Genomic DNA, 922,746 nt, shown 5'->3' with positions numbered 1-922,746 from the left:
GCGCGCGGGTGTGCCGAGTGATCCGAGCGGGAAGTATTCCATCGCATACATGAACTGGCCCTGGAGAACTGCGTCGTACAGACCGGCCAGGTAGGGCGAGGCGACCGCGGCGAACGCACGCAGTTCGCGCACGCCGCGGCGGTAGGCGTCGTCGCTGCACACACCGCTGAAGACCTTGACCACCACGCGATCGGTCGACAGGCCCAGCCGTGCGGGGGGTACGGCGAGATAGAACGTTCCGTTGCCGCCGACTCCCAGCTTCTGGAGCACGGTGAAATCCGCCAGCTGTTGCGGGATCTCGACAGTGGCCATGTCAGTGCCTCTCTTTCGCGGCAGATCCGGCGTCGGTGGTCTGCGTGGTGTCGGTGGTTTGCGTGGTGTCGGTGGCGTTCGTGGTGGAATCGGCGGATGCCGGAGCCTCGGCGTACAGCGTGGCCATCCGGTCCCCCAGGGCTTCTTCGCTCGTCTCGGTGTTGTCGACGACGGTCACCGGGGTGTCCGAGCCACGCCCGCGGGCGTCGTCGTCGGCGGCGGAGACCGTGAAGGCGCCGTCCTCACCGCGGTGACGCTTCGGTTCGACGAGGGAGACCCGGACCCCGCGGTCGACGACGGGTCTCAGGTCGGCGAGCCACCGGCGACGGGAGCCCGCGGAGACGATCGTGAGAGATCGCGACCCGAACAATGCCAGACCCGCCCCCACCACGGCGGCGGTGCGACCGCTGCGGTTGTCGGCGACCACGCAGGTGATGACGCTGCGGCCGGGTCCCACACCCGCCGAGGCGTTCTCGTCGACGATCGCCACCGGCGCCGCCCGCAGCATCTCACCGAGCTCGCGATCGGCGGCGTCGATGACGATCACGTCGGCGTTGGCGTTTCGGGTCATCGCGTCGAGGTCGGTGGCCGGGTCGGCGCTGAACCGGCACAGAACCGACACCGACCCAGCGCCGGTCAGCGAGGCACCGAGCAGGTTCAGTTTCTCGACGACCGACGCCATGGCCGCGAAGTCGGGCACCACCGGCACACCGACCTCGAGGCGCTTCGCCGGGCTGTCCGTCGCGGTGAGCAGACCCGCCAGCACGACGTCGTAACCCGTTGTGCAATCGAGCAACCGGCGGTGCCGTGCACGCAGGTCGTCGACCGTGCCGCCGGGATCGCGCAGGACCACCAGCACCCGCGGTGCGGTCGCGGCGGCCAGCGCTCGACGCTCGGCCGCGGCGATGTCGTTCGCCACCACCACGTCCGGATACACCAGGCGGAGCAGCGGTTCGGTCAGCACCGTGGTCACCAGCGCCATCACCACGAGCATCGCGAAGAGGTCGTCGCTGAGGACGCCGAGGTCGCGTCCCGCCGAGAGGATCACGAGTTCGGTGAGACCCCGGGTGTTCATGAGTACGGCGATCGCCGCGCTCTGCCGCGTGGGTATCGCGCTGGCCCGCGCACCCGCGTAGGCGCCGAGGAACTTGCCGGCGATCGCGACGACCAGCACGAGACCCAACTGCCAGAGCCCCGACAGCCCGATGCCCGCGAGGTCCACGCTCAGGCCGGTGACGACGAAGAACATCGGCAGCAACAGCAGCACGCTGACCTGTTCGAGCCGTTCCAGGATCTCCCGGTGCAACTGCTCGGCACCGACTTTCGGCATCACCGCGCCGAACATGAACGCACCGAAGATCTGGTGGATGCCGATGACGTCGGTGACCGCCGAGGACAGGAACACCCCGATGAGGATGACCGCCAGGATGTCCGGGCTGAGACGTCCCGCCGAGTCCCGCCACTCGACCAGCTTGGCCAGCAGTGGGCGCACGATGCCGAACATGACCGCCGCGTACACCAGGGTCATCCCGACGATCTTGGCCACCTCCAGCGGATCACCGCCCTCGATGATCGCGATGATGAACGCGAGCAGGGTCCACGCGAGGATGTCGTCGACCGCAGCAGCGGCCAGACTGAAGACCCCGGGGACGGTCCGCATCATCCCGCGGTCGGCGAGGATGCGGGCGAGCACCGGGAAGGCGGTGATCGACATCGCGACGCCCATGAACAGGACCATGCCGAGCCGTTCGATCTCGACTCCGCCGACGGTGTCGTGCGACGGGTACAGCAGAAGTCCCAGCGCCGCACCGAGTCCGAACGGCAGCACGATCGAGCACGCCGAGATGCTCGCCGCCGCACGCTCACGACCTCGCGTCAGTCGCATGTCGAGTTCGAGGCCGACGATGAACATGAACAGCACGAGACCGATCTGCGCGAGCCCACCCAGGAGCGGACGCACCTCTTCGGGGAACAACCACTCGTCGGGGTTTCCCGGCAGGAGACCCAACAGACTCGGCCCCAACGCGATTCCGGCCGCGATCTCACCGACGACGGCCGGCTGGCGCACCGCACGGGCGATCATCCCACCGACGCGGGCGACCGCGATGATGACCGCGACATCCAGGAGAAGGAACGCGACCGTGTGCTTGTCCATGTCAGGTCCTGGCCGTCTCAGATTCGGGCATGGTGCGACTCGAAGATGAAGTGGCGTCCTCCGATACGCACATGCGACCCCGGAACCAGTACATGGGGACGATGCGGGAGCAGGCGCACCTCCCGGTTCCCGCTGCTCGGGTCGGCGACGAACGTGCCGTTCGCCGAACCGAGGTCGACGAGCTGGACAGTCCACTCGACCAGCCGGATCTCGACGTGGCGGCGCGACAGCTGTCCGGTCTCGTCCTGGACGCGAATCGGTTTCGGGCTCCCGGCCCGTCCACCGCCGGATGATCCGGGTTCGCGGCCGATGACCAGGTCCTCGTCGAGCAGGAAGGTGAAGCCGTTGTCGAGTAGGAGCCAGCCGAGCGGCGGGCGCTCACCTTCGACGAGGAAGGTCGTCAGCTGATCCATCCGGATGCCGCAGACCCCGCACAGCCACGACTGCGGGTGGTTGAGATGGCCTCGGGAGCATCGGATTCCGTGCACCTTGGCCCGCGAGGCCTCGATCTTCACGACCTCGGTCGCGGGCCGCTGATGCTCTTCCTTCGGCAACGGGGCCCGCGGTTCGAGATGTTCGGCGAACGGGTCGGGCTGGGCGAACGGCGACTGCTGGACCGCGGGCGCGGCCGGCATCGGCTCCGTGGGGAGTGGCTCACCGGCCCCCGGCTGCCCCACCGGGGTCCCGCCCAGCGGGGTCGAGGTGAACGGCAGGGGCTCCGCCACCGGCGCGGCATGCGCCGGTGGCGACAGTTCGTCGACATCCGGTCGCATCCGCTCGGTCGTCCCCATCTGGTCCGGTTCCTGTTCGGGCTGAGGCTCCGGCTCGGGCTGTGGTTCGGGCTCGGGCTGCGGTGCCGGCTCGGGCTGCGGTTCGGGCTCGGGCTGCGGCGCAGCCGCCTCGGGAGCCGGGATCCGCGACGAGGCGGGAAGCGGATGGAATTCGGTGCCGCGCAAACCCAGCGGCGTGTGCAGCAGAGCCCCGGAGGCGGGGACGACGCCGTCGACGAGGTCGAATCGTTCCTCGCCGACCTCGGCCGGGACGGTCCCCTCCAGGTACAGGCCGAGCCCCTCGAAGGGCCACGGGACGGCCTTGTCGTAGGTCTCGCCGGGAGCGGGCTCGATCCGTTTGCCGTCGGTCTCCCCGTAGACCCTGCCCGACAGGAAGATCGCGATCCCGACGTTGTCGGGTGCGGCGAAGGCGATGTCGATCTGCTCGTCGGCGGTCAGTACGAGTTGCGCGAGCGCGCGGACGAGATGACGGCCGCGCCGGGGCGCGGAATCCGGTACCGAAACCGCTGATTCGATGTCGAGGAGGTCGGTGATGAACGCGGCCGGCACCGTGTCCGCGATCAGACAGAGGAATGCGGGTTTGCGGATCACGATCCCGGCACCGGGGATCAGCGTCACCGTGGGGGTCACGCTCGGGATGTCGCCCGGAATGGTCACAGGAACCGTCCTCCTTGGAATCGCCAGTGCGGGAAGATCACTCGTAGCGGACCGTTGACCGCGACCCACACCAGCAGCCAGGTGGTGACGAACTGGACCGCGAACACGAACGGCGACGGCCGGAGCTCCTCGGGCAGCAGCCCGGTCACGTCGATGACCAGCCACACCACGATGCCCTCGTTGATCGCGGTGAGCAGCCCGAACAGGGTGGGCCAGTCCTTCTCCCAGCGGAACTGCTGCAGGAAGTGGTAGATGAACTCCCAGGCGACACCGAGCACGATGACCGTGAACAACACCGTGAAGGCGACGCGGTAGACGTCGAGGATCGTGGGATCACCCGAGGAGATCAGCCACAGGAACGGCACCAGGACGATGGTCCACAACCCGCCGAGGATGCCGAGCACCAGCACGCGGGTCTGGATCCGTCCCCACAGGGTGGGCAGCATCAGTCGACTCCCTTGTTGTTCATCCACCGCCACCACTGGGCGGTCGACCGCCACGGGGTGAGGCGCTTGCAGAATCCCTGCCGGGCGAGATCGTCGACGATCTCGAGCGCGGCGATCTGCAGACCGAGGAACGTGTCGACACCCGGGAAGTACCCGCCGAGGGTGGCACTGCCCGATGCGTACAGCTTCCCGTCGCCGTTGCGGGTGCCCTTCAGCTCGAAGTCGCGTTCGACGTCCATCCGGCCGACCGGGTTGATCCCTGCGCCCGTGTGGTCGAGAAGGTCTCGCAGCAACCGGTGTTCGCGCACGTCGGCCTCGAGCCCGGTGCAGTCGATGACGTAGTCGGCGTACAGCTCGACGGTGCCGTCCGGCCGGTGTTCCTGTCGGATCGGGGCGTGCGGGTCGACGCGCACGGTCGTCACCACACCCTGGCCGCCCGGTCCCGGCACCAGGCTCTCGGCCTTGCCGACCGCCACCCGGTACCACCCTTCCCGGCGTCCGCGCGCGAGCTGTTCCTGCCAGTCGTCGCGGACCGGGGTGTTGGTGCCACCCATCTGTTTGTAGGCCTCGGCGCGTTCGTGTCCCTCGAGTTTGCGCATGCGCGCCTTGAGCTGTCCACCCCACACCGACTTCGGATAGTTGAAGCCCTGGTAGGCCCACCCGTCTCTGCCCTTGCGCCGCATGAAGATGTGCGGTCCGTGGGGTTTGTCGTAGTAAGTGCGGAACAGATGCACGATCTGCGTCTGGAGGCCGAGCGCATCACGGTCGTCGATCAGGCGTTGCAGTACACGGGATGCGACGATCCCGGCGCCGCGGATGACGACGGTGCCCGGTTTGCGCTGCAGCGACTGGTAGACGTGTTCGTGCGATTCGTAGGCGTTGACGACCTTACTGGCGTCGCGATAGGTCTCGCGGAACGCCTGCAGGTCCGGCAGCAGCTTGATTCCCGGATAGCCGATCGCCACATGCACCCAGCGGCTGCGGAAGGCGACCCGCTTGGTCGGCGAACTCCCTTGCGGCGGTGTGAGGATCGTGAAGTAGCCGCCGCCCGCGCGGCGTCGGATCATGCGAACCTGCCCGCGATGCAGCGACTTCAGATAGCCGATGCGCCGGCACTCCTTCTCCATCGACTCGAACGCCTGCCCCGCCCTCGGGGTGTAGAAGTTCGCGAAGACGGGCTCCACCAGCACATTCCACAGCGGCTTGATCTTCTTGTCGGCCCACGCCTCGCGGACCGCATACGACGGGAACCCCCAGATGTTGTCGGGTGTCGACGCCGAATCCGACCGCAGCCGCTCGCCCCGCGGGATCTGCGACACCCGGGTGAGGTACTCGTAGCTGCGCCACGGCACGTCCTGCGGCCCGAGGACCGCGATCTGGTCGAGCGGAACGCCACAGATCCGCAGATAGTCGACGGTCACGAAGGAACCGATCCCCGAACCCACGGTGACGAACGGGACGTCGACGACCGGGATGCCCGCCGCCTGCACCATGGCGTCGGTCCACACATCGGTCTCGACGAGTTCGGGTGTGAGGTCCCCGAGGCCGCCGGGTCCCGGCCGTGGAGCGCGCGGCGGCGGACCGGGCGCGTACGGGACACGACGGGACATCGCTTTCCTCCGATGAGGTCGGGTGGCACGGATTGTGCGGTAACTCTAACGTGCGAAGCGGTCCGCAACGGCGTGAAACCAGCCGAACGAATTACGTCCGTCTCAGCTGGTCAGCGGGCAAACCGGACCGGGTCGGACCACGGAACGTGACATTGAGTGTTGACAAATAGCGGAGCGTCGAAATACGTTCGACTCATCCGCTGTGGCCATCCGCACATGGCCCGGCCCACCTCGAAGGACGCGACGATGACCAAAGCATTGACGAATCCGCACACCACCGGCGACGCCCCCTCGCGCTACGTTCCCGAACCCGATAAAACGGGCTCCGAGCACGACTACGGCCAGGTGCTCGACGACCTGTCCGCGGCCTCGGTGCACCGCAACTTCGACCCCTACGTCGACATCGACTGGGATGCGCCGCACATGGCGATCACCGCGGACGACCCGCGCTGGATCCTCTCCTACGAGGTCGACCCGATCGGTCGTCACCCCTGGTACCAGCAGCTGCCGGAGAGCAAGCAGATCGAGATCGGCATGTGGCGTCAGGCCAACGTCGCCAAGGTCGGCCTGCAGTTCGAGTCGGTGCTCATCCGTGGCCTGATGCAGTACAGCTTCTCCCTCCCCAACGGCGCACGCGAGTTCCGGTACACCACGCACGAATCCAAGGAGGAGTGCAATCACACCCTGATGTTCCAGGAGTTCGTGAACCGCGTGGGCATGGACGTTCCCGGCGCGAAGATCGGGTACCGGCTGATCTCGCCGCTCGTCCCGCTCGTGTCGACGGTCTTCCCGGTCGTGTTCTTCTTCGGCGTACTCGGCGGCGAGGAACCGATCGACCACATCCAGAAGGACTTCCTGCGGACCCGCGTCCGCCTGCACCCGACGATGGCCGCGGTGATGCAGCTGCACGTCGCCGAAGAGGCGCGCCACATCTCGTTCGCGCACCACTTCATCCGCGAGCAGGTCCCGCAGCGCAACCGCTTCCAGCGTTTCCTGCTGTCACTCATGCTGCCGCTGGCGATGCGCATCCTGTGCGGTGCAATCGTGGTGCCGCCGCGTTCCTTCGCCCGGGAGTTCGACGTCCCCCGTGAGGTCATGAAAGACATCTTCTGGCGGTCCGAGGAGTCGAAGCGCTTCCTGCGCAACGTTTTCGGAGACGTCCGGATGCTCGCCGACCAGAGCGGACTGATGAACCCGGTGTCGCGCCTGCTCTGGCGCGCACTCGGAATCAGCGGTCGCCCTTCGCGTTTCCGCAGCGAGCCGACCTACACGGCAGCCTGACCCTCACCGGCCTGATCCGCCCTCCTCCACACAGGTAGCGAACCGACCCTCATGCCTCACGTCGTCACCCAGGCGTGCTGCGGCGACGCGTCGTGCGTCTACGCATGCCCCGTCAACTGCATCCACCCCACCCCGGAAGAACCCGACTTCGGCATCGCCGAGATGCTCTACATCGACCCGGCGACCTGCGTCGACTGCGGGGCATGCGTCAGCGCCTGCCCGGTCGGTGCCATCGTGCCCGGCCATCGCCTGCCCGACGGCCAGGAACGGTTCGCCGAGGTCAACGCTCTGCAATACCGCGACACCGTCGACGGTGCGGCGCGTTTCCCCGTGGACCCCGCACGACGACTCCCTCTCGCCCCGATCGACCGTCCGCGGCAGCTCGCGGTCGAGCGCCGGGTGTCGATCGGCATCGTCGGCTCCGGACCGTCGGCGATGTACGCCGCCGACGAGCTGCTGCGCCATCCCCAGGTCTCGGTGACGATGTACGAACGCCTCGACCGGCCGTTCGGTCTCGCCCGCTTCGGTGTCGCCCCGGACCACCTGCACACCCGCAAGGTGATGCGCCTGTTCGACGACATCGCGCGCAACCCGAATCTGGAGATCCTGCTCGACACCGAGGTGGGACGCGACATCACGCTCGACGACCTCCGGGCACGTCACTCGGGCGTCATCTGGGCCGTCGGCGCCCCCACCGACAAGACGCTGGACCTGCCGGGGATCGAGCAGGCCGGCGTCACCAGCGCCACGTCGTTCGTCGGCTGGTACAACGGCCATCCGGACTTCACCGACCTCGACGTCGACCTGTCCACCGACCGGGTGGTGGTCATCGGCAACGGCAACGTCGCACTCGACGTCGCACGCATCCTCGTCGCCGACCCCGCCGCACTCGCCGACACGCCCATCTCGCCGGGCGCACTGGCCGCCCTGCGGCGGTCGTCGGTGCGCGAGGTCGTCGTTCTGGGACGGCGCGGACCCGTCCACGCCGCATTCACGTTGCCCGAGCTGATCGGGTTGGTGGATTCCGGTGTCGCGGTGACGGTCGATCCCGCCGATCTCGAGTCGCCTCCGGTGGACGGCGAACTCGACGCGACCACCCGCGCCAAACTCGACATCCTGGCCGAATGCGCCGCTGCCGGTGAACCCGAGGGGCGTCGGATCAGGCTGGCGTTCTTCGGTTCTCCGCTCGAGGTGCGCGGGCAGGACGGACGCGCGAACGGTGTCGTCGTGGGCCGCAACCGGGTGATCGTCGACGACGCGGGCGCGACCGTGATCGAACCCACCGGTGAAAGCGTCACTCTCGAGGCCGGACTCGTGCTGACCTCGGTCGGTTACCGCGGCGTCCCCGTACCGGGCCTGCCCTTCGACGAAGCAAAGGGCGTCATCCCGCATCGCGCCGGCCGGGTGTTCGACGGCGACGAACAGGTACCGGGCACGTACGTGACCGGCTGGATCAAGCGTGGACCGTCGGGCTTCATCGGCACCAACAAGACCGACTCGGCGGAGACCGTGTCCTCGCTGCTCGCAGATCTCGAAGAGGACGCGCTCTCGGATAGATTGATCGACCATGGGGCCCGCGTACCAGCGCACCACCGTGCGCGCCGATCTGTCCGCTCTTCCGGCTGACCTCGCGGCGGCGCTGCGTGACCATGCCGAGTCGCGGCAGCTGACCATCACCGATGACCTGCCCGCGTGGATCACCCGGAGCATCAATCCGCCGTCCACGTCGCTGACCGGCAAGCTTTTCGGGCGGCGCGCCAACCCTGCCGATCCCGACTCTGAGCACCAGACACTCGTCGCACTGCACCCGACGCACCTGCTGGTCGTCGTCTCCGGGGCGAATCGCGGGATCTCGGCGCTGTCGGTGCCGCTCGCCGTCGCGTCGGTCGAGACACCGGAGTCGGCGGACGGGTTCGCGGTGACCGGGTTCGCCGGTCAGGACGGCCGCCCGGGCAGTTATCACCTCGGCGTCGGCGAGCCACACGGCGCGGAGTGCCTTGAAGCGGTGCGTGCGGCGATCGTGGCCGCGAAGAACCGGTGACCGGTCGTTCTCTGCGGTGTCGGTTTCGTCCGATTGAGTGAGACACCCTGAAGCTGGACTCCAGACCTGGGATCGCGGCGAGAGAAGCCCGTATGACGTTGTGCGCGCGCCAGATAGCTGCTGTAGCTGCACACGATTCCGAACGAGGTGTCGCACGTCGCAGTGCGCACGAGTACTCTTGCGCCTCATGTGGGGGGACGAACCACGCGTGACGGGGATGTTCTCGAGGTTTGATTACACCGACGCCGCGCTGACCACCGGGGAACGTTTTCTGAAACTCGTCGAGGGGGTCGACGAGCCGGAGACGCGTCTGCCGGACATGCCGGGCTGGACGCTGGTCGACTGCCTGGGGCACGTTGCCCTAGCGCCGGCCCGGTTTCTCGCGCTCGCGCGCGGCGAGGGCGAATGGTGCCGACAGGCGATCGACGTCCCGGATTTCAACGCGAAACAGATCGCGAACCTGCCGACCCGTGACGTCTCGGTGCTGGCACGCCAGCTGAGAGAGGGTCTCGACATCCTGGTCGACACCGTCTCGCATTTCAATGCACAGGTACCGAAGATGCGGTTCGACGGCGACCGGCTCATCCGGGCCGACGCCGCGCTGGGCATCCTCATCGGCGAGTTCGTGGTGCACGGGCACGACATCGCGCGTGCGGTGGGCGCGCGGTGGTGGGTCGAGCCCGACGTGGTGCTGATGATCATCCGCGGCCGACAGCAGGTGCTGCCGAGCTGGGTGGACCCGACGGCAGCGGCGGGACACGACGGCACCTATGACATCCGATTGCGCGGGTGTTCGGAGCGCTACCTCTACGAGTTCACCGACGGTGAGCTGACCATCAACCCCGACGATCCCCGACGCGCCGAAGTCCACGTCAGCGTCGACCCCGCCGCGGCGCTGCTGATCGGTTACGGCCGGCTCTCCCCCACGTGGGCGGCGCTGACCGGCCGGGCATTCGCATGGGGAAGCAAGCCGTGGCTTGCGCCACGGCTTGCTCAGAAGTTCTTACCCGCCTGATTCAGCGGTTGGTTCGGTTCAGCGGTTGGTCGGCGAACCGGCCGGACGGCTGGCGCGACGTCCGCCCTGCGAACGTCCACCCGCACGATGCTGGTCGCCGGAACGGGGCTAAGCCGCCGAGCGACCCTGTCCTGCCGAACGGGACTGACCGGCGGAGCGGCCGTCGGAGGCACGCTGTCCACCCGACCGGCGCTCGCCCCCGCGGCTCTCGCCGCCCTGACCGCGTGCCCCGCCACGGCTCTCACCGCGGGCGGCGCCATTGCCGCGACCTTCGCCGCGAGCACGCCCCGGGTGTCCGCCGCGGCGACCACCCTGCGAACGACCGCCTTGCGAACGACCACCCTGCGAACGACCACCCTGGCCACCACCACGGGCTGCCTCGGCGGCCGCGCGCTCGGCAGCCGACACGCGGGGGGCCCGCTCGCCGACGAGCTCGTCGACGGCGCCGGCCTTGGCGTCGACCTGCTTCGGGGTGACCTTGATCTTGGCCTTGCGGAGCAGCTGCGAGACCTCCCGACGCTGCTCGGGCAGGCACACGGTGACGACGTCACCGGAGCTGCCGGCGCGCGCGGTGCGGCCCGAACGGTGCAGGTAGGCCTTGTGCTCGGCGGGCGGATCGACGTGGACGACCAGCTCGATGCCGTCGACGTGCACACCGCGGGCGGCGACGTCGGTGGCCACGAGGACGCGCACGTCTCCCTCACCGAAGGCGGCGAGGTTGCGATCGCGCTGGGCCTGACTGAGGTTGCCGTGCAGGTCGACGGCCGGGATGCCCTGTTCGCTCAGCTTCTTGGCGAGCTTCTTGGCCTGATGCTTGGTGCGCATGAACAGGATTCGGCGGCCGGCGCCGGAAGCGAGTTCGGCGACGAGGTCGGCCTTGCCCGCCGACGACACCTCGAACACGTGATGGGTCATGGCGGCGACCGGCGACTCGGCGGAGTCGACCGAATGCAGGACCGGGTTGTCGAGGAAGCGCTTGGCCAGCTTGTCGACGCCGTTGTCGAGGGTTGCCGAGAACAGCATCCGCTGACCCTCCGCCGGGGTGGCGGCGAGGAGCTTGGTGACGACCGGGAGGAAGCCCAGGTCGGCCATGTGATCGGCCTCGTCGATGACGGTGATCTCCACCTCGTCGAGCTTCACGATGCCCTGGCGCATGAGGTCTTCGAGGCGTCCCGGGCAAGCGACGACGATGTCGACGCCGCGGCGGAAGGCCTGTTCCTGGCGGGTCTGCTTGACGCCGCCGAAGACGGTGGTGACGGTGAGGCCGACGGCGGCCGCGAGCGGCTCGACGACAGCCGCGATCTGGGTGGCCAGTTCACGGGTCGGCGCCAGGATGAGGCCGGTGGGGGCACCGACGTAGCGCTTGACCTGCATCTCGGCGAGTCCGGCGACCAGCGGGATGGAGAAGGCGAGGGTCTTGCCCGAGCCGGTCTTGCCGCGGCCGAGGACGTCCTTGCCGTCGAGGGTGTCGGGCAGGGTGTCGGCCTGGATCGGGAAGGCGTCGGCCTTGCCCTGCGATGCCAGAACCTGGACCAGTTTTGTTGGTACGCCGAGGGATTCGAAGGAAACCTGGGGAGCGGTGGTGTCGGCGGGAGTGGTGTCGGCGACCTGGTTTGCAGGTGCCGAGGGGGTCTCGAGGACAGCAGTCATTATGTGAGCAGAGCTCTTCCTGTGCGTGGCACGCGAGCAGGACGACAGTTCACTGCCGATGGTCGGTGCCGATGGCGAACACGCGGGTACGCGGGCTCGTTCGCCGTATGAAGTCAATGGCAGGCGGTGGACATCTGAAGTCCGACCCGGCGACCACCTGAGTGGGCCCCGACCTGCGAGAGAAGCGTTCTACGACGCGTTGATGCAACCCGTCATGGGTGCAACACTGCGATCGACACTACGCGCCGGTAACGAAAGAAGCGAATCGTTGTGACCGAGGTCGCGGCTCAGAACGTCTCGCTCAGCATGACGGCGACGGTGCCGGGTTCCAGCGCGTCGAAGACATGCTCGACGTCACCGGGATAGGAGATGTAATCCCCGGGGCCGAGTTCTTCGGCGGCGTCACTCGGCCCCAGCCGTGCACGCCCGGCGCTGATGACCACGTGTTCAACGACGCCGCGCGCATGCGGCGCGGAAACCCGCGGCTTGCCGGGTTCTGCCCGGATGACATACATGTCGCGTCGGGAGCCGGGCGCGGCGGTCGACAGCAGGGTGGCCGAGTAATCGGCGTCTGCGGCGGGGATGAGGGGCCCCTCCCCGAACCGGATCACCTCGACGGTCGGCGCGGGTGAGTCCAGCAGCGCCGAGAACTGCACGCCGAGTGCCGTGGACAGCGACCACAGCGTCTCGACGCTGGGGTTCCCCTCGCCCGATTCGAGCTGGGACAGGGTCGACTTCCCGATACCCGCACGACGCGCCAGCTCGGTGAGCGACAGTCCGGCACGTGCACGTTCGCGCTTCAGCGACGCGGCGACCAGCGCTTTCGGGTTCACCTGCCGAGATTCGTTCATCAAACCGTCCGATCGTCCATCTTGACGAACACCTGTTGTGTGTTCACTATGATAGTCATGCGTTCGGCATGGAGAACAATCGATTCGGCGACCCTGCGCGCCGTCGTCGTGATGTGCCTGTCGGTACTCGTGATCGGCGCGTCGTACGGGGTCGCGGCCCACAGCGCCGGCCTCGCCCTCTGGCAGATCGTGCTCATCGCAACCGTCGTGCTCGCCGGGTCGTCAGAGTTCGTCTTCGTCGGCGTCCTGGCCGCCGGGGGCGTCCCTGTTGTCGCCGCCCTCGCCGGACTCCTGGTCGTCAACACCCGCAACTTCGGGTACGGGCTCGCGGTGGGCAAACACCTGCGCGGGCTCCCGGAGGCCTTCCTCGGAGCACACCTGATCAACGACGAGACGGCCGCGATGACCACCGCGGAATCCGAGCCGCGGCGCGCCCGTGCGGCATTCCTGCTGTGCGGCTTGGGAATACTCATCTGCTGGCCGGTCGGAGCCGGGCTGGGTGCCCTCCTCGGGAGCAGCGTCGCGAGTCCTGAAGCGCTGGGACTCGACGCCGCATTCCCCGCTCTGCTTGCCGCGCTTGCCATTCCGGCCTTGCGGACGCGCGCCACCTGGGCAGCGGTCGCCGTCGGGGGTGCCGTCGCGGTGGCCTCGACGCCGTTCCTGCCCGCCGGTTTGCCGATCCTGTGCGCACTGGCCGGATTCGCCGCCGTCGAAGCAGCCCGGCGGCTGCGGCCCCCGCCGCTCGAGCCGTGTCGAAACCACAGTGAGGCACCCCGATGATCTCCGAATTCTCCCTCGGCATCGGAATCGCCGTCCTCGCTGTCGGCACCTACCTGATCCGGCTGGCCGGGCCGCTCCTCCGCAACCGTCTCACGGTGTCGGCGACCGCGGAGAAGCTGATGGATCGGGCCCCCGTGGTGTTGCTCGTGGCGGTGGCGCTGACCGGGGCCGTATTCGCCGGTCACGACTTCGCCGGCTGGGCACGGCCCGCGGGCGTGGCCGTCGGCGTCCTCACGGCCGTCCTGCGCGCGCCGATCGCGGTCGTGGTCATCCTCGCCGCCGCGACCGCCGCTGGCCTCCGCGCGCTCGGCCTCCCCTGAGCCGACCTCGTCAGGCATGCGCCTGGGCCGCGTACTCGCGTGCGCGCCGATCGAGAACCACGGCGACCTGGGACGGCGCGTCCTCGCCGATCAGGAGTCTCAGACGGCCTGGTTCCGGGTCGGCGATATGCGCGACGAGACGCTCGGCGACCGCGGCGGGCGAGGTGCCTCCGCCGGTAGCCCCTGGATCATGGGGCCAGGGCACAGCGGCGGTGCCGAGGCGCTCGGCGCGGATGGCGTCGTACACGTTCTTCGGCTGACTGAATCGCATACTGCCCGTGGCCCATTCCGTATCCATGGACCCGATCTCGGCGATGGTGACTCGTACCCCGAACGCTGCCACCTCGTCGGCAAGGGCTTCACTGAAGCCTTCGAGTCCCCACTTGGCGGCGTTGTACAGCCCGAAGAACGGCATCGCGCCCACACCTCCCACCGAGGAGATCTGAACGATGTGCCCAGAACGCTGCTCTCGCATGACGGGCAACGCTGCCTGACTCATCCACAACGGACCGAGTAGGTCTGTGTCGATGATGGCTCGCGCCTCGCCTTCATCGACCTCCTCGATGGCCCCGACCAACCCGTAGCCCGCGTTGTTGACCAGGACATCCAGCCGGCCGCATTCGGCGACAGCCCGTTCCACGGCGACATGGCAGGCCTGCCTGTCGGTTACGTCGACCCGGAGAACAGTCAGTCGAGGGTCAGTGATGGGAAATTCGACCCGTCGCGTGGTGGCGACGACGTTGTGTCCTGCCTCGAGTGCTCGACGCACAAGTGCCAACCCAAGGCCCTGTCCGGCTCCGGTGATCATCCACGTCTGTGTTCTGGTCATGCGCCCATTCAAACACAAACGAGACGCTGCGTCTCGTTTTATAGTGGACCAGTGCCGCATCTACGAACCGTGAAGAAAGTCCATGCCGCAGTGTTGCGGCTTGCGCTGCGCGCCGGACCGACGGCGCTGACCATGGAGGGGATCGCGGCCGAAGCCGGCGTGGGCAAGCAGACCCTGTACCGCAACTGGCCCTCGGTCACGGCGATCGTGTTCGACGCGCTCGCCCACGACAGCACCCCTCCCCCGGAGAGACCCGCAGATACGTCGGTCACGGCTGCACTCAGCGCGGCCGTCGAGGAGATCTCGACCGAACCGCGGCGTTCTCTACTCCGGTCGCTGGCCGCCTCGATCCAGACCGACGATGCGGTGGCGCAAGAATTTCAGGAGCGGCTCCTTGCGCCTCAGCTTGCCCAGATGCGGGAACTCGTCCGTGGCGAGGGCGCGCGAGACCCTGTCCGGGTCACCGAAATGCTTCTCGCCCCGATCTTCTACCGCTGGTTCATGCAGCTGCCTCAGTTCGACGACGCGGCGCTTTCGGAACACGTCCGAGCCGTGATGGCATTCGACCGGCAGCGAGATTGAGGGAGGTGGGTCGGCGGCCGCGCTGAGCGGTCAGGCGGCGACAGCGGCTGCGTTGCGCTCCTTCCATTCCCACACCGCGTAGATCACCTCGGTCGCATACCCGAGCTCGAGCCTCCCGCCACCGACCGGCACCGTCGCATCCGAGGCGACATCAGCATTGGGCCTCCACTGTCCCGGTGCCCGCATCGACGGAGCCACATCGATCGGTGCCCCGTCCGGCCAGTGAAACGAAAACCGTTGCCCGCCATGCGCAGCGATACCAAACTCACCCCGATGCAACGCCCGATGACACGACCCACACAACAAAATAAGATTATCCGGATCCGTCGCCCCACCCGCCGACCACAACACCACATGATGAGCATGCAAATGCCGCGTCCGCTCACACCCCGGCATCTGACAACACCGATCCCGCACAAACAGCGCCTTCACCAGCGCCTTGTTCGGCGCCCGCTTCTTTCGACCCAACCCCAACAACGCCAACCTCCCCGGACGACCAGACACCCTCGCAGACAACACCTCACGCCTCGCCGCACCACACGACGCCTCCCCCACCTCCGCCGCCGACAACGCCGGACCATCATCGAGATGCGCACTCTCCACACCGTCGCCGGCATGGATCAGGATCTCCGCCCCCGGCGCAAGATCGGGCATCGCGATCCCCTCATGCACCATGTCCGCCATCGCCACCACCGCCGGCGCCACATTCGACGGCACATGCCGCCACAAATCCCGCCGATTCGCCGGCCGAACCTCCGAATCGGGCTCACCCGACACCGTCTCGAGCGCACCCGCAGCGTTCCGCGGAACACCCGCCGGCACCGGCAGATCGTCGTCGCTCACCGTGCGGGTGCGTTCATACTCCGCCCGCACCGCCCCCGCCAGAAACCGCGCACCGTCCAGCGGCGTGAACCGCAACGACACCGACAACGTCCCATCGGCATTCCACTTCCACCGCCCCGCCGACTCCCGCGGCGCCACCGGCTCATCCGTCCCGTTCGCCGCATCGATCTGACGCATCGCCCGCACCGCCCGCTCCACCTGCGACGCCGTGCACGACAACGCCAAATTCACCAACTCCTGCTCCCGCACGTCAGTCGCCACCCGCGTCAACGCCCGCACCTTCGAATACGACAGCCGCCCCTGCGCGAACGCCGCACGGATCACCGGCAACCCCCGCAACGCCCGCGCCACCCGCACCTGCTCATGCGCCGTGCGCTGAGTGATCCCCGCTTTCCACGACAACCACTGCGCCAACGATGAAATCCCCGGCCCCGACCACGACCGCCGTTCCTCCAACACCGCCACATGCGCAAAGAACTGGGCCGTCAACGCGGTGATCTGCGCCGCGTACCCGATCACCCGTGCCTCCAGCACCTCATCAGCCAACGACGACGGATCCGCACCATCGAACATCGACGCCACACCCTCACCACGCAACACCGAAACAGACACCCCAACCCCCCGCTGTTCGAACAGATATACGAACAACCTAGCCCCGCCCACCGACAACCCGCAGGTCACCGAGACCCGAGTGTTCCGCGGAACACTACTCAGCGGACGACAGCCGGGTCGGCGCAGCTGTCCGGAACGTCGACCAGTGAGCACGGCACCGGCATCCGCGTCGGCCGGTAATCGGCAGGCACTCCCCCGGCCCGCGTGATCTCCCGGTAAGCGGCGACGCCGTCGGTGGGACGCCGTGTCAGCGACGGGTCTCGCCGGACGTCGACGGTGAACAGACCGAAGCGCGAGTCGAAATCGCCCCACTCGTAGTTGTCGGTGAGACTCCAGTAGTTGTAGGACTTCACGGGGATGCCGTCCTGCTTGGCCCGCTGCAGCCAGTACACCGTGTCACGAAGGTGGTCCGAACGCCGATAACCGTCGGGGCGTCGGCCGGCCGGATCGGTGGCCAGCCCGTTCTCGATCACCCGGATCGGCTTGCCCGGGAACTGCCCCGCCACGTGGCGGAGCACGTAATAGATGCTCTCGGGCGCCTGTGAGCTCTTCCAGAACTCGCCGAGTGCACCGTAGGCCACCGACGCATCGGTAACCGAGAACGAGTAGTAGTGGTCGACGCCGACGAAGTCCAGGGTGTCGCGCATCCGTTGCGGGAAAATCGATTCCAGCCACGGCTGGAGTCCGGCGATCGGATAGTAGGCGAAGTTCGACGACACCTCCGCGCCCGGCTGGACCCGATGGATGTGCCGGTAGACGGCCCGATGCGCCGCGACGATCCCGTCGACCATCCGGCCCAGGTTCTGTGGCGAGACCCCGCCGTACTGGAGTTCGCGCCGAACGTACTCGGTCGGTTCGTTGAACGTGATCCACAGCGGGTCGGCCCAGGCATACCGGTCGACGACCCGGGAGGCGAACGCCACCATGTCGTCGGCCATTCCGGGGCGATTCCACCCGCCGAGATCCACCGCCCAGCCAGGATGTACCCAGTGGTTGAGCGTGATCATCGGTCGCATGCCGGCGTCGACGACTTTGCGGATCACCCTGTCGTAGAACGCCCAGCCCGCCGGATCATCGTGTCCGCGTGTCGGTTCCACCCGCGACCACTCGACCGACGTGCGGTAGATCCCGACACCGAGCGACGCGGCCCGGTCGATGTCCTCGGCGTGACGATGGTAGAAGTCGACGGCGTTGCCGACCGGATCCTCGACCTTGCCCTGCTTGCCGTACCGCAGCCAGTTCGAGTCCCGGTTGTATCCCTCGGACTGGAAGCCGGATTGGGCGACGCCGAAATCGAAGTCCGGACCGAGCGGCGGAACCGCGGCTCGCGCCGGCGAGGAGACACCGACGGGCAGCAACAGCACTGCGGCAAGCGCGATCACGAGCACGGCGGACACCCGCGGTAGACGCCGAACGCCGGGACGGAAGGGTTCGTGCACGACGGTCAGAACGGGCTACCCGTGAACGGTGCGACCCGCTCGCACGGCACGCGTCGAGGGTGCTCGGGATCGAGCGCGTTCAGCACGAAGTACGCCGTTCGCCGCGACCCCGCCATACCCGCATGCTCGGTGTAGTCGACCGACATCCCTCCTGCACAACGATGTTGCGGACATTCGATCCACCTGGCGGAAGTCCGTACCAGTACGGCACCACCAGTTCATCGTGGCGCGTGGCGATGTTGGTGTACTCGATGCCCGGCAGGTAGTAGCCACCCTCGGCGACCCTACGCAGGAACGCGGCACCGGGGTCGAGGTCGAAACACGCCTGGCACAGGGGAACCTGCTCGGGCCGGACACCGAGACCGCGTACGAACGGGCCGATGGCATCGGCGCCGGCGACGGTCGTCCCCCGCCACACGGGTGCCAGCGAGACGTACTTGTCGATGTTGTGTTGGCCACCGAGATACTTGGCGTAGTACGCCGGCACCACGGTCCCCTGGGAATGTCCGACGATGTCGACCTTCGACGCGCCGGTGGCGCGACGCACCTTGGTGACGAAGCCGCCCAGTTCGCGTGCACTCTCCGACATCAGGCCCATCCCGCCGATCGCACTGATCGGCCACGGGGCGCCCTTGAGCGCGCCGTAGGTGGGCGTGAAGACGCAGTATCCCTCGTTCTTCAGCAGCGGGACGTAGGTTCCCCAGTTGGTCTGCTGCGATCCGCCCGTCCCGTGTACGAGGATGACCGGGTGGGGGTGACGCGTCGACGGCTTGCAGTTCCAGTCGTTCGCGCCGGGCAGCGAACCACCCGGGTCGGTGAGTTCACCGGGGATTCCGGAGAGGAAGTTGTAGGTAACCGGCAATGTGTCTGCCCGCGCGGGCGTGGCGGTGGCGACCAACACCCCGGCCAGCGCCGCCACGACCAGCCCCAACAGCAGCTTCGAGGACCTCATCGCTGAGAAACTAACAAAGACCTGCGGACCTGGGTGGGCGTTTACCCAGACCGGTTGCCGGACTCCCCGTCAACAGGAACCGACCGGCCCGAACGCGCCGATCTCGAAGACCGCCCCCGCGCCCATTGGTCGGGTGAGGACGTCCACACCGTGGCACGATGAGAGGTCTACGGGAAGCCATGCGGTCATGCGCCTAGGACCAGATGAGGATCACGCAGACATGACGAGCACATACGACGGCCAGGTAGCACTGATCACCGGCGCGGCCCGCGGCCAGGGCCGCAGCCACGCGGTCGCCTTCGCCGAACGCGGGGCCGACGTCGTCCTCTGCGACCGCTGCGAGGACAGCCCCGCGGTCGGTTATCCGCTGGCCACCGAGCCCGATCTGGCCGAGACCGCGCGTCTGGTCGCCGCCACCGGCCGCAGATGCATCTCCGTCCGGGCCGACACCGCCGACCGCGCCGCGATGGATGCGCTGGTCGCACAGGCGCATTCGGAGTTCGGCCGCATCGACATCGCGGTCGCCAACGCGGGCGTGTCGGTCGCGGCACCTGTGCAGTCGATGAGCTCCGGCCAGTGGGCGGAGGTCATCTCCTCCAATCTGACCGGTGTCTTCAACACGGTCGGCGCGGTGGCGGGCGGGATGATCGAACGCGACTACGGACGGATCGTCACCATCTCGTCGATGCTCGGCCGGGCCGGTAACACCAACATGGCGGGGTATGCGGCATCCAAATGGGGTGTCATCGGTTTCACCAAGAGCGCGGCCCTCGACCTCGCCGGTCACGGCATCACCGTCAACGCCATTGCGCCCGGGAACATCTCGACGCCGATGATCCACAACGAGGCGCTGTACTCGATGATGCGCCCGGACCTGCAATCCCCCACGATCGACGACGTCGCGCCCGTCTTCGAATCTCTCCATGCACAACCGGTCCCCTGGCTGGAGGCCGCGGAGATCACCCGGGTCGTGCTGTTCCTGACCGAGCCGGACAACGCTCACATCAGCGGTGCCGTGATCCCGGTCGACGCCGGAAACGCCGCGCGCGTCACCGGCTGACGCGCATCTCCGGTCACGGTCGCCGAGGCATCACGCGTCCAGATGAGGTCACACGGTGTTTTCCTCGTCGCGATGGCGGAAGTCGCGCACGGTCGCGACGGCCGACGCGAGGACGAGAACGAAGCCGGTCACCAATAGTGTCACCGCGACGTAGTGCATGACGCTCTCGTAGTGGCCGAGGTCGAATTGCTCGGCCGCGATTCGGAATCCGACCACGACGAGCCAGGCGAGGAACGCCATCGTGAGCGTCCGACGCTGAAAGACCGCACTGCGACGCCGATGCTCGTGCTCGGCGAGATCGTCGATGGCGGCGAGGACGATTCCGCTCATCCGCGTGTGTACCGGCGTCTCGGGCGACAGCTTGGCCAGGATGTCGACCTTCTGGGACAGCTTCTGGTGCCGGTCGTTGGCGTCGAGTCGCGCGATGACCGCTCCGATCATCGCGACCAGCAGCGTCCCGGCGAAGGTGAGCATCGCGGCGGTCATAGGCGGAAACCTACAGCGACCCGGGCTCGGAAGGCGGCCGAAACCGCAGCACTCCCCGCCACGACGGACCGCTGCGTCCCGGGTGGCGGAGACCGGAAAGCGCCCTCCACGCGATGAACGACGACGATAGGTCGCTCGGATGTGCCCGAGTTCGAACCTCAGGGATCAGGACGTGGACAGCGACCGGCGAGCGAGCTCCAGAATCCGCTCCGCACGACGGTATTCCAGCGAATGCAGCTGACTGTCCGGGGACACGGTGTTGCTCGCCTGACGCAGCAGGATCGCTGCCAGGGACGACACGGTTCGCGGGGGGATGACCAGCAGGGTCACCTCGATCCCCTTCGCGGTCAGAGTCATCAACGGCGGTGTCGCGGGCGAGTCGGGCGAATCCAGGCCGGGGTATCGGCGGAAGCTCTGCCAGTTGACGTCGATGCCGGTCACCTCGCCGATCTGTGGTCGCGCGGCGGCGAGGACGCCGGGCAACTCGTCGGCGAGCTGGACCGTGTACGGGTACCAGGCGCCGCCGATCGCCACTGACGGATCGACGCCGAACCGCACTCGAGGCGGACCCAGAAGCGGCGGGGCGCTCATCGAAGGGCCCCCACGGCCGGGACGATGAAACCACGCGAGACGGGACTCACATTTGCCACCTGACATGCTCACCAGACGGAAAACGGTCTGTCTGACACCGGAGACGCCGACAGCGGCCTGTCGGATGTTCGATCCGGATGTCTTCGACATTACCCCGGCCGTGCTCCGAGCCGTCGACCGGCGCGGACATCCGATCGTCGGCGCCCAAACGTCGGCTCCCAAACGACAGCGCCCAAAACGACAGCGAGGGCGGCCCCGGCGTGCGCCGGAGCCCTCGGACTCTGTGGAGCTAAGGGGAATCGAACCCCTGACCTACTCGATGCGAACGAGTCGCGCTACCAACTGCGCCATAGCCCCGGAGGGTCGCATTGCGACCAGCCGGGAGCCACTTTAGCAGCCCCACCGCGCGGGATCCCAAACGCCTGGACCCATGGCTAGGCTGGGTCGGTGTCTCAGATGTCTGATCAGCAGTTGGCCGGTGTTCTCAACAATGTCGTGGGGGTGATCAACCCGGTCCTCGACGTGCTCGCCGAACGGGACCCGCTCGACCTCAAGGAACACACCTTCCACGACGACGACCACCCGGATTCCCGCCTCCAGCAGGCCCGGCACGCCGCGGCGAAGCTCCTCGACGTCGCCGACTGGCCCGGCACCAAGGGCTGGGGCGAACGGCCGATGCACAAGCGCGCGAGCTGGTGGGTGACCCGCATCGGCACGCTGAACACCGGTGCGGTCGCCTTCCCCGGTGTCTTCGGCGTCTGGGCGAAGCGCCTGCCGGTCACGCCTTATCTGGGGTTCGCCAACCAGGCGATGGTGCTCGTCGCGATCGCCCGCGAGTACGGGGTCACCGAGCGCGGTCGCCAGGTCGCGCTCCTGGCGTCGGTGCTGTGCGGACGGGACATCTCCACGCCTGACGTCGACGCGGAATCCGGTGCCGCACTATCCACCGACCCGGACGAGCGCAAGAAGTCGCTGTTCCGCGGTATCTGGGACGCCGCGAAGCTGCTCCGAGCGGTCGATGACGAGTTCGAGAAGCGTCCCCAGCCGATGGTGCTGTTCCGGATGCTCGGGTACATCCCGGTGATCGGCGCACCGGCGACCTATGTCGGTGAGCGGTTTGCCCTCTCGACGGCCGCCAGACGCGGCCAGGCCTGGCTGGAGTCGCACGGCAGGGCGTCGCTGACCAAAGGCAGCTGAAAGGTCAGCCGACCCGGCGGTACTCCACGTCCTCGCGGTCCATGCGGCGACGCTGGAACGGGGGCAGGTGATCGAAGACGGGGTCCTCGTCGTCGATCTCGAGAACCACTGCGCCACCGGGACGTCGCAGGCGCGGGGGCGGCGGTGCGGCGGCGAACTCGGGCACCGCGGCGGCGCGTCGACGACGCTCCTCCTCAGCGCGCTGCGCACGCTTGGCACGGGCAAGCCGCTGGGCCCGGATCTGCTGCTCCACCTTCACGGCCCGACGCAGGTATGCGAGGTAGCCGACCAGCATCAGCCCGATCACACCGGTGGCGACCCAACCAGTCGTCCCGATGAGGAACCCGGACACCACTGCCAGGATCAGCAGCGCGAACAGGCCGAGAGTGACCCGCTGACGCTCGCGATACTTCAGCTCGCGTTCCTTCTCCGAGGAGTAGACGCTGCGGCGACCCCGCCCGGACTGTGCGGTGTGCGCAGCCGGACGCTCGTCCTCCAGCTCGTCGACGACCGTTTCCGGCTCGTCCTCGGTGTGCCGGGACGCACGGGCGTAGTCGTCGTATTCGTCCTCGTCGAGATCGTCGGTCGCGTCCTCGTACTCGGCGGCCTCTGAATCGTCCTCGTACTCGGCCTCTTCGGAATCCTCGTACTCGGCTTCGTCGTCTGTGTCGTCGGCCTCGACGTCGTCGGCGGCGTCGGCGTGGGCGTGGGCGTCGGCGGTCAGATCGTCGTCGGCGGCGTCGTCGGCGTTATCGGAGGCCTCGACCGTCGGCTTCTCGACCTCGACGTCCCCGACGCTCTGGACCTTCGTCGTGTCGTCGGCATCGTCGGTCTGGGTGTCGTCCTCGGTCTCGTCGACGACGGCGGTGGCGGTCGCGGCCGTCTTACGCGTCGACTTCCAGGACGGGTCGTGCGGATGGCGAGCCGACGAGCGGCGTCGCGCGGTCGACGGTGCCGTCGCTCGCGCTCCACCACGGTGGAGCAGTCGCGTCTTCTTCGCGGCCTCAGTGGACTTGAGGATCTGGGGACGACCCTTGATCACCATGGGGACCAGCACGAAGAGCCAGACCGCGACGAGACAAACCCACAGTACGGAGTTGGGCATGCGACTCTCCCTTCATTCACTCTGGTCACACGAGGCCACTCCACAATCTAGGGCCCGAAAGTCCCAGTTCCACGCCGACGCGCCGTAGCGCGGTCATGTCGACGCGGATTCACACGCCACTCTCAGTCACTCAGCGCGGAACCGCGCGTCGACCGCGACGTCGATCTCGATGTCGTCGGCCCGCAGTTCCAGACTCGGCGCCGAACCCGCGACGGCGGCACCCATCAATCGCGCACGCGGCGACGCGACGTGGTCGACCATGTCGGGGTCGGACAGGAGTGTCGGTGTCACCGGTCCGCGGCCCACGGCGTCGGAGTAGGCCTGCGCCTTGGCAATTGCGTCCTCGACCGCCTCCCGGCGCAGTTCACGTTCGTGTGCGCGACGGCTGGCCTCGTGCACGTCCCAACGGACGCCGTCGATCGTCACCCCCTCCTCGCCCGACCAGGTGTCGATGAACTCCGACAGCTTCTCGAAGTCGCCGAACTCGGCATCGAGACGAATACGGGTGTTGTACATCGGTTCCCGTGACTCGCCCTCGTTGGTGTAGGGCCGGTACGAGTACACCCGTACCGATTCGGCGGTCCACCGGTTGACCGCGCCGGCCGCTTCGAGTTCGCCGAGGGCGTCGGTGATCCTGGAATGCAGCGTCACCGCAGACTCGTACACCGCAGACTTCACCGGGCCTTCGAGATGGACGGCGATGTCGATGACGCCACGTTCTGGGGCGTAGCGGCCGCGCGCGTTGCCGCGAACCACGATTTCCAGCTCGCTCACGGCGCATAGCCTTTCTACTGGAATGTCGCCCGGCCCGAACGGACCAGCGCCTCGGCCGCGGAGCCGACGACCTCCTCGGCCGTCAACGCGAACAACATGTGGTCGCGCCAGCGCTTGTTGACGTCCATGTACCGGACCAGCAGGCCCTCCTGCCGAAAACCGATGTTCTTCAACACCTTCTGCGAGGCGTCGTTGGCCGGCTGCACGGTCGCGTCGAGCCGGTGCAGGCCGACCGGACCGAAGCAGTGATCCACGCCCAGAGCGACAGCTGCCGTCGCGATGCCCTTCCCGGAATGCGTGTCGTCGACCCAGTAGCCGATCCACGCGCTGCGCACGGCTCCGCGCTGAATGTTGCCGACGGTCAGCTGCCCCACGTACTGGCCGTCGAGTTCGATCACGAACGGCAGGATCGTGCCGCGCTTGGCCTCGGATTTCAGCACCGCGAACAACGGCGGCCACGAACCGGGCTGATGCCGGTCGGCCCAGCTCCCGACGCCGGTCGGTTCCCAGGGCAACAACGAATTCTGATTACGGATGCGCAGTTCGCTCCAGGTCTTGCCGTCCCGCATCTTCACCGGGCGCAGCGTGACCGTTCCGGCCCTGGTGCGCAGCGGTCCCAGGGACGCCGGCCAGCCCGGACTCCCCTCACCGCCACTCAACCACCTGAACACGAGATGACAGTTTAGGCGCAATCACAGGATCCCCCGCATGAGACCTGCGTCTCGCGGAGAGTCGCGCTCCGCGGTCAGCCGCGCTGGGCGAGGAAGGCGACCTCGACCTCGTCGCCGGTGCTCATCTCTTCGACGTCGGGGTCGACCATGATGAGGCAGTTCGCCTCGGCGAGTTCGGCCAGCAGATGCGACGAGCCGGTCGGCGACGCACCGAGCACCTGAACCAGGTAGTCCCCGGTCCGCTCGTCCCGCATGAGCTGTCCGCGGAGGTACCCTTTGCGGCCGCGCACCGACGCGATCGGCCCGATGGTGCGGGCCTTGATGACCCGGCGCATCGGCTGCCGCTTGCCCAGCGCGATACGGATCAGCGGCCGCACCATCACCTCGAAGGTCACCAGCGCGCTCACCGGGTTCGCCGGCAGCAGGAAGGTCGGCACCTCGTCGCGACCGAGCCGGCCGAAGCCCTGCACCGATCCCGGATGCATGGCCACCCGGACGATCTCGAGCTCACCGAGATCGGCGAGGGCGTCGGCGATGGCCTTCGACGCGCTACCGCCGACCGCGCCGCAGATCACCACGATCTCGGAGCGGATGAGCTGCGCCTCGACCACCTCTCGCATGCGGGAGGCGTCGCGCTCGGCGATGCCGACCCGGTTGACGTCGGCGCCGGCGTCGCGCGCCGCCGCGGCGAGCGCATAGCTGTTGACGTCGTAGATCTGCCCTGGCCCGGGAGTGCGATCGATGTCGACGAGCTCACTGCCGACCGAGATCACCGACAGCCGCGGGCGCGGGTGGACCATCACGCGCGCCTGCCCCACCGCAGCCAGCAGACCCACCTGGGCGGGACCGATGATCGCGCCGGCACGGACCGCGACGTCACCGGGCTGGACGTCGTCCCCGACCCGTCGGACATAGTTGCCGCTCTCGACGCCGTGCCCGATCTTCACCTTCTGGTCGCCGCCGTCGGTCCAGCGCAGCGGCACTACCGCGTCCGCGAGAGTCGGCATCGGCGCACCGGTCTCGACCCGGACGGCCTGTCGCGGCTGCAGCCGAGTGGGGGTCCGCGACCCCGGACCCACCTCTCCGACCACGGGCAGCGAGACGATCATCGGTTCGCCTGCCTCGAGGTCGACGAGTTCGGCGCCGTTCGCATCGAAATCCTCGAGATCCTCCGGCGCGACGACACCGGCGAGCGCCACATCGACGGCACGCACCGCGTAACCGTCGATGGCGGCCTGGTCGAAACCCGGCATCGGATGCTCGGTGACCACTTCCTCCGCGCACATCAGACCCTGCGCCTCGGAGATCGCGACGCGCACCGGCCGCGGCGCCACCGCGGCGGCGGTCACGAGCGTCAGATGATCTTCGACGGACCGCATCTCACCGCTCTTCCCGCACTGCTCGATACAACACAGGGAAACGTTATCGGGCGTGCGCGCCGGAACGGTCGAGGCGCGCGGAGGCCGCCGGCGATCAGCTCTCGGCCAGCCGCTTCTCCAGCCACTCACGCAGATCAGGCCCGTAATCGTCACGGTCGAGCGCGAAGTCGACCGCGGCCTTGAGGTAGCCACCCGGGTTGCCCAGGTCGTGGCGGGTGCCGCGGTGCACGACGACGTGCACCGGTTCGCCCTCTTCGATGAGCAGCGCGATCGCGTCGGTGAGCTGGAGTTCACCACCGGCACCCGGCTTGATCCGGCGCAGCGCGTCGAAGATCTTGCGGTCGAGGATGTAGCGTCCAGCGGCCGCGAGGTTCGACGGTGCGTCCTGCGGCTCGGGCTTCTCGACCATGCCCTTGAGCTTCATCACATTGGGATTGTTCGCATCCGGCAGCGGCTCGACGTCGAAGACGCCGTATGCGCTGATGCGGTCCTCGGGAACCTCGATCGCGCACAGTACCGAACCGCCCCGGCGCTGACGGGTACGTGCCATGACCTCCAGCACTCCACCGGGCAGGACGAGGTCGTCCGGCAACAGGACCGCGATGGCGTCCTCGTCGTCGTCGAGGAGGTTCTCGACGCAACCGACCGCATGACCGAGACCCAGAGGCTTCTCCTGGATCACCGAGGCGACCTCGAGGAGGTTCGGGGCCTTGCGGACCTTGGCGAGCATGGCCTCCTTGCCGCGCTTGGCGAGGGTGCTCTCCAGCACGAGGTCCTTGACGAAGTGGGCGACCACCCCGTCCTTGCCCGGGGAGGTGATGATCAGGAGCCGTTCGGCGCCGGCGGACTTGGCCTCCTCGGCGACCAGCTCGATGCCCGGGGTGTCGACCACCGGCAGCAACTCCTTGGGCACCGTCTTGGTGGCGGGGAGGAACCGCGTCCCCAGCCCGGCAGCCGGGACCACCGCGGTACGGGGGATCGGCGGAGTGTTGGGTACCGCCTCGTACTCACTGAAGCCTTCTTTGGACGCAGTCATGAATCCACCCTAGGACAGGTGTCCCCGGCCGGCCGGACGGACGGCAGTGACCCGGACCTCACCCGGATCGAGACCGTGGTCGGATACAGTTCGGTCGTCGGCGAGCCACCACGGGATGAAGGACGGACGCGTCGTGCGAACCCTGAAGGACCAACGGCGCGAGGAAGCCGCGAAACGCCGGTCGGCCATACCGAAGGCCGCGCGCGAGCGGGCTGCGGCAGACCTCGCCGAGTGGATACACACCTGCCCGTTCCGGCTCGAGTACGACGTCACGGTGGCCGCGTATGTGCCGGTCGGCGACGAGCCGGGATCGACGGCGATGCTCGACGCACTGCTCGATCGCGGCGTCACGGTGCTGCTCCCGGTGGTTCCCGCCGGCGAACCCGCACCGCTCGACTGGGCGCGATACACCGGTCCGGGATCGTTGTCGCCGGGGAGATGGGGCCTACTCGAACCCACCACCGACCGCCTCGGTGTCGCCGCGATCCGCGCGGCGTCGGTGATCCTGATCCCCGCCCTGTCCGTCGACAAGACCGGCGTCCGCCTCGGCCGTGGTGCCGGGTACTACGACCGCACGCTCGTGGGGCTGTCCGCAGAACTCGTCGCGGTGGTCTACGACGAGGAGTTCGTCGACTCCCTGCCGGCCGGCGATCACGATGTGGCCGTGGGCTGGGCGCTGACCCCCGGCGGCGGGTTCCAGGAACTCGGCTGAGACGACAGAACCCGGGCGGTGCGTCCGTCGCGTGACGGGTGAGCTCCTGCCCAGGTTCTGGTCTGAAGTTGTGCGCCCCGCGTGTCAGGCGGGCGTGGCGGCCTTGCTGTCGCTCTTGGTGGCGCTGCTCGAGCTCGACGAATCCGACGAGGTCGAGGAACTGCCGGACGTGGAGCTGCTCGACGACGAACTGTCCGACGACGAGGACGACGCGGCGTCCGAGGAGGACGAACCCGACCGCGAGTCGGTGCGGTAGAAGCCGCTCCCCTTGAACACGATGCCGACCGAGTTGAACAGCTTGCGCAGGCGACCTGTGCACTGCGGGCATTCGGTCAACGAATCGTCGGAGAACGACTGGACGATGTCGAACTTGTTGTCGCACTCCGTGCAGGCATACGAGTAGGTGGGCACCTGAACCTCCGAAAGTCAGTAAACGCTGACAAGTGTAACCGATTTTGGCACTCCCACATTCCGAGTGCTAACGCGGGTCCACCCAGCCCGCCCGGCGACCACTCCCGACCTCTATCCGCCGATCACGTCGCGGTTGACGTCGGGGATGTTGTCGCGGTTCATGTCGGCGTCGCGCGCCTGGTGCGCATCCCAGCGCAACAGGACCGCGGCGAGCACCGCGGAGATGAGCGAACCGGCCAGGATGGCCGCCTTGGCAGCCGCGGCGTGGTCGTCGGAGCCGCCCTCGAAGCTGAGTTCGGCGATGAGAAGCGCCACGGTGAAGCCGACGCCGGTGAGCATGCCGATCGGCAGCAGGTCCCGGATTCCGATGGCATCGGGCAGCCGTAACGGCGTGAACCTCGTCATCAGCCACGTCGATCCGAGGACGCCGACGAGTTTGCCGGCCACGAGTCCGAGCACGATGCCGATCGACACGGGCTGCACGATCGAGCCCTCACCGCCGATCACCGTCACGCCGGCGGCGGCGAAGGCGAAGACCGGGAGCGCGATCGCCGCGGAGTAGGGACGGACCGCCTCGTCGAGCCGTTCGGTGCGGGGGATCTTCTCGCCGCGGATGGCGACCGCGGGCACGGCGAAGCCGAGCAGCACACCCGCGACGGTGGCGTGCACGCCGGACGCGTGCATGAGGCCCCAGGCGACGAGGCCGACCGGGATCAGGAGCGGCCAGAGTTGCCACGACCGACGCACCAGCACGGCGAACACCGCGACCACCGCGATCGCGCCGCCGAGCATGACGAAGTCGATCTCGTCGGTGTAGAAGGTCGCGATCACGACGATGCCGAGCAGGTCGTCGACGACGGCCAGCGTGAGCAGGAACGTCCGCAACGGCAGTGGGAGGCCGCGACCGAAGATCGCGAGGACGGCGAGCGCGAAGGCGATGTCGGTGGCCGTCGGGATGGCCCATCCCCGAAGCCCCTCGGGGTCCCCCGCCGCGACGACGACCACGTAACAGAGCGCGGGCGTGACCATGCCGCCCACGGCGGCCGCGATCGGCACCCCGGCGAGCTTCACGTCGCGGAGGCTGCCGGCGACGAACTCGTGTTTGAGCTCCACACCGACCACGAAGAAGAAGATCGCCAGCAGTCCGTCGGACGCCCAGTGCGCCAGCGAGAGATGCAGATTCAGGGCTTCGGGACCGATCTCGGTGTGCAGCAGCGACGAGTAGCTCTCCCGCCACGGCGAATTGGCCCACACGACTGCGATGGCCGCCGCGATGAGCAGCAGCACGCCGCTGGTGGTGTCGAGAGCGGCCCACTGCCGCAGTCGGTCGCGTGTCATGGAACTCCTCTGTCCGCGGGGCACACGTACACGTGCCCTCTTCACGCCACCCTTCACCGGGCGGCGGCCGACCAGACTTCCCGGCACACCATGATTTGTTTCCGACGTCACCCTAGCGGAGGCCGACCCGGCGGTCGCTTGTGCACAGCACGACGCCGGACTCCACGACTGTCCACAACGAGTCCGCGGCACCATTTCCCGGGTGGTCGACGCCTATCGTCCAGCCATGCCACTGACTCGGATGTCGTTGCCGCGCGAGCGGCTCGGCCCACGCCTGGGCGACCGGATTGCTCACGCAGTGCGTCCCGGATGGACGCGCAGTCTCGCGGTCCGACGACTGGTCGCGGTAGCGCTGATCGTCGCGGCCGCCGTCGTCGCAGTGGTGGGGGCCCGCGCCGACGGGGAGTTCGAGGTGCTCGTCGCGGCACACGATCTGATACCCGGCCAGATGGTCGACGCCGGTGATCTCACCCCTCGGCTCGTCATGGGGAGCACGGTCCCCGCCGGGGCGATCTCCGATGCCGCACTCGCGACCGGCCGTACCGTCACCGGTCGCGTACGGACCGGGGAGATACTCACCGACACCCGGCTGTTGTCCTCGCGTCTGCCGGCCGAGCTGACCGGGGTCGACGACGCCCGTCTCGTACCGGTCCGGTTGTCCGACGAGGCGGTCACCTCGTTGCTCCGGCCCGGGGATGTGGTTGATGTCCTGACCGATTCGGCCGATGTCCTCGCACGACGCGCCGTCGTGGCGATGCGCACCGGTCAGTCCTCCTCGGGCGGGATCGCCTCCGGTCGAAACTCGGTGGCACCGGTTCTCCTGGCGATGGATGCCGCAGCCGCCCATCGCGTCGCCGCCGCGGGTCTGGAGTCTTCGCTCGCGGTCGTCCTGCACTGAACCCGCGACACTCCGGACGATTCAAGGCAAATGGATCGCGCGGTTCACGATCGTGGATAGGGTAGTACGAGTTCGCACAGCACATGTCGGATTTGCACCGACCGAAACCGAATCGCCGGAAACAAGAGCGGGATTACCAAGGAGAGGCCGCACACCGTGCTCAAGGGATTCAAGGACTTCATACTCAAGGGCAACGTCGTCGAGCTGGCTACCGCAGTCATCATCGGTGCGGCCTTCACCGCCATCGTGACCGCGTTCACCGACGGCATCGTCCAACCGATCATCAACTCGATCCCGATCGGTACGGACGCCGCACAGGGACTCGGCTTCCAGATCACCGACAACGCCTCGACATTCGTCGACCTCGGCGGCGTGATCACCGCCGTCATCAACTTCCTGATCATCGCGGCGGTGGTGTACTTCATCATCATCCTGCCCTACAACAGGCTCGCGGAGCTGGGCGGCTTCGGCAAGAAGTCCGAGGTCACCGAGGTAGCTCTGCTCACCGAGATCCGCGACCTGCTCGATCCGGAGGGAAAGTCGAAGGCCAAGGCCGAGGCGGAGAGCGATCTGCCGCCACATCTGGCCGAGCCATCCGCGCCGGCCGGTGACGTCTACACGCCCCAGTCGGGCCCCCTCGCACCGTACGAGTCGCCGTCCGGTGCCGGTACCACACAACGGATTTCGACTCCCCCGTCGTCGGGTCAGCCGTTCCAGCACGGACCGTCGCAGTCGGGACCGCAGTCGTCGCCGCTGTTCAACTCGCCGCAGGGTCAGCCCGCCGGCCCGGGAGGCCAGCCGTATCCGACGCCGCAGCCGGCTCCGGGTAACTACCCACCGCCCGGAAACTATCCGCCTCCCGGCAACTACCCGCCCCCCGGCTCCCAGTACCCCGGTGAGCAGCCGTACCCGGGCGAGCAGTACCCAGGTGAGCAGTACCCGAGCGAACAGTTCCCCGGTGACGGTCCGGACGCGCCGGGACGCCACTCGCGCTGAGAGTTTCACCCTTTTTCGGCCCTCGCCCACCAGGCGGGGCCGAAATCGTCGGTGACATCGACAGCCACCCCAGGAGGCTCCGAGTTCGCCGGATTCAGTCGCATTCGTCAGTTGGATTCGACCGCTACGGGTCGAGCCGCTGAACCCACACCGTCGGACCGTCGGTGAGGGTGAACTCCGCGCGCACCAGACAATTCCACTTGCGGGCGTAGAGCTCCGACAACCGCGGGTCCGACGTGCTCGCCGTGACGGGCATTCCGAGGCGCCGTGCCCGCTCGACCACCGGGTCCACCAGTGCCGCGAGCGTCCCGCCGCCGCGTCGCTCCGGGTGGACCAGAGCGAAGATGACGCGGATCGCTTCGTCGGCGACCTTGGCTTCGTCTGTCTTGCTCTGCAACTCCCGGAAACGGTCCACGAACCCGTCGATCCTCTGGACCCACCGACGGGTGCGGTCCTTGAGTTCGCCGTCGACGACACCGGCTTCTTCGGAGGACTCGGACACCGCGATCACAGCAGTCAGATTGCCTGTGTCGTCGAAGATTCCCTGGAGACCATTCATGCACTCGACCAACAGGACCTCGCCGTACCACCGGTACGCATCCGCCGGTGCGTCGTCACCGATCAGCCACCGGTAGACCGGAACCTCCCGCAGTCCGTTCTCGAGCAGGTCGAGCGCGCCGTCGCGGTCGGAGACGACCAACGGACGTGCTGCCTGATTGCGATAAGCCGCGTGCTGGGTCACCACTTAATATCAGCACACCAACGACGGCCGGGGCGAGTATGGCGGTTCACGGCTGCTTCGGAGCACCGAGACATGTTGCCGCCACGTAAGATATTCGTCACCGAGAATTCAGCATTCGCCCGCCACGACAGCCGGGACCGGGTGCGGTATTGTCGACCGCGAGGCCGTCTGAGACGGACTTCCGTACTTCACAACGAAGTGGCAATGAGTAGGAGATTCACGTGTCCGACGCGATCAGCATTTCCTGGATCCGCCTCTACATCGAAGAATTGGTCACCGGGTCCACCGAAGGCGAAACCAACGAGTAGAACAAACGGCGGCTGTCCGCCGATCGAATTCTGAACAACACAACGTTCAGTACGACGAAAACGCTCAGTACGACGAAGGAGAATTCTCATGGGCCAAGTTGTCGGTGGCGGAATCGAAGATGCCATCAAAGACCTGATGACCGGGTCTCTTGACAGCGACGGCGTTCCCATCGATCCCGAGGACTGACAGGCACCTTCCCAGGCGCCTGATCCCGTACAGCACAAAGGAGGAGACCACATGGCCACCGGAATCGACATCAACATCTCCGAACTCTTGAGGGACCTGCAGAGCGGTTCGATGGAGTCGGAGCCGGAGACGACCGCTTAGGCCGTCCGAGCTTCACACCGCCTTCTGGCCTCGTGCCGGGAGGCGGTGTTTTCTTGTGTGTGCCGAGTTTCTACCTCAGGGGAGACAACCGAGGAGCGTGAGGAATGAAATGTGCCGAACAGTTGATTTGTGCCGATTCGTCCACTGATGGCCATTCTCTGGTTGTCGATATTTCACTTCCACGTCCACTTCGGACCGCGAGATACTGTAGTCTTGGTGTCACGGCTGTTCGGCGCCTCTGTGGACCGACAGTCAGAACATTTTCCGACGAGGGAGGCACAACATGGCGGAGATCATTCAAGGCGCAATCACCGACGCGATCGTCGAACTGGTGACCGGCTCGCTCGAGGCGGGCTCCGACAGTATCGCCGAGTAGACCCGATTCATCGGTCAGCCGTCCTGCCGTGAATGGCAGGGCGGCTTTTCCATGTCCCACTCCGGACTGGCGACCCACGCTCGGATGACTGCCTTTTCGGCGCCAGAGTGCTGAATCGCCCATTGCTCAGCTCGACCGGTGCGCGGGGTCAATGACCCCGGGTGACGTGTGATCAGCCCCCCCGCATCGCTGACGACGGCGCTCATGTCCAAGGTCAGGTCGTGGTTGTGGCTTCCGGGTGGTGCTGCTGGGCGGAGCCGGCCTCGACCGCTCGTCGCTGCCACGTAGGAAAGCACTTGAGATCTGTTCCCGTACAACCCAACCGACGCGTCGAATACCTGCGCTACGCGTTCGGCGCCGGGTGTCGCCGAAATGCCCTTGACCGCCAGTCCGTACAGAGCCTGCCTGGCGTGTCTGTAACCACAGATCCAGACTCGGTCACTGCGTCACGAATACGGCTGCGTCCTAGACGATCGGGCTCACGACGGCGGCGGTGACCACGCTCGACGGCAGCGGGCCGTCGGCCGCCTCCACGTCGGAGGTGTTGCGCGACGCGAGATCTCCCGTACCGAAGCGGTGCCGCGCATGCGGCACGAGCCGTTGCGTGTGCTGGTACAGCCGGACGCCTCACTCGAGTGTCGTCTTCCGCCCACTCCTCGAGGTCACGCAACGCCACACTCTGCCGGCGACGGCTCCCTCACCGCCGCGATCGACATCAGCGCACGATCCCGATGAAAGCCGTTGTCCGCGCGCGGATCACAGCAGATCACAGGACTTCATCAGCACCTCCGCAGCAAAACGCCGCGGGGCGGGGATCCATGATGGATCCCCGCCCCGCGGTGCTGCTGAGGGTCAGCGAGTCGATCAGCCGAGGCTGAACGGCTTGCCGTTGAGCGCGACGACGCCCTTGACGGCGTCCGTGCTGACCGTCACCTGGATGAAGGCGCGAGCAGCGGCGTAGCCGGCGCAGCTCTCCACCTTGAACTGCTCCTGGCTGTAGGCCACGCCACCGGCCTTGCCCTTGAAGGTGTAGCCGTTGAGCTCGTAGTCGGTGTAAGCGGTGTTGTCGCCCGAGGTCTCGTTGATGAGCCACTTGCGCTTGACCTCACCCGGGCCGAGGCTGAAGCCGCCGCCGACCTCTTGGCCGTCGAGTCCACCACCGGCAGTGACGTTCAACGGATCGCTGTAGTCGATACCGGCCTTGAGACCGGGGAGGCCGACCTCGCCGCCACCGAAGTTCACCTGGCAGCCGACGTCGTAGCCGACCTTGACCGCGCCGCCCTTGGCCTTACCACCGACGGTGACGCGGACCTTGCCCGACAGCCACACCTCACGGGTGGTCGGGACGTTGCTGATCGGACGCTGCACGTTGACGTACTCGTCGAACAGCTGAACCGTGACCGGCGTGCCGTCGACCAGGGTCTTGGTGATCGTGCCACCGGCCAGCGGGCCGGCGGTGGCGCCACCGGCGCCGAGGCTGGTGAGGCCCATCGCGACGGCACCGGCGAGACCGGCCGCCGCAACCACGCGACGCGTGATGTTCTTCTTCATGATTCCCCTTCGTGGAATATCAATCTGCACAGGGCAGATAAGTCAGGAAGTGCTAGTTATCTGCCCGGTCAGTTGATGGTGAAGGGCTTGCCGTACAGGGTGGACTGGATCAGGGTGCCCTCGCCGCTCAGCTTGCCGTCGTCGGTGCTGTATCCCTTGGCACCGATGACCTTGGCCGCGGAGCGTGCCGAGGCGTAGCCACCGCACTGGTTGAGGTTGAACGTGAGCTGCGACAGCTGGACGGCGGCGATGCCACTGTCCGAGAAGTCCTTGTCGGTGATGTCGACGACCGCGACCTGACCCGGCTTCAGCGGGAGGCCGAGCGAACCGGACAGCGTGGTCGCGGTGAGGCTGATGGCGCCGCCCAGATCGAGCGAGATGCCGCTGACGTCGACCTGGCAACCGATGATGTACTTGACGGCGAGCTTGCCGCCGACACCGGCCGAAGCCTTCGCGGTGTAGGTGCCGGAGATCGCGAAGCCACGCGATGCCGGGTTGTTCGCCACAGTCGAAACCGGGTACGCGCTCTCACCGGTGCGCCACGTCTGGATGGACTCGCCGTCGATGCCGGCGGCCTTCTTGTAACCATTCGGCAGACCGGCAGCCGCGGCATCGCCGACGCCCATGCCTGCCAGGCCCACGACCGCGGCCGAGGCGATCGCGACCGCGCCCGCGGCGCGGCGCAGCCCAAGCTTGCTGAACTTGCTCATTCGTTCCCTCTCACAGGATTCGGCTGTTACCCCCGCGGAATGCATTCACATCCGCAAGTCATGACCTCGACGTTCGATGTGCTCCCCACGGTGGTGCTCAGCATGCTCTGACGCACTACTTAGCTTCCGTTGAGGATTCATCGAATTCCTGGTCACTGCTGCGTCGTCACTCGCGACAGATCGCAGGACACTGCTCATGTCCCCTTTACGGGGGCACCGAGCGTTGTCGAGCCGAACGTTATCGGAGGGGTCTCAGAACAGGCAACAGCTGGACTCAGCCGTGTCACGAACTGGAGACGCAGCATCACAAATATCGAATACGTGATCCATCAACGGACCAAAGTTAACGGTAGATAAACACGCTGATGCGGCTATGTAGAAGAAGTCGCATTTCACTCGTAATGAGGCGGGCGCTGCGCTTCGAACCAATCCTGAGAGTGGCCTTTGTGATCTTCGCCACACTCGTCTGTGGTGAGATCCGGGAGGTCGTCACCGAACACGGAATCGAGCTTCGCCCGCCGTGCAGCACGACGAGCAGCAGCGTCATCGCTACTGCTCATCGGTCGTTTTCCGGGGTGCTCACGGTCAGCCGCCGGCGGACGGGACGCCCCGTTTCCGGTCGGTCGATCGTCCCTGTGTTCCGGGAGATCCTTAGCCTTGCTCAACAGTACTCGAGACGAGTAATCGCGGCCATAATCAGAATTCACTTATGGACTCGATCACATATTTGGCGAGTGGTGCCGCGGTCGCCATTCCGTCGCGCACCGCGGCGCGGGAATTGGCCAGATTGACGACTAACGTCTGCCCGGAGATTCCGGCCAGCCCGCGCGAAAGTCCGCCGTCCGTCGCGCCGGCGGCGAGACCGGAACTGCGGACCGCCTCCTCGATGCCGCGGAGCCGGCGATCGAGCAGGGGCTCGGTGGCCTCCGGGGTGACGTCGCGGGCGCCGACACCCACCCCGCCGACCGACACCACCAGATCGACGCCACCGATCACCGCGGTGTTCAGTGCGTTGCGGATCTCCACCTCGTCGCCGGATACGACAACGGCCGCATCGACATGGAACCCCGCCTCGGCGAGCAGTTCACCGACGAGCGGCCCGAGCAGACGCTGGTCCTCTCCGTGCGCCGCCTCGTCGTCGACGACGACGACGAGTGCCCGGCCGATCTCCTCGCCCTGCGGCCGGTGGGTGGCCTGCTCGTGGCGCGCAACGAACTCCCGCGCGGCGGCGTCGGCGGCCACCACGTCGGCCGGATCGACCTGACCCGGATCACCAGCGAGACGGACGTCCAGGGACTGCCCTTCGTCGGTGTCGCCGGAGATGGCGGGGTTTCCGGGAACGGGGGATCCGGCGTAAGTCATGGCAGGCCCTTTCTCTATCTTCTCGGACCGTCCGATGGACGGTCGTGGTGCGCTCTGTAGTTGTGCGATTCGTACTCGCGGGCGGACGCGCAGCGCGTCACTTCACCTCGAGCGTGCCCAGCTTGACCTGCGCGGTCTTGCTGTTCCCGCCATCGGAGTAGGTCACGGTGACCGTGTCCCCCGGCGCGTGCGACCGGATGGCCGCCACCAGAGCGTCTCCCGACGCGATCGGACGGTCGTCGACCTTCGTGATGACCGCATTCTTCGGGATACCCGCGGTCGCTGCCGGACCTCCCGGGGTCACATCGGTGACGACGGCGCCGGGCGTGTCGGAGTCACCACTCGGACGCACGGACACACCGATGTTGGCGTGGCTGGCCCTACCCGTGGACTCGAGCTGTTTGGCCACGCGGATCGCCTGATCGATGGGGATCGCGAACCCGAGTCCGATGCTGCCACCGGCCTGTTCCTCGCCTCCACCGAGGGTGGCGATGGCAGTGTTGATGCCGACCAGCGCTCCCCTGGCGTTGACGAGCGCACCGCCCGAGTTGCCGGGATTGATCGCGGCGTCGGTCTGGATGGCGTCGATCACCGAGGTGGTGTTGGTGCCCGGATCGCGCGAGGTCAGGACCGGTCGGTTCAAGGCGCTGATGATGCCCGTGGTGACAGTCCCGGCCAGGCCGAGCGGGGAACCGATGGCGATGACGTCCTGCCCCACCGCCAGGTTGTTCGAGTTACCGACCGTGACCGGGGTCAGATCGTTCCGGTCGACCTTGATCACCGCGATGTCGGAGATCGGGTCGGCGCCCAGCACCCGGGCCTGCGCACGCGAACCGTCGGAGAAGTTGACCGCGACCCTGGCCGCGGGGCCGTTGCCGCCGGCGCTCACGACGTGATTGTTGGTCATGATGACGCCGTCCTCGGTCAGGACGACCCCCGATCCCGAGCCCAGCGCGCCGCCCGAGGCGACCTCGATGGAGACCACCGACGGGAGCACGCGGGCGGCCACCTCCTGGACCGAGCCGGCCGGTGCCTCGACGGGCGCGGTGTTCCCGTTCGCCTTGGGGTCGCCGCCGAGCGGGCCGCTGCTCGTGCTGCTGCTCGACGACCCGTCGGAACCGTCGGCCAGTGTGTAACCGATCGCACCGCCGGCACCACCGGCGACAAGCGCGACCACCAGCGCACCGGCGCCGAGTGCGGCCAGGCGTCCGCCGCCCTTGTTCTTCGCCGCCTGGGGCGGCGGGTTGCCACCCGACCCGCCGAACGCGGGCTGCGGGTAGGCATTGCCGGCGCCGGGCCCGCCATACGGGGCCTGCGGAGGAAAAGGACTGGTTCCCGGGTTGCCGTAGACAGACGTGGGTGCGTTGTTGCCGCCGAAGACGGGCCGGCCGCCCTGCGAGGGGAATGCCCCTGAGGCCGGCCCTGGAGTGCCCTGGCCGCTGTAGGACTGCGTCGGTGACTCAGAGCCCGATGGTGTGGAGGGAGCGCTGCCCCCGTTCGACCGGCCAGCGTCGTGCTGACCGTGCTGGCCACCCCCGTACGGACCGCCACCCTGCGAACCGCCAGTCGTCATCTTCGTCTCTTCCTCGTCGTCTGACCGGCACACAGCCGGCTCGGTGGTCTCCGCCGGCCCTGTGCCGGCAAGGTTCACTTCGCTCGGGTTTGTCGGCCGAAACCACTCGACCGGCGTCCCGCACAGCGCCTTGGTCAACCCTATGGGATCGATGGGCAGGTCACACCGGGTAACCGCACAGCTGTCGATGATGTGGACGACGGCCGTCGTGACCCGCCGATGCACGGCGCTTCACCCTTATTGACGAATCACTTGCGGAGATGGTTCCGCGGGAGTTGCCCGGCCGGGCAAAGTCATCCGGATGAGTGCACCGCCGCGCGGCGACGTGTCGGCCACGACGGTGCCACCATGACGTTCGACGACCTGCCGCACGATCGCCAGGCCCAGACCGGATCCCGGCATCGACCTCGATTGCGTCGAACGATAGAAGCGTTCGAAGACGAGACCACGGTCCTCCTCGGGAATCCCGGGACCGGCGTCGGCGACGGTGAGCTGCGCGGTGGACATCCCGGTCTGCGTCAGCCCGACGGCCACCGATGTCCCCGGCGGACTCCATTTCGCCGCGTTGTCCAACACATTCAGTACCGCGCGGGACAGTCCGTGCTGTTCACCGAAGATGTACCAGGGCGACAGGTCAAGCTCGAATTCGATGTCGTTGCGGCGGCGTCGGACACGTTCGAGGGCCTGCTCGATGATCTCCGCGAGGTCGACTTCCTCGTACACCACCTCGGGGGCGTCCTCGCGGGCGAGGTCGACGAGATCGCCCACCAGCGTGGACAATTCCTCGATCTGGGCCATGACGTCGGCGCGCAGGTCGACCATGTCCTGCTCGGGGACGGCCGGTGCACCCGGCCTGCTCGCCGCGATCAGCAGTTCGAGGTTGGTGCGCAAGGAGGTCAACGGGGTTCGCAGTTCATGTCCGGCATCGGCGACGAGACGTGCCTGGCGGTCCCGGGATTCGGCGAGTGCCCGGAGCATCGCGTTGAAACTCGCGGTGAGCTTGGCCAATTCGTCGTTGCCGGTCACCGGTATGGGTGTCAGGTCGTTCGTTCGCGCGACTCGTTCGACGGCCCGGTTCAGCCGGGCAACCGGTCTCAGGCCGGCACGTCCGACCGTTGTGCCGGCGAGAGCCGCCAAAGCCACTCCGCCACAACCGACCACGAGCAGCACCCAGGCCAGGCGTTTGAGAACGCGATCGGTCTGGATGAGACTCTGCGCCAGGACAAGGGTGTTGCCGTCGTCGAGTTTCCGCGTCAGCACGCGCTGATTGCGGGTGGTGCGCAGGCTCAGCGGATTGGTTCCGGGAACCGACGGCGACCGCACGATCTCGCGCTCGGGGTCCTCGAACGGGACCTGCCCGATGAGGTACGTCTGACCGCTCGGGGTCACGAGGGCGACCGAGATGTTCGTCGAGAACACGGTTCCCGCCACCAGCTGCTCGGGCTGGTTGCGGAGCACACCGGCGCGCGCCAGAGCCGCCATGCCGTCGGCACGGCTCTCCAACTGCTGGTCGACCTCGTTGTACATCGCCCGGTACACCACGAAGTAGGCGGCCGCGGCCATCAGACTCACCGACACCAGCACGACGGTCGCCGACAGGATCGTGACACGCGAACGCAGGGACACCGCCCGCGTCAACGGCATCGGCGCCCGCATCTCCTTCTCCCCGGACGCCCCCTTCTCCCCGGACGAACCGGGACCGCCGGCGAGCATACGGGTCAGGTGGTCGCGCATCCGCGAGGGCGACGACACTAGGGCGGGGTCTCCCGCAGCACGTATCCGACGCCGCGCACGGTGTGGATGAGTCGCGACTCGCCGTCGGCCTCGGTCTTGCGGCGCAGGTAGCCGACATAGACCTCGAGGGCATTACCCGAGGTCGGGAAGTCGTATCCCCACACCTCCTCGAGGATGCGGCTTCGGGACAGCACCCGACGCGGGTTGGCCATCAACATCTCGAGCAGGGCGAACTCGGTGCGTGTAAGGCTGATCGGCCGCTCACCACGGGTCACGTCACGCGTCACCGGGTCGAGCGACAGGTCCGCGAAGGTGAGCGTCTCCGAGTCGATGTCGCCTTCAGGTGCCGCGCGACGCAACAGCGCCCGCAACCGTGCGAGCAACTCTTCGAGTGCGAACGGTTTCGGCAGATAGTCGTCGGCGCCGGCGTCGAGCCCGGAGACCCGCTCGGACACCGAGTCCCGGGCGGTCAGCACCAGGATCGGCAGGTCGTCACCGGCAGAACGGAGTCGGCGGCACACCTCGAGGCCGTCGAGTCGCGGCATCATGACGTCGAGGATGACGACGTCGGGACGATCGGCGAGGATCTTCTCGAGTGCCTCGATGCCGTCGCCCGCTGTCTCGACGGTGTATCCGTTGAAGGTGAGCGACCGCCGCAACGACTCCCGGACCGCCCGGTCGTCATCAACCACGAGGATGCGCATGGCATACAGTCTTATCCGCCTCGGCTGAGATCCGCCTGAGCAACGCCGCAACACGGACCATCCGGTCTCGGAATTGCGCGCGACCTGCAGTTTCTCCCGCCTTCACGCCAGTGACCATCGACTGTGAGATCAAGTTGATGGTTGCGTAACGCCGGCCTTCGGGTTGCGAAACATCCGACTTCGACGCTGGAACCGTGACCGCCTCACCCCCCACGCACCCCGTCATGTCCCGATCGGTCATGTCCCTGTGCGCCTACTGCGGCGTCGGCTGCGGTATGGAGATGCGGCTCGACGACTCCGGCGGGCTGGTCAAGACCGTCGGGCGCGGCGATCACCCCACGAACTTCGGCCGGCTGTGCACCAAGGGATCGACCACCGCCGACATGCTCGCCGCCGGCGGACGGCTCGACGCTCCCCTCGTCCGCGACGACCGCGGCGGTCAGCTACGCCGCGGCGACCTCGACGCGGTCCTCACCGACACCGCGCGCCGGTTGCGCGCCATCGTCGACGATCACGGCCCCGACGCGGTCGCGCTGTACGTGTCCGGTCAGATGTCACTCGAGGCGCAGTATCTGTCGAACAAACTCGCCAAAGGTTTCATCGGTACCAACCAGATCGAGTCGAACTCCCGGTTGTGCATGGCCAGCGCCGGCACCGGCTACAAGCTGTCGCTCGGCTCCGACGGTCCGCCCGGTTCGTACCAGGACTTCGACCACGCCGACGTCTTCCTGGTCATCGGGTCGAACATGGCCGACTGCCACCCGATCCTCTTCCTGCGGATGATGGACCGGGTCAAGGCGGGAGCGAAGCTGATCGTGGTCGACCCGCGGCGGACCGCGACCGCCGACAAGGCCGACCTGTTCCTGCAGATCGAATCCGGCACCGACCTCGCCTTCCTCAACGGGCTCCTGCATCTGCTGATCTCCGACGGCCACACCGACGACGAGTTCATCGCGTCGTTCACCGACGGATTCGAGCAGATGCCGGACTTCGCTGCGCAGTACTCGCCGGAGGTCGTCGAATCCATTACCGGGATTCCCGCCGAGGACCTGCGTACCGCGGCCACGATGATCGGCGAGGCCGGCGAATGGATGAGCTGCTGGACCATGGGCCTCAACCAGTCGACCCACGGCACCTGGAACACCAACGCGCTCATCAACCTCCACCTCGCGACAGGCGCGATCTGCCGACTCGGCAGCGGACCGTTCTCCTTGACAGGCCAGCCGAATGCGATGGGCGGCCGCGAGATGGGTTACATGGGGCCGGGATTGCCCGGCCAGAGGTCGGTGCTGTCCGAGGTGGATCGCACGTTCGTCGAGACCGCGTGGGGCCTCCCGGCCGGCACACTACGCACCGACGTCGGCGGCGGCACCATCGACTTGTTCCGCAAGATGGCCGATGGCGAGATCAAGGCCTGCTGGATCATCTGCACCAATCCTGTTGCCTCCGTCGGCAATCGCAAGACTGTCATCGAAGGACTCGAACGCGCCGATCTCGTGATCACGCAGGACGCCTTCGCCGAGACGGAGAGCAACCAGTACGCCGACGTCGTGCTCCCCGCGGCGCTGTGGTCGGAATCGACCGGAATCATGGTGAACTCGGAGCGGAACCTCACCCTGTTCGAACCCGCTCTCGACGCGCCCGGGCAGGCGATCCCCGACTGGGAGATCATCGCACGCATCGCCTGCGAGATGGGCTACGCGGACGCCTTCAGCTATTCGAGTGCCGAGGAGATCTTCGCCGAGATCAAGCAGTTCGCCAACCCCGACACCGGTTACGACCTGCGCGGCGTCACCTACGACGGCCTGCGCCGGGCACCGATGCAATGGCCGTGCCCACCGTCGTCCGACGGGGCCGACCTCCTCGAAGACGGCGCGCGCAACCCGATCCGCTATCTGAACGACGGCCGGAGCCAGACGCTGCACCGTCTCGATGACGGATCGACTCCGCGACTGGCATTCGCCACACCCACACGCCGCGCGCAGTTCTTCGCCCGGCCGCACCTCGACCCCGCCGAGCTCCCGGACGACGACTATCCGTTCCTGCTCAACACCGGCCGCCTGCCGCACCAATGGCACACGATGACCAAGACCGGCCGGGTTGCCAAGCTGAACAAACTCAACCCGGAGCCGTTCGTCGAACTCCATCCGGAGGACGCCGAGCGCATCGGTGTCGCGGCGAAGGACAAGGTCGAGGTGGCGTCGCGTCGTGGACGAGCGGTGTTGCCGGCCAGGATCTCCGATCGGGTGCGTCCCAGGAACTGCTTCGTGCCGTTCCACTGGAACGACGTCTTCGGTGAGCACCTCTCCATCAACGCGGTCACGTCTGATGCGGTGGACCCGCTCTCCCGGCAGCCCGAGCTGAAGGTGTGTGCCGTGACGCTGACAAAGGCCGCCGGGTCTACACCGGCCGTGGTGCCGGTCGCCGGGTCTTCCGAGTTGGCTGTCGCACTCGAGGTTTCGGACGTCACCTCTCCGGAGTTGTCATCGACCGAACAGTTGTATCTGGCCGGGCTGGCCGCCGGGGTCCCGGACGCACCGTCAAAGGTTCCCACGGTTCCGGCCGATGCACCGCTGCGCCCGGAGGTCCGAGTGTGGGTGTCGGGCCTGCTGGCCGGGATGTTCGCGCGCACCGAAGTCGCCCCGCCGAGCGAAGAGTCTTCGGAGCCGGCGGAGTCGACCGGCACGATCACCGTGCTGTGGGCGTCGCAGATGGGCAACGCGGAGGAACTGGCCACCGAGACCGCCGAACGGGTGAAGGCGAGCGGGCTCCGCGTCGATGCCAAGTCGATGGACGAGGTCGAGGTCGGCGACTTGCGGGGTACCGCGCTGTTCGTCACGTCCACGACCGGCGACGGTGATCCGCCGGACAACGGTACGGCCTTCTGGGAGGCATTGAATGGCGCTGAGGCACCGGACCTCTCCGGTGTCGACTACGCGGTGCTCGCCCTCGGCGACTCGAACTACGACGACTTCTGCGGCCACGGGCGCAAACTCGACGAACGGATCGGTGAGCTCGGTGGTCGTCGGATCGTCGACCGCGTCGACTGCGAACCGGACTTCGAGGAGACCGCGGGCGGCTGGCTCAACGAGGTGATCCGCGCGATCAGCATCGGCAACCGCGCGCCCGTCTCCGGCGTCACCGACGAGCGGGTCAACGTCGTCAGCGAGCCCGCAGACTCGTCGGCAGCACCGTCGGTGAGGACCGCGCCGGCCTACTCACGCAAGAAGCCGCTGGTCACCTCGCTGGTGCGCAATGTGAAGCTGAACACCGAGGGATCGCAGAAGGACGTGCGCAACTTCGGGTTCCGGCTGCCCGCCGACACCTTGACCTATCAGGCCGGTGACGCGCTCGGCGTGTGGCCGCTGAACAACCCGGCCCTGATCGACGAGTTTCTCGACCGGACGGGACTCGACGGCGGACACTCGGTGACGGTCGGCGGCGACGACATGCCCCTGCACCAGGCACTGCGCGAACGGCTCGAGTTCGCGCGGGTCACTCCCGATTTCGTCCGATTCGTCGGCGAGCGTTGCGGTTCGGACGAGCTGAAGACGCTCGTCGCGGCCGGCAACAAGCAGGCGTTCAACGACTGGTCCTGGGGCCGTCAGTCGGTGGACGTCCTCACCGAGCACCCGATCTCCGCCGACGTCGACGAGTGGCTGAAGATCCTCAAACCACTGGCCCCGCGTTCGTATTCGATCTCGTCGAGCCCACTGGAGAGTCCCGACGAGGTGCAGCTGACGGTGTCGGCGGTGCGCTACAACCGATGTGGCATCCAGCGTGGCGGGGTCTGCTCGACCTTCCTCGCCGACCAAGCCGAAGACACCGAGGTCGGGGTCTTCGTCACCTCGACCACGCACTTCCGCCCGCCGGCCGATCCCGACACCCCGATGATCATGATCGGACCGGGCACCGGTATCGCCCCGTTCCGCGGTTTTCTCCGCGAACGAGAGGCCCTGGGCCACAACGGTAAGAACTGGCTGTTCTTCGGCGAACAGTACTCGGCCACCGACTTCTACTACCGAGACGAGCTGACGACCATGCTCGGCGACGGCCTGCTGACCCGCCTCGACGTCGCATTCTCCCGCGACCAGGATCGCAAGATCTACGTCCAGGACCGCATGGTCGAACACGGCGAAGAGCTCTACCAGTGGCTGCACGACGGTGCCCACGTATACGTCTGCGGTGACGCGACCCGGATGGCGAAGGACGTCGACGCGACCCTGAAGGGCATCGTCGCGCAGCACGGTCGCCGCTCCCCCGCGTCTGCCGAGGCCTACGTCAAGGCCCTCGCCGCCGACAAGCGGTACGTGCGCGATGTGTACTGACCTCCCCGGCCACAACCCGGCACGCACACCGTTGACCCAGCATGTCGGCCCCATTGCCTACCCTTGACCCGTGGACTTCGACGCATTCGGCAGCCTGTGGGAACGGCATCCCGCCTGGCGGCTGCTGCGCGCGCACAACTCGCCGCTCATCCTGACGTTCCTCGGCAACTATTTCGTCGAGGGCAACCGGGGCGCCGGCTCGGCAAGTGACCTGGCCACAGCGCTGGATGACCTCCTCTACACCCTCAACATCGCCTCATCGACCGAAGACGGGCAACCACGCTTTCCCAAGGAACCGCGCGCCTATCTGGAGGATTGGGCCGCCACCGACGCCGGTTTCCTGCGCCGCTTCTACCAGCCCGGCGACGACGAGGTCCACTACGAGGTGACCCCCGCCTTCGAGAAGGCCTACGGGTGGGTCGTCTCGTTGCGGGGCCGGTCGTTCGTCGGCACCGAGTCGAGGCTGCACACCGTCGTCGAGCTGTTGCGACAGATCGTGCATGGCACCGAGTCCGACCCGGAGATCCGGTTGGCCCAGCTACGTCGCCGTCGCGCGGAGATCGACGCCGAGATCGAGGCGGTCGAAGCCGGTGATGTGTCGGTCCTCGACGAGGTCGGTGTGCGCGATCGCTATCAGCAGCTCTCGTCGACCGCCCGGGAGCTGCTCTCCGACTTCCGCGAGGTCGAGGACAATTTCCGTCTGCTCGACCGAGCCGCCCGCGAGAAGATCGCCTCCTGGGACGGCCCGAAGGGTGAGCTGCTCGCCGAACTGGTGGGTGGCCGCTCGGAGATCGCCGGCTCCGATCAGGGCCGCAGCTTCCAGTCGTTCTACGAGTTCCTGCTCTCCGACGAACGGCAGACCGAACTGTCGGACCTGCTCGACGCGGTGTCGTCGATGGACATCATCGACGCCGACCGGCCCATCCGCGGTATCCACCACGACTGGTCGGAGGCCGCCGATCGCACCCAGCGCACCGTGCGACAGATCTCCGAACAACTTCGCCGATTCCTCGACGACCAGGTGTGGCTCGAGAACCGACGCGTCCTCGACCTCGTGCGCTCGGTGGAGGCCACCGCTCTCGAGGTCCGCGGCCGGGAACCGGGTTTCGGCCTCACGGTCGATCAGCCCGGCATCGAGATCGTGCTGCCGTTCGAACGGCCGCTCTATCAGCAACCGGCAGCCGTCACCGTCGAGAGCCGGCTCGACGACGCCACCGAGGAGGTCGACGCGGATCTCCTGTTCAGCCAGACCTACGTGGATCAGGCGCGACTGGCCGCCAACATCCGAACCATCCTCCCGCAGCGCTCGTCGGCGCTGCTGTCGGATGTGATCGAGATGTACCCGATCGAGCAGGGCGCGGCCGAGATCGTCGGCTACCTCGCTCTCGATGACGACGACGTCAGTGTCGACATCGACGACACCGAGGAAACGCTGCTCGAGTATCCCGACCCCGACGACCCGGACACCACCAAACGTGCCCGGCTACCGAGAGTCACGGTGAGGCGACGATGACCGACGAACGCGCTGTCGCGAGCGCGATCATCCGGCTGATGCAGGGCGTGGTGTATCGCGAATCCGACGAGGACACCTGGAGCACCCTCGAACGTTCCGGTGCCGGGGTACGCGACCACTTCGCCATCATCGGCGTGGATGTGGTGCTCGACGACTCCGAGGGTTATGCCTACCTGCGGTCCCGTCCGGCAGAAGAAGGCGACGAACCACTTCCGCGGCTCGTGCGCCGACGTGCGTTGACCTACAACGTGAGTCTGCTGCTGGTGCTGCTGCGCAAACGGCTGCTGGAGTTCGAGATCACCGGCGGCGACGGGCGCCTCGTGCTGTCGACCGAACAGATCATGGAGATGCTGCGGCTGTTCCAGGCCGAGTCCACCAACGAGGCCCGACTGGTCGACCAGGCCGAGGCAACCATCAAGAAAACCGTCGAACTCGGCTTCCTGCGCCAGCTCCGCGGCCAGACCGATCAGTGGGAGGTCCGGCGCATCATCAAGGCCTACATCGATGCACAGACACTGTCGGACTTCGCCGGCAAGCTGCGCGAGTACGCGGGGACGGCGAGCGCCAATGACTGAGGGCCTGTTTTCTTCGGTCGAACTGGCCGCCCCGGCCGGCGGCGTCGGATTCCGGCTGCAACATGTCGAGGTCCTCAACTGGGGCACCTTCGACCGGCAGGTGTGGCGGCTGAGCCCCAATACCGACACCGCCCTGCTCACCGGCGACATCGGCTCCGGCAAGTCGACTCTGGTCGATGCGGTCACGACGCTGCTGATGCCGGCCCACAAGATCGCCTACAACAAGGCCGCCGGCGCCGAGGCCAAGGAACGCACACTGCGGTCCTATGTCGAAGGCCACTACAAGTCGGAACGACAAGAGGCGACCGGCCGATCACGTGCGAAGGGGCTGCGCCAGGACCGCAGCACCTACTCGGTGATCCTGGGAGTGTTCACCAATCCCGGCTACGACGAGACCGTCACCCTGGCACAGGTCTTCCAGCAACGCGACAGTGCCGGGCAGCCGTACCGCTTCTACGTCACCGCGAGCAAACAGCTCGCCATCGCCACCGATTTCGCCGACTTCGGTTCCGACCTGCGCGATCTGCGCAAACGCCTGCGATCCGGCGGCGCCGACGTGGTCGACGAGTTCCCCAGATACTCCACCGCGCTTCGGCGGCTGCTGGGCATCCGGTCCGAACAGGCCCTGGAGCTGCTGCACCAGACAGTGTCGATGAAGTCGGTGGGCAATCTCAACGATTTCGTCCGCGGGCACATGCTCGAACCGAGCGACTCGACCGACCGGGTTCGCGACATCATCGCCCACTTCGACGACCTCACCAAGGCGTACGACGCGGTCAAGCGGGCGCGCGAGCAGCTCGAGTTGCTCGACCCGATCGTCGCGACCGCGCAGAAGTACGACGCCGCGCTGGCCGAACGTGACGCCCTCGACCGGCAGCGGGCAGCAGTGCGACTGTTCATGGCCGAGCATCGCTCCGGTCTGCTCGCCCACGAGATCGCCACCCTCACCGCCGAAGGCGAACGCCTGTTGCGTGAGCAGGACGAAGCCAAAGCGCGGCAACGGACTCTGAGCCGCGAACGTGAATCGCTCATCGAGGAACGGGCCCGGGCCGGCGGCGATCGCATCGGTGAGCTGGAACGTCTCGCGTCGACCGCCCGCGACGATGTGGACAAACGCCGCCACGGCCGCGCACTGTTCGACACCGCGGTGACCGCCGCCGGCTTCGAGCCGGTGATCACGGCAGAACAGTTCACCTCGCTGCGTGGTCTCATCGCCGATGAACGTCCGCGACTGGCGGCGACGAAGCAGTCACTCGACGCGTCGACCGCCGACGCCATCGGACGGGAGAAAGAAGTCGCCAGACGGTGCGACGCCATCCGCGACGAACTCGACGACCTCGCCAATCGCACCACCAACCTGCCGCCCGATCAGGTCCAGCTGCGCGACGAGCTGTGCACCGATCTCGGCCTCTCCCACGAGGAGGTGCCCTATGCCGGTGAGCTTCTCGACGTCGCCGAGGAGCATGCCGAATGGCGCGGCGCGGCCGAACGGGTACTGCGTGGTTTCGCGCTGTCGTTGCTGGTTCCGCAGCAGCACTACGAGGCGGTCACCCAGTGGGTCAACGGCCGGCGCCTCACGTTCCGGGGTGCCGGCGGGCGCACCGTGGGCGCCAAACTCGTCTACGAACGGGTGCCGGCACGACGAATTCCGTTGCAGCGGCAGGGTTCCGCGACCCTGCTGCTCGCCGACCGCCTCGATGTCAAAGCCGGTCCGTTCGCTGATTATCTGCGCGACGAACTGATCAAGCGTGCCGACCACCAGTGCGCGGCGACCCTTGAGGAGTTCCGGTCCGCCAAGCGGGCCGTCACCCGTGAGGGGCAGGTCCGTTCGGGCGGTCGGCACGAAAAGGACGATCGGCATCGGGTCGACGATCCCCGCCGCTGGGTTCTCGGATGGGCGAACGAGCGCAAGATCGCCGCGCTGCGCGAGGATCTCGCCGACCTGGACCGGCAACGTGCGACCGCCGCCACAGAAGTCGAGGCACTGTCGTCGGAGCGGGACCAATTGCAGACGCGCCGCGAGGCGCTCGCCCGTCTCGACGGCTTCCATTCGTGGGCCGATCTGGACGTCGACGAAGCGCAACGCCGCGCCGACCAGTATGCGGCCGAACGAGCACGGCTGGAATCAGGTTCCTCTCGTCTGCAGGAGATCACGACCGCTCTGGAACGCAACGCCGAGCTGGCGGCCACCGCCGACACCGCCATCGACGAGCTCACCGGCAAGCTCGCCACCACCGCCGCGACCCGCCATCGCGCGGAGCAGGACCGCAAACGCGACGACGAGTACGTCGCCGAGCACACCGACACCGACCTCGCGACGGCCCGCACCTCGTATGCCGCACTGACGCAACGACTCTCCGGATCACTGCCGACCCGGGCCGCCGAGTGTGCCGCCGCGGAGAACACGTTGTCGTCGACGCTGCATCAACGAATCGAACGGCTCACCCGTGAGCTCGGCGGTTTCGGGCAGAGCCTGGCCCAGCAGATGGCCGAGGTGCTGCGGCGCTGGCCCGATCTGCGGGCCGACATGGACGCCGACGTCGATGCGCGCGCCGACTTCGTGACGTTCCGCGAACAGGTTGCCACCGATGATCTGCCGCGCTTCGAGTTCGAGTTCAAGGAGCAGTTGAACAAGAACGCGATCCAGGAGCTGGCCGGGTTCAACAACTGGCTCAACCGGCAGGCCGCCTCCATCGACGAGCGCGTCGCCCGGATCAACGAGGCGTTGGGGGCGGTGCCGTACAACCCGGGACGCTACATCCGGCTCGAGCGGGAGGCCACCACCAATCAGGACGTTGCACAGTTCCGGGCGGACCTACGCAACCTCACCAACGACAGCCTCGCCGTCGACGGCGACCAGTACTCCGAGCAACGATTCCTGGACGTCAAGCGCATCATCGAACGATTCCGCGGGCGCGACGGCCACGCCGACTCCGACAAGAACTGGACGCGGCGGGTCACCGATGTCCGCAACTGGTTCGTGTTCTCCGCATCCGAACGAGACGTCGACACCGACGTGGAGTGGGAGCACTACAGCGACTCCGACGGCAAATCCGGTGGGCAGAAGGAGAAGCTGGCATACACGATCCTCGCGGCGTCGTTGGCGTATCAGTTCGGCCTGGAATGGGGTGTGGAGAAGTCCCGCGACTTCCGCTTCGCCGTGATCGACGAGGCCTTCGGACGTGGCTCGGATGTGTCGACAAGGTACGCGCTGGACCTGTTCGCCAAGCTGGGGCTGCAGCTGCTGATCGTGACGCCACTGCAGAAGGTGCACGTGATCGAACCGTACGTCAAGGCGATCGGCTTCGTCGACAACCCCACCGGCACCTTCTCGCGCCTGCAGACGATGACGATCGAGGAGTACCGGTCACGCCGCGACGGTCGGCTCAAGTGACCCGACGATGGACCTCGCCCGACGACATCGCCGGCAAGGTTCGCCGCCGGTGGGACGACGGGACGTTGTTGCGTGCCCACGCCGACGCAAAGCCGTTCGAACCCATCGAGATTCCGCTCCGGGGACCGACCGCCTCGCAGATCGGCGAGGATCTGGGCGCGGCCCGCGACTGGGTGACCGTGATGGACAGCGGCCGTCAGGGCGACCGACGCTACGCGTTGGTGTGGCAGTCGGTCGGCGGGCGGCACGTCGGGCGCAACCAGTTGCCGTCGCGCGCCGTGGTGTCGACGTTCGATCAGGCGTGGGCACTGTTGGGGGTCTCACCGGCGGTCCGGCAGTTCGACGAACTCCTCGAATCAGCCTCCGCTCATCCGGCAGTCCGCGACTGGATGCTCCGATACCCCTTGCGTGCACTCGAATTGGGACCGGAGATGCCGCGACTCATCGCCGCCTACGCGTGGCTGAACACCCATCGGGACTCGCACCGCTACCTCCGGGAGATCAGCGCCCCCGGCGTCGACACCAAGTTCGCCGAACGCCATCGCCCGGTGCTGGCTGCGATGCTCGGGGTGTCGTCGACGGCATCGGGCTTCTTGTCCGGACTGGGGCTGCAGACAAAGCCCGAGTCCGTACGGCTGCGGCCGTCCGCATCGATGGGTCTACCTGCAGCACTCACCGAGATCACCGTCCGCACCGACGAACTCGCGCGTCTCGCAGTGCAGCCACGAACCGCGCTCGTGATCGAGAACGAGATCACCTACCTGTGTGTCGATGTCCCCGACGACGGTGTGGTGCTGTGGGGCAAGGGTTTCGAGGTGGACCGGATCGGACGTCTCCCCTGGCTCGCCGGCGTCCCAATCCGCTACTGGGGCGACCTCGACACCCACGGCTTCGCCATCCTCGACCGGTTGAGAGCGTGGCTGCCACAGACCGAGTCGGTGTTGATGGATCGCGAAACGCTTGTGGCCCATCGAGATCGCTGGGTCATCGAGCAACGACCCGCTTCATCGGATCTGGTCCGGCTGACACCTACCGAGCGCGATCTCTACACAGATCTTGTGATGGATGCTCTCGGCGAGCGGGTGCGACTCGAGCAGGAACGTATCGACTGGGCGTGGGCTCAGGAACGTCTGGGGTGACCAACTGGTCCATCAGAGGAGGACCGCATCTGGCACAGGTGCGGGGACCCGCCCTGCAACGATCACCGAGGTGGTAAGTCTCTCGAGAGCGTTCAGGCGGTGCTACAGCCAGACGATGACTTCGCCGTCCTGCTCCTCGGCGCGATAGACGGACACCGACCCGATCCCGTCCGACGTGCAAGCGCCGTCGGCGAAGGAGAAGGCGTACTGGTGCAGCGGGCAGACGATCTTCGCGGCGTCGAACTGGCCGTCGGCGAGCGGTCCGGCGCGGTGCGGGCAGACGGCGTCGGTGGCGCGTAACGTGCCGTCGGTCATGCGGAAGACCGCGATCTGCCTGCCGTCCACGACATATGCGCGGCTCTCCCCCAGTTCCAGGTCGGCAACGGCCCCGATGACCACTCCGGGTTCGGCGATGCTGGTCATCGGACCGGCACCTGCGGGAGCGGCAGCAACGGCAGCGCCGGGGTGAACTGTGCGGGCGACTTCGGTTCGGCGCGATCCAGCCAGGGATCGACGTAGGCGGCAACGGCTTCGTCGATCCGCTCCTGCAGGCCGGCCACGAGGCCGTCCCGGTCGTCGACGATGATCGCGCGCAGTTCCTCGATGCCCATCCTCGGCACGAAGGAGTAGGTTCGCTCGAGCCACTTGCCCTGCTCACGGTAGTACTGGATGAAGATGCCGCACAACCGGATCACCTCGTCGGAGGAGTCCACCGTCGCCAGCAGGTCACCCTTGCGGATGTGGGCACCGGCGGCGCCGCCGACGTAGATCTCCCACTTGCCGTCGCCGATGGCGACCACACCGAAGTCCTTGCACAGCGCCTCGGCGCAGTTGCGTGGGCAACCGGTCACCGCGAGTTTGAGTTTCGCCGGCGACTCCAGGCCCTGATAGCGGGTTTCGATGTCGATTCCGAGTTGCGTCGAATCACCGAGACCGAAACGGCAGTAATCGGTTCCGACGCAGGTCTTGACGGTCCGGAAGGACTTGCCGTAGGCATAACCCGACGGCATCCCGAGGTCCTCCCACACCTTCGGCAGGTCTTCCTTCTTGACGCCGAGCAGATCGAGTCGCTGACCGCCGGTCGCCTTGATCATCGGGATCGAGTACTTCTCCGCGACGTCGGCGATCTTGCGCAACTGCTCGGGTGAGGTCACCCCGCCCTTCATCTGCGGAACCACCGAGAACGTGCCATCTCGCTGGATGTTCGCGTGCACTCGGTCGTTGACGAACAACGCACCCGGCTCATGCTTCCACTCCGATCCCCAGATGATCCGCAACAGCGAGGCGAGCGGCATCTTTGCCGTCGCGTCCTCGCCGTCGGGTGCCAGCTTGTCGAAGACCTCGCTGACCGACCGCAGATCCTGTCGCCGGATCGCGTCGATGAGTTCGGGCTTGGTGAGCGGGATCGACGGGACGTACCAGTCGGCCGCGGCGTCGGCCGTCAGAGTGTCCCCCGCGGCGTACTCGACGATGTCGGCGACGAGGCCCTTGCACGACCCACATCCCTTGCCGGCCCGCGTCTTCGCGCACACCTCGCCGACGCTGGTGCAACCCGACGCGACGCAACCCATGATGTCGCCCTTGGTGACGCCGTTGCAGTTGCAGACCTGAACATCGTCGGCGAGTTCGGCGGCGCCGGTCTCCGCGCTCGGCGTGCCCATGTCGAACAGCATCGAGATGCGCTCGTCCGGCAGGGGCACCTTGTCGTCGAACGCCTGCGTGAGGAAGTTGGCCTTGGAGATGTCGCCGAGCAGCATCGCGCCGATCAGCTTGTTGTCGCGGACCACCACGCTCTTGTAGGTGCCGCTGCGCGGTTCGTAGAACTGCACGAACTCGTCGTCGTCACGCTCGGGCCCCTTGACACCCATCGCCGCGACGTCGACACCGGCGACCTTGAGCTTCGTGGTCAGTCGCGAACCATGATATTCCGCTTGGGGATTCACGCCGGTCAGCACGTCCGCCAGAACCACAGCCTGTTCCCACAGCGGGGCGACGAGTCCGTACACCTCACTGCGGTGCTGGGCACACTCACCCACCGCGTAGATGAATGCTTCATCCTCACAACGCATCTGATCGTCGACGACGATCCCACGCTCCACGACCAGACCGGCGCCACGCGCGATCTCGACGTTCGGGCGGATACCCGCGGTCACCACGATCATGTCGGCCGGCAGCGAATCCCCGTCGGTGAAGCCGACTCCCGCGACCGTCCCGTCGTCGTTGCGCAGTACCGACGTCGTGCGCTTGCCGGTGTGCACGCCGACACCGAGAGACTCGATCTTGTTCCGCAGCACCCGTCCCCCGCGCTCGTCGAGCTGCTGGTTCATCAGATGCCCGGGCGAATGCACGACGTCGACAGCGACGCCCTGCGTCTGCAGACCGTACGCCGCTTCGAGACCCAACAGGCCGCCACCGATCACGACGGCGCGCATGTGATCGCGCGACGTCGCCATCTGCAGCATGCCGTTGGTGTCCTCGATGGTCCGGAATCCGAACACACCACGCGCGAGCTTGCCGTCGGGTTCGCGGAGGCCGTCCATGTTCGGGAAGAACGTGTGGGAGCCGGTCGCGATGACGAGGACGTCGAAGTCGATTGCCCGCCCCGACGCACACGTCACGGTCTTGGCGAAGCGGTCGATTGCCTCGGCGCGGTCGCCCGCGTAGAGAGTGACGCCGTGCTCGCGGTACCACGCCATCGGGTTCAGCATCAGATCGTCGTCGTCGACCGTGGCCTCACCGGCGAGGACATGACTGAGCATGATGCGGTTGTAGTTGCCGTACGGTTCGTCGCCGATCATCGTGATGTCGAACAGGTCGCCGCCACCGCGCGTCAGGATCTCCTCGACCGTGCGCGCCCCCGCCATACCGTTCCCGACGACGACCAGTCGGCGTCGTTCGTGCAGGTTCTGCGAATCCGCCATCAGAAGACGACCATCCCGAAGTCCACCACGACCTCACCGCTCGCACCCTCAGGCGCCGCGATCACGAGTTCGAGCGTCGTGTCGGGATCGACGTCCTCGACCACCCTCAGCGGCACGTTCACCGACGACCGCGCCCCCATCGGGAACATCCGCATCGGCGTCCCGTCGCGCATCAGGGTCACGCAGATCAGTTCGTCGGAGCTGTTGCCGCCACGAAAGTACAAGGGCTGGGCCGTCATTCCCGACGGCACCACGAACGACAGCACCGGGTCGATGGGACCGGACTTGGTCAGGCCCGCTCCCGCGAACGGGAACACACCCTGCAGGAAGTGCGGAGTACTCGACATGCCGCCACTATCCGCGCGCCGCGTGAAATGCGACTTGCCTCGGTGTTACGGCAGGGTTGTCTGGTTCTCACGGCCGTTCCGAAGGCCGGAGAGCAGCCCGGAGGCGTGTGCTCAGCGCCGTAACGCGCGTTCGCGGGCCAGGAAGAAGAACGGGATCGCCGTCGCGATGCCCACCCCGAAGGTGAGGACCACCGACGCGATCCACCACGGCATGATCCGCAGCCGCCTGGCCTCGCCGAACGCCCACAGATGGAAGGCGATCACCACGAAGAGCAGATCGACCATCGCGAAACGACCCGGCGTGGTCTTCATGATGTCGCCGACGAAGAAATCCTTCACCGACTCCGGGCCGTTGCGCTGCACATACGGGATCGCAATCGCGTTCTGGGTGACCAACGCAGTCACGAACACGGCGAACAGCGAACGCTCGCGCCACTTCTGGTTCAAGCCGTCGTGCATCATCGCGCCTCCTGGGATGGGTGTGTGCCCCGATGGTGGCACGGTCGACGCGGCTGCGGATGCATTCCGCCCCCTGAGGAGGCCCGGAGCTTGCGGAGGCCGTGCCCCATCGCCCCCTGAGGAGGCCCGGAGCTTGCGGAGGGCCGTCTCGAAGGGTCAGCTACGCCGCCATCCCGCCGCGCCGACCATCTCGGCGACCTGGGTGAACTTCACACGAGGGCGACCCTGTTCGATGCCCCGGCGGCGTTCTCGCCTGTCGATGGCGCGCATTCCGCGGTACCCGATCACGGTCGGCACCCGCTTGCGCACCAGTGCCGGGAACTCCCCCGCCGCACGCCGGGTGCGCTGAAGACTCCCCGACGCGGCGTCGGCGATGAAGTCCTCGACCGTTTGGGTGGCGCACTTCTTGTTGGCGCCGATCCCGCCGCTGGGGCCGCGCTTGGCCCAGCCCAGCACGTAGCCGCCGGGGACGATCCCGCCCGACTCGTCGACCAGTCGACCGTCGACATTGCGGAAGACGCCGCGCTCGTCGTCGAAGGCGAGACCTGGAATCGGGGTCGAGCGGTACCCGATCGAGCGCACGACGAGGTCGGCGGCGACGTGATGCCGTCCCTCGCCGGTACGGACCGTCACCGACTGCACCTGCGGATTGCCGACGATCTCCTCCGGAGTGCTGTGGAACAGGAACACGATCCGACGCCGCGACGGGTCAGCGGGTTCGTGCAAGGACGGAACCTGCCCGTTCGCTCCGTCGAACACCTCCACCTCGACGCCCGGGATCTCCGACAGCGCACGGTATTCCGCTGCCGTGTAGGCGGCCGCGGCCTGATCACGACGACCGAGCAGGACCACCTCGTGGACATTCTGTTCGCGCAGGATCTCGAGCGCCCGGTCGGCGATGTCGGTGGTGGCCAACAACTCCGGCGGGGATACGAGGATGCGGGCGACGTCGAGCGCGACGTTGCCCGTGCCGACGACGACCGCGCGGCCCGTCGCCGGATCGTCGGCGGTTCCCCGACGCAGCGGCGGTCCCGCGTCGACGCCGGGCACGCCGTTGTACCAGGCCACGAGGTCGGTCGCCGACGTCGAACCCGGCAGGTGCTCACCCGGAATGCCCAGGCGCCGGGACTCACTGGCGCCCACGGCGTAGAACACCGCGTCGAAATGCTCGGCGAGTTCAGCCGGGGTGACCTCGTCCGGTCCATCGCCGACGGACACGTTGGTCAGCATGGTGACGCGGGGGTCGCGGTAGAGCAGGTCGAATCCGCGCAGCACACCCTTGGTGCCCGGATGATCCGGTGCCACGCCGGCACGGACGAGTCCACCCGGCGTCGGCAGCTTGTCGATGACGGTGACCGTCGCCTCGGTCCGGTCGAGCAGGGTACGCAACGCATAACCACCCGACGGTCCGGTGCCGACCAGGGCAACCCGCAGGCCGGCAGGCAGTTTCGGGATGTCCGGGTAGGTGACGGTGGACGCCTCGTCGTCGGTCGGCGGCACCCACCCCGACCGGACGTCGGGGTTGTTCTTGTAGTAGTCGGCGTTGATGTCGATGAACACCTTGTCGCGCGTGCCGAGTTTGTCCGCGGGATAGATCGCGTCGACCGGGCACGCGTCGGCACAGGCACCGCAGTCGATGCAGGCCTGCGGGTCGATGTGCAGGATGTCGGAGCTGCCGAAGCCGCGTTCCTCGGGTGTCGGGTGGATGCAGTTCACCGGGCACACGGACACGCATGCCGCGTCACTGCAACATGATTGGGTGATGACGAACATCAGAGCATGTGCGCTTTCCGGTAGTACCGCATGGCGGGCTTGGTGAGCAAGCCGACCTCGTCGAGGAACTCCATGAGGTGGGCGCAGCTCGAACGGATCATCGAGTGGAAGTGCGAATTGTGGCGCATCTCGCGGACCGCGCGGTCGGCGTCGAGGCCGGCGTCGGCAAAGGCCTTGCGCTGCACCAGACTCGTGACGATGTAGTACGCACCGATCGCTACGGTCAGCGCACTGAACTGGCGGCGCGCCCAACTGACTCCGTCGAGAGATTCGCGCACCTCTTCGCGCGCGAACTTCATGTGGCGCGATTCCTCGAGGACGTGGATCTCGTTGACCGTGCGGATGAAGTCGAGGACGCGGTCGTCACGCATGCAGCCACGCTGGAAAACGTCCAGGACCTCCTCGGCGACCAGGATTCCGGCGTAGGCGACCTCGTTCTTCGCGGTCTGCATGAAGATCTTGCCGAGGCGCGCGACCTTCTTCGACGGCCGGTAAGAGGCGCCGACCATCTTCTCCGACGCCTTGGCGAACATGAGCGAATGTCGGCACTCGTCGGCGATCTCGGTCAGCGCGAACTGGAATTCGGAGCCGTGGTAGTCGCCGAGGTACTGATCGCGGATCACCATCTCCTGCAGGATCATCTCGAACCAGATCCCGATGTTCATGATCGACGCGAACTCGTGGCGCGTCACCGAGATCCGCTGCTCCTCGGTGAGTTCGTCCCAGTAGTCGGTGCCGTACAGCGACGACCACTCCGGACTGCAGCCGTACTTGGTCGGGTCCATCGGCTTGGACCAGTCGATCTCGGTCATCGCATTGCGCGAGAGGCGGGCGGCCGACGCCAGCAGACGCGCTGACACCTCCTCGGTGCCCTGGTCTCGCATGCTGATGACGTTCTCGGTTCGTTCCATCGCGGCCGTCATGCGAACTCCCCTCCCGGTCGACGTCGATCATGACAATGATCGATGTAATGACAATGTGTGTTGTCAAGATAGCACCGCACTGTGACCCAGTAAACGAATCAACGAATATACTGGCCGGTAAGTTCGGTGCTGGACAGCCTTCTTGCAGGTCAGCGCCACCAAAGCCGCTACCGACCACCCCGTAGGAGTACGCATGTCATCCATCTTCATCACCGGCGGAGCGGCCGGGCTACGACGTCGATACCGACGCCCTCGCGAAGGTCGAGGCCGACCATCCCGACTGGATCACGGGCACGCTCGACGTCCGTGAACCGGAGCAGTGGGCCGACGCGCTGGCCGAGTTCACCTCGCACACCGGTGGCACCCTCGACGTCCTGGACAACAACGCCGGCATCCTGCACGCGGGCAGGATCGACTCCATCACGCCCGAGCAGATCAAGCGGCAGATCGACATCGACGCACTCGGTGTCGCCCTGGGCGCACAAGCCGCCCACCCGTACCTGAAGAAGACCCCGGGCGCGCACCTGGTGAACATCGGGTCGGCGTCGGCGATCTACGGCCAGCCCGGAATCGCGGTCTACTCCGCCACCAAGTTCTTCGTCGGCGGACTGACCGAGGCCCTCGAACTCGAGTGGGAGCACGACGACATCCGGGTCGTCAGCATCTGGCCGCTGTGGGCGAAGACCGCGCTGGCCGCCGACGACGCGAAGTCCACGAAGACCCTGGGCATCGGCATCACGCCCGACCAGGTCGCCGACAAGGTCTGGGAATCCGTGCATCCCACGCGCCAGGACAAGCTGCTGCACCGCACCAGCTACTCCGTCGGTGCCCAGACCCTCTTCCTCGGCAATGCCGCCAAGTTCATCCCGAACTTCCTGAACCGGACCGTCAACAAGTTCATCGCGCAGTAGCCGCCCCGCAAACCCACCCTTTTTCCAGATTTCCACCACCCGAGAAGGGGGTGGAAATCTGGAAAAAGGGTGAATTTGTCAGGAGGTGGGTCCAAACCGGGCGCCCGTGCGTCTCATTCACATGGAGCTACCCAACGACCGGCACGGACTGATCCTCAGAAGTGACACCGTCGGCACTCACACCACCGACGACACATTGCAGCGGATGGTCACAGGCAAAGCGCTGTACCGTCTCTGGCCGGGCGCGATGACCGACTTCACCACGGTCAACGAACTCGACGCCATCGAGAAGCACCGGTTGACCGTCATCGCCGCCGCGAGCGCAGGACGCCCGGGCCGACTGTTCAGCCACGTCTCCGCGGCTGCCATCCACCGGTTGCCGGTGCTCTGGCCCCAACTGTCACACGTTCACGTCACGTCGCCGAAGGTCGGGAAGCGGGCGGCGAAGATCGTCCGGCATCAGGCCGTCGTCGAGCCGCAGGACATCGAGGTCGTCGACGGGGTGACGGTGACATCCATCGAGCGCACGGCGTGCGATGTCGCCCGCCTGGGTACCGATCGACAGGCCCTCGCGGTGCTCGACGCCGCGCTCCGACGCGACGCCAGACCGGAACGATTGCGGCAGATCCTCGACTCGTGCCGAGGATTCAAGGGGGTCGAGATGCTCCGCCGCACGCTGCCGCACGCGAACGCGTCATCGGAAAGCGTCGGCGAGTCCCTCAGTCGCGCAATCATGCTCGAGTCTCCTGACCTACCCGTGCCCCAGCAGCAGGTGGAGATCGTCGACGACCACGGCAAGTTCATTGCTCGCGTCGACTTCTTGCTGGCGAACAGGGTGGTCGGCGAGTTCGACGGAATGATCAAGTACAACGGCACAGTCGGTGATGATCCGGCTTGGAAGACCGTCGTCGACGAGAAGGTCCGTGAGGACAAGCTGCGTGCGCAGGGGTACACCGTCGTGCGGTGGACATGGCAGGACCTCGCCGACAAGGCCGCTTTCTACGCGCAGATCAAGAAAGCGCTTCGATCCGCCGGCGTCGAGTGACCGGAAACCCACCCTTTTTCCAGATTTCCACCACCCGACAATGGGGTGGATATCTGGAAAAGTGGTGGGTTTGCGGGGTGGGTGGGTCTGCGAGGCGGCGGTCAGTGCCGGGCCGTCGGGAGTCGCCACCCGAACTTCAGTCCGAGCAGACGCAGACCGGTGGCGAGGATCGACCCGACCGTCAGCCAGACCCAGTGCGGGACGGGGGTGTGGTAGGAACCGACCGCGACGATCGTGGCGCCGAGCAGCGCGGGGATCGCATAGAGGTCCGCGGGCTGGAGGAGCAGCGGGATCTCGTTGGAGATCACATCCCGCAGGACGCCGCCGCCGATTGCGGTCATGAGTCCGACGGCGGTGGCGGCGAACGCGCTCGCTCCGACGTCGACGGCGATCGACGCCCCGGTCGTCGCGAACAGGCCCATCCCGAAGGCGTCGAGGACGAGGATCGACCGGCGCAGTTTCGTGAAGGCCGGATGGAAGGCGAAGACGAGCAGACTGGCGATCGTGCCGGTCAGCGCGTTGCCGAAGCCCTGGACCGACGAGGGTGGGGTGATGCCGAGCAGGACGTCCCGCAGGACCCCGCCACCGGCGCCGGTGAGCACTCCGACGGTCACGATGCCCCACATGTCGAAGTCCTTGCGGACACCGACCATCGCACCGGAGGCCGCGAACACCGCGACACCCGCGAAGTTCAGCACGTCGAGAAGCACCTCAGACCCTCCTCACGACCAGGACGCCGGTCCGCCGACGGCATACGAATGGCCGCCCCCGGTAAACCGGGGACGGCCGTCCGTGTAGAAATCGCGGTGCCGAGGCGGCAACCGGGAAAAGGCTAGCGACGATCCAGATCGATGATGCCCGCGCGAGCGGCCTTCACGAGTCGACGCGGAATCCGCACGGGGACGCCGTTGACCTTTTCTTCCTGCAGTGCGGGGTTTTCCGCCTTCCACTGCGAACGACGGCTACGGGTGTTCGCCCGCGACATCCGGCGCTTCGGTACAGCCATGGTTGAGCCCTTCTCCTACTGTGGTCTGCGTGGCCGCCGGCAACGCTGCGCGTCACCGATCGACCCGAGTCAGTGCGCCTATCGGCCCCCGCGGGCGCGGCACACAACCCGACCAGACTACCTGGCGGGACCGCCCAGCTCCAAAATGGTCATCCGTACGACGCTCCGCAGATCCGCGTCAGATGTACGACCAGGGACTTTCCACTCCCGTGAACGCGACGACGAGCCAGTACGCCACCCACATGACGACGATGAACAAGCCGATGACGATGGCCGTCAGCGCGAGGCCGTCGCCGGTCTGCCCACCGCCTGACGCCGCGATCTGTCTGCGCGCCACCACGCCGAGTACGAGTCCGACCAGGCCGCCGATGCCGACACACACGAGACCGAGCAGCGAGGCGACCAGCGCAGCCACCGCAAGCGTATTCGTCTTGGGGGTCAGGCCGGGCCGAGGATCATCGCCGAACGCATGCTGTCCGGGCGGCGGCCCCGCGGGCGCCTGCTGCTGAGGTGACGGACCGTACCCGGGCCGACCTCCTGGCGCCGGCTGACCGGGCTGTCCGTAGGCCCCGCCGTAGCCGGGCGGGGTCCCCTGCGGTCCGTACCCGGGCGGCGCCGGCTGCCGGTGATTCTGCTGCCCCGGCCCCTGCTGCCCCGGACCCTGCCGGCCGTAACCCGGCGGCGGGCCGTAACCCGGTTGCGGAGGTCCACCCGGCCCACCGGACCACCCGGAGGGCGGGTCGAGATCACGCGTGTCGAGTCGTACCCCGACGGTGGCGGACCGGGCGGTGCGGGCGGCGCGGTATGACCCTGAGGTGCACCCCCGGCACGTGCGCCACCAGTGCTGATGACGCGGGTGACACCGTCGGCCGGGCTGTGCGACTGCGGCACCGACGTGCCTTCCGGACCGGCGCCCGGCGTCGAGGTCAGGGGTGTCGAGGTGTCGGGCGAGCGGGTGTCCGGCGTCGAGGGCACCGGCTCGGTCGTCTCCTCCGAACCTGCTGGGCGATCGCCGGATTCGCCGAGGAGCTCTGCGGCCGACACCTTCTGCGTCGGCTCCCCCGGAGAAGGATTCGGGTCGGGTGCCGAATCCGGCGGTACCTGATCCGACGGGGACTGGGGTGTGGAGGACGGATCGCGCGGATCCCCGCCTCCGGTCGGGTTCGACATCAGGTGCCCTTCCAAGCCGTGCGTCGTCGCGGCGCGAGGATCGTTCATGCACATGGCTGCGCAGGTCACAGAGTAGTGAGAAAACGCCTCGAACTGGGCAGAAGTCGACGATCGCAAGCTCAGATCGGCCGAAATTCGTTCAGTAGTAGTAGACCGAGTCCGTCGAGTTGCCGGCCGCGATCAGGATGATGAACAGCACGATCCACACGATCGCGCCGAGGATTCCCAATGCGCCGGTGATGATGCCGGCGAGGCCCATGCCGGCACCGGTCTGGTTTCCGGCCGACTGCTCCACCTCACGCCGCGACATGAAGCCGAGGACGACACCCGCGATTCCGAGGGGCAGCGCGAGCGGGAAGCACGCGGCAAGCATGACCAGGGCGACGATGCCGCAGATGAGTGCGCCGATCGCCTTGCCGTTGGTGCTCTTCTGCGGAGCGCCGTAACCGTAACCTCCGTAAGGCGCAGCGCCGTAAGGATTCTGGGCACCGTAGGCGGCCGATCCGTAAGCGGGCGCCTGCCCGGCCTGGTAGGGATCGCTGTACTGGCCGTAGCCCGTCCCCGGCGGCTGACCGTACGGATTCTGGTCCTGGCCGTACGGGTTCTGTCCGTATGAGTTCTGGCCATAGGGGTTCTGCCCATACGGGTTCTGTCCGTACGGATTCTGACCCTGCGAATTCTGACCCTGCGGATCGGAGGAAGGTCCCGGTTGGTATGTCTGACCGAACTCGGTCGGCGCGTAGTCCGGGGAACCCTGACCCTGGTCACCCTTGTTCAGGTTCGGGCGCGACCCTCCCGATCCGTCCGCCGCCCCGGGGCTCGGCACCGTCCCCCAGTCGTCCTGGCCCTGGCCCGAGCCCTGTCCCGGTGGATATGACACCCGTAACCCCCTCGTTCGATCCGATAAATCCGTTCATCACCCTAATGAATAGACTCGAGCGGTGTCTGGCGTCATCTCCGGCTTCACGGTGATCTTCATAGTAGTCGGGGTCGGCTATCTCCTCGGGCGGACGCATGTGATCGGCGATCACGCACATGAAGTCCTGTCCCGCTTGGTGTTCTTCGTCTTCACCCCGGCGCTGCTGTTCCATTCGCTGGTCACCACGGACCTGTCGGTCGTCTTCTCCTCGACGCTGGTGATCGCCGGTGGTAGCGCGATGCTCATGGGCGTCATCTACCTCGTGATCGCCAAGCTGTGGTTACGACGCCCAGTCCCGGAACTCGTGATCGGCGCGCTCTCGTCGTCGTATGTCAACAGCGTCAATCTCGGCCTCCCGATTGCGATCTTCGTCCTCGACGACGCGTCGTTCATCGCGCCACTGCTTCTGTTCCAGATCGTCATCTACTCCCCGATGGCACTGTTGGCCCTCGACCTCACCGCCCTCGAACGGAACACCGAGACCTCGATCGTCCGTGATTCGCTCATCGCCCCGATCACCGAACCCGATCGTCGTCGGCGGCATCGCCGGGCTGTTCGTGTCGGTGCTCGGTGTGATGCCACCCGCGGCAGTGATGTCACCGCTGAAGATGCTCGGTGACGCATCGGTGCCGGCGGCGCTGCTGGCCTTCGGTCTGTCGCTGACCGGCGTCCAGGTGTTCAAGAAGGGTGAGAGCCCGCGCCGCGACATCGCGCTCGCCGCGGCACTGAAGATGGTCGTGATGCCGCTGACGGTGTACGCGATCGCGCGGTGGGGATTCGGCCAGACCGGTGAGGCACTGTTCGCCCAGGTCGTGATCGCCGCACTGCCGACCGCGCAGAACGTCCTCGTCTACGCCACCCGCTACCGGCGCGGGCAGATCCTGGCGCGGGACACCGCGCTGATCACCACACTCGCGTCGATCCCGGCCATCGCCGTCATCGCCCTGCTTCTCGCCTGATGACCGCTGACCGCGCGGGCTCGGTCACGCGTCGGGATCTTCGCGCGGCACGACCTTCACCTCGACGCCGCCCATCAGCGCGAGCCCGGTCACGCGCACGACCGGCGCACCCGGCCGTGGCGACTTCTGCGACTTCCCGCCGAAGCCGCCCATGATCCCGAGGCCGCCGATCTCGACGGTCACGCCCTCGGGGGCCCTGATCTCGACGCCGCCCATGATCGCGATGCACTGGATGGTGAGAACCGGTGCGGTGAACTCGACCTCGCGCAGGTCGATCTCGACGGCCCCCATGATCGCCGTCGCGGTGAGGGCGTCGGCCACCACCGCGGTCCCCGACAATTCGCTACCGGACATGATGGCCAGGCGATGGCGCACCGCCGCATCGGAACTCCCACCGGTCACCCGGGGGCCCGGCGACATCGACGGCGCCGGCATCGCCACGCCGAGCTGCGCGATCGGGAGGTCATCGGTCAACTCGTCGAGATCGCCGAAGGTCTTGGCCATCATGGCTTTTCCCGCACGCTCCTCGTACTCGACGGGCGAGAGGCTGCCGTGAGCCATGGCTGCGGACAGGATTTCGTGCACCAGTTCCCGGTCGGCGTCGGCGGCACGCAGACGCGCCCGCCGATCGTCGGGTGCGGGGAGATCGCCGGAAGAGGTCACGTCTGGAAACCCTAGTGGCCGCACCGCAGTCAGACCACCCTGATTTCGACCCTGAGCCGACCCCGACGACGATCCGCCCACCGCCCGACGCATGTGGGGCATAATTCACTCACCCCGGACGGACACCCGCCCGACCTACACCGGAGGCGACCCATGGGCCAGCCCTACGATCCCGGTTCGTCCGGCGCGCCGAATCCATATCAGCCCGGCCCGAACCAGCCCGGCCCGTACGGGTACGGCGGTTACCCGCCGCCCGCGCCCCCCAAGGACCGGACCGGGATGCGACTCTGGGGCAAGATCCTCACCGCCGTCGGTGTCGTGATCCTCGTCGCATCGGTCGCGGTCGGCGTGGTGCTGGCCGTCAGCGGGATCAGCCAGGTGGTCGATCAGGCGGACCAGGCCTTCGTCGTCGACCCACGGGCCGAGCACCGATACGACGCCGGGGACACCTTCGCCCTCTTCCGCCCCGACAACACCGCCGCGACGCCCTCCTGTGAGATCACCGGACCGGCGGCACTCGAACGCGGTACCGACGTGACGGCCGAATTCCCCTACGACGGCACCCAGGTGCGGTCCTTCGACTCCTACGAGGTGGTCGAGGCGGGAACCTATTCGTTCCTCTGCAGCGACCGCGTCGTGGTCGCCACGATCGACCTCGGCGGCATCTTCAGTGGTGTCGGCGGGGTTCTCCTGGCCGTCTTCGGTGGCGGATTCGGCGCCGTCCTCCTGCTGATCGGGATCGTGCTGTGGGCCATCGCCGGACGTAGGCCGCGCACGGCCTGAGCCGGCGCCCGCCGGTCAGCCGCGTCGACGACGACCCTTCCGGGACTTCAGGTAGTCCCCGACCACGGCGGCGCCGAGGCCGTCGACGTCCGGTGCCACGACGCGACCGCCGATCCGGCGCGCGATCTGGTCCATGAAGTGGGCCAGGCCTGGGTCCTCACCGAGACGGAAGAACGTGACCTGCGCGCCGAGCCGGGCGACGTGGTCGAGCTCGCGCACGGTCAACGCGATCGTCTGCGGGTGCGGCGGGTAGAAGAAGAACGGTTCACCACTGGGGTCGAGATGCGCGGTGGGTTCGCCGTCGGTGACCACCAGGACCACCGGTTGTGCGTTCGGGAAGCGACGCAGGTGCCGCTGCGCCAGCAACAGCGCGTGGTGCAGGTTGGTGCCCTGCTCCATCCGTGGTTGCAGTCCGGTCAGTTCCGCGATGTCGATGGACCTCGCGTAGCGGCCGAAGGCGATGAGATGTAGTTCGTCGCTGCGGAAGCGGGTCGAGATCAGGTGGTTCAACGCGATCGCGGTGCGCTTCATCGGTGTCCAGCGACCCTCCATCTCCATGGAGAACGAGGTGTCGACGAGCAGCACGACCGCCGCCTGGGTGCGGCTCTCGGTCTCCGCGACCTCGACGTCGCGGACGTCGATCCGCACTCCGGACCGCGCCATCTCCGACGTCGCCAGCGACGGCTCGGTGGTCTCGGAGACAGTGCGCAACACCGCATTTGACACCGTTCGGGTGACATCCCAGGGGTCGGTGTCGCCGAACTCCCATTCGCGGCTGGCGCCGGTCGGCTCACCGAGCAGACCGGTGCGCCGGGTCTGACGATCGCCTCGACGTCCCGACAACTGCTCGGCGATGTCACGGAAGATCGACTGCCCGAGTTGCCGCATCGCCTTGGGACTCAACCGGAGTTGCCCGTCCGCGGCACGGTCGAAGAACCCCTCCTCCGACAGCGCTTTCTCGAGTTCGGCGAGCATCCGCGCGTCGACCGCCGCCTCGTCGCCGAGTTGCCGTGCGAGAGCGTCGAGGTCGATGTCGTCCATCTGCGCTCCGGCGTACTGCTGGGACAACTGCTCGGACAACGCTTCCAGTTCGGAGATGTCGCGGAGCGCCTCGGCACCCTCCCCCAGTCCCATCGGCTGGTCCCCCGAGAACGACTGCGCGTTGTCCCAGTCCAGCCCGGGCCGCGCCGCGCGGAGTTGTGAATCCATCTGCGCGAGTTGACTCATCAGGTCCGGCGAACCGAATGCCTGCTGCGCCAGCTGGTCCAGCTCGGCCTGCTGCTCCGGGGTGAGCGAGTTGTAGAACTGCTGCGCCGCGGCGGCACGCTGGGCCAGCGAGTCGATGAGTTCTTCGGTGTTGCGCGGATTCTCCGGGAAGAAGTCGCCATGGGCGTCCATGAACTCGTCGAACATCTCCGACGTGTCCTCACCGCGGTTGTGCGCCTCGAGCAGCTCGTTGAGATCTTTGAGCATGTCCGAGACCCGCTGCCGGTCGGCCTCGGTGGCGCCTTCGAGCGCCTCCTTCATTCCGGCGAACCGCTGATCGAGCAGCTCGCGGCCGAGGAGGTCCTTGATCTTCTCGTAGTCCTCCCGGGCCTGGGGGCTGCGCCAGTTGTACTCCGACAGCTCTTCGACGGCCTGCGCGGTCGACGGCGGGAGGCTGCCGATCTGCATCTCCGCGAAGCGCGCGTCGTCGTCGAGATCGCGGGCGAGTTGCTTGCGCTCCTCGAGGACGGCGCGGTCGAGGAGCTCGCGGATCTCGGCGAACGTGCCGTCGAGGTTGCGCTTCTTCAGCAGCTCCTGCCGACGCCGGTTGACCTGTTCCCGGAGCTTGTCGAGGCCGCGCATGTTCGGGGTGCCCCGGCGCAGCAACTCCCGCAGGGCACGCTGCGGCGACGCACCGGCCATGACGTCGTCGCCGATCGTCTCCAGCGCCTCACGCAGGTCGACAGGCGGGGCGAGCGGGTCGGGCCCACCGGTGTACCGCTGGTAGCGCGAACGATGGAAGCTCTTGCGCGCCAATGTGTTCTCCTCAGCCGTAGATGGTCTGGCCCGCCTCGTCGGCTTCCTTGCCGATCCGACGCGCCAGGAACAGACCCTCGAGTGCCAACTCGACGGCACTCGCCCGCTCGCCTTCGATGTCGGCCTCGAGGCGCTCGGCGATCGCGTCGAGCACATTCCCGGTTGTCTCCGGGGACGGGATCGAGCCCAGGAAGTCGACAGCCCGCACGCGGTCACCGGTCACGACCGGCTCACCGTTCTCGAGGGCGTCGACGAGCGCCGCCATGTCGATTCCGCCGAGATGTGCGCGGACGGTGTCGGCGACGGACTTGCGCATGAGGTGCTCGAGGATCTCCAGCTCGCGCCCCTCCTCGCCGGACTCGAACTCGATCTTGCCGCGCAGCACCTCGACCACCGACTCGAGATCGACGACACGCGCGACCGCCTGGTCCTCGCCGGTGACCGTCGCGCGGTGAAGTGCCGCGGCGGCAACGGTTTCGGCCCCGGCGATCGAGAAGCGGGCCGAGACACCCGAACGCTGGTCGATGGACGGGTGGTCGCGGGCGTAACGGGTGAACCGCGCCAGGATCTCGACGATGAAGGTCGGGACACTCGCGGTGAGGTCGGCCTCCTGCTCGATGACGGCGACCTCGTCGTCGAGTTCGAGCGGGTAGTGCGTGCGGATCTCGGCGCCGAACCGGTCCTTCAGCGGAGTGATGATGCGACCGCGGTTGGTGTAGTCCTCCGGGTTCGCACTCGCCATCACGAGCACGTCGAGCGGGAGCCGCAGTGTGTAGCCGCGGACCTGGATGTCGCGCTCCTCCATCACGTTGAGCATCGAGACCTGGATGCGCTCGGCCAGATCCGGCAACTCGTTGATCGCGACGATCCCGCGATGTGCACGCGGGATGAGGCCGAAGTGGATGGTCTCCGGATCGCCCAGACTGCGACCCTCGGCCACCTTCATCGGGTCGATGTCGCCGACGAGGTCGGCCACCGAGGTGTCGGGGGTGGCGAGCTTCTCGCTGTAGCGCTGCGAGCGGTGACGCCATTCGATCGGCAGATCGTCGAGCAGGTTCGCGGCCTTGCGGATCGACGCGGGGGTGATCGGCTCGTACGGGTGCTCGCCGAGCTCTGATCCGGCGATCACCGGCGTCCACTCGTCGAGGAGCCCGACGAGGGTGCGCAGGATGCGGGTCTTGCCCTGTCCGCGCTCGCCGAGCATCACGACGTCGTGACCTGCGATGAGCGCGCGCTCGAGCTGGGGGATGACGGTGGCCTCGAAGCCGACGATCCCCGGCCACGGGTCGCGACTCTCGCGGAGCGCGGTCAGCAGATTGTTGCGGATCTCGTCGCGCACACTGCGCTGCACATGGCCGCTGGCACGCAGTTCACCCAGGGTGCGGGGTGAAGGATGGCGGGTTTCGGTCGACTGAGAACCATGGGTGGTGAAATTGTCCTCTGGCACGTGATCCACGCTACTCCGAGTTGTGATGTGCGTGCGCACTGTCGGGTGGTCACCCAGGGGCTTCGACGCGGTGCCTCGCTACGCTCGGAACCGGCTCAGCCGGCAGCGGGGTCGCGCCCGACGAAGCCCATCAGGCGGCTGACGGTGTCGGCGTCGTCGGGCACGTCGACGGCGGGTCCGTACTGACCCGAGCTCCGCAGCAACTCGTCGATGGGGATCATCCCGTCGAGCAGCACCTGCGCATAGGCGGTGTCGAGGTCGGGGGTCGCGCCCTGCGACCGGGCGAGGTCCCAGGTGTGCATGAAGACGTCGGCGGTGTAGAACCGGTCGACCGCGTCGGCGAGGCGGTGCTCCCCCGCCATCGGGTGGGTGAAGGTCTCCCGCGCCGACGGCCCGTCGAGCAATTCTTGCACCGCTGCCGCATGCGCCGACCAGGCCGCCGCCGGGTCGTCGGCGACCGCGGGCCCGCCCGGCAACCGCACGCCCCCGGCGTCGAGGAACCCGGTGAACCAGTCGACGAGGTGGGCCACGACATCGCGCGCGACCCAGCCGTCGACCGGTGTCGGCGCCTCCCAGTCGGAGACGTCGGCGATCACGTCGGCGAATCGGGCCGCGACCGCACGGTGCCGGTCTGCGGCGTCGAGTTCTGCCAGTGCCATGGTTCTACAGCTCGCCGGACTCGAGCAGCCGGTCGAGGGCGGCATACCCCTCGTTGACGCCGACCTCCATGCCCGACGCGAGCCAGCCGTCGCGGGCTTCGAAACTGTCGCACAGGGATTGGGCGTGCAGGCGCGTCGTGCCGTCGCCGAGGTCCTCGAACCACAGCGTCTCCAGCGACACCTGGTCGGGCATCCCGAGGAAGGTGAAGGTCTGCACGATCTTGTCCTCACCCACGGTGTGGAAGCAGCCGCGGAAGCCGAACTCCTGACCCTCGTGGGTCGAGACGTAGCGCCAGCTGCCGCCGTCGCGCACATCCCATTCGAGGATCCGGCTGGTGATGGCGTCGGGGCCGATCCAGCGGACGAACAGATCGGGATCGGTGTGCGCCTTCATCAGCTGGGCGGGGGTGCCACGGAAGTCGCGGGTGATCCGGATGATCGGGACCTCCTTGTCGGCTTCGATGGCGGCCTCGGGATAGCGGGTCTGTGTGGTGCTCATGACGCCTTTCCTTTCCTCGTTGTCGTGTCGTTATCGGTTGTCTTGTCGTTCTGACCCTCGGGACGTTCCGCCTCGGGTCCGTCGTTCATCTCGGCGAGCAGTACGTCGAGTCGCTGGTAGCGCTCTTCCGCCCGCCGTCGGTACCGCTCGATCCACTTGGTCATGAGGTCGAACACCTCGGCTTCCAGATGGACTGGACGTTTCTGGGCCTCTCGGGTTCGGGTCACCAGGCCGGCATCCTCGAGCACCTTCAGGTGCTTGGAGACCGCCTGGATGCTGACGTCGTACGGCTCGGCGAGCTGGCTGACCGTCGCGTCGGAGTCCGCCAGTCGCGCGACCATGTCGCGGCGGGTCGGGTCCGCGAGTGCGGCGAACACCTTGGACAGCTCGTCGGCCATTCGTCCTCCTCAACCGATTAGTTGAATACGACGATGCTCCCGCGGAGCGCCGTTGTCAACCCCTTGGTTGAATACGAGGGCAAAAGTATCCGTATGACGTTGTGCCCGGATTCCGGGCACAACGTCATACGGATCTCGAAGGTCGCCTCAGGCCGGCCCGACCGGAGCGTCGCCGCGCAGCGTGATGCGGTGCATCACGCTGCGGTTGTCGCCGTAGTCGCGGTTGGCGTAGTGCAGCGTGTTGCGGTTGTCCCACAGCACGAGATCACCCAGACGCCAGCGGTGGCGGACGATGTGCTCGGGCTTGATGATGTGCGCGTAGAGCAGGTCGAGGATGCCGCGACTCTCGGCCTCCGACACGCCCTCGATGTGCGAGGTGAAACCCGGGTTGACGAACAGCGACTTGCGGCCGGTCTCCGGATGCACCCGCACCACCGGATGGCTCACCGGTACGAGTTCGGTGACTTCCTTGCCGTCCCAGGTGTTTCCGCGCCCGTCGCGGCGCTGTTTGAGGTAGTAGCCGAACTCGCGACTGCCGTCGTGCACCGCGGTCAGACCGTCGACGAGGCGTCGGATCGGCTCGGACAGCGACAGATACGCGAGTTCGGCGTCGGCCCAGTTGGTGTCGCCGCCGTTGCGCGGCAACACGACCGGACGCAGGATCGAACACATCGGCGGCCGCGGCATGAACGTCACGTCGGTGTGCCAGACGTCGGCGAATCCGTTGTCGGCGCTGTCGAGTTCGTACACCTCGTCCGGGACGTCGCCGGAATCCCACACCGGGTGGCCGAACGTCAGGTCCCCAACCGGTTTCCGAACTCGATTGGTGGGACCCGTCGGACCAGTTCATCGAGTGGATCGTCATCAGACGCATCGACTCCGTTCCGGCCGCCGGCCCGGGACACGACATGCTCGACGAGCAGTCGCGGTGCGGGGCAGGCAGTGCGGAAACAGACACCCGTCCTGTGTAGTCGCCCGCCGACGAGACGGACAGGATTGCGCTCACGCTGACCGAAACACCGAAACACCGCGAAGTTCGCGTCCATCTCAGCGCTGTCCGAGGGCGATGTGCCCTCGGGGACCTCTCACGAGGACGCGATCGTCGCCCTGATCCGTACTCAGGCGAAGGCGAGCCACACTGCGAGGCCGAGCCCGCACAGTCCGACGACGATCCGCAACGGACCGGCGGGCAGACGCCTGACCACCGGCGGCCCGCACCAGCCGCCGAGGAGGCAGCCGATCGCCATCGCGAGCGCGGCCCACCAGTCCACCGGCCCGAAGATCATGAACCCGACCGCGGCGACGGCGTTGGCGACCCCGAGGAAGACCGACTTCGACAGTGCCGCACGCCATAACGGCTCACTGGTGACCACCAGCATCAGCGCCAGGATCATGATGCCCGCACCCGCACCGAAGTAGCCGCCGTAGATGCAGATCAGCGTCAGTCCCAGGATGAAGATCCACGGCCGTTCGGCGTGCGAGGTCGCCCACCGACGCAGGACCGGTTGCACGAGAAGCGCGATGGCCGCGATCGCCACCAGGAACGGGACCAGCGCCTCGAATGCCTCGGCAGGCGTGACGAGAAGTAGTGCGGCGCCGATCGTTCCGCCGACGAGTGCGGCGAACAGTCCGATGACGAGGCGTCGGCGATCGCCGTCGAGCAGGGCCCTACCCGACTGGGCGGTGCTGCCGACCCCGACCGCGACGAGTGCGACCGTGTTGGTCACGTTCGCCGCGATCGGGGTGAGACCGACCGCGAGAAGTGCGGGATAGCTGACGATGGACGCCAGTCCGGTGATGTATCCGATCAGACCCGCGCCGAAACCGGCGACGACGAGTAGTGCGAGATCAGTGAGCGAAATGGCGGGCCCCGGTGAGGTAGAGCGTCACGCCCGCCTCGTCGGCCGCCTCGATGACCTCGTTGTCACGAATGGAACCGCCCGGCTGCACGACCGCCTTGACGCCCGCGGACAGCAGCACCTGGAGACCATCCGGGAACGGGAAGAAGGCGTCGGACGCACCGACACTGCCCGAGGCGCGGTCACCGGCACGCTGAACGGCGAGATGGGCGGAGTCGACACGGTTGACCTGCCCCATGCCGACGCCGACCGAGGCACCGTCGGCGGCCAGCAGGATCGCGTTCGACTTCACCGAACGACAAGCACGCCAGGCGAATTCGAGATCCGCGAGAGTCTGGGCGTCGGCCGGCGGACCGGCGACCAGGTTCCAGTTGGCGGGGTTGTCACCCTCGGCGTCGAGGACGTCGCGCTGCTGCATCAGCAGACCACCGGAGACCGGCTTGGTCTCGATACCGGTGGCCGACGGTGGTGTCGCCACCAGCACACGGATGTTCTTCTTGCGGGTGAGCACCGAGAGCGCGCCATCGGCGAAACCGGGCGCAACGACGACCTCGGTGAAGATCTCGGCGACCTGCTCGGCCATCTCGACGGTGATCTCGCGGTTCGCGGCGATCACGCCGCCGTAGGCGCTGACCGGGTCGCAGGCGTGGGCCTTGCGGTGCGCCTCGGCGATGTCGGCACCGACGGCGATGCCGCACGGGTTGGCGTGCTTGATGATCGCGACCGCCGGCGCGTCGAAGTCGTACGCGGCACGCCAGGCGGCGTCGGCGTCGGTGTAGTTGTTGTAGCTCATCTCCTTGCCGTGCAACTGCTCGGCGGTGGCGAGGCCGCCTTCGCCGGCGTTGCCGACGTAGAGGGCGGCGGCCTGGTGCGGGTTCTCGCCGTAACGCAGGACGGCCGAGCGGTTCCAGGTGGCACCCGCCCAGATCGGGAACTGCGACTCGTCCTCCGGTGCGGCCACGCTCGACATCCATGAGGCGACGGCCACGTCGTAGTCGGCGGTGTGCCGGAACGCCTTGGCGGCCAGCTTCTTCCGATCGGCGAGAGTGAAGCCGCCGGCCGAGATCGCCTCGGTCACCAGACCGTAGTCACCGGGGCTGGTCACGACGGCCACCGACGGGTGGTTCTTGGCGGCACCGCGCACCATCGACGGGCCGCCGATGTCGATCTGCTCGATGCACTCGTCGGGGGTCGCGCCCGAGGCGACGGTCGCGGTGAACGGGTACAGGTTCACGACGACGAGATCGAATGCGGCGACGCCCAATTCGGCGAGCTGGGCGACGTGGTCGTCCTTGCGGGTGTCGGCGAGGATGCCGGCGTGCACCTTGGGATGCAGGGTCTTCACCCGGCCGTCGAGGCACTCGGGGAAGCCGGTCAGCGTCGAGACCTCCACGACGGGGACACCTGCGTCGGCGATGGTCTTGGCGGTCGATCCCGTCGAGACGATCTCCACCCCGACGACCTGCAGTGCGGTCGCGAGGTCGGCCAGGCCGCTCTTGTCGTAGACACTCACCAGTGCGCGCCGGATGGGTCGGCGGGCGCTGTCAGCGGGCTGTGCGTTCACGGGATGCGGGCCTTTCGTCCATCGATGACTACTCCACGGGTGACCAGTGCGGTCACCACTTCGGCGAGCAACACGCGCTCGACCGTTTTGATGCGTTCGTGCAAGGTGTCGACGGTGTCGTCGTCGTCGACCGTGACCACCTGCTGGGCCAGGATCGGGCCGGTGTCGACGCCTTCGTCCACGAGGTGGACGGTCGCACCGGTGACCTTGACGCCGTAGTCGAGTGCCTCGGGCACGCCGTGCGCGCCCGGGAACGCCGGCAGCAGCGCGGGATGGCTGTTGACGATTCGTCCACCGAACCGTTCGAGGAAGGCCGGACCGAGGATCTTCATGAATCCCGCGGTGACCACCCAGCCCGGATCGATCGCCGCGACGGCGTCGGTGAGCGCCTGATCCCAGGCGGCCCGATCGTCATGGTCGCCGACGCGGCAGGTGATCAACGGGATCTCGTTGCGTTGCGCGATCTCCTGGGCCCGGCAGACGCGATCGACCACGATGGCCGCGACCGTGAACGGAGCGTCGTCGGCGGCGGCACGGGCGAGCAGCGACTCGAGCAGGGAACCGGTGCCCGACGCCATCACCACGACAGGTGTTGGTGCAGGCGCGGTCTCCGAAGTCACGCCTGCGAGCCTAATAGCAGCACGTCGAGCGGGAATGAGCGGGTCTCAGCGCCGACGCCCCGCGCCGGGTGTTCCCGGGTAGAGGTCGTAGTCGGCGTCGTCGACGAGGTTGCTGTCGTCGAGGTCGTCGGGGTGGATCCGATTGGTCGACGGCGGGACGTCGTCCGCATCGGCCGGGACGAACCCGTCGACGGAGTCGTCCCCCGCGTGGTCCGCCTCGGTGTATTCGGCGTCCTCGTAGCCACCCTCGTCGCCGTACCCCTCGTCGCCGTACCCCTCGCCGTACTCATCGTCCTCGTACGCACCGTCGTCGGTCTCGGTGTACTCGACGTATTCGTCGTCTTCGTCGAGGTCGGCGACGATGACGTACTCGTCTTCGAAGCCGAGGTCGTCCGGGTCGTCGAAGTACTCGTCCCCGACGGCTGCGCGGGCGGCCCGGGTCGAGGGGAGGAAGGCGTAGACGAGCGCGAGGAGGATGCCGACCACCGCGATCCAGCCGAGCGTGAAGACGCCGGCCGCGGAGACGGTGACCGCGACGTCGCCGAACTCGCCCAGCGATCCGCCGGCGGTCGCGGTCAGGATCGCCATGGCCGATGCGGCGACGGCTGCGGCCACCCCGATCGAGCGCACATGCGCGACCGGGTTGAGGTCGCGGCAGCGCCAGCCCACGAAGACCGCCACGGCGGCGGGGGCGATCAGCCCGAGGAAGCCCCAGTCGCCTGCACCGGTTCCGTCGGGCAGGACGGCGAGGGCGGGGACGGGAGGGACCGCTCCCCCGCGGACGGTGAACAGGTCGACGGTCATCGCGCCGAGCTGTACGTCGGAACCGACGAGGACAGCGGTCGCGCCGACCATCAGATTCGGGAGATACAGGAGCGACAGCAGGGTGAGCCCGAGGAAACCGTCGAAGTCGTAGCCCGTTTCGATCAGCTCACCGATCTCGGTGTGCCGCATCAGCATGCGCAGGCACACCAGCACCGCGCCGGTGACCAGCAATGCCAGCACGGCGACGAGTCCGTATCGGAAGCCGCGGCGGTCGGCGTAGGACATCCCCCACCGGGCTGCGAAGTCGTGTCGTCGTACCCAGGTGACGCCGGCCAGGGCCGCACCGCCGTGGATGCCGATCGTGTAGGCGAAGGCGATCAGCGCATTGGGCGTCTGCACCGGGAGCACCGATCCGCCGTCCATCACGATGGCCAGGGACATCGCGGTGATCAGCAACGGACCGACGATCGCCGAGCACACCACGGCACCGACGTCGAACAGGTCGTGCGCCGACCGTTGTGTGGGTCCACTCCCACCGATCGCGCGGGTCGTCAGGCGGGCGGTGCCGATCGCGACGACCAGGGTCGGCAGCAACGGCAGCACGCCGATCGTGACCCCGCTGATGGTCACCGGCACCTGATGGATCGCCAACCAGCTCGACGCGACCGCACTCGGCAGGCCGGTGAGTCCGCTACTCGCGAGCAGTAGCACCGTCAGCATCACGACGATGAGCGTGACCAGGGCGAGCGCGGGAACGGTGAATGCGACCACGGCCAGCTGCCGGGCCGAACCCTCGACGGCGCTGCGCTGGGCACGACGGGATCGTCGCAGTGCGCGCAGCTGCGACGCCAGGTTATCCGCGGTCGAGTCGGGCCTGAAGGTGGGCATCGTCATGAGCGTGGCACGGGTGGCCGCCGGGCCGTCGGAGACGCGCCGCGATGAGACGGAAAGCGTCTCAGGTCACGAGAGCCGGGCCCCGAACACGACGGTGCCCCGCCGACGAGTGTCGGCGGGGCACCTCGTATGCCTCCGATCAGCTACCGCTGCTCGTGGGCGGTTCGGGCTTCTGGAAGACCGTGGTCGAGTGATCGGCGGCCGGACCGGCCTCCGATTCCGACGGGCTCGCCGACGCGCCACCACCGGTCGAGGCTCCCGAGGCGCCCGCCGAGTACTGACCCGGGTTGTAGCCGCCGTAGCCGGACTCACCGTGCGCCGACGCCTGTCCCGGCTGGGCGCCCGATCCCGGGTAGCCGCTCTGGCCGGTGCCGGGCGCCTGCGAGTACGCGGACGGATCGTAGTTCGCCGACGGCTGCTGGCCCGACGACTGCTGGCCGTACTGCGCCTGGCCGCTGCCGGTGCCGTACGCGGCGGACTGGGCATCGCCCTGACCCTGACCGGCGGCCGGCTGGCTCGCCGAGGCATCGGCGGTCGACGCCGCGGTCGAGATCGGTCCGGTGGCGGACGACGGAGCTCCCACCGCGGGCGCCACCTTGATGACCGCAGCCTCGACGAGCAGCCACACGATCGCGAGGATCGCCGAGAGCAGCGAGAAGATCAGCTGGACGATCGCGCCGGAGGCGTTGTCGTCGACGTTGAGGAACTGGAACAGCGTGATCAGGAACGCCGTGACGGTCAGCGATGCGACGATCGGTGCCGCGGCGACCTTGACGCCCGGGATCAGCCAGATGAGCGAGAGCACACCGGCGACGGCGACCAGCGCATACGGGGCGTTGTACTGCGTCTGGAACAGCTGCACCTCGAAGTCGTAGGCCTTGGCGGCGGCGAGGAAACCACTGAACAGCACGACGAGCCCGAACAGGCCGATGACACCGGCCAGGATCGTCGGCGTGATCGCGGGCAGGCCCTGGCTCGGCGGCTTCGCCGGCTGCTGCGAATAGCCGTACTGTCCGTAGCCCTGCTGGCCGTAACCCTGCTGTTCATAGCCCTGCTGCTGGCCGTACTGCTGCCCATAGCCCTGCTGCTGGCCGTACTGCTGCCCATAATTCTGCTGAGGGCTCTGGCCGTAACCCTGCTGACCACTCTGCGGGTACTGCTGGCCGTACTGCTCCGAACCGGAGGTCGGCGACCCCTGCGATCCGGGGTTCTGGGATCCGGCCTGCGGGTAGCCCGAGGGACTCCCGTACTGGCCGTAGGACTGGCCGGACTCGGGCTGCTGCCCGTAGCCCCCCGATGGATACGTCATGGCGATCTCCTGGTCGGCTCGTCTGGGTCTTCTTCGCTCGGGTCGCGCGCCGGTGATGACGGAATCTCCCCCGTCACCGTCCCGACGGGCACACCGGGCCCACGGTAGTACATGTGACCGTCGGGTCACATGAACGATTCGACGTCTGCCGTCGACGACACCGTCCACGCTACCCATGCCGGGCGGGGACGATGCGCTCCTCGTGCACAACGATCACCAGTGGTGAGCTCGGCCCTGTTCGGCATACCAGTCGATCAGCGAGTAGTCGTCGACCGATTTGGGATCGATGTTGACCTCCGACCGGCCGGCCAGAATCGCCGTGACCGGAACCTCGAGTTTCTTGCCGGTCCGCGTGTGTGGGATACCGGGTGCCTCGATCACCTCATCGGGCACATGGCGTTTGGACAACCGGTCTCGGACCGCGGCAGCGATCCGCGCGGTGAGGGCGTCGTCGAGGACCGCGTCGGGGACGAGAGTGACGAACAGGGGCATCCAGTAGGCGCCGCCGGGTCCGTCGACGCCGAGGACGAACGCCTCGGCGATCTCGTCGAGGGCCTCCACGACCTCGTAGATGTCGGCCGATCCCATGCGGATTCCGTGCCGGTTCAACGTCGCATCGCTGCGACCGTGGATGACCAGTGAGCCGCGCTCGGTCACGGTGACCCAGTCGCCGTGACGCCACACCGGCCCGTCGGGATGCGCCGTCGGGCCTTCCCACTCATGGTCGAAGTAGGCGGAACGGTAGCGGGTGCCGTCCGGGTCGTCCCAGAAATGCACCGGCATCGACGGCATCAGCGCGGTGACGACGAGCTCGCCGACCTCGCCGACGAGCGGTGTGCCGTCCGGGGCCCAGCTCTGCAGCGCGACACCGAGATAGCGGACCGACAACTCGCCCGGCACCACCGGGACACCGATCGATCCGCCGGCGAAGGCCGACACGATGTCGGTGCCCCCGCTGATCGACGAGATCGGCAGTCCGCCTTTCACGTGGTCGTCGACCCAGGTGAAGAGGTCGGCGGCGAGCGAGGAGCCCGTACTGCCCAGGGCGCGCAGCCGAGACAGGTCGTGGTCGCGGCCCGGTTCGAGGCCGGCCTTGCGAGATGCCTGTAGCTGACCGGGCGAGGTGCCGAAGTAGGTGACCTTCTCATCGGCGACGATCTGCCAGAGCCGGTCGGCGTCCGGGTAGAGGGGAGAACCGCTGTAGCAGATGATCCGTGCCCCGCAGAGCAGACCGGCGACCTGGTAGTTCCACATCATCCAGCTGAGCGCGGTCTGCCAGAAGAACACGTCGTCCGAGGACAGGTCGCCGTGCAGCGCACCCGCCTTGAGATGTTCGACGACGACGCCGCCGTGACCGTGCACGATCCCCTTGGGGCGTCCGGTCGTCCCCGAGCTGAACAAGATCCAGAGGGGATGGTCGAAGTCCACGAGGACCGGTTCCGCGTCACCGGCATCCGTGGTGAGGGCGTCGGCATAGTCGATGCGTGCCGGGCCCCCGTCCGAGACGGTGTCGGCGTCCCCGCCGATCGTGATGTGCGCGACCAGCTCCGGCAGCAGGCTCGCCAGTTCCGCACTGTCGGAACGCTTGTCGATGTCCTTGCCGCCGTAGCGGTAACCCGCGGCGCTGAACAAGACCTTCGGGTGCAATTGGCCGAGGCGGCTCGCGGCGCCCTGGGGTGCGTAGTCCTGACCGCATCCGGACCAGATGGCGCCGAGGCTCGCGGTGGCGAGGAAGGCGACGACCGCCTCGGGGATGTCGGGAAGGTAGGCGGCCACGACGTCGCCGGGACCGATCCCCTGCTCACGCAGCGTCGTGGCCAGGGCGGCAACCATTCCCGGCAATTCCGACCAGGCGATCTCGGAGCGTTCCCCGGCTTCGTCGAGTCCGACGATGGCGGCACCGGGAAGGTCGGCGTGGCGCAGGACCTGGCTGACGTAGTTCAAGCGGATGCCGGGAAACCACTGCGCGCCGGGCATCCGGGCGTCGCCGAGGACCGCTGCGTCGCCCTCGGCGAGGGGTTCGGCCGCCAGCGCGTCGAGGTCGAAGAACTCCCACAGTGCTCGCCAGAACTGTGCCGGCTGCCGCACCGACCACGACCAGAGCTCGTCGTAATCCGCGGTGCGCGCACCGAAACGGTCCTCGACGAGCCGGCGGAACCGGTCCATCGCGGGCTCGTCGGCCCGCAGCGCCGTACTCGTCTGCCGGTCACCCGACCGGGACGCACCGGTCATCTCAGGTCCTCCAGGATGGAGGTGGCCTCTTCGCGCATCGCGACCTTGCGTACCTTTCCGGTGACGGTCATGGGGAATTCCTTGACCACGTGGACGTATCGCGGGATCTTGTGCCGGGCGATCTTGCCGTCGGCGAAGGCGCGAACGTCCTCCGCGGTGAGATCGGTTGCGTGGTCGCGGAGTCGGACCCACGCCATGAGTTCCTCCCCGTACTTCTCGTCCGGGACACCGATGACCTGGGCGTCGAGGATGTCGGGATGGGTGTAGAGGAATTCCTCGATCTCGCGCGGGTAGATGTTCTCGCCGCCGCGGATCACCATGTCCTTGATCCGGCCGGTGATCCGGACGTAGCCGGCGTCGTCCATCTCGGCGAGGTCGCCGGTGTGCATCCACCCGTCGGCGTCGATGGCCTCGGCGGTCTTCTCCGGGTCGTTCCAGTAGCCGGTCATCACCGAGTAGCCGCGCGTGCACAGTTCACCGGTCTCGTTGCGTCCGAGCGTTTCCCCGGTGCCGGGGGCGACGATCTTGATCTCGAGGTGCGGTCCGACCTGGCCGACGGTGGTGACGCGCAACTCGAGCGGGTCGTCGACCCTGGTCTGGGTGGACACCGGCGATGTCTCGGTCATGCCGTAGCAGATGGAGACCTCGCTCATGTGCATGCGATCGACCACCTGGCGCATCACCTGTTCGGGGCACGGTGAACCGGCCATGATCCCGGTGCGCAGCGACGAGAGGTCGGGAGCGTACCCGTCGGGGGCCGCGTCGAGCAGCGCGAGTTCGGCGATGAACATCGTCGGCACGCCGTACAGGCTGGTGCAGCGGTGTTCGGCGACCGCGTCCAGTGTTGCCCGCGGGTCGAAGGCCGGGCCCGGGATCACCATGGCCGCACCGTGACTGGTGGCGGCGAGGTTGCCCATGACCATCCCGAAGCAGTGGTAGAACGGCACCGGCAGGCAGATGCGGTCCTCGGCGGTGTAGTCGAGCAGCTCACCGACGAGGTAGCCGTTGTTCCCGATGTTGCGATGCGACAGCGTCGCCCCCTTGGGGAATCCCGTTGTGCCCGAGGTGTACTGGATGTTGATCGGGTCGTCGGCGGACAACGACGCCGCGATGTCGGCGACGCGTGCCAGCTCCTCGTCGGAGGGGGTGGCGGTCAGGTCCGCCCAGTCTGTGGACTCGAAGGTCACCACGGTTCGCAGGTCCGGACAGTGCGGGCGCGCCTCCGCCAGCATCGACGCGTAGCCCGAGTCCTTGAACCGCTCGGCGGCGAGGACGACGCTCGATCCGGACTGCTTCAGGGCGTACTCGATCTCGTTCTGGCGGTAGGCCGGGTTCAGGTTCACCAGGATCGCGCCGATCTCGGCGGTGGCGTACTGGGTGAGAACCCACTCGAACCGGTTGGGCGCCCACAGGCCGATGCGATCCCCCGGCGCCACCCCGAGGCGCAGCAGGCCGGCGGCCAATGCCCTTACGTCGCGGTGGAATTCGGTGTAGGTCCACTGCCGATCCGCCGCGGCGTCGATCAGCGCGATGTGGTCGCCGTATCTCTCGACGGTCCGCGCCAGGGTCACGCCGATCGTGTCCGTCAGCAGGGCCGGACTCTGCGGTCCGTGGGTGTGTGCGAGGTTCTGGGCGTGAGCGTCGTTGCTCATGGCATGCTCCGGTCTCTCGGGGATGTCGCGAACGAGTCAGTGCAGGTGGATCAGGAGTCGCAGGTGGATCAGGAGTCCTCGGCGTTCACGGTCGGTCGTTCGGTCAGCCGGGACAGCACGACCTCGGCCTGCCGGAGCACCGGACCGTCGATCATCTGGCCGTCGAGGCTGAAGACGCCGCCGTTGTGTTCCGCGGAACCGTCGATGACCCTGCGCGCCCACGCGATCGACTCCTCGGACGGTTGGTAGCCCGCGCGGATGTGCTCGACCTGCGACGGGTGGATGCACGCGGTCGCGGTGTAGCCGAGGGCCACCGCGTCCCGCACCTCGTCGATCAGGCCGTCGACGTCGCCGATGTCGAGATGCACCGAGTCCACGGCGAACTTGCCGTGCGCGGCGGCCGCGATGCGGACCATCGACCGTACCCAGGCGGCGACGTCGCGGTACTCGCCGGCCCGCGGCTCGTCGGGGCCGAATCGGCTCGACGTCCCGCCGAGTCCGGCGACCAGGTCCTCGGCGCCCCACATGAGTCCGATGCAGGTCGAGGTGGCGGCGATGTCGTTGGCGCGGGTGGCACCGAGCGGTGTCTCGATCAGCGCGATCGTCTGGAATGCGGTGTCCAGGATCGACGCCACGTCCTCCGACTTGGCCTGCATGACGACGCGGTAGTTCGTCTCGGAGACCGCGGCGAGGTCGCGACGGTAGTCGCCGGTGCCGGCCGGGTTGATCCGCACGATCGTGCGGTCGGGGTCGATCGGGTTGGCGATCAACGCCTCCCGGGCCACCGCGCGATTCGCCGGCGACACCGCGTCCTCGAGGTCGAGGATGACGACGTCGGCGCGATCGAGAGCCTTCTGGTAGCGCTCCGGCCGGTCGGCCGGGCAGAACAGCAGGGCCGGCCCGGCGGGTAGCCAGGCGTTGGCCAGCTGGGAATCACCCAGATTCGCTCCGCTCACGAGCGAGTTGTCGGCGGGTCCGTCGAAGAACATCTTCGTCACTCCGTAGGTTGCTTGCGCACCAACGTGGCCCGCGCGGCTCGCGCGACGACCTCGCCGTGCTGATTGCGTCCGATGTGGGTCAAGTTCACCACGCCCTCCCCCGGCCTCGACCGGGATTCGCGTTTACCGGTGCACAGGGTCTCGGCGTACAACGTGTCACCGGCGAACAGCGGCGCGGGGAACGCGACCTCGGAGAATCCGAGGTTGGCCACCAGTGTGCCCTGTGTCAGCTGGCTGACCGACAGGCCCACGATCGTGGACAGCGTGAACATCGAGTTGATCAGGCGCTGTCCACCGAAGCCGGGTTGCTGCGCCGACCAGGCGGCGTCGAGGTGCAGGGCCTGGGTGTTCATGGTGAGCGTGGTGAACAGCACGTTGTCGGCCTCGGTCACGGTGCGGCCCGGCCGGTGTTCGTAGAGTGTGCCCTCGGTGAACTCCTCGAACCAGAGTCCGCGCTGGACGACGCGGTTCACGGGTGTCTGGTCGGTCTCGCTCATGCGAATCCCAATTCTCGGGCGATGAGCATCAGCTGCACCTCGGTGGTGCCTTCGCCGATCTCGAGGATCTTGGAGTCGCGGTAGTGGCGCGCGACCGGGTAGTCGTTCATGAATCCGTAGCCGCCGTGGATCTGGGTGGCGACGCGCGCGTTGTCCATCGCAGCCTCGCTGGCCACCAGCTTCGCGATCGACGCCTCCTTCTTGAAGGGCTTGCCTGCCAGCATCTTCGCCGCCGCGTCGTAGTAGGCGGTCCGCGCGACGTGCGCCCGCGCCTCCATCCGGGCGATGGCGAAGGACACCGACTGGTACTCCCCGATCGGCTTGCCGAACGACTGACGCTCCTTGGCGTACTTGACGCTTTCGTCGACGCAACCCTGTGCGGCACCGGTGGCGAGGGCGGCGATCGCGATGCGTCCCTCGTCGAGGATCGACAGGAAGTTGGCGTAGCCGCGCCCGCGTTCGCCGAGCAGGTTCTCCTTGGGCACCCGCACGTCGGTGAACGTGAGCGGATGGGTGTCCGAGGCGTTCCAGCCGACCTTGTTGTAGGCCGGTTCGGCGGTGAATCCCGGCGTTCCCGACGGCACGATGATCGTCGAGATCTCCTTCTTGCCGTTCTCCTTGACCCCGGTCACCGCGGTGACCGTCACCAGCGAGGTGATGTCGGTGCCCGAATTGGTGATGAACTGCTTGCCGCCGTTGATGATCCATGAGTCACCGTCGTCGCGGGCGGTGGTCGCGGTGGCACCGGCGTCGGAGCCCGCACCCGGTTCGGTCAGGCCGAAACCGGCGAGTGCCGTGCCGGCGGTGAGGTCGGGCAGGTACTGCTGCTTCTGCTCCTCGGTGCCGAAACGATAGATCGGCATCGCGCCCAGGCTCACCCCGGCCTCGAGGGTGATGGCCACGGACTGGTCGACCTTGCCGAGTTCTTCCAGCGCGAGGGCCAGCGCGAAGTAGTCACCGCCCATGCCCCCGTACTCCTCGGGGAACGGCAGCCCGAAGAGCCCCATCTTGCCCATCTGGGCGATGACCTCATACGGGAAGGTGTGGTCGGCATCGTGTTTCGCGGCCACCGGCGCCACCACGGTCTGCGCGAAGTCGCGCACCGTCTCGATGAGGTCGGTGTACTCCTGGGTGAGTTCCATGAGAGTCCTATTCGCTCTTGTCACTTTGGTTCGGTTGGTTCCGAGCCCTTCGAGGCTCGTCGCTTGCGGAGGGCCGTCACGAAGGGGCGGTGGCATCGACGGGTTCTTTCGGATCGGCCACCGAGGCCGGCGTGACCACGGCGAGGATCTGTCCGGCATCCACTTTGTCACCCACCGACACCGTGATGTCGACGGTCCCGTCGACCGGCGCGGTCAGGGCGTGTTCCATCTTCATCGCCTCGACGACCACGACGGACGCGCCGCTGCTCACCTCGTCGCCGGAGGTGACACCCACGGCGACGACGGTGCCCGGCATCGGGCTGACGATCTCGCCGGCCCGTTCGTCGGCGGCCTCGTCGAGGAGCGGGCGGGCCAGGTCGAGGACCCACGCGCCGGACGGGCCCGACACCCACCAGGATTCGCCGATCAGCGTCGACGACCACGATTGACTGATCCCGTCGACGATGAGCCGGTCGGAGTTCGGGCCGTCACCTGGCCGCGCGGGCAGGTAGACGACGTCGGCGGACCACGACGCGTCGCCTTCGACACCCTCCGCGGTGACCGTGGCTGTTCCCGAAACAGAGTGCGCGTCAGCACGTTCAACGCGGATCGAGACGGTGGAGTGATGTCCGCCGCTCACGAGTCTGGTCACCACCGGCGCGGGTTCGCCGACGCGCCACCCGACGGACGAGGACCAGACGTCACCGCGGTCCCGGGTGCCGATGCGGGCGAGGCCGACGAGGACCTGCGCCTCCGGAGAAGGTTGCGGCACTGCGTAATCGGTGACGAGACGATCGAGGAGCTCGGTGTCGAGTTCGGCCTCGACGACGGCCTGCTGACGCAGGACGAAGCGGCAGAAGTCGATGTTGGTGACGACACCGAGGACGCGAGTGTGCGCCAGTGCCTGGTCCAGTCGTTCGAGAGCCTCCTCACGATCGCTGCCGTGCGCGATGATCTTGGCGAGCATCGGATCGTAGTCGCTGCCGACGCGCAGACCCGCCAGCATCGCGGAGTCGACGCGGACGCCGCTTCCCGGTGACGTGTCGGGATGGACGAGATGTTCGATGGTGCCGCCGGTCGGCAGGAAGCCGCGCGCGGGATCCTCGGCGTACACGCGGGCCTCGATGGCGTGGCCGGTGAGCTCGATGTCGTCCTGGGCCAGGCCGAGTACCTCACCGCGGGCGACGCGAATCTGCTGCTCCACCAGGTCGATTCCGGTGACGAGTTCGGTGACCGGATGCTCGACCTGCAGCCGGGTGTTCATCTCCATGAAGAAGAACTCGTCCGGCTTGTGCGCCGAGACGATGAACTCGACGGTGCCGGCGCCGGTGTAGCCGACGCTGCGCGCGGCGTCGCAGGCGGCCTCGCCGATCCGGGCGCGGGTCTCGGCGTCGAGCAGCGCCGACGGCGCCTCCTCGATGACCTTCTGGTGACGGCGCTGCAGGGAGCACTCACGTTCGCCGAGATGGATCACGTTGCCGTGGGTGTCGGCGAGGACCTGCACCTCGATGTGGCGCGGGGTGTCCACGAAGTGTTCGAGGAACAGTGCGTCGTCGCCGAACGCGGCGCCCGCCTCGCGTCGTGCGCGCTGGAGTGCCGCGGGCAGTTCGGCGGGGTCGGCGACGCGGTGCATCCCCTTGCCGCCACCCCCGGCGCTCGGCTTGATGAGGACGGGGAAGCCGATGTCGGGGGCCGCGGCGATGAGGTCGGCGTCGGTGAGACCGGGACGCGAGAGTCCCGGAACCACCGGTACGTCGCGCTCGGTGACAGCGGCGCGTGCGGTGATCTTGTCGCCCATCGTGGCGATGGCCTCGGCCGGCGGGCCGATGAAGACGATGCCCGCGTCCGCGAGCGCGGCAGCGAATTTCTGGTTCTCCGAGAGGAATCCGTAGCCGGGATGGACGGCGTCGGCTCCGGTCTTGCGTGCGGCGTCGACGACGGCTTCGATGTCGAGGTAGCTCTGGGAGGCGGCGGCCGGTCCGATCCGGACGGCGACATCGGCCTCACGGACGTGGCGTGCTTGCGCATCGGCGTCGGAGTAGACGGCGATACTTCGGATTCCCAGGCGGCGCAGCGTGTCGATCACCCGGCAGGCGATCTCACCACGGTTCGCCACCAGGACGCTGCGAATAGGTCTGGTGCTCACGGTCTCGGGTCCTCTGCGGGTCGTGGTCGAACTCGGCGATTGCATCTCGGTCTCGGGTCTCACATCCGGAAGACGCCGTAGCGCGGGTCGGCCAGTGGCGCGTACCGCGCCGTCTCGAGCGCGAGCCCGAGCAGCGTGCGGGTCTGGGCGGGGTCGACGATGCCGTCGTCCCAGAGTCGGGCCGTCGAATAGTAGGCGTCGGACTGGCGTTCGAACTGTTCCCGGATGGGCGCCTTGAAGGCCTCTTCGTCCGCCGCCGGCCAGGTGTCCCCGGATCGCTCGATCTGGTTGCGGCGCACCGTGCCCAGGGTGTCGGCGGCCTGCGGCCCACCCATCACGGAGATACGTGCGTTGGGCCACATCCACAGGAACCTCGGCGAGTAGGCCCGGCCGCACATCGAGTAGTTGCCGGCACCGAACGAGCCGCCGACCATGACGGTGAACTTCGGGACACGCGCGCAGGCGACCGCGTTGACCATCTTGGCCCCGTTCTTGGCGATGCCGCCCTCCTCGTAGGCCTTGCCGACCATGAACCCGGTGATGTTCTGGAGGAAGATCAACGGGATTCGACGCTGATCGCACAGCTCGATGAAATGCGCTCCCTTGAGGGCGGATTCGCTGAAGAGTACGCCGTTGTTGGCGATGATGCCCACCGGGTGACCGTGGATGTGGGCGAAGGCGGTGACGAGGGTCGTGCCGTAGTTCGCCTTGAACTCGGTGTATTCACCGGCGTCACAGATGATCTCGATGACCTCACGCACGTCGTACGGCGTGCGCGAATCGGTGGGCACGACGTCGTAGATGTCGGTCTGCGGACGGAGCGGCTCCCGCGCCGGGATGGTCTCCCACTGCGGCGCCTCACGCGGACCGAGGGTGGCGACGATCTCGCGGACCTTAGCGAGCGCCTGCTGGTCGTTGTCGACGAGGTGGTCGGTGACGCCGGAGACCGAGGAGTGCATCGCGCCGCCGCCGAGGTCCTCGGCCGAGACGTCTTCGCCGGTGGCGGCTTTCACCAGCGGCGGTCCGGCGAGGAAGATGGTGCCCTGATTGCGGACGATGACCGTCTCGCCGCTCATGGCCGGAACGTAGGCGCCGCCGGCGGTCGAGGAACCGAGGACCGCGGCGATCTGCGGGATGCCCGCGGCGCTCATGGTGGCCTGGTTGTAGAAGATGCGACCGAAGTGATCGCGATCCGGGAAGACCTCGTCCTGCTGCAGCAGCATCGCGCCGCCGGAGTCGACGAGGTAGATGCAGGGCAACCGGTTGGCCGCGGCGATCTCCTGCGCGCGCAGGTGCTTCTTCACCGTGACCGGGTAGTAGGTGCCGCCCGACACGGTGGCGTCATTGGCGACGATCATGCATTCCCGGCCGGCCACCCGGCCGACGCCGGCGATGACACCCGCGGCCGGAGCCTTGTCGTCGTACATCCCGAACGCGGCGAGGGGAGCCACCTCGATGAACGGCGAACCGACGTCGAGCAGCCCGTCGACTCGGTCGCGCGGCAGCAGCTTGCCGCGGGCGACGTGGCGTTCGCGCGCCTTGGCCCCGCCGCCGGCGGACACCGTCGTCAGACGCTGGTTGAGCAGGTCGAGATTCTGCTGGTGCGCGGCCCGGAAGCCGTCGAGCGTGCTGGTCACCATCGACCCTTCAGTTAGTAGGGATTAACTGAACGGAATCGTACGCCATGGAGTGGTCCGTGTCACGCCCGCCTCCCCGTCGGCTGAGCCGGTACCGAGCGAAGCGAGGCACCGCGTCGAAGCCCCCCCAACCGCCACCCCCGCCGGCTGAGCCGGTACCGAGCGAAGCGAGGCACCGCGTCGAAGCCCCCCAACCGCCACCCCCGCCGGCTGAGCCGGTACCGAGCGGAGCGAGGCACCGCGTCGAAGCCCCCCAACCGCCACCCCCGCCGGCTGAGCCGGTACCGAGCGGAGCGAGGCACCGCGTCGAAGCCCCCCCAACCGCCACCCCCGCCGGCTGAGCCGGTACCGAGCGGAGCGAGGCACCGCGTCGAAGCCCCCGCACCGTGGCCCCATTCAACGTGACGCGCGTCACGTCATCTCGTACTGTGGTGGCAGGCCCACCACCCCCGGGCCGCCACAACCGATGCGTCGATCCCCGGCACGACCGGACCGGCCACCGCACATAGAAGGCCAGGTAACCCCATGACCCTCGCAGACGACCGCGCACGCTTCCAGCACGTGCCGACCCCACAGACCGGCTTGTCGGCAACACGCTCGTCCGAGCCCTTTCCTGACGAGTTCTCGCTCGACGACCGCTATACCCGTGAGTCGGGCACGATCTACCTCTCCGGCATTCAGGCCCTGGTCCGCATGGTCCGCGACCGCGCTCGCGTCGACCGCCGCCAGAACCTGACCACCGCGTCGTTCATCTCCGGCTACGAGGGCTCTCCCCTCGCCGGTTACGACCTCGAACTCGCTCGTCGCCGCGACCTCCTCGCGCCCTACGACATCGTCCACCGCCCCGGCCTGAACGAGGAGATCGCCGCGACCTCGGTGATGGGTTCGCAGGTGGCCGCCCAGGTTGCCGAGCTGAGCGCTGCTCCCGACGGTATGTCCCGCGACGGCGTCGTCGGCTACTGGTACGGGAAGGCCCCCGGCCTCGACCGCGCCACCGACGCGATCCGGCACGCCAATCTGGTCGGCACGCACCCGTCCGGCGGTGCGGTGGCCCTGGTCGGCGACGATCCGGGTGCCAAGTCCTCGACGGTGCCGTGCGCGTCGGAGATGGCCCTGGCCGACCTCTACATCCCGATCCTCTACCCCGCCGACTCGCAGGACATCCTCGACCTCGGCGTGCACGCGGCGATCATGAGTCGCGTCAGCGGACTGTGGACCTCGCTGAAGATCTCGGCCCACGTCGCCGACGGCTCGTCGACCGCCCATGTGGATCCCGATCGGATCATCCCCACCTATGGAGATCTCGGGCGTAGCCCGCATGTCCCGAGCGGCCGGCTTCTCGGTACCAACCTGATGGAACTCGAGCAGAATCAGCTCACCACCCGCATCCCCCGCGCGCAGGAGTACGCGCGGCTCAACGGGATCAACCAGATCGTGGTGTCCACACCCGACGACCGGATCGGCATCGTCGCCGCGGGCAAGACCTACCTCGACCTTCGAGAAGCCCTGCGCCTCATGCACATCAGCGACGACGACCTGCGTCGTCTCGGTATCCGCCTCCTCAAGCTCGGGATGGTCTATCCGATCGAGCGGGACATCTTGAACCGCTTCATGTTCGTCACCGCCAGAGGCGATCTCGACGAGGTCATCGTCATCGAGGAGAAGCGCGACTTCATCGAGACGATGATGCGCGACATCCTGTTCCGTCACCCGCGTGCACCCCGCATCGTCGGCAAGGTCCACGAGGACGGTTCGACGCTGTTCTCCCGGTTCGGCGAACTCGACGTCGACGCCGTGACCCGCGGTCTCGCCGACCGTCTCGCACGGCATCACGTCGACGCCGCGCAGGCGTGGATCGAGCAGCGGTCGCGGCGTCGCACAAGGATCGAACTACCCCTTGCGGTCCGCACGCCGTACTTCTGTTCCGGGTGCCCGCACAACAGCTCGACCAAGGTCTCCGAGGACACCCTCGTCGGCGCCGGGATCGGTTGTCACGCCATGGTTCTGCTGATGGACCCGCGCCAGGTCGGCGATGTCGCCGGCATCACGCAGATGGGCGGCGAAGGCGCGCAGTGGATCGGTATGGCGCCGTTCGTGTCGGCCGACCACTTCGTGCAGAACGTCGGTGATGGCACCTTCATGCACTCGGGTTCGCTGGCGCTGCGGGCAGCAGTCGCCTCCGGCGAGAACATCACCTACAAACTGCTCTACAACGGCACGGTCGCGATGACCGGCGGCCAGGACCCGGTCGGGGCGATGGACCTCCCGCGGTTGACGTCCCTCCTGCTCGACGAGGGCGTCCACCGGATCGTCGTGACCTCCGACGACCCGAAACGCACTCGCGCACTGGGCCTTCCGAGAGAAGTGGAGGTCCGTCATCGTGACGAGTTGGGCGAGGTGCAGACCGAACTCGCCGGCGTACCCGGTGTGACCGTCCTCGTCCACGACCAGCACTGCGCCGCGGAGAAGCGCCGTAAGCGCAAGCGCGGCACCATGCCCACCCCCACCACGCGCGTGATGATCAACGAGCGGATCTGTGAGGGGTGCGGCGACTGCGGTGAGAAGTCGAACTGCCTGTCCGTGCATCCGGTGCACACCGAGTTCGGACGCAAGACGCAGATCGACCAGAGTTCATGCAACCTCGACTATTCGTGCCTGAAGGGCGACTGCCCCTCCTTCGTCACCGTCACGCCGGGCGCGACGCGGACGCGGGCGCACGCCACCGACATCCCCGACGCGCTGCTGCCGGAACCGTCCCTCCCGGCGGTGCGCGACACCTTCTCCCTGCGGATCACCGGCATCGGCGGCACCGGCGTGGTGACGGTGTCTCAGGTGCTGGCAACGGCTGCGGTGCTCGACGGTCACGCCGCCCGCACCGTCGACATGACGGGCCTGGCGCAGAAGGGCGGCGCCGTCGTCAGCGACATCAAGGTCGCGCCGTACGACGTCGAACAGGCGGCGAAGGTGGCCACCGACGACTGCGACCTCTACCTCGTCTGCGACCCGCTGGTCGGAACCGACCCGGTCAACCTGAAGGTCGCAGCCCCCGAGAAGACCGTCGCCGTGGTGTCCACGACGCAGGTGCCCACCGGGCTCATGGTCATCGACACCTCGGTGGGCTTCCCCGCCGAGACCGCGATCCATTCGGCGATCGACGCTCACGTGACACGCGGCCTCTACCTGGATTCCGGGGCATTGTCGACGGCCCTTTTCGGTGACGAGCAGTTCGCCAACTTGGTCATGGTGGGAGCCGCGTACCAGGCCGGCGCGCTGGCGATCTCGGCCTCGTCGATCGAGCGTGCGATCGAGCTGAACGGGGTCGCGGTCGATGCCAACGTGCAGGCATTCCGACGGGGGCGTCAGGCAGTTGCCGACGCGGACGCGGTGTCGGCGACCATCGCCTCGCTGCACGGTGCCGCGACCGCGGAACCCGAACCGTCCGAGTACGCGATGGGCGTCGTCCGTGCAGGCGGTTTCGGCGACGAGCAGGCACGCACCGTCGCCCTCCGCTACGACGAGCTGACGGCCTACGCCGACGAGCGTTACGCACGTGAGTATCTCGACGTCGTCGAGCAGGTGCACCGGGGTGTGGGCAGTGGCGAGTTGACCGACACCGTCGCGCGCAACCTGTACAAGCTGATGGCGTACAAGGACGAATACGAGGTGGCACGGCTGACGCAGGACCCCGCGTTCGCGGCGAAGGTGGCCGAGGAGTTCGGTGACGACGCCGAGGTCGCCGTTCGCCTGCATCCGCCGACACTGCGCCGGATGGGCATGCGCGAGAAGATGACCCTCGGCGGCTGGGCGAACCGTCCGTTGAAGTCCCTCGCGTCGATGAAGCGACTTCGCGGGACGGCACTCGACCCGTTCGGCCGCAACGAGATCCGCCGCACCGAACGTGCGCTGATCGTCGAGTACCGCGAGATCGTCGACGCGCTGCTGGCCGCGATGGCGAGTGGGAAGGTCCGCGAGTCGCAGTTCCCGACCGTCGTCGAACTCGCCGGGTTGCCGGACATGGTGCGCGGCTACGAGAGCGTGAAGATGCGCAACGTCGAGAAGTACCGGGCAGAGGTCAGCCGGCTGCGTCAGGCCCTGGGCGTCTGACAGGCCGCCCGGACCCGCCGCCGCAGGCGCGCGACGACGGTCTGCCCGTCGTCGCCGGGGACGGCGTCGAGTGCGAATGCGCTCGAGTGCCCGTCGCGAACAGCGACGGCGTCGAACTGTGCGACGTTCATCTCGACGAGCAGCACTCCGTCGTCGGACAGCCACGTCTGCGCATCGGCGATCAGCGCCTCGATGTGATGGAGGCCGTCCACCCCTCCGGTGAGGGCACGTCGGGGCTCGTGGTCGCGCGCTTCCGGGGCGAGCAGATCGAAGGCGTGCTCGGGAACGTACGGCGGGACGGCAGCGATCACCTCGACGCGGCCGCGAAGCGACGCAGGTATCGCGTCGAAGCCGATCCCGTGATGGATCTGCGCGCGATCGGGCAGGTTTCGGCGGGCATGGACGAGCGCGTCGGCGGCGATGTCAGCGGCGTGCACCTGCGCGCCGTCGACCGTCGCGGCCACGGCCGAGGCGATCGGTGCCACCCCGCAGAACGCCTCGAGGACAACTGGTTCTCGTCGTTGCGCCGCAGCCGTGACGGCTTCTCGCGCCAACAACAGCGACCGCTGTCGCGGCACGAACACACCCGGTCCGACGCTGAGCCGGAGACCTCCGAACTGCACCCAGCCGAGCAGGTGTTCGAGAGGTTCCCCCGCGATCCGGCGTCTGAGCAGATCGTCGAGTTCGGCTGCGAGGGCGTGTCGACGGATCAGCGCGGCCTCGTCCTCGGCGAATACGCAGCCCGCACGACGAAGCGCATCCACCAGCGGGTCCTCGGCGAGACCGGCCGGCTGTACATGTTCGTCAGGGAGGTGTGACGTCATCCTTCTTGAGACCGTACAAGAACGACGCCGTCATGAGCAGCGCCACCTGCACGAATCCGAAGATCAGTCCGAGGATGGCGCCTGCCCCGAGCTCGACGAACGGCGGCATGACCAACGCCGACGCGAACAGTGCCAGCCAACCGGCGAGCGCGATCACGGCGAGGAACGGCAGCGCCTTCCGGTATCTCGGAACCAACACGAGCGTCGTCGCAACCCCGACCACCCCGAGCAGGATGAAGAACTTGCCCGGGTTCAGCACGACGTCCTCGGAGAAGAACCCGGGGACACTGCCCAGCCCGTCTCCGAAATTGCGGCCCCACGGGTCGATCCCCTGCTGGGGCCCGGCAGACACGTTGATCCAACTGACGAAACCCATGAAGTAGGTGACGACGCCGGCGACCGCCGCCGCCAGCGCGAAGATCACCGACAGATCAGGACGAGGGCCCATCCGCTGAGGCCCCATGCCGGGTGCGGGACCCCAGCCACCGGTCGGGTACTGATTCTGCGGTCCCGGAGGACCCCACTGCTGTCCGGGAACCCCACCGGTGGGCGGACCGCCCTGAAACTGCGCGGTCTCACCCGGGTTGCCGGGGAAACCGCCGGACGGCGGAGGACCCTGTGGGGCCGGCGACCACTGACCGCCCTGTTGCTGGTTGGGATCGCCTGGATTCACCGCATACTCCTCGTTCTTCATCCCCTGACGGCCGCGCCTCATCGTCGCGACCTGCGGCAAGGGTAAGCCGACCCGCATCCCGGTGCACCAGCGCCGACGAGATTCATTTGGCCGGTCGCCACGCGGCACCAGCCCGTCGCGCGAGGCCGGCGGTCACCGATCGGGGGGCCGTGTTCACACTGTGGAGTTGTCAAGGAACGGATACGGTCCCGGCTGATCGCCGGGTGCCTCTGCTGGTTGAGTAGGTGAGGAGCTTGCGACGAGCCGTATCGAAACCTGCTGCGCGAAAGTCTCTGTGTGTCAGGCGGCGTCGTCGAGTCGCATGGTGCGTCGGTTGTAGGCGGGTAGTGCCTGACGTCGGGGGTCGATGTCAGCCGGCGGGATCAGCCAGGGGTGGCGGTCGAAGCCCATCATGATGTCCCAGCCGTTGTGGTGGATCTGGGTGTGGCAGCGTCGGCAGAGCAGGCAGCCGTTGTCGAGGTCGGTATCACCGTCGTCGGACCAGTGTTGGATGTGATGCACCTGGGTGTGTGATGGCGGCGCACCGCATTTGATGCAGTTCTCGTCGCTGTCATTTGCCACTGCTATGGGACCGCCTGGATTGCCACGAGGATGGGACCACCTTGGCGCGTTATTGAGGATGCTCTGCGGGGTTGGGTCGGTCAAGTCCGGGTCGGTGTCGTTGGCGGTAGGAGGGGCCTTCGATGACGAGGGTGTGCGCGCGTGAGGTGAGTCGGTCGATGGCCGATTGGGCCAGTAGCGCGTCGGCGGTCATGGTGAGCCATTCGGCGGGTTCTCGGTTGGATGTGACGATGGTGGTCTTGGTCTGCTGGTGGCGTTCGACGATGAGTTCGTAGAAGTCGTTGGTTTCGGTCGCGTCGAGCGCTCTGAGTGCGAAGTCGTCGATGATCAGGATGTCGACGGCGGTGATGCGGCGGAGTTCGGCGTCGACGCTGTTGTCGAGGCGGGCGGCTTTGAGTCGGTGGAACAGTTTGTCCGCTCGCGCGAACAGCACTGTTTTGCGTCGGCCGATGGCCATGTGGCCCAACGCGTTTGCTAGGTGTGTTTTGCCGACTCCGACGGGGCCGAGCAGGATCGCGGAGTGGCCGGCGTCGATGAACCGCAGGGTGGTGAGGTCCTCGAGCAGGGGGCGGTCGTAGAGTAGATCGTCTGCCGCGCGCCAGTTGTCGATCCGCATGCTGGGGTCGAGACCTGCCTTGGCTGATCGTCGGGCGGCGGAGCTGGATTCACGCCGTGAGACTTCATCGGCGAGCAATTGTTGCAGGAACGTCAGGTGCGAGGTTTTGTGTTGGCGGGCCAGGGCTGCGCGTTGGGGCAGGGTGTCGGCGAGGGCTCCGAGTTTGAGGGTTTTGAGCAGGCCGAGCATGTCGGCGCCGACAGGTTCGGGCACACTGTTGGTGGTTCGGGTCATCGGTTCACTCCTGAATGGTGTTGTCGGGGTTAGGAACAAGTGTCAACTGTGTTCTGTTGGTTGCGTATTCGGAGGGGTCGCGGGCAAAGCGAGACGATTCCGACCCGGCGGCCACGGGCATGTCCGGGGTGGTGTTCTCGGTGGCCTGCTCAAGCATCGAGGCGATCTTGGGCACGGCGATGACATCGAACTCCAGGGCGGTGGCACAGGCAGCATCGACAGGTCCGGGCCCGTAGGTGCGCACCAGGCCGAGCAGGGTGTACACCGCCCGCACCCGAGACCACGGGCGCGGGTCGTCGACGATACGGGCCGCGTAGAGCCCGATATGGGGGCCGTGATGCTCGCAGGTGGCCTGCAGCTTGCTGATGTTGCGCAGCGCGTAGGCGGCCTTGTCTGCGGGGTAGTCGTTGGGGTCGGTGCTCTGCCCACCGGCGGGCTGGCGCGGGTGTTGCTTGACCAACTCGCCGCGGTGATAGAACTTCACCGCTTCGCTGTCCAGGCGAACGTCCAGTGTCGAGCCGATCCAGGTTTCGGGCAGTGAGTACAGTGCTTTGCCGACCGAGGCGTGAAAGTCTCTGTGCACCTTGACAGTTTTGAAGATCGGTACGTCGTAGTCGGCCGGTATCGGTAACAGGTGGGCGCGCTCGTCTGTGTCGAACAGCACCGCTGGCGCGGCGGCGGTGGTGCCGTGAATCCGCAGCCCCGCGGTGCTCTGGCACCACGCCACCGCGGCGGCCTGGGCATCGGGCAGGCTCGAGAATCGCTCACCGGCCCAAAAGTTGTTCTGCACGTAGTGGATGGTGCGTTCTACCCGCGGCTTGTCGGTTGGTGTGGCGACTCGGGCGGTGTCGGTGACGAACCCGGCATGCTGGCCGTAGTCCAACCAGCCCCGAGACAACCTCGGATTGAGGGTGTCTGCTTGGGTGACAATAGGTTTCATGTTGTCCGGAATGATCACAGCGAACACGCCGCCGAAGAACTCCCACGCCGCTGAACAGCCCTCGAGGATCGTTGACAGGGTTTGGGTGTGTGAGAGCCACACGAACGTGTGCCGCGAGTACACGGCGGTGAACACCAGCGCGAACACTTTGCGGCGCTTACCTGTTGCCGCATCATCGAGCATCCCGAGGTAGCCGAAGTCGATCTGGCACTCCACCCCGGGATCCCCATCGGCCACCCGCACCGTGGTCGTGGTGCGGCGATACCCACAGCACTCGGTCGCGAACCGCACCAGCGTCCGATACGGGACCACACACCCCTGACGGGCCAGCAGGATGTGAATCTTCGTCACCGTCAACGGTTCTGGATTCTCCGGCGTTCCTCCCCTCACCCACTGCGTGATCTGTTCGCTGAACGGCACCAACGCTTCCCACGCCTGGCCATGACCCTTCGGCCGCGCCGGACGCACCCCGGCCACCACCGCACCGAGCAACTCATCGGTCAGTGCCGACGCACCGACATCGCGCGTCAACCCCGCCGCCTGCGCCGCCGCGATGTAGCGTCGCACCGTCTTCCTATCGACACCCGCACGCGCGGCGATCGTGCGCAGACCCGGCGCCGGTAACCCCACCGCAAGGCCCAACCACAACCGCAGGACTTCTCTGATCTCTTCCACTGCAACCTCCCGGTAGCCCATGCCGTCGGCCCCTTCCGTGAACATCGTCACGGCCGAGTCAACGGACAAAATGAAGGACCACCAGCGCGACGCGCCGGTGGTCCCATAACTGGCAATCCAGGTGGTCCCATCCCTATGGCAAACAATCAGCCCAGGTGGTCCCTTCACGGTGGCAAATGACACGTCGCGGACGATGATCGCCTTACGCAGGTGGGCGGGGAACAGTCGTCGTTCGCGGCCCATGGCCAGGGGCACGGTCTCGCCGTCGATGATGATCTCGGTCAGAGTTCCGTCGCACGACAGTCGTTTCGCGGTCGCCTGGGTTGTCGACCCGGTCCAGGGCAGGAACGCGGGATTGCTGCCGTCGGCAGGAATGGTGAGCAGTGTCTGGGTTCTGGGTGTTCCGATGGTGTCGAGGGCGTCGGAACGACGCTGGCCTGGCGATCATCGGTCCTCGCTGCCGTCGGGTTCGGGTCGCGGGGTGGAGCGTTCGTCGATCATGGCGATGAACTTCTCACCCACGGCCTGGGTCACGTTGGCGTGGATCTCGACGCGACTGTCGTCAGTCAGGTGGTGCGACAGGGTGTCCGAGGCTCGGTCGTCGCAGGCGGGGATGCCGCCCTTCTCGTCGGCGATAGTGTTGCCGATCGTTTGCGCGTGTTTTTGGATCTCCGCAGGTGTGGCACCGGACAGGGCTTGGGTGAGGAGTTCGGTTTCGTAGTCGGCACGATCGCCCTCGGAAAACGTTGCGGGTGAGCGCTTCTCGATAGCGATTATTCCACGCACGATGGCGTCGACAGCTTCACCCGACAGGCGGATCTACATCGCCCGTTCCCGCGCGACCGCTTCCCTCCCGCCTGTCAGATCCAATAGGCGGGAAGGAAACAGTCGCTGCGAGAAGGAAACGGCTACGCGGGAACGGTCAGCGTCGCAGTTCCGACTTGGCGATCGTGCGGAGATGCACCTCGTCGGGACCGTCGAAGATGCGCATCGCGCGGTGCCATCCGTACATCGCGGCCAGTGGCACGTCGTCGCTGACACCCGCGCCACCGTGGACCTGGATCGCACGGTCGATGACCTCGAGCGCCACCCGCGGCACCGACACCTTGGCTGCCGAGACATACGGTGCGGCAGCCTTGTTTCCGAGTTCGTCGATCGTCTTGGCGGCCAGCTGGCACAGCAGGCGCGCCTGGTCGATCGCGATGCGCGACTCGGCGATCTGCTGTTGGACGACACCCTGCTCGGCCAACGGCTTACCGAAGGCGACGCGCCCCTTCGACCGCTGGACCAGGTGGTGCAGGGCTCGCTCGGCGGCGCCCAGCGCGCGCATGCAGTGGTGGATGCGACCCGGCCCGAGTCGCGCCTGCGCCATGGCGAATCCGGCGCCTTCCTCACCGAGCAGGTACTCGACGGGGACACGGACGTTCTCGTACACGACCTCGACGTGGCCGTGCTGGTCGTGACGACCGAACACCGGCACGTCGCGCACCACGGTGACTCCCGGGGTGTCGATCGGGACCAGCACCATCGACTGCTGCCGATGGGTTGCGGCCTCGGGATCGGTCTTACCCATCACGATGAGCAGCTTGCAGCGCGGGTCGGCCGCGCCACTCGTCCACCACTTCCGGCCGTTGATGACGTAGGAGTCGCCGTCGCGGTCGATGCTGGTCTCGATGTTCGTCGCGTCGGAACTCGCGACGTCCTTCTCGGTCATCGAGAACGCCGACCGGATCGTGCCGTCGAGGAGCGGCTCGAGCCACGTCTTCTTCTGCTCGTCGGTGCCGAACAGGTGCAGCAACTCCATGTTGCCGGTGTCGGGCGCCTGACCGTTGATCGCCTCGGGAGCCAGATGCAGACTCCAGCCGGTGATCTCCGCCAGACCGGCGTAGTCGAGCTGGCTGATCCCGGATTCCGACGGCAGGAACAGATTCCACAGCCCACGCGCCCGCGCCTTCTGCTTCAGCTCTTCGACGACCGCCGGGACGTCGTGGTCGTCGGGGCCGGCGAAACCACGCTCGTGTTCATAGCGCTCCTCCGCCGGGAAGACGTCGGAGTGCATGAACGCGATGAGTTCATCCCGCAGTTCGAGCGCCCTCGCCGACGGCCGGAGGTCGAGGGTCTCGGCCGGAGTGCGGACGGTCAGATCCGGACGAATCACTGTGACACCGTCCGGAGTTCGCGACGCAGCAGCTTGCCGGTGGCCGTCTTGGGGATGTCGGCCATCACCACGACCTGACGCGGGTACTTGTACGCCGCCATCCGCGTCTTGCAGTGATCGATCAGCTCCTCCGGCGTGGCGTCGGTGCCGGGTCGCAGACTCACGAACGCCTTCACGGTCTCGCCGCGGTAGGAGTCCGGCACACCGATGACGGCCGCCTCCCGAACCGACGGGTGTTCGTACAGAACGTCTTCGACCTCGCGCGGCCACACCTTGAAACCGCTGGTGTTGATCTGGTCCTTCTTGCGGTCGACGATGTAGAACCAGCCCTCGGCGTCCATGTATCCGACGTCGCCGGTGTGCAGTGTGCCGTTCGGGATGCCCTTGGCGGTGGCCTCCGGCTTGTTCCAGTAGCCCGCGACCACCTGCGGTCCGGCCGTGACCAGCTCGCCGACCTCGCCGGCGGGCAGGTCGTTGCCCTGCTCGTCGATGATCCGGACGATCGTGTCGTAGACGGGAACTCCCACCGAGGTGGCGCCGGTCTCCTCGTCGGCCGGGGCCGTGACCCCGAACGGAACCGCATGCGACGGCGAGGTGGTTTCGGTCAGGCCGTACACGTTGTGGATGTAGTGCCCGAACCGCTGCTGGAACTCGGCGATCGTGCTCGGCGGGATCGGCGCCCCGCCGGAGTAGATCTTCGACAGGCTCGCGAGCGACGCCGGGTCGACGTCCGGCACGTTCATCAGCGCGATGAACACCGTGATCGAGCCGACCGTGAAGGTCGCCTTCTCCCGCGCGATCGTCGCGATGGTGTCCGCCGGGTCCATCCGGTACATCAGGACCAGCGGCGCACCGGTCAGCTCGGCGAGTGCGATGTGCGCGATGAGACCGGTGATGTGGAAGAGCGGTGCCACACCGAGGATCACGTCATCGGCATCGACGCCGACCCAGTCGCGGTAGGTCTGCGCGTTGAAGACCACATTGCGATGAGTGGTCATCGCGCCCTTGGGCGGCCCGGTGGTTCCAGACGTGTAGGTCAGGAACGCAACGCTGTCGCCGGTCAGGTCGGCCTTCGGCGGCCGCTGACCGCGGTACTTCGCCAGCATCGACGCCAGGTCCACCGTGTCCGGGCACTCGATCTTCTCGACCCCGGCCAGGGTTCCGCTGTTCGCGCTCTGGTACTCCAGCTCCGAGGTCGTGATCACGGTCCGCACCGCGGTCTCGTTGTCGTGCAATGCTTCCTGCGCGACGTCGCGGTACAGCTGCTGCATCGCGACCAGCACGGTCGCACCGGAATCGACGAGGATCTCGGCGAGTTCACGACTGCGGTACATCGGGTTGGCCGAAACGGCGATACCGCCGGCCTTCCAGATGCCGAGTTGCGCGATGACGAACTGCGGGATGTTCTGGGCATAGACCACTGCACGGTCGCCCGGAGTGAACCCGAGATCCAGGATGCCGACGGCGAACGCGTCGGTGAGCTCGTCGAGCTCACCGGCCGTGATCGATCCGTCGAAGTAGCGGATCAGGTCGGCTTCCGGGTTGCGCGCGACCGTGGCCGCGAACATCTCCAGCGCGGTGTCGAATTCGATGGTCCGCGGCGCGAGATCCTGCTCGCGGTAGTGGCGCAGCCACACCTTCTCGTCGTAGACACTCATGTCTGACGTTCCTCTTTCAGCGAATGACTCAGGTTGTTGCTCAACGGATGACGACGGGGTTCACCGGTGCACCGGTGCCGCTGACGACCTTGAGCGGAGCCGCGACGTAGAGGAAGCTCCAGCGGTTGTCGGCCGCGCACGCCTCGGCGAGCTCCTCGAGCCAGACGATCTCAGTGAACACGACACCCAGGTTGCGCATGAGGGCGTTGTGAAGAGGAAGTGCCACACCGGATTCCGGATCGGTGGTGACCTCGTTGGCGATGGTGTCGGTGACCAGGTTCGGGATTTCCTTGTCCTGGAACCACTGCACCAGCTCACGGGAGTAGGTCAGGCCGGGCTCGCAGAAGCCGTCGTAGAACTCCTCCGGGTTGTTCAGCTCGTACCAGTAGGTCAGCCATCCGGTGCGGATGATCAGGACGTCGTGCGGCTCGATGGTGACACCCTGTGCGGCCGCGGCGGCTTCGAGGTCGTTGTGGTCGAAGGTCTCACCCTTCTCCAGGTACTTCTTGCCGCGGTAGCGGGCCATGTCGATCAGCACGCCACGGCCGACGACACCCTTCTCGGCGATCGGCAGGACGGACGCCTTGTCCAGCGCGTCGACGGTGCTGCGGGCGTCGTAGCCGTTGTAGAGCTTGCCGTCGTACCAGACGTGACCGAGGGCGTCGTACTGCGTGGAGCCCTGCAGGAAGATGTTCGCGGTGTCGTCGGCGTAGTGCAGACCACCGGGGAACTGCGGCGCGCCTTCACCGTCCCACGACGACTCGTCGAGGATGTTGGTGCGGTTGATGCCCTCGCGCCCCGGCCACAGCGGGTCGCCGGGGCTCTCCTTGCGGCCCATCTCGATCTGGAGGGTGAAGGTCTCACCCGACTTGATGTGCCCGACACCGCGCAGTACCTCGCTCGCATCGAGGTAGTTCAGCGCGCCCACCTCGTCGTCGGGTCCCCACTTGCCCCAGTTCGACGGGGTGTCGGCACCCAGCAGGTCTCCCATGGACGGCGCGGCGATCTCGGTCATCTCATCTCCTTTGATTCGAACCTGAGCGGAACCGGGGGTTCCGGGTCGCGAACTGAAAGTTGCGGACTGAACTTTTCGAGCGATCGCTCGGGAAGTTCATTGTGACGAGCATCGCACCCGATCACACCGCCGTCAAGAGGCGAAACCCGTGATGTCTCAGGGTTTGTCAATGAAGAGAGGGAAAGCCCAGTACAGACGGTGAGTTCAGGAACACTGAACATTCACCCACCGGGGCGTGTCTCCCGGCATGCACGACGACGAGTTGGGGACACCTAGTGGCCGGAGTGGAAGCCCACCATGTCGAGCGCGAGACTCGCGTACTGACGGGCGATACGACGGCCCTGCACCGCGTCGGCGTCGTCGGTCCAGGTCGGAACGGCCATGCACATCGTGACGATGGCCTTGGTCGCCACCGACAGGTCCCCGGACCGGAACGAGCCGAGGTCGGCGGCGCGTCGAGCCGTATCGAGGAGGCGCCCCTCGATCTGCGCCATCGACGCCTGCAGGTGCGTCCGATTGGGTTCCTCGAGGCGGCGCAGCTCGGTCGCCAGGACCAGCGCCAGCGCGCGTCGCTCGACGTGGAACAGGGTCAGCGCCTCCACCATGTTCGCGAAGGCCGTCACCGCGTCGACGCCGTCACCGGCGGCGTCGAGGCGTTGCGCCAGGTCAGCGTGTGCAATGTTGACCAGTGCCACGAGCAGATGCTGTTTGCTCGGGTAGTGGTGGTAGATCCCGGCGACGCTGATGTCGGCTCCGGCGGCGATCAGTCGCATCGTCGCGCCGTGGTAGCCGAGTTCCTCGAAGACGTCGATCGCCGACTCCAGCACCGGGTCGAGCGTCAGCGGTGTGAACACACGCCAGTCCGCCGGGTCTCCCTCGGGGGCGGTGTTCGCCGATCCCGGTGGCTCGAGGAAACGGGCGACGGGCACGTCCAGGCACTGCGCGATCTCGCGCAGGCGGTCGACGGTGAGCCCGACCTTGCCGTTCTCGATGGCACTCATCGTCCCGACGCTCACCCCGATACCGGCCGCCAGTCCGCGCAGCGTCACGCCCGCCTGCTTGCGCAACTCGCGCACGGCGGCGCCGCTGTCGGTCACCGGTTGTTCGACCACGCTGAACAGCTTATGGGGAGCCGCCTGTTTTTCGTAGACTCGTCTCGTGGTCCACAACCTGTCGCTTCCCGCGCGTCACGCCGAACGCACCTACGCATGAACGCCTACGAGAGCCGTCCCTGGCTGGCCCACTACCCGTCCGGACTGTCCGAGCACCTCGATGTCGAATTCGGGTCCCCGCTCGACATGTTCGACGCGGCCCTCGCGGCGGCGCCGGACGGTCCGGCGATCCGCTACTTCGGCGCGACCCTCAGCTGGGCCGACCTCGACGCCGCATCCGACGCCCTCGCGCACGCTCTACAGGCACACGGTTTCGCGACCGGCGACCGGTTGGGCATCGCCGTGCAGAACGGACCGTCGATCGTCCTCGGGCTTCTCGCGGCCTGGAAGACGGGTGGCGTCGCCGCGCTCATCAGTCCGATGTACAAGCGTTCCGAGTTCCGTAGGGCGCTGGACGATTTCACGCCGAGCGCGCTGCTCGTCCTCGACAACCTGCATGCGGAGGTGGCCGATGAGATCGCGGTGACCGGGTCCATCGGACTCGTCATCACCGTCTCCCCGCTCGACTTCGCCGGCAACGACGATATCCGGCGCGTGTTCGAGGTGTCCCGGGTACCGGCCGCCGCCGGGACCGTCGAACTCCTCGACCTGATCGCCACGGGTTCGCGCGAGGTGAGTCGGCACGTGCCCGCACCGGACGACGTCGCCGTACTGGCTCCGACGTCGGGCACCACCGGTCCGCCCAAGGGCGCCAAGCTGATGCACCGCAATCTCGCGTTCAGCGCGCAGGCATATCGCGACTGGACCGGTCTGGAGTCCGGCGAACCGATCCTGTGCATGTCGCCGGTCTTCCACGTCACCGGGCTGGTGGGCTCGGTGATGCTGGCGCTGTCCCTGCGATCGCCAGTCATCCTCACCCACCGTTTCGACGCCGGTCTGGTCCTCGACGCCGTGCGCGTCTGGCGTCCGGCCTTCTCCGTCGCCGCGATCACCGCGTACATCGCGCTCGCCGATCACCCCGACGCGTCGCCCGACGCGTTCAGCTCACTCCGCCTCCGTTATTCGGGTGGCGCACCGGTACCACCCGAGGTCGCCGATCGGGTCGCCGAACGTCTCGGCGGGATGATCCACAACGTGTACGGCCAGACCGAGTCGACGTCGCCGACACACATGGTCCCGCCCGGTGTCCTCGCGCCGGTCGACCCCGAAACCGGTGCTCTCTCGGTGGGTCTGCCGATCTTCGACACGACGGCCCGGGTCGTCGACGAGAACGGGGACCCGGTGCCACCGGGGACGTTCGGTGAGATCGTCACGGCCGGACCGCAGATCGCCGCCGGCTACTGGGGCCAGGTCGACGATGGCGGCTCGGCACTGATGAACGGCGAGATGCGCACCGGCGACGTGGGATTCATGGACGCCGACGGCTGGTTCTACGTCATCGACCGCAGCAACGACCTGATCAACGCGTCCGGGTACAAGATCTGGCCGTTCGAGATCGAACAGGTGCTGCAATCACACCCGGCGGTACGCGAGACGGCGGTGGTCGGGATCCCCGACGACTACCGTGGCGAGTCGACGCGTGCCTACGTCGCCCTGCAACCGGGCGCGGAGGTCAGCGCGACCGAACTCATCGAGTTCTGCCGCAAACGGATGGCGGCGTACAAGTATCCGCGCGAGATCGAGATCGTCGGCGCCCTCCCGCGCAGCGCGACCGGCAAGGTGTTGCGCCGCGAGCTCCGCTGATCAGACCCGGCAGCCGAGCGCGGCCAAGGCCATCGCCGTGAGCAGACGCTGCAGTTGCGTCTCGTCGTAGTCGGGCAACCGCGGTGAGGAGTTCAGCAGGCCGAACGTCGCGTGCACGCGGACGCGGGCCTCGGCCCGGTCCATGGTGCGGCCCTCCCCCTCGTAGACGGCGATCACGACGTCGACCCAGCGTTCGACATATCGCCGCTGCAGCAGTCGGACCCGGTGATTGGCCTCGGGTGTCGTCGACGACAGGTCCCGGTCCTGGACCACGATCAGATCGGGTTTCGTGACGAGCACGTCGATGTGAAAACCGATGAGCGCCAACAACGTCTGGGACGGCGGTCCACCGCGGTCGACGACCTCGGCGCCGCCGTCGTGCAGCCGTTGACTGATGTCGACGAGCATCTCGTCCAGTAGTTCGGTCTTGGACGAGAAGTGCCGGTACATGGCGGGCCCGCTCACCCCGACCGCGCGCCCGATGTCCTCTAGACGCACCCCGGCGAATCCGCGTTCGGCCATCTGCCGGGCCGCCGCGGTGAGCAGCTCGGCGCGGCGGGCCGCCTTGGCCTGGGTGCGACGCGTCGGCGGGCGGGGGACGACCCCCGCCTCGACCGGAGGTGTGTCACTCGTTGCGGACATGGTGATCCGCACTCTACTCACCAGCCGTCGATGTGAAGCACCGAGTCGAGGGGCTTGCGCGGAGCCGGCTTGAAGTCGGTGCCCGTGTAGTAGGCCACCGGCAGCAGGACGCCCTGGTGGATGCCCGCCGGGATGCCGAGCAATTCGGCGATCTCCTTCTCGTGGGCGAGGTGCAGCGTGGTCCACGCCGAGCCCAGGCCGCGGGCGCGCAGGGCGAGCTGCAGGCTCCAGGCGCCGGGCAGCAGCGAGCCCCAGACGCCGGCCTGGTTGCCCTCGGGCAGGTCACCGCCGGTGTAGATGGCACCCATGACCAGCACCGGAACCTGACCCATCGTGTCGGCGAGGTATTGCGCGCTCGACGCGACCCGCTTGCCGGTCTCGTCGCGCGGCTGCTGGGCGGCGTAGTAGTGGGAGAAGGACTGCGCGTAGTAGTCGGCGACCTTCTGCTTGAGCTCAGGGTCGGTCAGCACGATCCAGTGCCAGGTCTGGCTGTTGCTCCCGGTCGGCGCCTGCAATGCGACCTCGAGCGCCTCCTTGACCACGTCGAGGGGGACGGGGCGGTTGTAGTCGAGGCGTTTGCGCACCGAGCGCGTCGTCGTGAGCAGCTGGTCGGGATCCAGGGGCAGGAGTTCGGTCATGTCCCCCATCTTCCACACGATGGGCAACGGGCACCACCGGCCGTGTTCACCCACACCGTCATCCGGTGCGCATCGCTGTTCACGCGATGGCCGATCCCAGCGCAGCCCCGGCCACAAGGGCGGGTATCGAGATGATGGCTCCGGCACCCGCCGCGAGGAGGCCTGTTCCGACGCGTCGGACGGTACGCGTACCTCGAACCGGCGTCGCGCTCAGCGCGACGAGGGCTATACCCGCGAGTGGTGGCGTGACGATCAACCACACCGCTTCCCGCGGGGCCAATCCGGTGTAGGGCAAGGACATCAGGAACAGGCCGATCACCACCGCACCGAATGACTCCGGTCCGAACCAGTCGTCACGGCGATACTTCGACTGCGCGGCCGTCACCCGGCCACCAGCCCCACGTATCCCACGAGAAGTCCTGCGACCGCCACACCGCAAGCGGCTCCAGAACTCCGGGGAGTCCGGCGTAATCCCAGCAGGCAGGCAATCACGATCAGAGCACCGACCGCGATACCGAACATCCAGCCTGAGGACGCATCCGACGACGAGTCAACAAGATCGGCGACGCCTGCGAACGCCACGAAGACGAAGATCGACGCGGCCATCGAGACGGGCGTGGCCAGGGTCGCAGTCTGCCAGAACCGGGGATCTGCCAGGAGTCCGGAGAGTTTCATCGGCCGTGACACTATCGCACCACGACCACTGTGGGCGGATCGTCCGGGTCCCCGAGATCCGTCGGTCTGTTCCGTTCCCAGTCCGGGTCGTCGAAGTCGGCTTTGAAGGGCTCCATCATGGCTTTCCCCCCCGCCGACTTCGTGAAATCCCGGCAAGTTGAGCAACGGGCCCGCCGGACCGCCGGAGTCGGCCGCATCGATCAGAACCGGTCGGCACTTTCCGGCCGAATTGTCTTGGTAGATCTCCACTGACGGATAATCGGTGATCTCGCCACCCGCAATGATCCGAGACGTCCCGGGGTTGCCGCTCGTCGGCTGGAGGACGATGGTGCCGTTGACCGTGTGTCCCGTGATCGAGGAACCTGGCGGCGCGAATGGATTCACAGCATCGTATTGGATCATGACCGAACCGTCGGGGCGCTGCTGCGCGATGACGTCGGGTTCACCGACCCGAACCTCTCCGGTGGTATCCACCGAAGGATTCTGGCGTGTGATGATCAGGCCGTTCTCATAGTCCACGTACGTGACCACCCGTGCGTGTTCCGGATCGAAGTCCGGGTCCTCTGCTCGATTGTCACCGAGGTCGTAGACCGGAACGTTGAACACTTCGGCTGCAGGTATGTAGAAAGCCGCGCGGACGACGCCCTGCCCCGGGACCGGCTCGATGCGCGCCACTTTGATTGCAGGTCCGACACCCTGATACTTGGGATCGAAACTTCGCGGATTCAGTGCTTCTGCGGTCTTCCAGTCGACCGAACTCGAAGGGTCGCGCCCAAATATCCGTTCGAATGCTGCCGCAGACGCGCGTAACCGATCGGGGTCCGCGCGGGAGCTCTGACGATTCGAATCTTCGATCACCGCAAGAGCAGATGCGAGTGTTTCTTCCGGTGCCATCGTCGAGAGGGTCTGGTTCGCCTCGGCAATTCTGGCCCCCCAGGTCTCGTCGGCATCGCCGAGCGTCGAAACCAAACCCCCCAATCGACTCAGCTGATGTCCTGCTTCGGAGTTCCAGTCATCGACACCGTCCACCACCCACGAATCGGACAGGGCCACCGGGGGAACGACGTAATTCTGAATGATAGATCTGATCTCCGATATCGGATGCGACATCGCCGCGAGCGTGCCTGCGGTCGTGGAGGAAAGAGCGTCGTAAGCAGCCGCCACCTCAGCTATCTGCTCCCGCTCACGTTCGGCCCTGTCTTCGGCCGCTGTCCGCGCATCCCCTCTCCAGGCCAGCTCATAAATGGTGTCTCGCATGGTTTTCGACGTTCCGACCAACGCGTCGGCAATCTCCGCGGCTCGAGTGGACACGTCTCGCATGCCGTCGATCTTCCAACCCAGCACCTCGCCCGGTGTGACCATAGACAGCTACCGTCTACCGCCGGGGTTGATATCGGGTACGCCCGCGATGCGCACGGCCGCTTCCGCATCAGAGTCGACATACGTCTCCGCCGACAAGGACAGAAGGCCTGCACATTGGTCGTACCTCGCTTTGATGACCCGCTTGGCACGCGTACTCGCCACATTCGACTCACCGAGAGCACCCCCAACGCTGCTCCCAGGCAACTGGGCTGAGACCTCGGCAGCACCGAGGAACGGAGCCGAGTCGATATCCGCAGACAGCTGAGCCAACGTTCCGGATGCCGCCCTCAGGCTGTCCGGATTCACTTCAACAGACAAGTCTCCCCCTCACCACATCCGAGGCCATGAAGATTACCTCCGAGGGAATTGAGGCCGTTGGTTCAGTCCACAGCTGTGCAACGTTCCCTACCCCAGCACCCCGTGCTTGCGGAGGTGTGTGATCAGTCCCCGCGTCACCGGCAACTCGGCCAGCTCGTCGGCGGTGAACCATCCGGCGTCAGCGGCGTCGTCGCCGGCACACAGTGTCCCGGAGACGATCCGCGCGGCGAAGTCATGGACTTCGAACACCACGTCGTCGGGCCCGGGGATGTCGACGGTCCACAGCAGCTCCCCCACTTCGACGCGAAAGCCGGTTTCCTCCACCATCTCCCGGACGACGGCGGCTTCGATCGACTCGCCTGGCTCGACCTTCCCGCCCGGGATCGTCCACTTCCCGGCCTGCGGCGGGTTCCGCCGCTTTATGAGCAGGACCCGACCCTCGTCGTCGGTGAGTACCGCTCCGACTGCGACGATGCGCCTGGTCATCGCGCGTCCGCCGCGGGTACCCGGGTGCGCGCTCGTGGATCCGGCGTCGGCGAACTCGCCAGATACCGGCCGATCGCCTCGCGGATCCCGACCAGCGCGTCCGCATCGGAGTCGGCGTCGACGATGACGTCGACCATCCCCTGCGCTGCGAGCCGTCCGGCGAGAATGCCCTGGCGCGCGGCCATCTCGTCGGCATGATCGAGGTCGCGATGGACGATCAGGCTGGCTCCTTCCGGTGGTAACGGCGACAGCCACGCGTCGGCACGTGCGACGCGCAAATCCGCCGGAAACAGCGCCAGTGCCGCTCCGCCGGCGCCCTGGCCGAGCATCACCGAGACAGTCGGTACCGGAACCTTGATCAATTCGACTGTGCAGCGCGCGATCTGGGCGGCCAGCCCACCCTCCTCGGCGACCACCGACAGTTCCGCACCTGGCGTGTCGATGATGGTGACGATCGGGATCGAGAGGTCTCCGGCGGCCATGATCGCCCGACGCGCCTCCCGTAGATGTCGGGGACCGGGCAGTTCACCGTTCTCCTGGGACAGCCGGTCGTAGCCGACGACCAGCGCCACGTGGCCACCGAAACTGCTCAGCGCGAAGCGAAGTGGACCCGCATCGGAGAGCGCCGCCGAGTCACCCCGGGCAAGGAACTCGATGAGTCCCGCCCGCCTCGGCTCACGGGTGGCGAGGACACTCGCCCAGGCGTCTTCGGCATCGACGACCTGGCCCGGGGTCGGGCGCGGCGCATCAACCGTGTTCGACTGCTTCGGGCTCTCATGCAGCGCCAGCAGCCGCAGCACCGACGACAGACGTCCGGCCAGGGCCTCCGGCTCCACCACATCGTCGACGACCGTTGTGCGGACGAGGTTCTCGGCCGTCTGCACACCATCGGGGAACGGTTCGCCGTAGAGCCCCTCGTAGACGCGGGGCCCGAGAAACCCGACGAGGGCACCGGGTTGCGCCCAGGTGACGTGGCCGAGGGACCCCCAGGAGGCGAAAACCCCACCGGTCGTGGGATGCCGCAGGTAGACGAGGTAGGGGAGCCCGGCCGCCTTGTGCGCGGTGACGGCCCCGGTGATCGCGACCATCTGGAGGAACGCCGCGGTCCCCTCCTGCATGCGGGTGCCGCCCGATGCGGGCAACGCGATCAGAGGCAGCCCTTCACGGGTGGCCCGGCCGACCGCGTCGACGATGCGTGATCCGGCGTCGCGGCCGATGGACCCACCGAGAAAACCGAACTCGCTGAGGACGATCGCCGCACGACGGCCGCCGATCAGCCCGGTCCCCGTGATCACAGATTCGTCGGAACCGCTGCGCTCGCGGGCCCGCGCGAGGTCGGCGGCATAGGCACGGTCGTCGCCGTCGGAGGTGACCGCCGGACGGACGATCGAGGTGTCCAACGACTCCCACGACCCGTCGTCGACGATCATGTCCCGCAAGTCCACGGCCGACAGCCGTGCCCGTTCACCCATGCCTCACACCGTATCCCGCTCGTGCATCACGCCCCGGGAGAGAAGCGATGAATTCCGCTCACCGCCGGTGTCATACTTCTCGACAACCCGACCTCGCTCTCAGGAGACATCATGGCCGACACCTTCACCTTCACCCGTTCGACCGTCGTCGACGCCCAGCCTGCCGCGATCCTGCCGTACCTGATCGACTTTCGGCAGTGGGTCCACTGGTCCCCGTGGGAGGGGGTCGATCCCGACCTGCATCGCGAATACTCCGGCGCGGAGTCCGGTGTCGGCGCGGAGTATGCGTGGTCCGGCAACAAGAAGGCCGGGCGCGGCGCCATGGAGATCACCCGCGTCGACGCACCGCGCGAGGTCGAGGTCCGACTCGACTTCGAGAAGCCGATGAAGGCCACCAACACCGTCACCTTCGAACTCGTCCCCCAGGGCGAGGCCACCCGGGTCACCTGGGTGATGGTCGGCAAGCAGACCCTGTTCAGCCGCGTCGGCGGCCTGTTCGGCTTCTTCGACAAGATGCTCGGCAAGGACTTCGAGAAGGGCCTGGCACAGCTGAAAGCGGTCAGCGAGAGTAGATGACCCGGGTGCGGAAGACGATGTCGGCGACCGAGCGACGCCGACGGTCGACGATCACCCACGCCAGACCGATGGCGAAGAACGTGCACAGCAGCGCCCGCAGCACCGCGACCGAGGGCCGGACGCGCACACCCTTGCCGTTGACCACCCGCAAGCCCATCACGACCGAGCCCAGCGTGCGGCCGGACACCTCCCAGCACGTGGCCAGATACAGCACCGAGGTGACCACGAAACCCGTTGTGGTGAAGAACAGATTGACCTCGGGGAAGTCGAACTCGCTGACTGAGATGACGAACTTCATCAGCGCGAGACCCATGTAGCACGCACCCAGGATCGTCCAGACCACGAGCAGGTCGAGGAAGGCCGCGATACCGCGACTCACGATCCCGGCGTTCTTGTCCCGGTCCTGCACGGCGTGCGCACGATGCACCACCGGGTGGTCCGGTGTGGGTTCGGCCGTCATCCGCCCCCACCGTCCCGTCCGTGTACGTGTTCGTCCACGGTCTCGGCGGCGCGCCGGCGCAGGAATCGGTTGACCGCGTTGGCGACCGCGTCGTCGGCGCGTTCGCTGGTGCTCCGGACGTCGGTCATCACATCGGCGGTGACCGACGTGCTGGCCTCCCGGATGATGTCGGGGAGATCGACACCGTCGATGATCTCCTCGGCCAGTCCGACGAGATCGACGCGGTCGAGGACGGCGTCGATGTCGAGTTTGGCGGCCACGGAGTCGAGGTCGACCTTCCCGATCACCTCGTCGAGGTCCACCAGATCGATGGCCTTCATCAGATCCACCTGCGCGACAGCACGATCGAGGTCGACGGTCTCGATCACCGCGTCGAGATCGATGACCGCGAGGACCTCGGCGATGAGCCGGCGCAGGTCGACGTTGCGCAACACGAGATCGGTCAGGTCGACCTCCTCGGTGAGGACCCCGACGACCTCGCGGATCACCGCACCGAGAATCGTCCGCGTCGTCGTGGCGACCCACACGCTGGTGTCGCCGACGAACTGCTGCGCCCTGGTGCGTACCGCACCGATGACTCCGCCCGCGACGGGCAGACGCTCGGCGACGTCGACGACGACGCCGGCGAAATGCAGCGACTCCCTCATCAATTGGGATGTCGCACCGCCCCGCGGCTCTGGGTTCACCGCCGAATTATCGCACGCGGGGATCGGCGCGGACCGTCGCAATCGTGTCACGTCGCGGGTCGTGTAACGGCGCCGTTCCACAATCGATATGGAGCTCGAGGCCCGTCGAGACAAGTGCGCGTCATGATGATGAGTGGTCCTATGAGAGGTTTGTTCGACGATGCCCGAATCCGTCCCACGCTCGACACCGCAGGCTCGATGGCTGATCGCGGCCGGCCCCGTCGCGGCCTTCGCACTCGCCGCCGCCGGCTGCGGGCTCACCGAACCGGTGGCCGCGACACCACCGACGCCCGAGACGACCTCGGCCGTCGCGACCACCGAGGAGCCCCTGCCGACCCCCTCGCCCGTGATCACCGTGGCCTCGGTACCGGCCGCGGACAACGCCCTCGAGACGCTGAACACCCTGGCCGTCAAGGGACGCGCACCCAAGACCGGGTACGACCGCGACCTGTTCGGGCAGGCCTGGTCCGATGACGTCACCGTCGACGGCGGACACAATGGTTGCGACACCCGCAACGACATCCTGCGCCGCGACCTGACCGACATCACACTCAAGCCGGGGTCCAACGGATGTGCCGTCCTGTCGGGCACGCTCGATGACCCGTACACCGGCACGACGATCCGGTTCGTCCGCGGCCAGGACACGTCCTCGGCAGTTCAGATCGATCACGTCGTCGCGCTCTCCGACGCGTGGCAGAAAGGTGCGCAGCAACTCTCCCCGCAGCAGCGCGCCGACTTCGCCAACGATCCACGCAACCTACAGGCCGTCGACGGTCCGACGAACCAGAAGAAGGGGGACGGCGACGCCGCCACCTGGCTGCCGCCCGAGAAGGGCTACCGGTGTACCTACGTGGCCCGCCAGGTCGAGGTGAAGGTCGCCTACCGGCTCTGGGTGACCCAGGCCGAGAAGGACGCGATCACCCGCGTGCTGGTCGGCTGCGGGGCAACCGTTCCGGCGCCGGCCACCACCGAACGCACCGAGACGCGCACCTCCATTGCGACCCCTCTCCCCGAGGCGACCTACACACCGCCGCGGCTTTACGCCCCCGAGGCACCCACCCCCGACGCGCCCTCGACGTACTACGCGAACTGCTCGGCGGCACGAGCGGCGGGGGCCGCCCCGCTCTACGCCGGACAGCCCGGCTACCGCGCCAAGCTCGACCGCGACGGCGACGGCGTCGCCTGCGAGTAGTAACCCGATCTGAGCGCACGAAAAAACCCGAGCGGGGATGACTCCCGCTCGGGTTCTTCGTGTCGAGACGACTTACAGGGCCTCGTAGAGCTCCCGTGCCAGCGCGGCGGTCTCGGACGGCGTCTTGCCGACCTTCACGCCCGCGGCCTCGAGGGCCTCCTTCTTCGCCTGTGCGGTGCCGGAGCTACCGGACACGATCGCACCGGCGTGACCCATGGTCTTGCCCTCCGGCGCGGTGAAGCCCGCGACGTAGCCGACGACCGGCTTGGAGACGTTGGCCTTGATGTAGTCGGCGGCACGCTCTTCGGCGTCGCCACCGATCTCGCCGATCATCACGATCAGCTTGGTCTCGGGATCCTTCTCGAACGCCTCGATGGCGTCGATGTGGGTGGTGCCGATGACCGGGTCGCCGCCGATACCGATGGCGGTGGAGAAGCCGAGGTCGCGCAGCTCGTACATCATCTGGTAGGTCAGCGTGCCCGACTTGGAGACCAGACCGATCGGTCCCTTGCCGGTGATGTTGTTCGGCGTGATGCCGACCAGTGCCTCACCCGGAGTGATGATGCCGGGACAGTTCGGGCCGATGATGCGGGTCTTGGCGCCCTTCTCCAGGTTGTAGGCCCACGCGTAGGCGGTGTCCTGCACCGGGATGCCCTCGGTGATGACGACCAGCAGCGGGATCTCCGCGTCGATCGCCTCGATGATGGCGTCCTTGGAGAACTTCGGCGGCACGAAGGCGATCGAGGTGTCGGCCCCGGTCTCCTTGATGGCCTCTTCGACGGAGGCGAACACCGGCAGTTCGATGTTGTTGCCGTCGGCGTCGACGTGCGACACCGTGGTGCCGGCCTTGCGCGCGTTGACGCCGCCGACGACGTTGGTGCCGGCCTTGAGCATCAGAGCGGTGTGCTTGGTGCCCTCACCGCCGGTGATGCCCTGGACGATGACCTTGTTGTCTTTGTTCAGAAAGATCGACATTTTCCGGGCTCCCTTACTTGCTCGCCAGCTCGGCGGCCTTGTCGGCGCCCGAGTCCATGGTTTCGGCGAGCGTGACCAGCGGGTGGTTCGCATCGGCCAGGATCTTGCGGCCCTCGTCGACCTTGTTGCCGTCGAGGCGGACGACGAGAGGCTTGTTGGCCTCCGAACCCAGCTTCTCGAGAGCTCCGACGATGCCGTTGGCGACCGCGTCGCAGGCGGTGATGCCGCCGAAGACGTTCACGAAGACGCTCTTGACCTGCTCGTCGTTGAGAATGACGTCCAGGCCGGCAGCCATGACCTCTGCGGAGGCACCGCCACCGATGTCGAGGAAGTTGGCCGGCTTCACACCGTTGTGCTTCTCACCGGCGTAGGCGACGACGTCGAGGGTCGACATGACCAGACCCGCACCGTTGCCGATGATGCCGACCTCACCGTCGAGCTTGACGTAGTTGAGGTCGTTCTCCTTGGCCTTGAGCTCCAGGGGATCGGTGGCGTCGCGGTCCTCGAACTCCTCGTGGCCGGGCTGACGGAAGTCGGCGTTGGCGTCGAGGGTGACCTTGCCGTCGAGGGCCAGGATCTGATCGTCAGGGGTGCGGACGAGGGGGTTGACCTCGACGAGGAGAGCGTCTTCCTTGACGAAGACCTCCCACAGCTTCGCGATGGTGACCGCGGCTGCGTCGAGGACCTCGGCAGGCAGGTGGCCCTGCTCGGCGATGGAACGGGCGGTCTCCAGGTCGACACCCTTCACGGCGTCGACGGCGACCTTGGCGAGGCGCTCGGGCTTGGTTGCGGCGACCTCTTCGATCTCCATGCCGCCCTCGACCGAGCACATGGCCAGGTAGGTGCGGTTGGCACGATCGAGGAGGAAAGAGATGTAGTACTCCTCCGCGATGTCACTGGCCTCGGCGACCAGCAACTTCTTGACGATGTGACCCTTGATGTCGAGACCAAGGATGTTGGAGGCGTGGGACTGCGCGTCGTCCGGGGTCGCGGCGTACTTCACGCCGCCGGCCTTGCCACGTCCGCCGGTCTTGACCTGCGCCTTGATCATCACAGGCTTGCCGATTTCCTCGGCGATCGCCCGCGCGTCGGCGGCATCATCGGTCACCCGACCGGGTGTGGTGGGAACCCCGTGCTTGGCGAACAGTTCCTTCGCCTGGTATTCGAAGAGATCCATTCAGCTCACCATCTCGTAGATTTGCCCGCTTAAGGGTGTAACGCGGGCCATATCGGACTTTAAACCCGTACTGGATCGCCCTTTCGCGCGCACCCTGCCCTTGTGCGACAGATCACTCGCTCGGTCCGAACTTACTCTCGGGTACGTCGCGATACGTCTCACCTGGCACATTTGCCGTCCTCCAGACCCGACGAGGCGCGTCTCTCGCACAAGGTGTTGAATCGATCGCGGCGACGACGCCGGCGAGCCGCCTCATACAGGTCGGCAAACCAGCGATTCGACGATCTGACGAAGTTGGAAAAGTCTTGTGACTCAGCTCACAAATTTCCGATTAGCGGCTTTCTAGGGTTGGACTTGCCGCAATCATTTCGTTACCGTCGGCTTCGGAGATTGGTCACAAAAGGATTACGGACGATGATTTCGGATCCGCGGCAGCGAAGAGATGAGGTGGACGATTTGGCGGGACCCGGAGTCTCACGCGGATCGAGCCGCGTCCGATCGGGCGGGTTGGTCGAGGACATCAGAGCAGAAGAGATGACCACCATCATCCCCATCGTCGACGACGAGACGGACTACGACCTCAGCGACTACGACTTCGGTTACGACACCTCCGACTCGTCTTCCTCCGCCACCCGGACAGCGTCCGAGGAGACCACCTGGACGCCCTCGTCCTGGAAGGGCTACTACCGCCCGACCCACTCGGAGATCACTCAGGACATCCTGATCCCCGAGCACGAGTTCGATCAGTACGAGCACGACGAGCCGTTCGACGTCGATGGCGCCGAGCTGGACATCCTCATCGATGACGAGTCCGACACGGACTCCGCACTCCGCCCGTTCCGCACGAACCCGGCCGGCCAGCGCGTCCGTCGTGGCGGCAAGCATCGCATCGCGGCACCGCCGAACGCCCTCAAGGGCGGTCGCGCCGCTCTGATCGCCATGGCAGCGGGCGCAGCCGTCGCCGCCGTCTCTCAGGTCGGTGCCACCGAGGACGCGCCCGCCACGGCACCGGTGAACGCAGCAGCGGTCAACGACGCCGCCGCCCCCGTCGACCTCGGTCCGGGAGTCGCCACGGCATCGCCGGTGACCGACCAGATGAACGTCTTCACCGGTCAGCTCGGCGTCGGCGCCAAGATGGCCGCCGACGAGGCGCAGCGCGAGGCCCTGGCCCGTCGCCCGCTCTTCGCCTCACCGATCCCGCTCGGCAAGTACGACTTCACCTCCGCCTTCGCGATGCGCTGGGGCACCATGCACGGCGGCATCGACATGGCCGCCCCGCTCGGGACGCCCATCCACGCGGCGACCGACGGCGTCGTCATCAAGGCCGAACCTGCCTCCGGATACGGCCACTGGGTCCAGATCCGCGCCGACGACGGCACGGTCACCATGTACGGCCACATGTCCTCGTCGGGCGTCCTCGTCAGCGAAGGCCAGCACGTCACCGCGGGCGATGTCATCGCGCTCGTCGGCAACGAGGGCTTCTCGTTCGGCCCGCACCTCCACTTCGAGGTGTGGAAGAACGGCAACACCAAGATCGACCCGATGCCGTGGCTCGCCGCGAAGGGCGTCAAGCTCTCCGCCTACACCGGCTAGTTTTCTCCGACAGCGACCCGTCTGAGGCGGCACGCCATTCTCGCTCCCTAAGTAGCGATAGCGCACGCCCGTTCACGCTCCCTCAGTAGCGATAGCGCACTCCCACTCTCGCTCCCCGAGTAGCGATAGCGCACGCCCATTCTCGCTCCCTCAGTAGCGATAGCGCACGCCCATTCTCGCTCCCTCAGTAGCGATAGCGCACGCCCATTCTCGCTCCCTGAGGTGCGAGGAGCGTAAGCGACGAGCCTCGAAGGGCGCCGCACTACTTCCTAGAGCTTCTCCCCCGGGATTCCGCCCGCGGTCAGCAGGGTGACGCGTCCGGCGCTGCCGCCGTAGTCGATGGTGACGCGTTCGGTGGCGCCACTCCCCTCCTTGGCCACGACCTTGCCCATGCCGTACTTGGGATGGTTGTGCCGATCGCCGATGTCGAAGTGCACCTGCTTGTTCCGTCCGCGCGCGGGGTCGGAGGAGTACGACGACCGGCCGCGACCGAACGACGAACCACCCGAACCCGAGCCCGAGAACGAGCCATCGCGACCGAACACCCCGCCCGACGACCCACCGAAGCCACGCGCCGAACGACGCGGCTCGGTGCGTCGCCAGTCGATCAGATGCTGCGGGATCTCTTGCAGGAAACGGGATTCCGGATTCGATACCGGCTGCCCCCACGATGCGCGGGTCACCGACCTGGTCAGATACAGACGCTGCTTGGCACGCGTGATGCCGACGTAGGCGAGACGACGCTCCTCACTCAGTTCGGCCGGATCGCCGAGAGCGCGCATGTGCGGGAAATGCCCGTCCTCCCAACCGGTCACGAACACGACCGGGAACTCGAGACCCTTCGCGGTGTGCAGCGTCATCATCGTGACGACGCCGTCACCCTCGTCGGGCACCTGGTCGGCGTCGGCGACCAGCGAGACACGTTCGAGGAACGCTGCGAGAGAACCGGGTTCCGGCTCGCCCTCGCGATCTCTCTCGATGGACGGATCCTCGTCGGCCTCCAGGTCGATCTGGGCGGCGTCGGCACTGAATTCGCGTGCGACGGCTACGAGTTCGTTGATGTTGTCGAGCCGTGCGCCGTCCTGGGGATCGTTCGACGCCTCCAGCTCGGCACGGTAACCGGTTCGTTCGACGATGGCGTCGACGAGTTCACCGATGTCGGCGGACTCCTCGGTGGCGTCGAGGAAGGCGGTGTCGGCGTCCTCGGTGTCGGAGTCACCGAAATGTGTGAGGAAGTCGGCGCGCAGACCCTCGATGAGTTCGACGAAGCCACCGATCTGCTTGACCGCGCGCGTGTTCAGCAATGCGACCTTGCCCTCGGAGGCGTCGATCAGCGACTCGTAGAAGCTCCGTCCGGTGTTCTCCGAATGCACGGCGACACAGGCCTCGGCGCGATCGCCGATGCCGCGACGGGGGGTGTTGAGAATGCGCCGCAGGCTCACCGAGTCATCCGGGTTGGCGATCACCCTCAGGTATGCGACCACGTCCCGGACTTCCTTGCGCTCATAGAACTTGGTGCCGCCGACCACCTTGTACGGGATGCCGTGGCGGACGAACACCTCCTCGATCGCACGTGAGCCGGTGTTGGTGCGGTAGAAGACCGCGATGTCGGAATACTTGTGGCTCGAACTGCCGCCGATCGAGTAGTCGGTGAGTTCCTCGATCTCCTTGGCGATGAACGTCGACTCCTCGCGATCGGAGTCGGCGACGTAGCCGACGATGAGTTCGCCGTCGCCGGAGTCGGTCCACAGCTTCTTCTCGCGGCGGTTGGTGTTGCGCGCGATGACCGCGTTCGCGGCCGACAGGATGGTCTGCGTCGAGCGGTAGTTCTGTTCGAGCAGAACGGTTTCGGCGTTGGTGAAGTCGCGCTCGAACTCTTCGATGTTGCGGATCGTGGCACCGCGGAAGGCGTAGATCGACTGGTCGGCGTCACCCACGACGCACAGCTCCGACGGTTCGAGTCCGCTCGCCGTGGTCTGCTCGCCCACCAGTTCGCGGATGAGTACGTACTGGGCGTGGTTGGTGTCCTGGTACTCGTCGACGAGGACGTGGCGGAACCGGCGCCGGTAGTATTCGGCCACCTGCGGGTGCCGCTGCAGCAGCGCGACGGTCTCGCCGATGAGATCGTCGAAGTCGAACGCATTCGCCGCCCGCAGCCGGCGCTGGTACTCCGCGAAGATGCGGGCGATAGTCGCCGCGGCGAGGTCGTCCTCGTTCACCGCGGCCGCCGCCTCGTCGGGCGAGATCAGCTCGTTCTTGAAGTTCGAGATGGCCACCGAGACGCCGCGCGGACTGAACTTCTTCGGGTCCAGATCGAGGTCGCGGATGATCATGCCCAGCAACCGCTTCGAGTCGTCCGCGTCGTAGATGGAGAAATTGGAGTTCATCGACTCCAGCAGCCCCGACTGTGCCCGCAGGATGCGAACGCACGTCGAGTGGAAGGTCGACACCCACATGTAGGCCGCCCGCGGGCCGACGAGGTCGATCACCCGCTCGCGCATCTCGGCGGCGGCCTTGTTGGTGAAGGTGATGGCCAGGATCTGCCCGGGCGTGACGTCGCGCGCCGCCAGCAGGTAGGCGATTCGGCGGGTCAGCACCGAGGTCTTGCCCGACCCGGCACCCGCCACGATCAGCAGCGGTGCGCCCGCGTGGAGCACCGCGGCGCGCTGCTGTGGATTGAGGCCCTCGAGCAGGCGTGCGACACGGTCGTCGGCGGCAGCCGTCCCCGAGGTGGAGGAAGACGTACGACCGGCGAGAAGAGGGGCAGAAGAAGAGCTGTTCATCGGTAGTCCAGGCTACCCGCCCGCACCGACACCTCTCCGCAGGCCATGGGCCCGAATGTCCGTCGTCCGATCGCTCGACCGCCCAGTGCGTTGACACCCGAGACGCCTGTTCCCGCGGCTACGATGACCCGGTATCACTGGCTCGGGGCGCCCGTCGATGCGGATCCATGCCTCGTCGACCGAAAGAGGCGACCATGAAGAGACCGTCCATTGTCCCCGCCGCCATCGTGATGGTCGTCGGAGCACTGGCACTCGCCGTGGCCCTGATCCTGTCGTTCGTGCCGTTCAGCAGTGCGGGCACGGTCGAACCCACGGCCGCGTTCCGCGCCCAGAAGAGCCTCGACGAGGTGCTCTTCAAGATGGCGACGAGCCCCGCGGCCAAGTACACCGGCAAGGTCGCCTACAAGTACGAGGACGCCCGCGGCGAGGGCACGGTCGAGTTCAGCGACCTCATCGTGACGACGTCGAACACCGCCGAGGGCACGGTGTCGCTCGGATCCGAGCAGGGTGAGTACCGCCAGATCAGCAACAACCCCTTCATCAGCGCGCCGAACGCCCTGTGGAACGAGCTGCTCGTCGCCGACGAGAAGCTGAACCTCGACATGGCGCCCCTGGACAACAAGTGGGCGTCGACCCGCTTCACCAGTCTCCCGCGCTTCGGCACCATCCTCGGCCCGGACAACCTCGCCGGCGACATCGGCAACGTGGAATCCGATTCCGAACCGCAGCTCGGCGCCGAGCTCCCCACCCCGAACAAGGGCACGCCCGACGCCCGCCGGTGGCCGACGAGCGACCCACCCATCGAGTTCATCGGCGACAACAAGGTGAAGATCGGCGGCTGGGAGGTCACCTTCGACCCGGAGACCAAGAACGTCACCAACGTCAAGGGTCAGTCCAAGCAGGGCTCGGCGACCTACGACATCGACACCTCGGTGAGCCTGCAGCCCGCCGACCAGGCCCAGAAGGTGTTCGCCAATCAGCGCGCCCTCGTCGGCGATCTGCTGTCGGCGCCGGCGCCGGGCCTGTGGGCCAAGCAGCCGGTCGTCACCCCGCGACTGGTCGGCGAGTGCACCACCGTGGCCTGCGCCTACGACTTCTCCGTCTCCGGCATCCCGTGGGCCGACGACGTCACGGGTCACTTCAACTACGGCATGACCCTGAACTTCGCCGTCGGCGGCCGTCCCCCGGGCGCACTGGGCGGCGAGTGCAAGCCGGTCGTGCGCGTCGACTTCGGCCGCACCGCCACGACGCGATGCACCGCGACCAACCTGCCGGCGAACTCGTCGATCGGCCCGCGTTCGGCATACACCTACCTGGCGTTCCTCGACACCACCGAGGCCGACCTCAACAAGCTCATCGACGACAACGAGAAGCAGACCAACACCGAGGTCGTCTACGTCCGCACCGGGAACAAGAGCCCCGAGCAGGCGCGCTACGGCGCCGGCATCACCGGCCTGCCCAGCTACTACGCGGTGAAGCGCGGTGAGTATCTCTTCGACGGCATCGGCACCGACGGCAACCTGCACGTCACCTTCGGCCCCGGTTACAAAGAGCACATCAGTGCCGGCAGCTTCGACCCGAGCTGGGAGGGGACCGCGGTCCTCAAGAAGCAGATCGGCGAGCAGGTTAAGGCCGCAGGGGACGTGAAGGTCGTCTACTTCGTCAACGAACCGGAGACCGCGTCGGCGCTGCGTTCGCTGATCGACTCCGAGGGACAGACCGACAACGTCACCGCCTACTTCTACGAGTAGGTCAGCCGCCGGCGAAGCGCGCCTCGACCGCTTCGCCGACCCGGCCGGCGCCGGTGTGGAGTCGCAGCCCCGCGGTCACCGGACGCACCGAGATCGCGTCGCCGCCGCCGTCGAGGCGGACGTAGATCGAGCCGAGCCCCGACCGGACCGGTACGCGCGCCGCCCGGCCGCCGTCGAGCTTCATCTCGATCTCACCGTCGCGGGTGGCGCAATAGCTGAGAGCGACCGTCCACGGCCAGCGGAACAGCGGGCCGTCGAGTTCCAGACGTGACGGTCCGGAGATCTCGGGCCGGGCGCAGCTGCCCTTTCCCGCGGTGACGAGCCGGCGTTGGGTCACCCCGCCGGGCACTGCGTTGCCCGCGGTGTCCAGGACGAGGAGGCGGTCGGTACTCGTGCCGAAGTCCGGCCGCGGGTCGACTCGACCGAAGATGCGGCTGATCTGGTTGTCCGGGTAGACGACCGGCTGCAGGATCTCCAGCGGGACGGACTGATCCAGCAGCGTCGCATCGGCGTTGTCGTGCAGGGTGGCGACCGCCGTGTCGAGGTAGTCGCCGGTCGGGTTGTCACGCCACGACGCCGAGAACGACACGAGCGAGACGAGTGCCGACACCATGGCCAGCGCACCGACAGTGGGCAGGAGGAGCACCGTCGGCGATGTCTCCTCGGCAGCGTGGCGACGGTCCGGCTGCGCATCGGTCGGCCGGGCATCGGTCGGCCGGACGCCGACCAGCAGCGCGATCGCGATGGCGAACACGAGCGCGGTGTCGGGGAGATACCGCATGTGCTGGGCGAGCTCGATCGCGGTCTCCGGGCTCGACCGATTCCACATCACCGGAATCTGCGCAGCGACCGCGTACAGCGCCGCGAAGCCCACGATCGGCACCGCCCGACGCTCCCGGGTCACCGCCCACCCGGCGACCGCGGCCAGGACCACCCAGCCGGCGACGATCATCCATGTCGCGGGGAACCCGGTGGGCGGGCTCGGCGTCCACCGGTCCCACTCCCACGGGCCACCGACCAGCGACGGCACGATGGCGTGGTTCACCGAACGCCACACCAGCCGGGCGGTCTGTCCGACCGAGTGGTTGCCCGCGGTCGGATCGGCGGTGACGAAGTACACGACGGTCCAGATCGCGGTGATCACCGCGAGCGACGCCCACAGCTCGCGGCCGGCGCGCAGGGTCGACGTCAGCGCGCGTCGCCCACTGCCGTTCGCCAGGACCGCGACCACGAATGCGATCGGGAGGATGAACAGCGACTTCTCGAAGAAGGCCAGTGCGACCACGAAGACCACCGTCGACCGGATCCACACGGCGCGGCGTCGGGCCGGGTCGACGTCACCGCGTGCGAGTCCCACGGCGTCGGCGACGATCCAGGCCAGCGCCGCCTGCATCGGCAGGGTGTTGAGGCCCGCCGCCCACCACGCGAAGGCGGGCACCGTCATCGGACTGAACAGATAGAACGCCAGCGCCACCAGCGCGCCGGCCCGGGCCGCGGGCGCGATGACGCGGATCATCCGCCACACCGCGATCGACGCGATGGCCTGCAGCACGATCAGCGTCAGGGCCGGGACCACCCAGTTGACCGGCGCCAGCCACGTGGCCACTCCGGCCAGCAGGAAGGCCGCCGGCATGAAGTGGCCGTCGTGACTGTGCCCGAGGTACTCCCAGGAGAGGATCGGGTTCGACGAGGCCCGGGCGATCAGCACCAGATCGTCCCAGTAGAAGTTCCCGGTCGCGACGAGCCACCCCCGGATGATCAGCTGTGCGGCGATCAGGGCCACCGCGATCATCGACACCATGCGCGCATTGAGCATGCGCTCCAGTCTCCATGTGGCGAACGCGAGCACATCGAGGGGTGCCGGGTCCGCTCGGGTACCTGCAGGTCGGATCGGTGCGACGTGGCAAAATCAGGCCGTGACCGATCGCAGCCCGAGCTCCGGATCCGACGAACCCCAGCAATCGACGGGGACGTCCTTCGAGAACACGATCGATCTCGAGAAGTACCAGCTCACCTCCGACGTCGATGACCTGCCGGACGACATCGACGAACTGCGTCTGGAGATCGACCGGCTCGACGCCGTCATCCTCGGTGCGGTCAAACGACGCTCGGCGGTCTCGAAGAAGATCGGCGCCGCGCGGATGGCGTCGGGCGGTCCGCGACTCGTGCACAGTCGCGAGGTGAAGGTCCTCGATCGTTTCGCCGATCTCGGCAAAGAAGGTCACACCCTTGCGATGCTCCTGCTCCGGCTCGGGCGCGGTCCGCTCGGACGCTGACCGCGATCGTGAAGTTGTGCCGACGGCTGTGACGAGCGTCGCGGTGGGGACGCCGAACACATAGGGTTGGGTGTCATGAGCACGCAGGCAACCGGGAGCGACTTCACCGGCACCGACCACGGCGACATCACCGCAACGCAGTCCTGGCAGGCTCTCGCCGCACACCAACCGCATGTGTACGCACTTCATCTGCGCGAGGTGTTCGCGCTCGATCCCGCGCGCGGCCGCGATCTGACCGTCGACGTCGGCGATCTCCACATCGACTACTCCAAGCATCGGGTGACACGGGAGACACTCGAACTGCTGATGAGTCTGGCCCGCGAGGTCGGACTCGAGGAGAGCCGCGACGACATGTTCGCCGGCGCGCACATCAACACCTCCGAGGACCGGGCCGTCCTGCACACCGCCCTTCGGCTCCCGGCCGACGCCACCCTGACCGTCGACGGACAGGACGTGGTGGCCGACGTGCACGAGGTCCTCACCCGGATGGGCGAGTTCACCGACCGTCTCCGCAGCGGAGAGTGGAAGGGTCACACCGGAAAACGCATCACCGACGTCGTGAACATCGGCATCGGCGGGTCGGACCTGGGGCCGGTCATGGTGTACCAGGCTCTCCGCCACTACGTCGACGCCGGGATCCGCTGCCACTTCGTCTCCAACGTCGATCCGGCCGACATGGTCGGCACCCTCGACGGGCTCGACCCCGAGACCACGCTGTTCATCATCGCGTCGAAGACCTTCACCACCCTCGAGACGCTGACCAACGCCGCCGCCGCACGGAGCTGGCTGCTCGAGGCCCTCGATGCCGGGTCCGAGGCGGTGGCAAAGCATTTCGTCGCCGTGAGCACCAATGCCGACGAGGTGGCGAGGTTCGGGATCGACACCTCCCACATGTTCGGCTTCTGGGACTGGGTCGGCGGACGCTATTCCGTGGACTCGGCGATCGGACTGTCAGTGATGGCCGCGATCGGCAAGGAGCGTTTCGCCGAGTTCCTCGACGGCTTCCACATCGTCGACGAACACTTCCGCACCCAGCCGCTGGAGCAGAATGCGCCGGCCATACTGGGCCTGATCGGCCTCTGGTACAACAACTTCTGGGACATCGACACCCGGGCGGTCCTCCCCTACAGCAACGACATGGCACGCTTCGCCGCCTACCTGCAGCAGCTCACCATGGAGTCCAACGGCAAGTCGGTGACCGCGAGCGGACACCACGTCACCACCGACACCGGCGAGATCTTCTGGGGCGAGCCGGGAACCAACGGCCAGCACGCGTTCTATCAGCTGCTGCATCAGGGCACGCGGATCGTGCCGGCCGACTTCATCGGCTTCGCCGAACCCACCGACGACCTGCCCGCCGGTCCCGACGGCTCGGGTTCGATGCACGACCTGCTGATGAGCAACTACTTCGCGCAGACCAAGGTGCTCGCCTTCGGCAAGACGGCCGACGAGATCGCCGCAGAGGGCGTGCCCGCACATGTGCTGGCGCACAAGGTGATGCCGGGCAACCGTCCCAGCACGTCGATCCTCGCTCCCCGACTGACCCCGTCGGTGATCGGCCAGCTGATCGCGCTGTACGAACACCAGGTGTTCGTCGAAGGTGTCATCTGGGGGATCAACCCCTTCGACCAGTGGGGCGTCGAACTCGGCAAGACCCAGGCGAAGGCACTCCTGGGCACCATCACCCAGGCCGATGCACCCGCGAGCGACGACGATTCGTCAACGAACGAGCTGGTCGCGTGGTACCGCCGTCATCGGGGCCGAGCGGTCTGAGATCGGAGCTCCCGCGAGCGCGTCTCCCTCCCGCGGTGCCGGGTTCCTTCGCGCTGATCGGATCCGATCAGCGGATGGGAAACGGGACCGCGGGAAGCTAGCGTGGCGGGATGCTGCCACACCGGATTCGACGCCCCGCAGCCGGATTCGCGGCCGTCACACTGGCTCTCGTGGGCGTCACCGGTTGCACCCCCGACGATCCTGTCGATCGCGCGCCGGGCACGTCGACGTCCGCTCCCGCGGCGGTGAAGGTCGTGACCGCCGGTCCCAGCCCGAACATCGAGCCGGTGGCCCGTCGTTTTCCGCTGCTCACCGAGGGCACCGTCGACTGCTGGGCAGCGGGAACCCTCGGGTCCGCCCCCGGGTCCTCCGAGCGGGTACCCGGTCCCACCGCCTACTGGTTCGACACCGTCGTCGACGTCGGGCCCGAGCGCGCAACCGCCTGGGCCGATGAGTATCACGCGGAACCGGTGGCCGCGCCCGACCGGGTGGCCGCCGAACTGCGCGGCTTCGTCCCGGTCGGCGAGTTCGTCGGCGGGCAGCACCTGGACGACGCGTTCTCGTCGGGTGACTGGCGGGCGACGGTGTACCTGTCGCCGTCGACGGGCCGCGTGGTCGTGCTCGGCATCGACGACTGACCTGCGTAAGGTGACGGTCTGTGGCGAACAAGCAGGGACAGAGCGTGGCGTCGGGCGCATTTCAGATGTTCGGGAGCCGTCGTCGTGACCAGGTCAGCGAGTTGCTGGGAGACATCTTCGGCCGGACCGACATCGAGGCGCTGGCCTCGGACTGGCGTGGGGTCGTCTACTTCACGCTCGCCGAGGACGAATCCATCGACGCCGAGACGGTGCTCGGATTCGACGCGTCCAGCGGATCTTCGGGTGAGTTGGCAACCATCGACGACGTGCTCGCAGCCGTCCGCACGGGCGAGGTCGCCGAAGCCGTCGACGTCGCGAGCTTCGATGCCTGGCGGACCGCCACCGGCACACGCTCACTCGACATGGGCGCCTGCGTACCGCCGGCCCTCTACGAGTTCCTCGGTGGCGATCCCGCCGAAAGATCCGTCGAATCCGAGGATCTCGTGACCTTCGTGGCCACCGCCGCCGCGCTCATGGGCCGGCTCGAGAAGCTCGGCGTCGAACCCGGTGACGAGATCCCCGACGAGGTGTTCGACGAGGACTACTGGAAGTAGTCACTCCGCCGGCAACGATTCAGACCATCCGTCGACTGATCGACGCCGGCAGGAACTTGAGCGCCGCGGCGATCGGCGTCCACGGCCACGCGGGTACCGGGGCCCAGTTCTTCTCGGCCTCGATCGCCGCGACCATGGCGTCGACGCCCTTGTCGGTGTCGACCATCAGCGAGGTCTTCACGCCACGGTTGATGTCGGTCTCGATGTAGCCGGGCGCCACGACCGACACCCTGATCGGTGAGCCCGCGAACTCGGCCTGCAGTCCCTGCCCCAGCGCGGTCAGCCCGGCCTTCGACGCCGAGTACGCCGCCTGCGCCTTGGGCATGCCCCGGACCCCGGAGATCGAGCTGACCAGGACGAGGTGACCGGCGTTCTGCTCACGGAAGATCTCCAGCGCGGCCTCGGCCTGCGCGAGCGCGCCGACGAGATTGGTCTGTACGGTCTCGATGTTGGCCGCCGCCTTACCCGTGCCGATCGGTGCCCCCTTGCCGAGCCCGGCGTTGACGATGACGCGATCGAGGCCGCCGAGTTCGCCGGCCAGCGCGCGGAAGACGACCGGCACCGCGTCGAGGTCGGTGACGTCGAGTCGGGCGATCGCGACCTGGGCCGCCGAGGGTCGCAGTTCGGCGGCCAGTGCCTCGAGCTTGTCGAGGCGCCGCGCGGCGAGTGCCAGCGAACGCCCCTGGGCGGCGAATCTGCGGGCCATGCCCTCGCCGAGTCCCGAACTCGCACCCGTGATGAGGATCTTCTGCCGTGTCGTCGCGGTCATGGACCCGAACCTACCGGCACCACCGCCGACTACGCGGACCTGGAGGTGAGTCGCAGGGCGCGGATGACCTGATCGGTGCTGGAACGGTCGCCCACGGTGATACGGGTTCCCGCCGTGCCGCACGCCTTCACCGCAACCCCGAGCCCGCACAGCATCCGGCCGACCGACACGCCCTCCGCACCGGGGAGGAAGACAAAGTTGGCGTGGCTGGGCAGCACCCGGAAACCCATGTGCGCGAGCATGTCCACCATCCGGTCCCGCTCCCCCCTCATCGACCGGACTCGTTGCGCCAGCTCGAGTTCCGCATCGACCGCGACCGGGACGGCCGCCATCGCGGCCCGCCCGACGGCGAAGGGCACCTCGTGTGCGCGCAGGTCGGTGATCAGTTCGGTGGAGCCGATTCCGTACCCGACGCGGAGTGCGGCCAGACCGTACGCCTTGGAAAAGGTCCGCAGCACCACGACGCGAGGGTTCCGGATCAGCCGATGCAGATCCGGCGTGGTCTCGCCGAACTCCACATACGCCTCGTCGACGATGGAGGTCACGTGCGGCGGCACCGCTCCGAGGAACCGGTTGAGGTCGCCCTCGTTCACCACCGAGCCCGTCGGGTTGTGCGGCGAGCAGATCACGACCACCACCGTCTCCGGGGTGATCGCCGCGAGCAGGCGATCGAGGTCGACTGCGCCGTCGTCGGCGAGGTCGACTGCGTCGAAGCGCATCCCGACCATCCGCGCGAGGATCGGATAGCCGTCGAAGGTGGGCGTCGAGGTGAGCAACGCCGGCGCGGCGACGCCGGCCGCTGTCGCCCGGCGGACCGCACACTGCAAGGCGGCCAGGGCGACTCCGGTCGCCCCCGCGCCCACCGTGACCCGCTCGGGTACGAGACCGAGGTGGCAGGCGATCTGTCCGCGCGTGCGATCGGGCAGGAAGTCGGGGTACCGATGGGCATCGAGGATCTCGTTCTGCAGCGCCGCCGCGACCGAGGGCAGCGGTGGGTAGGCCGATTCGTTGAGGTCCAGCCGGATGCGTGGCCAGGACGCGCCGCCGGCGAGCGGCGGACTCACGGCCGTCCTCCCCATCTCAGCGCGGCGGCCGCGGAGAAGTCGCCGGCGTGCGCGAACGCAGCCATCATCACGATGTCGCCCTCGCCGATGCGCCCGTCGGAGATGGCGGCGTCGAGGGAGACCGGGATGGCCACGGCGAACAGGTTGCCGCATTCGTCGAACGTGTCCGGGTGATGGCTGTCCGACAGTTCGAGCGCCTCACGCCAATTGCGCAGGAAGATCCGGCTGGGTTGATTGGTGACTAACCAGTCGAGATCCGACGGCGAGATGCCGATCTCGTCAGCCACCTCGATCGCGACTTCGGGCACCATCCGGTTGCCCCGCGCAAGCACCTTCGCGATCTTGGAGTCGGTGAACCCGATGTGCACCTGGCCCGGTCCGGCCTCCCAGTACTTGCGGGGCGGGTCGGAGACCCCGGTCATGTCGCCGGAGTACTGCCCGAACGAGTGACAACGCAGGCCGAGAACCGGGCTCGCATCCACGTCGTCGACGGTCAGCACGGCCACCGCCGCACCATCTCCCGGGATCGCGGCCTGCGCCTTACCGCGGACCTGTTCCTGGGTGAACACCTGACCTGCACTGTTCTGCGCCAACCCGAGCAACGCCTTGCGGCCTCCGCCGGCCCGCAGCAACGCCGCGGCGACATCGATCATGTGGATGAACGCCGCACAACCGCCGTTGTGTACGTCGAGGACGGTCGAAGGTCTCATACCGAGCCGATGGGCCACCTCCCCTCCGCAACCGCGCACGGGCACCTCGGGCAGCTGACTGTGGGTGAGGACCACGTCGACGTCGTCGAGGAAATCGTCGCCGTGCCGCTCGAACAGCTCACGCGTGGCCGAGAGCATCATGTCTGCCGACGTCTCCCCCTCGGCAGCATGATGACGGAATGCCGGTGCGCGGAACATCACATTGTCCGCCAGGGTGTCGTCCTCGGCGAACTGCGCGTAATACGCTGCAGGAACGACCTTCTCGGGAAGATAGGTGGCGAGGTCGATGAGGCTGACCGGGTTCGATGTCATGATCGCATCCATTCTGGGGTGAGCGGGAGGCCGTTGCGGTGCCGGTATTCGGCGATGGCGGTGAGGTTGTCGAGTTCGATCTGATGGCCGGGGGCGAAGGTGTCCCAGAAGTCCCCCACCCACACCGGCCGTTCGGGCGGAGCGGTCTCCGGGAAAGGGTTCTCGTCGTAGAACGGGTGATGGCAATTCACCCACAGGACAACGGAACCGGGCTTGTCAAAGACGACCTGCGCGTCGACGACCCGCATCAGATAGATCATCCAGAGGTGACGGCCCTGGTCCCACGCGCAGTGATAGTCGACGGTCATCGACTCGGGCGAGGCCACCGTGCGGACGTAGATCTCGGTGTCGGCTCCCAACCGGTCCTGCGCGACCCACAATCCCGGCTCCTCGGTCTCGGTGAATCCGCGGAGGCTGTAGCTCCATTCCTCCAGCGACCGGGTGTGTGCGAGCCAGTCGAACACCTCGCGGGGCGGGGCGTCGACGTAGCCCTGCACCGGGCAGAACTCACCGTAGATCTGGTCGTGGGGATACACCGACCGCAGCTTGTCGAGCACGAGCGGGGTCGCGACCGGCCGCGGATGGGTTTCGATACGGACGAGACCGGCGAGGGTCGCGGCATCCTCGCCGAGGTCGGCGAGGGCGGGTTGTAGCACTGTCATGACTGTCCTTTCGGGATGAGCGGGACGAACGGGGGTATCTCGTCGGGATCGACGTCGACGACGAGACAGTTCGGACCGGATTGCGACAGCAGCTCGGTGGCTGCCCCGCGTACAGATGCGGCGTCGGAGGCGCGGGCGACGACCAGCCCGTCGAACATGGAGGCCAATCCGCCGGCCAGGTCACTGGGTTGAAACCTGTTGACACTGGGCGTGTTCGGGAAGAAGAGTCGTTCCCGGCTGATGCACATCGCGTGTGCGTTGTTGTTGAGCAGGACGAGGGTGACCGGCGCGGAGTGTTCGACGGCGGTGTGGATCTCCATGCCGTGCATGAAGAATGCGCCGTCTCCCGCGATCACCACGGTTCGTTTCGGCTTCTCACCGGCGACCGAGTCGATGGCGTTGCCGATCCCGGCCGCGATCGCGTATCCCATGCCGCCCATGCCCAGCGCCACCACGAATCTGCCGTGGCCGCACGGGAGGTGGTGGATCGCGGCGGCACCGGCGTTGCCGGCGTCGGCGAACACCGGGGTGTCCGGCGGCAACGCACGCCCGATCTCCTCGATCGCGGTGCGCATGTCCAGGCCCGCTCGTCCGGGCAGCACGGTCAGGTGGGTCACGGAGACCGCTTCGCGCGGCCGATCATGGCCGAGTCGTCGCCGGACCCCACCGGCCAGTCGCGAGATCGCGGCCGCGAGGTCGGTACACCGCACATGGTCGACGTCGCCGGGCATCCGCGGCGGTTCGGCGCCGAGGTGGATCAACCGCAGTCGTCCCAGTGCCTCGTCGAGTCCGGCGCGATCGGTCATCGTCATCCGACACCCGAGCACGAGGCACGCGTCCGCATCGGCGATGGCACGATGCGCCGACGGATGTCCCATCACACCGGTGACGCCCGCGAAACCGTCGGCGTCCCTGAGGATGTCACGACCGCCGGGAGCCGCGACGACCACTGCACCGAGCGCGTCGGCGAGAGCCTCGACCGGTCGGCCGGCCTCCGCACGGGAGGCCTCGTCACCCACCCAGATGAGCAGCCGCGCACCGGATTCCGCGAGAGCGCACAGTTCGTCGGCGACCGCGAACAGCGTCGGCCCCGATACGCCGATTCCGTGCTGCACCCACTCCCCGGGATGCAGTTGCCGCAGTCGGGGGCCCGGCGCGGACTGGACGTCCTTGGGCAGCAGGACAGCGGCCGGCAGACCTCGGTGAAGGGTGGCGAAGGCCGTTGCGAGCGCAGCGGGCACCTCGTCGGCGTGCCCGACCACCGAACACGAACCCGTGACGGCCGACAGGACTCCGGCGATGTCGACGGTGTCCGGCGGCGCGAGCATGTCCTGGAAGGCCCCGCGGCCGACCAGCGTCGACGGCGCGGTGCCGATCAGTGCGAGTACCGGGACCCGGCTGTCGTACGCCTCGGCGAGTGCCGGGACGACGTTCATCGCGCCACCACCCGAGGTGGTCATGACGACGCCGGGCCGGCCGGTCATCCGAGCGGTGCCGTCGGCCATCGCACCGGCGGCGAATTCGTGTTTGGCGACGACCGCCGTCATCCCCGGCGCACGCGTCGCGGCGTCGTAGAGGTCTTCGATGTTGGCTCCGTGCACACCGAACCCGAGGGCCATAGACGCTGAGATCAGTTGTTCCACAATGTATTCGGCAACCGTCTGAGTAGCGACGTGCGCGTCGGCGGTGGCGGCTGCCCGATGCCTGAGGTCTGCGGTCAAGGTCATGGGAACAACTCTGCGTCGCCGAACCTGAAGAACCGCTGAAGCAGTACACCGATCGAACACTGTCGTGCGAACGCATGACGACCTAGGCTGAGTGATCAGCAGGTGCTGTCTCGGTAGGCACCGGCGAGGAGTCGCGATGTCCGGTTTTCCACGCATGGCCTCCGGTCGCCGCGCGCTCCCCCGGCCCCCTGCTCTTCTACGCCGGAGTCAGGGAGTCCGCATCCGGTCCACGATCGTCGGGACCCTCCTCGTCACCATCGCTCTGCTCATCGGTGCCGCGGTGATGCTGTTCATGCTGAATCGCGCCGACAGCCGGACGATGTACGACGAGACGAGCTACCGGGCCTACGAGATCGCCGCAGAGATCCGAGAGGGCGGGATCTCGGAGATCTCCCCCGAGTCGCTCGGGATGGGTTCCGGGGCCGACATCGTGCAGGTGATCGACGGGACCGGCGACGTGGTGGCGTCCTCACCGGGCGCCTCCGGCGATGCGGTGACGACCGAGCGCCCGGCACTGTGGACGTCGTCGCAGGTGAAGGGACGGCTGATCCCCGGCAGCGATGTGGAGTTCTGCGCGACCGTCACCGCCACCTCGCACAACGGAGCCTCGTACACCGTGGTCGTCGCGGTGTCGGCGGACGCGTACCGGCAGAGTCTGATCAACACGGCGCTCGTGCTCGCGGTCGAACTCCCGATCCTGGTTCTCCTGTCCGCGGTGGCCATCTGGTTCTTCGTGGGTCGCGCACTGCGCCCGGTCGGGCGGATCACCGAGCAGGTCACCGCGATCACCGCGTCGGATCTGTCGCGTCGCGTGCCGGTCCCGTCCACCGACGACGAGGTGACGCGTCTGGCCACGACCATGAACTCGATGCTCGAACGTCTCGAACAGAGCCGTGCGGCGCAGTTGCGATTCGTCGGGGATGCTTCACACGAGATGCGCAGTCCGTTGACCACGGTGGTCGGTCTGCTCGATCTCGCCGACGACACCGACTCCCCGATCGACGTGCAGACAACCCGCACCTTGCTGCTTCCCGAGGCCCGCCGGCTCCAGAACATGGTCGACGATCTGCTGTTGCTCGCACGCTCCGACGAACACGGTGTGCCGCTGCACATCCGGGACGTCGACCTCGACGACATCGTCGCCGCCGAGGCGCGACGCCTCCGGTCACTGGGGCTCGCCGCAGTCGCGACCACGATCATCCCGATCAGGACGTCGGGCGATCCGGAGAAACTGTCGCGCGCGATCCGCAACCTCGCCGAGAACGCGGTGCGTTACGCGGCGTCGACGGTCCGGTTCGACATGTACTTCGACCCCGCCGCCGGGGTCGCGTCGATCGCGGTGACCGACGACGGCCCGGGCATCCCGCGGGATCGTCGCGACATCATCTTCGACCGCTTCACCCGGCTCGATGTCGATCGCCGCAACCGCAGCGGCTCCGGTCTCGGGTTGTCCATCGTCCGCGAGATCGTCCGTGCGCACCGCGGTTCGGTGTCCGTGCAGGACCCGCCGGCCGGGTTCGCGCACGGCGTCACCTTCGTCATCTCCCTCCCGACGGCTCGTCGTCTCCCGGAGGGCACGGGCGACGGCGAGGTCAGCACGGCACTCGCGATGCCGCCTCGTCAACCGATGCGGTAACCCACCCCGCGGACGGTCTCGATGCTGTGCACGCCGAACGGCTGGTCGATCCGCTTGCGCAGGTACCCGATGTACACCTCGATGATGTTGGGGTCACCCTCGTAGTTCTCGTCCCACACCGAGTGCAGGATGTCGGTTTTCGAGACGACGGTTCCGGCGTGGCGGATGAGGCATTCGAGCACCGCGTACTCGCGTGGTGTCAGGGTGATCGGGGTGTCGCCGCGACGCACGAGGTGTTCGGCCGGGTCGAGGAAGAGGTCGCCGACGCGCAGGGTCGCGGGACGCTCCGGGGCACCACGACGCAGAAGCGCCCGCAGCCGCGCCTTGAGGACGACGACCGAGAACGGCTTCACCAGATAGTCGTCCGCGCCGCAGTCGAGCGCCTCCGCCTGGTCGTACTCACCGTCCTTCGCGCTCAGCATCAGGACCGGGGTCCAGACCTCGCGCTCACGAAGGTTCTGGAGCACGCGGTACCCGTTCATCCCCGGCATCATGATGTCGAGCATGATCACGTCGTAGCTTCCCTCGGTGGCCCGCCAGAGCCCTTCCGGACCGTCGAAGGCCAGGGTGACCGCCCACCCATCACTGACGAGCATCCGGCGGACCGTCTCGGCTGCCCTGATGTCATCGTCGACGACGAGCGCGTGCACCATCGCTCATTTCAGCAGCCGCGACATCCGGCGGTCGGCGAGCACCTTGCCACCGGTCTGGCAGGTCGGGCAGTACTGGAAGGAGCGGTCGGCGAAGGACACCTCACGGACCGTGTCGCCGCAGACCGGGCACGGCAGTCCGGTGCGCGCGTGGACGCGGAGGCCGGTGCGCTTCTCCGACTTCAGCCGGGCGACGGTCTGCCCCTCGAGGCGACTCGTGGCGTCGGTCAACACGGAGCGCATCGCGTCGTAGAGTGCGCTCACCTGGTCGGGTTTGAGAGTTTTCGACGACGCGAACGGCGACAGTCGCGCGGTGTGCAGGATCTCGTCGGAGTAGGCGTTCCCGATCCCGGCGATGGTGTGCTGGTCGGTGAGCACGTTCTTGACGCGCCCGGTGGCGCCGGCGAGGATCTCGGCGAACTGCTCCTCGGTCAGTTCCAGTGCGTCGGGGCCGAGACCGGCGACGCGGTCGATCTCGGTGAGGTCGCGGACGAGCCATACCGCCAGACGCTTCTGGGTTCCGGCCTCGGTGACGTCGAATCCCTCACCGGGGAGACCGCAGTGGACCCGCAGCGCGATCGGCGACTTCCCGCCCGGGCGCAGCGGCTTGGGTGAGAGGTCCTCACTCCATCGCACCCAGCCGGCGCGCGACAGGTGGATGACCAGCGCCAGCGTCGGCTCCGGTGCCGTCGCCTCCGAACCCGGGATGGTCCGGATGACCAGGTACTTGCCCACGCGACCGACCGATTCGACGATCCGGTCGGTGAGCGCGGTGTACGGCGGATCGGCCGTCTTGAGAACGGACAAGGACGCGACATCGACTCGCCGGATCGGGAGTCCGGCTGCACGTCCGTCGACATAGTCGGCGATGGCGGCCACCTCAGGGAGCTCGGGCATGCCACCAGTGTGCTCTAGTAAAGGGATGACTTCCCGACTTTCCGACGCCGAGCTGGCCGCCCGGATCGCCCAGGGAGCCGGGGAGATCCTCCTCGGGATTCGTCATGGCGGCCTGTTGGCCGGCAGCATGCTCGGCGATGTCGGCGATGCTCTCGCCCAGGCGTGGATCTCCACCGTCCTGCGCAAACACCGTCCGCGCGACGCTGTTCTGTCCGAGGAGGCCGCCGACGTCGGCGACCGCGCGACGGCCCGGCGCGTGTGGATCATCGACCCGCTCGACGGCACAAGAGAATTCGCCGCGGGCAGCGCGGACTGGGCTGTGCACGTGGCGTTGACGGAGAACGGGACCGTCACCGAGGCGGCGGTCTCGCTGCCCGCCACCGGCGAACTGTTCCGCGCCGACACCGTCGAGAAGCCGGGCGGCGAACTGACCCGTCGCATGGTGACCTCGCGGTGGGGCGGCTCCTATGAGACGAGCTATGTGTCCAACCGGCTCGGCCTGCAGATGGTTCCGGTCGGGTCGGCCGGCGCGAAGGCGATGGCCGTCGTCCGTGGTGACGCCGACGCCTACGTCCATGCCGGCGGCCAGTACGAGTGGGACAACGCGGCCCCGGTCGGGGTCGCGCTGGCAGCCGGCCTGCACTGCAGTCGTCTGGACGGGTCGGAGATCGTCTACAACAATCCCCACCCCTACATGCCCGACTTCGTGATCTGCCGCCGCGAGATCCGCGAGGACATGCTCGCGGCCCTGCAGCAGATCTGGTGAACTGGCCGATGTGAACGGAATCGGCGACGCCGTCGTCCGGATCGGACCGGTCCTCGCGGTCGCCATCGGTGTGCTCGCCATCGTCGCGGTGCTGGTGAACCGCCGAAGCGGTTTGGCCACCGACACTTTGGTGGCGACCCTGCGGGCCGTCGTGCAGCTGGCGGCGTTGGCGGGCGTACTGGCGGTGGTGATTCCGCATCTGTGGGCGTCGGCGCTCTTCGTCGTGGTCATGGCAGTGGCGGCGGCCTGGACGTCGGCGCGGCGCATTCGTCCGAAACGATCCGACCTCGTCACCGTCGCGCGGTGCCTGGGCCCGGTCGCGGCACCGACGATCATGCTCGTGCTCGTGCTGGTCGTGGTCGGTGTGCTGCCCGCCCGCGGTATCGCGGTCATCCCCACCGCGGGCATCTTGCTCGGCGGCGCGATGGTCACCACCTCCCTCGCCGGTCGGCGGGCACACGACGAGCTGACCACACGACACGGTGAAGTCGAGGCCGCGCTTTCGCTGGGCCTTCTCCCCCGCGACGCTCGGTTCGAGATCTGCGCCCCGGCGTCGGCGACCGCTCTCATACCCGGGCTCGATCAGACCCGGGCCGTCGGGCTGGTGACGATCCCGGGCGCCTTCGTCGGCATGGTGCTGGGCGGCGCGTCGGTGTGGGCCGCCGCGGCGATGCAGTTGTTCGTGCTCATCGCGTTGCTCGCCGTCAGTTCGATCGCCATGCTCGTCACCGTGGAACTGGTGGCGCGAGAGGATCTCTGATCAGAACGGTGGCGGGTTGTCGCGGTAGAACTGGGCGTCGTCTCGTCGTTTGGCTTCCTGGTCGGCGAGGCGTTGTTTCTTGTTGCGGGCACGTTCGGCTCGCCGGCGGGCGTGTTTGTCTGCCAGTCGGTTGCGTGGGCTCGGTGTGTCGTCACCGGCGATCACCCTCGGTGTCGGTGGGGGCTTGGGTTGGTTGTTCGTAGCGGATACGACGCAGGTTGGGGAAGAAGTCTTCGAGGGTTTCGGCGTCGCCGAGGATGGTGAACCTTTCGGGGGTGCGGTAATCGGTGACCAGATGCCCGCCGTTGTCGCGGTACTGGACATCGATCCAGTCGCCGAACGTCTTGTGCAGGTGCCCGAACCGGCATTTCGCGTTCAGGTTCTCACTCGAAGTGGCGCCACCCTGGATGGGGTTGAGGCGGTCATATTCGGTGACGTGGTCGAGATCGCTGGCGAATGCTGAACACGGGCAGCCGGGTTCGGTGCAGTATCCGTCACGTACCCGCACGAACTCGGCGCACGCGGTGGTCGGCCGATAGCGTCGGCGGATTGCGCACCGGGATAGACGATCACGGTATCCGCCGACGCCGGTGCGTCGGGCGCGGCCGGCCAGGCGAAGGTTCTCCTGAGCCATCACCCCGGTGATCTCACCGACACCATCGGCGCCGTTCCTCGACTCACATCCCGCGTTTGTCCAACGCTTCACGACGACGTTCCCGCACCGCGTCAGGATCATACGAAACACCAACCGGAACCGGCGAGTTGAATAGTGCTGTTCTGCAGATGGTGGATCGGAATTGCAGATCTTTGACAAAACAAACGATGTCAGTGGTCATGCTTTAGTCGGGAAAGGGTTGTCGTTCGCCTATTCTTGCACTTCTGATTTAGCTGATGTCTGCCAAATTCGGGCCGGACCTGTGATCATTCTGTAGCGTCAGGTCGCGTGGTAGCCATTTCAGGCAGCCGCACCACCTCTCGCAACCGAACAAAGGAGCACTCATGAGTGCAGCGTTTTTCGATATCCTAGAGTTCTTGCTCGTCTCCGTGCCCGGCATCCTGTCGTCGTAGCGTCGGCGCACTGCCGACCGCCCCACGGTTCGTCCGTGGGGCGGTCGTGTGTGCGGCCTCATGTGTGCGGCCCCGACCGGTTGTGCCGGAGGCCGCGGCCACCCGTCTGCTGAGGAGGAAGTGCGTGCGTAAAAGACTGCCGAGGTCGGGGTTGCTGGTGACGGTCGCTGTCATCGCCGCCCTGATGGTGCCGGTGAGCGCAACCGCGAACGCTGCGCCGCGTCTGGTGAGCCCGGGTTCTCCCACCGGGCATTCCACCGTCATCGTGGTGCGTTCCGAAGCGATGAACCGCACTATCCCGTTGACACTCATCAGGCCCGCCGACGAGTCGAAACCGCGGGGAGTTCTGTACCTCCTCAACGGCGCCGGCGGTGGTGAGGACGGCACCACCTGGATGGAACGTACCGATATCGTCGAATTCACCAGAGACAAGAACCTATATGTCGTGATTCCGAATATTGGGCGATTTAGTTACTACACGGACTGGCAGAATCCTGACGCGGAACTCGGTGTTCAGAAATGGTCGACGTTTCTCGGTGAAGAGCTGCCGCCGGTGATCGACGCCAGTTTCAACACCACCGGAGAAAACGCGATCGGTGGCATCTCCTCGTCGGCCACTTCGGTGCTGAACCTCGCGATCAAGTATCCCGACCTGTATGAAGCCGTCGGTTCCTACAGCGGTTGCGCCGCCACGTCTGATCCTTTCGGGCAATTCAATGTGCGTCTCGTCGTCGAAGCGCGCGGTGGAGCCGACCCGGTCAACATGTGGGGGCCGTACGACGGTCCCGGCTGGCGCGAGAACGACCCCGTGGTCCACGCGGACCGGCTACGCGGTACCAAGCTCTACATCTCGAATGCCACCGGCCTGCCCGGCCCGTATGACAACCTCGGCTACGTCAAGGACCCCTACGAACTGGCCAACCAGATCGGGTTGGGCGGCGTCCTCGAGGTCGGCACGCTGGCGTGCACCGTCGGGCTGTTGAACAGACTGAGAGAGCTCGACATCCCTGCGACCGTCGACCTCCCGCCGGTTGGTACCCACTCGTGGAAGTACTGGCAGGACCAGCTGCATCGCTCGTGGTCGTTCTATGAGCGCGCCATCGGGTGATCGACCGCCCGGTGACGAGGGAGCGGGTCGGTGGCGTGAAGCCACACGGTGGGTCCGTCGGTCACCGTGAAATTCCCCATAGATCCGTGTTGCCCACTTCCGGATGTAGATCTCACTCAGCAAGTCGTCACCGGTTGTCCAGACGGCCGGCACGCCCCAGGACGCCAATACTCTGACCAGCACCGACAATCACGCATCCCCCGAAAACCCGGTCAGGAATTCCAACACAGGGCTGATCGGCCTGATAGCGGATTCATCCACAGGACGAACAATGATCCCGTTGCCCGGCAGGAGGATACGCCGAACGAAGCCGGCACCTTTCTCCCGAGATCTCCGCCTCACCGCAGAATCGCGGTCCCTACGTAGCGATCCTGCCCTGAGCCGCCGATTCTGCGAGGCGGGAAGTCTTGCGCAGCAGGTAGATGTCCATGATCCAGCCGATGCGCTCCCTCGCCTCGGCACGCACCTCGACGATCCGCTCGGTCACGTCACCCACCCGGCCGCTGATGAGGATCTCGTCGGCAGTGCCGACGTAGGCGCCCCACCAGATGTGGTCGTCCGGGTCGGCGGTGTGGCGGAAGGCCAGATCGCCGTCGAGCATGACGATCTGGTTGGCATCGGCGCCGGCGGGGGTCTCGGCGAGGCGTCGACCGGTGGTGATGTGGATCGGTTCGCCGACGCGGTTGGCGACGATGCCGTGCGCGGCGGTGAGTGCGCTGGCGCTGGTCACGCCGGGAATCACCTCGACCGAGAGCTCGAGGTCGTCGCGAGCGGCCAGGTCGTCGACGATGCGCAGTGTGCTGTCGTAGAGCGCCGGATCGCCCCACACCAGGAAGGCCGCGACCCCGCCGTCGCCGACCTCGTTCCGCAGTGCGGCGGCGATCAGGTCCGCGCGAGCCGCATGCCAGCGCCGGACCTCGCCGTCGTAGTCGGCCGGGGTGCGATCACGCGGCGGATCGGGGATCTCGACGAGCGAATAGCCCGCGCGCGCATGCGCATCGAGGATCACCCGGCGCGCGTCGAGCAACCCGCTTTTGGCTGTTCCCTTCTCGAGGGCGAGGAAGGCGTCGACGTCGGCCATGGCGTCGATGGCCTGCAGGGTGACCTGGCGTGGACCACCAGGCCCGATCCCGATGACCCGCAGCGTGATTCGCACGGTCAGATCTTCACCTTGGGGAGGCCGTGCTTACGGGCGGTCATGTCCAGGATCAGCTGGCGCGGCGCGAGCCGACGCAGGAAGAACACGATTCCTGCCTGGTTTCCCCTGGCGTAGAACGGCTTCGGGTGTTCGGCGAGCGCCGCGTCGACGATCTGGGTGGCCATGTCCTGTGCACTGATCCCGGCGTCCTCGTTGCGGCGGGTGGCCGCGGCGAGGGTCTCGTATTCGGCACGGTACGGCGAGTTCTCGCCGACATGGATGGACCGACGATCGCCGATCCCGGTGGCGATGGTGCCCGGCTCCACCGAGATCATGCGAATCCCGTACGGCGCCACCTCACGACGGGTGGCCAGCGCGAACGCCTTCAACGCCGACTTGGTCGCCGCGTAGTTGGAACGGAACGCGACCGGGAAACTCGACAGCATCGAGCCGACCATGACCACCGTGCCCCGACGCCGCTCCCGCATCCCCGGAAGAACCGCCTTCGTGAGCGCGATCGGCCCGAACACGTTGACGCGGAACAGATCCTCGATGGCCTGCATCGAGGTGTCCTCGAGCGCGCCGGCCTGCGATTCGCCGGCGTTGTTGACGAGGATGTCGACCGGACCGACGAGGTCGGCACAGGCGGTGGCGGAGTCATAGTCGGCGTTGTCCAGGCGGACGTAGGTGACACCGGCGATCGGGTGCCGCACGGCGTCGGGGTTACGGGTCGTGCCGTAGACCCGGTGGCCACGGGCCACGAACTGGCGGGCGACTTCGGCGCCGATGCCGCTGGTCGCGCCGGTGACGAGAACGGTCTGAGAGCTCACGCCCGCTACGGTATCGCAGCCCGTTTCAGACGAGACGGTCGTAGCGACGCGTGAGAATGCTCAGTTCGGCCGCGACCCGATCGGTGTCGGGGCCGTAGGGACGCTGCGGATCGCGCGTCCACCAGTCGGCGAAGCGCTGAAGCGGAGTGCGGCGGCCGGTCGGCGTTCGGCGGGTGACGTACACCAAGGTCGCCGCGGCGACGACAGCCAGGACGGCGAGAACGATGAGTGCGATGATCATGGCAGTAATTTTCTGCGCACTCGATTTCAGCCAACAGTGGCACAAATGACAATGTCCACAAATCTTCTGCCATACTGACGTCATGCTGACAACGGTCGGGGTCCTCCTCCACAGCAACGTCGCGCTCTTCGAGTTCGGCGTGATCCACGAGGTGTTCGGCCTCGACCGCACCGACGACGGCGTTCCCGCATTCGACTTCCGGGTCGCCTCCCCCGATCCGTCGGTCCCGCTGCGCGTCGGCAACGGAGTCTCACTCCAGGTCTCGCACACCCTCGACGAGTGCCGCGACGTCGACCTCGTGGCCATCCCGGGCGGAAAGGTCGACGGCGACTATCCCGCGGAGATCCTGGACACCGTGCGCGCGGTCGTCGACAACGGCGGGCGCGTGCTCACCGTGTGCTCGGGTGCCTTCGTCGCCGGCGCGGCCGGCCTGCTCGACGGTCGCCGCTGCACCACGCACTGGCGCTACGGCGACGAATTGTCGCGACAGTTCCCGAAGGCGAAGGTCGACACCGACGTCCTCTTCGTCGACGACGGTCCCATCACCACCAGCGCCGGCACCGCAGCCGGGATCGACGCGTCGTTGCATCTCGTACGCGAGGCGTGGGGTCCGGGCGTCGCGAACCGGATCGCCCGCCGCATGGTCGTCTCGCCGCACCGTGACGGCGGTCAGCGACAGTTCGTCGACGCCCCGATGCCCTCCTGCTCCGACGAGGGTTTCGGCGCTCTGCTCAGTTGGCTCCTCGAACACCTCGACAGTGACATCAGCGTCGACGACATGGCGGAACGGATGCACATGTCCGGCCGGACATTCGCGCGCAGATTCGTCGACGAGGTGGGGGTGTCACCGCGGCGATGGCTCACCGAGCAGCGCGTCCTCGCCGCGAAAAACCTGCTGGAATCCACCGACGCGCCCGTCGAAGAGGTCGCGCGGTTGGTCGGATTCACCTCGGCGACACTGCTGCGGCATCACTTCGCGGCGTCCGTGGGCGTCTCGCCGCTCGTGTACCGCCGCCGCTTCGCGAAGTCCGCCGCCGTTTCATAGCTCGAACCCGCGGTCAGCGCGGTTTCGAGCTATGAAACTCCAGTTGGTGCCCTCGGTAGGATTCGAACCTACGACCTACCCTTTAGGAGAGGGTTGCTCTATCCCCTGAGCTACGAAGGCGCAGCGACCCGCCGACGGGCGAGACCCGCGCGAGCGCCACACGGCAGTGTACGTCAGCACTCGACGCCGACCGCACCATCTCCACACGGCACCTGATTCCGATCGCCGCTATAGTCGACAGGAAGCGCGAACCGGGCAATTCGGGCTGTGATTGTCGCCACTTCATGCACCCCGACATTGAGGTTCCTGCCAGATTCGGCCCGTACACTTCGTTCGGGTAACAGTTTGGTCAACGGGGAGGTCTTTGCTTTGGTGCACGCAGCGGGCTCGGCGCGCACCGCCGACAGTGAGACCGGCACGGCTGCCCACTCGGGACCGACCACTCCGGCGACACCGTCGACGACGACGGCCCTGACCGTCCCCCCGGTCAGTAAACCCCGCTCTCGCGCACACACCGCCGACTTCGTCCGCGTGGTCCTGTTCACGTTCGTGGTGGTCGCACACAGCGTCAACGCGATCAACGGCGGACCCGACGAGATCCGCGGCGCCAACCTGGTCGGCACCCTCTGTCACCTCACCCGCTACGGCTTCGTCGCGGTGACGCTCTACGTCCTCGTACTGAGCATGCAGGGACGCGAGATGTCGCCGGTGCAGTTCTGGCGGCGTCGCTTCGGCCTGGTGATCGGGCCCTACCTGGCGTGGACGGTCATCTACGCGATCACCGACCACGTGATCATCCGGGACAACCCCTTCCCGCCGGCCGGCGAGTGGGTCTCCGGAGTCGCGCACGATCTGCTCGTCGGCGAGGGAAAGTACCAGCTGTACTTCCTGCTGATCTCGATGCAGATCTATCTGTTCTTCCCGCTCATCGCGTGGATCTTCGAACGCGGCCGGAACCGTCCGTGGCTTCTGCTGTCCGGTGGCGCGCTCATCCAGATCACGATGTTCGTCGCCTTCCAGTACCTGCCGCGTCCGTCCGGGGCGGCCTGGGACCTCGCCTACCAGCACCTGTGGAAGACGCTGCCGATGTACGCACTGTTCGTCGCCATGGGTGTGCTCGCGGCGCAGCATCAGCAGGCGGTGGACAAGTGGTTGCGTGAGCACATGGCCACCGTGGTGCTCGTCGCCGCGGGCTGCGCGGCGTTCACCGTCGCCGGCTATCTCCTGGCGACCTCGCCCGGCAACGTCCCGTGGAAGGCGAACACCGCCTGGAATCCGGTGTCGCTGCCGTGGCTCGTGGGCGGGTTCGCGCTGCTGTGGCTGATCGGTCTCGTCTGGGACGACCGCCGCGCGGCCGGCCGGCCGGCGGCCGCGAAGTTCGTTTCCCAGGCGACCCTGCGCGCGTTCGGCGTGTTCGCCGTTCACCCACTCATCCTCGACGTCCTCGGACGCGTCGGCTTCCTCGGCGGGCTCTTCGAATGGTTCCCGCACTCCGCGATCATGCGGTCACTGATCCTCATCGCGGTCGTTCTCGTCGGCTCGCTGCTGCTCGTCGACATCCTGCTGCGTCTTCCGTTCAGCAAATGGCTGACCGCCCGGCCCCGCCTCCCCCTGCTGCCGAAGCGGCGAGAGAAGAAGCAGGACCGGGCGGCAGTGGCCGAAACCCCGACGGTCGAGGCCTCGACGGCGGATGAGAGGGGATGACCGCCGCGTGGTCGAGGTCGGCCAGTCTGGGTGACCGGACTACTTGTACTTCGGGTTGTTGAACACCGGGATCTCGATGTTGATCGGCATCCGCAGTTCCGACATGTAGAGCAGCACGAACTGGCGCAGGAACTCGTCGAGCATCCAGTACGCCTCGCGCGGCATCCCGACGTTCAGCAGACCTTCACGGACCAGAACATACGGCGTCCACGCCGTCTCCAGCAGCGGAGTCCACACGGGTTCACGCGGGATGTGCAACCCGTCGGCGGCCTTGTCGCCGAGCATGAACCGCGTCAGCGCCCCCAGAACTCCTCGCGAGAGCAGGGTCAGGTCCAGGTTCATCCCGAGGTCGAGCAGCATGTCGGCGAGCTTGCGACCCTCCGGCGTCGGCTCGATGATCGGGTCGAGCACCTGCTTCGCCTGTGATTCGGCCGCGTTCCAGGACGCCGGGATGTACTCGTCCTTCACGCCCAGCATGTGGGCGGTGATCTGCCACGAATGCAGGAATCCCGCGGATTCGTCGGCCGCGATCGGCACCTGCCACTTGCGGAAGTTGCGCATGACCGTCGTCGGCAGACTGTGCCAGGTCACCATGATGTCGGCCTGGCTGATCGGCACGTTCTCCGAGGCGGAGTGCACCCAGTGCGGCGACTGCGGCAGCAGGTGCCGGACGCCGGCGTGCGCCATGCGGGTCTTCAGGCAGGTGACGACCATTTCGCCGCCGGGCTGATAGGCGTTGAGCGAGCCGATGTCGTAGCCGAGTTTGGCTGTCTTGGAGATGCGGTCCTTGAGGTCCCAACCGCCCTTGGAGTAGTACACCGCCCGCGCCTCCCGCGGAATCAGGGTGCTCATCATCCCGCTGGCGAAGCCGTAGATGATGCCGAGGTACGTACCGCGCTTCTGGTTGAACATCACCGCCGTGGCCAGTTTGGACTGGTCGGTCCAGGACGGCAGCTGTCGCGCGTGCTCCATGAAGTCGCGCAGTTCCGACGGCAGCCCGGCGGGCAGCGGTTGCGAGTTCTTGTGCCAGGTACGCAACAGCTTGTTGACCTTCGGCGCCTGACCGCTGTCGATGACCTTCGCGATCACCGGGTCGGCCTCGTCGTCCCACAGCTGCCGCGGGTCGGTGCCGGCACCGCGACCCGGTACAGAGTTCGCGGGTGACCACGTCCAGGGTGTCGCCGGGGCCACCGCGGCCACCGCACCCGCGGCGCCGACCACTCCTCCGGCCTTGAGCAGCTTCCGCCTGTTCAGATCTTCCATGACCCCGTCCCATCCGTTCCGATGTATCAATGTGACAAACTTCGTATCCTTGTATCCTCTGTACCATCGGGTGATCCAAGACACACCGAAATCCCCGGATTTGGGATCGTTGATCCGGGCGGATCGATCGCCACAGAAAGGGGAATCACCGATGCCGTCGTCCGCCGCGGACATCCCGGAACCGGGCATGATGCCGGTCGGCTCGTCGTCGAGTTCGGTGATACACCGCGCTTTCCTCGGGTCGGTGAACCCGACGGACACCGAGTCCGATCCGACTGCCGAACGTCTCCTCGACGCCGCCTTCGACCTCTTCTGTCGCCTCGGCATCCAGCGGACCCCGATGGAGAAGGTCGCCAAGAACGCGGGCGTCACGCGAGTGACCCTCTACCGGAAGTTCGCCACCAAAGACGCCTTGGTCGACGAGGTGGTACTGCGCGAGTTCCGGCGCTACTTCGAACAGTTCCGCGCCGACATCCCGGCCGCACACACGGCTGCCGAGCGGGTGGTCGTCGGATTTGTCGGATCCCTTCGCGCGATCGCAGGCAATCCCCTGATCAGCGGCATGGCCGACTCCGAGTCGAGCATGCTCATCGAATCGATGATCGGCGACGACGGTCTCCTACTGTCCGTCGTGCAGAAGTTCGTGGCCGCACAGCTACGACGAGAACAGTTGTCGGGCAACATCTCCGACGATCTCGACATCGAGCTCGTAGCAGAGATGATGGTGCGCATCTCGGCGTCGTTCCTCACCGTGCCGAGTCGTGTCGTCGACATCACCGACGACGCGCAACTGGCCGACATCGCGAGACGATTCCTCGTCCCGATGCTCGATCACCCACGCTGACCGCGTTCGGCTGGGACAATCGGCGGAGATCACTTCCGGCCGAGGGGAGTTCCGCGATGCGTTCGTGGTCGGTCATCATCATCCTGGCGGTGTCTCAGTTCGTGATGGTGCTCGACAGCACCGTCATGAACGTGTCGATCTCGGTCGTGGCCGCGGATCTCGGCACGTCGATCACCGGCATGCAGGCCGCGATCACCTTCTACGCCTTGACGATGGCGGCGTTCATGTTGACCGGTGGCAAACTCGGCGACCTCATGGGCCGGGTGCGGGCCTTCGAGATCGGCGCCGTCATCTACGGGATCGGTTCGCTCACCACCGCATTGAGTCCCAACCTCGCCGTCCTGATGGTGGGCTGGTCACTGGTCGAGGGCCTCGGGGCCGTGCTCGTCATCCCGGCGATCGCTTCTCTGGCCGCGATCAACTACACCGGCAAGGCCCGCGTCGCCGCCTTCTCGGTCCTCGGTGCCGTGACCGGACTCGCCGCCGCGGTCGGCCCGTTGCTCGGCGGCCTGATGACCACCTACGCCTCATGGCGTTATGTCTTCGTCGCCGAGACCGTCGTCATGGTGATCGTCCTGTTCGCGGCGGGACTGATCCACGACGTCGAACGCGATCGCGACGTGCGGATCGATCCGGTGAGCGTCCTCGCGTCCGCCGGCGGCCTGTCGCTCATCGTCTACGGTGTGCTGCAGTCGAAGACGTGGGGGTGGCTGAAACCGCAGCATCCGCCGGAGATCAACGGCTCGGAGATCGCCCCGTTGGGCGTGTCCCCGGTCGCCTACCTGTTGCTGCTCGGCGTCGTCGTCCTCTGGTTGTTCGTCGATCGACAACGCGCACTTGCCAGTTCCGGCCGGCAACCACTTCTCCGCGTCGAACTGTTGCGGATACCCGCGTTGCGCAGCGGACTGGGCGGGTTCCTCGCGCAGTACTTCGCGATCGCCGCCCTCTTCTTCGTGGTGCCGGTCTATCTGCAGACGATGCTGGGTCGCGACGCCCTGCAGACCGGTGTGAAGATCCTGCCGCTGTCGGCGGGTCTCGTGCTGTTCTCGATCCTCGGTTCGTGGCTCACCGCACGACGTTCGGCCCGGTTCATCGCCCGCGGCGGGCAGCTCACCATGGCGGTCGGCGTCCTCTTCGTGATCGCCGGGGTGGGGGTCGACCTGCGCAGCATGACCTTCGCCATCGGGATGTTCGTCGTCGGAGCGGGTTTCGGCCTCCTGGCCTCCCAACTCGGAAACGTCAACATGTCCGCGGTCGAGGAGAAGGACACCTCCGAGGTCGGCGGCCTGCAGGGCACGTTCCAGAATCTCGGCTCGTCATTCGGGACCGCAGTCGCTGGTTCGGTGTTCATCCTCCTGTTGTCGTCGGGTTTCGTCTCCGCCGTCGACGACACCGATTCGCTCCCCGCCGCCGAGCAACAGCAGATCGTCTCGACGGTCGACGACAGTGGAGTGCCCATCATCTCGGCGGATCAGGCACGCACCATGGTGCTCGACGCCGGCGGCTCGGAAGCCTCGGCGCAGGCGGTGTCCGACGCCTACGCCGACGCGCAGATCGCCGCGATCCAGCAGGCCTTGTTCATCGTGTTCGTCCTGCTCGTGCTGGCATTGCTCTCCTCACGGCACCTGCCGAACCGGATCGTCGCGCACACCGACACCGACACCGACACCGACACCGACACCGAGGAGAGAACCTGAGGAGGGTCAGCCCCGCGCGACCACCTTCTTCGCGATCGTGGCCTCGATGTGTCTGACCGCTTGCGCCGCGAACGGGCCGATGATGCCTCCCAGCACACGGCCGGCGATCCCGCCGGGCAGCGTGTAGTTGATCTCGAGCTGGAGATCGGTGCCGTTCCCGTCGTCGGCGAAGCGCCACGTGGTGTCGGCCTCGAAACCGTCGATCGCCCGGAGCTCGATCAACTCGTTCTCGACGTACCGGGTGCACTCCACGACCGCCTTGATCTTCTTCGGCCCGAGGTCGACCCTCACGTCGAAGACCGACCCGAGTCCGCGGGTCTGATCTGTTGTCGGTTCGAAGTGCGTGACACCGATCAGATACTCGGGAACGTTCTGATATCCGTCGACATAGTCGAAGACCCGTTCGCGAGGTGCATCGACGACGACCTGATGACGTACCACTCCCACGCTCTACCCCGTTCTCGCGTGTCCGGCCCGGTGTGTCCGGCGCCGCTCCCGACCGACACTATGCGGTGGCCACCACTTCCAGGTGCGGGACACGGACAACCGACTTGACCTTCCGCCGTGGGGTCGGCTATTCCTGCAGCACGATGTCGACGTCACCGGGCGGATGGTCCGAACTCCTCGCCCGTGAACACCGCGCGGCGGTGTCGGTGTTCGCCGGCGGCATCCTCGTCTTCGCGATCAACACCTTCCTGACCGCGGCGTCACTGCCCAGCACCATCGCCGACATCGGCGGCGACGAGTTCTACGCCTGGGTCGTCACGATCTTCCTGATCGCGTCCGTGGTGGCGTCGATGCTGGTGACACGCGCGCTGGCACAGTTCGGCGCGCGCGGCGCCTACCTGATCGGGTTCTCCGCGTTCGCCGCGGGTTCACTGGTCTGCGCCCTCACCCCGACCATGCCGATCCTGTTGGCCGGCAGGCTCATCCAGGGACTCGGTGGCGGCCTGCTCACCGGGTTGGCGCTGGCGGTCGTGCAGATCGCGCTGCCACAGCGGATCTGGGGACGCGCGGTGGCGCTCATCTCGGCCATGTGGGGAGTCGGGAACCTCCTCGGCCCGGCGCTCGGCGGCCTGTTCGCCGAGGTCGGGTTGTGGCGCGGCTCCTTCTGGTTCCTGGCGTTGTTCACCCTGGTCATCGCTGCCGTCGCCGCGCGGGTGTTGCCACGCGGTCGCGGCTCGGGCGAACGGCACCCGTTGCCGTGGGCATCGCTGGCCGCGGCGACCGAGACCGCTCCGGCGTCGCCGGTTCGACGTCGGTGATCGTGGTGCTCGGCGGAGTCGCCCTCCTCGCCCTGGTCGGGTTCGTGGTCGTCGATCGACGCGGGACCACCGGCCTGCTCCCCCGTCTCACCTATTCGGTGGGCAATCCCCTCAAGTGGATCTATCTGTCGATAGCGGTGCTGGCGATCGGGTCGACCGCCGAGGCATTCCTCCCGCTGTTCGGCCAGCAGGTCGGCGGCCTGACACCGTTGGCCGCCGGGCTCCTGCCCGCGGCGCTGTCGTCGGGGTGGACCGTCGCGCAGATCGCCAGCAGCACGTGGGCGCACGGTCGGTCCGCGGCGGCCGCCCGCATCGCCGGTCCGGCCTTCCTCGCCGCAGGTATGGCCGGATATGGCCTGCTGCAGTCGTCGAACGCGCCGATCGCGGTGGCCGGGTGGTACGCATCTCTGGTCGTCGCCGGTATGGGTATCGGTATGGCCTTCCCTCACATCGCGACCGCCGCGATGGGCATCACCACCGATCAGGCGGAGGCCGCCCGCGCCTCGGCAGGGGTCAACTCCGTGCAGATGGTCGCCAACACCATCGGCTCGGCGGGCGCGGGTCTGCTCGTCAGCATCGGGTCCGACGCGGTCGGTTCGGCACGTCTGCTCTCGTTCGGTTTCGCCTGCCTCGCCGTCATCGGTGTGGGCATCGCCGTTCGTTCCGTCCGTCCTGCGCGGTGACCGTACGCTGAGTCCATGAGACGCCGTCGCGGAAGTCCTCATTCCGGGCGTCGGGTCGTCCGCTTCGCGGTGTTCGGGGTCTCCTGCATACTGGTCCTCGCGTCGTGCGGAAACGGCTCCGACAATCCGGCCGCCGCCCCGGTCACCTGCGCGGAGATCCCGAACGGCGATCCGATCGGCGCCGAGAGTGTCTCGGCCGCCCCCACCGACATCGCGACGAAACCCGAGATCGCCTCGGGTTACCGGAGCGGGATGAAACCGGTCGTCACCGCAACGTACGTCGCGGCCACCGCCAATCCGCTCGCCACCCGCGCGGCGTGTGACGTCCTGCACGACGGCGGTACCGCAGCCGACGCGCTGGTCGCCGCACAGATGGTGCTCGGTCTCGTCGAACCCCAGTCCTCGGGGATCGGCGGCGGCGCCTTCGCCCTCTACTACGACGCCACGTCGAACACGGTGCGCGCCTTCGACGGTCGCGAGACGGCCCCCGCAGCCGCCACCGAGACCTATCTGACCCGGATCTCCCCCACCGATCCGGCGCCACCGGTGCCCGGTACACGCGCATCGGGCCGGTCGATCGGTGTCCCCGGCGTGGTGCGGATGCTCGGCATGGTCCACGGCGAGTACGGCAAACAGGCCTGGCGTGATCTGTTCACGCCCGCGGTCTCGTTGGCGGACAGTGGTTTCGAGATCAGCCCGCGTCTGGCCGGCGCGATCGCGGCCGCGGCGGCGGACCTCGAGGCCGACGTCGACGCCCGCGACTACTTCCTGACCGGCGAGGGCGCGGCGAAACCGGCGGGCACCAACCTGGCCAACCCCGCCTACGCGAAAACCCTTGGGGTGCTGGCCACCGACGGCGCCGACGCGATGTACGACGGACCGCTCGCGCAGGCGATCGTCGCCGAGGCGGGCACCACCGCCGGCGGCATGACGCCCAGCCTGATGACCGTCGACGACCTGCGCAACTACCGGGCCATCGCGCGGGACCCCATCGTGACGGAATACCGGGGCCGCCAGATCGTGGCGATGCCGGGACCGTCGTCGGGCGGGATCGCCGTCGCCTCCACGCTGGGCATCCTGGAGAACTTCGACCTGCCGTCGATGCCGCCCACCGAACTCGACGGTTCCACACCGTCGGCCGCGGACGGCGGTCGGCCGAATCCCGCCGCGGTACATCTGATCACCGAGGCCGAACGTCTCGCCTACGCCGACCGCGACAAATACGTCGCCGACCCGGATTTCGTCCCGCTGCCGGGACGCGGCGTCGACACCATCCTCGACCCGGGGTATCTGAAGACCCGGGCCGGACTGATCCGCCCCGGCGCCTCGCTCGGCGAAGCCCCGGCCGGCGATCTCGGACCGGTCCCGCTGGGTTCGCATCCCGGTACCGAGTACGGCACCAGCCACATCACCGTCGCCGACCGATACGGCAACGTCGCGTCGATGACGACGACCATCGAATCTGCCTTCGGCAGTTTCCACATGGTCGACGGCTTCCTGCTGAACAACCAGCTCACCGACTTCTCGGCCGAACCGCGCGACGACGACGGGGCCCTGCTCGCCAATCGGGTGTCGCCGGGGAAGCGTCCACGGTCGTCGATGGCCCCGACCCTGGTGATGCAACCGGGGACCGGGGGCGCACCCGCACAGGTGGTCGCCGCGTTGGGTTCCCCGGGCGGATCGGTCATCATCCAGTTCGTCGTCAAGACCCTTGTCGGGATGCTGGACTGGGGACTGAACCCGCAGCAGGCGGTGTCGATGATCGACTTCGGCTCGGCCAACACCCCGACGTCGAACGTCGGTCGCGAACATCCACTGGTCGACACCACCGACGACGGCGCGCACGATCCGTTGGTGCAGGGCCTCCGCGAACGCGGAGAAGAGGTGTCCGTCGACGAACAGTCCAGCGGTCTGAGCGCGATCATGCGCCACGAGTCCGGATGGATCGGCGGCGCCGACCCGCGGCGTGAGGGTGCTGTGATGGGTGACGACGCCGCACTGCGGTGATCCGGGTGGTCCGAATGGACGAATCCCTGCTGTGCCATCAGTTTTCCTCAGCGTCACACGGGGGCAACGGAGCGCATACACCCAGCTCATAGCGTCAAGTCGCTCGCAAACGCGGCAACACCAGCGACGTCGTCGTGCCGACATTCGCCGAGGTCGACGAGACTCCAGGAGTAACCATGAGTGGCAGCATGTCCCGCCGTCAGGCCATCAAGGCCGTGACGACCTACGAGGTGTCGGCACCCGGATTCACCGAACCGTTGGCAGATACCTTCGGACGCAACGTGTTCGGCTTGTCGTTCATGAAGAAGCGCCTGCCGAAGCATGTCTTCAAGGCGGTCGCGGCGACCATCGACACCGGCTGCGCGCTCGATCCGACGCTCGCCGACTACGTCGCGGTGGCGATGAAGGACTGGGCCATCGAGAAGGGCGCCACCCACTACGCCCACGTCTTCTACCCGCTGACGGGTTTCACCGCGGAGAAGCACGATTCGTTCCTCGAACCCGATTCGAGCGGCGCGTCGCTCGCCGAGTTCGCGGGCAAGACACTGCTGCAGGGTGAACCCGACGCGTCGAGCTTCCCCAACGGCGGACTGCGGGGCACCTTCGAGGCCCGCGGTTACACCGGCTGGGACGTGACGAGCCCGGCGTACCTCCTGGAGAACCCGAACGGCAACACGCTGTGCATCCCCACGATCTTCATCTCGTGGACCGGTGAGGCGCTGGACAAGAAGACCCCGCTACTCCGCAGCCAGCAGGCGATGAGCAAGCAGGCGATGCGACTGCTGAAGCTCTTCGGCCACGAGAACGTCGACACCGTCGTCTCCTACGCCGGTGCCGAGCAGGAGTACTTCCTGATCGACGAGCACTTCTTCTACGCCCGGCCCGACCTGATGACCTCCAACCGCACGCTGTTCGGCGCCCCACCGTCGAAGGGTCAGGAGTTCGACGACCACTACTTCGGCGCCATCCCCGAGCGGGTGCTGTCGTTCATGATCGAACTCGACCGCGAGCTGTTCAAGCAGGGCATCCCGGCCAAGACCCGCCACAACGAGGTCGCCCCCGGCCAGTTCGAGATCGCGCCGGTCTTCGAACGATCCGTGCTCGCCCACGATCACCAACAGCTCATGATGACCACGATGAAGGCCGTCGCCGAGAAGTACGGGATGAAGTGCCTCCTGCACGAGAAGCCCTTCTCCGGGGTCAACGGCTCGGGCAAACACGTCAACTTCTCACTCGGCAACTCCAACCAGGGCAACCTGCTCAACCCCGGGGACACCCCGCACGAGAACATGCAGTTCCTCACCTTCTGCGGTGCCATCATCCGCGCCGTCCACACCTACGGCGGCCTGCTGCGAGCCGCGGTCGCATCGGCGTCGAACGATCACCGCCTGGGCGCGAACGAGGCTCCGCCGGCGATCATCTCGATCTTCCTCGGCGAGCAGTTGATGGACGTCTTCGAGCAGATCGCCAAGGGCGGCGCCACCGGCTCCAAGGCGGCCGGCGTCCTCGAACTCGGCGTCGACACCCTGCCCCCGCTGAAGGCCGACCCGGGCGACCGCAACCGCACCAGCCCGTTCGCCTTCACCGGCAACCGATTCGAGTACCGCGCACCGGGTTCCAACCAGTCGATCTCCGATCCGATGGTCGCGATCAACACCATCCTGGCCGATTCCATCGACTTCATCTCCAGCGAACTGGAGAAGTTGCTCGCCGACGGCGCGGAACTCAACGACGCCGTGCAGAAGGTGTTGCAGGAGATCATCAACAGCCACGGCGCGGTCATCTTCAACGGCAACGGCTACTCCGACGAATGGCAGGAGGAGGCCGCCGGCCGCGGCCTCAAGAACCTCCGAACCACCGTCGACGCAGTCACCGAGTACACCGCGCCCGAGGTCGTCGAGATCTTCGAGAAGTACGGAGTCCTGTCGGCCCGCGAACTCCACGCCCGCGAGGACGTCATCTTCGAGTACTACGGGCTCACCGTCCTCGTCGAGGCCAAGGAGACCGCGGAGATCGCCAAGACGATGATCATGCCCGCCGCGATCCGCTACCAGGGCGAACTGGCCGGCACCGCGGCGTCGTTGAAGATGGCCGGGATCGAATCTCCCACACCACTTCTCGTTGAGATCACCGAACTGATCGGCACACTGCAGGCCGCGGTGGTCACCCTCGACGAGGGCATCGCCGGCATGCACGGCGAGAGCACCTACGAGGAGTCGAAGTACGCACTCGAGACGCTGATCCCGGCGATGGCCGCGGTGCGCGAGGTCGCCGACACGCTCGAGAGCATCGTCGCCGACGATCTGTGGCCGCTGCCCACGTACAACGAGATGCTCACCATCCTCTGAGATCTCGCGAACGCACCACCGGAAAGCGCCCCCGAAGTACGCCCTCCACAGCGGATCCGACGACAATACGTCGCCGGTCCCGCTCCACGGGGTGGATTCCGGGGGCGTTTTCCGGGGCGGGTTTTCAGAGGTGACCGCTACCGCACCCGCAAGGACAACGCCACGACGAGCCGCGTGGCGGGATCCTCGAGGTCCATCCCGGTCAGGGCCTCGATCCGGCGGATGCGGTAGCGCAGCGTGTTCGGGTGGACGTGGAGATCCCCGGCGGCGGAACGGACGTCGCCGAAGCGGTCGAGGTAGGCGCGCAGGGACACGGTGAACTCGCTGCCGGTGCGGTCGTCGAGGTCGGCGAGTTCGGAGACCCGCGGGTCCACCAGGTCGGGGTTCTCGGCGAGGAGCGCCACGATCTCGCCGAGCAGGACACCGGTGCGCGAACCGCCGACGGTCGTGACATCGTCGATCAGTTCACCTTCGAGGGAGGCCGCGTCGAGCACACGGTCGATCTGGGTCCGCAGTTCCGGTACCGCGGCGAGGTTGTCCGGTCCCGCGACCACGGCCCGGATGTGGACGCCGAACTGCCGGTCCGTCGCATCGACGGACACCCGCGCCCACTCGACCGCGGCGTCACCGGTCACGCCGGGCAGCACCACGTAGGCGCGGTCACCGATGGCCGCGGTCACCGACAACGGACTGAACGCGCTGGCGTGCAGGGTGAGCGCGGAGATGCGAGTGCCGTTCTCTGCCAACGGGACCGGAGCGTCCACGGCCGACCCGGTCGTCGCGAACCCGACGAGCACCACCGCGACGGAGGATTCGATGCCCAGTTGGGCGGCCAGGGCGTCGACGTCGACGATGTCGCCGCGCGCGCCGAGGAGCCGACGAACCGATTCGTCGTGTTCGGTTCCGGCGGTTCGACGCCGGGCGATCACCCGAGCGGCCATTGCGGCGGCACCGGTGAGGACCTCATCGGTGTCGGCGGCGAAGGGCCGGGTACCGCGCTGCAGCCAGACGACCCCCAGGAACTCAACCGTCCCGGGGGCCCGGATCGCGACCGCCCGGCGTTCTCGCAGCCCGAGGTCGGTGCGTGCGTCGACCGCCACCACCCGCGACGACCGGCGCAGCGCGTCCATCACCCCCCACTGCCGGAGCCAGGCGAGCATCTCCGGCGGCCCCTCGCGTCCGAGGATCGACAACCGCCGGAGCTCATCGGCCTCGTCGCCTGCCGAGCTGTAGGCCAGCACGTGCGAGCGCTCGTCCTCGATGCTGACCAGGCCACCGGTGCGCCGGGCGACCTCGGCCGCGATTTCGAAGAGGTCGCCGGTGGTACCCGACTCCATCGACTCGCCGTCGTTCGGCGAACGCCGCGCGGTGTCAAGGACGCGCGCCACGAGGTTGTAGATGCGCTCCCACCTAGCGTGCGGGTCGATGGCCACGACCGCGATTCCGAGTCGATCGGCGAGATCGGTGAGTGTCGCCGACGACGTCTTGCTCATGACGGCCACCGGACGGTGCATTCCGAGACCGCCCAACAGTTCGGTGCTCACCTCGTCGGACAGTCCGACCAGCAGGAACACGTCAGCGGACCGCGTGGCGTGACCGAGGCCGAAGTGGACGTCGTCGATGTCGATCATCGCCAGGCTCCGCACCGGCACGTCGAGTCCTTGCGGCGCGGTGCTCAGCGTCGCCACCGTCCGGTCGAGGGCCAGGATCAGACGCCCCAGCGCCACACCCGGCGACTTGTCCATGAGAACAAGGCTACGGCCGATCGGTTTGCCGATCGGCCATATCGCGCGAACCATCTCCCCAGGTGAACTGACGTCATGGACGCCATCACCACTCCCCCTCGGCCGGCCAACGAGCCGGTACACACCTACGCACCCGGATCGCCCGAACGCACCCGCATCATCAATGAACTCACCAGCCAGTCCATGGCGGGCCGTCGCGAGCTGCCGCACATCATCGGCGGGCACCTGCACCTCGGACACGGCGAGCAGATCGACGTCGTGCAGCCGCACGCACACCGTGAGGTGCTCGGCTTCCTCACCAACGCCACGCACGACGACGCCCGCGCCGCCGTCGACGCCGCGATGGCCGCGAAGGACGAGTGGGCCCACACCAGCTTCGACGACCGCGCCGCGGTGATCCTGCGCGCGGCCGAACTGCTGTCGGGTCCCTGGCGCGAACGGGTCGCCGCCGCGACGATGCTCGGCCAGTCGAAGTCGGTGCAGCAGGCCGAGATCGACGCTCCCTGCGAGCTCGTCGACTTCTGGCGGTTCAACGTCGCCTTCGCCCGGGAGATCCTCGCCGAGCAGCCGGTGTCGTCGCCGGGTGTCTGGAACCGGCTCGACCACCGTCCGCTCGACGGATTCGTCTACGCGGTCACCCCGTTCAACTTCACCGCCATCGCCGCGAACCTGCCGACCGCACCGATGCTGATGGGCAACACCGTGGTGTGGAAGCCCTCTCCCACACAGGCGTATTCGGCCCAGTACACGATGGCACTCCTCGAGGCCGCGGGACTTCCTCCCGGGGTGATCAACCTCGTCCACGGCGACGGCCGGGCCGTGTCGGATGTGGTTCTCGCGGACGAGAACCTGGCCGGGATTCACTTCACCGGCTCGACCACGACCTTCCAGCACCTGTGGCGGGAGGTCGGCGGCAACATCGGCAAGTACCGGAACTACCCGCGGCTCGTCGGCGAGACCGGCGGTAAGGACTTCGTCGTCGCGCATTCCTCCGCCGAACCGCGGGCGCTCCGGACGGCATTGATCCGCGGCGCCTTCGAGTACCAGGGCCAGAAGTGCTCGGCCGCCTCGCGTGCCTACATCGCCCGGTCGGTGTGGGACAAGATGGGCGACGACTTCCTCAGCGAGACCGCCGAACTGGGCTTCGGCGACGTGCGCGACCTGTCGAACTTCGGTGGTGCGCTCATCGATCGTCGCGCCTTCGACAAGCAGGTCACCGCGCTGCGACGCGCCAAGTCCACGCCGTCGCTCACCGTCGCGGTCGGTGGCGCCTGCGATGACACGGTCGGATACTTCGTGCGTCCGACCGTGCTGCTGTCCGACGACCCTCGGGACGAGGCGTTCTCCACCGAGTACTTCGGACCGATCCTGTCGGTGTACGTCTACGACGACGCCGACTACGAGACGATCCTCGATCTGGTCGACACGACGGCGCGGTATGCGCTCACCGGTGCGGTCATGGCGACCGACGTCGCGGCGGTCGCCCTCGCCTCGGATCGGCTCCGCAACGCCGCCGGCAACTTCTACATCAACGACAAGCCGACCGGCGCCGTCGTCGGCCAGCAACCGTTCGGCGGCGGGCGCTCCTCGGGCACCAACGACAAGGCGGGGTCGAAGGAGAACCTGTTGCGCTGGACGTCGACCCGCACGATCAAGGAGACCTTCACGCCACCGACGACTTACCGATACCCGCACATGAGCACCGACTTCACGGGGGTCTGAGGTGAGCACCCTCTTCGACACCGTCCTGCGCCCGACGATCATCGCCGCGGCGCGCAGCGAACGGATCAAACAGGCCTCGCAGCGATGGTCGGCGACCGAGAAGGTCGTGCGGCGGTTCGTACCCGGCGAATCACTCGACGACGTGCTCACCGCGATCAGACGTGAACTCGACGACGGACTCGCCGTGACCATCGACTTCCTCGGCGAGGACACCGTCGAGGAATCCCAGGCCGATGCCACCGTCGCCGCGTATGTGGCTCTGCTGGAATCGATGTCGGGCCTGGGCCCGGTGCCACCGGGTTCTCTGGAGGTGTCACTGAAACTGACCGCACTCGGCCAGAGACTGCCCGAGCACGGCGCCAAGATCGCCGAAGAGAACGCACGGACGATCGCGGAGGTGGCGCGGTCCGCGGGTGCGTCGGTCACCGTCGACGCCGAGGACCACTCGACCGTCGACGAGCGACTGGCCGTCGTGCGCTCGCTGCGGCGCGACTTCCCCGACGTCGGGACCGTGCTGCAGGCGTATCTGCGACGCACCGAGGACGACTGCGCCGAGTTCGCGGAGTCGGGTGCGCGAATCCGGTTGTGCAAGGGCGCCTATGCCGAACCACCGTCGGTCGCCTACCCCGACCGTGGTCAGGTCGACGAGGCGTACCTCCGCTGCCTGCGAATCCTGATGAAAGGCAACGGTTATCCGATGGTCGCCAGCCACGACCCGACGATGATCGAGGCCGCGTCGATTCTGGCGAAGGAGTTCGATCGGGCTCCCGACACCTGGGAGCACCAGATGCTCTACGGCATCCGCAGCGACGAGCAACGTCGGCTCGCCGCCGCGGGAGCTCGAGTGCGCGTGTACATCCCGTACGGCACCGAGTGGTACGGATACTTCGTCCGTCGCCTCGCCGAGAAGCCGGCGAACCTCGGGTTCTTCCTGCGCGCGCTGGCGGGGTAGAGGCCGGGCGGACCCAGGTTCAGGACCCGGGATCGCGTTGTTGCCGTCCCAGCCGGTGACGTGCACACCGGACGGCGACCGGCTGCGCATCGCCGGCCCGGGAATGACCCTGACCAAACCGTCGTGTTGACCGAACACCCGGATGTGGAGAAACATGGTAGTTGAACATATGTTCGAGTAAAGGGGGTCAAGCAGGGTCATGGCGGAATTGACCACGGTTCTCGACCATCTCACCGATTCGCGCGGTCGACTTGGTCGGTGTGCAGTTCTTGTCAGACCCCCGATGTAGAACTGAAGACACACGAAGAATTCACTCCAGAGCAGCAGTCAACGACGGTCCCACTCAACCGCTTGTACACCTCAGAAGAGGGATGGCTGCCGTCATGATCGACACCGACACGACTCCACTCGACGCAATCCTCGATCAACTCGTCGAGATCACCCCACCCACCGACGACCCCACGAGCGTCCACACGTACTCACAGCTGCGCCGATGGATACTGCTGCGCAACCTCGCCGATCACCGCATCGCCTCCTTCACAGCACAACTCGATGAGCTCGGCGTCGCAGCAAAAGCCGGCTCCACCACCAAGAACCTGCTGATCGAGATCGGACTCCCACCCGCAGCAGCCACTCGCACCGCCCGCATCGCCGACCACCTCGGCACGCTGGACAAGGTCGAAACCGGCGCAGCTGACGGCCGCCTCGCGGGTGAAGTCGTCGACGCCATCGTCCGCGGGATGTCCACGATCGAGAAACGCTCCCCCACATCACTTTCCGACGACGACCGAACCATCTACCAAACCGAACTCCTCACCCAGGCCCTGTCCGGCGCCACACCCACCGACATCCAGAAGCACGCCCAGACGATCGGCAACACCATCGCCGACACCACCGACGGGGGTGTCCCCGCGTGTGACGACCGATCCCTGGACACCCTGTCGCACAGCCTCACCGACGACAACCGCATCGACATCCGCGCCAACGTGACACAAGTCGTGGGCGAGAAACTCATCGCCATGATCGACGAACGCAGCATCCCCCGCCCCGAACCCGACGGCTCCCCCGACCCACGCTCCCCCGAACAACGACGAGCAGACGCACTCGAAGTACTGCTCGACCAAGCCGCCGTCGGAGCCGCCATCGACGCCATCGGCAGCCCGCGAACCCAGACAGTGCTGACCATCCCCGCCGACAGCGGCAATCCCGCCTTCCTGCCCTGGACCGGACCGGTCACCCAAGCCACCGCGAAACAACTGTCCTGCGACGGAACCCTCACCGAGATCATCATCGACGACGAGACCGTGCCCCTGGCCATGGGCCGCGAACGACGACTGTTCCCGGCACACCTGCGCAAAGCGATCATCGTCCGCGACGAGACCTGCATCAAATGCGGTGCACCGCCCTCACACACCCAGGTCCACCACATCCAACACTGGACCGACGACGGTGACACCGACCTCGACAACGGATGCCTGCTCTGCCAACGCTGCCACACCCACGTCCACCACCACGGCTGGGACATCATGATCGGCTACGACCGCCACCCCTGGCTCATCCCACCCGCCGACATCGACCCCCAACGCCGCGCCCTACCCGCCCACAACCGACGCACCATGCGACTCGACGACGCCGCCTGACACACAGACTCTCGCGCAGCACCTTCCGCACCCGACACCCGCCGGGACCGCATCCGTACCTTGACAACTCCACAGTGTGAGAAGTGAGCCACCGCAGACGGTGCCTTTTCCGCTCGGCCGCGCACCCGAGCTCGAAAGCACCCATCATCACATCGGCTGGGCTCGCCTCACCTGGGCGGCGGCGCGGGCGGCGTCGAGTTCGACGTCGGTGATGATCGTCGCGGGACCGATGTGCAGGGTCCCCGACGTCAACGGCTGCGCCCGGAGTCCGCCACGCCCGATGAGCGCCTTGCGCACGCCCTTGCCGGCGACGGTGTCCATCCACGAACACGGATGTGCGGGACGCCCGCCACGGAAGCGGAGCGGTCCGGAACCGGTGTCGAGCTCGAACTCCCTCCCGCGTAACGGGTCCAGTTCGACACCGCGGACCACGACGTTGCGTCGGGCCGATACGGGGTCCACGTCACCGGCCGCCGCGACCCAGGCCTCGAAGGCAAGGAACGTCGCCGCGGCTTCGGTGTGGGCCTTCACGCCGAAGAATCGGTCACCTCGAATGCCCTTGTCCGCAACGATCTCCACCGTGTCAGGTGTGTGGGTCTCGACCTCATCGGCGGGACCGTCCTTGGGCCGTCCGAAGTACGCATGCTTCGGGGACACCACGAAGGTGACGATCTCGCAGGGGTATTCGTACCGCATCAGGTGGACCCTTCGAGGCTCATCGACTTCGAAGCGCTCCTTCGTCGCTCACTCAGCCCGGCGCACTCACGCAGCGCGTAGCAGCGGTCACGAACCTGATCAACCGGGTCGATCGGCACAACCACCACCCGTCCTCGTCGAAGGCGCGCACCTCGTCCGTCCGACAATTCTCTGGCCTTCCCGTCGGTGAGGATGCACCCCAGACGCTATCGCTCCCGGCGCGCCGCCGCGGACATCAGCCGCCGAATGGGCGTGGCTGCCAGCGGGGATGCGGCGGCCGGACGGACGTGCTTTAATTTTCACAACCTTAATTCGTGTTTAATCGGAAGGCGCTTCGGACATGGCCGATATCGAACTCGACGTCCGGGAGATCCCCAAGCCGCTACGGCATCCCAAGATCTTCGGCATCTTCGACGATCTGTCCGTCGGTGAAGCGCTGATCCTGGTCAACGACCACGACCCCATCCCGCTGCACGGTCAGTTCGAGGACGTTCGCGCCGGGGCGTACTCCTGGGAGTATCTCGTCCGTGAACCCCGCGACTACCGGATTCGTATCGGCAAGACCGCCGACGTGGAGCCCGCCTCCACCGACGCACCGGCGGCGACCCACAACCCGGCGGCAGCGCCCGAGTCGGCGCAGCAGCTGCTCGGCGACAACTGAGCTGCGATCATGACCTACGTCATCAGCCTGCCGTGTGTGGACGTGATGGATCGTGCCTGCGTCGAGGAATGTCCGGTGGACTGCATCTACGAAGGCGGTCGCAGCCTCTACATCCACCCCGATGAATGTGTGGACTGCGGCGCCTGCGAGCCGGTGTGTCCAGTCGAGGCCATCTTCTACGAGGACGACCTACCCGAGGAGTACGCCGGTTACCTGACCGACAACGCCGACTTCTTCACCGAGACGCTACCAGGCATGGACTTGCCGCTCGGATCGCCAGGCGGAGCGGCCAAGCTCGGGGCCATCGCGGCCGACGCCCCACTCGTCGCATCCTTACCTCCGCAGGAGAACCCGTTGGAATGAGCCTGCGCACCACGTTGACGACACTGCTACGCGACGCTCCCGATGGTGCGACGCTGACCGAGCTCGCGAGCGCGGCCGATGTGCCACCGACCACCGCACGCTTCCACCTCGACGCGCTGGTGGCCGATGGCGTCGTAGAACGCGACACCGCCCCGCCTGCGGGACGGGGCCGGCCACGAGCGGTCTACCGTACGCGCCGGCGCATGGATCCGGCCGGCCCACGCAACTATCTCGCCCTGGCGAGATCGCTGATGGCCGCCCTCGGTGACGTCCCGGATGCCGCCGAGCGGGCCACCCGGGCCGGGGAAAAGTGGGGTCAGGAACTCGGCGACAGCGGGCACGACCCGGTGCCGGTACTGCTGGCTACCTTCGCCGACGCCGGTTTCGCCCCCGAGCGGGTCCCGGCCGCCACAGACGAACACATCCGGATCGCCCTGCGCCACTGCCCATTCCTGGAGCTCGCGCAGGCCGACCCGCAGATCACCTGCGCGGTCCACCGCGGCCTGATCCGCGGCGTGCTGCGCAGCTGCGAGAAGGATCCCGACACCACTGTGCTGCTGCCCTTCGCGGGCGGCGACCACTGCGTCGCCGCTGTGACCGCTGGTGACGCCCCGTGACCGCCGGGCAATCGGACCTCACCGTCCGGCGCGGGCAGATCAGCATCGACCGCTTCACCTGCCTCGGTACAGCCTGCGTGGTGGTCGGCGGCCTGGTCGCGGCGGTGGCGCGGCCGCTGGATCTGACCAAGGGCAGCTGGCTGGCGGCCTACCTGGTGCTGGTCTGCGGGGTGGCGCTCGCGGTCATCGGCGCCGCCCAGCAACACACCCGCGAACCGGTGCCGCCGGGTGTCCAGCATCTGCAGCTGACCGGCTGGGTGGTGGCCAACGGCCTGGTGATCGGGGGATCACTCGCCGAGCTGCCCTATGTCGTCGATGCCGGGTCCCTGATCCTGTTCACCGTTCTCGCGCTCACCGCCTGGGCAGGCCGCAGCCTTGCCAGAGACTTCCCCCTGGCCGGCGGCGCCTATCTGGCAACGATTTTCGTCCTCGCGAGCAGCATCCCCGTCGGCATCGTGCTCGCACATCGCTGAACCGGCCAGGCGCGGTCAGCGACCGGCCGCGGCGACGCGCGCCTGGATGGCGTCGACGAAGACGGTCCGGATGTCGGCGGCGTTCTCGGCGATGTAGGTGGTGCCGCCGGTGGCCTCGGCGATCTGCTTGAGCGCGTTGGAGTCCGCGTCGTCGGAGATGCCGATGGTCAGGACCAGCACGGGTCGCGCCGGATCCTCGAGTCGCTTCAGCTCGGCCAGCAGGTCGTCGAGGCCGATGCTGTTCGGATCCTCGTTCTGGCCGTCGGTCATGATGATGACGCTGTTGGAGTAGTTCGGGTCATAGGTGTCCTGCACCTTCTTGAACGCCGCGAGTGTGGTGTCGTAGAGGCCCGTACCGCCACCCAGATCCGACAGACCCTCCTCGACCGCTTTACCGAGCGCATCACGGTGCGTCCCACTGCCCGACCGCGCGTCGAGTCGCCGGATGGGTGCCATCTCCACCCAGTCCTGACCTTCACCGCCCTTGTCGACGCTGAACGCCCAGCCACCGATCATCGTGTTGTTGGGGAACAGCTTCAGGCCCGTCTTCGACGCATCGATCAGCAGACCCGCGCGGGTGGTGCCGCCGGCGGGCGTCTCCATCGAACCCGAGGTGTCCTGGACGACGAGGGTGCGGATCGGTACACCGAGCACCTGCCACTGGCGCAGTGCCTTGTCGACCGCCGACGGATCGCGCAGCTGTAGTTTCTTGACCGGCTCGCCGACCCCGTTACCGTCGGCGTCGCGGTAGCCCGCCTCGGTCAGCGCCTTGCGGCCCGCATCCGTGTTCAGTGCCGCGACGAGTGCGGTACCGGCGTCGTCGGCCACCTGCTGGCGAGCCGCGGACGCGGTGTTCACCAGGGGGTAGTCGAGCATCACGGTGCCCGAGGCGGGAATGGTGGACTTCAGCTTCGACCCCTGATGGGTGCGCATGAAGAGCTCGTACTGCTGCTCGGTCGTCACCACCGGCACACCGGAGGTGTTCGCCAGGTTGAGTCGGGTGCCCTCGTTGTCGTTGACGAGGCGTGCGTTGTTCTGCTGGATGGCCAGGATCGTCATGGCCTCGGTGAACTTCTCCTCCGGGAGTTCGCCGGCGTCGACGGCCGCGAGCGCACCGATGATCGGGGCGTCGCCGGTGCTGGTGTCGACCGGGCTGCCGGTCCTCAGGTCGGGCAGCTTCATGACGTCGACCCACGTCTGCAGTTCGGGGACGTTCTCACCGGCGACGACGGCCGGGGTGGAGGCGGTCGACGGCGATACCAGGTCGAGGTCGCGGCGGACCTGCGTCGTGACACGACGTGCCTGCACCTGCGAGTCGGCGACCCAGAGGTCGGGGGCGGCGGCGCCCTGCGTCAGCAGACCGGGCACGTCGGCACCGGCCGCGGTCTGGACGTCGTAGTCGTAGCAGGAATCCGCGGACGCCTGACGCGCCACCTCGCGGAGGGGTCCGGTCATCGCGGCGTCGGAGGCGACCGCCACCCGGGTCCGGTCACCGCAACCGCCGGAGCCGGCCTGCCAGATGATCACGCCGGTGACCAGCACGACGACCGCGACGAGGGCAACGATCGCCCAGAGCCAGCCACCGCGCCGGCCGCTGCCGGCCTCCCGGTGCTCGAAGCCGAAATCGTCGTCGGACCGGCTGTTGCCGCCCGCGGCTCCCCCGCTGCTCGCAGCAGCCCTGGACCAGTCGTTTCCGCCGCGGTCGGCATCTGAGCTGTGACGCCCCATAGTTACTCTCGTTCCCCTCGTACGGCGGTGTCCTCCACCGTCTGACGCATCGCTGTCACCCGTCACCGCGTCGGCGCGGCGCCCGATGAGGCCCGCGCGACGTCACGCGCGGGTCAGCCGAACACCTCTCGGAATTGCTGCAGCGACTTTCGCAGATCCCCCGATACCGCCAGGACCGCGGTCTTCCCCACGGGCCCGATGAGCGGCAACCCACCCAGATCAACAGTGAAGGTTACTTCCGATCCGCGCGAAGTGGGAATGATGCCGAGATCGAGCTTCGCCTTCACCCCGCCTTTCCCGCTTCCCTTGAGGCGTACGTGCGACACCGGGTCGAACTTCTCGATGACCCAGTCGAAGCGCACCCGCGTGCCCTTGACCCTGACGATCGAGGCGATCTCGATGCCCGTGCGCAGCTCTCCGGCGGCGGGGATCGGGCTGCGCCAGGTCTCGTGGATCAGCAGCCACTCCGAGTACCGCCCCAGGTCCGACGCGGCGGCCCAGGTATCTTCCGGAGACAGTTCAACCTCGATGGAGTCACTCGTCTTCGCCATGGTCCCAGAGCCTAGTGTCCGCGCGTCCGATCCTCCCGCGCCGGTGGCCGAACAGGCCCGCGGGCTACTCGGCGTCCACCTGACCGGCCACGGCGTGACGATCCAGCTCACCGAGGTGGAGGCCTATGCGGGCCCGGACGATCCCGCATCGCATGCCTACACGCGGACCGCCCGTTCGGAGATCATGTACGGCCCGCCGGGACGGCTGTACGTCTACCGCATCCACGGCCATCACTGCGCCAACATCGTGGTGCAGGGACCCGGCCCGGCGGCGGCGGTCCTGCTGCGGGCCGGGGAGGTGGTCGACGGGGTCGAACTGGCACGTGCCCGACGCGGCGCCGCGCGCTCGACGCCGGTGTCCGACGATCGGCTCGCGAGCGGGCCGGGAAACCTCTGCCGCGCGCTCGGGATCACGATGGCCGACCTCGGCACCGATCTCACCGATCCGGCCACGCCTGTGACTCTCGACACATACCGCCGCGGACCGCTCCCGGAGCTGCCGGTGACCGCCGGACCGCGCGTCGGCGTACGACGTGCGGCCGACCTGTCGTGGCGGTTCTTCTTCGACGGTCACCCGACTGTATCGGGGTATCGACGCCACCCGCGCGCCGGCGGGTGACCTGGTACCTACTGCGGGTTTTGCGGGTTCCGGGGCTGCGGGCTCTGCTGGCCCGGCAACGGCTCCCCTGGGTTGGAGGGCGGGGTCTGACGCGGAGCGCCCTGCTCCTGCGCGCCGACGGCCTTGCGGACGGCGTCCTGGGCCTTGTCGACCTGGCCGGCGTACTTGTTCTTGGTGGCCTTGTCGATGGCGTCGCCGCCCTTCTCGATCAGGTTCGGGTTCTTGCGCAGCGTGTCGCGTGCCTTGTTGACGAGTCCCTTGAGATCCATGACGTCTCCTGTGTGTCGACGAGCCGAACTTCTTCCGGCCATACGCCGCAGAGTTTAGCCGCCTGCACGGCGTGGTCACGCGGCCGCCGCGTCGACCTCCACCGAGTGTTCCGCGGGCGAACCGTGAGTCGCGATCCACCGCGGCACCACCCGCGAAACGGCCTCCACGCACACGATCCCGATCGCCGCCGAGACGAGCGCAACCGAGTTCATCATCGCGTTGGACGAGTCGAGACGGAAGAGGTCCTGGGTGAACGGCCACGCGAAGATCAGCACGTAGGCTCCGGCCGAGACGCCGAGCAGGACGACCTTCCACCAGGTGTAGGGCCGGGCCACCACCGCGAGAACGTAGACGGCGATCGCGATGAGCGTCATGAGCGACGCGGTCGCGGCCTGCGTCTGCGCCGGCGACAGGTCGACGGCGTCACCGCCGACCTCCACCCCCGGCCCGCCGGGGTTGACGATCAGATAGGTGACGAAGGTGCACAGGCCGACGATGATGCCGTTCGGGACCGCCTGCAGCAGCACACGGCGGACGAAGCCGCGTCGGGCGCGTTCGTTGTTCGGGGCCAGCGACAGCACGAACGCGGGAATGCCGATCGTGAACCACGCCGAGATCGTCACGTGGATCGGCTGGAACGGGTAACTCAGCGGATCGGAGTCGAACAGCTTGCCCAGCACACCGCCGACGCCCACGAACAGCGCCAGGAGCACCGCGTACACCGTCTTGGTGAGGAACAGGTTGGACACGCGTTCGATGTTGCCGATGACGCGGCGGCCCTCGCCCACCACATACGGCAGGGTCGCGAACTTGTTGTCCAGCAACACGATCTGGGCCACCGATCGGGCGGCCGAGCTGCCCGACCCCATCGCGACACCGATGTCGGCGTCTTTGAGTGCGAGCACGTCGTTGACACCGTCGCCGGTCATCGCGACGGTGTTGTCCCGCGCCTGCAGCGCCTTGACCATCGCGCGCTTCTGATCGGGGCGGACCCGGCCGAACGTGACGCCGTGCTCGACGACATCGGCCAGTTCGTCGGTGTCGTCCGGCAGCCGGCGCGCATCGACCGAGGTGTCAGCGGTCCCGAGGCCCAGTGATTCGGCGACCGCGCCGACCGAGCGGGCGTTGTCGCCGGAGATCACCTTGACCGCGACGTGCTGCTGTTCGAAGTATTCGATGGTGCCGCGCGCGTCGGGCCGGACCCGCTGTTCGAGCACGACGAGCGCGACCGGGGTCACGGTGCCGGGGGCGACCGCGCCGCCGGCGGGTTCGGTGTCGACGGGGACGTCGGTGCGCGCGAGCAGCAGGACACGCAGCCCGGTGGCACCGATGTCGGAGGCGAGCTGTGCGGTCGGCCCGCTGGGATCGAGCAGCACGTCGGGTGCGCCGATCAGCCAGTTGCCCGCGTCGTCGCCGGCCGGGCCGTCGAACGACATGCCGCTCCACTTGGTGGCCGAGGTGAACGGTTTGATGGCCGACACGGTCCACGCGGGCGGCGTCGGGTAGGCCTCGGCGACCGCGATCATGCTGGCGTTGGGCCGCGGGTCGTGGGCCGAAAGCGCGGCCAGCACCTCCCCGGCCCGGTTTTCCGGCACGTCACCCACGAGCCTCAGTTCGGACAACCGCATGCCGTTCTCGGTGAGGGTGCCGGTCTTGTCGGCGCACACCACGTTGACCCGGGCAAGCCCTTCGATCGCCGGGAGTTCGTTGACCAGGCACTGCCGCTGACCGAGCCGCACGACGCCCACCGCGAAGGCGATCGAGGTCATCAGCACCAGACCTTCGGGGACCATCGGCACCAGGGCGGCGACCATCCCCAGCAGCGCCTGCTTGAGACCGTTGTCGCTGATGAACAGCTGATTGACGATGGTGAGGAGGCCGGCGGGGATCAGCAGCCAGGTGATCACCCGCAGGATCTGGTCGATCCCCGACCGCAGTTCGGAGGAGACGAGGGTGAACTTCGACGCCTCGGCGGCGAGTTGCGCGGCGTAGGCGTCCGCCCCGACCTTGGTCGCGCGGTAGGCACCGCCGCCGGCGACCACGAAACTGCCGGAGAGGACCCGCGCACCCGGGTCCTTGTCGATGGGGTCGGCCTCACCGGTGAGCAGCGACTCGTCGACGTCGAGTGCGATCGCCTCGATCACCTCCCCGTCGACGACGATCTGATCGCCGGCGCCGATCTCGATGATGTCGTCGAGGACGACCTCGTCGGGCGACACCTCGGCGACCTCACCGTCGCGCCGCACCCGGGGCCGGGTCTGGCCCACGATGGCCAGCTTGTCGAGGGTGCGTTTGGCCCGCACCTCCTGGACGATGCCGATCGTCGAGTTCGCGATGATCAGCAGGCCGAACAGTCCGTTGATGAGTGATCCGGTGAACGCGACGATGGCGAAGAGGACGCCGAGTATGGCGTTGATGCGGGTGAACACGTTGGCGCGCACGATGTCCGCGACGCTGCGACCCGAACGGTCGGGCATGGAGTTGACCTTGCCGTCGGCGACCCGCTGCGCCACCTCGGCCGCGGTCAGGCCGGGCTCGATCGTCTCCGCCGTGGTGCTCACGCCGAAACCTCCCACCAACTCGAGTGCGCCACACCCGTTCCGGTGCGATGTTCGATGTCGATCGAACCACCGGGTTGCGGTACGAGCACAGTCGGGTCGCCGTGGTGTGAGGCCGCCTGCAACCGCGCGATCGGCTCGCCCCACGGATGGCGTGCGAGATTGAAGGTCCCCCAGTGGATCGGGATCATCACCGAATCGGCTCCCGCGCCGGGCGACACCATCCGGTGCACCGACAGCGCCTCCTCCGGGTCGACGTGGACGTCGGGCCACAGCACGTCGTAGGCGCCGACGGCGATCAGCGTGAGGTCGAAGGGACCGAGTCGCGCACCGACGTCCTCGAAGCGTTCGGTGTGCCCGGTGTCGCCCGAGAAGAACACCCGGTGGGTGTGCCCGGCGATCGCCCAGCTCCCCCACTGCGTCAGATTGCGGACCAGCCGCCGACCCGAGAAGTGGCGCGCCGGACCGCAGGTGAACCGCAGCTCACCGCCGCGCGTCGCGACGACCACCTCGTCCCACCAATCAGCCTGCCGGATCCGGCCCTCGGCGATACCCCAGGACATCAGGTGTGCGGCGACGCCGATGGTCGTGACGAAGACCGCGTCCGGCTGGGTGGCGGCGATGGTGGTGACGGTGTCCATGTCGAGGTGGTCGTAGTGGTCGTGGCTGATGACCACCACGTCGATCGGCGGCAACTCTCGCGCCGGAAGCGGCGCCGCGTGCATGCGCGCCGGACCGACGAGCTGACTCGGGGAACACCGGCGGCTGAGCACGGGGTCGGTGATGATGCGCGCTCCGTCGATGTCGACGATCGCCGTCGCATGTCCGAGCCAGGTGGCCGAGAGGTGCGCGGGAGCGTCGAAGGTCGGGACGGTGAGCATCACCGGCCGTCGGGGCCGTCCCGGGCGGCGTGCCATGTCGGCGAGCACCTGGAGGTCCGCGGCGACGGACGCCTCGGGCGGTTCGGGGTTGTCGAAGACCCCGTCGCGCAGGTTCGGTGACGTGCGGACATGCGGCATGATCTCCTCGCGGGTGGCGCCGAGCGCGCGTGCCGGGCCGAGACCGCCGGCGGCGAGCCGTCCGGCCACCGCGTCGGCCATCATCGCCCCCGCCGATGTCACCCGCCCGAGGACCCGCGAGGTCGCGTCGGAGCCGGTTCTTCCGGGGTTCGAGGTCACGTCCACACAGTAATCCGATCGGCGGGGGTACGACGTGAAGCGCGACGACGCCGGAACCGAACCTCACACGGCCGGATGCGGATTGTGAGCCGGGGCCGGGATCGGCACATCTTCGGCGGTGAACCGCGCAAACGCGATCAGCGGCACTGATAGGCTGCGGCGAACATTGTCCATCGCACATGCGCAGGCGCATGTGGGCCAAGGGGTTGACCGTCGTGCCACGGATGTCCGTCGAACAGCGTCGAAGCGCGCTCATCGAGTCGGCCTACCGGGCGATCGCCGATCACGGTGTCGAGGGTGCCACCACCCGCCGGATCTGCGCTCACGCCGGAATGCCTCTCGCGAGTTTCCACTACGCGTTCGAGAGCCGCACGGCGCTACTGTGCGCGGTGATGGAGCAGGCCGTCCCCGTCGACATCGAGCGGATGCTGCATTCGGTCATGCCCGCCGCCGACTTCGGACCGAACCCCGACGTCGACGCACTCAAAGCGAACATCGTTCGCCAGTTCCATGCCTTCGTCGACCTCCTCAAAGCCGATCCCGGCCGCATGCAGGCGACGATCGCGCTCGGTATCTACGCGCACAACCATGCGGAACTGCAGCAGGTCGGCAAGGTCATGTACGAGCAGCTCTACCGGGTTGCGTCGTTCGGTCTGCAGGAGACGGCCGAACTCGCCGGTCTGACGTGGACCCGGCCGACGGAGGAAATCGGCCCGTTCATCATCGCCGCGACCAACTCGATCACGCTGATCTACCTGAGCACCGGCGACGACAAGGTGGTCGACTCGATCATCACCGCCGTCGCCGACCAGCTCGTCAACTATGTCACCTTCGACTGACGGTTCGGCCGACAGATCCTCGGCGGTCGGGGTCGGCGATCTGTGGGCGCGAGATCCCGAGCAGTACTGGGCGGCAATCGATCAGGCGGTCTCCGTGGCCGGGCTCGACGCCCCGGTCCTCGCCCTCGACCGGGCAGCTCTCGAGCACAATGCCGCCGACCTGCTGCGACGCTCGGCCGGTGTCCCCATCCGGATCGCCAGCAAGTCCCTCCGCGTGCGTTCGGTGATCTCCGACCTCGCCACCCGCACCGGTTTCCACGGTGTGCTCGCCTACGACCTCGCCGAGGCGCACTGGCTGGCGACGTCGACGGCGATCGAGGACATCCTGCTCGGTTATCCGAGCGTCCGCCGGGAAGCGTTGGCCGCCTTCGTGACCGACGAGGTGGCGACGAGCCGGGTGAGTCTGCTCGTCGACTCGGTCGATCAGCTGGACATCATCGATGCGGTCGCGCCACCCGCATCGCGCCGGCCGATCCGGGTGGCCATCGACCTCGACGCGTCGTACCGGCTCCTCGGTGGTCGCGTGCACATCGGGGTTCGGCGTTCACCGGTGCATACCCGTCGCGATGCCGTCGAGCTCGCCCGGATCATCGAGTCGCGGAACGGTTTCCACCTGGTCGGCGTGATGTCGTACGAGGCGCAGGTGGCCGGGGTCGCCGATGCGGTTTCGGGGAAGGCCGTCGTCAACCGGGTGGTCGGCGCGATGCAGCGCCGGTCGATGGCCGAACTGCGCCGCCGGCGCGGGAAGATCATCGGCGAGCTGCGGCAGATCGCCGAACTGGAATTCGTCAACGGCGGCGGCACCGGATCCCTGGAGGCGACCGCCGGCGATCGATCGGTCACCGACATCGCGGCGGGCAGTGGCCTTTTCGGTGGCCATCTCTTCGACGGTTACGCCCGGTTCCGACCCGCACCCGCACTGTCCTTCGGACTCGACGTCGTCCGACGCCCCGCCCGCGACATCGTCACCTGCGCCGGTGGCGGCTGGATCGCCTCGGGACCGCCCGCACCCGATCGTCTCCCGAAACCGGTGTGGCCCAGTGGACTCGAGTTCGTCGGCACCGAGGCTGCCGGCGAGGTGCAGACCCCGCTCCGCGGTGAGGCCGCCGCCACGATGGCGATCGGCGACCGGGTATGGTTCCGGCACACCAAGTCCGGCGAGGTCTGCGAGCGTGCCCGGCACGTCGCGATCATCGATCGGGACGACGCGGGTCATGCGGTGGTGGGTGAGGTCGTGCCGACCTACCGAGGCGAAGGGAAATGCTTTCTGTGAGCGGGACACCGACTGCCACCGGACACAACTGGCAGAACTGGGGTGGCACCGCGTCGTGCTCACCGAGCCGGGTGGTGCGTCCGACGAGCGTGGCCGCGATCGCCGACATCGTCCGGGAGACCGCCGGGCGGGGCGGCACGGTCAAGACCGTCGGCGCCGGACACAGCTTCTCCACCATCGCCGTGGCCGACGACGTCCAACTCGAGCTCTCCGGTCTGCGGGGCCTGGCCGGCGCCGACGGGCGCCGGGTGACGCTACATGCGGGCACACACCTGCACGAGATCCCCGCATTGCTGGCGCCTCGGGGCCTGGCGATGGCCAACCTCGGCGACGTCGACCGGCAGACCATCGCGGGCGCGATCTCCACCGGCACACACGGCACCGGGCTGGGGTTCGGCGGCATCAGCACACAGATCGCCGGCGTCAAACTCGTGAACGGCAGAGGCGAGATCGTCACCGTCGGCCCCGATGACCCGGAATTACCCGCCGTCGCACTGGGTCTCGGCGCACTCGGGGTACTCGTCGAGATCACGCTCGACTGCGTCGACAACTTCCGGCTGCACGCCGTCGAGGGACCTGCTTCCACCGACGATGCGATCGCCGGCTTCCTCGACCGCGTCGCCGAGTCCGACCACCACGAGTTCTACATGTTCCCGCACACCAATTGTGCGCTCATGAAGACGAATACGCGACTGGGCACCGATGCACCGATCACCGGGCCGCCGCGGTTCCGCCGCTATGTCGACGACGAGTTGTTGAGCAACAAGGTCTTCCGGCTGCTGTGCGAGGTCGGCGTCCGCGCACCCCGTCTGGTCCCCGCCATCAACGCGGTGGCCGGCCGCAGTCTGTCGTCGCGCGAGCTCACCGACACGTCGACCAGGATCTTCGTCTCCGACCGGGATGTGCGCTTCCGCGAGATGGAGTACGCCATCCCGCTCGAGAACGTCCCCGAGGCACTACGGGAGATCCGGGCGCTGCTCGACCGCCGCGAGTACCGCGTGAGCTTCCCCATCGAGGTCCGTGCCGCGGCGGCCGACGACCTGATGCTCTCCACCGCCACCGGACGCCGCAGCGGGTACATCGCCGTGCACCGCTACCACCGCGACGACCCGGCCGACGCCGCCGCCTACTTCGCCGACGTCGAGTCGATCCTCACCGGCTTCGACGGACGACCCCACTGGGGCAAGATGCACACTCGCGACGCCGAGTACCTGCGCTCCGTCTACCCGCGGTTCGACGAATTCCGTGCGGTGCGCGACAAATTCGATCCGTCACGTGTGTTCGCCAACGACTACCTGCGACGGGTGCTGGGCGACTAGCAGTCGGCCTCTACGTCGATGTCGCGGATCGTGTCGACCACCGCCACGATCCGCGACATCTGTTCCGTCGTCATCAGGCACCGGTGGCCCGGGCGACGGTGATCTGGTCAACTGGAACACATGCGCGACATCCTGCCCGACCTGCTCGGCGTCCTCGGCGGCGCAGACGCACGTCCGGTGGCGCTGTGCCGGGTGGTCGCGACCGCCGGCTCCGCTCCGCGTGAGGTCGGTGCGGCGATGGTCGTGACAGCCGAGAGCGAAGTCTTCGGCTCGGTGTCCGGCGGCTGCGTCGAAGGCGCCCTGGTCCACACCGCGCAGCAGGTCCTGTCCGACGGGATCGCGGTCGTCGAACAGTTCGGCATCGAGGACCCGCGCGATCCAGCACCCGGCCTGACCTGTGGCGGTCAGATCGACGTCGTCGTCGAACGGATCGAGCCGACGCCGGAACGGCTCGGTCAGCTCCGACGCCTCGCCGACGCGCTGGCCGCCGATGAACCGATCGCCGTCGCCACCACCCTCACCGCCGACCCGGAGTGGTACCTCGCGACCGAGACCTCCCAACCGCCGTGGCGACGCCTCGACCGCGACGTCGCCGACATGCTCGCCACCGGACGCTCCGGCGTGATCGGCGTCGACGACTGCGAGGTCACCGATCCGGCCGCCCCGACCGACCGGCCGCGCACCTTCGTCCAGACCTTCGCCCCGGCGGCGCGTCTCATCCTCGTGGGCGCCAACGACTTCGTGCGCGCGCTGAGCGCACTGGGCTCGACGCTCGGGATGCGGGTCACCGTCGTCGACGCCCGTCCGGTGTTCGCCACCCCGGAGCGGTTTCCCGACGCCGACGAGGTGATCGTCGGCTGGCCCGATCGCTATCTCGCCGAACAGATCCGGGATCGGCAGATCGGCTCGACCACCGCACTGTGCGTGATGACCCACGACACCAAGTTCGACGTGCCGACGCTCCGCACCGCACTCCGCTCACCGACCTTCGGCTTCATCGGTGCGCTCGGCTCCCGCCGCACAGCCGCCGACCGCAACCGCCGCCTTCGCGAAGAGGGTGTCGAAGAGGAACAACTCGCGCGACTGCGGTCGCCGCTCGGATTGGACCTCGGCGGGCACACTCCCGCCGAGGTCGCGGTCGCCGTGGCCGCCCAACTCATCGCCGAACGGCATGGCGCGCCGGCCGCACCCCTCTTCGAGGGCGCCGGGCCCATTCACCGGAACTGAGAGACGGACCGGGGCGGATCGCGCGCCGCTCCCGAAAACCGCCCCCGAAAAGCACCCCGTGGGGTGTCACCGAAGACGATATGTCGTCCGTGGGCTCAGGCGGGGTCGATTTCGGGGGCGCTTTTCGACCGCCTGAACCCGACGACCCTCAGTGCCCGACGAACCGCGGAGGGCGCTTCTCGGTTCGCGCGGCGCGACCCTCGGCCATGTCGTCGCTCTGCCAGGCGCGCATCATCGCGGCAACCCGATCCTCGGGTGCGGTGTCGCGGGCGCCGTCACCGTTGAGGACCAGCTTGTAGTGCTGCAGGGTGAGCGGCGCGAGGTCGGCGATGGTGGCCGCCCAGTGTTGCGCATCGGCGAGATCGCCGATGCGATTGGCGAATCCGAGGGTGTGCGCTCGGTCGGCGTTGAGCGGGTCGCAGCCGATGAGCATTCCTCGCGCCTGCCCGGCACCGACCAGCGACACCAGTCGGCGGATGGTCCACTCGTCCACGGCGACACCGAGTTTGGCCGCCGGAATGGCAGCAATCGCGTCCGGGGCCATCACCCGGAGATCAGCGGCCATCGCCAGCTGGAGTCCACCACCGATCGCAGAACCGTTGAGCGCGGCGATGACCGGTACCGGCGTCTGCTCGATCTTGTGCAGCGTCGACACCAGCTTGTCGAGGAAACCGGAGTCGTAGACCGGCCCGGACAGGTCGGCTCCCGCGCTGAACACCGAGCCGCGTCCGGTCACCACGATGGCCCGCGCACCGGCGTCGACCGCGGCGCCGAAGGCGTCGGCGAGCCCGCTGAGCATCTTCTCGTTCAGCGCATTGCGCTTGTCGACACGGTCCAGCTCGATGGTGACAACGGCGCCCTCGGTGGTGGAGTGAATCATGGGCGCCAAGCCTACCGATCGCACCGTCGAGCCGAGCCGTGACAGGGTGGTCAGGTGCAGAACACCACGCCGAGCAGCACGACGCAGAGCAGCACATCTCAGATGGACACGTCCGTCTCGGACCCCGTCGACGTCGAGGAGCACTCGGATGTCGTGGTCATCGGCGGCGGCCAGGCGGCGCTGTCGGCGGCCTACTTCCTGCACCGCTTCGGCCTCGGCGATCGGTACCAGGTGCTCGACCACGCGCCGGGACCCGGCGGGGCCTGGCAGTTCCGGTGGCCGACGCTGACCCTGGCCACCGCCAACCGGGTCCACGACCTGCCCGGCTGGGGCATCGTCGAGGCGCTCGGCCTCGATTGCGATCAGCTGCCCGCAGCCACCGCGGTCCCCGACTACTTCGGCCGCTACGAGGAGAAGTTCGGCCTCCACGTCCGTCGGCCGGTGCATGTGCGTTCGGTTCGACGCGGTGACACGAATCTTCGGGGCGAGGGCTTCCACGTCGAGCTGGCCGACGGACGCACCGTGACCGCGAATGTCATCATCAACGCCACCGGGACGTGGGACCGCCCGTTCATCCCGCACATCCCCGGCGCGCCTGATTTCCGGGGCCGCCAGCTCCACACCCACGACTACCGGTCGCCGCAGGAATTCGCCGGCCAACGGGTCCTCGTCGTGGGTGCGGGGATCTCGGCGATCCAGCTGTTGATCGAGATCGCCCGGCAGGCACCGGACGTCGAGACGTTCTGGTGCTCGCGGCGCGAACCCGTCTTCAACTCCCAACCGTTCACTCCCGAGCAGGGCCGCGAGGCCGTGGCCCGCGTCGAGCGTCGTGTCCGCGCCGGACTCCCCCCGACGTCGGTTGTCTCAGTGACCGGACTGGCACGCACCCCGGCGATCGCCGCCGCACAGCGCGACGGAATCCTGAAGTGGCGCCCCATGTTCACGCGCATCACCGAGACCGGCGTCTGCTGGGACTGCGGTCCGCAGGGCGGCGAACACCTCGATCTCGACGTGATCTTCTGGAACACCGGGTTCCGCAGTTCGCTGGATCATCTCGCGCCGTTGAGGCTGCGCGCGCCGGGTGGCGGGATCACGATGACCGGCCGTCTCGCGACGGTCGTCGAGGCGGACCCGCGGATTCAGCTGATCGGTTACGGGCCGTCGGCGTCGACGATCGGCGCCAACCGGGCCGGCCGGGAAGCCGCGCGCGTGGCCGCTGACCTGCTCGGAGTCGTCTCCCGCTGACCTCACCACCATCCGGCGACAAACCCGTCGTCGTCCGAAGACGTTGACAAATTGTTGCGTTTTCCCAACACTTGGTGAGGTGAGCCCAATACGCCGTGGGGAAAAGCTCCCCATCTACAACCGCATCGGCGTCTTGCGTGCGGAACGACAGATGTCGCGAGCCGAGCTGGCGAACCTCGTCGGCATCAACGTGCAATCGGTCGGCGCGCTCGAGCGGGGCGACAACTACCCGAGCCTCGACCTCGCGTTCCGCATCTGCGATGTCTTCGACCTGCCCGTCGAAGCCGTGTTCAGCCGTACGCCGTTCGGCGCCATGTCAGCCGAGCTCTACCGGCGCGATACGCGACCGGCATCGAACGGCTCGCCCACCAACGACACCGGAGGTGAATGATGAACGACCCGAACTCGGCGTTCCCAGAGGAGGTCAAACCCGAGCTCTGGCGCCGTTATGAGGACTGGCGGGGACGCCGTCACGAGGAGTTCAATGCCAAGCACGCACATCGCCTGCCGTCGTGGCGCAATCAGCGCGCGTACCGACGACTGGTTGTCGCACTGATCGTCGCGCTCGTTGTCATCATCGGCAGTTCGTCTCTCGCGTTCCTGTCCTCGGGTTGGTTCCTACTCCCGTTCGGCATCGGACTCGTCTCGGTCATCTCGATCCTGACGGCACTGCGCATCGTGACCGGGTCCGTCGCCGACGCGCCCGTCTCCACGCTCGACGAAATACAGCTCGCACAACGCAACTCGGCACGTTCGTTCGGATTCTTCGTGCTCTATGCGGTGATGTTCATCCCCTACTTCGTCCTCATCGCGATCAGCATGCGCGACGAGGTCCCGGGCCAGTGGGTCTACGGCAGCGCCATCCTGCTCATCTCGCTCGTCCTCTCCTCGATCTGCGTGCCCACCATGCTCATCGCCTGGTGGATGGGCGACCCCGACCCGGAAGATCTCATCGACGGACCGCGGATACCCACAGACAAGACCACCACCGGCAGGAAGGAACGCGAAGCATGAACGCACCTCTCATCGTCGACGGTCTCCACAAGCGCTACGGGGACCTGGTCGCCCTGCGCGACATGACTTTCCACGTCGAACCCGGCGAGATCTTCGGTTTCGTCGGCAGCAACGGCGCGGGCAAGTCGACCACGATGCGCATCATTCTCGGGGTGTTGTCCGCCGACGCCGGCGAGGTCCGGCTCGGCGATCGCCCCATCGATCTCGATCTGCGCCGGCGGATCGGCTACATGCCCGAAGAACGCGGCCTGTACCCGAAGATGAAGGTCGGCGAACAACTCACCTTCCTCGCGAGGCTCCACGGCATGAACACCGCGGACGCCGAGGAATCGGTGCGGCGCTGGACCGATCGGCTCGGCGTCGGCGCCCGGTACGACGACAACGTCGCCGACCTCAGCCTCGGCAACCAGCAGCGCGTCCAACTCGCCGCCGCGTTGGTCCACGATCCCGAGGTGCTGGTGCTCGACGAGCCGTTCTCCGGGCTCGACCCGGTTGCCGTCGACGTCATGAGTGATGTGCTCAAAGAGAAGGCGGCCGAGGGCATCCCGGTGATTTTCTCCTCCCACCAGCTCGATCTCGTCCAGCGCCTCTGCGATCGCGTCGGCATCGTCGCGCGCGGCGAGATGCGGGCGCTGGGCACCGTCGACGCGCTGCGTTCCCGCGACGGCATCACCCTCGAGGTCACCGGCCCCCGATCCGATATCGCGTGGGCCGACGCGCTCCCCGGCGTCCGCGGTGTCGACTACGGCGAGACGACCCGCCTCCTCGTCGACCCGGACGTCGCCGACGACCAGCAGATCCTGTCCGCCGCACTCGACCACGGCCCGGTTCACCGCTTCACGACGTCCACCCCCTCCCTCACCGACTTGTTCCGAGAGGTGGTTTCGACATGACCGCACTGCACCACGCCCCCGACACGACAACCCGCCCCTCCCCCAAGGCATCGGCCGCCCAGGCGATTCGACTCGTCGCCGAGCGTGAGATCACCACTCGCGCCAAGACCAGGTCCTTCGTCGTCAGCACGGTGCTGCTGATGGTCGTCATCATCGCCGGCGCCATCGTCATCAACCTGCTCGCCGGCGGGGAGGACGTCGAGAAGGTCGCCGTCGTCGGACAACCGGCGGCGGTCACCGAATCGATTGTCGCGATCGGTGATTCGGCCGGCACCACCATCGCCACCGAGCCGGTGGACACCGTCGAACAGGCACGGTCCCGGGTCGCCGACGGTGACGTGGCGGCGGCACTCGTACCAGGAGAGACCCCGGGCTCCTACGTGATCCTGAGCAAGGACGGCGCCGACCCGGCCGTCGAAGGCCCCATCCGGACAGCGGTGTCGCAGGCAGGCCTCGCCGACGCACTGACGGCCCGCGGCGTCGACGCGGCCTCGCTTCCCGCCGTGGACATCTCGGTGACACAACTCGAGCCGACTCACCCGGACGAGGGCGAGCGCCTCGTCATCGCCCTCGTGGGTGTGGTGCTGCTGATCACCGCGATCATGATGGGCGGCACGATGGTCGCGGTCGGCGTCGTGGAGGAGAAGACGTCTCGTGTCGTCGAACTGCTCCTGGCGACGATCAAGCCACTGCATCTGTTGTGGGGCAAGATCATCGGCATCGGAACGGTCGCTCTGGCACAGGTCGTGCTGCTCGGTGCGACGGCGCTGATCGCCGGGACCGCCACCGGCATTCTGACGCTTCCCGGCGCGGCGGTCGGGATGTTCGCGGCCGTCATCGCCTGGTTCGTGCTCGGCTTCCTGTTCTTCGCGTCCCTCTACGCCGCGACCGGCGCCATCGTGTCACGCCAGGAAGAGCTCAGCTCGGCGTCTTTTCCCCTGACGGTTCTCGCCATGGCGGTGATGTACGCCGGGATCTTCGGTGTGCAGGCGCTGGATTCGACCCTGATCAAGGTGCTCAGCTGGATTCCGCCGTTCAGCGCGGCGCTCATGCCGATGCGGATCGCGAGCGGCGACACCGACACCCTGCAGATCGTGCTCACGTTACTGATCATGGCCGTCGTCTGCGCGCTCGCCACCTGGGTCGCGGCACGGATCTACCAGCGGTCGATCCTGCGCACGGGGTCGCGCCTCGGATGGGGCGAGGTGCTGAAGCTGGCGCGGTAGGGGTTTCGACACGCTCAACCGGCAGACCCCCCGCCGGTTGAGCCGGTCCCGAGCGAAGCGAGGCACCGCGTCGAAATCCCCGCCGGTTGAGCCGGCCCCGAGCGAAGCGAGGCACCGCGTCGAAACCACAGGCTCCGTTCAGATCTGGCCGAACCTGCGCAGGGCTTCTTCCCGCTCGGCCTTGTGGTCGACGATCGGGTCGGGATAGTCGTCGGCGTCGGTGTCCCCGACCCAGCGCCGGATGTACTCACCCTCAGGGTCGAACTTCTTGGCCTGCGCCTCGGGATTGAACACCCGAAAGTACGGGGCCGCATCGGTTCCCGTACCCGCAGCCCATTGCCAGCCGTGATTGTTCGACGCCATGTCGCCGTCGACGAGCTGCTCGAGGAACCACTTCGCACCCCACCACCACGGCAGGTGGAGATCCTTCACGAGGAACGACGCGGTGACCATCCGGACCCGGTTGTGCATCCAGCCGATCTCGGCCAACTGTCGCATCCCGGCGTCTACGAGCGGGAAACCGGTGCGTCCGGCCTTCCACGCCTCGAAGCGCTCGTAAGCCTTCTCGTCGGTGTCCAGAGCGATGCCGTCGAACTGGCGATTCCAGTTGTGCCACAAGCTGTGTGGCCAGTGATAGAGGACGTCGGCGTAGAAGTCGCGGAAGGCGAGCTCGCGGAGGTAGGCCTGCGCGCCCCTCGAGGCTCCGTCGCTACGCTCCTTCGCACCTCGGGGAGCAGAACCGGCGTCGTCGCTGCGCTCCTTCGCACCTCGGGGAGCAGGACGCGTCAGATCGGCGGCCAGGGTGCGCGGGTGGATGTTGCCGTACTTCAGGTACGCCGACATCCGGCTGGTCACGTCGGCGGCGGGGTCGTTGCGTCCGGTGTCATAGTCGGCGAGATCGTCCTCGACGAACTCGGCCCACCGGGCGAGCGCGGCATCCTCTCCGGCCGGAAACGACAGCCTCGTCGGCGCCTTCGGGATTCTGATCCGGCCCGACTTCGTCACGTCCGACGGGTCGAGAACCGCTGAATCCGGGACCGACGAATCGGCCGGCTTTCGCCAGCCGTGATCGCGCCACCGGCGAAAGTACGGGGTGAAGACCTTGTACGGCTCGCCGTCGTCCTTGGTGACCCGGCCGGGCGAGACGAGGTACGGCGAACCCGTGGCCTCGAGCGGGGTGTCGCCCAGCGCCTCGTCGACCGCCTCGTCACGGCGTCGACCGAACGGCGAGAAGTCCCCGGAGATGTGTACGGACCCGGCGCCGACGGCCCGGGCCAGCCGCGGGATCTCCTCCTCCGGCCGACCGCGGACGACGAGGAGTCTGCCGTCGAGCTTGGCGTCGACCTCGCGGAGCGAATCGAAGAGGAACGCGAGGCGTCGCTCCCCCGACGACTTCTCCAGCCGGGGATCCACCACAAAGCACAGAAGGACCGACGAATCGGTCCCTCTGGCTGCAGCTAGCGCTGGTAGGTCACTCAGGCGCAGATCGCGCCTGAGCCACACCAGGTTGGTGGACGTCAGCCCACTCCGAGCAGGTCGATGACGAACACGAGGGTCCGTCCCGAGAGGCGGTGCCCCGCCCCGGCCGGTCCGTAGGCCAGCTCGGGCGGAACCGTCAGCTGACGGCGGCCGCCGACCTTCATGCCGGGGATGCCTTCCTGCCAGCCCGGGATCAGCCGGTCCAGCGGGAAGTTGGCCGACTGGCCGCGATCCCACGAGGAGTCGAACTCTTCGCCGGTCTCGTAGTCGACACCCACGTAGTGGACGTCGACGACACCCCCGCGGACGGCCTCGGCACCGTCACCGACGATGAGGTCGGCGATGGAGAGGTCGGCCGGCGGAGGACCCGCCTGGAACTCGACTTCGGGCTTCTCAGTGCTGGTCACAGGACTCTCCTTTGAGTCGGGCGGTCAGTCGTTGTTCCGGGTGGTCGGCGCCGAAGCGTCGCTCAGCGATCGCCCATCTGCACGTAGTCGCGCTCGGTGTAGCCGGTGTAGAGCTGACGCGGACGGCCGATCTTGGTGGTCGGGTCCTCGTGCATCTCACGCCAGTGCGCGATCCAGCCCGGCAGGCGGCCCAACGCGAACAGCACGGTGAACATCCGCGTCGGGAAGCCCATCGCACGGTAGATGACGCCGGTGTAGAAATCCACGTTCGGGTACAGCTTGCGCTCGATGAAGTAGTCGTCGGACAGAGCGACCTCTTCGAGACCCTTCGCGATGTCGAGCAGGTCGTCCTGCACGCCGAGGGTTTCCAGGATCGAGTCGGCGGTCTTCTTCACGATCGCGGCGCGCGGATCGTAGTTCTTGTAGACGCGGTGACCGAAGCCCATCAGCTTGACGCCGGCTTCCTTGTTCTTCACCCGCTTCATGAAGTCCTTGGTATCGCCACCCTCGGCGCGGATGGCGTCGAGCATCTCGAGCACCGCCTGATTGGCGCCACCGTGCAGCGGACCCCAGAGGGCGTTGATGCCGCCGGAGATCGACGTGAAGAGGTTGGCCTGAGACGAGCCGACGAGGCGCACCGTCGAGGTCGAGCAGTTCTGCTCGTGATCGGCATGCAGGATGAACAGCATGTCGAGTGCCTTGGCGACGTCCGGGTTGACCTCGTAGGGCTCGGCCGGGAAGCCGAAGGTCATGCGCAGGAAGTTCTCGACGAGGCTCAGCGAGTTGTCCGGGTACAGGAACGGCTGGCCGGCCGACTTCTTGTAGGCGTAGGCGGCGATGGTCGGCAGCTTCGCCAGGAGGCGGATCGTCGACAGCTCGACCTGCTCGTCGTCCTTGGGATCGAGCGAGTCCTGGTAGTACGCCGACAGCGCGTTGACCGCACTCGACAGCACCGGCATCGGATGCGCGTTGCGGGGGAAGCCGTCGAAGAAGCGCTTGAGATCCTCGTGCAGCAGGGTGTGCCGCTGGATCTTGGTGGTGAAGTCCTCGAGCTGCGACGGGGTCGGGAGCTCTCCGTAGATGAGGAGGTAGCTCACCTCGATGAAGGTCGACTTCTCCGCGAGCTGCTCGATCGGGATGCCGCGGTACCGCAGGATGCCGGCGTCGCCGTCGATGTAGGTGATCGCCGACTTGGTCGACGCCGTGTTCACGAAACCACCGTCGAAAGTGGTCAGATTTGTCTCGGCAAGGAACTTGCCGAGCGCAACCGAGTCAGTGCCCTCGGTGGCCTTCAGGATCGGGAGCTCCAGCTGTCCACCGGGGTAGGTGAAGGTCGCTGAGGCCGTGTCGGACGCCTGGTCGGCTGGGACTGTTTCAGCAGACACACGAACCCCTTATTCAGATCAGAGTTTTGACAGTGTCCGGGTAGGACACACAGGTACAAACTAGTCTCTTCTCAGCTCGCCTGCCCACGGAGGGTCGGCGCCACGCCTCGAGACGGTGACGGCAGCCACGTGAGCTGCGAATTCGGCGACCTCACGCCACTGATTGGCGGTCAGTGAGCGAACCGAATCCGGCGACAGTGCACCCAGTCGGTCGAGCTGGTGGACGAGGCCTCCCAGGACGCTGTCGCCGGCGCCGATCGTGTCGACGACGTCGACGTTCCGGGCGGGCACGGTGACCTCGTCTTCGGTCGTGGTCACGGTGATTCCGGACGCGCCCGCGGTGGTGATCACCGCTGCGACACCGTCGGCGAGCCAGTCCTTCACAGCGCTCCCGGCCGCCCCTTCACCGAGCCATGCCGCATCCTCGTCGGACAGTTTCACCACGTCGACGGACGGCATCCAACTGCGGAAACGCCGCCGGTAGGCGTCTGCGTCGGGGATGAGGACCGAGCGAATGTTCGGGTCCAGCAGGACGAGTCGGCGTTCGGCGTGGCAGCGCCGCATCAGGTTCTCGTAGACCGTGGCGCCGGGTTCGAGCACCAGCGAGAGCGTCCCGAAGGTCGCCGCGGCGACGGTCGGTGCGAGTGAACCCGGGTCGGCGACAGTGCGATCCGCGGTGCCTTCCACATAGAACGAGTACTGCGCGGAACCGTTGTCCGCGATGGTGGCCAGCGCGAGCGACGTCGGTTCCCGTCGGCGCTGCAGCATCGCGGTGCCGACCCCGGCGCCCTGCAGCGAGCCGACGATGGCCTCGCCGTAGTTGTCGGTGGACACCGCCGACAGCAATGAGACAGCACTCCCCAAGCGTCCCAATGTGATCGCGACATTGAACGGTCCCCCGCCGAGCGCCGGCTGCAGTGGCGCCAGCGTCGCGCCGGGTGCCTGTTCCTGCTGCACCACGTCGACGAGCGCTTCCCCGCAGACAACGATCTCTCTCATGGGTCCCTTTCGTCTGTGTGGCCCAGTCTGCCACCCTCTCGGCGGTAGATTCGGTGCATGCACGAGTTGCCGGCGGGTCCCGATGCGGTGGTGCTCGACTTCTCGGCCTACGAGTCCCCGTCGGCCGCAGTGCTCGACGCAACGATCGCCCTGCGTGATGCCGTGGACCGCGGAGAGCTGCCCGGGGTCATCGATCTGGTACCGAGCGCCCACACGCTGCTGGTGCAGGCCCGACCGGGCCGCGGCGTCGACGAACTGGGTGTGCGGCGCGCGTTGCGTCGTCGACGTGCCGGTGTCCACCAGGGCGTCGGACGGGCTGACGAGATCCTCGTCCCGGTGCACTACGACGGCGACGATCTCGCGGATGTTGCTGACGCCCTGGGCATCTCGGCCGACGAGGTGATCAGCCTGCACTGCAGTACCCGCTGGCGTGTGCAGTTCATGGGGTTCGCACCCGGGTTCGGCTACCTGGTCGCCGACGAGCCGACACCGCATCCGTTCGACGCCGTGGGCCGGCGCGCCGAGGCGCGCACCCGTGTCCCCGAAGGTGCCGTCGCGATCGCCGCCGGGTACAGCGCCGTCTACCCGAAGGAGAGTCCGGGCGGCTGGCAGCTGTTGGGCCGCACCGATGTTCGACTGTGGGACGAGAAGGCCGACCCGCCCGCACTGTTCGCGACCGGACACCTGGTGCGGTTCGTCGACGTCAGGACAAGCGGGGGGGAATGGGCAGGGACGACATGAGCACAACCGGATGACCGCCGTCACCGTGCTCGCGACCGGCCCGCTCGCGACCTTTCAGGACCTCGGCCGCCACGGATACGCGCATCTCGGCGTACCCGCTTCCGGTGGTGCGGATCGCGGCTCGCTGACCTTGGCCAATCGCCTTGTCGGCAACGACGAATCGGCCGCCACGATCGAGACGACCCTGGGCGGCTTGCGTATCCGTGTCGAAGGCGACGTACTGGCGGTGGTGACGGGTGCCGACACCTCGGTGCGCCACAACGGGGTTCCGGTCGGTCTCGCCGCGACCGTCGTCCTGCGCGAGGGTGACGAACTGGCCGTCGACCCACCGGTGTGGGGTCTGCGCAACTACCTGGCGGTGCGCGGTGGGTTCGACGTCGAGCCGGTCCTGGGGTCGCGGTCGACCGACACGTTGTCGGGGTTGGGGCCGCCGGTTCTCACCGCGAATGTGCGGGTGCGGGTGGGCCGGGCCGCCGGCGAGTGGCCGTCCGTCCAGTCGGCGCCGGCGAACACCGAGCATCCGCGCGTCGTGGTTCTCGAGGTGGACGAAGGTCCGCGTGCCGATCTGCTGCACGCGGCTGCCGACCTGAGATCGGGGACCTGGGTGGTCGGCGCCGACAGCAATCGCGTCGGTGTCCGCATCGACCGCGCCGCGGGTTCGTCGTATCCGCTGCTGACGCATCGGGAGAACGCGGGCGAGTTGCGTTCGGAGGGGGTCGCTCACGGATCGGTACAGGTGCCACCGAGCGGTCGCCCGGTGCTGTTCCTCCCCGACCATCCGGTCACCGGCGGTTATCCCGTGGTGGCCGTGCTGACCGACACGTCGGCCGATCTCGCCGCACAGCTCGTGCCCGGATCGGAGATCCGTTTCAGACGGCGCTGATCGGAGATCCGATTCAGACGGCGCCGACGTTTGGGACCGGTGCCGGTCGGGAACGCGTAGGACGTCCCCGATGTGGAGGTACCACCGTGAGCGATCCGTCTGTGAACGATCTGTCGACCGTGCAGCTTGTCGAACGGCTCCAGAGTCAGACGACGACCCTGGTCAAGACCGAGCTGCAGAATGCAGTGGCCGAGATGAAGGGGAAGGGGACCCGGATCGGTGTCGGCGCGGGGATTTCCGGCGCGGGCACCCTGCTGGTGCTGTTCGGCCTCGGAACGCTGGTCGCCGCTGCGGTCCTGGGACTGGCGAATGTCGTGCCGGCGTGGCTGGCCGCGGTGATCGTCGGAGTCGTGCTCCTGGCGATCGGCGGCGCAGCGGCGGCGTTCGGTGCGCAGCGTGCGAAGTCGGCCGTCCCGCCCGCCCCCGAGCACACCGTCGAGAGCGTCCAGCGCGACGTCGCAACCGTGAAGGAGCACCTGTAGATGAGTGACACGCAGCCCGATCGGAACCCGACCGACCCGCCGCCGGTGGAGCAGCAGCGCGAGGAACTCGCCGAGACCGTCGATGCGCTGGCGGCGAAGCTCGATGTCCCGGCACGAATGAACGCCGCCGCGGCGGAAACGGCGTACACCGCGAAGGTGAAGGCCGAGGAGAACCGCACCGCATTGATCGGTGTCGCGGTGGCCGTGCTGGTCGCCATCGGGACCGTCGTCGTCATCAAGCGTCGCCGCTGAACACCCGACCCAGGAGGAATTCGACATGACTGCCGTGTCCAAGGCGTTCTACAAACCACTGTCACTGGCGACGAGCGTGCTCGGCGGCATCGCCGCGGGAGCCGTGTTCGGCCAGATCTGGAAACGGATCTCCGACGACGCCGAAGCGCCCGATCCGAAGGATCTGGAGCGCAGCAATGTCGAGGTGCTCACTGCCGCGGCGCTTCAGGGACTGGTCTTCGGACTGGTCCGTGCGGCCGTCGACCGTGCCGGTGCACGCGGCTACCAGGCGGTGACTCACGAGAACCCCGACTAAGACGTGACGGTTGACACACCACTGAGACGAACCTAGGGTTCTGTCTCATGACTGAGGTACTGAACGACGAACAGACCACCTGTCCCGTTCACGCCACCGACGACGCGTCGGCCGAGCAGAGCTGCCCGGCCGACGCCGGGCGTTCTCCCGGCAGCCAGTTCTCCGAGGACGGCTACGAGACCGATGCCGAGGGAGTCAAACCGCCCACGAGTACGAGCCCCTCGGTCCGGACTCGCTGACCTGGCAGATCTGGGGTACCTGGACCGGCATGTTCCAGGGCCTGTGGGCCGGTTCGATCCAGAACATGCACCCCAAGCTCGGCGCCGCCGTCTGGGACCACTCCGACTCTTCGGAGAACGCTGGCAGCGCCTGATGCGGTCGCTCTACCCGATCAGTGGCGTCGTCTTCGACTCCGTGATCCCCGGCACGAAGACCGGCCTCGAGGTCCGGGACTATCACCGCACCGTCAAGGGGACGATGGAGGACGGGTCGCGCTATCACGCGCTCGACCCCGACGTCTTCTACTGGGCGCACGCGACGTTCTGGTACGGCAACGTCCGCCTGTGCGAGCGGTTCGGCCCGTTCCTCACCGAGGACCAGAAGCGCCAGCTGTTCGAGGAGTCCAAGGCCTGGTACGCCCAGTACGGCGTCTCGATGCGCCCCGTCCCGGAGACCTACGAGGACTTTCTCGAGTACTGGGACTACATGTGCCGCAATGTCCTACGCGGCCACGTGTCGGTACGCACGGTCCTCGACATCACCCAGCTGCCGCCGCCCCCGTTCCTGAGCTTCATCCCCAAGTCGGTCTGGGACCGCTACCTCGTCCCGCAGAACCAGAAGATGTTCATGTGGCTGACGACCGGCTTCTACGACGAGCCGATCCGCGAGATCCTCGGCCTCGAGTGGACCGACGCCGACGAGCGCCGCTTCCGTCTGTTGGGCAAGGGGATCAACCTCGTCATGCACAGGCTGCTGCCGAAACGCTTTCTGCGCCACCCGCGTCCGCGCGACGCGTGGGACCGCGTGAACGGCAGGGTCGCGAAGGACGCGCCGATCGTGCACACACCCAGGCGCAACCTGCCGCCGCTGGACCAGCGCGACAACCCGATGCACTACTGCCCCGTCACCGCCGCTCGGCGCGCGACGTATCCGACAGTGCTGACCTCGGACTGAGACTTCACGACGACGTCGGGGGCGGTTCCCGCTCACCTGTCCGGGTGAGCGGGAACCGTCGTCTGGTCTCTGCCCGGCCCGACTACTGCCGTCCCTGTCCCCGTCGCATCGCATGACGCACCCGCTCCGCCTCCCGCTGGGCATACGGGTTCGGCCGGCCGGCGCGTGATCCGGCGAGTTTGGCGCCGATGTGCTCCCCGACGGTGATCGGCGAGTATCGGCTTCCCGCACCGACGCACGACGGCAGGGTCGCGATCATCGCGTCGATGTTGCCGTCGTGGAAGTACGCGGCGGAGCGTCGACGCTCGATCGCGCCGTCCACGATCGGCGCCTTGACCCGGTGCAGCGTCGACATCCAGCGTTCGTTGGTCCAGCGGGCCATGAGGTCGCCGATGTTGACCAGCAGTGCACCGTCGACGGGACTCACGTCGTGCCATCGGCCGTGGTGGTCGAGGACCTGCAGGCCCTTCACCTGGTCCGCCCACAGGACGGTGACGATGCCGTAGTCGGTGTGCTCCCCCATCCCGGTCAGTTCTCCCTCGAGTTCGATCTCTCCGGGCGGGAGCGCGTAGTTGTTCATCCGCAGGACGTCGAGCGAGTGATCGGTGAATCCTTCGAAGAAGTCGGCGGGAAGGTCGAGGGCATCGGCGAAGATGCGGGTCAGGGTGTGTGCGACCCGTCGTGCCTCGACGAAATAGGTCGAGACGGCCGCCTCGAAGTGGTCGACGGCCGGCCACGTGTTGTCGGCGTAGTGGTTGTCGGGAAGAGCGAGTTCGGGGTACTCGCGTGCTTCGACCCCGACGTTGAACGCCTCGAAGAAGTCGTTCATGCGGTCCGCGGACTCGACGCCCAGCGACAGGGACAACGACTCCGACTTCGGTGGCGTATCCGCGATTGATCTCCGGCGGCGTTCGGTACGCCTTCTTCTCCTCGAGCGGGAGGGCGAAGAAATCGTCCATGACCGCGGTGAATTCCTCGATGACCGCCGGCGGGATCCCATGCCCGACGATCTGCATGAACCCGACCGAACCGGCGGCGTCGTCGACCTTCGCCGCGACCACGGCCCGATCGGCGGCATCACCGTTGCGGATGTAGGGCGAGATGTCGATGATCGGCACCTGGAAGCCGGTGGAGGCGGCGGTCATGGCGTCCATGGTGACACCGAATCACCGTAACCGCTGGCCAGGCGTCGAACGGCTCAGGTCCGCTGACCGGCGCGGTACTGGACAAAAGCCGGGATCAACAGGGCCGCAATGATTGTCGCGATCACCACGGCGACACCGCCGAAGGCCGTGGCGGCCGCGACCCCGATCGATGCGGCCGCGGTGCCGTGCGCCACGTCGCCGATCCGGGGGCCACCCGCGACCACCACGATGAACACGCCCTGCAGGCGCCCGCGGACCTCGTCGTTGGCCGCCGCCAGCAGGATCGTCTGACGGAAGGCGGCCGACGCCATGTCGGCGGCACCGCCGATCATCAGCAGCACCACCGCGACGACGAGCATCGGCATCGCCGTGCCGTCGGCGAAGGACACCGCGATGCCGGTTCCGGTGATCGCCAGACCCCAGATGATGATGCAGACGATCACGGCCAGGCCCTGCCGTTCGACGCGCGCGACCCAGCCCGAGAAGATGCCGCCGACCACTGCCCCCGCGGAGATCGCCGTGAACAACAGGGCGAACGCCATGCCGCCGCCCTCCGGTCCGCCGAAGTTCTCGTGTGCCATCTGCGGGAACAGCGCCCTGGGCATGCCGAAGATCATGGCGATGAGGTCGACGAGGAACGACGCCATCAGGATCTTGTGGCCGGTCAGGTACCGGAGCCCTTCGATCACCGAGCGCAGCCCGGCGACCTTGGGCGCCGCGTCGCTCTCCGGACGCAGCGACGGCAACATGACGACCGCGATCAGCGTCGGCAACAGGAACAGGGTGTCGGCGAAGTAGAGCCACGAGTAGCCCAGGATCGGGATCAGCGCTCCGCCGACGAGCGGGCCGGCGATGGCACCCGCCTGCATGACCGTCATGTTCAGCGACAACGCCGCCGGGAGATCCTTGGCGTCGAGCAGTCGTGGCAGCACCGCCGTCCGCGTCGGCTGGTTGACCGCGAAGAACGCCTGTTGAACGGCGAACAGCACCAACAGGATCCACACGTTGCCGCCGCCGGCTGCAGCCTGCACCCAGAACAGCGCACTGCACACGATGAGACCGACGGTGGTGGTGATCAGCAGTGTTCGACGGTCGACGACGTCGGCGAGTGCACCGCCCCACAGCCCGAACACCACCAGCGGGACCAATCCGAACACGCCGGTCAGGCCGACGTAGGCGGAGCTGCCGGTGACCTCGTAGATCTGTGCGGGCACCGCGACGATCGTGAGCTGGGCTCCGACGACGGTGACGATGTTCGCGAGCCACAGGCGCCGGAAAGCGAGAGTGCGCAGCGGCGTCGTATCGGCGAGGTGGCGGCGCATTCTCGCCATCCTAGGACCGCCCGCACACGAGTAGACCGACGCCGGCCCGGACGCCCATTACTGTCGAGGTGTCAGCACCTGTCCATGACCGCGCCCCCGCTCACGGGGCCGAGTGACCCGGGAAAGTCCGCATGACGACGACCACCGAACACCCCCACACGTGGACGGCGGAGGCTCTCGCCGACGGATTGGCAACCGACATCACGGTCGGGCTCACCGACGCCGAGGTCGCCGAACGTCGCTCCGAATACGGCGAGAACCGCTTGCGCAAGGAAGCCCGCGAACCGCCCTGGCGCAAGGTGCTGCGTCTGCTCGCGGACAAGATGACGTTGGTGCTCGTGGCGGCGGCAGCCGTCAGCGCCGGGGTGTCGCGCGAGTGGGAGACGCCGGTGGTGATCCTCGCGGTGATCACGTTCAACACCGTGATCAATTACGTTCAGGAGTCGCGAGCCGAAGAGAGTCTGCGCGCGCTGCGGAGCATGTCGGTGGACTCGTCACGGGTTCGACGAGACGGTCAGGAGCGGTACGTCGAACGCACCGAGCTCGTGCCCGGCGACATCGTCCTGCTCGAGGCCGGCGACGCCGTCCCGGCCGATGGCCGGATCGTGCAGGCGGCCCGGCTGCAGATCGCGGAGTCGGCTCTGACCGGGGAATCGCAGCCGGTCACCAAGACCGCCGATCCCCTCGCCGATCCGAACCTTCCGATCGGCGACCGAACCAACATGGCATTCATGAACACCGAGGTCACCCGCGGCCGGGCGACGATGGTGGTGACCGGAACCGGCATGTCGACCGAGATCGGCACCATTGCTTCGCTTCTGGGCACGGCCGGCGTCGACAAGACTCCCTTGCAGCGACGAATCGACCAGCTTGCGACGCTGCTGACCGTCATCGCGATCGTCGTGGTGAGCATTGTCTTCCTCCTCGGTCTGCTTCGCGGGGAGTCGTGGTCGGACCTGCTGTTGACCGCCGTATCGCTGGCGGTGGCGACCATCCCGGAGGGATTGACCGCAGTCGTCGCATTCACGCTCGCCCTCGGCGCGTCGCGGCTGGCCAAGCGCGGAGCGATCATCAAACAACTGGCGGCCGTCGAGACCCTGGGCAGTACAACCCATATCGCAACCGACAAGACAGGAACGCTGACCCTCAACGAGATGACCGTCCGAAAGCTGGTCGTGGCCGGTCACATCTACCGGGTGACCGGCGGCGGCTACTCGCCCGACGGCAAGATCCTCTCCGACAGCGAGGATGCACTTCCCGATTTCCGCCGGGCCCTCCTGGCGATGTCGCTGTGCAACGATGCGTCGGTCGACGACGGTGTGCTGGTGGGTGACCCGACCGAGGGTGCGCTGGTCGTGCTCGCCGAGAAGGGCGGCATAGATGTGGTCGGCGCCCGGGCGAATCATCCGCGTCTCGCCGAGGTGCCTTTCGACTCCGACTACAAGTTCATGGCGACCTACCACGAGAGCAGCCTGCCGGGCACCGGCCCGTACCGGTGCTATGCCAAGGGCGCCCCGGGTGTGTTGATGAGTCGGGCGACGATGGTGCGTACCTCCGAGGGCGACCGCGCGATCACCGACGAAGATCGCGACCTGATCGCGGCGGCTGTCGACGAGCTCGGCCACGAAGGGCTGCGCACCCTCATGATCGCCGGGACGACGTTGGCCGAACTACCCGACGAGTCCTCGCTTTTCGACGCCGTCGACAACCTCGCGATATACGCGGTGGTCGGCATCCTCGACCCTCCTCGACCGGAAGCACGCGAAGCCATCGCGACCGCCCACGAGGCCGGGATCGGCGTCCACATGATCACCGGTGATCACCTCACCACCGCGTCGGCGATCGCCACCGACCTCGGCATCGAGGGCGAACCGCTCTCCGGCGGCACCATCGACGACATCAGCGACGACGAGTTGCGAGCACGCGCAGCCCATTTCGGGGTTCTCGCCCGGGTGGCACCGGAACACAAGATCCGTTATGTCGAGGCTTTGCAGGCGAATGGCGAGGTGGTCGCGATGACCGGCGACGGCGTCAACGACGCACCCGCCCTCAAGCAGGCCGACATCGGCATCGCCATGGGTATCACCGGCACCGACGTCTCCAAGGGTGCAGCGAAGATGATCCTCACCGACGACAACTTCGCGACCATCGTCTCCGCGGTGCGCGACGGTCGCGGAATCTACGCCAACATCGTCAAGTTCGTGAAGTTCCAGCTCACCACGGCGTGGGGCTTCGTCCTCATCTTCCTCACCGCGGGTATCACGGGAATCGCCGGGGGCGCACCGTTCACCGCGCTGCAGATCCTGTGGGTCAACATCATCATGGACGGCCCTCCGGCGCTCGCACTCGGTGTCGACGCCACCGAGCCCGGCACGATGAAGCAGAAGCCGAGATCGCCCGGCGAACGACTGCTCAGCCGTAATCGCGTGCTCCGCATCCTCACACTCGCCATCGTCATGACCGTCGGCACCATCCTGACCCTGGTGTTCGCCGACGACATCTTCCCCGGCAGCGCCCGCGACCCGCTCTTCGCGGGCACGCTGGGTTTCACGACCTTCGTCTTCTACCAGGTGTTCAACCTGCTCAACGTGCGTTCGGATCGTGGGTCGGTGTTCTCCCTGCAGACCCTGACCAATCAAGCGATCTGGATCTCCCTGGTGGCGGTGATCGTGCTGCACGTGGCGGTCGTCAACGTGGGCTTCCTCCAGGACCTGTTCGACACCACTTCCCTCACCGCCACCGAGTGGCTCTACGCCGTTGTCGTCGCGTCGTCGGTTCTGGTGGTCGAGGAGATCCGCAAGGCAGTGGTCCGCGCAGTGTGGCGCTTCTGATACGGACCGCCGAGACACCGGACGCCCTGCGGTGGACGCACGATCGGGAGGTTGCGCCGGTGTCGGACCCGGCGGATCCGCCGGGTCGCAGGTTCAGGGCTGCAGCCGCTCGACGCGCCATTCGTGGTCGACGTGGGTGAGGCGCACCCGGTTGTGCAGGCGGTTCGCCCGCCCCTGCCAGAACTCGACCTCCACCGGAACGATGCGGTAGCCGCCCCAGTTCGACGGGACGGGGATCTCGTCGCCGGCGTCGAACCCGCCGTACTGCTCGGCCAGCTCGGCGGCCTTCTGCTCGAGTTCGAGGCGGCTGCCGATCGGCCGGGACTGTTCCGACGCGGCGGCCGACAACTGTGATCCCCGCGGTCGGATCTCCCAATAGGCCTGCGTCTCTTCGGTACTGAGGTGTTCGACCGGCCCGCGGAAATGGACCTGGCGCTCCAGGGCGATCCACGGGAAGGTCACCGATGCATGGGGATTCGCGGCCATGTGCTGGCCCTTGTCCGACTCGTAGCCGGAGAAGAACACCACGCCGTTGGCGTCGACGCCCTTGCACAGCACGGTCCGGGTCGACGGCCGGCCGTCGGCGTCGACGGTGCCGAGGACCATCGCATTCGGTTCCGCGATCCGGGCGTCGAGCGCTTCTTTCAGCCAGACACTGAACAGGTCGAGCCACGGCGGGTCGCCGCGGAGCCAGCTCGGGTCGAGGTTCTCACGGATGCCGTCGGCGCCGGCCGCACGATCGCCCTCGCCGATGTTGGGCGGAATACCCCCGCCGTAGCCGACGCGCATGTTCGGCAGATCGATCGATTCGAGCGGTTTCTCCAACACTCGGCTGAATTTACTCCGACAACTCAGTTACTCCCTGGTACACGCGGAGGGTGGTGCTGATCTACAGTTCGATCTGATCGACGCATGCGATTTCAGGACACAGTTGTCTCAGTGAGGTGGTTGTCATGGCCAACGCGGTTCCCGACGATTTCGTTCCAGGTCTCGAAGGCGTGGTGGCGTTCACCACCGATATCGCGGAGCCCGACAAGAACGGCGGCAACCTGCGCTATCGCGGCGTCGACATCGAGGATCTCGTCGAGAACAAGGTGACCTTCGCCGACGTCTGGGCCCTTCTCGTCGACGGAAAGTTCGGCGACGGACTGCCGCCGGCCGAGCCGTTTCCGCTACCCATCCACACCGGCGACGTGCGCGTCGACGTCCAGGCGGCGCTCGCCATGCTGGCCCCGATCTGGGGTTACGAACCGCTCCTCGACATCGACGACGCCACCGCGCGGGAAAATCTCGCACGCGCCTCGGTGATGGCGTTGTCGTATGTCGCGCAGTCGGCCCGCGGCATCCATCAGCCCGCCGTCCCGCAGCACGTCATCGACGAATGCTCGACCGTGACCGAACGGTTCATGACCCGTTGGAAGGGCGATCCCGACCCCAAGCACGTGGCCGCCATCGACGCCTACTGGGTGAGCGCGGCCGAGCACGGCATGAATGCGTCGACGTTCACCGCACGCGTGATCGCCTCCACCGGCGCCGACGTCGCGGCGTCGCTGTCGGGTGCCATCGGTGCCATGTCCGGACCCCTGCACGGCGGCGCGCCGGCCCGCGTGCTGCCGATGATCGAAGAGGTCGAGAAGACCGGTGACGCACGAGGATTGGTGAAGGGCATCCTCGACCGCAAGGAGAAGCTGATGGGCTTCGGGCACCGCGTGTACCGCGCCGAGGATCCGCGCGCCCGCGTGCTCCGACGCACCGCCCAAGAACTCGGGGTCCCGCGTTTCGAGGTCGCCGCCGCGCTCGAGCAGGCTGCTCTCACCGAGCTTCGCGAACGACGCCCCGACCGGGCGATCGAGACGAATGTCGAGTTCTGGGCCGCGGTCATCCTCGACTTCGCCGAGGTTCCGACGCACATGATGCCCGCGATGTTCACCTGCGGCCGCACCGCCGGCTGGTGCGCCCACATCCTGGAGCAGAAGCGTCTGGGCAAGCTGGTCCGTCCCGCCGCCATCTACACCGGTCCCGCCCCGCGACGCCCCGAAGACGTCGAGGGCTGGGGCGACGTGGTCAAGCCCGGGCTGTAGACCACACCACCGCGAGATCTTCACCTGGCCGCAGAATCGCCGGCCACAGAGAGTTCAGTTTCACTGCAACGCTGCCCGACGGGTCAATCGGATCGCAACCCTGACACCGAAGCTGTTCGGCGAGCAGGGATTTCCAAGCCTTCCTCAGACCCCGGCATGGCCGGTGCCTTAGTCTCCGCACAATCGAGAGGTCAACCCAGATCGCGCGCTGCGCCGATCACTTGAACGTGACCGGCAGCCCGAGCTGGTCGACGGTCGACCCGAGCGTATGCATAGCGCTTCTGCCCGAAAATGGCGATTCTGCGCGCGGTCGGAACGGAAAAAGCCGAGGCGCCAAGAAGGTGGTGTCCGCCACAACCCTAGAATCGAGCCCATGAGCGATACCGCAACCGCACCCATCACCCTGCCCGCCGACCTGCTGCCGTCGGACGGCCGCTTCGGTTGCGGACCGTCGAAGGTACGCCCCGAGCAGTTGCAGTCCCTCGTCGACACCGGCGCGTCGGTATTCGGCACCAGTCACCGCCAGGCACCGGTCAAGAACGTCGTCGGCTCGATCCGTGAGGGTCTGGCCGATCTGTTCTCGCTGCCGGAGGGCTACGAGGTCGTCATCTCCAACGGTGGCACCACCGCCTTCTGGGACGCCGCCGCCTTCGGTCTGATCAAGCAGCGCTCGCTGCATCTCACCTACGGCGAATTCTCGTCGAAGTTCGCGACCGTCGCCAAGAAGGCGCCGTTCCTGGACTCGCCCGCGGTCATCTCCACCGACCCCGGCACCGCCCCCGACCCGGCCGCACTGACCGCCGACGACTTCGGCGGCGTCGACCTCATCGGCTGGGCCCACAACGAGACCTCGACCGGTGTCGCCGTGCCGGTCCTGCGACCTGCAGAGTCCGACGACGCGCTCATCGCCATCGACGCCACCTCCGGCGCCGGCGGTCTCCCCGTGAACATCGCCGACGCGGACGTCTACTACTTCGCACCGCAGAAGTGCTTCGCCTCCGACGGCGGCCTGTGGGTGGCACTGATGAGCCCGCGTGCACTCGCCCGCATCGCGAAGATCGCCGAGACCGATCGCTGGTGCCCGGAGTTCCTGTCGCTGCCGACCGCCGTCGACAACAGCAGCAAGAATCAGACCTACAACACCCCGGCCGTCGGCTCGCTGCTCCTGTTCGCCAACCAGATCGAGTGGATGAACAACAACGGCGGCCTCGACTGGTGTGTCTCGCGCACCGCCGACTCCAGCTCGCGTCTCTACCAGTGGGCCGAGGCCAGTGAGTTCGCGACGCCGTTCGTCGCCGAGCCCGCCAACCGCAGCCAGGTCGTCGGCACCATCGACTTCAACGATGACGTCGACGCCGCCGCGATCGCCAAGACCCTGCGCGCCAACGGTGTCGTCGACACCGAGCCCTACCGCAAGCTGGGACGCAACCAGCTGCGTATCGGTATGTTCCCGGCCATCGAGCCCGAGGACGTCACCAAGCTCACCAAGTGCATCGATTACATCGTCGAGCGTCTCTGAGCACGGCGAAGACCTACACCGTCACCGGCGCGTCCGTACCTTCGGGTCGACGCGCCGGTGGCGTTCAGGCCAGCGGGTAGCCTGGACAACACAGACCACATACGACGCACCCATCGCTGGTGTCGCACGGACCCCACGCGTTCTGAACTGCGGTTTTACCGCGTGTCCCACAGTGAATCGGCAGATCGGTGAGTTAATGTGGCCCCAATGCGTGCACCCACCGGAGGAGGAGCAGATGCGTGAGCTCCGCGTCGTCGGAGTGGAAACCGACGGTTCCCACGTCATCTGCCAAGACCCTCAATCGGGTGAGAAATTCCGGATCGCCTCCGATGAACGCCTTCGCGCCGCGGCCCGCGGCGACATCACCAGGCTGGGACAGATCGAGATCGAGATGGAAAGTGCATTGAGGCCACGAGAGATCCAGGCACGAATCCGCGCGGGTGCGTCCGTCGCCGAGGTCGCCGCCGCGGCGGGGGTGGGTGTCGACAAGATCGAACGTTTCGCCCACCCGGTATTGCTCGAACGCTCCCGCGCCACCGAGCTGGCCGGAGCAGCTCACCCGATCCGGCACGACGGGCCGGCGGTTGCGACCCTTGCCGAATCCGTGGCGGAGGGGCTCGTCGCATACGGCCACAACCCGGCCGACGCCGACTGGGACGCCTGGAAGGACGACAGCGGCTACTGGGTCGTGCAGGTCGCGTGGAGCGTCGGACGCACCGACAACCTCGCGCACTGGCGTTATCAGCCCGGCACGCACGGCGGCACCGTCGATCCGCTCGACGATCTCGCCGACGAGCTGACACACCCCGAGACCATCGCACCGCGGCGTCGACTCATGCCGGTCGCCACTCCGGAGATCGCCGTCGAGACCACATCGGACGGGCGTGAAGAAGTCACGCTCGACGCCAACTCGCTGATCGGTGCCCAGCGCGCGCGCCAGGAACGTCGTGCGGTGCGGGAGGACAACGGCACCGTTCCTCTCGATTTCGGGTTCGACGAGGAGACCACCGCCCACGCGCCCCCGGCACCGGTCACCCCGATCGCCGCCCCCGTTGCGCAGGCGCCTGTCCAGACCACAACCATGGAACCGGACGCCGCTTCGGCGTCATCCCCGGCGGACACACCCGGGCGCGACAGGACCGATGCCGAAGCGGACACCGCGTCGGCGACCGACCACGACACCGACTCGCCGGAGGGCCCTGCGACACGCGAGCCCGGACCCGCTCACGCCGAACGTCCGCGCAAGAAGAAGCCACGCAAGCCCGCCGTGCCCGCGTGGGAGGACGTCCTGCTCGGCGTACGCAGCAACGGGAACAGCTGACATATGTCGGCACGCGCGGCCACCGTCTGGTTCATCGACTCTTCCGACCCGGCCGACGACCTACGCAGCGTCGTGCGCGCACCGCGGCACGATCATCAGCACGCCCAGCAACTCGCGTCGAAGATCTACGGCGACAGCGTTCTCGTCCCGCTCGTCGACACCGACCTGGCGACCGCAGCCGCCGCGAAGGATCACCACGTCTACGCGGGGTTCTACGGTTCGCTCGCGGTCATCTCATGCTCGCTGTTCGAGACGGCCGTCCCCTCGACGCTGACCCGGACGCTGGCCGCGATCCGCCCGAGCGCGGTGACGACGCTGCTCTACACCGAACCCGACACGTCGTTCGGGGCGTTCGCGCGCTGGGAATCGGGGTCACTCCGACGCTCGTTCTCCGCCGACCCGGTGACCATCCATGAGGACCACGGGCTCCCGTTCACCTTCGAGAAACCGTTCTGGGGTGGCGAGTACCCGCTCACCTACGCCGAAGGTGTCCCCAACCAGGGGATGGCGCTGCCTTTCCATCCGGCCCAGCTTGCCGAGGAGGCCAACCGGTCCTGGCTCGGGTTCCGCTACACCCATCCGCTCGCCCCGACCGACCTCGACCCGGCCGACATCACCGTCACCGGCTTCGCGCTCCACCCGGCGGAGTACGAGCCGACCGCCGCCGATTTCGAGAACTATCGCCGAGCCACCGCCGCCCACGCCGGGGAACGCGCCGCGCCGCCAGAGGGCCGTCCGCGCAAGCGCGGACGCATCCGGGAGTATTTCGGCTTCTGACCGCTCCTCGTGCCCGAGCCCGTGGATGACTTCGAGTGTCTCGACTTCGGGGATCTGGGCTCAGGTCAGAGGCGGCTGAGTAGTTCGGCGAGGTGTGTTTCGATGAGCGACCGGGGATCCGCGCGCAGTTCGCGGCTCGGCGGGACGACCCGTGGCCGGTGGTCGATGACTCTGCGCACCACAAGGCGTGCTTCATCGCCGGACGCCGTTGCGGGTCCGTGGATCTCGTTACGTACCTGTTGGAGGTGTTCGATGAACCGGCGGGGTATGTCGGGTCGCCGGTTGATGCGTTCGGGGTTGGGTGGTGCCCCGGGCTCGGCGTTGAGCCGCCAGACGCAGCGGCCTTCATCGGATCCTTCACGGACCATCCGGGTGGTGTACTGGCCGGGTTGCTCTCCGACCATGCGGTTGTGTTTCGGACATGCGGGTGCGAGGTCGGTGATGTCGGTGAGTCCGCCGAGGCCCCAATCGAGTTGGGCGTGATGCATTTCCACGTGTGCGGCGGAGAGGTCGCAGTCGGGTGTGGAGCAGTTTTCGCCGTCGGGGCGGGCGAAGGACACCAGGCGCTGTTCGCGGGTGGCCAGGCGCTTGCCGCGTCCGAAGTAGAGCGGGACGGCGGTGGCGTCCTTGAACACCGCCAGCCATGGTTGGGCGTCGGCGGCCAGGTTGACGAGATCTTTGATCGGGATCAGGGTGCCGGTCGCGGTGGTGGCGAAGCCGGCTTCACGGATCAGATCGTTCAGATCGGCCTTGAAGATCATCTGCACGGGTAGTCCGCGGTGGCTCTTACCCAGTAGACCGTCCTCGAACACAGCTTTCAGCAGTGCGTTGAAGGCGTCGTGGTTGAGCTGGGCCGGGGTGCGGTCATCCCGCTCGGCGGCTGCGGCGACCACGTCGGGGTCGGCGTCGTCGATCGAGCCATGGGGTGATTCAGGGTCGTCGGGGTTGTTCATGCCGGGTTTGGCCCAGACGGCGAGCAGCATGGTGACCCGGGCAAGCAGTTCGGGTGTCAGGGTGCCGGTGAGTTTGGCCGTGCCGTCGGCACGCTGCCGGTCGACCCACAGATTCCGGCGGCGCTGGCGATCCGAATCGTCGGTGAGGGTGCCGTCGGGGTCGAGGTGGGCCAGCAGTCGGGATCCCAGGGCGGTGATGTCGGCCGGCGTGTGGTCGACGGCGATCTCGGTCATCTGAACTTCGGCGGCGATCTTCACGTCGTGGTCGACGGCGTGCGGAATCTGGTCGAGGACATCGATGACCGCACGAACATGGGCGGGGCCGACATGCCCGTCGGCAAAGGCCTCGGCCAGGGTGGGGTGCTGGGGTGGGAGCGGTTCACCGGTCGGGCTGGAAAAGGTTGCGGTGGCCGACATCTGGTCGCGGCGACGCATGGGTTCGGCGATCCGGAGGCGATGGGTCATGAACTGGATGACACTGCGATGACCGGTCTTACGCGGTAGGTCACGTTCGGTGGCTTCGACGACCTGACGGTCCCCGGCAAAACTCAGTCGCGCCATGGCCCTTTCGGTCTCGGCGGCGAGATCGACGAGTTCGGCATCCGAACACTGCGTCAGGTTCACCGTCTGCAACTGGTCGATGAGCGAATGGATTTGATCGACGAGCGCGGCAGCTCCGGAAGGCGGGACCGCGGCGGCGGGCCGTGCGCTGTCTGCCAAGACGGTCACCCCCGGAGAACACTGATCGAATACATGTTCGACTGTACACGGGAATGCGCTGGTCCGCACCGAATCTTGACGTCCACTCATCGGCTCGGCCCTGTCGGTGGTGTCTGGTAGGTGAGGCTTGGGCCAGGTGTTGTCCGCGCGGTGGCAGAGCTAACGACCCATGATCAGCAACGCGATCGACGACGTCACCCCGGCCAGGAAGCCGATGAGCAGGCCCCAGACGATCCAGCGCCATACGAGGCGGTAGCGGAACTCCCAGAGGGTCCAGCCGAGGCCACCGGCGACGACGAGCACCGCGGCGATGCCGAGGAACTTCAGGATGCCGCCGATCAGTTCGTAGATCCCGACGAGCACGAACGCCCCGAAGAGTGCGCAGACGGCGGATACGCCGATGCCGAGCGCCCAGGGCGTGGGCTCGGTGTGCCCCACCCACGGAGTGGGCTCGCCATTCCGATCGAACGGTTCGGGAGTGTTCACTCCCCCATCGTGCCCGACCGGACACGCTCGTAGAACGCGACGGCCGCGGCTGTCGCAACGTTGAGCGAGTCGGTTCCGCGACTCATCGGGATGCGGGCCTTCACATCCGTCGACGCCATCGCCGACGCGGTGAGGCCGGGCCCTTCGGCGCCCACCAGGAATCCGATCTTCTCGGCGTCGACCGCCTCGGCGAGCGTCACCGCGTCGGGGTCCGGGGTCATCGAGACGAGACGGAAGTCGCGGGAACGCAGTTCGTCGAGACCACGGGGCCACTCGTCGAACTTGGCGAACGGCACCAGCAGGGCATGACCCATCGAGACGCGAACGCAACGCCGGTACAACGGGTCGGCGCAGCCCTGACCGAACAGGACGGCGTCGACGCCGAGGCCGGCGGCGTTGCGGAAGATCGAGCCGATGTTCTCGTGATCGTTGACGCCTTCGAGGATCGCCACGGTGCGCGCGGTCTCGACGATGTCCGGCACCGAGAGCACCTCGGGGCGTCGCGAGACGGCGAGGACGCCGCGGTTGAGGTGGAAGCCGACGATCTCCGCCATCACCTCGGCCGAGGCCCGGAAGAACGGGACACCCGACAGCGACGGGTCGCGCAGATCGTCGTCGAGTTCCTTCAGACGCTTGTCGACGCCGAGAAAGGCGTGGGCGGAGAACCTCGAGGCGATCATGCGCTGCGCGACGAGCACGCCTTCGGCGATGACCAGACCGCGTCCGGGGCGTCCGCCGGGCAGAACCGGGAGGTCGGGTCGGCGGTCCACCGAGTTGAGGTCACGGAAGTCCTCGACCCGGGGATCCTGCGGGTCGTCGATGTCGATCACTTCCACTGCGAGCCCGGGCACCGGAACAGTGTGCCACCCGGGCCGTACGTGACCTGCGACACCCGTTCGAACACCCGATGAGTACCCCGGCCTCGCCGATGTGGAAATGTTGAGCCCGTGACCAACAGCGTCTCGACCCCGACGTCACGTCTGTCCCTCCAGCGCGCCACCGACGCCGACTGGGACGACATCATCACCACCGATGCCCGTGCGTTCGCCATGCGCAATCCACTGCCCGACGACGAGCGCGCCGACCTTCGCGGCAAGGTCGCCGACGACGACATCGTCCTGGTGCGCGACACCGGCCTCCCGTCGAAGCCGCTCGTCGGGGTGTCGATGTTCTACCGGATGTCGATGTCGTTACCCGGCGCCGGTGTGGCCGACGCCGCCGGACTGTCGTGGGTGTCCGTGGCGTCGACGCATCGTCGTCGTGGAATCCTGCGCACGATGCTGACCGAGATGTTCGGGCAGTGGGAGGCCGAGAACTACACGTTCGCGATCCTGACCGCGAGTGAGGGCACCATCTACGAACGCTTCGGGTTCGGTCCGGCGTGCTTCTCCAACACCGTGTCCATCACGCCCGGGCATGCACCGATGCGCGGCGATCAGCCGAAGGACGCGACCGTGCGCTTCGCCGACGTCGACGAGATCGCCGCTGCCGTACCCGATCTCCATGCACGCTGGACGCTCACCACCCCCGGCGCGCTCACCCGGACCCCCGCCTGGTGGGCACCGATCCTCGCCGACCGGCCGTCGGAGCGTCCGCTGCCCGCGAGCGGACTGCATTACCTGCTGCACGACGACGGCTACGCCAGTTACCGCATCTACAAGAACGAGAACGGTGGCGTGCGGGGCGAGGTGAACGAGGTCTTCGCGGTCACCGACGACGCCCACTCCGACCTGTGGCGGGTACTGACCAACCTCGACCTGATCCCGTCACTGACCGCCACCATCCCGGTCGACGACCCGTTGCGGCACAAGCTGATCAACGCGCGAGATGTGTCGATCACCGGCCTGCGCGACGAGATGTGGCTATGCATCCTCGACATCCCGGCCGCGTTGGGATCGCGGAAGTACGCCGCCGACCTCGATGCCGTCATCGAGGTCACCGACGAGTTCCGTGGTCACGGAGGGGTTTTCACGGTGTCCGCGCGCGGCGGCGACGCGATCGTCGCACCGGCGGCCGAAACCGCAACGCCCACAGTGAAAATGGACACCTCGGTGCTGTCGAGCATCTACCTCGGCGGCATACGACCGTCGGCCTTCGCGGCGGCCGGCCGGCTCAGCGTCGACTCCCCGACAACGCTTCGAGCTCTGGACCAGGCCTTCACCACCGATCAGGCACCGTTCTCCGGCACGTTCTTCTGACCCTTCGAGACGTCCCTCCGCAAGCTCCAGGACTCCTCAGGGAGCAAAGAGACGTCCCTCCGCAAGCTCCGGGACTCCTCAGGGAGCAGACTAGACCGCCCGGGTGTGCTGCACGTCGGAGTCCGGCTTACCGAGGATCTTGTTGAAGATGATCACGCCCTCGCGCAGGGCGTCCCGTTCGTCCGGCGACAGTTCGCGCAGCCGGTCGCTCAGCCAGGCCTCGCGGGCCGCCAGCTCTTCCTTGATGACCTCCACCCCGTCCTGCGAGAGGGTCACGATGGCCTGACGCCCGTCGGTCGGATGAGGTTCGCGCTTGATCATGCCCAGATCCGACAGCGACGCGATCACCCTCGTCATCGACGGGGGGCGCACCCTCTCAGCCGCGGCGAGAGCACCAGGGGTCATCGGACCTTCGTGGTGCAACGTGTAGAGGGCGGAGAGCTGCGTCAGCGAGACCAGCTTGTTCTCGCGCCGCCCCCTCAGGCGTCGCGCGAGACGTACGACGGCGAGCGACAGGTCGCCGGATAGACTTCCGTCACCATACGGTGAATGCATTACCCCAGAGTAGGGCAGGTATCGACGCCCAGATCCCTAAGCAAAGCAAATTGACCCGGGTGGATGACAAACCGGTCGCAAATTTTGACTACAGGCGTTAGCTGATGAGGTCGGAGATCGGTCCACGAGCGAAGTAGGCGACGAAGACCGCGGCCACCAGCCACAGCAGCGGATGGACCGAGCGTGCCTTGCCGGAGGCGGTGGCCATCACGACCCAGCTGATGAAGCCGATACCGATTCCGTTCGCGATGGAGTACGTGAAGGGCATCGTCACCACGGTCAGGAAGGCCGGCAGCGCGAAGTCGAAACGACGGAAGTCGACTGCCGTCAACTGCCCGATCATCATCGCACCCACCACCACGAGAGCCGGTGCGATCGCCTCGAGCGGGATCACCTCGTAAATCGGGGTCAGGAACATGGCGACCAGGAACAGCACGCCGGTGACGACGTTCGCCAGACCCGTCCGCGCGCCCTCGGCGACACCCGAGGCCGATTCGACGAAGACCGTGTTCGACGACGCCGACGCGGCACCGCCGGCGATGGCGCCGGTCCCCTCGACCACCAGCGCACGGCCGATGCCGGGGAGGTTGCCCTTCTCGTCGGCCAGGCCGGCCTCCTTGCCGAGGCCGGTCATCGTCCCCATCGCATCGAAGAAGTTGGACAGGACGAGAGCGAACACGAACACCGACGCGGCCAGCACACCGATGCGGGTGAACGCGCCGAACAGGTCGACATCTCCGACGAGGCTGAGGTCGGGCAATCCGCCCAGCGCGGTGGGGATGTCGGGCACGGTGAGGCCCCAGCCCGACGGGTTGTCCATGCTGGAGCCGTAGTCGAAGATGCGCTCGAGCACGACCGACAGGACGGTGGTGATCGCGACCCCGATCAGCAGACCGCCCGGGACCTTCCGTACCACCAGGACACCCATGATCAGGACGCCGAGGGCGAAGATCAGCGTCGGGATGGTGGCGATCGAGTTGTCGCTGCCCAGCTGGACCGGAACGGTGGTTCCGGCGGCGTCCGGGATGCGTTTGACGAAGCCGGCGTCGACGAACCCGATGAACGCGATGAACGCGCCGATGCCGGCGGCGATGGCCGCCTTGAGTTCGGCCGGCACCGCGTTGAACACCGCCGTGCGGAATCCCGTCACCGCCAGCAGCACGATGATGATGCCGTCGACCACGACGAGACCCATCGCCTCCGGCCAGGTCACCTCGGGCGCGATCGAGACCGCGAGAAGACTGTTGATCCCGAGACCGGCGGCGATCGCGAACGGATAGTTGGCGACGAGACCGAAGAGGATCGACATCACGCCCGCTACCAGTGCGGTGACCGCGGCGACCTGCGCCAGCGGCAGCACGTTGCCGAGCACGTCGGCGTTCTTGTCGCCGCCGGGGATGCCGCCGATGATGATCGGGTTGAGCACCACGATGTAGGCCATCGTGAAGAACGTGACCAGGCCGCCGCGGAACTCGCGGTTGATCGTCGATCCGCGCTCGGAGATCTTGAAGAAGCGGTCGAGTCGACCGTTGGGCGTCGTCGACGCAGGGCCTGCGGTGGTCGCGGGGCCGGTGTCGACCGTTGCCGGGTCGGCAACACCTGCGTCGGCCGCTTCGGTCGCCTCCGCGGTCGAGGTGTCGGCGGGTGTCAGGTCGCGGGCCTCACTCGGGACATCTTTGGGCACCTGTGGAAAGCTACCCTTTGTCTCATGGCCGATACAGTCGACGTCCCCGAAATACCGCGCGTGCTGCGTGCTCCCGAGCCGGTGATCGTGGTCGGGATGGTGGCCTGGCTGGTGGCTACGGTGGTCGTCGCGGTCAACGATGTGGGCGGCGGCAACGCACTCCGGATCTGTCTGGTCGGGCTCGGCGTCGGCCTTCTCGGCACCACGATCGTGCTGGTCCAGCGGGCCGGCGTCCGCCGAGGCGCCCGCGGTGCGCAGGAGGGTCTGGACTAGATCGGGTCCGCGATTCCCGACGCGCCGCTGCGGTTCTCCCCTGCGCTCGGACGCCGGAACGGCTTGAGCCGGAGGACGTGACGCAGGACAAATCCGAGCACCGGCCGGATGAACGGCACACCCCATCGCCAGGGCAGCCAACCGACCCACCGCGGCGATCCGGCGATCTCCCACGTCACCGTGACGGTGTCGAGCCGAGCGCCGTCGGTGATGGTGAATCGCTCGGCGAAGTTCTTGATGGCGAACGGCAGCGAGATGCCGGTGCCGACCAGGACGAGTTGCTCGCGCTCGGTGACCGCGGCGACCCGCTGCTCGACCGACAGGATGGTGCCCGACATCGTCCGCCGCGATCCGACGCTGATGACACCGGACCCGCGCGTCGTCCACTGCGGCCCGGTGAGGAACGGCAAGCTCGAGAGGTACTCGGCCTCGGTGAGCCGCTCCCACACCTCACGGCGTGACAGCGGCGTCGTCTCCTGCAGGGTGATCGCGAACGACGCCCGACGGTCGATGTAGTCATCGACCTCGTCGAGCGACATGTCCCGCACCGCGAATCGGCTGGGGTTGCCCGCGAGCCCGTGGAGCACGAACAGCGCGATGATCCCGAGCACGCCGAGCACCACCAACACCCCGAGAACGATCAGCAGGATCGTCGTTGCACTCACCCAGGCCCCCAATCAGGTTTCATATATGAGTATCAGAGCGCACGGTGTCGCCACGAGCGAATCCGGGGACGAGTGAAACCTACGTGGCCTCGCCGACCGGGCGCAGGGCTTGTCGCCCGGTCGCCCCGACGCCGAGGGCCACCACCGCGAGGGCGAGCAGCGCGATGGGCAGGGTCGCGAAGGTGGCGATGGCCCCGACCATCAGCGGCCCGCCCGCGTCACCCACCTCGCGTCCGAGTTCGGCGTTGCCCATCGTGCGACCCATCCGTTCGTCGGGCGTCGAGTCGGCCAGATGGGCGAAGGCCAACGGCGTGACGCCCCCGACCATCACCCCGATCGCCGCGGACGCGATCAGCAGCGTCACGGCGTGCGGCACGAACGCAACGAGTATCAGTGCGGCCGCGCCGACGGTCATCCCCGCCAGGGCTCCGGTTCGGATGGTCAACCGACCTTCGTCCCGGTACCGGCCGACCAACGGCTGGACGACGGCGGACACCAGGGCGAGAACCGCTACCGACGCCGCGCCGACGAACGACGGCAGACCCTCGCGCGAGGCCAGTAGCGGCAGGAAGCCCACGGCGACACCGAGAATCGCGGTCGTGGTCGCGAGCAGCATCGTGGGGACGAGGAAGCCGCGCTCGGTCGTCTGACGGGCCAGGTCGGCGAGGGTGTATCGCTGCCGGGGCAGCACAGGCGGCGCGGGTAGTGCGACGGCCACCCAGACCGCGGCGGCAAGGCCGAGGACCGCGAGTGCCGCGTACAGCGACCGAATCCCGCCCAGATACACGAGTCCGACGCCGAGCAAGGGTCCGAACACATAACCCAGGCTCTTCCATGCGCCGTAATGACCGAAGTAGTGCCCCAACCGTTCTCGCCCCGCCAGGCGGGCCACCGCCGCCGACGAAGCGGGCGAGAACGCGGACGCTGCGGCGCCCTGACCGAGCCGGGCGAGCGCGAGAGCCAGCGGCGTCGCGGTCGCCACACCGATCAACGACGCCACCGCGAAGGCGACCAGCCCGCCGAGGATCACCGGTTTGGCCCCGATGCGATCACTCAGAGCCCCGAACAGCGGTTTGAGAACCACCTCGGCGAGGTCGTACAACGCGAGCACCAGGCCCAGGCCCAGCAGCGACAGTCCGATGTCGTCGCTCTCGGAACCGAGAACCGTCGCGACGCCGTGCGCGCCGAACGCCGTGGTAAAACCGGCGAGGTACAGGGGCGCGATCGAACGCGGCGAGGCCGTCACGTCATCACTGTAGAAGCCCGAGACGGCGGGTCGTCCCGGCCGGTCAGCCGGCGACGATCTCGTTCAGCCGGTTGCCGATGATGCCCACCGCGAAACCCAGCCGTTCGAACTCCTTGTTGGTGGTCTGCCCGTGGTAGTAGCGGTAGTAGATCTGCTGGGCGATGACCACGGCCCGGAAGAGTCCGAACGCCTCGTACCACCGCCACCGCTCCGGCGACATCTCGAAACCCATACGCTCGCAATATCGTTCGACGAACTCCGCACGCGTGATCATCCCCGGCAGGTTCGTCGGGACGCGGCGCATGAGCTGCAGCTCGTCGGAGTCGTCGGCTTGGATCCAATAGGCCATCGATCCTGCGAGATCCATCAGCGGGTCACCGAGCGTGGCCATCTCCCAGTCCAGGATGCCGATCACCTTGGTCGGGTCGTCCTTGTCGAGCACCACGTTGTCGAGCTTGAAGTCGTTGTGGATGATGCAGTTCGCGACATCCTCGGGCTGGTTGTCGGCCAGCCACGCCATCGCCGTCTCGAAATCGGGCACGTCGTCGGTGTGCGCGTTGCGGAACCGGGCGGTCCAGCCGTCGACCTGGCGCCGGACGTAGCCGAGTCCCTTCCCGAGGTCGCCGAGACCGGTCTTCGCCGGGTCGACCGAATGCACCTCGACGAGCGTGTCGATGAAGTTGAAGCAGAGTTGCCGTGCCTGATCGGCGTCGAGCGGGACGTCGGCGGGCCACTCCTTGCGCGGGATGACGCCGTCGATGCGACCCATGACGTAGAAGTCGGCCCCGAGGACCGAATCGTCGTCGCAGAAGGCGATCATCGGTGCGATGTACCGGATCACCCCCGAGAGTTCGGACTGGATGCGGTACTCGCGGCGCATGTCATGCGCGCCGCGCGCCTTGGTACCGCGCGGGGCCCGGCGCAGGATCAGGTCCCGCGTCGGGTACCGCAGCAGGTAGGTGAGATTGGAAGCGCCACCGGCGAATTGCCGCACCTCGGGCACCGCGTCGAGGCCCTCGACGTCCGGCGCCGCGGTCCGCAGCCACGTTGCCACCGCCTCGACGTCGAACGCGTCCTCGTCCCGCACCTCGCGCGCCTCGGTCACCTGGTCAGCCATTGTGGGAGTTCACCCTTCTCGTTCGTGGATGTGTGTGGACGGGCGCGGTCAGCGGTACTTCCCGAGTTCCAGGCGGGCAACGACGTTGCGGTGCACCTCATCCGGGCCGTCGGCCAGACGGAGCGAACGTGCACCGACCCAGGCCTGTGCGAGCGGGAAGTCGTCGGTGAGGCCGGCGCCGCCGTGGAGCTGGATGGCCATGTCGATGACGGACAAGGCCATGTTCGGCACCTCGACCTTGATCTCGCTGACCGCGGACAACGCCTCCCGCGACATGCCCTGATCGAGCAGCCACGCGGCATGGTGGACCAGGAGTCGCGACCTGTTGATCGCGATGCGGGCGTCGGCGATCCGTTCGCTGTTACCACCGAGCCGGGCCAGTTGCTTGCCGAATGCCTCACGCGAGAGTGCGCGCCGGACACCGAATTCCAGTGCGCGTTCGGCCAGGCCGATGGCGCGCATGCAGTGATGGACGCGTCCCGGTCCGAGACGACCCTGGGCGATCTCGAAGGCGCGGCCCGGTCCCAGGAGGATGTTCGACGCCGGGACCCGGACGTCGGTGAAGGACACCTCGCCGTGGCCGAACGGTTCGTCGAAATAGCCCATGGTGGTGAGCATCCGGTCGATCTTGACGCCGGGCGTGTCGATCGGGATGAGGACCATGGTGTGGCGCGACTTGCGGTCGGCCTCGGCGTCGGTGACGCCCATGAAGATCAGGACCTTGCAGTCGGGGTGCCCGACACCGGTGGAGAACCACTTGGTGCCGTTGATGACCACATCGTCACCGTCGAGAACAGCCGACGCCGCCATGTTGGTGGCATCCGAGGAGGCGACGGCGGGTTCGGTCATGCAGAAGGCGCTGCGGATGTCGGCCCGCAGCAGCGGCTCCAGCCAGCGCTCGCGCTGCTCCTCGGAGCCGTAACGCAGCAGGACTTCCATGTTCCCGGTGTCGGGGGCGTTGCAGTTGAAGATAACCGGCGACAGCGCCGACGATCCCATCGCCTCGGCGATCGGGGCGTAGTCGACGTTGGACAGGCCCGCTCCCCCGTCGGTCCCGAAGTCGGCGGCGTAGCGGCCGGCGTGGGCAGCCGGGAGGAAGAGATTCCACAGACCCTCGGAACGTGCTTTCGCCTGCAGTTCGGCGATGATCGGCGACGGCGTCCAAGGATTGCCGTCCCCCTCGCGACGTTCCTTGATGTCCTGGTGGATCCGGGATTCGACGGGTTCGATCTCGTTGGTGACGAACGCCCGCACTCGCTCGGTGAGGTCGGCGGACCGTGGTGACGGAGAGAAATCCATTCCCCGACCGTATCGCGGAGGCCCCTTCCCGGTGGCTACTTCCAGTACAGCGTCGAGCCGTCCGGTCCGGCCGTGGTGCTCACGAGTTTGGCGAAGCAGTGGTCGGGGTCGAAGCCCTGGGTTCGGCACCAGTTGTTCGCCTCCACCGGGCCGGGGAACGTCGCCGCCGCGACCGTCACCCACCAGCCCTGGTACGAGAACACCGGCCACTCATCACTCCACAGCAACCGAACATCGTTGAACCGCAGGCGAAGTGCGAGGAACTCGTCGAGGATGGCCTGATCGTCCCAGGTACGACCGTCGGCCACGAGACCCGGACGTTTCGAGCTGAGCTGGGCGACCCAGCGGTTGTTCAGGTTGGCGAGGATGAACGCACGGTCGGCGTCGGCTTGCAGGCGAAGGGCGTCGACGCTGGTCGCGGTCACATCCGTGCCGGCCGGGAACGCGGCGTCCGTGGCGACCGACGACGCCGCCGGCATACCCGAGTCCGGCGTGGTCACCGAAGGTGGCGGCCCCGGCGTCGGGCCCTTGTCACAGTCGACGAGATACTGTCCCCCAGCCGAACCCGAGCCGGAGCCACCGGCAGAACCCGAACTCGGTCCGCTCCCGTTCAGAGTGTCGGGCAACCGGAAGAAACTGCCCGGCGGGTAGGTCAGCTCGAGATCGAGGGCGCCTCCACCATCGGGCGCCGGGACGGCGACCGGGGATCGCTGGAAGTCGAAGATGCCCGACGCGACCAGACCTCCGGCGTCGGAGATGGTGATCCGAGTCTGCGGACCGAACAGGACGTCCCCACCGGGACACTCCGCGGTGACCCTCATCGTGATGACGAGGCCACCGGTTGCGGTGCGGAACGACTGCGGTGTGAAGACCGGCGGCGACCCGCACGGTGTCACGTACTCCGTTCCCCCACCGTCGGAGCCGCTGTCGCTCGCCCGGGTGGTGCCCGGGACGATCGCGCGCGGACCCGTCGGGGCGAAGCCGGTGATCGTGGTCGAGGTCAGCGTGACCAGACGGTCGCCGATGGCGAAGGTGCGTGCGGGCCCGGGCGCCCCACCATTCGTTCCGGTGTTGCCGACCGACGCTGCCGGCAACGACCACTGCGAAGAACCGTCGGCCAGGTCGATCGCGACCACGCCATCATCAGCCGACGGGAAGATCAGGCGTTCGCCGTCGGTGACTCCGTAGCCCGTGCGCCCGGCGTACCCGGCTGCCTCGGCGGTCCACCGCTGTTCCCCGGTGGCGACGTCCGCTGCCACCACACCCCCACTCCGCACGTAGACGAACTCGCGGTCATCCGCGACGAGTGCGGCGACCGCAAGGTTTCCCGTACCCGGCACCGACCACAGTGACCGCCCATCACCGAGGTCGACGTAGGTGCCGCCGATCATCGTCCGGTCGCGCTGATCGGGCGTCGCCACCACGGGGACCTGGACGTCGACACCCGCGTACCGGGCGGTGGTGCCGTCAGCGCGCAGGTGCACGACGGGCCCGTCCTGCGGCTGCTCGTCGTTCATGCTGCCGCTCAACAACATCAGCGAGCCGTCCGCGAGGCGTCCGATGCCGGTCCGGCCGGGGCTCGTATAGACCACACGTCCGTCGTCGGCGGACACCACCCCGATGACGCCGTCAGCGCTTGCGACGAACTTGTCCGTCGCCGTGAACTGCGACGAGTCCCCGCTCGGTAATGCCTCGGGAAGGGTCACCGTCTTCTGCCACTCGGTGCCCCGTGGCGTCAGCTTGATCAGCGTCATCTGGCCTTGCCCGCCACCGAACTGCCGCACGAATGCCGCGCTGCCGTTGAACGCGATGCCGAAGGCCGACCCCGGGACCGGCACACTGCCGGCCGAGCGTCCGGTTCGCGTGTCGATGAAGTGAGCGCTCCCGTTGCCGAGACAGGCAATGGTGTGATCGACGATCGCGTCGGAACATGACGACACCGGCTCGTCGAACATCCACCGGTTTCCCGATGCGACATCGATCCCCAGCACACGGTGTCCGGAGGACGAGCTCCCACGGTCCGCTCGGAGCAGGGTCACGAGTGTCTGGTCGTCGTGTACCGCGCCCAGGGTCTCGTATGACGATTCCATCGTCAGCGGTGACACATACGAATCCGCCCCGAACGATCCCGACTCGACGGTCCACGCCGCACTCGGCGCCGTGGGATACGACCCCGTCAACTGTCCGGCGAGCAGGTCGGGCTCCTCCGCGGACTGCGTCGTCTTCCACCACACGACGCCACCCACGACGAGGGCGAGCACGCATGCCAATGCGATCCCGGTGATGACATACGCCTTGGTGTTCGACCGGCGCGGAGGCGGCGGCTGCCAACCGGGCGGTGGATATCCGGGAGGTGGATACCCCGGCGGCTGCCAGCCGGGTGGTGGGTATCCCGGCGGTTGGTAGCCGGGCGGTGGATACCCGGGCGGTCCCATCGGGGGCGCGATGCCGGTGGGCGGATGGGGACTCTGGCCGAACTGCGTCGACGCGTACGGGTCGGGTTGCGCCGGCCCGGCGCCGGAGGGCGTCGTCGCGTGCGGGTCCGGGCGACTGTCCTTGTTCAGCGAGACCCCGGGTCCCACCGTGGGACGCGCAGGTTGGATGGACGTCGGCGACTCATCGGATGGCCGGGGCGCGTCGGCATCCCCATCGGACGGCGGACCCGGATGCGACATCTTCACAGTCAATCCCAATCGCACGCGTCCGAACTATCCCCTGCCCGGACGATTTCCCGGGTCAGCTCGCGCCGGCGGTGGGAACGTCTGCACGCCTCCGCGTTTCGTACCGTGCGAGCACCCAGGTGCACAGCGCGACCCACAGCACCCCGAAGATCCAGCCGGACACCACATCTGTCGTCCAGTGCACGCCGAGCTCAATTCGGGTGAGCCCCACGAGAATCGACAGCAGCGGTGCGAGCAGAAGAATCCACCGATGCCCGCGCACCCACGCGAAGCAGCGGTACGCCACCACCGCGCACAGACCGAACACGATCATCGTCATCATCGCGTGGCCCGACGGATAGGAGAACGAGTCGATGTTCAGCAACCGGTCCTCGATCGGCGGCCGGTTGCGCGCGAACCCGAATTTGAGTCCCTGCATCAGTGCGTAACCGAGGAGGGTTCCGACGCCGAGGTACACGGCGTCGACGCGCCGACCGGCGGCCGCCAGGCCGATCACCGCCAGGACGGTGAGTGTGGTCAGGATCAGGGTGTTGCCGAGAAGCGTGACGAACTCGGCGATCGTGTTCCACGGCTCGGCGCGATTCCGCACGACCCAGTCCCACACGTTCTCGTCGATCGTCGTCGGCGACAGGAACATCGGTCCGACCTTCCTCTCCTCCGGCGTGCCGGTAGCGCGACCGACTCTGACTGCACCGACCCTAACCCGACGCCGCGATCGTTCGACCGACCGACGCCGCGCACGTCGTGACCTGCCGAAACCCGACGCTCAAGCCGTCTTCAAGTGCGCCACAAGAGGCGAGACCGACAGTGGTCACCGTCAGCCCGAACCCCACACACCAGATGAGGACCCACCCGATGACGACCCACCCCGCCGCCACCACGTTCCCGATCCAGCTCCGCCTCCCCGGTCAGGCCGCCGCGCCCGACGGGCCGATCGACCCGTTCATGATGTACGTCCTCCACCACGCGTTCCGACGCGACCTCGCCGACTTCGCCGCGACCGTGCCCCGCACCAAGCTCGACGACGCCGGCACCTGGCGCGCTCTCGCCGACCGTTGGACGATGTTCGCCACGGCACTTCATCACCATCACAACGGCGAGGACGTCGAGCTGTGGCCGCTGCTCGAGGAGCGCTGCGACGACGCCGAGAAGCGCGTCCTCGAGGCGATGGATGCCGAACACGACCAGATCGACCCGATCCTCGAGGAATGCCACGCCGGGTTCACGACGATGGCCGCCCACGCGAACGAGCAGACCCGTTCCGAGTTGGTCGACGCACTCGTCCGCGCCCAGCCGATCCTCGGCGATCACCTCACCCACGAGGAGACCGACGCGATCGCCATCGTGCAGCGTCGGATGACGATGCACGACTGGGAGGAGTTCGAGGCCAAGATGGGCAAGCAGTCGGGCCTGGGCGAGATGCTGAGGATGAGCCCGATGATGGTCAAGGGCCTGTCCGACGCCGACCGCCAGGCGGTGTTCGCCCGCATCCCCGGCATCCTCAAGCTGCTCATCAAGCTCGGTGGACCGCGTTTCCGTCGGCTCGACGGCCGCGCCTTCTACTACCTCGACCGATGAGCAGGCGCCCAGGCGGCCCCGGCCGCTCGCATGATCACGAGCCCGACCCAGAAGCGCTGATCGGCCGTGACGCACGCCCATCTGCTGGTTGTGTCCGGTTTCGACACGACGCCTCGCTTCGGTCGGTGTCGGCTCAACCGGCGTGGGGTGGGTCGGTGCGCGGCGGGAGGTCGCGATCCTGCAGCGGGTCCGGGGTTCGCCGGGACGTCACTTCGCGAGCGCACGCCCGATCACGAGACGCTGGATCTGGTTGGTGCCCTCGAAGATCTGCGTGATCTTCGCCTCGCGCATGTAGCGCTCGACCGGGAAGTCGCGGGTGTAGCCGTAGCCGCCGAAGACCTGGACCGCATCGGTGGTGACCTTCATTGCGGCGTCGGTCGCGACGAGCTTCGCGGTGGCCGCCGCCCGCGAGTACTCCATTCCCGCATCACGACGACGCGCCGCGTCGAGGTAGGTGGCACGCGCCGAGTCGACGGCGGCGGCCATGTCGGCCAGCACGAACGACAAACCCTGATGGTCGATGATCTTGCGGCCGAACGCGGCTCGCTCCTGCGCGTAATCCACCGCCGCATCGAGAGCCGCCTGCGCCAGCCCGGTCGCCACGGCCGCGATGCCGAGCCGCCCGGAGTCCAACGCGGAGAACGCGATCTGCAGGCCCTGTCCCTCGGCACCGAGACGACGATCCTCGTCGATGAACGCGTTGTCGTACGACGCCCCGGTGGTCGGGACCGCGTGCAGACCCATCTTGTCCTCGGGCTTGCCGAAGGTCAGACCCTCGGTGTCGCGGGCGACGAAGAGGCAGGAGATGCCCTTCGATCCTTCGCCGGTCCGCGCGAAGACGTTGTAGACGTCGGCGATACCGCCGTGGGTGATCCATGCCTTGGAGCCGGTCACGGTGTAACCACCCTCGGTGGGGGTGGCGCGGCACGCGAGCGCCGCGGCGTCGGACCCGGCCTGCGGCTCACTCAGGCTGTAGGCGCCGATCAGCTTGCCGTTCAACAGATCCGGGAGCCAGCGCTGCTTCTGCTCCTCGGTACCGAAGTTGAACAGCGGATGGCACGCGAGGCCGTGGACGCTGACGGCCACCGCGACCGACGCCCAGCGCGCGCCGAGTTCTTCGAGCACCTGCAGGTAGACCTCGTACGGCTGACCGCCGCCGTCCCACTCGGTCGGGTACGGCAGGCCGAGGAGGCCGGCCTCACCCAGTTCGGCGAACAGCCCCTCCGGGTACTGCCGATCCTTCTCGTGCTGGTCGACGATCGGCTTCATCCGCTTGTCGGCGATGTCGCGGACCAGCGCGATCAGGTCGCGAGCCTCGTCATTGGGGAGCAGACGGTCGACCGGCATCGGTACCTCCATGTCAGGGAGCTCAGGTAATCAAACTAGTACTCAAGTCCTCTGCACAGTACTATTCCGGGAGCGGCAGGTACAGCCGACGCAGTCGGGAGGAGTCGTATGCCACGCGAGGGGTTCGCGACGCGGCGTCGTGCCGCCCTGTTCGACGCCCTGCTCGAGCTGATCCTGCGCGACGGTTTCGCCCACCTCTCGATCGCCGACATCGCCGCCGAGCTCAGGTGCTCCAAGTCGACGCTCTACACCCTCGCGGCGAGCAAGGAACAGCTGGTCACGGCCACCGTCACCCACTTCTTCCGCACCGCGACCGAGCAGGTCGAAGCGCGGGTCGCGGCGTCGAACAGCCCACGCGAGCGGGTCATCGCATACCTGGTCGCCGTCGGTGAGGCGCTGTCACCGGCGTCGGAGGCGTTCATGCGAGACCTCGACGCCTTCACCCCGACCCGCTCGCTCTACGAACTCAACACCGCCGCGGCCGCGACCCGGGTACAGAAGCTGATCGCCGACGGTGTCGCCGCGGGCGACTTCCGCAACATCGACGCCGCCTTCGCCGCCGACCTCGCCGCCTCGATGATGAGTCGCATCCAGCGCCGCGAGGTCTGGGCCGCCACCGGCCTCGACGACGCCGCCGCATACCGCCAGCTCGCGAGCATCCTCACCGCGGGGATCGACGCGGGCCGGCAATAGGTTTCGCTGACCGAAACCTACTGCTGGCTGCCAGATCCGAACGCGCGCTTACCCCATCGCTGCCTGAGGTGTGAGGAGCGTAAGCGACGAGCCTCGAAGGCCTGGTGAGTGGTTGTCGAAAACTCTGATGTCGCAATAGGTATCGCTGATCGATACGAATGGCTACATCTGGTGCGTTGGTGAGTCGCCAGCCCTTCGAGGCTCGTCGCTATCGCTCCTCGCACCTCAGGGAGCAGGAGTTGCGTGCGACATCGGTCCGGCTTCAGGATGTGGAGCTGGCGCGGCGTTCTAGATGCGTGACCCCGTCCTCAACCCACCAGCGCACGCGGATGTCTCGCTGGGAATCCGCAGAGCGCAACGAGATCCACAACTCGTCATGCAACCGCACCTGGCCACGCGGCACCTCGACCCCGCGTTCGGCACCGAAACGCACCGCCTCGGGGTGGGCCCAGGTCGCGGTGTCGCCGGGGTCGCGGACGGTCGCGGTGTACTCCTCGGAACCGAGCGGCAGGTCGAGCAGCGTCGCCAGGACCTCGGCGTCGGCGGGAGTGATCGTCGGTCCGGCGAGAACCGCCTCCAGGTCCGGCACGGCCTGCAGGAACCACGGCTGGTCGACGACGACCGCGCGTTCGGTGACGATGCCGGCGATCGTCCGAACCCGTTCGGGCACCTCGACATCCGCGGGATCGATGACGCCGCGACGGCACGCCGCGACCACGGCGGCGTGCACCATCACCGCGGCACCGGCGGAGATGTCCCGCTCCGGATCGCCGAGGCGGGTCAGCAGGAGGTCGGCATCGACGGCGGTGTCGGGTTCCAGGCGTGCGAGCGCACCGACCAGCGCGTCGGCGTGCGGATGGTCGAGGGGGTCGATGATCCCGGCGAGGATCTCGTCCGACGGTGCGCGGTACTCCCCCAGCAGCAACCCGTCGACCTCGGCGTGCCGACGCAACCACCAGGAGGTGTACCCGTCCCGGTCGGCGAGCAGCGGCGCGATGTCCTCGTCGGTCGCCATCATGGTCAGCGCCTCGGACCAGGACCGGTCGTCGATCAGGTCGAGATCGCGTACCGCGGCGAGCCTTTCGGGCGCGTCGGGCAGCGTGTCCCACCAGTCCTCCTCGTCGGGGAGGTCGTGGTCAGGAGCGACCGGCAGCTCGTCGTCGACCGTGAGGAAACCCCAGCCGACGCCCAGGCGTCGCAGTTCGCCTGCGCCACACTCGGAGACGACCTCGTCGTCGACGACGCCGAACGGATGATCGTCGACGAGGACCGAGAGGAGCGGACTGTCGGGAAGCAGGAGTTCATCGGCGGGACGGAGTTCGCCGTCCGTGTCGAGCAGCGGCAGCGTGGCCAGCCACGTCGGTACCGCCGCGTCCGGGTCGGCGCGCAGTACCGCACAGATCTCGGCGGCCAACCCGTCGTCACCGGCACTCTCGGGGTCGAAGTCCTCGATCAGCACCCGCAGTGCCGGGTCGGCCAGCGCATCGGTGACGGAAAGTTCCTGCACGCCCAGACGTTCCAGCAGCGAGTGGCGGGCGTCGGGGTGGACGGTGGGAATCCACCGCATCGGGGTCGCGATGCGATCGCTGACGAACAGGCCGCGAACCCCGACCGACATCCGGCCGTCCGACCGCGGAATCGGCAGCGCGCCCAGTTCCTCGACCTCGCGTCCCGTGGACACGAGCGGCGCGAGCGCCTCGTACAGGTCGTGCCACCAGGACGGTTCATGCTGCAGTCCGCCAAGTCGCTCGGCCAGCGCCGCCAGCCCCAACTCCTCGACCCCCAGCCGACCCATCGTCGGAAGGTGTTGCGCGAGAGAGATGTCGGGATGCACGAGGTCGGTGAAGTGTTCGGCGAGGATCTCGGCCAGGCGATCGGTGAGCCCGATGAGGACGACGGACCGCGACGGCAACAACGCCTCGCCGCCGGCACCCGGCAACCACGCCGTGTCGCGGAGCTGCTCACGCACCGCCTCGATCAGCCTGACGTCGTCGCGATTCCGCGCGAGGTGCAGTTCCGGGACGAGTTGTAGTCGACGCACCGGGTCGAGGAGTAGCAGCAGGTCGACGTAACCGGCTGCGGCGTCACGGATCTCGGCCCGGGGGTGCAGGTGCCGACGGTCCGGGGTGAGCGCGAGGTCGGTGATACACCGGCACGGCAGGCTCAGTTCGATGTCGGTGGGCGTGGGTGCGCGCAGGACATCGTGATCGGGTGTGCGACCACCGTCGGCATCGACGAGCCAGCGTGTACCGCCACGCGTGACCTCCAGCCAGCGCTGCGTCGACGACGACCCGGCGCCGCTCACGGACACCGTGACGATCGCCGACGAGGCCTCGTCGTCGTCGACCTCTGGCCCGGCGGACCGCTCGGCCTCGATCTCCACACCGCCGACGGTGATCCGTTGCAGTGCAGCAAGTTCGACCACGAGATCGGGGGCCTGGGCCAGCATCGCCTCGATCAGCGGACCGGAGGGCTCACGCAGGCTCAGGACCACCTCGGTGTCGAAACCCTCGGTGTTTGAACCCGCCCCCGCCCCCGGCCTGACCTCCGACGGCCACACGAGCCGCAGGACCGGAACGGTGTCACCCGAAAGCCCGGCTTCCCGAACGGCTTCCACGGTCTGGGCACGGTCGAAGACGATCGATCCGGTGCGCGAACGGACCTCCACACGGTCCGCGACCGTTGCGGTGGCGGTGAATCCGACGCCGAACCGTCCGATCTGACCGCCGGTGGGTGTCTTCGCCGACACCCGCAGCGCGGCGAGCGACCGGACGCCCTCGACAGTCAGTGGCTCACCGGTGTTCGCGACATGCAGCTCGTCACCATCCACCCAGATCGAGAGCTCGCCGGCAATCCCCGCCGCAGCCGCGGCGTCGGCGGCGTTGGCCGCCAGTTCGGTGAGCAGACGGTCGCGGTATCCGACCGTCACCAGATCAGCTTCGGCGGCGGCATCCTCGGCGAGGCGTGTCGGCGAGGCCACCCACCCGTCGAGCGTCGACGACCGCAGCGCGGCGGTGCCGAACGGATCGGCGCTCATGGGTGAGGGCGTGTCGCTCAGGAGTTCGCCGGTTCGGCGTCCCGGGTGATCGAGATGATCTCGAGGGCACCGTCGTCGTAGGCGTCGTACGCGGGTGAACCGTCACCCTTCGGGGCCTGGACGTCGGAGTGTGCGCCGCAGCCGTACTCGGCGGAGACCACCCGACCATCGGCCGCGTACTCGTTGGTGCAGGCACCGAACCCGGCGCGCAACGCGCCCGCGAGCGGCACGTAGAAACCACAGGTGCAGCACGAGAACGGGGCCGCCTGCGCCATCTCCGACGACGGACCGAAGTCGCCGTCGTACCAGCGCTGCGCGGCGTCGGCGCGGCCGTCGTAGCTCAGCAGCCGGCGGCGGCCGAGGCCGATCTCGCCGGCCACCTGGCCGATGTCGTCAGGGTCCTCGGATTCGGAGTCGAAGCGGAACTCGTCGCCGGTGTCGATCTGATTGGGCACCAGACGCGGGTCGTCGGGCTCGGCGGCCAGCAGATCGCCGGGCGCGAGATCGCCGGAGGCGACGCGCTCGGCCCACGGCACCCACGGAGGCGCAAGGAGCGAACCGTCGCCCGGCAGCAGCACGACCTCACTGAGGGTGATCTCGTCGCTGCCCGGCGAGCCGGCCAGCACGACACACCACTGCCAGCCGCGGTAGCCTGCGAGCTCGGCGTCGAAATAGTGTGCGGCAGCCCACTCTCCCTCGGCCACGCTGCGCCGATGTGCCCCGGGCTGCTGTCCGTCGTCGACCAGCGCGGCTCGTGCGATGTCGACGGCAGCCAGCAGTCGTCCGCCCTCACGTACGTCAGTCACGGTTCCAGTGTGCAATATCGCCGACGTGTGCCACACAACGACCCGCTTCAAGCGGCACCGGCACGATATGAGGAACAATCGTGTTCGTGATCCCACGGAGTTCCCGACACGACGATGGGCGCGGGGCCCCCAGGGGTCCGGCGAGCCAGCCTCAACCGCCGACCGATGATCGCGGCCGACGTGCCGCGCAGCACCCCGGGTCGGCGAACTACCCGGCCGACGAGACCCGCCAGATGAGGGCACGCCGGCCGGCACCCGGCTGGGGACCGCCGCCCGGCCCGGGCCCCGGGCGCAACGCCTACCTGCCCCCGCCCACACACAATCCGCATCTACCGCCGCTCGACGATCGAGGTCAGCCGTTCCACGACGAGTCGGCGACCCGCGCGATGCCCACCGAGCACGGGCCCCGAACGCCCGAGAAGCTCACCGTGATGCGCGTCGCCGCAATGCGCAGCCGCGAGCTGACGAGCAAGGGCATCGGCAAGATCCATCGGGCCGCGACCGCCGACGGAGCCGACCAGTCCGGCCTCACCGCGCTCACCCTCCCGGTGATCGCGAACTTCGCCGCCGACGCCGCGATGGCCGTCGCGCTGGCCAACACCCTGTTCTTCGCCGCCGCATCGGGTGAATCCAAGACCAACGTCGCGCTGTATCTGGCGCTGACGATCGCCCCGTTCGCGCTCATCGCCCCCCTGATCGGTCCGCTGCTCGACCGGCTCCAGCGCGGACGTCGCATCGCGATGGCCACGACCTTCGGCCTGCGCGTCGTGCTGGCCCTGCTGATCATGACCAACGTCCAGTGGAACGACGTCACCCAGCAACTCGAATACGACCCGTGGGTGCTCTATCCCTGCGCTCTGGGGTTGCTGGTCCTGTCGAAGTCCTTCGGCGTGCTCAAATCGGCGGTCACCCCGCGCGTGGTGCCGCCGACCATCGACCTGCCGCGCGTCAACTCCCGCCTGACCACGTTCGGACTGATCGGCGGCACGATCGTCGGCGGTGCGTTCGCCGCGCTCGTCGAGATGCTGCTCGGCAAACTGCTGCCGCTGCATCTGCCGGGAGCCATGGTGTGGCTGGCGATCGTCGCCGCGGCCGGGGCGTACCTGTGCATGCGCATCCCGTCGTGGGTCGAGTCGACCGAGGGCGAGATCCCCACGACCCTGACCTACCACGGTGAACCGGCCCGTTCGAGCACCCCCGAACACGAGCCGACCAGCGCTCGCGAGGGTGCGAAGATGCTGGCCGCCAAGATGCGTCAGCCGCTGGGCCGCACCGTCGTGGCCGGCCTCTGGGGCAACGGCACCATCCGGATCCTCACCGGCTTCCTGACGCTGTTCGTGGCGTTCTACGCCAAGTCCCAGCAGGGCGATGCGTCGGACTGGACGCAGTTGCTGCTGCTCGGCGCGGTCGGTGCCGCGGCGGGCGTGGGCAACATGATCGGCAACGGCGTCGGCACCAGGCTGGAACTGAAGAATCCGCCGAACATCATCGTGTGGTCGACCGCCGCCTGCTTCGTCGTCGCGGTCCTCGCGGCCGTCTTCGGCAACATCGCCGCGGCCGCTGTCGCCGCGCTCGTCGCCTCGGGCACCAGTGCAATCGGCAAGGTGTGCCTCGACTCATCGATCCAGGACGACCTGCCCGACGAGTCGCGCGCATCGGCGTTCGGCCGCTCGGAGACGGTTCTGCAGCTGTCGTGGGTGTTCGGCGCGTCGCTGGGTGTGCTGCTGCCCCCGACCCTGTGGATCGGGTTCACCGTCGTCTCGGTGCTACTGGGCCTCGGGCTGCTCCAGACGGTGCTGACGACCCGCGGTTCGTCGCTGGTGCCCGGTCTGGGTGGTCGACGCCCCGACCATGCCGCACCGACCGTCGCGTTCCGGGCGGCCGGCGCGGACGACGCCGCGCAGTCCCGCCGGACCAGCCCGGGATCGGCGCCGACCCGGCCGCACACCCAGCGGCCGTCCACCACGCGGATGCCGTCGACGGCACCCTTCCCGAACTCCGGTGACCGGCCCCACGGTGACCGCCAGGCCCCCGACCAGACAGGACATCGCAGACAGTGATCAGCAGTGGAGAGAAGAAGGCACTCGCGATCATCGCGATCGTGGTGGTCGCGTTCGTCGCGGTGGTCGGCACCTCGGTGTTCCTGTTGACTCGCAACTCCACGCACGACGACAAGCCCTACCTGCACATCGCCGTCGGGAAGAACCTCTACACCGTCGAACCGGTGCGCTGGTGCGACCTGATGCTCGACGAATGCGACCCGCCGCTCGGCACGTCGCAGCGCGAGGCGCCCCGGGTTCCGGTGGCGGTCGGCGACACGGTGATGCTGTCGGTCTCCGGTGACATCTCGCAGGGTCCGTGGAACCTGGCCGCCGTCTACTGGACGCCGAGGGGACTCGTCGAGGACGAGCAACCCCAGGCGTCGGGCGAGACCTACACGGTCACGTTGAAGACAGCACCGGAATACGTCCTGCTGGGGATCACCGTCTACCCGGCGTCGGCCAGGCTGACGCGGAACGACGAGATCATCCCGCGCGGCGTGCTGGCAGCAGAGACCGCACCGCAGGAGTTCCAGAAGTACCTCGGCTGAGGAACGGGCGGCTCGTCGAACTCAGTGCTCGAGTTCGCGGGCCACCGCGCGCACGACCTCGGAGATCCGCTGCGCGGTCTTGCGATCGGGGTAGCGCCCCTTGCGCAGGTCCGGCTGCACCTTGCCCTCGAGCAGGGTGATCAGATCTGCGACCATGCCGTGAAGTTCGTCGGGGGTGTGCCGCTTGACGTCCTTACGAGCGGCCTCGCGCACGTTCTTGGACACGCTCGGCGCGGGTTCGAGGACCTTGACGCTCAGCGCCTGCGGCCCGCGGCGACCGGCGGCCATGCCGAACTCCACGCGCTGCCCGGGTTTGAGGGCCTCCACCCCGTCGGGCAGGGCAGACGCACGGACATAGACGTCCTCGCCGTCCTCCTGCGCGAGGAAGCCGAAGCCCTTGTCCGCGTCGTACCACTTCACCTTGCCGGTCGGCACTGTGCTCACCCTCATCTGTACGTCGTGATCTCGTCAAAGATCTGCCTGTCACAACAAAAGACGCCGTGACCCATCTCTACAGCCCCCGGGAAGTCCGTAAGGGCCCAGACGGATGCAAGGCGCCTGCTGCCCCATGGTAGCCAACACCCCACCGCCGGTCACACCATTACCTCCGCGCACCCCGTTCCACCCATCACTCGGCGTCGTCTGCCGACGAGTGCACTACCGTGGATGGCATGCAGAAGACGACGTCCCCACGGTTGCTGCAGGTGGCCATGGTGATCTTCGCGATCGGACTCATCGCTCTCGTGGCGCTGTTCGTGACCCCGCTCCTCACCGACGGCGACACCGCCCCGACCTTCGTCTACCTGCTGACCATGTGCGCACCTCTGGGTTTTCTCCTCGGCCTGGTGTACGCACTCCGTGCCGGACGCCGAGCCAGGTGAGGACCGTGACAGCGACCATCGACACCACTCCAGACCTTGCCCCCGTCTCCGACGCCAAGGCCCTCCGGGAGGCGTTCAGCTGCTTCCCGAGCGGCGTCGTGGCGGTGTGTTGCCTACGGGGTGAGGGAGATTCGACCACGCTGATCGGAATGGCGGCGAGTTCCTTCACGACCGTCTCCCTCGACCCGCCGCTGGTGTCGGTGTGCGTCCAGAACACGTCGACGACGTGGCCGCAGATCCGTACCGCGCCGGCCATCGGGGTCAGTGTCTTCGCCGGCGACCAGACCGACGTCTGCAAGCAGCTCGCCGGTCCGGCGGAGCGCCGGTTCGACGGCATCACGCCGCTGAGCACCGACGCCGGGGCGGTGTTCGTCCCCGATGCGGCCGCCCACCTGTCGTGCAGCATCCACAACGAGATCCAGGCGGGCGACCACACCGTGGTGCTGCTGGAGATCAACACCCTGCGTGCCGATCCCGGTGTCGAGCCACTCGTGTTCCACGCCAGCACCTTCCGCGCTCTCGAAGCCCGCAAGGGTCCGAACGCCACGTGATCCGCAGGTCAGCATGAGCACGGTCGGCCTCGGGATTCCGATGCCACGGCCGCACTCGGCCGGGGCATCCGCCGACGCTCCCACGCAGGGCCCCCTGCGTGACACGTTCGGGCGGGTGGCGAAGGACCTTCGCGTCTCGGTGACCGACCGGTGCAACCTGCGCTGTACCTATTGCATGCCCGCCGAGGGCCTCGACTGGATGCCGACCGAGGCGGTGCTGAGCGCTGACGAGCTGATCCGGGTGCTGACCGTCGCGGTCCGCGACCTGGGGATCGAACGCATCCGGTTCACCGGCGGCGAGCCGCTGCTGCGGGGCGACCTCGAGCAGATCATCGGTGCCGTCTCCGCACTGCCGCAACGCCCGGAGATCGCGATGACCACCAACGGTCTCGGACTCTCCCGGCGGATCGACGGGCTCGTGGCGGCCGGCCTCAACCGCATCAACATCTCCCTCGACACCGTCGACCGGGAACGATTCGCCGAGATCACCCGACGCGACCGGCTCGACGACGTGCTGACGGGTCTGGCGGCCGCCAGACGCGCGGGACTCGACCCCGTCAAGGTCAACGCCGTGATCCCCGACCGCGCCGACCTCGACGCCGTACCGGATCTCCTCGCCTACTGCCTGGAGCACGGCTACGAGCTGCGCATCATCGAACAGATGCCACTCGACGCCGATCACGCCTGGCAGCGATCCCGGATGGTGACCGCCGACGAGATCCTGGCGACCCTGCGCACACGGTTCACCCTGCTGCCCGATCCGGCACCGCGCGGCAGCGCGCCGGCGGCCACGTGGCTCGTCGACGGCCATCGGACGTCCCGGGGCCCGGCAAAGGTCGGGGTGATCGCGTCGGTCACCCGCCCGTTCTGCGGCGACTGCGACCGCACCCGGCTGACCGCCGACGGCTCGCTGCGCAACTGCCTGTTCGCGTCCTCGGAAACAGATCTGCGCACCACCCTGCGAACCCTGCCCGACGACGAGGTCGACGCGGCCGTGGCGGCGCTGTGGCGCACCGACATGTGGCAGAAGGCGCCCGGGCACGAGGTGAACGCCGCCGGCTTCCAGCAGCCGTCGCGGCCCATGTCCGCCATCGGTGGATAGGCTCGGGTTCCGATGAACCTCACCGTCCGCTTCTTCGCCGCCGCGCGCGCCGCCGCCGGCACCGAGTCGCGGGTCGTCGACATCGACCCGGCGACCACCCTCGGAGACCTCGAGTCGACACTGTCCGCCGGCAACCCCGGATTGGCGACGGTTCTCGAGCGTTGCTCCTACCTCCGCGACGAGATCGCGCTCACTGACCGTTCACAGCCGCTCGGCATCTGCTCGACACTGGACGTCCTCCCGCCGTTTGCCGGTGGTTGATACCACTTCGGGCATGTGACCTTTGTCACATAACGGAGTGGTAACGAGCAGGCCACGGGAGCGCATCCGGCCCGATGAACTGGGATGACGCCGAAAGTGGGTCGGGAGACCAGGATCTGGCGCGAAAATCAGTTGCGAACTAGCAGGTGAATCACTCCATCGAACGACGTACTGTACGAAGCGACCTTCTCGAAGGTCACGGTAAGGAAACAGAACATACGTCCTGCCGGCCGCGCCGAGCCTCGCTCCGCCGGTGGGAACGACCGAACGAATCTAGGAGCGAGGACGGGGGACCCAACCTCATCCCCTGAGACCGGGCACCACACCAGGTGTCCTCGGGGTTAAGTCCCAGGCGCAGAACCGTGATTAACATTCACGGGGACGCACTGGGGCCGAGCAACCTCTCGCTCGAACCCGACAGCTGACTTCGTAGGCGCGTGGAGAGAGGAATCGATCTATGACCGGACGTCACCGCAAGCAGACGACCAGCTCGACCACCAAGACCATCACCAAGGTCGCCCTCACCGGCGCCGTCCTCGGTGGCGGAGCCGCCCTCATGGGCACCGGTACCGCGAACGCCGCGACCGACGCCGAATGGAACAAGGTCGCCCAGTGTGAGTCCGGCGGTAACTGGGCCATCAACACCGGCAACGGCTACCACGGCGGCCTGCAGTTCTCGCCGAGCACCTGGAGCGGCCACGGCGGCGGCGAGTTCGCCCCGACCGCCGAGCAGGCCACCCGCGAGGAGCAGATCGTCGTCGCCGAGCGCGTGCTCGCTTCGCAGGGCAAGGGCGCATGGCCCACCTGCGGCGTCGGCCTCTCGGGTCACACCCCGCGCACCGCGCCGAGCGATGTCCCGGCCCCGATCGTCAAGCAGCTCCAGGACGGCAACGGCAGCTTCAGCCTCGTCAAGGCCCCTGAGGCCAAGACCACCGACGACGTCGCCAACCAGGTCACCTCGGTCCTCACCGACTCCGGTGTGAGCCCCGAGGTCAAGAACCTCTGGAACGCCGCCAAGAGCAGCGGTGTCTCGCTGAGTCCCGAACAGATCAAGCTCTTCAACGACAACAAGCACCTGCTGCCCAACCCCTGATCTGCAGGTAGCCCGGACACCGATTCGGAGCAACGCAGAGGGCCACAGACAAAGGGCCCCGCACGATGAGCGATCCGTGCGGGGCCCTTTTCCAATTCTTCACGCTCCCTGAGGTGCGAAGAGCGATAGCGACGAGCCATCTCCTGCTCCCTGAGGTGCGAGGAGCGATAGCGACGAGCCTCGAAGGGCTAGGCCGAGTTGATCCACTCCTCGGTGCCGTCGTCGTAGTACTGGTGCTTCCAGACCGGCAGACGCGCCTTCACCTCGTCGACGAGCCGCGCGCACGTCTCGAATGCGGCGCGGCGATGGTCGGCGGCCACGGTCACCACGAAGGCGACATCCCCGATCTCGAGTTCTCCGACGCGGTGCGAGACCGCGACCGCGCGCACACCGTCGACCGACGAGACCTCCTCGACGACCTCGGTCAGCACCCTGGACGCCGTCGGATGGGCGGAATAGTCGAGAGCGGCGACGTTCCGGCCGCCGTCGTGGTCGCGGACCGCGCCCACGAAGCCGACGATCGCGCCGGCCTTCCCGTCGGCGGCGTCGGCGACCATCGCCTCGTGGTCGGCGAGCCCGATCGGCTCCTCCGACACCGCGGTGTGTACGACTACGGTCATTCGCGAATCCTGTCCTGTCGCGGGACGATCAGTGATCCCCGCCGCGGATCTGATCGAGTGCGTGGTGCACGACGTCCGTGAGGACGGTCAGGCCGTCCCGTACGCCCCCGGTCGAGCCGGGCAGGTTCACCACCAGTGTCGTCCCGGCGACGCCGGCGAGGCCGCGTGAGAGCACGGCGGTCGGGACCGTGGGCAGTCCGGCCGCACGGATGGCGTCGGCCAGGCCGGGGATCTCGACGTCGAGCAGCGGTCGCGTCTCCTCGGGGGTGCGGTCGGTGGGTGAGAGACCTGTTCCGCCGGTGGTGATCACGAGGTCGACGCCGGCGTACACGGCGGCACGGATCGCGGCGCCCACGGGCGGCCCGTCGGCCACCACATCGCGTTCGGCGACGCGGAAACCCTGCTCGACGAGCCAGCCCTCGATGATCGGACCGGTGCGGTCCGGGTAGATCCCGGTACTCGCGCGCGTCGACGCGACGACGATCTGCGCGACGCGTCGTCGTGCGGGGTCGGGCGGCGTGTTCTCAGCCATCGGCCGGGTCGTCCCGGTACCAGTCGCCGGATTTGCCGCCGGTCTTCTCGAGCAGGCGGATCCCGTCCATGCGCGCCCGCTTGTCCACGGCCTTGACCATGTCGTGCAGCGTCAACCCGGTGACGGCCACCGCGGTCAGTGCCTCCATCTCGACGCCCGTCTGGCCGGACGTGGCGACGGTCGCGGTCACGTCGATGGAGTCGGTGCCGATGGTGAAGTCGACCTCCACCGACGACAACGCCAGCTGATGGCAGAGCGGGATCAGCTCGTCGGTGCGTTTGGCCGCCATGATCCCGGCGATGCGCGCGGTCGCGAGAACATCGCCCTTGGGCAGCTTCGACTCACTGAGCAGACCGATCACCTCGGCCGTGGTGTGAAAGGTGCCGCTGGCGATCGCACGACGCTTCGTCGGGGCCTTGTGTCCCACGTCGACCATGCGCGCCGTCCCGGCGTCGTCGATGTGCGTCAGGCGACCGGCGTCGGCACCCTCACCCGAAAAGACCGACCCGCCGCCGTCATCTCCGGTGGTCGGCATCGGTATCAGCGGTTGACGACCGTCTTCGACTGCACGAAGGGCAGATCGTCGACCGGGAGCGGGAACTCGACTTCACCGAACGGGGACAGTGCACCCGAGATGTGCGTCGCGAGTTCGGAGACCGCATGGTCGGCGGCGTCACCGTTGTCATCCTGGGGCCAGCCGTTGTCGACGTAGCGCTTCTTGCCGGCCTTCTCACCACTGTTGTTTGCCACGGGAGCATTGTGCCACGCCATTCGAATGAAGAAGTGCCGTGTCCGGGGCATGGCGGCCGGAGCGGGGCTATCGTCGTCGCATCACCGGTCACGCCACCAGGAGGCGCTGATGGCCCACCACCCTGAACAGGTCGCCGGCTACCGGGTGATCAGCCGCCTGGGCACGGGCGGCATGGGGACCGTCTACCTGGTGGAGAACCCCCAACTGCGGCGGCGTGAGGCGCTCAAGGTCATCTCGATCGCCGAGACCGTCGACGAGGAGTTCGTCCGTCGGTTCAGCCGGGAGGCCCAGACCGCTGCTGCCCTCGACCACCCCAACATCGTCACCATCTATCACTACGGCGTCACCGACGACGACCCGTGGTTCACGATGACCTACCTCGACGGACAGGACCTGCGTCGTAGTTCGTTCCGGCCCGACGAGATCCTCACGGTCGTCGACCGCGTCGCCGACGCCCTCGATTACGCCCACGCGCACGGTGTCGTGCACCGCGACATCAAGCCGGGCAACATCCTCGTCACCAGGCGGGCGATGGACGGCGCCCTCGACCGGGTAGTCGTCCTCGACTTCGGGATCGCGAAACTCGCCACCGCCACCACGCTGACCGCACCGTCGTCGTTCGTCGGCACGCTGGTCTATGCGGCCCCGGAGATCCTCGACGGCAAGCCCGCGGGCCCGGCGTCGGATCAGTACGCGCTCGCCTGCACCGCCTACGAGCTGCTCTCCGGAACCACCCCGTTCGACGCCGACACCCAGACCCGGCACATCGTCGCGAAGCTGACGTCGCCGCCGGAACGGATCAGCCGGTATCGCCCCGACCTCGCCGCGCTCGACCCGGTCTTCGACCGTGCCCTGGCCCGCGGCCCGCTGGACCGCTACCCCACGTGCCGCGATTTCGCCGCGGACCTGCGTGCGGCGCTCGGCCGGTCGGGACCCGACGCCCGATCCGGCACCTCGGCGACTCACTTCGTCCCGCCACTGGCACCGGAGACCTTGCCGCCGCCCGCCCAGCAGCCGCGGTATCCGGGTCCGTCCCAGCAGAGTCCGCCCCAACAGAGTCCCCCGCTGTACGCGCAGAGCCCGTCCGGGCGGCAGCCTCCTTCCGAGACACAGCACCGGTCGTCGCCCGGCTTCACTCCCCCGCTCCCCGCGCACTCGGCCCCCACGCAGGCCGCGCCGCCGGGTCGTCGACGCCGATGGCCGTGGATCGCCGGTGCGGCTGCGATCGTCGCGGTGCTGGCGGCGGTCGCGGCCGTCGCACTGGTCACCCAAGGTGGTGATGACGACGGCGGCGCTGCGTCGGGCCCGCAGGCCGCCGAGGCGTCCGAGGTCCCGCTCAGCGCGGGCCTGGGCACCACCTGTTCGATCCGCGACGGCACCGCCTACTGCTGGGGCGACAACCAGGCCGGGCAGCTCGGCGACGGCACCACGACCAACCGCTGGAAACCCACGCGCGTCGCCGACCTGTCCGGCGTCACCTCCATCACCACCGGCGGTCCCGACAGCTGCGCGATCGCCGCCGGCGTCGCCTACTGCTGGGGCAACAACGACTACGGGCAGATCGGTGACGGCACCACGACCAGTCGGTGGAAGCCCACGCGGGTGGCCGATCTCACCGACGTCACCGCGATCTCGACCGCCAACTGGGCGACCTGCGCGATCTCCGCGGGACTCGCCTACTGTTGGGGCACCAACGATTTCGACCAATTGGGTGACGGTTCGACGGCCAACCAGTACCGCCCGGTGCGCGTCGCCGGACTCGAGGACGTGACCTCGATCAGTGTCGGCGTCAACTTCACGTGCGCGGTCGCGGGCGGCGACGCCTACTGCTGGGGCCTCAACGACAACGGTCAGGTCGGCGACGGCACCACCTACAACCAGTCGAAGCCCACCCGGGTGGCCGACCTCGACGCCGCGACGTCGGTGTCGGCCGGCGCCCAGGCCGCCTGCGCCATCGCCGGCGGCAGCGCATATTGCTGGGGCAACAACGCTTTCGGGCAGCTGGGCGACGGCACGAAGGAGTCGCGCACCACCGCGACGCAGGTGTCCGGCGTCGACGGCGTGACCGGCATCAGCACCGGAACGGGGCACACGACCTGTGCGATCGCCGGCGCCGCCGGCTACTGCTGGGGCGCCAACGCCTGGGGATCGGTCGGCTACGGCACCCTCACCGACCGTCCGAATCCCACCCGGCTCAACGGATTGTCCGATGTCACCGCGATCTCGGCGGGCGAACGAACGACGTGCGCCCTCGCGTCGTCGTATGTCTATTGCTGGGGTTTCAACGCGACCGGTCAGCTCGGCGTCGGCAACACCGACGACCGCCTGACACCCACTCAGGTCGCGTACTAGGCACGGTCGCGTACAGCCGGGGGTCATCCGGTTGAAGGGTGCCCCAGACGGAGGTGCCTTCGGTATCGTCCCAGCGTACGTCCGCCAGGAGTCCGAGTTCATCGTCAGAAAGAGGTGTCGCCGTGCCGTTGAGTCCGGGCACCCACATCGCCGGCTACCGCGTGATCTCCCAGCTCGGTGCCGGTGGCATGGGCGAGGTGTATCTCGTCGAGAACCTGCAACTCGAGCGGCGGGAGGCGTTGAAGGTCATCTCGACGGCGGTCAGTGCGCAGCCCGGGTTCAACCAGCGCTTCACCAACGAGGCACGTACCACCGCGAAGCTCGACCACCGCAGCATCATCACGATCCACCAGTACGGCATCGAGGACGGTTCGCCGTGGTTCTCGATGAGCTACGTGGAGGGGAAGGACCTCACCGAGGAGCGGTTGAAGCCGGCCGAGGTCTCGACGGTCGTCACCCAGGTCGCCGACGCCCTCGACTACGCCCACCGGCACCAGGTGGTGCACCGGGACATCAAGCCCGCCAACATCCTCGTGACCCGCGACCCCGCGACCGGCCAGATCGATCGTGCACTCGTGCTCGACTTCGGTATCGCCAAGCTCGCCGGCTCGGCCAACCTCACCGGCACCCACTCGTTCATCGGGACCGTCGCGTTCTCGGCACCGGAAACCCTCGAAGGTGCCGACGCCACAGCACGTTCCGACCAGTACTCGCTGGCCTGCACCGCCTACGCCCTCCTCGCCGGGCAGCCGCCGTTCGTCGGCCAGTCCTCGCCGTCGGTGATGCTCGGCCACATCCAGCGCCCGGTCCCCCACATCGGCCAGCTACGCGGCGACCTCGCACAGCTCGACCCGGTCTTCCAGCGTGCACTCGCCAAGGACCCGGCGGCCCGGTATCCCGACTGCCGCAGCTTCGCCGCCGCACTGACATCGGCGATCGAAGCACCTGCGGCGCAGGGCAATACGATCGCGGCCGCAGCGGTTCCCCCGCCGACCCTCGTCGGCGGCAGCACCGGCGCACCGTCGGCACCGCAGCAACCGTACGGCCAGACCTACGGCCAGTACACCCCGCCGCCGCAGCCGACGATGACCGGACCGTCGGGTCCACAGCCGTTGATGAACCATCCCTCCGGTCCCGGCATGGCCGGCCCGAACATCTCCGGGCCGAATATGTCTGGGCCGAACATGTCTGGGCCGCAGCCGCTTTACGGCACGCAGCCGCCGGCCGCCGCGCAGGCGGGATACCCGGGCGCACCAGCCACCCCGCCGAAGAAGAAGCGCACCGGCTTGATCATCGCCGGCGTCCTCGGCGCCGTGCTGGTGGTTGTCATCGGTGCGATCGCCGGCCTGGTCCTCCTCGGCAGCACCGTCGACGACCCGGAGAAGGCCACCGTGGCACAACCGTTGGTGAGCACCAACTTCGGCACCAGCTGCGCGATCGTCAACGGCGCCGTGAACTGCTGGGGCGACAACACCACCGGACAGCTCGGCGACGGGACGACCACTCCGCACAGTCGGCCGGCCACGGTCGGCGGGGTCACCGACGCGACATCGGTCTCCGTCGGCGGCTACCTCACCGGCGACAACAAGTACGTGGGCACGGCCTGTGCGGTCGCCGCCGGCGCGGCGTGGTGCTGGGGCAACAACCACTACGGCGAGGTCGGCAACGACTCCGACGGCAACACGGTCGACGCCGCGACGAAGATCGGCACGATCTCCGACGTCAAGGCGGTCAGCACCGGCTGGGGCACCAGCTGCGCGGTCGCGGGCACCGACGCCTACTGCTGGGGCAACAACGAGTACGGCCAGCTGGGCACCGGCGGCACCGACCCCGTCTCGGTCCCCACCAAGGTCCCCGGCCTCGGCGTCGTCACCGACATCACCACCGCCTACGGCACCACCTGTGCCGTGTCCGACGGGTCGGCGTTCTGCTGGGGCAACAACGACAACGGGCAGATCGGCGACGGCAGCACCACCGAGCGGTCGGCGCCGGTGAAGATCGGCGGCCTGAGCGACGTCGCCGACATCACCCTCGGCGGCTACCACGAGTCCGATCCCGACGACGACAACGACCCGAGCACCAACACCAGCACCTACTACCAGACGGCGTGTGCGATCGCCGGCGGCGGAGATGCGTACTGCTGGGGCGCGAACGCCTACGGACAGATCGGCAACGGCACCGCCGAACCGCGGAACACACCGACCAAGGTGAACGGCATCTCCAAGGCGTCGGCCATCTCCACCGACTGGGGAACCACCTGCGCGGTCGCCGACAAGAAGGCGTACTGCTGGGGCGACGACGACCGCAGCCAGCTCGGCTCCGGCGGAGGCTCGGTGAAGATCCCCCGCGAGGTCAGCAGTCTGACGGATGTCACCTCGATCTCGACCGGCAACGGTACGTCGTGCGCGATGGCTTCCGGTTCGGTCTGGTGCTGGGGCTTCAACAACGACGGGCAGATCGGTGACGGCTCGAGCGGCGAATCGGCCAATCGCACGACGCCGACGAAGCTGACGATCTGAGGCGGAGCGCCTGGTCTACGACTCCCGCGCGCCGATGAGCGCCTCGGAGATGATCCCGGCCGCCGCTCGAAGGGCCCCGACCGCGCGGGCGCGCAGGTCCTCGTCGAATCGGGCGACCGGCCCGGAGATGCCGACCGCCATGGGTGTCGGGGCACCGGGCACCGCGACGGCGATGCCGCAGACCCCGACCTCGTACTCCTGTTCGTCGGTGGCGACGCCCTCCGCCCGCACCTGCTCGACAGCGGCGAACACGCCGGACAACGACGTGATGCTCCGCTCGGTGGCGGCGGTGAGACCGGCCTGGGTGACGTGTTTCAGGATTCGTGCGTCGTCGAGTTCGGCGAGGACCGCCTTGCCGACGGCGGTGTTGTGCATCGTCACCCGACGCCCGACCTCGTTGTTGGTGCGCATGCTGTGCGGTGACGGGACCTGGGCGACGTAGATGACCATGTCGCCGTCGAGTACGGCGAGGCTCGCGGTCTCGCTCAGCTCGGCGACCAGGGACGTGAGCACGGGTGCGGCCACTGCCCCGAGCTGGCGGTTGGCCACCTCACCGAGTCGGATGAGCCGGGGACCCAGAGCATACGAGCGATTGGGCAGTTGCCGGACGTATCCGATGCCGACGAGGGTCCGCAGCAGCCGGTGGATGGTCGGCGGCGGCAGCGGCGACTCTGCCGACAGATGGCTCAGGGAACACTCGCCGCCGGCGCGTCCGATGAGTTCGAGCAGCTCGAACGCGCGCTCGACCGACTGGACACCGCCCGAGTTCCCCGCCATCGCCACCTCCGTAGTCCGGCGCAACTTTACGTTCCATCATGTGAAACCACAATCAGAGTCCACGCGAACATGAAGCTGCCGACGTGGAGATATTCAGCTAAACTCCACTCTGCGGAATTACTTTTCCATCGAATCGACGAAGGGTCTTCATGAGCGTGCAGTCCGGTCGCCTCGGTGCGGCCTTTCTCGCCCAGGTCGAGGCAGCCCTCGCCCCCGCGGACGCTCTGCTGTCCGACCGGTATCCGGGCGAGGACGGAAGCCGTCAGCCGGTCCACACGGTTTACGTCCCTGCCGACCGCTTCTCAGCGGACCTCTCGCAGGAGTGGGGACGTGCGGCACTGAACACCGCCGCAGATCACGGCGGACTCGCGGCGATCGCCCGCGCGACCGACGCCGGGACCGACTCGGCCGCAACCGAACTCGCGGACCTCGTGGAGAACAAGCTGCGTACCGAGCCGATCGAGGATCTGCGCATCGACTTCGAGGACGGCTACGGCGTCCGCTCCGATGACGAGGAGGACGAGGCCGTGGCGGCTGCCGTCGCGGCAGTCCGCGACGCCGGCGCCACCTCCCCGCCGTTCATCGGCATCCGTTTCAAGTGCTTCGAGGCCGACGTCCGGGCCCGCGGACTGCGCACCCTCGACCTGTTCGTCTCCGGCTTGGCAGAGACGGGCGACCTACCCGCCGGGTTGACGCTGACCCTGCCGAAAGTCACCTCGGTCGACCAGGTGGCCGCGATGGTGACCGTCGCCCACGAGCTCGAACGGGTCCACGGGCTCCCCCACGGACGCATCGGGTTCGAGATCCAGGTGGAGACCCCGCAGGCGGTCATGGGGGTCGACGGCACGGCCGCCGTCGCCAAGATGATCCACGCCGGCAATGGTCGGGTGACTTCGCTGCACTACGGGACCTACGACTATTCGGCGTCCCTCGGTATCGCCGCCGCCTATCAGTCGATGGAACATCCGGCGGCCGACCACGCGAAGGCCGTCATGCAGCTCGCCGCGGCCGGCACCGGTGTGCGCCTGTCGGACGGATCGACGAACATCCTCCCGGTCGGCGACCGCGAGACCGTCGAGGCCGGCTGGGCGTTGCACTCACGTCTGGTCCGCCGTCACCTCGAGCGCGGTATCTACCAGGGCTGGGATCTCCATCCGGCCCAGCTGGTCACCAGGTTCCTGGCGACGTATGCCTTCTACCGCGACGGATTCGATTCCGCCGCAACGCGGTTACGCAACTACGCGCACCAGATCTCCTCGTCGGTGCTCGACGAACCGGCGACGGCTCGCGCGCTCGCCGGCTTCATCCGGCGCGGCGAGGTGTGCGGTGCGTTGACCGTCGACGAGGTCGAGTCCGCGACCGACCTGCCCATCTCGAAGGTTCGCGACCTCGCCCTGCACCGACCACCGGTCTCGGGTGCCTGAACCGAACCCCAAGCCCACCATGACCATTTCCGACTCGAAGGATTTCTCGATGACCGCGTCGCCGTACTACACACCCGCCGGCGGACTTCCGCCGCAGACCGATCTGCTCTCCGACCGCGCGGTGGTCACCGAGGCCTACACGGTGATCCCGCGTGGCGTGCTCCGCGACATCGTCACGTCGGTCTTCCCCGAGTGGACCGACACCCGCGCCTGGGTGATCAACAGCCCGGTTCCCGGTGGCGCGCAGACCTTCTCCCAGGCGATTGTCGAGGTCGCCCCCGGTGGCGGATCGCCGGCGCCGGAACCACAGCCGGAGGTCGAGGGATTTCTCTTCGTCACCGCCGGCGCGCTGACCGTCACGGTCGCGGGTGAGGAGCACGTACTGACCGAGGGCGGTTTCGGCTTCCTGCCGGCGGGCACCGAGTGGTCGGCGCACAACGCCGGCGACGCCCCCACGTCCTTCCACTGGATCCGCAAGCGCTACCAGCCGATTGCGGGTCACACGCCGGCGCCGAAGTTCGGCAACGAACGCGACATCGAGCCCTCCCCCATGCCCGACACCGACGCGTGGAGCACCACGCGGATGCTGGATCCACAGGATCTCGCGTACGACATGCACGTCAACGTCGTCACCTTCAAGCCGGGCGGGTCGATCCCGTTCGCCGAGACCCACGTGATGGAGCACGGGCTGTACGTCCTGGAGGGCAAGGCCGTCTACCGCCTCAACGAGGACTGGGTCGAGGTGCAGGCCGGGGACTACATGTCGCTGCGCGCCTTCTGCCCGCAGGCCTGCTACGCCGGTGGACCGTCGAATTTCCGGTACCTGCTCTACAAGGACGTGAATCGGCAGATCGTGCTCTGACACAGGCACTCCGGCGAGACGTGTTCCATACACTCTCGATCATGACCCGAACCGACATCCACGTCCCTTCCGGTGAAGGCTTCTGCGCGGCATGGCTCTATCAGCCGACCCCGCCCCGGCAGGAGGGCACATCACGGCCGGTCATCGTGATGGCTCACGGGCTGGGCGGCGTCAAGGAGATGCGCCTCGACGCCTTCGCCGACCGCTTCACCGCGATGGACTACGCATGCCTGGTCTTCGACTACCGCCATTTCGGTGGGAGTTCGGGCGAGCCACGCCAACTGCTCGACATCAACGAGCAACTGCAGGACTGGGAATCGGCCGTCGCGTACGCGCGCACCCTCGACGGCGTCGACCCCGACCGAGTCGTGTTGTGGGGAACATCCTTCGCCGGCGGCCACGTGATCATCACCGCCGCTCGCGACACTCGTGTCGCCGCCGTGATCGCGCAATGCCCGTTCACCGACGGCATCGCCTCTGCGTGGGCGATCCCGACACTGAGCTCGATCAAGATCACCGGCCGCGCTCTACGCGATGCCATCGGGGCCAGGTTCGGCCGGCCTCCGGTCATGATCCCGACCTACGGTCCGCCCGGATCGACGTCGCTGATGTCCACCCCGGACAGCATCGCCGGCATCACCGCGCTCATCCCGGAGGGCAGCGACATTCCCGAGGAGGTGGCCGCACGGTTCGGTCTCGACATCGTGCGCCACTTCCCGGGCCGGCAGGCACGCAACGTGACCTGCCCGATCTTCTTCGCCATCTGCGAGCGCGACAGCGTGGCGCCACCTCGACCGACCCTGAGGTACGCAGCCCAGGCGCCACGCAGCGAGATCAAGCTCTACGACGCCGGCCACTTCGACATCTACGTCGGCGACGACTTCGAGCGCAACGTCTCCGACCAGCTCGATTTCCTCAGCCGACACGTCCCCGTGAACCCGGGATGACTGCGGTGGCGCATTTGGGTGCACGCCTGGAGCACCACGTCAACGTCGCGCGTTCTGCCCGAAGGCCGGCTACGCCGAGGCCGCACGACGTCGCCGGCCGATGAGAAGTCCGCTGTTGGTCGGTCAGTCCCGGTGAGTACCCGGAGACGACGAGAGGGAGCGCATGTCCACCGACAACCCCAAGGCGCGATCGATATCGGCAGCTGCCGATCACGTGGTCGCCATGACTGCCACGATCGCCGATACGGAACTGGCCCGTCCGACCCCGTGTCGCGACCTGAACCTCGCCGCCCTGCTGACCCATGTTGACGGCCTGTCGCAGGCGTTCTCGGCTGCGGCACGCAAAGAGTTCGGCCCGCTGACGTCGACGCCGCCAGACCCGACGCAGAACCAGCAGACCCAACTGCCGTCGGAGTGGCGGGACGATATGCAACGTCACGTGCACGACCTCGCGGATTCGTGGGACGATGATGCCGCCTGGGAGGGGATGACCCAGGCCGGCGGTGTCGAGTTGCCCGCCGAGATCATGGGGATGGTGGCACTATCGGAACTGGTGCTACACGGCTGGGATATCGCGCGCGCCGCGGGCATCTCGTTCGATGTGCCCGATGAGATCCTTTAGGTCGTCTTCGACTTCCACTTCCCACCGCAACCGCAGGACGAGCGCGACGGCATGTTCGGACCGGTGGTCGAGGTGCCCGACGATGCACCCCTCGCCGACCGGCTCGCCGGCTTGACCGGTCGGGACCCGCGGTGGTCTCGGACAACCGCACAGAACTAGCCGTTGTGCGGGCCTCATCTCCGGACGCCCCTCGGACGGAACGGATACCCGTCGATCAGATCGTGAACGGCCAGCCGGTGATCTTCTTCTCCCGCGGCTTGGCGTAGGTCCGGACCTTCGACGTCGAGAGTCCCATCCGGACAAGACCTTCGGCGATCGTGACGGCCGAGCGCACACCGTCGACGATCGGCACGCCGGTCGCGGCGCGGACCTGTTCCTCGAGTTCGGCCATCCCGCCGCAGCCGAGGCAGATCACCTCGGCGTGGTCGTCGGCAACCGCCTGCCGGGACTGTTCGACGATCGCCTTGACCGCCCGTTCCGGATCCGACTCGAGTTCCAGCACACCGAGACCCGAGGCCCGGACCGATGCGCAGCGCTGGTCGAGTCCGGCGAGCTTGAGCCGGTCCTCGATCAGCGGGACCGTGCGGTCCAGCGTCGTCACGACCGAGAACCGGTGACCCAGATACATCGCCGTCGACGCCGCGGCCTCGGTGATGTCGACGACCGGGACCTCGAGGAGTTCCTGCAGTCCCTCGCGTCCGTGTTCGCCGTACCCGGCCTGGATGACGGCGTCATACGGCTCGGGGTAGGCGAGGATCGCGTCCATCACCGCGATCGCGGCGAGGTAGGACTCGAAGTTGCCCTCGCACGAGTCGGCACCGAACCGTGGTGTGATGCCGACGATCTCGGTGCCGGGCGAGGCGACCGAGCGTGCCGAGGAGGCGATGGCCTCGGTCATCGACTCGGTCGTGTTGACGTTGGCGACGAGGATGCGCATCGGATCTTCCTCCGGGGTTGTCAGTGGGTGCTGGGGACGGAGATCGGCTCACCCGACACCTCGGCGAACGGTCCCCGGCGGTCGGCCACCAGCAGGTAGACGACCGCGCCGAGACCGGCACCGATGAACCAGGAGAACTCCGAGACCACCTCGAAAGCCGAGACGAAGGCCATCACCAGGGCGATGGCGGCCGTCGGGACCAGGGCGACGATGGCCCGCATGTTCACGCCGTTGCGGTAATGGTAAGCGGCATCCGGGGCTTCGCTGAACAACGCGGGGACGTCGATCCGCGAGCGTCGGACGAGCCAGTAGTCGGCCATGACGATGCCGAACAGCGGCCCGAGGAGCGCACCGAGTCCACCGAGGAAGTAGTTGATCACCGCGGGCGAGTTGTAGAGATTCCACGGCAGGATGACCAGGCCGATGACCGCCGCGACGAATGCTGCACGCCGGAAGTCGAGGTGGCGCGGAAACAGGTTGGACAGCGCGTAGATCGGGGCGACGAAGTTGGCCATCAGGTTGACCGCCACGGTCAGGATCAACAGCGCCAGGCAGGCCAGCACCAGCAGGAAGGTGTTGGGCACGGTCTGGACGATGTCCGACGGCGACTCGATGACGCGGCCGTCGATCCGGAACTGGGCGCCGGCCAGGACGACCACGATGCCGCCGAACAGCAGCATGTTGAGCGGGATGCCCCAGAAGTTGCCGCGCACGATCGCCTTTCGCGATTCGGCGTTGCGGGTGAAATCGCAGAAGTTCAGGACGAAGGTGCCGTAGATGGCGACCCACAGGCTGGCGCCGCCGATGATCTTGAGCCACATGTCGACACCGGTGAGCGAGTCGGGCGTCGACCACGCGATGCTCCAGTCGGCGTTGCTCAGCATCCAGATGGCCAGCGCGACCATCGTGATCAGGATGACCGGACCGGCGAAGGCCTCGTAGCGACGGATCATCTCCATGCCGTAGCTGACGATGATCACCTGGATGACCCACAACGACACGAAGGAGATCCAGCCGAGGGTCGAGAGCCCGAGGAACCGGTTGGTGTCCAGATCGGCCGCACCCGGGAACAGCGCGACCAGCATGATCCGGAGGACGACGGACGCGAGGTAGGTCTGGATGCCGAACCACGCGATGGCGACTCCACCGCGGATGAGGGCCGGGATCTGCGCGCCGCGGATGCCGAACGAGATTCGGCTCATGACCGGGAACGGCACACCGGTCTTCTCGCCCATGAAACCGGAGAGGTTCAGAAGCAGGAAGAGGAAGACGCCGCCGAGCACCAGCGCCGTCAGGATCTGCCAGCCGCCCAGTCCGAGCGCGAAGAGGCCGATCGCGAACGCGTAGTTGCCGAGGCTGTGAACGTCGTTGGCCCACAACGTGAAGATGTTGTAGCTGCTCCAGCGTCGGCCGACGCGGCTGGTGGGCGCCAGGTCGTCGTTGTACAGCTTGGGACTCAGCCCGGCCGGGACGGTTCCGGTCACACCGTGCGCGTCCTCGGCGACGGGGATGCCGGTCCGGGACGTCGTCGACGTCGCCTCGTCGCGCTGGATCGTGAACGGTTCAGTGCTCATCTCTGCACTTTCGGTCGGACGGTCGATGACCGCGCTCGTACACTCGCGAAGTTTCCGTGATGTGGAATTAGTGTTCCGCGTGCGTGAAGGTTATCCGCATCGTCAGGGGCGTTGTCAATAGCACCGCCCAGCACTACTCGCGAGCCGCGTTTCCGAAATAGCATCGCAAGATTCCACGATGAGGAATCTGCTGGGTTAGTCTCTGGACCGACCCCCGGACACGGCGACCACCCAAGGAGTCCCGCCCCATGACCGCAGAAACCGGTGCCCCGACCCCTCTCTCCGATTCCGCCTCCGACGTGACCGAAGCGCCGTTCGACCTGGTCGTGCGGGGCCGCCAGACGCTGACGACGGCCGGTATCGTGGCGCGGGAGATCGGCATCCGCGGCGGGCGTGTCGTCGCCATCGAACCGCTCGGGAGCGGACTGGCCGGCCGCGAGGTCATCGAGCTGGCCGACGACCAGGTGATGATCCCCGGACTGGTGGACACCCATGTGCACGTCAACGAGCCCGGCCGCACCGAATGGGAGGGCTTCGACTCGGCCACCCGTGCGGCGGCCGCCGGCGGCGTCACCACGCTCATCGACATGCCGCTCAACTCGATCCCGCCCACCGTGAACGTCGACGCGCTGGCCGAGAAGCGCGCAGCCGCGCAGGGCAAGACGCACATCGACGTCGGTTTCTGGGGCGGCGCCATCCCCGGCAACGAAGACGACCTACGCGGACTGCACGACGCGGGCGTGTTCGGCTTCAAGTGCTTCCTGCTGCACTCGGGGGTCGACGAGTTCCCGCACCTGACGGCCGACGAGATGGAAGCCGACATGGCGAAGCTCGCCGAGTTCGACTCGCTGATGATCGTCCACGCCGAGGACTCCCGCGCCATCGACAACGCCCCGTCACCGGAAGGCGACGACTACGCCCGCTTCCTCGCGTCGCGGCCGCGGGGCGCCGAGAACCTGGCGATCGCCGAGGTCATCGAGCGTGCGCGATGGACGGGCGTGCGTGCACACGTGCTCCACCTGTCCTCGTCGGACGCCCTGCCGATGCTGGCCAGCGCGAAGAACGACGGGGTGAAGATCACGGTCGAGACCTGCCCGCACTACCTCACCCTGCTGGCCGAGGAGGTGCCCAACGGCGCGACGGCCTTCAAGTGCTGTCCGCCCATCCGCGAGGCCGGCAACCGCGAGTTGCTCTGGGAGGGACTGCTCGACGGCACGATCGACTGCATCGTCTCCGACCACTCGCCGTCGACCATCGATCTCAAGGACCCCGAGAACGGCGACTTCGGCGTCGCGTGGGGCGGCGTCGCGTCACTGCAGCTCGGGCTGTCGCTCATCTGGTCGGAGGCCAAGAAACGCGGCATCGACCTTCCGCAGGTCATCGAGTGGATGGCGTCGAAGCCCGCGGATCTCGCCGGCCTGCCGACCAAGGGCCGCATCGCCCTCGGCTGCGATGCCGACTTCGCGATCTTCGAGCCAGAATCCGCCCATATCGTCGACGTCAACCGGCTCCACCACAAGAATCCGGTGAGCCCGTACGACGGCCGCGCGTTGGCCGGGGTGGTCACGGGGACCTGGGTTCGCGGACAGCGGGTCGACTTCGAGACCCCGCGGGGTCGGATGCTCCGCCGCGGCGACGTCTGAGTACGCCCGACGCGTCGCGTCATGCCGGTTGAGCCGACACCGAGCGTAGCGAGGCGTCGCGTCGAAACCCCGCCCGCCACCGAGCGTAGCGAGGCGTTACCACCGCCCACAGCCAGAACAGTGCCGGATGCCCCACCCGGTAAGCTCGATCGAATGAGTTCGGATGACCAGCACGCCGGCCTGGCCGATGAGTTGGCCGCGCGTTCCGACGACGAGCTCACCGAACTGCTGATCGAACGCCCCGACCTCGCCTCCCCAACTCCGCAGGGCACCCGGGTCCTGGCGCAGCGTGCTCTCTCGGCGGCGTCGTTGGCGCTGGCCGGGGAGGATCTCGACGTCCTGGCAGTGACGGTCCTGGAGCAGGCGATCGCGCTGGGCAGCCGTAGTACCGCGAAGACCAAGCGCCCATCGGTCACCAAGATCGTCAAGGCGCTGTCCGGGCGCGCCGACGCCGATGCCGTCCGGGCGCGCATCGACCTTCTCCGACGCCGCGCGATCCTCTGGGGCGACAAGACCTCTCTCTGCGCCGGCGAGCACGTGGAGTCCGCGATGCCGTGGCGGTCATCGCATCTCACCGGCCCGATGGCGGGGCGGACCGGCGAGGAGATCGCCGCGATGATCGCCGATCTCGACGAGCGACCGAGAGAGCTCCTGGAGACCCTCGCTCGCGGTCCGGCCCTGGGTCGCAGCCGCGACGCGGCCCCCGACGCCGACCCGTCCACGCCGGTCGCACAGCTGATCTCGTCGGGACTACTGGCCCGCGTCGACAATCAGACCGTCGAACTCCCACCCATGGTCGGAGCGGTGATCCGCGACGAACCAGCCTGGCGCACCGATGATCTCACTCCCCCTCCGTTGCACGAACCGGGTCTCAAGCCCCGCTTCCCGGCCAAGGCGGTCGACGCCGCGGCGGGCGGCGAGGCACTCGAACTCATCCGCCACCTCACCTCGCTGATCAACGTCCTCGGCGCCACCCCCGCCGCGGTCCTGCGGTCCGGAGCGCTGGGCGTCCGCGAACTCCGACGCCTCGCCAAGCTCACCGGCATCGAGACCGGGAGCGTCGCCTTCCTGATCGAACTCGCCGGTTACCTCCGGATCATCGACGCCGGGTTCCCGGAACCTCCGCCGCCCAACGACTCCGGCGAGCAGGCCTTCGCCCCGACCTCCACCGCGGACACCTGGATGCACCAGCCGCGCGAACGCCAGTGGCTGTCCCTGGCCGACGCCTGGCTGCACATGCCCCGCCGCGCCTGGCAGGTCGGCGACCCCGACCGCGACGGCAACGCGATGGCCACCCTGTCCGCCGAACTCCACGACGCCTACGCCCCCATCCAGCGGCAGCTCATCCTGTCGACGCTCGCCCACGCCGATCCGGCGGTCGCGGTGTCGCCCGACGCCGTGCTGGCGAACCTGCACTGGCATCGGCCGCGCCAGATCCGACGCTTCAGCCGACGCCTCGTCGCCGAAACCCTGCGTGAGGCACGCGAAATCGGCCTCGTCGCGCACGATGCGCTGACCACCGTCGGCCGGGCCTACACCGTCGAACCGCCGGCCGACGCCGATCCCGCCGACGCCGACGCCGCGGTCCTGGCGGCGATGCGGGCCGTACTGCCCGAGCCGGTGGACCACTTCCTCACCCAGGCCGACCTCACGCTCACCGTGCCGGGCCCGATGACACCGGAACTCGCCGAGCAGGTCGAACTCGTCGCCGACCTCGAATCCGGTGGCGCGGCGTCGGTGTACCGGATCACCCCGGAGAGCGTGCGCCGCGCGCTCGACGCCGGACGCAGCAGCAACGAGCTGCTGTCGATGTTCACCACCCATTCGAGAACTCCGGTGCCACAATCTCTTTCGTATCTGATCGAGGACGTCGCCCGTAAGCACGGACAGTTGCGGGTCGGCGTCGCGTCGGCCTTCATCCGCTGCGAGGACTCGACGGTCCTGGCCGCGGTGCTGCGCAGTCCGGCCGCCGAACCCCTTGCGCTGCGGGCGCTCGCCCCGACCGTGGCGATCTCGCCGTCGGAGGTGCGCGAGGTGATCGATCAGCTGCGCGCCGCGGGATTCGCTCCGGCAGGCGAGGATTCGTCGGGCGCCGTCGTCGACCTCCGCGAACGCGGCAGTCGCGTCACCGTGTCGCGGGCACGTCGCCAGAGCCAGCCGCGCCGCAGCGCGCCGTCGGCGGAACAGCTGCGTTCGGTGGTCGGACGGATCCGCTCGACCGACCGCGCCGCGGCGGCCACCCCGGTACGCACCACCTCGACCTCGACACCCGTGCGGGCGACCGGCGGCGGCGAGTCGGCCACCGCGCTGATCCAGCTCGCACTGCGCGCCCACCGGCGTCTCCGCGTCGGATATGTCGACGCCCAGGGGTCGGCCAGCCGCCACGTCGTGACCCCGAAGGTCCTCGGCGCCGGCCAACTGGTGGCCGTCGAAGACGGCAGCGACACCGAGCAGCGGTTCTCCCTGCACCGCCTCACCAGCGTCGAGCTGCTCGACGCCTAGTCTGCGCCGGTCCGGCGAAATTCTCGTCCCCCTGAGCACCACCCGAGGGCATATTGCCCCGCGGGTTCAAGTGGTGCGTGCAACGTCCTGTGAGGATGTTGGGAGACCCGTGTGGGCAGGCGTGGTGGTCGGATTGTGGGCCGGGAGTCGGTGGAGAAAAGGTTCTTCGCGGCGTTTGATCGGGGAGAGTCGGTGGCTTCGGCCGCTCATGAGGCGGGGATCGGCTACAACGCCGCGTATCGGTGGATCCACCGGTCGGGTAGGAAGCTGCCGAAGCGGTCATCCAAGTGGCGATCGGACGAGGTCAAAGAGCAGTTCTGGGCCGAACTCGGGTCTGGCATGCCGGTGGCTGCTGCTGCGCGGGCGGTCGGCGTGTCGAAAGCGGCGGGTCGGGACTGGTTCAGCAAGGGTGGAGGGGTGCGCCCCGCTACCGAGCGCCGTGATCTCGAGGCCTCGGCCTCGGTGGGTCGTGGCCGGTTGACTTTCACTGATCGCTGCCGGATCGAAGAACTGATGCTCGCCCACTATCGGCCGGCTCGAATCGCGGCGTTGTTGGGGCGGCCGCGGTCGACCATTACTCGCGAATTGGACCGAGGCAGAACGAATCCGGGCCAACGGTACCGCGCGGTGATCGCCCAAGCTGCGGTCGAGAACAAGGCACGACGACCCAAGGTGATGAAACTGCAGCCGGGTACGGCGTTGTGGAACGAGGTGGCCTCGCGGTTACGGAAACGGCATAGTCCTGAACAGATCAGCAACTGCTTGCGGATCGATTTCCCCAGCGAACCGGAGATGTGGGTGTCACACGAAACGATCTACCAAGCGCTCTACGTCCAAGGGCGTGGCAGCCTGCGTGAGGAGATCAAACGTGCGTTGCGCAGCGGCCGCGTCCGCCGGATACCCCAGGGACGCACGACACGGCCTGGACCGGTCAGGAACATGGTCAACATCAGCGAACGGCCAGCCGAGGCGAACGATCGTGCGGTCCCTGGGCACTGGGAAGGCGACCTGATCATGGGTGCGGGAAACAGATCGGCGATCGGCACTTTGGTCGAGCGCACCACCGGCTTCGTGATGCTGCTACACCTGCCTGACGACCACTCCGCTGCCACTGTGGCAGAGGCGATGACTGCCGCGATTCCCAAGATTCCCGAGGTCATGCAGCGTTCGCTGACCTGGGACCAAGGATCCGAGATGGCGCTGCACACCAAGATCACCGAAGCGACCGGTTTGCCGATCTACTTCTGCGATCCACACAGTCCCTGGCAACGAGGCACCAACGAGAACACCAACGGGCTACTGCGCCAATACTTTCCGAAAGGCACGGACCTCTCAGTGCATGGGCCCGGAATCCTGGCCAACGTCGCAGCCGAACTCAACGGTCGGCCACGTAAACGCCACAACTGGAAGACACCCACCGAAGAACTCGACCGGTTACTACAATCCGACGAGTCATCTGTTGCATAGACCCCTTGAAAGCGCCCCCTTGGACACCCTTCAGGGGGACGAATTTCTCAGCCGTCCGGCCGCCCAATGGAACGACCTGTGACATCCGTCTCAGAATCTTGGTAGGCTCACGGGTACTCAGCCGAGGAAAGTTGGCCCGTCATGACCGCTGTGCGCCCTCTCGCCGACGCTACCGCCGACGTCCCGGACACCTACCAGCACGACCTGGTATCGAGGATCAAACCGCCGTCACGACGCCGGCGTCCGGTGACACGCCCCGCCGACCTCGTCACCGTCATCGGTCCGACGCTCTCCGTCGCGAACGTGATCATGCAGCTGTCCAACCCGAAGGTCGGGTACGGCGTCCACGAGAGCCGCGTCCCGCGGGGCAACGCCATCAAGCGCCCGACCAAACGGGCCCGCACCACCGGCACCTTCCTGGCCGTCGCGCTGATGGGCAGCGACGAGGACAATGCCTACATCCACGAGTTCGTCGGCCGTGTCCACGACCAGGTCTACTCCACCGAGACCAGCCCCGTCCGCTACAGCGCCAACGATTCGCGTCTGCAGCTGTGGGTCGCGGTGTGCCTGCTCAAGTACTTCATCGACCAGTACGAACTGATCTACGGACCGCTCACCGAGGCCGAGAAGCAGATGGTCCTCACCGAGGCGCATCCGCTCGGCACCGCGCTCAACGTCCCCCGCGACAAGTGGCCGGCCACCTACGACGAGCTCCTCGTCTACTGGAACAGCCAGCTGGCCGAACTGCGGATCGACGAGCCGGTGCGCCAGGAACTACGCAATCTCGCCGACCTCTCGTTCCTCGAGTTCCGCGCCGGCGTCGTGGGCACCGTCGCCCACAAGACCCTCGGCGGTTTCCTCACCTACGCCATCAACGCAGGCCTCCCCCCGGAGTTCCGCGCGATGATGGGCTGGACCTGGACCGAGGACGACGCCCGCCGCTACCAGTCGATTCTCGCCGCGATGCGCGTCGTCGACCCGGTCGTGGCACCGCTTCTGCGGGGTATTTTCCGGCTGAACATCGTCGACCTGCGGGTGCGCCGACGGCTCGGCATCCCCGTGTTCTGACCCACAAAGAGGCCCGTCGCTGACAATCGGTGCTCCCATCTGGACAATGGAGCGGGTGACCGATGGACCCCTGATCGTGCAATCCGACAAAACGCTGCTGCTCGAGGTCGACCACCCCGACGCGCCGGCGGCCCGTGCGGCGATCGCACCCTTCGCCGAGCTCGAACGTGCCCCCGAGCACGTGCACACCTACCGGGTCACGCCTCTCGCCCTGTGGAATGCGCGCGCCGCGGGTCACGACGCCGAACAGGTCGTCGACGCGCTGGTCACCTACTCGCGCTATGCCGTGCCGCAGCCGCTGCTGATGGACGTCGTCGACACGATGGGCCGCTTCGGCCGCCTGCAGCTGGTGAAGCACCCGGCGCACGGACTGACCCTCGTCAGCCTCGACCGTGCGGTGCTGCTCGAGGTCATGCGCAACAAGAAGGTCGCCCCGATGCTGGGTGCGCAGATCGACGACGACACCGTCATCGTCCATCCGTCCGAGCGCGGCCGCCTCAAGCAGGTGCTGCTGAAGGTCGGCTGGCCGGCCGAGGACCTCGCGGGTTATGTCGACGGCGAGGCGCATCCCATCGCCCTCGCCCAGGACGACTGGCACCTGCGCGACTATCAGGAGATGGCGGCCGACTCGTTCTGGGCCGGCGGCTCCGGTGTGGTCGTGCTGCCGTGTGGTGCGGGCAAGACGATGGTCGGCGCGGCCGCGATGGCCAAGGCCGGCGCCACCACACTGATCCTGGTGACCAACACCGTCGCCGGCCGGCAGTGGAAGCGCGAGCTGATCGCCCGCACCACGCTGACCGAGGAGGAGATCGGCGAGTACTCCGGCGAGCGCAAGGAGATCCGTCCGGTCACCATTGCGACCTATCAGGTGATGACGCGAAAGTCGAAGGGCGAGTACAGGAATCTCGACCTCTTCGACTCCCGCGACTGGGGCCTGATCATCTACGACGAGGTGCACCTGCTGCCCGCCCCGGTCTTCCGCATGACCGCCGACCTGCAGTCGCGCCGACGCCTCGGCCTCACCGCGACCCTGGTCCGCGAGGACGGCCGCGAAGATGACGTCTTCTCCCTCATCGGCCCCAAGCGTTACGACGCCCCGTGGAAGGACATCGAGGCCCAGGGCTGGATCGCACCCGCCGAGTGCATCGAGGTCCGCGTGACGCTCACCGACGAGGAGCGCCTGCAGTACGCGGTCGCCGAGCCAGAGGAGAAGTACAAGCTCTGCTCCACCGCGCACACCAAGGTCAACGTGGTGAAGGCGATCCTGAACAAGCACCAGGGGGCGCCGACGCTGGTGATCGGCGCCTATATCGACCAGCTGGAGGAGCTCGGCCGCGAACTCGACTGCCCGGTCATCCAGGGGTCGACGAAGAACAAGGAGCGCGAGATCCTGTTCGACCGCTTCCGTTCCGGCGAGTTGCAGACGCTCGTCGTGTCCAAGGTGGCGAACTTCTCCATCGACCTCCCGGAGGCGTCGGTAGCCGTCCAGGTGTCGGGCACCTTCGGGTCACGCCAGGAAGAGGCCCAGCGCCTCGGTCGCCTGCTGCGACCGAAACACGATGGCGGACAAGCCCACTTCTACTCGGTGGTGTCCCGCGACACCCTCGACGCCGATTACGCCGCACACCGGCAGCGGTTCCTCGCCGAGCAGGGTTACGCGTACCGCATCACCGACGCCGACGACCTCCTCGGCCCGACCATCGGGGACACCACCTCCGCGGACTGAGTCAGGCCCCGACCCCGGCGGCGAGACCCGCCGGGGTCGACCACGCCCCTGTCCCCCGTCAGATCTCGACGAGGCAATATCCGATCGACTCCGGCTGGAAGAACGTCCAGCGGGCTTCGCCCGTGGCGCAGGTGACCGACGAGGTGGCCCGTGTGCTGACGCGCGCGAGTACCGTCCGCAACGCGGGCGCACTCGTGCACGGAACCTCGCGATAGTCCGACAGCGACCCGCCCTCCTTCGGGATCAGATAGCAGAGCCCCTGGTAGAAATTCGGTGTGAGGCACAGCTTCCGGGTGCTGTTCGGGAAGGTCAGCGTCGAATTCTGTTCGCTGGCACAGGACGTGGATGCGGGGATGATCGACGCGGTGTAGAAGTTCATGCCCGACGAGTCGCAGTCGACCTTCGACGCCAGCACCGTCGTCGACGACCCCGCCTGCATGGCGATGCTGACGCATTCGCCGAGTTGCACGTCGTCGGGTCCGGTGACCGACAGTGGCGTGGTGTCGGTGGTGCGGGCCGCGGGACTCTGGCCCGGGGTGGTCCCGGCGGACTCCGTGGGGCCGGCTGCGTTCGTCGTCGATGTCCCCGACGCCTCGGGTGGGCTCGACACCTTGGTCGCCACGTAGACGATGCCACCGACGATGGCGAGGACCAGCACGAGCGCGAGCGCACCGAGCGCGATCAGTACCCCCGACCCCTTCTTCCCGGGCGGCGGCGTCGGGTATCCGGGTTGCGACGGATACCCCTGGTAGCCGCCGGGATACGAACCCGGTGGCGGTTGTCCGGGCGAATACCCCGGCGACCCGGTGCCGGGCGAAGCCCCGGCATACGACGGTTGACCCCCGTAGGGCGGCTGCGCGGCCCGAGGCGATTGCTGCGGCCCATGGCTCCCCGGCCGCTGATACGGAGCACCGATTCCCGGTCCGGGCGTCGAACCGGGGGCTGGCAGCGGCGGCCCCTTGGACAGCTTCGGCGGGTCCGGTGTGGTGAGTGCTCGTTCGAGTTCGACGCCGAACTCACGGCACGAGCGATAGCGGCGTTCGGGTTCCTTGGCCAGTGCGCGACTGAACACCGCGTCGGCCGCGGGCGAGATCCCGGGACGCAGGCTCGACAGTCGTGGCGGCATCGACTGCAGATGGTGGGCGATGATCGACGCCGTGCCGGAGCCCTGGAACGGTGGCCGGCCGGTGAGGAGTTCGAAGACGGTGGCGGCGAGCGCGTACTGGTCGGCGCGGCCGTCGACGGTGTCGCCGAGCAGTTGCTCCGGCGCCGCGTAGGCCACGGTGCCGAGGAAGACGTTGGTCGACGTCAGATGGCTGACGTCCTGTTCCGACTTGGCAATCCCGAAGTCCGCGAGCAACACTCGCGGTTCTGGACTGTCGAGGCCCTGGAGCAGGATGTTGGCGGGTTTGACGTCGCGGTGCAGCAGGCCGGTGGCGTGGGCACGGTCGAGGGCGGCGCCGACGGACCGGACGATGGCGATGACGGTCTGCGGATCGAGTCCCTGCGGAGTCTTCCGCAACAGTTTGAGGGCGTCGATGCCGTCGATGAACTCCATCGCGATCCACAGATGACCGTCGTACTCACCGGAGTTGAAGATGGTGACGATCGACGGATGCACGACACTCGAGGCGTGTTCGGCCTCCTTGACGAACCGCTGCCGGTACATCGGGTCACGGCTGAGTTCGGCAGGCAGGACCTTCAGCGCCTCGTTGCGCGGCAGGTGCGGGTGTCGGGCCAGATAGATCTCGCCCATTCCGCCCCGACCGATGAGTCGGATGATCGTGTATCCGGCGAAGTGCTCCCCGGGGTTCCGCGGCATCGCCCCTCCTCATCCTTCTCGGCAGGTTGTCCAAGTCTGTCACCTCCAGATCGTGTGCGGCGACCACAACGTGTCCCGGCGTCGCTCAACCGGACCACCCCGGAACGATGCGGCGGTGGCCCGGTCGAGGGGCGATGAGGGTCAGGCGCCGGACAGCGACGCCAGGCAGTAGACGCGCGGTTCCGGCTTCTCGTAGGTGGCCTTGACCTGGCCTTCGGCGCATTCGAGCGAGCCGTCGCCGGTGGTCTCGACGCGATAGATCACGGAGTCGGGGCCGGCGTCGGCGTCGCAGTCGACCTCCTTGAAGTCGACCAGCGACCCACCCGCGGACTGCGGGATCGAGTAGCACTCACTCTGAGCGAAGTTCGGCATCAGACACAGACGGTCGGAGGTCTCGGGGAAGGTCAGGTAGTTCTCGAACTCGCCGCACTCGCCGGACACGATCTGCGACGCGATGAAGGTCATCGCGTCGGCGTCGCAATCCGACTTCGTCGCCTCGACCGTTGCATCGTCGCCGCCGGCCGTCCTGACCTGCACACATTGACCGATCGCCACATCCGACGGCTTGGAGACGTTGTTCGTCACACGCTCGACCGACGAACATCCGCCCAGCACCACCAGCGCGGCGCACGCCACGATCGCGATGATGCCCGCGGGTCGCACGCGACCAGACGTTCGAACCTTCGCCGGCGCTGTCATGCGAGGATCGTACGCTGCAATGACGTTGCAAAGCCCGGGAATCAGGCAGGTCAAACGCGGTCCGGACGCTGCACGGCCCGGCGATGTGCCACCCTGGACGCATGTCATTCGAGAGCAGGACCGCGACCCGTCTGCGGCCGTTCATGACCACGATCTTCGCCGAGATGTCGGCGCTGGCCGTCGAGCACGACGCCATCAACCTGGGGCAGGGTTTCCCCGACACCGACGGTCCGGAAGCGATGCTCGAAGCCGCCCGGCGCGCCATCACCGACGGCCACAACCAGTACCCGCCCGGGATCGGGGTCCTGGAACTGCGGCATGCGGTCGCGCGCCACCAGCGCGAGCACTACGACCTCGACTACGACCCCGACCGCGAGGTTCTGATCACGGTCGGCGCGACGGAAGCGGTCGCGGGTGCCATCGTCGGGATCATCGAGCCGGGCGACGAGGTCATCATGATCGAGCCGTACTACGACGCCTACGCCGCGACCGTCGCGATGGCCGGTGGTGTCCGACGCGTCGTACCGCTCGTCCCCGACGGCGACGGTTTCCGCCTCGACCGCGAACGTCTCGCGGACGCCTTCGGCCCGAAGAGTGCCGTGTTCATGCTGAACACGCCGCACAATCCGACGGGCACCGTGCTCTCCGAGGACGACCTCGCCGAAATCGCCCGCCTGTGCATCGAATTCGACGTCATCGCGGTGACCGACGAGGTGTACGAACACCTGCTCTTCGACGGACGCACCCACACCCCGCTGGCGACCCTGCCCGAGATGCGCGAGCGTACGCTCCGGATCTCCAGCGCCGGTAAGACTTTCAACTGCACGGGCTGGAAGGTCGGCTGGATCAGTGGACCACCTGAACTGGTCGCCGCGGCCAAGACGGCCAAGCAGTACATGTCCTACGTCGGTTCCGGACCGTTCCAACCGGCCGTCGCGCACGCACTCGACAACGAGATCGGTTGGGTCCGTGGATCGGCCGCCGCGCTGCAGGAGAAGCGGGATATGATCACCGACGCGCTACTCGACGCCGGCTTCGACGTACATCGCAGCGAGGCAACCTATTTCGTCTGCGCCGATCCCCGCCCCCTCGGCATCGACGACGGCATCGAGTTCTGCCGGTCGTTGCCGGAACGGATCGGCGTCGCCGCGGTCCCGGTCAGCGTCTTCGCCGACGACCGTGAACCCTGGCACCACCTCGTACGCTTCGCCTTCGCCAAACGCGACGACGTTATCGCCGAAGCCGCGGAACGGTTGCGAAACCTCTGAGCTCCGCCCCCATGCCGGTTCAGCCGACACCGAGCGAAGCGAGGCGTCGCGTCGAAACCCGCGCCCAACCCCACGCCGGTTGAGCCGACACCGAGCGAAGCGAGGCGTCGCGTCGAAACCCGCGCCCAACCCCACGCCGGTTGAGCCGACACCGAGCGAAGCGAGGCGTCGCGTCGAAACCCGCGCCCAACCCCACGCCGGTTGAGCCGACACCGAGCACAGCGAGGCGTCGCGTCGAAACCCGCCCGCCGCCACACCCCATGCCGGTTGAGCCGACACCGAGCACAGCGAGGCGTCGCGTCGAAACCCGCGCCCAACCCCACGCCGGTTGAGCCGACACCGAGCACAGCGAGGCGTCGCGTCGAAACCCGCCCGCCGCCACACCCCATGCCGGTTGAGCCGACACCGAGCACAGCGAGGCGTCGCGTCGAAACCCGCCCGCCATCACACCCACCGACCCGCTCAACCAGCATGGCGCGAGGTTTCGACGCGGTGGGTCGCTCCGCTCGCCACCGGCTCAACCAGCAATCCCGCTGCCTCAGATCCACTCAGCGCAGCGCGGGCACCACCTGCTGCTCGAAGAGTTCGAGATCCTCACGGTCGTGGGCGATGTTCGGGAAGTAGAAGATCCCGTAGGACATCCCGACTTCCTCGAGCCCACGCAGGTTCTCCGCGACCTTGTCCGGCGTCCCGACCGCGGGCATCCCGCGGAACGCCCCCATGCTGCCCGACGCCGCGTCGGGTCCGACGATCTTCGCGAGCCGCGTCTCGAGGTCGGCGAGCTTGCGCTCCACGTCGGCGTCGGTCGCACCGAGCATGACGTTGTAGTTCGACGACCGGACGATCGAATCGAAGTCGCGTCCGAGGTCGGCGCAATGCTGCCGGAGCACCGACGATTTGTGGGCGAACCCTTCGGGAGTGCCGTCGAAGTTGGTGTAGTCGGCATACTGCGCCGCGATCCGGAGCGTCTTCTTCTCTCCACCGCCGGCGATCCACAGCGGCAGCTTCCCGGCAGTCGGCTGCGGTTGGCAGATGGCGTCGTTGACGGTGTAGTGCTTGCCGTCGAGGGTCGCGCGGCCGGTCTCCCACGCCTGCTTCATGATCTGCACGCCCTCGTCGAGACGGGCGAGTCGCTCTCCTGCCGAGGGAAATCCGTATCCGTAGGCGCGCCACTCGTGTTCGTACCAACCGCCGCCGATGCCCATCTGCACGCGCCCTCCGGAGATGAGGTCGGCGGTGGCGGCGACCTTCGCCAGGTACATGGGGTTGCGGTAGCTCATCGCGGTGCACATCTGTCCGATGTCGACGCGACTGGTGGTCGCGGCCAGCGCCGACACCAGCGTCCAGGCCTCGTGCGTGGCCTCGTCGGTCGGCAGCGGGACGGTGTGGAAGTGGTCGTAGACCCAGACCGAGTCCCAGCCGGCGGACTCGGCGCGGTTCGCCACCGACGACATGACCTCCCACTGGTTCGCCGGGTCGATACCCACGAGATCAAGCCGCCAGCCCTGGGGAATGAAGAGTCCGAATCGCATGATGTCCAACCTACGCACTGACCGCGGCACCGACACACCGCCGCGTCTGCCCGTCGCCACGATAGTCTGATACTGGATATTCCATCCATAGATGAGTTCGTCGACTCGCCGCCGGCTGCCACGACATCGCCGCTGGTCGATCCATCGACAATTCGGGAGAAGGACACATGACAGCAGGCGACCGGCCTGAATACGATACGAACATCCTGCACCAGGAGCGGTCCCGGCTTCGGCGGGAGATGCTGATCGACCGGCCGTGGACCGAGGTGATCCTGGTCCGCCATGCGCAGCAGTCCTTCGATCCCGATGATCTGGAAGCCGGCGGTGCGGCCGGGCCGGGGCTCTCCGCGATCGGGTCCAGGCAGGCGCGGCTGACCGGCGAACTCCTCGCGGACGAGCCGCTGACGGCCGTCTACTCGAGTCGGTTGACCCGCGCGGTGTCGACCGCGGACGCCGTCGCCGCCCTGGCCGCAGCACCTCTGACGACGCAGATCCGGAACGACCTGCGGGAGATCGAGATGCACGGCGAGCAAGCCGAAGACGGGGCGTCCGTGCGCGACCGGCTCCGCGGTGCACTCACTGCGATCGCCGAGGAGCATTCCGGGCAGACCGTCGCAGCGGTGAGCCACGGCGGTGCGATCAGCACGTTCCTCGCCTCCCTACTGGGGGTCGAACGGGACGTCTTCTTCTTCGCCGCTCACGCCTCGGTGACCCGGGTTCGCCACCACGACGGGGCATGGGCCGTGCAGTCCGTCAACGAGACCGGCCACCTTCGCAGCCACGATCTCATCAGTCACTGAGCGGTCGACGCGCCATCGGCGTCCGGCCTGCCGCTACTCGCTACGCGGCCGGATGTGCTCCCGCGCAAACCGCCGGAGACCGTCGAGCGCCTCACCGGACCGGCTCCACGGCGCGACGATGACACGGTCGATCCCGCTCGCGGACCAGCCCTCGGCGTCGACCGCGCCCTGATGCGCGGCGACGGTGGTCTGCAGTGGCCGCGACCGTCCGGAATCTCGCTCTGCGGCACGCAGTCTGGCGAGCGGCGCGGCCACGGACGCGGGAGTGTGGTGCATGCCGATCCACCCGCCACCCCGGGCCGCCGCCCGCCGCAACGCCGGGGCCGATTCGCCGCCGATGTGCAGCGGCGGTCGCGGCTGCTGGACCGGCTTGGGCTCGAAGCCGACGCTCGGGAACTCGTGGTGCGCACCCTGGTAGGCGAAACTCTTCTGGGTCCAGAGGCCGTCGAGCACGTCCAGGGTTTCGTCCAGCAGTTCGCCGCGCCGCGCGAAATCGACTCCGACGAGGTCCCATTCGGCCTCCGACCACCCGGCGCCGACGCCCAGTTCGACGCGACCTCCGGACACCACGTCCAGCGTCGCCACCGCGCGTGCCGCCACGAACGGATGACGCAGCGCGGGCTGGTACACGTAGGTGCCCAACCTCAGCGTGGTGGTGACCGCCGCCAGTGCAGCGAGGTGAACCATGACGTCGAAGATCGGCGAATGCGAGGAGATCGGGAGCTCGCCGTCGGGGTACTTCTCGCGATCCACCTCCTCGGGCAGCATGAGATGGTCCGACATCCAGATCGATTCGTACCCGGCGCGCTCGGCTTCGATCGCGACATCTCGCCACAACGCGGGGTGGACCCGGAGCAACGACACCCCGTACCGCGGACCGTCCGACCGTTCCGCCTCAGCCATGGACCTCACCGCGCACATCTCCGTCCGGGCCGACCTCGCCCTCGCGGGTGACCCGTCGGTACGAGAAGCGCCAGCCGCTGTCGGTGAGCGTGTATTCGTCGGTGTACCGGCCCCATTCCGCCAGCCCGAAGTGCCTGATCAGCGCCACATAGGCGGTACCGCGTGCGGTGCGCGGCCCGGCCATGTCGATGACATGGGTTGTCAGGTGGTGGAATACGCGGGCACTGACACCGGTGTCGCGGATCTCCGCCAGCCAGGCCGACTTCACGCCCTCGAAGAATCCCTGGATGTCCTCGTGCCCGGTGTACCTGCGTGGTGCGGCGTCGAGGTCGACGAACTCGAGGGTGCCGTCGGCGGTGAACAGTCGGGCTTCCTGTTCGGTGCGGCCGGTGTCGCCGTAGAGGTTGTAGCGGGCGGCGAGATCTCGGATCTCTTCGCGGGCGGCCGCTTCGTCCGGTTGCATCATCTCTTCTCCGATCAGCCGATCCCGCGATGCGGCAGCGAGCCGCGCGCCATGACCGTGCAGTACCCGGTGGTGGTGACACCGTCGACGACGATCTTCGCGAACTGTTCGCGGTGGCCACTCGGGGTCGGATCACCGTCGAGCAGTACGGCTTCGGGTGGAACCAGTTCGTAGACGTCGTGTTCGACGAGGTCGCCGCGCGGCACCCCGAGGCCGCGGCCATCCCGGTAGCCTCCGTCGTACCCGGTGCCGGCATAGGCCCACGGGTCCAGCAACGGAGTGGCCACGATGTCGTGGCGGGCACCCGCATCGGTCTCCACCTCGAGCCGCACCGACCGATAGGTTCTCGTCCCCGGCACGAACTCCGTTGTCACATCGGCGATCACGACGGTCGAATGCCGGCCGTCGACGCCGATGACCTCGCCGTCGAGGTAGGTCACCGTGCCGCGCTGGTTCTCTCGCCTGGACACACAGACACAGAAGTCGGCGGTCGCCGCGTACAGCACCGTGTGCATCATCGGCGCCGCGGTACGGGCCGCCGGATCGGCCACCGAACGGTCGATACCGCCGACGCCCGGACGCACTCCCCAGGAATGATCGCGCACCGCCCACCAGTCGTCGACGCTGATGCGGACACCGTCGATCGACAGCCATCCGTCCCAGCGGCCGATCTGGTTGTAGCGGGTGATCTCCTGGGTGACCCGGCCGGTACTCGCGTCGAGGTAATGCTCTTCGGTGTACGGGTCGAATGCGGAGGTGAACACCAGGTCGGCGGCCAGCGGGGTGCTGTCACCGGACCACGCGACCCGAACCGTGCGATACGGCTCGAGGATCGCCACCGCGAGGTCACCGACGGCGGACTGCGCGGTCGCGGTGGTCAGTGGTCTCGACCATCGCGAGTTGAACTGACGACCGCCGCGCTGGACCGCTCCGTACCCGTCGCAGACCCGATGTTCTTGTACAGGGCCATGCCGGAGATGAACCCGGCGTCGCCGGCGGGATCGACGCCGGCAAACCAATATCGGTCGTAGAACCGCGGGTCGGAGGTGCCGGCGAACCCGAACGGCCACGGCACCTGATGCATCAGGGTCTCGTCGAGCGGGTGCAGGGCGCGCGTGTTCACCGGTCCACCTCGAATGCCTTGTCCAGCGCGCCGAGCAGATAGCGGGGCGCATAGTCCAATCCCAGAAGCGCGTCGAGCAGGGTGCGCCGCTCGTTGACCAGGCGGCCGAGCCCGCAACTCGACGTGGGCCACGAGCTTCGCTGTTTTTGGGCGCTTGGCGGCCTGCTGGGCTTTCCACTGCGCCACCAACGCCCGATACTCGAGCTTCCCGCTCCTGGTTGCGGCGTTGCGCCGTAGCTCTACGTGAGATCGTGGCCGGACTGCGCCCGATCCGCCGTGCGATCTCACGCACCCCACGATCCTGGGCGCGTAGCAGCGCGATCTCTTCCCGTTCGGCGAACGATAGATAGCGGCCCGAAGGCTCATCCAGACTCAGCGGCCTCATGCCGCCAGCGTGGCGGAACCAGCGTGTACCCACCGGCACCGACACACCGACAGCGATCGATGCCTGCGCCGTGCTCACCCCCGTCGCGACCACCCGCCAAAACTCACGTTGCACCTGCCGCGACGGCTCCGGCCGCCCCGGCGATCGCATCGCCGGCCGAAGTGCACGATCAGCACGCCACTGCCGACGAACACCTACCGCCACATCGCTGGTCTTCCAACTCCAGTCCGCCGTAGCCACCGCGAACACCTCCATGATCATGGTGTTGCGACGACCAGTTGAATCCGCCGGGTCTGTGGTGATTGTAGTGATGAACCCAGTCCTGGTAGGTCTGGGCGCGGGCCTCGTCTGACAGGTAGGTCTGGGCGTAGGCCCATTCCTGGTTCAGCGTCCGGTTGAATCGTTCGACTTTGCCATTGGTTTGTGGTCGGTACGGACGGGTACGTTTGTGCGTGATCTCGGGACCCAGGGTTTGCTTGAAAAGGTGTGAGCGGTAGCAGGATCCGTTGTCGGTGAGTACCTGTTTGACGGTGACTCCGTGACTGTTGAAGTAGGCGTTCGCACGCGACCAGAATCCGGCGGCGGTCTCTTTACGTTCGTCGCCGAGGATCTCGGAGTAGGCCAGTCGGGTGTGGTCATCAGACGGCGTGATGAACGAAGGCGTAGCCACGACCGTTCTTCTTGTCGTTGCGGTTACCGATCGTGCGTCCGAGTTTGCGGTGTCCGCCGCCGTTGGGGATCCGGCCGAGTTTCTTGATATCGACGTGGATCATGTCGCCGGGCTCTGGATGCTCGTAACGGCGTGGTCGAGGCCGGCGGACGACCAAGCCCGTGTTGTGGTCGAGATGCCGTAGCAGCGGCATCTGATACCGGCGTAACACCGCTCCGACGGTGCTGCAGGGCAGTTGGAGGTGGTAGGCGATGCGGTGTGGTCCCCAGCGGCGGGTGAAGCGCAGGTTGATGATTCGCCGTTCGCAGCGTGTGGGGGTCCGATTGGGGCTGCGGTGGGGTCGGCTGGATCGATCAGCCATCGCCGCGGGCCCGCCGTCCCGATAGCGGTCGGCCCATTTCTTGGCTGTGGTGGGCGAGCACTGGAACCGTTCGGCGGCTCGGCGGATCGACCAGCCCTCATCGATGATCACCGAAGCGAGTTTCAGACGCCCCTTTGGGGTCAGTAAGGCATTAGCGTGGGACATGAGGACCTCTTGGTAGCGGCGTGTGTTGTGGTAACCACACCGATACCGGAGGTCCTCACCTATTCACTGGCGCCACACCGTCCACAACGTCCCTGGTCATTACAGCTACGGCGCCAGCGAGGTCGGCACCACCTGCATGATCAGCGCACAGGACTGGCTCGACCGCCCCGGCTCGGTGGGACGGGCGGTGCCTCCGTTCGAGGCCTACATCGCCGACGAGCACGGCAACCCCGCACCACCCGGTACCGAAGGGCCCCTGTGGTTCCGGGACACCTCGGGGCACGGGATCAGCTACACCTCCGGCGTGCGTAGCGGCAACGAGTTCACCCTCGGCGAGATCGGTCGCATGGATGCCGACGGTTACGTCTGGATCACCGACCGGTTGTCGGACATGGTGGTGTCGGGCGGAGTCAACATCTATCCGGCGGAGGTCGAGCAGGCGCTCTGCACCCTGCCCGAGGTTGCCGACGTCGCCTGCTTCGGGATTCCCGACGAGGCGATGGGCGAGCGGCTGGTCGCACTCATCGTGCCGGCCGACAGTGCGAAGCCGCCGGACCCCGCCGACATCGCGACCCGTGGTCGAGCCCTCCTGGCCGGTTACAAGATTCCCAAGGAAATCCATCTGACCGACTCCCTACCGCGCACAGCCGTGGGGAAGCTGGACAAGAAGGCGATGCGATCGCGTCACGCGGTGAAGGTCGACGCGGTGAAGGTCACACTGTAGGCGATCGGCGTTCCCCTACGGTGCATCCATAGAGTTATATACAATTGAGCAATCTCATTTCTACAGGATCACCGCATATCGGTTGAGGGGAACACGTGGCACGCGCAAAGAGAATGCCTGACATCACCGATCCGGTCGATTGGGCCAAACACTACTGGGAGCAACAGGGACTCGACGGCGACGAGCAGCGCTTTCTCGCCATGACGTCCCTGTTGCGTTACCAGCGCATCGTCGCCGATTCCGTCGATTCCGAGCTCAAGGCCCACGGCCTGAACATGACCGACTATCTGCTGCTGATGACGTTGCAGCTGTCGGAGACCGGCACCCGCCTGATCTCGAGCCTGGCCCGCAACCTCCTCGTCCACGCGACCACGGCCACCCTGGCCACCGACCGCCTCGAGGCGCGTGACCTCCTCGAGCGCAGCCCCCATCCGACGGACCGGCGCGCGACCTGTGTCACGATCACCAAGGCGGGCCGCACGAAGGTCGACGAGGCCACCCGCGCCCTGACGGCCATCGACTTCGGGATGAAAGGCAGCACCATCCAGGACGTCGAACAGCTCCGTGCCGCACTGACCGCGATGCGCCACTCGGCCGGGGACGCCTGAGAACGACACTGGTAAAGCCATTAGTCTAGTACTAGACTAATGGCATGCCTTCTGCGAGAGTCGGTTCCACCGGAGTATTCACCAGTCTCGGCCGCGCGCGGCGTAGCGGAGCGGCCGACACCGGGCGATGCGCCGAACGCGCGTCATTCCAGACGCTGTGGCTCGCCGACGTACGAGGGGACCTCTCCGCCCTCACCGAGATCACCGCGGCCACCACCGAGATCGTCACCGCCACCGCGGTATTGAGCATCTGGGACCTGGCGGCCGCCGACCTCGCCCGCACGTGGGACGACCCCACGAACCGGATGGTGTTGGGCGTCGGCGTCAGCCATCCGTCGATGGCGCCGCCAGGCAGTTACCGTAATCCGTTGTCCCTGCTCGAGAATTACCTTGACACTCTCGAGGCGAGTCGACTGCAGCCGATCCCGTGCATGATCGGCGCGAACGGTCCCAAGATGCTCGAGCTCGCCGGTCGACGCACCCACGGGGCGATCACCCAGCTCGTGACCCCCGAACGCACCGCCCGCCAGCGCGAATGCTCGGATCGACCGCGACGCTGGCCACCGAGGTCAAGGTCGTCACCACCGGCGACGCGGCCGATCGCCGCCGTCTCGGACGGGCCAATCTCGGGAACTACCTGCTCCTTCCGGGATACCAGAAGAATCTGCGAGCCATGGGATTCGACGACGGGGATTTCTCCGGCGGGGGCAGCGACCGGCTCGTCGACGCACTGGTCGCCGGCCCCGACCCGGACCAGATCAGGGAGCGGATGAGGCAGCAGCGCGACGCCGGCGCCGATCACCTGGCCCTGCACGTACTCAGCGATTCCAGCGATGCACCCCTGTCCCAGTGGACAGAACTCGCCGGCGTTCTCGCGGACGACCTCGACCCCCAGACGAAGGACGGTTCACACCGACGACGCACCAGGCAACTCCGACACCCGAAGCCGTCGCCGCACTCCCCCGGCTGCTCTCCGCCGACAACTTCCGCGACCTCGCGGGGACCGGCGACGGCTACGCCGCGGCCGGTGGCCGGTTACGGCGCGGGGTCCTGTTCCGTTCCAACCGCCTCGAACTCGACGCCGACGATCTGGCCACCATGGCCACGTTCGGCCTGACCGCCATCCACGATCTGCGCCAACCCAACGAGGTCGCCAGGCATCCGAACGTCGAGATCCGCGGCGCCCGGTGGCACCACCACCCGGTTCCCGGCATCCCCGAGTCCGAGGTCTCCTCGCTGATGACCGCGGCACAGACCTACCAGGCGATGCTGGTGAACTATCAGACCTTCGTGACGGACCCGGCCTGCCGGGCGGGCTTCGCCAGCCTGCTGCGGACGATCGCGCGTACCGACGGCCCCCAGCTGTTCCATTGCGCCGCCGGCAAAGACCGGACCGGCTGGGCCGCCGTACTCCTCCACCACATCGCCGGCGTCGACCGCGAGGTGATGCTGGAGGACTACCTGCTGACCGACACCTATGCGGTCACCAGCAGACAGGCCACCCTGGATTCGATCCTCGAGAACCTCGGCTCCGAACGTGTGCCCGCCTACGAGCCCGCCTTCTCCTGCGACAGCAGGTATCTCGATGTCGCGTACGAAGCGGCCGACGACTCCTACGGCGGTCTCGACGGTTACCTGACCCGCGGCCTCGAACTCGACGACGCCGACCTCGAGGCGATCCGCACCCGATTCGTGCACAGTTCGCCGGCCTCGGCCTGAGACCGGGGTATCGGGCCGGGAGTCGGGCACACATACCGACTCCCGGCCCGAGCTCAGGGGGACGGTGACCGTCCGGTCGCGAACTCCTGACAACTATATCTGAGAATCAGTTATTTATCACTAGACTTTTCGCTGCCTGCGCCGGTTGAGCCGGCACCGCCCCCTCCGCCGGTTGAGCCGGCACCGCCCCCTCCGCCGGTTGAGCCGGCACCGAGCGCAGCGAGGCGCTGCGTCGAAACCCCCTCCGCCGGTTGAGCCGGCACCGCCCCCTCCGCCGGTTGAGCCGGCACCGAGCGCAGCGAGGCGCCGCGTCGAAACCCCCTCCGCCGGTTGAACCGGCACCTCACGACGCGAGACACCCGCCCCCTCCGCCGGTTGAGCCGGCACCGAGCGCAGCGAGGCGCCGCGTCGAAACCCCCCACCCCACTTACAAGCAGTCCGGACTGTTTGTGTGTTACGCTCACCACTGTGACCGAGCCCACCAGCACTCCGCGTCGGCGAACCCAGGCCGAACGCACCGCGGCGACCCGCACCCGGGTCCTCGACGCCGCGGTCGAAGCGCTGGTCGAGGTCGGCTACGCGGCCACCACCACCCAGGAGGTCAACCGGCGCGCAGGCGTCTCCCGCGGCGCACTGCTGCACCACTTCCCCACCCGGGAATCGCTGGTGGTCGCGGCCGTCGCACACCTCGTCGACCGTCGTCTCGAGGAGGTCCTGTCCCGCCCGCGTACGGGTGAGGAGGGACTCGAAGTCCTGATCGAGGCGTTCAGCGGACCGCTGTTCGACGCCGCCCTGGAGCTCTGGGTGGCCGCCCGCTGTGACGTCGGCCTGCGCACCGCCCTCATCCCGCTCGAACAGCGGGTCTCCGACGCCCTCGCCGTGGGTTGCGCCGAGCTGTTCGGCGACCGGTACACCCCGCAGGAACTCGAACTGTCCATCGAACTCGCACGCGGCCTCGCGGTGTCGCGCATCCTGCGATCCCCCGCCGCCGACCGCGACTACCTCGACCGTCTTCTGCCCGTCTGGAAGGACCTGTTGACCCATGACTGAACTCAGTTCGCTCCCCGAACGCGTCGACGTTCTCGTCGTCGGCGTCGGATTCGGCGGCCTCGCCGCACTTCACCGGCTGCGCAAGGACCATCCCGGGCTGCAGACGCTCGCCATCGAGCGCGCCGGCGGCGCCGGCGGGGTCTGGCGCGAGAACGACTACCCGGGTGCCGCCTGCGACGTCCCGACCTCGCTGTACTCGCTGTCGTTCGCCCCGAACCCGGACTGGTCGCACACCTACGGTCGACGCCACGAGATCCACAACTATTTGCGTTCCGTCGCCGCCGATTACGAGGACCAGATCCGCTACGACTGCGCGCTGACCGCGGCCCGCTGGGACGGTGCCGCGCAGGAGTGGGTCGTCGACACGACCACCGGCCGGATCCGCACCCGCTTCCTCGTCGCCGCGCCGGGCGCGCTGTCCGAGCCGGGACTACCCGAGGTGCCGGGCGCCGACGGGTTCACCGGCACGATGTTCCACTCCGCCCACTGGGACCACACCCACGACCTGCGCGGACGTAAGGTCGCGATCGTCGGCACCGGCGCGTCGGCGATCCAGATCGTGCCCGAGATCGTCGACGCCGTCGGACATCTCACCGTCTTCCAGCGCACCCCCGCCTGGGTCGTGCCACGCCTCGACCGCAACATCGGCCCGATGGAACGCGCCGTCTACAAGCGCGTCCCCGGCGTCCATCGCCTGGTCCGACGCATGGTGTGGGCCTACCGCGAGGCCTACGTGCTGATGATGGCGCGCAACCCCAAGCTGCTGCCGATCGCGAAAACCCTTGCCCTGGCACAGCTCCGCGTTCAGGTCCGCGACCGTGCCCTGCGCAAGCGCCTCACCCCCGACTACACCATCGGCTGCAAGCGGATGCTGTTGACCAACAAGTGGTTCCCCGCCCTGCAGCGGGACAACGCCACCGTGACCGGCGCCATCACCCGCCTCACCGCGAACGGCGCCGTCGACGATCAGGGCCGCGAGCACGAGGTCGACACCGTCATCTTCGCCACCGGATTCACCCCCACCGAACCGCCCATCGCGAAGGTCGTCACCGGGCGCGACGGACGCACCCTGGCGGAGACGTGGCAGGGCTCGCCGCGCGCATACCGCGGCGTCGAGGTCCACGGCTTCCCGAATCTGTTCTTCCTGTACGGCCCCAACACCAACCTGGGCCACAGCTCGATCGTGCTGATGCTCGAACCACAGGCGTACTACATGTCGAAGACGATCGCCGAGGTCACCCGGTCCGGACACTCGACCTTCGAGGTCACCCAGGCCGCGCAGGACTCCTACAACGCCGACCTGGACCCCGAACTCGAACGCACGGTGTGGAATTCGGGCGGTTGCTCGAGCTGGTACCTCGACTCCACCGGACGCAACTCGGTGATGTGGCCCAAGTTCACCAGTGACTTCCGTCGGCAGATGGCATCCTTCGAGGCCGCCGACCACCGCTTCGACGACGCCGTCCCGGCCGTCGCCGAAGCCGTTGAGACCACCGCAATCGACACCGATCCCGAGAGGACCCTCGCCCAGTGACCCGCTCCCGTGTTCGTGACGCCGTTCGTCATGACGTCGACCACTACGACGCCATCGTCATCGGTTCCGGTTTCGGCGGTTCGGTGGCCGCACTCCGGTTGACGGAGAAGGGTTATCGCGTCGCGGTCATCGAGTCGGGTCGTCGTTTCACCGACGCCGACCTCCCCAAGACCAGTTGGCGCCTCCGGGATTACGTGTGGGCACCGGCACTCGGTATGTTCGGCGTGCAGCGCATGCATCTCCTGCGCGACGTGCTGGTCATGGCCGGTGCGGGTGTGGGCGGAGGCTCGCTCAACTACGCGAACACGCTCTACCGGCCGCTCCCCGCCTTCTTCGACGACCCGCACTGGGGCCGGATCACCGACTGGGCCGCCGAACTCGACCCCTACTACGACCAGGCGTCACGCATGCTCGGCGTGACCACCTACCCGAAGGTCACGCCGGCCGACCGGGTGATCCGCAAGGTCGCCGAGGACATGGGCGTCGGCGACACGTTCGTCCACACCCCTGTCGGCGTCTTCTTCGGTGAGCCGGGCAAGACCGTCGAGGACCCGTACTTCGGCGGTGCCGGCCCGGCCCGTACCGGCTGCACCGACTGCGGCGCCTGCATGACCGGCTGCCCGGTCGGCGCGAAGAACACGCTGGTCAAGAACTACCTGTATCTCGCCGAGCAGGCGGGAGCGACGGTCATTCCGCTGACCACCGTCGACACCGTCCGCCCGCGTTCCGGAGGCGGGCACACGGTCGGGGCGCATCGGACGGGTCGACGCCGGTCGCGTCGTGGTCGCCGGTCGTTCACCGCCGACCACGTCGTCTTCGCCGCCGGCACCTACGGCACCAACAAGCTTCTGCTGGACATGCAGCAGAGCGGAACCCTTCCCGGGCTGTCGTCGCGTCTGGGCAAGGTGGTCCGCACCAACTCCGAGGCCGTCCTGGCCGCGACCGCCACCGACCTGAAGGTCGACTACACCGAGGGTGTGGCGATCACGTCGTCGTTCCACCCGAACGAACACGCCCATCGAGCCGGTGCGTTATGGCAAGGGCAGCAACCTGATCGGACTGTTGCAGGCGATGCTGATCGATGGCGACAGCCGTCTGCCTCGTCCGCTGGCGGCTCTGGTCGAGATGATCAAGCACCCGCTCGTCACGTTGCGGGGCCTGTCGGTGCGACGATGGTCGGAACGCACGATCATCGCGCTGGTGATGCAGACCGCCGACAACTCCCTCGAATTGTTCGCCCGCCGAGGACGTTTCGGACCGATGTTGCGCAGCAAGCAGGGTGCCGGCGAGCCCCCGCCGACCTGGATCCCCGTCGGCCACGAGGCGGTCCGCAAGATGGCCGACGAGATCGACGGCGACGCCGGCGGTTCCATCGTCGACTGGCTGAACATCCCGATGACCGCGCATTTCCTGGGCGGTTGCTCGATCGGACGGTCCGCCGCCGACGGCGTCGTGGACCCGTATCACCGTGTGTTCAACCACCCGGGCCTGCACATCGTCGACGGTTCGACGGTGTCTGCGAACCTCGGCGTGAATCCGTCGCTGACGATCACCGCGCAGGCCGAACGCGCACTCGCCATGTGGCCCAACGCCGGTGAGGCCGATCCGCGGCCGGAGCTCGGTGCGTCGTATGAGCCGGTCGCCCCGGTGCCGCCGGTCCGTCCCACGGTCCCCGAGTACGCACCCGCCGCCCTGCGGTTGCCGATCACGCCGATCTCGAACGCCGGCTGAGCTCGCGACCCCGCTCGTCGAGCCGGTAGCGAGCCACCGCCCCCCGCTCGTTGAGCCGGTAGCGAGCGCCAGCGAGCCACCGCGTCGAAACGAGCGACCACCCCCGCTCGTTGAGCCGGTAGCGAGCGCCAGCGAGCCACCGCGTCGAAACGAGCGACCACCCCCGCTCGTTGAGCCGGTAGCGAGCGCCAGCGAGCCACCACCCCCGCTCGTTGAGCCGGTAGCGAGCGCCAGCGAGCCACCGCGTCGAAACGAGCAACCACCCGACCACCGCTCGACGCCCAGGACTGGCTCGCTCACCACACCCCGGGCGGCCGCAGCTGGATGCTGATCCGGGCGCCGACGCCGCGCACCTTGGGTACCGCGTGTTCCCAGGTGCGCTGGCAGCTGCCGCCCATGACCAGCAGGTCGCCCGACGACAGGGTGAACTTCAGCGACTTGCCACCGCCTCGCGGGCGCAGCATCAGTGGGCGCGGGGCTCCCAAGGAGACGATCGCCACCATCGTGTCGTGGGTCGACGCCCGGCCGATGCGGTCACCGTGCCAGGCGACCGAGTCGTTGCCGTCGCGGTAGAGGCTGATGCCGGCGGTCGCGAACCCCTCGGGCAGCTCGTCCCGGTAGTGGCGGCTCAACGCGGCCCGCATGTCGGTGATCAGCCCGTCGGGAAACGGATCGTCCTTCTGGTAGATCGAGACCAGCCGCGGGACGTCGACGACACGGTCGTACATCTGACGCCGTTCGGCCCGCCAGGGGACGTTCTCGCGGAGGCGGTCGAAGAGTTCGTCCGGCCCGCCGATCCACCCCGGGCACAGGTCCACCCACGCACCGTCGGTGAGTGGACGCCGCGTCATCGAAGTCGACAGGTCGCCGAGCGCCGTTTCTGCGGCGACCTCGGCGAACAACGAGCCCTGGATGCCGATGGACATGTCGCCACCATACACCCGGATCGAACGCACGTTCGAGCATTGGGGTTCAATCGTTGCCCCGATGCCCGCCGGCTGACGGCTGCCCACCGCCGGCTGAGCCGGTACCGAGCGCAGCGAGGCACCGCGTCGAAGCCCCCGCACCGCCACCCTCATGGGTCGATCACGAGCCTCCGCTGCCCACCCTTCATCGCAAGGCCGGGCAGCAGATCCATTCTCCCTTCGACGAGCGCACGACGCTTTGCACGCGACCAACCGTGCAGGCGGCGTTCGGCCGCATGCGCCTCACCGATATGCGGGAACTCTCTTTGATAGACGAGACGAACAGGAAGCCGTGAGCGCGTGTACCTCGAACCTTTCCCACTCATGTGCTGGTTGACGCGGTGCTCGACGTTGCGCGTGCTGCCGACATACAGACTGCCGTCGGCGCACTCGAGGATGTAGACGAAGCCGGACATGGATCGACTGTGGACGATGGCGAGGCCTGCGGCACTGTCGTATCCACAGGTAGTAGCTCGATCCCCAGCGGGTTCGATGTCGGCTTGCGGGTGGCTTCGACGCGGTGCCTCGCTGCGCTCGGTACCGGCTCAGCCCAGCAGTAGGAACCGGCACGACACCGCGCTACTCCCCGCCGAGGTGCCCGCTCAACCGGCCGTGCCGTTCGGCGCTGGCGTCGTTGAGCCCGACGATCGTGACGTCCTTGCCCTTGGCCTCGTACTTGGTGGTGATCGCGTCGAGGGTCGCCACCGACGACGCGTCCCAGACGTGCGAGTCGCTGAGGTCGATGACGACGTTGGATTCGCCGGCGGTGTAGTCGAACTGGTAGACGAGGTCGTTGCTCGAGGCGAAGAACAGTTCGCCCCGGACCTTGTACACGCGCGTGTTGGCGTCAGGTCCGGCGACCTCGACCACCTCCGTCATATGCGCGACGCGACGCGCGAACAGCACCGACGCGGTCAGCACGCCGACGACGACGCCGTACGCCAGATTCGACGTCGCGACCGTCACCGCGACCGTCGCCAGCATCACGACGGTTTCCGACTTCGGCATGCGGCGCAACGTCTTCGGGTTGATGCTGTGCCAGTCGAAGGTGCCGACCGACACCATGATCATCACCGCGACCAGCGCGGCCATCGGGATCTTGGCGACCACATCGCCCAGTCCCACAACGAGTATCAGCAGGAAGACGCCGGCCAGGAACGTCGAGATGCGCGTGCGCGCACGGGATTCCTTGACGTTGATCATCGTCTGGCCGATCATCGCGCAGCCGCCCATGCCGCCGAAGAGGCCGGTGACCAGATTGGCGACTCCCTGCCCGACGGCTTCGCGGGACTTGTTGGAGTGGGTGTCGGTGATGTCGTCGACGAGTTTCGCGGTCATCAGCGACTCGAGGAGACCGACGACGGCGATGGCGAGCGCGTACGGCGCGATGACGGTGAAGGTCTCCCAGGTGAACGGCACGTCGGGCACCAGCAGCGTCGGCAGGCTGTCCGGGAGTTCGCCCTCGTCACCGACATTCGGCACGTTCAGGCTCGCGATCAGGGTCACCCCGGTCAGCAGCACGATGGCGACCAGCGGCGCCGGCACCACGGTCGTCAGGCGCGGGAACCAGACGATGATCGCGATACCGGCGGTCACCATCGGGTACACCAGCCACGGCACGCCCAGCAGATGCGGCACCTGCGCGGAGAAGATGAGGATGGCCAGCGCGTTGACGAAGCCGACCATCACACTGCGCGGGATGAATCGCATCAGCTTGGCGACCCCGAGCGCACCCAGCAGGACCTGGAAGATGCCCCCGAGCAGCACCGCGGCGATCAGGTACTGCAGGCCGTGACTCTCGACGAGCGGTGCGACGACCAGCGCGACCGCACCGGTCGCGGCCGAGATCATCGCGGGTCGTCCGCCGACGATCGCGATGGTCACCGCCATCGTGAACGACGCGAACAGGCCGACCCGCGGGTCGACGCCGGCGATGATCGAGAACGAGATCGCCTCGGGGATCAGGGCCAGCGCGACGACGAGTCCGGCGAGGACCTCGGTGCGCAGCCGACTCGGTGAGCGCAGCGTCAGCAGGACGGACTGGCGGTCGGCCGGCGAGATGGTGGCCGGTGACACCGCGTCGGGGGCGGTCTGCGCGGACTTCCGCACCGCGGACTCCTCTGTATCGGGGTGGTGAACCCGCGGAACTCTACTCGTCCGCGACCCGCCACTCACATCGTCGGACGGTCCGCCCCTCGGCCGCCGTATCGCTCGCTGCGCGATCGGCCTGTTGCCCCCAGAGAACACCCGCGCCCCGGGGTGTGAAGTGGGACACAGCACAGTTGCGGCGACGATGCTTAAATCGTTTCGTTATAAATCACGAGGGGGAAACTCGATGAAGCGCTCCGGTGTCGCCGGTTTGTTGGTTGCTGCCGCCATGCTGATCCCGATCGCCCCGGCGACGGCCAACCCGGTCGACGACCTGTTCGGCAGCGCCAGCGGCAGCCTGGACTCCGGAAGCGCCGCGCTGGGGTCGTCGGGCGACAAGGTCACCCACTACGGCAAGCTCGGCCGCGCGGGCGCGCCGAACGGCGTGAAGTCGATCAACGTCTGGGCCTACAACCCGAAGGGCGCCAAGGAGACGACGCCGGGCACCTTCGCGAAGAACTCACGCCTCGGCGTGCGCTGGAACTCGATCATCGCCTCCGGCCCCATCGTCGACGGCAACGAGTGCCGCATGGAGGTCCGCCTCGCCGGACCGAAGGTGCCCAAGGAAGCGGCGCTGTACAAGACGCAGGACTGCACCGCGGTGAAGTCCTACTTCTTCAAGGGCGGCGGCAACTTCACCATCCGCGTCACCGACCTGATCTCGGGCGCATCGAACAGCATCGCGTTCTCGGTCGAGTGATCCCTCGACCGGGGACGTAGCACAATGCGGGCTGAGTGCTGGTTTCCAGCACTGAGCCCGCACTGTATGTGAGGAGCTGCGGCACTCACCCCGCCGACACGTCGAACTTCTCCCCGGTGAGACGTTCGGATTCGGCCCAGAGCCGCGCACGGAACGACTCGTCGTCGGCGACCTTCTTGTACTTGTTCCGTCCGGGCGCGCCGTGGAGGCCGAAGAATTTGGTCGGACCGAAGTACGTGCCGGATTCGAGTCCCGACATGGTGGCGGCGTACAGCTGCGGCAACGCCCCGTCGGCGGCGGACTGCGCGATCGGCAGCTTGTTGCCCAGCTTCGCCACGACGTCGGTGAAGTTCTCGCTGCGGCCCTGCAATTCCGTTGCGGCATAACCGGGGTGGGCGATGAACGACTGCTTCGACGAGCCGGCGTCCTTGAGTCGTTTGGCGAGCTCGAGCCCGAACATGAGATTGGCCAGTTTGGAGTCGCCGTAGGCCTGCCAGCGGCGGTAGCGGCGCTGTTCCCAGTTCAGGTCGTCGAGTTGGATCCTCCCGATCTGGTGCACGCCCGACGACACGGTGACGACGCGGTCGGTGATCTTCGGCAGCAGCAGCGCGGTGAGGGCGAAGTGACCGAGGTGGTTGGTGCCGATCTGCATCTCGAAGCCGTCGGCGGTGCGCCGCAGCGGTACGGCCATGAGTCCGGCGTTGTTGATGAGGACGTCGGCGCCGGTGAAGCTCGATGCGAAGGAGCGGACCGAGGCGAGGTCGGCGAGGTCGAGTTCGGCGACCGTCGCGTTGGGTCCCAGCTTCGACGCGACGGCGTCGGCCTTGGTGGTGTTGCGGCAGGCCAGGATGACGTGCGCGCCGGCGGCGACGAGCGCTTTGGCCGTCTCGGCCCCGAGGCCGCTGTTGGCGCCGGTCACCACGACGGTGCGGCCTGTCTGATCCGGAATGTTCGCTGACGTCCAATCGTTCATCGCAACCCCCTGGGTGGTGTGTGGCCCCGGCGTCGTCACCGCGATCCTGCGGCCCACGCTATTGACGACGTAGGACGGCGTCAACGATCCGTCTCGAGCGACCGGGGGGTTTCGACGCGGTGGCTCGCTTCGCTCGCTACCGGCTCAACCTGCAGGACGCGTGGCTCGCTTCGCTCGCTACCGGCTCAACCCGCAGGACGCGGTGGCTCGCTCCGCTCGACCCGCAGGACGCGGTGACTCGCTTCGCTCACTACCGGCTCAACCAACAGAACACGGCGAGTCATCTCGAGCAGACAGTCCCGACGTTCCGGTGCTCACCCGCCGAAGAACGTCGTCAGCCGCAGTGGACTGGCGCCGACGATGCGTCGTGCCGGGCGAAGCAGTTCGGCGATCAGGTTGCGCGACGAGCCGAGTCGTTCGACGAGGTCGGTGGGGGCGTAGAACTCGGTGGGCTGGGTTCGGCCGCGCATGATGCGGCTGCCGAGGAGTTCCCATTCGTCGGCTTCCGCGCCGGCCGCGTCGAGGGCGGCGCCGCTGGCCAGGGCGGGGACGCGACCGGTCTTGGCCATGTCGGACAGGCGGGCGGATTCGTTCACCGGGTCGCCGATGACGGTGTATTCGTAGCGTCGTTCGGCGCCGATGTTGCCGGCGAAGACCTCGCCGAAGGAGACGCCGATCCCCCACCGGATGTCGAGGCTCTTGGCGAGGCGGTCGGCGAGGTCGCGGGCGGCGGCGAGCGCGTGCCCGGCCGGGTCGTCGAGTTCGACGGGCGCCCCGAAGACGGCGAGCGCGGCGTCGCCCTCGAATTTGTTGACGAAGCCGGAGTGCTGGTCGACGACGTCGAAGACGATGCTGAAGAACGCGTTGAGCAGTTCGGCGACGTCGTCGGGACTACGGTCCTGGGACAGCCGCGTCGAGCCGACGATGTCGACGAACAGGACGCCCACCTCGGTGTTGGTGCCATGCATGCCGACGCCGTCGCTGATGGCGAGTTCGGCGACGGTGTCGCCGACGTGGCGGGCGAAGATCTCCCGCATCCGGTCGCGTTCGGCGAGTCCCTGCACCATCACGTTGAATCCGTGTTGCAGCACACCGAGTTCCGACGAGTCGTAGACGGGGACGCGGGCGTTGTAGTCGCCGTGGTCGACGCGGTGGACGGCTTGGCGCATCTCGGTCAGCGGGTCGGTGATGGCCTGTCCGACCAGGACGATGACGCGGGCCCCGGCGAGGAGTCCGACGATGGTGAGCACGACGGTGGTCCAGTCGACGGCGCCGTAGACCTCGGGCAGCATCCCGGTGAAGCGGCCGGCGTTGACGGTCAGCAGCCCGATCATCGGCACCGCCGAACTCACCGCCCACACCGCGAGCAGCCGGATCCGGACGCCGTTCATGACGTGGTTGGCCGGGAAGTCCTCGAGGACGACGATGGCCAGCGGTCGGGCGGCGCGTTCGACGAACAGATAGGTCAGGCAGGCACTCGACATGCCGGCGAGGCTGAACGCCACCGCGACGCCGGCGACGGTCGCGACGGTGAGGTCGTCGGCGACGAGCACATAGAACAGCGCGGCGCCGAACCACGCGACCACGGTGACGAGCAGCTGGAATCCGGGTATTCGTTGCACCGAGCGTCGACGCGCATGGTCGGCGGGCCGGCAGCTGATGAACCAGTGCAGCTGGGGTCGGAAGACCAGCAGTCCGAGCAGCAGGTTGACCAGCAGGCCGGTGATGATCGCGCCGACGACGGCCGGGAAGTTGGGGGCGCCGAGCGTTTCGGCGAAGGTGAGTTGCCCGCCGTTGAAGGCCAGCTGGACGAGGAGGAAGGTCTCGACGCCGATCAGCGCGTTACTGGCGACGACACCGGTCATCGCCGTGACGGTCGCGTGGCGGGCGATGCGGGCCCGCATCTCCGGGCCGACGCGAGCCCACGTCTTGGGGCTCGGAACCGTGGGCAGTCCCCACAGCATCCCGGAGGTGCGGTGTCTCAGTCGCGTCCACGGCACGCCACGGCGGGTGCGGCGCCTGCGTCCCATGGGCTTCTCCTGCCTGAAGGCGATACTGGCAGCCTACCGAAGCGGGTGTAACCGAGGACACATCAAAAGTCCCTTGTCGACCGGGCGGGTGAGAACAGACCGGCACCCACGCGGGGGATGCGTGGATGCCGGTCCGTGCACCGTCCGGACTCAGGGGTGTCGAGTCCGGTCGGGGGTGTGCGGGAGATCAGGCCTGGAGAGCCTCGATCTCGAGGGTGATGGTGATCTTGTCGCCGACGACGACGCCGCCACCTTCGAGGGGCATCTCGATGTCGATGCCGAAGTCCTTGCGGTTGATGACGGTCTTGGCGTCGAATCCGGCGACGACGCCCTGGCCCATGCCCGGGTTGGTGCCGTTGTACTCGAGCTCGAGGCTGACCGGCTTGGTGACGCCCTTGAGGGTGAAGTCGCCGTCGAGGATGTAGTCGTCGCCCTTGGCGCGCACGCCGGTGGAGACGAAGGTGGCCGTGGGGAACTGCTCGGCGTCGAAGAAGTCGGCCGACTTGATGTGGCCGTCGCGCTGCTCGTTGTTGGTGTTGATCGAGGTCACGTCGATCTCGGCCTGCACGGCCGGGGTGCCGTCCTCGGCGACGGTGATGGTGCCGGAGAAGGTGTCGAAGGTGCCGCGCACCTTGCTGACCATGAGGTGCTTGACGGAGAAACCGACGGCCGAGTGGACGGCGTCGATGTTCCAGGTGCCGGCGGGGATCGGGGCCTTGACGGTGGTGGCTGCGGTCATGATTGCGTCCTTCCAGACGAGCGAGGTGGTTGGTTCGCGTGGGCCTGGTCGACCCATCGCCACTGTAAACGGCCCTCGGTCCGGTTTTCCCCGGGGCCGACTTTCTCGTGTGAGACACATCACCCGATGGCGGAAGTCGAGTTTGCGGCCCCCATTTTGCGCAGCGTCCACCGCCGGCGGGGTCGATGGCTCTCACTCGCGCGACGCCGAGCGGCCGGCACCAGCCATCTGAGAGGATGGACCGCCATGAAGCTGTGGGTCGATGATCTGCGCACGCCTCCCGACGGTTGGGCGTGGGCGAAGACGAGCGCGGAGGCGATCGGCATGCTGACCGACCATGCCGTGACGGAGCCGTCTCTCGATCACGACCTCGGGGGCCGACGACACGACGCGTCCGGTGGTGTTGTGGATGTGCGAGCACGAGGTATGGCCCGAGGTCGTGCGGGTGCACAGCGCCAACCCCGTGGGTGTCGAGTGGCTGACGGGCATGGTCGACCGCTACCGCCCATGATCCTGACCGCGTGAGGCGCGGCGTCGTGCCCACCTAGGACGTCAACGGTGAGTCACCGGAGCTGATCCCGGCCCCCGGTCTCGGCACTGTGACCGGACTATCCGCGCCCGATGAGAAGCGCGGCCACCATGAAGGCGATCACGACGAGCGAGATCGCGCAGCCCAGCAGCACCTGCTTGCGCGTGGACATCGGCGCGTAGGGGTCGTTGTACTCGTAGCGGTACACGACCTTCGCCGGCTCGGTCGCCGGCGGTTGCGGCGTCGCACTCGGTACCGGAGCCCGGTCCGGTGAGCGGCCGTCGACGGGCGGGTTCGCCGCGTTCGACGAGTTGGCATCTGTCACGCCCGCAATCATGCCCAACCGGCGAGTGACCCGCCAGCCGAATCCGTGTCGTCTGATCGGTGGAAATTCTTGTCGCAGAACGTATCTGAGAACGACACAATCCGGTGGGACGACCGTACGATTCGGTCACAAGGCCCAGAAGGGGTCTATTTCCAGGCGAATACCGGCTGCTCGAACTCGTCGACGCGGGTGTGGCGGTCGCGCAGCACGACTTCGGCGAACTGGTAGATCACCGCCGCGGTGGGCGCGTGCACCAGCGCCTCGACGATGGGCAGCTGGATCACCGGGCGCTCCGACTGCGGGATCGTCAGGAACCGGGGCTGCACGGCGAGTTCCGCGAACGTCACGAAGAACAGCTGCGCCACCTCGGCGGGGTTCGGCGTGGGCTCCTGGTAGTCCTCGGCCCAGCAGACGATGGGGGTGATCACGAAGCCCGAGCGCGTCGGGTAGTCGTCGAGGGTGCCCAGCACCGAGCTGGGCGGCAGCTGCACCCCGAGTTCCTCGTCGAGCTCGCGCAGTCCCGCGGTGATGTGGTCCTCCCCCGGGTCCAGCCGGCCGCCGGGCAGCGCGAACTGGGCGGCGTGGCGCCGCATGGTCGGGGGCCGTTTGCACAGCCAGATCCCCTGCCTGCCGTCTTTCTCGGCCACCGTCAGCACCACGGATGCCGGCCGCGCGCCCGGGACGTCGACCCTGCGGGGTGCGAACCGTTCGACGCGCTCGGCCGCCACGGCCCGTTCGAGGTGAGTCACACCCTCAGTTGATCACGTTTCCCGTCCGACGCCGTGACCGCCTGCCCGAGGTGATAGCTGACCACACTGAGTGCGAATAGGCCGATGCCGAGGTTGAGCACCGCGCCGAAGCCTTCGAGCGCGAAGTCGACGAGGGCGTTGCTCAGCATGAACACCAGCGACGCGATGCGCAGGGTGCGCAGCGGCCAGATCCCGGCCATCCCCCGCCGGCGGGCCAGCATGGCGGGCAACGCCAGCGCCAGCGTCGCGATGCCGCTGAGGAACAGAATCCAGGTGGCGATGCGGTTGTCGGCGAGTTCGATGTAGATGTCGATGTCGTCGAAGCGGTCCTTGGTGAACACGAAGCTGAGCGCGCCGATGACGACGGTGACCGTGGAGAAGGCCACCAGGCTCCAGCCGACGACCGGCACCCAGCGCGGACTGCGGAAGAAGTCGGGGATCAGGCCGACGGCCCGGTCCCGCAGGATCATCAGCCGGTCCGGTGTGCCCTTGCTCGAGTCGAGCAGGCCGCGCACCTGGTCGACGGTGGCGGCGTCGAAGCCCTTGGCGGCGGCCATCTCGAGGAATTCCTCGGCCTGTCGCCGACGACGCTCCGGCAGGCCGTGGGCGACGCCGTCGGCGGCGATCGAGGCCGCGTTGGCGAGGGCTTCGGCACCGGTCGGCGGGGTGAAGTCGCGGACGATGCGGCTGATCAGCAACACCAGCACGACGAGGACGTACATGATCTCCGCCGACGGCCCGTAGAAGTAGTCGTTGTCGCGAGTGACGAACTTGCCGACCTCGTCGAGGAACAGCCCGAAACCGATGCCGCCCAACACCACCGCCGTCACCCGCGCGGTGGCGCCCAGGAACAGCCAGCCGGTGATCAGCGCCAGCATCATCAGCGCACCACCCCACAGGGCGTGGGCGATGTGCAGGGTGCCGCCACCGATCTGCGGGTAGCCGGTCAGGTGCAGGTACAGCCGGGTGATGAGGATCGTGCCGATCGCCAGGATCAGGAACCACTCGACGGCCGCGGTCCCGTAGACGCTGCGGATGAGCACCGACGTGGCGCGATTTCTCATGCAGAGAAGTATGTGGCCACCCGGACCTTCCGGCCGGTGAAAAACGGCGACGGGTCTGTGCCGTGTACGAGGCGGCGTCCGTGGGAGATCCCTCCCCGGCCGGGGTGCCGCCTTCCGGTGATGGGAACCGGACGGCCGCCGGGCGCGTCTCATTGTCGACGACGTCGACGGGCCGGGCACTGCCGCACCCGCCGCGGGCGAGGTGTGCCCCCGACCCCCCGACCCCGCATCCGACCCCGAGGGAGGCACCGCCGTGGACACTGTCGGCGCACCGGCGACGACACCCCCGCGGCCGCACCGGCTGCGACGAGCTCGTCGGCGCCGATGAGCATCACCAAGTACCGGACGGGGTCGGGTGAGCTGCGCTGGCGGGTGCAGTGGCGGCTGCCCGACCGGCGGACCCGGAGCAAGACGTTCGGCACGCGGCGCGAGGCGCAGGCCTTCGAGGCCGAGGTGATCGCCGCCCGCAACCGGGGTGTGGTGTTCGACCCGCATCGCGGCGACGCGTTCACCGTCGCCGCGGTCTATGCGTCCTGGCTGGCCACCCGCCAGGACGTGACCCCGAAGGTCCGGCGGGGTTTCGAGGACAACTGGCGGCTGTACGTGCAGCCGCAGTTCGGGGCGTGGCCGGTGACCCGGGTGGACCGGGCGTCGATCCAGACGTGGGTGAACGCGATGGACTGTGCGCCGCGCACCAAAAGGTGGCGGCATTCGCTGCTGCGGATGATCCTGGCGCACGCCGTGCTCGAGGGTCTGCTGGTGAAGAACCCGGCCGAGGTGACGGTGTTTCCGCCGCTGGTGCCGGCCGAGCACCTCTACCTCACCCACGCCGAGGTCGACGAGCTCGCCGGGCGGTGCGGCGCGCAGGGTGACATCGTGCGCATCCTGGCCTACACCGGGCTGCGCTGGGGTGAGCTGACCGGGCTGAACGTGGCCGACGTCGATCTGGTCCGCCGCCGGATCTCGGTGCGGCGGTCGATGACCCAGGTCGGCGGGCGACTGGTGACCGGCACCCCGAAGAGCCGCGCCGGGCTGCGGACCGTGCCCATCCCGGGGTCCGTGGTGGCGGTGCTGGCCGCCCGGATCGGTGGACGTGCCCGCACCGCCCCGGCGGTCACCTCACCGCGCGGGGCGCGGCTGAGCCGGGAGAACTGGGTGCGCGCGGTGCGGTGGCGTGAGCAGGTCACCGCGCTGGGCTACCCGGCACTGCGGGTGCACGATCTGCGCCACACCTATGCGAGTCTGGCCCGCGCGGCCGGCGCGGATCTGCGTCTGCTGCAGGTGGCGATGGGGCACGCGTCGATCACGGTGACCGCCCACACCTATGCCGACCTGTTCGACGGCGAGCTCGACGCGGTGGCCGCGGCGCTCGATGCGCGCCTCACCGCGATCCGCTCCGACCGGTGACAACCCCTACCGCGCGGCAATTCCCCTCGTCCCAGCCAGATCCCAGCTCTCCGCGTCGCCATGCGGGTCCGCACCCGCGCGCCCACGACACGAACAGCGAACTACCCGCGGGCGGCCACGGCCTTCTTGGCTGCCTCGAGCAGGTGCTCCGCCGCGCGGCTCATCTTCGTCAACTCCGCGGCGGCGAGGTTCTGATGCGTGTAGGCCGCTTTGTTCTTCAGGTTGAGGAGGATGTTCAGATACCGCTCGGATCCCCTGTCTGCCCGCTTGAGCAACGCGACGGCCTCGCTGTGGTTCCCGGTGTTGGAGTGCACGCCGAGCCGCACGCAGCAGATCACGTCCGAGGCTGCGATACCTGCATCCACGTAGAGGTCCCCGGCTGCGTTGGGCATCTCCGGTCCGAGATGGTCGGCGGCCGCGAAGAACTCGGTCGCCTTGGCCATTCGCCCGGCCGTGACCGCGGCGTCACAGTTCCGCTGTCCCGCCATCAGGACCTCCTCGCCGGGCGCAGCTGCGCGGTGAACCAGGCCCGTGTCCCCGCAACGGTCAGGCCCTGTTTCGACACGTCGTCGAGCAGAGGCTCACCGGCGGCGACCGCGGCGCGCAACTCGTCCTCCGTGTACTCGATGATCCGGCCGTCGTTGCCAGTCCACGCGGTGACCAGACGAGCGAGCTCGGTGACCCGCTGGTCCCACCCGTCGTCCTCAGAGTCGGTGGCGCGCACCAGGAACACGTCGATGTCGCTGTCCAGCCTCATCCGCCCGGTCGCCGCCGACCCGAACACCGCGGCGTACCGGAGCGACCCCTCCCACTCGGTGAGATGCTGTTCGAGGCGATGCAGGAACGTCGAGTTCAGCCGCGACAGCGCCATGATCGGCTGGGCCGCGAGATGCTCGGTGTTGAGGCGGTAGGTATGGGTCCGACCCACTTCATCGTGCAGCACCACGCCCTGTGCGCTGAGCCGGTTGAGGACCTTGCGGATGCCTTCGCCTGATGCGGTGCCGAGGATGCGCTGGACCTGGCTGATCGTGAACGTGACATCAGCGCTCGCCAGAACCGCGAGCACGTCGCCGTCCAGGGTCGGCGTCACCGTGGCGAACGGCTTGTTGAGCTGCATGACCAACCCCTTCTCCAACGAAAGTTAGAGTAACACAACTATAGTTGGAGAACGGCTGGATGGCCACGCGGCTCGTCCCGGATGGACCAACCGTAGGCAGCGCCGTCAGCCGGGAGGACGTCGCCGGACTCCATCACGGACTGGGCAGATAGACCACCGAGAACCCGCACCGACAGCCGGCCCCCCATCGGCCAGTGACCCACGCCGTGGGCACCCACCCCGGCCCCGATGCCGGAACACGAAAAAACCTCCCGGGTGAACCGGGAGGTTTTTGATCGTGGTGGCCAGAGTCGGGATCGAACCGACGACCTTCCGCTTTTCAGGCGGACGCTCGTACCAACTGAGCTACCTGGCCAGACGGTGTCGGTGGATACCGAAACCTTGGCGACCCTGACGGGACTCGAACCCGCGACCTCCGCCGTGACAGGGCGGCGCGCTAACCAACTGCGCCACAGGGCCTTGTTAAATTATGCTGTCCGACCCTCGTTGCCGAGTTTCGTCCAGGCGTACCCCCTACGGGATTCGAACCCGCGCTACCGCCTTGAAAGGGCGGCGTCCTAGGCCGCTAGACGAAGGGGGCCGGTCTCGCTTCTCCGCTGGGAGCTCGCATAGCTTATGACAGGTTTCGAGCAAACCACAAATCGTGTGGTCAGGGGCAGAAAACGGCCGTTTTGGGCACCAGCTCGCGACACGCCTGGAGGGCCCCGTTCAGGCCCGCACAACAGGCTGTAAACTCATCGACGCCCCGGCTCGCCGGGGTACGCCCCTATAGCTCAGTTGGTAGAGCTACGGACTTTTAATCCGCAGGTCCCAGGTTCGAGCCCTGGTGGGGGCACTCATCATTCCCCCCCCCGTCAGGCCCCGGCCCGGCGGGGTTTACGACGCATCAGTCGCGTCACAGAGCTGGATCAATCTGGTCGACACCGAACTCGACATGTCCGGTCATGCGCCGAGACGCAGACCGTGCCGACCAAGTCGGCACTCGGCGAGCGCTTATGACCCGATGTTGTTGCCCTCCACCGCCTACGCGTCGGGCGCTCTGGTCATGCTCTGGGCCCCCGGGTCAACGGACCCGGCACCCGCAAGACCTCGGGCACCTCGGGCACCTCGGGCACCTCGGGCACCTCGGGCACCTCGGGTGGGAGCCTCCCCGCGACGAAGCGGGCTGTGTGGACGGCCACCAGTGGCGGCGTGTCGTCGTGGGATGAGTTCGAAGGCAAGCCGCCGGTCATGGCCGACGGAAGCAACGCGACACAGCGCGACGCGGCACCGGCGCGATCGGCAATCGGTGGGATCGGTCCGACCGAGGTCTCCGCAGCCATCGCCCCGCCGGCACCCTGGCCGCCGCCGTCACCACCAACCTCGCCGGACGTGATCTCGTCCAAGGCTCCGACCCCACGTCGCCCGCGAGTATCCCATGAACTACGTCGACGTCACCCGCGAGCTGTCCGCCCGGTTCGTCTGCGGCACCCGAGCCGACGGCACGCATGAGGTGAGTCGTCGACATCAAATAGTGACGCACCAGCCAGGCATGGCTTTGCCTACACCACATTCGTTACCGACGCGTGTACCTCGATGATCGTGGCTAGCTGTACTAACCACGGACGTTAGGTACGGCGTGGCGGGATGACATGACGAAGACCTCCGAGTGAAGTGCGAACTGCCTAGGCAAGCACCACTCGGAGGTCTTCGTGTCCCACCGTAACGCCCCACTGACCGAACTGCGTCGCCTACGTCATGCTCGATATGTCGTGGAGGATGGTTGGTCGATTCGCCGTGCCGCTGAACGCTTTCAGGTCGCCCCGACCACCGCCCAACGCTGGGCCCGCCGCTACCGCGAACACGGGCCGGCCGGGATGGTCGATCGCAGCACCCGCCCGCATTGCAGCCCCAATCGGACACCAACCCGCACCGAACGACGCATCATCAAAGTCCGCGTCCTACGCCGCTGGGGACCAGCCCGAATCGCCTACCTACTCGGTCTGAACCCTTCCACTGTGCACCGGGTGCTGTCCCGCTACGGCCTGGCTCGTTTGCGCTGGCTGGACCGTCCGACCGGGCGCGTGATCCGCCGTATTACGGCTGATCACCCGGGTGAGTTGGTGCATGTCGACGTCAAGAAACTTGGCAAGATCCCTGCCGGCGGTGGCTGGCGCAAACTCGGCCGCACCGCCGGACGCCGTAACAGCCGAGCCGACAAGAGCAGCGGGAAGCAGAACAAGTACCGCAACCCCGTGCGCGGCTATCACTTCCTGCACACCGCCATCGATGCCCACTCACGGTTGGCGTACTCGGAGATCCTGACCGATGAACGCAAAGAGACCGCCGCTGAGTTCTGGCTGCGTGCCCAGCAGTGGTTTGCCGAGTGCGGTATAGACGTGCGGAAAGTATTGACCGACAACGGTTCCTGCTACAAGTCGCATGTATCCGCCGGCGCATTCGGGCCATCGATCATCCACCGTCGAACCCGGCCGTATCGGCCGCAAACCAACGGCAAGGTCGAACGGGTTCACCGCACCCTGGCCGACGAATGGGCCTACGACCGGCTCTACACCAGCGATACCGAACGCTGCGCACAGTTCCCGATCTGGCTGCATCACTACAATCACCACCGCGGTCACACAGCACTCGGAGGACAACCACCAGCCAGCCGCGTACCCAACCTCTCGGGTCAGTACAGCTAGCACGTCGCTCGACCGTACGCACCGAGCAACTACCTCTGCAGGTTTCAACATGCTGCGTGGCAGGAGAATACCGATCTGTCCAGGTCTCACTGTTCCGAGCGGCTCGCTTACCTTCACCGACCGGCTGATCGGCTTCGGTATCACTCCCTCGGTCGGCACCGTCGGCGACTCCTATGACAACGCAATCACCGAGAGCGTCAACGCTTCCTACAAGACCGAGCTGATCCGCGAGGGCCAACCCTGGCGCACCGTCCGTCGAGCAGGTCGAGTTGGTCACCTGCGAATGGGTCTGGTGGTACAACCCGCAACGCCTCCATGAGACTATCGACTACCAGCCACAGCAGAGTTCGAGGCCGCCCCGCACACGCCTAAGTCATTGCGAGCCAGCCGCCCCTGCCCTCGCACCCCCCACTTAGGAACTAAACCTTGGGGCACCTCAGCCGAACTGCGGAGTCCGATTTGAAAAAAAACACGACTACAGCCCGCCCCCAAGACCTGGGGGCGGGCTATTTCGCTATGGCCGCGAAGCTTGCGACCTCAGCAGCTCCGGGTTTCGTCGCTAGCAGCTCGGGACTTCCTAGGAAACGGACGACCTGGACGGGCCACTCTTCGAGAGAAGCTTGGCATCCGCAGAATAATAACTGTACTGGCCTTCCCTCCGATTCACACTCACACCGTTCAGCACAACACCCAATATGGCTACACGAGAAGCTCTTAGCTGTGTCAATGCGGATTCAAGCTCCTCCCTGCGCGTCAATTCCGCGCGAACGACAACGATCGCCCCGTCCACCCACTGAGACACCACGACCGCATCCGTAACAGGAAGGACGGGGGGTGAGTCGAGAATGACATAGTCATACAACGTTCCCAGTTCACTAACCAGCTGCCCCATCCGGCGTGACCCGAGTAGTTCAGCTGGGTTAGGCGGTAACGCTCCTGACGTCAGGATGTCCAGTCCGGGCACAGTACTCGTTTGCAGGAGATCGCCAACACTCGCAGCGTCGCGCAGATAGTCAGTGAGGCCTACACTCGCGTTCAGACCAGACAGGCGCGAGGCAACAGCAGGCCTTCGCAGATCTGCGTCAACGAGAACAACCTTCTTGCCGAGGTCCGCCAGTGAAGCTGCCAGGTTCAGTGATGTGGTGGTCTTTCCCTCACTCTGAGACGGACTAGATACCAGAATGGTTCGGACAGAGTTATCTACGTTCGCGAAGGTAAGATTGGTCCGAATCTTACGGTACTGCTCAGCAGTACCAGTTAGTCCACCGTGAAAATCAATAATATCAGCGTTAACGAGCGCATCGTCCGCAGAAACAACACCCAAGGCGCCCGCCCCAAAGATCGCTTCAACATCCTCACTGCTGCGGATCTGGGTTCCGAATCTCATCCGGGCCAAGATGACCACGAGCGCAGCGGCTAACCCAACAACAAAGCCGATCAACACATTCTGTTTCACACGAGGAGACACAGGTTCCGTCTCGACAGTACCTGGAGTTACAACGGTCATTTTGGCGAGCGGCTCCCCCCCAAGCGACGGAGTCTCGAGAGTGGTGACATATGACGCCATCGCCTTTGCAACGGCATTGACCAGGGTCGCTGCGATCAACGGATCCTCGTCGGTCGCCTTAATTGACAACAACACTGTCTGGGGCGTTGCACTAGCGACGATGGCTTCCTTGGCCTCTTCCGCTGTAATCGGCAATGGCGCGGACTGCAACGCCTCCTCAATAATTGCATCCGAGGTTACGAGGCGCGCATACGACGCGACTCGCTGCTGCGACGCCAGCGAACCTTGATACGCAGACTGGCTGTCTCCGTCGCTACCTGAGGTCACATACATCGTGGCGCTCGATGAGTAAAGTGGAGTCATCGCGAAGCTAACGACACATCCCGCAATAGCGCCTAGAAGCCCGCCTATTACAACAATCCACCACCCCGCGCGTACCTCGTCGGCAAAGGAGTGAAGCGAATCAAATCTGCGTCCGCCATCCTGCTGAAAAGTGCTTTCCACATCCATCCGAACCTCCATTAGGAACTAAGGGAATAGCTTGCAATTAAACTGATGCGATTTCAGCATCGATAAGCTGCGTGCGATACCGCGACGCAGATTCGCGAAACCGCCGGAAGTCCGCGTTAACCAACCTTCCAGCGAGCGCGGAAATTTCTGAGGATTCAGAAGTAATCGGGATCACATACTCGCCCAAGTCAAGATCACGCATGAGCGAGAAATGCTTCTCCTCGTACGCAAGCATACCGACCCGCGCGCCAGCACAAAGAGCAGCGATGCCAGCGTGCATACGCGCCGATATCACTACGGACGCACGCTCACACAGAACGCAGACGTCATCGAAGGATGTCAGGGAACTGATCTGAACATCAGGCACATCACATTCACTTAGCTGATTCTTCAACAAATTCGCCACGTCGAGGTCGCCGCCCACACTAGTGCCCGATAAGGAAGTGTGCATCGTGACGATAGAAATCGGTGTCGGAAGGTCTCGCTCTTTAACCGCCAACGCGACTCCACGGACTAGTCTGGCGACGGCCTCCCCACCAAGATAGTCGCTACCTACCAAAGCTACGACAGTTAGGTCCCGCGGCTGAGACGACTCCCTATGGTTCGCGAAAGCCAAGTCCGGTACCAGTTCGCTGGGAATCCCACACCTTCTCAGGGAAGACAGACTTGCCGAGTCACGAACCCGCCACTTCACCCTACGACCTAGAAGACGTGCGACAAAGCGAAGTTTCCGGGACTCAATCTCGCAGCTTATAGGCATGGTTTCGACGCCTAGGCCCATGCGACCAGCCCACCACCAAGTCCATAGCGTCATTACAGTTTCTTTTTGATATTGATCGCCTAGGTAACCGCCCCCCACAGCCAGCACCCTTGAAGAATTTAAGTACTCTTCCGCAACCTTCGGCGCTAGTCCAAATCTGCACGCTGCTTCACTCGCACTCCGCCTAGCGCCATATGGAAGCCAGGCTATCGTCGACATCACCAGAACTTGGAAGGCCCACACACTTAAGGTCCAGACACTCCCGATCCTAGGACCCTTTAGCAACCGTAGTCTCGGGAACAGCCGATCCTGCACAGGAACGCAAAGGTGACCTGTGAACGAATCAGGGTCGACCGCCAGGCATCGCACGTCGGAACTACCACGCAAGGCGTATTCAACACTGCGCCTAACCAATTCGAGATCTCCAATATTTGAAGCACTATATGCTTCCGTGACCAGTGTCCGGTTCACCTCATACATGAGCGATTCCGCCTTTGTGTGTTTGTTCGAGCATCGCCAATGAGAGAAAGAAGATGGATGCGGCAATACACGATCCGAGAAGAGAGCCAATCGCCGCACCTTGGGCTCCGCCCATGACCGCACCTACAGTGCCACAAGTCAGCGTGACCGGTACCGAGAGCAACCGCGACCTGACTAGCACTCTCCCCGCGGACAGGGACTTCATCGCGAGGCTGCAAAGTACCGTCAGGGTTATGGGCGCCAACGACAGAACTACCCAGGGCAGCACGGGTGCGACCACACTCCAGCTCGCCCCCATAAGCCGACTGCCAATACGCTCAGGCAAGGACGCAGCAGCGAAAGCGCACGCAACCGTGCCAAAGCAGATGACTCCTGATACCAGAAGAAGCTGACGCGACCGCGCTCCTGCTGAAGTCGACCACTTCCTCAGCACCACAGCCGGCAGACTCTGCAGCGCAACCCTGGCTGGCCCTACCAACGCATCTGACCCGCGTAAGGCTGCGGCCCCGCCCACGCCGGACACTGCAGTGGCTACGTACAAGGTGCTTTGGAGAGACAAGATGCCCAGAAGATAGTCAACACCAAAAGGTCTTCGCAGCGCTTTATACCGGCTAACCGAGTTCTCCCCATCAGGAAATCTGGACCGCAGAACTAGCCAACCTACGAGACAAGGACCCGCAAGTGCCGCCAAGCCCCATGTGCAAATGACATGCCAGTATGTGGACTCAATGAAAGCTGTCGTAGCGATCAACAAAGAGATCTGTGCGCCTCCGCTTATTAGATCCGAAATCAGCATGCACACGGAGCTGCGCGATACATAAAGCAGATACCTGACGCCGTCCTGGACGAACGGCCCCAAGACGCTGAGTCCGCACACGGCGCCAACGAGCGCACTGGCGTCGAATACACTGATTACGGCGAGGCAAACCCCGGCTCCGGTAACGACGCCGAAGGCAAGACTTGTAAAGAAGGCGCGTCGAATTAAGGACACGCCAGCAGTTTGGTCACCAGTGACAACCATCAGCGGCTCAGCCACTGAGGCACGTTGAAGACCCACGGCCAGAATCACCGCAGTGTATAGCAGGACGAAGATGCCGAAGTCGTCAAGCGCCAGACTTCGGGCCGCGAGGATCGTCGTTGCAAAACCCGAACAACTGTAAGCGATCTGATCGAGGACGACTGCGGCCCGCTGCAGCGCCGGCCTTACGGACCTGGTGCGCGCCCGCTCGTCCGACACTTCGCATCCAGTACCGTCGCCAAGTGTCCGTTTCACCGCGTCCTGCTCGGCGGATGTAGCGGGGGAAGCTGAAAAGCTATCCGTGTCGTTTCCCGTCTCCATCAACAACTCGCAACAGGAGAATGAAGGTTCTTCCCGCTCTGCTTCGGTTCGGGGCTCGTCGTATGCATAGCGCTTCGCATCGCGAATCTGGACACTAACAGGGTCGATAGAATCAGCCAGGTGACCGTGAGCGTCACGTTGCCGATTCCTCCCCGCACAGAGACGAATATGTAATAACTACCAATCAGGCCGACGATTAACAGGATATAGCTGGTAGTGCCGCGAGCTACCGCATGAAATATCGCCGCAAGAAGACCGATCACCATCATCCCGACGAATATTCCCGCGGTACCGAAATTCACGTAGAATTCGCCAACAAGAGTCGGAGGAAGACCGCCGCCGGCGAACCCCTGTCCAGCCGCTTGTTTGAGCTTAAAGTCGAACGGTTCAAGGCTACTTCCAGGAACCAACGCCAAGAAATTCCAAATAAAAGACTTCCCATGCTGGTACGGCATGCTGTACGGGACGATATCAAATACAGTCGCGAGGTTACGCGCAAATGCGTCGAAGTAGGTTGACAGATAAACCCGCGTCGCGCCCAAATAGTCCGAAGATGCCACCAGTTGGTACGTAGCATAATTAGTCAGGTTGGAAGACTGCACACGATACAAGCCTACTGCTACCGCACCAAGTACTGCGGCCGCTCCCGCCCCGAAGATAACGGGGGTACGGATTGGCTTGATATAGTGCTGAATTAGCAGAGTTAGAACCACAAAGGCGAACACAGTGTTTCGCCATCCCGTACTCGCCAGCAATAACACTGTCAGAATGAACAGAATCCATCGCGTCCCTGAAGAGACCGGTGAACGCGGCGCAAGCATGAGCCAGTAACCAACCATCATCAAGAACGACATATAGAAAGGCACTCCCGAACCGGTAAGCGCTGTTAGTCTTGCGTTTTCTAGATCTGCGGCGAATACAGGGATACCACCAGCACGTACCCAGTAGGCAAGCATTGCCACAACACCGAGCCCATACGTCAGGTACAGAACTCCTGGCCGAAGGTGACATGACTCGAGTCGCCGTGCCTTCATCCTTGGTAGGCGCCCAGTCGTACGGACTGTGATTATCCCGGCCCCCAGATAATAACCCGTCATTCCGACCGTTAGCGCCCAGGTCACTTGATAAGCAGAACTTTCCAAGTCGGCCGCCGCGAGTAGTGCGGGAGCACTACCGAAAACGACGCCAACCGTCACGGGGAGCAGCACATACGGAGAAACTATGTCAATAGGCTCGCCATATATCCTCGCTCCAAGAAGGTAGAGAACCGGAACCAGGAAGGATTCCAGAAGAAATATAGTATACAGCAGCTCCTGATCACCGAATGTTAAAGATACGACGAGCCCCGCAAATCCTACAATCGCCGCAAGAAATCCGACGAACCGGAACGGACTCATACGCTCGCCCCAGCTAGCTCAAAAGCCCTCACTAGATTCTGCGACCACTTCTCTTCGGTCCATTCGTCTCCGGCATATCTCCTTGCCCGCGCGCTCCGTGACTGAGCTCCCCTCTCATCTGAGGCCACGGCCGAAAGCGTATTCGCGAGCGCCTCCGCATCCCCGGGCGGGACCAAGAATCCGCGATTATCCTCGAGCTGGTCTACCATCCCTCCGACCGAGCTTGCAATGACCGGTACGTCGTTTGCGATCGCCTCGAATACCACCAGCGGGCTGACTTCGTGCCATATCGAAGGCACGATCAGCGCGCGTGACGACCGCATCAAGTCGGCCACTCGGTCCCGTTCAATTGTTCCAGCGAACTCTACGTTCGCACCCAATTCGGCTGCGAGTTCTTCAAGGTCTTGCCTGCTTCTGCCATCACCGGCGATTGTCAACTTCTGATCCGCAGCTGCTACGGCCCGAATTAGAATATCGACGCCTTTTTCCGGCACAAGCCTTCCAAGGTAGAGGAATCGCGCAGTTGAGGATGGTGCAGGTCGTACAGTGCCCAGTTTCACAGGATGGGGTACGCGAATAAGTCGATCGGGATCGACCCCGGCCCGGATCGCCGACCTCCGCTGCAGGCTGTTCAGAATTGTAACCGCCCCTGGCAGTCGATAACTCCGACGTAGCCTAGTTGCAACGGCTTCGAGTGAGAGCGCCGCTCCCGCAGTGGCGCTTCCGCTCCAGCACTTTTCGACCACGGGGTTATACGCGAATCCCATCGATTGGTCTAGACACTTTGTGCAGATCTGACCGGTTCTCTCAGAAAATAGCCGGTAGTTGGGACAAACTATTTTATAGTCGTGAAGACTCAGCACAGTAGGAATACCTGCCGTATGCAACTCATTTAGTAATGACATACCCAATTGATGGTAAATATGCAGCACATAGGCAGCGTCCGGCTTCTCAGTTTCTATTAGCTCCCTAAGAGCGCGCCTCGAGTCCGCGGAACGGACCGCTCGGTCCGTTCCTTCAATTGACTGCTTCAACGACGTACCGCGAAGTTCTACCGACTTCGGAAAATGATCGAGATAGTCATTTGGCGCAGTTTCGTCCTCACGCATTGCGAAAGGAATAACGGTGTGCCCACGCTGCCTTAGCCATGATTCGACCTCGAAAGCATGAACCTCAACGCCGCCAGCGTGACGCCAGTACTTATTCAGAAGAAGAATCTTCACCGCGCTCCATACCTTCACACTTGGAACAAACAATCGCCACTCTTTGAAAGGTGCCCTGCCCTTCGTCGACGCGACGCTCCTCACTCTATAAGGGCGAGTGCCCGATACCGTCGACTCCGGGTTCGAGGTTTGCTAGACGCACACACGCTGTGCTCACGCCAGATTTGGCTAGCGGACCTCCGCCTACACCAACCCAATAGGGCTTGCGGGTTGGCTGGGTGACATCTTTTGTCACCGCTAGTACGCTCCCTCCTTCGCGAAGACTGCGTAGACGGTCTTCCACAGGATGAGCGCGTCCTGCATGATCGACCAGTTTTCAACGTAGGAAAGATCAAGCCGGACCGATTCTTCCCATGAAAGGTCCGAGCGTCCCGATACCTGCCACAGCCCGGTCATCCCAGGCTTGACGAGCATTCTGCGTGCAACTCGGCCGTCGTATTGCTCAACCTCGGAGGATAGCGGCGGTCGAGGACCGACCAAGCTCATGGTGCCGCCGAGCACATTCAACAACTGCGGCAATTCGTCCAAACTGTACCTACGAATGAATGATCCGACCCGAGTGACCCTAGGATCATCACGTAGCTTGAACAGCAGACCTGCACCTTCGTCGACAGCGCGTAGCTCCGCCTTCAGTTGGTCAGCATTCACCACCATCGAGCGGAACTTCCACATTTTGAATGGCTTGTTGTTGATGCCAACCCTTGTCGCCCGGTAGAAAACCGGGCCACTAGAATCGAGCTTCACGGCCACCGCGATAGCGACGAATATGGGCGCAAGAGCTAGAAGAATGACCACCGCCCCGATTCTGTCGACCGCGGCCTTCAAGAACTTGTTCGCGCCTTCGTAACGAGGCTTGTCAATGTGGAGAAGAGGCAGCCCTGCCACCGGCCTGACCATCATCCGTGGCCCGGCAACGTCTGTGACCCCAGGTGAAACGACCATATCCACGTCGAGCCCTTCGAGATCCCATGACAACGCTTGCATCGCTTGGTGCCCAAGAGCTTCGGCTGATGTAACTGCGACAGTCGTAGCACCCGACTCTCGAACCGCTAGATACACGTCATCGAAGGTCCCGACTATCGGCACCCTGAGGTCCTTCACGACGACCGGTCCGCCATGCTGTCTACCGCTCGGAACACATAGTCCGACAACTTGGAACCCTAGTTCAGGCTTTTCTATTAGTCGTTCAATTACCGGGGAGGCCGACGCCGAGCTCCCGACAACCAACACTCGTTCGAGGTTGTGAGAGAGTATGCGCTGGCGAGACAGGCGCCGGCGCCACAACCACCTTGAGCTTAGGAGTCCGAGAGTTCCGAGCGGAAACGCGAGCGCCAGGAAGCCTCTTGCTATGTTCAGACGAAACAGTAGATCCATCATCGCCAGGGCGCCGAAGACCGTCAAGCTAGCGCTCAACACTCGGCTGTACTCCTGCGAACCCGAACCGATCACCCTCCGGTCGACTGTCTGAAATGCGCGCAGGCTAATCAGCCACGCAGCGCCTAGTGCCACCGAGACCACGCCTGCCGGTACACGCGTCGCCCCGTTAGGTACCAGCACGTCGTCAGCGCCAAACCTGACTAACTGCGCAAGCACCACCGCAAATACGACAATTACGGCATCAGACCATGCCAGCCTTGTTAGGTATGAATGCACCCACGACCGAGAGCGGTGAGGTAGTCGCTCGTTGTCCAAAACCGGCCGACCAGCGAGCGGTGTACCAAGCGCACTGCTACGGCGGTTGAAGCCGTCGTTGTCGTAGGCATCGATCTGTGGCACCTCGCCTGCCTTCCGAAGAATCTGCTACAAGGAGTTAGCTAGCCTAAATTCTTTGGGCTAAGAAGTGGGTAGTGCAAATTGCGAGCCCATATTCCGCATCGAACTGTGCGGACCGGACCCGTCGAGGGTATTTCAGGCGATCCTTTCACACAACTTGAGAATGCATTTTGGTCCGGGCGGTCGGCGCCGTACCACAGGGCGGCCGTCCTGGCGGGCGCCACCCTCTGCGGTGGTGTACGATCTGCGCGCATCCGACATTCGGTGTCGGTTGCTTGCACCCGAAATGGCTGTCCGACTGGATCTTTCGAGATCATGGCGCTCACCCAGGGCCGCATACCTAAGACCTACTCGCCAAGGCTGCACACTCAACGCCTGCGAGTTGGGATTTGAGCAAATGCATCTGGAGTTAACCTTCCTATTAACTCCACGCTGCTGCATACTCCACCAGGATCTTAAACCTCAGCGCCGGAGACGACACCCGACAGAGCCAAAATGACGATTGTCAGTCATAATCGTCAGATGCGTGAATTGAGCCGGCCTGACAAGACTCCACTTCATATCGCACTGATGGGAACCCGCGGGGTGCCGGCGGCATATGGCGGGTTTGAAACTGCCGTTGAGGAAATTGGTAAGCGACTGGCATCATCTGGGCATCGCGTGACTGTCTACTGCCGCGGAGGGAACGCAACGGATAGTACGTACCTTGGGATGGACCGAGTCCAGCTTCCCGCCGTGCACAAGAAGTCGCTAGAGACGCTCAGCCACACTGCGCTCTCGGTGGGACACTCTTTGCGACACCGTCCTGACGTTGCGTTCGTTTTCAACGCAGCGAATTCGCCGTTTCTACCCGCACTTCGTGCGCTGCGCGTACCTGTGGCCTTGCATATGGACGGTCTTGAGTGGCGCAGAAGCAAGTGGGGACCCGTTGGTAAGAAGTTCTACAGGACGGCCGAGTTGTTCGGAGTTCGAACCGCCGACGCGCTCATTGCAGACTCACCTGGAATCGCGGAATACTACAGTCATCAGTTTGGCGCAGAGACCGAGTTGATTAAGTACGGTGCGCCCCAGCTGGTGCATGCCGACGATATCGGAGTGCGGGAACTTGGGCTCAGCCCCGGTGCGTACCACCTGGTGGTCGCCCGGTTCGAGCCTGAGAACCACGTCCGTGAGATTGTGGCTGGTTATACGAAGTCCAAGTCTTCACTTCCGCTCGTTGTTGTAGGTTCGGCCCCTTACGCAGAGGACTACACGAACGAGATCCAGCTGATTGCCGAGAATGACGACCGTATCCACCTACTCGGAGCGGTGTATGATCAGGACCTTCTCGACGCGCTGTACTTCCATGCTTTCACTTACGTGCACGGGCACTCTGTAGGTGGTACCAACCCTTCGCTTTTGCGCGCAATCGCCGCTGGCACAGCCGTCGTCGCGTTCGACGTGTCGTTCAACAAAGCAGTTGTGGACAGCCAGGGATGGTTCTTCCGCAACCCCGACGACGTCGCGTCGGCGCTCGAATCAGCAGAAGCAGCGCCGGAGAGGGTCGAGAAGATCTCTCGGTTTGTACGCGAGCACGCGGCACGCAACTACACGTGGGACGAAGTTGCTGAGCAATACAGCAATCTGGCCCTCCGGCTTCACTCGGGCGAAAGCGCACGGCCGAACCACAAGAAGGCGCGCCGCAACGTACGTAGCTGGGATGGCTAGACAGGGGCCGACACCGTCACATCGCGCGTCGACTAGCATTCGGTCGTGGACTCGCCACTTTCGGCAGCCCGTGGAGCGGGCCTGCCATCTAGACGGACCTTCCTCCGCGCGAGCTGCATTGCGCTGAGTTCGACGCTAGTTTTCGGCTGCAGCACAGAACGGAGTGGGCCACCGTCTCAATTTCGTTCTCCTTCTTGGGGGGCGTTTCTCCCGACGATTACTGGAACCCCGGCAGGGCCTAGTTCGCCGGTCGAACGTCTTAAAGTTCTGGCGGGTTCCCAAGCCGCCTACCTGCACATCTTCTGCGCAGTCGGCGACACCCTGCCCGTCGCCGAGCTTAACGCGATACGTGCTGCCGACGCGACCCCAGTGGTCACACTCGAACCTTGGGAGCCGACTGCAGGCTCAGATCAACCTCTCTTCAGCCTCCAGCGTTTGCTCACTGGTGTTCTCGATGCCGACTTCCGTCGCTGGGGGGCGGAACTAGCCCGCTGGGGCCATCCAGTCTTGGTGAGAGTGGCTCAGGAAATGAACGGTGACTGGTATCCGTGGTCAATCGGGACAAATGGGAACACGCCAGGTGATTTCAAAGCGGTCTGGGCTCGTATCCACGCCATCGTGACGTCGCAAGCATCTAATGTCAGCTTCGTGTGGGCCCCGAACGTAGTGACCGACGGCACTCAAGGTTTTGCCGAGTGCTTTCCCGGTAGCCACCTAGTGGACTACCTCGGACTTGACGGCTACAACTGGGGTGAAACTGCCGGACACCAGTGGCAGTCCGCGCACACACTCTTCACGAAGAGCTTATCAACACTCACCCAGCTCGACTCGGAACATCCAATTTTGATTACTGAGGTCGGGTGCGCGGAGGGAGACCAGTCAAACCTCAAGCCACAATGGATTCGAGATTTCTTTACAGTCATTGGGACGAACGACCGCGTGGCTGCATTTATCTGGTTCCAGATGGACAAAGAACGGGACTGGCGATTCAACTCGTCTCCGCTGAGCGCCAGAGCATTTCGCGAGAGCCTCGCAGCGTGGACACATAACTAAGCTGCTCAACGAGTAGTGCGCTCGGTCGCGGCGTATTTCTGTTCGACGGCGTCTTTGGCGGGTTGCCACCAGCTGGTGTTGTCGCGGTACCAGTCGATGGTGGCGGCCAGGCCGGCGCGGAAGTCGACGTAGTTGGGTTGCCAGCCGAGTTCGGTGCGCAGGCGGGTGGAGTCGATGGCGTAGCGGCGGTCGTGGCCGGGGCGGTCGGTGACGAAGTCGAAGGCGTCGGTGGGCTGGCCGAGGAGTTCGAGGATGGTTTCCACGACGGTGCGGTTGTCGACCTCGCCGTCGGCGCCGATCAGATAGGTTTCGCCGATCCGACCCTGGTCGATGATGGTCCACACCGCGTCGTTGTGGTCGTCGACGTGAATCCAGTCGCGCACGTTGCGGCCGTCGCCGTAGAGCTTGGGGCGTACCCCGGAGAGCACGTTGGTGATCTGGCGGGGGATGAACTTCTCGATGTGCTGGTAAGGGCCGTAGTTGTTGGAGCAGTTGGAGATGGTGGCGGCCACGCCGAAGGAGCGCACCCAGGCGCGCACGAGCAGGTCGGAGCCGGCTTTGGTCGACGAGTACGGGCTCGAGGGGTTGTAGGCGGTGGCTTCGGTGAAACGCGCCGGGTCGTCGAGGTCGAGATCGCCGTAGACCTCGTCGGTGCTGATGTGGTGATAGCGCACCTGATGGGCGCGGACGGCTTCGAGCAGGGTGTAGGTGCCCACCAGGTTGGTGTGCACGAACGCCGAGGGGTCGGCCAGGGAGTTGTCGTTGTGGGATTCGGCGGCGAAGTGCACCACCAGATCGGCCTCGCCGACCAGTCGGTGGACCAGGGCGGCATCGGCGATGTCGCCCTCGATCAGCTCGACCCGGTCGGCGACGGGGGCCAGGGTCTCGGGGTTGGCGGCGTAGGTGAGTTTGTCCAGCACCCGGATCGAGCACTCGGGGCGGGTGGCCAGCGTGCGCAGCACGAAGTTGGCGCCGATGAAACCGGCACCACCGGTCACGAGAACACGCATGAAGAATCCTTCACTCAATTAACGAAATGCGGAAGCGAAAAAATCCGACCATTGTTCTGCGGAATTTGTCACAGACTACCTATCTAGTTCTGCGAATGTCGCATTGGGCGTTTAGCCTGCACACATGAAGGGCATCATTCTGGCTGGTGGAACGGGATCTAGGCTGCATCCGATCACGCAGGGTGTGAGCAAGCAGCTCGTCCCGGTCTACGACAAGCCGATGATCTACTACCCGCTCTCCACGCTGATGCTCGCCGGTATCCGCGACATCCTCGTCATCACCACCCCGCACGACGCGCCCGCCTTCCAGGGACTGCTCGGCAACGGCGACCAGTTCGGCATCAACCTCACCTACAAGACCCAGCCCTCACCCGACGGCCTCGCCCAGGCCTTCACCCTCGGCGCCGACCACATCGGCGACGAGTCGGTCGCACTCGTACTGGGCGACAACATCTTCTACGGACCGGGCGTGGGCAGCCAGCTTCAAGGATTCGAAAACATCGACGGTGGAGCCGTCTTCGCCTACTGGGTGTCCAATCCGGAGGCCTACGGCGTGGTTGAGTTCGATCCCGACGGCAACGCAATTTCCCTCGAAGAGAAGCCGGCCCAGGCGAAGAGCAACTGGGCAGTCCCGGGTCTGTACTTCTACGACAACGACGTCGTCGAGATCGCCCGCAACCTGAAACCCAGCGCACGCGGCGAATACGAGATCACCGACATCAACGCCCACTACCTCGAGCAGGGGAAGTTGTCCGTGCGAGTCTTGCCTCGCGGGACCGCCTGGCTCGACACCGGAACCTTCGACAGCCTCCTCGACGCCGGAAACTTCGTCCGCACGGTCGAGCAGAGACAGGGTTTGAAGATCGCCGCGCCAGAGGAAATTGCATGGCGCCAAGGGTTTATTGGCGATGAAGAACTTCGGTCACGCGCGGTAAAGCTTCAGAAGTCGGGATATGGCGACTACCTGCTCGAAATCCTGGCAAGGGGTCGGGCGTTCTGAGCTCGGCGGTCCTGGCAATGTCCCCCGGCATGGGGGCACAAGCGCGGCAGGGATACTGATCGGATGCCTGGCCACCCCGTCGACCCATCGGCATTCCACGCGCTGGTGCTCCTGAACCTCCTATTCGTGACCGGAGCGTGGTGCCTGGCGCGGCCGACCTACCGCGCGGCAGCTCTGCTCGCCGTACTCTCCGTGGCGTGGGTGCTCGGGAATGGTCCGATCGAAGGGCGGGTACTGGTGTCCTTCACGCTTTCTCACGGCTTTACGGAGTCCGACATCCTTGCGATCGTCGGAGTTGTAATAGCCGCAGTCACTGTTACGCGCACCCGAGAACGCCGACGGTACGAGGAGTAGGTGGTGGTTTGGGGCGGGAGTTTGATTCGTCCGGTCGCCTGCCCCTTCGAGGCAGTGAGAATGGGTGTGGGTGGTCGACCGGGTCTGGGTCTGACTTACTTCGAGGCTGACGGTTGCTGTCAATGAGCGAGATGTGTCGGCCCGAAACCTCCGGTCGGCTACCCACGCCATGAGACCTGAGGGCCGGGGCGGGTGTGACTTGATTAGGACCCTGTCTGGCTGGTGGGCCGTGACTCTTCACTGTCCTGTCCACCCGCCCCGGTGAGGTCATCCAACACACGAGTGTGAAGGAGACATCACCACGATGACCCCAACCATGATCGATACGCAAGCGGTGGTCCTGGGCGTAGATACCCATCAACGCACCCACCACGCCGCCATGGTCGCCGCCGACGGCCGCCCGCTGGCCGATCGAGAGTTCCCGACCACCGCTGCCGGCTACACCGAGATGTGGCAGTGGGCCTGCGGTTTCGGCCGGATCGAGCACGCCGCGGTGGAGTCGAGCGCCTCCTACGGGGCCGGATTGACCCGCATGCTCACCGATCAGGGGGTCGCGGTGATCGAGGTCAACGCCCCGGACCTACCGCGCCGTTACGCCCACGGGAAGACCGATCAACTCGACGCATATGCCGCGGCGATGGCGGTCATCACCGGCCGCGCCACCGCGGTCGCCAAAGACACCCGCGGCGCGGTCGAATCAGTCCGAATGCTCACCCTGGCACGGACTTCGGCGGTGGAAGAGGCCACCCGGATCGGTAACCAAATCCGTGACCTGTGCACCACCGCACCAGTGGAGTTCGCCGACCAGGCCCGCCAGGCACGCACCATCGCTGCGCGGGCAGCGTTCATCGCGGGTCTACCGGTACCGGCGGACAAGGGTGATCTGTCCGGGCCGGCCGCGGCGTTCGTGCGTGCCGCGCGTTCACTACTCGAGCGTCACCGACTCGCCCGACGCGAGGTCCGTTCGTTGACCCGCGAACTCGACAGGCTGTTGGCCACGGTGGTGCCGACCCTGTTGTCCCGACCGCAGATCGGACCGGTCACCGCCGCACGACTGGTGATCACCGCTGGTGACAACGTTGAGCGGATGCGCACCGAGGCGACGTTTGCCAAACTCGTCGGCGCCGCACCCCTACCGGCGTCCTCGGGCAAGACCAGCCGTCACCGCCTCAATCGGGGTGGAGACAGGCAAGCCAACAGTGCTCTGCACATGATCGCGGTCGGCCGGATGCAATCCCACGCACCCACCCGCGCCTACGTCGAGCGGCGTTCCGCGGAACACAAAACGAAGAAAGACATCATCCGCTGTCTCAAGCGCTACATCGCCCGCGAAGTGTTCCGCGACCTCACCACCGGCCTCGGAACCCTTGACAAGCTATAGGGCCGGCTCCTCGCTAACGCTCGTCGCACCTCAGGGAACGAGGGACGCGGTTTCGATACGGGTCGTCGCTGCGCTCCTCCCCTACTCAACCGGCGGGTGGGGTCGTCGCTGCGCTCCTCCCCTACTCAACTGGCGAAGGGAGCGAGAGGCGCTCACCTCGCGTTGTAGTCGAACCTCTGCTTATCCAGCTGCGCGCGCAGCGCCGGCTCAAGGACCCGCGCTGCGGTGGCCGTCAGATGCGAGTCGTCGCGGTAGAAGAGGATCTTGTTGTGTGCAGCGAAACACGAGTTGCCCTCACACAGCAGGTCGTTGACGCTCAGCGTCGTGACATCCCGATATTCGTTACGTGACACGGCGTCGGTGATCGGTTCGATGCGTGGGTAGTCGTCGAAGTTGAACTCGCATTTGGACCAGTCGTCCATCGAGCCCGAGATGCAATCGGCCACCTGGAAACCCGGGTAGGGCGTGTCGGCGATGTACACGAGCTTGGCGCCGGTGTTCCGCAACTGGATCATCGTGTGCGTCCACGCGGCCTCGGCAACCACACGATCCGGCACATACGTCGACAGCGACGAGACGAAGATGATCCGCGGACCCACCTCGGCGATGCGCTTCAGCGTCTCCTCGCGCCACTCCTGGCAGTCCGCCTTCACATACGGGTCCGGGATGCCGGACTGCGGCCGCAGGTGCTGGGCGGGGCAGGCGGCCTTGGTGAACTGGTGAACCCGCCAGCCGTGGTCGGCGCCGATGTTGCGGATCGCCTCCGCCCACTGATCGGCGTGACTGTCGCCGAAAAGCACCACCGGGATGCCGTTGGCCGGACCGAAGACGCAGTTCTCGCGTGGTTCGGTGTCCCCCACCGGAATCAGACACTCGAACGGCTGTGGCCTGTCGTCGAACGCCTGGAACGGGTTTGGCGTCACCGGGCCGGACTGCTCACCGCTGTCGGTCCCGAACACCGACTGATACGTGAGCGACGCGTTCGCGACCGTGTCGCGACTGGCCACCTGCACGGTGATCACACCAGCGGTCATCGTGACCGCCAGGGCCGCGACCACGCCCGTCAACCCCAGCGAGATCGACGCCGAATCATTGCGTTTGAGCTCGCGATTGTGTAGCAGCGGCTCCTCGAACAGCAGCGTCGAAATCGTTGCGAGCACCAGCGATCCCGCCGACACGGCCAGCAGCACCGGCCAGCTCGACGACCCGACGACCGCCTCGTACAGCACGATCGCCGGCCAATGCCACAGGTACCAGGCATACGACACCCGGCCAAGGAACTTCAGCGGCGGCGTCGCCAGCAGTCGTCCGACGAACACCGAACCCGAACCGACCGCACAACCGGAGGCGATGACCAGCGCGGCACCCGCGGTCGGGAGCAGCGCCGCAGTACCGGGATAGGGCGTGTGGGCGTTCACGATGAAAGCCGCGACGACGATGCCGGCAAGGCCGGCCCAACCCAGGACCAGGGCAACCGGGCCACCCGCGCGCCGAGCGCCGAACCGCGCCAGCACCGGCAGGCCGATCGCCACCAGACCACCGACGCCGAACTGCCAGGCGCGGGTGTAGGTGGCCATGTAGGCGGTCGCGGGATCGGTGGGCGTCAGCACGATCGCCCACACCAGCGACGCCACACTGACCACCAGCACCGCGATACCGACCGACCAGCGAACCGAGAGACGCTCCCGCAGCCGCGTCCGGGTCGCGAGTGCACCCGCGCCGATCACCAGGAACGGCCAGATGAAGTACAGCTGAGCCTCGATGGCGAGCGACCAGAAGTGCGTCGCCAGGCTGCCGTCGATCGCGCCGGCCAGGTAGTCGGCGTTCTGCTGGATGAAATGCCAGTTGGCCACTTGTGCCGCCGCGGCGAGCAGATCGAGCGCCTGCTTGAACACCTTCAGCAGCGGCATGAAGATCGCGGCGCCGATGATCGACACCACGATCACCAGCGCGGCCGGCGGAATGATGCGACGGGCACGGCGGGCGAAGAAGCCGCGCAACGAGATCCGCTCGTGCCGCTCGTACTCGCGGACCAGCAGGCCGGTGATCAGGAACCCGGAGATCACGAAGAAGACGTCGACACCGATGAAACCGCCGGTCAGATACGGAACGTGCGAGTGGAACAGCACCACAAGCAGCACCGCGACACCGCGTAGGCCGGCGATGTCGTCGAAGAAGGTTGTGGGCGCGGCCCGCATCGGCGAGGTGGGCGCCGCGTCGGACTCCACCTGCAGCGCACGCATCGGCTGGGTCGGGGCTTCGTACGGCATCAGCCCGCCCGGCCGATCACTTGGTGTCCCACGGGAGCATGATGTCGAACCAGCCGAGCGCCAGCGCCGCGATGAACAGGATCGCCAGCGTGTAGCCGACGACCTCCCACACCGAGATGCGATTCCAGTTCGTCGGGTTGGGGCGCTCGGGATGGGCTACGGGGCGCGCGTCGTCGGGTTCGGGACCGATCGCCGTCATGCTGCGATCTCCTCTGGTTCGACGTCTGCTGCGCGCGAACGACGCCGTGGCAGCAAGATTCTCACGAACTCGACGAACAGCGGCAACGCCAGGTAGGTGTAGGCGAGCATCAGGCCGACCATCATCCAGAACTGGGCCAGCCCGTACTCCATCACGTCCCAGACGATGGACACCCAGAACGCGACCAACGACGCGCCGAGCACCGTGGCTCCGAGCCAGGCGATGGAGCGGGCCAGCGAGTTCGACTGGCCGATCACGCCCGTCGGCACCCAGCCGATCTCACGGCCGATGATCTTGTGCCAGATCGCCACCGCATGCGCGTAGCTGTAGGCCATCTGGATACGGAGCGCCTCGAAGCGCCAGCGGGTACGCGACACCAGCGGGAACAGCACCACATACACCCACAAGCCGAGTAGGAACGGGACCAGCTGTGCGGGCCGCACATCCTCGGGATAGAAGACCGCCATGATCACGCCCGGCAGGAACAGCAGGAAGACGTTCATCGCAGTGGTGATGTAGTACAGGACGCCGGCCCATCGGGCGATGCGTTGCCTGAAAGTCTGGGGCTGCGGGTGATCCACCGACCGGCTGTTCTGCACCGGTGTCAACGTCCCCTGACACCAGCGGTATTGCTGGTTGAGGAAGCCTGCGAGATCCGACGGGCACAGCCCGCGCGACAACACCACCGGCACATAGCGGATCGTGTAGCCGGCCTGCTGGAGGTGACGTCCGGTGTGCAGATCCTCACTGTGCTCGATCGCGGCGAAACCACCGACCCGCTCGATCGCGCTGCGCCGGTAGATCGCCGACGTCCCGACGCAGTTGGCCGCGCCGATCCGATCCCGCGACGGCAGCACCCAGCGATAGAAGAACTCCTGCGTCGCGCCGGCGGTGCGCTGAATCCAGTTCATCGACTCGGTGGTGGCGAAGCATTGCGGACTCTGCACGATCGCAACCTGCGGATCGTCCAAATAGGGGACCAAATGGCCGAGAAAATCGGAGCGGGGACAGAAATCGGCGTCGAAGATGACGATCAATTCCCCATGACTGATCCGGCACGCATGTCGCAGATTGCCGGCCTTACGGAGGTGCCCGCGGTCCGGGCGGACCACATAGTCGAAACCGAAAGATGCTGCCAGATCGTGAACTTCCTCGCGCGCCGCGTCGTCGAGGACATAGACGAACAGCTTCCCGGGCCAGTTCATCGCGACGACATGCTCATAGGTGTTGCGCAGGATTTCCAGACTTTCCCCACACGTGGGCAGAAAGACGTCGACGCTCGGATATCGGCCGTCGCTCGGATTCCAGGAAGTCACTCGCTCCTGATGCGACGACCATGTCACCCGCCGTTTGTTCATGCCGGTCAACAATGAAAATGTGTTCCCGATCACATTCGCGAGCAGAATGATCAGAACCGGCGTGAGCCACGGGTGGGTCGTCGCGAATGCGACAAGCGAGACGGAGACCAGAACAAACGCAGCTGCCAGAACCAGCTGAATCCAGCGCATCTGAGGACCGAGATACTCGTAGACCTCGTCGTCGTCCGGCGCGGACACGGCCAGCGGATTATGCTGCGGCACAGGCGGTTCAGCGCGGCGTCGAGTACTCGGCACGCGTGCCTGATCGGCGTCGGCCAGTACCGGCCCATCAGCGGACGCCACACCTGTTCTCCGAACCCCGACGGATAACTCCACCCACCCAGAATCATTCAACGAATACGTCGACGCAAACCGCCCGAATCGACGGGTTACCGTTCTCGGGTGAATTCCTGGTGGGGGCGAGTGCGGTACGCCGGCGTATGTGTCGCCGTCGTGTCCGTTTTCGGGATGGGGATCTCGGCATGCGCGTCGACGTCGGGGGGTGATTCAACGGCCGGAACGCCGAGTTCGACGGCGTCGTCGACGAGCGTCGTGCTGAGTGCGGAGGCGGTCGAGCAGCGTGGGGAAATCGTTCGGACGGACGACGCTCCCGACTCGTGGTCATTGCCGTACGGCACCGTCGCCAAACGACTGGTCTATCGGTCCACGTCCGGCGTCGACGGGTCGACGACCTCGGTGAGCGGCGCGGTTTTCGTTCCCGGTTCCACTCCCCCGGCCGGCGGCTGGCCGCTGATCGCCTATGCGCACGGAACCACCGGCATCACCCCCGACTGCGCGCCGTCGGACCAGGCGGACATGTTCGGCGACCTGACCGCGGTCCAGGATTTCCTCGACGCGGGATATGCCGTGGTCACCACCGATTACCAGGGTCTCGGCACGCGTACCGGCCGTCAGGCGCCGCACCCGTATCTCGAACCGCGCACCGCCGCATTCAACGTCATCGACGCGGCCCGCGCGGCCCAGTCCGCAGGTCTCGGTATCAGTCCGCGCTGGCTGGCCGCCGGCCGCTCGCAGGGTGGCGCGGCGGTCTGGTCGACCGCCGAGGAGTTCGCCGGCTACGGCGGCGGAAGTGGCGAACTACTGGGCGTCGTGGCCGTCGCGCCACTGCTCGATCCCCGGTACTTCGCGACACGCGCGCAGGAGAACACCCTCACGCGGGCTCAGCAGCACCTGTATCCGCTGGTGGTGCACGGAATCTCGCAGGCCGACCCGGCGGTGAAACCCGGCGACCACCTCTCCGCGCTGAACAGCTCCGCGGTGCCGGTGTGCGGCGATGACCGCACCGCGGTGTCGTTGCTGTCGGTGCCGGCGCATACCTCGCTGGGCGCCGTGACGCCGCAGGCCGCCCAGACCCTGCACGCGCGCCTCGCGGCCTATACCCTCCCCCGCACCGCGACGAAGGTGCCGATCCTCGCGATGTACGGCACGGCCGACAACGTCATCCCTCTTGATGTGATGGAAGACACACTTCGACGCGCATGCGAGGCCGGGGATCGGGTACTGAGTGTCCGGCAAGAACAGCAGGGGCATATCGTCAACCCTGGTCCCGCTATGGCGACCTGGGTCCGCGACCGAGTTGCTGGATTGCCCGCACCGAGTAATTGTTGAAACAAACGAGCCCGACGCCTCGCGCGTGGCCGGTAAATGGCCGCTATGGTGACAAAGTCGCTAGACGAGAAACGCGGGTTGGGAGACTTGTTACATGTTCAATGCCGTAAAGCGCATTGCAGGTTCTGCGCCGATCTGGGCTTGGATCGTCATGGTCGTGTGTGCCGTAGTGCTCGTTGTCGGTCTCATCGTGTCGAGTAATCGAACCGCTCCGACGTCGGACGCGGCGGCGGCGATGACCCCGACCAGCTCGACCCCGCTCGAGCAGCCCGCCACCCTTGCCTTCATGGAAGATGCCAAGGCGCATGCGGCTGAGCCGAGAACAATTGTGCTGCTTGGTGATTCGACCGGCGCCGCCCGCGACGGCTGGGCACCGAAGGTCGGCACCGCGATCAGCCAGACCCTCCAGCGGCCGATGGCCACCAAATTCTGGAACACCACGACCAACGATTACGGCGCAATGGTCGGACTCGGCGACGGCCCGAACGGACCGATCGGATTCTGGAATGGCAGCGCTTCCGGAAAAGACGCGAACTACGCGCTCGAAAATCTCGACAAGATGATTCCCGCAGATGCCTCGCCGGATCTGATCATGCTCAATTTCGGACATACGCAGGATCCGAAGACCGCGCTCGCCGAACAGCTGCAGCCGCTCATCGCTCAGCTCCGCAAGGAATACCCGAACGCCGACCTCGTCGCGATCAAGCAGAGCCCGGCGCAGGGCAAGAACACCGGCGAGCAAACCGCCGGCTTCGCGTCGGCCATGGACGCCGAGGGCATCCAGGTGATCGACGTCTACTCCGCCTTCCCCACCGACGACGCGTCGCTGGCGCCGCTGCTGAAGGACACCGTCAACCCGAGTCCTGCCGGACAGCAGATCTGGACGACGACGGTTCTCAAGGCCTTCGAAGTCCAGGCGTAGGTTCAAGCGTCACGACGGCCACTCTTGACGCGCTGCAGGTTCGTCTGACCGAGCGTGCCTATCGTGCCCCTCTGGCGGAAGCCTGCCGACTCACGCGGAACGCGCGTACTGCGACAGGCCTTCTCAAAACCAGTGCCACCGAACGAAATTCGTAGCGCCTGCGGGTGTACCACCGACGAGCTCGACGACCTCGCTCAATCCGCTTTCGGGTCACCTCTTCGGCGGCGTCGTCGAGCGACGTGGAGAGTCCGTAATCTGCCCGTATCCGTCGAATCTGCGTGGCATGTGGGGAGTACGCGGGCAAAGGAAGGCCGGCGAGGCGGTACACCGGTTGCCGGAAATCGTGGGCTGTGAGCAACGCGAGCCAGGCCCAGATAAGCATCCCCAGCGCGAACAGGACCGCCAGTACCCGCGACGAAGCCGTCAGCACGCCGGGTACGAGAGCGCCGACAAAATAGGCGCTACCGATCAAGGCGCTACCCCAGCCAATAGTGGAGAACACAAATGCGCGCCCGCGCTGAGGACGGGGCAGCGTGATCATGTCGAATCGACGCAGAGCCTCGGCCCAGCGATAACGCTGCCTGAGCGACGCAACGGCGGGATCGACATCGTCATCAGGCAGCAACGCCATCAGTTGCTCTACCTGTTCATAGTGCGATCGGCGTTGCTTCTGCCGAATGTACAAGGCCCCCAGCGCAGAGAACGCCGGGACGAGCGCAGCGAGAAGCCCCACATAGAATTGCGGGTCGACAGGCATTGCCACCCTGAACTCCCTTCGGATGGGGAACATCCCCCGTATCCGCTCTGCCAGATGAGGACGCGAGACTGTCATTTGCCACTGCTATGGGACCGCCTGGATTGCCACGAGGATGGGACCACCTTGGCGCGTTATTGAGGATGCTCTGCGGGGTTGGGTCGGTCAAGTCCGGGTCGGTGTCGTTGGCGGTAGGAGGGGCCTTCGATGACGAGGGTGTGCGCGCGTGAGGTGAGTCGGTCGATGGCCGATTGGGCCAGTAGCGCGTCGGCGGTCATGGTGAGCCATTCGGCGGGTTCTCGGTTGGATGTGACGATGGTGGTCTTGGTCTGCTGGTGGCGTTCGACGATGAGTTCGTAGAAGTCGTTGGTTTCGGTCGCGTCGAGCGCTGTGAGTGCGAAGTCGTCGATGATCAGGATGTCGACGGCGGTGATGCGGCGGAATTCGGCGTCGACGCTGTTGTCGAGGCGGGCGGCTTTGAGCCGGTGGAACAGTTTGTCCGCTCGCGCGAACAGCACTGTTGTGCGTCGGCCGATGGCCATGTGGCCCAACGCGTTTGCTAGGTGTGTTTTGCCGACTCCGACGGGGCCGAGCAGGATCGTGGAGTGGCCGGCGTCGATGAACCGCAGGGTGGTGAGGTCCTCGAGCAGGGGGCGGTCGTAGAGTAGATCGTCTGCCGCGCGCCAGTTGTCGATCCGCATGCTGGGGTCGAGACCTGCCTTGGCTGATCGTCGGGCGGCGGAGCTGGATTCACGCCGTGAGACTTCATCGGCGAGCAATTGTTGCAGGAACGTCAGGTGCGAGGTTTTGTGTTGGCGGGCCAGGGCTGCGCGTTGGGGCAGGGTGTCGGCGAGGGCTCCGAGTTTGAGGGTTTTGAGCAGGCCGAGCATGTCGGCGCCGACAGGTTCGGGCACACTGTTGGTGGTTCGGGTCATCGGTTCACTCCTGAATGGTGTTGTCGGGGTTAGGAACAAGTGTCAACTGTGTTCTGTTGGTTGCGTATTCGGAGGGGTCGCGGGCAAAGCGAGACGATTCCGACCCGGCGGCCACGGGCATGTCCGGGGTGGTGTTCTCGGTGGCCTGCTCAAGCATCGAGGCGATCTTGGGCACGGCGATGACATCGAACTCCAGGGCGGTGGCACAGGCAGCATCGACAGGTTCGGGCCCGTAGGTGCGCACCAGGCCGAGCAGGGTGTACACCGCCCGCACCCGAGACCACGGGCGCGGGTCGTCGACGATACGGGCCGCGTAGAGCCCGATATGGGGGCCGTGATGCTCGCAGGTGGCCTGCAGCTTGCTGATGTTGCGCAGCGCGTAGGCGGCCTTGTCTGCGGGGTAGTCGTTGGGGTCGGTGCTCTGCCCACCGGCGGGCTGGCGCGGGTGTTGCTTGACCGACTCGCCGCGGTGATAGAACTTCACCGCTTCGCTGTCCAGGCGAACGTCCAGTGTCGAGCCGATCCAGGTTTCGGGCAGTGAGTACAGTGCTTTGCCGACCGAGGCGTGAAAGTCTCTGTGCACCTTGACAGTTTTGAAGATCGGTACGTCGTAGTCGGCCGGTATCGGTAACAGGTGGGCGCGCTCGTCTGTGTCGAACAGCACCGCTGGCGCGGCGGGCGGTGGTGCCGTGAATCCGCAGCCCCGCGGTGCTCTGGCACCACGCCACCGCGGCGGCCTGGGCATCGGGCAGGCTCGAGAATCGCTCACCGGCCCAAAAGTTGTTCTGCACGTAGTGGATGGTGCGTTCTACCCGCGGCTTGTCGGTTGGTGTGGCGACTCGGGCGGTGTCGGTGACGAACCCGGCATGCTGGCCGTAGTCCAACCAGCCCCGAGACAACCTCGGATTGAGGGTGTCTGTCTGGGTGACAATAGGTTTCATGTTGTCCGGAATGATCACAGCGAACACGCCGCCGAAGAACTCCCACGCCGCTGAACAGCCCTCGAGGATCGTTGACAGGGTTTGGGTGTGTGAGAGCCACACGAACGTGTGCCGCGAGTACACGGCGGTGAACACCAGCGCGAACACTTTGCGGCGCTTACCTGTTGCCGCATCATCGAGCATCCCGAGGTAGCCGAAGTCGATCTGGCACTCCACCCCGGGATCCCCATCGGCCACCCGCACCGTGGTCGTGGTGCGGCGATACCCACAGCACTCGGTCGCGAACCGCACCAGCGTCCGATACGGGACCACACACCCCTGACGGGCCAGCAGGATGTGAATCTTCGTCACCGTCAACGGTTCTGGATTCTCCGGCGTTCCTCCCCTCACCCACTGCGTGATCTGTTCGCTGAACGGCACCAACGCTTCCCACGCCTGGCCATGACCATTCGGCCGCGCCGGACGCACCCCGGCCACCACCGCACCGAGCAACTCATCGGTCAGTGCCGACGCACCGACATCGCGCGTCAACCCGCCGCCTGCGCCGCCGCGATGTAGCGTCGCACCGTCTTCCTATCGACACCCGCACGCGCGGCGATCGTGCGCAGACCCGGCGCCGGTAACCCCACCGCAAGGCCCAACCACAACCGCAGGACTTCTCTGATCTCTTCCACTGCAACCTCCCGGTAGCCCATGCCGTCGGCCCCTTCCGTGAACATCGTCACGGCCGAGTCAACGGACAAAATGAAGGACCACCAGCGCGACACGCCGGTGGTCCCATAACTGGCAATCCAGGTGGTCCCATCCCTATGGCAAACAATCAGCCCAGGTGGTCCCTTCACGGTGGCAAATGACAGCGAGACTAACAAGCGACTCCGACAGATCACCTGGCGAGCGTCCCGGAGGAACCACAAGTTGAAGGTCGCAGAACGGTGCGTCAGCGTTGCGAGTTGCTTTCGCATTGCGAAAGACGTTGTCATACCGCTGGTTTGACCGAGACGTCGACTGTGGAGAGACCTGGCGCTCGAACATATGTTCGTGTACCTTGGAGTCATGGCGGAGCTCACCACACCTCTCGACCACCTCATCGATCAAAACGGTCGGTGCAACCCGTCCGCAGTTCTTGTCAGACCCCCGATGTAGAACTGAAGACACAGAACATTCACGACAGAGCAGCAGTCAACGACGGTCCCACTCACCGCTTGTACACCTCAGAAGAGGGATGGCTGCCGTCATGATCGACACCGACACGACTCCACTCGACGCAATCCTCGATCAACTCGTCGAGATCACCCCACCCACCGACGACCCCACCGACGACCCCACCGGCGTCCACACGTACTCACAGCTGCGCCGATGGATACTGCTGCGCAACCTCGCCGATCACCACATCGCCACCCACGCAGCACACCTCGACGATCTCGGCGTCGCGGAAAAGGCGGGTTCGACCACCAAGAAGCTGCTGATCGAGATGGGACTCCCACCCGCAGCAGCCACTCGTACCGCCCGTATCGCCGACCATCTCGGCACGCTGAGCAAGGTCGAAACCTGCGCCGCCGACGGACGCCTCGCGGGTGAAGTTGTCGACGCCGTCGTACGCGGAATGTCGACCATCGAGAAACGTTCCCCCACACAGCTCTCCGACGACGACCACGCAATCTACGAGACCGAGCTCCTCACCCAGGCCCTGTCGGGGGCCACCCCCACCGAAATACAGAAACACGCCCAGACCATCGGCAACACCATCGCTGACGATCAGGGCGGCATCCCAGCCAGCGACGACCGCACCCTCGACACCCTCTCCCACCACACGACCGATGACAGTCGAGTCGAAATCCATGCCAACGTGACGCAAGTCGTGGGCGAGAAGTTCATCGCGATGATCGACGAACGCAGCGTGCCCCGGCCCGAACCCGACGGGTCGCCCGATCGACGCTCGGCCGCCCAGATCCGCGCGGACGCACTGGAGGTGCTGTTAGATCAAGCTGCCGCAGGTGCGGCGATGGACACCATCGGCACCCCCAGAACCCAAGTGGCGTTGACCATCCCCGCCGACGGCGGCAACCCAGCATTCCTACCCTGGACGGGCTCTGTCACCCACGCCATCGCCCGACAACTGTCGTGTGACGGTTCCTTGACCGAGATCATCATCGACGGCGAGACCGTGCCACTGCAGATGGGTCGCGAACGACGACTCTTCCCAGCCCACCTACGCAAGGCGATCATCATCCGCGACCAGACATGCATCAAATGCGGGGCGCCGCCATCCCATACACAGGTCCATCACATCCAACACTGGACCGACGACGGTGACACCGACCTCGACAACGGCTGCCTGCTCTGTCAACGCTGCCACACCCAGGTCCACCACAACGGCTGGGAAATCATCCTCGGCTTCGACCGCCACCCCTGGCTCATCCCACCGGCCGACATCGACCCGAGGCGCCGCGCCCTACCCGCCTACAACCGACGCACCATGCGACTCGACGACATCGCCGCCTGACACAGACTTACGCGCCAGCACCTTCCGCACCCGGCGTTCACCGAACATTAACCGGGACCGCATCCGTACCTTGACAACTCCACAGTGAAACACAGAGCCGCGCAATCGGTTCCGTTCCCGCCCAGCATCGCTGGGCGGGAACGGAACCGGTGACTACGGCGCGGTCGCCGAGAGCCGCGCAACGCGGAGGTATGTAGCCCGTCGAGGACGACAGCGCGGATTCAGAACCTTCTTGACCTGAAACCTTGCCAAGAGCAGGGGAATTCAGTATGTCCGGTTCGGCGCTGCACTGCGGCGCGATGAGGCCTACCAGGACCTCCTCGCCAGTCTCACCGCTCACGGACTCGCTGGTTCCGCGGCATCGGACTACGCCGAGATTCGCGACATCGTGGACCGCACCGGACTGTCGGTCGATCAGGTTCGCATGCTTCAGGATTGGGCCGACAGCAACCCGCTGATCCGCCAGCAGTACTTCGCGCGGACCGCGGTCACCGACCGCCTGTGGGATCTGACGTTCGAGATGCGGGGCGGAGTGGCCGCGTCGACCAGAGTCGGTCTACGCGCTCTGGGCCCGGTCGGCACCGTCGTGAGCACGGGCCTGGTGCTCCACGAGTTCGCAACCGCCGAAACGCCGCGCGACTTCGCCCACGCATCCGTCGAGGCCGCTGCAACAGCCGCACCCGTCCTGGGCCTGGTGGGTTGCGTGTTCGGTCCTGCCGGGTGCGTGGTGGGTGTGGCGGCCGGTACCCCGGCCGGCCTCGGACTCTCCGGCGGCAATGCCGTGGCCCGGCTGTGGTGGGACTCGCTGGAGGCCTGATGCCCGCTCAGCCGGCGGGGGCCGTCGGCGGAGCCCTCACCGCCGCGTGCTCGGTCTCACCGCCGCGTCCGCGGTCACCGCGTCGAGCGCGTCCGTGAACGGCGGGATGAAGAACCGGGCACCGAGGACGCAGCATGCGTGACCACCGTCGACCTCGAAGCGCTGCGACCCGGGGATGCCGTCGAGCAGCAGTTGCTGACGTTCGGGTTCGACGACGCGGTCGCGGGTGGACACCACGACGGCGGTCGGGACATCGATCTCGTCGAGCCAACCGCGGGAGTCGAATCGCCCCAATCCGTTTCCGAATTCGCCGAGATGTGACAGCGGCGTCGAGAAGAACTGCCGCAGCGCCCAGACGGACGTATGCGACGTCGTCTTGTCGAGGCTCTTGTCGGAAATACGCGGAAGCATCCGGTAGAGCGGCGCGAGAATGCGACCGGTCCGTTGCGACGACCTCTGGTGCCGGGGGTCGCTGGTGCTGAAGAACGGTCCCGTCGAGCAGAGCACCAGGCCCGACACCCGCTCGGGATGACGACGCCACACCAACTGGGCGATGCCGCCGCCCATCGAGAATCCGGCGGCGACGAACCGGTCGATGCCGAGGACGTCGGCGACAGCGGCCACGTCGTCGGCGCAGTCACGAAGATCGAAGTTCTCCGACTCGATACCGCGACCGTGCCAGCGGGCGTCGAGGGTGATCACCCGGTAGCGGTCGTTGATCGCCGGGATCGTCGGATACCAGCACAGCAGTCCGGTCGTCAGCACCGAATGCAGCAGGAACACCGCCGGCGCGTCGCGGGGTCCCGAATCGGTGACGTAGGCGCGGCCGCGACCGGGCAGGTCGAGCATCTGACCTTCGGGAATGTCCGTCGCCGGGTACGGCTTGAAGACGTGGCGGACTGCTCTGGCGGCACCGCTGAGAAACTCGGGGATCACGTTTACAAAGCTACGTGAGATGCTGGGTCGAGGGGTCGATCGCCATGGCCGACGGTGATCGTCGCATCGGGTTCGCCGAATACGGATCAGCCACCGGACGAGCCATCATCTGGCTCCACGGCACGCCCGGAGCGCGCCGGCAGATCCCCGTCGAGGCCCGCGGATTTGCCGCTGAGCGGGGGGTTCGTCTGATCGGACTGGACCGGCCGGGTGTCGGGTCGTCGACGCCGTACCGGTACGACAAACATCGCCGCCTTCGCCCCCGACCTCGCCGACGTGCTCGAAGCACTCGGCATCGACGAGTTCGCGGTCATCGGACTCTCCGGCGGCGGGCCGTACGCGCTCGGTGTGGCTCACGCGATGCCCGACCGGGTGGTCGCGGTCGGCATCCTCGGCGGTGTCGCACCGACCATCGGCCCCGACCGCATCCCCGGCGGCGCGATGCGGCTCGGCTCGTTCCTGGCGCCGGCGGTCGGTGTCGCGGGGTCGCAGATCGGGCAGGTCCTCAGTGTCGCGCTCCGCTTCGCACGGCCGGTCGCCGAGCCGGCCATCAGCGTCTACGGACGGCTGTCCCCCGCCGCCGACCGCGAACTGCTGCAACGGCCGGAGTTCCGGGCGATGTTCCTCGACGACCTGCTCCACGGCGGCCGACGTGCGATGGAGGCGCCGTTCGCCGACGTCGTCGTGTTCGCCAAGGACTGGGGCTTCCGCGTCTCCGACGTGCAGGTCCCCGTGCGCTGGTGGCACGGCGACCACGACCACATCATTCCCTACGCCCATGGTGAGCACATGGTGTCGTTGCTGCCCGACGCCAAGCTGTTCGAACTGCCCGGCGAAAGCCACCTCAGCACCCTGCACATGGCCACCGACATCATCGACGAACTGCTCGCCATCTGGGATCAGGCGCGGGCTGTGAAGTAGAGCGCGCCGGATTCCATACCCGCACAATTCACTCGCGCTACGGCTTTTCCGTTCGTCAGCGGCCACTGCAGTAACTGCTGTTGCTGGTGCTCACCAGAGTGGCCCATTTCTTTAGCACGCGTGAAAGATGCTGAAGCACCGTTCTTTTGACGACGCGAAGGCCTGTGGAGAAACCTGGCAGTCGAACGCATGTTCGAGTACATTGGAGTCATGGCGGAGCTCACCACACTTCTCGACCAGCTCATCGAGATCACCCCACCCACCGACGACCTCACCGGCCGAACAACTTTCGAACAACTCGACACCTGGCGGTTGATAGGCAACGTCGCCGACCACCAGATCGCGACGCATGCAGAAAAACTCGATGATCTACACGTTGCACAGAAGGCTGGTTCAACCACCAAGAGATTGTTGATCGAGATGGGATTCGCACCCGCGGTCTCCACACGCGCGACCCGCATCGCGGAGTACTACTCGAGCTTGAGCAAGGTCGAGGCCTGCGCGGCCGACGGACGCCTCTCCGCCGAAGTCGTCGACGCCATCGTGCGCGGCATCACGACCATCGAGAAACGCTCCCCCACACAGCTCTCCGACGACGACCACGCTATCGGCCCCTACCCGCCTACAACCGCCGCACCATGCGACTCGACGACATCGCCGCCTGACACAGACGCTCGCGCAGCAGGGTTTCGATACGGCTCGTCGCAAGCTCCTCGCCTACTCAACCAGCAGGGGTACCCGACATCTGCCGGGACCGCATCCGATCCTTGACAACTCCACAGTGAGAACACAGGGCCGCCCAGTCGGTTCCGTTCCCGCCCACCGTCGCTGGGCGGGAACGGGTCCGGTGACTACGGCGCAGTCGCCGAGAGCCCCGCAGCGAGGCCCAGCACGACGGCCATCAGCACCAGTTCGACGACGGCGTTGCGGATCGACGCGGCCTCGGTCAGTCGGTGGCGTTCGGCGGCGGGCACCCATCGTCGTCGATGCCAGAGGGCGACGCCCACCAGCGCCGCCAGGATGACGACCTTCGCCAGCAGAATCCGACCGTAACCGGTGGTGAACAGGGCTGACAGGCCGTCGATCTCCGTCAGTGCGGCAACCACGCCGGTCACCGCGATCACGCCGACGGCCCACGGCGCACGCTGTGAGAACACCGGCAGACTGCGCGCCCACCCGGACCGGCCGCGGACCGCGATCACCATCGCGACGAGCAGACCGCACCACCAAGCGGCGGCCAGCGCGTGGGCGCCGACGAGAAAGGGGCCGAAGGCGTCGTTGCCGGCGTGCCCGGCGATCGCGGTGGCCAGCACCCCGACCGCCGCGAGCACCCCGACCACGAGGACCGGGATCTCGACCGCGGTCAGCAGATCGAGCACCGCCCACACGACGATGAGCAGACCCGCAACCAGCGCGACCATCTCGGAGGTGCCGGAGTTGAGGACCTCGCCGAAGTCGCCGGCACTCACCTCGAGCACGTCCGTGCCGGACCGATCGGCGGTGCGCACCCAGGCGCTGATCAGCGTCGCCACCACCCAGACGCCCGCGAGTGCACCGATCAGTCTCGACGACGGCTCGGCGTCGACCGTCGGCAACAGGCCGAGGCCGAGAACCACGACGCAGACGCCGAGCGCGAGGGTCGCGGGAATCGCCACCGTGTCCGGTCCGTCGGGGCGGGCGAGCAACCAGCTCACCAGCAGTCCGGCGAACAGGGCCGGGACACCGGCCACGACCCTCACGCGTCAGCTCCGCGTCTTGGGGCGGCGCGTCAGCCAGAACACGACACCGAGACCCACGACCAGTACCACGACGGCACCGACGATGAAGTACCACACCGGGATTCCGTCATCGGACTGGTCAGCGGAGGCATCGGCGAGCGGACCCGGTTCACCAGTGCCGGCGACCGTCAGCTCGAAGCTGCGCTGCCCGCTGATGACGTGTCCGTCGGCGGAGGTGACCCGGTAGTTGATCGTGTACTTCCCGGTCGGGCCGAGTTCACGCACGCCGACGCTCACAACGCTGCCGTCGACCTTGGGGTCACCGGACTGCCAGAAATGATCGTCGGGTCCGACGACGTTGAGCACCGCGTACGCCGACTGGATTCCCTCGTTGAAGGTGAGGGTGACGGTCGGCGGACCAGCGGAGAGGCTCGCGCCGTCGGCGGGGTCGGAGGACACCAGACGCGAATGCGCCGACGCGGCGGGCGCCGACCAGGTGCCGACCAGACCCAGGCAGGCGAGCACGGCCAAGGTCAACAGGACCGAACGGCTGAGCGGGAGTGCGCGCTTACGCATTGCCACGTCCATTGCGTCGGGCAACCATCAGCGCCGCGACACCGAAGACGGTGCCCAGCGCGCCGACGACCAGTCCGATGCCGCCGAGCCACCGGGCTGCGGAGTCGGCCTGGGCGGTCTTCGTCGCCTGCGACTCGGGCGCGTCGGTGCCGGCCTCGGGCGCTGCGACATGGTGTGCGCCGTGTCCGTCGCCGCCCGCCGCGAGGGTGATGGTCGGTGCGGGCTTCTCGGGCTCGGTGCCGTCGGCCGGGGTCGGCTGATTCCAGTCGGACTTCTCGCCGTCGGCATAGGTCTGCAGCGTCGGGAGGGTGACGGTCTCCTGCTCGGGGAAGGGGCCGCCGGAGAAGCGGAACTGCCCGAACTGGCCGACCGGGACCCCGGGCGAACCGGGTTCGGCGGTCCAGGTGATCTCGGTGACCAGATCGTCCTTCTTGGTGACGACCGACTTCCAGCCGCTCATCACCTCCGGGCGCGCCGACTTCAGGCCGGGCAGGGTCACGCGCAGTGACGTCGTCGGAGCCGCGTCGGACTCGTTGGGGACGACCAGCGTGACGACGCCGTACCCACCCTGGGTGACGGTCGGGGCGTTGGCGGTGACGTGCGCCGACGCCGCTCCCGCCCCGGTCAGGGAGGCGACACCGACGACTGCGGCAGCGGCGGCGGGCAGGACGAGGCGGCGAGCGGTCGTGGCCCGCGTCAGGACAAGGTTCTTCATCTGGGTTCTTTCTCAAGAGTTCGGAAGTCTGGCGTTGCGCACGACAGCACCGAACCGTCGAGGGTTCGGTGTGGTGGCGCGGGTCAGAAGCCGAGCGGAGGTCCACGAACGCCGGTCCCGCCGACGGGCGGAGCGGCGAGAACACCGGGTTGCGTCCAGAAGACCGGGCGTGCACCGGGCGCGAGCAATGCGGCGGGCGGCATCAGCGACGCGATGACCGACCCGATGACGGCCAGCATCTGCGCGCCGACGACGATCAGCACGGCGCTGAGCGGGATCGCGACGAGGTGCGTCAACAGCATCGGCAACGCCGGGGCGTCGTGGCCGGCGTGTGCGGCGTCGGCGGCGAGCGACCAGTGACCCGCGACCTGCGCGGCGGTCAGGATGCCGACGGCCGACGCGGTGGCCGGGGCGAGGCGTCGGCCTCGGGTCGCCGGTTGCAGGAGCATCGCCGCGACCACGCCGATCGCCGCGGTGAGCACCAGGCCACCTGAGCTGGGCATCTGGCCGCCGGCGGCACCGTGCGCGGCGATCGCGACGGCGGGCACCACACCGGCCGCGGCGACGCGTGTGAACACGTCGGGCGTGCGGACGGTGCGTGACATGGCCCCATCCTAAGGAGTGGGTCCCCGCGCAACCGACTCACCCAACCCGGCCAACTCGTCGGTGCGCGGTGAAAGAATCGACAGCATGTCGCTTTCACCGGCTCCTGTCGAGGTACGCACGGTCGAGGTCCGCGAGCTGTCCTCGCCCGACGAACTCGAAGAACTGATGCGGATCTTCGACGACGTGTGGCGGCCGGACCCGACGAGACGCCCGGTGGGCATCGACATGCTGCGGGCGTTGTCGCATTCGGGCAACTACGTGTCCGGCGCTTTTATCGGCGATCACCTGGCAGGCGGAAGTGTAGCGTTCCTGTCGGCGCCGGCCGGCGAGGCCCTGCACAGTCACATCACCGGGGTCTCCCGACGCGGACGCGGCCACCATGTGGGCTACCTGCTGAAGATGCATCAGCGGAAGTGGGCGCTGGCGCGTGGACTGACGACGATCACGTGGACCTTCGATCCGCTGGTCGCGCGGAACGCGTATTTCAACATCACGAAGCTGGGCGCGCTGCCGGTCCACTACTACGAGGACTTCTACGGCGAGATGGGCGACGAGCTGGGCGGCGACGCCGACTCCGACCGGGTGCTGGTGTCGTGGGCGCTCGAGGACGGGCTGCCCGAGGCCGTCGATGGTGTCGGGAGTGTGGAGGCGCTGATCGCCGACGGTGCGGTGCCGGTGATCGACGATTCCAACCGGTCGCGTCCGGTCGCCCATCACGAGCGGGTGGCCCCGGACGCCACCGTGGTGGTGGCGTTGCCGCGGGACGTCGAAGCGATGCGGGTGAGTCATCCGCTCGACGCGGCGCGGTGGCGGATCGCGCTGCGGGACGCGATGTCGCCGTTGCTCCTCGAAGGTGAGGCGCGACGGTCGGTGCGGTTCCTGCGGTCGGGTCACTACGTGTTCGGTCCGGCGGGGTCGGGGGTGCGGTGAGCGTCGAACTGACCCCCGCGGATTGGGACCGGTACCCGCACACACTCGCCGACGTCCTGCCCGCGGTGTCCTCTGCGCTGGGAATGTCCGCATCGTCGGACCTGGTTGTGCCACCTGGCGATTCGGTGGTGGTGTTGCTCATCGACGGGCTCGGGGCGACGCTGCTGGAGGAGTACGCGGATTCCGCGCCGACGCTGCGCGAGCTGACCGCGACCACGCTGCGTGCCGGATTCCCGGCGACCACGGCGACCAGCATCCTGAGTCTGACGGTCGGGGCGGCGTGCGGCGTGCACGGGATCATCGGATACAGCTTCCGGCCCGACGACGACTGTCGGACACGGGGATCACGCCGGGTGCTGAACTCGCTGCGCTGGAGTCTCGACGACGCGCACGGCCCCTCGGCGCTGGTCACCTATCCCCCGGCTCTGGTGCGGACGCACCCGGGAAGCCTGGAAGCGCTTGCGGATGAGGGCGCTCGGGTGACGTACGTGATGCCCGGGGAGTTCCGCGGCACGGGTCTGACCCTGGCAGCGTTTCGCGCGCCCGGCCAGTACGTGCCGGCGGTGACCCCCGACGGGGTGCGCGACGGCGTCTTGGCCGCTGTGCGCGGACACAGTCGTCATCGCCGGTTCGTGTACGCGTACTACAGCGAGTTGGACACCGCGGGACACATCCACGGTCCTGGTTCTCCGGAGTGGCTGGAGAAGCTTCGGATGGTCGAACGGCTCGTGGCCGATCTCGCCGCCGAGTTGCCCTCCGGGACAACACTGCTCGTCACCGCCGACCACGGGATGATCACCGCCGACCGCGCCATCGACATCGATACCGCGCCAGGACTTCTCGACGGCGTCGATGCCGTGGCCGGTGAGGCGCGTGCGCGGCACGTGTACGCGACGTCCGGTGCTGCCGATGACGTCCTGGAGGCATGGTCGGGGTATCTCGGTGACGCGGCGCACGTCGTCACACGGGAGCAGACCATCGACGAGGGGTGGTTCGGACCCGAGGTGACCGACGCGGTGGCGCGTCGGATCGGGGACGTGGTCGCGGTGGCGCGGGACTCGGTGACGCTGACACGCTCGACGAGCGAGACGATGGAATCGATGATGATCGGCCACCACGGCGCCTGGACGGCCGCGGAACAGCTTGTGCCGCTGCTGGTTGCGCAGGGGTAGAGGTTTCGATACGGCTCGTCGCAAGCTCCTCGCCTACTCAACCAGCGGAGGGTTACGGCTCGTCGCAAGCTCCTCACCTACTCAACCAGCGGGGGCACGGCTCGTCGCAAGCTCCTCGCCTACTCAACCGGCCGGGGTGTCCTCGTCGGTCACCAGATCGAGGCGGACGCCGAGAAGGCGGACCGGGCGGTCGATGTCGAACTTGGTGAGCAGGTCGGCGACCACGGCTTCGAGCTGATCGAAGTCGAGGCTCGGCGCGGGGAGTTTCCGGGACTTGGTGCGCGTGTAGAAGGTCGTGGTGCGGACGGTCACCGCGACGCGGAACGGTAGGCGTTCTTCGGCGACGACCTGGTCGAGCAGCTCACGCAGCAGTTCGGCAGCGGCGGTGCGCATCTCGGACGGATCTGCGATGTCGGTGGCGAAGGTCCGCGACTTGGAGTGCGAACGGGCGAGCCACGGTTCGGCGGTGATCGTCGAGTCGCCGCCGCCCCGGCACAGGACGTACAGCCAATTGCCCTGGTGCGGACCGAAGGTGGCGATCAGGTCGTCGCGTGGTGTCGCGATGAGGTCGTTGACGGTCTCCACACCGTTGGCAGCGAGTTTGGCCGAGGTCTTCGGCCCGACGCTCCACAGGTCGCGAGTCGGCCTCTGACCCATCAGGTCCAGCCAGTTGCGGTCGTCGAGCAGGAACACGCGTGGCGCGCCGACGCCGTCGTCGGGTGTGGCTCCGGGCGGCCGCTTGGCGAAACCGGTGGCCATCTTCGCGCGCTGCTTGTTGTCGCTGATACCAACGCAGCTGGTCAGACCGCACCGTTCGAGGATCTCCTGCCGTACCCGTTCGGCGAAGTCGACGATGGCGGCATCGTCGAACGGGTCGACCTCGGCACCCCGCGCACTGACACCGAGGTACGCCTCATCCCAGCCCCACACCTCGACGGGATGACCGGTCCCGCGCAGCACATCCATGACGTCGGCCGACGCGGCGTCGTACGCACCCATGTCCAGCGGCAGATACACCGCGTCGGGCAGCTTGCGGTAGGCAGCACGCAGCGGCATCCCGGCCCGCACGCCGACATCCCGCGCCTCATACGACGCGCAGGTCACCACCTTGCGGGCCTCGGTCGGATCGCCGTTGCCGCCGACGATGACCGGGACACCGACGAGCTCCGGACTGCGCAGCCGCTCGACCGACACCTGGAACTGGTCGAGGTCGACGTGCAACAGCCACCGATAGCGTTGCGAAACCGACGTGGTCACCCCGCCAGGGTAACCACGGACCGGCGATCAGTCGCCGCAGTCAGTCACCGCAGTCGGTCGCCGAAGTCAGACAGCGATACGGACGTCGATCTCGCCGAGTCCCACGCTCCGGCACGACGTGCGCAGCGAATGCGGGTTGTAGCGCAGCACCGACAACCCGCGGTTCGTCTCGGTCGACCAGCCGGCGAACGACTCACCCGCCTCGGCGATGAACCCGGTCAGCGCCGAGAGCGACGATGCGTCGAATGCGGCCACCGTGTGGGTGAGCACCTTCTCCAGCAGCGCACGGTCACGATGCAGCGGCGGCGGAACCAGATTCAGTGCGGGAGAAGCTGTTCCACAGTTCGTCGGATCGGTGAGCGCATGAACCGCGACGAGCAGGAAAGCGAGCGAGACGACGGCCCGCGAGGTGGGTTCCCCCGCCCGGCCCGGATACGACTGGATGAGGTGGCACACCTGCACCGGGCGCGGCGGCGTGGCATCGGCAGCCTCGCCCGAGCCGGGCTCGAGGAGCCCCAGTGCAGCCAACACCTCTTGCTGAGCGGACGAAACCGTCTCCGCGGCAAGCGCATCGGCATGCATCCGCTGCAATTGGGCGACGATCGCCTGGTGGCGTCGCGCCGCGTCGTCGATCTCACGGACCAGATGTTCGGTCAGTCCGAAGGTCGACGAATAGTGGGTCAGCGCCTGATATCCGGGCAGCACGATGTGCTGCTCGATGGCGATGGCCTCGGCGATTGCCGACGGTTCGAGAAATTTGCGGACGCTTCGCTTGGACGCGCGCGCCGACAGAGTCCTGGTCAACTGAGCCCTCCACACATGTAGACCACTGATGCTCCGAAATGGAATTCCCACCCCGGTGTTGACCCCCTACGCTTCGACACCCCCTTCGATGCCGTTAACGAAGCGCACGATCACAATAGCGAGGATTCGGACAAACCGTGAGTCGAATGACTGAAAACTGCGGAATTCGGTCATTTCGGATACCGATGCGCAGCGCAATGGGCCTTTTTACCCAGACTCGGTCGGCACATCGGCCCCCCGACACTTCACCGAAGACCCTTCCTTTCCCGCGCCCGGCGGGTTTCACTCGATTCAGAGGCTTCGACGGGAGGACTCGAGACGATGCACGCAGTGACGTTGACCGGACATCTCGACGAACCGCTGTCGCGGTGGCTGTGGCTGATCAAATGGTTGCTGGCGATACCGCACTTCCTGATACTGATCGCGCTGGACATCGCGTTCTTCTTCTGCACCGTCGTGGCCGGCTTCGCGATCCTGTTCACCGGTCGCTATCCGCGTGGCCTGTTCGACTTCAACGTCGGGGTCATCCGGTGGAACTGGCGCGTCGCCTTCTACACGCACTCCGCGTTCGCCACCGACCGGTATCCGCCGTTCGCGCTGCGTCGAACCGACTATCCCGCCGACTTCGATGTCGTGTACCCCGAGCGGTTGTCCCGTGGCCTCGTGCTGGTGAAGTGGTGGCTGCTGGCAATCCCCCACTACCTCATCCTCGCGGTACTCGCCGGCGGGTGGCTGGGCGGCCCGCTGGCCGTCGGATATGTGGCCCAGGGCGACGACGGCCGGGTGACCATCGCGCCGGTGCTGGCGCTCGTGGCGTTCTTCGCCGCAGTCGCGCTGCTCTTCACCGGCGCGTACCCGCGCGGACTGTTCGACTTCGCGATGGGCATCAACCGGTGGCAGTACCGGGTGTGGGCGTATGCGGCGCTGATGCGAGACGAGTACCCACCCTTCCGGCTCGATCAGGGCGGGGACGAACCGACCGACTCGACAGGAGCCCGCGATGTTGCGGTTCCTCTCCCGTGAGTTGCACAGCTGGCGGCTGATGCACGCCTCGTCCAACCGGCTCGTCCGTCCGACGGACCGGGTGGAAACACTTGTGCTGCTGGCGCTCTGGGTGTCGGCCCTGGCGGGCCTACTCGTCGCACTGACCATTGGCGGCAACACGTATGCCACCCACAAGGCCGCCGTCGAGGTCCAGGGACCGCGACATTCGGTGAGTGCCACCGTCGTCACGATGCCCAAGCCGGACGACGATTCGACCATCGTCGCCTGGCGGCGGCCCGACGGCTCGCGCGCCACCGCCGCGGTGGACACCGAACGGCACGACCGCGTCGGCCGGGTCCGCATCATCTGGCTCGACGACGAGGACAAGCCAGCGGACCCGCCGCGCACCACCACCACCGACGCCGTCGTGGAGGGCATCATGGCCGGACTCGGTGTCGTCATGCTGACCACCCTGGGCTGGTGGGGGCTGGTCCTTCTGGTCCGGGCGGCCGCCGACCGGCATCGCATGCGACGGTGGGAGGCCGAGTGGCTGGAGTTCGACATCGACAGCCACCGCTGAGGGCCGGCCACGATGACCGTGCCCGACGAGATGGAAGTCGATCCCCAGGAAGACATCCAGCAGCTGCTGCGCGACCTCGGATCGTCCCCGAACGGGTTGTCCCTGCGGGAGGTCGAGCGGCGACGCCTGATCCACGGACCCAACACACTCACCAGAACCCGCGGGAGCCGCTGGTTCGGTCAGTTGCTCCGCCAGCTGACCCACCCCCTCGCGCTGTTGCTGTGGGTGGCCGCGCTGCTGGCGTGGATCAGCGGCTCGCAGCCGCTGTCCGTGGCGATCGTCGTGGTGATCGTGATCAACGCGGCCTTCGCCTTCGTCCAGGAACGCCATGCCGAACGGGCGGTGGAGGCGCTGGCCGACATCATCCCGGTGACGGCCCGCGTGATCCGGGAGGGGCCGGAGGAGGAGATCCCGGCCTCCGAACTGGTGCCCGGTGACGTCATCCACCTCGCCGAAGGCGACCGGGTATCGGCCGATGCGCGACTCATCGGCGGTTCCGTCGAGGTCGATCTGTCCACGCTGACCGGTGAGTCGGTTCCCGTGCACCTGCAGACGCAGGCCGCCGCCGGCACCGGGCCGATCGTCGAGGCGACCGACATCGTGTTCAGCGGAACGAATGTCGTGGGCGGGGACGGCCGCGCGGTGGTGTTCGCCACCGGGATGCACACCGAACTCGGGCACATCGCCTCGCTGTCGCAGCGGATCGGTCACGACGAGAGTCCGCTGGAGCGGCAGGTGAAACGGGTGGCGTGGCTGATCGCCGCCGTGGCCGTCGCGATGGGACTCGCCTTCATCCCGCTCGGCACGGCGCTGGCCGGCCTCTCGCTGCGCGATTCGGTCAACTTCGCGATCGGGTTGCTGGTGGCCAACGTCCCCGAGGGACTGCTGCCCACCATCACCCTCGCCCTGGCGCTGGGCGTTCGCATCCTCGCGCGCAACGGTTCGCTGGTCAAACGGATCTCGGCGGTGGAGACACTCGGGTCGACGACGGTGATCTGCACCGACAAGACGGGCACCCTGACACAGAATCGGATGACGGTCACGCAGATCTGGACACCGGCCGGCGTCGTCGGACTCCCCCTCGACGGAACCCCGTCGGCCTCGCTCCGACATGTGGCACAGGTGATGACCGATTGCTGTTCGGCGACCATCGATGTCGACGAGTCCGGGACGATCACCGAGTTCGGCGACCCCACCGAGCTGGCGCTGCTCCGGGCGGCGTCCGGTCTCGGGGTCACCCCGCCCCGTGCCGGCGATTCCACGGCCTCCCGCACCACGGGCGGGCCGGCCGCAGTGCGCCGGACGTTCGCCTTCGATCCGGCACTGCGGCGGATGTCCACGGTCGTGCCGACCGCCGACGGCGGACGGGTCAACGTCAAGGGCGCACCGGAGGAGGTCCTCGAGCTGTGCACACACCTCGCCGATCGAGCGCTGACCGCCACGGACCGTGCGGAACTCCACGCGCTCATCGCCCGCTGGGCCGGTCAGGGTCTGCGGCTGCTCGCCGTGGCGTCGAAGTCCGTCGGCCCGGCACAGGTGGGCACCATCGACCGTGCCGGCGCCGAACGTGATCTGACGCTCGACGGCATCGTGGCGATGATGGACCCTCCCCGCACGGGTGTCCGTGAGGCCATCGACGTCTGCCATCGCGCGGGCATCCGCATCATGGTCGTGACCGGCGACCATGCCCTCACCGCACGGGGGATCGCCGAGGGTGTGGGCATCGGCTCCCATCACGGACTCGAGGTGATCAGCGGACCCGATCTGGATGCGATGCCCGAGACCGAACTCGACCGGCTCCTGGAGCGCCGCACCGAACTGGTCTTCGCCCGCACCTCCCCCGAGGCCAAACTGCGGATCACCGACGCGCTGCGCGATCTGGGCGAGGTGGTGGCGATGACCGGGGACGGGGTCAACGACGCACCCGCGCTGCGCAGGTCGGACATCGGTGTCGCGATGGGACGCAACGGCACCGACGTGGCCCGGGAGGCGGCGACGATGGTGCTGACCGACGACAACTTCGCCACCATCGTCACCGCGGTGGCCGCGGGTCGTCGTGTCTACGACAACGTCCGCAAGTTCATCGTGTACATCTTCGCGCACGCCACCCCGGAGGTCGTGCCGTTCCTGATGTACGCCCTGTCCGGCGGCAACATCCCACTTCCGTTGACGGTCATGCAGATCCTCGCCATCGACCTGGGCACGGAGACACTTCCCGCCCTGGCCCTGGGTCGCGAGAAGGCCGAACCCGGTCTGATGAACCGGGCACCGCGCCGCCGGACCCAGAACGTCGTGGACCGGGAACTCCTGTTTCGGTCGTGGGGACTCCTCGGCGGGGTGTCGACGATCCTGGTGGTGGCCCTGTTCCTCGGCACGTTGTGGCGGGGTGGCTGGCACTTCGGCGACCCGGTGGACAGCGGCCCCCTCCACTCGACGTGGGAACTGGCCACGACCATGACCTTCCTCGGCATCGTCGCCTGCCAGTTCGGCACCGCGATGGCCTCACGGTGCCAACGCGCACCGCTGAGTTCGATCGGCGTGTTCAGCAATCGGCTGTTGTTGTGGGGCTTCGCCTTCGAGCTCACCTTCGTCGTGGTGGTGGTCACGGTGCCGGCGTGTCAGGACCTCTTCGGCACGACGACACCGCCGGCGGATCTCCTGGTGTGGCTGCTACCCATGCCCGTCGTGGTCTGGGGTGCCGACGAACTGTACCGGTGGGCGCGGCGCCGAGGGCAGGCGGATGCCCGCTCCGCTCACTGATCGTCCACGTCCTCGAGGTCGGCTCCGGACAACCAGGCCTGCGAATCGTCGATGCCGACGTGCGGAGGCAACGGCGGCAGGCGGGTTCCGAACACCTCGTGGGTGAGTTTGCTCAGTGCGCGACATTCCTCGGCCCAGGACATCCGTCCGGCAGGTGTCGTCTCGTAGGTGCGGCGCTTCTGGTATCCGATCATCTCGTCCTGGGCGGCGAGGAGGCCGCGTCCGATGAGTTCGTCGAGAACCAGACGTAGGTCGCTCGGCTGCACCCGGTAGCCGCGGCGCACCAGCTCCTCGAGGACTCGGTCCTGCGTGCCCGGCTGCAACGCGATACCCAGGATGTGCACCCGTATCGCGGCGCGTTCGATCGCTTTCATCGCCGCTCCTCCCTTCGTCGGGGATCCTTCCACAATGCACCGGATCGGGTGTGCCCGAAAGGGTCGCAGTGCCCCGATTCGACGGGTGTGAGCGCAGGTCAGCCCGCCCGCGTCGAGGAGCCCCGATCTCCTCCCCGGTGCCGGACACCACGGCATGAGTCGAAATGCCCTTACGGGACGGCCCGGACCGGAGGAGATTTGGATCGGAGGCCATCTGGCGACCGCATACCCCTCCGGAGGTGATTCACGTGCCGCACATACTGACCGTCACGATGAATCCCACGCTGGACATCCACTCGACCGTCCCGCGCTTGCTGCCGAGCTCCAAGATGCGTTGTGGCCATCCGCGTTACGACCCCGGTGGGGGTGGTATCAACGTCGCTCGCGCGGCGACGCGGCTCGGCGTCACCGCCACCGCGGTCTTCACGAGCGGCGGGTACACGGGGCAGCGGGTGGAGTCGCTGCTCGCCGCCGACCCCCTCGAGGCATGCCCGGTACCGGTGGCCGAACCCACCCGTGAGTCACTGGTGATCGTCGACGAGCACAGCGGCGAGTGCTACCGGTTCGTGCTGCCCGGTCCCCACCTGGAGGCCGACGAGGAGCTGCGGTGCCTGAAGGTCATCTACGAGAATGCCTCGGCGGCCTCGATGCTGGTGGTCAGCGGCAGCCTCCCGCCGGGGTGTTCACCGGGTTTCTTCGGCGCGGTGTCGCGAATCGCCGCTCATCACGGGTGCCTCCTCGTCGTCGACACCAACGGCGCCGCGCTGCCCTGGGTGACCGGCGCCTTTCTCGTCAAACCCAGTGTGCGGGAACTGCGCGACCTGACCGGCGCCCCACTACCCGATCGTGCCGCGCAGGTCGCGGCCGCCCGGGACCTGATCCGTCACCACATCAGTGAGGTCGTCGTGGTGTCGCTGGGCGCGCAGGGCGCGCTGGTGGTGACCGCCGACGAGGATCACGATGTCGCCGGGGTGCCGGTGCCGGCAGGCGTGGGGACCGGGGTGGGTTCGGGCGACAGCATGGTCGCCGCCATCGCGGTCGCCCTCACGCGGGGATGGCCGATCGTCGACGCCGTCCGCTACGGCACCGCGGCCGGTGCCGCGGCGATGCTCACCCCGGGTACCGAGCCGTGCCGGGCACAGGATGTCGATCGGCTGTACGGGCAGACATCCCCGGTGTCGTCGGCGTGACCACCGGGGCGGGCGACTAGGTGTACTGACCCGGGACGTTAGGTACGGGGTTCGGCGAGTCGGCGTGACATAGGGAAGACCTCCGAGTGAGGTGTGGAGCTGTCTAAGAACCGCTCCTCAACCCGGAGGTCTTCATGTCTCACCGTAATTCACCGTTGTCCCCGACTGGCCGGCTGCGTCTGGCTCGGTGTGTTGTCGAGGATGGGTGGCCGCTGCGGCGTGCCGCGGACCGTTTCAATGTCTCGGTGACCACGGCCAAACGGTGGGCCGACCGCTACCGCGACCACGGGCCCGCAGGGATGGTTGACCGCTCAAGCCGGCCCCGCTCATGCCCGCATCGCACCACCCGTCGCCGGGAACGACGGGTGGTGGGGTTACGCGTGTCGCGCCGTTGGGGACCAGCTCGGATCGGGTTCCACCTGGGGTTGAACGTGTCCACAGTCCACCGCATCCTCACCCGGTACCAGTGTGTGCGGTTGTCGTGGACCGACCCGGCCACCGGAGCACCGGTGCGTGCACGACGACGTGAGGTTCGCCGGTATGAACGCGAAGCTGCCGGGGACTTGATCCACGTCGACATCAAGAAGCTGGGCAGGATCCCCGACGGTGGTGGGCACCGCGTGCACGGCCGCGCCCGAGGCGGCCGCAATTCCAGTGCCCATCGCGATCCGTCCCGGCCCCGCACCGTGCATGGCCGCCCCAACCTGGGATACGCCTACCTGCACCACGCCGTCGATGATCACTCCCGATACGCCTATTCGGAGATCCTCGCTGATGAGAAGAAGGAAACCGCGACCGCGTTCATGACGCGTGCCGTGGCCCACTTTGCCTCGATCGGCGTCACGACCACACGGGTGATGACCGACAACGGGTCCTGTTACCGGTCCAGAATGTTCCGGAAACGATTGGCCGACAACGGGATCAAACACAAATGGACACGACCGTACCGGCCGCAAACCAACGGCAAGGTGGAACGATTCAACCGCACACTGCAAGAGGAATGGGCCTACGCCCGCCCCTACAACAGCGAGACCGAACGCGTGGCCGCCTTCGACGAGTTCCTGCGCATCTACAATCACGAACGCAGCCACACCGCACTCAGAGGCGACTCACCCGCCGACCGCGTACCCAACCTGGCGGGTCAGTACAACTAGGAGTCCCCGAGCCGTTCGTGGATCACCGCGTCGACGAGCAGGCGCCGTTCGGCTCGAGCGACGTGCAGCCGTGTCGCGGCGACGGCGTCGGGGTTCACCGACACCGAGGTGATCCCCATCTTCACGAGCAGTTCCGCGAATGCCGGGTTGGTTGACGGAGCCTGCCCGCACAGCGACGAGGTGATCCCGCAGCGGCGCGCCGTCGAGATGATCTGGGCGATGGCGTCGAGGACCGCCGGGTCACTCCCGTCGAACAGTTCGGCGCACGATTCGGAGTCACGGTCGACGCCGAGCATCAGCTGGGTGAGGTCGTTGCTGCCGATCGACACCCCGTCGATGCCCGCGTCGACGTACTCCGGCAGCCAGTAGATCACCGAGGGGACCTCGGCCATCACCCAGCGATGCAGCCCGCGGTGATCACCGAGAGGGCTCTCGTCGATCAGCTCCAAGCAGCGTTCGAGTTCCCAGCGGGTCCGCACGAAAGGCAGCATCAGATGCAGGTTCGGGTGGCTCTCGCGTGCCCGTGCGAGCGCCTCGAGCTCGAGCCGGAAGACCTCCGGCTCACGGACGTATCGGTAACAGCCGCGGAAGCCGATCATCGGATTGCGTTCCTCCGGCTCGAACTCCGCACCACCGTCGAGGCCACGGAACTCGTTGCTGCGCAGATCGGTCGTCCGGTACACCACCGGCCGGGAACCGAACGGTCCGGCGATGGAGGACAACGTGTCCGCCATCGCCGAGACGAAGGCGTCCGACTCGCCGGCGGCGATGACCGCCCGCGGATGACGGCCCGACAGCGCCTCGGTCAGCATGAACTCGGCACGCAGCAGGCCCACGCCGTCGACGTCGGTCGCCCCCACCTCCGCGGCATGCGTGGCGGAGGCCAGGTTCACGTAGATCTTGGTCGCGGTGATCACATCCGAACGCGGTTGCGGCGCCGAGGCTTCCGTCGTCCGCGCGACAGTGGGCCGCGCCGTCCGGCCGGCGGTGACCTCACCGGAGCCGCCGTCGACGGTCACCGTCGCACCCTGCTGCAGATCGGTTGTCCCGGTGCGTGTTCCCACGATGCACGGCACGCCGACCTCACGGGCGACGATGGCGGCGTGACAGGTGATGCCACCCCGATCGGTCACCACCGCCGACGCGCGCCGGATGGTCGGCAACCAGTCGGGGTCGGTCATCGGGGCCACCAGCACCTCGCCGTCCACGAGCTGGTGCCCGTCGCGCGGTGAGTGCAGGATGCGGACCTGTCCGGTGGCGATTCCGGGGGCGGCCGCGAGGCCGTGCACCAGCACCTTCGCGCGGGGTGGCGCCACCGACCCCTGCGTATCGGCGCGGCCCGTCGTGGTCTGCTCATCGGACAGTGTGGTGATGGGCCGGGACTGGACGATCCAGATGTGGCCCTCGGGATCGACGGCCCATTCCATGTCCTGCGGGCGGCCGTAGTGTTGTTCGGCCTGCAACGCCATCCGCGCGATGGCCTGCACGGTCGCCGGTTCGATGACCGGCTCGGACCGGCCGGCCGGCACCGGTTCACGGCGATCATGGCCGTCGTCACCGCGCACGATCCGGAACTCCTGGTTGCCCAGACTGGTCTGCAGTATCGAACAGTCCGTTCTCGACACCAGGAAGGTGTCGGGGGTGACCGCGCCGGACACCACGGCCTCGCCGAGTCCTTCGACGGCCTCGACGACCAGATGATCGAGGTTCCCGGTGACCGGGTCGGCGGTGAAGACGATGCCCGCGGTCGCCGACGCCACCATCTTCTGCACGACGACAGCCATCAGGGGCTCGGAGGTCAGGCCCTTCTCCGCGCGATAGGTGATCACGCGGGGTGAGAACAGCGATGCCCAGCACCGCACGATCGCGACCAGCAGATCGTCCGGACCGCCGATGTTGGTGAACGTGGCGTTCATCCCCGCGAAGGAGGCGTCCTTGCCGTCCTCGCCGATCGCCGACGACCGCACCGCCACGTTGACGTCGGAGCCGCCGTCGGCCAGCCGCCGGTATGCGGCGAGCGCCTCGGCAGAGATCTGCGGCGCGATACCGGCCTTGGTCACCATCTCCGCCATCCGGTTGCTCAGGTCGTCCATGCGTGCGTCGTCGCCGACGGCCGACAGCGCCTCCCGATGGGTGGCGAGCAACTCGGCGCGAACCCCGCCGTGTTCCATCGAGACCGCGAACGATTCCGCGGTCAGCGCGAATCCGTCCGGCACCGGGAGTCCCGCGGTGACGAGTTCGCCCAGGTTCGCGCCTTTGCCCCCCACCAGTGACAACTGATCGAATCCGAGCTCCGAGAAGGTCAGCACGTGCGTCATATACCCACGATGGTCTTTCCTCGGGCCTTCCCCTAGTGACCAACGGCGACGGCGGAAGTGACCAAAGTCCATGTCTTCGCTTCGACGAGGTCGACACCAGGTGTGTTCCGACGTTCGTCTCCCGGCCGGAGGCCATTCGGCACTTGAGCCGCGGCGGGTCGGCGGGGTCGAATGACGGTGACGGAACCGTCCGACGGAAGCCGGGGAATCATGGTGACCCTCCGACACTCGACTCGCACCTGAGATGGCCACTCCGCATCCCGTACCGTGGCCGCGGGCGCTGATCGCCTTCGGGCGATGCTCCGCCGAGGTCGTGCGGTCCCTGATCGGGCGGCGACTCCACCAGCCGCTGCCGAACCTCGGGCGCGTCGTCGCCTTCGCCGACGGGACCACCGCCACGGTCTACCGCGAGACGCGTCGCGACAACCATCCGGTCACCGAGCCGGTCTGCCTCGTCGTCTCCTTCCGGTTGCGGTGGGTCGACGGCAACCGGCTGGCGCACCGCGTCTTCCGGGTGGAGAGCGTGTGCAACACCGTTCTGTTCGCGGGCTTCGACGGATTCGTGTCGAAGCTGTGGATGACCGCCGACGGCGACAATCGTTACCGCGGCATCTACGACTGGGACGGGTACGACAGCGCCGTCGACTACGTCTGCGCCCTGTGGTGGCCGCTGATGGTGGTCGCCGAACAGGATTCGATCCACTACCACGTGGTCGGCGACCGGACGCGGGATTCGCTCCTCGCCGGTGGCGGCCCCGTCCCGGATCAGCGTGAGTGGTGGCGACCGGTGAGGCGGGGCGGATGAGGCGTCGGCTCAGCCGGCGTCGAGAATCTCCCGGGCCCACCGATCCACGTCGTCCCAGTCACGGGCGTCACCGTATTTCCCACCCATGAGCCGGAACAGGATCCGGCCGAATCCCGGCCAGTCACCCCGCGCTATGGCACCGGCGAACGCACGATGGGATCGCAGGGCCCCGCTCGCCTCGATCGCGGCGACCGCGCGCGGCAGCGGAGTGCGTGGACGCAGGAAGCGTGCGACCCGCGGTGACAGGAAGGTCGAGGTCGCGCCGACCGAGGAGACCGAGAACGCCCACACCGGGCTTCCGGAGTCCTTCGCCACCGACTCGGCGACCTGCTCGGCTTCCGGCAGCCACTGCCCGTTGTGAATGGCGCTGCCGATCACGAGCCGGTCGGCCCGGTCCGGGCTCCGGTCGCCCTGCAGCGGCCAGAGTTCCACCGAGTCCCCGCCGTTCCGCAACCCGTCGGCGATCCGTTGTGCGATTCCCTCGGTGGCTCCATGAGCGCTCCCGTACGCGACCACGGTGTGCATGTCGAAACCCCGATCTCTCAGCTGGACGACGCCGTCATGGTATCCCCGTTCACCCGCGCTCCGGGCTCACAACGGCCCGCTCGGTCAAGAGGTCGGGTAGATGTCCTTCGACCCTCCTGCCGGGGGTGCGCCCGAGCGTTCAATGGTGGTGTCCCCATTCACTCGCGACGACGGAGGACCATCATGGCCACACCAACACACCACACGACCCGCTCCCTCCTGCCCGACATCGCCGACCTCTTCTCGACCATCCCCGCCGTCGGGATGCTCCGCCCCAGCGGTCACCTGATCCGGGTGGAGGAGGAGCTCGCCGACGACAAGTACGTCGTGCGCGCCGAACTCCCCGGCGTCGATCCCGCCAAGGACATCAACGTGACCATCCTCAACGGGATCATGACGATCACCGCGCAGCGCACCGAACGCAGCAGCCACGACGGCCGCTCCGAGTTCTCCTACGGTGAGTTCACCCGGTCGATGTCCCTGCCGAAGGGCTTCGTCGAGGACGACGTGAAGGCCGGCTACCGCGACGGGATACTCACCGTCACGGTGCCGCTGACCGCACCGAGCAACCCCGGAAAGCAGATCAAGATCGAAAGCTCCTGAAACACTTGAGCACTCGCGTGCGCCTGCTGGCCAAACCGTCGGCCGAGGCGCTCCTGCTGGCGGCGACCGTCACCGCGTTCGTCGCCGGCGGGGCGTTCTGGGTGGCGGGGTCGGACCGGCCCGCTGACGGGCTGTGGATCGCCGGCACCGTCATCGCGCTCATCCCGTCGCTGTGGTGGGTCGTCGCCGGCCTCCGGCGCCAGAACTTCGGGGTCGACATCATCGCGTCCCTCGCCCTCGCCGGGACGCTGATCGTCGGCGAGTACGCGGCCGGAGCGCTGATCGGCGTGATGCTCGCGACCGGCCGGCTGCTCGACGCGTCCGCCTCCCGCCGCGCACGCAAGGATCTCAGCGCCCTCATCGACCGGTCCCCGTCCCTCGCCCGCCGCCGCGACGGTGCCCAGGTCACGGTCATCGCCGTCGACGACGTGCGGCCCGGTGACGTCCTGTCGGTGGGCAACGGCGAGATCGTTCCCGCCGACGGGTGGCTGCACGACGACGCGGTGCTCGACGAGTCCGTCCTCACCGGCGAACCTCTCCCGCGGACCCGTGCACGAGGAGACGGCGTCCGCTCCGGCGCGGTCAACGCCGGCGGCACCTTCGAGCTGACCGCACGTTCGGTCGCCGCGGAGAGCACCTTCGCGGGGATCGTGCGAATGGCCGGCGACGCCGCGGCCGACCGCGCGCCGGTCGTCCGGATCGCCGACCGTCTCGCCGTCTGGTTCGTTCCGCTCGCGCTGGGCGTCGCGGGCATCAGCTGGCTGGTCAGCGGTTCGATGACCCGGGCGGTGGCCGTCCTCGTCGTGGCCACGCCGTGTCCCCTGCTGCTGGCCGCGCCGATCGCGATCGTGGCCGGCCTGTCGCGGGCCTCCCGGATGGGCGTCATCATCCGCGACGGCGGAGCACTGGAGAGCCTCGGGCGCGCCCACACGCTGATGGTCGACAAGACCGGCACCCTCACCACGGGCCGGCCGGAGCAGGTCGCGGTGACCGCGGCCCCCGGCGACGACCCCGTCGAACTCCTCCGGCTGGCCGCGTCGCTGGAACAGCTGTCGCCGCACGTCTTCGCGACCGCCATCGTCGGCGAGGCGAACCGTCGCGGTCTCGAACTGACCGTCCCGACCGCTGTGCAGGAAAGTGCGGGACGGGGCGTCTCCGGCCTGGTCGACGGCCGCGCCGTCGAGGTGGGCGCGCGGAGCACCCCGGACGGCGACTGGGCGCGGGCCGTCGCGCGCGGCAGCGAACTCGACGGTGCCGCCGTCGCCTGGATCGAGGTCGACGGCCGGCCGGCCGGTGCCATCGCGATGAGCGACCCCATCCGCCCGGACGCGCCGCGGACACTACGCCGCCTCCGCAGCGCCGGGATCGAGCGGATCGTGCTGCTCACCGGCGACCATCCGGCCACCGCCGTGGAGATCGGCACCCTGCTCGGCATCGACGAGGTGTTCCCCGACCAGAGTCCCGCCGACAAGGTCGCCCACGTCCGGGAGGAACGGGCGGCGGCGTCCACGGTGATGGTCGGCGACGGGGTCAACGACGCCCCGGCCCTGGCCGGCGCGACCGTGGGGGTCGCGCTGGGCGCACGCGGGTCGACCGCCAGTGCGGCGGCAGCCGACGTCATCCTCACCACCGACAGCATCGAGCCGCTCGCCACCGCGATGGAGATCGCCCGCCGTTCCCGCCGCATCGCGCTCCAGAGCGCCGGGGTCGGGATGGGCCTGTCCCTCGCCGCGATGATCGTGGCGGCGTTCGGATTTCTGCCGCCCACCGCGGGTGCCCTGCTCCAGGAGGCCATCGACGTCGCGGTCATCCTCAACGCGCTGCGCGCGCTCCGGGCACCACAGAGCGACATCAAGATCGACCAGTCGACCGATGTGCTGCTGCACCGGTTCGCCGCCGAACACGATGCGCTGCGGGAGAAACTCGCACTGCTGACGATCACCGCCCAACGGCTCGTCGACCTGTACTCCGCACACCATCCCGAGACCACCGACGAGGCGGCCGAGCTCAACGGGTTACGCGAGGTCGACGACCTGCTGACGACCACGATCCTGCCCCACGAGCACGCCGAGGAGGACTTACTCTACCCGGCACTGGCCAAACCCCTGGGCAGCAGCGAAGCCACGGTGACCATGAGTCGCATGCACGCCGAGATCGACCGCCTGGGCCGCCGGGTGCATGCTCATCGTCTGCGCGCGGATCGATATGGCCGGGTGACCGACGACCAGCGCATCGACGTCATCGCGACCCTGTACGGACTGCATGCTCTGCTGCGTCTCCACTTCTCGCAGGAGGAGCAGACCTACTTCGCGCTGGCCAGCACGTCACCGGCCGATCCCGTGACCGGCGAGACGACGAGTCCCTGATCGCGGCTCAGGGCTTGTGGTGCGTCACCATCACCGGACACGACGCGACCTGCAGGACCGCCCGGCTCGTCGATCCGAGCAGCAGCCCCCGGAAGCCACCACGACCCCGCGTCCCGACGACCACCAGTTGCGCCGACTCCGCGGCGTCGACGATCTCGTCCGCCGGTGACCCGATCTCCACGCGGCGTTCGATCTGCACGTCCGGGTAGTCCTCGGGATATCCGGCCAGCTGTTCGCCCAGCAGTTCCATGGCCTCGTCGCGAAGCTGACGGATGATCTGCTCTTCCTGGCGGCCGTAGAAGGCCGCACCGGAGAAACCGCCGAACGCATGCACCGCGAGCAACGACGTCTGCAGCAGGTCGGCCTGACGAAAGGCATGCTCGATCGCGGTGGTCGACGTCGGCGAACCGTCGACGCCGACGACGACCGGCCCCGTCGTGGGCGGTTCGCCACCGACGACCACCACCGGACATTCGGCGTGCGCGGCGGCGTCGGCGCTCACCGAGCCGAGCAACAGGCCCCTGACCCCGCCGAGCCCTCGACGCCCCACGACGAGCTGGTGCGCCTCGCTGGACGCATACCGCAGGGCGAGCATCGGTGAGCCGCCGACGATCTTGCCGTCGACGGACACGTCCGGGTCGACCTCCTTCGCCAGGGCCATCGCCGCGTCGACGGCACGAGATGCCTCGGCCTGCATGGCCTCGACCACCGCCGGCGAGGTCATCATCACCATCGGCGCATAGGCCCCCGGCACCATCCCCACCGCGGACAGCACCCGCAGGTGCCGCTTCTCGCGCCCGGCGGCACCCACCGCCCACCGGACCGCGGCCAGCGCACACTCCGAGCCGTCGACGGCGACGACGATCGGTGCGGACGGGTCGGTTCCTGCATCTGCCATCTTCATCTCCTCCGTAGAACCGTCTGGACGATGAGGACGATCATCGCCACCGCGGTGCCGGCCATACCCACGACGAGCACGACGCGGACGATCGTCGACCACGGGAAAGTGCTGTCCCCGAAGTCGAATGGGAAAACCTGCCAGAGCCGGATCAGGGCGACCAGTCCGAGCGCGTCGATGACCAGATCACCGAGGGCCTTGACCGCCGGCGGGTCGGCGACGACGTAGATCGCATTGGCGACCACCCCGGCGATCAGCCCGGCGACCACCCAGCCGAGGACCTGACGGAAATCATCGGTGAGGAAGGGAAGCACATCCCACCCGGGCACCCCGAGAATCGCAACCAGCAGAACGGAGTTCACGACGATGCTCACCGAGTAACCGACCCGCCGTCGCATGGCGTCCGGCCGGTGGTGCGACAAAGACTCCGAGGTGGTCACGGTCAGCCCTTCCTCTCCGGCACCTCTCATCGTCGCCGTGGCGCCGATACCGACACCGTAGTCGAAGGTCACCGGTGTCGGGCCGAAAGTCCTGTACCGGCGCGGGTTCCCTCAGCCGCTGACGAGGATCCAGATGAGAAATCCGACCCAGGCGATGGTGCCGAGGATGTTGACGCCGAGCGCCGTCATCAGCAGGGCATCGCGGCGCCCCTCCGCCCGGTTGATGCCGATGACGGTCAGTGCCATGCCGACGATGGTGCCGAGACAGATCGGGAACCCGAGGATGCCCACGATCAGTCCCGCCAGGCCGTAGGTGTCGACACCCGACGAGGACGCCGTAACCGGCTGTGCCCCAGCGAGTCCCATCGGACGATAGCCGGGCTGCGGGGGCGGGTACGGCGGTCGGGATGGCGCGTGGACCGGCTGGGGCGGCGCGACCGGTGGGGCCGCGGACACCCCGGCCGGCGCGCGGTGAAGCTGCGCCCACTGCTCGGGGCGGAGATCGGCCGGACCGACCGCACCGAAGACGACGCCGGGTTGGCCGACGACCCCGGGACGCAGATCGAGTCCGTGCAGTACGCCCGCCGCCGGGGCGTCGACCGTCAGCCGGCCGGACGCCGATTCGAGCGTCGCGAGCGGTTCGCCGGCCCGCACCATCTGGCCGGTGCGGGCGAGGACGCCGCTGATCACCGAGCCGGGCGGCAGTGTGGGGAAGGCGATCCGGCGTGCCGAGGCGTCCACCGCGGTCGCCGACGGCTGGTCGTTCGGGCGCGGCTCGTACGGCTGGGCCCGGTGCTGTCGGGCTCCGACCTTCCCCGTCTCGGCGCCGGGCACGACGTTGGTCGAGCGCAGCAGGCCGCCCTGGGCGACGACGACCTTCGGGTCGCCGATCCGGGCGACGCGTCCCACCGACGACAAGGCCGACTGCAGCATCGGGATGCCGCTGGTGCCGCCGGTGACGTAGACGATGACCGGTCCCTTCGGGCCGGTGCCGGCGGCGTCGGCGCGGGCGATGGCGTCCCGGGTGAGTTCGACCGCCCGCTCCACGAGCGGCGCGATCATCGACTCGAACTCGCGGCGGGTCAGCAACAGCGTGTGCCGGGTGCCGGGCAGTTCGATGACGGCCTGCGCGGTGTCGGACAGGGCTTCCTTGGCCGAGCGGACGTGGTCGGCCAGCGCGATGGCGGCGGCCGGGGCGCGGAGCCGGGCCGGGAGTTCGGGGTCGAGTTCGGCCGCTTCCTCGAGAACCCAGCGCGTCATGCGGGCGTCGAGATCGCGGCCACCGAGGTTGTTGTCGCCGCCGGACCCGGTCACCGTGAAGCCGTCGGCCCCGGCGCGGATGAGGACGGCGACATCGCAGGTGCCGGCGCCGAAGTCGAAGACGCACATGCGCTCGTCGCCGGTGACGTCGTGGCCGCGGTAGACGTAATACCAAGCGGCGGCCAGGGATTCGGAGGCGATACGCAGACGGTCAGCGGAGATGCCGGCGCGCTCGGCGGCGCGTCGGAGCACACCCTTGCGTCGTTCGCTCCACTTGTCGGGATGGGTCAGGATGATCGAGTCGAAGGCCGCGAGACCACTGTGGCGCAGCGCGGTCCGGTGTACGTGACGCAGCACGGCGCCGATGAGGTCCTCGATCGGCCAGAACCGGTCGCCGAGTTCGATCTCGCCCTCGTCGATCCTCGATTTCGGGGAGTCCTCGTAGGCGTCCGGGGCCTGCACGCGGCGCAGCGCGGCGTCGTGTCCGACCACGATCCCGCCGTCGCCGGCGAAGACCGCCGACGGCATGGCCGGGCCGCCCGGGCCCAGCGGCACGATGACCGGCTCGGCGAGCCCGACGCGGTAAGCGGCCGCAGTGTTGCTGGTACCGAAGTCGATACAGAGTCGCCTGCGGCTCTCCTGTGTCACCTGAACACCTCCCGCCATCCGCCCCGGGGCACATCGTTGCACACGAGACCGGCGTTCATCCGGTGGGCGCCCGGAGAACTCGGGCGATCGACTTGCGGACGTTGTCGACGGCCACGATCTGGTTGCGCAGATCGGCGGCCGTCTTCTCCCGCTCGGCGGCCGACTTCTTGACCTCGACCGCGGCGTCGTTGATGATCTTCGTCGACTCGGCCAGGAGTCGTTCGAGCAGTTCGTCGTAGGCGATCTGCAGGTCGGCGCTCGCCTCGGATTTGATCGACTGCAGCTGAGACCGCACGTCGGCCTTCATGTCGTTGACCGCCTTGGTCAGCCACTTGCGGTGGTTCTCCTTACCGACCTTCGACGCCCGGAACCCCACCACCACACCCGCCCACACGGGCACGGCCACCACGTTGACCACCGGGATGATGGCCAGCGGGCCGCCGGCGGCGACGATCGACAGCAGCACCGGGTCGACCATGTTCTTCCAGGGCGAGATCTTCTCCTGCTCACGCAGCTTGAGGTCGGCGACGTTGCCGGAGATCCGGTCGACGAGTTCACCGGAGATGGTGGCATCGGCGAAGAGGGTGTCGGCGATGCGCTCGATCGCGGCGACGAAGAACGCGCTCACCTCGCGTGCGGCGGCCTCGAGGTCGACGGTCATCTGCCCGATCAGTTCCTGTCCGGCGCGGTGCGGCTCGTAGAAGCGCAGCTTGTCGATCCGCGCCGACCACTGGCCGAGGAGTTTGTCGAAGCGGTCGCGCATCAGGTCGTCGGTCTGCAACGACGCGGCGGTGATGTCCTGATTCAGCCGTGCGCGCCACTCGCGTCGTCGATCCTTGAGTCGCTGCAGGCGATCCCGTTCGGCTTCGATGTCGGCGCGTTCGGCGGGGGTCGCGGTGGCGGCCTTCATCTCCAGGACGAGGCGCTTGCGGACGTCGTCGAGTCCGGCGAGTCAGTTGCAGCGCATTGCGTTCCGGCGACGCGGCGCCCTCGGCCACCAGCGGTGTGAGGGCGTCGACGAGCTCGCCGATGCCCGACGCCGCGAGGGCGCGTGCGCGGCGGTCGGGGTCGGTGATGGCGGCCGCCTGTTCGGCGATGCGGTTGGAGATACCGATGATCGGGATGTGCGCGAAGCGAGGTGCGTTGGCGCCGATGAGTTTTCGGTTCTCGGCGACGATGGTGCGCCACTGCCGCATCACCACGTCGATCTTGGTGACCACCAGGACCACCGACGCGACCTCCTCGCTGACGCTGCCGAGGAAGGCGAGTTCGGGGGCCGACAGCGGTGCGGTGGCGTCGCACACCATCACGAGCACCGACGCGCCGCGGGCCGCGCTGACCGCCGCTTCGACGTGTTCGGGGACCAGCGACCCGACGCCCGGGGTGTCGACGATGGTGACGCCCGGCAGCAGCGCGGAGTCGACGGCCACGCGGGCCGAGACCGGCGGCACGAGAACGGAATCGACCGCGGCGTCGGGGGCGAGGCGTTCGGCGGGGACGCCCGCCGCGTGCCGGCCGCCGACGGTGACCCAGGAGGCGAGGTCGGCGACCGGGATGCGGTGTGCCGCACCGGGAAACTCGACGAGTGCCGAACCGGCGGGCAGATCCTCGGTCGCGGGGGTGAACCGGACGTAGACCGAGGTGGTGATCTCGGTGTCGACCGGCGCCAGTCCGCTCACGCCGACGAGGCTGTTGACCAGCGAGCTCTTGCCCCGGCTGACCTCGCCGATCACCACGACGGTCCCCTGCGGGGCGGGCCGGTCCTTCACGCGCAGAGCACGGTCGGGGATGGCATCCTCGCCGTGTTTGCGCAGCATGTCCACCGCCGTCCGCAGCACGGCGTCGGGGGTGGGAGCGGCGGGCTTGGCGGGTGTCTTCTCCAGACTCATCGGGCCACTCCTCGTCTCACTGCCGGCCGGCTCAATGGGTCCACCGTCCGCGGCGCACCAGCTGATAGGTCTGTTCGAGTACCAGCAACGCCTCTCGTTCGGCCGACGTCGCGGCGAAGGCACGGCGGGTGCGGCAGTCGGTGGCGCGTTCCCGTGCGGCGTCGGCGATCTGGGGCGGTGCGGCATTTGGCGGCAGCGACAACAGCACGCGCACATCGCGACTCGCGACGACCAGGTTCAGCTCGCCGATCAGCTCGCTGTCCGGTTGCCAGCGGGCGAGTGCCTCGAGCGCGGCGACCTCGCGCACCCGGTGCAGCTCGGGAGCGGTCTCGGCCTCCTCGATCGCCTCCAGGAAGGCGTCGCGGCGTGCGCTGCGGTACGCCGCCTCGCGCAGTTCGGCCAGCACCGTGCGGGCCTTGAGGATGTCGCCGACCGCGAGGAAGCGCCGGCCGATCGCGAGGTGGAGTTCGTCGATACCCGAGACCCGGTGCAGCCATTCGCAATACGCACGCGCACCCTGGCCGGCGACGGCGGCGCCGGCGTCCATCGCGTACGTTCCGACCAGTTCCTCCAGCCGGCCGAGCAGGTCGACGTCGAGACCCGGTGGCGGCGAGGCCGCGCCGTCGAGGATGCTGAGCAGCTCCCACGATTCGAGGGCTCCTCGGCGGGAGATCTGCGCGGTCTCACGTTCGGTCACCCCGCAGACCCCGGCCTCGGCCATGAGTCCCGACACCGCGACCACCGCACCCGCGATCGCCGGGAACCGTCGCCAGACCCGTCGGGCGATCTCCTGGGCCTTGAGCATCGGGTTGTCGGCGGCGATGAGGTCGGCGTGCGAGATCACCAGGATCGTGTTCTGCGCCGACGCCCCGGCGTCGGAGAGGAACGCCACCTCGTCGGCCTTGGGGCCCGCGGCGTCGTCGAGCAGGAACAGGATGACGTCGGGTCGCGGGAGGCGGCTCTCCCCGGAGAACACCCGGCGGGTGGCGATCTCGGCGGTGTCGGTGAACCCGGACAGACCCGGGGTGTCGATGACCCGGAACCTTTCGCGGAGCAGGCGTGACGGGGTGTGGACGACCGCGTGGTCGATGTCGTCGGGACGCCGGCCCAGATCGCCGCGCATGGTTCCGGGGATCTCGGTGACGGTGCCGTCGAGGCCGACGACCTCGACGCGCTGCGGGTTGCCCTCGGTGTAGAGAGCGGCGACCTTGGTGCACTCGGCGCGGTCGGTGGGCGCGACGCGGTCGCCGACGAGCGCGTTCAGCAGCGTCGACTTGCCGGCGCTGACGCGTCCCACGAGCGCGACCGTGAGCGGGTTCGCCAGCTGCGCACGCAGGGAACCGATCACCGTGGCGTCGGGCGCGAGCGGGGTGACCTCGTCGAGCAACTGCTCCACGCGTCCCCGCACGGTCATGCGTTGCTCCACGCGATCGGTCCTCCAGTTCACGGACATTGCCTCGTGATAGTCCACCGTGTCGTCACCGCCGGGAACATTCCCGCGTCGCCGACACTCCTAGTCACGTGACGAGAATTCTCCACCACCGTCGACGCCCTGACAGTCGACCGGATGACGGTATCCGGGCCGGCGTCGTGCGCGTCGCAGATCCGAGCAGGAGCCGACGACGATGACCGACAGCAACACCGGTTGGGACGACCCCCTCGACGGGGACGACTTCGACTCCTGGCTGCGCGAGAGCGATCCGCCGAATGAGCTGGCCGTACCGGCCGCGACCTGGGATTCGGCGGTCGAGACCGCCTTCGACCCGTCGCACGAACTGTCCGAGGACCTCACCGCCGTGCCCGGCCCGGACCCACTGTCCGAGGAATCCGACGATTCCCTCTCCGGCGACACCGAACTCGCGGGATTCGGCGACGATCTCGGTGACGGTCCCGGTGGGGACTTCGAGGACACCTTCGACACCCCGGACGTCTTCGGCGACGACGACGACGGCGGCGAGTCATTCGGGGATACGACTTTCGACGACTCATCCCTCGGTGACGACTTCTGAGGATGGAGACTTCTGGACATGCACTGCCCGAACGTCCCAGGCCATCCACAGGTCTGCGCCCCACGATGAGCGGGTGTGTACGTTGATCGACGAATCCGAGTCGGGCACAGACCTTCTCGAACGTGCGCGCGCCGGCGACCAGCAGGCCTTCACCGCGCTTGTCGAGCAGCACCGGGATCGGCTGTGGGCCATCTGTTTACGCATCACCGGCAACCAGCACGACGCCGAGGACGCCCTTCAGGACGCATTGGTCGCCGCCTGGCACGCGATCGGCGGCTTCCGGGGCGACGCACAGGTGTCGACGTGGCTGTACCGGATCGGGTCCGAATGCGGCGCTCGCGCGTATCCGTAAACGATCCGACGCCGACGACATCGACGACCACGACCCGATGAGTTCGGTGGACGTCGCGCAGCAGGTCGTCGTCTCCGCCCGTATCCAGGAGGCGTTGGCGCAGGTCCCGGACGCGTACCGCGCCACTTTCGTGCTGCGGGTCTACGGCGAGCTGAGCTACTCGGAGATCGCCGAGGCCCAGGGCATCGGTTTACAGACCGTACGCAGCCGGATCTCGCGGGCACGGTCGATCCTGGCTGAGTTGCTCGCGGATCTGCGGTAGGGGCCTTTCTTCCCGGTTCAGCACACCTTCCAGGTGGGCTTGCCGTCGATCCACAGTTGCCGGTAGGCGATGCGCCCCGCGCAGGTGCCGCGGTCGGTGGCGGTGAGGGTCACGGGCCCACCGCTTTCGGGTGACCCCGCCGGTGCGCACAGCACTCCCCGGCCATTCGCCTCGGGGCCACCCCACGTGGACCAGGTGATGTCGCTGATGGTGTTCGCGCACAGGGAATTGAGTGAAAGCGTCGCCGGCCGCGCGGTGCCATAGCCGACCGAGTACTCATTGTCGGCACGACCGAGGACGACTTCGCCGGCCACGGGGTGGGGAGCCGCCTGGAGTATGCGCGCGAATCCCGCAGGGCCCCTGGCGGGTTCGACGCCTGCCGCAACACCTGCCCCGGCAGTCCCGGTGACCGCTACAACGAGACCTGCGGCCGCGATCCCGACCTGAACACGACGTCCGAGTATCCGCATGACCTCACCGTCGCACGACCACTGCAACGACGGTTTACATTCGGCTGGACATTCCTTCGCGTGAGCGACAGATCCAAGTGCGCGATGCTAACGAATCGCGCTCTGCTGTCGGTTGTTTCAGCCACTTGAATTATGCGTGGACCGCTCGCCGCGCAATTACGATCATCGACGTGTTCACCGGCGGGCACCGGGTCATCTGATCGGATGATCGACGACAAGTCGACTCCTCCCAGGGAACAAACTCCGCCCGGTCCATCTCCAAGTAACCAGAGCACGAAAAACCACAAGCCACACCATCCCTGGAAGGAAACACCATGAGCACCGAGATCCCCGAAGACGCAGTACTCGTCGACACCGACGGCGACGGCACCATCGACGCCGCACTGGCCGACGTCGACGGCGACGGCACCACCGACGCCGTCCTCGACACCGACGGTGACGGCCACGCCGACTCCGTCGCCTACGACACCGACTCCGACGGCGAGATCGACGTCATCGAGGCCGACACCGACGGCGACGGCTACACCGACCTCGCGGTCGCCGACACCGATGGCGACGGCACCTTCGACACCGCCGTCGACGACGAGGGCAATGTCGAGGTAGGCGACTTCGGCAGCGTCGACGGCGGCGACGCGGTCTGATCTGACGAGTCCACTCGCACGCCGAATCCCGGTCGCACGCGACCGGGATTTCGCTGTGCGTCCGGGTGGCCCGAACCCATGTCCGATTCGTCATACTGTCCGGTGTGCGAGCTGACCTGATCCCCCTGGCCGAAAACGATCGCGGAAGCATCGGATCGCTGGAATTCGCCATTCCGGTGTGGGCGACCGCCACCGCGCTGGTGCTGGTGCTGATCGTGGCCTGGTTCTTCGGTTCCGTCGCGAAATGGCTGCTGCGTCACCGGGCACGACTGAACACCACCACCTGCATGGTGCTGTCGATCCTCGGTACGGCCGTCGGATTGTTCATCGCCGGGGCGATCGACCATCGCATGAACGTGTGGCACCCCGTCACCATCGTGCTGGGATTGGCGAGTTCGATCGTGGCGGTCGGCGCCTACGCGATGGTCGCGGCACGGCTGCAGGTCCCGACCGGCATCCCGGTCGCCGAACTGCTCGCATCCGGGGAATCCGAGCGGGTCGAGTTCAAGTCGACCGCCCGCGTGAACCTGCACACCAAGCAGCGGGACGTCGCGATGGAGACGGTGATCGTGAAGACGGTGGCCGCATTCCTCAACTCCGACGGCGGGAACCTGCTGATCGGAGTCGACGACGACGGCACTCCCCTGGGCCTCGACGCCGACTTCACGACGCTCCGCCATCCCGACGCCGACCGGTTCGAACTGTTTCTGCGGGACCTGCTGACCGCCACGCTGGGCCAGAGCACCGCCGCGGAGGTGGGCATCTCGTTCGAGCAGGTCGCGCGACCCGCCGGCGACGCCGAAGCCTCCGCGAGCCCGACCGACGTCCTGGTGTGCCGGGTGGAGTGCACTCCGTCGCCGAGGCCTGTGTACCTGCGTGGCATGAAGAACAACGCGCTACCCGAGTTCTGGGTGCGGGCCGGCAACTCGAGCCGGCAGCTGAGCGTCGACCAGGCCGCCGAATACGTCATGCACCGCTGGCCGCTCGGCGCCGGTCGTGCGCTCGCCGCCCAGGTTCGGGCGGCGGTGCGGTTCTCGTCGGTCTGAGACCGTTCCGCCGAGCCAGCAGCGCGAAAACTCGTCCATCTGAGGCACTTCGAAGGGCAATCTGCCCTTGCGGGACCGCCAGATGGACGCGAATTCCCCAACTCCGGAAACCGATCGACCTCCGCATGCGTCCAAGTCGTCATGACCTCGGATTCTGGCGTGTACACGCTCAAGGAACTGGCGGCGATGGACTGGTCGCCCGACGACATCACGCGCGCTCGACGGTCGGGAACCCTGATCCCGGTGGCTCACGGGTGGGTACGGTCAGCGACCGCCGACCCCCGAGTGGTCGCAGCGGTGGCGGCGGGGGGCGCGTTGTCGTGCGTCGGCGCGCTGCGCTTTCACCAGACGCACGGATCGAGCGAAATCTGGGTTCCACCCGGGTACACCGAGACCCATGTCCGTCTGAGTAAGCACATGAAGGGCAGACCTCGTCCCAGCGGACCCTTCCGATGGTGTCAGGGCTACGGCCAACCACTACCGGTGGTCACCGCGGTCGACTCGATCCCGATCGCACTCGGTTGCGCGGCACGATGTCTCACTGCCGAGGAATGGGTTGCGACCGTCGACTCCGTCCTCAACTCGACCGACTGGACCATCCCCGACATCCAGGCCGAGATGGGTCGCGTGGCCAGGGCGGTGACGGCCATGTTCGGTCGGTGCGATGCCCGCTCCCAATCCGGAACCGAATCGATCGCCCGGTTGCGCCTGATCGCGGCCGGTTTCGAGGTAGAGGTCCAACCCGGCATCGGCACACATGAACACGCGGACCTCCGAGTCGGAGCACTGCTGATCGAATGCGACGGCAGGGCCTACCACTCGGATGTGGAGACCTTTCGCAACGATCGCCGCCGCGACCGCATGACGATGATCGACCGATGGATGACGATGCGGTTGACCTACGACGACGTTCTCTACCACTGGGACGGGGTACTCGAGGATGTTCGGGCCGTCACCCGAAGCGACCGGCACCGCATCAGGCGGGACAACGACCCTCGCCGTCGGGGAACCGCGTCCATCTGAGCGCCACCGAGGGGCAATATGCCCTTGGATCGCGCTCAGATGGACGATTTTCCGGCCGATTCACACACCACGACAAACGAGGACCGAAACCGTCCTCGATTCCTGGGATGGTTGTCTCAGACCGCACGACCCAGGACATCAGGAGGAAGCATGAACTGGACACTCGAAGTCGTCACCCTGCCCGTCACGGACGTCGACCGCACAAGGCGTTCTACGAGTCGATCGGATTCAACCCCGATCACGACCACACCGTGAGCGAGGAGATCCCTTCGTCCAGATGACCCCTCCCGGTTCGAACTGCTCGATCGCCTTCGGCAAGGGCCTGACCGACAAGGCGCCCGGGTCCACCGGCCCGATCATCATCTGCGTCACCGACATCGACGCCGCCCGCGAACAGCTGCTCGCCGCCGGCGTCGACGCCAGTGACGTCGACGTGCAGCCGTGGGGTCATTTCGTGTACTTCACCGACCCCGACGGGAATCAGTGGTCGGCGCAGTACCTGCCGTATCGCGACAACTGAACGCAGCACCACCGAGGGTCGCGGCTACGGTGGGATATGCGATCCCCCATCGACGACTATCTCCACGAGGTTCTCCGCGACTGCCGCGATGACGACGCCGGGGACGTCATGTCCGGAAACCGCGAACTCGAGCGGGCGGACCCGTCGTCCTTCGGGATCGCTCTGACCACCGTCGACGGAACCGTCTACACCGCCGGCGACGCCGACCACGAGTTCTCCATGCAGTCGATCGCGAAACTGCCCGCTTACGCACTCGCACTGCGGGACCGGGGGCTCGATGGCGTCCTCGACCGCGTCGACACCGAACCGTCCGGCGACGCCTTCAACGAGATCTCGCTCGAAGCCGAGACCGGACGACCCCGCAACGCCCTCATCAACGCCGGTGCCATCGCCGTTCACGGGATGCTCGACGGCGACGGCGCCACCGAACGGGTCGACCGCATCGTCGACCTGATGGGCACGCTCGCCGGGCGAGAACTGTCCGTGGACCGGGAGGTTCACTCCGCCGAACTCGCCTCCGACGACCACAACACCGCACTGGCGTATCTGCTGCGTTCCGCGGGCAAGCTCGACTACGAACCCGACGAGGTCGTCGACGGCTACGCCGCACAGTGCGCGATCAAGGTCAGCTGCCGCGATCTCGCCGTCATGGGATCGGTCCTCGCCAACGGCGGACTGTCGACCACGGACGACGAACGCCTCCTCGACGGCTGGATCACCCGGCACCTGCTGTCGGTGATGGCCACCTGCGGCATGTACGACGGTAGCGGCAGCTGGATGGCGACGGTCGGGATTCCCGCGAAAAGCGGTGTGAGCGGGGCGATCCTGGGAGTGCTTCCGGGCCAGGTCGGGGTTGCGGTGTGGTCGCCGCGGCTCGACGAGCAGGGCAACAGCGTGCGTGGCGTCGCCGTCTTCGAAAGACTTTCCCGCGACATGGAATTGCACATGATGCACGTGGCACCGTCGGGAATGCCCGCGCTTCGGTCGGTACACGAACGCGACGGTGCGACCGTCGTCGAACTCCAGGGCGACGTCCGCTTCGCAGGCGCGGAGATCATCGCAAGCCGTGCGTGCGAAGGATTTTCGACCGACGAGGTCATCCTCGACCTCACCCATGTCCGCGTGATGGACGACGCCGCACGGGAACTGCTGCGCGAGGTGGCCCGGCGCCTCGGTGACGACCACGACGTCCACATCGAGGACCCGAACGAGCTCATGGAATCCGGCCCCGACGACCGGGACACCGACGACCGGGACACCAACCAGCCCCGCGCCTGAACTCCCCGGAGATCCCCGTTCCCGGCATCCGCCCGACCCTAGACTGGGCGGATGTCGAGACGAAGATTCCGCCGGCCGTGGGTCGCGACCCTCGCTGCGATCGCCATGTTCTTCGGTGTGACGCCATCGGCGGTTCTGGCCGCACCGGCCGCCCGCCCACCGGTGGTCGTTTCGTCGTCCTCCGTCGCGACCGAATGTGCGGGCAAGCCCATCCGGGTCGCCGCCCGCTGGTACTTCCCGCCCGGCCGGCCCACGGCGCTCGTCTGGTTGCAGCACGGCTTCTCCCGGACCGCGGCCAATCTCGGCGCCGTGGCTCGCGCCTACGCCGACGCCGGTTTCCTCGTGGTGAGCCCGACGCTGGACTCGATCAACCTCGGCGGGTGCGCCGTCGCCTTCAACATCGCCGACAATGCGGCGTTCGCCCGGACCATCGGCGGGGTTTTCGGGTCGGGCCGGGAAGCCGGCAGCCCGCTCGCGACGAGCCTCATCCGAGCCCGGGAAGCCGCCCACCGTCCCGATGTGACGATGCCGTACCGGATGGTCTTCGCGGGCCACTCGGCCGGCGGCGAATTCGTCGTCGTGGCAGCCGACGCACTCCGACGCGCGGACCCGGTCGCCTTCCGGCGCCTGGCCGGGCTGATGCTGTTCGACCCCGTCAACTCCTTCTTCGGTGGCCACTTCGCTTCTGCCGCATCATCTCTCGGCGCTGACCGGCTCCCCATCCGGGTGATCGCATCGCAGCCGTCGGTGTCCAACTCCTTCGGGTCCGGGGTCGCCGTCCTCGAGCGGACGACACGGCAGGAGTTTCTCGGCTCGCGGCTGGTCACCGGCATCCACATCGACGCCGAGGGCGACTCCACCGACCTGATCGGCGAACTGTCAGAGGTCGGCACGCCGCGACCCCGCAACGGTCGGGTCATCCGCGCATTGGCCACCGGATGGTCGTCGGACATGGTCACCGGCTCGGTGACCGCGACCTACTATCCGGGTGGCGATTACTACGACCTGTTGCTCGCGACACGCACCGTCACCACACTCCCTGTGCGCTGAGGCTCGAAGACAAGCGAAAAGCCCTCGCACTCAACGAGTGCGAGGGCTTTTCAGCTCAGTACGGCTTACCGATATTCGTTGGAGAAACCGTAGTCGTCCAGCGGCACCGCAGCGCCGGCCGGAGCACCGAAGGTGCCGTCCGGGCTGTAGTAGGTGTCGTCGTACGACGGCACCGCGTAGGCCGCGGCACGTGCCTCTTCGGTCGGCTGAACCTGGATGTTGCGGTAGCGGTTGATACCGGTACCGGCCGGGATCAGCTTACCGATGATCACGTTCTCCTTGAGACCGATCAGCTTGTCGCTGCGGCTGTTGATCGCCGCGTCGGTCAGGACACGCGTGGTCTCCTGGAACGACGCCGCCGACAGCCACGACTCGGTCGCGAGCGAGGCCTTGGTGATACCCATGAGCACCGGACGTCCGGCGGCGGGCTCGCCACCCTCGGTGACCACCTGACGGTTGGCCGCCTCGAACTCGGCACGCTCGACGAGCGAACCGGGCAGGAACTCGGTCGCACCGTGGTCGATGATCGTCACGCGACGCAGCATCTGACGAACGATCGTCTCGATGTGCTTGTCGTGGATCGACACACCCTGGCTGCGGTAGACCTCCTGGACCTCGTTGACCAGGTGGATCTGCACCTGACGGGGACCCATGACACGCAGGACCTCGTGCGGGTTGGCCGAGCCCTCCATGAGCTGCTGGCCGACCTCGACGTGGTCACCGTCGGCGAGGAGCCGCTCGGAACCGTCTTCGTGCTTGAACACGCGCAGACGCTGACGCTTCGAGATCTTGTCGATGACGACCTCTTCGGAACCGTCGTCCGGGATGATCGTGATCTTGTAGAAGCGGTCGTCGTCCTCGAGACGCACCCGGCCGGAGACCTCCGCGATCGGCGCGACGCCCTTGGGGACGCGGGCCTCGAAGAGCTCCTGGACACGCGGCAGACCACCGGTGATGTCGTCACCGACGCCACCCTGGTGGAACGTACGCATCGTCAGCTGGGTACCGGGCTCACCGATCGACTGGGCCGCGATGATACCCACGGCCTCACCGATGTCGACGAGCTTGCCGGTGGCCATCGAACGGCCGTAGCAGTGCGCACACACACCGGTGCCGGTGGCACAGGTGAGGACCGAACGAACCTTGACCTGCGCGATGCCGGCAGCGAGGAGAGCCTCGATGGCGGGGTCGCCGAGGTCGTGGCCGCGCTCGACGATGACGTTGCCGTCGGCGTCGACCGCATCGGCGGCCAGGGTGCGTGCGTAGGCCGAGGTCTCGACGTGCGCGTCGCGGATGATCGAGCCGTCGGGCTGCTTCTCACCCAGCGGCACGTTGATGCCGCGCTCGGTGCCACAGTCGGTCTCGCGAACGATGACGTCCTGCGACACGTCGACCAGACGACGGGTCAGGTAACCCGAGTCGGCGGTACGGAGAGCCGTGTCCGCCAGACCCTTACGGGCACCGTGCGTGTTGATGAAGTACTCGGCGACGGTCAGGCCCTCGCGGAACGAGGACTTGATCGGACGCGGGATGAACTCACCCTTCGGGTTCGTCACCAGACCCTTCATGCCCGACAGGTTACGAACCTGCGTCAGGTTACCGGTGGCACCCGACTTCGGGATCATGATGATCGGGTTGTCCTCGGGGTAGAAGTCCTCCATGGCCTTACCGACTTCTTCGGTGGCCTGCTTCCAGATCTCCACCAGTGCGTCGCGACGCTCATCCGGCGTGAGGGCACCGCGCTGGAACTTGCGCTCCAAGCCGTCGGCACGCTCCTCGTAACGGTCGAGGATCTCCGCCTTCTGCGGCGGCACGAGCACGTCGGCCATCGACACGGTGACGCCCGAACGGGTGGCCCAGTAGAAGCCGACGTCCTTGAGCTTGTCGACGGTCTGGGCGACCACGATCATCGGGTAGCGCTCGGCGAGATCGTTGATGATCGCGGCCTGACGCTTCTTCGGCATCTGCTCGTCGACGAACGGGTACTCGATCGGCAGCAGCTCGTTGAAGAGCACGCGGCCCAGCGTGGTGATGGTGGTCCACGGCTGACCGAAACGCCATCCCTCGGGGAACAGCTCGGCCTCGACCTCGGCCTGCGGACGCTGCCCGGTCAGGCGCACCTTGATGCGCGACTGAACGGTGAGCTGTCCACGGTCGACGGCCATGATGGCCTCGGCGGGGCTCGAGTAGACACCGCGCTCGACGTCGTCGGCGGTTGCCGGGGTGTACTCGCCTGCCGCGCCCTCCTTGAGGGAGGTCAGGAAGTACAGACCGGTCACCATGTCCAGACGCGGCATGGCGAGCGGGCGACCCGATGCCGGCGACAGGATGTTGTTCGACGACAGCATCAGGATGCGGGCCTCGGCCTGCGCCTCCGCGCTCAGCGGAAGGTGCACGGCCATCTGGTCACCGTCGAAGTCGGCGTTGAAGGCCTCACACACCAGCGGGTGCAGCTGGATGGCCTTGCCCTCCACCAGCTGCGGCTCGAAGGCCTGGATGCCGAGGCGGTGCAGCGTCGGTGCACGGTTCAGCAGCACCGGGTGCTCGGAGATGACCTCTTCGAGGACGTCCCACACCGCGGGGCGCTGACGCTCGACCATGCGCTTGGCCGACTTGATGTTCTGGGCCTGGTTCAGGTCGACCAGACGCTTCATCACGAACGGCTTGAACAGCTCGAGAGCCATCAGCTTCGGCAGACCACACTGGTGCAGCTTGAGCTGAGGACCGACGACGATGACCGAACGGCCCGAGTAGTCGACGCGCTTGCCGAGCAGGTTCTGACGGAAACGACCCTGCTTGCCCTTGAGCAGATCGCTCAGCGACTTCAGCGGGCGGTTGCCCGGTCCGGTGACCGGACGGCCACGACGACCGTTGTCGAACAGGGCGTCGACCGACTCCTGCAGCATCCGCTTCTCGTTGTTCACGATGATCTCGGGAGCACCGAGGTCGATCAGACGCTTGAGGCGGTTGTTGCGGTTGATGACGCGGCGGTACAGGTCGTTCAGGTCGGAGGTCGCGAAGCGGCCACCGTCGAGCTGAACCATCGGACGCAGTTCCGGCGGGATCACCGGCACGGCGTCGAGGACCATGCCCAGCGGCGAGTTGCCCGACTGCTGGAACGCGGCGACGACCTTGAGGCGCTTGAGAGCACGAAGCTTCTTCTGGCCCTTGCCGCTGCGGATGGTCTCGCGCAGGGACTCGGCCTCGGCGTCGATGTCGAAGGTCTCGAGGAGCTTCTTGATCGCCTCGGCACCCATCGAACCCTGGAAGTACTCGCCGTAGCGCTCTTCGAGCTGGCGGTAGAGCTTCTCGTCGATGATGAGGTCGCCCGGTGAGAGCTTGACGAACTTGTCCCAGATCTCTTCGAGACCGTCGAGCTCACGCTGCGCGGAGTCGCGCATACGACGCATCTCGCGCTCGGCGCCGTCGCGCACCTTGCGGCGCACGTCGGCCTTGGCGCCCTCGGCCTCGAGCTCGGCGAGATCCTGCTCGAGCTTCTGCTGGCGCTCGTTCAGGTCGGCGTCGCGCTGATCGGCGACGGCCTTCTTCTCGACCTCCATCTCGGCTTCGAGCGTGGAGAGCTCGTTGTGACGGAGTTCGTCGTCGACCGCGGTGATGACGTAGGCGGCGAAGTAGATGATCTTCTCGAGATCCTTCGGCGCCAGGTCGAGCAGGTAGCCCAGGCGGCTCGGCACACCCTTGAAGTACCAGATGTGCGTGACCGGTGCGGCCAGCTCGATGTGGCCCATGCGCTCACGGCGCACCTTGGCCTTGGTCACCTCGACGCCGCAGCGCTCACAGATGATGCCCTTGAAGCGGACACGCTTGTACTTGCCGCAGTAGCACTCCCAGTCGCGAGTCGGTCCGAAGATCTTCTCGCAGAACAGGCCGTCCTTCTCGGGCTTCAGCGTGCGGTAGTTGATCGTCTCCGGCTTCTTGACCTCACCGTACGACCAGTTGTGAATATCGTCGGCCGTCGCAAGGCCGATCTTGAGTTCGTCGAAAAAGTTGACGTCGAGCACTTGTTACCTTTCCAGAGCTCTGTTGTCAGTGGGTCGGGCCGCCGGTCGTGGCGAACGAACCGGCGGCCGGCCCGGGTTGGTGAGGATCAGTTGGCGAGGTCGTCGACCGTGGCCGACTCGTTGCGCGACAAGTTGATTCCGAGGTTGGCCGCAGCGCGCTCCAGGTCCTCGTCGTCGGTGTCGTGCATCTCGATGGCGGCACCGTCGGAGCTGAGGACCTCGACGTTCAGGCAGAGCGACTGAAGTTCCTTCAGCAGCACCTTGAACGACTCGGGGATACCCGGCTCCGGGATGTTCTCGCCCTTGACGATCGCCTCGTAGACCTTCACGCGGCCCACCACGTCGTCCGACTTGATGGTGAGCAGCTCCTGCAGGGTGTAGGCGGCACCATAGGCCTGCATCGCCCAGCACTCCATCTCACCGAAGCGCTGACCACCGAACTGCGCCTTACCACCGAGCGGCTGCTGGGTGATCATCGAGTACGGACCGGTCGAACGGGCGTGGATCTTGTCGTCGACCAGGTGGTGCAGCTTGATGATGTACATGTAGCCGACCGACACGGGGTACGGGAACGGCTCGCCGGAGCGACCGTCGAACAGCGTCGCCTTGCCGTCGCCGTTGACCATCACCTCGCCGTCGCGGTTGGGGAGCGTCGAGGACAGCAGTCCGGTCAGCTCCTCCTCACGCGCACCGTCGAACACCGGGGTGGCGGTGTTGGTGTCGGGCTCCGCCGAGTACATGTCCTCGGGGAGGTTCGACGCCCACTCCGGCACGCCCTCGGCCACGTTGATGTTCCAGCCGGCCTTGGCGATCCACCCGAGGTGGGTCTCCAGGATCTGGCCGATGTTCATACGACGCGGCACACCGTGGGTGTTCAGGATGATGTCGACCGGGGTCCCGTCGGGCAGGAACGGCATGTCCTCCTGCGGGAGGATCTTGCCGATGACGCCCTTGTTGCCGTGGCGACCGGCGAGCTTGTCGCCGTCCTGGATCTTGCGCTTCTGGGCGACGTACACGCGGACCAGCTCGTTGACGCCGGGCGCGAGATCGTCGTCGTCGTCGCGGCTGAACACGCGCACGCCGATGACCTTGCCGGTCTCGCCGTGGGGCACCTTCAGCGAGGTGTCGCGGACCTCACGGGCCTTCTCACCGAAGATGGCACGCAGCAGGCGCTCCTCCGGGGTCAGCTCGGTTTCGCCCTTCGGGGTGACCTTGCCGACCAGGATGTCGCCGTCGCGGACCTCCGCACCGATGCGCACGATGCCGCGCTCGTCGAGGTCGGCGAGGACCTCGTCGGAGACGTTCGGGATGTCCCGGGTGATCTCCTCGGCACCGAGCTTGGTGTCGCGGGCGTCGATCTCGTGCTCCTCGATGTGGATCGAGGTGAGCACGTCCTCTTCGACGAGACGCTGGCTCAGGATGATCGCGTCCTCGTAGTTGTGACCCTCCCACGGCATGATCGCCACGAGCAGGTTCTTGCCGAGCGCCATCTCACCGTTCTCGGTGCACGGCCCGTCGGCGAGGACCTGACCGGCCTCCACGCGCTGGCCCTCGTCCACGATCGGACGCTGGTTGGCGCAGGTGCCGTGGTTCGAACGCGCGAACTTGCGCATCCGGTAGGTGTCACGCGTGCCCTCGTCGGACATGACGGTGATGTAGTCGGCCGAGACCTCCTCCACCACACCGGTCTTGGACGACACGATGACGTCACCGGCGTCGACGGCGGCACGGAGCTCCATGCCGGTGCCGACCAGCGGCGACTCGTTGCGCACCAGCGGCACGGCCTGACGCTGCATGTTCGCACCCATCAGGGCGCGGTTCGCGTCGTCGTGCTCGAGGAACGGGATCATCGCGGTCGCGACCGACACCATCTGACGCGGCGAGACGTCGAGGTACTCGACATCGGTGGCGCCCACGAACTCCACCTCGGAGCCCTTCTTGCGCACCAGCACACGCTCGTCGGTGATACGGCCGCTGCCGTCGAAGTTGGTGTTGGCCTGACCGATGAGGAAGCGATCCTCCTCGTCGGCGGTCATGTACTCGATCTCGTCGGTGACGACACCGTCGACGACCTTGCGGTACGGGGTCTCGATGAAGCCGAACGGGTTGACCCGCGCGTACACCGAGAGCGAACCGATCAGACCGATGTTCGGACCCTCAGGGGTCTCGATCGGGCACATACGGCCGTAGTGCGACGGGTGGACGTCGCGCACCTCGAGGCCGGCACGCTCACGGCTCAGACCACCCGGGCCGAGCGCCGACAGACGACGCTTGTGGGTGAGACCCGACAGCGGGTTGTTCTGGTCCATGAACTGCGACAGCTGGCTGGTTCCGAAGAACTCCTTGATCGCCGCCACGACGGGACGGATGTTGATCAGGGTCTGCGGGGTGATCGCCTCGACGTCCTGGGTGGTCATGCGCTCACGCACGACACGCTCCATACGCGAGAGGCCCACGCGGATCTGGTTCTGGATCAGCTCGCCGACGGTACGCAGACGACGGTTGCCGAAGTGGTCGATGTCGTCGACCTCGACGGGCACCTCGACGCCACCGGGCACGGTCATGTAGGTGACCGTGTGCGGATCGGCCTCGTGCAGACGCACCAGGTACTCGACGGTCGCGATGATGTCCTCGCGGGTCAGGGTCGACTCGCCGATCATCGGGTTGGCCGTCAGGCCCAGCTTCTTGTTGACCTTGTAACGGCCCACGCGAGCGAGGTCGTAGCGCTTGTCCTTGAAGAACAGGTTCTCCAGGAGGTTCTCCGCGGACTCCTTGGTCGGCGGCTCACCCGGACGCAGCTTGCGGTAGACCTCGAGGAGCGCCTCGTCCTGGTTGGCGGTGTTGTCCTTCTCCAGGGTCGACATCATGATCTCGGAGAAGCCGAAGCGCTCGGAGATCTCCTCGGTGGTGAAACCGAGGGCCTTGAGCAGCACGGTGACCGGCTGACGGCGCTTGCGGTCGATACGCACACCCACGGTGTCGCGCTTGTCGACGTCGAACTCCAGCCACGCACCGCGACCCGGGATCACCTTGACGGTGTGCAGGGTCTTCTCGGTGGCCTTGTCGATCGCGGCGTCGAAGTAGACGCCGGGGCTGCGGACCAGCTGGCTCACCACGACACGCTCGGTGCCGTTGATGATGAAGCTGCCCTTGTCGGTCATGATCGGGAAGTCGCCCATGAAGACGGTCTGCGACTTGATCTCACCGGTGTTGTTGTTGATGAACTCAGCGGTGACGAACAGCGGCGCCGCGTAGGTCATGTCCTTGTCCTTGCACTCCTCGACAGAGGCCTTGACCTCGTCGAAGTGCGGCTCGGAGAACGAAAGGGACATCGACCCGGAGAAGTCCTCGATCGGGGACAGCTCGTGGAGGATGTCCTCCAGCCCGCCCGTCGGGTTCTCGTCTCCGCGGGCGATCGCCTTGGCGCGCCACTCCGGGGACCCGACGAGCCATTCGAAGGAATCGAGTTGGAGGTCGAGGAGGCCGGGAACCTCCAGCGGCTCGCTGATCTTTGCAAACGACGCGCGATGCGGCGCGCCGGGGATTGTTGAGGTGGACTGGCGGTTGACTGCCAAGATGCGTCCTTCCAACACGACGTTATTCACAACCTAGATGTGCGGTGGCTTGATGGGCCGTTCGCTGGTGACACCCTGAGATCGGCGATCACCGCAGCACACACAGCTAAGAGTGGCCGTAGAAGGATCGGTAGATGGACAGGAGGCAGCCAGCGCAACGTCCAACTGTAGCAGAAAATAGACGTACTTTGTCAAGCCCGTCAAGAAGCGATTTCGCACGGGTGGCTGCCTGCACGTCGACCGCTGGTCACAGCCTGGCCCGACAACGCCCAAACGTCAAGCGGTACGCGCCAATTTCGCCAACTTGTCCCGCGAGTCACCCGTCCACCTGGCGCTCACGCGGCGATCAGAAGGGCTCGACGCCCTGGATCCGCCACGTATCCCCCTCCTTGACCATCGCGAACTGGACACGCGGGGCGAGACTGTTGGTGGCGATGCTGTTCTGTGTCTCGCTGATGATGAGGTTCGCGATGACCGTCGCACGCGCGCCGTCGCCTGCGCCGGACAGGTTGGTGACGCCGACCGCGTCGACCCGGCATTCGGCTCCCGACTTGGTCTGGGTGATCAGGTCGCGCTGGGTCTTCAGCGACTCGTCGAATTCCTTGCGCGCATCTCCGGTGAGCGCGTTCTGGGCGCGTTTCGCCCAGCCGTCGAGGTCGGTGTGCTCGTGTCCCCACACCGCGCAGATCTGCTCCTGCGACTGGCCGATGAGCTCGGTGGTGGCGCTCTGATCGACGAACGCCCGGTTCTCCCCGAGGCCCGGCCGGAAGGCCAGGATCACCGCGGCGACGCCGAGCAGCACGGCCACCCCGGCCAGCATCGCGGTCAACAGCAGCGGATTGCGCTTCTTCGCCGGTCCCCGCTCGGGGGCCGGCCGAGACGGCCCAGAACCGGTCGACGACGGACCGTCCGCGCCTGTCTGCGTTCCGCTGGGACGCAGGGTCGAAACCCGCGACACCGGGCGGGTCCTGGTCGTGGGCGGGGTGGGTTCGGCCCCTTCGAGGCCCGGCGTCTCCGCTCCTCGCTCCTCAGCGGGCACGGAGACTTCCGCGTCGTCGGACTTCGACAGGGACACACCGGATTCGGTGGCCACCTCGTCGGCGTCCGAACGCGCGGCACGGGTGTGTCCGGCGACCTTCGGCGTCGGACGTCGCTTGCGCGGGGGCTGGTTCGGGGTCGGTGCCATCAGTTTCCGCCTCCCGTCGCGGGCGCCTGGCCGGCGTCGGCGTACTCGATGCCCTCGAGACCGGCGACGTTCTCGGCCTTCCAGGTGTCTCCCTCACGGGTCATGCTGACCTGGAAGCCGCGCGTCTGGTCGACGTTCGGCTCCCCGGCGCGCTGGAGAGTCGTGAGGACGTAGACGAGGACCTTCGCCTTGCCACCCTCGTCGTCGACCTCGCTCGGCGCACTGCGCAGCAGCCGCGCACTGAGCTTCGCGGTGTTCTCCCCCGCCTCGGCGAGCACGTCGAGGACGTTGCCGGTCTCGCCGGCCTTCTCGTCGCCGGCCTTCTCATCGCCGTCCGTCGCGTCGCCGAGGACCTCTTGCTTGGCCTTGCCGGTAAGCGAACCCTCCGCGCGCTGACGGAAGTCGTCGATGTTCGCCGGGTCGATCGTGGTGATGTTCAGGACGGCCTGCTCGGCTGCCTGGGTCGCCTCGTCGCGCGCGTCCTTGGTGGCGTACGCACCCATGGCCTGGACACCGAAGACCGCCACGCACACGAGTGCCGCGATCACCGCGACCACGGACAGCGCGAGTAGTCCCACGCGGGTCGTCGTCGAACCCGAGGAATCCGGGGTCTCGGGGCGGGTGATTGTCGAGGTGCCAGTCATAGCAGAAGACACTGTATAGATCGCTCCTGAGCACAGCCTAAGTCCCGATCGGCCCGCGCTGGGCGGGGCGTCGGGCTCGGCAGGCCGCGCGTCGTTACTTGGGCCGCACGCCGAGCAGCGCACTGAGCTGCATGGCGAGCGGGTTGAGGTTCAGCTTGTCCGGGTCCTTCTTCGGCGTGTTGTCCCACGGCTGCGGGTACGCCGGGTTGGCGTACTGCGCACGGTCGGCGCCGCGCACACCCGTCGGGTTCCCGAACGGCACCTTGCATCGGGCCTCGGTGTTGAACGGGAACTCGTCGTAGTGGACGTCGAAGTTCGGGTTCTTGCGCTTCATCTCCGCGATGATCTCCTGGGTCCCCTCGTAACCGCGGGTACACGAGGCCGGGTTGTTGGTCTCCAGGACGACACCGAAGTGGATCTGACCGTCACCGGGAGCCGGCGAGTAACTGCCCGCAGACAGTGCCGACAGCATCGCGAACGTCATCGACGTCGTGTAGGTGACCGGCTCGATCGTGCGCGCCACCTCGGCGAGATCCTTCACCACCTTGGAGATGTCGTTGCCGTTCTTCTGGATCAACTCGGAGATCTGCGTCGCCGACAAGGTGCCGGTGGTCAGCAGCCGGCGCAGATCCGGATCCGACGACGCCAGGGTCGCGGTGATCAGGTCGAGGTTGCGCGACCAGCTGAGGATTGCGTCGGACTGGTCGGCCTGTGTCGCCAGGACGACGTTCGAATCCTGGATCAGCCCGACCACCTCGCTCAGGTTGTCGACGCCGGCCCGCGAGAGCTTGCCGAGGGAATCGACGAGCCGGGTGAGGTTCTCCCCCTGGCCGTTGAATGCGTTACCCAGTTCGGTGATGACGGTGTGCAGGTCGTCGACCGGGATCGACGAGGTGAAGTCGACCGCGGACTTGACCACGTCCTCGAGCGGCTCGGGCAACCGCGATTCCCGGATGGTCGAGCCGTTCTCGAGATAGGGCCCCGACGCCGAGGTCGGCTGCAGGTCGACGTACTGCTCACCGATCGCCGAACGCGATGCCACCACGGCCACCGCCGACGCCGGGATCTTCGGTCCGCCCGAGTCGAGCTCGAGCTTGACGTCGACACCCTCCTGGGTGAGGTCGAGCGCACCGACCCGGCCGACCGGCACACCCAGGTAGGTGACCTCGGCGTTGGTGAAGATGCCGCCGGAGGCGGGCAGCTCGGCGGTGACGGTGTACATGCCGACGCCGACCAGCTTGTCCAGCCGTGCGTACTTCGCGCCGACGTAGGCCAGTGCGACGAGGCCGACGATGACGAAGGCGATCAGCTGGATCTTGACGAGCTTGCCGATCATCGTCCTGCTCCTGTCGGTGACTCAGGGGCCTGGGACTTGGGGGCCTGGGACTTGGGGGCCAGACCCATGGCCGCGAGCGGGCCGTCGAGAACCCCCTGGCCGGGCGCCGCCGGTACGGGCGCCGAGGCCGGGTAGGTGCCACCCGACGGTGGGGTGTTGGGTCCCGGCCGTGAGTTCGGGGCCGGCGGGAGCAGCGTGATCGTCGGCCAGCCGTACCGCGGCCCGTTGCCGTTGTAGTACGGGTTGCGCGGATTGACCGGCACCTTCACGCGGGCCGGCGGCGAGTACTTCGGTGTCCCCTGCCCGACGCCGAGGGCCTCGAGCTGGTTGAGGATGCGCAGGTCCAGCGTCATGAACAGATTGGCCGAGTCACCGTGGACGCCCGGGAGGACCCAGTCCGGGAACGGGAGCGTCAGCATCAGCGGCGCCGCGGTGATCAGGTCCGGTGCGGCCTTGGTCAGCTCGCTCAGGATCGGCCGCAGCGCCTTGAGATCGTTGATCAGCGCCGTGCGGGACTTGCCCAGCACATCGGTACCGACCTGACCGAGCTGATCGAGCTTGGTCAGCAGGTCGACGAACTGCGGTCGCTGTTCCTCGAGCACCTCGATGCCCTCGGGGAGCTGCTTGAGGATGCGGTCGATCTGTGCGGTCTGCTTCTCGGTCCGTGCGGACAGATCCGCGAGACCGTCGATCGCGGCGACGATGTCGTCGCGCTGACGATTGAGCCCCGCGATGAGTTTCTCCGTCTGATCGATCAGGCTGCGCACCTCGTCGGTACGGCCGCCGAGCGTCTTGTTCAGCTCCGAGACGATCGGCTGCAGCTGGTTGATGCCACCGCCGGTCAGCAGCAACGCCAGGGCTCCGAGAACCTGCTCGATGTCGGTCGCGGTACGCGTGCGGTCCACCGGGATCGGCTCGGCGGGATTCTGCCGCGGCGCGTTCGCGCTGTTGTCCGGATCGCTCAGCGACACGAACTTCTCACCGAGAAGCGAGGTCTGTTGGACGCTGGCCTGCGCCTCGTCGGACAGGTCGACGTCGTTCTGGACCTCGACGGTGACCTGCGCGAACCAGGCGTCGTTCGGCACCTCGACCTTGGTGACGCGCCCGACGGGGATGCCGTCGCGTTTGACCATCGACTGCGGCACCAGGTCGAGCACGTCGTCGAACTGGATCTTGTATGTGCGCGGGCTGCTCCCGGTGTCGACGCCGCCGGGCAGCGGGATCGACTGGATGCCGCCGGACATACAGCCCGACACCATCACGGTCAGCGAGAGCGCGGCGCCGGCCAGGGTGGTCCGCACGGAGCGTCGGTTCATCAGTTGCCTCCCCGGGGTCGCGGGGCACTCGAGCTCGGTGACGGCTTCGTCGACGGGGTCTTCGTCGCCGACGGTGCAGGCGTGTTGATCTGCGGGTCGGGGTTGCCCGGAACCGTGCCCGGAACCGGTGCCTTCTGCAGCTTGTTGTTGCTCATGATGCCGAAGGGCAGCACCGGTAACACCGGCTCGAGCACCCCGTCGGTGATCTGCTTGCCGATGGCCTCACATTGGTTGATCAGCGGGCGCAGAGTGTTGCTGAACTGCGTGAACTGCGGGTTGCCCGGCATCAGCGCGCCCAGATCGAGCAGGCGGCACTGCGCGCCGATCAGGTCCTGCAGCTCCGGGATCGTCAGACGCAGGGCCAGCGTTCCCGACTCCGCGTCGTAGGCGTTGATCAGGTTGTTCATGGCCACCGGCAGGACCGTCAGGACCTCTTTGAGGTTGTTCTTCTCATCGAGCAGCGCTTGCGTGGTCGGCTGCAGGTCCTTGACCGTCTCCCCGATCTGCTCACGGTTGTCGGCCAGGAAGCCGGCCACATCCCCGAGCGCGATCGACAACTTGTTCAGCGCGGCTGCGAGTTGTTCGCGCTCACCCGCGAGGAACCTGTTGAACGACGCCATCTGGGTGTTGAACTGCCGCACCTGGGCGTCGTTCTCGCGCAGCGCGCCGACGAAGGTGTTGAGGCCCTTGACGGTGTCGAAGAGGTTGTTCCGCGAATCGCTCAGCGTCGTGGAGGCCTTCGACAGGTTCTCGATGGCCTTTCCGAGCTTCTCGCCGTTGCCGGCGAGGTTCTCGGCGCCCGTCGCGACGAGTTCACTCACCGCGCCCTGGCGTCCGGTGCCGTCGGTCTTGTTCGCGCCGTCGGGCCCGAGGGCGTCCGACAGTTCCTTGACGCTGGCGTAGAGCTCGTCGACCTCGACCGGGACCATGGTCTGGTCCTCGTTCAGGGTGATGTCGCGACCGGCCTTCGGGCCTCCCGAGTAGGCCGGGGTCAGTTGCACGAAACGGTCGGCGACGACCGATGGGATCATCTGCACGGCACGGACGTTCTCGGGCAGCGTGATGCCGCGGTCGACCGTCATGGTCACCTTCACCGTCTCACCCTGCGGCGTCACCGAATCGACCTTGCCCACGGCCACGCCGAGGATGCGGACGTCGGAACCGGAATAGATGCCGACCGAACGTTTGAACGTCGCGGTGATCTTGGTGGTCCCGATCGCGGAGAACACCCACCACAGGGCGCCCGCGACGACGAGCGCGAGAATCAGCCCGAGGATGAGCGCGACGATGTGCCGCGGGGTGAACCAGCGGCCGGGGCCGGAGATCTGTGTCAGGTCTGGTGCGGTCATCAGCCTGCCCCCGTTCCGCCGTTGTTTTCCATCGCCGTCTTGTTCGGCGGCCGTGTGGTGTTCTGCTGCGGCAGCGCCGGCGGCAGTAGGTTCACCACGACCTGATCGAACCAACGGCCGTTGCCGAGGACGTTGGCGTACAGGCGGTAGAACGGCGCCATGTTCTTGATCGTGTCGCGGATGTTCTGGTTCTGACGCTGCAGCAGCTCGTTCACGCCCTTCAGCGCGTCGAGCGCCGGGCCGATCTGCTCCTCGTTGTCGCGCACGATGCCGGTAAGCGAGTCGCCGAGGCTCGTCGTGCTGGCCAGCAGAGCGGAGATGGACTGCTGCCGATTGTTCAACTCGTCGAGCAGCTGGCCCGCGCCGCCGATCAGGCGCACGAACTCCTCGTTGCGATCGGCCAGGAGCTTCGAGGTGTCCTTGGTCGCGGCGAGGAGCTTCTGCACCTCCTGGTCGCGGCTGGCGATCGTGTTGGACAACCGCGCGAGACCGTCGAGCGCGGGTCCGGTGTTGCCGGCCGTACCGGAGAAGGCATCCGACAGCACGCGCATCGACTCGGCCAGCTGATCGTTGTCGAAGTCCTCGATCTGCTGCGCCGCACCCGAGAACGCCTCGATGACGTCGTAGGGCGAGACCGTGTCGGTGAGCGGAACGTCGGGGTCGGCCGGTTCACTGCCACGCGGGTTCAGTCCCAGGTACTTCTGCCCCAGGATCGTCTTGATCTGGATCGATGCCTGTGTCTGGTCGCCGATCCAGGTGTTCTCCACCTTGAAGCTGACGTCGACGCGGTCGCCGTTGAGCTTCACGCTCTCGACCTCGCCGACCTTGACGCCTGCCACGCGCACCTCATTACCCGCCCTGAGTCCGGCGGCCTCGGTGAACTGCGCGGTGTAGCGGGCGCCGGCGCCCAGCAGCGGAACCTCGGTCAGGTAGAAGGCACTGAGTCCGAGCATCAGGAGGATCAGGACACCGATGGCGCCGATGCTGACCGGGCTGCGTCGTCCGCCGAAGCGGCGATGCGGGTGCTGCGCCGGCTGCTTCGCGGCGTCGTCGTCGCCGTTGTCGTCGGCGCGGTTGTTCTCGTCTGCCATCGTGGTCACCCCCCTGGCTTCTCGTCAGCCCAGCAACGGGTGGCCGCACTGGTGTAGAGCACGTGATTGATGTCGGGCAGCGGCACCAGCGGCTGTGTCAGCAGCGTCGACTTGCCGTTGCCGGCGACGACGTCGATACCGCACAGATAGAACTGGAACCAGGAACCGAAGGTCGCGGCCCGGCCGACCTTGCGCAGCTTGACCGGGAGGTTGGTCAGCGTCTCCTCGATGTCCTCGTTGCGCTTGTTGATCTCGTCGGACAGCGACTTCAGTCCGGCGATGTCGCCCTGGATCGACGGGCGCGTCGCACCGAGGATGTTCGCGGTCACCGAGGTCAGATTCGACACGGAACTGATCGCCGATCCCACCGAACCGCGTTGCGCGGCAAGCCCGGTCACCAACTTCTCGGTGTTGTCGAGGAGGCTGGTGAACTGCTCGTCGTTGCGGTTGACCGTGTCGAGGACCTTGGTGAGGTTGCCGATCAGCTCACCGATCACCTTGTCCTTGTCGGCGATCGCGTTCGTCAGGTCCGCGGTGTCGCTGACCAGCCGCGTGATCGAGCCGCCCTGACCGTCGAAGACCGCGATGATCTCGGAGGTCAGCTTGTTGACGTCGTCGGCCGACAGCTGTTGGAACAGCGGCCGGAACCCGTTGAACAACTCGGTGAGGTTGACCGGCGGGTGGGTGGAGTCGTCGTCCTCGTCCAACCCGAACGTGTGACCCTGCGACACGGTCCGGGCCGGGTCGCCGGCGCCGCGTTCGAGCGCCAGATACCGCAGGCCGGTGAGGTTGCGATAGCGGATGTAGAGCTGGGTCCCGTCGGGCAACCGGTCGCGGTCGAGGTTGAACGAGACCATCGCCCGGTTGCGGTCGTAGACCTCGACTTTCTCCACCTGTCCCACTCGCACGCCGGCGATGCGGACGTCGTCGCCGGAGTTCAGCAGGGTGGCGTCGTCGAAGACGGCCTTGAACTTCGCGTCTCCGCCGCCGCCGGCGTTCGCGATGGTGATCGCGAGCAGGCTGGTCGTCACGACGGTGACGACCGCGAAGATGATCAGCTTGACCAGGGGCGCGATTATCGACCTCATTTGATCTCGACCTGCGCTCCCTGGAGGGAACCGCCGGCGATCATGGTCACCCAGGTCGGCACCGACTCCGGCGAACGGCCGCTCGTGGCGCCGTAGATGACCTGCAGCTGCTTGCGGTAGTCCGGATCGTCGAACGGGTTGGACCGGACCGATGCGGTACCGGCAGGCACGCCGCTGAACTGCGGCTGCGGCAGCTTCTGAACGTTGCGCGGACCGGCGTTGCGTGACGGCGGCTGGTAGCTGCCGTCGGCGAGACTGCCACCCGGATACTGCGGGAACGGGCGACCGTCGGTGGGGGGCTCGTAGCAGACGGCGGGTGGGTCGAGATCCATGAAGCGGGGTTCGTCCTGGTTCGGTAGATAGCGGCCACGAGGATTGATGAACTGCAGGTTCACCCGCACACCCGGGTTCTTGGTGCCCTCGCCCACGATTCTGCGTGACTCGGGGATCAGACCCACGAAGTTGCGGAACGTGCAGACGAAGGTCGGCGACTGCTTCGCGAGTCCGACGAGCAACTCTTCCGAGTCGACAGCGAGGTCGATCAGGTCGGTGCGGTTCTGGCGCAGCCAGCCGGTGAGGTCGTCGGATGCCACACCGAGGGTCGCGATGAGCGTCCGCAGATCTGCCTGCCGTTCGACGATGGTGTTCGACGTCGTCCGGAACGAGTCCAGTGCGTCGACGACGTCGGGCAGCGCCTGCGAGTAGGTCTGCGAGAAGGTCGCCAGGCCCTCGAGGGTGCCCTCGAGGTCGGGCAGGTTCTTGTTGACCTCGACGAAGATCTGGTCGAGCTCTTCGAGCGTCGTGCCGAGCTGCTCACCGCGGCCCGACAACGCCTTCGACAGCGCGGTCAGCGTGGCGTTGAGATCCTGCGGCGGGATGGCGTCGAGGACCGGAAGCAGCTTGTCGAACAACTCCTGGACCTCGAGTGCGTTGCCGCTGCGATCGGTCTCGATGGTCGCGCCGTTGGTCAGCGTCGGTCCGGTGTTGTCCTCGGGGACCTGCAGCGCCACGTACCGCTCGCCGAAGAGCGTCTTCGGCAGGATCCGCGCGGTGGTCTTGTCCGACAGTTCCTTCGCCTTGTTCGGGTCGAGGCCGAGGATGACCTCGACCGACCCGTCGGGCGCCGGCTTCACCTCACGGACCTCGCCGACGACCATGCCGCGCGCCTTCACGTCGGCGTTCGCGGGCAGCGCGTTGCCGGTGGAGTCGGTCATCAGGGTGACGTCGGTGAAGTCCTGGAACGTCTTGTTGAACTTGGTGATGGTCGCGGTGAGGAACAGTGCGACCACGAGAAAGAAGACCAGGCCGAGCAGCCTTCTACGCAGGACCGACACCGCTAACCTCCCACTCTGACCGTCGTCGTGGTGCCCCAGATCGCGAGTCCCAGGAAGAAGTCGAGGATCGCGATGAGGACCAGTGCCGAGCGGACCGCGTGACCGACGGCCACGCCCACACCTGCGGGTCCACCCGATGCGTAGTAGCCGTAGTAGCAGTGCACCAGGATGATCACGAAGGCGAAGACCAGCACCTTGCCGAACGACCAGAGCACGTCGGCCGGCGGCAGGAACAGGTTGAAGTAGTGGTCGTAGGAACCGCCTGACTGTCCATTGAAGACCGTCGTGACCACCCGAGACGCCAGGTACGCCGACAGCAGACCGAGCACGTACAGCGGGATGACCGCGATGAACCCGGCGATCACGCGCGTCGACACGAGGAACGGGATCGACGGCACGGCCATCGTCTCGAGGGCGTCGATCTCCTCCGAGATGCGCATGGCGCCGAGCTGGGCGGTGAAGCCACAGCCGACGGTCGCGGACAGGGCGAGGCCCGCCACCAGAGGCGCCACCTCACGGGTGTTGACATAGGCCGACAGGAAGCCGGTCAGTGCCTGCGACCCGATCTGGTCGAGTGCCGCATAACCCTGAAGGCCGACGACGACGCCGGTGAAGCCCGACATCAGCACCATCACGCCGATGGTGCCGCCGATCACCGCGAGTCCGCCCGAGCCGAAGGCAACTTCGGCGAGTAGGCGCAGGACCTCACGGGTGTAGTGCACCAGCGTCTTCGGCATCCACGCGAGCGTGCGGCCGTAGAACGACATCTGCTCACCGGCGCCGTCGAGCACCTTGAGTGGTCTGCCCAGCTGTTTGCGGGCCTCGTACATGTAGTACTCGGGCCTGCTCTTGGCGATCGTCACGCCGCCGCCACCATCGGTCACGACTAGCTCCCCTTCGGTGGGACGATCTGCAGGTAGACCGCAGTGATGATCAGATTGGCGAGAAACAGCAGAAGGAATGTGATGACGACGCTCTGGTTGACGGCGTCACCCACACCCTTCGGGCCGCCCTTGGGATTGAGGCCCTTGTAGGCGGCGACGACGCCGGCGAGGACACCGAAGACCGCGGCCTTCAGCGTCGACACCCAGAGGTCGGGCAGCTGGGCGAGGGCACCGAACGACGCCAGGTAGGCGCCCGGGGTGCCGCCCTGCATCACCACGTTGAAGAAGTAACCACCACCGATGCCGATGACGGCGACCAGACCGTTGAGCAGTATCGCGACCAGGACCATGGCCAGCACACGCGGGACCACGAGTCGCTGGATGGGGTTGATGCCCAACACTTCCATCGCGTCGATCTCCTCGCGGATGGTGCGCGAACCGAGGTCGGCGGCAACCGCCGACCCGGCCGCACCCGCGATGAGGAGCGAGGTCACGAGTGGTGACCCCTGCTGGATGACCACCAACACGCTGGCCGCACCGGTGTACGACTCGGCGCCGAGTTGTTTGATCAGCGAACCCGTCTGCAAGGAGACGATCGCGCCGAACGGAATCGCGATCAGGGCGGTGGGCAGGATCGTCACACTGGCGATGAACCACGCCTGCTGGATGAACTCCCGCCACTGAAACGGGCGCACAAAGGTCTGGCGTGCAACATCGACGAAGAGCTGAACGATATTGCCGGTCTGGGCTAGGGCGCCCGTTCCGGCCTGCGCGATTCGGTCGACGCCACGCGTGGTGGCATTGGTCATCCCTGGATCGTCCGCCCTTCGTTTGCGTCTGAAGCACGATGACTGGGCTTGGTCAGTGCGTCGCCGCCACCGGGCGTCTGCCACTGCTCTGTCGGCGCATCGCTGCCGCCGTAGTCGATCACGTCGGTCTTGGCGTCGGCGACGGCCAGGTTCCCCGAGGAAGCGCTCGTCCACTCGTTGTCCCCGCTGTGGCGTCCGTTCGCCACATCCTCGGCGTGGGCGCGGCTCTCCTCGCGGATCTGGTCTTCCTGCTCCTGGCTGCGACGGATGGCCTCCTGCGCGTTCTGCGGCAGGCCGGGCAGCATCGCATGCACGCGCTCACGGTGACGGGCGACCGCCTTGCGTTCGGGCATACCCGGATTGGGCTGGACCTGCGGGATGATCTCGGTGAAGTCCTCCTTGGTACCACCACCGGAGATACCCGCGGCCTGCATGGCCTCTTCCTGCTTCTGGACGGCCTCGTCCTTCTCCTCCGACATACCGATCGGACCGAACCGGTCACCGGAGAGGAACTGCTTGACCACCGGCTGCTCCGAGGTCAGCAACTGCTCACGCGGACCGAACATCACCAGCTCCTTCCGGAACAACATGCCGATGTTGTCCGGGATCGTGCGCGCGATGTTGATGTTGTGCGTCACGATCAGGATCGTCGCATCGATCTGGGCGTTGATGTCGATCAACAACTGGCTGATGTAGGCGGTACGCACCGGATCCAGACCCGAATCCGGCTCGTCACACAAAATGATCTGCGGATCGAGCACCAACGCGCGCGCCAGACCGGCACGCTTGCGCATACCACCGGAGATCTCACCGGGAAGCTTGTCCTCGGCACCGGTCAGACCGACCAGATCGATCTTCTCCATCACGATGTCGCGGACCTCGTTCTCCTTCTTCTTCGTGTGCTCACGAAGCGGGAACGCGATGTTGTCGAACAACGACATCGAACCGAACAGGGCACCATCCTGGAACAGCACACCGAACAGCTTGCGGATCTCATAGAGCTCTTTGGCCGAACACTGCGTGATATCGGTGCCATCGACGATCACCGACCCCTGCTCGGGATGCAGCAACCCGATCAACGTCTTCAAGAACACCGACTTACCGGTACCCGACGGACCGAGCAGCGCAGACACCTCACCCTCCGGGAGGGTCAGCGTGACATCACGCCAAATATTCTGCGAACCAAACGACTTCGTGAGCCCCTCGACACTGACCTCAACACCCACAACTTCCTCCAGACGATCGCTGCCCCCGAAGGCGGCCACGGTGTGACCGCACACCAACCGGTGGCATTTGTGGTTGGGGTCACTGTAACCGACCAGCGACCGCTCACAGAGCGACCGGCACCCTCAGCGTTGGCAGCGGCGGAAGCTACCGGCAGGTAACCACGCCGCGTCGATGACATTAGCTGATGTTAAGTGGTGAGGAAAGTCGGACACCGACCCCGTTGTGACGCCCGACGCAGAGTCCCAGGTCACTCCGGGAGTGTCCGTTTCGGGGACGCATTGAACGGAGATGACGCGTCGTGCGTCCAATCCCCATGACATGGTTCCCGACCGATCGATACGGACTCATACGGCGCGAATCGACGCTGCGGGTCGGCATCAGCGACGACACCGTCGCGGCGGCGGTGGACAGCGGGGACTTGATCCGGTTGGCCCCCGGGGTCTACTTGGAGGCCGATCCCGACGCTGCCGATTCCACCGCGATCCATCGGCTGCAGTCCATCGCAGTGGCGACCTCGGCACGTGATCGCGGCAAGGCGACGCTGAGCCATGATTCGGCGGCAGCCGTCCTCGGGCTCGAACTACTCCACCCCGACCGCGAGGCTGTCCATCTCACCAAGAAGTCCACCGCGGGCGGTTTCGTCCGCGGCCATCGGCACGTACACAACGGCCCGCTGACATCCGGCGACATCAAGATGGTCGACGGGATCGAGGTGACCACGCTCGAGCGCACTGCGGTCGACATCGCCACGAACGGCAACTTCGCGCAAGCACTGGTGGCCTTCGACCGAGCACTGGCGATGAAGGCCGATTCATCCGTCATGACGGCCATCCTCGACGCGCGTCTACGGCGACCCGGGACCAGCACCGCACGACGAGCCCTTTCGCTCGCCGACGCGTCCTCAGAGGGCGTCGGGGAGTCGTGGAGCCGCGCCCAGATGATTGCAGCCGGGCTCCCTCTTCCCCGTCTCCAGCACACGTTCCAGACATCACAGGGCGAGGCGCGGGCGGACTTCGACTGGGAGGGTCGGCTCGTCGGTGAGTTCGACGGGATGCAGAAATACGGTCTGCGCCCCGGAGAAACCCCGCGCGAGGCATTGATCCGCGAGAAGCGGCGCGAGGATGCCCTCCGGGCCATGGGCATCATGGTGGTCCGCTGGACGTGGGCCGAACTCGAACGCGAAGAGCTGGTCGGCCTCCTCAGACCCTGGCTCATGAAGTTGGGGCTCACTGCCGCCTGAGCGCTCGACTCCCAGACTTCATTTCGACGTTGCGACTTCGATCGAGGTCGCAACGTCGAAATGAAGTCTGGGAGTCAGGCCAACACAGCAACGAGCCCGGGACAGCAATGCTGTCCCGGGCTCGTGAGTCGCGTAAGAAGAGTCTTACTTGACGGAGACCTTGGCGCCGGCCTCTTCGAGCTTGGCCTTGGCAGCCTCGGCGGCGTCCTTGTCGACCTTCTCCAGGAGAGCCTTCGGAGCACCCTCGACGAGGTCCTTGGCTTCCTTCAGGCCCAGACCCGAGACGACCTCGCGGACGACCTTGATGACCTGGATCTTCTTGTCGCCGGCACCCTCGAGGATGACGTCGAACTCGTCCTGCTCGGCAGCAGCCTCGGCGCCACCGGCAGCCGGTGCACCGGCAGCGGCAACGGCGACCGGAGCGGCCGCGGTGACCTCGAAGACCTCTTCGAACTTCTTCACGAAATCGCTGAGCTCCAGCAGGGTCAGTTCCTTGAACTGATCGATGAGCTCGTCAGCGGTGAGCTTCGCCATGGTGGCGTCCTTCCTGTAAGTCCCCGTACGGGGTTGGTGTGCATCCCCGTACGGTTCGGGGATCGGCTTGGTGCGGCGAGTTATTCGCCGGCTTCGTTCTTCTTCTCCTGCAGGGCCGCTGCGAGACGCGCGACCTGCGATGCCGGCTGGTTGAACAGGCCGGCTGCCTTAGCCAAGTTGCCCTTCATGGCACCGGCGAGCTTGGCCAGCAAGACCTCACGGGTCTCAAGGTCGGCGATCTGCTCGATCTCGGCAATGGACAGCGCGCGGCCGTCCATGTACCCGCCCTTGATGACCAGAGCCTTGTTGTCCTTGGCGAACGTCTTGATCGCCTTCGCGGCCACAACCGGCTCACCTTCGATGAAGGCAATCGCGGTCGGACCGGTGAACAGCTCGTCGAGCCCTTCCACGCCCGCTTCAGCAGCGGCACGCTTCACCAGGGTGTTCTTGGCGACGGAGTAGGTTGCACCCTCACCGAGGGAACGTCGCAGCTGGGAGATCTGGGTGACGGACAGACCACGGTATTCCGTGATAACCGTCGCCGTGGAGCCCTTGAACTGCTCTGCGATCTCCGCAACAGCGGCGACCTTTTCGGACTTGGCCATACTTCGCCTCCTCTCCTCGTCACTTGAGTTGGTCGGGTTCAACTGAGCGACGGGCCGTGGAGGCGGAAATGACAAACGCCCCGGCGCGCAGGCACGGGGGTGAAGACGCACACACGTAATGTGTGGGACAACATTCCTCGTTCATCCTGCGTGGGCCGGCGACTTCGTCGCGCCTTCGTTCGGGAGTTCCCGACGACCAACGGTCTCTGGTTGAACCGATACGACGCACGGGTGTGCATCACATCGACGATTAGGCTACGTGGTCGTGGGGCAACAATCCAAATCGACCGAGGTGCACGACCCCAATGAGCGCGCGCAGGCCGCCATGGACGCCATCGCGGCACGCCACCTGCAGCGCGCGTTCGGGTTGCCGGCGACGCGCACGGCGGCCGTCGCCTGGCCGATCGGATTCGTCGCGGCGCACCTCGGATCCTGGCACTACTGGTGGCATGCGCATCTCGTCGACCTTCTCGTCGACGCCGCGATCCACCGTGTCGAGGGTGACCGCTCCTTCGATCCGCACATCGCCGACGACGCCAACCGGGTACTGCGCGGGATCAAGGTCCGCAACCTCGGGCGGTGGACCAACAACTACTACGACGACATGGCCTGGCTCGGCCTGGCGATCGAACGAGCCGACCGCCACCTCGACCTCGACCACCGGCGGGGCCTGGAGACCCTGACCCGACGGATGCTCGACGCCTGGGTCCCCGAGGACGGCGGCGGAATCCCGTGGCGCACCACCGATCAGTTCTTCAACGCCCCCGCAAACGGCCCCGCCGCGATCCTGGTCGCCCGCACCGGCCACGTCGAACGCGCCGTCGCGATGTGCGACTGGATGGACGCCAACCTCATCGACCCGAAGACCCACCTGGTCATCGACGGCCTGAAGAAGCAGCCCGACGGTTCGCTGAAGGCCGAGACCGGCACGTACACCTACTGCCAGGGCGTCGTACTCGGCGCCGAACTCGAGGTCTTCCGCGAGACCGGTGAACAGCGTCACCTGGACCGTCTGGCCCGGCTTCTCGGGGCCGTCGAGAAGCACTCGTGCACCGACGGGGTGATCAACGGCGGCGGAGGCGGCGACGGCGGCCTGTTCCACGGGGTGCTCGCCCGCTATCTGGCGCTCGTCGCCACCGATCTGCCCGAGGTCGGCGGATCGGATGAACTGCGCGCCCGGGCAGCCCGGATCGTGACCTCGAGCGCCGACGCGGCCTGGGCCAATCGCACGGAGATCCGCGGGCACGTGGTCTTCCCCAGCGACTGGCGCCGCAGGGCCGTCGTACCAACGGCTTCCGGCAAGAAAGCCCAGTTCGTCGCGGGTGCCGTGACGCCGTCGGAGGTCCCCGAACGTGACCTGTCGGTGCAGCTGTCGGCCTGGATGGTCCTCGAGGCCGCCGCCGCGATCGACCTGTCGCTGCCCGAACGTGATCGTTCGTAGATCCCCCGATGGTCAAACCGACGCCACCCGGTTAGCCATCCGATACCGAAGCTGAGCTATTCTTCAGCGAACGTGTGAGGTGACCTGGAACACACCGGATCCCAAGCAGTCGGATCCGCCTGGCGCCCACGACCGACACGACGGGGCGTCGGTGTCCACCCGGCCATCTCGACCAGCAGCACACACGGTGTGGCACCCCACCCCAGGCAGGGTGATGCACCATGACGTATCAGCTGGATCCCGCGGAACGACGCGCGCGCCCGGTTCCCTCGCCACTTCCCTCGCGGCGCATCACCGAAGCGCCCCACTTCGGCACCCTCCCCCTCGGCGACCCCACGGGTGGCGCCGACGCCATCCGCTGGCGTGAACAGGTCGACGGCAAGCAGCTGTACCCGCGCGTCGTCATCGATCGTGACGTCTCGATCACCATGAGCGACGGTGCCGTCCTGCGTGCCACGGTGATCCGCCCGGCCAACCGGTTCGGTCAGACGGTTCTCACGCCCTACCCCGCGATCATCAACATCAACCCGTACAACCGGGCCGCCATCGACTTCGTCGATCAGGCACTGCACGCTCCTGTGCTCGGCAAAGCCCTGCACACGGCGTCGGCGTCGATCGACGCCAGCGGCACCGCACTCGAGGGCCTCACGACACTCACCCAGACGCTGTCCGGCGGAGTCTTCGACGTCTTCGGCATCAACCGCAACCTGGTGCGCAGCGGCTACGTACAGGTCGTCGTCGACGTACGCGGTACCGGAGCCAGCCACGGCAAGTGGCAGATCCTCGGCCCGCGTGAGCAGCAGGACTCGGTGGAGATCATCGACTGGGTCGCCGAGCAGGAATGGTGTGACGGAACCGTCGGCCTGGCCGGCTGGTCCTATTCGGCGATCAACTCGCTGCAGGCCGCGGACAAGCGACCGCCACAGCTGAAGGCGGTCTTCGCGGTCGAGGGCTGCGACGACATCGTGCGTGACATCTACATCACCGGCGGGATGCCGTCGGCGTTCATCCCGGTGTGGTTGTCGGCGGTCAACATGCTCAAGTGGGTTCCCAACCCCGCCAACATCCTTCGTGACATCGTCAGCGGCCACGCTCTGCGGTGGGCCATCGACCGGGTGAAGTCGCCGGCCACCGATATCCCCTCGCTGCTCTGGGGTTTCCTCACCGCGCGCGACCCACGCATCTTCGACGACCCGTATTTCGACGAACGCGACCCGATCGTCGACCGCATCGAGGCCCCCACGTTCACGGTCGGCGCATGGCACGACCTGTTCGGTCGCAGCGCCACCGGTGTCTACGAACGACTGAAGATGGAACCGGGCCGCAAGCAGATGATCGTCGGCGACGGCTATCACCTCGACGTCGGCTCGGGCTACGGCGGCAAGTTCGCGCCGCCGCGACTCGACGTCCTCGAACGCGCCTGGTTCGACCGTTGGCTCAAGGGGCACCGCAACGGAGTGGAGTTCTACGGTCCGGTCACCATGCTGCAGCAGGGCGGCGCGTGGACGGCCGGACAGAACTTCCCGCGGCCCGGCGTGGCGCCGACCCGGCTCTACCTGACGCCGGACACCTCGTCCACCGCCGATCACGCCGTTCATGACGGAACGCTGGGTTCGACTCCCGCACAAGGTGTCTCATCGCTGCACATCCGTCCCGACACCCGCGGACTGCGGTCGCGCGACATGACCCAGGTGACTGCCGGCGCAACGATGGTCCTCGGCGCCGACTACGCCAAGGACGCTCGTTTCCAGGAGCGGGGTGCGCTGTCGTTCACGACGGCACCGGTTCTCGAGGCGACCCCGGTCAGCGGTGCGATGAACCTGCGACTCAACGTCGCGACCACCGCGCACGAGGCGATCTGGGCGGTGACCGTGAACGACGTTGCGCCCGACGGCACGTCGACCGTACTCACCAACGGCGCACTGTCGGCGTCGAATCGCGCCCTGGACCGCAGCAAGTCGACGTACACCACCGACGGCAGCCTGCTGTCGGCGCACCACTACCTGTCCCACAAGCACAAACTGCCGGTCCCGGCCGACGAACCGGTCCGCATCGATGTCGACCTCGTCCCCACCGACGCGGTACTGCAACCCGGCCACCGTCTGCGCGTAGACGTCTACGCGGCCAGCCTGCCGCGCTACCTCACCGTCGTGCCCGACCTGATCAAGGCACGCGGCCGCAAGCAGCGCCTGGTCCTCGACCCCGCGCATCCGAGTTACCTCACGTTGCTCGCCGGTGAGGGGTTGCGTTCCGACCTGGAGGACGCCGCCACCGTCTGACATCCCGATCCTGCGACCAGCCATTTGGGACGAATATTTTCATCCGTCCCATTGACTCTGCGGCGCCGGAGACCTACGTTTCGATGACAGCCCTGTTCGAAACGTCTCCGATCGGAGTGCACGTCCGATGACCACCTCACGGGTCGCCTCCACCGCACCGCAGGCGCCCCCGGGCCCCGCCGCGCCGATCCCCCCTGCACCGCTCCCCACCGCGACGACGATCCCGACGCGACACCCATCGGGTCCGTGCAAGATCCCGACCGGCCTGTGGGCCGTCGGCCTTCTGCTGGGCCTGCGTAAACCCGACCGAGAACTCTTCCGCCACCTCGGCGAGCTCCTCACCGTCGGCGACGAACCGGCCGATCGCCTGGTCGAGTGGATGCACACGGCCGGGATGACGCAGGCGCGTCCGCTGTTCGAGCAGGCGCTGGAGAACGGCATCGCTTCGGTGACCGACGCCCCGGCTCCGCTCCGCGAGTTCTTCGAGGTCTACGAGAAGACCCCGGACTGGGTCGACCGGGACCTGATCGAAGAGGGTGCCCGGATCATGCGCAGCGGCGGCGCCGACGGCCTGTACGTCGCACGTGACGTCGCGTTGCTGGGCGGCTACCAGTTCTCCGGCTTCAACCAGACCCTGTTGCGCACCGGCGCATTGGAGAAGGGTTCGAACAAGCGCTTCGCCGAGACCACCCAGTGGGCCACCGACGTCATCACCGAGAACGGTTTGCTGCCACAGGGAGTCGGCTATCGATCGACGCTGCACGTCCGGCTGATCCATGCATTCGTCCGACGCCACGTCGCCGCCCTCCCGGACTGGGATTCCGACGCCTGGGGACTTCCCATCAACCAGACCGACATGGCCGCGACGCTGATCGGGGCGCTCGTCTCGCCCAGCCTCGGAGCGGTGATGATGGGACTCGTCAATCGGCCCGGCGAGTACGACGCCGTCGCACACCTCACGCGGTACACCGGTTGGCTTCTCGGCGTCCAGGACGAGTTCCTGCCCAGGGATTTTCGCGACGCGACCCGTGTGCTCCACCAAACCTCGTACGTCCTCTCGACCCCGGATGAGACGACCAGGCAGCTCTCGGTTCCGATGGCCGACGACCCACTCCAGTGGGACTATCGCCGGTTCGCGGGTCTGCGGCGCAAGATCGCGCGCTCGCAACATCTCTCGATCACCAGCGCGTTCCTCCGACGAGGTGCGATGCACACCCTGGGACTGCCGTTCGTCCTGCCGTGGTATCCGGCGATCCGGTTCCCCGTCAACATCATCCGTTCGATCGCCGCCCAGCGACCGGGAGGACGGGAGCGGGCCGCGGAGCGTGGGATGGCCGAACAGCGCGAGTTCATGCGGATCATGGCCGGGGGCGATGCGACGATCGGCCATGCGGCCAAGGCGATCACCGGCCACTGAACCCGATCAGCCGATCCCCGAGTCGGCGAGGACGACGCGGAAGACGAACGCCGCCTCGGGCCCGAGGACCATACCCACGAGTTCGATGAAGGTGAGCACGAAGCCTCGTCCGTGTCCCGGGCCCCTGGAGTCGTCGAGATGATGGGCGAGTTCGTGCAGAACGACCAGCTCCCGTAATGCCCACCGCCCCTCGGCCGACGACGGGATCGCGATCTCGGCGCGCACGAGTTCGTTTCCGGACACCGTCGTCGACCGGGCGTAGTGCGCCGAGCTCTGACCTCGGCGCTCGCGTACCGACACGGGCTCGGCGGCGCGCGGGAACCGCGATCGTACGCTCGGCAGCTCCAAGACCCGCCGCACGTAGTCACGCACCGCCTCGATCGAGGCGAACCGGGCCTCGGCCGGCAAGGTGAGTTCGGTCCCGGCCAGCTGCACGGTGCGCGACGACGACGCGGTGTCGAAAAGCCGGAACACGAGTCGCTCGGCGTCGTAGTACCGGGCACGCCCGGTGTCACGGGGGCTCACGGCATCACCAATGATGATGAGGGTCCGCTGTACCCGATGGGAGTCTTCATGCGCCGTCCCGACGTGCGCGCGCCGCCGAACGCGTGCTCCGACTCCCTGGTGCGACGCTCAGCCTGCGCATCCTCACCGACATCGCCCGCGGTGACGTGACCGACCGGGCGATGACCCTCGCCGCGCAGGCGTTCACCTCGATCCTGCCCATCGTCATCCTGGTGCTCACCCTGCCGGGCACGGACGTCGTCGACGACGCGCTGACCGAACTCGGCATCCCGGGGAGCCGCCTCGACCACACGTCGGTCGACGACCCGCAGTCCTTCGCCACCTTCGGGGTCATCGGCGCACTGATGACCATCGCCGGCGCCACCTCCCTGTCACGTGCACTCGGCCGAATGTATGTCTCGATCTGGGGTGTCACCAAACTGCCATGGCGAGCGTTCTGGCGTTGGGTGGTCGTGTTGTTCCTCATCCCGGCCGCCGTGACCGCGCAAGGATTGTCGACGGGATTGCGGGCCGAATCGCTCTTCGGCATCTATCTCGGGGGCAGCGGGCTGCTCGGCATCGTGCTGATCTTCGTGGTGACGGTCATGATCTGGTCCGCCACGTTCACCGTGATCCCGCGACTGCTGGTCTCCACCCAGGTCCCGCTCCGCCTCCTGGTGCTCAACGGCGTGGGCACGGGCCTGCTGATCACGGTGCTGCTGGCCGGGAGCCGCGTCGCGCTGCCCACGCTGGCGTCGAGCACCATCCGCTACTTCGGCACGCTCGGCATCGTCTTCGTCGCGATCGGCTGGCTGTTCGTCTTCGCCGCGATCCTGGTCGTGACCGCCACCGTCGTGCATGCCGTGGTCACCGACGAGGGCCGCGTGGGACGCCGGGTTCAGCGGTGGGCGGGAACGCCTACACCGTTCACCGTGCCGACCGCCTCCTGGTACCGCCCGCCGGTGTGAGCTCCGGGCCGCCCGCTCTCGCACGATAGGCGCTGCCTATCCATCCCCCCTCGTCACCGTCCGCGCCCGACACTGTGTCTGCGCAGATCGTGAACCGGAGGGGACACCATGACCGCAGGAACCGCACGACACCATCCAGATGACCGCCCGGATCGGTCGCTGCCGGAGGCGATCTCGTCGTGAGCCGGATCGAGCTTTCCGGACTCACCAAGGATTACGGGTCCACACGAGCGCTGAACTCGATAGACCTCGACGTCGCCGACGGCGAGTTCATCGTCTTCCTCGGCCCCAGCGGATGCGGCAAGTCCACGCTCCTGCGGATGATCGCCGGTCTCGCCGAGCCGACCGCGGGTGAGATCCGGATCGACGGCCACGACGTCACCGATCTGCCGCCCCGAGACCGGCGTCTCGCGATGGTGTTCCAGAGCTACGCCCTGTATCCGCATCTCACTGTCGCCAAGAACGTCGCGTTCCCGCTGCGGGCCCGGTCTGTCCGGCGCGCTGAGATCACCGGACGGGTCGAGCGGGTGGCGTCGTCGCTCGCACTCACGGAACTGCTCGCACGCCGCCCGGCAGCCCTGTCGGGCGGACAACGCCAGCGCGTGGCCCTCGCCCGTGCGATGGTGCAGGAACCGGGCGCTTATCTGATGGACGAACCGCTGTCGAATCTCGATGCCCGGCTGCGTTCGGCCACCAGGACCGAACTCGTCGACCTGCACGATCGCATCGGCGCCACGTTCCTGTACGTCACCCATGACCAGATCGAGGCCATGTCGATGGCGACGCGCATCGTGTTGCTCGACTCGGGCCACGTCGAGCAGGTCGGCGCGCCCGACGAGCTGTACGACCAACCCGCGTCGACCTTCGTGGCCGCGTTCCTCGGCGCCCCGCCGATGTGCCTGTTCGACGCCGTGGTGGCCTCCGAGAACGACCGGATGGTGGTGCGCGCACCCGGGATTCACCTACCGATCGACCTGCCCACGCCGGCCGGCGGATATGCCCCGCACGAGGTCACCGCCGGAATCCGGCCGGAACGGATGGTGCTCGACCCGCGCGGCCAGATCGCCGCGGAGGTCCTCACCGTCGAGAACGTCGGCAGTGACGAGGTCCTGCACCTGCGCGCCCACACCACGACATTGCAGGCCCGCGTCCGACGCCCGACGGCGCGCGCGGGCGATCACATCCGCCTGTCCGTCGCTGCCGGCGACATCCATCTCTTCGACCGGTCCAGCGGCCGGCGTCTGCAGTGGAAGCCGGACACCTCCACCACCCGCGAGAACACCCTCATCCGACAAGGAGCAGCATCATGAGTCGCAGGTCCCTGCGTCGCAGAGCAGTGGCGATCGTCGCCGCACTCACCACCACCGCCGTCGTACTGTCCGCCTGCAGCATGGGTTCGACCGCCGGGGAGGGAACCGCCGTCGCGGTGCCCGAACTCGATCCGGCCCAGAAGGTCACGATCGTCTTCGAGAGCTACAACTACGGTCTGGCCGGTGCATGGACCGACACCTTCAACACACTGATCGCCGATTTCAGCAAGAAACACCCCAACATCACCGTCAAGGCCCAGAAACCGCAGGGCAACAGCCCCAACCCCGCCCGCGACGCCATCTCGAGCGTGCAGAACCAGTCGGTGGCCGGCTCGGCCCCCGACGTCGCACAGCTGGGCTTCGGCGATTTCGGTTTCGTCGTCGACCAGCTCGGCGCCCAGCCACTCTCGGCACTGTTCGGCACCGACGCCGTCGAAGCGCACTTCGCCGAGCGCCACCCCTACGCGTCGAGCGTGCGAACGCTCGGTGTGTCCGACGGCGTCACCTTCGGAATTCCGTTCGTGATGTCGACCCCGGTGTTCTATTACAACGCCGACCTGTTCCGCCGCGCCGGCCTCGACCCCGACAAGCCTCCCGCCACGTGGGACGAGGTCGCCGGAGCAGCCCGTGCGATCGCCGCCCGGACCGGCAAGGGCGGCGTCTACATCGACTGCCTGACCAAATCGGCCACCGACTGGTGCTATCAGAGCCTGATCCGTTCCGCCGGCGGACAGGTCATCTCCCCGGACCGCACCACCTTGTCATTCGCCGACCCCGCCGCGATCGCGGTCACCACGATGGCCCAGCAGCTCGTGAAGTCCGGTGGCACACCGGCATTCACGCAGAAGCAGGGTTACGAGGCATTCACGCGTGGCGACATGGGCATGATCCTGGAGAGCAGTTCCATGCAGGCGACGTTCCTCGGGGGCGCGAAAGACAAGTGGGAACTACGCGCGGCACCGATGCCGGCCTTCGGCCAACATCCCACGGTACCCACCAATTCCGGTGTGGCACTGTACATCTTCGCCAAGGACCCAGCCAAGCAGCGGGCGGCGTGGGAGCTGATCCGCTATCTGACCGGCAACGACGCGTTCACGACGATCGCCAAGGGCATCGGATACCTGCCGCTCCGTACCGGCCTCGTCGACGACCCGGCTCACCTGAGCGAATGGGCACGCGAGAACCGCGGGCTGATCGATCCGAATCTGGATCAGCTGCAACGACTCGAACCCTGGCGGTCGATGCCGGGCAACAGCTACAAGCAGATCCAGAGCAACCTGATGACAGCCGTCGAGAAGGTCGTCTACCAGGGTGCCGACCCACAGGCCGCGCTGAGCGAGGCGCAGCGCCAGTCGACCCGATTGATGCCGGCTCGATGAGTACGACGAACTGCACCATCTTGCAACTGACCGACACCCACATCGTGCCCCCGGGACAGTTGCTGCGGGGCGTCGTGGACAGCGCCCGCAACCTCGGCGAGGTGCTCGAGCGGATCGTCGCCTCCGGCAGGCGCGTGGATGCGCTGCTGTTGTCGGGTGATCTCACCGACAACGGGGACGTCCGGGCCTACCGCAGGTTGCGCGACCTCGTCGAGCCCGCGGCCGGGTCGATCGGCGCACAGGTGATCTACGCGATGGGCAATCACGATGCACGAGAAGCATTCCGGATCGGATTGTTCGACCAGCCGGGTGATCCCGATGCGCCGCACGACACCGTGCATCTATTGCGCGGAACCCGGGTGATCACCTTGGACAGCACCCGTCCGCGCCGGCATGACGGATGGCTCGAACCCGAGCAGCTGGCCTGGTTGCGCGACGAGGTGGCAACGCCCGCACCGTCGGGCACCACGGTGCTGGCGCTTCACCATCCGCCGTTGCGATCGGCGATCGCGCCGATCGACCTGCTGCGCCTGCGCGAGGCCGACCGGCTGGCAGAGGCCCTTGCCGGATCCGATGTGCGGATGATCGTCTGCGGGCACTCGCATCTCACCGGAGGCGGTTCACTGGCGGGGATCCCGGTGTGGGTCGGGCCGGCACTCGCCTACCGTCTCGACACCCTCGCCCCGGTGGGGCGGCATCGGGGGCACATCGGATACGGCTTCAGTCGCATCGACGTCGTGGACGGCACCGTCGTCGCGACCGCGGTCGAGGCCACCCCGACCGAGACGGTGTACGACGCCGACGAATCACAGACGCTGGCGGCACTGCGTGAGCCGGCACGTCAGGACTGACCCGTGCTGATTCCTCTCGGCAACCCCTCTCCGTCCGGTACGACGCCCCGGGATGTGCCCGCTGCCGCGCCCACCCGGGTACGACGACCATCGCGTGGGCGCATCCTCCGCCGCGCGACACCGTACATGTATCTCGCCCCGGCGGTCGCGTTGCTGGTGATCTGGACGTACCGGCCACTGGCGCAGGCCGTGCAGCTGTCGTTCCACTCGTGGAACCTGCTGCCGGACAACCCGATGGTCGGGGTCGGCGGGGACAACTACCAGCGGCTCACCGAACTCCCCGAGGTCGGTGAATCCCTTTGGCACACAGTGGAGGTCATCGTGGGACTGTTGCCCTTCGCGGTACTGGCCCCGGTCGTGATCGCGTTTGCGAGCCGCAGCGTCACCGGCCGGATGCGGGTGATCTACCAGAGCGTCATCTTTGCACCGTTCCTCGTCGCGCCCGTGGCATCGGCGGCGGCCTGGCGGTGGCTGGCCGAACCGGAGGACGGTGCCATCAATCGCGTCCTCGGTCTCGAGGTCAACTGGATCAACGACACCCGGACGGCGCAGCTCGCGATCATCGTGATCACCGGGTGGCATGTCGTCGGCTTCGCCGTCCTGGTCGTCACGGCCGGCATCGCCGGCATCAACCCCGACTACCACGAGGCCGCCCGCGTGGACGGTGCCACGAACGCGCAGATCGACCGGTGGATAACGCTGCCGCTGCTCTCTCCGTCCCTCGTGCTCCTGACGCTGCTCACCGTGCTCCTGAGCGCGCAGTGGACCTTCCCACTGATCGACACCCTCACCCAGGGTGGTCCGTCCGGTGCCACCACCAACGTGTACTACCTGTTGTGGGAGTACGGCTTCCAGACCTTCGATGCCGGCATGAGTGCGGCGATGGGCATCGTCGTCTTCGTCCTGTTCGGACTGCTCGCCGCCGGGCTGGTCCGCCTATCGGAACGGGTGACCTTCCATGACGACAAGTGACCTGCGGACCCACGACCTGACCGGCGCCGCCACCACGCGTGACGCCGCGACAGCGGTGGGTGCGGTTCCCGCCCGCGAGTCACGCGCCCGCGGCGTCACCCGCGGTGCACGGATACGCGGTCACCTCGTCCTCGCCACCATCGCGGTGGCCTGCGGGTTCCCGATCTACTGGATGGTCGCGACCGCGCTGCGACGACCCGAGGACCAGTACTCGCTGGCCCCGCTGCCGTGGCCGCTGTCATTCCAGAACTTCGCCGACGCGGGGGCGCAGACCGATGTAGTCCGTCTGCTGCTCAACACCTGCGCGGTCGCCACCGGCTCGATGGTCGCGCAGCTACTCGTCGCGTTGCTCGCGGCCTACGGATTCGCCGTCTTCGAATTCCGTTTCAAGGGACTGCTCTACCTCGGTTTCGTCGGCACCTGGCTGGTGCCCTTCCAGGTCACGATGCTGCCGAACTACGTTCTGCTTCAGCAGCTCGGTCTGCTCAACACGCTGGCCGGCGTGGTGATGCCGACGATGTGCTCGGCTCTCGCCGTGCTCATGCTGCGCCAGCACCTGGAGTCCTTCCCCAAGGAGCTGGTGACGGCCGCCGAGTTGGACGGCCGGGGGTCGTGGTCGATCCTGTGGACCGTGGTCGTGCCCAACCTGCGGCCGGCGCTGGCGGCGCTCGGAATCCTCCTGTTCATCAATGCGTGGAATGAGTACTTCTGGCCCGCGATGATCCTGCAGCGGGCGGGTTCGGTCGTGCAGATCGGCCTGCGGAGTTTCATGACGGCCGAGGGCACCAACTGGGGCGCGATGATGGCCCTTGCCGGGATGACCTGCCTCCCGGTGTTCGTCCTGTACCTGCTCATGCAACGCCACGTCGTCAACGCGTTCGTGCGCTCCGGACTGAAGTAGGCGTCGGGTCTTGCTCGAGGTGCCCGCATTCGCGTCATCCCGACGAGCACGCGAGTCGCCCGCGTCAGCCGACCAGACGCCGGGAGTCGGCCTCGTCGCCCAGGCAGTCGAGAAAGCGAGCGACCACCGGGCTGGTGTCGTCGGCACGCCACACGGCGTACAGGTCGATGACCGGGATCGGGTCGAACAGCTTCACCGCGACGGGTCCCGGCCCCGGGACACCCCGTCCCACGGCCACCGCACGCGGCAGCGACGCGAAACCGACCAACGGTTTGGCCGCCACCATGTAGGCAGCCGCGCCCGGATCGTCCGCTGTGCCGGCGAGGGTCATCTCGATACCCGCCTCGGCCGCTGCCCTCACGATCGAGTCGTACATCGCGGGGGTCTGTTCGCGCTGGAACAGCAAACACTGCTCGGCGGCGAGTTCGGCGAAGCGCACCCCGGACCGCCCGGCCCACCGATGGCCGCGGCCGACGATCGCCACGATGGGGATGTCGGCGAGCAACCGACGCGACCGGAACTGTCGGGTGTGCGGACGCCCGTACGCCAGGGCGACGTCGAGCGTGCCGTCCGACAGTGCCGCCAGTTGCGGTCCGGTCCGCTTCTCCCACAGCGAGATCGAGATGTCCGGATAGTCCTTGCTCATCCGCGTCATCACCGTCGGCAGGACGTGGTGTCCGGCCGGCAGGTTGTATCCGACGTTCAGCGACCCGGACAGCCCCTCGGCGGTGGACTTGGCGCTGGTGGCCGCCTTCTCCATCTGCAGGACGATGAGCCGGGCGTGGGACTCGAAGGCCTCACCGGCCGAGGTGAGTTTGACCTCGTGCGAGGTGCGCTGCACGAGCTGCACGCCCAACGACCGTTCCAGTTTCTGGAGCTGGGCGCTCAATGACGGCTGGGTGAGGTGGAGACGGGCAGCGGCCCGGCCGAAGTGGAGTTCCTCGGCTATCGCGAGGAACGAAACCAGGTGCCTGAATTCCACGGATTCCCCCTTGGTCAAGCCGTGATGCGGTCAGGTGATCACGCTATCGACACCGACTAACGTGCGGTGAACTCCGGGCGAAGCCCACCTGTCGGACGGATCCCTGGCCGCAGCACCCTCGATCGGCGAGGGGTCGAGCGCCGTCAGGCCTCCAGAGCCCCTCGGGCACCGCCGAATTCGCTGTCGGCACCGATCTTGGCCCGACGCCCCGCGCGGTCGCCCGCCTTCCGTGCGGCCTCGGAGTAGCCGGCCGATGCACTCGACGGTCGCCACGTGCCGCGTGCGGTGGACTCGGTCTTGTAGAAGTCGGTGACCTCGAGTTCCTTGTTGCGCAACGCCAGCGCCGTCGAACGTTCGGGCTCACCGGACCTCCGCTCGGCGGCGAGGGCTTCTTCGCGGGCGGCGTCGCGCGCCTCGGTGAGCCGCTTGCCGATGCGTTCGGCGAAGGCCGATTGGAAGTTGAGTCGCGCCGTGATGGGCGACAGCGGTTTCTCCTCGATCACCCGGCGGGCACGCCATCCGCTGCCCTTCGTGACGACCCGCGCGAATGTCTCGCCCTTGTACGCCCCCGACCTCAGGTAGGCGTCGCTGGCGGCGACCATCTGGATGATCAGCGACGTGTAGAGCGCCTCGCAGGCGTCGATGTCGGCCTCGTAGCCGTAGGCGAGGACGAAGGTCGAGTTGCTCGCGACGTCGACGGTCACGTCGTTGGCCGCGGTGATGGCCACGAACAGTTGCACGTAGGTGCGCAGGCCGCGCTTGCCCGGCTCGCCGATCTTGATCTGCCGCGAGATGGGGGTGGCCTTCTTGCGGGCGGCCGGATCGTGCGCGCGGGCCACGGCGAGATCGATCGACGACGCCGTGGCCAGACGCTGTGCGGCCTGCATGAACGTCTCGGCTTCGTGCTCGTTGTCGGTGTTCTCCGCCTGTCGCAGGAGGGCGGAGATCCGGGTGAGCAGCTTGTCGTCGCGCATGTATTTCAGACTATCCAGCGGCCCGATCGGTTCCATCGGGCCGCCGACGGGCCGGAAAGGCCAGGGTCGGGAGCTCCGCCCGCGGACAACCAGCGGGCGATGTCGCGCGGGTCTCGCCGAACACGACGCGGGGTGAACACGTCACCGGAGTGGAATCGCGGTCACTGCTTCTCGCAGGCGATGCCGTCCTTGTCGCGATCGCTCTCGTCGTTGGCGTCGTAGAGGGCCTGGTCGACGGTGAAGTTCGTGACCGGGGTGCTGGAGGTCGAATCGACGGCACCGGGCTCGCCGACGCCGTGCGGGTGGTCGGCGTTGAGTGCCGTGCAGTTGGCGTAGTCGGTCGCGGCCGACGCGGGTGCCGCGACCATCAGCGGCGCGACTGCCATCGACGCCGCAGCGACGAACCCCAGAACCATCTTTCGCGAAGCACTCATCGTCGAACTCTCCCTAGACCGATGTGACCAGGCAAAGCTAACCCGGCAGCGTCGTCGGTATCCGCGTTGTGTCGCGAGATTGGTCCGGCCGATGGACAGTGCGCCATGCAAGGTCGTCACGGGACCGAAGGAGCGCGCTACAACCCGAATCGCGCCTGCATCCCGCGCAGGGTCTCGGCCGATACGAGCAGACCCGCCTCCTCGTCCGGCGACAGCGGCACCTCGAGTCGCGTCTGCGCACCACCGCGGTCGACGACCGTCGGCAGGGACAGACATACGTCCTCGAGCCCGGGGAACCCGGAGGCGACCGTCGAGACGGGCAGCACCCGGTGTTCGTCGCCGAGCACAGCTTCGACGATCCGGGTGGCGGCGAGGCCGATGGCGTAGTTGGTCGCACCCTTGCCTTCGATGATCGCGTAGGCGGCGTGCACGACCTCAGACCGAATGCGTTCGCGGGCAACGGAGTCCATGGCCGGTCGGCCGGGCAAGGCCTTCCAGGATGTCAGCGGCACCCCGCCGATCGTCGCCGAAGACCACAGCGGGATCTCGCTGTCGCCGTGTTCGCCGACGATATAGGAATGCACACTCTGGACCGCCACACCGCAGTGCTGCGCGATGAGGAACCGCAAGCGCGACGAGTCGAGAACGGTTCCGGAACCGAACAGCCGATTCGACGGCAGGCCGGTGACCCGCTGGGCGGCGTAGGTGACGACGTCGACCGGGTTGGTCACCATGAGGTAGATCGCATTCGGCGCGACCTCGAGCACACCGGGCAGAATCGATCGTGTCAAACCTATTGTCGCCTCGGCCAATTCGAGACGCGACTGACCCGGCTTCTGCTTGGCGCCGGCCGTGAACACGACGACGTCGGCGCCGGCGCACACCGACACGTCGTCGGAGCCGATGATGTCGGCACGGGGCACGAACTCGAGACCGTGCGACAGGTCGAGCACTTCCGCGGTGACCTTCGTCGCCTTGATGTCCAGCAGGGCGACGGTCCGCGCGACCCCCCGGATCAGTGCTGAGTAGGCGATCGCGGTGCCCACCGCGCCCGCGCCGATGATGGCCAGTTTCGTGGGCCGTCCGTCCATCGGATCACCGTCCGCCTCGGTTCGATTCGCGTCTGGTCGTTGCTCTGCCGGCCCCAGCCTACGACCTCCGGGCTGCACTCGCCCGGCTACGCGAGGGTGGGGCCTCGGTGTCCGTATTGCTAACCTCACCGGAGAGATCGGTCGCACCTGCACAAGCGGGTGCCAGGGAACCTGGTGCGAATCCAGGACTGGCGCGCAGCGGTATGGGGGACGGACCCGACATCAAGCCACTGGGGCAACCCGGGAAGGCGTCGGGTCCGGACGAACCCGAGTCCGAATACCTGCCGTTCTCGTCGAGTCCACCCGGTATCTCGCGCACAGATGCCCAGACCGAAGGCAGTACCACCCGTGCCCCGTCCTCCCGACGGCACGACGATGATCGCCACCGACACGTCGGTAGGGCGACTTCCGTCGATGCCTCTTGCCCTGATCCTTCTCGTTCTCACCCTGGTGAGCATTACTGTCGCCACCGCTTTCGGCGCCGAGACCATACCCATCGGTGATGTCTGGCGTACCGTCGCCGGGCGTCTCCGGGGTGACGAGCTCGACGCCGCCCACTCCGTCATCATCTGGGATCTACGTTTGCCGCGTTCGGTTCTCGCGGCGATCGTCGGCGCCGGTCTGGCCCTCGCCGGTGCAGTCATGCAGGCCCTTGTCCGCAATCCGCTCGCCGAGCCGTACCTTCTGGGCGTGTCCGCCGGAGCCGCGGTCGGCGCCACGGCCGTCATCACGCTCGGTTCGTTTGCCGCCCTCGGCGTCTGGGCGTTGTCCGGCGGCGCCCTGGTCGGCGCACTTGTGGCGTCGGTCACCGTGTACGCGGTGGCCCGGGCGCAGGGCGGACTGACCGCCTTGCGCCTGATCCTCTCCGGGGTGGTCCTGTCGTCGGCGTTCATGGCGCTGTCCTCGTTGCTGGTGTTCACCGCCGCGGACCCGCATGCCGCCGACAACGTGATGTTCTGGATGCTGGGCAGCGTCGCCGGCGCGACCTGGGCGAAAGTCCAGATCGCCGGCGTCGTCGTCGCCCTCACGGTGTTCGCGATGCTGGCGATCCACTCCTGGCTCGACGCCTACGCGGCCGGCACCGACACCGCGACGTCCCTCGGGGTTCCCGTGCGTGCCATGCGGAACGCGTTGTTCGCGGTCCAGGGCATTCTCGTCGGAGTCCTGGTCGCGGTCGCGGGCGGAATCGGATTCGTGGGATTGATCGTCCCCCACGCCGCTCGCCTGCTGGTCGGCGCGACGCACCGGGCGATGATCCCCGTCGCGGTCTGCGGCGGTGCCCTGTTCCTCGTGTGGGTCGATGTCATCTCACGAGTGGCGGCCTCACCACGCGAGATGCCGCTGGGCATCGTGACCGGACTGATCGGCGCACCCATCTTCCTGTTCTTGATGGGACGACGCCAGTACGTGTTCGGCGGCGGGTCCTGATGAGCTCCGGCACACGTTCGATGACCCTGTGCGCGAGCGCCGTCAGCTGTCGTCGTGGGGGCCGCACGATCCTGCGCGAGGTGGACCTCGACGTCCCGGCCGGAACCCGCCTCGCCATCGTCGGCCCGAACGGGGCGGGGAAGAGCACGTTGCTCCGGACCCTGTGCGGTCTCGAGAGACCGGCGACCGGGCGTATCCGGTTGGCCGGCGACGATCTCGATCGTCTTCCCGCGCGGCGTCGTGCGCTGTCGATCGCGGTCGTCGGTCAGGATGAACATCCGTCGGCCGAACTCACGGTCGCCGAAGCGGTCGGCCTCGGACGCACGCCGTACCGGTCTGCCTGGTCCACAGGCAATTCCGACGACCACGAGATCATCCGGTCCGCTTTGGAGCAGGTGGGACTGGGCGGTTGGGAACGCCGGTCGTGTATGCATCTGTCGGGCGGCGAACGGCATCGAGTCGTGCTCGCCCGCGCGATCGCCCAGCAGACGCCGATCGTCGTTCTCGACGAGCCGACGAACCATCTCGACGCGGCCTGGCGGCTGCGGTTGATGCAGATCCTCGACGACCTCGACGCCACGGTCATCGCCGCCATGCACGACCTGGACCTCGTCCTCCGCCATTTCGACTCCGTCGCTGTCGTTTTCGACGGCGGCATCACCGCGCACGGCCCGCCGGTCGAGGTGTTGACACCCGATCTGCTTACCTCGGTCTTCGATGTGTCCGGCACCGTCGTGTCGCACCCCGAGACCGGTCTCCCGCATCTCCTGTTGAACTCTCCCATCACTGCGCAGCAGGCCCACACCAGCAAGGAAAACCGATGAACCGCACCATCACCCGAGTCGCACCCACACTCGCCCCCGTAACCGTTCTCCTAGGGGTGGCCGCAGGCTGCGGCACCGAGTCCGACGCCACCGCATCCGACACCGTGACCGTCACCAACTGCGGCGCCGAGGTCACTTTCGACCAGCCTCTCGATCGGCTGTTCGCCAACGACGGCGGGATGATCGCGATCGCGCTGGCGGCCGGCGCACGCGACAAGATGGTCGCCGTCAGCGCGCTCGCGCGCGACAAGGACGTTCTCCGACTCGAATACGGCCCGCAGGTCGACACGCTCGACGAGGTAGCCACCGAACCGCCCACGCTCGAGAACATCGTCGGGGGCCAAACCTGAGGTCCTGTACGCCGGATACAACTACGGCATGAGTGAGTCCCGCGGGATCACCCCGGAGATCCTGGCCTCGCACGGCATCGACGTGTACCAGCTCTCGGAGGCATGCCGTCAGGCCGACGGTCAGGCACCGCGGGGCACGATGGATCCATGGGTCGCGCTCGACACCGACCTGCGCAACATCGGCACCATCACCGGCAATCCCGAGCAAGGGGCGAAGGCGGCCGACGAGATCGCCGACCGCCTCGAAAGCCTCCGCAGCGCACCGCAACCGACGGAGAAGCCGACGGTCTTCGTCTTCGACAGCGTCTCCGACACCATCTTCTCGTCGGGCGCTTTCGGCGGACCGCAGGGCATCATCGACGCCGCGGGCGCGCGGAACGCCACCGAGGACGTCCAGGACACCTGGACCGCGGTCAGCTGGGAGCGGATCACCACGGCCGACCCCGATCTGATCGTCTTCGTCGACTATCCCGGCCAGTCCGTCGAGCCGAAGATCGAGGCGCTGCGCACGAATCCGGCCGGCCGCAACCTGAAGGCCGTGCGCGAGAACCGCTTTGTGAACCTTCCCTATGCGATGTGGGTGTCGAGTCCGCTCAACATCGACGCGGCCGAGACCTTGCGGTCGGTCCTCGAGGCACATGATCTCGTCCCCGCGTCGGGGATCACCCCCACCCTCGACGTCCGGCAGCTGGGTCTCGGCGGCAACGACTGGCTGAACTGAGCCGTCACCCCATCCCGGAAGTGGCGATGCTGCGGGCGGTTCAGCGGATGGTGACCGGCTGCCCGGCGACCATGAGAACCACCTCGTCGGCGAGGTCGGCGATTCCGGCGTTCAGACGGCCGAGCTCGTCGCGGAACAACCGGCCCGACGCGGTGGCCGGGACGACACCGCTGCCGACCTCGTTGCTGACCGCGACGACCGGGACCGCACAGGTCCGCCAAGCGTCCAGGAGATGGTCGACATCGGCTCGCATGGTGTCCAGATCGCCCTTCTCCCAGGCATTGTGGTGATCGATCCGGGCGGTCAGCCAGGTACCGAGGCAGTCGACGAGGACCGGCTGAGCCGCCGACCGCAGGACACCGGCGACGTCGGTGTCCTCGACCGTCGTCCACGACGCCGGCCGGCGCCGGCGGTGGCTTTCGACACGGCGCTCCCATTCGGGATCGCCGGTGCGCGGACCGCCCGCAGCGACATAGACGACGTCGTCGACGCCGGCCAGCAGGCCTTCGGCGTACCGAGACTTCCCCGACCTCGCTCCGCCGGTGACGAAGACCCGACGCCGCACCGGTCCACCCATGTCGAGCACCTCCCCGTCTCGTCCCGCGCGCGCACCCAGACCTCGAAGCCGCTCGCGCAGCGTGCCGACCGGCGGATTGTGGTGTCCCAGGTGAACTGCCACGACGTCGGTGGAGTCGACGACGGCACCGACCTTCCGCATGGCCTCGACCATCGTCGCGAAACCGGTCAACCCCAGATGACCGTCGGAGAGGTCCTCGCGATCGCCGAAGGTCTCCTCGAGGAAGACCGCGTCGAATGCGGCGCCCGCGACCGCCCCGAACCACTCACCCGGCCAGACGCCGGTGTCACTCGCCCAGAGCAACCGCGTGCCGTCGGGGCCGGTGACGTCGTAGAGGACCGCATCACCGTCGCGAAAGACCTTGTGGCGTGCGGGAAGCACTCGCACGTCATACTCCCCGACCCGCACCTGATCACCGGCGACGACGGGAGTGAACCGCACCGGGTCGCCGGGACCCACCCACGCTCGACAGGAGTCGAGGGCATCAGCCGGCCCGATGACCTCCAGATCGCCGGAGCGCTCGACCCATGACCGGAACAACAATGATTGCGGCGCAAGGTGATCGGCATGTGCATGAGTGACCAGGACATGTCGCACCCCGGCGAGCGAACATCCGTGGCGGACCGCCGCGCCGGGCGCGTCGGGCCCGAAGTCGAGCATCAGCACGTCGTCGACGAGTGCCGCGGTCTGGGCACGGAAGTCGCGGAGACGGCGCGCATCATCACAGGAGACGCAGTGGCAGAACGCATTCGGCCAACCGTCGGCGGCGCCCGTGCCCATTAGCGTGACCTTCATCGCGATGTTCCCGAATCCCGAACCGGCAGCACGGCCGGGCCGTCACGACGGTCGAGCACCTCCACCTTCGCGGCGTAGACATCCCGCAGGCGTTCGGCGGTGAGCACCTCGGCGGGCGGACCGTCGGCGACGATGCGTCCCCGGTCGAGGAGCATGAGTCGTTGCCCGTACTGAGCCGCGGACGTCAGGTCGTGCATCGCGGCGATGACGGTCAGCTCGCTGGCCCGCCGCATGGAGTCGACGAGGTCGAGGACCTGCTGCTGATGGCCGATGTCGAGGGCGCTGGTCGGTTCGTCGAGGAGCAGCACACGCGGTTGCTGGGCCAGCGCCCGCGCGAGCACGACCCGCTGCAGCTCACCACCCGACAGCGCGGACGCGGACCGGTTCGCGAACTCCTGGAGGTCGAGGCGCTCGATGACGTCGTCGACCACCTCACGGTCCGAACGGGTTTCACCACTGAACCGGGCGATGTGCGGGGTGCGGCCCAGACCGATGAGCTCGCGCACCGACGTGCCCTCCGGCACGATCGGCCGCTGCGGCATCAACGCCACGGCGCGGGCTGTCTCGCGGCGACGGGCGCGACCGGGGTCGACGCCCGCGACGTCGATCCGTCCGGTCGAGGCCACCAGACCGGCGAGTGCGTGGAGCAGCGTCGTCTTGCCCGAACCGTTGGGGCCGACCAGGGAAACCCAGGCGCCCGAGCCGATCTCGAGGTCCACGTCGTGCAGGACCTCCACTCCCCCACGGGATGCGCAGACACCACGGCAGGTGATCGAGGCGGTCATTGCGGACTCCGACCGCTGCGCCGGAGGACGACGAGGAAGAACGGCGCGCCGATGGCCGCGGTGACCACACCGATCGGCAGCTCGGACGGCGACATGGCCGTCCGAGCGACCACGTCCGCGAGCACCAGGAACGCCGCGCCCACCAGCAACGACAGCGGCAGCAGTAGTCGATGTCCGGGTCCGACGAGAAGCCGGACCGCATGCGGGATCACGATGCCCACGAACCCGATCAACCCGCTCACCGACACCACGGCCGCGGTCCCCAGGGTCGCCACGCAGACGAGCAGCAGTCGCGCCCGTTCGGGTCTGATCCCCAGACTCGACGCCTCGATGTCGCCGACCGCCATGACGTCGAGTGTGCGCCCGAACAGCACGATGACGGCGACACACGCGACGACGTACGGCAGTACGGTGATGACCTCGGACCAGCCGTCGGTGGCCAGGCGCCCGAGCATCCAGTTGTAGACCTGCCGCAGCGTGTCGTCGTGCTGCTGCATGAGGAAGGTCTGGATGGCGTTCGCGAAGGCCGCGACCGCGACGCCGGCGAGGATGATGACCACCTCGGTGCGGCCACCGCCGACGGTGCGGCCCAGCGCATACGTCGCTGCGACGGCCACGATGCCGCCGACGAACGCCGCGGGCGGCAGGCCGATCGTGCCGGCCGCGCCGCCGAGGACGATCGCGACGGTCGCGCCCAGCCCGGCGCCGCTGGACACGCCGAGGAGATACGGGTCGGCGAGCGGATTGCGGAAGACGCCCTGATAGGCGGCACCGGCGACGGCGAGCATCGCACCGACCAGCGCGCCCAGTGCCACCCGCGGCATCCGCACCTCCCAGAGGATCGTCTGCTGACGCCGGGTGAGCCCGGACTCGACGTCGACGAGCGGGAGGCGGTCGAGAAGGTCGAGCAGAACGCCCTTCGGTGTCAGTCCGGCCGGGCCGACGAGGACTGCGAGCAGACATGCGCCCAGCAGCACCGCGACGGCCCCGCAGATGACCCCGACCCGACGGCTCACCATCTCAGTTCGAGGGTTGTCCGTCGACGCCGGAAACGATCTGGGCAACGTCCCGGACCAGGTCGACGACGCGCGGACCCCATCGGCTCGCGATGTCCTCGTCGAGGACGTGGACCTGCCCGTTCACGACGGCACGCAGGTCGCTCCAGCCGGCACGCGCGGCGACCTTCTCCGGTGTGACCGCGCAGCACTGGGAGTCCGCCAGGAAGATGATCTCGGGATCGCTCTCCAGGATGTACTCGGTCGACAGCTGCGGATAGCCGTTCTGCCCGGATGCGATCGACCGCAGGCCGAGAAGCCCGTAGATCTGGCCGAGGTAGGTGTCGTCGGTGACGGTGTAATACGTGTCGTCGAGCTCGTGGAAGTAGGTCAGCGGCACCTCGCGCAGCGGGACGGTCCGGACGGTCCGCTCGATCTCGTCTCGCATCGACGCGACGAGCTGATCGGCCTTCTCGGCGTGGCCGGTGGCCTCGCCGATCTGCTGGATCTGTGCGTACGTCTCGTCGAGGTTCTTCGCCGCGGGGAGCCGCAGCACCTCGACGCCCACCCGGTCCAGACCGGCGATGATGTCGTTGTTGTCGTCGGTCAGGACGACGAGATCGGGGTCGTAGGCGAGGATCGCCTCGAGGTTCGGGGTGTACCCGGACAGTGTGGTACGCGGGGCCTCGGCGGGATAGTCGGACTGGTCGTCGACGGCGACCACCTGATCACCCGCACCGACGGCGAACAGCATCTCGGTGGTCGTCGGACTGAGCGACACGATCTTCGACGGCGTCCCCGACCCCACCGCGTCGTCGTTCCGGCCATCGTCGGCACCACAGCCGACGAACACAAGCAACATCGTCAGCAGCGCGGCGGTCACCGCACCACCACGACGACGGGTTCCGGCAGGGATTCTCACCACGAGCCAATGACCTCCGAGGAAAAGAACGGGGAGACAGAACACGAGGGGCCCGGCAGTGATTTGCCGGACCCCTCGTGGTCTCTGTCTACGCGAGAGCGCCTACTACCGGATCAGGCCTGCGGCGCTTCGGCGAAGTTGCGGCTCACCTGCGGGTCGACCGGGATGCCCGGACCCGTGGTGGTGGAGACGGTGACCTTCTTGATGTAGCGGCCCTTGGCTGCCGACGGCTTCGCACGCATGATCTCGTCGTACGCGGCGCCGTAGTTCTCGGCCAGCTTGGCCGGGTCGAACGAGGCCTTGCCGATGACGAAGTGCAGGTTGGCTGCCTTGTCGACGCGGAAGTTGATCTTGCCGCCCTTGATGTCGTTGACGGCCTTGGTGACGTCGGTGGTCACGGTGCCCGTCTTCGGGTTCGGCATCAGGCCACGCGGTCCGAGGACACGCGCGATGCGGCCGACCTTGGCCATCTGATCCGGGGTGGCGATCGCGGCGTCGAAGTCCAGCCAACCACCCTGGATGCGCTCGATCAGGTCCTCGGCGCCGACCTCGTCGGCACCGGCGGCGGTGGCCTCGGCGGCCTTGTCGCCGGCGGCGAACACGATCACGCGGGCGGTCTTACCCGTGCCGTGCGGCAGGTTGACGGTGCCTCGAACCATCTGGTCTGCCTTACGGGGGTCGACGCCCAGCCGGATCGCGACCTCGACGGTCGCGTCGGTGTTCTTCGACGAGGTTTCCTTGGCCAGCTCCACAGCCTCCAGCGGGCTGTACAGCTTGGACTTGTCGACCTTCTCGGCCGCGGCCGCGTAGGCCTTGCTCTTCTTGCTCATTGCTCTGTTCCTTCTCCGCACTGAAACGGCGGGGTGTGTGGTGCGGGCCGAGCCGGCCCTCCCACGGGGTTCTGTTTGCTGATCAGCGGACCTGCCGGTCCTGCTGATCGAGTAGTCCGAGGCGCTAGCCGAGGACGTATCGAGATCAGCCCTCGACCGTGATGCCCATGGACCGAGCAGTACCGGCGATGATCTTCGCGGCCTGGTCGATGTCGTTGGCGTTCAGGTCCTCGGACTTGGTCTTGGCGATCTCACGGACCTGGTCCATGCTCACCTTGCCGACCTTGTTGGTGTGGGGCTCGCCGGAGCCCTTCTGGAGACCTGCGGCCTTCAGGAGCAGCTTCGCAGCCGGCGGGGTCTTCAACTTGAAGTCGAAGGAGCGATCTTCGTACACGAAGATCTCCACCGGGATGACGTTGCCGCGCTGCGACTCGGTCGCCGCGTTGTAGGCCTTGCAGAACTCCATGATGTTCACGCCGTGCTGACCGAGCGCCGGACCCACGGGCGGGGCCGGGTTGGCCTGGCCTGCCTGGATCTGGAGCTTGATGATCCCGGCGAGCTTCTTCTTCTTGGGAGGCATCTTCTGTTCCTTGCTTGTTTCCTTGCGAATCCACGCCCGCTGGAGACGTAGAAGTCTTGTGTTTAACCTGCTCCCCGCTCCCTGAGGTGCGAGCGAAGCTGCTTTCCCCGCTCCCTGAGGTGCGAGCGAAGCTGCTTTCCCCGCTCCCTGAGGTGCGAGCGAAGCTGCTTTCCCGCTCCCTGAGGTGCGAGCGAAGCTGCTTTCCCCGCTCCCTGAGGTGCGAGCGAAGCGAGCCTCGAAGGGTCAGATCTTCTCGACCTGATTGAACCCGAGCTCGACCGGTGTCTCGCGACCGAAGATCGACACGAGCACCTTGACCTTGCGCTGCTCGGCGTTGACCTCGCTGATCGACGCGGGCAGCGTCGCGAACGGGCCGTCCATGACGGTGACCGATTCGCCGACCTCGAAGTCGACCTCGATGACGTTCGACGCGGCGGCAGCTGCGGCTTCGACGCCCTCGGCGGCCCCACCCTTGGCGGCGGGCTTCTTGGCCTCCACACGCGGCATGAGGAACTGCAGCACCTCGTTGAGAGACAGCGGCGATGGCTTGCTGGTCATCCCGACGAAACCGGTGACACCCGGGGTGTTGCGAACGGCGCCCCACGACTCGTCGTTGAGTTCCATGCGAACGAGGATGTAGCCCGGAAGCACCTTGCGGTTGACTTTCTTGGGCTGACCGTTCTTGATCTCGGTGACCTCTTCGGTCGGGACCTCGACCTGGAAGATGTAGTCACCGACGTCGAGGTTCTGCACGCGGGTCTCGAGGTTGGCCTTGACCTTGTTCTCGTAGCCGGCGTAGCTGTGGATCACGTACCAGTCGCCGGGCGCGCGGCGCAGTTGCTTGCGCAGCTCCTCGACCGGATCGACCTCTTCTTCAGGCGCTTCTTCGGCGGACACGTCCTCAGAGGCGACGTCGGTCGCGGGAGCGTCGTCGCCCTCGGCGGCCGCCTCGACGTCGGTGTCACCGGCCTCGTCGACTGCAGCCTCGTCGACCTCGTCGGTCACGGCCGCGTCGACGTCGGTGTCAGCCACGTCGACGGCGTCGGTCGATGCGAGTTCGTTCTCCGGGGTGCTCACTGCAGCCCACGCTCCTTATGGTTCATCTCCGGTCGGCTCCCGCTCGCCCGGCCACCCACCGCGTGGGTCAGCCGAACAACCAGAGGACGCCCTTGGCAAAGGCCAGGTCGAGGCCGGAGATGAACGCGGTCATCACGATGACGAACACGAGCACGACGATCGTGTACGTGATCATCTCGCGCCGCGTCGGCCAGATGACCTTCTTCAGCTCGGCGACGACCTGCGTGAGGAACAACCAGATCCGAACGAACGGATTCCGACTGTCCTCAGCAGACGCCTTTTTCTTCTTCTTGCGTTCCTTGACGGCTACCGACGACCCCGTGTCGGAGTCGGCGTCTCCGTCGGTTCCGGATACACCGGTCGACGAGCGACGTCCACGAGCCGAGCGCTTGCCGGACGGACGCAGCTCCTTGGCGGCGCCGGTCGACGTCTCGTCGGCCGCTGCACCGCCAGTTGCCTCGTCGCGACCGTCGAGCTCAGCCGCTGCCGAATCGGCCGCAGAACCCTCGGCGGCTTCTTTGGCGCGGGCAGCCCGGTCTCGCTTGCTCAACTTCGCGGTCCTCTCGTCAACGTGTGCCCTTCACCAGGGCAGGGGCGACAGGACTTGAACCTGCAACCTGCGGTTTTGGAGACCGCTGCTCTGCCAATTGAGCTACGCCCCTTTGCGACTTCCCCACCGAGGTGGTTCCGCTGCCATCCGATCGAATCCCGGTCTCGCGACCGGCGCCTGCGATTCATCGCCGACAAAACCAACGCGCCACCCTATGGGTAGCGCGCAAGCCTGAATCAATCAGACACTTCAGTGTAGATCACCGGGGCTGTGGACCCAAAACGCGCTCCATCTGCTCCCTCGACGACCGTACACGCCGCGGGCCCCGCGACACCCGGCGAGCCCCCGAGACACCACCACCGACATGGCTGACATCGCGCCGCGACCTGCAAAGACGCTCACGTCCCGGGGTGTCGAAAGCCGGGCCGGCTGCGCCGGATCGACACCCAGACGCCCTGAACCGAGGACACGAAGTCGCACGCGACATCGACCCGGATGCACGACTCGATCCACGTCGCACCGCCTGAACCATGTCGCATGCGAACGCGGTTCGGTCGGCCCCGTCGGTGTCGGGAAGCGTCAGTTGAACTGAACGACCACCGTGGCGCGGCCGAAGATCCGGCGGTCGCCCTGTTTCGCGGTGATCGCGATCGTGCCGCGCCGGGTCTCCGGGTCCAGGGACTTGACCTTGCCGGTGAAGTCGACGGCGGCGCTGTCGTCGGCCGGGACGTACACCGGACTGGTGAAACGCACGTTGTACTCGCAGAAGGCGGCCGGATCACCGATGAACTCGGAGACGAAGCTGGCACCGAGGCCCATCGTCTGCATGCCGTGGGCGACGACGTCGTCCATCCCGGCCGCGTTGATCACATGGTCGGAGAAGTGGATCGGGTTCGGGTCGCCGGCGACACCGGCGTAGTTGGACAGGTTGCCGCGCGTGAGGAAGTACCGCTTGGGCGTGAGTTCCTGCCCGACGGAGAGAGTGTCGAAGTTCACCGCGGCGTAGGCGCCGGGCGACTGGGTCGGGTCGGGCAGGTCATACCGACCGGCCTTGGGCTCGACGGTGTGCCCGGGTTCCCCGATCGCGTCGATCTTCATCATCACGTGGTCGAGCGAGGCCTCGAGCTCGGGATCGACGTCCATGCCGGGACGAGCGGCCAGCGACGTCCAGGTGGTCATGACCGGCTCGTCGTGCTGGTTCCAGATGACGTTCTTGGTGACCATCAGGTCGATCATCTCGGGGCTGCTGACGTGACGGAACGACTCGAGCGAGACGTCGCAGATCAGGCGGTCCCCGACCTTCATCGGCTGGTGGTAGACGAGGCGCTGATCGGTCTGCATGATCTGCCACATGTCGTAGCCGGTGATCACGTCCTCGAACAGCTTGCGCTGCGCGATGATGCCGAGGACCGAGACGTATGTGGGCGCGGCGATCAGGGTCTCGTGCCCGAATTCGCGGGCACCCTTCTCACTCCAGTGGGTCGGGTGCGCGTCCTGCACGGCCATGGCGTGCTTACGCACCTCTTCGCGGCCGATCTCGTAGTAGTCGTCGACGGTGTAGTGGAAGCCGACAAGCGACTGGGTGTGCGCGGCGATCTCCTCGGGGGTGAGCTTGGCGCCGCCGTTCCTCGACTCGGCTATCCGCTCCTGGAGGTCTGTTCCACTCGCGTCTGACATTGACTACTACTCCCTTCGCATGACCGATCCGGGAGGGCCCGGACCGGACTACGTGGGCCGCTTGTCGACGACCCACCCGCGCCGCGCTGCGCGTGTTGTCTCGATTGAGTCTATTTAGTTGTGCGAAGCACCTCGTGACCGGGCGACCCCCTACCCGGTAACAAGCAAAACGAGCCGCCTCTTCGCAGAGGCAGCCCGTGTGCTGGTTCTTGTACCGGAATCGCCGACAGGCGTTGTCTAGCGCGATTCCTTGTGCGCCTGATGCTTGCCGCAGTTCGGGCAGAACTTCTTGATCTCGAGGCGATCGGGATCGTTGCGGCGGTTCTTCTTGGTGATGTAGTTACGGTGCTTGCACACCTCGCAGGCCAAGGTGATCTTGGGGCGAACATCTGTTGAGGAGGCCACTTGATTGCCTTCTTTCGGGTGGTACGTGGTCGGGTTCGGCAGTTCCCTCAGGGCTGGCGACCCTTGCGCTCGGTTCCGGTCGGACCCGATGTGTAGCGGTGGAGGGACTCGATCCCTCGACCTCACGATTATGAGTCGTGCGCTCTAACCAGCTGAGCTACACCGCCCCGCGGACTTCTCGTCCAGCGAGCCCCCTGACGGAATCGAACCGTCGACCTTTTCCTTACCATGGAAACGCTCTGCCGACTGAGCTAAGGGGGCGTGCCCCGGGCATTTCTGTCCGAGAGCCTTAACGAGGTTACACACTCACGTCCGTGCTAGACAAATCGCTGGTCAGAGACCGTCTGTCGGGCAGTTTTCGTGAACATCGACCACGCCGTGGCAGGTATAGGATTCGAACCTATGTAGCTTGCGCGACGGATTTACAATCCGCTCCCTTTGGCCGCTCGGGCAACCTGCCGTGCTGCTCCCACGGCCGCCGTGACGGTCGTTCGAACAACGCGGTGAAGAATACAACGAACCATACGTCCGCATGCAAACCGGCTGGTCAGGGACGGGTATCTGCGGGCTGTCACCGATCCCGCGGCGGCGATGGCATAACCTGTCGGACATGGCTGATTCATCGTTCGACGTGGTGAGCAAGGTCGACCGCCAGGAAGTCGACAACGCCCTCAACCAGGCTGCCAAGGAGCTGTCGCAGCGCTACGACTTCCGCGGTACCAACACCGGTATCGAGTGGTCCGGCGAGGAGACGATCGTGATCACCTCCGACGCCGAAGAGCGCGCGCAGGCCGGTCTCGAGGTGTTCAAGGAGAAGCTGATCCGCCGTGACATCTCGCTGAAGGCGTTCGACGCCGGCGAGGTCGTCGGATCGGGCAAGACCTTCAAGATCAGCGGAAAGCTGGTCCAGGGCATCGACTCCGAGCACGCGAAGAAGATCTCCAAGAAGATCCGTGACGAGGGCCCGAAAGGCGTCAAGGCTCAAATCCAGGGCGACGAGCTGCGCGTCTCCAGCAAGAAGCGCGACGACCTGCAGGCCGTGATCGCGCTGCTCAAGGGCGAGGATTTCGGCATCGCCCTGCAGTTCGTCAACTACCGCTGACCTCGACGACGTCCCCGCCCGCCATCCGTGCCGGGCGGGGATGTCGCCGTTCACCCCACCGAGCCCACGACGCCCGGCCGCTTGCGATGTGTGTGCAAGATCGCACCGGGTCCGCCGGAAACCCAAACGGACGTTGCGTCGTTTGAATGAACGAGGCGCCTTTCATCCACCGGTCGGCGCGCGACAGACGAGGACCCGCGATGCATTTCAACGGATTGAAGACCGCAGCCCTGTTGGGTGTGATGTCGGCGATCATCGTCGGAATCGGTGCGCTGTTCCAGAGCCCCCTGATCCTCTGGGGCTCGGTTGTCCTCGCCGTGGGCATGAACGCCTACGTGTACTTCAACAGCGCCAAGATGGCGCTGAAGGCGATGCACGCCCAGCCCGTCACCGAGCTGCAGGCGCCCGTCATCTATCGCATCGTGCGTGAGCTGGCGACCTCGGCCCACCAGCCGATGCCTGCGCTCTACATCTCGCCCACCGAGAACCCCAACGCCTTCGCGACCGGCCGCAACCCCAAGAACGCCGCCGTGTGCTGCACAACGGGCATCCTGCAGCTGCTCGACGAGCGCGAGCTGCGTGCCGTGCTCGGTCACGAGCTCTCGCACGTCTACAATCGCGACATCCTGATCAGCTCGATCGCGGGCGCGATGGCCGCCGTCATCAGCGGCCTGGCCAACTTCGCGATGTTCATGGGTGCCTTTGGCGGCCGCGACAACGGGCCCAATCCGCTCGCGATGCTCCTCATCGCCTTCCTGGGGCCCATCTCGGCCACCCTGGTGAAGATGGCGGTGTCACGTTCACGCGAGTTCCAGGCCGATGAATCAGGCGCCGAACTGACCGGCGACCCGCTGGCTCTCGCCTCCGCGCTGGCGAAGATCTCCGGCGGGGTCCAGGCCGCCCCGCTGCCGCCGCAGCCCGACATCGCCGCGCAGTCACACATGATGATCGAGAGCCCGTTCCGCGCCGGCGACCGCATGGCGAAGATGTTCTCCACCCATCCGCCGACAGCCGAACGCATCCGGCGTCTGCAGGAGATGGCCCGCAACGGACAGTGACCTCGATACGCGGCGTCCTCGCTTCGCTCGGTCGTCGCTACTCGGCCAGCAGGAACTGCCGGCTGAGCCCACCTGCCAGTTGAGCCCCCTGCCGGCTGAGCCGGTACCGAGCGCAGCGAGGCACCTCCCCTGCCGGCTGAGCCCACCTGCCGGCTGAGCCGGTACCGAGCGCAGCGAGGAACCGCGTCGAAGCCCTTACCCGACCCGCTCGACGGTGTAGTCCACCAACGACGACAACGCCTTGTGTGCCGGCGTCTCCGGCAGCTCCGCGAGCATCGCGTGGGCCTCGTCGGCGAAGCTCTGCAGCTTGGCCCGCGCGGCGGCCATACCGGCCGACGAGCCGAGCAACTCGAGTGCCTCGGCGACCTCGGCGTCGTCGGTGAGCGGGCGTGATCTGCCCTCGGCACCGACGAGCAGTTCACGCAGCCGCGCCGACGTGGCGTCATCGCCGGTGAGCGCGTAGAGGACGGGCAGGGTGTGGACACCCTCGCGCAGGTCGGTGCCCGGGGTCTTCCCCGACTCGACCGAGACCGAACTGATGTCGATGATGTCGTCGGAGACCTGGAAGGCCACGCCGACGATGTCGCCGATCCGGGACAGCCGCTCGATGTCGTCCGCGGTCGCCCCGGAGGCCATCGCGCCGAAGCGTGCGGCGGCGGCGATCAGCGAACCCGTCTTCTCCCACACCACCTGCAGGTAGTGGTCGATGGGGTCGGCGCCGGGTTTGACCCCGACGGTCTCCCGCATCTGGCCGGTGACGAGTTCGGCGAAGGTCTCGGCGATGATGCGCACGGCCTCGGGGCCCAGCGTCGACACCAGGCGGGAGGCGCGGGCGAACAGGAAGTCGCCGGAGAGAATCGCGATGGAGTTCGTCCAGCGGGCGTTGGCGCTCGGGGCGCCGCGGCGCATCGAGGCCTCGTCCATGACGTCGTCGTGGTACAGCGTCGCGAGGTGAATCATCTCGACGACGGTCGCCGACGTGATGACGTCCTGCGAGTCGGGACGCGGCCCGAACTGCGAGGCGAGAATGGCGAACATCGGCCGGAACCGCTTGCCACCGGCCTTGGCCAGGTGGGTCGCCGCCTCCGTCATGACGTCGTCCCCGGACGAGAGCTCGCTCAGCAGCAGGTCCTCGACCTTCTGCAACGAGGAGCGCACCGTTTCGGCGAACTCATCCGATACCAGGTCCAACCCGGCGAATGTGGACTTCACAGCTAGGCCGCCCCATCTCGTCTGATCCGGCAAATTCGTGGTGGCGGATGCCCGAGTGTCCTCGTCGCCCCACCTGCCTGCCGAGCCTATCCGGTCGGGGCTACGGACATACTGTTCGGGTGAGCCCTGAGAAGACGACGCCCCAGGACGCTGCCCCCTTCCCCGACCACGCGGACGTGTTGGTGGTCGGCGCGGGACCGGGCGGGTCGGCGGCCGCCGCGCATGCCGCCGCGGCCGGACGCGACGTCGTCCTGGTCGACGCCGCGGTGTTCCCGCGCGACAAGACGTGCGGCGACGGACTCACCCCGCGCGCCGTCGCCGAGCTCGACGCCCTGGGCCTCGGCTCTCTGGTGGCCGACCGGCCGCGCATCGACGGCCTGCTCCTCAACGGGTGGGGCGCGCGTCAGCAGGTCCGCTGGCCCTCGGGACGCTTCCCCGCCTACGGCAGCGCGGTCGCCCGCACCGAGTTCGACGACGCGATCCGTGCCCACGCGGTGCGCACCGGCGTCCGAATGGTGGAGGGCGCCAAGGCAATCGACGTGACGATGGACGGCGACCGGGTCGGCGCGGTGACGTTCTCCGCCGGCGGCGACACCCACACCGTGCGGGTGGGTGACCTCATCGTCGCCGACGGCGTGCGGTCGGGATTGGGCAAAGCCCTTGGCCGCGAATGGCATCGGGACACGGCCTACGGCGTCGCGGCGCGCGCGTACGCGCCATCGGCACGTGCCGACTCCCATTGGATGGGTTCGCATCTGGAGCTGCGCGGCCCCGAGGGCGAACTCCTCCCCGGCTACGGATGGGTGTTCCCCCTGGGCGCCGCGGGCGGCGGACTGGTCAACGTCGGAGTGGGCGCGCTCGCGACCTCGAAACGACCGGCGCACATGGCACTTCGACCGATCCTCGAGCACTACGCCGCCATGGTGCAGGACGAATGGGCACTGGGCGGACCGCCGGTCCGTATCGCCTCGGCCCTGCTGCCGATGGGTGGCGCGGTGACCGGGGTCGCGGGCCGCAACTGGATGCTGATCGGCGACGCCGCCGCCTGCGTCAACCCGCTCAACGGCGAGGGCATCGACTACGCGATGGAAACCGCCCGGCTGGCCGTCGAACTCCTCGGTGCCGACGACTACACCGACCGCTGGCGCGACATCCTCGTCGGCCACTACGGGCTGGCGTTCTCCGCCGCCCGACGCCTCGCCGGACTCCTGACGATGCCGCAGACGGTGCCCACGCTCGGCCGTCCGGGCATCCGCTCACCGCAGCTGATGTCACTGGTCGTCCGCGTCATGGGCAATCTGATCACCGACGAGGACGCCGACCTCGTCGCCCGCGCCTGGCGGACCGTCGGTCGCATCTCCAGCCGCATCGATCCGCGGCCGCCGTTCGCCTGAACCTCGATACGCGGCCGGCGGGCGCAGTCCCGCGGCGTCGTTTCCCAGCCGCCGATCGAATCCGGTCAGCGGCCGGGAAGCGGTCGCTGACCGGACCGAAACGTGCACGCGGGAAAAATTGCGACGTCTCACCACCCCGGCACACCCAATGAGACATAGAGGCGGTAATGTTCCAACCTGTGTGGCCTCGGCCACACACATGCAACAATCGAGACCACCGCCGACCCAGGAGATGCACGATGCCCACTGCATCCACTCTCGCCACCCGCGCCAAGCACGCCGTCCAGAACCGGGTGACGCAGCGCTATCACCTGCGTGGCGACATCGATCGGATGGACGCCGACAACGACCCGACGTCGATCGCACGGGCACTCGGCACCCAGGAGTTCCCCTGGGGAATCACCCAGGCGCTGAGCTTCGCCCTGTTCCGCACCTACGCGGTGCCGTCGATCGGCGACCTGCTGTACAAGACGAGCCAGTTCACCGAGTCGACGCAGAAGCGCTACGACGACACGGTCCTCCTTCTCGACGCCCCGATCGAGCACGGCGTCGACAGTCCACTGGGACGCGCCGGCATCCGGCGCATCAACCAGATGCACGGCATGTACGACATCTCCAACGGCGACTTCCTCTACGTGCTGGCGACCTTCGTGGTGTGCCCGGTGGAGTGGGTCAACGCCTACGAGTGGCGCAAGCTCACCAGCCACGAGATCCGGGGCCTCACGAACTACTATCGCCGGCTCGGTCAGCTGATGGGCATCAAGGACATCCCGGAGACCTACGAGGGCTTCAAGCAGTTCTACGAGGACTACGAGACGGCCAACTTCGCGTTCAGCCCCGACGCCCTGGCCGTCGCGGACTCGACCCTCGACCTGCTCGGCACCTTCATGCCCTACAAGCTGCTCCCCGCGCGGTCGTACGCCGGATGTCGTTCGCGCTCATGGACGATCGCCTGCTCAACGCGTTCAAGTACCCGAAGCCGACCCTCGTCGAACGTATTCTGGTGCGTGGTGGACTGAAGGCCCGCGGTCTCGCGATCCGGCTGTTCTTCCCGCCGCGGACCGAGCCGCTGTTCGGCCGTCAGACCAAGCAGATCCGCAGCTACCCCAACGGTTATCGCCTCGAGGAACTCGGCACCTTCGGGGCCGGTTGCCCCGTCCCCGGCGCGTCGAATCCCGAGAAGGGTTCCGGCGCAGCACAGTCCGCGCCTACCGGCTGCCCGGTCCCGCACGACCTGATCGCCGAGGACGCGCGGCAGGCCACCGGCTCCTGACCCTGCGGTTCTCCGAGCTCGGAGAGTCACCGCGCTGGAGGGGTTCAGATCTTGTTGAGTCCGAGGAGTGCGGCGCATCGCAGTTCGATGGGCGACAGGTCCTTGAGAGACAGACCCCGGTTTACGGGCGCCTCGGATTGGTGGCCGATGACTTCGCGGATCTCGAGGCGTGTTTCATCGCCGGACGCCGGGTCGGGTCCGTGGATCTCCTCGCGTACCTGTTTCAAATGTTCGGCGAACCGGCGCGGTAGATCAGGTCGCCGATTGATCCGCTCCGGATTCGGAGGGGCACCGGGTTCGACGTTCAGCTGCCAGGTACAGCGGCCTTCATCGGGTCCTTCGCGGACCATGCGGGTGGTGTATTGGCCGGGTTGGTTACCGACCATGTGGTGGTGTCGGGTGCAGGCGGGAGTGAGGTTGGTGATGTCAGTGAATCCGCCGTCACCCCAATCGATTTGGGCGTGATGCATTTCCACGTGGGCGGCGGGTACGCGGCAATCGGGAGTGGAGCACGATTCGCCGTCGGGCCGGGCGAAGGACACCAGGCGTTGTTCGCGAGTGGCCAATCGTTTGCCTTGTCCGAAGTACAACGGGACCGCGGTGGCATCTTCGAACACCGCCAACCACGGTTGCGCATCAGCGGCCAGCTTGATCAGATCCGGGATCGGGATCAACGTGCCGGTCGCCGTCGTCGCCACCCCGGCTTCACGGATCAGATCATTGAGGTCAGCTTTGACGATCAACTGCTCCGGCAGTCCGCGGTGACTGGTGCCGAGCATGCCGTCGTCGAACACTGCTTTGAGTAGCGCGTTGAACGCGTCATGGTTCAACTGCGCCGGGCTGCGGTCATCACGCTCGGCCGCGGCTGCCAGCTGGTCGGGGTCGGCGTCCTCGATCGACCCGCACGGGGATTCAGCATCATGCGGGTTGTTCATGCCGGGTTTCGCCCACACGGCCAGCATCATCTCCAACCGCGCCACCAACTCGGGGGTGAGGGTGCCGTTGAGTTTCGCGGTCCCGTCGGCACGTTGCCGGTTGAGCCAGAAGTTGCGGCGACGTTGCCGATCCGCATCATCGGCGAGGGTGCCGTCCGGGTCGAGATGGCCCAGGAGTCGGGCGCCGAGGTGGGTGATGTCGGCCGGGGTGTGCTCGACCGCGATCTCGGCCATCTGCTGTTCGGCCGCGACCTGCACATCATGGGCGACGGCGTGCGGAATCTGGTCGAGCACGTCGAGCACCGCGTGCACGTGCGCGGACCCGACTCGCCCGGCGGCGAACGCCTCGGCCAGCGCCGGATGTGCGGGTGCGAGGGGTTCACCGGTGGTCAGATCAGGAAACGATGCGGTGGCCCGGGTTTGTTCGAGACGTTTACCGGGATTGGCCATCCGCAGGCGGTGGGTCATGAACTGGATGATGCTGCGATGCCCGGTCTTGCGCGGCAGATCACGTTCGGTGGCTTCCACGATCTGACGATCGCCGGCGAAAGTCAGTCGCGCGATCGCCCGTTCGGTCTCTACCGCGACATCGACCAGTTCGGCATCCGAACACCCGGTCAGGTTCACTGTCTGCAGCTGATCGATGAGGGTGTGGATCTGGCCGACCAACACGGCGGGACCCGAGGGTGGCGGTGTGGTGGTGTCATCGCGCAGTGCGTGATCGGTCATGTGGTCACCCCCTGGAGACGTCGACTCGAATACGTGTTCGATAACTCGACTGTAGGCGCAATTCGGCTGCCTCGCAACGAGTATCGAGGATCAGATTCATTTCCGGACTTGTCGGTGGTGTCTGGTAGAGGGGCCTTTCGATACGCTCGCAAGCTCGCTACTCAAGGAACAGAAAGACCGCTCGCAAACTCGCTACCCAAGGAGCGGAAGGTTCCTCGCAAACTCGCCTCAGAGAGCGGAGAGTTGCTCGCAAGCTCGCTACTCAAGGAACAGAAAGACCGCACGCAAGCTCGCTACCACGGTAGCGAAGGGTTCCTCGCCAGCTCGCTACCCACCGATCGGACTGCACGCACTCCTACCTCGTTGCCCCACAACCGAAGTCGCATGCGACACCGATTCGGGATCTGCGACGCCAGCTGACGTCGCCGGACCGGATCGAGGTCGCATGCGACGTCGTTTTCGAAGTGGCGTCGGGGACGTCAGGCCCGGGCGGAGTGGATCGCCGCGATCCCGCCGGTCATGTTCTGCCAGCGCACCTGGTCGAAGCCGGCGTCGCGGATCAGGTCGCCCAGCGCGAACTGGTCGGGCCAGGCCCGGATCGATTCGGCCAGGTAGACATACGCGTCCGGGCTGCTCGACACCTTCGTCGCCACCGCCGGCAGCGCCTTCATCAGGTACTCCATGTACACGGTGCGGAACGGCTTGAACGTCGGCGTGGAGAACTCGCAGACCACCAGTCGCCCACCGGGTTTCAGCACACGACGCAGCTCGGCGAGCGCAGTCGGGACATCGTTGACGTTGCGCAGCCCGAAGGAGATGGTGGCCGCGTCGAAGGAGTCGTCGGCGAACGGGAGCGAGAGCGCGTCGGCCGCGACCTTGGGCACGTCGCGGTGGGCGCCGGCCTTGAGCATGCCGAGTGAGAAGTCGGCGGCCACACAGTGGGCACCCGACGACGCCAGTTCGACCGTCGACACCGCGGTCCCGGCCGCGAGGTCGAGCACGATGTCACCCGGACGCAGGTCGAGCGCCTTGCGTGTCTTCTTGCGCCACCCGCGATCCTGCCCGAAGGACAGCACCGTGTTGGTGATGTCGTAGCGTCGGGCGACGCCGTCGAACATGGCCGCGACCTCGGCCGGATCCTTCTCCAGACTTGCTCGCTGAGGTGGGTTCGCGCCCGTCGATGCCATGCCGCTCACGCTACCGCGCGCCGGCGCCACGACGAGCGTGAGGTACGCCGCACGCCGCCACCGCGACCGGTGTCCCGGCGATCAGGCGGGCCGGTCGAACTCGGCCGCGGCACCCGCCCCGGTCACCGACCGGTAGTGCCCCACCAGCTCGGCGCACACAGACGGCCAGGTCCGTGACCGCACCGCCTGGAGTGCCGCCCGACCGAACGCGGCCCGCACCGCATCGTCGTGCAGCGAGTCGACGATTGCCGGCAGGGCGGCCTCGAATCGCGCGACCTCGAGCAGGTACCCGGTGCGGAACGGCGTCACCAGATCGCACGGTCCGCCGGCAGCGGGGGCGATGACCGGCAGGCCGCTGGCCATCGCCTCCTGGATCGTCTGACAGAACGTCTCGTGTTCGCCCGCGTGCACGAAGACGTCGAACGAGGCGTACGCCCGGGCCAGCGCGTCGCCGCGGAGCTCGCCGGTGAACACCGCATCCGGCATCAAGCGTTCGAGGCGAGCGCGTTCGGGACCGTCGCCGACGATCACCAACCGCACCCGCGGGTCCCCGGACAGCCCGGCCAACCGTTCGACATGCTTCTCCGGCGCCAGCCGACCCACGAATCCGCACACCAGCGCGTGGTCGCGGTCCTGCCGCCACTGCGCGCGCAGAGCCTCGTCCCGACGGTCCGGCGCGAACAGGTCGAGGTCGACGCCGCGCCCCCACTTCCGGAGCCGCGGCACGCCGCGCACGGCGAGGGCGGTCATCGTCTCGCTCGACGGCGCCAGCGTCAGATCGCACATCTCGTGCAACAGGCGGGTGTATCGCCAGGCCGCCTTCTCCACCGCACCCAGCCGGTACGACGCCGCGAACCCGGCCACATCGGTCTGGAAGACCGCGACCACCGGCACGCCCAGCGCGCGCGCGGCGACCGCGCCCGCCGCGCCCACCACGAACGGGGAGGCCAGGTGCACGACGTCGGGCCCGAAGTCGCGCAGCACCCGGTACAGCAGCGGCATCGGAACCCCGACCGGCAGCGACGTCACCCGCGGAACCCGCACCGACGGCACCAGGTGCACCGCGGTCCGCCGCCCCACGATCCGCGGCGCAGAAGAACATCTCCGCGGTGTGTCCGGGGCGATGACGACCACCTCGTGGCCGGTGGATTCCAGATGCTCGACGACCCGCAGGACGGAGTTGACCACCCCGTTCATCTGCGGGAGGAAGCTCTCGGCGACGATCGCGACGCGCATGCCCCGACCCTGACCCGTCGACCTGACGGGCAGTGACGCAGTGCGTGACACGTCCCGCAACACCCGGTGAACACCCGACGACCCGAATCCCGGGCGTGATGCACAGTGGACGTGTGCCCGACACCGACCTACTCCTGCTGAGCCGATGGCTGACCCCGGTGCACGACTTCCTCGTGCCGCGCGTCGGCACCGGTGCGCGCATCGGCTTCATCCCGACCGCGTCGTCGATCTATCCCGACCAGGCCTGGCTCGACCTCGACCGCGGTTCCCTGCGCGAGCAGGGATTCGAGGTCGTCGACATCGATCCGGAACTCATCCCGGCGGCCACGTTCACCCGCGCGCTCGGCGAGGTCGACGCGGTGTTCGTCGCGGGCGGCAATGTCTTCCATCTCCTGGGTGCTCTCCGCCACGCCGGGGCCGACCGTCCTCTCGTCGCAGCGGTCCGGCTCGGTCTGCCCTACATCGGGGTCAGTGCCGGCGCGGCCGTCACCGGTCCCGACATCGCGCCGCTCGCGCTACTCGACAACCCGGCCGAGGCGGCGCCCCTGGCCTCGACCACCGGCCTGGAACTGATCGACGTCACGGTCGTACCGCATGCGGAGGGAACCGTCGGAGGGCGCGGACCGATCGACCGGACGCGTCAGGAGTTCGCCGACCATCCGCTGCACTTCCTGCGCGACGACGAGGCACTCGTGGTCTCCGGAGGAACCACCACGGTCATCGCGGGCTGAGGGACTCCGCGTCGGTCGCGCCCGGACCGGGGTCCTCGACAACGTCGACAACCGGGTCCTCGGCGGCAGCCGCCGAGTCCGCGTTCTCGCCGACCAGGTCGGCATCGGCCGAATCGTCACTGCCCGAATCGGCACCGGCCGAATCGTCACCGCCGGACTTCTCCGCATTCCGGCGAGCCAGGCGTCGGCTGAACTCCGCAACCCCGACCATCAGCAGGCCGACGACCAGCCACCCGACGACGGCCACCGACAGCCCCGGGATGATCGAGAGCATCGCGGTACGCCCGGTCGGTCGCGCGAGATCCGGGTTGTACGCGGCATATTCGACGCTGATGCGCTGTCCCTCGCTGAGCTCGGTGGGATACAGCAGACCGAAGCGCGGACTGTGGAACGAGCCGTCGGGGGTTTGGAAGTCGACGGCGGCGTGCAGTGCGTCCACCGAGACCACCTCGGCCATCACGGTGGCCTTGCTGGCCTCGATCGCCGAGTCGTTCTTGAAACAGCCGGCGATCAGCGACAGCGCCATCGCGGTGATGGTCAGACCGACGACGAGCAGCCCGAGCTGCACGCGCCGCTGGATCACCGGATTCATGCCGTTCAGGGTAACCGGCGGCGTCGGTCGCGACGGGACCGCCGTCGCGGGACTACCGCAGCCGGGCGGCGATCGCCGCGTGCACCGATCGCAGCCGATCGCGATCGGTGGCGACCTCGATCACCTCTATTCCGCCCGCCGCCGGTTCCTCGGCCAGTACGGCGCGCAGTTCGTCGACGCCGACCCGCCGGTGTGGGATGCGGAATCCCGCGCACATCGACGCGATGTCGGTGTGATGCGGGGTTCCGAAGACACGCTCGTAGGCGCCGGCGTACTGCCCGGTGTTGTAGCGCGGGTCGCCTTGCTCGAGCAGACCGAAGATCCCACCGCCGTCGTCGTTCGCGACGACGATCCGCAGCGAGTCGGGCCGCGGCTCCCCCGGCCCGATGACCAGACCGGTGGCGTCGTGGACGAAGGTGAGGTCACCCATGAGGGCGATGGTGCGAGCCCCGGGACGTTCGTGGTCGAGGGCCAGTGCGGCGCCGATGGCCGTCGAGTTGGTCCCGTCGATGCCGGCGACGCCACGGTTGGACAGGACGCGCACGCCCTCGGCGACCCGCCCGGCCAGCGCGATGTCGCGGATCGGATTCGACGCGCCGACGACGAGTTGGTCGCCCGGCGCCATCGCGTCGCTGACGGCACGGGCGACGTGGAGGCCGGTCGTCGGACCCGGTTCATCGAGTTCCGCGGCGACCGCCCCGACCACCCGCTCCTGCACCGCCGCACATTCCTTGAGCCAGTCCTCACGGGGTTCACCGGCCACCTCGATGCGGGTACCGGTCGCATAGACGTTGCCCGAGACGTCGGGCCATCGCGGGCCGGTGGTCAGCGCGTAGACCCGGACCTCGGGGTCGGCGAGCAGCCGGGAGACCCCGCGATGAAGGGTCGGACGACCGCAGATGATCGCCTGGCGGGGACGCACCGAATCGAGGGCGAGGGGATGCAGCGGGGTCGCCGGATGCGGGGCGGTCGGTTCGGCGACCGTCGGCACACCGGCGAGCGCGGGATGTTCACCGGAACCGTGACCGGACACCACCACGGTGTCCAGCGACAGGTCGATGGACAGCGGGACGTCGAGCTTGCCGACCGGCGCCTGCGTCCAGGGCAGTCCGCCGGGTCGTCCGGCGAACGAGCCCAGGTCATCGTCACCGACCTCGTCCGGATCGGGCACGAGGGGCTCACGCAGCGGGATGTCGAACTGGACCGGGCCGGCGTTTCCGGTACGTGCACCGCGCGCCGCGGCGAGCACGCGTCCGACGGCCGACCGCCACTGGCTGTTGGTGTCCAGGTCCTGCTCGGCGAGGCCGAGGCTGATCGCGGCACGCACCTGGGTGCCGAAGATGCCGAACTGCTCGACGGTCTGGTTGGCGCCCGATCCGAGCAGCTCATAGGGCCGATTGGCGCTGATCACCACGAGTGGCACGCGGGCGTAGTTGGCCTCGAAGACCGCCGGCCCCATGTTCGCCACGGCGGTGCCGCTCGTCATGACGATCGGCACCGGCTCCTTCGACGACACCGCCAGTCCCAGTGCCAGGTAACCCGCCGATCGTTCGTCGATGCGGACGTGCAGCCGCAGCCGGCCCGCGACGTCGGCGGCGTGCAGCGCGAAGGCCAGCGGCGCGTTCCGGGACCCCGGGCACAGCACGGCTTCCCGCACGCCACCCCGGATCAACTCGTCGACGATGACCCGCGCCTGCAGCGTCGATGGATTCGGACCCGGTCGATTCATTCCTCAAGCCTAGGGACTCGAACTCCAGGCGATGCGCCGGGAGCGGCGTTACGCTGGTCGCGTGGGATTCTATGACGACCGCGTCGTCCCGCATCTGGTCCACCTGGCATGCGGGATGTCCGCCCTGACACCACTGCGGCAACGCGCCTGCGCCCCGCTGAGCGGGCGGACGCTCGAAGTCGGCTTCGGCTCGGGTCTCAATGTCGGGCTCTATCCCGACACGATCACCGAGGTCGCCGCGGTAGAACCCTCCGATGTCGGCTGGCGGATGGCCGCCGACCGGGTCGCGGAGTCGTCCGTGCCCATCGAGCGCTCCGGGCTCGACGGCCAGAAACTGCCCTTCGAGGACGACTCCTTCGACGCCGCGTTGTCGACGTTCACGCTGTGCACGATCCCCGACCTGCGCGCAGCCCTCACCGAGATCCGCCGCGTCCTGCGTCCGGGCGGCACCCTCGGCTTCCTCGAACACGGTCTGGCGCCCGACGAGAAGGTGCGCCGCTGGCAGCACCGCCTCGAGCCGATCCAGAAGCGCCTCGTCGGCGGCTGTCACCTGACCCGTGACGTACGAGCCGAACTGACGGCGGCGGGCTTCACGCTCGGCAGCGTCGACTCCTTCTATCAACCGGGAGTCCCGAAACCGCATGGGGCCCTGAGCCTGGGCACCGCAGTACCTGCCTGACCCCGCTCCGCCCGCCCCGACCTCGCGCGGCACCCGCCAGGGTGCTGCCCTACTGTGGTTCCAATGCGTCGCTGGACACTGCTGGCCGTTCTGACCGCGGCCGCGACGCTGATCCTCGACATCTTCGACGTCGACGCGGCGGCCCTGTTCGCCGGTCTCGTCGTCGCCGGCCTGCTGGCCATCGCCGGGCGGGCGCCGCGACGCCGCACCTCCACGGACGATCCCGACGCCCCGATCGTGCCACGCTGGGCGTTCGTGTCGTCACAGGGTGTGCTCGGCGTCTACATCGGCACGGTGGCCGATCCGGAGACGGTGAGCGGACTCGGCTCGTCGTGGTTCCCGGTGCTGGTGATCGGCATCGCGACCCTGGCCATCTCGATCGTCTGCGGCGGTCTGCTCGGACTGCATCGCGACGTCGACCCGCTCACCGGCTCGCTCGCGCTCGTGGCCGGCGGCGCCTCCGGGCTGGTCGCCCTCACCCGCGAGTTCGGCGGCGACGAACGGATGGTCGCGGTCATCCAGTACCTACGGGTCGCGCTGGTCACCGTCACCATCCCGCTCGTCGCGTCCCTCGTCTTCGGAGCAGGCGAAGGCACCGTGGAGATCCTCCCGGCGTCGTGGGCCGATCAGGCGTGGGGTCTGTTGCTGCTGGGGGTGTGCCTGGGAGTCGGCATCCCCGTCGGACGACTGCTGCACCTCCCGGCCGCCGGTCTGCTCGGTCCGCTCGCGTTCTCGGCGGCCGCCGAGCTCACCGGTATCGCGGGCGACGCCGCGGTCTCTCCGATCCTGCTCACCGTGGCCTACGCGCTGATCGGCTGGCAGGCGGGACTCGGCTTCACCATGGAGCGTCTTCGAGAGATCGGACGCGTTCTGCCCTATGCGCTCGTCCTCATCCTGGCCATCGGTGTCGGTTGCGCACTGCTCGGCGTTGCACTGTCGGCATGGACCGGGGAGTCCATGTTCGACTGCTATCTCGCGACCACCCCCGGCGGCATCTACGCCGTCCTGGCAGCGGCCACCGGCGCGGGCGGCAACGTGGCCTTCGTCGTCGCGGCCCAGATCCTGCGGGTGCTCCTCATGCTCTTCGTGGCGCCGTTCGCGGCACGGGTCGCGTCCCGGCGCGGCGGCGGAAGAAGGATCTGACTCCCCGGTCACATGTGACCCGCGTCCCACGTAAGGTCGGAGAGATGAGCGGGGAATCCACCACCGAGACATCCAGCAACGAGAACCGGCCCGCCGCCGGTTCGCACGGCCGCGAGTTCGACGTCGTCGTCTACGGCGCCACCGGCTTCGTCGGCGAGATCACCGCCCGGTATCTCGCCGACCACGCCCCGATCGGCACCAAGGTCGCGCTCGCCGGCCGCAACGAGTCCAAGCTCGCCAAGGTGCGCGAACGACTGCCGCTCCGGGCGCACGACTGGCCCCTGATCGTCGCCGACTCCAACTCGCCGGCCGCGCTCGATGCGATGGTGGCCCGCACGCAGGTCATCTGCACCACGGTCGGCCCCTACCTGAAATACGGCGAGGCACTCGTGGTCGCGGCCGCGACCGCCGGGACCGACTACGTCGACCTCACCGGCGAGGTCCCCTTCGTCCGCTACTCCATCGACAAGGCGCACGACACCGCCGTCGCCTCGGGTGCACGCATCGTCCACTCCTGCGGATTCGACTCCGTCCCGTCCGACCTCACCACCTACGCGCTCTACAAGAAGGTCGCCGAGGACGGGGCGGGCGAGATGACCGACACCACCCTGGTGGTGAAGTCGATGCGCGGCGGCCTGTCCGGCGGCACCATCGACTCGATGCGGGTCATCGCCGACGAGGCCAGGAACTCGCAGGCCCGGCGCCTGATGCTCAACCCGCAGGCCCTGTCCGGCGGTCCCGGCGAGGTCCCGCGGGTCAGCATGTCCGACGAACCGAGCGACCTGTCGATCATCAGCGCCAAGAAGGTCGACCCCTCGCTGCGCGGCACCCTCGCCCCGTTCTTCATGGCGGCACACAACACCCGGATCGTTCGTCGTTCGAATGCGCTGCTGGACAACGCCTACGGCACGAACTTCCATTACGCGGAGACGATGAACGTCGGCGGCGTCCCGGCCGTGTCGACGCTGGCGGCCGGCGCGGTCGCGGTCGGCACCGGCGTCTTCATGGGGGCGATGAGCTTCGGCCCCACCCGCCGCCTCCTCGACCGCGTCCTGCCCAAGCCGGGCGACGGCCCCAGCGAGAAGTCCCGCAACAGTGGATATTTCGTGGTCGAGACGTTCACGCGGACGACCACCGGCCGTCGCTACCGATCGCAGATGCGCGCCCAGGGCGACCCGGGATACAAGGCGACCGCGGTGATGCTCGCCGAGAGCGCCCTGGCGCTGGCGCTCGACCGCGATCGGCTACCGTCCCGCACCGGGGTTCTCACGACCGCGGCAGCGATGGGCGATGCACTCATCGACCGCCTGCGCGACGCCGGATTCACCATCGAGGCAACCGAACTCGGCTGAACCGGCCGCTCGAGCACCGGTTCGCACATCGTCTGGCACTCTCTACCCGAGAGTGCTAGACGAGTGCGCGAACCGGTGCTATCTTCGGTGTCAGTACAGCGTTGAGCTGCTCGCCTGCCGAGTGGCGAGCAGCCTTGTGAGACAGGAGGTGAACTGCTGTGCTGCGTTTCGATCCCTTCTCCGACATGGATGCCTGGGCCCGGGGCATGCTGACCGGTTCGGCGGCCGGAACCGCGCGTACACCCAAGTTCATGCCCTTGGACCTCTACAAGGTCGACGACCACTACATGCTCGTCGCCGACCTGCCGGGCGCGGACCCTGGCTCGATCGACGTGAGTGTCGACAACGGCGTACTCACGTTGTCCGCCCAGCGAAGTGCCCCGTCCGACGAGGGTGTCCAGTGGCTGGCCAGCGAACGGTTCTCCGGCACCTACCGCCGCCAGGTCACCCTCGGTGACTCCATCGACAGTGCCGGCATCTCCGCGCGCTACGACAACGGCGTGCTCACCGTGACCATCCCGGTGGCCGAGAAGGCCAAGCCGCGTCGCATCGAGGTGGAGAGCCACAACAGTCCGCAGGCCATCGAGACCGGAACTGTCACCTAACCCGAAACCCATGTCCCCGAGCATCATCGGGGAGATCGCACCGGACGGTCGGTTCGCCGGACAACGGCGCACCGGCCGTCCGGGTGTGTCACCGGCGGTCCGTTACCGGACTATCGGCCGGTCCACGTGGACAGCGGTTCCGGACGGCCGAAGAAGAAGCCCTGCGCGTAGTCGAAGCCGAACTCGGTGAGGACCTCCAGCACGTCGTCGCTCTCGATGCCCTCCGCCACCATCCGCAGACCGGTGGCCGCCGCCATCTCCGAGATCGCCCGCACCACAGCACGATCGGAATGACTGTGGACCAGCTGGTCGATCAGCGTGCGATCGACCTTCAGGACGTCGACCGGCAGGTCCCGCACATAACGAAGGGCGGAGAAGCCGGCGCCGAGGTCGTCGACGCAGATGGTGCACCCGAGGTCGTGCAGCGCGTTGACGGTCCGGGCCGCCGAGGTCTCGAGGCGGATCACCTGATCCTCGCGGACCTCGATCCAGACCCGGGCCGGATCGACGCGGTAGTCGCGGATCAGACCGTCGATGTAGGCGACGAGGCCGTCGTCGGACAGCTGCTGGCAGGACAGGTTGAGCGAGACGAAACCCTCGTCACCGGTCATCCGGGAGATGTCCGCGGCGAGATCCCGGATGGCTTCCCCGATGGCATGCCGGCCGATCGGCGCGAGCAGCGAGATGCCTTCGGCCACCGCGAGAAACGCATCTGGGGCAAGCACTCCGGATTCGGTGTGCCAACGCAGTAGCGACTCATAGCCGACCACCCGACGGTCGGGCATTGCGACGATCGGTTGGTAGAAGACCGAGAAGTCCCGCTCGACGGACCGGGTGAGCCATGCCGTGAGGTCGACCTCCGCGCTGATCTGCCGCACCATACTCGGGTGCGCGAACTCGACATGCACCCGGCGGGTGAGGGCGACGCACAGGGCGGCGTCGGCGTGACGCACCAGATCGGCCTCGTCCGAGACCCCGTCGAGGTCGGCGCCGACGGCGACGCCCATGCAGACGTCGAGGAATCCGCTGCGATCTCCGTCGCTGACGGTGTGCGCACCGAGTTTGCGCCGTGCCGCGTCGATGAGCGCGTCATGGCCGCCATCGGTGGCCGAGAGAGTTATCAGCCACTGCAGATCCGACCTGCGTTCGAACCGCGCACGTGGACTGATCGGCATCAGGACCTGGGCGACGAACGATTCGGCGATGGACACGACGGCGCCGTGCCCGTAGGCGACGACGGCACGGTGGTAAGGGTCGACCTCGACGGCGATCACCGTTGCGCCGCGACTCAACACTGCATCATCTACTGTCGTCCGATCCCCCCGCCGCGGCCCGAACGCCACGTTCCTCGGCAGGATTTTAACCGCAGACCGGCTCGTCCTGTACAGGACAACCCCGACCCGAAACCGGTGCAATACATCGGATATGATCCGCGGACTCAGAGGAAGTGGCGCCACGGCAATCGTCGATGCAGCGCATGATCCGTGTCGTGACGGTGGAAATCTGCGCCTTCTGTATCCGGCGACTCTCGTTGTCGATTGACCTCCATCGGATTCGGGGGTGCCGCGGGCCGCATTCTCTTTTGATCACACCCCGCAAACAATTAGAAAGGCTAGAAAACGGCTGCTAAGGTGGGAGCCAGTCCTGTGTGCAACGCCACTCAGGATTCGTTAGTTCGGGTTATGATTTTGATCCCGTAAATCACCGAGTTCGGAGAACCCGTGGTCGCTCGCTCGGCCGAAACGACGGAAAGCGGTCCCGGCGTATGGCCTTGATCAGAAACATGATGCGCCGCTACGATGCGCGGTCCATGGCAACGCTGATCAGTACCGGTGGCGTGCTCCCGCTGCCCATCATCAGCGTCCTCGCACCCGACACCCTGAAGCCCGGAAAGATGATCATCCTGATGGTCATCTGGTCGTTCATCGCGCTGGTGTTCACCGTCACGATGCTCCGTCGCCGGCTGACCGATCCGGAGTTCGCGGTCCTGGGCGGCCTCGGCATCGTCGGCATCGGTGGCACATCCTTGATCCTCGCCGACCCCCGCTCCTCGGCCCTCGTGCTCGCGATCGTCGCGGCCATTCCCGCCATCGGCGCGATCACCGCGTCGACCCGGCTCATCCTGTCGCATCTGGCGATCGCGACCCTCTGCGCGGTGGTCGTCCTCGGCGTCACCACGACGTCGGGGCCGGCGTTCCTGATCAGCTTCGGGTCCATGTTCGGGATCATCGTGGTGCCCGTGTTCCTCGTGGTGGCCCTCCGCAAGTCGATGGAGGCCGTACTCGACCAACAGACCCGTCTCTGCGGGATCGATCCCCTGACCGGACTGCTCAACCGCCGCGGATTCCTCATCCGCGCGTCGCAACTGTTGTCCGCCGCACGCTCGTCCACCGGACGGATCGGCATCCTGCTTCTCGACGTCGACCACTTCAAACGGATCAACGACGAGTACGGGCACCTCGCCGGCGACGGCGTCCTACTGTCCGCGTCCGCCGCCATCCGCGAACACGCCCCTGTCGGTTCCGAGGTGTGCCGCTACGGCGGCGAGGAGTTCCTGCTGTTCCACGTGGTCCACGACGAGAACGAGCTGTGGCTCTGCGCCGAACGTCTCCGGGCCGCGGTGGCCGCCACGGCTCCGGTGACGGTCAGTGTCGGGGGCGTCTGTGCACCGCTGGTGTCCTCGCGCAACGGCGATGCCGGCTCCACCGACGACGTGATCGGGAACCTGCTGGGCCGCGCCGACGAATGCGTGTACCGGGCCAAGGAGAGCGGCCGGGACACCACCGTCATCGACACGATCGATCCGGTCGTGTGGAACGACGGCACGCTGAGCGCCCACGCCGCCGAGGACCCACCGGCATCGCCGCCGGCGGCAAGCCTGTACGAGGTCTTCTACCAGCGTCCGGCCGACTTGCTGGAGATGGACACCCGGCCCGGGAGACGCTGAGCATGTCGCGGCGACTGCAGGATATCGGCTTCCATCCGCATCCGGCGCCAGGTCTCCTCGGTGGTGTGTTCCTGGAGGCGGGCCCGATCCCACCACATGAGTCGGGTCCGGTAGCGCTCGTCGGGGAACGGCGTCGGCGGCACCGACTCGTCGACGCGGCCGCCGCCCGACTGCCAGCGCCGCAGCACGTGATCGGCCGCAGTGGCCATCATGTGATCGGTGCCCGACATCTCCATGATGACCAGCCCCAACCGTGACAGCTGCCCGGCCACAGACCTGGCGATGGGTGATCGCTCATCCACCCAGGCCGTCTTGACCTCGACGATCCCGCCCGCAAGCCGCTCTTCGATGGCGTTCACCAACTGCACCTGACCGGGCTGTCCGGCCCACTCGACGAGCGCGTGCGACTGCGCCGCCGCGCTGAACCGCGGCTGGACGCGCAGGCCGCCGCGGACCTGATCGGACTCGTCGAGCACGGCGAAGAACAGGGCCGTTCCCGCACCTGAGGAGACCTCGTCGTAATCGAGTGCGGCCGCACAGCCGTGCCGGTCGTACGACGCGGCGGCCCCGGCGAGGTACTTGTCCCACAGGAGCCGCTCCCGTCGCGGACTGGCCGCGATCACCGTGTACTCCGTACCGGCCTCCGGGGCGGTGGCCCGAAGCATGCCGGTCTGTACCACTTCACTGGCGGTTTTCATCGTTTTCATCGCAGTATTGCGCCTTCCATAAATAAGGAATTCGTTGCGAGATCTCCCCCGACCCCGCGTGTTATGTTGCCACAGCGGCAATTTTATGCTGGTGCAGAACCGTTCTTCTCGTCCAAAATCCGCACATATAGCCCCGGTTGGCGACGCCGAGTCGGGTAAGCCACCATGAGGTATGCACTACACGCCGGCCACTGCGGCCAACGTCTACTCGGAGTCCGAAGTCCCCGTTTCTCTCCTGGACGACGACGCGATCGACGTGACAGACATGACCACCCAGACCCGACGTGCACTCGACGAGATCCTGCCTCCGGTCGACCCCTCGGTCCGGGATGAAGAATGTCGATTCGCGTACTTTCCGTGGCGCAAATCGCTGGTGAAGATCCCCGGTCCGATCTCTTATCGTCGGCTGCGGCTGGACCGTAACAGGCATAAGCTGACCGCGGCCGATCTCGACGCCGCCGCCAAGCTGCGCATCGGGATCGTCGGATTGAGCGTCGGCCACGCCATCGCCCTCACCCTGGCCCTCGAGGGACTGGCCGGCGAATTACGTCTGGCGGATTTCGACGACCTCGAATTGACGAATATGAATCGAATTCCGGCAACATTGCTGGATATCGATACAAATAAGGCCATCGTGGCTTCCCGACGTATTTCCGAAATCGACCCGTACCTGACGACTTCGGTGTTCACAGAGGGCATAACCAACGAGAACATCGACGAATTCCTCGACGGCCTCGACCTCGTCGTCGAAGAATGTGATTCATTCGACGTAAAGGTGCTGGTACGGCATCGTTGCCGCGAACTGGGTATTCCGGTGCTGATGGAGACGAGTGACGGCGGAACCCTCGACGTGGAGCGATTCGATCTCGAACCGGAGCGCCCGCTGTTCCATGGTCTGGCCGGGGATCTCCGCATCGAGGACCTGGTGGGTCTGGACCGGGCACATCTCACCCCCCTGGCCGTCAAGGTCCTCGAACCGGCGAGGGTCACCGCGCCGATGGCGGCGTCGGCGATCGAACTCGGGCACACGGTCACGGCCTGGCCGCAACTGGCCGGCGACGTGCTGCTCGGCGGTGCGACCGTCGCCGCCGCGGTCCGCCGCCTCGTCCAGGGCCGTCCGCTGCCGTCCGGGCGCGTGCGCTTCGACCGCGACACCTGGCTCGACGGCCTCAGCGATCCCCTCGACGGTGCCGGCGGCACGGACGCAGGTACCGCCGAATCGCTCGCGCACAACGAGATCCCGGTCGACGAGATGTCCGACCTCGATCTCATCACGCACGCCGCGGCGCGAGCCCCGTCGGCGGGCAACCAGCAGCCGTGGCGGATCAGCGTCGACGACGACACCGTGACCATCGCCCTCGACCGGGACCGCACCTCGACGCTCGACGTCGAGCACCGCGCCTCCGCGGTCGCGGTCGGTGCCGCCCTGCACAACGCCCGTGTCGCCGCGGCCAGTCGCGGTGTGCTCGACGACATCGAGATCGTCGAGGACGACCAGACGGTTCTCGGACGTGTCCGGCTCAAAGGCCTCGGTGCGGGAGTGCACGCGCCCGAGTACGAAAGCGACCTTCAGGCGCTGCTCGCGCGGAGCACCCGGCGTGGACCCGGCGACGGCTCACCGCTCGGCGACGAGGACCTGCTCCGACTCACCGCTGTGGCCGACACCGAGACCACCCGACTCGTGCCCCTGTCCGACCGCACGCGGATCGCGACCTTCGCGACGATCTCGGATCGCTCCGACCGGGCGCGCTTCCTGACCCCCGCGCTGCACCGCGAGATGTTCGCCGAACTCACCGCCGACCCCGCGGCCGGTGCCGGGATCGACATCGCGTCTCTCGATCTGCCGCCGGCGATGGCCGGGATGCTCGACGTGCTCCGGCGGGGCGACGTGATGTCCCTGCTCGACGAGTGGGGCGGCGGCGCGGCGCTGGGGGCGGACGCCGCGGCGCGGGTCGCCTCGGCGTCGGGAATCCTGCTCCTGGTCCAGAGCGGGCGTACCCGGGCGGACTACATGCGAGCCGGGCTCGTCGTCGAACAGCTGTGGGTGGCCGCCGAGCAACTCGGCTATACCGTGCACCCCATGACGCCGGCCTTCCTGTACGCCCTCGACGACGCGACGGCGCACACGCTGTCGGACAACCACGGCGACCTTCTCGCGGGCCTGCGTCGCGAGATGGACGAGTTGTGTCCGGTCGCCGACGACGAGGCCGTCACCATCGCCTTGCGGGTGTCCCGATCGGATTCGCCGGCGGTACGCAGCCGGCGCCTCGAGGTCTGATCAGCCGCGCCTGACCGGCCAGGCCGGCCGACCGTCTAGGCCTGGCCGGGATTGAGCTTGATGAACAGCGCGTCCATCTCGGCGCACAGGCGGTCACCGTCGTGCATGGTGCCCTTGAGGAAGACCTTGCGGCCCTCGACCCGCTCCGCCCAGGCGTGTACGCGCAGGGTCGTGTTCAGCGGGGTGATCGAGCGGTACTGCACGTTCAGGTAGGCGGTGCGGCTGATGTGCTGCACGGCGACGGCCGAGGCGAAGCCGCCGATGTCGTCGAAGGCGACGGCGATGTGCCCGCCGTGCGCGGCGTTGTTGCCGCCGAGGTGGAAGTCGCGGAAGACGAGGTCGGCGATCACGCCGGTCTCGGTGACCTCGACGACCTCGTAGGGCGGGAGGGTGATGTTGCCGCGGGACGGCAGGTCGATCCGGGTGCCGGCCGGCGAATGCCATTCGTCGATGCGGACCTTCGCGAGGCGCTCGTTGACGGCGGTGAGGTGCTCGATGAGGTCGTCGACCAGTTCGTCGTCGGGGCAGGCGTAGCGCGCATTGTCCATCAGCAGGCGTACCTGTTCGCTGAACTCGCCGTACCGTGAACCGCCACGATCGGTGCTGACGTCGATGTGGGCGCGGAACCCGCCCTCGTGCGGGTCTTCCTCGACGGTCTCTACGGCATGGTCGTTAACGGTCTCTACGGCATGGTCGTTGACTTCACTCACCGGTCAACCGTATACGAAGACCGGTTCAGTGGCCGGACCGGTGCTCCCCGCCGGGGTCCGGACGGTGCCGATCGAAACGACGGTGCGCATCCAGATCGACGCACGTCCCGTGTCGGGCCAGGTCCCGTGCCTGGCCGGGAACGAAGTCGGGGACGCCGCGTGGCCCACGCTCTTTTTCGTCCCGCATCTTCACCGCCCGCCCCACGATGACGGCGACGACCGCGGCCACTGCGCACCACACGGCCACGACGACGAGAATCCACCCCCACGTGTTCATAGGTAAAGCAAAGCACCCCGAACTGGTAATTTACTGAAAATTCGCATCATATATGGTCCGCGACCAAGCGGTACTCAACAGGACATTTGTTCCACTCCACCGGGTTCCGGCTCCTCCGGACCGCCGCGACCACGGCCGTCCGCGGTCACTAGTCTGAGCGCATGAGCGCCGACGACACCCAGACCACCGACCAGCCGTTCGATCCGGCCCAGTGGGCCGAGGTGCCCGGATTCACCGACCTCACCGACATCACCTACCACCGGCATGTCGGTGAGGGCCGCGAGAACGGCATCGTGCGAGTGGCTTTCGACCGGCCGGAGGTCCGCAATGCCTTCCGCCCGCACACCGTCGACGAGCTCTACCGGGTACTCGACCACGCGCGCCGCTCGCCCGACATCGGCACGATCCTGCTGACCGGCAACGGCCCGAGCCCCAAGGACGGCGGCTGGGCTTTCTGCAGCGGCGGCGACCAGCGCATCCGCGGCCGTTCGGGCTACCAGTACGCCACCAGCCACGACACCGACGTCGTGGGCGCCGGCGCCGGCTCGGTCGACGAGGCGCGGGTGAAGGCCGAGGGCGGACGGCTCCACATCCTCGAGGTCCAGCGGCTCATCCGGACCATGCCGAAGGTGGTCATCGCAGTGGTCAACGGGTGGGCGGCGGGCGGCGGCCACTCGCTGCACGTGGTGTGCGACCTGACCCTCGCCTCCGCCGAACACGCCCGGTTCAAGCAGACCGACGCCGACGTGGGCTCCTTCGACGCCGGATACGGCAGCGCCTACCTCGCCAAGCAGGTCGGCCAGAAGTTCGCCCGGGAGATCTTCTTCCTCGGCGAGGCCTACGATGCGGAGACCATGCACCGGATGGGCGCGGTCAACCGCGTCGCGCCGCACACCGAGCTGGAGAACACCGCCATCGAGTGGGCCCGCAAAATCAACGGCAAGTCACCCACCGCTCAGCGCATGCTGAAGTTCGCGTTCAACCTCACCGATGACGGGCTCATGGGACAGCAGGTGTTCGCCGGTGAGGCGACGCGCCTGGCCTACATGACCGACGAGGCCGTGGAAGGCCGGGACGCGTTCCTGGAGAAGCGCGATCCCCGCTGGGACGACTTCCCGTACTACTACTGAGGCGACCCGCACGCGGGCACGGTCACTTCCGCGACCCGCACGCGGGCACGTCGACCGTGACGGTCGGGTCGTCGACCAGCGGCTGAACCGGGACGACGGCCTCGCCCGCCGCGGAGGTCGGCTCGTCGATCTTCAACGTGATCGTGGTGCTCTGTCCCGGTGCCACGCCGACCCGGGTCGAGTAGTACGGCCGGCCGTGCAGGGTCTGTTCGACGTAGAAGGCACCGGCGTCGCCGAGAGTCATCTCCTTGAGGACCGCGCCCTTGGTGGCGAGGAACTCCACGTTGGCGAGGTTGGTGCCCTTCTGCACCGCCAGTTCCGTGCCGAGGCCACCGGCGACGTAGTCGGTGAGCCCGGTCTGGTCGAGGGTGTTGGTCAGGGTGACGGTGATCGTGCTCTCTCGGGTGTCCCCGCTGCAATCGCCTGAGGTGTAGTCGATCTCGCGACGCAGGTAGTAGTCGAGCTTGCTGCCCGACGCATTGCCGATGGCCACCTGCAGGTACGGCGCGTCGGTGTCGGAGATCTGGTGACCGAGTTTGGTCGTCTCGAGGATCTCCTGTTCGGCGGGCGTGGTGCTGTAGACCATGATCCGGCGTTCGTGGACGCCGCGTCCGAGCGCCTCGAGCAGGCCGCGCGTGCTGCCGCCCGAGGTGATCAGCTTCTTGACGACGGCCTCGGAGATGGACTGTAGGTACGCCTTTCGCGCCTCGTTGTCATCGGCGAACCGCTGATACGAGGTCGACAGCGTGATGGGCACGACGTTGTCGGCGGTGATCTTCTCCCCACCGGGCAGTGTCACCGCTCCGACGACCTCGAGCACGTATTTCAGCGCGATCGGGTCGAGTGCGATGGCGCCGTCGAGCTGCTGGCCGGTCTGGGCGCGCCAGTTGGCCAGCCAGATCTTCGCGGCGTCGGGGAAGTGCGCGCTGAGGTTTCCGTTGCGGAAGTCGGTGTAGGGCTTGTAATACGAATAGACCGAGTCGTACTCCGGCCCCAGGTTGATCTTCGGCGTCGCCGGGTCGCGGAACTCCGAGTTGGCCCCCAGCTCCGGAACCGTCACGCGCCCCCCGGTCGCGTTGAGCAGGCCGAAACCGCCGACCAGGCCGCCGGTTCCGCGGGCTTCCGACGGCGTCTGGAAGGCCAGGAAGTAGTTGCGCGGCCCCGACGAACCCAGCATCGGCGGGATGAGCTTCGCGGCGATGTCGGTGGCGACCAGGGTGGACTCGGCTGCGTCGACCTGTTCGGCGAGTTGGGTTCTCGCGTCGGCGACCACGCCGAGCCAGCTCGGGTCGATCGCCGCCACCTCGCCGGCCACCTCGGTCGAGCGGGCGGCGACCTTGCTGAGTTCCGGCTGTGCCTCCCGCAGCAGCTTCAGGTTGACGGTGTTCCCCGTCCGGAGCCGATCCGGGTTCAGCACGCCGGCGAGGTCCGCGGCCGGGAGGAGGACGTCGGCGGAGAGCGCCTCGACGGCGTCGCTCATCTGTTGCACCGACTCGAGGGGAGACCCGATCCCCGGGATCGCGGCCACCGCGGACCAGATGATGCCGTGGGACCGATCGGACGCGGCCTGCGCACTGTCGGCAGCAGCCGCGGCGGCCTGCGCGGCTCCGGCCTGATCGCCGTCGAGCATCAGGGTCCGGGCCTTCGAGGCGTCGGTCCGGACCGACTCCAGATCGCCCTTGACCTTCAGCGCCGAGTACGCGAGCCAGGCGACGAGCGCGCCGGCGAGCACCACGATCACGGCGACGATCTGGACCGCCCGGTTTCCGGCGATGCGGCGGATCATCGGCTCTCCCCTGTCGTCTCGGTGACCTGTTGTGCCGCCAGCCATCCGGCGACGGTCTCGACCTTCGGCTCGATCTCGGCGAAGACACGATCGAAGTCCTCACGCGGACGGCCCATCGGGTCGACGATGTCGAGGAGCGAGGAGTTGGGATCGACGCGCCCCCGTCCCGCCATGATTGCTGCGAGTGTGCCGTTCTCGTCCGGGGTGCCGGTCTCCGACAGCGCGGCGAACTCGGTGAGGGTGAACACCCGCTTCCAGCGCGCGGGCGCCATCTGCTGGGCCGCGGCGCGGTGGTCGCGGCTCATGCACAACACGAGGTCGGCCTGCACCAGCATCGGCGGACGCAGGTATCGGGACTCGAAACCCGAGGCGTCGTAACCGTGTTCGGTGAGAACCGCGGCCGAATGCGGGTGGATCGGCTGACCGTTGAGTGCGCCGGTGCCGGCACTGCTCGCGGTCACGGCGAGTTCCGTGCCGGCGGCCCGCATGCGGTCGGCCAGACCGGTCAGCACGCGTTCGCCGATCGGCGAGCGGCAGATGTTGCCCGTGCAGACGAACAGGATCGACAGCCCCGTCGACGTCGCGTCCCGGTCGGATCCGGTCACCATTCCTCCTCGATTCTCCTGGCCAGCCGACGCATCACGTCGGGATCGCCCAGTTGCGCATGTGTCACACCGGCGGGCATCACGTCCACCTCCGGCACCGCGGTCCCGGCATCGTGCCGGACCGCCCGTCCCCAGCTCTGGATGTCCGGATTGTCCTCGGCGGCAACGTAGATGACCTTACCGACGGGCACCGGACCCAATTCGTAGGACCGCAGCGCGGCCGCCAGCGTGCGTGACCGGTCCTCGAACCGCCGAACTGCCTGCGGGTCGTGTCGTTCGGCCACGGCGCGGAGTGGGTGGTCCGCGCCGAGCAGCTCGTCGTCGGTGACGCCCTGCAGGTCGTCGGGGGTCCGGGAGTCGAGGACCATCAGGACGGCGACCTGCTCCCCGGCCGCCACCAGCTGACGGGCCATCTCGTGTGCGATGACCCCTCCCAGTGACCAGCCGACCAGGTGGTACGGGCCGGCCGGCTGACGGCTCCGGACGGCGGCGACGTGCAGGGCCGCGATCTCCGGCAGGGTCGCGGGCATGGCACGGGCGGCGACGACCAGTTCGGGCAGTTGCAGGCCGTACGCCACGGCCGAGTCCAGCGATGCGCCGAAGGCGCGGAACGGTTCGACGATCCCCGTGGCGGTGTGCACACACCACACGAGCGGGCCGTGGGACCCCGGGGCAGCGGGGTCGGGGGCGTCGGGCGCGGGGGCTCCCACCCGCGAGAGCGGCACCACGCGCTGGTCGACCCCGGTGCCCCCGCCCGAGGAGACGGCGCCGACGACGCGGGCGACCTCGGCCGGCGTGCGGTGCGTGAACAGGTCCGCGACGTCGACGGTGATCCCGGTGCGGCGGGTCAGTTCGTCGCGCAGCTGCACAAGGGCGAGGGAATTGCCACCCATCCCGAAGAAGTCGTCGTCCATGCCGACGCCGTGCTCGTCCAGCACCGCCCGGAACGCGTCGCGGACCGTCGACTCCGTGGGCGTCTCGGGCTCCCGGGTCGATTCCGACCACACCGGCTCGGGCAGACGCCGCTGATCGAGCTTGCCCGCACCACTCAGGGGCAGCTCGGCCATCTCGACGATCCGGCTGGGCACCATGTGCCGCGGCAGGAGCGCGCGGCAGGTGTCGGCGAGCCGGTCGGCGGGCACCGACGAGACCACATAGGACACCAGGGCGGGACCGGCCGGACCGGGCCGCAGCACTGTGACGGAGCGCCGGGCCCCGGCTCCCACCAGGACGGCGTCGATCTCGGCGGGCTCGACGCGCTGGCCGCGGATCTTCATCTGGCGGTCGGCGCGACCGACGTAGATCAGTTCGCCGGTCTCGCGATCCCACCGCACGAGGTCGCCGGTCCGGTAGCGGCGACGCCCGTCGTTCCCGGCGACGAAGGTCGCGGCGGTCAGCGCTCGATCCCCGAGATAACCACGGGCGACCCCGGTTCCGCTCACGTAGAGCTCGCCGACCACGCCGGGCGGCACGTGTCGAAGCCGGGTGTCGAGGACCTCGGCGCCGATCCCGGGGCGCGGGTGCCCCAGCCGCACCGGCTCGCCCGGACGGTAGGCACTGGTGGACACCGTCACCGTCGTCTCGGTCGGGCCGTAGATGTTCAGAACCTGCGCCCGCTCCGACCAGGCCGCCGCGAGGTCGGCCGGCAGCGCCTCGCCGCCGATGTAGACCAGCCGCAGCGCCGTGATCGATTCCGGTCGCATCGTCCGCATCACCGACGGCGTCGCGGTGAACACGCTGACCCGGGTGCGGTCGAGGAACTCGGCGAGTTCGCGTCCACCGACGACCTCGGGGGGAACGACCACGAGCGTCGCGCCCGAGGCCAGCGGCAGCAGCATGTCGTGGAACGTCGCGTCGAAGCCCGGGCTGATCGCCATCCCCACCCGGTCGCCGGACTGCACGTCTCCGAGCGCGGCCACGCGATGCACGCCCCGATGGGTGACGCCGACGACATTCGGCGTGCCGGTGGTGCCCGACGTCGTGATGACGTAGGCCAGCGAGTCCGGCGAGACGCGTGTGATCGGTTCCGAGGCAACCGGTCCCGTCGGTTGTTCGGGGATGTCACCGCGACCGATGGCCGTCGCGTGTGCCCCGGCGACCACGTGGTCGATCCGGGCCGCGGGATAGGTGACGTCGACGGGGACGCAGACCCCGCCGATGCGGCTCACCGCCCAGATGGCGACCACCGATTCGATGGAGCGCGGGACGACCACCGCGACCGCGTCGCCCGCCCCGAGGCCGCGTGCGCGGAGGGCACGCGCCGTCTCCGACACCCACGCGTCGAACTCGAGATGGGTGAGGGTGCGCGTGCCGTCGGCGATCGCCGGACGATCACCGTGCGACGCAACCGCTTCGGCGAACAGGTCGGCGAGCAGTGGTTCGGTCCCGGTGGGCGCGGGGACACGTGCACGGCGGCTGACGAATTCGCGTTCCGCCGCGGTGAGGGGTTCGATCGCGGCGAGACGACGCGCCGGGTCGCCGGTCACCGCCGCGACGGCGGCCATCAGTCGCTCGCCGAGCCCGCGGATCACGCTGTCGTCGAAGAGATCCCGTGCGTGATGAAGTTGCAGTCGCCAGCTGTTGCCGGAACGGACGGCGACGATGTGCACGTCGAACTCGCTGTGCGAATCCATCGCGGTGCGTGGCGCATCCGCACGGGGATCCGGCGGCGCATCCGCACCGGGCGCCGACGGCAAACCGGCGGGGCCCGGGCCGACGCCGGTGGCCTCGACCACCGAGAAGGCCACCTGCACGAGGGGGTGGCGCCCGGGAACGCGCGGTGGATCGACGAGTGCGACGACGTCGTCGAAGGCGATGGCCGCATGGTCCAGCGCGGCGAGGTCGGCGTCGCGAACGGTTTCGATGAACCCGCCGACCGTCATCCCGGCGGTCAGCCGCGTCCGGAGGACAACCGTCGAGATCAGCATGCCCACCGTTCCGGCGCTGTCCCCGTCACGGCGCATGGAGGCCGGTGTCGCCACCGCGATGTCGTCGACACCGGTCTGGGCCGCGAGCGCGAGCGCGGTCGCGGCGTGCAGGAGATGGAAGTCACTCGCCTGTGCGCGGCGGGCCGTCGACGAGATGGATTGGGCGAGCGCGTCGTCGACCGCGAACTCGATCACCGAGGTGCGCAGGTCGCGGGTGGACGGACGATGCTCGGCGAGGTCGAGTTCCCCGCTGTATCCGTCGAGGGCCTCCCGCCAGTAATGCATCAGTTCGGCGCGTGAGTTCCGTTCCTCGGCGACCATCCGGCGCGCGAGAACGTCGAAGCCCGCCGGCTGCCGGTCGAGGGCCTCCCCGGTCAGAAGCGCGGTGAGTTCGCGTTCGACGATGGCCGCGGATTCGCCGTCCATCGCGATGTGGTGGGCGACGAGCACCACCGCGAGCGGTGCGTCCCCGACGCTGGGGGTTTCGGCGTCTCCGACGCTGCGCTCCGACAGCAGCCACACCCGCACCGGCGGATCCCCGGCGAGATCGAAGGGTTCGGAGAACTCGTCGGCGATGGCGGTGCCGGTGAGCGCGGAGGCATTCAGATGCCGTACCAGCGGCCGCCATCCGTCGACGACCCGCTGCCGCGGCCCGTCGGGCGTGGCCAGGTAGCGGGTCCGCAGTGCCGTGTGCCGGTCGACGAGTGCGTCCAGTGCAGCGGTGACGGCCGCGCTCGTCACCCCGGCCGGGATCCCGACCACGACCGGTACCGAGTAGATCGGGACCTGCCCGAGCATCTGGGCCCCGACCCACATACGGCGCTGCGTCGGCGCCAACGGGATCTCCTCCGACAGCGCGTCCGCGGGGTCGAAGGTCTCCTCGGCCGCATCGACGGGGTGGTTCGGATCGGCGTCGGCCAGCGCGGACACCGCGGCGGCGAGCGCGGCGGGTGTCGGATGCTCGAACAGCAGACGGGTGGGCACGCGGATGCCGAGGTGGCGCCCCAGCGCGGAGGTCACCCTGGTGGCCGACAGCGAGGTACCGCCGAGAGCGAAGAAGTCGGCAGACTCCGCGACCGAGCCCTCCGGGACCTCGAGCAGCTCGGCCATGATCGTTCCGACTCGCGAGACGAGATCGGCGGTACCGGGCGCGGGGTCATCGAGTTCGACTGTGCGGTCGCCGGATTCGGCGATTCCGTGGTCGGGTGCGGCCACCGCGACCCCGTCGGGCCCGGCAGTCACCGCGACGAGCGGGAACGGTTTCCCGACCTCGCCCACACCGCGCAACACCGCCGTGTACTCGTCGAGCAACGCGTGTGCCACACCGTCCGGGATCTGCCCGGAATGCACCAGCGTGACCTGTAGTTCGCCGTCGCTCTCCGCGAGGACCACCTCGATGTCGTACTTCGCATCGACCGTGGCGGTGGCCTCGGTGATGAGGGAGGCCACCGCGCCGCCCAGGGCGATCTCACCGGACGCCTCGGGGACGACGTCCTGGCTGACGAGCAGCACGGAGATCAGCGGATCGTCGCCGTTCCGGGCCGCGGGCCGGACCGCCCGCACGACGTCCTCATAGGGGACGTCGCTGTGCGCCAGCGCGGCCAGCGCGACGTCGCGGACCTGCTCGACGGCGTCTCGGACCGGTGTGTCCGGCCGGAGTCGGGTGCGGAGCGCGACGGTGTTGACGAACATGCCGACCACCGGCTCCCATTCGGGGGCCGATCGTCCGTGGACCGGGACACCGATCACCATGTCCCAGTGGCCGGTCAGCTGACCGAGGGTCGCCGAGAGAGCTGCGTGCGCGACCTGGAAGACCGTGGCCGACAACGTCCTCGCGGTCTGATGGATCGCGAGTGCCGGCACCGACGCGGTGATCCGACCGGTGCCGGCTGTGGCATCGTGCTCGCGGTGGCCGGGTAACCGTAGCGGTTCCGGAACGTCGGCGAGAGTCGCTGTCCAGTAGCTGATCTGACGCGCGTAGAGGCTCTCCCGATCGGACGGGTCACCGAGTCGCGCCATCTGCCACTGGGCGAAGTCGGCGTAGGTGAAGGCCTCGTAGGCGGCCACCGCCAGTCGCTCACCCTCGTATGCCCGCATCAGATCGGCGAGCAGCACGCGGATCGACCAGCCGTCGATGGCGATGTGGTGGAGGACGGCCGCGAGGTACAGCTCGGGGGCGTCGGCCGTGGTGTCCTCGGACGTGTCCGCCTCGAAGACCGTCGCACGGAATCCGGGTTCGTTCTCGAGATCGAATGGCGCACGCAGGTATTCCGTCACCTGCTGGCGAAGCACGGTGCCGATGTCATCGTCACCGACCTCGACGAGGCGGTGCGCCAGCACCGGGCTGCGGTGTTCGATCTGGCGCTGCACCGGTCCGGTCGGCGAGTCCGGGTAGACGGTGCGGAGCACCGCGTGAGCGCCCACGACCTCGTCGACGGCCTTGCGCAGCCGGGCGACGTCGACACGACCACGGATCCGCATCACCACCGGTACGTGGTAGGCGGTCGAGGTCGGATCGAAGTGGTGGTGAATCCACATGCGGCGCTGCGGATAAGCCAGCGGCAAGGGATCGGGTACGGGAAGCCGCGCCGGCGTCGGCAACAGTGCGGCGACGGTGTCGGACGACTGTGAGGCCAGGGCGTCGACGCTGCGGGCCAACTCGCCGATGGTCCGCGTCTCGAACAGCAGGCGTGCGGCGACATCGACGCCGGCGGAGGTGGACAGCCTCGAGGTGACCTGTGTCGCCGACAGCGAGGTGCCGCCGTCGGCGAAGAAATCCGAGTCCGCGTCGAAGCTGTCGGCGGGACGGTCGAGGACCTCCGCCCAGACCGATGCGATGAGCAGTTCGGTCTCCCCCGACAATGCGCGGCGAGCGGTGACCGCACCGGCGGCACCGAAGTCCGGTGCGGGCAGCGATGCGACGTCGATCTTACCGTTGCGGCCGATCGGCAATTCCTCGACCTCGATGAAAGAACCGGGAATCATGGTGCGCGGCAACACATGCGCGAGCCGAGATGCGAGGTCGTCGGTGCGCAGGACGGCATCGGGCTCGCCGACGACCCAGGAGACCAGGACTTTCTCGCCGGCCGCGGTGGCGCGGGCCGCGGTCACCGAGGTCGCGACACCGGGCAGCCGGGACAGGGCCGCATCGATCTCTGCGGGTTCGAGACGGACTCCACGGATCTTGACCTGGTCGTCGGTGCGGCCGTGGATCACGAAGGTCCCGTCGCCGCGGCGATGGACCAGATCTCCGGTCCGGTACATGCGCGTGCCGGACCGACCGGCGACGAAAGCGGCCGCGGTCGTCCGCGGATCGTCGAGATACCCACGTGCCAGGCAGTTCCCGGAGAGGTAGAGCTCTCCGACGGTGTGGTCCGGAACCGGACGCAGCATGGGGTCGAGGACGTGCATGGTCACGCCGTCGAGTGGCCGTCCGATGTGCACGGCGCCGAGGACGGGGTCGGTGTACCGCGCACTGCTCACCGCGACCGTCGCCTCGGTCGGCCCGTATTCGTTGCTGAGGGTGCGGCCGCGGGTCCACTCACGGATCAGACCGGCCCCGAGCGGTTCACCGCCGACCGCGACGTGCCGGACGTGCGGTAGGTCGCCGGGGCGCAGGGTCGCCAGCACCGACGGGGTGGTGAGCAGGACGGTCACACCGGCGTCCTGGACCAGGTCGGCGAGTTCGTCCGCCGCGATGACATCGGGCGGGCACATGACCACCGTCGCACCGGCGATCCGCGGCGGCAGGACGCCCATCAGGTGTGCATCGAAACCCGTTGCGTACGTGTGCATCACACGGTCAGCAGCGCTCAGACGCAGCCGTGAGACGGTGTCACGAGCCCACCCGGCCAGACCGCGATGGGTGACGGCGACGCCTTTCGGCACACCCGTCGTTCCGGAGGTGAAGGTCACGTAGGCGACGTCGTCCGGTGTCACCGCCCGCATACGTTCCGTGTCGGCGAAGGGTGGCACCACCGCGGGCAGCTCGGCGAACAGGTCGTCGAGCGCGACGACCGCGGTGCCGATCCCGGCCGTGTCGATCCCGGAGAGGGTGAGCACCACCGACGGACGGCACCGACCGAGGATCAGGTTCCGACGCTCGACCGGGTCGGCGGGGTCGATGTTGACGAAAGCCGCTCCCGCGCGGGCGATCGCGGCAGTCGCGACCATGCCGAACGCCGATCTCGGGAGCAGTTCGACGACCACGTCGCCCGCGCCGACCCCCTGTTCGACCAGTAGCCGCGCCAGATGTGTGGACAGCCGGTCGAAGTCGGCCTCGGTGATCTCGGCCCCGAATCCCGGTATGCGATGTCGCGAGTCGACGATCGCGATGTCGGACGGGGACGCGGAACCGTACGACGTGAGCAGCGCGTCGAAGGCCTCCGGCTCGAACTCCGGGCGCGTCGCGTCCTCACCGTCCGCGCTCATCAGCGACACGACCGGCTCGTCGGGCGCGAGCACGCCGCGTCGCAACGTCTCGACGACCAGCTCGCACAGGGCCTCCAGTCGGCCCGCGGTCGCGACCGAATCGGTGCAGGACATCGTCAGGTGCAGGGCACCGCCGTGCCGGTACATCGAGACGTCGATGCCGAAGAGCGGGATCCCCAGAACCCCGGCGGCGGCACTGTCGGCCGACCCGGTCGGGAACTCGGCCTCCACCCACTCCACGATCGCGTCCGGCACCGCGCCGAACGACACCTCGAACAACGGGGTTCCGGCGCCGGCACGACCGGGGTCGGCGATCTCGGAGATCTCGGTGAGCGGCAGATCGGCATGGGCGAAGGCACCGAGATCCACCGTCGTCACCCGCGACAGGAGTTCGACGAAGGTGAGTTCCGGGTCGATCGGCGTGTGCAGCGGCACCGCGCGGGCGAACAGCCCCGGCACACCGACAAGACCCGGGTCCAGACGACCCGACAGGGCGGTGCCGATGGTCACCATCCGTGCGCCCGACTGCCTGGCCAGTACCGCGGCGAGTGCCGTGTGGGCCGCGATGAACGGGGTCGACGCCCGGGCGACGGTCAGCGCCTCGAGCGACGCGGTGACGGTCGCGTCGAGATGCGCGTGCGCGCGGTGCACGATCGTCTCCGCCGCCGGCGCAACGGTTTCCGCCTGCAGGTTCACCTCGGGGAGCCGGAGCTGTTCCACCGGCCGGGCGAACGCGTCCCGCCAGAACGCGGTGAGCTCTGCCCGCCTCGACTCGAGCGTCTCGTCCCGCCAGACCGAGTACCGCCGATAGTCCGTTCCGCTCGTCGGCAGCGTCGCACCGGCGAGTGCGGTGTCGAGTTCGCCGGCGAGGATCGCGAAGGACTCACCATCGGCGGCGATGTGGTGGATCACGCCGAGAAGCCAGGTGGCCCCGTCGATCCGGACGATCCGGACCCGCCAGGGAAGCGCGGAGGCGAGGTCGATGGGCGTGGCCATCGACGCGAGGACGGTGGTCGCATCCGGACCGGAGATGTCCGGCCCGGAGATGTCCGACACCGACGGCTCCGACACCGAGGCGTCCCACGCCGACACTTCCGGGGCATCGGGACCGAGTTGCCGTTCGAGGTGATCGAGGACATCGGCGTCGTCCCACCGATGTTGCACCGGGACCCCGCCGCGCATCGGGAATCCGGTGCACAGTGCGTCGTGCCGGGTCACGATCGCGGCCAGTGCACGACGTAGGTCCCCGGGTGTCGCGTCGATCGGCAACGCCAGTGGCAGGAGGTAGCCGGTGAACTCCGGTTCGGTCCGCCACCGCAACCACACGTCCATCTGCTCGGGCGTGAGCGGGAGGTCTCCAGGAATCTCGCGGTCGTCCGACAACAGGGACAACCGCGGCGGGGCGGTCGACGTCCCCGGTGTGGCGAGCCGGGCAGCGAGTTCCGCGACGGTGGGGTACTCGAAGATGTCGGCCACCTCGACGCGGTACCCCATCCCGGCGAGCGTGGCGGCCAGGCGTGCCGCCGAGAGCGACGTACCGCCCGCGGCGAAGAAGTTCGTGTCGGCGCCGAGGTGACCCACGTCCTCCCCGACGACCGCGCGGATCGCCGACGCCACCGTCTCCTCGATCGGGCCGAGTGCCCGTCCGACCGGCGGAGCGGTGTCGCTGATCACCGCGAAGAGCTTGTCTCGGTCGATCTTCCCGGTGCTGGTCATCGGCCAACCGTCGACGATCGCGACCCGGGACGGCACGGCGTGCCCCGGCAATCGGGTGGCGCAGCCGGCCAGGATCGACGCCTCGTCGAGGTCGTCGAGGACGTCGAAGTCGGCGAGGCCGTCCTCGGTCACGAACGCCAGCAACTGTTCGTCGCCTGCGCGACGGCCCGGTCGTACCAGGACGCGCGCATCGCCGATGCCGGGGATCCCACGGAGGGTGGAGACGATCTCGCCGAGTTCCACACGGTGGCCACGGATCTGGACCTGGTCGTCGTTGCGGCCGAGGTAGGCGAGTCGGCCCGGCGCCACCTCACGGACCCGGTCGCCGGTCCGGTACATCCGCCGGCCGGTCCCCGACGGATCCGCGACGAACCGTGTCGCGGTCAGGCCGAGAGCGTTGAGGTAGCCGAGCGCGACCTGCTCGCCGACGAGATACAGCTCGCCGGCCGCGCCGGTCGGCACCGGTCGCAGGCGCCGATCGAGAACCATCCATCCGACGCCGTCGAACGGCGTGCCGATGATGCTGCGCTCGTCGTCGAGGTCGACGTCGGTGGCGGTGAGGACGACGGTCGTCTCGGTGATGCCGTACATGTTGACCAGTCGGGTACCGGGATGTTCGGCGGCCCACGCGCGCAACGTCTTCGGTGCGAGGGTCTCGCCACCGAAGACCACGGCCCGCAGTGACGGCAGTTCCGGCGGGGCGGGAGTTGTTGCCAGGTCGACGATTCCGCTGAACGCGGTCGGGGTCTGCGAGAGGATGGTGATCCCGTGCCGTACGATCGTCTCGGCGAGAGCTCGGGGATCCCGCACGGTCGCACGGTCCACCACGACGACGCTGCCGCCGGAGGCAAGCGCACCGAGGATCTCCCAGACCGAGAAGTCGAACGCGTAGGAGTGCACCCAGGCCCAGACGTCCCGTGAGGAGGCCTCGACGAGATCGAGTCCTGCCCCCAGGAGTGCGGCCACGTTCTGCCGGGTCACCACCACGGCTTTCGGCAGGCCGGTGGAGCCGGAGGTGTGGATGACATAGGCGGCACCCGGCATCGGCTGCGCGCGTTGACGACCCAGACCTTCCGTCACCTCGAGGCGGCTGTCGATGACCGCGGCCGGGGCGGTCCCGGCCAGGATCAGGTCGATCCGCGCCTGCGGGTGATCGGGGTCGATCGGGACGTAGACCGCGTCGGCCAGCAGGGTCGCGACGATCGCCACCACGGTGTCGGCGCGACGATCCATGAGCAGGGCCACGCGATCGCCGGGCCGCACCCCGAACGACACGAGGCGCGTCGCGAGGGCACGAGCCCGGTCGACGAGACCGCGGTAGTCGAGCGTCTCGTCGCCGACGATGACCGCGGTCGCCTCGGGGTGTGTGACGGCGTGGCGCAGGAGCGCCCGAATGGGATCGACACCGACGGGAGCGACGCCGGCGGTCCGGCTGCTGCCCGGCTCGGTGACCGGGCCCGGCGACAGACACTCGGCGACGGTCTGATCCGGCGCCGCGGCGGCCAGGGCCGCGACGGCCTCCACGAACCTGTCGAGCAGTCGCGCGGCCACCGGTACGTCCACGCGGTTCTCGGCGATCGTCAGGGTGACGGACAGCCCGTCCCCGTCGTCGATCAGGGTGAACTCCAACGCGGTTCGGGCGTCGCGGGTACGCAGCGTCGCACCGTCGGTGAACACCGCCGATGCGACGAGATCGGGTGCGGTCGCGTGATACGCGAAGATGACGTCGGACAGTCCGGTCGGCGCGGCGTCGGCCAGCGCGACGGCGGTGCCGAGGTCTCCCCCGACGACCGCGAGCGCATCGGCGACCGAGGTCTCGCGGGCACCGGTCACCCGTACCGGCACCGTCTCGACGAACATGCCGACCGGGCGGAGTTCCTCGCTGGTGAACCGCCCGGACACCGGCATCGACATCACGACGTCGTCGGAGTCGGTGAACTCACCGAGGGTTGCCGAGAGGGCCACGCACAGAAGCGTGTTGACGGTGGTGCCGCACTCTCGCGCTTGCGCGGCGGCGGCATCGGTGACCGCGCGCCCGATCCGCCGACACGTGTGGACCGCCGGTCCGGCGGTGAGTCCGGACCCCGCCGCAGTGCTCGCCGCGGGTTCGGGCAAGGCGAGCCGATCCGGTGCATCCCGCCGGAATCGGGTCCAGAAGACCTCCGCCGCAGGCGTTGACGCGGTCGTCGAGCCGGCGGCTCGCGCATCCAGGACCGCACTGAACGAGACGGCCTCGGTCTCCCAGACGGGTCCTGCGCCGGCGGCACGCGCACGCACCGCGTGGGCGAAATCCTCCAGCACGATGTGCAGCGACCACTCGTCGACGGCGATGTGGTGGGCGACGAGAACCAGTTCGACGGCGTCGCCGGTCTCGTCGAGCACCGCTCGCCAGGGAACCTCGGTCCGCAGGTCGAACGGCGCCGAGACCGCGTGGTCGACGCCGGAGGCGTCCAGGGTCGCGCTGGTGACCGGTGCGGCAGCAGCCGATTCGTCCTGGTCGCGAACCTGCGCGACGGGCTCCCCGTCGACCTCCGGGTACACGGTCCGTAGGGCTTCGTGCCGGGTGGCCACGTCGATCAGCGCCATCCGTACGGCGTCGGCGGAGATCTGTTCGGCGAGCGTGAGCCGCACAGGCAGGTGGTACACGGTCGCATGAGGGTCGGCGCGGTTGAGCAGCCAGATCTCCTGCTGGGCTCGGGTCGGCCGATAGGCGACGACGCCGTCGGTGGACGTCGTCCGCCTCGGGACAGCGGCCTCGATGACCGCGGCGAGCTCGGCAAGTGTCGTCACCGAGGCGAGGTCGCGCATGTTGACCACCACGCGCAGGGTGCTGCCGAGGTGGGTGGCGAGCTGCATGAATCCCAGTGAGGTGGCGCCCAATCGGACGAGCTCGTCGTCCATCGACGGACGCGGTACGCCGAGTACCTCGGTCACCGCTTCGGCCACCGCCACCTCGGTGGCCGTCGACGGCGGACGATACGCCGTCTGCGCCTCGGGTGCGGCCGCGATCGATTCGGCTGCCGCACGCCGGTCGAGGTTTCCGGTCACGTCGGTCGGCAACTCGTCGAGGACGACCACACGACGGGGCCGGGTCGAGGCCGGCACCTCGTCGTCGACGCGTCGCCGGACCGCGGCCCGAACGCGTTGCCGGTCGACCTCGTCGGAATCGCACACGACGCCCACATCGAGGCCGCCCGCCGCCACCACCGAGACCGCGTACCCGACGCCGGCGACCTGCCCGGCCGCCCGGTCGAGCGCGGCGAGGTCGATGCGCACCCCGTCGAGGGTCACCACGTCATATTCGTGATGGTCGATCACCAACGAGCCTGTGCCCGGATCGAAGTGGCCGCGGTCGCCGGTGTGGAGCATTCGTGCTCCCCGCTCCCACGGGCACGCCACGAAGGTGCATGCGGTGTGCACCGGATCTCCGGCGATGACCGTGGCCACCTGCGGGCCGGTCACGTAGACATCACCCGTCACCCCGGCCGGAACCGGACGCAGCGACGGGTCCAAGACGGCGAGTCCGGCACCGGGACGCGGTGTCCCGCTGGGCAAACGGTGGTCGACGGCGGCGTCCCGGGCGATCCGGCGGTTGACCGTCACCGGGCCGAATGCACCGCGCGGACAGTACGGTGCCGATACCTCGCGGCCGAAGGCCAGGCGCACCAGGGCGGCCGGTGCGATGTCCTCCCCCACCACCACGAGCGAGGTCACCGGTCCCTGCACGCTCAGGCGCGGAACATCTCCCGGTGTCGCGATCACGTGCGTGGCGGGCACGGCGTCCGCGCCGGGCACGACGAGCCGCAGACCGTGCGCGGCTGCCGCGATGATCTCGAGATGGGCCGCCGACGACGCCGAGGGGGCGCCGAAGAACAGCCGGCCGTGTTCGAGATCGGTTGCGGCGGCGTCGAACACGCCGGTCGCGATCAGGGCGGCCAGCGCACGTTGGGGCACGGCGAGGGTGGTGAGCTCAGAAGTCGCTCCGGTGATCGCGAGATATGCGGCGATGTCATTCGGTGCGGGCCTGCGGGCCGCCGCCCCGGAAGCCTCGAGCCCACCGAGTTCGGCGAGGGTCAGCACGCGCGGAGCGGACTCGGATGCCGGGGCATCCTCGGACCGCGCGGCGATGACGACCTCGGGACGAGTGGCCTCCGGCAACGACGCGACGGCCGCCCGCGGGGCGAGCGGATCGAGCAGGAGGACCGCGGCACCGCTCACCCCGATCGCCCACCACGCGGTCAGCCGGTCGACGCCCGGCGGCAGCGCAAGGGCCACCGTGGATCCCGGAACCACGCCGACGGTTCGGAGGCGGTCAGCGAGATCCGTTGCGCGCACGTGCAATTGCCCGAAGGTGAGTGGACGGGTACGCGGCTCGTCGAACACCGGCGAATGCGCGTGACGCGCGGCCGCGCTCGCGAGCGCCTCCGGGACGGTCGCCGGCCCGGGTTCGGGGATCGCGCCGCGGACCACCGTCACCGGATTCGCCAGCGGGAGATCGTCGATGCGGGTGTCCGGTGCCTGCAGCAGGGCGTCGGCGAAGGTGCGCAGCATGGCGACGAACTGCCGATGATGCTCGGCCACCTCGGCCTCGTCGTAGCGGTTGGGGTTGGCCTCGACGCCGATCATGAGCACCGAGTCCCGGTCCTCACCGGCGACCGGGACGATGTTGACGGCCAGGTCCTCGGCGGGGCCGACGGTGAGGATGTGAAAGGTGCCGTGCGCCTCCCCACAGGGGAATTCGCGCTGGAAGAGCATCAGGTTGAGCATCGGGCCCGACCGCTCCTGCGCCGCGGCCCGCCGGACCCTGCCGCTGGTCTCGTCGGCGGCGACGTCGGCCCAGATGTCCTCGCCACGATAACGCTGATGCCGCAGTGCACCGAGGAGCGCCGCCTGGCTGCCGGACAACGCTTCGGCGACCGATCCATGCCCCGCGACCCCGGTCCGCAGGGGAACGATGTTGGCCACCGGCAGCGGTGTCGACCGGAGCGCCGCGATGGTGCGGGCGGCGACCGGGAACTGGAAGATCACCTCGTCGCCCTCGGCGGCGGCCCGGCACAGGTAGGCCGAGAACGCGCCGACGATGACATTCGGCAGGATCGTCGAGTTCGCCTCGGCAGCGCGGCGGAGAAGATCCATCGTCTCCGTGTCCAGCGGCGCCGCGACTCGTCGCGAGAGTGCCTCGGGCCGGCCGCGTCGATGCGCGAGCGTCGCGGGGATCCCCACTCCGGCCATGGACTGACGCCAGTACGCGCGGTCGGTGTCGAAGCGACGCGATGCGCGGTACTCGTCGTCGGCACGCGCGGGCAGATCGAGGTCCACCGGTTTGGCGGGCGGAGGTGTGCCGCCGGTGACCGCGGCATGGTAGGCGGCGATTGCCTCGACCATGCGGTCCTTGCCGCCCATGCCGTCCGTGAGCAGGTGGTGACCGCGGTTGTACACGATGAACTTCTTCTCGGCGAGCCGGAACAGGCAGCCGCGGGCCGTGCGATCCACCCGAGGGTCCAGTGGTCGCGCACAGTCCTCGCGCATGATCGCCTCGGCGGCGGCACGCGGGTCGGGACGGTCCCGGAGATCGATCACGTCGGCCCAGTAGTGCAACGACGGGTCGTACACACCCACCAGCCCGTCGTCGGTGTCCTCGAACCTCACCTGGAGGAACTGGGCGCGACGCACCACGTCCCCGGTGACGCGCAGGAAGAGGTCGATGTCGATGGGTCCGTCGATCTCCACGTACTGCGCGACGTTGATCGGCACGTCCATGGCCGTCTGTTGGGCGAACCACAGCGCTCGTTGTGCAGCACTGAGCCGGAATCGTCGCGCGATTCCGACAGTCGGAGTCACCGGCGGCGGGGTCGGGGCGTTCATGGTCGGCCCGTCCGGCGCTCACCAGGTCCGTGGGACCCGGACCTCATGGGGCGTGCCGACCGTCTGATCCCCCCGGCCTGCGAAGCGGCGCCATCACCGAGATCCCGTCTCGACGAATGCGCGAAAACAAATCAGCAAATCCGGACCCCTCGAAGGGGTAACCGAATCGCGAGAAAGACGTGGAGCGAATGGGCGTGATTCCGGGAAACAGCGGCGTCGCGACACAATTCATCGCCAACGGATTCAACATGCCGAAATTCAACACGGTGAAGTTCAACGCCCTGCCTCACCACTCACCATGCGCCGTCCTCGTCACGTCCGACTGCTGTCAACCACACCGGCTCTCCGGGTTCCGTCGGCACCGTCTTCTCCAGCAACCGCCCGACCCCGAGACGTCTTCGCCGATTTCGTTCTCCGGTGGCATCGTCCGAGCTCACGACCACCAGAATGACAACGGTCACACCGGTGTGTCCTGGACGAATGCCATTCTGCGCCGCGCGGATACCCAAGAGCCTATGGGACGGCTTGACGCCTCACAACTCGGGGGACCCACATCGAATCGGCCACCGCATGAATACCGCCGAATTCCCCGGTCGACAATCACCGAAAAGATCGAAATGGATTTCGTCATTTTGCGCAATTCACGTTCTCGTATGAACCGCGAAGTGTTGCGAATATCGGGCAGATGCCCGTGGTCCGCGCAGACGACATCGCATGGCCCGGCTCGTCAATGGTCGACCGGAACCGGTCCTCGACTCAGCAGCGCTTCCACAGCCTGGTGCGGAATGCGCTGCTCCCAGCGTTCGGCATTCGCCTCGAAAATCCGTGTGCCCTCTTTTCTCGCCAGATCGACGTCCAGGAGGAATGCACGCGCACGTTCGACGAATTCGTCGGGATCGTCGTAGGCGGTCAGCCCGAAAACCGGTTCGAGTGACCCGATCGCGGCGGTGGTGCCCACGACGGGCAATCCACGGCTGGCGGCGTCGAGCAGTTTCACCCGGACACCGCCGCCGGTCCTGATGGGTGCGACGAGGGCGCGACAGGTACCCAGGAAAGCATCGAGGTCCTCCACGAATCCGACGTCCCGGACGCCCTCGGGCAACGGCGGTGGTGTCGCGCCCGGCTTGGGAGCGCCGACGATGCACAGCTCGGCATCCGGGATACCGTCCGAGATGCGCGGCCACAGTCGCAGGATCTCCAAGAAGCCTTCCTGATTCGGTGGCCAGTCCCGGGTACCCATGTACACGAGCCGCGGGATCTCGAGGCCGCCACCCGCGCGGGTCGCGGGCGGCAGGGTGAGATCGATCCAGCGAGCACTCGGGCACCCGCGCTTCCGGTAGAACTGTGCTTCCTCGAGGTCGTAGGTGCCGATCGCCGACGCAGCGCGGGCCACCCGGAGCTCATCGGACAGGATGCGCCTCGCCTCCACCGTTCCCGGGAGTCCGCGCGTGAGTCGCCACACCAGTGATTCGGAGTTGACCGTGTTGATCACCAGCTCGCTGCGACCGACCTGTGTCGAGCGCAGATAGGACTCGGCCATGTACGAATGCTCGGCGAGGAAGACGTCGCTGTCGAGATCGTCGACGGTCCGGACAAGGTCGTCGGTGTCGAAACGGACGTGGCAGACACTGCGCCGGGTCCGCAGACTGCTGCCGATGAGCGCCGGGAGCAGTACGGGCGGCTTCGGCACCCGGATCACCCTGCCGTCGGCCGAGATCCGCGGAGCGTCACCGGTGGTGAGATGGTTGGACAGACACACCGCACGCAGGTCGAACGACTCTGCCGCGATGTCGAAGATCACCCTGGCCAGCGCGACGTCGCCGCCGTGGTCGTGTTCGATGTCCTTGGCCATCATGAAGGTCACAGTCGTCATGCGATCACCCCTGTCATGCGGTTTCCTCTTCTCGGGTGACGAGCCTCGCGGGCCGCACCGACCGAACATAGATCGCGAACAGGATCGCGTCGGTCACCACCGATGCGATCGCCGCCCCGACCGCACCGAAAACCGCCAGCGCGCAGACCGATCCGAGCTTCACCGGGACCAGGACGGCGGCCGCGGCGCTGCGCACGACGTCACGACGCTGCACGTAGAGCACCGTCGTCAGCACGTTGTTCATCACGCGCAACCCGACGAACAGCGAGATCACCACCAGCGCCCAGGCGAGCTCATGTGAGTACGGGGTTGCCAGCATCACGAACCCGGACACCATCACGAGCGCCGATGTCGCCGCCGCCATGATCACGACGTGCTTCACCGGCGGCCCCGCCGCCACCGCGCCATCGGCCGCACGCAGCTGCTCGTGATAGGTCCCGGCAAGCGACATCCCGACCTGGCCCGCCGCCCATCCGACCGTGGCGGCGATAGCGAAGTATCCAGCGACATCGGAATCCGTCACCGCCCCCAGCAACAGGATGTCGCCCTGCATGTAGAGCGCATTCGCGAGATGCTCACCGAACAGGATCGCGATGAGGCGCGCCGAGCCGGGGACCCCCGGTCTGGTACGCGGCGCAAACGTCGCGGCATGGAGGGCGATGACGACATACGGTGCGAGATAACAGAAACTCGCCGTCTCGAGGTCGGCCGACGGCGCGAACTGCAGATAGCCGATCGCGAGTGCGATGCTGACGAACTGCCGTGTGGTGTCGAATCGCATCACCCGATCGGGGTGGCCGTCGCGGAGTGCGCGGCTCTTGACCGCATTGAACACGATCTCGCCGCCGGCGACGGACAGTGCGAACCACACCAGATACGGTGCGCCGAGACACAGCGCGCCCACCACCATCAGACCGAGCCCCAACAGGACCCGGGTCACGCGCTCGGCTGCGAAGGCATCCTCCGCCTCGCGGATGGCACGCACCGCGAACGGATTGTCCAGTGGGGCCGCGATGATCGCACCGAGTGCGAAGGCCATCGCGTACTGCCCGTAGGCGCCGATGCCGAGGTGGAAGGTGAGAGCGACGGTCCAGCCGAGACCGGCCGCTCGTCCGCCGTAGGTCCAGCCGGCGGCCGCGAGCGCCTTGACGACGTGGCGTCGGCTGTCGACCGCCGACGCCGCCTCATCGGTGCCGGCCACACCGGTCTCGGCGGCGCCGCTCAGGCCCGGCACAACGCCCTCGCCCAGGTGTCGAGGTAGGTTCTGACGACCTCGTCGGGTTCACGCACCTCGCGCATCTCCTTCAGCGCCTCCCCCATCGCGGACAGCCGATCTCGCGACGTGACGAGTTCCGCCGCGGCCGAGGCCAACGCGTCCACTGTTTCCTCGTGCGTCCGTCCGCCCTCCTCGACGACGAGGACACCTCCCTCGGTCCGGAGCTCGCCGAGCGCACCGTGGCCGGTACACACGACCGGAGTGAGGTGTGCGATCGCGTCGGAGACGACGCTCGATCCGGGGAACGCCTCACCGTAGAGGCTCCGCGTGCCGTAGGGCACGACGAGCGCTCGGACGGAGGAGAAGTACGCGGGAAGATCCGCGTCGTCGACCCCGCCGAGGATCTCGACCCCGTCGAGGCCGGGTAGGGCTTCGGTGCCGCGGCCGGCGATCCGGATCGCGATGTCGTCGGGAAGGACACCCCGAAGCCGTTCGACATGCTCGAAACCCTTTCCGCGATAGACCAACCCGAACAGTCCGACCGCTTTCGGGCGATCCGGTGCGGCAACGACCTCACCGCGGCTCCAGACGGGCATGTGTGCATGCCGCACCGTGGTGTCCGGGTAGGCGCGCAGCAACGACCGCGCCCCGGCGTGGCTCATCGCGAACAGTGTCCGGGCTCCGACCACTCTCCGCTCGATCGCACGCGATAGCGGCCGGAGCGGGAAATGTACTGCGTGGTTGAGGAATCTGCGCCGCTCGAGGAACGCGACACGTCCCGGCCACCACACGAGACCAGGCGGATCGTGCACGGTCGCACTGACCAGGACGCCGCGTCGAATCCGTTCGAGTCCGGCAGTCGGCCAGAAGGATTCGACCGATCCGCCGGAGAACTCACCGTGCACGACGACCGGACGACCATCTGCGGCGTCGATGAGTTCGATGATCTCGCGGCGTCGCGCGCGCAGGTCGGTGACCGTGTCGGTACCCGGCCGCGGGTGCCGGACCTCGTGGAAGTCGGTGAGCCGCCGCCGCAGCATGTCCGCGAACACCTCGGAGTACGCCCCGACCCCGCCCGCGCTCCGCTCGGCGGCGACATAGATGACGCGGGCCCCGTCCAGCCCGTCCAGCCCGGACGTCCCGGGTTGCCCGATCGTCCCCGGCGTCGACTGCCCCGTCATCAGTAGAAGAGCGGCCGGTACTTGGGCCGGTACCGCAACGCCGACTCGGGCCGCCGGGAGATCGTCGTGGCCGGAACACCGCCGACGATGTCGAGGTCGGCGACGTCCTTGCTGACGAGCGCGCAGGCGGCGACCACGGCGCCTCGGCCGATGCTGACCCCGCTGACGATGGTGGCGCGGCTGGCGATCCAGGCGTAGTCGCCGATGTGGACCGGTTCGAGGACGGCCGCGAACTCCGGACTCGCCGGGTCGTGTTTACCGGCGATGATCTGGGTGTCGCTGGCGATCACCACGTTGTCGCCGATGCAGATGCCCGACCGCGCGTCGAACAGCACGCGGAAACCGATGGAGCAGGCCTCCCCGATGCGGATCTGGTCGATGTCGAAGACCTGGCACCCGCGCAGGATCGACGTGTCCTTGCCGATCTTCGCGCCGAACGCACGAAGGAACGCCTGCCGGATGGTGTGCGACGGGAGGTGGGTGACGATGGTGTTGTACAGCAGGATTCCGACCCGGTTCCTGGCCTTCGCGATCGTCGAGATCTCGGTGAAGGTGTACCGCGGATGGAAATCCGCGCGCTGCGGGACGGTCGGACCGGCGGGTCCGGCCGCCGGCGGTGTCGTCATCTCGGTACTCACGTGCGCTCCGCTCCCCTCGTGACCACGGCCTCGGACACGAGGTTCCTGATCTCCTTGATGAATGTCTCCTCGCCGAAATGGGCGACGTGTGCCTTGATCTGTTCGGCATCCCAGTCGCGCGTGGCGATCTCGGCGACGGCGGCCCGGATGCTCATCGGGTCGGGTGCGTCGAAGAACACGCCGTTCACGCCCTCCGCGATGGTGTCGAGGAAGCCGCCCCAGCGCAGTACGGCGCAGGGTTTGCCCCGCATACCGCCCTCGAGTGGCGTGAGACCGTAGTCCTCGTAGCTGGCGGCGATCACGGCGGTGCAGTGCTCGTACAGCCACCCCATCTCGGCGTCGGTCAGGTCGCACAGCATCGTCACGTTGTCGGGCGCGGTCGCGCGCAGGCGGTCCGCCTCGGGTCCGCGGCCCACGACCACCAGGTGCTCGTCGGTACCCCGGAAGGCATCGATCACCGCGTCGACGTTCTTGTACGCCAACAGGCGTGAGATACACAGGTGGTACGGGCGTACCGGTACACCCGCGGGCGCATCTGCCGTCCCGGACGGTGCCGGGGGCGGGATCACCGGAGCCGAGACCACCGTGGAATCGAGACCGTACGTCGCCGCGATGCGGTCGCGGACCGCACTCGATATCGCCAGATAGCGGTCACAGCCCAGTGCGGCGGCGCGGTCCCAGCGACGGAGTGCGGGGCCGAGCATCCTGATCGCGAGTCTCTTGATCGCACTGGATGATTCGCCGAGGTAGACATCGGTCTGGTAAAGCCAGCGAGCAGGCGAATAGCAGTAGACGAGCCGGTAGCCGGTGGTGTCGAAGCCGTGCGCCCAGCCGCTCGAACTCACCACCACGACGTCGGCGTCGATCCGCATCCGCGACGCGGCGAACGGCAACACGGGCAGCGCGGAGCGGTGATCGGTCCGCAGTGCCGCAACACGATTCACGGGTGAGGTGATGATCGTCTTGCCGCGGAACTCGTCGTAGGTCTGATCCGGCTCGTACAACAGCGTGTAGATCGGGGCATCCGGAAATGCCCTGCTGAGGGACAACACGACCCGTTCCGCCCCGCCCCGCTGAGTCAGATAGTCGTGAGCGATGGCCACTCTCGGCACTTTGTCCACGACGATCCCAGCATCCATCATGTGCACCACAGAACCACTTCTCCCCCGACTGATTTCGAGAAGAATTCTCGTGAATACGAGTGCACGCACTCGTGCGGACCCCGATGCCCGCTCGAGAAGAATCGTAATGTGGAAACGCCCACTCCGCGCGGCGTGCTCGGTGTATGTGAGCTTGCCAACGCGGAGCGGGCGCGAGATCGTGCCTCCTTCAGGCGGCGGGTCAGGCCGCTCCCAGCACGCCTGCAGCGTATTTCGGGGTCCAGTCGTGTTTGTAGACGGCACCGAAGTTCTGTTCACGATCAGCCGGGTCGGGCCCGTTGTCACGGATGCTGTAGATGAATGTGGGGCCCACGAATCCGGCGGAGACGGCGAAGCTCATGACGTCCGTGATCTGCTTCGCCTGTTCCCATTCCGAGACGGCGTCGGCTGCGGTGCCGGTCGGAGCGCCGAGCTCGGTGAACCAGATCTTCTTCGCACCGTCGCCGCGCGCGATCATCAGGTTGCGTACCGCCGGGACGTCGGTGACGGCGTTCTCCGGATTGGCGTACAGGCCGCCGGGGAACACGTACGGGTGCATCGCAAGGGCGTCGAAGCTGCCCTTGGCACCGGCGTTGTACATGGCCGTGACGAAGTTCGGCGGCGAGTTCCAGCCGCCGGAACGGGCCAGACCTGCGGCGATGACGGTGGAGCCCCACTGCGTCGACTTGATGGCGCTGTAGGCGGCCTTCAACAGGGAGGTGTATCGCGCGGCGTCGACGGTCCACCCGAAGAAGATGGGCAGGTTCGGCTCGTTCCAAATCTGGTAGTTGGTGACCTTGCTGCCGTAGCGGGCGATGAACTTCTTCAGGAAGGCGGCCAGATCGGCGTTCTCGGTGGGCGGGGCGGTGAAGAAGGACCCCACCGGACGCGACCACGGCGGCGACGACACCACATTGGCCAGGACCTTGAGACCGCGGGCCCGTGCGGCGTTGATGATCCGGTCGGGGGTGGACCAGTTGTAGGAGTTCCTGGTCGTCTCGATCGCATTCCAGTCGATCGTCACACGCAGCCAGGTCGCCTTGGTCCGCTTGACCGCGTCCAGCTCACGACCGAGGTCGGAATCGTTAAGCCACAGCAGACCCGCGCCGCCGGCGAAGCCGAATCCGGCCGTGGTGACGGGCACCGCCGCATCGGTGGGGCCGGCCGCACTCCCGGAACCGAACCAGCTCGAGGTGTCGGGAGCCGCTTTCGCCGAACCCGACACGCTCCCGCCGATGACGAGTCCGAGCACCAGAGAGATGCTCACCACAAAGGCGGAGAGGAAGTGGGTTCTCGAAAGGCGGAATTGCCCGGATGATCGTATTGTCATGGCGCAGAGAGTACCGCCAAGTTCGGGGACCCATATGGGTGGCGGATTCCGAACCGGCTGTGTTCGCAGGTTTTACATGCTCTGGTCGGGGAATCAGTGCGTGTTCGAAAGTCGGTGACACGACATCGATGTCGTTCACCTCGCGCTGGGAGAAATTGTCGATGAAATCTGCGTTGATCACCGGTATCACCGGGCAGGACGGCCTCTACCTCGCCGAACTCCTGCATGCGAAGGGTTATCGGGTCGTGGGACTCGTTCGGGGACAGAACAATCCGAAGGCAGCCCGCCTCGCCGAATCACATCCGTACGTCGACATCGTGAGCGGCAATCTGCTCGATCTGTCCAGCCTGATGCGGGCCATGACCTACGCGAATCCGGATGAGGTGTACAACCTCGGCGCGGTCTCCTTCGTCGCCTACTCGTGGCAGAACGCCCGACTCACGAGCGATGTGACCGGTACGGGCGTACTGAACATGCTGGAAGCGGTTCGGCTCCATCAGGATACGACGGGCAAGGACATCCGCTACTACCAGGCGTCCAGCTCCGAGATGTTCGGGAAGGTGCAGGAGGTCCCCCAGCGCGAGTCCACGCTGCTGTGGCCGCGCTCGCCCTACGGCGTGAGCAAGGTCTTCGGCCACTACATGACGATCAACTACCGCGAGTCCTACGGGATGCACGCAAGTTCCGGAATCCTGTTCAACCACGAGTCGCCGCGTCGCGGCCCCGAGTTCGTCACCCGCAAGGTCACCCAGGCGGTCGCCCGCATCGCCCTCGGCATCGACGACTCCATCGCCCTCGGGAACCTCGATGCGCAGCGCGACTGGGGATTCGCCGGTGACTACGTCCGCGCGATGTGGTTGATGCTCCAGCAGGACATCGCCGACGACTACGTCATCTCGACCGGCGAGACCCATTCCATCCGGGAGTTGCTCGACGTCGCGTTCGGGGTCGTGGGCATCGACCGGTGGGATCATCTGGTCCGCATCGATCCCCGCTTCTTCCGTCCCGCCGAGGTCGATCTCCTCATCGGCGACAGCACCAAGGCACGTGAGCTCCTCGGCTGGAAGCCCGAGGTCGGTTTCGCCGAGCTGATCACGATGATGGTCGAGGCCGATCTCGACACCGAGTCGAAGAAGCTGGCCGGCAAGGTCGCATGACCCCGCCACGTGCCCTTGTCACCGGCGCGAACGGGCAGGACGGGCACCTGCTGATCGAGGAATTGGTCACGCTGGGTTGGGATGTCGTCGCCGTCGTACGACCGGGCCGAGCGGTGGGTCGCTCGTCCGGTGGCAATGTGGTGATGAGTCCGGTCGACCTCGCCGACCCGGAATCGACGCGCCGCGTGATCACCGACCACGCACCCGACCACATCTTCCACCTCGGCGCCGTGTCCTCGGTGTCGGAGAGCTGGCACGATCCGCTGACGACCGCCCGGGTGACCGCGATGTCGACCGTCGCGATCCTCGAGGCGGCGTCCGCACTCACCGACCTCGGACACCGTGTCCATGTCGTCAACGCCTCCAGCGCCGAGATCTTCGCGGGATCCACGATCACGCCCCAGGACGAGACCACGCCGATCGCGCCGGCGTCTCCCTACGGGGCGGCGAAAGCGTACGGCCACACCATGGCCGGGGTGGCGAGGTCGAAGGGATTGCAGGTCGCCAACGCCATCCTCTATCCACACGAGTCCCCGCTGCGTTCCACTCGTTTCGTGACCCGGAAGATCACCGCCGGAGTCGCGGCGATCGCGGTCGGCAGCACCGAACCACTCGTCCTGGGCAACCTCGATGCACGCCGGGACTGGGGGTGGGCGGGCGATCATGTGTCCGCGATGATCACCCTCGCCGTGAACCGGGCCAACGACGACTACGTGGTGGCGACCGGCGAATCCCACAGTGTCGGTGAGTTCGTCGCCACCGCCTTCGAGGTGGCCGGGATTCCGGAGTGGGAACACCTCGTGACGACCGATCCGTCGTTCGTCCGGGCGGCGGACGGCGTCGATCTGGTGGGCGATCCACGCAGGATCCGCGATGAGTTCGGCTGGCGGCCCAGGACCGGATTCACCGAGGTGGTCGAGGCCATGGTCCGGCACGACCTCGCCCTCCTCGGCGCGGACCAACCCCGGCGAGCGGCAATCGCATGACCTCGGCCCGCGACACGGTCCCGGGAGATCCCGGTTCCGGATTCCCCGGCGGAGCCCGACGCCTGATGTCGGTGCGTCGCCGGCAGTTCCGCTCACGGTCCTGGGTCCCGAGGTACACGAGAGCCCTCCGGTACACCGACCTGGTCGTGGTGGTCGCGTCGGTGGCACTGGCGCAACGACTCCGGTTCGGTCCCAGCGGTGCCCTCCACTCGGCCGCGGCGGTCCACCTCCCGTCGATCCTGGTGTCCGCGGTCCTGGTCGCCGTCTGGATGGTCGCGATCGCCGCCTTCCAGACCTACGACCGCCGGATCCTGGGATCCGGTCCGCAGGAGTACAGCCGCGTCGTCACCGCATGCTTCGCGGTGTTCGGCGGACTGGCGATCGTCGATCTCCTGGGCGGACTGAACATCGCCCGCGGTTACCTGGCGCTGGCCCTGCCGATGGGAACCATCGGACTGTTGCTGAGCCGGAACATCTTCCGCCGTCTCCTCGCACGGGCACGGGTCTCCGGGCGGCACCGTGAGTCGGTACTGATGGTCGGCGGTGTGGAGTCGGTGCGGCCGACCGTCCGGCGACTGGCGGCCGCCGCCCCACTGGGATACCAGGTCGTCGGCGCGTGCCTACCGCCCGGGCATCGTGGTACGGACACCGACATCGACGTCGACGGGGTGGCGATCCCGGTCCTCGGAGATTTCGACGACGTCCTCGCCGCCGTCGGGGCGTCGGGGGCGACCACCGTTGCGGTCACCTCGGCTGACGCCCTGGGGCATCAGGCGATGCAGGACCTGTCGTGGAATCTGCACGGACTCGACGTCGACATGGTGGTCGCACCAGGTGTCACGGATGTGACCGGTCCCCGGATGATGGTGCGTCCGGTCGCCGGGCTGCCACTGCTGCACATCGATCACCCGCGTTACGAATCGGCCACTCGGTTCCGCAAGGCCGCTCTCGATCGCTGTGGCGCAGCGGTTCTCCTGCTGGCACTGGCACCCGTGTTCCTGGCGGTTGCGGTCGCGGTGGTCGTCGACTCCGGCTTCCCGGTCTTCTATCGGGCCGACCGGGTCGGGCTGGGCAACAGGAACTTCCGCATGTGGAAGTTCCGGTCCATGATCGCCGGCGCCGACCGCATGAGGGACCGGCTCGGCGACCGGGACGACGGCGCGGGCCTGCTGTTCAAGGTCCGCGACGATCCGCGGGTCACCCGGGTCGGCAGGGTGATCCGCGCCTTCAGCCTCGACGAACTCCCCCAGTTGTTCAACGTTCTCACGGGCCAGATGAGCCTCGTGGGTCCGCGTCCGCCGTTGCCCGACGAGGTCGCGAAGTACGACGGTCGCGTCGCACGGCGGATGCTCGTCAAACCCGGGATGACGGGACTGTGGCAGGTGTCCGGGCGCTCGGACCTGTCGTGGGAGGAGTCGGTCCGGCTGGACCTCTCCTATGTGGAGAACTGGACCATCATGCAGGACCTGACCATCTTGTGGCGCACCGCACGAGCAGTCGTCGCGAAGGACGGAGCGTACTGAGCCCCGGGCACCCGCCGCCCGGAACGGTCGCCACTTCGGCCCGGAATTGCGTTCTCCACCCCGCGATTCGGAGACCGAAGTGGCGATCACTCGTTGCGGGAAGGGCCGGCAAGATCCCGATAGGCCTCGAACATCGCGCGTCCCAGCTCGCGCTGTCCGGCAGCGCTGTAATGGATGGTCTCCCCCGGGTTGTGCATGCCCTCCGGCCCCGGTACGTGGGCACATGCCGCGTGCCGGTCGGGTGTGGTCGCGTGGACATCCGCGATACCCGGGTACCGCGGATGTCCCGTGGCGATCTCCTCGGGCACCATCTGGCCGAGGATGAACGGCACCACCCCGAAATGGTCACGGAGACCGCGGATCAACGTGTCGAGCCGGTCCTGATAGACGTCGGGTGGCGTCAGCGGGACATCGCTCTCGCCCTGATGCCAGAGGATCGCCGCGAGTCGTGAACCGGCGCCCGCGGCGGTGAGAGCGTTGCCGATCTGCCGGACGGCGAGGTCGTACAGATTGACGCGCACGGACCGGTTCGCCGGGTCCCAGCTGTACCCGTTCTTCTGATGGAACGACGTGTCGCCGCGAGCCGACGGGACCAGCAGCACTGCCTCACCGGTGTGGTCGGCCAGCAGGGAACCGAACGTCGTCGCGAATCCGGCCCCGGCACCGGGGATCTCGTGGAGCAGCGGGTCCTCGGCCTGCAGTATCCGCCCGCGCCGCCGGCCGCATCCCGGCCACTGGTGGACCCGACGATCCGGCTGGGTGGGAAGCGCATCGACCCCGGCCATTCCGGCACCATGCGCATTCGACTGCCCGAGAACCGCGACCACCGAGTAACGATCGGCCGGTTCGACGGCGGTCCCCGCGGCGAGTAGACGTTTCACCGCGTCTTTCGTGCGGATGATCCGCTGGGCCCTGGCCGGCGCGTCCCCGTGGATTCGCACGTCGGACTCCGAGATCGACTGACCCGTCGTGGGTTCGTGCATGGCGTTCACCTCTCCGCGCAGGTCGACGATGCCGGTTCCCCGGCGAAGCGGGCCGAGATCCACGGCAGCAGTGCGGCCGCGTCCACATCTGGGTGCCCGCGGTCGGCTTGGTAGTCGACGGTCACCGAGTTGCCGGCGGCACAGGCGCGTTCGACGAACCTCGCAGTCCACTCCGCATCGATGAAGGTGTCGCGGCCGCCGTAGAGGACGTACATCGGCACCGGTGTCGGGGCCACCGGTACGGCATATCCGGCGAGGACCTCCGACAACCTGTACGCGGACTCCGGCGTGCCGGGTCCGATGTCGCGCGGCGCCAGCGACTCGGCCGCCTGCGCCCGGCCGGCGACTGCCGGTCCCGTACAGGCGGACAACGTGTCCCACGTCGCCACCCCTCGCCGGTAGTCGTCGAGCCGTACCGCCGGGTCGCGACGTGACCACGCCTCGACGATCCACTGCAGCATGAGCTGCTGGTCACCGGTGATCGTGCCGTTCCGGGACTTCTCGACCACATCGGCGATGTCCGCGGCCGGGACCATCGCGGCCGCACCGAGCATCGTCAGACCTCGGCCGTACTCGGGTGCCGCCATCGCGGCGGCCAGAACGGCTCCGCCACCCTGGGATCCGCCGTAGGCGACCCACTCCTCGGAGGCGTAGGGCACCACCGCCCGCAGCGCCCGGACGGAATCGATCACGTTCATACCCGCGGTCCGGGCGTCGAGATACGGGTGCACTCCCGGACTCCCGAGGCCCTGGTAATCGGGCAGTGCCACCACGAAACCCGCCTTGACGAGCCCGTGTGCGAGTTCGCCGAGACCGTACATCCCGGCGGCGACGGAGGGTGCGCACGGCTCGTCGATGCCGGTGGTGCCGTGCGCGAACGCCACGACCGGCCTCGTCTGACCGGCGTCGGGTTCCGGACCGGTGACCACCAGTCCACTGACGACGGTGGGTTCTCCCGAGTTCGCATCCGTGGACCAATAGGTCACCCGGATCGCGCGGGCGTCGTCGAGACGTGCCGAGATCGGCAGCGAGCCGGTGTATTCGGCCGACACCACCTTCCCGGGGCCCTCGACGATCGCGAACGGCACCGGGCCGTCCGCGGGGTCCCGGACTACGTTGACGAGACGGACACCCGAGATCACCATGACCAGCATGATCGTGTGCGTCACCAGCGCGAGCGGTGCCGCGATGAGGAGGGGATGCCGGCGGACGAAGCCGGTCATCGCCGACGCATCCTCCTGGCCACCACCATGGCGGGCTGCTCGATGTATCGATAGGTGATGCTCGCGAACACGAGGCTGACCGATCCGACGAGCAGGACGTTGACGATGAGACCCGTCACCGAATCACCCTGCAGCAGTCCGAGTCTGCCGATCACGATCATCAGCGGGAAATGCCAGAGGTAGATGCTCAGCGAGATCCGTCCGCTGTAGTCGAGCGGCTTCCAGTCGAGCGCGGTGGCGAGCCTGCCCTCCTGTCCCGCGGCGAGCGGCAGCACGATGATCAGGATGAGCAGCGCCGAGGACAGCGCTGTGAAGGTCGACTGATACGACGAGCCGGCCGCGATCAGCACCAGCATGATCAGCATCGACGGTACGAGCGCCACCGCCGACGCGATACGCAGACGCCGGGCGCCCCGAACCGAGATGTGGCCGGTGCCGACCGCGACGAACGCCGCGACGGCGAGCATGCCGAACGCGAAGTTGTCGGCGGCTGCGAAGAAGCTCCGCAGGATCACGGCGACGGCGTTGGGTCCCCAGTTCTGCTCGGTCACCGCGGTGATGCCCCGGGCCTCGGCGACCCGGCTCGCGACCATCTTGCCGATCGTCCCGACCACGATCAGGATCACCGGTGGTGTCACCACGAGGATCGCGGCATGCGTTCCGAACCGCCGCCGTAGCCACCACATGGCCATCCCGAACAGCGGCAACGACAGGTAGAAGCCGAATTCCAGTGTCAGCGACCACGATGGGCTGATGCCTGTCTGCAGGTACTGCGGGAAGTAGGTCTGCGTCAGGGTCAGGTTGGTCAGGAGCATCACCGGGTCGGTGATCATGCCCGTCCCGGTGTCCTTGCCGGTCTCACTCACGACGAACTCGTTCACGACGAAGCAAGCCTGGAGAACGTAGTTGGTGATGAGGAAGATCAGCAGGTACGCGGGGAACACCCGCAGCAGACGATGCGTCGCGTAGGAGCGGACATCGGGCGGGGACTCGCGGCCGCTCACCAGGCCCTTCACGTACGGGAGGTAGAGCAGGAAGCCGGACAGCGCGAAGAAGAAGATCAGGGCCTGACCCAGCAGCTGGAGTCCGCCACTGGCCATCGTGTCCGGCGAATTCTGCACGGCGACATGGACGATCAACACCGCCCAGCACGCGATTCCGCGCGGGCCGTCGAGGCCACGGATCCGACCGGCGTTCGGTGTCTTCTCGGTTGCGGGGACATCAACGGCGGGGATTCCCCGCCGTTCCAGGTTCTCGGTCATCCGGCTCTCTCGATCTCTGCGCATCGGTTGTAGCTCGGTTCGTCGTCGAATCGGGCGGTCAGCCAGCCCACCACCTGGCGGCCGTCGATGCCGCCGTGGTCGGCCGCGGGTTGGAACTGGGTGTGGACGATGTCGCCGCGTGCGCAACTGCGCCGCACGGCCGCCGCGGTCCACTCCGACCGGATCAGTTCGTCCTTGCCGCCGTAGATCACGATGGTCGGCGCCGCTGCGGGCAGGTCGGGAACAGCGCGTTCGCGCAACAGTTCCCGCAGCTCGGTCACGGCCTCGGGCGATGTCGGTCGGAATTCGTCGGCGCTCAGCGACTCGAGCACCTCGGCTCGCTGTGCCCCACGGGACGCCGAACACTGCGACAACTCATCCCAGGACGCGACGACCTCGGGCCCGACGAACCGGCGCAGGTCCAGCTCCGAGTTCTCGGCGTTCAGTGCCAGCAGCAGCCAGTTGTACAGCCCGTACTGTTCGACGGTCATGGCGCCGGAGGCCGCGAGGTCGGCGAGCCCGGAGACGTCGGCAGCCGGCGACAGCGCGGCGACACCCACGAGATCGAGTTCACTTCCGTACGTCTCGGCCAGCGCGTTGGCGGCCCACGCCGCCTGCCCGCCCTGTGAGCCACCCAGGGCTCCCCACCGGGTCCCGGTCTCCGGCACGAGATATCGGGCCGCCCGGACCGCATCGATCACGTTACGGCCGGAGGTGCGCGCATCGAGGTACGGATGGGTCGGACGCTGCTCGTCCGGATCGCCGAGGCCCTGGTAATCCGGGACGACGACGACGTAGCCCAGCTGGAGCCAGCTCGCGGCGGTGACCGCCAGGTCACCCAGATCGGACTTGAGCGTGACACCGCATTCGCCGAGTACACCGCTCGTGCCGTGCGGCAGGACGATGACCGGCCGGCCGCCTTCCGGCGCCGGACCCTTGGGAGCGAAGAACGCTCCCCACGTCTCGGTCTCCTCGCCGGTCCGGCCGTCGGTCGACACGTACTTGACGCGCAGCGCCAGTTGCGAATTCGCCCGCACCCGGCGGTCGAGCAACGGCATCGTCTCGGCTGCCCGCAACGCGCCGGGTCCAGCTCCGTCGGTGTTGACGCGATACTCGACGCCTCCCGCACCGGTCGTCGGAGTGGCCTGTTCGTCGGCGTCGGATGAACAGCCGGCGACGGCAATCACCGCGGCCACCAGCACCGACGTCATCCTGATGCGCCCGCTCGATCGTCTCCCCATCACGCTCCCCCTCCGATCGCGCCCACGATAGGCGCACCCCGATGTGCGGCGTCTGACGTACGCGGGACCCGCGCCTCCCGCGGATCCACGACCCGGTCGCGCGCGACCTCCACGCCGATCACGAGCACCAGACCCATTAGCAGGCCGAGGAGCACAGCGGTCGTGATCGTGCCCCAGAACTCGGGCAGCACAGGTGCATCCGGCACCGAGGCGACGTCGATCACGTCGATCTCGTGCAGCGGTCCCGCGACCGGGCCGTCGCTCCACTCGAGTTCGGTCACCAGCACCCGGAGGACGTCGACCACCGAATTCGCGAGGTGGGCGGCGGCCTCCGCCGTCGGGCCGGTGGCCACGACGTCGAGGACGGCACTGTCGAGAGGCGAGCCGACGGTCAGCCGCTCGCGGAGACCGTCCGGGGTGACGGCGTCACCGAGCAGCCCGGCGTCGTCCGCACGGGCCACCCGCGACAGCACCTGGTCCGACACCGCGAGCTGCACATACGATGCCGACCGCAGCTGACCGGCGAGGTCGCTGGCGCGTTCGGCGCCGACGCTGGCCGGCCCCGGCGCGATGATCAGTGCGCTCGAGTGCGCCTCATAGGTTTTCGGCATCAGGGCGTACGCACCGACGCCGACGGCAGCGGCCGCGATCACCGTCGCCACGAGCACGACGAGGTTGCGGCGCACGATCGCCAGATAGTCCGCCGGTCGGCGGGTCGACGGTGACCTCATGGGCGGTCCCCGCAGTTCTGCGGCGGCTTCCACCCGGACTCCAGGGACTTCATCCAGGCCACCGATTGTCCGGAGTCGAGCTGGGCATGGGTCTCCCCGATCCGGCGCATGGCCTGGATGGGCGACCCGGCGGCGCAGGACCGGCGGATCGCCCGCTCGGTCCACGGAGCGGCGATGAGTGGGTCCTCGGTGCCGTACATGATGAGCATCGGCGCAGTGGCCCTGCCCACCGGGAGCGATGTGGCGGCGAGGTGGTCGCGGAGTCGTGCCGCCGCCTCCGGGGTGTGCGGTGCGACATCCTCGACGCCGATGGAGTTCAGCACCCGCTGGGTCTGCTGGACGTCGATCGGGATGCAGCGGAGTACCTCGGACCAGTTCTTCCGCAGGAACTCCGAGCGGTAGTCGTCGCGGTCGAACTCGTCGGGCAGCACGCGTGCGAGCGAATCGATCAGGTAGGCCATCATCGGGACCTGATCGGCGGTGAGCGTGCCCTTCTCGGCTCGTTCGACCAGTCCGGTCATGTCCGACACCGGCACCAGGGCCACGGTGCCCAGGAGGTCGAGTCCCCCGCCGTAGGTCGGTGCGAGTTCGCCCGCCGCCCACGACGCCATCCCACCGAGCGAGACGCCGTAGGAGATCCAGGTGTCGCCCAGCCCGGGGAAGACCGCACGGGCGGCACGCACCGCGTCGATCATGTTGTAGCCGTAGGTGCGCGCGTCGAGGAACGGGTGATCGACGTCCCGCATGCCGAGGCCCTCGTAGTCGCTCATCGCGACGGCGAAACCGTTGAGCACCAGTGCTGCGATGATCTCGTCGCTGCCGATCAGGTTGACGTACTCCGAAGGACCGCAGTCGTCGAGGACACCGGTGGTGCCGTGCCCGAAGGCGATCGTCGTCCAGCCACCGGGCGGCGGTTCGCCCTTCGGGGTCACGACGATCCCCGAGACCACCGTCGGCGACCGGTCGAGACCCGACGTCGACCGGTACTCGACCCGTTTGACGATCGCACCGAGTTCGGTGATCACCGGAATCGGTCCGCGGGGCGGGTCCTCGACCTCGAGCACCGCTCCGGGTCGCCCGGTGTCGGCGGCACCCCGGACGACCGGTTCCGGGTAGGGAGTGACCAGGTCGGGCGGTGGCTGGAGAACGAGCGGGACCGCCGGGTCCGATTCGGGCCCATCGGTGAACACTGTTGTGCCACAGCCACTCATCACGAGCACCGTCGCCATCAGGGAGGCGGCGAACCGCCCGCGGGTCGACGCCCGCGTCAACGACCCCGCCCGTCCGACGGGACACCGGCCGCCGCGGCCGGGCCGGAACCGTTGGGTGAGGAGTGGCCGATCGTGGCGCGGATCGTCCCGGTCGCGCTGTCCGGAGCGGACTCGATGTTCTCGTCGGGGACAGTATCGTCGGCGTACACCGCGTCGTCGACCGGTTGCTCGTCGGCACCGGACTCCGTGACGGACGAATCCGGCGACGACATCGGCCCCCGCTTGCCGCCGACGAGTACCGTACCGATCACCGATCCGACGAGCTCGATGGCGGCGACACTGTCGCTCAGCGCCTTTCGGGTCGCCGTGCCGCTTCGCACCACCACGACCATCGCGTCGGCAAGAGCCGAGTACACGATCGAATCCGACGACGTACCCCGCTGGGTCGATCCCGGCTTCTCCGGCCTCATGGGCGGGCAGGCGATGACGATGTAGTCGAAGCGCTCGCGCAGTTCGTCGAGCACCGATCCCATGACCGGACTGCTCACGAGGGCACCGGATTCCGGCGGCACCGGGCCGGCGGGGAGGATGGTGAGCGCACCGTGGCGGACGTACGGGTCGACGCTGCCGGCACTCCCGGTCAGCACGGTGGACAGTCCGTGATCCGCGGAGATCTCGGCACCCGCGGTCAGGCCACCGCCGGACAGGTCGCCGTCGACGAGCAGGACGGTGTTCCCCGTGGCGGCCACGGTCGAGGCGAAGCGGGCGGCGATGTCGGCTGCCCGGGCCTCAGGCCCGACGCCGGTGAATCCGATCACCCGCGGTGCCCGGTCCTGCTCGTTGCGCCGTCCACCGAGGAAGCGGATCAGATTGTGCAGTCCGCGAAGGGCATCCGCGTCGGGATCGACGGACTCGCCGCCACCGATCGCCTCGACTGACACCGGGTGGGGCGACAGCACCGCGAGTACGGGATGGTGGGTCGAATCGACGGCGGTGGCCTCGTCGACGACGGTTCCGCGACGCCGCCACCCGAGCAGCAGCGCGACCACGACACCGACGACGAGTCCGGCGCCGACACCGATCCCGGTCCAGAGCATCCAGGGCGCCCCGGCGGGTGCCGGCAGACCCGGTTCGTCGTAGAGGACCGCGGAGGCCGCCGAGGTCCCGCCGCGTCGTGACGTCTCGAGTTCCTGCACGACCTCGACGGTCTGCTGGGCGACGGCGGACGCATACGACTGGGCCCGTTGCGGACTCGGTCCCGATACCGAGATGGTGAGGATGACGGTGTCCTCGACGGGTAGCGCCGTCGTCTGCGATTGCAGGTCAGCGGGGCCGATGGCCCCCTCCAGCGCCTGGGAGGCGCGGGTGGCCACCTGCTCACTGGTCGCGATCTGGGCATACGAGTTGACGCGCCCCTCGGCGAAGAGGTTGTTCTGGTACGACTCGCCCACCGAGGTGCCGCCCTCGGCGGTGACGAAGAGGCGGGCCGTCGACACGTAGTCGACGGACGTGAAGTACATGCCGTAGCCGAATCCGACCAGTCCGCCGACGAGAACGCTCGCCACGACGGCCCACCAATAGCGGACCGCGGTGCGGACATATTCGTTGAATGGCACGAGACCTGCTCCTTCCGGCGATGGCGGAGCAAGACCGAGGGATCGAGTGATCAACCGTGGAAATGTCTGTGAAACATTTCCACGGCGGATTGTTCGAAACCTGGTGCCTTTCCCCGACGCGCCAACTCTAACCACTGTCGGCCGGTCGCGCGCTTCGAGAGCTGTGATCTCTGACTCGTCGTGGCCCACTTACGTTTCGGTCGAGATCTCACCCGATGCCCACCGCCGGATCGTGTCATGATGCCCCGGTGGGGATTGTTCGTTCACTTGCGATCGTGACCGCGGTGGCGGTCGGCACCTTCGGCTGCCTCCTCGCCGGCGAGTCCGTCGTCACCGCGGCCTTTCTGGGAATCGCGTTGATCGCGGGAGCATATGTGGGACTGCAACATCCGACGTGGTTGTGGTGGGCACTCGCCGTCGTCGTCGCCGTGCTTCCCGCCGGGTACGTCCCCGGTACGCCCGTGCCATTGATCTTCACCCTCACCATGGCCGTGCTGCTCGCCACCGTTCTCCACCCCCGCGACACGGTGAGCTGTACGCCGCTCGAGTACGCACTCATCGCCTTCGTCGGCGTCGCCGGCCTGTCGGTGGTGGCCACCCTGCACAAGGTCGACGACATCGTCGAGTACGCGAAGTGGTCGGGTGCGATCCTCCTCGTCGTCGCGCTGTTGCGGCTGCGCGCCGATCAACTGAGGACCTTCGGCAGGGTCTTCGTCGTGGCATCGGTCGTGTCGGCGGCGACGGGCCTCGCAATGCTGACGATCGACAAGTCCGCACGGACCTTCGATCTGCTGTCCCCCTTCGGATATGACGCGTCGTCGGCGGGCCGGTTCGTCTTCGACGGCGCCTCGGTGACGGCTCGGTTGTCGGGCACCTACATCGACCCGAACGCCGCGGGCATCGGCTTCCTGGCGGCCCTGATGATCAGCCTGCTGGTCTTCGAGGGCCGCCGGCGCTGGGTTCTCGCGCTGCTCCTGTTCGCGGCCGTCGCGATGACCCTGAGTCGCGCGGCGATCTTCTCCGTCGTCCTGGCGCTCCTCCTGATGCTCGCCTTCCACACCATGTCGACCCGCGGACGCACCGCGATCATCGGGACACTCGCGGGCGGGATGGCCCTGCTGTCGGCGATCCCCGCGTCGCGGCGCCGGATCTTCTCGTCCTTCGGCGAGAGCGACACCGGGTCGACCGCACGCACCGACGCGCTGCGCGAGTTCCCCGAGAAGATGAGCGGGCACTGGTTGTTCGGACACGGTTGGGGCATCGCCGAATTCAAGGATCCGGAGAAGGCGTTCACCATCAACTACGTGGCCAACGCGCCGCTGCTGTCGGTCTATCGCGGTGGACTCCTCGTCGGAATCGTGTTCACCGCGATCATGATCTACGCCTGCTACCTCGCCTACCGCTGCCTGCGGTCCTCCCGGTCCGAGATCGCCCTGTACGGCGGTTGCTTCATCGCTTTCTTCGTCCTGGGTATGCAGCTCGACTTCAGCACCGTGTCCATCCCGGTCTCGGTGACCGACCTGTCGCTGATGCTGGTGTTCCTCATCGTGGCGCTACAGAGTTCCGGAGCCGACGACCTCGTCCGGCACACCCGGCCGGCCGAACATCCCGCGCCGCTCTCCGTCAGGACGCGTGTGTCACGGTGAGACGTGTTGTCCGACTACTGTTCTGCATCTTCCTCGTCGTCACGGTCGTCGGCGGCACCGTCGGCTACCAGCTGTTCACGCGGACCCACGATGATCCGCTGCGCGAGGTCGACGCCATCGTCGTACTGGGCGGCGAACACGACGGACGCGAGGACTACGGAATCGAGTTGGCACGCAGGGGTTATGCCGACCACGTGCTGATCTCCGACCCGTATCGTCCCTACACCGAGCAGGATTCGATGATGCCGCGCGTGTGCTCGGCGAGCACCCCGGACATCACCGTCACCTGCTTCGAACCCCATCCCTCCACGACCCGCGGCGAGGCGATGTTCGTCCAGGAGATGGCACGTCGCCACGACTGGCGCGAGGTCATCGTCGTCAGCTGGAGCTATCACCTGGTGCGGGCCCGATTCATCTTCGGCCAGTGCTTCGACGGCGACGTCGTCATGCACGCGGTACCACGTGACTACAGCCCCAACCCCGTGCTCTGGGGTGCGGTGTACGCATACCAGTACGGCGGCCTCGGAAAGGCCGCCGTACTCGGGTGTGACTGAGTCCCTCGAGGGAACCTGCGATCAGCCGTTGAAGATGTCGCGCAACGCCTCCACCTCGGCGACCCGCTCGGCGTGGGTCGGCGCGGTCGGCGAGGCGAGGATGCAGGTGACGCCCGCCTCGCGGAACGCGGCCACGCGCTCGGCGACCTGGGCCCTGGACCCGATGAGCGACATGGCGCTCACCAGGTCGTCGGGGACCGCCGCGGCCGCCTCGACCTTCTTGCCGTCGAGGTAGAGGTCCTGGATGAGCTTCGCCTCGTCGGCATAGCCGTACCGGATGGCGAGCTGGTTGTAGAAGTTCTTGTCCCGCGCGCCCATGCCGCCGATGTACAGCGCGGCGTGATGGCGGACGAGTTCCCTCGAGTTGTTGATCTGCTCCGGATCGTCGGAGATCCGGGCGGTGGCCTGGACGACGATGCCGAGGTCGCCCAGAGACGGGTCGCGCTTGGCCCTGCCGGCGGCGAGCGACTCACCGAACGCGGCGTCGATGTGCTCCGGGTGGAACAGGATCGGCTGCAGCTCGTCGAACATCTCCGCGGCCAGCTCGATGTTCTTGGGGCCGATGGCGGCCAGCAGGAGCGGGATGTTGTCGCGGACGGGATGGTTGATGATCTTGAGCGACTTGCCGAGTCCGGAACCGCCGTGCTCCTCGTCGAGCGGAAGCGTGTAGTGCTTGCCCTGGTAATCGAGCTTCTCGCGACGCCAGACCATGCGGCAGATCTCTGCGTGCTCGCGGGCCCGGCCCAGCGGGTAGTCGTACTTCACGCCGTGGAAGCCCTCGATGACCTGCGGTCCGGAGGCGCCGATACCGAGTACCGCACGGCCGCCACTGATGTAGTCGAGACCGGCCGCGGTCATCGCGAGATTGGTGGGGGTGCGCGAGTACATCGGCAGGATCGCGGTCTGCAGTTCCATCGTCTCGGTCTTCGCGGCGATGTAACCGAGCTGGGAGACGGCGTCGAAGCTGTAGGCCTCCGGGACCGCGATGCGTTCCACGCCCGCGGCCTCGAAGTCGGCGAGGTTGTTGATGGTCTCGCGGAAGGCGCCTGCGTAGTTGATCGGCATGCCCAGCTTCATCGATGTCATGGCGTCGGATTCTTCCACAGCAACCACCCGTTGGACCATGATCAGCCGAACGTTCCATCGCTCCCCGGAGCGATACCCACCACACCTGCACTGAAGTGCGGTGACCTAGCCCGACACACCGACGACACAGCGAATACCGGCCGAACCGCGCCGGAACGTTTAGGAAATTCGGAGCCGAGCCCTCATCATGAAAACCATGAGCGGCGAGATGCTGATCCTGGTGCTGTTGGTGATCACGGCCCTCGGCTTCGATTTCACCAACGGTTTCCACGACACCGGCAACGCCATGGCAACCTCGATCGCCACCGGTGCGCTGAAACCCAAGACAGCCGTCGGGCTCTCCGCCGTCCTCAATCTCGTCGGCGCCTTCCTCTCGGTCGAGGTCGCCGCCACCATCACCAAAGACGTCCTGAACATCCAGCAGACCTCCGGCGCCGACGCCGGCGAGATCGTGACCGGCCTCACTCCCGCGACCGCGCTGTTGATCATCTTCGCCGGACTCATCGGCGGCATCCTCTGGAACCTCTTCACCTGGCTCTTCGGCCTCCCGTCGAGTTCCTCGCACGCGCTGTTCGGCGGGCTCATCGGTTCCGGGATCGCGGCCATCGGCCTCTCGGGCGTGAACTGGCACGGTGTGTTCGGCAAGATCATCGTGCCCGCGCTGCTGGCCCCGGTGATCGCCTGTGTCGTCGCCGCGTGCGGGACCTGGCTCGTCTTCACCATCACGCGTCGTCTCGCGGAGAGCCGCAAGGAACAGGGCTTCCTGTACGGCCAGATCGCCAGCGCCTCACTGGTCTCCCTCGCCCACGGCACCGGAGACGCACAAAAGACCATGGGTGTGATCGCGATGGCGCTGATCGTCACCGGACACCTCGACGCCTCGACCGTGAGTCACGGCCTGCCGCTCTGGGTCGTGGCGAGTTGCGCCGCCGCCATCGCGATCGGAACCTACCTCGGTGGCTGGCGCATCATCCGGACCCTCGGAAAAGGCCTGGTGGAGATCAGCTCCCCGCAGGGCATGGCCGCCGAGGCCTCGTCGGCCGCGATCATCCTGACCTCCAGCGCGGCCGGGATGGCGCTGTCCACCACACAGGTGGCCACCGGTTCGATCCTCGGCTCCGGTATCGGCAAGCGCGGTGCGCAGGTCCGCTGGAGCGTCGCCGGCCGGATGGCCGTGGCGTGGCTCACCACCCTGCCGGCGGCGGGGCTCGTCGGCGCGGCGTCGTTCTAACATCGCTCACCTGCTCGGCGACGTGGCGGGAGCGGTGGCGATCTTCGGTCTGCTCATCGCCGGCTCGGCCTACATGTACTGGCGCGCCCAGCAGAACAAGGTCGACGCCGGCAACGTCAACGACGACTGGGACGAGACCACCGGATCGGTGCTGCCCGCGGACCTGTCGACCGATCCCGGAACCACCCCCGACACCCCTGCGCGCTCGGCCTGACCGCCGGCATCACAACGACCACGCGCGAACACACGAAAGGACCCAGCGGAGATGGACATCGTCGAGGCGATCGGCAAGGTGCTGATCATCGGCCTGCTCTTCGGCGCCGGTCTGCCCGCACTGTTCGCGTTCGGCCTGCGATGTCACGAGCAGGGTTCCGACGAGGTCGTCGACGGCTCGCTCGTCAGGGGCAGGCCGGCGTTGCGCGTGCTCAGCTACCCGATCTTCGCCGTCGTCCTACTGGTCATCCTCACCGCACTGTTGTGGATCACCCGTCAGACCATCTACTTCCACACCGGAATCAAGCTCTTCCCATTTGGTTACAAGTGATGCCCACCTGGGTAAACGGTGACCACAGATGTGCACGAGCCGGAGACGCGATCAACCATGAGCACTGAGATCCCCCTCTTCGAATCCGTGATCAACTGGATTCGCAAGGGCTATCCCCAAGGTGTCTCGCGCACCGACTTCCCGCCGCTGATGGCGCTCCTCACGCGTGTTCTGACCGATGAGGAGGTCACCGCGGTGGCGTTCCGGCTCGTCAAGGAGTACGGACCCCGGGAGCCGGTGACCGAGCAGCAGATCAGCGACGCCATCACCCGGGTCACCAACGAACCGCCGACCCCGGAGGAGATCAACCAGGTCGCGGGGCGTCTGGCCGCGTTCGGCTGGCCGTTGGTGTCCAGCCGAACGTGAACCCGGCGACCCGCACGCGCCGAGGACTGCCGGGGTCCGGGCCGAAACCTACAATCGCGCTGAGCGGCCGCGCTCGCGTCGCCGCATCGAGAGGACCCAGCGGCATCGCCGCATCGAGAGGACCCAGCCGAGTCCCGTCGGAGGAAAGGGGGTGACGAGCGTGGACCACCCACAGTTGCTCTACCGCATCATCGAATGGCTGCGTGCCGGTTACCCCGACGGTGTGCCGCAAGGCGACTACATCCCCCGCGTCGCTCTCCTGCGGCGTCAGCTCAGCGAGGACGAGGTGCAGGAAGTGTCGTCGCGGCTGGTCCGGCAGTCGCCGCCGCCCGAGCCGATCTCCAGGATCGACGCCGCGGTCGCGATCACGAAGGTCACCCACGAACTCGCGCACGAGGACGACATCGCCCGCGTCCGCCGTCACCTGGAGTCGTCCGGTTGGCCGTTCGACGGACCCGACGCGGACAGCACCGACCCGAACCGGAACCTGTCCTGAAAACCCTTCGTACCCTTCATCTTCCCGCTCGACCAGAGGTCGTCGCCCGGCGCGATGAGCTGCTCGCCGTGCTCGACGGTTCGACCGCGATCGTGCCCACCTCCGACGACGCCCGGGAGACAGCGCTTCTCCGGGCCGCCCTCGCCGTCGGTGAGCCGATCGCCGACGAGGTCTCGCTGGTGGTCTCCACCTCGGGTTCGACCGGTGTCCCCAAGGGGGCGCAGCACACCCCGGCGACGCTGTCCGCATCGGCGCGGGCGACCGCGGATCGCCTCGGTGGCCCGGGCAACTGGCTCCTCGCCCTCGCCCCGCATCACATCGCGGGGCTGCAGGTCCTGTTGCGCGCCTTCGCCTCCGGATTCACACCCACCGTGCTCGACCTGACCGCGGGCTTCGACGCCGAGGGTTTCGCCGAAGCTCTGGACCGGCTCGACGGGCCGCGCCGCTACACGTCACTCGTGCCGACGCAGCTGATCAAGGTCCTCGACTCGCCGCGTGCCACCGCCGCGCTCCGCTCCGCCGACGGGTTGCTCGTCGGCGGTGCGGCGACCCCCGCTCCCCTGTTGCGCCGCGCCGTCGACGCGGGACTCCCCATCGTCCGCACCTACGGGATGAGTGAGACCGCCGGTGGTTGCGTCTACGACGGCGTCCCGCTCGACGGCGTGGTGATCCGCATCGATGAGCCGTCGCCGGACGGTGTGGGGCGCGTCGTCCTCGGTGGTCCGATGGTGGCGCACGGCTACCGCAACCTGCCGGATCATCCCGCTTTCGCCGAGGCCGGCTGGTTCCGCACCGATGACCTCGGACGCCTCGACGACGGTGTCCTGTCGATCGTCGGGCGTGCCGACGAGGCGATCCTCACCGGCGGACTCACCGTGGTGCCGCAGGTCGTCGAGGCGGTGATCGCCGAGGACCCGACGGTCGCCGAATGCGTGGTCGTCGGACTCCCCGACGACCGTCTCGGCGAGAAGGTCGTCGCGGTGGTCGTCGCACGACGCGGAGATCCGGTCGACGTCAACCGGATTCGCGGGTCGGTCGCCGAGCGACTCGGCCGGTACGCGGCGCCGCGGGAGGTCATCGAGGTCGACGAGCTGCCGCTGCGCGGACCGGGCAAACCCGACCGGCGCGCGCTACGGCGTCGTTTCTCGCCGTAGGTGTCGCGTATGGTGGCGGGCTGCAACACGATTCGCGACATCTGCAGTCAGGCCGCGACGCTCAGCGCCTGACGGATCGACGACGCGACGTGGTCGGCCCGTTCCGTCAGATCGGCCCAGGTGAAGTTGAGAACGGTCCAGCCGGCCGCGATCAGGGCATTCCGGCGGGTCCGGTCACGCTGGAACGTGCCGGCGTCGCGATGGAATGCGAAACCGTCGATCTCCACCGCCAGCATGTGGGCGACGAACGCGAGATCGATCTCGTACCCACAACTGGGATGGTTCGCGACCCAACCATCGATCCCCGCCGCGTCGAGGATCGCCACCGCGAATCTTTCTGCAGCCGACCGCGCCCCGGACTCCAGCAGTGCCACCATCGGGCCCATCTCGGCCGCTCCGACACAGCGGTGTCGACGCCCGTAGGCCTCCTCCAGACGTTCGACGGTGATCCGACGCTGTTGCAGCGCCGAGTCGATGACCTCGGCACCGAGTTCGACGGCCCCTTCGAGCGCCGACAGCGCGACCCCGGTGACCCGCAGGTCACGGCGGATGAGGACATCCGCGTCGTCGAGGGACCGGTTGAGAATCCGCACTCCCTTCACCGGCGGACCGTGCCGCCCGCGGGGAGCGGTGACGGTGATCGTCCCGGGCCGGTCGTCGACGATGCCGTGCCACCAGGCTGCCGCCGATCCCGACAGGATCGCGGAGGGACCTACCGACAGCGTCGCGATCCGTGTGGTGGTCCGATCGGTGACGGGATGGTCCGCGAGCCGATACAGCCGAGGCCCCACACGCACCCAATCGCCGATGGCCACCCGGCGGTGCACCGCCGAGCGATCCAATCCGTGCTCACGTGCTTCGGCAGCGGTGACAACACCGTCGTGTTCGAGGGCGACGGCCCGCAGTTTCGGTGGAGTCTGCACCCTCTTCAGACGTATCCGCGGGTCGATGCGGTTCCGGCCGCGTGCGGCCGAATCCAGATGTCGCGTGTCGTGGCGGACGGTGCAACGATCCGCGACACCTGGCGGCGGACATCCGGGGTCGTGGCAGGATCGATCCGTGGCAACCGCATCGCAGTGGATTCAGGGCGCACGCCCCCGGACTCTCCCCAACGCCGTGGCCCCAGTGGTCGCCGGTGTCGGAGCGGCGCTGCACGGCACCTCGGGGTGGGGCGGGATCTCGTGGTGGAAGGCCGTACTCGCGCTGGTCGTGGCGGTGGCGTTCATCATCGGCGTCAATTTCGCGAACGACTACTCCGACGGCGTGCGCGGCACCGACGACGACCGTGTCGGTCCGTTGCGCCTCGTCGGCGCGGGTCTGGCGTCACCGGGTTCGGTGAAGGCGGCGGCGTTCATCTGCTTCGGTATCGGCGCGGTGTGCGGTCTCGTGCTGGCGATCGCGACGGCCTGGTGGCTGGTCGTGGTGGGCGCGGTCTGCATCGCGGGTGCCTGGTTCTACACCGGCGGCAAACGACCCTACGGTTACGCCGGCTGGGGCGAGGTCGCGGTGTTCGTGTTCTTCGGCCTGGTCGCGGTCCTCGGAACGCAGTTCGTGACGTCGGACCGGGTCGACCTCGTCGGCCTGGCCTGCGCAGTGGGCGTCGGCGCGGTCTCCAGCAGCGTGCTGGTCGTCAACAACCTGCGCGACATCCCCACCGACACCGAGAGCGGCAAGATCACCCTCGCCGTCCGACTCGGCGACGCCCGCACCCGAACCCTGTTCGCCGTACTGCTGCTGACCCCGCTCATGATGAGCGCGGCGCTGGCCTTCGCGACCCCGTGGGCGCTCGTCGGACTGCTGACGTTCCCGCTGCTGTGGCAGGCGTACAAGCCGGTCCGCACCGGCGCACAGGGCCCGGGACTCATCCCGTCGATCGGGACCACCGGCAAGGCGATGCTCGGCTGGGCCGTCGTCACCGCGGTGGCGTTGGCGCTGACCTGACGATCCTCGCGACAGGGCCCGCCCCCGAATTCTGTTCTCAGAGGCGGGCTTTGTCGTCATGGTGTTTCGTGTCCGGGGCTCAGACCTCGGCGTCGACCTCGGGCAGGCTCGCCCACACGGCGGCCTTGAGTTCGTCTGCGGTGGTAGCCGATTCGATCAGCGCCCGCGACGCGTCGTCGGCGGTGTCGATGATGCCGAGCAGCAGGTACTCGCCGCGGAGGTGACGGTCTCCGCGTTCGCGGGCGATCTCGACCGCCCGGGAGAACACCGCGCGGGTTTCCGAGGCGAACCGCGGGCGGCTACCCCGTCCGCGCGGTCCGCGGCGTCCACGACCGGGCTCCCAGGGGCCCTCGTCACCGGCGAACGGTCCGCCGGTTCCGAACGGACCCGGACCGAAGCCGCCGGGTCCGAATCCACCCGGACCCTCGGGTCCGAAACCACCGAAACCTTCTGGGCCGAAACCTTCTGGGCCGCAATCGGGGCGGGGTCCTCGAGCACGGTGCGGACCATGACCATGACCGTGTCCGTGCCGGCGGCCATGTCCTCGGCCCCGTCCACGACCTCCGTCGGGACGCCCCTTGCGACCGGCGCTGCGTCCGGGGCGGTCACCCCAGCCCTCGGACACGTCCTCACCGAAGCGTCCGCGGACCGCCTCGCGTACCTTGTCGAGGTCGATCCCGATGCTGCGCAGGGCTTCTCGGTCTTCCTCATACCGTTGACGGGCCGACTCCTCGTCGGCGTCCGTCGTGTCGGCGTGCTCGTCGTGATACTTGCGCACCACCTCCCGCGCCGATGCCAGGGTGAGTCCCTGATCGGCCAGGATGGTGAACAGCGGACTCCGGGCATTGCAGAGCATGCCCAGCATCAGATGGTCGTTGCCCAGCCGCCGATGTCCGAGGTCGGCGGCCTCCTGCGTGGCGAAAGCCAGCAGCATCTTGTCGTCACGAGTGATTCGTTCGAACATTGTTCTCTCCTTCAGGCCCGTTCTCGCGGACCTCACGTTGCGAGTGCTTCTGATGCACGGCCTGCCGGCTGATCTGCAGTACTTCTGCGATCGACTGCCAGCTCCAGCCGTTGGCGCGAGCATTGGCGACCTGCACTTCTTCGAGCCGGTCGGCCAGCGTGCGCAGGGCCCGCACCGCCGCCAGGCCCTTCGCCGGGTCGCTGCTCGCGGCATCTCCTGCGAGGTCAGCGCCCTGGGCGCGGTCCGGCGTCTCGGTCTTCTGGTCGTCGTGCATGGTGTCAGGTTATGTTGACACCGTGCTATTCGTCAAGAATTGTTGACGCGATGCGGGTGTCACCCCCCCCGAAACATTGAGGCAGTTTGATCCGCCTGCCGGATCAAACTGCCTCGAGAAATCGGGAGGGGTACCGCCGCTACTCGTTCAGAATCGACTCGCTGATGTTCATCCGCGCCGCACGCACTGCCGGCAGGAACGCACCCACCAGGCACAACGCCACCGCGATCCCGACGAACAACGCCGCCGACGGACGCGGCGAGTAGATCACGGTCAACGATGTTGTCACGCTGAGGATTCGGTCGCTCAGCAGGTGCATCATCGCACCGAGGATCACGCCGACCAGCGCGCCCACCACCGCGACCGCGGCGGCCTCGGCGAGCACCATGCGTGAGATGAACTTCCGGGATGCACCCATCGCGCGCAGCACCCCGAGTTCACGACGACGCTCGATGACCGACAGCAGCAGCGTGTTCAGCAACGCGATGGCCGCGGCACCGGCCACGATCCACTGGATGGCCACCGTGAACGAACCCGCCTGCTGGACCGTCGCCTGGGTCGCGGCGAGCGCTTCGGCACCGGTGTAGACGCTGATCGGTTTGTTGCCGGTCGTCGGCACATCGGCGACGAGCGCCTCGAGGGACTTCTGCACCTGCTCCGGATCGGCGTCGGGCGCGGTGATCACCTGCAGATACGTGTCGCCTTCGCGACCGAACCACTCCCCGAGCTGTCGCTGCGACAGGGCGGCCACCCCGGAGTCCACGGACACGTAGTCGACGGTGTCGCGGACGACCACGTCATGCGGCCCGGTCGGCGTCGCCAGCGTCACGGTGTCACCGGTACCGACATCGAGCACGCGCGCAAGCACATTCGACAACAGGATGCCGTCACCGGCGAGCACCTGCGCCACCGCCTCCGGCGTCGCCTTCCGCATGAACGGCGCCCGCGACCCGGGCTCCAGCCCCTGCACATTCGCGCGACTCTCGCCGATGTTGACCGCCGCCCACTGGCCACCGACGACCTCGGTGACGCCCGGCACTTTCGCGACCTCGCCGCGGATCGACGGAGGCAAGATCGGGCCGAGCGGCAGACTCGCCGCCGACGAGGACGAGACGTAGAAGTCCGGATCTCCCAGGCCTTCCAGCGATTTCGACATCGACGACACGAGGTTGTCCAGCGCGCCGGATATTCCCATACCCACCGCGATCGCCACCGCGACCGTCATCAGCGTCGCCCACGCACGACGCGGCGCGCGTTCGGTGTTCACCGATGCCAGCTGCCCCGGCCCGCGGAACCAGCGTGCGACTCGAACCACGAGCCACGTCAACGGATTCGACAGCGCGAAGCACACGAGCAGTGAGCCGACGAGAAACACGACGCCGGCGAGGATCGCGGGCCGGCCGGGCACCGTCGCCACGATGACCCAGGACGCGATCACCCCCGCAACACCCAGGATCGCGGTGATCACGACCACCGGCCCGCGACGCTTCGACGCGTCGGACACCTCGACGGGCGCCATCGCCTCCACCGGCGACACCGCGAACACCGACCGCGCCGCCAGCGATGTGGCTGCGACACAGGCGATCACACACGCGAGGACCGCGACCACCGGCGCATACGACGGCAGGTGATAGTTGATGACCGTGCCCACGGTGTCGGGCGGCGGATCGGGCAGGCTCGCGATCACGGCGCGGCCGGCGAGGATTCCGAACGGGACACCGACGACGCCGCCGACCAGACCCATCAGCGCGGCCTCGCCCAGCATGTCGCCGACCAGGTGGGATCGCTTGGCGCCCAATGCCCGGATCATCGCCAGCGAACCGCGCCGCGACGCCACCGCCATGTTCATCGTGTTGAAGACCAGGAACGCGGCGATCACCAGCGAGACCAGCGAGACCAGGAGAGTCGCATCGCGCGTCACCGAGCTGGCGACCTCGGCCTGCTTGGCGCGGAAGTCCGGATCGACCACCACCGCGCGGCCGCCGACGATCTCCTCGACCTGCGATCGCACCGATCCGACGTCGATCCCCGGCTCGGTGACGATGAGGATCGAATCGAGCCGACCCTCCAGACCGACGAGTCGCTGCGCGAGGTCGAGGTAGGCGAACATGAAGCGGCCGTTGTTGAGTCCGGCCGCCTGCTCGTTGTCGATTACTTCCAGGACCTCGACGTCGACGCCGTTGACGGTCAGCTTCTGACCGGCCTCGAGACCGAGTCCCGGTCCGACGAACACCCCGGATCGCAGCCGGTCGAAGTCGATCGTGCCGGAGTTCTCCTGTTGGACGGCGGAACGCAGACTCCCCGACAGCGAGGTCACCCGCTGATCCGAGCCGATGAGCGGTATCGACGAATCATCGACCACGACCGACCCGCGGATCATCGGGACGACGGCCTTCGCACCGTCGACCTCGCGGCGGATCTGACCGGCCAGCGACTGGTCGACGCCGCTGTCGGCGATCGCGGCGACCTCGAGATCGGCCGAACCGGAGATCGCATTGTTGAACGCGCGCACCGACTCCGACGTCGAACCGAAGGTCCCCAGGACCGCTACGAGCAGGGCCGACGAGACGATCACCACCGCGAGCGAGGTGAACAACCGCAGCCGGTGGGTGCGGATCTCCCGAATGTTGAGCAAGCGGATACGGGTGAAGCCGGCGAGAAGGGCTTCGACACGCCGCGGCTGCCCAACCGGCGGGGTGTCGCTCACTCCGCGATCTTTCCGTCGCGCACCGTGATCGTGGTGTCGGCGAACGCGGCCGCCTTCGGGTCATGGGTCACCATGACCACCAGGCGGTCCGGCGCGGCGTGCGCGACGTCGGCGAGCAACTGCAGCACCGATTCCCCGGTCTTGGAGTCGAGGTTTCCGGTGGGTTCGTCGGCGAGCAGGATCGTCGGGTCCATGATGAGCGACCGCGCGGTGGCGACGCGCTGCATCTGTCCGCCCGACAACTCCGACGGCCGATGGTCGACCCGGTCGCCGAGTCCGACCTGCTCGAGGAGTTCGACGGCGCGCGGCTTCGCCTTGCGCAGCGACTGGTTGTCGAGCAGTCGCGGCAGCGCGACGTTCTCCCACGCCGACATGGTCGGGACGAGATTGAAGAACTGGAAGACGAATCCGACGCGATGACGCCGGAAGGCCGACGCGGCGGTGTCGTCGAGTGAGACGAGATCGACTCCGTCGATGGAAATCCGGCCCGATGTCGGCGTGTCGAGAGCGCCGAGGATGTGCAGCAGCGTGGACTTGCCCGCGCCGGAGGGGCCGACGATGGACGCGAACTGCCCTCCGTCGATGTTCAGATTCAGTCCGTCGAGGGCGCGGACACGTTCCTCACCCATCTGGTACTCACGCACCAGGTCGACGGCCTCGACGAGTGGACGCACGGTTTCGGTCGGCACCCCCGGATGGTAGCCCACCGAGTTAGTACGGCCTAAGGATCAGGCCGTCCAGCGACCGGTCGCGAAGAACTCGTCGAGGATCGCGTTCGCCGGGTCGAGATCGAAAGACTGTGCGGCGAGCCAGTTCTCGTCGAAGTAGGTGTTGGCGTAGCGGTCACCCGGATCGCACAGCAGTGTCACGACGCTGCCCGCCCGGCGTTCGGCGGCCATCTCCGCGACAAGCGAGAACGCACCCCACATGTTGGTGCCGGTGGATCCGCCGACGCGGCGACCCAGCATGTCCGACACCCGGTGCGCGGTGGCGATGGAGGCCTCGTCGGGGACACCGATCATCCGGTCGATCACCTGCGAGATGAACGACGGCTCGACACGCGGACGGCCGATCCCCTCGATCCGCGAACCCACCTCGCCGGTCAGCGTTCCGTCGCCGGTCTCGTACGCCGGCAGAAACACCGAGTTCTCCGGGTCGACAACCGCGAGCCAGGTGTCGTGCCGCCGGTACCGCACGTAGCGTCCGAGCGTCGCCGACGTGCCGCCGGTACCGGCACCCACGACGATCCAGGTCGGGATGGGGTGCTCCTCGTCGGCCATCTGCGCGAAGATCGACTCGGCGATGTTGTTGTTCCCACGCCAGTCGGTGGCACGTTCGGCCATCGTGAACTGGTCGATGAAGTGTCCGCCCAGCTCGCGCTCGAGACGCAACGCCTCGGTGTAGACCTCACCCGGGCGCTCGACGAAATGGCATCGGCCACCGTGTCGTTCGATCAGCGCGGTCTTCGCCGGCGACGTACTCGACGTCATCACCGCGATGAACGGCACCCCGATCAGCTCCGCGAAGTAGGCCTCGCTCACCGCCGTCGAGCCCGACGACGCCTCGATCACGGGCGTGCCCTCGGTGACCCAGCCGTTGCAGATCGCGTAGAGGAACAGCGACCGCGCCAGGCGGTGCTTGAGCGATCCGGTCGGATGCGTCGACTCGTCCTTCAGGTACAGGTCGACGCCGGCCTCACCGTCGGGTCCGGACCATCGTGACCACGCCGGCAGTGGGACCCGCAGCAGGTGCGTGTCGGCACTTCGGCGGGCGTCGGCCTCGATGAGCCGCACCGCGTTCTGCGCCCAGTCGCGGTCTTCCCGATGGTCGACGACCCGCGTCGGCCTCACGCGAGCGTCCCTTTGGCCGGCGACCTCACTTGTCCCCGCGCAGCCGCGACTGGAGGTCGTCGTGGCGTGCCCGACGATCGGCCTCGATCGCCGAGATCTCGCTGTTGACCTTCAGGCGGAGCGACTTGAACAGGTACATGCCCAGCGGGAGCGCGATCAGCACGCCGAAGACGGCGGCGACGAGGAACGGCACATCGACGCCCACGAGCTTTCCGCCGAAGAGGATGACGGCCGCGATCACGACGACGAGCAACATGCGCGCGACGGTGTAGCCGAACAGGGCAAGCGCCAGGGTGGCGGGACGACCGCTTGGCTGAGGGGTATCGGGGGCAGGGTCTTGCGCTTCACTCACCCCCACAGGATACTTGTCGCCCTCTGATGACCTGCAGGTCGTGGGCCTTTGCCCGCTCTTTACCTGCCACTGACGGTTCGAGTACCTGGGCGATTTGCGTGTATTCATGGAGTACGCGTCCATCAAGTGCCGGGCCGATTCGCCAAACCGCGGCGCACCGACAGGGCACCATCGTTTCAGGGGGAAACGTGACCAGCATCGAAACAACCGCGTCCACCTACATCACCCCGGGACTCGCCAGCCAGCACACCCTGACCCCGGGTCAGGTGGCCGCGATGTTCAACGTCAATCCCAAGACAGTCGCACGCTGGGCCAGCTCGGGCATCCTCGGCTCCATCCGCACCCCGGGCGGCCACCGACGCTTCCGCGAAGAGGACGTGGTGGCGCTGCTCAATCGTCGCACCCACTAGTCCGGGCCGGCGCCACAGTCCCTGCCCACCCGGTGGTCAACCCAACGAGCGACCCTCACCGGCCGCCGCGCGAACTGACGTACGCTGGTGACGGGAGGTTGTCATGACATATCTGTTCGCCGTTCTCGGTTTGCTCGCCATCGGTTTCCTGATGTGGCGGGCGTTCGGACCGCAATCCGACGGCGGCACGGCCTCCCCTTCCGGCGGTCACCGCCGTCGCACCCGTGGGCCGGTCGGCCCCGATGACGACCCCGATTTCCTCCGTGACCTGGACAATCGCACGCGCGGCACCAACGGCGGCGAGGCCGACGAACTCTGACACGTGTCGTCGGGCCAGAGTTCGTATACGAAATCGTGAGACGCGATTCAGGGTCTCACCAGAACATACCCAAGGGTAGGGTAACGTCCCTCTCATCATCGACTCCACGATGGATGATCCGAGAGAAGGCGCCGTTGAACCCCGGACGATCTCCGCAAGGGGCGTCGACCGATGACGACCTGAGCTTCGCCGACAAGATCGGTTACCTGTTCGAGCACAGCCGTGACGAGAACGGGGTCCGCTACACCGGCAAGAAGATCGCCGAGAAGGCGAACCGGTTGGGTTACTCACTGTCGGACGCGTACATCTCGCAGCTCCGCACCGGCAAAGCACGTACTCCGTCGTTCCGCACCGTCGAGGCCATCTCACGCGCGTTCGACGTGAGCGTCACCTATTTCCTCTCCAACCCCGACGAGGATCTCGAGCGCGTCAAACAGCAGCAGAACTATGTCGAGATGCTCGAGGTCACCGGCAGCCACCTGGCCGGTATCGATCTGGGGTCACTGTGCCCAGCGACGATCGACGCGCTCATCGACCTGCTCAAGCTGGTGAAGGCGCAGGCTCTCGCGAAGCAGGCCGAGGCACCGGGGAGTGACGAGCAGGCCCAGAGCGCCGACACCACCCCCGCCGGCTGAGCCGGCACCGAGCGAAGCGAGGCGCCGCGTCGAAGCCCCCTCCACCACCCCCGCCGGCTGAGCCGGCACCGAGCGAAGCGAGGCGCCGCGTCGAAGCCCGCTCCGCCTAGGAGTACAGGCCCGACACGCAAGACGGTCCTATAGCTTGTCAAGGGTTCCGAGGTCGGTGGTGAGGTCGCGGAACACTTCGCGGGCGATGTAGCGCTTGAGACAGCGGATGATGTCTTTGTTCGTTTTGTGTTCCGCGGAACGCCGCTCGACGTAGGCGCGGGTGGGTGCGTGGGATTGCATCCGGCCGACCGCGATCATGTGCAGAGCACTGTTGGCTTGCCTGTCTCCACCCCGATTGAGTCGGTGACGGCTGGTCTTGCCCGAGGATGCCGGTAGCGGTGCGGCACCGACGAGTTTGGCAAACGTCGCCTCGGTGCGCATCCGCTCCACGTTGTCACCAGCGGTGATCACCAGTCGTGCGGCGGTGACCGGTCCGATCTGCGGTCGGGACAACAGGGTCGGCACCACCGTGGCCAACAGCCTCTCGAGTTCGCGGGTCAACGAACCGACCTCGCGTCGGGCGAGTCGGTGACGCTCGAGCAGTGAACGCGCGGCACGCACGAACGCCGCGGCCGGCCCGGACAGATCACCCTTGTCCGCCGGCACCGGTAGACCCGCGATGAACGCTGCCCGCGCAGCAATGGTGCGTGCCTGGCGGGCCTGGTCGGCGAACTCCACTGGTGCGGTGGTGCACAGGTCGCGGATCTGGTTACCGATCCGGGTGGCCTCTTCCACCGCCGAAGTCCGTGCCACGGTGAGCATTCGGACCGATTCGACCGTGCCGCGGGTGTCTTTGGCGACCGCGGTGGCGCGGCCGGTGATGACCGCCATCGCCGCGGCATATGCGTCGAGTTGATCGGTCTTCCCGTGGGCGTAACGGCGCGGTAGGTCCGGGGTGTTGACCTCGATCACCGCGACCCCCTGATCGGTGAGCATGCGGGTCAATCCGGCCCCGTAGGAGGCGCTCGACTCCACCGCGGCGTGCTCGATCCGGCCGAAACCACAGGCCCACTGCCACATCTCGGTGTAGCCGGCAGTGGTGGTCGGGAACTCCCGATCGGCCAGCGGGCGGCCGTCGGCGGCGACAATGGCGGCGTGGTGGGTGCGTTGATGGGTATCCACGCCCAGGACCACCACTTGCGTATCGATCATGGTTGGGGTCATCGTGGTGGTGTCTCCTTCACACTCGTGTGTTGGATGACCTCACCGGGGCGGGTGGACAGGACAGTGAAGAGTCACGGCCCACCAGCCAGACAGGGTCCTAATCAAGTCACACCCGCCCCGGCCCTCAGGTCTCATGGCGCGGGTAGCCGACCGGAGGTTCCGGGCCGACACATCTCGCTCATGACAGCAACCGTCAGCCTCGAAGTAAGTCAGACCCAGACCCGGTCGACCACCCACGCCCATTCTCACTGTCTCGAAGGGTTCAGAGACCCGCGTAGGAGTGCAGGCCCGACACGACCAGGTTGATGATGAACAGGTTGAACAGCATCGCCACGAAGCCGGCGACGTTGATCCAGGCCGCTGCGGTGTTGCGCCAGCCCGCGGTGGCGCGAGCGTGCAGATAGGCCGCGTAGATCACCCAGGCGATGAACGACACGGTCTCCTTGGGGTCCCAGCCCCAGAACCGACCCCAGGCGGCCTCGGCCCAGATGGCGCCGCAGATCACGCCGAGACCGAAGAGCGGGAAGCCGACGACGACTGTCTTGTAGGCGAGGCGGTCGAGGTTCTCCGCTGCCGGGATGTGGTCGACGATGCGTCGCAGCGCGCCACCCAATCCGGGCCGGGCCGAAGACGTGTCGTCGGCCGGATTCGATGCCCACCGCATCTTCATCAGGTACAGGATGCTGGCGACACCGGAGACCATGAGGATTCCCGAGGACACCGAGATGATCGACACGTGCACTGCCAGCCAGTACGACTTCAGGGCCGGGACGACGGGGGTCGCCTGCGTGTAGAGCCAGCGACCGGCGATGAACATCAGCAGCACGACGGGGAGCAGCACGAACGACAGCAGCGCGCGGTGTTCGGGTTTGCGCAGGATGATCAGCGCGGCCAGGACACCGGCCGCACACGTCATCGAGACGAACTCGTACATGTTGCCCCACGGCGCACGCTCGGTGGCAATGGCTCGCAGGACGATCGACGCTATGTGGGCGACGAGTCCGACGTACACGACCGGCAGGCCCATGTTGCCGAGCTTCTCGCCGAACGTCCGCTTCGGTGGGCCCGCGACGCGACCGGGCACGCGCACGGCGTCCGAGCCCGACGCAGAACCGGCACCGGCGGCGACGAGTTCCCGCTCCTCGAGCTTGCGACCGCGAACCGCCGCCAGCGCGCCGAAGAACAAGAAGGCCGCCACCACGTACACCGTGATCGCGGTGCCGAACAGCAGATCGGAATAGCGAGCCAGCGTCTCGTCCACCTGACCGGTGCCGTTGTTCATGAAAGTTCCTTTCGCCGGTAGCCTAGAGCCGCCGGGTCGCGCGCCGCGAGGTGGATACGTCTGCGTCGTCGGCGACGAGCGCAGCCGCCTGGTCCTCGAAACCCTCACCCCAGCCGGCCTGGTCGGTACGCGCCAGCCCGGCAATCTCTACTACAGTACGTCGTTTCCCATCGGATGGATCAACACCGTCAGGGTCAGCGCCGTCGCGACCAGCACCGTCGGGGTCATCACCATCGACCTGACCGGCGGTGACCACTGCCGGGACGAGCCGCGCCCAGATCCGTCTGCGTCGGATGAGCAGCGAGACCAGCAGTCCGCCGAGCATCACCACCGAGCTCACCAGCACCCAGATCTGCGCCGGGTCGTGGGAGACCTGCACCGACACCCACCGCTGGTAGCCGTCGAAGGTCACCGTCGTGCCGTCGGCGATGGTGTGGCTCTGTCCGGTACTCAGGTTCACCTGTGCCTGCCGCTGGAGCCGGCCCTGGTCGACGAGGTCCTGATCGAGCGAGTAGACGTTCTGCGGTTTGCCGGTGTCGAGGCCGGTGTCGCCCTTGTAGATCCGGATGGCGACCGCGGGATCGTCGGGCTCCGGGGACAGCGACGTCAGCAGCGTGCCGTGGTAGAGCGCGGTCGGCGCGAACAGGCCCTCGAGCGCGATCTGGTTCTTCCGACGTTCGTCGGCGTCGGGGTACAACCCGGCCGGGGTGTCGAAGCGCACCGCACCGGAGGACAGCATCGTCTGCAGCTGGTCGGGGACGAACGGGACGGTCTGGGTGCGCTTCTCCCCGTTGGGGAAGGTCACGCTGAACGTCGGGGCGAAACCGTTGCCCAGCACGTAGACCCGGTCACCGGCGACGCGCAGCGGCTCGTTGACGCGGACCGAGGTGCTGGTCCAGGTGTCCGGGGAACCGACCTTGGTGCCCTCGGCATAGCGGATCGTCGCGTCGTACATGTCGGGCTGTCCGCTGGGCAGGAAGGTCGCCGAGAAGTCGTCGACCCGGAAGCAGAACGGCGACAGGTCGGTGCCGTCGACCAGATTGCCGGCGCGGAAGGAGTCGTAGACGGCGGTCGAGGTGTTGCACATGCCCTGCTCGCCGTCGGCGACGAGGATTCGCGTGCCCTCGTATCCGAACATCTTGCCGGCCGCGATCGACACCAGGAGCGCCAGCAGCGCGAAGTGGAAGACGAGATTGCCGAACTCGCGGAGGTAGCCCTTCTCCGCGGACACCTCGACGCACCCCTCGGGATAGGCCTTGCTCGGTTCGCGGACGACGACCTCGCGCCGCCAGCCGCGGAGCCGGCCGTCGATGCGATCGGCGATCTCGTCCGGCGTGCCGTCGACGGTGTGCGTGACGTGCCGGGGCAACCGAGACAGGTTACGCGGCGTGCCGACGGGTTTGGCGCGCAGGCTGTGGAAGTGCTCGATCATGCGCGGCGTCAGGCAACCGACGAGCGAGACGAACAGCAGCACGTAGATCGCGGTGAACCAGGCGCTGGAGAAGACGTCGAACAGTTGCAGCCGGTCCATCCAGGTGCCGAGCGTGCCGCGTTCGGCGATGTACTCGAGCGTCTTCTGCTCGTTCAGGTCGCGCTGCGGGAGAAGCGCGCCGGGGATGGCGGCCAGGGCGAGCAGGAACAGCAGCAGCAGCGCGGTGCGCATCGACGTCAGCGACCGCCACAGGTTGCGCAGCGGCCAGAGCACCCGGCGCCGGGTCCAGTGCGGCTTCGGCGCGCCGGTTTCGGGGGTGTCCACCTGGGTACGGTCGGTGACGTCGGTCATGGCTGCAGCACGCTCAGATCGGTAGTTGGGTGTCGGTGACGAAGCGGACCTGAACCCAGACGATGAACTGATCCCACCAGCCGGTGAGCAGGGCGACGCCCACGGCGATGAGCAGGACGCCGCCGACGACTTGGATGGTTCGGGCATTGCGGCGCAGCCAGCCGAGGCTGCGCAGTGCCCACGCCGAGGAGAACGCCAGCACGACGAACGGCAGGCCGAGGCCCAGGCAGTAGGCGACGATCAGGGTCACGCCCTTGGCCGCGGTCGCGCCCTCGGTACCGCTGACCGTCGCGATCACCGAAGCCAGGGTCGGGCCGAGGCACGGCGTCCAGCCGAGCGCGAAGACCGCGCCGAGCAGAGGTGCGCCGACGATGTTGGAGACCCGTACCGGCTCGAACCGGACCTCACGCTGGAGAGCCGGGATGAGGCCGATGAACACGAGGCCCATGGCGATGGTGACCACGCCGCCGATGCGTTGCAGCAGTTCACGATTCAGGACAAAGGTACTGGTCACGCCGAGGACGGTCGCGGTGGCCGCGACGAAGACGACGGTGAAGCCGAGCACGAACAGACCGGCGGCGAGCGCGACCCTCGAACGCCCGTTCTTGGAGCCCTCCCCGACCTTCACCGCCGGGGCCTCGGCGCCGACCAGTCCCGCGAGATACGACAGATAGCCGGGGACGAGCGGCACGACGCACGGCGAGGCGAAGGAGACGAGTCCGGCCAGCAGACATGCCGCGAGCGCAAGCAGGAGCGGCCCGCTGGTCACCGTGTCGGCGAAGGTGTCGCCGATGGACGCGGCGATAACGGTCGAGGACGTCATCAGGCCGAACCCGCCGGTTCCGCGGCGACTCGCTTGACGACCTCGTCGAGTTCCTTGTCGGAGACGGCCTTGAGGAAGACCGCGGCGGGCCGGTGCTGCCGGTCGAGGACGATCGTCGTCGGGACCACCGAGGTCGGGGTGGTCAGTGCCGCCAGCGACAGGCCCGGGAAGTCGTAGATCGACGGGAACCCGACCTTGCGGTCGATCACGAAGTCCTTCGCGGAGTCGCGGTCGTCGCGCAGGTTGATGCCCAGGAACTCGACGCCGTCGTCACGATTGTCCTCGTAGACACGTTCGAGGTCGTCGGCCTCTCCGCGGCAAGGTCCGCACCACGAACCCCAGACGTTGATCACCACGACCTTGTCGGCGAACCGTGCGTCGGACAGCGCCAGCGGCTGACCGCTGACCAGATCCTCACCCTCGAGGCCGGCGATCGGTTTGCGATCGGCGGGTTCGTAAGTGATGACGGTCTGTCCGCCGGGCGAGACGAACTGGAAGGTGTTCCCCTGCGCGACCGCGTCGTCACCCGTGCTGCAGCCGCTGATCAGCAGGATCAGGGCCGACAGCACTGCCGGCAGAAGGAACTTGCGCACTACTTCTCTACCTTTGTTTCACGCACCGGTGGCCAGCGGGTCGGAGGCCCCGGCCGGCTCGGAGTAGATGATGTCGACGAGGGCGTCGTCGTCGTAGATGAGGCTGGTCAGCGAGGCCAGCGAGCACTGCCGGCGGCGCGGGTCGTGCCACAGGCGCTGGCCTTCGAGGAAGCGACGCAGCGTGTAGACGGGCAACTGGTGGCTGACGCACACCGCCTCGTGACCGCGTGCGGCGTCGCGGGCTCGGTTGGCCGCCGCCAGCATGCGGTGCGCGAGCTGGATGTACGGCTCACCCCACGACGGGGTGAACGGGTCACGCAGCTTGGGCCAGTGCCTCGGCTTGCTCAGCGCGCCGTCACCGACGGAGACCTTGAGACCCTCGAAGACGTTGTCGGCCTCGATGAGGTCGTCGTTGGTCTGGATGAACAGGCCGTGGGCCGAGGCGATGGGGGTCGCGGTCTCCTGCGCGCGCTGCAACGGCGAGGCGAAGACGGCCTTGACGTCGTGGTCGGCGAGAGTGTCGGCGACAATCTGCGCCTGTGAGCGGCCGGCGCCGGAGAGCCGGAATCCGGGGAGGCGGCCGTAGAGGATGCCCTCCGGGTTGTCGACCTCTCCGTGGCGCATCATGTGGACGATCGTGTGCATCAGGCGTTGTCCCCCGGGGTGGCTGCGGTAGCGGCTGCCTGCGCTGCCACGGGCAGCGCGTCGGCGATCTGCGAGAAAGCATCCTCGTCGAGTGCGGCGGACACAAACCACGCCTCGAAGGCACTCGGCGGTGCGTACACCCCTCGTTCGAGAAGAGCGTGGAAGAACGGCGCGAATCGCCAGGTCTGCGTGGCGTTCACGCTCGCGTAGTCGAAGATCGGGATCTCCGGGGCGGTAGTGAAGAACACACTCAGCAGGTTGCCCGCCTTCTGCACGCGATGGCCCACACCGGCCGCGGTGAGCGCCTCGGTGAGCAGCCCGGCGAGACGGTCGGCGTTGGCGTCGAGCTTGCTGTAGACCTCGTGGTCGGCGTGACGCAGGGTCGCGAGGCCAGCGGCCACCGCGACCGGATTACCCGACAGCGTGCCCGCCTGATAGACCGGGCCGGTCGGCGCGAGGCGTTCCATGACGTCGGCGCGACCGCCGAACGCCGCCGCGGGCAGGCCACCGCTCATGACCTTGCCGAAGGTGTAGAGGTCGCCCGCGACGCCTTCGAGGCCGTACCAGCCGCTCGGGCTCACGCGGAACCCGGTCATCACCTCGTCCATGATCAGCAGGGCGCCGTGGCGGCTGGTGAGTTCGCGCAGCCCGGCATTGAAACCGTCGACCGGCGCGACCGCACCCATGTTGCCCGCGGCGGCCTCGGTGATGACCGCGGCGATGTCGTCGCCGAACTCCTCGAAGGCCTTCGCGACGGCCTTGAGGTCGTTGTACGGGAGCACGAGGGTGTCGTGTGCCGACGCACCGGTGACACCCGGGCTGGTCGGCAGGCCCAGCGTTGCCACACCCGACCCGGCGGCGGCGAGCAACGCGTCGACGTGGCCGTGGTAGCAGCCGGCGAACTTGATGATCTTGGAGCGGCCGGTGAATCCGCGTGCGAGCCGGATCGCCGACATGGTGGCCTCGGTGCCCGAGTTCACCAGTCGCACCCGCTGCACGGGGTCGACGCGGCCGATGATCTCCTCGGCCAGTTCGATCTCGCCCTCGGTGGGCGCACCGAACGACAGGCCACCGGAGGCTGCGCGCTGCACGGCCTCGACGACGGCAGGATGAGCGTGACCGAGGATCATCGGACCCCACGAGCTGACGAGGTCGACGTAGGTCGCGCCGTCGGCGTCGGTCAGGCGGCACCCTTGGGCGCTCGCGATGAAGCGCGGGGTCCCGCCGACCGCGGAGAAGGCGCGGACCGGAGAGTTGACGCCGCCCGGGATGACCTCGGCAGCGCGGGCGAACAGCGCGGCGGAAGTGTCTGCATGCTCGACGATGGGGCCATCAGCGGAAGGGGTCACGGCCTACAGTGTTCCAAATGGCACCGAGTGACCCAAATCGCCGCTGGTGAGAGGGTGCTCCGGGTCACGCGGGGGTGTCCGAAGGGTACGTTTCGGCTCAGTTCGCGAGCGCCTTGCGGACCTGTTCGGCGATGGCCTCCTGACCCCGCTCGTTGGGGTGGACACGAGCGGGCCCTTGCGCCGTCATCGGTTCGATCCAACGTTGTGGCCCCGCACAGGCGTCGTGCCCCACGGAGACCGGCAGCATGTCGACGAACCGGACACCTTCGTCCTCGGCGGCGCGTCGACCGTAGTCGTTGAGTTCGGTCTGGAGCCTGCGGATCATCGGGACATCGCCGACGGCGAGCTTCATCTCGGGGTAGCAACCGATGGTCGGCGGCATCAGCCACGGGTAGCCGACGAGCAGGATCTTCGCGCCCGAAGCCTTGACCTTCACGTCGCGCAGTGCCGCACGGATCGCCGGATAGATGTCCTTTCCGACCGGCTCGATCAGTGACTGCCCGTAGCGATCCGTGCAGGGCGAGCCCAGTGGATTCGTGTCCGCCGCCTGGCTGCACAGCTCGATCGCCCGCCCGTAGGTCCGTTTGTCGTTGCCCCCGATCATCACCGTGACGACATCGGTGTCCATGCCGAGCGCGTCGAGTTGCGGTGGCACCCCCTCGTGCTGGGCCGCGCGGAAGTCGGCGGTCTCGGCGCCGGCGCAGCTGACGTCGGTCAGCGCGAGGTTCTCTTCCGCGGCCACGATGTGCGCGAAGTTCTTCGACGAGCGCTGGCAGTAGATCGGCGAATCCTCCACCAGCGGACGGACACCGGTGCCCGCACTGAAGCTGTCTCCGAGGTTGACGTAGCGGGTGCTGCCGTCGTCGGCGGTCTGTGCCGCGGCGGGTGCCTGAGCTCGCCCTGTGCTTCCCGCGGCGTCGTCGCCCGAGCATCCGGTCGCCAGGGTCGCGGCCACCGCGAGCAGTCCGAGGCCGCGGATCGCGGTGCCGAACCACCGGCGTCGGTTTCGTGCGTCCACCCAGCCATCGTGCGTCCGCGCGAAGGCGGTCGGCAACCCTGCCGGTGCCGGTAGCGTGAAAATCGGCCCGGCCACGACACGGAGGACGTGAAACGACATGAGCTCCAGCGAAGTCAGTGAGAAGGACGTGCTCGACCCGCAGGCGATTCTCGACGGGGTGCCGGCCGGCCTGTGGATCAACGGCCACTCGACGCCGGCCGCCGATGGCGCCACCTTCGAGGTGTACGACCCGGCCACCGAGGAGTCGCTGACATCGGTGGCCGACGCCGGCGTCGAGGATGCCCGCTCCGCCCTCGATCACGCAGTCGCGGCGGCCGAGGACTGGGCCGCGACCCCCGCCCGCGAGCGGGGCGAGATCCTGCGACGCACCTTCGAGTTGCTCACCGACCGGGCCGACGACATCGCGATGCTGATGACCCTGGAACTCGGCCGCGCCCTCCCCGACAGCCGCGCGGAGACGAAGTACGGAAACGAGTTCCTGCGCTGGTTCGCCGAGGAGGCGGTCCGGATAGGCGGCCGGTTCACGCAGGCCCCGGCCGGCAACGGAAGAATCCTCGTCGCGCATCAGCCGGTCGGGCCGTGTCTGGCGATCACGCCGTGGAACTTCCCGCTCGCGATGGGCACGCGCAAGATCGGTCCGGCGCTGGCTGCCGGCAATGTCATGATCGTCAAGCCCCCGCGGGAGACGCCGCTGACGATGCTGGCCCTGGCCGAGGCCTTCGCCGAGGCGGGACTGCCGCCCGGCGTGCTGTCGGTCCTTCCGACGAGTTCGAGCGGCGAGGTGTCCACCGCGCTGATCACCGACGACCGGATTCGCAAGATCAGCTTCACCGGCTCGACGCCGGTGGGCCGCAATCTGCTCGGGCAGGCCGCCGAACGGGTGCAGCGCACCTCGATGGAACTCGGTGGCAACGCACCGTTCCTGGTGTTCGACGACGCCGAAGTCGACGCCGCGGTCGAGGGTGCATTCGCGGCCAAGATGCGTAACGGCGGCGAAGCCTGCACCGCGGCCAACCGTTTCCTCGTGCAATCCGGTGTGGCCGAGGAGTTCACCTCGAAACTCGTGGAGAAGATGTCGGACGTCAGGATGGGCCCCGGCTACAAGGAGGGCGTGACACTCGGACCGCTCGTCAACGCCGACCAGCGGGACAAGGTCGCGGCCGCCGTCGAGCAGGCCGTGAACGAAGGCGCCCGCGTGCGGCTGGGCGGAGAACGTCCTGGCGGTCGCGGGTTCTTCTACCCGGCAACGGTTCTCGACAACGTAGACCCCTACGCCCCGGTGACGCGGGAAGAGATCTTCGGCCCGGTCGCGGTGATCAGCACCTTCGACGACGAGGACGACGCGATCGCCGCCGCCAACTCCACCGAGTACGGCCTGGCGTCGTACTTCTACAGTCGCGACCTGGAACGCTGCATGCGCGTCGCGAGCCGCCTCGACTCGGGCATGGTCGGGGTGAACCGTGGCGTGATCTCTGACGCGGCAGCACCGTTCGGTGGGATCAAACAGTCGGGCATCGGCAGCGAGGGCGGCAGCGAGGGCATCGACGAGTATCTCTCGGTGAAGTACATCGCGCTCACGTGACCTGGCGGTCGAGGGGTAGTTCGACTGCAATGTGAGGCGTTACGTGTGTGACTGGTGATTCAGTTGTTACTGGATTGACACCCGTCCGCACCTGCGTGTCCCTAGACTCCGAGGGCATGCGTCTGAGAAGAATGGTGCCCGCGATCGCCGTGGCCGCGGCTGTGACGACGGCCGGTGTCGCCGTCACCACCACGGGCGATCCCAGCACGGCGAAGGTCGAATCAGCCGCCACCAGTTTGGATTTCGGCAGTGTCGACTTCGGCAGCTCCGAGCTCGGGACCCCCAACAGCGTGTTCCTATGGGAGAGCCCGCCGACCCGCTACATCGTCGTGCTGGGCGCCAAGTTCGGCACCCTCGGCCAGACACCGCAGATCATGACCCAACGACTCAACGTCGCGGCAAATCTCGCGAAGAAGCATCCGTTCAATCGGATCATCGCCTCCGGCGGCGACACCCACTGGCTGCCCATCGCCGAGGCCCAGTTCATGAACATCGGACTGATCCGACGCGGAATCCCGGTGTGGCAGATGGTCAACGAGGTCGCGTCGACCTCGACGGTGCAGAACGCCCAGAACACGGTGGCGATGCTGAAACGGATGGGCGGGACCGGCGCACTCATCGTCACCAACGGCTTCCACATGGAACGCGCGATGAAGAACTTCCGCGACGCCGCCCGCGCCCAGGGCGCGCGGCTGGTGTTCCGGCCGGCGTACGCGTAACCACTTCCCCGCGGGGCGGTCCCCCTCCCGCCCGACCGGTTCCCTCCCGCTTATTGGTTCCGCTGACTGCCAGCCGGGACTGTCGCTGATTCGGTGTAAGTGGTTTTGATCGCCCCCGGCGTGGGGCAGGAGGAATAACGACGATGACCGACACAATCGAGGGCGTGGATGCCCCGGTGGCAGGGCCAGTTCAGACTGGTCGAGAACACGATGTCACCACCGCGGATGCGGTGCGTGAGCTCTCGAAGGCCGAGCAGGCCTTGGTGAGCGATCTGGTCCGTAGCTCACGCGCGCAGGGAGTGGCTTTGACCGGTCCTGACGGGCTGCTCAAGGCATTGACCAAGAGCGTGCTTGAAGCCGCGCTCGATGAGGAGATGACCGAACATCTTGGCTACGACAAACATGACGTGGCCGGCCGCAACACCGGCAATTCACGCAACGGCACGCGCACGAAACGGGTGCTGACCGACGCGTGTGGGCAGGTGCCGATCGAGGTGCCCCGCGACCGCAACGGCACCTTCGACCCGGTGATAGTGGGTAAGAGCAAACGTCGCGTCACCGATGTGGATCAGGTGGTGCTGTCGCTGTACGCCAAGGGGCTGACGACCGGGGAGATCTCAGCGCATTTCGCCGATGTCTACGGTGCGTCGGTGTCGAAAGACACCGTCTCCCGAATCACGGATCGGGTCATCAAGGAGATGGTGAGTTGGTGGGCACGCCCGCTGGAGAAGGTGTATGCGGCGGTGTTCATCGACGCGATCATGGTCAAGATCGGTGACGGGCAGGTGCGTAACCGGCCGATCTACGCCGCGATCGGTGTTGATCTCGACGGGCACAAAGACATCCTCGGCATGTGGGCCGGCGACGGTGGCGGCGAGTCGGCCAGGTTCTGGCTGGCGGTGCTCACCGACCTCAAGAACCGGGGTGTCCGCGACATCTTCTTCGTGGTCTGTGACGGCTTGAAAGGGTTGCCCGACAGTGTGTTGCCGCGTTCCCGTTGGCCACGGTACAGACGTGCATCATCCATCTGATCCGGAACACCTTCAAGTACGCCTCCCGCAAGTACTGGGACAAGATCAGCGCCGATCTCAAACCGATCTACACCGCGCCGACCGCCGCTGAGGCCCGGCTGCGATGGGAGGAATTCGCTGAGAAATGGGGCACGCCGTACCCGGCGATCGTGACCCTGTGGGAGAGCGCGTGGGAGGAGGGGCCTTGACCCCGGATGGTGGACACGGGATTTGGATTAGGCAGCTTCTGACAGCGTAGCGAATGTGTAGGTGTTTTCGTAGCTGGCCGGGCTGGAATAGGCGCAGCGGGAGTGCCGTCGTCGGAGGTTGTAGCGGACCAGCCAGCGGAACACGTCGCGGCGGCAGGTAGCAGCGTCGGGCCACTGGCTGCGGTCCTGCAGGATCCCGCGTTTGAGGCTGGCGTTGAACGATTCGGCGAGCGCGTTATCGGCACTTGACCCCACCGCGCCCATAGACTGGACAACGCCCAGTGCTGCGCAGAGTATCGCGAAATCCTTTGAAGTGTACTGGGCGCGTTCAATCGGTCGATGCAACACCGTGGAACACTGCACCGGTCAGGCCCTTGCGCAGCGCCGCAGCGGCTTTGAGGGCGTCTTCGACCAGTTCGGTGCGCATATGATCGGCGATCGCCCACCCCGCGACCCGGCCGGAGAAGCAGTCGATCACCGTCGCCAGATACAGATTCGACCCGGTGGCCAACGGCAGATAGGTGATGTCGCCGACATACTTAACGTTCGGTGCCGCGGCGGTGAAATCCCGTTTCAGCAAGTCCGGGACCTTCTGGTTCGCTGGATCCGGCGTGGTGGTCTTGACCCGCCGTCGCCGCCGGTAGCCGGCGATCCCGGCGCTGCGCATCACCCGGGCCACCCGCTTGTGGTTGACCCGCTCACCTTCGGGAGCACCGTCGTTGAGTTCAGCGGTGATCCGCGGCGCCCCGTAGGTGTTGTCTTCGTCGTGCACGGTGCGGATCCGGGCTTCCAGCTCCTGGTCAGCGGCGATGCGGGCAGCTCGGCCGTCGGCGCCGGCCAGCCAGGCATAAAACGACGATCGCGCGACCTCGACGATCGCGCATAGCCACTTCACCGGGTAGGCGTCGCAGTGGTCGGCGACGAACTGAAAGAGGCTCACCAGTTCGTCTCCCCGGCGAAATATTTGGCCGCCGACCGCAGGATGTCACGCTCGGTGGCCAACCGAGTCTTGTCAGCCCGCAACGCCTGGTTCTCGGCCCGTAGCCGGGCCAGCTCCTGGTCAGGGCTCTCGACACCCGCTGGGGCTGCACCCGCCGCAGTCGGGTTGCGGTGCCGGATCGGCACACCAGCGCTCTTACACCACGCCGACAGCGTCACCCCAGAGATGCCGAGTTCATCGGCAATCTGCGTGATCGTTGCGCCCTCGGTGTCTCGGTACAGCTCTACCGCGTCCCGTTTGAACTCGTCGGGATAACTCTTCCTTGCCATCGGTGTCGATCATCTCGCTTCCCCCGCCAATCTTGCGGGATTCAGCGTGTCCAACACCCGGGGTCAGGGTCCTCCTCCATCGTCACATCCAACCGAGAACCCGCCGTATGGCTCACCATGACCGCCGACGCGCTACTGGCCCAATCGGCCATCGACCGACTCACCTCACGCGCGCACACCCTCGTCATCGAAGGCCCCTCCTACCGCCAACGACACCGACCCGGACTTGACCGACCCAACCCCGCAGAGCATCCTCAATAACGCGCCAAGGTGGTCCCATCCTCGTGGCAATCCAGGCGGTCCCATAGCAGTGGCAAATGACAGTCTGCTTCAAAATCGTGTTCGCTCGCCGCAGCTCACGGTTCTCCCGTTCCAGCTGCGCGATGCGTTCGGCGTCGCTGCTTGTGGTACCCGGCCGCACGCCACCATCGACCTCGGCCTGCTTGACCCACGTCCGCAGCGCTTCAGGATGCACGCCGAGTTGCTCAGCGATCCGTTTGAGCGCACCCGGCCGCGTAGCCGAGTCCTGACGGGCTTCCACCGCCATCCGCGTTGCCCGCTCCTTCAGCTCAACGCTGTACTTCCGAGGTGCTGCCATGCTCTCTATCCTTCCCAGGTTCGAGAGCCTCCGACAAACCCGGCCAATGACATGGCAGGTACCGCAGGCCGCCTCACCGCCGCAATCCCCGCCGATTCCCGGAACCGCCTCGTCCACTGCGGTTTGCATCAATGACTTGCCAGGCGTCAGCGTGGCGGGACAGTTGTCTCCGTTATGGGTGATATGGGGTGATATGGGTGATCGTGGCCATGGCCGCCTCCTTGATCGTGAGTGCTTCCTCGAGTCTGGACGCATCGGGTTCACCCAATCCATGGCCCAACGTCGCAATGAGTTGCTAAATTGGCTCACTGTGATCCCTCCTGTTGAACCTGGGGTGCCCCCCTTGGCGTTCGCGCAGCTTCTCGACTGCGGTGCGCTGGGGGAGGAGGAGACCCGAGCGTTCAGCCGAATCATGATCAGGGAGCAGGTCGACCTCAGATCACTAATACAGCGAGAGGCGCAAGTGCCGGTGCGGTGGTTTCGTGAGGTCTACCCAAATATGGGACCCCGCGACGGGTTTCGGCTGGGTGTCGCGTTCGCCAAACACGCCCAGCTAACTTCTTTCGGCCCACTGAGCCTGCCGCTGGTCAGCGCTGGGTCTGTCGCTGAAATCGTTGAGCTGCTTCGATTCCTGCCCTTGATCACAACCGCGCTGAGCGCAGATTTTCACCATGGCGACACTGGTCTGACCATCACTCTTGCTGGGCGCACCGACAGCGCCGGTACTGACTGCTTCGCCGTCACCTACGGGGGCCTGGCCGTACTACGCCTGGTGGAGATACTTGCCGGTGCTGTCCCATCGGTGGAATTACACCTGACCTGCCCAGCACCGACCGCGCCGCCAAACGAAGGGGACGTCGCGCACCGGCTTGTCTTTGATGCACCGGGATCGTTCGTGCAGATTCCGGCTCACGTGCTCCATGAGGTGTGCCGCTTCTCAGACCCCGTTGCCTACCGGGTCGGTATCGCTGAAATGCGACGTATTTTCAACCAGCGGCACAATAGCCCATATACGCAGCTCGTCCGCGCTCAGTTCGAGACAGGCCCTGCTCGAATCGACGGCAATCAGATCGCCAGAGAGCTAGCGATCTCAGTGAGTACGCTCAAGCGCCACCTCCAGGCCGAAGGCACCACATTGCGTCGCCTGCGGCAGGAGTTCATGAGGGAGCGTGCCATCGTCCGTCTCTTGGATCCCGGAGTAGGAGTTGGTCAAATCGCTGCCGAACTGGGGTACTGCGATGTTGCGAGCTTCTCCCACGCGTTCACACGTTGGGTCGGCTGCTCTCCGTCGCACTTCCGACACACCCGTGCGGGTCAACAACGTCGACAATCGGCAGCCCCTGATGTTGTCAGTCCTGGCGTAGAAAATTGACAAAGAAGCTGTCAACAATGGACGAATCTGCATATCGCTGGAAGTGCGCCAAATCCACTTTCGCGAACTCGCCAACAGCAGAGAAGAAGACCTGTTGCTCGATCGTCCCGGTCGCTTCGGATGCGTAGCAGGTGATCGGTGCTCTCAACTAATCACGCGGTGAGCCGCACAGGTACGTGCAAAGGCACCGGCCGACGGTACCTGACGGTAAGTGTGCGGGTGACCCCGGGGGTGCCGGCGGGCATCGAGCGGCAGAGGAACCGACGGGATCGCTCACCGACTGAAGGGCGTGGGCCTGAGTCGAGGATCTGACAGGTCTAGCGGTCGAGATAGAGGCGTGCTGCGTGGCGTTTGGCGGCGGCTTGGTGTTCTTCGGCTGCGCGGAGCGTGTCGCGGAGGGTTGCGAGGGCTTCGGTGATGCTGGCGATGGCTTCGGCGGGTGTGGTGGGGGCGCCGAGGGTGTCGACGGCTAGATGTACTGACCCGCCAGGTTGGGTACGCGGTCGGCGGGTGAGTCGCCTCTGAGTGCGGTGTGGCTGCGTTCGTGATTGTAGATGCGCAGGAACTCGTCGAAGGCGGCCACGCGTTCGGTCTCGCTGTTGTAGGGGCGGGCGTAGGCCCATTCCTCTTGCAGTGTGCGGTTGAATCGTTCCACCTTGCCGTTGGTTTGCGGCCGGTACGGTCGTGTCCATTTGTGTTTGATCCCGTTGTCGGCCAATTGTTTCCGGAACATTCTGGACCGGTAACAGGACCCGTTGTCGGTCATCACCCGTGTGGTCGTGACGCCGATCGAGGCAAAGTGGGCCAAGGCACGCGTCATGAACGCGGTCGCGGTTTCCTTCTTCTCATCAGCGAGGATCTCCGAATAGGCGTATCGGGAGTGATCATCGACGGCGTGGTGCAGGTAGGCGTATCCCAGGTTGGGGCGGCCATGCACGGTGCGGGGCCGGGACGTGATCGCGATGGGCACTGGAATTGCGGCCGCCTCGGGCGCGGCCGTGCACGCGGTGCCCACCACCGTCGGGGATCCTGCCCAGCTTCTTGATGTCGACGTGGATCAAGTCCCCGGCAGCTTCGCGTTCATACCGGCGAACCTCACGTCGTCGTGCACGCACCGGTGCTCCGGTGGCCGGGTCGGTCCACGACAACCGCACACACTGGTACCGGGTGAGGATGCGGTGGACTGTGGACACGTTCAACCCCAGGTGGAACCCGATCCGAGCTGGTCCCCAACGGCGCGACACGCGTAACCCCACCACCCGGCGTTCCCGGCGACGGGTGGTGCGATGCGGGCATGAGCGGGGCCGGCTTGAGCGGTCAACCATCCCTGCGGGCCCGTGGTCGCGGTAGCGGTCGGCCCACCGTTTGGCCGTGGTCACCGAGACATTGAAACGGTCCGCGGCACGCCGCAGCGGCCACCCATCCTCGACAACACACCGAGGGGGTGTCAGATGGTCTGTGTAAGTCCAGTGCTCATCAGTGAGAGGACAATCCATGAGCATGGCGTTAGACGACAAGCAGCAGAGTCACGACGACGAGCAGTTGCCTGAGCTGGCCGAACCGCGCTCGACCGCGGAAGTGGCCGAGGCATTGCAGGCCTCGGGCATGGTCGATGAGTTGCTCGCCCAGATCGATACCGGACAGGTCCAGATCACCGGAGAGGGCGGATTGATCCCGGGCCTGATCAAGCTGGCCCTCGAACGCGGTTTGAAGGCCGAGCTGACCGATCACCTCGGCTATGCCAAGGGTGATCCGGCCGGTCGGGAGTTGCCCAACGCCCGCAACGGTTCGAGCCCGAAAACGGTGGCCTCTGAGGCCGGGCCGGTCGAGCTGAACATTCCTCGTGACCGTGACGGGACGTTCACCCCGCGGCTGGTCCCGAAGGGCTCCCGCCGTCTGGGCGGTCTCGATGACATCATCATCTCGCTGTACGCCGGCGGCATGACGTTGCGCGATATCCAACACCATTTGGCCTCCACGATCGGCACCGATCTCTCGCACGAGACGATCTCCAAGATCTGCGACGAGGTCCTCGACGCGGTCGACGAATGGCAGAACCGGCCGCTGGAGCCGTTGTATCCCGTCATCTACCTCGACGCGCTGGTGGTGAAGGTCAAAGACGGCGCCCACGTCCGAAACAAGCACGCCCACATCGCTATTGGCGTCGACATGGCCGGCATCAAGCATGTGCTGGGCATCTGGATACAGGCCGAAGAAGGCGCCAAGTTCTGGGCCGGGGTGTGTGCGAATCTGGCCAACCGCGGCGTCAAGGACGTGCTGATCGTGTGCTGCGATGGGCTCACCGGATTCCCCGAGGCAATCGAGGCGACCTGGCCGCTGGCCACCGTGCAAACCTGTGTGGTGCATCTGATCCGTAACTCGATGCGGTTCGTCAACTACAAAGACCGCAAAGACGTGGCCCGGGCGATCAAACCGATCTACACCGCCCCCGATGCCGAGACCGCTCGGCGTGAGTGGGAGGCTTTCCGGGACTCAGAGCTGGGAGTTAAATATCCGAGTGCGGCACTGGCATTCGACCGCGCGTGGGATCGGTTCATCCCGTTCCTGGCGTTCCCTCCCGAGCTGCGCAAAGTCATCTACACCACGAACTCGATCGAGTCATTGAACTACCAGCTGCGCAAGGTCATCAAGAACCGCGGCCATTTCCCCAACGACATCGCGGTCCGCAAACTGTTGTGGCTGGCCAGGGCGATTGTGAAGTAAATCAGCGGTATGAGTATGTATATCATCATAAGGATAGATACCCATAGGGGTCCTGGCACTAACAAGAACAATAGAAGTAAGGGGAGGACAGGAATTGTCCAACGCATTAAGTATCTTGCGTCGGCCCCTGGTCCTGTTAGGTCATGAAGAACCCAATCCTGCATGTCGTCGGGTAGTCGACCACCCAGGTTGTACCACAACCATTGACGGAAAGATGGCTTCGTCATCTGGTGATGATGACATTTCGGGTCCCGCTCGACGTATCGGTGGTGACCACGGAAGCGCGACGGGCGCGCCAGCCTCCGCGGCGGCGACGTTCCAGATCGCTTTGCCGAACTCCTGCAGAAGGTAGGGGCAGCCGCCGCCGCTGGCGATGACCGAGATGTCTGTCGGTAGCGCCAATCGAATCTGGTTGACAGTCGATGTGACGCAGGAGTCGGCGCGTTTGGTCTGCAAGGTCGGCGGGTTCGTAATCTTAGGTAGCCGTCATCGGGTCTCAACTGGGCGACAAAAGTCTCCGATGTGATGTCATCTGACACTGAGGCCAGGGCCGCCGCTGGGCGGAAGCGAAGGCATGGCATGACACCCCACCTGCGGAAATGTCATAATTACTATTATCGTCTAAAAGTCTGGCTATCGCCAGGCCAGTTTAACGGCTACACTGGACGGCATGACGACAGTGCCACTGGGTGAAGCCAAGGACAAGCTCTCCGCGCTGGTCGACAGCGCCGAAACCACGCACGACATCATCACGATCACCAAGCACGGCAAACCCGCCGCGGTACTGATGTCGGCCGACGATCTCGAATCGCTGCACGAGACGATCTACTGGCTCTCACGTGCCGGTGTCCGCGACGACGTCGCTACCGCCGACGCCGAGTACGCCGCCGGCCACACCGTCTCCATCGACGACCTGCGCGCCGAACACGGCATGCCGCCGAAATGAGCGACGCTCCGACAGACTCGCCCGCCCCGTACCGGGTCGAGGTCGCATCCCCAGCTCGCCGCGACCTTCAACGCCTTCCATCCCGGATCGTCCACGCCGTCATCGAATTCATCTCCGGACCTCTCGCTGGTAACCCGCACCGGCTCAGCAAGCCGCTGCGCAACGACCTCGCCGGCCTCCACAGCGCCCGACGCGGCGACTACCGCGTCCTGCTCCGCATCGACGACCCGAACCACACCATCGTTGTCGTCAGAATCGACCACCGTGCCCACGCCTATCGCACCTAACTGACTGTGGCAATGCATACCTGGACGAAGGAGAGAATGTCGTGAACGACCCCGGGAACACGCTCGATCAGGCTATCGACCAGCTCTACGACCCCATCATCGCTCTGCAACGCCAGGCGCTCGACATCGAGCGCGATTACCGTGACCTCGCCCAACGCGACGATCTTGCCGTCGACACCTCGGCGCACCGACCACGCCCGCCGAAGCGATCGCTAGCATCACCGAAGCCCTCGCATCGCTCCGCGACACGCTCCGCGCTGCCGAAGAACACCAAGCCGCCGCCAAACGCCACGCAGCACGCCTCTACATCGACCGCTAGACCTGTCAGATCTCGACTCAGACCCGCGTCCTCAGCCGGTTGAGTAATCCCGTCGGTTCCTCTGCCGCTCGATGCTCGCCGGCCACAGTTTCCGCTAAGGCCTCCACCGGAACCAGCCCCGGAAGATCGCCGTCGAGTCGCCACGGCGGGCGACTGAACGACGCCCACCACGCCGTGCACAGCCCCGCCGACTGGTCGTCTTCCCAGCGAATACGCAACGTGGACCTCACCACGGTTCCGCCGGTCCGATAAGGAAACTCAAACACCGTCGTATGGCCGACCTCCGCCGCAGGAACAACACATCGGACCTCAGATGTACCCATACCGTCGAATCCCCCTGCCTCCCCAATAGACCCGTTTCCAATCCCCACCCATCCGAGTAATGCCGCTCGACAACCGCCAGACAGCTCGGACACAAGCACAATCACGGCGTGATCCAAAAAGGTTACAGCGCAAAGGGTCACAGCACCCGCGCAAGTTGCTGCTCGCAAGACCATCGACGTCGGGCACCTACAGTAGTGTGGCGACACATGACAATGAAGACGATCACCACTCGGGCTCTGGTCACCGTCGCCGCACTGTCGACACTGCTACTGGCAGTTCCCTTGACGGCATCGGCAGCCCCGGCACCACGACTCGGCGTCCTCGGAGACGACATCTGGGTCATGGGAAACAACGCCTTCTGCCACGGAGCCATCCACGTCGGAATCGACACCAACCCCGCCAAACGAGGCCAGGCCACCATCTCCCTCACCTCACGCGGATTCACCGGCAACCAACCCGCCTGGGGACGCAACCCCTCCTGCAAAATCAACGTCGCGATCGGTTACTGGTCAGGCATCCAGTACCGCGAGAAAATCATACCGATGGACCTCGGCCCGCGACCGCAAGCACCGGTCCGCGTGAACCTTCGCGGAGTCGGAGAGGGCATCAACCTCATGTCCTTCACCACCCACCCCAACCTGAACAAAGGCGTCTCCTACTACGTCCAAATCCCGTAGTTCCCGACACCAAACCCCAGACCTCAACACCCCCGGGCGCCACTGGCATCCGGGGGTGTCGACGTCGCGACGGCCCCTCGTCGTCGAAGCACCCCTGCTTCTGTCCCATGTGCCCGGAGCGCGCCCGGCGGTTCGTCAAGCTCAGCGCCGCCCACCACAGCGCGGCCAGGGTCGCGAGGGCGATCGGGGCGGCGATGAACAGGACCCAGAACCAGCCGACACCTGCTCCGGCGATGACGTACACCGGGTCTGGTGACGCAGGCAGCAGGTAGTCGCGAGCCGGGGACGGCCGGATCAGGAACTGTTGGGCGGCGGGCCAGACCTTCGTGTAGCCCAGGACGCCGGCTACCGCCGCCGCAGTCAGCAGAATCCAGCGCCACCCTTCGGCCGCCTGCTTCTGATCGGCGGCCGACTCACCTGGCACATAGGGGTGGTTGAGTTCGGCGCTGCTGGTGGCGTACGGCCGGCTCGACGGCGCGGGCCCGGCAGAGGTCTTGCCGGGGACAGCCCCCTGCCGGTGGCCATCACGGTCGGTCCTTTCGCTTGGTCGGGGCGGGCGACAGCGGATGCGCGCCGTCGGTCACGGTGAGGCGTGCTCGATCGGGATCACACCGGGGTCTGGCGCCGCGGTGTCAGCAGCCGGCGCCGGTGCCGGGCCGGCGGGATCTCTCCGGCGTCGACGGTCGCATCCACAGCCCCGCCAACGATCAGGCGATGTTGACGGCGCGTCGCTGTCGCTGACGCGGTGATCGCCGTGCGTGGCTGTGTCAGCGGCCTAACGGCGATGGATGCTGCGCAATTGCCAGATCATCGTAGTCATCCTGCAAAGGGGGACGAAAATGGTCGCGCGTCAACGCTGCAGTTAGCAGTCACCGCACCGTGGTGATGCTGAGCTTGCCGTCCGCATGGTAGGCGCGCAGCAGCTTCTTGTCGAACTTCCCTACACTGGTGCGGGGAATCTGCTCGATGAACGTCCACTGTTCGGGAAGCCACCATCGTGGAACCTGTTGGGCCAGCCAGGATTTGATCTCTTGGGGCGCAATGTGGAGTCCATCCTGCAGCACGACCGCAGCGAGGGGGCGTTCCTGCCATTTTGGGTCGGGCACGCCGATTACCGCCGCCTCGAACACGGCTGGGTGCCCGGTCAGGATGTTCTCTAGTTGCACCGATGAAATCCATTCGCCGCCGGATTTGATGACATCCTTGGCACGGTCGGTCAAAGTCAGAAAGCCGTCGGCGTCGATGCGCCCGACATCCCCAGTGCGCAACCAGCCGTCGTGGAATTTGTCGTCGTCGGCACCCTGGTAGTACGCGCCTGTTACCCAGGGCCCGCGGACTTCCAGTTCCCCCACCGCTTGACCGTCGTGCGGCAGCACTGAACCGTCATCGGCGACGAGACGCATCTGGACTCCGCACACGGGGCGGCCTTGGGTCGTTCGCATCTCCTGTGCCCGCTCGGGCGGTGCCGTTGCCGACGGGCGTGCGATGGCGGCCAGCGGCGAGGTTTCGGTCATTCCCCAGGCCTGCAACACCGTGACGCCCAGGCGCTCCTCGAATGCCTCTATCAAGGCGCGCGGCACCGCGGAGCCGCCACAGACCACCAGCCGCAGCGATGAGAAGTCGCAGGTGCCGACGCGTCCCGTATGGGAGAGGACGTCATTCCAGATTGTCGGTACGGCGCCCGCTATGGTCGGGCGCTGCTCGTGCACCATCCGGCTGATCGCGTCGGCCTGCAGGAATCGGTCGGGCATCAGCAGGTCGGCCCCTGCCATCAGCGCTGCGTAGGGCAGCCCTCATGCGTTGGCGTGGAACATCGGCACGATCGGGAAGACGCGATCGCCCTCGCCGACGCCCAGCCCGTTTGTGGTGCATGCGGCCATCGAATGCAGGTATAAGGATCGGTGGCTGTACACCACCCCTTTGGGGTCGCCGGTGGTGCCGCTGGTGTAACACATTGCCGCTGCGGAGGTTTCTTCGACTGTAGGCCAAGGGAACTCGTCACCCTCAGCGGCGAGCAGCTCGTCGTAATGGGCTACTTCGGGCCCGTTGCCGCGCAGCAGCTCGACAGCATCGCCGCCGCCAGTGACCACCACCGCCCGCACCGAGGGCGCATCCGCCAACAGCGGGGCCAGCAGTGGCGTCAGGGACGCGTCGACGATGATGACCGTGTCTTCGGCGTGGTTGACCACGTAGCGGATTTGATCGGCCGAGAGTCGGATATTGATCGTGTGCAGGACAGCACCCATGGCGGGTACCACGCAATAGGCTTCCAGGTGTTCCTGGTTGTTCCACTGGAACGTGGCGACGCGGTCGTCGCCGGTCACACCGAGACGTCGCAGCGCCCAAGGCCAGTTGGGCCGACCGCTGGCCGATCTGCAGGTAGTTTGCAGCGCGAAGGCCCTGTTCGGTGGCGCTGATCACCTGCTTGGCGCCGTGTACGCCGCTAGCATGCGCCAGGATCGAGGCGACCGACAGCGGAGCGGCCTGCATGGTGGAGTGCATCAGCGATTCCGCCCGCCACAAGCCATGTCGACGTTCACAGTTCGAGGTCGCTGCGGCCGTCGGCGGCCAGCATCGCGGTGTAGGTGGGAAAGAGCAGTTTGGCGGTGGGGACGAGCTTGATGACTTTCTGCACCGGGCCCTTGGCGCGGACCTGTCCCTTGGCCATGGCCAGCGACAGGTTCACTTTGCCCTGCCAGAATCGGTTGCCGGTGTCTGCCGACATGAACAACTCGACATCGGGTGTGATGTCGGTGGCGCCGGCGAGCACTGTCGCGTTGGGAAGGTCCACCGTCACAATCGCCTCGGGATCGGTGTAGTTGATTTGCAGCACAACACCCGAGGCGGACAGCTTGGGCCCGATGTCGGGATCTGCTAGGCCCTTCTCGAACACCCCGCCGATGTATTTGTGCACCTCTGCCTCGTCAGTGAAAACGCCCATGGCGGTGATCCTTTCGTGTCGTTGATCGCCAAAGCTGGAAGATCCGGGCTAGTCCAAGCCGATCCACACGGACTTGGTTTGGGTAAAGCCGAGCAGGGACTCCTCGCCAAGATCGCGCCCGTATCCGGACGCCTTGTAGCCACCGAACGGTGCCGCGGGGTCCAAGACGTTGTACAAGTTGACCCACACAGTGCCAGCCTGAAGCTCCCTGGCCACTCGGTGCGCGCGTTTGAGGTCGTCGGTCCACACCCCCGCTGCCAGTCCGTACGCGCTGGCATTGGCCCGGCGCACCGCCTCGGCTTCGTCGTCGAAGGTCAACACCGACAGCACCGGCCCGAAGATCTCCTCGGTGGCGATCGTCATGGCGTCGTCGACGTCGGTGAACATGGCCGGCGTCAAGAAGTGGCCGTGACTCAGTGCGCCGCCGGGTCGCTGGCCGCCGCAGAGCAGGGTGGCGCCTTCCTGGGTGCCGGCGCGCAGGAAACCTTCAACGCGGTCGCGCTGGGTGGCTGAGACCAGGGGCCCCATCTCGGTGCTGTCATCGAGGCCGTGACCGAGCTCGATCGCCCGGGTCGCGGTCTCCAGCTCGGCGAGCAGTTCGTCACGCACGTCGCGGTGAACGAACAGGCGCGACCCTGCACAACACACCTGCCCTTGGTTGAGGAAGATGGCGGCCAGTGCCCCCTGGGCCGCGGCTTTGAGGTCGGCATCCGGGAAGACAATGTTGGCTGATTTGCCACCCAGTTCCAGGGTGAGTTTCTTGATGCTGGGTGCGCTGGCGGTGATTATCCGGCGACCGGTTTCCGTCGAGCCGGTGAACGACACTTTGGCCACCCGGGGGTCTTCGATGAGGGCCTGGCCGGCGGAAGAACCGAGCCCGGTGACCATGTTGAGCACACCCGGAGGTAGTCCTGCCTCGAGAGCGATCTCGATCAGCCGCAATGCGGTCAGCGAGGTGTGCTCTGACGGCTTGAGCACGACCGTGTTGCCGGCGGCCAGGGCGGGCGCCACCTTCCACGACGCGATCAGCAGCGGAAAGTTCCACGGCGCGATCGCGCCGATGACGCCCAGCGGTTCCCGTTGCGTATACACCAGTGCCTCGCCCACCGGTGGTGAGACGGGCAGGGTCTGGCCGCCAAGTTTGGTTGTCCAGCCACCGAAGTAGCGCCAGATTTGACTGACCAATCCGATATCGATGTACAACGATTCCGTCAGCGGTTTGCCGTTGTCGAGCGTCTCGAGAGTGGCGAGTTCCTCGGCATGCGCCTCGATCGCGTCGGCGACGTCGAGCAGTATCCGGCCGCGGGCGGCCGGGCTCAGGCGACGCCAGTGTTCAAATGCCTCGCTCGCCGCGTCGACCGCCCGCGCCACGTCGATCGGACCACCCGCTGCGATGGTGGCCAATACGGCGCCGGTCGCCGGATCGGTGGTCACAGCCTCGGCTCCGTCGGCGGCCCCAAGCTTGTCCGCCCCGATGACGATGCTCGCCGACGCACCACGCAAAAACGTTTGCAGCGTCTCAGGTATGTCGATTGATAGCGTGGTCATCACAATTCCTTTGTTTGCCTGCATGTTTGTTGTAGGTGGGCGCTCTGTGCAGTGTCCGGTGATGACTCACCGGCCTCGGGTCTAACATGGTCACGGCCGGGATTGTCCGACTACGTTCCCCGGAAAAAGACGTCGATACGGCAGGTCTTGGTCACCGACTCTTCGCCAGCGGTGTCCATGTGTTGCGCACGAGTCTCCTGGAGCCGCTACGTTTCCCGGGCTCAGCGCGCGAACCATTCCCGAATCCTCGTCTCGCGAACGGCTAGGTGACCGTCCGAAGGCCCACTCAATAGCGGATGACGCCGCGGATATTTCTGCCCGACCGCATGTCCTCATAACCCTGATTGATGTCCTCCAGGTCGTACTCGGTGGTAATGAGCTCATCGAGCTTCAATTGGCCGAGAGCGTAGAGCTCCAGCAACCGCGGAATATCGTGCTGGCCGTTGGATGAGCCGAATAGCGATCCACGGATCTGCTTTTCATACAAAGTCAGCTCAAGAAGGTTTGTCGTGATAGTGGTTTCCTCCGGGTGTCCGATCGCGGTGACCACGACACGACCCCGCTTACCGATGAGACTCAGTTCTGGGCCCACCTCGGCGCCCTCAGCGACACCGGTGGTGACGATGCAGACATCGGCAAGCCTGCCGCGGGTCAAGTCGCTGATCGCGTTCCACGCCTCATCGATCGATGAGGCGGTATGCGTGGCACCGAACTCATAAGACTTGGCGCGCTTGAACTCAACAGGGTCCACCACCATAATCATGCGGGCACCGGCGATGCGCGCTCCCTGGATCGCGTTCATGCCGATGCCGCCGGCCCCGATGACCACGACGGCGTCTCCCGCCCGCACCTCGCCGGTACGCACTGCACTGCCGAAACCGGTGGTTACCCCGCACCCCACCAATGCAGCGGTATGCAGGGGAATATCGTCATCGATCTTGACCACCGACGCGGCAGGAACGACGGTGTACTCCGAAAACGTTCCGAGCAAACACATTTGACCGACGTCTTCGCCCCGCGCGTGAAAACGGTAGGTTCCGTCGAGTTGCGGTCCCAGCATCACCGCGGCGCCGGAGTCGCAGAGGTTCCCGATGCCGCGGGCACAGTAGGAGCATCGCCCGCAAGCGGGCAAGAACATCATCACGACATGATCGCCCTCGGCGATATCGGCGACATTGGGTCCCACCGCTTCGACAACGCCAGCGCCCTCATGCCCGCCCACCAGAGGGTATGGAAAGGGAAGGTCGCCAGTAACGAGGTGCTCGTCGGAATGGCATAGACCGCTGGCGGCCAACTTGACGAGCACCTCGCCCTCACCGGGCGGATCCAAGTCGATCTGCTCCACCTGCCACTTCTCGTTCTGGCCCCACAGAACCGCAGCCTTCGTCTTCACTATTGATTCCTCACATGTTGAATGTTGTGTGCCCATCATCACAACGACGTGGCGCACACACCAGGGCCACCCGTGCCATCAGTGGCCCACGAGTGCCACGCAGATCGAGCACGCCTCGCGCAGCCTTGCACGGCGCCGCCGCACGGGCGACGCCAGGGCCAAGCAGGCAGGGAGAGGGTCCCCGCCGCCCGGGGGAGTGCTGCGCGACTGGCAGGCAGGTGTCACAGATACGGAAGACTCTCGCCGATCCCGCTGGCCTTGAGCCGCAGCAATGGCGGCGTCACGCTATTTGGCTTCCAGAGTCAGCTGCATGCGACCAGATTCGCGTCGCTCACTAACGCAACTAAAGTTAGGGCGAACGGGCCAGGCGCCGAGCCTGGACATCGCTGATGTCTAGCAACCCGAACTTGCCCGCCAAGGCAGCAGCGCTGATCCGGTTACTTACGCCAAGCTTATTTAGCAGCGTGGCCACCATGCGCTTGGCGGTTCGTTCCGAGACCAGCAATCGGTCGGCCATCTCCGCGTTCTCCAGCCCTGCCGCCAGCAACGTCCACAACTTCAGGTCCTGATCGGACAAATGCTCTAGCACTTCACTTGGGGGTCGGCGGGTCTGGGTCAGGAGGTCATCGAGGACGGCGCCATCGACAACCCGCATGCCTTCGGCGATCGTCCACAGAGGACCTGCCAGCGCTTCGGGCCGTGCGGTCTTGGGCAGGAAGCCGTCGGCTCCGGCACGCAACGCTTCTTCGGCCAGGTCGAGATCATCGGTGCCCGACAGCGCGAGGATCCGGGTCGTGGGGCTACGGCCCTTGATGTGGCGGATCGCAGCCAGTCCTCCCAGCGGGGGCATGGTCAGATCAACGATCGCGACGTCAGCGGCGCAGTCCGCGACGAGGTCGGCCGCCTCCTCGACATAGCTGGTTTGGCCCCCCACGGTGAAGACGTCCCCCCATTCGCGGGTGAGCAGCAAGGCTAGTCCCTGCGCAAACAGTTCGTGGTCATCGACGATAGCCACGACGATCCCCTTCCGGCTGCCGCTAGGCTTCATTGTCACGATGTTAGCCGCACCCCAGGATAAGGTCGATGAGACTGCATAACCGGGTCACCGCATTTGTCGACGGTGACGAATACGGACTGGCCCGCGTTGTGGTGGCAGTCCGGATGGCGGTAGTGGCGTCAGTCGGGGTGCTGGTGCTTGTGGGACCCGCCTGGGTTCGCCAGCACGTGCCCGCGGCTGTGGGCATTCTGATTGCGGCGACGGTGTACGCAATGGTGCTGCTGGCCAACCCGAAATTCGAGGCGCGCCGCACCCGGTACTCCTGGGCGGTCGCCCTGGCTGACAGTGCCATCACCCTTGCCTGGATCGCCGTCACCGGTGGACCGCATAGCCCGGTGGTGGCGGTACTTCCCCTGGTCGTTATCGCATCGGCGGCCCGGCTGTCATTCATCGAGACTCTGCTGTTATCGACGCTTTTGGGTCTGGCGTACACCGCTGTGATCGTGCCCTCTTCATCGACGCCAGCAACGGCGCTCAGCCCTTGGGCCCAGGCCAGCTGGTGGGCGCTGTATCTGTTGTTCGCGGCGGTTCTCACCGCGGGCCTGTCCACTTTGGCGGAGCGCGAACACCGCTCCAGACTGCGCGCTCTGGTCGAAGCCGAGACCCAGCACGCCGCGGCCGAGGAGGAACGCGATCTGCGCTCACGGCTGCTCACCTCTTACCAGTCCCAACAGGACGGGCTGCAGGTGCTGGTGCACGAGTTCCGCACCCCCATCGCCTCGCTGGAGGCACTGCTCGATGCACTGGCCGGCATCTCACCGATGACGGACGCCGACCGCAGCACCAGCCTGCAGCTGGCCAGCCGGCACACCCGCCATGTCGTCGACATGCTCGACGCACTCTCCGACGTCGCGCTGAGCCGACGCCCCACCTTTTCTGGGGGCAGGGTACGCCAAGTCGACGTCGCGGATATCGTCACCGCAGCAGCCGATGCGGTAGGCCTCACTGCGCCACGCCTACAGCTTGCGATGACCGCCGACCTGAGTGCTGTCGCGATCAACGCCCAGGGATTGCGTCGGGTGCTGACCAACCTGCTCGAAAACGCGGCCCGCCACGGCCGCGGCGCCCCGGTCGACGTCACGTGCAGTCGACACGGCAACGACCTCGTCATCGCCGTCGCCGACCGTGGCCCCGGAATCCCCGACGAGGATCTGGGAGAGCTGACAGCAAAGTACGTCAGTGCCGGCGGTCAGCGCGGCACCGCCGGTCTGGGACTGTGGATTGTGCAGCAGATCACCGACGCAATGGGCGGTCGGGTGAATTTCGCCGCTCGCGCTGGTGGTGGGCTCGTCGCGACCTTCCGTGTTCCGCTCATCACCGCGCCGCAACCAGACCCGCCCCCCGCTCCGCGCTGGTAGTCCGGACAACTTTCCGCGGGCCTCGTCGGCCAGTTGTCGGCGCCGCCAACGGCACGCAGCCCACTGGCCCACGCTGGCGTGATCGATCATGGGAACGAAAGGGGCGGCAGTCACCATCGCAATCTCGATTCGCAACGTCCGGCGCAGCATGACGAATCGGCTCCAGCCCGTCTGCGTGTGCACCGGATTGCCCGGCAGGAACTTCGCCGATCGGCGGTAGCTCGAACGTCCGGTGCGGCTCACGTCCGCATCCGGCCTCTTCCAGACGTGGCCCGCAGGGGTCATGACGTGGCCCGCGGGCCACTTGTCGTCGGCCTCGCCACCTATCACTCTTGATCGTGTTGAGGGTCACATTAGGCCGCGCGGGGTGCACGTCGAGGTGGAACGGCTCGGCGCGCAAAACGGTTGGGGCGAGATATGTTTCCGCTCATGCGCCCATTTTTCTGTAGAGCACCAGGTTGAGAAGGGACCAACATGACCGAAATGACGGTTGCCGCCAGCGACGCGACGAACGCAGCGTACGGGATGGCCTTGGAGGACATCGATGTGAGCAATCCCGTGCTGTTCCGGGACAACACCTGGCATCCCTATTTCAAACGCCTGCGCGAAGAGGATCCGGTTCACTACTGCAAGAGCAGCATGTTCGGCCCCTACTGGTCGGTGACCAAGTACCGCGACATCATGGCAGTCGAGACCAACCCGAAGGTGTTCTCGTCGGAGGCTAAAAGTGGCGGCATCACCATCATGGACGACAACGCCGCAGCATCGCTTCCCATGTTCATCGCCATGGATCCACCGAAACACGATGTCCAGCGAAAGACCGTGAGCCCCATCGTGGCGCCCGAAAACCTTGCCACCATGGAATCGGTGATTCGCCAGCGCACCGCGGACCTCCTCGACGGATTGCCGATCAATGAAGAGTTCGACTGGGTGCATCGGGTGTCGATCGACTTGACCACCAAGATGCTGGCGACGCTGTTCGATTTTCCCTGGGACGACCGCGCCAAGTTGACGCGCTGGTCGGACGTCACCACGGCGTTGCCCGGTGGCGGGATCATCGATTCTGAAGAACAGCGCATGGCCGAGCTGATGGAGTGCGCGACGTATTTCACCGAGCTGTGGAACCAGCGCGTGAATGCCGAACCCAAGAACGATCTCATCTCGATGATGGCCCATTCGGAGTCAACACGACACATGGCGCCCGAGGAATATCTGGGAAACGTCGTGCTGCTGATCGTCGGCGGCAACGACACCACCCGCAACTCGATGACGGGCGGTGTGTTGGCCCTGAACGAATTTCCCGACGAATACCGCAAACTGTCCGCCAACCCGGCGTTGATCAGCTCTATGGTGTCGGAGATCATCCGGTGGCAAACACCTCTTTCGCACATGCGTCGTACCGCACTGGAAGACATCGAGTTCGGCGGCAAGCACATCCGCCAGGGCGACAAAGTCGTGATGTGGTACGTGTCCGGCAACCGGGACCCCGAGGCCATCGACAATCCCGACACATTCATCATCGATCGCGCCAAGCCCCGCCAGCACTTGTCCTTCGGGTTCGGCATCCACCGCTGCGTCGGCAACAGACTCGCCGAACTACAGCTCAACATCCTGTGGGAAGAAATCCTCAAACGGTGGCCGGACCCACTGCAGATCCAAGTTCTTCAAGAACCGACCCGCGTGCTCTCACCGTTCGTCAAGGGCTACGAATCGCTGCCCGTGCGCATCAACGCCTGATGATCCACACCTGCGTGACCGAAGCCGTTGTGGTGGTCGGTGCCGGCCAGGCTGGCGCACAGTTGCCAGACAAGCGCACCTAGCATCTACGCAGCTGGTGACTGCACCCAGTACCCGAGCCCCATATACGGCCGACCAATTCACCTCGAGTCGGTGCACAACGCCATCGAACAGGCCAAAACGGCCGCCGCAGCGATCCTCGGCAGAGACGAGCCGTTCCGTCAAGTCCCCTGGTTCTGGTCAGACCAGTACAACATCAAACTACAGACGGCCGGCGTCAACGAAGGCTACGACGACGTGATCATCCGGGGTGATCCGGCCTCAGCATCGTTTGCAGCCTTCTACCTGCGCGCCGGGAAACTGCTGGCCGTCGATGCAATCAACCGGCCGCGCGAATTCATGGCGTCGAAAACCCTTATCGCCGAACGCGCAGAGGTAGACCCGACGCAACTCGCCGACGAGAGCCTCCCCCTCACAGCCCTTGCGGCGGCGGTCAAAGCCCCCACCCGCGCAACATCCCCAACCTCCCTCTAACCCACTGATAAAGGAATCGAAATGCCGAAGATCACCTACATCGACTACACCGGTACGAGCCGCTGCGTTGACGCCGAAGACGGCATGTCACTGATGGAAATCGCCGTCAATAACAACGTGCCAGGCATCGACGGGGACTGCGGCGGGGAGTGCGCATGCGCGACATGCCAGGTGCACGTCGATGCAGACTGGTTGGACAAACTGCCGCCCAGCAGCGACCAAGAGGTGTCAATGCTGGAATTCTGTGATGGCGTAGACCACACATCCCGACTCGGCTGCCAAATCAGAATCTGCCCGACTTTGGATGGCATCCTCGTACGGACACCAGCTGCACAACACTAGCTACCCCGACCCGAGACCGCAGCTACACACGTTATCGAGACAGTCCCTCCCTGATTGGACGGTTCGTTGCCGCTCGACGAGCTTCTCGGCGACTACTTCATCCGTGATCTCCACACGCAGTTATTCGGGCCGATCTGGCAGTGGGGCGGGCGCGTCAGCTCGAACTCAACATCGGGGTCGCTCCCGAACTCATCGCCGTCGAGTTGCGCAACACGCTCGACTCCATTGCCTGGCGGTGGGAGCACACCGACGACTGGACTCCCCGCCAGTTGGGGATCGCGGTCCATGCCGAGACGGTTCGCATACACCCCTTCGTTGACGGAAACGGCCGCACAACAAGGCTTCTCGCTGATCTCGTGTTCGCCGCGGCCCAAGACCCCACCGTGGAGCAGTACGACTGGGATCTGGACAAGCAGCACTACATCGGGCTGCTGCGTGCGTTCGACGTGCATCGGGATGTGACGGACCTCGCGGCGTTCGTCGGGGTTGAGCAGTTCGACACGCAGGAGCCTTGAGGCGATTCGGTCATCGGCCCCGGGTCATCGAATTCAGTTGCGCATGTTGGCGAATGGGCGCATTCCGTGGTGGGCGCGGAACCGGACGATCATGTCTGTTTCGGTCGCGGCCGCCTCGGCGTCGTCGGTGACGCGCCATCCGACGAGGAGGCCGGCGTGGTCGGCCAGCTGCCATATCCGTCGGCCCCCGGAGTGGCCGACCGGTTCACCGGCGCCGAACCGGCGGAATTCGTCGAGCCGTTTACGCAGCCCGCGGCGTCCGGCGCTAGCCGCATTGGCCTTACCGATGTAGACGATGCGGGTGCCGGGCACCCACAGCGCCTGCAGATCGGCGACGGGCTCGGTGGGGTCTTTGCCCTTGAAGTGGCCGGCGGGGGAGGCGTCGAGGAATGCGGGGGGATCGTCGGTCGGTCGCACGATGACGTAGACGCCGGGCTCGGTGGGGACGTCGGCGGTGGGCAGCGTGGCGAACGGCACCCACCCGGTGAAGGCGTCCAGATCGATCGGTTCAGTGGTCACGGCAGCTCCTGGTGCATTCGTCGAGCAGTTCGGTGTCAGCGGCGCCGGCGGCGTTCGGTATCGAGGTCGACGAGGCCCGGGCGGCCGACGTCGGCGATACCTTCTCGGCCCGCGGCCGCGACGATGCTGGCGCCCTGGTGCTCGGCGACTGCCGCGGCGATCCGGTCGGGGGTGGTGATGATCGCGTCGTCGGTCAGGTAGACCTTGGCAGCTTGGCGGCCGATGCGCATGAGGCGAGCTACGTGGTCCACGTCGTCGGAGATGTCCTGGCGGGCGACGTCCTCGCTGACGGTCAGTCCGTGTCGGTCAGCGAGCAGTTTGACGAGCAGGGCCGCGCGGTCGTCAAGCCACGGTGAGCGACGGGCCTTGCTCATCTCGGCACTGGGCGTCGACGTTGGGCTGCCATGCCGGAACCGTACCGGCCAGCCGCCGCCCGTCACTGCCGTTCGGAGTGAGCAGTGTGAGGGCCACGGCGCACTAAAATCGCGGGGTCGAGGGGCGCTGCAATGCGGGTCGCACTGTCACACCCGGGGGGGCATCATCGCCCCGGAACAGTTGACCTGATCGGGCGCAGTGGAGGGGATCGCATGGCCGAAGACGCCGAAGAGTTGCAGCGACTGCTCAAGCAGGTCCGCGCCACGATCAAGGAACGCACCGATCTCGAACAGCGGTTCGCCAACCCGCAAGCGCTGCGGTCGGCGACGGAGCATTTCTCGAATCTAGATCTGCAGGCATGTTCTTGTGAATATCAACCAGATTCTTCAAACGTTCGTGCGGTGTCTTTTTGGCGTTCCGGGTCGCAACAATCGCGGTAACTCCGGCAATGATGAGAGGCATTAGCACAAACCTAAGCCAATCTCCCCAGGTGAAAAGCCATGTGAAGAGCATGGCGGACAAAAACTGCAACTACTAGAGCTGCCGCGACACCAAGCCCTACCGAACCCGCGTCGCTCCCGCACAATCACCTTTACGTTGGAGTACGTCCGGGGCGGTCGCCTCGGACGCTCGTCCGCGGTTCGGGGCGTGGCTCGACAATTACCTGTTGCCCTTGGTGGCTCGGCGGGGAAGGCCACCCTGGGCCGTGACGGGTTGTTTCGGCCGCTGATTGAGATGTGTTCGCGAGCGTGTCGCTGTGTAAAGGTGTGCCGGCGAAACCACCCTGACGAGCCAGACGCATACGGAAGGGGCAGTATGGACGAAACCGTCTGGGTAGGAATCGATGTCGGTCGACATGAGCACCACGCCGCCGCGGTCGACGAGGCGGGAACGGTGCTGTGGTCTCGGCGGCTTCCCAACGATCAGCCGGCGATCGAAGCGCTCGTAGACCGGGTCGCTGACATGAAATTGGTGGTGTGGGCGATCGACATGACTGCACCGGAGTCCGCGCTGCTGCGGGGTGTGCTGGCCGCACGGCGCCAGCACATCCGCTATGTGCCCGGCCGGGTCGTGCACAGCATGACCGGCGCCTTCGCCGGCGAAGGTAAGACCGATGCCCGCGACGCGGTCGTGATCGCCCAGACAGTCCGCCTACGTGGCGATCTCGCGACGATTACCGTGCCCGACGACGTCGCGATCGAACTCGATCTGCTGACCGGACATCGCAACGAGCTCGTCGCTGAACGTACCCGAGGCATCAACCGCCTGCGCGGTCTACTGACCCGCATCTTCCCTGCACTAGAACGGTGTTTCGACTACTCGACACTGACCGGTCTGGCGTTCCTCACCCGCTTCGCCACACCGGCGGCGATCGCTGTGGCCTCCGACGAGGAGATTTACGATCACCTCCGCGGTCACGGCGTCCGCCGCCCGACGATCCCGAAGATGATCACCAAGGCGCGTGTCGCGGTGGCCGCGCAGACCGTCACCCTGCCTGGCGAGGCGACCACGGCACTGCTGCTGCAGCAGGCAGCGGCCTCCCTGATGGCGCTCACTCGTCAGATTGCCGAGCTGGACAAAGATCACCGAGGTGTTCCGCCGCCACCGTCACGCACGGATTCTCGAATCCGTGCCAGGCATCGGCACCCGAAGCGGCGCCGAAGTAGTCGCGATCACCGGTGGCGACCTCACTTCGTTCGGCTCGGCCGCCAAACTCGCCGCCTACGCCGGTCTTGCTCCAGTACCGCACGACTCCGGAAACCGTCGTGGCACCTTGCGCAGACCCCAGCGCTACCACCGAGGGCTACGGAAGGTGTTCTACATGGCCGCGCTTAACAGCTCCCAACGCGACGGCCCATCTCGGGAGTTCTACCAGCGCAAACGACGCGAGAAACGTTCCCACGTCCACGCGCTCATCGCGCTAGCTGTACTGACCCGAGAGGTTGGGTACGCGGCTGGCTGGTGGTTGTCCTCCGAGTGCTGTGTGACCGCGGTGGTGATTGTAGTGATGCAGCCAGATCGGGAACTGTGCGCAGCGTTCGGTATCGCTGGTGTAGAGCCGGTCGTAGGCCCATTCGTCGGCCAGGGTGCGGTGAAACCGTTCGACCTTGCCGTTGGTTTGCGGCCGATACGGCCGGGTTCGACGGTGGATGATCGATGGCCCGAGCGCACCGGAGAATACATGCGACTTGTAGCAGGAACCGTTGTCGGTCAACACTTTCCGCACCTCGATCCCGCACTCGGCAAACCACTGCTGGGCGCGCAGCCAGAACTGAGCGGCGGTCTCTTTGCGTTCATCGGTCAGGATCTCCGAGTACGCCAACCGTGAGTGGGCATCGATGGCGGTGTGCAGGAAGTGATAGCCGCGCACGGGGTTGCGGTACTTGTTCTGCTTGCCGCTGCTCTTGTCGGCTCGGCTGTTACGGCGTCCGGCGGTGCGGCCGAGTTTGCGCCAGCCACCGCCGGCAGGGATCTTGCCCAGTTTCTTGACGTCGACATGCACCAACTCACCCGGCTGATCAGCGGTAATACGGCGGATCACGCGCCCGGTCGGACGGTCCAGCCAGCGCAAACGGGCCAGGCCGTAGCGGGACAGCACCCGGTGCACAGTGGAAGGGTTCAGACCGAGTAGGTAGGCGATTCGGGCTGGTCCCCAGCGGCGTAGGACGCGGACTTTGATGATGCGTCGTTCGGTGCGGGTCGGTATGCGATTGGGGCTGCAATGCGGACGGCTGCTGCGATCGACCATCCCGGCCGGCCCGTGTTCGCGGTAGCGGCGGACCCAGCGTTGGGCGGTGGTCGGGGCGACCTGAAAGCGTTCAGCGGCACGGCGAATCGACCAACCATCCTCCACGACACATCGAGCAAGACGTAGGCGACCCAGTTCGGTCAGTGGGGCGTTGCGGTGGGACACGAAGACCTCCGAGTTGAGCGGTGCTTACCTAGGCAGTTCGCACTTCCTCGGAGGTCTTCGTCATGTCATCCCGCCACGCCGTACCTAACGTCCGTGGTTAGTGCAGCTAGCCCGACGTCTCGTCGACGTCGTGTGGGCACTTATTCGAGATGGACGGTTGTGGACCCCCCAGCCCGTCGCTCCGCCAACGAACTCACCGGTTGCCGCGTAGATTGCTCGTTGCGAGCGCGCCTCACGAAAGGTGTCGGCGGAAGTTGATACAACTTTCGGGTGCAATCGAAACATGAGGGGTCTGCGTCGGAGCGTCGGCGCCACTGGCGCGGTGAGCGCAAGGCTGTGTTGGTTCGGGTGCCCGTCGGGCTCGCCGAGCAACTCGCGGCGGAAGCGTCGAGTCGAGGCACGTCTGTCAGCGAGTGTGCTGCCGCGATCCTTGCAGACGCACTACACGAAGGGTCAGTAGCGTGACTCGAGTTGTGCAGACCGCCGCCACCGAGGTTAAGGACACTCTCGCGCTGCGGAAGGCCCGTGGTGCGTTCTTCACACCGCCGGCGCTCGCCGACTTCGTCTCTCGTTGGGCAGTCCGTGATCCTCTTGACAGCGTCTTGGAGCCGTCGTGTGGCGAAGCTGCGTTTCTGACATCAGCGGCGAGTCGACTGGACGAGCTCGGGGCGCCACGTGCTCATGCCCAGCTCGACCACGTGCGAGTCCGAGAACGCCGAGAGCGCCGCGACCTTCCCCTGCCCAACAGTCCAGACAGCGACTGAGCGACGGCGGCCGCACGATTCGTGGTTGAGGCGAAGGCTGCGTGAGCGACACGCGAGCGGGGGTGTCAGATGGTCTGTGTAAGTCCAAGTGCTCATCAGTGAGAGGAAGATCTATGAGCATGGCCCTAGACGACAAGCAGCACGACAACGGCGACCGGCAGTTGCCTGAGCTGGCCGAGCCGCGTTCGACTGCGGAGGTGGCCGAAGCGCTGCAGGCCTCGGGCATGGTCGATGAGCTGTTGGCCCAGATCGATACCGGCCAGGTCCAGATCACTGGCGACGGCGGCCTGATCCCGGGTCTGATCAAACTCGCCCTCGAACGCGGTCTCAAGGCCGAACTGACCGATCACCTCGGCTATGAGAAGGGCGACCCGGCCGGGAGGGAGTTGCCGAACTCGCGGAACGGGTCGAGCCCGAAAACGGTGCAGTCCGAGGCCGGGCCGGTCGAGCTGAACGTCCCTCGTGACCGTGCCGGCACCTTCACCCCACGTCTGGTGCCGAAGGGCTCCCGCCGGCTCGGGGGGCTCGATGACATGATCATCTCGCTCTATGCCGGCGGCATGACGTTACGCGACATCCAGCATCATCTGGCCTCGACGATCGGCACCGATCTGTCCCACGAAACGATCTCCAAGATCTGCGACGAGGTCCTCGATGCGGTCGATGAATGGCAGAACCGGCCGCTGGAAGCGTTGTATCCCGTCATCTACCTCGACGCCCTGGTGGTGAAAGTCAAAGACGGCGCACACGTCCGAAACAGACACGCCCACATCGCTATTGGCGTGGACATGACCGGCGTCAAACATGTGCTGGGAATCTGGATTCAGGCCGAGGAAGGCGCGAAGTTCTGGGCCGGGGTATGTGCGAATCTGGCCAACCGCGGCGTGCGTGACGTGCTCATCGTGTGCTGCGACGGACTGACTGGATTCCCCGAGGCAATCGAGGCGACCTGGCCACTGGCCACGGTCCAGACCTGCGTGGTGCATCTGATCCGCAACTCAATGCGATTCGTGAACTACAAGGACCGCAAAGACGTCGCCCGGGCGATCAAACCGATCTACACCGCCCCCGACGCCGATACTGCCCGCCACGAATGGGAGGCCTTCCGTGACTCGGAACTGGGCGTCAAATACCCGAGTGCGGCAATGACGGGGCTCAAGAAACTTCCCCAGGTGTGCTCACTGAAATTCCCCACCCGTGGGCGGCTCCTACTGTAGCGTCCGTCGGGTTGGTGCGGTGGCGGTGCGCTGGTTTTGGGTGCGGGCGTGGTGGTCGCGTAGCCGGTAGGAATCGCCGTCGAGTTTGAGCACGACGGAGCGGTGTAGCAGTCGGTCGAGCATGGCGGCGGCGACGGTGGTGTCGCCGAGGACTTCACCCCATTCGGCGACTGACCGGTTGGTGGTGATCACGATGCTTGTCTTCAAATATCGTTGTGCCACAACTTGAAACAGCGCTGACGCGGCTTCGGCCGGTAGCGGCAGGTATCCGAGTTCGTCGATCACCAGCAGGGTGGGACCGGCGAAGAATCGCATGCAGGTGGCCCAGCGGCCCTCGATGGCGGCTTTGTGGCAGCGGGCGGCCAGATCCGCGGCGGTGTCACATACGTGCGGTAGCCGGCGTGCACCGCGGCATGCGCCAGCCCGACGGCGAGGTGGGTTTTGCCGGTGCCGGGCGGTCCGATGAGCAGCACGTTGGTGGCCGATTCGAGGTAGGCGCAAGTGCCCAGTTCGCGGATCAATGCTCGGTCGACTCCGGGGGCGGCGTCGTAGTCAAACCCGTCCAGGGTGGCGGGGGTGGGCAGGGCAGGCGAACCGCAGCCGCCCGGCCAGGCGGCGGGCCTCGGTGGCATCGACCTCGATGCCGAGGAGGTGCTCGAGGGTGTAGGTCATCGTCCACTCCTGCTCGGCGGCGGTCTGCAGCACCTGCGGTAGGGCTTGCGCGGCGGAGTCGAGTTTGAGTGCGGCGAGATGCCCACGTAGCTGCTGATACACCGAGACCGCCGATTGTGACTGCGGTGCATCACTGTTCGGATTGGAGGTGGTGGTGGTTTCGTCGGTCTTGTTGGTCATGGGAGTTGGGTCCTGTTCTGTGCGGCGCGTTCGTACACGCTCAGATCGATCACCGACGCCTCGGTCGGTGTGGCGGGGTGGGCGGTTGCGCGGCGCAGCGCTTCTGCAGCTTGTCGGGCGGTCTGGCCGGGTGGGATGCGTTCCTTGCGGCGATGCGGTCGGCGACTCGATGAGGCGCCGGCCTGGGCCAGGGTGTCCAAGGCGACGACATGGCCGTGGTCACGCACTTGGGCTCCCGAGCCGGCAGTGGCCAGGCGGTGGCGGGCGATCACGATGCCCGAGTCGGTGGCGATGTCGATATGCCCGTCACCGAGACGCTCACTGACGTGCACGTCGCTCATCGCCAACTCCGGGGGCACCGAGTACTGGTTGCCCTTCCATGCCACCAGCGCCTGGCGAGACACTTTCCGCACCTCGGTGACCGTCGTCGGGTACGGAGCTGCTGGCGGGGCGCTCAGGGGTTCGCGTTTGGCGATGGTGGCCACGTTCGAGCGCCCATCTTTGGTTCGGCGCACCCGAACATCCGAGCGGGTCCGGCAGAACGTGTCGCAACTGGTCTGGGCTTGCTCGACGGTCAGCTCGTCAGGAAGTGTGCGCCACCAGCGTTGCGCGGCAATGTGATTGGACTTCTCCACCACACCCTTGCGGTTCCCGCGCCGGGGTGGGCACACGGCCACCGAGACGCCGTAATGCTTGGCGACGCCGGCGAACTCGGCGGTCAACGCGCCGGTTGCCGGGTGACACACCGTGGCCATCCGGTCGAACCGCCACGACTTGGTGACCCCACCCAAGCGGCGGGTGATGCGGTCGATACCGGCGATCACCTGCGGGCGGGTCATATCCGGTGCCAGATAGCCACGCCACCGCCCCGAATGCGACAGTGACCCGACCAGCAGGAATGCGGTCGAACCCCAACCCCACTGCGCTGGAGGATTCGGCAACTCCACCCAATCCCATTGTGTCTCTTCACCCGGCGGGTGTTCGATGATCGCATTCGCCCGTTCGGTGACCTGCGCGCAGTCCGCACACTTCGGTCGCAGACCGCGAGTCCGGATCTGGCGGGTCAGGGTCTGATACGACTGGGTGTAGCCGAGGTCCTCGAGTTCATCGCACAACGTGCGTGACCACAGATGCGGGTCCTCGTCGAGTCGGGCCCGGACATAGTCGAGGTAGGGGTCGAACGGATCAACCGCCGGCCTCTTGCGCTGGCCCGGGGTGCGCTCACCGTTGAGGTAGGCCCGGATCGTCTTTCTATCGTGGCCGGTGTGGCGGGCGATCGCCGAGATCGTCCACCCCCGGTTGTGCAGTGCATGTACTTCCACATCGTTCTCCCGTGTCAACATGAAAGCGGGCCTCCCGAGGTTGCTGGTGAGTGGTCAGAGACCATCAGCATCACGGGAGGCCCGCCTACTCTGGCGGAGCCACACGGGTGGGGAATTCAGATGAGCATCACTGGGGAATTTCGATGAGCGCCGTCAGCAATGGCTTTCGACCGTGCCTGGGACCGGTTCATTCCGTTCTTGGCGTTTCCTCCCGAGCTCCGCAAGGTCATCTACACCACCAACTCGATCGAGTCGCTGAACTACCAGCTCCGCAAGGTGATCAAGAACCGCGGCCACTTCCCCAACGACGTCGCAGTCCGCAAACTCCTGTGGCTGGCCATCTGCGACATCGAGGACAAACGCGCCCGGCAACGAGAGAAGGAACGCGGCAAGCCCGCCGCCACCCGCAAAGCCCCCGGACGACTCGTCGAGGGGCAAGTCGTGACGAACTGGAAACAGGCCCTCGGGCAACTCGCCCTGGCCTACCCCGACCGCATCGAACCCCACCTCAACTAGTCCCCCACAGCAACCACACGAAACCCAGGAGTCACGTTCTTACACAGACATCTTGACAAGCTCGCCAGACGCAGCCGGCCAGTCGGGGACAACGGTGAATTACGGTGAGACATGAAGACCTCCGGGTTGAGGAGCGGTTCTTAGACAGCTCCACACCTCACTCGGAGGACCTCGAGGCTATCGCCTACACCCTCAACAGCCGTCCTAGAAAAGTCCTCAACTGGAAGACCCCCGCCGAAGTCTTTGGCGAACAACTACACTCGGTACAACAACCCGGTGTTGCATCGACCGATTGAACGCGCCCAGTACACTTCAAAGGATTTCGCGATACTCTGCGCAGCTCTGGGCGTTGTCCAGTCTATGGGCGCGGTGGGGTCAAGTGCCGATAACGCGCTCGCCGAATCGTTCAACGCCAGCCTCAAACGCGAGATCCTGCAGGACCGCAGCCAGTGGCCCGACGCTGCTACCTGCCGCCGCGACGTGTTCCGCTGGCTGGTCCGCTACAACCTCCGACGACGGCACTCCCGCTGCGCCTATTCCAGCCCGGCCAGCTACGAAAACACCACACATTCGCTACGCTGTCAGAAGCTGCCTAATCCAAATCCCGTGTCCACCATCCGGGGTCAAGGCCCAGCTTCCGAGTTCTCGGTAAGCAGAAATGATGTCCATACGGTCCTTCGCAGACTTCAATGGAACTCCCGGGCGGTGATGGTGATCGGTTGGCACCTTCACCGTCATCGCCTGGGCCTTCAGTTCCGGGTCGACACGACGAACACAGGGTGGGGACTTTTATCTGGCCACCAGCGGGGACCTCGGCCTGGCCACCAGTGGGGACTTTCTCATGGCCATGGACAAGATGCCGAGTTCATCGGCAATCTGCGTGATCGTTGTGCCCTCGGTGTCTCGGTACAGCTCTACCGCGTCCCGTTTGAACTCGTCGGGATAATTCTTCCTTGCCATCGGTGTCGATCATCTCGCTTCCCCCGCCAATCTTGCGGGATTCAGCGTGTCCAACACCCGGGGTCAGGGTCCTTTCGACACACCGCAGTCAGGACTTGTGGGATACACATCGTTTGAGTGAGCTGTCGTGCCGCGTGCGTGACAACAGGGCGGACCACTCGCGCGAGGTGATTAGACGGGGTCGACGCGAGTGGCGAATGCAGGGTCTCCGAAGGGCCTGTCTCTATGAAAGCGAACGCCCACCGTGGCCGCAGCGCCGTCAATAATCCCCCACGAGGTCTGGCGCAGGTGCGCGGCAAACAAGTCCCTGCTCATTCCATTCTGCCGACCCTGATCGATCCACCACTGGGTCGCTGATAGACCAGCCCCTAGGATAGAGGCCACTGCTACGGCGACGAGGGACTCGTCGCCGCCGACCTCTCGGAGGCCACGAGCGAACTCGTCAGAAATGATCTCCATTGCCGATCTCAACTGATCTGCGGGCCCTCCCTCGCCGGACTCAGAGTACTGGAACATGTGTTTCGTCATGAGGAAACGGACGACCGCTGGATGGTCGTCGACCAAGGATACGTATGCAGAGATCGCTGAACGGAACAGCTCGTCAACGGAGCTGTCTTCCTGTCCGGAGAGCAGAGTTGACTGCGCTGACTCCCACATCATCGAACCCAGACGTGCTGCCACGGCGGAATAGAGCCCAGCTCTGTCACCGAAATGGCGGTAGAGCTTAGGTTTCGACGCACCTGCCTCTTCCGCAATATCGTCCATGCTCACGGCATCGCCGAACTTTTCGATCGCGCGTATAGCGGCGTCGACGAGTTCAGCCTTAACGACAGCGCGGTGGTCGTCCCAACGCGTGCTTCGTGCGTCGCGCACACGACGCTGCACTTTCACCGGGGCCGCGGAGATTCGACGGACTACAGACATGGCCTCCTACGTTATCAGGATGGACGACTCGTCGCGCCAGTGAGCACGTGGCGCCCGCGTGGCCGTGACATTGGTTAATGAGACGAGCTTCAGGCGGATCTGTCTAACCTGGCCACAGCTGAATTGAAGTCTCCAACGGCCTCTAGGTTGGACATGTGACCGACCTTGTCGAGAAGAGTGAATTCGAATAGAACGCCCCGCCGACCCAGTCGCGCTGCGAGATCCACCGAATGGGCCGCCGGGGTCAGTCTGTCGGCATCGCCCACGATGACCGCCGCCGGCACTGTCAGCGAGTCAACCCCCCTGCTGACGTCGATTGTCGCCAAAACGGCACCCCACATCCCCCGCACCTGTGGTGGGCATCGCAACACGATGTCGGCGCACTCATCGACTACCTCGACAGTCGCGCCCGGGCCCAGGGTTCCGTAACGAATCAGGCGGCGAGACAAACGCGTGTCCCGCACCTCGGGTCCCGCGACCGCAAGACTAGCCGCGAAGGCCCGTTCAAGTCTCGGTCGTAGCTGTCGGGGAACTTTGAGCAACGTTGACCGATCCACCAACTGTGATGGCCCGGTGCTTGCCAGTACTACTCCGCGGGCCAGCTCCGACACCGAGGCTGGGTACTCAGCTGCCCAGCTCATGATGGACATACCTCCCATGCTGTGTCCGACCACGACAGCCTTGTCGGTGGGAGTGGCGACCGCCCGAACTACGGCCTCCAAGTCATCGGCCAGAAGTCTCGCCGAGAACGGTGCCCGGCCCCGGTCGCTCCACCCGTGTCCGCGTTGGTCGTAGACCACTACCCTATGCGTCGCCGCGAACTGCTCGATCTGTGGCCGCCAGAAACGCCCCTGACAGGCCCAGCCGTGACTAAAGACCAGCAGTGGAGCATCCCGGCCCGGGCCGAATTCCTGGGCGAATAACCTGGTTCCGTCGGAGGAGAGGACCTCGAGGTGCCGCGACACTCGCGACTCGCTCGCTATCTCAGAGGTCATCGAAGCTCACCGTGACTGCATCCGTCAGCGGAAGTGCCTGACACGCAAGCCGTTCACCGTCGGCAATGTCATCTTCAACGAGGATGTGGTTTTGTGCCATCTCTACATCACCCTCGACCAGCTTGCATACGCACGCGCTGCAGGCCCCTTCTCGGCAGGAGTACGGGGCATTGTGACCTTGGGCCAATAGCACGTCGAGCAACGGAGTGTTGCGCGGCCACTCAGTCGTGATGGACTGCCCATTCAGATAGACTGTGGCGGTCGCCACACCATCGTCGTCACTGAGCTGACGCATCGTGGCTATGTCGAACGGATCTCCGGTCAGTGACTGAAAGACTTCTCGATGTACCGAGGAGTGCTCGACACCGCAGGCCTCCGCCGACTTCTGCACCAGATCCATGAACGGCGCCGGACCACAGGTGTAGATCTGTGCACCGCGGTGCTCACGTATGGCGGATTCGACATCCTCAGGTGCCGGAATCCCCATAGCCGACTCCAACCAGTGGAAGACCGTGAAACGCTCGGGGAACTCGGAGGTGATCTGCGCCAGTTGGCCCTCGTACATGATCGACTCGGCATCGCGATTCGCGTAGAACAGTGTGACTTCGCCCCCGCCGCACACAAGGGCCGACTTAATCAGCGACAAGACCGGAGTGATCCCACTTCCTCCTGCAAAGAAAAGAAAATCGACGTCGAGATTCTTAGCCGTGAAGTGCCCTGACGGCGGGAGGACGGTCAACTCCATTCCCGGGATCGCGTTGTCGCACAGCCAGTTCGATGCGTAACCGTTCTCCGTCCGCTTGATCCCGATCTCGAGACGGAAGTCCTCGACGTGAGGCGAGCTGCTCAACGAGTAGCATCGTGCGACATGATCGGTCCGATCAGATGGGATCTTCACGGTGATGAATTGCCCTGGGACATGCTTGAACTCCTCGACCATGGCATCGGGGATCTCGAACGAAATGGTGACGGAGTCTTTCGTTTCCTGGATCACTTCTGAGACGGTCAAGGTGCGTGAGCGGGCTGCGGCAGCCGGACGTGCATCGGGTTCGACGGTCACTTGAGGATCCCCTGTCTACGTGCGACCGCGTAACCCGCCCGTGTCAGTGGCGCCGCGATGTCCTGGTAGCGGGGACCGATCACCCGTGCCACGAAGTCGAAACCGCGGGCGTCCGCACCGATCAACACTCGTGCCTTCTTCTTGTCCATACCTTTGAGGATTGTCGCCGCTGCTTTATCCGGGGTGCTTCGTGCGATCCTGTCGAACAACGAGGCGACAGTCGCGGTGTCTGCCCCCATGGCGGAGACGCCTCGGGCATTGTTGACGATGTTGGTTTTTACACCCCCCGGGTGCACACACGTCACTGTGACCGGGTATCGACTGATTTTCATCTCCTGTCGGAGCGCCTCGGTGAAGCCTCTGACGCCGAATTTCGCGGCATTGTATGCGCTCTGGCTGGGGATTCCGATCAAGCCGAAGACGCTCGACGTGTTAACGAGATGTCCGTCCCCGGACGCGATCAGGTGAGGCAGAAACGCCTTCGACCCGTTAACGACTCCGCCAAAGTTGATGCCCATGAGCCAGTCGAAGTCTTCCCAGGTCATGTCGACCACGTCGACGCCCAAGGCCACGCCGGCGTTGTTGAACACCATGTCGACGTGGCCCGACTCTGACCGCACTCCGTCGGCATAGTCCTGAAACGCACTGCGGTCCGCAACGTCTAGTACGGCGGCGGTTACCGTCGCCCCATACGTGGTGCGGCAAAGTTCTGCAGTCTCCTTCAAGTGCATCTCATCAATGTCGGACAGTGCCAGTGCGGCACCTCGCTCCGCCAACTGGAGTGCCAAAGACCGCCCGATCCCTGACGCGGCACCGGTGATCACTGCCACCTTGCCTGTGTAATCATGCCGGTCAGAATTACTCATGTCGTCTCATCATTTCTACGAATCGTGTCTCTCCGTGCGTTCGGGCTCAGGCGATGTCGTACTCAGCGGGGTCGAAATCTTTTGTGGCGCGCCAGTACTGCCATGTGAAGCCCGGCCACACGGTCCGGTTGACGCCCTGCGAGTCGAGATACCAACTCGTGCAGCCGCCGTTGGTCCACACTCCCTTGGCCAGCTTCCGCTGGATGTCGGTGTTGAACCGTTCTTGCACGGACGGGCGTACGTCGACCTTCTCAGCGCCTCGGCTTTCTACTGTGTCGATAGCCTTCATGATGTATTTGATCTGTTGCTCGATCATGAACACCACTGAGTTGTGGCCGAGGCCCGTGTTGGGTCCGAGGAGGAAAAACAGGTTGGGAAAACCCTCGGTCGTGATGCCCAGGTGCGTGTTAATCCCCGTCTGATGCCAGTGGGACGGGAGATCCTCGCCAGTGGCACCTTTCAGGGCGAGCTGATCGAAACCATCAGTCACGTGAAAACCGGTCGCATAAATAATTACGTCAATGGGGTGCTCGACGCCGTCTGAGGTGACGATGGAATCAGCGGTGACCCTCTCAATCCGATCGCTGATGACAGTGGTGTTGGGCGCCGCAAGTGCAGGGTAATAATCGTTTGACCCCAGAATTCGCTTACAGCCGATGCGATATGAGGGGGTCAGTTTCTTGCGTAGTACCGGATCAGAGATGGAGCGTTCAATGTTCCACCGAGCGACCCGTTCGATTGGCCGCATAAGGTTGGAGTGACCGTTGAGGCCGAAGGCTAGGCTCTCCGCACCCCAGTACACCGACCACCTGGCGATACGACGTGCAATCGGGAGTCTGCTCAGAAGAGTCCGCAGGGCCGGCGGAACGGTGAAATTCTTGCGGGGTAGGACCCAGGCAGGGGTTCGCTGGAAGACCTTGAGGGACATGGCCTCCTTCTGCACGAACGGCACAAACTGGATAGCGCTGGCACCAGTGCCGATCACGGCGACACGCTTGCCCTCCAGATCCACCGAATGATCCCACTGTGCGGAGTGAAACGCTTCGCCTTTAAAGTCCTCAATCCCCGAAATTTCGGGAAAATTGGGGATATGCAGCGCACCGACTCCTGAGACTACGAACTGAGCAATGTACTCACGTCCGGACTCAGTACGCAGGTGCCACCGCGACTCTGACTCGCTCCAGTATCCGGAAACCAACTTCTGACCGAAATGAATCTTTTGTGTCACGCCGCGCTTGTCCGCCACGTCTTGTAGATACCGCTCAATTTCTGGTTGTGACGACCACACCTTCGACCAGCTACCTCGACTCTCGAATGAGTACGAGTACATCAGCGACGGGACGTCACATGCACAGCCCGGATAGGTGTTGTCGCGCCAGGTTCCACCGACGGAGCTTGCCTTCTCCAGGATTAGAAAGTCGCTGTACCCGCGACGTCTTAGCTGTGCGGCCATCCCGAGACCAGAGAACCCGCTTCCGATGATCAGAATCTTGGTCGAAATCGGGTCGTCGGTTGAGTCAGTTGTGGCGGCGGCGCGCGAGGCGCGCCGGGTAGTTGATGATGCCATGTTTATGCTTTCTCCCTCGTGGGTTCGTTGGCACAACACATCCTGCGCACAGTGGCAGCAGGTGATCTGTTGAGGCGGAGGTGATCGCGAAGCCATCGAGAATGCTCCGCACAGGTCTAACTGATGTCGACCGCGACGTCTCGGCCGCGTGAACGGAGATCAGCGGAGATCGTCGGGAAGGCTCCGCGTCGCGCGCCACATGGCCATTGTGAATTTGCCTTCCAGCATTCCCGCCTCATGGAAGAACCGAATCATGGGCTCCGACATGAACTGCAGGTTGGTCCGATAGTTTGGGCTGGTTTGTTGTGCCCATACGCCACGCCAGCGGCTAATTCCCACTGCGGGGTACACTTTCGGATTTATGAGCAGCGGGTACGCCAGGTTCGCGATGACGGCAAGCACTCCTCGGTGCCAAGCGCGCGTCGCCTTACGTCGACGCTGCATGCCTTCGATCATCTCCAGTCGCGCAAAGGTAATGTGACGGGCTTCCTCGAGGACATGGATCTTCATGAGCTGGCGAAGCTGAGGCTGCATACCGGGGTCGTTCATCGCCTCGCGCTGGGCGCGGTCCAGGATTTCCTCGATCAGCAGCGTGGCTCCGGACACCGACGGTCCGAGGGGGACGAAATGCAGGATCTTTGCGAAGCTCAAGAAGCCCTTAGGGAGCTTGTAAGGGGGCACGCCTGTTTTGTTAATAAGGCGTGCGAACATAGTGGAATGGCGGGACTCATCGCCGATTTCTGTTAGCGCGTATAGGGACTTCTGATCGGTTAGGGCCCCCTTTGCCGACATGCGCAGGAGCGCCGAACTCAAGAGGTTCTCTGCGTAGATGCCGAAGCTGAGGATGCTCACGATCTCGTGGCGTCCCAGCTCGCGACGCTGCTCCTCGGTCATCTTGTTCCACAGTTTGGTGCCGTATAGCGACACCCGGTGCTCTGGCAGAAAGTACTTGCCTTCCTCCCAGGGCGACTCCCAGTCGATGTCGATCTCCGCGTCGTAGAACTTCTCTGCGGAAGACCGCAACAATCGACCCGCCGATCGTTCCATGTCGACGGGCTTGCGTCCGTTCACCCGAGCCATGCCTTCCGTCGAAAAGTCGGGCTTGATCTGGACATTCTGCACGGTCATGTCGTCTCCTCGGTCGTTCAAGGCTGGGAGTTGGGTCCGACGCCCAGCACCCCGCCCAGTACCCATTACTTGTAGTATCTGGTACTGCTAGTATCCACGAGCCGCGTTACTTGTCAATGCTCAGTGCGAAGAAGGTAGGACTCATGTACGACGACCATGACCTCGACTACTCCGGCGAAGGGACCCTGGTGTGCCGCGGGACGGAGATCCATGTCGAAGCGAAGATCAAAGGCTATTTCCAGCCGCTGAACGGCCTCTACACCTGGTATGGCCGGATTCAGAAGAATGATGAGCTCGACGAGCTCCTGGAAGGCGCCCGCGCGATCGCTGTATTTACGACCCCCGAGGGCCGAGCGGAGTGTGTCGTCGGGGATCCCGACTTCTGGGGCCGATACCGCATCTCAGGTAAGAGCACCCCCCCATACCACCTGCCCACCACTCTCGAGGAGGTCGAAGACATGGCCGAGCACCACAAGTGACAATCATCCACCGCACGGACGTTCGCCAGACGGATCCGAACGATTGGGTCGCCCACTTCAGGTCGAGAGGATATTGCACATGGTGAGTTCGTCTCCCATTCGAACCCGCTCGTCGAGAGGGGGCGAGAAACTCGGCGAATACAGTCCGACCCTTGAGCGGGTTGCATGGTTTACCCTCCGCCGCAAAGGGATTGTGACGCTGGTTTGGCTCGGTGCCGCTATCGGCTTAGGCCTTCTCTTTCCTCAACTGGAGTCAGTGGTACGGGAACAATCTGTGGATCCGATCCCGGCCGGAGTCCCGTCTTTTCAGACCTTGGACCGTATGGGCGCCTCTTTCGACGAGCGCGGCGCCAAGACCACCGTATTCGTTGTGATGGAGAACAGTGCAGGCCTGTCCGACAACACCCGCGATCGATACCACGTGCTTGTCGACACCCTGCGGGCGGACGACAAGCACGTCATCGCCGTCCGAGACCTGCTGAGCGATCCCCTCACTGCGAGTCAGGCTCTCAGCAAAGACAAGCAAGCCTGGTATCTGCCCGTGGGAGTGACCGGCACACTCGGGGGACCCGATACCGCGGAGGCGGTCGCAGCGGTACGCGACACCGCGGAGAGAATCTTTCGCGACACTGAGACGAGAGTCCGTGTGACAGGCCCACCCGCGACCTTTAGCGACCAACTCGCCGTGGGCGAGTCGGATCTGGTCCTGATCACTGTCGCCACCGTGCTGCTGATCGCCGTGATCCTCCTCGTCGTCTACCGTTCGGTGTTCACCGCGCTGATGCCGCTGCTTGTCGTGGGCATGAGTTTGGCCGTGGGTCGCGGAGTTCTATCTGGACTAGGCGAGCTGGGCATGCCGGTATCCCAGTTCACCTCGATGTTCATGACCGTCATCATCTTCGGTGCCGGAGTTGACTATTCGGTGTTCCTCATCAGCCGCTATCATGAGGGTATTCGAGCAGGCAACTCTCCTGATGCCGCTATTGCCCACGCGAATGCAACTATCGGCCGCGTGGTTCTCGCATCGGCGGGCACTGTGGCCCTAGCCTTCCTGGCTATGGCCTTCGCCAAGCTCAGTGTGTTCAACACTTTGGGGCCGGCCTGCGCAATCGCCATAGCATTCGCATTCTTGGCGACGGTGACATTGTTGCCCCCCGTGCTCTCCTTCGCTGCCAAGAGAGGGGCCGGCCTTCCCCGCCGTGACCTGACGCGGGATTACTGGAGAAGAGTCGGAGTCATGGTTATCCGGCGGCCGGTCCCTCTGCTCGCGATCAGTGTAGTCGCGTTGATTGGCCTCGCCCTGGTCGCCGCAACAATTCAGATCACCTACGACGATCGAGAGGGGCAGCCAACTGACACAGGGAGCAACGAAGGCTACGCGCTGCTCAACCGCCACTTTCCGAAAGACATCATTATCTCGGAATTCTTGGTGGTGGAGTCCGAGAACGACATGCGCACGGCTCAAGGCCTTGCCGACCTCGACCAGTTGGCATCCCGCGTCGCGCAGATTCCCGGCGTGACCAGGGTCATTGGCGTGACGCGGCCAACCGGTGAGAAGCTGCAGCAGGCGCAATTGTCTTGGCAGAACGATCAGATCGGTACCAAGATCACCGAGGAGACCGGAGATGTACAGGCCCGCAAGGGTGATCTGGCCGTCCTGAAGACCGGATCAGAGCAGCTCGCCGGAGGCCTGGCACTGCTAGAAGACCAGATCTCATCCAATCTCGCTCCGCTGTCGGGGTTGCTAGACGAGGTGTCGTCATTTGGCCCACAACTCGATGAGTACCGGCCGTTGGTGAACCAACTCGCGAGCGCCGCCCCAACGCTTCGACAGTTCTCCCAGCGAGCGCCTGAGCTGTCTCAACTCGCACGTCGGGCCCAGTCTGCGGCAGACGCGGTCGCGCCAGCGTTGTCCGCATTGGAAGCTCCGTGGTGTCAGCAGATCGCGCAGTGCTCGGCACTGCGCGCGCAAACGGCCGACATCCGGGCACTCGCGGATGATCAGTCGCTCGCGAGGGTGGCTAACTTTGCCGCGCAACTCGGCCGCGTGAGTGCGCCAGGCTCTACCGACATGGCACAGCTGCAGCGTTCTCTTCAAACGCTGAATTCTGCACTACAGACCATCGGTGGACAGGACCTCGGGAACAGGGTCTCGCAACTCGAGTCCGGCGTCGGCGCACTCGCCGACGGCGCACGTCAGTTGTCGAACGGAGTCGGGGCTTTGGTGGACAGCAACGTTCAGCTACTCGGTGGACTAGCACAGGTCGCCGCACAGCTTCGGGCTCCCGCCCGCGAGATCGGCGATTCTGATTCGGCAACCGGCTTCTATCTCCCCGCGGATGCGTTCAAGGACCAGCAGTTCAGTCAGGTCGCTCGACAGTTCATCTCGCCCGACGGGAAAACCGTGCGCTATGCGGTACAGACCTCCTACGACCCATACTCTGCCGATGCAATGACGCTGGCGAACGAGCTGTCTAGCGTCGCCGAGAACGCGATGCCGAACACCACTCTGGAGGGCGGACGTGCTTCGGTCGCGGGCTTTCCTGCGATCAATGCCGACGTCCAGCGGTTGTTGTCGTACGATTTCAAACTGCTTGGCATAGCCACACTTCTCATCGTGGGTCTGATCCTGATGCTGTTGTTGCGGGCCGTCGTTGCACCGGTCTATCTCCTTGCAACCGTCGTCTTGAACTATATGGCGGCTCTTGGTATCGGTGTGCTCGTACTTCAACACATCCTCGGTGCCGGGATCGCCTGGCCAGCTCCACTGGTGTCGTTCATCGTCTTGGTGGCGGTGGGCGCTGACTACAACATGCTGCTGGTCTCACGCCTGAGAGAGGAGACGAGAGCGAGCGTGCGGGTCGGAGTAATGCGTACCGTCGCCTACACCGGTTCGGTGATCACCTCGGCCGGGTTGATCTTCGCAGCCAGCATGTTCGGGCTGATGGTCGGCTCCATCGATGTGATGGTGCAAATCGGGTTCATCATCGGTGTCGGTTTGCTGCTCGACACGTTCCTGGTGCGGACCTTAGTAGTCCCGGCACTAGCGGTGCTGCTGGGCACTGCAAGCTGGTGGCCGGGTGACATCGACCGCTTCCGGCGCGCCCCGGGACCATCGCAAAAGACACGCGGACGGACCCATGGGGATCTGACAAGCGTCGGTCCCTGAACTTCCCGACCATCCCGTCAACAGGTAAGGATCGGCATAGGGCATGACGCGGCACGGTCGCTCGTGATAGACGAATTGCGTCCGTACAACGCTAGACGGTATGGGTGACTCCACGGCGATGTGGAGAAATTGTCAAGACCTGTGGATCGGGGTGTTTCAGGCGACCTCCGTTCCGGTGCGCTCGTCACCGTTTGAAGGCGGTTGCGGTGGGGTGATGTCGGTGGGCCGTTCGAGCAGTTTGCCTTTGTGGAAGACCGCGCCGGCACGGATGAGCGAAGTGCACGTCAGTGAGCGACTGGGCGACGGGCATATCGACATCGCCACCGATGCGGGCATCGTGATCGCCCGCCACCGCCTCGCCACTGCCGGATCGGGAGCGCAGGTGCGTGACCACGGCCATGTCGTCGCCTTGGACACCCTGACCCAAGCCGGCGCCTCCTCCAGTCGCCGGCCGCATCGCCGCAAGGAACGCATCCCGCCCGGCGAGACCGCACGAAACGCCGCAGAAGCGCTGCGCCGCAACACCACAACCACACATCCCGCCACGCCGACAGAGGCGTCGGTGATCGATCTGAGCGTGTACGACGCGCCGCACAGAACAGGACCCAACTCCCATGACCACCACCAGTGCGACAGCTGCTGACGACTCGAACAGTGCTGCACCGCAGTCACAATCGTCGATCTCGGTGTACCAGCAACTACGTGGGCACCTCGCTGTACTCAAACTCGACTCCGCTGCGTGACGGCGCTCATTGAAACTGCCCAGTCCTGCTAACTGAAACTGCTCACTTGTGTGGCACCGCCTACAAGGGCGGGCCTTCCTCGATGCTGATGGTCTCTGACCACACATCAGCCTTCGAGGGAGACCCGCTCGTTCATGCTCACACAAGGAGAATCCGTGGAAGCACATGCCCTGCGAAAGCAGGGATGGACGATCTCGGCGATTGCCCGGCACCTGGGCTGCAACCGTCGCACGATCCGCAACTATCTCAACGAGACGACCACGCCGGGAGTCCGGGCCAAACCCCAGGTCGATCCGTTCGGCGAGTTTGTCGACTACGTGACCGCGCGGCTGATGGAGGATCCGCATCTGTGGGCGCGCACGTTGTGCGACGAACTCGAGGACCTCGGCTACCGGCAGTCATATCAAACGTTGACCCGGCAGATCCGGGCGCGCGACTTGCGTCCGGTATGCACCGACTGTGCAACCGCGACCGACCGGGCCAATACGGTGTCATTTGCCACCGTGAAGGGACCACCTGGGCTGATTGTTTGCCATAGGGATGGGACCACCTGGATTGCCAGTTATGGGACCACCGGCGCGTCGCGCTGGTGGTCCTTCATTTTGTCCGTTGACTCGGCCGTGACGATGTTCACGCCCACCCCCATTCGGCAGGAGGATCAGGCAGCTCCACCCAGTCCCCCTGGGTTTCGGCGCCCGGCGGATGCTCGATCACCGTATGTCATTTGCCACTGCTATGGGACCGCCTGGATTGCCACGAGGATGGGACCACCTTGGCGCGTTATTGAGGATGCTCTGCGGGGTTGGGTCGGTCAAGTCCGGGTCGGTGTCGTTGGCGGTAGGAGGGGCCTTCGATGACGAGGGTGTGCGCGCGTGAGGTGAGTCGGTCGATGGCCGATTGGGCCAGTAGCGCGTCGGCGGTCATGGTGAGCCATTCGGCGGGTTCTCGGTTGGATGTGACGATGGTGGTCTTGGTCTGCTGGTGGCGTTCGACGATGAGTTCGTAGAAGTCGTTGGTTTCGGTCGCGTCGAGCGCTCTGAGTGCGAAGTCGTCGATGATCAGGATGTCGACGGCGGTGATGCGGCGGAGTTCGGCGTCGACGCTGTTGTCGAGGCGGGCGGCTTTGAGCCGGTGGAACAGTTTGTCCGCTCGCGCGAACAGCACTGTTTTGCGTCGGCCGATAGCCATGTGGCCCAACGCGTTTGCTAGGTGCGTTTTGCCGACTCCGACGGGGCCGAGCAGGATCGCGGAGTGGCCGGCGTCGATGAACCGCAGGGTGGTGAGGTCCTCGAGCAGGGGGCGGTCGTAGAGTAGATCGTCTGCCGCGCGCCAGTTGTCGATCCGCATGCTGGGGTCGAGACCTGCCTTGGCTGATCGTCGGGCGGCGGAGCTGGATTCACGCCGTTGACGGCGCTCATCGAAATTCCCCAGTGATGCTCATCTGAATTCCCCACCCGTGTGGCTCCGCCAGAGTAGGCGGGCCTCCCGTGATGCTGATGGTCTCTGACCACTCACCAGCAACCTCGGGAGGCCCGCTTTCATGTTGACACGGGAGAACGATGTGGAAGTACATGCACTGCACAACCGGGGGTGGACGATCTCGGCGATCGCCCGCCACACCGGCCACGATAGAAAGACGATCCGGGCCTACCTCAACGGTGAGCGCACCCCGGGCCAGCGCAAGAGGCCGGCGGTTGATCCGTTCGACCCCTACCTCGACTATGTCCGGGCCCGACTCGACGAGGACCCGCATCTGTGGTCACGCACGTTGTGCGATGAACTCGAGGACCTCGGCTACACCCAGTCGTATCAGACCCTGACCCGCCAGATCCGGACTCGCGGTCTGCGACCGAAGTGTGCGGACTGCGCGCAGGTCACCGAACGGGCGAATGCGATCATCGAACACCCGCCGGGTGAAGAGACACAATGGGATTGGGTGGAGTTGCCGAATCCTCCAGCGCAGTGGGGTTGGGGTTCGACCGCATTCCTGCTGGTCGGGTCACTGTCGCATTCGGGGCGGTGGCGTGGCTATCTGGCACCGGATATGACCCGCCCGCAGGTGATCGCCGGTATCGACCGCATCACCCGCCGCTTGGGTGGGGTCACCAAGTCGTGGCGGTTCGACCGGATGGCCACGGTGTGTCACCCGGCAACCGGCGCGTTGACCGCCGAGTTCGCCGGTGTCAACGGCCAGTTTGATGTCCCCGCTGGTGGCCAGGTAAAAGTCCCCACCCTGTGCGGGATGTTCTAGGTGGGTGGTACCTCCGTTCGGTGTGTCATGCGGTAGGAGTCGCCGTCGGTGATGACGATGGTGGCGTGGTGTAGGAGCCGGTCGAGGATGCTGGCGGCGGTGGTGTGTTCGGGCAGGAATCGTCCCCATTGTTCGAAGGGCCAGTGGCTGGCGATCGCGAGAGAGCGGCGTTCGTAGGCGCCGGCGACGAGCCGGAACAGTAGTTGAATCGCCCCGGGTTTGCTGGAGGCTCGGTTAGTTGGTTCCAGCGGTTGCCGGGACCGGGTTCTCACGGTAGCTGGTGACCGGGTGGGTCGACCAGTAGGCGGTCTCGTACTCGACCGGCGGGACGTGTCCGATCTCGCCGTGCAGGCGGCGGTGATTGAACCAATCGATGTACTCGGCGACAGCGATCTCAACCTCGCCGACACCACTCCAGCCACCTCGAGGACGCATCACCGGGTTCCGGATGCACTCGGCTTTGAACAACGAGTTGAATGCCTCGGCCATCGCATTGTCGTACGAATCACCCTTGGAGCCAACCGAAGTCACCGCTTCGGCCTCGGCGAGACGTTCGGTGTAGCGGATGGCTCGATACTGCACGCCGCGGTCGGAGTGGTGGATAAGGCCGGCCACCTCCTGGCCGGCACGCGAACGCGCCCACAATCCCATGTCCAGGGCATCAAGGGCAAGGCTGGTGTGCATGGTGGTCGAGACCTGCCAGCCCACGACCATCCTTGAGAAGACGTCGAGGATGAATGCGGCATACACCCAACCCGAGTGGGTACGGATGTAGGTCAGGTCGGCCACCCACAGCGCGTTGGGCGCCGCCGCGGTGAACTGGCGTTTCACCCGATCGGCCGGCCGCGGAGTTTCGGCCCCCTCGCTGCGAGTGGTCTTCCGCGTCTTCAGCCGCGGTATCCCGTGCAGCCCATCAGCTTTCATCAATCGTTCAACGGTGCACCGTGCCACGCCGACACCCTTCCTGCGCAGTTCGGCATGAACTTTGCGGGCACCGTAGACGCCGAGGTTGTCGGCATGCACGGTGCGGATCTCGCCGAGGATCTCGCGGTCGCGGACCACTCGTGGCGCCTCGATTCGTCGAGAGCTCAGATGGGCTCGGACTGTGGACGGAGCGATCTGGGCGGCCGTGTCGCGTAGGGCCGCACAGATCGGATCGACTCCGTGTTCGTCACGGGAAGCGGCGACGAACTCCACGATCAGCGCTGTGGGCGGTCGATCTCCGCCGCAAAGAAAGCCGAGGCCTGCTTCAAGATGGTGTTCGCCCGTCGCAGCTCACGGTTCTCCCGCTCCAGTTGCGCGATTCGCTCAGCCTCGCCGGTCGTGGTGCCCGGTCGCACCCCGCCATCGATCTCGGCCTGTTTGACCCAGGTGCGCAGCGCCTCCGGGTGCACGCCGAGTTGGTCGCCGATGCGTTTGAGCGCTCCCGGCCGCGTAGCCGGGTCCCGGCGGGCTTCCATCGCCATCCGCGTCGCCCGCTCCTTCAGCTCAACGCTGTACTTCCGTGGTGCTGCCATGCTCTCCATCCTTCACAGGTTCGAGAGCCTCCGACAACCCCGGGGCGATTCAAGTTGGGTGCCGGTGTCGTCGAGTGGTGCGAATCCGATCTCGTCGAGGATGAGCAGATCTTGGCGTAGCAGGGTGTCGATGGTTTTGCCGACGGTGTTGTCGGCCAGTCCGCGATACAGGGTCTCCACGAGGTCGGCGGCGGTGAAGTACCGCACTTTGTGTCCGGCGTGTACTGCGGCGATCCCCAGCCCGATCAGGGTGTGACTCTTGCCAGTCCCGGCTGGGCCGATCAAGGCCAGATTGTGTTGGGCTCGAACCCATTCCAGTGAGGATAGGTATTCGAAGGTGTTGGCCGGGATGGAGGATGCGGCCACGTCGAACGATTCCAGGGTTTTGGTGACCGGGAACCCGGCAGCTTTGAGTCGGTTGCGGATGTTGGAGGCATCACGAGCGGCGATCTCGGCTTCGACCAGGGTCCGCAGCACTTCTTCGGGTGTCCATCGCTGGGTTTTCGCGGTGAGCAGTACCTCGGGTGCGGTGCGGCGGATCGAGGCGAGCTTCAATCGGCGTAGCGCTTGGTCGAGGTCGGCCGGTAGTGGCGGCACTGTTGGTGCAACTGATGTCGATGTTGTGGTGGTCATGACACCTCCTTGTCGCCGGCGCCGAGCTTGTAGGCATCCAGCGAGCGGGTGGGCGCGGTAGGCAGGTGCCCGAGCAGTGCTGTGCCGGCCGGTCGCGGGTTGGGGGTGCCGGCTCCGGCATCGAGGATCGAACGCACATCGGCGGCCTTGAACCGTCGGAATGCCACCGCCCTGGTCAGGGCGGTGAGCACCTGTTCGTGGCCGTGGGAGGTGACGAGCCCGAGGATGTCGTCGAGTTCACCGCTTAGGCGGGTGTTACCGATCGCGGCGGCACCGACCAGGAACTGCTCAGCAACCTCACCGAGAGCGCAGAACTGCTTCTCTGCTGCGGTTTTGGGTCGTGGTGCACGACTGGGCGGTGTGCGTGGCCCGCCGTAGTGGTCATCGTTGAGGACGACCTCTCCGGGTGCGGCCAGCAGATGTTCGGCGATCACCTCGCCTGAGGCGGGTTCGGCGATCAGGAGCCGTTCACCGTCCTGGATGAGGGTCACGGTGGTGCCGATGAGCCGGTTGGGTACCGAGTAGCGGGCCGAGGCGTACCGGATACATGAGAGGCGATCGACCTTTCGGGTGACCGGCGGTGGGCCGACTTGGGCCCGCAGAGATGGCAACGTCGACAGCACTTCTCGTTCCACATCGAGTTGCTCAGCAGGCACGCACAGTGTGTCGCTGTGGCGGCGGGTGTTGACCTCGACACACCAGTCCCGCGCGGCCCGGTTCGCTGCGTGCACATCCAGCTGCACGTCGTCACGACCAGCGGCGATCTTGGCTTCGGTCCACAACGGTTGCGCCAGATCTGACTGCGCGTACCCGCAGAGGTTCTCCACGATCCCTTTCGATTCCGGATCGGCGCCGTGACAGAAATCCGGGGCGAACCCGTAGTGGGTGGCAAACCGCACATACGAGGGGGTGGGTACGACGACGTTGGCGACGACTCCACCTTTGAGGCAGCCCATCCGATCAGCGAGTACCTTGTTGGGTACTCCACCGATCTCCTCAAAGGCTTCAGCGATGAATCCGAGTGTGGTGGTGGATGTTTCATTGGTGGCGAACCGAACGAACCGCCAGCGTGAGAACGCCAACACCGCGCAGAACATGTGCAGGCCGCCGATCACGGCCCAATCGATGACCAGGTAGTCACCCGGAGCCCACACTGCCGGGCGACGCCCACGATGGTGATCACGGCGCCACTGTGTTTTCTCCTGGGCGACGAGACGACGGAAGTTGCGGGCCGAGCCTGCATAGCCCGCCGCTCGCGCTACTGGTAGCAGACGTTTGGCGGTGATCCGGCCGTGTGACCGCTCGACTCTCTCGGCGACCAGCTCGGCGACGGTGTCGTAGTTGCGGGCCCGTTCCTTGCGATCGGGTGGTTGATCGTCGGCCTCGAACCGGTCGACCACACGTTTGACGGTCTTGTGGGTGGTGCCGCACACCTCGGCTGCGGCGCGATAGCTTCCGAGTTCTCGGTAAGCAGAAATGATGTCCATACGGTCCTTCGCAGACTTCAATGGAACTCCCAGGCGGTGATGGTGATCGGTTGGCACCTTCACCGTCATCGCCTGGGCCCTCAGTTCCGGGTCGACACGACGAACACAGGGTGGGGACTTTTATCTGGCCACCAGCGGGGACCTCGACCTGGCCACCAGTGGGGACTTTCTCATGGCCATGGACAGCCGGCGTCGCCAAGCATTACGGCGTCTCGGTGGCCGTGTGCCCACCCCGGCGCGGGAACCGCAAGGGTGTGGTGGAGAAGTCCAATCACATTGCCGCGCAACGCTGGTGGCGCACACTTCCTGACGAGCTGACCGTCGAGCAAGCCCAGACCAGTTGCGACACGTTCTGCCGGACCCGCTCGGATGTTCGGGTGCGCCGAACCAAAGATGGGCGCTCGAACGTGGCCACCATCGCCAAACGCGAACCCCTGAGCGCCCCGCCAGCAGCTCCGTACCCGACGACGGTCACCGAGGTGCGGAAAGTGTCTCGCCAGGCGCTGGTGGCATGGAAGGGCAACCAGTACTCGGTGCCCCCGGAGTTGGCGATGAGCGACGTGCACGTCAGTGAGCGTCTCGGTGACGGGCATATCGACATCGCCACCGACTCGGGCATCGTGATCGCCCGCCACCGCCTGGCCACTGCCGGCTCGGGAGCCCAAGTGCGTGACCACGGCCATGTCGTCGCCTTGGACACCCTGGCCCAGGCCGGCGCCTCATCGAGTCGCCGACCGCATCGCCGCAAGGAACGCATCCCACCCGGCCAGACCGCCCGACAAGCTGCAGAAGCGCTGCGCCGCGCAACCGCCCACCCCGCCACACCGACCGAGGCGTCGGTGATCGATCTGAGCGTGTACGAACGCGCCGCACAGAACAGGACCCAACTCCCATGACCAACAAGACCGACGAAACCACCACCACCTCCAATCCGAACAGTGATGCACCGCAGTCACAATCGGCGGTCTCGGTGTATCAGCAGCTACGTGGGCATCTCGCCGCACTCAAACTCGACTCCGCCGCGCAAGCCCTACCGCAGGTGCTGCAGACCGCCGCCGAGCAGGAGTGGACGATGACCTACACCCTCGAGCACCTCCTCGGCATCGAGGTCGATGCCACCGAGGCCCGCCGCCTGGCCGGGCGGCTGCGGTTCGCCTGCCCTGCCCACCCCCGCCACCCTGGACGGGTTTGACTACGACGCCGCCCCCGGAGTCGACCGAGCATTGATCCGCGAACTGGGCACTTGCGCCTACCTCGAATCGGCCACCAACGTGCTGCTCATCGGACCGCCCGGCACCGGCAAAACCCACCTCGCCGTCGGGCTGGCGCATGCCGCGGTGCACGCCGGCTACCGCACGTATGTGACCACCGCCGCGGATCTGGCCGCCCGCTGCCACAAAGCCGCCATCGAGGGCCGCTGGGCCACCTGCATGCGATTCTTCGCCGGTCCCACCCTGCTGGTGATCGACGAACTCGGATACCTGCCGCTACCGGCCGAAGCCGCGTCAGCGCTGTTTCAAGTTGTGGCACAACGATATTTGAAGACAAGCATCGTGATCACCACCAACCGGTCAGTCGCCGAATGGGGTGAAGTCCTCGGCGACACCACCGTCGCCGCCGCCATGCTCGACCGACTGCTACACCGCTCCGTCGTGCTCAAACTCGACGGCGATTCCTACCGGCTACGCGACCACCACGCCCGCACCCAAAACCAGCGCACCGCCACCGCACCAACCCGACGGACGCTACAGTAGGAGCCGCCCACGGGTGGGGAATTTCAGTGAGCACACCTGGGGAAGTTTCTTGAGCCCCGTCACCGTGAGACTTCATCGGCGAGCAATTGTTGCAGGAACGTCAGGTGCGAGGTTTTGTGTTGGCGGGCCAGGGCTGCGCGTTGGGGCAGGGTGTCGGCGAGGGCTCCGAGTTTGAGGGTTTTGAGCAGGCCGAGCATGTCGGCGCCGACAGGTTCGGGCACACTGTTGGTGGTTCGGGTCATCGGTTCACTCCTGAATGGTGTTGTCGGGGTTAGGAACAAGTGTCAACTGTGTTCTGTTGGTTGCGTATTCGGAGGGGTCGCGGGCAAAGCGAGACGATTCCGACCCGGCGGCCACGGGCATGTCCGGGGTGGTGTTCTCGGTGGCCTGCTCAAGCATCGAGGCGATCTTGGGCACGGCGATGACATCGAACTCCAGGGCGGTGGCACAGGCAGCATCGACAGGTCCGGGCCCGTAGGTGCGCACCAGGCCGAGCAGGGTGTACACCGCCCGCACCCGAGACCACGGGCGCGGGTCGTCGACGATACGGGCCGCGTAGAGCCCGATATGGGGGCCGTGATGCTCGCAGGTGGCCTGCAGCTTGCTGATGTTGCGCAGCGCGTAGGCGGCCTTGTCTGCGGGGTAGTCGTTGGGGTCGGTGCTCTGCCCACCGGCGGGCTGGCGCGGGTGTTGCTTGACCAACTCGCCGCGGTGATAGAACTTCACCGCTTCGCTGTCCAGGCGAACGTCCAGTGTCGAGCCGATCCAGGTTTCGGGCAGTGAGTACAGTGCTTTGCCGACCGAGGCGTGAAAGTCTCTGTGCACCTTGACAGTTTTGAAGATCGGTACGTCGTAGTCGGCCGGTATCGGTAACAGGTGGGCGCGCTCGTCTGTGTCGAACAGCACCGCTGGCGCGGCGGCGGTGGTGCCGTGAATCCGCAGCCCCGCGGTGCTCTGGCACCACGCCACCGCGGCGGCCTGGGCATCGGGCAGGCTCGAGAATCGCTCACCGGCCCAAAAGTTGTTCTGCACGTAGTGGATGGTGCGTTCTACCCGCGGCTTGTCGGTTGGTGTGGCGACTCGGGGAGCTTGTCAAGATGTTTGTGTAAGAACGTGACTCCTGATTTTCTTGTGGTCTGTGGGGTTTAGCTGAGGTGGGGTCGATCCGGTCGGGGTAGGCCAGGGCGAGTTGTCCGAGGGCCTGTTTCCAGTTGGTGACGACCTGGCCCTCGACCAGTCGTCCGAGGGCCTTACGGGGCTGTGACCGCCTGGTCCCGCGCTCTTTGAGTCGTTGAGCGGCTCGTTTGTCCTCGATGTCGCAGATGGCCAGCCACAACAGTTCGCGGACCGCGATGTCGTTGGGGAAATGGCCGCGGTTCTTGATGACCTTGCGCAGCTGGTAGTTCAATGACTCGATCGAGTTCGTGGTGTAGATGACTTTGCGCAGCTCGGGAGGGAACGCCAGGAACGGGATGAACCGATCCCACGCGCGGTCGAATGCCAATGCCGCACTCGGATACTTGACCCCCAGCTCTGAGTCCCGGAAAGCCTCCCACTCACGCCGAGCGGTCTCGGCATCGGGGGCGGTGTAGATCGGTTTGATCGCCCGGGCCACGTCTTTGCGGTCTTTGTAGTTCACGAATCGCATTGAGTTACGGATCAGATGCACCACACAGGTTTGCACCGTGGCCAGCGGCCAGGTCGCCTCGATTGCCTCGGGCAATCCGGTGAGCCCATCACAGCACACGATCAGCACGTCCTTGACGCCGCGGTTGGCCAGATTCGCACCCACCCCGGCCCAGAACTTGGCGCCTTCTTCGGCCTGTATCCAGATTCCCAGCACATGCTTGACGCCGGCCATGTCGACGCCAATAGCGATGTGGGCCTGCTTGTTTCGAACATGGGCGCCGTCTTTGACCTTCACCACCAGGGCGTCGAGGTAGATGACGGGATACAACGGCTCCAGCGGCCGGTTCTGCCATTCATCGACCGCATCAAGGACCTCGTCGCAGATCTTGGAGATCGTCTCGTGCGAGAGATCGGTGCCGATCGTGGAGGCCAAATGGTGTTGGATATCGCGCAACGTCATGCCGCCGGCGTACAGCGAGATGATGATGTCATCGAGACCGCCAAGCCGGCGGGAGCCCTTCGGGACCAGCCGCGGGGTGAACGTCCCGTCACGGTCACGAGGAATGTTCAGCTCGACCGGCCCGGCCTCAGAGGCCACCGTTTTCGGGCTCGAACCGTTGCGGGCGTTGGGCAACTCCCGACCGGCCGGATCACCCTTCTCATAGCCGAGGTGATCGGTCAGCTCGGCCTTCAAACCGCGTTCGAGGGCCAGCTTGATCAGGCCCGGGATCAATCCGCCCTCGCCGGTGATCTGGACCTGTCCGGTATCGAACTGGGCGAGCAACTCATCGACCATGCCCGAGGCCTGCAATGCCTCGGCCACTTCCGCGGTCGAGCAGGGCTCGGCCAGCTCAGGCAACGGTTCGTCGTCGTGAGCTTGCTGCTTGTCGTCTAACGCCGTGCTCATAGATCTTCCTCTCACTGATGAGCACTGGACTTACACAGACCATCTGACACCTCCCGGCGGTGAACACCAGCGCGAACACTTTGCGGCGCTTACCTGTTGCCGCATCATCGAGCATCCCGAGGTAGCCGAAGTCGATCTGGCACTCCACCCCGGGATCCCCATCGGCCACCCGCACCGTGGTCGTGGTGCGGCGATACCCACAGCACTCGGTCGCGAACCGCACCAGCGTCCGATACGGGACCACACACCCCTGACGGGCCAGCAGGATGTGAATCTTCGTCACCGTCAACGGTTCTGGATTCTCCGGCGTTCCTCCCCTCACCCACTGCGTGATCTGTTCGCTGAACGGCACCAACGCTTCCCACGCCTGGCCATGACCATTCGGCCGCGCCGGACGCACCCCGGCCACCACCGCACCGAGCAACTCATCGGTCAGTGCCGACGCACCGACATCGCGCGTCAACCCCGCCGCCTGCGCCGCCGCGATGTAGCGTCGCACCGTCTTCCTATCGACACCCGCACGCGCGGCGATCGTGCGCAGACCCGGCGCCGGTAACCCCACCGCAAGGCCCAACCACAACCGCAGGACTTCTCTGATCTCTTCCACTGCAACCTCCCGGTAGCCCATGCCGTCGGCCCCTTCCGTGAAGACAGCTTTCCTACTTGTCGGGTCGTTGGCACATTCAGGGATGTGGCGTGGCTACCTGGCCCCGGATATGACCCGCCCGCAGGTGATCGCGGACTCGATCGCATCACCCGCCGACTCGGTGGCGTGACGAAGTCGTGGCGGTTTGACCGGATGGCCACCGTCTGTCACCCGGCCAGCGGCGAGGTGACCGCCGAGTTCGCCGCGGTCGCCAAATACTACGGGGTGTCAGTCGCAGTGTGCCCGCCCCGACGCGGCAACCGCAAAGGTGTGGTGGAGAAGTCCAATCACACTGCAGCACAACGCTGGTGGCGCACTCTTCCTGACGAGACAACGGTGGAGGCCGCGCAAACCGGCCTGGACACGTTCTGCCGCACCCGTTCGGATGCGCGGATACGGCCGACCGCCGATGGGCGGGCATCGGTGATCACGGCCGCCGCCCGTGAACCCCTGACCGCGCCGCCAGCAGCCCCGTATCCGGCGATCCTGACCGAAACCCGGCAGGTCTCCCGGCAGGCGTTGGTCGCCTGGCGGGGCAACCAGTACTCGGTACCGCCGGAGATCGCGATGAGTGAGGTCACCGGGCGAGAAGCGCTCGGCGACGACCATATCGACATCGCTACCGCCTCCGGGATCGTGATCGCCCGCCACCGGCTGGCCGCCCCGGGTTCGGGCGCCCAGGTCCGTGACCACGGTCACGTCATAGCGCTGGAAACCCTAGTGCTCGGCCCGCTTCAGGCGGTGGGCGTCCGCATCGCCGCAAGGAACGAATCCCGCCCGGAGAAGCCGCACGCGCCGCCGCACAAGCATTGCGCGACAAAATCTCTGGTCACGCCACCACCACCGATGCAACGGCCCCGGTGATCGATCTCGCCGTCTACGAACGTGCCGCACAGAACAGGAACACTCTGCCATGACCACGAAGAACACCTCCACTGCCTCTCCCACCGAGCCGCAATCGCCAGCAGCGGTCTCGGTGGATCAACAACTGCGCGGTCATCTGGCCACCCTCAAGCTCGATGCGGCTGCCCAGGCGCTTCCTGGGGTGCTGCAAACCGCCACCGACGAAGCCTGGACGATGACGCAGGCCCTGGAGCATCTGTTGGCGATCGAGGTCGACGCCACCGACGCCCGCCGACTGGCCGGCCGCCTACGGTTCGCGTGCCTGCCCACCACCGCGACGCTGGACTCGTTCGACTACGACGCCGCTCCCGGCGTGGACGCGGCTCTGGTCCGCGAACTGGGCACCTGCGCCTATCTCGAGTCGGCGACCAACGTGTTGCTCGTCGGGCCGCCGGGCACCGGAAAAACTCACCTCGCCGTCGGGTTGGCCCACGCTGCGGCGCATGCCGGCTACCGCACCTACGTGACTACCGCCGCTGATCTGGCCGCCCGCTGCCACAAAGCTGCGATCGAGGGCCGGTGGGCCACCACCATGCGGTCTTCGCCGGCCCAACTCTTTTGGTGATTGACGAACTGGGCTACCTGCCGTTGCCCGCCGAAGCAGCCTCGCCCTGTTTCAGGTTGTGGCGCAACGGTATTTGAAGACCTCGATCGTGATCACCACCAACCGATCGGTCGCCGAATGGGGCGAAGTCCTCGGCGACACCACCGTCGCCGCCGCCATGCTCGACCGGCTCCTGCACCGCTCAGTCGTCATCAAACTCGACGGCGATTCCTACCGCCTACGCGACCAACCACGCCCGCACCCAAAACCAGCGCACCGCCACCACACCAACCCGACGGACGCTACAGTAGGAGCCGCCCACGGGTGGGGAGTTCAGTGAGCACATCTGGGGAAGCTTCTTGAGCCTCGTCACACGGGGGACACGCCAATGCGGTCTGGACTTCAGACATCACCTATCTGACCTGCGGTGAAGGCGATATGTACCCGTGTGTGATCAAAGATGAGCACTCCCTAGCGCGTGTTGGTCGCGTAACCACGCTCCACTATGCGGGGGAACCTCACACCACTCATAACTGTTCTCATCGTGGAGTATCCGATTCCCCGACGGGTCACCGAGATCCGATTGGGGTCGCCGACACATTGATAGTTCCGTTCTTCTAAACGGCGGACCTTAGGGATCTGGCGGCGGAGTCCAGTGAGGTGGCGAGGCTCGACTCAGTGTCAGTTAGGACTGCCGCGGCCTCGATGACGTGGTCGAGCCGGGTAGCAGCGGTTGAGCCCTTGTGTACGGCCGCCTGAGCGACTGCTGTCCATGCTGCAGCCGCTCGGTGAGCATCTCTGGCGAGGTCGCTGGTTGCAGCGTCGCCTGTCAGGCGGGCGATGTCGTCGCAGCCACACGCGAGTAGTCGTCGGAACAGGCCACCACCCGTACCTGCCTTCTCGATGAATGCACCGAGACTGAATAGGTGGACTTCGAGCACGTCGGTGGGCAGCTCATGCCAGAGCATCACGTCAGAGGATAGTGCTAGGGCTGCGTCTATTCCGTGTGTCCCAGAGTGTTCGACAGGGCCGGCGATCGTGGATCCTGCGGGCGCGCGCATGCATGCCGCAGATTGCGCGAACGCCTCCGCAGCCACGACGGCGATTGACGGTAGCGCCTCGGGCCAGTCAATGCGGAAGAGCGTATGTCGGGTCGGCTCGGGGAAGGTCATCGAGCGTCGGGCTCGCGCCAGCGCGTCGAAGGGAACCTGTTGAATTTCGACGCGATCGTTGTCTGCGACGTAAGCGATTTCTGCGTCGCTGTCGTAGCCCACTATGACGATATCGTGGCGACTCATGCGCAACTGAACGCGCAGGTAGGGCAATTCAGCAATTTCGGCCCACACGAGCGCGGGCCGGCCGCGGTCGAGTTCGTCGCGGACGAGATCCCACCCTAGCTGGGGATCGTCGGTGGACCGGACCTCCACCGTAGCGCCGAGACGGCGGGGGAGGTCCATCTCGAAGTCAGGACCACGTCCTACCAGATACAACGGCGGCACGAGGGCGTCGGTGCGAACATACGTGAGCGAGAGTGCTCCGCCCAGAGCGAACACCAGACCCTCGTTCGGTGGCCCGTCGAAGCCTAGTCCCGCCCACTCCATCAAGTCGCGCATCGCGCTGGAGCCGCAATGGCCGCCCATCCGGTGTGGATAGGTGTCGAGCAACGACTCGGACATTGTCATGGTCTCCCTAGTGGTGGTGGACACTGTGGCGACGGGATCTGGCCGACAGGTGGTGGCACGGGTGTTCGAGCGGGCAGTGACCTGCGGCGGTAGCCCGCCGGAGCGCACACTATGCGCGGAATGCGTCGGACGGAGCTGGCCGTCCCGAGAAGATCAGAGGGCCGTAGGCATGCCGCAGGCCCGCCAGGATTTCCTCGAGGGGCAAGTCGTTGTAGACGCCGCGTTCGTGCACGTACTCCATGTGCGCGGAGCCGTCCGCCGCGTGCGCGTGAAACAACGCGTCGCGATCGCCGGTGAAGTCGATAGGTGGGACCCCGAATCGAGTGCACAATTCAATGTTGAACGCGGGTGTAGCTTTCAACCAGCGCCCCTCGATGTAGACGTGGCTGTATCCGTGATATACGAAGACGTCGGTTCCCATGAGTTCGCGCAGCGCGTCGGTCTGCAGATGATTGCGTACATCGGCGAAGCCGAGCCGGGCCGGTATGTTTGCAGCGCGGAACGCGGCTGTCAGTACGACCGCTTTGGGTACGCAGTACCCACGTCCGGACTCGATGACATGGCTGGCCCGGTAATGATCGGGCTTGTCAGAGACGGTGTAGGGGTCGTAACGGATCTGGTCTCGGACTGCGGCGAAGAGGCGCCGCGCCTTCTCGCGATCGGTGTCCGCGTCGCCGACCGCGTCTTGGGTGAAGGCCTGCACGGTCGCGTGATGGATGTCGAGGAAGGTCGATGCTGTGAGCGCCGCCGCCGGCCTTTCCGCTGCCGCGGGTGATGTGGTCATGGTGTGGCTCCGATCAGTTCGGACCTGTCGAGCGACGAACGCTGTGCGATCGTACGCTTCGCGTTCATGAAATCCTTGGGTCTGTTGACGCAGTCCGCGGCGATCAGCTCGCCGTCGTTGAAGTAGTAACAGGTGAAGTCACGGTCGTGGTCAGGGTCACCGCTGACCAGTACCTCGTCGTACCCGGTGTTGAGCCCGGCGATCTGCAGCTTCAGATCGTATTGATCGGACCAGAACCAAGGCAGCGCGGTGAGACCGGCTTCGTTGCCGCAGATGGTCGCTGCCGCGACCTTGGCCTGCTCGGTGGCGGCCGCCACACATTCGAGGCGGACGCGCCTGTCGTACCGTGCGATCCGTTGGTTGACGCAGTCGCCGGCGGCGACGATGTCGGGGTCGCTGGTGCGTGCATGGTCGTCGACGATGACTCCGTCGTCAACCTCGAGGCCCGCGGCGACCGCGAGATCCGTGTTGGGAATGATGCCGACACCGACGATGACGAGGTCCGCGGCCAGGGTCTCACCGTCGGCGAGGACCACCTCTTCGACTCGCCCCTCCCCGCGAAAACCCTCGACCAACGCGCTGGTGCGAACATCGACACCCTCGGTCCGGTGGATACGGTCGAAAAACCTCGAGACCACCGGCGCGGTCACCCGCTCGAGCACGCGTTCCGCAGCCTCGAGAACAGTGACGTTCACACCCAGAGCTCGAAGTGAGGCGGCCGTCTCCAGGCCGATATAGCCGCCGCCGACGATGACGGCCCGGCAACCTGGCACCACCGCGGCACGGATGGCCTCGACGTCGGTGGCAGTGCGCAAGTAGTGGACGCCCGTCAACTCGGCGCCCGGAACGGTCAGCGTGCGGGCGCGCGCGCCGGTGCACAGTGCCAGCGTGGCGTAAGACACCACGTCTCCACTGCTGAGGGTGACGGTGTGCGCGGAACGGTTGATCGCCGTCGCCGTTCCGTCCACGAGCTCGATCCGCTGCTTGTCGTAGAACTGACGTCCGCGGATCGCGCAGTCATCAAGCTGTGATGCACCTGCCAGGTATGCCTTGGACAGCGGTGGACGCTGGTAGGGGAGCCTGCCCTCGTCGCCGATCAGCAAGACATCCCCGGCCCATTTCTCCTTTCGGAGAGCGCCCGCGAGTTGGACGCCGGCGTGGCTCGCGCCGAGGATGACGACCTGATCAGCCGTCACATTTCCCCCTTGGGGGTCAGGCGAACCATCATCTTGCTGATCCCACGGACAAAGTTCGATTGCACGTACTCCGGCTCACCCACCACCTCGATGTTGTCGAAGCGAGGGAGGAGCTCCTCCCACAGGATGCGTAGCTGGAGCTCGGCGAGCCGGTTGCCCATGCAGCGGTGTACACCGAAACCGAACGCGATGTGGTTGCGGGCGTTGGCCCGGTCGATGATGAGCTCGTCTGGACGCTCGAAGACGCGCTCGTCTCGGTTGCCCGAGGCGTACCACATCACCACCTTGTCACCCTTGCGGATGAACTGGCCGCCGAGCATGACGTCCTTCTTGGCGACCCTGCGCATGTAGGCAAGAGGGGTCTGCCAGCGGATGATCTCCGACACCGCGTTGGGGATGAGGTCGGGGTTGGCCTTGAGCTTCTCGAACTGCTCGGGGTATTCGTTGAGGGCCAGCACTCCGCCGCTCATGGAGTTGCGGGTCGTGTCGTTGCCGCCGACGATCAGCAGCACGAGGTTGCCGAGGAACTCCATGGGGCGATCGTCGAGGAGGTTCTTGGTGTCCTCGTTGCTCTGCAGCATGGTGATGAGGTCGAAGCCAGGCTCTTCGCCAGCCACGGTACGTGCCGCCTTGTCCCGCCACAGCGAACTCAGGCCTTGCGCCATCGCGACCATCTCACGGAAGACCTTGTCGTTGTCCGAGGGGCCGCCGTTGGCCTGCTCCATCGAGGTCGCGAGGTCGGACCATTCGACCAGCTTGTGCCGCTTCTCGTAAGGGAAGTCAAGTAGCGTCGCGAGCATGCGTGCAGTGAGTTCGATCGACACAGTCTGGACCCAGTCAAACGGCTCGTTGAGTGGGAGGCCGTCGAGGACTTCGCGGACGCGCGCGCGGATGAGCCCCTCCATCTCGCGAAGGTTCTTCGGAGCCACCACGCCCTGCACTGCGGCGCGTTGCTTGTCGTGCCGGGGTGGATCCATCGCGATGAACATCGCGATGTCCATGAAACGCGGGGGCCTGCCGATGATGATGAACGGTTCGGCGGAGAACGCCTCGTGATTCTTGTCGACCGCGATGATGTCGGCGTGTCGCGTGACCGACCAGAACGGACCGAACGGGCTCTCCGAACGGAAGTGCACCGGCGCCTCGTTGCGGACACGCTCGAAGTACGAGCGCCACATACCCTGGCGATACAGGAACGGGTTGCTCAGGTCGATTTCGGCGAGATCGACCTCGTCCACCGGCGGGATCGGGGTCTCGGTGAAGATCTTCTGGCCGTCGGTCCTTGTGACGATTCGGCGGGTCTTGTCATAGACATGCGCGCCTCGGATCTGAAGGTCGATCGGGATCATTGATTGCGCCTTCTCGGCGACGGTGGTTGCGATGCTCATGATTGCATTCCTTCGTCGTTGCGGGTCAGAGTTGGAATTCTGGGAGGCGAACAGTCAGGCCGTCCCACTCCTCAGTCGCGATCATCTGGCAGGACAGCCGCGAGGTCTCTTCCCGTTCCGGATGCATGCTCAGCATCTCTTCCTCGCCCTCGCCGCTGTGCCCGACGGTCTTGATCCACGCCGGGTCGACAATGACGTGACACGTACCGCAGGCCGCTTCGCCACCACAATCACCGTCGATGCCGGGGATCGCTTCGTCGACGGCGGTCTGCATGAGCGACTTTCCCTCCACGAGATCGACTTTGTAGTCGTCTCCGTCGTGGGTGGTGTATGTGATCGTGGCCATGGCCACCTCCTTGCACGTATGAGGTTCCCCTTAAGTGTGTATGGGCGAATCCGACCGATCCATGTGCAAACGTTGCAATCTGTTGTTAATTTGGCTCACAAGATCCGGGACTGTCGATAAGGGGTCAGTTTCCGGCCGCCGTTGACACCAGTCCCACTGGGTTTCGGCGCCCGGCGGATGCTCGATCACCGTATTGGCCCGGTCGGTCGCGGTTGCACAGTCGGTGCATACCGGACGCAAGTCGCGCGCCCGGATCTGCCGGGTCAACGTTTGATATGACTGCCGGTAGCCGAGGTCCTCGAGTTCGTCGCACAACGTGCGCGCCCACAGATGCGGATCCTCCATCAGCCGCGCGGTCACGTAGTCGACAAACTCGCCGAACGGATCGACCTGGGGTTTGGCCCGGACTCCCGGCGTGGTCGTCTCGTTGAGATAGTTGCGGATCGTGCGACGGTTGCAGCCCAGGTGCCGGGCAATCGCCGAGATCGTCCATCCCTGCTTTCGCAGGGCATGTGCTTCCACGGATTCTCCTTGTGTGAGCATGAACGAGCGGGTCTCCCTCGAAGGCTGATGTGTGGTCAGAGACCATCAGCATCGAGGAAGGCCCGCCCTGTTGGCGGTGCCACACAAGTGAGCAGTTTCAGTTAGCAGGACTGGGCAGTTTCAACCTCGATCCACCGATCGGGAACGTGTGGAGGTCGGCGCGGTAAACGGAGAATGCCTCTCTGATCAGGGATAATTGTTCTTACTACGGAGCAATTGAACCCGAAAAGAGAGGCATCTCGCAGGTGCAAGTTTCTCACGCCGCACGGACGGCTGTCGCATCATTCGATGACCCGAATCTCGTGTCGAGTGCCGGTCTGGTCCCGATCGTCCGTCTCGCCGAGAAGGCGGGCCTGCGCAGCCTCACCGATCAGTGGTTGAGCGTCCCGACGGATAAGGGCGCGAATGCGGGGTTGAAGGTGTCGTCGCTGGTGGCGGGGATGGTCGCGGGGGCGGATTCGATCGATGACATGGCGCTGCTGCGCCACGGCGGGATGAAGAAGATCTTCACCGCGATCTACGCCCCCTCGACGTTGGGGTCGTTCCTCAGATCGTTCACCTTCGGACACGTCCGCCAACTCGACGCCGTCGCCTCCCGGCTCCTGGTGAACCTCGCCGGTGAAGCGGCGATCGTCTCGAGTGGACCCGACGGCGGGCTGGTGTTCGTGGATGTCGATGACACCATCATCGAAGTCCACGGCCCGAAGAAGCAGGGCGCCGGGTTCGGGTACTCCGGGGTCCGCGGCCTGAACGCGCTGCTAGCCACGGTGTCCACCGATACGTCCGCTCCCGTAGTCGTTGCCCAGCGTCTGCGCAAGGGCGCGGCCGGCTCCCCACGGGGCGCGGCCCGGATCGTCGCCGATGCGCTGAAGACCGTGGCCCGGCTCCCCGGGATGGAGGCCGCACCCGTGTTGCTGCGCGCGGACTCCGCCTACTACGGACACGCGACCGTGACCGCCGCGCTCCGCGCCGGCGCGGACGTGTCGATCACCGCCCGGCAGGATCCGGCCGTGAAACGCGCGATCGGCACCATCCCCGACGACGCCTGGACGAAGATCCGATATACCGACGCGATCTACGACCCGGACACCGGCACCTGGACCTCTGACGCGGAAGTCGCTGAGGTCCCGTTCACCGCGTTCACCTCGAAACCGAAGAAGGACCGGGTCGAAGGGCGTCTGGTCGTCAGGCGCATCCCGGAGTTGAATGCGAAGAAGCTGTCCCAGCCGACCCTGTTCGACACGCACCGGTTCCACGCGTTCTTCACCACCAGCACCCTCGACACCATCACCGCCGACCAGGTCCACCGCGGGCACGCGATCATCGAGCAGGTCCACGCCGACCTGAAGCACTCCGCCCTCGCGCACCTGCCCTCGGGGATCTTCACCGCGAACGCCGCCTGGCTCGTCCTCGCCGTCATCGCGTTCAACCTCACCCGCACCGCCGCGACCCTCACCGGTGCTGCACTCGCGAAAGCGACAACGGCCACGATCCGCCGGAAACTCATCGCCATCCCCGCGAGGATCGCGTCCTCCGGGCGCCGCATCCGATTGCATCTCCCCCAAGCCTGGCCCTGGGAAACAGTGGGATCGGCACTGTTCGCGCACGCCCTCCCGCCACCGCGAGGCTGACGAACCCGACCGACCTGCCGCCAAAGGCACCGACGAAATGAACGAGTGGAACACTGCGGGCAGCGAGGCCCGCAGCTCCACCGCGTTCCACCACCACCACGCCCCCAGAAGCCCCGCAACGCTCCGTCACTCAAGGACATCGGTGGATCGAGGTTCAATGAGCGCCGTCACTGGTGCCGGCGGGGGCGATGGCGCCCAGTCGTGACGCCGACCGCTACTTCGTCCAGGACAAGTCATGCGCTTCGGCTGTGGGTGTGGGGTTGGTTTAGGAGGTGAGTCGGACGGTGAGTGTGCGGACATGGCTCATCGGTGTGGCCTCGTCGAGTACGTGTTGCGACATACGTTTCGAGCCCCCGCGCACCAAAAGACCGCCCCGCGGCAGAAGCCACGGGGCGGTGTGTTCTTCTGTGAAGCGCTCAAGCGGTAGCTTCGTCTGATCCGGACTCGATCGATCCGGTGACCAGTTCGCCGACGATGTCGGTAATGATTGCGCCCACGATAGCCTCGGCCATGATGGTGCCCCCTTCGATGTTGTGTGCTGATGACTGCGAATGTGGAGCGCTGGCTGCGATGTCCACCTCGCAAACTCTACGACTCGAGCCCCCGCGCACCAAAAGACCGCCCCGCGGCAGAAGCCACGGGGCGGTGTGTTCTTCTGTGAAGCGCTCAAGCGGTAGCTTCGTCTGATCCGGACTCGATCGATCCGGTGACCAGTTCGCCGACGATGTCGGTAATGATTGCGCCCACGATAGCCTCGGCCATGATGGTGCCCCTTCGATGTTGTGTGCTGATGACTGCGAATGTGGAGCGCTGGCTGCGATGTCCACCTCGCAAACTCTACGACGCTCGATAAAACGGCGCCCAACGAACGATGAGTGAGAGATGAATGGCCGCGCAATTCCCAGTGACGGTGCTGTCTGTCCCACCGGGGCCATCGGGCAGACGCATCGCTCCAACAAATACGTGCCCACCGAACGCTGAGGACGTTCGGTGGGCACATCTGTGCCTTACCTCGGCGGTGTCCTATCTCGGCCAGTGCGGACGCGAAGCCGACCCCGTGCGGCGCTAGTTCGATACAACCGACAGCTCGCCCTGCTCATGCTTCGCGCGCAACACCTTCTTGTCGAACTTGCCCACGCTCGTCCGTGGTATCTGCTCCACGAACGTCCAGTTCTTCGGGATCCACCAGTGCGGGATCTCCTCCGGGCAATTTCTTAGGCACCACTCGTGGAGCGTGTCAGCCGACACTTCGCGACCCGGTGCCGGAACCACAACAGCGAGAGCTGTCTCCTGCCATCGGGGGTCGGGCATCGCGACAACCGCGGCCTCGGCGACATCCGGGTGCGACATGATCCAGTTCTCGAGCTCCACTGACGAGATCCATTCGCCCCCGGACTTGATGACGTCCTTGGATCGGTCGGTCAGCGTCAGATACCCGTCCGGACTGATGTGTCCCACGTCGCCGGTCCGCAACCAGCCATCCCGAAACCTCTCGGTGTCCTCGAGTCGGTAGTAGCTGCCTGTGACCCACGGACCCCGCACTTCGAGTTCACCGACGGACTTGTCGTCACGGGGAACAGGCAGGCCGCCCTCGTCGATGAGGCGCATCTCCACCCCGCAAATTGCCCGTCCCTGTCGCTTGCGGTAAGACATTTCCTTTGTGGGGCTGATCCCGGCGGGAGGCCGACCTACCGCTGCAAGCGGGGACGTCTCAGTCATACCCCACGCCTGAATAATCTGTACGCCGAAGCGGTCCGCAAACCCCTCGATCAACGACTGCGGGACGGGAGCTCCACCACAGGCGACAAGGTCGATCGATGACAAGTCGACACCCGGATTCGCGATACCGTACTGAAGAAGATCGTTCCAGATTGTCGGTACTGCTCCTGCCTTCGTGGGGCGATGTTGTTGGATCATGTCAGCGAGCGGCGCTGCTTGAAGGTATCGATCAGGCATCAGCAAGTCCGCGCCGGCCATCAGCGACGCGTAGGGCAGACCCCAGGCGCTGGCATGAAACATCGGCACGACGGGAAGTACACGATCGGCTTCTGCGATCGCCAGAGCGTTACCGGTACACGCTGCCATGGAGTGCAGAAACACCGAGCGATGACTGTAGACGACCCCCTTGGGATCGCCTGTAGTGCCGCTCGTATAACACATACCCGCAGCCGACCGCTCGTCGGGATCGACCCAAGAGAACACTGGGGATTCCGCTGCGAGCGCGTCATGATATCGCATCACGGTCACGCCGTGCCCGTCGAGCGGGGAGGTGTCGCCGTCGCCGGTAACGAACACAACCCGAACCGTCGCCAAGCCCGGTAGGACCGCCGCCAACAACGGAACCAGCGACCCGTCCACGATAATGACCTTGTCTTCGGCGTGGTTCGCGATGAACTGCAGCTGAGCCGGTGACAACCGGATGTTCAGCGTATGCAGCACCGCGCCCATCGCGGGTACCGCAGCGTACGCTTCGAGGTGCTCCTGGTTGTTCCACAGCATCGTTGCCACGCGGTCGTCGCCGACCACGCCGACCCGACGCAGAGCATTCGCCAGACGTGCGCATCGCTCTTCAAGATCGCCGTAGGTCGCATACCGGGCAGAGCCGTTCACGGAATAGGTAATCACCTGCCTAACAGTGTGATTGGTTGCGACGTGGCGCAGTATCGATGACACTGTCATCGGCACCTCCTGCATGGTGCTTTTCATCTAACTCTCCTTTCGCGGCGGACGCTGGATCATTCAGCAGGTCCGTAATCCTGGATCTGCCAGCCGTTATCGGTCTTCAGCACGACGACTTTCAACAGTGTGGGGAGTTCGCTCGGCTGAGGGTTCTGAACATTCTGGGTCTTCTGGGTGGCGAAGACCAGCACCGTGTATTCCCCCCGGTTCTCGCTGGCGCTGCCGGTGACGCTGGTCGCCAGTACGCGTCCCGACGCTTGGACCTTGGCCTGTTCCATGATTTGGGTCAAGGTGGGTTCGACATCGTCGTATCGCTTGACCAACGCATCGCTGGCATTCTCTTTCACTTCGGTAAAGAATGCGTCGGTGTTTTGGTAGCTGTACGTGAGCGACTTTGTGGTGTAGTCCGATGCTGCCTGCGCTGCCTGCGCTCGTTGTGTGGCAGCGTCCTCCAGGGACGTCTTTGCTTGCCGCATGTCAATGTAGAGGTAAGCAAAGAGCCCGGCCAGCACCGCGAGTACTACCACGAGAGCACCGACGGCCACCACCTGGAGGCGTGCTGATCCCCAGCGCTGCTCGGCGACGGACGTCGGGGGGCTTGCCTCGTCCGAGGCGGAAACGTCCTGTGACGTCGCAGATTCTGCAGCACTAGTGGCGTCGCCGCGATCTGCCTTATCGGAAGCCGCAGTCAGCTCATTTTCGGTGCCGCTGTCCTCGGATTCTGATCCGTTGTCGTGTGCCGTCATTTGCTGCCTTCTGTAAATGCTGGGGTAGGGGGGGTAGACATCGGGCGTCAGCGAGGTGATGGTGTGACGGCGATCGGGATCTGCGCCTGCCCCCGATGGGACGCGGGGAATGTTCGAGCCAGAAGATCACCGATCGATCCGAAGTCGATATATGTGTCTGCGACTTTCGCCGTCGCCGGTTTGACCGCGCGGGTGATGGCGACAATGTCGGGCTGAAGTATCTGGATGTAACCGCTGAGCTTTTCCACTAGCTTCAGGATCGGCGGCCATTTGTCGTAGGACGTAGAGGTGAAAACGATGAACGCACGTTGGATTCTCGCCAAACCGTCGACGGCATCCGGGGTCCGGACCGACGCGGTACTGAGCACACCGCCCACGTTCGACATAAGGCCCAGGAGGAACTCGGCATTGTCCGCAGTGGTACGGACCGCACCGTCGTCACCGACGAAGTCCACGAGGCGGTGCATCATGTCTCCGATCGTGTCGAGGTCCTTTTGCCGGCCGTCGACTGCAGCCGAGATCGTTTCGTTGATGGACTCAATCGATGCTGGATCGAGCGCATCGGCCACTGCCGACAATTTCGGGAGCACCTGGGGAACGGATTGGGACACGTGGATGGCACTGGCGGACACTAGGTCCCCACTACGCAAGTACTCACTGGTGGTGGTACCCGGTGGGATGAAGTTGATGTATTGCTCTCCCGCGACCGAGAGGTTCTGGATCGTCATGACACTGCCGCGAGGAATCTTATAGCCGGAGTCGATGGACATGTCGACGGCGAGCTGATTATCTGTGACGCGAATAGATGTCACCTTGCCCACCGGCACCCCCTCTAGCATCACCGGCGATGTGTCGAGCAGGCCGCCCGAGCTCTCGAGTATGGCCGAGATCGTGTAGTCGGAGCGGAACGGGTTTACCCGTGCCACGTCGATGGTCAGGTATGTTGCTCCGACGAGGAAGACGACGACAAGGGCAACCAGGGATACGACGGTGCTGCGGATCATGGCATCATTCCGATCGCTCGCAATACGTTAATGAACGACCCGGCATCACGTCGCGCTAGATCTTGGCCGTCGATAGACACGTCGGAAACGTTGATATCTGGCGAGCTGACGAATGGGATGAGCTTCTCGCGTATTACACGCGTCGCCTTGTCAGAAACATCCTTGGAGTAGATGTCCGAGTACGCGATGGACGCGATTACCGGCGCGATCGCTCCTACCGTTTCCTTGATGCGGGAATACTCAGGGTCGACGATACGGCCGGCAGATACTGCGAAGTCGCGCAGGTTGGCGATAAGTAGCGCGACGTCAATTAGCGAGTAGCCCAGACCATAGAAGTTCACTCCCCCCTTGGTCAGCATTCGGTCAGTACCTGACGGGTCGGCCAGGATCACTTTCAGCGTGCGATCGGCCGACTGCAGGACTACGTCGAGTTTGTCGGTGTTGGCGGACACCTCAGACACGGTGCGCAACGTCGTGCGGTAAAGCGTATCGAATTGGGCGGGGTCACTCGGAAAGGTCGAGTTCAGTGTCGATATCGCGGTATGGATTTTATCGAGTTCACCCCCGCCCAGTACATTAGCCATACCCCGCATCACGTCCTCGACGTTGGCAGCCGGTTCGGTGCGTGAGAGAGGTATTACCGATCCCGCGTGCAGCAAGGCTTGGGTGGACTGCTGTGCGGGGGGAAGGATGGCCACATAAATCTCGCCCAGGAGAGTGTCTTGGCGGAGTTCCGCGCGCGAATCTTCCGGCAGTTGGGCGTCTTTATCAATTCGGGCGGCAACCAGCGCGTGGCCTCCGTCGTACGTGACGCTGGTGACGGCACCGACGTCAATCCCTCGAGAGAGGACTTTGGCACGGGCAGGCAAGTTCAGAGCACTCGTGAACTCGATCTCGATGTAGTAACCGTCTCGGGCGGATGATCCGCCGATGGTCGGCGGATTGTCGGCGTTGATGCTGCAGGCGGCGAGGGCGATGGTCGCTGCGAACAGCGTCACGATCGCGGCCGTGACACGGCGAAGGTAGCCGTAGGTCATCATTGAGATTGCCCTCCGATCAAGTTAGCGATCGTCGCCACTTCGTTACCCGTCCTGCAGACGCCGTTGACGGGGGGAGAGGCACACGCCGTTCTTAGGGTCTGCAGTGGGACAGACACGGCGAATGCCCGCAGGATCGACTTCGCATCCGGATGCTTGACGATGAGGTCAGCCGTTCGAGCGGCGACGGTCGCCAGGATGTTCTCTTGCTTGCCTACTTGCGCGAGGAGTGGAACCGCAGCATCACCAATTGCGAAGATCGGTGGACCGAAGTCGGACGCCAATCGCGACAGGATGGGGACGAAGGTACCTGCGTACTCTGTTGCGGCGCCGAATGTTTGACCGAAAGCAACAATCACCTCGATTGCGCCGACGAAGTTGTCGAACAGTTGGGTCACCTCAGCACTGTTCTCGGTGGCAACACCGGTTAAGGTCGCGAGGTTGGCTACAATTCTGCGTATCTGACCATCACGCCGGGTCGGATCGTTGATCAGCGTGGCCGAGTCCTTGAGAATGCCAGAGATATCGCCCTGGGTTCCCTCCATGTTCTTGGAGACGAGCGTGAGCGCCTGGAGAATCGCATCGGTGTTACGTCCGCCGTCCTTGACGAGTTCATCAGAAAGAGTGCTGATCGCGTCGAGCGTTTGACTAATCCCCAGTGGAGTCCTGGTTTTGTTCAGTGGTATGCACTTGGCCGACTCGTAATGCTCTCCGCCGCGATAGGGCTGGGTGAACTCGATTTGCCTTTCGGTGACAATCGAGGTGGACACCAGGGTGGCCCCCACATCCGCGGGAAGCGGCACGGTCTTGTCGATCCGCATGTCGACACGCACGCCCCTCTGGCCCTCCTCGTGAATGCCTACGACCCTGCCCACCTTCTTGCCGAGCATCGCGACGGAGTTGCCTTCGTACAGACCTGATGCGTCGGAAAACTCCGCACATAGTGGCCGCGTGTCGTCGTCGGCTGTCGCATAGTTGATTCCTACGGCCGCGATCACTACTGCCAGTGTGACGATGGTGGCGATCGGGATCAGATGCTGACGCATCCGCTCTGTCAGCATTTTTGATCACCACTCGGGATGCAGATGCGGACAGTCGGTTCAGGACTCGCTGGACCGACCTCTGGAGCGTCGAGAAGAATGCTCAGTCGTCTGGTGATCTGATCGACCTGGGTCAGCGCGTTTGCGTAGGCGGGCATCTGGGCCGACACCTTGTTCAGAAGGGTCTTGAACTGTTGTACCGATGGTTCTATTCCGTCGCGGTACGCGACAAGCGGTCGGGTCAGTAGCTTGAAAAGACGGCGCAGATAATCGAATCCGTTCTGGACGTTGGCGATGTCTGGTCCAAGGGTGCGGGCAAGGAAGCTGAGCTGGCGGAGGAAGTCCACGAGTACCTGCTTGCGGTTTGCGAGGGCGGCGACGTACTCATCGGACAACGTCATCGTCTTGTCGAGTTGTGCGTACTGACGTTGCAGTAGGTCCATCAGGCTGCTCGCGTTTTGCAGGGCATCAGGGATATTGGTGTTTCCGTCGGAGAAAGCATTCTGTAGCAGCGCCGCTGTGCGCCGTAGATCAACACCACGCACGTCACGGAACACCGGTGTGGTTGTCTCAAGCGTGCTGGAAATGTCGTAGGTGCTGCTTGTCTGCTCCAGTGGGATTGCACCGTCGAGGGCCGACGGGCCTGAACCTGGGTCGAGGTCCAATACACGTCCACCGATAGGCGTGATGAGACGGACGTTCGCCGTCGCGTCCGACCGAACGGCAATCGAGTCATCCAGCCGGAATCGCACGGTGATGAACGTTCCGGTCAGGTCGACTGACGCGACCTTGCCTTTCCTGATCCCGGCGATACGTACCTGGTCGCCGGCTTCCAATCCGCCGGTATTGACTAACTTGGCACTGTAGATAGTTTGTCCGGGCGGTGAGATGTACACAGCACCCGCCACGACGAGGCCGGCCACCGTGACCATCGTAACGACTCCCGCCAGGATGAGGTCGCGCCGACGCTGCGGGCGGTGATGCGGACGCTTATCGAAGAAGCGGGTCACTGGCACACCACCAGTCGTTGACCCATCAGGGCGATCTGCGCTGTTCTCGGTAGGTCGAGCACTCCTCGGGCGCACCCTGCCGCCGAGGACGAAGGTGTCGCTTTGGATGTAGCTTCCAGGGCGTCCAGGAGTGGCTTCAGGAGAACGGCACCGTTCAGTAAGCTTTCTGTATCCCCTGGCTCCCGCACCAATCTCTGATAAATGGCCGCGAAGCTGGTGTCGTAGGTCGACTCGATCTGCTCACCGGAGAGCACAGTCTTCGCCATCGAACGGTTGACCTCCCGCAGCGAGGCCCTCAGGCGATCGCTCACGCGGCTGAACGCATCGACGATTGACCCCAATTTGTCTATCAACTCGACCAGTTCGGCGGAGCGCCCCATCAACTGATCAGACACCTGTCCCAGGCTCGTCACAATGTTGGTGATGATCTCTGAACGCTGGTTCCCGTACTCGGTGATGTTCGCGACTTGCTTCATGACTGGTGCGATACCTCGACCGTCCCCCTGGGCGACCCGTAGCAGGTTCGACTGAAGCTCATTGATCTCGGCCGTATTCAATGTATCGAATACTGGTTTGAAACTGTTGAATAGTGTCGATACGTCGAACGACGGGACGGTCTTGTTGAGTGCCACCTGTGTGATCGACTCCTGGTCGGCGCCTTGTCCGGCATTGATGAGCTCCACATACCGCTGCCCCAGCAGGTTTTGGTAACGGACGGCGGCAGTCGTCGCGGGGGTAATCGAGACGCCGTCGTCCAGTTGGAAACGGACGATCGCTGTTGATCCCTTCAGGTCGACAGCCGTTACATATCCCACCTTCACTCCAGCGAGTCGTACCCCGTCGCGGGGCTTGAGTCCGGAAGCGTCGGCAAAAACCGCGGAACGCTGCGAACTGGAGGATCCTTCGTTGGTCGGCTGCAGAATCGCGATGATGACATATGTAAGGACGCCGATGACAGCGGTGAACGCGGTGATCTTAATGATTGTGGGTGTCAGAGACCTCAGAGTCATCCCGTGGGCCCCCCCATTCTCAATGCGCTTTGTAGAGCAGGTGAGGTCTGGACCACCAGTGCTAGCTGGAGCTGGACTCGGTCGCCGAATTTCGGCAAGGCTTTGTCGATGCCATCGAGGATCTGCGGGATCGTGTACACCGTGCGAACGAGCCCCGAGGCGGATCTGGCGACGGGCCGCGCTAGGTCAAGGCCGACGTCTAACAGCGAACTCAGGGCCGGGTAATTCTTGTCGAGCAGTCCGCCGAGTGCACCGAACAGAACCTTTCCCGTGTCGCCGAGATTGCTTTTCGTGCGATCGATGTTTTGTTGAGTGGCGAAAAAGTCAGCGATATCGACGTTCTTCAAGACGCCAGGGACGAACGGCGTCATGAAGTCGGCGACTCCGGTGGACAGATTGGCTGCAATTTCTAGGTCCTCCCCGACCGGCCGTTTCTGGACATCCCGCGTGAGCTTCGCGATCTGGAATACGAGTTTTCCGCTATCAGCCATTGCCTGCGAATCCTCGACGATGAACCTCACCACCGCTTCAAATGAGGGCTGGTCCAGTGCCTCGACCAGCGTGGAGATCTTCCTAACAAGTGTTGACACCGAGGTCTGTTCAGACTGCAACCTGCTTACGTAGACACTCCCGCCGGAACCGATGGGCGGTCCGTGTCCAGGATCCACGATCTCCAGTGCCGTCGGTCCCAGTGCGTTTGCCGAGGTGTAATTCACCGTCATGCCCTGCCGGAGATCTAGATCGTTGCCGGAACCGGTGAAGTTGATTCTGACCGTCGCGCCACGGTCTCGAACCGAGATGCTCGAGACCTCGCCCACGGTGAACCCAAGGTACTTCACCTCCGATCCCCCCTTCAATCCGTCGCCTATCGCGTCGGTGTTGATGGTCAACGACGTGTGATCGCTGAAGTCACCGTTAGCGTCACTTATCAGTAAGTAGGCAGCTATCGCGCCGAGGATTAAGAGGGCGACCCCCCGAAGGACTAGGTTCCCGTGCGATGGTTCGCGCCCGGACGGATCATGAAAGACAGCCACTGAACCCCCCTACCCAGAAATCCGTACGCCGGAATCGAGTCCCCACATCAGAAGTGTCAGAATCATGTCCTCCACGACGATGACGATGAGGCTCGTGCGGATCGCTCGGCCGGACGCCCGGCCTACCCCCTCAGCTCCGCCTGTGGCGAAGTAGCCCTGATAGCTATGGATAATCACTACGGAAACGACAAATACAAGAACTTTGATGAGCGAGAAGATAAGGTCCTGAGGTTTGAGGAACTGGTCGAAATAGAAATCATAAGTGCCGCCGGATTGGCCGTGTACCTGTGTGACGACGAGTTTAGCGGCCGCGAATCCGAGAATAAGCGCGATGATGTACAAAGGAATCACGGTCGTGATCGACGCCACTACGCGAGTGCTGACGACGAAGGGAATGGGACGTACCGCCATAGCCTCGAGAGCGTCGATCTCCTCGGAAATGCGCATCGAGCCTATCTCAGCTGTCAACCGGCAGCCGGCTTGCGCTGCGAACCCGATCGCAGCGATCATTGGTGCAAGCTCTCGGGTGTTGGCGTAGGAAGAGATGAATCCAGTCAGTGAACCCATCCCTACGAGGTCCAGCGAGGCGTAACCCTGGATACCGATTGAGGCGCCGACGGCGATGCCGAGGATGGCGAGGACGATGGCCGTTCCACCACCGACCAAGACTGCACCTCTACCCCAGGCGAATTCTTGTATGTAGAGCAGGGTTTGGCGTCGGTAGGTGGCGATGACATGGCGGATGCCGAGGACCGCGGCGATCACAAAGGTCGCGACGTGCCCCAAGCGTTCAGGTACTTGTGCAACGGGCGCGATCACGGCACCGACCGGACGGGTGGCGGCGGAGAACCTCCGGGAGGGAACGGTGGTCACGAGGCGTTTCTCATCCAATGGTTTGGGGGACGAACATGGTTGTTAGTTGCGTGATAAAGACATTGATCACGAAGCACGCGACGACACCCAGTACTACGGTGGCATTCACCGAGGTTGCGACGCCTTTAGGGCCGCCCTTCGTCGACAGCCCGCGGTGACAGGCAATCGTCACCACGACAAGTCCGAACACAAGTGATTTGCATAGAGCGACAACGATGTCGGTTACCGATGCGAACGACGCGAACGACGCGACATAGCTGCCGGGTGTGATGCCTTGGACATCGACGCTGATTGCGTAGCCCGCCAGCAGCCCGGTGAAGACGATCAGCATGCAGAGCATCGGCGCAGTGATCAACACAGATACGAACCGAGGTGCTACGACGCGCCTGGTGGGGTTGAGTCCGAGTGTCTCCATGGCGGCAATTTCTTCGCGAATCGTTCGAGCGCCCAAATCAGAGGCAATCGCTGATCCGGCCGCGCCCCCGAGTAGAAGGGCGGTAACGATCGGCGCTCCCTGTTGAATGATCCCGAGGCCCCCAGCCGCGCCAGCAATTGACGTGGCCCCAACTTGCTGAGTGAGGCTTCCCACCTGTACCGACACGATGACACCGAATGGCACAGCTACCAGAATCGCGGGCAGAGTCGTCACGACAATAACGAACCAGGTCTGCGATACGGCTTCGCGAAACGGAAACCGTCCCGTAGCAATGTCTACCGCTACCCACCGCAGGGCCTGGCCAGCCAAGCCGAGGGTGCTACCGAAAGTGGCGGCGCCGTCCAGGAAACGGTTGGCGTCGGTCCTAGTGGTGATGGACCTCTCCTTCCCTCGTACACGTGGTTTGCGCCACTCAATGCCGGTGCGCGTGATGGACAGTACCAGGTACTGCCAGTATTTCCCATAGTATTTATAGAAAGACCGTCTCGGGACCAGCTCCCACACCTCATCGACCCCCGCACCCTGTTTGAGTAGGTGGCGGCTCAGTAAGGACAACGATCAGAAGATGACCTCAGAAGCAAGACTGCCGGCGCACTCGTCCCAGTGCATGGGCTGCGGAAGCGAAAACCCCCACGGACTTCAACTTGAGGTCCACCGGAGCGGCGAGCGGGTGTACGCCGATCACACCTTCGACGAGAAACACGTCGGCGCGCCAGGGTTGGCACACGGTGGCGCGATCTCGGCCGCCTGCGACGACATCATGGGTTTCACCCTGTGGATCGCGCGGACCCCCGCGGTGACCCGCACCCTGACCGTCGAATATCGCCGGCCGGTCCCTCTCCACACTCCCATGCGCCTCACTGCCTGGATTGACCACGAGTCGGATCGTCTATTGCACATTGCGGCCGCTGGATCGCTAGATGCTCAAACGTATTTCACCTCTAGCGGTGTCTTCGTCAAGGTCGACGTCGCTCATTTCCGACAGTATGCCGACGTATCAACAATCGATGACTTCTTCACCAACTTCACGCGGACAGACTGACGCCGCATCGGCCCATAGACCTGGAGAAGCGCCAAGAGATTGCGAGTGCCGTGCCTTCCCATTCCGGGTGAGTACCGAGTTGATGGCACGAAGGGTTCCTGCTGGACAGGATGCCAGGCATGTCTGGACGAGTTGATCGTTGCCGGGGAAGGCGATGTCTAGACCGCGTCAAAGTGTCTGGGACTAGGGCAAACTCGTCGTATCCAGTTCGGCTGAGATCGTATCCAGGGTCGGCTAAGAGCATGGCTAGACGAGTGCAGCCACGACCAATGGTCGCACGACAACACCGCCTGTCGATGAAGCCAAGGACAAGTGCCCCGCGATCATCGACTGCGCCGTGACGACGCAAGACATATCACGCTCCCCAGCACGCCAAAGCTGCCGCGGTACGCGGCCGACGACCTTGAATTGCTGCACGTGGTCATCGTGTTCATGCTGGGACAGCAGCGGCCGCCAGCTGAGTCGCTACACCAGCGCACGGCAGCCTCGCCGCGCTCCGCATGTCAGTTTGCATTCCCGCATTGAGATCCCCGACTGCGGGGTTGCGGCCGGTGTGGTTGCGTCGAGCCGCCTTGCTGGCTGTTCGTCAGTGCGGCAGTGAGACTGCCGGCTGCGCCGTCACCTGATCGGAAGCGGCTACGCCGCACGGTGAACAGCCCTGACCCCGGTTCGCTTTGCACTTCCGAGCCCATGGCTTCCACCCGCGCCACCAAGGCGCGAAATTCATTTCGCCGCAGGCGGTTACAGGGCGAGCGCCCCGAAAACAATTGTCGCTTGCCTCGTTGGTGTTCGCGGTCTCCAGCCAAAGTCCTCCGGTAGCAAAGCGAACCCGCAGACCCAAAGGAGCGACCATGCACCCCATCATCACCACCCCCGACCTCATCGCCGCGATCCCCGGCCTGATCGGATTCGTGCCCACCGAATCCATCCTGCTCATCGGCATCACCGCCGAGAAGGTCCAAATCGCTGCCCGCCACGACATCACCGGCGCGGCCGATGTCGCCGACTACCTCGCCGAAGTGCTGCACACCAACAAGATGAATCACCCCAGGTTTTGTGCCGCCTCCATTGTGGGCTGGTCCTCGGGGCCGAGGCCAGAGTAGTGGAGCGTTTCGAACTCGGTCGGGGGATCTGGCCGATACTCGAGTGCAGCCTGCTGTTGTTGTACCAGTCGACCCAACCAGCGGTCGCGAACTCGACGTCGGAGACGGTCTTGTACGGGCTGGAGTGGAAGATCGTGGTCCGGATGCAGTCGGTCTTGTACAACCCGCTTACCGACTCGGCCAGAGCGTTGTCGTAGGCGTCCCCGCCCGACCCGATCGACGCGGCGATGTCTTCGAGCCGCAACCGCTCGGTCAGTGTAGCCGATGTGTACTGACTTCCGGCATCTGAATGATGTATCAGCTCAGCAGCTTTCACCGGATGTCCCTCTCGTTTCCGCTGCCACAGTGCCATCCGAAGCGGGACCGTCACCAGCTCCACCGTCTTCGATGTCGATGCGTACCACGCCACGATTCGACGGGAGAACACGTCGATGATGAACACCACGTACACCCACCCAGCCCATGTCCGGCAGTACGTGAAATCGGTCACCCAGACCCGGTTCGGTTCGGCGGCACTGAACCTCGATCCACCGATGTCCTTGAGTGACGGAGCGTTGCGGGGCTTCTGGGGGCGTGGTGGTGGTGGAACGCGGTGGAGCTGCGGGCCTCGCTGCCCGCAGTGTTCCACTCGTTCATTTCGTCGGTGCCTTTGGCGGCAGGTCGGTCGGGTTCGTCAGCCTCGCGGTGGCGGGAGGGCGTGCGCGAACAGTGCCGATCCCACTGTTTCCCAGGGCCAGGCTTGGGGGAGATGCAATCGGATGCGGCGCCCGGAGGACGCGATCCTCGCGGGGATGGCGATGAGTTTCCGGCGGATCGTGGCCGTTGTCGCTTTCGCGAGTGCAGCACCGGTGAGGGTCGCGGCGGTGCGGGTGAGGTTGAACGCGATGACGGCGAGGACGAGCCAGGCGGCGTTCGCGGTGAAGATCCCCGGCGAGGGCGGAGTGCTTCAGGTCGGCGTGGACCTGCTCGATGATCGCGTGCCCGCGGTGGACCTGGTCGGCGGTGATGGTGTCGAGGGTGCTGGTGGTGAAGAACGCGTGGAACCGGTGCGTGTCGAACAGGGTCGGCTGGGACAGCTTCTTCGCATTCAACTCCGGGATGCGCCTGACGACCAGACGCCCTTCGACCCGGTCCTTCTTCGGTTTCGAGGTGAACGCGGTGAACGGGACCTCAGCGACTTCCGCGTCAGAGGTCCAGGTGCCGGTGTCCGGGTCGTAGATCGCGTCGGTATATCGGATCTTCGTCCAGGCGTCGTCGGGGATGGTGCCGATCGCGCGTTTCACGGCCGGATCCTGCCGGGCGGTGATCGACACGTCCGCGCCGGCGCGGAGCGCGGCGGTCACGGTCGCGTGTCCGTAGTAGGCGGAGTCCGCGCGCAGCAACACGGGTGCGGCCTCCATCCCGGGGAGCCGGGCCACGGTCTTCAGCGCATCGGCGACGATCCGGGCCGCGCCCCGCGGGGAGCCGGCCGCGCCCTTGCGCAGACGCTGGGCAACGACTACGGGAGCGGACGTATCGGTGGACACCGTGGCTAGCAGCGCGTTCAGGCCGCGGACCCCGGAGTACCCGAACCCGGCGCCCTGCTTCTTCGGGCCGTGGACTTCGATGATGGTGTCATCGACATCCACGAACACCAGCCCGCCGTCGGGTCCACTCGAGACGATCGCCGCTTCACCGGCGAGGTTCACCAGGAGCCGGGAGGCGACGGCGTCGAGTTGGCGGACGTGTCCGAAGGTGAACGATCTGAGGAACGACCCCAACGTCGAGGGGGCGTAGATCGCGGTGAAGATCTTCTTCATCCCGCCGTGGCGCAGCAGCGCCATGTCATCGATCGAATCCGCCCCCGCGACCATCCCCGCCACCAGCGACGACACCTTCAACCCCGCATTCGCGCCCTTATCCGTCGGGACGCTCAACCACTGATCGGTGAGGCTGCGCAGGCCCGCCTTCTCGGCGAGACGGACGATCGGGACCAGACCGGCACTCGACACGAGATTCGGGTCATCGAATGATGCGACAGCCGTCCGTGCGGCGTGAGAAACTTGCACCTGCGAGATGCCTCTCTTTTCGGGTTCAATTGCTCCGTAGTAAGAACAATTATCCCTGATCAGAGAGGCATTCTCCGTTTACCGCGCCGACCTCCACACGTTCCCGATCGGTGGATCGAGGCTTATCCGTCGGGACGCTCAACCACTGATCGGTGAGGCTGCGCAGGCCCGCCTTCTCGGCGAGACGGACGATCGGGACCAGACCGGCACTCGACACGAGATTCGGGTCATCGAATGATGCGACAGCCGTCCGTGCGGCGTGAGAAACTTGCACCTGCGAGATGCCTCTCTTTTCGGGTTCAATTGCTCCGTAGTAAGAACAATTATCCCTGATCAGAGAGGCATTCTCCGTTTACCGCGCCGACCTCCACACGTTCCCGATCGGTGGATCGAGGCTGAACTGTCGGTTCACCAGATCCTCCGCGCGTACACCATCGGCGGACCTGACCGTCGTCCGAACTCCCTTGGGCCTTCGAATTCCATTGTGGCCTAACACCTTCATCGCTCGATCGACCGCGCCATAGGACACCCCAGGCAGTGTTGTCGGGTGTCTATGGGCGTGCATCTTAACCCGCCCATAGAGGCCCTCCGGAGTCATCTTCCGCCGGCCGTCGTCATCGGTGCGCCAGACTACGTTGCGCACCGCATCGACGACGTGGGCATCGGAGACGGTACGAGTGGCGGGAGCGCGAGTGCGCCATGCCCGGTAGGTTCGTGCGGCAATCATGCAGCCCTGCTCGCGCAGAACCCGGCAGATCGACTCGACCGCAAAACCGTTGGCGCGCATCTGATCTATGAACGTCACGATCGTCGGTTGCGGGGGTCGAGTTCCCCCGCGAAGAAAGTTGTCGCCGCTTTCAGAATGGCAACGTCCTCTCGCAACAGCTTGTTCTCCGCCTTGAGTCGCTTGATCTCGGCGGACTCCTTCGAGGTGGTCCCGGAGCGGGCGCCGGCATCGACCTGCGCTGCACGGCCCACCGACGTACCGTCTCCCCACCGACACCGACCTTCTGTCTCACGACCAGGCTGGCAGTCAGCGGATCCAATAAGCGGGAGGGAAACGGCTCCGCGGGAACGGGATTCGTGCCGAACTGGGCGTCCGGCTCACCGACGACGATGCTCCGACGGCGCGATCCCATACCTCTTCCGGTAAGCGGCAGCGAACCTGCTCGCACTCGAGAATCCCCACCGCGCAGCGACTTCGGCGACAGTTCCGGAATCATCCGACGACGTCAGGTCGGCGCGTGCCCGACTCAGACGAATGTCGCGCAGCGTCTCCGTGGGGGTGGCGCCGACATGCTCGGCGAAACCCTCCTGCAGTCGCCGCAGGCTCGATCCGTCGACCTCGGCCATGTCTGCCAGCCGCCAGTCGCGAGCCGGATCGTCGTGCAACGCGTCGAGGACCCGCTTCACCATCCGCGGTCGCAGGCCGGTACCGGCCTCCTCCGGTGAGACCGCCAGGATAAACGCGCTGCTGACCGCACTGGCGAGTTGCGGACCGACGAGGGGGGTTCGCAAGCAGGGGGTTCGCAAGCAGGTCGGCCGGTTCCCGAAGCTGCGCTGTGAGCGCGCGGACGAGCGCGAACCACGACTTCTCGTCGGGCCCGCTGAGGTCGATCTGGTCCGGGAGGAGAAGTCTCGAGCGAAGTGGGGCGGCCCGGACCCGATCGGCCTCACGCTCGAGGTATTCGGCGTCGAACTTCACCCCGACGACCTGGCAGTCGGCAGACCATCGGGTGATGAGGGACGGCCGGTCGGCGGCGAACACGGTGGCCTGCCCGGCCTCCGACGTCGTGCGGACCGACCCGGCGCGTGACTCCAGGACGCCACTGACGGGGATGTTGATCTCGTAGGCGTCGGGGTAGTCGCAGGCGATCGACACCTCGGTTCCCCAGTTCAGCCGGCCGATTGTGACCGGGCCCAGGTCGACGGTCTGCAGATTCAGCTCGAGGTGGTCGGGCGACGACAGCGCGGTCAGCTCATGCGGGAAGTACACCTGCTCGATGGCCCGGTGTGCCGCCTCCCAATCACTGGTCTGCGTGCCACCACGGCCGACATCTGCCGCTCGATCGCCACCAGCCCCGACTTCGAGGCCGTCATCACCAAGGCCGGCGGACGCACATTCGGCCACCCTGCCGTCATCGGTGTCAACGGACCGATCCACGACGACCTCCGTTCCATGGTCGATCCCGCCCTGCAGCCACAGGAGGTCGACCGCTGGATCGACGATCTGGTCCGCCCGATCGCGCGCCGCTACCTGAGCGAGTTCGAGGACACCGGGCGTGCCGAACTCATCGCCCAGTACTGCGAGCCCGTCAGCGTCCGCGCTCTCGGCGACCTGCTCGGACTGCACTCGGTCAGCTCGGACAAGCTGCGCGAATGGTTCCACAAGCTGTCGAACTCGTTCACCAATGCGGGCGTCGACGAGAACGGCGCGTTCACCAACCCCGAGGGATTCGCCGAGGCCGATGCCGCCAAGGAGGAGATCCGCTCCATCGTCGACCCCCTGCTCGACAACTGGATCGTCAACCCCGACGACAGCGCGATCTCCCACTGGCTGCACGACGGCATGCCCGAAGGTCAGACCCGCGACCGCGAGTACATCTACCCGACCCTCTACGTCTATCTCCTCGGCGCCATGCAGGAGCCCGGGCACGCGATGGGCTCGACGCTCGTCGGGCTGTTCAATCCACCGGACCAGTTCGAGCGAGTCATCGACGAGCCCGCCCTGATCCCCCGCGCCATCTCGGAGGGCATGCGGTGGACCTCGCCGATCTGGTCGGCGACCGCCCGCATCAGCACGAAGGACGTGGAGGTGGCCGGGGTCGAACTCCCCGAGGGATCAGTGGTGCTGATGTCCTACGGCTCGGCCAACCACGACCACGCCGTCTACGACGCCCCCTCGGAATTCGACCTCACCCGACCCCCGCTGCGGCACCTGGCATTCGGCGCCGGCAACCACGCATGTGCGGGTATCTACTTCGCCAATCAGGTCTGCCGGATCGGGCTCGAAGAACTGCTCGAGGCAATCCCCAACCTCGAGCGCGACACCGGCTCCGACGTCGAGTTCTGGGGCTGGGGCTTCCGCGGCCCGACCTCGCTGCACACCACCTGGGAGGTGTGATCATCATGTGCAGCTCAGACACCTTCACGGTCGAGGCCGGGAAGTCGTCGGTGCAGTGCGGACCGGACCAGAAGATGCTCGATGCGTTCCTGCGCAACGGGGTGTGGGTCCCGAACTCGTGCAACCAGGGAACCTGCGGCACCTGCAAGGTGCGCGTCGTGCGCGGAACCGTCGACCACCCACCGGCCCCGGACACGGTGCTGTCGATCGCCGAGCAGGAACAGGGTTTCGTGCTCTCCTGCCAGACCACGCCCGCCTCCGACGTCGTCATCGACCCGCCGGCCGAAGAAACGGGCTCACCACGACATGTGTTGCGCGACATCGCCGGAACCGTCGGTGCCGTCACTTCGATTGCCGACGACACCGTGTCGTTGACGGTACTCTTCGACGAGCCGCTGGAGTTCACGGCCGGCCAGTACGTCGAGCTGACGGTGCCGGGAACCGTTGAGACACGGCCGTATTCGATGGCCAATCCGCCGAGCGAACCCGACAAGCTCGAGTTCCACATCCGGCGACAGCCCGGCGGGTTGGCGACGGAGGGCTGGATCTTCGAGTCTCTGGACGTCGGCGACCCGGTCACGAATGTCCGGCCCGTGGGGCGATTTCTGCTACGAGCCGGAGGAGTCCGGCGTCGGGTTGGTCCTGCTGGTCGGCGGGACCGGCCTGGCTCCGCTGAAGGCCATCGCCCGGGCAGCGCTTCAGGACGACCCCGAACGTGAGATCCACGTCTACCACGGCGTCCGCACCCGGGCCGAGCTCTATGACGTCGACTTCTGGGAAGGACTTGCGACCACCTATCCCGCTGTCCGGTACATCCCGTGCCTGAGTCGCGAACAGTGGCCCGGGCGAACCGGATACGTCGGTGACGCGATGATGGAGGACCTTCCGTCCTGCCGGAATCACGCCGCCTATCTCTGCGGCCCACCCGCGATGGTCGAGGCGGGGGTCAAGGCACTCAAGCGCCGGCGCATTCCGCCGCGTCGTATTCGGCGGGAAAAGTACACCCCGGCCGTGAGTCTCGCCGCGGTGTGAGCCAAGCCGCGACCACTCTCCGCGTGCAGGTTTCCCTCCCGCCCAACCTGTTTCCCTTCCGCTTTTCGGATCTAATCAGCGGAAGGGAAACGGCTCCGCGGGAACGAAAACGCCCCGCCGGCACAAGCCGACGGGGCGAATCGCGTTGGTTTCGACGCGGCTCAACCAGCGGTGTGGGTGATCAGCGAAGCAGCGCGCGGCTCATGACGACGCGCTGGATCTGGTTGGTGCCCTCGTAGATCTGGGTGATCTTGGCGTCGCGCATCATGCGCTCGACCGGGAAGTCGCGGGTGTAGCCGGCGCCGCCGAAGAGCTGGACGGCATCGGTGGTGACCTCCATGGCGACGTCGGAGGCGAAGCACTTCGACGCCGAGCTGATGAAGCCGAGGTTCTTCTCACCGCGCTCGGCGCGGGCGGCCGAGGTGTAGACCATGAGGCGCGCGGCCTCGACCTTCATCGCCATGTCGGCGATCATGAACTCGACGCCCTGGAACGAGCTGATCGGCTTGCCGAACTGCTTGCGGTCCTTGACGTATTCGATGGCCTTGTCGAGCGCACCCTGGGCGATGCCGACGGCCTGGGCGCCGATGGTCGGGCGGGTGTGGTCGAGGGTCTGCAGGGCGGTCTTGAAGCCGGTGCCCTCGTCGCCGATGATGCGGTCGAGCGGGATGGTGCAGTCCTCGAAGTACAGCTCCGCGGTGGGCGAACCCTTGATGCCGAGCTTCTTCTCGAGCGGGCCGACGGTGAAGCCGGGGTCGTCCTTGTGGACCATGAACGCGGAGATGCCGTTGGCCTTCTTCTCCGGGTCGGTCACGGCCATGACGGTGTACCAGGTCGACTTGCCGCCGTTGGTGATCCAGCACTTGGAGCCGTTGAGGACCCAGTTGTTGCCGTCCTTGCGGGCGCGGGTCTTCATGCCGGCGGCGTCGGAACCGGCCTCGCGCTCACTCAGCGCGTACGAGGCCATGGCCTCGCCGGAGGCGATGCCGGGCAGCACCTGCTGCTTCAGCTCGTCCGAGCCGTTGAGGATCAGGCCCATGGTGCCGAGCTTGTTGACGGCGGGGATCAGCGACGACGAGGCACACACGCGGGCGACCTCTTCGATGACGATGCAGGCTGCGATCGAGTCGCCGCCCTGGCCGCCGAACTGCTCGGGGACGTGGATGGCGTTGAAGCCCGATGCGTTCAGCGCGTCGAGGGCCTCCTGCGGGAAGCGCGAGTTCTCGTCGACGTCGGCGGCGTGCGGCTCGATCTCCTTCTCGGAGAGCGCGCGGATCGCCTCACGCAGAGCGACGTGCTCCTCCGGAAGCTGGAAGACGTCGAAGTCGGGATTTCCGAAACCCATGACAACTCCTCACGGCACGGGGTGCCAAATTGGTGGTTACTTACCAGTGCATCACGGCACTCAGTGCCATGTCAACGCGCCGCGACACAGCGGGAATGCCACCCACGTCATCGATTCTCCTCGCCGGGTCCGGCGTTGTCCCGAACCTGCCCCAGATGCTCAGGGTTTTCGCAGCTCATCGGCCACACGACGGGCCACCTCGTCCGGCGACGTCCCGGCCGGATAGGTCACAACGGTGACCTGCTGCTGCAGCAACTCGGGATCGCCCACGGCACCGCCCTCCGAGCCTCGGGCACCGAGTGCCACCGCGATCCGGGCGAGCTCGCGGCGCAGGCGTTCGAGGGTCGCGTCGGCGTCACCGCGGATCATCTGCCGGAGCAGATAGTTGTGGGTGCCGGTGATCGCCGCGACGTAGGCCACGATGTGCACCGGCGGCTCGTCGGGCAGTCGCCGACGCAGGAACTCCTCGAAGGCGCCCTGGTAGCGGTAGGTGGTGACGAGCTCGCGATCACGCAGCGCCGGGACCTCCTGCACCACCTGGGCGCGTCGGACGGCCAGATCGCGGTCCCGTTCGAAGTGCCGGAACACCACCTCGGCCGCAGCACACACCGCCGACCAGGGATCCCCGACGTACGACGCCAGGGTGTCGTCGACCTGACCCAGCAGGGACTCGTGATCGGCGAAGATCACGTCCTCCTTGGACCCGAACTGCCGGAAGAAGGTGCGACGGGACATCCCGGCGGCCGACGCGATCTGCTCGACCGTCGTCGACTCGTAGCCGTGTTCGCTGAACAGCCGGATCGACTCGGCGACGACGCGCATGCGGAAACCCGCGCTGTCGACATCGGCAACTGACATGGGTCAAGTATCACCACATGAGCGCCCGCACGGGCGCACCACCCGAATCAGTAGCCGGCGGAACGATGTTCCCGGCGCCCGAATGCACCGGTCGGCCGCGGGCTCACGTCGAGGCCGGCGTCCGCCCGGAATCCACGACGCGGCCCGAGACGCGACCGTTTGCCCGCGAGGTCTCGAGCAGTGACCGGTTCTCGACTCGGATTGGGTTGCTGCGACGCCTCATTCGGCGCGGGCACGGTCACGCAGCTCGCCCTTCAGGACCTTGCCGGTGGGGGTACGGGGGAGTTCGTCGGCGAAGATGATGTCGCGCGGCACCTTGTAGCCGGCGAGCAGTCGACGACCGTGCTCGATGAGCTCCTCGCCGGTCAGCGTCGCACCCGGCTGCAACAGGACGTAGGCACGCGGCCGCTCTCCCCACTTCTCGTCCGGTACACCGATCACCGCGACGTCGACGACGGCGTCGTGACTCACCAGCGCCTGCTCGACCTCGATGGTGGAGATGTTCTCACCGCCCGAGATGATGATGTCCTTGGCGCGGTCGCGGAGCTGGATGTAACCGTCGGGATGCATGACGCCGAGGTCGCCGGTGTGGAACCAGCCGCCCGCGAAGGCCTTTCGGGTCTCGTCCGCGTCGCGGAAGTATCCGGCCATCACGTTGTTGCCGCGCAGCACGATCTCGCCCATGGTCTCGCCGTCGGCGGGTACATCGACCAGCGGCACCTGCTCGGGCACCACCACGCGGGCCGTCTCGGCCTGCACCATCCCCACGCCCTGGCGGGCGAGCTTCGCAGCGCGGTCGGCGGGTTCCAGTGCGCTCCAGGCTTCTTGATGCTCACAGATGGTGTACGGGCCGTACACCTCGGTGAGGCCGTACACGTGGACCACGGTCACGCCGATCGCCTCGAGGGCACCGATCACGGTCGGCGACGGCGGCGCCCCCGCGGTGGTGATGTGCAGCGGACGGTTCAGAAGATGCGCCCGCGGCGAGCCGACGATGGTGGTGCAGACCGTCGGCGCACCACACATGTGGGTGACGCCGAGATCGTCGATGGCGTCCCAGATGGCGTCCGCGCGGACGGCCCGCAGGCAGACGTGGGTGGCGCCGGCATGGGTCACCGCCCACGGCGTACACCAGCCGTTGCAGTGGAACATCGGCAACGTCCACAGGTAGCGCGACGACCCGGTGAACTGGTTGTGGAAGGTCTCCCCGAAGGAGTTCAGGTAGGCACCTCGGTGGGTGTACATGACGCCCTTGGGTTTACCGGTGGTTCCCGACGTGTAGTTGATCGAGATGATCGCGTTCTCGTCGTCGACCGTCCAGGCGATCGGCGCCGGATCGAGGTCGTCGGCGGCGGTCAGGTGGTCGTCGTAGGAGACGAGGCCGTCGATGCCGGCGTCGGCGACGGGACCGGGGGTCACACCGAACTCGGGGTCGGCGATCTCGACGACCGTCTCGACCTCGGGCACCTGACCGATGATCGCGGAGACGGTGTCGCGGAACTCCGCGTCGAAGTAGAGGGCCTTGGCCCCGGAGTGCTGGAGGATGTAGACCAGCTCGGGTCCGGCGAGCCGCGAGTTGAGTGCGACGAGGACGCCCCCGGCGAGCGGCACCGCGTAGTGCGCGATCAGCATCTCGGGGATGTTGGGGGCCAGGTAGGCCACGCGGTCCCCCGAGTGGATCTTCGTGGCGAGGACGCGAGCGAGGCGCTGCACGTGGTCGGCGAACTCGGCGTAGGTGAGTCGACGCTGCCCGTAGAGGATCGCCGCGCGGTCGGGGAAGACCGCCGCCGAACGTTCCAGGAAGCGCAGCGGGCTCAGTTCGGAGCGGTTGGCCCCGCCCCATTCCGTGGTCGACGGGCCAGCGCCCGTCGCAAATGCATCGGGCGTGGAGACCGACATCGTTCCTCCGTTTTCTCGCGACCGTGTGACCGGGCCCGAGGTTGTGACGGCCCATACGTGCGACGGCGATCTAGGGTACTGATCACATCGAAACGCCTGCACCCTCCGAAGAGGGGGTTCGAGCCCGACACCGTGACCGGATTGGTGCACGCACCGGGCCCGTAGCGGGCACCACAAAATATGGGACGGAGCCCTGCGCACTACGTACGGTGGATCCATGGCAACTCCCACTGAGAGTCTCACCCCGTCGCGACCCACTCCGATCGCCAAGGAACCAACCGTCGATGATCCGGTCGCCCCGGCCGAAGTCTCCGCCGACGACGAACTGTCGGCCGACGAACGGGCGTTGCTCGTCGACAACCTCCGGTTCGTCCTCGACGGACGCTGGCGTGCCACCAGGGAAACGGTCCGCGAGAACTCCAACCGAGCCGATCTGCTGCCCGACTCCTCCCGCACCCTCGGCGAATCGCGTGCCCACACCCTCGAGGTGATGCGCGAACTCGCGTCGCAGGGCTTTGCTGCGGCCGGCTTCGCGTCCGACCACGGCGGCACCGGCGACATCGGCGCCTCGATCACCGCCATCGAGATGCTCGGATATGCCGACCTGTCGCTGATGGTGAAGGCCGGCGTGCAGTGGGGGCTGTTCGGCGGTGCCGTGGAGAACCTGGGCACCAAGCGCCACCACGACAAGTACGTCCCGGGCATCATCAACATGGACGTCCTGGGCTGCTTCGCGATGACCGAGACCGGTCACGGCTCCAACGTGCAGGCCATCGAGACCACGGCCACCTACGACCGCGACACCCGCGAATTCGTCATCCACTCCCCCACCCCGTCGTCGCGCAAGGACTACATCGGTGGGGCGGCCGAACACGCCCGCTTCGCCGCGGTCTTCGCCCAGTTGATCACCGGCGGTCCCGACGAGGAGCCCGAGGGACGGGGCGTGCACTGCTTCGTCGTGCCGATCCGCGACGAGGACGGCAACGATCTGCCCGGCATCACCACCAGCGACTGCGGCCACAAGGGCGGTCTCGACGGTGTCGACAACGGCCGCATCATGTTCGACAACGTGCGGGTCCCGGCGGAGAACCTGCTCAACCGCTACGCCGACGTGGCCGAGGACGGCAGCTACAGCTCGCCGATCGATAACACCAACCGTCGCTTCTTCACGATGCTCGGCACCCTCATCCGTGGGCGCGTGAGCGTGGCCGCAACCGCGGGTGCCGCGGGCCGCAAGGCATTGACCCTCGCCACCCGTTACGGCCTGATCCGCAAGCAGTTCGAGGCGCCCGACGCCACCGACGAGATCACCGTTCTGGACTACCTGGGCCACCAGCGAAAGCTGTTGCCGCTCATCGCGAAGTCGTACGCCATCGCATTCACCCAGAACGAGATCGTGGCCGAACTGCACGAGGTCCAGTCGGTGGCGCCGGACGATTCCGACGCCGGCCGGCAACGCCAGTTGGAAGGACAGGCCGCAGGCCTCAAGGCCTACGCGACCTGGCACGCCTCACATTCGATCAACGTCAGCCGCGAGGCCTGCGGCGGCGCAGGATACCTGGACGAGAACCAGCTTTCGATCATCCGCGGCGACATCGACGTGTTCACCACCTTCGAGGGTGACAACACGATCATGATGCAGCTCATCGCCAAGGAACTGCTGTCGTCGTATTCCGATGACGTGCAGGGCCTTTCGGCGGGCGGATGGGTCCGTTTCATCGCCGGGATGGCGCGCGACGTGGTCGCCGAGAAGACCGCCGTCCGCCAGGTGGTGCAGACGCTGCTCGACAGCTCCGACGAGGACACCGAGAAGTCGGCGCTCACCGACCGGAGCACGCAGATCCGGTTGTTCCGCAACCGCGAGGACCACCTGGTGCGCACGTGTGCACAGCGGTTGCGACGTGCGCTCGACGACGAGAACGACGCCTTCGACGTCTTCAACAACGCGCAGGACCACCTGCTGAAGGTCGGGCACGCGCACATCGAGCGGGTAGTGCTCGAAGCGTTCGTCGAGGCGATCGAGAACTGTGATTCCCGTTCTGCTGCAGAACTGTTGGGCAAGGTGTGCGACCTGTTCGTGTACTCCGCGCTCGAAGCCGACCTGGCCTGGTTCATGATGCACCGGCACATCTCGGTGGAGCGGGCCAAGGCGGTCCGGCGCGGCGTGAACGAGCTGTGTCAGGAACTGCGCCCGCACGCACGTTCGCTGGTCGACGCGTTCGGCGTTCCCGAGGAACTGCTGCGTGCGCCGATGCTCGAGAACGGCTGACCCGACCACCTGCGCGACCCTGCATCGATCCGACCCCACCGCGTCCGGCCTGTACCCGCACAGGCCGGGCGCGGTTTCTTCGATGTTCGGGTTTGAATTGTCACAACCCGGGCACACTGCTCCCGACGCCGCTGTGAAAACACCCGCCGCGACGTGACCCGGACGGTCTCGCACTGCGCCGCTGGGTCGACTCGGCCCAGGACGTGGACGCGAATCGTCCTGGGAACAGAGCACACTCGTCGCCGACAGGGGTTCGCTGCTTCGCGCGGCCACTGCGATCAACACTGCCCGCAGAAAGCCCGTCGTCGTCGACGCCTCTCGCTGGCTCGCCGCCCACCCAACACGACTGTCAGGGGAATCATGTTCCGCCACACCGATTACATGCAGTTCGACGTCAAACCCGAGAAGCCCGACCCCGTTTACGCGCGCAAGCTGCAGGAGCTGCTCGGCGGCGCCTTCGGCGAGATGACCGTGACGATGCAGTACCTCATGCAGGGCTGGAACTGCCGCATGAAGGGCAAGTACAAAGACCTGATCATGGACATCGCGACCGAGGAGATCGGTCACGTGGAGATGATCGCCACGATGGTCGCCCGCCTCCTCGAGGGCGCTCCGGTGACCGACTCCACCGCCAACGCCCTCGGCGATCCTGTGGTCGCCGCGGTCCTCGGCGGCAGCGATCCCACCCAGGCCGTCTTCTCCGGTGGCGGCCCGCGCCTCGCCGACAGCAACGGCGTGCCGTGGAACGCGGGCTACATCGTGCACAGCGGCAACCTGCTCGCCGACTTCCACGCGAACGTCACGGCCGAGGCGCAGGGTCGCGTCCAGACCGCGCGACTGTGGCACATGACCGACGACCCGGGCGTGAAGGACATGCTGCGGTTCAACCTGGCCCGCGACACCTATCACCAGAACCTGTGGCTGAAGGCCATCGAGGAACTCAAGGCGGACGGCCTCGAGGGCACCATCGCCCCCGACGACCTGTTCGACGAGGAGTTCAGCGAGCACGCGAGCACGCTGTGGCATCTGTCGGACGGTGCGGACTCGGACAAGGGCGGCTGGGCGAGCGGTCCCACCCCTGACGGGAAGCACGAGTTCAAGTTCCTCGCCGATCCGCAGCCCCTCGGCGACCGCCAATCCGGCCCGCCGCCGGATCCGAAGCTCTATGCGACCTACGATGGCGCCATGGGGACCCCGCAGAAGCCGAAGTTCGGCACTGAGAAGGGTGTCATGGGCAAGATCAAGGACGTCGTCGATCCCGATCCGACCGGATAGAGACCCGTCGCCGGTGCGGCAGCCCGCGGACTCCCCGAGCGTTCGCGGCCTGCCGTGCCGACGGCGGTGTCGCCCGATCTACGGAGGTGCCATGACCGACCTGCCCGACCTCATCACGACGCCGTTCCGCTGGCTCGGTGCGCTGCGGCACGCGCGGGTGTTCCATCCCGACGGTCTGCTGTGCGGGGGCCAGGCGTCGGTCTCCGGGGACCACCCGCTGCCCTTCCGCTCCGGGCCGGTCACGGTCCGTCTGTCGAAGGGAATCGGCACCCCGGGCGGCCTGCCCGACATCGTCGGCGTGGCCGTGCGGTTCCCCGCCTCGGCCCCGACGAACGTCCCGGCCGACGCCCCGACGCCGGCGAAGGGCACCGGCCACGCCGCGTCCGGCGCATGGGACCTGTTGCTGGCCGGACCGGCACCGCTGTCCGGCCGCCTCCCCGTCCCGCTCCCGGCCACGCACTGGGCCCCGACCGCCGTCTCGAGCCTCACGCCCTACCGATACGACGGCGAGCTGTACTGGATTCGTGCCCGCATCATCGAGCCGACCGGGCCGTCCGGTCTGGATGTCGAGAATCTCGCCGCGTGCCTGCGCACCAAGCGGCCGGTCGTGATCATCCTCGAAGCCGGGTGCAGGCGATTCGTTCCCCTGGCCCGGATCGAACTCGACCACGTGCTGACCGGGCTCGACATCGACTTCGATCCGATCCTCCACCGTCCCGACGGGGTCGAGTTCGCGCCGTCATGGCTGGGTGACCTGCGTCGACGCGCCTACCGCGACAGCCGGAAGGGACGTCACTCGGTGGTGTCCTGATCCTTCTCCTCGGATCTTCCGGACTCGGGCTCGCCGGCGTCCGCTTTCCGGCCAGAGGGCGGTAGCCCCATCCGCACGGCGGCGTGGGCCTGCGCGAGTTCACTGCGGAACACCTCGACGTCCCGGGCCCAGGCCTGCGCGAGTTTCCCGGAGGTCAGCCGCACCCCCACACCTTTCCGGCGTCGCGGCACACCGTGGAGTTCACCGAGCGCCGGAGCACTCTCCCAGTCCTCGGGCGTCGGCGAGTTGTTGGGCGGGTAGATCTCCTCGATGTCGGCGAGCGGGGTCGTCACCGCGCCCTGACGCAGCGTCGTCTCCGTGAGTTCGACGCTGACGTGTCGTCGCGCCGCGGTCACCTGGACGAGCGAGAAACCGAACAGGATCACGAGGAAGATGATCAGGACCGGCCAGTGCACCTGTCCAGGTCCGACGATCTCCATGACGAGGACCGCGAGGACGAGCGCGGGACCGATGAGGACCACCCACCTGCTCCCGCCGGGTTCGTAGAACAGGACCTCACCCGGATCCGTTCCCGGATCGGATTCGCCGGGTTCGGTTCCGTCGACCGGGTCTGGCGCCTCGTCGGTCACGGCTTCTTCTTGCGCTGTGTGCGCTGCTTCTTGGGTTCGGGCGCCTTGCCCGTGTACCAGGTCTCCGAGTCCGGCCGGTAGGCCAGCAGCGACCCGAAGAGACCGATGATGGCGGCCAGCAGTGCCAGGGCGAACACCGGCGATCCGAGGCCGACGCTGAGGAACAGCAGCATGGCAACGACGACGAGCGTCAGCGCCGACAGGGACGACCGCCACCGGGCATCACCGGTGAACGCCTTGCTGCCGAGCAGGATGTAGGCGACACCGACGAGCAGGACGAGTATGCCGAGCATCGCCGAGGCCATCGACCCGGAGTCGTCGACCGCGGACAGCACCACGACGAGGACACCGAGAAGGGCCAGGAGCGCTCCCGACACCACCCAGCACCGGTAGGCCCAGACGACGAGTTTCGGACGCTTCGCCGGGTCGGGACTTGTCACTGCTTCTTCGGTCCTTCGCTGTCGGAGTCGGTGTTCTCGGGGTTTGGGCTCTCGGGCTTGCGGAGGTCGGGTGTTCCGGCGCCGCCGGCCTCGGATGACCCGCCGCGGGCGGCGGCCTCGGGTGAACTGTCACCATACGGTGTGTCACCGGGCTGCGTCCCCGGCTGTGACGGGTTCTGGCCGTACGGGTTCTGGCCGTAGGGGTACTGGCCGTACGGGTTCTGGCCGTAGGGGTTCTGGCCGTACGGATACGGCGGTGCGGGCGGCGGCACCGGCCGGGGCTTGCGCTCTTCCGCCATGCGCCGGCAGTACTTCTCGGAGTCGGCGCGCATCAACAGCACGGTCGCGCCGAGTGCGGCGACGCCGCTGATGACCAGGGGCACCATCGCCCACGCCGGGTCGGTGTCGCCGAACAGGGAGAAGACCAGGTTGACGACGATGTAGACACCCATCGCACCCAGCACGATGCGGGCCCAGTTGTAACCCTTGCGCGTGAACCACACGACCAGCGCGGTGATCGCGGTCAGGAACACCGACATCGCGACGAGGATCCCGATGACGAAACCCGACGACGTCATGAACTGCAGCTGGTCCTCGGAGACGCCGTTCGGCGGGTTGTCGCGGACCTGATCACGGACGAGGTCGACGAAGGTGCCCGTCTGCGCGAACAGCGCGACGACCTGTCCGACGACGACCACCGCCCACAGTTCGACGGCGATCGAGATCGAATCCGGGATCCTCGGGCGCAGCTCCGCGTCGGACTCTGACGAGGCGCGCATCGGGTCGAACGGTGCGGACATGGCACCAGCCTAGTGGGACGCGTCACCGGCCCGCGCACACGTCCGGCGAGGTCCCGTGCGGAAGGGTCAGGACAGCCGGTTCGCGACCTCGGTGGCCCAGTAGGTCAGGATGACCGACGCTCCGGCACGGCGGATCGAGGTCAGCGACTCCAGGATCGCGGCGTCGCGGTCGATCCAGCCCCGCTCCGCGGCGGCCGTGATCATCGCGTACTCACCGCTGATCTGATAGGCGGCGACGGGGACGTCGCTCATCTCGGCGACATCGAGCACGATGTCGAGATAGCTCATCGCGGGCTTGACCATCACCATGTCGGCGCCCTCCTCGAGATCGAGGCGCACCTCCCGCAGCGACTCGATCCGATTGGCCGCGTCCTGCTGATAGGTGCGTCGGTCGCCCTGCAACGACGAGCCGACCGCCTCCCGGAACGGCCCGTAGAAGGCCGACGCGTACTTGGCGGAATAGGCCAGGATCCCGGTGTCGGTGAAGCCCTCGGCGTCGAGTGCGTCGCGGATGGTGGCGACCTGGCCGTCCATCATCCCGCTCGGCCCGAGGAGCTGGGCCCCGGCGCGGGCCTGCGCCAGCGACATCGACACGTAGCGGTCGAGGGTCACGTCGTTGTCGACGCGTCCACGGCCGTCGAGCACGCCGCAGTGCCCGTGGTCGGTGAACTCGTCGAGGCAGGTGTCGGCCATGAGGACCGTCGAGTCACCGAGGTCGTCGGTCAGCGCGCGCAGTGCCCGGTTGAGGACTCCGTCCTCGGCGTCGGCACACGAGCCGGCCGCGTCCTTGTCCTCCGGACGGGGCACGCCGAACAGCATCAGACCGCCGACGCCGGCCTCGACCGCCTCCGCCGCGGCGGCGCGCAGCGAGTCCAACGTGTGCTGCACGACGCCGGGCATCGACGAGATCGGCTTCGGCTCGTCGATGCCGTCGGCGACGAACATCGGCAATACGAGTTGCCTTGGCGCGAGGGTGGTCTCGGCGACCAGCCGACGCATCGCCGGCGTGGTGCGCAACCGGCGGGGACGGATCACGGGCGGCATGTCGTCTCCTTCGTCTCCCGGGCCCTTCGAGGCTCGTCGACTTCGATTCACTCCTTCGTCGCTCACTCAGCCCGGCGGCTATCGCTCCTCACACCTCAGGGAGCAGGGCGGTCACGAACGCGATCGACGGGACTTCTTGCGCGGCGGGGGCAGTGCGCCCTCGGCACGGAGCCGGGCGGCGTGCTCGGCGAGCGCGTCGACCAGTTCGAGGACCGAGGCGTTCTCCGGCTGGACGTCCACGCGCAGACCGAATTCCGTTGCGGTCTCGGCGGTCTTGGGGCCGATGCACGCAACGATGGTGCGCGCGTGCGGCTTTCCGGCGATGCCGACGAGGTTGCGGACCGTCGAGCTCGAGGTGAAGCAGACCGCGTCGAAGCCGCCAGTCTTGATCATCTCGCGGGTCTCGGCGGGCGGCGGTGCGGCGCGCACGGTGCGGTACGCGGTCACGTCGTCGATCTCCCAGCCGCGGTCGCGCAGCCCCTCGGAGAGGGTCTCGGTGGCGATGTCGGCGCGCGGCAACAGGATTCGGTTGACCGGATCGAACACGTCGTCGTAGGGCGGGAACTCTTCGAGCAGGCCCAGCGAGCTCTGCTCACCCGACGGCACGAGTTCGGGGTTGATACCGAAGGAACGCACCTTGTCCGCGGTGGCCTCGCCGACGCAGGCGATCTTCACACCGGAGAACGCACGGGCGTCGAGTCCGAACTCGGCGAACTTCTCCCACACGGCGCGGACCGAGTTGGTGGAGGTGAACACCACCCACTGGTAGCGACCGTCGACGAGTCCCTTGACCGCGCGCTCCATCTGCGCGGGACTGCGCGGCGGCTCGACTGCGATCGTGGGCACTTCCTTGGGCATGGCGCCGTGGCTGACGAGGCGGTCGCTCATGTCACCGGCCTGATCCTTGGTGCGCGGCACCAACACGGTCCAGCCGTAGAGGGAACGCGACTCCCACCACGAGAGCTTGCCACGCGAACCGACGACCTTGCCGACGGTCACGACCAGCGGTCCGGTCAGTGCGTTGCCCTGCTCGTTGAGGGTGGCGAGGGTGGCCTCGATGGTGCGCTGAGCGCAGGTGGTGCCGTTGATGGTGATGGCCGCAGGGGTCTGCGGCGCCATCCCGTGCTCGGTCAGCGCGCTCGCCGTCTCGGCCAGGTGGCCGGAGGTGGCGTGCAGGACCAGCGGGCCCGGGGCGGCGGCCAGGGCGGCCCAGTCGACCTCGCCGCGCACGTCGGCCTCGGTGTGGGTCGAACCCAGCGGCATGCCGGCGTAGCTCGGGACGACCGAGGCGGCGGGCAGGCCGGGCAGCACCTCGAAGGTGACCGAGTGCCGGGCCACGGCGTTGACCTCGGCGAGCACCGAATCGGTGGTCAGCGGATCGCCGGCGACGACGCGGACCACGTCGTCACCGTTGCGAGCGGCGGCCACGAGGGTCTTGGCGACCTCGGTCGGGTCGCCCAGCGCCGGACGAACCACCGACTCCTCGTCGGACTGGCCGGCCTCGGGTGCGGCCGCGGCGGTGGTGCCGTCGGACGACGCGGTGCCGGCGGCGTCGGTATCGGCTTTCTCGTCCGCCTTGTCTGCCTTCTTGGCCGACCGGCGGGTGTTCGGTGCGGGTTCTTCGCGGTGTGCGCTGCCGATCAGCGACACCACGGCAGCCGGCACATCGGGATCGATGTAGGCCGTGGTCGCATTGATGATCACGGTGCGCGCCCGCACGGTGAGCAGATCGGGATCACCTGGACCCGACCCCACGAACAGGATCCGTCCGGGATTTGCCTTCTTCGTACGGCTCATGGGTTCGCACTCTCCTGCCCTCGCGTGGAGGGCTGCAGTTCGTTCTCTGCTAGGGAGAGTTGACGAGTTCGCCCGCTCCCAGCTCCAGCAGTTCGGCGGCGAGATCATTACCCAGTTGGACGGCCCGATCGACCGGGCCCACCACCGAAGCGCGGATCACATCGGATCCGTCCTCGGCCGCCACCGCCGCACGCAGCGACAGTTCGGCGAAGATGCGCCCGTCCTCGTCGATCGACTCGACCACCTCGGCGATCGCTCCGACCGGTGCGGTACATCCGGCTTCGAGAGCCGCGAGCACCGACCGTTCGGCCTCGATGGCCGCCCGGGTGGACGGGTCGTCCAACTCGGCGAGTATTCTCACCAGTTCGGCATCGTCTGAGCGGCACTCCACAGCGAGAGCACCCTGCGCCGGAGCCGGCAGCATGACGACCGGATCGAGCGCTTCGGAGACCACTTCGGTCCGTCCGATCCGCACGAGGCCGGCGCGGGCGACCACGACTGCGTCGAGTTCGCCGCTGGCGACTTTGCCCAACCGAGAATCTAGGTTGCCTCTTAGGGGGCGGATTTCCAAACCGAGACCCAATGCTTTAAGCTGTGCCGCCCGGCGGGGCGCCGAGGTGCCGACCACCGACCCCGGCGGTAGCTCCCCGAGCACCAGCCCGTCCCGGCTGACCAGCGCATCTCGCGGGTCCACGCGGGTCGGGACGGCCGCGATCGTGAGGTCGTCCTCGGGAGCGGTCGGGAGGTCCTTGTAGGAGTGCACCGCGACGTCGACCTCGTCGTTGCGGAGTGCGACGCGGATGGCGGTGGTGAAGACCCCGACGCCGATCTCGGCGACCGGTGCGGCCGACGCGTCACCGGCGGTCTTGATGATCACCAGCTCGGCCGGGTGCCCGGCGTCGGTCAGCCCGTCGGCGATGGTCTGGGCCTGGGTGGTGGCCAGCAGGGAACCCCGCGTACCGACCCGGATCGGCGCGGTTCGAGTTTCGCTCATCGGTCACCCTGCTCGCCGGCCGAGTCCGTGGTCCCCAGCCGATCGGGCGCCGAGACCGACTCTGCAGCACCTGGTTTGAGCTCGAACAATTCGCGCAGCGCCTCCGCGTAGTGGTCACCGTTGGGAGTCGACGCCAGCTGCTTCACACGCACCGTCGGTGCGTGCAGGAGCTTGTCGACGACGCGTCGGACGGTCTTGGCGACCTCGTCGCGCTGATTGTTCTCGAGGTTCGGGAGCCGGGTCTCGAGACGCAGGATCTCGGCCTCGACGACGTCGGCGGCGCGCTGACGGAGCGCTGCGACGGTCGGCGTGACCTCGGCCTGACGCTGATGGGTCAGGTAGTCGGCGAGCTCGGCGGCGACGATCGACCGGGCCGCGAGCGTGTCGTTCTCGGCGGCCTGGGTCTCCGAGTCGCCGCGCAGACCCTCGATGTCGACGACGTGCACACCGGGCAGGCGGGCCGCGGCCGGATCGACGTTGCGTGGCAGCCCGAGGTCGCAGATCACCATCGGCGTGGTATCCCCGCGGAGGTTTCGCTCGGCGAGAGCCGAATGCACGGCACCCACACTGACCACGGAGCCGACCGAACCGGTACAGCTCACCACGACGTCGGCGGCGGCCATGGCGGCCGGCAACTGGTCGAGGCCCACGCCGTGCACGGTGATGCCGTGGTTGGCGGCGATGTTGTCGGCCAGGTGGCGCGCATTCTCGACCGTGCGGTTCACCACGGACATCTCGGTGACGCCCTCACGGGCCAGCTGGGCGGTCGCGAGACCACCCATGGCGCCCGCACCGACGACCACCGCGGTGCGCAGGCGGTGCGCCCCGGTCGCGGGATCGGTCAGCAGCGACTTGGCGCGATGCAGGGCCACCGACACCACCGACGCGCCGGCACGGTCGATGCCGGTCTCGGTGTGCACCCGCTTGCCCACCCGCAGCGCCTGCTGGGCCAGTTCGTGCAGGACACGTCCGGCCGAGTCGTTGGCGTCCGCGCTCAGGTAGGCGTTGCGGATCTGGCCGAGGATCTGCTGCTCGCCGACGACGAGCGAGTCCAGGCCCGCAGCCACCGTGAAGAGGTGCTCGACAGCGGCCTCGGAGTAACGCACGTAGGCGTGCCGGGTCATGTCGTTGACGGTCATGCCCGAGTGGTCGCCGAGGACCTCGCCGACCGCCTCGAGAGCCGGGTGGAACGCGTCGACGACCGCGTAGATCTCGACGCGGTTGCACGTCGACACGACCATGGCCTCGGAGATCGCCCGTGACGAGAGCAGCTCGTCGACCAGCTTCGGACGGTCGTGGTCGGAGACCGCCAACCGCTCGAGCACCTCGACCGGCGCACTGCGGTGCGACACCCCGAACAACAGAACACTCACGCTGTCACCGTTTCTTCACCCATTGCGTTTCCGCGGCGCCCATCGGCCGCCTTCACCTCGCGAGGCGCACCGACGTCGCTGCGTGAGGAGATCTTGAGGTCGTTCCGTGGGGCCTGTGTCGTGCCACGGGATGCCTGGAACGCCAACACCTGTAGTTCCAAGGCTAGATCAACTTGTCTGACGACGACATCCGCCTCCGTCGTCAGGGCCACCGGGGTGACGTTGAGCACCTGCCGGATCCCGGCGCCGACGAAGGCATCGAAGGCACTTCGGGCGTCCTCGTCGGCGGTGGCCACGACACCGATCTCCACCGCGGGCTCGACCTCGGCGCAGACCGACGCGATCTCGGTGAGCGGGGCGATCCGCGGCCCGCCGACCTCGAACGATGTGCCCGCGAGGGCCGGATCGGCGTCGAACATCGCCGCCACGCGGAACCCACGACCGAAGCCGGTGTGGGCGAGCAGGGCACGTCCGAGCTGCCCCGCACCGGCGAGGGCGACCGTGTGGATGCTGTCCGTGTGCAAGGTCATCGAGATCCGTGCGGTGAGACGACCGACGTCATATCCGACGCCGCGCACACCGTTCGCGGCGACGTAGGAGAGGTCCTTGCGGAGGATGGCCGGGTTCACGCCGGCCGCGGTGGCCAGTTCCCCGCTGGAGGCCACCAGGATGCCGCGCTGACTGAACGAGCGCAGGACGTGCAGATAGGTGGCCAGCCGGGCCACTGTGGGCGCCGGAATGTCCGTTGCGACCTCCGGGGCCGGCGGTGGCAGTGCGGACGCGGGAGGCTCGGCGTCGCCCGGCTTCTGACGATCGGCGCCCACGCTCACCTCCACTCCCCTTCACACACCACGACCCATCGAGGATACAACCCCCTGTGAAACTCTTCACATGGACCCTCATGATTCGCCGGGCTGTGTTAGACATCATCGTTTCTACGCGATGGCGGATCGTCGCCGGACCGGCCGGTTCAGCCCTGACGGGTGAGGTCGGCGCGTAGTCGGGGCTCGTCGACCTCCCAGTAGCTGTGCTCGTCGCCGTCGAGCAACACCACCGGCAGCCGGTCCCCGAATTCCGCACGGATCTCGGGGCGGCCGTCGGCCGCGGCGCGGTCGACGTCGACCTCGGTGAACTCCACTCCGAGCTCGCCACAGATCCGCGTCAGATCGCGACGAGCAGTCGCACACATCTGGCATCCCTCACGGGTCAGCAGTTCGACGGTCATGCCGACCATCCTCCCAGCGCTGCCTGTCGCCCACGACGCGACCCCGATCGCCCACGCCCGGCCGTACCCACACGACTGCACGCTGTCCGACTGGTCCGTGTGAGACGCCTCCGAGGGGCCGGCCACGCTCGCCTCGAGGCGATTTCCGGCGGTTCCCCGAGGACCTGAGACGCCGGGCATCCACCTCACCGGCGACGAGGGGCGGTCCGGCTAGGCTGGTCCGCGCAGGCAGTGCTGGCGCCAAGCGTGGGAGGTGGGCAGTGGGCAAGACCCCGAGCCCGGGAGACGAGCAACCCGACAACACACCAGATGGTCCTGCGCACGACACCACCGGACCGGATGCCCTGGGTGACGAGAGCTTCGCCGCCACCCCGCTCGACACCGGTGACGACTGGGAGTCGCAGGCCGCGCGCATCGATTTCGACGACGACTTCGACGAGGACGCCGAACTCCACGACCTCACCGACGACGAGTCCAACCGGGTCACCACGTGGATCTCGCAGCGTGCCTCCGCGGCCACCGGCCGATTCCGCCAGACCGCGCACGAGCTCCGCCAGACCCTCGCCGGCGAGGCGAGCGCGAAGGCCGCCGTCGATTCGCTCCGGCTGCGCGAACCGTCCGACGTCGAGCCCACCGAGACCCCGCGGGACCTGACCGCGGCCGCCTTCTTCGACGTCGACAACACCCTCGTCCAAGGCGCGTCGATCGTGCACTTCGCCCGCGGTCTCGCCGCACGGAAGTACTTCACGTACAGCGACATCATGGAATTCGCGTGGACCCAGGCGAAGTTCCGGATCACCGGCAAGGAGAACGCCCGCGACGTCGCCGAGGGCCGGGACAAGGCGCTGTCGTTCATCGCCGGCCGGCAGACCTCCGAGCTCGCCGAACTCGGCGAGGAGATCTTCGACGACTACATCGCCGACAAGATCTGGCCCGGCACACGCGCTCTCGCACAGCGACATCTCGACGCCGGCCAGCAGGTGTGGCTGGTCACCGCGACACCCGTCGAGCTCGCGCAGACCATCGCCGGCCGACTCGGACTCACGGGTGCGCTGGGCACGGTCGCCGAGAGCGTCGACGGCGTGTTCACCGGACGCCTCGTCGGCGACATCCTGCACGGGCCCGGCAAGGCCCACGCGGTGCGCGCACTCGCCATCCGCGAGGGCCTGAACCTCAAACGCTGTACCGCTTACTCGGATTCACACAACGACGTCCCGATGCTGTCGCTGGTGGGCAAGGCCGTCGCCATCAATCCCGACACCGACCTGCGCGACGTCGCAAAGGTCCGCGGATGGGAGATGTACGACTTCCGGACAGCGCGCAAGGCGGCGAAGTACGGTGCCGGTACCGCCATCGTGCTGGGAGCCGCCGGTGGCGGTGCCGCGGCCGCCGCACGATTGCTGCGGCACCGCTGACCGAGCCTCGTCGCGGCGCCGGTGACCGCACCCGGAGAGACCCCCACCCCGGAGAGGACCCCCATGACCGACGAGACCCTCACCGATCTCCGAAGCAGCGCAGTCGAGACCGGGACACCCGACACGCTCCGCACGCTCGAGCAGCGCGTGTTGTGGCTCGCGACGTCGATGATCCACCACGCCAACCGGGTTCGGCCGAATCCGTCTGGACTCAAGGTCGGTGGACACCAGGCGTCGTGTGCCTCGATGGTGTCGATCATGACCTCGCTGTGGTTCTCCCAGTTGCGGCCGGGCGACCGGGTCTCGGTGAAACCGCATGCGTCACCGGTCCTGCACGGCATCAACTATCTGCTCGGTGGGCTCGACGAGTCGTACCTGACGACGCTGCGGGAGTTCGGTGGACTGCAGTCGTATCCGAGCCGCACCAAAGATCCCGATGCAGTGGACTATTCGACCGGATCGGTGGGAATCGGTGCGACCGCACCGATCTGGGGCGCAGTGGCCCGCCGCTATCTCGACACGACGATCGGTGGCCCCGATGCGGTTGCCGCCGACCGCCGTTCACCCACCGTGCTCGCCCGGCAGTACTCGCTCGTCGGTGATGCCGAACTCGACGAGGGCGCGGTCTGGGAGGCGATCCTCGACCCCTCGGTGGCCGAGCTCGGTGAGATCGTCTGGATCGTCGACCTCAACCGCCAGTCGCTGGACCGGGTGGTCCCCAACATCGCCGCCGGGCGCCTCGAGGCCATGTTCGCCGCCGCCGGATGGCAGGTGATCATGGTGAAATTCGGCCGGCTGCTGGAGGAACTGTTCGACCGCCCGGGTGGGACGGCGCTGCGCGCGCGCATCCTCGACATGCCGAATCCGGAGTATCAGCGGCTGTTGCGATGCGACGCCGACGAGGTCCGTGTACGTCTGCCCGGATCGGGTCCCGACGCGAATGCCGTCGCGACGCTGATCGCCGACGTCGACGACGAGACGCTCCTGAAGGCGATCCGCAATCTCGGCGGACACGACCTCGATGCCCTGATGGGCGCCTACGCGCAGATCGTCGACACCCGTCCGACGGTCATCCTCGCCTACACCATCAAGGGCAACGGCCTGCCGATCGAAGGCCACCCGCAGAACCATTCCTCACTGCTCACCGTCGATCAGTACGACGAGCTGGCGGCATCACTGGGGCTCGACCCGGCACACCCGTGGGGCCGGTTCGACGAGGGCACCGACGAGGCCCTGCTGTGCGCACAGGTGGCCGAGCGACTCCGGCGCCGGCCCGTTCCGCTCACCACACCGCCCGCCGTTCCGGTCGACACCGGAAAGACACCGTCGGGAACGTCGACGACGCAAGCGGCACTGGGCCGTACGCTGTTGGCCCTGTCCCGCGAGGCTCCCGAGGCGTCGGCCCGGGTGGTCACGGTGAGCCCCGACGTCAGTTCGACGACCAACCTGGCCGGCTGGTTGAACAAGGTCGGGGTGTGGTCGCCGGACGAGCGGCGCGACTGGTTCGCCGACGACGCGGAGACGATCATGCACTGGCGGGAACGCCCGACCGGCCAGCACATGGAACTCGGTATCGCCGAGACGAATCTGGCGGGCCTGATCGGCGAGCTCGGCGCCACCTGGAGTCGTTGGGGCGAACCGCTGTTCCCGATCGGCGTGCTCTACGACCCGTTCGTGGAACGCACCCTCGAGCCCTGGTCGTACGGGATCTACGCCGGCGGGCAGTCGATCCTGGTGGGCACGCCGTCCGGCGTCACCCTGGCCGCGGAAGGCGGAGCGCACCAATCGATCACGACGCCATCGATCGGCCTGGAGCAACCCGGCTGCGTCAGCTACGAACCCGCCTTCGCGGTCGACGTCGAATGGACGCTGTTGTCGTGCATCGGAAAGCTCGGACGTCCGGACGGGACCTCGTCTTATCTGCGCCTGTCCACCCGCCCGGTCGATCAGCGACTCGCCGCGGTCCCCACCGACGCGGCGGCCCGCGAACGTCGTCGACGCCAGGTGGTCGCCGGCGGATACCTGTTGCGCCGGAGCGAATCCCCACAGGTCACACTGGTCGGGATGGGGGCGGTGATCACCGAGACCCTCGCCGCCGCCGACCGACTGGGTGCACAGGGTGTGGCCGCCGACGTCGTGTGCGTGACGAGTCCCGGACTGATCTTCGAGGCACTGCAGGCCCGCCGCGGACTCGCCGACGGACCGTCGTGGATTCTCGACCAGGTGTTCCCGGCCGGCCGCGCGGCACCGATGGTCACCGTCCTCGACGGGCACCCGCACACGCTGGCCTTCCTGACGGGTGTCAACAACGTGCCCGGCGCGGCGCTCGGCGTCAGGCGATTCGGTCAGGTCGGCTCGCTCGAGGACGTGTACCGCCTCCACGGCATCGACACCGACTCGATCGTCCGCGCCGCGCTCGACCTCACCCTCTGAAACCTCGTCAGAGCGAGTCGATCTCACTCATCGGGTCGATCAGCACCTTCGCATGGTGAGCGGCCGCGCCGAGCGCGTCGAACGCCGGCGCCACCCCCTCGAGCCCGACGGTCGCGGTGATCATCGGCCCGACGTCGACCTTGCCCTCGGCGATCATCTGCAGGGTCTCGTGGAATTCGGCCGGATCGTAGACGAACACGAACCGCAGCTCGATCTCCTTGTTGAGCGCCATCGCCGGGCGGAACGTGTCCGGTTCCATGCACACACCGACCACGACGACACGTGAGCGGAACGGGGCATTCGACACGACGTGCTCGATCATGCCCGGAGTGCCCACGCATTCGAAGATCACCGGCCCCTTCGGCGTCGCGCCGAGCCGATCGGCGATTCGGAACAGGGAGTCCCACGGCGCCAACGGGATTCGACGCAGAGTGTGCATCGCATCGAAGGCGGTGCCCAGCAGGTCCTGCGCCGCGGTGACGTATTTGCCCTCGCGCGCACACCGGTCGAACGGTGACTCCACGGCCGGATCGATGACGATGTCGGCGCCGACGCGCCCGGCCAGGGCCCGGCGCCCCGCGGACAGATCGCTCGCGATCACGGTGCGCACGCCCGACGCCTTGAGCATCGCGACGACCGCGAGCCCGATGGGTCCGCAGCCGATCACCACGGCCACGTCGCGCCGGCCGACCTCGCCGCGGCGGACCGCGTGATGGGCGACGGCCAGGGGTTCGGTGAGGGCCGCGAGTTCGACCGACAGGCCGTGGGGAATCTCAAAAGTCATGTCCTCGGACACCAGCACGAACTGCGCGTAGGCGCCCGAAGCCGACGCCGTCAGCCCGGTCAGATGCGCCTCGTCGCCGTGCCGGATCATCGGCACCGACACCACCGGCGTCCCCGGCGCCCACCGCTTGCGGCATCCGGGCCCGTAGGACACCACCTCGCCGGCGAATTCGTGGCCCAACACCACCGACTGGTCCGAACGCATGAACGCGCCATAGCCGACCTCGTCGGACACGTCCGCGGTCGCGTCGCAGTGCACGCGGGCATGGAGGTCAGACCCGCAGATCCCCGCCCGCAGGACCCGCAGGAGCACCTGTCCGGTCTCCGGAACGGGCATGGGGACGTCTTGGACGGTCAGCTCACCGGCTCGACACACGACTGCACGCATGCCTCATGAGTATCAGCCGCACGGGGATCCCGTCAGCCGAAGTAGACACTCCCCCGCCGGCTCAGCATCCGGAACAGGGTCTGCTGGATCTCCTCGCGGACATGGTCGGTGAGGTCGAAGACCACCATCGGGTCGTCGGCCGACGATTCGTCGTAGGAACCGGTCTCGATCGGGCGGCCGAAGTGGATGTGCCACTTCGACGGCAACGGCACCATGCCCAGCGGGCCCAGCAACGGGAACAGCGGCGTGATCGGGAAGTACGGAAGGCCGAGCACCTTGGCGAGCGGCTTGAGGTCGGCGAGCATCGGATAGATCTCCTCCGAGCCCACGATCGACACCGGGATGATCGGCGCCGCGTTGCGCAGTGCGGTGGTCACGAAGCCGCCCCGGCCGAACCGCTGCAGCTTGTAGCGGTCCTTGTAGAGTTTGCCGATGCCCTTGAACCCCTCCGGCCAGACGGCGGTGAGCTCCCCGGCACGCAGCAACCGGTCGGCGTCGCTGTTGCAGGCGAGCGTCGCACCGATCCGGCGCGCGACCTCACTGATGCCCGGCGAGTCGAAGGCCATGTCGGCGGCGAGGACACGCAGGTACCGATGGTCGGGATGGTTGTCGCGGACGGCGAGCGAGGTGATGATCGCGTCGACCGGGATGGTGCCGGCGTGGTTGGCGACGAGGAGCGCACCGCCCTCGAGGGGCAGGTTCTCGATTCCGGTCACTTCGACGCGGAACCACTTCTCATAGACCTGCCGAACTGCCGGAAACCACACCGATTCGGTGAAATGGGGATCGAATCCGAACTCGTCGACCTCGTACTCGCCTGTCATCCGCTCGCGGATGAAGCCGGCGGTGGAGGTCAAGGTGTCGGCGACGGCGTTCCGAATGCCACCGAGACTGAACAGCGGGCTCGACTTCGACGGCCCTCGGTGTTCGACACCGAGCGCCTCGTCCGACAGGGCGATCTCGCTGCTGATCGGGGTCACCCGCGCGGGCGGACGTCCGAATCCATCGGTGTTGGGATGACCGAGGCCCGTCGAATCTCCCTGCGTGACACCGTGTTTCACACGCCGCTCGGGCGTCTGCTGGCTCGGATGTCGGCGACGGCCGGAATCACGTGCACCGCGGCGATCCGCGGTGGCGTCTGGTCCCGACGATGACGCATAGAGCTGTATGACTTTCGCGGTACGTGCATCTGTCGCTCCGCTACCTGCCAAGGCGCTCACCCCTTGTTCCTGTTCCTAGGATCGTCCGTGTGTCGGCGAACCCCCGCTCGACGGTTTGAACCGGGGCTGCCTGAACTACTGGCAATCGTTCCGTCACAGGCCATTCCTTCGGATCTACAGACGCAGCGCCGCGTTGTCGATGACATGAAACGGGACCTGGGAACGGCCACGATCTTCCCCGCGTGATCGCCGGCATGTTCCCGAAGTCCTCACCCTCGCCCGCGGTGGAGTGGCTGCCCCTGCGCGCAGTGTGGGTCTGATGACCCAGTCTAGAGGTAGCAGTGACGTTGCGCACCTTGACCGGAACTCGTCGTACAAATCTCGTCTCGCATTTCACTGGAGTTGATGTGCGGCAGACACGACTCGCTGATCGAACGCACGCCACGCGTCGGACCCGATCACCGGTGTCACGCCGCTGCGTTCGACGAAGTCATCGAGGGTTTCCATGGTCGTGTACCGCGGCACGAAACCCAGTTCGGTGCGCATCCTGGTGGTGTCCAGCACCCGGCCATAGGTCAGGAATTCGGTCTGCGACGAACGCAGCTTCGCCGAACGCGGATCCTGGAAGACGCCGGAGATCGGCGCGAGGAGACCGCTCGGGACCGGTAGTTCGATGTGCCCGAGCCGACGGATCGCCTGCGTCAGCGTCACCACGCCCTCGCCCGCGAGATTGAACGTGCCCGGCTTGCCCGCCAGGGTGACATGCTCCATCGCCGCGAGCGCATCCTCCTCGTGCAGGAACTGCAGACGCGGCTGGTAGCCGAGGACCGTCGGCACCACCGGCGCCGACAGATACGAACCCATACGCGTGGTGATCCGCGGACCCAACATCGCCTGCGGACGCACGATCGTGATGTCGATGTCCTGGCGCCGGCGCCCGAGACCGCGCACGTAGCCCTCCACGTCCAGGAGGTCGCGGCCATAGCCGCGCTTGGGCTCGCGGCGCGCGCGGGTCTCCTCCGAGAAGTGCGACGGGTCGTGTGCACTGGCCCCGTAGACCATCGCCGTGGACCGCAGCACGAGACGCTTCACCGACGGCGTCCGCTGACAGGCGGCGCAGACCTGCATCGCGCCGAGAACGTTGAATTCCTTGATCGCCGCCGAGTGCGGCGCGGTGTCGGCGATCGACGTGGCGGCGTGCACCACCGTGTCGACCCCATACGACGCCAGGGCCTTCGCGATCGTGGGACGCCGGATGTCCAGGCGCAGGAACTCCGCCCGCCCCATCCGGCGCAGCAGGTCCTTGCGCGGCACCCGGGAGTCGACGGCCAGCACACGTTCGATCTGTGGGTTGGCTGCGAGCCGCGCGACCAGATACCCGCCCAGGAAAGTCGACGCTCCCGTGACCAGGACGACCCGAGGTAGCACTGCGGAGGATTCGGCCATGGCGTCGAGGCTAACGGCATCAACCCGTTTCAGCCCGCCGAGGGGCGGAGATCGGCGTCATCGGTGACGAACGACCCCGAAACCACATCATTCGTGTGACAAAAGACCCCAGCGGCAACAGCCCCGGACACCACAAGGACCCGCCGAGGCGGGTCTGCAACAGCAAAAGGACCCGCCGAGGCGGGTCTGCAACAGCAAAAGGACCCGCCGAGGCGGGTCCTGGTGCCATGCGAGTGCTTATTTGCCGAGTTTGCGGCGCTGCACCCGGGTTCGACGCAGCAGCTTGCGGTGCTTCTTCTTCGACATGCGCTTGCGGCGCTTCTTGATCACTGAACCCATCGGGGCGCTTCCTCACGATTGACACTGATGAACTTGACCGACCCTGGCCTGCACTCGATCGGCTTCGTCAGTGATCGTCGACTGGCGTCGACGACCCGGGTCGAGGAGCTCACCGGTACATCCAGGTACGCGACCACTGAGCCTACCGGGCCGTGTGTCGGATCAGGAAATCGCGGTGTCCGAAATGACGGCGCGAAACCGGCTGCCGGCACAGGCGAACAGCCGCTCCAGACACAACACTCCCGGGGCGGCGACGGGGCCACCCTCGGGAGTGCTGTGTGAAACTGCTGATCGGCGCGTCAGCCGAGACCGAACCTATCCGGCGTCGAAGTACGACGTCTCCAGGTAGTCGTGCACCGCTTTCGCGTGCACACGGAACGAGCGTCCGACCCGAACCGCAGGCAGTTCGCCGTTGTGGACGAGACGGTAGACGGTCATCTTCGAAACGCGCATCAGCGACGCAACCTCGGCGACGGTGAGGAACTGCGACCCAGAGGTCGCGTTGCTCACCGAGGCCGTCCTGTCACCAGGAGTGTCTGCAGGTGCCATTGATCACTCATACCTCCGGTGCACGCGTCGCGGCCGCAGGCTTCCCCTCCTGCGGACATCAGACACGCACGTGCTTAAAGCAGCTTAGCGTGGCAGATGTGAAAAAAGCGACGTGAGGGGCCGTGATTCCTGAGATTTCTGTGACTCGACCCCAACATGCTGGGGTTTAGCTGCCTGTCGACCACTACTCATGGGGTGTCGGAAACCGCGTGTCCCGACGCCAAACCCTCGACTTCCACTCGACGTCCGCCTCGTGCGCTGGCGGCCGCGCACGCGCGAGTCGCCTGGTAGACGGCGTGCCGTAGACCGTTCGCCTCGAACTCGCGGATCGCCTCGGCGGTGGTCCCGCCCGGAGAGGTCACCGCGGCCCGCAGGTCGACGGGTGACATACCCGAATCGCTGAGCAGGACCCCCGCACCGCGGATGGTCTGGATGGCCATCTCGGACGCCTGGGCGCGGGTGAGTCCGAGCCCGACACCGGCGTCGATCATCGCCTCGGCGAGCAGGAAGACGTAGGCGGGTCCGGACCCGGACACGGCGGTGACCGCGTCCATCTGCTTCTCCGGTACCACGGCCACCCGCCCCACGGTCTTGAGGAGTCTGACGACCGCCTGGAGTTGCTCCTCGCCGACGTAGCGGCCGGCAGCGACCGCGGACATGGCCTCGTTGACCAGCATCGGGGTGTTGGGCATGACACGGATGACCGGCGAACCGGCCTGTAGGGCGCTTTCGTAGCGCTCCAGCGGGATGCCGGCCACCAGGGTCACGGTGACGCGTTCGCTCTCGGCGTTGTCCTCCGCCGAGGCGAGGATGTGGAGCACCGAGTCGACGTCGTCCGGCTTGATGGCCAGGAAGACGTAGTGCGCGGATTCGGCGGCCGTCTTCACGTCGGTGACCAGGACCCCGTACTCGTCGGCGATCTCGGACGCCCGGGATTCGAGTTTCTCCGCGACGACGAGATCCTTCGTCGGGGTTCCGGCGCCGATCAGGCCGGCCAGGAGCGCCTCCCCGATCTTGCCTCCACCGATGATGGCGATGCGTTCGGTCACGAATGTCTACCTTCCTGCGGGAATGAGTGCCAATTGGCGGGACTGGGCGACAACCGTCCCGGTCGAGTCCACCACGAGATGATCCTCCTCGAACATTCCGGGCCCGACCTCGGTACTCGTCGCGGCGAAGCGCAGCCACCCGGGCGCCGGATGCCGTCGGACATAGGTGGTCAGCTGCACGGTCGGCGCCCAACCGAACAACGCGAGATTCATGACCACCGGCGGCGAGATGTCGCAGACGAGGACCGAGAAGTATTCGTCGGGATCGACGTCCTTCGGACGGATCCACCCGCGCACGAGCGGCTCACCGGTCTCACCGCGGACGATCGGGAACGTCTCCGGGTCGAGGACCAGGTCGATCGCCGCGCCGAGGTGGTTGACCTCGGCGATCGGCGAACCGTCGAGGGGGATGCCGGTCGACGGCGGTTCGACTGGCGTGCCGTCGAGCACGTTCGGACCGGAGTGGTGCGGGGTCCCGGAGTCGGGACGCGCCATCGTCACCGACGAGGAGACGACCGTACGACCCTGCTGGACCGCGTCGACGTGCAGGACCGTCACGGTCCGGCCGCGTTTGCGCACGGTGATCGCGAAATCGATGTCCGCGGCGTCCGGGGCGGTCAGGTAGTCACTGGCGATGGCGACCGGGATCATCGCGGCGGACGCATCCGCGACTTTCGGGTCGTCGGACGGGGTGAGGGCGGTGAGTGCGGTGAGTGCGGTGCGCGCCGCCTTCGCCACGACCATCTGCAGGGTGCCGCCGTGCACCTTGGGTCCGATGGTGAAGGTCTCGTCGATGTGCGCACGCAGCGTGATGGCGTCGGGACCACCGCGGTCCACCTCGGTCAGGATCTGCACCTCGGTGATCTTGCTGGTCATGGTCCCCGCTTTCGTCGTGCCGACCCCGACGCCGGCGAAGACCGCAACGCGACGATCTCCGGCGTCAGTTGTTGCGCCGGCCGGCGCTCTCGGGGTGCAGCTCCCGTTTGAGATGCTGCCGCGCAAAATCTAGCGAACGGGCCAGGAGTGCACCGCGCTCGGGCTTGGTCCGGGCGCTGCCGGTGCTGACCTCCAGCACCACGGCACCGGCGAAGTCGCTCGCCGCGATCCGGCGGCACACCTCGGCACACGGTTGTCCACCGTCGCCGGGGATGAGGTGTTCGTCGGTCGCCGCACCGTGCCCGTCGGCGAGATGGAGGTGGTTGAGGTTGCGTCCCATGCGATCGAGGAGATCGAGGGCGTCCACCCCGGCCGTCGCGGTGTGCGAGAGGTCGAGGGTGTAGTTCGCGTATCCGTCGTCGGTGGGATCGATCGACTTGCCGAATGCGGACGCGGCGAGACCGGGCCCACCGCCCCGCTTCTGGAGTCGTCGCACGGATGGTTCACGTGATCCGAAGAAACGGTCGGCACGCATCGGGAACATGTTCTCCACGGCTATCGCGACCCCGCTGTCGTCCTCGAGCTCGCCGACGAGGTCGTCGAAGGCCGACACATAGCCGCGCTGCCAGCGGAACGGTGGGTGCACCACCACGGTCGGGGCACCCAGATCCTCGGCCGCCTGCACCGATCGGGCCAGTTTCACCACCGGGTCCCGGCCCCAGACGCGCTGTGAGATCAGCAGGCACGGGGCATGGATCGACAACACCGGGACCTGGTAGTGGTCCGACAGATATCCGACGCGGCGAATGTCCTGGCTGACCGGGTCGCCCCAGACCATCAGCTCGACCCCGTCGTAACCGAGATCCGCCGCGTAGGCGAAGGCCGCCTCGGTGTTCTGCGGGTAGACCGAGGCGGTGGACAGACCGATGGGTATCTCTGGTCTGGGGAGAAGGGGTGGCTCGGACGACGTCACGTTGCCAGCAACACAAGTGGACCGATGGTCACCAACAGCCCGACGCCCAATGCGAGCAGCGTCGTCGCCAGGTCCTTGGTGCGCCGCACGACGTGCGAGAGCGTGACGATCCCGAAGATCACCAGCACCGCGAGGACCAGCGCGAAGTACGGGTTCCAGCGCCACAGCTCGGTGAATCCCCAGAACAGACCGATGCCGACCAGCAGACCCACGACTGCCTGACCGAGGATCAGGAGCCAGGCGAGGGCCGGTGACCGCTCCTCCCCAGCCTCCGGTTCGCCGACCTCGCTGCCGGCGACCGCGGGCTTCTCGACCTTGCCCTGCTCGGAGTCCGCGGCGCCCGCCGAGATGGCGGCGGTCTCCTCCGACGACCCGTCGGCGACGACGTCGGGGGTCTCGTCGAGATCAGTGGTCTCCTCCACGCGTGCGGTCTCGTGCTTGGACAGGACCACCGCCTCGGAGCCCTCGGCCGGTTCGGGGGTCGTCTCGTCCTGCTGGTTGTCCTCTTCGTCCACGACCGGCGCCGACCACGCCTCGGTGTCGTACCACTGGGCCGACGCCTGCCAGGCCTCTGTTTCCTCGGGTCGGGTCTCCTCCGGCCGGGTCTCGTCCCGCGCGGTGTCCTCGCGCGTGGAGTCGTCTTCCGGGGGCGCGATGGGCTCGATGATCTCGGTCGGGTTGTCGTCGTCACGGCGTGCCCGTGCCGCGGCGGCTCGCGCACGGCCACCCGGAACGGACCGCGTGCCGGTGTCCTCGGCCGCCGACGTGCCGGCCTGGGTCCCGGAACCGACGGCCCCCTTCCGGCCGAAGAGCTTGCGTGCGAGCCCGCCGAGCGCCTTGGCGCCTTTGAGCCTGCTCGTACCGGTCGGCTGTGCACCGGGGCCGGCGTCGCCTTCCACGTCGGCGAAGTTGCGGTAGGCGTCGAAGTCCATGACGTCGGAGAACCCGCTGTCACCGCGCTCACGCGGTCCGGAACCGGAGTCGACCTCGGTCAGGTCGTGGGTCACCACATCATCGGATTCGACGACGACGAGACCTTCGTCGGTGCCGCCATCGGCCCCGTCCACCATCGGGATGATCCCGGTGACCGCGTTCGCCGACTCCTCGTCGACGGGCTCCGAATCGCGCGGCGGACTCATGCGGCGGGCCACGGCGTCCGAGCTGAAGTCACGGGTGGCCGGCGGCGTCGCGCCGAAGCCGGGCATCCCGCTGGCGGTGCGACCTCCCGGCGCGAACGGCCGGTCCGGGCGCGGCCGATCGGCGACCGGGCGGTCGTCGGCGGCGCGACGCGCAACGGGATTCCCCGACCGTGGGAACGGACCGCCCGGGGTCTCGGTCCCCGACCGGCCCGTGGGGCTCCATCCGCGGGTCGCGGGCCCGGATGCGGTCTTGTCGGCGGAGGTCCCGGTGTCCTTCGGCTCCGAGGCCTTCGCCTCGGTCGGCTTCGCCTCGGACGCGTCGGGCGCGGCGGATTCGGGCGCAGCCGGGGTCGCGGTCTCGGTGGCCTCGGCCTCGGTGGTCTCGGTGGCCTCGGCCTCGGTGGTGGTCGCCTCGGTGGGCTCGGCCTCCGGGGCCTCGACCGTCGGAGCCTCGGCCTCCCGGGCCTCCGCGGACGCACCCTTGTCTGCGGGCGCGATCTTCTCGTCGGCCTGCGGTGCGGACGCGTCGTTGATCTTCGGGATCTCTCCGGTCAGTTCGGAAACCGAGACCGAGCCGTCGCGACCCGCACGCCGCCGTCCCCGACCGTCACGCCGGGTCGGCGTCGTACCGCCGGCCGCCTGCGACCGGGCGAGTAGTTCCGATACCGAAATGGGTCGAGATTCGGGTTCCGAATCCTTCGACATGAAGTGGCTCTCCGTCCTCGAACGTCACCGGATGCCGGTCGAGCGCATCCGCTTGGGTAACTCTCGGCGCTCGTGGACCACACCGTCGACCTTCTCCCCCATCCCGCGCACCCGTGGGCATCGCAGACCGGATCAGCCGACGCCGCCACGGGCGCCAGTCGTCTGTGAGGGCTCGAACGAGTCGGCCGGTTCCGCGTCAAGTCGACGCAGGATGACGCCCTCCCGCAGAGCCCACGGACAGATTTCCAGTGTATCGACTTGGAAGGCCCGCATAGCCGCCTCCGCCACGAGCGCCCCCGCAACCAGCTGACCGGCACGATCGGCGCTGACGCCTTCGAGCTCGGCGCGGTCGGAGCGGGTCATCCGGGAGATGAAGGAGATCAGCTGACGAAGGCCACCTGTGGTCAGTTCGCGACGAACGCGGGGTCCCGCGCTCGACGGCGCGGCCCCGGTGAGTCGGGCGAGGCTGCGGAAGGTCTTCGAGGTGCCCACACAGAGGTCTGGTGAACCGGGCCCGAGGAGTTCCTTGGCCGGTCCACGCAACTCCGCGTCGAGCCAGTCCCTCAGGACACCGATCCGACGCCGGTCCGGTGGATCGTCCGGCAGCCACTCACGCGTCAGCCGGCCGGCGCCCAGGGGCAGCGACAGCGCGACATCGGGCTCCTCGTCGACGCCGTTGGACATCTCCAGGGACCCGCCGCCGATGTCGAGGGCGAGGATGCGTCCCGCGCTCCACCCGCGCCAGCGGCGGACGGCAAGTGAGGTGAGCCGCGCCTCGTCACGGCCGGACAGGACCGCGATGCGCACACCGGTGCACCTCTCGACCTCGTCGAGCAGATCGTCGGAGTTGGTGGCGTCCCGGACGGCCGACGTCGCGAAGGCCATCATCTGCTCGCATCCGGAGGTGGCCGCGATGTGGGTGAACTCCTCAACCGAGTCGATCAGCTTCGCCACGGCCTTGTCACTCATCCGGCCGTCGTCGTCGATCTGTTCGGCCAGCCGTAGAACCGCCTTGGTCGAACTCATGGGGGTCGGGTGACCGCCCCGATGGGCGTCGACCACCAGGAGGTGGACAGTGTTGCTACCCACATCCAGAACTCCTAAGCGCACGCGTCAACGGTAGTGCAGGCGTCGTGGCGGCACGATCCCGGCTACCGTTGTGGTCGTGACCGCCATCTCGCCGTCCGCGCCACGAATCACCCCCGCCCCGGAGGTCGAACTCGACTTTCCGCGCGAATGGTACGAATTCGTCGATCCGGCCGATCCCGAACACCACATCAGAGCCGACCTGACCTGGCTGCTGTCGCACTGGACGTGCGTCTTCGGCACCCCGGCCTGCCAGGGCATCCTGCCCGGACGCGAGACCGACGGCTGCTGTAGCCACGGCGCCTACCTGTCCGACTCCGACGACCGCAAACGTCTCGCCCACGGCGTCTCGATGCTCACCCCCGAGGACTGGCAGTTCCACAACAAGGGTTCCGGCAAGAACCCACTCGGCCCCAAGGGCTACCTCGAGGAGGGTGACCTCGATGACGAGCCCGCGCTGAAGACGCGACTTCACAAGGGCGCGTGCATCTTCCTGAACCGTCCGGGCTTCGCCGGCGGCGTGGGTTGTGCACTGCACTCGATGGCCTTGCGCAAGGGCCTCGAGCCGCTCACCGTCAAGCCCGACGTGTGCTGGCAGCTGCCGGTGCGCCGTGAGCAGGACTGGGTGGAACGTCCCGACGGCACCCAGGTGTTGCAGACCACGATCACCGAGTTCGACCGCCGTGGCTGGGGCGAGGGCGGGCACGATCTCAAGTGGTACTGCTCGGGATCGCCCGACGCACACGTCGGCGCGAAGCAGGTCTGGGAGTCCTATGCGCCCGAGCTGACCGAGCTCATCGGCGCCGCCGCCTACGAGGCCCTCGCGGCCGCATGCCGGCGCCGGAACGGGTTGGGGCTCATCGCCGTTCACCCGGCAACAACAGCCGCGACCGCGCGTCGCGAGACCGACGTCAAATACGAGCTGCAGCCGCCGGAGTGACACGGGTGCGCGGGGACACCCCGCGCACCCGGCTCAGGCCTCCAGTTTGTATCCGAGTCCGCGAACGGTGATGAGGTGTTTCGGGTTGGCCGGGTCCGGCTCGATCTTGGAGCGCAGGCGCTTCACGTGCACGTCCAGGGTCTTGGTGTCGCCGACGTAGTCGGCACCCCAGACGCGATCGATCAGCTGCCCGCGCGTCAGCACACGGCCGGCATTGCGCAGAAGGTATTCGAGGAGATCGAATTCCTTGAGCGGCATGGTGATCGATTCACCGTTGACCGCGACGGTATGACGCTCGACGTCCATCCGGACCGGGCCCGCCTCGAGGACACCGAGATCGAGGTCCTCCTCGGCGGTGTCGCCCCCGCGTCGCAGGACCGCCCGGATGCGGGCGATGAGTTCCCGTGCCGAGTACGGCTTGGTCACGTAGTCGTCGGCACCGAGTTCCAGGCCGACGACCTTGTCGATCTCGGTGTCGCGGGCTGTCACCATGATCACCGGCACATTCGACCGGGCCCGTAGGGCCTTGCAGATCTCTGTCCCCGACATCCCGGGCAGCATCAGGTCGAGGAGCACGATGTCGGGGCTCACGCGGTCGAAGGTCGGCAGCGCCTGCGCACCGTCGTTGACGATGCTGGCCTCGAACCCTTCCTTGCGCAGTAGGAACGCCAGCGGATCAGCCAGCGATTCCTCGTCCTCGACGATCAGCACGTGGGTCAACTCTCAGATTCCTTCGTTGTCGTCACCGCAGGGGTGGCCGATCGGATCGGCAGATGGTGGGGACTCACCTGGACCCCCCATCCTCGGTGGACCAGTCCATGTCGGAGAGGTCCTCGGGGATGCACAGCGTGAAGGTGGAGCCCGTACCGGGTTCGCTCCACAGGTTGATCGTGCCGCCGTGATTGGCGGCCACGTGTTTGACGATGGCCAGGCCCAGTCCGGTACCACCGGTCATCCGCGACCTCGCCTGGTCGACGCGGAAGAACCGTTCGAAGACACGCTGCTGGTCGGCGCGCGCGATGCCGATGCCCCGGTCGGTCACGGCGATCGCCACCATGGGCCGGCCGTCGATCTTGATGATGCGGCGGCTGATCGAGACGACGGTGTCCGGAGGCGAATAGGCGATGGCGTTGGTGATCAGGTTGTTGAGAGCGGTCAGCAGCAGGAGCCGGTCGCCGCGGATCGTCGCGCCGATCGGGTCGTCGGACCGCAGTTCGATCGCCGCCGCCTCCGCCGTCAGCGTCGCCGCCGAGAGGGCGTCGTCGATCAGTTCGTCGACACCGACCGGGGTGAACTCGGGGGTGTCGCCCTCCTGCAGGCGGGACAGGGCCAGCAGCTCGCTCACCAGCCTGCCCATGCGTTTGGTCTCCCCGACCACCCGTTGCCCGAAGTGCCGGACCGACTCGACGTCGTCGGCTGATTCCAGGAGGGCCTCGGCCAGCAATCCGATGGCTCCGACCGGCGTCTTGAGTTCGTGCGACACGTTCGCCACGAAGTCGCGCCGGGTGGCCTCCAGACGCTTGTGTTCGGTGTCGTCGAGGCCGTAGACCACGGCGTAGCGCTCGTCGTCCTGTGCCACCACCTTGGCGAGGCACCGCACGTGTTCGACGATGGGTCGCGGGGTGCGGCCGGTGGAGACGAAGCCGAGGGTCGAGGTGGGCGGGTTGAACTCGAAGTGGTGATCGACGTGGGAGTCGAGGACGTCCTTGACCGCATCCCAGACGGGGTCGGCGAGCAGCATCTCGCGGACGATGCCCAGTTCGACGGCCCGCTGGTTGAACATCACGACATCCCGGAACTCGTCGACCACCGCGACGGCGGTCGACGAATGGCGGACCACCATGCTCAACAGGCCGGCCTTGGTCATGCGGCCGTCGGCGGTCGTCGACGCGACGTCGGAATCGCGGATCTCGGCGGATGCCGACACGGCCCGCGGCACCAGCGCGCGGTCGGTGGCCGGAACCGGCAGGGCAGCGTCTGGAGAGCACTGGAATTCCGCGGGTGCACGTCCCCGGCTGGACGATGAGCGGAGCGCGAGGCGTCGGGACCGCCGGGGTGCGTCGAGTCGACGGCCCAGCATGACTCCGAGGATGAGCGCGAGTACGAACGCGATCGTCGCGGCTGAGATTGCGGCGGCCACCCGCTCAGCTTACGGCCGAACCAACTCCGGTCGCACATAGGTCGCAGCTGTTCGGCAGCTGTTCACGCGCCGTTGGCCGAAGAGGTGGCGGTCGGCGCGGATGACCGTCGACGGGTGATGACCCCGCCGCCGGCGCGAGGTCACTGCGGGACCGGGACCGCCATGTCCGCGAACTCCGGGTGGCGCTCGATGAAACGCTGAACGTACGAACACACCGGGACCACCTGCTTGCCGCTCGCCCGGATGTCCTCGAGGACGAACCGAACGAGTTGTCCCGCATAGCCATGCCCGCTGTACTGCTCACGGATCACGGTGTGGGTCAGCACGACCTGGTAGTACTCGGAGACATAGTCGAGATAGCCGACGACCTCGTCCTCGCCGAAGGAATCAGAGACGAGAACCGCCTCATACCTTTCCTGAGCGGGGGAATGATCGATCCGCAGGGTGCCCACATCCGCCATAGCGTCTAATGTAGCGCGGGTCACACCAAAGAAGCTATGGCGATTATGTTACACGCTCCTCGCACGGCCTCCCGGACGGCGGGCGCGCCGCCGTGAAGGCCTACTTCTGACCCTGGGCCGCGACGGCAGCCGCGCCGGCGGCAGCCGCCTCGGGGTCCAGGTAGGTGCCACCCGGATTCAGCGGCTTGAGGTTCTCGTCGAGGTCGTAGCGCAGCGGGTTGCCGGTCGGGATGTTCAGGCCCGCGATGTCCTCGTCGGAGATGTCGTCGAGGTACTTCACGAGCGCCCGCAGCGAGTTGCCGTGTGCGGCGATGAGCACGGTCTTGCCCGCCCGGAGATCGGCGGCGATCGTCTCGGTGAAGTACGGGATCATGCGCGCCACGACGTCCTTGAGGCACTCGGTCAGCGGCACCTGGTCGAGGTCGGCGTACCGCGGATCGCCGACCTGGCTGTACTTCGCGTCGGGCTCGATGGCCGGCGGCGGGGTGTCGTAGCTGCGACGCCACAGCATGAACTGCTCCTGGCCGTACTTCTCCAGGGTGTCGGCCTTGTTCAGGCCCTGGAGCGCACCGTAGTGACGCTCGTTGAGACGCCAGTCGCGGACCACCGGAATCCAGTGGCGGTCGGCGCGGTCGAGGGCGATCTGCGCCGTCGAGATCGCGCGTCGCAGAACCGAGGTGTACAGGACGTCGGGCAGGAGGTCATGCTCGACGAGCAGTTCGCCGGCCCGCTCGGCCTCGGCCTTTCCCTTGTCCGTGAGCGCCACGTCCACCCATCCGGTGAACTGGTTGGACGCATTCCATTCGCTCTCGCCGTGACGCATCAGGATCAGGGTGCCGTTGCTCATGGGCGATAGTTTCGCACAGACGCGCTGGGCCCACTTCCCACCGCCCCCGACCCCGCCCTCTCCCGTCGCCCCGACCCCTCCCACCCCCGGATCGGCCCGTCCGACGAATCGGCGGTGACCGGCGCAATTCGCTCGGCGGCCCTGGTATCCGAGGGCTAGCGTGATCCCATGACTGCCAGCACAAATGCCGGGGAGACCGGCAAGAATGCCGAACAGCAGCCCGAACTCAAACGCGTACTCGGTCCGAAGCTGCTGCTCCTGTTCATCATCGGCGACATCCTGGGCACCGGCATCTACGCGCTGACCGGACAGGTGGCCGGCGAGGTCGGGGGCGCGGCGTGGCTACCTTTCCTCATCGCCTTCACCGTCGCGACGCTCACCGCGTTCTCGTATCTCGAGCTCGTGACGAAGTATCCGGAGGCCGCAGGCGCAGCGCTGTACGTGCACAAGGCCTTCGGTATCCACTTCGTCACCTTCATCGTCCTGTTCACGGTGATGTGCTCGGGCATCACATCGGCGACGACGGCGTCTCGTGCCTTCGCGGTCAACATGCTGACCGCGTTCAGCGGCGACACCCCCGACGCCACGAATCCGGCCCTGTACGCGGTGGCCATCGGCTTCCTGCTGCTCGTCATGTTCATCAACTTCCGCGGCGTCGCCGAGGGCGTCGGCACCAACGTGGTGCTGACGCTGGTGGAGCTCTCCGGTCTGCTGCTCGTGCTGTTCATCGGGTACTGGTTCATCGTCGGCGGCAACGCCGAACACTGGGATGCGGTGGTGGCCTTCGAGAGTCCCGATGACAAGACCGCCTTCGTCGCCGTCACCGCGGCGACCTCGCTGGCCTTCTTCGCGCTCGTCGGTTTCGAGGATTCGGTCAACATGGCCGAGGAGTGCAAGGAGCCGACCCGTATCTTCCCGAAGGTGATGCTGAGCGGCCTCGGCATCACCGCACTCGTCTACGTCCTCATCGCGATCTGCGCGGTGGCGATCGTGCCGGTGGGCGTGCTGGCCGAGAGCGAGACGCCGCTCGTCGACGTCGTGCAGGCAGCGGCACCGGACTTCCCGATGTCGGACCTGCTGCCGTGGATCTCGATGTTCGCCGTCGCCAACACCGCACTGATCAACATGATGATGGCCAGCCGGTTGCTCTACGGCATGGCCAAACGAGGCGTGCTGCCCAAGGTCCTGTCGTACGTGCACCCGGGTCGCCGGACGCCGTTCGCGGCCGTCCTCTTCACCACGGTCATCGCCCTGCTACTACTCACCTATGTGAGCTCCGATCCGAATAGTTCGGTCGTGGGACTGCTCGGTGGCACCACCGCGCTGCTGTTGCTGGCGGTGTTCACCGTGGTCAACGTATCGGTCCTCGTCCTGCGGCGGGACAAGGTGGAGCACAAGCACTTCCGGACCTCCACACCCGTCGCGGTGGTCGGCGCGATCACGTGCGGCTACCTCACCCTGCCGTTCACCGGCCGTGACCCCGAACAGTATGTGATCGCCGGCTGGCTCCTGTTGCTCGGCGTGGTCCTGTGGGCGCTGACGTACTGGTGGCACAAGCGGTCCGGCGGCCATGCCGTCAGCTACGACGAGGTTCCGCCGCATCAGATGAAATGACCGTCCTCGCGGCCAACGCGGACCGGGCCGAATACACCGACCCCCACCCGGTGATGTGATCACCCGGGTGGGGGTCGGTGTTCTCGTAGCGGGGACAGGATTTGAACCTGCGACCTCTGGGTTATGAGCCCAGCGAGCTACCGAGCTGCTCCACCCCGCGTTGCAGTGAGCAACACTATCGGCGGGACGGCAGCAGACCTAATCGGTCGCCCGAGCGAGGCCTGGGCCTCTACTTGCGCAGGTCTTTGCGCAGGATCTTGCCCGACGACGACTTCGGGATCGCCTCGATGAACTCCACCGCACGAACCTTCTTGTGCGGAGCCACCTTCGACGCCACGAACCCCATCACCTCATCAGCGGTGAGCTGCGCATCCGGCTGCCGCACCACGAACGCCTTGGGGATCTCCTCCCCCGACTCCGCATCGATCACCCCGATCACCGCAACATCGGCGACCCCCTCATGGGTCAACAACAACGCCTCCAACTCCGCCGGCGGCACCTGATAACCCTTGTACTTGATGAGCTCCTTGAGCCGATCGACGATGTAGACACACCCCGTCGGATCGACCTGCGCCAGATCACCGGTGTGCAAAAACCCCTCGGCATCGATCGTGTCCGCGGTGGCCTGCTCGTTGTTGAGGTAACCGAGCATCACATTCGGGCCCTTCACCCACAGCTCGCCGGGTTCCGAGAGCCCTTCCTGCGGCAGCGGGAGGTCCTCGCCGGTGGCCGGATCGACGATCTTGTTCACCGTGTTCGGCACCGGCCAGCCGGTCGACGACAACGGCGGATCCTCACGCCCCAGCGTCGCCTGGGTGTCGAACGGGATGGTGTGGGACACCGGGGAGAGCTCGCTCATCCCGTAGCCCTGCAACATGTGCAGATCCAGACGCTTCGCCACCGCCTGACCGAGCTCGTCATCCAACGGGGCCGCCCCCGACATCATCGTGTGCAGCGAGGACAGATCGTAGTTGTCGACGATCGGGTGCTTGGCCAGCGCCACCGCCACCGGCGGCGCGATGTAGGCCATCGTCACCTTGTGGTTCTGGATGTTCTCCAGGAACTCGACGAGGTCGAAACGCGGCATGATGACCAGCGATCCGCGGGCGGCCAGAGCCGCGTTGAGCAACACCGTCATGCCGTAGATGTGGAAGAACGGCAACACCGCGATCACCACGTCGTCGGCGGTCATGCCCTGCAGCGGACGCAGCTGGGCGACGTTGGCCACGAGGTTGCGGTGAGACAGTGCAACGCCCTTGGGATTTCCGGTCGTCCCCGAGCTGTACGGCAGCACCGCGACATGGGTCTTCGGGTCGAAGGAGACATCCGGGGCGGGGAGATTCGCACCCAGCAGATCCACCGCGTTCGGGTGACCCGAGGCCTCCTGCCCCTCACCGTCGAGGACGATCAGGTTCTCCGCGGGCAGCCCGACCTCGTCGGCGGCCGCCTTGGCCTGTTCGAACATCGGCGATATCGTGACCAGCATCTTCGCACCCGAATCCCGCAACTGCTTGGCGATCTCGGGCGCGGTGAACAGTGCGTTGATCGTCGTCGCCGTCGCGCCGGCCCGCAGGATGCCGTGGAACACCGTCGCGAACGCCGGAATATTCGGCGACAGGATGCCCACCACGTCCCCGACCCCGATTCCGCGCGACGCGAGGGCCCCGGCGGCGGCCTCGATCTGCCCGACGAGCTGACCGTAGGTGGTCGTCGTACCCGACTTCGGGTCCACCAGGGCAATCCGTTCGCGGTCCTCGTCGGCGATCGACCCGAACAGGTAGTCGAAGACACTCACATCGGGGATCTCGACGTCGGGGAAAGGACTCGTGAAGCTCATGGCACCTCCAGTGGTGGGTGGGTTTCGCCTGCGCATCGTATCAACACTCGTTAATACGATGTGACCTGGACCTCTTTCATCGCCCAGTCTTCCCGAATCACCTCCGCGGCGTCGAGTATTTCGGGACGAGTCGCGCGGCCGAGAGTTCCGGACGGCACCATGAGAACCACCCGGCCACCACAGCCTCCACAGTCAGGCCGGTGCCGATCTCTCGACATTGCCGCCTGCCCCCGCCATCACGGCGCCAACTTCGCCCGGAATTCCGCGACTCGTGCACCTCGTGCGACTGGTGTTCACCAGTGGCGCGAGCATCCTTCACGAATGCGAAACACCCTGACACAAGCATGGTTTCGCCAACCAATCGGTTGTGGAGAAGCCTGGCCATCGAACGCATGTTCGAGTACATTGGAGTCATGGCGGAGCTCACCACACTTCTCGACCAGCTCATCGAGATCACCCCACCCACCGACGACCCCACCGGCCGAACAACTCTCGAACAACTCGACACCTGGCGGTTGATACGCAACGTCGCCGACCACCAGATCGCAACGCATGCAGAAAAACTCGATGATCTACGCGTTGCAGAAAGGCTGGTTCCACCACCAAGAAGCTGCTGATCGAGATGGGATTCGCCCCCGCAGTATCAACACGCACCACCCGCATCGCCGACGCGATGGACACATTGGGCAAGGTCGAGGCCTGCGCGGCCGACGGACGTCTCTCCGCCGAGGTCGTCGACGCCATGGTGCGCGGAATGTCGACCATCAAGAAACGCTCCCCCACACAGCTCTCCGACGGCGACCACGCCATCTACGAGACCGAGCTCCTCACCCAGGCCCTGTCCGGCGCCACACCCACCGAAATACAGAAACACGCCCAGACCATCGGCAACACCATCGCTGACGATCAGGGCGGCATCCCAGCCAGCGACGACCGCACCCTCGACACCCTCTCCCACCACACGACCGATGACAGTCGAGTCGAAATCCATGCCAACGTGACGCAACTCGTGGGCGAGAAGTTCATCGCGATGATCGACGAACGCAGCTCCCCCAGCCCGAACCCGACGGGTCGCCCGATCGACGCTCGGCCGCCCAGATCCGCGCGGACGCACTGGAGGTGCTGTTAGATCAAGCTGCCGCAGGTGCGGCGATGGACACCATCGGCACCCCCAGAACCCAAGTGGCGTTGACCATCCCCGCCGACGGCGGCAACCCAGCATTCCTACCCTGGACCGGACCGGTCACCCACGCCATCGCCAAACAACTGTCCTGCGACGGGACCCTCACCGAGATCATCATCGACGGCGAGACCGTGCCACTGCAGATGGGCCGCGAACGACGACTCTTCCCAGCCCACCTACGCAAAGCGATCATCATCCGCGACCAGACCTGCATCAAATGCGGTGCGCCGCCATCCCATACACAGGTCCATCACATCCAGCACTGGACCGCCGACGGTGACACCGACCTCGACAACGGCTGCCTGCTCTGTCAACGCTGCCACACCCAAGTCCACCACAACGGCTGGGACATCCTCCTCGGCTACGACCGCCACCCCTGGCTCATCCCACCCGCCGACATCGACCCTCAGCGCCGACCGCTACCCGCCTACAACCGCCGCATCATGCGCCTAGACGACATCGCCGCCTGACAAAACAGACTCACGCGCAGCGGGTTTCGATACGGCTCGTCGCAAGCTCCTCACCTACTCAACCAGCAGAGGCACCCGGCCACCAGCCGGGACCGCATCCGTTCCTTGACAACTCCACAGTGGAAATCCGGTTACCCGAGGTGGCCAGGAGGATTCCTCAGGCGCCGGAATCCTCCTGGTCGCTGGAGGTCTGAGCCCCCTCGACCACGGATTCGCCTGGGACATAACGCCCTTCGAGCGGAGCGCCGGCCTCGGGTAGCGCGTCCTTGTCGATGAGGTGCTCGAAAGCCAGGAGGTTGCGCAGGGATTCGCCACGCGAGACGCGCCACGCCCATTCGCGCTGGATCGAGGTGAGGAACCCGAGTTCGAGCAGGGTGTTGAAGTCACCGTCGGCCGCCTCGAGGACCTGCCCGAGGACGCGGTCGAGTTCATCCGAGCCGAGCGCGTCGGCCGAGATCCGGCCGACCAGGTAGATGTCCCCGGTGTTGTCGATGGTGTAGGCGACGCCGTACAGCCGACGGTTGCGCTTGAGGAGGTATCTGTAGACGCCGGTGTGGTTCTCGTCCGGCCGGCGACACACGAAGGCCTCGACCCTGACCCCGTGCTCACTGGCGGTGAGCAGCACCGTCGTCTTGAGTTTCTGCTCACCCGGCAGTTCCAGGATGACGTGGTCGACGTCGGCGCCACCGCCGCTCTTCCGCGAGTAGGCGATCTCGTTCTCGGTCAGTGTCTTTTCGAGCAGGTCGACGACCTCGGTGCGACTCACGACATCCTCTCAGCTGGGGAACGGGGTTCGGCGAGACCGTTCAGACGGTCACCCGGTTACGCCGCCGACGCCAGCGCCGGCGTACTCGTGCGGGCCCACCCGGGCCTTGCGCCGCCGCCTGTTCGGCCTCTGCGTGGGCGGCATCCGACTGGGCGGCGAAGGAGTGCATTGCGTGGCGGTAGCTCTCGATCAGCTGGTCAACCGTGTGCTCCCAGGAGAACCTCTCGGCGTGCCGACGGGCGTTGCGGCCGAGTTCAGCCAGCCGATCGGGTTGCGCGAGAAGCTTTTCCAGCGCATTCGTCCAGTCACCGACCGCGTGACCGTTGACCAGCACGCCGGTGCGGCCGTCGTCGACGGCGACGCCAAGACCTCCCACGTTGGCGGCGATGACCGGCGTCCCACAGGCCTGCGCCTCGATGGCCACGAGCCCGAAACTCTCGGAATGGCTCGGCACCGCGACCACATCTGACGCGCGGTACACCTGGACCAAGCGGTCCGACGGCTGCGGCGGGAGGAAGGTGACGGACTCGGAGATCCCGAGTTCGGCGACCTGATCCATCAGCGCGGTCGGCCGCTGAAGCCCGGAACCCGAAGGCCCGCCGACGATCAGGAGCCGCAGCTGTCGCCCGGACGCGGACGCATCCTTGATCAGGGGCGCGATCGCCGAGACCAGGAGGTCGGGCGCCTTGAGCGGCTGGATTCGTCCCACGAATGTCACGATCGTCTCGTCGGGGTCGAGGCCGAGGATCGATCTGGCTTCCGCCGACGATCCGGGGGTATAGCACTCGAGGTCGGCGCCCGGCGTCACCACGTCGATGCGGTCGGCGTCGGCGTCGTACATCGAGAGAAGTTCCACCGCTTCGGTTTCGGTGTTCGCGACCAGCCGATCGGCCTCGCCGACCACCTGCTGCTCGCCGATGACCCGCAGCTGCGGTTCGGCGGTGTCGCCCTCGGCCAGTGCGGCGTTCTTCACGGCGGCCAGGGTGTGGGCGGTGTGCACCAGCGGCACACCCCATCGGTCGCGCGCGAGCCAGCCGACCTGTCCCGACAGCCAGTAATGCGAGTGGATCACGTCGTAGTGGCCGGGCGCCTGCGCCGCCTCGGCCCGCAACACCCCCGCGGTGAAGGCACACAACTGAGCGGGGAGGTCGCGTTTGTCGAGGCCCTCGAACGGTCCGGCGACCACGTTACGGACGGTCACGCCCGGAGCGGCCGCGACCGAGTGCGCATCGGACGACGACGTCGCCCGGGTGAAGATCTCGACCTCGATACCGCGCCGCGCCAGCCGGATCGCGGTCTGCCACACGTAGACGTTCATCCCACCCGCGTCACCGGTGCCCGGCTGCGCCAACGGCGAGGTGTGCACGGAGATCAGCGCGACACGCCGCGGCAACGGGCTGGAGGTCATGGCCTCCACCTTAGAGAAATGGCGTCGACGGTGACGCGCGCCCTCCGCTTCCACCAGCGCTCACCCGAGCAGTCCCGCGGCTTCGCGTCCGGCCCGACGATCCCCTACACTGTTTTCGGTAACGATTGTCATTTGCGAAAAAGGGTGTCATGAGGAAATCGCTTCTGGCCGCGGCCGGAGTTCTGTCCGCCGCCGCGCTGGTGCTCACCGGTTGCTCGAGCGACTCCGGGAACGGAGACGGCACCCCGACCGTGGTGACGTCGACCAACGTCTGGGGCTCGGTCGCCTCCGCGGTCGCCGGCGACAAGGCCACCGTCACCGCCCTGTACACCAGCACCGATGGCGATCCCCATGAGTTCGAGCCGTCCGCCGCCGACACCGCGACGGTCGCCGACGCCGACATCCTCGTGATGAACGGCGGTCACTACGACGCCTACATGGAGCAGGCCGCGAAGTCCTCGGACGCGACCGTCGTCGATGCATTCGAACTCGCCGGCAGCGACGAGCACGATGCCGGCGACCACACCGACCATGGCGACGCAGGTCACGACCACGGCACCGAGAACGAGCACGTCTTCTACGACCTGCCGGTGGTCGCGGAGGTCGCCGGCAAGATCGCCGATGCGCTGTCCGAGCAGGACCCGGAGAACGCCGGGACCTACCGTGCGAACGCCGAGACCTTCACCTCCGGCATCGACGGTCTGCGGACCGAGCTCGCCGGCATCCGCAAGGCGCACGACGGCACGAAGGTCGCCCAGACGGAGCCGCTCGCGGGTTACCTGCTCACCGAGGCCGGCCTGGTCGACGCGGCTCCCGCCGGGTTCACCCAGGCCGTCGAGGAGGGTCAGTCGCCGTCCGCCGCGGACCGCGCCGCCATGCAGGATCTCCTTGCATCCCGCGGCGTCGCCGTCCTGATCTACAACGTCCAGGCCATCGACCCGGTAACCCAGGCGATGCTCGACGTCGCGAAATCCTCGAAGGTGCCGGTTGTCGAGTTCACCGAGACCCTCCCGGACGGCGTCACCGACTACCTCGCCTGGCAGCGCGCACAGATCGACGCGCTCGCGGCAGCCCTCGACACCGAGAAGAGGTGACCGCGATGACGGTGGGCACCGACCCGGTGGTGACGTTCTCGGGTGCGCGACTCGGCTTCGGCGACCGCGTGCTCTGGGACGACCTCGACCTGACGATCCGCCCGGGTGAGTTCGTCGCCGTGCTCGGTCCCAACGGCTCCGGCAAGACGTCCTTACTTCGTGTCCTGCTGCGTCAGTACCCTCTCGACAGCGGCGCCGTCGCGACCACCGGCGCGATCGGCTACATCCCGCAGCAACACGCCGATGACGCCGACCCCATGGCGATCCGCGGCCGGGACCTGGTCGGTTTCGGCGTCGACGGCAGCCGGTGGGGTCTCGGCCTGCGCGGCCGGTCGCGCAGGCGCGAACTCGTCGACCGGGCGCTCGCCGCGGTGGATTCGCTCCCCTACGCCGACGCACCGCTCGGCGTCCTCTCCGGCGGCGAACAGCAGCGACTGCGCGTGGCCCAGGCCGTCGTCAGCGATCCCGCCCTCCTCTTGTGCGACGAGCCGCTGGCGAGCCTGGATCCCACCAATCAGCAGGTCGTGGTCGACCTCATCGACCAGCGTCGACGTCAGGCCGGGACCGCGGTCGTGTTCGTCACGCATGAGATCAACCCGATCCTCCCCTACGTCGATCGTGTGCTCTACCTGGTCGGCGGGCGGTTCCGCATCGGCACCCCCGACGAGGTGATGACCACCGAGACGCTCAGCGAGCTGTACGGCAGCGACGTCGAGGTGCTCCGGGTCAATGGTCGACTCATCGTGATCGGCGGCGAGGACGCACACCACTGCGTCGACATCGCCGACGCCGGAAGCCAGTCCGCATGAGCGTGACCTCGCTGGCCGTCGAACGTCGGTTCAGCGACCTCTGGGACTTCTCCGAAACCGTGAACCTGCTCGGCTACGACTTCATGCAGCAGGCGCTGCTCGCGATGATGTTGCTCGGACTGCTCGGCGGGCTGCTGGGACCGCTGATCGTGGCGCGGCAGATGTCGTTCGCGGTCCACGGCTGCAGCGAGTTGTCCGTGACGGGTGCGGCGGCCGCTCTGCTGATCGGCTTCAGTGTCAATCTCGGTGGTGTCATCGGTGCGGTGATCGCGGCCGCGGTATTCGGGTTCCTCGGCAACAAGGCCCGCGAACGCGACTCCGTGATCGGTGTCGTGATGGCGTTCGGCCTCGGAATCGGTGTCCTGTTCCTCGCCCTCTACGGCCGCATCGGTACCGGTTTCGCGCTGCTGACCGGACAGGTCGTCAGCGTCGGGATCGACGGTCTCGTGGCGATCGCGATCACCACCGCCGTGGTCGTCGCGGTGCTGGCGGTGATCTATCGACCGCTCCTGTTCGCATCCACCGATCCGCGGGTCGCGCAGGCGCATGGCGTGCCCGTCCGGACGCTGTCCGTCGTCTTCGCGGTCATCATGGGACTCGCGGCGGCCCAGGGTGTCCAGATCATCGGCGCGCTGCTGGTGATGTCGCTGCTGATCACCCCGGGTGCGGCGGCGGCGCGGGTGACCGCGAATCCGGCTCGGGCTCTGGTGCTGTCGGTCGTCTTCGCCGAGATCGCCGCGGTCGGCGGGTTGCTGATGTCACTCGCGCCGAAACTCCCGGTCTCGGTGTTCGTCACGATCATCTCGTTCGTGATCTACGTCGTGTGCCGCTTCATCGGCTCACGCCGCGTGCACGCCACGCGCTAGTACTCCTGGGCGTCAGTACTCCTCGGCGAACCCCGGATTGCAGCGGGCGCCGATCATGTCCTCTTCGGTGACGACGGGGCGTCCCGGTTCGAGGTTCCAGCTCGGTTTCTCGGGTTCGACGATCCGCGCGAAGCGCCAGTGGCACTCGAACTGCGCCTGCATGCCGGGGGTGTCGGCGCCGGCGTCGAGTCCGACGACCTCCCGCCACGCCGCGGCCATGGCCGTGGGGTCCTGCGTGTACCGCCCGGAAGTGGTCGGGAACACCGAGAGGCTGGGACCGACCTCGGTGTCGGTCCATTCGACGCGTTCGATGAAGGGTGCCCGGTAGACCACCGTCGGAGTGGTCGGCGAGTCGCTCGCCCCGTGGGTCGTCGTGGCCGCCCCCGCCGTGACACCGCTGGGCGTGACACTGCCCGGCGTCGTACTGCTCGGGGTGGCGCTGATCGGGGCACCGGTACCGGCGGGTTCGGTCGAACCACATCCGCCGAGGACGATCGCGACGCCGACACCACCGGCGCAGGCAGAAGCGAAGATCCGCGCCCTCGTTTGTGCCATCGACGTACTCCTCATGACGCCACCCTAGGCGACGAGTAGCCTGCAGCTGTGAGACACCGGCGCACGATGCGGATGCTCGCCGCCGCCCTCGTCGTCGTGCTCGGCGGACTGATCTGCATGACCGGCTGCGCCCTCACCCCGCTGGCCGGTCCACCGGAGTCCACCCAATCCCACCGAGTCCGCGCCACGCCCACCGGCCTCACCCTCGACGGGAAGCCGTGGTGGCCCGTCGGTTTCAACGCCTACCAGCTCGGCACGGACTGGTCGGTCAACACCGGTTGTGGCGCGGAGGTCGATCTCGACGACTATTTCGCGCAACTGCCGCCGCGCGCGCTCACCCGTTTCAACCTGTATTCGTCCTTTGTCGTCGACAAGCGCAGTGGGCTTATGGATTTCGGACCGCTCGACCGGGTCTTCGCGGCCGCTCCCGTCATCGGCAGCTGGTGTTGCCGGTGCTCACGGGCGGATCGGGAGACTGCGGGGACGGCCGGTTCAAGGACCGTGGCTTCTATGTGAACGGCTGGCGCACCCAGAAGTCGCGAAGTCACCAGACCTATGCCGAGTGGGTGCAGACGGCCGTGACCCGGTGGCATGACGAACCGTCGATCATCGGCCGGGAACTGGTCGGCGAACCGGAGGCCAGCAGCTGCGGCACCGCCTGCGACTGGCGGAACCGGGTGTGCCCCGACGACGCCACCGCGGTGCTGCGAGGCTTCTTCGATCAGGCCGGTGCGCACCTCCGTTCCTTCGACGACGCACGACCGATCTTCTCCGGACTGGTGGGTGGCGACCAGTGCGGAATCGCCGGGAACGCCTATGCGGAGGTCGCCGGGTCGAGCGGGATCGATGTCCTCGACTTCCACGACTACAGCTCCGGCACGCACTCCGGACCGCGCGGCAGCAATCTGCCCACACGCATCACCCAGTCGCGTCAGCTCGGAAAACCACTGGTGGTCAACGAGATCGGCGTCGAAGCCGGATCGTGCCTGCCGCTGTCCACCCGGGCGCGGCAGCTCGACGCCATCATCACCCGCCAGCGCGACGCCGGAACCGCGGGCGCACTGCTGTGGTCGTATGTACCCGACCCCGCACCTCGGAATGCACCTACGACATCGGCCCACACGATCCCGCGTGGAAGGTCGTCCGCGACCATGCGCGCTGATCGTCGTCATCTCATGATCTGATAGACACGCCAATCCGGCAGGTCCGCACCGTCGTTGCGCGCCTCGAGGACGAGCGCCCCGATCTGGGCACCGTTCTCGTACATGGTCGGATAACGCTGGTTGATCGCATCGGCCACACCTCGACCCTCGACCGGAGCGGTGAGGAAGTACCTGACACCGAGGTCCGCGGGAGCGTTGAGCCGTTGGGCGAAGTCCCGGTCCGACGGGATGACGAACTGTCGCGGCCGCTCGGACTGCACGACCACCGCGAATCCGTAGACGGTGTCACACAGGACCGAACCGTCCGGTAGGGCAAGCCCGTCGAGGTACTCGGCCAGTGCACGTTCGGTGGAGAACGAACGGACCACCCGTTGCTCGTACGAGGTATTTCTGCTGAACCGACTGCGGTTGCGGGTTCACCACCGATCCCAGCGCGAACTCCTGCGGGGCGTACTTCGGTGACGTCATCCCCATCGCGGTCACGGGCAGCGCCGACGCCATCACCACGATGGCCACCGTGCACGCGATCGTGTACCCCCCACCGCGATGCGTAGGGCCGCACAGGCGCCGGGTCCGCGTGGGCGCCCGCGCGACGCATCGGGATCGGCCGGCGCAGCGGTACCGACATCAACGCCACGATGGCGGCCAGGAGGATCACCGTCATGTAGAACCGCAGGAAGCCGAAGGTCGAACCCCGCGCGTAGCCGAAGACCTGGAAGGCCAGTACCGCCACGATCATGAGCCCCGGCAACAGGGGTGACAGCCGGTGGCGCCGCGCACGCACGCCGATCAGCCCCACGACGAGGATCGGCAACAGCGGCGCGAGAATGGCCAACTCGGTGATGGAGAACCAGATGGCTTCGCTCGTCGTCGACGATCCGCTGCCGCCGGATTGCGCGATGATGGCGGCGTTGCCGTACTCGGAGGTGAACTGTGCGAACGCGTTCCCGGTGATCAGCCAGCCGGTCGCCGCCCAGGCGAGGAAGGCCAGCGCGCTCGGGGCGACGACGAGGGTGATGTCGACGAGGCTTCGCGACAGACGTTTTCGCCCGTCGCGGCGGCGGTAGGTGACCCATCCGACGACGCATCCGGCGGCCAGCGCGGCCGCCCCGCCGTCGTAGCGGGTGAGGTAGGACAGTGCGAGCGCGATTCCCGCGACGACAAGCTCGTGTACGTCATCGGTGGAGACCCAGCGGATCAGGCGGCGCGACGCCCAGGCGAGAAAGAACAGGTACGGCGCCTCGCTCATCCCGTTGGCGCCGTACAGCACGACCATCGGATTCGCTGCGTAACAGATCGTGAAGACCGCGGCGACAACCGGATCGAGACCCCGATCGCGAGCGATACCCGAGACCTGGACGACCGAACCGGCCATGAACATCGACGACATGATCACCGCCGACAGCGCGTGGGTGGTCATCTCCGGCCACCACGGGCTCAACGCGACGAGGGGCAGTTGCACCACCGCGGTCAGCGGGGTGAAGACGAAGCCGATGGCCGACAGACGCGGTGTCCGGCTGAACAACACGCTCTGCGCCGACTGGACCCTGGACAACGCGTCACCGAAGAAGAGATGCACCTCGGTCGCCAGGTACACCCCGACGACCAGATACGGCAACCAGGCGGCCAGGAAGATCAGGACCCCGACCCGAAGCCGCCGGTTCACGTGGCGCCTCCGGGCTCTTCCCCACTCGTGCCGTGTGCGCCCTGCTCACCGGGATCGTCCGCCGCGGATTCCTGATGGCTGGTCGACAGGCCGTGGAAGGTCTTCTCCCAGTACGACGGATTGACCAGGATCTGCCACATGCCCTTGATGGCCGCGACGCTCATCATCAGCCAGTACAGCGGGATCAGCAACGCCGAGAACAGCAGTTCGCTCCGGTCGTCCTCCCGGATCGCGATCAGGTTCATGTATATCGCCGCACCGTTGCCCAGCAGCATCGAGACGAGCGCGAGGTAGTAGATGGGTCCCGGGAAGAGGTCGACGACGATCAGCGGCTGCCCCGCGATCCACAGCGCGAGGATCAGCCAGAACACCATGTTGACGCACGCGATCACCGGCGTGCCCGCGATGAGCAGCGTGAAGCGGACGAACGCAACGGGTCCGAGGATGTGCCACAGCTTGACCGGGTGACGCATGTGCACGAGCCAGGTCTGCATGCAGCCCTTGTACCAACGGGATCGCTGGCGCACCCAGTTGATGGCGTCGACGTTGGCCTCTTCCAGCGTGATCGAGTCCAGCACGACCGTGCGGTAACCGTGGTCGGCGATCCGCACCCGAGGTCGGCGTCCTCGGTGACGTTGAAGGGCTCCCACGCCCCGATCCGGTCGAGCACATCGCGTTTGAAGTGATTCGACGTGCCGCCCAACGGAATCGGCGCCCGACTCACCATCATCCCGGGCAGCAGGAAGCCGAACCAGATCCCGTAGTCCGCGGTGAACCACTCGGTGAGCATGTTGTCGCGGACGTTGTGGAAGCTGAGCTTGCCCTGGACGCACACGACCGACTCGTCGTCGGAGTTGTTCAGCACGTAGACCGCACGACGCAGTTGCAGGGGATCGGGTTTGTCCTCGGCGTCGAAGATGGTGACGATGTCACCGGTCGCGAAGTGCATGCCGAAATTGCACGCCTTGGGTTTGGTTCGCGGTTGTGCCGGCGGTGTGAGGACCACGGTGACAAGGCCATTCGCCTCGACCCCGCGTGCGGCTTCGATCGTCGGCTCGTCGTCCTCCTCGAGCAGCAGGAGGACCTGGAGCTTCTCGCGGGGGTACTCGATGGTCTCCATGGCGGCGACGAGGTCGCCGACCACTTCGGGCTCACCGTATGCGGGGACGAGGACCGTGTAGCGGGGAAGTTCCTCGTCGGGGATCGACCGGGCCTGCTCGTCGCTGACCCGGATTGCCCCGTTCACCGGTCCCCGCCGGAAGATCACCAGCCGATCGGCGAGAGTGACGACGTAGGCGACGGTCGCCGTCGACACCAGCGCCGCGCAGGTGCCCACCGGGAAGAAGACCATCAGCACGGCGATGACGCCGAGCAGCGTGAACCCGATGATCTTCTGAATCCGGTTGAACGCCACCGATGCCGACATGTCCGCATCGGCCTCGCGCAACCGGTCGACGGCGTCGCGGAGCGCTTCCGCACGGTAGTCCTCGTCGGCGAGCAGTTCGGCGACCGGCCGCCGGGGCCGCGTGCTGCGCGCCACCCCCCGGCGCGTCGGCGTCGCGTTCGTCGATGGTCACGGCTCGGCCCTCGCGACCTCGACGAGTTGTGACCGCACCAGCCCGCCGGCGAGCCCCACCAGGAGATCGCGATCCTTGTACTGCGGGTCGGTGTCGAGGAGAACCGCGTTGCCGCGCAACAGGATCGTCATGAGCGAGGTGAGGTTTTCCAGGAGGGTGATCCGCGGTTCCGGGAAGTACGCCGCCGGCTCGTGATCGTCGACGGCCCAGATCATCACCTGTTGCGTGCGGCGCCCGTTGTTCCACCACCACGAGACCACCGTGTACGTCAGGTATCTCGCATCGTCGACCACGCTCCACATTTTTCCGCGAACCCCGAACGGCAACGCCACGTCGACGGGTTCGTTCGAGCGTTCGTCGGACAGGTCGTAGCGGAAGATGTCGGGATACACCTCGAGCGCGAGCGGTCGCCGGCTGTCGACGCTGTCGACGACGACGCGGCGGGGTCGGGCGAATTTGTCGAATGCCCGTGTCCCCCGGCTCTGGACGAGCACCTGGCGGGTGAGGACCGCACCGGGACCGTACAGGCGGGACACCCAGCCGTAGACGCGAACCGATTCCTGACGCCAGCCCGGTGGGATGTTGAGCTGCCCGCCGATCTCGAGCTGCGGGTATGTGTTGCTCTGCCAGGTACTGCCCACCGGCGGGGTGGGGATGAATGCCAGCAGGATGGCCGCGAGGACCACCACCAGCACGGGCCGCCCGACGAAGCCGACCGTCGGATCCTTGACCTCCCCTCGCACCGGCGGTGACCATCTCCGCCCGCCGCGTCGCCGGTAACTGACCAGCATGATCCCGGAGGTCGCGACGGCCGCGATCAGAGCCGGTCCGGGGACGAGCACATTGCGCGGCGCCTCGAGGGCGTTGAGCACCAGCAGTGCGAGAAGGCCCACCGCACCGGCGATGAGCGCCGCGACCGCCTTGCGCCGCCAGGTACGTCCCACCGCGACGACCGTGGCGGCGACGGCCATCAGCACGAGGGCGAATCCGGCGGCCATCGAGGTGCCGCCAAGCGCCAGCACCAACCCCCGCACCGGGATGGGGAAGATGAGCAGGAACACCAGCCAGGCCCACTTGTAGCGGGAGACCGGCCGCAGACCGAACAGCAGGATCGACGCTCCGAGCACGAACATCCACAGCGCCAGCAGATCCATGTGCGACGTCAGATAGGCCCGGCCGTAGCGCGGCGTGACGAGAAGCTTGCCGGCCACCGCCAGGACGATCACCACGATTCCGACGATCACGTCGGTCTGCCGGTCGTGGATGGGTGGCTCGTCGAAGTCGCGCCACGAGACCCCGACGACGGCGATCAGGCTCAGGACCACGAGCACGGGCACGGGCACGGGCACGGGCACGGGCACGTACAGGATGAGTGTCTGGGCCCGCAGTTCGTCGATCACCGCCGCGATGGTGTTCCAGAAGCCGAGCACCGTGCACGTCACCAGCAGCACCCACCGGAACGCGATGACCCGCCATGGGTGATCGCCGAACAGCGGCGTCTCGGGACGGGAGAGTGTCGCCATGGCGACGACCTGTGAGGCGGTCAGGGCCATGCGCGCTCAGCCCCCGGAGGAGGTCCGCCGCCGGCGCCGCAGCAGGAAAGTCGCCAGTGCCGTCGCCACCACGACGCCCACCGCGGCGACCGCGACGGTGACCCACGAGGTCCCGGTCGACGACTCGGATCGATCCGGTGCCACCTGGTCGGCGACCACGACGACCGGCTGCTGACCGGCCACCTGCAGGACGGCATCGCCCGCGAGTGACGGCCACCGGTCGGGGTCGGCGTCCAGCCAGGTCAGTAGGGCATCGAGGTCGGCCGCGGTCCCGGTGGACGTCGCCAGCAGGACCGACCGTCCGTCCTGCCGCGCGACCTGCAGCGAGCCGAAACGTACGGCCGGGTTGAGGACGACGTTCGAGCGTTCGCCGTCGGCCCCCAGTACCGAGAGCGTGCCCCCGGTCGCCTCGACGGGCAGCGGCAACTCGGGTACCCCCTGCCCGTCGGCGGCGACGATCACTATCGGACCGTTCGAGGACATGGCGTCGGCGACCGGCATGACGTCGATGCCGAGTCGGACCGCCGACAGCCGTTGCAGTCCGGTCATCAGCACCACCGCGCGGCGGACGTCGTCGACGTCGCCGTCGGTCCAGGCCAGCGCTGTACGGGGCATGAGTGCCTGCGGGAGGGAGGCGAAGCCGGACGGCCGCGGCGGGTCGGCGCTCTCGGATCGGACCTCACCGGTCGAGGCGAGGCTGAGGGAAGTCCGTGTCCCGGTGCCGCATCCTTCGCCGACGTCGGGATGGTTGTAGGTCACCGTGACCTCGGTGAACCGCGCCAGGAGATCCGGCGGGATGTCGACCCACGTGTTGTACCTGCCGGACGGGTCCGCCGGCACGGAGGCGATCACCCGCGGCCCGACGGTCACCGCGATCTGACCGCCGAGCGGGGTGTAGGTGCCCGACAACTGGACTCGGACGTCCTCGGAAGGTCGTCCCAGTCTCGCTGGTCGATCCCGAAGGAGATCGACGGCCATCCCGCGGCGGCGGTGACCAGTTGATCGCTGACACCCAGGTCGGCCAGTGTGTTGACCGCCGGCGCGAGTTGCGGTGCGGCAAACGGTGCTCCGGCCACGGCGGCCGAACTGATCGCGATGCTCGACAGCTCCGAGGTGAGGAACTGCACCTGCGTCGCCAGCTCCTCGGGGTTGCCGCCGATTCGCAACACCGGCCATCCTGCTCCCGGTCCGAGGCTCAGGCCGGCCGGCCGGCGCATCGGTACTGATGACGACCTGCCGTTCGAGCGGGCCGACGGCAGCGGCCGGCCTGGTCTCGTTCCGGGGCAGCGACGCGGTCCGGATGTCGACGGCCGCCGAACCGTAGTTCGCGACCACCGCGGTCGCGAGTTGCACGGCCGCGGCACCTTCCGCGGGTTTCACATCCTCGGGGACGTAGATGGTCAGGGCGCGCAGGATCGGGGGGCAGGAATCCGGCGACTCTCGCCGGTGTCGCCTCGCGTCCGCCGTAGGCCACGACCGCGTTGACGATCCGGAATCGGTTGTCGGCGTCGAAGTCACAGGAACCGGCCGTGCGCAGGTAGGTGCGCAGGACGATGTCGGCGGAATTCCGGTCGAGGCGCACGCCTCGAAGGGGCAGGGCGATCGGCGAATTCACCGCCGGGTCGATCGGCGTCCGCGAGATGAGTCGATCACCTTGCAGCACATCGACATTCCCACAGGTGACGAACGACGGGAACTGGGCGGTCCCGCGGATCTCGGTGGGGGTGAGGTTCGGCGGCACGGCGAGCGAGAGGCTGACCTCTCCCTGTTGTCCTGGAAAAGCGATCGTCGACGACGAGCCGAGATATCGAAGACTCAACGGCGGTGGCGGGTCACCGGACGCGGCGGCCGCGGGTGGCGCAGAGAGGACCCCCACCGAGGCGCTACCCGCGATCAGCAGGCCCGCCAACCCGACGCCCACCGCATGTTTCCAGCGACTTACGCAGGACACGTGCAACTCGCTTCTCCTCACGTGACCCCAACCACTCACATCACACCACCCCTGAGTACAGAAGCTAACGCAGGGAGTCCGTTTCGATACCTTTTCGCCCGATCTGAGCACCGATGTCGTTGCGAGTCGCGAACGTTCCACGGGGCCGCACCGATGTCTGCGACGATGGCCTCAGAGCACCCGAGAACACCCGAGAACACCCGACCCGAGGACCAGCATGCGCCCAGTTCACGTCGGCGACGAGATCGACGGCGGCGTGTATGTGGATGTCGCCGGGACGACGCTGTGGCACTTCATCGAAGGCAACCCTCAGGGCGCCCCAACCGTGCTCCTGCACGGCATCTTCGCCTCGGCGGCGTCCTGGGGCGCGCAGGTCCCCGATTTCCTCGATGCCGGGCTGTTGCTGTTCATGCCCGAACGGCCCGGTCACGGGCACAGTCCCGACACCGACAGCGATTTCACCTGTGCGTCCATCGCCGCACGCACCGATCGCCTATCTCGAAACGGTCGTCGGACGTCCGGCGAATCTCGTCGGCTGGGGCGACAGTGCGGCCGTCGCACTCGTCATCGCGCGGGACCGTCCCGATCTGGTGAACCGCGTGGTGGCCGTCGGCGGTTACCTCAATCCCGGTGGTCGCCGGATCGACCGATTCGTCCAACTGGTGATGGACCGCAATCCGGTGACTGTCGAGTACCTGCGTACCCACCACGACGAGATATCCCCCGATGGTCCCGAGCACTTCACCGTCGTCTACGACAAGACGATCCGGATGCTCGCCTCCGAACCCGACTATGCGGTGGCCGATTTCGCCGACGTACCGGCATCGGTGCTGCTGGTGGTCGCCGATCGTGGGCTGGTACGCATGGAGCACGCGCTGGAGATCGTCCGAACGCTGCCGCACGCTCGGCTCGCGGTGCTGCCGGGGACCCACATCCTCCCGGTGGAGGCACCCGAAACGTTCAACCCACTGGTGCTGTCGTTCCTCGCGGCCGATCCGCCCACCGAGTGGCTAACGGAGTGACCGGTCGCGTCGGCGGTCAGGCCTGCGATGGTGCGTGCACCCGGTTCCAGGCCTGGCGCCGCAGGGTGTCGGGATCGGTGACGACGCGGTCCGGGTCGTTGATGACCAGGACCTTCCGCTCGGCGGTCGTGTAGGCCGGCCAGCCGAGACCGGGGTCGCCGGTGCGGGCGAAAGCAGCCCAGCGGCCCTGCACGCTGTCGGTGACACGACGCGTGCCCGGCCAGTCCGCGATCGCGAGTCCCGCGCCCATCGGCGCGCGGTAGGCACCGAACACGGTGAACAGTTCCGTCGCGTGGGTCGCGCCGAAGCCCGTCGCGTCCAGGACCTTGGTCCGATAGTCATAGCGGTACACGTAGGTCGGCGCGACCTTGCTGTGCCCGTCGGCGAAGGCACTCATCGGCGCCCAGAAGATCGAGTCACCGGCCAGGCGGATCCGATCGCGGTCGCCGTTGGAGTAGTGGGCGGCGATCTCGCGGCGGACCTCCTCGTCCTCCACCCGCATCAGCATGCGTTCGGAATCGGGCAGGACGTTCCAGAGTTTCGCGAAGAGTCTCCCCTCGTCCTTGTTGCTGCCGATCACCAGCGGCACCGGCAGCGTCAGGCCGTCGGCGGCCGCAGCGAGCGGCGAGCGCGGCAGCAGATCACCGTCGACGACGGGCGCGAACGGGATGGACCCGCCCGAGGACTTGGTCGCGAACCGCATGAGACGATTGCCCGCTTCGAGCAGCAATGCGGGATTGGGGGTGGTGAGAAGGCGTTGCGCCTCGGCCGGGTCGAGGGGGTCCTCGGTCCGCTCCATCGAGGTGTTCCGACGTTGCGGATCGCGGAGGATCCGGACGAACTCGTCGGCGTAGACGGTCGCGGCGTCCTGCTCGACCACGAGTTCCGGGGCGGGACTCTGCGCGATGGCGTGATGGAACAGGCCGGTGGCCTCCGGAGCGGACAGCAGGGCGAGCACCGACGACCCACCGGCGCTCTCGCCGAAGACGGTCACGTTGTCGGGGTCACCGCCGAACGCGGCGATGTTGTCCTGCACCCATCGCAGCGCGGCGATCTGGTCGCGCAGACCCGCGTTGGTGTCGAACGGCCGGTCGTCAGTGGCGAACTGCGAGAGATCGAGGAAACCGAAGGGACCGAAACGGTATTGGATCGTCACGACGACGACGTCCTGGGCACGGGCCAGGAAGGCGCCGTCGTAGAGCGGGGTCGCGGCGGTGCCGAGGATGAAGGCGCCGCCGTGGATGAAGACCATCACCGGCCGCGGCCTCGACGACGCGACGTCGGGTGAGAAGACGTTGAGCGTGAGGCAGTCCTCGGCCATCGGCGCGAACTTCCCCGGCGCGACGGCGGTGAACCGCTTCTCCTGGATGGCGGCCTTGGCGAGTTTGGTGCAGTCACGCACGCCGGGCCAGTCGTGGGCCGGTTCGGGTGCGCAAAACCGGCGGTGGGCCACCGGGGGCGCGGCGAACGGAATGCCTCGCCAGCTGATCGTGCCGCGGCGCAGCCGCCTTCCCCGTGCGCCACCGACGACGCCGTTGACCGTGGTGACCTTGGTGTCGAGCAGTGCCATACCCCCACCGTAGACGAATCGCCTGTTACGTCTGCTCAACCGGCGCAGATCTAGAATGTGGCCCATGACCGCCGACAAGGCCCGCTCCGACAAGGCCACCGTCGAACCGGCACGCGCTCGCATCGATCTCAACGCCGACCTCGGCGAGGGAGTCGGCGACGACGAGACGATGCTGACCATCGTGACCAGCGCCAACATCGCGTGCGGTTTCCACGCGGGAACTCCCGCAGACCTGCTGGCGACGTGCCGGGCGGCCGTGGCCGCCGGTGTCCGCATCGGCGCGCAGGTCTCCTATCCCGACCGCGCCGGCTTCGGCCGCCGGTTCATGGAGATGTCGACGCCGGACCTGATCGCCGATCTCGTCTATCAGATCGGCGCGCTCGACGCCCTCGCCCGATCCGTCGGCGGGTCGGTGACCTACGTGAAACCCCATGGCGCGCTGTACAACACGGTCGTCCACCACGAGCAACAGGCCGACGCGGTGGTCGCTGCGGTGCGCGACGTGAACCCGGGTCTGGCGATGATGGGGCTACCGAACTCGGAGATTCTGGCCCGTGCCGAACGCGCCGGGCTGCGGGTCATCACCGAGGCCTTCGCCGACCGCGCCTACACCCCCACGGGGACACTCGTTCCGCGCACCGAGCGTGGGGCCGTCCTCTCCGACAGCGCGGAGATCGCACGGCGGGTCGTCGAGATGACCACCACCGGACGCCTGACGGCGATCGACGGCACGGTGGTCGCGGTCGACGCCGATTCGATCTGTCTGCACGGCGACACCCAGGGCGCGGTCGGCCACGCCCGTGCGGTTCGCGAAGCACTCGCGCAGGCCGGTGTCGAGATCGGTCTCACCCGGTCGTGAACCGGCGCGCGGACTACCGCCGGCGCTGGCGTGCGAATTCGGCGAGCACGACGCCCGCCGCGACCGACGCGTTGAGGCTCTCGACCTCCCCGGCCATGGGGATCGACAGGATCGAGTCGCAGCTCTCGCGCACGAGGCGCGACAGGCCCTTGCCCTCCGATCCCACGACGATCACCGTCGGACCGGTGCCGTCGTAGTCGTCGAGGGTCACGTCGCCGCCGGCGTCCAGACCCACGAGCTGGGCCCCGGAGTCGGCCCAGTCCTTGAGCGTCCGGGTGAGGTTGGTGGCACGCGCGACCGGGAGTCGTGCGGCGGCACCGGCGCTGGTCCGCCAGGCCACCGCGGTCACGCTCGCGCTGCGTCGCGCCGGGATCACCACGCCGTGCCCGCCGAAGGCGGCCACCGAGCGGATCACCGCACCCAGGTTGCGCGGGTCGGTGATGTTGTCGAGCGCCACCAGCAGCGGCGGGGTGCCGCTGGCCTTGGCGTCGGCCATCAGATCGTCCGGATGGGTGTACTCGTACTCCGGCACCTGCAGGGCGATGCCCTGATGCATTCCGTTGGTGGACAACCGGTCCAGCTCCGGCTTGCCGACCTCGAGGATGGAGATCGCCTGATCGCCGGCGATCTTGACCGCCTCGGCGACACGCTCGTCTGGTTCGGAGTTGGTGGCGATGTAGAGCGCCGTCGCGGGCACGCCCGCACGCAGGCACTCGACGACGGGGTTGCGGCCGAGCACGTACTCGGGACCCTCGTCCTTCCCGCGCACGCCGCCCCGGCCGGTGCCCGACTTCGCCGCGGCCTTCGCCCGCTTGTGAGCGGGGTGGTACGGGCGGTCGACCGCCTTCGGGGTGGCGCCCCGGGCCTCGAGACCGCGTCGCCGCTGGCCGCCGGACCCGACGACCTGCCCCTTCTTGGTGCCCGACTTGCGGATCGCACCCTTACGCTTGGAATTTCCTGCCATCACGCCTCACCCTTCAATGCCCACTGTGCACCATCAGGGGTGTCGGTCACCTCGATGCCGGCCTCGGCCAGACGATCCCGGACCGCATCCGCGGTCGCCCAGTCCTTGGCGGAACGCGCGTCGGCGCGCCGTTGCAGTTCGGCGCGCACCAGCACGTCCAGTGCAGAGGTGGCGGCCGAGTCGTCGGCCGCACCGGCCCACTGATCGTCGAGCGGGTCGACGCCGAGGATCCCCATCATGCCCCGCACCGACGATGCGGCGGCCAGCGCGGCCGCCCCGTCACCCGATTCGAGTGCGGTGTTGCCCTGACGGACGACGTTGTGCACGACCGCGAGAGCCGCCGGGACGCCGAGATCGTCGTCGAGCGCGTCACCGAAATCGGGGTCGATGTCGCCGACGGCCACATCGCCCACGCGGGCGGCGACACGTTCGACGAAGGACTCCACCCGCCGGTAACCGGCGGCCGCCTCGGTGAGCGCACCCGGCGAGTACTCCAGCATCGACCGGTAGTGCGCACTGCCGAGGTAGTACCGCAGTTCGACGGCACGGACGCGCTGCAGCATCGCGGGGATCGACACCACGTTGCCCAGCGACTTGCTCATCTTCTCGCCACCCATGGTGACCCAGCCGTTGTGCAGCCAGTACCGCGCGAACGGGTCTCCGGCGCCGTGCGCCTGGGCGATCTCGTTCTCGTGGTGCGGGAACACCAGATCCATTCCGCCGCAGTGGATGTCGAACTCTGCCCCCAGCAGGCTGGTGGCCATCGCCGAGCACTCCAGATGCCAGCCGGGGCGTCCGGGACCCCAGGGGGTCGGCCACGACGGCTCATCGGGCTTGGCCGCCTTCCACAGCGTGAAGTCGCGGTGATCGCGCTTGCCGGTGCCCGCGCTCTCGCCCTGGTGCACGTCGTCGAGCTTGTGCCCGGACAGTGCACCGTAGTCGGGGAGGCTCCGGACGTCGAAGTAGACGTTGCCGTCGGCGACGTAGGCGTGGCCACGCTCGATCAGGCGCTGCATGTACTCGACCATCTGGGTCACGAACCCGGTCGCCCGCGGTTCTGCCGACGGCGGCAGGACGCCGAGCGCGCGGTAGGCGTCGTCGAAGGCGCGCTCGTGCGTGGCGGCCCACTCCCACCAGGGACGGCCCGCGTCGGCGGCCTTGCGGAGGATCTTGTCGTCGATGTCGGTGACGTTGCGGACGAACAGCACGTCGAGGCCCTGGTGGCTCAACCAGCGGCGCAGGATGTCGAAGGCGATACCGCTGCGGACGTGGCCGATATGGGGAACACCCTGCACCGTCGCGCCGCACAGGTACACCGATGCCTGGCCTGGGCGCAGCGGCACGAAGTCGCGCACCTCTCGGGAGCTGGTGTCATAAAGGCGCAGGGTCACGACCGGCCATCCTACCGGACCACGGACGGGCCACCGACCGCCCGAGTGGCCGGACCAGACCCGTTCCGCAGCCGGAATGCCATCAGCCCGCGTCGGCGGCGAGAACCGGCTCGAGGACGGTGCCGACCAGCGCTTGCATCGTGTCGAGTGTGTCGGTGAGGACCGCCACGGCCCGGTCGGTGTGCGGGTACCGCACCCGGACGTGGATGCCGTCGCGGTCACGCCAGAACCACCACTGGGCGGTGTCGGTCGGCTTCTGACTCGATATCTGCCGGACGACGACGTCGCCACGCGGCATGGGCAGCCGCGTGTAGTCGACGTAGGACATCATGAAGACGTCACTTCGGCCGGGGCGCAGGCGATCGCCGAAGGCCGCGTATACCGGCGTCAGTCCGATCTCCGCCAGCGGGAGCGCCGCCGCGAGGCGTCGCGTGTTCCGGTACATGGCCGCGTACAGGTCGCCGGTCGCGCTGATCAGCATCGGCGCGTTGCCCACCGACCAACTCACGCAGCCCGGCCCCGCCCCGGCCCCGGTGGGCACCACGGTGGCCACCTCATCGGGTCCGCCGGCGGCGTTGATGGCCATGCCGGCACAGGTGAGCACGGCCGGATAGGTACGGGCCCCGCGCCGGTGGACCGTCGAGCTGAACGTCGCGGCGTCGTCGCCGGACATCAGCGTCCGGACCATCGTGTGGACGGGGAGGCTCTCCCCGGCGGCGACCCCGAGGTCGAGCGGGAATTCGGGAACCGTCCAACCGGTCGCGGCGAGGAACTGCTCCCAGCCGCTCAGGCGGGGATCGTCGGCGGTCACCGATGCCTCGGCTTCCGCGACGATCCGGAGTGCGTCGAGGCCGGACTCCGCCGGTGCCGGCGCGCGACCGGCGAGCAGCTCGCAGATCTCGGTCGACACGACGGCCAGTGATCGCGCGTCGACGTAGCAGTGGTCGAAGGCGCACACCAGCGTCGTGCCGCCGGGGCGGGTCACCGCCGCGAGGAAGTGCGGCATCGGTTCGAAGGGATTGCAGGTCGCGCCGATGTACCCGGCCAGTCGCGAGACGAATGCCGATGCCGAGAGCCCGTCGTCCGCCTGCCGGAACTCTTCTTTGACGTCGACGCCCGGATGCAACAGGCGGGTGACGACGTCACCGGTCTGCACGTAGTGACTGCGGAGCGCGTCGTGGCGGGCGATCATCGTCCCGACGGCCTCGCAGATCTGGTCGAGATCGATTTGTTCCGGGAAATCCAGGGTGAGCGCCATCCAGCCCGGCTGCCCCGCGGCGATCGACGCGAGGTGGAATCGCTCGTTCTCCGACACCGGTACGCTCGACCGGGCGGCCGCCCCGCCCGGTACGGCACGCCAGCACACCAGTTCTCCCGGCTCGACCGCCCACGATTCGGAACTCGAGAGCTTCATCGCACAACCGATTCCGTCGCGTACCCGGCCGCATCCGCGTACTCGGCCAGGATTTCGCGCAGGGTCGCGAACTGCTCGAGGATCGACGTTCGCGCCACGTCGTTGTCGGGGATCTGCGACACCACGTCGAGTCCCGTCGCCGTCCGCGTGAACCAGAGGTTGGCGTTGCGCGTGGGACCGAGTCCGGTCAACAGCTGTGTCCCGTTCAGAACCGGGTCGTCACCGATCGGCAGGCGGCGGAGGTCGGTGTAGGACACCATGTACGGACTTCCGTCGAGTCCGCGGAAGACGCCCTCTCCGGCGAGTTGCGCGAGCACCGCGTGCGCGGGGATCTCGGCCGCGCCGCGGGCGAGTCGAACGCTCTGGGCGGCCGCGCGCACCAGGTCGTCGAAATCGACGTCTCCGATGTTCGGTACCTCGACGGCGATCGGCGCGAAGTTGCACAGCCAGCCCTGCGTCCAGAAGTGCTCCGGCGCACGGGTGGCCAGCACGGTCGACACGAAGAACCGGTCACGACCGGTCATTCGGCGGTGCCACTCCGCGAGCGCCGCGTAGATGAGCCCGGAGAAGCTGCCGTCGGTCGCGGCGATCCGGGCATCGCAGCGGGCGAGGGTCTCGGCGTCGAGCAGCACTGTCTGGGCCGTGACCGACGGCTTCGGCAGCCCGTCGGTCAGCCCGAGGTCGAGCGGACAGCTCGGCGTACGACCGTCGTTGTGCACCAGTGCGTCCCGCCAGACCGCGACACGATCGTCGGCGGGGTCGAGTGACGCCGCGATCCGGCGTTCCGCCAGTATCGCGTCCCCGAAGGAGCCGGCCGCCGCCAGCTCCGCGGGCTCGCCGGCACAGTGGCCCCGGTACAGCTCGACGATCTCGAACATCGCGAGGACCAACGAATATCCGTCGCCCCGGACATGATCCGTCGAGGCGAGGAACGTGAACCCGTTGTCGTCGCAGGTCGCGCCCCACCACGAACCCGGAACCAGATCGGACCAAGCGGTCTCGGCGGCCCGGCCGCCCACCCAGTCACCGAGTTCGGCGTCGTGCACGTGGACGGATTCACGGTCCGCGGTGACGATCTCGACCTCGTCCGGTGGCGACACCCATCGCTCGTGCCCTGCCGGACCCGAGCGATAGTGCGCGCGCAACTCCTCATGGCGCCGAACGAAGTCGGTCAGCGCGGCCGACATGGCATCGGGCACCAAGGGAGTATCGAATCGTGTTGCGGCCACGATGAATCCGTGGTGCGCCTCGCCCTCCCGGCGTTTGGCCGCCATCGTCGCCAGATGGTCGGATTGCAGGAACGACACCCCGTCGCCCCAGCGTTGCGCTGCTTTCGCAACACGGTCCGGATCGCGCAGCTCCCACTCGACGGCCCGCCCACCGGTCAGGTGTGGGCGGAGCCGAGCGACCAGCGACCCGGAATCGCTGAACCGGGGAGGGATGTCGCGTGACTGCAGCGTTCCCGACATCAGCTGCCGAGGACCCCTGTCGGGCTTCCGGCGGACAGGACCGCGCGGTCGATACCGGTGGGTCCGTCCACCGCACCCGCACGGTAGGAATACTCGCAATCGCCCTCGGCGACTATATCCTTCAGCGTCGCATGGAACGTGGACAGGAAGACCTCGACAGCAGGTGCGTTCGCGGCCGGGAAACGGGCGGACACGTTGACGCCGGTGGGGATGCGGTTGATCCAGAAGTAGACCTCGTCGGCGTCGCGGGTCGCGCTGCGCAGCACCCGTGCCGCACGCGGCTCCCACTCGGTCGAGCCCTCCGCGTGTCGAAGGTCGATGTGGGACACCACGAATCCCGGAGGTGTCACGTCCCCACCGATCAGCTCGGCGACCGGCGCGAACGGGGCAGCGCCCACATCCTTGTACTGGGCCGCGGTGGCCGCGACGGCGGTCAGCGCGTCGGTGAACTTCAGCGGCCGGCCCGGGCGGACGGCCACCGGGATGATCCCGACGAACCAGCCCACCGCCTCGCCCCACTCGATCGCGTTGCGGGTGTGGATCGGACTGATGAAACGGAGATCCGCGGAACCGGTCAGGGCCGCCGACGTCATCGACAGCGCGGTGTAGATGCCGGCGGTCATCGACGACCCGGCCGCCTTGCAGATCGCGTCGAACCGCTTGGTGTCGGCGGCGTCGAGCAGCCAGTGCGACAGGGTGGCCTGGAAGCCCTCCTCCGGGGTCCGCTGAGCCGCGATGGTGCGCGGTGCATCGGCGGGGACGTCGAACTGCGGGAACCGCGGGATCGACTCCGGCTGTACGGCGGTGGTGGTGTCGTCGAAGAAGGTGCGCCACTGGCTCACCGCGGCGTTGTTGGCGTCGATCTGCTCACCGAGACGACGCTCCGCGTCACTGAAGTCCAGGTAGCTGCCGAACGCCGCGAGTCCGTGCGGCTCGCCGGTGACCTCGGCGAGGTACAGCGCGGTCAGTTCGCGGATCGCGAACACCTGGGTGTAGGCGTCCATCACCGTGTGATCGGCGGCGAACACGACGAGGAAACCCTCGTCGTCGCCGGGCGTCTCGACCGTCACCGCAAGGCAGTGCGGCCACGTCAGCGGGGTGACGGTGGTGTTGAAGTACTCGGTGACGAGTTCGGAGACCTCGGCGGGTTCCAGATCGGACCCGAAGGCCCGCTCACGCACCGCGATCGTGTCGGCGGCGACGGTGATGCGGGTCAGGTCGCCCTGCGGGTGCCCGGCGTCGTGGACGCGCACCGAGGTCCGGAACGCCTCATGCCTGCGGTACCACGCAACGAGCGTGCGCGAGAACGCATCACGATCGAGCGGACGCTGAATCCGGAAAGCGGTCCCGATCCACTGGCTGTACCAGTCGGAGCCCTCACGAACCGCCCGTCGGGCGTGCTCGAGGTGCATGTACGACAGTTGTCGCGAATCGCTCTGCCACTCGGACGCGTCAACCGCGGGCTCCCAGGCGGTGACGGTTCCGCCGGGCATCGAGTAGTCAGTCAGTTCGGTGTATTCCATCACAACCTCTCGTGTTGTCACACGTTCTGGACCCCTGATGGTCCATGCTCGGCTCCTCCCCTGAAGCCGCCCCGGCGCATCGAGTACCGGTCAGTTCCGCCGGCGACAGCCGTCGGAGACCCACCTCCTCATCCGTCCGTAAACGATCCGCGCACGGTCACAAACCCAATCCGCGGGCAATCGTGGGCCAGGACTGGCGCTGCTGGTCCACCCAGTACGGCCACGAGTGCGTGCCGGGATCGACATATCGGATGGTGGCGGGAATCTTCAACTGTCCGAGTCGGGCCTGCAGCTGCTGCGTACACCACAGCGCGCCGAGCTCGATCGCACCACCCACGACCTGACGATCGGTCGGATCGTCGTTGCCAGGATAACCGGGAGCGTCGTACTTGCCAGGCCGTCCGGTCCCGGTGGAGACGTAGACCTCGGTGCCTCTCAGACCGGCGGCCCGCAAGAGAACGTCGTGCGCGGCCCAGGCGGGGTCGGACGGCGGCCCCCACATGTTGTCGGGGTTGCCGCCGAAGGCGGTCACGATGCCTCGCGGGTATGCCTGACCAGCAGGTCCGGTGGTCGTGAAGCACCCGCTGTAGGCGGCGACCGTGTCGTAGAAACCGGGGTTCCGGACGGCGAGGACCAGCGCGGCGCCGGCCCCCATGGACAGTCCGGCGAGACCACGTGCACCGTTGCCGTCGAAGCGTTCGTCGATCAGCGGGGGCAACTCGCGCGTGAGAAATGTCTCCCATTTGTAGCGACCGAGCACAGGATCGTCGCGCTGCCAGTCGGTGTAGAGACTGCCGTTGCCCGCGATGGGCATGACGACGTTGACGTTCTTGTCGGCGTAGAAGCCCGCGACGTCGGTCTTCAGAGTCCAGATGCTCTTCTCCGGGTTCTCCTCACCCAGACCACCCAGCAGGTACAGCGACGGGCGGGGCCCAGCCGATGCCTCAGGTGTCACGACCTGCACCTTGACGGTCTTCTGCATGGCTGCGGAGTAGACGTACACACCGTGGGAGTGCGGGCCTTCCGCCACGACGCGCTCGATGGTCGAACGAGTCGGCGCCGCATTCGCCCCGCCCGCCTGCGCCAGACCGGCAAAGGCCGTCAGCGCAGCCGCCAGTATGGCGATGAGAGCGGTGGTCTGCGATGCCACGCGGCGATCTGATGTACGGCGGGCGGCACCCGTCATGTCGTCGCGTCCTCCGGATTCTGCGAAAGGATCAATGGAATGACCCGATGGCAACAAGATGCTGAAGGCCACCGAAGTTAGGCGCACCTCACAGTGATGACGACAGTAACCTGCTTCGCGGCGAATTGATAGTTGGACAAACGAAAAAACTCCCGGGCGATCAGCGAAAATCAGGGACGTATCGCCCGCTCGGGGTGATTCGACACCGAGCCGCCGTGGACCCGGAGAACCCGAGGGCCTCGGGTAGGGTTGCGGTGTCCTGTCGGCCTGTACGGCCGTGCGCCGCACCGCAGCCGCCGGGACCGATGACCGTGATTTCTGGACCATCGTCTACATCGATCACCGACTTTTTGCATGCACGAACGGCAGCTGCAGACATGAAACTCGCACCCTTCGGCCGGTCCACCCGGGTCAGCCGGGACGTCCCTGTGGATCGGCTCACACCCGACGACGACCTCTTCGTGAAGATGGACGTCGTGCTCGATCTTCCCGTCGTCACGCAGACGCTCTGGCGGTTCCCCGGCACGATCGACGTCGACGCCATCGCGTCGGTGGCCGAGCGACTGCGTCGTGGACGTCTCGGCCGGCTGGTCGGGAGTCACCGCGGGCCGGGACGGGCCTACTGGCGCTACACGCACGACGCAGGCGACTTCGCCATCGACACCGAGCCCCTGCCGGCCGGCGGAGAAGAGGCGTGGGGTCGCGCCCGGGCTCTCGACCCGCTCGACATCGTGAACGGTCCCGCCTGGCGGCTGTCCGTCGCCCGTACCGTCGACGATGCCTCGGTCGTGGTATCGCTGACGATCGCTCACGTCATCGCCGACGGCGGTGCGGGTACCTCCGCGATCGTCGAGGCGGTCAACGCCACCCCCTATCTCCCCGGAACCACGCCCGGGATCGCCGACGACGTGTTCGACGCAGTGGACCTGCTCCGCACCGCGGGCACGACCGCCTACCGCGTGTGGCGCGAGAGCCGGGGGGGATCACCGGAGTCACCCGCCCGGGTGACAGACAACCCCGCCCCCGACACCGACCTGACCGGGGCCGAAGCCACGCCGAACGCGACCGTGCTCATCCCGCACGCCGACTACGCGGCAGCGGCGACGTCGCGCGGTGGCACGGACAACAGTCTGTTCGCAGCATTGATGGTCGGCATCCTGAAACGCTGCGGCCGGGTTTCCGACGGCGACGTGGTTCCGGTGTCGCTGCCGGTCTCCACCCGTACGGATGGCGACCGACGCGCCAACGCGACCTCGGGTGCGACGGCTTTCGTCGAGGTTGCGCCCGGCCGGTACGAGGACTTGACCGATGTCCGCGTCGCCTGCAAAGAGGCCTACGGCCGTCTGGCGGAGAAGTCCAGCGCGGTGGCCAACAGCGCGGTCATCCTGCAGGCAGTGAACGACTCCATCGCCCGACGCCTCGCGGCCAACGCCTCTACCCCGCTGTGTCTGGCGTCGAACCTCGGTCCGATGCCCGACGAGTTCGTCACGCTCGGCACCGGCACCCGCGCCACGATGGCGATCCGGGCCGTCACCGTGACCGAGGACGTGACCCAACTGCGCGACCGCAAGGGCGGTATCAGCGGATGGCTCGGGATCAACGGCGACCACGTGATGTTGAGTGTCAGCTCGCTCGACCCGGTGCGCATCCCCGACGCCTCAGCGATGCGCGGTCTGCTGACCGACGAGCTCGCAGCCTGGGGACTGCACGGAACCGGTTGGGGCGCATGAGGGTTTCGTTCACTGTTCACGGCAGCCGCGGCGACATCCAGCCGGCGGTGGCCGTCGGCGCCGAACTCGCCCGGCGCGGGCACGAGGTCCGGTTCGCGGTCCCCGAGGATCTGGTCGAGCTGACGGCCGCCACCGGCCTGGACACCCGGGTGCTCGCGCCCTCGACGGGCGAGTTGTTGGCCAGTCCGCTGGTCAAGCAGCGACTGAAGTCGAAGAACCCGAAGGTGCGACTCGCGGCCCTACGCGAGGTCGCCGACCACGGTCGCGCCACCTCGGAGCAGGTGATGAGTGAACTCGCGGATGTCTCGGACATTCTCGTGACCGGACCGCTGGCACAGGACCGCGCCGATGCGATCGCCGAGAGCCGCGGGATCCCGTTCGCGCCGTTGCACTACTGCCCCTTGCGGCCCAATGCGGGAGTGGACGTCGGATACCGAAGCAACCCGCGCCCGGTCTCCCGGGCGTTGTGGTGGCTGGCCGACCAGACGTACTGGATGACCACGCGCTCGGCGGATCGCCGACTGCGAAGCGAACTCGACCTCCCGCCGGCGAAAGGCCCACTGGGAAGCCGACTTCGGCGTCAGGGCAGACCGGAGGTCCAGGCCTACGATGCCGCCCTCTTCCCCGGACTGGAGAGCGACTGGGGGCCGCAACGTCCGCTCGTCGGATTCCTGTTGCCGGACAAGGACACTCGTGCCGCACTCCTGAACGGCGACGACGCCACCTCACATGCGGTCGAGTGGGCGACCGCCGGCGAGGAACCCGTCTACGTCGGCTTCGGCAGCATGAAGATCACCGCCGAACAGATCGGAGGAATCGTCACCACTCTCCTCGATCGCGGGCTGCGGGTCATCGGGCACACCGATCACGAACTCCCCCGACGTGAGCGGCTTCTACACCTCGACCAACCGGTCGACCACGAGGCCCTGTTGCCCCGGTGTCGCGGCGCGGTGCACCACGGGGGCGCCGGCACCACTGCGGCGGCGACCCGGGCGGGTATCCCGTCGGTGATCGCCTGGCTCAGTGCGGATCAGCCGATGTGGGCGGCAGCCCTTCGGCGGGCAGGCGCCGGCTCCGGAAACAAGCTGGCACGTTTCGGTCCGTCCGACCTCGACCCGCTCACCGATCCGGCGGTGGCCGCCGCGGCCGCGCGTCTCGGCCGAGAACTCACGCCGCCGGCCGATGCCGTCGACCGTGCCTGCGAGATCTTGCTGGACGCGGCGTCACGCTGAGCCAACTCCCCGCGCTGCGGTCGACGAACCGAACTAGACGTCGTCGAGAAGCGCGGTGGCGACCGCGGCGATCCCCTCGCCCCGACCGGTCATGCCGAGACCATCGGTGGTCGTCGCCGACACGGACACGGGTCCGCCGACGGCCGCCGACAGCACTTCCTGCGCCTCCGCACGACGCGGACCGATCTTGGGACGGTTGCCGATCACCTGGACGGCGGCGTTCACGACGCGAAACCCTTCGGCGGCGATCAGCTCGGCCACATGGGTGAGCATCGCGACTCCCGAGACGCCCTCCCATTCGGGCCGTCCGGTGCCGAACACCGAGCCGACGTCGCCGAGTCCGGCGGCCGAGAGCACCGCGTCACACAGTGCGTGAGCGCCGACGTCGCCGTCGGAATGGCCCTCACAACCGGGCTCGTCGGGAAAGCGCAGGCCGACCATCCAGCATTCGGCCGAGGAGTCGACCCGATGCGCGTCGGTACCGATCCCGACCCTCATCGTCGGGCCTCGGGGCCGGATGCAGGTTCGCCGACGACGCTCCGGACGATACGGAGGTCCCACGGTGTGGTGATCTTCATGGCGAGAGGGTCTCCCGGGACGACGTGAACGGGGATTCCGCAGCGTTCGGCGAGGCCGGCGTCGTCGGTCGCGAGACCGGAGTCGTCGGCGTGTGCCCGCAGCAACGCCTCGCGGGTGAAACCCTGCGGGGTCTGCACGGCGCGGAGTTCCTCGCGGTCGACGGTCCGGGTCACGAGTTCGAGGCCGTTCGCGTCCGGCGCGACCTGCTTGAGGGTGTCGACGACGGGCAACCCGGGCACCACGGCTGGGTGACCGGCGGCCACGGCTTGCACGACGCTCGTGAAGACATGAGCGGGTGTGAGCGGCCGCGCCGCGTCATGGACGAGGAGTATCTGCGCAGCGTCCGCCGCGGCGATACCCGCGCGCACCGAGTCGGACCGGTGGGCGCCACCCGACACGACGACGACCCCGGGGAGCAGCTCTCGAGCACGCTCCACGAGGTCGGCCGGTACTACGACGACGATCGACGCCCCGAGCGAGTCGGGGATGTTGTCGACGCAACGCTCGATGATCGTGACGCCGCACAGGTCGACGAAAGCCTTGGGAACCGGCTCGCCGAGTCGGGTTCCCGACCCGGCAGCCGGGATGATGACGCAGACTCTTGCGCCGGAATCACCCGGCGTGGTGGTCAATTGGGTTCCTGAGCCAGGCACGACCCGACGTCAGGAGGCGGCAGCGAGGACCTCGTCCAGAATGCTGGTCGCCTTCTCGTCATCGGTGTTCTGCGCGAGCGACAGTTCGTCCACGAGGACCCGACGGGCACGGGTCAGCATCCGCTTCTCACCGGCCGACAGTCCGCGGTCCTGCTCACGACGCCACAGGTCGCGCACGATCTCGGCGACCTTGATGATGTCGCCCGAGATGAGCTTCTCCTGGTTCGCCTTGAAGCGCCGTGCCCAGTTGGTCGGCTCTTCGGTGTGCGGGGCCCGCAGCACCTGGAAGACCTGGTCGAGACCCTCCTGCCCGACCACGTCGCGGACGCCCACGTATTCCAGCTTCGTCGAGGGAATCTGAACGGTCATGTCACCGTCGGCAACCTTGAGAACAAGGTATTCGATCTGCTCACCCTTGATGGTCCGGGTAACGATGTCTTCGACCCGAGCAGCACCGTGATGGGGGTAAACGACGGTGTCGCCAACTTTGAAATTCAATGTTCCTTGCCCCTTTCGAGTGAACCCAGTCTAGCACGGGCGTTCCGGGGGCCCCACCCAACGGTGCAGGTCAACGCGGTGAACCGGTTTCAGTGCCGCCTCTTGCGAGGTGGCAAGGGGTGCCGTAGCAGCGTGTTGGGCATCACGCAACACCTGGCCCGGGGCAGCCGTCCGGACCCCTTCGCCGACCCGGTGGACACGCCCGTGCGGACACGAATCGGGCACCCGGGCGGACTTTTCCGCACGGCCCCCACTACGCTGCGTAGTGCAGGGTTTCGCGCGCTGCAATTCGACTTCGTTTGACCTGGGAGGATCGGGTGTCAGTGCTTCCACTATCCGCACGGCGGTCGGCGGTTCGGCCATCTCGTCTGGCCACCGCAGTAGCCACGATCGGCATCGCCGTTGCCCTGGGCACCACCGGTTGCGGTGCGGGACAGATCTCGCAGACCGCCAACCAGCTGCCCGCCGTCAACGGCGCGAACGTCAACATCGACTCGCTGCAGCTGCGGGACGTGCAGATCGTCTACCCGGAGAAGGACGCACCGACCGTCTTCGGCAACGGCGGGCCCTTCGAGATCGCGTTCGTCGTCGCGAACTCCGACCCGACGGTCTACTACCGCCTGAAGGAGATCAAGCCCGAGAAGGGGTCGATCGAGTTCGTCGAGGGCAGCGACTCCGCCGATCGCGTCATCCCGCCGGGCCAGGCCCTGCGCGGCGGCACACCCGTCGGCGCCACGCGTGACGGCGAGAAGAAGGTCACCGCCGAGCTGACCAACGCCGGTGACACCGTCGCCAGCGGACTGACCACCGAACTGACGTTCGTCTTCGAGAAGCGCGAGAGCAACGGCTCGTGGGTCCCCGCCGGTGAGACCACCGTGCAGACCCCGGTCGATGCCGGCGCGAAGCTCGAGCGCCAGGACGTCGCCCGCAACGCGGAGCCGACGTTCTACAACCAGGGCCACGGCGAGGGCGGCCACGGCGAGGGCGAAGGCGGCGCTCCGGAGACCGGAAACGAAGAGGGCGGCGGGCACTGACCCCTCCCCGGAACACACACGACGAGGCCTGGCATCCGCCGGGCCTCGTCTGTTTTGTCGGTGCGCCCGCCTAGGCTGACCGGGTGGCAAAACCCAAATCCTCGTATCGCTGCGCCGGTTGCGGTCACCAGGTCGCCAAATGGGTCGGACGCTGCCCCGAATGCGGCGAGTGGGGATCGATCGACGAGGTCGCCGGCGTGCCCACGTCCTCGCGGACGACCGCCGCGGTGGCACCGTCGAGCCCGGCTCTGCGCATCACCGAGGTCGACGCAGAGTCGTCGGCGGCGGTGCCGACCGGTATCGGTGAGCTCGACCGCGTCCTCGGGCGCGGCGTCGTCCCGGGGTCGGTCATCCTGCTCGCCGGAGAACCCGGTGTGGGCAAGTCGACGCTGCTGCTCGAAGCCGTCAAACACTGGGCCGCCAAGGATCGCGTCGCGCTGTACATCACCGGCGAGGAGTCGGCCGGACAGGTCCGGATGCGGGCCGAGCGCACCGGCGCGGTGCACCCCAACGTCTACCTCGCCGCCGAGACCGATCTCGCGACCATCCTCGGCCACGCCGACACCGTGCGGCCGACGCTGATGATCATCGACTCGGTCCAGACCGTCGTGGCCTCCGGCGCCGACGGCGTCACCGGTGGCGTCACGCAGATCCGTGCCGTCACCACCGCGCTGGTCTCGCTGGCGAAGAACCGGGGCATCGCGGTGATCCTGGTGGGCCACGTGACCAAGGAGGGCGCGGTCGCCGGTCCCCGCTCACTCGAGCACCTCGTCGATGTCGTACTCGCCTTCGAGGGCGACAAGCACTCGACGCTGCGCATGGTCCGGGGCGTGAAGAACCGCTTCGGCGCCGCCGACGAGGTCGGCTGCTTCGAACAGCGCGACGACGGCATCCACCAGGTTCCCGATTCGTCGGGAATCTTTCTGCACCAACGGGATTCGGATGTGAGCGGCAGCGTCACCATGGTGACGATGGACGGCAAACGCGCGCTTGTCGGCGAGGTCCAGGCACTCGCCAACGGCACCGAGATGTCCAACCCCCGTCGGGCGGTGTCAGGTCTGGACTTCAACCGGGTGGCGATGGTCCTCGCCGTCCTCCAGGCACGCGCCGGCCGCAAGGAACTGGCGAAGTCCGAGGTCTACCTCTCGACGGTCGGCGGCATGCGTGTGACCGAACCCGCCGCCGATCTCGCGATCGCGCTCTCGGTCTATTCGACCCTGACCCAGCGACCGGTCCCCCAGTCGACCGTCGTCATCGGGGAGGTCGGTCTCGGCGGCGAGATCCGTCGGGTCTCCGCGGTCGCTCGCCGCCTGGCGGAGGCCAAGCGACTCGGTTTCCGGGAGGCGATCATCCCCGCGGCCACCGACGAGGAACTCCCGAAGGGCATTCGCATCCTCCGGGTCGCCAACCTCGGCGACGCCGTTCACCTGCGCGACTCCGACCCGGTGGACGCGCCGTTCTGACCCCTCGTCAGAGCTGCGGTTTGCCGCCCAGATACTCCGCCGCCTTCGCACTGTTCTCGACGTGCTCGGCGAAGTGCTCCCGGACGTCGACGGTCACGAACACACCGTTCGCGCGCGCCACCGGCCGCCCCGGATCACCCAGGTGCGCAACACCTTCGGTGTAGATCTTGCGCCGCTGCCGGCCCAGGATCTCCGCGCGGATATGAAGCGTCTTGCCCACCGGGATCGGCTGCAAGAAATCAACCTGGAGGTGGACGGTCACCCCGGGCGGGCCGAGGAGTCGCGGCGTCATACCCATGACGTCGTCCAGCGCACTGGAGAGGATGCCGCCGTGGATCACGCCCGGCCCACCCTCCATCCACTGCTCGACAGGCATCTTCGCCTCCACGGTGAAGCCCTCGCCGGCGTACATCTCGAGGTGCAGACCGTGCGGGGATTCCGCGCCGCAGCCGAAGCACATCAGGTTGTGTGGTCGCATGACCTCACCGGGCTTGGCCGTCTTCGGATGACGCTCGAGCACGTCGAGCTCGTCGGGCACCACAAAACTGCTGTTCTTCACATCCCGGTACCCTAGTCACCGTCGACGACCCGCGCAGACGCGAGTCGCCCGTCCCGGGGAGACTCGGCTGCCGAAGGGGAAACAGTGCTGACCGATGCGGTGAAGTCCGAGCTCACGCGCGAGACCCTGGCGCGCGTCGCGCCGGGCACCCCGCTGCGCGACGGCCTGGAACGGATCCTGCGTGGCGGCACCGGCGCCCTGATCGTGCTCGGGCACGACTCAGACGTGGAGAAGATCTGCGACGGCGGCTTCCACCTCGACGTCGAATTCGCCCCGACGCGGCTGCGCGAACTGGCGAAGATGGACGGGGCGGTGGTGCTGTCGACCGACGGCAAGCGCATCGTGCGCGCCAACGTCCAGCTCGTGCCGGATCCGTCGATCCCCACCGAGGAGTCGGGTACCCGGCACCGCAACGCCGAACGCACCGCGATCCAGACCGGCCATCCGGTGATCTCGGTCAGTGCCTCGATGTCGATCGTCAGCGTCTACGTCGACGGCGCCCGCCGCGTCGTGGAGAGCCCCGACCCCATCCTCTCGCGCGCGAACGTCGCCCTGGCGACCCTGGAGCGGTACAAGGCACGCCTCGACGAGGTCATCGCCGCGCTGTCGCGAGCCGAGATCGAGGACTACGTGCTGCTGCGCGACGCCATGTCGACCGCACAGCGCATGGAGATGGTGCGGCGCGTGTCGGTGGAGATCGAAGAGTACGTCCTCGAACTCGGCACCAACGGCCGGCAGGTGAGCCTGCAGCTCGAGGAGCTCATCAGCGACAACGACACGATGCGCGAACTCCTCGTCCGCGACTACTTCGCCAGCCCCGAACCGGCCACCGCCGAGGATGTACGCCAAGCCCTCGAGGTCATCGAGGGACTCAGCGACGCCGATCTGCTCGACCTCACCCAGCTCGCCGGCGCCTTCGGCTACCCGACGACCATCGAGGCCCAGGACAACGCCATGAGTCCGCGCGGCTACCGGCTGCTCGCCCGCATCTCACGGTTGCAGTTCGCGCACGTGGACCGGCTCGTTCGCAGCTTCGGCACCCTGCAGGCGCTGCTTGCCAGCACGTCGGCCGACCTGCAGGCCGTCGAGGGCATCGGGAGCATCTGGGCGAGGCACATCCGCGAGGGACTGTCCCGCCTCGCGGAGACGAGCATCGAGCGCTACGACTAGCGGCCCGACGAGAACGAAACGATCAGGGCTCTTGCGCCGGGGCGACCACGTTGAAGGTGATCGGGAACGACTCGCGCTCCCCGATCTTGCCGATGGCCGAGTACGAACCGGCGGGCACCTGAGTCCGCGGGCGCTCACAGCCGGGGCTACTGGTGGTACCCGACCAGGTGATGGTGTCCTTGACCTGCTGTGCGGGCTTGAGAACCACGTTGTTCACCGTGTCCAGCGGTGAACAGTCCCGCGCCGACCACAGGGTGCGCGATCCGTCGAGAGTCCGGACGATGACGTTCTGGACCGACTTGCCCACGTCGCGGGTGCATTCGGACAGCCCGGCATTGGTGGTGACGATCGTGAAGACCGGTTGCTGACCGATCGTGTATGTCGGCTTGTCGGTGTAGAGGACCACCGAGATCGCCTGATCCGGACAGAGGTTGGGGCCCGCGGGACCTCCCGGTGCGCCGGCCGGACTCGCCGATTCCGGAGGTGAGGACGCCGATGCGGGCGCACCGCCCGGCGCTCCTCCACCCGCGGGAGCATTGCCGCCCGGAGCACCACCGGCACCGGCGTCGCCGGCGGCGGGCGGTTCGGACGACGGCGGTGCCGACTCCGAGGACGGAGCCGCACTGCTCGACGCGGACGAGGTGGCCGCAGTGTTCTGCGGAGCGTCTCCACCGGAGGTCATCCACACGATGAGGGCGACGACCAGCCCCACGATGACCAGCGCACCACCCCCGGCGACAACGCGTCGTCGCCAGTAGATCTCGGGTGGCAGCGGGCCCTGGGGTTCGATCACGCCCACAACGCTAACGGCCGGGTCTTGACTTCCGGTTGATCACGTGCGGCGTGTCGCGGCCGAAAAGCGGCCCCGAACAGGCAAAGTCTAGAGTTCGCCTTCAGGCTCGGGGCCGCTCGGAGGGTCAGGCGCTCTCGGGCACCGCTTCGGCCCGGGGATGCTCGCCGATGTCGCCGAAGACGCCCTGGAGGCTCACCCGGCCCTCGCTCAGCTTGTACGTCAAGCCGACGATCGCCAGGTTGCCGGTGCTGATGCGGTCGGCGATGATCCGGCTGCGCTGCATGAGCAGGCGTCCGGTCTCGACGACGTGACGGGCCTCGAACTCGTCGACCCGGGTCAGGCCCTCACTGCGTCCGGCCAGAATGCTCGGCGTGACGCGTTCGACGACGTCGCGGATGTAGCCGCCGGGGATCTGGAGGTCGTCGAGGGCGTCGAGGGTCGCCTTCACCGCGCCACAGCTGTCGTGGCCGAGGAGGACGATCAGCGGGACGTCGAGAATCTCGACGGCGTACTCGAGCGAGCCCATCACCGCCGAGTCGATGACGTGACCGGCGGTGCGGACCACGAACATGTCGCCGAGTCCCTGGTCGAAGATGATCTCGGCGGCCAGGCGGGAGTCCGCGCAGCCGAACAGCACCACGTGCGGGTACTGCCCGTCGGCGAGACGTGTTCGATCCTCGATACCCTGGCTCGGATGTTGAGATTCTCCGGCCACAAAACGGTCGTTTCCATCGCGCAGAATGCGCCAGGCCTCACGTGGTGTCTTTCCGATCATGCTCAATAGTGTGCCACCCGAGCGATTGATCGGTTGGTTCGATACCCACGAGCGCGACCTGCCGTGGCGGGATCCGGCCTGTACCGGGTGGCAGATCCTCGTCAGCGAGATCATGCTCCAGCAGACCCCGGTGTCCCGCGTCCTGGAGCCGTGGCGGGCCTGGGTCGAGCGATGGCCGGTGCCGTCGGCGATGGCCGCCGAATCCGCCGGCGAGGTTCTCCGTGCCTGGGGCAAACTCGGCTATCCCCGACGCGCGCTACGCCTCCACGAGTGCTCGAAGGTCCTCGCGAGCGATCACGACGACCGGGTGCCCGAGGACGTCGAGACGATGCTGACCCTCCCCGGAATCGGTGACTACACCGCACGGGCGGTCGCCTGCTTCGCCTACGGTCAGGCCGTTCCCGTCGTCGACACCAACGTCCGCCGGGTGATCGCGCGGGCGGTGCACGGTCGCGAGCAGCCGGGCAACCCGTCGCGCCGCGACCTCGACGACGCCGAGGTGCTCCTCCCCCGCTCCGCCGCCACCGGCTACGCAGCCAGCGCACCGCGGTTCTCGGCGGCACTCATGGAACTCGGCGCGCTGGTGTGCACGGCCCGGAACCCCAAGTGCGACAACTGTCCTCTGGTCGACTGCACCTGGGTCCGACTCGGCCGGCCCGCTCACACCGGCCCACCGCGGAAGACCCAGAAGTTCGCCGGCACCGACCGCCAGGTCCGTGGCCTGCTGCTGGATGTACTGCGCGGCACCACCGGTGCGGTGGAGCGGGCGAAGCTCGACGTGGTGTGGACGAGCGACACCGCACAGCGCGACCGCGCCCTCGACTCCCTGCTCGTCGACGGTCTCGTCGAGATCACCGCCGACGGCCGTTACTGTCTGGCGGGCGAGTGCTGAGTCCGCCCGACCACCGGCGTCACCGCAGGTCGGGAAACACCGGGCGACGCCGAGAAGACAGCTCGCCCACGAGCGCCCATAATTCGTGCCAACATCGATGACCAGTCATTTGATCGTTCGGGCATAGTCTCCCGCTACACCCGAATCGTTGCTAATGTCCCGATCCATGAGTCAGCCGCCGTATCCTCCTGTCCCGCCGTCGGACCCGAACCAGCCGGGCCAGCCTCCGCAGTACGGTCAGCAGCCCCCGCCCCCGCCCCAGTACGGGCAGCAGCCCGGGTACGGGCAGCAACCGCCTCAGTACGGCCAGCAGCCCGAGTACGGCCAGCCGCAGTACGGCCAGGCACCGCCCCCGCCGCCCCCGGGCGTACCGCAGTACGGGGAAATGGGCGCCTACCCCGGTGGTCCGGGCGTCCCCGGCACCAAGGTCGATGTGGGCGAGGCGTTCTCCTGGGCCTTCAACAAGTTCAAGAACAACGTGGGCGCGATGATCCTGCCTGGTCTCGCGGTGTTCTTGCTCGGTGCTGCACTCATCGCGGTGGGATTCTCGGCGGTGGCACTCTTCGGCACCACCGAGAGGGTCGACTACGGCAACGGTTTCTACTACGAGGAAACGTCGCTGGGCTTCGGTGGTTCGGTCCTGCTCGCGCTCGTGTACGCCGTGTTCATCGTGGGCCTCCTCTACATCCAGGCGAGCATCATCTCGGGCGCGGTGCGCGTTGCCAACGGCGAACCGGTGACCGCGAAGTCGTTCCTGACCCCGATCCGATTCGGGCCGGTCGTCGGCACCGCGATCCTGGTCGGCATCATCACCGCGATCGGCTACGCACTGTGCATCATCCCCGGCATCATCGCGATGTTCTTCCTGATGTTCTCGGTGGTCGCGACCATCGACAAGAGCCTCTCGCCCATCAACGCGATGAAGACGTCGTTCGAGCTGACCAAGTCGAAGGTCGGCGACTCGATCATCACGTTGCTCGTCACCTACGCCATCAACCTCGTCGGCGTACTCGTCTGCTACGTCGGACTGATCGTCGCCGCCCCGGTCGCCCAGCTGTTCCTGGTGCACTGCTGGCGTCGACTCAACGGCGCACCGATTGCACCCGCCGATCCCGCCTGATCCTCATCCACCTCTCGGGGCGCGCACGAGCCATCGTGTGCGCCCCGACCCATATGGCGGGTCAGGTGTCGAGCCCCGACAGAAACGCCTCCACCGCACCGCGATACACGTGCGGCGCATCGTCGTGGACGAGGTGTCCGGCACCGTCGACGCGCAGATACTGCGCGTGCTCGTTGACCTCGCACATGCGACGCATCTGGCCGGGCGGTGTCACCGTGTACTCGGCTTCGATGACCAGCGACGGCACCGCGACCGCCTGCCACTGCGACCAGAAGTCGCGGACCCCCCACTCGTCGGCGATCGCGCGCCACAACGGGATCCGGCCGTGCAGCCGGCCGTCGTCGAAGGCCTCGTAGAAGTACCGGCCGGCAACCGGGCCGAACATCGCGACCGCCTCGTCGACGGAATCGAAACGCTCGGGCCACGACTCGAACCACGGCGTCCAGTTGGTGGTGGTCCGGCCACGGAAGTCGGGGGCCATGTCCTCGACCACGAGCGCCGTGACGAGCTCCGGGTACTCGGACGCCGCGCACCAGGCGTGGAGCGCCCCCATCGAGTGCCCGATGAGGACCGCCGGCCCGCGGTCGATCCAGGTGAGGATCTCGGCGAGGTCGGCTACGAACCGTTCGGTCGCGAGTTCTGTTGCGCTGCCAGGCTCTTCGACGTCGGCCCCGGTGTGGAAGGCGGCGTCGTAGGTGAACACCCGGCCGTAACGACGCAACCACGGCACCTGCCTCCGCCACGTGCGACCCCGCCCCATCAGCCCGTGCAACAGCACGATCGGCCGCGTCGGCGTATCGACGTCGAGCGAACCGCGTGCGTCCTCCGCGACCCTCGGCCCGCCGTGGTCGCGGAGCCCGATCTCGCCGATCGCCTGGATGTCGAGCATGGCCGAAACTGTAGCCGCCCGAACCACCCCTCGGAGCCGGGCAACACCGTCACGGCCGCAACCACAACGCCTATGGTGGACGCATGTCTGTTGTGAAGATCAATGCAATCACCGTTCCCGACGGCGCCGGGCCCGAGCTGGAGAAGCGGTTCGCCAACCGCGCCCATTCCGTCGACGGGTCCAAGGGCTTCCTCGGGTTCCAGCTGCTCCGTCCGGTCAAGGGTGACGACCGCTACTTCGTGGTGACGCAGTGGGAGTCCGAGGAGGATTTCCAGGCGTGGGCATCCGGCCCGGCCCGTGAGGCGCATGCCGGCGAGCGGGCCAAGCCCGTCGCCTCGGGTGCCGACCTGCTCGAGTTCGAGGTCGTCCTCGACGCGCGCCCCAAGGCCTGACGGAGTGGCCCTCTGAGCCCGTCCATTCCGGCCGGCGAGCGATTCGTCTCGCCGATCTTTCCGCTCGGCACCGCATTGCTGCCGGGCGGCGAGCTGCCGCTGCGAGTCTTCGAGCCGCGCTACCGGCAGATGCTGACCGACCACATCGAGGAGTCCGACGGGCGATCGACCGTACGTTTCGGCGTCGTGTTGATCGCCCGCGGCTCCGAGGTCGGCGGCGGCGAGGTGCGTCGCGGGGTCGGCACGATGGCGCGCGCCGACGTCACCGAACGGCACCCGGACGGCCGGGCCCTGCTGTCCGGCAGCGGCACCCATCGTTTCCGGGTCGTCGAATGGCTGCCCGACGATCCTTATCCGCTGGCACGTGTCGAGGTGCTACCCGAGCCCTCCCCCACCGACGCCGATCTCGAACGCCTGCATTCGATCGACCAGCGCCTCCGCGCGGTCATGCGCCAGACCTTCGAGGCCGCGGGCAAGGACGTCGACACGATCTTCGCCGCACTCGACATCATCGACGCCGATCCGCTCACGGCCGACCTCTCACCCGTGTACCGCTGGGCCAACCGGCTCCAGATCGAACCGCACGATCAGCAACGACTCCTCGAGGCCGTCGATCCGTCCGGACAGCTGGACGTCCTCGACGACGTCATGGAGGGCCTCGAGGCCCGCGCCGCGTTCGGACGGGGCTGATTCCGCGACGCCCCTGGCGCCAAAGTTAGAACGTGTTCTAGTATTGCGTGTGCCGTAGTTCACACTTGCCCGCGCGGCCTGAATCCGCTGCTGACCGGCAAGGCCCCGTCCTCCTGAGGAGCACACGCGTAATGACCGAGACCGTGGAGTCCCACACCGCACCACCCACCGGCGGCGGGGATCAGCCCCAGTTGCTCATCGGCGGCCGATGGGTCGACCCGCATTCCAGCGAGACCCTCGAGGTCTTCTCCCCCGCCACCGGCGAACGTGTCGGATCGGTGCCGAACGCCGACGCGACCGACGTCGACGCCGCCGTACGGGCGGCCCGCGCGGCCTTCGACTCCGGCGTCTGGAGTTCAACGCCCCCGGCACAGCGCGCCGACATCATCGCCAAGGTCGCCGACCTCATCGACGAGCGTGGGGACGAGATCACCGCCCTGGTGTCCGCCGAGATGGGTGCGCCGCCCAGCGCCATCAGCACCCTGCAGCAGCTGCCCGGCACCGGCGTCCTGCGCGCATATGCCAACGCCGCCCGCGACTACCAGTGGGAGGAATATCGGACCGGCCTGTTCGGCACCACACGCATCACCCGCGAGCCGGTGGGCGTCGTCGGCGCGATCTGCGCCTGGAACGTCCCGCTGTTCATCACCTGCAACAAGATGGGCGCGGCGCTCGCCGCCGGCTGTTCGGTGGTACTCAAGCCCGCCCCGGAGACGCCGCTCACCGGTAACTACGTGGCCCAGCTCTTCATCGAGGCCGGCGTGCCCGCCGACGCCATCTCGGTCGTCACCGGCGGCACCGAGACCGGCCAGGCACTCGTCGCACATCCCGACGTCGACAAGATCACCTTCACCGGGTCGACCGCCGCGGGCAAGGCCATCGGCGCCGCGTGCGCCGAGACCCTGAAGCGCTGCTCGCTGGAGCTGGGCGGCAAGTCCGCGGCCATCGTGCTCGACGACGTCGACATCGCCGCGAACGCCTTCATGCTCACCTTCCTCGGCCTGTTCAACACCGGCCAGGCCTGTGTGGCGCAGACCCGAATCCTGGTGCCGCGCAGCCGCCAGGACGAGATCGTGGCGGCGATGGTCGATGCGGCGAAGGCCATGAAGGTCGGCCTGCCCTCCGACCCGGAGGCCCAGCTCGGCCCGCTGATCACCGAGAAGCAGCGCCAGAAGGTCGAGGAGTACATCGAACTCGGCAAGAAGGCCGGTGCGACACCGGCTCTCGAGAGTGAACGTCCCGCCGGACTCGACTCGGGATACTTCCTCACCCCGACGATCTTCACGGGTGTCACCAACGACATGGCCATCGCCCAGGAAGAGATCTTCGGTCCCGTCCTGTCGGTGATCGCCTACGACGACGTCGACGAGGCCATCGCCATCGCCAACGACTCCAGCTACGGACTCGCCGGCACGGTGTGGACCGACGACGTCGAGCGCGGTATCGAGATCTCCACCAAGATCCGGACGGGAACCTTCGGGATCAATTGGTACGCAATCGATCCCGAGTCACCGTTCGGTGGTTACAAGAACTCCGGCATCGGCCGCGAGAACGGCCGCGAGGGCTTGGAGTCCTTCCTCGAGCACAAGTCGACGATGCTGCCGATGGGTTACGAGGTCGCGAGCAGCTAGCTGTAATGACCAGGGACGTTGTGGACGGTGTGGCGCCAGTGAATAGGTGAGGACCTCCGGTATCGGTGTGGTTACCACAACACACGCCGCTACCAAGAGGTCCTCATGTCCCACGCTAATGCCTTACTGACCCCAAAGGGGCGTCTGAAACTCGCTTCGGTGATCATCGATGAGGGCTGGTCGATCCGCCGAGCCGCCGAACGGTTCCAGTGCTCGCCCACCACAGCCAAGAAATGGGCCGACCGCTATCGGGACGGCGGGCCCGCGGCGATGGCTGATCGATCCAGCCGACCCCACCGCAGCCCCAATCGGACCCCCACACGCTGCGAACGGCGAATCATCAACCTGCGCTTCACCCGCCGCTGGGGACCACACCGCATCGCCTACCACCTCCAACTGCCCTGCAGCACCGTCGGAGCGGTGTTACGCCGGTATCAGATGCCGCTGCTACGGCATCTCGACCACAACACGGGCTTGGTCGTCCGCCGGCCTCGACCACGCCGTTACGAGCATCCAGAGCCCGGCGACATGATCCACGTCGATATCAAGAAACTCGGCCGGATCCCCAACGGCGGCGGACACCGCAAACTCGGACGCACGATCGGTAACCGCAACAACAAGAAGAACGGTCGCGGCTACGCCTTCGTTCATCACGCCGTTGATGACCACACCCGACTGGCCTACTCCGAGATCCTCGGCGACGAACGTAAAGAGACCGCCGCCGGATTCTGGTCGCGTGCGAACGCCTACTTCAACAGTCACGGAGTCACCGTCAAACAGGTACTCACCGACAACGGATCCTGCTACCGCTCACACCTTTTCAAGCAAACCCTGGGTCCCGAGATCACGCACAAACGTACCCGTCCGTACCGACCACAAACCAATGGCAAAGTCGAACGATTCAACCGGACGCTGAACCAGGAATGGGCCTACGCCCAGACCTACCTGTCAGACGAGGCCCGCGCCCAGACCTACCAGGACTGGGTTCATCACTACAATCACCACAGACCCCACACAGGCATCGACGGCAAATCACCCATCGAGCGAGAGAAATTGTCAAGACCTGTGGATCGGGGTGTTTCAGGCGACCTCCGTTCCGGTGCGCTCGTCACCGTTTGAAGGCGGTTGCGGTGGGGTGATGTCGGTGGGCCGTTCGAGCAGTTTGCCTTTGTGGAAGACCGCGCCGGCACGGACCAGGGCGACCAGATGCGGGGCGTTGACGGCCCGCCAGCGGGCTTGTGCGGCGTCTATCAGCTTGTAGGCCATGGCAATCCCGGCCGCGCGTGATCCAGGCCCCTTGGTGACCTTGGTCCGAAGTCGCACCGTGGCGAAAGTGCTTTCGATCGGGTTGGTCGTGCGCAGGTGAATCCAATGCTCGGCCGGGTACTTGTAGAACTCAAGCAGGGTGTCAAGGTCGTCGGTGATCTTGGCGACGGCCTTGGGGTATTTGGCGCCGAAGTCGACCTCGAATGCCTTGACCGCGACCTGTGCCTTGTCGATGTCCTCGGCGTTGTAGATATCCTTGATCGCCGCCAACGCCGACGGATGTGCCGACTTAGGCAGTGCGGCAAGGACATTGGCCTGCTTGTGAAACCAGCACCGCTGCTCACGGGTCGCTGGGAACACTTCGCGGACCGCCTTCCAGAACCCGAGGGCGCCATCGCCCACGGCCAGCACCGGGGCAGTCATCCCGCGGCGTTTGCAGTCGCGTAGCAGGTCGGCCCACGACTCGGTGGACTCCCGATACCCGTCGGTGATCGCCACCAGCTCCTTGCGGCCATCAGTACGCACGCCAATCATCACCAGCAGGCACAGTTTGGTCTGCTCCAGGCGCACCTTGAGGTGGATGCCGTCGACCCACAGGTAGACGTAGTCGGTACCGGACAGATCACGGCGCCCGAACGCCGCGGCTTCGTCCTGCCACTGCGCGGTCAGCCGGGTGATCGTCGAGGCCGACAACCCCGCACCCGAGCCGAGGAACTGCTCCAACGCCGCAGTGAAGTCGCCGCTGGACAGCCCATGCAGGTACAGCAGCGGCAACACCTCACTCATCTGCGGAGACTTACGTGCCCACGCCGGCAGGATCGCCGAGGAAAACCGCTGCCGCACACCGGTATCGGGGTCCACGCGGCGGTCGTTGACCCGCGGCGCCTTCACCTTGACCGCGCCGGCCGCGGTCAGCACCTCACGCGGCTGGTGGTAGCCGTTGCGGACCACCAACCGATGGCCGTCCTCATCGAGCTGGTCGGCGAACTGGGCCACGTAGGCGGCGACCTCGGCTTTGAGTGCTGCAGCCAGCATCTGCCGGGCGCCGTCGCGGACGATCTCGTCCAATAACGACCGACCGGCACCGCCGGTGCTTTCAGTGGCCTCGGTGGCATCGTGAACTACGGTGAGCATGGGCGTACCTTCCCGAACCAGCGCGCCAACGCCGGCTCATGATCGGACCTTCGGATATTCAGATCATCCTCGGGAAGGTGCGCCCACTTTCAACGCCCCCTCACCGAGGGTCATCCACAGGTTCTGATCATTGCTCTCGAGCGACTCGCCGTCCACAACCTCCCTGGGAAGAACAGCTAGACCCTCCCCTCTCACAGGAGATCCGGGGCCGGACGCCATGCGTCCGGCCCCGATTCCGTTGTGCCCGGGGCTGCACAACGTCTGTGACCGCGCCTGTGGATGGAGATCTGTTCTTGTCGGTGGGGTGTTCTACCTTGGTTGGTGACAGATTCAGCCATCCAGGTTGGGCTGTAGACGTTGTGGGGGCAGCGTGTCGAACAGGTGGACCGATCTACCGGCCGAGTTTCTCGCCGGGGTCGATCCTGCCCACCCCGAATCGTCCGACACCGCAACTCATATGGAACGGATGCGGTCGATCCGCCACGGCGAAGCCTTCCTGGCGTGGTGTCGCTACCAGTCGATCGCCACCATCTACGACCAACTCGTCCTCAACAGCCGCAGCGGGTTCTTCATCGACCGTTACACCGAGATGGTCACCCGAGTGTGCCGCGAAGACGCCATCACCCGCTACCAGGCCGATCAGTGGGTCGGCGAAGCACTCGCGCTGCGCGACCGGCTACCCAAAGTACTAACCACCCTGCGCGACGGCATCCTCTCACGCCAGTTGATCCAGACCGTCGTCTCCCGCACCGACCTCATCACCGACGACGACACCATCGCCGACCTCGACACCGAGATCGAACACATCCTGCGCAGCCGCAAGGGCGCGTGGACCACGGTGCGACTGCGCGACATGGTCGATCGCCTGGTCTTCCGTCACGACCCCGACGCGGTGCGGGAACGTCGCCGCGAAGCCTTGGACAAACGCGGCATGTGGACGGAGAACTTCGCCGACGGCACCGGCGAGATCACCGGCGTCATGGCCGCCGAAAACGTGCGCATCGCCGAGAAAGCAGTGAAAGCGTTGGCCGACACCGTCTGCGCCCAGGATGGTCGCACCCGGAACCAACGGAACTCTGATGCCATGTTCGCACTGTTGACCGGCACCGTCTTCGAGTGTCAGTGCCAGCGGGAGGACTGCGACGCCGACATCCCCGACCCGGCCGAGGTTGTCCGGTCGGTGAGCACCGAGATCGTCATCCACGCCGTCACCGACCCCGCCACCCTCGACGGTGCCCCCGGTATCGCCTGGGTCGACGGCCACGGCGTCATCTCCGACGAACACATTCGCGACCTCGCCGCCCGGCCCGACGCCACCATCAAACCCATCACCCCAGTCCGTACCCCACCCATAGGTGTTGCCGCAGAACGACCCACGACAAACGCGTCAGACACTCCCGTCGAACCAAACCCGAGCAGTGCTCCGTCGACCGATGCCGTGATCGTCTACCCCGGTGCGCAATCCGCCGATCCGTACCGACCCACCACCGCCTGCGCCGACTTCGTGCGAGTCCGTGACGGCTACTGCACCGAACCCGGCTGCCCGAGTTCAGCCTTCGACAGCGACCTCGACCACGTCACCGAGTACGACCGCACCAACCCCACCCAGGGCGGGGCGACGTCGAGTGAGAACCTCAACGCCAAATGCCGGTTCGGGCACCTGCACAAGACCTTCGGCGACTGGATCGATGCCCAATACCGCGACGACGACGGCCACCTCGTCACCGAATACCGCACTCCGGAGGGTTTCACCATCCCCGGTGGCGCCGAAACCCTGGAAGACCTCTTCCCCAACCTGCGGCGTATCCGCTACGAACAACCACCCCAGGCACCACCCACACCCCGAGTCATCACCGGGGACGACGCCCCCTCCACCGACAACCGGCTCGCGCGGAAACACGCACGCCGGCGGGCCGAACGCGCCCGCAACAAGAAACAACGCCTCACCGACCAGGCAGACCCGCCACCGTTCTGACTTCGGTCAGCGCGTGGAGACCGCCGGAGCCAACTCCACCACCTGCGCTCCACCGACATCCGCCGGAAGCTGGTGCGTCACGACCACCACGATGCGATCGGGACCGAAGAGATCGTCTTCGACACCGAGGAGCCGGCGGAGCAAGCCGGTGGCGTCGTCGGCCGAGAGGTGTTCGGTCGGTTCGTCGAGCAGGACCATCGGAGCCGGGTGGAGCAGCGCGCGAGCCAACAGCAGGCGCCGGCGCTCGCCGCCGCTGACAGCTTCCGCCCCGCCGGACAGTGTGGTGTCCAGACCGTCCGGAAGCCGCGCGACCCAACCGTCGAGGCCGACCGTCGTCAACGCGTCGAGAATCTCTTCGTCGGTGGCGTCACCCCGCGCAACCCGCAGGTTCTCGCGGACCGACGTCGAGAAGATGTGCGCCTCCTCCGCGAAATAGCAACCGGCCGAACGAAGCCCGACCGGCGAACGGCTCGACACGTCGACACAGGTGACGTTCCCGTCCACCGGGTTGAGCAGGCCCCCGATGGTGAGCAGCAACGTGGATTTCCCTACGCCGCTGGGTCCGACCACGGCCAGCCGCGACCCCGGTCGCAGATCGAGGTCGAGGCCGCCAGCGGGTCCGAGAACGTTCCGTTGCGCGCGCCCCCATCGCAATCCGTCGGCAGATACCTCGACCATCCCGCGGTGTACCGCCACGTCCGCGCCGGAGGGTTCGGACCCCGTCGGATCGGCATGGGCGCCGTCGACGAGCGCCATGACCCGCGCCGCGCTCTGGCGACTGCGTTCGATCTGGAGTCCGGCCTCGGTCAGCGGCGCGGTCGACTCGAAGGCCGACAGCGGCAGGAGGACCAGGACGCCGAGGATCATCGGGGTGAGCCCCTCCCCGGAGGCCACGTCCGCGAGCGAACCGGTTGTCTGCGAGGCCAACTGGATGGCGATCACACACGCCGCCACCAACGACGCTCCCATTGCGAGCGGGGTGGCCGCGGCGGCCGCCGCCTCCAGTCGTCGACCGCGGTCGGTGGCCGCGAGGTGCCGACGGTCGGCGTCCGCGGCGGTGGCGAGCAACGCACCGCGACGACGCGCGACGACGAGTTCTGATGCGTGCCACAGCGCCGTCGTCGTGGCCTCCGCCGACTCCGTGGCAGCGCGCGAGCCGTCCCGGAGCGCGGAGGCTGCACCGCGCGCCGCGAGCCACGGGGCGGCACCGCCGCTGATGACGAGAGCGACCGCGAGCACCCCCGCGGCGGGCAGCGACACCAACGCCATCACGACGACCGCGGCCACCGCCGTCGTCACGCCCACACCGATGGGGATCAGACCGCGGATGAGGGCATTGCCGATCTCGTCGATGTCATCGCCGGTGCGGGTCAACAGATCTCCGCACCGGAGCCTGACCGAGTAGGCCGGTGAACCGGTCGCGAGGGCGGTGTACACCCGTTCGCGGGCGGTCGTCATCGCGCGCAGGGCGAGGTCGTGGGTGGCGAGACGTTCGAGGTAGCGGAACAGACCACGAGAGATGCCCAGTGCGCGAACGGCGGTGATCGCGACCGACAGGTACAGCACCGGCGGCATCTGCCAGGCACGGGTGATCAGCCACGCCGACAGGGCCGCGAGACCGAGTGCCGAGAGCGAACCGCCGACGCCGAGCAGCAGGGCCTTGGTGACCGCACCCCGGCGCAGCCCGAGGAATCCCAGCGCCCGGATCAGTGGGTCGTCGCGCATGGCACACCTCCGTCGAATTCGACCACCTGGTCGGCGAACTCACGTGCGACGCCGCGATGGGCCACCACGACGACCGTGTCCCCGGCGCGCGCTCGCTCCCGGAGCGCGGTGAGCACCGCACGTTCGGAGTCCTCGTCGAGATGGGCGGTCGGCTCGTCGAGCAGCAGCAGCGGGGCCGGCGACGCCAGGACGCGGGTGAGGGCGAGACGCTGTCGCTGTCCGGCGGAGAGGCCGACGCCGCCCGCACCGAGCCGGGTGTCGAGCCGTTTCGGCAGTTCGAGCACCACGGAGTCGAAACCGCTTGCCACGGCCGCTCGTTCGGCGGCGTCGCGGTCCAGCACCCCGAAGAGTTCCACGTTCTCGCCGACCGTGCCCGGCACGACGACGGGCTGCTGAGGGAGCCACGCGATCTGTTCGTGCAGGGACTCGGGATCGGCGTGATCGACGGGGATGGACCCGATGAGTACCGAACCGTCGTCCGGTGCCAGCAGACCCATGATCGCGGCCAGCGTGGTCGATTTGCCCGACCCGTTCGGGCCGGTGAACAGGGTGAGCGAGCCGGGCTGGATCGTCGCCCGCAGGGACTCCGGAGCCCAGCCGTCGCGACCGTGCACCCCGAGGTCGAGGATCGTGATCGGCGCGCCCGCGACCGTGACGCCCCGGCCACCGGTGACCGGCATCGTCGCGGACCCCTTGGGCGAGTCGATCAGCTCCAAGACCTGACCCGCAGCGGTCAGACCGTCGGTGGAGTTGTGGAACTGTGCGCCGACGCGACGCAGTGGAAGATAGGCCTCCGGCGCCAGAATCAGTGCGAAAACACCTGCGTAGAGGGACATCTCGCCGAACACCAGACGCAGGCCGATGCCCACCGCGACCAAGGCCACGCACAGCGTCGCGAGCAGTTCGAGAACCGCGCCGGACAGGAAGGCCACCCGTAGCGAGCTCATCGTGGAACGCCGGTGCGACTCGCCGAGTTCGGCGACCTGGGCGGTCGGGGCCTCGGCGCGGTTCAACGCCCGCAGCGTGGGCAGACCCGCGATGAGATCGAGCAACTGCGCCGTCAGCCTGCTCATCGTCGCCAGCTTGCGGCTGGTGCGATCCCTGGTCATGAGGCCCACCAGGATCATGAAGATCGGGATGAGTGGCAAGGTGATCAGGATGATCAGCGCCGAGGGCCAGTCGGCGAAGGCGATCACCACGGTCACAGTGGGGGTGAGGATCACCGCGGTCACGAGCGCGGGCAGATAGCCGGAGAGGTACGGCCCGAGCGCGTCGAGTCCCCGCAACAACACGGTGGCCGCCTGCTCGCGCAGGGTCAGCAGCGTGCGCGGCGAGGTACGACGCGGATCGGTGAGCACGTCGAGTGCCTCGGCGCGCAGCTCCGCGATCGCCTGTTGGGCCGCGCGGTGCGCGTACCGGTCGTGCCCGTAGGCCATTCCGGCGCGCGCCGCCATGGCCGCGATCAGGACCGCCAGATGCGCCCATTGCGCATCGAACGACCGCAGATCCGGGAGGACGATCAGCTCCGACAGGATCGAGGCCGCCATCGCCGCCGCGACGATGATCGCGATGACCTCGGCGATTGCGAACACCGCCGTGACCAAGACGTAGCGCTGCGTGGTCGGCGAGTACCGCAGCAGGCGCGGATCGACGGGCGGCCGGGCCCGCCGCCGCGTGTCCGCCGACGGTTCCTGCGGCGTCACTCGCCGAAGGCGCGCAAAGATCGCAACCCCGACGGCTTGGGCATGATCTCCACGGACAGACGCTTGCGGAACACCCAGTAGGTCCAGGCCTGGTACGCGATCACGACAGGTGTGACCAGAGCCGCGGCCCAGGTCATGACGACGAGGGTGTAGCGACTCGAGGACGTGTTGTCGATGGTCAGGTCATATGCCGGGTTGAGCGTCGACGGCAGCACCTCGGGGTAGAGCGACCCGAACAGGGCCGCCACGGTGCCCACGATGGCGATCGAGGTGGCGGCAAACGCCAGGCCCTCCTTGCGCACCTGCGTGGCACCCACCATCACCAGGGCGGCGACCGCCGCGATCAGCACCGGAATCCAGGTCCACGCACTGCCGTAGGCGAACTGTGTCCACAGCAGGAACGCCCCCGCGACGACCAGCGTCGGGATCGACAACCGCGACGCGTAACGCATCGAGTCCTCGCGGAGCGCGCCGTCGGTCTTCAACGACAGGAAGACGGCGCCGTGCGTCAGAAAGGCCAGCAGCGTGGTCAGGCCGCCCAGCAGGGCGTACGGGTTGAACAAATCGAGGAATCCACCCGTGTACTGCGCGTCGGCGTCGATCGGCAGACCGCGGACGACATTGGCGAAGGCGATGCCCCACACGATGGCCGGGATCCACGAGCCGAGTCCGATCCCGACGTCGCACCACATCCGCCATCTCGGGTTGTCGATCTTGCCGCGCCACTCGATGGCGCAGACGCGCGTGATGAGGCCGATCAGGATCAGGAACAACGCGAAATAGAAGGCGGAGAACATGGTGGCGTACCAACCGCCGAATGCGGCGAACAACGCTCCGCCGGCGGTGATCAGCCACACCTCGTTGCCGTCCCAGACGGGGCCGATCGTGTTGAGCAGCACCCGCCGACGGGTGTCGGGATCGGCGGCCGGTTCATCGGGCGCCACCCGTGCATCGCCGCCGGTGTGGCTGCGGCCCAGGAAGGGCATCAGCATGCCGACGCCGTAGTCGAACCCCTCGAGGACGAAGTAGCCCACGAACAGCATCGCGATGATCAGGAACCAGAACTCCGGAAGTCCCACTGGTCTCTCCTATGGTTACGTGGCCGTCAGTACGCGAACGAGAGCTGTTTGGGCTCATCGCTGTCGGCGTCTGGGTCGGAATATCCCGGCGGCCTGGAGTCGTAGGTCGCCGGCCCCTCGATGACGTATCGCCGCTGGAGCATGAACCACACGACACCCAGCGCGCCGTAGAGCAGGGTGAAGCCGATCAGCGTCACCCACACCGTCGCCGACGTGTGGTTCGAAACACCGTTCTGGACGAGCATGTTGATCCGCAGCGGGTCGAGGTCGTTCTCCCAGTTGGGTGCGACGACCCACGGCTGACGTCCCATCTCGGTGAAGATCCAGCCGGAACTGTTGGCCAAGAACGGTGTCGGGATCATCCACAGCGCGAGAGTGCCGAACTTGCGGGATTCCACGACTCGCTTGCGACGCGTGAGCCACAGCCCCCCGAGCGCCACCACGACCGACCCGAGAGCCCAGGTGATCATCGCCCGGAAACTCCAGTAGGTGACGAACAGGTTCGGGGCGAAGTTCTGTCCTGCGGGCACACCCGGTTGTCCTGCGAGCGCCTCGGTGTACTGCTGTTGCAGCTCCTCGACGCCCTGCAGGGTGCTGTCGAAACTGTGATCGGCCAGGAACGACAGCATCTTCGGAATCTCGATGACGTGTTCGATGTTGTCGCAGTTGTTCTGTCGTCCGATGGCCAGCACGGAGAACCCGGCACCGGTCTGGGTCTCGCACAGTGATTCCGCCGCAGCCATTTTCATCGGCTGCTGGTTGAACATGATCTGCGACTGGATGTCGCCGGTGATGAACAGACCGACGCCGGAGACCATCACGACCCAGAGAGCCAACCGGGTGACCGGCCGCCAGAAGCGGCGGGCGTCGAGTTCGAGATCCTCGGGCGTGGCGTCGATGTGACTCGGCGAGGTCGTCTTGGGCATCTCCGAGGTGTCACCGGTCTCGATGGCCTCACGGAGTTTCTTTGCGCGCCACATGTTCCGGGCCATCCACCAGCAACCGATGGCGGCGACGAAGGTGCCTGCGGTGAGGAAAGCACCGGCGATCACGTGCGGGAACGCCGCCAGCGTCGTGCTGTTCGTGATCACCGCCCAGAAGTCGTTCATCCTCGGCCGGTCCCGCGTCTCGTCCCACACGACGCCCACCGGGTGTTGCATGAACGAGTTCGCCGCGATGATGAAGTACGCCGAGGCGATGACTCCCGCCGAGGCCAGCCAGATGCACGCCAGGTGGACCCTACGCGGCAACCGGTCCCAGCCGAAAATCCAGAGTCCGATGAAGGTGGACTCGAGGAAGAACGCGACGAGCCCCTCCATCGCGAGCGGGGCGCCGAAGACGTCCGCGACGAATCGGCTGTACTCGCTCCAGTTCATGCCGAACTGGAACTCCTGCACGATGCCGGTCGCGACGCCCAACGCGAAGTTGATCAGGAAGAGTTTGCCGAAGAACTTCGTCGCGCGAAGCCACTGTTCGTTGCCGGTCACATGCCAAACCGTCTGCATCACCGCGATCATCGGCGCGAGGCCGATGGTCAGCGGCACCAGGATGAAGTGGTAGACGGTCGTGATACCGAATTGCCATCTGGAGACGTCCAGAGCGTCCATATCTGCCTCGAATCAGGTCACCGGCTCAGCCGGCAGGTGCCGAAGTCTCCTACTACTTCCGGTAGTAGGCACTGATCGCGACGTTACGCCTGGTCATCGGCCTCTTTCAAGCGCCAAAGGTCCCATCGTGCCGCCGCTCCTGGTGCATTCGCTCTCACCCGGGACCCGGTGTGACCCGGGCCCGGGATCAGATATGAGTGACCGGGATCAATTGTCTTCCACGGCAATGGCGCGGTCCACCAAACCGGAGAATCTGTCGGCGTCGGTCGGCACCGGCATCACGTACCGGTTGAGGTGAGTGACCCGGGCCGCGAGGGTCACACTGCTGACGAGCCAGACCGAGTCGGCCGCCACGAGATCCTCCGGGCGCAGGATCTCGATCTTCGTCTTCCAGCCCTCCGCGTCCGCGAGGTCGAAGACCGCGCGAGCGGTCGTCGAGGCGAGGATGCCGATCTCCGTCGGCGGGGTCACCAGCGTGTCCCCGTACACCGCCACCACGGTCGACCGCGGGCCCTCGAGAACCGCTCCCTCGCTGCTGACGAAGATGACGTCGTCGTAACCCTCGGAGGCCGCGTGACGCAGGGCGGCCATGTTGGTGGCATAGCTCAGGGTCTTCGCACCGAGCAGCTGCCACGGCGCCTTGGCGGCCAGGTCGATGGAGAAGCCACGCTCGAGGGTGATCACCGAGACACCGTCGGCCCGTGCGGAAGCGACACGTTCGGGCACCGCTTCCACGGTCAGATAGGCCGTCGGGGCATATCCGTGTTCACGCCCGCGGGTGTAGACCAGCCGCACCAGGGCCTCGTCCGACGTCCCGTGCTCCTCGCTCCACAGCTCGGCCGCCCTGTCGATGGCGCCGCGCCATTGGTCGAGATCGGGCGCCGGTAGCTCCATCGCCGTCGCGCTGCGGGCGAGACGTTCGAGGTGCAGGCGGACACCACGCGGCCGGCCGGCGCGGATGAGCAGGGTCTCGAAGACGCCGTCGCCGCGGACCACGGCGAGGTCGTCGGCATGGAGAAAAGGTGCTTCGGCATCGTGTTGGGTGCCGTCGAGAGTGAGCAGGATCGAATCCGACATGGGTATGAGGCTCCCACGAGGGCCCGCACCCTGCTCCACACACCTGGCGCCCAGCAGACCCGTAGAATCGACCCGTGAGCCGTTCACCCATCCTGACCAGGCATTCCGAGGGCGGGGCGGTCCCCGGCCCCGGCGAGTTCCACTCGTCGGAGACCCCGTGGCACTTCGGTGATCCACTCGGCGAGCAGCGAACCGCCGCCACCGGGGTGATCATCGTCGACCGCTCCGACCGTTCGGTCATCGAGATCCCGGGCGACGAACGCCTGAGCTGGTTGCACACCATCTCGAGCCAGCACATCGCCAAACTCCCCGACCGCCGGAGCGCGGAGAACCTCTCCCTCGACGCGAACGGCCGCGTGGAGGAGCACTTCGTCCTGACCGACATCGACGGCGTCACCTGGATCGACACCGAGGGCGCACGGGGCGAGGCGCTGATCACCTTCCTCACCAAGATGGTGTTCTGGGCCAAAGCCGAGCCGGCCACACGGACCGACATGAAGGTCCTCACCCTCGTCGGTCCCGGCGCGGTGACCGGCCCGGTCGCCGAGCTCCTCGAGATCGACGCCGACGCTGAGGTCTACCAGGCGGGCAGCCTGCCCGAGACGCATCACGAGGACGAGCCGCTGGGTTTCTGGCGACGCATGCCGCCGCTCGGCGAGCACCGCGATCTGCCCGTGGTCGACCTCGTCGTGCCCGAATTCGTCCTGCTCCGCTGGTGGGACGCGCTGACCGAGGCGGGCGCCCGGATGGCCGGCAGCTGGGCATACGACGCGCTGCGCGTCGCCGCCCGTCGCCCCCGCCTCGGCGCCGACACCGACGAACGGACGATCCCGCACGAGGTCGACTGGATCGGCGGCCCGGCCGAACAGGGCGCCGTCCACCTCGACAAGGGGTGCTACCGCGGCCAGGAGACGGTCGCCCGTGTCCACAATCTCGGCAAGTCCCCGCGACGCCTGGTGCTGCTGCACCTCGACGGCAGCTCGGATCGGCGCCCGACGACCGGCGACCCGGTCACCGCGGGCGGCCGGACCGTCGGACGTCTGGGCACCGTCATCGACCATTACGAGTGGGGTCCCATCGCGCTCGCGCTCGTCAAGCGCAACGTCGGCGCCGACACCGAGCTCATGATCGGGGCCGAGGAACCGGTCAGTGCGCGTATCGACCCCGACTCCATCCGAGAGGACGAACACGTGCAGGCCGGCCGCGCCGCCGTCGAGCGGTTGCGCAGCGGCGCCACCGGCCCCGGCCTCTGAGGCGCGTGGGCACCGGTACCGTTCTGGCCGTCTGCGCGGCCGGCCAGGACGTCGTCCTCGACGGCATCGGCCCGTCCGCCATCGACAAGCGTCCGCTGACCGGCCGCGCCGAAGTGCACGAGTTGGGGCTCGCCGCCGACCACCAGCGCAACCGCAAGTACCACGGTGGCGTCGACCAGGCGGTCTACGCATACGCCGAACGCGACGCACGACGCTGGGCCGGCGAACTCGGACGTGACCTTGCTTACGGCTGGTTCGGCGAGAACCTCCGCATCGATGGGATCGTCACCGACGCCTTCGTCGGCGAGCGGTGGCAGGTGGGTGAGGACGGTCTCGTCCTCGAGACCACCATTCCGCGCGTCCCGTGCCGCACCTTCGCGGTCTGGGCGGGCGAGCCCAGGTGGGTAAAGCGGTTCATGGAACAGGCCGATTTCGGCGCCTACCTGCGGGTTCTGCAGCCGGGAACGGTGGCGGCCGGCGATTCCGTGACCGTCATCCACCGTCCGGACCACGGCGTGCGTGTCCGGCATCTCCTCGCCGACGGCGATCCCGAGGCGATCCGCGGGCTCCTCGAGCACGACGATCTGCCCGCCAAGGTGCGACGTGAGGCACTACGCGTCGTGACCAGGACGGACACACGCCGCGGCGTGGCGAGGCAGGGCGAGGCACACAAATCCTAGAGGCGCGCTAGACTGGTCAGCACGACAGAATTTCTTCAAGAGAACGGGGCCGCCAAATCGTTGGCCGCCCCGTCATTTTGCGAGGGGGTCCCGAATGGGCCGCGGCCGGGCAAAGGCAAAGCAGACGAAGGTTGCTCGTCAGCTGAAGTACTCCACTCCGAACACCGATCTCGAAAGCCTGCAGCGCGAGCTGTCCGGGCAGACCAGCTCGGTAGATCGTCCGGATCCGGTGGATGAGTGGGTGGACGAGGACGAGTGGCGACGCGCCTGAGGCGCGCCACTCGTGGATGCCGTCCTCATCAGCGGCACCCGACCCCACCCCACGCACGACCTCTCCGCTCAGCGGACCCGCGGTAACGCGGGTTGATGATTTCGTACGTATCAGACGGCCGCATGTGAAGTGCGGCCGTCTGGTGCGTGCGGGGTCGTTCTGGAGCCAGACAGCGGTGCTCGTCGCGGTGACAACCGACGATGCGCATCGCTGCTGTGTGCTGCCCTCGGCGTGGGGGTGATGCGCGCCGACGAACCCACGACAAACCAGAAGCGGCGGGAACCGGAAGGTCCCGCCGCTTTGGCGTTGTCGTGCGAGAGATGTTGCGAGTCCGCGACTCTCAGAAGCGCGGGTGCTCGCCGACCAGCGAGACGCGCGCGCCGGCCTCGGTGTTCTTGGGTTCGTTGGAACGCTTGATCGTGCCCAGCACCCAGTTGTCGACGTGCCGCGCCGTCAGAACCGCCTGTGCGCGGTCGGTGTCCTCCGGGGCGACGACCGCGACCATGCCGACACCCATGTTGAAGGTGCGCTCCATCTCGAGCTGCTCGACGCGTCCGCGTTGCGCGATGAGGGCGAAGATCGGGGCGGGGGTCCACGTGTTGCGCTCCAACTCGGCCACGAGGCCCTGAGGGATGACGCGCGCCAGGTTCTCCGCGAGTCCGCCGCCGGTGATGTGCGCGAAGGTGCGCACGTCGGCCTCGGCGATCAGCGCCAGGCAGTCGCGGGCGTAGATCCGGGTCGGCTCGAGCAGTTCCTCGCCGAGCGAGCGACCGAATTCCTCGACGTGGCCGAACAGATCCATGTGGCCCCACTCGAGCAACACCTTGCGGGCGAGGGAGTATCCGTTGGAATGCAGGCCCGACGACCCCATGGCGATGACGACGTCGCCGGCCCGGACGCTGTCCGGCGTGAGGACCTTGTCGGCTTCCACGACACCGACCGCAGTGGCCGAGAGGTCGTAGTGGTTGTCCTGCATGAGCCCGGGATGCTCGGCCGTCTCGCCGCCGAGCAGCGCGCACCCCGCCTCCACGCAGCCGTCGGCGATGCCGGCGACGATCTCCGCGACGGTCTCCGGGACGACCTTGCCCACGGCGATGTAATCCTGGAGGAACAGCGGTTCGGCACCGCAGACGACGAGGTCGTCGACGCACATGGCGACGAGGTCACGTCCGACGGTGTCGTGCTTGTCGATGGCCTGCGCGACCGCGAGTTTGGTGCCCACCCCGTCGCTGGCGGCGGCGAGGACCGGTTCGTGATAGTTGCCCTTCAGCGCGAACAGGCCGGAGAATCCGCCGAGTCCGCCGAGGACCTCGGGGCGCGAAGCCCGCTTGGCGTGCGGTGTGATGAGCTCAACAGCCCGCTCACCGGCGTCGATGTCGACTCCGGCCGCCGCGTACGAGGCCTGCGGAGTACCGCCGGTCTTCTCGTCGGCAGCCGCATCCCGCTCCGTCATCTCCGCAAGCACCCCTTGGTCAAAAGTCGTTCTCGGCGTGTTCGCCGACGATCACACGGTACCGGAGTGCCCGGCCCCCGAATTCAGGGACGCATCACTGCGCTGACGTTGTCGTTGGGCTTGGTCAACGGGTCGACCGTCCCGTCGTGGGCAGCGGAGGCAAGCATCTGCTCGAGGACCGCCTTGCCCATGGAGGTCTCCTCGGGCAGTTCGATCGGGTAGTTGCCGTCGAAGCAGGCCGCGCAGAGCGACGAGGCGGGCTGCTCGGTCGCGCCGATCATCTCATCGATGCTGATGTAGCCGAGCGAGTCGGCGCCGATGGCCTGGCGCACTCCCTCGACCATGCCCTCCTCGGACTCCATGCCGTTGGCGATGAGTTCGGCCGGAGAGGCGAAGTCGATGCCGTAGAAGCACGGCCAGCGCACCGGGCTGGAGGCGATCCGCACGTGCACCTCGGCGGCACCGGCCTCGCGCAGCATCCGGATGAGGGCGCGCTGGGTGTTGCCGCGCACGATCGAGTCGTCGACGACGACGAGGCGTTTGCCGCGGATGACCTCACGCAGCGGATTGAGCTTGAGGCGGATGCCGAGCTGACGGATGGTCTGCGACGGCTGGATGAAGGTGCGGCCCACGTAGGCGTTCTTCATCAGGCCCTGCCCGTAGGGGATGCCGGAGCCCTGGGCGAAGCCGACGGCCGCGGGCACACCCGACTCCGGCACCGGGATGACCAGGTCGCCCTCGGCGGGATGTTCCTTCGCCAGCCGGCGGCCGATCTCCACGCGGGTGGAGTGCACCGAACGCCCGTGGATGTTCGAGTCCGGGCGGGCCAGGTAGACGTACTCGAAGACGCAGCCGCGGGGTGTCGGCTCGGCGAAGCGCTTGGTCCGGACACCGTCGGCGTCGATGGCCAGCAGCTCACCGGGCTCGATGTCGCGGACGAACGAGGCGCCGACGATGTCGAGGGCGGCGGTCTCCGAGGCGACCACCCAGCCCCGGTCGAGGCGGCCCAGCGAGAGCGGCCGCACGCCGTGCGGGTCGCGCGCCGCGTAGAGGGTGTGCTCGTCCATGAAGGTCAGGCAGAACGCGCCCTTGAGGGTGGGCAGCAGTTCCATCGCGGCCTGCTCGATCGAGCTGTCGGCGGCACCGTGCGCCAGGAGGGCGCCCACGACGTCGGAGTCCGATGTCGCCGCAGAGCTCTTGATGCCCTTCTCCCGGGCGCGGGCGGCCAGGTCGGCGGTGTTGACGAGGTTTCCGTTGTGCCCCAGCGCGACGCCGGTCCCGGCATCGGTGGTGCGGAAGATCGGCTGCGAGTTCTCCCAGGTGGTGGAGCCCGTGGTGGAGTACCGACAGTGCCCGATGGCGACGTGGCCGCTCATCGCACCGAGTGTCTGTTCGTCGAACACCTGGCTGACGAGTCCCAGGTCTTTGAAGACGACGACCTGGCTGCCGTCGCCGACCGCGATACCCGCGGCTTCCTGTCCGCGATGCTGCAGCGCGTAGAGGCCGTAGTAGGTGAGTTTGGCGACATCCTCGCCGGGCGCCCAGACACCGAAGACGCCGCATTCCTCGCGTGGCTCGTTCTCGGGCTGGTCCGACGGAGCCGGGCCGGGCGCGCAGGCACCGGTCGCAGCGCATCCGCCCGCCGGGGTGGGAGCGAGCAGGTTCACGTTGGCGATCGGATGATCAGTCATCGACTAGCTCCCCTGGGCTGCGAATCGGACTACACGTCAATGGGTTGGGAGACAACTGGGAGTTTACGTGCCGGTTGCCTCGCAGTGCGAATCTTGCAGCGGTGTGGGACGGGGCGTAATTCCACGTCGGGCTCCGGGAGTGACCGATCACACTCGCCCGATCAATCCTCTCGCCGGCCACCGGGTCCGAGCGGGATCAGGGGCAACAGCTCGGCTATCAGCTCGGCGCGGTGTCCCGAGGCGTCGACCCGACCGGCGGCCAGTGCCGCGTCGTACGTCAGCAGCCCGGTCACCAGCAGCAGCCAGGTGCGCGGCGAGGTCTCCACGACGTTGGGTGGCGTCCCTCTCGTGTGCCGCGGTCCCTCGATGCACTGCACCGCCACGAACGGCGGGACCCTGACCTCGACCGAGTTGCCCGGGGCGAGGTGTTCGAGCGTGCGGGCGGTGAGGCGGACGGCAGCGGCGAGGGCGGGCCGCGGCGGTGCGGGTGACGCCTCGTCGGCGAGCCAGTCCGCCACCGCGAGTACTGCGGCACGGACCTCGGCCGGGTCGGATCTCTTACGCGGGGGCACGCCAGTCATCTTGCAACAAGGTTCACGACGCCCGGATTGGGGCAGTATGTGACGCATGGGCGCGGAAGTGACCAAACAGGAGTTCACCGGCGAGGATCGCGTGAGGTTCCGCCGTCAGGTCAGTCGGGGGACCGACGCGATCGCGCGGATGCTGGCCGACGGGTTGTTCACCGACCAGGGGCGCCCACCGAAGCCGCTGCTCGGTATGGAGGTCGAACTCAATCTCATCGACGAGCAGATGCGTCCGGCCATGGCCAACGCCACCGTCCTCGAGGCGATCGCCGACCCCGACTATCAGACCGAACTCGGACAGTTCAACATCGAGATCAACGTCTCGCCCCGACCTTTCACCATCGATGACACGATCTCGCTGGAGCAGGCGTTGCGGACGTCGCTCAACCGTGCGGAGGAACGCGCCGCCCGCACGAACAACCACCTCGTCATGATCGGGATGCTCCCGACCCTGAAGTCCGAACACTTCGCCCACCACTGGATCTCGGCCAACCCCCGCTACGACCTGCTCAACGAGCAGATCTTCAACGCGCGCGGCGAGGACATCGAGATCGACATCAGCGGCGTACCGCTGGGCGACGGCCATCACACCGAGCGTCTGCACACCTCCACCGATTCGATCCTGCCCGAGGCCGCGTGCACCTCACTGCAGCTGCATCTGCGGGTGGCCCCGGAGGATTTCGCCGCACACTGGAACGCCGCCCAGGCGATCGCCGGGGTGCAGGTTGCGCTGGCCGGCAACTCCCCTTTCCTTGCCGAGACCGCACTGTGGCACGAGAGCCGCATCCCGGTCTTCGAACAGGCCACCGACACCCGGCCGCTGGAGCTGAAGAACCAGGGGGTCCGGCCACGCGTGTGGTTCGGCGAACGCTGGATCAACACCATCTTCGATCTCTTCGAGGAGAACACCCGGTACTTTCCCGCACTGCTGCCGGTGTCGACCGACGTCGACCCGCTCGCCGAGCTCGACGCGGGTCGCATCCCCACTCTCGACGAGCTGCGGCTGCACAACGGCACCGTGTACCGCTGGAACCGGCCGGTGTACGACATCCACGAGGGTCAGGCGCATCTGCGCGTCGAGAACCGGGTGCTGCCCGCCGGGCCCACGGTCGTCGACACGATGGCCAACGCCGCCTTCTACTACGGGGTCGTGCGCGGGCTCGTGGAGTCCGACCGGCCACTGTGGTCGCAGATGTCGTTCAACGCGGCCGCGGAGAACCTGCAGTCCGGCGCCCGTTTCGGCATGGAGGCGCAACTCTATTGGCCCGATGTGGGCTGGGTGCGCCCGGACGAACTCGTGCTCCGTCGCCTGCTGACCCTCGCCGAGAAGGGCCTTCGCGCTTACGGTGTCTCCGACAAGGCGCGCAAGAGGTACCTGTCGGTGATCGAGGGACGTTGCGTCACCCGCCGGACCGGATCGGTGTGGCAGCGCGAGGCCGTCGCCGCCCGGGAGAAAGCCGGCGAGAGCCGGGCAGAGGCACTGACCGGCATGCTGTCCGACTATGTGACGCACATGCACGAGGGTGAACCCGTCCACACGTGGGAAGTGTGACAGCGCAACCTATTCGGCGACCAGACCCCGTCCGGTGATGAGCGGCAGGTCGAGGGCGGTCACCAACCCGGGCTTCGCATCGACCACGGCGGCAACCGAATTCACCAGCCGCATGGCCGTGACGATCATCCCCGACACGTTGTGGTCGCCGTTCTCACCGTGATGGCCGAACTCGACGGTCATCTCCGGTTCGCCGGAGATGGCGATCCGGTAGCAGCCGTCGCCCTCGTGCGGGGTCGGCCAATCAGGGCACTGGTCCGCGTGTGTGCGCGTGTAGTGCTCCAGCACAACACGATCCACGCCATTGACCTGCCCGGCGACTTCGAACCGCAACGCCGCCATCGTGCCCTTCGGGATCTCCACCGACACCGTCGAGTAGTCGCGGTCCGCCTCGACCCGCTCGACCCGTTCGACGAGCGGCTCGTCGAGGGTGAGGTCGAGTCCGGCCGCGATCTGCCGCACCACACTGCCCCATCCCATCGAAAGGATTCCGGGTGACAGCAACAACGGCGTGGTGTCCATGGGCTTCCCGAATCCGAAGAGGTCCCGCATGACGACCGGCTGGTAGTACGTCGAGTAGTCGGCGATCTCCTGGCACCGCACCTCGTCGATGCGCTGCGAGAGGCTCGTCATCGACAGCGGCAGTACATCATTGGCGAAACCGGGATCGATACCGTTGACGTGAAGACTGGCACCGCCGGATGCGCCGGCCGCGGCGATCCGCTCCAGCAACCCGTCCGGCAGGATGCCCTGTGGGAACTGCAGCACCACCGGGCCGCTCGACACCACGTTGATCCCGCTCTCCACGAAGAAGATCAGGTCCTCGATCGACTCCATCACGCGGTCGTCGGTCATCGCGGTGTGCACGATGCAGTCGGGCCTCGGGGCGATCAGCGCGTCCCGGTCGTCGGTCGCGGCGACGCCGAGGTCGCGTCCGAGGTCCGCCAGTTCGCCGGCGTCCTTTCCGACCTTCTCCGGATTCGAGACCCACACCCCGACCAGTTCGAGGTCGGGATGGGCGTCGATCCCGGCGATCGCATGTCTTCCGACGGTTCCGGTCGACCACTCGACCACGCGCAGAGCCATGCCCCTCAAACTAGAACACGTTTCAAGTCCGCAAGGCGCGTTCGGTGAGAACGGGTCGTGACCGCCACCAGAGGCCGGTGACCACCGCGACGGTCGCGGCCATGCAGACGCCGGCCAGGACGAAGGCGGCCGCCATCGCCACGGCGGGGGTGGACTCGTCGATGAACGGGCCGGGCAGGAAGGTGAAGACCAGCCCCACCGTCCAGGCGGCCGCATTCACCGGTATCCACTTCCACGCGCCGGGAAGCCGGTTCCGCAGGACGACGTACTGCGCCGAGGGGATGCTGGTCAGCAGTACCGCGGCGCCCGCACCGAACAGGAACCAGGTGAGAGGATTCCCGAAGTCGATGTCCACTCCCAGATCGACGAGACTCGACGGCGCCATCCCCAACGACCACGCGAGCATCCCGCCGACCGCGGTCGCCGGGACCCATCGCGCCGGCGGGACCTGCCACGACGTACCGCGAAGGGCGACCGCCTGACCGAATCCGAGAAGCGCGCCCTCGCCGGCCCCGCAGGCGACCATGAGCAACCAGGCCCATCCGGGCGAGAGCCCGGCGGTGCCGGAGATCGCGAACCCGGCCACCGGGATGAGGAATCCGGTCGACTCGGCCGCCGTCACAACACCGACCCACCGGGGCATCGAGAACGCCGCCACGTGCCAGACCCTACCGAGACTAGGCTCGGAAGACGATGTCCCAGATCAGCACACCTGCTCCCGATCCCTCCTCGGCACCCCTGTACATCGACTTCGACGGGCACCGGACCATGCTCAAGTGGCACCGCGGGCGTCGACGCGCCGACGATCCGGCCTTCACCGCCACCCGCATCGTCGAGGGCATGCGGCACGGCGCGAGCATCGAGGTGGACCTGGTCATCCACGCCGACCGGGGCTTCGCGATCCTCCACGACCGCGTCGTCGACCACGCCACCACCGGCACCGGGGTCATCTCGGCACTGCCCGCCGCCTACCTTCGCGGACTGTCCTTGCGCGACAACCAGGGAAAGGCGCTCCGGGAGCCGGTCCTGCTCCTCGAGGACCTGACCGAATTGTTCTCGACGGTCGACATCGCGCCGACGTCGATCCTCCAGCTCGATGTCAAAGAAGACGACGCCGCGCTCGATCCACGGGCGGTGGACACCTTCGCGCGGAGCGTCGAGCCGTTGGCGTCGCACTTCATCCTGTCGTGCGGCGATGCGGCCGCCGTGGCCCGCCTGACGTCGGTCGCCCCCGGAATCCGCGTCGGCTACGACCCCTGCCACCACGGTGCCGCCGACGCCGCGATCCGGTCCGGGGAATTCGACGGCTTCGTCGCGCGCGCCCTGTCCGCATCACCGGACGCCGAGATGATCTACCTCGAGAACCGGCTGATCCTCGCCGCGGACCGGCGCGGCCACGACCTCGTCGGCGCATTCCATCGACACGACCGGCTCGTCGACGGCTACACCGTCACCCGCATCGGACCGCGCGCCGTCCCGGAGATCAAGCGGCTCTTGGAGCTACGGGTCGACCAGATCACCACCGACGACCCGGAGGGGCTCGCCGCACTCGATCTCGACGCCACCCGGCGGGCACCGGGTCGCGGCTGATCCGCTGGTTCCGACGCACCGGATCAGCCGGCCGGTCAGACGTGTAGGGACCAGAATGGTTCCACCGGAATGTTCCGGACGACGAACCAGATGAGCACCACGACGAGCACGACGACGGCGGAATAGCGCATGTTCTGCCAGCTGCGAATCCTTCGTCCGGTCCAGAGCCGCAGACAATACGCACCAAAGGCGAAGAGCAGCAATCCGATCGCGGCCACCCCGGCCGCGTTGTAGTGCAGGGCCGCGGACAGGTCGCCGTGCAGGAGCGAGTAGAGCGCACGCTGCGAGCCGCAACCCGGGCAGGTCACGTTGAACACCAGCTTCGTCGGACACATCGGTAGTACCCCGCCAGGTGTGGTGGGGTCGCCCAACAGCACTGCGCCACAGCAGATCCCGGTCGCGGCGACAACTGCCGCCGGACCGAGGACCCGATGATTCGAGAGGGCCGACACCCGTGAGAGAACTGCCCTTTCGAACCGCTCAGTACGTGGACGTGGTCGCTGCTGTGCCGAAGAGGACGACAAAGAAGAGGACATAGGCCACGACGATCAGGATCGAACCGACAACACCGGCGATCGCACCCCACATCGCCCATTTCTTGGCATCATCGGCGGCTTTCTGGGCACCTGCGAAATCTCCTGCAGCCCACAGTTTGCTGACCGACGTGGACTTGACGATCGCCACGATGCCCAACGGCAGGCAGCACAGGACCGTGGTCAGGATCGCCCACACGAGGTTGTTGTCCGGCTCGGGTCCGGGCGGCGGGCCACCCACGTATGCGCCGTACGGCTGTCCGTAACCACCCTGGCCGTAGTTCGGCGGCTGGTTCGGATCATAGGGATAGCTCATCTGCGCCCTTTCGACTCTCTCTGAGAACCCCAGGAGCGTAACCGACCCTCAGCCTGTTGGGCGGTTCCGGAAATCAGATTGCTTCCAACGATGTACACGCAACGTTCCCGCAGGCGAGAACGTTGCGTGTGACAACGATCGGGGCTACTACGGGGTGTCGCCGAAGAGGCGAGGCAACGTCGCCTCGCGCACCTCGCGCAGCTCGGTCAGCGGCACCGAGAAGTAGTCCTGGACCTCGACCTCGTCGCTGCCCTGATCGACCACGCCTATGCGCGTCCACGGCATACCGCGGGCGTCGAGCATCGCGGCGAAGCGCGACTCCTCGGTACGCGGCACGGCGACCAGCACGCGTCCGGAGGATTCGGAGAACAGCCAGACGAAGGGGTCGGCATCCTCGGGCAGCAGGATTCGGCAACCGGTCTCGCCGGCGAGGGCCGCCTCGACGACGGTCTGGATGAGGCCGCCCTCGCTGAGATCATGTGCGGCCGAGATCAGTCCGTCGCGCGAGGCGGCGGTCAGGATCTCCGACAGCAGCCGTTCGCGTTCGAGATCGACCTGCGGGGGCACACCACCGAGGTGGTCGTAGGCGACCTGCGCCCAGATGGAGCCGTCGAACTCGTCGCGCGTCTCGCCGAGCAGGATCAGCGTCTCCCCCGGTTCGGTGCCGAAGCCCGCCGGGATGCGGCGATGGACGTCGTCGATCACACCGAGGACACCGATCACCGGCGTCGGGAGGATCGCCGTCGCGCCGGTCTGGTTGTAGAAGCTCACGTTGCCGCCGGTGACCGGGATGCCCAGCTGTGCGCAGCCGTCGGCGAGTCCACGGACCGCCTGCTGGAACTGCCACATCACCGCCGGGTCCTCGGGCGAACCGAAGTTGAGGCAGTTGGTGACCGCCTTGGGGGTCGCGCCCGAGACGGCGACGTTGCGGTAGGCCTCTGCCAGCGCGAGCTGCGCACCTCGATACGGGTCGAGGAAGGTGTAGCGACCCGACGCGTCGGTCGCCAGAGCGATTCCGCGTCCGGTCTTCTCGTCGATGCGGATCATGCCGGAGTCGGCGTTCTCGGCCAGGACGGTGTTGCCGCGGACATAGCGGTCGTACTGGTCGGTGATGAACTTGCGGCTGCACAGCGCCGGGCTGGCGAGCATCTTCAGCAGCGTCTCGCGCAGCTGATCCGGCGTGTCCGGACGCTGCAGCGGCTCCGTGGTCGACGCGATCACGGTGTCCTGCCAGTCCGGACGTGCCACCGGGCGCTCGTAGACCGGGCCCTCGTGGGCGACGGTGCGCGGCGGCACGTCCACCACGGTCTCGCCGTGCCAGGTGATGACCAGATGGTCACCGTCGGTGACCTCACCGATCACGGTGGCCAGCACGTCCCACTTCTTGCACACGGCGAGGAAGGCGTCGACATTCTCCGGGGCGACGACGGCGCACATGCGTTCCTGCGACTCGCTGGAGAGCACCTCGGCCGGGGTCATGCCCTCGGCACGCACCGGCACCTGCTCCAGCTCGATGTGCATGCCGCCGTCCCCCGCTGCGGCGAGTTCGCTGGTGGCGCAGGACAATCCCGCGCCGCCGAGGTCCTGGATGCCCACCACGAGTCCGGCGTGGTAGAGCTCGAGGCAGCACTCGATGAGCAGCTTCTCGGTGAACGGATCGCCCACCTGAACGCTCGGCAGCTTCTTACGGCTCGGACCGCCACCCTCGGCATCGTCGAAGGTCTCCGACGCGAGCACGGACACGCCGCCGATGCCGTCGAGTCCGGTGCGCGCACCGAACAGGATGATCTTGTTGCCGGTGCCCGATGCGAACGCCAGGTGAAGGTCTTCGGTTCGCAGCACGCCCGCGCACAGGGCGTTGACCAACGGGTTGCCCGCGTAGCTGGCGTCGAAGACGGTCTCGCCGCCGATGTTGGGCAGTCCGAGCGAGTTGCCGTAGCCGCCGACACCGCGCACCACGCCGTCGACGACGCGGCGGGTGTCGGGGGCGTCGGCGGGACCGAACCGCAGCTGGTCCATGACCGCGATCGGCCGCGCACCCATCGCCATGATGTCGCGGACGATGCCGCCCACACCGGTCGCCGCACCCTGGTAGGGCTCCACATAGCTGGGATGGTTGTGCGACTCGACCTTGAAGGTCACCGCCCACCCGTCGCCCACGTCGACGACGCCGGCATTCTCACCGATACCGGCGAGCATGTTGGCGCGCATCTCCTCGGTGGTGGTCTCGCCGAAGTACCGGAGGTGGACCTTCGACGACTTGTAGCTGCAGTGCTCGGACCACATCACCGAGTACATGGCGAGCTCGGCGTCGGTGGGCCGACGGCCCAGGATCTCGCGGATTCGCGCGTACTCGTCGTCCTTGAGACCGAGTTCGCGGAACGGTTGCGGATGATCCGGGGTCGAGGAAGCGGCTGAGACGGTATCCACCTGGGCACTCACGCAGACAAGTCTAGGCGGGCCCGGGCCGTCGGAGGCGACGGGGCGGACCTCAGGCGTTCGGCGTGCCCTCTCCCCCTGGGAGATCTGTGGCCGGGACCGGCCCGGTCTCGGGATAGTCTGTTCACTCGAGCCGTGCAGGGCGCGGGACGTGCACGGGGGTGCAGGCACGCCGGCGACGCGCCGGGCACGACGTTGACCCAGGGGGACGAGATGGCCGATGTCCGCAAGGCGAGGGCACTCTTCGAGCTGGGCGTCCTGTCCTTGAACATCCCCGTCGACGGTCAGGAGCCGATCAACAACCCCGCACAGGCCGCCAAGGCGTTCACCCGCGCCACCGAGTGGGATCCCTCGCTCGGTGACGCCTGGATCGGCCGCCTCGCCTGCGGGGACAGGAGCGACGAGGTCCTGCTGGGACTGTATCGGGCACGAGCGACGATCGGCGCCGAACAGCGTCGGCTCGGCCTTCCCCCGGGCACCATCGCAGGTCGCTGGGACACCGGACTGCACATCGACTACCCGGCGATCACCGCCGTCGACGCCACTGCCGCATTTGCGTCCAGTCTGATCCGCGGTGCCGACTACTCGGGCGCCGAGGAGGCGCTCGACGAGATCCCGCCCGCCCATCGGTTGCCGATCGTGGAGTTCGTCCGCGCTCACCTCCACTACCGAACACAACGATGGCCCGATGTGCTGACCGCCCTCACCCGCTCGGACCGGTGGGGCGACACGGTCATGCAGTCTGTGGCCGACTTCATGGCCGGATCAGCGTGCGTGCACCTGGGGATGCTCGGCGAGGGCATGCGTCGCCTGCAGAACGCCATCGACGGTCCGGTCGCGGGCTGTTCGGTCAGCGCGATGTACGCCTACGGCCTGGCGCTTCGCGAGCAGGGTCACGAGGAGAAGGCCAAGGCCATGCTCGAGCAGGTCTACGCGCGCAATCCGGCGCACACCGCGGCGGCGCAGGCCATGCGGTCCCCGACGATCCGCGTCCTCCGCACCACGCCCGAGGAGATCGCCGCACGCACCGACCGCTGGGACCCCGCCTCGGTGCCGGACCGCAATCAGACCACGGTGTCGCCGGTCGGAGCCGAAGGCGTCGAGAACGAGCTGGTGACCGATGCCCAGCGCGAACTGGAACAACAGATCGGACTCGAGTCGGTCAAGCAGCAGGTCGCCAAGCTGCAGTCGGCTGCCACCCTCGCCCGGGTCCGCGCCGACCGCGGACTCTCGACCTCGGCGCGCAGCCTGCACCTGGCCTTCACCGGGCCGCCCGGTACCGGCAAGACGACCGTCGCCCGGATCGTCGCCAAGATCTATTGCGGGCTCGGCTTCATCAAATCCGACAAGGTGGTCGAGGCGACCCGGCGCGACCTGGTCGGCGAACACCTCGGCTCCACCGCCATCAAGACGTCGGCGCTCATCGACTCGGCCATGGACGGCGTCCTGTTCATCGACGAGGCGTACACCCTGATCCAGAAGGGTTTGTCGGGTGGCGACGCGTTCGGTCGCGAGGCCGTGGACACGCTGCTGGCGCGGATGGAGGACGACCGGGATCGTCTGGTCGTGATCATCGCGGGCTACGACTCGGAGATCGACCGGTTTCTCGCTGCCAACGACGGACTCGCGTCGCGTTTCGCACGTCGGGTCCGATTCGACTCGTACACCCCTCGAGAGCTCGCGCAGATCGGCGAGTTCATCGCGCGCAAACGCGATTCGGTCCTCACCCCGGAGGCGGTCGCCGAACTGGAGCAGGCGTGCGCGCCGCTCTACCACGATGTCCGCGACCACGATGGCGGCACGCGTCGGGCCACAGATCTGGCCGGCAACGGCCGATTCATCCGCAACATCGTCGAGGCCGCCGAGGAGGAGCGCGAGTTCCGGCTCAGCACGGCCGGCGACCTCGCCTCGTTGTCCGCAGACGATCTGATGCGTATCGAACTCGACGACATCCGGTCCGCCATCTCCGGCGTGCTGTCGGGTTTGAGGCGCTAGCGGCCCTCGCCCGTCCGGCCACTTCCGCTCTTTTCCCCAGAGAGGTTCCCCATGCTCATGTCCTGCACCCGCTTGATCCGATCCGGCCTGCTCGCCGGCGCCCTCGCCCTGACCCTGTCGCTGGCCGGATGCTCGTCCGACGACGCCGAACCCGCACCGTCCGCGACCACCGCGAAACAGACCGCCGGCACCGAGCAGACCACCGGAGACACGGGGCAGCCCACAAGAGAACCGGCCACCTCGGGAGCACCGTCGAGCGCCGTCCAGAGTTCCACCGCCAAGGCCCTGAGCTGCCGCGACTTCCGGGCACTCGAAGACGATGGGCGTGCGGCCGCCGTGGCGGCACTCGGGGTGAAGTCCAACGCCGATCAGGTCGCCACCGTCGCGGCGACGGTCTGCCTCAGCCGTCTCGACGACAAGGTCGCCGATGTTGTCGGTGAGCTCGTGCCCACACGCTGATACGTTCGTTGACCATGAGTGTCCGACCGTGGTCCCTCCTGCACGGCCCGTTGTTCTCCCGCGGCCGTCCACTGGACCGCGAACACGCCGCGCCCCGCATCAGCGCGTACATCTACGGCAACATCCTGATCCTGGCGGCGCTGATCCCGCTGCACCTCAACGACGATTTCGTCGGCATCCTGATCGTGCTCGGCACAGCCGCGTCGACCTTCATCGCACATGTCTTCGCCGAGGCGGTGGCGCGACGGGTCCACGACGGCACCGTCCACCCCACGAAGACGACGGTGCTGCACCACCTTCGGGATTCGGTGCCGATCCTCTCGTCGGCGTCGGTGCCGTGTCTCATCCTGGCGGCGGCATGGGTCGGCTGGCTCGAACCGCGCACCGCCCAGCTCGCCGCCGAGATCGTGATCCTGCTGCGCATCGGCGGAACCGTCTTCGTCATCGACCGCCTGAACAACGAAAGACCCAACCGCGCAACGCTGATCGGGGCAACCGCGGTCACCGTGCTGGCAACCGCCATCGTCGTCGTGAAGGTGTTCCTGACGCACTGATGTTCATGGCGCACCGACCAGCGGTGTCTGCGGCCGACCCGCGGATCAGCTGCGCGCGGTGAAGCTCATCGGCATCGAATGCCAGCCCTGGGTGGGCCAGGTGCCGCGCTCGGGGGTCCCGTCGACCTTGAAGGTGTCGATGCGCTCCAGCCAGGTACTGAGGATCGCACGTATCTCGATGCGCGCCAGACCTTCGCCGAGACACCGGTGATTTCCGGAACCGAAGCTGGTCAGCTGGGTCTTGCCCGGCCGATCGATGTCGACGGAATCGGCGTCGGCGAAGACGTCCTCGTCCCGGCTTCCCGACGCCCACATCTGCAGTACGCGCTCGCCGGCGCAGATCGTCCGACCCCCGATCTCCACGTCCCGAGTCGCCGTACGCGCGGTGGCCTGCGTGGGGGCGAAGACACGCGCGAACTCGCCGACCGCCTTGGTGATCAGTTTGGGGTTGGCGCGCAACTGCTCTCGTAGCTCGTGATTCTCGGCCAGATGCGCCAGCGTGGCGCTCGTGACGTCGGCGGTGGTCTCGAACCGCCGACGATCAGCAGTATGAAGGTGCCGAAGATCTCCTCATTGGTCAGCGGCCGTCCGTCGATGTCGGCCTCCATCAGCGCCGACATCAGATCGTCGCCGCCGGGCTCAGCCTTGGTCTTCTCCATCCGGAAGAAGGGAGCGACCAGGGCACGGTAGTCGGCGTTCTGGGGCGGATCGGACTGGACCGGAAGCCATGGAAAGACTCCCCCGGTCCTGTCCGGAACGACGAACACCTCTGCTGCACTGAAGGTTTCCGGATCGCCGGCAACCTGTTCGATGTCGGCGTGTTTGAAGACCGCCCACGCGCCGCCGAACTGCTCGGTCCAGGCAACCGGGCACTTGCCGCGCATTTCCTTCTGGACCGCGAAAGGGTCTGCAAGGTTCGCCTCGGACAGCGGATCCCAGTCTGATGTGACATTGGCCATGAGGGGGATTCCTAAATCTATTGGGCTTCAACGAAACACCTAGTGTGGCAACGATCACCCCAACAGTCAAGGGACAACTTTGTATCTTATTCGGCGGGGTCCCGGCCGGTGTCCGCGCCGAGCGAGATTCCGTGCATGATCAGCGAAGACATGTGTCGCACAACGACTTCGTCGTCAGCGTCTATCGAACCCAGTACCGAGGAGTCCATACTGACGTAGCCCATCACCATGCTGATGAGCGCTCGCACCGTGATGTCGGCATGCTCCGCCGGATACCCGTGCGCGGCGATGGTGCGCACCGCGATCTCCAGCACCGCGCTCATGCCCTCATCGATCGTCTCCCAAACCTGCTTGCGCACTTCCGGTTCCAGCTGTTCGCCGGAGAACATCAACAGTCGGAGGACACCGGTGTGATTGCGGCTGTTCTCGAACAGGTCGGAGATGAACTCGTATACGAGCTCCAGTTCGGGCGGTTCCTCGGCTAGACGATCGGCCCAGCGGCTGGTCCAACTGTCGGCGAACTGCAGCAGCGGCTTGGTCATCACCTCCGCGAAAAGATCGGCCTTGGTGGCGAAATGCCGAGTGAGGACCGACCTGGTGACGCCGGCACGACTGGCGATGGCCGCCATCGTCGCACCCTTGTAGCCGAGGTGACTGAACTCCTCCTCGGCCGCGACCACGATCAGGGCCTGCAGGTCCGACGAACGTCGCCGAGTGGTGGGGCTCATGGATTGACGACGTTGGCTACTCATGGATCCGATGATGCACCACGCCGCCGTCCGCTGTCATCGACGCCGATCACACCGGTCCCAGATCATTCCGTCACCGATTCATCGGCCTCCGGTCGGCAGTTCGGCATTGACTCCGGAGATGTCGATGATCTTCCAGTCCTTCGACTTGTCCAGTCGCAGCTTGTATGTCGCAGTCGACTGGATACCGTCGGGAGCCTGGGTGTTCTTCGTGGTGACGCCGACGAAACAGTCCACGGAGTACACGTCGCCGTCGACCGACGTGGTGACCGCGGCTATCGGCTCCGCCGTCGACGTCCACTGCAACGGTGTGACGATCTGCTCCATCGACGTGGCTGCCTGGGTCAATCGGGCGGCCATCTCCTCCGAGGTCCCCTCGGTCAGTCGGGATCGCCAGGCCGGCAGGTCCTTGAAGTCGATCGCGGCGGCACCCTTCGCATAGTCCAGAGCAACCTTCTCGGCCTGCGATTCCGCCGTCGCAGCCGCCTGCGTCGCGGCCAATTCCTCACTGCGCGAGTGCAACTGCCAGCTGACGAAGGCAAGGGCCGCGACCAGGGCGAGGATCACGCCGCCGACGATCACCGACCGCAGGGACACCTGATGCCCGCGCGCCCGGTCCCCCGCGGCGTCGCCCGGCACTTCCGTACCGGAGCCGCGAGCACCGCCGGCAGAGGTCGCCGGTTCCGATCCTTTCTCCAGCACTGCGATACCCGACGTCGTCGTGCTCGCTGTGCCGTCCTCGCCCTTCGTGTCGTCCCTGCGTTCTGGGTCGTTTTCCATGGTCCGCACCATTTCTCATCCGTTCGTGTGGCTGGCTGCTGTCATCTGCCGAGTTCTTCCGGCAGGTCGTGTATCAGGACCCGGGCACCCCCACTTCGACTTGGAGCGACCCGTTCCGGACCGCGCCCAGCGCACGGCCGAGCACCGCGCTCGGGTCGACCGTGCGCAACGCGCCGGCGCCGGCGCTGACCGTCGGCAGGAGGTTGTCGCCGATCACCTTGAGATCTGCGGCGGTGTTGTCCAGGAACTTCTGGAGTTCCATCAGTAACGGTCCGGCACCATCCTCGATTCCGGTGGCCAGCGGCCCGCCGCGGAACACCGCGAACTTCAGCGCGTCCTGGAGGACACCGAGATTCCGGCCGAACCCCTCGGCGGCCGGGGCAGCCCCGCGGAACGCGGCCGGGATCTCTCCGCTCCTCATGAGCAGCGGCTGCAGGGCGCTGAGCAGCGTGGTGAGATTGTCGGCCTGACCACCGATCGTCGAGGCCAGACGCTCACCGGCGCGGTTGATACTGCCCAGCACGTACTGTTCGTCATCGGTGCACACCCCGCCATCCGTGCACGGACCGGGCAACGCCACGTCGAGGGTCTCGAAGATCTTTCCCACGCTCTTGGGGTCGACCTGTTCCAGCAGTCGGGTGACACGCTCGGACAGATCCTTGAACGTGGACGGATCATCGACCTGCGACCGGCCGATCACCGCATCCTCGGCGATGTACGGGCCGGTCGCCACCGCCGGGGTGACCGCCACGTAGGGCTCACCGAGCGCCGACAGGGTCTCGATCCGGAACGTGCTCTCGGTGGGGATCTGATACTCCGGACGGTATTTCATACCGATCGTGACGCCACGCGCAGACGGACGGACCGATGCCACGGTGCCGATCTCGACGCCGCGCAACAGCACTCGTGCTCCGGGGACGAGACCGTTGCCGTCCGAGACCTCCATGGTGGCCCTCCGGTCGTCGCTCTCCCGGCTGACCGGGAGCCCGAGGGTCCCCATGTAGACGAAGGCCAGAACACCGATCACGAGCATCCCGGCAATCGACAGCATCGACTTCTTCATCGCACCGCTCCCAGCATCCGCAAGAGGTTCTCCACATCGCCGATCAGCTGTTCACCGCCACCTCGTGCCGTCACCGACGTCACATCGACCGATGGGTTGGATGCGAACGGAAGCGACACATTACGGAGGAAGTCCGAGGTCTTGATCGCCAATCGCGGTCCATCGTCCACGATCCCACGGACGCCGTCGGACGTGGCCGCGAGAGAAGCATCGGCACCAGCCAGATCCCGCCCTCGAAGATGCTGCCGATCGAGGGCAGCAGATAGGCGATGTGGACCAGGAAGCTGTCGGCATCACGCCGCCAGTAGGTCGCCGCCTCGGCGCCGAAGATCTTGGTCAGCTCGTCATGGCGCTCACCGATCGCCGCGGCCGAAGCGTTCATGCCGGCCAGGAAACGATCGATTTCACCGGTGTTGCGTCCCAGGTCTCGCAGATCCACCGACGTGACCGTCGCGAGCCGGCGCAGATCCGGGCGCTTGGGCATCACGTTGTTGATACGCGCCATCGCGTCCTGGATCTGGGTGATGGTTCCGCCGTTGACGAAGTTGGCCAGTACCGCCAGTGTGTCCTCGAGCGGGGGTGGCGACACCGTGCGTTCCACGCCGATGACCGACCCCGGCTCGAGATACCCCCGGGCACCGGTCGAACCGTCGTCTCCGCCGCCCGCCGGCGGGACGAAGGCGATGTAGGTGTCACCGAGAAGGGTGTTCTGCCGGATGACGGCATCGGTGTCAGCAGGAATGCGCGTGCCCTTGCGGATTCGCGCCGCGACCTCCACGTAGTCGTCGGTCAGCTCGGGCCCGGTCACCTCGCCGATACGCTGTCCATCGGCGACGACATCGGCACCGTTCGGCAGCGACAGGACACTGGCGAATCGGACCGACACCTCGTAGCCGTCGCCCGTTCCGGGACGTACCGACGGCAGGTCATCGGGACCGATCGCGCACCCCGCGAGCACGATCGTCATGACCATCGCCGGAATTGCCACCGGCACACCCCGGCGGATCGTCCGCCGACCCAGGCGAGAGAACCATGCACTCCGTCTCATGACCGACCCCCCAGCAGGACCATGTCCAACAATGCGTCACCCCGGAACTCGCTGACCGCACCACGTCTCGTACAGGTGTTGGGTCGCAGCCTGTTCGCCTGAGCGCACAGTTCCGGGGAGACGTCGGACACGCGAACCGTGGGCGGTGTGTAGCGGACCGAGAATCCGCGCCCCTGGCCGTGTGTCTGCTGGCGCACCGCCTGCGCAACCGCGGGGATGGTCGAGACCAGCGACGAGATGTCCGGCGCGCGAGCGGCCGCCAGGGAGATCGCCTGGGTCACCGGACCATGCACGACCGGCCAGATGTCACCACCGTAGTTCCGCTCGATGTCGTACAGGGTCGCCACGGTCCAGGCGACGCCCTTGGTCAGTTCCGTCGCACCGGTCCAGAGTTCGGTGCCGACCTCGAGGATGTTCGGCGCCTGGGTGAGGATGGACTCGATCGCACCCCAGTTCTTCAGCGCATCCTCGCTCAGCGGTGCCATGTCGGAGATGACACTGCCGATGTCGGCGATCACCTTGTCCGGGTTCTGCGCCGCCTCCGCCGCATTCGTCATGACGTCGCGGGCGTGCGGCCCCACCCCGCGGAGCGCGTCGGCGAGTCCGGTCACGGCTCCCCGGACATTCTGGCCCTCACCTGCGGGGGCCAGGTCGTCGACGAAATCCGCTGCGGAAGCGGATATCTCCGAAATCGTCTTGGGCGTGTAACTGTTGGTGAGGGCGATGCATCGGTCCCCGGTGAGCCGAGGACCCGAGGCATAGTTCCCCACGAGCTCCAGACTCCGGTCGGCCAGCAGCGACTTGGACCGGATCACCGCCTTCACATCCGCGGGAATCGCACGGGGCGTGTCGATCTCGAAGGTGACCAGGACGCGGTCGCCACGTGGCTGCACCGCGGCGACCCGGCCGATGCGGTATCCCATCTGTGTGACCGGATTGTCGGCGTACAGACCGGTGACATCCGGCATCTCGGCGCAGAATTCCCCGGTGGTGGGCGGGAGTTCATCGGCGGCCAGCGCGGTGCCGGCACAGCCGGACAGCGCGAGAGCTGCCACGACCCCGATGATTCCCAGGTTCGGACGTCGCATCATCAGCACTTCCTCCCGGCGACCGGGATACAGATATCGGAGGCGAGCACGGTCCCGCCTTTGAGTTCCTTGATCCCCTCGGGACCGAGCCAGCCCGCCAGCTGATCTCGCAGCGCGGTCAGCTTGTCGACGCCCGGTCCCATCGTGTTCTGCGCGGTCTCGGCGATCTGCCGGAACTGATTGATCGCCGCGACGACCTGATCGCTGTGATCCAGGTAGTAGGCCTCGAGCGGTTGGATCGACATCAGAATCCGTCCGAGCCGCGCATACGCCTCGTTGAACCCCACGTGAGTGTTGTTGTAGGTCGAGAGCACGATGTCGGTCTGTCGCAGCAGATCGAAGATGAATGCCCGGTTGGCCTCGAACACCTCGAGGTACTCGGTGCTCAGCGCCGCGATCGCGACGACCTGTGATCGCTGGCGGGCGATGACACCGGTGACGCTCCGCATTCCGTCGACCATGTCCCGCAAGGACGGCGACTGCCCGTCCAGGGCATCGGCAACCTGACCGAGATTGCCGTCGATGTCCGTGGCGTCGACGTTGTCGGTGACCGTCGGCACCTCTTGGATCACGTCCCCGATGCTGTAGGGAACGCTGACCGCACTGGACTGAAACCAGTTGTCCCCCAGTGGAACATCCCCCAGCGGAATGAGCGTCGCGGCGTAGCCGCCGACCGGTGTCAACATCCGGACCTCGACACGGGAGCGATCCCCGATGAAGATCTCCTCATCCGCCTCGGCGGTCACCCGGACCTCGTTGGCGCCGAGTTCGAGGCCGGTCACCTTGCCGACGTTGAGCCCGGCGACGCGCACGTCCTGCCCGACCGCCACCGACGACACGTCATCGGTGAGGAAGGTGAACTGCTTCTTCCCCGGGGGATTGACGTAGACGACGACGATCACGGCGGCGACGACGATCACCGCGACCAGCAGCGCCGCCCCGATCATGACCTCCCGCCCGACCCGCTTGGTCAAACGTCCCAGCATGGCCGGTGTCATCCTGCCGCGCATACGACGACCTCGCTTCCGTCGAGCAGCAGCTCGACATCGGACGGCAGATCCGCGAGCCCGTTCGCACAACTGCGTCCGGAGTGATCGATGCCGGCCGGGACCTGGAGACCGGCAACCGCCACCGGGATCATCCGGAGCGCCTCGGCGGCTTGCGGAATCGAGCTGAACGCATCGGTGAGCAGCTTGTCGACGTCGAGCCCGGGCCGCAGTCCGAGGTTGCCCATCAGCCGGTCGATCGGCTCGGTGAAGGCGGGTCCGTAGCGATCCGTCTTGTAGAACTCCTCCAGAACGGTCATTCCCTTGGCGACCGGGATCTTGACCGAGTGAAGGAACTCCATGACCTCCGGGGTCCGGCCTCCCATGGTGTCGGCGATCCGCGCCATGTTGGCGGTGAGCGTGGAGATCAACCGTTCACGGTCCGTCGCGAACCGGGACAGTTTCGCCACGTTGTCGAGCATCGGCGCCAGTCCGCTGCCGTCTCCCTGCAGGATGGCCAACGCGTTGTCGGTGAACTCGTTGACCTCGTCGGTGCGCATCGTCGCGAGTACCGGCTGCAGGCCGTTGAACAGTTCGGTGATGTCGAAGGAGCCCGTCGTGCGGCTGAGCGGGACCGTGTCCACCGGCCGTCCGGCCGGCCCGAAAGCGACGTCGACATATCTTGCGCCCGTGAGATTCTGGTACTTCACGGTCAGCCGCGAGTTCTCCGTCAGCCGATACGACTCGTCGAGGGTGAAGTCGACCTCGGCCACGCTGCGCCCGTCGACGCGGACGATGCGCGTGTCGGTGATCTTCCCGATCCGCACCCCCTTGGTGCGCACGTCGCCGTTGATCCGCAGTCCGGAGATGTCGGAGAACTCGGCCCGGTAGGTCCTCGTCGGCTGCTCGACCGGCCGCCCCAGCGTCGCCAGGCTCTCACGCGGTGCGCGCCGTAGATACTTCACGATGGGCGTCAACGGGTTTCGCACGCGACGCCGCCGTCCGGCGCGCTTCTCCTCGTGCGTCGGCGAGTCGACCGGCAGCGCCGGGCTTACCGGCGCAACCGACCTCAGGGCGGTCGTGGCTGTCATGGTCACCTTTCCGGGAATGGGCATCGACAACTGGCCGTGCGCTGGGACTGTTCGAGCACGGCTGGATGAGAATCGGGATGTATGACGAGCGGCTTCGGCGAGTGTGCGTCTGCCTCGCGGACGGGCGTGATGCCCCGGCGTGGGGCGGGTTCTCCGGTCAGCCGGCGGCGACCGCCTTGCCATCGCGAGCACGCTCGGTGACCTTGACCAGATTGCGTTCACCGTCGACCAGGATCCGGTCGCCCTCGCCGATTCTCCGGGTTCCGCTCTCGGTTCCGATCACGTAGGGAACCCCGAGCTCGCGGGCGACGACCGCGCCGTGACTGGCCGAACCCCCGATGTCGATGACCAGGGCCTCGGCCATCGCCATCAGTGGCGCCCAGCTCGGATCGGTGAAGCGGCACACGAGGATGTCGCCGTCGTCGAGCTCGATGTCCTCGGACGGGTCCGACAGGACCCGAGCGCGGCCCTCGACGACCCCACCGCCACTGGCAGCACCCGAGAGTTCAACCGCGCCACCGTCATCGGCGTCGTCGCCGATCCGCTCCGGCTCGGGCATGCCGTAGAACGCGACCGGAAGGACCATCGCCTTGTAACCCTCGCGCGTGGCTCGACGGGTGTCGACGATCCGCTGGGCGTCGGACAGGCGGCCCGCGGCGAGATCCTCACATTCCTCGACCGTGAGGAAGAAGACGTCGTCGACCTCCCGGAGCGCGCCGAAGTCGACCTGCTGGCGGCCGAAGGTCCGGGCGGCGGCGCGGGCGCGGTCGATCGCGATGAGGTAGGCGGCCTTTCCGACCTGCAGTGATCGGATGACGTCACGCATCTTGCGGACGAGCCACCGCGTGACGGGTCGCTGCAGAGCCGGGGTCGCCGCGAGCAGCCGCGCCTCGGCCGCGGACCCGACCTGCTGCGTGGCCGACGCTCGCGCGGCCGGCCGTTCGGCGCGCTGCGCGAGTGACGCGGCGAGTGATCGCACCGCTCGAGGGTCCTCACGCCACACCGTGGCGAACAGATTGCCCTCGTTGGGGCCGTGGTATCCCCACGAGGACAAGAACTCCGCCTCGCCGATCTCGCCGCGCCCGAGCCGCCACAGGTCATCGGCCATCCTGGCTTCGTTGAGATCGCCCACGCCGGAGAGCAACTGGTCGACGAGTCCCGGTTCGCCGAGCTTCTCGGCCGCCCCGGTCACCGCACTCTGGGCTCCCTGGAAGATGAAGCGCCACACGCAGTGCACGCTGAAGACCCGTTCGAAGTCAGCACGGGTCGCACCAGACGCTCGATCGGGGTCTGGCTCGGCTCGCCGTCGACGACCGTCGCCAGCCAGTCGGCGTACATCTCCTCGTAGAGACGTTCCAGACGCTTCCGCGTCCGCATGAGCGCGACCGGCGCCTTCGCGGCGATCACCGGGACGCGGCCCGGACTGCCGGAGAACTTCGACGCGTCGGGTCGCACCGAACCCATGAGATCTCGCTCGAAGTCGTCGGCACTGAGTCCCGGCACCGCCGCCATCGTCTTCTTGATGACGTCCACGTTCAACGCCTGACGCCCGTAGAAGCAGCTGACGCCCAGTTCATTCGGATCGTCGGACACCACGAGCTTGCTCCGTGGGATCACTCCGAACGAGTACATCGGATACAACAGCCCCTGCTCGGTCGCCGGGCCCCACAGGCTCCAGCACATCGGTGACATGACCTCTGGGCAGGCCTCGCCGAGATTGGTACTCGTCCAGTAACGGCCGGGCTCCGAGGAGCCCTTGATGGGATCGGTGGGTGTGGGCACGACTGCTCCTTCACGGCTTCGCACAGTGTGACGCCTGTGATCGGCTTCCCCCGGGGAAGGCAGCTCCCTCGCTGAGATGTGACGCCCTCGGGAAGGTGACTGTGATCGCTGACACAACAGTTTTACTCTCGCAATAGACTGTTTGTCTATAGATAAACGGGAATTTAGGGGCAATTTTGTCCCTTAGGCATTTCTGGGGCCGTGACGTGCGATAACTGCACCGTCCGACTGGTCCCCGATCACTCAGGCCGGTGCGAACACGTCCCGACCTCCGCGAATGTGGATGCAGAATCCGCGATCGTAACGATCCCCGGCCGGGATCACCTACGAATCACACCACGAACCGTGGGAACTCGTGATCACTTTCCGAGTACGCGCCGGCGATCAGCCGCCGGCCCCCTCGGTCGTGACGGTGAGGATCGCCTCGGTGAACTCGGGACGGCAGATCACCAGGTCGGGCAGATACGTGTCGTCGTTGTTGTAGACGAGCGCCGAGCCGTCGATGCGTCCGCACCACAGCCCCTTCGCCCGGGCGACGGCCACCGGCGCCGCGGAATCCCACTCGTACTGGCCGCCCGCGTGCACGTAGGCGTCGGCCTCACCGCGGACCACCGCCATCGCCTTCGCTCCCGCCGATCCCATCGGCAGCACTTCCCCCGCGACCGCCGCCGCGACCTCGTCGGCGAAAGCCGGCGGCCGTGAACTGCTCACCACGACGCGGGGCACGTCGCTGCGTGGTCGCGACGCCAGTCCCGACGTCGGTTCGACCTCGGTCTCGTCGTCGAGGTAGGTGACCCCGAGAGCCGGGAGCGCCACGGCTCCGGCGATCAATCCGCCGGTCGCCGACCACAACGCCACGTGCACGGCCCAGTCCGCGCGGCCGGCACCCGGCTCGTACGTCCCGTACTCACGCGTGCCGTCGACCGGATCGACTATCCAGACCCGGTCGGCGTGCAGCCGGGACTTGTCGTCGGCCGATTCCTCCGACAGCACCGCGTCGTCCGGCCGGGCCTCCGCGAGGCGTCGCAGGAGGAACTCGTTGGACCGTGCATCTCCGGCCCGGCCCAGTTCCTTGCCGGTCAGCCCACTGGTCCGGCGGATGTCCAACAGGAGTTCCCCTGCCGCGGTGGCCAGTTCGCCTGCGAGTGCTCGATCGTCGGTCACGCTGTGTCCCTCTCTGGCGGTTGGGCTGGTCCACCGGCGCCCCGGTGTCCGGTCATGACATACCCACCGGCATCGCGGGCGAACCAGGGCGTCACAGTCCCAGGTTACGGAGGACCATCTCGGCGACGTCGGCAGGCGCGCCGTCCTCGGGGGTGATGACGAGTTCGGCGTGCGTCGGCCGTTCGTAGGGCGAGTCGATGCCGGTGAACTGACTGATCTCGCCCCTACGGGCCTTGCCGTACAGCCCCTTCGGGTCCCGGCGCTCACATTCCTCGAGCGGGGTGTCGACGAAGATCTCGTAGAACGGCAGGCGTCGCTGTGCGTGGATCTCCTGAGCGCGCTGCCGTTCCTCGGCGAAGGGACTGATCAGCGAGACGATCGCAACCGCACCCGAATCGGCGAACAGGGCCGCCACCTCACTCGTCCGGCGGATGTTCTCGCGCCGGTCGTCATCGGAGAAACCCAGATCGGAGTTGAGTCCGTGGCGCAGGTTGTCCCCGTCCATCAGGTAGGCGGGTCGGCCCTCGGCGACGAACCGTCGCTCGAGTTCGACGGCGAGGGACGACTTCCCCGACCCCGACAGCCCGGTCAGCCAGATGGTGGCACCGCGATGCGCCCGGTGCTCGCGGGCGACCTTGCCGGACTGCCACACGACGTGGCTGTCGTGGCTGACCGGCGCGGTGATCATGCCCGCGCCGACGGTTCGGTTGGTGACCTCGTCGATGAGGATGAAACTCCCGGTGTCACGGTTGCGGCGATAGGAGTCGAACATGACCGGCTCCTGGGTGTGCAGGGTCACCCGCCCGATCTCGTTGAGCGACAAGACCTCGGCGTCCTCGTCGCGATGCAGCGAGTTGACGTCCAGCCGGTAGTTGAGCCCGGTGATCTGCGCGCGGGTCAGCCGCGTTCCACACAGGAGCTGATAACGGCTGTGTCCGCGGAGCTCGGTGTCGTCGTCGAACCAGCAGACCATCGCATCGATCTCGCGCCCGACGTACGGCCGGTTGTTGGGCCGGGCCAGCATGTCGCCACGCACGATGTCGATCTCGTCGGCCAGTTCCACCGACACCGCCATCGACGAGAACGCCTCGTCGACGGCGGCTCCGCCCGGACCCCAGATCTCGGTGATCGTCGTGCTGAAACCGCTCGGCAGGACCACGACCTCGTCGCCCTTGGCGAAGACACCGCCCGCCACCGTGCCCGCATAGGCACGATGGTCGGCACCGTCGCTGCGTTGCGGACGGATCACGTACTGCACCGGCAGTCGCGCGTCGATGAGATTGCGGTCCGACGCGATGTAGACATGTTCGAGATGGTCGAGCAGCGGCCTGCCCCCGTACCACGGCATCGCCGCCGACTGCTCGACGACGTTGTCGCCGCGCAACGCCGACATCGGGATGAAGGTGAGGTCCACGACGTTGAGCTTGGTCGCGAAATCCGCGAAGTCCGCACAGATCTCGTCGAACCGTTCCTGAGACCAGTCCACGAGGTCCATCTTGTTGACGCAGACCGTCAGGTGCGGGATCCCGAGCAACGAGGAGAGAAACGCATGCCGCCGAGTCTGTTCCAGCACTCCCTTACGCGCATCGACGAGGATCAGCGCGAGGTCGGCCGTCGACGCGCCGGTCACCATGTTGCGCGTGTACTGAACGTGACCCGGGGTGTCGGCGATGATGAATTTCCGCTTGGGCGTGGCGAAATACCGGTATGCGACATCGATCGTGATGCCCTGTTCCCGTTCGGCGCGCAGTCCGTCGGTCAGGAGGGCGAGGTCGGCGTATTCGTCACCCCGTTCCGCACTGGTCCGCTCGATCGATTCGAGCTGATCGGTGAAGATCGCCTTCGAGTCGTAGAGCAGCCGGCCGATCAGCGTCGACTTCCCGTCGTCGACCGATCCCGCGGTGGCGAGCCGCAACATCTCGGTGGCGCCCCTGACGTCCGGAACGCCCCTGCCGGCATCGACCCCGTGCATCAGAAGTAGCCCTCCTTCTTGCGATCCTCCATGCCCGACTCGGAGATCCGGTCGTCGGCGCGCGTGGCCCCGCGCTCGGTCAGCCGGGTCACCTCGATCTCCTCGATCACCTTGCCGACGTCGTCGGCCGTCGACAGGACGCAACCGGTGCAGGTGGCGTCGCCGACGGTGCGGAACCGCACGGTCTCGGTCCGCACCTCCTCCCCCGGAAGTTCTTGCAGGAAGCGTGTTCTCGCCAGCAGCATGCCGTCCCGGGGGATCACCTCCCGCCGGTGGGCGTAGTAGATCGACGGCAGATCGATGTTCTCTTCGGCGATGTACTGCCAGATGTCCAGCTCGGTCCAGTTCGACAGCGGGAACACCCGGATGTGTTCGCCTTTCGAATGACGACCGTTGTACAGACGCCAGAGTTCGGGGCGTTGATCGCGCGGGTTCCACGCGCCGAACTCGTCTCGGAAGCTGAAGACCCGTTCCTTCGCGCGAGCCTTCTCCTCGTCGCGCCGAGCTCCACCGAATACGGCGTCGAAGCGGTTCTCGGTGATCCCGCGCAGCAGCGCCGTGGTCTGCAGGCGGTTCCGGCTCGCGCCCGGCCCGGTCTGCTCGACGACCCGTCCGGCGTCGATGTCGTCCTGCACGGAGCTGACGATCAGCCGGACGCCGGTCTCGGCGACCACGCGATCACGGAACCGGATCACCTCGTCGAAGTTGTGTCCGGTGTCGACATGCATGAGCGGGAACGGGACCGGCGCCGGCCAGAACGCCTTGCGTGCGAGGTGGAACATCACCACCGAGTCCTTGCCGCCCGAGAACAGCAGGGCCGGGCGCTCGAAGGTGGCCGCAACCTCCCGGATGATGTGGACCGCCTCGGCCTCCAACGCGGCCAGGTGGGACAACTCGTACCCGTGACGTTCCATCCGGTCGGGCGTGTCGGTCGTGCTCGCCACAGTGCGCAACCCCCTTGACATGTCGAATATTCGACACTAAGTGTTGATAATGTGACATCGACGGTAGGCGACTTCTCCGAGGCGCGTCAACCGGCACGCGCCGGGTCGCCACCGACCGCACGCGTGGTGGCGATCGTCGAACTGCTCGCGGAGGCGAACCAGCCCGCACTCACCCTCGCCGAGATCGTGCGCCGCACCTCATTGTCGCGCGCGACCGCCCACGCCATCGTCTCCCAACTCGTCGAACACGGCTGGCTGATCCGGGATCAAGCGGCCGGCACCTTCGCCATCGGCCCGGCCTTCGCCATGCTCGCCCGCAACCTGGGCGGCGCCGACCATCTCTTGCGGTGGGCCACACTCACGGTGCGGGAGCTGTGCGCACGGTTCGATGTCCCGTGCTTCGTCGCGCGCCGCACCGCACCCGACGTCGTGACCCTCGCCGCGCACGCCTTTCCGCCGCATCTCACGCCCGACGCCGGACTGCATCCGTGGTTGCGCGACGGCGCCCGCATCCGCCTGCGCCCACCCATCAGCCGGGAGTTCATCGCGTGGGATTCCGCGCAGGCACAGGCGGCCTGGATCGCGCGCGCGCCCGAGTCGAGCCGCACTCGCCTCCGGCTCGCCCTCGACGCCGTGGCCGAACGCGGGTACTCGATCGAACGGATGACCGCCGACCACGGGGCGATCATCGATGCGCTCGGCTCGCTGGACACCGTCTCCGACAGCCTGCGGGCCCGGGTCGACGACCTGCTGACCGAACTGTCGGTCATCGATTATCTACCCGACGAACTCGACGCGTTCGCCGCCGCCGGCGCCGAGGTGCCCGTGGTCACCGTCGGCGCACCCGTCTTCGACGCCGCCGATCACGTCACCGCGGCAATCGTGACCTGCCCCAACACCGCGCTTCGAGCCGACGAACTACGCGAACTGGCCGAGGCCACCCGTGACGCGGCACGTGGGATTTCGGCGCATCTCCACTGAATCTCACGACTCGATTCGGCCCGATCGTGATGTACACTACGTCTCTATTATTTATAACTAGAGAAGTTCCGTGGTCCATCCCCGCGCCTCCTCCTGCCTCACGGCAGGTCCCGCGCGTCACCCCGATCGCCGAGGAGGCTCCATGTCGATCGACGACAGAACCCCCGACGTCATCTCCGACCCGGTCGATTGGGCTGCCCATTTCTGGGATCAGCAGGCCCTCGACGGCGATGAGAGGCGTTTCCTGACCCTGACGTCGCTGTTGCGTTACCAACGGATCGTCGCCGATGCGGTGGACGTGAAGCTGAAGGCACACGGCCTCAACATGACGGACTACCTCCTGCTCATGACGCTTCTCCTGTCCGAGACCGGCACCCGCCTGATCTCCGCGCTCGCACGCAACCTCCTGGTCCACGCGACCACCGAGACCCTCGCCACCGACCGCCTCGAGTCCAGGGACCTGCTGGAGCGGAGCCCCCACCCGACCGACCGCCGCGCCACCTGCGTGACCATCACGGACAAGGGACGCGACGCCGCGCGCGCGGTCACCAGTGCACTCACCGCCGACGAGTTCGGCATGCACGGCGGCACCGATCAAGACGTCGAACAGCTGCGCGCCGCTCTGACCGCGATGCGACAGTCCGTCGGCGACGCGTAGAAACGAGCCTCCAGATGCCCGACGTGATCACCAGACCCTGCTGCAACGACGCATCGTGCGTGAGCGTGTGCCCGGTCAACTGCATCCACCCGACGCCCGCCGATCCCGACTTCTTCACCGCGGAATCCCTGTACATCGATCCGGACACCTGCATCGACTGTGGTGCCTGCGTCGACGAATGTCCGGTGGACGCGATCCTGCCGGAGGAATCCCTACAGCCCGCCGACGAGCCCTACCTGCGGATCAACGCGGACTAATTCCGCGATCACGACGTCGAGGGAGGGCTGGTCGACAGCCCACGGCAACCGAAGCTGCCCCCGGGTGACCTGCACGTGGCGATCGTCGGCGCCGGACCCGCGGGCCTGTATGCCGCCGAGCAGCTCGTCCGCACGGCGCGGATCTCCGTCGACATGTTCGATCGCCTGCCCACACCCCACGGCCTCGTGCGTGCGGGGGTCGCACCCGATCATGCGCTGACCAAAGGCGTCGAGAAGAACTTCGACCGCGTCGCGGCCAAGAAGAACTTCCGTTACCTGCTCAACGTGACCGTGGGGCAACACATCCGGCACGAGGAACTCGCCGCGCGCTACCACGGGGTGATCTATGCGGTCGGAGCCGCGCACGATCGTCGGCTCTCGATCGCGGGTGAGGATCTCCCCGGATCAGCGTCGGCAACCGACTTCGTCGGCTGGTACAACGGACATCCCGACCACGCCGGCGCGACCCACGACCTGTCCGGCGACCGCGCCGTGGTGATCGGCAACGGCAATGTCGCACTCGACGTCGCCCGCATCCTGGTCACGGCACCCGAGGTGCTGGCCACCACCGACATCGCCGATCACGCACTGGAGCAACTGAGGTCGTCGTCCATCACCGAGGTGGTGGTGCTGGCGCGGCGTGGTATCGCACACGCGGCGTTCACCAACAGCGAGTTCCTGGCGCTGGGCTCCATCGACGGTGTCGACGTGGTCATCGATCCGGAGGAACTGGTACTCGACGCGACCACCGAGGCGCAGCTCGCCGCCGGCACGCTCGATTCCACCGTGGCCACCAAGATCCGTCTCGCGCAGGAGTTCTCCGCACGTCCGCGGGTCCCCGGCCGTCGTCGGATCGTGCTCCGCTTCCTCGCCGACCCCGTCGAGATCGTCGGCGAGGGAAGGGTTTCCGGCATTCGAGTCCGAAAGAACCAGTACGCCGCGGACGGTACGACGGTGACGCCCACCGACACGGTCACCGAACTCGCCACCGGGCTGGTGTTGCGCTCGATCGGCTACCGCTGCGTCCCCGTCGACGGTCTGCCGTTCGACCCCGACCGTTCGGTGGTCCCCAACGAAGCCGGCCGAGTCACCGACGCCGACGGCGCGGTCATCCCCGGTCTGTACGTCACCGGCTGGATCAAGCGGGGTGCCACCGGCGGCATCGGACGGAACCGGGCCTGCGGCCAGGAGACGGCATCGGCGTTCCTCGACGACGTGGTCGGGGGGAAGCTGCCCGAACCGTTCGCCTCACGCGACGACATCGAATCCCTCGTCGCCGACCGCGGCGGCCACCCGATCGACCTGGAGGGATGGAAGCGCATCGACGCGACCGAACGGGCGGCGGGCAAGGCCGCGGGACGACCGCGGGTCAAGCTGGTCGACGCGGCCGCCATGACCGCTCTGGCGAGTCCGGTCACGGCCTGACGACCGGCCGGCGGTGCCGGCCGGTCGACGATCACACCGTCTCGATGCGTTCGGTCCCACCGGAGCGCATCGAACGGAGCATCGCCATGTGCACCGCCGTGTTGGCGACCCCGTCGTCGAACATCGCCGGCCCGGCCGCGGCAGGGTCGTTGCCACCGGACAGAATGCGCTGCCGCACAGCCTCGTACATCACGCGCGTGGGTTCGCGGAGCATCCCCGAGGCACCGGAGAGGGCACGGGACAGCGTGTTGGTCGACACCAGATCGGTGATCGTGGGATCGGTGGCAGCAGCGTCGCGGGGTGCCGCAGCGGCCAGGACCCGCCGGCCCGAACCGTCATCGACGACGATCGACCCGTCCGGGTCGGTCCATATGCAGCCATTTGTTCCGCTGATCCGCTGAACGCTCAGGCCGGAACCCGCGGTCCCCACGGAGCTGAGGATGGTCCCGACGGCCCCGGCACAGGTCACGAACTGCGCCGCGAACGTGTCCCCGACATCCCAGTTCCGTTCGGTCACCTGCTGCTCGAGAACCGTCACAGAGGCCAACTCCCCGAGCAGCCCGCGGATCTCGTCGATGAGGTGTTGCACCTCTGCGTTGAACCATCCACCGAACGCGGCCCGCTCACCGAACCACCCCGGGACCGTGGCGCCGACCCCGGCGAGGGTGCTGCTCAACCGGGTGTGGGTGAACAGCTTCGGTGCACCGATCAGCCCCGATCCGACCGCCTCGCGCGTCGCGATCCGGTCGCCGAGGAAACGGAACTCGTGGCCGACCACGCCGAGCACACCGGCCGCACGCACGGCGTCACGCATCCGCTTCGCATCGTCGAGCGAGTGTGCAAAAGGCTTCTCGCACATCACGTGCCGTCCGGCTTCGGCCGCCCGGATCACGAGCGGGGCGTGAGTGTCCGGAGGGGTTGCCACCACGACCAGGTCCACAGCGGGGTCGTCGAGCACCTCGTCGAGGTCGACGGTGGCGCGGTGCACCCCGGCCGCTGCCGCCCGCTCCTCCGCACGTTCCCGATCACGGCCGACCAGCCAGCGGACGTCGATCCCGGCGTCCCGCATCGCCGGCGCGTGAGTGAGCAGGCCCCAACCGGTGCCGACTATCGCCGCACCCACAGGTCTGTCATCGGATACCACTCGACCTCCGTCCACCACTCCGGGGCCTGGCGCGCCGGATTTCTGCACATCGCAGATTAGTCTACGTCTAGATATTCGTTATCTAGATGTTTCGGGGGACTCCACCATCGCCCGTCCCCGATTCGCGAAGAACGTGACGAAAATCCGCCCCCTTAGCGAAAATCGCCAGGAGTCGGATCGACGACCGACCGCCGCCGACACGCGAGGAGATCGAAGATGGCACGGACGACGACGTTCACCAGGCTGGCCGCGGCAGCCCTGGCGCTGGCCGCCGCCGCAGGCCTCGGACTGTCCGGCACGGGCGAGGCCGCAGCGTCCCGTGAGTTCCCGGTCTCCACCTGCATCGGGCCCAGCCCGAACGTCATCGACCTCCCGTTCATGGTCCGCCGCGCCATCGTCGACACCTACGCCGGGAACGCCTACATCGCGGCCGACTTCCCGAGCTACTTCCCCGGCGGCTACCAGTCGTCGTTGCGGATGGACTGGCACAACCAGTCCACCGGCAAGCGTGGATCGAAGCTCAGCAACACCCGCGTCCGCCCGCCCTATCAGGGTGTCCACTACTTCGTCATCCCCGTATCGCAGATCGGCCGGGGCCGGGTCGACGTCACGTTCAGCGCGGTCAACAGCAACGCCCTGTGGAGCGTGCCGTCCACCAGTTGCCGCGGGACCATCGTCGTTCCCTGATCCTTCGGATGCGACGCAGCCTCCCCCACTACCAACCAAGCACTTGCTAGGTTACGCTCGTGGACATGAGTGATGCCGCCATCCCGCCCGCACTCGGACCCGATGACCTCGGCCCGGACACCACTCCGGTCGCCTATGAGGTCGGCGGTCCCGAAGGTGCCGTCGCGTACGTGACCCTGAATCGTCCCGAGTACCGCAATGCACAGAACTCGGTCATGACGTATTCGCTCGACGCCGCCTTCCGCAAGGCCGTCGAGGACACGGCCGTGAAGGTGATCGTCCTGCGTGCCAACGGCAAACACTTCTCGGCCGGGCACGACATCGGCACCCCCGAGCGCGACTTCGACACCTACTACGAGAACGCCGCCGTCCTGCACTGGGATCACACCGACAAGACCGGCGCCGATCAGCGTCTCGCCCGCGAGATGGAGGTGTACATGGGGATGTGCCGCCGCTGGCGTGACATCCCCAAGCCGCTCATCGCGCAGGTCCACGGGGCGTGTATCGCGGGTGGCCTGATGCTGGCCTGGATCTGTGACTTCATCGTCGCCTCCGACGACGCGTTCTTCTCCGACCCGGTTGCGCGCATGGGCATTCCGGGCGTCGAGTACTTCGCGCACGCGTACGCCCTCGGTACCCGCCGTGCCAAGGAGATCCTGTTCACCGGTGAGCGCTTCACCGCCACGCAGGCCGCCGACTGGGGCATGGTCAATCACGTCACGCCGCGGGATCAGCTCGAGTCCAAGGTGAACGAGATCGCCGAGAAGGCGGTCGCGATGCCGATGCAGGGCCTCTTCCTCAGCAAGAAGGCCGTCAACATCTGCGAGGACCAGATGGGTCTGCGCAATTCGATGGACTCGGTCTTCGGCTGGCACCACTTCGCCCACTCGGCCAACGCCGAGGCGTCGGGCGGCGATTCGCTGGGCGGGATGGACGCCAAGTCGATGAAGGCCGCGGGGTCGACAGCGAACGCGGCGTCGGGATCGGATAGCTGACATGGACCTTCTGTTCGACGACACGGCCCAGCAGTTCCGGTCCGATGTCCGCTCCTGGCTGACCGAACACGTTCCGCGCGAACCACTTCCGTCCATGGACACCGCGGAGGGGTTCGAAGCCCACCGCGAATGGGAACGCACGATGGCAGCCGACCGCATGTCGGTCGTCAGCTGGCCCGAGGAATACGGCGGACGCGACGCCCCGCTCCTCCACTGGGTGATCTTCGAAGAGGAGTACTACCGGTCGGGTGCACCGGGCCGGGTCAGCCAGAACGGCATCTTCCTGCTCGCACCGACGCTGTTCGAACACGCGAGCCCGGCACAGCTGGACCGCATTCTGCCGAGGATGGCTCGCGGTGACGACATCTGGGGTCAGGCGTGGAGCGAACCGGAGGCCGGCAGCGACCTCGCGTCGCTCCGTTCGACGGCGGTGCGCACCGACGGCGGCTGGCTGCTGAACGGTCAGAAGACCTGGAGTTCACGGTCGAGCTTCGCCGACCGGGCATTCGGACTGTTCCGCACCGACAAGGAAGCCCAGCGACACAAGGGCCTGACCTACTTCATGTTCGACCTGCGTGCCGAGGGCGTCACCGTCCGCCCCATCGCGCAACTCGACGGCGAAGCCGGGTTCGCGGAACTGTTCCTGGAGAACGTCTTCGTGCCCGACGATCCGGCCGATCCCGGCGAGTCCGGTGTCATCGGCGAGGTCGACAACGGCTGGCGGGTCGCCATGAGCACCGCGGCCAACGAACGCGGACTCTCGCTGCGTGCTCCTGGTCGCTTCCTCGCCACCACCGATCGGCTCGTGGAGCTGTGGCGGTCGAAGCGGGACGAGGTCCCCTCGACGGCCAACACCGACTCGCGAGTCGCCGATGCCTGGATCGGCTCCCGGGCCTACGAGTTGTCGACGTACCAGACGGTGAGCCGTCTCGCCGCCGGCGGACAACTCGGCATGGAGTCCTCGATCAACAAGGTGTTCTGGTCACAGTGGGACATCGCCGCCCACGAGACCGCTCTCGACCTGCAGGGACCGGATGCCGAGCTCGACGACGCCTGGATGGACGGCTACCTCTTCTCCCTGTCCGGTCCGATCTATGCCGGCACCAACGAGATCCAGCGCAATGTCATCGCCGAGCGACTCCTCGGCCTTCCTCGTGGAGATCGCTGATACCCCATGGACTTCCAACTCTCCGACATCCACACGGATCTCGCCGCCACCGTCGACGCCATGCTCGGCAAGGCCGACATGCCCGCTGCCGCCCGCGCCTGGGCGGCCGGTGACCGAACGGCCGTCGCCAAGGTCTACTCCCAGCTCGCCGACGCCGGGGTCTGCGGCCTGCTCATCGACGAGTCGCACGGGGGCAGCAGCGCCGGCGCCGTCGAGATGGTCGTCGCGGTCGAGCAGCTCGGACGCCATTGCGCACCCGGACCTATCGTGGAAAGCGTTGCCGTCCTCCCGATCCTGCTGCGTGACGCGGACGTGACCGGCCCGCTCAACGGTCTCGCCGAGGGCCGGCTGGCGACCTGTGCCATCGCCCCGCTGCAACCGCTCGCGCCCGACGTCGAGTCCGCCGACGTCTACGTCGTCTCCGACGGTGTCCTCTCGACGGCCACCGTGCTGAGCACCGAGCCGTCCGTGGACACCACCCGCACGCTGTCGCGGGTCGCACCGGACAAGACCCTGGCGTCGGGGGTCGACCCGTCCGACGCCGTCGACGCGGGGGCACTGGCCACCGCGGCCGAACTCCTCGGTCTCGGCCAGGCGATGCTCGGCCTCGCGAGCGAATATGCACAGTCCCGCAAGCAGTTCGGCCGGCCGATCGGCTCCTTCCAGGCGGTGAAGCACCACCTGGCCGATGTCGCCATCGCCCTCGAGATGGCCCGTCCCCTGGTTCATGCCGCGGCACTGGGAATCGACGGTCAGGTACCCGAGGAGACGAATGTGTCGCGGGATGTGTCGGCGGCGAAGGTCGCGGCCGCCGACGCCGCCCACCTGTCGGCCCGGCGCTCCCTTCAGGTACTCGGGGCGATCGGTTACACCGCCGAACACGACATCTCCCTGTACATCACCAAGACGCGAGCACTCCTGTCCGCCTGGGGTTCGCCCGCCGTCCATCGTCGACGCATCCTGGAGACACTGTGACCGCCGACCTGTCGATCTCGGCCGAGGAACGCGAAGCGCTGGCCGAAGCCGTCCGTGATCTGCTCCGTCGCCGGGGAGACGCCGCGTCGGTCCGGACCGCGATGGCCTCGGCCGAACGCATCGACGCCGGACTATGGCAGACGCTGTGCGCCGAGATCGGCGTGGCGGCGCTTCCCATACCGGAGGACGCCGGCGGTGCCGGGGCGTCGTGGATCGAACTGGCCGCCGTGCTGGAGGAACTCGGTGCGGCGCTCAGTCCGGTGCCCGTCTTCGGGTCGTCGGTGCTGGCGACCGGCGCGATCCTGCTGGCGCAGGACGACGACATCGCGTCACACCTCCTTCCCACACTGGCCTCAGGTGAGCAGACAGCCGCGTTGTGCTGGGCCGGTGAACGCGGATGGAACACCCCGGGCGTGCACGCGGACGCCGGATTGCTGTCGGGCACCGCGCACTACGTCGTCGATGCCGAATCCGCGGACACGCTCCTCGTGCTGGCGTCGGGACCGGGTGAGCACGTGACCCTCCATTCCGTCGCGGCTGATGCCGCCGGTGTCACGGTGTCGCCGTTGACTCTTCTCGATCCGACGCGCGCGTTGTCCTCGGTGCGGTTCGACGAGGTCGCGTCCACCGTGATCCCGACGCCGTCGGACCTGGCCGACAGTCTGCGGACACTGGGTTGGTCGTTGCTCTCGGCCGAGCAGGTCGGCGGCGCCCAGCGCGCGCTCGACCTCACCGTCGAGTACACCAAGTCCCGCAAGCAGTTCGGACGCACCATCGGCTCGTTCCAGGCGCTCAAGCACCGCATGGCCGACATGTATGTGCTCGTCGAGACCGCACGCTCGATCTCACGTGCAGCGGTGGCCGCGGTCGCCGTCGAGGATCCTGACGCGGCGGAACTCGCACTCGCCGCTCACGTGTACTGCTCGGATGCCTACCGGCGAATCGCCGGCGAGGCCATCCAGTTGCACGGCGGCATCGGCATCACCTGGGAGCACGACATCCAGCTGTACTTCAAGCGCGCCCAGGCGTCGTCACAGCTGCTGGGTGCCCCGCACACCGCGGTCGCCGAAGCGGCAGCGGGCCTTCGGTAACGGCTCTCAGTGGGGGTTGCGCACGCGCGACAGCAACCTCTCGATGGGGTCGGTGAGGACGAGCAACAGGAGCGGCCAGTTCCCGCTCTTCGGGTACACGAGGGCGATGGCCAACGCGACCGCGAGCGCCAGCAGGGTTCCCCAGCCACCCGACGACCTCGTCCAGCGATCGGTGGCCTCGTCGTCGACGAGCAGATCCCGATGCCGATGCCCCCACTGCCCGATCGCGACGAGCGCGGCCACCGAGATCGCGAGTACGCCGATGTAGAGCACGGTCGCCCACTCCACCCGGCTGTCGTCGACCATCGCCGTGGCGAACGGCAGGACCACGATGGTGAGCAGCCAGAGCCAGACGAAGGTGAGGTTGACCAGAACCCGGTCGTAGGCGCGGAAGTACTCCATCGTCTGATGGTGTTGGCGCCAGAGGATCCAGATGACCACGAAGCTGATGAAGAAGCTCGTCAGCTCGAGGGAGTGATCCGACACCACCTCGCCGATCGAGGTCTCCTCCGGCAGGTCATTCGCGATGTCGACCAACGGGAGCACCAGCAGCGTCAGCGCGATGGCCACCACCGCGTCCGCGAACGCGATCAGCCGGCTCAGACCTTCTTCCGACTTCCGACTCTCCGGTGCGGCCATGGGTTGCACTGTAGATCGGGTCCGGTCTCCCGCGCGCGGCATTCGCCCGCGGGAACGGTCCGCTACTCGCCGAACGCCGCCTCGACCATCGCCTCGTCGAGCCCGTAGTCGGCGAGCTGGTAGCGGTGCTGCGGTTTCCGGGCCCCGGCTTTGCTCTCCTCGTCGAGTGCGGTCACCGCGACGCGGGCCGCGTCGGACATGGGGGTGTCGAGAGCCGCGTAGACGCGTTCGACGGTGCCCATCGGGTCCGAGCGGAGGTCGGCGAAGTCAATGTCGAGGAACTGTGCGGGATCGTATTTCGCACGGGCGCGGGAGAACTCACGCAGCCCCCGTGACCACAGTTCGAGCTGGTCGCGGCCGATCTGGTCGCCGATGAAGGTCGTCGACCAGCCGGGGGTGGCGTGCTCGGCGAGACTGCACATCGACGCGATGATGGTGCTGGGCGCGCGATGGGTCTGGATCACCAGCGCATCCGGGTAGGCGGCCATCAGTGCGTCGAGCGCGAACAGGTGGCTCGGGTTCTTGAGCACCCACCGCTTGCCCGGGTCGTTGAGGCCGATCAGCTGCAGGTTCTTGCGATGGCGCAGGTACGCCGGCGTCCAGTCCTGCTGGGCGAGCCAGCGCGAGTAGGTCGGGATGTGGGCGAGCGACTCGTAGGAGATCGAGGTGACGCTCTGCCGCAAGAGCTGCCAGCATTCCTCGACCTCGCCCGCGTCCATGTAGTGCAGGCCCATGAACTCCGGGTTCTCGACGTGGTGCTGCTCGAAACCGGCCTGGATCTGTTGGTACACGGGGTTGTCGGCCCACGTGTCGCGGGGAGGCCGCGGCTGCGGGAACTCCGCGAGCCACATCTCGAGCCCCTGGTGATCCGGGTCCGCGGCCAGGAGCCGGTGCAGGGCAGTCGTTCCCGTACGCGGGAGGCCGGTCACGAAGATCGGCCGGGTGATCTCGACGTCGGCGTGTTCCGGGTTCGCCTTCCACGACGCCTCGCTCAGCAGGCGTGCGACGAGCGCCCCCTTCAGGAAGAAGCGGAACATCTTGCTGCCCAGCTCGGTCAGCCCGGCCTCGGAACGGTAGGAGTCGAGCAGGATCGATCCCCAGCGGCTCGAGGTAGTCGGTGTCGCCGAAGTCCTCGAGACCGGTCGCACGGGTGGCCGACGCGTGCAGGTCTTCGATGGTCCCGACGTCGGTCCGCTGCGCACTAGTCATGGTATTCACCGCAATTCACGTCCAGGGTGTGCCCGGTGATCGCCCGCGCCATCGGCGAGGCGAGAAACATGACGGCATCGGCGATCTCATCCGGCTCGGGCAGTCGTTTGAGATCCGATTTCGACGCGGTCTGCTCGTAGACCTGTTCGGGGGTGATCCCGTACTTCTTGGCAACCTCGCCGAAGTACCACTTGAGCTGGTCGTCCCAGATGTAGCCCGGCGCCACCGAATTGATGCGAACACCCCGCTCCCCCAGCTCCGACGCCAGCGTCTGCGACATGGCGAGCAGGGCCGACTTGGCGATCTTGTAGCTGCCGTAGCGCGGTTCAGAGTGCCGGATGACCATCGAGTTGATGTTCACGATCGACCCGTCCGACTCGGCGAGCGCATCGGTGAACGACTTGATGACCCGCAGCGTCCCGACGACCGTCACCTCGATGCTGTTGGTGATCTGGTCGAAGTCCGTGCGGCCCAGCGGCTTCATCGACGGCAGGGCGAAGGCGTTGTTGACCAGGACGTCCACCCGGCCGAACTCGGCGAGCGTGGTGGCCACCAAGTTGTCGACGCCGGTGTCGTCGGTGATGTCGGTGGGAACGACGAGGCTCGTGCCTCCCGCGGCATCGATCTCCGCGGCAACCTCATTCAACCGTGATTCGGTACGTGCGGCGAGCACCACCCGCGCACCCTCGGCGGCGGCGCGATGACAGATCGAACGCCCCAGCCCCGGACCCACACCCGAGACGACGACCACCTTGCCGTCGAGAAGGCCTGCTCCAGCACTCATCCCAGCATCCTCTCGGCGAATGCGCGTTGCCGTGCCGCGATCCGCTCGGACCATCCGGCCTGATCGATCTTGTTGTGTTCGAGGTGCGGCAGGTGCGCGGCCACCTCGTCGATGCCGACGACCGTCGCGCTCGGTCCGAGGTCCGGTCCGATCGGCGAGTCGCTGCGCTGCCAGCGGAACTGGAGGATGCCCTGCTGACGGCCGGTCGTCTCGATCCAGTTGGCGACACCGGGATCGCGGTGGGACACGACCATCCGGATCACGCCGTCCGGATCGACCTGCGCCTGTGCGGAATTGAGGCTCGTCTGGTGGTTGACGTAGTCGAGCGAGATGTACCACATACTGCCGAGCTGGAATCCCTGATAGGGCGCATCGGATTTCGGGATGGAGATCACCATCGCCTCGTCGGGACCCAACCGGTAGTGGCCCACCGAGGAGAACTGAGTGCTCAACCCGCCCGGGGTCTGGCGAGGCGGGGTGAAGGTGTTGACCGGTTCGTCGAGGTAGAACCACTTGGGAAAATTGAACCAGGTGTTGATGCGAGCGGTCAGCATCTTTCCCGCGGTCGCGTACCGGCGTGCGACGCGGGCGAGATCGGCCTCTTCCGGCGCGGTCCCGACCGTGTCGACACGTTCGATCGTGATCGAGCCCTTGCGCTCGGTCCAGTCGGAATACACTTCGCGGACCGCCAGCATCGACGCCCCCTCGCCGAGGGCGAGATAGTTGTCGGGCGGGTCGGGAATCGCCGGACCGAAGGTCAGCTCGAACGTGCCGTCGTCGGCGATGGTCAGGCGACGGTCGTCGAAGGCGTCCTCCCCGCCGGGCACCGCGGACGGCGTGTAGTCGCCGCGCAGGACCTGGAAGCTGAGATCGGTTGTGGTACCCCGGCGTCCGCGGACCAGATAGGTCCCGGTCGGCTCGACATCCGCGTGGTAATAGAGCGTGTCCGGGTTGTCCAGGCCCATCTTGGTCGACGGTCCGGTCGAGGTCACGAAGTTCGGATGCGACAGGGACCGCCCGCGGACCAGCTGGATGATCGCGGCGATGCTGCCCGCGAGATAGTCGTAGCCCTCGGCGAGATCCTGCTCGGTCTCCGCGAACTCCGCGGAGGCGATCAGCTTCTCGGCCGCTGCGATCGAATCGGTGAGGGGTTTCGTGATGTCGTGCGGTACTGCGATCTCTCGCGAGCTCATAGCCAGGTGTCTCCGCCCGTCCACGTGAGGAAGTTCTCCAGTTCGGCCTGCGCCGGTGTCACCCGCGGGTGCTCCGTCGACAGGTAGCCGCCCCGATAGAAGAGCAACGGCTTGTCCTGCAACACCTCTCCGAGCGTGAGCGCACGGCCGATGACGATGTGGTGATCGCCGCCGTCGGTCACCCGTTCGACGTCGCACTCCACCCAGGTCAGTCCATGCCGGATGACCGGCAGACCGGCCGGTGACGGGTCCCAGATGATGTTGGCGAACTTGTCGTCACCCGGGGCGCCGAAGGCCGCGCTCACGTCCTGCTGCCGGTTGGACAACACGTTGACGCAGAACTTGCCGGTTCGTTCGATGACCTTCCAGCTCCGCGAGGTCTTCATCGGGCAGAACAGCACGAGTGGCGGGTCGAGGGACAGCGCAGCGAACGACTGGCAGGCGAACCCGACCGGTTTGCCGTCGTCGTCGAGTGTCGTGATGACCGTGACACCGGTGCAGAACTGCCCCATCGCGGTACGGAACTGCCGGGAGTCGAACTCCGCCGACCCGTATGGCGTCTGGGCCATGTCAGTTCTTGAACCCGACGCTGAAGTCATGCCCCCAGAGACTGACCGCGGTGCTCTCGCGTGCGATCCACTCATCGTCGTTGACCATTCTTCCCTCGCAACCGAACTCGACGTCGAAACCGCCCGGCGTCTTCATGTAGAAGGAGAGCATCAGGTCGTTGACGTGCCGGCCGAGCGTCGCCGACATCGGCACCTTCTTGCGCAGTGCGCGGTCGAGACAGAGCCCCACGTCGTCGGAGTTCTCGACCTCCACCATCAGGTGGACGATGCCGGTGCTGTTGGGGATCGGCAGGAACGCCAGGGAGTGATGACGCGGGTTACAGCCGAGGAAGCGCAGCCACGGCACCTCGTCGCCCTCTTCGCGTCCGACGACCTGCGGGGGCAGCCGCATCGAGTCGCGGAGCTTGAATCCCAATACGTCTCGGTAGAACTCGAGAGCCGCCTTGTCGTCCTCACAGGTGAGGACGACGTGGCCGAGCCCCTGCTCCTCGGTGACGAAACGGTGGCCGTACGGGCTGACGATGCGACGGTGCTCGAGCGCGGCCCCGTGGAATACCTCGAGGGTGTTGCCGGCAGGATCGTCGAACACGATCATCTCGGCGACGCGACGATCGGCGATCTCCTCGTCCTTGCCCTCGCGGAAGACGACGTGCGCGGCGGCCAGCCGGTCGCGGACCTCCTGTAGCGCAGCGGCATTCGCGACCTCCCAACCTGCACAGGACAGGCGGTCGTGCTCGGCGGGCACGATGACCAGGCGGGCGGGGAAATCGTCCATCCGCAGGTAGAGCGCGCCCTCGGTCAGTCCGGAGCCCTCGATCATGCCGAGGACCTTGAGACCGTAGGTGCGCCACGCCTCGACGTCGGTCGCCTCGATCCTCATGTATCCCAATGAACGGATCGGACTGTCACTCATCTGCTCGACTCCTGTTGTCTCGTCGCGTCACGAACGGAATGCCTATACCATCGTGTCGCCGATGGGAATCCCGAACTCGCCGTTGCCGTATGCGACGTAGGCGCGTTCCGGGTCATTGGCGGCGTGCACGCGGCCGGCGTGGGCGTCCCGCCAGAAGCGCTGGATCGGGGTCCCGTTCTCCAGCGCATGGGCGCCCGAGTTCTCGAAGAGACGGTCGATGGCGGAGATCGCCCGACCGGTGGCGCGCACCTGGTCGCGACGGGCCGACAGACGCAGTTCCATCGGGATCTCCTCACCGGCGAGGATCAGGTCGTACTCGGCCTGCAGGTTGCCCGACAGCTGTCGCCATGCGGCGTCGATGTCGCTGGCGGCCTCGGCGATCCGGACCTTGGCGAACGGATCGTCCTTGGCCTTCTCCCCGGCGTAGGCGGCGCGGACACGCTTCCCCTGATGTTCGACGTGAGCATGGTAGGCGCCATAGGCCATGCCGACGATCGGCGTCGCGATGGTACTCGGATGGATTGTGCCCCAGGGCATCTTGTATACCGGCGCGGTGTTCTGCTCGAGGCCCGGGCTCTGCCCCATCGACATCGTGCGCATGCTGAGCATGCGGTGGCGGGGCACGAAGACGTCCTTGACCTCGATGGTGTTGGACCCGGTGCCGCGCAGACCGACGACGTTCCACACGTCCTTGATCGTGTAGTCCTCGCGCGGGATCAGGAAGCTGACGAAGTCGACCGGCTTGCCGTTCTTGATGACCGGACCGCCGACGAACACCCAGTCGGCGGTGTCGCAGCCCGACGACCAGGCCCACGACCCGTTCACCTTGTAGCCGCCGTCGACGACCTCACCCATACCCATCGGCGCGTACGACGACGAGATGCGGACGTTGGTGTCCTTGCCCCAGACATCTTCCTGCGCCTGCTGGTCGAAGAGCGCCAGGTGCCAGTTGTGGATGCCGATGATGCCCGACACCCAACCCGTCGACCCGCATGCCGAGGCGATGCGTCGCACGGCCTCGTAGAAGGTCACCGGATCGACCTGGTCTCCACCCCACTGCTCGGGCTGCATCAGCCTGAAGAACCCGGCCGTCTCGAGGCTGGACACGGTCTCGTCGGGGATTCGACGCAGATCTTCAGTGGCCTGTGCACGCTGTTCGATCTCCGGGAGCAGCGCGTTGATCTTCTCCAGGACCTGCTCGGCGGCTTCGCTCCGTTGTGCTGGCATCTCGCCTGCTCCTACCTGTCTCTCCCTCGGCCGGATGTACCGACCGCTTACTCATCGAGTTCGAGATTAGAACACGTTCTCATTTCTGTCGAGCACTGGGACTTTATGCCCATGTACAGCACCTATCGCCGATCTGGGGGACGATCCGTCCAAAGTTTTTGAAACGTGTTCTAGTATTGGCAGCAGAGGTTCGATGCGACACCAGTCACAGACAGGAGAGGGCTTATGTCATCTGCACCCGACACCGAGGTGGGTATCCGGGAGATCGACACCGGCGCGCCGCCCACCCGGTTCGCCCGCGGGTGGCATTGCCTGGGCCTGAAGAGCGAGTACGACGACGGCGAACCCCACTCCGTCCAGGTCTTCGGCACCAAACTCGTCGTCTGGGTCGACACCAAGGGTGAGCTGAACATCCTCGACGCCTTCTGCCGTCACATGGGCGGTGACCTCTCGCAGGGCAAGCTCTCCGGCGACAACGTCGCGTGCCCGTTCCACGGTTGGCTCTGGAAGGGCAACGGCCGCTGCGCCGGCGTGCCGTATGCCAAGCGCAACCCCAAGCTGGCCAAGACACGGTCGTGGCCGTCGATGGTGCGCAACGGTCAGGTCTTCGTCTACAACGACCCCGAGGGCAACCCGCCGCCGGACGAGGTCATCATCCCCGAGCTGGCCGAGTTCGGCTCCGAGGAGTGGACCGACTGGACGTGGAACCGGATCGTCATCGAGGGCTCCAACTGTCGCGAGATCATCGACAACGTCGTCGACATGGCGCACTTCTACTACGTGCATTTCGCTTTGCCGGACTATTTCAAGAATGTCTTCGAGGGCGAGATCGCCGCCCAGTACATGAATTCGCATGGGCGCCCTGATGTCACGCTCGGCACCAACTACGGCGACAGCCGGCTCGAATCGATCGCCGCCTACTACGGACCGTCTTACATGCTGAACCCGATGGTCCAGTACTACGGCGGTTACGCCGTCGAGACGATTCTGACGAATTGCCATTACCCGATCGACGAGAACTCTTTCGTCCTGATGTACGGCGTGATGGCGAAGGTTCCCGAGGGACTCACCGCCGAGCAGGCGGCGAAGATGGCGACCAAGATCAGCTCCGGCGTCGAGGTCGGCTTCCTGCAGGACGTGGAGATCTGGAAGAACAAGACCCGCATCGACAACCCGCTCCTCGTCGAGGAAGACGGCCCGGTGTACCAGCTCCGACGCTGGTATGAGCAGTTCTACGTCGACAAGGCCGACGTCACCGATGAGATGACCGGCCGGTTCGAGTACGAGATCGACACCTCGAAGGCGCTCGAGAGCTGGAACGCCGAGATCCAGGAGAACCTCCGGCGTCAGGAAGCCGAGAAGGCCGAGTCCGACAAGGCAGGGACCGAGACATCGCCAGACGGCGCCGCGGACTCCTCGGAGAAGGCGCAGGTCTGACGATGACCCGGGCCGCGGCACGCGCACACTGGGCCAAGGCACCCGATTTCGGCGACGATCCTGACCGGGCGGCCCGGGTCCATGCGGCAACACAGCGCGATCGCGAGCACTACCTGCAGGGCGGCATGCGCGAGATCGAATGCCGCGCCTGCCACGCGTGCGTGCTGGTCAAGAAGACCAGCTCGTTTCACACGAGCGTGCAGTGGAACGCCGACGCCCGGAGCCGATGCCTCGGCCTCGAGCAGATGCGTGCCGGCGGCGACGACGGGAACGGACCCCTGCTCCCGGGTGCGATGATGCCGACCTGCGTCCGATTGTCGGCGAGTATCGATCATGGGGTCGCGGAGGGAATCATTCCCGCCGAATCGCCTACGACCGATCCCGACGGATATTGGTGACATGCCATTTTTGAGCCTCATGTGGAACATTGATTAACACTCATCCCACGCATCACAACGGTCACACCTTCATCACACGTCGAGAACTATCGGCGACACGCGGGCATCCGGTCGGCCAATCTGATCATCATGTCCGATTTGCGAACCCGCTGTACGCGGGTCACCTGTGCTGGTGCTCTTTCCGCCGCGTTGGCTGTCGCGGCACCGTTCGCCGGCTCGCCGTTCGCTGATGCCGGAAAGGCCGCAGCAGCGGGTTCCAGTTCCGGCTCCAGCGATTCGACGGGATCGGTGCCGATCTACCTCCCCGTACCCACCCCCACCGGCTTGACCGCGCTCGCCGCGTCGATGACCCAGATCGGCAAGCCGTACCGCTGGGGTGGCACCGGACCGCACTCCTGGGACTGCTCCGGACTGGTGCAGTGGGCGTTCTACACCGCAGGCGTCAAACTGCCCCGGACCAGCCAGCAACAGGCGAAGGTCGGCAACGCGATCCCGTTCAACGCCCTCGCCCCCGGCGACATCATCATCTTCGGCCGCGACGCCGGACACGTCGGCATCTACGCCGGTGGCGGCCGACTGTTCAACGCCTACACCACCGGCAAACCCATCGGCTTCACCAAGGTCAAGGACATGGGACCCATCAAGACGATTCGTCGTTTCGGCTGACCCGGTCGGCATCAGGCGACCGTCCGGGCCACACCGAGGTCACCACCGCGAACCCCACGACGACGAGCAACAGCACCGCGACCACCGATCAGTCCGTAACCGGGCTGCATCGTCGGGAGTTCGAGGTCGAGGGCCTCGGTGACCCGGTCGGAGAACAGGTGCGCGGCCGGATCACCCAACGTCCGGATCCCGACGACCGCGGCGATGACCGAGGCCAGGCCGATCACACCGATCGCCGCCGGACGGAGACGTGCGCGCCACCACCCCAACGCGGCGACAACTGCGATGACCGCACCGAGGACGACCACGCTCAGACCGGGCCGGTCGGTGTTGTCCTCGAAGAAGAAGAAGGCCACGTCCTCATCGCTCGCCCCCGGGACGGTCACCCGTCCGAGCCCGGTGATGGACGGTTGCACGCCCTCGTCGGTGCTTCCCCACTCCACCTGTGCGAACAGCACCAGGAGGAGTCCACCGACGAGGGCGGCAGGCCACACCAGAACGCGAAGTCTGGCGACGATGCCCGGTTCTGTCGTCATGCCACCCAGGTTGCCATCTCCCCCGACCCCGCTGATCGAGCCGGCACCGCGCGACCTCGATACGCGGCGTCCTCGCTCCGCTCGGTCGGCGCTACTCGGCCGGCAGAGGAACGCCACCCCCGCTGAATGAGTAGGCGAGGAGCCTGCCACGAGCCGCTCCCCCCGCTGATTGAGCCGGCACCGAGCGCAGCGAGGCGCCGTTCCCCCGCTGATTGAGCCGGCACCGAGCGCAGCGAGGCGCCGTGTCGAAATCACGCCCCGATATCGGTCTCCCGTCAGCGCCCGAACCCGCTGTCGCAGCGATGAGATTGCGCGACGCTGAGAGTCTCCACCTCAGTCGTTCAGCAACACTCCGCATGGCAAACGAAGGGACACGAGAACATGGCCGAGTACGCAGCCCCGTCCGGGGCGCCGATCTGGTTCGACCTCATGAGCAGCGACACCGAGAAGGCCGAGCAGTTCTACGGGGAGATCTTCGGGTGGGAGACCGAGGAACCCAGCGAGGAGTTCGGCGGATACCGGAACTTCACCAAGAACGGGAAGCCGGTCGCCGGATTGAGTCCTGCGATGGAGGAGGCCGGACCGCCGAACATCTGGTCGGTGTACCTGCACAGCGAGGACGCGAACGCCACCGCGAACGCCGTCGAACAGGCCGGCGGCAGCATCATGGTCCCACCGATGCCGATCGGCGAAGAGGGCACGATGATGGTGGCGACCGATCCGGCGGGCGCGGTCATCGGCTTCTGGCAACCGAATCAGCACAAGGGGTACTCCGAGTACGGGGATCACGGCACCCCGTACTGGTTCGAGTGTCAGTCCAAGGACTACGCCAGATCACTCGACTTCTACCGGACGGTGCTCGGCGCGCGCATCGAGGAGGTCGGCACCGGCGGCGACCCCGACGCGATCGGGCCCGACCACTACGGACAGATCTTCTACGGCGAGGAGTCCTACGCCGGGATCATGGACGCCGCCAAGCTGTTTCCCGAGGAGGTGCCGTCGTTCTGGCAGATCTACATCACCGTCGACGACGTGGCGGCGACGGTCAAGCAGGTCGAATCCCTCGGCGGTGAGATCCTGATGCCCGGTGAGGACACCCCCGTACGGGACGCTCGCGGCGATCAAGGACCCGATGGGCGCGCTGATCTGCTTGGGACATCCGCCGGCCGGGATGTGACACGGCGCGATCGGTGGAGGTGATGCGCGCTCTGTGCGTGTGTTCTCTACCGATCGCCCGGCGGGTATTCGTCGGAGTCGTCGGGGCCGACATCGGTGGCTTGTTCCACGACGTCCGCGACGTTGGCTTCCATGGCGATGCCCGGCCCTTCGGACTCGGACTCGGACTCGGAGTCGGCGGGAGCCTCCTCGTCGACGGGCTCGGCCGGCATCGTCTGCTCGACGACGTCGGCGTCGTTCGCTTCTCCTTCGGTCCACGGTTGTGCGGCTGCCATGGGGACTCCTTCCGGTAGCTGGGTGCTCGGCACAGGTGTGTCCGGGCGCGACCTTCCGGTGGTGCGTCTCCGATGATCCTGTCGTACCCGGCAGGCGTCAACCGTCCTCGCAACGTCAACCCGCCTCGCGGCGTCAACCGGCCTCGCAACACAGCGCCCGGATCGCGGGACTATCCCGGCAGGCGGAGGAGTTCGCCGGAGACGACACCTCTGGCGGTCCGGGCGGCGACGACGAGCCAGGCGGCCACCAGCACCGAGAACCCGGCGATCGCCGCGATCTCGAACACCGTCCAGCCCAGGGTGAGCATCAGCGCGGAAGAGCCGGTCACGTAGGTACCCACCGGGAAGGTGAACGACCACCAGGTCATTGCGAACGGCATCCCCGCGCGCGCCGTGCGGACGGTGATCCGGGTGGCGACACCGATCCACGCCGTTGCCGCCACCCAGACGGCCAGACCGTAAGCGACCGCGAACTCGTGCATGGCACCCGCGACCGGTGCGGGCACTGCGTGCTGCGCCGCATGCGCGAGCAGGCAGGCCGCCGTGACCGACTGCCCGAGCGGGCCCAGCACGATCCACCAGGTCGGCACCATGTGTGCGACGCCGTGGTCCCCGGTGCGGAACCGCCGGACGAGCATGACCAGGATGGGCGTGGCGGCGAGCACCGCCAGACCGAACATCGCGCATCCGATGCCGAGTACCAGGTCCCGCGTCCACCCGGGGTCGAGCTGACCCGACAGGATCGCCGCGGCCGACGCCGACACCATCGGCGGCACGACCGGCATCAACCAGCCGCCGAAAGCGTCGTCGACGCCGGCGCGACCGAGGATCAGGTGGCGATACGGGATGACCAGCGCGGTGACCACGCCGCCGACCGTGCCGACGATCCAGCACACGATGTCGACGCCGAGGGCGAGGTCGGGGCCGACGATCCCGGCGCCCACCACGAGGGTGCTGGTCCCCACGGTCATGATCGCCATCGGCACCGCACCGTAGAAATGCGCGACGATGTGGTGCTCGTGGTGGCCGCGGGCGATGTCCGGGTCGGCCCTCCAGTGGCCGATCGTGGCCGCGACCACGCTTCCGAGGATGATGCCGGCCAGCAGCCAGAACCCGACGGCCACGGCACTCAGACCGGCCGGTTGCCACGGCAGGCCGTGCGCGGCGATCGCGATGACCCCCGTACCCATCACGGCCGCGAACCAGTTGGGCGGGAACCAGGTGGTCCGGGCGGGTATGCCGGTCGCCGACGCGGTCATCGTAGTCATGTCCACCACGATCCCGGCGATGCCCGACGGCCGGTAGCACCCAAATCGTTGAGAGGATACAAACCGGGCTTGTAGCCGGGGTACCACGAACGGTTGTACCCTCGGTCGATGGTGCTCAGTCCCCGGATGCCCGACCTCGCATCGCTGGAGACCCTGCAGACGGTCGTCAGCACCGGCAGCCTCAATGCCGCGGCGTCGGAACTCGGTATCACCCAGCAGGCGGTGTCGGCACGCATCCGTGCGTTGGAGACCCAGCTCGGCGTCGGACTACTGACCCGAACGCCGCGCGGATCGGTACCGACTCAGGCCGGGCGGCTCGTCGCCGAGTGGGCGGACCGATTGCTCACACTGGCAGGCGAATTCGATGCCGGACTCTCCGCGTTGCGCCTGGAACGACGCGATCAGCTGCGGCTGGCCGCGAGTCTCACCGTCGCCGAGCATCTCCTTCCGCGATGGCTCGTGTCGTTCGCGGCCCAGCACGACCCCGCGCCGAAGGTGTCGTTCACCGCCGCCAACTCCGACCAGGTCTGCACGCTGGTGCGCGACGGGGAGGTCGAACTCGGGTTCGTCGAAGGACCTCGCGTGGCACCGGGTCTCAGAAGCCGGACGATCGCGCGTGACGAGCTGGTCGTCGTCGTGCCGCCCGGTCATCCGTGGACACGCGTCCGCCGTCGCATCGTGGCCGCCGACCTCGCCCACACCGCACTGGTGACGCGCGAAGAGGGTTCGGGCACACGCGAGTTCTTCGAACGCGCACTGACCCGAGCGCTGGGACCCTCGCGCGAGGTCACCGCTCCGGTGCTGGAACTGTCGACGACGGCATCTGTTCGCGCGGCGGTCATCGCGGGTGCCGGCCCGGCGGTGCTCAGCAATCTGTCGGTCGCCGACGACCTCGACCGCCGGCTGATCCGCATCCCGGTCGACGATCTCGACCTCGAGCGTCCGTTGCGCGCGGTGTGGTTGTCGGGTCCACAGCCCACCGCCGGCGCCGCGCGTGACTTCCTGTCACACATCGGGCGTTCCTGAGCACTCAGGGCACGTTTCGGTCCCCGACGTCGGTCCCGTGCACCCCCTGGTTGAGAAGCCGGTGCGCGTCCGGGGTCCCGTCGAGAGCACGACTCGTTCGCCGTGCGACCTTCCAGCCCGCATCGGTGCGCACGAACCTCCAGTGGTGCGCGGTCGCGCGGACGACGCGAAAACCCTTGTCACCGGCGATGACCAGGAGTGAGTGACTCGCGGCGATCGCCTCGTCGCCTTCGACGTTCACGTGGACCGCGCCCTGGAGGTGGGTGCATCCACGGGCGATGAGACCCTGATGGGCATCGGAGCGGACCATCGCGACGATGTCGTCGCGGCCGTGCATGAAGAGGCCGTCGACGTCGTAGATGCCGTCCGGTGTCCACAGTGCGGCCACCGCGTCGGCGTCCCCGCTGTCCACGAGTGGCCCATAGGCGGTGACCAGTCGCGTGATCTCCCGTTCGTCGGCGAGAAGCCGCACGGTGTCCTCGAGCTGCGCCAGTCGCTGTTCGACCGTCACGGTGATCGCCCCTCCAGTCCGGCCAGCTCCGCGAGTCGTCGCAGTTGGCTGATGTAGTGGTCGGCCGACGATGCCCGGATCGTCACGCCGACGATCGTGGCACCGGCGGCGTGGATCTTCTCCAGGTCGACGGTCGTGCGGTCGGCATCCTCGGGATCGAGTGGCCCGGCACCGAGAACGATCTCGAAGCGGTCCGGCACCTCGACCGATTCGAGCATCTCCCGGAGCCGGGATCGACTCAGCCCGAAAGGAACCCAACCATCTCCCAGATCGATTGCCCGGCGGAGCGACCGCTGCGTTCGCCCGCCCACCCAGATCGGGAGACGCTCCTGCATCGCGCACGGTTCGACGATCAGTCCTCCGAACCGGTAATGGGTGCCCGCATACTCCGGCTCGGATGCCGACAGCGACGCCCGGAGAGCGCGCAGGGCGTCGTCGGCACGTTCGCCCCGGCCCTCGAACTCGACGCCGAGGAGCTCGAACTCCTCACGCAGCGAACCGACTCCGACACCGAGAGTGACGCGGCCACCACTGATGGCGTCCAGGGTCCCGTACCGTTTCGCGATGGCCAGGGGATGATGGTAGCCGAGGACCAGCACCTGGGTGAGGAACCGGATGCTCCGGGTACGGCCGGCGAGAAACCCGAAGGTGGACAACGGGTCCCAGTAGGTTCCACCACGCTGCGCGGCGATCTCGGCGGGCACGGCCACGTGTTCACTGCAGCTCAGGTACTCGAAACCCAGTTCGTCTGCGGCGGCGCCGATATCGGCGAGTTCGGCGATCCCCGCCGTCGCCTCCCATTCACCGGCGACACCGGGCAGCCGCGTGACGATCGGGCTGGTGATGCCGAGGCGCACTCTCAGCTCCGCGTCGGCGCCGCGGAGGCGGCCGCCTTCTGCGGGAACAGTTTCAGCATCGCCTGGTGCTGGGCCAGGATCAGGCTGCGGCGGTCGGGACCGTTGATCTTCTCCACTCGACGCGCGTTGCCGCCGGCCACCCACACCGGGCCGTCGGCGAGATGTTCGAGTCCTTCGCGCGCGACGTCCTCGGGCTCGCTCGCCTTCAGCGGCCCTCCGAGGTTCATCCCGGCCCGCTCATGGCCGGCGTGCGCGTCACGCCGAGCACGAGCTCGAGCACGTCGACGCCGTGGTCACGCAGCTCGAGCCAGAGCGACTCGGCGAACACGCGCCCAAAGGCCTTCACGGCACCGTAGATCGAGAGATGCTTGCCGCCGAGGTAGCCGCTCATGGAACCGACGAGCAACAACCCGCCACTCCCCCTCGCCCGCAACCGCGCACCGAAGTGGTGCACGAGCGCCAGCTGGGCGGTGATGTTGAGATCGATGACGGTCTGGAACCTCTCGAGGTCGCCCTCGACGAAGTCGTTGCCATATGTGTTGGCACCGGCGTTGTAGATGAACAGGCCGACATCGAGATCGTCGGTGACGGAGATGATCTCGTCGATGACCGACGGATCGGTGAGATCGGCCGACAGGGTCAGCGCCTGCACACCGCGGGCGCGGACCTCCTCAGCCGTCTCCTCCAGGGGTCCGGGCTTGCGCGCGATCAGTACGACGTTGATCCCGGCGTCGGCGAGCTGGTGGGCGAACGAAGCACCCACACCCTCGGATCCACCGGCGATCACCGCCCACGGGCCGTACCGCTTCGGGTCGAAACCAGAACCGTCGGCGTTCTCAGACACCGGCATTGGCGTCTTGCTTCTTCTTCAGCTCGAGCGCGATGTCGATGAGCTGATCCTCCTGGCCGCCGACGAGTTTGCGGGCGCCGGCCTCGAGCAGGATCTCTGCCGCCGAGACGCCGTAGCGTTCGGCATGGCCCTCGGCATGCTTGAGGAACGAGCTGTAGCAGCCGGCGTACCCCATCATCATCGCCGGGCGGTCCACCAGGCACTCCGACGGCATCGCCGGGCGAACCACGTCCTGCGCGGCGTCGGCGATCTTCATGAAGTCGACGCCGGTCGTGATCCCGAGCTTGTCGCACACCCCGACGAAGGCCTCGGTGGGCGTGTTCCCCGCGCCGGCTCCGAAGCGTCGGATCGACCCGTCGATCTGCTGGGCGCCGGCACGAATCGCGTTGACCGAGTTGGCGACCGCGATGTCGAGGTTCTCGTGACCGTGGAACCCGACCTGGGCGTCGTCGCCGAGTTCGGCGACCAGTGCCTCCACCCGCACGGTGACGTCCTCGAGCACGAGCGCACCCGCGGAGTCCACGACGTAGACGCACTGACATCCGGCGTCGGCCATGATGCGGGCCTGCTTGGCGATGACCTCCGGCGGCTGGCTGTGGCTCATCATCAGGAAGCCGACGGTCTCGAGTCCGAGATCGCGTGCGAGACCGAAGTGCTGGATGGAGACGTCGGCCTCGGTGCAGTGGGTGGCGATGCGGCAGATCTGGCCGCCGTTGTCCTGCGCGGCCCGGATGTCGTCCTTCGTGCCCAGGCCGGGCAGCATCAGGAAGGCGATCTTGGCGCGCTTCGCGGTCTCCGCGGCCGCCTTGATCAGCTGTTGCTCCGGGGTCTTGGAGAACCCGTAGTTGAACGACGAGCCGCCGAGTCCGTCACCGTGGGTCACCTCGATGACCGGCACACCGGCCTCGTCGAGCGCACCGACGATCGCGCGCACCTCCTCCTCGGTGAACTGGTGACGCTTGTGATGACTGCCGTCACGCAGCGAGGAGTCCGTGATGCGGATGTCGAGGGTGTCGGAGTACTTGCGCGCGTTGGCCATCAGCTTCGGGTCGCGCGGGGTGGTGACCACGTTGGTGCTCATGCGGGGACTCCCAACTTCTTCTTTGCGAGTTCTTCGCCGACCTTGGTCGCGGCGGCGGTCATGATGTCCAGGTTTCCGGCGTAGGGCGGCAGGAAGTCGCCCGCTCCCTCGACCTCCACGAAGATCGACACGCGCGCGAAGCCGCCGTTCAGGACGCTCGGCGGGTCGAACTGTGGGTCCTGCAGCAGGCGATAGCCGGGCACGTAGGCCTGGATCTCCTTCTCCCGACGGTGGATCGACTCCGCGATCGCATCGGTGTCGGCATCCTCGGGGATGGCGCAGAAGATGGTGTCGCGCATGATCATCGGTGGGTCGGCCGGGTTCAGGATGATGATCGCCTTGCCACGCTGCGCACCGCCGATCGTCTCGACACCGGCCGACGTGGTGGCGGTGAACTCGTCGATGTTGGCGCGCGTGCCCGGACCGGCCGAGACCGAGGCCACGGATGCCACGATCTCCGCATAGGGCACCGGCACGACCGACGAGACGGCGTGCACCATCGGGATCGTCGCCTGCCCGCCGCAGGTGATCATGTTGGTGTTCGGGGCGTCGAGGTGTTCGCGCAGGTTGGCCGGCGGAACCACGGCAGGTCCGACGGCCGCCGGGGTGAGGTCGACCGCGGTGATGCCGGCCGCCTCGTACTTGGGTGCGTACTCACGGTGCACGTACGCCGACGTGGCCTCGAAGATCAGGTCGGGCCTGTCCTGCGACCCGAGGAGTTCGTCCGCACCGCCGCTCATCGTGATGAGCCCGTGGTCGGCGGCACGTTTCATACCCTCCGACTCGGGGTCGATGCCGACCATCCAACGGGGTTCGATGACCTCCGAACGCTCCAGCTTGTACATCAGATCGGTGCCGATGTTGCCCGATCCGATGATCGCCGCGGTCAGTTTCGCCGCCACGTGGGCCCTCCTTCTGCTAGTGAAGTCTGTTGTATGTCAGGTGAAGTCGAGAGTGACCGAGCCGAGACCGGCGAACTCGGCCACGAAGTGATCACCCGATGAGATGTCGATGGCTCGCGTCGCCGTGCCGGGCAGGATGACGTCGCCCTTGCGGAGTCGGACGCCGAAGCTGTCGACCTTGCGGGCCAGCCACGACACCGCGTTCAGCGGATGCCCCAGCACCGCAGACGAATTGCCCTTCGCCACGATCTCCCCGTTACGATGCAGGACGGCATCGATGTCCGCGGTGTCGATCTCGCTGATCGGGACTCGCTGTTGCCCGAGAATCCAGCCGCACGACGAGGCGTTGTCGGCGATGGTGTCGCACAGCGTGATCTTCCAGTCCTTGATCCGGGAGTCGATGAGTTCGATCGACGGCACCACCCACTCGACTGCCGCGATCACGTCCTCGTTGGTACATCCCTCGCCGGGCAGGTCCTCGCCCAGGATGAACCCGACCTCCACCTCGACCCTCGGGAAGCACAGCTTCTTCGCGTCGATGGGGGTCTCCTCGAAATACTGCATCTCGTCGAGGAGGTGGCCGTAATCAGGTTCGTCGACGCCCATCATCTTCTGCATCGCCTCTGATGCGAGGCCGACCTTGTGCCCGGCGACCTTCGCGCCGGCGTCGAGACGCTTGCGGATGTTGATCAGCTGGATCTCGTAGGCATCGACCACATCGAGTTCCGGATGGGAGTCCGTGGGACGGTCGATAGCCGTCGCGGAGACCTCCGCCTGCCAGAGCTCGGCAGCGATCTTCTCGCGAACCTGCTGGTCAACCGCCATTTTGCCCTCACCTTCCCAATGTGAACGTGTTCTAGTTTAGAACATGTTCCACTCGTGCAGGAGCCCCGTGCTCAATTCGCGTGGCGCCTACGCGAGCGCCCCGCGGACGACTACCGTTCTCCCCATGAGTCCCGACGCCCCGAATCCCGAGAGCCCCACCGCCGACGCCGCCGTGCTCACCTCGTTCGACGGCGGTATCGGCCGGTTGACGCTCGACAACCCGCGCCGCAAGAATGCGATCACCCTCGAGATGGCCGCGGCGATCGAGCGGTTCTGCGATCAGGTGGTCGACGACGAGACCATCGGCGCGGTGGTCGTCGACGCCACGGGTTCCTATTTCTGCAGCGGCGCGGACACCCGAATCCTCGCGGGCGCCTCGGCCGATCCGGCGGCGCCGGAGTCGGTGAAGCAGTTGTCGGCCGTGTACGCCGCCTTCGTTCGTGTCGGTTCCCTTCCGGTCCCCACCATCGGGGTCGTCGTGGGCGGTGCCGTCGGTGCGGGCCTCAACCTGGCCCTGGCGGTCGACCTGCTCGTCACCACCCCCGACGCGGTTCTGGACAGCGGATTCCTTGCCCGCGGCATCCATCCCGGCGGCGGTCACCTGACCTTGCTCAACCGCGCGGTGGGACGTGCCGACACGATCGCGCTCGCAGCCTGCGGTCAAGCGCTCACCGGCAACGAAGCCGTCGCTCGAGGACTCGCCTACGCGGCGGCCCCGGTCGAGGAGATCCCCGCGATCGTGGACGGTCTCACCGGTCCCGCGGCCCGCGACCCGGAACTGACCCGAAAGGTCATGTCGAGCGTGCGACTGGAGCTGGGTCCGCCCGCGGTGACCTGGGATTCGGCGATCGAGATCGAACGCGGCACCCAGATGTGGTCGATGGCGCGCAAAGGCCAGAACTGGTCGTCGCGGGGGCCCGGCCGGTCGTGACCGACGCTCAGCTCTCCCCATTGCGCGCCGAGGTCCGCGAGTTCCTGCGCGCCGAGATCGATTCGGGTGCATTCACTCCCGACGTCGACAGCTGGATGACGGGTTTCGACCCCACCTTCAGCCGCCGGCTCGGCGAACGCGGCTGGCTGGGTATGACGATGCCGACCGATTACGGCGGCCGGGGACGCACTCCGGTCGAGCGGTTCGTCGTCACCGAGGAGATGCTGGCGCACGGCGCCCCGGTCGCCGCGCACTGGATCGCCGACCGGCAGATGGCGCCCGGCATCCTGTCCAACGGGACCGAGCAGCAACGACGCCGCTACATCCCGGGGATCTCGGCGGGCACCGTTTACTTCGCGATCGGCATGAGCGAACCCGATGCGGGTTCCGACCTCGCCGGCGTCCGGACACGAGCCACCGACAACGGTGATTCGTGGACGATCAGCGGCACCAAGGTGTGGACCACCGGCGCCCACATCGCCCACGCGATGGTTCTGCTCGCCCGCACGGACGGCACGCCCGACGACCGGCAGCAGGGACTGTCGCAGTTCGTCGTCGACCTGCCCCATCCGGACATCGAGATCCGGCCGATCCGGAGCATCGACGGGCAGGCACACTTCAACGAAGTGGTCTTCCACGACGCGGTCGTGGATTCGTCGGCACTGCTCGGACGTCGCGGACACGGCTGGCAGCAGGTGATGAGCGAACTGGCCTTCGAGCGTTCCGGACCGGAGCGCTACCTCAGCACACTGCCGCTGCTGCGCGCGTGGAGCGATCATCTGCGGGAGCACGGAGCCACCCCGAACCAGCGGGTGACGCTGGGCCGACTGACGGCGCAGGCGTGGGCATTGCGCCAGATGTCGCGGCAGGTGGCGCGCGAGCTGTCGGACGGAGGGAAGCCGGATGTGCTCGCCGCCATGGTCAAGGATCTCGGCTCGACGTTCGAGGGCGATCTGGTGACGGCCATCCGCGACGCCTCCGGAATCGTGCCGCGCCGCGAAGGCGGTACACACCTCGAACGTCTTCTGGCCCAATCCGTTCTGCACACACCGGCGTTCACGCTTCGCGGCGGGACCAACGAGATCCTGCGCGGGATCGTCGCGCGCGGATTGGGGATTCGATGACCGACCTCGCCGCCGATCTCCAGGCGACCATCGCCGCGATGCTCCTCCGCATCCCGGCCGACACGCAAACACCGGTCGCCGCACCCGACGCGGCCGTGTGGGCCGCCGTCGTCGAGGCCGGGTTCACCGGCGTCGACGTCCCGGAGGACGCGGGCGGGCACGGTGGTGAGCTCGGTGATGCACTGGCTGTCCTGGAAACCCTCACCGAAGCCGGGGCGGTGACCCCCTATCTCGAACACGCGCTGCTCGCGTCGTGGCTGGCCGGCGGCGTCGGACATCCGCTCGGCGACTCGACGGCGACGGTCGCAGTGATCGACGACGCCGGCGTCCGCACCGACGGGGATCGAATCCTGGTGTCGGGCACGGCAACAGGTGTGGCACATGCCGACGGCAGCGATGTGATCGTGGCCCTCACGACCGGACCCGACGGCCCGCTGGTCGCCGTCATCGCCCGCGAAGCCGCCGGGGTCGAGATCGAACCGGGAACCGACCTCCAGGGAGTGTCGTACGGCGACATCGTCTTTCGGGATGCCGAGGCGACGTTCTCCGCGCCCTCCCCCGTCGGCGTCGACGACCTGCACCGGCGCGGTGCGCTCGCCTACACCGTCGCCTTGGCCGCGGCTGCCCGCGCGGTCCGCGAGCTCACGGTCCGATACGCCTCCGAACGCACCCAGTTCGGGCGTCCCCTGGCGAAGTTCCAGGCCATCCAGCAGCGGCTGGCCGAGATGGCCGCGCAGACCACACTCATGGAGACCGCTGCGCGAGCCGCGGTGGAGTCCACGTCGGGAGACCCGGCGCGAGCCCGCACTGCCGTCGCGGCGGCAAAGGTCGTGACCTCGCGGTACGCCACCGAGGTGGCGTCCGCCGGACACCAGATCCACGGCGCGATCGGCTTCACCTCGGAGCACAGCCTGGGGCGGTTCACCACCGGACTGTGGACCTGGTCGGACCGATATGGCACCGATCAGGACTGGGCGGAGTCCCTCGCCGGCGAGATCCTCGACGACGGCGAGGATCCGTGGGACGTGATCGCCGGTCACACACTGCACCCGGCCACCCCTGGCGCCCCATTTCTGTAACGTGTTCTAATTCAGGTAGAACACGTTCCAGCTGCGCGCACGAAGGGGACCCCATGGCCGGCTCGACCGATCCACAACAGACCAGCACCGAACCCGAGATCTACGACGTGGTCGTCGTCGGCGCAGGTGGTGCAGGTCTGGCCGCCGCGATCACCGCGGCCCGCAAGGGCCTGAACACCGTCCTGATCGAGAAGTCGCCCTACTGGGGCGGTTCGACCTCGCGGTCCGGCGGCGGCGTGTGGATCCCGAACAACTCGGTGCTGCGGCGCGACGGCGTCAGCGATACGCCGGAGAAGGCGCGCGAGTACGTGCACGCCATCATCGGCGAGCACGCACCGGCGGACCGCATCGACGCCTACATCGACCGCGGACCCGAAGCACTCGACTTTCTCCTCGAGCACGCACCCCTCGACCTCGAGTGGGTGAAGAACTACTCGGACTACTACCCCGAGGCACCAGGTGGACGTCTCGGCGGCCGGTCGATCGAACCGCGGCCGTTCGATGCGCGCCGGCTCGGCGATGATCTGAAGACGCTGCATCCGCAGTACACCAAGGCGCCGCTGAACATGGTCGTGCTGCAGTCCGACTACCGCTGGCTCAACACCGGCCTGCGTCACTGGCGTGGGCCGCTGCGCATGGCCAAGGTCGGCAGCCGGTTCTTCTGGGCACGCAGCCGCGGCAAGAAGCTCATCGCGATGGGTGCGGCGCTGGCCGCCGAACTCCTCATCGGCGTGCGCGAGGCCGGGGTCCCGCTTCGCCTGAACACGGGTCTCGTCGACCTCGTCACCGAGGACGGCCGGGTTGTCGGCGTGATCGCGGAATCCGAGGGCAAGCGATTCGAGATCCGCGCGCGCCACGGCGTGATCCTCGCCTGCGGCGGGTTCGAGCACAACGAGGAGATGCGCAAGAAGTACCAGCGGGAGCCGATCGGCTCCGACTGGACCACCGGCGCACCGAGCAACACCGGCGACGGCATCAACGCCGGGCTCAAGATCGGTGCCGCCGTCTCGCTGATGGACGACGCCTGGTGGGGTCCGACGATCCCGCTGCCGCGCGGACCGTGGTTCGCACTGTCGGAACGGTCGGTGCCCGGCACCTTCATCGTCAACACCCGCGGCAAGCGCTACATGAACGAGTCGCTTCCGTATGTCGAAGCGGTGCACCAGATGTACGGCGGAGAGTTCGGCCACGGCGAGGGCCCGGGCGAGAACGTGCCGTCGTGGCTGATCTTCGACCAGCGCTGCCGTAACCGCTACCTCTTCGCGGGAATCAATGCGCGCCAGCCGCTTCCGAAGAAGTGGTACGAGTCGGGCGTCGTCGTGAAGGCGGACAGCATCTCGGCCCTCGCGGAGAAGATCGGCGTCCCCGCCGAGTCTCTCGTCGAAACCACCGAACGCTTCAACGGATTCGCGCGATCCGGAGTCGACGAGGACTTCGGCCGTGGCGCAAGCGGTTACGACCACTACTACGGCGACATCACCAACAAACCCAACCCAAGCCTCGGCGAGGTCAGCAAGGGCCCGTTCTATGCGGTCAAGATGGTGCCCGGCGACCTCGGCACCAAGGGCGGGATCAACGCGGACGCCTCGGGTCGCGCACTCCGCGCCGACGGTTCGGTCATCGACGGCCTGTACGCCGCCGGCAACACGAGCGCACCCGTCATGGGCCACACCTACGCCGGTCCCGGTGCCACCATCGGCCCGGCGATCGTCTTCGGCTACCTCGCCGCCAGTGACATCGCGGCCAAGGCGGCCGCCGCCCCCGCACAGCAGACAGGAGCCTGAACATGCCGATCGATCCCGCCGTCGCCGTCGGGGCGGAGCTGCCCGAGGTCTCGTTCGAGTGGTCGGCCTCGGATGTCGTGCTCTATCACCTCGCGGTGGGCGCCGCGACCGACCCGATGAACACCGAGTCGCTGGCGTACGTCCATGATTCGGCGCCCAAGGTGTTGCCGACGTTCGCGACCGTCGCGGCGGGTTTCCACACCACCGAGCCGCCGAAGGTGTCCTTCCCCGGCGTCGACATCGACCTCGCGAAGGTCGTCCACGGGAGCCAGAAGGTCACCGCACATCGCCCGCTGCCGCCGGCCGGGAAGGCGACCACCCGGACGCGGATCGTCGAGGTCCAGGACAAGGGTTCGGCCGCCGTCATCGTCCAGGAGTCGGTGACCACCGACGACGCCGGCCAGACGCTGTGGACCGCGCGGTCGTCGATCTTCGCCAAGGGCGAGGGCGGCTTCGGCGGTGAGCGCGGCCGGTCGGAGAAGGTCGAGTACCCCGACCGCGAACCCGACCACCGCCTGCGCATCCCGACGCTGCCCAACCAGGCGCTGATCTATCGCCTGTGCGGAGACCGCAATCCGCTGCACTCCGACCCCGAGTTCGCCTCGCGTGCCGGTTTTCCGCGCCCGATCCTGCACGGCCTGTGCACCTACGGCACGGTCGCGCGGGCCATCGCCGACGAGCTGCTCGACGGGGACGCCGCGGCCGTCGCGGAGTTCTCGGCGTCGTTCGCCGGCGTGGTCTTCCCCGGCGAAACCCTCGAGGTCGAGGTCTGGGACGACGGCGCCCGTCTCCTGGCCACCGCAAGCGTCGTCGAACGGGAGGGCGCGAAGGCCCTCGCCAATGTGGTGTGTGCGCGTAACTGAGTCACCGGGCGGTCACCGGTCTTCAGTACGCTCTACACGCGGACCGGGAGTCGGTCCGCGTGTACCACGTCGCATATCCACGAGGAGACCGCATGAGCGATTCGCTGACGCCCCTACTTGCCGACAACCGCAGCGCACTGGTGACCGACCTGGTCGGTGTCATCGATGCCGAGGTGGCCGACCAGTCGGGACTGAGCGGCGCCGCTGTGAAGACCGCCTACGCGGCGGTGCAGAAGGTGAAGCCCGGCGTGGTGCGCAGCGCCACGGATCAGCTGGCCGAGGACTTCCTGACGGCACTCGCGCCGTTCTGGGATACGAAGCCGGCCGGTGTCGCCTTCGGCGATCATCTCTCGGCCCACGGCGACCCTGCCGCCGAGGCACTGCTGGCGGTCACCGACGGCCAGGCCGATTCGGCCCGGCCTGGACTGGCGAAGGCCTACAACTCACTGCGCGGGAAGGCCAAGAATCATGTGGTCGCGGCACTGCCGCGGGTAGGCGCTGCCATCGAGAAGCACGCCGGGTAGTCACCCCGTCATCGCGTCGTCGGCGGTCACACCGCCGACGACGCGATGACGACGAGCGTCACGATGACGCCGATGAGCGCCGCCAGCATCGACAGCACACGCCAGACGTGGAGGCGCGCAGGCGAGACATCGGTGGTGTTCGTGGAAGCGATCGGGGTCGCGCCGGTACTGGGTACTGCAGCGGCGGACGCGACGGAGTTCGACGCGATGTGGGGTGAGGCCATGACCTGTCACCACTTTCGATTGTCCGGGGCCAACATCGACCTTTACAGCCTCAGGTACTGCAGTGATAAATGTGTCACAAGTTACCCACGTTGCGGTGGTTCACCCCACGCGTGTCGCGATAACGAAACCGCAACACGGAAATCGGCAACCCTGCAATCCTACGAGCCAGACACTGAAATCGGGGGCGGAACATGAGATTGCCGAACTACATCCGGATGGACGCACGCTCGGCATGGCTCGTGGCCGTCTCCTGCCTGTCGGTGAGCATGGTCGTCGCCGCCATGGCGGCGCTCAACACCGCCCTCCCCGACATCGCCATCGACACCGGTGCCGATTCGGCCGAGATGACCTGGATCATCGACGGTTACACACTCGCCCTCGCCGCGTTGCTGTTGCCGGCCGGAGCGGTCGGTGACCGTTTCGGTCGTCGCGAGGTCCTCATCGTCGGGCTGGTGGTCTTCGGGTTGGCATCACTGGCCGCGATCTGGGTCGACGGGCCGACCCAACTGATCATCACGCGCTGCCTCGCCGGAGCGGCGGCCGCACTGATCATGCCGACGACGTTGTCGCTCATCACCTCCGGGATGCCCGACGGTCGGCGGGCCGTCGGGATCAGCATCTGGTCGGCCGTCGCCGGCGGCGGTGCGATCGCCGGCTTCCTCGTGACCGGTGTGCTCCTCGAGTTCTTCTCCTGGCATTCGATCTTCATCACCTTCGCCGCCTCGTCGGTGGTGGCCGCTCTCCTCTGCTTCACGATCGGGACGTCGAAGGACACCGATCCCGGACGCTTCGACATCCCCGGCAGCCTGTGCTCGGTCCTGGCGATCGCCGGCGTCGTGTTCGGCCTCCTGGAGGCCCCACACCGCGGGTGGGCCGATCCTCTCGTCCTCATCTGCCTGGTCGGCGGCATCCTCCTCGCCGCACTCTTCGTGTTCGTCGAACTGCGTTCGGCCTCACCGCTCTTCGACGTGCGCCTGCTCGGCAACCGGGCATTCGGATCGGGCTCGCTGTCGGTGGCCGTGCAGTTCCTGGCCTCGTTCGGCATGTTCTACCTGGTCCTGCAGTTACTGCAGTTGGTGTTCGGTTACTCGCCGCTGCAGTCGGCGGTCGCGCTGATGCCGTTCGTCGCCGGCGTCGGTGTGTTCTCACTGCTGTCGAATTGGCTGGCGGTGCGTCTGGATTCGCTCAAGTTCGTGATCGCGGGCGGCGCGCTGTTGTCGGGTGCCGGCCTGGTGGCGCTGGGTCTGATCCGCGCGGACGACTATTGGACGCTGGCCGCGATCCTGGCGGTGATCGCGATCGGGATCGGTCTCGCCTCGGCGCCGGCCACCACCGCCATCATGTCGAACACCCCGCTCGACAATCAGGGCGTCGGATCGGCGATCAACGACACCGCACGCGAGATCGGGGCGGCCATCGGCATCGCGATCGCCGGGTCCATGGTCGCCGCCGGATACGAGTCGAGGATCGGCCCCACGGCCGATCTCGCCCGCGAACAGCTCACCGCGGCCGGACAACAGCAGATTGCCGCGGGTGATCCCACAGGCGGGCAGGCCACCATCGCGCAGGCCGAGCAGGCGGGCACGCTCATCGAGCGGTCCCTCGCCGAGGCCACGGTCGTCGTCGACAAGCTCTCCGCGCAGTCGGCGGAACTCGCCCAGAAGATCGCCGACGGCAGCCAGGCCGCCTTCGACGAACCGTTCGAGCAGGCGTCGCTGATCCTCGGCGGCATCATGCTCGTGAGCTCCGCGATCCTGCTCTGGCTGACGCCACGCCGCGTCGTCGAAGGCCCCGTCATCATCGACCGCACCGGCGACCGCGGTCCCGATCTCGACGACACGTTCGCCCGCGACTGATCGCGTAACCTGTCTCCGGTGCTCACCGTGGACAGCATCGCCGGCTGCCTCACCGGCATCGCGGCCCTCGTGGTGGTGATCATCGCAACCCTTGGCGCGCAGCGTGTCCCGGCGGTCGTGGTGGCCGCACCGGTGGCGGCACTGCTCATCCTGCTCGGCCTGACGGACCTCAGCGCCGCGGCCGCCGAGGTCACCACCATGGCCCCGACCATCGGTTTCCTCGCCGCGATGCTCGTGATCGCGGATGTCTGTGCCCGAGAAGGCGTCTTCACCTGGGTCGGGACAGTGCTCGCCGGTTGGAGTCGATCCTCACCACATCGTCTGCTGCGCATCGTCTTCGTCGCCGCGGCGGTGACCACGGCCATCCTCAGCCTCGATACGACGATCGTGTTGCTGACGCCGGTCGCCGTCGCGACCGCCAGGCACATCGGTGCGCGGGTCACGCCGATCGCGTTCTCCAGCGCTCATCTGGCCAACACCGCGTCGACCCTGCTACCGGTCTCCAACCTGACGAACCTGCTGGCGTTCTCGGCCACCGGTCTCGGCTTCCTCGGTTTCACCGGGGTGATGCTGGCCCCGTGGGTCGCGGCGATCGTCGTCGAATACCTGATCTTCCGGTGGTACTTCGCCGGCGAGTTGCGTAGTCCCACACCCGAAGCTGCACGCCGCGAACCCCCACCGCAGTCCCGGCGCCCGACGGTGCTGCTGATGGGGCTGGCCGTGCTGCTCGTCGCGTTCGTCGTGGCCGAACCGTTCGGAGTGCCGCTCGCCGCGGTCGCCGGGGTGGGCGCCGTGTTGTTCACGCTGCCCGCGCTGTTCCGCTCCCCGGTGGCCACGCTGCGCACCACGATCACCGCGGTGAACATCCCGTTCCTGGGGTTCGTCGCCACGCTCGGCGTCGTCATCCTCCCGGTACGCGACGGCCCGCTCGGCGACTGGATCGGCGGACTCATCCCGTCGTCGGCGACGCTGCTCGGCATCCTGGCGGTCGCCGTACTCGCCGCTGTCCTCGCGAACCTGGTCAACAACCTCCCGGCGACGCTGCTGCTGATCCCGCTGGTGGCACACGATCCCGGCCTGGTCCTGGCGATGCTCCTCGGCGTGAACATCGGACCGAACCTGGCCTACTTCGGATCACTGGCCAACCTGCTGTGGCGAGAGATCATGCACCGTGACGTCGCCGCCCCGACCTCACGCGAGTACCTGCGGCTCGGCGCGATCACCGTCCCCGCGACGCTGGGCGTCGCGGTGCTCGCGCTGTGGGCGAGCCTGCAGCTCACCTGAGACCCTCCCGCTCCCTGAGGTGCGAGCGAAGCGGGTTCAGACCGGGGTGCTCTCCTTGGCCGCCTCCGCCTTGGCCCAGCGGTAGTCGGCCTTGCCCGCCGGCGTGCGCTTCACCTCGTCGACGAAGACCACGGTGCGCGGGACCTTGTAGCGGGCGAGGGTTTCGCGGCAGTGATCCTGGATCGCCTCGAGCGACGGTTCGTCGGCACCCTCCGCCAGCGCGATCACCGCGGCGACCCGCTGGCCGTACTTCTCGTCGGGAACCGGGACCACGAGCGCGTCGGCGATCGCCGGATGCGCGTGCAGCGTGGCCTCGACCTCTTCGGCGTAGACCTTCTCGCCACCGGTGTTGATGCACTGCGAGCCGCGACCCAGGAAGACGATCGAGCCGTCGGCCTCGACGGTTCCCATGTCCCCCAGGATCGAGATCCGGGTGCCATCCGGCAGTGTCGGGAAGGTCTTCGCGGTCTTCTCCTCGTCCTTGTAGTAGCCGAGGGGCACATTGCCGATGCGCGCGATGTAGCCGACGTCGCCCGACCCCGGCTCGATCTTGTTGAGCCGCTCGTCGACGACCATCATGCGATCGGTCGGCGGCACCTTCAGGTTGCCGTTGTCGTCCATCATGATCTCGCCGTCGTTGCCCGACTCCGACGCACCGAAGTTGTCGCGCAGCACCAGATCCGGCTTCACGGCGAGCATGCGATCGCGCACGTGCTGCGACCAGATGGCGCCACCTGAGGTGATGGAGAACATCGAGGACAGATCCACCTCGTCCTTGCGCTTCTCCAGTTCCTCCACCAGCGGCATGCCCATGGCGTCGCCGACGATGAGGACGATGTTGACCTTCTCCTTCTCCACCTCGGTGACGATGGCCGCCGGGTCGAAGTCGCGCTGGATGACCAGGCGACCGCCGAGGGTGAAGAACGTGAACAGCGAGTACGACGCCGCACCGTGCATGAGCGGTGCCGCCAGCAGGAAGGCGATGGACGGGAAATCCTTGACCGCGGTGCCGATCTCCTCGAGGTCCTTGCGGGGATCACCGTAGGGATTACCACCGGAGAGCGGCTTGCGGAAGAAGTCGTCGTGCTGCCACATGACGCCCTTCGGGTAGCCCGTGGTGCCACCGGTGTAGAGCAGGTACAGCTCTTCGCCGTTGCGCGGTTCGAAGTCCCGGTTGTCCGGCTTGGACTCCGCGTCGGCGAAGGACACGATCTCCACCGTGCGGCCGTCGGGCAGGTCGGCGGCGGCCGCGGTCAGTTCTTCGAGAACGTCACCGATCACAAACACCGTTCGGACAGTGGGTGTCTCGGTGAGCAGCGCGGCGACGCTGCGCTGATGCTCGGGGAGTTCGACGACGATCGCACGCGAATCGGAGTTGTCGAAGATGTACTGGAGTTCGGCGTTGGTGTACCGGTAGTTGATGTTGACCGGCACGGCGCGGACCTTCAGCAGACCGAGCAGGCTGGTGACGTGCTCGACGCTGTTCTTGAGGAACAGGGCCACGTTGTCGAAGGCGCCGATCCCGGCGCCCGCGAACAGGTGTGCCACCTGGTTGGAGAGCCGGTCGAGTTCGGCGTAGCTGATCTGGCGACCCTGGTAGCTGAGCGCGATCCGCTCGGGCACCGAGTCAGCGACCGTCTCGAAGACATCGGCGAGGTTGAACTTCATCGTGCGCGCTCCTTGTTGCGGAAGTAGTCGTGATTCGGTGCTCGGATCGGCGCTCATGCGGTCAGCACCAATCCACTTGTGGGGACGCCGGTTCCAGCGGTGACGACGACCTTCTCGGCGCCGTCGACCTGATTGACCGAGGTGCCCCGGAGCTGACGGACGGCTTCGGCGATGCCGTTCATGCCGTGGATGTAGGCCTCGCCGAGCTGGCCGCCGTGGGTGTTGAGCGGCAGCCGGCCACCCACCTCCAGGGCCCCGGGCTCACGAACGAGGTCCTTGGCCTCACCGCGTCCGCAGAAGCCCAGCTCTTCGAGCTGGAGCAGCGTGTACGGCGTGAAGTGGTCGTAGAGGACGGCCATGTCCATGTCTTCGGGACCGAGGCCGGACTGCGACCAGAGCTGGCGTCCGACGAGTCCCATCTCGGGCAACGACGCCAGCTCGTCGCGGTAGTAGCTGGTCATGATGTACTGGTCCGCCGCGGAGCCGGCCGCCGCCGCGGAGATCACGGCGGGCCGGTTCGGCAGATCCTTGGCACGCTCGGCCGACACGATCACCAGTGCGACACCGCCATCGGACTCCTGACAGCAGTCGAGCAGATGCAACGGCTCGGCGATGTACCGCGAGTTCTGATGATCCTCGAGAGTGATCGGCTTCTCGTAGAAGAAGGCGTCGGGATTGACCGCGGCGTGTTTGCGGTCGACGACGGCGATCCGGCCGAAATCCGCACTGGTGGCGCCGTAGTCGTGCATGTATCGCTGGGCGATCATCGCGACGAATGCCGCCGGCGTCGACAACCCGTGCGGATAGCTGAAGGCGTTCTCGGTACCGGAGGAGTTCTCCTGGTTGGCGACCGCCGAATTCACCTGTCCGAACCGCAGTCCCGACCGTTCGTTGAATGCGCGGTAGGCGACGACGACGTCGGCGACTCCGGTCGCCACCGCCATCGCGGCCTGCTGGACGGTCGCGCATGCGGCGCCGCCGCCGTAATGGATCCGGGAGAAGTAGGTCAGCTCCGGGATTCCGACGGCACGGGCCACCGAGATCTCGCTGTTGGTGTCCATGGTGAACGTGACGAGACCGTCGACGTCGGCCGGTGTGAGACCCGCGTCGGCGATCGCCGCCGACACCGCCTCGGCCGCGAGCCGCAGCTCGCTCCGGCCGGAGTCCTTGGAGAACTCGGTGGCCCCGATGCCGGCGATCGCCGCCTGTCCGGACAGCCCGCCCATCAGTGCCCCTCCCCTTGCGTCGTCGCGTGTTGATTCGTCGTCGAGGAGCCTTCACCGATGGTGAGGGTCACGGTCGAGATGACGTGCTTGCCGAGCGAATTGGTCCCGGTGACGGCGACCGTCAGCAGGCCGTCGTCCGCGATCTCGGTGACCTCCCCGGTGAAGGTGACCGAATCGTAGGCGTACCACGGCACACCCAGTTTCAATGCGATCGAACGGATTCGGGCGGTGGGACCGGCCCAGTCGGTGACGAACCGTTCGACCAGGCCGGTGTCGGTCAGGATGTTGACGAAGATGTCCTTGGAGCCCTTGGCCTGCGCCAGGTCTCGGTCGTGGTGCACGTCCTGGAAGTCGCGGGTGGCGATGGCAGACGCGACGACGAAGGTCGGGGTCGCGTCGATGACCAACGGCGGCAAGGCCGTTCCGACGCTCACCGTCGACGTGGCAACACTGGTCACGCTTCTCCCCCTTCGCTCGCCGGTTCCCAGGCATACAGCGTCCATGCCGGTGTTCCCGCCTCGTCTCGCGCGGGGAAGTCCAGGAAGGTCACCCGCACCGGCATTCCGATCGCGACGTCCTCCGGTGCGACGCCGCGCAGTTCGCCCAGCATCCGGACACCCTCGTCGAGTTCGACAAGGGCGACGACGAACGGCAACTGCCGGCCGGGGACCTTCGGCGCCCGGTGCACCACGTAGCTGTACACGGTTCCGGTTCCCGACGCGACGACGTAGTCGGTCTCGGGCACCGATCCGTCGGCCTCCCGCGGCTTCCAGGTGGCCGGGACCGGCGGATGGCGCAGCGCACCGTCGCCGTCGCGCTGGATGCGCAGTTCGTGTGCGGACACCCCTTCCCAGAAGAAGGCCGTGTCGCGCGAGACGCTCGGCTTGAGGAGTTTCGCCGCGTCGAGGTCATCGGGAGCCGACGAATCAGTCTCGGGTGCAGCGGCCTTGGCGGCCGGACGGAACTTGAGGATGCGGAAGCGCATCTCCGCGACGATCTCGTCGGCACCGTTGTCGTCCGGCACCGACCACACGTTGCGGGTGGTGAAGAACCAGCCCTCCCCGAGTGCGGTGTTCTTGGGACCGACGACCTCGACGAGCTCGGCCGAGAGTGACACCTCCTCACCCGGTCGGGTGTAGCGGTGATAGACGGTGTCGCAGTTGGTCGCGACGACCGAGGTGAAACCCGCGTCGTCGAAGAGTTGCGTCGCGCGACCCAGCGGATCGTCGTCGGTGCGGACCCCGTGTAGTCCGCGCATCGTCCACACCTGGGCCATGGCCGGCGGTGCCACCACACCCGGATGCCCCGCAGCACGCGCCGCGGCGTCGTCGACGTAGATGGGGTTCTCGTCGCCCATCGCCTCGACCCAATTGTTGATCATCGGCTGATTGATCGGGTCGCGCCCACGAACCGGTGCGCTCGCACCGTCGTCCATGATCCCCTGCGCCGCAGCGCGGATCGCCTCGTCCCCGGTCAGCTCGGGGGCGCTCAACGCTTCGCCCTCGGGAGTCCGAGACCGGCGGTGGCGATCATGTCGCGCATGACCTCGTTGACCCCGCCGCCGAAGGTGATGACGACGTGACGCTTCTGCTGGACGTCGAGCCAGTCCACCAGGGCGGCGGTCTCGGGATCGGTGAAATCGCCGTAGCGGCCGATGATCTCGTTGGCCATCCGGCACACCGACTGGATGCGTTCGGTGGAGAACACCTTCGTCGCGGCGGCGTCGGCCATGGAGATCGCCTCACCGGTGGAGGCGACCTGCCAGTTGAGCAGTTCGTTGATCCGGCCGTAGGCGTCGATGGTGGCCAGGGCACGCCGCACGTCGGGATGCTTCGCGATCACGGTGCCGTCGGGACCCGGACGCTGAGTCCAGGCGCGGAGTCGAGCCGCCAGGCCGTCGATGCGCCCGGCCGGTCCGAGCATGACGCGTTCGTGGTTGAGCTGCGTGGTGATCAGCTTCCAGCCGTCGCCCTCCTCACCCACGCGCATCGACACCGGGACCTTCACGTCCTGGTAGTACGTGGCATTCACGTGGTGGGCGCCGTCGGCGGTGATGATCGGCGTCCAGCTGAATCCGGGATCCGTGGTGTCCACGATGAGGATCGAGATGCCCTTGTGCTTGGGCGCGTCCTTGTCGGTGCGCACGGCCAGCCAGATGTAGTCGGCGTCGTGGCCACCGGTGGTGAAGATCTTCTGGCCGTTGACCATATAGTGGTCGCCGTCGAGCACGGCGGTGGTGCTCAGCGACGCCAGGTCGGTGCCTGCCTCGGGTTCGGTGTAGCCGATGGCGAAGTGCACATCGCCGGCCAGGATCGCGGGCAGGAACTTGCGCTTCTGCTCCTCGGTGCCGTGGACCTGCAGGGTCGGGCCGACGGTCTGCAGGGTGACCGACGGCAGCGGGACGTCGGCGCGGACGGCCTCGTTGGTGAAGATCTGCTGTTCGATCTCCCCGAAGCCCTTGCCGCCGAACTCCTTCGGCCAACCCACACCGAGCCAGCCGTCGTCGCCCATCCGCTTGATGACCTTGCGGTATGTGGGTCCGTGCCGCTCGGTCAGCATGACCTTCGCTTCTTCCGGGGTCACCAGGTCGGCGAAATACTCCCGGAGTTCCTCGCGCAGCGCGCGCTGCTCGGGCGTCAGATCGATGAACATGCTCACCCCTGTGCTCGGTCGGCCGGGGCAGCGCCCTCGGTGATGTCGGCGAGTTCGTCGAGCCGCACCGCGGCCCCACCCACCAGGCGGGCGAGGTCCTTGGCGACGGAGAAGTACCGGTGCAGCGGATAGGTGATGTCCACGCCGATACCGCCGTGCAGATGGGTCATCGTCCGCAGGGTCGGCGGGATCTCCTCGGCGAGCCAGTAGGCGGCGACGCCGAGATCGGTTGCGGCGTCCAGGCCTTCGGAGAGACGCCAGGCAGCGGCGGTGGTCGACAGCTCCATCGACCGACCGACGACGTAGATGTCGGCGAGCTGCTGACCGACGGCCTGGAACAGCGCGATCGGCTTGCCGAACTGTTCGCGCGTCGAGACGTGGTCGGCGGTGAGCCGGGTGGCCCCAGCGACCAGACCGTCGGCGTAGGCGCACAGCGCGAGCCGATAGCGATCGCGCAGGACCGCCAACTCACGACTGATGACATCGGCATCGTCGACGGCGACGTCGTCGAAGCTGATCGTGTACTCGCCCCACCCGCTAGATGACGGGGTACGGGTGAGAGTGACACCGTCGGCCGTCGGGGGCACGGCCACGACGCCGGCGTCGGACGTGACGAGGAGGACCGAGGCACCCTCGGCGTGCAGGACCCCGACCTTGGTGCCGTTGAGTCGCCCGCCCCGGACGCTCGTCTGGGGCGTCGGTGTCAGCGGGTCGCCGTGTTCGCCGATCGCGATGGCAGCCCAGCGTCCGGCGGTCAGGGACTCGGCCCAGCGCGACCACACGTCCCCACCGTCGCCGGCAGCCCGGGCGAGGACGAGCGCGGCGGTCAGGGTGCCGAGCGCCGGGGTCACCGCGGCGGCGCGCCCCATCCGGCGGAACAGCGGCAGCAGTCCCGCCTCGTCGACCTCGTCACCGTCGTGGTCGGCCGGTAACGGCAACGCGAGCAACCCGGCGTCGACGAGCGCCTGCCAGGTCTCGGCATCGAAGCCGCCGACCTGATCACCTGCTCCCGCCTCACCTGCTCCCGACTCGCCGGAATCCCGCCTGCCGAAGGTCGACTCCCAGTCGGGTTGTCGTCGTGCGAACACGTCCTCCGCGACGTCGCGAACCGCGATCGCCGTGCCGTCCAGGGCAAAGTCCACCCTGCGTCTCCTCACCGTGCGCGAACTACAGAACTAGAACTTGTTCTAGTTGTATCAGAGTCGGCGCATCCGGGGGTAGAGATCCGGCTTTATCTGCGGTTTCGCGCAGCCTGGACCGGTCAGCCGCGCGGCAAACCGAGAATGCGTTCCGCCGCCGCGGTCTTGAGGATCTGGGTCGTTCCACCGGCGATCGACAGACAGCGGTTCTGCAGCACCGCGTCGGACGCATCGGTGGCCGCCAGGCCCTGCACGCCGAGGAGCCGCAGGGCGAGATCGGGCACCGACTGGCGGTGCTGCACACCGATCAATTTGCGGACGCTGGACAGCGCACCCGGGTCGAGTCCGGCGAGCTGCTGGGTGGCGGCACGGGCGTCGAGGACCCGACCGACATGTGCGTCGGCGAACTGGCTGCCGAGTGCCACCCGTTCGGCGTCGGAGAGGTCGCGCGTCATGCCCTGCACCTGACGCAGCAGCGACTCCATCTCCTTGCCGAGCCCGGACCCGCCCATCGCCACGCGTTCGTTCGCGAGGGTCGTGCGGGCCAACCGCCAGCCGTTGTTCACCTCGCCGACCACGCAGTCGTCGGGCACGACGACGTCGTCGAGGAAGACCTCGTTGAAGTTGGCGCGACCGGTCAGCTCGCGGAGCGGCCGGATGTCGATGCCCGGCGAGGACATGTCGACGAGGAAGTAGGTGATCCCCTTGTTCTTGGGGGCCTCGGCGTCGGTGCGCGCCAGACAGATGGCCCACTGCGCGTTGTGCGCCTGCGAGGTCCAGATCTTCTGACCGGACAGCTTCCAGCCGCCGTCGACGCGCTCCGCCTTGGTACGCAGCGCGGCGAGGTCGGAACCGGCCTCCGGTTCGCTGAACAGCTGGCACCAGACGATCTCGCCGGCGAGGGTCGGGGCGACGAAGCGTTCGCGCTGCGCGTCGGTGCCGTGGGACAGGATCGTCGGAATCGCCCAGGCGCCGATGACGAGGTCGGGCCGGACGACGCCGGCCGCGTCGAGTTCGGTGTCGATGAGCAACTGCAGGGCCGCATCGGCACCGAGTCCGTACGGCGCCGGCCAGTGCGGGGTGAGGTAACCGGTCTCGGCGAGGACGCGCCGCTGGTCGTCGGCGTCGGCCGCCGCGATGCGTGCGACCGTCTCGCGGACCTCGTTCCGCTTGTCCTCGACCTGCGACAGGTCGAGGGCGAAGCGCCGGCGTGCACCGGCGAGCCCGCGGTCGGCGAGCGCGGTGGCGGCATCGTGCGCGTGGTCCAGAGCCGCCTGCGCGGCGAGTGCGGACCGCAGGTAGAGATGCGCGTCGTGTTCGAAGGTGAACCCGATCCCGCCGAGCACCTGGATGCAGTCCTTGGCCGTGGCAGCCGGCGCCTGGGCCACCACGACGTCGGCGGCGAGCCGGCTGATCTCGAGTTGTTCTCGCGCAGAGGCGAGTTCGTCGGAGGAGGCGTTGAGCACCTCGTCGACCGCACCGGCCACGTCCCATGCGACGGCCGTGACCTCTTCGCTGCGGCAGAGCATCTCGGCACAGATGTGCTTGATCGCCTGGAACGATCCGATCGGCGCACCGAACTGTGTGCGGACCTTGGCGTAGTCGACCGCGGTGTCGAGGGTCCAGCGGGTGACGCCGCTCTGATACGCAGCAAGGGTCGCCGACAGCAGTCCCTCGACGAGGGGCGCATCGGGCAGTTCGACGAGATCGTCGGCGGTGACACCGGTCAGCCGCACGCGGGCCACCGAGGTGGTGCCGTCGAGCGGGGCCTCCGGCGCGATGTCGGCGCTGCCGACGTTCGGCGGGAGGATCCACCAGCGACCGTCGCGACCGGGGACGTCGAGCGCCGCGAGGACCGCGACACCCTCGGAGTAGCCGCCGACGAGCCCGAGGTCGAGGGCGTCGGACAGCGGTGCGGCCGCCCCGCCGGCGTGGCTCGCGACCGGCGTCACGACGGGTACCGCACCTTCGAGAACCTGGTCGAGGAGCGCCTGCGCCCGGGCATCGGCGCTGGTGGCGAGCGCGAGAGCAGCGGTCACCGTCGGGACGACGGGCCCCGGGACCAATTCGATGCCACACTGCTCGACCATCGCCGCGACGTCGACGAATCCCGCCCCGAGGCCACCGGACGCCTCCGGCACCGCGGCCGCGAACACACCGAACTCCGCGAGCTGACCGAACAGCCGTGTCCACTGGTCGCGCGGCTTGTCGAGGTCGGAACGGACGAGTTCGGTCACCTTCGCGGCGCGCGCCCAGGACTCGATACTGTGGCATACGGCTTGTTGTTCGGGAGACGTGGCGATAGTCACGAGTGATCCTCTGTATGTCGAGTTGTGAGGAATAATTAGAACCTGTTCTAATATGCCATGGGTGGAGGTGATCGGGTAGCCACCCGTGAATCCCCCGCCTCCCCGGTCGCCGATCACGTGAGGATGTCCGTACACACATGGCCCGCTCTGCACCAGGCAACGCCGCGGTCGACGCCCCAGCGGGGGCCGCAACCCCTGCCGCGTCGCCCGAAGCCGGTTCCACCGCGCAGCGCGAACGCCGCCGCCGCATCCTCGACGCGACGCTCGCACTTGCCTCCAAGGGCGGTTACGACGCCGTCCAGATGCGCACCGTCGCCGACAAGGCCGACGTCGCGGTCGGCACGCTCTACCGCTACTTCCCGTCCAAGGTCCACCTGCTGGTCACCGCACTGGCGCGCGAGTTCGAACGCGTCGAATCGAAGGTCGATCGCTCACAGCTGCGGGGCGACACCGCAATCGACCGTCTGCGCCACGTCCTGGACATGATCACCTTCGCGATGCAGCGCGACCCACTGCTCACCGAGGCGATGACCCGCGCCTTCATGTTCGCCGACGCGTCGGCGACCGCCGAGGTCGATCAGGTCGCCGGCATCATCGACCGGCTCCTCGCCGGCGCCATCGTCGGCGTGGGCGAGCCCACGGAAGAGGATCTCGCGATCGCCCGCGTGCTCTCGGATGTGTGGATGTCGAACCTCGTGCAGTGGCTGACCCGCCGCGCGTCGGCCACCGACGTCACCAATCGCCTCGAGCTCACGGTCCGGCTGCTGCTCAAGGACCGCGCCAACTGAGCTGAGCCCGACACGGACCTCTCAGGGTGCGGCTTTCGGCCGGGCATGCACATATGCCTCGACGACGGTCCGCATCACCGGCTTGCCGGCCACATTGACGAGTTCCGAGGTGGACGTGACGAGCGCCCGGTCGCGGTCGTCGAATTCGACGGCGTCGATGGTCAGCGAACCCGTCAACGTATCGCCGGGACGCACCGGCCGCAGGAAGACGACATCGGCAAGACGCTTGCCCGCGATGACCTTCCAGCGATACAGGACCGAGGTGACGGCGAGCTTCTGGTAGATCGACATCGTGTGCAGTCCGCTCGCGATGAGCCCGCCGTAGGCGCCGGCCTCGGCCGCGGCCTTGTCCGTGTGGAAGTCCTGTGGGTCCCAGGTCCGCGCGAAGTCGAGCAGTTCTTCTTCGGTCACGTGGTGCGTGCCGAACCGGAAGACCTGTCCGGCCTCGAGGTCATCGGCCCACAGTCGATCGGGTTCGCTCACTTCAGGTCGTTGGCGATCATCGGCCAGGTGGTCTTGAGGTCGCGCTCCCAGTAACCCCAGGAATGCGTGCCGTCGGGACGGAACAGAACCTTGTGCGGGACCTTCAGCGCGCGCATGCGCTGCGCCATCTGCTTGGTGCACTCGTTGACCGCGGCTTCGATGACCCCACCGACGACCACCTGGCTGGCAAGCGTGAAGGGATCCCCGGCGACCAGCGGGGCCTCGAGACGGTCGTACCACCCGGGAAGTCCGGTGCCACTGGTCATGTAGACCTTGGTTCCGCGCAACTTCGCGGCATTGACGTACGGGTCGTTCTTGCGCCATCCCGCCGAACCGATCGGGCCCCACATGTTGTCGACGTTGCCCATGCCGCGGTCGGCGACGACCATCCGAATGTACGTCTGCCCCAGCGGGTCACTGGTGCGGGCGCAACCGCTGTAGGCGGCGACCGACTTGTAGAGCCTGGGTGCGGCGATGGCGAGGTTCAGCACCGATGTACCGGCCATCGAGATCCCGGCGATCGCGTTCTTCCTCGTGGTGTTGAATTCCTTGTCCACCAACGGGGGAAGTTCTCGGGTCAGGAACGTCGTCCATTTGTTGCGGCCGAGGACCGGGTCGTCACGCTGCCAGTCCGTGTAGTACGAGAACGCACCGCCGATGGGCGTCACCACATTGACCTGCTTGTCGCGGAAGAACTTCGCGTACTGCGTCTTCGCCGCCCAGGTCGCCGAGTCCTCGCCGCCACCGGCCCCGTTGAGGAGGTAGAGCGTCGGACGCGGCTTGGTCTGGTTGTTGGGGCGCAGAACGTTCACCGGGACCAGTCGGCGCATCGCAGCCGAGTAGACGATCAGCGTCGTCTGGTGGGCCGAATCGTGGATGACGGTGTCGATCCGGGCGCGATTCGGGTCGGGCGCCGGTGCGGCAAGCGCCGCCGGTGCCCATCCGGTCGCCGCCACCGCGACGGCACACGCGACGACACTCAGTCGCCTCTTCCACGAGGAACGCACCAGTAGCCCCTTTTGTTAACAATGTTCTCAGACGTAACAAAGGTAACCGAGATCGGCGGGACGTCCCAAGCCGAGACGGTCGTCGTTAGGCGTTTGTGATCAGCGCGGCTGGAACCGCTGCGCCCCGTCTAGGCGCACGATCTCCCCGTTGATGTAGCCGTTCTCCAGCAGATGCTGCGCCAGCGCCGCGAATTCGTCGGGGAGACCGAGTCGCTTGGGGTAGGGCACACCCGCGGCGAACTTGGTGAGCGCCTCCTCCCCCATCGATTCCATGATCGGCGTGCGCATCGTTCCGGGAGCGATGGTGTTCAGGCGCACCGCAACCGAGCCGAGATCGCGCGCGCCCGACAGGGTGAGACCCATGACGCCGGCCTTGGCGGCGGCGTAGGCGGTCTGCCCGATCTGACCCTCGTAACCGGCGATCGAACTGGTCATCACGATCGCACCGCGCTCACCGGACTCCTTGGGCTCACCGGCCGCGAGCTTCGCCGCGGTGAGACGCAGGACGTTGTAGGTTCCGGTGAGATACAGATTGAGGGTCTTGACGAACCCCTTCATCTCTGCGGGCGATCCGTCGCGATTGACGATCCGCTGTGCCACACCGAAACCGCCGTGTGCGATGACCGCATAACGCAGGACACCGAGTTCGCTCGCCTGCTCGAGCGCGGCGTCCACCGAATCGTCGTCGAGCACGTCGGTGCGCGCGTAGACCGCCCGCTCGCCCAGTTCTTCCGCGAGTTCCTTCGCCGGCCGGTCGGCCAGGTCGGCGATCACGACCGACGCACCGGCGGCGTGCAGGCGCCGCACCGTCGCCGCGCCGAGTCCACCGGCACCGCCCGTCACCAGTACGACTTCACCCTCAAACGACATCTGTTCTCCTCACATCGATCTCATGGTCAGATTGACAGCGGGCCCTGACTGCGGACGACCCTCAGGCGCCGGTCCATTCGGGCTTGCGCTTCTCCGCGAACGCGCGGGCACCCTCGATCGCGTCCTTCGAGGTGAAGACCGGCGCCAGCAATTCGCCCTGACGGTCCCACTTCTCGTCGTCGCTCCACGATTCCGACTCGGCGATGATCCGCTTGGTGACGGCGACGGCCAGCGGGCCGTTCTCGGTGATGCGCTCGGCAAGGGCGAGAGCACCGTCGAGCGCACCGCCCTCATCGGTGAGGACGTTCACGAAGCCCCAGTCCGCGGCCTGCTCGGCGGTGAAGTTGTCGCCGGTGAGCGCCAGCTCGAGGGCCTTCTGATAGGGAATCTTCCTGGGCAGGCGCAGAAGTCCGCCGGCGCCCGCGACGAGGCCGCGCTTGACCTCCGGAATGCCGAACTTCGCCGACTTCGACGCGACGACGAGGTCGGTGGCGAGAACGAGTTCGGTTCCGCCGGCGAGCGCGAACCCCTCGACGGCCGCGATGACCGGCTTGGCCGGCGGCTTCTGCGTGAAGCCCAGCCCGCGCCCTTCGATGGCCACCGACTCGCCCGCCGCGAAGGCCTTGAGATCCATTCCGGCACAGAAGTTCCCACCCGCACCGGTCAGAATGGCGACCGACAGCTCCGGACTGTCGTCGAGTTCGTCCATCGCGTCGGCGAGCGACTGACTCACCTCGTAATTGATGGCGTTCCGCGCCTGCGGCCGGTTGATCGTGATGACGAGGATGCGCCCCCGGCGCTCCACGAGAACTGCGTCGGACATTGTCGCTGACCCCTCACCGATTCGACGATCGCTGCGAACGCGCTCACGCGGAATCGGGCGGCGTCGGCCGCAGCTCACGAGTGATCGTAATCAGAAAGGGGCCGCCCAATGGGGAAAATGAACGAACTGAGTTAGACAAGTACCCCGTCGCTGGACCGAACCACGTCGATCATCTCCTCTCGGGAGTTGAACTTGGTCCGGCACCGCCCGGGCCGGGCACGTGCGACCTCAGCATCGTCGATGATCCGCCAGTCGGCAAAGTCGACGACCCTCGCAGGCAGGAGGTGCTCGACGCCGGCCAGGCCCGGCTTGCTGATGCACCTGACGGAAAGCGCATCTGCAACCTGTGCGGCAGCGTTCTTCGCGGCAGCTCGATTCTGGGCCAGGTTCCCGAGCACTCCGCTCTGCGCACCTCCGACCCGGAAGATCTGCGTGCTGATCACCGGGTCGACAGGAGCGTCGCTCTCCGCCACGAACCCGATCGCGGTGATCACGGTGTCCGCGACGAACTCGACCTCGGTGTTCGACGCAGAATGTGTCCCCGCCAGGACCGCCCGGCCGTCGCGGTGATCCACCGCGCGGGTATCGACCGCGAAGTGGACGTTCACGGCCACCCGCGGTTCACCATCACCCGCCACCTGCTCACCGTCGATCGACACACCCACGCCCGGCAGCTCGCAGAGTTCGCGGAGCATGGCGGCGTCCCACCGCACCCGATCGCGAGGACCGCGCGCGACGATGTCGATGCGCCGGAGGTTCTCCGCTTCGAGCGCGGCTCGGGCCTCGTCGTCGACATCGCTACCGACAAGGTCCTCCGCCGTCTTGGACAGGAGTCGAGCGACGTCCATCGCGACGTTGCCCGCGCCGACGACGACCACCGATTCGCCCAGCGGCCTGCACGAATCGGCGTCGGCGCCGCGAAGGACGCTGTCCGGATCGGCGTTGATGAAGCGCAGCAACTCCCCCGCACCCAGGACCCTGGCGTCAGGGTGGACCGCTATCCCGATGGGCCGATCGTTCGGCAACCCGGTAGCGACGACGACCGCGTCGAAGGCGGCATGGAGGTCGGTCAGGGACAGGTCACGACCGATGCCGGTGTTGCCGACGAACCGCACACCCGGCGAAGCGAAGACCCGGTCGAACTGCCGGGCGACGTTCTTCATGCCCTGATGGTCGGCGGCAACGCCGTAGCGGAGCAGGCCGAACGGTGTCATGCGCCGGTCGAAGACGGTGATCGCCGCGTCGGGCATCAGCCGCCGCAACGCGATGGCGGTATAGCAACCCGACGGACCTGCACCGACGATGGCGACTTCGGCGTGTCGAGTATTCTGTCCTGCAACGGTTTTCGTCATGTCAGGCTCTCTCGGTTCAGTGCAGGCGAATCGGCAGCGAGCGGTAGTTGCGCCCGCGGTCGGTGTGGTAGGTGACCGGCTCACCGGCGAGTTCGATGCGCTCGCACCGCTCGGCGACGGTGGTGAACATCGTCTCGAGTTCCACCCGCGAAAGAAGTTGTCCGGCACAGGCATGCGGTCCGATGCTGAACGAGAGGTGTTTCGCCGCGAGCGGACGGGTGTGGTCGAACTCGTCAGGGCGCTCGAACACCTCGGGATCGCGGTTGGCCGAACCGATCATGAAGCGGATCGTGCTGCCGGCCGAAATCTGCACGCCGCTGATCTCGATGTCGGCGGTCGTGATGCGCGGGAACGACATCTCGGCCGGGTTGAGTCGGATGAGCTCCTCGATGATCATCGACCGCTCCTCGGGCTGGTTGCGGTAGGTCTCGAGGATGTCGGGCCGCTGGGCGAAGAACTCGAGGCCGATGGCTCCGGTGAATCCGGGGTTGTGCCCGCCGGAACCGAATAGCAGCATGAGGGTCTGAAGCACGTTCAGCTCGGTGAGCTCACCCCGATCCTGGGCGGCGATGAGTTCGTCGGCAAGTCCGGTGCCGGGGTTGCGTCGCTTCTCGGCGATCATCTCACGCACCCGACCCTCGAGGTAGGCGAACGCCTGCGCGGCAGCGGCATCGGAGTCCGGATGCGGTTCGGCGACAAGAGCATCCATGGCCGTGATCATCGATTCCGGAACCGGCTTCACATCATGCTCCGGAAAACCCAGGATGCGGCACATCGTGACGTGCGTCGGCTTCACGGCCAGTTCGAGGTGCGCCTCGATGACCTCACCCGGAGTCGCCGCGTCGAGCGTCTCGCGCACGACGTCGGCGGTGTGCTCAGCCCACCGCTTGATGAGCTTCGGGGTGAACCACTTGGCCGTACGACGACGGAGCGCGGTGTGCTCCGGCGGATCCTTGAATAGCATCGTGTAGGCAAAGGCCTCCCAGGCACCCATGTCGGGGTCTGCGACGCTCATGCACGGGTCCTTGCCCCACCGCACGATGTCGGCGTGCCGGAAGACGAGGTACGTCCCGTCGGAGACCTGATAGACCGGGCTCTCCGCACGCACCTTCTCGTACCAGGGGTACGGGTTGTCCCGGAACTCCTGGTCGTCCCACGGCAGCAGCTCGGACTCCGGGGGCAGAGCGGGATCGTCGAACGAGGCGGCCGGTTCGATCGTGACGGTCATGGTTGAGCTCCTTCGTCGGGAAGCGACCGGAGTCGCGTTTGGTGGGCGGTCGTTGGCGCAAGGCATTCGCGCGCGATCAGTGGATCAGACTGCGAGAGCGGCAGATTCGACCAGTGCTACACGCGCCCAGTCGGTGGCGATCTCCGAGGGGTCCTCACCCGACGCGGCATCGTGGCGCCCGATCTCCCCGACAAGTCGGGCGCCGAGATCGGTGAAGGTTGCCGAGAGCACGTCGACGGCGTTGTTGTAGGTCTCGTAAGTGCTGTCCCCGAGACCGAAGGCCAGGAACTCGATCCCGGTCAGGTCCGGGCGGAAACCGGAGAGTTCGGAGTGCAGCGGTTCCGCGGTAGCGGGCAGACCGCCCTCGCCGTAGGTCGAGGTGATGAGCAGCAGGCGCGTGTCACCGGCGGTCAGGTCGTCGAATCCGGTGACGTCGAAGTCGTCCATGGCGGTCACGGTCGCGTCGAAGTCGTTGCCGCCTAGGAATTCTGCGACGTCGTCGGCCACCATCTCGGCATTTCCGGATTCGGTGCCGTACAGGATGATCACGTTCATGGCTCGGCCTTTCGGGGTTGAGGGGTTGGCCGCCACCGGGCCGGGCATTCACGACCCGGCGGCAGACCTGGATCGGGAGTCGTTCTCAGAACTCTTGGCGTCCGATGCGCTGGTAGACGTCGGGCTTCTGGCCGCGCAGCACCCGCGCGTACAGGAAGCCGACGATCGGGATGCCGAAGGTGATCGCCAGGAAGACGGTGGTTACCGTGCCGGTGTCACCCAGGAGATCGGAGTAGTTGGCGACTGCGAGGTAGGCGACGATGCCAAGCCCGACAGACGCGACGACCGGGGCGACCACGGTCTTCCACTTCGACAGCGTGGTCACGGCGCGGCGCTTGTAGAAGTAGGCCACCACTGCCAGGCTCGCAAGGAACATGACGAGGATGATCGCGAGGTTCCCGGCGCCGGCGGCCTTCGCGTAGAGGCTGTCCGGGCTGGTACCGATCACCGCAAAGGCAACGAGCAGTACCGTCCACACGGCGCCGACGAACGAAGCGGCCATGAAGGGCGAGCGATGACTCGGGTGGACGCGACCGAGTTTCTCGGGAAGCACACCGTCGGTACCCAGCGAGAACAGATAGCGAGCCGAGGCGTTCTGGATCGAGAGCATCGAGGCGAGGATCGACGTGATGAGCAGCACCGTGATGATGTCGGAGACGACGCGCCCGGTGAGGGTGAGCATGGCGGAGTTGAACAGTCCAGCCGTGTCCGCCTCAGCCGCCGCCTGCGCCTTGTCATCACCGAGGAAGGCCAGGTAGGCCCAAGCGGCGAGTGCGTAGAACACGCCGATGCCGGCCACTGCGATGAACATCGCGCGCGGGATGGTCTTCTCCGCGTCCTTGGCCTCTTCGCGGTAGATCACCGTTGCCTCGAATCCGAGGAAGTTGCCCAGTACGAACAGGACCGCGAGTCCGAGAGCGTTGTCGGAGATCGCCGGCAGCGTGAATCCTGCGCCACCGCCGTCGGCTGGTCCGCCGTTGACGAACGATGCGACGTCGAAGACGACGACCGCGATGACCTCGAGCCCCATCACCAGTGTCAGGACCTTGGCGGACAGGTCGATGCGCCGGTAGGCGAGAGCGGTGGTCACCGCGATGATGCCCAGCCCGTAGACGTACCAGGGGATCTCCGGGAATCCGAGTGGCTCGAGGAAGCCCTTGGCAGTGATCGCGAACATCGACGGCGCGAAGAACCCGATGGCCATGTAACCGGCCGTCGCGAGGAGCGCGCTACCCAGTCCGGCGGATCGTCCGAGCCCCGCGGTGATGAAGGCGTAGAAGCCACCGGGATTGGGCACTGTCCGGCCCATCGCGACGAATCCGACCGAGAAGACGAGCAGCAGCGCCGTCACTGCGAGATAGATTGCCGGCGCGCTCGACCCGCTGAAGAGCAGGAGAACCGGGATGAAGCCGGCAACCGTGGTCAGCGGCGCCGAGAAGGCGAGCACGCTCATCACGAGCTCGCCGACGCCCATATCGCCGCGTAGGCGCTGCGGCGCCGCAGGTGCCGTAGCGGCGGCCGCCTGCGGCACCTTGATCTGTTCGATGGTCATGTCGTGTTCCTTGGTCCGAAGTTGTCTGGTCCGTGAAATCTCTGCGCGCGAATCGATTCGCGCGGTAGCCGGTCGCGACGTCGTCGGCGGGATCGGCCCGGGGTTCCAAACGCGACTTCAGTCGCGACTTGAGTATGCGTTCTCATTTGTGTCCGATACGTAAATCGGGGTGACACGGGAGTAACAGCTTCCAGGGAGGTGAGCGTCGCGTGTCGCATTGACCAAGGAACATCGAAAAGTGTTCGCATACAAAATGTCTCGTCAAATTGCCGGAACCATGCCAGCCGACTGCGAACACGCAAGAACCCACGCGCAGACACACGTGGGTTCTTGTAAGTTATTGACAGACGGCCAGATAGCCGTGGACTAGAGTTCGCATCTCGTCAATCACCGACTCAGATCCGTCTGGATCGTCACGGAATGCGACCTGCCCCAAGCGTTCCAGTACTTCGACGACGACTTCACACTGCGTGAGCGTGAGATTCTCGAAGCACCCTTCGTAACCGGACAACTCCGCGTGGAGCATGACCGCCATCTCCTCGATCCAGATGCGGTCGCGCAGGCGGGTATTGGCGGTGAAGCGCTGACCGACCCAGATGGCACGAACGAGCGGTATGCGGAACCAATCGCAGTACTGGTCGACGAGGGCGTCGACGAACTCCGTCCAGGTCCCGAAGCCCGGGTCGGAGAAGAGTTTCGCCTGCTCCTCCCGCGAGTCCAGCATGCACTGGAGTGCCAGCTCATCGAGAACGCTGTCGGGGGTCTCGAAGAACGCATAAAAGGAACCCTTACTGAAGCCCGATCGTTCGAGCAGCAGCGTCGGCGATCCGACAAGGGCGTCGACGCCCTGTTCGAGGACGATCTGAGCCGCAACGTCGAGGACGTTCCTGATCGCCGCCTTGGATCGCTCCTGCAGCGGTTTCTTGCGGAGGCCCCCGGGAAGACGCGTAGGCGGGATCGTGCCCCAGACCCGCCCGGAACCGGCATCGGTCATGTCCACACCCCTCCTCTCGTCCATCCTCATAACGCGACCGAAGTCGTGTTTTGACGATAGCAAGGGTCATGTGACGCGGGTGTTAACTGGAATGACGGTCGCGTAATGAACTCACCCGGTCACGCAGCCGCAGATGCAGCAGTCGCCATACGCTGGCGTTCCTTCCACTCCCAGACGGCATAGATCACCTCGGTGGCGTACCCGATGTCGAGTTTGCCGCCACCCACCGGCACCGTGGCATCCGCAGCGATCCGTTCGTCAGGCGTCCACCCGCCCGGCGCTTTGGTATCTGGACTCACGCCTATCTCCGAACCATCCGGCATGTAGAACGTGAACCGCTGTCCCCCATGCGCTTTGATCGCGAACTCACCTCTGTGCAACGCCCGGTGACACGTCCCGCACAACAGAATCAGGTTGTCGAGCTCGGTCTCGCCATCGTTGGACCAGAACACGACGTGATGCGCATGCAAATGCCGCGTGCGCCCGCACCCCGGCGTCTGGCAGCACCGATCCCGTAGAAACAGCGCCCGGATCATCGCTTTGGACGGCGTCCGCTGCTTACGCCCCAACCCCAACAACGCACGCTTACCGGGTCGACCAGACACCTTCTTCGACAACGCTTCCCGCACCGACGCCCCACACGCCGCTTCCGCCAGCTCCCCCTCCGCCAGCGCGGGTCCGTCATCCAGGTGAGGCCTCACCCCCTCACCCGCATGCACCAGGATCTCCGCACCGGGCGCCAACTCCGGCATGCCGATCCCTTCGTGGACCGCATCAGCCATCGCGACCACCGCCGGCGCCAGGTTCGACGGCACGTTGCGCCATAGATCCGGCCGGTTCGCCGGATTGATCTCCGAATCCGCAGCACCCACGGTCTCCAGCCGATCGTCCGAAGCGTTCCGCGGAACGCTCCCCGACACCGGCAGATCCGGATCACCTACCGTGCGAGTCCTCTCGTACTCGGCCCGCACCACACCCGCCAAGAACCGGGCACCGTCCAACGGCGCCAGTCTCATCGACACCGACAACGTGCCGTCGAAGTTCCACTCGCAACTACCCCGTGACTCCACGGGCTGCTGCTCCCCATCACCGCCGGCCGAGCTGTCGATCTGCCGCATCGCCCGCACAACCCGCTCCAACTGCGACGCCGTGCACGACAACGCCACATTCACCAGTTCCTTCTCACGAAGCGGGGTTGCCACCCGCGTCAACGCACGCACCTTCGAGTACGTCAACCGGCCCTCACCGAACATCTGCCGGACCGCTGGAAGTTCACGCAGCGCCCTGGCCACGCGGATCTGCTCCTGCGCCGTGCGCTGCGAAAGCCCCGCCCGCCACGACAACCAATGCCCCAGCGAATGAATCCCCGGACCCCGCCACGAATCCCGCTGATCCAACTCCGCCACATGGTCGAGGAATTCAGCGGTCATCGCGGTGATCTGCGCGGCATAGCCGAGCACCCGCCCCTCGAGTACCTCGTCCGACAACGACGCCGGATCCGCACCGTCGAACAACGACGACACGCCCTCGCCACGCAACGCGGTAATAGACATCCCGACCTCCCAGCCAGTTCGAACAGATATACGAACAAGCTACCGCCGACTACCGACAGTTTCGCAGGTCACGACTTCGCGAGCGTTCCGCGGAACGCTCCAGACTCAGCCCCGATCTCGTCGACCAACCCCCAGCCCAGTGCCTGCTCGGCGTCGATCTCGGCACCGGTGACGAACAGGTGCAATGCCCGCCACCGTCCGATGCGCCGGGGCACGCTGACGGTGCCGCCGGCTCCCGGGATGAGGCCCATCGACACCTCGGGCAGACGGATACGGGTGTCCGGGGCGGCGACGACGCGGCCTGCGAAGGCGGGGATCTCGATGCCGGCGCCCACACAGTGACCGTGCAGGCGGACCTCGACGCGGTCGGCGAGCACGGCCACGAGTCGTCCCGCTCCCCCGCGGGTGCGGATCAGGTGGGCCGTCGACGCGTCGGGCATGTGTCCGAACTCGTCCAGGTCGCCACCGGCACAGAACGAGCTGCCCGCACCGTCGACGAGGACGTGGCCGATCGAGTCGTCGAGTACTGCGAGACGCAGCGCCTCGACGAGTGCGTCGCGAAGCGCGGTGCCGTAGGCGTTGCGGCGTTCGGGCCGGTTGAGGTTGATACGCAGGGTGTCACCGTCGCGGTCGAGCAGCACCGCGTCGACGGCGGGCGGCGGAAGCGGGCGCCCCTTCGCGCGACGCTCCTGCAGCCAGCGGCCGAACTCGTCGCCGCCCTGCAGTGTCGAGTAACCCAGGGATTCGACATCGATGGCCGGGACGGGATCGAGCGGTTCGGCGGCGCGCACCACCTGCGCGGCGACGAGCGAGGCCTGAGGACATCGTGAGACCGCGTCGGTGAAGTTCCGGATTGCCGCCTCGACGTCGTCGACGCCGATCACCGCGCGATGGTCGGCGCCGTGTGGGCCATACGTGAGATCGAGGCCATCCAGCAGAGGGAACAGTTCGTCGTCGATCATCCTGGTGGACGTCCCCACCAGGATGACGTCCGATGCCGAGGCACGGTCGGCCGCCCGGACCAGGTCGGCGTCGGTCACGCCGTCCACGGTGTCGAGGTCCACCAGCGCGACCGGCGACACGACGGCGGCACCGTCCCCGAGCAGGTCCCCACCTCCGATGACCGGTGCTGCGGCCAGGTCGGCGATCGAGATACGACGAGTCTGCATGGCGGTGAACCTCCTGAGCTTTACGTGCGGACGGTAGCATTTCGCCCGTGTCCAGCCATGCGTCCCATGATCCGGTGCGCGACTGGGCCGCCAGCGGCATCCCGCATCTCACCGGCCGATCCGACGGTCCGCCTCTCATCCCGCCGGGTCGGGCAGCGACACTCGCGCGTGAACTCGGCGACTGGATTCGGGAGGCGAGCAACGGCGCCGCCGACATCGACGGCGCTACCCTGCTCGCCGAGCGCGCCGCACTGACCGGGCACTCTCGGCACGGCGATCTCACCCCGGGCGGATCAGGGCGCCTCCTGCCCGCCGACGACGGTTGGGTCGCGGTGAGTTCCGCCCGCCCCGACGACCCACTACTGCTGGGTGCGCTGATCGGACGCGAGGTGACCGAGGACAGCGTCTGGCCGGCGGTCGCCGAGTGGACATCCCAGCACACCCGAGCGGATTTCGACACACGCGCCACCCTGTTGGGGATCGCCGGCGGCGGTGTCGCTCACGGCGACGAGATCGCCGGCCAGGCACGTGACGCGTTGCGTCCGAATGGTATTCCGCGTTCGGTCGACGGCCTGCTCGTCGTCGACTTCAGTGCCCTGTGGGCCGGCCCGCTGTGCGCACACCTGCTGGGTCTCGCCGGGGCACGAGTGGTGAAGATCGAGACACCGCAACGTCCGGACGGCGCACGGCGCGGAGACCAGGACTTCTACCGGTTGCTGCATGGAGGGCACGCGTCGGTCGTCCTCGATCCGACGCTCCACGTCGAACGCGCCGCGCTGGAACGACTCGTCGCGGCCGCCGACATCGTGATCGAAGCGTCCCGACCACGGGCTTTGCGCGGATTCGGCCTGCGCGCCGAGGATTTTGTCGCCTCCGGAACCACCTGGATCTCCATCACCGCCGCCGGGCGCGACTCCGACCGCATCGGCTTCGGCGACGACGTCGCCGCGTCGGCGGGGCTGGTCACCGAAGACGACGCGGGCCTGATGTTCGTGGGCGACGCGATCGCCGACCCGCTGTCCGGGCTGACCGCCGCCGCGCTCGCGATGTGTGAACCCGGTCCCGGTCGCGGCGCACTGTGGGACCTGTCGATGCGCGCCACGGTCGCGTCGACCCTCGGCGGACCACCGCCGCCACCCGCGTACCGCGACGGCGATCAGTGGGTCGTCGACACCGATTCCGGCACAGTCCCACTCGATCCGCCCCGGGCACGGGCCGGTTCCGCCGACACCGCACCGTCGGGACGGGACACGAACTCGGTGCTCGCCGGACTGGGGATCATCCGGTGAGCGCGACACTGTTCCGCCGTGTGACCCTCCCCGCGGGAGTCCGCGACGTCGCCGTCGACCACGGTGTGATCACGGCGGTCGGCGTGGATCTCGCAGGCGGCGCGACCAGAGGATTCGAGATCATCGACGGCGACGGCGGAGCGCTCATCCCCGGCCTTCACGACCATCACATCCACCTCCACGCGCTCGCGGCGGCCTCCGCGTCGGTGCAGTGCGGTCCGCCGCTGGTGACGAGCTCCGACGATCTCGCCGCCACCTTGGACCGCGCCCCCGATCTCGACCCCGCCGGCTGGGTCCGAGGCGTCGGATACGTGGAAACCGTTGCCGGGCTGCTGGATTGTGCCACCCTCGATCGGCTCCACTCCCGCCGACCGGTCCGCATCCAGCACCGCAGCGGCGCGGTGTGGTTCCTCAACACCGCCGCGGCCGAGGCCGTCGGGTTGCGGACCGCCGAACATCCCGGTGTCGAACGGGACGACTCCGGCGCACCGACCGGACGCGTGTGGCGCGCCGACGACTGGCTTCGTGAGCGGATGGGCCACTCCCGGCCACCCGACCTGTCGCAGGTCGGTTCCGAACTGGCCCGACTCGGCATCACCGGCGTCACCGACGCCACGCCGGAACTGTCGACGGAGTCCCTCGACGCACTGGTCTCATCGCATGTGAACGGGGCTGTGCCACAACGACTTCATCTACTGGGAGTCCCACTCGATACGACACCCGACCTCCCACCGACGGTGACCGTCGGCCCGTTCAAGATCGTGCTGGCCGATTCCGGCCTCCCCGACTTCCCCAGCCTGTGCGAGCGGATCCGCGCCGCGCATTCGCGGGGACGCGGGGTCGCCGCGCACTGCGTGACCCGGGAAGCCCTCCTGCTGCTCCTCGCCGCCTTCGACGAGGTCGGCCGGCGGCCGGACGATCGGATCGAACACGGTGCGATCATCGCCGCCGAGACCGTCGACGAGTTGAGCCACACGCAGATCGCCGTCGTCACCCAACCGGGATTCATCGCGGCACGCGGTGACGACTATCTGGATCGCCTCGACGCCTCGGACGTCCCCGACCTCTACCGGTGCGCATCCCTTCTCGAACGAGGTGTGCCGCTTGCGATGTCGAGTGACGCACCGTACGGCCCCGTCGACCCGTGGGAAGTGATCGCCGCGGCCGCAGACCGTCTCGCCCCGGACGGCCGCACGGTCGGTGCCGACGAGAAGCTCGACCGCGTGACGGCGTTGGATCGTTACCTGACGCCGCTGAGCGCCTTGGGCGCAGCGCCACGAACGGTCCGCACCGGCGAACCGGCCGACCTCGTCCTGCTCGACGACACGCTCGAGTCAGCACTGCGGTCCGGCCGGGAGGCGTTGCACTGCACGATGATCCGCGGACGCATCGTCTACCGGCGTGAGGGATGATCCGGCAGTCAGCCGACGCCGGGCACCGGAACCTGTGCGCCCGTCACCGCGGCGGACGCGTCGGACACCAGGAAGGCGACGGTCTCGGCGATCGTCTGCGGCGACACCCAACCCTTGCGCGAGGAGTCCGGCTGGCTATCCCGGTTACCCGGGGTGTCGATCACCGACGGCAGGATCGCGTTGGCCCGGATGGCGTCGTCCTTGTACTCGGCGGCGAGGGCACTGATGAACGCCCAGACGGCGGCCTTGGAGGTGATGTAACCCGCAGCACCGGAGAACGGCGCGAACGCGGCCTTCGCCGACACTCCCACGATCGATCCGCCACCCGCCTCGATCAGCTTCGGGATCGCCGCCGCGGACAGCAGATACAGCGGCCGCAGATTGAGGCGGAGCAGCCGCTCGAACTCCTCGACCGGCGTCGCGTCCACGCGCTCCCCCATCGCGAACCCGCCGACCAGGTTGACCACCGCGGTCACCGGCGCCGAGGACTCCCCCGCCGCGGTCGCGACGACCTCTGCCACCGACGACTCGTCGAACAGATCGGCACGGAGGGTGACGAGCCGATCGGACTCGGGAAGCCGCGACAACTCCTCTTCGACGACCCACGGCACCACCACTCGCCAACCGTCGTCGAGCAGCTTCGTCGTGACGGCGGAACCGAGTCCGCCCGTGCCGCCCGACACGATCACCGTTTGTGCCATCGCCAGTCCGTCCTTGTCTCTCGCACTTCGTTCGACATCGGCGACACTATCGCAGGTGTCTGAATGTGTGCATTCATCTCACCCTATGCGTGAGAGGCTGTGTCGATGAGCACGAACGTCACCTCCGAGGCCCCGGAGTGGTTCCGCGCGGCCGTCGCGACGAAGCCCGAGCACTCGTCGGTCACCGTCCATGGTGCGCGCATCGCCTACCGCTGTTGGGGTGAACCCGGCTCGCCCGGCCTCCTCCTGGTCCACGGCGGTGCGGCTCACGCCGGCTGGTGGGACCACATCGCGCCGCGGTATGCGGGAGAACGTCGCGTCGTCGCCCTCGATCTGTCCGGCCACGGCGACAGCGACTGGCGCGACTCCTACACCCTGGACACCTGGGCCGACGAGGTCACCGCCGTCGCCGAGGCCGCACAGGCGGGCGACCACGCGGTCCTCGTGGGACACAGCCTCGGCGGCCTCGTCGGCATCCGGACGTCGATCGCCCACCCCGACCTGATCACCGACCTCGTGCTCGTCGACTCGCGCGTCCTCGACGCCGAGATGCTGGACGAGATCCAGCGCGACCAGCCCGAGGGAGGCATCCCTCGACGCAGCAAGCACTATCCCTCGCTCGACGCAGCGCTCGAACGGTTCCGCCTCGTGCCCGACCACGCGAGCCTCGACTACGCCAAGGACCATGTCGCCCGGCAGTCCGTCGTCCGCGACGACGACGGGTGGCGGTGGAAGTTCGACCGCGGGTTCGCCGACGATCTGACGGATCTCCCGCCGCGGCCGCCGAGCGCCTGCCGCCTCAGCGTCGTCCACGGCGAGCACGGTGTCGTGACGGCGGCGATGATCGACATCGTCACCTCCGAGCTCGATGAACCGGCGCGCGTGGTCGAGTTCCCCGGCGCCGGTCATCACATCCCCCTCGAACAACCGCTGGCCCTGATGGACGTCATCGACGACGTTCTCCGCGAGCACTCGGCGCGGGTGGGGCTCGGGCCGGGGTGATGCCCCGCGCCTAGCATGGACGTCGATGACCCCGCGCGACAGCGTCTTCGCCTCTCTGCACGTGCCCAACTACCGGATCTTCTTCGCCGGCATGTCCGTGTCGATGACCGGCTCCTGGATGCAGGCGACCGCCCAGGCCTGGCTGGTGCTGATGTTGAGTGGATCGGCGTCGGTCCTCGGCCTGATCGTCGCGTTGCAGGCTCTGCCGGTTCTCCTGATCGGACCCTATGCCGGTGTCATCGCCGACCGCGTCGACCGTCGGCGATTGCTGACGGTCCTCCAGGCGATGATGGGCCTGCTGGCGGCGGTGCTCGCCGCACTCACGCTCGCCGGGGTGGTGGCGGTGTGGCATGTGGCGATCCTCGCCGTGCTACTCGGCCTCGGACACGCCTTCGAACAGCCCGCGCGGCAGGCATTCATTCATCAGATCGTCGGGCAATCGCTGATCCGCAACGCGGTCACGTTGAACTCGGTGATGGTCAACGCCGCTCGCGCGGTCGGTCCGGCCGTCGCCGGCGTCATCCTCACACTCGTCGGTGCGGGTTGGTGTTTCGCGATCAACGCGGTCAGTTTCCTGGCAGTGGTCGTCTCGCTCATCGCGCTCGACGGCACGAAGATCACCCAGGAGCCCCCCGTCCCCCGCGCGAAAGGACAGCTGCGCGAGGGCATCCGCTACGTCCGCGGCATACCGTCACTGTGGATTCCCCTCGCCACCATGGCCCTGGTCGGCACCCTGGCATACAACTTCCCGGTCACCCTGACGGCTGCCGCCGACTTCGTCTTCGACGGTGGGCCACAGGCTCTCGGTTTCATGACGTCGGCTATGGGGGTCGGCGCGGTCGTCGGGGGGCTCGTCGTCGCGGCGCGCGGCACCATCGGACTGCGGCCGCTCACGCTGGCCGCGTTCCGGTTCGGCATCACGATGTCCGCGGCGGCGCTGGCACCGGACCTGATCACCGCCATCTGCGCACTGTTCCTGGTGGGCTGGCTCAGCGTGACGTTCATGTCGACCGGCAACGCCACTCTCCAGCTCAACTCCGAACCCCGGATGCGAGGACGGGTCATGGCGCTGTGGTCGGTGGCTTTCATGGGGTCGACGCCGATCGGCGGTCCGCTCGTCGGCGCGATCATCGAGGCCACGAATCCGCGTGTGGGGTTGGGTGTCGGCGCGGCCGCATGCCTGGCCGCCGCATTCCTCGCCTTCGCGGCCGACCGGAGGAGCCGATCGCGGGTGGGGCCCGAACCCGCCATCGACTGAGCCCTGGATCAGACGGCGTCGCTTCCGTCGATGCTGCCGAAGTCGCCGACCTCGACGTTGCCCTGATCGTCGACCGCGGTGTCGAAGATGCCATCGCAGTCGGTGTCGGCGACCGCGATGTCGGCGTAGCCGTCGTCGTCGGTGTCGACCAGGATTCCGTCTGCAGGGATCTGGGGGCTCATCGGTGTTCCTTTCGTGGTGCCCGCCGGTGCGGGCTGTCTGCTGCGTTCGTGTACTTGGAGCGGGAGCGGGCCGGGAATGTTCCGCGGCTGTCCCGGAGTCGTTCGGTCGGCCGACGTGCGTCTTTCGACGAATGTGCCCCGTCGTCTCACCACGCCGGGTTAGCGTGACTCAGGTCACGATCGGAGGGGCGATGACGCCAGGTCGATGGGGTATTCACACAATGCGGCGGCGACTGCACGCGGTCACCTGCCTCGTCGCCGGGGCGCTGCTCGTGTCGACGACACTGGTGTCCGCACCGGCGACCGCCGCGAACCACTGGTTCCCGGACATCTTCGAAAGCTCGGTACCGAAGGCCGATTGCGGTCCGGGCTCACGACCGGAGCCCGGCCTGCAGGGCGACGTCAGCGCCGAGGACCGGTTGTCCGGTCGCAGCATGCGTGGCTACCACTGCAACCTGACGAAACTCGGCAACGTGACCGGCGCGGGCGGCGGCATCGTGTCGGCGTCGTTCGAGCACTGCAGCTACACCGGAAGCCTGTTCCCCGGCAACAACTTCATACCCCAGCCGGGCGTCCAGGTCATCGATGCCTCCGACCCCCGGAAGCCGCGAGTGGTGGGCTCGCTCACCGACACCGCGATGCGCGGCGGCACCTGGGAGACACTGAAGGTCAACAAGAAGCGCAAGTTGCTCGCCGCGACCGGGGTTCCGCTTCTGTGGGGTGGCGGCTTCTTCGCGGTCTACGACATCTCCGACTGCACCCGTCCCAAGCTGCTCAATGCCCGCGGCGGCGGCATCGCCTACCCCATCCCGTTCACCTCGCACGAGGGTGGCTGGTCGCCCGACGGCCGGACGTACTGGGCCTCGGGGGTCGCTCCGGGGCACCTGAGTGCGATCGACGTCTCCGACCCGCGCAATCCGCGGGTGATCTGGCAGGGTCTGCACAGTTTCCTGGGGCACGGTTTCGGCATCACGCCCGACGGCAACCGCATGTACCTGTCGAACATGGCGGGTGTCACGGTCCTCGACATCGGCGCCGTACAACGGCGTGCACCCTACCCACAGGTCCCACATGTGGCCGCGTATCTGTGGCCCGACGGCCAGATCAACCAGCACTCGATCCCGGTCACCTATCGGGGTACACCGCACGTCATCACCGCCGATGAGGGCGGTTCGGGCGGCGTGAAGATCTTCGACGTCTCCCGGGTCAACACACCGCGGTACGCCGCTCAACTCAAGCTCGAGATCAACCTGCCCGAGCATCAGGACACCCAGTTCCGGTCGTCCATGGGCGGTTCGTTGTTCGGCAGCAACCCGCACTACTGCGCGGTCGACCGTGCGAAGGATCCGACGGCATTGGCCTGCGCGTGGGAGTCATCGGGCATCCGTGTGTTCGACATCCGCGACCTGTCCGCGATCAAGGAGATCGCCTATTACAACCCGCCGGCGCAGAAGGGCGCCACCGCGCTCAGCCGGCCCAATTCCCCACACGTGCTCGGCTCGCTCATCGGCGTACCGGCCATCGAGTTCTTCAGCCTCGGAATGTCTCTCGCGAACGGGCGAGCCAAGCTGAACGAGATGATCGGGCCGCGGATCGGCATGGTCGTGGGCGGTGACATGGCCACCGACTGGTGCTTCTCGCCACCCGAGTTCCGCGGCAACAAGATCTTCACCACCTGCTCCGACGGCGGTTTCTACGCGCTCGAGTTGAGCAAGCGCGTCTACACTCCGCCGCCGAACCAGGATTCCTTCCTCGGATGACCGGCGGGCCCACAGACAGCCACACGGACAGGCATCACCCCGCCTGGTTGCAGATCGCCGGCCTTGTCTCGGTGGCCGTGCTGCTCGTGGCGATCGGCGTCGTCGCGGGTTCGGTGTGGTCACCGGGGTCACGGGACGACGTGACGACGATGAGTGCCACCGACATCGGCTTCGCACAGGACATGTCGGCGCACCACGATCAGGCACTGCTCATGGCCCGGACTATTCTCGCCGCCCCCGATGTGGACCCGACCATCCGCGGACTGGCCGACCAGCTCGTCGTCGCCCAGTCCGCGGAGAGTGCGACCATGCGCGGCTGGCTGCAGTTCTTCGGGCTGCCGCTGACCTCGGACTCGCCGGAGTCATGGATGCCCCACGACGATCTGCGTACACACGGCCATCCGTCGGCGGCGACGCCCGGCACCCCACCCATGCCGGGGATGGCGAGCACCGACGAACTCGGCCGGCTCGCCACGCTGCGTGGCGACGAGGCCGAGAAACTGTTCCTGCAGTTGATGATCCGGCACCACCGCGGCGGCCTCGACATGGCTCAGGGTGCGTACAACGACGACCGTTCCGGGCCGGCGACAAAGCAACTCGCCCTGAACATGCTCGGCGATCAGGGCAACGAAATCGGCCAGATGTCGATGCTCCTGAAGGAACGCGGCGCCGAACCCCTGCCCACCTGAATCCCTCTGGGCCGTCAGTCGGTCTTGGGATGCAACGTGAACATCTCCCAGACCTCTTTCTGGTCCACGGCCCACGGGTCGTAGACGAAGGGGGCGTGCCGCAACGCCATTCCGGCTTTCCGCGGGGTGCGGTTGGCCTTGAAACCGTTGCAGGACTTGCACGCCGCGACCTGGTTGCCGAATGTGCTGGGCCCGCCCTGGGATACCGGCACGATGTGGTCCACCGTGTCAGCCGGACCGTCGCAGTAGGCGCAGATCCATTGATCGCGACGCAGGATCGTCGCATTGGAGGCATAGGAATCCATCGTCTTGCCTGCGTACGGGCGATAGGCGTCCCGCTTGATCGCCACCACCTTGTGAATGGGCAGTGACACCGTCGGCGAATGGACCACGCGCATCAGGGGGGTGCCCTCGACGTTGCGCGCGACCTCGGTGGTCAGCAGGACGGCAGCGCGCCGCCAGGTGACGCGCGCGAGGATCTGTAATCCCGCATTCGTGACGAAGATGGTCATGGATACTCCTCGATGCGTGGGCGAGTGAGCGCGCCGACCATCGAGGTTCACGACCTCAGGAACTGGTGACGCTGGATGTGATTGGTCCGGACCGGGTTCGGGCTGGTAACCCGTACCGGCAGCCGAGGTCGGTCATCCGCCACTCGCGAACGAACACCGCCATACCGATCGACATCTGCGCCACCTCCTCTCAGTTCTCTTCTGGCCTGCTGTCCGCCACGATAACCGCGGTCAGCGGAGCCTGCCACCGTTCAAGCCGTGTGTTCGCCGATGTTCACGTGCTGAACACAGTGTGTTCGCGGCCTCCGGGCCGAACTCAGAAGATGTCGGGGAGGTCCTCCGACACCGTGTTCGGGTACGTCGCCGACCGCTTCTCCAGGAACGACATGACGCCCTCGTAGACGTCGCCGGACTGGCCGCGATAGAAGATCGCCTTCGAATCGGCGTGATGGGCGTCGAGCGGGCTGGGCGCCCCGGCCATCCGCCACAGCAGCTGGCGGGTCAGCGCGGCCGAGACGGGGGCGCTGCCCGCGGTCATCTCGCGCGCCACGGCGATCGCCGTCTCGAGGACCTTGTCCTTCGGCACGACCTGCTGGATCAGTCCGCGCTCGTGCGCCTCGTCGACCTGCACCATCTTGGCGCCGATCGTCCACTGCAGAGCGGTCGGCAGGCCGACGAGTCGCGGGAGGAACCAGCTCGACGCCGCCTCGGGGACGAGGCCGCGGGCGGCGAAGACGAAGCCGAACTTGGCATCTTCGGAAGCGATCCGGACGTCGGCGGGCAGGGTCATGGTGACGCCGACACCGGCCGACGGACCGTTGATCGCGGCGACGATCGGCTTCAACGAGGCGAACATGCGCAGCGTCAGTTTGCCGCCCTCGTCTGCCGGGACCTCGTCGCCGGCGACCTCCGAGGATGCGTCGAAGGTGGACCCGCCTTCCTCCAGGTCGGCGCCGGCGCAGAACGCCCGACCGGTACCGGTGAGCACCACGGCGCGCACGGAGTCGTCGGCGTCGGTCTCGTCGAATGCCGCTCGGAGCTCCTCACCCATCTGCACCGTGAAGGCGTTGAGACGATCGGGGCGGTTGAGCCGGAAGATCGCGATGTCGCCGTCGCGCTCGACGGTGATGGTGGGTTCGGCCTGGGTGGCCTTCCGGCCGGCCTTTGATGTATCGCTCGTCACACGGGTGATGCTATCGAGAGCCGTCACCGACGATGCGGGCGGCCGATACAAAACGGCGGCGCCACCCTTTCGGGTGACGCCGCCGTCTGTGTCAGATCAGCTGAGGTCAGCTCGCGTTCGAACCGCCGTCGCCTGCCTTGGACAGCTCGACCGGTGCATCCGGAACCGCACGCGGCTTCTCCGAACCGGTGAAGGTGAACTTGGCGTCCTCGCCGTCGCCTTCGCCGTCCCAACCCTCGACGTCGACCAGGACGATCTGTCCGGGCGCGATGTCGCCGAACAGGATCTTCTCCGAGAGCTGGTCCTCGATCTCGCGCTGGATGGTGCGACGCAGCGGACGCGCACCGAGCACCGGATCGAAACCGCGCTTGGCCAGCAGCGACTTCGCGCGGTCGGTGACCTCGAGGGCCATGTCCTTGTTCTTCAGCGCAGCTTCCACGCGCGTCAGCATAAGGTCGACCATCTGGATGATCTCGTCACGCGTGAGCTGGTGGAACACGACGATGTCGTCGATACGGTTGAGGAACTCGGGCCGGAAGTGCTTCTTGAGCTCGTCGTTGACCTTCTGCTTCATCCGCTCGTAGCCGGACTTGGTGTCGTCCTTCGACGAGAAGCCCATGCCCACGGCCTTGGAGATGTCGCTCGTACCGAGGTTCGAGGTGAAGATCAGCACGGTGTTCTTGAAGTCGACCGTACGACCCTGACCGTCGGTGAGACGGCCGTCCTCGAGGACCTGCAGCAGGGTGTTGTAGATCTCCGAGTGGGCCTTCTCGATCTCGTCGAACAGCACCACCGAGAACGGCTTGCGGCGCACCTTCTCGGTGAGCTGGCCGCCCTCTTCGTAACCGACGTAGCCGGGAGGGGCACCGAACAGACGCGACGCGGTGAACCGGTCGTGGAACTCGCCCATGTCGATCTGGATGAGCGCGTCGTCCTCGCCGAACAGGAAGTTGGCCAGTGCCTTGGAGAGCTCGGTCTTACCGACACCGGACGGGCCGGCGAAGATGAACGAGCCCGACGGGCGCTTCGGATCCTTCAGGCCGGCGCGGGTGCGGCGGATCGCCTTCGAGACCGCCTTGACGGCGTCCTCCTGGCCGATGATCCGCTTGTGCAGCTCCTCCTCCATGCGGAGCAGACGCGTGGTCTCCTCCTCGGTGAGCTTGAACACCGGGATACCGGTCCAGTTGCCCAGGACCTCGGCGATCTGCTCGTCGTCGACCTCGGCCACGACGTCCATGTCGCCGCTGCGCCACTGCTTCTCCCGCTCGGCACGCTCGGCGACCAGCTGCTTCTCCTTGTCGCGGAGGCTGGCGGCCTTCTCGAAGTCCTGCGCGTCGATCGCGCTCTCCTTCTCCTTGCGTGCGTCGGCGATGCGGTCGTCGAACTCGCGCAGGTCTGGCGGCGCGGTCATCCGGCGGATGCGCATGCGTGCGCCGGCCTCGTCGATGAGGTCGATCGCCTTGTCCGGCAGGAACCGGTCGTTGATGTAGCGATCGGCCAACGTGGCGGCGGCGACGAGCGCACCGTCGGTGATCGAGACGCGGTGATGCGACTCGTAGCGGTCACGCAGACCCTTGAGGATCTCGATGGTGTGCTCGACCGACGGCTCGCCGACCTGGACCGGCTGGAAGCGACGCTCGAGAGCGGCGTCCTTCTCGATGTACTTGCGGTACTCGTCGAGGGTCGTCGCACCGATGGTCTGCAGCTCGCCGCGGGCCAGCTTCGGCTTGAGGATGCTGGCGGCGTCGATCGCGCCCTCGGCGGCACCTGCGCCGACGAGCGTGTGCAGCTCGTCGATGAACAGGATGATGTCGCCGCGGGTGTTGATCTCCTTGAGCACCTTCTTCAGGCGTTCCTCGAAGTCACCGCGGTAACGGCTGCCCGCGACCAGCGAACCGAGGTCGAGGGTGTAGAGCTGCTTGTCCTTGAGCGTCTCGGGGACCTGGCCGTTGACGATTGCCTGCGCGAGGCCCTCGACGACGGCGGTCTTGCCGACGCCGGGCTCGCCGATGAGAACAGGGTTGTTCTTGGTGCGGCGGCTCAGGACCTGCATGACCCGCTCGATTTCCTTTTCCCGGCCGATGACCGGGTCGAGTTTGCCCTCGGCGGCGGCAGCGGTCAGGTTGCGACCGAACTGGTCGAGGACCAGCGAGGTGGACGGGGTGCCGGACTCGCTGCTGCGACCGCCGGTGCCCGCCTCCTGCGGTTCCTTGCCCTGGTAGCCGCTCAGGAGCTGGATGACCTGCTGGCGGACCCGGTTGAGGTCGGCGCCGAGCTTGACCAGGACCTGCGCGGCGACACCCTCACCCTCGCGGATGAGGCCGAGCAGGATGTGCTCGGTACCGATGTAGTTGTGGCCGAGCTGCAGGGCCTCGCGCAGCGAGAGCTCCAGCACCTTCTTGGCACGCGGGGTGAACGGGATGTGCCCGGACGGCGCCTGCTGGCCCTGGCCGATGATCTCCTCGACCTGACTGCGGACACCTTCCAGAGAGATCCCGAGCGACTCGAGCGCCTTGGCAGCCACGCCCTCGCCCTCGTGGATGAGGCCGAGGAGGATGTGCTCGGTACCGATGTAATTGTGGTTGAGCATCCGCGCTTCTTCTTGGGCCAGAACCACAACCCGTCGCGCGCGGTCGGTGAACCGTTCGAACATTGTTCTCCCTCACATTGCTAGCGCCCCGGCCGCCGCGAGAACCACCTCGTGTGTCCGGTCGGGACAACGCGGTGCGGGTAGGCGACGACCAGCCTGCTTCTACTCTAGAGGTCGTCTTGGGTGTACCTGCAGTTAACGCCCGTGCAGACTGCACGGATTGACCGCGACGGCGGGGATGTGCACTGTACAACTGCGCAGGCCGGGGCGGTGTTCCCGGTCCGCTACGCCGAGAGCGAACGGGCCGCCGGATCACCCGATATCACCCGATATGAGGAAGAACCGGGCTCAGACCGACAACACCGAGAGAATATTGCCCGACGGGTCGGTGAACCAGGCGATGTCCGACTCCCCGTCACCACCCCGCACGATGCCCCGCTCGTCGTGCTCGAAACCGTCGTAGCGCAAGATCTCGACCCCCTTGCCGACGAGGTCGTCGACCGTCTGCGCGAGGTCGTCCACGACGATGTTCAGCACGGTGAACGTCGCCGGCCGGTGATGGTCCTTCGGGTACACCATCACCGTCGTCCGACGGCTCCCCCGGACACCGGCCACCCCCATCGGATAGCGCAGTACCCGCATTCCGAGGACGTCCCGATAGAAGCGCTCGGCCTCGTCGAGGTCGCGGACCACGTAAGCGCTGCACGTCGACGCGGGCGGCCCCATCGCGATCTCCTCCGCGTCGGAGAGCCAGACGATCTGGATCCAGTTGCCGTCGGGATCGGTGGCCGTCCCGAGGAAGTTGCCGTCGCGTTCCTCGAGCGGACTGATCCACACGGCGCCGAGCGAGTCCAGGCGCGCAGCGGTCGCGCGCGGGTCGTCGACCTCCACGTTCAGGATCGAGCGGGCGCCGTCGCGGTTGGGGCCGGACACATCGTCGCGTTTGTCGAACATGAGGTAGAAGCCGTCGAGTTCGACGACGTCGTAGCCGGGCCCACCGTCGCCGGTGGACTCGACCTTCGCCTCGAACGCCGTCGCGTACCAGTGCGCGAGTCGTGCGGGGTCGTCGCTGGACAGGAGCATCGAGCCGATCGTTGCGGTTGCCATACCAATCCTGACCGGACGAGGGCGCCGAATTCATCGGTCACGACCGAGTCGGGCAATTCACCCGACCGCCCCGATCAGGAGAGGCTAGCGTCACAGGTCATGAGTGCCGGCGAAAGACCTGCAGTCCCGTCCACTCCCGCCTCCCCGGACACCGGGGAACCGTCACGACGTCCGAGTTCGATCAACCTGACCGTCTTCGTCGCGTCGGCCGCCATCGTGCTCGCCTTCGCGATCTGGGCGCTGGCCGCACCGGCTGCGGCGGAGACCGTCATCAACGACGTCCGCGATTTCATCACCCGCTGGTTCGGCTGGTGGTACTTCATCCTCGCCACCGCGATCGTCGGTCTCGTCGTCTTCCTCGGCATCAGCAAGTACGGGCGGTACCGCCTCGGACCGGAGGAGTCCCGTCCCGAGTACAGCTTGTTCACCTGGACGTCGATGCTGTTCGCCGCCGGCATCGGTATCGACCTGATGTTCTTCTCGGTCGCCGAACCGGTCACCCATTTCCTCACCCCGCCGACCGGTGCGCCGGAGACCAACTTCGCGGCACGGGAAGCCGTGACGTGGACGGTCTTCCACTACGGGATCACCGGCTGGGCGATGTACGCCCTGATGGGCGGCGCCCTGGCCTATTTCGCGTTCCGGCACAACCTGCCGCTGACCATCCGCGCGGCCCTGTACCCGATTTCGGCAAGCGGGTCGAGGGCCGATGGGGCGACGCGATCGACGTCGCGGCCGTGCTCGGCACCATCTTCGGCATCGCGACCTCGCTGGGAATCGGCGTCGTACAGCTCAACTTCGGCCTCAACGAGATCTTCGGCATCGAGCAGGGCAAGGCCGCCCAGATCGGGCTCATCGCCCTGTCGGTAATCATCGCCACCGCCTCGGCGACGTCCGGTGTGGACAAGGGTATTCGGCGATTGTCCGAGATCAACGTGATCCTCGCGATCGTGATGCTCGTCTACATCACGGTCGCCAAGGACGCGGGCTTCCTTCTCAACGGTCTGGTCCAGAACGCGGGCGACTACGTGTCGACGTTCGCCGACCGCACCCTCGACACCTTCGCGTGGGATCAGGTGAATCCCGCACCGGGACAGGACGCTCGGGCCTTCGTCGACGGCTGGACGCTGTTCTTCTGGGCCTGGTGGGTGGCCTGGGCGCCGTTCGTGGGTCTGTTCCTGGCGCGCATCTCCCGCGGACGGACGTTGCGGCAGTTCATCTTCGGCGTCCTCGTGGTCCCGTTCAGCTTCATCCTCATCTGGATCTCGATCTTCGGGAACAGCGCCCTGGCTGTCGCCCGCGGCGATCAGGAGTTCGCCGAGACCACCGCGTCGACCCCGGAGGCCGGCTTCTACTCGCTGCTCGAGCAGTACCCGGGGGCAACGCTGCTGATCGGCGTCACGACCATCACCGGCCTGCTGTTCTATGTGACCAGCGCCGACTCGGGTTCGCTGGTGATGGGCAACTTCACCAGCCGCCTCAGTGACCCGATGGCCGATTGCCAACGCTCCCTTCGTATCTTCTGGTCGGTCGCCATCGGCCTGCTGACCCTGTCGATGCTGTTCGCCGGGGGCGGCGACGGATCGATCCTGACCTTGCAGGCCGCGACCGTCATCATGGGTCTGCCCTTCTCCTTCGTCCTCGGCCTGATCGGGGTGTCGCTGCTGCGTGCGGTACGCAACGAGTCGTACAAACTCGACAGCTTCCGTACGACGCTGCCGAAGGTGATCGCGGTCGGACGCGGGCCGACCGAACACGGCAGCTGGCGCCAACGCCTGGTCGGAACACTCCGGTTCCCCGGTCGGGTCGCCACCCGCAGGTACATCACGGCGACGGTTGTCCCGGCGATGCACGAGGTCGCGGAGCAGTTCGGTCGGGAGGGCGTCACGGCGACGGTCGACGAGTCGGCGGTCAACGAGGGTTTGCCGTCGCCTCGCCTCATCGTCGAACTCGCCGACGTCCCGGCCTTCGAGTACTGCGTGTGGCCGGTGTCCGCACCGACGCCCACGTATGCGGTTCGCAGCCAGCGTTCCGATGACCGGTACTTCCGGTGCGAGGTGTACCTGACCGAGGGTTCGCAGGGATATTCCTTGTCGGGGTACAACCGTGAACAGATCATCGGCGACATTCTCGATCAGTACGAACGACATCTGGGCTATCTCCATCTACGTGACTCGGCCGCCGATCACCACGACCCGGCCGCCCGCCTCCCGGACACCGTCGCCGGCACCGGATCCCCGAACGCCGGTACGGTCGCAGAGGCGGACATACCCGACAGCGATCCGGAAGGAGCGCCTGCTCCATGAGCGAGACCCTCTACATCGACGGCCGTTGGTGCGCCGCGAGATCCGGCAAGACCCGCGAGATACGCTGCCCGGCCGACAATTCCGTGGTGGGCGTGGTGGCCGAGGCGTCCGCGGACGACACCGAGGCGGCGATCGCAGCTGCCCGGCACGCCTTCGACGCCGGGGAGTGGAGCGCCACCCCGGCGGCCGAGCGGGGCGATCTCCTCCTCCGCGGCGCCGATCAGATCGATGCGCGCCGAGACGAATTCGTCCGAGCCGAGACCCTCGACACGGGCAAACGGCCGTATGAGTCGGATATCGACATGACCGACATCGCCAACTGCTTCCGCTATTTCGGAAAGCTGGCCGCGCAGGACGCCGGTCGTGTCGTCGACACCGGGTCGCCCGATGCCGATTCGCGGATCGTCTACGAGCCGGTCGGCGTCTGCGGCCTCATCACGCCGTGGAACTATCCGCTGCTGCAGGCGGCGTGGAAGGTGGCGCCCGCCCTGGCGGCCGGCAACACCTTCGTCCTCAAACCCGCCGAGCTGACGCCGCACACCTCGATCCTCCTGCTGGAAGTGCTTGACGGCCTCGGCCTTCCGGCCGGGGTCGCGAACCTCGTACTCGGTGCCGGAGCGGATGCGGGCGCGCCGCTGTCGTCGCATCCCGACGTCGACCTGGTCTCCTTCACCGGCGGACTGGTGACGGGGCGGGTCATCGCGCGCTAGGCCGCGGCGACGGTGAAGAAGGTGGCCCTCGAACTCGGCGGCAAGAACCCGAACGTCGTGTTCGCGGACGCCTGCGCCACCGACGATCTGCTCGCCGCCGCGGTGGACAACGCACTGAACGCGGCGTTCTTGCACTCGGGTCAGGTGTGTTCCGCGGGTGCACGACTCGTCGTCGAGGAGTCGGCGCACGACCGGTTCGTCGACGAACTGGTCCGGCGCGCCGAGCAGATCCGTCTGGGACTGCCGTACTCCGAGGACACCGAGACCGGACCGCTGATCTCCGAGGCGCATCGCGACAAAGTGCACGCCTACGTCGAACAGGCCCGAGCCGACGGCGCGGTGATCCGCACCGGCGGCGCCTTCGCGACCGGCGACCAGGGGTCGGGCAACCTCGACGACGGCTGGTTCTACCTGCCTACCGTCATCGACGGCGCCGACCGTTCGATGGCCTGTGTGCACGACGAGGCCTTCGGCCCCACCGTGACCGTCGAGACCTTCACCACCGAGGACGAGGCGGTGAGCCTGGCCAACGACACCGTCTACGGTCTCGCCGGGGCGGTGTGGTCGGCCGACGCCGCCCGTGCCCGCCGCATCGCCGGACGCATACGGGCAGGAACGGTGTGGGTCAACGACTTCGGCCCCTACCTACCCGAGGCCGAGTGGGGCGGCTACGGGCAGTCCGGCTTCGGGCGTGAGCTCGGACCGTCGGGTCTGGCCGAGTACCGCGAGGCCAAGCACGTCTACGAGAACCTCCGGCCGGGTGACCGGCTGGTTCGAGAACCGGAAGGGGCAGCAGTGAGCGAGTCGCACGGCACGGAGACCTACGACTACGTGGTCGTCGGTGGCGGTTCGGCGGGCGCCGCGGTGGCGTCCCGGTTGTCCGAGGACCCGTCGGTCACGGTGTGCCTGCTGGAAGCCGGCCCGTCCGATGTCGGGGACGACGCGATCCTGCGACTCGACCGTTGGATGGAGCTGCTCGAATCCGGATACGACTGGGACTATCCCATCGAGCCGCAGGAGAACGGCAACGACTTCATGCGGCACGCCCGCGCAAAGGTGCTGGGCGGCTGCAGTTCCCACAACAGCTGCATCGCGTTCTGGGCACCGCGAGAGGACCTCGACTCCTGGGAGCGCGATTTCGGTTGTGCAGGCTGGGGTTCGGAGGAGCTGTACCGACTCTTCCCTCAGATCGAGACCAACGACGCCCCCGGCGACCATCACGGCCGCAGCGGACCCGTCCACATCATGACGGTGCCGCCGAACGACCCGTGCGGTGTCGCCGTGCTCGATGCCTGTGAGGCCGTCGGCATCCCGCGGGCCAAGTTCAACAGCGGGAAGACGGTCGTCAACGGCGCCAACTTCTTTCAGATCAACCGGCGTCCCGACGGAATGAGGGCGTCGTCGTCGGTGAGTTATCTGCACCCCCACCTCGATCGGCCGAACCTCACGATCCGCACCGGATCCTGGGCCAAGCGGATCGTCATCGAGAAGGTCGACGGCGAGCTGCGGGCCGTCGGCGTCGACATCACCGACAACGCCTTCGGACGGACGACGAGGATCGATGCCGGACGCGAGGTGATCGTGTCGGCCGGCGCCATCGACACCCCGAAACTGCTGATGCTCTCGGGGATCGGGCCGGCCGATGATCTCCGTCAGCACGAACTCGACGTCCTCGTCGACTCCCCCGGCGTCGGCGAACACCTCCAGGACCATCCCGAGGGCGTCATCGGATTCGAGACGAAGAAGCCCATGACACAGGAGTCGACCCAGTGGTGGGAGGCCGGCATCTTCACGACCGTCGACGATGATCTGGACCGGCCGGACCTCATGATGCATTACGGCAGCGTGCCCTTCGACATGCACACCCTGCGCCAGGGGTACCCGACCAGTGAGAACACCTTCTGCCTCACCCCGAATGTCACCCATGCGCGATCGCGGGGCACGGTGAAGCTGCGCTCCCGTGATTTCCGGGACAAGCCGCGCGTCGACCCGCGGTACTTCACCGACCCCGAGGGTTACGACATGCGGATCATGACCGCAGGCCTGCGCAAGGCGCGCGAGATCGCTTCCGCCGCACCGCTGCGAGAATGGGTTGCGCGCGAACTGTATCCGGGACCGGACACCACCGGTGACGAGGAACTGGCCGACTACATCCGTCGCACCCACAACACCGTCTACCACCCGGTGGGCACGGTACGGATGGGACCGCCGGACGACGAGATGTCGCCGCTCGACCCCGAACTGCGGGTCAAGGGCGTGGCGGGCCTGCGCGTCGCCGACGCGTCGGTCTTCCCCGAGCACACCACGGTGAACCCGAACCTGACCGTGATGCTCGTCGGGGAACGGTGTGCCGAGCTGGTGGCCGGCAGCTAGGTCCGGAACGAGTCGACGATGCGGTCGAGGACCGCGGCGACCTCCGCGGTCGCTGCGTCCCGGTCCTGCGCCGCAGCGACGTACAGGGCGGCCTCGTCGAGCGCACCGATCGCGACGTGGGCGAGGGGTCGGGTCGGCTGATCGACGGCCTGACCGGCCGCGATCGCGGCCTGGATCAACCCCTCGACGAGGGCGAAACCGAACTCTTCACCTCGCGCGCGCCATTGCGCCCAGCCGAGGACGGACGGTGCCTCGACGAGGGTGATCCGGTGTACCGAGGGCTCGGTGCAGAGTTCGAGGAAGAGCCGCATGCCCGTCTTGAGCGCGGCGATCGGGTCCTCGGCGGCGAGAGCGCCGGCGGCTTCGGCGATCTGTGCGACCACATCCTGTTCCACCGCGTCGTAGACGGCCGTGAACAGGCCCTTCTTGTCTCCGAACTGGTGGTAGAGCGCACCACGGGTCACGCCCGCCGCGTCGACGATCTCCTGGGTGCCCACGTCGGCGAAACCGCGTTCACCGAAGAGCTTGCGACCTGCGGCGATGAGCGCCGCGCGGGTGGCCGCGGTGCGTTCGGCCTGGGTCCGACGGTTGACTTTCATACAGTCTGCACGTAACTTTCGTACTCAGTGTTCGTAAGTTATCCGAGTCTACGAGAAGCGGACCTCGCCATGGCAAACTTGCTGCCGACCGTCGAACTCCCGTCCGGTGTGATCGAGTACGCCACGTACGGACCCGCCGACACCGCACTTCCGCCGATCGTCTTCATGCACGGCGCCGTCGTCGACCATCGTCTGTGGGAACCGGTGGCCGAGCTCCTCGCCGAACGCGGCCACCGTTGCTTCGTCCCGTTGATGCCGCTCGGTTCGCACCGGATCCCGTGGGGGCCGGACGCGGATCGTTCGCCGCGCGGGGCGAGCCGGCTGCTCCGCGAGTTCGTCGGACACTTCGACCTGTCGTCGGCGACCCTGGTGGCCAACGACACCGGCGGCGCGGTCACCCAGTTCGCGCTCGACGAGGATCCCCGCTTCGTGAGCCGCGTCGTGTTCACCAACTGCGATGCCTTCGATCTGTTTCCGCCGCAACCGTTTCGGCTGTTCTTCGCATTGATGCGACACCGGTTGTTGCTGAAGCCCCTGGTCGATTCGATGCGGCTCACGACCCTCCGGCATTCCCCGCTCGGCGTCGGCCTGCTGCTCAACGATCCCGATCCCGACCTCACCGCCTCCGTGTTCGTTCCCCTGCAAGACGACGTCCGCATCCGCGACGACTTCAGAGCGTTCCTGCGCGAGATCAGCCCCGCGGAGCTCGCCACCGTGACCGCACGCATGTCGCGGGTCGACCTGCCCGTCCGCTTCGTGTGGGGCCGTGACGATCGGTGTTTCACCCTGGAACACGGCCGGCGGTTCGCCTCGGTCTTCACCGGAGCCGACGGCGAGGGTGCGCGGTTCGTCGAGATCGCCGACGCCCGAACGTTCGTGTCGCTGGACCAACCGCATGCGGTGGCGGCGGAGATCGCGACGTTCACCGCGGAAGAGTCGGAGAAGAAACTTCGCTGAAGGGCGTCGGATTCCGGGGCCCCCGCACGACGATGAATACGTGAGCAGCGACCACACCGATTCTTCCGGACCAGCGGGACTGCTGGCGGTGTACGACCAGGCACTGCCGGCGGTGTATGGATTCGTCGTCCGGCGCTGCGCGGATCGCCGAACCGCCGAGGACGTGACGTCGGAGACCTTCCTGGCCGCCATGGACTCCGTTCGCCGGCACCGGGGCACCGAACCGACGACTCCCTGGCTCATCGGGATCGCGCGGCACAAGCTCGCCGATCACTGGCGGCGGGCTCAACGCACACCGGAACCGGTCGACGACGTCCCCGACCACGGGGACGACCCGTGGGACACCGAACTCGACCGCATGGTCGCCCATCACACGCTGAGGCAACTGACGCCGATCCACCGCGCAGTCCTCACATTGCGCTACGTCGACGACCTACCGGTCGGCGAATGCGCGGAGATCCTCGGTCGCACGGTCGGTGCCACCGAGGCGCTTCTCACCCGCGCGAAGCGCGCCTTCCGCGCGGCCTACCCCGAAACACAACCCCAGAGCAGCGGGAGAGGAGGTCACGCATGAGCACCCGGAACAGCACACGCTTCGGTGAGGCACGGGATCCGCTGCACGTACTGCGCGCAGCCGACACTCCCGGCTTCGACGATCCCGTCGAACCCGACCGCGGTTTCGCCGCCTCGTTGCGCGACCGCCTCGAACGCGGGGCGAACCTACCGCAAGGAGTCATCATGGCCACCGCAACACAATTCGACGAACTGACCACCACCGATACCGCCATCACATCCGACGCGATCGTCGAACGCCCCGGCGCACTTCCCTACCTCACCGTGGCGGAGCCGCAGGCCGCCATCGACTGGTACATCGCCAATCTCGGCGCGCGGCTGCGTGGGCAGCCGATCGTCATGGACGACGGCGTCATCGGTCACGCCGAGCTCGAGATCGGCGGCGGTGTCATCTATCTCGCCGCCGAGTTCCCGGATCTGGGACTGCGGGCGCCTGCCCCCGGTCACGTGTCGGTGAGTCTGATGGTCGCGGTCGACGACACCGACACAGCCATCGCGACGACCGCCCGGGCCGGCGCCTCCGTCACCCGTGAACCCTACGAGGCGCACGGCACGCGGACCGGGGTCATCGTCGACCCGTTCGGTCACCGCTGGATGCTGACCGGACCGTCGAAGACACAGTTGTCCAACCGCATCCATCAGGGCGACATCGGCTACATGTCCCTGAACACCCCGGACGCCGCACGCGCGCGCCGGTTCTACGGCGAGGTCCTCGGTTGGGAGTTCGATCCCGAGGGGCGTCGTGTGACCAATATCGGTCACCGGCTGGGCATCTTCGAGACAGACGGCGACCCGACGGTGTTCTGCGCCTACGCCGTCGACGATCTCGAGGCGGCCCATGCGCGCATCGTCGCAGCCGGCGGACAGGGCGAATTCGGGTCGAGTCCCGACGGGCACCGGATCGTCGACGCCGTCGACGCCCAGGGCGTGCGATTCGCGGTGTACGCCACCGAACCCGGCGACGTGCGGCCTGCCCAACATCCCCGCGGCATCGGCGCGATGAGCTACCTGACCGTGCTCACGCCGGACAGCGCGCGCTACCGGGACTTCTACGGATCAGTGCTCGGCTGGACGTTCCACGGCGGTCGCATCGACGACGGCTGGGAGGTCGACGATGTACGACCCCAGGTCGGGATCGCCGGTGGCGCCGACACTTCCGTGGCGGTCCCGATGTGGGTGACCGACGATGTCGAGGGGGCGGTCGCACGTGTCCGCGCCGCTGGTGGCAGCGTCCTCGAGGAGCCCCGCACCGCTCCTTACGGCATCTCCGCGCGGTGCACCGACGACCAGGGAGCGCAGTTCTACCTCGGCCAGTTGTTCTGAGGGAGCCTGACTGTCAGACTTCATTTCGATGTTGCGACTTCGATCGAGGTCGCAACGTCGAGATGAAGTCTGGAAGTGGAAGGACCGATTCTCGCGTAACCCATTGCTGCACAACCTCTTGCCACCGCGCCTGTGGATGAGTATCTGTTCTTGTCGGTGGGGTGTTCTACCTTGGTTGGTGACAGATTCAGCCAACCAGGTTGGGCTGTAGACGTTGTGGGGGCAGCGTGTCAGACAAGTGGACCGATCTACCGGCCGAGTTCCTCGCCGGGGTCGATCCTGCCCACCCCGAATCGTCCGACACCGCAACACATATGACACGGATGCGGTCGATCCGCCACGGCGAGGCCTTCCTGGCCTGGTCTCGCTACCAGTCGATCGCCACCGTCTACGACCAACTCGTCCTCAACAGCACCGGCGGCTTTTTCATCGATCGCTACACCGAAATGGTCACCCGAGTGTGCCGCGAAGACGCCATCACCCGCTACCAGGCCGATCAGTGGGTCGGCGAAGCACTCGCGCTGCGCGAGCGGCTGCCGAAGGTGTTGACCACCCTGCGTGATGGCATCGTGTCGCGCGCACTGATCCAGACCGTCCTGTCCCGCACCGACCTGATCACCGACGACACGATCATGGCCGACCTCGACACCGAGATCGAACACATCCTGCGCAGCCGTAAGGGCGCCTGGTCGAAGCCGAAGCTCCGCGACATGGTCGATCGCCTGGTGTTCCGGCATGATCCCGATGCGGTGCGTGAGCGGCGTCGTGAAGCCGTGGACAAGCGCGGTATGTATACGGAGAATTTCGTCGACGGCACCGGTGAGATCACCGGCGTGATGGTCGCCGAGAACGTGCGCATCGCGGCGAAAGCCGTGAAAGCGTTGGCCGACACCGTCTGCGCCCATGATGGTCGCAACCGTAACCAGCGCAACTCTGATGCCATGTTCGCGTTGTTGACCGGCACCGCCTACGAATGCCAGTGCGGGCGTGAGGAGTGCGCCGCCGACATCCCCGACCCCGACGAGGTTGTCCGGTCGGTGAGCACCGAGGTCGTCATCCACGTCGTCACTGACGCCGCCACCCTCGCCGGCGCGCCCGGTATCGGCTGGGTGGACGGGCACGGTGTCGTCTCCGATGACCATGTCCGTGACCTCGCGCAGCGGCCCGACGCCACCATCAAACCTGTCACCCCGGTGCGCACGCCACCAGCCCGCGTAGTTGCCGAAGACGCTGCGTCGAAAGACGTCGTGATCGTCTACCCGGGTGCGCAACCGGCTGATCCGTACCGGCCGACCGCTGCTTGCGCCGATTTCGTGCGCGTGCGCGACGGCTACTGCACCGAACCCGGCTGCCCGAGCTCGTCATTCGACAGCGACCTCGACCACGTCACCGAGTACGACCGCACCAGCCCAACCCAGGGTGGGGCGACGTCGAGCGAGAACCTCAACGCCAAATGCCGGTTCGGGCATTTGCACAAAACCTTCGGCGACTGGATCGACACCCAGTGCCGCGACGACGACGGCCACCTGGTCACCGAATACCGCACCCCCGAAGGCTTCACCATCCCCGGTGACGCCGAAACCCTGGAAGACTTCTTCCCCAACCTGCGACGCATCCGCTACGAACAACCACCCCAGGCACCACCCACACCCAGAGTGATCACCGGGGACGACGCTCCCTCCACCGACAACCGGCTCGCGCGGAAACACGCACGCCGGAGGGCCGAACGTGCCCGCAACAAGAAACAACGCCTCACCGACCAGGCAGACCCGCCACCTTTCTGACCTGGACCGAGTTGCTCGTGCCTCACATGGTTCACTCTTACCCATGTCCTCACGCTCCCGCGCCCGGGCGCTTTCCGCGCGCCTGCCGTTCGGTATCGGGACCGTCGTACTGATCCTCTGCGCAGCGATGCTCGTCACCGTCGGCGTGGTGCTCTCCGGTGGCAAGTACCAGGTGGACGACACCGAGTACGCATATGGGGAACTGCGCGACTACCACCGGGCGCCGTCCATCGCCTGGACCATCGTCGGCCACGAGGATCTGCCCGACTATCGCGACGAGGTCACCATCCAGGTCGTCGACACCTCGGACGAGGGCTGGCTCATCGCCTACCCCTCCGGCCTGGGCCGCTCGTTCACGATGGTGGACCGACGCAACGGTCGTATGCTCTGGGACTCACCCATCAACGCCGGCCAAGGCGACTGCGCCGTCAACGAGGCCGGGCAGGTGGGCTGCGCCGTCCAACTCGGCACGCCGCTCGACGACGGCTTCTATCTCGTCGACGACGCGGGACACCCGACGCAGACCTCCGAGTACCTGGACACCAAGAAGGTCGTCGGACTCGGCAACAACTTCCTGCGCGTCAACCGCGTCGGCCACCAGGTCTCGCTGAACACCCCGGCCGGGAACACCATCTGGGCACGAACCTTCGCCGCGCCGGTCGTCGACATCGAGGTCACCGGCGACATCGTCGTCGTCAAGACCGCGGACGCCAGCCAGTACCTGGTGAACCCGACGAACGGCGACAACCGCATCGCCTGCGACCAGTGCAACATCGCCCTCTATCCGACGGGCGTGACCGTCGAGCACCAGGACCACAACGCCGAGCGGGTCACCAGCTACGCCACCGTCAACGGACGCGTCGACGCGGACCCCGTCAGCGACTCAGAAGGCCTGCAGGTGGAGTCCGGTCCGTCGACGCTTGCGTTGCTGACCGCGTCCAACCGCATCTTCGCCGACCGTGGAGAGTACGAGGTCCGCGACCCGGCCCGACAGGGCGCTCTGTGGCGGATCAGCGACCGGGAACTCTCCAAGTCGGGGGCCATCGCCTGCGGCTCACTGGTCAACTTCGGGCGCCTCGACGGTTCGCGGACGACGTACGCGCTCGCGGACGGCAAGCACATCGGCAGCGGTCCGCCGCCCGGTCCGGAGCAACCCATCCTGGCCAACCCCGCCTGCATCGGGTCGACGGACACCACCATGATCCTCTCGAATCAGGGACAGCTGACCGCCCTGACGCCGGAGAACACCGTGGCCTGGGAACAGGGCGTCGGCTCCCCCGGGCTGATCAAAGTCATCGAGGGTTACATCGTCCTCAGCGAGGGCGCCACGATGTCCGTTCTGCGTCCGAATTGAGGCTCGTGTGGGCCGTCTCACATCCACACGAGTGCGCCCGCGGCTACCTGCGAAGACACACAGTCGTCCAACTGTCCAGACCTAGGTTGGTCACGGACAGATAACGCTTTGCTCACGACCACGTGTACGGTCGGCTCGGTTCCGAAAGCACGAACCATCAGCAGTACACGCGAGGTCAGAGTTTTGGGTAAGCATTCCAAGCCACGGAAGAAAACACGCACACCGCTGTGGGCCACGGCCCTCCTCCCCGTCGGGGTCCTGGCGGGCGCGGCGACCGCAGGAGCCGAGCTGTCCCACCCGACAGCCGCCCCGGAGCCCAGCATCCCCGCCAAGGGCGTGACGGCCACCGCGGCCCCGGCCCTCACCCCCGCGGCGAACGTCCACCCGGTCGCCCCGGCACCGAAGCCGGCACCCGCCCCGGTCATCCGACCGGCGAGCGTCACCTCCGGCGCGGTCCCCGTGACCAACTACGACGCCTACACGAAGGCAGCGAAGACCATCGCCGACACCAACCCGCGCTGCGGCATCGACTGGAAGGTCATCGCCGGCATCGGCAAGGTCGAGTCCCATCACGCCGACCAGGGCAACGTCAATCCCGACGGCGTGCTGCGCAGTGCCATCTTCGGCCCCGTCCTCGACGGCTCGCTCGGCGGCAACGAGGTCATCAGCGACACCGACGGCGGTGAGCTCGACGGCGACGCGGCCTACGACCGCGCGGTCGGCCCCATGCAATTCCTGCCGTCGACCTGGAAGGCCTACGCGGCCGACGGCAACGGTGACGGAAAGTCGGACCCGCAGAACATCTTCGACGCGGCGCTGACCACTGCGCGCTACCTGTGCGACGACCACCTGGACCTGCGCAACCCGGCGTCGCTGACCACCGCGATCCTGCGGTACAACAACTCGATGGAGTACGTGAACAACGTACTCGGGTTCGCGCGTTCCTACTGACCCGAACTACTGCTGGGCTAAAAACGCCTGTAGCGCAGCGGAATACATCGGCACGTCGGCGGCACCCATCAGTTCGCGCGCGGAGTGCATCGCGAGCTGTGGAGCCCCGACGTCGATCGTCGCCAGTCCCGTGCGGGTCGCGGTGATCGGTCCGATCGTCGAACCGCAGGGCAGATCCGCCCGATGGACGTAGCGCTGCATCGGTACGCCGGCGTCGTCGCAGGCCATCGCGAAGACGGCCTCCCCCAGAGCATCCGAGGCGTAGCGGAGATTCTGGTTCACCTTGAGCACCGGACCGCCGCCGATCGAGATCCGATGGCCGGGCTCATGTCGCTCGGGATAGTTCGGGTGCGTCGCGTGGGCCATGTCTCCGGACAGGCACACGCTCGCCGCCATCGCCTGCAGATAGTCGGAGCGAGAACCGCCGCGCGCTAACACGATCCGCTCGCACACCGAGGCCAGGAAGTCCGATGCGGCACCGCGCTCGGAGCCGCTGCCGACCTCTTCGTGGTCGAACAGCGCCAGCATGCGGGTATTCGTCGACGACGAGCCGTCGAGCAGCGCCCGCAGTCCCGCGTAACAGGTGCCCTGATTGTCCAAACGCGGTGCGCTGAGCAGATTCTCCGCCGTACCGATCAGCGCCGAGGGCGCGATGTCGTGGGTCATCAGTTCCCAGCCCAGCAGTGTGCCGGGGTCGATCCCTGCATATTCGGCGACCCAGCCGAGGACGTCGGGGGCGCCGTCGTCGAGGCCCCAGAGTCCGTCGACGTGCCGCTGCGGATCGGGCGAGACGCCTTTCCGGTCCTCCGACAGGTGGATTGCCAGCTGCGGCACCCGTACCACTGCTTCGGTCACGTGGACGAGCGTGTGCGCCACGCGATCTCCCGCCCGATAGGCGAGTCGCCCGGACAGTCCGAGATCACGGTCGAGCCAAGAGTTGAGCCACGCGCCCCCGTAGGGTTCGAGCGCGATCATCGCCGCGCCGGCCGATGAACGGTCGGGATGCTGTTTCAGCCGGAGGTTGGGACTGTCGGTGTGCCCGCCGACGATACGAAACGCCGGACCTCCACCCGTTTCCCACGCGATGAGGGAGCCACCGCGGATCACATAGGACTTCGACGACGCCGCACTGACCGCGGACGGCCACGCCTGATCCTCGAAAAGCCGTGTGTACCCCGCATTCTCGAGCTCGCGGGCGACGGTGGCGCAGACGTGGAAGGGCGACGGCGACGCGTCGATGAACCCGCCGAGCCCGGACGCCGAGGCGCTGGTCGGGATCCTCGGTCCGGTCATACCGAGGCGAGCACCGAGTCGATCACCGAGTAGAACAGGCCGAGACCGTCGTCGCTGGGGCCGGTGAGCGGTTCGGTCGCGTGCTCGGGATGCGGCATGAGCCCGACGATCCGCCCGTTGGGGCTGGAGATCCCGGCGATGTCGAGTGCCGACCCGTTCGGATTGCGCTCCGGGTAGGTGAACACGATCAGGCCCTCACCCTCGAGCTCTTCGAGCTTGCGCTCCGACGCCACATACCGACCTTCGCCGGACTTCAGCGGGATGAGGATCTCCGCGCCCCGCTCGAACCGGGTCGTCCATGCGGTGGTGTTGTTCTCGACGCGCAGCCACTCGTCGCGGCAGATGAAATGCAGGCCCTCATTGCGGGTGAGCGCGCCCGGCAGCAGGCCGGCCTCGCACAGCACTTGGAATCCGTTGCAGATACCGAGAACCGGCATACCCTTGCCGGCCGCGTCGACGACCGAGCCCATCACCGGCGCGAAACGCGCGATGGCGCCGGCACGGAGGTAGTCGCCGTAGGAGAAGCCGCCGGGCACGATGACCGCGTCGACGCCCTTCAGGTCGGCGTCGCCATGCCACAGCGCAATGGGTTCGGCACCCGCGAGCCGGACCGCGCGCGCGGCGTCGACGTCGTCGAGGGTGCCGGGGAAGGTGATGACACCGATCCGAGCTGTCATGCCGCCTACTCCGCGACCCGAGAGACGTTGAAGTTCTCGATGACCGTGTTGGTCAACAACTCTTCGGCGATCCGCTCCAGGGTCACGTCGTCGACGGTGTCGTCGACCTCGAGTTCGAAGCGCTTGCCCTGACGGACGTCGCCGATCCCGGTGAATCCGAGCCGACCCAGTGCGCCGACGATGGCCTGCCCCTGCGGGTCGAGAATCTCGGCTTTGGGCATCACGTCGACCACCACTCGCGCCATGGCACCGCTCCTCAATGTCTACTGATCAGTTCTCGCCTGGTCAGCTTACCGGGTGCCCCAAATCGGCTCAGAGCACGGATTCGATCGCGGCGACGACGGTGGGGTCGGTCGGCTCGGTACGCGGACGGAAACGGTTGACGACCTCACCGTCGGCGTTGACGAGGAACTTCTCGAAGTTCCACTGGATGTCGCCGGCCTCTCCGTCGGCGTCGGCGTGCCGGGTCAGCTCGGCGTACAGCGGATGGCGCCCGTCGCCGTTCACGTCGGTCTTCTCGAGCAGCGGGAACGTGACCCCGTAGGTGGTCGAGCAGAAGGTCGCGATCTCTTCGGCGGTGCCGGGCTCCTGGCCCATGAACTGGTTGCACGGGACGCCCACGACGGTCAGCCCCTTGTCGCCGTAGGACTTGGCGAGCTGCTCGAGACCTTCGTACTGCGGGGTGAGGCCGCACTTGCTGGCGACGTTGACGATCAGCAGCGGCCCACCGAAGTCCTTCAGCGAGACGTCGGAGCCGTCGAGAGAGGTGACCGGGATGTCTTTGATGTTGCCCATGGGGAGAGATTAGACGTCCTCGACGGAAGTGCACCACGCAGCGTGAGACGGGGCTCACACCATCTCGCAGCATATGTGCCATTTCACACCTATTGCGTTTCCGCAATAGTTGCATCGGAGTTAGCATTTTCCGGTGTCTGAGGAAACCTCGTGCGCCTACGGCGCCGCCGACCCGATCGATTCTGCATCGATCGAGTCCGCTTCGGCGGCCCTCGTCGCATTCCTCGATCGGCTCCTCGACCTCGGCCGGCCCGAGACAATGGAGAGTCTCGCCGCCACCGACATCACCTTCTCGCAGCTGAGGGTGCTCTGCGCGCTCGGCAGCCATGACGGTCCGATGCCGGTCAACGCCATCGCCGAGCAGGTTCAGCTGTCCCTCGCGGCCGCGGGCCGGACGGTCGACAAGCTGGTCTGCAGCGGCTTCGCCGACCGTCGTGAGGACTCGGCGGACCGTCGGATCAAGCGGGTCTCGCTCACCGACGACGGCGTGCGCTACCTCGAGACACACCTGGCGCTGCAGCACGACACCGTACGACGGTTCGTGGCCGGCCTGCCCGCCGAACTCCGGGACAACCTGTGTTCGGCGCTGCGACCCATCGTCGACGACGCCGTCGACCACTTCTGCCTGACGGTCCCGACCAGGCAGAAGGCGTCGTGACCCCCACCCGGGGCCGCCCCCACGGCAATCTCCTCGCCCGTTGACCGCGAACAACTCCCGACACCCGCTCGTCGCCCGCACGTAGTAGATCGAGACCGCCCTTGCGCAGGGCCGTCTCTCGACCGACCGATAGGAACACGCATGACATCATCCACCGGAGGCCACCTCCACGAAGGTCCGCCGGACACCAAGCTGGACCGCAACGTCCTGATGGTCGCCGGTGTGGTCGTGCTCGGCGCGATCATGTCGATTCTCGATGTCACCGTCGTGGCCGTCGCACAGAACACCTTCCAGCAGGAGTTCAACACCGACGCCGCCGGTGCGGCATGGACCGCGACCGGTTACACCCTTGCCCTGGCCGCGGTCATCCCGCTGTCGAGCTGGGCGGCATCGCGTTTCGGCACCAAGAAGGTCTATCTCGTCTCACTGGTGCTGTTCACCCTCGGTTCCGTGCTGTGTGCGCTGGCCCCGAACATCGGTGCGCTGGTCGCGTTCCGCGTGATCCAGGGTCTCGGCGGCGGCATGCTGATGCCCGTCGGCATGATGATGCTGACCAAGGCCGCCGGCCCGGAACGAGTGGGCTCGGTCATGGCAGTCCTCGGCATCCCGATGCTGCTCGGCCCGATCTCGGGCCCCATCCTCGGCGGCGTCCTCATCGAGCAGCTGAGCTGGCACTGGATCTTCCTGATCAATGTCCCCATCGGAATCGGCGCCCTGATCTTCTCCTGGATCGTCCTTCGCGACGACGCGGAGACCACGCGCTCGTCGATCGACGTCGTCGGTCTGCTGCTCCTGTCGCCGGGCCTGGCGCTGTTCCTGTTCGGCATCTCCTCGAGCGCGGAGCACCGGACCTTCGTCAGCGGGCAGGTGCTGATCCCGACGATCATCGGCGCGATCCTGATCGTCGCGTTCATCGCCCACGCGCTGCGCAAGAAGAACCCGCTCCTGGATCTGAAGCTCTTCAAGAACCGCACGCTGAGCATCGCGGTGCTGACCATGGTGTTGTTCATGATCGCGTTCTTCGGTGCGGCACTGCTGTTCCCGCAGTACTTCATCGGCGTCCGCGGCGAATCCACCCTGGCGGCCGGCCTCCTCCTGGCACCGCAGGGCATCGGCGCCATGCTGACCATGCCGATAGCCGGAAAGCTCACCGACAAGATGGGCCCGGGCAAGTTCGTGCTGGGCGGCATCGTGCTGATCCTCGTCGGCATGGCGACCTTCACCATGCTCGGTGCAACCACCTCGTACTGGCTGATCTGCGGTTCGCTGTTCGTGCAGGGTCTCGGCATGGGTATGACGATGATGCCGATCATGTCGGCGGCGCTCGCCACCCTGAACAATGCGCAGGTGCCCGACGGTTCGACGCTGATGAATGTCATCCAGCAGGCAGCCACCTCGATCGGCACCGCGGTGATCTCGGTGATCCTCGCCAGCAGTCTCGCGAACAAGCCGGAGGCGGGTCTCGCCATCATGGCGAACACCTCCGACAAGCCGCTGCCGCCGGGAGTCCCGAACCCGCTGCCGGAGTCGTTCTTCGACACCGCGGCCGACGTGTTCTCCAACACCTTCGTGGTGTCGGTCGTGCTGATCGTGCTCACGTTGATCCCGGCGTTCTTCCTGCCCCGCAAGAAGATCGCGTCACCCCTGACCGAAGAGGATCTGGACCGCGGACCGATCATGATGCACTGATCGGGTTTCGGCGACCTGACCGGAAGAGCCCCACCGACTTGCGGGTCGGTGGGGCTCTTCCGGTCACGGGGTCAGTCTCCGGACCGTTCCAGCGCACCCGACTGCTGCAGGATCCACGCCAGCTCGAAGGCGACTTCCTCCCACTGCTTGTAGCGTCCGCTCACGCCACCGTGACCGGCCGTCATCTCCGTCTTCAGCAGGATCGGATTGTCCGACGTCGAATTCTCTTGAAGTCGCGCAACCCATTTCGCCGCCTCGACGTAGAGCACCCGGGTGTCGTTGAGCGACGTCAGCGCGAGGATCGGCGGATACGGTTTCGCGTCGACATTCTCGTAGGGCGTGTAGGTCTTCATGTACTCGTAGACCTTCGGGTCGTGCAACGGGTCGCCCCACTCGTCCCATTCGATGACCGTCAGCGGCAGCGACGGGTCGAGGATCGAGTTCAGGGCGTCGACGAACGGCACCGACGCCAGGATCCCGTTGAACAGTTCCGGCGCGAGGTTGGCAACCGCACCCACCAGGAGACCACCGGCCGAACCACCCTCGGCGACCATCTGCTGCGGCGTCGTCCACCCCGTTTCGACGAGATGCCGTCCCGCCGCGACGAAATCGTTGAAGGTGTTCTTCTTGCTGAGTTCCTTGCCGTTCTCGTACCAGTAGCGTCCCATCTCGCCGCCGCCGCGGATGTGGGCGAGGACGAAGACCATGCCGCGATCGAGCATGGACAGACGGGCCACCGAGAAGTACGGGTCGATGCTCGCCTCGTAGGAGCCGTACCCGTACAGCAGCAACGGAGCGGGCTTGGCGGCGTCGGTCTCCTTGCGGCGCACCACCGACAGCGGAATCCGGGTGCCGTCGTCGGCGACCGCCCACTCGCGGGACTGAACGTAATCGGCGGGGTCGTAACCGCCGAGCACCGGCTGCCGCTTGAGCAACGTGCGTTCGCCGGTCGCGACGTCGAGTTCGAACAGCTCCGCGGGTTCGATGAAACTGCCGTATCCGATGCGCAGCTTCGGCGACCACCACTCGGGGTTTCCACCGAGTCCGGCCGTACTCAGCTCCTGCTCGAATTCGACCTCGTGGAAATCCGATTCGGCGGGGATGCCCTCGACCTGACGAAGATCGGCGATGGCCAGACGCGGCAACGCCTCTCGCCGGTACGACAGCACCAGGTAGTCGGCGAAGGCGTCGAGGTCCTCGACTCGGCGGGCCGGGTCGTGTGCGATCAGCGGACGCCGGTCCGACGGGTTGTCGACCGGCGCGATGTCGACGGCGAAGTTCTCCGCCTTCTGACCGTCCACGACCTCGTTGTGCACGATCACGAAGTAGTCGTCGCCACCGATGACAGCATGTTCGACGCTGTACTCGACGCCGTCCACCCGCGGTGCGACACTGCGGAATTCACCCGTCGGGTCGTCGGCCTCGAGAATGTAGCTCTCCGAGGTGATCTTGGAGCCGACACCGATGACGAGGTACTTGTCGCTGCGGGTGGTGCCCATGCCGACCCAGAACCGCTCGTCTGGTTCGTGGAAGACCTTGACGTCCTCGGTGCCGGCGCCGATGTCGTGGCGCCACACCGTGTCCGGACGCCACGCCGCGTCGACCGTCGAGTAGAAGACGTGGCGGGCGTCGGCCGACCACACCGCACTGCCCGACGTTTCGGTGACCACGTCGTCGAGGACCTCACCGGTGCGAAGATCCTTGATGCGCAGCGTATATCGCTCGTCACCGACGACGTCGGTGCTGTAGGCCAGCCAGTTCCCGTCGTCGCTGACGGTCAGTGCGCCCAGGCTGAAGAAGTCGTGTCCCTCGGCTTCGACGTTGCTGTCGAGCAGGATCTCCTCACCGGGTAGTTCCACACCGTCGTCGACCTTCGGCGGGGTCCAGTCGTCGTCCGCGGCGATCGGGCACCGGCACGACGTCGAATACTGCTTGCCCTCGTGGGTGCGGGCGAAATACCAGTAGCGTCCGCGCCGGACCGGCACCGACATGTCGGTTTCCTTGGTGCGGCTCTTGATCTCGTCGAAGATCTGCTTGCGCAGATCCGACAGATGGCCGGTGTGCGCCTCGGTGAACGCGTTCTGCGCCTCGAGGTAGGCGGTGACCTCCGGGTCGTCCTTGTCGCGCAACCATTCGTAGTCGTCGACGAAGGTGTCGCCGTGATGGGTGCGCTCCGCCGGGACCTTCTTGGCGACCGGCGGGGTCGGGGTCTCGCGCTCGTCGATCACGAAACCACCTCCGCGGTGGGCCAGTCGGCGAAGGACTTCTGCGTGATCCATTCGTAGGCTTCGATGTACCGCTGCCGCGTACGTTCGACGACATCGCCGGGCAGGGCCGGCGGAGCCTCGTCGGATGCCTTGTCCCAACCGGATTCGGCACTGGTGAGCCAGTTGCGAACGATCTGCTTGTCGAAACTGGGCTGCACCTTGCCCGCCTCGTAGGTCGCGGCCTCCCAGTACCGGGACGAGTCGGGCGTCAGGACCTCGTCGGCGAGTACGAGTTCACCGTCGGGGCCGCGTCCGAACTCGAACTTGGTGTCCGCGAGGATGATCCCGCGTTCAGCGGCCACCGCCGCGCCGCGTCCGTAGATGTCGAGGGTCGCCGACCGCAGCGCCTCGGCCAACTCGGCCCCCTCCTGCTCGACGACCCGTTCGAAGCTGATGTTCTCGTCGTGCTCACCCTGCTCGGCCTTGGTGGCCGGGGTGAAGATCGGCTCCGGCAGCTTGCCGGCCTCGGTCAGGCCCGCGGGCAGCTCGACGCCGCACACCGCGCCGGTCGCCTGGTAGTCGAGCAGTCCCGACCCGGTCAGGTAGCCACGCGCGACGCACTCGACCTGGACCATCGGGAGCCGACGCACGACCATCGAGCGGCCGACGACCTCGCCCGGGATGCGCTCGTCGGTGGGACCACCGGCGAGATGATTGGGGACGCCGAGCTCGTCGAACCAGAAGAAGCTCATCGCGGTCAGGATGCGCCCCTTGTCGGGAATCGCGGGGCTCAGGATGTGGTCGTAGGCCGAGATCCGGTCGGTGGCCACCAACAGCAGGGTGTCGGCGTCGATCTCATAGATCTCCCGGACCTTCCCCGACGCCAGATGCCGGTAGGACTGCAGTTCAGGACGCATGGACTCGACCCTAGAGGGTCACCGGTCCGCCGGGGGCGGCAGCCTCTGACATTCTTGACCGATGAGCGCACCACACATCACCATCACCTACTGCACCCAGTGCAACTGGCTGCTGCGGGCGTCGTGGATGGCCTCGGAGTTGCTGAACACCTTCGGCACCGAACTCGGCTCGGTGACCCTGATCCCGGGAACCGGGGGCGTGTTCCACATCGACGTCGACGGGAAGCAGATCTGGGAGCGCAAGCGCGACGGCGGTTTCCCCGACGCACCCGAACTCAAGCGACGGGTACGCGACGTCGCACTCCCGGACTGGCGACTCGGACACGGCGACCCGTCCTGACAGTCCGACTCGGATTTCTGAATTATGTCAATCAACTATTGATTGACAAATAGTCTAGATAACAAATACTTTGAATCGTGGCATGGATCACACGTCCGGGCCGTGGCGCTTCGTCGACGCGGACCACTCTGGCACGTAAGGGTCAACCGTGTCCCCTACGTGCCGGCTTCCATGCCGCCACTGACGTGCGCGGCACGTGAGGAGTTCCAGGAGAGATGAACCTGAAGGAGTGACGCCGGTGTCTGCGTTGACGACGGATCCCGCCGAGGGGATCCAGGGGAAGAAGCGATGGTCAGCCAGGTGGGTCGCATTCGGTGCGGCCACCCTGTTCGTGGTGGTGTCCCTCATCATCACCAAACAGGACAACAACCGGTTGTCCGAGACGAGCATGGACGACCACTTCAACCTCCCGATGAAGCCCCTCTACGAGCCCTACCTCGTCGGCAACAACGTGATCGCCACGATCCTGATGACACTGCTCGGGCTCTCCGGCGTGGCGATGGGCGTCGCCTTCTACCGCCGGACCCGCGACATCGTGCCCCTCATGCTGGCCATCAGCGCTCCTCTGGTGGTGTTCACCGAGGTCTTCCTGGACATCATGGGTGCGGTCTACTTCCCGTGGAGCGACACCGAATTCCTCGGCCACGCCTTCACCCTGATGGGTCGCCAGATGCCGTGGTGGATCGTCGCGGCGTGGTTCGGCTATGCGGCCCTCGGTGCATTCGAGTACGCGACGCTCGCCAAGAAGCCGCCGACCAAGCACATCTGGTTCGCATTCGGCGGCCTCGTGGTGGCGGCGATCATCTTCGAGGAGATCCTCCTGTCGATGGGCCTCTACCACTACTACGGCAATCATCCGCTGGTGTTGGTCAGAGAGCTGCCGTGGTGGTGGGAAGCATGCAACCCGCTCGGCGTCACCCTCGCAGTCGCCCTCGGTTACCGGCTTCGGTCGTACTTCACGGGCGTGCGGGCGCTACTGTTGCTGCCGATCATGCCGATCACCATGGCCGCCGCCTACGGTTTCGCAGCCCTTCCCGGCTGGATCGCCGTCAACAGCGACTACCCGTGGCTGCCCACCCAGCTTCTCGGCTTCGCCTCGATCGCGCTCGGGTTCGCGCACTTCTACCTGATTCTCCGCGTGATCCTCAACCGCGACCCGTTCGACTTCAACTACGTTCCGCCCGAGGGTGAGGACGAGTTCCGCGTCGACATCTCCAAGCGGAAGAACCAGCCCGCGTAGTCAGCGGCGTCGCCCGGAGGTCGGTGCGCTACAGGATCGGCGCAGGCGCGTATGCCGCGGCCTCCGGGTACTGGCCGATGATCTTCTCCGCGGCCGCGATGACGTCGGCGACCTGCTGCTCGGCAGCACCGACGAAGACCGACTTGTCGGCGAGCAGCTCGTCGAGCTGAGCCCGGTCGAGCGGGATGCGGTCATCGGCGGCGAGGCGGTCGAGCAGATCGGGCTCACGCCCCTCCTCGCGCATCGCCAGGGCCACCGCGACGGCGTTCTCCTTGATCGCCTCGTGGGCGGTCTCGCGCCCGACGCCCGCGCGCACCGCGGCCATCAGCACCTTGGTCGTCGCGAGGAACGGCAGGTAACGGTCGAGCTCGTTGGCGATGACCGCGGGGTACGCGCCGAACTCGGCGAGGACGGTCAGGAAGGTCTCCATCAGGCCGTCGATGGCGAAGAAGGCATCCGGCAGCGCGACGCGGCGGACGACCGAGCAGAACACGTCACCCTCGTTCCACTGGGCGCCGGCGAGTTCGGCGGCCATCGAGCCATAGCCGCGCAGGACCACCGCGAGGCCGTTGACACGCTCGCAACTGCGGGTGTTCATCTTGTGCGGCATCGCCGAGCTGCCGACCTGACCGGGTTGGAAGCCCTCGGTCACCAGCTCGTGGCCGGCCATGAGTCGGATGGTGTGCGCCAGCGACGACGGCGCGGCAGCGATCTGCACCAACGCGGACACGACATCGTGGTCGAGCGACCGCGGGTAGATCTGGCCGACCGAGGTGAAGGAGCGGGCGAAGCCGAGGTGATCGGCGACCCGGGACTCGAGATCGGCGAGCTTGGTGGCGTCACCGCCGAGCAGGTCGAGCATGTCCTGCGAGGTACCCATCGGGCCCTTGATGCCGCGCAACGGGTACCGGTCGATCAGCTCACGCAGGCGGGTGAGGGCGATCATCAGTTCGTCTGCGGCCGAGGCGAACCGCTTGCCGAGGGTCGTGGCCTGAGCGGCGACGTTGTGGCTGCGGCCGGCCATGACGACCGACGAATACTGAGCGGCACGTTCGACGATGCGGGCCAGGACCGCGACACCGTGGGAGTGCACGTGTTCGAGAGAACGGAGGATCTGCAGCTGCTCGACGTTCTCGGTGAGGTCGCGGCTGGTCATGCCCTTGTGGATCTGCTCGTGACCAGCGAGGGCGTTGAACTCCTCGATGCGGGCCTTCACGTCGTGGCGCGTGACGCGCTCACGATCGGCGATCGAGGCGAGATCCACCTGGTCGACGACGCGCTCGTAGTCGGCGATGGCATCGGCCGGGACGTCGATCCCGAGGTCGCGCTGTGCCTTCAGTACCGCGATCCACAGGCGCCGTTCGAGTGCGATCTTGGTGGTGGCCGACCACAGCTCGGCGAGGTCGGTGGAGGCATAGCGGCTGGCCAGGACGTTGGCGATGGCAGGCTTCGACACCCGATCAGTGTAGGTCGGTCGCGGACAGATCCCGAATTCTGCCGTCCCCGGCGCTCAGAACGCGAAACACGTTCCGTTGGACCCGTAGCCCTGACGCACTTTCACCAGCGTGGGCGGCGAGGCCTTGCCGTTCTGTACGGCATAGAGGTACTTGTCCCCGATACGACGGGGAACCCAGGTGACCGAGGCGAGGGCACCCGACGGGAGATCGCGGCCGATGAAACGTGCCGGCAGACCGGGTTTGACCTCCCAGAACGACACCCAGCCCGACGAGTTCACGGGAATCGTCACCGGATAGGTGCATCCGGTGCCGTACACCGCGGACGACAGCGGAACACCCGCGTCGACGCGACCGGCGGGCGCGGCGTGTGCGCCGGGGGCGACGAGCATCGCCACCCCGGCGACCAGGGACATGAACGCGGCGACAAGACCCGCGCGAGTGCTGTGTCTACTCATCGGCTCCCCCGAACATCCGATCCGTTTCCTTCGGCATGCCGTCACGCCCGCGGCGCGAGGACGTCGATCACCTCGAGCAGGACGTCGCGCACCGCGTCGATGGGCCGGACACCGTTGCGCCCGAGTGCACCGACGATGGCACCGTCCTCGATCCCGATCAGCTGGGCGATGTGGGCTGGATCGGCGACCCGGCCGGATTTGGCGAGCACGTCGAGGTGGCACAGCGACAACGTCCGCCACCGGTCGCTCACGACCTCACGCAACATCGGGTAGCGCGCCGACAGCGCGATCATCTCGTAGCGGGCCGACAGCTGCTGGATCGTCGTGTCCCCGCCGACGATGACCTCGGCGAGCGCGGTCGCGGTCGCGGTCCTCCCGCGGCGTCGGCGCGGAAGTGCGTTGCAGCGCTCGGAGACTGCGGACGCATCGTGACTGCAGAGACTGGCCGCGGCCTCGGCCATCAGGTCGTCGAGCGAGGCGAAGTAGTACGTCGTCGACGCCAGCGGCAGCTGGGCGCGCTCGGCCACCGCACGATGACGTACGGCGTCGAAGCCGCCTTCGAGCAGCAGCTCACCGGCGGCCTCGATCAAACGGGACCGCCGTCGCGCACCCTTCGGTGTCGCTGCCGACGTCATCATGTGGTTCATGCTGCCAAAGGCGTCCGTACCGCCGTATTGCTTTTGACCAAAGCGGCACGACCACAGGCGCATTCCCGTATAAGACGACGATGCCCGTGCTGAATGCACCGTTCACGGTCCACGTCAGTCGGTCGTCGGACGAACGGATCGGTCCGCGCCCGACCGCGTCTACCGTGATGCCATGCAGTTCGACGGCCTCCACGCTGTCGCCGATTATGCGGCGCTCTACACCTCGCTGAGACAGTCCGCGTTCGTCGACTTCCTCCGTGAGAGGCTGGGCGCCTTCGATGTACGGTGCGACGAGGACAACCGGGTGGTCGTGTTCACCTCCGACGACGCCGGTTCCGGATCGGACGGTGAGGTGACGGTCGTCCGGTGCCGGGCGTCGCTGGTCGCCGTGGTCGAACCGTCGGCGATCGTCTGGGGCTGGGCTCACCCGCTCGGCGACGAGACCGGGCTCGCGTCGAGACTGCGCGAGGCCGGTGCGCGACTGGGCATCGACGATTTCACCTCTCCGCGAGTGACGCTGCCACCCGGTCCGTCTCGCGACCGAGCCGACGATCCGGCCGACCGGGTCATCGACGTCATCGCGGCGGCGGCCGTCGGCAGCACGGGAATGAGTCCGTATTGCACGGTTCGTCTCGACGGCGACGATCGCGGCGTTTTTCTTCTCGACGACCTCACCCTTCCCGAGCCGACCTTCGCCGACTTCGCCACCGGACTGCCGAGGATCATGGGTTCCCTTGCGGTGAACGATCATCGGGTCGCCATCCACGGGATGGCCGCACGGCGCGGCTGGCACATCAGCTGGCGCACCGGGACAGACGGCGGACGCTCACCGATCTGTGATGTGACCGACGGTCGTTCCATGGCCAGGGTGAACTTCGACCGGCGCGGCCGGCCGATCGACTACCGCTGCGAACTGGCAGACCGGAACTGATACCCCAAGGGGTATACTTGCCTCTTGTCATAGCAGTTGCACACGTGCAAGAACAGTAGGAGGTCGCCATGGTCGGCGACGAAGAATCGATCGGCGTCGTGCTCAACCGGTTGCGGCGGGCTCACGGCCAGCTTGCCGGCGTGATCTCGATGATCGAACAGGGACGCGAATGCAAGGATGTCGTGACCCAGCTCGCCGCGGTGTCGAGTGCGCTCGATCGGGCCGGTTTCAAGATCGTCGCGACGGGCCTTCGGGAATGCATGACCGGCGAACAATCGCAGGACTCGGAACCGATGACCATCGACCAACTGGAAAAGCTGTTCCTGGCGCTCGCCTGATCGGGCGCGAGGAGTACGAGAGGAGCGATCATGAAACTCGGATACCGGACGACCCTGCAGACCAGCTTCGACGACGCCGTCGCCCGCACGAGAGAAGCGCTGAGCGATGTGGGTTTCGGTGTGCTCACCGAGATCGACGTGAAGGCGACCCTCAAGAAGAAGCTCGACGAGGACATGGAGAACTACCTCATCCTCGGAGCCTGCAATCCGCAGTTCGCCCATCGGGCGCTCGGCGTCGAGCGTCAGATCGGCCTGCTGCTGCCCTGCAACGTCGTGGTGCGCGACGACACCGACCACGCCGGGACGATCATCGTCGAGGCGATGAATCCCGACATCATGGTCGCGGTGACCGACGCCCCCGGCCTCCCCGACGTGGCCGCCGGAGCCGCCGAACTGTTACAGAAGGCCATCGCCTCACTCGACTGAACGTCAAGTCAGGGACAGATATCTCACAGCGTCGGCGAGTCGGCCGACTCGACGTTGCGTCGAGCCCGGGGTCCACGATTACCCTGTTGATTCGATGACCAGCGTGCGATCCCGTTTCTCCGATGCTGCCGACCGCGACCTGCCGCGCGTGGGCCGTCGAGCCGTACTCGCCGCAGGGGTCGGGGCGGCAGCCATCGGGATCGCCGCCTGCTCGGGCAAGGCGCCCTCGACTTCGGTGCAGCCGCGCAACCTCGAAGGCCGGGCCGCGGACGACGAACTCCCCGTCGAGACGTCGCCGCCGCCGGTCACGAGCGGTCCCCCACTGATCACCGGAAGCTTCAGATCCGTCCGCATGGGCGGTCGGGACACCCGCTGGGCGGTGGCCCGGCCCAACGGGGTGACCGGCAAGCTCCCGGTCGTCGTGGTGCTGCACGCGTTGAACACCAACGAGAAGTCCATCTTCGGGCCGAAGCTCGAGATGCAGACCGTCATGCAGCAGTACGTGGACAACGGCAACACCCCGTTCGCGCTGGCCGCAGCCGACGTGGGTCGCAACTATTACCATCGCCGGACCGACGGCACCGATGGTGGGGCGATGATCCTCGACGAGTTCCTGCCGATGCTCGCGAACGACCCGAAGCTCAACCTGTCCACCGACCGCATCGGACTCTTCGGCTGGTCCATGGGCGGATACGGCGCGCTGCGCCTGGCGTCGATGGTCGGCGCCCCGCGCGTCGCGGCCGTGGCCGTCAGCTCGCCCGCGATGTGGGCCGACCCGCGCAACTTCCCGCCGCGCGCCTTCGACAGCCTCGACGATTACCAGGCCAACTCGCTGTTCGGCGCGCAACCGAGCTTTGCGAAGATCCCGCTGCTGATCAACATCGGTTCGAGCGATCAGTTCTACACCTACACCCGCCAGTGGGCCGCGGGTCTGCACCCGCCGGCCGCCTTCGGCACCGCTGCCGGCGGTCACACCAACCGGTACTGGCGCAGCGTGCTGCCCGAGCAGATCGAGTTCCTGGGCCGCAATCTCGCGGTATGAGAGCGTTTCGCTCACTCGTTCCGCTCCCGCTCACGCGAATCAATCGGGTGAGCGGGAACGGAGAACGTGAGCGGACCAGTGTCTAGATGCTGATGCGACCTTCGAGAGCGTTGCGCCCGATGTCGGTGCGGAAGTGCGAGCCCGGCAGCTTGATCTTCTCGATGCGGGCGTAGGCCTGGGTGCGGGCCTCGGCGAGGTCGGCGCCGGTACCGACGACGGCGAGCACGCGGCCACCGGCGGAGACGATCGCGCCGTCGGCATTGCGAGCGGTGCCCGCGTGCAGCACCCCCTCGGCGTCGGCGCCGGTGATGATGTCACCGGTACGCGGCTTGCCGGGGTAGTTCTCGGCGGCGACGACCACCGTGACCGCGGCGCCGTCGCGCCATTCCAGCGGCGGGAGGTCGGCGAGCGTCCCGGTGGCGGTCGCGTTGAGTGCCGCACCGAGCGGCGACTTCAGCAGTGCGAGGACCGCCTGGGTCTCGGGATCACCGAAGCGACAGTTGAATTCGACGACCGCGGGACCGTCCTTCCCGATCGCGAGACCGGCGTACAGGAGGCCCGAGAACGGGATACCGCGCTTGACCATCTCGGCCGCAACGGGTTTGACGACCTCGTCGACGATGCGCTCGGTCATCTCGGCGGGCAGCCACGGCAGCGGCGTGTAGGCGCCCATGCCACCGGTGTTGGGTCCGGCGTCGTTGTCGCCGACACGCTTGTGGTCCTGCGCGGGCAGCAGCGGGACCACGGTCTCGCCGTCGACGAGGCAGAACAGCGAGACCTCGGGTCCGTCGAGGAAACTCTCCAGCAGAACGGGGTGTCCGCTCTCCAGGCATTCGGCGGCGTGGTCGCGGGCGACGTCCCGGTCGGGTGTGACGACGACACCCTTGCCGGCGGCCAGACCGTCGTCCTTGACGACCCAGGTGGGCCCGAAACGGTCGAGGGCGGCGTCGAGATGGGCCGGGTTGTCGACGATCTCCGCATGCGCGGTCTTGACGCCGGCGGCAGCCATCACGTCCTTGGCGAAGGCCTTGGAACCCTCGATCTGCGCGGCCCGGGCGCTCGGACCGAAGGTCGCGATGCCGGCCTCGCGCAGGGCGTCGGCGACGCCGAGGACGAGTGGCACCTCCGGTCCGATGACCACGAGGTCGGCGTCCAGCTTCTGCGCCAGGGCCACGACCGCTTCACCCGAGACCACATCGACGGCGTGGTTGGTGGCGATCGCCGAGGTGCCGGCGTTGCCGGGAGCGACATGCAGGTCGGTGACCGACGGATCGTTCTTGAGGCCGATGAGAAGGGCATGTTCGCGGCCGCCCGAGCCGATCACGAGTACGCGCACGACCATGACTCTAAACCGTCGGCGTATGCCGCCGCGAAAACGCACCATGGACTGCTCAGCTCGCCGGCTGGGTCAGGTCGTACATCGTGGTGCCGTCGACGGTGACTGCAGTGAAGTTGTCCTGAACCCACGCGCTGATCTGCGACGACGGCTGCGACGAGCCGCCGGCCATCCCGGGAGCGCCGGCGCCCGGCCCACCGCCGGCGATGAAGTAGTGGATCTCCCTGGCGGCGACCAGCTTCTGGAACTCGGCGAGAGTCGGCGACGGATCGCTGCCGTTGAACCCGCCGATCGGCATCACCGAGTGGCCGGTCTCGAGCTGGTAGCCCGAGGCGGACTGCGAGCCGACCGCGGCGGCGACCCACGTGTAGTCGTCGGCGTCGGCGACGAGCTTGTCGACGACGGCCTGCGTCGGTCTGGAACCGCGCAGGAGTCCACCCGGCCCGTCGCCGCCGCGGGCGCCGGGCATGCCCGGGCCGCCACCGGGGAAGCCCTGGCCCGGACCGCCCGGGCCGAACTCCATGAACCCTCCGCCGGGCATGCCCGGGCCACCGCGACCACCCGGGCCGAACCCGCCCGCGACCGCCGGACCGGCGGTGATGATCGACCCGCTCTTCTCGGCCGTGACCGTGTCGATGGTGTACGCGACCGGCCCGGCCAGACCCGCGATGACCGCGCCGCTCAACGCTGCCGCGGCGACACCCCGTATCCGGGCGAACACCATGGCGACCGCGGCCAGGAGTCCGACGATGAGGACCGCGTACCGCAGCCACGGAACCAAGTCGGGCGTCCGGTCGAGCAGTACGAAGCCCCAGATCGCGGTGATCGCCACCGAGACACCCAGTGCGAGGCGCACCCACAGGCGGTCCCGATGCGACCAGCAGACGGCACCGCCGGCCGCGACGACCGCTGCCACCGCCGGCGCCAGAGCCGCCGTGTAGTACTGGTGGAAGATGCCGGCCATGAAGCTGAAGACACCCATCGTGACCAGCAGCCACAGACCCCAGACCGAGAGATACGCGCGGCGCGGATCGGTGCGCCGGGCCTTGCCGATGAGCACGAGAGCCACCATCGCGAGCACGAGACCCGCCGGGATCAGCCACGCGATCTGACCGCCCTGCGCGGGTTCGAACATCCGCAGCCAGCCGGTCTCGCCCCATGCGCCGCCGCGGCCACCACCGGGCCCGCCGCCGGGGCCGCCCATGCCCTCCAGTGCGCCCATGCCGTGACCACGACCGGGAACCACCGCCCCGGTCTCGTCACCGTTGAGCCTGCCGAGACCGTTGTAACCCAGCGTCAGTTCGAGGATCGAGTTGTTCTGTGACCCACCGATGTACGGCCGCGACGACGCGGGCCAGAGCTCGACGGCGAGAATCCACCAGCCGGCACTGACGATCATCGCGCCTAGGGCGGCGAACAACTGGCCCAGGCGACGAGGCCAGCCACCGGGACCGAAGGCGAGATAGGTGACCGACAGCGCGGGCACGATGAGGGTCACCTGCAACTGCTTGGTGAGGAATCCGAATCCGACGAACACGCCCGTGAGGATCAGCCACCGCCAGCGACCGTCGTCGACCGCCTTCATCAGCGACCAGACGGCCGCGATCATCAGCAGGATCAGCAGCGCCTCGGGATTGTCGAAGCGGAACATCAGCGCCGCAACCGGAGTCAGTGCCAGCACCGCGCCGGCGAGGATTCCGGCCCGGTGACCGAAGTACTTCCGTGTGATCAGGTACAACAGGGCGACCGATGCCACGCCCATCAGGGCCTCGGGCACCAGGATGGACCACGAGTTGACGCCGAAGATCCGCGCACTGATGCCCGGAATCCACAGCGAGGCGGGAGGTTTGTCGACGGTGATCGAGTTCGCCAGGTCGGACGAACCGAAGAACCAGGCCTTCCAGGACTCCGAACCGGCCTGGATCGCCGCCGAGTAGAAGGAGTTCGCCCAACCGTTGATCGAGAGGTTCCAGAGATAGAGGACTCCGGTACCGATCAGCAGTGCGGCCAGCGAGAGGCGTTCCCGCAGAATCTTCTTCGAGCTACCGGACGTCCGGTTCGGCTCGGCGTGGTTCACCGGCGGGCCGATGGTCGAGGTCGTCACGCGGCCACCTCCGCCCCATGTCCGGGCGCCTTGCGGAACACCCAGCGGAGACCGACGAACCGGGTGAGCGTGGCCACCAGGTTCGCGATCACCAGGATGATCAGTTCGATGTGTTTGGTCGCGTCCGGCGCGACGGTGTGCAGCAACAACAACGAGCCTGCGGTGACCAGCCAGCCGAACACGAACACCCCGAGCCCGAAGAGCTGGTGTCGCAGGGCATTGTCACGGCCGCGCACCCCGAAGCTGAACCTGCGGTTGGCGGCGGTGTTGAGAACGGCGGTGATCGCCAGGGCGACCAGGTTCGACACCTGTGCACCCAGGAAGGAATGCAGCGCCAGGAACAGCACCGCGAAGGCGACGGTCGACGCCACGCCCACCACGCAGAACCGCGCGAGCTGGCCGACCAACCCCTTGGGCACGCCGTCGATCTGGGGTCCGGCCGCACGGTCGCGACCGATGGAGGCGCGGAGCTGGGCGATCGGCAACCGACCCATCGCCAGCGCGAGACCGACTCGCGCACAGCCCTTCAGGTCGGCGAGTGCGGTGGGCATGATGTCGACGGTGCTGCCCGGGTCGTCGATCCAGTCGACCGGGATCTCCGCGATCCGCAGCCCGATCTGTTCGGCGAGCACGAGCAGCTCGGTGTCGAAGAACCAACCGGTGTCGGCGACGAATGGCAGCAACTCGCGGGCGATGTCGGCGCGCATGGCCTTGAACCCGCACTGCGCGTCGGAGAACCGGGCGCCCATCGCCGTCCGGAGGATGAGGTTGTACGACCGGGAGATGAACTCCCGCTTGGGTCCGCGGACGACACGCGACGACCGGCTGAGCCGGGTGCCGATCGCGATGTCGGAGTGCTTCGACACCAGCGGCGCGATGAGCGGCATCAGCGCGTTGAGGTCGGTGGAGAGGTCGACATCGCAGTAGGCGACGATCTCGGCGTCGCTGCGCTGCCACACCGCGTTCAGCGCACGGCCACGGCCCTTCTCGTCGAGGTGGACGACGCGGACGCCGTCGAGTTCGTCAACGAGACCGACGGCGATCGCGAGGGTGTCGTCGGTGCTGGCGTTGTCGGCGACGGTGATGCGGGCCGGATACGGCACGTGCCGACGCAGATGGTCGGCGAGCCGGCGCACCGACGACGCGAGGTCGGTCTGTTCGTTGTAGACGGGGACGACGATGTCGAGGACCGGGGTCGACACCGAACTGTCGGCGAGGGTGTACACCGGCGCCGTTGCGCCCGGCGGTGCTTGCGAAATCATGGGGACAACGATCTGCCCCCACCCTCGAACCAGTCTGGAACCCGGCTGGCAGGTTGCTGTGAACCGACGATCCCTGCTGTCGGGTGTCGCCACTACATTGGGGTCATGGTTGCCACCCTCTCCCCGGACCAGCTGACCGCCGCCAACCGCGTGATCACCAGCCTGGCCGGTGAGGGCGCCCGGCTGCGCGAGGACCAGCTGCGAGCGGTGTCCGCGCTGGCCGGCGGTGAGCCCGGCACTCACGGCGCGCGGGTCCTGGTGGTCCAGGCGACCGGGTGGGGCAAATCGGCCGTCTACTGGTCGGCCACCGCGATCATCCGTGCCGGCGGCGGCGGACCGACGCTCATCGTCTCCCCGCTGCTGTCGCTCATGCGCGACCAGGTGACCGCGGCGGCTCGCGGCGGTCTGTCCGCGGCGACGCTGAACTCGTCGAATGTCGACGAGTGGTCGGCGATCGAGGCACAGCTGCGGGCGGGCGAGCTCGACGTCCTGCTCGTCTCCCCGGAACGCCTCGCGAATCCCGGCTTCGGACGTCGTGTGCTCGACGCCCTGGCCGGCAACCTCGGTCTGTTGGTGATCGACGAGGCGCACGCGGTCTCGGACTGGGGTCACGACTTCCGGCCGGACTACCGCCGCGTCGCCGACGTGCTGCGCTCGGTCAACCCGACGACGCCGGTCCTGGCGACCACCGCCACCGCCAACGCCCGCGTCACCGAGGACGTCGCCGCGCAGCTCGACTCCGGTTCCGACGCGCCGACGCTCGTCCTCCGCGGACCGCTGGCCCGTAAGTCGTTGCACCTCAACGTTCTCGACGGGCTCTCGCCCGTGCAGCGGTACGGCTGGGTGGCGCAGGCCCTCCCCCATCTCCCGGGTTCGGGCATCGTCTACGTCCTCACCGTCGCCGATGCCGACCGGCTCGTCGAGGCCATCCGTGCGGTGCACGGCAACTCCGTCGAAGTCGCCGCGTACACCGGTCAGCTCGACGCCGACCGCCGGCACGAACTCGAAGATGCATTGCTGCACAACAAGGTCAAGGCACTGGTGGCGACCTCTGCCCTGGGGATGGGCTACGACAAACCCGACCTCGGCTTCGTCGTGCACGTCGGTTCACCGCCGTCGCCGGTCTCGTACTACCAGCAGGTCGGCCGCGCCGGGCGCGCCCTCGACGATGCCGTGGTGATGCTCCTGGCGTCGCAGACCGACGACCGGATCTGGGAACACTTCGCCACCGCCACGATCCCCGATCCCGACAAGATGCGTGACCTCCTGGCCGCACTGGAGGCCGCCGACGAGCCGCAGTCGGTCATCCAACTCGAGGCGGCCACACGCTTCCGCCGCACGCGAATCGAGTTGATGCTCAAGCAACTCGCGGTCGACGGCGTCACCGACCGCACCCCCGACGGTTGGGTCGCCACCGGCAAACCCTGGACCTACGACGCCGCCCACTACGACGGCGTGCTCGCCGTCCGCCGCCGCGAGGCCGACATCATGCGCGACTACATCGCGGGGCGCACATGCCTGATGCGCCTGCTGACCGAATCGCTCGACGACCCGCAGGCCGCCGACTGCGGCCGCTGTTCGGTGTGCCGAGGCGCGCTGAGTGAGGGACTACCCGACACCGTGGACACCGAGGTCGTCCGCACCGTCACGTCGACGCTGCGCCGCAAGGCCTCGACCCTCGACCCGAGGAAGATGTGGCCGGGAGGCGAATTCGGCCGTCGCGGAAGGATTCCCGCCGACCTCCTCGCCCAGCCAGGCCGCGTCCTGGCCCACGCCGATGCGCCCGAGTGGGTGGAGGTGCTGGCCGCTGCCCGCAGCGGCGACGAACGCGCACTCGGCGAACTCGGCGACGCAGCGGTCGCGACGCTGTCGGCGTGGGTGCGCGAGACGGGGGTCCGCGCCGATGTCATCGTGTCACTGCGCCTGACCGGCACGAACCTGGCCGAGACGCTGGCCGAACACCTGCGCGCGGTCGGGAAACGCGGCGGCGGGACCTTCCCCGTCCGTCTGGGCGATCCGCCGGCCGATGCGACCGGCGCGGTCGAAGCCGCGTATTGGCGCGATCACCTCGGTGATCCGCCCGAGGTCGCCGGCCAGAACGTGATGCTCGTCGTGGATGCCAACAGCTCCGGTTGGCCGATCACCCTGGCCGCCGCAGCGCTCCGCGAGGCCGGCGCAAACGCGGTGCTGCCGTTGCTGATCCACCGGACGGTGTGAGTCGCGGGTCCGACGCTCCCCTGGTTACCGGCCCAACGCGAGCACCTCGTCGAATCCGTCCGCGAGGCATGCGTGGAAGATGTCGACGTCCTCGATTGCACCGGTGTCCACGTCGATGCCCAGTTCGCAGGTGTCGACGTAGGTGAGGAGGGTGACGTTGACCGCTGCCCCGATGGTGGGGCCGAACGCGTACTGAGCTCGCAGCCGAGCGCCACCGAGGTAGACCGGCACCGGGATACCGGGAACGTCGCTGCACAGAAAGTCGACGTGACGCAGGACCGACCCGATGTACCAGCGCGGCATCAGGTTCATCGCACCGGCGATGAGCTGGGTGTACGGCAGCGAGCGCTCATTGCGGACACGTGCGGTCCGGCGGTGGATCTGCGCGATCCGCCGTGCCGGATCGACTTCTGCGCCAGGCACATCGAATCTCATCAAGGTGATCCGGTTGCCACCGGGGGCGTCCTCCTCGGTCCGCAGACTCACCGGCATGCACAGGTGGAGGTCGCCGACCTCGGCGCCGTGCTTCTCGTGGTACAGACGGAGCCCGCCGAGGACGCCGGCGACGAACGCGTCGTTGAGTGAACCACCGCCACGATGCCCGGCGTCGCGTAGTTGCCGCAGCGGAACCTCGTGGACGGCGAGATGCCGGACCAATGACCGGTCGGTCATCAGCGGCGATCCCGTCTCGTTGACCGGGCGAACCGTGCGGTACACCGATGCAGCGGTCTCGACCGCCGCGCCGGCCGTCGCGACGGGATGGCGAATGGCGTTGTAGGCCAACGACGGTGCGGATCTGACCAGGTCGGTGACGGTGTTCGACGCGCGTTCGGCGTCGAATCGCAGGGTATCCACGTAGTCCCGCCACCACGTTTCCTCGTTCGACGACGAGGCCGGGGCGTGGGGTGCGGCAGTCGGCTGTTCCGGTTCCTCGGTCAGGTCGAACAGCCGCAGCGCGATCTCGATCGCACCGACACCATCGGTGAGAGCGTGATGGAACTTGCAGACGACCGCGGCGCCGCCGTCGGCCAGCCCGTCGACCAGCGTCGCCTTCCACAACGGGCGGGCACGGTCGAAGTCCTCCATGGCCGCGATCCGCGCCATCTCCAGCACGGTGTCAAAGGTGCCCGGTGCAGGCGCGCTGACCCGGCGCGTGTGGAAGTCGAGATCGAAATCGGCGTACGGGACCCATCGGGGCGGCGCCGACAGCGGCGAGTACACGACGCGTTCCCGGAACATCGGGAGGTCGGCGGTGATGGTCTCGAACCGACTGCGCATCGCTTCCCAGTCGGGCGTGCGGTCCAACAGGAGGACCGTCACCACCGTCGATCGCAGGCGCGGGTCGGCCTCCATCGACCAGGTGAAAGCGTCGCTGTTGCGCATGTACTCGGTCATGACTGCCTCCGGCAACGACCGTACTCAGCCCCCGCCGCCTCCGTACCGTTTCGGCGCAGCAGAGGACTTTGTGCCTTGCTCCCTGAGTAGCCCCGGAGCGTGCGGAGGGGCGTATCGAAGGGTCAGTCGGCGACGTACTCGCCGTAGCCCAGCGAGCGCAGGCTCGCGCGGATCTTCTCGGCTGCGGCGTCGAGGTCCTCGGGGCTGGCGTTCTTGTTCGCGTTGGCGAGGTCGAAGGTCTCCAGCGACAGTCCCTGGAAGACGTGGATGTGCACGTGGGGCACCTCGAGACCGGCGATGAGCAGACCGATTCGCGGCGCGTCGAAGGCGTTCTTGACGGCCTGGCCGACCTTCTGGGCGACCCCGCTGAGATGGGCGAACAGCGAGCCGTCGATCTGTTCCCAGTGGTCGACCTCGTTGCGGGGCACCACCAGGACGTGGCCGGGGGTGACGGGTTCGATGGTCAGGAATGCGACGGCTTCGCCGTCCTTCCAGACGAAACGACCAGGGATGTCGCCGTTGATGATCATGCTGAAGACCGATGCCATGGCCCGAGTCTAGATGTTGTGGGGTCCGGCGACGGGGCGCAGCCGTGTTGTCCACGGGCCTGTCGGGGGTCCATGACATTCTTTTCGGTGTGAGTGGGCCAGAATCCTCCCGACCGGGACGCCGCGTTCGATCCAGCGCAGTCGGGTCCAGTGACGTCCTCGCCCGCGCACAACGGTTCCCGCGGCTGCGGTACATGGGGTCGAAGTACCGGCTGCTCCCCCACCTAGAACGCACCTTCGCCGAGATCGGCGGGTCGACGGCCGTCGACGCCTTCTCCGGCTCGGGCGTCGTGTCCTACCTGTTGAAGGCGCAGGGCTTCGAGGTCCTCAGCAACGATTTCCTGCATTTCCCGCACATCATCACGCGTGCCTCGGTGGCGAACTCGAGTGTCCGCCTCGAACCGGAACTCGTGGAGCAGATCTGCGGGACGGCCGCCGACGACCGCGACTACATCTCCCGCACCTTCGACGGTCTGTACTTCACCGCCGAGGACCGCGAGTTCCTGGACTCGGCGTGGTCGCACATCGACGCGCTGCGCGGCTACCGTCGCGACCTCGCCGTGTCCGCGCTGGTCCTCTCCGCCGCACGCAAACAACCCCGCGGGGTCTTCACGTTCACCGACTCCACCCGGTACGCGGACGGACGCCGCGATCTCACGATGTCGCTGCGCGACCACTTCCGGCTACGTGCCTCCGCCGACTACAACGCCACCGTGTTCAGCAACGGCTGCAGCAGTCGAAGTGTCCAGGGCGACATCTTCGACCTCGACCTGCCGTGGTCGGCGCCACCGGACCTCGTCTACCTCGACCCTCCGTATGCGCCGCCCGCCGACGACAACGACTACATCAAGCGTTATCACTTCCTCGAAGGACTCTCCGCGTACTGGCGCGGGATGACCATCATGGAGAACACCAAGACCAAGAAGCTGCCAAAGCGCTTCACACCGTTCGCCTACAAGCGAACCATCGAGGATGCCCTGCTGCGCACGTTCGAACACTTCGAGGACGCGGGCGCGATCGTGCTCTCCTATTCGTCGAATGCGTTGCCGGGCAAGGACCGGATCGTCGATCTGCTGGGCAAGGTCAAGCCGTCGGTCGAGGTGATCGCGATCGATCACAAGTACAGCTTCGGCACGCACGCCGCGGCGACTCGTCGAGACGTCAGCGAGTTCCTGTTCATCGGACGGGACTGACGCCGAGCACATGAGCACTGCAGTTGACTTCGACGACTATCTGAAATCGTTGGGCCGGTTGACCTCTCACGTCGACCCCACCGCCGCCACGCCGGAGGCCGAGCGGATCGTCGAGGCCACCGGACGCCTCGGCGGACTCCTCGACACCGACATCACCGGACTCGCCGCCTGGGTGCGCGACAACCCCAACGACGTCCCGGTGCTCGGGCTGGCGGTCGGGCTGTCGCAGGAGAAGCTCAAGAATGCGCTGCGCGATCGTTTCGACACCAGCGGCTGGCACGGACTGGCGCGCACCCAGCCCGTCGAACTGGTGACCTGGCTCGACGCGGAGTTCGATCTGGTGCGGATGTTGCGGACCCAGATGGAACGCACCTACACCTTCGCCGACATCCTCGTGGCCCGCGCGGGAACCCGCGCGACCGCGACCCGCGCCGGGGCATCGGGCCGGCGGATCGAGGACGAGATCGAGGACATCGCCCGCGACCTCGGTCTGGATTACACGACGCGCTCCCGGTTCGCCGGACGCAACGGACGCACCGCACCGGCCGACCTGATCGTCGGCGATCCGAACTCTGCCGACATCGTCGTGGCCGCAAAGGGTTTCGACTCCACCGGATCGAAGCTCACCGACGCCGTGCGCGAGATCGAGGAGATGGCCGAGGTGCGCCTGCCGACGCAGCTGGTCCTCGCGGTGATCGACGGAATCGGCTGGAAGTCACGACAGTCCGACCTCCGACGCATCCATCAGCTGTGGGCGACCCGCCAGATCGACGGCATGTACACCCTCGTCACGCTCGACCGCTTCCGCGCCGATGTCGCCGAGTTCGCCCGGTTGCGGCGCCTCATCTGACCCTTCGATACGCCCCTCCGCAAGCTCCGGGGCTACTCAGGGAGCAGATCATTCTGCGAGGAGCGGCAGGCGGACCCAGAAGGTCGCACCCTCACCGGGCGTGGATTCGACGCCGACCCGACCCCCGTGCGCCTCCACGAGGGCGGCGACGATGGACAGGCCCAGGCCGCTTCCGCCGCCCGAACCCCGATAGCGTGACTGGTCACCACGGTAGAACCGCTCGAAGACGTGGTCAGCGTCTTCCGGGGCCAGTCCCGGTCCGGTGTCGGCGACCGTCAGCACCACCTCCGATCCGCCGCCGGGAGCTGCCTCGACCGCCAGCCCGACCGTGATCGACGCGTCGTCCGGGGTGTGGTTGACCGCGTTGCCGATGAGGTTGCGCAGCACCTGCAGAAGCTTCGGCGCGTCGCCGGATACGACGGGCGGCTGGTCGCCGGTCGTCACCTCGAGCCGGATGTTCCGATCCGGGGCGGCCACCCGTGCGGACTGCACGGCGTCAGCGGCCAGGCTCAACAGGTCGACCGGTGCCGTGGCGAGGGGACGCTGCGCGTCGAGACGAGCCAGCATCAGCAGGTCCTCGACGAGCAGGTTCATCCGGCCCGCCTCGTCGTCGATGCGCCGCATGGCATCCGTGACATCGGGAACACCGCCCTGCGAATAGAGTTCGGCGAATCCCTTGATGGAGGTCAGCGGCGTGCGCAGCTCGTGGCTGGCGTCGGCGATGAAGCGTCGCATCTCCTCTTCGGAGGCACGGGCCTGCCGCTCGGACGCCGCAGTGGTGACGAAGGCCTGCTGGATCTGGCCGAGCATCGTGTTCAGCGAATCCGACAGACTGCCGACCTCGGTGTTGGGTGCGGCCAGCGGAACTCGGCGCGTGAGGTCGCCCTCGGCGATCGCCTGAGCTGTCTCCTCGACCCTGCGCAGGGGACGAAGACTGGTCCGCACCAACAGATAACTGAGCACGCCGATGAGCACCACGACCACGGCGCCGATGGCGGACTGCAGCCAGATCAGCCGGCTCACGGTGGCATCGATGTCCGACATCGGCGTGGCCACGATCGACGTACCGAACCGGTTGCTGCGCTTGATCACCCGCCACTGGGGACCGTGCGGATCCACCGATCCGACGGTCACCGGACCGGCGTTGTCGCCGGTGAGCCGGTCGAGATCCGGGGCGTGGTCGAACTGGTTGTAGACGCTGACCGCCGAGATACCGTCCGGCCCGCGGAGAATCGACTCCACGTAGTACGGCGACGGCGGACGACGAGGCCCCGGCGGGCCGGAGCGCGGTTCGTCGGCCGGAGATCGCGGCTCGGCCCAGGTGCGGGTGGCGTTGACCAGTCCTTCGTCGGCGCGGGAGATGAGGTCCTGGCGCATCGACGAGGTGACCGCCACCCCGGAGGCCAACAGCCCGACGACCACCAGGGCGAGCGTGAGTGCGACCAGAGAGAACCGCAGTGGCACACCGCGCTTGCGCGGCTGCGGCGTCGGAACCGGTGCGGACATCAGCCGCGCGGCTCGCGCATCACATAGCCGACACCGCGCAGGGTGTGGATGAGACGCTTCTCGCCGTTGTCGAGTTTGCGACGCAGGTAGGAGACATAGGACTCGACGACGTTCACCTCACCGCCGAAGTCGTAGTTCCAGACATGATCGAGGATGCGCGGTTTGGACAGCACCGTCCCCGCGTTGACCATGAAGTACCGCAGCAGAGTGAACTCGGTCGGCGAGAGCTGGACCGGTTTGCCCGCCTTGAAGACCTCGTGGGTCTCGTCGTCGAGCTCGATGTCGGCGAAGGTGATCCGCGACGAGGCCTGCTGCTCCTCGCCGAATCCGCTGCGACGCAGGAGCACCTGCAATCGGGCGACGACCTCCTCGAGGCTGAACGGCTTGGTGACGTAGTCGTCGCCGCCGATCGTCAGCCCGTTGACCTTGTCCTCGACCGAGTCCCGAGCCGACAGGAACAAGGCGGGGGCCTCTATCCCGTCCGCGCGGAGACGACGCAACAGACCGAAACCGTCCATGCCCGGCATCATGACGTCGAGGATCAGGATGTCGGGTTTCCTGCTGCGACATCGGTCGATCGCCGCCGGTCCGTCGGCGGCGGTCTCGACGTCGTATCCCTGGAACTTCAGCGACACCGACAGCAGCTGACGGATGTTCTCCTCGTCGTCGACGACGAGGACCTTCGCGCCGCGCGCTGCGTCGTTCTCGGCCGGTCTGGTCACACGTCTACTGTTCCAAAGTCGCCTGGGGCCTCACTGGCCGGACACTGGGAGGTTCCTGTGAGCCCTGACCTGCGGCTTCATCGGCGCCCCTCAGACTGTGGGGTCGCCGTAAGCAGCAGCGATGGCCTCGGAGTCGCGCCACCGGGAGTAGGTGGGAACCTGGGGCCACCCGGCGGGCGAGTCCTGCCACTCCTCCTGGCGCCCCCACGGCAGCACGTCGAGAAGGCCGAACGTGAACCCGAGCTGTTCGGTCCCACGACCCGCGGTGTGCCAGGTGCGGTACACCGTGTCGCCGTCTCGTAGGAAGACGTTGATCGCGAAACCCTCACCCGGAGCGGCGTCGACGTCGGCGGAGAAGGTCGTCCCTGCCGAGGAGTACCAGTCCATGCGGTTGCCGACGCGCTTCTTGTAGGCCAGTACTTCTTCGATCGGACCGTGGGTGATGATCACGAACCGGGCGTCGTAGTCGGCGAGGAAGTCGAGTCGGCTGAACTGCGTCGTGTACCCGGTGCATCCGGGGCACTGGTAGGTCGCGCCGGGATTCCACATGTGGTTGTAGACGATCAGCCGCGACCTCCCGTCGAAGACGTCGACGAGACGGATCGGCCCGTCGGGTCCGGTCAGGGTGTAGTCCGGCATCTCGACCATCGGCAGGCGACGGCGCTGCGCGGCGATCGCGTCCAGTTCGCGGGTGGCCGCCTTCTCCCTGGCGCGCAGTTCCGCCAGCGCGGCGGTCCAGGTGTCGTGGTCGGCCACGGGTGGAAGTTGATCGCTCATCGCGGTGCCCTTTCGATCGATGCGGATGGTCCCGCAGAGGCAGACCACGGCGCGGAGCTCAACTCATCGCTGCCGCATGTACGGCGCGGCGTACCCGATCTTCATGGGTGCCTCGCGGAGCCACGCCGCCAGCTCCGCGGCCCGCGCGTCGAGTTTCCTCCGGGCCTCGGCCGGCAGGGGTTCGAGCGGGTGGATCGCGATCGAGTTGTCATCCCGGCGATACCAGCCGCCGACGATCCGCCCGTCCCACCACGCGGTCTGGCCGCCGTTGCCCACCGAGTCGAAGACCGCGGGTCCGTGATCGCCGAGGTAGAAATCGCGCTCCTTGAAGCCCATCGTCGTGGGATCGAGTTCGGGCAGCAGCACCGCCTGCGGTTCGCAGTCCTCGGCGTCCCCGTCCCCGTCCTCGTTGTCGCTGTCGCCGGGAAGGTCGTCGGGCAACACATGGCCGACGCCGCCGCCATCCAGGTCGACCTCTACCGTGCCGAGGTCGGCGAGCGCGACACGCACCGCGGTCTTGGTGGAACCCAGCCACCACACGATGTCGGTCTCGGTGCCCGGGCCGTACGTGCGCAGCCAGCGTTCGATGAGCGCTTTGTGCCCGTCGTGCACACTCGGCACGTCCGGGGTCTCGCCGAGCCACACCTTCATCGACGTCCACGCAGGGCGGGACAGATGCCAGTCGAGGCGGTTGGGTCCACGGACGATGTCGCCCGAGGCGTCGAGCATGTTGAGCACCCGCGGCCCGAAATGACTCTTACCGGCCCACGACTTGCCCTCGCCGAAGATGATCGACCCGTCCAGGGCGGGCAGTCGGCCGCGGAGTTCGGTGGACGTCAGGGACTCGCCGCCCGCGAGCTCGGCGAGGACCGCATCCCGCGCGGTCTCGATCCAGCCCTCCGGGTCGTCGACCTCGGGAGTGCGCCGGAGATCGCGGAGCATGTTGGTGCGCTCGGAGGCAGAGATGCGGGGACCGAGCGCACCGATCGACTCGGCCAGAAGATCTCGGGGGAAGGCGAAGAGTGTTCGGCGCATCGCGAGATGTCTGACGAGGGTCCGGTCCCCGTACAGCGCGGTGTCGATGTCGGTGCGGGCGAGACCGTCGACCCGCGCCCAGGCGGACAGGTACACCGTCGACGGCGTGGTCGAGTGGAGGCCGACCATCGTCCTCGCGGCGTCGACGGCGGACGGTGCTCGCGACGCGGCGTCGAGATGCATGCGACGCATCAGACGGGAACGGCGCTGGGCGTCGGTGATGCGGGGTCGCACTGGCATGCCGCGATCCTAGTGATCTGCCGAGCCGAGGAAGCAGAGGAAAAGGGGGAGCCGGGAAGAGGGGAAGCGGGTGCCGGAGACCGGCCGACCCCCATCGACCCGGTACCCCGGCACCCGCCCGGTTGCGTGGGCCGGACGACACACAGCCCCCGACGGGCAGTGCCTGAGAACACCTCCGTGTGTCCTGCGACCGACGCATCCTTACGCTCCCGACCCCCGGTCGGGAACGCCCACCAAGGAGACCCCACCGCGCGAGCCGAGTACAGCCGCCGTTCGGAATCGGGCGCGAACATCCAGGTCAGGACGCGAACGGACTATCCGGACCGGACACAGGCGAATCCGGATCCGGACGTGTTCAGGTCAGATGACCTGGTCGCTCGTGGCCCGACGTGTCCGTCGCCACGGCCTCCAACGCTGGCGCCCCCGTCCCACCTGTCGCAGAATGGGTCGGTCGATCAATCGTGCAGTCGGAGCGTGGAGTCGGGTGAGTGGATTTCGGTGAAGCGCTCGCGCGCCTGTTCGTGCAAGCGGGTCGCCCCACCCTTCGGGCATCGGCGGCCCGGGCCAAGGTCTCCGCGCAGCGGATCAGCGACTGGCGCAACGGCCGGCATCTGCCCCGCGACTTCGCGACCGTCGAACCACTCCTGGTCTGGCTGACGTCCCGGGCGGTGGCCGCGGGTGTCGCCGATGCCCTCACGATTCCCCAGTGGCGAGAACTGTGGCACCGCCACCTGAATCAGGAGGCGCCCGAAACCCCCGCGCCGCCGGCCCGCCACGCCCGACCCTATGCCGGACTGGCCACTCTCACCGCCGCCGACAGCGAGCTGTACTTCGGCCGCGACGACCTCGTCGGCGTCCTCGTCGACACGATCATCACCGCCGGGTCCGGGCCCTCGATGCTGTCGCCCTCTTCCCGGCTCGTCGTCGTCACGGGGGTGTCGGGTTCGGGCAAGTCGTCGCTGCTGCGTGCCGGACTGGCCCGCGACCCGCGGATCTCGACACCACGTCTCGCGGAGGTCACCCCGGACGGGCTCACCATCGCGCCGCCTGTCGACGGTGAGACCGACGCGGTCATCGTCATCGACCAGTTCGAGAACGTCTTCTCCCTTGCCGACGAGCTGCGATCGGCCACGATGCGCGAGGTCGAGGAACTCGCGGCCGACACCGTCGTGGTGGTGGGGGTCCGCGCGGACTTCTTCAGCCAGTGTGTGGAACACCCGTTCCTCGCCGACGCCTGGCAGAACCGCTGCGTGATCGTCTCGGAGATGACGCGCACCCAGCTCCGCGAGGTCATCACCGCCCCGGTCCGGCTGGCCGGTGGACGTATCGAGGCGGGCCTGGCCGATGTGATGATCACCGACCTGTACGAGGCGTCGACGGTCGGCGACCGCGCCGGGAGGCTGCCTCTGCTGGCCCACGTCCTCCAGGCGACCTGGGCACGACGGTCCGGCAACCGCATGACCCTCTCCGGCTATCGCGCGACCGGTGGCATCGCCCGCGCTGTCGCCGACACTGCGGAAGCCGCGTGGGAGGCCATCGCCCCCGAACACCGCGACCTCGCCCGCGCGGTCCTGTTGTCCCTCGTACATGTGGGTCCGGCCGGGATCGCGCTGCGGGTGCCGCTGTCGACCTCGACCGTCAGCAGCCGCTTCCCACCCGAGGTCTCGACCGTCATCGACGAGTTCGCGCAGGCCCGGCTGCTGACCGTGTCCGCCGAGTCGGTGATGCTGGTGCACGACGTGGTGCTGACCGCGTGGCCGCGCCTGGCCGCGTGGATCGCCGACGACTCCGACACCCACGTGTGGTGGCAGCAGCTCGACGCCGACACCCAGTCGTGGGTGGACAACGGCCGGAGCCGCTCGTTCCTCTACACCGGTTCGCGACTCGACGACGCGAAGCGCCACCGCGAAGCCCTGCGCAGCAACTACGTCCACCTGCTGAGCAGGGACAACGACGAGTTCCTCGACTCCGCGGTCGCGGCGCAGCGTCGGCGCCGACTGTTGCAGGTGGGCGCGGTCTCGGTGATCGCGGTCCTTGCGATCGCGGCGTCGATCACCGCGGTCATCGGTTTCCGACAGGCACACGACCTGCGACAGCAGCGAAACGCCGCGGAACGCGCGGCCCTGCTGTCCCACATCGACAGCATGGAGCACTCGAATCCGTCGTTGGCGGCGCGGCTCCTCCTCGTCGCGCATCAGCTCTACCCCGACGATCCGACGGTGGCCGGGCGCCTGCGCGGCGCGGCCACCAGCCCGCTCGCCACACAGATCACCGGTCACACCGGTCCCGTGTACGACCTGGCGTTCGACCGGTCGGGCCGCTACCTCGCCTCGGCGAGCGGCGACCGCACGGTCCGGGTGTGGGAGAGCACCGACAGCACTCCTCGCTACCGCGCAGTGGCCACCCTGCGCGGGTTCGGCAACTACGTCACCTCCACCGGCTTCCACCCGACCCGACCGCTCCTGGCCACCTCCAGCGGTGACGGTTCGGTCCGGGTCTGGGACCTCTCCGATCCCGCCCGGCCGGTGCTGCGGGTGACGGTGCCGCTGCGCCGCGGCACCGTCTACATGGCCCGCTTCTCCGCCGACGGGCGCACACTCGCTGCCTCGTCCGACGACGGTTCCATCACGGTGTTCGCGGTGTCGCCGACCGGGACACTGCGCGAGACCGCGGTGATCCGGGGTCACGGTGCCGCCGCGCGAACGCTGTCCTTCAGCCCCGACGGACGGCTGCTCGCCAGCGGCGGGGACGACCGCGTCGTGCGTCTGTGGACCACCGGCGAGCAGCCCGCGCCCGTCGGCGAACCCATCACCGGGTTCCCCAGCATCACGCACGCCGTCGCCTTCAGCCCGGACAGTCGCTCACTGGCCGTCACCGGCGACAGCCCGAACGCCCAACTCTGGGACGTGACACAGCCGATGTCCCCCCGGCCGCTCAGCACGGCACTCCCGACCGCCACCGCCGGCTCCTGGTCGGTCACTTTCGATCCGACGGGTTCGCAGATCGCCTCGGCACGCGCCGACGGCATGGTCCGGGTGTGGAACACGACGAATCGCAGTTCGCCCACGGCCCAGTGGGCGCTGCAGACCGCCTCCGAGCAGGGTTCCGTGCGCACCTTCTCGGCCGCCTTCGACCCGACCGGTGACCGCCTCGTGTCCGGACGGTCCGACGGCACGATCGATGTCTGGTCGTTGCCCGACCGTTCGGTCCCCGACCGGGGCGGCACGATCAGCGGGGTGGCCACCGACCCGGCGCAGCGCATCCTCGCGACCGTCGGCTCGGACACCACCCTCAACGTCTGGACCCTGGACGGCCCGGAGATGTCCCTGCGTTCCCGCACTCCCGTCCAGCGGCGGGTCAACGACCACCCGCGCGTCTCGGTTAACGAACGCGGAACCCTCGCGGCGACGGCCAACAACAACGGCGGTCTCGTCGAACTGTGGGACATCGGCAACCCGGACGCACCCCGTGCCGCAGCCAGATTGCCGGTCGCGACGCGCTACTCGTTCCCGGTCGGGTTCGCGCCCACCGGCAACGTCCTCGCGACCGGCGACACCGACACCACGATCGCCCTGTGGGACACCAGCGACCCCACCTCGCCGACCCGCATCGGTGCTCCCCTCCGCGGTCCGGCCGACCTCATCCGCAGCGTCGCCTTCAGCCCCGACGGCACCCGCCTCGCGGTGACCTCCGACGACAAGCGCGTGTACATCTACGACCTGACCACTCGGGACACCAAACCGGTGACAGTGATCGCCGACGACGCACCCGTCACGCAAGCGGCCTTCGACGACGACGGCGCGGTCCTGGTCGTGGCCGCCCGCGATCTGTCCACCTGGCGGCTGCCGGCAACGGACACCGACGGCGGGGCCGAACTGATCGACCGGCATGAGGACATGTACGCCAACACGCTGTCCATGTCGCCCAACCGGATCGCGGTGGGCACCTCCACGCACGAGCTGATCAGCTTCGCGCTCGCCGACGACGGCACGCTGAGCGATCGGCAGTCGGTGGGGTCGCTGCTCAACTCCACCGACACCACCACGACCTGGCAGGTCCCGGTCCGGCTCCCGGCGGACGACGAGATCATCGCCGGCGGCGACACCACCGGCAACGTCTACGTGCACACGCTGGCGGTGCCCGACGCCCGCGAATGGGTATGCGACAGCACGACTCCCATGACCGAGGCGCAGCGGGAGACCTATCTGCCCCACGCCGACATCCGGGGCGACTGCGACTGAGATGGTCAGCGGAAGCCGAGCACTTCCTCGCCCCACGCCTCCCACAGGTCGCCGTCGAGATTCTGGATCACCCGGTCCTCGGCGTCGATGCGCAACACGGGTCGACGACCGGTGTCGTAGATCGGCCAGTCGTCGCCGAGCGGGCCGGCGTCGGGTGCGCGACCGTGCGCGAACGACGTCCACCGGCGCATGAGTCTCTCCGACACGGCTTCTCCGTGTCTGCGTCCGCCGAGCAGGAACGTGATGTCCCGCGGACCCGAACCGAGATTCCCCCATACGTAGGGCACCTCGGTGGCATGGGCGGCGCCGAGACCCAACAACCGGAACATCCTGGTGGTCCAGTCATATCGGTAGACGTAGACGGGCGCCCGATGTGCATGGACATCCGCGAGCCACAGCGTGGGCATGCGGAACGCGACGTCGCGCGCCACCCCGAGACCGGTGACCTTGGGGCGCAGACCCGAGTACGCCGAAAGCACTTGTGCGCGTTCGGGCAACACCACCTCGGGGTATTCCTCGCGCATGCCGGCGAACATCCGCTCGATCTCCTCGGTCGTGATCGGCATGAGCGGCGACTTCATGTATTTGAAGAGGTTCGCCTCGTCGCGGTTGGTCCCGATGATCAGCGGGACGGGCAGCGCCCGACCGTCACGGTAGACGTCGAGGGGATATTCGGGCAGCAGGTCGCCGTCGACCACCGGGGCGAAGGCGATGGTGCCGGGCGATTCGGTGGGAACCTTGGCGAACAGTTCCGTGGTCAGCGTCGAACACCTTGCGCCGTCGAGGGATTCGAGACGTTCCACCACCCCCGCCGTGTCGCCCGGGTCCTCGACACCGACGGTCTCGAGCAGCATCTGCGCGACGCGGGCGGCCCGGTCGGCGCCGTACATCGACGTCACCGGCGAACTCTGTGCGATCGCGCGGCCGAACAGTCCCTCCGCCGCGGGCATCGTCAACAGCGCGGTGACGAGCCCGGCGCCCGCCGACTCACCGAACAGGGTCACCTTGTCCGGATCGCCGCCGAAGGCAGAGATGTGGTCGCGCACCCAGGCCAGCGCCGTGAGGACGTCGCTGAGGCCGACGTTCGACTCGAAGCGGGGATCGATCGACGACAGGTCGGCGAACCCGAGCACGCCGAGCCGGTAGTTCAGGGTCACGATCACCACGTCGCCGGTGGCGGCGAGCGCCGCGCCGTCGTAGTACGGCTGGCTGCCGGAACCCAGCACGTACGCTCCGCCGTGCAGCCAGACCATGACCGGCAGTGCGACGGCGTCGTGCGCATGCTCCGACGCCCCCGGTGGTGTCCACACGTTGAGGAACAGACAGTCCTCGTCCATCACGACGTCCGGTCCGAGCCGGACGGCCGGGTTGAGTTCCTGCGGGCACACGGCGCCGAACATCTGGGCGTCGATGACGGTGTCGGCGTCGCCGTCGGGGATCAGCGGCCGGGCACGACGCCATCGCAGGTCGTCCAGAGGCGGCCGCGCATATCGGATACCGCGCCAGACATCGGCGCGGTCGGTGGCGACCCCGCGGTAGGTACCCAGCGCGGTACGAGCAAGCGGATCCGCGGCCGGCGACGCCGACGTCGTCTCGGCTACGGCGGAGATACCGGGTTCGTCGTGCTCCATCTGTACATCGTGCCCTGCAAGAGGAACCACGGGTGGCCGGAACGCGCACCTCGGCTGGGTAAAGTGCAGACCATGGATGTACTACGCAACGTCGTAATTCTGCTGCACATCGTCGGCTTCGCGGTGACCTTCGGAACCTGGGTCTCGCAGGCGGTCACCCGCGAGTTCCGGTTCACCCGCGTCATGGACTACGGCGTGCTGCTGTCGTTCATCACCGGACTCGCGCTCGCCGCGCCGTGGCCCGCCGGGATCGACCTGAACTACCCGAAGATCGGCATCAAGCTGGTCATCCTCGTCGCCCTCGGTGCGATCCTCGGCATCGGCAGCGCGCGACAGAAGCGCACCGGTGAACCGGTGCCGCGTGCACTGTTCTGGACCGTGGGCGCGTTGTCGCTGCTCGCAGCCGGTCTCGCCGTCATCTGGTGACACGAGAGGTGGCGGGCGTTCGAGCCCGCCACCTCGTGGAGCCCCCTGTCAGGATTGAACTGACGACCGCTCGCTTACAAGGCGAGTGCTCTACCACTGAGCTAAGGAGGCGTGCGTGCGCGAGTATATCCACCGCGCCCGCGCCCGACCCAGCGGACCCGGTCAGGCCGGGATCGCGGCGACCGCCTCGATCTCCACCAACTGGTCGTCGTAGGCCAGTACCGAGACACCCAGCAGGCTGCCGGCCGGCTTGTGGTCACCGAAGGCCGCGGTCACCGCATCCCACGCGACCACCAGGTCGGCTTGTAGGTGTTCGGCGACGAAGACGGTGACCTTGGCCACGTCGGCCAGCGACGCACCCGCCTCGGCGAGTGCCGTCTCCAGGTTCGCCATGCACCTCCGGGCCTGTTCGCTGACGTTGCCCGGGGCGACGGTGGCGCCGTCCTCGTCGATGGGTGCGGCACCCGCGGTGAAGACGAGACTGCCGGGGGCCACTGTCGCACTTCGGGTGTGACCGTCACGGGGACCGTTGATCTGCACTGAGGACATGCCACGATCCTAGAGTGCCGCGGCGGGCTCGCGGCCCTGCGTGAGTTCCGCCGTGTCCCGGTGGTTCGCAGACGAGATCGATTCGGTGTCAAGATCGAAGCGGCAGTCGGCGACGATCGACGACTCCCCACCGACCGCGAACGTTCGACCGATCCAAGGAGGCATGCGTGCGCGAACAGCTCGGCCGCGCGCTTCGTCGACTCACCGGTACCCGGCAGGCGACGATCGACACGATCGAACCCGGCAGCATCATGGTGTCGCCGCGCAAACCTATCGAACCGTTCGACGTCGCGGCGATCACCGAGGTGCTCGACCTCGCCACCAAGATCGGCGCCGTCCTGCTCGACTCGGGCACCGGCGCGATCGACACCCAGACCCAGATCAAGTTCGTCGCAGGCGTTTACGGCCTCGATGACGTCGACGTCGACGTCACCTACAACACGATCGTCGTCAGCGCCCGGCGAGGCGCCACCCTCCCGCCGATCACCACGATGGAGCAGGTCTACTACCGCTCGATGGACTTCACCCGGCTCGCCCAGGTGGACCGGCTCGTCCGGCGCATCCGCGACTCCGGCATCACCCCGTCGACCGCGCACCGGATGGTCGACGAGATCATCACCGCTCCACATCCGTACCCGCACTGGGTCGCGACGGTCGCGTGGGGCGCGATGGCTTCGGGGATCTCCGTCCTGCTCGGCGGCCAGTATCTGGTCGCCGCCCTGGCGTTCCTCACCACGGTCGCGATAGTGGTGGTCAACCGGAACCTCAACCGGATCGGTACGCCCGTCTTCTTTCAGCAGCTCGTCGGCGGATTCATCGCCGTGGTCCCGGCGGCCCTCGTCTTCGGCGCGGCCGACCGGCTCGGTGTGGAGATAGCACCGTCACAGGTCATCGCCGCCGGCATCGTCGTCCTGCTCTCGGGACTGTCGCTCGTCGGTTCGGTGCAGGACGCCATCACCGGCGCCCCGATCACCGGCGTCGCCCGGTTCTTCGAACTCCTCCTCATGACCGGCGGCATCATCGCCGGTGTCGGTGTGGCCATCCGGCTGCTCGAGGCGGGCGGCATCTTCCTGCCGACGATCACCACGACCACGAGCTTCGAAGCGGTGGAACTGCCGATCCGGGTGGCTGCGGGCGCCTTCGCGGCCTGCGCCTACGCACTGGCCAGCTATGCCGAGACACGCGCGCTCGGGGTCGCCTTCCTCGGCGGCCTCATCGGTACCGCGGTCGCGGCGTCGGCGACCCTCACCTCGATCGGCGAGGTGATCGCCAACGGTCTCGCCGCTGCATTCGTCGGACTCGTCGGTGGCCTGATGGCCCGCCGCGCACTGACGCCGCCGCTGGTCGTCGCGGTCGCCGGCATCACCCCGCTCCTGCCGGGTCTGGCGGTCTACCGCGGCCTGTACGGCATCCTCGGCGAACAGACGCTCAGCGGTTTCACCTGGATCGCGAGCGCCCTCGCCATCGGATGCGCCCTCGCCGCGGGCGTCACCCTCGGTGAGTTCGTCGCCCGGTCGCTGCGCCGGCCACAGCTGCCCCCGCGGCCCGACTGGAGCCTGCGGCGTCGCCTCCTCGCCCAGCGCGAGGCCCGCGAGGGCCGGGCGATCCGCCAGAACCGACGGTGGCCCCCACCACCGCGGCGGTTCTGAGCACCCTCATCCCCCGGGTAGAATGGCGAATCGGGCGCGCCGCCCATCGGCCGCTCCAGCCCGTACGGCCCCAGGCCACACCGCGACACCGCACGCACTACGAGGGGACTCACATGCCCGCGAAGACCACCGACATCGCCGACGAAGAACTGGAACCGGTAGCCGACGAGACCGCCAATTCGGCGCGTCGCGTCGTGGCCGCCTACGCCACCGACGCCGACGAATGCCGGATGCTGCTCGCCATGCTGGGGATCGCGCCGGGCGAGAACGCCTGATCAGGTGACGCCGCGACCGGCTGGAACCGGGCACGACGCCGCCCGAGACCGCGAGTACGGGGAGGGGCCCAACCGGGTTGCTCCGCACGACGGCGCAGAGTTCGTCGTCGTCGCCAACCGTCTGCCCGTCGACAAGGAGGTCCTGCCCGACGGCACGGTCAACTGGAAGCGGAGTCCCGGCGGCCTGGTGACCGCTCTCGAACCGATTCTGCGAGCCAACACCGGTGCGTGGGTCGGATGGTCGGGTATCCCCGATTCCGACGACAATCCCCCGGACATCGAGGGCATCGACATCCACGCGGTGCCGCTGTCCACCCGGGAGATCGCCGAGTACTACGAGGGCTTCTCCAACGGCGCACTGTGGCCGCTCTACCACGACGTCATCGTCAAACCCGAGTACCACCGCGAGTGGTGGAACACCTATGTCGAGGTCAACCGGCGGTTCGCCGAGGCCGCGTCGAAGGCGGCCGGCGAGGGTGCGGTCGTGTGGGTGCAGGACTATCAGCTGCAGCTCGTCCCGAAGATGCTGCGCATGCTGCGGCCCGACGTGAAGATCGGCTTCTTCCTACACATCCCGTTCCCGCCGGTGGAACTGTTCATGCAGATGCCGTGGCGCACCGAGATCGTCGAGGGCCTCCTGGGCGCCGACCTGATCGGTTTCCACCTGCCCGGTGGAGCTCAGAACTTCCTCTTCCTCGCGCGCCGGCTGGCCGGCCAGGCCACCAGCAAGGGCACCGTCGGTGTCCGGTCGCGCTTCGGCGTCGTCCAGGCCGGCTTCCGCACCGTGCGCGTGGGTGCGTTCCCGATCTCGATCGACTCCGGCGAACTCGCCGCACTGGCGAAGACCAAGAAGATCCGTGATCGGGCCGCCGAGATCCGCAAGGAACTGGGCAACCCCAGAACGATCATGCTCGGCGTCGACCGACTCGACTACACCAAGGGCATCGACGTCCGCCTCAAGGCGATCTCGGAGTTGCTGGACGAGGAACGGCTCGACCCGTCCGAAACGGTGATGATCCAGCTCGCCACCCCCAGTCGGGAACGCGTCGAGAGCTACAAGCGGATGCGCGCGGGAATCGAGCAACTGGTCGGCAACATCAACGGCAACCACAGCAGCACGGTGAGCCGGCCGGTCGTCCAGTATCTCCACCGACCGGTGCCGCGCGATGAGCTCATCGCCTTCTTCGTGGCCGCCGATGTAATGCTGGTGACACCCCTGCGCGACGGCATGAACCTCGTGGCCAAGGAGTACGTGGCCTGCCGCAGTGACCTCGGCGGCGCCCTGGTGCTCAGCGAGTTCACCGGTGCCGCAGCCGAATTGCGGTCGGCGTACCAGGCCAACCCGTATGACCTCGACGGAGTGAAGGACGCCATCGAGGCAGCGGTGAACCAGAGCGAACACGAGGGACGACGCCGCATGCGGGCGCTGCGCCGACAGGTACTCGCCCACGACGTCGACAAATGGGCCCGCAGCTTCCTGGGTACTCTCGGCGAGAACTCGGAGACCGAACTGGAACCGAACCGCGGTGTACACCTGGTGGACTCGGACGCCGAGGCCGCCGAGGCGTCGGACGGGGTCGTCGACAACGTATGAGCGACACCGGGATTCCCGCGGCGCTACGCGAGGCCCTCGAGGAGGCGGCGCGCGCACGGCGGCTGCTCGTCGCTTCCGACTACGACGGATGCGTGTCGCCGATCGTGTCGCGTCCGGAGGACGCGGTACCCGATCCCGCGTCGGTCATCGCCCTGGAGGCGGCCGCTGCGCTCGCCGACACCGAGGTCGCGGTCATCTCCGGTCGTGAGCTCGCCGTCCTCGCAGCGCTGTCCGGCCTGTCGGCACCGGTGACGCTGGTCGGGAGTCACGGCAGCGAGTTCGACACCGGTTTCGCGGTCGAGGTGACCGACGAGGCACGCGCACTGCTCGTCCGGCTCATCGACGAATTGCGCGGCATCGCAGCACGATTCCCCGGCTCGACGGTCGAGACCAAACCCGCGAGCACCGTGCTGCACGTCCGCAACGCGGACCCGGATGACGCCGTGACTGCACTCGAATGCGCACGATCCGGCCCCGGCGCCTGGGACGGCGTACATCCCACCGAGGGCAAGAGCGTGCTCGAACTCGCGGTCATCGAAACCAGCAAGGGACATGCACTCGACACCCTGCGGGAGCGTCTCGACTGCGACGTCGTCATCTACCTGGGCGACGACGTGACCGATGAGAAGGCGTTCGCGCACCTGCGTCCCGACGCCGGTGACATCGGTATCAAGGTCGGCGACGGGGATACGGCCGCCGGATTCCGGATCGGGGACACCGACGACGTCGCCGCCGTTCTCGATCACGTGGCCACCGCGCGGCGAGGCGTTCTCGGCGCTTGATCCGGTTCAGCCGATGGTGATGCGGGTCGTCGCGTCGTCGTAGGGCAGCTCACCGCGGACCGTGGCGGTCACCGCATAGGAGTTGAGGGTGATCGTGCCGCGGTGGTTGTCGAGGAAGGCGGTGTCCGCGGCGTCGCGTCCGGTGGCGATGCGGACGAACGACTGCCGGGGGGCGAGCCGCGTGGCGTCGACGACCACCCATCGACCGTCGATGATCGCCTCCGCGACGGCGTGGAAATCCATCGGGGAGCATCCCGGCGCGTACACGGCGACGAGCCGGGCCGGGATGTTCAGCGCTCTGAGGAGTGCGACGACAAGGTGTGCGTAGTCCCGGCACACCCCGGCCCCGGCGAGCAGGGTGTCGACGGCACCGTCGATGGGGTCGCTCGTCCCGGGAATGTAGCTGAGCCGTTTCTGGACGAAGGTCACCACCTGATCCAGGAGTTCCCCCTCGGGCAGCGACAGGTCGAACTGCCCGGCGACGAACCCGAAGAACTTGTCGCACTCCGCATACCGACTGGGCCGCAGGTACCGCGACCGGTCGGTGCTCTCCACCGGGAGCGGGTCCGCGGGAGTGAGGATCTCGGCGGTGTAGTCGATCGTCAGCAGTCCGCGGTCGAGCTGCATCCGGTGGATCCGCGACCCGTGGTCGGCGACGAGCTCCTCCGCGGCGACGGCCTCGCCGTCCAGCTCGATCTTGAGTTCCTCCTGCAACTGCAGGCCGGGCAGCTTCGCGACCGTGATCTGCATCTCGAGTTCGGTCGGGTCGTCGATGCGCACCTCGAGCCGGGCGGACACATCGCGGGGCAGGGTCATGCCCCCCACCGTAGGTGATCACCCCCGGCTCGGCACACGTGGCGGTCGGTGTCCGCGAACCGACGGCGGTTCAGAGTGTGGCGACGGCGGCGATCGGATCGGCGTAGATGACACTCAGCGCCACCACGACCGCGGCGCTCTCCTGAACGTGCACACCGAATCTCGACGGCGCGATCTCCAGCGACCACTCGATGGTCGATGCCTCGTCGAAGGCCGCCTGTACCGGCGCGAGGCCCCGCGGGTGCGCCGAGAACGCGTCACCGGCGACGACGATCGTGTCCGGGTTGATCACGTCACGGATCAACGCGACCGCCTCCCCGAGGACCCGCGCGCGTTCGTCGACGATGCGGGACGAATCCGGATCGATGCCGAGGCGCTGCGCGGCGGCCAGCGCCGCGTCGTCACCGATGACGTTCTGCAGCCGGACGCGGGTGAGTCCGGGAGCCAGCACCGGCGCGGACACGGGTAGGTGCGCAATGGTCCCGGCGCCTCGTTCAGGGATGTGTACGCGGCCTTCGAGAGTCATTGCCATACCTGCGGTCTCGCGGGCGTAGAAGAACAGGCCGGTCCCGGACCCGTCCCGCGGTCCGGCCAGCAACAGTTCCGCGGCGGCCATCGCCTCCACGTGTTCACACACCGACACCGGGGTGTCGAGGCGGGCCGCAAGGGTTGCGCCCACCGGGAGCTGATGCCACCGGAGAACACGGTGATCCACCACACCCGTCTCGACGTCGACCGCGCCGCCGACGGCCACCCCGCCCCACAGCAGACGTCGTCCGCTGAACCGGCCGGCGAGCTCGGCGAGCTGCGCGCACAGTTGCCCGATCGCCTCCTGCTGGTCACCGGACGGGGTGAGTACGACATGACTGTGCAGCGTGCGCCCACCGAGATCGGCGATGACCAGCACGGTGCGCCGGGCACCGATGTGCATCCCCGCGACGCACAGCGAGTCCCGGTCGATGGTGAGCGGATTCTTCGGGCGGCCAATGGTTTTCGGACCCGCAAGATCGGGTCGCTCGGCGATCAGGCCGTGTGCCGCCAGCGCATGGACCTGGCGGTTGATCGTCGCCGCGGACAGGCCCGTCGTCGCGGCGAGCTGATCCCGGGTCACCGGCCCGCTGACCCGGATCGCATGCAAGACCGCGGCCGCCGGAGTGGACGTCAGTTGCAGCGCCGCCGGGATCACTCCCCCACGCATGGGACGAATGTAGCAGTGCGCGAGCGCACACCGACGCGTCGGCGGGGATGTCGCAGTGCGTCGTAAGGTGGGCGCATGAGCCCTGACACCAGCACCGACGCCACCGCACAGACCTCTGATGAGCGACCGATCGCCGTCGTCACCGGCGCGAGTTCGGGGATCGGCGCCGCCACCGCTCGTCAACTCGCGAAGCAGGGCTACCACGTGGTGCTCGGCGCGCGGCGCGTCGACCGCGTCGAGGCACTCGCCGCCGAGATCGGCGGCACCGGCAAGCAGCTCGACGTCACCGACGAGGATTCGGTGGCGGCCTTCGTCGAGGACCTCGACCGCGTGCACGTACTCGTGAACAACGCCGGTGGCGCCAAGGGCCTCGACCCGGTTTCCACCGCGAACCTCGACGACTGGCGCTGGATGTGGGAGACCAACGTCCTGGGCAGCCTGCGGATCACCAAGGCCCTCATCCCCGCGCTCATCGCGTCCGGGGACGGACTGATCGTCGCCATCACCTCCGTCGCCGCGCTGGAGGCCTACGACAACGGTGCCGGCTACACCTCGGCCAAACACGCTCAGGCGATCACCCACCGCACCCTACGCGGCGAACTCCTCGGCAAGCCGGTGCGTCTCACCGAGATCGCGCCGGGCATGGTCGAGACCGACTTCTCGCTCGTGCGATTCGCCGGCGATCAGGAACGCGCCGACGCCGTCTACGAGGGCCTCACCCCGCTGACCGCCGAGGACGTCGCCGAGGTCATCGGCTTCGTGGCTTCCCGCCCGCCGCACGTGAACCTCGACCAGATCGTGCTCAAGCCGCGTGACCAGGCGTCGGCGCGGCGCAACATCAAGACGGGCTAGCGTTCGCTCCGGGGGGCTAGCTGTTCTTCCCAGGGAGGTTGTGGACGGCGAGTCGCTCGATGGGTGATTTGCCGTCGATGCCTGTGTGGGGTCTGTGGTGATTGTAGTGATGAACCCAGTCCTGGTAGGTCTGGGCGCGGGCCTCGTCTGACAGGTAGGTCTGGGCGTAGGCCCATTCCTGGTTCAGCGTCCGGTTGAATCGTTCGACTTTGCCATTGGTTTGTGGTCGGTACGGACGGGTACGTTTGTGCGTGATCTCGGGACCCAGGGTTTGCTTGAAAAGGTGTGAGCGGTAGCAGGATCCGTTGTCGGTGAGTACCTGTTTGACGGTGACTCCGTGACTGTTGAAGTAGGTCGTTCGCACGCGACCAGAATCCGGCGGCGGTCTCTTTACGTTCGTCGCCGAGGATCTCGGAGTAGGCCAGTCGGGTGTGGTCATCAACGGCGTGATGAACGAAGGCGTAGCCGCGACCGTTCTTCTTGTTGTTGCGGTTACCGATCGTGCGTCCGAGTTTGCGGTGTCCGCCGCCGTTGGGGATCCGGCCGAGTTTCTTGATATCGACGTGGATCATGTCGCCGGGCTCTGGATGCTCGTAACGGCGTGGTCGAGGCCGGCGGACGACCAGGCCCGTGTTGTGGTCGAGATGCCGTAGCAGCGGCATCTGATACCGGCGTAACACCGCTCCGACGGTGCTGCAGGGCAGTTGGAGGTGGTAGGCGATGCGGTGTGGTCCCCAGCGGCGGGTGAAGCGCAGGTTGATGATTCGCCGTTCGCAGCGTGTGGGGGTCCGATTGGGGCTGCGGTGGGGTCGGCTGGATCGATCAGCCATCGCCGCGGGCCCGCCGTCCCGATAGCGGTCGGCCCATTTCTTGGCTGTGGTGGGCGAGCACTGGAACCGTTCGGCGGCTCGGCGGATCGACCAGCCCTCATCGATGATCACCGAAGCGAGTTTCAGACGCCCCTTTGGGGTCAGTAAGGCATTAGCGTGGGACATGAGGACCTCTTGGTAGCGGCGTGTGTTGTGGTAACCACACCGATACCGGAGGTCCTCACCTATTCACTGGCGCCACACCGTCCACAACGTCCCTGGTCATTACAGCTAGCGCGGAGCGGGAACGTTGGTGGTCGGGGCGCCGCTCGGCGTCGCCGGCACCGACGACTCCGTCACCTCACCCTTGATCGCCGACATGCCCTGCCACGTCTCCCAGTCGAAGATCCAGTCGTAGATGTCACCGTCGGCCTCCGACAACTGGATGCGCGTTCCCGAGACCTCCACGGGGTCACCGTAGACGGCGGTGTTGAAATACCGCTCGGCGTCGGCCTCGGACAGGTTGATGCAGCCGTTGGTGACGTTGGCCGTGCCCTGGACGTTGACCGTCGCGGGGTTGGCGTGGATGAACTCGCCGTTGTTGGAGATGCGCACGGCCCAGCGTTCCCGGATGTTGAAGTAGCCGGCCGCCGGGTTGCTCATGAAGAACTCGTCGTACTTCTCGGTGACCACATGGATCCCCGACCGGGTGACGTTGCGGTCGAGGTCGCCACCGCCGTAGCTGCAGGGCAGGGACATCAGTTCGGCGCCGTCCCGGATCACGACGATGCGGTGCGAGGACTCCACGGCCTGCACCACCTGTGCGCGCCCGATCGAGAAATCACTGGTCACGTCGGCCGCTCCATAGGCGCCGCCGCCGTGGTCGAGGCCGTACAGCTTCGCGTCCATGTGCACCTTGGTGCCGGGGGCCCAGTACTCGCGGGGACGCCAGTGCACGCGAGATCCGTTGTCCTCGCCGAGCCAGGCCCACGACCCCTCGGTGGGCGGCGTGGTGGTGACGGTGAGGGCCCGCTCCACCTCTTCCTTGTCCTCGACGGTCCCGTTGAACTTCAGGATGATCGGCGCCGCGATGCCGACCTCCTGACCGTCGCCGATGTTGACCACGACGTTCAGCTGACTCGACGGCTCGAGCGTGGTGAAGCTCCCCGCCACCGGCACGGTCTTGCCGTCGGTTCCGAGAGCTGTTCCGCTCCAGGTGTATTCGGTGCCATAGCCCAGGGGCTCGGCGATGGTGTAGCTCGTCCGGTCCTCCGACAGCCGGCCGTTCACCACTCGCCCGCGCGGATTCGTCAGCTTCACATCGGGGTTGAGCGTGCCGTCCGCGGCCTGCACGGAGATCTCGGCGATCGGGCTGGGCGCCTCACCGTCGAGCGGCGGGGTGAAGGTCAGCCGGGCCTTGGGTTCGGCCGGCTTGTCGCCGCCCGAGCCGGCGTCGGAACCCGTACACGCCGCGATCGCGACCCCGAGTACTCCGACCCCGGCCGCGGCGAGCACAGCACGTCGGTTCACCGGGGCCTGAGAAGTCATCACGCGCTCAACACTACCGACCGCACGTGATCGACCGGGTGAGCCGCGTGGCTCAGGCCGGCTCCTCGGCGACCGTTGCCACGGACGGCATGTGGGCGCGTTCGCCCGCGTGATCCATGATCGAGAGCACCTCCACCGGACCGTCGTGGGCACAGATCGCGTGCGGGATCATGGTCGAGAACTCCGCGGCATCACCTTCCGGGACGATGATCGTGCGGTCGCCGAGCCGAAGCCGCACCGTGCCCGAGAGCACCGTGAACCATTCCCGACCGGGGTGAACCCTCAGGTCGTCGAGCGGTTCTTCACGTTCGAAGCGCATCTTCGCGACGGTCACCCCCTGGGGGCTGTTCTCGCGCGAGAGCAGCCACATCGTCATCCCCTCGACTGTGTGCGGCTGCGGGCGGATCACGACGTCCGTGTCGTCGGCGGGCTCCACGAGCTGATCCAGCGTCGTACCCAGCGCTCGGGCGATCGGGACCAGCTGGTCCAGCGCGACCCGCCGATGTCCGGTCTCGATACGGCTCAGCGTCGACGGGGAGAGGTAGCACCGCGCAGCCAGGGCGTCGAGGGTCCAGCCCTTGGCCAGCCGCAGGCCACGGATGCGCTGGCGGACGACCGCGTCGAGTTCTTGCGTCATAGGCAAGATGGTATGCCTCTAGCGCATGGTCGCGCTACCGTCGATCCCATGACCCATTCCCATGAGCACGCACATCTCGCGTCGGCCCTCGACCTCGACGCCGAACTCGTCGGCGGTTACCTCGACGACGCGGCAGCGGCGATCACCCGATCCCTCGGCCGGACTCCGCAGCGGATCGTCGACCTCGGCGCCGGGACCGGCACCGGGACCGAGGCTCTGGCCCGGGACTTCGCCGGGGCGGAGGTCGTCGCGGTCGACAGCTCTCCGGAGATGATCGCCCGCGTGGACGAACGGGCCCGCGCCGGCGGATTCGAGTCGAGAACCACCACCCTGGTCGCCGACCTCGACGACGGACTTCCGCCGCTGGACTCCCCGGACGTGATCTGGGCCGCCATGTCGCTGCATCACGTCGCCGACCCCGCCGCACTGTTGCGTCAGGCGGCCGCCGCCCTGGCCCCGGACGGCGTCGTCGCGATCGTGGAGATGGCGGGCCTGCCCCGGTTCGCTCCCGACGCCGACACCGCGCTGGGCACACTCGAGGCCCGATGCCACGCCGCCGCTTCCGGCGCCGGATGGGAGGCCATCGTGGACTGGACCGACACCCTCGGCGCCGCGGGCTACGACGTGCTGCACCGGGACACGATCCACGTGGCACGTACCGGGCCGAGCGAGAGCGTCGCCCGGTACGCGGTTCACTGGTTCAGCCAGTTCCGGCATCGACTGGCCGACGACCTCTCCGGCTCGGATCTGGCATCACTCGATTGCCTCATCGCCCCCGCCGACCCCGCATCTCTGCACAAGCGCGCCGACCTCACGCTGAGAGCCGGACGCCTGTTGTGGGTCGCAAGGCCGGCCGCCTGAACACCCTTACGGCACCTGACCACCGACACCCGAGCGAGGACTCATGAACTCCACCACCGACTCGACCTCCACCGAAACCGGCTCCGCCACTGTTGATCACGACGTCGCGATCATCGGCGGCGGATCCGCAGGACTGAGCGCGGCGACCACACTCGCCCGTTCGCTGCGTTCCGTCGTCGTCATCGACGGCGGTGAACCCCGCAACGCCCCGGCCGACGGTGCCCACAACGTTCTCGGCCAGGAGGGCATCCCGCCGCTCGAACTCCTGGCGCGAGGACGTGCCGAGGTCCGCGGGTACGGCGGCGAGATCCGCCCCGACACGGTCGTCGACGCCCGCCGGGACGGCGATCGGTTCGTCCTGGCCCTCGAGTCGGGCGACACCGTACGGGCGCGACGCCTCTTGTTGGCGACCGGTCTCGTCGACGAACTCCCCGACATCCCCGGCGTCGCCGAACTGTTGGGACACGATGCCCTCCACTGCCCCTACTGCCACGGCTACGAGGTGCGCGGGTCCCGAATCGTGGTGCTGGCGACGAGCCCGATGTCCGCCCACCAGGCTCTCCTGTTCGGACAGCTCAGCGACGCCGTCACCGTCGTCGCCCACAGCGCCGAGGCGCTGGGTGAGCAGGAGCGCGCGAACCTCGGCGCGGCCGGGATCACGGTGATCGACACGGCCGTCGAACGCCTACGGATCCGCGACGACGTGACGGACACCGGTGACGCGATCGCCCGCCTCGACGGTGTCGAGTTGTCCGACGGCACCGTCCTCGACGCTGACGCCGTCGTCGTCGCACCGAGGTTCGTGGTGCGCGGAGATCTCTACGAACGGCTCGGCGGCACGCTTGCGCAGACCCCGATGGGCGCGGTCGTCGAGACCGGCCCGATGGGTGCGACCGCGATTCCCGGTGTCTGGGCGGCCGGCAACAACACCACGCTCAACGCGGTGGTGACCGTCGCGATGGGTGAAGGGGTCTCGGCCGGCGCGGCGATCAACGCCGATCTGGTGATGGCCGACGTGCAACAGAAACTCGCGCCAGTCGCGTGACCCGCCCCGCGCCGATCACTCCGGGAAGCCGTCGAGCACGGTCGCGGACGAGGACAGGCCCAACCGGGTCGCGCCGGCGGCGATGAGCTCGGCGGCGAATTCCGCCGTCCGGATGCCTCCGCTCGCCTTGACCCCGACACGGTCGCCGACCGCGGCACGCATGAGGCGGACCGCCTCGACGCTCGCCCCACCGGCGGGGTGGAAACCGGTCGAGGTCTTCACCATGCCCGCACCCGCCCGCTCGGCACGGCGGCACACCTCGGTCACCGTGTCCGGGCCGGCGAGCTGCAGCAGGACCGCGGACTCGATGATCACCTTCAGCAGCGTCGAATCCCCCACCGCCTCACGCACGGTCAGCACATCGGCGAAGACCTCGTCGAACCGGCCGTCGACCGCGGCGCCGACATCGATCACCATGTCGACCTCATCCGCCCCGGAGTCCACCGCGAGACGCGCCTCGGCGGCCTTGACCAGCGAGTGGTGCTTTCCCGACGGGAAGCCGGCAACCACACAGGTCCGCTGGGAGCCCGTGTCGATCGGCAGCATCGACGGCGACAGGCACACCGCGAACACACCCAGGCGGGCGGCCTCGGCAACGGCGGCCTCCGCGTCGGCGCGGGTGGCCTCGGGCTTGAGAAGCGTGTGGTCGATGATGGCGGCGACGTCGCTACGCCGCAGGTCCGTGTTCGTCACATCGACGAGCTTGGCACACTGAGGGTCGTGACGAGCGGACAGACGACCCCCACCGACCAGACCGAGCACCGCTACGTGCTGACGCTCGGCTGCCCCGACCGCACGGGCATCGTCGCCCGGATCTCGACCTTCCTGACCGAGATCGGCGGCTGGATCACCGAGGCCGGGTACCACTCCGACCCCGACACCGGCTGGTTCTTCACCCGCCAGGCCATCCGTGCCGACACGGTCTCGTTCAGTGCCGAGGAACTACGCGCACGCTTCGCCGCGGAGGTCGCCGCCGAGCTCGGCCCCGAGACCGAGTGGCGCCTCACCGACACACGTGAGGCCAAGTCCGTGGTTCTCCTGGTAAGCAAGGAAACCCACTGTCTCATCGACCTTCTCGGACGTGCACATCGAGGCGAGTTGCCGGCGACCATCAGGGCCGTCGTCGGCAATCATCCCCAACTCGAGGAGTTGGCGACCCGTTTCGAAATCCCGTTCCATCACGTCCCGTTCGGGGGAGAGCGAAAAGCGGAGGCCTTCGCCGAACTCGCCCGGATCGTCGACGGTTACCAGCCGGACGCGGTGGTCCTGGCCCGGTTCATGCAGATCCTGCCGCCGCAGCTGTGCGATGCCTGGGCCGGCCGCGCGATCAACATCCACCACAGCTTCCTGCCGAGCTTCATCGGCGCCCGCCCGTATCACCAGGCTTTCGCCCGGGGCGTCAAACTGATCGGCGCGACATGCCATTACGTCACCGCAGACCTCGACGCGGGTCCGATCATCGAACAGGACGTGATCCGTGTCGATCACAGCGACTCGGTGACCGACATGGTGCGTCAGGGACGCGACATCGAGACGCTCGTACTGTCCCGCGGACTGCGCTGGCACCTCGAGGACCGGGTCCTGGTGCACGGCCGAAAGACGGTGATCTTCAACTAACCTCGCCCCCTGAGGTGCGAGCGAAGCGAGCCTCGAAGGGTCAGCGAAGCGCGCGTTCGTAGAACGACCAGGAGCGGTGAAGCTGGTCCTGCCAGTATCCCCAGGAATGGGTGCCGACGGACGGCAGGTCGACCGTCGCGGGGATGTTCAACTGCCGCAGGCGGTTCACCAGCTGCAGGGTGCAGGCCATGGTGCTGCCCTCGATGACGCCACCGACCACGATCTGGTCGGCGAGGGTGTCCTGCTTCTTGACGTACGCCGGGCTGTCATACGGACCGGGCAGCCCGGTCGCGTTGGAGATGTAGAGCTTGGTGCCACGCAGCTTGTGGGCGTTGATGACGGGATCGTGCTTGCGCCATCCGGGCCCGTTGTACGGCCCCCACATGTTCCTGGCGTCGCCGCCGCCACGCACCTCGACCACGAGACGGATGCTGTTCTGCCCGAACGGGTCCGCGGTGGTCGGGCAACCGCTGTAGGAGCCGACGGCCTCGTACAGATCCGGATGCTCGATCGCGAGATTCAGCACCGACGTACCGGATGAGGAGATGCCGCCGATCGCGTTGCGTCCGGAGGTGTTGAAGTGCGCGTCGAAGACGGGCGGCAATTCCTTGCCGAGGAAGGTCGACCACTTGTGGACGCCGAGCTCGGGGTCGGGCTTCTCCCAGTCGGTGTAGTAGCTGAACTGGCCCTGATTGGGGATGACGACGTAGAGGTTCTTGTTCTTTGTGAACTCGACGATGTCGGTCTTCGCCAGCCAGTTGGCACCATCCTCGCCGCCGCCGGCGCCGTTCAGCAGGTAGAGAACCCCACGCGGCTTGGACGCGTCGGCGGGTTTGATGACCGTCAGCGGGATGTCTTTGTTCATCGCATCGGAGTGCACGACGATGTCGGTGACCCTTTCGGTGGGCGAACCCGCGGTCACGAGACTCGGTGCCGCCGCCGCAACGCCTGTCGTACCGGTGGCCGACAGCGTGAGCCCGATGCCCAGCGCGACCGCGATCGCGGCGCCGCCTCTACGCAGTCGCTGGTTCATGCATTCCTCCTCGTCGAATCCCGATCGGCCTCGGGCGAGCATGGGTCGTGTCAGATGGACCGTATCGCGTCGGGCCGCCCGGCGGACACGCACCGCGGATCATTCGGTCCCCCGGACGCTTCTGCGACGCCGGCGCTTCGACCACCCAACGCGAATCGCCCCACAGCCGAGGCTGTGAGGCGATTCGAAAGTCTGTCGATCTACGTCGTCGGCTCGGTGCCGCCGTCGAGCGAACCGGTGAACGCTTCGAGGATCGCGCCCGTGATCGTTTCGGTGATGCTGTCGTTGATCGAGTCTCCAATTGAATCAGCCATGATTCTCCTCCATCCGTGGTGAGATGATTGGAATATGACCGCCTGCTCCCACCAGTGCGACGGCTTGAGACAGAGATTACATATCCGCCTCGGCAATGTCTTCATTACTTCGCGGTTCTTGTCACGAATATTCTTTTCTCCGCCATCCATCCCGACGGAAAGCGCAGGTCAACAGCCCCTCTTTAATCGAACAATCGATTTTAGTTGGACGCATGTCCGTAAACCTGGCGGTAGAACGGCGGTTAGCAACGTCGCTGCAACGTTTCCGGTCGAAATCCACAATTGTGTGCCATTGGCGACGTGCGCCCTTTACCACGAATTCGACTGACCGCGGCCATAACCTTCCGAACCGTAACTTTCCCGATCCGCGAATTTCCGTTCCACGATCCTTCAAAGTGGGTCAAGCGTTCGAATCGAGTGGAACGCATCAATGAATGGGTTCCGAAAATGAGACCATTACGCCCGGATGATGGTCGTTGACCTCTACCGATTCATCTCGGCCCGGGATTCCAGGTCGACGCCGCAGCGGCGCGCGTAGACGCCGCCGGCGGCTGCCAATTCGTCGTGGGTTCCGGCCTCGACGATCGTGCCGCCCTCGAGGACGACGATCTGATCGGCAAGCGCGGCGGTCGCCATCCGGTGGGTGATCAGCAGGGTCGTCGTACCGGCGCGCAGGCGTTGCAGCGCCCGCTGGACGAGCAATTCGGTGCGCGGATCGGCGGCGCTGGTCGCCTCGTCGAGGATGAGTATCCGTGGAGATGCCGCGATGGCACGAGCAACGGTCACGAGCTGCTTCTCACCCGCGCTGAGGTTCTCCGACTCCTGGCCGATCTCGGTGTCGATACCCCGCGGCAGGGCCGCCAGGATCTGATCCAGGTGGCCGTCGTGAACCGCCTTGGCCACCGCGTCGTCACCTGACGTGCCGTATGCGATGTTCTCGCGGACGGTTCCGGTGAACAGCCACGGGTCCTGCGTCACCACCGCCATCCCGTTGCGAACACGATGCGGACCGAGCTCTGCGGAGTCCTCGCCGTCGATCAGTATCGAACCGGAGGTCGGGCGGTAGAAGGCCTGCAGCAGGTTCGTGAGGGTCGTCTTGCCGGCCCCGGTCGACCCCACGATCGCCGTGGTCGTGCCCGGAGCCATGCGGAAGCTCACCGAGTCCAGAACCGGCGAGCCCTCGTCGTATGCGAAGCCGACGTCGTCGAAGACGATCTCCGGGGGCCGGCGATGCCGCGCCGAAGGCTCTGGCTCGTCGGTTTCGGGCGCGGCGTCCTCCGGCTCGTCGAGCACTTCGCGCACTTTGCTCGCCGACACCGTGCCCGACTGCACCTTGGTCACGAATCCGGCCAGTTCGCGCACCGCGGACGACAGCTGCTGCGCGAAGATCACGGCCACCTGAGCTGCGCCGAGACTCAGGGTTCCATCGACGACCATGATGCCGCCGAGGACCGCCAGGATCAGGAAGACGACGGCATTGATCGCGCCGAGCACCGGTGCGAGGGTGCCGGCGGTCCACTGTGCTGAACGCGTCGAACCGAACAACCTCTCGTTGAGGTCGTCGAAGCGGCGTCTGGCGAGGGGCTCGGCGTTGTACGCCTGCAACATGCGACGGGCGCTGAGTTCCTCCTCGATGTGTCCGGTGAGCGCTGCCGTGGTGGTCCACCTGGTCTCCAGGAACGGTCGGACCTTGCGCGCGATCACGACCGAAGCGGCCGCCGACACCGGCGCGGCGGCGAGTGCGACCACGGCCAGCAGCGGCGAGATGACGAACAGCACGATCGTCACCACGACCAGGGTCAGCACGTTCGTGGGGACCGTCACCAGCACGGGCGCGATGACGGTGGCGGAGTTGTCGGTGTGTGCGGTGAGCTTGCTGACCAGCACTCCGCGATTGTTGGACTCGAAGTAGCGCAACGGGAGCCGGTGGACCTTGTCCTCGATGCGAGTGCGCAGCCCCGCCACGGATCGCTGCACCGCGATGGTCAACAACTGTCCCTGCGTGAAGGTCAGGCAGGCGACGACCACATAGATCACGGCCTGCGCGCCGAGCAGCGACCAGAGTCGGTTCCAGTCCATCCCGGCCCCGGTCGTTCCGTCGACGATCACGTTTGTGATCGCGCCGAAGAGGATCGGCCCGACGACTCCTCCCAGCGAGGCCGTGATCGCGAAGAGAGAAATCGTGGCCGCCCGACCGCGGCTCAGATGCAACTGTCGCATCAGCCACCGCAACGAGCCGTCGCGCCTGCTGCCGTCAGGCATTGGTCACCGCCTGCGCGTGGGCGATCTCGCGGTAGATCTCGCTGTCGGTGCGCAGCGTCTCGTCCGTCCCGACCGCGACCAGACGGCCGTCCTCGAGCACCCCGATGACATCGGCGTGCCGCACCGACGAAACCCGTTGCGCCGCGATCAAGATGGTCGACTCCGGATGGGCGAGCCGCAGATTGGCGATGATTCGCTGCTCGGTGTCGACGTCAAGCGCACTGAACGGGTCGTCCAGCACGTACAGCGACGGACGTCGCAGGACAGCGCGGGCCAACGCCAGTCGCTGACGCTGACCCCCGGAGAAGTTGCGTCCTTCCTGCGCGACCGAAGCGGCCAATCCACCCTGCCGGGCGGCGACGAAGTCGTCGGCCGCTGCCACCTCGAGCGCCTCCCACAGTTCGGCGTCGGTGGCGTCCGGACGCCCGAGCCGCAGGTTCTCGGCAATCGTGCCGGTGACCAGCGCGGCGCCCTGCCCGGTGAACGCCGAACGCGCGCGTACCCACGCCGGGGCCAAGCCGGTCACGTCCGCTCCGTCCCAGCGCACCACGCCCGCATCGGGGTCGGCGAAACGCAAGGGCAGCGAGAGCAGCGTCGACTTGCCGCTCCCGGTCCCGCCGAGAACACCGGTCACCGAACCGGCCGCGCAGGTCAACGAGATCCCGTCGATTGCGGGTGCTTCGGCGCCCGGGTACCCGACGGACACCGATTCGAAGACCAGGGCGGGTGCCGGGGATGGCGTGGCGGGGTCGGCGTCACCGGATTCGAGCACCTCGGTGTCGAGCACCTCGCCGATACGGCCTGCGCTGGTGACCGCTCGCGGGATGACACCGGCGATCACCGTCAGCATCGACACGGCCAGCAGGATCTGGCCGAGATAGCCGACGGCGGCCGTGATCTGGCCGATCTGCATCTGACCACGGTCGACGTAGACGGCGCCCAGCGCGGCCACTGCCACCGCCGCGAGGTTGGACACGGCCGTGACGGTCGGGAGCATCAGAACCTGCGTTCGTCCCAGCCGCAGTGCCACGTGGGTGAGTTCGTCGTTCTCCGCGGCGAATCGGGCACGCTCACGGTCCTCACGACGGAAGGTCCGGATCACCGCGATCCCACGCAGCTGCTCCCGGAGTACCCGGTTCACGACGTCGAGACGGCGTTGCATGAGGGCGGCCCACGGGAGGAGGCGCCGCACCAGCGTGCCGATCAGCGCGACCAGGAGCAGACCGGCGACGAGGATCACCGGAGCCATCTGCCACGCCTGCGAGAGCGACAGGACCAGTGCACCGAACAGCATGAGCGGCGCGGTCACGACGATCGTGAGACCGATGAACAGGAAGCCTTGGATCTGCCCCACGTCCCCGGTGGACCTGGTCAACAGGCTGGACAGTCCCAGGCGGGCAACCTGCTGGTTCGTGAGGGCTCCGATACGGCCGTTGAGCCGACTGCGCAGATCGCGTGCGGCCACCGCCGACACATGGGAAGCGAAGTAGGTCGCGCCGATGGCGACCACGAGATTGACCACCGCGACCGCGACCATGATGAGGCCCACGAACTTGATCGTCCCCACGTCGCCGCGCAGGATTCCGTCATCGATGATCGCGGCGTTGAGGGCCGGCTGCGCGAGCGAGGTGAACACGCTCGCGAGCTGAAAGACCACGAAACCGGCCACCGCCCACGGTGACGACCTGAGCGCGGTGCCCACGAGACCGAGAAGCGCGCGCACCTCATCTCTGTTGAACGATGGGGTGACGGGCATCGGGCGAGACCACTCCGAACTGGAAACGGAACAGGACGAGAATCGGCGTCGGATGTCGGCGCCGACATAATGCTGCCTCACACCGTAGAGGTCGTCAGGCGGTTGTGAAGTCTACAGATCGATTTCAGCCGCACCGCCCGGACGCGGCGGAAGCGTGCCGGCGTGGTGTCGCTGTGCTGATATGTAGCGGTGACGAAAGGCATCCTGGCATCTGTGAACGGAGCTCGGCTGTTGACGGAGTCCGATCGGGAAGACGCACTGGACCTGCTCGAAACCGGACTCCGCGAGGTTCCGGCCTATCGATGGGTTCTCGGCGAGGAGGCTCCGGCCCACGCCTACCGGTGGTACGGCGAGGTCCTGTTCGCCGAGAATCTTGCGGGCATGTACGGAGTTTTCGATGAATCGGGGAGATTGATCGCGCTCGCCGCGATTTCGGAGCCGGGCCGGGCGAACGGCATCGTCGACGCCGATCTCAAAGAGCGGAATCGGTACTACGTCCGGACCCTGGACGGATTCGTCGAACGTTTCACCGAATTCAGGCGCGCGAATGCCGAGGCCTCCGTCGCCGACGAGTCGATCGGCATCATCTTCGGCCTCGTCCACCCGGATCACCGGCGCAGCGGGGTACTGTCCCGCCTCGTCGACGCCATCGTGGAGAAGGGGCGACGGCAGGGCCTGCCGGTGACCGCGGGTACGGCCGACCCCGTGATGTCCGCGGTCTACACCCGGCGGTGGAAGTCGGTTGTCCGCGCCGAATACACGCTCACCGACGGGCCCACGGTGTGGGTCCACCGTGTCGATCCCCCCGCGGACGCCGAGCGGTGACCGACGGCCCGGTCAGGCCGAGCAGCCGCCCGACTCCTGGTTTCCGGTCATCTCGTTGGTGAGCTGGACGTCGGAACCGCTGATCGCGAACTCGAGCCCGGTGTCGGTGACCGTCAACTGATCGACCTGGACCTCGTCGAAGAACGGTCCGAGCGCCGACGTGGTGACCTGGTCGACGATCTGCTGTGCGAAGTCCGGCGGGATGCCGAACACCAGCGCGCTGGCCTTGACGACCTGGAAGTCGACCCGGCCGTCCTGGAGGACCGGCTTGATGGTCGCCGAGACCGGCACGGAGAAGAACATGACCGGGAACCCGGCCTGTACCTCGAAGGTGCCCTCGGCCGCGTTGCCGGTGATCTCCTCGACCGAACCGACCGGGCTCGCACCGTTGCCGGTGCTCTGGCCACCGGCACCCGGAGGCGCACTCTCCTTGCTGAGCTCGACGATCCGCTCGTACGGGATGAAGCCGTGGCCGTTGAGGGTGCGGATGTCGGTACTGGTGTTGTCGCCGGAGATGCCGTCGGCGCGCATGTGCAGACGTACTCCGTTGGCGTCGGAGCCGTCCTTGGTGTCGACCTGCACGTACGGGATGTCGCCGGTGCCCTGCATGATGATCGGTTTGCGACTCAGGGACACCGAGGTGGCTACACCGGTGAGGCCGCTGAACGAGTCCTCGAGGCAGTTCGTGACCTTGTTGCGCAGATAGAGTTCGCTGCCGACCGCGCCGATCACGGCCAGGAGCAGCACGGCGACGAGGCTCAGCGCCACGATCTTCCCGGTGCTGCGATTCTTCCGCGGCGAGGTGATCACCGGGCCGCTGCCAGGCGTCTCTAGGGGTGCACTCGACTCATCCCCGTAGGGGGTCTCACCGGGCGGGAACCGCGCGGTGCCCGGCGTGCCCGGTCCGCCACCCAGGCCGGTGGTATCCGCCTCGGACGGCGGGACGTTCGAATACGCGTGTGCCCCCGGGGCGACCGGTGTCGTCGGGAACTGTTCGGTCTCCCCCGTCTCGGGGACGACCGGCCCGGCGTTCGACTCGGCCGGACCGTCACCGGACACCGGACGCCACTCGTCGCCGGTGGTCACCGGTTCGTCTCCGGAGGGTGTGCCCGCGTCTCGGGGGTCATCACCGGGAGTCTTGTTGTCGTCGCTCATGGGTTCCGTCCTCGGTCGTCGGACTCTCGGAGCCGTTCGCCGGCGGGTGTCAACTCGCTGTGCACCGCATCGCCGACCGGCAAAGCTCGCTCGTTGGCTAGGACCGCCAGTTGCATACGAGCCTTCTCGACCAGTTCCAGGTCGAGGTCGTGAACATCGACACAGACCGTCTCCGGGTACGCGGCGACCACCGTACCGAAGGGGTCTGTGATTTGGCTGTGTCCGATCCCGGTCGGGACCCCGGATCCGGCGACCGCCTCATCCGGCGGAAGGGCCTGTCCCACCGCGACGACGAAGGTCGTGGAATCCAGCGCGCGAGCCGTGGCGAGCACCTCCCACTGGTGGATCTTGCCGGGCCCGGCACCCCAGGACGTGGGCACCACGATGACCTGTGCGCCGCGTCGTGCCAGGGTCGTGAACAGGGCGGGAAACCTGATGTCGTAGCAGGTCGCAACTCCCACGGTGACCCCGTCGACCTCGAAGGTCACCGGCTCCGCACCGGGCGCGACGGTCTTGGACTCGTGAAAACCGAAGGCGTCGTAGAGGTGCAGTTTGTCGTAGCCGAGGCGCGACCCGTCGGGATGCGCGACGAGGACCGTGTTGAACACGCGACCGTCATCCGAAGGGGTGAACATCCCGGCCACCACGGTCACACCGGCCGACGCCGCGACCTCCGACACCCCGCGTGCCCACGACCCGTCGATTTCCTCCGCCACCGGCTTCAGCGGCACGCCGAACCGGCACATCGTCGCCTCCGGGAACACCACCAGCCGCGCCCCGCGCGATGCCGCCTCCTGCGTCGCCGCACGCAGGGTCGCCAGGTTCTCGCTCGGATCGTCGGTCGAGCTGATCTGGGCCATCGCCACACGCATAGCCGCCACAGTAATGCCCGACACCCGCTGTGCCGACAGGTTCCCTCGGGGTTACTCCGACGGGGCGACCACTGACCACGGAACGGTCAGCACGTTGTCCGACATCCGGCGGCGCGTGACCACGCAGTCCACGCCACGCTCACGCAGCAGGTCCTGCGCATGGCGCCAGCGCACCCGCGGTCCGTACGGAGCCATTGGGGCGGCGATGTCCCAGCACTGGTCCGCGAGCGTCAGCAGTTCATGGATCTTCTCGCCCGGCACGTTGCGGTGGATGAGCGACTTGGGCAGTCGTTCGGCGAGGTCGGACGGGCGATCGGAGTGTTCGGGCGCCCAGCAGAGCGTCAAGCTCACCGGGCCTGCGTGGTCGAGCAGCACCCAGGCGCACCGCCGGCCGATCTCGTCGCAGGTTCCCTCCACGATCACGCCACCCGGCGACAGGGCCGCACGCAGCCTCGACCACGCCGCCTCGACCTCGGCCTCGTCGTATTGCCGCAGGACGTTGAAGGCGCGCACCACGCGGGGACGCAGACCCGCCATCTCGAAACCGCCGACGGCGAACCGGACACCGTCGCGCGGTTCGACGACACGTGCCGGGTCGATCTCGAGTCCCACCATCTGCAGATCCGGGGCGACGCGGCGCAGCCGACCCGCCATCTCGACGGTCGCGTCGGGGCGTGCTCCGTACCCGAGGTCGACGACCAGCGGACGGTCGACATCCAGCGCCGCGATCACTGCCGGTTCATGCGCCATCCACCGATCCACCCGACGCAGGCGGTTGATGTTGGTGGTCCCGCGCGTCACCCCGGCCGATCGGAGCGGCCAGACGACTCACAAGTTCTTGTCGATCCAGTCCTTGGCGTATTCGGCCTCGGCGCGGAACAGATCGACGAGGTTGATGAGGATCATCTGCTCGAGCTTGCCGTTGACGAACGGGACGAAGACCTTCGCCTCGCTGGTCCGGCGGATCGTGCAGCCCTCCTCGGTCGGGAACAGTTCCTGCCAGCCGTTGAGGCTGCCGGGACCGGCGGGGATGGACGCGTTGTAGGTGCCCTTGGTGTTGTCCGGATCGAACGGACCGAGGGTCTCCTCACGCGTGATGACCATGTCTTTCATCATCACCGTCTGCGCGAGCGGGGGCAGCTGGTCGCGTCCGATGTGCTGCTTCAGGACGACCCGGACGCCGGTCTCGTCGGCGGAGAAGGAGGCGACCTCGCAGTGCGGCGAGATCATCTGGAATCCCGCCATCATGTCGTCCCAGTACTGCTTGATGCTCTGCGCTTGGTAGAGCTTCTCCGCGGGATGGGTGTAGCGAGCGGAGTAGCTGAGCCGTCGTGCCATGACGACCAGGCTACGTCAGCCGATTTTCCGAATCCCAATCGACGGTGTGGCCACGCTCGTGCTCCAGCAGGCCGACCAGCTCGCTGACCACGGCCTTCTCGATCTTCCCACCGAACATCGGCAGGTTCACCGACACCTCGGCCTCGCAGTCGCTGGTCGCCGGATCGCCCGACGTGGTGATGGTCCCGTACACGTTCACCGGCACCGGCGCGCCCTCGACCGTTGCGTGCATCTCGGCCACGATTCGGTCTCCGACCAGCCGATATGTGTTCCTCCGCGGAATCCGGAGGTCGCCGGGCATGATCTTGGTGACCGCCGACGGGAGCTTCTCCGCAGGAATGCCCTGGTTCATCTCGACCGTCACGGTGTCGCCCGCGATGGTCACCTTCTCCACGTGGCCGTGACCGGCGTTCATCCGCTCCACCAGATCGTGCCAGTACTGCTCTGTGGTGAAGATCGCCCAGAGCCGTTCGGTGGAGAACGGGTAGGAGTCCAAGTGCTGCAGCTTGCTCGCCATGGAGAGAACGCTACCGTTCGCCGGTTAACGTTTAACGCGTGACCGACACGCAGACGCCGCTGAGCGCGCCCCTCGCCGAGCTGACCACCCTGCGTCTCGGCGGCCCCGCCCGTGAGATCGTGCGCTGCTCCGACACGCGCAGCATCGTCAAGACCATCCTGGAGCTCGACGAGCAGTCCGAACCCGTGCTCGTCATCGGTGGCGGGTCCAATCTCGTGATCGGCGACGCCGGCTTCGACGGCACCGCCGTGGTGCTCGCGAGCAGCGGCATCGAGTTCGGATCGGGCCGCGAGTCGGGCCGTCCCCATGTGGTCGCCGACGCGGGGGTGGGCTGGGACGATCTGGTCGCCGCGACCGTTGAGGCGGGTTTCGGCGGGCTGGAGTGCTTGTCGGGGATTCCGGGCGCCGCCGGTGCGACCCCGGTTCAGAACGTCGGGGCCTACGGCGTCGAGGTCGCCGACATCCTGCGGTCGGTCCAGGTTCTCGACCGCCGGTCCGGCACCCTGCGCTGGGTCTCGCCCACCGAACTCGGGCTCGGCTACCGCACCAGCAATCTCAAGCACCGCCACGACTTCGTGGTCGTCGCGGTGTCGTTCTGGCTCAACGACGACCGCGCGAGTCAGCCGATCCGCTATCGCGAGCTGGCGACGAAGGTGGGCGTGGAACCCGGCGAACGAGTCGACGCCGTGACCGCGCGCGAGGCGGTTCTCGGTCTACGTCGTGGCAAGGGGATGGTCCTCGACCCCGACGACTTCGACACCTGGAGCGCGGGATCGTTCTTCACCAATCCGATCATCCCCGGGGAGGAAGCCCCGGCCGTGCTCGAACGGATCGCGGGACGGGTCGGCGACGACGTCGCGATCCCGTCCTATCCGGCCGGTCCGCAACCGAGCACGCCCGACGGCTCCCCCACCGCGATCAAGTTGTCGGCGGGCTGGCTGATCGAGCGGGCGGGCTTCGTCCGCGGTTACCCGGGGGCGGATGCCGCGGTTCGCCTGTCGACGAAACACACTCTGGCACTGACCAATCGCGGTTCGGCCACCACCGAGCAGCTACTGACGCTGGCGCGCGAGGTCCGCGATGGTGTGTTCGACGCCTTCGGTGTCACTCTTCGACCGGAACCGGTCTTCGTGAACTGCGCGCTGTGACGACGGTCCGGGAGTGCGGGCTCAGCTGACCCGCTGCTCGGTACGCGAGACCTCGGTGACCAGTTCGTCGAGCATCTCGTTGAACCGCTCGGCGGCCTCGATACTCGACATGTGCCCGACGCCCTCGTAGACGACGAGTTCCCGGAGGGAACCGTTGCGCCGCAGCACCTCTGCCATCTGCTCGGCGTGCTTGCGCGGGGTCAGCCGGTCCTCGGTCCCGACGACGACGGTGGTGGGCACCGAGAGAGCGGCCAGCCCGGCCGTCACATCGAGTTTGCCCATCGCCGATCCCCAGCCGGCGCGTGCGCGCGGCGGGCACGCGCCGATCATCTCGTCGACGAAGTCGACATGCGCCTTACGTGCGTTGGGCCCCAGGGCGATGTAGTGCGAAAACCGAACGCCGTACGAGGTTTTGGGGATCGGCACCGGCACCGAGGTGATCGCTTTGGACACCAGAGGCGCGAAGGGCCGCGCATACGCTGGCAGATCGACCGGCACGAGGGCGTGGTTCTCCATGACCGCGTTGGCAGCGGTCGAGACGAGCACCACGGCGGAGACACGCGTGCCGACCTTCTCGCGATACTGGTCCGCCCACGACATAATGGTCATCCCACCCATGCTGTGCCCCACCAGGATTGCGCGACGCCCAGCCGGAACGGTCGCCTCGAGCACGGCGTCGAGATCTTGTCCGAGCATCGCCACGGTCGGACGGCGGCGACCACGTTCACTGAGTCCGTGGCCACGCTGGTCGTAGACGACGACCCGTCGCCTGCCGCCCTCGGACGAGGTGAGGTGATTGATCTGGGGGTACCAGTAGGCGGTGTTGCAGGTCCATCCGTGGACCATCACGATGACGTCGCCCTCGTCGTCCGCGTCGTCGACCCCGTAGACCTCCGCGTTGAGGAGGGTGCCGTCGGAGCTGCGGACCGGCAGCCGCCGGGGCGGGGAGTCGGGTGCGGTGAGCAGGTCGTCGGGACCGTCGTCGACCGCGAGTTCGGCGCGCAGCGCGTCACGGGCGATCCCGGCGAGGACAGTGCCGACACCGACTCCGACTGCTGCCGCACCGATCGCGGCCGCGATTCCACCGACCCTCTTCAACGACTTCGTGTTCACCGGCACCCCTCAACCTCGGTCGGGATCGTCCGCGATGGAGACCCCGGGCGGGGACGCCGCGTTCAGCGTCCCCGTGTCGGAGTTCAATGTACCAATATCGGTTGTCTCATAGCCGAGGCCCGGCTGGTCACCGGTGGAACCCGGCGTCGCGGTGTCCGGTTCGTCGTCCGCGGTCGCCGCGTCGAAGTAGGTCGCCGCCTGCCCGATGGCCTTGGAGATCTGTTCGTCGAGCGCCTTGCGGAAGGTCGTCTCGACGATCTCGTGCGCCATCGGACGAACGGTCTGGATGAGGTCGGCCATCTCGCTCACGCCGGCTTCACCCAGGTCAGGAAGGTTCTCGTCGAAGTACTTGTCGGTGATGATCGAGACGAAGCTGGTCGCGACGTCCTCGAGGTCTTCCTGGACCCGCACCCAGCGGTCGAGGAGGACGTCGATGTCGATGCCGCTCTTCACCAGGATCTCCGCGCCCTCGAGCAACTCGGGGTTCCGGATGGCGTAGTGCGCGCCGTCCTTGGCGAGCAGACCCAGTTTCTGGCTGAGGGCGATGGAGCGATCCGAGGCGTTGAGGGTTTTGCGCAACTCGGTGATGGTGATGGTCGCCGCGCGTTTGAAGTTGCGGAACCGACCGCCCTTCGGCGATCCCCGCAGGATCTGCTCGACACGCATGCCGTGGTGGGCCGCGTGCAAAAGCTCGCTGATGGTCGCGAAGGTGTACCCGCGTTCGAGCATGCGGGAGATGAGGTTCAGCCGGACCAGATGCTGGTCGGAATACCAGCCTGCACGGCCGCGGATGCTGGGCGGCGGAAGCAGTCCGCGATCCTGATAGACCCGGATGTTGCGAACGCTGACCCCCGACGCCTCGGCGAGGTCATTGATCCGATACTCCGCCACGATGCATCAGGCCTTTTTGCTGAACCAGGACTTGCCCTGAATGTCGTCGACACGCTTGCGCACATCGACCAGGTACACGAGCATCGCGACCACGCCGATGATGCCCAGAAAGCTCACCGCCCCGAAGAACCAGATGAACAGGGAGGCGCCGGCCAGGATCGCCACCCAGATCACCTTGCTCTGCCGGTCGACCGCCGGGAACGCGTCGGGACGCTGAATGGCCGCGTGGATCAGCGCGACGACCGCCGCGACCCCCGCTACCACGGTCAGGGCCAACATGATCAGACTCTGGCCATAGGCCAACACGCCGAAGAAGTCCACGCCGAACACTCTAGTCCCGTGCGCCTCGATTGCCGCAGCAGCCTACGACGGCGCGCGCGGCCGGAATGTGCGCGCACGGGTCAGTCGGCGCTGGGAGCAGCTTTCTTGGCAGGCGCTTTCTTGGCGGGCGCTTTCTTGGCGGGCGCCTTCTTGGCTGCGGTCTTTTTCGCCGTGGCCGCCTTCTTCGCCGCAGGCGTCTTCTTCGTGGCCGCCTTGGTGGGGGTGGCCTTACGGGCCGGCGCCTTCTTGGCCGCGGCGCGTTCGGCGGCACCCTTCACCGCCGCGGCCTTCTTCGCCGGTGCGGTCTTGGCCGGAGCCTTCTTCGCCGGTGCCTTCTTGGCTGCGGCCTTCTTCGCCGGCGCCTTCTTAACCGGCGCCTTCGCCGCGGCCGCCTTCTCCGCCGGCGCCTTCTTGACCGGAGCCTTCTTGGCCGGGACCTTCTTCGCCGCCGCTTTCTCCGCCGGTGCTGTCTCGGCGGGCGCCTTCGTCGCCGGGGCCGGCGCGGCAACCGCGCGCACCGGCGCGTCCGCGCTGGCGTCGCGAATCGTCCCGTCGGGTCCGCCGTCGTCGGCCAACCCGGCCAGCCGGAGCGCCCGTTCGCCGACGGCGCGCGTCTGCTCGGAGATCGTTCCCAGCGCGTCCTCGGTGAGACCGACCGCGTCGCTGTAGACCTTCTCGAGCTTCGGCAGATTCTCCCCGACGACCGGCTGCGCCTTGAGCTTCTCGACGGCCTCGTCACGCCTCTCCGACAGCGACGTCAGGAGACCGGCCGCGACGGCGAGATAGGCCTCGGCGACCTTGCGCAGTTCATCCGGCGAGAACCGGGCACGCAGTTCCTCGATCTCGGCGGGCAGTTCGACCGGCAGGGTCGACAGCTTCGTCTTGGCCTCCTCGAAAAGGGCCAGCGCGGTCGCGCGCGCCTCGTCGATCCTCGCCTGCGCCTCGTCCCGGGAACCAGCGATCTTCGCCTGAGTGGATTCGACAGTCTCCGCAAGCTTCGACTGAGTTGTCCCGACAGTCTCCGCAAGCTTCGACTGAGTTGTCCCGACAGTCTCCGCAAGCTTCGACTGAGTTGTCCCGACAGTCTCCGCAAGCTTCGACTGGGCCTGTTCGCTCGCCGCCTCGCCACGCTCACGAACCTCGGCCAGCAACGCGGCCACCTGTCCCACGGCTGTCGTCAACGGGTTCTCGCTCATTCAGCTACTCCTGCCTCAGTTTTCTCGGAACTCGGCTTCTCAGGACTCGGCGATGCTTCGGGCCCACCAGTAGCTGATGACTCAGCTACTCATGGTCTGTCGGGGAGATCGAATTCTCCTTCCGGAAGGATTCGTAGATTTCCAGCAACATCTGTTTCTGACGCTCGTTGATCGAGTCATCTGCGATCAGAGCATCACGGACCGGGCTCGCGGGGCGTTCTTCGAGAATTCCTGCGCGGACGTACAACACTTCCGCGGACACCCGCAGACCCTTGGCGATCTGGGCGAGGACGTCGGCGGACGGTTTCCGCAGTCCCCGTTCGATCTGACTGAGGTACGGATTGCTGACGCCGGCGCGTTCGGCGAGCTGCCGCAGCGAGACCTTGGCGGCCACACGCTGGGACCGGATGAAGGCGCCGATGTCCTGGGCCACATTCGTCACCGCGTCCTGGGCGGCGGTCGCCACCGCCTCCACTGCTTCCACGGCCTCGACCGCCATCGCCGTCGGGCCGTCCTCGGACACGTGGTCGCCGGACTCGGCCCGGCCGTCCACGACGGCGTCGACGGAAGCCTCGTCCTTCTCGCGCTTCATCACGCTCCGTTCCAGGGGTCGATCATCGCGGCGCCCCGACCGGATACCCACTGCCGCACCCGGCCACGCACGCTTTCCCAGTATCGGCGTCGGTGCTAGCACGTGCAAGCACACAGCTAATCCCGTGTCAGTGGAAGATCAGCACCGACGTGGTGTGGATGGCCAGACCGGCGAGCGCACCGACAACGGTGCCGTTGATGCGGATGAACTGCAGATCGCGGCCCACCTGGAGTTCGATCTTGCGGCTCGTGTCGTCGGCGTCCCAGCCGCGCACGGTCTCGGTGATGACCGCGATGATCTCCTGCGAATAGTTGGCGGCGATGTGATGAGCGACCCGCGCCACCCAGCCGTTCATCTTCTCCTGCAGCGGACGGTCATCGCGAATTCTCGTGGCCAACTGGATGATCGAGTCCGACAAGGTATTTCGCAGCGTGCTGTTGGGGTCGTCGAGCATCTGCTCGATGACGGCCTTGCCGGTCTTCCATGCGGTCGACGCGGCACCGGTGACCTCGTCACGTCCCACCAACTCCATCTTGATGTTCTCGAACTTCGCGATCATCTCGGGATCGTGCTGCAGGTCGTCGGCGAACTTCTCGACGAACTCGTGCATGGCCCGACGCAGTTCGTGGTCGGGGTCGGAGCGCACCTTGTAGGTGAAGTCGACGAGCTCCCGATGGATCTTGTCGCCGACGAGCGTGTTGACGAACTTCGGCGTCCACTGCGGCCCGTCGCGGTCGACCACGCGGTCGATGAGGTCCTGGCTGCCGATCGCCCACTCGTGGGCGCGATCGCACAGCATCTGGAAGACCGGTTCGAGACGGTCCTCGGCGATGAGCTGTTCCAGGATCCGGCCGGTCGGGGGCGCCCACTGCGGTTCGGCCACCCACTTGAGAGCCGCCTGGATGAGCTGTTCGACGTCCTCGTCGCGCAGCATCTCCGACGCGAGCTGGACCGCACGAGCCGCTTCACCGGAGATCCGCGGGGCATTGCGCGAGTCGGCGACCCACGTCGAGAACCGCCGCGGCAGGTCGATCTGCTGAGCGCGGTACACCACCACCTCGGGCGTCATGAAGTTCTCTTCGATGAAGCCGCCGAGCTGGTCGCCGATGTCGTCCTTCTTCTTGCGGATCAGCGCGGTGTGCGGGATCGGGATGCCGAGCGGATGCCGGAAGAGGGCCGTCACCGCGAACCAGTCGGCCAGCGCGCCGACCATGCCGGCCTCGGACGCCGCCTGCACATAACCGACCCATGCGGCGACGTCGGTACCGTCCCGGTGCTCGAGGTAGCGGGTGAAGAGGTAGACCACCGCCGCGAAGATCAGGAAGCCGGTCGCGACCGCCTTCATCTTGCGGAGGTCCCTGCGCCTGCCGGCGTCGCCCGGGTTGTCCCCACCGAATCCAGGGGCGGACGGCGCCTTCGGCACACCCTCGGGTTGTCCCGCGGCTCCTTCGATGACTGTCGATGCCATGGCACCAGTGTCACCCATCAACCGACTACGCTGGCGTCGTGATGGCCAACCGCCCGAATCCCGCAGCTGCCGCGCGTGCAGCGATGGCGGCTGCGGCCAACGTGACGCGTGGCCTCGAACAGGTACTGACCACCGTCACCGACACCGGCGCCAAACCCGACGGCCGCAAGCAGCGCTGGGAGAAGCACAAGCTCGCACGCCGCACCGAGCTCACCGACGGCGTCATCGCCGCGATCCGCGAGCTGGGTGCCGACGTCGGGATGGACGAGATCGCCGCGCACATCGGGGTGTCCAAAACCGTCCTCTACCGGTACTTCACCGACAAGAGCGACGTCGGGGTGGCGACCACCGTGCGCTTCTTCGAGACGACGATCTGGCCGCGCCTGACCGAGGCGATCTCCGACGACGTCGACGAGTACACCCTCACCCACACGATCATCGGCGTGTACGTCCACGCGGTCGACGATGAACCCAATCTGTACCGCTTCGCGCTCGCCAGCTCGCCCACGTCGTCGCCCGCTCCGGCCGACTCGGTTCGCCTGGTGTCGCAGCTGGTCATGAGCAGCATCGTGATGCGCATGGCCGACCGGGGCGCGGACACCACGGGTGCGGAACTGTGGTCGCACGCCCTCGTCGGCGGTATCCAGCACGTCGTCGACTGGTGGATGACCAGCCGCACGCTCGACGCCGACCAGGTCGTCGACTACCTGACGATGATGGTGTGGAGCGCGATCGTGGGCGTTGCCTCCGTCGACGGGTCGCGGGATGCCTTCCTCGCCGCTCCCCCACCGCTGACCGAACCCGCGCGCGAGGCACCGTCCGACGCGGGAGGGGGGTTGTGAGCCGGGTGGCGCTGGTGACCGGGGGCAGCCGGGGCGTCGGTCACGGCATCGCCCGTGCACTCGTCGACGACGGCTGGACCACGTACGTCACCTCCCGCCACGGCACCGGACCCGACGGCGCCCTCGCCCTGCGCTGCGATCACACCGACGACGCCGCGGTGGCCGCGGCCTTCGACGAGATCGCCTTCGAGTGGGCAACTCGACCTCCTCGTCAACAACGCCTGGGCAGCGCCCAAGGGATTCGGCGGGTTCTCCGACCCGTTCTGGAAACGCCCGGTCGACGACTGGGACACCCTGATCGGCGTGGGCCTACGCGCGCACTACGTCTCGTCGGTTCATGCGGCACGCCTGATGACCGAGGCGGGACGGGGTCTGATCACGAACATCTCGTCCTTCGGGTCCCGCGGCCACCTCCATTCGGTGCTCTACGGGATGAGCAAGACCGCACTGGACAAGATGGCCGCCGACATGGCCGTCGAGCTGAAGGACACGGGCGTCGCCGCGATCTCGTTGTGGCTCGGCCTCATCCGCACCGAGTTGCTGTTGTCGCTCGGCATCGACGAGTTCGCCGGTTTCTCGCTGCAGCGAGCCGAGGACCCGGAGTTCGTGGGCCGGGTCATCTCCCGACTCGCCCGGGACCCGGATCTCGCCGCACACAACGGCCACACCCTCGTCACCGCCGAACTGGGCACCCGCTACGGCATCGTGAACAACGATGGGACACCGCCGGATTCGCATCGTGCTGCGTTCGGCGGCGGACCACTGTTCCCACCATCACACCAGGTGGACGTCGACGATCGAATCCCGTCACGAGAGGACCTGTCATGAGCAAGGGCTGGACGGCACCTGCCGTGGAGGCACTCCGCGCCCGGACGATCGGGCCGATCGCCTCCTTCGACGCCGACTCCACGCCCGGATTCGACGGTGACAAGGATTCCGGGGCAGAGCTTCTCGCCGAGCGCGGTCAGACGCTGGCCGCTCTGCAGGAGCTGTTGTACGCCAACGGCCGCACCGGTGATCACCGGTCGGTGTTGCTCGTGCTGCAGGGGATGGACACCGCGGGCAAGGGTGGCATCGTCCGGCACGTGGGCGGCCTCCTCGACCCGCAGGGGTTGTCCATCAAGGGATTCGGTAAGCCGACCCCGGAAGAGTTGCAGCACGATTTCCTGTGGCGGATCAACAAGGCGCTGCCACCCGCGGGTCGGATCGGGATCTTCGACCGGTCACACTACGAGGACGTGCTACCCGTCCGGGTGCACAACCTCGCCCCGAAGTCGGAGTGGGAGAAGCGTTACCACATCATCAACCAGTTCGAGTCCGAACTGGTCGACAACGGCACCACGATCATCAAATGTTGTCTGGTGGTGTCCAAGGACGAGCAGAAGGCCCGCCTCGCCGAGCGCCTCGACCGGCCGGACAAGTACTGGAAGTACCACCCCGGCGACGTCGACGAACGCGCCCATTGGGACGCCTACCTCGAGGCCTACCAGGATATCTTCGACCTCACCGACAAGGACTCGGCGCCCTGGTTCGTGATCCCGGCGAACCGCAAATGGTTTGCCCGACTGGCTGTCTGCGAGTTGCTCACCACCGCACTCGCCGGACTCGATCTCGACTGGCCGAAGGCGGACTTCGACGTCGAGGCCGAGAAGAAACGAGTCGCGGCGTCGGACTGATCCCCTCGCTGCCCGTTCCGCCTCCCGCGGGCCCGCTTCCTTCCCGCTCTGCCACCTCCCTTCCGCTGCTCAGATCCAATAAGCGGCGAGGAATCCAAGGCGCGCAAGCAAATTCGCTACGCAGGAATCCCTGTTCCCGGTATCAGATCCAAACGGCCGAGCCACGGGCGCAGCAGATCGGGAAGTGAGCCCTCCTCGAGAACCGACCAGGTCCAGCGCACGACCATCACACCGAGCGCCCTGAGTTCGTCCTCGCGACGCTTCTCCCGGCAGACCCGCCTCGATCATCTGCGCACGACTCCAGGACTCGCCGACGCTTTCGGACAATCCGCTCGCCAGCGACAGCGCACGCCGCGCGTTGCGGATACCCTGTCGCCGACGACCCGCAAGGATCTGTGCGATCCGGTCGCGATCCGCGCCGGCACGCAGCGCCTGGTCGAACGCTGTCAGCGCCTGGGCGAAACTCCCCGCCGCGGCGACATCGACCGCGGTGCGCTCGAGTGATGTCACCAGCATGCCGTCGACCTCGACGAGTTCGACGTCGTCCACAGTCGCCGCATGAACGTGCCGATGCCCGAGGACCGAACCGCCCGACTTCTTTCGATTGATGACATGGACGTACTCGATGTCCGGCTTGAGAAGCGGTAGGCCATGAACTGCCGCCGCCGACGCGTGGCCCAACGGCAGGCGCGGCGCCTCGGCGTACCGGTGGTCGCGACGGCAATGGATTTGAGTCGATGAAGACGCTGAGCGCCCTCGCGTCCGCCGAAGGCCGGAGATGACCGGACGAAGACGCCGGGGATGAGGCGCAGCAGATCGCCGCCTTTGACGGCGGCGGCGAGCTGGTTGTCGGAGAACGCCGCATCGAGTGCAGCGCCGCGTCGGACGAGACCGTAGTGGTCAACGGGAAAGAGCATCACTCTCCTTTGACGCACCGGCGGTCCGATCGGATCCCTGCTCACGCGGAACTCTTCCCGCGCGGACGTTTCCCTCCCGCCGTTGCAGCTTCCTTCCCGCTTATTGGATCTGCCGAGCGAGAGGGAATCCGCGCAGCGCGAAACAAACAACCGAGCGCGAACACGACGACGCCCCCGCTGAACCCAGCGGGGGCGTCGTATCGAGTTGTGCGACTGCTTACTTCGCGGTGGTCGCCTTCTTGGCCGGAGCCTTCTTGGCGGGCGACTTCTTGGCGGGCACCTTCTTGACCGGCGGCACCGACTCGTCCTTGGCAGCCTCGACCTTCTTGGCCGGCGATGCCTTGGCGGTGCGGGTCTTGGCCTCGACAGTGCCTGCGGCGCCGTCGATCTCCTTGGCCGCGTCGTCGGCCTGCTCCTTGATGTCGCTGCCGGCCTCTTCGATGGCGACGGCGACGTCCTCGACCTCTTCGCTCACGCGGCCGGCCAGCTTGGCGGCGCGCTCACCCACGAGGCGGGTCTGCGAGGACACGACGCCGAGGGCGTCTTCGGTGAGGTCGACCGCGTCGTTGTAGACCTTCTCGACGCGAGACAGGTTCTCCTGGACGACCGGCTTCTTGCGCAGGCGCTCGAGGGTGGCCTCGCCACGCTCGGCGAGCGTGTTGTAGAAGTCGGTGGCCTTCTCGACGTACGGGTCGGCGAGCTTCTTCAGCTCGTCGGCGGTCAGCTTGCCGCGGATCTCCTCGATCTCGGTCGGGACTTCCTCCGAGAGCGACTCGATGCGGGTCTTGGCCTCGTCGAAGCGGGTCTGTGCGGTTTCGGGCAGATCGGTGATCAGGGCCTTGGTCTCGCTGTAGCGGGCTTCGAGACGCGTCTGCGCGGTCTCGGCAGCGGCCTCGGTGCGCTCACGGAGCTCGGTGAGCTTCTCGGTGACCTGCGCGAACGCATAGTCGCCGGCGCCGACTGCGGCATAGAGGGGGGCGTAATTGCGGGTGGTGGTCACGAGGACACTCCTTCTGTCGGTCACCAATCGCGCTGCAGCACATGCGGTCTCGCTGGTCTCGGCGTCGTTGCCGGGCGCATGTCGGGTTGTCGTCGATTCGACGCGATGGTCGGTGTCGCAAGCCGCCACGATCTTCCGGCTCGTCACCGCGCGAGATGAGAAACCGCGGCACCATCGGTATTGGTGTTTCCGAACTCCAGTATCCACGCTGTGCTAGCAATTGCAAGCATTCTGCTAACACCTGTGGTCCACGTCACCTTTTCCCGACGAGGGGCCGCTCGTATTCGTAGAAACCGTGCCCGGCCTTCTTGCCGAGACGACCGGCCTCGACCATCCGCAGAAGCAGTGGCGGCGGCGAGTAGAGCGGCTCCTCGAACTCCTCGTACATCTTGTCGGCTATCGCCTTGACGGTGTCGAGACCCACCAGGTCGGCGAGCTTCAGCGGCCCCATCGGATGAGCGCAGCCGAGCACCATCGCCTTGTCGATGGCCTCGACCGTCGAGAAACCGCTCTCCACCATGCGGATCGCGGAGAGCAGATAGGGAACGAGCAGCGCGTTGACGACGAAGCCCGACCGATCGGCGGAACGGATCACCTGTTTGCCGAGTACGTCGTGTGCGAAGGATTCGGCCCGTGCGGTCACCTCGGGAGCTGTCATCAGCGTGGTGACGAGCTCGACCAGAGGGAGCACGGGTACGGGATTGAAGAAGTGGAGACCGATCACGCGGGCGGCGTTCTGAGTTGCCATGCCCAGTTTCATGATCGCGATCGAGGAGGTGTTCGACGCGAGCACCGCATGCGGGTCGACGACGATCTTGTCGAGCTGGGTGAAGATCGCGGTCTTGACCGCCTCGTCCTCGACGACGGCCTCACAGACGAGCTGCCGGTCGGCGAAATCGCCCAGGTCCGAGGTGAACGTGAGGCGGTCCACCGCCTGGTCGCGTTCGCGTTCGGTCAGTTTGCCGCTCGACACTCCCCGATCGAGCGAACTCAGGATGCGGGCACGGCCCGCCGCGACGAGGTCGCGAGTCGATTCGTACACCAGCACGTCGGCCTGGGCCCGGGCACACACCTCGGCGATACCCGCACCCATCTGTCCGGCGCCGACGACGCCGACTCGGCAGACCTTCTCGCTTGTCATGTCGAATCCTCACGGGAAAGTTCTGGTAACAACTGATCTCGCACGAACATGGGTAACTCCCGGGGTACGAACCAAGCCCTGGATAGACCAACAGGCGGTCCGCAGCGAAAGCCGCGGACCGCCTGACTGGTTCGCCGAGATTCCGGGGAGGCGGAATGGCTCCTAGTGGAACTGGCCCTCTTCGGTCGAGCCCTTGAGAGCTGCGGTCGAGGTGTTCGGGTCGACGGTGGTGGCGATGCTGTCGAAGTAGCCGGCGCCGACCTCACGCTGGTGCTTGACGGCGGTGAATCCACGCTCGTCGGCTGCCTTGAACTCACGGTTCTGCAGGTCGACGAAGGCGGTCATCTGCTCGCGGGCGTAACCGTAGGCCAGGTCGAACATGCCGTAGTTGAGCGAGTGGAAGCCGGCCAGCGTGATGAACTGGAAGGTGAAGCCCATGGCGCCCAGCTCGTTCTGGAACTTGGCGATGGTGCTGTCGTCGAGGTGCTTGCTCCAGTTGAACGACGGGCTGCAGTTGTAGGAGAGCAGCTGGTCGGGGAACTCCGACTTGACTGCCTCGGCGAACTTGCGGGCCAGCTCGAGATCGGGGGTACCGGTCTCCATCCAGATCATGTCGGCATAGGGAGCGTAGGACTTCGCACGCTCGATGCACGGCTCGATGCCGTTCTTCACGTGGTAGTAGCCCTCGGCGGTGCGCTCACCGGTGACGAACTGCTTGTCGCGGTCGTCCACATCGGAGGTGATGAGGGTCGCGGCCTCGGCGTCGGTACGCGCGATGACGACGGTGGGGACACCGGCGACGTCGGCGGCCAGGCGGGCCGAGTTCAGGGTGCGGATGTGCTGCTGGGTCGGGATGAGCACCTTGCCACCGAGGTGGCCGCACTTCTTCTCCGAGGCGAGCTGATCCTCCCAGTGGGTACCGGCGGCACCCGCGGCGATCATGGCCTTCTGCAGCTCGTAGACGTTGAGCGCGCCACCGAAGCCGGCCTCACCGTCGGCGACGATCGGGACGACCCAGTTGTCGACCGAGTCGTCACCCTCGACGCGGGCGATCTCGTCGGCGCGGAGAAGCGCGTTGTTGATGCGACGAACAACGTTCGGAACCGAGTTCGCCGGGTACAGCGACTGGTCGGGGTAGGTGTGGCCGGACAGGTTGGCGTCACCGGCGACCTGCCAGCCCGACAGGTACACGGCCTTCAGGCCGGCGCGGACCTGCTGCACGGCCTGGTTACCGGTGAGGGCACCCAGAGCGTTGATGTAGCTGCCATCACCCTTGGTCACGCCTTCCCACAGGATCTCGGCGCCACGGCGGGCGAGGGTGTGCTCCTCGACGACCGAACCCTGGAGCTGAGCGACCTGCTCGGCGGTGTAGTCGCGCTTGATGCCCTTCCAGCGGGGATTGGTGTCCCAGTCCTGCTGGATTTCCGCGGCGGTGCGGGGCTTTCCGACGTTGCTCATTGGCTACTTCGCTTTCGTTGTCCTGCTCGTCTCGACCGGGTCGGATCGGGACGACCGGCCCGGCGCGCCGCCGAGGCCTGGAGTGCTGACAGACATCCGACGTGGTTCCCGAGAGCGTTGTACTCGCGAGTCCGGCGGCGGTGTCGGCCGGACTTTGCGAACTCTTGGGCTTCCGTCTGAGGTGCCTGCAGCAAGGGTGCCACAGGACAAACACGCAGGTCCAACCCTCGCGGACTGTAAATCCGGGTTATTTTTTGACGCCGCGTTGCAAAGTTTGCAAATCTTGACATGTGAAAGCCTTCGTGGATCCCCGAAAAAAGTACGCGCGTACTGGGATTTCCTACTCCCGAGTACAGCAGACTCCGTGACTTCTCTGCGAGCCGTCGGGGGTCCGACATCCGGCGCCGGCGCGGCAATAGTGACCACTTTCACACCGCGCAGACGGCCCGACGCGCGCTTCGACCGCCTCGATCAGGGTGCGGTGACGCGACCGACGGCGGCGTCGAAGACTCTCACGAAGGTCGCGGCGTCGACGGGTTCGGTCGGTTCGGTCGGCGGATCGGAGGCCGGCGTGGTCGCGCCCGACACCGTCAGCTGGACGGTCACCGGCCCCGACGTCGGACGGTCCAGGGCGGCATATCCGGCGAAGCCGATCTGGCGGCGGACACCACCGTCGGGCAGCGTCGTGGTGACCTCGGACCGCGTCAGCAGCATCTGCTCGCCGGTGCCGAGGCCGCCGTCCACCTCGGGCGGCGCCATCTCCGTGTACTCGGTGACGACACGGCTCCCGGCGAGATTTCCGACGGTGATCTCGGTGGTCGTGCGCGAGCAGCGACCGGTCGTGGAGAGCCGGTCGGCGTCGATGTCGCGCCTCGCCTCGGTGACCAGCTCGACGAGTACCCCCGTGCCACCACGCGCGGCGAGGACCGCCGAGCTGTCCGCGGTCAGCTCCCCGTTCAATTCCGCGTCAGCGGTCGGGGTGCAGAACCCGGGGGTCACCCGGGCGGTGCGCGCGGCGTCGATGCCCGCCCGGTTTCCCGCGACGAGGTCACTGACGGACAGCGATTCGGCGGTGAATCCCGGCGGTAGGTCGGATGGCTGGAGCAGCAGGTCGGCAGGCGTGCGAGGAGCGGGTGCTTCGGCCGACCCGTTCGAACATCCGGCGATCGCGATCACCGCGGCCACCAGCGCGAACACGGCCGACGCCACCGGCCGCGGGCTGCGGTGTCGGCCGCGGGGTGAGCGCACGCGGTCACCGTACCCTGAAGGGGATCATCGATCTGGCATCCCCTGTCCTGGAGGTGGCGAGTGAGCAGGACCTACGTCGGCTCCCGGCTGCGTCAGTTGCGATCCGAGCGCGGACTCTCGCAGGTGGCCCTCGCGCAGACGCTGTCGATCTCCGCGTCGTATCTCAATCAGATCGAGCACGACGCCCGGCCGCTGACGACGTCGGTGTTGCGCAAGATCACCGAGGCGTTCGGCGTCGACGCCGGGTTCTTCGACTCCCAGGACGATCTCCGGCTGGTCGCCGAACTGCGCGAGGTGCTGCTCGACGACGACATCGAGGCCGGTCCGGGCGCGCACGACGCCCAGCAGATCAGCACGATGGTCGCCTCGCATCCGGAGATCGCGCAGGCGATGGTCAATCTGCACCGGCGCTACCGGATCGCGACCGACCAGCTCGCCGCGGCCACCGACGAACGCGGCGACCGCAGCATGCGGGGCACGATCAGCGCACCACACGAGGAAGTGCGCGACTACTTCTATCAGCGCCGCAACTACATCCATGAGCTCGACATCGCCGCCGAGGAGATGACGAACCGCATGCGCATGCACTCGGCGGACATCCGGCGCGAGATCATGAACCGCATCGAGAACGTGCACGGGATCAGCATCGTGCGCCGCGTCGACCTCGGCGACTACACCCTCCACCGGCTGAACTCCGAGGAGCGCCGCCTGGAGTTCTCGGCCGCCCTCTCCGCCGGACAGCGGACCTTCAAGCTCGCCAGCGAGCTCTGCTACCTCGAGTACCACGATCTCCTCGACGAACTCGTCGACCAGGGAAACTTCACCAGTGAGGACGCGCGCTCACTGGCGCTGCTCGGCCTGGCGAACTACTTCGCCGCGGCAGTCGTGCTCCCCTACAGCCAGTTCCACGGCGCGGCAGAAGATTTCCGCTACGACATCGAACGGCTCTCAGCGTTCTACGCGGTGTCCTACGAGACGATCTGCCACCGGCTCTCGACGCTGCAACGCCCCAACCTCCGCGGGATACCGTGGTCGTTCGTCCGTGTCGACCGCGCCGGGAACATGTCGAAACGACAGTCCGCCACCGGTTTCCACTTTTCCTCCAGCGGCGGCACCTGCCCGCTGTGGAATGTCTACGAGACCTTCGCCTCGCCGGGCAAGATCCTCACCCAGATCGCCGAGATGCCCGACGGCCGCAACTACTTCTGGGTGGCGCGCACGGTCGAACGCCGCGCCGCGCGGTACGGGCAACCCGGCAAGACCTTCGCGATCGGCATGGGATGCGAACTCCGCCATGCCGGTCGGGTGATCTACTCCGACGGCCTCGAGATCGGACCGCAGGCACACGTGACCCCGATCGGTGCGGGCTGCCGCGTCTGCGAACGAACCCAGTGCGCACAGCGGGCCTTCCCCGCCCTGGGCGCCACACTGCGCGTCAACGAACACTCCTCCACGGTGTCGCCGTACATGGCGATCACCGAGACACGGTGAGGATCAGCGACACTCGTTGGTGGCGGGGATTCCCTGCAATCGACGGTCGAGCCAGGTGGCCACATCGGGAAAGGCCTCGAACACCGTCGTGATGTGCTCACCCGGATACTCGCGGTAGATCGCGGTCGCACCGAGTTCGCACTGCTCGGCGAACAGGGCACGCGCCTGGGTCGCGGGAAGCCACCATTCGTAGGTCCCCTGATAGATGAACAGGGGCATGGTCGCCCGGTACCCCGACATCGACGTGACGTCGAAGATGTGGTCGGCGACCGGTGAATGGAACGGGTCGGGGTCGAGCGAGAGCAGCTGCGTCGGCAGATGGGAGAAACCCAGGATGCCCATCTCGCCGGTGCAGAGGTCGCGCAGCCCGGAGGTCGCGAGCCACCGTGCGACATGGTTCGACATCCCCAGGATCTCCGGACGCTCCCGCGCCACACCCAGCATCGCGGAGTGGAAAACCCCGGATGCGAGGTTGGCGTTCATCGCCCCGGCCAGGACCCGGTAATCCGCCGGAACACCGCCGATGGCCGCGCCGACGAAGCGTCCGGCCTGATCGGGGGCGTAGGTGGAGGCGAGTTTCGCGGCCCCGTTGGTGGCGATCGCACCACCGGAGTATCCGTGCATGGCGATCGGGCCACGACCGAACTCGATCGGATCGAGTCTCGCCGCGGCACGGACGGAATCGAGGACGACATGCGCGCCGACATACGGTTCGGCATAGGCCATCCGGGCGCCCGTGTGGTCGGGCACGATCACCGCATAACCACGATCGAGCGCCAGCTGGGTCAGCGGCGGGAACAGGTCGGTGTTGTTGGTGTCCTTGTTGTACCCGTGGGAGAACGTGTAACCCGGTGTACAGGTCGTCCCCAGCGCGACGATCGGTGTGTTGTTGACGAGGATCGGCCGCGGCCCCGGACCCCTCCACGCCTTCTGCGGGACGAACAGGGTCGCCGTGCCGAACAGCGGGCCGCCGGTGGCGTCGGTGGTGCGGAACTTGATCTGCCGGGCCGACCGCAGCGGCACGGTGACGAGGAAGCCGGCCACCTGCGTCACGTCTCTAGTCGCGATCAGGTCGCCGGGCTCGAGTGCGGCGAGGTCGGCGGGCCAGTGATCGAAGAAGCGATCGCCCACCGGCGACGGCATGACCGCCTCACGCAGTTCCTGCAGTTCCTTGGAACCGCCCTCGATCTTCGACCGCTGCGGGATGCGGTTGAGCTTCTTGACCGGCGGGGCGGGCACCACCGCGTCGATCTCGCCCGGGATGGCCGACGGTACGGCGGTCAGGTTCGGTGGCTCGGCCCGGGCCACCGGGCCGAGCCCCGGTCCCCACACGCCACCGAGCAGGCCAACGGTCGCGACGCCGACGGCCGCCGCCACACACAGCGTCCGTGATCGCCACCTGAACTTCGAGCGCATCGCCAACACTCCTGCCACACCGGCGATCCCGGGTCAGCTCACCCCCGATGGTCAGCCCAACTCGCCATTCCGGTCCGAATTCCGTCATGCTAAACGCCCGCGGGGACTTCGGCAGGGGACAAACAGATTCAGGCAGAAATCCCCTGGCCGCGATCACGGTTGAGTATCGAAGAAATGTCCATGCGGGTGGCGGGCATCGACATCTGGTCGCTTGTCCTAGTCTCGACCGCAGCGAGGCGACACACTCGCGAGCTGCGGAGGCACCCGATGGCGGCACCGGCGAATCGCCTACGACACCGGACCAGCCGGCGCGCGCTGATCGTGTGCATCACCCTGGGGCTCGTGGCTGCCTGGCGGACGGTGGCCCCGGGGTCAGCATCCGGCGAACCGCCGAACATGATGCCTGTCCCGCCACCGGTCGCCGAGGCCGTCGACTCGGCCGTGCCACCTCCCCCGATCCCCCGCCTCCGCGAGGTCCCACCACGAGCGCGCGCATCCGGATTCGACCACCGCACACTGGAATTACGTGAGGCGCTGTTGCCGTCACCGACCGGCGACCCGTTCTTCGACCGGTGGCCGCCCGATCTGTCGGCACTGGAACCAGGCCAGGTGATCGCGGTCCGCGACGTCACCGCCTCCGCGAGCCCGGTGGTCACCATCCCGTTGCGGTCGGCGACCCTCGTCAAGTTCGCCACCACCGACGCGGTCGGCGCCCCGATCTTCGGTACGGCAACGCTGCTGATTCCGGCACGAGCGGTCCGTGGGCCACGGCCCCTGCTGGTCAACAACCTGCCGATCGACTCACTCGGAGCCGCCTGTACACCGGGATACACGTTGGCACATGGCTTCTCGATCGCGACGAACCCCACCGACCTGATCCCGCCGACCACTCAGCTCGCCTTGTACGACGGTCACGCGGTCCTCATCCCCGACCATCAGGGGCCGCGGATGGCCTACGCCGAGCCCGTTCTGGCGGGGCACGTCGTCCTCGACGCGATCCGCGCGGGTCTGACGCTACGCCCGGACATCCTGCGGCACAGCCGGATCGCGATGGCCGGCTACTCGGGCGGGGCGATCGCGACGCACGGCGCGTCGAAGCTGGTCGGCGAGTACTCACCCGAACTGTCCGACCGGATCGTCGGCGCCGCACTCGGTGGGGTTCCCGCCGACTTCCGGATGCTGGTCGGCAGCATGAACGCCAACCTGGCCACCGGGCTGTTCCACGCCGCGACCTTCGGCATCGCACGCGAACGCACCGAGATCCTGGCGATGGCCAACCGGCCCGCGCGTTGGCTGGCCACGTCACCGCTGAAGAACGTCTGCGTCATCCCCGAGGCCCTGGCAGGGGGGACATTCCTGCCGATGCAGTTGCTGTCGCGCGACCCGGACCCGTTCCACTCGCCGGTGGCCGAACGCATCTACCGGATCACCGCGATGGCCGACCGTAAATCGTTGGCCCCCTTGCTGATCTACCACGGAACCCACGAGTGGTGGATTCCCGCAGCGGGCGCCCGAGCGCTCTACCGCCAGCAGTGCTGGATACGGGGCGACCGCCGCATACCGCGAGATCTTCGGCGAACACATCACCGGCGCGCTCTTGGGATTCCCGGTCGCGCTCGAGTGGCTGAACATGCGACTCGCCGGACGGCCGGCGGTCGACGAATGCCCGCGGCGCCCGGCCGGATGAGGCCGGGCGCCGCGAGAGTCCGAATCGAACAGACGAGGATCAGTAGACGAGCACGCGCAGGTTCTCGGCGACACAGGCCGGCTTGGACTCACCCTCGATCTCGACCGTGTTGGTCACGACCATGTTCACGCCTTTGGGGGTCTCCTCGATCGAGGTGATGACGGCGTTGGACCGGATGCGGGCGCCGACCTTCACCGGGTTCGGAAAGCGCAGCTTGTTCATGCCGTAGTTGAGGACGAGCTTGGGACCCTCGACGGAGAAGATCTGGCCGGCGATCATCGGCAGCAGGGAGACCGTCAGATACCCGTGCGCGATCGTGGTGCCGAACGGCCCCGACTTGGCGCGCTCGGGATCGGTGTGAATCCACTGGTGGTCACCGGTGGCGTCGGCGAACGCGTCGATACGCTCCTGGGTGATCTCCAGCCACTCGCCCGACCCGAGGTCTTCGCCGATCGCGGCCTTCAGTTCTTCGACACTTCTGAACGTCCGTGTGCTGTTCGTCATAGTGGACGTAGTCTACCGTGGCCCCATGAGCGCACCGCGAGTCACACCGGGTGGTCTCCGAGAACTCGGAGGTTTCAATTTCGTCTTCGCGCGCGGGGCCGCCCGCGTCATCGGAGTCGACGACGCGCACATCTTCTCGACGCTCGGCCGGGCGAAGGGCCTGTTCCGCGGCTGGCTGCATTTCAGCGGCCGGTTGATGCCGTTCGGGACGTTGCCACGCAAGGACTCCGAGATGATCATCATCCGCGTCGCACATCTGCGTGGTTGTGAGTACGAGCTCGACCATCACCGCAGACTCGGGCGCCGGGCGGGCATCGGTGACGTCGAGTTCGAGCGCATCCTCGAGGGCCCGGACGCCGGTTGGGGCGACCGCGAGCGGGCCATCCTGCGCGCCGTCGACGAGCTGGTCGCCGACAAGGACGTCTCCGACATCGCCTGGGCCGCACTGTCGCGGCACCTCGACGACCGCAAGCTGATCGAGTTCACGCTGCTCGTCGGCCAGTACGACAGCCTGGCCACGACGATCCACACGCTCCGCATCCAGCGCGATCGTCATACCTGACATCGGCGAAGCGATGGAGTCGATCAGCCAGCGCCTGATGCGCAACGCCGCATTCGCCGAGATCTACGAGAACCTGTGGCGACCGACCTTCACCCGGTTGTTCAGTCTCGGTGGGCGCGCCACCGAGGACTACGACCGCGCACTGCGCGCATACCTGTCCCGCCCCGGCGACCGACTCGTCCTCGACGTTGCCTGTGGCCCAGGCAATTACACACGCGTGATCGCCGACGGCCTGACCGGCGACGGCCGCTGCATCGGAATCGACTTCTCGGCAGCGATGCTCGCGCGGGCGGCCCGCACCAACGCCGTCGACCGTGCCGCGTTCCTCCGCGCCGATGCGCACGCGATCCCGTTCGGCGACAACACCTTCGACGTCGTCACCTGCCTGGCCGCCCTCTATCTCATCCCCGATCCCCTCCGCGTCGTCGACGAACTGGTACGGGTCACCAGGCCGGGCGGCGAGATCGTCGTGTTCACGTCCGTGGCGACCGAACTGACGTCACTTCCCGGGGTTCAACGGGTCGTCGCCCTGACCGGCTTTCACATCTTCGATGAGCACACCATCGCCGACCGCCTGCGTGCGGCCGGACTGGTGGACGTCGAGCAGACCATCACCGGCCACGGACAGTACGTGCTGGGCCTGAAGCCGGGGCCGGTTATGCCCGCAGGAGATTTACAGTAATGTCCTCCTCGAAATAGGGAGGTTAGGTATGACTAACGAAACTTCGTCCGCCGATCAGCTGCCGTTCGGGCGGCGTAAGACCGAGGACATGCCGGGACATTGGCTGCTCGCCCGGCTCGGCAAGCGAGTGCTGCGTCCCGGTGGACGGGAGCTCACCGAGAGCCTGCTCGACGACGCCCGCATCAACGGCGCCGACGTACTCGAGATCGCCCCCGGCCTGGGCAAGACCGCCACGTCGATCCTCGAGCGATCGCCACGCAGTTACGTCGGCGTCGACGACGATCCGGATGCCGTCGTCCTCACCAAGGATGTCATCGGCGATCGCGGTCGGGTCGTCGCCGGGGACGCATCGGCCACCGGACTCGACGACGCGAGCACCGACGTCGCCGTCGGCGAGGCGATGCTGACGATGCAGTCCGACCGCAACAAGGCCGAGATCGTCGGGGAGGCGTTCCGCGTGCTGCGCCCCGGCGGCCGCTACGCGATCCACGAGCTGGCGATCAATCCCGACACCCTTCCCGACGAGGACAAGACCGAGATCCGCAAGTCCCTGGCACGGTCGATCAAAGTCAACGCGCGACCACTCACCGAGGCAGAGTGGCGAAAGCTGCTGACCGACGCCGGCTTCGAGGTCACCACCGTCAAGTTCGCCGAGATGGCGCTGCTGGAACCGCGCCGCGTGATCGCCGACGAGGGCCTCGGCCGCGCACTTAAGTTCGTCGGCAACGTCATCCGCGACGCCGACGCCCGCAAACGCGTGCTCGCGATGCGTTCGACCTTCACCAAGTACAAGTCGCATCTGGCTGCCATCGAGATCATCGCGGCGAAGCCGGAGGTCGCGGCATGAGCGACACCACCGTGATCACCGGCCTTGCCGAGAACACCGGCAAGGCCGGCGACCGTCCCGACCTCTCGGTGCTCTCTCGCAACGACGGTGCCAACGTCGTGCGTCTGTCCTTCCTCGCCGGGCAGACGATGCCCGACCATCGCGCGGGCCGGCCGATCCTGGTCATCGGTCAGAGCGGCGAGATCGACTTCACCGTGGGTGACGACACGACGCGCCTCGAGGCGGGCGTCGCGATCCACGTGAACGCCGACATCCCGCACGCCCTCGAAGCGCGGACCGATGCAGTGGTCACACTGGTGGTGTTGGAGAATCCGACTGCGAACTGAACTCCGCGTCGGCGCGCGCGGTGCGCGTCGAGATCGAGAGGAACCCATGGCGACCAAGCAGCGCGACAAGATCATCGCCCTGCTCACCGAATCGGCCGCGCCGATGGTCGCCGGAGAGATCTCGGCACGCCTCGACCTGCATGTCACCACGGCCCGCTTCCACCTCGCCAAACTTGTCGAGGAGGGGCGGGTCGAGACCACGACGGTCCCGACCGCAGGCGTCGGACGTCCCCGCGTCGGTTATCGGATGGTCCGGCAGGCGCCCACCGGCGCGCTGCTGGGCCATCTCCTCGGACAGCTCGGCAGCACGACGGCGGCTCGCGAGCACGCCGGCGCCGAGGCCGGTCGCCTCTGGGCCGAACAGCATGCGCACCCCGTGCCTGCCGCCGATCTGCCCGACCCCGTGACCGTCGCCGCCCAAACCCTCGGCGAACTGGGCTTCCAGGTGTCGAACATGGTGAGCGCCTTCGGTTCCCACGAACTACGACTGTGCTCGTGCCCGTTGCAGGACATCGCCCGCACGCACCCCGAGGTCGCCCGCGGAATCGCTCGCGGGGTCATCGAGCAGGCACTTGCCGCGAATTCCCCCGCACTCAGTTCGCAGTATGCCGTCAGCGTCGCCCCGGATCCGTCCGGCGGCAACTGCGAGATCGTGCTGCGACTGGCCCCGGTGCGACGCGGCGCAGCCCTCCCCTGAGACACGTACATAGGTAAGGCTTGCCTCAATCAATTTTGAGGATTAAGTTACTCCAAAGGCGTTGGCGAACGACCACCGCCGGACACAGGAGAACCACGTCATGCAGCTCATCCGGAGGATGACCATCGCCGCGCTCGCGACGCTCGTGGCCGTCATCGGGCTCGTATCGGCCACCGGCGGCGCCTCGGCCGCCAAGACCTTCCCGCCGAACTTCAAGGTCACCGCCGACCGTCCCACGCTCGCCGATCTCAACGACATCGTCGAGTTCCTGGTCGAGACGCCGGCGTCGGATCAGGCCAAGGCAGCCAACGTCGAGGGCGGCATGAACGCCGTGATCGTCCCGAAGACCGTGTACTCACTCGGCCTCTTCCGTGCGCCTCGTGGCTGGAACGACGTGACCGGCCCCCTGGTCCAGAAGGGCAACAGTGTCACCGCCACGCTCAACAGCGGCTCGGCCGGCCGTCCCACGATCCGCATGACGATCGAGTTCAAGAAGCTCGACGGCAACTGGAAGCTCGCGGCGAGCTCGCTGTGCCAGGGCGTCAAGACCGTCGGCCTGAACATCTACTGCAACAGCTGATCGGCGTGCTCGACATCAACGGCCTGTCCGTCCGAGTGGGCGGGCAGGCCGTTCTCGATGGGATCACCACTCACGTCGACGACGGTGAGCTCGTCTATCTGCTCGGCCGCAACGGCACCGGAAAGACCACGCTACTGCGGACCATCTGCGGTGTGATCCCGCCCTCTGCGGGACGAATCCTCTTCGACGGCAAGCGATTCGCCGAACTCGCCACACCATCGACGGTGATCGGTATGCACCTGGGCACCGACGGCGCCCATCCCGGACACACCGCCCGGCGCCACCTGACCTGGCTCGCCCGGGCCGGCGGGATCCCGACCGGCCGGGTGGCCGAGGTCCTCGACCTCGTCGGACTCTCCGACGTCGCCGACCGCCGGGTCGTCGACTACTCCCTGGGCATGCGGCAGCGGCTCGGGATCGCGACCGCGCTCCTGGGCGACGCCCGGACGCTCATCCTCGACGAGCCGGTCAACGGTCTCGACATCGACGGCATCCGTTGGCTCCGAGGCCTTCTCCGGGACCTCGCCGACGACGGCCGCCGCCTGCTCATCGCCTCTCACCACCTCGACGAGGTGGCCCGCACCGCCGACCGCGTCGTCGTCCTGGATTCCGGTCATGTCACCGCCGATGCGCCGCTGACCGAATTCATCGGTGGGCATGCGGATCTCGAGGAGGCATACCTCGCCGCGGCGGCCGGCCTGACATCCGCAGGAGTCACCCCATGACCACCACACTCGCGGCCGTGGTGGGCCAGATCCGTCGCGGCACCCGCGCCGAGCTCACCCGTGTCGGCGGTGCACGCAGCATTCTGCTCTACGGGCTGATCCCGGGAGCGGTACTTCTGCCCCTCGTCATCACTTTCGGCGTCGCCACCGTCGCCGAACGGTTCGCGTCGATCTCGGGCAGCATCCAGGTCACCTCGGTCACCACGACCAATTCGGTCTACTGGGTCATCACCTTCACCGTGATGATCTGGGCCGTGGTCGCCGCCTACGCCCAGGCGACCGCGGAGCGCGGTGCGCTGGGAGAGCTCGCCCGCCACCTCTACCCGCGGCGCTGGACCGGTCTGGTCTCCCGGTGGATCGCCTACGGCACTGGCGCCGCCCTGTGTAGCGCGGCACTGGTCGCGCTGGTCATGGCGATGCTGCCCACCTTCTTCCCGAAGGTCTACAGCGGGGTCGACATCGGTTCGGCGGAGGGGGTCCGCTTCCTGATCGCGGTGCCGGTCTTCGCGGTGTTCGCGGTCGGGATCGGCATCGGACTCGCCGCGATCATCGGCCACCCCGCGGGAACCGTTGGGGCACTGCTAGGTTGGGCGTACGTCATCGAGAACGCGATCAGCCTGGTGCCCGACGGTTATACGCTGCAGCAGTACATGCCCTTCCTCAACGGAACCTTCGGCACCGGACAGGAACTCGCGTTCATGCCGCCGTGGGGTCCCACCGGAGGACTCCTCTACTGCGGCGCGATCGCGCTGACCCTCGTCACCCTCGGATGCATCACGCTGACGCTCCGGGTCAGAAGGACCGGTAGTCGCGCACCGTCATCCGCGGTCCGCGCCGCTCTCGGCGGACGCCGTGCAGCTCGACCATCCGGATGATCCGACGCCGTTGTCCGGCATAGGGTTCCAGCAGTTCGAGCATGCCCGCGTCGTCGACCGGTTCGCCGATGAGGGTCATGCCCACCAGTGTCGGGATGTGATAGTCACCGACCGACACCGCGTCGGTGTCGCCGACCGCACGCGCACGCGTCTCCGCCTCGGTCCAGCGCCCCACGCCCCGTAGGAGCCGGAGCCGGTCGTGGTGGCGCTCCACGTCCATCACGGTCGCGCCGCGGATCGTGCGCATGCGCACCGGTTCGATGCCGCTCCGGTGCCACTCCCACGACGGGATGTCGGCCCACGCGGCCCGCGGCGGCGGCACACGCATCGTGTCGGGTACCGGACCGGGCGCCGGTTCGCCGAAGCGGCGCACCAGATATCGCCACGCGCGGAAGGCCTCGGCGCCGACCACCTTCTGCTCGAGGATCGCCGGTACGAGCGCCTCCCACACCCGGTCGGTCCGGCCGATGCGCAGGCCCACCGACCGCCGGACGAGTCCGGCGACCACGTCGTCGTGCACGGTCATCGCCTGCGGGTCGTCGGAGGCACCGAGGAAGTCCGGCAACTGCTCGAGCAGCCAGTCGGCTCCCGGACCCCATGCACGTCCCAGCACTCGGGAACCGTCGATTCGCAGGGTCTCGGTGCCCGGGCCGTCGGGGGTCTGTACAGCGCGCCAGATCGACCCGTCGCTGCCGTAGACGAACGTGGGGTCACCGGCTCCCCGTCGAAGATGACCGACAGTGCCCCGAACGTCGAGCGGCCACGGCAACTCCCACTCGCGGACACGTTCGACGACACTCACCGCTCCGAGCGTAGTCCGCACTTCCTAGGTCCGTTTCTCGCCGAATTCCGGAAAAGGACGGGATATGTGTGCGAAGAATTCATCGGCCATTCCGAACCGCCGGCCGTGAAAAGAGTGCCGGGATACGACGAGAGCCGGTGACCGAACTGGTCACCGGCTCTCGTCGATGCGTCACAGGAAGCGATTCAGCGCTTCCACGAGTTCACTCCCCGCGATCGATCAGAGTGCGTATCCGCCGCGGTTGGAGGCGGTCTTGCCCTCCTTGAGGACCAGGAGGATGTTGTCGTGGTCGGCCAGCGAATCGATGGCGGCGAGCGGATCGCCCTTGACGACGACCACGTCGGCGAGCTTGCCCGGCTCCAGGGTGCCGAGGGTGTCGGCGACGTCGCAGAGCTCGGCGGAGGTGCGGGTGCCGGCGACGATGGCCTGCATCGGGGTCATGCCACCGAACTTCACCAGGCAGCCGAGCTCGCCGAGGGTCGCCCCGTGGTCGGGGACCAGACCGGCGTCGGTGCCCACGGCGACCTTGATGCCGGCCTCGATCGACGCCGCGATGGACTCGTGTGCCAGGTTGTGCCACTTCTCGGATTTGGCGACCGCCTGCGGGGTCGCGGTGTCGGGCTTGAGGGTCTCGATGAGGGTGGGCACCAGGTACTGACCGCGCTCGACCATCTCGGCGCGCAGTTCGTCGGTGAGGGCGTAGCCGTGTTCGATCGAATGCGCGCCACCCTGGACGGCGGCCTGGATCCCGGCGAGTCCGATGGCGTGAGCCGCGACCTTGCGACCGCCGTAGTTGTGGGCCTCTTCGACGAGGGCGGCGACGATCTCGGTGCGGGCACCCAGCCAGTCCGGGTCGTCGCTGGGAGAGGAGACACCGCCGCTGGAGGCGACCTTGACGACGTCGACACCGCTGCGCAACAGCTTGCGGACCTCGCGGCGCGCCTCGTCGACGGTGTCCACGAGGAGACCGCCGATCAGGCCGGTGCCGTCGAGGCCGGACGCGATGTGGAAGTCGGCGTGGCCACCGGTCTGGCTGAGCATCTTGTCGGCGACCAGGAGTCGCGGACCGGCGACGAGACCGTGGGCGACCGCGTCCCGAACGCCGACGTCGACGCCCATGAGGTCACGCACGGTGGTGACACCGGCGCCGATCGTGGTCTTGAGGCGGTCGATGAGCTCGAAGTAGCGGTACGACGGCGGGACCATCGCTGCGGAGATCGGTGAGCCCTTGGTGCCCGGCAGCGAGAGATGCACATGGCAGTCGAAGAATCCGGGAGTGACGGTGTTGCCCCCGACATCCACCTTCACCGGCTTCGCCGACTCGTCGATCTGCGGGGCACCAGCAGCCGCACCGGCGTAGGTGATCTTGCCGTCGTCGATCACGACAACCGCGTCGGCGATCGGGTCGGCTCCGGTCCCGTCGATCAGACGAGCATTGTGCAGGATGGTTGTGCTCATAACGTTTGGTTATACCGTGAATTCCGATCTTCCCGGGCATTCGCAATTCGATCCCGGAGAGGCCTGCGCGGACCTTTTGGAACGTGCGAATTCGATGGTGGACGCCGGAATCGCGGCGAACTCCCACGTCATCCGCTTCTGTGTCCCGTACCGATCTGTCCAGGCGTTCCGCAATCGGTGTCAGAGCAATCCGCACCTGCTCAAATTTGCCGCCCGAACCGCTTGTTGTGTCACGAAATTGCCGCCCTCGAGTCGGCTGCAATCGGGTGATCGGGGAAGCCCGGTCGCCGCCGGTGCGCGATCCCTTCCCGGGCGGACCGGAACAGTCCGCGCCGGGGTGCCGGCGCCTGCCGACCCAGCGTCAAGAATGCGCCGACTTCACTGTGCGGCAGAACATTCGAGATCCTCATGAGTATGCTCACCGGCGACGGACTCCGTCTGTGCGGAGACCGATCCCCATCGCGATGAGTTAGGCAGTGACAACGCATGTGCACACGAGTGATCTGGCCCGACGCCAACGGTTCGGTGCTGGTCGGCCGGAACATGGATTTCCACAAGGATCTGATGACCAACCTGTGGAAGCAACCACGCGGCGTGAAGCGCGACGACGGCGTCGAGGGTGAGCTGACCTGGACGTCGAAGTACGGCAGTGTGATCGCGGCGGCCTTCGACATCATCTCGGTCGATATCATCTCGGTCGATGGGCTCAACGAAGCCGGTCTGGCGGGACATGTGCTCTGGGTGGCCGAATCCACCTATGGCACCTACGACGGGTCGCGCACCGCGCTCAGCCAGGCCATCTGGTTGCAGTACTTCCTCGACAACTTCGCCACGGTCGCCGACGCCGTCGCGTGGGTGGAGGAAACCGACGTCCAGGTGGTGCAGATGGACGACCCGACCGGCGGCACCCCGCCCACCATCCACCTGGCGCTCGACGACGCCACCGGCGACTCGGCGATCATCGAGTACATCGACGGCCATCCGAAGGTCTACCACGATCCCTCCTACCGCGTGATGACCAATTCACCGACCTTCGACAAGCAGCTCGAGCTGGTCAAGGAGATCCGTGGACTCGGCGGCGACAAACCCCTGCCGGGTTCCACCCTCGCCGCCGATCGATTCGCCGGCGCGTCGTACTACGTCGAACGTCTCGCCCAGCCGGACACCCAGCTCGAGGCCATCGCCGCGATCTTCAGCGTCATCCGTAACGCCGCGCAACCCTTCCGCATCCCGGACCCGGGCAAACCGGATGCGTCGCAGACCATCTGGCAGACGGTCACGGATCTGACGAACAAGCGTTTCGTCTACGAATCGACCACCCGCCCGAACATCGTGTGGGTCGACCTCGCCGATCTGGACTTCAGCGAGGGTTCGCCGCAACTCAAGCTCGACCTGTGCGGCCGCCTGGCAGTCGAGGGCGGACTCGCCGGCAACGTCAGTGACAAGTTCGAGGACGACGGGCCGATGACCTTCCTGTCGTTGCAGATCCTCGAGGAGCTCGAGAAGGCCGCGGAGACGCAGAACAGCGAGACCCAGAACAGCGGGGCTCGGACCGGGGAATAGTCACCCGCCCGATCCTCGCCCACAGCACAGACCACAACGGCTGCTGCCGGCCCGCCCCTTTCGGGATGGGACCGGCAGCAGCCGTTGTCGGTGGCCAGTGGTAGATCATGTGCCCGATCGCGCCGTGGCCGACCAACCCGACGCGCGGCTCACAGATTGATCATGTGCCCGATCGCGCCGTGGAACGTCTCCTGCAGCGCCTCTGACATCGTCGGATGCGTGTGCACGTTGCGTGCGAGCTCCTTGGCGGTGAGATCCCACTTGTGGGCCAGCGTCAGCTCGGGGAGAAGTTCGGAAACGCCGTCGCCCACCAGGTGTCCGCCGAGAAGTTCGTCGGTGTCGGCGTTGGTGACCAGCTTCGCGAAGCCGGTGGTCTCGCCGAGCCCCTGTGCCTTTCCGTTGGCGGTGAACGGGAACGTGGTGGCCTTCACGTTGTACCCCTCGTCCTCGGCCTGCGCCTCGGTGAGTCCGAAGGAGGCGACCTGCGGCTGGCAGAAGGTGGCTCGCGGGAGGAAACGGTAGTCACCCAGGGTCATCGTCTCGGCACCGGCGATGGTCTCGGCGGCGACGACGCCCTGCGCCTCGGCGACGTGGGCGAGCTGCAGCTTGGCGGTGACGTCACCGATGGCATAGATGCCGTCGACGTTGGTGCGCATGTAGTCGTCGATCGCGATGGCGCCGCGGTCGGTGAGCTCGACGCCGGTCTTCTCCAGACCGAAACCCTCGACGCGCGGGGCGAAGCCGACGGACATGAGGACCTTGTCGACGGTCAGCTCGCCGTCCTTGTCCTTCGCGTCCTTGTAGGTGACGGTGACGCTGTCGCCGTTGTCGGTGACCGACTGCACCTTGGTGGAGGTCAGCAGCTTGACGCCGAGCTTCTTGTATTCCTTGGCGACGGCCTTCGACGAGTCGGCGTCCTCGTTGGGCAGGACGCGGTCGAGGAACTCGACGATGGTGACGTCGACACCGTAGTTGGCGAGCACGTAGCCGAACTCCATGCCGATCGCACCCGCGCCGACGATGACGATGGACTCGGGCAGCTCACGGGTGAGGATCTGGGTCTCGTAGGTGACCACGTTCTCCGACAGTTCGACGCCCGGAAGCAGCTTCACGGTCGAGCCGGTGTCGATGATGACGTTGTCGAAGGTGATCTCCCGATCGCCGACCTTGATGGTCTTGGCATCGGTGAACACGCCATAACCGTCGATCTCGGTGATCTTGTTCTTCTTCATCAGGTAGTGGACGCCTTTGACGATGCCGTCCGAGACCTTGCGGCTGCGGTCGAACGCCGCGCCGAAGTCGAAGGACACGTCGCCACTCATGCCGAAGGTCTTGGCCTGGTGATTGAAGATGTGCGCGAGTTCGGCATTACGGAGCAACGCCTTGGACGGGATACATCCGACGTTGAGACACACACCGCCCCAGTACTTCTCCTCGATGACGGCGGTTTTCATGCCCAGCTGAGCCGCCCGGATCGCGGCTACGTACCCACCTGGACCTGCACCCAATACAACTGTTTGAAAGTGTTCAGCCACGCCTGCCACCCTACGTCCCGTCGATGGTCCGTCGCAGTCCGTCCCCACTACTCGCCGGTAACACCGCGACGGGTTCAATCACTGTTTGAAACGCTGTTTGATCTGTGGTTTCATCCCACTGTGACCCAGACCACCGATGCGGCGGCACCCGGGGCCGGATCGGCCGGTACCCGCGAGACCCTGCTCGCCGTCGCCGAACGGCTCTTCCTGGCCGACGGCTACGACAAGGTGTCCGTCCGCGCGATCTGCGCCGCCGCCGACGCCAACCCGGCGGCCGTGCACTACCACTTCGGAACCAAGGACGACCTGACGATCGCCCTGCTCGAATCCCGGCTGGCGCCGTGCTGGGCCGACGCCCTGGCGTCGATCGATCCCGAGACCGACTCGGTGCGTCACGTCGTCGACGTGCTGCTCGCACCGTTCGTCGAGCTCCAAGGCGATCCGACCGGTCACCTGCACCTGCGGCTGCTGTCACGGTTCGTCCTCAACCACCCGACGGTCGGCTGGACCGCCCGGTGGTTCGGCCTCGATCCGTTCGCCGACATCCTGCTGGACGCCATCCCCGGACTGCCCGCCGGCGCGGCACGCCGACGCTGGGCACTCGCCTTCCAGCTGATCCTCCTGCGCTTCGGCAGCACCGAGCCGCTCGACGCCAAAGCCGTCGCCGCCCTCGCGGAGTTCGTCACCGCGGGGCTGTCGGCGCCCCCTTCGTGACAGCCCTCCGCAAGCTCCGGGCTTCCTCAGGGAGCAGAAAGCCAGCCCACCCAAACCGACACCGATTGAGAGGAACCGACGTGGACAGCCCCGACGCCGGACCGTTCAGCCCAGCGCAGCTCGGCCCGCTCACCCTGCGGAACCGACTGATCAAATGCGCCACCTTCGAGGGCATGACGCCCGACGCCCTCGTCACCGACGAACTGATCGAGTTCCACCGCGAGGTCGCGGCCGGCGGTGTCTCGATGAGCACCGTCGCCTACTGCGCCGTCTCGCCGGAAGGTCGCACCGACCGTCACCAGATCTGGATGCGTCCCGAGGCGATGCCCGGTCTGCGCAAGCTGACCGACGCCATCCACTCCGAGGGCGCACTCGCCGCCGCCCAGCTCGGCCATGCCGGCGCGGTGGCCAACTCGGTGTCCAACCGCGCGAAGGCGTGGGGTCCGGGCCGCATCCCCGCACCGATGGGGATGTCGTTGACCCACAAGGCATCTGTCGAGGACATCGCCGAGTTGCGGATCAAGTTCCGGCGGGCCGCCCGCATCGCCGTCGACTCCGGCTTCGACGGGCTCGAGATCCACTGCGGGCACAACTATCTCATCTCCAGCTTCCTGTCTCCCCTGCTCAACCATCGTCGCGACGGCTACGGCGGGAGCCTGGTCAACCGCGCACGCATCGCCCGCGAGGTCGTCGAGAGCGTGCGTGAGGAGGTCGGGAACGAGGCCGCGATCTGGGTGAAGCTCAACACCTACGACGGCGTGGGCAAGCCCGACATCGAGCGGTCTCCGGAGGCACGGGCGAAGGGGCGCGCCAAGCTGAGCAGCTTCAACGTCGACGAGGCATGTCAGGTGGCGCAGCTGCTGGAGTCCGACGGCCATCTCGACGCCATCGAACCCACCGCGGGCAGCTCGCTGCTCAACCCGATGTACCTGTTCCACGGGGACGCCCCGCGCAAGGAGTTCGCCGACGCCTTCTCCGGCGCAATGAAATACGGGCTCAAGACTTTCGCACCGGTCTTCCTCAAGCGCTACCAATACCACGACGGCTATCTGCTGCCGCTCGCCCGCGAGCTGCGCAAGGCGGTCGACCTGCCCATGATCCTGCTCGGCGGCATCACCGACCGGGCGTCGATGGACATGGCGATGGCCGAGGGCTTCGAGTTCATGGCGATGGGCCGCGCGGTCCTGCGAGAACCCGATCTGCCGCTGCGGATCGCCGCGGACCCGTCGACGAAGTCGCGGTGCATCCACTGCAACCTCTGCATGCCGACGATCTACTCGCACACGCGGTGCCCGATCCGCACGGGCGAGGTTCCCGACCCGCTCGCCACCGCATCGCCGACGAGCTGACGCTCACGGCAGCTGTCGCAGATCGTGTCGCCGGTCGAACCGATCCGCGACAGCTGTTGCACGGTCGAACCCGTCTCACCTCCGCAGGAAGACCCCGTCGCTCTCCTCGTCGTCGTAGTACTCGACCGTCATCTTCGGACCGTCGAAGGTCACCTGCGAGATCGTGCCGATCTCGGCGTTCTCGTCGTGCAGGGTGAAGGTGAAGGTGTTGCGGTCCCAATGGGCGAGTTCGTGCTTGCGGACGCCGCCCGGACCCATTTCGAGGAACAGCTTGCCGTCCCGTTCGACGACCTCGGCCGGTCCGTACACAGCGTTCGCGTAGGTGCCCACGAACGTCGGCATCGGCTGTGACGGCGTGGTATTCGCCGGACGCTGCTCTCCGACGAGCTCGCCGTTCGGCACGCTGAGGGGCGCATAGACCTTGGCATAGAGCTCGCGCCAGTCGCTGCGGATCTCGCCGAACTGCACGAGGTCCATGAACTCGGCGGCCAGCGCGTCCACCGCGCCGATGGGTGCGGCGTTGGACAGCACGACGATCGCCGTGTCCGCAGATGGCAGCATCGCGAACACGGTGCCTGCACCGGACGCGAACGCGCCGGCGTGGCTGAACTGGGTGCGGGCGTCGGCCGTCACGCCCACGTTGAAGCCGTAGCCGTAGAAGCCGGCACGCGTGTCCGGGTTCGCCGGCGGACTCGACACGACCTGCGGCGACACCGCGGGCAGCAGTGCGTCCGGGGCGACGATCTCCGCGCCGTCGTGCTTGCCCTGCGCCAGAACCATCTTCAGCCAGGTGGCCATGTCGTTGACCGTCGAGCTGACCCCACCGGCCGGTGTCTGGGCGTCCGGGTCACGAGGGATGGTGGTCTTGGCCCACTTGCCGTCGATCTTGATGTGCCCGACGGCACGGTCGGTCCGCTTCTCGAAATCCGCGTAGCGGGAACTGGTGCTGGTCATGCCCAGTGGTCCGTAGATGAGATCCTGCGACAGCGTCGGCCAGTCCTTGCCCGCCTTCGCGGCAACCGCCTCACCGCCGGTGGTCACACCGAAGTTGGTGTAGGCGTAGCTGATCCGGAACGGGTCGAGAGGCATGAAGCGGAGCCGCTGGAGAACCTCGGTCCGCGAATAACCCATGTCCTCGAGTTTGTCGCCGGCGTGGTCCGGCAGTCCGGATCGGTGCGAGTACATGTCCCCGACGGTCACCGTGCGGGTGACGTACGGATCGGAGAGCGCGAACCAGGGCAGCCCGTCGACGATGGGCATGTCCCAGGCCACGGTCTTGTCGGTGACCGCCGCGCCGACCACCGTCGACCCGACGGATTTGGACACCGACGCGAGCTGAAAGACGGTGTCGGGATCGACCTTCTGCCCCGTGGTCACGTCCTTGACCCCGAATCCCTTCGCATACTTGGTCTCACCGCCCGACACCACCGCCACCGCCAGACCCGGCAATCCGGTCGACGACATCAGCGACTCGACGAGCCCGTCGAGCTGCCCGACGGCCTTGTCCACCGCGTCGGCCGGCAACGGCCTCGCGACGACGGCGTTCGGGTTCACCAACGCCGACGACCCCGACGGTTCGGTCGGCGGGGAGCCGGTACCGGAGGACCCGCTGTCACACGCGGCGACGAGGGCCACCACCGAGAGCGCCGAACAGACCGCCAACGGCACCCGCCCCCATCGGGGAGCATGTCGTCGCGGGAAACTGCCTGAGAAGCGGCCGCGAACACGGCCATGGCGCCGGACGGGGGCCGAATCGAAAGTGGGCATGCGGATCTCCTCATCCTCGCGCAGAGAAGATACCGCGTGGTGCGTCGCCAGGTCGCGATTCCCCAGTTCATCGGCACGATTTCGGCCGAGCGAGGCACAGACGTACCGCGGGCGGGCCCCGCAACACCCGCGACCGGCACCCGGCCCGCGTAAGTTTGACGCCATGACCGAGCAGGCCGACGCCATCTCCACCAGCATCGACGATCCCTACCTCTGGCTCGAGGACGTCACCGGCGACGAGGCGTTGACGTGGGTGCGCTCCCACAACGAACCCACCGTAGAGACGCTCTCGTCGTCGAACCGCTTCCGCGACATGGAGGCGTCGGCCCTGGCGATCCTCGACACGGACGACCGCATCCCGTTCGTCCGGCGTCGCGGCGAGTTCCTCTACAACTTCTGGCGCGATGCGGCGAATCCTCGCGGGCTCTGGCGACGGACGACGCTGGAGTCCTACGTGACCGACGCGCCCGAATGGGAGATCATTCTCGACATCGACGAACTCGCTCGCACCGAGGACGAGAACTGGGTGTGGTCGGGCGCGACGGTGCTCCGGCCCGAGTACGAGCGCGCGCTGGTGTCGCTGTCCCGGGGTGGTGCCGACGCCAGCGTGATCCGCGAGTTCGACATCCCGTCGCGGCAGTGGATCACCGATGGCTTCACGTTGCCGGAGAACAAGTCGAATGTGCGCTGGATCGACCGCGACACCGTCTACGTGGGAACAGATTTCGGGGAACAGCCGGACGGTGTGGGCTCGCTGACCGACTCCGGCTATCCCCGCGTGGCCAAGCGCTGGTCGCGGGGTGCGCCGCTCGAGGACGCCATCACGGTCTTCGCCGGCGAGAAGAGCGACGTGTCGGTGCACGCGACCTACGACGACACTCCCGGGTTCGAGCGGCACTTCGTCTCGCGTTCGACGGACTTCTTCAACTCCCTGTTGTTCGAACTGCGCGACGGCGAACCGGAACTGGTCGACGTCCCGACCGACGCTCACGCCGGGGTGCGGATGAACTGGCTGCTGGTGATGACGAGGTCGGAATGGGAGGTCGCCGGTACGACCCACGCGCCGGGCACCCTGCTCGCGTTCGACTACGACGACTACCGTGCCGGCGGCCGCGAGGCCGCGGTGCTGTTCATCCCGGACGCGCACACGAGCCTCGTCGACTATGCCTACACGCGTTCACATCTCATCATCGTGACGTTGCACGATGTGCACACCCGGGTCGAGGTGCGCGAGCTCGGCAGCTGGGAGGTCGTCGACTTCCCGGGCCTCCCGGACCTCGCCACCGTGTCGGTTCTCGACACCGATCCCGACGAGAGCGACGAGGTGTTCTGGATGGCGGCCTCGTTCACCGATCCGCCGAGTCTGCTGCACAGCGACGGCACCAGTCCTCGGGTCATCAAGCGCAGCCCGACGTTCTTCGACTCCGAATCGGTGATCGCCGAACAGTATTTCGCGACATCGGAGGACGGGACCCAGATCCCTTACTTCGTGATCCGCCGCCGGGACGTGACCACCGGCCCCACCTTGCTGTACGGCTACGGCGGTTTCGAGAACTCGCTCACCCCGAACTACCTGTCGATCTCCGGCAAGAACTGGATCGAACGCGGTGGCACCTACGTGATCGCGAACATCCGCGGCGGCGGCGAGTACGGACCCTCGTGGCACACGCAGGCCCAGAAGGCCGGACGCCACCTGGTGTACGAGGATTTCGCCGCCGTCGCCGGGGCTCTCGTCGACAGCGGACTCACCACCCCGGAACAGCTCGGCGCACAGGGGGGTTCCAACGGTGGACTCCTCATGGGCGTCATGCTCACCCGCTACCCGGAGCTCTTCGGCGCGTTGGTGTGCCAGGTCCCGCTGATCGACATGAAGCGCTACCACCTGTTGCTCGCAGGCGCGTCATGGGTTGCCGAGTACGGCGACCCCGACGATCCCGAGCAGTGGGAGTTCATGCAGCCGTTCTCGCCTTATCAGAACATCGATGCGGATGCCTCGTACCCGCCGATCCTCGTGACGACGTCCACCCGGGACGACCGCGTCCATCCCGGCCACGCCCGCAAACTGGTTGCGCGGCTGGAGGAGACGGGCCACGAGGTGATGTACTACGAGAACATCGAGGGCGGTCACGGCGGTGCCGCGGACAACAAGCAGGCCGCATTCAAGACCGCACTCGCCTTCGAGTTCCTGTGGCGGAAGCTGGCTCCCGAGTCCTGATGCATGAGGTGCGACAAGCGCACGACCACCCGCCGGTTCGTTCCAGAACTCTCTCACCGACGCCGGGAGGCACACCACACCCGTCCGCACCGACGCCGGACGGCCGGACAGCGGAGGGCACGCTGGTCATCGCCTCGACATTCGGCCGGAGCGCCCGGGCCCAGGCTCCTGCACGCGGCTGCTGACGCCGTCGACTCTCCACTACCCTGGGCAGCAGATCGCCGGCACCGACGACGATGTCAGCACGACGAGATGAGGAACGAGATGGGGATCGACTACACCAAGCGCCCGAAAGCCCAACCGCCGCAACCGCCTGCGCAGCCCCCATCGACTCCGCCCGCACCGGGCTACGGCCAGCAGGCACCGGCTCCGACCCCCGCCTATGGTCAGCAGCCGCCCGCCCAGCCGGTGTCGCTCTCCAAGATCACCCTGACCAAGTCGGCGCCGAGTATCTCCCTGAGCAAGCAGGGCGCGACCACCGGTCAGGTCCGCGTCAACCTCAGCTGGACCGCGAACTCCTCCGGCGGCGGCCTGTTCCGCAAGGCCAAGGGCATCGACCTCGACCTCGCCTGCCTGTGGGAGTTCACCGACGGAAGCAAGGGAATCGTCCAGGCCCTCGGCAACTCATTCCAGGCACCCCGCGACGGACAACCGATCATCCGCCTGGACGGTGACGACCGGCGCGGCGCCGGCGGCGAGAACATGTACATCGACCTCTCCGCCACCAACCGGATCCGTCGAATCCTGATCTTCGCCTACATCTACGAGGGCACCCCCAACTGGGCGAGCGCCAACGGCGTCGTCACGTTGTCCCCGGCCAGTGGCCCGGAGATCGAGGTCCGTCTCGACGAGGCCGACCAGTCCGCGATCTCCTGCGCGATCGCGCTGCTCGAGAACCGCGGCGGCGAACTGGTGATCAACCGCGAGGTGCGTTACATCCGCGGTGCTCAGGACAAGATCGACGAGGCATACGGCTGGGGTATGAACTGGCGGGGCGCCCGCAAGTGAGCGCCACCGCACTCTCTGGTTTCCTCACCGGCCTCGCCGACGGATCCCTGCAGGTGATCGACCTGACCACCCCGCTGTCGAGTTCGACTCCGGCCCTGCGGTTGCCGGCCCCGTTCGTGAACCTGATCGACTTCAGTCTCGAAGAGGTCAGCGCCTACAACGAACCCGGACCGTACTGGCGGCACAACAACATCCACACCGGGGAGCACATCGGCACCCACCTCGACGCGCCGATCCACTGGATCAGTGGTCGCGACGGTGACGACGTCTCCCAGATCCCGGTGCAGCGGCTGATCGGGCCGACCGCGGTCCTCGACTTGACCGCCCAGGTCGCCGACAACCCCGACTACCTGCTCGAGGTCGCCGACGTCGAGGCGTGGGAGGCCGATCACGGCGAGCTGCTGCCGGGCGCCTGGCTCCTGCTGCGCACCGGTTGGGAGTCGCGCGGCGGATCGGAGGCCGAGTTCCTCAACGTCGACGAGACCGGCTCGCACACCCCCGGCGTCTCGGTCGAGTGCGCGCAGTGGCTGGCCACGCAGCGGCAGATCGCCGGGCTCGGCGTCGAGACCGTCGGCGTCGACGCCGGTCTCGCGGGTGGTTTCGATCCGGCCTTCCCCGTCCACTACCACTTCCTCGGCAACGACAAGTACGGCCTGACCTCGCTCCGCAACCTCGGTTCGCTGCCGGCGACCGGCGCCGTGATCGTCGTCAGCCCGCTCCCGATCGTCGGTGGTACCGGTAGCCCGTCGCGGGTCCTGGCGATCGTCGAGAGCTGATCGGTGTGACCGGCACTGCAGCAACGTACGGCCCCACGGTCGCCGACGTCGTGGGCCGGGTTCTCGCCGACCTGGGCGTCGGTCACGCCTTCGGGGTCGTCGGCAGCGGCAACTTCGTGATGACGAATGCGTTGCGCGCCGGTGGGGTCGGGTTCACCGCGGCTCGTCACGAAGGCGGTGCGGCATCCATGGCCGACGCCTACTCGCGTATGTCGGGCCGGGTGGGTGTGCTGACCGTGCACCAGGGCTGCGGACTGACGAACGCGGTCACCGGCATCGGCGAGGCGGCCAAGAGTCGCACCCCGATGATCGTCCTGACCGCCGACGCCCCGGCGGCTGCGCTGCGGTCGAACTTCCGGATCGACCAGGACGCACTGGCGACGAGCGTCGGCGCGGTCAGCGACCGCGTCCACGGACCGGACACGGTGGTCGCCGACGTGACCCGCGCCTACCGCACCGCGGTGACCCAGCGCCGGACCGTCGTCCTGAACGTCGCGATCGACGTGGCCGCGGCTCCTGCCGAGATCACCGGGCCGGTCGTCGCATCGGTTGCGACGCCGCGGGTCCGGCCCGACACCACGTCGGTCGAGACCCTCGCCGCGGCCATCCGCGCGTCCCGTCGACCGGTCTTCGTCGCGGGTCGGGGCGGCCGCGAGGCCGGACCGCAGATCACCGCGCTCGCCGAGGCCGGCGGCGCGCTGCTCGCGACCTCAGCCGTCGCCAACGGGCTCTTCGCCGGAAATCCGTTCGCGCTGGGCATCTCCGGCGGTTTCTCGTCGCCGACGGTCGCCGAACTCATCTCCGACGCCGACCTCATCGTCGGGTGGGGTTGCGCGCTCAACATGTGGACGATGCGTCACGGCCGCCTCATCGGCGATCAGACCGTCGTGGCCCAGGTCGACGTCGAGGTCGAGGCGATCGGTGCGCACCGTCCCGTCGACATCGGCGTGGTGGGAGATTGTGCCGCCACGGCTGCCGATGTGCTCGTCGCCCTTTCCGGTGATCCGCTGACGCACAGCGGATACCGCACCCCCGAGGTCGCCGGGCGGATCGCCAGGTCCGCGCGGTGGCAGGACGTACCGGTCACCGCCGAACCCGTCGAGGGACGGATCGACCCGCGCTCCCTGACCATCGCGGTGGACGAGATCCTGCCCATCGATCGGATTCTCTCGATCGATTCGGGCAACTTCATGGGCTACCCGTCGACGCACCTCTCGGTTCCCGACGAGTTCGGCTTCTGCTTCACCCAGGCATTCCAGTCGATCGGCCTCGGGTTGGGCACCGCGATCGGCGCGGCGATCGCCCAGCCCGGTCGGCTCCCGGTTCTCGGAACCGGCGACGGCGGCTTCCTGATGGCGATCTCCGAACTGGAAACCGCTGTGCGCCTGGCACTCCCACTCGTGGTGATCGTCTACAACGACTCCGCCTACGGCGCCGAAGTACACCACTTCGGCGACGCCGACATGACCACGGTGACGTTTCCCGAGGTCGACATCGCCGCCATCGCCCGCGGCCATGGCGCCACCGGTGTGACGGTCACCGGGTTCGACGACCTCGACGACGTACGACGCTGGGTCGCATCACTCGAATCACCCGAACCGTCCGGTCCGCTGGTCATCGACGCCAAGATCACGAATGACGGCGGATCCTGGTGGCTCGCCGAGGCGTTCGCCGGGCACTGAGCCCTTCGTGGCTCGCTTCGCTCGCACCTCAGGGAGCGCTGGACGATCGCTTCGCTCGCACCTCAGGGAGCGACTCGCTCAGCGCCGGCCGGCGAAGATCACCCGGCCCAGGAGTCCGACGACGAACATCGCAACCCCCACACCGCCGACGATGAGCGCGACGTGGGTGAGGTCGGAGTAGGCGCCGTCGATGATCAGTTCCGCGACCTGCCGACCCGACGATTCGGCACCGGAGACCTCATGCTTGGCGCGGTCGGCGAAGAACATTCCGATGGCCCAGCTGGCGACCCCGGCCGCGACGGCCCCGAGGCCGAGCCAGGCGAACACGGTGCTGCGCCGTCTGGCCAGCAACAGAGCGATGAGCCCGGCGATGACCGCCGCCGCTGCCGCCACCCGGGCGAGGAAGGTGATCTGCTTCCCCACCTCGGCATATCTACCGGCCTCGAGACCCGATGCACCATTGGTCAATTCGACGACGACCGGTCCCGAGATCTCGTTCGGGGTACCGGTCAGGTTGAGCGCCCGGTTGATCATCGCGGTGATGTCGAGCTGCATGACGGAGGTGTCCTCGCCCGGGGCGGGTTCGGTGAACAGCCAGGCGTGCTGCTGACCGACGACGTCGGCGAAGTCGAGCCGGAACTGCTCGCTGTCGGTGTATCTGCCGGCCAGTGGACGCACCAGTGCACCCGCGATCGGGAGATCGGTCCGGGCCGTGGCCTGGGCGGCTATCTCGTCGGCGAGGTAGTCCTTCACCTTCTGGTCCTCGGCCATCGGCGCCACGGTGGAGACGAATCCGTCCTGGTCGACGATGCGCAGATCGAGCCAGAGAGCGGGGACCGCGAGCACGGTCGCAGCCATCGCGACGAGCGTCATCAGGGCACTGAGAAAGCTACGCACCCCACGAGGCTACCGATCCCCCACTCCTGCGCCCGACGGCTACTCCCCCACGACGTCGGCGGCACGTCCGACGATCAGTGGGTCGGGCCGGCCGACGAACTCGCGGTTCTTGCCGTCGTACTCGAACAGGCTGAGCACGTGCCGCATCGCGTTGATGCGTGCCCGCTTCTTGTCGTTGGACTTCACCACCGTCCACGGCGCGTGGTCGGTGTCGGTGGCGGCGAACATCGCCTCCTTGGCCTCGGTGTAGGCATCCCACTTGTCCAACGACGCGAGGTCCATCGGCGAGAGCTTCCACTGCCGAACCGGGTCGATCTGGCGGATGGCGAACCGCGTGCGCTGCTCGAGCGGGGTCACCGAGAACCAGAACTTCACCAGGTTGATGCCGTCGTCGACGAGCATCTTCTCGAAGGCCGGGACCTGCGACATGAACTGGGTGTACTGCGGCGGGCTGCAAAAACCCATCACCCGTTCGACACCGGCGCGGTTGTACCAGGAGCGATCGAAGAAGACCATCTCGCCGCCGGCGGGCAGATGCTGGACGTAACGCTGGAAGTACCACTCGGTCGCCTCGCGCTCGCTGGGCTTCTCCAGCGCGACCACGCGCGCACCGCGCGGGTTGAGGTGTTCGTTGAAGCGTTTGATGGTGCCACCCTTGCCGGCGGCGTCGCGGCCCTCGAAGACCAGCAGGTGCCGCTGCCCGGTCTGCTTGGACCACTTCTGCAGTTTGAGCAGTTCGATCTGCAGACGACGTTTGGTGACCTCGTACTCGCGCCGGCTCATGCGCTCGGAGTACGGATAGTCCTGGCGCCAGGTGTCGACGACGTTGCGGTGGGGCAGCGTCAGCAGGACCGGGTCGTCGTCATCGTCGTCGTTGACCGTGAACTGCGTGACGTCGTGCAGGTCGACGAGCTGCTGAAGTGCCTCCCGGCCGTTCAGGACACTGAAGTCCGGGCCGATGTGGGGGTCTGCGTCGTGGAGATCGGTCACGATCCCACGATAGGACGCCTGGGCGGACAACACCCGACGCGCCGGTGAACGACGCGCCGCGTCGGGTGTTTTCGTCTCAGATCAGTGGGCCGCTCACCCGGTCAGTTCCGCAGATCGATGGAACCCGAATGCAGGCAAGCCTTTCCGGTGATCGAGTCGAAGCCCGCCGCGAAACCGCCGCTGCACTGCGCCCCGTCGGGTCCGGCGTAGGCCTGCCCGCCCCACCCGCCGACCGCCACCGTGGTGCCGCCGCGTCGCGCCTGCGCGATGGACAACGCCTTGGGGCCGGTGGTCACCGAATACGCCACGCCGCGCGAGTTGGCACCCGCGAGCGCCGACGACCCGGGCTGCAGGTTGTAGGACGATGCGTTGCCGCCGTTGTCCGACACGGAGATGGCGGTGCCGTTGCCGCTGCGGTCCTCGGCGATCGCGCGGCTGCCCAACCCGGCCTTGGCGCCACATCCGCTGGCACCCACGACCCGTTCGATCTGAGTCCCGTTGGACGCCGAGCACGTAACAGCCGACGCGACACCTTCACCGGACAATCCGGCGAATGCGACACAACCGGCTCCGCCGGCGAGAAGGACCAGTGCCCGCACAGCAAATTTGTTGATATTCAAAGGATTTGGCCTCCATGACGCGACGGCTGGGCAGATGACGATCCCAGGGTACCCGGGGCCGGTGCGGACCACCCGAGGGGATCGTCGGAGCGACATCGTCCGGATGACGACCCCCGGGGCACGACCCTGATCGTTCAGCCGGCGGCGCGCTTCTCGACTTCGGCGGAGAGCCCCTTACGTGCGGTGTCGACGGCCATCTTCTGTGCTCGTTTGACGATCAGTCCCGGAAGTTTGATCTTGAGATCCACGCCCAGGTCGAAGTGCACGTGCGCGCCGGTGTCGGTTTCGGTGACGGTGTACTTGCCGTGCTGTTCACTGAGCTGATTCGACTTGACCAGGTGCCATTCGCAGGTCGTCTCGGTCCACTCGTAGGTGCACGTCTGCTCGTCGGAGATCCCGGCGGCGGTGACCACCATGCGCACGGTCCTCGGTTTGCCGTCGTCGTGCTCGTCGAGGACCTCGGCCTCCTTGTGCGGGCCCGACCAATCGGGGAGGGACTCGATGTCCATGAGCACTTCCATCACCACCGAGACCGGGGCGGCGACGTGGAATTCGATGTTCGCGGAGACAGCCATGGGGTGAACCTACCGCCCGACGGTCACGGCCACACAACGAACCGTCGGCCGACGGGCCCCGATCCTGGTCGGTTGACCAAAACACGGTCCGGCCGGCGGCGGAGACTCAGCTCTCGCGGTCGACCAGGTTCACCGGCCACGCCTCGTCGGGGATGTCGCGGAGCGTGCACGCCTGGTCCACGGCGGTGAACCAACCGCGGAAATGCATGATCTCGCCGATGACGGGGTTGCGGACCGTCATGTCGCAGCGAAAGCGTTCGCGCTTCTCGTCCCAGCCCTCGATGTACTTCATCTGCGCGGTGAACAGTCCGCGCATACCCACCTTCGGCCCGCGTCCCAGCCAGCGCATCGGTCCGCTCTCGAGAAGCAGTTCGCCGCCCGGGGTCACCGAGGGCTCGATCGGATACAGGAACTCGGGTCCGTCGCCGAAGTAGTCGACGAGCCCGGTGCGTCCCGCGACGAGCAGCGAGTTGAGCTTGCGCGGACCGGTCGTGTACTGGAAGGTCCGCAGTACAGCCAGGGATTCCCGCTCCAGCTCGTCGGTGTAGCAGTAGTAGGCCTGGGTGAACGGAACCATCCGGCTGGTCTTGGACGGCAGCGCATTCCGTTTGGCGTAGTGCCAGAGAGCCGGCGGGGGGAGCGCCGAGGACACGTACACCGACTCGTACATCCCGTGACAGATCTGCGCGACACCGGAGGTGGAATCGATGCCGTAACGCCATGCGACGTTGGGATGGAGGCGGTCGAAGTCCGAGCCCAGCTCGTGCCGGAAGACCGGCGTCATCGTATCTCCTCCCGAACTCGGCCCAGCGTCGTTCTCACGGCGTATACCACCGCGGTAGCGCCACCGTGAACCTACTACGGAGCCCTTCCCAAACCAACGGTGAACAGATGACCAGGACCAGGTCCTGCGGGTTCGAAGCCTCAGGCGGCGCCGGCCGGCGTCACTGCCGATAGACCGCGGCGTCGCAGAGAGCGGCCAGTTCGGTGATGACGCGGTCGAGCGGCTCGACGCTGCGCTGAGTCTGGCAGAGCGCGACGGCACCCTCGATGGCGGCGACGACGAGATTGGCCAGCGAGTCGGCGCGTTCGCTGTCCACGCCGTCGACGACGAGCCGGGCGGTGATGAGATCGGCCCAGCGGCGGAGGATCTCGGCCGCGGCATCGGCGACCTCGGGTTCACCGCGTCGCGCCAGACCGCCCGCGATGACCGGGCAGCCGAACTGATAATCGGTGTTGACCAGCATCCGCCGCCAGACGTCGCCGATCTCGCGGACCGTCTCGGCCGGTGTGAGCGTCGCCCGGCGCGCGAGTCGTTCGGCGATGAAATCGCCTGCGTAGCGGACGGCCTCGGTCATGAGTTGTGTCTTGCCACCGGGAAAGTGATGGTAGATGGACCCGCGGGGCGCCGCGCTCGCGGTGATCACGTCGCCGATCGAGGTCGCGGCGACACCATCACGTCCGATCAGGTCCGCGGCATGGACGATCATCCGTTCACGCGGACCGCGCGCCTCCGATCCGGAGATGACGGATTCGGCGGAATGCGGCGCCATGACCTGCTCCTTCATCTGGGCCCGAGTGGTCTATGCAACTATACATAGCTCGGCACGCCAGAGTGCCAGTCAGCTTTCGACGAGGAACCGCTCGCGGATCTTCTCCTGCTCGCCCGGACCGATCCCGAGCGCCTCGACGAAGTACCCTTCGATCCCGCCGAACCTGCTGTGCACCTCGTCGAACGCGGCATCCAGATATCCCGCATCGACGCCGAGTACGCCGACCAGGAGCTGCGGGTCGCCGCCTGCTGCCGCGAAGCCGTCGAAGATGTGCTTCAGCGCCGGGATGAGCCGCTCGTTGGTCAGCAGGTAGTCACGGTAGACGTCCGCTTCGCCCACCCCGACGAGCGTCAGGAACGCGGCTGCAGCCCAGCCGGTGCGATCCTTGCCGGTCGTGCAGTGGAAGAGGATCGGACTGGGCGCGTCGCCGAGCAGTCCGCGGTAGAACTCCGAATAGGCCTCGATGGCACTGGGCAGGGTGATCATCTCGCGGTAGGTACCGGAGATCATCTCGCGCGCCTTGCCGCCGGCCAGCATCTGACCGGCCTGGGCGACCGCCACCGGATCGGCGAGCACGGCACCGATGTTGGCCGGAATCGACATCTGGGCATCGGCGAGCACATCGAGGCCGATCCCGGTGGCGCCGGGCAGTGCCGGGTCCGGGATGGCCTCCCGCTCATGCACCGACCGGAGGTCGTACACGGTCCGGAGCCCGAGGCCCGCGAGCGCGGCGAGGTCGGGGTCGGCGAGTGAGGAGAAGTCCGTCGACCGGAACAGCGTCCCGGAGCGCACCACTCGCCCGTCGCCGGTCCGCCAGCCGCCCAGGTCACGCAGATTCGGCAGGCTGCCGATCGGGCTCGGTGCACCGGGTGTCGTCACGCGACTCATCGTGGCAGATCGGCGCGGAAAGCGGGCGACCGGCGGCCGATCACGCCGCGGTCAACGACTCAGCGCGCGGTCGAGCGTCGGCCACGACTTGGCCAGTTGGTCCTGCCAGTACGGCCAGGAGTGCGTCCCGGGTTCGTAGTCGATCGTCGCCGGGATGCCGAGTTGATCGAGCCGGCGCTCGAGGTTGCGCGTGCAGTGATGCGTCGCCGCCTCGATGACACCGCCCACCGCGATCTGATCGGCGTAGATGACGGTGTCGCCGCCGATCCCCGCACCGGTGAGCCGGTCGTGCGGGCCGGGCAGGCCGGTACCCGAGCTGATGTAGATCGACTTCCCGCGGAGCTTGCCGGCATTGACCACCGGATCGTGCTCTCGCCACGCCGGCGACCCGATCGGCCCCCAGATGTTGGTCACGTCACCGCCACCGCGGAGTTCGACCACCGCCTGGATCGCCAGCCGGCCGACGTCGGTGCTCGTTTCCGCGCAGCCGCTGTACGACGCGACCGCGGTGTAGAGATCGGGAGCGGCTTCGGCAAGGCTCAGCGCCGAGGTTCCCGCCATCGAGATACCCGCGATGGCGTTGACCCCGGTGGTGTTGAGTTCGCCGTCGATGACCGGCGGGAGTTCCTTGGTCAGGAAAGTCGTCCATTTGTTGCGGCCGAGGACCGGGTCCACATTCACCCAATCGGTGTAATAGCTGTACGCACCGCGCATGGGGACGACGACGTTGACATTCTTGTCATCGACGAAGTCGACGATATCGGTCTGCTCGAACCAATGCCCGTTTCCCTCGCCGCCACCGGCGCCATTCAGCAAATAGAGCGTGGGTCGCGGTTTCGACCTGTCCGCAGGGACCAGCACGCGGACCGGGACGTCACGTCTCATCGATGCCGAATGTACGGCGAGGTCGAGGACACGACCTTGCGCGACGGCGTCGGCCAGCCGCTCGACACGGGCCGCATGCACCCCGTCATCAGCCGAAGCCGTCGACGGGATGGCAAGGGCGGCAACGGTTGTCAAGACAGAGACCAGCGCAACGGTCAGGCGTCGGTGGCGGTCACCGCCAACAGCAGACATCAGTGTCCCTTCAACTGACTTCAACCGCGCCTCGGTCTCGACAACGGAATACGAACGAATAGGAATCGATCCGGATACGTCGGACGATACTCAACATCGTCGGATGCGTCCGCTTTATGTCGGGGACGGGACACGAATTGGAGGGTCGACCACCACGTAATAGCGTTCTGCAATCGCCGGTTCGCTATGACAAGCCGCCGAATTCACCCAAACGGACCACGCTTCCCGGTCCGGCCTGTCTATTCGGTCTCGACCGGCACCGGGAACATCGTCCGCGGGTTCTGCAGGAGTGCGGGAGGCAACACGGACGCACGTGCCAATGTGCCGGTCCACCGGACGCGCCGCCGATGCGGTGCGAGAGTCTTTCCCCGCCTCGTGAATTCGTAGTCACCCTCGATCTCCCCGAGCCGAAGGATCTCGGGGTCGTCGGGATCGACGACCGCCACCTCGTCACCGGGGGTCAGGTCGTCGACGAAAGACGCGAGGACGCGGAGGTCCTTGCCCGGCCGTCGTCCCGGGCTGCACTCCTTGAGCAGGGCGCGCAGACCATCTGAGGTCGCCATCGCGGCATCGGAGTCGATGCCGGACTCCGCGCCGAGACCGACGATGTCGCGGCGGCGGAATTCGTCGTACTGCTCCGTCGACGAAGCCCGGATGATCCATACCGTTCGGCCCCGGTCGTCCAGGTCGGGAACCGTCGCGGGAGGTCCCGGCCAGAAGTACGGGAGGTTATCGGGGACGTCGCCGAATTCGGCGACGTAGAAGTCCGGGTCCTTGCGCAGAAAACGCCGAACGGTGGCTGCGATGAAGACGATCGTCGCCCAGCCACGGAGGCATGAGACCGGCGTCGGCGAGATCCGACTGGGACACGCCCACCGCCTCCGGAGCGAACTCGGCGATCATCGCGGCCGTGGTGTCCGCGCGTCCCCCACGTAGCCAGACGTCGACGAAGGCGAGGCCGTAGGAGACGAGGGCGGGAGTGTGCCCACGCCACATGGTGACCGCGGGATGGTTGCCCCAGCCGTAGTCGTACAGCTCGAGTGCACGCAGGATCTGTAGTGTCTCCACGCGCTGCTTGCCGAGCCGCGTGGGGTCGAGGGCCTCGGCGGATCGCCGGAAGTCCGGGTACGGCAGGAACGTCTGCATCACGCAGCCTTACCCGCGGAGCCCGGCGGTCCACACACGATCAGTCCGCGTGGACCTTTTCCAGGACCTGGGTGAAGGTCTCGGCGGGCTGAGCGCCGGACACCCCGTACTTGCCGTTGAAGACGTAGAACGGAACGCCGCTGATCCCGTAGGCCCGCGCCTGCTCGATGTCCGCGGCGACCGCGTCGGCATGGTCACCGGACTCCAGAGCGGCCAGCACCGCGTCGCGGTCCAGCCCGACCTCGGCGGCCAGGTCCGCGATCTCGGCGGGACGGCCGACGTGCCGGCCCTGCTCGAAGTACGCCTGGAACAGTCGTTCCGCCAGCTCGAGCTGGCGCCCGTGGGCTCGCGCGAAGTGCAGCGCCTCATGGGCCTTCAGGGTCTTGGTGTGCTGGAGGCGGTCGAAGTCGTAGTCGAGCCCGGCGTCGGCCGCGATCCCGCGGACCTGCTCGAGCATCCCCTCGACCTGCGCGGCGGGCATCCCCTTGTGCCGCACGAGGAACTCGATCTCCGAGCCCTCGAAGTCGACGGGCGTGTCGGGGGCGAGTTCGAAGCTGCGATAGGTCACCTCGACGTCGTCGCGGCCGGCGAACCCGGCGAGACCCGCCTCGAAGCGCCGCTTCCCGATGAAGCACCAGGGACACGCGATGTCGGACCCGATGTCGACTGTGATGGGAGAGGCCATGCCGTCTTCAACTCCCTTCGACCGCGCCGCATTCCGGGCGCTCCCGGCAGGTTTGGAGAAAGCGGTTGAGAGACAACAGAACCGGCCCACTCCCGAAGGAGTGGGCCGGTCCCGTTGAGATGTCAGAGCGTGTCGCTCCGAGGTGGAGAGCTCAGGCTCAGAAGCCCATGCCGCCCATCTCGTCGCCACCCGGCATCGCCGGAGCAGCGTTCTTCTCGGGCTTGTCGGCGACGACGGCCTCGGTGGTGAGGAACAGAGCCGCGATCGAGGCTGCGTTCTGCAGCGCCGAGCGGGTGACCTTCACCGGGTCGTTGATGCCGGCGGCCAGCAGGTCCTCGTACTCACCGGTGGCGGCGTTGAGGCCGGTGCCGGTGGGCGAGTTCAGGACCTTGTCGGCGACGACGCCCGGCTCGAGGCCGGCGTTGACGGCGATCTGCTTGGCCGGAGCCGAGAGAGCGACGCGGACGATGTTGGCGCCGGTGGCCTCGTCACCCTCGAGCGAGAGTGCGTCGATGGCCGGCTCCGACTGCAGCAGGGCCACGCCACCACCGGCGACGATGCCCTCTTCGACGGCAGCCTTGGCGTTGCGCACGGCGTCCTCGATGCGGTGCTTGCGCTCCTTGAGCTCGACCTCGGTGGCCGCGCCGGCCTTGATGACCGCAACACCGCCGGCCAGCTTGGCCAGACGCTCCTGCAGCTTCTCACGGTCGTAGTCGGAGTCGCTGTTCTCGATCTCGCCACGGATCTGGGCCACGCGACCGGCGATGGCGTCGGGGTCGCCCGCGCCCTCGACGATGGTGGTCTCGTCCTTGGTGACGACGACCTTGCGAGCGGTACCGAGCAGCTCGACGCCGGCGCTCTCCAGCGAGAGACCGACCTCTTCGCTGATGACCTCGCCACCGGTGAGGATGGCGATGTCGGCCAGCATGGCCTTGCGGCGGTCACCGAAGCCCGGAGCCTTGACGGCGACGGACTTGAAGGTGCCCTTGAGCTTGTTGACGACCAGGGTCGAGAGGGCTTCGCCCTCGACGTCCTCGGCGATGATCAGCAGCGGCTTGCCGGCCTGGATGACCTTCTCCAGCAGCGGCAGCAGGTCCTTGATGGTCGAGACCTTGCCCGAGACCAGCAGGATGTACGGGTCGTCGAGGACGGCTTCCTGACGGTCGGCGTCGGTGACGAAGTAGCCCGAGATGTAGCCCTTGTCGAAGCGCATGCCCTCGGTGAGCTCGAGCTGCAGGCCGAAGGTGTTGGACTCCTCGACCGTGATGACGCCTTCCTTGCCGACCTTGTCCATCGCCTCGGCGATGAGCTCGCCGATCGAGGGGTCGCCGGCCGAGATACCGGCGGTGGCAGCGATCTGCTCCTTGGTCTCGACCTCCTTGGCGCTCTTCAGCAGCGACTCGGTGACGGCCTCGACGGCCTTCTCGATGCCGCGCTTCAGACCCAGCGGGTTGGCGCCGGCAGCGACGTTGCGCAGACCCTCACGGACGAGAGCCTGGGCCAGCACGGTGGCGGTGGTGGTGCCGTCGCCCGCGACGTCGTCGGTCTTCTTGGCGACTTCCTTGACCAGCTCGGCGCCGATCTTCTCGTAGGGATCCTCCAGCTCGATCTCCTTGGCGATGGAAACACCATCGTTGGTGATCGTGGGGGCGCCCCACTTCTTCTCCAGAACGACGTTGCGACCCTTGGGTCCCAACGTCACCTTGACGGCGTCGGCGAGGCTGTTGAGGCCCCGCTCGAGGCCGCGACGGGCCTCTTCGTCGAACGCGATTTGCTTGGCCATGGGTAAGTGATCCTCCGAAGGGGGTGACACTAGGTTCGTATGGCCGGACTCGGTGCCCGCGACGGACGACCGGTGTGTCATTCGGTACCGATCTCACCGTCCCGACCTGGCACTCACAGCTCGCGAGTGCCAACGTCCGTTTTAGCACTCGCCCCTGCCGAGTGCAAGGTTGCGGCGGGCCCGACGCCACCGCATTCACCCGGCCGGCCGTCGCGGCCCCGGTTAGGTTGTGGACATGTCTCTCGCGTCCAGGGCGTTCCGGTTCGGGGTCGACATGCTCGCGGTGGACAGCGGCGCGTCGTGGCAGCGACGAGCGCAGCACGTCGAGGAGCTCGGCTTCGATGTCCTGCTGGTCCCCGATCACCTGGGCATCCCGAGCCCCTGGCCTGCACTCGCGACGGCTGCCGCCGCGACCGAGCGCCTCCGAGTGGGCCCTTTCGTCCTCAACGCCGCGTTCACCAACCCCACGCTGCTCGCCCGCGACGTCGCGACCGTCGACCAGCTGTCCCACGGTCGCGTCGAGCTCGGATTGGGCACCGGCTACGTCAAGGAGGAGTTCGAGTCGGCGGGAATCGAATTCCTGCCGGCGGGTCGCCGGGTCGACCATCTGGGCGACACCGTGGCGCGGACGATGTCGCTGCTGACCGACCCCGACCACACCCCGCGTCCGGTGCAGGAGCGCGTACCGCTGCTCCTCGGGGGGAACGGCGACCGCGTGCTCCGGATGGCCGCCGAGCACGCCGACATCGTCGGGTTCACCGCGGCACGCACGGGTCGCGACGGCGACCTCGAGCCGCTGTCGGCGGACGACTTCGCCGAACGCGTCGCATTCGCCCGGGCCGCGGCCGGCGACCGCGCCGGGACCATCGAGTGGAACCTGCTGATGCAGATCGTCGAGGTCACCGACGACGCGACCGGCGTCGCCGCGAAGAACATCGAGAAGTGGGAGCTGTCGATGAGTCCGCAGGAGTTTCTCGATCTGCCGTCGATCCTCATCGGCACCGCCGCCGACATCGCCGACCGGCTCGTCGAACTCCGCGAGACCACCGGGATCAGTTACCTCACGGTCCTCGAACCGGTGCTCGAGCAGTTCGCCCCGGTCATCGAGCTCCTGCGCGGCGTCGACGCGCGGGCGGAGTGGTAGCGGCGTCATTCGGCTCGCCGAAGCGGGCTGACGGTCTCCCGGGATCCGGATAGGGTCGGCGGAGTGGAGTTCCTGCTGATCATCGTCGTGGCACTGCTCGCGATCATCGCGGTGGTCGTCATCTTCAACTTTCTGGGCAACCGCCGGGCCCGACAGGCCGAGGCCGATGCCCTGCGCAACCGCACCTACCGGCCCGGGGACCCGTTCTCCTCGGCCGACGACGACTCGGTCTACGGCGATCCGCGGCAGCTGAAGCCCGGCGACCTCGTCGAGCTGCGCGGAGAGACCTACGCGGTCCGCGGCACGCTGCGGCTGACCCAGGACGGCTACACCTGGACCGAGAACTTCCTCGACACCGGGCTCGGCACCAAGGCGTGGATCTCGGTCGAGGACGATCCCGACCTGGAGGTAGTGCTGTGGCACGAACTGTCCGGCGTCGTCTCCGAACCCGGGCCCGACACGGTCGAGGTCGACGGCCGTCGCTATCACTCCGAGGAGGCCGGCAACGCCCGGTTCACCTCGGCGGGCACGACCGGGGTCGCGACATCCGGCCGGATGGCCTACCACGACTATCAGGCCGGCGAGGACCGCTTGTCCTTCGAGGACTACGGCAGCGGGTGGGAATGCGCGCGCGGCGAACTCCTCACCCGGGCCGATTACCGGATCTTCCCCAGCAACCCCACCGATCAGACCACCTGAGCGACGAAGGACTGCGAGACACATGTCAGAACAGCCCGGCGAACTCAGTGCGTCCGTCACTCGACTCCCCGTCGCGTACGCCGACACGAGTGCCGCTCAGCTCGGCTTCTCGCTCGACGCCCCGCTCCAGGAGCCCCTGGCCCGGGAGGACGGGGAGATCGACGGCATCACGGTGTCGGTCCGCCTGCTCGGTGCCAGCCATCAGGTCGTCGTCGACGACGGCGCGCAACGCATCTGCGAGACCGTCGCATGTCTGCCCGAGGTGACCTCGGCCCTGCCGAAGAGCCTCCAGGACAGCGGCTACCTCTTCAGCTCCCGGATCGAACGGGCCGACGACGACCGATTGGCCGCGCTCGTCGAGCAACTCGGCGTCCGCGTCACCGAACAGATGGCGGCGGGGAATCCGAGCGTGATGGGTGTCTTTCCCGGCGATCCCCACGCGGTGACCGCCATCGTCTCCGACCTGTCGGCGGACTCGATCTCGTGGCACACCTGGCACACCTACCCGCAGGCCGGTGAGGTGGTCATCACGACCAGCGTGATCCACCGCGGGGCGGCAACCGCATGACCTACCCGCCGCCCGGCAACCACCCACCCCCGTCCCCGGACGAACCGGCGCCCGATCCGCGCCGCCGCCTCAACCGGATCCGCAACATCATCATCGGCGTCATCGTGGTGATCACGATTTTCGCGTTGCTCGGCGCGTGCGGCGCCCGAGCCCTGCGCGGCGACGGACTGGGCGGTTCGGCACGCGATCACATCGCGCAGAACTACGAGCGCAACACCGGCCTCGACGAAGGGGATGTGGACGCCTACGTGGCCGAGGGCACGCCCGCCGAGGTGGCCGCGGAGATCCGCGACGCCGAGCGCCCCACCGACCAGCGCGCCGGCGCCTCCGGAACGGGCAATGTCGCGGGCACCCAGTTCCTCCAGTACCCCGACTACCTGGTCGCACTCTTCCCGTACGCCGCCAACCAGACCCGTGTGATGCTGAGCCGCGACTACCGGTCGGGCTACAACCGGTACCACAACTACGTCGGCGCCTTCTGGGTTCCGATGCCGGGCTATTCCGGCAGCGGGAGCAGCAATCGCGGCGGCGGCAGTGGAGGTGGCGGTAAATGACGACCGGACCCGGCCCCCTGTCCCTGCGACCGATCCCGTTCGACCGAACCCACGGAGATGACCATGCTCGCTGACATGACCGAGAACGCCTACGCCGCAGGTGCCTACGCGGGTGTCGGAGTGATCCTGATGATCGTGTCCTTCGCGATCGTCGACCTGCTGACGCCGGGGAAGCTGCGTCAACAGGTCTGGTCCGAACGCAACCGCAATGCCGGAATCCTGGTCGGCGCCAACCTCTTCGCGGTCGCGATCATCGTCACGGCAGCCATCGTCGCCAGCGAGGGCCGCCTGCTCGAGGGACTCACCTACACGGTGGTCTACTCGGCGATCGGCCTGGTCGTGATGGGGGTGACCTTCCTGGTCATCGACGCGCTCACCCCCGGCAAACTCGGCGAGATCCTCGTGCAGCCGGAAAGCCATCCGGCGGTGTGGGTGCAGGGCATCGCGCACATCGGGGTGGCCATCATCATCGCCGCTTCCATCCTGTGACGACCGTCTTCCTGTGACACTCACGGACACCACGACCGAACCGCTCTCCGCGCGACCACGCTTCGCCCGGTCCGCGCTGCTGGCCGTGGTGTTCGTCTGCGCCGCCTGCGGTCTGGTGTACGAACTGGCGCTGGTCTCCCTGGGTTCCTTCCTGATCGGCAACACCGCGACACAAGCGTCGATCGTCCTCGCGGTGATGGTCTTCGCGATGGGTGCCGGCTCACTCGCCGCGAAGCCACTGCAACCCCATTCGGTCACCGCGTTCGCGGTCATCGAACTGTTGCTGGCGCTCCTGGGCGGCCTGTCGGTGATGGCGCTCTACGCCGCTTTCGCCTACCTGGAGCTCTACACCCCGGCCCTCATCGTCGTCGCCTTCCTCCTGGGTGTCCTCATCGGGGCGGAGATCCCGTTGCTGATGGTCCTGCTCCAACGGATTCGACGGCAGGAACCGGGCGCCGCGGTCGCGGACATGTTCGCCGTCGACTACATCGGCGCGCTGATCGGCGGCCTCTGCTTCCCGTTCCTGTTGTTGCCGTTGTTCGGCCAGTTGCGGGGCGCGCTCGTGGTGGGACTGGTCAATGCTGCGGCCGGCTGCTTCCTGGTCTTCGTCATCTTCCGGAAGTCGTTGAGCCGCAGCCACCTCGTCCTGCTGTCCGCCGGAGCGCTGGCGGTGGTCGCGGCGCTCGTGGCCGGCCTGCTGTTGTCTGCCCGGTTCGAGGTGACGGCGCGGCAGGCGCTCTACCGCGACCCGATCGTCGCGGCCGCCCGCAGCGCCTACCAGGACATCGTGATCACCGAGAAGTCCACCGGCACAGGCCCCGACACCCGCCTCTACCTCAACGGCGACCTGCAGTTCTCCTCGATCGACGAGCACCGCTATCACGAGACGCTCGTCCATCCGGCGATGTCGGGTGCGCACTCGTCGGTGCTCGTTCTCGGCGGCGGGGACGGCCTCGCGCTGCGCGAGGTACTCCGATACCCCGATGCGCGGGACGTGACGCTCGTCGAACTCGACCCGGAGATGATCCGCCTCGCCCGGACAGACCCGCGCCTGACATCCCTCAACCAGGGATCGATGACCGACCGACGGGCACAGGTGGTGACCGCCGACGCGTTCACCTGGTTGCGCCAGACCGACCGTCGCTTCGACGTGATCATCGTCGACATGCCCGATCCGGACGACTCCGCCACCGCGAAGCTGTACTCCACCGAGTTCTACGCCCTCGTCCGAGCGCACCTGGCCGACAACGGCCGCGTCGTGGTGCAGGCGGGCTCGCCGTACTTCGCACCGAAGTCGTTCTGGTGCATCGCCTCCACCATGCGCGAGGCCGGACTTCCGGCGACGCCGTACCACGTCGACGTCCCGGCCTTCGGCGACTGGGGTTTTCACCTCGCGAGCACCCGAGGACCCCTCAGCCCGACGATGAACGCGCCTGGACCACTACGTTTCCTGAGTGCGGAACAGTTGACGGCAGCCACTGTCTTCCCCCTCGATCGGCAACCACTCGACCTTCCGCCGTCCACTCTGATGGACCCGCGCATCCTGCGGTACGCACAGGGCGAGTGGGCCACCTACTGAACGTTGCCGAGCGTGACGCGCTTCGCCTCGAGGAACTCCCACAGTTCGAGTTCCCTTGCCCGGTCGTAACTCTCGGCCGATGATGCGGCGACTCGTCCACGGTCGAGGTAGGCCCCCGATTCCGCGGACGACGTGCCGAGGATTGCATCGCCGAGACGCCGTCCCGCGACCGGCACCCGATCGAGAAGTCCCATGAGCGCGAAGACCGGAAGCATCCGGCGGTTCGCGAAGCGCTCCACCACCCCGGCGTCCCGTGTCAGATCCGTCCCCGGCACGTAAGCCGGGTTGTAGGAGACGATCTCGACGCCGTCGGGCAATCGGCGCGACCACTCGTGGACGAGGTGGACGGCCGCGAGCTTGCTCGTCGAGTACGCGGTTCGCCCGGACGCGGGGGGCGCGCCGCCGAAGGCGCCCGGCCGCGCCAGTTGCGCCGGGGACATCCACCGCGGCGCGGGAACCATCCCGAGGTTGTGCCGCAGATCCCCGAAATGCGTGTCACTCACGGTGATCGTGATCCGTGAGCCGCGGGTGAAGCGGTCGGCCAGATCGCCGATCAGCACATGTTCGGCGAGCACGTTCACCGCGAACGTCGCCTCGAGACCGTCCGCAGTCGTGTGCTGGTCGTCGACGAACTGGATGCCGGCATTGCCGGCGAGGCCTCGGAGCGGCGGCAGCGTCGCATCGTCGAGCAGCCATCCGATGGCCGCAGCGGCCGAACGCGTGCTGCGCATGTCGGCGAGGTCGGCGTCGACGATGGTCAGTCGGCCGCCGACGTCACCGAAGTCGTCGGCGAATCCGGTCGGCCCGCCGCCGCGGGCGAGGAGGACGAGATGGCAGTCGGGCGCTTCCGCCAGGACGTGCCGTGCGGCGACGCGCCCGATACCGCGGGTCGCCCCGGTCATCACGAGCGTCCAGGGGTTCGAGTCGATCTGCGTCGAGTCCATCGCGGCTCCCATTTCAGTTGACATTGTCAACTCAAGACAAGCCCTTTCGGTTGACAATGTCAACTATGGTGTGGGCATGCCCACCCGAGCCGAGAGCGCGGCCCAGACGCGCCGGGCGCTCCTCGATGCCGCCGCAGCGCTCCTCGACACCGGAGGCCCAGAAGCGGTCACGCTGCGCGAGGTCGGCAACGGCGCGGGCGTTTCACGGTCGGCCCCCTACCGGCACTTCGCCGACAAGGACGCACTGCTCGCCGCGCTGGCGAGCCAGGCGTGGGAGGTCGTCGCCGGCGGGCTCGACGCCATCGTCGCCGACGCCGGACTCCACCCCGAGGACGCACTCCGCACCGCTCTGCGCGCCCTGTCCGACCTCGGCGTCGGACGCCCGCACCTGTATCGCCTCATGTTCGCGACCCCGGCGGGCGCACCCGCCATCCCGGCGACCGCCCGAGCCCAGGACGGCCTGATGAACCTGGTGGGCCGCGTCATCGGCCCCGACGCCGAGCGGGATGCGGCCCGGCACCACGCCGCACTGTTGCTGGCGACGGCACACGGCGTCACCGAACTCGACATCCACGGCCACCTGCCGCCGGAGAAGTGGCACGCCGACCGCTACCGCCTCATCGACCTCGCCGTGTCGACCACCGCGGCCTCGCGCGGCACCGCGACCGGCATCCGGAGCTGAGGCGCCATGTCGAGCGAAGTCGCGATCGTCGGGTCGATCCTGCTGCTGATCATGGTTCTCGGCCTCGTCGTGCTGGTCCGGACGCGCCGCCAGGTCACCACACCCACCGAACGCGCGGTGCACATGGCGCTGCACACGGCGTCGCTGGCGGCGCGATCGCTGCGCACCGGGCTCTCCGAGGACTCGGCGCGCGAAGCTCTCCCCCACCTGCGCACGCTGACCTCGGCAGAGGCCGTCGCCCTGTTCGACGACGAGCCGCGTCGTCTCGCCCACGACCCGGACGACGATGCGATCTGGGATGCCGACATGCTGCGCGAGGCCGCCCGTGCCGCCGCGTCGGCCACCGGCGATCAGCGTCGTGTCCTGGTGTCCGACCCGTGCGGCGCGGAGTCACCGGTGCGAGCCCTCATCGCGCAGCCACTCGTCGCCAGCGACGTCAACGTGGGTGTCCTCGTCGTCGCCACGACCCGTCGTCCGGGTCCGGGCATGCTCGGTGCCGTCGCCGAGGTTGCCCGCTACGTGTCGAGCCAGATCGAGTTGGCCGAGCTCGACGCGTCCCGCGCCCGCCTCGACCGGGCCGAGGTGCTCGCTCTTCGCGCGCAGATCAGCCCGCACTTCATCTACAACGCCCTCAACACGATCGCCTCGTTCGTCCGCACCGACCCCGACCGCGCCCGTGAACTCGTGCTCGACTTCGCCGACTTCACCCGCTACTCGTTCCGCGCGAGCGGCGAATACACCGTCCTGGCAGACGAACTGCGCAACATCGACCGCTACCTCACCCTCGAACGGGCCCGGTTCGGCAACTCACTCGACGTGAAACTTCATGTCGCGCCGGAGGTCCTGAACGTCGTCGTACCGTTCCTCGCACTCCAGCCGCTGGTGGAGAACGCGGTCCGTCACGGACTCGCGTCGAAGGGCGGCGGCACCATCAAGATCACCGCGGCCGACGAGGGCACCGACTGCGTCATCACCGTCGAGGACGACGGCGTCGGCATGGACCCCGAACTCCTGCGCAGCGGTGCGCTCGACGCGTTGGACCACAGCGAGGGCGCCCATGTCGGGCTCACCAACGTCGATCACCGTCTCCGCGCCGCCTTCGGCAACGACTACGGACTGGTGGTCGAGACGGCCGTCGGCGCGGGCACCAAGGTGGGCATGCGGGTACCGAAGTTCCGGGCCGGCATCCGCGCCTAGCAGACCGTTCGCCGGTTCTCGAGCGAGTCGCCGCCAGACGTTGCAGGCGGTTCCGATCTGTGATGCGGACCACGCGGTACGATCCTCGTGTCCGTCGTCGGACGTCAGGCGCAGTCGGTCGGGAGGTGATGGATGTCCGGGCTGGTGGTGCTCGCCGTCGACGACGAATCCCCGGCTCTCGACGAACTCCGTTACCTCCTGGACCGGCAGGATGATGTCGCCGAGGTCCACACCGCGACGGATGCGACCGGCGCGCTCCGCGAACTCAACTCCCGCCGGGTCGACGCGATCTTCCTCGACATCAACATGCCGGGACTGTCGGGACTCGAACTCGCCGGCGTCCTCGCCAAGTACGCCCAGCCCCCGGTGATCGTGTTCGTCACCGCTCACGAGGACAAGGCGGTCGACGCCTTCGAGGTCGGCGCCATCGACTATCTGCTGAAACCGCTCCGCGAGGAACGACTCGCCCAGGCGATCGCACGCGTCCGCGCCGGCCTCGACGCCCGTACGCAGCCCGCCGAGACGACTCCCACCCCCGCCACCCAGGGTGAGCCGCGCACCGGCTCCGACGACGTGATCCCGGTCGAGATGAGTGGGGTGACCTCGCTGGTCCGGCGTGATTCGATCTCCTGGGTCGAGGCGGTCGGCGATTACGCCCGGCTCCACGCCGAGTCCGGCGCCCACCTGGTCCGAATCCCGCTGTCGACCCTCGAATCACGCTGGCAGGACAAGGGATTCGCACGTGTCCACCGTTCCTACCTGGTGGCCTTGCCCATGGTCACCGGACTGCGGAGCAGCGGCAGCGGCACACTCGTCAGCATCCGCGCGAACGGGGCATCGGAGGCGGTGGAACTGCCGGTCAGCCGTCGTCAAGTCCGCGACCTGAAGGACCGGCTCATCCGAGACCCGTTGCGCCAGTACCGCTCCCCCACCGGTCGCGGCGATGTCTGAGAACCCTCCGCAGCGTGAACGGGTGGTCCTCGCGTCGCGGCGCGGCGCCCGGATGGTCCGCACCCGCGTGGAGGTCCAGGAGCAGACCGAGGTCGGCGACGCGCTGGTGCGCGGGCTGATGCGGGCTCAGCTCGGGCTGGCGTTGCGCCTCGGCGGGAGCCTCCTCGTCGTCGTGGTGGCGATCCCCCTCCTCGCCGTACTGTTCCCGAGCTTGGCCGAGACGACGATCTTCGGTATCCGGATCACCTGGATCGTGCTCGGACTCCTCGCCTATCCCGTGCTGTACCTGACCGGACTCCTGTACGTGCGACTGGCCGAACACGCCGAACGCGACTTCATGAACCTCGTCGACGACGACCCCGGCGATCCGGGCGGGCCGTGACCGGCGTCGACGTGCTGACCGCGGTGGGACTGTTCGCCGCGGCGATCGCGACGATCGCGGTCGGGGCGTGGGGCGGCCGGCTCTCCCGGACCACCTCGGATTTCCTGGTGGCCTCACGCACCGTCGGCCCACGCTGGAACGCCGCTGCCGTATCGGGTGAATACCTCTCGGCGGCATCGTTTCTCGGTGTGGCCGGTCTCGTCGCGAAGTACGGGGCCGACGCGCTGTGGTACCCCGTGGGTTTCACCGCCGGATACCTCGGACTTTTGCTGTTCGTCGCTGCACCGTTGCGTCGTTCCGGCGCCTACACCGTGCCCGACTTCGCCGAGTTCCGGCTCTCCTCCACCACCGTGCGCAAGACCGCGATGGTGGTCGTGGTCGTCGTCTGCGTGCTGTACCTCATCCCCCAGTTCCAGGGCGCGGGACTCACTCTCAACATCCTGCTCGGCGCGCCGGTGTGGACCGGCGCGGTCGGCGTCGGGCTCATCGTGATCGTGAACGTCGTCGGTGGCGGGATGCGATCGATCACCTTCGTGCAGGCATTCCAGTACTGGCTCAAGCTGACCGCGATCGCGATCCCCGCCCTGGTGCTCATCGGGGTATTCGCCAATGATCCGGCACGCGTGGGTGAGCCCGCGCCACCCCGGGTCACGACCGCCACCACCGTCGACGTCACGACCGACGTGTCGGTCACCGTCGCCGAGACCAAAGGCGTGCGCGTCACCGGCACACTCGACGGCGCTCCCGTGGTCGACGCGCCGATCCCGGCCCCGGGCGGTCACGTCATCTCCGCCGGCTCGGTGATCGAACTCGATGCCGGGGCGGCCACCCCGGTGGTCGCGGGCGCCCCGGTGCACGGCGACGATTGGGTCACCCCCGGCGGTGGTTTCGGCGACCGCCATCCGCTGTTCCAGGTGCTGTCTCTGATCCTCGCGACCTTCCTCGGCGTGATGGGTCTGCCGCACGTGCTGGTGCGCTTCTACACCAACCCGGACGGCCGCACGGCCCGCCGAACGGCGCTCGCGGCGATCGCCCTGCTGTCGCTGTTCTATCTGTTCCCCGTCCTGCTCGGGGTGTTCGCGCGCCTCTATGTACCCGAACTGCTGATCACCGGCACCTCCGACGCCGCGGTCCTGCTCCTTCCGAGCGCGGCGGTCGGCGGTCTGGCCGGACAGATCCTCGCGGCCCTGGTGGCAGCCGGCGCCATCGCAGCCTTCCTCGCCACGTCGTCGGGCCTGTTGGTGTCCGTGGCCGGCGCGCTGGCGACTGACGTCCTCCGCGGACGCGTCCGCGACTTCCGCATCGCAGCGGTCATCGGCGGGGCGATCCCGATCGCCCTCTCGCTGGCGGCGGGATCCCTCGAACTGTCCCGGACCGTCGGGCTGGTGTTCGCGGTCGCGGCGTCGACGCTGTGTCCGTTGCTCGTGCTGGGGATCTGGTGGCGAGGTCTCACCGCAACCGGTGCGATCGCCGGTCTGGTCGTCGGCGGGTTGTCGTCGGGTTCGGCGGCGTCGCTCGCCATCGCCGGGGTGATCGACGACGACGTCCTCGGCGGATGGGCGGCCGCGCTGGCCGGTTATCCGGGCGCGGTCACCGTGCCGCTCGCTTTCGGCACGATGGTGCTGGTCAGCCTCGCCACCCGACGACGGCTGCCCGGCGACCTCGCCCGGACGTTCGCACGCATGCACGTTCCCGAACGCGTCGGGATGGGCGTGGACCGTCTACCCGGTCGGACCGTCGACACGCCTCCCGCCGATCGGCAGACGGACCGACGCGACGTCTGACCGTTCACCGTTCGTCGGATCCGATCGACCGTCCGTCGCACAGACGACGACCTTCGGCGTGTGACCCACGACACCCGATTGCGGTGTGATCTGGGCCTCAATCAGGCTGTTCCCCGAAGAGCCATCACCGTGGGGCTCCACCACCGTGGCACCATCACCTTGGAGGACAGTGTGTCGAACATCGACCAACCAGCAGCGGCACCACCGCATGCGCCGACGGGCGAGCAGTTCATCGAGATGCAGAACAGCCCTCAGTTCCAGGAACTGAAGGCACGGCTGCGCAAGTTCATCTTCCCGATGACCGCGTTCTTCCTGATCTGGTACGCGGTCTACGTGCTCCTCGGCGCCTTCGCGCATGACTTCATGTCGATCCAGGTCTGGGGCAACATCAATGTCGGCCTGATCCTCGGCCTGCTGCAGTTCGTGACCACGTTCGTCATCACCGGCCTGTACGTGCGCTTCGCGAACCGCGAACTCGACCCGCGCGCCGAGGCCATCCGCAACGAGATGGAAGGCGGACCGTCGCTGTGAACACCTCCGTACACACCACCACGCTCGCCGCCACTGTCGGCAGTCCGGCCGCCAACATCGCGATCTTCGCCGCGTTCGTGGCGATCACGATGTACATCGTCATCCGGGCGAGCAAGAACAACAACTCCGCCGCGGACTTCTTCACCGGCGGCCGTGGCTTCTCCGGACCGCAGAACGGGATCGCCATCGCCGGCGACTACCTGTCGGCCGCCAGCTTCCTTGGTATCGCCGGTGCCATCGCGGTCTACGGCTACGACGGCTTCCTCTACTCCATCGGCTTCCTCGTCGCCTGGCTGGTGGCTCTGCTGCTCGTCGCCGAATTGCTGCGCAACACCGGCAAGTTCACCATGGCCGACGTCCTCAGTTTCCGCCTGAAGCAGCGGCCGGTCCGTCTCGCGGCGGCCATCTCGACCTTGGCGGTCTCGCTGTTCTACCTGCTCGCCCAGATGGCCGGTGCCGGTGGCCTCGTCGCCCTGCTCCTCGACATCGAGGGCCGCGTGGGCCAGTCGATCGTGATCGCCGTGGTCGGGGCGCTGATGATCGTCTACGTCCTCATCGGCGGCATGAAGGGCACCACCTGGGTGCAGATCATCAAGGCGGTACTGCTCATCAGCGGTGCGGCGATCATGACCTTCATCGTCCTCGCCAAATTCGGCATGAACCTGTCCTCGATCCTCGGCTCGGCCCAGGACGCCATCTCCGGCTCGGCGAGCGAAAAGGTGGCCGCCCGTGACGTTCTCGCGCCCGGCGCCCAGTACGGCGGTTCGCTGGAATCGAAGATCAACTTCCTGTCGCTGGCCATCGCGCTGGTCCTCGGCACCGCGGGCCTGCCGCACGTGCTGATGCGTTTCTACACCGTGCCGACCGCGAAAGAGGCTCGTAAGTCGGTGGTCTGGGCGATCGCGCTCATCGGCGCCTTCTACCTGTTCACCTTGGTCCTGGGTTACGGCGCAGCCGCTCTGGTCGGTCCGGACAAGATCCTCGCCGCCGCCGGCGGACAGAATGCGGCGGCACCGCTGCTGGCGTTCGAGATCGGCGGCGTGGTGCTGCTCGGCATCATCTCGGCGGTCGCCTTCGCCACGATCCTCGCCGTCGTCGCCGGTCTGGCGATCACCGCGTCGGCGTCCTTCGCCCACGACATCTACGCGTCGGTCATCAAGCGCAACAGGGTGAGTGAGGACGACCAGGTCCGCGTCTCGCGCTACACCGTCGTCGTGCTCGGCATCCTCGGCATCGTCCTGGGCATCCTGGCCAACGGTCAGAACATCGCCTTCCTCGTGGCACTGGCCTTCGCCATCGCCGCGGCGGCGAACCTGCCGACGATCGTGTACTCGCTCTACTGGAAGCGGTTCAACACCCGCGGCGCCCTGTGGAGCATGTACGGCGGCCTGATCTCCACGATCGTGCTGATCGTCTTCTCGCCGGCCGTCTCCGGTTCGTCGACCGCGATGATCCCCGGCGCCGACTTCGCCTGGTTCCCGCTGGCCAACCCCGGCATCGTCTCGATCCCGCTCGCCTTCGTCCTCGGCATCATCGGCACGCTGACCAGCCCGGCGGACACCGGCACCCCCGAGCGCAATGCGGAGATGGAGGTTCGCTCGCTCACCGGCATCGGCGCGGAGAAGGCAGTGCAGCACTAGCCTTTCCGGCAGACCCACCCCTTTTCGGCAGAATCACCACCCTTCCAGGTGGTGATTTTGCCGATTAGGGGTGGGTTTGTCAGCGGAGGGCGATACCGACGCTCAGGCGTCCTGAATCCGCGCGAACGGGCGGGCCGCCTCGAGCTCGAACGCCAACTCCAACAGCGTGCGCTCATCGCCGAGGTCGGCCGAGAACTGGATTCCGACCGGCAGCCCCGACGTCGACTGCCCCAGCGGCAGACTGATGGCCGGGGTTCCCGACGTGTTGTTGGCGGGCGTGAACGCGACGTACCGGGTCAGACGATCCATCGCCTCGGCGAAATCGACACCCGGGTCGAGGTATCCGATCTCCGGAGGTAGGTGCGCGAGAGTCGGCGACAAGATCACGTCGAACTGGTCGTGCAGCGAGCGGAAAGCGGCCGTGGAGCGACGGAGTCCGCGGATCGACGACGGCATGCGATAGAAGTGGCGCAGCGCGTTCCGCGACAGGCCGCGCGTGAACGTGTCCAGCTTCTTGCGGTCGAACCCCTTGTCGTGCAGTCGCTTACCGGTACGGTCCAGCGCGAACGCCAACAGCGACCAGTAGTCGATGAACTGCCGGATGTAGGCGCGATCGACGGGCAACGGCACCATTTCCGTTCGGTGACCGAGGGATTCGACGAGCTCGGCGACATCGGTGACGCACCGTTGGGTGTCGCGATCGAGCAGCTGGCCGGTGATCGGTTCGGTGATCAGTGCGATCCGCAGACGCTTGGTACCGGGCCCCTCGACGAGACCCACCGGCGGCAGGCCGGGCGCGGGACGGAAACCCTGGGAGTCGTCGAGGAAGCGGGCGGTGTCGCGCACCGAACGGCTCACGATCCCGTTGCACACGAGATCGATCGGGGCGTCCTCGGTCTGTTTCGCCGACGCGGTGCGACCCCGAGTCGGTTTGAGACCGACCAGACCGCATGCGGCAGCGGGGATTCGGATCGAACCGCCACCGTCGTTGGCATGCGCGATCGGCAGGGCACCCGCGGCCACGAGCGCAGCGGACCCACCCGACGAGCCGCCGGCGGAGTGGTCGGTGTCCCACGGATTGCGCGTCGGCTCGCGGTCGACATACTCCGTCGTGGCGGTCAGCCCGAAGGCCGGCATGTTCGACGCGCCGACGAAGTTGACGCCCGTCGCCAGGAACTGGTTGGTGAAGGCCTCGTTCGCCACGGCCGGGTTCGGAGCGACCGCCGCCGACCCATGACACGTGGGGAGACCCGCGAAGTCGGTGTTGTTCTTGATGATCGACGGCACGCCGCCGAACGACCCGAGCGGGAAGTCGTTGTCGACGGCACGCTTCCGGGCCCGTTCGCGGTCGTCGAAGGCGATCGCGTTCAGCTGCGGATTGACCGCGTCGATCCTGGCGAGGGCCGCTTCGACCGCCTCGGCTGCCGAGATCTCCCGGGAGGCGATTGCCGCGGCGATGCCGACCGCGTCCAGATCACCGAGTGCGTCGTCTCGGAACGCGTGAACCTTCTTCATGCCCGGACCCTATCGCCCGGAAGCGGGTCTCCGGGGCGGCTGGAGAACATCGAGACGACATCGTCGATCAACTCGGCGACATACGCATCGTCGACGGCCAGGCCGAACACCGCGTGGTGGTAGAGCGGCGCGATCACGTGGTCGAGCAGCTGCCGCACCGACGGCGCCGACTCGCCACGCGCGCGGGCCCGCGCGATCATCTCCTCCGCCTGCTCACGGCGGATCTCCCAGCACGGGCACACCTCGACGACGTCGTCGCGGGCCGCGACCATCGCCCGCAGGTACGCCCGGCGCTTGGGTCGGCCGATGTCGGCGGCTATGACGCGCGCCCACTCCGCGACGTCCTCGCGCAGCACCCCGGTGTCGGGAAGCGGTTCGCCCTGCGTCAGGGCGGCGACCGCCACCTCACCCAGGAGCACGTCGATCGACCCCCACCTGCGGTAGATGCTGGTCGGGTTGACCCCGGCGAGGTCGGCGACCTCGGGAATGGTCATCGTGTCGCGTTGTCCGGCGCCGACGAGCTGGCCGACCGCGGCATAGACCGCCGACTGCACCCGCGCACTCCGGCCACCGGGCCGCCTCGCGCGCGGCGCCGCATCCGCGGAGTCCGACTGCGACGTTGTGCTTCCCATAGCCATGCGACCATTATTGCAAATCGAATTGCTTTTGGAAGCGATCCCTGCCTATCGTCGTGCTTAATGCAACTGCGTTTGCGTTAAGGAGACGAGATGGCACCGCTACATCCCCACCGCGCGTTCTGGCTGATCGCGGCCACCTACGTGATGGTCCTCTTCGCCTCCGCCGCGCCGTCGCCGCTCTACCCGATCTACCAGGAGCTCTGGGGGTTCTCGTCGCTGACGCTGACCCTGGTCTTCGCGGTGTACGTGGTCACGATGCTGATGAGCCTGCTGACGGTCGGATCGCTGTCGGATCACATCGGCCGACGCCCGGTGCTCGCCGTCGCGCTCGTCTTGCTGATCGCCAGCATGGTGCTGTTCGTCGCGGCCCAGGACGTGGGCACGCTTCTCGCCGCCCGCGCACTCCAGGGCCTGGCCACCGGCGCGGCGATGGGCACCCTCACCGCGACCACCGTCGACCTCCAGCCCACCGCTCGCCTCGGCTCGACGATCATCGGCGCCGCACCGGCGTTCGGGCTCGCCGCCGGCGTCGGTGTCACCGGCCTGCTCGTCGAGTACGCGCCCGCGCCGCGAATCCTGGTCTACGAGATCATTCTCGGCTTCTTCGCGATGCTTCTCGCCGCTCTGCTCATCATCCCCGAGACGCGCGAGCGCGAGGGATTCCGCTCACGCCGCCACCTCGCGGTCACCCTCGCCCCCCAGGTTCGCGTGCCCCGTGAGGTACGTCCCGTGTTCTTCGCCGCGGTGCCCACCCTGGTGGCCACCTGGTCCCTCGGCGGGCTGTACCTGTCGCTCGGATCATCCGTTGTCGCACGGGTCTTCGGCGTCACCAACCACGGTGCGGCCGGACTCATCCTCTTCACGTTCTTCGCCAGCGCGACCATCACGTCCCTGGTCATCACGGGACGGCCGTCGACGGTCAAGCAGGCCGTCGGCTACCCGACCCTCGCCGCGGGCGTGCTGATCTCGCTGTCCGGCGTGCTGACCGAGGCCCTGCCGCTCTACATCCTCGGTTCTATCGTGGCCGGTTCCGGATGGGCGGCGACCTTCCTCAGCGCGATGGACAACATCACCGCCGCGACACCGCCCGCCCAGCGCGGGCAGGTCTTCTCGTCGGTGTTCGTCGCGAGCTACCTCGCGTTCAGCGTGCCGGCGGTGATCGCGGGGGTTGTCCTGTCCCACATCGGTCTTCGCGCGACGATCATCGGCTATGTCGGCTACGTCCTGGTGGTCGCACTGTTCGGCGCGGTACTCGCCCTCCTCATGCGTCGTGCCGCCACGAGAGCCGACCGCGCCATCGCCACGATCGGCGACACCGGCCCACGACAACCGGTGGCGGCCGGCGAACCCTGACCGACGGGCCAGTACAGCTAGTCCCGGTCCCGCAGACCCACCATCCGGGTGGCCAGCCGCGCGTAGAACTTCCCCATCTCCTCGGGCGGGAGCGAGTTCTCGGCGCGATACCACCGCGCGAGGTCGATACCCATCGACAGCATGGCGTTGGTGGTGGCCTGCGAATCGGCAGCATCGAAGTCGCCGTTCTCGATACCCGCATCGACGATCGCCCGCACCCGGCGGGTGATCTCCCGTCGCAGCTCCATGACCGTCTCGAGGTGATCGGGCGCGAGCGAGGCCAGTTCGTAGTTCACGACGCGAGCGCGGACGTGCTCGCGCGCATGATGCTCGGTGAACGCACCGATGACCGTCGCCAGCCGGTCACCCGGCGACGACGCCGGATCATCGACCTCGTCGATCATGTCGAGGATGCTTCGATGCCCGGCGTCGGAGAGCTCGAAGAGGAGCTCCTCCTTGGAGCGGAAGTGCACGTAGACGGCGGCCGAACTCATCTGCGCCCCGTTGGCGATGTCCCGGGTCGTCGTGGCGTTGAAGCCCTTCGCCGCGAACGCCTCGACGGCGGCGAGCAGGAGTCGTTGCCGGGCCGCGACCGGTTGCACCCGGGTCGTCGGTTCGGTCGACGAGACCATGTACGCCTCCTCGAATTAGCTCGGCGACCATGCGCCAACCTTGCCGATTGACACCGCCCACGCGGCGCGGCATAGTGCAACATATCACTAAGCAAGCGCTTAGTCAGCGGCGGTCTTCCCGGTCTTTCCAGGTAGGCGGTCCGCGACCGGTGTCGCCGAACACCCGGCAACCCCCGACAGGAGTAGAGAAGAACCCATGCACCTGAAGTTCAGTCCGGAGGAAGAGGCGTTCCGCGAGGAACTGCGCAGCATCTTCGCGAAGGTCCCCGAGGACATCCGCAAGCGGAACGAAGAGGGCAACCTCAACCACCCCGACGACATCGTCACCGCCTCGCGCGTCCTCAACGAGCACGGCGTGCTGACTCCGAGCTGGCCGATCGAGTGGGGCGGCAAGGACTGGACGCCGATCCAGCACCACATCTACCGCGAGGAGATGAGCCTGGCGTTCGTCCCCGACCCGCTGCCGTTCAACGTCAGCATGATCGGTCCGGTCATCGCGCAGTTCGGGTCGCAGGAGATGAAGGAGAAGTTCCTCCCCCAGACCGCCAACCTCGACATCTGGTGGTGCCAGGGGTTCTCCGAACCCGAGGCCGGCTCCGACCTCGCCTCGCTGAAGACCCGCGCGGTCCTCGACGGCGACCACTACGTCATCAACGGTCAGAAGACCTGGACGACGCTCGGTCAGTACGCCGACTGGATCTTCCTGCTCGCCCGGACCAACCCGGATGTCAAGAAGCAGGCCGGCATCAGCATGTTCCTGATCCCGATGGACACCCCCGGCATCGAGCTGCGCCCCATCCAGCTCATCGACGGCAGCTATGAGGTCAACGAGGTCTTCTTCAACGACGTCCGCGTGCCCGTCGAGAACATGGTCGGCGAGGAGAACAGCGGCTGGACGCAGGCCAAGTTCCTGCTCGGCAACGAGCGCAACGGCATCGCCCGGGTCGGCTACACGAAGTCGAAGCTGGCGCGCGCCAAGGAACTGTCCAGGGAGGTCCGGACCGCCAACGGCACGCTGCTCGACGACCCGCTGTTCGCCACCCGCCTGGCCGAACTGGAGAACGAGCTGCTCGCCCTCGAGATCACCCAGCTCCGCGTCGCCGCGTCGTCGGCCGACGGCAAGCCGAACCCGGCGTCGTCGCTGCTGAAGCTCAAGGGAAGCCAGCTGCAGCAGGCCGCCATGGAACTCATCGCCGACATCGCCGGACCGGACTCGCTCCCGGTCGCCGGGGTCGACGTCGACGCCGCGAACGGCAGCGCAGCGGTCACCTCTCCCGAGTGGGCCCAGCTCGCCGCCCCGACCTACCTGAACTACCGCAAGGTCTCGATCTACGGCGGTTCCTCCGAGGTCCAGCGCCAGATCATCGACAAGGCGGTCCTCGGTCTCTGACCGCCGGCCCCGCTGACCTCACTTTCGACTTCACAGACCAAGGACGACAATGGATTTCGAGCTTTCCGAAGAACAGGGGATGTTGCGCGACACCGTGCGCGAGGTCCTCACCAAGACCTACGACGTGGAGACCCTCCGCAAGGTGACCGACACCGATCTCGGCTGGAGCGAGAAGGTGTGGAAGTCGCTCGCGGAGATCGGCATCCTGGGCCTGACCTTTCCCGAGTCCGAGGGCGGCATGGACGCCGGACCGGTCGAGTTCACCAGCGTGATGACCGAACTCGGTCGCGCCCTGGCACCCGAGCCCTACCTGGACTCGGTGCTCGTCCCGGGCTCGCTCCTCGAGGCCGCCGACGACGCGACCCGCGGCGAGCTGCGTCAGGGCCTCGCCTCCGGCGAACTGCTCATGGCCTTCGCCCACAACGAGCCCGGCGACCGCTGGCCAGTGGCCGCGGTGGCCACCACTGCCACCGCCGACGGCGTGCTCAACGGCACCAAATCCCTTGTCGGACACGGCGACGCAGCGCACAAGCTGATCGTCTCGGCGCGCGCCGGCGACGAGGTGGGCCTGTTCCTCATCGACGCCGACGCCGAGGGCGTCACCCGCACCCCCTACCGCACGCACGATCGTCGACGCGGCGCCGAGATCACCTTCAACGACGCGAAGGGAACGCGCCTCGGCAGCGGCGACGCGTCGGAGCTCATCGCCAACGCGGAGATCGGCATCCAGACCGCGCTGTGCGCCGAAGCCCTCGGCGCGATGGAACGCAGCCTCGAGCTGACCGTCGAATACCTCAAGTCGCGCAAGCAGTTCGGCGTTCCGCTGGCGACCTTCCAGGCGCTCACCCATCGCGCCGCGGACATGTACGTCCAGCTCGAACTCGCGCGCAGCCTGGTGCTGTACGCGACGACCGCACTCGCCGACGGCATCGCCGACGCGGCCATCGCCTCGCGGGTGAAGCTGCAGACCGTTCGCTCGGCACGCCTCATCGGCCAGGAGGCCATCCAGATGCACGGCGGCATCGGCATGACCGCCGAGTACCCGATCGCGCACTACGTGAGCCGCCTGACCGCGATCAGCCACACCCTCGGTGACGCGGACGCGCACGTCACCAAGCTGTCGAAGGACCTCGGTTCCTACGACATGCTCAGCGTCGGCTGACGCATCTCCTCGCTCCCTGAGGTGCGAGCTTGCGAGCCACGAAGGCTGGTGACATTCTCACCAACCCTTCGTGGCTCGTCGCTTTCGCTCCTCACACCTCAGTACCCGCGGCCTGCTGGCCGTCGTGAGGACGAAAGAACTCGTGCTACCCACGGAAGTGTCGCGCTCTCCGCGGTTCTGGCGACGAATGCCCCACAGCGGGTCTCGCGATCGGAAATTCGCGTCTGTCATTTGCCACCGTGAAGGGACCACCTGGGCTGATTGTTTGCCATAGGGATGGGACCACCTGGATTGCCAGTTATGGGACCACCGGCGCGTCGCGCTGGTGGTCCTTCATTTTGTCCGTTGACTCGGCCGTGACGATGTTCACGGAAGGGGCCGACGGCATGGGCTACCGGGAGGTTGCAGTGGAAGAGATCAGAGAAGTCCTGCGGTTGTGGTTGGGCCTTGCGGTGGGGTTACCGGCGCCGGGTCTGCGCACGATCGCCGCGCGTGCGGGTGTCGATAGGAAGACGGTGCGACGCTACATCGCGGCGGCGCAGGCGGCGGGGTTGACGCGCGATGTCGGTGCGTCGGCACTGACCGATGAGTTGCTCGGTGCGGTGGTGGCCGGGGTGCGTCCGGCGCGGCCGAAGGGTCATGGCCAGGCGTGGGAAGCGTTGGTGCCGTTCAGCGAACAGATCACGCAGTGGGTGAGGGGAGGAACGCCGGAGAATCCAGAACCGTTGACGGTGACGAAGATTCACATCCTGCTGGCCCGTCAGGGGTGTGTGGTCCCGTATCGGACGCTGGTGCGGTTCGCGACCGAGTGCTGTGGGTATCGCCGCACCACGACCACGGTGCGGGTGGCCGATGGGGATCCCGGGGTGGAGTGCCAGATCGACTTCGGCTACCTCGGGATGCTCGATGATGCGGCAACAGGTAAGCGCCGCAAAGTGTTCGCGCTGGTGTTCACCGCCGTGTACTCGCGGCACACGTTCGTGTGGCTCTCACACACCCAAACCCTGTCAACGATCCTCGAGGGCTGTTCAGCGGCGTGGGAGTTCTTCGGCGGCGTGTTCGCTGTGATCATTCCGGACAACATGAAACCTATTGTCACCCAAGCAGACACCCTCAATCCGAGGTTGTCTCGGGGCTGGTTGGACTACGGCCAGCATGCCGGGTTCGTCACCGACACCGCCCGAGTCGCCACACCAACCGACAAGCCGCGGGTAGAACGCACCATCCACTACGTGCAGAACAACTTTTGGGCCGGTGAGCGATTCTCGAGCCTGCCCGATGCCCAGGCCGCCGCGGTGGCGTGGTGCCAGAGCACCGCGGGGCTGCGGATTCACGGCACCACCGCCGCCGCGCCAGCGGTGCTGTTCGACACAGACGAGCGCGCCCACCTGTTACCGATACCGGCCGACTACGACGTACCGATCTTCAAAACTGTCAAGGTGCACAGAGACTTTCACGCCTCGGTCGGCAAAGCACTGTACTCACTGCCCGAAACCTGGATCGGCTCGACACTGGACGTTCGCCTGGACAGCGAAGCGGTGAAGTTCTATCACCGCGGCGAGTTGGTCAAGCAACACCCGCGCCAGCCCGCCGGTGGGCAGAGCACCGACCCCAACGACTACCCCGCAGACAAGGCCGCCTACGCGCTGCGCAACATCAGCAAGCTGCAGGCCACCTGCGAGCATCACGGCCCCCATATCGGGCTCTACGCGGCCCGTATCGTCGACGACCCGCGCCCGTGGTCTCGGGTGCGGGCGGTGTACACCCTGCTCGGCCTGGTGCGCACCTACGGGCCCGGACCTGTCGATGCTGCCTGTGCCACCGCCCTGGAGTTCGATGTCATCGCCGTGCCCAAGATCGCCTCGATGCTTGAGCAGGCCACCGAGAACACCACCCCGGACATGCCCGTGGCCGCCGGGTCGGAATCGTCTCGCTTTGCCCGCGACCCCTCCGAATACGCAACCAACAGAACACAGTTGACACTTGTTCCTAACCCCGACAACACCATTCAGGAGTGAACCGATGACCCGAACCACCAACAGTGTGCCCGAACCTGTCGGCGCCGACATGCTCGGCCTGCTCAAAACCCTCAAACTCGGAGCCCTCGCCGACACCCTGCTCCAACGCGCAGCCCTGGCCCGCCAACACAAAACCTCGCACCTGACGTTCCTGCAACAATTGCTCGCCGATGAAGTCTCACGGCGTGAATCCAGCTCCGCCGCCAGACGATCAGCCAAGGCAGGTCTCGACCCCAGCATGCGGATCGACAACTGGCGCGCGGCAGACGATCTACTCTACGACCGCCCCCTGCTCGAGGACCTCACCACCCTGCGGTTCATCGACGCCGGCCACTCCGCGATCCTGCTCGGCCCCGTCGGAGTCGGCAAAACACACCTAGCAAACGCGTTGGGCCACATGGCCATCGGCCGACGCAAAACAGTGCTGTTCGCGCGAGCGGACAAACTGTTCCACCGGCTCAAAGCCGCCCGCCTCGACAACAGCGTCGACGCCGAACTCCGCCGCATCACCGCCGTCGACATCCTGATCATCGACGACTTCGCACTCAGAGCGCTCGACGCGACCGAAACCAACGACTTCTACGAACTCATCGTCGAACGCCACCAGCAGACCAAGACCACCATCGTCACATCCAACCGAGAACCCGCCGAATGGCTCACCATGACCGCCGACGCGCTACTGGCCCAATCGGCCATCGACCGACTCACCTCACGCGCGCACACCCTCGTCATCGAAGGCCCCTCCTACCGCCAACGACACCGACCCGGACTTGACCGACCCAACCCCGCAGAGCATCCTCAATAACGCGCCAAGGTGGTCCCATCCTCGTGGCAATCCAGGCGGTCCCATAGCAGTGGCAAATGACACTCGAATCGCGGCGTTGTTGGGGCGGCCGCGGTCGACCATTACTCGCGAATTGGACCGAGGCAGAACGAATCCGGGCCAACGGTACCGCGCGGTGATCGCCCAAGCTGCGGTCGAGAACAAGGCACGACGACCCAAGGTGATGAAACTGCAGCCGGGTACGGCGTTGTGGAACGAGGTGGCCTCGCGGTTACGGAAACGGCATAGTCCTGAACAGATCAGCAACTGCTTGCGGATCGATTTCCCCAGCGAACCGGAGATGTGGGTGTCACACGAAACGATCTACCAAGCGCTCTACGTCCAAGGGCGTGGCAGCCTGCGTGAGGAGATCAAACGTGCGTTGCGCAGCGGCCGCGTCCGCCGGATACCCCAGGGACGCACGACACGGCCTGGACCGGTCAGGAACATGGTCAACATCAGCGAACGGCCAGCCGAGGCGAACGATCGTGCGGTCCCTGGGCACTGGGAAGGCGACCTGATCATGGGTGCGGGAAACAGATCGGCGATCGGCACTTTGGTCGAGCGCACACCGGCTTCGTGATGCTGCTACACCTGCCTGACGACCACTCCGCTGCCACTGTGGCAGAGGCGATGACTGCCGCGATTCCCAAGATTCCCGAGGTCATGCAGCGTTCGCTGACCTGGGACCAAGGATCCGAGATGGCGCTGCACACCAAGATCACCGAAGCGACCGGTTTGCCGATCTACTTCTGCGATCCACACAGTCCCTGGCAACGAGGCACCAACGAGAACACCAACGGGCTACTGCGCCAATACTTTCCGAAAGGCACGGACCTCTCAGTGCATGGGCCCGGAATCCTGGCCAACGTCGCAGCCGAACTCAACGGTCGGCCACGTAAACGCCACAACTGGAAGACACCCACCGAAGAACTCGACCGGTTACTACAATCCGACGAGTCATCTGTTGCATAGACCCCTTGAAAGCGCCCCCTCGGAGGATGCTCACGGGGACGTGTCCGTCAACGACTCGCCGCATCACGAAGTGCTTCGCGCCGCCGGCTCATCTGGCCACCGAGCCCGCGTCAGTGAGAAAGAAATGAGGTCGCACGCGACGTCACTTCGCCGCGTACCAGTCGCGGGTGCCCGGCGGATCGGTGGCGGGTTCTTCCGGATCAGGCAGCGGGTCGTCGTTCGGCAGGCGCTTTCGTGTCGGCGACCACTTACCCCCACCCACCGATACTGTTTCCTCAGCACACTCGGCGATGGAGAGGGACTCGGATGGAACTGCTGCGTGACAATCTGGCCGCCGGGGCGTCCTTCAGCCTCGTCGGGATCGCCTTGCTCGTCCTCGGATTCGTGGCGCTCGACCTGGTGACCCCCGGCCGTCTGCGGCAGCTGGTGTGGGTCGACCACAACCGCAACGCGGTCATCCTCACCACGTCGATGGTGATCGGACTGTCGATCGTGCTCGCCTGTTCGGTCGTCGACACCGAACTCCTCGCACTGTGGCGCGCGCTCCTCTACACCGCCGCCTACGTCGTCCTGACGATCGCCGTGATGATGTGGTCGTTCGTGCTCATCGACTGGCTGACCCCCGGCAAGCTGGGCACGCTGCTCCTCGAGAACGACGAGCACCCCGCCGGGTGGATCACCGCTGCCGTATTCGTCGGCATCGGCGCCGTCATCGGCATCACACTGCTGGTCTGAGCCCCTCCGTCGCACCGATCGCGCTTGTTGACGGTCCGCCAACAACGTATTGACGGTGCGCCTACAAGCCCATACTGTTGGCGACCATGACCGCATCACTCATCGAAGAGTCCATCGACATCGACGCCACTCCCGCACAGGTGTGGTCGGTGATCTCCGATCTCCAGCGTATGGGCGAGTGGAGCCCGCAGTGCAAGAAGATGATCATCCGCGGCGGCACCGTCGGGTTGGGGACGAAGACCATCAACATCAACCGCCGGGGACCGCTGGTGTGGCCGACCACCTCCAAGGTCGTGCGCTTCACGCCGAACCAGGAGATCGCGTTCCGCGTGGCCGAGAACCGCACCGTGTGGAGCTACACCATCACCCCGAACGGGTCGGGCGTCACCGTGACCGAACGTCGTGAGCTGAACGGCACCACCACCAAGGTGTCGTCGGTCCTCGTGGACAAGGTCATGGGCGGCACCGAGTCCTTCGAGGCCGAACTCAAGCTCGGCATGGCCGAGACCCTCGGCAAGATCAAGCGCGCCGCGGAGAGCAAGCTCGACCGCGTCTGAGGGCCATCAGGTTCGGCTGATCTTGTCGATCAGCTCGGGGAGGTCGGCCACCGAGTCGATGACGTGGTCCGGGTAGGGCCCGAACTCGTCACGCTGCAGCGCGTTCAGCGCCTCCTCGCGGAACTTGCCGGTGCGTACCAGCACACCGATCAGCGCCGACGCCTGCGCGCCCAGGACGTCGTTGTGCATGTCGTCCCCGACCATCACCACCTGGTTGGGCTCCAGCCCTAACATGTCGGTGGCGGCCCGGAACCCGAGTGGCGACGGTTTGCCGATCGCCTTGATCTTCTTGCCCGATGCCTTCTCGAGGCCCTCGAGGTACACGCCGGTGTCGATCGACAGCCCGTCGGCCGTCGACCACGTCATCGAACGGTGCATGGCGATGACCGGCACGCCGTCGAGCAGCATCTCGAGCACCTTCGACAGCGCGTGGTGGGTGAACACGGGCCCGGCCCCACCGAGAACCACGACCTCCGCGTCCGACGGGTCGTCGGTGAGTTCGACGCCGGTCATGTCCTCCGCGATCGGCCCCTGGTTGAGAACCCACACCCGCTTTCCCGGGAAGGTCGACGCCACATACTCGGAGGTCAGCTTCGCGGCGGTCAGGATCTCGCCGGCGTCGACGAAGAAACCGCAGTCGTTCAGCAGTTCCGCGATCTCGTTGCGCGAGCGCGAGGTGGTGTTGGTCAGGAACATCCGCGGGATCTTGCGGTCGGCGAGTCGGGAGACGGCCTCCACCGCGCCGGGCAGAGCCTTCCACGAGGTGACCATCACCCCGTCGATGTCGAGAAGCAGACCCAATGCCATGGGCACGAATGTAGTCCGCGGTCCCCGGCGACGCAGTGCAGGCATCCCGCGAATCGGGGACCGCGGCGAGACGCGACCGCCCACCTGGCATCCTGAGCGCATGCGTACCGTCGCAGAGCATCAGGCCGTCGTCGCGGCGCTGTTCGGCCCACCCGTCCCCGTCCGGCTGCCCGTCCCGGAGGCACTGGGCCGGGCAACGCTCGCCGACGTCGACGCACCACTGTCGCTGCCCGGCTTCGACAACTCCGCGATGGACGGATTCGCCGTCCTCGCCGCGGATCTCGCCTCCGCCGGCCCCGACTCCCCCGTCACACTGCCCGTCGCCGCGGACATCCCGGCCGGGCGCACCGACACCCTCACGCTCGCGCCCGGCACCGCGCACCGGATCATGACCGGCGCCCCGTTGCCGGCCGGCGCCGACGCGGTGGTGCCGGTGGAACTGACCGACGCGGTGATCGGCCCGGTCGCGGCCGCCGAGACGGTCACCTTCACGGCACCGGTCGAGTCCGGCAAACACATCCGGCGCGCCGGGTCCGACATCGGGCGGGGAGCACGGGCACTGCCCGCCGGCACCGTGATCGGCGCGCCGCAGGTCGGGCTGCTCGCCGCGCTCGGGATCGTCGAGGTCACCGTCGCGCGCCCGCTGCGCGTCGAGGTCCTGTCCACCGGTTCGGAACTCGTCGAACCCGGAAACCCGTTGCAGCACGGCCAGATCTACGAATCGAACGGGGCGATGCTCACCGCCGCGGCCATCGAGGCCGGCGCGCTCGGCCGGCATGTGCACTTCGTGCCGGACGACACCGGCGACTTCCTCGCGCGTCTCGACGAGGTCGCCGGCGAGGCCGACCTGATCATCACGTCCGGGGGTGTGAGTGCGGGCGCCTTCGAGGTCGTGAAGGACGCGCTGTCGGCCACCGGTTCCGTCGAGTTCGTCAAGGTCGCGATGCAACCGGGCATGCCGCAGGGGTGCGGTCACCACGTCGCGTCCGCCGGGTCCGACGGGACGGCCGGACCCACCGTGCCGATCATCACACTGCCGGGCAACCCGGTCAGCGCCCTGGTGTCCTTCGAGGTCTTCATCCGGCCCGCCCTCCGCACCGCGACGGGGTTGCCGCCGCACCGGCCTCGTGTGACCGCGCGCCTGGGCGCCGACATCCGCTCACCGCAGGGCAAGAGGCAATTCCTGCGCGGAGTCCTTCGGACGGACGAGGGCGGATCGGGCGTCGTCGTCGATCCGATCGGGCCGCCCGCGTCCCATCACCTGCGGTTCCTCGCCGAGGCCGATGCGCTCATCGACGTGCCCACCGAGACCGACGGCCTGGCCGCCGGATCTCCGGTCGACGTGCTCGTCCTGCGCTGAGCTCTAAGCTGGACCGGAGTCGCACCCACCGTGGTGCACGAGGTTTCATCGAGTCGCCCCACACCGGGCACAACAGGAGGTAGATCGTGGCCAGACGTCCGCGTCCGGACGAGGGCAACACCGGCCGTGTCGCCCATTTCCTAGACCTGGCCCGCGAGACCATCCCACCGATCCATCCGGCGGGTATCCCGTTCGTCGCCGCTCCCGCGGCGGTCGCGCTCCTCGGGCGCCGCCACCGCTGGATCGCTCGCCCCGCGGCCCTCACCGCCGGCGCCTGTGCCGCCTTCTTCCGCCACCCCGGCCGTATCCCGCCGACCGAGCCGGGCGTGGTCGTCGCCCCCGCCGACGGCACGATCGCGCTGGTCGACGAGGCGGTGCCGCCCGCCGAATCGGGCCTGGGCACCGAGCCGCTGCCCCGCGTCTCGACCTTCCTGTCGATCTTCGACGTCCACGTGCAGCGTGTGCCCATCGCCGGTACGGTCACCGCGGTGACCCACACGCCCGGAGCATTCCTCTCCGCGGACCTGCCCGAGGCCAGCCGCGACAACGAGCGCACCACGATGACCATCCGCACCACGGCGACCGGCGGAGGGGCGGGGCCGGACCTGGCGGTCGTCCAGATCGCCGGACTCGTCGCACGCCGGATCGTCTGCGATCCGGAGGTCGGCGACACGCTGCGTCTCGGCGACACCTACGGGCTGATCCGCTTCGGCTCCCGGGTCGACGTCTACTTCCCCGAGGGCACCACTCCCCGCGTCTCGGTGGGTCAGCGCGCCGTCGGCGGCGAGACCCCGTTCGCCTACCTGGATCTCTGACCCGGCCCGCCCGTGAACCCCCCAGCAGCGAACTCCTCCGACGGCCACTCCGGACTCCGGGCCGGTGGCCCCGGGATCCGCCGACCGACCCGACCCTCCACGACCCGCAACCCCACCGCGCGGTCGGCACGACGCCAGGCGCAGGCCCACGCCCCGACACCGGCGGCGCCACGGGAACCCGAGCGGCGTCGCGTCCGCCGAGAGGCGCAGGCCGGGCGCATCATCATCCCGTCGTCGCTGACGATCCTCGCGATCTGCGCCGGACTGACGGCGATGCGCGCGGCGACCACCGGTGACATCGACGCCGCCATGGGTCTGCTCGTGGCCGCGGCCTTCCTCGACGGCATCGACGGACGGGTCGCCCGGCTCATGGGCGCGACCAGCCGGATCGGCGCCGAGATCGACTCCCTGGCCGACGCGATCAACTTCGGCGTGGTGCCGGCGATGATCGTCTACTTCCACCTGCTCGAGGGCCAGGATCTCGGTTGGGCGCTGGCGCTCGTCTACTGCTGCGCGGTCGTGCTGCGCCTGGCCCGCTTCAACACCCTGCTCGACGACGAGGAGGCACCCGGCTACACCAGGGACTTCTTCGTCGGCGTTCCGGCGCCCGCGGCCGCCATCGCCGCGCTGCTGCCGATCGGTCTCGCCCAGCAGTTCGGTGAGGGCTGGTGGACGTCGCTTCCCGCCGTCGGCGGCTGGCTGGTCCTGGTGGCCTTCCTCGCCGTCAGCCGGGTCCCGACCGCGTCGCTGAAGACCGCGTCGATCCCGCCCCGCGCGGTCGCCGGTCTCCTCGTCCTCGTCGCGGTCGGCGCGGCACTCCTGCTGACCTACCCGTACGTGCTGATGATGATCGCGATCCTCGGTTACGCGATCCACATCCCGTTCGCGTGGCGCTCACGGCGCTGGGTCGCCTCCCGACCGGAGTACTGGGAGGAGAGGCCCGCCGAACGTCGCGCACAGCGGAAGGCGTCGAAGACCGAGCCCGACGGCCGTCGACGACGCCCCGTCCTCAAGTCGCAGCGCCGGCTCGGCCTCAACCGTCCGACCGGCACCCCGGCCATTGCTCACCAGCCCACTGATCACCAGCCCGCTGATCGCCCGACCGAGGACGACACCGCGGACCGGAACGCCGCGACCGCCGGCGCTGGACCGGTGGCCGCCGAAGCCGAAAGCGAGACCGAGTGAGCTCACAGGTGTCCCTGACGCTGACCGCGCGGCTCAACACCTCCGCGGCCGAGGCCCGGCGCGGCATCATCCGGGTCCATCCCGAGGTGCTGACCGCGCTGTCGCTGCGGGAATGGGACGCCGTGTCGATCACCGGCGCCCGCGTGACCGCCGCGGTGGTCGCGGCGACCGGCGCGGCGTCGCCGACCGGGATCGCGCTGCTCGACGAGATCCTCTTCTCCAACGCCGGGGTCAGAGAGAACGCCTCGGTGGTGCTGGCACCGGTGGTCGTGCACGGGGCGAGCCGGGTGATCGTGAACGGTTCGGTACTGGCCACCCAGTCGATCACCGAGTCCACGCTCCGGCGCGCGCTGCTCGGCAAGGTGCTGTCGGTCGGCGACGCGGTGTCGTTGCTGCCGCGCGACCTCGGCCCCGAACTCGCCGCCACCGAGGCGACGCGCGCCCTGGCCCGGTCCGTCGGCATCACCTGGACCACCGAACTGCTCACGGTCACCGGCACCGATCCCGGCTCCCCCGTCAGCGTCCAGACCAACACCGCGGTGTTGTGGTCGACGACCGCCGGCGTGGTACCCCCGCTCGGCGACCGCACCGGTTCACCGCGTCTTCCGGGCGCACTCGGCATCGTGCCCGAGGCGCAGGTCAGCGCACCCGCCCCGGCGACCGCGGCCGGCGTCGGCCGCCTCCCGGTGGAGGAGCCGGACGTCCCGGTCCGGCCGGTGTCCGAGCTGGTCGGCGTCGATTCCCAGATCACCAAGCTCACCGAATGGCTGGCGATCACGCTCGACGAGCCCGACGTGCTGCGCACCCTGGGAGCCGCACCCCGCCTCGGTGTCCTGGTGACCGGGCCGGCCGGCGGCGGCAAGGCGACAGTGGTGCGGTCGGTCTGCGCGAAACGCACACTCGTCACCGTCGACGGCCCGACGACCGGCGCGACCGAACCCAACACCCGCCTGCGCACGGTCTCCGACGCCGTCGCCCAGGCCCGCGCGACCGGTGGGGTCCTGCTCATCACCGACGTCGACGCCCTGTTGCCGTCCGAACCCGAGCCGGTCGCCACCCTCATCCTCGACGAGTTGCGGTCGGGCATCGCCGACGGTCGCATCGCACTCGTCGCGACCACGGCCGAGCCGGTCCGCCTCGACTCGCGCCTTCGCGATCCGTCGTTGTGCGACCGCGAACTGATCATCGGCCTACCCGACGCCGCGACGCGGGCGCGGCTGATGTCGGCGATCCTGTCGACGGTTCCGACCGAGGGCGACCTGGACCTCGACTCGGTGGCCGCACGCACGCCCGGCTTCGTCGCCGGCGACCTCGCCGCGCTCACCCGGGAGGCCGCGCTGCGCGCCGCCACCCGTGCCAGCAACACCAGGTCCGAACCGGCACTCCGCACCGAGGACCTGGTGGGCGCGCTCGACGTGATCCGCCCGGTCTCACGGTCGGATTCACCCGAGGTGGCCCTGGGTTCGATCACGCTCGCCGACGTCGGCGACATGGTCGAGACCAAGCAGGCCCTGACCGAGGCCGTGCTGTGGCCGTTGCAGCACCCCGACACCTTCGCCCGTCTCGGCGTCGACCCGCCGCGCGGTGTGCTGCTCTTCGGCCCGCCCGGCTGCGGCAAGACCTTCGTCGTGCGGGCGCTCGCCGCGTCCGGCCAGTTGTCGGTGCACACCGTCAAAGGTGCTGAGCTGATGGACAAGTGGGTCGGCTCGTCGGAGAAGGCGGTCCGTGACCTCTTCGCCCGCGCACGGGAATCGGCGCCGTCGCTGATCTTCCTCGACGAGGTCGACGCCCTCGCTCCCCGCCGCGGACAGTCCACCGACTCCGGGGTCGGCGACCGCGTGGTGGCCTCGCTGCTCACCGAACTCGACGGGGTCGAACCGCTGCAGGACGTGGTCGTGCTCGGCGCCACCAACCGGCCCGATCTCATCGATCCCGCTCTGCTGCGGCCCGGACGCCTCGAACGACTGGTCTTCGTACCGCCGCCGGATGCCGCCGCCCGCGGTGACATCCTGCGCGCCAGCGGCCGCGACGTCCCGCTCGACGACATCGACCTCGACGAACTCGCGGCCGACCTCGACGGCTATTCCGCCGCAGATTGTTCGGCGCTCCTGCGCGAAGCCGCCCTGTCGGCGATGCGCCGGGACATCAACGCCGCCGCGGTCACCGCCGACGATGTCACCGAGGCCCGGCGACGGGTCCGCCCCTCCCTCGACCCGGTCCAGGTGGAGGAGCTCAGGGCGTACGCCGAGCGCCGCCTGGACTGACCGGAGAGAATCGCCCCCACCACATGGACGATCGGTCACGCAGAAACTACTGTGGTTAGGTCAGATGCGGGCGCGCATAAGGTGTGCCGCACTTTGTGACGCGCTGAGAGGGGAACAATGGCACGGCCGTCCAAGCCGTTGATCAGTCGCGATGCCGCCGTGATGGCATCGATCGAGATCATCGACTCCGAAGGGCTCGACGCCTTCAGCCTCCCCAAACTCGCCAAGCATCTCGGGGTCCGCGCGCCGTCGTTGTACCACCACTTCGACGACAAGAACGAGATCCTCACCGAGGTCGCCCGGTACATCGCCGGCACCGCGGTGCGCCGGCCCCGGATGAAACCCGGACCGGACTGGCCGGAGTTCTTCGTGAACCTGGCCCTGAACTTCCGGCAGTCGATCCTCCGTCATCGCAATGCCGCACCGGTTCTGCTGCAGCACCTGCCCCGCGACCTGTTCACCGCCACCTACGAGGACACCGCCGAGTTCCTGCTGGAGTCAGGAGTCCCCGTCGACCTGCATGTCCGCATCCTCGACGGCATGGAGACGCTGTCCATCGGCGCGGTACTCATGGAGGCGATGCGGCCGCCGCGACCGCGCTCGGCGATCTTCCCCAACGTGTCGGCCGATTCGCAACCGCTTCTCGCCGAGGCGTTGTCGAAGAACGAACTGACCCAGAAGCAGCTGTTCGAGGCGATGATGCGGAGCTTCCTGCACGGCATCATCCGGGATCACGACCTCCCGGCCGCGGACGAGGTCGCAGCGGGCTGACGATGGGCGCGCTCGGACGGTCCTTTCGGGTCAGAGATCCAGAACCAGCCGCGCCGAGCAGCTGCGCGAGACGCAGACCATCATGCAGTCGTTCGCGGGCTGCTCGTCGTCGTCGAGCACCGAATCCCGGTGGTCCGGAACGCCGTCGAGGACGGTCTGTTCGCATGTTCCGCAAGAAGGAACTCATCATCAACGCCGCCGGTAAGAACATGTCGCCGGTGAACATCGAGGGCAAACTCAAGAGCGCATCGCCGCTCATCGGCCAGGCGTGTGTCTTCGGCGACCGGCGCCCGTACAACGTCGCACTGATCGTCCTGGATCCGGACGCCGCGGACACCTACGCGGCCGCGCACGGACTCGCCGACGGCTCCCCGGCGACACTGGTCGCGGATCCTGCCCTGCAGGCCGTGATCGCCGAAGCAGTCGAGCGTGCCAATGGTCAGCTGTCGCGGGTCGAGCAGGTCAAGCACTATCGGCTGCTCGCCGACGAGTGGCTACCGGATTCCGACGAACTGACACCGACCATGAAACTCAAACGACGCGCAGTCGCCGAAAAGTACGCCTCGGTCATCGACGAGGTCTACTCCGAGAGTTCGCCGTAGCCACCGAAACCGCCCCTGGAACCACCCTCTGTAGCCGCGCCGACGTGGCGTCGTCGGGCAGTCTGTGGAGGGCGGATTTCGAGGGCGCTTTGCGGTTCGGACTATGACTTGGCGGTGGCGGCCGGGACCGCGCTCGGCAGGAACGCCGGAAGAACGAAGTTACGCAACATGTCCCGGTGTTCGGGGTCATCCGGACGGTCGAAGTCCAGACGCCCGACGAGGATGAACTGGACGAGCGCGATCCACTCGGCCATCTTCTCCTTGTCGACGTCCCGGCGAATCTCGCCGCGCTCCATCGCCCGTTCGATGACGGGGTCCCACATCTCCGCGGTCAACCGCGCGGCGAGACCCGAGGCGCCGACCAGGGGCTCGGCCATCTGCATGTGCTCGGGACTGACGAGGATGCGGATCAACGGATCCCGACGTCCGCGATCGACCAGGAAGATCAGACCCTCGACGAGCTGGTCGGCGAAGGACTCCTTCTCCAGCAGGAACTTCCGCGCCTTGGCGAACAGCATCCGCGAGCGCCGTTCGATGATGGCCGAGATGAGGGTGTCGCGGTCGCCGAAGTAGCGGTAGACGGTCGGCCGGGACACGCCGGCCTCGCGACCGATGTCGTCCATCGTCGTCTTCGATACGCCGTATCGCTGGAAAACCTTCTCCGCAGCGACCATGATCTGTTTACGGGCCTCATCGACGTCCTCGCTCAGGACGTTGCCCGTCTTTCTGCGTGCCACGTGTGTGCACCTCCCTCAAGCGATGTTACAACGGACAAACTGTGTCATCTGTCCGCGAGGCGGAAAAAATCGAGACAGCCTCGTCGTCCGTGGCGTCGAGCCAGGCCGACAAGCAAAACGACCGAGGTGCGGATGTCCCTCCGCAACCTCGGCCGTCTCACACCCAGCGCGTATCCCGTCTAACGCACGCGCACCCCTCAGCGCACGCGATCGAAGCGAGTGTCCACGTCCTTGTACTCGTCCCGGATCACCGTCTTGGCGATCTTTCCACTTGGGAGCCGGGGCAGCGGGTCCTGCCGGATCACCACGTAGCGGGGCACCTTGAAGTCGGCCAGGACCTGCTGGCAGTGCTCGACGATCGTCTTCTCGTCGACGTCGCCCGAGGTCGTCACGATGGCCGCCGGCGTCTCGCCGAACCGGTCGTCGTTCGCCGCGATCACGGCGACTTCCTGGACACCGTCGATGGCGCCGATCGCGATCTCGAGTTCCACCGGCGAGATGTTGATGCCGCCGGAGATGATGAGGTCCTTGAGACGATCGACGAACTTCACCCGACCCTCTTCGTCCGCCTCGCCCAGGTCACCGCTGTGCAGCCAGCCGTTCCGGAGGGCCTGCGCGGTGGTCTCGGGGTCGTTCCAGTATCCGGGGGTCACACCCGGGCCGCGGACGACGAGCTCGCCCTCTTCGCCGGGCGCCGCTTCCTCACCCTTGTCGTTGAAGACCTTGACCTCGGTGAAGATCGACCCGGTGCCGCACCGATCCGGGTACTCGAAGGCCTCCTCGCGGATCGTCGCGGTCGCGACGCCGCCCGCTTCGGTCATGCCGTAGATCTGGCGCAGCAGCACGCCCTTGTCGCCCCAGCGCTTGAGCAACGGCACCGGCACCGCGGCGCCGCCGACGATCGCGGTCTTGAGGGAACTCAGGTCCGCGTCGGCGAACTCCGGGGCACGCGAGATGGCCTCGAAGATCAGCGGAACACCGAAGATGGCTTCCACCGAGTGCTTCTCGAGGAGCTTCACCGCGTTCGAGGGGTTCAGTTCCGGCTCGATGACCAGCGTGCCGCCCAGAACCGTCGTGATCAGGAGTCCGTACACCAGACCCGGGGTGAAGGCGAGCGGCAGGACCAGCAGCGTGGTGGTTCCCGGCCGGAAGCCCTCCTCGGTGAGCGTGTTCTCCAGGACGATCGACGTGAGGGTCTGATTGGTCAGGATCACCCCCTTGGACAGACCGGTGGACCCACTGGTGAACAGCACGGTGGTCGGCTCGTCCCGATCGAGATCGACCCGGAAGTCGTCCGCACTCCCGCTACGCAGCGCCTCGAGCTCGGCGTAGGTGACCACGGTGAACGGTTCACCGATCGCGGCGGTGTCCTCGGCGAGCTGTTCGAAACCCGGCGCAACGATCACGACGCCGATTCCCGCGTCGTCGGCGATCTTCCGCAGCTCCGCCGGACGGTAACGGCTGTTGAGCGGAACCAGGACACCACCGGACTTGAGCGCACCGAGGGCCGCGACCGGCCACTCGAGCGAGTTCGGCCCGAGCAGGCCCACCCGGTCACCCCGGGCGACTCCCTTGTCTTCCACGAGGAGGCGGGCGATGCGGCTGCTCCAGTCCCGGAGCTCACGGTAGGAGATCTCGGACTCGGAGAACACCACGGCGGTGGTGTCACCCTTGGTCCGGGCCCACCAGTCGAGGGCTTTGCCGATGGTTGCGGTCATGATCGTACTTTCTTCTATGTCAACGGGTTTCGATGCGACCGAGGGGCGCGGCCGCCGCACTGCGAGAATCCGGCGGGACGACCGGCCCCCCAATCACCTAACGCTTATAGGATAAATCGGACTTCGCCGACACGGGCCGATTCGGCCGAACCGACCCCCCGGCGATCACGAACCGGCGGCGCGTCCTTCGGCGACCAGCCTCTTGGTCTCACGACGGAAGACCTGGTTGGCGATCTCGTTGCGGCCCAAGAGCATCTCACCGGCGTCGGCACTGCCCATGCCCACCTGTGAATCGCGCAGCAACGGGAAATCCTCCTGATGCAGAACCGCGAGCAGGATCTCCCAGTTCTTGTTCCACAGGCGCTCCCAGCGCTCCTGTTCCATTCCGCTGTCCTCGACCGACGGAACGATCAGACGCTGCTCCATCCGCGACTTGGTCGGGTCGGTGGGATGCGGCCGGAAGGTCAACAGCTGGAAGTGATCCGGCTGGCGGAGCAACGTGCTGTTCGGCCCGAGCCAATGGGTCTCGGTGACGTACTTGTCCAGCGGCGCGTCACCGGGATCCTCTTCTAGGAACCGGTCGATCGTCTTGCGCGGCGCGATGAACCGGCAGTGCCGCCCGAAGTCCTCGAAGGCCATCACGTTGGTGTGGATGATCTTGCCCGCGGTGTTCGGGTGCGCGTACTGGATGTGGTAGCCGTCCAGGAAGGCGTCCTGCATGATCTTCCAGTTGGTGGGCTCGTCGAAGCCCCCCGCCCGGAAGCACACCAGCTTGTCCAGGTTGTACTCGGCGAGCATCGTGTCGATCTCGGGACCGAGCCACGCCGCGACGTCGATCTCGGCCGAGGCGTTGTCGACGACCCAGATGAATCCGTGACGCTCCTCGGTCGGGATCTCGATGAGTC

The 922,746-nt window shown here is 67.1% G+C and carries 769 protein-coding genes, 12 tRNA genes, 75 pseudogenes, 2 riboswitches and 1 other annotated feature (2 of these 859 cut by a window edge); of the genes and pseudogenes, 351 read left to right on the top strand and 505 right to left on the bottom strand.

Annotation, left to right across the window (positions count from 1 at the left end):
- The 5 genes in view from IHQ52_RS10090 to IHQ52_RS10070 are tightly spaced (at most 17 nt apart) and all read right to left on the bottom strand, a layout consistent with a single transcriptional unit that may run on beyond the window.
- Positions 1 to 312, bottom strand: partial view of a protein kinase domain-containing protein gene (locus IHQ52_RS10090; protein ID WP_006437103.1) — the start only. Its footprint begins 501 nt before the window's first position; 312 of the gene's 813 nt are visible here — the first part of the coding sequence; it begins with the start codon at positions 310 to 312; its stop codon lies off the left edge, out of view.
- A 1-nt stretch (position 313) separates the two neighbouring features.
- Positions 314 to 2,467 (bottom strand): cation:proton antiporter, encoded by a 2,154-nt coding sequence (locus IHQ52_RS10085; protein WP_006437104.1) that lies wholly within the window; start codon positions 2,465 to 2,467, stop codon positions 314 to 316.
- Positions 2,468 to 2,484: 17 nt separating this feature from the next.
- A complete protein-coding gene (locus IHQ52_RS10080) occupies positions 2,485 to 3,915 on the bottom strand; it encodes an FHA domain-containing protein (protein WP_006437105.1) in 1,431 nt (476 codons plus the stop codon).
- Positions 3,912 to 4,361: a hypothetical protein gene (locus tag IHQ52_RS10075; protein ID WP_006437106.1), complete on the bottom strand. Its 450-nt coding sequence runs from the start codon at positions 4,359 to 4,361 to the stop codon at positions 3,912 to 3,914. The genes IHQ52_RS10080 and IHQ52_RS10075 overlap by 4 nt, the downstream gene beginning before the upstream one ends.
- Complete coding sequence (locus IHQ52_RS10070; RefSeq protein WP_006437107.1) at positions 4,361 to 5,971, bottom strand: FAD/NAD(P)-binding protein; 1,611 nt, start codon at positions 5,969 to 5,971, stop codon at positions 4,361 to 4,363. The genes IHQ52_RS10075 and IHQ52_RS10070 overlap by 1 nt, the downstream gene beginning before the upstream one ends.
- Before the next feature lie 246 nt (positions 5,972 to 6,217).
- Between IHQ52_RS10070 and IHQ52_RS10065 the strand changes: the two genes are divergently transcribed.
- The 4 genes from IHQ52_RS10065 (at position 6,218) to IHQ52_RS10050 (ending at position 10,308) form a co-directional block, all read left to right on the top strand.
- Complete coding sequence (locus IHQ52_RS10065; RefSeq protein WP_006437108.1) at positions 6,218 to 7,252, top strand: AurF N-oxygenase family protein; 1,035 nt, start codon at positions 6,218 to 6,220, stop codon at positions 7,250 to 7,252.
- 51 nt (positions 7,253 to 7,303) lie between these two features.
- Positions 7,304 to 8,878, top strand: coding sequence for a 4Fe-4S binding protein (locus IHQ52_RS10060; RefSeq protein ID WP_006437109.1), 1,575 nt, complete (start codon positions 7,304 to 7,306; stop codon positions 8,876 to 8,878).
- Positions 8,820 to 9,293 (top strand): hypothetical protein, encoded by a 474-nt coding sequence (locus tag IHQ52_RS10055; RefSeq protein ID WP_006437110.1) that lies wholly within the window; start codon positions 8,820 to 8,822, stop codon positions 9,291 to 9,293. Before IHQ52_RS10060 ends, IHQ52_RS10055 begins: the two co-directional genes overlap by 59 nt.
- 187 nt (positions 9,294 to 9,480) lie before the next feature.
- On the top strand, positions 9,481 to 10,308 hold the full coding sequence (locus tag IHQ52_RS10050) for a maleylpyruvate isomerase family mycothiol-dependent enzyme (protein ID WP_396349732.1): 828 nt from the start codon (positions 9,481 to 9,483) through the stop codon (positions 10,306 to 10,308).
- Positions 10,309 to 10,416: 108 nt separating this feature from the next.
- On the opposite strand, the gene IHQ52_RS10045 is transcribed toward IHQ52_RS10050, so the two are convergent.
- A complete protein-coding gene (locus tag IHQ52_RS10045; RefSeq protein ID WP_006437112.1) occupies positions 10,417 to 11,958 on the bottom strand; it encodes a DEAD/DEAH box helicase in 1,542 nt (513 codons plus the stop codon).
- A 287-nt stretch (positions 11,959 to 12,245) separates the two neighbouring features.
- Entirely contained in the window at positions 12,246 to 12,809 is a 564-nt protein-coding gene (locus IHQ52_RS10040; RefSeq protein ID WP_006437113.1) for a helix-turn-helix domain-containing protein, read from the bottom strand.
- Between the two features lie 57 nt (positions 12,810 to 12,866).
- On the opposite strand from IHQ52_RS10040, the gene IHQ52_RS10035 reads away from it, so the two are divergent.
- Both IHQ52_RS10035 and IHQ52_RS10030 read left to right on the top strand, forming a co-directional pair.
- The gene (locus tag IHQ52_RS10035) at positions 12,867 to 13,589 is read left to right on the top strand and encodes an AzlC family ABC transporter permease (RefSeq protein WP_006437114.1); all 723 of its coding nucleotides are present in this window, start codon (positions 12,867 to 12,869) and stop codon (positions 13,587 to 13,589) included.
- Positions 13,586 to 13,909 carry an AzlD domain-containing protein gene (locus IHQ52_RS10030; RefSeq protein WP_006437115.1) on the top strand — a complete coding sequence of 108 codons (324 nt, stop codon included), beginning with the start codon at positions 13,586 to 13,588 and terminating at the stop codon, positions 13,907 to 13,909. The genes IHQ52_RS10035 and IHQ52_RS10030 overlap by 4 nt, the downstream gene beginning before the upstream one ends.
- 10 nt (positions 13,910 to 13,919) lie before the next feature.
- Here the strand turns inward: IHQ52_RS10030 and IHQ52_RS10025 are convergent, their stop codons facing one another.
- Positions 13,920 to 14,678, bottom strand: coding sequence for an SDR family NAD(P)-dependent oxidoreductase (locus IHQ52_RS10025; RefSeq protein WP_236577645.1), 759 nt, complete (start codon positions 14,676 to 14,678; stop codon positions 13,920 to 13,922).
- Here IHQ52_RS10025 and IHQ52_RS10020 point away from each other — a divergent pair.
- The gene (locus tag IHQ52_RS10020) at positions 14,565 to 15,320 is read left to right on the top strand and encodes a TetR/AcrR family transcriptional regulator (RefSeq protein WP_236577649.1); all 756 of its coding nucleotides are present in this window, start codon (positions 14,565 to 14,567) and stop codon (positions 15,318 to 15,320) included. The two genes, IHQ52_RS10025 and IHQ52_RS10020, sit on opposite strands and share 114 nt — an antisense overlap.
- A gap of 30 nt (positions 15,321 to 15,350) precedes the next feature.
- Here the strand turns inward: IHQ52_RS10020 and IHQ52_RS10015 are convergent, their stop codons facing one another.
- The 3 genes and pseudogenes from IHQ52_RS10015 to IHQ52_RS10005 form a co-directional block, all read right to left on the bottom strand.
- Positions 15,351 to 16,736, bottom strand: coding sequence for an HNH endonuclease signature motif containing protein (locus IHQ52_RS10015; protein ID WP_051995417.1), 1,386 nt, complete (start codon positions 16,734 to 16,736; stop codon positions 15,351 to 15,353).
- Between the two features lie 137 nt (positions 16,737 to 16,873).
- Positions 16,874 to 18,163 (bottom strand): family 1 glycosylhydrolase, encoded by a 1,290-nt coding sequence (locus tag IHQ52_RS10010; RefSeq protein WP_006437119.1) that lies wholly within the window; start codon positions 18,161 to 18,163, stop codon positions 16,874 to 16,876.
- Positions 18,164 to 18,219: 56 nt separating this feature from the next.
- A pseudogene (locus tag IHQ52_RS10005) lies at positions 18,220 to 19,166 on the bottom strand (esterase/lipase family protein).
- 220 nt (positions 19,167 to 19,386) lie between these two features.
- Here IHQ52_RS10005 and IHQ52_RS10000 point away from each other — a divergent pair.
- Positions 19,387 to 20,226, top strand: a complete 840-nt coding sequence (locus IHQ52_RS10000) for a mycofactocin-coupled SDR family oxidoreductase (RefSeq protein WP_006437121.1) — start codon at positions 19,387 to 19,389, stop codon at positions 20,224 to 20,226.
- A 48-nt stretch (positions 20,227 to 20,274) separates the two neighbouring features.
- Here the strand turns inward: IHQ52_RS10000 and IHQ52_RS09995 are convergent, their stop codons facing one another.
- The 3 genes from IHQ52_RS09995 to IHQ52_RS09985 form a co-directional block, all read right to left on the bottom strand.
- On the bottom strand, positions 20,275 to 20,712 hold the full coding sequence (locus IHQ52_RS09995) for a hypothetical protein (protein WP_096273497.1): 438 nt from the start codon (positions 20,710 to 20,712) through the stop codon (positions 20,275 to 20,277).
- A gap of 165 nt (positions 20,713 to 20,877) precedes the next feature.
- On the bottom strand, positions 20,878 to 21,303 hold the full coding sequence (locus IHQ52_RS09990; RefSeq protein ID WP_024500018.1) for a DUF5994 family protein: 426 nt from the start codon (positions 21,301 to 21,303) through the stop codon (positions 20,878 to 20,880).
- Positions 21,304 to 21,587: 284 nt separating this feature from the next.
- Positions 21,588 to 21,660 (bottom strand) — tRNA-Ala (locus IHQ52_RS09985).
- Positions 21,661 to 21,750: 90 nt separating this feature from the next.
- Between IHQ52_RS09985 and IHQ52_RS09980 the strand changes: the two genes are divergently transcribed.
- The gene (locus tag IHQ52_RS09980; RefSeq protein WP_238064234.1) at positions 21,751 to 22,500 is read left to right on the top strand and encodes a hypothetical protein; all 750 of its coding nucleotides are present in this window, start codon (positions 21,751 to 21,753) and stop codon (positions 22,498 to 22,500) included.
- Positions 22,501 to 22,504: 4 nt separating this feature from the next.
- Here IHQ52_RS09980 and sepX read toward each other — a convergent pair whose 3' ends face one another.
- The 5 genes from sepX to IHQ52_RS09955 form a co-directional block, all read right to left on the bottom strand.
- A complete protein-coding gene (gene sepX, locus IHQ52_RS09975) occupies positions 22,505 to 23,605 on the bottom strand; it encodes a divisome protein SepX/GlpR (RefSeq protein WP_238064233.1) in 1,101 nt (366 codons plus the stop codon).
- A gap of 126 nt (positions 23,606 to 23,731) precedes the next feature.
- A complete protein-coding gene (locus IHQ52_RS09970) occupies positions 23,732 to 24,379 on the bottom strand; it encodes an SIMPL domain-containing protein (RefSeq protein WP_096273491.1) in 648 nt (215 codons plus the stop codon).
- A gap of 14 nt (positions 24,380 to 24,393) precedes the next feature.
- Positions 24,394 to 25,050: a GNAT family N-acetyltransferase gene (locus IHQ52_RS09965; RefSeq protein WP_096273489.1), complete on the bottom strand. Its 657-nt coding sequence runs from the start codon at positions 25,048 to 25,050 to the stop codon at positions 24,394 to 24,396.
- A 74-nt stretch (positions 25,051 to 25,124) separates the two neighbouring features.
- A complete protein-coding gene (gene glp, locus IHQ52_RS09960; protein WP_006436216.1) occupies positions 25,125 to 26,429 on the bottom strand; it encodes a molybdotransferase-like divisome protein Glp in 1,305 nt (434 codons plus the stop codon).
- Between the two features lie 94 nt (positions 26,430 to 26,523).
- Positions 26,524 to 27,465: a UTP--glucose-1-phosphate uridylyltransferase gene (locus tag IHQ52_RS09955; protein ID WP_006436215.1), complete on the bottom strand. Its 942-nt coding sequence runs from the start codon at positions 27,463 to 27,465 to the stop codon at positions 26,524 to 26,526.
- A 133-nt stretch (positions 27,466 to 27,598) separates the two neighbouring features.
- On the opposite strand from IHQ52_RS09955, the gene IHQ52_RS09950 reads away from it, so the two are divergent.
- Positions 27,599 to 28,177, top strand: coding sequence for a 5-formyltetrahydrofolate cyclo-ligase (locus tag IHQ52_RS09950; protein WP_174324720.1), 579 nt, complete (start codon positions 27,599 to 27,601; stop codon positions 28,175 to 28,177).
- An 84-nt stretch (positions 28,178 to 28,261) separates the two neighbouring features.
- On the opposite strand, the gene IHQ52_RS09945 is transcribed toward IHQ52_RS09950, so the two are convergent.
- Both IHQ52_RS09945 and nhaA read right to left on the bottom strand, forming a co-directional pair.
- Positions 28,262 to 28,588, bottom strand: coding sequence for an FmdB family zinc ribbon protein (locus tag IHQ52_RS09945; RefSeq protein WP_081474318.1), 327 nt, complete (start codon positions 28,586 to 28,588; stop codon positions 28,262 to 28,264).
- Positions 28,589 to 28,699: 111 nt separating this feature from the next.
- Positions 28,700 to 29,926 carry a Na+/H+ antiporter NhaA gene (nhaA, locus tag IHQ52_RS09940; protein ID WP_006357816.1) on the bottom strand — a complete coding sequence of 409 codons (1,227 nt, stop codon included), beginning with the start codon at positions 29,924 to 29,926 and terminating at the stop codon, positions 28,700 to 28,702.
- A 226-nt stretch (positions 29,927 to 30,152) separates the two neighbouring features.
- Between nhaA and IHQ52_RS09935 the strand changes: the two genes are divergently transcribed.
- Complete coding sequence (locus tag IHQ52_RS09935; RefSeq protein WP_050918656.1) at positions 30,153 to 30,824, top strand: SAF domain-containing protein; 672 nt, start codon at positions 30,153 to 30,155, stop codon at positions 30,822 to 30,824.
- A gap of 156 nt (positions 30,825 to 30,980) precedes the next feature.
- Positions 30,981 to 31,820, top strand: a complete 840-nt coding sequence (gene mscL / locus IHQ52_RS09930; RefSeq protein ID WP_006357814.1) for a large conductance mechanosensitive channel protein MscL — start codon at positions 30,981 to 30,983, stop codon at positions 31,818 to 31,820.
- Positions 31,821 to 31,944: 124 nt separating this feature from the next.
- Here mscL and IHQ52_RS09925 read toward each other — a convergent pair whose 3' ends face one another.
- The 8 genes from IHQ52_RS09925 to IHQ52_RS09895 form a co-directional block, all read right to left on the bottom strand.
- Complete coding sequence (locus IHQ52_RS09925) at positions 31,945 to 32,565, bottom strand: hypothetical protein (protein ID WP_006357813.1); 621 nt, start codon at positions 32,563 to 32,565, stop codon at positions 31,945 to 31,947.
- Between the two features lie 1,474 nt (positions 32,566 to 34,039).
- Positions 34,040 to 34,168, bottom strand: a complete 129-nt coding sequence (locus IHQ52_RS23585) for a hypothetical protein (protein ID WP_255219188.1) — start codon at positions 34,166 to 34,168, stop codon at positions 34,040 to 34,042.
- A 270-nt stretch (positions 34,169 to 34,438) separates the two neighbouring features.
- On the bottom strand, positions 34,439 to 35,125 hold the full coding sequence (locus IHQ52_RS09920; protein ID WP_006357811.1) for an MspA family porin: 687 nt from the start codon (positions 35,123 to 35,125) through the stop codon (positions 34,439 to 34,441).
- Positions 35,126 to 35,193: 68 nt separating this feature from the next.
- Positions 35,194 to 35,835 (bottom strand): MspA family porin, encoded by a 642-nt coding sequence (locus tag IHQ52_RS09915; RefSeq protein WP_006357810.1) that lies wholly within the window; start codon positions 35,833 to 35,835, stop codon positions 35,194 to 35,196.
- Positions 35,836 to 36,531: 696 nt separating this feature from the next.
- A complete protein-coding gene (locus IHQ52_RS09910) occupies positions 36,532 to 37,197 on the bottom strand; it encodes a MogA/MoaB family molybdenum cofactor biosynthesis protein (RefSeq protein ID WP_006357808.1) in 666 nt (221 codons plus the stop codon).
- A 97-nt stretch (positions 37,198 to 37,294) separates the two neighbouring features.
- Positions 37,295 to 38,770 (bottom strand): S1C family serine protease, encoded by a 1,476-nt coding sequence (locus IHQ52_RS09905; protein ID WP_196813061.1) that lies wholly within the window; start codon positions 38,768 to 38,770, stop codon positions 37,295 to 37,297.
- Between the two features lie 237 nt (positions 38,771 to 39,007).
- Positions 39,008 to 40,504, bottom strand: coding sequence for a HAMP domain-containing sensor histidine kinase (locus tag IHQ52_RS09900; RefSeq protein ID WP_407043493.1), 1,497 nt, complete (start codon positions 40,502 to 40,504; stop codon positions 39,008 to 39,010).
- Between the two features lie 17 nt (positions 40,505 to 40,521).
- Complete coding sequence (locus tag IHQ52_RS09895; RefSeq protein ID WP_006357805.1) at positions 40,522 to 41,208, bottom strand: response regulator transcription factor; 687 nt, start codon at positions 41,206 to 41,208, stop codon at positions 40,522 to 40,524.
- 239 nt (positions 41,209 to 41,447) lie between these two features.
- Here IHQ52_RS09895 and IHQ52_RS09890 point away from each other — a divergent pair, with 239 nt between their 5' ends.
- The 5 genes from IHQ52_RS09890 (at position 41,448) to IHQ52_RS09870 (ending at position 52,157) form a co-directional block, all read left to right on the top strand.
- The gene (locus tag IHQ52_RS09890) at positions 41,448 to 45,536 is read left to right on the top strand and encodes a bifunctional nitrate reductase/sulfite reductase flavoprotein subunit alpha (RefSeq protein WP_238064281.1); all 4,089 of its coding nucleotides are present in this window, start codon (positions 41,448 to 41,450) and stop codon (positions 45,534 to 45,536) included.
- A gap of 70 nt (positions 45,537 to 45,606) precedes the next feature.
- Positions 45,607 to 47,049 (top strand): DUF3375 domain-containing protein, encoded by a 1,443-nt coding sequence (locus IHQ52_RS09885; RefSeq protein ID WP_238064232.1) that lies wholly within the window; start codon positions 45,607 to 45,609, stop codon positions 47,047 to 47,049.
- The gene (locus IHQ52_RS09880) at positions 47,046 to 47,624 is read left to right on the top strand and encodes a DUF4194 domain-containing protein (protein ID WP_006436196.1); all 579 of its coding nucleotides are present in this window, start codon (positions 47,046 to 47,048) and stop codon (positions 47,622 to 47,624) included. The genes IHQ52_RS09885 and IHQ52_RS09880 overlap by 4 nt, the downstream gene beginning before the upstream one ends.
- A complete protein-coding gene (locus tag IHQ52_RS09875) occupies positions 47,617 to 51,018 on the top strand; it encodes an ATP-binding protein (RefSeq protein ID WP_024500002.1) in 3,402 nt (1,133 codons plus the stop codon). The genes IHQ52_RS09880 and IHQ52_RS09875 overlap by 8 nt, the downstream gene beginning before the upstream one ends.
- Entirely contained in the window at positions 51,015 to 52,157 is a 1,143-nt protein-coding gene (locus IHQ52_RS09870; protein WP_006436192.1) for a Wadjet anti-phage system protein JetD domain-containing protein, read from the top strand. The genes IHQ52_RS09875 and IHQ52_RS09870 overlap by 4 nt, the downstream gene beginning before the upstream one ends.
- Positions 52,158 to 52,259: 102 nt before the next feature.
- Here the strand turns inward: IHQ52_RS09870 and IHQ52_RS09865 are convergent, their stop codons facing one another.
- The 6 genes from IHQ52_RS09865 to IHQ52_RS09840 all read right to left on the bottom strand — a co-directional run bounded on the left by IHQ52_RS09865 (position 52,260) and on the right by IHQ52_RS09840 (position 58,580).
- A complete protein-coding gene (locus IHQ52_RS09865; protein WP_024500001.1) occupies positions 52,260 to 52,580 on the bottom strand; it encodes a Rieske (2Fe-2S) protein in 321 nt (106 codons plus the stop codon).
- Entirely contained in the window at positions 52,577 to 55,078 is a 2,502-nt protein-coding gene (gene nirB, locus IHQ52_RS09860; protein WP_006436189.1) for a nitrite reductase large subunit NirB, read from the bottom strand. The genes IHQ52_RS09865 and nirB overlap by 4 nt, the downstream gene beginning before the upstream one ends.
- Positions 55,078 to 55,425, bottom strand: coding sequence for a hypothetical protein (locus IHQ52_RS09855; protein ID WP_006436188.1), 348 nt, complete (start codon positions 55,423 to 55,425; stop codon positions 55,078 to 55,080). Before IHQ52_RS09855 ends, nirB begins: the two co-directional genes overlap by 1 nt.
- A 111-nt stretch (positions 55,426 to 55,536) precedes the next feature.
- Positions 55,537 to 55,887, bottom strand: a complete 351-nt coding sequence (locus IHQ52_RS09850; protein ID WP_006436187.1) for a DUF2834 domain-containing protein — start codon at positions 55,885 to 55,887, stop codon at positions 55,537 to 55,539.
- Between the two features lie 153 nt (positions 55,888 to 56,040).
- The gene (locus IHQ52_RS09845) at positions 56,041 to 57,657 is read right to left on the bottom strand and encodes an FAD-dependent oxidoreductase (protein WP_006436186.1); all 1,617 of its coding nucleotides are present in this window, start codon (positions 57,655 to 57,657) and stop codon (positions 56,041 to 56,043) included.
- Positions 57,657 to 58,580, bottom strand: a complete 924-nt coding sequence (locus IHQ52_RS09840) for an AurF N-oxygenase family protein (RefSeq protein ID WP_006436185.1) — start codon at positions 58,578 to 58,580, stop codon at positions 57,657 to 57,659. The genes IHQ52_RS09845 and IHQ52_RS09840 overlap by 1 nt, the downstream gene beginning before the upstream one ends.
- Positions 58,581 to 58,773: 193 nt before the next feature.
- On the opposite strand from IHQ52_RS09840, the pseudogene IHQ52_RS09835 reads away from it, so the two are divergent.
- Positions 58,774 to 59,491 (top strand): annotated as a pseudogene (locus tag IHQ52_RS09835) (SDR family oxidoreductase).
- Between the two features lie 121 nt (positions 59,492 to 59,612).
- Positions 59,613 to 60,536 carry a hypothetical protein gene (locus IHQ52_RS09830; protein WP_024500000.1) on the top strand — a complete coding sequence of 308 codons (924 nt, stop codon included), beginning with the start codon at positions 59,613 to 59,615 and terminating at the stop codon, positions 60,534 to 60,536.
- A 101-nt stretch (positions 60,537 to 60,637) separates the two neighbouring features.
- On the opposite strand, the gene IHQ52_RS09825 is transcribed toward IHQ52_RS09830, so the two are convergent.
- The 3 genes from IHQ52_RS09825 to IHQ52_RS09815 form a co-directional block, all read right to left on the bottom strand.
- Entirely contained in the window at positions 60,638 to 61,246 is a 609-nt protein-coding gene (locus tag IHQ52_RS09825) for a trimeric intracellular cation channel family protein (protein ID WP_024499999.1), read from the bottom strand.
- A 122-nt stretch (positions 61,247 to 61,368) separates the two neighbouring features.
- Positions 61,369 to 61,542: a 50S ribosomal protein L32 gene (gene rpmF, locus IHQ52_RS09820; RefSeq protein ID WP_005193867.1), complete on the bottom strand. Its 174-nt coding sequence runs from the start codon at positions 61,540 to 61,542 to the stop codon at positions 61,369 to 61,371.
- 178 nt (positions 61,543 to 61,720) lie between these two features.
- On the bottom strand, positions 61,721 to 61,957 hold the full coding sequence (locus IHQ52_RS09815; protein ID WP_024499998.1) for a DUF4190 domain-containing protein: 237 nt from the start codon (positions 61,955 to 61,957) through the stop codon (positions 61,721 to 61,723).
- A 432-nt stretch (positions 61,958 to 62,389) separates the two neighbouring features.
- Here IHQ52_RS09815 and IHQ52_RS09810 point away from each other — a divergent pair, with 432 nt between their 5' ends.
- Positions 62,390 to 62,647 carry a hypothetical protein gene (locus tag IHQ52_RS09810; protein ID WP_238064231.1) on the top strand — a complete coding sequence of 86 codons (258 nt, stop codon included), beginning with the start codon at positions 62,390 to 62,392 and terminating at the stop codon, positions 62,645 to 62,647.
- Positions 62,648 to 62,851: 204 nt separating this feature from the next.
- Here the strand turns inward: IHQ52_RS09810 and IHQ52_RS09805 are convergent, their stop codons facing one another.
- Positions 62,852 to 63,592 carry a DUF4190 domain-containing protein gene (locus IHQ52_RS09805; RefSeq protein WP_024499996.1) on the bottom strand — a complete coding sequence of 247 codons (741 nt, stop codon included), beginning with the start codon at positions 63,590 to 63,592 and terminating at the stop codon, positions 62,852 to 62,854.
- Between the two features lie 61 nt (positions 63,593 to 63,653).
- On the opposite strand from IHQ52_RS09805, the pseudogene IHQ52_RS09795 reads away from it, so the two are divergent.
- Positions 63,654 to 64,590: pseudogene (locus IHQ52_RS09795) on the top strand (AEC family transporter).
- A 24-nt stretch (positions 64,591 to 64,614) separates the two neighbouring features.
- Here the strand turns inward: IHQ52_RS09795 and IHQ52_RS09790 are convergent.
- Positions 64,615 to 65,253, bottom strand: coding sequence for a DUF1707 SHOCT-like domain-containing protein (locus IHQ52_RS09790; RefSeq protein WP_024499995.1), 639 nt, complete (start codon positions 65,251 to 65,253; stop codon positions 64,615 to 64,617).
- A 153-nt stretch (positions 65,254 to 65,406) separates the two neighbouring features.
- Here IHQ52_RS09790 and IHQ52_RS09785 point away from each other — a divergent pair, with 153 nt between their 5' ends.
- Positions 65,407 to 66,036 (top strand): hypothetical protein, encoded by a 630-nt coding sequence (locus IHQ52_RS09785; protein WP_006436174.1) that lies wholly within the window; start codon positions 65,407 to 65,409, stop codon positions 66,034 to 66,036.
- A gap of 15 nt (positions 66,037 to 66,051) precedes the next feature.
- Here IHQ52_RS09785 and IHQ52_RS09780 read toward each other — a convergent pair whose 3' ends face one another.
- From IHQ52_RS09780 to IHQ52_RS09695, 18 genes and pseudogenes are all read right to left on the bottom strand, one after another.
- Positions 66,052 to 68,058: a vWA domain-containing protein gene (locus IHQ52_RS09780; protein WP_006436173.1), complete on the bottom strand. Its 2,007-nt coding sequence runs from the start codon at positions 68,056 to 68,058 to the stop codon at positions 66,052 to 66,054.
- Between the two features lie 10 nt (positions 68,059 to 68,068).
- Positions 68,069 to 69,514 (bottom strand): sigma 54-interacting transcriptional regulator, encoded by a 1,446-nt coding sequence (locus tag IHQ52_RS09775; protein WP_006436172.1) that lies wholly within the window; start codon positions 69,512 to 69,514, stop codon positions 68,069 to 68,071.
- Positions 69,515 to 69,600: 86 nt separating this feature from the next.
- Positions 69,601 to 70,164 carry a maleylpyruvate isomerase family mycothiol-dependent enzyme gene (locus IHQ52_RS09770; RefSeq protein ID WP_238064229.1) on the bottom strand — a complete coding sequence of 188 codons (564 nt, stop codon included), beginning with the start codon at positions 70,162 to 70,164 and terminating at the stop codon, positions 69,601 to 69,603.
- A gap of 4 nt (positions 70,165 to 70,168) precedes the next feature.
- Positions 70,169 to 70,663, bottom strand: a complete 495-nt coding sequence (locus tag IHQ52_RS09765; protein WP_006436170.1) for an SRPBCC family protein — start codon at positions 70,661 to 70,663, stop codon at positions 70,169 to 70,171.
- A complete protein-coding gene (locus tag IHQ52_RS09760; RefSeq protein ID WP_238064228.1) occupies positions 70,660 to 71,061 on the bottom strand; it encodes an ArsR/SmtB family transcription factor in 402 nt (133 codons plus the stop codon). The genes IHQ52_RS09765 and IHQ52_RS09760 overlap by 4 nt, the downstream gene beginning before the upstream one ends.
- Before the next feature lie 147 nt (positions 71,062 to 71,208).
- Positions 71,209 to 71,885 (bottom strand): annotated as a pseudogene (locus tag IHQ52_RS09755) (TauD/TfdA dioxygenase family protein); the annotation flags it as partial.
- Positions 71,886 to 72,179: 294 nt separating this feature from the next.
- Positions 72,180 to 72,923 carry a sulfite exporter TauE/SafE family protein gene (locus IHQ52_RS09750; RefSeq protein WP_238064280.1) on the bottom strand — a complete coding sequence of 248 codons (744 nt, stop codon included), beginning with the start codon at positions 72,921 to 72,923 and terminating at the stop codon, positions 72,180 to 72,182.
- Positions 72,910 to 74,484 carry a bifunctional phosphoribosylaminoimidazolecarboxamide formyltransferase/IMP cyclohydrolase gene (purH, locus tag IHQ52_RS09745; RefSeq protein WP_238064227.1) on the bottom strand — a complete coding sequence of 525 codons (1,575 nt, stop codon included), beginning with the start codon at positions 74,482 to 74,484 and terminating at the stop codon, positions 72,910 to 72,912. The genes IHQ52_RS09750 and purH overlap by 14 nt, the downstream gene beginning before the upstream one ends.
- Positions 74,481 to 75,104, bottom strand: coding sequence for a phosphoribosylglycinamide formyltransferase (gene purN / locus IHQ52_RS09740; RefSeq protein ID WP_006436164.1), 624 nt, complete (start codon positions 75,102 to 75,104; stop codon positions 74,481 to 74,483). Before purN ends, purH begins: the two co-directional genes overlap by 4 nt.
- 45 nt (positions 75,105 to 75,149) lie before the next feature.
- Complete coding sequence (locus IHQ52_RS09735; protein ID WP_096274919.1) at positions 75,150 to 76,757, bottom strand: cell division protein PerM; 1,608 nt, start codon at positions 76,755 to 76,757, stop codon at positions 75,150 to 75,152.
- Positions 76,758 to 76,902: 145 nt separating this feature from the next.
- Complete coding sequence (locus IHQ52_RS09730; protein ID WP_238064226.1) at positions 76,903 to 78,072, bottom strand: DUF5336 domain-containing protein; 1,170 nt, start codon at positions 78,070 to 78,072, stop codon at positions 76,903 to 76,905.
- A gap of 213 nt (positions 78,073 to 78,285) precedes the next feature.
- Positions 78,286 to 80,238 (bottom strand): acetoacetate--CoA ligase, encoded by a 1,953-nt coding sequence (locus IHQ52_RS09725; RefSeq protein ID WP_238064279.1) that lies wholly within the window; start codon positions 80,236 to 80,238, stop codon positions 78,286 to 78,288.
- Positions 80,239 to 80,300: 62 nt separating this feature from the next.
- On the bottom strand, positions 80,301 to 81,956 hold the full coding sequence (locus IHQ52_RS09720) for an AMP-binding protein (RefSeq protein WP_006436160.1): 1,656 nt from the start codon (positions 81,954 to 81,956) through the stop codon (positions 80,301 to 80,303).
- 68 nt (positions 81,957 to 82,024) lie between these two features.
- A complete protein-coding gene (locus tag IHQ52_RS09715; protein WP_006436159.1) occupies positions 82,025 to 82,945 on the bottom strand; it encodes an HpcH/HpaI aldolase/citrate lyase family protein in 921 nt (306 codons plus the stop codon).
- Positions 82,946 to 82,950: 5 nt separating this feature from the next.
- Positions 82,951 to 83,451 (bottom strand): MaoC family dehydratase, encoded by a 501-nt coding sequence (locus IHQ52_RS09710; RefSeq protein ID WP_096273461.1) that lies wholly within the window; start codon positions 83,449 to 83,451, stop codon positions 82,951 to 82,953.
- Positions 83,448 to 84,593, bottom strand: a complete 1,146-nt coding sequence (locus tag IHQ52_RS09705; RefSeq protein WP_006436157.1) for an acyl-CoA dehydrogenase family protein — start codon at positions 84,591 to 84,593, stop codon at positions 83,448 to 83,450. The genes IHQ52_RS09710 and IHQ52_RS09705 overlap by 4 nt, the downstream gene beginning before the upstream one ends.
- A 76-nt stretch (positions 84,594 to 84,669) precedes the next feature.
- The gene (locus IHQ52_RS09700; RefSeq protein WP_238064225.1) at positions 84,670 to 86,739 is read right to left on the bottom strand and encodes an acetyl/propionyl/methylcrotonyl-CoA carboxylase subunit alpha; all 2,070 of its coding nucleotides are present in this window, start codon (positions 86,737 to 86,739) and stop codon (positions 84,670 to 84,672) included.
- A 59-nt stretch (positions 86,740 to 86,798) separates the two neighbouring features.
- Complete coding sequence (locus tag IHQ52_RS09695) at positions 86,799 to 88,379, bottom strand: carboxyl transferase domain-containing protein (protein WP_096273457.1); 1,581 nt, start codon at positions 88,377 to 88,379, stop codon at positions 86,799 to 86,801.
- A gap of 522 nt (positions 88,380 to 88,901) precedes the next feature.
- Between IHQ52_RS09695 and IHQ52_RS09685 the strand changes: the two genes are divergently transcribed.
- Positions 88,902 to 92,480 (top strand): indolepyruvate ferredoxin oxidoreductase family protein, encoded by a 3,579-nt coding sequence (locus tag IHQ52_RS09685; RefSeq protein ID WP_238064224.1) that lies wholly within the window; start codon positions 88,902 to 88,904, stop codon positions 92,478 to 92,480.
- Here IHQ52_RS09685 and IHQ52_RS09680 read toward each other — a convergent pair.
- The 10 genes and pseudogenes from IHQ52_RS09680 to IHQ52_RS09635 all read right to left on the bottom strand — a co-directional run bounded on the left by IHQ52_RS09680 (position 92,462) and on the right by IHQ52_RS09635 (position 102,967).
- Positions 92,462 to 93,304: a N5-glutamine methyltransferase family protein gene (locus IHQ52_RS09680; RefSeq protein ID WP_238064223.1), complete on the bottom strand. Its 843-nt coding sequence runs from the start codon at positions 93,302 to 93,304 to the stop codon at positions 92,462 to 92,464. The two genes, IHQ52_RS09685 and IHQ52_RS09680, sit on opposite strands and share 19 nt — an antisense overlap.
- Positions 93,285 to 93,977, bottom strand: coding sequence for a DUF5336 domain-containing protein (locus IHQ52_RS09675; RefSeq protein WP_238064278.1), 693 nt, complete (start codon positions 93,975 to 93,977; stop codon positions 93,285 to 93,287). The genes IHQ52_RS09680 and IHQ52_RS09675 overlap by 20 nt, the downstream gene beginning before the upstream one ends.
- A gap of 300 nt (positions 93,978 to 94,277) precedes the next feature.
- Positions 94,278 to 94,544, bottom strand: a pseudogene (locus tag IHQ52_RS09670) (HNH endonuclease); the annotation flags it as partial.
- Between the two features lie 64 nt (positions 94,545 to 94,608).
- A complete protein-coding gene (locus IHQ52_RS09665) occupies positions 94,609 to 95,409 on the bottom strand; it encodes an ATP-binding protein (RefSeq protein WP_006438890.1) in 801 nt (266 codons plus the stop codon).
- Between the two features lie 4 nt (positions 95,410 to 95,413).
- Positions 95,414 to 97,069 carry an IS21 family transposase gene (istA, locus tag IHQ52_RS09660; protein ID WP_232513133.1) on the bottom strand — a complete coding sequence of 552 codons (1,656 nt, stop codon included), beginning with the start codon at positions 97,067 to 97,069 and terminating at the stop codon, positions 95,414 to 95,416.
- 90 nt (positions 97,070 to 97,159) lie between these two features.
- Positions 97,160 to 97,840 (bottom strand): annotated as a pseudogene (locus tag IHQ52_RS09655) (13E12 repeat family protein); the annotation flags it as partial.
- Positions 97,841 to 97,946: 106 nt separating this feature from the next.
- Complete coding sequence (locus IHQ52_RS09650; RefSeq protein WP_238064222.1) at positions 97,947 to 99,182, bottom strand: acyl-CoA dehydrogenase family protein; 1,236 nt, start codon at positions 99,180 to 99,182, stop codon at positions 97,947 to 97,949.
- On the bottom strand, positions 99,179 to 100,840 hold the full coding sequence (locus tag IHQ52_RS09645) for a class I adenylate-forming enzyme family protein (RefSeq protein ID WP_238064221.1): 1,662 nt from the start codon (positions 100,838 to 100,840) through the stop codon (positions 99,179 to 99,181). The genes IHQ52_RS09650 and IHQ52_RS09645 overlap by 4 nt, the downstream gene beginning before the upstream one ends.
- 40 nt (positions 100,841 to 100,880) lie before the next feature.
- Positions 100,881 to 101,855: a cyclase family protein gene (locus tag IHQ52_RS09640; RefSeq protein ID WP_006436147.1), complete on the bottom strand. Its 975-nt coding sequence runs from the start codon at positions 101,853 to 101,855 to the stop codon at positions 100,881 to 100,883.
- Between the two features lie 272 nt (positions 101,856 to 102,127).
- Positions 102,128 to 102,967, bottom strand: a complete 840-nt coding sequence (locus tag IHQ52_RS09635) for a TetR-type transcription factor C-terminal domain-containing protein (protein ID WP_024499986.1) — start codon at positions 102,965 to 102,967, stop codon at positions 102,128 to 102,130.
- Between the two features lie 96 nt (positions 102,968 to 103,063).
- Here IHQ52_RS09635 and IHQ52_RS09630 point away from each other — a divergent pair, with 96 nt between their 5' ends.
- Positions 103,064 to 104,710 carry a class I adenylate-forming enzyme family protein gene (locus tag IHQ52_RS09630; RefSeq protein ID WP_238064220.1) on the top strand — a complete coding sequence of 549 codons (1,647 nt, stop codon included), beginning with the start codon at positions 103,064 to 103,066 and terminating at the stop codon, positions 104,708 to 104,710.
- Here the strand turns inward: IHQ52_RS09630 and IHQ52_RS09625 are convergent, their stop codons facing one another.
- The 6 genes from IHQ52_RS09625 to IHQ52_RS09600 form a co-directional block, all read right to left on the bottom strand.
- The gene (locus tag IHQ52_RS09625; protein WP_238064219.1) at positions 104,711 to 105,352 is read right to left on the bottom strand and encodes a TetR/AcrR family transcriptional regulator; all 642 of its coding nucleotides are present in this window, start codon (positions 105,350 to 105,352) and stop codon (positions 104,711 to 104,713) included.
- Between the two features lie 17 nt (positions 105,353 to 105,369).
- On the bottom strand, positions 105,370 to 105,990 hold the full coding sequence (locus IHQ52_RS09620; protein WP_238064218.1) for a nitroreductase family protein: 621 nt from the start codon (positions 105,988 to 105,990) through the stop codon (positions 105,370 to 105,372).
- Between the two features lie 79 nt (positions 105,991 to 106,069).
- On the bottom strand, positions 106,070 to 106,375 hold the full coding sequence (locus tag IHQ52_RS09615; protein WP_006436142.1) for a hypothetical protein: 306 nt from the start codon (positions 106,373 to 106,375) through the stop codon (positions 106,070 to 106,072).
- Positions 106,372 to 108,027: a WXG100 family type VII secretion target gene (locus tag IHQ52_RS09610; protein WP_238064217.1), complete on the bottom strand. Its 1,656-nt coding sequence runs from the start codon at positions 108,025 to 108,027 to the stop codon at positions 106,372 to 106,374. The genes IHQ52_RS09615 and IHQ52_RS09610 overlap by 4 nt, the downstream gene beginning before the upstream one ends.
- Before the next feature lie 405 nt (positions 108,028 to 108,432).
- Positions 108,433 to 108,831, bottom strand: a complete 399-nt coding sequence (locus IHQ52_RS09605; RefSeq protein WP_006436138.1) for an NUDIX hydrolase — start codon at positions 108,829 to 108,831, stop codon at positions 108,433 to 108,435.
- Positions 108,828 to 110,303, bottom strand: coding sequence for a carboxyl transferase domain-containing protein (locus IHQ52_RS09600; RefSeq protein ID WP_238064216.1), 1,476 nt, complete (start codon positions 110,301 to 110,303; stop codon positions 108,828 to 108,830). Before IHQ52_RS09600 ends, IHQ52_RS09605 begins: the two co-directional genes overlap by 4 nt.
- Positions 110,304 to 110,414: 111 nt before the next feature.
- Between IHQ52_RS09600 and IHQ52_RS09595 the strand changes: the two genes are divergently transcribed.
- Entirely contained in the window at positions 110,415 to 110,879 is a 465-nt protein-coding gene (locus tag IHQ52_RS09595; RefSeq protein ID WP_096273440.1) for an SRPBCC family protein, read from the top strand.
- On the opposite strand, the gene IHQ52_RS09590 is transcribed toward IHQ52_RS09595, so the two are convergent.
- Together IHQ52_RS09590 and IHQ52_RS09585 are read right to left on the bottom strand one after the other, a co-directional pair.
- On the bottom strand, positions 110,863 to 111,339 hold the full coding sequence (locus IHQ52_RS09590) for an RDD family protein (protein WP_006436135.1): 477 nt from the start codon (positions 111,337 to 111,339) through the stop codon (positions 110,863 to 110,865). The genes IHQ52_RS09595 and IHQ52_RS09590 overlap by 17 nt on opposite strands.
- A complete protein-coding gene (locus tag IHQ52_RS09585; RefSeq protein WP_096273438.1) occupies positions 111,336 to 111,986 on the bottom strand; it encodes a hypothetical protein in 651 nt (216 codons plus the stop codon). The genes IHQ52_RS09590 and IHQ52_RS09585 overlap by 4 nt, the downstream gene beginning before the upstream one ends.
- Positions 111,987 to 112,185: 199 nt before the next feature.
- Between IHQ52_RS09585 and IHQ52_RS09580 the strand changes: the two genes are divergently transcribed.
- Positions 112,186 to 113,217, top strand: coding sequence for a GmrSD restriction endonuclease domain-containing protein (locus IHQ52_RS09580; protein ID WP_238064215.1), 1,032 nt, complete (start codon positions 112,186 to 112,188; stop codon positions 113,215 to 113,217).
- Between the two features lie 72 nt (positions 113,218 to 113,289).
- Here IHQ52_RS09580 and sucD read toward each other — a convergent pair whose 3' ends face one another.
- The gene (gene sucD / locus IHQ52_RS09575) at positions 113,290 to 114,192 is read right to left on the bottom strand and encodes a succinate--CoA ligase subunit alpha (protein WP_024499975.1); all 903 of its coding nucleotides are present in this window, start codon (positions 114,190 to 114,192) and stop codon (positions 113,290 to 113,292) included.
- 13 nt (positions 114,193 to 114,205) lie between these two features.
- The gene (sucC, locus tag IHQ52_RS09570) at positions 114,206 to 115,369 is read right to left on the bottom strand and encodes an ADP-forming succinate--CoA ligase subunit beta (protein ID WP_006436131.1); all 1,164 of its coding nucleotides are present in this window, start codon (positions 115,367 to 115,369) and stop codon (positions 114,206 to 114,208) included.
- 447 nt (positions 115,370 to 115,816) lie between these two features.
- Between sucC and IHQ52_RS09565 the strand changes: the two genes are divergently transcribed.
- Complete coding sequence (locus tag IHQ52_RS09565; RefSeq protein ID WP_024499974.1) at positions 115,817 to 116,962, top strand: M23 family metallopeptidase; 1,146 nt, start codon at positions 115,817 to 115,819, stop codon at positions 116,960 to 116,962.
- A gap of 269 nt (positions 116,963 to 117,231) precedes the next feature.
- Here the strand turns inward: IHQ52_RS09565 and IHQ52_RS09560 are convergent, their stop codons facing one another.
- Complete coding sequence (locus tag IHQ52_RS09560; protein WP_024499973.1) at positions 117,232 to 119,745, bottom strand: UvrD-helicase domain-containing protein; 2,514 nt, start codon at positions 119,743 to 119,745, stop codon at positions 117,232 to 117,234.
- Positions 119,746 to 119,939: 194 nt separating this feature from the next.
- Between IHQ52_RS09560 and IHQ52_RS09555 the strand changes: the two genes are divergently transcribed.
- Positions 119,940 to 121,496 (top strand): hypothetical protein, encoded by a 1,557-nt coding sequence (locus IHQ52_RS09555; protein ID WP_024499972.1) that lies wholly within the window; start codon positions 119,940 to 119,942, stop codon positions 121,494 to 121,496.
- 1 nt (position 121,497) lies between these two features.
- On the opposite strand, the gene IHQ52_RS09550 is transcribed toward IHQ52_RS09555, so the two are convergent.
- Positions 121,498 to 123,312: a hypothetical protein gene (locus IHQ52_RS09550; protein ID WP_024499971.1), complete on the bottom strand. Its 1,815-nt coding sequence runs from the start codon at positions 123,310 to 123,312 to the stop codon at positions 121,498 to 121,500.
- A gap of 100 nt (positions 123,313 to 123,412) precedes the next feature.
- On the opposite strand from IHQ52_RS09550, the gene IHQ52_RS09545 reads away from it, so the two are divergent.
- From IHQ52_RS09545 to IHQ52_RS09530, 4 genes are all read left to right on the top strand, one after another.
- Positions 123,413 to 123,772, top strand: a complete 360-nt coding sequence (locus IHQ52_RS09545; RefSeq protein WP_006436126.1) for a chorismate mutase — start codon at positions 123,413 to 123,415, stop codon at positions 123,770 to 123,772.
- Positions 123,773 to 123,847: 75 nt separating this feature from the next.
- Entirely contained in the window at positions 123,848 to 125,545 is a 1,698-nt protein-coding gene (gene pgi / locus IHQ52_RS09540) for a glucose-6-phosphate isomerase (protein ID WP_024499970.1), read from the top strand.
- Between the two features lie 110 nt (positions 125,546 to 125,655).
- Positions 125,656 to 126,183 (top strand): hypothetical protein, encoded by a 528-nt coding sequence (locus IHQ52_RS09535; protein ID WP_024499969.1) that lies wholly within the window; start codon positions 125,656 to 125,658, stop codon positions 126,181 to 126,183.
- A gap of 20 nt (positions 126,184 to 126,203) precedes the next feature.
- Entirely contained in the window at positions 126,204 to 126,737 is a 534-nt protein-coding gene (locus IHQ52_RS09530) for a hypothetical protein (RefSeq protein ID WP_024499968.1), read from the top strand.
- 19 nt (positions 126,738 to 126,756) lie between these two features.
- On the opposite strand, the gene IHQ52_RS09525 is transcribed toward IHQ52_RS09530, so the two are convergent.
- From IHQ52_RS09525 to IHQ52_RS09505, 5 genes are read right to left on the bottom strand one after another with little or no spacing between them, the layout of a single operon-like run.
- Complete coding sequence (locus IHQ52_RS09525) at positions 126,757 to 127,506, bottom strand: SDR family oxidoreductase (protein ID WP_024499967.1); 750 nt, start codon at positions 127,504 to 127,506, stop codon at positions 126,757 to 126,759.
- Positions 127,507 to 127,535: 29 nt separating this feature from the next.
- Positions 127,536 to 128,570: a pyridoxal phosphate-dependent aminotransferase gene (locus tag IHQ52_RS09520; RefSeq protein ID WP_238064214.1), complete on the bottom strand. Its 1,035-nt coding sequence runs from the start codon at positions 128,568 to 128,570 to the stop codon at positions 127,536 to 127,538.
- On the bottom strand, positions 128,567 to 129,592 hold the full coding sequence (locus IHQ52_RS09515; RefSeq protein ID WP_024499965.1) for a 3-oxoacyl-ACP synthase III family protein: 1,026 nt from the start codon (positions 129,590 to 129,592) through the stop codon (positions 128,567 to 128,569). Before IHQ52_RS09515 ends, IHQ52_RS09520 begins: the two co-directional genes overlap by 4 nt.
- Positions 129,589 to 130,254, bottom strand: coding sequence for a hypothetical protein (locus IHQ52_RS09510; protein WP_024499964.1), 666 nt, complete (start codon positions 130,252 to 130,254; stop codon positions 129,589 to 129,591). Before IHQ52_RS09510 ends, IHQ52_RS09515 begins: the two co-directional genes overlap by 4 nt.
- Entirely contained in the window at positions 130,251 to 131,981 is a 1,731-nt protein-coding gene (locus IHQ52_RS09505) for a thiamine pyrophosphate-binding protein (protein WP_024499963.1), read from the bottom strand. Before IHQ52_RS09505 ends, IHQ52_RS09510 begins: the two co-directional genes overlap by 4 nt.
- A 136-nt stretch (positions 131,982 to 132,117) precedes the next feature.
- Between IHQ52_RS09505 and IHQ52_RS09500 the strand changes: the two genes are divergently transcribed.
- Positions 132,118 to 133,617, top strand: a complete 1,500-nt coding sequence (locus IHQ52_RS09500; protein WP_238064213.1) for a sensor histidine kinase — start codon at positions 132,118 to 132,120, stop codon at positions 133,615 to 133,617.
- Here IHQ52_RS09500 and IHQ52_RS09495 read toward each other — a convergent pair.
- Together IHQ52_RS09495 and IHQ52_RS09490 are read right to left on the bottom strand one after the other, a co-directional pair.
- Entirely contained in the window at positions 133,602 to 134,270 is a 669-nt protein-coding gene (locus IHQ52_RS09495; protein WP_024499961.1) for a response regulator transcription factor, read from the bottom strand. The two genes, IHQ52_RS09500 and IHQ52_RS09495, sit on opposite strands and share 16 nt — an antisense overlap.
- 3 nt (positions 134,271 to 134,273) lie before the next feature.
- Positions 134,274 to 135,164: a DNA-formamidopyrimidine glycosylase family protein gene (locus IHQ52_RS09490; protein WP_024499960.1), complete on the bottom strand. Its 891-nt coding sequence runs from the start codon at positions 135,162 to 135,164 to the stop codon at positions 134,274 to 134,276.
- Between the two features lie 25 nt (positions 135,165 to 135,189).
- On the opposite strand from IHQ52_RS09490, the gene IHQ52_RS09485 reads away from it, so the two are divergent.
- Positions 135,190 to 135,930 (top strand): 3'(2'),5'-bisphosphate nucleotidase CysQ, encoded by a 741-nt coding sequence (locus tag IHQ52_RS09485; protein ID WP_024499959.1) that lies wholly within the window; start codon positions 135,190 to 135,192, stop codon positions 135,928 to 135,930.
- Between the two features lie 10 nt (positions 135,931 to 135,940).
- Positions 135,941 to 136,690, top strand: coding sequence for an ABC transporter permease (locus IHQ52_RS09480; RefSeq protein ID WP_024499958.1), 750 nt, complete (start codon positions 135,941 to 135,943; stop codon positions 136,688 to 136,690).
- Here IHQ52_RS09480 and IHQ52_RS09475 read toward each other — a convergent pair.
- Positions 136,691 to 137,293, bottom strand: a pseudogene (locus IHQ52_RS09475) (HNH endonuclease signature motif containing protein); the annotation flags it as partial. It abuts the gene before it with no gap.
- A 649-nt stretch (positions 137,294 to 137,942) separates the two neighbouring features.
- Between IHQ52_RS09475 and IHQ52_RS09470 the strand changes: the two are divergent.
- Entirely contained in the window at positions 137,943 to 138,866 is a 924-nt protein-coding gene (locus IHQ52_RS09470; RefSeq protein WP_051349672.1) for an alpha/beta hydrolase, read from the top strand.
- A 358-nt stretch (positions 138,867 to 139,224) separates the two neighbouring features.
- Here IHQ52_RS09470 and cobF read toward each other — a convergent pair whose 3' ends face one another.
- From cobF to IHQ52_RS09455, 3 genes are read right to left on the bottom strand one after another with little or no spacing between them, the layout of a single operon-like run.
- Positions 139,225 to 140,022: a precorrin-6A synthase (deacetylating) gene (cobF, locus tag IHQ52_RS09465; RefSeq protein ID WP_024499955.1), complete on the bottom strand. Its 798-nt coding sequence runs from the start codon at positions 140,020 to 140,022 to the stop codon at positions 139,225 to 139,227.
- A 2-nt stretch (positions 140,023 to 140,024) separates the two neighbouring features.
- Positions 140,025 to 140,834 (bottom strand): SDR family oxidoreductase, encoded by an 810-nt coding sequence (locus IHQ52_RS09460; protein ID WP_024499954.1) that lies wholly within the window; start codon positions 140,832 to 140,834, stop codon positions 140,025 to 140,027.
- 25 nt (positions 140,835 to 140,859) lie between these two features.
- Positions 140,860 to 141,075, bottom strand: a complete 216-nt coding sequence (locus tag IHQ52_RS09455) for a hypothetical protein (protein WP_006436111.1) — start codon at positions 141,073 to 141,075, stop codon at positions 140,860 to 140,862.
- 82 nt (positions 141,076 to 141,157) lie between these two features.
- On the opposite strand from IHQ52_RS09455, the gene IHQ52_RS09450 reads away from it, so the two are divergent.
- Positions 141,158 to 142,120 carry a GlxA family transcriptional regulator gene (locus IHQ52_RS09450; protein ID WP_024499953.1) on the top strand — a complete coding sequence of 321 codons (963 nt, stop codon included), beginning with the start codon at positions 141,158 to 141,160 and terminating at the stop codon, positions 142,118 to 142,120.
- A 44-nt stretch (positions 142,121 to 142,164) separates the two neighbouring features.
- Here the strand turns inward: IHQ52_RS09450 and IHQ52_RS09445 are convergent.
- Positions 142,165 to 142,240 (bottom strand) — tRNA-Arg (locus IHQ52_RS09445).
- Positions 142,241 to 142,492: 252 nt separating this feature from the next.
- On the opposite strand from IHQ52_RS09445, the gene IHQ52_RS09440 reads away from it, so the two are divergent.
- Positions 142,493 to 143,824 (top strand): acyltransferase, encoded by a 1,332-nt coding sequence (locus IHQ52_RS09440; RefSeq protein WP_024499952.1) that lies wholly within the window; start codon positions 142,493 to 142,495, stop codon positions 143,822 to 143,824.
- A 39-nt stretch (positions 143,825 to 143,863) separates the two neighbouring features.
- Here IHQ52_RS09440 and IHQ52_RS09435 read toward each other — a convergent pair whose 3' ends face one another.
- Positions 143,864 to 145,087 carry an oxygenase MpaB family protein gene (locus tag IHQ52_RS09435; RefSeq protein ID WP_024499951.1) on the bottom strand — a complete coding sequence of 408 codons (1,224 nt, stop codon included), beginning with the start codon at positions 145,085 to 145,087 and terminating at the stop codon, positions 143,864 to 143,866.
- A gap of 151 nt (positions 145,088 to 145,238) precedes the next feature.
- Between IHQ52_RS09435 and IHQ52_RS09430 the strand changes: the two genes are divergently transcribed.
- Together IHQ52_RS09430 and IHQ52_RS09425 are read left to right on the top strand one after the other, a co-directional pair.
- Entirely contained in the window at positions 145,239 to 145,931 is a 693-nt protein-coding gene (locus tag IHQ52_RS09430) for a TetR/AcrR family transcriptional regulator (RefSeq protein WP_024499950.1), read from the top strand.
- A 56-nt stretch (positions 145,932 to 145,987) separates the two neighbouring features.
- Positions 145,988 to 147,628, top strand: coding sequence for an MFS transporter (locus IHQ52_RS09425; protein ID WP_024499949.1), 1,641 nt, complete (start codon positions 145,988 to 145,990; stop codon positions 147,626 to 147,628).
- Positions 147,629 to 147,634: 6 nt separating this feature from the next.
- On the opposite strand, the gene IHQ52_RS09420 is transcribed toward IHQ52_RS09425, so the two are convergent.
- Positions 147,635 to 148,075 carry an SRPBCC family protein gene (locus tag IHQ52_RS09420; RefSeq protein ID WP_024499948.1) on the bottom strand — a complete coding sequence of 147 codons (441 nt, stop codon included), beginning with the start codon at positions 148,073 to 148,075 and terminating at the stop codon, positions 147,635 to 147,637.
- A gap of 143 nt (positions 148,076 to 148,218) precedes the next feature.
- Here IHQ52_RS09420 and IHQ52_RS09415 point away from each other — a divergent pair, with 143 nt between their 5' ends.
- The 4 genes from IHQ52_RS09415 to IHQ52_RS09400 all read left to right on the top strand — a co-directional run bounded on the left by IHQ52_RS09415 (position 148,219) and on the right by IHQ52_RS09400 (position 153,931).
- Positions 148,219 to 148,893 carry an MFS transporter gene (locus IHQ52_RS09415; RefSeq protein WP_238064212.1) on the top strand — a complete coding sequence of 225 codons (675 nt, stop codon included), beginning with the start codon at positions 148,219 to 148,221 and terminating at the stop codon, positions 148,891 to 148,893.
- Complete coding sequence (locus tag IHQ52_RS09410; RefSeq protein ID WP_238064211.1) at positions 148,833 to 149,576, top strand: hypothetical protein; 744 nt, start codon at positions 148,833 to 148,835, stop codon at positions 149,574 to 149,576. The genes IHQ52_RS09415 and IHQ52_RS09410 overlap by 61 nt, the downstream gene beginning before the upstream one ends.
- 15 nt (positions 149,577 to 149,591) lie before the next feature.
- Positions 149,592 to 151,583 carry a gamma-glutamyltransferase family protein gene (locus tag IHQ52_RS09405; RefSeq protein ID WP_024499946.1) on the top strand — a complete coding sequence of 664 codons (1,992 nt, stop codon included), beginning with the start codon at positions 149,592 to 149,594 and terminating at the stop codon, positions 151,581 to 151,583.
- 176 nt (positions 151,584 to 151,759) lie between these two features.
- Positions 151,760 to 153,931: a glutamine synthetase III family protein gene (locus tag IHQ52_RS09400; RefSeq protein ID WP_024499945.1), complete on the top strand. Its 2,172-nt coding sequence runs from the start codon at positions 151,760 to 151,762 to the stop codon at positions 153,929 to 153,931.
- A 137-nt stretch (positions 153,932 to 154,068) separates the two neighbouring features.
- Here the strand turns inward: IHQ52_RS09400 and IHQ52_RS09395 are convergent, their stop codons facing one another.
- Complete coding sequence (locus tag IHQ52_RS09395) at positions 154,069 to 155,676, bottom strand: PucR family transcriptional regulator (RefSeq protein ID WP_024499944.1); 1,608 nt, start codon at positions 155,674 to 155,676, stop codon at positions 154,069 to 154,071.
- 75 nt (positions 155,677 to 155,751) lie between these two features.
- Here IHQ52_RS09395 and pruA point away from each other — a divergent pair, with 75 nt between their 5' ends.
- The 3 genes from pruA (at position 155,752) to IHQ52_RS09380 (ending at position 159,990) form a co-directional block, all read left to right on the top strand.
- The gene (gene pruA / locus IHQ52_RS09390; protein ID WP_024499943.1) at positions 155,752 to 157,398 is read left to right on the top strand and encodes an L-glutamate gamma-semialdehyde dehydrogenase; all 1,647 of its coding nucleotides are present in this window, start codon (positions 155,752 to 155,754) and stop codon (positions 157,396 to 157,398) included.
- 1 nt (position 157,399) lies between these two features.
- On the top strand, positions 157,400 to 158,350 hold the full coding sequence (locus IHQ52_RS09385) for a proline dehydrogenase family protein (protein ID WP_024499942.1): 951 nt from the start codon (positions 157,400 to 157,402) through the stop codon (positions 158,348 to 158,350).
- Between the two features lie 383 nt (positions 158,351 to 158,733).
- Positions 158,734 to 159,990, top strand: a complete 1,257-nt coding sequence (locus IHQ52_RS09380) for an HNH endonuclease (RefSeq protein ID WP_232513078.1) — start codon at positions 158,734 to 158,736, stop codon at positions 159,988 to 159,990.
- Positions 159,991 to 160,137: 147 nt separating this feature from the next.
- Here IHQ52_RS09380 and IHQ52_RS09375 read toward each other — a convergent pair whose 3' ends face one another.
- Positions 160,138 to 160,686 carry a hypothetical protein gene (locus IHQ52_RS09375; RefSeq protein ID WP_024499939.1) on the bottom strand — a complete coding sequence of 183 codons (549 nt, stop codon included), beginning with the start codon at positions 160,684 to 160,686 and terminating at the stop codon, positions 160,138 to 160,140.
- Positions 160,687 to 161,026: 340 nt separating this feature from the next.
- On the opposite strand from IHQ52_RS09375, the gene IHQ52_RS09370 reads away from it, so the two are divergent.
- Genes IHQ52_RS09370 through IHQ52_RS09355 form a run of 4 tightly spaced genes read left to right on the top strand, consistent with a single transcriptional unit; the run spans position 161,027 to position 162,800 of the window.
- The gene (locus tag IHQ52_RS09370; protein WP_193748690.1) at positions 161,027 to 161,347 is read left to right on the top strand and encodes a DUF2249 domain-containing protein; all 321 of its coding nucleotides are present in this window, start codon (positions 161,027 to 161,029) and stop codon (positions 161,345 to 161,347) included.
- A 9-nt stretch (positions 161,348 to 161,356) separates the two neighbouring features.
- On the top strand, positions 161,357 to 161,710 hold the full coding sequence (gene fdxA, locus IHQ52_RS09365) for a ferredoxin (protein WP_024499937.1): 354 nt from the start codon (positions 161,357 to 161,359) through the stop codon (positions 161,708 to 161,710).
- The gene (locus IHQ52_RS09360; protein WP_024499936.1) at positions 161,707 to 162,327 is read left to right on the top strand and encodes a helix-turn-helix transcriptional regulator; all 621 of its coding nucleotides are present in this window, start codon (positions 161,707 to 161,709) and stop codon (positions 162,325 to 162,327) included. Before fdxA ends, IHQ52_RS09360 begins: the two co-directional genes overlap by 4 nt.
- On the top strand, positions 162,324 to 162,800 hold the full coding sequence (locus tag IHQ52_RS09355; protein ID WP_024499935.1) for a hypothetical protein: 477 nt from the start codon (positions 162,324 to 162,326) through the stop codon (positions 162,798 to 162,800). The genes IHQ52_RS09360 and IHQ52_RS09355 overlap by 4 nt, the downstream gene beginning before the upstream one ends.
- Before the next feature lie 15 nt (positions 162,801 to 162,815).
- Here IHQ52_RS09355 and IHQ52_RS09350 read toward each other — a convergent pair whose 3' ends face one another.
- A complete protein-coding gene (locus tag IHQ52_RS09350) occupies positions 162,816 to 164,528 on the bottom strand; it encodes a substrate-binding domain-containing protein (protein WP_024499934.1) in 1,713 nt (570 codons plus the stop codon).
- Positions 164,529 to 164,641: 113 nt separating this feature from the next.
- The gene (locus IHQ52_RS09345; RefSeq protein ID WP_024499933.1) at positions 164,642 to 165,079 is read right to left on the bottom strand and encodes a type II toxin-antitoxin system Rv0910 family toxin; all 438 of its coding nucleotides are present in this window, start codon (positions 165,077 to 165,079) and stop codon (positions 164,642 to 164,644) included.
- Between IHQ52_RS09345 and IHQ52_RS09340 the strand changes: the two genes are divergently transcribed.
- Complete coding sequence (locus tag IHQ52_RS09340; RefSeq protein WP_024499932.1) at positions 165,057 to 165,698, top strand: DNA-3-methyladenine glycosylase; 642 nt, start codon at positions 165,057 to 165,059, stop codon at positions 165,696 to 165,698. The two genes, IHQ52_RS09345 and IHQ52_RS09340, sit on opposite strands and share 23 nt — an antisense overlap.
- Before the next feature lie 8 nt (positions 165,699 to 165,706).
- Here IHQ52_RS09340 and IHQ52_RS09335 read toward each other — a convergent pair whose 3' ends face one another.
- The 3 genes from IHQ52_RS09335 to IHQ52_RS09325 all read right to left on the bottom strand — a co-directional run bounded on the left by IHQ52_RS09335 (position 165,707) and on the right by IHQ52_RS09325 (position 169,710).
- Positions 165,707 to 165,967 (bottom strand): antitoxin, encoded by a 261-nt coding sequence (locus IHQ52_RS09335; RefSeq protein ID WP_024499931.1) that lies wholly within the window; start codon positions 165,965 to 165,967, stop codon positions 165,707 to 165,709.
- A gap of 75 nt (positions 165,968 to 166,042) precedes the next feature.
- The gene (locus tag IHQ52_RS09330; protein WP_096274916.1) at positions 166,043 to 168,529 is read right to left on the bottom strand and encodes an HAD-IC family P-type ATPase; all 2,487 of its coding nucleotides are present in this window, start codon (positions 168,527 to 168,529) and stop codon (positions 166,043 to 166,045) included.
- A complete protein-coding gene (locus IHQ52_RS09325) occupies positions 168,526 to 169,710 on the bottom strand; it encodes an MBL fold metallo-hydrolase (RefSeq protein WP_024499929.1) in 1,185 nt (394 codons plus the stop codon). The genes IHQ52_RS09330 and IHQ52_RS09325 overlap by 4 nt, the downstream gene beginning before the upstream one ends.
- Before the next feature lie 173 nt (positions 169,711 to 169,883).
- Here IHQ52_RS09325 and IHQ52_RS09320 point away from each other — a divergent pair, with 173 nt between their 5' ends.
- From IHQ52_RS09320 to IHQ52_RS09305, 4 genes are all read left to right on the top strand, one after another.
- The gene (locus IHQ52_RS09320; protein ID WP_236577711.1) at positions 169,884 to 170,543 is read left to right on the top strand and encodes a TetR/AcrR family transcriptional regulator; all 660 of its coding nucleotides are present in this window, start codon (positions 169,884 to 169,886) and stop codon (positions 170,541 to 170,543) included.
- Positions 170,527 to 171,816 carry an alanine racemase gene (locus IHQ52_RS09315; protein ID WP_238064210.1) on the top strand — a complete coding sequence of 430 codons (1,290 nt, stop codon included), beginning with the start codon at positions 170,527 to 170,529 and terminating at the stop codon, positions 171,814 to 171,816. Before IHQ52_RS09320 ends, IHQ52_RS09315 begins: the two co-directional genes overlap by 17 nt.
- The gene (locus IHQ52_RS09310) at positions 171,804 to 173,135 is read left to right on the top strand and encodes a D-arabinono-1,4-lactone oxidase (protein ID WP_035760863.1); all 1,332 of its coding nucleotides are present in this window, start codon (positions 171,804 to 171,806) and stop codon (positions 173,133 to 173,135) included. The genes IHQ52_RS09315 and IHQ52_RS09310 overlap by 13 nt, the downstream gene beginning before the upstream one ends.
- Before the next feature lie 120 nt (positions 173,136 to 173,255).
- On the top strand, positions 173,256 to 174,362 hold the full coding sequence (locus tag IHQ52_RS09305; protein WP_024499925.1) for an XdhC family protein: 1,107 nt from the start codon (positions 173,256 to 173,258) through the stop codon (positions 174,360 to 174,362).
- A gap of 148 nt (positions 174,363 to 174,510) precedes the next feature.
- Here IHQ52_RS09305 and IHQ52_RS09300 read toward each other — a convergent pair whose 3' ends face one another.
- On the bottom strand, positions 174,511 to 175,242 hold the full coding sequence (locus IHQ52_RS09300) for an enoyl-CoA hydratase (RefSeq protein ID WP_006436082.1): 732 nt from the start codon (positions 175,240 to 175,242) through the stop codon (positions 174,511 to 174,513).
- 102 nt (positions 175,243 to 175,344) lie between these two features.
- Between IHQ52_RS09300 and IHQ52_RS09295 the strand changes: the two genes are divergently transcribed.
- From IHQ52_RS09295 to IHQ52_RS09275, 5 genes are all read left to right on the top strand, one after another.
- Positions 175,345 to 176,487 (top strand): NAD(P)-binding domain-containing protein, encoded by a 1,143-nt coding sequence (locus IHQ52_RS09295; RefSeq protein ID WP_024499924.1) that lies wholly within the window; start codon positions 175,345 to 175,347, stop codon positions 176,485 to 176,487.
- 79 nt (positions 176,488 to 176,566) lie between these two features.
- Positions 176,567 to 176,878 carry a helix-turn-helix transcriptional regulator gene (locus IHQ52_RS09290; protein ID WP_006436080.1) on the top strand — a complete coding sequence of 104 codons (312 nt, stop codon included), beginning with the start codon at positions 176,567 to 176,569 and terminating at the stop codon, positions 176,876 to 176,878.
- A complete protein-coding gene (locus IHQ52_RS09285; RefSeq protein WP_006436079.1) occupies positions 176,878 to 177,501 on the top strand; it encodes a hypothetical protein in 624 nt (207 codons plus the stop codon). The genes IHQ52_RS09290 and IHQ52_RS09285 overlap by 1 nt, the downstream gene beginning before the upstream one ends.
- A complete protein-coding gene (locus IHQ52_RS09280; protein ID WP_238064209.1) occupies positions 177,498 to 178,394 on the top strand; it encodes an ABC transporter ATP-binding protein in 897 nt (298 codons plus the stop codon). Before IHQ52_RS09285 ends, IHQ52_RS09280 begins: the two co-directional genes overlap by 4 nt.
- Complete coding sequence (locus IHQ52_RS09275) at positions 178,391 to 179,620, top strand: ABC transporter permease (protein ID WP_024499923.1); 1,230 nt, start codon at positions 178,391 to 178,393, stop codon at positions 179,618 to 179,620. Before IHQ52_RS09280 ends, IHQ52_RS09275 begins: the two co-directional genes overlap by 4 nt.
- Positions 179,621 to 179,758: 138 nt before the next feature.
- Here the strand turns inward: IHQ52_RS09275 and IHQ52_RS09270 are convergent, their stop codons facing one another.
- The 4 genes from IHQ52_RS09270 to IHQ52_RS09255 form a co-directional block, all read right to left on the bottom strand.
- Complete coding sequence (locus IHQ52_RS09270; protein WP_024499922.1) at positions 179,759 to 181,123, bottom strand: cryptochrome/photolyase family protein; 1,365 nt, start codon at positions 181,121 to 181,123, stop codon at positions 179,759 to 179,761.
- Positions 181,124 to 181,137: 14 nt separating this feature from the next.
- Positions 181,138 to 181,506, bottom strand: coding sequence for an FKBP-type peptidyl-prolyl cis-trans isomerase (locus IHQ52_RS09265; protein ID WP_006436075.1), 369 nt, complete (start codon positions 181,504 to 181,506; stop codon positions 181,138 to 181,140).
- 62 nt (positions 181,507 to 181,568) lie between these two features.
- The gene (locus tag IHQ52_RS09260; RefSeq protein ID WP_006436074.1) at positions 181,569 to 182,891 is read right to left on the bottom strand and encodes a citrate synthase; all 1,323 of its coding nucleotides are present in this window, start codon (positions 182,889 to 182,891) and stop codon (positions 181,569 to 181,571) included.
- A gap of 60 nt (positions 182,892 to 182,951) precedes the next feature.
- The gene (locus tag IHQ52_RS09255; RefSeq protein WP_238064208.1) at positions 182,952 to 183,890 is read right to left on the bottom strand and encodes a carbohydrate kinase family protein; all 939 of its coding nucleotides are present in this window, start codon (positions 183,888 to 183,890) and stop codon (positions 182,952 to 182,954) included.
- Between the two features lie 57 nt (positions 183,891 to 183,947).
- Here IHQ52_RS09255 and IHQ52_RS09250 point away from each other — a divergent pair, with 57 nt between their 5' ends.
- The 6 genes and pseudogenes from IHQ52_RS09250 (at position 183,948) to IHQ52_RS09220 (ending at position 187,716) form a co-directional block, all read left to right on the top strand.
- A complete protein-coding gene (locus IHQ52_RS09250; RefSeq protein ID WP_006436072.1) occupies positions 183,948 to 184,631 on the top strand; it encodes a 5-oxoprolinase subunit B family protein in 684 nt (227 codons plus the stop codon).
- 10 nt (positions 184,632 to 184,641) lie between these two features.
- Positions 184,642 to 185,514 carry a 5-oxoprolinase subunit C family protein gene (locus IHQ52_RS09245; RefSeq protein WP_006436071.1) on the top strand — a complete coding sequence of 291 codons (873 nt, stop codon included), beginning with the start codon at positions 184,642 to 184,644 and terminating at the stop codon, positions 185,512 to 185,514.
- An 86-nt stretch (positions 185,515 to 185,600) separates the two neighbouring features.
- Entirely contained in the window at positions 185,601 to 185,996 is a 396-nt protein-coding gene (locus IHQ52_RS09240; protein WP_024499921.1) for a phage holin family protein, read from the top strand.
- Positions 185,997 to 186,248, top strand: a complete 252-nt coding sequence (locus tag IHQ52_RS09235) for a DUF3618 domain-containing protein (RefSeq protein ID WP_006436069.1) — start codon at positions 185,997 to 185,999, stop codon at positions 186,246 to 186,248.
- A gap of 25 nt (positions 186,249 to 186,273) precedes the next feature.
- Positions 186,274 to 186,543, top strand: a complete 270-nt coding sequence (locus IHQ52_RS09230; RefSeq protein ID WP_006436068.1) for a DUF4235 domain-containing protein — start codon at positions 186,274 to 186,276, stop codon at positions 186,541 to 186,543.
- Positions 186,544 to 186,590: 47 nt separating this feature from the next.
- Positions 186,591 to 187,716: pseudogene (locus tag IHQ52_RS09220) on the top strand (oxygenase MpaB family protein).
- A gap of 82 nt (positions 187,717 to 187,798) precedes the next feature.
- On the opposite strand, the pseudogene IHQ52_RS09215 reads toward IHQ52_RS09220, so the two are convergent.
- Together IHQ52_RS09215 and IHQ52_RS09210 are read right to left on the bottom strand one after the other, a co-directional pair.
- Positions 187,799 to 188,870 (bottom strand): annotated as a pseudogene (locus IHQ52_RS09215) (isopenicillin N synthase family dioxygenase).
- A 44-nt stretch (positions 188,871 to 188,914) separates the two neighbouring features.
- The gene (locus IHQ52_RS09210) at positions 188,915 to 190,183 is read right to left on the bottom strand and encodes an MFS transporter (RefSeq protein WP_006436064.1); all 1,269 of its coding nucleotides are present in this window, start codon (positions 190,181 to 190,183) and stop codon (positions 188,915 to 188,917) included.
- 131 nt (positions 190,184 to 190,314) lie between these two features.
- On the opposite strand from IHQ52_RS09210, the gene IHQ52_RS09205 reads away from it, so the two are divergent.
- Positions 190,315 to 193,014: a cation-translocating P-type ATPase gene (locus IHQ52_RS09205; protein WP_238064206.1), complete on the top strand. Its 2,700-nt coding sequence runs from the start codon at positions 190,315 to 190,317 to the stop codon at positions 193,012 to 193,014.
- Positions 193,015 to 193,107: 93 nt separating this feature from the next.
- Here the strand turns inward: IHQ52_RS09205 and pdxH are convergent, their stop codons facing one another.
- Positions 193,108 to 193,803: a pyridoxamine 5'-phosphate oxidase gene (gene pdxH / locus IHQ52_RS09200; protein WP_394854758.1), complete on the bottom strand. Its 696-nt coding sequence runs from the start codon at positions 193,801 to 193,803 to the stop codon at positions 193,108 to 193,110.
- 164 nt (positions 193,804 to 193,967) lie between these two features.
- Between pdxH and IHQ52_RS09195 the strand changes: the two genes are divergently transcribed.
- From IHQ52_RS09195 to IHQ52_RS09180, 4 genes are all read left to right on the top strand, one after another.
- Complete coding sequence (locus IHQ52_RS09195) at positions 193,968 to 195,095, top strand: citrate synthase 2 (RefSeq protein ID WP_006436061.1); 1,128 nt, start codon at positions 193,968 to 193,970, stop codon at positions 195,093 to 195,095.
- 373 nt (positions 195,096 to 195,468) lie between these two features.
- A complete protein-coding gene (gene serC / locus IHQ52_RS09190) occupies positions 195,469 to 196,614 on the top strand; it encodes a phosphoserine transaminase (RefSeq protein WP_006436060.1) in 1,146 nt (381 codons plus the stop codon).
- A 235-nt stretch (positions 196,615 to 196,849) separates the two neighbouring features.
- On the top strand, positions 196,850 to 197,935 hold the full coding sequence (sepH, locus tag IHQ52_RS09185; RefSeq protein WP_238064205.1) for a septation protein SepH: 1,086 nt from the start codon (positions 196,850 to 196,852) through the stop codon (positions 197,933 to 197,935).
- Between the two features lie 3 nt (positions 197,936 to 197,938).
- Positions 197,939 to 198,712 (top strand): DUF6928 family protein, encoded by a 774-nt coding sequence (locus IHQ52_RS09180; protein WP_006436058.1) that lies wholly within the window; start codon positions 197,939 to 197,941, stop codon positions 198,710 to 198,712.
- A 65-nt stretch (positions 198,713 to 198,777) separates the two neighbouring features.
- Here the strand turns inward: IHQ52_RS09180 and IHQ52_RS09175 are convergent, their stop codons facing one another.
- The 3 genes from IHQ52_RS09175 to IHQ52_RS09165 form a co-directional block, all read right to left on the bottom strand.
- Positions 198,778 to 200,385, bottom strand: coding sequence for a DUF222 domain-containing protein (locus tag IHQ52_RS09175; protein ID WP_006436057.1), 1,608 nt, complete (start codon positions 200,383 to 200,385; stop codon positions 198,778 to 198,780).
- Between the two features lie 159 nt (positions 200,386 to 200,544).
- The gene (locus tag IHQ52_RS09170) at positions 200,545 to 200,871 is read right to left on the bottom strand and encodes a DUF2537 domain-containing protein (protein WP_006436056.1); all 327 of its coding nucleotides are present in this window, start codon (positions 200,869 to 200,871) and stop codon (positions 200,545 to 200,547) included.
- The gene (locus IHQ52_RS09165) at positions 200,868 to 201,722 is read right to left on the bottom strand and encodes a TrmH family RNA methyltransferase (protein ID WP_159405852.1); all 855 of its coding nucleotides are present in this window, start codon (positions 201,720 to 201,722) and stop codon (positions 200,868 to 200,870) included. Before IHQ52_RS09165 ends, IHQ52_RS09170 begins: the two co-directional genes overlap by 4 nt.
- A 96-nt stretch (positions 201,723 to 201,818) precedes the next feature.
- Here IHQ52_RS09165 and IHQ52_RS09160 point away from each other — a divergent pair, with 96 nt between their 5' ends.
- Positions 201,819 to 203,069, top strand: coding sequence for a GNAT family N-acetyltransferase (locus tag IHQ52_RS09160; protein ID WP_238064204.1), 1,251 nt, complete (start codon positions 201,819 to 201,821; stop codon positions 203,067 to 203,069).
- A gap of 90 nt (positions 203,070 to 203,159) precedes the next feature.
- Here the strand turns inward: IHQ52_RS09160 and IHQ52_RS09155 are convergent, their stop codons facing one another.
- Entirely contained in the window at positions 203,160 to 203,624 is a 465-nt protein-coding gene (locus IHQ52_RS09155) for a MarR family winged helix-turn-helix transcriptional regulator (RefSeq protein ID WP_238064203.1), read from the bottom strand.
- 97 nt (positions 203,625 to 203,721) lie between these two features.
- Positions 203,722 to 205,308: an NCS2 family permease gene (locus tag IHQ52_RS09150; protein WP_238064202.1), complete on the bottom strand. Its 1,587-nt coding sequence runs from the start codon at positions 205,306 to 205,308 to the stop codon at positions 203,722 to 203,724.
- 24 nt (positions 205,309 to 205,332) lie between these two features.
- Here IHQ52_RS09150 and IHQ52_RS09145 point away from each other — a divergent pair, with 24 nt between their 5' ends.
- Complete coding sequence (locus tag IHQ52_RS09145) at positions 205,333 to 205,581, top strand: DUF2530 domain-containing protein (protein ID WP_006436051.1); 249 nt, start codon at positions 205,333 to 205,335, stop codon at positions 205,579 to 205,581.
- Here the strand turns inward: IHQ52_RS09145 and IHQ52_RS09140 are convergent.
- The 6 genes from IHQ52_RS09140 to IHQ52_RS09115 form a co-directional block, all read right to left on the bottom strand.
- Positions 205,578 to 206,246, bottom strand: coding sequence for a hypothetical protein (locus tag IHQ52_RS09140; RefSeq protein WP_238064201.1), 669 nt, complete (start codon positions 206,244 to 206,246; stop codon positions 205,578 to 205,580). The two genes, IHQ52_RS09145 and IHQ52_RS09140, sit on opposite strands and share 4 nt — an antisense overlap.
- 79 nt (positions 206,247 to 206,325) lie before the next feature.
- The gene (locus tag IHQ52_RS09135; RefSeq protein WP_096273351.1) at positions 206,326 to 207,492 is read right to left on the bottom strand and encodes an MFS transporter; all 1,167 of its coding nucleotides are present in this window, start codon (positions 207,490 to 207,492) and stop codon (positions 206,326 to 206,328) included.
- Between the two features lie 43 nt (positions 207,493 to 207,535).
- The gene (locus IHQ52_RS09130) at positions 207,536 to 208,609 is read right to left on the bottom strand and encodes a phosphotransferase family protein (RefSeq protein WP_006438229.1); all 1,074 of its coding nucleotides are present in this window, start codon (positions 208,607 to 208,609) and stop codon (positions 207,536 to 207,538) included.
- A gap of 48 nt (positions 208,610 to 208,657) precedes the next feature.
- Positions 208,658 to 209,908: an acyl-CoA dehydrogenase family protein gene (locus tag IHQ52_RS09125; RefSeq protein ID WP_006438228.1), complete on the bottom strand. Its 1,251-nt coding sequence runs from the start codon at positions 209,906 to 209,908 to the stop codon at positions 208,658 to 208,660.
- Positions 209,909 to 209,943: 35 nt separating this feature from the next.
- The gene (locus tag IHQ52_RS09120; protein ID WP_238064200.1) at positions 209,944 to 212,583 is read right to left on the bottom strand and encodes an outer membrane protein assembly factor BamB family protein; all 2,640 of its coding nucleotides are present in this window, start codon (positions 212,581 to 212,583) and stop codon (positions 209,944 to 209,946) included.
- Positions 212,584 to 212,644: 61 nt separating this feature from the next.
- Positions 212,645 to 213,226 carry a phosphatase PAP2 family protein gene (locus tag IHQ52_RS09115; protein ID WP_096273349.1) on the bottom strand — a complete coding sequence of 194 codons (582 nt, stop codon included), beginning with the start codon at positions 213,224 to 213,226 and terminating at the stop codon, positions 212,645 to 212,647.
- Between the two features lie 218 nt (positions 213,227 to 213,444).
- Here IHQ52_RS09115 and IHQ52_RS09110 point away from each other — a divergent pair, with 218 nt between their 5' ends.
- Positions 213,445 to 214,167: a hemerythrin domain-containing protein gene (locus tag IHQ52_RS09110; RefSeq protein WP_096274912.1), complete on the top strand. Its 723-nt coding sequence runs from the start codon at positions 213,445 to 213,447 to the stop codon at positions 214,165 to 214,167.
- Between the two features lie 207 nt (positions 214,168 to 214,374).
- Here IHQ52_RS09110 and IHQ52_RS09105 read toward each other — a convergent pair whose 3' ends face one another.
- On the bottom strand, positions 214,375 to 215,514 hold the full coding sequence (locus tag IHQ52_RS09105; protein ID WP_096274911.1) for an acyl-CoA dehydrogenase family protein: 1,140 nt from the start codon (positions 215,512 to 215,514) through the stop codon (positions 214,375 to 214,377).
- A 108-nt stretch (positions 215,515 to 215,622) separates the two neighbouring features.
- On the opposite strand from IHQ52_RS09105, the gene IHQ52_RS09100 reads away from it, so the two are divergent.
- Positions 215,623 to 216,207 carry a TetR/AcrR family transcriptional regulator gene (locus IHQ52_RS09100; protein ID WP_096273347.1) on the top strand — a complete coding sequence of 195 codons (585 nt, stop codon included), beginning with the start codon at positions 215,623 to 215,625 and terminating at the stop codon, positions 216,205 to 216,207.
- Between the two features lie 262 nt (positions 216,208 to 216,469).
- On the opposite strand, the gene IHQ52_RS09095 is transcribed toward IHQ52_RS09100, so the two are convergent.
- Complete coding sequence (locus IHQ52_RS09095; RefSeq protein WP_238064199.1) at positions 216,470 to 219,244, bottom strand: sacsin N-terminal ATP-binding-like domain-containing protein; 2,775 nt, start codon at positions 219,242 to 219,244, stop codon at positions 216,470 to 216,472.
- A 17-nt stretch (positions 219,245 to 219,261) separates the two neighbouring features.
- Complete coding sequence (locus tag IHQ52_RS09090) at positions 219,262 to 220,050, bottom strand: DUF3027 domain-containing protein (RefSeq protein WP_238064198.1); 789 nt, start codon at positions 220,048 to 220,050, stop codon at positions 219,262 to 219,264.
- A gap of 233 nt (positions 220,051 to 220,283) precedes the next feature.
- Here IHQ52_RS09090 and IHQ52_RS09085 point away from each other — a divergent pair, with 233 nt between their 5' ends.
- Positions 220,284 to 222,110 carry an MFS transporter gene (locus tag IHQ52_RS09085; protein ID WP_238064197.1) on the top strand — a complete coding sequence of 609 codons (1,827 nt, stop codon included), beginning with the start codon at positions 220,284 to 220,286 and terminating at the stop codon, positions 222,108 to 222,110.
- Positions 222,107 to 222,640 (top strand): DUF2771 family protein, encoded by a 534-nt coding sequence (locus IHQ52_RS09080; RefSeq protein ID WP_024499893.1) that lies wholly within the window; start codon positions 222,107 to 222,109, stop codon positions 222,638 to 222,640. Before IHQ52_RS09085 ends, IHQ52_RS09080 begins: the two co-directional genes overlap by 4 nt.
- Positions 222,641 to 222,661: 21 nt before the next feature.
- On the opposite strand, the gene IHQ52_RS09075 is transcribed toward IHQ52_RS09080, so the two are convergent.
- A complete protein-coding gene (locus tag IHQ52_RS09075; RefSeq protein ID WP_006438218.1) occupies positions 222,662 to 223,075 on the bottom strand; it encodes a cold-shock protein in 414 nt (137 codons plus the stop codon).
- Between the two features lie 236 nt (positions 223,076 to 223,311).
- Here IHQ52_RS09075 and IHQ52_RS09070 point away from each other — a divergent pair, with 236 nt between their 5' ends.
- The 5 genes from IHQ52_RS09070 (at position 223,312) to IHQ52_RS09050 (ending at position 226,528) form a co-directional block, all read left to right on the top strand.
- Positions 223,312 to 223,521 carry a hypothetical protein gene (locus IHQ52_RS09070; protein ID WP_024499892.1) on the top strand — a complete coding sequence of 70 codons (210 nt, stop codon included), beginning with the start codon at positions 223,312 to 223,314 and terminating at the stop codon, positions 223,519 to 223,521.
- Between the two features lie 5 nt (positions 223,522 to 223,526).
- Positions 223,527 to 224,072 carry a flavin reductase family protein gene (locus tag IHQ52_RS09065; protein WP_006438215.1) on the top strand — a complete coding sequence of 182 codons (546 nt, stop codon included), beginning with the start codon at positions 223,527 to 223,529 and terminating at the stop codon, positions 224,070 to 224,072.
- Positions 224,073 to 224,085: 13 nt separating this feature from the next.
- Positions 224,086 to 225,174 carry a GTP 3',8-cyclase MoaA gene (gene moaA / locus IHQ52_RS09060; protein WP_024499891.1) on the top strand — a complete coding sequence of 363 codons (1,089 nt, stop codon included), beginning with the start codon at positions 224,086 to 224,088 and terminating at the stop codon, positions 225,172 to 225,174.
- A gap of 12 nt (positions 225,175 to 225,186) precedes the next feature.
- Positions 225,187 to 225,435 carry a MoaD/ThiS family protein gene (locus tag IHQ52_RS09055; protein WP_024499890.1) on the top strand — a complete coding sequence of 83 codons (249 nt, stop codon included), beginning with the start codon at positions 225,187 to 225,189 and terminating at the stop codon, positions 225,433 to 225,435.
- A 251-nt stretch (positions 225,436 to 225,686) separates the two neighbouring features.
- Positions 225,687 to 225,887, top strand: a riboswitch (cyclic di-AMP (ydaO/yuaA leader).
- Between the two features lie 5 nt (positions 225,888 to 225,892).
- Positions 225,893 to 226,528, top strand: coding sequence for a transglycosylase family protein (locus IHQ52_RS09050; RefSeq protein ID WP_096273339.1), 636 nt, complete (start codon positions 225,893 to 225,895; stop codon positions 226,526 to 226,528).
- A 188-nt stretch (positions 226,529 to 226,716) separates the two neighbouring features.
- On the opposite strand, the gene IHQ52_RS09045 is transcribed toward IHQ52_RS09050, so the two are convergent.
- The 4 genes from IHQ52_RS09045 to IHQ52_RS09030 are packed head-to-tail and all read right to left on the bottom strand — an operon-like array spanning position 226,717 to position 228,451.
- On the bottom strand, positions 226,717 to 227,148 hold the full coding sequence (locus IHQ52_RS09045; RefSeq protein WP_006438211.1) for a molybdenum cofactor biosynthesis protein MoaE: 432 nt from the start codon (positions 227,146 to 227,148) through the stop codon (positions 226,717 to 226,719).
- Positions 227,149 to 227,176: 28 nt separating this feature from the next.
- The gene (locus IHQ52_RS09040) at positions 227,177 to 227,680 is read right to left on the bottom strand and encodes a MogA/MoaB family molybdenum cofactor biosynthesis protein (protein ID WP_024499888.1); all 504 of its coding nucleotides are present in this window, start codon (positions 227,678 to 227,680) and stop codon (positions 227,177 to 227,179) included.
- The gene (gene moaC, locus IHQ52_RS09035; RefSeq protein ID WP_096273337.1) at positions 227,673 to 228,215 is read right to left on the bottom strand and encodes a cyclic pyranopterin monophosphate synthase MoaC; all 543 of its coding nucleotides are present in this window, start codon (positions 228,213 to 228,215) and stop codon (positions 227,673 to 227,675) included. The genes IHQ52_RS09040 and moaC overlap by 8 nt, the downstream gene beginning before the upstream one ends.
- A 5-nt stretch (positions 228,216 to 228,220) precedes the next feature.
- Positions 228,221 to 228,451: a hypothetical protein gene (locus tag IHQ52_RS09030; protein ID WP_006438208.1), complete on the bottom strand. Its 231-nt coding sequence runs from the start codon at positions 228,449 to 228,451 to the stop codon at positions 228,221 to 228,223.
- A gap of 88 nt (positions 228,452 to 228,539) precedes the next feature.
- Here IHQ52_RS09030 and IHQ52_RS09025 point away from each other — a divergent pair, with 88 nt between their 5' ends.
- A complete protein-coding gene (locus IHQ52_RS09025; protein WP_006438207.1) occupies positions 228,540 to 230,783 on the top strand; it encodes an RCC1 domain-containing protein in 2,244 nt (747 codons plus the stop codon).
- Between the two features lie 122 nt (positions 230,784 to 230,905).
- Entirely contained in the window at positions 230,906 to 233,302 is a 2,397-nt protein-coding gene (locus tag IHQ52_RS09020) for a protein kinase domain-containing protein (RefSeq protein WP_238064196.1), read from the top strand.
- A gap of 15 nt (positions 233,303 to 233,317) precedes the next feature.
- On the opposite strand, the gene IHQ52_RS09015 is transcribed toward IHQ52_RS09020, so the two are convergent.
- Positions 233,318 to 234,079 carry an IclR family transcriptional regulator gene (locus tag IHQ52_RS09015; protein WP_006438205.1) on the bottom strand — a complete coding sequence of 254 codons (762 nt, stop codon included), beginning with the start codon at positions 234,077 to 234,079 and terminating at the stop codon, positions 233,318 to 233,320.
- 149 nt (positions 234,080 to 234,228) lie between these two features.
- Here IHQ52_RS09015 and IHQ52_RS09010 point away from each other — a divergent pair, with 149 nt between their 5' ends.
- The 4 genes from IHQ52_RS09010 to IHQ52_RS08995 all read left to right on the top strand — a co-directional run bounded on the left by IHQ52_RS09010 (position 234,229) and on the right by IHQ52_RS08995 (position 237,934).
- A complete protein-coding gene (locus IHQ52_RS09010; protein ID WP_006438204.1) occupies positions 234,229 to 235,503 on the top strand; it encodes a DUF6986 family protein in 1,275 nt (424 codons plus the stop codon).
- Between the two features lie 49 nt (positions 235,504 to 235,552).
- Entirely contained in the window at positions 235,553 to 236,365 is an 813-nt protein-coding gene (locus tag IHQ52_RS09005; RefSeq protein ID WP_006438203.1) for a bifunctional allantoicase/(S)-ureidoglycine aminohydrolase, read from the top strand.
- Between the two features lie 41 nt (positions 236,366 to 236,406).
- Positions 236,407 to 237,312, top strand: coding sequence for an alpha/beta hydrolase (locus IHQ52_RS09000; protein ID WP_081598273.1), 906 nt, complete (start codon positions 236,407 to 236,409; stop codon positions 237,310 to 237,312).
- Positions 237,313 to 237,475: 163 nt separating this feature from the next.
- Positions 237,476 to 237,934 carry a TIGR03086 family metal-binding protein gene (locus tag IHQ52_RS08995; protein WP_006438201.1) on the top strand — a complete coding sequence of 153 codons (459 nt, stop codon included), beginning with the start codon at positions 237,476 to 237,478 and terminating at the stop codon, positions 237,932 to 237,934.
- Positions 237,935 to 238,148: 214 nt separating this feature from the next.
- On the opposite strand, the gene IHQ52_RS08990 is transcribed toward IHQ52_RS08995, so the two are convergent.
- Positions 238,149 to 238,871, bottom strand: a complete 723-nt coding sequence (locus IHQ52_RS08990; RefSeq protein ID WP_006438200.1) for an aspartate/glutamate racemase family protein — start codon at positions 238,869 to 238,871, stop codon at positions 238,149 to 238,151.
- A gap of 20 nt (positions 238,872 to 238,891) precedes the next feature.
- The gene (locus IHQ52_RS08985; RefSeq protein ID WP_006438199.1) at positions 238,892 to 240,445 is read right to left on the bottom strand and encodes an NCS1 family nucleobase:cation symporter-1; all 1,554 of its coding nucleotides are present in this window, start codon (positions 240,443 to 240,445) and stop codon (positions 238,892 to 238,894) included.
- Positions 240,446 to 240,693: 248 nt separating this feature from the next.
- Here IHQ52_RS08985 and allB point away from each other — a divergent pair, with 248 nt between their 5' ends.
- From allB to IHQ52_RS08960, 5 genes are all read left to right on the top strand, one after another.
- Positions 240,694 to 242,088, top strand: coding sequence for an allantoinase AllB (gene allB, locus IHQ52_RS08980; RefSeq protein WP_006438198.1), 1,395 nt, complete (start codon positions 240,694 to 240,696; stop codon positions 242,086 to 242,088).
- 153 nt (positions 242,089 to 242,241) lie between these two features.
- On the top strand, positions 242,242 to 244,590 hold the full coding sequence (locus IHQ52_RS08975; RefSeq protein WP_238064195.1) for a helicase-associated domain-containing protein: 2,349 nt from the start codon (positions 242,242 to 242,244) through the stop codon (positions 244,588 to 244,590).
- A 339-nt stretch (positions 244,591 to 244,929) separates the two neighbouring features.
- Positions 244,930 to 246,057 (top strand): IS30 family transposase, encoded by a 1,128-nt coding sequence (locus IHQ52_RS08970; RefSeq protein ID WP_159405873.1) that lies wholly within the window; start codon positions 244,930 to 244,932, stop codon positions 246,055 to 246,057.
- Between the two features lie 141 nt (positions 246,058 to 246,198).
- The gene (locus IHQ52_RS08965; protein ID WP_006438196.1) at positions 246,199 to 247,125 is read left to right on the top strand and encodes an oxygenase MpaB family protein; all 927 of its coding nucleotides are present in this window, start codon (positions 246,199 to 246,201) and stop codon (positions 247,123 to 247,125) included.
- Between the two features lie 55 nt (positions 247,126 to 247,180).
- Complete coding sequence (locus IHQ52_RS08960) at positions 247,181 to 248,851, top strand: DNA repair helicase XPB (RefSeq protein ID WP_332490534.1); 1,671 nt, start codon at positions 247,181 to 247,183, stop codon at positions 248,849 to 248,851.
- Positions 248,852 to 248,909: 58 nt separating this feature from the next.
- Here the strand turns inward: IHQ52_RS08960 and IHQ52_RS08955 are convergent, their stop codons facing one another.
- Positions 248,910 to 250,673, bottom strand: a complete 1,764-nt coding sequence (locus IHQ52_RS08955; protein WP_006438194.1) for a protein kinase domain-containing protein — start codon at positions 250,671 to 250,673, stop codon at positions 248,910 to 248,912.
- A 141-nt stretch (positions 250,674 to 250,814) separates the two neighbouring features.
- Entirely contained in the window at positions 250,815 to 251,372 is a 558-nt protein-coding gene (locus tag IHQ52_RS08950; RefSeq protein WP_040004991.1) for a hypothetical protein, read from the bottom strand.
- A gap of 101 nt (positions 251,373 to 251,473) precedes the next feature.
- Here IHQ52_RS08950 and IHQ52_RS08945 point away from each other — a divergent pair, with 101 nt between their 5' ends.
- The gene (locus IHQ52_RS08945) at positions 251,474 to 252,640 is read left to right on the top strand and encodes a pyridoxal phosphate-dependent aminotransferase (RefSeq protein WP_006438192.1); all 1,167 of its coding nucleotides are present in this window, start codon (positions 251,474 to 251,476) and stop codon (positions 252,638 to 252,640) included.
- A 548-nt stretch (positions 252,641 to 253,188) separates the two neighbouring features.
- On the opposite strand, the gene IHQ52_RS08940 is transcribed toward IHQ52_RS08945, so the two are convergent.
- Positions 253,189 to 254,172: an LLM class F420-dependent oxidoreductase gene (locus IHQ52_RS08940; protein ID WP_238064194.1), complete on the bottom strand. Its 984-nt coding sequence runs from the start codon at positions 254,170 to 254,172 to the stop codon at positions 253,189 to 253,191.
- Between the two features lie 167 nt (positions 254,173 to 254,339).
- Here IHQ52_RS08940 and IHQ52_RS08935 point away from each other — a divergent pair, with 167 nt between their 5' ends.
- On the top strand, positions 254,340 to 254,972 hold the full coding sequence (locus IHQ52_RS08935; RefSeq protein WP_006438190.1) for a histidine phosphatase family protein: 633 nt from the start codon (positions 254,340 to 254,342) through the stop codon (positions 254,970 to 254,972).
- Between the two features lie 33 nt (positions 254,973 to 255,005).
- Here IHQ52_RS08935 and IHQ52_RS08930 read toward each other — a convergent pair whose 3' ends face one another.
- From IHQ52_RS08930 to IHQ52_RS08905, 5 genes and pseudogenes are all read right to left on the bottom strand, one after another.
- The gene (locus IHQ52_RS08930) at positions 255,006 to 255,875 is read right to left on the bottom strand and encodes a TIGR03619 family F420-dependent LLM class oxidoreductase (protein WP_238064193.1); all 870 of its coding nucleotides are present in this window, start codon (positions 255,873 to 255,875) and stop codon (positions 255,006 to 255,008) included.
- Positions 255,868 to 256,341: a nuclear transport factor 2 family protein gene (locus IHQ52_RS08925; protein WP_238064192.1), complete on the bottom strand. Its 474-nt coding sequence runs from the start codon at positions 256,339 to 256,341 to the stop codon at positions 255,868 to 255,870. Before IHQ52_RS08925 ends, IHQ52_RS08930 begins: the two co-directional genes overlap by 8 nt.
- Positions 256,342 to 256,352: 11 nt before the next feature.
- Positions 256,353 to 257,513 (bottom strand): Rv3169 family protein, encoded by a 1,161-nt coding sequence (locus IHQ52_RS08920; protein WP_477190250.1) that lies wholly within the window; start codon positions 257,511 to 257,513, stop codon positions 256,353 to 256,355.
- Between the two features lie 76 nt (positions 257,514 to 257,589).
- A pseudogene (locus IHQ52_RS08910) lies at positions 257,590 to 258,101 on the bottom strand (transposase); the annotation flags it as partial.
- A pseudogene (locus IHQ52_RS08905) lies at positions 258,016 to 259,042 on the bottom strand (IS481 family transposase). The pseudogenes IHQ52_RS08905 and IHQ52_RS08910, both read right to left, overlap by 86 nt.
- A 136-nt stretch (positions 259,043 to 259,178) precedes the next feature.
- Here IHQ52_RS08905 and IHQ52_RS08900 point away from each other — a divergent pair.
- The 7 genes and pseudogenes from IHQ52_RS08900 to IHQ52_RS08870 all read left to right on the top strand — a co-directional run bounded on the left by IHQ52_RS08900 (position 259,179) and on the right by IHQ52_RS08870 (position 266,408).
- Positions 259,179 to 259,766, top strand: a complete 588-nt coding sequence (locus IHQ52_RS08900; protein WP_006435423.1) for a class I adenylate-forming enzyme family protein — start codon at positions 259,179 to 259,181, stop codon at positions 259,764 to 259,766.
- A gap of 113 nt (positions 259,767 to 259,879) precedes the next feature.
- Positions 259,880 to 260,374, top strand: coding sequence for a MarR family winged helix-turn-helix transcriptional regulator (locus tag IHQ52_RS08895; protein WP_051349605.1), 495 nt, complete (start codon positions 259,880 to 259,882; stop codon positions 260,372 to 260,374).
- Between the two features lie 44 nt (positions 260,375 to 260,418).
- Complete coding sequence (locus tag IHQ52_RS08890) at positions 260,419 to 261,147, top strand: LLM class oxidoreductase (RefSeq protein ID WP_238064190.1); 729 nt, start codon at positions 260,419 to 260,421, stop codon at positions 261,145 to 261,147.
- A gap of 76 nt (positions 261,148 to 261,223) precedes the next feature.
- The gene (locus IHQ52_RS08885; protein ID WP_024498639.1) at positions 261,224 to 262,093 is read left to right on the top strand and encodes a tyrosine-protein phosphatase; all 870 of its coding nucleotides are present in this window, start codon (positions 261,224 to 261,226) and stop codon (positions 262,091 to 262,093) included.
- Positions 262,094 to 262,561: 468 nt separating this feature from the next.
- Positions 262,562 to 263,143 carry a TetR/AcrR family transcriptional regulator gene (locus IHQ52_RS08880; RefSeq protein WP_159406164.1) on the top strand — a complete coding sequence of 194 codons (582 nt, stop codon included), beginning with the start codon at positions 262,562 to 262,564 and terminating at the stop codon, positions 263,141 to 263,143.
- Positions 263,136 to 264,677, top strand: a complete 1,542-nt coding sequence (locus IHQ52_RS08875; RefSeq protein WP_024498638.1) for a flavin-containing monooxygenase — start codon at positions 263,136 to 263,138, stop codon at positions 264,675 to 264,677. The genes IHQ52_RS08880 and IHQ52_RS08875 overlap by 8 nt, the downstream gene beginning before the upstream one ends.
- A pseudogene (locus IHQ52_RS08870) lies at positions 264,674 to 266,408 on the top strand (GMC oxidoreductase). Before IHQ52_RS08875 ends, IHQ52_RS08870 begins: the two are co-directional and overlap by 4 nt.
- Positions 266,409 to 266,704: 296 nt before the next feature.
- Here IHQ52_RS08870 and IHQ52_RS08865 read toward each other — a convergent pair.
- The 3 genes from IHQ52_RS08865 to IHQ52_RS08855 form a co-directional block, all read right to left on the bottom strand.
- Positions 266,705 to 267,334, bottom strand: coding sequence for an alpha-ketoglutarate-dependent dioxygenase AlkB (locus IHQ52_RS08865; RefSeq protein ID WP_006435411.1), 630 nt, complete (start codon positions 267,332 to 267,334; stop codon positions 266,705 to 266,707).
- Positions 267,335 to 267,483: 149 nt separating this feature from the next.
- Positions 267,484 to 267,789 carry a GIY-YIG nuclease family protein gene (locus tag IHQ52_RS08860; RefSeq protein ID WP_238064189.1) on the bottom strand — a complete coding sequence of 102 codons (306 nt, stop codon included), beginning with the start codon at positions 267,787 to 267,789 and terminating at the stop codon, positions 267,484 to 267,486.
- Between the two features lie 163 nt (positions 267,790 to 267,952).
- Positions 267,953 to 269,482 (bottom strand): SulP family inorganic anion transporter, encoded by a 1,530-nt coding sequence (locus IHQ52_RS08855; RefSeq protein WP_394854780.1) that lies wholly within the window; start codon positions 269,480 to 269,482, stop codon positions 267,953 to 267,955.
- Positions 269,483 to 269,708: 226 nt separating this feature from the next.
- Here IHQ52_RS08855 and IHQ52_RS08850 point away from each other — a divergent pair, with 226 nt between their 5' ends.
- Complete coding sequence (locus IHQ52_RS08850) at positions 269,709 to 270,221, top strand: hypothetical protein (RefSeq protein WP_006435408.1); 513 nt, start codon at positions 269,709 to 269,711, stop codon at positions 270,219 to 270,221.
- Positions 270,222 to 270,306: 85 nt separating this feature from the next.
- On the opposite strand, the gene IHQ52_RS08845 is transcribed toward IHQ52_RS08850, so the two are convergent.
- The 3 genes from IHQ52_RS08845 to IHQ52_RS08835 all read right to left on the bottom strand — a co-directional run bounded on the left by IHQ52_RS08845 (position 270,307) and on the right by IHQ52_RS08835 (position 273,963).
- Complete coding sequence (locus tag IHQ52_RS08845) at positions 270,307 to 271,194, bottom strand: oxidoreductase (RefSeq protein WP_006435407.1); 888 nt, start codon at positions 271,192 to 271,194, stop codon at positions 270,307 to 270,309.
- 314 nt (positions 271,195 to 271,508) lie between these two features.
- The gene (locus IHQ52_RS08840; protein WP_159406162.1) at positions 271,509 to 273,224 is read right to left on the bottom strand and encodes an adenylate/guanylate cyclase domain-containing protein; all 1,716 of its coding nucleotides are present in this window, start codon (positions 273,222 to 273,224) and stop codon (positions 271,509 to 271,511) included.
- A 187-nt stretch (positions 273,225 to 273,411) separates the two neighbouring features.
- Entirely contained in the window at positions 273,412 to 273,963 is a 552-nt protein-coding gene (locus IHQ52_RS08835) for a YceI family protein (RefSeq protein ID WP_006435405.1), read from the bottom strand.
- Between the two features lie 126 nt (positions 273,964 to 274,089).
- Between IHQ52_RS08835 and IHQ52_RS23770 the strand changes: the two are divergent.
- Positions 274,090 to 274,474, top strand: a pseudogene (locus tag IHQ52_RS23770) (cyclic-phosphate processing receiver domain-containing protein).
- A 97-nt stretch (positions 274,475 to 274,571) separates the two neighbouring features.
- Here the strand turns inward: IHQ52_RS23770 and IHQ52_RS08830 are convergent.
- From IHQ52_RS08830 to IHQ52_RS08820, 3 genes are all read right to left on the bottom strand, one after another.
- Entirely contained in the window at positions 274,572 to 274,817 is a 246-nt protein-coding gene (locus IHQ52_RS08830) for a hypothetical protein (protein WP_238064188.1), read from the bottom strand.
- A gap of 146 nt (positions 274,818 to 274,963) precedes the next feature.
- On the bottom strand, positions 274,964 to 275,566 hold the full coding sequence (locus IHQ52_RS08825) for an NUDIX hydrolase (protein WP_024498630.1): 603 nt from the start codon (positions 275,564 to 275,566) through the stop codon (positions 274,964 to 274,966).
- Positions 275,563 to 276,609 carry a hypothetical protein gene (locus IHQ52_RS08820; RefSeq protein ID WP_006435402.1) on the bottom strand — a complete coding sequence of 349 codons (1,047 nt, stop codon included), beginning with the start codon at positions 276,607 to 276,609 and terminating at the stop codon, positions 275,563 to 275,565. The genes IHQ52_RS08825 and IHQ52_RS08820 overlap by 4 nt, the downstream gene beginning before the upstream one ends.
- A gap of 345 nt (positions 276,610 to 276,954) precedes the next feature.
- On the opposite strand from IHQ52_RS08820, the gene IHQ52_RS08815 reads away from it, so the two are divergent.
- Positions 276,955 to 278,037 carry a tyrosine-type recombinase/integrase gene (locus IHQ52_RS08815; RefSeq protein ID WP_024498629.1) on the top strand — a complete coding sequence of 361 codons (1,083 nt, stop codon included), beginning with the start codon at positions 276,955 to 276,957 and terminating at the stop codon, positions 278,035 to 278,037.
- 101 nt (positions 278,038 to 278,138) lie between these two features.
- On the opposite strand, the gene IHQ52_RS08810 is transcribed toward IHQ52_RS08815, so the two are convergent.
- From IHQ52_RS08810 to IHQ52_RS08790, 5 genes are all read right to left on the bottom strand, one after another.
- A complete protein-coding gene (locus IHQ52_RS08810; protein WP_024498628.1) occupies positions 278,139 to 278,525 on the bottom strand; it encodes a hypothetical protein in 387 nt (128 codons plus the stop codon).
- Positions 278,525 to 279,154, bottom strand: a complete 630-nt coding sequence (locus IHQ52_RS08805) for a nucleotidyltransferase domain-containing protein (RefSeq protein WP_024498627.1) — start codon at positions 279,152 to 279,154, stop codon at positions 278,525 to 278,527. The genes IHQ52_RS08810 and IHQ52_RS08805 overlap by 1 nt, the downstream gene beginning before the upstream one ends.
- Before the next feature lie 278 nt (positions 279,155 to 279,432).
- A tRNA-Phe gene (locus tag IHQ52_RS08800) sits at positions 279,433 to 279,509 on the bottom strand.
- Between the two features lie 27 nt (positions 279,510 to 279,536).
- Positions 279,537 to 279,613, bottom strand: a tRNA-Asp gene (locus tag IHQ52_RS08795).
- Positions 279,614 to 279,661: 48 nt separating this feature from the next.
- Positions 279,662 to 279,734: transfer RNA gene (locus IHQ52_RS08790), tRNA-Glu, on the bottom strand.
- Between the two features lie 182 nt (positions 279,735 to 279,916).
- On the opposite strand from IHQ52_RS08790, the gene IHQ52_RS08785 reads away from it, so the two are divergent.
- A tRNA-Lys gene (locus IHQ52_RS08785) sits at positions 279,917 to 279,989 on the top strand.
- Between the two features lie 208 nt (positions 279,990 to 280,197).
- On the opposite strand, the gene IHQ52_RS08780 is transcribed toward IHQ52_RS08785, so the two are convergent.
- Positions 280,198 to 280,539 (bottom strand): hypothetical protein, encoded by a 342-nt coding sequence (locus IHQ52_RS08780; RefSeq protein WP_238064187.1) that lies wholly within the window; start codon positions 280,537 to 280,539, stop codon positions 280,198 to 280,200.
- Positions 280,540 to 280,845: 306 nt separating this feature from the next.
- Between IHQ52_RS08780 and IHQ52_RS08775 the strand changes: the two genes are divergently transcribed.
- Together IHQ52_RS08775 and IHQ52_RS23765 are read left to right on the top strand one after the other, a co-directional pair.
- On the top strand, positions 280,846 to 281,838 hold the full coding sequence (locus IHQ52_RS08775) for an IS481 family transposase (protein WP_238064186.1): 993 nt from the start codon (positions 280,846 to 280,848) through the stop codon (positions 281,836 to 281,838).
- 49 nt (positions 281,839 to 281,887) lie between these two features.
- The gene (locus tag IHQ52_RS23765) at positions 281,888 to 282,157 is read left to right on the top strand and encodes a hypothetical protein (protein WP_420871241.1); all 270 of its coding nucleotides are present in this window, start codon (positions 281,888 to 281,890) and stop codon (positions 282,155 to 282,157) included.
- Positions 282,158 to 282,415: 258 nt separating this feature from the next.
- On the opposite strand, the gene IHQ52_RS08765 is transcribed toward IHQ52_RS23765, so the two are convergent.
- From IHQ52_RS08765 to IHQ52_RS08745, 5 genes are all read right to left on the bottom strand, one after another.
- Complete coding sequence (locus tag IHQ52_RS08765; protein WP_238064185.1) at positions 282,416 to 283,855, bottom strand: tyrosine-protein kinase domain-containing protein; 1,440 nt, start codon at positions 283,853 to 283,855, stop codon at positions 282,416 to 282,418.
- A 37-nt stretch (positions 283,856 to 283,892) separates the two neighbouring features.
- Complete coding sequence (locus tag IHQ52_RS08760) at positions 283,893 to 284,834, bottom strand: polysaccharide pyruvyl transferase family protein (RefSeq protein WP_338029772.1); 942 nt, start codon at positions 284,832 to 284,834, stop codon at positions 283,893 to 283,895.
- 1,599 nt (positions 284,835 to 286,433) lie between these two features.
- Entirely contained in the window at positions 286,434 to 287,831 is a 1,398-nt protein-coding gene (locus IHQ52_RS08755) for an oligosaccharide repeat unit polymerase (RefSeq protein WP_477190249.1), read from the bottom strand.
- Complete coding sequence (locus tag IHQ52_RS08750) at positions 287,828 to 289,054, bottom strand: glycosyltransferase (protein WP_238064184.1); 1,227 nt, start codon at positions 289,052 to 289,054, stop codon at positions 287,828 to 287,830. Before IHQ52_RS08750 ends, IHQ52_RS08755 begins: the two co-directional genes overlap by 4 nt.
- 237 nt (positions 289,055 to 289,291) lie before the next feature.
- Entirely contained in the window at positions 289,292 to 290,746 is a 1,455-nt protein-coding gene (locus IHQ52_RS08745; RefSeq protein ID WP_238064275.1) for a sugar transferase, read from the bottom strand.
- Between the two features lie 576 nt (positions 290,747 to 291,322).
- Between IHQ52_RS08745 and IHQ52_RS08740 the strand changes: the two genes are divergently transcribed.
- Positions 291,323 to 292,534: a DUF1972 domain-containing protein gene (locus IHQ52_RS08740; protein ID WP_238064183.1), complete on the top strand. Its 1,212-nt coding sequence runs from the start codon at positions 291,323 to 291,325 to the stop codon at positions 292,532 to 292,534.
- A 516-nt stretch (positions 292,535 to 293,050) separates the two neighbouring features.
- Complete coding sequence (locus IHQ52_RS08735) at positions 293,051 to 293,587, top strand: glycoside hydrolase family 26 protein (protein ID WP_238064182.1); 537 nt, start codon at positions 293,051 to 293,053, stop codon at positions 293,585 to 293,587.
- A 5-nt stretch (positions 293,588 to 293,592) separates the two neighbouring features.
- Here IHQ52_RS08735 and rfbB read toward each other — a convergent pair whose 3' ends face one another.
- On the bottom strand, positions 293,593 to 294,597 hold the full coding sequence (gene rfbB, locus IHQ52_RS08730) for a dTDP-glucose 4,6-dehydratase (RefSeq protein WP_238064181.1): 1,005 nt from the start codon (positions 294,595 to 294,597) through the stop codon (positions 293,593 to 293,595).
- Between the two features lie 124 nt (positions 294,598 to 294,721).
- Between rfbB and rfbA the strand changes: the two genes are divergently transcribed.
- From rfbA to IHQ52_RS08715, 3 genes are all read left to right on the top strand, one after another.
- Positions 294,722 to 295,597 carry a glucose-1-phosphate thymidylyltransferase RfbA gene (rfbA, locus tag IHQ52_RS08725; RefSeq protein WP_238064180.1) on the top strand — a complete coding sequence of 292 codons (876 nt, stop codon included), beginning with the start codon at positions 294,722 to 294,724 and terminating at the stop codon, positions 295,595 to 295,597.
- Between the two features lie 63 nt (positions 295,598 to 295,660).
- Positions 295,661 to 295,951, top strand: coding sequence for a hypothetical protein (locus tag IHQ52_RS08720; protein ID WP_238064179.1), 291 nt, complete (start codon positions 295,661 to 295,663; stop codon positions 295,949 to 295,951).
- A 304-nt stretch (positions 295,952 to 296,255) separates the two neighbouring features.
- Positions 296,256 to 297,332 (top strand): IS110 family RNA-guided transposase, encoded by a 1,077-nt coding sequence (locus IHQ52_RS08715; protein WP_338029771.1) that lies wholly within the window; start codon positions 296,256 to 296,258, stop codon positions 297,330 to 297,332.
- 152 nt (positions 297,333 to 297,484) lie between these two features.
- Here the strand turns inward: IHQ52_RS08715 and IHQ52_RS08710 are convergent, their stop codons facing one another.
- The 3 genes from IHQ52_RS08710 to IHQ52_RS08700 are packed head-to-tail and all read right to left on the bottom strand — an operon-like array spanning position 297,485 to position 301,495.
- Positions 297,485 to 299,602: an acyltransferase family protein gene (locus IHQ52_RS08710; RefSeq protein ID WP_238064178.1), complete on the bottom strand. Its 2,118-nt coding sequence runs from the start codon at positions 299,600 to 299,602 to the stop codon at positions 297,485 to 297,487.
- A 16-nt stretch (positions 299,603 to 299,618) separates the two neighbouring features.
- Positions 299,619 to 299,801 (bottom strand): cellulose synthase (UDP-forming), glycosyl transferase family 2, encoded by a 183-nt coding sequence (locus tag IHQ52_RS08705; protein ID WP_238064177.1) that lies wholly within the window; start codon positions 299,799 to 299,801, stop codon positions 299,619 to 299,621.
- Positions 299,798 to 301,495, bottom strand: a complete 1,698-nt coding sequence (locus IHQ52_RS08700) for a glycosyltransferase family 2 protein (RefSeq protein ID WP_420871240.1) — start codon at positions 301,493 to 301,495, stop codon at positions 299,798 to 299,800. The genes IHQ52_RS08705 and IHQ52_RS08700 overlap by 4 nt, the downstream gene beginning before the upstream one ends.
- Positions 301,496 to 301,561: 66 nt before the next feature.
- Between IHQ52_RS08700 and IHQ52_RS08695 the strand changes: the two genes are divergently transcribed.
- Positions 301,562 to 302,788, top strand: coding sequence for an alpha/beta hydrolase (locus IHQ52_RS08695; protein ID WP_238064176.1), 1,227 nt, complete (start codon positions 301,562 to 301,564; stop codon positions 302,786 to 302,788).
- A 94-nt stretch (positions 302,789 to 302,882) separates the two neighbouring features.
- Positions 302,883 to 303,710, top strand: a complete 828-nt coding sequence (locus tag IHQ52_RS08690; protein ID WP_238064175.1) for an SGNH/GDSL hydrolase family protein — start codon at positions 302,883 to 302,885, stop codon at positions 303,708 to 303,710.
- A gap of 58 nt (positions 303,711 to 303,768) precedes the next feature.
- Here IHQ52_RS08690 and IHQ52_RS08685 read toward each other — a convergent pair whose 3' ends face one another.
- The 4 genes from IHQ52_RS08685 to IHQ52_RS08670 all read right to left on the bottom strand — a co-directional run bounded on the left by IHQ52_RS08685 (position 303,769) and on the right by IHQ52_RS08670 (position 307,059).
- On the bottom strand, positions 303,769 to 304,473 hold the full coding sequence (locus tag IHQ52_RS08685) for a hypothetical protein (RefSeq protein ID WP_238064174.1): 705 nt from the start codon (positions 304,471 to 304,473) through the stop codon (positions 303,769 to 303,771).
- A 125-nt stretch (positions 304,474 to 304,598) separates the two neighbouring features.
- Positions 304,599 to 305,399: an ATP-binding protein gene (locus IHQ52_RS08680; RefSeq protein ID WP_238064173.1), complete on the bottom strand. Its 801-nt coding sequence runs from the start codon at positions 305,397 to 305,399 to the stop codon at positions 304,599 to 304,601.
- A 4-nt stretch (positions 305,400 to 305,403) separates the two neighbouring features.
- Entirely contained in the window at positions 305,404 to 306,063 is a 660-nt protein-coding gene (locus IHQ52_RS08675) for a Mu transposase domain-containing protein (RefSeq protein ID WP_238064172.1), read from the bottom strand.
- Positions 306,064 to 306,867: 804 nt separating this feature from the next.
- Complete coding sequence (locus tag IHQ52_RS08670; protein WP_238064171.1) at positions 306,868 to 307,059, bottom strand: hypothetical protein; 192 nt, start codon at positions 307,057 to 307,059, stop codon at positions 306,868 to 306,870.
- A gap of 515 nt (positions 307,060 to 307,574) precedes the next feature.
- Between IHQ52_RS08670 and IHQ52_RS08665 the strand changes: the two genes are divergently transcribed.
- Positions 307,575 to 308,843, top strand: coding sequence for an HNH endonuclease (locus IHQ52_RS08665; RefSeq protein ID WP_238064170.1), 1,269 nt, complete (start codon positions 307,575 to 307,577; stop codon positions 308,841 to 308,843).
- Between the two features lie 424 nt (positions 308,844 to 309,267).
- Positions 309,268 to 309,660, top strand: a complete 393-nt coding sequence (locus IHQ52_RS08660) for a hypothetical protein (RefSeq protein WP_152528553.1) — start codon at positions 309,268 to 309,270, stop codon at positions 309,658 to 309,660.
- Positions 309,661 to 309,696: 36 nt separating this feature from the next.
- On the opposite strand, the gene IHQ52_RS08655 is transcribed toward IHQ52_RS08660, so the two are convergent.
- The gene (locus IHQ52_RS08655) at positions 309,697 to 310,596 is read right to left on the bottom strand and encodes an alpha/beta fold hydrolase (RefSeq protein WP_024499844.1); all 900 of its coding nucleotides are present in this window, start codon (positions 310,594 to 310,596) and stop codon (positions 309,697 to 309,699) included.
- 44 nt (positions 310,597 to 310,640) lie between these two features.
- Between IHQ52_RS08655 and IHQ52_RS08650 the strand changes: the two are divergent.
- Both IHQ52_RS08650 and IHQ52_RS08645 read left to right on the top strand, forming a co-directional pair.
- Positions 310,641 to 311,517 (top strand): annotated as a pseudogene (locus IHQ52_RS08650) (alpha/beta fold hydrolase).
- Between the two features lie 210 nt (positions 311,518 to 311,727).
- Positions 311,728 to 312,123, top strand: a pseudogene (locus tag IHQ52_RS08645) (HNH endonuclease); the annotation flags it as partial.
- Between the two features lie 245 nt (positions 312,124 to 312,368).
- Here IHQ52_RS08645 and IHQ52_RS08640 read toward each other — a convergent pair.
- From IHQ52_RS08640 to IHQ52_RS08625, 4 genes are all read right to left on the bottom strand, one after another.
- Positions 312,369 to 313,256 (bottom strand): copper resistance D family protein, encoded by an 888-nt coding sequence (locus IHQ52_RS08640; protein WP_238064169.1) that lies wholly within the window; start codon positions 313,254 to 313,256, stop codon positions 312,369 to 312,371.
- Positions 313,257 to 313,259: 3 nt separating this feature from the next.
- Entirely contained in the window at positions 313,260 to 313,811 is a 552-nt protein-coding gene (locus tag IHQ52_RS08635; protein WP_191834779.1) for a copper resistance CopC family protein, read from the bottom strand.
- Positions 313,804 to 314,526, bottom strand: a complete 723-nt coding sequence (locus IHQ52_RS08630; RefSeq protein ID WP_191834778.1) for a YcnI family copper-binding membrane protein — start codon at positions 314,524 to 314,526, stop codon at positions 313,804 to 313,806. Before IHQ52_RS08630 ends, IHQ52_RS08635 begins: the two co-directional genes overlap by 8 nt.
- 83 nt (positions 314,527 to 314,609) lie before the next feature.
- Complete coding sequence (locus tag IHQ52_RS08625) at positions 314,610 to 315,131, bottom strand: YtxH domain-containing protein (RefSeq protein ID WP_238064168.1); 522 nt, start codon at positions 315,129 to 315,131, stop codon at positions 314,610 to 314,612.
- An 85-nt stretch (positions 315,132 to 315,216) separates the two neighbouring features.
- Between IHQ52_RS08625 and IHQ52_RS08620 the strand changes: the two genes are divergently transcribed.
- Entirely contained in the window at positions 315,217 to 316,062 is an 846-nt protein-coding gene (locus IHQ52_RS08620) for a GNAT family N-acetyltransferase (protein ID WP_238064167.1), read from the top strand.
- A complete protein-coding gene (locus IHQ52_RS08615) occupies positions 316,059 to 317,234 on the top strand; it encodes an alkaline phosphatase family protein (RefSeq protein ID WP_238064166.1) in 1,176 nt (391 codons plus the stop codon). Before IHQ52_RS08620 ends, IHQ52_RS08615 begins: the two co-directional genes overlap by 4 nt.
- A 123-nt stretch (positions 317,235 to 317,357) precedes the next feature.
- On the opposite strand, the gene IHQ52_RS08610 is transcribed toward IHQ52_RS08615, so the two are convergent.
- Both IHQ52_RS08610 and IHQ52_RS08605 read right to left on the bottom strand, forming a co-directional pair.
- Entirely contained in the window at positions 317,358 to 318,491 is a 1,134-nt protein-coding gene (locus IHQ52_RS08610; protein WP_238064165.1) for a DNA polymerase IV, read from the bottom strand.
- A 66-nt stretch (positions 318,492 to 318,557) separates the two neighbouring features.
- Positions 318,558 to 319,295 carry a hypothetical protein gene (locus IHQ52_RS08605; RefSeq protein WP_159405508.1) on the bottom strand — a complete coding sequence of 246 codons (738 nt, stop codon included), beginning with the start codon at positions 319,293 to 319,295 and terminating at the stop codon, positions 318,558 to 318,560.
- Between the two features lie 336 nt (positions 319,296 to 319,631).
- Between IHQ52_RS08605 and IHQ52_RS08600 the strand changes: the two are divergent.
- From IHQ52_RS08600 to IHQ52_RS08590, 3 genes and pseudogenes are all read left to right on the top strand, one after another.
- Positions 319,632 to 320,318: pseudogene (locus IHQ52_RS08600) on the top strand (DUF4389 domain-containing protein); the annotation flags it as partial.
- The gene (locus tag IHQ52_RS08595; protein WP_191834773.1) at positions 320,296 to 320,859 is read left to right on the top strand and encodes an Rv1733c family protein; all 564 of its coding nucleotides are present in this window, start codon (positions 320,296 to 320,298) and stop codon (positions 320,857 to 320,859) included. The pseudogene IHQ52_RS08600 and the gene IHQ52_RS08595, both read left to right, overlap by 23 nt.
- A 12-nt stretch (positions 320,860 to 320,871) precedes the next feature.
- Entirely contained in the window at positions 320,872 to 323,619 is a 2,748-nt protein-coding gene (locus IHQ52_RS08590; RefSeq protein WP_191834772.1) for a cation-translocating P-type ATPase, read from the top strand.
- Here IHQ52_RS08590 and IHQ52_RS08585 read toward each other — a convergent pair.
- Entirely contained in the window at positions 323,613 to 323,993 is a 381-nt protein-coding gene (locus tag IHQ52_RS08585) for a hypothetical protein (RefSeq protein WP_006435347.1), read from the bottom strand. The two genes, IHQ52_RS08590 and IHQ52_RS08585, sit on opposite strands and share 7 nt — an antisense overlap.
- A 248-nt stretch (positions 323,994 to 324,241) precedes the next feature.
- Between IHQ52_RS08585 and IHQ52_RS08580 the strand changes: the two genes are divergently transcribed.
- Together IHQ52_RS08580 and IHQ52_RS08575 are read left to right on the top strand one after the other, a co-directional pair.
- On the top strand, positions 324,242 to 325,183 hold the full coding sequence (locus IHQ52_RS08580) for a 1-phosphofructokinase family hexose kinase (protein ID WP_040004579.1): 942 nt from the start codon (positions 324,242 to 324,244) through the stop codon (positions 325,181 to 325,183).
- Positions 325,184 to 325,317: 134 nt separating this feature from the next.
- Positions 325,318 to 326,337, top strand: coding sequence for an IS481 family transposase (locus tag IHQ52_RS08575; RefSeq protein ID WP_238064164.1), 1,020 nt, complete (start codon positions 325,318 to 325,320; stop codon positions 326,335 to 326,337).
- Here IHQ52_RS08575 and ppsA read toward each other — a convergent pair.
- Entirely contained in the window at positions 326,334 to 328,655 is a 2,322-nt protein-coding gene (ppsA, locus tag IHQ52_RS08570; protein WP_096273261.1) for a phosphoenolpyruvate synthase, read from the bottom strand. The genes IHQ52_RS08575 and ppsA overlap by 4 nt on opposite strands.
- 244 nt (positions 328,656 to 328,899) lie before the next feature.
- On the opposite strand from ppsA, the gene IHQ52_RS08565 reads away from it, so the two are divergent.
- Complete coding sequence (locus IHQ52_RS08565) at positions 328,900 to 329,460, top strand: hypothetical protein (protein ID WP_238064163.1); 561 nt, start codon at positions 328,900 to 328,902, stop codon at positions 329,458 to 329,460.
- 9 nt (positions 329,461 to 329,469) lie between these two features.
- Here the strand turns inward: IHQ52_RS08565 and IHQ52_RS08560 are convergent, their stop codons facing one another.
- Entirely contained in the window at positions 329,470 to 329,985 is a 516-nt protein-coding gene (locus tag IHQ52_RS08560; protein WP_096273257.1) for a flavodoxin domain-containing protein, read from the bottom strand.
- Between the two features lie 183 nt (positions 329,986 to 330,168).
- On the opposite strand from IHQ52_RS08560, the gene IHQ52_RS08555 reads away from it, so the two are divergent.
- Entirely contained in the window at positions 330,169 to 330,588 is a 420-nt protein-coding gene (locus IHQ52_RS08555) for an Hsp20/alpha crystallin family protein (RefSeq protein ID WP_159405510.1), read from the top strand.
- A gap of 5 nt (positions 330,589 to 330,593) precedes the next feature.
- The gene (locus IHQ52_RS08550; RefSeq protein WP_236577680.1) at positions 330,594 to 332,954 is read left to right on the top strand and encodes a heavy metal translocating P-type ATPase; all 2,361 of its coding nucleotides are present in this window, start codon (positions 330,594 to 330,596) and stop codon (positions 332,952 to 332,954) included.
- Positions 332,955 to 332,961: 7 nt separating this feature from the next.
- Here the strand turns inward: IHQ52_RS08550 and IHQ52_RS08545 are convergent, their stop codons facing one another.
- The 5 genes and pseudogenes from IHQ52_RS08545 to IHQ52_RS08520 form a co-directional block, all read right to left on the bottom strand.
- Positions 332,962 to 333,852 carry a universal stress protein gene (locus IHQ52_RS08545; RefSeq protein ID WP_159405511.1) on the bottom strand — a complete coding sequence of 297 codons (891 nt, stop codon included), beginning with the start codon at positions 333,850 to 333,852 and terminating at the stop codon, positions 332,962 to 332,964.
- 2 nt (positions 333,853 to 333,854) lie between these two features.
- Entirely contained in the window at positions 333,855 to 334,364 is a 510-nt protein-coding gene (locus IHQ52_RS08540) for a hypothetical protein (protein WP_238064162.1), read from the bottom strand.
- Between the two features lie 39 nt (positions 334,365 to 334,403).
- On the bottom strand, positions 334,404 to 336,200 hold the full coding sequence (locus IHQ52_RS08535; RefSeq protein ID WP_238064161.1) for an Hsp70 family protein: 1,797 nt from the start codon (positions 336,198 to 336,200) through the stop codon (positions 334,404 to 334,406).
- Positions 336,201 to 336,255: 55 nt separating this feature from the next.
- Positions 336,256 to 338,089: pseudogene (locus tag IHQ52_RS08525) on the bottom strand (dynamin family protein).
- 31 nt (positions 338,090 to 338,120) lie between these two features.
- Positions 338,121 to 339,503 carry a GTPase gene (locus IHQ52_RS08520; protein ID WP_238064158.1) on the bottom strand — a complete coding sequence of 461 codons (1,383 nt, stop codon included), beginning with the start codon at positions 339,501 to 339,503 and terminating at the stop codon, positions 338,121 to 338,123.
- Between the two features lie 211 nt (positions 339,504 to 339,714).
- On the opposite strand from IHQ52_RS08520, the gene IHQ52_RS08515 reads away from it, so the two are divergent.
- Entirely contained in the window at positions 339,715 to 340,098 is a 384-nt protein-coding gene (locus IHQ52_RS08515; protein WP_238064157.1) for a hypothetical protein, read from the top strand.
- 73 nt (positions 340,099 to 340,171) lie between these two features.
- A pseudogene (locus IHQ52_RS08510) lies at positions 340,172 to 340,712 on the top strand (RNA polymerase sigma factor).
- Between the two features lie 17 nt (positions 340,713 to 340,729).
- On the opposite strand, the gene IHQ52_RS08505 reads toward IHQ52_RS08510, so the two are convergent.
- On the bottom strand, positions 340,730 to 341,026 hold the full coding sequence (locus tag IHQ52_RS08505) for a hypothetical protein (protein WP_024499817.1): 297 nt from the start codon (positions 341,024 to 341,026) through the stop codon (positions 340,730 to 340,732).
- Between the two features lie 470 nt (positions 341,027 to 341,496).
- Between IHQ52_RS08505 and IHQ52_RS08500 the strand changes: the two genes are divergently transcribed.
- The 6 genes and pseudogenes from IHQ52_RS08500 (at position 341,497) to IHQ52_RS08475 (ending at position 346,740) form a co-directional block, all read left to right on the top strand.
- Positions 341,497 to 341,823: a hypothetical protein gene (locus IHQ52_RS08500; protein ID WP_024499816.1), complete on the top strand. Its 327-nt coding sequence runs from the start codon at positions 341,497 to 341,499 to the stop codon at positions 341,821 to 341,823.
- A 104-nt stretch (positions 341,824 to 341,927) separates the two neighbouring features.
- Positions 341,928 to 342,869, top strand: a complete 942-nt coding sequence (locus IHQ52_RS08495; protein WP_024499815.1) for an AlbA family DNA-binding domain-containing protein — start codon at positions 341,928 to 341,930, stop codon at positions 342,867 to 342,869.
- Positions 342,870 to 343,010: 141 nt separating this feature from the next.
- Entirely contained in the window at positions 343,011 to 343,892 is an 882-nt protein-coding gene (locus tag IHQ52_RS08490) for an endonuclease domain-containing protein (protein ID WP_238064156.1), read from the top strand.
- Between the two features lie 150 nt (positions 343,893 to 344,042).
- Positions 344,043 to 344,412, top strand: a pseudogene (locus tag IHQ52_RS08485) (VOC family protein).
- 36 nt (positions 344,413 to 344,448) lie between these two features.
- Positions 344,449 to 345,690 carry a glutaminase A gene (gene glsA, locus IHQ52_RS08480; RefSeq protein ID WP_024499814.1) on the top strand — a complete coding sequence of 414 codons (1,242 nt, stop codon included), beginning with the start codon at positions 344,449 to 344,451 and terminating at the stop codon, positions 345,688 to 345,690.
- Positions 345,691 to 345,741: 51 nt separating this feature from the next.
- Entirely contained in the window at positions 345,742 to 346,740 is a 999-nt protein-coding gene (locus IHQ52_RS08475) for an alpha/beta fold hydrolase (protein WP_024499813.1), read from the top strand.
- Positions 346,741 to 346,805: 65 nt separating this feature from the next.
- Here the strand turns inward: IHQ52_RS08475 and IHQ52_RS08470 are convergent, their stop codons facing one another.
- The 13 genes from IHQ52_RS08470 to IHQ52_RS08410 all read right to left on the bottom strand — a co-directional run bounded on the left by IHQ52_RS08470 (position 346,806) and on the right by IHQ52_RS08410 (position 366,600).
- Entirely contained in the window at positions 346,806 to 350,762 is a 3,957-nt protein-coding gene (locus IHQ52_RS08470; protein WP_024499812.1) for a DNA-directed RNA polymerase subunit beta', read from the bottom strand.
- An 86-nt stretch (positions 350,763 to 350,848) separates the two neighbouring features.
- On the bottom strand, positions 350,849 to 354,337 hold the full coding sequence (rpoB, locus tag IHQ52_RS08465; protein ID WP_024499811.1) for a DNA-directed RNA polymerase subunit beta: 3,489 nt from the start codon (positions 354,335 to 354,337) through the stop codon (positions 350,849 to 350,851).
- A gap of 346 nt (positions 354,338 to 354,683) precedes the next feature.
- The gene (locus IHQ52_RS08460) at positions 354,684 to 355,523 is read right to left on the bottom strand and encodes a hypothetical protein (protein ID WP_096273237.1); all 840 of its coding nucleotides are present in this window, start codon (positions 355,521 to 355,523) and stop codon (positions 354,684 to 354,686) included.
- Complete coding sequence (locus tag IHQ52_RS08455) at positions 355,523 to 356,167, bottom strand: hypothetical protein (RefSeq protein ID WP_396349806.1); 645 nt, start codon at positions 356,165 to 356,167, stop codon at positions 355,523 to 355,525. The genes IHQ52_RS08460 and IHQ52_RS08455 overlap by 1 nt, the downstream gene beginning before the upstream one ends.
- A gap of 94 nt (positions 356,168 to 356,261) precedes the next feature.
- The gene (locus IHQ52_RS08450) at positions 356,262 to 357,503 is read right to left on the bottom strand and encodes an MCE family protein (protein WP_238064154.1); all 1,242 of its coding nucleotides are present in this window, start codon (positions 357,501 to 357,503) and stop codon (positions 356,262 to 356,264) included.
- On the bottom strand, positions 357,500 to 358,819 hold the full coding sequence (locus IHQ52_RS08445; RefSeq protein WP_238064153.1) for an MCE family protein: 1,320 nt from the start codon (positions 358,817 to 358,819) through the stop codon (positions 357,500 to 357,502). The genes IHQ52_RS08450 and IHQ52_RS08445 overlap by 4 nt, the downstream gene beginning before the upstream one ends.
- Positions 358,819 to 360,168 (bottom strand): MCE family protein, encoded by a 1,350-nt coding sequence (locus IHQ52_RS08440; protein WP_005199668.1) that lies wholly within the window; start codon positions 360,166 to 360,168, stop codon positions 358,819 to 358,821. The genes IHQ52_RS08445 and IHQ52_RS08440 overlap by 1 nt, the downstream gene beginning before the upstream one ends.
- Positions 360,168 to 361,259 carry an MCE family protein gene (locus tag IHQ52_RS08435; RefSeq protein ID WP_024499808.1) on the bottom strand — a complete coding sequence of 364 codons (1,092 nt, stop codon included), beginning with the start codon at positions 361,257 to 361,259 and terminating at the stop codon, positions 360,168 to 360,170. Before IHQ52_RS08435 ends, IHQ52_RS08440 begins: the two co-directional genes overlap by 1 nt.
- A gap of 5 nt (positions 361,260 to 361,264) precedes the next feature.
- Entirely contained in the window at positions 361,265 to 362,347 is a 1,083-nt protein-coding gene (locus IHQ52_RS08430) for an MCE family protein (protein ID WP_005199666.1), read from the bottom strand.
- Positions 362,344 to 363,681, bottom strand: coding sequence for an MCE family protein (locus tag IHQ52_RS08425; RefSeq protein ID WP_005199664.1), 1,338 nt, complete (start codon positions 363,679 to 363,681; stop codon positions 362,344 to 362,346). The genes IHQ52_RS08430 and IHQ52_RS08425 overlap by 4 nt, the downstream gene beginning before the upstream one ends.
- A gap of 2 nt (positions 363,682 to 363,683) precedes the next feature.
- Positions 363,684 to 364,511 carry an MlaE family ABC transporter permease gene (locus tag IHQ52_RS08420; protein WP_081598192.1) on the bottom strand — a complete coding sequence of 276 codons (828 nt, stop codon included), beginning with the start codon at positions 364,509 to 364,511 and terminating at the stop codon, positions 363,684 to 363,686.
- A 56-nt stretch (positions 364,512 to 364,567) separates the two neighbouring features.
- The gene (locus IHQ52_RS08415; RefSeq protein ID WP_005199661.1) at positions 364,568 to 365,374 is read right to left on the bottom strand and encodes an MlaE family ABC transporter permease; all 807 of its coding nucleotides are present in this window, start codon (positions 365,372 to 365,374) and stop codon (positions 364,568 to 364,570) included.
- The gene (locus IHQ52_RS08410; protein ID WP_005199659.1) at positions 365,371 to 366,600 is read right to left on the bottom strand and encodes an ABC transporter ATP-binding protein; all 1,230 of its coding nucleotides are present in this window, start codon (positions 366,598 to 366,600) and stop codon (positions 365,371 to 365,373) included. Before IHQ52_RS08410 ends, IHQ52_RS08415 begins: the two co-directional genes overlap by 4 nt.
- A 314-nt stretch (positions 366,601 to 366,914) precedes the next feature.
- On the opposite strand from IHQ52_RS08410, the gene IHQ52_RS08405 reads away from it, so the two are divergent.
- Positions 366,915 to 367,841: a type IV toxin-antitoxin system AbiEi family antitoxin domain-containing protein gene (locus IHQ52_RS08405; protein WP_210737958.1), complete on the top strand. Its 927-nt coding sequence runs from the start codon at positions 366,915 to 366,917 to the stop codon at positions 367,839 to 367,841.
- Between the two features lie 144 nt (positions 367,842 to 367,985).
- On the opposite strand, the gene rplL is transcribed toward IHQ52_RS08405, so the two are convergent.
- Both rplL and rplJ read right to left on the bottom strand, forming a co-directional pair.
- Entirely contained in the window at positions 367,986 to 368,375 is a 390-nt protein-coding gene (rplL, locus tag IHQ52_RS08400) for a 50S ribosomal protein L7/L12 (protein WP_005199657.1), read from the bottom strand.
- Positions 368,376 to 368,455: 80 nt separating this feature from the next.
- Complete coding sequence (rplJ, locus tag IHQ52_RS08395; protein ID WP_006435322.1) at positions 368,456 to 368,980, bottom strand: 50S ribosomal protein L10; 525 nt, start codon at positions 368,978 to 368,980, stop codon at positions 368,456 to 368,458.
- A 265-nt stretch (positions 368,981 to 369,245) separates the two neighbouring features.
- Between rplJ and IHQ52_RS08390 the strand changes: the two genes are divergently transcribed.
- The 3 genes from IHQ52_RS08390 to IHQ52_RS08380 all read left to right on the top strand — a co-directional run bounded on the left by IHQ52_RS08390 (position 369,246) and on the right by IHQ52_RS08380 (position 374,117).
- Entirely contained in the window at positions 369,246 to 370,421 is a 1,176-nt protein-coding gene (locus IHQ52_RS08390; RefSeq protein ID WP_024499807.1) for a glycoside hydrolase family 76 protein, read from the top strand.
- A gap of 221 nt (positions 370,422 to 370,642) precedes the next feature.
- On the top strand, positions 370,643 to 372,700 hold the full coding sequence (locus IHQ52_RS08385; RefSeq protein ID WP_024499806.1) for a CocE/NonD family hydrolase: 2,058 nt from the start codon (positions 370,643 to 370,645) through the stop codon (positions 372,698 to 372,700).
- Positions 372,701 to 372,827: 127 nt separating this feature from the next.
- A complete protein-coding gene (locus IHQ52_RS08380; protein ID WP_024499805.1) occupies positions 372,828 to 374,117 on the top strand; it encodes an oxygenase MpaB family protein in 1,290 nt (429 codons plus the stop codon).
- Positions 374,118 to 374,123: 6 nt separating this feature from the next.
- On the opposite strand, the gene IHQ52_RS08375 is transcribed toward IHQ52_RS08380, so the two are convergent.
- The gene (locus tag IHQ52_RS08375; protein WP_006435318.1) at positions 374,124 to 374,642 is read right to left on the bottom strand and encodes a TIGR04338 family metallohydrolase; all 519 of its coding nucleotides are present in this window, start codon (positions 374,640 to 374,642) and stop codon (positions 374,124 to 374,126) included.
- A 48-nt stretch (positions 374,643 to 374,690) separates the two neighbouring features.
- On the opposite strand from IHQ52_RS08375, the pseudogene IHQ52_RS08370 reads away from it, so the two are divergent.
- From IHQ52_RS08370 to IHQ52_RS08345, 6 genes and pseudogenes are all read left to right on the top strand, one after another.
- Positions 374,691 to 375,589 (top strand): annotated as a pseudogene (locus IHQ52_RS08370) (hypothetical protein).
- 179 nt (positions 375,590 to 375,768) lie between these two features.
- Entirely contained in the window at positions 375,769 to 376,899 is a 1,131-nt protein-coding gene (locus IHQ52_RS08365) for an ABC transporter ATP-binding protein (protein ID WP_006435316.1), read from the top strand.
- A complete protein-coding gene (locus IHQ52_RS08360) occupies positions 376,896 to 378,278 on the top strand; it encodes an ABC transporter substrate-binding protein (RefSeq protein ID WP_159405518.1) in 1,383 nt (460 codons plus the stop codon). The genes IHQ52_RS08365 and IHQ52_RS08360 overlap by 4 nt, the downstream gene beginning before the upstream one ends.
- Positions 378,275 to 379,129, top strand: a complete 855-nt coding sequence (locus IHQ52_RS08355; protein ID WP_159405519.1) for a metallophosphoesterase — start codon at positions 378,275 to 378,277, stop codon at positions 379,127 to 379,129. The genes IHQ52_RS08360 and IHQ52_RS08355 overlap by 4 nt, the downstream gene beginning before the upstream one ends.
- Positions 379,130 to 379,132: 3 nt before the next feature.
- Positions 379,133 to 380,101: a carbohydrate ABC transporter permease gene (locus tag IHQ52_RS08350; RefSeq protein WP_201450617.1), complete on the top strand. Its 969-nt coding sequence runs from the start codon at positions 379,133 to 379,135 to the stop codon at positions 380,099 to 380,101.
- Entirely contained in the window at positions 380,088 to 381,002 is a 915-nt protein-coding gene (locus tag IHQ52_RS08345) for a carbohydrate ABC transporter permease (RefSeq protein ID WP_236577682.1), read from the top strand. The genes IHQ52_RS08350 and IHQ52_RS08345 overlap by 14 nt, the downstream gene beginning before the upstream one ends.
- 64 nt (positions 381,003 to 381,066) lie before the next feature.
- Here the strand turns inward: IHQ52_RS08345 and IHQ52_RS08340 are convergent, their stop codons facing one another.
- The 4 genes from IHQ52_RS08340 to IHQ52_RS08325 all read right to left on the bottom strand — a co-directional run bounded on the left by IHQ52_RS08340 (position 381,067) and on the right by IHQ52_RS08325 (position 384,483).
- Positions 381,067 to 381,984 carry a LysR family transcriptional regulator gene (locus IHQ52_RS08340; RefSeq protein ID WP_159405520.1) on the bottom strand — a complete coding sequence of 306 codons (918 nt, stop codon included), beginning with the start codon at positions 381,982 to 381,984 and terminating at the stop codon, positions 381,067 to 381,069.
- A 143-nt stretch (positions 381,985 to 382,127) separates the two neighbouring features.
- Entirely contained in the window at positions 382,128 to 382,958 is an 831-nt protein-coding gene (locus tag IHQ52_RS08335) for a DUF2786 domain-containing protein (RefSeq protein WP_238064152.1), read from the bottom strand.
- A 161-nt stretch (positions 382,959 to 383,119) separates the two neighbouring features.
- Positions 383,120 to 383,392: an excalibur calcium-binding domain-containing protein gene (locus IHQ52_RS08330; protein WP_096273232.1), complete on the bottom strand. Its 273-nt coding sequence runs from the start codon at positions 383,390 to 383,392 to the stop codon at positions 383,120 to 383,122.
- A 137-nt stretch (positions 383,393 to 383,529) separates the two neighbouring features.
- Complete coding sequence (locus IHQ52_RS08325; RefSeq protein WP_096273230.1) at positions 383,530 to 384,483, bottom strand: L-lactate dehydrogenase; 954 nt, start codon at positions 384,481 to 384,483, stop codon at positions 383,530 to 383,532.
- Positions 384,484 to 384,604: 121 nt separating this feature from the next.
- A riboswitch (cobalamin riboswitch) is annotated at positions 384,605 to 384,786 on the top strand.
- A 72-nt stretch (positions 384,787 to 384,858) separates the two neighbouring features.
- Between IHQ52_RS08325 and IHQ52_RS08320 the strand changes: the two genes are divergently transcribed.
- The 3 genes and pseudogenes from IHQ52_RS08320 (at position 384,859) to IHQ52_RS08310 (ending at position 387,806) form a co-directional block, all read left to right on the top strand.
- The gene (locus IHQ52_RS08320; protein ID WP_096273228.1) at positions 384,859 to 385,911 is read left to right on the top strand and encodes a FecCD family ABC transporter permease; all 1,053 of its coding nucleotides are present in this window, start codon (positions 384,859 to 384,861) and stop codon (positions 385,909 to 385,911) included.
- On the top strand, positions 385,911 to 386,735 hold the full coding sequence (locus tag IHQ52_RS08315) for an ABC transporter ATP-binding protein (RefSeq protein WP_096273226.1): 825 nt from the start codon (positions 385,911 to 385,913) through the stop codon (positions 386,733 to 386,735). The genes IHQ52_RS08320 and IHQ52_RS08315 overlap by 1 nt, the downstream gene beginning before the upstream one ends.
- Positions 386,732 to 387,806: pseudogene (locus tag IHQ52_RS08310) on the top strand (ABC transporter substrate-binding protein). The gene IHQ52_RS08315 and the pseudogene IHQ52_RS08310 overlap by 4 nt, the downstream one beginning before the upstream one ends.
- Positions 387,807 to 387,846: 40 nt before the next feature.
- Here the strand turns inward: IHQ52_RS08310 and IHQ52_RS08305 are convergent.
- The 14 genes from IHQ52_RS08305 to IHQ52_RS08240 form a co-directional block, all read right to left on the bottom strand.
- Positions 387,847 to 389,178 (bottom strand): bifunctional adenosylcobinamide kinase/adenosylcobinamide-phosphate guanylyltransferase, encoded by a 1,332-nt coding sequence (locus tag IHQ52_RS08305; protein ID WP_096273225.1) that lies wholly within the window; start codon positions 389,176 to 389,178, stop codon positions 387,847 to 387,849.
- Entirely contained in the window at positions 389,175 to 389,963 is a 789-nt protein-coding gene (locus tag IHQ52_RS08300) for an ABC transporter ATP-binding protein (protein WP_096273224.1), read from the bottom strand. The genes IHQ52_RS08305 and IHQ52_RS08300 overlap by 4 nt, the downstream gene beginning before the upstream one ends.
- Complete coding sequence (locus tag IHQ52_RS08295; RefSeq protein WP_024499802.1) at positions 389,960 to 390,982, bottom strand: FecCD family ABC transporter permease; 1,023 nt, start codon at positions 390,980 to 390,982, stop codon at positions 389,960 to 389,962. Before IHQ52_RS08295 ends, IHQ52_RS08300 begins: the two co-directional genes overlap by 4 nt.
- A gap of 1 nt (position 390,983) precedes the next feature.
- Positions 390,984 to 391,883: an ABC transporter substrate-binding protein gene (locus IHQ52_RS08290; protein WP_096273222.1), complete on the bottom strand. Its 900-nt coding sequence runs from the start codon at positions 391,881 to 391,883 to the stop codon at positions 390,984 to 390,986.
- A 110-nt stretch (positions 391,884 to 391,993) separates the two neighbouring features.
- On the bottom strand, positions 391,994 to 392,710 hold the full coding sequence (rplA, locus tag IHQ52_RS08285; protein ID WP_006358216.1) for a 50S ribosomal protein L1: 717 nt from the start codon (positions 392,708 to 392,710) through the stop codon (positions 391,994 to 391,996).
- 145 nt (positions 392,711 to 392,855) lie between these two features.
- Positions 392,856 to 393,290 carry a 50S ribosomal protein L11 gene (gene rplK, locus IHQ52_RS08280; RefSeq protein ID WP_006435298.1) on the bottom strand — a complete coding sequence of 145 codons (435 nt, stop codon included), beginning with the start codon at positions 393,288 to 393,290 and terminating at the stop codon, positions 392,856 to 392,858.
- Positions 393,291 to 393,533: 243 nt separating this feature from the next.
- Complete coding sequence (gene nusG / locus IHQ52_RS08275) at positions 393,534 to 394,367, bottom strand: transcription termination/antitermination protein NusG (RefSeq protein WP_096273220.1); 834 nt, start codon at positions 394,365 to 394,367, stop codon at positions 393,534 to 393,536.
- A gap of 67 nt (positions 394,368 to 394,434) precedes the next feature.
- On the bottom strand, positions 394,435 to 394,917 hold the full coding sequence (gene secE, locus IHQ52_RS08270; RefSeq protein ID WP_006435296.1) for a preprotein translocase subunit SecE: 483 nt from the start codon (positions 394,915 to 394,917) through the stop codon (positions 394,435 to 394,437).
- A 39-nt stretch (positions 394,918 to 394,956) separates the two neighbouring features.
- Positions 394,957 to 395,029, bottom strand: a tRNA-Trp gene (locus IHQ52_RS08265).
- 467 nt (positions 395,030 to 395,496) lie between these two features.
- On the bottom strand, positions 395,497 to 396,594 hold the full coding sequence (locus tag IHQ52_RS08260) for a fused (3R)-hydroxyacyl-ACP dehydratase subunits HadA/HadB (RefSeq protein ID WP_006435295.1): 1,098 nt from the start codon (positions 396,592 to 396,594) through the stop codon (positions 395,497 to 395,499).
- A gap of 237 nt (positions 396,595 to 396,831) precedes the next feature.
- Positions 396,832 to 396,999 (bottom strand): 50S ribosomal protein L33, encoded by a 168-nt coding sequence (gene rpmG, locus IHQ52_RS08255; RefSeq protein ID WP_003929651.1) that lies wholly within the window; start codon positions 396,997 to 396,999, stop codon positions 396,832 to 396,834.
- Positions 397,000 to 397,092: 93 nt separating this feature from the next.
- Positions 397,093 to 397,166: transfer RNA gene (locus IHQ52_RS08250), tRNA-Met, on the bottom strand.
- Positions 397,167 to 397,187: 21 nt separating this feature from the next.
- Positions 397,188 to 397,260 (bottom strand) — tRNA-Thr (locus IHQ52_RS08245).
- 118 nt (positions 397,261 to 397,378) lie between these two features.
- Positions 397,379 to 397,459: transfer RNA gene (locus IHQ52_RS08240), tRNA-Tyr, on the bottom strand.
- Positions 397,460 to 397,609: 150 nt separating this feature from the next.
- On the opposite strand from IHQ52_RS08240, the gene IHQ52_RS08235 reads away from it, so the two are divergent.
- Together IHQ52_RS08235 and htpX are read left to right on the top strand one after the other, a co-directional pair.
- The gene (locus IHQ52_RS08235; protein ID WP_006435294.1) at positions 397,610 to 398,101 is read left to right on the top strand and encodes a YajQ family cyclic di-GMP-binding protein; all 492 of its coding nucleotides are present in this window, start codon (positions 397,610 to 397,612) and stop codon (positions 398,099 to 398,101) included.
- 200 nt (positions 398,102 to 398,301) lie between these two features.
- Entirely contained in the window at positions 398,302 to 399,159 is an 858-nt protein-coding gene (gene htpX, locus IHQ52_RS08230) for a zinc metalloprotease HtpX (protein ID WP_182155252.1), read from the top strand.
- Between the two features lie 195 nt (positions 399,160 to 399,354).
- Here htpX and IHQ52_RS08225 read toward each other — a convergent pair whose 3' ends face one another.
- Positions 399,355 to 400,371: a polyprenyl synthetase family protein gene (locus tag IHQ52_RS08225; RefSeq protein WP_024499800.1), complete on the bottom strand. Its 1,017-nt coding sequence runs from the start codon at positions 400,369 to 400,371 to the stop codon at positions 399,355 to 399,357.
- A 119-nt stretch (positions 400,372 to 400,490) separates the two neighbouring features.
- On the opposite strand from IHQ52_RS08225, the gene IHQ52_RS08220 reads away from it, so the two are divergent.
- A complete protein-coding gene (locus IHQ52_RS08220; protein ID WP_006435291.1) occupies positions 400,491 to 401,765 on the top strand; it encodes a geranylgeranyl reductase family protein in 1,275 nt (424 codons plus the stop codon).
- Positions 401,766 to 402,004: 239 nt separating this feature from the next.
- Positions 402,005 to 403,038 (top strand): annotated as a pseudogene (locus IHQ52_RS08215) (oxygenase MpaB family protein).
- A gap of 44 nt (positions 403,039 to 403,082) precedes the next feature.
- On the opposite strand, the gene IHQ52_RS08210 reads toward IHQ52_RS08215, so the two are convergent.
- From IHQ52_RS08210 to IHQ52_RS08200, 3 genes are all read right to left on the bottom strand, one after another.
- Positions 403,083 to 404,702, bottom strand: a complete 1,620-nt coding sequence (locus IHQ52_RS08210) for an HNH endonuclease signature motif containing protein (RefSeq protein ID WP_006435289.1) — start codon at positions 404,700 to 404,702, stop codon at positions 403,083 to 403,085.
- Between the two features lie 479 nt (positions 404,703 to 405,181).
- A complete protein-coding gene (locus tag IHQ52_RS08205) occupies positions 405,182 to 405,889 on the bottom strand; it encodes a demethylmenaquinone methyltransferase (RefSeq protein ID WP_006435288.1) in 708 nt (235 codons plus the stop codon).
- A gap of 81 nt (positions 405,890 to 405,970) precedes the next feature.
- Positions 405,971 to 407,125, bottom strand: coding sequence for a glycosyltransferase family 4 protein (locus IHQ52_RS08200; protein ID WP_024499799.1), 1,155 nt, complete (start codon positions 407,123 to 407,125; stop codon positions 405,971 to 405,973).
- 113 nt (positions 407,126 to 407,238) lie between these two features.
- On the opposite strand from IHQ52_RS08200, the gene IHQ52_RS08195 reads away from it, so the two are divergent.
- Positions 407,239 to 407,856: a Type 1 glutamine amidotransferase-like domain-containing protein gene (locus tag IHQ52_RS08195; protein ID WP_006435284.1), complete on the top strand. Its 618-nt coding sequence runs from the start codon at positions 407,239 to 407,241 to the stop codon at positions 407,854 to 407,856.
- Here IHQ52_RS08195 and IHQ52_RS08190 read toward each other — a convergent pair.
- Both IHQ52_RS08190 and menD read right to left on the bottom strand, forming a co-directional pair.
- Positions 407,843 to 408,448 (bottom strand): hypothetical protein, encoded by a 606-nt coding sequence (locus tag IHQ52_RS08190; protein WP_006435283.1) that lies wholly within the window; start codon positions 408,446 to 408,448, stop codon positions 407,843 to 407,845. The two genes, IHQ52_RS08195 and IHQ52_RS08190, sit on opposite strands and share 14 nt — an antisense overlap.
- 52 nt (positions 408,449 to 408,500) lie before the next feature.
- Positions 408,501 to 410,177 carry a 2-succinyl-5-enolpyruvyl-6-hydroxy-3-cyclohexene-1-carboxylic-acid synthase gene (gene menD, locus IHQ52_RS08185; protein WP_006435282.1) on the bottom strand — a complete coding sequence of 559 codons (1,677 nt, stop codon included), beginning with the start codon at positions 410,175 to 410,177 and terminating at the stop codon, positions 408,501 to 408,503.
- 61 nt (positions 410,178 to 410,238) lie between these two features.
- On the opposite strand from menD, the gene IHQ52_RS08180 reads away from it, so the two are divergent.
- The 4 genes from IHQ52_RS08180 (at position 410,239) to IHQ52_RS08165 (ending at position 413,956) form a co-directional block, all read left to right on the top strand.
- Positions 410,239 to 410,856, top strand: coding sequence for a class I SAM-dependent methyltransferase (locus IHQ52_RS08180; RefSeq protein WP_006435281.1), 618 nt, complete (start codon positions 410,239 to 410,241; stop codon positions 410,854 to 410,856).
- Between the two features lie 63 nt (positions 410,857 to 410,919).
- Positions 410,920 to 411,999, top strand: a complete 1,080-nt coding sequence (locus IHQ52_RS08175; protein ID WP_024499798.1) for an AbrB family transcriptional regulator — start codon at positions 410,920 to 410,922, stop codon at positions 411,997 to 411,999.
- Positions 412,000 to 412,043: 44 nt separating this feature from the next.
- The gene (locus tag IHQ52_RS08170) at positions 412,044 to 413,351 is read left to right on the top strand and encodes a saccharopine dehydrogenase family protein (RefSeq protein ID WP_024499797.1); all 1,308 of its coding nucleotides are present in this window, start codon (positions 412,044 to 412,046) and stop codon (positions 413,349 to 413,351) included.
- A gap of 158 nt (positions 413,352 to 413,509) precedes the next feature.
- Complete coding sequence (locus tag IHQ52_RS08165; RefSeq protein WP_006435278.1) at positions 413,510 to 413,956, top strand: Hsp20/alpha crystallin family protein; 447 nt, start codon at positions 413,510 to 413,512, stop codon at positions 413,954 to 413,956.
- A 110-nt stretch (positions 413,957 to 414,066) separates the two neighbouring features.
- On the opposite strand, the gene IHQ52_RS08160 is transcribed toward IHQ52_RS08165, so the two are convergent.
- Positions 414,067 to 415,251 (bottom strand): EAL domain-containing protein, encoded by a 1,185-nt coding sequence (locus tag IHQ52_RS08160; RefSeq protein ID WP_024499796.1) that lies wholly within the window; start codon positions 415,249 to 415,251, stop codon positions 414,067 to 414,069.
- Positions 415,252 to 415,766: 515 nt separating this feature from the next.
- On the opposite strand from IHQ52_RS08160, the gene IHQ52_RS08155 reads away from it, so the two are divergent.
- Positions 415,767 to 416,903 carry a sensor domain-containing diguanylate cyclase gene (locus IHQ52_RS08155; protein WP_232513064.1) on the top strand — a complete coding sequence of 379 codons (1,137 nt, stop codon included), beginning with the start codon at positions 415,767 to 415,769 and terminating at the stop codon, positions 416,901 to 416,903.
- On the opposite strand, the gene IHQ52_RS08150 is transcribed toward IHQ52_RS08155, so the two are convergent.
- A complete protein-coding gene (locus IHQ52_RS08150) occupies positions 416,849 to 417,610 on the bottom strand; it encodes a hypothetical protein (RefSeq protein WP_159405525.1) in 762 nt (253 codons plus the stop codon). The genes IHQ52_RS08155 and IHQ52_RS08150 overlap by 55 nt on opposite strands.
- Positions 417,611 to 417,782: 172 nt before the next feature.
- Here IHQ52_RS08150 and IHQ52_RS08145 point away from each other — a divergent pair, with 172 nt between their 5' ends.
- Positions 417,783 to 419,888 carry an Rv1355c family protein gene (locus IHQ52_RS08145; protein ID WP_159405526.1) on the top strand — a complete coding sequence of 702 codons (2,106 nt, stop codon included), beginning with the start codon at positions 417,783 to 417,785 and terminating at the stop codon, positions 419,886 to 419,888.
- 35 nt (positions 419,889 to 419,923) lie between these two features.
- On the opposite strand, the gene IHQ52_RS08140 is transcribed toward IHQ52_RS08145, so the two are convergent.
- Both IHQ52_RS08140 and IHQ52_RS08135 read right to left on the bottom strand, forming a co-directional pair.
- A complete protein-coding gene (locus IHQ52_RS08140) occupies positions 419,924 to 420,598 on the bottom strand; it encodes a PaaI family thioesterase (RefSeq protein WP_159405527.1) in 675 nt (224 codons plus the stop codon).
- Positions 420,599 to 420,623: 25 nt separating this feature from the next.
- On the bottom strand, positions 420,624 to 420,875 hold the full coding sequence (locus tag IHQ52_RS08135; protein WP_191834762.1) for a hypothetical protein: 252 nt from the start codon (positions 420,873 to 420,875) through the stop codon (positions 420,624 to 420,626).
- Positions 420,876 to 421,036: 161 nt separating this feature from the next.
- Between IHQ52_RS08135 and IHQ52_RS08130 the strand changes: the two genes are divergently transcribed.
- On the top strand, positions 421,037 to 422,005 hold the full coding sequence (locus IHQ52_RS08130) for a 1,4-dihydroxy-2-naphthoyl-CoA synthase (protein WP_006435270.1): 969 nt from the start codon (positions 421,037 to 421,039) through the stop codon (positions 422,003 to 422,005).
- Between the two features lie 22 nt (positions 422,006 to 422,027).
- Here IHQ52_RS08130 and IHQ52_RS08125 read toward each other — a convergent pair whose 3' ends face one another.
- From IHQ52_RS08125 to IHQ52_RS08085, 9 genes are all read right to left on the bottom strand, one after another.
- Positions 422,028 to 423,791, bottom strand: a complete 1,764-nt coding sequence (locus tag IHQ52_RS08125; protein ID WP_159405528.1) for a DUF4012 domain-containing protein — start codon at positions 423,789 to 423,791, stop codon at positions 422,028 to 422,030.
- On the bottom strand, positions 423,788 to 424,399 hold the full coding sequence (locus IHQ52_RS08120; RefSeq protein ID WP_006435268.1) for a low molecular weight protein-tyrosine-phosphatase: 612 nt from the start codon (positions 424,397 to 424,399) through the stop codon (positions 423,788 to 423,790). The genes IHQ52_RS08125 and IHQ52_RS08120 overlap by 4 nt, the downstream gene beginning before the upstream one ends.
- Positions 424,393 to 439,335, bottom strand: coding sequence for an amino acid adenylation domain-containing protein (locus tag IHQ52_RS08115; RefSeq protein WP_420871238.1), 14,943 nt, complete (start codon positions 439,333 to 439,335; stop codon positions 424,393 to 424,395). The genes IHQ52_RS08120 and IHQ52_RS08115 overlap by 7 nt, the downstream gene beginning before the upstream one ends.
- Positions 439,336 to 440,062: 727 nt before the next feature.
- Positions 440,063 to 441,208, bottom strand: coding sequence for a glycosyltransferase (locus IHQ52_RS08110; RefSeq protein WP_006435266.1), 1,146 nt, complete (start codon positions 441,206 to 441,208; stop codon positions 440,063 to 440,065).
- 13 nt (positions 441,209 to 441,221) lie between these two features.
- Complete coding sequence (locus IHQ52_RS08105; RefSeq protein WP_006435265.1) at positions 441,222 to 442,442, bottom strand: lipopolysaccharide biosynthesis protein; 1,221 nt, start codon at positions 442,440 to 442,442, stop codon at positions 441,222 to 441,224.
- Entirely contained in the window at positions 442,430 to 443,605 is a 1,176-nt protein-coding gene (locus IHQ52_RS08100) for a glycosyltransferase (protein ID WP_006435264.1), read from the bottom strand. The genes IHQ52_RS08105 and IHQ52_RS08100 overlap by 13 nt, the downstream gene beginning before the upstream one ends.
- Entirely contained in the window at positions 443,605 to 444,231 is a 627-nt protein-coding gene (locus IHQ52_RS08095) for an acyltransferase (protein WP_024498662.1), read from the bottom strand. Before IHQ52_RS08095 ends, IHQ52_RS08100 begins: the two co-directional genes overlap by 1 nt.
- 8 nt (positions 444,232 to 444,239) lie before the next feature.
- Positions 444,240 to 445,385, bottom strand: a complete 1,146-nt coding sequence (locus IHQ52_RS08090) for a glycosyltransferase (protein WP_210737933.1) — start codon at positions 445,383 to 445,385, stop codon at positions 444,240 to 444,242.
- A 199-nt stretch (positions 445,386 to 445,584) separates the two neighbouring features.
- A complete protein-coding gene (locus IHQ52_RS08085) occupies positions 445,585 to 446,652 on the bottom strand; it encodes a cellulase family glycosylhydrolase (protein WP_024498663.1) in 1,068 nt (355 codons plus the stop codon).
- A 221-nt stretch (positions 446,653 to 446,873) separates the two neighbouring features.
- On the opposite strand from IHQ52_RS08085, the gene IHQ52_RS08080 reads away from it, so the two are divergent.
- The 3 genes from IHQ52_RS08080 to IHQ52_RS08070 are packed head-to-tail and all read left to right on the top strand — an operon-like array spanning position 446,874 to position 450,378.
- Entirely contained in the window at positions 446,874 to 447,869 is a 996-nt protein-coding gene (locus IHQ52_RS08080; RefSeq protein ID WP_006435260.1) for a GDP-mannose 4,6-dehydratase, read from the top strand.
- Positions 447,866 to 448,855 carry a GDP-mannose 4,6-dehydratase gene (locus IHQ52_RS08075; RefSeq protein WP_006435259.1) on the top strand — a complete coding sequence of 330 codons (990 nt, stop codon included), beginning with the start codon at positions 447,866 to 447,868 and terminating at the stop codon, positions 448,853 to 448,855. Before IHQ52_RS08080 ends, IHQ52_RS08075 begins: the two co-directional genes overlap by 4 nt.
- On the top strand, positions 448,852 to 450,378 hold the full coding sequence (locus tag IHQ52_RS08070) for a sugar transferase (RefSeq protein ID WP_006435258.1): 1,527 nt from the start codon (positions 448,852 to 448,854) through the stop codon (positions 450,376 to 450,378). Before IHQ52_RS08075 ends, IHQ52_RS08070 begins: the two co-directional genes overlap by 4 nt.
- 86 nt (positions 450,379 to 450,464) lie before the next feature.
- Here the strand turns inward: IHQ52_RS08070 and IHQ52_RS08065 are convergent, their stop codons facing one another.
- Genes IHQ52_RS08065 through IHQ52_RS08035 form a run of 7 tightly spaced genes read right to left on the bottom strand, consistent with a single transcriptional unit; the run spans position 450,465 to position 458,645 of the window.
- Positions 450,465 to 451,361, bottom strand: coding sequence for a sialate O-acetylesterase (locus IHQ52_RS08065; RefSeq protein ID WP_006435257.1), 897 nt, complete (start codon positions 451,359 to 451,361; stop codon positions 450,465 to 450,467).
- A gap of 5 nt (positions 451,362 to 451,366) precedes the next feature.
- Positions 451,367 to 452,584, bottom strand: a complete 1,218-nt coding sequence (locus IHQ52_RS08060; RefSeq protein WP_006435256.1) for a lipase family protein — start codon at positions 452,582 to 452,584, stop codon at positions 451,367 to 451,369.
- A complete protein-coding gene (locus IHQ52_RS08055; protein ID WP_006435255.1) occupies positions 452,581 to 453,846 on the bottom strand; it encodes an acyltransferase family protein in 1,266 nt (421 codons plus the stop codon). Before IHQ52_RS08055 ends, IHQ52_RS08060 begins: the two co-directional genes overlap by 4 nt.
- Positions 453,843 to 455,057, bottom strand: coding sequence for an alpha/beta fold hydrolase (locus IHQ52_RS08050; protein WP_024498667.1), 1,215 nt, complete (start codon positions 455,055 to 455,057; stop codon positions 453,843 to 453,845). Before IHQ52_RS08050 ends, IHQ52_RS08055 begins: the two co-directional genes overlap by 4 nt.
- Positions 455,058 to 455,086: 29 nt before the next feature.
- A complete protein-coding gene (locus IHQ52_RS08045) occupies positions 455,087 to 455,818 on the bottom strand; it encodes a YveK family protein (RefSeq protein ID WP_006435253.1) in 732 nt (243 codons plus the stop codon).
- Positions 455,815 to 457,089 carry an alpha/beta hydrolase gene (locus tag IHQ52_RS08040; protein ID WP_006435252.1) on the bottom strand — a complete coding sequence of 425 codons (1,275 nt, stop codon included), beginning with the start codon at positions 457,087 to 457,089 and terminating at the stop codon, positions 455,815 to 455,817. Before IHQ52_RS08040 ends, IHQ52_RS08045 begins: the two co-directional genes overlap by 4 nt.
- Positions 457,086 to 458,645, bottom strand: a complete 1,560-nt coding sequence (locus IHQ52_RS08035; protein WP_006435251.1) for a tyrosine-protein kinase domain-containing protein — start codon at positions 458,643 to 458,645, stop codon at positions 457,086 to 457,088. The genes IHQ52_RS08040 and IHQ52_RS08035 overlap by 4 nt, the downstream gene beginning before the upstream one ends.
- Before the next feature lie 275 nt (positions 458,646 to 458,920).
- Here IHQ52_RS08035 and IHQ52_RS08030 point away from each other — a divergent pair, with 275 nt between their 5' ends.
- Together IHQ52_RS08030 and IHQ52_RS08025 are read left to right on the top strand one after the other, a co-directional pair.
- A complete protein-coding gene (locus tag IHQ52_RS08030) occupies positions 458,921 to 460,291 on the top strand; it encodes an O-antigen ligase family protein (protein ID WP_238064150.1) in 1,371 nt (456 codons plus the stop codon).
- A complete protein-coding gene (locus IHQ52_RS08025) occupies positions 460,288 to 460,845 on the top strand; it encodes a YdcF family protein (RefSeq protein WP_006435249.1) in 558 nt (185 codons plus the stop codon). The genes IHQ52_RS08030 and IHQ52_RS08025 overlap by 4 nt, the downstream gene beginning before the upstream one ends.
- A 21-nt stretch (positions 460,846 to 460,866) precedes the next feature.
- Here IHQ52_RS08025 and IHQ52_RS08020 read toward each other — a convergent pair whose 3' ends face one another.
- Positions 460,867 to 461,931 (bottom strand): LLM class F420-dependent oxidoreductase, encoded by a 1,065-nt coding sequence (locus tag IHQ52_RS08020; RefSeq protein ID WP_024498670.1) that lies wholly within the window; start codon positions 461,929 to 461,931, stop codon positions 460,867 to 460,869.
- Between the two features lie 196 nt (positions 461,932 to 462,127).
- On the opposite strand from IHQ52_RS08020, the pseudogene IHQ52_RS08015 reads away from it, so the two are divergent.
- The 5 genes and pseudogenes from IHQ52_RS08015 to menE all read left to right on the top strand — a co-directional run bounded on the left by IHQ52_RS08015 (position 462,128) and on the right by menE (position 465,722).
- Positions 462,128 to 463,376: pseudogene (locus IHQ52_RS08015) on the top strand (inorganic phosphate transporter).
- Positions 463,377 to 463,427: 51 nt separating this feature from the next.
- Entirely contained in the window at positions 463,428 to 463,706 is a 279-nt protein-coding gene (locus tag IHQ52_RS08010; protein ID WP_006435245.1) for a hypothetical protein, read from the top strand.
- A gap of 57 nt (positions 463,707 to 463,763) precedes the next feature.
- Complete coding sequence (locus IHQ52_RS08005; RefSeq protein ID WP_006435244.1) at positions 463,764 to 464,072, top strand: DUF3349 domain-containing protein; 309 nt, start codon at positions 463,764 to 463,766, stop codon at positions 464,070 to 464,072.
- 160 nt (positions 464,073 to 464,232) lie between these two features.
- Positions 464,233 to 464,568, top strand: coding sequence for a DUF3349 domain-containing protein (locus IHQ52_RS08000; RefSeq protein ID WP_238064272.1), 336 nt, complete (start codon positions 464,233 to 464,235; stop codon positions 464,566 to 464,568).
- Positions 464,565 to 465,722 (top strand): o-succinylbenzoate--CoA ligase, encoded by a 1,158-nt coding sequence (gene menE / locus IHQ52_RS07995; protein ID WP_081598189.1) that lies wholly within the window; start codon positions 464,565 to 464,567, stop codon positions 465,720 to 465,722. The genes IHQ52_RS08000 and menE overlap by 4 nt, the downstream gene beginning before the upstream one ends.
- A gap of 47 nt (positions 465,723 to 465,769) precedes the next feature.
- Here menE and IHQ52_RS07990 read toward each other — a convergent pair whose 3' ends face one another.
- The gene (locus tag IHQ52_RS07990) at positions 465,770 to 466,645 is read right to left on the bottom strand and encodes a type IV toxin-antitoxin system AbiEi family antitoxin domain-containing protein (RefSeq protein WP_006435241.1); all 876 of its coding nucleotides are present in this window, start codon (positions 466,643 to 466,645) and stop codon (positions 465,770 to 465,772) included.
- Positions 466,646 to 466,781: 136 nt separating this feature from the next.
- Between IHQ52_RS07990 and IHQ52_RS07985 the strand changes: the two genes are divergently transcribed.
- Complete coding sequence (locus IHQ52_RS07985; RefSeq protein WP_006435240.1) at positions 466,782 to 467,663, top strand: 1,4-dihydroxy-2-naphthoate polyprenyltransferase; 882 nt, start codon at positions 466,782 to 466,784, stop codon at positions 467,661 to 467,663.
- A 79-nt stretch (positions 467,664 to 467,742) separates the two neighbouring features.
- Here the strand turns inward: IHQ52_RS07985 and IHQ52_RS07980 are convergent, their stop codons facing one another.
- The 6 genes from IHQ52_RS07980 to IHQ52_RS07955 form a co-directional block, all read right to left on the bottom strand.
- Entirely contained in the window at positions 467,743 to 468,627 is an 885-nt protein-coding gene (locus IHQ52_RS07980; RefSeq protein ID WP_006435239.1) for a Clp protease N-terminal domain-containing protein, read from the bottom strand.
- On the bottom strand, positions 468,605 to 468,901 hold the full coding sequence (locus IHQ52_RS07975; protein WP_006435238.1) for a hypothetical protein: 297 nt from the start codon (positions 468,899 to 468,901) through the stop codon (positions 468,605 to 468,607). The genes IHQ52_RS07980 and IHQ52_RS07975 overlap by 23 nt, the downstream gene beginning before the upstream one ends.
- 139 nt (positions 468,902 to 469,040) lie before the next feature.
- Entirely contained in the window at positions 469,041 to 471,608 is a 2,568-nt protein-coding gene (locus IHQ52_RS07970) for an ABC transporter permease (RefSeq protein ID WP_006435237.1), read from the bottom strand.
- Positions 471,605 to 472,297, bottom strand: coding sequence for an ABC transporter ATP-binding protein (locus tag IHQ52_RS07965; RefSeq protein ID WP_024498675.1), 693 nt, complete (start codon positions 472,295 to 472,297; stop codon positions 471,605 to 471,607). Before IHQ52_RS07965 ends, IHQ52_RS07970 begins: the two co-directional genes overlap by 4 nt.
- Before the next feature lie 39 nt (positions 472,298 to 472,336).
- The gene (gene cds1 / locus IHQ52_RS07960) at positions 472,337 to 473,458 is read right to left on the bottom strand and encodes an L-cysteine desulfhydrase Cds1 (RefSeq protein WP_006435235.1); all 1,122 of its coding nucleotides are present in this window, start codon (positions 473,456 to 473,458) and stop codon (positions 472,337 to 472,339) included.
- 25 nt (positions 473,459 to 473,483) lie between these two features.
- On the bottom strand, positions 473,484 to 473,810 hold the full coding sequence (locus IHQ52_RS07955) for a DUF4229 domain-containing protein (RefSeq protein WP_006435234.1): 327 nt from the start codon (positions 473,808 to 473,810) through the stop codon (positions 473,484 to 473,486).
- 188 nt (positions 473,811 to 473,998) lie between these two features.
- On the opposite strand from IHQ52_RS07955, the gene IHQ52_RS07950 reads away from it, so the two are divergent.
- The 3 genes from IHQ52_RS07950 (at position 473,999) to IHQ52_RS07940 (ending at position 475,174) form a co-directional block, all read left to right on the top strand.
- Complete coding sequence (locus tag IHQ52_RS07950; protein ID WP_006435233.1) at positions 473,999 to 474,220, top strand: BldC family transcriptional regulator; 222 nt, start codon at positions 473,999 to 474,001, stop codon at positions 474,218 to 474,220.
- Between the two features lie 103 nt (positions 474,221 to 474,323).
- Positions 474,324 to 474,539, top strand: coding sequence for a hypothetical protein (locus IHQ52_RS07945; protein WP_006435232.1), 216 nt, complete (start codon positions 474,324 to 474,326; stop codon positions 474,537 to 474,539).
- Positions 474,540 to 474,673: 134 nt separating this feature from the next.
- Positions 474,674 to 475,174, top strand: coding sequence for a helix-turn-helix domain-containing protein (locus IHQ52_RS07940; RefSeq protein WP_006435231.1), 501 nt, complete (start codon positions 474,674 to 474,676; stop codon positions 475,172 to 475,174).
- Positions 475,175 to 475,312: 138 nt separating this feature from the next.
- Here the strand turns inward: IHQ52_RS07940 and IHQ52_RS07935 are convergent, their stop codons facing one another.
- The 8 genes from IHQ52_RS07935 to IHQ52_RS07900 all read right to left on the bottom strand — a co-directional run bounded on the left by IHQ52_RS07935 (position 475,313) and on the right by IHQ52_RS07900 (position 483,882).
- Positions 475,313 to 476,389: an IS110 family RNA-guided transposase gene (locus IHQ52_RS07935; RefSeq protein WP_238064149.1), complete on the bottom strand. Its 1,077-nt coding sequence runs from the start codon at positions 476,387 to 476,389 to the stop codon at positions 475,313 to 475,315.
- Between the two features lie 262 nt (positions 476,390 to 476,651).
- Positions 476,652 to 477,671 (bottom strand): c-type cytochrome biogenesis protein CcsB, encoded by a 1,020-nt coding sequence (gene ccsB, locus IHQ52_RS07930; RefSeq protein ID WP_006438836.1) that lies wholly within the window; start codon positions 477,669 to 477,671, stop codon positions 476,652 to 476,654.
- A 22-nt stretch (positions 477,672 to 477,693) separates the two neighbouring features.
- Entirely contained in the window at positions 477,694 to 479,454 is a 1,761-nt protein-coding gene (gene resB, locus IHQ52_RS07925) for a cytochrome c biogenesis protein ResB (RefSeq protein WP_006438837.1), read from the bottom strand.
- Positions 479,455 to 479,467: 13 nt separating this feature from the next.
- Positions 479,468 to 480,277 (bottom strand): cytochrome c biogenesis CcdA family protein, encoded by an 810-nt coding sequence (locus IHQ52_RS07920; protein ID WP_006438838.1) that lies wholly within the window; start codon positions 480,275 to 480,277, stop codon positions 479,468 to 479,470.
- Entirely contained in the window at positions 480,277 to 480,870 is a 594-nt protein-coding gene (locus IHQ52_RS07915; RefSeq protein WP_006438839.1) for a TlpA family protein disulfide reductase, read from the bottom strand. The genes IHQ52_RS07920 and IHQ52_RS07915 overlap by 1 nt, the downstream gene beginning before the upstream one ends.
- An 18-nt stretch (positions 480,871 to 480,888) precedes the next feature.
- Positions 480,889 to 481,515: a histidine phosphatase family protein gene (locus tag IHQ52_RS07910; protein WP_006438840.1), complete on the bottom strand. Its 627-nt coding sequence runs from the start codon at positions 481,513 to 481,515 to the stop codon at positions 480,889 to 480,891.
- The gene (gene hemL, locus IHQ52_RS07905; protein ID WP_182155424.1) at positions 481,515 to 482,864 is read right to left on the bottom strand and encodes a glutamate-1-semialdehyde 2,1-aminomutase; all 1,350 of its coding nucleotides are present in this window, start codon (positions 482,862 to 482,864) and stop codon (positions 481,515 to 481,517) included. Before hemL ends, IHQ52_RS07910 begins: the two co-directional genes overlap by 1 nt.
- 97 nt (positions 482,865 to 482,961) lie before the next feature.
- A complete protein-coding gene (locus tag IHQ52_RS07900; RefSeq protein WP_006438842.1) occupies positions 482,962 to 483,882 on the bottom strand; it encodes an SGNH/GDSL hydrolase family protein in 921 nt (306 codons plus the stop codon).
- 97 nt (positions 483,883 to 483,979) lie between these two features.
- Here IHQ52_RS07900 and IHQ52_RS07895 point away from each other — a divergent pair, with 97 nt between their 5' ends.
- From IHQ52_RS07895 to IHQ52_RS07885, 3 genes and pseudogenes are all read left to right on the top strand, one after another.
- On the top strand, positions 483,980 to 485,464 hold the full coding sequence (locus IHQ52_RS07895) for an NAD-dependent succinate-semialdehyde dehydrogenase (protein WP_006438843.1): 1,485 nt from the start codon (positions 483,980 to 483,982) through the stop codon (positions 485,462 to 485,464).
- Positions 485,465 to 485,580: 116 nt separating this feature from the next.
- Positions 485,581 to 486,183 (top strand): YdcF family protein, encoded by a 603-nt coding sequence (locus tag IHQ52_RS07890; protein ID WP_024498684.1) that lies wholly within the window; start codon positions 485,581 to 485,583, stop codon positions 486,181 to 486,183.
- Positions 486,184 to 486,326: 143 nt separating this feature from the next.
- A pseudogene (locus IHQ52_RS07885) lies at positions 486,327 to 487,393 on the top strand (IS256 family transposase); the annotation flags it as partial.
- A 36-nt stretch (positions 487,394 to 487,429) separates the two neighbouring features.
- On the opposite strand, the pseudogene IHQ52_RS07880 reads toward IHQ52_RS07885, so the two are convergent.
- Positions 487,430 to 488,671, bottom strand: a pseudogene (locus tag IHQ52_RS07880) (IS3 family transposase).
- A 72-nt stretch (positions 488,672 to 488,743) separates the two neighbouring features.
- Between IHQ52_RS07880 and IHQ52_RS23675 the strand changes: the two are divergent.
- Positions 488,744 to 488,932, top strand: a pseudogene (locus tag IHQ52_RS23675) (ATP-binding protein); the annotation flags it as partial.
- A 67-nt stretch (positions 488,933 to 488,999) separates the two neighbouring features.
- On the opposite strand, the pseudogene IHQ52_RS23760 reads toward IHQ52_RS23675, so the two are convergent.
- Positions 489,000 to 489,218, bottom strand: a pseudogene (locus tag IHQ52_RS23760) (transposase); the annotation flags it as partial.
- 96 nt (positions 489,219 to 489,314) lie between these two features.
- A pseudogene (locus IHQ52_RS07865) lies at positions 489,315 to 489,464 on the bottom strand (2Fe-2S iron-sulfur cluster-binding protein); the annotation flags it as partial.
- Positions 489,465 to 489,540: 76 nt separating this feature from the next.
- Here IHQ52_RS07865 and IHQ52_RS07860 point away from each other — a divergent pair.
- Entirely contained in the window at positions 489,541 to 490,641 is a 1,101-nt protein-coding gene (locus IHQ52_RS07860; protein ID WP_210738472.1) for a helix-turn-helix domain-containing protein, read from the top strand.
- Between the two features lie 469 nt (positions 490,642 to 491,110).
- Here the strand turns inward: IHQ52_RS07860 and IHQ52_RS07855 are convergent.
- Positions 491,111 to 492,137, bottom strand: a pseudogene (locus tag IHQ52_RS07855) (IS481 family transposase).
- Between IHQ52_RS07855 and IHQ52_RS07850 the strand changes: the two are divergent.
- Positions 492,136 to 493,347, top strand: a pseudogene (locus IHQ52_RS07850) (IS256 family transposase); the annotation flags it as partial. The pseudogenes IHQ52_RS07855 and IHQ52_RS07850 sit on opposite strands and share 2 nt — an antisense overlap.
- Here IHQ52_RS07850 and IHQ52_RS07845 read toward each other — a convergent pair.
- The gene (locus IHQ52_RS07845; protein ID WP_232513111.1) at positions 493,269 to 493,529 is read right to left on the bottom strand and encodes a DUF5313 family protein; all 261 of its coding nucleotides are present in this window, start codon (positions 493,527 to 493,529) and stop codon (positions 493,269 to 493,271) included. The pseudogene IHQ52_RS07850 and the gene IHQ52_RS07845 sit on opposite strands and share 79 nt — an antisense overlap.
- Before the next feature lie 506 nt (positions 493,530 to 494,035).
- Between IHQ52_RS07845 and IHQ52_RS07840 the strand changes: the two genes are divergently transcribed.
- On the top strand, positions 494,036 to 494,311 hold the full coding sequence (locus IHQ52_RS07840; RefSeq protein ID WP_006438783.1) for a type II toxin-antitoxin system Phd/YefM family antitoxin: 276 nt from the start codon (positions 494,036 to 494,038) through the stop codon (positions 494,309 to 494,311).
- On the top strand, positions 494,308 to 494,598 hold the full coding sequence (locus tag IHQ52_RS07835; RefSeq protein ID WP_006438782.1) for a type II toxin-antitoxin system RelE family toxin: 291 nt from the start codon (positions 494,308 to 494,310) through the stop codon (positions 494,596 to 494,598). The genes IHQ52_RS07840 and IHQ52_RS07835 overlap by 4 nt, the downstream gene beginning before the upstream one ends.
- Here IHQ52_RS07835 and IHQ52_RS07830 read toward each other — a convergent pair.
- Positions 494,595 to 494,786: a hypothetical protein gene (locus IHQ52_RS07830; protein WP_006438781.1), complete on the bottom strand. Its 192-nt coding sequence runs from the start codon at positions 494,784 to 494,786 to the stop codon at positions 494,595 to 494,597. The two genes, IHQ52_RS07835 and IHQ52_RS07830, sit on opposite strands and share 4 nt — an antisense overlap.
- Positions 494,787 to 495,447: 661 nt before the next feature.
- Here IHQ52_RS07830 and IHQ52_RS07825 point away from each other — a divergent pair.
- Complete coding sequence (locus IHQ52_RS07825) at positions 495,448 to 495,918, top strand: hypothetical protein (RefSeq protein ID WP_006438780.1); 471 nt, start codon at positions 495,448 to 495,450, stop codon at positions 495,916 to 495,918.
- 869 nt (positions 495,919 to 496,787) lie between these two features.
- Here IHQ52_RS07825 and IHQ52_RS07820 read toward each other — a convergent pair.
- From IHQ52_RS07820 to IHQ52_RS07800, 5 genes and pseudogenes are all read right to left on the bottom strand, one after another.
- Positions 496,788 to 498,420, bottom strand: a pseudogene (locus tag IHQ52_RS07820) (long-chain fatty acid--CoA ligase).
- A gap of 34 nt (positions 498,421 to 498,454) precedes the next feature.
- Positions 498,455 to 498,859, bottom strand: coding sequence for an SCP2 sterol-binding domain-containing protein (locus IHQ52_RS07815; RefSeq protein ID WP_006438776.1), 405 nt, complete (start codon positions 498,857 to 498,859; stop codon positions 498,455 to 498,457).
- Positions 498,860 to 498,907: 48 nt separating this feature from the next.
- Positions 498,908 to 500,407: an aldehyde dehydrogenase family protein gene (locus tag IHQ52_RS07810; protein WP_006438775.1), complete on the bottom strand. Its 1,500-nt coding sequence runs from the start codon at positions 500,405 to 500,407 to the stop codon at positions 498,908 to 498,910.
- Positions 500,408 to 500,693: 286 nt separating this feature from the next.
- Positions 500,694 to 501,800: an NDMA-dependent alcohol dehydrogenase gene (locus tag IHQ52_RS07805; protein WP_006438774.1), complete on the bottom strand. Its 1,107-nt coding sequence runs from the start codon at positions 501,798 to 501,800 to the stop codon at positions 500,694 to 500,696.
- A gap of 349 nt (positions 501,801 to 502,149) precedes the next feature.
- Complete coding sequence (locus tag IHQ52_RS07800; protein ID WP_238064148.1) at positions 502,150 to 502,848, bottom strand: response regulator; 699 nt, start codon at positions 502,846 to 502,848, stop codon at positions 502,150 to 502,152.
- A gap of 35 nt (positions 502,849 to 502,883) precedes the next feature.
- Here IHQ52_RS07800 and IHQ52_RS07795 point away from each other — a divergent pair, with 35 nt between their 5' ends.
- From IHQ52_RS07795 to IHQ52_RS07775, 5 genes are all read left to right on the top strand, one after another.
- A complete protein-coding gene (locus tag IHQ52_RS07795) occupies positions 502,884 to 504,215 on the top strand; it encodes a sensor histidine kinase (RefSeq protein ID WP_006438772.1) in 1,332 nt (443 codons plus the stop codon).
- A 474-nt stretch (positions 504,216 to 504,689) separates the two neighbouring features.
- Positions 504,690 to 505,952 carry a cytochrome P450 gene (locus IHQ52_RS07790; protein ID WP_006438771.1) on the top strand — a complete coding sequence of 421 codons (1,263 nt, stop codon included), beginning with the start codon at positions 504,690 to 504,692 and terminating at the stop codon, positions 505,950 to 505,952.
- A 153-nt stretch (positions 505,953 to 506,105) separates the two neighbouring features.
- Positions 506,106 to 506,486, top strand: coding sequence for an oxidoreductase C-terminal domain-containing protein (locus tag IHQ52_RS07785; protein ID WP_024498990.1), 381 nt, complete (start codon positions 506,106 to 506,108; stop codon positions 506,484 to 506,486).
- Positions 506,487 to 506,507: 21 nt separating this feature from the next.
- A complete protein-coding gene (locus tag IHQ52_RS07780) occupies positions 506,508 to 506,828 on the top strand; it encodes a 2Fe-2S iron-sulfur cluster-binding protein (protein ID WP_096273202.1) in 321 nt (106 codons plus the stop codon).
- 140 nt (positions 506,829 to 506,968) lie between these two features.
- A complete protein-coding gene (locus tag IHQ52_RS07775) occupies positions 506,969 to 507,343 on the top strand; it encodes a Fic family protein (protein WP_006438768.1) in 375 nt (124 codons plus the stop codon).
- Between the two features lie 33 nt (positions 507,344 to 507,376).
- On the opposite strand, the gene IHQ52_RS07770 is transcribed toward IHQ52_RS07775, so the two are convergent.
- The gene (locus IHQ52_RS07770) at positions 507,377 to 507,862 is read right to left on the bottom strand and encodes a hypothetical protein (RefSeq protein WP_096273200.1); all 486 of its coding nucleotides are present in this window, start codon (positions 507,860 to 507,862) and stop codon (positions 507,377 to 507,379) included.
- Between the two features lie 35 nt (positions 507,863 to 507,897).
- A complete protein-coding gene (locus IHQ52_RS07765) occupies positions 507,898 to 508,236 on the bottom strand; it encodes a hypothetical protein (RefSeq protein WP_006438766.1) in 339 nt (112 codons plus the stop codon).
- Positions 508,237 to 508,449: 213 nt separating this feature from the next.
- Between IHQ52_RS07765 and IHQ52_RS07760 the strand changes: the two genes are divergently transcribed.
- Together IHQ52_RS07760 and IHQ52_RS23830 are read left to right on the top strand one after the other, a co-directional pair.
- Positions 508,450 to 508,677: a hypothetical protein gene (locus IHQ52_RS07760; RefSeq protein ID WP_006438765.1), complete on the top strand. Its 228-nt coding sequence runs from the start codon at positions 508,450 to 508,452 to the stop codon at positions 508,675 to 508,677.
- 376 nt (positions 508,678 to 509,053) lie between these two features.
- Positions 509,054 to 510,164, top strand: a pseudogene (locus IHQ52_RS23830) (IS110 family RNA-guided transposase); the annotation flags it as partial.
- On the opposite strand, the gene IHQ52_RS07745 reads toward IHQ52_RS23830, so the two are convergent.
- Positions 510,159 to 511,151 carry an IS481 family transposase gene (locus tag IHQ52_RS07745; RefSeq protein ID WP_238064147.1) on the bottom strand — a complete coding sequence of 331 codons (993 nt, stop codon included), beginning with the start codon at positions 511,149 to 511,151 and terminating at the stop codon, positions 510,159 to 510,161. The pseudogene IHQ52_RS23830 and the gene IHQ52_RS07745 overlap by 6 nt on opposite strands.
- A gap of 877 nt (positions 511,152 to 512,028) precedes the next feature.
- Between IHQ52_RS07745 and IHQ52_RS07740 the strand changes: the two are divergent.
- A pseudogene (locus tag IHQ52_RS07740) lies at positions 512,029 to 513,060 on the top strand (IS256 family transposase); the annotation flags it as partial.
- A 63-nt stretch (positions 513,061 to 513,123) separates the two neighbouring features.
- On the opposite strand, the pseudogene istB (IHQ52_RS07735) reads toward IHQ52_RS07740, so the two are convergent.
- Both istB (IHQ52_RS07735) and IHQ52_RS07730 read right to left on the bottom strand, forming a co-directional pair.
- A pseudogene (gene istB, locus IHQ52_RS07735) lies at positions 513,124 to 513,984 on the bottom strand (IS21-like element helper ATPase IstB).
- Entirely contained in the window at positions 513,981 to 515,327 is a 1,347-nt protein-coding gene (locus tag IHQ52_RS07730; protein ID WP_024498618.1) for a Mu transposase domain-containing protein, read from the bottom strand. Before IHQ52_RS07730 ends, istB (IHQ52_RS07735) begins: the two are co-directional and overlap by 4 nt.
- 132 nt (positions 515,328 to 515,459) lie before the next feature.
- Here IHQ52_RS07730 and IHQ52_RS07725 point away from each other — a divergent pair.
- Together IHQ52_RS07725 and IHQ52_RS07720 are read left to right on the top strand one after the other, a co-directional pair.
- Positions 515,460 to 515,822 (top strand): annotated as a pseudogene (locus IHQ52_RS07725) (transposase); the annotation flags it as partial.
- Positions 515,823 to 516,128: 306 nt separating this feature from the next.
- Positions 516,129 to 516,380: pseudogene (locus tag IHQ52_RS07720) on the top strand (integrase core domain-containing protein); the annotation flags it as partial.
- Positions 516,381 to 516,953: 573 nt separating this feature from the next.
- On the opposite strand, the gene IHQ52_RS07715 reads toward IHQ52_RS07720, so the two are convergent.
- From IHQ52_RS07715 to IHQ52_RS07690, 6 genes are all read right to left on the bottom strand, one after another.
- Positions 516,954 to 517,706: a TetR/AcrR family transcriptional regulator gene (locus IHQ52_RS07715; RefSeq protein ID WP_096273194.1), complete on the bottom strand. Its 753-nt coding sequence runs from the start codon at positions 517,704 to 517,706 to the stop codon at positions 516,954 to 516,956.
- Positions 517,707 to 517,795: 89 nt separating this feature from the next.
- Complete coding sequence (locus IHQ52_RS07710; protein ID WP_006438834.1) at positions 517,796 to 518,701, bottom strand: alpha/beta fold hydrolase; 906 nt, start codon at positions 518,699 to 518,701, stop codon at positions 517,796 to 517,798.
- Positions 518,691 to 519,761 (bottom strand): ferredoxin--NADP reductase, encoded by a 1,071-nt coding sequence (locus IHQ52_RS07705; protein ID WP_096273192.1) that lies wholly within the window; start codon positions 519,759 to 519,761, stop codon positions 518,691 to 518,693. The genes IHQ52_RS07710 and IHQ52_RS07705 overlap by 11 nt, the downstream gene beginning before the upstream one ends.
- On the bottom strand, positions 519,758 to 520,627 hold the full coding sequence (locus IHQ52_RS07700; protein WP_006438832.1) for an SDR family NAD(P)-dependent oxidoreductase: 870 nt from the start codon (positions 520,625 to 520,627) through the stop codon (positions 519,758 to 519,760). Before IHQ52_RS07700 ends, IHQ52_RS07705 begins: the two co-directional genes overlap by 4 nt.
- A gap of 46 nt (positions 520,628 to 520,673) precedes the next feature.
- Positions 520,674 to 522,194 carry a flavin-containing monooxygenase gene (locus IHQ52_RS07695; protein WP_006438831.1) on the bottom strand — a complete coding sequence of 507 codons (1,521 nt, stop codon included), beginning with the start codon at positions 522,192 to 522,194 and terminating at the stop codon, positions 520,674 to 520,676.
- A gap of 159 nt (positions 522,195 to 522,353) precedes the next feature.
- Positions 522,354 to 523,322 (bottom strand): AurF N-oxygenase family protein, encoded by a 969-nt coding sequence (locus IHQ52_RS07690; RefSeq protein ID WP_006438830.1) that lies wholly within the window; start codon positions 523,320 to 523,322, stop codon positions 522,354 to 522,356.
- A 143-nt stretch (positions 523,323 to 523,465) separates the two neighbouring features.
- Between IHQ52_RS07690 and IHQ52_RS07685 the strand changes: the two genes are divergently transcribed.
- The 4 genes and pseudogenes from IHQ52_RS07685 to IHQ52_RS07670 form a co-directional block, all read left to right on the top strand.
- Positions 523,466 to 523,801 carry a DUF4873 domain-containing protein gene (locus IHQ52_RS07685; RefSeq protein WP_096274901.1) on the top strand — a complete coding sequence of 112 codons (336 nt, stop codon included), beginning with the start codon at positions 523,466 to 523,468 and terminating at the stop codon, positions 523,799 to 523,801.
- A 79-nt stretch (positions 523,802 to 523,880) separates the two neighbouring features.
- Positions 523,881 to 526,970, top strand: coding sequence for an MMPL/RND family transporter (locus tag IHQ52_RS07680; protein WP_006438828.1), 3,090 nt, complete (start codon positions 523,881 to 523,883; stop codon positions 526,968 to 526,970).
- Positions 526,971 to 527,070: 100 nt separating this feature from the next.
- Complete coding sequence (locus IHQ52_RS23755) at positions 527,071 to 527,613, top strand: hypothetical protein (protein WP_243829161.1); 543 nt, start codon at positions 527,071 to 527,073, stop codon at positions 527,611 to 527,613.
- A gap of 234 nt (positions 527,614 to 527,847) precedes the next feature.
- Positions 527,848 to 528,234 (top strand): annotated as a pseudogene (locus tag IHQ52_RS07670) (helix-turn-helix domain-containing protein); the annotation flags it as partial.
- A gap of 259 nt (positions 528,235 to 528,493) precedes the next feature.
- On the opposite strand, the pseudogene IHQ52_RS07665 reads toward IHQ52_RS07670, so the two are convergent.
- Positions 528,494 to 529,117: pseudogene (locus tag IHQ52_RS07665) on the bottom strand (ATP-binding protein); the annotation flags it as partial.
- A gap of 136 nt (positions 529,118 to 529,253) precedes the next feature.
- On the opposite strand from IHQ52_RS07665, the pseudogene IHQ52_RS07660 reads away from it, so the two are divergent.
- Positions 529,254 to 529,916 (top strand): annotated as a pseudogene (locus IHQ52_RS07660) (transposase); the annotation flags it as partial.
- 44 nt (positions 529,917 to 529,960) lie between these two features.
- On the opposite strand, the pseudogene IHQ52_RS07655 reads toward IHQ52_RS07660, so the two are convergent.
- From IHQ52_RS07655 to istA (IHQ52_RS07640), 4 genes and pseudogenes are all read right to left on the bottom strand, one after another.
- Positions 529,961 to 530,170, bottom strand: a pseudogene (locus IHQ52_RS07655) (ATP-binding protein); the annotation flags it as partial.
- A 28-nt stretch (positions 530,171 to 530,198) separates the two neighbouring features.
- Positions 530,199 to 531,481: pseudogene (locus tag IHQ52_RS07650) on the bottom strand (IS3 family transposase).
- Positions 531,075 to 531,203 (bottom strand) — a sequence feature (AL1L pseudoknot). Its footprint overlaps the pseudogene before it by 129 nt.
- A gap of 51 nt (positions 531,482 to 531,532) precedes the next feature.
- A pseudogene (locus tag IHQ52_RS07645) lies at positions 531,533 to 532,114 on the bottom strand (ATP-binding protein); the annotation flags it as partial.
- On the bottom strand, positions 532,111 to 533,622 hold the full coding sequence (gene istA / locus IHQ52_RS07640) for an IS21 family transposase (RefSeq protein ID WP_075863973.1): 1,512 nt from the start codon (positions 533,620 to 533,622) through the stop codon (positions 532,111 to 532,113). The gene istA (IHQ52_RS07640) and the pseudogene IHQ52_RS07645, both read right to left, overlap by 4 nt.
- Before the next feature lie 164 nt (positions 533,623 to 533,786).
- Between istA (IHQ52_RS07640) and IHQ52_RS07635 the strand changes: the two are divergent.
- Positions 533,787 to 534,497 (top strand): annotated as a pseudogene (locus IHQ52_RS07635) (Mu transposase domain-containing protein); the annotation flags it as partial.
- A pseudogene (gene istB / locus IHQ52_RS07630) lies at positions 534,494 to 535,355 on the top strand (IS21-like element helper ATPase IstB). The pseudogenes IHQ52_RS07635 and istB (IHQ52_RS07630), both read left to right, overlap by 4 nt.
- A 62-nt stretch (positions 535,356 to 535,417) precedes the next feature.
- Here istB (IHQ52_RS07630) and IHQ52_RS07625 read toward each other — a convergent pair.
- From IHQ52_RS07625 to IHQ52_RS07610, 4 genes and pseudogenes are all read right to left on the bottom strand, one after another.
- Positions 535,418 to 535,597 (bottom strand): annotated as a pseudogene (locus tag IHQ52_RS07625) (ATP-binding protein); the annotation flags it as partial.
- A gap of 4 nt (positions 535,598 to 535,601) precedes the next feature.
- Complete coding sequence (locus tag IHQ52_RS07620; protein ID WP_010844946.1) at positions 535,602 to 536,387, bottom strand: Mu transposase domain-containing protein; 786 nt, start codon at positions 536,385 to 536,387, stop codon at positions 535,602 to 535,604.
- Between the two features lie 124 nt (positions 536,388 to 536,511).
- Positions 536,512 to 537,891, bottom strand: a pseudogene (locus IHQ52_RS07615) (IS256 family transposase); the annotation flags it as partial.
- Positions 537,836 to 538,498: a hypothetical protein gene (locus tag IHQ52_RS07610; protein WP_312028961.1), complete on the bottom strand. Its 663-nt coding sequence runs from the start codon at positions 538,496 to 538,498 to the stop codon at positions 537,836 to 537,838. The gene IHQ52_RS07610 and the pseudogene IHQ52_RS07615, both read right to left, overlap by 56 nt.
- Before the next feature lie 40 nt (positions 538,499 to 538,538).
- On the opposite strand from IHQ52_RS07610, the pseudogene IHQ52_RS07605 reads away from it, so the two are divergent.
- A pseudogene (locus IHQ52_RS07605) lies at positions 538,539 to 539,454 on the top strand (Mu transposase domain-containing protein); the annotation flags it as partial.
- Positions 539,451 to 540,295, top strand: a pseudogene (gene istB, locus IHQ52_RS07600) (IS21-like element helper ATPase IstB). The pseudogenes IHQ52_RS07605 and istB (IHQ52_RS07600), both read left to right, overlap by 4 nt.
- A 306-nt stretch (positions 540,296 to 540,601) precedes the next feature.
- Here the strand turns inward: istB (IHQ52_RS07600) and IHQ52_RS07595 are convergent.
- The 6 genes and pseudogenes from IHQ52_RS07595 to IHQ52_RS07570 all read right to left on the bottom strand — a co-directional run.
- Positions 540,602 to 541,660, bottom strand: coding sequence for a BtrH N-terminal domain-containing protein (locus tag IHQ52_RS07595; protein ID WP_006437593.1), 1,059 nt, complete (start codon positions 541,658 to 541,660; stop codon positions 540,602 to 540,604).
- Between the two features lie 115 nt (positions 541,661 to 541,775).
- A complete protein-coding gene (locus IHQ52_RS07590) occupies positions 541,776 to 542,450 on the bottom strand; it encodes a transglutaminase-like domain-containing protein (protein ID WP_005195131.1) in 675 nt (224 codons plus the stop codon).
- Positions 542,447 to 543,646, bottom strand: a complete 1,200-nt coding sequence (locus IHQ52_RS07585; protein ID WP_006437591.1) for an NAD(P)/FAD-dependent oxidoreductase — start codon at positions 543,644 to 543,646, stop codon at positions 542,447 to 542,449. Before IHQ52_RS07585 ends, IHQ52_RS07590 begins: the two co-directional genes overlap by 4 nt.
- On the bottom strand, positions 543,643 to 545,034 hold the full coding sequence (locus tag IHQ52_RS07580; protein ID WP_006437590.1) for a cytochrome P450: 1,392 nt from the start codon (positions 545,032 to 545,034) through the stop codon (positions 543,643 to 543,645). Before IHQ52_RS07580 ends, IHQ52_RS07585 begins: the two co-directional genes overlap by 4 nt.
- A 25-nt stretch (positions 545,035 to 545,059) precedes the next feature.
- Positions 545,060 to 545,380, bottom strand: a complete 321-nt coding sequence (locus IHQ52_RS07575) for a 2Fe-2S iron-sulfur cluster-binding protein (RefSeq protein ID WP_006437589.1) — start codon at positions 545,378 to 545,380, stop codon at positions 545,060 to 545,062.
- 141 nt (positions 545,381 to 545,521) lie between these two features.
- Positions 545,522 to 545,923: pseudogene (locus IHQ52_RS07570) on the bottom strand (helix-turn-helix domain-containing protein); the annotation flags it as partial.
- A 245-nt stretch (positions 545,924 to 546,168) separates the two neighbouring features.
- Between IHQ52_RS07570 and IHQ52_RS07565 the strand changes: the two are divergent.
- Positions 546,169 to 547,554, top strand: a complete 1,386-nt coding sequence (locus tag IHQ52_RS07565) for an IS1380 family transposase (protein WP_006436550.1) — start codon at positions 546,169 to 546,171, stop codon at positions 547,552 to 547,554.
- Positions 547,555 to 547,970: 416 nt separating this feature from the next.
- On the opposite strand, the gene IHQ52_RS07560 is transcribed toward IHQ52_RS07565, so the two are convergent.
- The 11 genes from IHQ52_RS07560 to IHQ52_RS07510 form a co-directional block, all read right to left on the bottom strand.
- A complete protein-coding gene (locus IHQ52_RS07560; protein WP_191834749.1) occupies positions 547,971 to 548,132 on the bottom strand; it encodes a hypothetical protein in 162 nt (53 codons plus the stop codon).
- A 487-nt stretch (positions 548,133 to 548,619) separates the two neighbouring features.
- Positions 548,620 to 550,260 carry a long-chain fatty acid--CoA ligase gene (locus tag IHQ52_RS07555; RefSeq protein WP_006437587.1) on the bottom strand — a complete coding sequence of 547 codons (1,641 nt, stop codon included), beginning with the start codon at positions 550,258 to 550,260 and terminating at the stop codon, positions 548,620 to 548,622.
- A 29-nt stretch (positions 550,261 to 550,289) separates the two neighbouring features.
- Positions 550,290 to 550,979, bottom strand: a complete 690-nt coding sequence (locus IHQ52_RS07550; RefSeq protein ID WP_006437586.1) for a hypothetical protein — start codon at positions 550,977 to 550,979, stop codon at positions 550,290 to 550,292.
- 47 nt (positions 550,980 to 551,026) lie between these two features.
- Positions 551,027 to 551,983, bottom strand: coding sequence for an MlaD family protein (locus IHQ52_RS07545; RefSeq protein WP_006437585.1), 957 nt, complete (start codon positions 551,981 to 551,983; stop codon positions 551,027 to 551,029).
- Positions 551,980 to 553,023, bottom strand: coding sequence for an MlaD family protein (locus IHQ52_RS07540; RefSeq protein WP_006437584.1), 1,044 nt, complete (start codon positions 553,021 to 553,023; stop codon positions 551,980 to 551,982). Before IHQ52_RS07540 ends, IHQ52_RS07545 begins: the two co-directional genes overlap by 4 nt.
- Entirely contained in the window at positions 553,020 to 554,081 is a 1,062-nt protein-coding gene (locus IHQ52_RS07535) for an MlaD family protein (protein ID WP_024499609.1), read from the bottom strand. The genes IHQ52_RS07540 and IHQ52_RS07535 overlap by 4 nt, the downstream gene beginning before the upstream one ends.
- Positions 554,075 to 555,070 (bottom strand): MlaD family protein, encoded by a 996-nt coding sequence (locus IHQ52_RS07530; RefSeq protein WP_005195123.1) that lies wholly within the window; start codon positions 555,068 to 555,070, stop codon positions 554,075 to 554,077. The genes IHQ52_RS07535 and IHQ52_RS07530 overlap by 7 nt, the downstream gene beginning before the upstream one ends.
- Complete coding sequence (locus IHQ52_RS07525) at positions 555,067 to 556,080, bottom strand: MlaD family protein (RefSeq protein WP_006437581.1); 1,014 nt, start codon at positions 556,078 to 556,080, stop codon at positions 555,067 to 555,069. Before IHQ52_RS07525 ends, IHQ52_RS07530 begins: the two co-directional genes overlap by 4 nt.
- Positions 556,077 to 557,114 carry an MlaD family protein gene (locus tag IHQ52_RS07520; protein WP_006437580.1) on the bottom strand — a complete coding sequence of 346 codons (1,038 nt, stop codon included), beginning with the start codon at positions 557,112 to 557,114 and terminating at the stop codon, positions 556,077 to 556,079. Before IHQ52_RS07520 ends, IHQ52_RS07525 begins: the two co-directional genes overlap by 4 nt.
- A gap of 9 nt (positions 557,115 to 557,123) precedes the next feature.
- Positions 557,124 to 557,987, bottom strand: a complete 864-nt coding sequence (locus tag IHQ52_RS07515; RefSeq protein WP_006437579.1) for an ABC transporter permease — start codon at positions 557,985 to 557,987, stop codon at positions 557,124 to 557,126.
- A 10-nt stretch (positions 557,988 to 557,997) separates the two neighbouring features.
- A complete protein-coding gene (locus tag IHQ52_RS07510; RefSeq protein WP_005194985.1) occupies positions 557,998 to 558,732 on the bottom strand; it encodes an MlaE family ABC transporter permease in 735 nt (244 codons plus the stop codon).
- A 256-nt stretch (positions 558,733 to 558,988) separates the two neighbouring features.
- Here IHQ52_RS07510 and IHQ52_RS07505 point away from each other — a divergent pair, with 256 nt between their 5' ends.
- Together IHQ52_RS07505 and IHQ52_RS07500 are read left to right on the top strand one after the other, a co-directional pair.
- Positions 558,989 to 559,465 (top strand): PaaI family thioesterase, encoded by a 477-nt coding sequence (locus tag IHQ52_RS07505; RefSeq protein ID WP_006437578.1) that lies wholly within the window; start codon positions 558,989 to 558,991, stop codon positions 559,463 to 559,465.
- Between the two features lie 851 nt (positions 559,466 to 560,316).
- Positions 560,317 to 560,568, top strand: a complete 252-nt coding sequence (locus IHQ52_RS07500; RefSeq protein WP_006437577.1) for a DUF4192 family protein — start codon at positions 560,317 to 560,319, stop codon at positions 560,566 to 560,568.
- On the opposite strand, the pseudogene IHQ52_RS07495 reads toward IHQ52_RS07500, so the two are convergent.
- The 5 pseudogenes from IHQ52_RS07495 to IHQ52_RS07475 form a co-directional block, all read right to left on the bottom strand.
- Positions 560,508 to 561,106 (bottom strand): annotated as a pseudogene (locus IHQ52_RS07495) (IS3 family transposase); the annotation flags it as partial. The gene IHQ52_RS07500 and the pseudogene IHQ52_RS07495 sit on opposite strands and share 61 nt — an antisense overlap.
- Positions 561,107 to 561,241: 135 nt before the next feature.
- Positions 561,242 to 562,616, bottom strand: a pseudogene (locus IHQ52_RS07490) (IS1380 family transposase).
- A gap of 121 nt (positions 562,617 to 562,737) precedes the next feature.
- Positions 562,738 to 562,890 (bottom strand): annotated as a pseudogene (locus IHQ52_RS07485) (IS1380 family transposase); the annotation flags it as partial.
- 108 nt (positions 562,891 to 562,998) lie between these two features.
- A pseudogene (locus IHQ52_RS07480) lies at positions 562,999 to 563,638 on the bottom strand (transposase family protein); the annotation flags it as partial.
- 82 nt (positions 563,639 to 563,720) lie between these two features.
- Positions 563,721 to 564,621: pseudogene (locus IHQ52_RS07475) on the bottom strand (AraC family transcriptional regulator).
- On the opposite strand from IHQ52_RS07475, the gene IHQ52_RS07470 reads away from it, so the two are divergent.
- Both IHQ52_RS07470 and IHQ52_RS07465 read left to right on the top strand, forming a co-directional pair.
- Positions 564,598 to 565,740, top strand: coding sequence for a cytochrome P450 (locus IHQ52_RS07470; protein ID WP_210738393.1), 1,143 nt, complete (start codon positions 564,598 to 564,600; stop codon positions 565,738 to 565,740). The pseudogene IHQ52_RS07475 and the gene IHQ52_RS07470 overlap by 24 nt on opposite strands.
- A 5-nt stretch (positions 565,741 to 565,745) precedes the next feature.
- Positions 565,746 to 566,772: pseudogene (locus tag IHQ52_RS07465) on the top strand (2Fe-2S iron-sulfur cluster-binding protein).
- Positions 566,773 to 566,953: 181 nt separating this feature from the next.
- Here IHQ52_RS07465 and IHQ52_RS07460 read toward each other — a convergent pair.
- The 3 genes from IHQ52_RS07460 to IHQ52_RS07450 all read right to left on the bottom strand — a co-directional run bounded on the left by IHQ52_RS07460 (position 566,954) and on the right by IHQ52_RS07450 (position 570,874).
- Positions 566,954 to 568,117, bottom strand: coding sequence for an acyl-CoA dehydrogenase (locus tag IHQ52_RS07460; RefSeq protein ID WP_006437571.1), 1,164 nt, complete (start codon positions 568,115 to 568,117; stop codon positions 566,954 to 566,956).
- 159 nt (positions 568,118 to 568,276) lie between these two features.
- Entirely contained in the window at positions 568,277 to 568,975 is a 699-nt protein-coding gene (locus IHQ52_RS07455; protein WP_006437570.1) for a TetR family transcriptional regulator, read from the bottom strand.
- A gap of 219 nt (positions 568,976 to 569,194) precedes the next feature.
- Positions 569,195 to 570,874: an AMP-binding protein gene (locus tag IHQ52_RS07450; protein ID WP_006437569.1), complete on the bottom strand. Its 1,680-nt coding sequence runs from the start codon at positions 570,872 to 570,874 to the stop codon at positions 569,195 to 569,197.
- A gap of 217 nt (positions 570,875 to 571,091) precedes the next feature.
- On the opposite strand from IHQ52_RS07450, the gene IHQ52_RS07445 reads away from it, so the two are divergent.
- From IHQ52_RS07445 to IHQ52_RS07435, 3 genes are all read left to right on the top strand, one after another.
- Positions 571,092 to 573,143 carry an acyl-CoA dehydrogenase family protein gene (locus tag IHQ52_RS07445; protein WP_006437568.1) on the top strand — a complete coding sequence of 684 codons (2,052 nt, stop codon included), beginning with the start codon at positions 571,092 to 571,094 and terminating at the stop codon, positions 573,141 to 573,143.
- A gap of 360 nt (positions 573,144 to 573,503) precedes the next feature.
- Complete coding sequence (locus IHQ52_RS07440; protein ID WP_006437567.1) at positions 573,504 to 574,418, top strand: manganese catalase; 915 nt, start codon at positions 573,504 to 573,506, stop codon at positions 574,416 to 574,418.
- 91 nt (positions 574,419 to 574,509) lie between these two features.
- Positions 574,510 to 575,229, top strand: coding sequence for a hypothetical protein (locus IHQ52_RS07435; protein WP_006437566.1), 720 nt, complete (start codon positions 574,510 to 574,512; stop codon positions 575,227 to 575,229).
- Here the strand turns inward: IHQ52_RS07435 and IHQ52_RS07430 are convergent.
- The 9 genes from IHQ52_RS07430 to IHQ52_RS07390 form a co-directional block, all read right to left on the bottom strand.
- Positions 575,211 to 575,819 carry a hypothetical protein gene (locus tag IHQ52_RS07430; RefSeq protein WP_024500048.1) on the bottom strand — a complete coding sequence of 203 codons (609 nt, stop codon included), beginning with the start codon at positions 575,817 to 575,819 and terminating at the stop codon, positions 575,211 to 575,213. The two genes, IHQ52_RS07435 and IHQ52_RS07430, sit on opposite strands and share 19 nt — an antisense overlap.
- A complete protein-coding gene (locus IHQ52_RS07425; protein WP_006437564.1) occupies positions 575,816 to 576,259 on the bottom strand; it encodes a hypothetical protein in 444 nt (147 codons plus the stop codon). The genes IHQ52_RS07430 and IHQ52_RS07425 overlap by 4 nt, the downstream gene beginning before the upstream one ends.
- The gene (locus IHQ52_RS07420) at positions 576,256 to 577,059 is read right to left on the bottom strand and encodes a hypothetical protein (RefSeq protein ID WP_024500049.1); all 804 of its coding nucleotides are present in this window, start codon (positions 577,057 to 577,059) and stop codon (positions 576,256 to 576,258) included. Before IHQ52_RS07420 ends, IHQ52_RS07425 begins: the two co-directional genes overlap by 4 nt.
- Before the next feature lie 66 nt (positions 577,060 to 577,125).
- A complete protein-coding gene (gene hemB / locus IHQ52_RS07415) occupies positions 577,126 to 578,103 on the bottom strand; it encodes a porphobilinogen synthase (protein ID WP_006437562.1) in 978 nt (325 codons plus the stop codon).
- Positions 578,104 to 578,214: 111 nt separating this feature from the next.
- Positions 578,215 to 579,900, bottom strand: a complete 1,686-nt coding sequence (locus tag IHQ52_RS07410; protein ID WP_006437561.1) for a bifunctional uroporphyrinogen-III C-methyltransferase/uroporphyrinogen-III synthase — start codon at positions 579,898 to 579,900, stop codon at positions 578,215 to 578,217.
- 49 nt (positions 579,901 to 579,949) lie between these two features.
- A complete protein-coding gene (gene hemC / locus IHQ52_RS07405) occupies positions 579,950 to 580,894 on the bottom strand; it encodes a hydroxymethylbilane synthase (RefSeq protein ID WP_006437560.1) in 945 nt (314 codons plus the stop codon).
- A complete protein-coding gene (locus IHQ52_RS07400; RefSeq protein ID WP_006437559.1) occupies positions 580,891 to 582,267 on the bottom strand; it encodes a glutamyl-tRNA reductase in 1,377 nt (458 codons plus the stop codon). Before IHQ52_RS07400 ends, hemC begins: the two co-directional genes overlap by 4 nt.
- Entirely contained in the window at positions 582,264 to 583,091 is an 828-nt protein-coding gene (locus tag IHQ52_RS07395) for a redox-sensing transcriptional repressor Rex (protein ID WP_006437558.1), read from the bottom strand. The genes IHQ52_RS07400 and IHQ52_RS07395 overlap by 4 nt, the downstream gene beginning before the upstream one ends.
- 146 nt (positions 583,092 to 583,237) lie before the next feature.
- Positions 583,238 to 583,492, bottom strand: a complete 255-nt coding sequence (locus IHQ52_RS07390; RefSeq protein ID WP_006437557.1) for a glutaredoxin family protein — start codon at positions 583,490 to 583,492, stop codon at positions 583,238 to 583,240.
- Between the two features lie 260 nt (positions 583,493 to 583,752).
- On the opposite strand from IHQ52_RS07390, the gene IHQ52_RS07385 reads away from it, so the two are divergent.
- Complete coding sequence (locus IHQ52_RS07385) at positions 583,753 to 584,907, top strand: HAD family hydrolase (protein WP_006437556.1); 1,155 nt, start codon at positions 583,753 to 583,755, stop codon at positions 584,905 to 584,907.
- A gap of 63 nt (positions 584,908 to 584,970) precedes the next feature.
- Entirely contained in the window at positions 584,971 to 587,340 is a 2,370-nt protein-coding gene (locus IHQ52_RS07380) for a transketolase-like TK C-terminal-containing protein (RefSeq protein WP_096273170.1), read from the top strand.
- A gap of 7 nt (positions 587,341 to 587,347) precedes the next feature.
- Here IHQ52_RS07380 and IHQ52_RS07375 read toward each other — a convergent pair whose 3' ends face one another.
- From IHQ52_RS07375 to IHQ52_RS07330, 10 genes are all read right to left on the bottom strand, one after another.
- The gene (locus tag IHQ52_RS07375; protein WP_006437554.1) at positions 587,348 to 588,511 is read right to left on the bottom strand and encodes a zinc-binding dehydrogenase; all 1,164 of its coding nucleotides are present in this window, start codon (positions 588,509 to 588,511) and stop codon (positions 587,348 to 587,350) included.
- 32 nt (positions 588,512 to 588,543) lie between these two features.
- Positions 588,544 to 589,731 (bottom strand): lysophospholipid acyltransferase family protein, encoded by a 1,188-nt coding sequence (locus IHQ52_RS07370; protein WP_024500051.1) that lies wholly within the window; start codon positions 589,729 to 589,731, stop codon positions 588,544 to 588,546.
- A 333-nt stretch (positions 589,732 to 590,064) separates the two neighbouring features.
- On the bottom strand, positions 590,065 to 591,117 hold the full coding sequence (locus IHQ52_RS07365) for an NAD-dependent epimerase/dehydratase family protein (protein WP_006437552.1): 1,053 nt from the start codon (positions 591,115 to 591,117) through the stop codon (positions 590,065 to 590,067).
- 237 nt (positions 591,118 to 591,354) lie between these two features.
- Complete coding sequence (locus IHQ52_RS07360; RefSeq protein WP_003402602.1) at positions 591,355 to 591,456, bottom strand: 30S ribosomal protein bS22; 102 nt, start codon at positions 591,454 to 591,456, stop codon at positions 591,355 to 591,357.
- 315 nt (positions 591,457 to 591,771) lie between these two features.
- Entirely contained in the window at positions 591,772 to 592,005 is a 234-nt protein-coding gene (locus IHQ52_RS07355; protein ID WP_006437551.1) for a helix-turn-helix domain-containing protein, read from the bottom strand.
- 188 nt (positions 592,006 to 592,193) lie between these two features.
- Positions 592,194 to 593,054, bottom strand: coding sequence for a pyrroline-5-carboxylate reductase (proC, locus tag IHQ52_RS07350; protein ID WP_006437550.1), 861 nt, complete (start codon positions 593,052 to 593,054; stop codon positions 592,194 to 592,196).
- Positions 593,055 to 593,060: 6 nt separating this feature from the next.
- Positions 593,061 to 593,930, bottom strand: a complete 870-nt coding sequence (locus tag IHQ52_RS07345) for a thioesterase family protein (protein WP_096273168.1) — start codon at positions 593,928 to 593,930, stop codon at positions 593,061 to 593,063.
- Between the two features lie 64 nt (positions 593,931 to 593,994).
- Complete coding sequence (locus IHQ52_RS07340; protein ID WP_006437548.1) at positions 593,995 to 594,903, bottom strand: sugar phosphate isomerase/epimerase family protein; 909 nt, start codon at positions 594,901 to 594,903, stop codon at positions 593,995 to 593,997.
- Positions 594,900 to 596,747 carry a GtrA domain-containing protein gene (locus tag IHQ52_RS07335; RefSeq protein ID WP_096273166.1) on the bottom strand — a complete coding sequence of 616 codons (1,848 nt, stop codon included), beginning with the start codon at positions 596,745 to 596,747 and terminating at the stop codon, positions 594,900 to 594,902. The genes IHQ52_RS07340 and IHQ52_RS07335 overlap by 4 nt, the downstream gene beginning before the upstream one ends.
- Before the next feature lie 132 nt (positions 596,748 to 596,879).
- Positions 596,880 to 597,857 (bottom strand): Ppx/GppA family phosphatase, encoded by a 978-nt coding sequence (locus tag IHQ52_RS07330; RefSeq protein ID WP_006437546.1) that lies wholly within the window; start codon positions 597,855 to 597,857, stop codon positions 596,880 to 596,882.
- A 55-nt stretch (positions 597,858 to 597,912) separates the two neighbouring features.
- Between IHQ52_RS07330 and IHQ52_RS07325 the strand changes: the two genes are divergently transcribed.
- The gene (locus IHQ52_RS07325; protein ID WP_024500053.1) at positions 597,913 to 598,773 is read left to right on the top strand and encodes a DUF3109 family protein; all 861 of its coding nucleotides are present in this window, start codon (positions 597,913 to 597,915) and stop codon (positions 598,771 to 598,773) included.
- Positions 598,774 to 598,806: 33 nt separating this feature from the next.
- Here the strand turns inward: IHQ52_RS07325 and IHQ52_RS07320 are convergent, their stop codons facing one another.
- The 4 genes from IHQ52_RS07320 to IHQ52_RS07305 all read right to left on the bottom strand — a co-directional run bounded on the left by IHQ52_RS07320 (position 598,807) and on the right by IHQ52_RS07305 (position 602,221).
- Positions 598,807 to 599,493: a response regulator transcription factor gene (locus IHQ52_RS07320; RefSeq protein WP_006437544.1), complete on the bottom strand. Its 687-nt coding sequence runs from the start codon at positions 599,491 to 599,493 to the stop codon at positions 598,807 to 598,809.
- 64 nt (positions 599,494 to 599,557) lie between these two features.
- Positions 599,558 to 600,913, bottom strand: a complete 1,356-nt coding sequence (locus IHQ52_RS07315) for a sensor histidine kinase (protein WP_006437543.1) — start codon at positions 600,911 to 600,913, stop codon at positions 599,558 to 599,560.
- Positions 600,914 to 601,053: 140 nt separating this feature from the next.
- Complete coding sequence (locus tag IHQ52_RS07310; protein ID WP_006437542.1) at positions 601,054 to 601,374, bottom strand: GNAT family N-acetyltransferase; 321 nt, start codon at positions 601,372 to 601,374, stop codon at positions 601,054 to 601,056.
- Between the two features lie 100 nt (positions 601,375 to 601,474).
- On the bottom strand, positions 601,475 to 602,221 hold the full coding sequence (locus IHQ52_RS07305; RefSeq protein ID WP_006437541.1) for a phosphoglyceromutase: 747 nt from the start codon (positions 602,219 to 602,221) through the stop codon (positions 601,475 to 601,477).
- A gap of 168 nt (positions 602,222 to 602,389) precedes the next feature.
- Between IHQ52_RS07305 and IHQ52_RS07300 the strand changes: the two genes are divergently transcribed.
- The gene (locus IHQ52_RS07300; RefSeq protein WP_006437540.1) at positions 602,390 to 603,835 is read left to right on the top strand and encodes an APC family permease; all 1,446 of its coding nucleotides are present in this window, start codon (positions 602,390 to 602,392) and stop codon (positions 603,833 to 603,835) included.
- Between the two features lie 86 nt (positions 603,836 to 603,921).
- Here IHQ52_RS07300 and IHQ52_RS07295 read toward each other — a convergent pair.
- Together IHQ52_RS07295 and IHQ52_RS07290 are read right to left on the bottom strand one after the other, a co-directional pair.
- Positions 603,922 to 603,995, bottom strand: a tRNA-Met gene (locus IHQ52_RS07295).
- Positions 603,996 to 604,064: 69 nt separating this feature from the next.
- Entirely contained in the window at positions 604,065 to 605,672 is a 1,608-nt protein-coding gene (locus tag IHQ52_RS07290; RefSeq protein ID WP_024500054.1) for a 4-coumarate--CoA ligase family protein, read from the bottom strand.
- Positions 605,673 to 606,085: 413 nt separating this feature from the next.
- On the opposite strand from IHQ52_RS07290, the pseudogene IHQ52_RS07285 reads away from it, so the two are divergent.
- A pseudogene (locus IHQ52_RS07285) lies at positions 606,086 to 607,325 on the top strand (HNH endonuclease).
- A 157-nt stretch (positions 607,326 to 607,482) separates the two neighbouring features.
- On the opposite strand, the gene IHQ52_RS07280 reads toward IHQ52_RS07285, so the two are convergent.
- The gene (locus IHQ52_RS07280) at positions 607,483 to 608,091 is read right to left on the bottom strand and encodes a type III secretion system chaperone family protein (RefSeq protein WP_006435646.1); all 609 of its coding nucleotides are present in this window, start codon (positions 608,089 to 608,091) and stop codon (positions 607,483 to 607,485) included.
- A gap of 40 nt (positions 608,092 to 608,131) precedes the next feature.
- Positions 608,132 to 609,499, bottom strand: a complete 1,368-nt coding sequence (gene mshA, locus IHQ52_RS07275) for a D-inositol-3-phosphate glycosyltransferase (RefSeq protein ID WP_024500058.1) — start codon at positions 609,497 to 609,499, stop codon at positions 608,132 to 608,134.
- A 149-nt stretch (positions 609,500 to 609,648) separates the two neighbouring features.
- On the opposite strand from mshA, the gene IHQ52_RS07270 reads away from it, so the two are divergent.
- The 3 genes from IHQ52_RS07270 to IHQ52_RS07260 are packed head-to-tail and all read left to right on the top strand — an operon-like array spanning position 609,649 to position 612,268.
- A complete protein-coding gene (locus IHQ52_RS07270) occupies positions 609,649 to 610,593 on the top strand; it encodes a metal ABC transporter solute-binding protein, Zn/Mn family (RefSeq protein WP_006435648.1) in 945 nt (314 codons plus the stop codon).
- Positions 610,594 to 610,598: 5 nt separating this feature from the next.
- Complete coding sequence (locus tag IHQ52_RS07265; protein WP_006435649.1) at positions 610,599 to 611,402, top strand: metal ABC transporter ATP-binding protein; 804 nt, start codon at positions 610,599 to 610,601, stop codon at positions 611,400 to 611,402.
- Positions 611,399 to 612,268, top strand: coding sequence for a metal ABC transporter permease (locus IHQ52_RS07260; RefSeq protein ID WP_006435650.1), 870 nt, complete (start codon positions 611,399 to 611,401; stop codon positions 612,266 to 612,268). The genes IHQ52_RS07265 and IHQ52_RS07260 overlap by 4 nt, the downstream gene beginning before the upstream one ends.
- 12 nt (positions 612,269 to 612,280) lie before the next feature.
- Here IHQ52_RS07260 and IHQ52_RS07255 read toward each other — a convergent pair whose 3' ends face one another.
- Positions 612,281 to 612,823, bottom strand: coding sequence for a DUF2599 domain-containing protein (locus tag IHQ52_RS07255; protein WP_006435651.1), 543 nt, complete (start codon positions 612,821 to 612,823; stop codon positions 612,281 to 612,283).
- A 72-nt stretch (positions 612,824 to 612,895) separates the two neighbouring features.
- Between IHQ52_RS07255 and IHQ52_RS07250 the strand changes: the two are divergent.
- A pseudogene (locus IHQ52_RS07250) lies at positions 612,896 to 613,985 on the top strand (beta-mannosidase).
- 6 nt (positions 613,986 to 613,991) lie between these two features.
- Here IHQ52_RS07250 and IHQ52_RS07245 read toward each other — a convergent pair.
- The 4 genes and pseudogenes from IHQ52_RS07245 to IHQ52_RS23750 all read right to left on the bottom strand — a co-directional run bounded on the left by IHQ52_RS07245 (position 613,992) and on the right by IHQ52_RS23750 (position 620,739).
- Positions 613,992 to 615,652 (bottom strand): annotated as a pseudogene (locus IHQ52_RS07245) (glycosyltransferase family protein).
- A pseudogene (locus IHQ52_RS07240) lies at positions 615,649 to 617,229 on the bottom strand (glycosyltransferase). The pseudogenes IHQ52_RS07245 and IHQ52_RS07240 overlap by 4 nt, the downstream one beginning before the upstream one ends.
- Positions 617,226 to 618,782, bottom strand: a complete 1,557-nt coding sequence (locus IHQ52_RS07235) for a hypothetical protein (RefSeq protein ID WP_238064145.1) — start codon at positions 618,780 to 618,782, stop codon at positions 617,226 to 617,228. Before IHQ52_RS07235 ends, IHQ52_RS07240 begins: the two are co-directional and overlap by 4 nt.
- Before the next feature lie 6 nt (positions 618,783 to 618,788).
- A pseudogene (locus tag IHQ52_RS23750) lies at positions 618,789 to 620,739 on the bottom strand (hypothetical protein).
- Positions 620,740 to 620,950: 211 nt separating this feature from the next.
- Here IHQ52_RS23750 and IHQ52_RS07225 point away from each other — a divergent pair.
- Positions 620,951 to 621,755 (top strand): annotated as a pseudogene (locus IHQ52_RS07225) (alpha/beta fold hydrolase).
- Between the two features lie 16 nt (positions 621,756 to 621,771).
- On the opposite strand, the gene IHQ52_RS07220 reads toward IHQ52_RS07225, so the two are convergent.
- Complete coding sequence (locus IHQ52_RS07220) at positions 621,772 to 623,325, bottom strand: carboxylesterase/lipase family protein (RefSeq protein ID WP_024500062.1); 1,554 nt, start codon at positions 623,323 to 623,325, stop codon at positions 621,772 to 621,774.
- A 64-nt stretch (positions 623,326 to 623,389) separates the two neighbouring features.
- Between IHQ52_RS07220 and IHQ52_RS07215 the strand changes: the two genes are divergently transcribed.
- Positions 623,390 to 624,184 (top strand): LamB/YcsF family protein, encoded by a 795-nt coding sequence (locus IHQ52_RS07215; RefSeq protein WP_006435660.1) that lies wholly within the window; start codon positions 623,390 to 623,392, stop codon positions 624,182 to 624,184.
- A gap of 13 nt (positions 624,185 to 624,197) precedes the next feature.
- Here IHQ52_RS07215 and rlmB read toward each other — a convergent pair whose 3' ends face one another.
- From rlmB to IHQ52_RS07185, 6 genes are all read right to left on the bottom strand, one after another.
- Positions 624,198 to 625,148 (bottom strand): 23S rRNA (guanosine(2251)-2'-O)-methyltransferase RlmB, encoded by a 951-nt coding sequence (gene rlmB, locus IHQ52_RS07210; protein ID WP_006435661.1) that lies wholly within the window; start codon positions 625,146 to 625,148, stop codon positions 624,198 to 624,200.
- Positions 625,148 to 626,539, bottom strand: a complete 1,392-nt coding sequence (gene cysS / locus IHQ52_RS07205) for a cysteine--tRNA ligase (protein WP_006435662.1) — start codon at positions 626,537 to 626,539, stop codon at positions 625,148 to 625,150. Before cysS ends, rlmB begins: the two co-directional genes overlap by 1 nt.
- Before the next feature lie 82 nt (positions 626,540 to 626,621).
- Positions 626,622 to 627,953, bottom strand: a complete 1,332-nt coding sequence (locus IHQ52_RS07200; RefSeq protein WP_006435663.1) for a condensation domain-containing protein — start codon at positions 627,951 to 627,953, stop codon at positions 626,622 to 626,624.
- Positions 627,950 to 629,422 carry a condensation domain-containing protein gene (locus IHQ52_RS07195; protein WP_006435664.1) on the bottom strand — a complete coding sequence of 491 codons (1,473 nt, stop codon included), beginning with the start codon at positions 629,420 to 629,422 and terminating at the stop codon, positions 627,950 to 627,952. The genes IHQ52_RS07200 and IHQ52_RS07195 overlap by 4 nt, the downstream gene beginning before the upstream one ends.
- Complete coding sequence (locus tag IHQ52_RS07190) at positions 629,422 to 630,945, bottom strand: condensation domain-containing protein (RefSeq protein ID WP_006435665.1); 1,524 nt, start codon at positions 630,943 to 630,945, stop codon at positions 629,422 to 629,424. The genes IHQ52_RS07195 and IHQ52_RS07190 overlap by 1 nt, the downstream gene beginning before the upstream one ends.
- 157 nt (positions 630,946 to 631,102) lie before the next feature.
- Positions 631,103 to 632,131 (bottom strand): alpha/beta hydrolase, encoded by a 1,029-nt coding sequence (locus IHQ52_RS07185; protein WP_040004632.1) that lies wholly within the window; start codon positions 632,129 to 632,131, stop codon positions 631,103 to 631,105.
- A 377-nt stretch (positions 632,132 to 632,508) separates the two neighbouring features.
- Between IHQ52_RS07185 and IHQ52_RS07180 the strand changes: the two genes are divergently transcribed.
- Together IHQ52_RS07180 and IHQ52_RS07175 are read left to right on the top strand one after the other, a co-directional pair.
- Positions 632,509 to 633,861 (top strand): condensation domain-containing protein, encoded by a 1,353-nt coding sequence (locus tag IHQ52_RS07180; protein WP_006435667.1) that lies wholly within the window; start codon positions 632,509 to 632,511, stop codon positions 633,859 to 633,861.
- A complete protein-coding gene (locus tag IHQ52_RS07175; RefSeq protein WP_006435668.1) occupies positions 633,858 to 635,093 on the top strand; it encodes a nucleotide disphospho-sugar-binding domain-containing protein in 1,236 nt (411 codons plus the stop codon). The genes IHQ52_RS07180 and IHQ52_RS07175 overlap by 4 nt, the downstream gene beginning before the upstream one ends.
- A 33-nt stretch (positions 635,094 to 635,126) precedes the next feature.
- On the opposite strand, the gene ispF is transcribed toward IHQ52_RS07175, so the two are convergent.
- From ispF to IHQ52_RS07160, 3 genes are read right to left on the bottom strand one after another with little or no spacing between them, the layout of a single operon-like run.
- Entirely contained in the window at positions 635,127 to 635,591 is a 465-nt protein-coding gene (gene ispF, locus IHQ52_RS07170) for a 2-C-methyl-D-erythritol 2,4-cyclodiphosphate synthase (protein ID WP_006435669.1), read from the bottom strand.
- On the bottom strand, positions 635,588 to 636,304 hold the full coding sequence (gene ispD / locus IHQ52_RS07165) for a 2-C-methyl-D-erythritol 4-phosphate cytidylyltransferase (protein WP_006435670.1): 717 nt from the start codon (positions 636,302 to 636,304) through the stop codon (positions 635,588 to 635,590). The genes ispF and ispD overlap by 4 nt, the downstream gene beginning before the upstream one ends.
- 30 nt (positions 636,305 to 636,334) lie before the next feature.
- Positions 636,335 to 636,823: a CarD family transcriptional regulator gene (locus IHQ52_RS07160; RefSeq protein ID WP_006435671.1), complete on the bottom strand. Its 489-nt coding sequence runs from the start codon at positions 636,821 to 636,823 to the stop codon at positions 636,335 to 636,337.
- A 323-nt stretch (positions 636,824 to 637,146) separates the two neighbouring features.
- On the opposite strand from IHQ52_RS07160, the gene IHQ52_RS07155 reads away from it, so the two are divergent.
- Both IHQ52_RS07155 and radA read left to right on the top strand, forming a co-directional pair.
- Complete coding sequence (locus IHQ52_RS07155; protein WP_024500070.1) at positions 637,147 to 637,857, top strand: hypothetical protein; 711 nt, start codon at positions 637,147 to 637,149, stop codon at positions 637,855 to 637,857.
- Positions 637,858 to 637,940: 83 nt separating this feature from the next.
- Positions 637,941 to 639,320, top strand: coding sequence for a DNA repair protein RadA (gene radA, locus IHQ52_RS07150; protein ID WP_006435674.1), 1,380 nt, complete (start codon positions 637,941 to 637,943; stop codon positions 639,318 to 639,320).
- A 7-nt stretch (positions 639,321 to 639,327) separates the two neighbouring features.
- Here radA and IHQ52_RS07145 read toward each other — a convergent pair whose 3' ends face one another.
- Positions 639,328 to 639,858 carry a PaaI family thioesterase gene (locus tag IHQ52_RS07145; protein ID WP_006435675.1) on the bottom strand — a complete coding sequence of 177 codons (531 nt, stop codon included), beginning with the start codon at positions 639,856 to 639,858 and terminating at the stop codon, positions 639,328 to 639,330.
- Between the two features lie 105 nt (positions 639,859 to 639,963).
- Between IHQ52_RS07145 and disA the strand changes: the two genes are divergently transcribed.
- Positions 639,964 to 641,049: a DNA integrity scanning diadenylate cyclase DisA gene (gene disA, locus IHQ52_RS07140; RefSeq protein WP_006435676.1), complete on the top strand. Its 1,086-nt coding sequence runs from the start codon at positions 639,964 to 639,966 to the stop codon at positions 641,047 to 641,049.
- Between the two features lie 22 nt (positions 641,050 to 641,071).
- On the opposite strand, the gene IHQ52_RS07135 is transcribed toward disA, so the two are convergent.
- Entirely contained in the window at positions 641,072 to 641,842 is a 771-nt protein-coding gene (locus IHQ52_RS07135) for a hypothetical protein (protein WP_006435677.1), read from the bottom strand.
- A gap of 124 nt (positions 641,843 to 641,966) precedes the next feature.
- Positions 641,967 to 642,617, bottom strand: a complete 651-nt coding sequence (locus IHQ52_RS07130; RefSeq protein WP_006435678.1) for a carbonic anhydrase — start codon at positions 642,615 to 642,617, stop codon at positions 641,967 to 641,969.
- On the opposite strand from IHQ52_RS07130, the gene IHQ52_RS07125 reads away from it, so the two are divergent.
- Both IHQ52_RS07125 and IHQ52_RS07120 read left to right on the top strand, forming a co-directional pair.
- On the top strand, positions 642,616 to 643,509 hold the full coding sequence (locus IHQ52_RS07125; protein WP_006435679.1) for an HhH-GPD family protein: 894 nt from the start codon (positions 642,616 to 642,618) through the stop codon (positions 643,507 to 643,509). The genes IHQ52_RS07130 and IHQ52_RS07125 overlap by 2 nt on opposite strands.
- Before the next feature lie 166 nt (positions 643,510 to 643,675).
- Positions 643,676 to 644,629, top strand: a complete 954-nt coding sequence (locus tag IHQ52_RS07120; protein ID WP_006435680.1) for a hypothetical protein — start codon at positions 643,676 to 643,678, stop codon at positions 644,627 to 644,629.
- A gap of 61 nt (positions 644,630 to 644,690) precedes the next feature.
- Here IHQ52_RS07120 and IHQ52_RS07115 read toward each other — a convergent pair whose 3' ends face one another.
- Positions 644,691 to 645,518 carry an alpha/beta fold hydrolase gene (locus IHQ52_RS07115; protein ID WP_006435681.1) on the bottom strand — a complete coding sequence of 276 codons (828 nt, stop codon included), beginning with the start codon at positions 645,516 to 645,518 and terminating at the stop codon, positions 644,691 to 644,693.
- A gap of 83 nt (positions 645,519 to 645,601) precedes the next feature.
- On the opposite strand from IHQ52_RS07115, the gene IHQ52_RS07110 reads away from it, so the two are divergent.
- From IHQ52_RS07110 to IHQ52_RS07095, 4 genes are all read left to right on the top strand, one after another.
- Positions 645,602 to 645,910: an antibiotic biosynthesis monooxygenase family protein gene (locus IHQ52_RS07110; RefSeq protein WP_006435682.1), complete on the top strand. Its 309-nt coding sequence runs from the start codon at positions 645,602 to 645,604 to the stop codon at positions 645,908 to 645,910.
- A gap of 54 nt (positions 645,911 to 645,964) precedes the next feature.
- Entirely contained in the window at positions 645,965 to 646,600 is a 636-nt protein-coding gene (locus IHQ52_RS07105; protein WP_040004634.1) for an LON peptidase substrate-binding domain-containing protein, read from the top strand.
- A gap of 131 nt (positions 646,601 to 646,731) precedes the next feature.
- Positions 646,732 to 648,231 carry an aldehyde dehydrogenase gene (locus tag IHQ52_RS07100; RefSeq protein WP_006435686.1) on the top strand — a complete coding sequence of 500 codons (1,500 nt, stop codon included), beginning with the start codon at positions 646,732 to 646,734 and terminating at the stop codon, positions 648,229 to 648,231.
- Between the two features lie 105 nt (positions 648,232 to 648,336).
- Positions 648,337 to 649,350 (top strand): IS481 family transposase, encoded by a 1,014-nt coding sequence (locus IHQ52_RS07095; protein ID WP_198362492.1) that lies wholly within the window; start codon positions 648,337 to 648,339, stop codon positions 649,348 to 649,350.
- Here the strand turns inward: IHQ52_RS07095 and IHQ52_RS07090 are convergent.
- Positions 649,312 to 650,631 (bottom strand): IS256 family transposase, encoded by a 1,320-nt coding sequence (locus IHQ52_RS07090; RefSeq protein WP_006438912.1) that lies wholly within the window; start codon positions 650,629 to 650,631, stop codon positions 649,312 to 649,314. The genes IHQ52_RS07095 and IHQ52_RS07090 overlap by 39 nt on opposite strands.
- Positions 650,632 to 651,001: 370 nt before the next feature.
- Between IHQ52_RS07090 and IHQ52_RS07085 the strand changes: the two genes are divergently transcribed.
- The gene (locus IHQ52_RS07085; protein ID WP_096273148.1) at positions 651,002 to 652,606 is read left to right on the top strand and encodes an HNH endonuclease signature motif containing protein; all 1,605 of its coding nucleotides are present in this window, start codon (positions 651,002 to 651,004) and stop codon (positions 652,604 to 652,606) included.
- Positions 652,607 to 652,612: 6 nt separating this feature from the next.
- Here IHQ52_RS07085 and cydC read toward each other — a convergent pair whose 3' ends face one another.
- The 5 genes from cydC to IHQ52_RS07060 form a co-directional block, all read right to left on the bottom strand.
- Positions 652,613 to 654,331 carry a thiol reductant ABC exporter subunit CydC gene (cydC, locus tag IHQ52_RS07080; RefSeq protein WP_096273146.1) on the bottom strand — a complete coding sequence of 573 codons (1,719 nt, stop codon included), beginning with the start codon at positions 654,329 to 654,331 and terminating at the stop codon, positions 652,613 to 652,615.
- The gene (gene cydD, locus IHQ52_RS07075; RefSeq protein ID WP_096273144.1) at positions 654,313 to 656,034 is read right to left on the bottom strand and encodes a thiol reductant ABC exporter subunit CydD; all 1,722 of its coding nucleotides are present in this window, start codon (positions 656,032 to 656,034) and stop codon (positions 654,313 to 654,315) included. Before cydD ends, cydC begins: the two co-directional genes overlap by 19 nt.
- Positions 656,031 to 657,113 carry a cytochrome d ubiquinol oxidase subunit II gene (cydB, locus tag IHQ52_RS07070; protein ID WP_096273142.1) on the bottom strand — a complete coding sequence of 361 codons (1,083 nt, stop codon included), beginning with the start codon at positions 657,111 to 657,113 and terminating at the stop codon, positions 656,031 to 656,033. Before cydB ends, cydD begins: the two co-directional genes overlap by 4 nt.
- A 26-nt stretch (positions 657,114 to 657,139) precedes the next feature.
- A complete protein-coding gene (locus IHQ52_RS07065; RefSeq protein ID WP_006435692.1) occupies positions 657,140 to 658,720 on the bottom strand; it encodes a cytochrome ubiquinol oxidase subunit I in 1,581 nt (526 codons plus the stop codon).
- Positions 658,721 to 658,927: 207 nt separating this feature from the next.
- Positions 658,928 to 659,797: an aminodeoxychorismate lyase gene (locus IHQ52_RS07060; RefSeq protein WP_006435693.1), complete on the bottom strand. Its 870-nt coding sequence runs from the start codon at positions 659,795 to 659,797 to the stop codon at positions 658,928 to 658,930.
- Positions 659,798 to 659,871: 74 nt separating this feature from the next.
- Between IHQ52_RS07060 and ygfZ the strand changes: the two genes are divergently transcribed.
- The 3 genes from ygfZ to IHQ52_RS07045 all read left to right on the top strand — a co-directional run bounded on the left by ygfZ (position 659,872) and on the right by IHQ52_RS07045 (position 662,001).
- On the top strand, positions 659,872 to 661,050 hold the full coding sequence (ygfZ, locus tag IHQ52_RS07055) for a CAF17-like 4Fe-4S cluster assembly/insertion protein YgfZ (protein ID WP_006435694.1): 1,179 nt from the start codon (positions 659,872 to 659,874) through the stop codon (positions 661,048 to 661,050).
- 5 nt (positions 661,051 to 661,055) lie between these two features.
- Entirely contained in the window at positions 661,056 to 661,730 is a 675-nt protein-coding gene (locus IHQ52_RS07050; RefSeq protein ID WP_096273140.1) for an MOSC domain-containing protein, read from the top strand.
- Positions 661,731 to 661,824: 94 nt separating this feature from the next.
- Positions 661,825 to 662,001, top strand: a complete 177-nt coding sequence (locus tag IHQ52_RS07045; protein ID WP_006435696.1) for a DUF3073 domain-containing protein — start codon at positions 661,825 to 661,827, stop codon at positions 661,999 to 662,001.
- A 340-nt stretch (positions 662,002 to 662,341) separates the two neighbouring features.
- Here IHQ52_RS07045 and purM read toward each other — a convergent pair whose 3' ends face one another.
- From purM to IHQ52_RS07030, 3 genes are all read right to left on the bottom strand, one after another.
- Entirely contained in the window at positions 662,342 to 663,454 is a 1,113-nt protein-coding gene (gene purM, locus IHQ52_RS07040) for a phosphoribosylformylglycinamidine cyclo-ligase (protein ID WP_040004635.1), read from the bottom strand.
- 83 nt (positions 663,455 to 663,537) lie between these two features.
- Positions 663,538 to 665,145, bottom strand: a complete 1,608-nt coding sequence (gene purF, locus IHQ52_RS07035; RefSeq protein WP_096273138.1) for an amidophosphoribosyltransferase — start codon at positions 665,143 to 665,145, stop codon at positions 663,538 to 663,540.
- A gap of 161 nt (positions 665,146 to 665,306) precedes the next feature.
- Positions 665,307 to 665,726 (bottom strand): sterol carrier family protein, encoded by a 420-nt coding sequence (locus IHQ52_RS07030; RefSeq protein WP_096273136.1) that lies wholly within the window; start codon positions 665,724 to 665,726, stop codon positions 665,307 to 665,309.
- Positions 665,727 to 665,772: 46 nt separating this feature from the next.
- On the opposite strand from IHQ52_RS07030, the gene IHQ52_RS07025 reads away from it, so the two are divergent.
- Positions 665,773 to 667,281, top strand: coding sequence for a glutamate-cysteine ligase family protein (locus IHQ52_RS07025; protein WP_006435700.1), 1,509 nt, complete (start codon positions 665,773 to 665,775; stop codon positions 667,279 to 667,281).
- Between the two features lie 9 nt (positions 667,282 to 667,290).
- Here the strand turns inward: IHQ52_RS07025 and IHQ52_RS07020 are convergent, their stop codons facing one another.
- Positions 667,291 to 668,367, bottom strand: a complete 1,077-nt coding sequence (locus IHQ52_RS07020) for an NAD(P)H-dependent amine dehydrogenase family protein (RefSeq protein ID WP_096273134.1) — start codon at positions 668,365 to 668,367, stop codon at positions 667,291 to 667,293.
- A 22-nt stretch (positions 668,368 to 668,389) separates the two neighbouring features.
- Entirely contained in the window at positions 668,390 to 669,025 is a 636-nt protein-coding gene (locus IHQ52_RS07015; protein WP_096273132.1) for a hypothetical protein, read from the bottom strand.
- A 35-nt stretch (positions 669,026 to 669,060) separates the two neighbouring features.
- Between IHQ52_RS07015 and IHQ52_RS07010 the strand changes: the two are divergent.
- Positions 669,061 to 670,004 (top strand): annotated as a pseudogene (locus IHQ52_RS07010) (glycerophosphodiester phosphodiesterase).
- On the opposite strand, the gene IHQ52_RS07005 reads toward IHQ52_RS07010, so the two are convergent.
- From IHQ52_RS07005 to purL, 3 genes are all read right to left on the bottom strand, one after another.
- Entirely contained in the window at positions 669,993 to 670,409 is a 417-nt protein-coding gene (locus IHQ52_RS07005; RefSeq protein WP_006435704.1) for a DUF2752 domain-containing protein, read from the bottom strand. The pseudogene IHQ52_RS07010 and the gene IHQ52_RS07005 sit on opposite strands and share 12 nt — an antisense overlap.
- A gap of 28 nt (positions 670,410 to 670,437) precedes the next feature.
- Positions 670,438 to 670,806 (bottom strand): CD225/dispanin family protein, encoded by a 369-nt coding sequence (locus IHQ52_RS07000; RefSeq protein ID WP_006435705.1) that lies wholly within the window; start codon positions 670,804 to 670,806, stop codon positions 670,438 to 670,440.
- A gap of 147 nt (positions 670,807 to 670,953) precedes the next feature.
- Positions 670,954 to 673,248, bottom strand: coding sequence for a phosphoribosylformylglycinamidine synthase subunit PurL (purL, locus tag IHQ52_RS06995; protein ID WP_198362491.1), 2,295 nt, complete (start codon positions 673,246 to 673,248; stop codon positions 670,954 to 670,956).
- 210 nt (positions 673,249 to 673,458) lie between these two features.
- Between purL and eccA the strand changes: the two genes are divergently transcribed.
- Genes eccA through IHQ52_RS06980 form a run of 3 tightly spaced genes read left to right on the top strand, consistent with a single transcriptional unit; the run spans position 673,459 to position 676,253 of the window.
- A complete protein-coding gene (gene eccA, locus IHQ52_RS06990; RefSeq protein ID WP_006435707.1) occupies positions 673,459 to 675,240 on the top strand; it encodes a type VII secretion AAA-ATPase EccA in 1,782 nt (593 codons plus the stop codon).
- A 51-nt stretch (positions 675,241 to 675,291) separates the two neighbouring features.
- Positions 675,292 to 675,699 carry a hypothetical protein gene (locus IHQ52_RS06985; protein ID WP_006435708.1) on the top strand — a complete coding sequence of 136 codons (408 nt, stop codon included), beginning with the start codon at positions 675,292 to 675,294 and terminating at the stop codon, positions 675,697 to 675,699.
- A gap of 14 nt (positions 675,700 to 675,713) precedes the next feature.
- Complete coding sequence (locus tag IHQ52_RS06980) at positions 675,714 to 676,253, top strand: hypothetical protein (RefSeq protein ID WP_006435709.1); 540 nt, start codon at positions 675,714 to 675,716, stop codon at positions 676,251 to 676,253.
- Between the two features lie 45 nt (positions 676,254 to 676,298).
- On the opposite strand, the gene IHQ52_RS06975 is transcribed toward IHQ52_RS06980, so the two are convergent.
- The 14 genes from IHQ52_RS06975 to cysD all read right to left on the bottom strand — a co-directional run bounded on the left by IHQ52_RS06975 (position 676,299) and on the right by cysD (position 689,849).
- Positions 676,299 to 676,712 carry a cytochrome P450 gene (locus IHQ52_RS06975; RefSeq protein ID WP_006435710.1) on the bottom strand — a complete coding sequence of 138 codons (414 nt, stop codon included), beginning with the start codon at positions 676,710 to 676,712 and terminating at the stop codon, positions 676,299 to 676,301.
- Positions 676,691 to 677,212 carry a cytochrome P450 family protein gene (locus IHQ52_RS06970; protein WP_096273130.1) on the bottom strand — a complete coding sequence of 174 codons (522 nt, stop codon included), beginning with the start codon at positions 677,210 to 677,212 and terminating at the stop codon, positions 676,691 to 676,693. Before IHQ52_RS06970 ends, IHQ52_RS06975 begins: the two co-directional genes overlap by 22 nt.
- A gap of 86 nt (positions 677,213 to 677,298) precedes the next feature.
- The gene (locus IHQ52_RS06965; RefSeq protein WP_006435712.1) at positions 677,299 to 677,940 is read right to left on the bottom strand and encodes a TetR/AcrR family transcriptional regulator; all 642 of its coding nucleotides are present in this window, start codon (positions 677,938 to 677,940) and stop codon (positions 677,299 to 677,301) included.
- Positions 677,941 to 678,042: 102 nt separating this feature from the next.
- Positions 678,043 to 678,741, bottom strand: coding sequence for a hypothetical protein (locus tag IHQ52_RS06960; RefSeq protein WP_210738011.1), 699 nt, complete (start codon positions 678,739 to 678,741; stop codon positions 678,043 to 678,045).
- A 73-nt stretch (positions 678,742 to 678,814) separates the two neighbouring features.
- The gene (locus IHQ52_RS06955) at positions 678,815 to 679,804 is read right to left on the bottom strand and encodes an MlaD family protein (RefSeq protein ID WP_096273128.1); all 990 of its coding nucleotides are present in this window, start codon (positions 679,802 to 679,804) and stop codon (positions 678,815 to 678,817) included.
- A gap of 79 nt (positions 679,805 to 679,883) precedes the next feature.
- Positions 679,884 to 680,792, bottom strand: a complete 909-nt coding sequence (locus tag IHQ52_RS06950; protein WP_232513062.1) for an MlaD family protein — start codon at positions 680,790 to 680,792, stop codon at positions 679,884 to 679,886.
- Between the two features lie 56 nt (positions 680,793 to 680,848).
- Entirely contained in the window at positions 680,849 to 681,943 is a 1,095-nt protein-coding gene (locus IHQ52_RS06945; protein WP_006435716.1) for an MlaD family protein, read from the bottom strand.
- On the bottom strand, positions 681,943 to 682,926 hold the full coding sequence (locus IHQ52_RS06940; protein ID WP_232513061.1) for an MlaD family protein: 984 nt from the start codon (positions 682,924 to 682,926) through the stop codon (positions 681,943 to 681,945). The genes IHQ52_RS06945 and IHQ52_RS06940 overlap by 1 nt, the downstream gene beginning before the upstream one ends.
- Before the next feature lie 8 nt (positions 682,927 to 682,934).
- Positions 682,935 to 684,017 carry an MlaD family protein gene (locus IHQ52_RS06935; protein ID WP_096274897.1) on the bottom strand — a complete coding sequence of 361 codons (1,083 nt, stop codon included), beginning with the start codon at positions 684,015 to 684,017 and terminating at the stop codon, positions 682,935 to 682,937.
- Between the two features lie 157 nt (positions 684,018 to 684,174).
- Complete coding sequence (locus IHQ52_RS06930; protein WP_232513060.1) at positions 684,175 to 685,245, bottom strand: PEP-utilizing enzyme; 1,071 nt, start codon at positions 685,243 to 685,245, stop codon at positions 684,175 to 684,177.
- Positions 685,206 to 685,799 carry a hypothetical protein gene (locus IHQ52_RS06925; protein ID WP_232513059.1) on the bottom strand — a complete coding sequence of 198 codons (594 nt, stop codon included), beginning with the start codon at positions 685,797 to 685,799 and terminating at the stop codon, positions 685,206 to 685,208. The genes IHQ52_RS06930 and IHQ52_RS06925 overlap by 40 nt, the downstream gene beginning before the upstream one ends.
- Before the next feature lie 384 nt (positions 685,800 to 686,183).
- Positions 686,184 to 686,963 carry a 3'(2'),5'-bisphosphate nucleotidase CysQ gene (locus IHQ52_RS06920; protein WP_006435720.1) on the bottom strand — a complete coding sequence of 260 codons (780 nt, stop codon included), beginning with the start codon at positions 686,961 to 686,963 and terminating at the stop codon, positions 686,184 to 686,186.
- Between the two features lie 91 nt (positions 686,964 to 687,054).
- The gene (cysC, locus tag IHQ52_RS06915; protein WP_096273124.1) at positions 687,055 to 688,935 is read right to left on the bottom strand and encodes an adenylyl-sulfate kinase; all 1,881 of its coding nucleotides are present in this window, start codon (positions 688,933 to 688,935) and stop codon (positions 687,055 to 687,057) included.
- Positions 688,935 to 689,849, bottom strand: coding sequence for a sulfate adenylyltransferase subunit CysD (gene cysD, locus IHQ52_RS06910; protein ID WP_085950440.1), 915 nt, complete (start codon positions 689,847 to 689,849; stop codon positions 688,935 to 688,937). The genes cysC and cysD overlap by 1 nt, the downstream gene beginning before the upstream one ends.
- Before the next feature lie 81 nt (positions 689,850 to 689,930).
- Here cysD and IHQ52_RS06905 point away from each other — a divergent pair, with 81 nt between their 5' ends.
- The 3 genes and pseudogenes from IHQ52_RS06905 to IHQ52_RS06895 all read left to right on the top strand — a co-directional run bounded on the left by IHQ52_RS06905 (position 689,931) and on the right by IHQ52_RS06895 (position 693,200).
- Positions 689,931 to 690,860 carry an IclR family transcriptional regulator gene (locus IHQ52_RS06905; protein WP_006435723.1) on the top strand — a complete coding sequence of 310 codons (930 nt, stop codon included), beginning with the start codon at positions 689,931 to 689,933 and terminating at the stop codon, positions 690,858 to 690,860.
- Between the two features lie 142 nt (positions 690,861 to 691,002).
- Positions 691,003 to 691,518: a MarR family winged helix-turn-helix transcriptional regulator gene (locus IHQ52_RS06900; RefSeq protein ID WP_096273122.1), complete on the top strand. Its 516-nt coding sequence runs from the start codon at positions 691,003 to 691,005 to the stop codon at positions 691,516 to 691,518.
- A gap of 14 nt (positions 691,519 to 691,532) precedes the next feature.
- Positions 691,533 to 693,200 (top strand): annotated as a pseudogene (locus tag IHQ52_RS06895) (FAD-dependent oxidoreductase).
- Between the two features lie 31 nt (positions 693,201 to 693,231).
- Here the strand turns inward: IHQ52_RS06895 and IHQ52_RS06890 are convergent.
- Entirely contained in the window at positions 693,232 to 694,344 is a 1,113-nt protein-coding gene (locus IHQ52_RS06890) for a Gfo/Idh/MocA family protein (RefSeq protein WP_157753364.1), read from the bottom strand.
- A gap of 216 nt (positions 694,345 to 694,560) precedes the next feature.
- Between IHQ52_RS06890 and IHQ52_RS06885 the strand changes: the two genes are divergently transcribed.
- The 5 genes from IHQ52_RS06885 (at position 694,561) to IHQ52_RS06865 (ending at position 699,260) form a co-directional block, all read left to right on the top strand.
- Positions 694,561 to 695,031, top strand: coding sequence for a hypothetical protein (locus tag IHQ52_RS06885; protein ID WP_096273118.1), 471 nt, complete (start codon positions 694,561 to 694,563; stop codon positions 695,029 to 695,031).
- A gap of 65 nt (positions 695,032 to 695,096) precedes the next feature.
- Complete coding sequence (locus tag IHQ52_RS06880; protein ID WP_040004639.1) at positions 695,097 to 696,026, top strand: enoyl-CoA hydratase; 930 nt, start codon at positions 695,097 to 695,099, stop codon at positions 696,024 to 696,026.
- Position 696,027: 1 nt separating this feature from the next.
- The gene (locus IHQ52_RS06875) at positions 696,028 to 697,194 is read left to right on the top strand and encodes an acyl-CoA dehydrogenase family protein (RefSeq protein WP_006435728.1); all 1,167 of its coding nucleotides are present in this window, start codon (positions 696,028 to 696,030) and stop codon (positions 697,192 to 697,194) included.
- 6 nt (positions 697,195 to 697,200) lie between these two features.
- A complete protein-coding gene (locus IHQ52_RS06870; protein WP_096273116.1) occupies positions 697,201 to 698,169 on the top strand; it encodes an acyl-CoA dehydrogenase family protein in 969 nt (322 codons plus the stop codon).
- A complete protein-coding gene (locus tag IHQ52_RS06865) occupies positions 698,166 to 699,260 on the top strand; it encodes an acyl-CoA dehydrogenase family protein (protein ID WP_096273114.1) in 1,095 nt (364 codons plus the stop codon). Before IHQ52_RS06870 ends, IHQ52_RS06865 begins: the two co-directional genes overlap by 4 nt.
- A 6-nt stretch (positions 699,261 to 699,266) precedes the next feature.
- Here the strand turns inward: IHQ52_RS06865 and IHQ52_RS06860 are convergent, their stop codons facing one another.
- The 7 genes and pseudogenes from IHQ52_RS06860 to hsaA form a co-directional block, all read right to left on the bottom strand.
- Entirely contained in the window at positions 699,267 to 699,899 is a 633-nt protein-coding gene (locus IHQ52_RS06860; RefSeq protein WP_024500120.1) for a TMEM175 family protein, read from the bottom strand.
- 62 nt (positions 699,900 to 699,961) lie between these two features.
- Positions 699,962 to 701,108 (bottom strand): annotated as a pseudogene (locus IHQ52_RS06855) (sulfotransferase family protein).
- Positions 701,101 to 701,892: an SDR family oxidoreductase gene (locus IHQ52_RS06850; protein WP_096273111.1), complete on the bottom strand. Its 792-nt coding sequence runs from the start codon at positions 701,890 to 701,892 to the stop codon at positions 701,101 to 701,103. Before IHQ52_RS06850 ends, IHQ52_RS06855 begins: the two are co-directional and overlap by 8 nt.
- Positions 701,889 to 703,085 carry a hypothetical protein gene (locus IHQ52_RS06845; protein ID WP_024500122.1) on the bottom strand — a complete coding sequence of 399 codons (1,197 nt, stop codon included), beginning with the start codon at positions 703,083 to 703,085 and terminating at the stop codon, positions 701,889 to 701,891. The genes IHQ52_RS06850 and IHQ52_RS06845 overlap by 4 nt, the downstream gene beginning before the upstream one ends.
- Positions 703,082 to 703,654, bottom strand: coding sequence for a 3-hydroxy-9,10-secoandrosta-1,3,5(10)-triene-9,17-dione monooxygenase reductase subunit (hsaB, locus tag IHQ52_RS06840; protein ID WP_024500123.1), 573 nt, complete (start codon positions 703,652 to 703,654; stop codon positions 703,082 to 703,084). Before hsaB ends, IHQ52_RS06845 begins: the two co-directional genes overlap by 4 nt.
- A 1-nt stretch (position 703,655) precedes the next feature.
- Positions 703,656 to 704,567 (bottom strand): iron-dependent extradiol dioxygenase HsaC, encoded by a 912-nt coding sequence (gene hsaC / locus IHQ52_RS06835; RefSeq protein ID WP_024500124.1) that lies wholly within the window; start codon positions 704,565 to 704,567, stop codon positions 703,656 to 703,658.
- 42 nt (positions 704,568 to 704,609) lie between these two features.
- The gene (gene hsaA / locus IHQ52_RS06830) at positions 704,610 to 705,794 is read right to left on the bottom strand and encodes a 3-hydroxy-9,10-secoandrosta-1,3,5(10)-triene-9,17-dione monooxygenase oxygenase subunit (RefSeq protein ID WP_024500125.1); all 1,185 of its coding nucleotides are present in this window, start codon (positions 705,792 to 705,794) and stop codon (positions 704,610 to 704,612) included.
- Positions 705,795 to 706,019: 225 nt separating this feature from the next.
- Here hsaA and IHQ52_RS06825 point away from each other — a divergent pair, with 225 nt between their 5' ends.
- From IHQ52_RS06825 to IHQ52_RS06815, 3 genes are all read left to right on the top strand, one after another.
- On the top strand, positions 706,020 to 707,231 hold the full coding sequence (locus IHQ52_RS06825) for a 3-ketosteroid-9-alpha-monooxygenase, oxygenase component (RefSeq protein ID WP_006435738.1): 1,212 nt from the start codon (positions 706,020 to 706,022) through the stop codon (positions 707,229 to 707,231).
- A gap of 2 nt (positions 707,232 to 707,233) precedes the next feature.
- Complete coding sequence (locus IHQ52_RS06820; RefSeq protein ID WP_006435739.1) at positions 707,234 to 707,629, top strand: hypothetical protein; 396 nt, start codon at positions 707,234 to 707,236, stop codon at positions 707,627 to 707,629.
- Positions 707,630 to 707,758: 129 nt separating this feature from the next.
- Positions 707,759 to 708,295 carry a C40 family peptidase gene (locus IHQ52_RS06815; protein ID WP_006435741.1) on the top strand — a complete coding sequence of 179 codons (537 nt, stop codon included), beginning with the start codon at positions 707,759 to 707,761 and terminating at the stop codon, positions 708,293 to 708,295.
- On the opposite strand, the pseudogene IHQ52_RS06810 reads toward IHQ52_RS06815, so the two are convergent.
- Positions 708,270 to 708,831 (bottom strand): annotated as a pseudogene (locus IHQ52_RS06810) (hypothetical protein). The gene IHQ52_RS06815 and the pseudogene IHQ52_RS06810 sit on opposite strands and share 26 nt — an antisense overlap.
- A 381-nt stretch (positions 708,832 to 709,212) precedes the next feature.
- Between IHQ52_RS06810 and IHQ52_RS06805 the strand changes: the two are divergent.
- Positions 709,213 to 710,008 (top strand): annotated as a pseudogene (locus IHQ52_RS06805) (VOC family protein).
- A gap of 46 nt (positions 710,009 to 710,054) precedes the next feature.
- Here IHQ52_RS06805 and IHQ52_RS06800 read toward each other — a convergent pair.
- Both IHQ52_RS06800 and IHQ52_RS06795 read right to left on the bottom strand, forming a co-directional pair.
- The gene (locus tag IHQ52_RS06800) at positions 710,055 to 710,282 is read right to left on the bottom strand and encodes a hypothetical protein (RefSeq protein WP_024500127.1); all 228 of its coding nucleotides are present in this window, start codon (positions 710,280 to 710,282) and stop codon (positions 710,055 to 710,057) included.
- Between the two features lie 170 nt (positions 710,283 to 710,452).
- Positions 710,453 to 711,550, bottom strand: coding sequence for a TDT family transporter (locus IHQ52_RS06795; protein WP_193748693.1), 1,098 nt, complete (start codon positions 711,548 to 711,550; stop codon positions 710,453 to 710,455).
- 108 nt (positions 711,551 to 711,658) lie between these two features.
- On the opposite strand from IHQ52_RS06795, the gene IHQ52_RS06790 reads away from it, so the two are divergent.
- Positions 711,659 to 712,576, top strand: coding sequence for a LysR family transcriptional regulator (locus IHQ52_RS06790; RefSeq protein WP_024500129.1), 918 nt, complete (start codon positions 711,659 to 711,661; stop codon positions 712,574 to 712,576).
- A gap of 4 nt (positions 712,577 to 712,580) precedes the next feature.
- Here the strand turns inward: IHQ52_RS06790 and IHQ52_RS06785 are convergent, their stop codons facing one another.
- From IHQ52_RS06785 to IHQ52_RS06760, 6 genes and pseudogenes are all read right to left on the bottom strand, one after another.
- The gene (locus IHQ52_RS06785) at positions 712,581 to 713,087 is read right to left on the bottom strand and encodes a nuclear transport factor 2 family protein (protein WP_006435747.1); all 507 of its coding nucleotides are present in this window, start codon (positions 713,085 to 713,087) and stop codon (positions 712,581 to 712,583) included.
- Positions 713,084 to 713,944, bottom strand: a complete 861-nt coding sequence (locus tag IHQ52_RS06780) for an LLM class F420-dependent oxidoreductase (RefSeq protein ID WP_096273107.1) — start codon at positions 713,942 to 713,944, stop codon at positions 713,084 to 713,086. The genes IHQ52_RS06785 and IHQ52_RS06780 overlap by 4 nt, the downstream gene beginning before the upstream one ends.
- A 2-nt stretch (positions 713,945 to 713,946) precedes the next feature.
- Positions 713,947 to 714,794 (bottom strand): annotated as a pseudogene (locus tag IHQ52_RS06775) (SDR family NAD(P)-dependent oxidoreductase).
- A complete protein-coding gene (gene dmpG / locus IHQ52_RS06770) occupies positions 714,781 to 715,875 on the bottom strand; it encodes a 4-hydroxy-2-oxovalerate aldolase (protein WP_159404484.1) in 1,095 nt (364 codons plus the stop codon). The pseudogene IHQ52_RS06775 and the gene dmpG overlap by 14 nt, the downstream one beginning before the upstream one ends.
- Positions 715,872 to 716,777, bottom strand: a complete 906-nt coding sequence (locus IHQ52_RS06765) for an acetaldehyde dehydrogenase (acetylating) (protein WP_024500132.1) — start codon at positions 716,775 to 716,777, stop codon at positions 715,872 to 715,874. Before IHQ52_RS06765 ends, dmpG begins: the two co-directional genes overlap by 4 nt.
- A 36-nt stretch (positions 716,778 to 716,813) precedes the next feature.
- Positions 716,814 to 717,602 carry a 2-keto-4-pentenoate hydratase gene (locus IHQ52_RS06760; RefSeq protein ID WP_024500133.1) on the bottom strand — a complete coding sequence of 263 codons (789 nt, stop codon included), beginning with the start codon at positions 717,600 to 717,602 and terminating at the stop codon, positions 716,814 to 716,816.
- A 124-nt stretch (positions 717,603 to 717,726) separates the two neighbouring features.
- Between IHQ52_RS06760 and IHQ52_RS06755 the strand changes: the two genes are divergently transcribed.
- The 6 genes from IHQ52_RS06755 to IHQ52_RS06730 all read left to right on the top strand — a co-directional run bounded on the left by IHQ52_RS06755 (position 717,727) and on the right by IHQ52_RS06730 (position 723,907).
- Positions 717,727 to 718,533, top strand: coding sequence for an enoyl-CoA hydratase-related protein (locus IHQ52_RS06755; protein ID WP_024500134.1), 807 nt, complete (start codon positions 717,727 to 717,729; stop codon positions 718,531 to 718,533).
- Entirely contained in the window at positions 718,530 to 719,657 is a 1,128-nt protein-coding gene (locus IHQ52_RS06750; protein WP_096273105.1) for an acyl-CoA dehydrogenase family protein, read from the top strand. The genes IHQ52_RS06755 and IHQ52_RS06750 overlap by 4 nt, the downstream gene beginning before the upstream one ends.
- Entirely contained in the window at positions 719,654 to 720,736 is a 1,083-nt protein-coding gene (locus IHQ52_RS06745) for an acyl-CoA dehydrogenase family protein (RefSeq protein ID WP_096273103.1), read from the top strand. The genes IHQ52_RS06750 and IHQ52_RS06745 overlap by 4 nt, the downstream gene beginning before the upstream one ends.
- A gap of 53 nt (positions 720,737 to 720,789) precedes the next feature.
- The gene (kstD, locus tag IHQ52_RS06740) at positions 720,790 to 722,520 is read left to right on the top strand and encodes a 3-oxosteroid 1-dehydrogenase (RefSeq protein ID WP_006435756.1); all 1,731 of its coding nucleotides are present in this window, start codon (positions 720,790 to 720,792) and stop codon (positions 722,518 to 722,520) included.
- Positions 722,521 to 722,522: 2 nt separating this feature from the next.
- Positions 722,523 to 723,383 (top strand): MaoC/PaaZ C-terminal domain-containing protein, encoded by an 861-nt coding sequence (locus IHQ52_RS06735; protein ID WP_006435757.1) that lies wholly within the window; start codon positions 722,523 to 722,525, stop codon positions 723,381 to 723,383.
- 92 nt (positions 723,384 to 723,475) lie between these two features.
- A complete protein-coding gene (locus IHQ52_RS06730; RefSeq protein ID WP_238064144.1) occupies positions 723,476 to 723,907 on the top strand; it encodes a DUF6918 family protein in 432 nt (143 codons plus the stop codon).
- Positions 723,908 to 723,933: 26 nt separating this feature from the next.
- Here the strand turns inward: IHQ52_RS06730 and IHQ52_RS06725 are convergent, their stop codons facing one another.
- Entirely contained in the window at positions 723,934 to 724,131 is a 198-nt protein-coding gene (locus IHQ52_RS06725) for a hypothetical protein (RefSeq protein WP_006435759.1), read from the bottom strand.
- A 192-nt stretch (positions 724,132 to 724,323) separates the two neighbouring features.
- Here IHQ52_RS06725 and IHQ52_RS06720 point away from each other — a divergent pair, with 192 nt between their 5' ends.
- Both IHQ52_RS06720 and IHQ52_RS06715 read left to right on the top strand, forming a co-directional pair.
- Positions 724,324 to 725,988, top strand: coding sequence for an MFS transporter (locus tag IHQ52_RS06720; RefSeq protein ID WP_096273101.1), 1,665 nt, complete (start codon positions 724,324 to 724,326; stop codon positions 725,986 to 725,988).
- An 18-nt stretch (positions 725,989 to 726,006) separates the two neighbouring features.
- Positions 726,007 to 727,272 (top strand): ArsB/NhaD family transporter, encoded by a 1,266-nt coding sequence (locus IHQ52_RS06715; protein ID WP_024500141.1) that lies wholly within the window; start codon positions 726,007 to 726,009, stop codon positions 727,270 to 727,272.
- A 36-nt stretch (positions 727,273 to 727,308) separates the two neighbouring features.
- Here the strand turns inward: IHQ52_RS06715 and IHQ52_RS06710 are convergent, their stop codons facing one another.
- From IHQ52_RS06710 to IHQ52_RS06680, 7 genes are all read right to left on the bottom strand, one after another.
- Positions 727,309 to 728,940, bottom strand: a complete 1,632-nt coding sequence (locus IHQ52_RS06710; protein ID WP_024500142.1) for an acyl-CoA synthetase — start codon at positions 728,938 to 728,940, stop codon at positions 727,309 to 727,311.
- 53 nt (positions 728,941 to 728,993) lie between these two features.
- Positions 728,994 to 730,166 (bottom strand): lipid-transfer protein, encoded by a 1,173-nt coding sequence (locus IHQ52_RS06705; protein WP_006435764.1) that lies wholly within the window; start codon positions 730,164 to 730,166, stop codon positions 728,994 to 728,996.
- Positions 730,166 to 730,624: a MaoC family dehydratase gene (locus tag IHQ52_RS06700; RefSeq protein WP_096273099.1), complete on the bottom strand. Its 459-nt coding sequence runs from the start codon at positions 730,622 to 730,624 to the stop codon at positions 730,166 to 730,168. Before IHQ52_RS06700 ends, IHQ52_RS06705 begins: the two co-directional genes overlap by 1 nt.
- Positions 730,621 to 731,658 (bottom strand): bifunctional MaoC family dehydratase N-terminal/OB-fold nucleic acid binding domain-containing protein, encoded by a 1,038-nt coding sequence (locus IHQ52_RS06695; RefSeq protein ID WP_096273097.1) that lies wholly within the window; start codon positions 731,656 to 731,658, stop codon positions 730,621 to 730,623. The genes IHQ52_RS06700 and IHQ52_RS06695 overlap by 4 nt, the downstream gene beginning before the upstream one ends.
- Complete coding sequence (locus IHQ52_RS06690; protein ID WP_096273095.1) at positions 731,655 to 732,818, bottom strand: acyl-CoA dehydrogenase family protein; 1,164 nt, start codon at positions 732,816 to 732,818, stop codon at positions 731,655 to 731,657. The genes IHQ52_RS06695 and IHQ52_RS06690 overlap by 4 nt, the downstream gene beginning before the upstream one ends.
- 2 nt (positions 732,819 to 732,820) lie before the next feature.
- Positions 732,821 to 733,960, bottom strand: a complete 1,140-nt coding sequence (locus IHQ52_RS06685; protein WP_096273093.1) for an acyl-CoA dehydrogenase family protein — start codon at positions 733,958 to 733,960, stop codon at positions 732,821 to 732,823.
- A 119-nt stretch (positions 733,961 to 734,079) separates the two neighbouring features.
- Positions 734,080 to 736,266, bottom strand: a complete 2,187-nt coding sequence (locus tag IHQ52_RS06680; protein WP_096273091.1) for an acyl-CoA dehydrogenase family protein — start codon at positions 736,264 to 736,266, stop codon at positions 734,080 to 734,082.
- Between the two features lie 137 nt (positions 736,267 to 736,403).
- Here IHQ52_RS06680 and kstR point away from each other — a divergent pair, with 137 nt between their 5' ends.
- Positions 736,404 to 737,054, top strand: a complete 651-nt coding sequence (gene kstR / locus IHQ52_RS06675; RefSeq protein WP_005194416.1) for a cholesterol catabolism transcriptional regulator KstR — start codon at positions 736,404 to 736,406, stop codon at positions 737,052 to 737,054.
- Between the two features lie 21 nt (positions 737,055 to 737,075).
- Here kstR and IHQ52_RS06670 read toward each other — a convergent pair whose 3' ends face one another.
- The 11 genes from IHQ52_RS06670 to IHQ52_RS06620 form a co-directional block, all read right to left on the bottom strand.
- Positions 737,076 to 737,537 carry a MaoC/PaaZ C-terminal domain-containing protein gene (locus tag IHQ52_RS06670; RefSeq protein WP_096273089.1) on the bottom strand — a complete coding sequence of 154 codons (462 nt, stop codon included), beginning with the start codon at positions 737,535 to 737,537 and terminating at the stop codon, positions 737,076 to 737,078.
- Complete coding sequence (locus tag IHQ52_RS06665; protein ID WP_096273087.1) at positions 737,534 to 738,544, bottom strand: alpha/beta hydrolase; 1,011 nt, start codon at positions 738,542 to 738,544, stop codon at positions 737,534 to 737,536. The genes IHQ52_RS06670 and IHQ52_RS06665 overlap by 4 nt, the downstream gene beginning before the upstream one ends.
- 99 nt (positions 738,545 to 738,643) lie before the next feature.
- Positions 738,644 to 739,414 (bottom strand): SDR family NAD(P)-dependent oxidoreductase, encoded by a 771-nt coding sequence (locus tag IHQ52_RS06660; protein WP_096273085.1) that lies wholly within the window; start codon positions 739,412 to 739,414, stop codon positions 738,644 to 738,646.
- A 61-nt stretch (positions 739,415 to 739,475) separates the two neighbouring features.
- Complete coding sequence (locus tag IHQ52_RS06655; RefSeq protein WP_096273083.1) at positions 739,476 to 740,237, bottom strand: crotonase/enoyl-CoA hydratase family protein; 762 nt, start codon at positions 740,235 to 740,237, stop codon at positions 739,476 to 739,478.
- 131 nt (positions 740,238 to 740,368) lie between these two features.
- Positions 740,369 to 741,589 (bottom strand): FAD-dependent oxidoreductase, encoded by a 1,221-nt coding sequence (locus IHQ52_RS06650; protein ID WP_157753363.1) that lies wholly within the window; start codon positions 741,587 to 741,589, stop codon positions 740,369 to 740,371.
- A 16-nt stretch (positions 741,590 to 741,605) separates the two neighbouring features.
- A complete protein-coding gene (locus IHQ52_RS06645) occupies positions 741,606 to 742,817 on the bottom strand; it encodes a cytochrome P450 (RefSeq protein ID WP_157753362.1) in 1,212 nt (403 codons plus the stop codon).
- An 84-nt stretch (positions 742,818 to 742,901) separates the two neighbouring features.
- Positions 742,902 to 743,372: a flavodoxin domain-containing protein gene (locus IHQ52_RS06640; RefSeq protein WP_096273076.1), complete on the bottom strand. Its 471-nt coding sequence runs from the start codon at positions 743,370 to 743,372 to the stop codon at positions 742,902 to 742,904.
- Positions 743,373 to 743,457: 85 nt separating this feature from the next.
- Entirely contained in the window at positions 743,458 to 744,924 is a 1,467-nt protein-coding gene (locus IHQ52_RS06635) for an APC family permease (protein WP_198362490.1), read from the bottom strand.
- A 337-nt stretch (positions 744,925 to 745,261) separates the two neighbouring features.
- Positions 745,262 to 745,918 carry a TetR/AcrR family transcriptional regulator gene (locus IHQ52_RS06630; protein ID WP_157753361.1) on the bottom strand — a complete coding sequence of 219 codons (657 nt, stop codon included), beginning with the start codon at positions 745,916 to 745,918 and terminating at the stop codon, positions 745,262 to 745,264.
- 119 nt (positions 745,919 to 746,037) lie between these two features.
- Entirely contained in the window at positions 746,038 to 747,471 is a 1,434-nt protein-coding gene (locus IHQ52_RS06625) for an HNH endonuclease (RefSeq protein ID WP_096273072.1), read from the bottom strand.
- 68 nt (positions 747,472 to 747,539) lie between these two features.
- Positions 747,540 to 748,640, bottom strand: coding sequence for an enoyl-CoA hydratase/isomerase family protein (locus tag IHQ52_RS06620; RefSeq protein ID WP_096273070.1), 1,101 nt, complete (start codon positions 748,638 to 748,640; stop codon positions 747,540 to 747,542).
- Between the two features lie 47 nt (positions 748,641 to 748,687).
- Between IHQ52_RS06620 and IHQ52_RS06615 the strand changes: the two genes are divergently transcribed.
- Positions 748,688 to 749,929: a CoA transferase gene (locus tag IHQ52_RS06615; RefSeq protein WP_096273068.1), complete on the top strand. Its 1,242-nt coding sequence runs from the start codon at positions 748,688 to 748,690 to the stop codon at positions 749,927 to 749,929.
- Positions 749,926 to 751,341: an amidohydrolase family protein gene (locus IHQ52_RS06610; RefSeq protein ID WP_096273067.1), complete on the top strand. Its 1,416-nt coding sequence runs from the start codon at positions 749,926 to 749,928 to the stop codon at positions 751,339 to 751,341. Before IHQ52_RS06615 ends, IHQ52_RS06610 begins: the two co-directional genes overlap by 4 nt.
- Positions 751,342 to 751,349: 8 nt before the next feature.
- Here the strand turns inward: IHQ52_RS06610 and IHQ52_RS06605 are convergent, their stop codons facing one another.
- Positions 751,350 to 752,042 (bottom strand): SDR family NAD(P)-dependent oxidoreductase, encoded by a 693-nt coding sequence (locus IHQ52_RS06605; RefSeq protein ID WP_096273065.1) that lies wholly within the window; start codon positions 752,040 to 752,042, stop codon positions 751,350 to 751,352.
- Positions 752,043 to 752,147: 105 nt separating this feature from the next.
- On the opposite strand from IHQ52_RS06605, the gene IHQ52_RS06600 reads away from it, so the two are divergent.
- On the top strand, positions 752,148 to 753,044 hold the full coding sequence (locus tag IHQ52_RS06600; protein ID WP_096274894.1) for an alpha/beta fold hydrolase: 897 nt from the start codon (positions 752,148 to 752,150) through the stop codon (positions 753,042 to 753,044).
- A 25-nt stretch (positions 753,045 to 753,069) separates the two neighbouring features.
- Positions 753,070 to 754,302 carry an MFS transporter gene (locus IHQ52_RS06595; protein ID WP_096273063.1) on the top strand — a complete coding sequence of 411 codons (1,233 nt, stop codon included), beginning with the start codon at positions 753,070 to 753,072 and terminating at the stop codon, positions 754,300 to 754,302.
- An 8-nt stretch (positions 754,303 to 754,310) separates the two neighbouring features.
- On the opposite strand, the gene IHQ52_RS06590 is transcribed toward IHQ52_RS06595, so the two are convergent.
- Entirely contained in the window at positions 754,311 to 754,484 is a 174-nt protein-coding gene (locus IHQ52_RS06590) for a hypothetical protein (RefSeq protein ID WP_198362489.1), read from the bottom strand.
- A gap of 221 nt (positions 754,485 to 754,705) precedes the next feature.
- Between IHQ52_RS06590 and IHQ52_RS06585 the strand changes: the two genes are divergently transcribed.
- Together IHQ52_RS06585 and IHQ52_RS06580 are read left to right on the top strand one after the other, a co-directional pair.
- The gene (locus IHQ52_RS06585) at positions 754,706 to 756,244 is read left to right on the top strand and encodes an LVIVD repeat-containing protein (RefSeq protein WP_198362488.1); all 1,539 of its coding nucleotides are present in this window, start codon (positions 754,706 to 754,708) and stop codon (positions 756,242 to 756,244) included.
- Complete coding sequence (locus IHQ52_RS06580) at positions 756,241 to 756,933, top strand: DUF305 domain-containing protein (protein WP_096273061.1); 693 nt, start codon at positions 756,241 to 756,243, stop codon at positions 756,931 to 756,933. The genes IHQ52_RS06585 and IHQ52_RS06580 overlap by 4 nt, the downstream gene beginning before the upstream one ends.
- A 14-nt stretch (positions 756,934 to 756,947) precedes the next feature.
- On the opposite strand, the gene IHQ52_RS06575 is transcribed toward IHQ52_RS06580, so the two are convergent.
- From IHQ52_RS06575 to IHQ52_RS06560, 4 genes are all read right to left on the bottom strand, one after another.
- Positions 756,948 to 757,445: an HNH endonuclease gene (locus IHQ52_RS06575; RefSeq protein WP_006435784.1), complete on the bottom strand. Its 498-nt coding sequence runs from the start codon at positions 757,443 to 757,445 to the stop codon at positions 756,948 to 756,950.
- Positions 757,446 to 757,761: 316 nt separating this feature from the next.
- Positions 757,762 to 758,628 (bottom strand): enoyl-CoA hydratase-related protein, encoded by an 867-nt coding sequence (locus IHQ52_RS06570; protein WP_024500159.1) that lies wholly within the window; start codon positions 758,626 to 758,628, stop codon positions 757,762 to 757,764.
- A 106-nt stretch (positions 758,629 to 758,734) separates the two neighbouring features.
- Positions 758,735 to 761,281, bottom strand: coding sequence for an ATP-dependent Clp protease ATP-binding subunit (locus tag IHQ52_RS06565; protein WP_096273059.1), 2,547 nt, complete (start codon positions 761,279 to 761,281; stop codon positions 758,735 to 758,737).
- 285 nt (positions 761,282 to 761,566) lie between these two features.
- The gene (locus tag IHQ52_RS06560) at positions 761,567 to 762,325 is read right to left on the bottom strand and encodes a VOC family protein (RefSeq protein WP_096273057.1); all 759 of its coding nucleotides are present in this window, start codon (positions 762,323 to 762,325) and stop codon (positions 761,567 to 761,569) included.
- 99 nt (positions 762,326 to 762,424) lie between these two features.
- Here IHQ52_RS06560 and betT point away from each other — a divergent pair.
- From betT to IHQ52_RS06545, 3 genes and pseudogenes are all read left to right on the top strand, one after another.
- Positions 762,425 to 764,631: pseudogene (betT, locus tag IHQ52_RS06555) on the top strand (choline BCCT transporter BetT).
- Positions 764,628 to 766,140, top strand: a pseudogene (locus tag IHQ52_RS06550) (aldehyde dehydrogenase family protein). The pseudogenes betT and IHQ52_RS06550 overlap by 4 nt, the downstream one beginning before the upstream one ends.
- Positions 766,137 to 767,714 carry a GMC family oxidoreductase gene (locus IHQ52_RS06545; RefSeq protein WP_096273055.1) on the top strand — a complete coding sequence of 526 codons (1,578 nt, stop codon included), beginning with the start codon at positions 766,137 to 766,139 and terminating at the stop codon, positions 767,712 to 767,714. Before IHQ52_RS06550 ends, IHQ52_RS06545 begins: the two are co-directional and overlap by 4 nt.
- Here the strand turns inward: IHQ52_RS06545 and IHQ52_RS06540 are convergent.
- On the bottom strand, positions 767,711 to 768,313 hold the full coding sequence (locus IHQ52_RS06540) for a TetR/AcrR family transcriptional regulator (protein ID WP_096273053.1): 603 nt from the start codon (positions 768,311 to 768,313) through the stop codon (positions 767,711 to 767,713). The genes IHQ52_RS06545 and IHQ52_RS06540 overlap by 4 nt on opposite strands.
- A gap of 69 nt (positions 768,314 to 768,382) precedes the next feature.
- Here IHQ52_RS06540 and IHQ52_RS06535 point away from each other — a divergent pair, with 69 nt between their 5' ends.
- From IHQ52_RS06535 to IHQ52_RS06510, 6 genes are all read left to right on the top strand, one after another.
- Positions 768,383 to 769,270, top strand: coding sequence for an alpha/beta fold hydrolase (locus tag IHQ52_RS06535; RefSeq protein WP_096273051.1), 888 nt, complete (start codon positions 768,383 to 768,385; stop codon positions 769,268 to 769,270).
- 40 nt (positions 769,271 to 769,310) lie between these two features.
- Positions 769,311 to 769,844 (top strand): RNA polymerase sigma factor, encoded by a 534-nt coding sequence (locus IHQ52_RS06530; protein ID WP_096273049.1) that lies wholly within the window; start codon positions 769,311 to 769,313, stop codon positions 769,842 to 769,844.
- The gene (locus IHQ52_RS06525; RefSeq protein WP_096273047.1) at positions 769,841 to 771,166 is read left to right on the top strand and encodes a VOC family protein; all 1,326 of its coding nucleotides are present in this window, start codon (positions 769,841 to 769,843) and stop codon (positions 771,164 to 771,166) included. The genes IHQ52_RS06530 and IHQ52_RS06525 overlap by 4 nt, the downstream gene beginning before the upstream one ends.
- A 227-nt stretch (positions 771,167 to 771,393) precedes the next feature.
- Positions 771,394 to 772,950: an HNH endonuclease signature motif containing protein gene (locus tag IHQ52_RS06520; RefSeq protein ID WP_096273045.1), complete on the top strand. Its 1,557-nt coding sequence runs from the start codon at positions 771,394 to 771,396 to the stop codon at positions 772,948 to 772,950.
- A 43-nt stretch (positions 772,951 to 772,993) separates the two neighbouring features.
- The gene (locus IHQ52_RS06515) at positions 772,994 to 774,304 is read left to right on the top strand and encodes an outer membrane protein assembly factor BamB family protein (RefSeq protein WP_006435804.1); all 1,311 of its coding nucleotides are present in this window, start codon (positions 772,994 to 772,996) and stop codon (positions 774,302 to 774,304) included.
- 183 nt (positions 774,305 to 774,487) lie between these two features.
- On the top strand, positions 774,488 to 775,255 hold the full coding sequence (locus IHQ52_RS06510) for a lytic transglycosylase domain-containing protein (protein ID WP_024500166.1): 768 nt from the start codon (positions 774,488 to 774,490) through the stop codon (positions 775,253 to 775,255).
- 6 nt (positions 775,256 to 775,261) lie between these two features.
- Here the strand turns inward: IHQ52_RS06510 and IHQ52_RS06505 are convergent, their stop codons facing one another.
- From IHQ52_RS06505 to IHQ52_RS06490, 4 genes are all read right to left on the bottom strand, one after another.
- On the bottom strand, positions 775,262 to 776,548 hold the full coding sequence (locus IHQ52_RS06505) for a M18 family aminopeptidase (RefSeq protein WP_096273043.1): 1,287 nt from the start codon (positions 776,546 to 776,548) through the stop codon (positions 775,262 to 775,264).
- Positions 776,545 to 777,225, bottom strand: a complete 681-nt coding sequence (gene purQ, locus IHQ52_RS06500) for a phosphoribosylformylglycinamidine synthase subunit PurQ (protein WP_096273041.1) — start codon at positions 777,223 to 777,225, stop codon at positions 776,545 to 776,547. The genes IHQ52_RS06505 and purQ overlap by 4 nt, the downstream gene beginning before the upstream one ends.
- A 5-nt stretch (positions 777,226 to 777,230) precedes the next feature.
- Entirely contained in the window at positions 777,231 to 777,470 is a 240-nt protein-coding gene (gene purS, locus IHQ52_RS06495) for a phosphoribosylformylglycinamidine synthase subunit PurS (protein ID WP_006435808.1), read from the bottom strand.
- A 67-nt stretch (positions 777,471 to 777,537) separates the two neighbouring features.
- Entirely contained in the window at positions 777,538 to 778,020 is a 483-nt protein-coding gene (locus IHQ52_RS06490) for a glutathione peroxidase (protein ID WP_006435809.1), read from the bottom strand.
- 133 nt (positions 778,021 to 778,153) lie between these two features.
- Between IHQ52_RS06490 and IHQ52_RS06485 the strand changes: the two genes are divergently transcribed.
- Positions 778,154 to 778,678 carry a MarR family winged helix-turn-helix transcriptional regulator gene (locus tag IHQ52_RS06485; RefSeq protein ID WP_024500169.1) on the top strand — a complete coding sequence of 175 codons (525 nt, stop codon included), beginning with the start codon at positions 778,154 to 778,156 and terminating at the stop codon, positions 778,676 to 778,678.
- Positions 778,679 to 778,819: 141 nt separating this feature from the next.
- Positions 778,820 to 780,367, top strand: a complete 1,548-nt coding sequence (locus tag IHQ52_RS06480) for a DHA2 family efflux MFS transporter permease subunit (protein WP_024500170.1) — start codon at positions 778,820 to 778,822, stop codon at positions 780,365 to 780,367.
- A gap of 71 nt (positions 780,368 to 780,438) precedes the next feature.
- On the opposite strand, the gene IHQ52_RS06475 is transcribed toward IHQ52_RS06480, so the two are convergent.
- The gene (locus IHQ52_RS06475) at positions 780,439 to 782,595 is read right to left on the bottom strand and encodes a S9 family peptidase (RefSeq protein ID WP_096273039.1); all 2,157 of its coding nucleotides are present in this window, start codon (positions 782,593 to 782,595) and stop codon (positions 780,439 to 780,441) included.
- On the bottom strand, positions 782,592 to 783,491 hold the full coding sequence (locus IHQ52_RS06470) for a phosphoribosylaminoimidazolesuccinocarboxamide synthase (RefSeq protein ID WP_096273037.1): 900 nt from the start codon (positions 783,489 to 783,491) through the stop codon (positions 782,592 to 782,594). Before IHQ52_RS06470 ends, IHQ52_RS06475 begins: the two co-directional genes overlap by 4 nt.
- Before the next feature lie 61 nt (positions 783,492 to 783,552).
- Between IHQ52_RS06470 and IHQ52_RS06465 the strand changes: the two genes are divergently transcribed.
- Both IHQ52_RS06465 and IHQ52_RS06460 read left to right on the top strand, forming a co-directional pair.
- Complete coding sequence (locus tag IHQ52_RS06465; protein WP_096273035.1) at positions 783,553 to 783,831, top strand: Rdx family protein; 279 nt, start codon at positions 783,553 to 783,555, stop codon at positions 783,829 to 783,831.
- Positions 783,832 to 784,069: 238 nt separating this feature from the next.
- Complete coding sequence (locus IHQ52_RS06460; protein WP_232513058.1) at positions 784,070 to 785,071, top strand: hypothetical protein; 1,002 nt, start codon at positions 784,070 to 784,072, stop codon at positions 785,069 to 785,071.
- Positions 785,072 to 785,099: 28 nt separating this feature from the next.
- Here the strand turns inward: IHQ52_RS06460 and purB are convergent, their stop codons facing one another.
- From purB to IHQ52_RS06445, 3 genes are all read right to left on the bottom strand, one after another.
- Positions 785,100 to 786,527: an adenylosuccinate lyase gene (purB, locus tag IHQ52_RS06455; protein ID WP_006435816.1), complete on the bottom strand. Its 1,428-nt coding sequence runs from the start codon at positions 786,525 to 786,527 to the stop codon at positions 785,100 to 785,102.
- A 54-nt stretch (positions 786,528 to 786,581) separates the two neighbouring features.
- Positions 786,582 to 786,941: a hypothetical protein gene (locus IHQ52_RS06450; RefSeq protein ID WP_006435817.1), complete on the bottom strand. Its 360-nt coding sequence runs from the start codon at positions 786,939 to 786,941 to the stop codon at positions 786,582 to 786,584.
- A gap of 83 nt (positions 786,942 to 787,024) precedes the next feature.
- Positions 787,025 to 787,618: a TetR/AcrR family transcriptional regulator gene (locus IHQ52_RS06445; RefSeq protein ID WP_198362510.1), complete on the bottom strand. Its 594-nt coding sequence runs from the start codon at positions 787,616 to 787,618 to the stop codon at positions 787,025 to 787,027.
- 184 nt (positions 787,619 to 787,802) lie between these two features.
- Between IHQ52_RS06445 and IHQ52_RS06440 the strand changes: the two genes are divergently transcribed.
- The 4 genes from IHQ52_RS06440 to IHQ52_RS06425 all read left to right on the top strand — a co-directional run bounded on the left by IHQ52_RS06440 (position 787,803) and on the right by IHQ52_RS06425 (position 790,367).
- A complete protein-coding gene (locus IHQ52_RS06440) occupies positions 787,803 to 788,561 on the top strand; it encodes a DUF6882 domain-containing protein (RefSeq protein ID WP_024500178.1) in 759 nt (252 codons plus the stop codon).
- Between the two features lie 68 nt (positions 788,562 to 788,629).
- Positions 788,630 to 788,899 carry a metal-sensitive transcriptional regulator gene (locus IHQ52_RS06435; RefSeq protein WP_006435820.1) on the top strand — a complete coding sequence of 90 codons (270 nt, stop codon included), beginning with the start codon at positions 788,630 to 788,632 and terminating at the stop codon, positions 788,897 to 788,899.
- 30 nt (positions 788,900 to 788,929) lie between these two features.
- The gene (locus IHQ52_RS06430) at positions 788,930 to 789,325 is read left to right on the top strand and encodes a DUF302 domain-containing protein (protein ID WP_024500179.1); all 396 of its coding nucleotides are present in this window, start codon (positions 788,930 to 788,932) and stop codon (positions 789,323 to 789,325) included.
- Positions 789,326 to 789,419: 94 nt separating this feature from the next.
- On the top strand, positions 789,420 to 790,367 hold the full coding sequence (locus tag IHQ52_RS06425) for an alpha/beta hydrolase (protein ID WP_096273032.1): 948 nt from the start codon (positions 789,420 to 789,422) through the stop codon (positions 790,365 to 790,367).
- Positions 790,368 to 790,449: 82 nt separating this feature from the next.
- Here the strand turns inward: IHQ52_RS06425 and purD are convergent, their stop codons facing one another.
- Genes purD through IHQ52_RS06410 form a run of 3 tightly spaced genes read right to left on the bottom strand, consistent with a single transcriptional unit; the run spans position 790,450 to position 795,069 of the window.
- A complete protein-coding gene (purD, locus tag IHQ52_RS06420; RefSeq protein ID WP_191834713.1) occupies positions 790,450 to 791,703 on the bottom strand; it encodes a phosphoribosylamine--glycine ligase in 1,254 nt (417 codons plus the stop codon).
- Between the two features lie 55 nt (positions 791,704 to 791,758).
- Positions 791,759 to 793,807, bottom strand: coding sequence for an ArnT family glycosyltransferase (locus IHQ52_RS06415; protein WP_096273028.1), 2,049 nt, complete (start codon positions 793,805 to 793,807; stop codon positions 791,759 to 791,761).
- The gene (locus tag IHQ52_RS06410; RefSeq protein WP_096273026.1) at positions 793,804 to 795,069 is read right to left on the bottom strand and encodes a bifunctional glycosyltransferase family 2/GtrA family protein; all 1,266 of its coding nucleotides are present in this window, start codon (positions 795,067 to 795,069) and stop codon (positions 793,804 to 793,806) included. The genes IHQ52_RS06415 and IHQ52_RS06410 overlap by 4 nt, the downstream gene beginning before the upstream one ends.
- Positions 795,070 to 795,174: 105 nt before the next feature.
- On the opposite strand from IHQ52_RS06410, the gene IHQ52_RS06405 reads away from it, so the two are divergent.
- A complete protein-coding gene (locus IHQ52_RS06405; RefSeq protein ID WP_006435827.1) occupies positions 795,175 to 797,286 on the top strand; it encodes a RecQ family ATP-dependent DNA helicase in 2,112 nt (703 codons plus the stop codon).
- Positions 797,287 to 797,310: 24 nt separating this feature from the next.
- Here the strand turns inward: IHQ52_RS06405 and IHQ52_RS06400 are convergent, their stop codons facing one another.
- Positions 797,311 to 798,681: a wax ester/triacylglycerol synthase domain-containing protein gene (locus IHQ52_RS06400; RefSeq protein WP_006435828.1), complete on the bottom strand. Its 1,371-nt coding sequence runs from the start codon at positions 798,679 to 798,681 to the stop codon at positions 797,311 to 797,313.
- A gap of 122 nt (positions 798,682 to 798,803) precedes the next feature.
- Complete coding sequence (locus IHQ52_RS06395; protein ID WP_006435829.1) at positions 798,804 to 799,229, bottom strand: HIT family protein; 426 nt, start codon at positions 799,227 to 799,229, stop codon at positions 798,804 to 798,806.
- A 194-nt stretch (positions 799,230 to 799,423) separates the two neighbouring features.
- Between IHQ52_RS06395 and IHQ52_RS06390 the strand changes: the two genes are divergently transcribed.
- Both IHQ52_RS06390 and IHQ52_RS06385 read left to right on the top strand, forming a co-directional pair.
- Positions 799,424 to 800,422: a DNA adenine methylase gene (locus IHQ52_RS06390; protein WP_006435830.1), complete on the top strand. Its 999-nt coding sequence runs from the start codon at positions 799,424 to 799,426 to the stop codon at positions 800,420 to 800,422.
- Positions 800,423 to 800,432: 10 nt separating this feature from the next.
- Entirely contained in the window at positions 800,433 to 801,272 is an 840-nt protein-coding gene (locus tag IHQ52_RS06385; protein WP_006435831.1) for a hypothetical protein, read from the top strand.
- A gap of 48 nt (positions 801,273 to 801,320) precedes the next feature.
- Here IHQ52_RS06385 and IHQ52_RS06380 read toward each other — a convergent pair whose 3' ends face one another.
- The 4 genes from IHQ52_RS06380 to IHQ52_RS06365 form a co-directional block, all read right to left on the bottom strand.
- The gene (locus IHQ52_RS06380; protein WP_006435832.1) at positions 801,321 to 802,778 is read right to left on the bottom strand and encodes a sensor histidine kinase; all 1,458 of its coding nucleotides are present in this window, start codon (positions 802,776 to 802,778) and stop codon (positions 801,321 to 801,323) included.
- Complete coding sequence (locus IHQ52_RS06375) at positions 802,778 to 803,500, bottom strand: response regulator transcription factor (protein ID WP_006435833.1); 723 nt, start codon at positions 803,498 to 803,500, stop codon at positions 802,778 to 802,780. Before IHQ52_RS06375 ends, IHQ52_RS06380 begins: the two co-directional genes overlap by 1 nt.
- 90 nt (positions 803,501 to 803,590) lie before the next feature.
- Positions 803,591 to 804,277: a DUF899 domain-containing protein gene (locus IHQ52_RS06370; protein ID WP_024500187.1), complete on the bottom strand. Its 687-nt coding sequence runs from the start codon at positions 804,275 to 804,277 to the stop codon at positions 803,591 to 803,593.
- A gap of 63 nt (positions 804,278 to 804,340) precedes the next feature.
- A complete protein-coding gene (locus IHQ52_RS06365; protein WP_024500188.1) occupies positions 804,341 to 805,552 on the bottom strand; it encodes a winged helix DNA-binding domain-containing protein in 1,212 nt (403 codons plus the stop codon).
- 488 nt (positions 805,553 to 806,040) lie between these two features.
- On the opposite strand from IHQ52_RS06365, the gene IHQ52_RS06360 reads away from it, so the two are divergent.
- Positions 806,041 to 809,793, top strand: a complete 3,753-nt coding sequence (locus tag IHQ52_RS06360; protein ID WP_096273024.1) for a WD40 repeat domain-containing protein — start codon at positions 806,041 to 806,043, stop codon at positions 809,791 to 809,793.
- Between the two features lie 5 nt (positions 809,794 to 809,798).
- Here IHQ52_RS06360 and IHQ52_RS06355 read toward each other — a convergent pair whose 3' ends face one another.
- Positions 809,799 to 811,424: a carboxylesterase/lipase family protein gene (locus IHQ52_RS06355; protein ID WP_096273022.1), complete on the bottom strand. Its 1,626-nt coding sequence runs from the start codon at positions 811,422 to 811,424 to the stop codon at positions 809,799 to 809,801.
- Between the two features lie 72 nt (positions 811,425 to 811,496).
- On the opposite strand from IHQ52_RS06355, the gene IHQ52_RS06350 reads away from it, so the two are divergent.
- On the top strand, positions 811,497 to 811,850 hold the full coding sequence (locus tag IHQ52_RS06350) for a hypothetical protein (RefSeq protein WP_006435843.1): 354 nt from the start codon (positions 811,497 to 811,499) through the stop codon (positions 811,848 to 811,850).
- A 36-nt stretch (positions 811,851 to 811,886) separates the two neighbouring features.
- On the opposite strand, the gene IHQ52_RS06345 is transcribed toward IHQ52_RS06350, so the two are convergent.
- A tRNA-Thr gene (locus IHQ52_RS06345) sits at positions 811,887 to 811,961 on the bottom strand.
- A gap of 51 nt (positions 811,962 to 812,012) precedes the next feature.
- Entirely contained in the window at positions 812,013 to 812,399 is a 387-nt protein-coding gene (locus IHQ52_RS06340) for a RidA family protein (RefSeq protein WP_024500191.1), read from the bottom strand.
- 167 nt (positions 812,400 to 812,566) lie between these two features.
- Here IHQ52_RS06340 and IHQ52_RS06335 point away from each other — a divergent pair, with 167 nt between their 5' ends.
- The 4 genes from IHQ52_RS06335 to otsB all read left to right on the top strand — a co-directional run bounded on the left by IHQ52_RS06335 (position 812,567) and on the right by otsB (position 816,699).
- Positions 812,567 to 814,048, top strand: a complete 1,482-nt coding sequence (locus tag IHQ52_RS06335) for a threonine/serine exporter family protein (protein ID WP_024500192.1) — start codon at positions 812,567 to 812,569, stop codon at positions 814,046 to 814,048.
- 113 nt (positions 814,049 to 814,161) lie between these two features.
- Complete coding sequence (locus IHQ52_RS06330) at positions 814,162 to 814,323, top strand: hypothetical protein (RefSeq protein ID WP_005200235.1); 162 nt, start codon at positions 814,162 to 814,164, stop codon at positions 814,321 to 814,323.
- A 4-nt stretch (positions 814,324 to 814,327) separates the two neighbouring features.
- Positions 814,328 to 815,917 (top strand): alpha,alpha-trehalose-phosphate synthase (UDP-forming), encoded by a 1,590-nt coding sequence (locus IHQ52_RS06325; protein ID WP_006435847.1) that lies wholly within the window; start codon positions 814,328 to 814,330, stop codon positions 815,915 to 815,917.
- The gene (gene otsB / locus IHQ52_RS06320; protein ID WP_096273020.1) at positions 815,914 to 816,699 is read left to right on the top strand and encodes a trehalose-phosphatase; all 786 of its coding nucleotides are present in this window, start codon (positions 815,914 to 815,916) and stop codon (positions 816,697 to 816,699) included. Before IHQ52_RS06325 ends, otsB begins: the two co-directional genes overlap by 4 nt.
- 6 nt (positions 816,700 to 816,705) lie before the next feature.
- Here otsB and IHQ52_RS06315 read toward each other — a convergent pair whose 3' ends face one another.
- Positions 816,706 to 817,515 carry a transglutaminase-like domain-containing protein gene (locus IHQ52_RS06315; RefSeq protein WP_096273018.1) on the bottom strand — a complete coding sequence of 270 codons (810 nt, stop codon included), beginning with the start codon at positions 817,513 to 817,515 and terminating at the stop codon, positions 816,706 to 816,708.
- A 70-nt stretch (positions 817,516 to 817,585) separates the two neighbouring features.
- Positions 817,586 to 818,713 (bottom strand): ROK family transcriptional regulator, encoded by a 1,128-nt coding sequence (locus IHQ52_RS06310; RefSeq protein WP_006435850.1) that lies wholly within the window; start codon positions 818,711 to 818,713, stop codon positions 817,586 to 817,588.
- 75 nt (positions 818,714 to 818,788) lie between these two features.
- On the opposite strand from IHQ52_RS06310, the gene IHQ52_RS06305 reads away from it, so the two are divergent.
- A complete protein-coding gene (locus IHQ52_RS06305) occupies positions 818,789 to 819,565 on the top strand; it encodes an SDR family NAD(P)-dependent oxidoreductase (RefSeq protein WP_096273016.1) in 777 nt (258 codons plus the stop codon).
- 16 nt (positions 819,566 to 819,581) lie between these two features.
- On the opposite strand, the pseudogene IHQ52_RS06300 reads toward IHQ52_RS06305, so the two are convergent.
- From IHQ52_RS06300 to IHQ52_RS06290, 3 genes and pseudogenes are all read right to left on the bottom strand, one after another.
- A pseudogene (locus IHQ52_RS06300) lies at positions 819,582 to 820,560 on the bottom strand (IS481 family transposase).
- Positions 820,561 to 820,665: 105 nt separating this feature from the next.
- Positions 820,666 to 821,922: a L,D-transpeptidase gene (locus IHQ52_RS06295; RefSeq protein WP_040005093.1), complete on the bottom strand. Its 1,257-nt coding sequence runs from the start codon at positions 821,920 to 821,922 to the stop codon at positions 820,666 to 820,668.
- 52 nt (positions 821,923 to 821,974) lie between these two features.
- Positions 821,975 to 822,559, bottom strand: coding sequence for a helix-turn-helix domain-containing protein (locus IHQ52_RS06290; protein WP_006438721.1), 585 nt, complete (start codon positions 822,557 to 822,559; stop codon positions 821,975 to 821,977).
- A gap of 48 nt (positions 822,560 to 822,607) precedes the next feature.
- On the opposite strand from IHQ52_RS06290, the gene IHQ52_RS06285 reads away from it, so the two are divergent.
- Both IHQ52_RS06285 and IHQ52_RS06280 read left to right on the top strand, forming a co-directional pair.
- Complete coding sequence (locus tag IHQ52_RS06285; RefSeq protein WP_006438722.1) at positions 822,608 to 823,420, top strand: class I SAM-dependent methyltransferase; 813 nt, start codon at positions 822,608 to 822,610, stop codon at positions 823,418 to 823,420.
- A gap of 43 nt (positions 823,421 to 823,463) precedes the next feature.
- On the top strand, positions 823,464 to 824,465 hold the full coding sequence (locus IHQ52_RS06280; protein ID WP_006438723.1) for an NAD(P)/FAD-dependent oxidoreductase: 1,002 nt from the start codon (positions 823,464 to 823,466) through the stop codon (positions 824,463 to 824,465).
- A gap of 15 nt (positions 824,466 to 824,480) precedes the next feature.
- On the opposite strand, the gene deoC is transcribed toward IHQ52_RS06280, so the two are convergent.
- A complete protein-coding gene (deoC, locus tag IHQ52_RS06275) occupies positions 824,481 to 825,158 on the bottom strand; it encodes a deoxyribose-phosphate aldolase (protein WP_174324766.1) in 678 nt (225 codons plus the stop codon).
- Between the two features lie 27 nt (positions 825,159 to 825,185).
- Between deoC and purU the strand changes: the two genes are divergently transcribed.
- Entirely contained in the window at positions 825,186 to 826,082 is an 897-nt protein-coding gene (purU, locus tag IHQ52_RS06270) for a formyltetrahydrofolate deformylase (RefSeq protein ID WP_006438725.1), read from the top strand.
- Positions 826,083 to 826,122: 40 nt separating this feature from the next.
- Here purU and IHQ52_RS06265 read toward each other — a convergent pair whose 3' ends face one another.
- From IHQ52_RS06265 to IHQ52_RS06255, 3 genes are all read right to left on the bottom strand, one after another.
- Entirely contained in the window at positions 826,123 to 827,115 is a 993-nt protein-coding gene (locus IHQ52_RS06265) for an alpha/beta hydrolase (protein ID WP_006438726.1), read from the bottom strand.
- A gap of 797 nt (positions 827,116 to 827,912) precedes the next feature.
- Positions 827,913 to 829,691, bottom strand: a complete 1,779-nt coding sequence (locus IHQ52_RS06260; protein WP_006438728.1) for an ABC transporter ATP-binding protein — start codon at positions 829,689 to 829,691, stop codon at positions 827,913 to 827,915.
- Complete coding sequence (locus IHQ52_RS06255; protein ID WP_006438729.1) at positions 829,684 to 831,447, bottom strand: ABC transporter ATP-binding protein; 1,764 nt, start codon at positions 831,445 to 831,447, stop codon at positions 829,684 to 829,686. The genes IHQ52_RS06260 and IHQ52_RS06255 overlap by 8 nt, the downstream gene beginning before the upstream one ends.
- A gap of 231 nt (positions 831,448 to 831,678) precedes the next feature.
- Here IHQ52_RS06255 and IHQ52_RS06250 point away from each other — a divergent pair, with 231 nt between their 5' ends.
- A complete protein-coding gene (locus IHQ52_RS06250) occupies positions 831,679 to 832,272 on the top strand; it encodes a GNAT family N-acetyltransferase (protein ID WP_006438730.1) in 594 nt (197 codons plus the stop codon).
- 12 nt (positions 832,273 to 832,284) lie between these two features.
- Here IHQ52_RS06250 and IHQ52_RS06245 read toward each other — a convergent pair whose 3' ends face one another.
- The 5 genes from IHQ52_RS06245 to IHQ52_RS06225 are packed head-to-tail and all read right to left on the bottom strand — an operon-like array spanning position 832,285 to position 836,154.
- Positions 832,285 to 833,427 carry an LmeA family phospholipid-binding protein gene (locus IHQ52_RS06245; RefSeq protein WP_006438731.1) on the bottom strand — a complete coding sequence of 381 codons (1,143 nt, stop codon included), beginning with the start codon at positions 833,425 to 833,427 and terminating at the stop codon, positions 832,285 to 832,287.
- On the bottom strand, positions 833,424 to 834,299 hold the full coding sequence (locus IHQ52_RS06240) for a carbon-nitrogen hydrolase family protein (RefSeq protein WP_006438732.1): 876 nt from the start codon (positions 834,297 to 834,299) through the stop codon (positions 833,424 to 833,426). The genes IHQ52_RS06245 and IHQ52_RS06240 overlap by 4 nt, the downstream gene beginning before the upstream one ends.
- A gap of 51 nt (positions 834,300 to 834,350) precedes the next feature.
- Entirely contained in the window at positions 834,351 to 835,100 is a 750-nt protein-coding gene (locus IHQ52_RS06235; RefSeq protein WP_006438733.1) for a hypothetical protein, read from the bottom strand.
- 27 nt (positions 835,101 to 835,127) lie between these two features.
- Positions 835,128 to 835,637 carry a DUF2505 domain-containing protein gene (locus IHQ52_RS06230; protein ID WP_006438734.1) on the bottom strand — a complete coding sequence of 170 codons (510 nt, stop codon included), beginning with the start codon at positions 835,635 to 835,637 and terminating at the stop codon, positions 835,128 to 835,130.
- Positions 835,638 to 835,647: 10 nt separating this feature from the next.
- Positions 835,648 to 836,154: a DUF2505 domain-containing protein gene (locus IHQ52_RS06225; protein ID WP_006438735.1), complete on the bottom strand. Its 507-nt coding sequence runs from the start codon at positions 836,152 to 836,154 to the stop codon at positions 835,648 to 835,650.
- A gap of 38 nt (positions 836,155 to 836,192) precedes the next feature.
- Here IHQ52_RS06225 and IHQ52_RS06220 point away from each other — a divergent pair, with 38 nt between their 5' ends.
- Positions 836,193 to 837,302 (top strand): UDP-N-acetylmuramate dehydrogenase, encoded by a 1,110-nt coding sequence (locus IHQ52_RS06220; RefSeq protein ID WP_006438736.1) that lies wholly within the window; start codon positions 836,193 to 836,195, stop codon positions 837,300 to 837,302.
- 21 nt (positions 837,303 to 837,323) lie between these two features.
- Here the strand turns inward: IHQ52_RS06220 and IHQ52_RS06215 are convergent, their stop codons facing one another.
- From IHQ52_RS06215 to IHQ52_RS06190, 6 genes are all read right to left on the bottom strand, one after another.
- The gene (locus IHQ52_RS06215) at positions 837,324 to 838,415 is read right to left on the bottom strand and encodes an alpha/beta fold hydrolase (protein WP_024500206.1); all 1,092 of its coding nucleotides are present in this window, start codon (positions 838,413 to 838,415) and stop codon (positions 837,324 to 837,326) included.
- Positions 838,416 to 838,424: 9 nt separating this feature from the next.
- Entirely contained in the window at positions 838,425 to 839,306 is an 882-nt protein-coding gene (locus tag IHQ52_RS06210; RefSeq protein ID WP_006438738.1) for a MerR family transcriptional regulator, read from the bottom strand.
- A gap of 6 nt (positions 839,307 to 839,312) precedes the next feature.
- Positions 839,313 to 839,636 (bottom strand): DUF2516 family protein, encoded by a 324-nt coding sequence (locus tag IHQ52_RS06205; RefSeq protein WP_006438739.1) that lies wholly within the window; start codon positions 839,634 to 839,636, stop codon positions 839,313 to 839,315.
- A 71-nt stretch (positions 839,637 to 839,707) separates the two neighbouring features.
- Positions 839,708 to 840,823, bottom strand: a complete 1,116-nt coding sequence (locus IHQ52_RS06200; RefSeq protein ID WP_096273012.1) for a heparin-binding hemagglutinin — start codon at positions 840,821 to 840,823, stop codon at positions 839,708 to 839,710.
- An 85-nt stretch (positions 840,824 to 840,908) separates the two neighbouring features.
- Positions 840,909 to 841,415 (bottom strand): helix-turn-helix domain-containing protein, encoded by a 507-nt coding sequence (locus tag IHQ52_RS06195; RefSeq protein ID WP_096273010.1) that lies wholly within the window; start codon positions 841,413 to 841,415, stop codon positions 840,909 to 840,911.
- A 127-nt stretch (positions 841,416 to 841,542) separates the two neighbouring features.
- Positions 841,543 to 842,883, bottom strand: coding sequence for a DUF445 domain-containing protein (locus IHQ52_RS06190; RefSeq protein WP_006436800.1), 1,341 nt, complete (start codon positions 842,881 to 842,883; stop codon positions 841,543 to 841,545).
- A 41-nt stretch (positions 842,884 to 842,924) separates the two neighbouring features.
- Between IHQ52_RS06190 and IHQ52_RS06185 the strand changes: the two genes are divergently transcribed.
- The 3 genes and pseudogenes from IHQ52_RS06185 (at position 842,925) to IHQ52_RS06175 (ending at position 845,401) form a co-directional block, all read left to right on the top strand.
- Positions 842,925 to 843,725: a TetR/AcrR family transcriptional regulator gene (locus IHQ52_RS06185; protein ID WP_174324733.1), complete on the top strand. Its 801-nt coding sequence runs from the start codon at positions 842,925 to 842,927 to the stop codon at positions 843,723 to 843,725.
- Positions 843,722 to 844,553, top strand: a pseudogene (locus tag IHQ52_RS06180) (SDR family NAD(P)-dependent oxidoreductase). Before IHQ52_RS06185 ends, IHQ52_RS06180 begins: the two are co-directional and overlap by 4 nt.
- Positions 844,550 to 845,401 carry a polyphosphate kinase 2 family protein gene (locus IHQ52_RS06175; protein ID WP_006436803.1) on the top strand — a complete coding sequence of 284 codons (852 nt, stop codon included), beginning with the start codon at positions 844,550 to 844,552 and terminating at the stop codon, positions 845,399 to 845,401. The pseudogene IHQ52_RS06180 and the gene IHQ52_RS06175 overlap by 4 nt, the downstream one beginning before the upstream one ends.
- A gap of 116 nt (positions 845,402 to 845,517) precedes the next feature.
- Here the strand turns inward: IHQ52_RS06175 and IHQ52_RS06170 are convergent.
- The 5 genes and pseudogenes from IHQ52_RS06170 to IHQ52_RS06150 form a co-directional block, all read right to left on the bottom strand.
- Positions 845,518 to 846,318: pseudogene (locus IHQ52_RS06170) on the bottom strand (hypothetical protein).
- Positions 846,319 to 846,535: 217 nt separating this feature from the next.
- Complete coding sequence (locus IHQ52_RS06165; RefSeq protein ID WP_006436805.1) at positions 846,536 to 847,318, bottom strand: hypothetical protein; 783 nt, start codon at positions 847,316 to 847,318, stop codon at positions 846,536 to 846,538.
- Positions 847,319 to 847,571: 253 nt separating this feature from the next.
- Entirely contained in the window at positions 847,572 to 848,459 is an 888-nt protein-coding gene (locus tag IHQ52_RS06160) for a 3-hydroxybutyryl-CoA dehydrogenase (RefSeq protein WP_006436806.1), read from the bottom strand.
- Positions 848,460 to 848,621: 162 nt separating this feature from the next.
- A complete protein-coding gene (aceA, locus tag IHQ52_RS06155) occupies positions 848,622 to 849,917 on the bottom strand; it encodes an isocitrate lyase (protein WP_006436807.1) in 1,296 nt (431 codons plus the stop codon).
- A 471-nt stretch (positions 849,918 to 850,388) separates the two neighbouring features.
- Positions 850,389 to 851,165 carry a hypothetical protein gene (locus tag IHQ52_RS06150; RefSeq protein WP_040004799.1) on the bottom strand — a complete coding sequence of 259 codons (777 nt, stop codon included), beginning with the start codon at positions 851,163 to 851,165 and terminating at the stop codon, positions 850,389 to 850,391.
- Between the two features lie 60 nt (positions 851,166 to 851,225).
- Here IHQ52_RS06150 and ramB point away from each other — a divergent pair, with 60 nt between their 5' ends.
- Positions 851,226 to 852,656 (top strand): acetate metabolism transcriptional regulator RamB, encoded by a 1,431-nt coding sequence (gene ramB, locus IHQ52_RS06145; RefSeq protein ID WP_006436809.1) that lies wholly within the window; start codon positions 851,226 to 851,228, stop codon positions 852,654 to 852,656.
- 3 nt (positions 852,657 to 852,659) lie between these two features.
- On the opposite strand, the gene IHQ52_RS06140 is transcribed toward ramB, so the two are convergent.
- A complete protein-coding gene (locus tag IHQ52_RS06140) occupies positions 852,660 to 854,072 on the bottom strand; it encodes a lipase family protein (RefSeq protein ID WP_006436810.1) in 1,413 nt (470 codons plus the stop codon).
- A gap of 396 nt (positions 854,073 to 854,468) precedes the next feature.
- On the opposite strand from IHQ52_RS06140, the pseudogene IHQ52_RS06135 reads away from it, so the two are divergent.
- A pseudogene (locus IHQ52_RS06135) lies at positions 854,469 to 855,759 on the top strand (lipase family protein).
- A gap of 39 nt (positions 855,760 to 855,798) precedes the next feature.
- Here the strand turns inward: IHQ52_RS06135 and IHQ52_RS06130 are convergent.
- Positions 855,799 to 856,263 carry a MaoC family dehydratase gene (locus IHQ52_RS06130; protein ID WP_006436812.1) on the bottom strand — a complete coding sequence of 155 codons (465 nt, stop codon included), beginning with the start codon at positions 856,261 to 856,263 and terminating at the stop codon, positions 855,799 to 855,801.
- A gap of 25 nt (positions 856,264 to 856,288) precedes the next feature.
- Here IHQ52_RS06130 and IHQ52_RS06125 point away from each other — a divergent pair, with 25 nt between their 5' ends.
- The 8 genes from IHQ52_RS06125 (at position 856,289) to IHQ52_RS06090 (ending at position 861,557) form a co-directional block, all read left to right on the top strand.
- A complete protein-coding gene (locus tag IHQ52_RS06125; RefSeq protein WP_006436813.1) occupies positions 856,289 to 856,825 on the top strand; it encodes a carboxymuconolactone decarboxylase family protein in 537 nt (178 codons plus the stop codon).
- A 13-nt stretch (positions 856,826 to 856,838) separates the two neighbouring features.
- Positions 856,839 to 857,507 (top strand): class I SAM-dependent methyltransferase, encoded by a 669-nt coding sequence (locus tag IHQ52_RS06120; RefSeq protein WP_096273008.1) that lies wholly within the window; start codon positions 856,839 to 856,841, stop codon positions 857,505 to 857,507.
- A 28-nt stretch (positions 857,508 to 857,535) separates the two neighbouring features.
- Complete coding sequence (locus IHQ52_RS06115) at positions 857,536 to 858,354, top strand: class I SAM-dependent methyltransferase (RefSeq protein WP_024500221.1); 819 nt, start codon at positions 857,536 to 857,538, stop codon at positions 858,352 to 858,354.
- Positions 858,351 to 858,680: a cupin domain-containing protein gene (locus IHQ52_RS06110; protein WP_006436816.1), complete on the top strand. Its 330-nt coding sequence runs from the start codon at positions 858,351 to 858,353 to the stop codon at positions 858,678 to 858,680. Before IHQ52_RS06115 ends, IHQ52_RS06110 begins: the two co-directional genes overlap by 4 nt.
- 46 nt (positions 858,681 to 858,726) lie before the next feature.
- Positions 858,727 to 859,377 carry a helix-turn-helix transcriptional regulator gene (locus tag IHQ52_RS06105; protein ID WP_096273006.1) on the top strand — a complete coding sequence of 217 codons (651 nt, stop codon included), beginning with the start codon at positions 858,727 to 858,729 and terminating at the stop codon, positions 859,375 to 859,377.
- 100 nt (positions 859,378 to 859,477) lie between these two features.
- Positions 859,478 to 859,957 (top strand): MTB12 C-terminal domain-containing protein, encoded by a 480-nt coding sequence (locus tag IHQ52_RS06100; protein ID WP_006436818.1) that lies wholly within the window; start codon positions 859,478 to 859,480, stop codon positions 859,955 to 859,957.
- A gap of 5 nt (positions 859,958 to 859,962) precedes the next feature.
- Positions 859,963 to 860,682, top strand: a complete 720-nt coding sequence (locus IHQ52_RS06095; RefSeq protein WP_096273004.1) for an ATP-binding cassette domain-containing protein — start codon at positions 859,963 to 859,965, stop codon at positions 860,680 to 860,682.
- Positions 860,679 to 861,557 carry an ABC transporter permease gene (locus IHQ52_RS06090; protein WP_096273002.1) on the top strand — a complete coding sequence of 293 codons (879 nt, stop codon included), beginning with the start codon at positions 860,679 to 860,681 and terminating at the stop codon, positions 861,555 to 861,557. The genes IHQ52_RS06095 and IHQ52_RS06090 overlap by 4 nt, the downstream gene beginning before the upstream one ends.
- Here the strand turns inward: IHQ52_RS06090 and IHQ52_RS06085 are convergent.
- On the bottom strand, positions 861,475 to 862,359 hold the full coding sequence (locus IHQ52_RS06085; RefSeq protein ID WP_040004800.1) for a DNA-3-methyladenine glycosylase family protein: 885 nt from the start codon (positions 862,357 to 862,359) through the stop codon (positions 861,475 to 861,477). The genes IHQ52_RS06090 and IHQ52_RS06085 overlap by 83 nt on opposite strands.
- Before the next feature lie 219 nt (positions 862,360 to 862,578).
- Positions 862,579 to 863,817, bottom strand: a complete 1,239-nt coding sequence (locus IHQ52_RS06080; protein WP_096273000.1) for an amidohydrolase family protein — start codon at positions 863,815 to 863,817, stop codon at positions 862,579 to 862,581.
- A gap of 486 nt (positions 863,818 to 864,303) precedes the next feature.
- On the opposite strand from IHQ52_RS06080, the gene IHQ52_RS06075 reads away from it, so the two are divergent.
- A complete protein-coding gene (locus tag IHQ52_RS06075; protein WP_096272998.1) occupies positions 864,304 to 865,380 on the top strand; it encodes a linear amide C-N hydrolase in 1,077 nt (358 codons plus the stop codon).
- Between the two features lie 149 nt (positions 865,381 to 865,529).
- Here IHQ52_RS06075 and lpdA read toward each other — a convergent pair whose 3' ends face one another.
- Positions 865,530 to 866,915 carry a dihydrolipoyl dehydrogenase gene (gene lpdA, locus IHQ52_RS06070; RefSeq protein WP_006436825.1) on the bottom strand — a complete coding sequence of 462 codons (1,386 nt, stop codon included), beginning with the start codon at positions 866,913 to 866,915 and terminating at the stop codon, positions 865,530 to 865,532.
- 120 nt (positions 866,916 to 867,035) lie between these two features.
- On the opposite strand from lpdA, the gene IHQ52_RS06065 reads away from it, so the two are divergent.
- Both IHQ52_RS06065 and IHQ52_RS06060 read left to right on the top strand, forming a co-directional pair.
- Entirely contained in the window at positions 867,036 to 867,629 is a 594-nt protein-coding gene (locus IHQ52_RS06065) for a TetR/AcrR family transcriptional regulator (RefSeq protein WP_096272996.1), read from the top strand.
- Between the two features lie 80 nt (positions 867,630 to 867,709).
- Entirely contained in the window at positions 867,710 to 868,978 is a 1,269-nt protein-coding gene (locus tag IHQ52_RS06060; RefSeq protein ID WP_096272994.1) for an NADH:flavin oxidoreductase, read from the top strand.
- A 75-nt stretch (positions 868,979 to 869,053) separates the two neighbouring features.
- Here IHQ52_RS06060 and IHQ52_RS06055 read toward each other — a convergent pair whose 3' ends face one another.
- Complete coding sequence (locus IHQ52_RS06055; protein WP_096272992.1) at positions 869,054 to 870,646, bottom strand: serine hydrolase; 1,593 nt, start codon at positions 870,644 to 870,646, stop codon at positions 869,054 to 869,056.
- Positions 870,647 to 870,908: 262 nt separating this feature from the next.
- Here IHQ52_RS06055 and IHQ52_RS06050 point away from each other — a divergent pair, with 262 nt between their 5' ends.
- The 4 genes from IHQ52_RS06050 (at position 870,909) to IHQ52_RS06035 (ending at position 876,426) form a co-directional block, all read left to right on the top strand.
- Positions 870,909 to 872,960 (top strand): prolyl oligopeptidase family serine peptidase, encoded by a 2,052-nt coding sequence (locus IHQ52_RS06050; RefSeq protein ID WP_096272990.1) that lies wholly within the window; start codon positions 870,909 to 870,911, stop codon positions 872,958 to 872,960.
- Between the two features lie 264 nt (positions 872,961 to 873,224).
- On the top strand, positions 873,225 to 873,968 hold the full coding sequence (locus IHQ52_RS06045; protein WP_006436830.1) for a TerD family protein: 744 nt from the start codon (positions 873,225 to 873,227) through the stop codon (positions 873,966 to 873,968).
- Positions 873,965 to 874,744, top strand: coding sequence for a cyclase family protein (locus IHQ52_RS06040; RefSeq protein WP_096272988.1), 780 nt, complete (start codon positions 873,965 to 873,967; stop codon positions 874,742 to 874,744). The genes IHQ52_RS06045 and IHQ52_RS06040 overlap by 4 nt, the downstream gene beginning before the upstream one ends.
- A 5-nt stretch (positions 874,745 to 874,749) precedes the next feature.
- Entirely contained in the window at positions 874,750 to 876,426 is a 1,677-nt protein-coding gene (locus tag IHQ52_RS06035; protein WP_096272986.1) for a thiamine pyrophosphate-binding protein, read from the top strand.
- Between the two features lie 78 nt (positions 876,427 to 876,504).
- Here IHQ52_RS06035 and IHQ52_RS06030 read toward each other — a convergent pair whose 3' ends face one another.
- The 12 genes from IHQ52_RS06030 to groL all read right to left on the bottom strand — a co-directional run bounded on the left by IHQ52_RS06030 (position 876,505) and on the right by groL (position 886,640).
- On the bottom strand, positions 876,505 to 877,299 hold the full coding sequence (locus IHQ52_RS06030; protein WP_238064271.1) for a hypothetical protein: 795 nt from the start codon (positions 877,297 to 877,299) through the stop codon (positions 876,505 to 876,507).
- 63 nt (positions 877,300 to 877,362) lie between these two features.
- The gene (gene ppk2 / locus IHQ52_RS06025) at positions 877,363 to 878,313 is read right to left on the bottom strand and encodes a polyphosphate kinase 2 (RefSeq protein ID WP_024500235.1); all 951 of its coding nucleotides are present in this window, start codon (positions 878,311 to 878,313) and stop codon (positions 877,363 to 877,365) included.
- 101 nt (positions 878,314 to 878,414) lie between these two features.
- Entirely contained in the window at positions 878,415 to 878,933 is a 519-nt protein-coding gene (locus tag IHQ52_RS06020) for a DUF6764 family protein (protein ID WP_006436835.1), read from the bottom strand.
- 134 nt (positions 878,934 to 879,067) lie between these two features.
- Positions 879,068 to 879,508 (bottom strand): SRPBCC family protein, encoded by a 441-nt coding sequence (locus tag IHQ52_RS06015; RefSeq protein ID WP_006436836.1) that lies wholly within the window; start codon positions 879,506 to 879,508, stop codon positions 879,068 to 879,070.
- 106 nt (positions 879,509 to 879,614) lie between these two features.
- On the bottom strand, positions 879,615 to 880,292 hold the full coding sequence (locus IHQ52_RS06010) for a DUF4166 domain-containing protein (RefSeq protein WP_006436837.1): 678 nt from the start codon (positions 880,290 to 880,292) through the stop codon (positions 879,615 to 879,617).
- Between the two features lie 160 nt (positions 880,293 to 880,452).
- Positions 880,453 to 881,061 carry a TetR/AcrR family transcriptional regulator gene (locus IHQ52_RS06005; protein WP_096274891.1) on the bottom strand — a complete coding sequence of 203 codons (609 nt, stop codon included), beginning with the start codon at positions 881,059 to 881,061 and terminating at the stop codon, positions 880,453 to 880,455.
- Between the two features lie 69 nt (positions 881,062 to 881,130).
- The gene (locus IHQ52_RS06000) at positions 881,131 to 881,949 is read right to left on the bottom strand and encodes a tyrosine-protein phosphatase (RefSeq protein ID WP_096272984.1); all 819 of its coding nucleotides are present in this window, start codon (positions 881,947 to 881,949) and stop codon (positions 881,131 to 881,133) included.
- 51 nt (positions 881,950 to 882,000) lie between these two features.
- Positions 882,001 to 883,026, bottom strand: a complete 1,026-nt coding sequence (locus IHQ52_RS05995) for an alpha/beta hydrolase (protein WP_096272982.1) — start codon at positions 883,024 to 883,026, stop codon at positions 882,001 to 882,003.
- A 239-nt stretch (positions 883,027 to 883,265) separates the two neighbouring features.
- A complete protein-coding gene (locus IHQ52_RS05990; RefSeq protein ID WP_232513163.1) occupies positions 883,266 to 883,589 on the bottom strand; it encodes a hypothetical protein in 324 nt (107 codons plus the stop codon).
- 166 nt (positions 883,590 to 883,755) lie between these two features.
- Positions 883,756 to 884,172, bottom strand: coding sequence for an MSMEG_6728 family protein (locus tag IHQ52_RS05985; protein WP_309148638.1), 417 nt, complete (start codon positions 884,170 to 884,172; stop codon positions 883,756 to 883,758).
- A gap of 40 nt (positions 884,173 to 884,212) precedes the next feature.
- The gene (locus IHQ52_RS05980) at positions 884,213 to 884,857 is read right to left on the bottom strand and encodes a DsbA family oxidoreductase (protein ID WP_006436842.1); all 645 of its coding nucleotides are present in this window, start codon (positions 884,855 to 884,857) and stop codon (positions 884,213 to 884,215) included.
- Positions 884,858 to 885,014: 157 nt separating this feature from the next.
- Positions 885,015 to 886,640 carry a chaperonin GroEL gene (gene groL / locus IHQ52_RS05975; protein WP_006436843.1) on the bottom strand — a complete coding sequence of 542 codons (1,626 nt, stop codon included), beginning with the start codon at positions 886,638 to 886,640 and terminating at the stop codon, positions 885,015 to 885,017.
- Positions 886,641 to 886,875: 235 nt separating this feature from the next.
- Between groL and IHQ52_RS05970 the strand changes: the two genes are divergently transcribed.
- From IHQ52_RS05970 to IHQ52_RS05945, 6 genes are all read left to right on the top strand, one after another.
- Positions 886,876 to 887,784 (top strand): TIGR03621 family F420-dependent LLM class oxidoreductase, encoded by a 909-nt coding sequence (locus IHQ52_RS05970; RefSeq protein ID WP_006436844.1) that lies wholly within the window; start codon positions 886,876 to 886,878, stop codon positions 887,782 to 887,784.
- A gap of 63 nt (positions 887,785 to 887,847) precedes the next feature.
- A complete protein-coding gene (locus tag IHQ52_RS05965; protein ID WP_006436845.1) occupies positions 887,848 to 888,483 on the top strand; it encodes a DUF4178 domain-containing protein in 636 nt (211 codons plus the stop codon).
- A gap of 22 nt (positions 888,484 to 888,505) precedes the next feature.
- Positions 888,506 to 889,051 (top strand): DUF2617 family protein, encoded by a 546-nt coding sequence (locus IHQ52_RS05960; protein WP_006436846.1) that lies wholly within the window; start codon positions 888,506 to 888,508, stop codon positions 889,049 to 889,051.
- Positions 889,048 to 889,605, top strand: a complete 558-nt coding sequence (locus IHQ52_RS05955) for a DUF4247 domain-containing protein (protein ID WP_006436847.1) — start codon at positions 889,048 to 889,050, stop codon at positions 889,603 to 889,605. Before IHQ52_RS05960 ends, IHQ52_RS05955 begins: the two co-directional genes overlap by 4 nt.
- A 63-nt stretch (positions 889,606 to 889,668) precedes the next feature.
- Positions 889,669 to 890,094, top strand: a complete 426-nt coding sequence (locus tag IHQ52_RS05950; protein WP_006436848.1) for a DUF350 domain-containing protein — start codon at positions 889,669 to 889,671, stop codon at positions 890,092 to 890,094.
- A 13-nt stretch (positions 890,095 to 890,107) separates the two neighbouring features.
- Complete coding sequence (locus tag IHQ52_RS05945; protein WP_006436849.1) at positions 890,108 to 891,673, top strand: polyamine aminopropyltransferase; 1,566 nt, start codon at positions 890,108 to 890,110, stop codon at positions 891,671 to 891,673.
- On the opposite strand, the gene IHQ52_RS05940 is transcribed toward IHQ52_RS05945, so the two are convergent.
- On the bottom strand, positions 891,667 to 892,617 hold the full coding sequence (locus IHQ52_RS05940; RefSeq protein WP_006436850.1) for an SDR family NAD(P)-dependent oxidoreductase: 951 nt from the start codon (positions 892,615 to 892,617) through the stop codon (positions 891,667 to 891,669). The two genes, IHQ52_RS05945 and IHQ52_RS05940, sit on opposite strands and share 7 nt — an antisense overlap.
- A 76-nt stretch (positions 892,618 to 892,693) precedes the next feature.
- On the opposite strand from IHQ52_RS05940, the gene IHQ52_RS05935 reads away from it, so the two are divergent.
- The 7 genes from IHQ52_RS05935 (at position 892,694) to IHQ52_RS05905 (ending at position 899,784) form a co-directional block, all read left to right on the top strand.
- Positions 892,694 to 893,299 carry a TetR/AcrR family transcriptional regulator gene (locus tag IHQ52_RS05935; RefSeq protein ID WP_006436851.1) on the top strand — a complete coding sequence of 202 codons (606 nt, stop codon included), beginning with the start codon at positions 892,694 to 892,696 and terminating at the stop codon, positions 893,297 to 893,299.
- A gap of 6 nt (positions 893,300 to 893,305) precedes the next feature.
- Positions 893,306 to 894,496, top strand: a complete 1,191-nt coding sequence (locus tag IHQ52_RS05930; RefSeq protein ID WP_006436852.1) for a sensor histidine kinase — start codon at positions 893,306 to 893,308, stop codon at positions 894,494 to 894,496.
- A 132-nt stretch (positions 894,497 to 894,628) separates the two neighbouring features.
- The gene (locus IHQ52_RS05925) at positions 894,629 to 895,447 is read left to right on the top strand and encodes a LytR/AlgR family response regulator transcription factor (protein ID WP_006436853.1); all 819 of its coding nucleotides are present in this window, start codon (positions 894,629 to 894,631) and stop codon (positions 895,445 to 895,447) included.
- Positions 895,440 to 895,829 (top strand): DUF485 domain-containing protein, encoded by a 390-nt coding sequence (locus IHQ52_RS05920; RefSeq protein ID WP_006436854.1) that lies wholly within the window; start codon positions 895,440 to 895,442, stop codon positions 895,827 to 895,829. The genes IHQ52_RS05925 and IHQ52_RS05920 overlap by 8 nt, the downstream gene beginning before the upstream one ends.
- A complete protein-coding gene (locus tag IHQ52_RS05915) occupies positions 895,826 to 897,613 on the top strand; it encodes a sodium/solute symporter (protein WP_006436855.1) in 1,788 nt (595 codons plus the stop codon). Before IHQ52_RS05920 ends, IHQ52_RS05915 begins: the two co-directional genes overlap by 4 nt.
- Before the next feature lie 171 nt (positions 897,614 to 897,784).
- The gene (locus tag IHQ52_RS05910) at positions 897,785 to 898,144 is read left to right on the top strand and encodes a DUF485 domain-containing protein (RefSeq protein WP_006436856.1); all 360 of its coding nucleotides are present in this window, start codon (positions 897,785 to 897,787) and stop codon (positions 898,142 to 898,144) included.
- The gene (locus IHQ52_RS05905) at positions 898,141 to 899,784 is read left to right on the top strand and encodes a solute symporter family protein (protein ID WP_006436857.1); all 1,644 of its coding nucleotides are present in this window, start codon (positions 898,141 to 898,143) and stop codon (positions 899,782 to 899,784) included. Before IHQ52_RS05910 ends, IHQ52_RS05905 begins: the two co-directional genes overlap by 4 nt.
- A gap of 102 nt (positions 899,785 to 899,886) precedes the next feature.
- Here IHQ52_RS05905 and IHQ52_RS05900 read toward each other — a convergent pair whose 3' ends face one another.
- Together IHQ52_RS05900 and IHQ52_RS05895 are read right to left on the bottom strand one after the other, a co-directional pair.
- Complete coding sequence (locus IHQ52_RS05900; RefSeq protein WP_191834701.1) at positions 899,887 to 901,299, bottom strand: amidase; 1,413 nt, start codon at positions 901,297 to 901,299, stop codon at positions 899,887 to 899,889.
- The gene (locus IHQ52_RS05895) at positions 901,296 to 901,937 is read right to left on the bottom strand and encodes a TetR/AcrR family transcriptional regulator (RefSeq protein ID WP_191834700.1); all 642 of its coding nucleotides are present in this window, start codon (positions 901,935 to 901,937) and stop codon (positions 901,296 to 901,298) included. The genes IHQ52_RS05900 and IHQ52_RS05895 overlap by 4 nt, the downstream gene beginning before the upstream one ends.
- 90 nt (positions 901,938 to 902,027) lie before the next feature.
- Here IHQ52_RS05895 and IHQ52_RS05890 point away from each other — a divergent pair, with 90 nt between their 5' ends.
- Complete coding sequence (locus IHQ52_RS05890; protein WP_191834699.1) at positions 902,028 to 903,290, top strand: MFS transporter; 1,263 nt, start codon at positions 902,028 to 902,030, stop codon at positions 903,288 to 903,290.
- Positions 903,291 to 903,307: 17 nt separating this feature from the next.
- Here the strand turns inward: IHQ52_RS05890 and IHQ52_RS05885 are convergent, their stop codons facing one another.
- A complete protein-coding gene (locus IHQ52_RS05885; RefSeq protein ID WP_191834698.1) occupies positions 903,308 to 903,922 on the bottom strand; it encodes a TetR/AcrR family transcriptional regulator in 615 nt (204 codons plus the stop codon).
- A 196-nt stretch (positions 903,923 to 904,118) separates the two neighbouring features.
- On the opposite strand from IHQ52_RS05885, the gene IHQ52_RS05880 reads away from it, so the two are divergent.
- The 7 genes and pseudogenes from IHQ52_RS05880 (at position 904,119) to IHQ52_RS05850 (ending at position 911,582) form a co-directional block, all read left to right on the top strand.
- Positions 904,119 to 905,312 carry an acyl-CoA dehydrogenase family protein gene (locus tag IHQ52_RS05880; RefSeq protein ID WP_238064143.1) on the top strand — a complete coding sequence of 398 codons (1,194 nt, stop codon included), beginning with the start codon at positions 904,119 to 904,121 and terminating at the stop codon, positions 905,310 to 905,312.
- 49 nt (positions 905,313 to 905,361) lie between these two features.
- Positions 905,362 to 906,474: an acyl-CoA dehydrogenase family protein gene (locus IHQ52_RS05875; RefSeq protein WP_006436863.1), complete on the top strand. Its 1,113-nt coding sequence runs from the start codon at positions 905,362 to 905,364 to the stop codon at positions 906,472 to 906,474.
- Positions 906,475 to 906,836: 362 nt separating this feature from the next.
- Positions 906,837 to 908,492 carry an IS21 family transposase gene (gene istA, locus IHQ52_RS05870; RefSeq protein ID WP_232513133.1) on the top strand — a complete coding sequence of 552 codons (1,656 nt, stop codon included), beginning with the start codon at positions 906,837 to 906,839 and terminating at the stop codon, positions 908,490 to 908,492.
- A gap of 4 nt (positions 908,493 to 908,496) precedes the next feature.
- A complete protein-coding gene (locus tag IHQ52_RS05865; protein WP_238064142.1) occupies positions 908,497 to 909,297 on the top strand; it encodes an ATP-binding protein in 801 nt (266 codons plus the stop codon).
- A gap of 67 nt (positions 909,298 to 909,364) precedes the next feature.
- Positions 909,365 to 910,290: pseudogene (locus IHQ52_RS05860) on the top strand (IS30 family transposase); the annotation flags it as partial.
- Positions 910,291 to 910,596: 306 nt separating this feature from the next.
- Positions 910,597 to 911,025, top strand: coding sequence for a DUF350 domain-containing protein (locus IHQ52_RS05855; protein ID WP_006436864.1), 429 nt, complete (start codon positions 910,597 to 910,599; stop codon positions 911,023 to 911,025).
- A gap of 86 nt (positions 911,026 to 911,111) precedes the next feature.
- Positions 911,112 to 911,582 (top strand): SRPBCC family protein, encoded by a 471-nt coding sequence (locus tag IHQ52_RS05850; protein WP_006436865.1) that lies wholly within the window; start codon positions 911,112 to 911,114, stop codon positions 911,580 to 911,582.
- 6 nt (positions 911,583 to 911,588) lie between these two features.
- On the opposite strand, the gene IHQ52_RS05845 is transcribed toward IHQ52_RS05850, so the two are convergent.
- On the bottom strand, positions 911,589 to 912,389 hold the full coding sequence (locus tag IHQ52_RS05845) for an HAD-IIA family hydrolase (RefSeq protein ID WP_238064141.1): 801 nt from the start codon (positions 912,387 to 912,389) through the stop codon (positions 911,589 to 911,591).
- 100 nt (positions 912,390 to 912,489) lie between these two features.
- Here IHQ52_RS05845 and moeA point away from each other — a divergent pair, with 100 nt between their 5' ends.
- The 5 genes from moeA (at position 912,490) to IHQ52_RS05820 (ending at position 918,784) form a co-directional block, all read left to right on the top strand.
- Complete coding sequence (moeA, locus tag IHQ52_RS05840; RefSeq protein WP_006436875.1) at positions 912,490 to 913,749, top strand: molybdopterin molybdotransferase MoeA; 1,260 nt, start codon at positions 912,490 to 912,492, stop codon at positions 913,747 to 913,749.
- An 86-nt stretch (positions 913,750 to 913,835) separates the two neighbouring features.
- Complete coding sequence (locus IHQ52_RS05835) at positions 913,836 to 914,564, top strand: phosphatidylserine decarboxylase (RefSeq protein ID WP_006436876.1); 729 nt, start codon at positions 913,836 to 913,838, stop codon at positions 914,562 to 914,564.
- A gap of 12 nt (positions 914,565 to 914,576) precedes the next feature.
- Positions 914,577 to 915,749 carry a CDP-alcohol phosphatidyltransferase family protein gene (locus IHQ52_RS05830; RefSeq protein ID WP_191834696.1) on the top strand — a complete coding sequence of 391 codons (1,173 nt, stop codon included), beginning with the start codon at positions 914,577 to 914,579 and terminating at the stop codon, positions 915,747 to 915,749.
- Positions 915,746 to 918,013 carry an AAA family ATPase gene (locus tag IHQ52_RS05825; protein ID WP_191834695.1) on the top strand — a complete coding sequence of 756 codons (2,268 nt, stop codon included), beginning with the start codon at positions 915,746 to 915,748 and terminating at the stop codon, positions 918,011 to 918,013. The genes IHQ52_RS05830 and IHQ52_RS05825 overlap by 4 nt, the downstream gene beginning before the upstream one ends.
- A 117-nt stretch (positions 918,014 to 918,130) precedes the next feature.
- Entirely contained in the window at positions 918,131 to 918,784 is a 654-nt protein-coding gene (locus IHQ52_RS05820; protein WP_006436879.1) for a TetR family transcriptional regulator, read from the top strand.
- A 30-nt stretch (positions 918,785 to 918,814) separates the two neighbouring features.
- Here the strand turns inward: IHQ52_RS05820 and IHQ52_RS05815 are convergent.
- A pseudogene (locus IHQ52_RS05815) lies at positions 918,815 to 918,961 on the bottom strand (oxidoreductase); the annotation flags it as partial.
- On the opposite strand from IHQ52_RS05815, the gene IHQ52_RS05810 reads away from it, so the two are divergent.
- Positions 918,949 to 919,386 (top strand): hypothetical protein, encoded by a 438-nt coding sequence (locus IHQ52_RS05810; protein ID WP_238064140.1) that lies wholly within the window; start codon positions 918,949 to 918,951, stop codon positions 919,384 to 919,386. The pseudogene IHQ52_RS05815 and the gene IHQ52_RS05810 overlap by 13 nt on opposite strands.
- 101 nt (positions 919,387 to 919,487) lie before the next feature.
- Here IHQ52_RS05810 and IHQ52_RS05805 read toward each other — a convergent pair whose 3' ends face one another.
- The 3 genes from IHQ52_RS05805 to IHQ52_RS05795 form a co-directional block, all read right to left on the bottom strand.
- Positions 919,488 to 920,123: a TetR/AcrR family transcriptional regulator gene (locus IHQ52_RS05805; protein ID WP_191834694.1), complete on the bottom strand. Its 636-nt coding sequence runs from the start codon at positions 920,121 to 920,123 to the stop codon at positions 919,488 to 919,490.
- Between the two features lie 197 nt (positions 920,124 to 920,320).
- On the bottom strand, positions 920,321 to 921,841 hold the full coding sequence (locus IHQ52_RS05800) for a class I adenylate-forming enzyme family protein (RefSeq protein ID WP_024500244.1): 1,521 nt from the start codon (positions 921,839 to 921,841) through the stop codon (positions 920,321 to 920,323).
- 165 nt (positions 921,842 to 922,006) lie between these two features.
- Positions 922,007 to 922,746, bottom strand: the 3' portion of a protein-coding gene (locus IHQ52_RS05795) for an aromatic ring-hydroxylating oxygenase subunit alpha (protein ID WP_096272938.1). 442 nt of this gene lie beyond the right edge of the window; the window shows 740 of its 1,182 coding nt (coding positions 443-1,182); the start codon falls outside the window, past its right edge; its stop codon occupies positions 922,007 to 922,009.

The sequence above is a fragment of the Gordonia amicalis genome, from assembly GCF_022059885.1.
Classification (GTDB): domain Bacteria; phylum Actinomycetota; class Actinomycetes; order Mycobacteriales; family Mycobacteriaceae; genus Gordonia; species Gordonia amicalis.
The sequence above is the reverse complement of the archived record's forward strand: the minus strand, read 5'-3'. Positions and strand labels throughout refer to the sequence as shown.

Excerpts from the sequence above, each read along its gene's own strand:
- IHQ52_RS10085 (WP_006437104.1), bottom strand. The coding sequence starts at position 2,467 with ATGGACAAGCACACGGTCGCGTTCCTTCTCCTGGATGTCGCGGTCATC.
- IHQ52_RS10075 (WP_006437106.1), bottom strand. The coding sequence starts at position 4,361 with ATGCTGCCCACCCTGTGGGGACGGATCCAGACCCGCGTGCTGGTGCTC.
- IHQ52_RS10070 (WP_006437107.1), bottom strand. The coding sequence starts at position 5,971 with ATGTCCCGTCGTGTCCCGTACGCGCCCGGTCCGCCGCCGCGCGCTCCA.
- IHQ52_RS10065 (WP_006437108.1), top strand. The coding sequence starts at position 6,218 with ATGACCAAAGCATTGACGAATCCGCACACCACCGGCGACGCCCCCTCG.
- IHQ52_RS10060 (WP_006437109.1), top strand. The coding sequence starts at position 7,304 with ATGCCTCACGTCGTCACCCAGGCGTGCTGCGGCGACGCGTCGTGCGTC.
- IHQ52_RS10055 (WP_006437110.1), top strand. The coding sequence starts at position 8,820 with ATGGGGCCCGCGTACCAGCGCACCACCGTGCGCGCCGATCTGTCCGCT.
- IHQ52_RS10050 (WP_396349732.1), top strand. The coding sequence starts at position 9,481 with ATGTGGGGGGACGAACCACGCGTGACGGGGATGTTCTCGAGGTTTGAT.
- IHQ52_RS10045 (WP_006437112.1), bottom strand. The coding sequence starts at position 11,958 with ATGACTGCTGTCCTCGAGACCCCCTCGGCACCTGCAAACCAGGTCGCC.
- IHQ52_RS10040 (WP_006437113.1), bottom strand. The coding sequence starts at position 12,809 with ATGAACGAATCTCGGCAGGTGAACCCGAAAGCGCTGGTCGCCGCGTCG.
- IHQ52_RS10035 (WP_006437114.1), top strand. The coding sequence starts at position 12,867 with ATGCGTTCGGCATGGAGAACAATCGATTCGGCGACCCTGCGCGCCGTC.
- IHQ52_RS10030 (WP_006437115.1), top strand. The coding sequence starts at position 13,586 with ATGATCTCCGAATTCTCCCTCGGCATCGGAATCGCCGTCCTCGCTGTC.
- IHQ52_RS10015 (WP_051995417.1), bottom strand. The coding sequence starts at position 16,736 with ATGTTCGATGGTGCGGATCCGTCGTCGTTGGCTGATGAGGTGCTGGAG.
- IHQ52_RS10000 (WP_006437121.1), top strand. The coding sequence starts at position 19,387 with ATGACGAGCACATACGACGGCCAGGTAGCACTGATCACCGGCGCGGCC.
- IHQ52_RS09995 (WP_096273497.1), bottom strand. The coding sequence starts at position 20,712 with ATGACCGCCGCGATGCTCACCTTCGCCGGGACGCTGCTGGTCGCGATG.
- IHQ52_RS09990 (WP_024500018.1), bottom strand. The coding sequence starts at position 21,303 with ATGAGCGCCCCGCCGCTTCTGGGTCCGCCTCGAGTGCGGTTCGGCGTC.
- sepX (WP_238064233.1), bottom strand. The coding sequence starts at position 23,605 with ATGCCCAACTCCGTACTGTGGGTTTGTCTCGTCGCGGTCTGGCTCTTC.
- glp (WP_006436216.1), bottom strand. The coding sequence starts at position 26,429 with ATGCGGTCCGTCGAAGATCATCTGACGCTCGTGACCGCCGCCGCGGTG.
- IHQ52_RS09955 (WP_006436215.1), bottom strand. The coding sequence starts at position 27,465 with ATGACTGCGTCCAAAGAAGGCTTCAGTGAGTACGAGGCGGTACCCAAC.
- nhaA (WP_006357816.1), bottom strand. The coding sequence starts at position 29,926 with ATGACACGCGACCGACTGCGGCAGTGGGCCGCTCTCGACACCACCAGC.
- IHQ52_RS09935 (WP_050918656.1), top strand. The coding sequence starts at position 30,153 with ATGCCACTGACTCGGATGTCGTTGCCGCGCGAGCGGCTCGGCCCACGC.
- IHQ52_RS09920 (WP_006357811.1), bottom strand. The coding sequence starts at position 35,125 with ATGAAGAAGAACATCACGCGTCGCGTGGTTGCGGCGGCCGGTCTCGCC.
- IHQ52_RS09915 (WP_006357810.1), bottom strand. The coding sequence starts at position 35,835 with ATGAGCAAGTTCAGCAAGCTTGGGCTGCGCCGCGCCGCGGGCGCGGTC.
- IHQ52_RS09910 (WP_006357808.1), bottom strand. The coding sequence starts at position 37,197 with ATGACTTACGCCGGATCCCCCGTTCCCGGAAACCCCGCCATCTCCGGC.
- IHQ52_RS09905 (WP_196813061.1), bottom strand. The coding sequence starts at position 38,770 with ATGACGACTGGCGGTTCGCAGGGTGGCGGTCCGTACGGGGGTGGCCAG.
- IHQ52_RS09900 (WP_407043493.1), bottom strand. The coding sequence starts at position 40,504 with ATGCGCGACCACCTGACCCGTATGCTCGCCGGCGGTCCCGGTTCGTCC.
- IHQ52_RS09895 (WP_006357805.1), bottom strand. The coding sequence starts at position 41,208 with ATGCGCATCCTCGTGGTTGATGACGACCGGGCGGTCCGGGAGTCGTTG.
- IHQ52_RS09890 (WP_238064281.1), top strand. The coding sequence starts at position 41,448 with ATGTCCCTGTGCGCCTACTGCGGCGTCGGCTGCGGTATGGAGATGCGG.
- IHQ52_RS09880 (WP_006436196.1), top strand. The coding sequence starts at position 47,046 with ATGACCGACGAACGCGCTGTCGCGAGCGCGATCATCCGGCTGATGCAG.
- IHQ52_RS09875 (WP_024500002.1), top strand. The coding sequence starts at position 47,617 with ATGACTGAGGGCCTGTTTTCTTCGGTCGAACTGGCCGCCCCGGCCGGC.
- IHQ52_RS09865 (WP_024500001.1), bottom strand. The coding sequence starts at position 52,580 with ATGACCAGCATCGCCGAACCCGGAGTGGTCATCGGGGCCGTTGCCGAC.
- nirB (WP_006436189.1), bottom strand. The coding sequence starts at position 55,078 with ATGGCGGATTCGCAGAACCTGCACGAACGACGCCGACTGGTCGTCGTC.
- IHQ52_RS09855 (WP_006436188.1), bottom strand. The coding sequence starts at position 55,425 with ATGTCGAGTACTCCGCACTTCCTGCAGGGTGTGTTCCCGTTCGCGGGA.
- IHQ52_RS09850 (WP_006436187.1), bottom strand. The coding sequence starts at position 55,887 with ATGATGCACGACGGCTTGAACCAGAAGTGGCGCGAGCGTTCGCTGTTC.
- IHQ52_RS09845 (WP_006436186.1), bottom strand. The coding sequence starts at position 57,657 with ATGTTCGTCATCACCCAATCATGTTGCAGTGACGCGGCATGCGTGTCC.
- IHQ52_RS09840 (WP_006436185.1), bottom strand. The coding sequence starts at position 58,580 with ATGACGGCCGCGATGGAACGAACCGAGAACGTCATCAGCATGCGAGAC.
- IHQ52_RS09830 (WP_024500000.1), top strand. The coding sequence starts at position 59,613 with ATGGAGCTACCCAACGACCGGCACGGACTGATCCTCAGAAGTGACACC.
- rpmF (WP_005193867.1), bottom strand. The coding sequence starts at position 61,542 with ATGGCTGTACCGAAGCGCCGGATGTCGCGGGCGAACACCCGTAGCCGT.
- IHQ52_RS09810 (WP_238064231.1), top strand. The coding sequence starts at position 62,390 with ATGACGCGGGTGACACCGTCGGCCGGGCTGTGCGACTGCGGCACCGAC.
- IHQ52_RS09785 (WP_006436174.1), top strand. The coding sequence starts at position 65,407 with ATGGGCCAGCCCTACGATCCCGGTTCGTCCGGCGCGCCGAATCCATAT.
- IHQ52_RS09770 (WP_238064229.1), bottom strand. The coding sequence starts at position 70,164 with ATGGCACTGGCAGAACTCGACGCCGCAGACCGGCACCGTGCGGTCGCG.
- IHQ52_RS09765 (WP_006436170.1), bottom strand. The coding sequence starts at position 70,663 with ATGAGCACCACACAGACCCGCTATCCCGAGGCCGCCATCGAAGCCGAC.
- IHQ52_RS09760 (WP_238064228.1), bottom strand. The coding sequence starts at position 71,061 with ATGGCCGACGAGCTGTCCAAGGTGTTCGCCGCACTCGCGGACCCGACC.
- IHQ52_RS09735 (WP_096274919.1), bottom strand. The coding sequence starts at position 76,757 with ATGCCCACCTTCAGGCCCGACTCGACCGCGGATAACCTGGCGTCGCAG.
- IHQ52_RS09730 (WP_238064226.1), bottom strand. The coding sequence starts at position 78,072 with ATGACGTATCCATCGGGGGGCTACGGGCAGCAGCCCGAGTCCGGCCAG.
- IHQ52_RS09725 (WP_238064279.1), bottom strand. The coding sequence starts at position 80,238 with ATGGACCGGTTCCGCCGGCTCGTCGAGGACCGTTTCGGTGCGCGCACC.
- IHQ52_RS09720 (WP_006436160.1), bottom strand. The coding sequence starts at position 81,956 with ATGAGCAACGACGCTCACGCCCAGAACCTCGCACACACCCACGGACCG.
- IHQ52_RS09715 (WP_006436159.1), bottom strand. The coding sequence starts at position 82,945 with ATGTTCTTCGACGGACCCGCCGACAACTCGCTCGTGAGCGGAGCGAAT.
- IHQ52_RS09710 (WP_096273461.1), bottom strand. The coding sequence starts at position 83,451 with ATGAGCGAGACCGACCAGACACCCGTGAACCGCGTCGTCCAGCGCGGA.
- IHQ52_RS09705 (WP_006436157.1), bottom strand. The coding sequence starts at position 84,593 with ATGGAACTCACCCAGGAGTACACCGACCTCATCGAGACGGTGCGCGAC.
- IHQ52_RS09695 (WP_096273457.1), bottom strand. The coding sequence starts at position 88,379 with ATGGTGACCAGCACGCTCGACGGCTTCCGGGCCGCGCACCAGCAGAAT.
- IHQ52_RS09685 (WP_238064224.1), top strand. The coding sequence starts at position 88,902 with ATGACCCTCGCAGACGACCGCGCACGCTTCCAGCACGTGCCGACCCCA.
- IHQ52_RS09680 (WP_238064223.1), bottom strand. The coding sequence starts at position 93,304 with ATGACGTCACACCTCCCTGACGAACATGTACAGCCGGCCGGTCTCGCC.
- IHQ52_RS09665 (WP_006438890.1), bottom strand. The coding sequence starts at position 95,409 with ATGACCCGAACCACCAACAGTGTGCCCGAACCTGTCGGCGCCGACATG.
- istA (WP_232513133.1), bottom strand. The coding sequence starts at position 97,069 with ATGTTCACGGAAGGGGCCGACGGCATGGGCTACCGGGAGGTTGCAGTG.
- IHQ52_RS09645 (WP_238064221.1), bottom strand. The coding sequence starts at position 100,840 with ATGAGTGTCTACGACGAGAAGGTGTGGCTGCGCCACTACCGCGAGCAG.
- IHQ52_RS09640 (WP_006436147.1), bottom strand. The coding sequence starts at position 101,855 with ATGACCGAGATCGCCGCGCCGTCCATGGGAGACCTGCTGGGTGCCGAC.
- IHQ52_RS09630 (WP_238064220.1), top strand. The coding sequence starts at position 103,064 with ATGAACGCCTACGAGAGCCGTCCCTGGCTGGCCCACTACCCGTCCGGA.
- IHQ52_RS09625 (WP_238064219.1), bottom strand. The coding sequence starts at position 105,352 with ATGTCCGCAACGAGTGACACACCTCCGGTCGAGGCGGGGGTCGTCCCC.
- IHQ52_RS09620 (WP_238064218.1), bottom strand. The coding sequence starts at position 105,990 with ATGACCGAACTCCTGCCCCTGGATCCCGACCAGCTGCTCACGACGACG.
- IHQ52_RS09610 (WP_238064217.1), bottom strand. The coding sequence starts at position 108,027 with ATGGTCACACCGGGCGAGGTGCTGGGTTGGAAGATCGACGGCATGCGA.
- IHQ52_RS09605 (WP_006436138.1), bottom strand. The coding sequence starts at position 108,831 with ATGACCAGGCGCATCGTCGCAGTCGGAGCGGTACTCACCGACGACGAG.
- IHQ52_RS09600 (WP_238064216.1), bottom strand. The coding sequence starts at position 110,303 with ATGGGTGAACGGGCACGGCTGTCGGCCGTGGACTTGCGGGACATGATC.
- IHQ52_RS09595 (WP_096273440.1), top strand. The coding sequence starts at position 110,415 with ATGGCCGACACCTTCACCTTCACCCGTTCGACCGTCGTCGACGCCCAG.
- IHQ52_RS09590 (WP_006436135.1), bottom strand. The coding sequence starts at position 111,339 with ATGACGGCCGAACCCACACCGGACCACCCGGTGGTGCATCGTGCGCAC.
- IHQ52_RS09585 (WP_096273438.1), bottom strand. The coding sequence starts at position 111,986 with ATGAGGGAGTCGCTGCATTTCGCCGGCGTCGTCGTCGACGTCGCCGAG.
- IHQ52_RS09580 (WP_238064215.1), top strand. The coding sequence starts at position 112,186 with ATGCCCGAATCCGTCCCACGCTCGACACCGCAGGCTCGATGGCTGATC.
- sucD (WP_024499975.1), bottom strand. The coding sequence starts at position 114,192 with ATGTCGATCTTTCTGAACAAAGACAACAAGGTCATCGTCCAGGGCATC.
- sucC (WP_006436131.1), bottom strand. The coding sequence starts at position 115,369 with ATGGATCTCTTCGAATACCAGGCGAAGGAACTGTTCGCCAAGCACGGG.
- IHQ52_RS09560 (WP_024499973.1), bottom strand. The coding sequence starts at position 119,745 with ATGAACAGCTCTTCTTCTGCCCCTCTTCTCGCCGGTCGTACGTCTTCC.
- IHQ52_RS09555 (WP_024499972.1), top strand. The coding sequence starts at position 119,940 with ATGAAGAGACCGTCCATTGTCCCCGCCGCCATCGTGATGGTCGTCGGA.
- IHQ52_RS09550 (WP_024499971.1), bottom strand. The coding sequence starts at position 123,312 with ATGCTCAATGCGCGCATGGTGTCGATGATCGCGGTGGCCCTGATCGCC.
- pgi (WP_024499970.1), top strand. The coding sequence starts at position 123,848 with ATGAGCACGCAGGCAACCGGGAGCGACTTCACCGGCACCGACCACGGC.
- IHQ52_RS09535 (WP_024499969.1), top strand. The coding sequence starts at position 125,656 with ATGCTGCCACACCGGATTCGACGCCCCGCAGCCGGATTCGCGGCCGTC.
- IHQ52_RS09525 (WP_024499967.1), bottom strand. The coding sequence starts at position 127,506 with ATGACCGCGACGACACGGCAGAAGATCCTCATCACGGGTGCGAGTTCG.
- IHQ52_RS09515 (WP_024499965.1), bottom strand. The coding sequence starts at position 129,592 with ATGACATCGAACCCGGTCAGCCTCATCGACCTCGCCACCTATCTTCCC.
- IHQ52_RS09510 (WP_024499964.1), bottom strand. The coding sequence starts at position 130,254 with ATGACAGTGCTACAACCCGCCCTCGCCGACCTCGGCGAGGATGCCGCG.
- IHQ52_RS09505 (WP_024499963.1), bottom strand. The coding sequence starts at position 131,981 with ATGACCTTGACCGCAGACCTCAGGCATCGGGCAGCCGCCACCGCCGAC.
- IHQ52_RS09500 (WP_238064213.1), top strand. The coding sequence starts at position 132,118 with ATGTCCGGTTTTCCACGCATGGCCTCCGGTCGCCGCGCGCTCCCCCGG.
- IHQ52_RS09495 (WP_024499961.1), bottom strand. The coding sequence starts at position 134,270 with ATGGTGCACGCGCTCGTCGTCGACGATGACATCAGGGCAGCCGAGACG.
- IHQ52_RS09490 (WP_024499960.1), bottom strand. The coding sequence starts at position 135,164 with ATGCCCGAGCTCCCTGAGGTGGCCGCCATCGCCGACTATGTCGACGGA.
- IHQ52_RS09485 (WP_024499959.1), top strand. The coding sequence starts at position 135,190 with ATGACTTCCCGACTTTCCGACGCCGAGCTGGCCGCCCGGATCGCCCAG.
- IHQ52_RS09470 (WP_051349672.1), top strand. The coding sequence starts at position 137,943 with ATGGTGCCGGTGAGCGCAACCGCGAACGCTGCGCCGCGTCTGGTGAGC.
- IHQ52_RS09455 (WP_006436111.1), bottom strand. The coding sequence starts at position 141,075 with ATGATCATCGCACTCATCGTTCTCGCCGTCCTGGCTGTCGTCGCCGCG.
- IHQ52_RS09450 (WP_024499953.1), top strand. The coding sequence starts at position 141,158 with ATGCTGACAACGGTCGGGGTCCTCCTCCACAGCAACGTCGCGCTCTTC.
- IHQ52_RS09435 (WP_024499951.1), bottom strand. The coding sequence starts at position 145,087 with ATGGAAGATCTGAACAGGCGGAAGCTGCTCAAGGCCGGAGGAGTGGTC.
- IHQ52_RS09430 (WP_024499950.1), top strand. The coding sequence starts at position 145,239 with ATGCCGTCGTCCGCCGCGGACATCCCGGAACCGGGCATGATGCCGGTC.
- IHQ52_RS09425 (WP_024499949.1), top strand. The coding sequence starts at position 145,988 with ATGCGTTCGTGGTCGGTCATCATCATCCTGGCGGTGTCTCAGTTCGTG.
- IHQ52_RS09415 (WP_238064212.1), top strand. The coding sequence starts at position 148,219 with ATGTCGACGTCACCGGGCGGATGGTCCGAACTCCTCGCCCGTGAACAC.
- IHQ52_RS09405 (WP_024499946.1), top strand. The coding sequence starts at position 149,592 with ATGAGACGCCGTCGCGGAAGTCCTCATTCCGGGCGTCGGGTCGTCCGC.
- IHQ52_RS09400 (WP_024499945.1), top strand. The coding sequence starts at position 151,760 with ATGAGTGGCAGCATGTCCCGCCGTCAGGCCATCAAGGCCGTGACGACC.
- IHQ52_RS09395 (WP_024499944.1), bottom strand. The coding sequence starts at position 155,676 with ATGGACAAGTCGCCGGGTGTGGCGCTGGGGCGTCTGATCCTGGCCCTC.
- pruA (WP_024499943.1), top strand. The coding sequence starts at position 155,752 with ATGGACGCCATCACCACTCCCCCTCGGCCGGCCAACGAGCCGGTACAC.
- IHQ52_RS09380 (WP_232513078.1), top strand. The coding sequence starts at position 158,734 with ATGATCGACACCGACACGACTCCACTCGACGCAATCCTCGATCAACTC.
- IHQ52_RS09375 (WP_024499939.1), bottom strand. The coding sequence starts at position 160,686 with ATGCGGTACGAATACCCCTGCGAGATCGTCACCTTCGTGGTGTCCCCG.
- IHQ52_RS09370 (WP_193748690.1), top strand. The coding sequence starts at position 161,027 with ATGGCCGATATCGAACTCGACGTCCGGGAGATCCCCAAGCCGCTACGG.
- fdxA (WP_024499937.1), top strand. The coding sequence starts at position 161,357 with ATGACCTACGTCATCAGCCTGCCGTGTGTGGACGTGATGGATCGTGCC.
- IHQ52_RS09360 (WP_024499936.1), top strand. The coding sequence starts at position 161,707 with ATGAGCCTGCGCACCACGTTGACGACACTGCTACGCGACGCTCCCGAT.
- IHQ52_RS09350 (WP_024499934.1), bottom strand. The coding sequence starts at position 164,528 with ATGGGGCGTCACAGCTCAGATGCCGACCGCGGCGGAAACGACTGGTCC.
- IHQ52_RS09340 (WP_024499932.1), top strand. The coding sequence starts at position 165,057 with ATGGAGTCACTCGTCTTCGCCATGGTCCCAGAGCCTAGTGTCCGCGCG.
- IHQ52_RS09345 (WP_024499933.1), bottom strand. The coding sequence starts at position 165,079 with ATGGCGAAGACGAGTGACTCCATCGAGGTTGAACTGTCTCCGGAAGAT.
- IHQ52_RS09335 (WP_024499931.1), bottom strand. The coding sequence starts at position 165,967 with ATGGATCTCAAGGGACTCGTCAACAAGGCACGCGACACGCTGCGCAAG.
- IHQ52_RS09320 (WP_236577711.1), top strand. The coding sequence starts at position 169,884 with ATGCGCAGGCGCATGTGGGCCAAGGGGTTGACCGTCGTGCCACGGATG.
- IHQ52_RS09315 (WP_238064210.1), top strand. The coding sequence starts at position 170,527 with ATGTCACCTTCGACTGACGGTTCGGCCGACAGATCCTCGGCGGTCGGG.
- IHQ52_RS09310 (WP_035760863.1), top strand. The coding sequence starts at position 171,804 with ATGCTTTCTGTGAGCGGGACACCGACTGCCACCGGACACAACTGGCAG.
- IHQ52_RS09305 (WP_024499925.1), top strand. The coding sequence starts at position 173,256 with ATGCGCGACATCCTGCCCGACCTGCTCGGCGTCCTCGGCGGCGCAGAC.
- IHQ52_RS09300 (WP_006436082.1), bottom strand. The coding sequence starts at position 175,242 with ATGATTCACTCCACCACCGAGGGCGCCGTTGTCACCATCGAGCTGGAC.
- IHQ52_RS09295 (WP_024499924.1), top strand. The coding sequence starts at position 175,345 with ATGGACACGTCCGTCTCGGACCCCGTCGACGTCGAGGAGCACTCGGAT.
- IHQ52_RS09285 (WP_006436079.1), top strand. The coding sequence starts at position 176,878 with ATGAACGACCCGAACTCGGCGTTCCCAGAGGAGGTCAAACCCGAGCTC.
- IHQ52_RS09280 (WP_238064209.1), top strand. The coding sequence starts at position 177,498 with ATGAACGCACCTCTCATCGTCGACGGTCTCCACAAGCGCTACGGGGAC.
- IHQ52_RS09275 (WP_024499923.1), top strand. The coding sequence starts at position 178,391 with ATGACCGCACTGCACCACGCCCCCGACACGACAACCCGCCCCTCCCCC.
- IHQ52_RS09255 (WP_238064208.1), bottom strand. The coding sequence starts at position 183,890 with ATGAGAGAGATCGTTGTCTGCGGGGAAGCGCTCGTCGACGTGGTGCAG.
- IHQ52_RS09250 (WP_006436072.1), top strand. The coding sequence starts at position 183,948 with ATGCACGAGTTGCCGGCGGGTCCCGATGCGGTGGTGCTCGACTTCTCG.
- IHQ52_RS09245 (WP_006436071.1), top strand. The coding sequence starts at position 184,642 with ATGACCGCCGTCACCGTGCTCGCGACCGGCCCGCTCGCGACCTTTCAG.
- IHQ52_RS09235 (WP_006436069.1), top strand. The coding sequence starts at position 185,997 with ATGAGTGACACGCAGCCCGATCGGAACCCGACCGACCCGCCGCCGGTG.
- IHQ52_RS09230 (WP_006436068.1), top strand. The coding sequence starts at position 186,274 with ATGACTGCCGTGTCCAAGGCGTTCTACAAACCACTGTCACTGGCGACG.
- IHQ52_RS09210 (WP_006436064.1), bottom strand. The coding sequence starts at position 190,183 with ATGCGCCGCCACCTCGCCGATACGACGCCGCTGCGCACTCTCGCTTTC.
- IHQ52_RS09205 (WP_238064206.1), top strand. The coding sequence starts at position 190,315 with ATGACGACGACCACCGAACACCCCCACACGTGGACGGCGGAGGCTCTC.
- pdxH (WP_394854758.1), bottom strand. The coding sequence starts at position 193,803 with ATGCGCGTCGGCTACGGCGGGGGTATTCCGCCCAACATCGGCGAGGGC.
- IHQ52_RS09195 (WP_006436061.1), top strand. The coding sequence starts at position 193,968 with ATGGCCAACGCGGTTCCCGACGATTTCGTTCCAGGTCTCGAAGGCGTG.
- serC (WP_006436060.1), top strand. The coding sequence starts at position 195,469 with ATGAGCGATACCGCAACCGCACCCATCACCCTGCCCGCCGACCTGCTG.
- sepH (WP_238064205.1), top strand. The coding sequence starts at position 196,850 with ATGCGTGAGCTCCGCGTCGTCGGAGTGGAAACCGACGGTTCCCACGTC.
- IHQ52_RS09180 (WP_006436058.1), top strand. The coding sequence starts at position 197,939 with ATGTCGGCACGCGCGGCCACCGTCTGGTTCATCGACTCTTCCGACCCG.
- IHQ52_RS09155 (WP_238064203.1), bottom strand. The coding sequence starts at position 203,624 with ATGCATTCACCGTATGGTGACGGAAGTCTATCCGGCGACCTGTCGCTC.
- IHQ52_RS09145 (WP_006436051.1), top strand. The coding sequence starts at position 205,333 with ATGGCCGATACAGTCGACGTCCCCGAAATACCGCGCGTGCTGCGTGCT.
- IHQ52_RS09130 (WP_006438229.1), bottom strand. The coding sequence starts at position 208,609 with ATGGCTGACCAGGTGACCGAGGCGCGCGAGGTGCGGGACGAGGACGCG.
- IHQ52_RS09125 (WP_006438228.1), bottom strand. The coding sequence starts at position 209,908 with ATGGATTTCTCTCCGTCACCACGGTCCGCCGACCTCACCGAGCGAGTG.
- IHQ52_RS09120 (WP_238064200.1), bottom strand. The coding sequence starts at position 212,583 with ATGTCGCATCCGGGTCCGCCGTCCGATGGGGATGCCGACGCGCCCCGG.
- IHQ52_RS09115 (WP_096273349.1), bottom strand. The coding sequence starts at position 213,226 with ATGTTCCTGTCGCCGACGACGATCGACGAGAACGTGTGGGACTGGGTC.
- IHQ52_RS09110 (WP_096274912.1), top strand. The coding sequence starts at position 213,445 with ATGACGACCCACCCCGCCGCCACCACGTTCCCGATCCAGCTCCGCCTC.
- IHQ52_RS09105 (WP_096274911.1), bottom strand. The coding sequence starts at position 215,514 with ATGCCGGTCGACCGTCTGCTCCCCAATGACGAGGCTCGCGACCTGATC.
- IHQ52_RS09100 (WP_096273347.1), top strand. The coding sequence starts at position 215,623 with ATGCCACGCGAGGGGTTCGCGACGCGGCGTCGTGCCGCCCTGTTCGAC.
- IHQ52_RS09095 (WP_238064199.1), bottom strand. The coding sequence starts at position 219,244 with ATGAGCGCCGATCCGTTCGGCACCGCCGCGCTGCGGTCGTCGACGCTC.
- IHQ52_RS09085 (WP_238064197.1), top strand. The coding sequence starts at position 220,284 with ATGAGGGCACGCCGGCCGGCACCCGGCTGGGGACCGCCGCCCGGCCCG.
- IHQ52_RS09070 (WP_024499892.1), top strand. The coding sequence starts at position 223,312 with ATGCAGAAGACGACGTCCCCACGGTTGCTGCAGGTGGCCATGGTGATC.
- moaA (WP_024499891.1), top strand. The coding sequence starts at position 224,086 with ATGAGCACGGTCGGCCTCGGGATTCCGATGCCACGGCCGCACTCGGCC.
- IHQ52_RS09055 (WP_024499890.1), top strand. The coding sequence starts at position 225,187 with ATGAACCTCACCGTCCGCTTCTTCGCCGCCGCGCGCGCCGCCGCCGGC.
- IHQ52_RS09050 (WP_096273339.1), top strand. The coding sequence starts at position 225,893 with ATGACCGGACGTCACCGCAAGCAGACGACCAGCTCGACCACCAAGACC.
- IHQ52_RS09045 (WP_006438211.1), bottom strand. The coding sequence starts at position 227,148 with ATGACCGTAGTCGTACACACCGCGGTGTCGGAGGAGCCGATCGGGCTC.
- IHQ52_RS09040 (WP_024499888.1), bottom strand. The coding sequence starts at position 227,680 with ATGGCTGAGAACACGCCGCCCGACCCCGCACGACGACGCGTCGCGCAG.
- moaC (WP_096273337.1), bottom strand. The coding sequence starts at position 228,215 with ATGCCGACCACCGGAGATGACGGCGGCGGGTCGGTCTTTTCGGGTGAG.
- IHQ52_RS09030 (WP_006438208.1), bottom strand. The coding sequence starts at position 228,451 with ATGGCGTGGCACAATGCTCCCGTGGCAAACAACAGTGGTGAGAAGGCC.
- IHQ52_RS09025 (WP_006438207.1), top strand. The coding sequence starts at position 228,540 with ATGGCCCACCACCCTGAACAGGTCGCCGGCTACCGGGTGATCAGCCGC.
- IHQ52_RS09015 (WP_006438205.1), bottom strand. The coding sequence starts at position 234,079 with ATGGCGGGGAACTCGGGCGGTGTCCAGTCGGTCGAGCGCGCGTTCGAG.
- IHQ52_RS09010 (WP_006438204.1), top strand. The coding sequence starts at position 234,229 with ATGAGCGTGCAGTCCGGTCGCCTCGGTGCGGCCTTTCTCGCCCAGGTC.
- IHQ52_RS09005 (WP_006438203.1), top strand. The coding sequence starts at position 235,553 with ATGACCGCGTCGCCGTACTACACACCCGCCGGCGGACTTCCGCCGCAG.
- IHQ52_RS09000 (WP_081598273.1), top strand. The coding sequence starts at position 236,407 with ATGACCCGAACCGACATCCACGTCCCTTCCGGTGAAGGCTTCTGCGCG.
- IHQ52_RS08995 (WP_006438201.1), top strand. The coding sequence starts at position 237,476 with ATGTCCACCGACAACCCCAAGGCGCGATCGATATCGGCAGCTGCCGAT.
- IHQ52_RS08990 (WP_006438200.1), bottom strand. The coding sequence starts at position 238,871 with ATGCGCATCCTCGTCGCCAACGTCAACACGACCGAGTCGATGACCGAG.
- IHQ52_RS08985 (WP_006438199.1), bottom strand. The coding sequence starts at position 240,445 with ATGAGCACTGAACCGTTCACGATCCAGCGCGACGAGGCGACGTCGACG.
- allB (WP_006438198.1), top strand. The coding sequence starts at position 240,694 with ATGACCGCAGAAACCGGTGCCCCGACCCCTCTCTCCGATTCCGCCTCC.
- IHQ52_RS08975 (WP_238064195.1), top strand. The coding sequence starts at position 242,242 with ATGAGTTCGGATGACCAGCACGCCGGCCTGGCCGATGAGTTGGCCGCG.
- IHQ52_RS08970 (WP_159405873.1), top strand. The coding sequence starts at position 244,930 with ATGCCGGTGGCTGCTGCTGCGCGGGCGGTCGGCGTGTCGAAAGCGGCG.
- IHQ52_RS08965 (WP_006438196.1), top strand. The coding sequence starts at position 246,199 with ATGACCGCTGTGCGCCCTCTCGCCGACGCTACCGCCGACGTCCCGGAC.
- IHQ52_RS08955 (WP_006438194.1), bottom strand. The coding sequence starts at position 250,673 with ATGCCGCGGAACCCCGGGGAGCACTTCGCCGGATACACGATCATCCGA.
- IHQ52_RS08950 (WP_040004991.1), bottom strand. The coding sequence starts at position 251,372 with ATGACAGCGCCGGCGAAGGTTCGAACGTCTGGTCGCGTGCGACCCGCG.
- IHQ52_RS08945 (WP_006438192.1), top strand. The coding sequence starts at position 251,474 with ATGTCATTCGAGAGCAGGACCGCGACCCGTCTGCGGCCGTTCATGACC.
- IHQ52_RS08940 (WP_238064194.1), bottom strand. The coding sequence starts at position 254,172 with ATGCGATTCGGACTCTTCATTCCCCAGGGCTGGCGGCTTGATCTCGTG.
- IHQ52_RS08935 (WP_006438190.1), top strand. The coding sequence starts at position 254,340 with ATGACAGCAGGCGACCGGCCTGAATACGATACGAACATCCTGCACCAG.
- IHQ52_RS08930 (WP_238064193.1), bottom strand. The coding sequence starts at position 255,875 with ATGGCTGAGGCGGAACGGTCGGACGGTCCGCGGTACGGGGTGTCGTTG.
- IHQ52_RS08925 (WP_238064192.1), bottom strand. The coding sequence starts at position 256,341 with ATGATGCAACCGGACGAAGCGGCCGCCCGCGAAGAGATCCGAGATCTC.
- IHQ52_RS08920 (WP_477190250.1), bottom strand. The coding sequence starts at position 257,513 with ATGCGCCCCGCTATCTGCTCGGCGCGCTGGACAAGGCATTCGAGGTGG.
- IHQ52_RS08900 (WP_006435423.1), top strand. The coding sequence starts at position 259,179 with ATGATCAGCGCACAGGACTGGCTCGACCGCCCCGGCTCGGTGGGACGG.
- IHQ52_RS08895 (WP_051349605.1), top strand. The coding sequence starts at position 259,880 with ATGCCTGACATCACCGATCCGGTCGATTGGGCCAAACACTACTGGGAG.
- IHQ52_RS08890 (WP_238064190.1), top strand. The coding sequence starts at position 260,419 with ATGCCTTCTGCGAGAGTCGGTTCCACCGGAGTATTCACCAGTCTCGGC.
- IHQ52_RS08875 (WP_024498638.1), top strand. The coding sequence starts at position 263,136 with ATGACTGAACTCAGTTCGCTCCCCGAACGCGTCGACGTTCTCGTCGTC.
- IHQ52_RS08865 (WP_006435411.1), bottom strand. The coding sequence starts at position 267,334 with ATGTCCATCGGCATCCAGGGCTCGTTGTTCGCCGAGGTCGCCGCAGAA.
- IHQ52_RS08860 (WP_238064189.1), bottom strand. The coding sequence starts at position 267,789 with ATGTCCGGCTTCGTCTACATCCTCGAGTGCGCCGACGGCAGTCTGTAT.
- IHQ52_RS08850 (WP_006435408.1), top strand. The coding sequence starts at position 269,709 with ATGAAGCGCTCCGGTGTCGCCGGTTTGTTGGTTGCTGCCGCCATGCTG.
- IHQ52_RS08845 (WP_006435407.1), bottom strand. The coding sequence starts at position 271,194 with ATGAACGATTGGACGTCAGCGAACATTCCGGATCAGACAGGCCGCACC.
- IHQ52_RS08840 (WP_159406162.1), bottom strand. The coding sequence starts at position 273,224 with ATGGGACGCAGGCGCCGCACCCGCCGTGGCGTGCCGTGGACGCGACTG.
- IHQ52_RS08835 (WP_006435405.1), bottom strand. The coding sequence starts at position 273,963 with ATGACCGCAGCCACCACCGTCAAGGCCCCGATCCCCGCCGGCACCTGG.
- IHQ52_RS08815 (WP_024498629.1), top strand. The coding sequence starts at position 276,955 with ATGAGCATCACCAAGTACCGGACGGGGTCGGGTGAGCTGCGCTGGCGG.
- IHQ52_RS08810 (WP_024498628.1), bottom strand. The coding sequence starts at position 278,525 with ATGGCGGGACAGCGGAACTGTGACGCCGCGGTCACGGCCGGGCGAATG.
- IHQ52_RS08805 (WP_024498627.1), bottom strand. The coding sequence starts at position 279,154 with ATGCAGCTCAACAAGCCGTTCGCCACGGTGACGCCGACCCTGGACGGC.
- IHQ52_RS23765 (WP_420871241.1), top strand. The coding sequence starts at position 281,888 with ATGCTGCGTGGCAGGAGAATACCGATCTGTCCAGGTCTCACTGTTCCG.
- IHQ52_RS08765 (WP_238064185.1), bottom strand. The coding sequence starts at position 283,855 with ATGGATGTGGAAAGCACTTTTCAGCAGGATGGCGGACGCAGATTTGAT.
- IHQ52_RS08760 (WP_338029772.1), bottom strand. The coding sequence starts at position 284,834 with ATGTCGACGATAGCCTGGCTTCCATATGGCGCTAGGCGGAGTGCGAGT.
- IHQ52_RS08755 (WP_477190249.1), bottom strand. The coding sequence starts at position 287,831 with ATGAGTCCGTTCCGGTTCGTCGGATTTCTTGCGGCGATTGTAGGATTT.
- IHQ52_RS08740 (WP_238064183.1), top strand. The coding sequence starts at position 291,323 with ATGACGATTGTCAGTCATAATCGTCAGATGCGTGAATTGAGCCGGCCT.
- rfbB (WP_238064181.1), bottom strand. The coding sequence starts at position 294,597 with ATGCGTGTTCTCGTGACCGGTGGTGCCGGTTTCATCGGCGCCAACTTC.
- rfbA (WP_238064180.1), top strand. The coding sequence starts at position 294,722 with ATGAAGGGCATCATTCTGGCTGGTGGAACGGGATCTAGGCTGCATCCG.
- IHQ52_RS08720 (WP_238064179.1), top strand. The coding sequence starts at position 295,661 with ATGCCTGGCCACCCCGTCGACCCATCGGCATTCCACGCGCTGGTGCTC.
- IHQ52_RS08715 (WP_338029771.1), top strand. The coding sequence starts at position 296,256 with ATGACCCCAACCATGATCGATACGCAAGCGGTGGTCCTGGGCGTAGAT.
- IHQ52_RS08710 (WP_238064178.1), bottom strand. The coding sequence starts at position 299,602 with ATGCCGTACGAAGCCCCGACCCAGCCGATGCGTGCGCTGCAGGTGGAG.
- IHQ52_RS08705 (WP_238064177.1), bottom strand. The coding sequence starts at position 299,801 with ATGACGGCGATCGGTCCCGAACCCGACGACGCGCGCCCCGTAGCCCAT.
- IHQ52_RS08690 (WP_238064175.1), top strand. The coding sequence starts at position 302,883 with ATGTTCAATGCCGTAAAGCGCATTGCAGGTTCTGCGCCGATCTGGGCT.
- IHQ52_RS08680 (WP_238064173.1), bottom strand. The coding sequence starts at position 305,399 with ATGACCCGAACCACCAACAGTGTGCCCGAACCTGTCGGCGCCGACATG.
- IHQ52_RS08670 (WP_238064171.1), bottom strand. The coding sequence starts at position 307,059 with ATGTTCACGGAAGGGGCCGACGGCATGGGCTACCGGGAGGTTGCAGTG.
- IHQ52_RS08665 (WP_238064170.1), top strand. The coding sequence starts at position 307,575 with ATGATCGACACCGACACGACTCCACTCGACGCAATCCTCGATCAACTC.
- IHQ52_RS08660 (WP_152528553.1), top strand. The coding sequence starts at position 309,268 with ATGCTTCAGGATTGGGCCGACAGCAACCCGCTGATCCGCCAGCAGTAC.
- IHQ52_RS08635 (WP_191834779.1), bottom strand. The coding sequence starts at position 313,811 with ATGCGTAAGCGCGCACTCCCGCTCAGCCGTTCGGTCCTGTTGACCTTG.
- IHQ52_RS08630 (WP_191834778.1), bottom strand. The coding sequence starts at position 314,526 with ATGAAGAACCTTGTCCTGACGCGGGCCACGACCGCTCGCCGCCTCGTC.
- IHQ52_RS08625 (WP_238064168.1), bottom strand. The coding sequence starts at position 315,131 with ATGTCACGCACCGTCCGCACGCCCGACGTGTTCACACGCGTCGCCGCG.
- IHQ52_RS08620 (WP_238064167.1), top strand. The coding sequence starts at position 315,217 with ATGTCGCTTTCACCGGCTCCTGTCGAGGTACGCACGGTCGAGGTCCGC.
- IHQ52_RS08595 (WP_191834773.1), top strand. The coding sequence starts at position 320,296 with ATGTTGCGGTTCCTCTCCCGTGAGTTGCACAGCTGGCGGCTGATGCAC.
- IHQ52_RS08590 (WP_191834772.1), top strand. The coding sequence starts at position 320,872 with ATGACCGTGCCCGACGAGATGGAAGTCGATCCCCAGGAAGACATCCAG.
- IHQ52_RS08585 (WP_006435347.1), bottom strand. The coding sequence starts at position 323,993 with ATGAAAGCGATCGAACGCGCCGCGATACGGGTGCACATCCTGGGTATC.
- IHQ52_RS08575 (WP_238064164.1), top strand. The coding sequence starts at position 325,318 with ATGTCTCACCGTAATTCACCGTTGTCCCCGACTGGCCGGCTGCGTCTG.
- ppsA (WP_096273261.1), bottom strand. The coding sequence starts at position 328,655 with ATGACGCACGTGCTGACCTTCTCGGAGCTCGGATTCGATCAGTTGTCA.
- IHQ52_RS08565 (WP_238064163.1), top strand. The coding sequence starts at position 328,900 with ATGGCCACTCCGCATCCCGTACCGTGGCCGCGGGCGCTGATCGCCTTC.
- IHQ52_RS08560 (WP_096273257.1), bottom strand. The coding sequence starts at position 329,985 with ATGCACACCGTGGTCGCGTACGGGAGCGCTCATGGAGCCACCGAGGGA.
- IHQ52_RS08555 (WP_159405510.1), top strand. The coding sequence starts at position 330,169 with ATGGCCACACCAACACACCACACGACCCGCTCCCTCCTGCCCGACATC.
- IHQ52_RS08545 (WP_159405511.1), bottom strand. The coding sequence starts at position 333,852 with ATGGCAGATGCAGGAACCGACCCGTCCGCACCGATCGTCGTCGCCGTC.
- IHQ52_RS08520 (WP_238064158.1), bottom strand. The coding sequence starts at position 339,503 with ATGACCGTGCGGGGACGCGTGGAGCAGTTGCTCGACGAGGTCACCCCG.
- IHQ52_RS08515 (WP_238064157.1), top strand. The coding sequence starts at position 339,715 with ATGACCGACAGCAACACCGGTTGGGACGACCCCCTCGACGGGGACGAC.
- IHQ52_RS08500 (WP_024499816.1), top strand. The coding sequence starts at position 341,497 with ATGAGCACCGAGATCCCCGAAGACGCAGTACTCGTCGACACCGACGGC.
- IHQ52_RS08490 (WP_238064156.1), top strand. The coding sequence starts at position 343,011 with ATGACCTCGGATTCTGGCGTGTACACGCTCAAGGAACTGGCGGCGATG.
- glsA (WP_024499814.1), top strand. The coding sequence starts at position 344,449 with ATGCGATCCCCCATCGACGACTATCTCCACGAGGTTCTCCGCGACTGC.
- IHQ52_RS08475 (WP_024499813.1), top strand. The coding sequence starts at position 345,742 with ATGTCGAGACGAAGATTCCGCCGGCCGTGGGTCGCGACCCTCGCTGCG.
- IHQ52_RS08460 (WP_096273237.1), bottom strand. The coding sequence starts at position 355,523 with ATGGCACCGACCCCGAACCAGCCCCCGCGCAAGCGACGTCCGACGCCG.
- IHQ52_RS08455 (WP_396349806.1), bottom strand. The coding sequence starts at position 356,167 with ATGACTGGCACCTCGACAATCACCCGCCCCGAGACCCCGGATTCCTCG.
- IHQ52_RS08450 (WP_238064154.1), bottom strand. The coding sequence starts at position 357,503 with ATGATCGGCAAGCTCGTCAAGATCCAGCTGATCGCCTTCGTCATCGTC.
- IHQ52_RS08445 (WP_238064153.1), bottom strand. The coding sequence starts at position 358,819 with ATGAACCGACGCTCCGTGCGGACCACCCTGGCCGGCGCCGCGCTCTCG.
- IHQ52_RS08440 (WP_005199668.1), bottom strand. The coding sequence starts at position 360,168 with ATGACCGCACCAGACCTGACACAGATCTCCGGCCCCGGCCGCTGGTTC.
- IHQ52_RS08435 (WP_024499808.1), bottom strand. The coding sequence starts at position 361,259 with ATGGCAGACGAGAACAACCGCGCCGACGACAACGGCGACGACGACGCC.
- IHQ52_RS08430 (WP_005199666.1), bottom strand. The coding sequence starts at position 362,347 with ATGAGGTCGATAATCGCGCCCCTGGTCAAGCTGATCATCTTCGCGGTC.
- IHQ52_RS08420 (WP_081598192.1), bottom strand. The coding sequence starts at position 364,511 with ATGTACGAGGCCCGCAAACAGCTGGGCAGACCACTCAAGGTGCTCGAC.
- IHQ52_RS08415 (WP_005199661.1), bottom strand. The coding sequence starts at position 365,374 with ATGACCAATGCCACCACGCGTGGCGTCGACCGAATCGCGCAGGCCGGA.
- IHQ52_RS08405 (WP_210737958.1), top strand. The coding sequence starts at position 366,915 with ATGACATGGTTCCCGACCGATCGATACGGACTCATACGGCGCGAATCG.
- rplL (WP_005199657.1), bottom strand. The coding sequence starts at position 368,375 with ATGGCGAAGCTCACCGCTGACGAGCTCATCGATCAGTTCAAGGAACTG.
- rplJ (WP_006435322.1), bottom strand. The coding sequence starts at position 368,980 with ATGGCCAAGTCCGAAAAGGTCGCCGCTGTTGCGGAGATCGCAGAGCAG.
- IHQ52_RS08385 (WP_024499806.1), top strand. The coding sequence starts at position 370,643 with ATGACGTATCAGCTGGATCCCGCGGAACGACGCGCGCGCCCGGTTCCC.
- IHQ52_RS08380 (WP_024499805.1), top strand. The coding sequence starts at position 372,828 with ATGACCACCTCACGGGTCGCCTCCACCGCACCGCAGGCGCCCCCGGGC.
- IHQ52_RS08360 (WP_159405518.1), top strand. The coding sequence starts at position 376,896 with ATGAGTCGCAGGTCCCTGCGTCGCAGAGCAGTGGCGATCGTCGCCGCA.
- IHQ52_RS08355 (WP_159405519.1), top strand. The coding sequence starts at position 378,275 with ATGAGTACGACGAACTGCACCATCTTGCAACTGACCGACACCCACATC.
- IHQ52_RS08345 (WP_236577682.1), top strand. The coding sequence starts at position 380,088 with ATGACGACAAGTGACCTGCGGACCCACGACCTGACCGGCGCCGCCACC.
- IHQ52_RS08335 (WP_238064152.1), bottom strand. The coding sequence starts at position 382,958 with ATGCGCGACGACAAGCTGCTCACCCGGATCTCCGCCCTCCTGCGACAG.
- IHQ52_RS08330 (WP_096273232.1), bottom strand. The coding sequence starts at position 383,392 with ATGAGTGCTTCGCGAAAGATGGTTCTGGGGTTCGTCGCTGCGGCGTCG.
- IHQ52_RS08325 (WP_096273230.1), bottom strand. The coding sequence starts at position 384,483 with ATGGACGGACGGCCCACGAAACTGGCCATCATCGGCGCGGGCGCGGTG.
- IHQ52_RS08320 (WP_096273228.1), top strand. The coding sequence starts at position 384,859 with ATGATCGCCACCGACACGTCGGTAGGGCGACTTCCGTCGATGCCTCTT.
- IHQ52_RS08315 (WP_096273226.1), top strand. The coding sequence starts at position 385,911 with ATGAGCTCCGGCACACGTTCGATGACCCTGTGCGCGAGCGCCGTCAGC.
- IHQ52_RS08305 (WP_096273225.1), bottom strand. The coding sequence starts at position 389,178 with ATGAAGGTCACGCTAATGGGCACGGGCGCCGCCGACGGTTGGCCGAAT.
- IHQ52_RS08300 (WP_096273224.1), bottom strand. The coding sequence starts at position 389,963 with ATGACCGCCTCGATCACCTGCCGTGGTGTCTGCGCATCCCGTGGGGGA.
- IHQ52_RS08295 (WP_024499802.1), bottom strand. The coding sequence starts at position 390,982 with ATGGTGAGCCGTCGGGTCGGGGTCATCTGCGGGGCCGTCGCGGTGCTG.
- rplA (WP_006358216.1), bottom strand. The coding sequence starts at position 392,710 with ATGAGCAAGAAGAGCAAGGCCTACGCGGCCGCGGCCGAGAAGGTCGAC.
- rplK (WP_006435298.1), bottom strand. The coding sequence starts at position 393,290 with ATGCCTCCCAAGAAGAAGAAGCTCGCCGGGATCATCAAGCTCCAGATC.
- IHQ52_RS08260 (WP_006435295.1), bottom strand. The coding sequence starts at position 396,594 with ATGTCAGACGCGAGTGGAACAGACCTCCAGGAGCGGATAGCCGAGTCG.
- IHQ52_RS08235 (WP_006435294.1), top strand. The coding sequence starts at position 397,610 with ATGGCTGATTCATCGTTCGACGTGGTGAGCAAGGTCGACCGCCAGGAA.
- htpX (WP_182155252.1), top strand. The coding sequence starts at position 398,302 with ATGCATTTCAACGGATTGAAGACCGCAGCCCTGTTGGGTGTGATGTCG.
- IHQ52_RS08210 (WP_006435289.1), bottom strand. The coding sequence starts at position 404,702 with ATGACCGATCACGCACTGCGCGATGACACCACCACACCGCCACCCTCG.
- IHQ52_RS08205 (WP_006435288.1), bottom strand. The coding sequence starts at position 405,889 with ATGGCATCGACGGGCGCGAACCCACCTCAGCGAGCAAGTCTGGAGAAG.
- IHQ52_RS08200 (WP_024499799.1), bottom strand. The coding sequence starts at position 407,125 with ATGCGCGTCGCGATCGTCGCCGAGAGCTTCCTCCCGCAGATGAACGGG.
- IHQ52_RS08190 (WP_006435283.1), bottom strand. The coding sequence starts at position 408,448 with ATGAATCCGGTGATCCAGCGGCGCGTGCAGCTCGGGCTGCTCGTCGTC.
- menD (WP_006435282.1), bottom strand. The coding sequence starts at position 410,177 with ATGAATCGACCGGGTCCGAATCCATCGACGCTGCAGGCGCGGGTCATC.
- IHQ52_RS08175 (WP_024499798.1), top strand. The coding sequence starts at position 410,920 with ATGCGTCGCTGGACACTGCTGGCCGTTCTGACCGCGGCCGCGACGCTG.
- IHQ52_RS08170 (WP_024499797.1), top strand. The coding sequence starts at position 412,044 with ATGAGCGGGGAATCCACCACCGAGACATCCAGCAACGAGAACCGGCCC.
- IHQ52_RS08155 (WP_232513064.1), top strand. The coding sequence starts at position 415,767 with ATGGCAACGCTGATCAGTACCGGTGGCGTGCTCCCGCTGCCCATCATC.
- IHQ52_RS08150 (WP_159405525.1), bottom strand. The coding sequence starts at position 417,610 with ATGAAAACGATGAAAACCGCCAGTGAAGTGGTACAGACCGGCATGCTT.
- IHQ52_RS08145 (WP_159405526.1), top strand. The coding sequence starts at position 417,783 with ATGCACTACACGCCGGCCACTGCGGCCAACGTCTACTCGGAGTCCGAA.
- IHQ52_RS08135 (WP_191834762.1), bottom strand. The coding sequence starts at position 420,875 with ATGAACACGTGGGGGTGGATTCTCGTCGTCGTGGCCGTGTGGTGCGCA.
- IHQ52_RS08130 (WP_006435270.1), top strand. The coding sequence starts at position 421,037 with ATGAGCGCCGACGACACCCAGACCACCGACCAGCCGTTCGATCCGGCC.
- IHQ52_RS08125 (WP_159405528.1), bottom strand. The coding sequence starts at position 423,791 with ATGATCCGCCGCATCGCCGGAAACCGGGCGGTCCAGATCGTCGCCGTG.
- IHQ52_RS08120 (WP_006435268.1), bottom strand. The coding sequence starts at position 424,399 with ATGGTGACCGGATCCGACCGGGACGCGACGTCGACGGGGCTGTCGATC.
- IHQ52_RS08115 (WP_420871238.1), bottom strand. The coding sequence starts at position 439,335 with ATGAACGCCCCGACCCCGCCGCCGGTGACTCCGACTGTCGGAATCGCG.
- IHQ52_RS08110 (WP_006435266.1), bottom strand. The coding sequence starts at position 441,208 with ATGACGACTGTGACCTTCATGATGGCCAAGGACATCGAACACGACCAC.
- IHQ52_RS08100 (WP_006435264.1), bottom strand. The coding sequence starts at position 443,605 with ATGACGGGGCAGTCGACGCCGGGGACGATCGGGCAACCCGGGACGTCC.
- IHQ52_RS08095 (WP_024498662.1), bottom strand. The coding sequence starts at position 444,231 with ATGACGACACCGCCGGCGGCCGGACCCGCCGGTCCGACCGTCCCGCAG.
- IHQ52_RS08090 (WP_210737933.1), bottom strand. The coding sequence starts at position 445,385 with ATGATGGATGCTGGGATCGTCGTGGACAAAGTGCCGAGAGTGGCCATC.
- IHQ52_RS08080 (WP_006435260.1), top strand. The coding sequence starts at position 446,874 with ATGAAATCTGCGTTGATCACCGGTATCACCGGGCAGGACGGCCTCTAC.
- IHQ52_RS08075 (WP_006435259.1), top strand. The coding sequence starts at position 447,866 with ATGACCCCGCCACGTGCCCTTGTCACCGGCGCGAACGGGCAGGACGGG.
- IHQ52_RS08070 (WP_006435258.1), top strand. The coding sequence starts at position 448,852 with ATGACCTCGGCCCGCGACACGGTCCCGGGAGATCCCGGTTCCGGATTC.
- IHQ52_RS08065 (WP_006435257.1), bottom strand. The coding sequence starts at position 451,361 with ATGCACGAACCCACGACGGGTCAGTCGATCTCGGAGTCCGACGTGCGA.
- IHQ52_RS08060 (WP_006435256.1), bottom strand. The coding sequence starts at position 452,584 with ATGACCGGCTTCGTCCGCCGGCATCCCCTCCTCATCGCGGCACCGCTC.
- IHQ52_RS08055 (WP_006435255.1), bottom strand. The coding sequence starts at position 453,846 with ATGACCGAGAACCTGGAACGGCGGGGAATCCCCGCCGTTGATGTCCCC.
- IHQ52_RS08050 (WP_024498667.1), bottom strand. The coding sequence starts at position 455,057 with ATGACGTCGGTGCTGGTGGCCGCGGTGATTGCCGTCGCCGGCTGTTCA.
- IHQ52_RS08045 (WP_006435253.1), bottom strand. The coding sequence starts at position 455,818 with ATGAGGTCACCGTCGACCCGCCGACCGGCGGACTATCTGGCGATCGTG.
- IHQ52_RS08020 (WP_024498670.1), bottom strand. The coding sequence starts at position 461,931 with ATGACATCGATGAAGCTGGGCATGCCGATCAACTACGCAGGCGCCTTC.
- IHQ52_RS08010 (WP_006435245.1), top strand. The coding sequence starts at position 463,428 with ATGGACATCGTCGAGGCGATCGGCAAGGTGCTGATCATCGGCCTGCTC.
- IHQ52_RS08005 (WP_006435244.1), top strand. The coding sequence starts at position 463,764 with ATGAGCACTGAGATCCCCCTCTTCGAATCCGTGATCAACTGGATTCGC.
- IHQ52_RS07980 (WP_006435239.1), bottom strand. The coding sequence starts at position 468,627 with ATGTTCGAACGAATCACTCGTGACGACAAGATGCTGCTGGCTTTCGCC.
- IHQ52_RS07975 (WP_006435238.1), bottom strand. The coding sequence starts at position 468,901 with ATGCACGACGACCAGAAGACCGAGACGCCGGACCGCGCCCAGGGCGCT.
- IHQ52_RS07945 (WP_006435232.1), top strand. The coding sequence starts at position 474,324 with ATGACATATCTGTTCGCCGTTCTCGGTTTGCTCGCCATCGGTTTCCTG.
- IHQ52_RS07935 (WP_238064149.1), bottom strand. The coding sequence starts at position 476,389 with ATGACCCCAACCATGATCGATACGCAAGTGGTGGTCCTGGGCGTGGAT.
- ccsB (WP_006438836.1), bottom strand. The coding sequence starts at position 477,671 with ATGAACAACGGCACCGGTCAGGTGGACGAGACGCTGGCTCGCTATTCC.
- resB (WP_006438837.1), bottom strand. The coding sequence starts at position 479,454 with ATGACCGACGTCACCGACCGTACCCAGGTGGACACCCCCGAAACCGGC.
- IHQ52_RS07920 (WP_006438838.1), bottom strand. The coding sequence starts at position 480,277 with ATGACGTCCTCGACCGTTATCGCCGCGTCCATCGGCGACACCTTCGCC.
- IHQ52_RS07910 (WP_006438840.1), bottom strand. The coding sequence starts at position 481,515 with ATGCACACGATCGTCCACATGATGCGCCACGGAGAGGTCGACAACCCG.
- IHQ52_RS07895 (WP_006438843.1), top strand. The coding sequence starts at position 483,980 with ATGAGCTCCAGCGAAGTCAGTGAGAAGGACGTGCTCGACCCGCAGGCG.
- IHQ52_RS07890 (WP_024498684.1), top strand. The coding sequence starts at position 485,581 with ATGCGTCTGAGAAGAATGGTGCCCGCGATCGCCGTGGCCGCGGCTGTG.
- IHQ52_RS07860 (WP_210738472.1), top strand. The coding sequence starts at position 489,541 with ATGGCCCAACGTCGCAATGAGTTGCTAAATTGGCTCACTGTGATCCCT.
- IHQ52_RS07845 (WP_232513111.1), bottom strand. The coding sequence starts at position 493,529 with ATGCAGGATTGGGTTCTTCATGACCTAACAGGACCAGGGGCCGACGCA.
- IHQ52_RS07840 (WP_006438783.1), top strand. The coding sequence starts at position 494,036 with ATGACGACAGTGCCACTGGGTGAAGCCAAGGACAAGCTCTCCGCGCTG.
- IHQ52_RS07835 (WP_006438782.1), top strand. The coding sequence starts at position 494,308 with ATGAGCGACGCTCCGACAGACTCGCCCGCCCCGTACCGGGTCGAGGTC.
- IHQ52_RS07825 (WP_006438780.1), top strand. The coding sequence starts at position 495,448 with ATGACAATGAAGACGATCACCACTCGGGCTCTGGTCACCGTCGCCGCA.
- IHQ52_RS07815 (WP_006438776.1), bottom strand. The coding sequence starts at position 498,859 with ATGGGCGTTTTCACTGACGAGGCAGAGGTGCACAAATACATCGGCGGG.
- IHQ52_RS07810 (WP_006438775.1), bottom strand. The coding sequence starts at position 500,407 with ATGACCACGCTATCAATCGACATACCTGAGACGCTGCAAACGTTTTTG.
- IHQ52_RS07800 (WP_238064148.1), bottom strand. The coding sequence starts at position 502,848 with ATGAAGCCTAGCGGCAGCCGGAAGGGGATCGTCGTGGCTATCGTCGAT.
- IHQ52_RS07795 (WP_006438772.1), top strand. The coding sequence starts at position 502,884 with ATGAGACTGCATAACCGGGTCACCGCATTTGTCGACGGTGACGAATAC.
- IHQ52_RS07790 (WP_006438771.1), top strand. The coding sequence starts at position 504,690 with ATGACCGAAATGACGGTTGCCGCCAGCGACGCGACGAACGCAGCGTAC.
- IHQ52_RS07780 (WP_096273202.1), top strand. The coding sequence starts at position 506,508 with ATGCCGAAGATCACCTACATCGACTACACCGGTACGAGCCGCTGCGTT.
- IHQ52_RS07765 (WP_006438766.1), bottom strand. The coding sequence starts at position 508,236 with ATGAGCAAGGCCCGTCGCTCACCGTGGCTTGACGACCGCGCGGCCCTG.
- IHQ52_RS07760 (WP_006438765.1), top strand. The coding sequence starts at position 508,450 with ATGGCCGAAGACGCCGAAGAGTTGCAGCGACTGCTCAAGCAGGTCCGC.
- IHQ52_RS07730 (WP_024498618.1), bottom strand. The coding sequence starts at position 515,327 with ATGTTGACACGGGAGAACGATGTGGAAGTACATGCACTGCACAACCGG.
- IHQ52_RS07715 (WP_096273194.1), bottom strand. The coding sequence starts at position 517,706 with ATGTCTGTAGTCCGTCGAATCTCCGCGGCCCCGGTGAAAGTGCAGCGT.
- IHQ52_RS07710 (WP_006438834.1), bottom strand. The coding sequence starts at position 518,701 with ATGACCTCTGAGATAGCGAGCGAGTCGCGAGTGTCGCGGCACCTCGAG.
- IHQ52_RS07700 (WP_006438832.1), bottom strand. The coding sequence starts at position 520,627 with ATGAGTAATTCTGACCGGCATGATTACACAGGCAAGGTGGCAGTGATC.
- IHQ52_RS07695 (WP_006438831.1), bottom strand. The coding sequence starts at position 522,194 with ATGGCATCATCAACTACCCGGCGCGCCTCGCGCGCCGCCGCCACAACT.
- IHQ52_RS07690 (WP_006438830.1), bottom strand. The coding sequence starts at position 523,322 with ATGACCGTGCAGAATGTCCAGATCAAGCCCGACTTTTCGACGGAAGGC.
- IHQ52_RS07685 (WP_096274901.1), top strand. The coding sequence starts at position 523,466 with ATGTACGACGACCATGACCTCGACTACTCCGGCGAAGGGACCCTGGTG.
- IHQ52_RS07680 (WP_006438828.1), top strand. The coding sequence starts at position 523,881 with ATGGTGAGTTCGTCTCCCATTCGAACCCGCTCGTCGAGAGGGGGCGAG.
- IHQ52_RS23755 (WP_243829161.1), top strand. The coding sequence starts at position 527,071 with ATGGGTGACTCCACGGCGATGTGGAGAAATTGTCAAGACCTGTGGATC.
- IHQ52_RS07595 (WP_006437593.1), bottom strand. The coding sequence starts at position 541,660 with ATGTCCGAGTCGTTGCTCGACACCTATCCACACCGGATGGGCGGCCAT.
- IHQ52_RS07590 (WP_005195131.1), bottom strand. The coding sequence starts at position 542,450 with ATGACCACATCACCCGCGGCAGCGGAAAGGCCGGCGGCGGCGCTCACA.
- IHQ52_RS07580 (WP_006437590.1), bottom strand. The coding sequence starts at position 545,034 with ATGAGCATCGCAACCACCGTCGCCGAGAAGGCGCAATCAATGATCCCG.
- IHQ52_RS07575 (WP_006437589.1), bottom strand. The coding sequence starts at position 545,380 with ATGGCCACGATCACATACACCACCCACGACGGAGACGACTACAAAGTC.
- IHQ52_RS07555 (WP_006437587.1), bottom strand. The coding sequence starts at position 550,260 with ATGAAAAGCACCATGCAGGAGGTGCCGATGACAGTGTCATCGATACTG.
- IHQ52_RS07550 (WP_006437586.1), bottom strand. The coding sequence starts at position 550,979 with ATGACGGCACACGACAACGGATCAGAATCCGAGGACAGCGGCACCGAA.
- IHQ52_RS07545 (WP_006437585.1), bottom strand. The coding sequence starts at position 551,983 with ATGATCCGCAGCACCGTCGTATCCCTGGTTGCCCTTGTCGTCGTCTTC.
- IHQ52_RS07540 (WP_006437584.1), bottom strand. The coding sequence starts at position 553,023 with ATGATGACCTACGGCTACCTTCGCCGTGTCACGGCCGCGATCGTGACG.
- IHQ52_RS07535 (WP_024499609.1), bottom strand. The coding sequence starts at position 554,081 with ATGCTGACAGAGCGGATGCGTCAGCATCTGATCCCGATCGCCACCATC.
- IHQ52_RS07525 (WP_006437581.1), bottom strand. The coding sequence starts at position 556,080 with ATGACTCTGAGGTCTCTGACACCCACAATCATTAAGATCACCGCGTTC.
- IHQ52_RS07505 (WP_006437578.1), top strand. The coding sequence starts at position 558,989 with ATGACCTCAGAAGCAAGACTGCCGGCGCACTCGTCCCAGTGCATGGGC.
- IHQ52_RS07500 (WP_006437577.1), top strand. The coding sequence starts at position 560,317 with ATGCACCCCATCATCACCACCCCCGACCTCATCGCCGCGATCCCCGGC.
- IHQ52_RS07470 (WP_210738393.1), top strand. The coding sequence starts at position 564,598 with ATGCGGGAAGTACACCTGCTCGATGGCCCGGTGTGCCGCCTCCCAATC.
- IHQ52_RS07460 (WP_006437571.1), bottom strand. The coding sequence starts at position 568,117 with ATGGGTTTCGGAAATCCCGACTTCGACGTCTTCCAGCTTCCGGAGGAG.
- IHQ52_RS07455 (WP_006437570.1), bottom strand. The coding sequence starts at position 568,975 with ATGTCAGTTGCCGATGTCGACAGCGCGGGTTTCCGCATGCGCGTCGTC.
- IHQ52_RS07450 (WP_006437569.1), bottom strand. The coding sequence starts at position 570,874 with ATGTCGGTCTCCACGCCCGATGCATTTGCGACGGGCGCTGGCCCGTCG.
- IHQ52_RS07445 (WP_006437568.1), top strand. The coding sequence starts at position 571,092 with ATGGCAACTCCCACTGAGAGTCTCACCCCGTCGCGACCCACTCCGATC.
- IHQ52_RS07440 (WP_006437567.1), top strand. The coding sequence starts at position 573,504 with ATGTTCCGCCACACCGATTACATGCAGTTCGACGTCAAACCCGAGAAG.
- IHQ52_RS07435 (WP_006437566.1), top strand. The coding sequence starts at position 574,510 with ATGACCGACCTGCCCGACCTCATCACGACGCCGTTCCGCTGGCTCGGT.
- IHQ52_RS07420 (WP_024500049.1), bottom strand. The coding sequence starts at position 577,059 with ATGTCCGCACCGTTCGACCCGATGCGCGCCTCGTCAGAGTCCGACGCG.
- hemB (WP_006437562.1), bottom strand. The coding sequence starts at position 578,103 with ATGCCGCCCGTGATCCGTCCCCGCCGGTTGCGCACCACGCCGGCGATG.
- IHQ52_RS07410 (WP_006437561.1), bottom strand. The coding sequence starts at position 579,900 with ATGAGCCGTACGAAGAAGGCAAATCCCGGACGGATCCTGTTCGTGGGG.
- hemC (WP_006437560.1), bottom strand. The coding sequence starts at position 580,894 with ATGAGCGAAACTCGAACCGCGCCGATCCGGGTCGGTACGCGGGGTTCC.
- IHQ52_RS07390 (WP_006437557.1), bottom strand. The coding sequence starts at position 583,492 with ATGACCGTCGAACTGCTGACCCGTGAGGGATGCCAGATGTGTGCGACT.
- IHQ52_RS07380 (WP_096273170.1), top strand. The coding sequence starts at position 584,971 with ATGACCGACGAGACCCTCACCGATCTCCGAAGCAGCGCAGTCGAGACC.
- IHQ52_RS07375 (WP_006437554.1), bottom strand. The coding sequence starts at position 588,511 with ATGCGTGCAGTCGTGTGTCGAGCCGGTGAGCTGACCGTCCAAGACGTC.
- IHQ52_RS07365 (WP_006437552.1), bottom strand. The coding sequence starts at position 591,117 with ATGGCCGAATCCTCCGCAGTGCTACCTCGGGTCGTCCTGGTCACGGGA.
- IHQ52_RS07360 (WP_003402602.1), bottom strand. The coding sequence starts at position 591,456 with ATGGGTTCAGTGATCAAGAAGCGCCGCAAGCGCATGTCGAAGAAGAAG.
- IHQ52_RS07355 (WP_006437551.1), bottom strand. The coding sequence starts at position 592,005 with ATGGCACCTGCAGACACTCCTGGTGACAGGACGGCCTCGGTGAGCAAC.
- IHQ52_RS07345 (WP_096273168.1), bottom strand. The coding sequence starts at position 593,930 with ATGACCAGCAAGATCACCGAGGTGCAGATCCTGACCGAGGTGGACCGC.
- IHQ52_RS07335 (WP_096273166.1), bottom strand. The coding sequence starts at position 596,747 with ATGTCGAAGGATTCGGAACCCGAATCTCGACCCATTTCGGTATCGGAA.
- IHQ52_RS07310 (WP_006437542.1), bottom strand. The coding sequence starts at position 601,374 with ATGGCGGATGTGGGCACCCTGCGGATCGATCATTCCCCCGCTCAGGAA.
- IHQ52_RS07305 (WP_006437541.1), bottom strand. The coding sequence starts at position 602,221 with ATGAGCAACGGCACCCTGATCCTGATGCGTCACGGCGAGAGCGAATGG.
- IHQ52_RS07300 (WP_006437540.1), top strand. The coding sequence starts at position 602,390 with ATGACTGCCAGCACAAATGCCGGGGAGACCGGCAAGAATGCCGAACAG.
- IHQ52_RS07290 (WP_024500054.1), bottom strand. The coding sequence starts at position 605,672 with ATGAGCTTCACGAGTCCTTTCCCCGACGTCGAGATCCCCGATGTGAGT.
- mshA (WP_024500058.1), bottom strand. The coding sequence starts at position 609,499 with ATGACCTCCAGCCCGTTGCCGCGGCGTGTCGCGCTGATCTCCGTGCAC.
- IHQ52_RS07270 (WP_006435648.1), top strand. The coding sequence starts at position 609,649 with ATGAGGAAATCGCTTCTGGCCGCGGCCGGAGTTCTGTCCGCCGCCGCG.
- IHQ52_RS07265 (WP_006435649.1), top strand. The coding sequence starts at position 610,599 with ATGACGGTGGGCACCGACCCGGTGGTGACGTTCTCGGGTGCGCGACTC.
- IHQ52_RS07260 (WP_006435650.1), top strand. The coding sequence starts at position 611,399 with ATGAGCGTGACCTCGCTGGCCGTCGAACGTCGGTTCAGCGACCTCTGG.
- IHQ52_RS07255 (WP_006435651.1), bottom strand. The coding sequence starts at position 612,823 with ATGGCACAAACGAGGGCGCGGATCTTCGCTTCTGCCTGCGCCGGTGGT.
- IHQ52_RS07235 (WP_238064145.1), bottom strand. The coding sequence starts at position 618,782 with ATGGCCCTGACCGCCTCACAGGTCGTCGCCATGGCGACACTCTCCCGT.
- IHQ52_RS07220 (WP_024500062.1), bottom strand. The coding sequence starts at position 623,325 with ATGGCACTGCTCGACACCAAGGTCACCACGGTCAACGGCGTCGTCGGT.
- IHQ52_RS07215 (WP_006435660.1), top strand. The coding sequence starts at position 623,390 with ATGACCGCCGACAAGGCCCGCTCCGACAAGGCCACCGTCGAACCGGCA.
- rlmB (WP_006435661.1), bottom strand. The coding sequence starts at position 625,148 with ATGGCAGGAAATTCCAAGCGTAAGGGTGCGATCCGCAAGTCGGGCACC.
- IHQ52_RS07200 (WP_006435663.1), bottom strand. The coding sequence starts at position 627,953 with ATGAAGCTCTCGAGTTCCGAATCGTGGGCGGTCGAGCCGGGAGAACTG.
- IHQ52_RS07195 (WP_006435664.1), bottom strand. The coding sequence starts at position 629,422 with ATGTCGGGAACGCTGCAGTCACGCGACATCCCTCCCCGGTTCAGCGAT.
- IHQ52_RS07190 (WP_006435665.1), bottom strand. The coding sequence starts at position 630,945 with ATGGAATACACCGAACTGACTGACTACTCGATGCCCGGCGGAACCGTC.
- IHQ52_RS07185 (WP_040004632.1), bottom strand. The coding sequence starts at position 632,131 with ATGACGGGTGCCGCCCGCCGTACATCAGATCGCCGCGTGGCATCGCAG.
- IHQ52_RS07180 (WP_006435667.1), top strand. The coding sequence starts at position 632,509 with ATGAAACTCGCACCCTTCGGCCGGTCCACCCGGGTCAGCCGGGACGTC.
- IHQ52_RS07175 (WP_006435668.1), top strand. The coding sequence starts at position 633,858 with ATGAGGGTTTCGTTCACTGTTCACGGCAGCCGCGGCGACATCCAGCCG.
- ispF (WP_006435669.1), bottom strand. The coding sequence starts at position 635,591 with ATGAGGGTCGGGATCGGTACCGACGCGCATCGGGTCGACTCCTCGGCC.
- IHQ52_RS07125 (WP_006435679.1), top strand. The coding sequence starts at position 642,616 with ATGCTCAATAGTGTGCCACCCGAGCGATTGATCGGTTGGTTCGATACC.
- IHQ52_RS07130 (WP_006435678.1), bottom strand. The coding sequence starts at position 642,617 with ATGATCGGAAAGACACCACGTGAGGCCTGGCGCATTCTGCGCGATGGA.
- IHQ52_RS07120 (WP_006435680.1), top strand. The coding sequence starts at position 643,676 with ATGAGTCAGCCGCCGTATCCTCCTGTCCCGCCGTCGGACCCGAACCAG.
- IHQ52_RS07115 (WP_006435681.1), bottom strand. The coding sequence starts at position 645,518 with ATGCTCGACATCCAGGCGATCGGCGAGATCGGGCTCCGCGACCACGGC.
- IHQ52_RS07110 (WP_006435682.1), top strand. The coding sequence starts at position 645,602 with ATGTCTGTTGTGAAGATCAATGCAATCACCGTTCCCGACGGCGCCGGG.
- IHQ52_RS07100 (WP_006435686.1), top strand. The coding sequence starts at position 646,732 with ATGACCGAGACCGTGGAGTCCCACACCGCACCACCCACCGGCGGCGGG.
- IHQ52_RS07095 (WP_198362492.1), top strand. The coding sequence starts at position 648,337 with ATGTCCCACGCTAATGCCTTACTGACCCCAAAGGGGCGTCTGAAACTC.
- IHQ52_RS07090 (WP_006438912.1), bottom strand. The coding sequence starts at position 650,631 with ATGCTCACCGTAGTTCACGATGCCACCGAGGCCACTGAAAGCACCGGC.
- cydC (WP_096273146.1), bottom strand. The coding sequence starts at position 654,331 with ATGCGCGACGACCCACTGATCCGGGCGCTGGGATTCCTCGGGCTGCGC.
- IHQ52_RS07065 (WP_006435692.1), bottom strand. The coding sequence starts at position 658,720 with ATGGACGCTCTGGACGTCTCCAGATGGCAATTCGGTATCACGACCGTC.
- IHQ52_RS07060 (WP_006435693.1), bottom strand. The coding sequence starts at position 659,797 with ATGTCGGATTCGATCCTGCTCACTCTCGACGGCACCCAACACGATGCC.
- IHQ52_RS07045 (WP_006435696.1), top strand. The coding sequence starts at position 661,825 with ATGGGCCGCGGCCGGGCAAAGGCAAAGCAGACGAAGGTTGCTCGTCAG.
- purM (WP_040004635.1), bottom strand. The coding sequence starts at position 663,454 with ATGACGGAGCGGGATGCGGCTGCCGACGAGAAGACCGGCGGTACTCCG.
- purF (WP_096273138.1), bottom strand. The coding sequence starts at position 665,145 with ATGACTGATCATCCGATCGCCAACGTGAACCTGCTCGCTCCCACCCCG.
- IHQ52_RS07030 (WP_096273136.1), bottom strand. The coding sequence starts at position 665,726 with ATGACTGGCGTGCCCCCGCGTAAGAGATCCGACCCGGCCGAGGTCCGT.
- IHQ52_RS07025 (WP_006435700.1), top strand. The coding sequence starts at position 665,773 with ATGGGCGCGGAAGTGACCAAACAGGAGTTCACCGGCGAGGATCGCGTG.
- IHQ52_RS07020 (WP_096273134.1), bottom strand. The coding sequence starts at position 668,367 with ATGGCTCTGCGCGTGGTCGAGTGGTCGACCGGAACCGTCGGAAGACAT.
- IHQ52_RS07000 (WP_006435705.1), bottom strand. The coding sequence starts at position 670,806 with ATGAGCTATCCCTATGATCCGAACCAGCCGCCGAACTACGGCCAGGGT.
- eccA (WP_006435707.1), top strand. The coding sequence starts at position 673,459 with ATGGCCGATGTCCGCAAGGCGAGGGCACTCTTCGAGCTGGGCGTCCTG.
- IHQ52_RS06985 (WP_006435708.1), top strand. The coding sequence starts at position 675,292 with ATGCTCATGTCCTGCACCCGCTTGATCCGATCCGGCCTGCTCGCCGGC.
- IHQ52_RS06980 (WP_006435709.1), top strand. The coding sequence starts at position 675,714 with ATGAGTGTCCGACCGTGGTCCCTCCTGCACGGCCCGTTGTTCTCCCGC.
- IHQ52_RS06970 (WP_096273130.1), bottom strand. The coding sequence starts at position 677,212 with ATGGCCAATGTCACATCAGACTGGGATCCGCTGTCCGAGGCGAACCTT.
- IHQ52_RS06965 (WP_006435712.1), bottom strand. The coding sequence starts at position 677,940 with ATGAGCCCCACCACTCGGCGACGTTCGTCGGACCTGCAGGCCCTGATC.
- IHQ52_RS06960 (WP_210738011.1), bottom strand. The coding sequence starts at position 678,741 with ATGGAAAACGACCCAGAACGCAGGGACGACACGAAGGGCGAGGACGGC.
- IHQ52_RS06955 (WP_096273128.1), bottom strand. The coding sequence starts at position 679,804 with ATGAAGAAGTCGATGCTGTCGATTGCCGGGATGCTCGTGATCGGTGTT.
- IHQ52_RS06945 (WP_006435716.1), bottom strand. The coding sequence starts at position 681,943 with ATGATGCGACGTCCGAACCTGGGAATCATCGGGGTCGTGGCAGCTCTC.
- IHQ52_RS06940 (WP_232513061.1), bottom strand. The coding sequence starts at position 682,926 with ATGCTGGGACGTTTGACCAAGCGGGTCGGGCGGGAGGTCATGATCGGG.
- IHQ52_RS06935 (WP_096274897.1), bottom strand. The coding sequence starts at position 684,017 with ATGACAGCCACGACCGCCCTGAGGTCGGTTGCGCCGGTAAGCCCGGCG.
- cysC (WP_096273124.1), bottom strand. The coding sequence starts at position 688,935 with ATGCACGGGGTCGATGCCGGCAGGGGCGTTCCGGACGTCAGGGGCGCC.
- cysD (WP_085950440.1), bottom strand. The coding sequence starts at position 689,849 with ATGGAACGTCACGGGTACGAGTTGTCCCACCTGGCCGCGTTGGAGGCC.
- IHQ52_RS06900 (WP_096273122.1), top strand. The coding sequence starts at position 691,003 with ATGTCGATCGACGACAGAACCCCCGACGTCATCTCCGACCCGGTCGAT.
- IHQ52_RS06885 (WP_096273118.1), top strand. The coding sequence starts at position 694,561 with ATGGCACGGACGACGACGTTCACCAGGCTGGCCGCGGCAGCCCTGGCG.
- IHQ52_RS06880 (WP_040004639.1), top strand. The coding sequence starts at position 695,097 with ATGAGTGATGCCGCCATCCCGCCCGCACTCGGACCCGATGACCTCGGC.
- IHQ52_RS06875 (WP_006435728.1), top strand. The coding sequence starts at position 696,028 with ATGGACCTTCTGTTCGACGACACGGCCCAGCAGTTCCGGTCCGATGTC.
- IHQ52_RS06870 (WP_096273116.1), top strand. The coding sequence starts at position 697,201 with ATGGACTTCCAACTCTCCGACATCCACACGGATCTCGCCGCCACCGTC.
- IHQ52_RS06860 (WP_024500120.1), bottom strand. The coding sequence starts at position 699,899 with ATGGCCGCACCGGAGAGTCGGAAGTCGGAAGAAGGTCTGAGCCGGCTG.
- IHQ52_RS06850 (WP_096273111.1), bottom strand. The coding sequence starts at position 701,892 with ATGAGTGCTGGAGCAGGCCTTCTCGACGGCAAGGTGGTCGTCGTCTCG.
- IHQ52_RS06845 (WP_024500122.1), bottom strand. The coding sequence starts at position 703,085 with ATGAGCTCGCGAGAGATCGCAGTACCGCACGACATCACGAAACCCCTC.
- hsaB (WP_024500123.1), bottom strand. The coding sequence starts at position 703,654 with ATGGCCCAGACGCCATACGGGTCGGCGGAGTTCGACTCCCGGCAGTTC.
- hsaC (WP_024500124.1), bottom strand. The coding sequence starts at position 704,567 with ATGAGTGACAGTCCGATCCGTTCATTGGGATACATGAGGATCGAGGCG.
- hsaA (WP_024500125.1), bottom strand. The coding sequence starts at position 705,794 with ATGCCAGCACAACGGAGCGAAGCCGCCGAGCAGGTCCTGGAGAAGATC.
- IHQ52_RS06825 (WP_006435738.1), top strand. The coding sequence starts at position 706,020 with ATGTCATCTGCACCCGACACCGAGGTGGGTATCCGGGAGATCGACACC.
- IHQ52_RS06820 (WP_006435739.1), top strand. The coding sequence starts at position 707,234 with ATGACCCGGGCCGCGGCACGCGCACACTGGGCCAAGGCACCCGATTTC.
- IHQ52_RS06815 (WP_006435741.1), top strand. The coding sequence starts at position 707,759 with ATGTCCGATTTGCGAACCCGCTGTACGCGGGTCACCTGTGCTGGTGCT.
- IHQ52_RS06800 (WP_024500127.1), bottom strand. The coding sequence starts at position 710,282 with ATGGCAGCCGCACAACCGTGGACCGAAGGAGAAGCGAACGACGCCGAC.
- IHQ52_RS06795 (WP_193748693.1), bottom strand. The coding sequence starts at position 711,550 with ATGACTACGATGACCGCGTCGGCGACCGGCATACCCGCCCGGACCACC.
- IHQ52_RS06790 (WP_024500129.1), top strand. The coding sequence starts at position 711,659 with ATGGTGCTCAGTCCCCGGATGCCCGACCTCGCATCGCTGGAGACCCTG.
- dmpG (WP_159404484.1), bottom strand. The coding sequence starts at position 715,875 with ATGAGCACCAACGTGGTCACCACCCCGCGCGACCCGAAGCTGATGGCC.
- IHQ52_RS06760 (WP_024500133.1), bottom strand. The coding sequence starts at position 717,602 with ATGGCGGTTGACCAGCAGGTTCGCGAGAAGATCGCTGCCGAGCTCTGG.
- IHQ52_RS06755 (WP_024500134.1), top strand. The coding sequence starts at position 717,727 with ATGAGTCCCGACGCCCCGAATCCCGAGAGCCCCACCGCCGACGCCGCC.
- IHQ52_RS06745 (WP_096273103.1), top strand. The coding sequence starts at position 719,654 with ATGACCGACCTCGCCGCCGATCTCCAGGCGACCATCGCCGCGATGCTC.
- kstD (WP_006435756.1), top strand. The coding sequence starts at position 720,790 with ATGGCCGGCTCGACCGATCCACAACAGACCAGCACCGAACCCGAGATC.
- IHQ52_RS06735 (WP_006435757.1), top strand. The coding sequence starts at position 722,523 with ATGCCGATCGATCCCGCCGTCGCCGTCGGGGCGGAGCTGCCCGAGGTC.
- IHQ52_RS06730 (WP_238064144.1), top strand. The coding sequence starts at position 723,476 with ATGAGCGATTCGCTGACGCCCCTACTTGCCGACAACCGCAGCGCACTG.
- IHQ52_RS06725 (WP_006435759.1), bottom strand. The coding sequence starts at position 724,131 with ATGGCCTCACCCCACATCGCGTCGAACTCCGTCGCGTCCGCCGCTGCA.
- IHQ52_RS06720 (WP_096273101.1), top strand. The coding sequence starts at position 724,324 with ATGAGATTGCCGAACTACATCCGGATGGACGCACGCTCGGCATGGCTC.
- IHQ52_RS06710 (WP_024500142.1), bottom strand. The coding sequence starts at position 728,940 with ATGAAGTTCAACCTCGCCGATGTCTTCGAGACGGTCGCTGACTCGGTG.
- IHQ52_RS06705 (WP_006435764.1), bottom strand. The coding sequence starts at position 730,166 with ATGGGCGGGCTGTCCGGACAGGCGGCGATCGCCGGCATCGGGGCCACC.
- IHQ52_RS06690 (WP_096273095.1), bottom strand. The coding sequence starts at position 732,818 with ATGTTCATCGATCTGACGCCCGAGCAGCGCGCGCTGCGCGAGGAACTC.
- kstR (WP_005194416.1), top strand. The coding sequence starts at position 736,404 with ATGGCCCGCTCTGCACCAGGCAACGCCGCGGTCGACGCCCCAGCGGGG.
- IHQ52_RS06660 (WP_096273085.1), bottom strand. The coding sequence starts at position 739,414 with ATGTCGTTTGAGGGTGAAGTCGTACTGGTGACGGGCGGTGCCGGTGGA.
- IHQ52_RS06655 (WP_096273083.1), bottom strand. The coding sequence starts at position 740,237 with ATGTCCGACGCAGTTCTCGTGGAGCGCCGGGGGCGCATCCTCGTCATC.
- IHQ52_RS06650 (WP_157753363.1), bottom strand. The coding sequence starts at position 741,589 with ATGACGAAAACCGTTGCAGGACAGAATACTCGACACGCCGAAGTCGCC.
- IHQ52_RS06645 (WP_157753362.1), bottom strand. The coding sequence starts at position 742,817 with ATGACCGTCACGATCGAACCGGCCGCCTCGTTCGACGATCCCGCTCTG.
- IHQ52_RS06640 (WP_096273076.1), bottom strand. The coding sequence starts at position 743,372 with ATGAACGTGATCATCCTGTACGGCACCGAATCCGGAAATGCCGAGATG.
- IHQ52_RS06635 (WP_198362490.1), bottom strand. The coding sequence starts at position 744,924 with ATGACCATCGAACAGATCAAGGTGCCGCAGGCGGCCGCCGCTACGGCA.
- IHQ52_RS06630 (WP_157753361.1), bottom strand. The coding sequence starts at position 745,918 with ATGACCGATGCCGGTTCCGGGCGGGTCTGGGGCACGATCCCGCCTACG.
- IHQ52_RS06625 (WP_096273072.1), bottom strand. The coding sequence starts at position 747,471 with ATGTCTATTACCGCGTTGCGTGGCGAGGGCGTGTCGTCGTTGTTCGAC.
- IHQ52_RS06620 (WP_096273070.1), bottom strand. The coding sequence starts at position 748,640 with ATGCAGACTCGTCGTATCTCGATCGCCGACCTGGCCGCAGCACCGGTC.
- IHQ52_RS06605 (WP_096273065.1), bottom strand. The coding sequence starts at position 752,042 with ATGGCACAAACGGTGATCGTGTCGGGCGGCACGGGCGGACTCGGTTCC.
- IHQ52_RS06600 (WP_096274894.1), top strand. The coding sequence starts at position 752,148 with ATGAGCACGAACGTCACCTCCGAGGCCCCGGAGTGGTTCCGCGCGGCC.
- IHQ52_RS06595 (WP_096273063.1), top strand. The coding sequence starts at position 753,070 with ATGACCCCGCGCGACAGCGTCTTCGCCTCTCTGCACGTGCCCAACTAC.
- IHQ52_RS06590 (WP_198362489.1), bottom strand. The coding sequence starts at position 754,484 with ATGAGCCCCCAGATCCCTGCAGACGGAATCCTGGTCGACACCGACGAC.
- IHQ52_RS06585 (WP_198362488.1), top strand. The coding sequence starts at position 754,706 with ATGCGGCGGCGACTGCACGCGGTCACCTGCCTCGTCGCCGGGGCGCTG.
- IHQ52_RS06580 (WP_096273061.1), top strand. The coding sequence starts at position 756,241 with ATGACCGGCGGGCCCACAGACAGCCACACGGACAGGCATCACCCCGCC.
- IHQ52_RS06575 (WP_006435784.1), bottom strand. The coding sequence starts at position 757,445 with ATGACCATCTTCGTCACGAATGCGGGATTACAGATCCTCGCGCGCGTC.
- IHQ52_RS06565 (WP_096273059.1), bottom strand. The coding sequence starts at position 761,281 with ATGTTCGAACGGTTCACCGACCGCGCGCGACGGGTTGTGGTTCTGGCC.
- IHQ52_RS06560 (WP_096273057.1), bottom strand. The coding sequence starts at position 762,325 with ATGGCAACCGCAACGATCGGCTCGATGCTCCTGTCCAGCGACGACCCC.
- IHQ52_RS06540 (WP_096273053.1), bottom strand. The coding sequence starts at position 768,313 with ATGAAAGTCAACCGTCGGACCCAGGCCGAACGCACCGCGGCCACCCGC.
- IHQ52_RS06535 (WP_096273051.1), top strand. The coding sequence starts at position 768,383 with ATGGCAAACTTGCTGCCGACCGTCGAACTCCCGTCCGGTGTGATCGAG.
- IHQ52_RS06525 (WP_096273047.1), top strand. The coding sequence starts at position 769,841 with ATGAGCACCCGGAACAGCACACGCTTCGGTGAGGCACGGGATCCGCTG.
- IHQ52_RS06515 (WP_006435804.1), top strand. The coding sequence starts at position 772,994 with ATGTCCTCACGCTCCCGCGCCCGGGCGCTTTCCGCGCGCCTGCCGTTC.
- IHQ52_RS06505 (WP_096273043.1), bottom strand. The coding sequence starts at position 776,548 with ATGACCGGACCGAGGATCCCGACCAGCGCCTCGGCGTCCGGGCTCGGC.
- purQ (WP_096273041.1), bottom strand. The coding sequence starts at position 777,225 with ATGACAGCTCGGATCGGTGTCATCACCTTCCCCGGCACCCTCGACGAC.
- purS (WP_006435808.1), bottom strand. The coding sequence starts at position 777,470 with ATGGCGCGAGTGGTGGTCGACGTGATGCCCAAAGCCGAGATTCTCGAC.
- IHQ52_RS06490 (WP_006435809.1), bottom strand. The coding sequence starts at position 778,020 with ATGGGCAACATCAAAGACATCCCGGTCACCTCTCTCGACGGCTCCGAC.
- IHQ52_RS06480 (WP_024500170.1), top strand. The coding sequence starts at position 778,820 with ATGACATCATCCACCGGAGGCCACCTCCACGAAGGTCCGCCGGACACC.
- IHQ52_RS06470 (WP_096273037.1), bottom strand. The coding sequence starts at position 783,491 with ATGCGTCCTGAACTGCAGTCCTACCGGCATCTGGCGTCGGGGAAGGTC.
- IHQ52_RS06465 (WP_096273035.1), top strand. The coding sequence starts at position 783,553 with ATGAGCGCACCACACATCACCATCACCTACTGCACCCAGTGCAACTGG.
- IHQ52_RS06450 (WP_006435817.1), bottom strand. The coding sequence starts at position 786,941 with ATGTCCCTGGTCGCCGGGGTGGCGATGCTCGTCGCCCCCGGCGCACAC.
- IHQ52_RS06445 (WP_198362510.1), bottom strand. The coding sequence starts at position 787,618 with ATGACGTCGGCAGCGACACCGAAGGGTGCGCGACGGCGGTCCCGTTTG.
- IHQ52_RS06440 (WP_024500178.1), top strand. The coding sequence starts at position 787,803 with ATGCAGTTCGACGGCCTCCACGCTGTCGCCGATTATGCGGCGCTCTAC.
- IHQ52_RS06435 (WP_006435820.1), top strand. The coding sequence starts at position 788,630 with ATGGTCGGCGACGAAGAATCGATCGGCGTCGTGCTCAACCGGTTGCGG.
- IHQ52_RS06430 (WP_024500179.1), top strand. The coding sequence starts at position 788,930 with ATGAAACTCGGATACCGGACGACCCTGCAGACCAGCTTCGACGACGCC.
- IHQ52_RS06425 (WP_096273032.1), top strand. The coding sequence starts at position 789,420 with ATGACCAGCGTGCGATCCCGTTTCTCCGATGCTGCCGACCGCGACCTG.
- IHQ52_RS06410 (WP_096273026.1), bottom strand. The coding sequence starts at position 795,069 with ATGATTTCGCAAGCACCGCCGGGCGCAACGGCGCCGGTGTACACCCTC.
- IHQ52_RS06405 (WP_006435827.1), top strand. The coding sequence starts at position 795,175 with ATGGTTGCCACCCTCTCCCCGGACCAGCTGACCGCCGCCAACCGCGTG.
- IHQ52_RS06400 (WP_006435828.1), bottom strand. The coding sequence starts at position 798,681 with ATGACCGAGTACATGCGCAACAGCGACGCTTTCACCTGGTCGATGGAG.
- IHQ52_RS06395 (WP_006435829.1), bottom strand. The coding sequence starts at position 799,229 with ATGGCATCGGTCTTCAGCATGATCATCAACGGCGACATCCCTGGTCGT.
- IHQ52_RS06390 (WP_006435830.1), top strand. The coding sequence starts at position 799,424 with ATGGGGTCGAAGTACCGGCTGCTCCCCCACCTAGAACGCACCTTCGCC.
- IHQ52_RS06385 (WP_006435831.1), top strand. The coding sequence starts at position 800,433 with ATGAGCACTGCAGTTGACTTCGACGACTATCTGAAATCGTTGGGCCGG.
- IHQ52_RS06380 (WP_006435832.1), bottom strand. The coding sequence starts at position 802,778 with ATGTCCGCACCGGTTCCGACGCCGCAGCCGCGCAAGCGCGGTGTGCCA.
- IHQ52_RS06370 (WP_024500187.1), bottom strand. The coding sequence starts at position 804,277 with ATGAGCGATCAACTTCCACCCGTGGCCGACCACGACACCTGGACCGCC.
- IHQ52_RS06365 (WP_024500188.1), bottom strand. The coding sequence starts at position 805,552 with ATGCCAGTGCGACCCCGCATCACCGACGCCCAGCGCCGTTCCCGTCTG.
- IHQ52_RS06355 (WP_096273022.1), bottom strand. The coding sequence starts at position 811,424 with ATGGAGCACGACGAACCCGGTATCTCCGCCGTAGCCGAGACGACGTCG.
- IHQ52_RS06350 (WP_006435843.1), top strand. The coding sequence starts at position 811,497 with ATGGATGTACTACGCAACGTCGTAATTCTGCTGCACATCGTCGGCTTC.
- IHQ52_RS06340 (WP_024500191.1), bottom strand. The coding sequence starts at position 812,399 with ATGTCCTCAGTGCAGATCAACGGTCCCCGTGACGGTCACACCCGAAGT.
- IHQ52_RS06330 (WP_005200235.1), top strand. The coding sequence starts at position 814,162 with ATGCCCGCGAAGACCACCGACATCGCCGACGAAGAACTGGAACCGGTA.
- otsB (WP_096273020.1), top strand. The coding sequence starts at position 815,914 with ATGAGCGACACCGGGATTCCCGCGGCGCTACGCGAGGCCCTCGAGGAG.
- IHQ52_RS06315 (WP_096273018.1), bottom strand. The coding sequence starts at position 817,515 with ATGACCCTGCCCCGCGATGTGTCCGCCCGGCTCGAGGTGCGCATCGAC.
- IHQ52_RS06310 (WP_006435850.1), bottom strand. The coding sequence starts at position 818,713 with ATGCGTGGGGGAGTGATCCCGGCGGCGCTGCAACTGACGTCCACTCCG.
- IHQ52_RS06305 (WP_096273016.1), top strand. The coding sequence starts at position 818,789 with ATGAGCCCTGACACCAGCACCGACGCCACCGCACAGACCTCTGATGAG.
- IHQ52_RS06295 (WP_040005093.1), bottom strand. The coding sequence starts at position 821,922 with ATGACTTCTCAGGCCCCGGTGAACCGACGTGCTGTGCTCGCCGCGGCC.
- IHQ52_RS06290 (WP_006438721.1), bottom strand. The coding sequence starts at position 822,559 with ATGACGCAAGAACTCGACGCGGTCGTCCGCCAGCGCATCCGTGGCCTG.
- IHQ52_RS06285 (WP_006438722.1), top strand. The coding sequence starts at position 822,608 with ATGACCCATTCCCATGAGCACGCACATCTCGCGTCGGCCCTCGACCTC.
- IHQ52_RS06280 (WP_006438723.1), top strand. The coding sequence starts at position 823,464 with ATGAACTCCACCACCGACTCGACCTCCACCGAAACCGGCTCCGCCACT.
- IHQ52_RS06265 (WP_006438726.1), bottom strand. The coding sequence starts at position 827,115 with ATGAACCAGCGACTGCGTAGAGGCGGCGCCGCGATCGCGGTCGCGCTG.
- IHQ52_RS06260 (WP_006438728.1), bottom strand. The coding sequence starts at position 829,691 with ATGCCTGACGGCAGCAGGCGCGACGGCTCGTTGCGGTGGCTGATGCGA.
- IHQ52_RS06255 (WP_006438729.1), bottom strand. The coding sequence starts at position 831,447 with ATGCCCGTCACCCCATCGTTCAACAGAGATGAGGTGCGCGCGCTTCTC.
- IHQ52_RS06245 (WP_006438731.1), bottom strand. The coding sequence starts at position 833,427 with ATGAGCGACGACAACAAGACTCCCGGTGATGACCCCCGAGACGCGGGC.
- IHQ52_RS06240 (WP_006438732.1), bottom strand. The coding sequence starts at position 834,299 with ATGCGTGTGGCGATGGCCCAGATCAGCTCGACCGACGATCCGAGCGAG.
- IHQ52_RS06230 (WP_006438734.1), bottom strand. The coding sequence starts at position 835,637 with ATGGCACGACGGCTCAGCTACTCCGCTCGCTACACCCATCCCGCGGAG.
- IHQ52_RS06225 (WP_006438735.1), bottom strand. The coding sequence starts at position 836,154 with ATGGCGAGCAAGCTGCAGCACTTGGACTCCTACCCGTTCTCCACCGAA.
- IHQ52_RS06200 (WP_096273012.1), bottom strand. The coding sequence starts at position 840,823 with ATGAGCGAGAACCCGTTGACGACAGCCGTGGGACAGGTGGCCGCGTTG.
- IHQ52_RS06195 (WP_096273010.1), bottom strand. The coding sequence starts at position 841,415 with ATGAAGCGCGAGAAGGACGAGGCTTCCGTCGACGCCGTCGTGGACGGC.
- IHQ52_RS06190 (WP_006436800.1), bottom strand. The coding sequence starts at position 842,883 with ATGGCATCGACAGTCATCGAAGGAGCCGCGGGACAACCCGAGGGTGTG.
- IHQ52_RS06185 (WP_174324733.1), top strand. The coding sequence starts at position 842,925 with ATGGCCAACCGCCCGAATCCCGCAGCTGCCGCGCGTGCAGCGATGGCG.
- IHQ52_RS06175 (WP_006436803.1), top strand. The coding sequence starts at position 844,550 with ATGAGCAAGGGCTGGACGGCACCTGCCGTGGAGGCACTCCGCGCCCGG.
- IHQ52_RS06160 (WP_006436806.1), bottom strand. The coding sequence starts at position 848,459 with ATGACAAGCGAGAAGGTCTGCCGAGTCGGCGTCGTCGGCGCCGGACAG.
- aceA (WP_006436807.1), bottom strand. The coding sequence starts at position 849,917 with ATGAGCAACGTCGGAAAGCCCCGCACCGCCGCGGAAATCCAGCAGGAC.
- IHQ52_RS06140 (WP_006436810.1), bottom strand. The coding sequence starts at position 854,072 with ATGCGCTCGAAGTTCAGGTGGCGATCACGGACGCTGTGTGTGGCGGCG.
- IHQ52_RS06130 (WP_006436812.1), bottom strand. The coding sequence starts at position 856,263 with ATGACGAACAGCACACGGACGTTCAGAAGTGTCGAAGAACTGAAGGCC.
- IHQ52_RS06125 (WP_006436813.1), top strand. The coding sequence starts at position 856,289 with ATGAGCGCACCGCGAGTCACACCGGGTGGTCTCCGAGAACTCGGAGGT.
- IHQ52_RS06120 (WP_096273008.1), top strand. The coding sequence starts at position 856,839 with ATGGAGTCGATCAGCCAGCGCCTGATGCGCAACGCCGCATTCGCCGAG.
- IHQ52_RS06115 (WP_024500221.1), top strand. The coding sequence starts at position 857,536 with ATGACTAACGAAACTTCGTCCGCCGATCAGCTGCCGTTCGGGCGGCGT.
- IHQ52_RS06110 (WP_006436816.1), top strand. The coding sequence starts at position 858,351 with ATGAGCGACACCACCGTGATCACCGGCCTTGCCGAGAACACCGGCAAG.
- IHQ52_RS06105 (WP_096273006.1), top strand. The coding sequence starts at position 858,727 with ATGGCGACCAAGCAGCGCGACAAGATCATCGCCCTGCTCACCGAATCG.
- IHQ52_RS06100 (WP_006436818.1), top strand. The coding sequence starts at position 859,478 with ATGCAGCTCATCCGGAGGATGACCATCGCCGCGCTCGCGACGCTCGTG.
- IHQ52_RS06090 (WP_096273002.1), top strand. The coding sequence starts at position 860,679 with ATGACCACCACACTCGCGGCCGTGGTGGGCCAGATCCGTCGCGGCACC.
- IHQ52_RS06080 (WP_096273000.1), bottom strand. The coding sequence starts at position 863,817 with ATGAGCACAACCATCCTGCACAATGCTCGTCTGATCGACGGGACCGGA.
- IHQ52_RS06075 (WP_096272998.1), top strand. The coding sequence starts at position 864,304 with ATGTGCACACGAGTGATCTGGCCCGACGCCAACGGTTCGGTGCTGGTC.
- IHQ52_RS06050 (WP_096272990.1), top strand. The coding sequence starts at position 870,909 with ATGACCGAGCAGGCCGACGCCATCTCCACCAGCATCGACGATCCCTAC.
- IHQ52_RS06045 (WP_006436830.1), top strand. The coding sequence starts at position 873,225 with ATGGGGATCGACTACACCAAGCGCCCGAAAGCCCAACCGCCGCAACCG.
- IHQ52_RS06030 (WP_238064271.1), bottom strand. The coding sequence starts at position 877,299 with ATGACGCTCGTCGCGATGGCTGCGACCGTGCTCGCGGTCCCCGCTCTC.
- IHQ52_RS06015 (WP_006436836.1), bottom strand. The coding sequence starts at position 879,508 with ATGGCTGTCTCCGCGAACATCGAATTCCACGTCGCCGCCCCGGTCTCG.
- IHQ52_RS06010 (WP_006436837.1), bottom strand. The coding sequence starts at position 880,292 with ATGACGCCGGTCTTCCGGCACGAGCTGGGCTCGGACTTCGACCGCCTC.
- IHQ52_RS06005 (WP_096274891.1), bottom strand. The coding sequence starts at position 881,061 with ATGGCGCCGCATTCCGCCGAATCCGTCATCTCCGGATCGGAGGCGCGC.
- IHQ52_RS06000 (WP_096272984.1), bottom strand. The coding sequence starts at position 881,949 with ATGAGTCGCGTGACGACACCCGGTGCACCGAGCCCGATCGGCAGCCTG.
- IHQ52_RS05995 (WP_096272982.1), bottom strand. The coding sequence starts at position 883,026 with ATGTCTGCTGTTGGCGGTGACCGCCACCGACGCCTGACCGTTGCGCTG.
- IHQ52_RS05990 (WP_232513163.1), bottom strand. The coding sequence starts at position 883,589 with ATGGCGACCTCAGATGGTCTGCGCGCCCTGCTCAAGGAGTGCAGCCCG.
- IHQ52_RS05985 (WP_309148638.1), bottom strand. The coding sequence starts at position 884,172 with ATGCAGACGTTCCTGCCGTACCCGGACTTCCGGCGATCCGCCGAGGCC.
- IHQ52_RS05980 (WP_006436842.1), bottom strand. The coding sequence starts at position 884,857 with ATGGCCTCTCCCATCACAGTCGACATCGGGTCCGACATCGCGTGTCCC.
- groL (WP_006436843.1), bottom strand. The coding sequence starts at position 886,640 with ATGGCCAAGCAAATCGCGTTCGACGAAGAGGCCCGTCGCGGCCTCGAG.
- IHQ52_RS05970 (WP_006436844.1), top strand. The coding sequence starts at position 886,876 with ATGTCTCTCGCGTCCAGGGCGTTCCGGTTCGGGGTCGACATGCTCGCG.
- IHQ52_RS05960 (WP_006436846.1), top strand. The coding sequence starts at position 888,506 with ATGTCAGAACAGCCCGGCGAACTCAGTGCGTCCGTCACTCGACTCCCC.
- IHQ52_RS05955 (WP_006436847.1), top strand. The coding sequence starts at position 889,048 with ATGACCTACCCGCCGCCCGGCAACCACCCACCCCCGTCCCCGGACGAA.
- IHQ52_RS05950 (WP_006436848.1), top strand. The coding sequence starts at position 889,669 with ATGCTCGCTGACATGACCGAGAACGCCTACGCCGCAGGTGCCTACGCG.
- IHQ52_RS05940 (WP_006436850.1), bottom strand. The coding sequence starts at position 892,617 with ATGGACTCGACGCAGATCGACTCGAACCCCTGGACGCTCGTGATGACC.
- IHQ52_RS05935 (WP_006436851.1), top strand. The coding sequence starts at position 892,694 with ATGCCCACCCGAGCCGAGAGCGCGGCCCAGACGCGCCGGGCGCTCCTC.
- IHQ52_RS05930 (WP_006436852.1), top strand. The coding sequence starts at position 893,306 with ATGTCGAGCGAAGTCGCGATCGTCGGGTCGATCCTGCTGCTGATCATG.
- IHQ52_RS05925 (WP_006436853.1), top strand. The coding sequence starts at position 894,629 with ATGTCCGGGCTGGTGGTGCTCGCCGTCGACGACGAATCCCCGGCTCTC.
- IHQ52_RS05920 (WP_006436854.1), top strand. The coding sequence starts at position 895,440 with ATGTCTGAGAACCCTCCGCAGCGTGAACGGGTGGTCCTCGCGTCGCGG.
- IHQ52_RS05900 (WP_191834701.1), bottom strand. The coding sequence starts at position 901,299 with ATGAAGAAGGTTCACGCGTTCCGAGACGACGCACTCGGTGATCTGGAC.
- IHQ52_RS05895 (WP_191834700.1), bottom strand. The coding sequence starts at position 901,937 with ATGGCTATGGGAAGCACAACGTCGCAGTCGGACTCCGCGGATGCGGCG.
- IHQ52_RS05890 (WP_191834699.1), top strand. The coding sequence starts at position 902,028 with ATGGCACCGCTACATCCCCACCGCGCGTTCTGGCTGATCGCGGCCACC.
- IHQ52_RS05885 (WP_191834698.1), bottom strand. The coding sequence starts at position 903,922 with ATGGTCTCGTCGACCGAACCGACGACCCGGGTGCAACCGGTCGCGGCC.
- IHQ52_RS05880 (WP_238064143.1), top strand. The coding sequence starts at position 904,119 with ATGCACCTGAAGTTCAGTCCGGAGGAAGAGGCGTTCCGCGAGGAACTG.
- IHQ52_RS05875 (WP_006436863.1), top strand. The coding sequence starts at position 905,362 with ATGGATTTCGAGCTTTCCGAAGAACAGGGGATGTTGCGCGACACCGTG.
- istA (WP_232513133.1), top strand. The coding sequence starts at position 906,837 with ATGTTCACGGAAGGGGCCGACGGCATGGGCTACCGGGAGGTTGCAGTG.
- IHQ52_RS05865 (WP_238064142.1), top strand. The coding sequence starts at position 908,497 with ATGACCCGAACCACCAACAGTGTGCCCGAACCTGTCGGCGCCGACATG.
- IHQ52_RS05855 (WP_006436864.1), top strand. The coding sequence starts at position 910,597 with ATGGAACTGCTGCGTGACAATCTGGCCGCCGGGGCGTCCTTCAGCCTC.
- IHQ52_RS05850 (WP_006436865.1), top strand. The coding sequence starts at position 911,112 with ATGACCGCATCACTCATCGAAGAGTCCATCGACATCGACGCCACTCCC.
- IHQ52_RS05845 (WP_238064141.1), bottom strand. The coding sequence starts at position 912,389 with ATGGCATTGGGTCTGCTTCTCGACATCGACGGGGTGATGGTCACCTCG.
- moeA (WP_006436875.1), top strand. The coding sequence starts at position 912,490 with ATGCGTACCGTCGCAGAGCATCAGGCCGTCGTCGCGGCGCTGTTCGGC.
- IHQ52_RS05820 (WP_006436879.1), top strand. The coding sequence starts at position 918,131 with ATGGCACGGCCGTCCAAGCCGTTGATCAGTCGCGATGCCGCCGTGATG.
- IHQ52_RS05810 (WP_238064140.1), top strand. The coding sequence starts at position 918,949 with ATGTTCCGCAAGAAGGAACTCATCATCAACGCCGCCGGTAAGAACATG.
- IHQ52_RS05800 (WP_024500244.1), bottom strand. The coding sequence starts at position 921,841 with ATGACCGCAACCATCGGCAAAGCCCTCGACTGGTGGGCCCGGACCAAG.